797 protein-coding genes, 5 tRNA genes, 1 other RNA gene, 10 pseudogenes and 1 riboswitch (2 of these 814 running past the window's edge) are annotated in these 903,092 nt (G+C 69.3%); of the genes and pseudogenes, 446 read left to right on the top strand and 367 right to left on the bottom strand.

What is annotated here, in order from left to right; translation table 11 throughout:
• The 8 genes from LAJ50_RS06280 to LAJ50_RS06315 all read left to right on the top strand — a co-directional run.
• Positions 1–79 carry the 3' end of a DUF6607 family protein gene (locus tag LAJ50_RS06280; RefSeq protein WP_138654524.1) on the top strand. 866 nt of this gene lie to the left of the window's left edge, so only the last 79 of its 945 coding nucleotides appear in the window; its start codon lies beyond the left edge, outside the window; its stop codon occupies positions 77–79.
• 98 nt (positions 80–177) lie between these two features.
• Entirely contained in the window at positions 178–1,143 is a 966-nt protein-coding gene (locus tag LAJ50_RS06285; protein WP_138654522.1) for an SPFH domain-containing protein, read from the top strand.
• Complete coding sequence (locus LAJ50_RS06290) at positions 1,130–1,579, top strand: NfeD family protein (protein WP_130551648.1); 450 nt, start codon at positions 1,130–1,132, stop codon at positions 1,577–1,579. The genes LAJ50_RS06285 and LAJ50_RS06290 overlap by 14 nt, the downstream gene beginning before the upstream one ends.
• A gap of 81 nt (positions 1,580–1,660) precedes the next feature.
• A complete protein-coding gene (gene gcvT / locus LAJ50_RS06295) occupies positions 1,661–2,767 on the top strand; it encodes a glycine cleavage system aminomethyltransferase GcvT (RefSeq protein ID WP_130551649.1) in 1,107 nt (368 codons plus the stop codon).
• 14 nt (positions 2,768–2,781) lie between these two features.
• Positions 2,782–3,402, top strand: coding sequence for a 2-hydroxychromene-2-carboxylate isomerase (locus tag LAJ50_RS06300; RefSeq protein WP_130551650.1), 621 nt, complete (start codon positions 2,782–2,784; stop codon positions 3,400–3,402).
• Positions 3,403–3,472: 70 nt separating this feature from the next.
• Positions 3,473–3,868 (top strand): glycine cleavage system protein GcvH, encoded by a 396-nt coding sequence (gene gcvH / locus LAJ50_RS06305; RefSeq protein WP_130551651.1) that lies wholly within the window; start codon positions 3,473–3,475, stop codon positions 3,866–3,868.
• An 865-nt stretch (positions 3,869–4,733) separates the two neighbouring features.
• On the top strand, positions 4,734–5,099 hold the full coding sequence (locus LAJ50_RS06310) for a histidine biosynthesis protein HisIE (RefSeq protein ID WP_130551653.1): 366 nt from the start codon (positions 4,734–4,736) through the stop codon (positions 5,097–5,099).
• Positions 5,100–5,391: 292 nt separating this feature from the next.
• Positions 5,392–6,093 (top strand): DUF2968 domain-containing protein, encoded by a 702-nt coding sequence (locus LAJ50_RS06315; protein ID WP_224096494.1) that lies wholly within the window; start codon positions 5,392–5,394, stop codon positions 6,091–6,093.
• Positions 6,094–6,823: 730 nt separating this feature from the next.
• Here the strand turns inward: LAJ50_RS06315 and LAJ50_RS06320 are convergent.
• Both LAJ50_RS06320 and LAJ50_RS06325 read right to left on the bottom strand, forming a co-directional pair.
• Complete coding sequence (locus LAJ50_RS06320; protein WP_130551655.1) at positions 6,824–8,299, bottom strand: serine hydrolase domain-containing protein; 1,476 nt, start codon at positions 8,297–8,299, stop codon at positions 6,824–6,826.
• A complete protein-coding gene (locus tag LAJ50_RS06325; RefSeq protein WP_130551656.1) occupies positions 8,296–8,511 on the bottom strand; it encodes a hypothetical protein in 216 nt (71 codons plus the stop codon). The genes LAJ50_RS06320 and LAJ50_RS06325 overlap by 4 nt, the downstream gene beginning before the upstream one ends.
• Here LAJ50_RS06325 and LAJ50_RS06330 point away from each other — a divergent pair.
• The 3 genes from LAJ50_RS06330 to LAJ50_RS06340 all read left to right on the top strand — a co-directional run bounded on the left by LAJ50_RS06330 (position 8,510) and on the right by LAJ50_RS06340 (position 11,246).
• Positions 8,510–9,406 carry a DMT family transporter gene (locus LAJ50_RS06330; RefSeq protein WP_130551657.1) on the top strand — a complete coding sequence of 299 codons (897 nt, stop codon included), beginning with the start codon at positions 8,510–8,512 and terminating at the stop codon, positions 9,404–9,406. The two genes, LAJ50_RS06325 and LAJ50_RS06330, sit on opposite strands and share 2 nt — an antisense overlap.
• 21 nt (positions 9,407–9,427) lie before the next feature.
• The gene (locus LAJ50_RS06335) at positions 9,428–10,810 is read left to right on the top strand and encodes an MFS transporter (RefSeq protein ID WP_130551658.1); all 1,383 of its coding nucleotides are present in this window, start codon (positions 9,428–9,430) and stop codon (positions 10,808–10,810) included.
• Positions 10,811–10,889: 79 nt separating this feature from the next.
• On the top strand, positions 10,890–11,246 hold the full coding sequence (locus tag LAJ50_RS06340; protein ID WP_130551659.1) for a DUF1304 domain-containing protein: 357 nt from the start codon (positions 10,890–10,892) through the stop codon (positions 11,244–11,246).
• Here LAJ50_RS06340 and LAJ50_RS06345 read toward each other — a convergent pair.
• The 3 genes from LAJ50_RS06345 to LAJ50_RS06355 all read right to left on the bottom strand — a co-directional run bounded on the left by LAJ50_RS06345 (position 11,241) and on the right by LAJ50_RS06355 (position 15,149).
• Positions 11,241–11,726 (bottom strand): hotdog fold domain-containing protein, encoded by a 486-nt coding sequence (locus tag LAJ50_RS06345; protein WP_138654520.1) that lies wholly within the window; start codon positions 11,724–11,726, stop codon positions 11,241–11,243. The two genes, LAJ50_RS06340 and LAJ50_RS06345, sit on opposite strands and share 6 nt — an antisense overlap.
• 73 nt (positions 11,727–11,799) lie before the next feature.
• Positions 11,800–14,274, bottom strand: coding sequence for an acyl-CoA dehydrogenase (locus tag LAJ50_RS06350; protein ID WP_130551660.1), 2,475 nt, complete (start codon positions 14,272–14,274; stop codon positions 11,800–11,802).
• A complete protein-coding gene (locus LAJ50_RS06355) occupies positions 14,271–15,149 on the bottom strand; it encodes an alpha/beta hydrolase (protein ID WP_130551910.1) in 879 nt (292 codons plus the stop codon). The genes LAJ50_RS06350 and LAJ50_RS06355 overlap by 4 nt, the downstream gene beginning before the upstream one ends.
• Positions 15,150–15,352: 203 nt before the next feature.
• Here LAJ50_RS06355 and LAJ50_RS06360 point away from each other — a divergent pair, with 203 nt between their 5' ends.
• From LAJ50_RS06360 to LAJ50_RS06375, 4 genes are read left to right on the top strand one after another with little or no spacing between them, the layout of a single operon-like run.
• Positions 15,353–15,952, top strand: a complete 600-nt coding sequence (locus tag LAJ50_RS06360; RefSeq protein WP_130551661.1) for a TetR/AcrR family transcriptional regulator — start codon at positions 15,353–15,355, stop codon at positions 15,950–15,952.
• 48 nt (positions 15,953–16,000) lie between these two features.
• Complete coding sequence (locus LAJ50_RS06365; RefSeq protein ID WP_130551662.1) at positions 16,001–16,585, top strand: sigma-70 family RNA polymerase sigma factor; 585 nt, start codon at positions 16,001–16,003, stop codon at positions 16,583–16,585.
• Entirely contained in the window at positions 16,582–17,112 is a 531-nt protein-coding gene (locus LAJ50_RS06370; protein WP_138654518.1) for a hypothetical protein, read from the top strand. Before LAJ50_RS06365 ends, LAJ50_RS06370 begins: the two co-directional genes overlap by 4 nt.
• A gap of 11 nt (positions 17,113–17,123) precedes the next feature.
• Complete coding sequence (locus tag LAJ50_RS06375; protein WP_138654516.1) at positions 17,124–18,014, top strand: DUF4097 family beta strand repeat-containing protein; 891 nt, start codon at positions 17,124–17,126, stop codon at positions 18,012–18,014.
• 152 nt (positions 18,015–18,166) lie between these two features.
• On the opposite strand, the gene LAJ50_RS06380 is transcribed toward LAJ50_RS06375, so the two are convergent.
• Positions 18,167–19,024, bottom strand: a complete 858-nt coding sequence (locus LAJ50_RS06380) for a hypothetical protein (protein ID WP_130551665.1) — start codon at positions 19,022–19,024, stop codon at positions 18,167–18,169.
• A 188-nt stretch (positions 19,025–19,212) separates the two neighbouring features.
• Positions 19,213–20,013: pseudogene (locus LAJ50_RS06385) on the bottom strand (Hsp33 family molecular chaperone HslO); the annotation flags it as partial.
• Positions 20,014–20,196: 183 nt separating this feature from the next.
• Here LAJ50_RS06385 and mtgA point away from each other — a divergent pair.
• Complete coding sequence (mtgA, locus tag LAJ50_RS06390; RefSeq protein ID WP_138654514.1) at positions 20,197–20,937, top strand: monofunctional biosynthetic peptidoglycan transglycosylase; 741 nt, start codon at positions 20,197–20,199, stop codon at positions 20,935–20,937.
• A 2-nt stretch (positions 20,938–20,939) separates the two neighbouring features.
• Entirely contained in the window at positions 20,940–21,929 is a 990-nt protein-coding gene (locus LAJ50_RS06395; protein ID WP_130551668.1) for a glycosyltransferase family 2 protein, read from the top strand.
• A 133-nt stretch (positions 21,930–22,062) separates the two neighbouring features.
• Here the strand turns inward: LAJ50_RS06395 and LAJ50_RS06400 are convergent, their stop codons facing one another.
• From LAJ50_RS06400 to LAJ50_RS06420, 5 genes are all read right to left on the bottom strand, one after another.
• Complete coding sequence (locus tag LAJ50_RS06400; RefSeq protein WP_130551669.1) at positions 22,063–24,027, bottom strand: AsmA family protein; 1,965 nt, start codon at positions 24,025–24,027, stop codon at positions 22,063–22,065.
• A 76-nt stretch (positions 24,028–24,103) separates the two neighbouring features.
• A complete protein-coding gene (locus LAJ50_RS06405) occupies positions 24,104–24,772 on the bottom strand; it encodes a hemolysin III family protein (protein WP_130551670.1) in 669 nt (222 codons plus the stop codon).
• Positions 24,773–24,880: 108 nt separating this feature from the next.
• Positions 24,881–26,485 (bottom strand): peptide chain release factor 3, encoded by a 1,605-nt coding sequence (locus LAJ50_RS06410; RefSeq protein WP_138654512.1) that lies wholly within the window; start codon positions 26,483–26,485, stop codon positions 24,881–24,883.
• Positions 26,486–26,573: 88 nt separating this feature from the next.
• The gene (locus tag LAJ50_RS06415) at positions 26,574–27,233 is read right to left on the bottom strand and encodes a hypothetical protein (RefSeq protein ID WP_130551672.1); all 660 of its coding nucleotides are present in this window, start codon (positions 27,231–27,233) and stop codon (positions 26,574–26,576) included.
• Positions 27,234–27,350: 117 nt separating this feature from the next.
• Positions 27,351–29,819, bottom strand: a complete 2,469-nt coding sequence (locus LAJ50_RS06420) for a penicillin-binding protein 1A (RefSeq protein WP_138654510.1) — start codon at positions 29,817–29,819, stop codon at positions 27,351–27,353.
• Between the two features lie 223 nt (positions 29,820–30,042).
• On the opposite strand from LAJ50_RS06420, the gene LAJ50_RS06425 reads away from it, so the two are divergent.
• From LAJ50_RS06425 to tkt, 13 genes are all read left to right on the top strand, one after another.
• Complete coding sequence (locus LAJ50_RS06425) at positions 30,043–31,098, top strand: pilus assembly protein PilM (protein ID WP_224096495.1); 1,056 nt, start codon at positions 30,043–30,045, stop codon at positions 31,096–31,098.
• Positions 31,098–31,811 carry a PilN domain-containing protein gene (locus LAJ50_RS06430; protein ID WP_138654508.1) on the top strand — a complete coding sequence of 238 codons (714 nt, stop codon included), beginning with the start codon at positions 31,098–31,100 and terminating at the stop codon, positions 31,809–31,811. The genes LAJ50_RS06425 and LAJ50_RS06430 overlap by 1 nt, the downstream gene beginning before the upstream one ends.
• Positions 31,808–32,479 carry a type 4a pilus biogenesis protein PilO gene (locus tag LAJ50_RS06435; protein ID WP_138654506.1) on the top strand — a complete coding sequence of 224 codons (672 nt, stop codon included), beginning with the start codon at positions 31,808–31,810 and terminating at the stop codon, positions 32,477–32,479. The genes LAJ50_RS06430 and LAJ50_RS06435 overlap by 4 nt, the downstream gene beginning before the upstream one ends.
• Entirely contained in the window at positions 32,476–33,015 is a 540-nt protein-coding gene (locus LAJ50_RS06440) for a pilus assembly protein PilP (protein WP_138654504.1), read from the top strand. Before LAJ50_RS06435 ends, LAJ50_RS06440 begins: the two co-directional genes overlap by 4 nt.
• A 14-nt stretch (positions 33,016–33,029) precedes the next feature.
• The gene (locus LAJ50_RS06445) at positions 33,030–34,898 is read left to right on the top strand and encodes a type IV pilus secretin PilQ family protein (protein ID WP_138654502.1); all 1,869 of its coding nucleotides are present in this window, start codon (positions 33,030–33,032) and stop codon (positions 34,896–34,898) included.
• Between the two features lie 208 nt (positions 34,899–35,106).
• Positions 35,107–36,132: a MoxR family ATPase gene (locus LAJ50_RS06450; protein WP_138654500.1), complete on the top strand. Its 1,026-nt coding sequence runs from the start codon at positions 35,107–35,109 to the stop codon at positions 36,130–36,132.
• 112 nt (positions 36,133–36,244) lie between these two features.
• Positions 36,245–37,186: a DUF58 domain-containing protein gene (locus LAJ50_RS06455; RefSeq protein ID WP_224096496.1), complete on the top strand. Its 942-nt coding sequence runs from the start codon at positions 36,245–36,247 to the stop codon at positions 37,184–37,186.
• Entirely contained in the window at positions 37,183–37,641 is a 459-nt protein-coding gene (locus LAJ50_RS06460; protein ID WP_224096497.1) for a DUF4381 family protein, read from the top strand. Before LAJ50_RS06455 ends, LAJ50_RS06460 begins: the two co-directional genes overlap by 4 nt.
• Entirely contained in the window at positions 37,638–38,654 is a 1,017-nt protein-coding gene (locus tag LAJ50_RS06465; RefSeq protein WP_138652888.1) for a VWA domain-containing protein, read from the top strand. Before LAJ50_RS06460 ends, LAJ50_RS06465 begins: the two co-directional genes overlap by 4 nt.
• A complete protein-coding gene (locus LAJ50_RS06470) occupies positions 38,651–40,405 on the top strand; it encodes a tetratricopeptide repeat protein (protein ID WP_138652886.1) in 1,755 nt (584 codons plus the stop codon). Before LAJ50_RS06465 ends, LAJ50_RS06470 begins: the two co-directional genes overlap by 4 nt.
• Positions 40,405–42,159 carry a BatD family protein gene (locus LAJ50_RS06475; RefSeq protein WP_138652884.1) on the top strand — a complete coding sequence of 585 codons (1,755 nt, stop codon included), beginning with the start codon at positions 40,405–40,407 and terminating at the stop codon, positions 42,157–42,159. The genes LAJ50_RS06470 and LAJ50_RS06475 overlap by 1 nt, the downstream gene beginning before the upstream one ends.
• A gap of 116 nt (positions 42,160–42,275) precedes the next feature.
• Positions 42,276–43,550, top strand: coding sequence for a dicarboxylate/amino acid:cation symporter (locus LAJ50_RS06480; protein ID WP_130551684.1), 1,275 nt, complete (start codon positions 42,276–42,278; stop codon positions 43,548–43,550).
• Between the two features lie 220 nt (positions 43,551–43,770).
• Positions 43,771–45,780 carry a transketolase gene (gene tkt, locus LAJ50_RS06485; protein WP_138652882.1) on the top strand — a complete coding sequence of 670 codons (2,010 nt, stop codon included), beginning with the start codon at positions 43,771–43,773 and terminating at the stop codon, positions 45,778–45,780.
• Positions 45,781–46,255: 475 nt separating this feature from the next.
• Here tkt and LAJ50_RS06490 read toward each other — a convergent pair whose 3' ends face one another.
• Together LAJ50_RS06490 and LAJ50_RS06495 are read right to left on the bottom strand one after the other, a co-directional pair.
• Positions 46,256–47,014, bottom strand: coding sequence for a M23 family metallopeptidase (locus LAJ50_RS06490; protein ID WP_138652880.1), 759 nt, complete (start codon positions 47,012–47,014; stop codon positions 46,256–46,258).
• A gap of 4 nt (positions 47,015–47,018) precedes the next feature.
• A complete protein-coding gene (locus LAJ50_RS06495; protein ID WP_138652878.1) occupies positions 47,019–48,032 on the bottom strand; it encodes a L,D-transpeptidase in 1,014 nt (337 codons plus the stop codon).
• A gap of 193 nt (positions 48,033–48,225) precedes the next feature.
• Here LAJ50_RS06495 and mprF point away from each other — a divergent pair, with 193 nt between their 5' ends.
• On the top strand, positions 48,226–50,808 hold the full coding sequence (gene mprF / locus LAJ50_RS06500; protein WP_138652876.1) for a bifunctional lysylphosphatidylglycerol flippase/synthetase MprF: 2,583 nt from the start codon (positions 48,226–48,228) through the stop codon (positions 50,806–50,808).
• A complete protein-coding gene (locus LAJ50_RS06505) occupies positions 50,805–52,220 on the top strand; it encodes an AcvB/VirJ family lysyl-phosphatidylglycerol hydrolase (protein WP_138652874.1) in 1,416 nt (471 codons plus the stop codon). The genes mprF and LAJ50_RS06505 overlap by 4 nt, the downstream gene beginning before the upstream one ends.
• Positions 52,221–52,322: 102 nt before the next feature.
• On the opposite strand, the gene LAJ50_RS06510 is transcribed toward LAJ50_RS06505, so the two are convergent.
• Positions 52,323–54,284, bottom strand: a complete 1,962-nt coding sequence (locus tag LAJ50_RS06510) for an acetyl-CoA hydrolase/transferase C-terminal domain-containing protein (protein ID WP_138652872.1) — start codon at positions 54,282–54,284, stop codon at positions 52,323–52,325.
• A 265-nt stretch (positions 54,285–54,549) separates the two neighbouring features.
• Here LAJ50_RS06510 and LAJ50_RS06515 point away from each other — a divergent pair, with 265 nt between their 5' ends.
• The 3 genes and pseudogenes from LAJ50_RS06515 to LAJ50_RS06525 all read left to right on the top strand — a co-directional run.
• Positions 54,550–56,691 (top strand): TonB-dependent siderophore receptor, encoded by a 2,142-nt coding sequence (locus LAJ50_RS06515; protein WP_138652870.1) that lies wholly within the window; start codon positions 54,550–54,552, stop codon positions 56,689–56,691.
• Between the two features lie 156 nt (positions 56,692–56,847).
• On the top strand, positions 56,848–57,216 hold the full coding sequence (locus LAJ50_RS06520) for a BlaI/MecI/CopY family transcriptional regulator (RefSeq protein WP_130551692.1): 369 nt from the start codon (positions 56,848–56,850) through the stop codon (positions 57,214–57,216).
• Between the two features lie 4 nt (positions 57,217–57,220).
• A pseudogene (locus LAJ50_RS06525) lies at positions 57,221–57,973 on the top strand (M56 family metallopeptidase); the annotation flags it as partial.
• 466 nt (positions 57,974–58,439) lie between these two features.
• Here LAJ50_RS06525 and LAJ50_RS06530 read toward each other — a convergent pair.
• Positions 58,440–58,535: pseudogene (locus LAJ50_RS06530) on the bottom strand (pilus assembly protein PilA); the annotation flags it as partial.
• Between LAJ50_RS06530 and LAJ50_RS06535 the strand changes: the two are divergent.
• Entirely contained in the window at positions 58,493–58,915 is a 423-nt protein-coding gene (locus LAJ50_RS06535; protein ID WP_224096547.1) for an energy transducer TonB, read from the top strand. The pseudogene LAJ50_RS06530 and the gene LAJ50_RS06535 sit on opposite strands and share 43 nt — an antisense overlap.
• 89 nt (positions 58,916–59,004) lie before the next feature.
• Complete coding sequence (locus LAJ50_RS06540; protein WP_130551694.1) at positions 59,005–59,589, top strand: hypothetical protein; 585 nt, start codon at positions 59,005–59,007, stop codon at positions 59,587–59,589.
• Between the two features lie 119 nt (positions 59,590–59,708).
• Here LAJ50_RS06540 and LAJ50_RS06545 read toward each other — a convergent pair.
• The 4 genes and pseudogenes from LAJ50_RS06545 to modA all read right to left on the bottom strand — a co-directional run bounded on the left by LAJ50_RS06545 (position 59,709) and on the right by modA (position 62,425).
• Positions 59,709–60,267: pseudogene (locus LAJ50_RS06545) on the bottom strand (flavin reductase family protein).
• A 59-nt stretch (positions 60,268–60,326) separates the two neighbouring features.
• On the bottom strand, positions 60,327–60,944 hold the full coding sequence (gene modC, locus LAJ50_RS06550; RefSeq protein WP_130551696.1) for a molybdenum ABC transporter ATP-binding protein: 618 nt from the start codon (positions 60,942–60,944) through the stop codon (positions 60,327–60,329).
• Complete coding sequence (gene modB, locus LAJ50_RS06555; RefSeq protein ID WP_130551697.1) at positions 60,944–61,642, bottom strand: molybdate ABC transporter permease subunit; 699 nt, start codon at positions 61,640–61,642, stop codon at positions 60,944–60,946. The genes modC and modB overlap by 1 nt, the downstream gene beginning before the upstream one ends.
• Before the next feature lie 3 nt (positions 61,643–61,645).
• Positions 61,646–62,425: a molybdate ABC transporter substrate-binding protein gene (gene modA, locus LAJ50_RS06560; protein WP_130551698.1), complete on the bottom strand. Its 780-nt coding sequence runs from the start codon at positions 62,423–62,425 to the stop codon at positions 61,646–61,648.
• Between the two features lie 160 nt (positions 62,426–62,585).
• On the opposite strand from modA, the gene LAJ50_RS06565 reads away from it, so the two are divergent.
• Together LAJ50_RS06565 and trxC are read left to right on the top strand one after the other, a co-directional pair.
• Positions 62,586–63,065: an OsmC family protein gene (locus LAJ50_RS06565; protein WP_130551699.1), complete on the top strand. Its 480-nt coding sequence runs from the start codon at positions 62,586–62,588 to the stop codon at positions 63,063–63,065.
• Positions 63,062–63,505, top strand: a complete 444-nt coding sequence (gene trxC, locus LAJ50_RS06570; protein ID WP_130551700.1) for a thioredoxin TrxC — start codon at positions 63,062–63,064, stop codon at positions 63,503–63,505. The genes LAJ50_RS06565 and trxC overlap by 4 nt, the downstream gene beginning before the upstream one ends.
• Before the next feature lie 191 nt (positions 63,506–63,696).
• Here trxC and LAJ50_RS06575 read toward each other — a convergent pair whose 3' ends face one another.
• Positions 63,697–64,260 carry an N-acetylmuramoyl-L-alanine amidase gene (locus LAJ50_RS06575; protein WP_130551701.1) on the bottom strand — a complete coding sequence of 188 codons (564 nt, stop codon included), beginning with the start codon at positions 64,258–64,260 and terminating at the stop codon, positions 63,697–63,699.
• 91 nt (positions 64,261–64,351) lie between these two features.
• On the opposite strand from LAJ50_RS06575, the gene LAJ50_RS06580 reads away from it, so the two are divergent.
• The 5 genes from LAJ50_RS06580 to LAJ50_RS06600 all read left to right on the top strand — a co-directional run bounded on the left by LAJ50_RS06580 (position 64,352) and on the right by LAJ50_RS06600 (position 70,376).
• Positions 64,352–64,843: an MOSC domain-containing protein gene (locus LAJ50_RS06580; RefSeq protein WP_130551702.1), complete on the top strand. Its 492-nt coding sequence runs from the start codon at positions 64,352–64,354 to the stop codon at positions 64,841–64,843.
• Positions 64,840–65,367: a YqiA/YcfP family alpha/beta fold hydrolase gene (locus tag LAJ50_RS06585; protein ID WP_130551703.1), complete on the top strand. Its 528-nt coding sequence runs from the start codon at positions 64,840–64,842 to the stop codon at positions 65,365–65,367. Before LAJ50_RS06580 ends, LAJ50_RS06585 begins: the two co-directional genes overlap by 4 nt.
• 112 nt (positions 65,368–65,479) lie before the next feature.
• Positions 65,480–67,618, top strand: a complete 2,139-nt coding sequence (gene rlmKL / locus LAJ50_RS06590; protein ID WP_130551704.1) for a bifunctional 23S rRNA (guanine(2069)-N(7))-methyltransferase RlmK/23S rRNA (guanine(2445)-N(2))-methyltransferase RlmL — start codon at positions 65,480–65,482, stop codon at positions 67,616–67,618.
• Positions 67,619–67,766: 148 nt separating this feature from the next.
• Positions 67,767–69,038: an MFS transporter gene (locus LAJ50_RS06595; RefSeq protein ID WP_224096498.1), complete on the top strand. Its 1,272-nt coding sequence runs from the start codon at positions 67,767–67,769 to the stop codon at positions 69,036–69,038.
• 66 nt (positions 69,039–69,104) lie between these two features.
• The gene (locus tag LAJ50_RS06600; RefSeq protein WP_138652864.1) at positions 69,105–70,376 is read left to right on the top strand and encodes an MFS transporter; all 1,272 of its coding nucleotides are present in this window, start codon (positions 69,105–69,107) and stop codon (positions 70,374–70,376) included.
• A 1-nt stretch (position 70,377) separates the two neighbouring features.
• On the opposite strand, the gene LAJ50_RS06605 is transcribed toward LAJ50_RS06600, so the two are convergent.
• The 5 genes from LAJ50_RS06605 to LAJ50_RS06625 form a co-directional block, all read right to left on the bottom strand.
• Positions 70,378–71,826: an MFS transporter gene (locus tag LAJ50_RS06605; protein ID WP_138652862.1), complete on the bottom strand. Its 1,449-nt coding sequence runs from the start codon at positions 71,824–71,826 to the stop codon at positions 70,378–70,380.
• Positions 71,827–72,076: 250 nt separating this feature from the next.
• Complete coding sequence (locus LAJ50_RS06610) at positions 72,077–72,349, bottom strand: DUF2845 domain-containing protein (RefSeq protein ID WP_130551708.1); 273 nt, start codon at positions 72,347–72,349, stop codon at positions 72,077–72,079.
• Positions 72,350–72,971: 622 nt separating this feature from the next.
• Positions 72,972–75,653 carry a M1 family metallopeptidase gene (locus tag LAJ50_RS06615; protein ID WP_138652860.1) on the bottom strand — a complete coding sequence of 894 codons (2,682 nt, stop codon included), beginning with the start codon at positions 75,651–75,653 and terminating at the stop codon, positions 72,972–72,974.
• Positions 75,654–75,842: 189 nt separating this feature from the next.
• Complete coding sequence (locus LAJ50_RS06620; protein ID WP_138652858.1) at positions 75,843–77,141, bottom strand: DUF445 family protein; 1,299 nt, start codon at positions 77,139–77,141, stop codon at positions 75,843–75,845.
• A 39-nt stretch (positions 77,142–77,180) separates the two neighbouring features.
• Complete coding sequence (locus tag LAJ50_RS06625) at positions 77,181–78,551, bottom strand: gluconate:H+ symporter (RefSeq protein ID WP_138652856.1); 1,371 nt, start codon at positions 78,549–78,551, stop codon at positions 77,181–77,183.
• 173 nt (positions 78,552–78,724) lie between these two features.
• Between LAJ50_RS06625 and creD the strand changes: the two genes are divergently transcribed.
• From creD to LAJ50_RS06650, 5 genes are all read left to right on the top strand, one after another.
• Entirely contained in the window at positions 78,725–80,050 is a 1,326-nt protein-coding gene (creD, locus tag LAJ50_RS06630; protein WP_138652854.1) for a cell envelope integrity protein CreD, read from the top strand.
• Positions 80,050–80,439, top strand: a complete 390-nt coding sequence (locus LAJ50_RS06635; RefSeq protein WP_138652852.1) for a hypothetical protein — start codon at positions 80,050–80,052, stop codon at positions 80,437–80,439. The genes creD and LAJ50_RS06635 overlap by 1 nt, the downstream gene beginning before the upstream one ends.
• Positions 80,436–81,059, top strand: a complete 624-nt coding sequence (locus LAJ50_RS06640) for a GNAT family N-acetyltransferase (protein WP_138652850.1) — start codon at positions 80,436–80,438, stop codon at positions 81,057–81,059. Before LAJ50_RS06635 ends, LAJ50_RS06640 begins: the two co-directional genes overlap by 4 nt.
• Positions 81,056–81,940, top strand: a complete 885-nt coding sequence (locus tag LAJ50_RS06645) for a carbon-nitrogen hydrolase family protein (RefSeq protein ID WP_138652848.1) — start codon at positions 81,056–81,058, stop codon at positions 81,938–81,940. Before LAJ50_RS06640 ends, LAJ50_RS06645 begins: the two co-directional genes overlap by 4 nt.
• Before the next feature lie 120 nt (positions 81,941–82,060).
• Positions 82,061–83,647, top strand: coding sequence for a M20/M25/M40 family metallo-hydrolase (locus LAJ50_RS06650; protein WP_138652892.1), 1,587 nt, complete (start codon positions 82,061–82,063; stop codon positions 83,645–83,647).
• A gap of 547 nt (positions 83,648–84,194) precedes the next feature.
• Here the strand turns inward: LAJ50_RS06650 and LAJ50_RS06655 are convergent.
• Genes LAJ50_RS06655 through LAJ50_RS06665 form a run of 3 tightly spaced genes read right to left on the bottom strand, consistent with a single transcriptional unit; the run spans position 84,195 to position 89,591 of the window.
• Positions 84,195–85,973: a Mur ligase family protein gene (locus LAJ50_RS06655; RefSeq protein ID WP_138652846.1), complete on the bottom strand. Its 1,779-nt coding sequence runs from the start codon at positions 85,971–85,973 to the stop codon at positions 84,195–84,197.
• Between the two features lie 7 nt (positions 85,974–85,980).
• Entirely contained in the window at positions 85,981–88,740 is a 2,760-nt protein-coding gene (gene cphA / locus LAJ50_RS06660) for a cyanophycin synthetase (RefSeq protein ID WP_138652844.1), read from the bottom strand.
• Between the two features lie 8 nt (positions 88,741–88,748).
• The gene (locus LAJ50_RS06665; protein ID WP_138652842.1) at positions 88,749–89,591 is read right to left on the bottom strand and encodes a cyanophycinase; all 843 of its coding nucleotides are present in this window, start codon (positions 89,589–89,591) and stop codon (positions 88,749–88,751) included.
• A 208-nt stretch (positions 89,592–89,799) separates the two neighbouring features.
• Between LAJ50_RS06665 and LAJ50_RS06670 the strand changes: the two genes are divergently transcribed.
• From LAJ50_RS06670 to LAJ50_RS06695, 7 genes are all read left to right on the top strand, one after another.
• Positions 89,800–89,876 (top strand) — tRNA-Arg (locus LAJ50_RS06670).
• A gap of 132 nt (positions 89,877–90,008) precedes the next feature.
• The gene (locus tag LAJ50_RS20220) at positions 90,009–90,143 is read left to right on the top strand and encodes a hypothetical protein (RefSeq protein ID WP_255469364.1); all 135 of its coding nucleotides are present in this window, start codon (positions 90,009–90,011) and stop codon (positions 90,141–90,143) included.
• Positions 90,144–90,234: 91 nt separating this feature from the next.
• A complete protein-coding gene (thrA, locus tag LAJ50_RS06675) occupies positions 90,235–92,718 on the top strand; it encodes a bifunctional aspartate kinase/homoserine dehydrogenase I (RefSeq protein WP_130551719.1) in 2,484 nt (827 codons plus the stop codon).
• On the top strand, positions 92,715–93,635 hold the full coding sequence (locus tag LAJ50_RS06680; RefSeq protein ID WP_138652840.1) for a homoserine kinase: 921 nt from the start codon (positions 92,715–92,717) through the stop codon (positions 93,633–93,635). The genes thrA and LAJ50_RS06680 overlap by 4 nt, the downstream gene beginning before the upstream one ends.
• Positions 93,636–93,789: 154 nt before the next feature.
• Complete coding sequence (gene thrC, locus LAJ50_RS06685; protein WP_138652838.1) at positions 93,790–95,082, top strand: threonine synthase; 1,293 nt, start codon at positions 93,790–93,792, stop codon at positions 95,080–95,082.
• Between the two features lie 103 nt (positions 95,083–95,185).
• Positions 95,186–97,621 (top strand): DUF3772 domain-containing protein, encoded by a 2,436-nt coding sequence (locus LAJ50_RS06690; protein ID WP_138652836.1) that lies wholly within the window; start codon positions 95,186–95,188, stop codon positions 97,619–97,621.
• Between the two features lie 115 nt (positions 97,622–97,736).
• The gene (locus LAJ50_RS06695) at positions 97,737–98,333 is read left to right on the top strand and encodes a hypothetical protein (RefSeq protein ID WP_138652834.1); all 597 of its coding nucleotides are present in this window, start codon (positions 97,737–97,739) and stop codon (positions 98,331–98,333) included.
• A gap of 322 nt (positions 98,334–98,655) precedes the next feature.
• On the opposite strand, the gene LAJ50_RS06700 is transcribed toward LAJ50_RS06695, so the two are convergent.
• On the bottom strand, positions 98,656–99,909 hold the full coding sequence (locus tag LAJ50_RS06700; RefSeq protein ID WP_138652832.1) for a TIGR03862 family flavoprotein: 1,254 nt from the start codon (positions 99,907–99,909) through the stop codon (positions 98,656–98,658).
• A 110-nt stretch (positions 99,910–100,019) separates the two neighbouring features.
• On the opposite strand from LAJ50_RS06700, the gene LAJ50_RS06705 reads away from it, so the two are divergent.
• Positions 100,020–101,627 carry a serine hydrolase gene (locus tag LAJ50_RS06705; RefSeq protein ID WP_138652830.1) on the top strand — a complete coding sequence of 536 codons (1,608 nt, stop codon included), beginning with the start codon at positions 100,020–100,022 and terminating at the stop codon, positions 101,625–101,627.
• A gap of 151 nt (positions 101,628–101,778) precedes the next feature.
• Here LAJ50_RS06705 and LAJ50_RS06710 read toward each other — a convergent pair whose 3' ends face one another.
• Positions 101,779–102,216, bottom strand: coding sequence for an FKBP-type peptidyl-prolyl cis-trans isomerase (locus LAJ50_RS06710; RefSeq protein WP_130551726.1), 438 nt, complete (start codon positions 102,214–102,216; stop codon positions 101,779–101,781).
• 58 nt (positions 102,217–102,274) lie between these two features.
• Here LAJ50_RS06710 and LAJ50_RS06715 point away from each other — a divergent pair, with 58 nt between their 5' ends.
• A complete protein-coding gene (locus LAJ50_RS06715) occupies positions 102,275–102,640 on the top strand; it encodes a DUF6164 family protein (protein WP_138652828.1) in 366 nt (121 codons plus the stop codon).
• Between the two features lie 20 nt (positions 102,641–102,660).
• Positions 102,661–103,410 carry a sulfurtransferase gene (locus tag LAJ50_RS06720; RefSeq protein WP_138652826.1) on the top strand — a complete coding sequence of 250 codons (750 nt, stop codon included), beginning with the start codon at positions 102,661–102,663 and terminating at the stop codon, positions 103,408–103,410.
• Here the strand turns inward: LAJ50_RS06720 and LAJ50_RS06725 are convergent.
• A complete protein-coding gene (locus LAJ50_RS06725) occupies positions 103,407–104,489 on the bottom strand; it encodes a diguanylate cyclase (RefSeq protein ID WP_130551729.1) in 1,083 nt (360 codons plus the stop codon). The genes LAJ50_RS06720 and LAJ50_RS06725 overlap by 4 nt on opposite strands.
• A gap of 114 nt (positions 104,490–104,603) precedes the next feature.
• Between LAJ50_RS06725 and LAJ50_RS06730 the strand changes: the two genes are divergently transcribed.
• From LAJ50_RS06730 to LAJ50_RS06745, 4 genes are all read left to right on the top strand, one after another.
• Positions 104,604–105,275 carry a glutathione S-transferase gene (locus LAJ50_RS06730; protein ID WP_138652824.1) on the top strand — a complete coding sequence of 224 codons (672 nt, stop codon included), beginning with the start codon at positions 104,604–104,606 and terminating at the stop codon, positions 105,273–105,275.
• Positions 105,276–105,351: 76 nt separating this feature from the next.
• The gene (locus LAJ50_RS06735) at positions 105,352–106,347 is read left to right on the top strand and encodes an LLM class flavin-dependent oxidoreductase (RefSeq protein ID WP_130551913.1); all 996 of its coding nucleotides are present in this window, start codon (positions 105,352–105,354) and stop codon (positions 106,345–106,347) included.
• Between the two features lie 336 nt (positions 106,348–106,683).
• Positions 106,684–107,088: a hypothetical protein gene (locus tag LAJ50_RS06740; protein ID WP_130551731.1), complete on the top strand. Its 405-nt coding sequence runs from the start codon at positions 106,684–106,686 to the stop codon at positions 107,086–107,088.
• 11 nt (positions 107,089–107,099) lie between these two features.
• The gene (locus LAJ50_RS06745) at positions 107,100–107,618 is read left to right on the top strand and encodes a GNAT family protein (protein ID WP_130551732.1); all 519 of its coding nucleotides are present in this window, start codon (positions 107,100–107,102) and stop codon (positions 107,616–107,618) included.
• A 4-nt stretch (positions 107,619–107,622) separates the two neighbouring features.
• On the opposite strand, the gene LAJ50_RS06750 is transcribed toward LAJ50_RS06745, so the two are convergent.
• The 7 genes from LAJ50_RS06750 to LAJ50_RS06780 form a co-directional block, all read right to left on the bottom strand.
• Positions 107,623–109,698: a M2 family metallopeptidase gene (locus LAJ50_RS06750; protein ID WP_138652822.1), complete on the bottom strand. Its 2,076-nt coding sequence runs from the start codon at positions 109,696–109,698 to the stop codon at positions 107,623–107,625.
• Positions 109,699–109,768: 70 nt separating this feature from the next.
• Entirely contained in the window at positions 109,769–110,458 is a 690-nt protein-coding gene (locus tag LAJ50_RS06755; RefSeq protein ID WP_138652820.1) for a YrbL family protein, read from the bottom strand.
• Between the two features lie 46 nt (positions 110,459–110,504).
• Positions 110,505–110,963 carry a hypothetical protein gene (locus tag LAJ50_RS06760; RefSeq protein ID WP_165424158.1) on the bottom strand — a complete coding sequence of 153 codons (459 nt, stop codon included), beginning with the start codon at positions 110,961–110,963 and terminating at the stop codon, positions 110,505–110,507.
• Positions 110,964–111,080: 117 nt separating this feature from the next.
• Positions 111,081–111,335 (bottom strand): cell division topological specificity factor MinE, encoded by a 255-nt coding sequence (gene minE, locus LAJ50_RS06765; protein ID WP_130517500.1) that lies wholly within the window; start codon positions 111,333–111,335, stop codon positions 111,081–111,083.
• Between the two features lie 2 nt (positions 111,336–111,337).
• Positions 111,338–112,147, bottom strand: a complete 810-nt coding sequence (gene minD, locus LAJ50_RS06770; RefSeq protein WP_130551736.1) for a septum site-determining protein MinD — start codon at positions 112,145–112,147, stop codon at positions 111,338–111,340.
• Between the two features lie 82 nt (positions 112,148–112,229).
• Positions 112,230–112,985 (bottom strand): septum site-determining protein MinC, encoded by a 756-nt coding sequence (gene minC / locus LAJ50_RS06775; RefSeq protein ID WP_130551737.1) that lies wholly within the window; start codon positions 112,983–112,985, stop codon positions 112,230–112,232.
• Complete coding sequence (locus tag LAJ50_RS06780) at positions 112,982–113,578, bottom strand: GNAT family N-acetyltransferase (protein ID WP_130551738.1); 597 nt, start codon at positions 113,576–113,578, stop codon at positions 112,982–112,984. Before LAJ50_RS06780 ends, minC begins: the two co-directional genes overlap by 4 nt.
• Positions 113,579–113,727: 149 nt before the next feature.
• Here LAJ50_RS06780 and LAJ50_RS06785 point away from each other — a divergent pair, with 149 nt between their 5' ends.
• The 4 genes from LAJ50_RS06785 (at position 113,728) to LAJ50_RS06800 (ending at position 117,809) form a co-directional block, all read left to right on the top strand.
• Positions 113,728–114,963, top strand: coding sequence for a sensor histidine kinase (locus LAJ50_RS06785; RefSeq protein WP_130551739.1), 1,236 nt, complete (start codon positions 113,728–113,730; stop codon positions 114,961–114,963).
• Positions 114,960–115,601, top strand: a complete 642-nt coding sequence (locus LAJ50_RS06790; RefSeq protein WP_130551740.1) for a response regulator transcription factor — start codon at positions 114,960–114,962, stop codon at positions 115,599–115,601. The genes LAJ50_RS06785 and LAJ50_RS06790 overlap by 4 nt, the downstream gene beginning before the upstream one ends.
• Before the next feature lie 560 nt (positions 115,602–116,161).
• Positions 116,162–117,328, top strand: a complete 1,167-nt coding sequence (locus LAJ50_RS06795) for a polyketide cyclase (RefSeq protein WP_138652818.1) — start codon at positions 116,162–116,164, stop codon at positions 117,326–117,328.
• Between the two features lie 115 nt (positions 117,329–117,443).
• Positions 117,444–117,809, top strand: coding sequence for a DUF423 domain-containing protein (locus tag LAJ50_RS06800; protein WP_130551742.1), 366 nt, complete (start codon positions 117,444–117,446; stop codon positions 117,807–117,809).
• 30 nt (positions 117,810–117,839) lie between these two features.
• Here LAJ50_RS06800 and LAJ50_RS06805 read toward each other — a convergent pair whose 3' ends face one another.
• The 6 genes from LAJ50_RS06805 to LAJ50_RS06830 all read right to left on the bottom strand — a co-directional run bounded on the left by LAJ50_RS06805 (position 117,840) and on the right by LAJ50_RS06830 (position 121,448).
• Complete coding sequence (locus LAJ50_RS06805; RefSeq protein WP_130551743.1) at positions 117,840–118,649, bottom strand: M15 family metallopeptidase; 810 nt, start codon at positions 118,647–118,649, stop codon at positions 117,840–117,842.
• A 10-nt stretch (positions 118,650–118,659) separates the two neighbouring features.
• Positions 118,660–119,262: a hypothetical protein gene (locus tag LAJ50_RS06810; RefSeq protein ID WP_138652816.1), complete on the bottom strand. Its 603-nt coding sequence runs from the start codon at positions 119,260–119,262 to the stop codon at positions 118,660–118,662.
• Positions 119,259–120,071 (bottom strand): CPBP family intramembrane glutamic endopeptidase, encoded by an 813-nt coding sequence (locus LAJ50_RS06815; protein ID WP_138652814.1) that lies wholly within the window; start codon positions 120,069–120,071, stop codon positions 119,259–119,261. Before LAJ50_RS06815 ends, LAJ50_RS06810 begins: the two co-directional genes overlap by 4 nt.
• Positions 120,068–120,253, bottom strand: a complete 186-nt coding sequence (locus tag LAJ50_RS06820) for a DUF4177 domain-containing protein (protein WP_138652812.1) — start codon at positions 120,251–120,253, stop codon at positions 120,068–120,070. The genes LAJ50_RS06815 and LAJ50_RS06820 overlap by 4 nt, the downstream gene beginning before the upstream one ends.
• Positions 120,250–120,435 (bottom strand): Arc family DNA binding domain-containing protein, encoded by a 186-nt coding sequence (locus tag LAJ50_RS06825; protein ID WP_130551747.1) that lies wholly within the window; start codon positions 120,433–120,435, stop codon positions 120,250–120,252. The genes LAJ50_RS06820 and LAJ50_RS06825 overlap by 4 nt, the downstream gene beginning before the upstream one ends.
• 128 nt (positions 120,436–120,563) lie before the next feature.
• Positions 120,564–121,448, bottom strand: coding sequence for an SPFH domain-containing protein (locus LAJ50_RS06830; RefSeq protein ID WP_138652810.1), 885 nt, complete (start codon positions 121,446–121,448; stop codon positions 120,564–120,566).
• Positions 121,449–121,595: 147 nt separating this feature from the next.
• On the opposite strand from LAJ50_RS06830, the gene purT reads away from it, so the two are divergent.
• On the top strand, positions 121,596–122,792 hold the full coding sequence (purT, locus tag LAJ50_RS06835; protein ID WP_138652808.1) for a formate-dependent phosphoribosylglycinamide formyltransferase: 1,197 nt from the start codon (positions 121,596–121,598) through the stop codon (positions 122,790–122,792).
• A 28-nt stretch (positions 122,793–122,820) separates the two neighbouring features.
• Positions 122,821–123,582, top strand: a complete 762-nt coding sequence (locus tag LAJ50_RS06840; protein WP_138652806.1) for a nucleotidyltransferase domain-containing protein — start codon at positions 122,821–122,823, stop codon at positions 123,580–123,582.
• 57 nt (positions 123,583–123,639) lie between these two features.
• Here LAJ50_RS06840 and LAJ50_RS06845 read toward each other — a convergent pair whose 3' ends face one another.
• Complete coding sequence (locus LAJ50_RS06845; protein ID WP_224096499.1) at positions 123,640–125,166, bottom strand: MFS transporter; 1,527 nt, start codon at positions 125,164–125,166, stop codon at positions 123,640–123,642.
• A gap of 109 nt (positions 125,167–125,275) precedes the next feature.
• On the opposite strand from LAJ50_RS06845, the gene LAJ50_RS06850 reads away from it, so the two are divergent.
• The gene (locus tag LAJ50_RS06850) at positions 125,276–126,169 is read left to right on the top strand and encodes a LysR family transcriptional regulator (RefSeq protein WP_138654560.1); all 894 of its coding nucleotides are present in this window, start codon (positions 125,276–125,278) and stop codon (positions 126,167–126,169) included.
• A 30-nt stretch (positions 126,170–126,199) separates the two neighbouring features.
• Here the strand turns inward: LAJ50_RS06850 and LAJ50_RS06855 are convergent, their stop codons facing one another.
• Together LAJ50_RS06855 and LAJ50_RS06860 are read right to left on the bottom strand one after the other, a co-directional pair.
• Positions 126,200–127,375 (bottom strand): endonuclease/exonuclease/phosphatase family protein, encoded by a 1,176-nt coding sequence (locus tag LAJ50_RS06855; RefSeq protein WP_224096548.1) that lies wholly within the window; start codon positions 127,373–127,375, stop codon positions 126,200–126,202.
• A 225-nt stretch (positions 127,376–127,600) separates the two neighbouring features.
• A complete protein-coding gene (locus LAJ50_RS06860; RefSeq protein WP_138654558.1) occupies positions 127,601–128,335 on the bottom strand; it encodes an arginyltransferase in 735 nt (244 codons plus the stop codon).
• A 307-nt stretch (positions 128,336–128,642) separates the two neighbouring features.
• Here LAJ50_RS06860 and LAJ50_RS06865 point away from each other — a divergent pair, with 307 nt between their 5' ends.
• Complete coding sequence (locus LAJ50_RS06865; protein WP_138654556.1) at positions 128,643–129,263, top strand: EF-hand domain-containing protein; 621 nt, start codon at positions 128,643–128,645, stop codon at positions 129,261–129,263.
• A gap of 120 nt (positions 129,264–129,383) precedes the next feature.
• On the opposite strand, the gene LAJ50_RS20270 is transcribed toward LAJ50_RS06865, so the two are convergent.
• From LAJ50_RS20270 to LAJ50_RS06880, 3 genes are read right to left on the bottom strand one after another with little or no spacing between them, the layout of a single operon-like run.
• Complete coding sequence (locus LAJ50_RS20270) at positions 129,384–130,532, bottom strand: sigma-70 family RNA polymerase sigma factor (protein ID WP_138654555.1); 1,149 nt, start codon at positions 130,530–130,532, stop codon at positions 129,384–129,386.
• 60 nt (positions 130,533–130,592) lie between these two features.
• Positions 130,593–131,129, bottom strand: coding sequence for a DUF2007 domain-containing protein (locus LAJ50_RS06875; RefSeq protein WP_138654553.1), 537 nt, complete (start codon positions 131,127–131,129; stop codon positions 130,593–130,595).
• A gap of 9 nt (positions 131,130–131,138) precedes the next feature.
• Positions 131,139–132,047, bottom strand: a complete 909-nt coding sequence (locus LAJ50_RS06880) for an acyl-CoA thioesterase II (RefSeq protein WP_224096500.1) — start codon at positions 132,045–132,047, stop codon at positions 131,139–131,141.
• Between the two features lie 302 nt (positions 132,048–132,349).
• On the opposite strand from LAJ50_RS06880, the gene thrS reads away from it, so the two are divergent.
• The 20 genes from thrS (at position 132,350) to LAJ50_RS06980 (ending at position 153,689) form a co-directional block, all read left to right on the top strand.
• Entirely contained in the window at positions 132,350–134,254 is a 1,905-nt protein-coding gene (thrS, locus tag LAJ50_RS06885; RefSeq protein WP_138654551.1) for a threonine--tRNA ligase, read from the top strand.
• 57 nt (positions 134,255–134,311) lie between these two features.
• Positions 134,312–134,839, top strand: coding sequence for a translation initiation factor IF-3 (gene infC / locus LAJ50_RS06890; RefSeq protein ID WP_224096549.1), 528 nt, complete (start codon positions 134,312–134,314; stop codon positions 134,837–134,839).
• 280 nt (positions 134,840–135,119) lie between these two features.
• The gene (rpmI, locus tag LAJ50_RS06895; RefSeq protein WP_014160066.1) at positions 135,120–135,317 is read left to right on the top strand and encodes a 50S ribosomal protein L35; all 198 of its coding nucleotides are present in this window, start codon (positions 135,120–135,122) and stop codon (positions 135,315–135,317) included.
• 11 nt (positions 135,318–135,328) lie between these two features.
• The gene (rplT, locus tag LAJ50_RS06900; protein ID WP_130551759.1) at positions 135,329–135,688 is read left to right on the top strand and encodes a 50S ribosomal protein L20; all 360 of its coding nucleotides are present in this window, start codon (positions 135,329–135,331) and stop codon (positions 135,686–135,688) included.
• A 162-nt stretch (positions 135,689–135,850) separates the two neighbouring features.
• Positions 135,851–136,846, top strand: a complete 996-nt coding sequence (gene pheS / locus LAJ50_RS06905; RefSeq protein WP_130551760.1) for a phenylalanine--tRNA ligase subunit alpha — start codon at positions 135,851–135,853, stop codon at positions 136,844–136,846.
• 123 nt (positions 136,847–136,969) lie between these two features.
• Complete coding sequence (gene pheT / locus LAJ50_RS06910; protein WP_138654549.1) at positions 136,970–139,345, top strand: phenylalanine--tRNA ligase subunit beta; 2,376 nt, start codon at positions 136,970–136,972, stop codon at positions 139,343–139,345.
• Between the two features lie 18 nt (positions 139,346–139,363).
• Positions 139,364–139,669 (top strand): integration host factor subunit alpha, encoded by a 306-nt coding sequence (locus LAJ50_RS06915; RefSeq protein WP_093136318.1) that lies wholly within the window; start codon positions 139,364–139,366, stop codon positions 139,667–139,669.
• Positions 139,662–140,018: a MerR family transcriptional regulator gene (locus tag LAJ50_RS06920; protein WP_093136322.1), complete on the top strand. Its 357-nt coding sequence runs from the start codon at positions 139,662–139,664 to the stop codon at positions 140,016–140,018. The genes LAJ50_RS06915 and LAJ50_RS06920 overlap by 8 nt, the downstream gene beginning before the upstream one ends.
• Positions 140,019–140,130: 112 nt before the next feature.
• Positions 140,131–140,207, top strand: a tRNA-Pro gene (locus LAJ50_RS06925).
• 504 nt (positions 140,208–140,711) lie between these two features.
• Positions 140,712–141,416 (top strand): polysaccharide biosynthesis/export family protein, encoded by a 705-nt coding sequence (locus LAJ50_RS06930; RefSeq protein WP_130551762.1) that lies wholly within the window; start codon positions 140,712–140,714, stop codon positions 141,414–141,416.
• Positions 141,413–142,819 carry a GumC family protein gene (locus tag LAJ50_RS06935; RefSeq protein ID WP_138654546.1) on the top strand — a complete coding sequence of 469 codons (1,407 nt, stop codon included), beginning with the start codon at positions 141,413–141,415 and terminating at the stop codon, positions 142,817–142,819. The genes LAJ50_RS06930 and LAJ50_RS06935 overlap by 4 nt, the downstream gene beginning before the upstream one ends.
• 296 nt (positions 142,820–143,115) lie before the next feature.
• Positions 143,116–144,582, top strand: coding sequence for an undecaprenyl-phosphate glucose phosphotransferase (locus LAJ50_RS06940; protein ID WP_138654544.1), 1,467 nt, complete (start codon positions 143,116–143,118; stop codon positions 144,580–144,582).
• Between the two features lie 3 nt (positions 144,583–144,585).
• Positions 144,586–145,908 carry a polysaccharide biosynthesis protein GumE gene (locus tag LAJ50_RS06945; RefSeq protein ID WP_205961555.1) on the top strand — a complete coding sequence of 441 codons (1,323 nt, stop codon included), beginning with the start codon at positions 144,586–144,588 and terminating at the stop codon, positions 145,906–145,908.
• Positions 145,905–147,041, top strand: coding sequence for a glycosyltransferase family 4 protein (locus tag LAJ50_RS06950; protein WP_138654542.1), 1,137 nt, complete (start codon positions 145,905–145,907; stop codon positions 147,039–147,041). The genes LAJ50_RS06945 and LAJ50_RS06950 overlap by 4 nt, the downstream gene beginning before the upstream one ends.
• On the top strand, positions 147,038–148,141 hold the full coding sequence (locus tag LAJ50_RS06955; protein ID WP_205961554.1) for a glycosyltransferase: 1,104 nt from the start codon (positions 147,038–147,040) through the stop codon (positions 148,139–148,141). Before LAJ50_RS06950 ends, LAJ50_RS06955 begins: the two co-directional genes overlap by 4 nt.
• 16 nt (positions 148,142–148,157) lie before the next feature.
• A complete protein-coding gene (locus tag LAJ50_RS06960; protein WP_224096501.1) occupies positions 148,158–149,642 on the top strand; it encodes a lipopolysaccharide biosynthesis protein in 1,485 nt (494 codons plus the stop codon).
• Positions 149,643–149,905: 263 nt separating this feature from the next.
• Positions 149,906–151,099: a glycosyltransferase family 1 protein gene (locus LAJ50_RS06965; protein ID WP_224096502.1), complete on the top strand. Its 1,194-nt coding sequence runs from the start codon at positions 149,906–149,908 to the stop codon at positions 151,097–151,099.
• Between the two features lie 161 nt (positions 151,100–151,260).
• The gene (locus LAJ50_RS06970) at positions 151,261–152,040 is read left to right on the top strand and encodes a WecB/TagA/CpsF family glycosyltransferase (RefSeq protein WP_138654540.1); all 780 of its coding nucleotides are present in this window, start codon (positions 151,261–151,263) and stop codon (positions 152,038–152,040) included.
• A gap of 99 nt (positions 152,041–152,139) precedes the next feature.
• Complete coding sequence (locus LAJ50_RS06975; protein WP_138654538.1) at positions 152,140–152,604, top strand: cupin domain-containing protein; 465 nt, start codon at positions 152,140–152,142, stop codon at positions 152,602–152,604.
• A gap of 65 nt (positions 152,605–152,669) precedes the next feature.
• Positions 152,670–153,689, top strand: a complete 1,020-nt coding sequence (locus tag LAJ50_RS06980) for a TraB/GumN family protein (protein ID WP_138654536.1) — start codon at positions 152,670–152,672, stop codon at positions 153,687–153,689.
• 42 nt (positions 153,690–153,731) lie between these two features.
• On the opposite strand, the gene dxs is transcribed toward LAJ50_RS06980, so the two are convergent.
• The 8 genes from dxs to LAJ50_RS07020 form a co-directional block, all read right to left on the bottom strand.
• Complete coding sequence (gene dxs / locus LAJ50_RS06985) at positions 153,732–155,639, bottom strand: 1-deoxy-D-xylulose-5-phosphate synthase (protein ID WP_130551768.1); 1,908 nt, start codon at positions 155,637–155,639, stop codon at positions 153,732–153,734.
• A gap of 127 nt (positions 155,640–155,766) precedes the next feature.
• Positions 155,767–156,459, bottom strand: a complete 693-nt coding sequence (locus tag LAJ50_RS06990) for an HNH endonuclease (RefSeq protein WP_165424147.1) — start codon at positions 156,457–156,459, stop codon at positions 155,767–155,769.
• 95 nt (positions 156,460–156,554) lie between these two features.
• Positions 156,555–158,345, bottom strand: a complete 1,791-nt coding sequence (locus LAJ50_RS06995; protein ID WP_130551769.1) for an acyl-CoA dehydrogenase C-terminal domain-containing protein — start codon at positions 158,343–158,345, stop codon at positions 156,555–156,557.
• A 116-nt stretch (positions 158,346–158,461) separates the two neighbouring features.
• Positions 158,462–159,112: a response regulator transcription factor gene (locus tag LAJ50_RS07000; RefSeq protein WP_138654534.1), complete on the bottom strand. Its 651-nt coding sequence runs from the start codon at positions 159,110–159,112 to the stop codon at positions 158,462–158,464.
• A gap of 104 nt (positions 159,113–159,216) precedes the next feature.
• On the bottom strand, positions 159,217–159,930 hold the full coding sequence (locus tag LAJ50_RS07005; protein ID WP_138654532.1) for a sensor histidine kinase: 714 nt from the start codon (positions 159,928–159,930) through the stop codon (positions 159,217–159,219).
• Positions 159,927–163,154 (bottom strand): serine/threonine-protein kinase, encoded by a 3,228-nt coding sequence (locus tag LAJ50_RS07010; protein WP_224096503.1) that lies wholly within the window; start codon positions 163,152–163,154, stop codon positions 159,927–159,929. The genes LAJ50_RS07005 and LAJ50_RS07010 overlap by 4 nt, the downstream gene beginning before the upstream one ends.
• Positions 163,154–163,981 carry a GAF domain-containing protein gene (locus LAJ50_RS07015; protein WP_138654109.1) on the bottom strand — a complete coding sequence of 276 codons (828 nt, stop codon included), beginning with the start codon at positions 163,979–163,981 and terminating at the stop codon, positions 163,154–163,156. The genes LAJ50_RS07010 and LAJ50_RS07015 overlap by 1 nt, the downstream gene beginning before the upstream one ends.
• 36 nt (positions 163,982–164,017) lie before the next feature.
• The gene (locus tag LAJ50_RS07020) at positions 164,018–164,857 is read right to left on the bottom strand and encodes a DUF6689 family protein (RefSeq protein WP_138654107.1); all 840 of its coding nucleotides are present in this window, start codon (positions 164,855–164,857) and stop codon (positions 164,018–164,020) included.
• 222 nt (positions 164,858–165,079) lie between these two features.
• On the opposite strand from LAJ50_RS07020, the gene LAJ50_RS07025 reads away from it, so the two are divergent.
• On the top strand, positions 165,080–167,566 hold the full coding sequence (locus LAJ50_RS07025) for a S8 family serine peptidase (protein WP_205961543.1): 2,487 nt from the start codon (positions 165,080–165,082) through the stop codon (positions 167,564–167,566).
• Between the two features lie 133 nt (positions 167,567–167,699).
• Here LAJ50_RS07025 and LAJ50_RS07030 read toward each other — a convergent pair whose 3' ends face one another.
• From LAJ50_RS07030 to LAJ50_RS07140, 23 genes are all read right to left on the bottom strand, one after another.
• Positions 167,700–168,176, bottom strand: coding sequence for an LEA type 2 family protein (locus tag LAJ50_RS07030; protein ID WP_138654105.1), 477 nt, complete (start codon positions 168,174–168,176; stop codon positions 167,700–167,702).
• Between the two features lie 58 nt (positions 168,177–168,234).
• Positions 168,235–168,768, bottom strand: coding sequence for a lipocalin family protein (locus LAJ50_RS07035; protein WP_130551919.1), 534 nt, complete (start codon positions 168,766–168,768; stop codon positions 168,235–168,237).
• Positions 168,769–168,977: 209 nt separating this feature from the next.
• Complete coding sequence (locus LAJ50_RS07040; RefSeq protein WP_138654103.1) at positions 168,978–169,256, bottom strand: hypothetical protein; 279 nt, start codon at positions 169,254–169,256, stop codon at positions 168,978–168,980.
• Between the two features lie 107 nt (positions 169,257–169,363).
• Positions 169,364–172,453 (bottom strand): efflux RND transporter permease subunit, encoded by a 3,090-nt coding sequence (locus LAJ50_RS07045; protein ID WP_138654101.1) that lies wholly within the window; start codon positions 172,451–172,453, stop codon positions 169,364–169,366.
• The gene (locus LAJ50_RS07050) at positions 172,450–173,541 is read right to left on the bottom strand and encodes an efflux RND transporter periplasmic adaptor subunit (protein WP_138654099.1); all 1,092 of its coding nucleotides are present in this window, start codon (positions 173,539–173,541) and stop codon (positions 172,450–172,452) included. The genes LAJ50_RS07045 and LAJ50_RS07050 overlap by 4 nt, the downstream gene beginning before the upstream one ends.
• 105 nt (positions 173,542–173,646) lie before the next feature.
• Positions 173,647–174,294, bottom strand: a complete 648-nt coding sequence (locus LAJ50_RS07055; RefSeq protein WP_130551780.1) for a TetR/AcrR family transcriptional regulator C-terminal domain-containing protein — start codon at positions 174,292–174,294, stop codon at positions 173,647–173,649.
• A gap of 840 nt (positions 174,295–175,134) precedes the next feature.
• Positions 175,135–176,085 carry an integrase gene (locus LAJ50_RS07060; protein WP_138654097.1) on the bottom strand — a complete coding sequence of 317 codons (951 nt, stop codon included), beginning with the start codon at positions 176,083–176,085 and terminating at the stop codon, positions 175,135–175,137.
• A gap of 74 nt (positions 176,086–176,159) precedes the next feature.
• Positions 176,160–176,396 (bottom strand): DUF4224 domain-containing protein, encoded by a 237-nt coding sequence (locus LAJ50_RS07065; RefSeq protein ID WP_138654095.1) that lies wholly within the window; start codon positions 176,394–176,396, stop codon positions 176,160–176,162.
• On the bottom strand, positions 176,393–176,980 hold the full coding sequence (locus LAJ50_RS07070) for a DnaJ domain-containing protein (protein WP_224096551.1): 588 nt from the start codon (positions 176,978–176,980) through the stop codon (positions 176,393–176,395). Before LAJ50_RS07070 ends, LAJ50_RS07065 begins: the two co-directional genes overlap by 4 nt.
• Positions 176,970–177,287 (bottom strand): hypothetical protein, encoded by a 318-nt coding sequence (locus LAJ50_RS07075; RefSeq protein WP_138654091.1) that lies wholly within the window; start codon positions 177,285–177,287, stop codon positions 176,970–176,972. Before LAJ50_RS07075 ends, LAJ50_RS07070 begins: the two co-directional genes overlap by 11 nt.
• Entirely contained in the window at positions 177,280–177,567 is a 288-nt protein-coding gene (locus LAJ50_RS07080) for a hypothetical protein (protein WP_138654089.1), read from the bottom strand. The genes LAJ50_RS07075 and LAJ50_RS07080 overlap by 8 nt, the downstream gene beginning before the upstream one ends.
• A 572-nt stretch (positions 177,568–178,139) precedes the next feature.
• Positions 178,140–178,874: a hypothetical protein gene (locus LAJ50_RS07085; protein ID WP_138654087.1), complete on the bottom strand. Its 735-nt coding sequence runs from the start codon at positions 178,872–178,874 to the stop codon at positions 178,140–178,142.
• A 1-nt stretch (position 178,875) separates the two neighbouring features.
• Entirely contained in the window at positions 178,876–179,097 is a 222-nt protein-coding gene (locus LAJ50_RS07090; RefSeq protein WP_138654085.1) for a hypothetical protein, read from the bottom strand.
• Entirely contained in the window at positions 179,094–179,675 is a 582-nt protein-coding gene (locus tag LAJ50_RS07095) for an NUMOD4 domain-containing protein (protein WP_138654083.1), read from the bottom strand. The genes LAJ50_RS07090 and LAJ50_RS07095 overlap by 4 nt, the downstream gene beginning before the upstream one ends.
• 1 nt (position 179,676) lies before the next feature.
• Positions 179,677–180,159: a single-stranded DNA-binding protein gene (gene ssb, locus LAJ50_RS07100; RefSeq protein WP_138654081.1), complete on the bottom strand. Its 483-nt coding sequence runs from the start codon at positions 180,157–180,159 to the stop codon at positions 179,677–179,679.
• Positions 180,156–180,320, bottom strand: a complete 165-nt coding sequence (locus LAJ50_RS07105; protein ID WP_171044638.1) for a hypothetical protein — start codon at positions 180,318–180,320, stop codon at positions 180,156–180,158. Before LAJ50_RS07105 ends, ssb begins: the two co-directional genes overlap by 4 nt.
• A gap of 1 nt (position 180,321) precedes the next feature.
• Positions 180,322–180,894: a hypothetical protein gene (locus LAJ50_RS07110; RefSeq protein ID WP_138654079.1), complete on the bottom strand. Its 573-nt coding sequence runs from the start codon at positions 180,892–180,894 to the stop codon at positions 180,322–180,324.
• A gap of 1 nt (position 180,895) precedes the next feature.
• Positions 180,896–181,795 (bottom strand): ATP-binding protein, encoded by a 900-nt coding sequence (locus LAJ50_RS07115; RefSeq protein ID WP_138654077.1) that lies wholly within the window; start codon positions 181,793–181,795, stop codon positions 180,896–180,898.
• A 777-nt stretch (positions 181,796–182,572) separates the two neighbouring features.
• Positions 182,573–182,734: a hypothetical protein gene (locus tag LAJ50_RS07120; RefSeq protein WP_171044637.1), complete on the bottom strand. Its 162-nt coding sequence runs from the start codon at positions 182,732–182,734 to the stop codon at positions 182,573–182,575.
• A 421-nt stretch (positions 182,735–183,155) separates the two neighbouring features.
• Entirely contained in the window at positions 183,156–183,320 is a 165-nt protein-coding gene (locus tag LAJ50_RS07125; RefSeq protein ID WP_224096504.1) for a hypothetical protein, read from the bottom strand.
• Positions 183,321–183,463: 143 nt separating this feature from the next.
• Complete coding sequence (locus LAJ50_RS07130) at positions 183,464–183,643, bottom strand: hypothetical protein (protein ID WP_138654075.1); 180 nt, start codon at positions 183,641–183,643, stop codon at positions 183,464–183,466.
• Positions 183,640–184,011 (bottom strand): hypothetical protein, encoded by a 372-nt coding sequence (locus LAJ50_RS07135; protein WP_138654073.1) that lies wholly within the window; start codon positions 184,009–184,011, stop codon positions 183,640–183,642. Before LAJ50_RS07135 ends, LAJ50_RS07130 begins: the two co-directional genes overlap by 4 nt.
• A gap of 127 nt (positions 184,012–184,138) precedes the next feature.
• Entirely contained in the window at positions 184,139–185,161 is a 1,023-nt protein-coding gene (locus tag LAJ50_RS07140) for a hypothetical protein (RefSeq protein WP_224096505.1), read from the bottom strand.
• A gap of 634 nt (positions 185,162–185,795) precedes the next feature.
• Here LAJ50_RS07140 and LAJ50_RS07145 point away from each other — a divergent pair.
• Entirely contained in the window at positions 185,796–186,284 is a 489-nt protein-coding gene (locus LAJ50_RS07145; RefSeq protein ID WP_138654069.1) for a hypothetical protein, read from the top strand.
• 31 nt (positions 186,285–186,315) lie between these two features.
• Here LAJ50_RS07145 and LAJ50_RS07150 read toward each other — a convergent pair whose 3' ends face one another.
• The 3 genes from LAJ50_RS07150 to LAJ50_RS07160 form a co-directional block, all read right to left on the bottom strand.
• Positions 186,316–186,498 carry a hypothetical protein gene (locus LAJ50_RS07150; RefSeq protein WP_138654067.1) on the bottom strand — a complete coding sequence of 61 codons (183 nt, stop codon included), beginning with the start codon at positions 186,496–186,498 and terminating at the stop codon, positions 186,316–186,318.
• Between the two features lie 78 nt (positions 186,499–186,576).
• On the bottom strand, positions 186,577–186,900 hold the full coding sequence (locus LAJ50_RS07155) for a hypothetical protein (RefSeq protein WP_138654065.1): 324 nt from the start codon (positions 186,898–186,900) through the stop codon (positions 186,577–186,579).
• 54 nt (positions 186,901–186,954) lie between these two features.
• Positions 186,955–187,362 carry a hypothetical protein gene (locus LAJ50_RS07160; protein ID WP_138654063.1) on the bottom strand — a complete coding sequence of 136 codons (408 nt, stop codon included), beginning with the start codon at positions 187,360–187,362 and terminating at the stop codon, positions 186,955–186,957.
• 481 nt (positions 187,363–187,843) lie between these two features.
• Here LAJ50_RS07160 and LAJ50_RS07165 point away from each other — a divergent pair, with 481 nt between their 5' ends.
• Positions 187,844–188,074: a Cro/CI family transcriptional regulator gene (locus LAJ50_RS07165; RefSeq protein WP_138654061.1), complete on the top strand. Its 231-nt coding sequence runs from the start codon at positions 187,844–187,846 to the stop codon at positions 188,072–188,074.
• 32 nt (positions 188,075–188,106) lie between these two features.
• Here the strand turns inward: LAJ50_RS07165 and LAJ50_RS07170 are convergent, their stop codons facing one another.
• Positions 188,107–188,379 (bottom strand): hypothetical protein, encoded by a 273-nt coding sequence (locus tag LAJ50_RS07170; protein WP_138654059.1) that lies wholly within the window; start codon positions 188,377–188,379, stop codon positions 188,107–188,109.
• A gap of 310 nt (positions 188,380–188,689) precedes the next feature.
• On the opposite strand from LAJ50_RS07170, the gene LAJ50_RS07175 reads away from it, so the two are divergent.
• The 28 genes from LAJ50_RS07175 (at position 188,690) to LAJ50_RS07310 (ending at position 212,008) form a co-directional block, all read left to right on the top strand.
• Positions 188,690–189,007: a helix-turn-helix transcriptional regulator gene (locus LAJ50_RS07175; RefSeq protein ID WP_138654057.1), complete on the top strand. Its 318-nt coding sequence runs from the start codon at positions 188,690–188,692 to the stop codon at positions 189,005–189,007.
• Positions 189,004–189,171 (top strand): hypothetical protein, encoded by a 168-nt coding sequence (locus LAJ50_RS07180; protein WP_171044635.1) that lies wholly within the window; start codon positions 189,004–189,006, stop codon positions 189,169–189,171. The genes LAJ50_RS07175 and LAJ50_RS07180 overlap by 4 nt, the downstream gene beginning before the upstream one ends.
• A 68-nt stretch (positions 189,172–189,239) precedes the next feature.
• Complete coding sequence (locus LAJ50_RS07185) at positions 189,240–189,407, top strand: hypothetical protein (RefSeq protein ID WP_171044634.1); 168 nt, start codon at positions 189,240–189,242, stop codon at positions 189,405–189,407.
• Positions 189,404–190,276, top strand: a complete 873-nt coding sequence (locus tag LAJ50_RS07190; protein WP_138654055.1) for a hypothetical protein — start codon at positions 189,404–189,406, stop codon at positions 190,274–190,276. Before LAJ50_RS07185 ends, LAJ50_RS07190 begins: the two co-directional genes overlap by 4 nt.
• Entirely contained in the window at positions 190,273–191,739 is a 1,467-nt protein-coding gene (locus LAJ50_RS07195) for a replicative DNA helicase (protein WP_224096506.1), read from the top strand. The genes LAJ50_RS07190 and LAJ50_RS07195 overlap by 4 nt, the downstream gene beginning before the upstream one ends.
• Before the next feature lie 31 nt (positions 191,740–191,770).
• The gene (locus tag LAJ50_RS07200) at positions 191,771–192,331 is read left to right on the top strand and encodes a phosphohydrolase (protein ID WP_205961544.1); all 561 of its coding nucleotides are present in this window, start codon (positions 191,771–191,773) and stop codon (positions 192,329–192,331) included.
• A gap of 163 nt (positions 192,332–192,494) precedes the next feature.
• Positions 192,495–192,938, top strand: coding sequence for a hypothetical protein (locus LAJ50_RS07205; RefSeq protein ID WP_138654051.1), 444 nt, complete (start codon positions 192,495–192,497; stop codon positions 192,936–192,938).
• Positions 192,935–193,258, top strand: coding sequence for a DUF968 domain-containing protein (locus tag LAJ50_RS07210; protein ID WP_138654049.1), 324 nt, complete (start codon positions 192,935–192,937; stop codon positions 193,256–193,258). Before LAJ50_RS07205 ends, LAJ50_RS07210 begins: the two co-directional genes overlap by 4 nt.
• Before the next feature lie 136 nt (positions 193,259–193,394).
• Entirely contained in the window at positions 193,395–193,598 is a 204-nt protein-coding gene (locus tag LAJ50_RS07215; RefSeq protein WP_138654047.1) for a hypothetical protein, read from the top strand.
• Between the two features lie 47 nt (positions 193,599–193,645).
• On the top strand, positions 193,646–193,945 hold the full coding sequence (locus LAJ50_RS07220; RefSeq protein ID WP_224096507.1) for a DUF1064 domain-containing protein: 300 nt from the start codon (positions 193,646–193,648) through the stop codon (positions 193,943–193,945).
• Positions 193,946–194,026: 81 nt separating this feature from the next.
• Positions 194,027–194,569, top strand: a complete 543-nt coding sequence (locus LAJ50_RS07225) for a hypothetical protein (RefSeq protein WP_138654045.1) — start codon at positions 194,027–194,029, stop codon at positions 194,567–194,569.
• 4 nt (positions 194,570–194,573) lie between these two features.
• Positions 194,574–194,765, top strand: a complete 192-nt coding sequence (locus LAJ50_RS07230; protein WP_138654043.1) for a hypothetical protein — start codon at positions 194,574–194,576, stop codon at positions 194,763–194,765.
• A gap of 301 nt (positions 194,766–195,066) precedes the next feature.
• Complete coding sequence (locus tag LAJ50_RS07235) at positions 195,067–195,468, top strand: hypothetical protein (RefSeq protein ID WP_138654041.1); 402 nt, start codon at positions 195,067–195,069, stop codon at positions 195,466–195,468.
• On the top strand, positions 195,468–196,808 hold the full coding sequence (locus tag LAJ50_RS07240; protein ID WP_205961542.1) for a PBSX family phage terminase large subunit: 1,341 nt from the start codon (positions 195,468–195,470) through the stop codon (positions 196,806–196,808). Before LAJ50_RS07235 ends, LAJ50_RS07240 begins: the two co-directional genes overlap by 1 nt.
• 30 nt (positions 196,809–196,838) lie before the next feature.
• A complete protein-coding gene (locus tag LAJ50_RS07245) occupies positions 196,839–199,103 on the top strand; it encodes a hypothetical protein (protein WP_138654039.1) in 2,265 nt (754 codons plus the stop codon).
• Positions 199,104–199,115: 12 nt separating this feature from the next.
• Entirely contained in the window at positions 199,116–200,207 is a 1,092-nt protein-coding gene (locus LAJ50_RS07250; protein WP_138654037.1) for a hypothetical protein, read from the top strand.
• Between the two features lie 199 nt (positions 200,208–200,406).
• Positions 200,407–201,465 carry a phage major capsid protein gene (locus tag LAJ50_RS07255; protein WP_138654035.1) on the top strand — a complete coding sequence of 353 codons (1,059 nt, stop codon included), beginning with the start codon at positions 200,407–200,409 and terminating at the stop codon, positions 201,463–201,465.
• Between the two features lie 53 nt (positions 201,466–201,518).
• A complete protein-coding gene (locus LAJ50_RS07260; protein WP_138654033.1) occupies positions 201,519–201,773 on the top strand; it encodes a hypothetical protein in 255 nt (84 codons plus the stop codon).
• A gap of 45 nt (positions 201,774–201,818) precedes the next feature.
• Positions 201,819–202,190, top strand: a complete 372-nt coding sequence (locus LAJ50_RS07265; RefSeq protein WP_138654031.1) for a hypothetical protein — start codon at positions 201,819–201,821, stop codon at positions 202,188–202,190.
• Between the two features lie 70 nt (positions 202,191–202,260).
• A complete protein-coding gene (locus tag LAJ50_RS07270) occupies positions 202,261–202,989 on the top strand; it encodes a hypothetical protein (protein WP_138654029.1) in 729 nt (242 codons plus the stop codon).
• On the top strand, positions 202,986–204,188 hold the full coding sequence (locus LAJ50_RS07275; protein ID WP_205961541.1) for a hypothetical protein: 1,203 nt from the start codon (positions 202,986–202,988) through the stop codon (positions 204,186–204,188). Before LAJ50_RS07270 ends, LAJ50_RS07275 begins: the two co-directional genes overlap by 4 nt.
• The gene (locus LAJ50_RS07280) at positions 204,185–206,005 is read left to right on the top strand and encodes a hypothetical protein (protein WP_138654027.1); all 1,821 of its coding nucleotides are present in this window, start codon (positions 204,185–204,187) and stop codon (positions 206,003–206,005) included. The genes LAJ50_RS07275 and LAJ50_RS07280 overlap by 4 nt, the downstream gene beginning before the upstream one ends.
• Positions 206,005–206,475: a hypothetical protein gene (locus LAJ50_RS07285; RefSeq protein WP_138654025.1), complete on the top strand. Its 471-nt coding sequence runs from the start codon at positions 206,005–206,007 to the stop codon at positions 206,473–206,475. Before LAJ50_RS07280 ends, LAJ50_RS07285 begins: the two co-directional genes overlap by 1 nt.
• On the top strand, positions 206,472–207,089 hold the full coding sequence (locus LAJ50_RS07290) for a hypothetical protein (RefSeq protein WP_138654023.1): 618 nt from the start codon (positions 206,472–206,474) through the stop codon (positions 207,087–207,089). Before LAJ50_RS07285 ends, LAJ50_RS07290 begins: the two co-directional genes overlap by 4 nt.
• Positions 207,086–207,535, top strand: coding sequence for a GNAT family N-acetyltransferase (locus LAJ50_RS07295; RefSeq protein WP_138654021.1), 450 nt, complete (start codon positions 207,086–207,088; stop codon positions 207,533–207,535). The genes LAJ50_RS07290 and LAJ50_RS07295 overlap by 4 nt, the downstream gene beginning before the upstream one ends.
• Complete coding sequence (locus LAJ50_RS07300) at positions 207,535–208,230, top strand: hypothetical protein (protein ID WP_138654019.1); 696 nt, start codon at positions 207,535–207,537, stop codon at positions 208,228–208,230. Before LAJ50_RS07295 ends, LAJ50_RS07300 begins: the two co-directional genes overlap by 1 nt.
• Before the next feature lie 2 nt (positions 208,231–208,232).
• Positions 208,233–209,399, top strand: a complete 1,167-nt coding sequence (locus LAJ50_RS07305; protein ID WP_138654017.1) for a hypothetical protein — start codon at positions 208,233–208,235, stop codon at positions 209,397–209,399.
• Complete coding sequence (locus tag LAJ50_RS07310) at positions 209,396–212,008, top strand: hypothetical protein (RefSeq protein WP_138654015.1); 2,613 nt, start codon at positions 209,396–209,398, stop codon at positions 212,006–212,008. The genes LAJ50_RS07305 and LAJ50_RS07310 overlap by 4 nt, the downstream gene beginning before the upstream one ends.
• Here LAJ50_RS07310 and LAJ50_RS07315 read toward each other — a convergent pair.
• Positions 211,949–212,149, bottom strand: a complete 201-nt coding sequence (locus tag LAJ50_RS07315; RefSeq protein ID WP_138654013.1) for a hypothetical protein — start codon at positions 212,147–212,149, stop codon at positions 211,949–211,951. The two genes, LAJ50_RS07310 and LAJ50_RS07315, sit on opposite strands and share 60 nt — an antisense overlap.
• A gap of 61 nt (positions 212,150–212,210) precedes the next feature.
• On the opposite strand from LAJ50_RS07315, the gene LAJ50_RS07320 reads away from it, so the two are divergent.
• The 6 genes from LAJ50_RS07320 to LAJ50_RS07345 all read left to right on the top strand — a co-directional run bounded on the left by LAJ50_RS07320 (position 212,211) and on the right by LAJ50_RS07345 (position 216,109).
• Positions 212,211–212,756, top strand: a complete 546-nt coding sequence (locus LAJ50_RS07320) for a hypothetical protein (protein ID WP_138654011.1) — start codon at positions 212,211–212,213, stop codon at positions 212,754–212,756.
• 1 nt (position 212,757) lies between these two features.
• Complete coding sequence (locus LAJ50_RS07325; RefSeq protein ID WP_138654009.1) at positions 212,758–213,066, top strand: hypothetical protein; 309 nt, start codon at positions 212,758–212,760, stop codon at positions 213,064–213,066.
• Positions 213,063–213,284, top strand: a complete 222-nt coding sequence (locus tag LAJ50_RS07330) for a hypothetical protein (RefSeq protein ID WP_138654007.1) — start codon at positions 213,063–213,065, stop codon at positions 213,282–213,284. Before LAJ50_RS07325 ends, LAJ50_RS07330 begins: the two co-directional genes overlap by 4 nt.
• Positions 213,281–213,802, top strand: a complete 522-nt coding sequence (locus LAJ50_RS07335) for an endopeptidase (protein WP_138654005.1) — start codon at positions 213,281–213,283, stop codon at positions 213,800–213,802. Before LAJ50_RS07330 ends, LAJ50_RS07335 begins: the two co-directional genes overlap by 4 nt.
• Positions 213,799–214,035, top strand: coding sequence for a hypothetical protein (locus tag LAJ50_RS07340; protein WP_138654003.1), 237 nt, complete (start codon positions 213,799–213,801; stop codon positions 214,033–214,035). The genes LAJ50_RS07335 and LAJ50_RS07340 overlap by 4 nt, the downstream gene beginning before the upstream one ends.
• A gap of 64 nt (positions 214,036–214,099) precedes the next feature.
• A complete protein-coding gene (locus LAJ50_RS07345; RefSeq protein WP_138654001.1) occupies positions 214,100–216,109 on the top strand; it encodes a hypothetical protein in 2,010 nt (669 codons plus the stop codon).
• A 481-nt stretch (positions 216,110–216,590) separates the two neighbouring features.
• On the opposite strand, the gene LAJ50_RS07350 is transcribed toward LAJ50_RS07345, so the two are convergent.
• Positions 216,591–216,666: transfer RNA gene (locus tag LAJ50_RS07350), tRNA-Phe, on the bottom strand.
• A 166-nt stretch (positions 216,667–216,832) separates the two neighbouring features.
• Between LAJ50_RS07350 and LAJ50_RS07355 the strand changes: the two genes are divergently transcribed.
• Together LAJ50_RS07355 and LAJ50_RS07360 are read left to right on the top strand one after the other, a co-directional pair.
• Positions 216,833–217,312: a DUF6491 family protein gene (locus LAJ50_RS07355; RefSeq protein ID WP_138653999.1), complete on the top strand. Its 480-nt coding sequence runs from the start codon at positions 216,833–216,835 to the stop codon at positions 217,310–217,312.
• A gap of 81 nt (positions 217,313–217,393) precedes the next feature.
• Entirely contained in the window at positions 217,394–217,858 is a 465-nt protein-coding gene (locus tag LAJ50_RS07360; RefSeq protein WP_224096508.1) for a DUF6491 family protein, read from the top strand.
• A gap of 3 nt (positions 217,859–217,861) precedes the next feature.
• Here the strand turns inward: LAJ50_RS07360 and LAJ50_RS07365 are convergent, their stop codons facing one another.
• The 4 genes from LAJ50_RS07365 to htpG all read right to left on the bottom strand — a co-directional run bounded on the left by LAJ50_RS07365 (position 217,862) and on the right by htpG (position 222,855).
• Complete coding sequence (locus tag LAJ50_RS07365) at positions 217,862–218,140, bottom strand: oxidative damage protection protein (protein WP_138653997.1); 279 nt, start codon at positions 218,138–218,140, stop codon at positions 217,862–217,864.
• A gap of 1 nt (position 218,141) precedes the next feature.
• Positions 218,142–219,185, bottom strand: a complete 1,044-nt coding sequence (gene mutY, locus LAJ50_RS07370) for an A/G-specific adenine glycosylase (protein ID WP_138654113.1) — start codon at positions 219,183–219,185, stop codon at positions 218,142–218,144.
• Between the two features lie 179 nt (positions 219,186–219,364).
• Entirely contained in the window at positions 219,365–220,753 is a 1,389-nt protein-coding gene (gene ftsY, locus LAJ50_RS07375) for a signal recognition particle-docking protein FtsY (protein ID WP_224096509.1), read from the bottom strand.
• Between the two features lie 179 nt (positions 220,754–220,932).
• On the bottom strand, positions 220,933–222,855 hold the full coding sequence (gene htpG, locus LAJ50_RS07380) for a molecular chaperone HtpG (RefSeq protein ID WP_138654125.1): 1,923 nt from the start codon (positions 222,853–222,855) through the stop codon (positions 220,933–220,935).
• Between the two features lie 168 nt (positions 222,856–223,023).
• Here htpG and rsmD point away from each other — a divergent pair, with 168 nt between their 5' ends.
• The 6 genes from rsmD (at position 223,024) to LAJ50_RS07410 (ending at position 228,035) form a co-directional block, all read left to right on the top strand.
• Positions 223,024–223,611: a 16S rRNA (guanine(966)-N(2))-methyltransferase RsmD gene (rsmD, locus tag LAJ50_RS07385; protein WP_138654127.1), complete on the top strand. Its 588-nt coding sequence runs from the start codon at positions 223,024–223,026 to the stop codon at positions 223,609–223,611.
• Positions 223,612–223,658: 47 nt separating this feature from the next.
• A complete protein-coding gene (gene coaD / locus LAJ50_RS07390) occupies positions 223,659–224,171 on the top strand; it encodes a pantetheine-phosphate adenylyltransferase (RefSeq protein ID WP_130551787.1) in 513 nt (170 codons plus the stop codon).
• A 28-nt stretch (positions 224,172–224,199) separates the two neighbouring features.
• Positions 224,200–224,697, top strand: coding sequence for a hypothetical protein (locus LAJ50_RS07395; RefSeq protein WP_130551788.1), 498 nt, complete (start codon positions 224,200–224,202; stop codon positions 224,695–224,697).
• Between the two features lie 338 nt (positions 224,698–225,035).
• Complete coding sequence (locus LAJ50_RS07400; RefSeq protein WP_130521133.1) at positions 225,036–225,284, top strand: YfhL family 4Fe-4S dicluster ferredoxin; 249 nt, start codon at positions 225,036–225,038, stop codon at positions 225,282–225,284.
• Positions 225,285–225,327: 43 nt separating this feature from the next.
• Positions 225,328–227,037 (top strand): gamma-glutamyltransferase, encoded by a 1,710-nt coding sequence (gene ggt, locus LAJ50_RS07405; protein ID WP_224096552.1) that lies wholly within the window; start codon positions 225,328–225,330, stop codon positions 227,035–227,037.
• A gap of 104 nt (positions 227,038–227,141) precedes the next feature.
• On the top strand, positions 227,142–228,035 hold the full coding sequence (locus LAJ50_RS07410; RefSeq protein WP_138654131.1) for an MBL fold metallo-hydrolase: 894 nt from the start codon (positions 227,142–227,144) through the stop codon (positions 228,033–228,035).
• A gap of 184 nt (positions 228,036–228,219) precedes the next feature.
• Here LAJ50_RS07410 and LAJ50_RS07415 read toward each other — a convergent pair whose 3' ends face one another.
• Both LAJ50_RS07415 and upp read right to left on the bottom strand, forming a co-directional pair.
• Positions 228,220–228,513 (bottom strand): PsiF family protein, encoded by a 294-nt coding sequence (locus tag LAJ50_RS07415; protein ID WP_138654133.1) that lies wholly within the window; start codon positions 228,511–228,513, stop codon positions 228,220–228,222.
• Between the two features lie 246 nt (positions 228,514–228,759).
• Complete coding sequence (gene upp / locus LAJ50_RS07420) at positions 228,760–229,392, bottom strand: uracil phosphoribosyltransferase (RefSeq protein WP_130521125.1); 633 nt, start codon at positions 229,390–229,392, stop codon at positions 228,760–228,762.
• Positions 229,393–229,658: 266 nt separating this feature from the next.
• Here upp and LAJ50_RS07425 point away from each other — a divergent pair, with 266 nt between their 5' ends.
• Positions 229,659–232,139, top strand: a complete 2,481-nt coding sequence (locus LAJ50_RS07425) for a TonB-dependent receptor (protein ID WP_224096553.1) — start codon at positions 229,659–229,661, stop codon at positions 232,137–232,139.
• Positions 232,139–233,311 (top strand): phytase, encoded by a 1,173-nt coding sequence (locus LAJ50_RS07430; RefSeq protein WP_224096510.1) that lies wholly within the window; start codon positions 232,139–232,141, stop codon positions 233,309–233,311. Before LAJ50_RS07425 ends, LAJ50_RS07430 begins: the two co-directional genes overlap by 1 nt.
• 238 nt (positions 233,312–233,549) lie before the next feature.
• Here LAJ50_RS07430 and LAJ50_RS07435 read toward each other — a convergent pair whose 3' ends face one another.
• Complete coding sequence (locus LAJ50_RS07435; RefSeq protein WP_130551794.1) at positions 233,550–235,049, bottom strand: aminotransferase class III-fold pyridoxal phosphate-dependent enzyme; 1,500 nt, start codon at positions 235,047–235,049, stop codon at positions 233,550–233,552.
• A gap of 170 nt (positions 235,050–235,219) precedes the next feature.
• Here LAJ50_RS07435 and LAJ50_RS07440 point away from each other — a divergent pair, with 170 nt between their 5' ends.
• The 9 genes from LAJ50_RS07440 to LAJ50_RS07480 all read left to right on the top strand — a co-directional run bounded on the left by LAJ50_RS07440 (position 235,220) and on the right by LAJ50_RS07480 (position 245,313).
• A complete protein-coding gene (locus tag LAJ50_RS07440; protein ID WP_130551795.1) occupies positions 235,220–235,651 on the top strand; it encodes an Lrp/AsnC family transcriptional regulator in 432 nt (143 codons plus the stop codon).
• A gap of 175 nt (positions 235,652–235,826) precedes the next feature.
• Complete coding sequence (locus LAJ50_RS07445; protein ID WP_130551796.1) at positions 235,827–236,501, top strand: hypothetical protein; 675 nt, start codon at positions 235,827–235,829, stop codon at positions 236,499–236,501.
• The gene (locus LAJ50_RS07450; RefSeq protein ID WP_130551797.1) at positions 236,498–237,907 is read left to right on the top strand and encodes an XVIPCD domain-containing protein; all 1,410 of its coding nucleotides are present in this window, start codon (positions 236,498–236,500) and stop codon (positions 237,905–237,907) included. The genes LAJ50_RS07445 and LAJ50_RS07450 overlap by 4 nt, the downstream gene beginning before the upstream one ends.
• A 109-nt stretch (positions 237,908–238,016) precedes the next feature.
• Positions 238,017–239,060: a tRNA preQ1(34) S-adenosylmethionine ribosyltransferase-isomerase QueA gene (gene queA / locus LAJ50_RS07455; protein WP_138654137.1), complete on the top strand. Its 1,044-nt coding sequence runs from the start codon at positions 238,017–238,019 to the stop codon at positions 239,058–239,060.
• Complete coding sequence (gene tgt, locus LAJ50_RS07460; RefSeq protein ID WP_138654139.1) at positions 239,057–240,199, top strand: tRNA guanosine(34) transglycosylase Tgt; 1,143 nt, start codon at positions 239,057–239,059, stop codon at positions 240,197–240,199. Before queA ends, tgt begins: the two co-directional genes overlap by 4 nt.
• A 171-nt stretch (positions 240,200–240,370) precedes the next feature.
• Complete coding sequence (gene yajC / locus LAJ50_RS07465) at positions 240,371–240,718, top strand: preprotein translocase subunit YajC (RefSeq protein WP_130521110.1); 348 nt, start codon at positions 240,371–240,373, stop codon at positions 240,716–240,718.
• 139 nt (positions 240,719–240,857) lie between these two features.
• Entirely contained in the window at positions 240,858–242,744 is a 1,887-nt protein-coding gene (gene secD / locus LAJ50_RS07470) for a protein translocase subunit SecD (RefSeq protein ID WP_138654141.1), read from the top strand.
• 91 nt (positions 242,745–242,835) lie between these two features.
• Complete coding sequence (gene secF, locus LAJ50_RS07475) at positions 242,836–243,804, top strand: protein translocase subunit SecF (RefSeq protein WP_130551801.1); 969 nt, start codon at positions 242,836–242,838, stop codon at positions 243,802–243,804.
• A 723-nt stretch (positions 243,805–244,527) separates the two neighbouring features.
• Positions 244,528–245,313: a dienelactone hydrolase family protein gene (locus tag LAJ50_RS07480; protein WP_224096554.1), complete on the top strand. Its 786-nt coding sequence runs from the start codon at positions 244,528–244,530 to the stop codon at positions 245,311–245,313.
• Positions 245,314–245,382: 69 nt separating this feature from the next.
• Here LAJ50_RS07480 and LAJ50_RS07485 read toward each other — a convergent pair whose 3' ends face one another.
• Complete coding sequence (locus LAJ50_RS07485; RefSeq protein ID WP_138654145.1) at positions 245,383–246,384, bottom strand: polyprenyl synthetase family protein; 1,002 nt, start codon at positions 246,382–246,384, stop codon at positions 245,383–245,385.
• 170 nt (positions 246,385–246,554) lie between these two features.
• On the opposite strand from LAJ50_RS07485, the gene LAJ50_RS07490 reads away from it, so the two are divergent.
• Entirely contained in the window at positions 246,555–247,112 is a 558-nt protein-coding gene (locus tag LAJ50_RS07490) for a single-stranded DNA-binding protein (RefSeq protein ID WP_138654147.1), read from the top strand.
• 147 nt (positions 247,113–247,259) lie between these two features.
• Here the strand turns inward: LAJ50_RS07490 and LAJ50_RS07495 are convergent, their stop codons facing one another.
• The 3 genes from LAJ50_RS07495 to LAJ50_RS07505 form a co-directional block, all read right to left on the bottom strand.
• Complete coding sequence (locus tag LAJ50_RS07495) at positions 247,260–248,399, bottom strand: MFS transporter (RefSeq protein WP_138654149.1); 1,140 nt, start codon at positions 248,397–248,399, stop codon at positions 247,260–247,262.
• 28 nt (positions 248,400–248,427) lie between these two features.
• Positions 248,428–249,204: a DeoR/GlpR family DNA-binding transcription regulator gene (locus tag LAJ50_RS07500; RefSeq protein WP_130551806.1), complete on the bottom strand. Its 777-nt coding sequence runs from the start codon at positions 249,202–249,204 to the stop codon at positions 248,428–248,430.
• 522 nt (positions 249,205–249,726) lie between these two features.
• Complete coding sequence (locus tag LAJ50_RS07505; protein ID WP_138654151.1) at positions 249,727–251,490, bottom strand: oligopeptide:H+ symporter; 1,764 nt, start codon at positions 251,488–251,490, stop codon at positions 249,727–249,729.
• A 152-nt stretch (positions 251,491–251,642) separates the two neighbouring features.
• Between LAJ50_RS07505 and LAJ50_RS07510 the strand changes: the two genes are divergently transcribed.
• From LAJ50_RS07510 to LAJ50_RS07525, 4 genes are all read left to right on the top strand, one after another.
• On the top strand, positions 251,643–253,598 hold the full coding sequence (locus tag LAJ50_RS07510; protein ID WP_130551808.1) for an oligopeptide transporter, OPT family: 1,956 nt from the start codon (positions 251,643–251,645) through the stop codon (positions 253,596–253,598).
• An 87-nt stretch (positions 253,599–253,685) separates the two neighbouring features.
• Complete coding sequence (locus LAJ50_RS07515; protein WP_224096511.1) at positions 253,686–254,162, top strand: AAA family ATPase; 477 nt, start codon at positions 253,686–253,688, stop codon at positions 254,160–254,162.
• A 156-nt stretch (positions 254,163–254,318) separates the two neighbouring features.
• Positions 254,319–256,385 carry a S9 family peptidase gene (locus LAJ50_RS07520; protein WP_138654152.1) on the top strand — a complete coding sequence of 689 codons (2,067 nt, stop codon included), beginning with the start codon at positions 254,319–254,321 and terminating at the stop codon, positions 256,383–256,385.
• 311 nt (positions 256,386–256,696) lie between these two features.
• Positions 256,697–257,845, top strand: coding sequence for a serine hydrolase domain-containing protein (locus LAJ50_RS07525; protein ID WP_138654154.1), 1,149 nt, complete (start codon positions 256,697–256,699; stop codon positions 257,843–257,845).
• Between the two features lie 106 nt (positions 257,846–257,951).
• Here LAJ50_RS07525 and LAJ50_RS07530 read toward each other — a convergent pair whose 3' ends face one another.
• From LAJ50_RS07530 to LAJ50_RS07540, 3 genes are all read right to left on the bottom strand, one after another.
• Positions 257,952–259,142, bottom strand: coding sequence for an XVIPCD domain-containing protein (locus LAJ50_RS07530; protein WP_138654156.1), 1,191 nt, complete (start codon positions 259,140–259,142; stop codon positions 257,952–257,954).
• Between the two features lie 68 nt (positions 259,143–259,210).
• The gene (locus LAJ50_RS07535; protein ID WP_138654158.1) at positions 259,211–259,969 is read right to left on the bottom strand and encodes an ankyrin repeat domain-containing protein; all 759 of its coding nucleotides are present in this window, start codon (positions 259,967–259,969) and stop codon (positions 259,211–259,213) included.
• A 254-nt stretch (positions 259,970–260,223) separates the two neighbouring features.
• Positions 260,224–261,138 (bottom strand): LysR family transcriptional regulator, encoded by a 915-nt coding sequence (locus LAJ50_RS07540; protein WP_138654160.1) that lies wholly within the window; start codon positions 261,136–261,138, stop codon positions 260,224–260,226.
• A gap of 112 nt (positions 261,139–261,250) precedes the next feature.
• Between LAJ50_RS07540 and LAJ50_RS07545 the strand changes: the two genes are divergently transcribed.
• On the top strand, positions 261,251–262,012 hold the full coding sequence (locus LAJ50_RS07545; protein ID WP_130551815.1) for an SDR family oxidoreductase: 762 nt from the start codon (positions 261,251–261,253) through the stop codon (positions 262,010–262,012).
• 462 nt (positions 262,013–262,474) lie between these two features.
• Here the strand turns inward: LAJ50_RS07545 and LAJ50_RS07550 are convergent, their stop codons facing one another.
• Complete coding sequence (locus LAJ50_RS07550) at positions 262,475–262,699, bottom strand: CstA-like transporter-associated (seleno)protein (protein ID WP_130521058.1); 225 nt, start codon at positions 262,697–262,699, stop codon at positions 262,475–262,477.
• Complete coding sequence (locus LAJ50_RS07555; RefSeq protein ID WP_138654162.1) at positions 262,699–264,771, bottom strand: carbon starvation CstA family protein; 2,073 nt, start codon at positions 264,769–264,771, stop codon at positions 262,699–262,701. Before LAJ50_RS07555 ends, LAJ50_RS07550 begins: the two co-directional genes overlap by 1 nt.
• A 564-nt stretch (positions 264,772–265,335) precedes the next feature.
• Here LAJ50_RS07555 and LAJ50_RS07560 point away from each other — a divergent pair.
• The 3 genes from LAJ50_RS07560 to LAJ50_RS07570 are packed head-to-tail and all read left to right on the top strand — an operon-like array spanning position 265,336 to position 267,279.
• Positions 265,336–266,208 carry a transglutaminase family protein gene (locus LAJ50_RS07560; protein WP_171044640.1) on the top strand — a complete coding sequence of 291 codons (873 nt, stop codon included), beginning with the start codon at positions 265,336–265,338 and terminating at the stop codon, positions 266,206–266,208.
• Positions 266,208–266,903 carry a hypothetical protein gene (locus LAJ50_RS07565; protein ID WP_138654166.1) on the top strand — a complete coding sequence of 232 codons (696 nt, stop codon included), beginning with the start codon at positions 266,208–266,210 and terminating at the stop codon, positions 266,901–266,903. The genes LAJ50_RS07560 and LAJ50_RS07565 overlap by 1 nt, the downstream gene beginning before the upstream one ends.
• Positions 266,893–267,279 (top strand): hypothetical protein, encoded by a 387-nt coding sequence (locus LAJ50_RS07570; protein WP_130551819.1) that lies wholly within the window; start codon positions 266,893–266,895, stop codon positions 267,277–267,279. The genes LAJ50_RS07565 and LAJ50_RS07570 overlap by 11 nt, the downstream gene beginning before the upstream one ends.
• A gap of 81 nt (positions 267,280–267,360) precedes the next feature.
• On the opposite strand, the gene LAJ50_RS07575 is transcribed toward LAJ50_RS07570, so the two are convergent.
• On the bottom strand, positions 267,361–268,401 hold the full coding sequence (locus LAJ50_RS07575) for a magnesium and cobalt transport protein CorA (RefSeq protein WP_138654168.1): 1,041 nt from the start codon (positions 268,399–268,401) through the stop codon (positions 267,361–267,363).
• Positions 268,402–268,584: 183 nt separating this feature from the next.
• Between LAJ50_RS07575 and LAJ50_RS07580 the strand changes: the two genes are divergently transcribed.
• The 3 genes from LAJ50_RS07580 (at position 268,585) to LAJ50_RS07590 (ending at position 270,635) form a co-directional block, all read left to right on the top strand.
• Positions 268,585–268,950 carry a PadR family transcriptional regulator gene (locus LAJ50_RS07580; RefSeq protein ID WP_130551821.1) on the top strand — a complete coding sequence of 122 codons (366 nt, stop codon included), beginning with the start codon at positions 268,585–268,587 and terminating at the stop codon, positions 268,948–268,950.
• On the top strand, positions 268,947–269,849 hold the full coding sequence (locus LAJ50_RS07585) for a sensor domain-containing protein (RefSeq protein ID WP_138654170.1): 903 nt from the start codon (positions 268,947–268,949) through the stop codon (positions 269,847–269,849). Before LAJ50_RS07580 ends, LAJ50_RS07585 begins: the two co-directional genes overlap by 4 nt.
• Positions 269,850–269,999: 150 nt before the next feature.
• A complete protein-coding gene (locus LAJ50_RS07590) occupies positions 270,000–270,635 on the top strand; it encodes a DUF2306 domain-containing protein (protein WP_171044641.1) in 636 nt (211 codons plus the stop codon).
• A gap of 60 nt (positions 270,636–270,695) precedes the next feature.
• Here the strand turns inward: LAJ50_RS07590 and phaZ are convergent, their stop codons facing one another.
• Both phaZ and LAJ50_RS07600 read right to left on the bottom strand, forming a co-directional pair.
• Entirely contained in the window at positions 270,696–271,937 is a 1,242-nt protein-coding gene (phaZ, locus tag LAJ50_RS07595) for a polyhydroxyalkanoate depolymerase (RefSeq protein WP_138654178.1), read from the bottom strand.
• A gap of 91 nt (positions 271,938–272,028) precedes the next feature.
• Positions 272,029–272,622: a class I SAM-dependent methyltransferase gene (locus tag LAJ50_RS07600; RefSeq protein WP_138654180.1), complete on the bottom strand. Its 594-nt coding sequence runs from the start codon at positions 272,620–272,622 to the stop codon at positions 272,029–272,031.
• 72 nt (positions 272,623–272,694) lie between these two features.
• On the opposite strand from LAJ50_RS07600, the gene LAJ50_RS07605 reads away from it, so the two are divergent.
• Together LAJ50_RS07605 and LAJ50_RS07610 are read left to right on the top strand one after the other, a co-directional pair.
• On the top strand, positions 272,695–273,147 hold the full coding sequence (locus LAJ50_RS07605) for a CopD family protein (protein WP_130551825.1): 453 nt from the start codon (positions 272,695–272,697) through the stop codon (positions 273,145–273,147).
• Positions 273,148–273,315: 168 nt separating this feature from the next.
• Positions 273,316–275,247 carry a M1 family metallopeptidase gene (locus LAJ50_RS07610; RefSeq protein WP_224096555.1) on the top strand — a complete coding sequence of 644 codons (1,932 nt, stop codon included), beginning with the start codon at positions 273,316–273,318 and terminating at the stop codon, positions 275,245–275,247.
• A 68-nt stretch (positions 275,248–275,315) separates the two neighbouring features.
• Here the strand turns inward: LAJ50_RS07610 and LAJ50_RS07615 are convergent, their stop codons facing one another.
• The 4 genes from LAJ50_RS07615 to LAJ50_RS07630 all read right to left on the bottom strand — a co-directional run bounded on the left by LAJ50_RS07615 (position 275,316) and on the right by LAJ50_RS07630 (position 277,733).
• Positions 275,316–275,726, bottom strand: a complete 411-nt coding sequence (locus LAJ50_RS07615; protein WP_130551827.1) for a DUF6326 family protein — start codon at positions 275,724–275,726, stop codon at positions 275,316–275,318.
• Positions 275,723–276,427 carry a DUF4386 domain-containing protein gene (locus LAJ50_RS07620; RefSeq protein ID WP_224096512.1) on the bottom strand — a complete coding sequence of 235 codons (705 nt, stop codon included), beginning with the start codon at positions 276,425–276,427 and terminating at the stop codon, positions 275,723–275,725. The genes LAJ50_RS07615 and LAJ50_RS07620 overlap by 4 nt, the downstream gene beginning before the upstream one ends.
• 101 nt (positions 276,428–276,528) lie before the next feature.
• Positions 276,529–277,164, bottom strand: a complete 636-nt coding sequence (locus LAJ50_RS07625) for a hypothetical protein (RefSeq protein WP_224096513.1) — start codon at positions 277,162–277,164, stop codon at positions 276,529–276,531.
• 398 nt (positions 277,165–277,562) lie between these two features.
• Positions 277,563–277,733, bottom strand: coding sequence for a hypothetical protein (locus LAJ50_RS07630; RefSeq protein WP_165394473.1), 171 nt, complete (start codon positions 277,731–277,733; stop codon positions 277,563–277,565).
• 292 nt (positions 277,734–278,025) lie between these two features.
• On the opposite strand from LAJ50_RS07630, the gene mqo reads away from it, so the two are divergent.
• Positions 278,026–279,735 (top strand): malate dehydrogenase (quinone), encoded by a 1,710-nt coding sequence (gene mqo / locus LAJ50_RS07635; RefSeq protein WP_130551830.1) that lies wholly within the window; start codon positions 278,026–278,028, stop codon positions 279,733–279,735.
• A gap of 124 nt (positions 279,736–279,859) precedes the next feature.
• Positions 279,860–280,480, top strand: a complete 621-nt coding sequence (locus tag LAJ50_RS07640; RefSeq protein ID WP_138652705.1) for a hypothetical protein — start codon at positions 279,860–279,862, stop codon at positions 280,478–280,480.
• Position 280,481: 1 nt separating this feature from the next.
• Here the strand turns inward: LAJ50_RS07640 and LAJ50_RS07645 are convergent, their stop codons facing one another.
• The 17 genes from LAJ50_RS07645 to LAJ50_RS07725 all read right to left on the bottom strand — a co-directional run bounded on the left by LAJ50_RS07645 (position 280,482) and on the right by LAJ50_RS07725 (position 297,143).
• On the bottom strand, positions 280,482–280,961 hold the full coding sequence (locus tag LAJ50_RS07645) for a low molecular weight protein-tyrosine-phosphatase (protein WP_138652707.1): 480 nt from the start codon (positions 280,959–280,961) through the stop codon (positions 280,482–280,484).
• A gap of 212 nt (positions 280,962–281,173) precedes the next feature.
• Positions 281,174–284,197, bottom strand: coding sequence for a diguanylate cyclase (locus LAJ50_RS07650; protein ID WP_138652709.1), 3,024 nt, complete (start codon positions 284,195–284,197; stop codon positions 281,174–281,176).
• A 100-nt stretch (positions 284,198–284,297) separates the two neighbouring features.
• Positions 284,298–284,846 carry a peroxiredoxin gene (locus LAJ50_RS07655; protein WP_138652711.1) on the bottom strand — a complete coding sequence of 183 codons (549 nt, stop codon included), beginning with the start codon at positions 284,844–284,846 and terminating at the stop codon, positions 284,298–284,300.
• A 73-nt stretch (positions 284,847–284,919) separates the two neighbouring features.
• The gene (locus LAJ50_RS07660) at positions 284,920–285,702 is read right to left on the bottom strand and encodes a PHB depolymerase family esterase (protein WP_138652713.1); all 783 of its coding nucleotides are present in this window, start codon (positions 285,700–285,702) and stop codon (positions 284,920–284,922) included.
• 60 nt (positions 285,703–285,762) lie between these two features.
• Positions 285,763–287,121 carry a magnesium transporter gene (gene mgtE / locus LAJ50_RS07665; RefSeq protein ID WP_138652715.1) on the bottom strand — a complete coding sequence of 453 codons (1,359 nt, stop codon included), beginning with the start codon at positions 287,119–287,121 and terminating at the stop codon, positions 285,763–285,765.
• 145 nt (positions 287,122–287,266) lie between these two features.
• Positions 287,267–288,997 carry a phosphoenolpyruvate--protein phosphotransferase gene (ptsP, locus tag LAJ50_RS07670; protein ID WP_130551838.1) on the bottom strand — a complete coding sequence of 577 codons (1,731 nt, stop codon included), beginning with the start codon at positions 288,995–288,997 and terminating at the stop codon, positions 287,267–287,269.
• Complete coding sequence (locus LAJ50_RS07675; protein ID WP_130551839.1) at positions 288,997–289,266, bottom strand: HPr family phosphocarrier protein; 270 nt, start codon at positions 289,264–289,266, stop codon at positions 288,997–288,999. The genes ptsP (LAJ50_RS07670) and LAJ50_RS07675 overlap by 1 nt, the downstream gene beginning before the upstream one ends.
• Positions 289,259–289,651, bottom strand: coding sequence for a PTS fructose IIA subunit family protein (locus tag LAJ50_RS07680; RefSeq protein ID WP_130521004.1), 393 nt, complete (start codon positions 289,649–289,651; stop codon positions 289,259–289,261). The genes LAJ50_RS07675 and LAJ50_RS07680 overlap by 8 nt, the downstream gene beginning before the upstream one ends.
• 102 nt (positions 289,652–289,753) lie before the next feature.
• Positions 289,754–290,665, bottom strand: a complete 912-nt coding sequence (gene rapZ, locus LAJ50_RS07685; protein ID WP_130551840.1) for an RNase adapter RapZ — start codon at positions 290,663–290,665, stop codon at positions 289,754–289,756.
• Positions 290,662–291,612, bottom strand: a complete 951-nt coding sequence (gene hprK / locus LAJ50_RS07690) for an HPr(Ser) kinase/phosphatase (protein WP_130551841.1) — start codon at positions 291,610–291,612, stop codon at positions 290,662–290,664. The genes rapZ and hprK overlap by 4 nt, the downstream gene beginning before the upstream one ends.
• A 145-nt stretch (positions 291,613–291,757) precedes the next feature.
• Positions 291,758–292,072 carry a ribosome-associated translation inhibitor RaiA gene (gene raiA / locus LAJ50_RS07695; protein ID WP_130520998.1) on the bottom strand — a complete coding sequence of 105 codons (315 nt, stop codon included), beginning with the start codon at positions 292,070–292,072 and terminating at the stop codon, positions 291,758–291,760.
• A gap of 166 nt (positions 292,073–292,238) precedes the next feature.
• A complete protein-coding gene (locus tag LAJ50_RS07700; RefSeq protein ID WP_138652717.1) occupies positions 292,239–293,681 on the bottom strand; it encodes an RNA polymerase factor sigma-54 in 1,443 nt (480 codons plus the stop codon).
• A 55-nt stretch (positions 293,682–293,736) separates the two neighbouring features.
• The gene (gene lptB, locus LAJ50_RS07705; RefSeq protein WP_130551843.1) at positions 293,737–294,456 is read right to left on the bottom strand and encodes an LPS export ABC transporter ATP-binding protein; all 720 of its coding nucleotides are present in this window, start codon (positions 294,454–294,456) and stop codon (positions 293,737–293,739) included.
• Positions 294,456–295,010: a lipopolysaccharide transport periplasmic protein LptA gene (gene lptA, locus LAJ50_RS07710; protein ID WP_138652719.1), complete on the bottom strand. Its 555-nt coding sequence runs from the start codon at positions 295,008–295,010 to the stop codon at positions 294,456–294,458. Before lptA ends, lptB begins: the two co-directional genes overlap by 1 nt.
• The gene (gene lptC, locus LAJ50_RS07715; RefSeq protein ID WP_138652721.1) at positions 294,988–295,548 is read right to left on the bottom strand and encodes an LPS export ABC transporter periplasmic protein LptC; all 561 of its coding nucleotides are present in this window, start codon (positions 295,546–295,548) and stop codon (positions 294,988–294,990) included. Before lptC ends, lptA begins: the two co-directional genes overlap by 23 nt.
• Positions 295,545–296,096, bottom strand: coding sequence for an HAD hydrolase family protein (locus LAJ50_RS07720; RefSeq protein ID WP_138652723.1), 552 nt, complete (start codon positions 296,094–296,096; stop codon positions 295,545–295,547). Before LAJ50_RS07720 ends, lptC begins: the two co-directional genes overlap by 4 nt.
• Before the next feature lie 39 nt (positions 296,097–296,135).
• On the bottom strand, positions 296,136–297,143 hold the full coding sequence (locus LAJ50_RS07725) for a KpsF/GutQ family sugar-phosphate isomerase (RefSeq protein ID WP_130551847.1): 1,008 nt from the start codon (positions 297,141–297,143) through the stop codon (positions 296,136–296,138).
• Positions 297,144–297,196: 53 nt separating this feature from the next.
• Between LAJ50_RS07725 and LAJ50_RS07730 the strand changes: the two genes are divergently transcribed.
• From LAJ50_RS07730 to LAJ50_RS07740, 3 genes are read left to right on the top strand one after another with little or no spacing between them, the layout of a single operon-like run.
• The gene (locus LAJ50_RS07730; protein ID WP_138652725.1) at positions 297,197–297,427 is read left to right on the top strand and encodes a BolA family protein; all 231 of its coding nucleotides are present in this window, start codon (positions 297,197–297,199) and stop codon (positions 297,425–297,427) included.
• A gap of 36 nt (positions 297,428–297,463) precedes the next feature.
• Entirely contained in the window at positions 297,464–298,735 is a 1,272-nt protein-coding gene (gene murA, locus LAJ50_RS07735; RefSeq protein WP_138652727.1) for a UDP-N-acetylglucosamine 1-carboxyvinyltransferase, read from the top strand.
• Positions 298,732–299,070 (top strand): hypothetical protein, encoded by a 339-nt coding sequence (locus tag LAJ50_RS07740; protein ID WP_130551850.1) that lies wholly within the window; start codon positions 298,732–298,734, stop codon positions 299,068–299,070. The genes murA and LAJ50_RS07740 overlap by 4 nt, the downstream gene beginning before the upstream one ends.
• 149 nt (positions 299,071–299,219) lie before the next feature.
• Here the strand turns inward: LAJ50_RS07740 and LAJ50_RS07745 are convergent, their stop codons facing one another.
• Genes LAJ50_RS07745 through purM form a run of 4 tightly spaced genes read right to left on the bottom strand, consistent with a single transcriptional unit; the run spans position 299,220 to position 302,460 of the window.
• Positions 299,220–299,912, bottom strand: a complete 693-nt coding sequence (locus LAJ50_RS07745) for a DUF3108 domain-containing protein (protein WP_130551851.1) — start codon at positions 299,910–299,912, stop codon at positions 299,220–299,222.
• A 1-nt stretch (position 299,913) separates the two neighbouring features.
• Positions 299,914–300,711 (bottom strand): DUF3108 domain-containing protein, encoded by a 798-nt coding sequence (locus LAJ50_RS07750; protein WP_138652729.1) that lies wholly within the window; start codon positions 300,709–300,711, stop codon positions 299,914–299,916.
• Positions 300,708–301,382, bottom strand: a complete 675-nt coding sequence (gene purN, locus LAJ50_RS07755; protein ID WP_138652731.1) for a phosphoribosylglycinamide formyltransferase — start codon at positions 301,380–301,382, stop codon at positions 300,708–300,710. The genes LAJ50_RS07750 and purN overlap by 4 nt, the downstream gene beginning before the upstream one ends.
• A 43-nt stretch (positions 301,383–301,425) precedes the next feature.
• Positions 301,426–302,460, bottom strand: a complete 1,035-nt coding sequence (gene purM / locus LAJ50_RS07760) for a phosphoribosylformylglycinamidine cyclo-ligase (protein ID WP_138652797.1) — start codon at positions 302,458–302,460, stop codon at positions 301,426–301,428.
• Between the two features lie 175 nt (positions 302,461–302,635).
• Between purM and LAJ50_RS07765 the strand changes: the two are divergent.
• The 3 genes and pseudogenes from LAJ50_RS07765 to hda form a co-directional block, all read left to right on the top strand.
• A pseudogene (locus LAJ50_RS07765) lies at positions 302,636–303,670 on the top strand (DUF2066 domain-containing protein); the annotation flags it as partial.
• Between the two features lie 73 nt (positions 303,671–303,743).
• Positions 303,744–304,904, top strand: a complete 1,161-nt coding sequence (locus LAJ50_RS07770; RefSeq protein ID WP_165424159.1) for an AI-2E family transporter — start codon at positions 303,744–303,746, stop codon at positions 304,902–304,904.
• Positions 304,901–305,596 carry a DnaA regulatory inactivator Hda gene (gene hda, locus LAJ50_RS07775; RefSeq protein ID WP_130551856.1) on the top strand — a complete coding sequence of 232 codons (696 nt, stop codon included), beginning with the start codon at positions 304,901–304,903 and terminating at the stop codon, positions 305,594–305,596. The genes LAJ50_RS07770 and hda overlap by 4 nt, the downstream gene beginning before the upstream one ends.
• A gap of 18 nt (positions 305,597–305,614) precedes the next feature.
• On the opposite strand, the gene murU is transcribed toward hda, so the two are convergent.
• Together murU and LAJ50_RS07785 are read right to left on the bottom strand one after the other, a co-directional pair.
• Positions 305,615–306,343 carry an N-acetylmuramate alpha-1-phosphate uridylyltransferase MurU gene (murU, locus tag LAJ50_RS07780; RefSeq protein ID WP_130551857.1) on the bottom strand — a complete coding sequence of 243 codons (729 nt, stop codon included), beginning with the start codon at positions 306,341–306,343 and terminating at the stop codon, positions 305,615–305,617.
• On the bottom strand, positions 306,340–307,365 hold the full coding sequence (locus LAJ50_RS07785; RefSeq protein ID WP_130551858.1) for a phosphotransferase: 1,026 nt from the start codon (positions 307,363–307,365) through the stop codon (positions 306,340–306,342). Before LAJ50_RS07785 ends, murU begins: the two co-directional genes overlap by 4 nt.
• A 69-nt stretch (positions 307,366–307,434) precedes the next feature.
• Between LAJ50_RS07785 and LAJ50_RS07790 the strand changes: the two genes are divergently transcribed.
• Entirely contained in the window at positions 307,435–308,838 is a 1,404-nt protein-coding gene (locus tag LAJ50_RS07790) for a mannose-1-phosphate guanylyltransferase/mannose-6-phosphate isomerase (RefSeq protein ID WP_130551859.1), read from the top strand.
• 177 nt (positions 308,839–309,015) lie between these two features.
• Positions 309,016–310,380, top strand: a complete 1,365-nt coding sequence (locus tag LAJ50_RS07795) for an MFS transporter (protein ID WP_130551860.1) — start codon at positions 309,016–309,018, stop codon at positions 310,378–310,380.
• 81 nt (positions 310,381–310,461) lie between these two features.
• Here the strand turns inward: LAJ50_RS07795 and LAJ50_RS07800 are convergent, their stop codons facing one another.
• Both LAJ50_RS07800 and LAJ50_RS07805 read right to left on the bottom strand, forming a co-directional pair.
• Complete coding sequence (locus LAJ50_RS07800) at positions 310,462–310,728, bottom strand: GlsB/YeaQ/YmgE family stress response membrane protein (protein ID WP_130551861.1); 267 nt, start codon at positions 310,726–310,728, stop codon at positions 310,462–310,464.
• A 133-nt stretch (positions 310,729–310,861) separates the two neighbouring features.
• A complete protein-coding gene (locus tag LAJ50_RS07805) occupies positions 310,862–312,352 on the bottom strand; it encodes a M20 family metallopeptidase (protein WP_138652733.1) in 1,491 nt (496 codons plus the stop codon).
• Positions 312,353–312,580: 228 nt separating this feature from the next.
• Between LAJ50_RS07805 and LAJ50_RS07810 the strand changes: the two genes are divergently transcribed.
• Both LAJ50_RS07810 and LAJ50_RS07815 read left to right on the top strand, forming a co-directional pair.
• Complete coding sequence (locus LAJ50_RS07810) at positions 312,581–312,919, top strand: helix-hairpin-helix domain-containing protein (RefSeq protein WP_130551863.1); 339 nt, start codon at positions 312,581–312,583, stop codon at positions 312,917–312,919.
• A gap of 286 nt (positions 312,920–313,205) precedes the next feature.
• Positions 313,206–313,811 (top strand): HutD family protein, encoded by a 606-nt coding sequence (locus LAJ50_RS07815; RefSeq protein ID WP_138652735.1) that lies wholly within the window; start codon positions 313,206–313,208, stop codon positions 313,809–313,811.
• Here LAJ50_RS07815 and LAJ50_RS07820 read toward each other — a convergent pair.
• From LAJ50_RS07820 to LAJ50_RS07890, 15 genes are all read right to left on the bottom strand, one after another.
• The gene (locus LAJ50_RS07820) at positions 313,805–315,418 is read right to left on the bottom strand and encodes a sulfite reductase flavoprotein subunit alpha (protein WP_224096514.1); all 1,614 of its coding nucleotides are present in this window, start codon (positions 315,416–315,418) and stop codon (positions 313,805–313,807) included. The genes LAJ50_RS07815 and LAJ50_RS07820 overlap by 7 nt on opposite strands.
• An 8-nt stretch (positions 315,419–315,426) precedes the next feature.
• A complete protein-coding gene (locus LAJ50_RS07825; RefSeq protein WP_138652739.1) occupies positions 315,427–316,398 on the bottom strand; it encodes an FAD:protein FMN transferase in 972 nt (323 codons plus the stop codon).
• A 70-nt stretch (positions 316,399–316,468) separates the two neighbouring features.
• Complete coding sequence (locus LAJ50_RS07830) at positions 316,469–317,281, bottom strand: DUF4198 domain-containing protein (RefSeq protein WP_138652741.1); 813 nt, start codon at positions 317,279–317,281, stop codon at positions 316,469–316,471.
• A 41-nt stretch (positions 317,282–317,322) separates the two neighbouring features.
• Complete coding sequence (locus tag LAJ50_RS07835) at positions 317,323–317,850, bottom strand: DUF2271 domain-containing protein (protein ID WP_138652743.1); 528 nt, start codon at positions 317,848–317,850, stop codon at positions 317,323–317,325.
• A 26-nt stretch (positions 317,851–317,876) separates the two neighbouring features.
• On the bottom strand, positions 317,877–318,512 hold the full coding sequence (locus tag LAJ50_RS07840; RefSeq protein ID WP_130551869.1) for a PepSY-associated TM helix domain-containing protein: 636 nt from the start codon (positions 318,510–318,512) through the stop codon (positions 317,877–317,879).
• Positions 318,513–318,629: 117 nt separating this feature from the next.
• Positions 318,630–319,319, bottom strand: coding sequence for a Fe2+-dependent dioxygenase (locus LAJ50_RS07845; RefSeq protein ID WP_130551870.1), 690 nt, complete (start codon positions 319,317–319,319; stop codon positions 318,630–318,632).
• Positions 319,320–319,427: 108 nt separating this feature from the next.
• Positions 319,428–321,818, bottom strand: a complete 2,391-nt coding sequence (locus LAJ50_RS07850) for a catecholate siderophore receptor Fiu (RefSeq protein WP_138652745.1) — start codon at positions 321,816–321,818, stop codon at positions 319,428–319,430.
• 202 nt (positions 321,819–322,020) lie between these two features.
• On the bottom strand, positions 322,021–322,203 hold the full coding sequence (locus LAJ50_RS07855) for a hypothetical protein (protein WP_138652747.1): 183 nt from the start codon (positions 322,201–322,203) through the stop codon (positions 322,021–322,023).
• A gap of 482 nt (positions 322,204–322,685) precedes the next feature.
• Positions 322,686–323,021, bottom strand: a complete 336-nt coding sequence (locus LAJ50_RS07860; RefSeq protein WP_138652749.1) for a non-heme iron oxygenase ferredoxin subunit — start codon at positions 323,019–323,021, stop codon at positions 322,686–322,688.
• On the bottom strand, positions 323,018–323,542 hold the full coding sequence (locus LAJ50_RS07865) for a GNAT family N-acetyltransferase (RefSeq protein WP_138652751.1): 525 nt from the start codon (positions 323,540–323,542) through the stop codon (positions 323,018–323,020). Before LAJ50_RS07865 ends, LAJ50_RS07860 begins: the two co-directional genes overlap by 4 nt.
• A gap of 97 nt (positions 323,543–323,639) precedes the next feature.
• On the bottom strand, positions 323,640–324,830 hold the full coding sequence (locus tag LAJ50_RS07870) for a cysteine desulfurase (protein ID WP_224096557.1): 1,191 nt from the start codon (positions 324,828–324,830) through the stop codon (positions 323,640–323,642).
• Positions 324,831–324,913: 83 nt separating this feature from the next.
• Entirely contained in the window at positions 324,914–326,221 is a 1,308-nt protein-coding gene (gene sufD, locus LAJ50_RS07875) for a Fe-S cluster assembly protein SufD (protein WP_138652753.1), read from the bottom strand.
• Complete coding sequence (gene sufC / locus LAJ50_RS07880; RefSeq protein ID WP_130520927.1) at positions 326,218–326,982, bottom strand: Fe-S cluster assembly ATPase SufC; 765 nt, start codon at positions 326,980–326,982, stop codon at positions 326,218–326,220. The genes sufD and sufC overlap by 4 nt, the downstream gene beginning before the upstream one ends.
• Positions 326,983–327,098: 116 nt before the next feature.
• Entirely contained in the window at positions 327,099–328,568 is a 1,470-nt protein-coding gene (gene sufB, locus LAJ50_RS07885) for a Fe-S cluster assembly protein SufB (protein WP_138652755.1), read from the bottom strand.
• 16 nt (positions 328,569–328,584) lie between these two features.
• On the bottom strand, positions 328,585–329,046 hold the full coding sequence (locus LAJ50_RS07890; RefSeq protein ID WP_138652757.1) for an SUF system Fe-S cluster assembly regulator: 462 nt from the start codon (positions 329,044–329,046) through the stop codon (positions 328,585–328,587).
• A gap of 920 nt (positions 329,047–329,966) precedes the next feature.
• On the opposite strand from LAJ50_RS07890, the gene LAJ50_RS07895 reads away from it, so the two are divergent.
• The 4 genes from LAJ50_RS07895 to LAJ50_RS07910 all read left to right on the top strand — a co-directional run bounded on the left by LAJ50_RS07895 (position 329,967) and on the right by LAJ50_RS07910 (position 334,376).
• The gene (locus LAJ50_RS07895; protein ID WP_130551876.1) at positions 329,967–330,434 is read left to right on the top strand and encodes an SET domain-containing protein-lysine N-methyltransferase; all 468 of its coding nucleotides are present in this window, start codon (positions 329,967–329,969) and stop codon (positions 330,432–330,434) included.
• Between the two features lie 183 nt (positions 330,435–330,617).
• Positions 330,618–332,846, top strand: a complete 2,229-nt coding sequence (locus LAJ50_RS07900) for a DUF5916 domain-containing protein (RefSeq protein WP_138652759.1) — start codon at positions 330,618–330,620, stop codon at positions 332,844–332,846.
• A 97-nt stretch (positions 332,847–332,943) separates the two neighbouring features.
• Positions 332,944–333,729: a 3-hydroxybutyrate dehydrogenase gene (locus tag LAJ50_RS07905; protein ID WP_130551878.1), complete on the top strand. Its 786-nt coding sequence runs from the start codon at positions 332,944–332,946 to the stop codon at positions 333,727–333,729.
• 107 nt (positions 333,730–333,836) lie between these two features.
• A complete protein-coding gene (locus tag LAJ50_RS07910) occupies positions 333,837–334,376 on the top strand; it encodes a type 1 glutamine amidotransferase domain-containing protein (RefSeq protein WP_130551879.1) in 540 nt (179 codons plus the stop codon).
• A 135-nt stretch (positions 334,377–334,511) separates the two neighbouring features.
• Here LAJ50_RS07910 and LAJ50_RS07915 read toward each other — a convergent pair whose 3' ends face one another.
• The 6 genes from LAJ50_RS07915 to LAJ50_RS07940 form a co-directional block, all read right to left on the bottom strand.
• The gene (locus LAJ50_RS07915) at positions 334,512–335,114 is read right to left on the bottom strand and encodes a hypothetical protein (protein ID WP_138652761.1); all 603 of its coding nucleotides are present in this window, start codon (positions 335,112–335,114) and stop codon (positions 334,512–334,514) included.
• 22 nt (positions 335,115–335,136) lie between these two features.
• A complete protein-coding gene (locus LAJ50_RS07920; RefSeq protein WP_130551881.1) occupies positions 335,137–335,736 on the bottom strand; it encodes a DUF1439 domain-containing protein in 600 nt (199 codons plus the stop codon).
• A gap of 64 nt (positions 335,737–335,800) precedes the next feature.
• Entirely contained in the window at positions 335,801–336,334 is a 534-nt protein-coding gene (locus tag LAJ50_RS07925; protein ID WP_138652763.1) for a hypothetical protein, read from the bottom strand.
• A gap of 120 nt (positions 336,335–336,454) precedes the next feature.
• A complete protein-coding gene (locus tag LAJ50_RS07930; RefSeq protein ID WP_224096515.1) occupies positions 336,455–336,757 on the bottom strand; it encodes a DUF3861 family protein in 303 nt (100 codons plus the stop codon).
• A 74-nt stretch (positions 336,758–336,831) separates the two neighbouring features.
• Complete coding sequence (locus LAJ50_RS07935; protein WP_138652765.1) at positions 336,832–337,410, bottom strand: M23 family metallopeptidase; 579 nt, start codon at positions 337,408–337,410, stop codon at positions 336,832–336,834.
• Between the two features lie 158 nt (positions 337,411–337,568).
• Positions 337,569–337,955 (bottom strand): HU family DNA-binding protein, encoded by a 387-nt coding sequence (locus LAJ50_RS07940; protein WP_130520907.1) that lies wholly within the window; start codon positions 337,953–337,955, stop codon positions 337,569–337,571.
• 320 nt (positions 337,956–338,275) lie between these two features.
• Here LAJ50_RS07940 and LAJ50_RS07945 point away from each other — a divergent pair, with 320 nt between their 5' ends.
• Complete coding sequence (locus tag LAJ50_RS07945; RefSeq protein WP_138652767.1) at positions 338,276–338,710, top strand: OsmC family protein; 435 nt, start codon at positions 338,276–338,278, stop codon at positions 338,708–338,710.
• Positions 338,711–338,844: 134 nt separating this feature from the next.
• Positions 338,845–339,474 carry a glycine zipper 2TM domain-containing protein gene (locus LAJ50_RS07950; RefSeq protein WP_138652769.1) on the top strand — a complete coding sequence of 210 codons (630 nt, stop codon included), beginning with the start codon at positions 338,845–338,847 and terminating at the stop codon, positions 339,472–339,474.
• A gap of 716 nt (positions 339,475–340,190) precedes the next feature.
• Here LAJ50_RS07950 and LAJ50_RS07955 read toward each other — a convergent pair.
• From LAJ50_RS07955 to LAJ50_RS07965, 3 genes are all read right to left on the bottom strand, one after another.
• On the bottom strand, positions 340,191–341,786 hold the full coding sequence (locus LAJ50_RS07955; RefSeq protein ID WP_171044581.1) for an IclR family transcriptional regulator C-terminal domain-containing protein: 1,596 nt from the start codon (positions 341,784–341,786) through the stop codon (positions 340,191–340,193).
• Positions 341,787–341,934: 148 nt separating this feature from the next.
• A complete protein-coding gene (locus tag LAJ50_RS07960) occupies positions 341,935–342,813 on the bottom strand; it encodes a PhzF family phenazine biosynthesis protein (protein WP_138652773.1) in 879 nt (292 codons plus the stop codon).
• Between the two features lie 53 nt (positions 342,814–342,866).
• Positions 342,867–343,757 (bottom strand): PhzF family phenazine biosynthesis protein, encoded by an 891-nt coding sequence (locus tag LAJ50_RS07965; RefSeq protein ID WP_138652775.1) that lies wholly within the window; start codon positions 343,755–343,757, stop codon positions 342,867–342,869.
• 108 nt (positions 343,758–343,865) lie between these two features.
• Between LAJ50_RS07965 and LAJ50_RS07970 the strand changes: the two genes are divergently transcribed.
• From LAJ50_RS07970 to LAJ50_RS07985, 4 genes are all read left to right on the top strand, one after another.
• Positions 343,866–346,463, top strand: coding sequence for a bifunctional aspartate kinase/diaminopimelate decarboxylase (locus tag LAJ50_RS07970; RefSeq protein WP_138652777.1), 2,598 nt, complete (start codon positions 343,866–343,868; stop codon positions 346,461–346,463).
• Positions 346,456–347,820, top strand: a complete 1,365-nt coding sequence (gene murL, locus LAJ50_RS07975) for a UDP-N-acetyl-alpha-D-muramoyl-L-alanyl-L-glutamate epimerase (protein WP_138652779.1) — start codon at positions 346,456–346,458, stop codon at positions 347,818–347,820. The genes LAJ50_RS07970 and murL overlap by 8 nt, the downstream gene beginning before the upstream one ends.
• Entirely contained in the window at positions 347,801–349,189 is a 1,389-nt protein-coding gene (murD, locus tag LAJ50_RS07980) for a UDP-N-acetylmuramoyl-L-alanine--D-glutamate ligase (RefSeq protein WP_138652781.1), read from the top strand. Before murL ends, murD begins: the two co-directional genes overlap by 20 nt.
• A gap of 125 nt (positions 349,190–349,314) precedes the next feature.
• Positions 349,315–349,458 carry a hypothetical protein gene (locus LAJ50_RS07985; protein WP_165424153.1) on the top strand — a complete coding sequence of 48 codons (144 nt, stop codon included), beginning with the start codon at positions 349,315–349,317 and terminating at the stop codon, positions 349,456–349,458.
• A 375-nt stretch (positions 349,459–349,833) separates the two neighbouring features.
• Here the strand turns inward: LAJ50_RS07985 and LAJ50_RS07990 are convergent, their stop codons facing one another.
• Positions 349,834–350,661: an inositol monophosphatase family protein gene (locus LAJ50_RS07990; protein WP_130551893.1), complete on the bottom strand. Its 828-nt coding sequence runs from the start codon at positions 350,659–350,661 to the stop codon at positions 349,834–349,836.
• A 240-nt stretch (positions 350,662–350,901) separates the two neighbouring features.
• On the opposite strand from LAJ50_RS07990, the gene LAJ50_RS07995 reads away from it, so the two are divergent.
• From LAJ50_RS07995 to LAJ50_RS08005, 3 genes are read left to right on the top strand one after another with little or no spacing between them, the layout of a single operon-like run.
• Positions 350,902–351,684, top strand: a complete 783-nt coding sequence (locus LAJ50_RS07995; RefSeq protein ID WP_138652783.1) for an RNA methyltransferase — start codon at positions 350,902–350,904, stop codon at positions 351,682–351,684.
• 41 nt (positions 351,685–351,725) lie between these two features.
• Complete coding sequence (locus LAJ50_RS08000; protein ID WP_224096558.1) at positions 351,726–352,670, top strand: phosphate/phosphite/phosphonate ABC transporter substrate-binding protein; 945 nt, start codon at positions 351,726–351,728, stop codon at positions 352,668–352,670.
• A gap of 50 nt (positions 352,671–352,720) precedes the next feature.
• Complete coding sequence (locus tag LAJ50_RS08005) at positions 352,721–354,793, top strand: GGDEF domain-containing phosphodiesterase (RefSeq protein WP_138652803.1); 2,073 nt, start codon at positions 352,721–352,723, stop codon at positions 354,791–354,793.
• 27 nt (positions 354,794–354,820) lie between these two features.
• Here the strand turns inward: LAJ50_RS08005 and LAJ50_RS08010 are convergent, their stop codons facing one another.
• Both LAJ50_RS08010 and LAJ50_RS08015 read right to left on the bottom strand, forming a co-directional pair.
• Positions 354,821–355,453 (bottom strand): exopolysaccharide biosynthesis protein, encoded by a 633-nt coding sequence (locus tag LAJ50_RS08010; RefSeq protein WP_224096516.1) that lies wholly within the window; start codon positions 355,451–355,453, stop codon positions 354,821–354,823.
• On the bottom strand, positions 355,434–356,750 hold the full coding sequence (locus LAJ50_RS08015; RefSeq protein ID WP_130551895.1) for a hemolysin family protein: 1,317 nt from the start codon (positions 356,748–356,750) through the stop codon (positions 355,434–355,436). The genes LAJ50_RS08010 and LAJ50_RS08015 overlap by 20 nt, the downstream gene beginning before the upstream one ends.
• A 275-nt stretch (positions 356,751–357,025) precedes the next feature.
• Here LAJ50_RS08015 and LAJ50_RS08020 point away from each other — a divergent pair, with 275 nt between their 5' ends.
• The 4 genes from LAJ50_RS08020 (at position 357,026) to LAJ50_RS08035 (ending at position 360,851) form a co-directional block, all read left to right on the top strand.
• Positions 357,026–357,652 (top strand): DUF47 family protein, encoded by a 627-nt coding sequence (locus LAJ50_RS08020; protein WP_130551896.1) that lies wholly within the window; start codon positions 357,026–357,028, stop codon positions 357,650–357,652.
• 105 nt (positions 357,653–357,757) lie between these two features.
• Positions 357,758–358,882 (top strand): inorganic phosphate transporter, encoded by a 1,125-nt coding sequence (locus LAJ50_RS08025; protein WP_138652785.1) that lies wholly within the window; start codon positions 357,758–357,760, stop codon positions 358,880–358,882.
• A gap of 708 nt (positions 358,883–359,590) precedes the next feature.
• On the top strand, positions 359,591–359,938 hold the full coding sequence (locus tag LAJ50_RS08030; protein WP_138652787.1) for an MGMT family protein: 348 nt from the start codon (positions 359,591–359,593) through the stop codon (positions 359,936–359,938).
• 247 nt (positions 359,939–360,185) lie between these two features.
• Entirely contained in the window at positions 360,186–360,851 is a 666-nt protein-coding gene (locus tag LAJ50_RS08035; protein WP_138652789.1) for a rhomboid family intramembrane serine protease, read from the top strand.
• A gap of 181 nt (positions 360,852–361,032) precedes the next feature.
• On the opposite strand, the gene LAJ50_RS08040 is transcribed toward LAJ50_RS08035, so the two are convergent.
• Together LAJ50_RS08040 and LAJ50_RS08045 are read right to left on the bottom strand one after the other, a co-directional pair.
• Entirely contained in the window at positions 361,033–363,060 is a 2,028-nt protein-coding gene (locus LAJ50_RS08040; protein WP_138652791.1) for a M13 family metallopeptidase, read from the bottom strand.
• A 237-nt stretch (positions 363,061–363,297) separates the two neighbouring features.
• Positions 363,298–363,465 carry a hypothetical protein gene (locus LAJ50_RS08045; RefSeq protein ID WP_171044582.1) on the bottom strand — a complete coding sequence of 56 codons (168 nt, stop codon included), beginning with the start codon at positions 363,463–363,465 and terminating at the stop codon, positions 363,298–363,300.
• Positions 363,466–363,726: 261 nt separating this feature from the next.
• On the opposite strand from LAJ50_RS08045, the gene LAJ50_RS08050 reads away from it, so the two are divergent.
• A complete protein-coding gene (locus tag LAJ50_RS08050) occupies positions 363,727–364,329 on the top strand; it encodes a dihydrofolate reductase family protein (protein ID WP_224096517.1) in 603 nt (200 codons plus the stop codon).
• A 171-nt stretch (positions 364,330–364,500) separates the two neighbouring features.
• Here the strand turns inward: LAJ50_RS08050 and LAJ50_RS08055 are convergent, their stop codons facing one another.
• From LAJ50_RS08055 to LAJ50_RS08065, 3 genes are all read right to left on the bottom strand, one after another.
• Positions 364,501–366,600, bottom strand: coding sequence for a M13 family metallopeptidase (locus LAJ50_RS08055; protein WP_138652795.1), 2,100 nt, complete (start codon positions 366,598–366,600; stop codon positions 364,501–364,503).
• Positions 366,601–366,703: 103 nt separating this feature from the next.
• A complete protein-coding gene (locus tag LAJ50_RS08060; RefSeq protein WP_130551904.1) occupies positions 366,704–368,830 on the bottom strand; it encodes a M13-type metalloendopeptidase in 2,127 nt (708 codons plus the stop codon).
• A gap of 120 nt (positions 368,831–368,950) precedes the next feature.
• Entirely contained in the window at positions 368,951–370,579 is a 1,629-nt protein-coding gene (locus LAJ50_RS08065) for a CHASE2 domain-containing protein (RefSeq protein ID WP_224096518.1), read from the bottom strand.
• Between the two features lie 122 nt (positions 370,580–370,701).
• Between LAJ50_RS08065 and LAJ50_RS08070 the strand changes: the two genes are divergently transcribed.
• Together LAJ50_RS08070 and LAJ50_RS08075 are read left to right on the top strand one after the other, a co-directional pair.
• Positions 370,702–372,297 (top strand): NAD(P)/FAD-dependent oxidoreductase, encoded by a 1,596-nt coding sequence (locus LAJ50_RS08070; RefSeq protein WP_138654796.1) that lies wholly within the window; start codon positions 370,702–370,704, stop codon positions 372,295–372,297.
• 119 nt (positions 372,298–372,416) lie between these two features.
• Positions 372,417–373,112 (top strand): hypothetical protein, encoded by a 696-nt coding sequence (locus LAJ50_RS08075; RefSeq protein ID WP_138654794.1) that lies wholly within the window; start codon positions 372,417–372,419, stop codon positions 373,110–373,112.
• A 46-nt stretch (positions 373,113–373,158) separates the two neighbouring features.
• Here the strand turns inward: LAJ50_RS08075 and LAJ50_RS08080 are convergent, their stop codons facing one another.
• Together LAJ50_RS08080 and LAJ50_RS08085 are read right to left on the bottom strand one after the other, a co-directional pair.
• Entirely contained in the window at positions 373,159–374,202 is a 1,044-nt protein-coding gene (locus LAJ50_RS08080) for a L,D-transpeptidase (RefSeq protein WP_138654792.1), read from the bottom strand.
• Positions 374,203–374,239: 37 nt separating this feature from the next.
• The gene (locus LAJ50_RS08085; protein WP_171044665.1) at positions 374,240–375,016 is read right to left on the bottom strand and encodes a murein L,D-transpeptidase catalytic domain family protein; all 777 of its coding nucleotides are present in this window, start codon (positions 375,014–375,016) and stop codon (positions 374,240–374,242) included.
• Between the two features lie 184 nt (positions 375,017–375,200).
• Between LAJ50_RS08085 and LAJ50_RS08090 the strand changes: the two genes are divergently transcribed.
• Complete coding sequence (locus LAJ50_RS08090; protein ID WP_138654790.1) at positions 375,201–375,401, top strand: hypothetical protein; 201 nt, start codon at positions 375,201–375,203, stop codon at positions 375,399–375,401.
• Between the two features lie 27 nt (positions 375,402–375,428).
• Here the strand turns inward: LAJ50_RS08090 and LAJ50_RS08095 are convergent, their stop codons facing one another.
• The 5 genes from LAJ50_RS08095 to trxA all read right to left on the bottom strand — a co-directional run bounded on the left by LAJ50_RS08095 (position 375,429) and on the right by trxA (position 381,808).
• On the bottom strand, positions 375,429–378,566 hold the full coding sequence (locus LAJ50_RS08095) for a TonB-dependent receptor (protein WP_138654788.1): 3,138 nt from the start codon (positions 378,564–378,566) through the stop codon (positions 375,429–375,431).
• A 207-nt stretch (positions 378,567–378,773) separates the two neighbouring features.
• Positions 378,774–379,553 (bottom strand): queuosine precursor transporter, encoded by a 780-nt coding sequence (locus tag LAJ50_RS08100; RefSeq protein WP_138654786.1) that lies wholly within the window; start codon positions 379,551–379,553, stop codon positions 378,774–378,776.
• Positions 379,550–380,221 (bottom strand): DUF502 domain-containing protein, encoded by a 672-nt coding sequence (locus tag LAJ50_RS08105; protein WP_138654784.1) that lies wholly within the window; start codon positions 380,219–380,221, stop codon positions 379,550–379,552. Before LAJ50_RS08105 ends, LAJ50_RS08100 begins: the two co-directional genes overlap by 4 nt.
• A 55-nt stretch (positions 380,222–380,276) precedes the next feature.
• Positions 380,277–380,753, bottom strand: a complete 477-nt coding sequence (locus tag LAJ50_RS08110) for a DUF4442 domain-containing protein (protein WP_130553217.1) — start codon at positions 380,751–380,753, stop codon at positions 380,277–380,279.
• A gap of 197 nt (positions 380,754–380,950) precedes the next feature.
• Positions 380,951–381,808: a thioredoxin gene (gene trxA / locus LAJ50_RS08115; protein ID WP_138654782.1), complete on the bottom strand. Its 858-nt coding sequence runs from the start codon at positions 381,806–381,808 to the stop codon at positions 380,951–380,953.
• 155 nt (positions 381,809–381,963) lie between these two features.
• Between trxA and LAJ50_RS08120 the strand changes: the two genes are divergently transcribed.
• The 7 genes from LAJ50_RS08120 (at position 381,964) to rlmH (ending at position 388,846) form a co-directional block, all read left to right on the top strand.
• Positions 381,964–382,608, top strand: a complete 645-nt coding sequence (locus tag LAJ50_RS08120) for a DUF998 domain-containing protein (protein WP_171044664.1) — start codon at positions 381,964–381,966, stop codon at positions 382,606–382,608.
• 93 nt (positions 382,609–382,701) lie between these two features.
• A complete protein-coding gene (gene leuS / locus LAJ50_RS08125) occupies positions 382,702–385,335 on the top strand; it encodes a leucine--tRNA ligase (protein WP_138654778.1) in 2,634 nt (877 codons plus the stop codon).
• 98 nt (positions 385,336–385,433) lie between these two features.
• The gene (gene lptE / locus LAJ50_RS08130; protein WP_130552719.1) at positions 385,434–385,979 is read left to right on the top strand and encodes an LPS assembly lipoprotein LptE; all 546 of its coding nucleotides are present in this window, start codon (positions 385,434–385,436) and stop codon (positions 385,977–385,979) included.
• Complete coding sequence (gene holA, locus LAJ50_RS08135) at positions 385,979–387,010, top strand: DNA polymerase III subunit delta (RefSeq protein WP_138654776.1); 1,032 nt, start codon at positions 385,979–385,981, stop codon at positions 387,008–387,010. Before lptE ends, holA begins: the two co-directional genes overlap by 1 nt.
• Positions 387,011–387,066: 56 nt before the next feature.
• Entirely contained in the window at positions 387,067–387,837 is a 771-nt protein-coding gene (gene nadD, locus LAJ50_RS08140) for a nicotinate-nucleotide adenylyltransferase (RefSeq protein WP_224096519.1), read from the top strand.
• 33 nt (positions 387,838–387,870) lie between these two features.
• Complete coding sequence (gene rsfS, locus LAJ50_RS08145) at positions 387,871–388,266, top strand: ribosome silencing factor (RefSeq protein ID WP_130521277.1); 396 nt, start codon at positions 387,871–387,873, stop codon at positions 388,264–388,266.
• 109 nt (positions 388,267–388,375) lie between these two features.
• On the top strand, positions 388,376–388,846 hold the full coding sequence (gene rlmH / locus LAJ50_RS08150) for a 23S rRNA (pseudouridine(1915)-N(3))-methyltransferase RlmH (RefSeq protein WP_138654774.1): 471 nt from the start codon (positions 388,376–388,378) through the stop codon (positions 388,844–388,846).
• Between the two features lie 78 nt (positions 388,847–388,924).
• Here rlmH and LAJ50_RS08155 read toward each other — a convergent pair whose 3' ends face one another.
• The 5 genes from LAJ50_RS08155 to LAJ50_RS08175 all read right to left on the bottom strand — a co-directional run bounded on the left by LAJ50_RS08155 (position 388,925) and on the right by LAJ50_RS08175 (position 397,002).
• A complete protein-coding gene (locus tag LAJ50_RS08155) occupies positions 388,925–389,599 on the bottom strand; it encodes an energy transducer TonB (RefSeq protein WP_138654772.1) in 675 nt (224 codons plus the stop codon).
• A gap of 124 nt (positions 389,600–389,723) precedes the next feature.
• A complete protein-coding gene (locus tag LAJ50_RS08160; protein ID WP_138654770.1) occupies positions 389,724–391,277 on the bottom strand; it encodes a sulfotransferase in 1,554 nt (517 codons plus the stop codon).
• Between the two features lies 1 nt (position 391,278).
• Positions 391,279–392,847, bottom strand: coding sequence for a sulfotransferase (locus tag LAJ50_RS08165; RefSeq protein ID WP_138654768.1), 1,569 nt, complete (start codon positions 392,845–392,847; stop codon positions 391,279–391,281).
• Positions 392,848–392,951: 104 nt separating this feature from the next.
• Positions 392,952–396,011 carry a TonB-dependent receptor gene (locus tag LAJ50_RS08170; RefSeq protein WP_171044663.1) on the bottom strand — a complete coding sequence of 1,020 codons (3,060 nt, stop codon included), beginning with the start codon at positions 396,009–396,011 and terminating at the stop codon, positions 392,952–392,954.
• Between the two features lie 256 nt (positions 396,012–396,267).
• Positions 396,268–397,002: an SIMPL domain-containing protein gene (locus LAJ50_RS08175; RefSeq protein ID WP_138654764.1), complete on the bottom strand. Its 735-nt coding sequence runs from the start codon at positions 397,000–397,002 to the stop codon at positions 396,268–396,270.
• A gap of 135 nt (positions 397,003–397,137) precedes the next feature.
• Here LAJ50_RS08175 and LAJ50_RS08180 point away from each other — a divergent pair, with 135 nt between their 5' ends.
• From LAJ50_RS08180 to tldD, 4 genes are all read left to right on the top strand, one after another.
• The gene (locus tag LAJ50_RS08180) at positions 397,138–397,704 is read left to right on the top strand and encodes a Maf family nucleotide pyrophosphatase (protein WP_130552703.1); all 567 of its coding nucleotides are present in this window, start codon (positions 397,138–397,140) and stop codon (positions 397,702–397,704) included.
• Positions 397,704–399,194, top strand: coding sequence for a ribonuclease G (rng, locus tag LAJ50_RS08185; protein ID WP_138654762.1), 1,491 nt, complete (start codon positions 397,704–397,706; stop codon positions 399,192–399,194). Before LAJ50_RS08180 ends, rng begins: the two co-directional genes overlap by 1 nt.
• 192 nt (positions 399,195–399,386) lie before the next feature.
• Positions 399,387–403,325, top strand: a complete 3,939-nt coding sequence (locus LAJ50_RS08190; protein ID WP_224096520.1) for a YhdP family protein — start codon at positions 399,387–399,389, stop codon at positions 403,323–403,325.
• A gap of 44 nt (positions 403,326–403,369) precedes the next feature.
• The gene (gene tldD / locus LAJ50_RS08195; protein ID WP_138655286.1) at positions 403,370–404,815 is read left to right on the top strand and encodes a metalloprotease TldD; all 1,446 of its coding nucleotides are present in this window, start codon (positions 403,370–403,372) and stop codon (positions 404,813–404,815) included.
• Between the two features lie 148 nt (positions 404,816–404,963).
• Here the strand turns inward: tldD and yjgA are convergent, their stop codons facing one another.
• Positions 404,964–405,512, bottom strand: a complete 549-nt coding sequence (gene yjgA, locus LAJ50_RS08200) for a ribosome biogenesis factor YjgA (RefSeq protein ID WP_130552699.1) — start codon at positions 405,510–405,512, stop codon at positions 404,964–404,966.
• Positions 405,513–405,583: 71 nt separating this feature from the next.
• Between yjgA and pmbA the strand changes: the two genes are divergently transcribed.
• The 8 genes from pmbA to LAJ50_RS08240 all read left to right on the top strand — a co-directional run bounded on the left by pmbA (position 405,584) and on the right by LAJ50_RS08240 (position 414,067).
• Positions 405,584–406,945, top strand: coding sequence for a metalloprotease PmbA (gene pmbA / locus LAJ50_RS08205; RefSeq protein WP_138655288.1), 1,362 nt, complete (start codon positions 405,584–405,586; stop codon positions 406,943–406,945).
• A gap of 147 nt (positions 406,946–407,092) precedes the next feature.
• Complete coding sequence (locus tag LAJ50_RS08210; protein ID WP_138655290.1) at positions 407,093–407,536, top strand: FecR family protein; 444 nt, start codon at positions 407,093–407,095, stop codon at positions 407,534–407,536.
• 5 nt (positions 407,537–407,541) lie between these two features.
• On the top strand, positions 407,542–408,156 hold the full coding sequence (locus LAJ50_RS08215) for an OmpA family protein (protein WP_130552696.1): 615 nt from the start codon (positions 407,542–407,544) through the stop codon (positions 408,154–408,156).
• A 14-nt stretch (positions 408,157–408,170) separates the two neighbouring features.
• A complete protein-coding gene (locus LAJ50_RS08220; RefSeq protein WP_138655292.1) occupies positions 408,171–410,222 on the top strand; it encodes a CHASE2 domain-containing protein in 2,052 nt (683 codons plus the stop codon).
• A 65-nt stretch (positions 410,223–410,287) separates the two neighbouring features.
• Positions 410,288–410,713 (top strand): DUF4870 domain-containing protein, encoded by a 426-nt coding sequence (locus LAJ50_RS08225; protein ID WP_138655294.1) that lies wholly within the window; start codon positions 410,288–410,290, stop codon positions 410,711–410,713.
• Positions 410,714–410,796: 83 nt separating this feature from the next.
• Positions 410,797–411,198, top strand: a complete 402-nt coding sequence (locus LAJ50_RS08230) for a DUF4870 domain-containing protein (RefSeq protein WP_138655296.1) — start codon at positions 410,797–410,799, stop codon at positions 411,196–411,198.
• A 180-nt stretch (positions 411,199–411,378) separates the two neighbouring features.
• Positions 411,379–412,764 carry a DUF1800 domain-containing protein gene (locus tag LAJ50_RS08235; protein ID WP_138655298.1) on the top strand — a complete coding sequence of 462 codons (1,386 nt, stop codon included), beginning with the start codon at positions 411,379–411,381 and terminating at the stop codon, positions 412,762–412,764.
• A gap of 145 nt (positions 412,765–412,909) precedes the next feature.
• Positions 412,910–414,067: a DUF1501 domain-containing protein gene (locus LAJ50_RS08240; protein WP_138655300.1), complete on the top strand. Its 1,158-nt coding sequence runs from the start codon at positions 412,910–412,912 to the stop codon at positions 414,065–414,067.
• A gap of 65 nt (positions 414,068–414,132) precedes the next feature.
• On the opposite strand, the gene LAJ50_RS08245 is transcribed toward LAJ50_RS08240, so the two are convergent.
• The 3 genes from LAJ50_RS08245 to tilS are packed head-to-tail and all read right to left on the bottom strand — an operon-like array spanning position 414,133 to position 416,592.
• Positions 414,133–415,011, bottom strand: a complete 879-nt coding sequence (locus LAJ50_RS08245; RefSeq protein ID WP_138655302.1) for a polyprenyl synthetase family protein — start codon at positions 415,009–415,011, stop codon at positions 414,133–414,135.
• Positions 415,001–415,261, bottom strand: coding sequence for an exodeoxyribonuclease VII small subunit (locus LAJ50_RS08250; protein WP_130552688.1), 261 nt, complete (start codon positions 415,259–415,261; stop codon positions 415,001–415,003). Before LAJ50_RS08250 ends, LAJ50_RS08245 begins: the two co-directional genes overlap by 11 nt.
• Before the next feature lie 35 nt (positions 415,262–415,296).
• Positions 415,297–416,592, bottom strand: a complete 1,296-nt coding sequence (gene tilS, locus LAJ50_RS08255) for a tRNA lysidine(34) synthetase TilS (protein ID WP_224096521.1) — start codon at positions 416,590–416,592, stop codon at positions 415,297–415,299.
• Between the two features lie 336 nt (positions 416,593–416,928).
• On the opposite strand from tilS, the gene radA reads away from it, so the two are divergent.
• Entirely contained in the window at positions 416,929–418,323 is a 1,395-nt protein-coding gene (gene radA, locus LAJ50_RS08260) for a DNA repair protein RadA (RefSeq protein WP_138651232.1), read from the top strand.
• Between the two features lie 224 nt (positions 418,324–418,547).
• Here the strand turns inward: radA and tsf are convergent, their stop codons facing one another.
• The 6 genes from tsf to LAJ50_RS08290 form a co-directional block, all read right to left on the bottom strand.
• On the bottom strand, positions 418,548–419,426 hold the full coding sequence (gene tsf / locus LAJ50_RS08265) for a translation elongation factor Ts (RefSeq protein WP_130552685.1): 879 nt from the start codon (positions 419,424–419,426) through the stop codon (positions 418,548–418,550).
• A 131-nt stretch (positions 419,427–419,557) separates the two neighbouring features.
• Positions 419,558–420,343, bottom strand: coding sequence for a 30S ribosomal protein S2 (gene rpsB, locus LAJ50_RS08270; protein ID WP_130552684.1), 786 nt, complete (start codon positions 420,341–420,343; stop codon positions 419,558–419,560).
• Positions 420,344–420,846: 503 nt separating this feature from the next.
• A complete protein-coding gene (locus tag LAJ50_RS08275) occupies positions 420,847–421,866 on the bottom strand; it encodes a spore coat U domain-containing protein (RefSeq protein WP_138651231.1) in 1,020 nt (339 codons plus the stop codon).
• Complete coding sequence (locus LAJ50_RS08280; protein ID WP_224096522.1) at positions 421,863–424,277, bottom strand: fimbria/pilus outer membrane usher protein; 2,415 nt, start codon at positions 424,275–424,277, stop codon at positions 421,863–421,865. The genes LAJ50_RS08275 and LAJ50_RS08280 overlap by 4 nt, the downstream gene beginning before the upstream one ends.
• Positions 424,231–424,920, bottom strand: coding sequence for a molecular chaperone (locus LAJ50_RS08285; RefSeq protein WP_224096523.1), 690 nt, complete (start codon positions 424,918–424,920; stop codon positions 424,231–424,233). The genes LAJ50_RS08280 and LAJ50_RS08285 overlap by 47 nt, the downstream gene beginning before the upstream one ends.
• A 75-nt stretch (positions 424,921–424,995) precedes the next feature.
• Complete coding sequence (locus LAJ50_RS08290) at positions 424,996–425,520, bottom strand: spore coat U domain-containing protein (RefSeq protein ID WP_138651229.1); 525 nt, start codon at positions 425,518–425,520, stop codon at positions 424,996–424,998.
• Between the two features lie 331 nt (positions 425,521–425,851).
• On the opposite strand from LAJ50_RS08290, the gene map (LAJ50_RS08295) reads away from it, so the two are divergent.
• From map (LAJ50_RS08295) to asnB, 8 genes are all read left to right on the top strand, one after another.
• Positions 425,852–426,628, top strand: a complete 777-nt coding sequence (gene map / locus LAJ50_RS08295) for a type I methionyl aminopeptidase (RefSeq protein ID WP_138651228.1) — start codon at positions 425,852–425,854, stop codon at positions 426,626–426,628.
• Positions 426,629–426,654: 26 nt separating this feature from the next.
• Positions 426,655–429,252, top strand: coding sequence for a [protein-PII] uridylyltransferase (gene glnD, locus LAJ50_RS08300; RefSeq protein WP_171044522.1), 2,598 nt, complete (start codon positions 426,655–426,657; stop codon positions 429,250–429,252).
• A 36-nt stretch (positions 429,253–429,288) separates the two neighbouring features.
• The gene (dapD, locus tag LAJ50_RS08305; protein ID WP_130552678.1) at positions 429,289–430,134 is read left to right on the top strand and encodes a 2,3,4,5-tetrahydropyridine-2,6-dicarboxylate N-succinyltransferase; all 846 of its coding nucleotides are present in this window, start codon (positions 429,289–429,291) and stop codon (positions 430,132–430,134) included.
• Entirely contained in the window at positions 430,131–431,000 is an 870-nt protein-coding gene (locus LAJ50_RS08310; protein WP_138651246.1) for a hypothetical protein, read from the top strand. Before dapD ends, LAJ50_RS08310 begins: the two co-directional genes overlap by 4 nt.
• 150 nt (positions 431,001–431,150) lie before the next feature.
• On the top strand, positions 431,151–432,149 hold the full coding sequence (locus tag LAJ50_RS08315) for a glycoside hydrolase family 43 protein (RefSeq protein WP_138651226.1): 999 nt from the start codon (positions 431,151–431,153) through the stop codon (positions 432,147–432,149).
• A 44-nt stretch (positions 432,150–432,193) separates the two neighbouring features.
• On the top strand, positions 432,194–432,556 hold the full coding sequence (locus LAJ50_RS08320) for an arsenate reductase (RefSeq protein ID WP_138651225.1): 363 nt from the start codon (positions 432,194–432,196) through the stop codon (positions 432,554–432,556).
• Positions 432,553–433,689, top strand: coding sequence for a succinyl-diaminopimelate desuccinylase (gene dapE / locus LAJ50_RS08325; protein ID WP_138651224.1), 1,137 nt, complete (start codon positions 432,553–432,555; stop codon positions 433,687–433,689). Before LAJ50_RS08320 ends, dapE begins: the two co-directional genes overlap by 4 nt.
• A gap of 392 nt (positions 433,690–434,081) precedes the next feature.
• Positions 434,082–435,770: an asparagine synthase B gene (asnB, locus tag LAJ50_RS08330; protein WP_130552673.1), complete on the top strand. Its 1,689-nt coding sequence runs from the start codon at positions 434,082–434,084 to the stop codon at positions 435,768–435,770.
• Between the two features lie 196 nt (positions 435,771–435,966).
• On the opposite strand, the gene LAJ50_RS08335 is transcribed toward asnB, so the two are convergent.
• Positions 435,967–436,971, bottom strand: a complete 1,005-nt coding sequence (locus LAJ50_RS08335; protein WP_224096559.1) for a right-handed parallel beta-helix repeat-containing protein — start codon at positions 436,969–436,971, stop codon at positions 435,967–435,969.
• Positions 436,972–437,272: 301 nt separating this feature from the next.
• Between LAJ50_RS08335 and LAJ50_RS08340 the strand changes: the two genes are divergently transcribed.
• Positions 437,273–437,641: a response regulator gene (locus tag LAJ50_RS08340; RefSeq protein WP_130552671.1), complete on the top strand. Its 369-nt coding sequence runs from the start codon at positions 437,273–437,275 to the stop codon at positions 437,639–437,641.
• A 6-nt stretch (positions 437,642–437,647) separates the two neighbouring features.
• Here LAJ50_RS08340 and LAJ50_RS08345 read toward each other — a convergent pair whose 3' ends face one another.
• Positions 437,648–440,074 carry a penicillin acylase family protein gene (locus LAJ50_RS08345; protein ID WP_138651223.1) on the bottom strand — a complete coding sequence of 809 codons (2,427 nt, stop codon included), beginning with the start codon at positions 440,072–440,074 and terminating at the stop codon, positions 437,648–437,650.
• Positions 440,075–440,242: 168 nt separating this feature from the next.
• Here LAJ50_RS08345 and bfr point away from each other — a divergent pair, with 168 nt between their 5' ends.
• Positions 440,243–440,734 carry a bacterioferritin gene (bfr, locus tag LAJ50_RS08350; protein ID WP_130552669.1) on the top strand — a complete coding sequence of 164 codons (492 nt, stop codon included), beginning with the start codon at positions 440,243–440,245 and terminating at the stop codon, positions 440,732–440,734.
• Positions 440,735–440,848: 114 nt separating this feature from the next.
• On the opposite strand, the gene LAJ50_RS08355 is transcribed toward bfr, so the two are convergent.
• The 15 genes from LAJ50_RS08355 to pyrH all read right to left on the bottom strand — a co-directional run bounded on the left by LAJ50_RS08355 (position 440,849) and on the right by pyrH (position 459,084).
• Positions 440,849–441,808: an acetyl-CoA carboxylase carboxyltransferase subunit alpha gene (locus LAJ50_RS08355; protein WP_130552668.1), complete on the bottom strand. Its 960-nt coding sequence runs from the start codon at positions 441,806–441,808 to the stop codon at positions 440,849–440,851.
• A gap of 85 nt (positions 441,809–441,893) precedes the next feature.
• Entirely contained in the window at positions 441,894–445,466 is a 3,573-nt protein-coding gene (gene dnaE / locus LAJ50_RS08360; RefSeq protein ID WP_138651222.1) for a DNA polymerase III subunit alpha, read from the bottom strand.
• A 94-nt stretch (positions 445,467–445,560) separates the two neighbouring features.
• A complete protein-coding gene (locus LAJ50_RS08365; protein ID WP_224096560.1) occupies positions 445,561–446,211 on the bottom strand; it encodes a ribonuclease HII in 651 nt (216 codons plus the stop codon).
• Positions 446,212–446,219: 8 nt separating this feature from the next.
• A complete protein-coding gene (gene lpxB, locus LAJ50_RS08370; RefSeq protein WP_138651220.1) occupies positions 446,220–447,473 on the bottom strand; it encodes a lipid-A-disaccharide synthase in 1,254 nt (417 codons plus the stop codon).
• 14 nt (positions 447,474–447,487) lie between these two features.
• Positions 447,488–448,273, bottom strand: a complete 786-nt coding sequence (gene lpxA, locus LAJ50_RS08375) for an acyl-ACP--UDP-N-acetylglucosamine O-acyltransferase (protein ID WP_138651219.1) — start codon at positions 448,271–448,273, stop codon at positions 447,488–447,490.
• Between the two features lie 4 nt (positions 448,274–448,277).
• Positions 448,278–448,745: a 3-hydroxyacyl-ACP dehydratase FabZ gene (gene fabZ / locus LAJ50_RS08380; protein WP_130521358.1), complete on the bottom strand. Its 468-nt coding sequence runs from the start codon at positions 448,743–448,745 to the stop codon at positions 448,278–448,280.
• Complete coding sequence (gene lpxD / locus LAJ50_RS08385) at positions 448,742–449,773, bottom strand: UDP-3-O-(3-hydroxymyristoyl)glucosamine N-acyltransferase (RefSeq protein WP_130552662.1); 1,032 nt, start codon at positions 449,771–449,773, stop codon at positions 448,742–448,744. The genes fabZ and lpxD overlap by 4 nt, the downstream gene beginning before the upstream one ends.
• A gap of 90 nt (positions 449,774–449,863) precedes the next feature.
• A complete protein-coding gene (bamA, locus tag LAJ50_RS08390; protein WP_130552661.1) occupies positions 449,864–452,347 on the bottom strand; it encodes an outer membrane protein assembly factor BamA in 2,484 nt (827 codons plus the stop codon).
• 86 nt (positions 452,348–452,433) lie between these two features.
• Entirely contained in the window at positions 452,434–453,792 is a 1,359-nt protein-coding gene (gene rseP, locus LAJ50_RS08395; RefSeq protein WP_130552660.1) for an RIP metalloprotease RseP, read from the bottom strand.
• Complete coding sequence (locus tag LAJ50_RS08400; protein ID WP_138651218.1) at positions 453,789–454,997, bottom strand: 1-deoxy-D-xylulose-5-phosphate reductoisomerase; 1,209 nt, start codon at positions 454,995–454,997, stop codon at positions 453,789–453,791. Before LAJ50_RS08400 ends, rseP begins: the two co-directional genes overlap by 4 nt.
• A gap of 4 nt (positions 454,998–455,001) precedes the next feature.
• Positions 455,002–455,856, bottom strand: a complete 855-nt coding sequence (locus LAJ50_RS08405) for a phosphatidate cytidylyltransferase (RefSeq protein ID WP_138651217.1) — start codon at positions 455,854–455,856, stop codon at positions 455,002–455,004.
• Entirely contained in the window at positions 455,853–456,611 is a 759-nt protein-coding gene (uppS, locus tag LAJ50_RS08410; protein WP_138651216.1) for a polyprenyl diphosphate synthase, read from the bottom strand. Before uppS ends, LAJ50_RS08405 begins: the two co-directional genes overlap by 4 nt.
• A gap of 18 nt (positions 456,612–456,629) precedes the next feature.
• Positions 456,630–457,187 carry a ribosome recycling factor gene (gene frr / locus LAJ50_RS08415; protein WP_130552656.1) on the bottom strand — a complete coding sequence of 186 codons (558 nt, stop codon included), beginning with the start codon at positions 457,185–457,187 and terminating at the stop codon, positions 456,630–456,632.
• Positions 457,188–457,253: 66 nt separating this feature from the next.
• Positions 457,254–458,294, bottom strand: a complete 1,041-nt coding sequence (locus LAJ50_RS08420; RefSeq protein WP_138651215.1) for a cation diffusion facilitator family transporter — start codon at positions 458,292–458,294, stop codon at positions 457,254–457,256.
• Between the two features lie 64 nt (positions 458,295–458,358).
• Positions 458,359–459,084, bottom strand: coding sequence for a UMP kinase (gene pyrH / locus LAJ50_RS08425; RefSeq protein ID WP_130552654.1), 726 nt, complete (start codon positions 459,082–459,084; stop codon positions 458,359–458,361).
• 171 nt (positions 459,085–459,255) lie between these two features.
• Here pyrH and LAJ50_RS08430 point away from each other — a divergent pair, with 171 nt between their 5' ends.
• Positions 459,256–459,951, top strand: a complete 696-nt coding sequence (locus LAJ50_RS08430; RefSeq protein ID WP_138651214.1) for an AIM24 family protein — start codon at positions 459,256–459,258, stop codon at positions 459,949–459,951.
• A 162-nt stretch (positions 459,952–460,113) separates the two neighbouring features.
• Here the strand turns inward: LAJ50_RS08430 and parE are convergent, their stop codons facing one another.
• A complete protein-coding gene (gene parE / locus LAJ50_RS08435) occupies positions 460,114–462,003 on the bottom strand; it encodes a DNA topoisomerase IV subunit B (RefSeq protein ID WP_138651213.1) in 1,890 nt (629 codons plus the stop codon).
• Positions 462,004–462,189: 186 nt separating this feature from the next.
• Here parE and LAJ50_RS08440 point away from each other — a divergent pair, with 186 nt between their 5' ends.
• The 11 genes and pseudogenes from LAJ50_RS08440 (at position 462,190) to truD (ending at position 472,569) form a co-directional block, all read left to right on the top strand.
• Positions 462,190–463,218, top strand: coding sequence for a glucokinase (locus LAJ50_RS08440; protein WP_224096524.1), 1,029 nt, complete (start codon positions 462,190–462,192; stop codon positions 463,216–463,218).
• Between the two features lie 29 nt (positions 463,219–463,247).
• Positions 463,248–464,249: a N(4)-(beta-N-acetylglucosaminyl)-L-asparaginase gene (locus tag LAJ50_RS08445; RefSeq protein ID WP_138651211.1), complete on the top strand. Its 1,002-nt coding sequence runs from the start codon at positions 463,248–463,250 to the stop codon at positions 464,247–464,249.
• A 5-nt stretch (positions 464,250–464,254) separates the two neighbouring features.
• The gene (locus tag LAJ50_RS08450) at positions 464,255–464,995 is read left to right on the top strand and encodes a copper homeostasis protein CutC (RefSeq protein ID WP_138651210.1); all 741 of its coding nucleotides are present in this window, start codon (positions 464,255–464,257) and stop codon (positions 464,993–464,995) included.
• A 116-nt stretch (positions 464,996–465,111) separates the two neighbouring features.
• Positions 465,112–465,363: a hypothetical protein gene (locus tag LAJ50_RS08455; RefSeq protein ID WP_138651209.1), complete on the top strand. Its 252-nt coding sequence runs from the start codon at positions 465,112–465,114 to the stop codon at positions 465,361–465,363.
• Positions 465,364–465,518: 155 nt separating this feature from the next.
• Positions 465,519–467,177, top strand: a complete 1,659-nt coding sequence (locus LAJ50_RS08460; RefSeq protein ID WP_138651208.1) for a CTP synthase — start codon at positions 465,519–465,521, stop codon at positions 467,175–467,177.
• Positions 467,178–467,289: 112 nt separating this feature from the next.
• Complete coding sequence (gene kdsA, locus LAJ50_RS08465) at positions 467,290–468,129, top strand: 3-deoxy-8-phosphooctulonate synthase (RefSeq protein ID WP_130552647.1); 840 nt, start codon at positions 467,290–467,292, stop codon at positions 468,127–468,129.
• A gap of 238 nt (positions 468,130–468,367) precedes the next feature.
• A complete protein-coding gene (eno, locus tag LAJ50_RS08470; RefSeq protein ID WP_130552646.1) occupies positions 468,368–469,672 on the top strand; it encodes a phosphopyruvate hydratase in 1,305 nt (434 codons plus the stop codon).
• 50 nt (positions 469,673–469,722) lie between these two features.
• The gene (ftsB, locus tag LAJ50_RS08475) at positions 469,723–470,109 is read left to right on the top strand and encodes a cell division protein FtsB (protein WP_130552645.1); all 387 of its coding nucleotides are present in this window, start codon (positions 469,723–469,725) and stop codon (positions 470,107–470,109) included.
• Positions 470,106–470,780: pseudogene (gene ispD, locus LAJ50_RS08480) on the top strand (2-C-methyl-D-erythritol 4-phosphate cytidylyltransferase); the annotation flags it as partial. The gene ftsB and the pseudogene ispD, both read left to right, overlap by 4 nt.
• 132 nt (positions 470,781–470,912) lie before the next feature.
• Positions 470,913–471,389, top strand: coding sequence for a 2-C-methyl-D-erythritol 2,4-cyclodiphosphate synthase (gene ispF, locus LAJ50_RS08485; protein ID WP_255468985.1), 477 nt, complete (start codon positions 470,913–470,915; stop codon positions 471,387–471,389).
• 91 nt (positions 471,390–471,480) lie between these two features.
• Positions 471,481–472,569 carry a tRNA pseudouridine(13) synthase TruD gene (gene truD, locus LAJ50_RS08490; protein ID WP_138651206.1) on the top strand — a complete coding sequence of 363 codons (1,089 nt, stop codon included), beginning with the start codon at positions 471,481–471,483 and terminating at the stop codon, positions 472,567–472,569.
• A gap of 24 nt (positions 472,570–472,593) precedes the next feature.
• Here the strand turns inward: truD and LAJ50_RS08495 are convergent, their stop codons facing one another.
• On the bottom strand, positions 472,594–473,292 hold the full coding sequence (locus tag LAJ50_RS08495; RefSeq protein ID WP_138651205.1) for a glutathione S-transferase family protein: 699 nt from the start codon (positions 473,290–473,292) through the stop codon (positions 472,594–472,596).
• A gap of 267 nt (positions 473,293–473,559) precedes the next feature.
• Between LAJ50_RS08495 and LAJ50_RS08500 the strand changes: the two genes are divergently transcribed.
• On the top strand, positions 473,560–473,772 hold the full coding sequence (locus tag LAJ50_RS08500) for a ParD-like family protein (RefSeq protein WP_138651204.1): 213 nt from the start codon (positions 473,560–473,562) through the stop codon (positions 473,770–473,772).
• Complete coding sequence (gene map, locus LAJ50_RS08505; RefSeq protein ID WP_138651203.1) at positions 473,769–474,545, top strand: type I methionyl aminopeptidase; 777 nt, start codon at positions 473,769–473,771, stop codon at positions 474,543–474,545. The genes LAJ50_RS08500 and map (LAJ50_RS08505) overlap by 4 nt, the downstream gene beginning before the upstream one ends.
• Positions 474,546–474,577: 32 nt before the next feature.
• Here map (LAJ50_RS08505) and LAJ50_RS08510 read toward each other — a convergent pair whose 3' ends face one another.
• Positions 474,578–475,114, bottom strand: a complete 537-nt coding sequence (locus LAJ50_RS08510) for a Smr/MutS family protein (RefSeq protein ID WP_130552639.1) — start codon at positions 475,112–475,114, stop codon at positions 474,578–474,580.
• A 91-nt stretch (positions 475,115–475,205) separates the two neighbouring features.
• On the opposite strand from LAJ50_RS08510, the gene surE reads away from it, so the two are divergent.
• Genes surE through LAJ50_RS08530 form a run of 4 tightly spaced genes read left to right on the top strand, consistent with a single transcriptional unit; the run spans position 475,206 to position 478,088 of the window.
• Positions 475,206–475,985, top strand: coding sequence for a 5'/3'-nucleotidase SurE (gene surE / locus LAJ50_RS08515; RefSeq protein WP_138651202.1), 780 nt, complete (start codon positions 475,206–475,208; stop codon positions 475,983–475,985).
• Complete coding sequence (locus LAJ50_RS08520) at positions 475,982–476,668, top strand: protein-L-isoaspartate(D-aspartate) O-methyltransferase (RefSeq protein WP_138651201.1); 687 nt, start codon at positions 475,982–475,984, stop codon at positions 476,666–476,668. The genes surE and LAJ50_RS08520 overlap by 4 nt, the downstream gene beginning before the upstream one ends.
• A complete protein-coding gene (locus tag LAJ50_RS08525; protein WP_138651200.1) occupies positions 476,668–477,282 on the top strand; it encodes a YqaA family protein in 615 nt (204 codons plus the stop codon). Before LAJ50_RS08520 ends, LAJ50_RS08525 begins: the two co-directional genes overlap by 1 nt.
• 14 nt (positions 477,283–477,296) lie before the next feature.
• Positions 477,297–478,088 carry a peptidoglycan DD-metalloendopeptidase family protein gene (locus LAJ50_RS08530; RefSeq protein WP_224096562.1) on the top strand — a complete coding sequence of 264 codons (792 nt, stop codon included), beginning with the start codon at positions 477,297–477,299 and terminating at the stop codon, positions 478,086–478,088.
• Between the two features lie 436 nt (positions 478,089–478,524).
• On the opposite strand, the gene LAJ50_RS08535 is transcribed toward LAJ50_RS08530, so the two are convergent.
• Positions 478,525–478,899, bottom strand: coding sequence for an Mth938-like domain-containing protein (locus LAJ50_RS08535; protein WP_138651198.1), 375 nt, complete (start codon positions 478,897–478,899; stop codon positions 478,525–478,527).
• A gap of 61 nt (positions 478,900–478,960) precedes the next feature.
• Complete coding sequence (gene yhbY / locus LAJ50_RS08540) at positions 478,961–479,266, bottom strand: ribosome assembly RNA-binding protein YhbY (protein WP_138651197.1); 306 nt, start codon at positions 479,264–479,266, stop codon at positions 478,961–478,963.
• Between the two features lie 102 nt (positions 479,267–479,368).
• On the opposite strand from yhbY, the gene rlmE reads away from it, so the two are divergent.
• The 4 genes from rlmE (at position 479,369) to folP (ending at position 483,218) form a co-directional block, all read left to right on the top strand.
• On the top strand, positions 479,369–480,001 hold the full coding sequence (rlmE, locus tag LAJ50_RS08545) for a 23S rRNA (uridine(2552)-2'-O)-methyltransferase RlmE (RefSeq protein WP_130521466.1): 633 nt from the start codon (positions 479,369–479,371) through the stop codon (positions 479,999–480,001).
• Between the two features lie 72 nt (positions 480,002–480,073).
• Entirely contained in the window at positions 480,074–482,008 is a 1,935-nt protein-coding gene (gene ftsH, locus LAJ50_RS08550) for an ATP-dependent zinc metalloprotease FtsH (RefSeq protein WP_171044518.1), read from the top strand.
• A gap of 82 nt (positions 482,009–482,090) precedes the next feature.
• A complete protein-coding gene (locus tag LAJ50_RS08555) occupies positions 482,091–482,276 on the top strand; it encodes a glycine zipper domain-containing protein (protein ID WP_138651195.1) in 186 nt (61 codons plus the stop codon).
• Between the two features lie 42 nt (positions 482,277–482,318).
• On the top strand, positions 482,319–483,218 hold the full coding sequence (folP, locus tag LAJ50_RS08560; RefSeq protein WP_138651194.1) for a dihydropteroate synthase: 900 nt from the start codon (positions 482,319–482,321) through the stop codon (positions 483,216–483,218).
• A gap of 253 nt (positions 483,219–483,471) precedes the next feature.
• On the opposite strand, the gene LAJ50_RS08565 is transcribed toward folP, so the two are convergent.
• The 3 genes from LAJ50_RS08565 to LAJ50_RS08575 are packed head-to-tail and all read right to left on the bottom strand — an operon-like array spanning position 483,472 to position 487,623.
• The gene (locus LAJ50_RS08565; RefSeq protein ID WP_224096525.1) at positions 483,472–483,984 is read right to left on the bottom strand and encodes a gluconokinase; all 513 of its coding nucleotides are present in this window, start codon (positions 483,982–483,984) and stop codon (positions 483,472–483,474) included.
• 55 nt (positions 483,985–484,039) lie between these two features.
• A complete protein-coding gene (gene zwf, locus LAJ50_RS08570) occupies positions 484,040–485,827 on the bottom strand; it encodes a glucose-6-phosphate dehydrogenase (RefSeq protein ID WP_138651193.1) in 1,788 nt (595 codons plus the stop codon).
• Positions 485,824–487,623, bottom strand: a complete 1,800-nt coding sequence (locus LAJ50_RS08575) for a glycoside hydrolase family 15 protein (protein ID WP_138651192.1) — start codon at positions 487,621–487,623, stop codon at positions 485,824–485,826. Before LAJ50_RS08575 ends, zwf begins: the two co-directional genes overlap by 4 nt.
• A 230-nt stretch (positions 487,624–487,853) precedes the next feature.
• Here LAJ50_RS08575 and hflK point away from each other — a divergent pair, with 230 nt between their 5' ends.
• The 17 genes from hflK to LAJ50_RS08660 all read left to right on the top strand — a co-directional run bounded on the left by hflK (position 487,854) and on the right by LAJ50_RS08660 (position 510,636).
• Complete coding sequence (hflK, locus tag LAJ50_RS08580) at positions 487,854–489,008, top strand: FtsH protease activity modulator HflK (RefSeq protein ID WP_138651191.1); 1,155 nt, start codon at positions 487,854–487,856, stop codon at positions 489,006–489,008.
• Positions 489,005–489,868, top strand: a complete 864-nt coding sequence (locus LAJ50_RS08585) for a protease modulator HflC (RefSeq protein WP_130533380.1) — start codon at positions 489,005–489,007, stop codon at positions 489,866–489,868. The genes hflK and LAJ50_RS08585 overlap by 4 nt, the downstream gene beginning before the upstream one ends.
• Positions 489,869–490,275: 407 nt before the next feature.
• Positions 490,276–491,568: an adenylosuccinate synthase gene (locus tag LAJ50_RS08590; RefSeq protein ID WP_130522863.1), complete on the top strand. Its 1,293-nt coding sequence runs from the start codon at positions 490,276–490,278 to the stop codon at positions 491,566–491,568.
• A gap of 214 nt (positions 491,569–491,782) precedes the next feature.
• A complete protein-coding gene (locus tag LAJ50_RS08595) occupies positions 491,783–492,046 on the top strand; it encodes a YlcI/YnfO family protein (protein ID WP_171044517.1) in 264 nt (87 codons plus the stop codon).
• Between the two features lie 6 nt (positions 492,047–492,052).
• Entirely contained in the window at positions 492,053–492,358 is a 306-nt protein-coding gene (locus LAJ50_RS08600) for a type II toxin-antitoxin system RelE/ParE family toxin (RefSeq protein ID WP_138651189.1), read from the top strand.
• A gap of 40 nt (positions 492,359–492,398) precedes the next feature.
• Positions 492,399–493,289, top strand: a complete 891-nt coding sequence (locus LAJ50_RS08605) for a restriction endonuclease (RefSeq protein WP_138651188.1) — start codon at positions 492,399–492,401, stop codon at positions 493,287–493,289.
• 12 nt (positions 493,290–493,301) lie between these two features.
• Positions 493,302–495,737, top strand: coding sequence for a DEAD/DEAH box helicase family protein (locus LAJ50_RS08610; protein ID WP_138651244.1), 2,436 nt, complete (start codon positions 493,302–493,304; stop codon positions 495,735–495,737).
• A gap of 30 nt (positions 495,738–495,767) precedes the next feature.
• Positions 495,768–497,579, top strand: a complete 1,812-nt coding sequence (locus LAJ50_RS08615; protein ID WP_224096526.1) for a class I SAM-dependent DNA methyltransferase — start codon at positions 495,768–495,770, stop codon at positions 497,577–497,579.
• On the top strand, positions 497,576–498,058 hold the full coding sequence (locus tag LAJ50_RS08620) for a DUF1016 N-terminal domain-containing protein (protein ID WP_138651187.1): 483 nt from the start codon (positions 497,576–497,578) through the stop codon (positions 498,056–498,058). Before LAJ50_RS08615 ends, LAJ50_RS08620 begins: the two co-directional genes overlap by 4 nt.
• Positions 498,058–500,025 (top strand): restriction endonuclease subunit S, encoded by a 1,968-nt coding sequence (locus LAJ50_RS08625; RefSeq protein WP_138651186.1) that lies wholly within the window; start codon positions 498,058–498,060, stop codon positions 500,023–500,025. The genes LAJ50_RS08620 and LAJ50_RS08625 overlap by 1 nt, the downstream gene beginning before the upstream one ends.
• A 2-nt stretch (positions 500,026–500,027) precedes the next feature.
• The gene (locus LAJ50_RS08630; protein WP_138651185.1) at positions 500,028–501,815 is read left to right on the top strand and encodes an AAA family ATPase; all 1,788 of its coding nucleotides are present in this window, start codon (positions 500,028–500,030) and stop codon (positions 501,813–501,815) included.
• Positions 501,812–502,669 (top strand): hypothetical protein, encoded by an 858-nt coding sequence (locus LAJ50_RS08635; protein ID WP_138651184.1) that lies wholly within the window; start codon positions 501,812–501,814, stop codon positions 502,667–502,669. The genes LAJ50_RS08630 and LAJ50_RS08635 overlap by 4 nt, the downstream gene beginning before the upstream one ends.
• A 178-nt stretch (positions 502,670–502,847) precedes the next feature.
• On the top strand, positions 502,848–503,720 hold the full coding sequence (locus tag LAJ50_RS08640) for a GIY-YIG nuclease family protein (RefSeq protein ID WP_171044516.1): 873 nt from the start codon (positions 502,848–502,850) through the stop codon (positions 503,718–503,720).
• A gap of 331 nt (positions 503,721–504,051) precedes the next feature.
• Positions 504,052–504,651: a hypothetical protein gene (locus LAJ50_RS08645; protein ID WP_138651183.1), complete on the top strand. Its 600-nt coding sequence runs from the start codon at positions 504,052–504,054 to the stop codon at positions 504,649–504,651.
• Between the two features lie 405 nt (positions 504,652–505,056).
• Positions 505,057–507,729 (top strand): M1 family metallopeptidase, encoded by a 2,673-nt coding sequence (locus LAJ50_RS08650; protein ID WP_138651182.1) that lies wholly within the window; start codon positions 505,057–505,059, stop codon positions 507,727–507,729.
• A 254-nt stretch (positions 507,730–507,983) separates the two neighbouring features.
• Positions 507,984–509,108 carry an AraC family transcriptional regulator gene (locus tag LAJ50_RS08655; protein WP_138651241.1) on the top strand — a complete coding sequence of 375 codons (1,125 nt, stop codon included), beginning with the start codon at positions 507,984–507,986 and terminating at the stop codon, positions 509,106–509,108.
• Between the two features lie 46 nt (positions 509,109–509,154).
• Positions 509,155–510,636 (top strand): S41 family peptidase, encoded by a 1,482-nt coding sequence (locus tag LAJ50_RS08660; RefSeq protein ID WP_138651181.1) that lies wholly within the window; start codon positions 509,155–509,157, stop codon positions 510,634–510,636.
• Positions 510,637–510,975: 339 nt separating this feature from the next.
• Here LAJ50_RS08660 and LAJ50_RS08665 read toward each other — a convergent pair whose 3' ends face one another.
• On the bottom strand, positions 510,976–511,302 hold the full coding sequence (locus LAJ50_RS08665; protein WP_138651180.1) for a BON domain-containing protein: 327 nt from the start codon (positions 511,300–511,302) through the stop codon (positions 510,976–510,978).
• Between the two features lie 135 nt (positions 511,303–511,437).
• On the opposite strand from LAJ50_RS08665, the gene LAJ50_RS08670 reads away from it, so the two are divergent.
• The 7 genes from LAJ50_RS08670 (at position 511,438) to LAJ50_RS08700 (ending at position 519,363) form a co-directional block, all read left to right on the top strand.
• Positions 511,438–512,895: a glycoside hydrolase family 30 protein gene (locus LAJ50_RS08670; RefSeq protein WP_224096528.1), complete on the top strand. Its 1,458-nt coding sequence runs from the start codon at positions 511,438–511,440 to the stop codon at positions 512,893–512,895.
• A gap of 213 nt (positions 512,896–513,108) precedes the next feature.
• Entirely contained in the window at positions 513,109–514,782 is a 1,674-nt protein-coding gene (locus LAJ50_RS08675; protein ID WP_138651179.1) for an FAD-dependent oxidoreductase, read from the top strand.
• A gap of 10 nt (positions 514,783–514,792) precedes the next feature.
• A complete protein-coding gene (locus tag LAJ50_RS08680) occupies positions 514,793–515,095 on the top strand; it encodes a UBP-type zinc finger domain-containing protein (RefSeq protein ID WP_138651178.1) in 303 nt (100 codons plus the stop codon).
• A gap of 80 nt (positions 515,096–515,175) precedes the next feature.
• Complete coding sequence (locus LAJ50_RS08685; RefSeq protein WP_130552609.1) at positions 515,176–515,814, top strand: DUF1772 domain-containing protein; 639 nt, start codon at positions 515,176–515,178, stop codon at positions 515,812–515,814.
• A gap of 55 nt (positions 515,815–515,869) precedes the next feature.
• Entirely contained in the window at positions 515,870–517,249 is a 1,380-nt protein-coding gene (locus tag LAJ50_RS08690) for a DUF763 domain-containing protein (protein WP_138651177.1), read from the top strand.
• Complete coding sequence (locus tag LAJ50_RS08695; RefSeq protein ID WP_138651176.1) at positions 517,246–517,830, top strand: GIY-YIG nuclease family protein; 585 nt, start codon at positions 517,246–517,248, stop codon at positions 517,828–517,830. Before LAJ50_RS08690 ends, LAJ50_RS08695 begins: the two co-directional genes overlap by 4 nt.
• A 102-nt stretch (positions 517,831–517,932) precedes the next feature.
• The gene (locus LAJ50_RS08700) at positions 517,933–519,363 is read left to right on the top strand and encodes an MFS transporter (protein ID WP_138651175.1); all 1,431 of its coding nucleotides are present in this window, start codon (positions 517,933–517,935) and stop codon (positions 519,361–519,363) included.
• Positions 519,364–519,794: 431 nt separating this feature from the next.
• Here the strand turns inward: LAJ50_RS08700 and LAJ50_RS08705 are convergent, their stop codons facing one another.
• Positions 519,795–522,563, bottom strand: a complete 2,769-nt coding sequence (locus tag LAJ50_RS08705; RefSeq protein WP_138651174.1) for a TonB-dependent receptor — start codon at positions 522,561–522,563, stop codon at positions 519,795–519,797.
• 316 nt (positions 522,564–522,879) lie between these two features.
• On the bottom strand, positions 522,880–524,487 hold the full coding sequence (locus tag LAJ50_RS08710; RefSeq protein WP_138651173.1) for an alpha-glucosidase family protein: 1,608 nt from the start codon (positions 524,485–524,487) through the stop codon (positions 522,880–522,882).
• 391 nt (positions 524,488–524,878) lie between these two features.
• On the opposite strand from LAJ50_RS08710, the gene LAJ50_RS08715 reads away from it, so the two are divergent.
• Both LAJ50_RS08715 and LAJ50_RS08720 read left to right on the top strand, forming a co-directional pair.
• Positions 524,879–526,366 carry an MFS transporter gene (locus LAJ50_RS08715; RefSeq protein WP_138651172.1) on the top strand — a complete coding sequence of 496 codons (1,488 nt, stop codon included), beginning with the start codon at positions 524,879–524,881 and terminating at the stop codon, positions 526,364–526,366.
• A gap of 32 nt (positions 526,367–526,398) precedes the next feature.
• Positions 526,399–528,015 (top strand): alpha-amylase family glycosyl hydrolase, encoded by a 1,617-nt coding sequence (locus LAJ50_RS08720; protein ID WP_171044521.1) that lies wholly within the window; start codon positions 526,399–526,401, stop codon positions 528,013–528,015.
• 49 nt (positions 528,016–528,064) lie between these two features.
• On the opposite strand, the gene LAJ50_RS08725 is transcribed toward LAJ50_RS08720, so the two are convergent.
• The 3 genes from LAJ50_RS08725 to LAJ50_RS08735 all read right to left on the bottom strand — a co-directional run bounded on the left by LAJ50_RS08725 (position 528,065) and on the right by LAJ50_RS08735 (position 530,993).
• A complete protein-coding gene (locus LAJ50_RS08725) occupies positions 528,065–529,138 on the bottom strand; it encodes a LacI family DNA-binding transcriptional regulator (RefSeq protein ID WP_130552601.1) in 1,074 nt (357 codons plus the stop codon).
• Positions 529,139–529,251: 113 nt separating this feature from the next.
• A complete protein-coding gene (locus tag LAJ50_RS08730) occupies positions 529,252–530,442 on the bottom strand; it encodes an NAD(P)/FAD-dependent oxidoreductase (protein ID WP_138651170.1) in 1,191 nt (396 codons plus the stop codon).
• Positions 530,443–530,444: 2 nt separating this feature from the next.
• Positions 530,445–530,993 carry a YaeQ family protein gene (locus tag LAJ50_RS08735; RefSeq protein ID WP_138651169.1) on the bottom strand — a complete coding sequence of 183 codons (549 nt, stop codon included), beginning with the start codon at positions 530,991–530,993 and terminating at the stop codon, positions 530,445–530,447.
• Positions 530,994–531,499: 506 nt separating this feature from the next.
• Here LAJ50_RS08735 and LAJ50_RS08740 point away from each other — a divergent pair.
• The 3 genes from LAJ50_RS08740 to LAJ50_RS08750 all read left to right on the top strand — a co-directional run bounded on the left by LAJ50_RS08740 (position 531,500) and on the right by LAJ50_RS08750 (position 534,699).
• Positions 531,500–531,709, top strand: coding sequence for a cold-shock protein (locus LAJ50_RS08740; RefSeq protein ID WP_130552598.1), 210 nt, complete (start codon positions 531,500–531,502; stop codon positions 531,707–531,709).
• Positions 531,710–532,549: 840 nt separating this feature from the next.
• Positions 532,550–534,106 carry a YdiU family protein gene (locus LAJ50_RS08745; RefSeq protein ID WP_138651168.1) on the top strand — a complete coding sequence of 519 codons (1,557 nt, stop codon included), beginning with the start codon at positions 532,550–532,552 and terminating at the stop codon, positions 534,104–534,106.
• 62 nt (positions 534,107–534,168) lie between these two features.
• Positions 534,169–534,699 (top strand): adenine phosphoribosyltransferase, encoded by a 531-nt coding sequence (locus tag LAJ50_RS08750; RefSeq protein WP_130552596.1) that lies wholly within the window; start codon positions 534,169–534,171, stop codon positions 534,697–534,699.
• Between the two features lie 294 nt (positions 534,700–534,993).
• Here LAJ50_RS08750 and LAJ50_RS08755 read toward each other — a convergent pair whose 3' ends face one another.
• A complete protein-coding gene (locus LAJ50_RS08755; RefSeq protein ID WP_138651167.1) occupies positions 534,994–536,370 on the bottom strand; it encodes an aspartate aminotransferase family protein in 1,377 nt (458 codons plus the stop codon).
• Positions 536,371–536,498: 128 nt separating this feature from the next.
• Between LAJ50_RS08755 and LAJ50_RS08760 the strand changes: the two genes are divergently transcribed.
• Positions 536,499–537,047, top strand: coding sequence for a cupin domain-containing protein (locus LAJ50_RS08760; protein WP_138651166.1), 549 nt, complete (start codon positions 536,499–536,501; stop codon positions 537,045–537,047).
• Between the two features lie 132 nt (positions 537,048–537,179).
• Here the strand turns inward: LAJ50_RS08760 and LAJ50_RS08765 are convergent, their stop codons facing one another.
• The gene (locus tag LAJ50_RS08765) at positions 537,180–537,659 is read right to left on the bottom strand and encodes a VOC family protein (RefSeq protein WP_138651165.1); all 480 of its coding nucleotides are present in this window, start codon (positions 537,657–537,659) and stop codon (positions 537,180–537,182) included.
• A 211-nt stretch (positions 537,660–537,870) separates the two neighbouring features.
• Between LAJ50_RS08765 and dapA the strand changes: the two genes are divergently transcribed.
• From dapA to LAJ50_RS08790, 5 genes are all read left to right on the top strand, one after another.
• Positions 537,871–538,770 carry a 4-hydroxy-tetrahydrodipicolinate synthase gene (gene dapA, locus LAJ50_RS08770; protein ID WP_138651164.1) on the top strand — a complete coding sequence of 300 codons (900 nt, stop codon included), beginning with the start codon at positions 537,871–537,873 and terminating at the stop codon, positions 538,768–538,770.
• A 121-nt stretch (positions 538,771–538,891) separates the two neighbouring features.
• On the top strand, positions 538,892–539,662 hold the full coding sequence (gene fdhD / locus LAJ50_RS08775; RefSeq protein ID WP_138651239.1) for a formate dehydrogenase accessory sulfurtransferase FdhD: 771 nt from the start codon (positions 538,892–538,894) through the stop codon (positions 539,660–539,662).
• A gap of 146 nt (positions 539,663–539,808) precedes the next feature.
• A complete protein-coding gene (locus LAJ50_RS08780) occupies positions 539,809–540,201 on the top strand; it encodes a hypothetical protein (RefSeq protein WP_138651163.1) in 393 nt (130 codons plus the stop codon).
• Positions 540,202–540,708: 507 nt separating this feature from the next.
• Positions 540,709–541,920, top strand: coding sequence for a hypothetical protein (locus LAJ50_RS08785; protein ID WP_224096529.1), 1,212 nt, complete (start codon positions 540,709–540,711; stop codon positions 541,918–541,920).
• Positions 541,921–542,263: 343 nt separating this feature from the next.
• Positions 542,264–543,550 (top strand): MFS transporter, encoded by a 1,287-nt coding sequence (locus LAJ50_RS08790; protein WP_138651162.1) that lies wholly within the window; start codon positions 542,264–542,266, stop codon positions 543,548–543,550.
• A 4-nt stretch (positions 543,551–543,554) separates the two neighbouring features.
• On the opposite strand, the gene LAJ50_RS08795 is transcribed toward LAJ50_RS08790, so the two are convergent.
• From LAJ50_RS08795 to LAJ50_RS08805, 3 genes are all read right to left on the bottom strand, one after another.
• Complete coding sequence (locus LAJ50_RS08795; RefSeq protein ID WP_138651161.1) at positions 543,555–544,016, bottom strand: bacteriohemerythrin; 462 nt, start codon at positions 544,014–544,016, stop codon at positions 543,555–543,557.
• 95 nt (positions 544,017–544,111) lie between these two features.
• Positions 544,112–545,407, bottom strand: a complete 1,296-nt coding sequence (locus LAJ50_RS08800; RefSeq protein WP_138651160.1) for an FAD-binding oxidoreductase — start codon at positions 545,405–545,407, stop codon at positions 544,112–544,114.
• The gene (locus LAJ50_RS08805; protein ID WP_138651159.1) at positions 545,397–546,761 is read right to left on the bottom strand and encodes a glutamine synthetase family protein; all 1,365 of its coding nucleotides are present in this window, start codon (positions 546,759–546,761) and stop codon (positions 545,397–545,399) included. The genes LAJ50_RS08800 and LAJ50_RS08805 overlap by 11 nt, the downstream gene beginning before the upstream one ends.
• Positions 546,762–546,950: 189 nt before the next feature.
• Here LAJ50_RS08805 and LAJ50_RS08810 point away from each other — a divergent pair, with 189 nt between their 5' ends.
• The 12 genes from LAJ50_RS08810 (at position 546,951) to LAJ50_RS08865 (ending at position 562,271) form a co-directional block, all read left to right on the top strand.
• Positions 546,951–547,715 (top strand): gamma-glutamyl-gamma-aminobutyrate hydrolase family protein, encoded by a 765-nt coding sequence (locus LAJ50_RS08810; protein ID WP_138651158.1) that lies wholly within the window; start codon positions 546,951–546,953, stop codon positions 547,713–547,715.
• Positions 547,712–549,097 (top strand): glutamine synthetase family protein, encoded by a 1,386-nt coding sequence (locus LAJ50_RS08815; RefSeq protein ID WP_130552580.1) that lies wholly within the window; start codon positions 547,712–547,714, stop codon positions 549,095–549,097. Before LAJ50_RS08810 ends, LAJ50_RS08815 begins: the two co-directional genes overlap by 4 nt.
• Positions 549,098–549,269: 172 nt before the next feature.
• Positions 549,270–550,634 (top strand): aspartate aminotransferase family protein, encoded by a 1,365-nt coding sequence (locus LAJ50_RS08820; RefSeq protein WP_138651157.1) that lies wholly within the window; start codon positions 549,270–549,272, stop codon positions 550,632–550,634.
• Positions 550,635–550,743: 109 nt separating this feature from the next.
• Positions 550,744–551,868 (top strand): polyamine ABC transporter substrate-binding protein, encoded by a 1,125-nt coding sequence (locus tag LAJ50_RS08825; RefSeq protein ID WP_138651156.1) that lies wholly within the window; start codon positions 550,744–550,746, stop codon positions 551,866–551,868.
• 127 nt (positions 551,869–551,995) lie between these two features.
• Positions 551,996–553,138 carry a polyamine ABC transporter ATP-binding protein gene (potA, locus tag LAJ50_RS08830; RefSeq protein ID WP_138651155.1) on the top strand — a complete coding sequence of 381 codons (1,143 nt, stop codon included), beginning with the start codon at positions 551,996–551,998 and terminating at the stop codon, positions 553,136–553,138.
• Positions 553,135–554,085, top strand: coding sequence for an ABC transporter permease subunit (locus LAJ50_RS08835; RefSeq protein ID WP_138651154.1), 951 nt, complete (start codon positions 553,135–553,137; stop codon positions 554,083–554,085). Before potA ends, LAJ50_RS08835 begins: the two co-directional genes overlap by 4 nt.
• On the top strand, positions 554,082–554,921 hold the full coding sequence (locus tag LAJ50_RS08840; protein ID WP_224096530.1) for an ABC transporter permease subunit: 840 nt from the start codon (positions 554,082–554,084) through the stop codon (positions 554,919–554,921). The genes LAJ50_RS08835 and LAJ50_RS08840 overlap by 4 nt, the downstream gene beginning before the upstream one ends.
• Positions 554,922–555,096: 175 nt before the next feature.
• Positions 555,097–556,305: an HlyD family secretion protein gene (locus LAJ50_RS08845; protein ID WP_138651153.1), complete on the top strand. Its 1,209-nt coding sequence runs from the start codon at positions 555,097–555,099 to the stop codon at positions 556,303–556,305.
• Positions 556,302–557,879: an MDR family MFS transporter gene (locus LAJ50_RS08850; protein WP_138651152.1), complete on the top strand. Its 1,578-nt coding sequence runs from the start codon at positions 556,302–556,304 to the stop codon at positions 557,877–557,879. Before LAJ50_RS08845 ends, LAJ50_RS08850 begins: the two co-directional genes overlap by 4 nt.
• Positions 557,866–559,395, top strand: coding sequence for an efflux transporter outer membrane subunit (locus tag LAJ50_RS08855; RefSeq protein WP_138651151.1), 1,530 nt, complete (start codon positions 557,866–557,868; stop codon positions 559,393–559,395). Before LAJ50_RS08850 ends, LAJ50_RS08855 begins: the two co-directional genes overlap by 14 nt.
• Positions 559,396–559,566: 171 nt before the next feature.
• A complete protein-coding gene (locus LAJ50_RS08860) occupies positions 559,567–560,928 on the top strand; it encodes an NAD-dependent succinate-semialdehyde dehydrogenase (RefSeq protein ID WP_138651150.1) in 1,362 nt (453 codons plus the stop codon).
• A gap of 59 nt (positions 560,929–560,987) precedes the next feature.
• Entirely contained in the window at positions 560,988–562,271 is a 1,284-nt protein-coding gene (locus LAJ50_RS08865) for an NAD(P)/FAD-dependent oxidoreductase (RefSeq protein ID WP_138651149.1), read from the top strand.
• Positions 562,272–562,607: 336 nt separating this feature from the next.
• On the opposite strand, the gene LAJ50_RS08870 is transcribed toward LAJ50_RS08865, so the two are convergent.
• Together LAJ50_RS08870 and LAJ50_RS08875 are read right to left on the bottom strand one after the other, a co-directional pair.
• A complete protein-coding gene (locus LAJ50_RS08870) occupies positions 562,608–563,036 on the bottom strand; it encodes a type II toxin-antitoxin system death-on-curing family toxin (RefSeq protein WP_138651148.1) in 429 nt (142 codons plus the stop codon).
• A 1-nt stretch (position 563,037) separates the two neighbouring features.
• Positions 563,038–563,259, bottom strand: a complete 222-nt coding sequence (locus LAJ50_RS08875; protein ID WP_130517776.1) for an AbrB/MazE/SpoVT family DNA-binding domain-containing protein — start codon at positions 563,257–563,259, stop codon at positions 563,038–563,040.
• A 124-nt stretch (positions 563,260–563,383) separates the two neighbouring features.
• Here LAJ50_RS08875 and lexA point away from each other — a divergent pair, with 124 nt between their 5' ends.
• The 6 genes from lexA to LAJ50_RS08905 all read left to right on the top strand — a co-directional run bounded on the left by lexA (position 563,384) and on the right by LAJ50_RS08905 (position 570,532).
• The gene (lexA, locus tag LAJ50_RS08880) at positions 563,384–563,989 is read left to right on the top strand and encodes a transcriptional repressor LexA (RefSeq protein WP_138651147.1); all 606 of its coding nucleotides are present in this window, start codon (positions 563,384–563,386) and stop codon (positions 563,987–563,989) included.
• A gap of 4 nt (positions 563,990–563,993) precedes the next feature.
• Positions 563,994–564,644, top strand: a complete 651-nt coding sequence (imuA, locus tag LAJ50_RS08885; RefSeq protein ID WP_224096531.1) for a translesion DNA synthesis-associated protein ImuA — start codon at positions 563,994–563,996, stop codon at positions 564,642–564,644.
• Between the two features lie 92 nt (positions 564,645–564,736).
• Positions 564,737–566,167 (top strand): DNA polymerase Y family protein, encoded by a 1,431-nt coding sequence (locus LAJ50_RS08890; RefSeq protein WP_138651146.1) that lies wholly within the window; start codon positions 564,737–564,739, stop codon positions 566,165–566,167.
• Between the two features lie 37 nt (positions 566,168–566,204).
• Positions 566,205–569,471, top strand: a complete 3,267-nt coding sequence (locus tag LAJ50_RS08895; protein WP_171044514.1) for an error-prone DNA polymerase — start codon at positions 566,205–566,207, stop codon at positions 569,469–569,471.
• A gap of 80 nt (positions 569,472–569,551) precedes the next feature.
• Positions 569,552–570,067, top strand: a complete 516-nt coding sequence (locus LAJ50_RS08900; RefSeq protein WP_130552223.1) for an alpha-ketoglutarate-dependent dioxygenase AlkB — start codon at positions 569,552–569,554, stop codon at positions 570,065–570,067.
• Between the two features lie 306 nt (positions 570,068–570,373).
• On the top strand, positions 570,374–570,532 hold the full coding sequence (locus LAJ50_RS08905) for a hypothetical protein (RefSeq protein ID WP_171044513.1): 159 nt from the start codon (positions 570,374–570,376) through the stop codon (positions 570,530–570,532).
• A gap of 66 nt (positions 570,533–570,598) precedes the next feature.
• On the opposite strand, the gene LAJ50_RS08910 is transcribed toward LAJ50_RS08905, so the two are convergent.
• Complete coding sequence (locus LAJ50_RS08910; RefSeq protein WP_130552200.1) at positions 570,599–572,974, bottom strand: GH92 family glycosyl hydrolase; 2,376 nt, start codon at positions 572,972–572,974, stop codon at positions 570,599–570,601.
• Positions 572,975–573,137: 163 nt separating this feature from the next.
• Here LAJ50_RS08910 and LAJ50_RS08915 point away from each other — a divergent pair, with 163 nt between their 5' ends.
• Both LAJ50_RS08915 and LAJ50_RS08920 read left to right on the top strand, forming a co-directional pair.
• Positions 573,138–573,638, top strand: a complete 501-nt coding sequence (locus tag LAJ50_RS08915; protein ID WP_138651145.1) for a DNA-binding protein — start codon at positions 573,138–573,140, stop codon at positions 573,636–573,638.
• Positions 573,639–573,883: 245 nt separating this feature from the next.
• The gene (locus LAJ50_RS08920) at positions 573,884–575,794 is read left to right on the top strand and encodes a hybrid sensor histidine kinase/response regulator (RefSeq protein WP_138651144.1); all 1,911 of its coding nucleotides are present in this window, start codon (positions 573,884–573,886) and stop codon (positions 575,792–575,794) included.
• Positions 575,795–575,899: 105 nt separating this feature from the next.
• Here LAJ50_RS08920 and gcvP read toward each other — a convergent pair whose 3' ends face one another.
• Positions 575,900–578,779: an aminomethyl-transferring glycine dehydrogenase gene (gene gcvP, locus LAJ50_RS08925; RefSeq protein ID WP_138651143.1), complete on the bottom strand. Its 2,880-nt coding sequence runs from the start codon at positions 578,777–578,779 to the stop codon at positions 575,900–575,902.
• Between the two features lie 165 nt (positions 578,780–578,944).
• A riboswitch (glycine riboswitch) is annotated at positions 578,945–579,059 on the bottom strand.
• Between the two features lie 311 nt (positions 579,060–579,370).
• Here gcvP and LAJ50_RS08930 point away from each other — a divergent pair.
• Positions 579,371–580,621, top strand: coding sequence for a multidrug effflux MFS transporter (locus LAJ50_RS08930; RefSeq protein ID WP_138651142.1), 1,251 nt, complete (start codon positions 579,371–579,373; stop codon positions 580,619–580,621).
• Between the two features lie 16 nt (positions 580,622–580,637).
• On the opposite strand, the gene pdeM is transcribed toward LAJ50_RS08930, so the two are convergent.
• From pdeM to LAJ50_RS08950, 4 genes are all read right to left on the bottom strand, one after another.
• Positions 580,638–581,285: a ligase-associated DNA damage response endonuclease PdeM gene (pdeM, locus tag LAJ50_RS08935; protein WP_138651141.1), complete on the bottom strand. Its 648-nt coding sequence runs from the start codon at positions 581,283–581,285 to the stop codon at positions 580,638–580,640.
• Complete coding sequence (locus LAJ50_RS08940) at positions 581,275–583,980, bottom strand: DEAD/DEAH box helicase (RefSeq protein WP_224096563.1); 2,706 nt, start codon at positions 583,978–583,980, stop codon at positions 581,275–581,277. Before LAJ50_RS08940 ends, pdeM begins: the two co-directional genes overlap by 11 nt.
• 89 nt (positions 583,981–584,069) lie before the next feature.
• Complete coding sequence (locus tag LAJ50_RS08945; protein WP_138651140.1) at positions 584,070–585,674, bottom strand: ATP-dependent DNA ligase; 1,605 nt, start codon at positions 585,672–585,674, stop codon at positions 584,070–584,072.
• A 148-nt stretch (positions 585,675–585,822) separates the two neighbouring features.
• Positions 585,823–586,824 carry a ligase-associated DNA damage response exonuclease gene (locus LAJ50_RS08950; protein ID WP_138651139.1) on the bottom strand — a complete coding sequence of 334 codons (1,002 nt, stop codon included), beginning with the start codon at positions 586,822–586,824 and terminating at the stop codon, positions 585,823–585,825.
• Between the two features lie 181 nt (positions 586,825–587,005).
• Here LAJ50_RS08950 and LAJ50_RS08955 point away from each other — a divergent pair, with 181 nt between their 5' ends.
• Both LAJ50_RS08955 and LAJ50_RS08960 read left to right on the top strand, forming a co-directional pair.
• Positions 587,006–587,542: a hypothetical protein gene (locus LAJ50_RS08955; RefSeq protein ID WP_138651138.1), complete on the top strand. Its 537-nt coding sequence runs from the start codon at positions 587,006–587,008 to the stop codon at positions 587,540–587,542.
• A gap of 39 nt (positions 587,543–587,581) precedes the next feature.
• On the top strand, positions 587,582–589,222 hold the full coding sequence (locus LAJ50_RS08960; RefSeq protein ID WP_138651234.1) for an acyl-CoA dehydrogenase family protein: 1,641 nt from the start codon (positions 587,582–587,584) through the stop codon (positions 589,220–589,222).
• Between the two features lie 7 nt (positions 589,223–589,229).
• Here the strand turns inward: LAJ50_RS08960 and LAJ50_RS08965 are convergent, their stop codons facing one another.
• Positions 589,230–589,823: a DUF1801 domain-containing protein gene (locus LAJ50_RS08965; protein ID WP_138651137.1), complete on the bottom strand. Its 594-nt coding sequence runs from the start codon at positions 589,821–589,823 to the stop codon at positions 589,230–589,232.
• A 45-nt stretch (positions 589,824–589,868) separates the two neighbouring features.
• Positions 589,869–590,516 (bottom strand): HTH-type transcriptional repressor FabR, encoded by a 648-nt coding sequence (gene fabR, locus LAJ50_RS08970; protein WP_130552221.1) that lies wholly within the window; start codon positions 590,514–590,516, stop codon positions 589,869–589,871.
• Positions 590,517–590,638: 122 nt separating this feature from the next.
• Here fabR and LAJ50_RS08975 point away from each other — a divergent pair, with 122 nt between their 5' ends.
• From LAJ50_RS08975 to LAJ50_RS08985, 3 genes are all read left to right on the top strand, one after another.
• Positions 590,639–591,718, top strand: coding sequence for a ferredoxin reductase (locus tag LAJ50_RS08975; protein WP_130552186.1), 1,080 nt, complete (start codon positions 590,639–590,641; stop codon positions 591,716–591,718).
• The gene (locus LAJ50_RS08980) at positions 591,718–592,848 is read left to right on the top strand and encodes an acyl-CoA desaturase (protein ID WP_130552185.1); all 1,131 of its coding nucleotides are present in this window, start codon (positions 591,718–591,720) and stop codon (positions 592,846–592,848) included. Before LAJ50_RS08975 ends, LAJ50_RS08980 begins: the two co-directional genes overlap by 1 nt.
• 88 nt (positions 592,849–592,936) lie before the next feature.
• A complete protein-coding gene (locus LAJ50_RS08985; protein ID WP_130552183.1) occupies positions 592,937–593,356 on the top strand; it encodes a hypothetical protein in 420 nt (139 codons plus the stop codon).
• Positions 593,357–594,043: 687 nt separating this feature from the next.
• Here LAJ50_RS08985 and LAJ50_RS08990 read toward each other — a convergent pair.
• Positions 594,044–596,203, bottom strand: a complete 2,160-nt coding sequence (locus tag LAJ50_RS08990; RefSeq protein ID WP_130552182.1) for a M3 family metallopeptidase — start codon at positions 596,201–596,203, stop codon at positions 594,044–594,046.
• A gap of 210 nt (positions 596,204–596,413) precedes the next feature.
• On the opposite strand from LAJ50_RS08990, the gene LAJ50_RS08995 reads away from it, so the two are divergent.
• Entirely contained in the window at positions 596,414–596,896 is a 483-nt protein-coding gene (locus LAJ50_RS08995; protein WP_130552180.1) for a glutathione peroxidase, read from the top strand.
• Between the two features lie 131 nt (positions 596,897–597,027).
• On the opposite strand, the gene LAJ50_RS09000 is transcribed toward LAJ50_RS08995, so the two are convergent.
• From LAJ50_RS09000 to LAJ50_RS09015, 4 genes and pseudogenes are all read right to left on the bottom strand, one after another.
• The gene (locus LAJ50_RS09000) at positions 597,028–597,807 is read right to left on the bottom strand and encodes a ferredoxin--NADP reductase (protein ID WP_130552178.1); all 780 of its coding nucleotides are present in this window, start codon (positions 597,805–597,807) and stop codon (positions 597,028–597,030) included.
• 137 nt (positions 597,808–597,944) lie between these two features.
• The gene (locus tag LAJ50_RS09005) at positions 597,945–599,504 is read right to left on the bottom strand and encodes a pseudouridine synthase (protein WP_130552176.1); all 1,560 of its coding nucleotides are present in this window, start codon (positions 599,502–599,504) and stop codon (positions 597,945–597,947) included.
• Positions 599,505–599,760: 256 nt separating this feature from the next.
• Positions 599,761–600,426, bottom strand: a pseudogene (gene scpB / locus LAJ50_RS09010) (SMC-Scp complex subunit ScpB); the annotation flags it as partial.
• 53 nt (positions 600,427–600,479) lie between these two features.
• Entirely contained in the window at positions 600,480–601,385 is a 906-nt protein-coding gene (locus LAJ50_RS09015) for a ScpA family protein (RefSeq protein WP_130552173.1), read from the bottom strand.
• Between the two features lie 409 nt (positions 601,386–601,794).
• Between LAJ50_RS09015 and LAJ50_RS09020 the strand changes: the two genes are divergently transcribed.
• The 10 genes from LAJ50_RS09020 (at position 601,795) to LAJ50_RS09065 (ending at position 616,595) form a co-directional block, all read left to right on the top strand.
• On the top strand, positions 601,795–602,094 hold the full coding sequence (locus LAJ50_RS09020) for a YciI family protein (RefSeq protein WP_130552171.1): 300 nt from the start codon (positions 601,795–601,797) through the stop codon (positions 602,092–602,094).
• Complete coding sequence (locus tag LAJ50_RS09025; protein WP_130552169.1) at positions 602,091–602,378, top strand: BolA family protein; 288 nt, start codon at positions 602,091–602,093, stop codon at positions 602,376–602,378. Before LAJ50_RS09020 ends, LAJ50_RS09025 begins: the two co-directional genes overlap by 4 nt.
• Before the next feature lie 172 nt (positions 602,379–602,550).
• Positions 602,551–603,573 carry a LacI family DNA-binding transcriptional regulator gene (locus LAJ50_RS09030; RefSeq protein ID WP_130552167.1) on the top strand — a complete coding sequence of 341 codons (1,023 nt, stop codon included), beginning with the start codon at positions 602,551–602,553 and terminating at the stop codon, positions 603,571–603,573.
• A gap of 99 nt (positions 603,574–603,672) precedes the next feature.
• Positions 603,673–606,687 (top strand): TonB-dependent receptor, encoded by a 3,015-nt coding sequence (locus LAJ50_RS09035; RefSeq protein WP_138654323.1) that lies wholly within the window; start codon positions 603,673–603,675, stop codon positions 606,685–606,687.
• Positions 606,688–606,833: 146 nt separating this feature from the next.
• Positions 606,834–608,459, top strand: coding sequence for a glucoamylase family protein (locus tag LAJ50_RS09040; RefSeq protein ID WP_130552220.1), 1,626 nt, complete (start codon positions 606,834–606,836; stop codon positions 608,457–608,459).
• Positions 608,460–608,464: 5 nt separating this feature from the next.
• Entirely contained in the window at positions 608,465–609,820 is a 1,356-nt protein-coding gene (locus tag LAJ50_RS09045) for a sugar ABC transporter substrate-binding protein (protein WP_138654321.1), read from the top strand.
• Positions 609,817–610,695, top strand: a complete 879-nt coding sequence (locus LAJ50_RS09050) for a sugar ABC transporter permease (RefSeq protein WP_138654319.1) — start codon at positions 609,817–609,819, stop codon at positions 610,693–610,695. Before LAJ50_RS09045 ends, LAJ50_RS09050 begins: the two co-directional genes overlap by 4 nt.
• 40 nt (positions 610,696–610,735) lie before the next feature.
• Positions 610,736–611,572 carry a carbohydrate ABC transporter permease gene (locus LAJ50_RS09055; protein WP_138654317.1) on the top strand — a complete coding sequence of 279 codons (837 nt, stop codon included), beginning with the start codon at positions 610,736–610,738 and terminating at the stop codon, positions 611,570–611,572.
• 600 nt (positions 611,573–612,172) lie between these two features.
• Positions 612,173–615,331 (top strand): discoidin domain-containing protein, encoded by a 3,159-nt coding sequence (locus LAJ50_RS09060; RefSeq protein WP_138654315.1) that lies wholly within the window; start codon positions 612,173–612,175, stop codon positions 615,329–615,331.
• A 196-nt stretch (positions 615,332–615,527) separates the two neighbouring features.
• Positions 615,528–616,595, top strand: coding sequence for an LLM class flavin-dependent oxidoreductase (locus LAJ50_RS09065; RefSeq protein ID WP_130552158.1), 1,068 nt, complete (start codon positions 615,528–615,530; stop codon positions 616,593–616,595).
• Positions 616,596–616,629: 34 nt separating this feature from the next.
• Here the strand turns inward: LAJ50_RS09065 and LAJ50_RS09070 are convergent, their stop codons facing one another.
• The 6 genes from LAJ50_RS09070 to glk all read right to left on the bottom strand — a co-directional run bounded on the left by LAJ50_RS09070 (position 616,630) and on the right by glk (position 623,614).
• Positions 616,630–617,517 (bottom strand): flavin reductase family protein, encoded by an 888-nt coding sequence (locus LAJ50_RS09070; RefSeq protein WP_138654313.1) that lies wholly within the window; start codon positions 617,515–617,517, stop codon positions 616,630–616,632.
• 152 nt (positions 617,518–617,669) lie between these two features.
• Positions 617,670–618,977, bottom strand: coding sequence for a sorbosone dehydrogenase family protein (locus LAJ50_RS09075; protein WP_138654311.1), 1,308 nt, complete (start codon positions 618,975–618,977; stop codon positions 617,670–617,672).
• Positions 618,970–619,413, bottom strand: coding sequence for a DUF2231 domain-containing protein (locus LAJ50_RS09080; RefSeq protein ID WP_130552155.1), 444 nt, complete (start codon positions 619,411–619,413; stop codon positions 618,970–618,972). Before LAJ50_RS09080 ends, LAJ50_RS09075 begins: the two co-directional genes overlap by 8 nt.
• Positions 619,414–619,800: 387 nt before the next feature.
• The gene (gene eda / locus LAJ50_RS09085) at positions 619,801–620,460 is read right to left on the bottom strand and encodes a bifunctional 4-hydroxy-2-oxoglutarate aldolase/2-dehydro-3-deoxy-phosphogluconate aldolase (RefSeq protein ID WP_138654309.1); all 660 of its coding nucleotides are present in this window, start codon (positions 620,458–620,460) and stop codon (positions 619,801–619,803) included.
• Positions 620,461–620,504: 44 nt separating this feature from the next.
• On the bottom strand, positions 620,505–622,415 hold the full coding sequence (gene edd, locus LAJ50_RS09090) for a phosphogluconate dehydratase (RefSeq protein WP_130552153.1): 1,911 nt from the start codon (positions 622,413–622,415) through the stop codon (positions 620,505–620,507).
• A gap of 170 nt (positions 622,416–622,585) precedes the next feature.
• The gene (gene glk / locus LAJ50_RS09095) at positions 622,586–623,614 is read right to left on the bottom strand and encodes a glucokinase (RefSeq protein ID WP_130552152.1); all 1,029 of its coding nucleotides are present in this window, start codon (positions 623,612–623,614) and stop codon (positions 622,586–622,588) included.
• A 301-nt stretch (positions 623,615–623,915) separates the two neighbouring features.
• Here glk and ugpC point away from each other — a divergent pair, with 301 nt between their 5' ends.
• The 3 genes from ugpC (at position 623,916) to zipA (ending at position 629,811) form a co-directional block, all read left to right on the top strand.
• Complete coding sequence (gene ugpC, locus LAJ50_RS09100; protein WP_224096532.1) at positions 623,916–624,995, top strand: sn-glycerol-3-phosphate ABC transporter ATP-binding protein UgpC; 1,080 nt, start codon at positions 623,916–623,918, stop codon at positions 624,993–624,995.
• 434 nt (positions 624,996–625,429) lie between these two features.
• The gene (gene smc, locus LAJ50_RS09105; RefSeq protein ID WP_138654305.1) at positions 625,430–628,933 is read left to right on the top strand and encodes a chromosome segregation protein SMC; all 3,504 of its coding nucleotides are present in this window, start codon (positions 625,430–625,432) and stop codon (positions 628,931–628,933) included.
• A gap of 158 nt (positions 628,934–629,091) precedes the next feature.
• A complete protein-coding gene (zipA, locus tag LAJ50_RS09110; RefSeq protein WP_130552149.1) occupies positions 629,092–629,811 on the top strand; it encodes a cell division protein ZipA in 720 nt (239 codons plus the stop codon).
• Between the two features lie 39 nt (positions 629,812–629,850).
• On the opposite strand, the gene LAJ50_RS09115 is transcribed toward zipA, so the two are convergent.
• Positions 629,851–630,435 carry a TetR/AcrR family transcriptional regulator gene (locus LAJ50_RS09115; protein WP_165424171.1) on the bottom strand — a complete coding sequence of 195 codons (585 nt, stop codon included), beginning with the start codon at positions 630,433–630,435 and terminating at the stop codon, positions 629,851–629,853.
• Between the two features lie 124 nt (positions 630,436–630,559).
• On the opposite strand from LAJ50_RS09115, the gene LAJ50_RS09120 reads away from it, so the two are divergent.
• A complete protein-coding gene (locus LAJ50_RS09120; RefSeq protein ID WP_130552147.1) occupies positions 630,560–630,928 on the top strand; it encodes a hypothetical protein in 369 nt (122 codons plus the stop codon).
• A 36-nt stretch (positions 630,929–630,964) separates the two neighbouring features.
• On the opposite strand, the gene opgC is transcribed toward LAJ50_RS09120, so the two are convergent.
• Complete coding sequence (gene opgC, locus LAJ50_RS09125; RefSeq protein ID WP_165424170.1) at positions 630,965–632,101, bottom strand: OpgC domain-containing protein; 1,137 nt, start codon at positions 632,099–632,101, stop codon at positions 630,965–630,967.
• A gap of 264 nt (positions 632,102–632,365) precedes the next feature.
• Between opgC and ligA the strand changes: the two genes are divergently transcribed.
• From ligA to pbpC, 8 genes are all read left to right on the top strand, one after another.
• Positions 632,366–634,921 (top strand): NAD-dependent DNA ligase LigA, encoded by a 2,556-nt coding sequence (gene ligA / locus LAJ50_RS09130; protein ID WP_130552145.1) that lies wholly within the window; start codon positions 632,366–632,368, stop codon positions 634,919–634,921.
• Positions 634,918–635,883, top strand: a complete 966-nt coding sequence (gene epmA, locus LAJ50_RS09135) for an EF-P lysine aminoacylase EpmA (RefSeq protein ID WP_130552144.1) — start codon at positions 634,918–634,920, stop codon at positions 635,881–635,883. Before ligA ends, epmA begins: the two co-directional genes overlap by 4 nt.
• 95 nt (positions 635,884–635,978) lie before the next feature.
• The gene (locus LAJ50_RS09140) at positions 635,979–636,506 is read left to right on the top strand and encodes a DUF3011 domain-containing protein (RefSeq protein WP_130552143.1); all 528 of its coding nucleotides are present in this window, start codon (positions 635,979–635,981) and stop codon (positions 636,504–636,506) included.
• A gap of 44 nt (positions 636,507–636,550) precedes the next feature.
• Positions 636,551–637,606, top strand: a complete 1,056-nt coding sequence (gene mtnA / locus LAJ50_RS09145) for an S-methyl-5-thioribose-1-phosphate isomerase (protein ID WP_130552142.1) — start codon at positions 636,551–636,553, stop codon at positions 637,604–637,606.
• Between the two features lie 240 nt (positions 637,607–637,846).
• Positions 637,847–640,540: a DNA gyrase subunit A gene (gene gyrA, locus LAJ50_RS09150; RefSeq protein ID WP_130552141.1), complete on the top strand. Its 2,694-nt coding sequence runs from the start codon at positions 637,847–637,849 to the stop codon at positions 640,538–640,540.
• Between the two features lie 437 nt (positions 640,541–640,977).
• Entirely contained in the window at positions 640,978–645,972 is a 4,995-nt protein-coding gene (locus LAJ50_RS09155) for an alpha-2-macroglobulin (protein WP_130552140.1), read from the top strand.
• A 74-nt stretch (positions 645,973–646,046) separates the two neighbouring features.
• A complete protein-coding gene (locus LAJ50_RS09160) occupies positions 646,047–646,373 on the top strand; it encodes a hypothetical protein (protein ID WP_130552139.1) in 327 nt (108 codons plus the stop codon).
• A 123-nt stretch (positions 646,374–646,496) separates the two neighbouring features.
• Complete coding sequence (pbpC, locus tag LAJ50_RS09165) at positions 646,497–648,797, top strand: penicillin-binding protein 1C (RefSeq protein WP_328590697.1); 2,301 nt, start codon at positions 646,497–646,499, stop codon at positions 648,795–648,797.
• A gap of 171 nt (positions 648,798–648,968) precedes the next feature.
• Here pbpC and LAJ50_RS09170 read toward each other — a convergent pair whose 3' ends face one another.
• Together LAJ50_RS09170 and LAJ50_RS09175 are read right to left on the bottom strand one after the other, a co-directional pair.
• Complete coding sequence (locus tag LAJ50_RS09170) at positions 648,969–649,541, bottom strand: ferritin-like domain-containing protein (protein WP_130552137.1); 573 nt, start codon at positions 649,539–649,541, stop codon at positions 648,969–648,971.
• A 37-nt stretch (positions 649,542–649,578) separates the two neighbouring features.
• Positions 649,579–650,061 (bottom strand): peroxiredoxin, encoded by a 483-nt coding sequence (locus LAJ50_RS09175; protein ID WP_130552136.1) that lies wholly within the window; start codon positions 650,059–650,061, stop codon positions 649,579–649,581.
• A 177-nt stretch (positions 650,062–650,238) separates the two neighbouring features.
• On the opposite strand from LAJ50_RS09175, the gene LAJ50_RS09180 reads away from it, so the two are divergent.
• Both LAJ50_RS09180 and LAJ50_RS09185 read left to right on the top strand, forming a co-directional pair.
• A complete protein-coding gene (locus LAJ50_RS09180; RefSeq protein ID WP_130552135.1) occupies positions 650,239–650,682 on the top strand; it encodes an Hsp20/alpha crystallin family protein in 444 nt (147 codons plus the stop codon).
• Positions 650,683–650,804: 122 nt separating this feature from the next.
• A complete protein-coding gene (locus tag LAJ50_RS09185) occupies positions 650,805–651,686 on the top strand; it encodes a DnaJ C-terminal domain-containing protein (RefSeq protein ID WP_130552134.1) in 882 nt (293 codons plus the stop codon).
• Positions 651,687–651,770: 84 nt separating this feature from the next.
• Here the strand turns inward: LAJ50_RS09185 and pilH are convergent, their stop codons facing one another.
• The 11 genes from pilH to purB form a co-directional block, all read right to left on the bottom strand.
• On the bottom strand, positions 651,771–652,163 hold the full coding sequence (pilH, locus tag LAJ50_RS09190) for a twitching motility response regulator PilH (protein WP_130552133.1): 393 nt from the start codon (positions 652,161–652,163) through the stop codon (positions 651,771–651,773).
• A gap of 310 nt (positions 652,164–652,473) precedes the next feature.
• Positions 652,474–653,067 (bottom strand): TIGR00730 family Rossman fold protein, encoded by a 594-nt coding sequence (locus LAJ50_RS09195; RefSeq protein ID WP_130552129.1) that lies wholly within the window; start codon positions 653,065–653,067, stop codon positions 652,474–652,476.
• 142 nt (positions 653,068–653,209) lie between these two features.
• Positions 653,210–654,652 (bottom strand): dihydrolipoyl dehydrogenase, encoded by a 1,443-nt coding sequence (lpdA, locus tag LAJ50_RS09200; protein ID WP_130532136.1) that lies wholly within the window; start codon positions 654,650–654,652, stop codon positions 653,210–653,212.
• A gap of 143 nt (positions 654,653–654,795) precedes the next feature.
• Positions 654,796–656,013, bottom strand: coding sequence for a dihydrolipoyllysine-residue succinyltransferase (sucB, locus tag LAJ50_RS09205; protein ID WP_130552128.1), 1,218 nt, complete (start codon positions 656,011–656,013; stop codon positions 654,796–654,798).
• A 49-nt stretch (positions 656,014–656,062) separates the two neighbouring features.
• Positions 656,063–658,891: a 2-oxoglutarate dehydrogenase E1 component gene (locus LAJ50_RS09210; protein ID WP_130552127.1), complete on the bottom strand. Its 2,829-nt coding sequence runs from the start codon at positions 658,889–658,891 to the stop codon at positions 656,063–656,065.
• Between the two features lie 227 nt (positions 658,892–659,118).
• Complete coding sequence (locus tag LAJ50_RS09215) at positions 659,119–659,589, bottom strand: hypothetical protein (protein ID WP_130552126.1); 471 nt, start codon at positions 659,587–659,589, stop codon at positions 659,119–659,121.
• Between the two features lie 6 nt (positions 659,590–659,595).
• A complete protein-coding gene (locus tag LAJ50_RS09220; protein WP_165424169.1) occupies positions 659,596–660,045 on the bottom strand; it encodes a GNAT family N-acetyltransferase in 450 nt (149 codons plus the stop codon).
• Positions 660,020–661,177 carry a cupin domain-containing protein gene (locus LAJ50_RS09225; RefSeq protein WP_224096564.1) on the bottom strand — a complete coding sequence of 386 codons (1,158 nt, stop codon included), beginning with the start codon at positions 661,175–661,177 and terminating at the stop codon, positions 660,020–660,022. The genes LAJ50_RS09220 and LAJ50_RS09225 overlap by 26 nt, the downstream gene beginning before the upstream one ends.
• A 101-nt stretch (positions 661,178–661,278) precedes the next feature.
• Positions 661,279–661,629: a DUF2834 domain-containing protein gene (locus LAJ50_RS09230; RefSeq protein WP_130552123.1), complete on the bottom strand. Its 351-nt coding sequence runs from the start codon at positions 661,627–661,629 to the stop codon at positions 661,279–661,281.
• A gap of 93 nt (positions 661,630–661,722) precedes the next feature.
• Positions 661,723–662,121 (bottom strand): VOC family protein, encoded by a 399-nt coding sequence (locus tag LAJ50_RS09235; RefSeq protein ID WP_130552122.1) that lies wholly within the window; start codon positions 662,119–662,121, stop codon positions 661,723–661,725.
• A gap of 52 nt (positions 662,122–662,173) precedes the next feature.
• Positions 662,174–663,541 (bottom strand): adenylosuccinate lyase, encoded by a 1,368-nt coding sequence (purB, locus tag LAJ50_RS09240; RefSeq protein WP_138653960.1) that lies wholly within the window; start codon positions 663,539–663,541, stop codon positions 662,174–662,176.
• 192 nt (positions 663,542–663,733) lie between these two features.
• On the opposite strand from purB, the gene LAJ50_RS09245 reads away from it, so the two are divergent.
• A complete protein-coding gene (locus tag LAJ50_RS09245) occupies positions 663,734–665,167 on the top strand; it encodes a class II fumarate hydratase (RefSeq protein ID WP_138653961.1) in 1,434 nt (477 codons plus the stop codon).
• A gap of 176 nt (positions 665,168–665,343) precedes the next feature.
• On the opposite strand, the gene LAJ50_RS09250 is transcribed toward LAJ50_RS09245, so the two are convergent.
• The 8 genes from LAJ50_RS09250 to LAJ50_RS09285 form a co-directional block, all read right to left on the bottom strand.
• Positions 665,344–666,771: an alpha/beta hydrolase gene (locus LAJ50_RS09250; protein WP_130552119.1), complete on the bottom strand. Its 1,428-nt coding sequence runs from the start codon at positions 666,769–666,771 to the stop codon at positions 665,344–665,346.
• 155 nt (positions 666,772–666,926) lie between these two features.
• Positions 666,927–667,358 (bottom strand): hypothetical protein, encoded by a 432-nt coding sequence (locus LAJ50_RS09255; RefSeq protein WP_130552118.1) that lies wholly within the window; start codon positions 667,356–667,358, stop codon positions 666,927–666,929.
• Positions 667,359–667,417: 59 nt separating this feature from the next.
• Positions 667,418–668,032, bottom strand: a complete 615-nt coding sequence (locus LAJ50_RS09260; RefSeq protein WP_130552117.1) for a hypothetical protein — start codon at positions 668,030–668,032, stop codon at positions 667,418–667,420.
• Between the two features lie 37 nt (positions 668,033–668,069).
• Positions 668,070–668,915 carry a DUF2807 domain-containing protein gene (locus LAJ50_RS09265; RefSeq protein WP_224096533.1) on the bottom strand — a complete coding sequence of 282 codons (846 nt, stop codon included), beginning with the start codon at positions 668,913–668,915 and terminating at the stop codon, positions 668,070–668,072.
• 33 nt (positions 668,916–668,948) lie between these two features.
• Complete coding sequence (locus LAJ50_RS09270) at positions 668,949–669,944, bottom strand: ABC transporter permease (protein ID WP_130552116.1); 996 nt, start codon at positions 669,942–669,944, stop codon at positions 668,949–668,951.
• A complete protein-coding gene (locus LAJ50_RS09275; protein WP_130552115.1) occupies positions 669,941–670,813 on the bottom strand; it encodes an ABC transporter ATP-binding protein in 873 nt (290 codons plus the stop codon). The genes LAJ50_RS09270 and LAJ50_RS09275 overlap by 4 nt, the downstream gene beginning before the upstream one ends.
• Positions 670,810–671,169, bottom strand: a complete 360-nt coding sequence (locus LAJ50_RS09280) for a GntR family transcriptional regulator (RefSeq protein WP_130552114.1) — start codon at positions 671,167–671,169, stop codon at positions 670,810–670,812. Before LAJ50_RS09280 ends, LAJ50_RS09275 begins: the two co-directional genes overlap by 4 nt.
• Positions 671,170–671,172: 3 nt before the next feature.
• The gene (locus tag LAJ50_RS09285; protein WP_130552113.1) at positions 671,173–671,403 is read right to left on the bottom strand and encodes a hypothetical protein; all 231 of its coding nucleotides are present in this window, start codon (positions 671,401–671,403) and stop codon (positions 671,173–671,175) included.
• A gap of 303 nt (positions 671,404–671,706) precedes the next feature.
• Between LAJ50_RS09285 and LAJ50_RS09290 the strand changes: the two genes are divergently transcribed.
• The 3 genes from LAJ50_RS09290 to LAJ50_RS09300 are packed head-to-tail and all read left to right on the top strand — an operon-like array spanning position 671,707 to position 673,506.
• Positions 671,707–672,570 (top strand): FKBP-type peptidyl-prolyl cis-trans isomerase, encoded by an 864-nt coding sequence (locus tag LAJ50_RS09290; RefSeq protein WP_224096565.1) that lies wholly within the window; start codon positions 671,707–671,709, stop codon positions 672,568–672,570.
• Entirely contained in the window at positions 672,570–672,806 is a 237-nt protein-coding gene (locus LAJ50_RS09295; protein ID WP_130552111.1) for a SlyX family protein, read from the top strand. Before LAJ50_RS09290 ends, LAJ50_RS09295 begins: the two co-directional genes overlap by 1 nt.
• 7 nt (positions 672,807–672,813) lie before the next feature.
• Complete coding sequence (locus LAJ50_RS09300) at positions 672,814–673,506, top strand: DUF2058 family protein (protein WP_130552110.1); 693 nt, start codon at positions 672,814–672,816, stop codon at positions 673,504–673,506.
• A gap of 49 nt (positions 673,507–673,555) precedes the next feature.
• Here the strand turns inward: LAJ50_RS09300 and LAJ50_RS09305 are convergent, their stop codons facing one another.
• From LAJ50_RS09305 to cysS, 3 genes are all read right to left on the bottom strand, one after another.
• Entirely contained in the window at positions 673,556–674,812 is a 1,257-nt protein-coding gene (locus LAJ50_RS09305; protein ID WP_138653963.1) for an MFS transporter, read from the bottom strand.
• On the bottom strand, positions 674,809–675,249 hold the full coding sequence (locus LAJ50_RS09310; RefSeq protein ID WP_130552108.1) for a SufE family protein: 441 nt from the start codon (positions 675,247–675,249) through the stop codon (positions 674,809–674,811). The genes LAJ50_RS09305 and LAJ50_RS09310 overlap by 4 nt, the downstream gene beginning before the upstream one ends.
• 199 nt (positions 675,250–675,448) lie before the next feature.
• Complete coding sequence (cysS, locus tag LAJ50_RS09315; protein WP_130552107.1) at positions 675,449–676,816, bottom strand: cysteine--tRNA ligase; 1,368 nt, start codon at positions 676,814–676,816, stop codon at positions 675,449–675,451.
• 128 nt (positions 676,817–676,944) lie between these two features.
• Here cysS and LAJ50_RS09320 point away from each other — a divergent pair, with 128 nt between their 5' ends.
• From LAJ50_RS09320 to LAJ50_RS09390, 15 genes are all read left to right on the top strand, one after another.
• Positions 676,945–677,451, top strand: a complete 507-nt coding sequence (locus LAJ50_RS09320) for a hypothetical protein (protein WP_165424168.1) — start codon at positions 676,945–676,947, stop codon at positions 677,449–677,451.
• Positions 677,452–677,729: 278 nt separating this feature from the next.
• Entirely contained in the window at positions 677,730–678,755 is a 1,026-nt protein-coding gene (locus tag LAJ50_RS09325) for an N-acetylornithine carbamoyltransferase (protein ID WP_130552106.1), read from the top strand.
• A 72-nt stretch (positions 678,756–678,827) separates the two neighbouring features.
• A complete protein-coding gene (locus tag LAJ50_RS09330; RefSeq protein ID WP_138653965.1) occupies positions 678,828–680,075 on the top strand; it encodes an argininosuccinate synthase in 1,248 nt (415 codons plus the stop codon).
• A gap of 167 nt (positions 680,076–680,242) precedes the next feature.
• A complete protein-coding gene (locus LAJ50_RS09335; protein ID WP_138653967.1) occupies positions 680,243–680,689 on the top strand; it encodes a GNAT family N-acetyltransferase in 447 nt (148 codons plus the stop codon).
• A gap of 72 nt (positions 680,690–680,761) precedes the next feature.
• Complete coding sequence (locus tag LAJ50_RS09340) at positions 680,762–681,856, top strand: acetylornithine deacetylase (RefSeq protein WP_138653969.1); 1,095 nt, start codon at positions 680,762–680,764, stop codon at positions 681,854–681,856.
• 98 nt (positions 681,857–681,954) lie between these two features.
• The gene (locus LAJ50_RS09345; RefSeq protein ID WP_235872640.1) at positions 681,955–683,220 is read left to right on the top strand and encodes an acetylglutamate kinase; all 1,266 of its coding nucleotides are present in this window, start codon (positions 681,955–681,957) and stop codon (positions 683,218–683,220) included.
• Between the two features lie 5 nt (positions 683,221–683,225).
• A complete protein-coding gene (locus LAJ50_RS09350; RefSeq protein ID WP_138653993.1) occupies positions 683,226–683,831 on the top strand; it encodes a GNAT family N-acetyltransferase in 606 nt (201 codons plus the stop codon).
• Positions 683,828–684,781, top strand: a complete 954-nt coding sequence (argC, locus tag LAJ50_RS09355) for an N-acetyl-gamma-glutamyl-phosphate reductase (protein ID WP_138653971.1) — start codon at positions 683,828–683,830, stop codon at positions 684,779–684,781. The genes LAJ50_RS09350 and argC overlap by 4 nt, the downstream gene beginning before the upstream one ends.
• A gap of 156 nt (positions 684,782–684,937) precedes the next feature.
• A complete protein-coding gene (gene argH / locus LAJ50_RS09360) occupies positions 684,938–686,236 on the top strand; it encodes an argininosuccinate lyase (RefSeq protein WP_138653973.1) in 1,299 nt (432 codons plus the stop codon).
• A 174-nt stretch (positions 686,237–686,410) separates the two neighbouring features.
• Positions 686,411–686,668: a YciI family protein gene (locus LAJ50_RS09365; RefSeq protein WP_130522757.1), complete on the top strand. Its 258-nt coding sequence runs from the start codon at positions 686,411–686,413 to the stop codon at positions 686,666–686,668.
• Positions 686,669–686,868: 200 nt separating this feature from the next.
• Positions 686,869–688,026: a glutamate 5-kinase gene (gene proB, locus LAJ50_RS09370; RefSeq protein ID WP_130552099.1), complete on the top strand. Its 1,158-nt coding sequence runs from the start codon at positions 686,869–686,871 to the stop codon at positions 688,024–688,026.
• A 130-nt stretch (positions 688,027–688,156) separates the two neighbouring features.
• Entirely contained in the window at positions 688,157–689,422 is a 1,266-nt protein-coding gene (locus LAJ50_RS09375; protein ID WP_138653975.1) for a glutamate-5-semialdehyde dehydrogenase, read from the top strand.
• Between the two features lie 169 nt (positions 689,423–689,591).
• Positions 689,592–690,992 (top strand): glycosyltransferase, encoded by a 1,401-nt coding sequence (locus LAJ50_RS09380; protein WP_138653977.1) that lies wholly within the window; start codon positions 689,592–689,594, stop codon positions 690,990–690,992.
• Entirely contained in the window at positions 690,989–691,906 is a 918-nt protein-coding gene (locus LAJ50_RS09385; protein WP_138653979.1) for a hypothetical protein, read from the top strand. The genes LAJ50_RS09380 and LAJ50_RS09385 overlap by 4 nt, the downstream gene beginning before the upstream one ends.
• Positions 691,907–692,046: 140 nt before the next feature.
• Complete coding sequence (locus LAJ50_RS09390) at positions 692,047–693,963, top strand: CocE/NonD family hydrolase (protein WP_138653981.1); 1,917 nt, start codon at positions 692,047–692,049, stop codon at positions 693,961–693,963.
• 195 nt (positions 693,964–694,158) lie between these two features.
• Here LAJ50_RS09390 and LAJ50_RS09395 read toward each other — a convergent pair whose 3' ends face one another.
• Positions 694,159–694,722 (bottom strand): energy transducer TonB, encoded by a 564-nt coding sequence (locus LAJ50_RS09395; protein WP_138653983.1) that lies wholly within the window; start codon positions 694,720–694,722, stop codon positions 694,159–694,161.
• 141 nt (positions 694,723–694,863) lie between these two features.
• Positions 694,864–695,526: an energy transducer TonB gene (locus LAJ50_RS09400; RefSeq protein ID WP_138653985.1), complete on the bottom strand. Its 663-nt coding sequence runs from the start codon at positions 695,524–695,526 to the stop codon at positions 694,864–694,866.
• 147 nt (positions 695,527–695,673) lie between these two features.
• Here LAJ50_RS09400 and serS point away from each other — a divergent pair, with 147 nt between their 5' ends.
• The 5 genes and pseudogenes from serS to LAJ50_RS20275 all read left to right on the top strand — a co-directional run.
• Complete coding sequence (gene serS / locus LAJ50_RS09405; protein ID WP_138653987.1) at positions 695,674–696,954, top strand: serine--tRNA ligase; 1,281 nt, start codon at positions 695,674–695,676, stop codon at positions 696,952–696,954.
• Positions 696,955–697,169: 215 nt separating this feature from the next.
• Positions 697,170–697,418: a hypothetical protein gene (locus LAJ50_RS09410; RefSeq protein ID WP_138653989.1), complete on the top strand. Its 249-nt coding sequence runs from the start codon at positions 697,170–697,172 to the stop codon at positions 697,416–697,418.
• A 150-nt stretch (positions 697,419–697,568) separates the two neighbouring features.
• Positions 697,569–698,555: a LysR substrate-binding domain-containing protein gene (locus tag LAJ50_RS09415; RefSeq protein WP_130518750.1), complete on the top strand. Its 987-nt coding sequence runs from the start codon at positions 697,569–697,571 to the stop codon at positions 698,553–698,555.
• A 108-nt stretch (positions 698,556–698,663) separates the two neighbouring features.
• A tRNA-Ser gene (locus LAJ50_RS09420) sits at positions 698,664–698,753 on the top strand.
• Between the two features lie 85 nt (positions 698,754–698,838).
• Positions 698,839–698,968, top strand: a pseudogene (locus LAJ50_RS20275) (DUF6538 domain-containing protein); the annotation flags it as partial.
• Between the two features lie 478 nt (positions 698,969–699,446).
• Here the strand turns inward: LAJ50_RS20275 and LAJ50_RS09425 are convergent.
• On the bottom strand, positions 699,447–700,196 hold the full coding sequence (locus LAJ50_RS09425) for an abortive infection family protein (RefSeq protein WP_138653991.1): 750 nt from the start codon (positions 700,194–700,196) through the stop codon (positions 699,447–699,449).
• A 117-nt stretch (positions 700,197–700,313) separates the two neighbouring features.
• Between LAJ50_RS09425 and LAJ50_RS09430 the strand changes: the two genes are divergently transcribed.
• Positions 700,314–705,926, top strand: coding sequence for a DUF3320 domain-containing protein (locus tag LAJ50_RS09430; RefSeq protein WP_171044633.1), 5,613 nt, complete (start codon positions 700,314–700,316; stop codon positions 705,924–705,926).
• 1,106 nt (positions 705,927–707,032) lie between these two features.
• Here the strand turns inward: LAJ50_RS09430 and LAJ50_RS09435 are convergent.
• Together LAJ50_RS09435 and LAJ50_RS09440 are read right to left on the bottom strand one after the other, a co-directional pair.
• Entirely contained in the window at positions 707,033–707,290 is a 258-nt protein-coding gene (locus LAJ50_RS09435) for a hypothetical protein (RefSeq protein ID WP_205961540.1), read from the bottom strand.
• Between the two features lie 378 nt (positions 707,291–707,668).
• A complete protein-coding gene (locus LAJ50_RS09440; RefSeq protein WP_138655370.1) occupies positions 707,669–708,565 on the bottom strand; it encodes an AraC family transcriptional regulator in 897 nt (298 codons plus the stop codon).
• Between the two features lie 104 nt (positions 708,566–708,669).
• Between LAJ50_RS09440 and LAJ50_RS09445 the strand changes: the two genes are divergently transcribed.
• Complete coding sequence (locus LAJ50_RS09445) at positions 708,670–709,596, top strand: amidohydrolase family protein (protein WP_138655368.1); 927 nt, start codon at positions 708,670–708,672, stop codon at positions 709,594–709,596.
• Between the two features lie 175 nt (positions 709,597–709,771).
• Positions 709,772–710,935, top strand: coding sequence for a zinc-dependent alcohol dehydrogenase (locus tag LAJ50_RS09450; RefSeq protein ID WP_138655366.1), 1,164 nt, complete (start codon positions 709,772–709,774; stop codon positions 710,933–710,935).
• Between the two features lie 149 nt (positions 710,936–711,084).
• Here LAJ50_RS09450 and LAJ50_RS09455 read toward each other — a convergent pair whose 3' ends face one another.
• The 4 genes from LAJ50_RS09455 to LAJ50_RS09470 all read right to left on the bottom strand — a co-directional run bounded on the left by LAJ50_RS09455 (position 711,085) and on the right by LAJ50_RS09470 (position 715,752).
• Positions 711,085–712,476, bottom strand: coding sequence for a coniferyl aldehyde dehydrogenase (locus tag LAJ50_RS09455; protein ID WP_138655364.1), 1,392 nt, complete (start codon positions 712,474–712,476; stop codon positions 711,085–711,087).
• Positions 712,473–714,071 carry a GMC family oxidoreductase N-terminal domain-containing protein gene (locus LAJ50_RS09460; protein WP_138655362.1) on the bottom strand — a complete coding sequence of 533 codons (1,599 nt, stop codon included), beginning with the start codon at positions 714,069–714,071 and terminating at the stop codon, positions 712,473–712,475. Before LAJ50_RS09460 ends, LAJ50_RS09455 begins: the two co-directional genes overlap by 4 nt.
• A 46-nt stretch (positions 714,072–714,117) precedes the next feature.
• Positions 714,118–714,756, bottom strand: coding sequence for a helix-turn-helix domain-containing protein (locus LAJ50_RS09465; RefSeq protein ID WP_171044697.1), 639 nt, complete (start codon positions 714,754–714,756; stop codon positions 714,118–714,120).
• Between the two features lie 93 nt (positions 714,757–714,849).
• The gene (locus LAJ50_RS09470) at positions 714,850–715,752 is read right to left on the bottom strand and encodes a LysR family transcriptional regulator (RefSeq protein WP_138655358.1); all 903 of its coding nucleotides are present in this window, start codon (positions 715,750–715,752) and stop codon (positions 714,850–714,852) included.
• Positions 715,753–715,934: 182 nt separating this feature from the next.
• On the opposite strand from LAJ50_RS09470, the gene LAJ50_RS09475 reads away from it, so the two are divergent.
• Positions 715,935–716,708 carry an SDR family oxidoreductase gene (locus tag LAJ50_RS09475; RefSeq protein ID WP_130552078.1) on the top strand — a complete coding sequence of 258 codons (774 nt, stop codon included), beginning with the start codon at positions 715,935–715,937 and terminating at the stop codon, positions 716,706–716,708.
• Positions 716,709–717,116: 408 nt separating this feature from the next.
• Positions 717,117–717,764 carry a response regulator gene (locus LAJ50_RS09480; protein ID WP_130552077.1) on the top strand — a complete coding sequence of 216 codons (648 nt, stop codon included), beginning with the start codon at positions 717,117–717,119 and terminating at the stop codon, positions 717,762–717,764.
• A gap of 303 nt (positions 717,765–718,067) precedes the next feature.
• On the opposite strand, the gene rne is transcribed toward LAJ50_RS09480, so the two are convergent.
• A complete protein-coding gene (gene rne, locus LAJ50_RS09485) occupies positions 718,068–721,304 on the bottom strand; it encodes a ribonuclease E (protein ID WP_130552214.1) in 3,237 nt (1,078 codons plus the stop codon).
• A 415-nt stretch (positions 721,305–721,719) separates the two neighbouring features.
• Here rne and LAJ50_RS09490 point away from each other — a divergent pair, with 415 nt between their 5' ends.
• Positions 721,720–722,700 (top strand): RluA family pseudouridine synthase, encoded by a 981-nt coding sequence (locus LAJ50_RS09490; protein WP_138654433.1) that lies wholly within the window; start codon positions 721,720–721,722, stop codon positions 722,698–722,700.
• Positions 722,701–722,712: 12 nt separating this feature from the next.
• On the opposite strand, the gene LAJ50_RS09495 is transcribed toward LAJ50_RS09490, so the two are convergent.
• Together LAJ50_RS09495 and LAJ50_RS09500 are read right to left on the bottom strand one after the other, a co-directional pair.
• Positions 722,713–724,746 carry an ATP-binding protein gene (locus LAJ50_RS09495; RefSeq protein ID WP_130552075.1) on the bottom strand — a complete coding sequence of 678 codons (2,034 nt, stop codon included), beginning with the start codon at positions 724,744–724,746 and terminating at the stop codon, positions 722,713–722,715.
• Between the two features lie 204 nt (positions 724,747–724,950).
• Positions 724,951–726,150, bottom strand: a complete 1,200-nt coding sequence (locus LAJ50_RS09500; RefSeq protein WP_130552074.1) for a cation:proton antiporter — start codon at positions 726,148–726,150, stop codon at positions 724,951–724,953.
• Positions 726,151–726,348: 198 nt separating this feature from the next.
• Here LAJ50_RS09500 and LAJ50_RS09505 point away from each other — a divergent pair, with 198 nt between their 5' ends.
• The 3 genes from LAJ50_RS09505 (at position 726,349) to LAJ50_RS09515 (ending at position 729,869) form a co-directional block, all read left to right on the top strand.
• Complete coding sequence (locus tag LAJ50_RS09505; protein ID WP_130552073.1) at positions 726,349–727,206, top strand: PA4780 family RIO1-like protein kinase; 858 nt, start codon at positions 726,349–726,351, stop codon at positions 727,204–727,206.
• Between the two features lie 92 nt (positions 727,207–727,298).
• Positions 727,299–729,056, top strand: coding sequence for a M1 family metallopeptidase (locus tag LAJ50_RS09510; RefSeq protein WP_130552072.1), 1,758 nt, complete (start codon positions 727,299–727,301; stop codon positions 729,054–729,056).
• Between the two features lie 60 nt (positions 729,057–729,116).
• Positions 729,117–729,869, top strand: a complete 753-nt coding sequence (locus LAJ50_RS09515; protein ID WP_130552071.1) for an SGNH/GDSL hydrolase family protein — start codon at positions 729,117–729,119, stop codon at positions 729,867–729,869.
• Between the two features lie 230 nt (positions 729,870–730,099).
• Here LAJ50_RS09515 and LAJ50_RS09520 read toward each other — a convergent pair whose 3' ends face one another.
• From LAJ50_RS09520 to LAJ50_RS09535, 4 genes are all read right to left on the bottom strand, one after another.
• The gene (locus LAJ50_RS09520) at positions 730,100–730,576 is read right to left on the bottom strand and encodes a DUF6644 family protein (protein ID WP_130552070.1); all 477 of its coding nucleotides are present in this window, start codon (positions 730,574–730,576) and stop codon (positions 730,100–730,102) included.
• 15 nt (positions 730,577–730,591) lie between these two features.
• Positions 730,592–730,933, bottom strand: a complete 342-nt coding sequence (locus tag LAJ50_RS09525) for a DUF6152 family protein (protein WP_130552069.1) — start codon at positions 730,931–730,933, stop codon at positions 730,592–730,594.
• Between the two features lie 113 nt (positions 730,934–731,046).
• The gene (locus LAJ50_RS09530) at positions 731,047–731,292 is read right to left on the bottom strand and encodes a DUF2789 domain-containing protein (RefSeq protein ID WP_130552068.1); all 246 of its coding nucleotides are present in this window, start codon (positions 731,290–731,292) and stop codon (positions 731,047–731,049) included.
• Positions 731,293–731,361: 69 nt separating this feature from the next.
• A complete protein-coding gene (locus LAJ50_RS09535) occupies positions 731,362–732,363 on the bottom strand; it encodes a cupin-like domain-containing protein (RefSeq protein ID WP_130552067.1) in 1,002 nt (333 codons plus the stop codon).
• Between the two features lie 148 nt (positions 732,364–732,511).
• Here LAJ50_RS09535 and LAJ50_RS09540 point away from each other — a divergent pair, with 148 nt between their 5' ends.
• A complete protein-coding gene (locus tag LAJ50_RS09540; protein WP_130552066.1) occupies positions 732,512–732,778 on the top strand; it encodes a DksA/TraR family C4-type zinc finger protein in 267 nt (88 codons plus the stop codon).
• 1 nt (position 732,779) lies between these two features.
• Here the strand turns inward: LAJ50_RS09540 and LAJ50_RS09545 are convergent, their stop codons facing one another.
• Together LAJ50_RS09545 and LAJ50_RS09550 are read right to left on the bottom strand one after the other, a co-directional pair.
• On the bottom strand, positions 732,780–733,352 hold the full coding sequence (locus LAJ50_RS09545) for a mechanosensitive ion channel family protein (protein ID WP_171044647.1): 573 nt from the start codon (positions 733,350–733,352) through the stop codon (positions 732,780–732,782).
• A 123-nt stretch (positions 733,353–733,475) separates the two neighbouring features.
• On the bottom strand, positions 733,476–734,000 hold the full coding sequence (locus tag LAJ50_RS09550) for a DUF1993 domain-containing protein (protein WP_130552065.1): 525 nt from the start codon (positions 733,998–734,000) through the stop codon (positions 733,476–733,478).
• 157 nt (positions 734,001–734,157) lie between these two features.
• On the opposite strand from LAJ50_RS09550, the gene LAJ50_RS09555 reads away from it, so the two are divergent.
• Positions 734,158–734,436 carry a hypothetical protein gene (locus LAJ50_RS09555; RefSeq protein ID WP_138654435.1) on the top strand — a complete coding sequence of 93 codons (279 nt, stop codon included), beginning with the start codon at positions 734,158–734,160 and terminating at the stop codon, positions 734,434–734,436.
• A 14-nt stretch (positions 734,437–734,450) separates the two neighbouring features.
• Here the strand turns inward: LAJ50_RS09555 and LAJ50_RS09560 are convergent, their stop codons facing one another.
• Together LAJ50_RS09560 and LAJ50_RS09565 are read right to left on the bottom strand one after the other, a co-directional pair.
• Complete coding sequence (locus tag LAJ50_RS09560) at positions 734,451–734,900, bottom strand: carboxymuconolactone decarboxylase family protein (RefSeq protein ID WP_138654437.1); 450 nt, start codon at positions 734,898–734,900, stop codon at positions 734,451–734,453.
• Between the two features lie 297 nt (positions 734,901–735,197).
• Positions 735,198–736,079 (bottom strand): RNA polymerase sigma-70 factor, encoded by an 882-nt coding sequence (locus tag LAJ50_RS09565; RefSeq protein WP_138654439.1) that lies wholly within the window; start codon positions 736,077–736,079, stop codon positions 735,198–735,200.
• 108 nt (positions 736,080–736,187) lie between these two features.
• On the opposite strand from LAJ50_RS09565, the gene LAJ50_RS09570 reads away from it, so the two are divergent.
• From LAJ50_RS09570 to LAJ50_RS09585, 4 genes are all read left to right on the top strand, one after another.
• Positions 736,188–737,753, top strand: coding sequence for a fumarate hydratase (locus LAJ50_RS09570; protein WP_130552061.1), 1,566 nt, complete (start codon positions 736,188–736,190; stop codon positions 737,751–737,753).
• A gap of 78 nt (positions 737,754–737,831) precedes the next feature.
• Entirely contained in the window at positions 737,832–738,113 is a 282-nt protein-coding gene (locus LAJ50_RS09575) for a hypothetical protein (RefSeq protein ID WP_138654441.1), read from the top strand.
• A gap of 21 nt (positions 738,114–738,134) precedes the next feature.
• Positions 738,135–738,773 (top strand): glutathione S-transferase family protein, encoded by a 639-nt coding sequence (locus LAJ50_RS09580; protein ID WP_130552059.1) that lies wholly within the window; start codon positions 738,135–738,137, stop codon positions 738,771–738,773.
• Positions 738,774–738,798: 25 nt separating this feature from the next.
• Positions 738,799–739,173 (top strand): hypothetical protein, encoded by a 375-nt coding sequence (locus tag LAJ50_RS09585; protein ID WP_138654443.1) that lies wholly within the window; start codon positions 738,799–738,801, stop codon positions 739,171–739,173.
• Positions 739,174–739,176: 3 nt separating this feature from the next.
• Here LAJ50_RS09585 and arsC read toward each other — a convergent pair whose 3' ends face one another.
• Complete coding sequence (gene arsC, locus LAJ50_RS09590) at positions 739,177–739,557, bottom strand: arsenate reductase (glutaredoxin) (RefSeq protein ID WP_130552057.1); 381 nt, start codon at positions 739,555–739,557, stop codon at positions 739,177–739,179.
• A gap of 214 nt (positions 739,558–739,771) precedes the next feature.
• On the opposite strand from arsC, the gene LAJ50_RS09595 reads away from it, so the two are divergent.
• The gene (locus LAJ50_RS09595) at positions 739,772–740,260 is read left to right on the top strand and encodes a redoxin domain-containing protein (RefSeq protein WP_138654445.1); all 489 of its coding nucleotides are present in this window, start codon (positions 739,772–739,774) and stop codon (positions 740,258–740,260) included.
• A gap of 30 nt (positions 740,261–740,290) precedes the next feature.
• Positions 740,291–740,827, top strand: a complete 537-nt coding sequence (locus tag LAJ50_RS09600) for a thioredoxin domain-containing protein (protein ID WP_138654447.1) — start codon at positions 740,291–740,293, stop codon at positions 740,825–740,827.
• Between the two features lie 37 nt (positions 740,828–740,864).
• Here LAJ50_RS09600 and LAJ50_RS09605 read toward each other — a convergent pair whose 3' ends face one another.
• The 3 genes from LAJ50_RS09605 to LAJ50_RS09615 all read right to left on the bottom strand — a co-directional run bounded on the left by LAJ50_RS09605 (position 740,865) and on the right by LAJ50_RS09615 (position 743,972).
• Positions 740,865–742,001 carry a phospholipase A gene (locus tag LAJ50_RS09605; protein WP_130552054.1) on the bottom strand — a complete coding sequence of 379 codons (1,137 nt, stop codon included), beginning with the start codon at positions 741,999–742,001 and terminating at the stop codon, positions 740,865–740,867.
• Positions 741,998–743,263, bottom strand: a complete 1,266-nt coding sequence (locus LAJ50_RS09610; protein WP_165424164.1) for a phospholipase D-like domain-containing protein — start codon at positions 743,261–743,263, stop codon at positions 741,998–742,000. Before LAJ50_RS09610 ends, LAJ50_RS09605 begins: the two co-directional genes overlap by 4 nt.
• Before the next feature lie 241 nt (positions 743,264–743,504).
• Positions 743,505–743,972 carry a DUF456 domain-containing protein gene (locus LAJ50_RS09615; RefSeq protein WP_138654455.1) on the bottom strand — a complete coding sequence of 156 codons (468 nt, stop codon included), beginning with the start codon at positions 743,970–743,972 and terminating at the stop codon, positions 743,505–743,507.
• A gap of 248 nt (positions 743,973–744,220) precedes the next feature.
• Here LAJ50_RS09615 and LAJ50_RS09620 point away from each other — a divergent pair, with 248 nt between their 5' ends.
• Positions 744,221–744,430, top strand: coding sequence for a cold-shock protein (locus LAJ50_RS09620; protein WP_130552053.1), 210 nt, complete (start codon positions 744,221–744,223; stop codon positions 744,428–744,430).
• Between the two features lie 90 nt (positions 744,431–744,520).
• Here LAJ50_RS09620 and LAJ50_RS09625 read toward each other — a convergent pair whose 3' ends face one another.
• The gene (locus LAJ50_RS09625; RefSeq protein ID WP_130552052.1) at positions 744,521–745,000 is read right to left on the bottom strand and encodes a glycine zipper 2TM domain-containing protein; all 480 of its coding nucleotides are present in this window, start codon (positions 744,998–745,000) and stop codon (positions 744,521–744,523) included.
• 160 nt (positions 745,001–745,160) lie between these two features.
• Positions 745,161–745,577, bottom strand: a complete 417-nt coding sequence (locus LAJ50_RS09630) for a hypothetical protein (RefSeq protein WP_130552051.1) — start codon at positions 745,575–745,577, stop codon at positions 745,161–745,163.
• Between the two features lie 69 nt (positions 745,578–745,646).
• Between LAJ50_RS09630 and LAJ50_RS09635 the strand changes: the two genes are divergently transcribed.
• Positions 745,647–746,492, top strand: coding sequence for a tRNA threonylcarbamoyladenosine dehydratase (locus LAJ50_RS09635; RefSeq protein WP_130552050.1), 846 nt, complete (start codon positions 745,647–745,649; stop codon positions 746,490–746,492).
• 77 nt (positions 746,493–746,569) lie between these two features.
• Here the strand turns inward: LAJ50_RS09635 and LAJ50_RS09640 are convergent, their stop codons facing one another.
• Positions 746,570–747,334, bottom strand: coding sequence for a TatD family hydrolase (locus LAJ50_RS09640; protein ID WP_224096534.1), 765 nt, complete (start codon positions 747,332–747,334; stop codon positions 746,570–746,572).
• 4 nt (positions 747,335–747,338) lie between these two features.
• The gene (locus LAJ50_RS09645; RefSeq protein WP_130552049.1) at positions 747,339–747,563 is read right to left on the bottom strand and encodes a DUF6116 family protein; all 225 of its coding nucleotides are present in this window, start codon (positions 747,561–747,563) and stop codon (positions 747,339–747,341) included.
• A 166-nt stretch (positions 747,564–747,729) separates the two neighbouring features.
• On the opposite strand from LAJ50_RS09645, the gene LAJ50_RS09650 reads away from it, so the two are divergent.
• From LAJ50_RS09650 to LAJ50_RS09660, 3 genes are all read left to right on the top strand, one after another.
• On the top strand, positions 747,730–748,554 hold the full coding sequence (locus tag LAJ50_RS09650; protein WP_130552048.1) for a glycine zipper 2TM domain-containing protein: 825 nt from the start codon (positions 747,730–747,732) through the stop codon (positions 748,552–748,554).
• Positions 748,555–748,777: 223 nt separating this feature from the next.
• Positions 748,778–751,366, top strand: a complete 2,589-nt coding sequence (locus tag LAJ50_RS09655; RefSeq protein WP_165424163.1) for a DUF3857 domain-containing protein — start codon at positions 748,778–748,780, stop codon at positions 751,364–751,366.
• 255 nt (positions 751,367–751,621) lie between these two features.
• Positions 751,622–752,248: a glutathione S-transferase family protein gene (locus LAJ50_RS09660; RefSeq protein WP_130552046.1), complete on the top strand. Its 627-nt coding sequence runs from the start codon at positions 751,622–751,624 to the stop codon at positions 752,246–752,248.
• A gap of 13 nt (positions 752,249–752,261) precedes the next feature.
• Here LAJ50_RS09660 and LAJ50_RS09665 read toward each other — a convergent pair whose 3' ends face one another.
• Positions 752,262–753,059, bottom strand: coding sequence for a folate-binding protein (locus LAJ50_RS09665; RefSeq protein WP_328590698.1), 798 nt, complete (start codon positions 753,057–753,059; stop codon positions 752,262–752,264).
• Positions 753,060–753,164: 105 nt separating this feature from the next.
• Between LAJ50_RS09665 and LAJ50_RS09670 the strand changes: the two genes are divergently transcribed.
• The 9 genes from LAJ50_RS09670 (at position 753,165) to lolD (ending at position 759,595) form a co-directional block, all read left to right on the top strand.
• Entirely contained in the window at positions 753,165–753,317 is a 153-nt protein-coding gene (locus tag LAJ50_RS09670) for a DUF1674 domain-containing protein (RefSeq protein WP_130518053.1), read from the top strand.
• Positions 753,318–753,390: 73 nt separating this feature from the next.
• A complete protein-coding gene (sdhC, locus tag LAJ50_RS09675) occupies positions 753,391–753,786 on the top strand; it encodes a succinate dehydrogenase, cytochrome b556 subunit (protein ID WP_130552044.1) in 396 nt (131 codons plus the stop codon).
• Positions 753,783–754,163 (top strand): succinate dehydrogenase, hydrophobic membrane anchor protein, encoded by a 381-nt coding sequence (gene sdhD / locus LAJ50_RS09680; protein WP_130552043.1) that lies wholly within the window; start codon positions 753,783–753,785, stop codon positions 754,161–754,163. The genes sdhC and sdhD overlap by 4 nt, the downstream gene beginning before the upstream one ends.
• Positions 754,164–754,170: 7 nt before the next feature.
• On the top strand, positions 754,171–755,964 hold the full coding sequence (gene sdhA / locus LAJ50_RS09685; RefSeq protein ID WP_130552042.1) for a succinate dehydrogenase flavoprotein subunit: 1,794 nt from the start codon (positions 754,171–754,173) through the stop codon (positions 755,962–755,964).
• 105 nt (positions 755,965–756,069) lie between these two features.
• On the top strand, positions 756,070–756,849 hold the full coding sequence (locus LAJ50_RS09690) for a succinate dehydrogenase iron-sulfur subunit (protein WP_130518061.1): 780 nt from the start codon (positions 756,070–756,072) through the stop codon (positions 756,847–756,849).
• Positions 756,850–756,920: 71 nt separating this feature from the next.
• Entirely contained in the window at positions 756,921–757,187 is a 267-nt protein-coding gene (locus LAJ50_RS09695) for a succinate dehydrogenase assembly factor 2 (protein ID WP_130552041.1), read from the top strand.
• Positions 757,138–757,590: a hypothetical protein gene (locus LAJ50_RS09700; protein WP_130552040.1), complete on the top strand. Its 453-nt coding sequence runs from the start codon at positions 757,138–757,140 to the stop codon at positions 757,588–757,590. The genes LAJ50_RS09695 and LAJ50_RS09700 overlap by 50 nt, the downstream gene beginning before the upstream one ends.
• A 48-nt stretch (positions 757,591–757,638) precedes the next feature.
• Entirely contained in the window at positions 757,639–758,901 is a 1,263-nt protein-coding gene (locus tag LAJ50_RS09705) for a lipoprotein-releasing ABC transporter permease subunit (protein ID WP_130552039.1), read from the top strand.
• Positions 758,894–759,595 (top strand): lipoprotein-releasing ABC transporter ATP-binding protein LolD, encoded by a 702-nt coding sequence (lolD, locus tag LAJ50_RS09710; protein ID WP_130552038.1) that lies wholly within the window; start codon positions 758,894–758,896, stop codon positions 759,593–759,595. Before LAJ50_RS09705 ends, lolD begins: the two co-directional genes overlap by 8 nt.
• Positions 759,596–759,650: 55 nt before the next feature.
• Here the strand turns inward: lolD and LAJ50_RS09715 are convergent.
• The 4 genes from LAJ50_RS09715 to rnd form a co-directional block, all read right to left on the bottom strand.
• A tRNA-Ala gene (locus tag LAJ50_RS09715) sits at positions 759,651–759,726 on the bottom strand.
• Between the two features lie 116 nt (positions 759,727–759,842).
• The gene (locus tag LAJ50_RS09720) at positions 759,843–760,385 is read right to left on the bottom strand and encodes an Lrp/AsnC family transcriptional regulator (protein WP_130552037.1); all 543 of its coding nucleotides are present in this window, start codon (positions 760,383–760,385) and stop codon (positions 759,843–759,845) included.
• A 65-nt stretch (positions 760,386–760,450) separates the two neighbouring features.
• Positions 760,451–762,400: a CocE/NonD family hydrolase gene (locus LAJ50_RS09725; RefSeq protein ID WP_138654449.1), complete on the bottom strand. Its 1,950-nt coding sequence runs from the start codon at positions 762,398–762,400 to the stop codon at positions 760,451–760,453.
• 147 nt (positions 762,401–762,547) lie between these two features.
• Positions 762,548–763,633: a ribonuclease D gene (gene rnd / locus LAJ50_RS09730; RefSeq protein ID WP_171044648.1), complete on the bottom strand. Its 1,086-nt coding sequence runs from the start codon at positions 763,631–763,633 to the stop codon at positions 762,548–762,550.
• A 127-nt stretch (positions 763,634–763,760) separates the two neighbouring features.
• Here rnd and LAJ50_RS09735 point away from each other — a divergent pair, with 127 nt between their 5' ends.
• Together LAJ50_RS09735 and LAJ50_RS09740 are read left to right on the top strand one after the other, a co-directional pair.
• Positions 763,761–765,623, top strand: coding sequence for a formylglycine-generating enzyme family protein (locus LAJ50_RS09735; RefSeq protein WP_224096535.1), 1,863 nt, complete (start codon positions 763,761–763,763; stop codon positions 765,621–765,623).
• A gap of 13 nt (positions 765,624–765,636) precedes the next feature.
• Positions 765,637–766,542, top strand: coding sequence for a M48 family metallopeptidase (locus LAJ50_RS09740; RefSeq protein WP_138651124.1), 906 nt, complete (start codon positions 765,637–765,639; stop codon positions 766,540–766,542).
• Positions 766,543–766,552: 10 nt separating this feature from the next.
• Here the strand turns inward: LAJ50_RS09740 and phbB (LAJ50_RS09745) are convergent, their stop codons facing one another.
• The 4 genes from phbB (LAJ50_RS09745) to gluQRS all read right to left on the bottom strand — a co-directional run bounded on the left by phbB (LAJ50_RS09745) (position 766,553) and on the right by gluQRS (position 769,908).
• Complete coding sequence (gene phbB / locus LAJ50_RS09745) at positions 766,553–767,290, bottom strand: acetoacetyl-CoA reductase (RefSeq protein WP_138651123.1); 738 nt, start codon at positions 767,288–767,290, stop codon at positions 766,553–766,555.
• A 256-nt stretch (positions 767,291–767,546) separates the two neighbouring features.
• Positions 767,547–768,083, bottom strand: coding sequence for a polyhydroxyalkanoate synthesis repressor PhaR (gene phaR, locus LAJ50_RS09750; RefSeq protein ID WP_138651122.1), 537 nt, complete (start codon positions 768,081–768,083; stop codon positions 767,547–767,549).
• 142 nt (positions 768,084–768,225) lie between these two features.
• Positions 768,226–768,966 carry an acetoacetyl-CoA reductase gene (phbB, locus tag LAJ50_RS09755; protein ID WP_138651121.1) on the bottom strand — a complete coding sequence of 247 codons (741 nt, stop codon included), beginning with the start codon at positions 768,964–768,966 and terminating at the stop codon, positions 768,226–768,228.
• 36 nt (positions 768,967–769,002) lie between these two features.
• On the bottom strand, positions 769,003–769,908 hold the full coding sequence (gluQRS, locus tag LAJ50_RS09760; RefSeq protein WP_138651120.1) for a tRNA glutamyl-Q(34) synthetase GluQRS: 906 nt from the start codon (positions 769,906–769,908) through the stop codon (positions 769,003–769,005).
• Positions 769,909–770,024: 116 nt separating this feature from the next.
• Here gluQRS and htpX point away from each other — a divergent pair, with 116 nt between their 5' ends.
• Positions 770,025–770,921, top strand: coding sequence for a protease HtpX (gene htpX, locus LAJ50_RS09765; protein ID WP_138651119.1), 897 nt, complete (start codon positions 770,025–770,027; stop codon positions 770,919–770,921).
• Positions 770,922–770,999: 78 nt separating this feature from the next.
• Here htpX and LAJ50_RS09770 read toward each other — a convergent pair whose 3' ends face one another.
• Both LAJ50_RS09770 and epmB read right to left on the bottom strand, forming a co-directional pair.
• Positions 771,000–773,078 carry a bifunctional diguanylate cyclase/phosphodiesterase gene (locus LAJ50_RS09770; RefSeq protein ID WP_138651118.1) on the bottom strand — a complete coding sequence of 693 codons (2,079 nt, stop codon included), beginning with the start codon at positions 773,076–773,078 and terminating at the stop codon, positions 771,000–771,002.
• A 120-nt stretch (positions 773,079–773,198) separates the two neighbouring features.
• The gene (epmB, locus tag LAJ50_RS09775) at positions 773,199–774,236 is read right to left on the bottom strand and encodes an EF-P beta-lysylation protein EpmB (RefSeq protein WP_138651117.1); all 1,038 of its coding nucleotides are present in this window, start codon (positions 774,234–774,236) and stop codon (positions 773,199–773,201) included.
• Between the two features lie 103 nt (positions 774,237–774,339).
• Between epmB and efp the strand changes: the two genes are divergently transcribed.
• From efp to LAJ50_RS09805, 6 genes are all read left to right on the top strand, one after another.
• A complete protein-coding gene (gene efp / locus LAJ50_RS09780; RefSeq protein ID WP_130552025.1) occupies positions 774,340–774,906 on the top strand; it encodes an elongation factor P in 567 nt (188 codons plus the stop codon).
• Positions 774,907–774,932: 26 nt separating this feature from the next.
• Entirely contained in the window at positions 774,933–775,598 is a 666-nt protein-coding gene (locus LAJ50_RS09785) for a TMEM175 family protein (protein WP_138651116.1), read from the top strand.
• A gap of 27 nt (positions 775,599–775,625) precedes the next feature.
• Positions 775,626–776,966 carry a TRZ/ATZ family hydrolase gene (locus tag LAJ50_RS09790; protein ID WP_130552023.1) on the top strand — a complete coding sequence of 447 codons (1,341 nt, stop codon included), beginning with the start codon at positions 775,626–775,628 and terminating at the stop codon, positions 776,964–776,966.
• Between the two features lie 90 nt (positions 776,967–777,056).
• Positions 777,057–777,767, top strand: a complete 711-nt coding sequence (ubiG, locus tag LAJ50_RS09795; RefSeq protein ID WP_130552022.1) for a bifunctional 2-polyprenyl-6-hydroxyphenol methylase/3-demethylubiquinol 3-O-methyltransferase UbiG — start codon at positions 777,057–777,059, stop codon at positions 777,765–777,767.
• Positions 777,764–778,522 (top strand): phosphoglycolate phosphatase, encoded by a 759-nt coding sequence (locus tag LAJ50_RS09800; RefSeq protein ID WP_130552021.1) that lies wholly within the window; start codon positions 777,764–777,766, stop codon positions 778,520–778,522. The genes ubiG and LAJ50_RS09800 overlap by 4 nt, the downstream gene beginning before the upstream one ends.
• Complete coding sequence (locus LAJ50_RS09805; RefSeq protein WP_130552020.1) at positions 778,522–779,199, top strand: phytoene/squalene synthase family protein; 678 nt, start codon at positions 778,522–778,524, stop codon at positions 779,197–779,199. The genes LAJ50_RS09800 and LAJ50_RS09805 overlap by 1 nt, the downstream gene beginning before the upstream one ends.
• Positions 779,200–779,583: 384 nt before the next feature.
• Here LAJ50_RS09805 and eutC read toward each other — a convergent pair whose 3' ends face one another.
• The 6 genes from eutC to yidD form a co-directional block, all read right to left on the bottom strand.
• Complete coding sequence (eutC, locus tag LAJ50_RS09810; protein WP_130552019.1) at positions 779,584–780,414, bottom strand: ethanolamine ammonia-lyase subunit EutC; 831 nt, start codon at positions 780,412–780,414, stop codon at positions 779,584–779,586.
• Positions 780,411–781,802, bottom strand: a complete 1,392-nt coding sequence (locus LAJ50_RS09815) for an ethanolamine ammonia-lyase subunit EutB (RefSeq protein ID WP_130552018.1) — start codon at positions 781,800–781,802, stop codon at positions 780,411–780,413. Before LAJ50_RS09815 ends, eutC begins: the two co-directional genes overlap by 4 nt.
• Before the next feature lie 25 nt (positions 781,803–781,827).
• Positions 781,828–783,192 carry an ethanolamine permease gene (gene eat / locus LAJ50_RS09820; protein ID WP_130552017.1) on the bottom strand — a complete coding sequence of 455 codons (1,365 nt, stop codon included), beginning with the start codon at positions 783,190–783,192 and terminating at the stop codon, positions 781,828–781,830.
• Between the two features lie 361 nt (positions 783,193–783,553).
• Complete coding sequence (locus LAJ50_RS09825) at positions 783,554–784,336, bottom strand: M23 family metallopeptidase (RefSeq protein ID WP_224096567.1); 783 nt, start codon at positions 784,334–784,336, stop codon at positions 783,554–783,556.
• A 62-nt stretch (positions 784,337–784,398) separates the two neighbouring features.
• Positions 784,399–785,751 carry a dihydroorotase gene (locus LAJ50_RS09830; RefSeq protein WP_130552015.1) on the bottom strand — a complete coding sequence of 451 codons (1,353 nt, stop codon included), beginning with the start codon at positions 785,749–785,751 and terminating at the stop codon, positions 784,399–784,401.
• Positions 785,736–786,020, bottom strand: a complete 285-nt coding sequence (gene yidD, locus LAJ50_RS09835; protein WP_130552014.1) for a membrane protein insertion efficiency factor YidD — start codon at positions 786,018–786,020, stop codon at positions 785,736–785,738. The genes LAJ50_RS09830 and yidD overlap by 16 nt, the downstream gene beginning before the upstream one ends.
• A 98-nt stretch (positions 786,021–786,118) precedes the next feature.
• Between yidD and dksA the strand changes: the two genes are divergently transcribed.
• Positions 786,119–787,102, top strand: a complete 984-nt coding sequence (gene dksA / locus LAJ50_RS09840) for an RNA polymerase-binding protein DksA (RefSeq protein ID WP_130552013.1) — start codon at positions 786,119–786,121, stop codon at positions 787,100–787,102.
• Positions 787,103–787,385: 283 nt separating this feature from the next.
• Here the strand turns inward: dksA and LAJ50_RS09845 are convergent, their stop codons facing one another.
• Positions 787,386–788,189, bottom strand: coding sequence for a LytTR family DNA-binding domain-containing protein (locus LAJ50_RS09845; RefSeq protein ID WP_130552012.1), 804 nt, complete (start codon positions 788,187–788,189; stop codon positions 787,386–787,388).
• Positions 788,186–789,406: a histidine kinase gene (locus LAJ50_RS09850; protein ID WP_130552011.1), complete on the bottom strand. Its 1,221-nt coding sequence runs from the start codon at positions 789,404–789,406 to the stop codon at positions 788,186–788,188. The genes LAJ50_RS09845 and LAJ50_RS09850 overlap by 4 nt, the downstream gene beginning before the upstream one ends.
• Before the next feature lie 265 nt (positions 789,407–789,671).
• Between LAJ50_RS09850 and LAJ50_RS09855 the strand changes: the two genes are divergently transcribed.
• Positions 789,672–790,082 carry a hypothetical protein gene (locus tag LAJ50_RS09855; protein WP_130552010.1) on the top strand — a complete coding sequence of 137 codons (411 nt, stop codon included), beginning with the start codon at positions 789,672–789,674 and terminating at the stop codon, positions 790,080–790,082.
• A 36-nt stretch (positions 790,083–790,118) separates the two neighbouring features.
• On the opposite strand, the gene metH is transcribed toward LAJ50_RS09855, so the two are convergent.
• The 4 genes from metH to LAJ50_RS09875 are packed head-to-tail and all read right to left on the bottom strand — an operon-like array spanning position 790,119 to position 795,534.
• Entirely contained in the window at positions 790,119–792,878 is a 2,760-nt protein-coding gene (gene metH / locus LAJ50_RS09860) for a methionine synthase (RefSeq protein ID WP_138651115.1), read from the bottom strand.
• Positions 792,878–793,480 (bottom strand): short chain dehydrogenase, encoded by a 603-nt coding sequence (locus LAJ50_RS09865; protein ID WP_130552008.1) that lies wholly within the window; start codon positions 793,478–793,480, stop codon positions 792,878–792,880. Before LAJ50_RS09865 ends, metH begins: the two co-directional genes overlap by 1 nt.
• Before the next feature lie 7 nt (positions 793,481–793,487).
• Positions 793,488–794,594: a homocysteine S-methyltransferase family protein gene (locus LAJ50_RS09870; protein WP_130552007.1), complete on the bottom strand. Its 1,107-nt coding sequence runs from the start codon at positions 794,592–794,594 to the stop codon at positions 793,488–793,490.
• Between the two features lie 10 nt (positions 794,595–794,604).
• A complete protein-coding gene (locus tag LAJ50_RS09875) occupies positions 794,605–795,534 on the bottom strand; it encodes a metalloregulator ArsR/SmtB family transcription factor (protein WP_130552006.1) in 930 nt (309 codons plus the stop codon).
• A 123-nt stretch (positions 795,535–795,657) separates the two neighbouring features.
• On the opposite strand from LAJ50_RS09875, the gene LAJ50_RS09880 reads away from it, so the two are divergent.
• Positions 795,658–796,806: an acyl-CoA dehydrogenase family protein gene (locus tag LAJ50_RS09880; protein ID WP_130552005.1), complete on the top strand. Its 1,149-nt coding sequence runs from the start codon at positions 795,658–795,660 to the stop codon at positions 796,804–796,806.
• 411 nt (positions 796,807–797,217) lie between these two features.
• Here the strand turns inward: LAJ50_RS09880 and LAJ50_RS09885 are convergent, their stop codons facing one another.
• The 3 genes from LAJ50_RS09885 to LAJ50_RS09895 are packed head-to-tail and all read right to left on the bottom strand — an operon-like array spanning position 797,218 to position 802,356.
• Positions 797,218–800,424 carry a multidrug efflux RND transporter permease subunit gene (locus tag LAJ50_RS09885; protein ID WP_138651114.1) on the bottom strand — a complete coding sequence of 1,069 codons (3,207 nt, stop codon included), beginning with the start codon at positions 800,422–800,424 and terminating at the stop codon, positions 797,218–797,220.
• A gap of 12 nt (positions 800,425–800,436) precedes the next feature.
• Positions 800,437–801,675 (bottom strand): efflux RND transporter periplasmic adaptor subunit, encoded by a 1,239-nt coding sequence (locus tag LAJ50_RS09890; RefSeq protein WP_130552003.1) that lies wholly within the window; start codon positions 801,673–801,675, stop codon positions 800,437–800,439.
• Positions 801,676–801,732: 57 nt separating this feature from the next.
• Positions 801,733–802,356, bottom strand: coding sequence for a TetR/AcrR family transcriptional regulator (locus tag LAJ50_RS09895; protein ID WP_130552002.1), 624 nt, complete (start codon positions 802,354–802,356; stop codon positions 801,733–801,735).
• A gap of 305 nt (positions 802,357–802,661) precedes the next feature.
• Here LAJ50_RS09895 and LAJ50_RS09900 point away from each other — a divergent pair, with 305 nt between their 5' ends.
• From LAJ50_RS09900 to LAJ50_RS09910, 3 genes are all read left to right on the top strand, one after another.
• A complete protein-coding gene (locus LAJ50_RS09900) occupies positions 802,662–807,731 on the top strand; it encodes an NAD-glutamate dehydrogenase domain-containing protein (protein WP_138651113.1) in 5,070 nt (1,689 codons plus the stop codon).
• Positions 807,732–807,847: 116 nt separating this feature from the next.
• Positions 807,848–808,618: an NAD kinase gene (locus LAJ50_RS09905; RefSeq protein WP_130552000.1), complete on the top strand. Its 771-nt coding sequence runs from the start codon at positions 807,848–807,850 to the stop codon at positions 808,616–808,618.
• 121 nt (positions 808,619–808,739) lie between these two features.
• Positions 808,740–809,693: a 5'-nucleotidase gene (locus LAJ50_RS09910; RefSeq protein WP_138651112.1), complete on the top strand. Its 954-nt coding sequence runs from the start codon at positions 808,740–808,742 to the stop codon at positions 809,691–809,693.
• Positions 809,694–809,753: 60 nt separating this feature from the next.
• On the opposite strand, the gene LAJ50_RS09915 is transcribed toward LAJ50_RS09910, so the two are convergent.
• Entirely contained in the window at positions 809,754–810,293 is a 540-nt protein-coding gene (locus LAJ50_RS09915; protein WP_138651111.1) for a DUF2939 domain-containing protein, read from the bottom strand.
• A 141-nt stretch (positions 810,294–810,434) separates the two neighbouring features.
• On the opposite strand from LAJ50_RS09915, the gene LAJ50_RS09920 reads away from it, so the two are divergent.
• Positions 810,435–811,412, top strand: a complete 978-nt coding sequence (locus LAJ50_RS09920; RefSeq protein ID WP_138651110.1) for a DUF2268 domain-containing putative Zn-dependent protease — start codon at positions 810,435–810,437, stop codon at positions 811,410–811,412.
• A gap of 13 nt (positions 811,413–811,425) precedes the next feature.
• Here LAJ50_RS09920 and LAJ50_RS09925 read toward each other — a convergent pair whose 3' ends face one another.
• From LAJ50_RS09925 to ptsP (LAJ50_RS09950), 6 genes are all read right to left on the bottom strand, one after another.
• Positions 811,426–812,112 (bottom strand): DUF2461 domain-containing protein, encoded by a 687-nt coding sequence (locus LAJ50_RS09925; protein ID WP_138651109.1) that lies wholly within the window; start codon positions 812,110–812,112, stop codon positions 811,426–811,428.
• Positions 812,113–812,178: 66 nt separating this feature from the next.
• Complete coding sequence (gene sbcB, locus LAJ50_RS09930) at positions 812,179–813,621, bottom strand: exodeoxyribonuclease I (RefSeq protein WP_138651108.1); 1,443 nt, start codon at positions 813,619–813,621, stop codon at positions 812,179–812,181.
• 67 nt (positions 813,622–813,688) lie between these two features.
• Entirely contained in the window at positions 813,689–814,933 is a 1,245-nt protein-coding gene (locus LAJ50_RS09935; protein ID WP_138651107.1) for a carbohydrate porin, read from the bottom strand.
• Between the two features lie 96 nt (positions 814,934–815,029).
• Positions 815,030–816,733 (bottom strand): fructose-specific PTS transporter subunit EIIC, encoded by a 1,704-nt coding sequence (locus LAJ50_RS09940; protein WP_138651106.1) that lies wholly within the window; start codon positions 816,731–816,733, stop codon positions 815,030–815,032.
• 43 nt (positions 816,734–816,776) lie between these two features.
• Positions 816,777–817,724 carry a 1-phosphofructokinase gene (gene pfkB / locus LAJ50_RS09945; RefSeq protein WP_138651105.1) on the bottom strand — a complete coding sequence of 316 codons (948 nt, stop codon included), beginning with the start codon at positions 817,722–817,724 and terminating at the stop codon, positions 816,777–816,779.
• Complete coding sequence (gene ptsP, locus LAJ50_RS09950; protein ID WP_138651104.1) at positions 817,721–820,228, bottom strand: phosphoenolpyruvate--protein phosphotransferase; 2,508 nt, start codon at positions 820,226–820,228, stop codon at positions 817,721–817,723. The genes pfkB and ptsP (LAJ50_RS09950) overlap by 4 nt, the downstream gene beginning before the upstream one ends.
• A 155-nt stretch (positions 820,229–820,383) precedes the next feature.
• Here ptsP (LAJ50_RS09950) and LAJ50_RS09955 point away from each other — a divergent pair, with 155 nt between their 5' ends.
• A complete protein-coding gene (locus tag LAJ50_RS09955) occupies positions 820,384–821,373 on the top strand; it encodes a LacI family DNA-binding transcriptional regulator (RefSeq protein WP_138651103.1) in 990 nt (329 codons plus the stop codon).
• A 120-nt stretch (positions 821,374–821,493) separates the two neighbouring features.
• Positions 821,494–822,999 carry a serine hydrolase domain-containing protein gene (locus LAJ50_RS09960; protein WP_138651102.1) on the top strand — a complete coding sequence of 502 codons (1,506 nt, stop codon included), beginning with the start codon at positions 821,494–821,496 and terminating at the stop codon, positions 822,997–822,999.
• 40 nt (positions 823,000–823,039) lie between these two features.
• Here the strand turns inward: LAJ50_RS09960 and LAJ50_RS09965 are convergent, their stop codons facing one another.
• The 12 genes from LAJ50_RS09965 to asnS all read right to left on the bottom strand — a co-directional run bounded on the left by LAJ50_RS09965 (position 823,040) and on the right by asnS (position 834,125).
• A complete protein-coding gene (locus LAJ50_RS09965; protein ID WP_224096536.1) occupies positions 823,040–824,404 on the bottom strand; it encodes an NAD(P)/FAD-dependent oxidoreductase in 1,365 nt (454 codons plus the stop codon).
• Positions 824,405–824,432: 28 nt separating this feature from the next.
• A complete protein-coding gene (kynU, locus tag LAJ50_RS09970; protein ID WP_138651101.1) occupies positions 824,433–825,701 on the bottom strand; it encodes a kynureninase in 1,269 nt (422 codons plus the stop codon).
• A 76-nt stretch (positions 825,702–825,777) separates the two neighbouring features.
• Positions 825,778–827,904, bottom strand: coding sequence for an FUSC family protein (locus LAJ50_RS09975; protein WP_138651100.1), 2,127 nt, complete (start codon positions 827,902–827,904; stop codon positions 825,778–825,780).
• 106 nt (positions 827,905–828,010) lie between these two features.
• A complete protein-coding gene (locus LAJ50_RS09980; RefSeq protein WP_138651099.1) occupies positions 828,011–828,541 on the bottom strand; it encodes a 3-hydroxyanthranilate 3,4-dioxygenase in 531 nt (176 codons plus the stop codon).
• Positions 828,542–828,575: 34 nt separating this feature from the next.
• Positions 828,576–829,241 carry a carbonate dehydratase gene (gene can / locus LAJ50_RS09985; protein WP_138651098.1) on the bottom strand — a complete coding sequence of 222 codons (666 nt, stop codon included), beginning with the start codon at positions 829,239–829,241 and terminating at the stop codon, positions 828,576–828,578.
• A gap of 163 nt (positions 829,242–829,404) precedes the next feature.
• Entirely contained in the window at positions 829,405–830,217 is an 813-nt protein-coding gene (gene nei / locus LAJ50_RS09990; protein ID WP_130551984.1) for an endonuclease VIII, read from the bottom strand.
• A 43-nt stretch (positions 830,218–830,260) separates the two neighbouring features.
• Positions 830,261–831,049: an SDR family oxidoreductase gene (locus tag LAJ50_RS09995; protein WP_138651097.1), complete on the bottom strand. Its 789-nt coding sequence runs from the start codon at positions 831,047–831,049 to the stop codon at positions 830,261–830,263.
• A gap of 155 nt (positions 831,050–831,204) precedes the next feature.
• A complete protein-coding gene (locus LAJ50_RS10000; RefSeq protein ID WP_138651096.1) occupies positions 831,205–831,834 on the bottom strand; it encodes an FMN-binding negative transcriptional regulator in 630 nt (209 codons plus the stop codon).
• A gap of 9 nt (positions 831,835–831,843) precedes the next feature.
• Positions 831,844–832,155 carry a hypothetical protein gene (locus tag LAJ50_RS10005; RefSeq protein WP_138651095.1) on the bottom strand — a complete coding sequence of 104 codons (312 nt, stop codon included), beginning with the start codon at positions 832,153–832,155 and terminating at the stop codon, positions 831,844–831,846.
• Positions 832,152–832,457 (bottom strand): hypothetical protein, encoded by a 306-nt coding sequence (locus LAJ50_RS10010; protein WP_130551980.1) that lies wholly within the window; start codon positions 832,455–832,457, stop codon positions 832,152–832,154. The genes LAJ50_RS10005 and LAJ50_RS10010 overlap by 4 nt, the downstream gene beginning before the upstream one ends.
• Complete coding sequence (locus LAJ50_RS10015; RefSeq protein ID WP_130551979.1) at positions 832,454–832,720, bottom strand: hypothetical protein; 267 nt, start codon at positions 832,718–832,720, stop codon at positions 832,454–832,456. The genes LAJ50_RS10010 and LAJ50_RS10015 overlap by 4 nt, the downstream gene beginning before the upstream one ends.
• 4 nt (positions 832,721–832,724) lie before the next feature.
• Positions 832,725–834,125: an asparagine--tRNA ligase gene (gene asnS, locus LAJ50_RS10020; RefSeq protein WP_130522649.1), complete on the bottom strand. Its 1,401-nt coding sequence runs from the start codon at positions 834,123–834,125 to the stop codon at positions 832,725–832,727.
• Between the two features lie 152 nt (positions 834,126–834,277).
• Between asnS and LAJ50_RS10025 the strand changes: the two genes are divergently transcribed.
• From LAJ50_RS10025 to LAJ50_RS10070, 10 genes are all read left to right on the top strand, one after another.
• Positions 834,278–834,616, top strand: a complete 339-nt coding sequence (locus LAJ50_RS10025) for an iron-sulfur cluster assembly accessory protein (protein WP_138651094.1) — start codon at positions 834,278–834,280, stop codon at positions 834,614–834,616.
• 265 nt (positions 834,617–834,881) lie between these two features.
• Positions 834,882–835,310: a 30S ribosomal protein S6 gene (rpsF, locus tag LAJ50_RS10030; RefSeq protein ID WP_130551976.1), complete on the top strand. Its 429-nt coding sequence runs from the start codon at positions 834,882–834,884 to the stop codon at positions 835,308–835,310.
• A 12-nt stretch (positions 835,311–835,322) separates the two neighbouring features.
• Positions 835,323–835,553 (top strand): 30S ribosomal protein S18, encoded by a 231-nt coding sequence (gene rpsR / locus LAJ50_RS10035; protein WP_093137332.1) that lies wholly within the window; start codon positions 835,323–835,325, stop codon positions 835,551–835,553.
• Between the two features lie 172 nt (positions 835,554–835,725).
• The gene (gene rplI / locus LAJ50_RS10040; protein ID WP_130518196.1) at positions 835,726–836,175 is read left to right on the top strand and encodes a 50S ribosomal protein L9; all 450 of its coding nucleotides are present in this window, start codon (positions 835,726–835,728) and stop codon (positions 836,173–836,175) included.
• Between the two features lie 302 nt (positions 836,176–836,477).
• Positions 836,478–837,884 carry a replicative DNA helicase gene (locus LAJ50_RS10045; RefSeq protein WP_130551975.1) on the top strand — a complete coding sequence of 469 codons (1,407 nt, stop codon included), beginning with the start codon at positions 836,478–836,480 and terminating at the stop codon, positions 837,882–837,884.
• Positions 837,885–837,965: 81 nt separating this feature from the next.
• Complete coding sequence (locus LAJ50_RS10050) at positions 837,966–839,381, top strand: deoxyribodipyrimidine photo-lyase (RefSeq protein ID WP_138651093.1); 1,416 nt, start codon at positions 837,966–837,968, stop codon at positions 839,379–839,381.
• A 131-nt stretch (positions 839,382–839,512) separates the two neighbouring features.
• Positions 839,513–840,202, top strand: coding sequence for an OmpA family protein (locus tag LAJ50_RS10055; RefSeq protein ID WP_224096291.1), 690 nt, complete (start codon positions 839,513–839,515; stop codon positions 840,200–840,202).
• 183 nt (positions 840,203–840,385) lie between these two features.
• Positions 840,386–841,615 carry an MFS transporter gene (locus tag LAJ50_RS10060; protein ID WP_138651092.1) on the top strand — a complete coding sequence of 410 codons (1,230 nt, stop codon included), beginning with the start codon at positions 840,386–840,388 and terminating at the stop codon, positions 841,613–841,615.
• Between the two features lie 271 nt (positions 841,616–841,886).
• Positions 841,887–842,882, top strand: coding sequence for a carbohydrate kinase (locus LAJ50_RS10065; RefSeq protein WP_130551972.1), 996 nt, complete (start codon positions 841,887–841,889; stop codon positions 842,880–842,882).
• A gap of 8 nt (positions 842,883–842,890) precedes the next feature.
• Positions 842,891–844,144 carry an AGE family epimerase/isomerase gene (locus LAJ50_RS10070; RefSeq protein ID WP_130551971.1) on the top strand — a complete coding sequence of 418 codons (1,254 nt, stop codon included), beginning with the start codon at positions 842,891–842,893 and terminating at the stop codon, positions 844,142–844,144.
• A gap of 270 nt (positions 844,145–844,414) precedes the next feature.
• Here the strand turns inward: LAJ50_RS10070 and ssrA are convergent.
• Positions 844,415–844,768: a transfer-messenger RNA gene (ssrA, locus tag LAJ50_RS10075) on the bottom strand.
• Positions 844,769–845,048: 280 nt separating this feature from the next.
• Between ssrA and LAJ50_RS10080 the strand changes: the two genes are divergently transcribed.
• Complete coding sequence (locus LAJ50_RS10080; RefSeq protein ID WP_224096568.1) at positions 845,049–847,370, top strand: S8 family peptidase; 2,322 nt, start codon at positions 845,049–845,051, stop codon at positions 847,368–847,370.
• A 63-nt stretch (positions 847,371–847,433) separates the two neighbouring features.
• Here LAJ50_RS10080 and smpB read toward each other — a convergent pair whose 3' ends face one another.
• Positions 847,434–847,928 (bottom strand): SsrA-binding protein SmpB, encoded by a 495-nt coding sequence (gene smpB / locus LAJ50_RS10085; RefSeq protein WP_130518223.1) that lies wholly within the window; start codon positions 847,926–847,928, stop codon positions 847,434–847,436.
• 72 nt (positions 847,929–848,000) lie between these two features.
• Here smpB and LAJ50_RS10090 point away from each other — a divergent pair, with 72 nt between their 5' ends.
• Positions 848,001–848,429: a type II toxin-antitoxin system RatA family toxin gene (locus tag LAJ50_RS10090; RefSeq protein WP_130551969.1), complete on the top strand. Its 429-nt coding sequence runs from the start codon at positions 848,001–848,003 to the stop codon at positions 848,427–848,429.
• A 4-nt stretch (positions 848,430–848,433) separates the two neighbouring features.
• Positions 848,434–848,688 carry an RnfH family protein gene (locus LAJ50_RS10095; protein ID WP_130551968.1) on the top strand — a complete coding sequence of 85 codons (255 nt, stop codon included), beginning with the start codon at positions 848,434–848,436 and terminating at the stop codon, positions 848,686–848,688.
• Between the two features lie 21 nt (positions 848,689–848,709).
• Here LAJ50_RS10095 and bamE read toward each other — a convergent pair whose 3' ends face one another.
• The gene (bamE, locus tag LAJ50_RS10100; RefSeq protein ID WP_130551967.1) at positions 848,710–849,105 is read right to left on the bottom strand and encodes an outer membrane protein assembly factor BamE; all 396 of its coding nucleotides are present in this window, start codon (positions 849,103–849,105) and stop codon (positions 848,710–848,712) included.
• A gap of 116 nt (positions 849,106–849,221) precedes the next feature.
• Here bamE and fur point away from each other — a divergent pair, with 116 nt between their 5' ends.
• Complete coding sequence (gene fur, locus LAJ50_RS10105) at positions 849,222–849,626, top strand: ferric iron uptake transcriptional regulator (protein WP_130522640.1); 405 nt, start codon at positions 849,222–849,224, stop codon at positions 849,624–849,626.
• A gap of 636 nt (positions 849,627–850,262) precedes the next feature.
• Here the strand turns inward: fur and recN are convergent.
• Complete coding sequence (recN, locus tag LAJ50_RS10110) at positions 850,263–851,930, bottom strand: DNA repair protein RecN (protein WP_138651090.1); 1,668 nt, start codon at positions 851,928–851,930, stop codon at positions 850,263–850,265.
• A 91-nt stretch (positions 851,931–852,021) separates the two neighbouring features.
• Between recN and hrcA the strand changes: the two genes are divergently transcribed.
• The 9 genes and pseudogenes from hrcA (at position 852,022) to dapB (ending at position 861,969) form a co-directional block, all read left to right on the top strand.
• Positions 852,022–853,098 (top strand): heat-inducible transcriptional repressor HrcA, encoded by a 1,077-nt coding sequence (hrcA, locus tag LAJ50_RS10115; RefSeq protein WP_130531546.1) that lies wholly within the window; start codon positions 852,022–852,024, stop codon positions 853,096–853,098.
• A 48-nt stretch (positions 853,099–853,146) separates the two neighbouring features.
• Positions 853,147–853,674 (top strand): nucleotide exchange factor GrpE, encoded by a 528-nt coding sequence (gene grpE, locus LAJ50_RS10120; RefSeq protein WP_130551964.1) that lies wholly within the window; start codon positions 853,147–853,149, stop codon positions 853,672–853,674.
• Between the two features lie 141 nt (positions 853,675–853,815).
• Positions 853,816–855,741 carry a molecular chaperone DnaK gene (gene dnaK / locus LAJ50_RS10125; RefSeq protein WP_138651089.1) on the top strand — a complete coding sequence of 642 codons (1,926 nt, stop codon included), beginning with the start codon at positions 853,816–853,818 and terminating at the stop codon, positions 855,739–855,741.
• Positions 855,742–855,904: 163 nt separating this feature from the next.
• Complete coding sequence (dnaJ, locus tag LAJ50_RS10130) at positions 855,905–857,032, top strand: molecular chaperone DnaJ (RefSeq protein WP_130551962.1); 1,128 nt, start codon at positions 855,905–855,907, stop codon at positions 857,030–857,032.
• 321 nt (positions 857,033–857,353) lie between these two features.
• A complete protein-coding gene (pdxY, locus tag LAJ50_RS10135) occupies positions 857,354–858,265 on the top strand; it encodes a pyridoxal kinase (protein ID WP_138651088.1) in 912 nt (303 codons plus the stop codon).
• Positions 858,262–859,365, top strand: a pseudogene (locus tag LAJ50_RS10140) (prephenate dehydrogenase); the annotation flags it as partial. The gene pdxY and the pseudogene LAJ50_RS10140, both read left to right, overlap by 4 nt.
• A 165-nt stretch (positions 859,366–859,530) precedes the next feature.
• Positions 859,531–859,848, top strand: coding sequence for a GNAT family N-acetyltransferase (locus LAJ50_RS10145; RefSeq protein WP_224096569.1), 318 nt, complete (start codon positions 859,531–859,533; stop codon positions 859,846–859,848).
• A 184-nt stretch (positions 859,849–860,032) separates the two neighbouring features.
• Complete coding sequence (locus LAJ50_RS10150) at positions 860,033–861,238, top strand: PLP-dependent aminotransferase family protein (protein WP_138651087.1); 1,206 nt, start codon at positions 860,033–860,035, stop codon at positions 861,236–861,238.
• Positions 861,235–861,969 (top strand): 4-hydroxy-tetrahydrodipicolinate reductase, encoded by a 735-nt coding sequence (gene dapB / locus LAJ50_RS10155; protein WP_138651086.1) that lies wholly within the window; start codon positions 861,235–861,237, stop codon positions 861,967–861,969. Before LAJ50_RS10150 ends, dapB begins: the two co-directional genes overlap by 4 nt.
• A gap of 25 nt (positions 861,970–861,994) precedes the next feature.
• Here the strand turns inward: dapB and LAJ50_RS10160 are convergent, their stop codons facing one another.
• Genes LAJ50_RS10160 through LAJ50_RS10170 form a run of 3 tightly spaced genes read right to left on the bottom strand, consistent with a single transcriptional unit; the run spans position 861,995 to position 864,341 of the window.
• Positions 861,995–862,186, bottom strand: a complete 192-nt coding sequence (locus LAJ50_RS10160) for a hypothetical protein (protein ID WP_130551958.1) — start codon at positions 862,184–862,186, stop codon at positions 861,995–861,997.
• Positions 862,183–863,616: a radical SAM protein gene (locus LAJ50_RS10165; RefSeq protein ID WP_138651085.1), complete on the bottom strand. Its 1,434-nt coding sequence runs from the start codon at positions 863,614–863,616 to the stop codon at positions 862,183–862,185. The genes LAJ50_RS10160 and LAJ50_RS10165 overlap by 4 nt, the downstream gene beginning before the upstream one ends.
• Complete coding sequence (locus LAJ50_RS10170; protein WP_138651084.1) at positions 863,601–864,341, bottom strand: prolipoprotein diacylglyceryl transferase family protein; 741 nt, start codon at positions 864,339–864,341, stop codon at positions 863,601–863,603. The genes LAJ50_RS10165 and LAJ50_RS10170 overlap by 16 nt, the downstream gene beginning before the upstream one ends.
• Before the next feature lie 307 nt (positions 864,342–864,648).
• On the opposite strand from LAJ50_RS10170, the gene carA reads away from it, so the two are divergent.
• From carA to recJ, 5 genes are all read left to right on the top strand, one after another.
• The gene (carA, locus tag LAJ50_RS10175) at positions 864,649–865,779 is read left to right on the top strand and encodes a glutamine-hydrolyzing carbamoyl-phosphate synthase small subunit (protein WP_138651083.1); all 1,131 of its coding nucleotides are present in this window, start codon (positions 864,649–864,651) and stop codon (positions 865,777–865,779) included.
• A 95-nt stretch (positions 865,780–865,874) separates the two neighbouring features.
• Positions 865,875–869,117 (top strand): carbamoyl-phosphate synthase large subunit, encoded by a 3,243-nt coding sequence (carB, locus tag LAJ50_RS10180; RefSeq protein WP_138651082.1) that lies wholly within the window; start codon positions 865,875–865,877, stop codon positions 869,115–869,117.
• Positions 869,114–869,590: a transcription elongation factor GreA gene (gene greA / locus LAJ50_RS10185; protein WP_130518259.1), complete on the top strand. Its 477-nt coding sequence runs from the start codon at positions 869,114–869,116 to the stop codon at positions 869,588–869,590. Before carB ends, greA begins: the two co-directional genes overlap by 4 nt.
• A gap of 146 nt (positions 869,591–869,736) precedes the next feature.
• Positions 869,737–870,654 (top strand): phosphoglycerate mutase, encoded by a 918-nt coding sequence (locus LAJ50_RS10190; RefSeq protein ID WP_138651081.1) that lies wholly within the window; start codon positions 869,737–869,739, stop codon positions 870,652–870,654.
• Positions 870,651–872,435, top strand: a complete 1,785-nt coding sequence (gene recJ, locus LAJ50_RS10195) for a single-stranded-DNA-specific exonuclease RecJ (RefSeq protein ID WP_138651080.1) — start codon at positions 870,651–870,653, stop codon at positions 872,433–872,435. Before LAJ50_RS10190 ends, recJ begins: the two co-directional genes overlap by 4 nt.
• Positions 872,436–872,624: 189 nt before the next feature.
• On the opposite strand, the gene LAJ50_RS10200 is transcribed toward recJ, so the two are convergent.
• Positions 872,625–873,710 (bottom strand): DUF1176 domain-containing protein, encoded by a 1,086-nt coding sequence (locus LAJ50_RS10200; protein ID WP_138651079.1) that lies wholly within the window; start codon positions 873,708–873,710, stop codon positions 872,625–872,627.
• A gap of 114 nt (positions 873,711–873,824) precedes the next feature.
• Entirely contained in the window at positions 873,825–875,378 is a 1,554-nt protein-coding gene (locus tag LAJ50_RS10205; protein WP_138651078.1) for a glycosyltransferase family 39 protein, read from the bottom strand.
• A 184-nt stretch (positions 875,379–875,562) separates the two neighbouring features.
• Between LAJ50_RS10205 and LAJ50_RS10210 the strand changes: the two genes are divergently transcribed.
• Positions 875,563–876,444: a LytTR family DNA-binding domain-containing protein gene (locus tag LAJ50_RS10210; protein WP_138651077.1), complete on the top strand. Its 882-nt coding sequence runs from the start codon at positions 875,563–875,565 to the stop codon at positions 876,442–876,444.
• Positions 876,445–876,543: 99 nt separating this feature from the next.
• On the opposite strand, the gene LAJ50_RS10215 is transcribed toward LAJ50_RS10210, so the two are convergent.
• The gene (locus LAJ50_RS10215) at positions 876,544–876,840 is read right to left on the bottom strand and encodes a DUF1244 domain-containing protein (protein ID WP_130522578.1); all 297 of its coding nucleotides are present in this window, start codon (positions 876,838–876,840) and stop codon (positions 876,544–876,546) included.
• A gap of 49 nt (positions 876,841–876,889) precedes the next feature.
• On the opposite strand from LAJ50_RS10215, the gene folD reads away from it, so the two are divergent.
• The 3 genes from folD (at position 876,890) to guaA (ending at position 881,068) form a co-directional block, all read left to right on the top strand.
• A complete protein-coding gene (gene folD / locus LAJ50_RS10220) occupies positions 876,890–877,786 on the top strand; it encodes a bifunctional methylenetetrahydrofolate dehydrogenase/methenyltetrahydrofolate cyclohydrolase FolD (RefSeq protein WP_138651076.1) in 897 nt (298 codons plus the stop codon).
• Between the two features lie 158 nt (positions 877,787–877,944).
• Complete coding sequence (gene guaB / locus LAJ50_RS10225; protein ID WP_130551947.1) at positions 877,945–879,402, top strand: IMP dehydrogenase; 1,458 nt, start codon at positions 877,945–877,947, stop codon at positions 879,400–879,402.
• Positions 879,403–879,502: 100 nt separating this feature from the next.
• A complete protein-coding gene (guaA, locus tag LAJ50_RS10230; RefSeq protein WP_138651075.1) occupies positions 879,503–881,068 on the top strand; it encodes a glutamine-hydrolyzing GMP synthase in 1,566 nt (521 codons plus the stop codon).
• A gap of 111 nt (positions 881,069–881,179) precedes the next feature.
• Here guaA and LAJ50_RS10235 read toward each other — a convergent pair whose 3' ends face one another.
• On the bottom strand, positions 881,180–882,187 hold the full coding sequence (locus LAJ50_RS10235; RefSeq protein ID WP_138651074.1) for a helix-turn-helix domain-containing protein: 1,008 nt from the start codon (positions 882,185–882,187) through the stop codon (positions 881,180–881,182).
• A 73-nt stretch (positions 882,188–882,260) separates the two neighbouring features.
• Between LAJ50_RS10235 and LAJ50_RS10240 the strand changes: the two genes are divergently transcribed.
• Positions 882,261–883,064, top strand: a complete 804-nt coding sequence (locus LAJ50_RS10240) for a thioesterase family protein (protein WP_138651073.1) — start codon at positions 882,261–882,263, stop codon at positions 883,062–883,064.
• A 68-nt stretch (positions 883,065–883,132) separates the two neighbouring features.
• On the opposite strand, the gene LAJ50_RS10245 is transcribed toward LAJ50_RS10240, so the two are convergent.
• Positions 883,133–883,483, bottom strand: a complete 351-nt coding sequence (locus LAJ50_RS10245) for a response regulator (protein ID WP_130553000.1) — start codon at positions 883,481–883,483, stop codon at positions 883,133–883,135.
• The gene (locus LAJ50_RS10250; protein ID WP_138651072.1) at positions 883,476–884,642 is read right to left on the bottom strand and encodes an ATP-binding protein; all 1,167 of its coding nucleotides are present in this window, start codon (positions 884,640–884,642) and stop codon (positions 883,476–883,478) included. Before LAJ50_RS10250 ends, LAJ50_RS10245 begins: the two co-directional genes overlap by 8 nt.
• Before the next feature lie 448 nt (positions 884,643–885,090).
• On the opposite strand from LAJ50_RS10250, the gene LAJ50_RS10255 reads away from it, so the two are divergent.
• Positions 885,091–886,608, top strand: coding sequence for an MmgE/PrpD family protein (locus LAJ50_RS10255; protein ID WP_205961494.1), 1,518 nt, complete (start codon positions 885,091–885,093; stop codon positions 886,606–886,608).
• 146 nt (positions 886,609–886,754) lie between these two features.
• Here the strand turns inward: LAJ50_RS10255 and LAJ50_RS10260 are convergent, their stop codons facing one another.
• The 3 genes and pseudogenes from LAJ50_RS10260 to LAJ50_RS10270 all read right to left on the bottom strand — a co-directional run.
• Complete coding sequence (locus LAJ50_RS10260; RefSeq protein WP_138651071.1) at positions 886,755–887,192, bottom strand: acetyltransferase; 438 nt, start codon at positions 887,190–887,192, stop codon at positions 886,755–886,757.
• Between the two features lie 428 nt (positions 887,193–887,620).
• The gene (locus LAJ50_RS10265; protein ID WP_138651070.1) at positions 887,621–890,014 is read right to left on the bottom strand and encodes a DUF2309 domain-containing protein; all 2,394 of its coding nucleotides are present in this window, start codon (positions 890,012–890,014) and stop codon (positions 887,621–887,623) included.
• A 31-nt stretch (positions 890,015–890,045) separates the two neighbouring features.
• A pseudogene (locus LAJ50_RS10270) lies at positions 890,046–891,611 on the bottom strand (proton-conducting transporter membrane subunit); the annotation flags it as partial.
• Between the two features lie 109 nt (positions 891,612–891,720).
• On the opposite strand from LAJ50_RS10270, the gene LAJ50_RS10275 reads away from it, so the two are divergent.
• Entirely contained in the window at positions 891,721–892,611 is an 891-nt protein-coding gene (locus tag LAJ50_RS10275) for a LysR family transcriptional regulator (RefSeq protein WP_138651068.1), read from the top strand.
• A gap of 141 nt (positions 892,612–892,752) precedes the next feature.
• Here LAJ50_RS10275 and LAJ50_RS10280 read toward each other — a convergent pair whose 3' ends face one another.
• Positions 892,753–893,643, bottom strand: a complete 891-nt coding sequence (locus LAJ50_RS10280) for an SDR family oxidoreductase (RefSeq protein ID WP_138651067.1) — start codon at positions 893,641–893,643, stop codon at positions 892,753–892,755.
• A gap of 99 nt (positions 893,644–893,742) precedes the next feature.
• Between LAJ50_RS10280 and LAJ50_RS10285 the strand changes: the two genes are divergently transcribed.
• Both LAJ50_RS10285 and LAJ50_RS10290 read left to right on the top strand, forming a co-directional pair.
• Positions 893,743–894,573 (top strand): helix-turn-helix transcriptional regulator, encoded by an 831-nt coding sequence (locus tag LAJ50_RS10285; protein ID WP_138651066.1) that lies wholly within the window; start codon positions 893,743–893,745, stop codon positions 894,571–894,573.
• 125 nt (positions 894,574–894,698) lie between these two features.
• Positions 894,699–895,517, top strand: coding sequence for a formate/nitrite transporter family protein (locus LAJ50_RS10290; RefSeq protein WP_138651065.1), 819 nt, complete (start codon positions 894,699–894,701; stop codon positions 895,515–895,517).
• Positions 895,518–895,614: 97 nt separating this feature from the next.
• Here LAJ50_RS10290 and LAJ50_RS10295 read toward each other — a convergent pair whose 3' ends face one another.
• The gene (locus tag LAJ50_RS10295) at positions 895,615–896,229 is read right to left on the bottom strand and encodes a superoxide dismutase (protein ID WP_138651064.1); all 615 of its coding nucleotides are present in this window, start codon (positions 896,227–896,229) and stop codon (positions 895,615–895,617) included.
• Between the two features lie 331 nt (positions 896,230–896,560).
• Between LAJ50_RS10295 and tadA the strand changes: the two genes are divergently transcribed.
• Both tadA and orn read left to right on the top strand, forming a co-directional pair.
• A complete protein-coding gene (gene tadA, locus LAJ50_RS10300) occupies positions 896,561–897,070 on the top strand; it encodes a tRNA adenosine(34) deaminase TadA (protein WP_138651063.1) in 510 nt (169 codons plus the stop codon).
• 204 nt (positions 897,071–897,274) lie between these two features.
• A complete protein-coding gene (gene orn / locus LAJ50_RS10305) occupies positions 897,275–897,844 on the top strand; it encodes an oligoribonuclease (RefSeq protein ID WP_138651062.1) in 570 nt (189 codons plus the stop codon).
• 130 nt (positions 897,845–897,974) lie between these two features.
• On the opposite strand, the gene LAJ50_RS10310 is transcribed toward orn, so the two are convergent.
• A complete protein-coding gene (locus LAJ50_RS10310; RefSeq protein ID WP_138651061.1) occupies positions 897,975–898,937 on the bottom strand; it encodes a mechanosensitive ion channel family protein in 963 nt (320 codons plus the stop codon).
• Positions 898,937–901,312, bottom strand: coding sequence for a phosphoenolpyruvate synthase (gene ppsA / locus LAJ50_RS10315; protein WP_138651060.1), 2,376 nt, complete (start codon positions 901,310–901,312; stop codon positions 898,937–898,939). Before ppsA ends, LAJ50_RS10310 begins: the two co-directional genes overlap by 1 nt.
• 154 nt (positions 901,313–901,466) lie before the next feature.
• Here ppsA and LAJ50_RS10320 point away from each other — a divergent pair, with 154 nt between their 5' ends.
• On the top strand, positions 901,467–902,288 hold the full coding sequence (locus tag LAJ50_RS10320) for a pyruvate, water dikinase regulatory protein (RefSeq protein ID WP_130553025.1): 822 nt from the start codon (positions 901,467–901,469) through the stop codon (positions 902,286–902,288).
• Positions 902,289–902,434: 146 nt separating this feature from the next.
• The gene (locus tag LAJ50_RS10325; protein ID WP_130553026.1) at positions 902,435–902,929 is read left to right on the top strand and encodes a DUF1249 domain-containing protein; all 495 of its coding nucleotides are present in this window, start codon (positions 902,435–902,437) and stop codon (positions 902,927–902,929) included.
• 9 nt (positions 902,930–902,938) lie between these two features.
• Here LAJ50_RS10325 and LAJ50_RS10330 read toward each other — a convergent pair whose 3' ends face one another.
• Positions 902,939–903,092, bottom strand: partial view of a hypothetical protein gene (locus LAJ50_RS10330; protein ID WP_138651059.1) — the 3' end only. It continues 323 nt past the right edge of the window; 154 of the gene's 477 nt are visible here — the last part of the coding sequence; its start codon lies off the right edge, out of view; the stop codon is at positions 902,939–902,941.

The raw sequence follows: 903,092 nt of genomic DNA on the forward strand, positions 1-903,092 counted from the left end.
CGGCAAGGTCAAGGCCGCCGACACCGATGCGGTGTTCGCCCGGTACGTGGAAGCCGCGCCGGCGCCGGCCGATCGCTGAAGGCGCGGCGGCCGTCCCGCATGACGGCGCATCCCGCAGGCGCGACCCTATAATCGCCTCGGGAGCGCCCGCATCGGGCGACAGGCAAGGGGAGTGCAATGGGAACGGGAGCGATTCTGGCTTTTGTCTTGGTGACTGCTGTCGTTATTTTGCTGCTGCGAAGCGTGCGTGTCATTCCGCAGGGTTTTGAGTACACCGTCGAGCAGTTCGGCAAGTACACGGCGACACTGACCCCGGGCCTGCACGTTCTTATCCCTGTCATGCAAGGCATTGGCCGCAAGGTCAACATGATGGAGCAGGTCTTCGACGTGCCCTCGCAGGAAGTCATCACCAAGGACAACGCGGTGGTGAAGGTGGACGGGGTGGTGTTCTTCCAGGTGCTGGACGCGGCCAAGGCGGCCTATGAGGTGTCCAACCTGGATCAGGCGATGATCGCGCTGGTGCAGACCAACATCCGCACCGTCATCGGCTCGATGGACCTGGACGAATCGCTCAGCAACCGCGAGACCATCAACGCGCGCCTGCTGGGCGTGGTCGACCACGCCACCAGTCCGTGGGGCGTCAAGGTCAACCGTATCGAGATCAAGGACATCCAGCCGCCGCGCGACCTGGTCGACTCGATGGCCCGGCAGATGAAGGCCGAGCGCGACAAGCGCGCCTCGATCCTGGAGGCCGAGGGCGCGCGCCAGTCGGAGATCCTGCGCGCCGAGGGCGAGAAGCAGAGCGCCATCCTCGAGGCCGAGGGCAAGCGCGAGGCCGCCTACCGCGAGGCCGAGGCGCGCGAGCGCCTGGCCGAGGCGGAGGCCAAGGCCACCACGCTGGTCTCCCAGGCCATCGCCGACGGCGATGTGCAGGCGATCAACTACTTCGTGGCGCAGAAGTACGTGGAGGCGTTCAAGGAACTGGCCACCGCGCCCAACCAGAAGTTCGTGCTGATGCCGATGGAGGCCTCGGGCATGATCGGCTCGCTCGGCGGCATCGCGCAGCTGGCGCGCCAGGCGCTGGGCGAGGACGGCCCGCGTCCGCCGGCCATGCCGCCGAAGGTGCCGCGTGCCGGCGTTTGACGCGGCGACCCTGCGCCTGGCGTTCTGGGCCGGCCTGGCGCTGGTGCTGTTCGCCGCCGAGGCGCTGCTGCCCGGCGCCTCGCTGATGTGGCTGGGCTTCGCCGCCACGGCGATGGTGCTGGTGATGCTCATCGCGCCCGGGCTGGAGGTGCTGCCGCAGGCGGCGCTGTTCGCCGTGTTCGCCATCGCCTCGGTGCTGGTGTACCGGCGCTGGTTCCGCGCCCGCGCGCAGGTCAGCGACAAGCCCCTGCTCAACCGGCGCGCCGAGCAGCTGGTCGGCCAGACCGCGGTGCTCGAGCAGCCCATCGTGCGCGGCCGCGGCCGCATCCAGCTGGCCGACACGTACTGGAGCGTGGAGGGCCCCGAGCTGCCCGCCGGGGCCGCCGTGCGCGTGGTGTCCACCGACGGCATGACCCTGCACGTGGAAGCGGCCTGACGGGCGCAGCCGTGGCATGGGTCACGGCCGCGGGGCGGCGAGGTTCTGGAATAATGCGGTCCTCTTTGTAAGGACCAGCCCATGACCCAGAAGACGATCCTCAACGACAGCCACCGTGCGCTCGGCGCCAAGATGGTCGATTTCGGCGGCTGGGACATGCCGATCAGCTACGGTTCGCAGATCGAGGAACACCACGCCGTGCGTCGCGACGCCGGCATGTTCGACGTCAGCCACATGACCGTGGTCGACCTGCGCGGCCCGCGCGTGCGCGAGTTCCTGCGCTACCTGGTCGCCAACTCGGTGGACAAGCTCAAGAAGCCGGGCAAGGCGCTGTACACCGCGATGCTCGACGCCAACGGCGGGGTGATCGACGACCTGATCGTGTACTTCCTGGAAGACACCTTCTTCCGCCTGGTGGTCAACGCCGCCACCCGCGAAAAGGATCTGGCCTGGATCAACAAGCAGGCCGCCGCCTATGGCGTGGAAGTGACCGAGCGCCCGGAGCTGGCGATGATCGCCGTGCAGGGCCCGAACGCGCGCGCCAAGGTCATCGGCCTGCTGCGCGAAGAGGATCGCGAGGCGGCCGACAAGCTGGCGCGCTTCGCCGCGCTGGACGCGGTCAGCAGCGCCGGGGTCGAACTGTTCCTCGCCCGCACCGGTTACACCGGCGAGGACGGCTTCGAGATCGTGCTGGCGGCCGAGCACGCGGTGGCGTTCTGGAACGCGCTGCTGGACGCCGGGGTCAAGCCGGCCGGTCTGGGTGCGCGCGACACGCTGCGCCTGGAGGCGGGCATGAATCTCTACGGCCAGGACATGGACGAGACCGTCTCGCCCTACGAGGCGGCGATGGGCTGGACCGTGGCGCTGGACGAAGGCCGCGAGTTCGTCGGCCGCGACGTGCTCGAGGCCCAGCACCTGCAGGGCGCGCCGCGCCAGCTGATCGGCCTGGTGATGGACGAGAAGGGCGTGCTGCGCCACGGGCAGAAGGTGTTCACCGCGCAGGGCGAGGGCGAGATCCTCTCCGGCACCTTCTCGCCGACGCTGGGCAAGGCCATCGCCTTCGCCCGCGTCCCCAGCGGCGAGCCGGGCGAGGTGCGCGTGGACATCCGCGGCCGCGAGGTGCCGGTGCGGGTGGTCAAGTTCCCCTTCGTGCGCGACGGGCAGCCGCAGCCCGGCGTGCTCGCCTGACACGGGGCGCGACCATGGCCGAGCGGCTGGACTACTTCTTCACCCTGCTTTCGCCCTGGTCCTACCTCGGGCACCAGGCGTTCCTGGACATGGCCGCGCGCCACGGCGCGGCGGTGCGCACGCGGCCGGTGGCCATCTTCGACCTGTTCGGCGAGGTCGGCGCCCTGCCGCTGGCGCAGCGTCCGCCGGTGCGCCAGGCCTACCGGCTGATCGAACTGCAGCGCGTGCGCGAGCAGCGCGGCCTGCCGCTGAACCTGCGGCCGAAGTTCTATCCCTGCGATGTCGGCCTGGCCGACCGCGCGGCGGTCGCGCTGATCGCGCAGGGCCACGATCCGCATCCGTACATCGCCGACGCCTTCGCCGCGCTGTGGGCCAACGAGCAGGACCTGGCCGATCGAACGACGCTGGTGGCGCTGCTGTCCGCGCGCGGCTTCGACGCCGAGGCGGTGCTCGCGCTGGCCGAGGCCCCGGCCGCGCACGCGACCCTGCAGGACAACACCCGCGCCGCGATCGACGCCGGCCTGCCTGGCCTGCCGGGCTACGTGCGCGAGGGCGAGCCGTTCTGGGGCCAGGACCGCATCGACCTGCTCGAAGACGCCCTGCGCAGCGGCCGCGCGCCGTACCGCGCCGGGTGACAAGTCGCGGCGGCCTTTCGTTAGACTTGCGCCATTCCCAACCACGCGCCTGACCGGCCGGAGCATCCTCATGAGCGAGATCCCTGGTGATCTGAAATTCCTCAAGTCCCACGAATGGGCCCGCGTCGAAGGTAACGGCCGCGTCACCGTCGGCATCTCCGACCATGCCCAGGGCCTGCTGGGCGACCTGGTCTACGTCGAGCTGCCCAACGTGGGCGATGCGGTCACCGCCGGCAACGCCTGCGCCGTGGTCGAGTCGGTCAAGGCGGCCTCGGACGTGTACAGCCCCGTGTCGGGCACGGTGGTCGAGGTCAACGAAGCGCTGGCCGACAAGCCGGAGACCATCAACGAGGACGCCTACGGCGAAGGCTGGCTGTTCGTGGTCGAGATCAGCGACGCCGACGAACTCAACGACCTGCTCGCCCCGGACGACTACGCCGAGCAGCTGGAAGAAGACGAAGAGTGACGCCTGCCGCCGGCCCGGTGCCGGCACCGCGTCGAGACGAACGCCGCGTCCTGGACGCGGCGTTTTTTGTTGGCGCCACGCCACGCATGGAGACGGTCGATCCGCGTCGTCGTGACGGTCGCGTGCATCGACTCGGCACGCGATCGGGATGCGCGCGTCGTCGCATGGATCGAAAAAGTTTGCGCAGTTGGCGCGCGAGGCAGCTTGTGCGACGCGAAAACGCATGCCGGCCGCGTTGCCGGAATCAGGCGCGATTCAACTGCGCGACACCTTCGGCGAAGGCGCCTCGACCTGCATCCAAACTCGCGCCCCGGCCGGCATGCCAACTGCATCGCGCACACCAAACCGCATAAAAAAAGCATTCTGCTCAACATGCATCGCCACGCGCGCGGCGCCATGCCATCGCCCGGAATGTCATCGGACCGGCAGGCGGGCGTGGCGAGGCGATGGCGCGGTTGAAAGCACATGAGAAATTTTTCTGAAAAACCATTGACACTAGAAAAAACCGTGATTAGGTTTCGCCCCAACGCGCATCGGCGCTAAGCAAATCAAGCGAGTCGGTCATCGCGACGAAACCCACAACGGCAAGGTCGCCCGCCCGTACCCCCGGCAGGATGGTCGAAGGCTTCGCTTCCCCCAAAGAAATTCGAACCCCGATCCGCATCGACACCTGCGCCGCAGTCGCCGCAGGTGTCTTTGCTTTGAAGGGTGCACGACGCTGGCCCACGCCGGCGTCGCATCAGATCCGCCCCAGCGCGCGTGGCGCGTCGGCGGCTGCACGCGGGTCCGACTCCCGCGGCGTTTTGAGTACTGGGCTTTGCAACGGATGTTTCATCCAAAGTAATCACTGACGAGGAGCCATCACATGGCAACGAAGAAAGCTGCGAAGAAACCGGCCAAGAAGGCCGTCAAGAAGGTCGCCAAGAAGGCGCCCGCCAAGAAGGCTGTGAAGAAGGTCGCCAAGAAGGCTGCCAAGAAGGTCGCCAAGAAGCCGGCCAAGAAGGTCGTGAAGAAGGCCGCCAAGAAGGTCGCGAAGAAGGCTGCCAAGAAGGTCGCGAAGAAGGCTCCGGCCAAGAAGGTCGCCAAGAAGGCTGCCAAGAAGGCCCCGGCTAAGAAGGCCGCCAAGAAGGCTCCGGCCAAGAAGGCTGCCAAGAAGTCGCCGGCCAAGAAGTCCGCCAAGAAGAAGGCCGCTCCGGTCGCACTGCCGGCGACCCCGGCGCCGCTGATCTAACAACAAGTATCGCGGCGTCATCGCCGCGCGCTGTCGTCTGACTGCAGCTTCCTTCCCCGGTTGCCCAGCGGGGAAGGAAGTGTTTTTTTGGGCGCGCCGTTCCGGCGGCGCGGGCATCGTCCACCGGGTCCGCCTCCGGCACCGCAGGGGCCGCGACGGATGCGAAAAAGTCGCGCCGGCGTTCTCCGGCGCCCGGAAGCTGCGTGCTAACATCCCGCTTACATGCCCTGCGCAACGCAGGGGGCGACACGCCAGAGAAGTCGGGGCAAGACGGATGATGCAGCGGGGGAGCATGACAAGGATCTGGATCGGCGCCGCGGTCGTGCTGATCGCCACGGCCTGTGCGCCGCTGCCGGCCGCCACGCGGACCAAGCAGGCACCGCCGGCCGAGGAAAAGTCCGAAGTGGTCGAGCCCAGCATCGGCAATACCGCCGAGGAGCTGCGCCACCTGATGGACGCCGGCTCGCTGACCGAACTGCGCACCACCTACAACGGCAATTACGGCGCCAGCCTGCTGTTCCATGCCGACTCGCTGAACTATTACGTCACCCTGTTCCGCGACAAGCAGTTCTGGCGCGTGATCCGCACCAGCTCGGTCGAGCAGGCCGAACAGCTGTACAAGACCTTCGTCGACCAGACCAACCAGCTCGCGCAGGTCTATATCGACACCGTGCGCCTGGAAGCCGGCAAGCGCTACACCGAGCGGATGGTCGAGCTGAACCAGAAGCGCTTGCAGGGCCTGCAGGCCGAAGTGGAGCAGCAGCGCCAGCAGGCGCTCCAGGTCAGCAGCGCCCTGCAGCAGAACAAGCAGCAGGCGGTGAGCCTGAGCAGCGACCTGCGTGCCACCAATACCGAGCTGGAAGCGCTGACCCGCCGCATCGAACAGCTGCAGCAGCAGCAGGGCAACCCCGCGCTGGAACTGCCGCCGACGCCGGCCGCCGCCCCCGCACCGCAGCCGACCGCGCCGGGTCCTGCGCCGCCGACAGCGGATTAAGCACGGCGTCGGGTCGAGCCATTCGACCTTGCTCCAGTTCGCAGTGAAGGCCCGGCACCCGCCGGGCCTCTTGTTTGGTTCCTCGAAAACGAAATCCCTCGAGGACATGCGCGGAGTCGAAAATCATTTCGTCCGCCAGCCTCGACCGGGCACGGGTCCTCGGCTCGGTCCACCATCCATGGCCTGCTCTCGGCGCGCCATACCGGGTCGAGGTCTCGCGACGCATGGACCAGGATTTCTATCGACCCTGAGACAGAGCGCCCGGCCAAGTCAGCCTTGGCCGCAGATGCGTCGAGACGTCTTTCGGGTTGAAGTCGTTTGGCTCAACGTGCGAGGCAGCGGTCCGGCGGGCGTGGCCGCGACGAGCGAGGCAGGAGCCGAGCGCCCGAATCAGGGCAGGATGCCCTGATTGAGGGATAAGCGGCCACTGCCCGCCGGACCGCTGCCCCTCCGGAGTCGCAGCGCTCATGCGCCGCACCGCCTCGGTCGATACAAGCATCTTCGTCTTCACTCCACCGCGCACTTGACCGGTCACACCCGCACGAGGTCGACCAGACCCGGCTGCGCCGAGCAGCAGTACGAGCGCCACCACCTGCGCCCATCAGGCGCCCCCGGCGCCCTGTCAGCGCCAGCCCAAGCCATGGCGCCTCCAACTGAGGCACGTAGACTCCCAATGAAAAACGCCGGGCGATGCCCGGCGTTTCCCTTCGTCCAGATTAGGAGCGAGAGCTCAGTGCGGTGCAGCCACCGCCTTGCTCGAAGCCGCGCCGGCCTCGTCGTCGTCGCTGACGTTGTCGTCGGAAGTGGCGTGCATGGCCTGCGGCAGCGGATGCCCGTTGGTCTGCGCCAGCAGCAGCTGCTTGGCCATGTCGGTATCCAGCCAGCGCTGCGGCGACAGACCCAGCGCCGTGTCCAGCACGGTCGGCAGCAGGCCGGACGGCAGCGGGCTGTTGCTGTTCCACAGGATCGCCACGCCGAAGTCGCGCCCCGGCACCAGCGCGACCAGGCCGCGATAGCCCTCCACCGCGCCGGCATGGAACACCACCTGCTGACCCGAGTAATCCAGCACGCGCCAGGCCAGCGCGTAGCTGGCCGACTCCACGCGAGCACCACGCCAGCCGGCGCGCATCTCGCCCGGCGTGCTGATCAGCGGCGCGTGCAGCGTGGCCAGCAGCGGCGCCGGCAGCACGTCCGGGCGATGGCCCAGCTGCGCGAGCAGCCACTGCGCCATGTCGCTGGCGCTGGCATTGACGCCGGCCGCCGGGGCCAGACGGTAATAGGTCGGCTTGGGATTGATCGACGCCCAGCCGCTGCGCGCACGCACGTGCGGCTTGGCCCAGCTCGGGCTGTTCTCGATGCCCGCCAGGCCGATGCTGGCGTCGTTCATGCCCAGCGGCTTGAAGATCCGCCGATCCACCGCCTGGTCGTAGAAGCTGCCGGTGGCGGCGAAGACCACATCGCCGATCAGGCTGAAGGCGACGTTCTGGTACTCGTAGCACTGGCCCGGGCGGCAGCCCAGCGGCGCGGTGGCCAGCTTCTGCGACACGGTGTAGTAGTCGGCGTTGCCTTCGATGTCGTTGTCGAAGGCGTTGTGCCAGCGCAGGCCGGTGCGGTGGCTGAGCACGTCGGCGACGGTGACCTCGCGCGTGGCGACCGGATCGATCAGGCGGAAGCTGGGCACGTAGTCGGCGACCTTGCTGTCCCAGCGGATGACGCCGTCGTTGACCAGCAGGCCGGCCATCGTGCCGGCGAAGGCCTTGGACAGCGAGGCCAGGCGGAAGACCGTGTGCGCGTCGATCGGGCGCGGGTTGCGCACATCGGTCACGCCATAGCCCCGGGCGCTGACGATGCGGCCGTTCTGGACCACGGCCATGGCCAGGCCGGGAACGCGCTGGCCGACGGTCAGGTCCTGGGCCAAGGCCTCGAACGCGGCGACATCGAATCCCGGGGCGACCGGGCGCACATCGCTGGGCGCCAGCGCGGTGCGGTAGGGCAACGGTTTGGTCGGGGATTCATAAGGCGCCGGCGCCGCGCGCCAGGCGTCGGCCTGCGTCCCGTCCTGGGCGGCGCCGCTCATGGTGACCGTGGCCAGCTGGGCGGGCAGGGTCGGTGTCTGCGCGGTGGAGGACAGGGCCAGCGGCAGCAGCGCGGCCAGCAACGTCGTCGTCAGCGATCGCGCGCGAGCGCGTCCCCTGGGGTTTTTCATGTGCGAGTGCCCGCGTGATCCGGCGTGTTTTGGATCATAACGCCCATGTCGAGAAATGCACAAACGGCCCGAGATTGGCCGGCCATCTCGTTCATCCGCTTGATCTTTTTGAACAGCGCGCGGCGCTCGCCCGGTTCCCTGTTCAGGTGTTCGTGGCGCGACCAAAGCGGTAATGACGGCGCTGCAAGGCGCGGGCGATGATCGCCCTCCATGGCCGCGCCCGCCTCCGACACGACACCCCGCGCGAGCAGCGATGCGCTGCTGGGCATCGGCTTCGTGCTGGTGTGGTGCACCGGGTACATCGCCGGCAAGGTCGTGGTGGTCCACGCCGCGCCGCTGACCTCGCTGGTCCTGCGCTTCGGCATTGCCGCGCTCGTGTTCGCGGCGCTGGCGCTGGTCGGGCGCGCAGGGCGCTGCCGGCGCGCGGACCTGCTGCACAGCGCGGTGACCGGCGTGCTGATGCTGGCGCTGCACTTCGGCGCGGTCTACGTGGCCTTCCAGTGGGGCGCCAACGCCGGGGTGTCGGCCCTGGTGATCGGCGCGATGCCGCTGCTGGTGGCGCTGGTGGCCACGCTGGACGGCAGCGAGCGGCTGGGCGCGTGGCGCTGGTTCGGCATGGCGCTGGGGCTGGTCGGGGTGGCCCTGGTCGTGGCCGACCGCGTCGACGGGGCCACGCCGCTGAAGGCCTGGGCGATGCTGGGGCTGGGCCTGGCCGGCATCACCGCCGGCACGCTGTACCAGAAACGCCATGCCGCGCACCTGGACATGCGCCTGGGCCTGACCGTGCAGAACGCGGCCGCCGCGCTGGTGCTGCTGCCGTTCGCCGCGCGGGAAGGCTTCCGCATCGACGACAGCGCGGCCTTCCACGGCGCGCTGGCGTGGCTGGTGCTGGTCAATTCGATCGGCGGCTTCGCGCTGCTGTTCCTGCTGATCCGGCGCGGCGCGGCCACGCGGGTGGCGGCGCTGTTCTTCCTGATGCCGCCGGTGACGGCGGTGTTCGGCCACTTCACCCTGGGCGAGCACCTGACCTGGCTCAAGGCGGCCGGCTTCGCCTGCGCCGCGCTCGGCGTGTGGCTGGCCACGCGCGAGGAGCCGCCGGCGGGCTAGCCCTCGCCGCCGTGCGCCGGCATGCTGGCGATGTTGCAGTGCATCGGCTACCGTGCGCGGCAATCGAACGCGCCGGAGTCGCCGCCCGTGGTCACGCACAAGCCCCACCGGGTCGAAGGGGGAGAAGGGTGGGCGCTCGCGCTGTCCTTCCTGTGCTTCTTCTGCGTGCTGGCCGCGTACTACGTGGTGCGCCCGGTCCGCGAGCAGCTGTCCGCGGCGGTCGGCTCGACCCAGCTGCCCTGGTTCTACCTGGCGACCTTCATCGCCACCCTGCTGCTGACGCCGGTATTCGCCGGACTGGCCTCGCGCTGGCCCAGGCGGAAGCTGGTGCCGCTGGTCTATGTGTTCTTCATCGTCTGCCAGCTGGCTTTCATCCCGGCCTTCACTTCGGTGGGCCTGCTCAGTCCGCGCATGCTGGGCATGGTGTTCTTCGTCTGGGTGAGCGTGTTCAATCTGTTCGTGGTGTCGGTGTTCTGGATCTTCATGTCCGACATCTGGAGCCTGGCGCAGTCGCGGCGGCTGTTTCCCATCATCGCCGTCGCCGGCACGCTGGGCGCGCTGGCCGGCCCGATGCTGACGCGCTCGCTGGTGCAACTGCTCGGCGTGGCGCCGCTGCTGCTGGTGTCGGCCGCGCTGCTGGGCGTGGCGACCGTGTGCGTGGTGCTGCTCGGCCGCTGGGCCAGCGCGCATGGCGCGCGCCGACATGAAGACGGGCACGAGGCCGCGCTCGGCGGCAGCATGTGGGATGGCCTGAAGCAGATCTTCGCCGACCCCTTCATGCGCGGCATGGCGATCCTGCTGCTGCTGGCCGACGGCATCGGCACGGTCAACTACGCGCTGCTCGTCGATTACTCCGGCGCGACATTCGCCGACGCGGTGGCGCGCACCCGCTTCCACGCCGACGTGGACCTGGCTGGCAACCTGCTCACGGTGATCGTGCAGCTGACGATCACCCGCTGGCTGTTGCCGCGGCGCGGACCCGGCACGCTGATCCTGCTGTGGTCGGTGATCAGCATCATGGTGCTGCTGCTGGTGGTGTTCTCGTCCAATCCGCATGCGCCGCTGTTCGTGCTGCCGGTGCTGATCGGCCCGGTCGCGCCGACCGTGCTGGCGCTGGTGGTGAGCCGTGGGCTGGCCTACGGCATGGCCGAGCCGGCGCGCCACAGCCTCTACACCCGCGTGCCGCGCAACGTGCGCTACAAGGGCCAGAACGCGGTGGACACCGCGGTATGGCGCTTCGGCGATGTGGCCATCGCCACCGGCATGAACGGGCTGAAGTCGGTCGGCATGACCATCGGCGGCTTCGCCGCGATCAGCGCGCTGGCCGCCTTCGCCGCGGCCGGCATCGGCTGGCGCCTGTGGAAGCGCGTGGAACGGATCGACGAGCCCACCGCGCCGCGCTGACCCTGCTGGGCGCCCCAACGCGTGCCAAGCGATCGCGTCCGCGGCACACTGCGCACCTGCTCATCGACCGGATGGACCCATGCCTGCTGTCGCCCTCGTCCTGACCGTGCTGGTCGCGCTGCTGCACATCTGGTTTCTGGTGCTGGAGATGGTGCTGTGGACCCGCCCGCTCGGCCTGAAGACCTTCCGCATGTCGCCGGAGAAGGCGCAGACCACGCGTGTGCTGGCGGCCAACCAGGGGCTCTACAACGGCTTCCTCGCCGCCGGTCTGCTGTGGGGCGGGCTGTGGCTACGCGATGGGCGCGTGGTGGCGTTCTTCCTGGCCTGCGTGGTGGTGGCCGGCGCCTACGGGGCGGCCACGGTGAGCCGGCGCATCCTGTGGATCCAGGCCGCGCCTGCGGCGCTGGCGCTGGTCTGCCTGTTCGCCGGCCTATAAGCGCGGGGCGCGCGCCGGTTTCGGCGAGACCCACATGTCCACCCGCGCGGTGAACACGGTTTCACCACCGGCATCGCGCACGGCGACGTCCACCGGCAGCGCGTAACCGTCGGTCGCTTCGCGCACCGGCTCGGCCGGTGTGGCCACCGCATGCTGCGGGCCGACCGCCTTCTTCAAGTAGCGCACCGACATGCCCTGGGGAATCCAGCGCATCGAGGCAGGGATGCTCGCGTCGGTCATCAGGCCGGCGGTGAGTTCGGCCAGGTTGCACAGGGCGATCGCATGCACCGTGCCGATGTGGTTGTGCACGCGGCGGCGGTCGGCGATGCGCGCCTCACAGCGGCCGACGTCCAGCAGCGTGATGCGCGGGGCGATGCTGCCGAAGTAGGGCGCCTTGAAGCACACCGCGCGCGCGAACAGCCAACCGCCGGCGGGCCAGCGCTGCAGGCGGCGATACAACGCCAGGAGAGGTGCGGCCATGTGAGGTGACTCCGGACAAGACGACGGCGGACCGAAGTCCGCCGTCGTGGGCAACGAAAAAGGCGCGGGGAACTCAGGCGGCTTCGCGCGCGTCGGCCTGTCGCACCTGCTGGCGGTAGCCGGCCGAGCGCAGTTCCTCGGTGTCGAAGTCGTCCACGCTGATGGTGTCCATCGTGATCGCACGCAGCTCTTCCAGCTGCACGCGCTCCTCGGCGGTGATCAGGCCTTCGCGCACCGCCTCGTCCAGCTGCGCCGGGAAGTCCAGTGCCTCGATGCCCTTGGTCTTGAGCGCCTTGATGAACTTGCGCTCGACCGGCTCGGCGGCCACGGCCTTGGCCAGATAGCTGGCGATGCGGCCGCCGGGATTGTTCTCGCACGGGGTCAGGAACACACCGCGGGCCAGCTGATCGCGCGCGACGTTGGGCGCCATCAGCAGCGCGGCCACGCGATGGCCCAGGCGGTCGCCCGGCGCCTCGGCACGGCGGCCCCACGGGAAGATCAGCGCCCACATCAGCCAGCCCACGGGGCGGATCGGGAAGTTGCGCAGCGCCGCCGACAGCGCCAGCTCGATCTCGTGCACGCTGTTGTGGAAGGCCCAGGCCAGCAGCGGCTGTTCGGCCTGCGGCGCGCCCTCGTCGTGGTAGCGCTTGAGCATGGCGCTGGTCATGTAGATGTGGCTGAGCACATCGCCCAGGCGGCCGGACAGCGACTCCTTGAACTTCAGCTTGCCGCCGAGGGTCATCATCGAGATGTCGGCCATCAGCGCCAGGTTGGCCGAGTAGCGGTCCAGCTTGCGGAAGAAGCGCTTGGTGTAGGCATCGCCCGGGGCGGCGCCGATGCGCGAGGCGGTCAGGCCGAACCAGAACGAACGCACCGCGTTGGAGATGCCGAAGCCGATGTGGCCGAACAGGCTGCGGTCGAACGCATCCAGGCCCGCGGCGCGGTCCGGATCCTGCGCGGCCTTCATTTCCTTCATCACCCACGGATGGCACAGGATCGCGCCCTGGCCGAAGATCAGCAGGCTACGGGTCATGATGTTGGCGCCTTCCACGGTGATCGCCACCGGCGAGGCCTGCCAGCTGCGGCCGGCGAAGTTGCGCGGTCCCAGGATGATGCCCTTGCCGCCGATCACATCCATCATGTCGGCGATGCACTCGCGGCTCATGCTGGTGCAGTGGTACTTGGCGATGGCCGACGGGACCGAGGGCACGTCGCCGCGATCCACCGCCGCGGCCGTGGCCTGCGACAGCGCGCTGATGATGTAGGCCTTGCCGCCGATGCGGGCCAGGGCTTCCTCAACGCCCTCGAAGCGGCCGACCGACAGGCCGAACTGCTTGCGGATGCGGGCATAGGCGCCGGTGACCACCGCGCCGGCCTTGGCGCCGCCGCTGGCGGTGGAGGGCAGGGTGATCGAGCGGCCCACGGCCAGGCACTCGTTGAGCATGTTCCAGCCCTTGCCGGCCATGTCGGCGCCACCGATCAGCTGGCTGAGCGGAATGAAGACTTCCTTGCCGTGGATCGGGCCGTTCTGGAACGGCGAGTTGAGCGGGAAGTGGCGACGGCCGATCTCCACGCCCTCGGTGTCGCGCGGCAGCAGCGCCAGCGTGATGCCGATGTCCTTGGTGTCGCCGAGCAGGCCGTCGGGGTCGTACATGCGGAAGGCCAGGCCGATCAGCGTGGCCACCGGCGCCAGGGTGATGTAGCGCTTGTCGAAGGTGAGCTTCAGGCCAAGCACGTTGGCGCCGTTCCACTCGCCCTTGCAGACGATGCCGTAGTCGGGGATGGAGGTCGCATCGGAGCCGGCGAACGGGCCGGTCAGGCCGAAGCACGGCACTTCCTCGCCCACGGCCAGGCGCGGCAGGTAGTAGTCCTTCTGCTCCTGCGTGCCGTAATGGTTGAGCAGCTCACCCGGGCCCAGCGAGTTGGGCACGCCGACGGTGGAGCTGACCACGCTGGAGATGGAGGCCAGCTTCTGGATGACCTTGTGGTGGGCCAGCGCCGAGAAGCCCAGGCCGCCATACTGCTTGGGAATGATCATGCCGAAGAACTTGTTCTTCTTGATGAAGTCCCACAGCTCGGGCGGCAGGTCGGCGTGGACGTGGGTGATCTCCCAGTCGTTGACCATCCGGCACAGCTCTTCCACCGGGCCGTCGAGGAAGGCCTGCTCCTCGGCGGTGAGCTGCGGCTTGGGATAGTTGAGCAGCTTGTTCCAGTCCGGGTCGCCGGTGAACAGCTCGCCCTCGAAGCCCACCGAGCCGGTTTCCAGCGCGATGCGCTCGGTCTGCGACAGCGGCGGCAGCACCTTGCGGAAGAACTTCATCATCGGCGCGCTGACCAGCGCCTTGCGCGAGGCCGGCAGCAGCAGCGGCAGCGCGATCGCCGCGACGATGACCGCGGCCACCACGCAAGCCGTGGCGTTGGCGCCGAGCAGCCAGCAGGCCACCAGGGCGCAGGCGCTGATGGCGGCCCACGTGGCCAGGCGCATGCGGTGATAGGCGGCGATCGCGCCAGCCAGCAGGACGGCGAGGAACGGGACCAGGATGCTCATGAGCGTGCTCCGGAAGCGGAATCGAAAGCGGTGTTGAAGGAGCGGGTATGCCGGGCGCGCGACAGCGTGCCAAGGTAGTCGAGCACCACCGCGGTGAATGCATCGTTGTCGTCGCCGGCCAACATATGACCGACGTTCGCGACCTGGATGTGCTGCGCGTGCGGCACCAGCGCCTGGAAGGCGCGCACGTTGTCCTCCGAGATCAGCTCGCTGCGCCCGCCGCTGATCAGCAGCACCGGGCAGCGCACGTTGCGCGCGGCCGCGGCGATGTCGTCCTGGTGGCGCGCACTGTCGCGGATCAGATCGTCCACCAGGCGGCGATCCCAGTGCCAGTGCCAGCGGCCATCCTGGCCTTCGTGCATCAGCGCATCCAGCTCGTCGGCCGTCTTGCGGGTCCGCCGGTGCGGCAGGTAACGCGCCACCACGTCGGCGGCATGCTCGAGCGAGTCGAAGCCGTCGGGAAACGCGGTGACGAACTGCAGCACGCGCGCCAGTCCCGCCTCGTCCCAGTGCGGGGTGATGTCCACCAGCACCAGGGCCGAGAACAGCCCCGGCCACCGGCTTTCGGCCAGCAGCCCGAACAGGCCGCCCATGGAGGCGCCAACCAGCACCGGCGGTTCGGCCTGTTCGCCGGCCACGATGATCAGGTCGTCGACGAACTGCGCGCCGTCGTAGCCCACGTCCTGCGGATTGCGTTGCGAGTCGCCGTGGCCACGCGCGTCGTAGGCCAGCCCCGCATGCCCCTGCGCGGCCAGCCGCAGGGCGGTGCGCTGCCAGGCCCCGCGGGTCTGACCGAAGCCGTGGGTGTAGAGCACCGACGCCTGCTCCGCGGGGGCGCCCGCCGGCGGCGGGTAAGCCGTGCCGGCCAGGCGCATGCCACAGGCACCGACCAGCTCCACCGCACGCGGGGCGGTCGATTCAGCGGCTTCAGGCGAAGGGCGGGTGTCAACCATACGCACAAGTATGGGGGTGTCTTTCGAGTGCCGTCAATCCATACAAGCGTTTGATTCATTTACGGAAATTGGTGCGGTGCAGCAAACATACCGCTACATGCTCATGCGTATGGTTAAATGCGGAAATGAACACGCCAGCGCCTTCGCCACGCCCCGTTCCCGTCTCACGTTCGGCCCGTCTGAGCGCCGAGGATTGGGCCCAGGCCGCGCTGGACATGGTCGCCGAGCAGGGCGTGGCCGCGGTGGCTGTCGAGCCGTTGGCGCGCCGCCTGGGCGTGACCAAGGGCAGCTTCTATTGGCATTTCCCTTCGCGCGATGCGCTGCTGCAGGCCGCACTGGAGCGCTGGGAGATGGTCGAGCAGGAGAGCGTGTTCGGCAGCCTGGAGGCCGTGCCCGACCCGCGCGAGCGCCTGCGGCAGCTGTTCCTGCTGGTCGCGCACGAGGCCAAGTCGCACATTGTCTATAGCGAGCTGCTCAAGGCGCTGGACCATCCGGCGGTGGCGCCGGTCATCCAGCGCGTCTCGCAGCGCCGCCTGGACTACCTGATCGCCTCGTTCCGCCAGGCCGGCATGAGCCGCACCGATGCCCAGCATCGCGCGCGCCTGGCCTATGCGGCCTACGTCGGTTTCCTGCAGCTGTCGCTGCAGCTGCAACAGCCGCGCATGCAGCACGAGGAGTACGAGGATTACGTCAACCACATGATCGCCGCGCTGATCCCCAATTAGTTTGCGACGGCCTTAAACCTTCCCGCCGCGACACGCATCCGAACTGGCATGCTGACCTCGGCCGTGACCTTCGCCACCGACCCGCTCGCCACCGACGCCACCGAAGTGGACGTCGAACAGGCGCGTGCCGCCGCCAGCGGCGATACCCGCGCCTTCGAACAGCTCTATCGACGCCACGTGGGCAAGGTGCATGGCGTGATCATGCGGCTGGTCGGCGGCCATGGCGCCCGCGCCGAGGACCTGACCCAGGAGACCTTCGTGCGGGTGTGGCGCGCGTTGCCGGAGTTCCGCTTCGAGAGCGCGCTGTCGACCTGGCTGCACCGCATGGCGGTCAACACCGCGCTGATGGAACTGCGCAGCCGGCGCGCGGGGCCGCGCTGGGAGGAGGAGGTCGACGGCGACGACGTCGCGATGCTCGACCCGCGCGAACAGGGACCGGCCCTGCGCATGGACTTGGAGCGCGCGATCGCCACCTTGCCGCCGCGCGCCCGCGCCGTGCTGGTCCTGCACGACGTGGAAGGCTGGAAACACGAGGAAATCTCCGCATCACTGGGCATGGCCGTCGGCAGTTCCAAGGCGCAGCTGCACCGCGCCAGACAGCTGCTGCGGGTCCGTCTGGAGGCACACCAATGAACGAACGACACGACGACGATCTCCGCTTCGCCCTGCGCACCCTGCGCCAGGACACGCCGCCCGAGCGCGACCTCTGGCCCGGCATCGCCGCACGGCTGGAACCGCGCAGCGCCGCCGAGCCGGCCGCGCGGACGATGCCGAGCGCGCGCCGCACGCGCCGCTGGCAGCCCTTCGCGCTGGCCGCCGCGCTGGCGCTGGTGGCGGTGATGGGCTGGCGCCTGCAGCCGGGGGGCGTTGCCGATGCCCCGACGCCGACCCCAGCGCCATCGTTGGCGCAGGCGCCCCGCCACGCGCCGCTGCGGGCCGAGGCCGTGCGCATGACGCGCGACTACCAGATCGCGCTGGAGCGGATGCAGGGCGCGCCGATGCCCATCGCCCTGCAGCCCGCGCTGGAGGATCTGGATCGCAGCGCCAGCCAGGTGCTGGAAGCGATCGACCACAACCCGCGTTCGGCACAGCTGCTGCAGACCCTGCGTTACACCTATGACCGCCGCCTGGCGCTGACGCGCCGCGCGGCCCTGAGCTAAAGGCCCCGACCATGCGATCCCTCATCTTTTTCGCCCTGTTGGGCAGCATCGCCGCCCATGCCGGAACGCCCATCAACCAGACATTGCCACTGGATGCGCGTGGCAAGGTCGAGGTGGACAACCTCAAGGGCCGCATCCAGGTGCGCACCTGGGACCGCAACGAGGTCCAGCTGCGCGGCACGCTGGGCGACGGCGTGGAAAAGCTGGACATCGATGCCGATGGCGGCGGCTCGCTCGACATCAAGGTGCGCTATCCCAAGGACGGCGGCTGGGGCGGCAAGTCCCTGGGGCCGACCGACCTGCAGTTGACCGTCCCGGTGCGCGCCTCGCTGGAACTGCATTCGGTGTCGGCCGACATCGATGTGTCCGGCGTGGCCTCCGACGAGCTGTCGATCAACAGCGTCAGCGGCGACGTGCAGGTGGCGGCCGCCCCGCGCGAGGTCTCGGTCAATACGGTCAGCGGCTCGGTCACCGCCACGGTCAACAGCGGCCAGGTCGATGTGCAGACCGTCAGTGGCGCAGTCGACCTGCGCGGCAGGCTCAGCGGCGAAGTCGAGGTCGAGACGGTGTCGGGCAGCATCCAGGTATCGGTCAAGGAAGAGCGCCTGCGCGAGTTGTCCACCAACAGCGTCAGCGGCAGCACCCGCGTGTCCACCGCGCTGGCCCGCAACGGCAAGCTCTCCCTGTCCAGCGTCAGCGGCGGCGTACTCCTGGTCGCGCCGAAGGATCTGTCCGCGCATGTCAGCGGCGAGACCTTCAGCGGCAGCCTCAAGGCGACCGGCGCCACGATCGAAAAGCCCGAATACGGCCCCGGCCGTTCCTTCGACACCCGCTATGGCAGCGGCGAGGGCGAGATCACCCTGGAGACCTTCTCCGGCAACGCCGAGCTGCGGCTGGAGTAACGGCTCTCACGCGTCGAGCGACCCGCAATGCCGGGTCGATCGACGTTCTGCTTCAAGCGTTGCGCTGATCCCGCGCTCGCCCTGCACAAGACAGCAAAATGGCGCCGAAGCGCCATTGTCGGATGCCGTCGTTGGCGCCGCGTCTGCGGCCCTTACAGATCCTGCTCGTAACGCACGTACGGCACGGTGCCGTCGTCGCCGATGGGGGAGTTGGGCGCGAAGGGATTCTTGCCGCTGGTGACGATGTTCTCGGCGCCGACGGTGAGCTGGCCGCTCCAGGGGGTGCGCCAGGTGACGCCGACGCCCAGGCCTTCCCACTTGCCAGGCTGGCCCGGTGCGTCGACGACGCGGCCGATGATGCTGCCGCTGAAGGCGCCGTAGCCGCCGCCGAGGCTGAGGCTTCTGCTGGTCCACTGGTCGGGAATGCTGGTCAGCTCGGAGGCGGGCACCAGCTTGGCATGGGCCACGGTGCCGCCGATGGTGACGAAGCCTTCGCGCCCCAGGTTCTTCTGGCCGAACACGGCCAGATCGTTTTGCTCGAAGCGGCCCGGCGACACGCCGCCGCTGCCTGACATCCAGGCGGGCAGGGTGTCGTGGCCGTTGCCCACGCTCAGCCCGACCTTGCCGCCGGGGCGGCTGAGACTGGCGGTGGCGCTGAGATGCTGGCCATTGTTCTGGCCGTCGTCGTCCAGCCGGGCGACATTGCAATAGGTGATCAGGCTGCTGATGCTGCTGCCGATGCCGTTGCGGCTGTTGCACAGCAGCCCGAGCGACTCGCCCGCGTCCAAGCCGAAGGCCGCACTGAGCGTGTTGCGGCCCATGCGCCAGCGGGCACCTGCGGCGGCTTCGTCGGTGGGTTCCAGGATCAGCGCCCCCTCGACCTGGCCGTTGCTGTTCCAGACCGGCAGCATCGTGGCCGAATTGGCGCGCGTCTGTGCGAACGCGCCCGAGCCCGCCGTGGAGACGGCGAGCATCAGGGCAAGCAGCGTTCGAGAGGTACGCAGGCGCATGGTTCGACTTGGACCGGTAGAACGGGACGAAGTTCCCGCCCAGGCGTCGTCAAGCTAACTGATTTATGTTTATTTAACAAGTCAGCGGGGCGTGAAATCGTGCGGCGGATTCCAGCTCATTGCAGCCGTTCCGAGCCGCTCGCAACCAGCGGCGCGGGCTCGAACAGCGCCTCGATCTGGGCCGGCGTGAACAGGTAGGTCCGTCCACAGAACTCGCAGCGGACTTCCGCCTGGCCGGTTTCGGCCGCAGCCTGGGCCTCCTCGCGCCCAAGCGAGACCAGCATGCTCTCCACGCGCTCGCGCGAGCAGGAGCAGCCGAAATGCAGCGGCCGTTGGTCCAGCACCGACACCGATTCTTCATGGAACAGCCGGTGCAGCAGGGCCGTGGAGGCGGTCCCCAGCAGCTCGTCGCGGCCGAGCGTGTCGAACAGCAGGCCGGCGCGGTTCCAGCCGTCGGCATCGCCTTCGTCGCCGGGCAGCTTCTGCAGCATCAGGCCGGCGATCCGCTCGCCGTCGGCCGCCAGCAGCAGGCGCGTCGGCAGCTGCTCGGAATTTCGGAAGTAACCTTCGAACGCGGCGTCGAGCGTGGGCGCCCCCAGTTCGACCAGACTCTGGTAGCGCTGCGGCTGGCGCGGGTCCAGGCCCGGGTTCTCGATGGTGATGGCCAGCAGGGCGTCCTGGCCCAGGCCGGTCAGGTCGGCCGGCGCATCCTCGGCGTCGTCCAGCTGGACGATGCCGCGCACCGTGCCGGCGGCCGTGCATTCGGCGAACAGCGTGCGCAGGCCACGGTTGGCGCGCAGCTGCACGGACAGGCGCCCATCGATCTTGACGTGGCCGGTGAACAGCGCGACGGCGGCGACGGCCTGGCCGAGCAGGTCGCGGGCGTGCGGCGGATAGTCGGCCGGTTCGAGCAGGTCGGTCCAGGCGTGACGCAGGCGCACGGCCACGCCGCGCACGCCGGCCTCCGGCAACAGGAAGCGGGTGCGCAGGTCGGTGGTGGTATCGGCAGGTGCGGTCACGGCGGGTCCGGGGTGAAGTGAAACGATGGCGCAGGCGGGCCGCCTGGCGCCTTCCTCAATGCGGTCGCCGGAGCCCGTTTCCAAGCCGGGTGCAGCCCTGGCCTGCGGGAACGCGGGGGCGAACGGGTAACATCATCGCGCTTCGTCGCGCCCTTGCCGAGGACTTCCGCCATCGACCCCAAGCCTGTCGTGTCCCGCCGCCGTCGCTGGTTGCGCTGGCTGCTGGCGTTGCCGTTCCTGATCGCCGCCGCCTCCGCGCTGCAGGTGATGGTGCTGCGTTTCGTGGATCCCCCGTTCTCCGCGTTCATGATGTCGCGGCAGCTGGAGGCCTGGGGCGAGGGCGAATGGGGCTTCCACCCGGCCAATGAATGGCGCGACCTGGAGCGGATCGCGCCGGCGCTGCCGCTGTCGATGGTGGCCGCCGAGGACCAGCGTTTCGCCGAACACGATGGCTTCGACCTGGAGGCCATCGAAAAAGCGCGCGCGCACAACGAACGCGGCGGCCGCGTGCGCGGCGCCAGCACGATCAGCCAGCAGGTGGCCAAGAATCTGTTCCTGTGGTCCGGGCGCAGCTATGTGCGCAAGGGCATCGAGGCCTGGTACACGGTGCTGATCGAGTTGTTCTGGTCCAAGCGCCGGATCCTGGAGGTCTACGCCAACATCGCCGAGTTCGGCGATGGCGTGTACGGCGCGCAGGCCGCGGCGCGCCGCTTCTGGGGCACCGATGCCTCCCGGCTCAGCGCGCAGCAGGCGGCCCAGCTGGCGGCGGTCCTGCCCGCGCCGCGCACCTACAATGCCGCGCGTCCGGGGCCTTACGTCTCCCGGCGCGCCGGCTGGATCCAGCGTCAGGTCCGCCAGCTCGGCGGCACCGCCTATCTTCAATCCCTGGAGTGACCATGGCTTTCGACCTGCTGACCGTGGTGGTCGCCGCGCGCAACGAACAGGAAGCGCTGCCGCGCCTGCATCCGCGCCTGCGCGCGGTGCTCGATCGGCTCGATGGCATCACCGGGCGCGTGCTGTACATCGACGATGGCAGCACCGATGCGACCTGGTCGGTGATGCAGCGCCTGGCCGAGCAGGATCCGCTGGTCGAACTGCTGCGCCTGTCGCGCAACTTCGGCAAGGAGGCCGCGCTGACCGCGGGCCTGGACCAGGTGGCCGAGGACAGCGCGGTGCTGATCCTCGATGCCGACGGCCAGGACCCACCGGAGCTGATCCCGCAGTTCGTCGCCGCCTGGCGCGAGGGCCACGACAACGTGTTCGGCACGCGCGTGGAGCGCGACGGCGAAACCTGGATCAAGCGCCTGACCGCGCACGGCTTCTACCGGGTGATCGGACGCCTGTCCAAGACGCCGATCCCGGCCGATACGGGCGATTTCCGCCTGCTGTCGCCGCGTGCGCTGGCCGCGCTCAGGCAGCTGCGCGAGCGCCATCGCTTCATGAAGGGCCTGTTCGGCTGGGTGGGCTATTCGCAGCTGGCCGTGCCTTACCACCGCGAGGCGCGCATCGCCGGGCGCAGCAAGTTCGGCGCCTGGAAACTGTGGAACTTCGCCCTCGAGGGCATCACCAGCTTCTCGACCGCGCCGTTGCGGGTGGCGACGTATCTGGGCCTGCTGGTGGCGGCGATGGCGTTCGTCTTTGCCTTGGTCATCGTGGCGCGCGCGCTGCTGCACGGCGATCCGGTCGCCGGTTGGCCGAGCATGATGACGGTGATGCTGTTCCTGGGCGCTACCCAGCTGATCGCCCTGGGCCTGATCGGCGAGTACCTGGGCCGCCTATACGAGGAATCCAAGCAGCGGCCGCTGTACCTGGTCGACCAGTGGCTGCCGGCGCGGCAGGTGTTCGCGCCGGCGGCAGCGGATGTTCAGCGGGCGTCGCCTGACTGAGCGCGGAGCCGGGACGGCTGGCGCCACGCCGGTCATCCGGGCCGCGACGGAAGCTTGTCCGCACTCGGGAGCGTCGAAGTCCATGGATTCCCGCGTTCGCGGGAATGACAAGGGGATCAAGCGGATTGGGGAGTTACTTGGCGTACTGGCCGCCGCAGTTGGCATCCTCGCCACCGCCCAGGTCCAGGGTCGCCAGCAGCGCGGCCGGAGGCGCGATGCTGCCCAGGGCCAGGGCCACCGCGCCGCGCAGGCCCAGCTTCTTCAGGTCCGGGTGGAACGAGGGATCCTTGAAGGTGCCGCCGATGTCCAGTGGCGTGCGGAAGCTCAGGATGCTGCGGTCCTTTGGCCGGGGCCGCAGGACCAGATCCAGCGATTCGTCCTTGAGGTTGATCGAGCCGTCGCCGAGCACGATCGTGTCGGTGGTGTCGAAGGCCATCGCGCGGGTCTGCATCAGGCCGTCCTTGATGCCGAAGTCGGCGAACGCGCAGCGGATCGGGATCTGCTTGTCGCGGTCGAACAGATAGCCCAGCGATTGCGTCACGTCCAGGCCGGCCAGCTCGACCAGCAGCTGCGGCAGATGTCCTTTGCCCATGCCCACGCCGAACTGCCCGTTGGCGTTGGCCGCCATGTCGGCGATCGAGTTGCCGGTGGTGTCGATGTCGATGCCGCCGCCGATGCGACCCACCGCGTCCTGCGTCAGCTTGACGTTGGGGAACAGCTGGCCCAGGTTGAGCGTGCGCACCGCGATCTGCGCGCGGGTGCGGATGACGGGCTGGCGTGCGTCCATGCGGATGTTGGAGCGGAGCTCGCCGCCGGCCACGCCGAAGTTCAGCGGCTGCAGCTGCAGCAGGCCATCGTTGAGCACCAGGTGTGCGTCCATGTCGTCGAGCGGGAGCTTCGGGGCGTTGATGCGGGTCGCCTTCAGGCGCACGTCCGCATCCATCGAGCGCAGCTTGGACAGGTTGTAGTGCTCCTGCGGCAGCACGCGTGGACTGGCGGCGAGCTTGGCGGCCTGCGCTTCCTGCTTCGCGCTGCGCGTTTCGTCCGAGCCGCCCTTGGATGGCGCGTTGACGAAACCGGCCAGGTCATCGAAGTCCAGGCGCTTTGAGACCAGGTCCGCCTGGAGCTTCAGGCGCGGCCCGCCGACGGTGACGGCTGCCGAGCCGCCCAGGTCGCTGTCGCCGACCTTGCCGGCGAACCGGTCGTAGTGCCAGACGTTGCCCTCGCGGGTCAGGGTGCCGTCGATCGCATAGGGCGGCGTCTCCGGCAATGCCACGCCGATCAGCGGGTAAAGATCGGCCAGATCCTGGCCGGACAGCGCCATGCGCAGGTCGAAGCCGCCCAGATGCAGGGGATCGATCAGGGTGCCGCGGGCATGCGCCCTGGTGGCGCCCGCCGCGGCGTTGAGGTCGATGCGATACGGGCGCTCGCTCTGCGTGAGATCCAGCGGCGACTGGATGCGTCCCTTCAGGGTGAAGGCGTTGGCGCCCCAGCGTCCTGCGCCGGTCAAGTCGATCGGTGGCGCACGGTACTGGGCATCTGCCTTGCCACTGCTGGCCTGCACGCGCAGGTCGGTCTTGTTGGGTGGATCGAGATAGTGCAGGCGCAGCGCATCGACGATCACCGCGCCGAAGCGCACGTCCATGCCCGAGTCCTGCGACGGCTCGTCGCTTTTGAAGTTCCAGTTGCCGCCGCCCTGCGCGGTGGTGCGATTCTGCAGCTCAACGACGGGCTGGGTGATGCGGATCGCGGGCAGCGACACGCTGCGGTGGAACAGCAGCTGCGGCACGTCCACGTCCAGCTCCAGGCGCTGGACGGTCGCCATCTCCGGAGCGGTCTCGAGCGCCCAGTCCGCATTGGCGAGGCGCAGGCCGTCGGCGCGGATGGTGCTGATCCGGCCCAGGTCCACGTCCAGGTTGCCGTCGATATGAAAGGCACGCCCGGTCTTGGCCGATACCATGCGCTCGACTGGCCCTTTGAACCAGTTCCAGTCCCAGAAGATGATCAGCAGCACGATCAGCACTGCGACGATCCCCAGTGCCGTCAGCACGGGGTGGGCGCGGACGAAGGGGCGCGGCGGGGTCTCGGCGGGCGTCATGGGCCCTACTATCGGCAAGCCGGGTGTTCACGTTCCGCGAAGAACGCGCCGCCGGCCTGGACGCGCGCGGGCGGTGTCAGCCGCCGTGATGCAGGCGCGGCACCAGCACCTGACCGGTCACGGCGATGAAGTGGCAGACGCTGCCGACCAGGACGAACAGGTGCCAGATCGCGTGGAAATAGCGCACCGAATCGCGCTGGTAGAAGTAGGTGCCCAGCGTGTAGAACAGACCGCCGGCCAGCAGCCAGCCCAGCGTGAAGGCATCGACCGATTTGAGCAGCGGCTCGATCGCGACCACCACCAGCCAGCCCATGACCACGTAGACGATGGTCGACAGCAGCTTGAAGCGGCCGGTGTAGAACAGCTTGAACACCACCCCGATCACGGCGATGGTCCAGATCGCCGCGAACAGGCCCCAGCCCCATGGCCCGCGCAGCCCGATCAGCGTGAACGGCGTGTAGGTGCCGGCGATCAGCAGATAGATCGCGCAGTGGTCGAAGATCTGCAGCCGCGCCTTGGCCATCGGGTGCTGGATGGCGTGGTACAGCGTGGAGGCCACGTAGAGCAGCAGCAAGGTGCTGCTGAAGACGATCGCCGTGCCCAGCTGCCAGGCGTCGCCGTAGAGCGCGCTCAGGGTGATCAGCACCGCGCCGCCGGCCAGCGCCGCCACCGCGCCCAACCCATGGGTCAGGGCGCTGGCGATCTCGTCACGCAGGTTGGTCTCGGGATGCGCCTGCAGAGCCATGGTGCGGACTTTATCGCACCGCGATGATCGTGGTGCGTCGCAGCAGTCGCGGCGACGCACGCTGACCGGGACGGATTCAGCAAAACCGAACGCGAGCCTGCGCGCGGCTCAGCCCGCATCCAGCGCGCGGGCGTGTTCGCGGGTGGCCGAGAAGCGCACGTCCGGCGCGCGTTCCTGCGCCAGCTGCAGGTTGACCCGGGTCGGCGCCAGGTAGACCAGCTCGCCGGCGGCGTCGATGCCGAGGTTCATCGCGTTCTTCTCGCGGAACTCCTCCAGCTTCTTCGGGTTGTCGCAGTGCACCCAGCGCGCCGTGGTCACGCCGACCGGCTCGAAGATCGCATCGACGCCGTACTCGTCCTTCAGACGATAGGCGACCACATCGAACTGCAGCACGCCCACGGCCCCCAGGATCAGGTCGTTGCTCATCAGCGGGCGGAAGAACTGCGTGGCGCCTTCCTCGCTCAGCTGCGCCAGGCCCTTCTGCAGCTGCTTGAGCTTGAGCGGATCGCGCAGGCGCGCGCGGCGGAACAGTTCCGGGGCGAAGTTGGGAATGCCGGTGAAGCTCAGGCTCTCGCCTTCGGTGAAGGTGTCGCCGATGGAGATCGTGCCGTGGTTGTGGATGCCGATGACATCGCCCGGATAGGCCTCGGCCGCGATCTCGCGGTCGGAGGCCATGAAGGTCAGCGCATTGGCCAGCTTCTGCTCCTTGCCGCTGCGCACGTGGAAGGCCTTCATGCCGGCGGAGAACCGGCCCGAGCACACGCGCATGAACGCCACGCGGTCGCGGTGCTGGGGATCCATGTTCGCCTGGATCTTGAACACGAAGCCGGTCAGCTTGTTCTCGGTGGGCTCGACCTCGCGGCCGGTGGTGGCGCGCGGCTGCGGCGAGGGCGCGTGTTCGACGAAGAAATCCAGCAGTGGCTGCACGCCGAAGTTGTTCACGCCCGAGCCGAAGAACACCGGCGTCTGCTGGCCGGCCAGGTACGCCTGCGGGTCGAAGCCGTGGCTGGCGCCCTGCACCAGTTCCAGCTCCTCGCGCAGGTCGGCGAGCATCTTCTCGCCGATCTTCTCGGCCAGGCCCGGCGCATCGAGCGAGGCGAAGATGGTCGAATCCTGGCGGGTGAAGTTGCGACCGGGTTCGTACAGGTGCACCTCGCCGGTGAGCAGGTGGACCACGCCCTTCAGGCGTTGGCCCATGCCGATCGGCCAGGTGACCGGCGCGCACTGGATGCCCAGCACGGTCTCCACTTCGTCCAGCAGCTCGATCGGGTCCTTGCCTTCGCGATCGAGCTTGTTGATGAAGGTCATGATCGGCGTGTCGCGCAGGCGGCACACCTCCATCAGCTTGATCGTGCGCTCCTCCACGCCCTTGGCCACGTCGATGACCATCAGCGCCGAGTCCACCGCGGTCAGCACGCGGTAGGTGTCCTCGCCGAAGTCGGCGTGGCCCGGCGTGTCGAGCAGGTTGACGATCTTGTCCTCGTAGGGGAACTGCATCACCGAGGAGGTGACCGAGATGCCGCGCTCCTTTTCCAGCGCCATCCAGTCCGAGGTCGCATGGCGCGCGGCCTTGCGGCCCTTGACGCTGCCGGCCATCTGGATCGCGCCGCCGAACAGCAGCAGCTTCTCGGTCAGCGTGGTCTTGCCGGCGTCGGGATGGGAAATGATGGCGAAGGTGCGGCGGCGCGCGGCTTCGCGGGAGACATCGGACATGGTCGTCGCGCCCGGGCGGGCGCGCAGGGAATCGAAGGAGCCGGCAAGTATAACGGGGCGGCCCGGTCGGCTTCAGCCGGCCCAGGGCCTACCCGGGGAATGCGGGCAGGCCCTCGTAGCCGGCGATCTCCTCTCGCGCCAGCAGCGCGGCCAGCTGGGTGGCCGAGGCGCGGTCCATCGGCGCCTCGTCCACCACCGACAGCGGCGCCTGGCGCAGCGCCTGGCGCGGCAGCACGGCGATGTCGAAGCCGATCCCGTCGGCGACGAAGACCCAGACGGTGACGTCGGCGGTGCGCTGGCGGTCCATGCGCAGCCGGCGCACGCGCGCGTCGGCCGGGATGCGGTGGTCCTCGAGGAAGCGCGCCACCGCCTCCTCGTCGTCGCTGTGCAGGTGCAGCTGCACCGGCGACTGCGCGTCGGCCGTGCCGTCCAGCACCGGGCCGACCAGGCGCGGGGCGAAGCCGGCGAAGAATTCCATCGCCTGCAGCGCCGCCTCGCGTCGCGCCCGCAGCAGGCCGGCATGGTCGGGGCCGGCGAACAGGCGCTGGTACTCGCGCAGCGCCTCCTCGATCTCCCGGTTGCGCGGCAGCGAGGCATCGTCGGAGATGCCCAGCCGGCTGGCCGCCTTGAGCTTGGCCTGGCGGTAGTCACGGATGCCGCTTTCGGCGATCAGCCGCGCGGCCTCGTGGGCCAGGCGGCGGCGCCGTTCGGCGGTCTGGGTCTGCGCGTGCTGGCGAGCGTGATGCATGGCGGACCCCTCGGGTTTTGAGGCTCGAGTGTGGAGCAGCGAGGAGTGAGTGGGAAGTGACTGGCCGTGCGCCTTCACCTTCGTTCGCTTCCCGCTGTCTCCGCGCTCAAACCTGGTTCAGAAGATGTCGAACGCCGCCTCGTCGGTCGCGTTCTGATCCTGCAGGCTGTCCTCGCCCTGCATGCGCTCCAGGTCCTCGACCTTGATCCACTCGGTCGCGCCGTTGCGGCTGACCTGGACCATGCCTTCGGGCGGATCGTTGGGCGTGATCGGCTTGTCCTTCAGGGCCACGCGCATGTAGTCGATCCAGATCGGCAGCGCGGCCTTGCCGCCGTACTCGCGGTAGCCCAGCGAGCGGAAGTTGTCCTTGCCGACCCACACCGTGGTCACATAGGGCCCGGCGAAGCCGGAGAACCATGCGTCGCGGTGATCGTTGGTCGAACCGGTCTTGCCGGCGGTGTCGGCGCGCCCCAGCACCTTCGCCGCGGTGCCGGTGCCGCGCTGGACCACGTCGCGCATCATCGAGACCAGCTGGTAGGCCGTGCGTTCGTCGATCGCGCGCGGCGCCACGTTGGTGCCCGGCGGCGGCGCCTGTTCGTCGGCAGGCTCGGCCTTGGAGGTGGCCAGCGGCTCGGCCTTGGCCTGCGGGTCCTGGGCGGGGCCGAAGTTGAAGCCGTCCACCACCTGGCTGGGTGCCGGGGCATTGGCGCCGTGGCGGCCGCAGCTGCGGCAGGCCACGGCCGGATTCTCCTTGAACACCACCTTGCCGTCGCGGTCCTTGACCTCGTCGATCAGCCAGGGCGTGACCAGCGAGCCGCCGTTGGCCAGCACCGCATAGCCGCGCGCCACCGACATTGGCGTCAGCGAGGCCGAGCCCAGCGCCATGGACAGATTGGGCGGCAGCTCGGCCTCGTCGAAGCCGAACTGGGCGATGAACTTGCGCGCGAAATCCACGCCGATCGCATCCAGCAGCCGCACCGAGACCAGGTTCTTGGACTTCACCAGCGCCTCGCGCAGGCGCATGGGGCCGTCGAACTTGCCGTCGTCGTTGCCCGGACGCCAGACATGGCCGCGCCGGTCGCGGAACACCACCGGCGCGTCCAGCACGATCGACAGCGGGTTGAAGCCCTTCTCGAACGCGGCCGAATACAGGAACGGCTTGAAGCTGGAGCCCGGCTGGCGCCGCGCCTGTGTGGCGCGGTTGAACTTGTTCGCCGCGAAGCTGAAGCCGCCGACCAGGGCGCGGATCGCGCCGCTGTTGGCGTCCAGCGACACCAGCGCCGACTGCGCCTGCGGCAGCTGGTCCAGCGTGTAGACGTACTCGGGCTTGGCCTCGGTCATGGGCCTGGTCTTGTCCTCGGCGTCCTTGTCCTTACGTTCGGCGCCGATGCGCACCAGGTCGCCGCGCTGCAGCAGCCGGCCGGGTGTCTTGCCGGTCCAGCGGCTGGCGCTGGGGCCGAGCACGATCTGTTGCGCGTCGCGGGTCACCACCGTGGCGCTGTCGCCGCTGGTGGAGGCGACGATCACCGGATCCAGCCCGCCCTCGGACACGATCCCGGTCAGGTGCGCCGCCAGCGATTCGGCATCGGCATCGCCGGTCACCTCGAAATGCTTCTCAGCGCCGCGCCAGCCGTGGCGATGATCGTAGGTCGCCAGACCCGTGCGCACCGCCTGGTCGGCGGCCGGCTGCAGCAGCGGATCGACCGTGGTGGTGACGTGGTAGCCCTTGTCCAGCACTTCGCCGCCGAACCTGGACACCATCTCCTGGCGGACCATCTCCGCCACGTAGGGCGCGTAGACGTCGATCGGGCGCTCGTGCGGGGCGGCGTGCGGCGGCTCGGCCTTGGCCGCCGCGGCGTCGCTGGCGCTGATGTAGTGATCTTCCAGCATCCGGTCGATCACGTAGACGCTGCGCTGGTGGTTGCGCACCGGGTTGCTGATCGGGTTGCCGCTGGAGGGGAACTTCAGCGAGCTGACCAGCGTGGCCGCCTCGCCCAGGGTCAGCTGGTCCAGCGTCTTGCCGTAATAGAACTCGGCCGCCGCGGCCACGCCATAGGAGCGGTTGCCGAAGAAGCTCTTGTTGAGGTACAGCTCTAGGATCTGGTCCTTGGTGAGCATCCGCTCGATGCGCATGGCCAGCAGCATCTCGGCCAGCTTGCGGGTGTAGCTGTACTCATTGCTCAGGAAGAACTGGCGCGCGACCTGCTGGGTGATGGTGCTGCCGCCGGCCACGCGGCCGTCCTTGGTCAGCGTCTGCCAGACCGCGCGCGAGATGCCGGTCGGGTCGATGCCGCCATGTTCGTAGAAGTTCGAGTCCTCCGCCGCCACGAACGCACGTTGGACGTTGACCGGCACCTTGCTGATGTCGACCGGGTAGCGGCGGGTCTCGCCAAAGATTCCGATCAGGCTGCCGTCATTGGCATAGACGTACATCGGCTCCTGCAGCTGCACATCCCGCAGCGACTGGATCGATGGCAGTTTCGACGAGATGGAGTAATAGAAAAAGCCTAGGATGACCGCCCCGGCCAGGGCGCCGGCCAGGCACAGGAGCAGCGCCCAGCGGAGCAGGCGGCGGAAACGGGACATCGGGAGGCTTCCGATTGCACAATTGGTGGCGCGGGAGTATAGATGACTCGGAAGCGGGGGCCGGCTTCCTTGGGGGAAACAAGGACTTGGGGCAACTCCTTAAAAAAGGCGGCAACCGTCACGGGTCGCTCGCAGGTTCTTGCAAGTTGTAAAAAATTCATTACTAATGTGATGGCTGGCTGAACCAGCCCGTTGTGGTTTTCCGGTCGGAAGGGGATACACCGTGGGGCTCATCCCGAAAAGCCAATCTGCGCTGCTTGGCGTGGATATCAGTTCGACTGCGGTCAAGCTGCTGCAGCTCACGCGCGTGGGCAATCGCTTCCGTGTCGAGCACTACGCCGTCGAACCCCTGCCTCCCAACGCGGTGGTGGAGAAGAACATCGTCGAGGTCGAGGCGGTCGGCGAGGCCATCCGCCGCGCCGTCAACCGTGCCGGCACCAAGGTGAAGCATGCCGCCGCCGTCGCCGGGTCGGCGGTGATCACCAAGATCATCCCCATGCCCGCCGACCTGGACGAGGACGAGCTGGAAGCCCAGATCGAACTCGAGGCGGTCAACTACATCCCGTACCCGATCGAGGAAGTGAACCTGGACTTCGAGGTCCTGGGTCCGATGCCCGGCAACCCGGAGATGGTGCAGGTGCTGCTGGCCGCCTCGCGCTCGGAGAACGTCGAGCTGCGCCAGTCCGCGCTGGAGCTGGGCGGCCTGACCGCCAAGGTGATGGACGTGGAGGCCTTCGCGGTCGAGAACGCCTTCGCCCTGCTGGCCGGCGACCTGCCGGTCCCGCATGACGGCGTGGTCGCGCTGGTGGACATCGGCGCCACCATGACCACGCTCAACGTCATCCGCAGCGGTCGCAGCCTCTACAGCCGCGAGCAGGTCTTCGGCGGCAAGCAGCTGACCGACGAGGTGATGCGCCGCTACGGACTCACCTACGAAGAGGCCGGCATGGCCAAGCGCCAGGGCGGGCTGCCGGAAAGCTACGAGATCGAGGTGCTCGAGCCGTTCAAGGAAGCCACCGTCCAGCAGGTCAGCCGCCTGCTGCAGTTCTTCTACGCCGGCAGCGAGTTCAACCGCGTCGACCAGATCGTGCTGGCCGGCGGCTGCGCCGCACTGGCCGGCCTGCCGGAAATGGTCGAGGAGCAACTCGGCGTGCCGACCGTGGTGGCCAACCCGTTGGCGCAGATGACGCTGGGACCGAAGGTCCACGCGCACGCCCTGGCCCAGGACGCGCCGGCGCTGATGATCGCCACCGGCCTGGCGCTGCGGAGCTTCGACTGATGGCAAAGATCAACCTGCTCCCGTGGCGCGAAGAGCGTCGCGCGCAACGCCAGAAGGAGTTCTACGGCATGCTGGGCGTGGCCGCGGCCATCTCGGTGTTGCTGGCGCTCTTCATCTGGTTCTACTACAACGGCCAGATCGACGGCCAGAACGAGCGCAACGCCTTTCTGCAGGGCGAGATCGCCAAGGTCGATGCGCAGATCACCGAGATCGACGCGCTGGACAAGCAGAAGGATCGCCTGCTGGCCCGCAAGAAGGTCATCGAGCAACTGCAGGCCAACCGTTCGCAGATGGTGCACCTGTTCGACTCGCTGGTGCGCACCATCCCCGACGGCGTGGTGCTGACCAGCATCAAGCAGGAAGGCAATGTCCTCACCCTGCAGGGCCGCTCGCAATCCAACGCGCGCGTCAGTACCTACATGCGCAACCTGGAGGGCTCCGGCTGGATGACCAAGCCGGACCTGTCGGTGATCGAGGCCAAGGCGGCCGAAAGCCAGGGGCAGGCCGCGCCGACCTCGGTCGCCGGCCGGGCGCTGCCGTATATGTTCAGCCTGAAGGTCGAACTGTCCAGCCCAGCCGATCCCAACGCCGCGCCCGCGACCGATCCGGCGGCGGCACCCGCCGCGGCCCCGGCCGGCGCCGCGGCGCCGGCGACCAGCCAGCCGCCCCAGGCCACCACGCCGCCGCAGACCCAGGGGAGCCCGGCGTCATGAGCCAGAGAAAGATCAAGATCAGCGAGCTGGACTTCAACAACATCGGCGGCTGGCCGCGGAACTACAAGATCGGGTTCTGCGTGCTGGTCGGCGCCCTCGTGCTGATCCTCGCCTACCTGCTGGTGTTCCGCGGGCAGGCCGAGGAACTAGAGGGCCTGGAGAGCCAGGAGTCCACCCTGCGTAGCGAGTTCGAACAGAAGGCCGGCCGCGCCGCCAATCTGCAGCCGCTCAAGCAGCAGCTGGCGCAGATGGAGCAGGTGCTGCAGCAGATGCTGCGCCAGCTGCCCAGCAAGACCGAAATGCCGGACCTGATCGTCGACATCTCGCAGACCGCGCTGTCCAGCGGGCTGACCAACGAGCTGTTCCAGCCCGGCGAGGAGTCGCAGAAGGAGTTCTACGCCGAGAAGCCGATCGCCCTGCGCATGGTCGGCAGTTACCACCAGTTCGGCGCGTTCGTCAGCGGCGTGGCCTCGCTGCCGCGCGTGGTCATCCTGACCATGCACGACATCTCGCTGCAGCCGGTCGATCCGAAGCAGGGCATCGCCAACGGCAACCTCGAACTGTCCGGCACGGTCAAGACCTACCGCTACCTCGACGAGGAAGAGACCGCCGCGCAGGAGAAGGCCGCTACGGCCGCCGGCACGCAACCTGCAGGCACCACACCATGACCCGGGTCCATTCCGCTCGCTCCCGTCTCCTGCTGGCTGGCTTGGCGCTGTCGGCGCTGGCCGGCTGCAGCCGCAGCATCACCAGCACGCCCGGCGATGCGCCCAACCTTCAGAACTGGGTCAATGATGTGCGCGCCCGTCCGGCGCCGCCGCTGGAGCCGCTGCCGGTGATGCAGCAGTTCGAGACCTTCGAATACGCGGCCCAGAACCTGCGCGATCCCTTCAGCACGGCCTGGACCACGTCCGATGCCGGCGGCGGCCTGCGTCCGGATCCGAACCGGCGCAAGGAAACCCTCGAGCAGTACCCGCTGGACAGCCTGAAGATGGTCGGCACCCTCGGCAGTGGTTCGGGCATCGTCGCGCTGGTGATGGCGCCAGACAAGGTGACCTATCGCGTGTCGCCGGGCGCTTACCTGGGCCAGAACGACGGACGCGTCACCGACGTCCAGCAGGACCGCATCAACCTTGTAGAACTGGTGTCCGACGGCGCCGGTGGCTGGCTGGAACGTCCGGCGGCCGTGACGCTAGACCAATGATTAGGGGATACACGATGACCGCTTCCAACGTTCATGGCCTGCGTCCCCTGCGGCGGCTGGCCGCACACCGGTGGGGTGCACTGGTGCTGGCGCTCGCACTCGCGGCGGGGACCGCGCCCGCGCTGGCCGCCGCCGTCGCGCCGGCCGCCGCAGCCCAGGCTGCGCCGGTCCAGGTGTCCGATGTCGACTTCCGTCGCAGCGAGGATGGCGCGGGCCGCCTGATCCTCAAGTTCGACCGCAAGGGGGCGGTGCCGGACCTGCGTACCGACGAGGGCAAGGTCGTCATCGACATGGCCAACGTCATCCTGCCGGCCTCGCTGCAGCGCCCGATGAACGTCACCGACTTCGCCACGCCCGTGCAGCGCATCGACGCCCACGCCTCGGGCAAGGGTGCGCAGCTGGTGCTCGATATCCGGGGCGCGGTGGAGTCGCTGGCCTACCAGACCGAAGACCAGTACGTGGTCGAGATCAGCCAGAAGTCCAGCAAGCCCGCGATGGGCGCGGCGGCCCAAAGCCGCGGCACCTCGCAACTGGCCACCGGCGGCGCCAAGCCCTATGTCGGCAAGCCGGTGACCTTCAACTTCCAGGACGTGCCGGTGCGCACCGTCCTGCAGCTGATCGCCGAGGAGTCCAACCTCAACATCGTCGCCTCCGACACCGTCCAGGGCAGCGTGACCCTGCGTCTGGTCAACGTGCCGTGGGATCAGGCGCTGGACATCGTCCTGCGCGCCAAGGGGCTGGACAAGCGCCGCGACGGCAACGTGGTCTGGGTGGCACCGCAGCCGGAGCTGGCCAAGTTCGAGCAGGACAAGGAAGACGCGCGCATCGCGATCGAGAATCGCGAGGACCTGATCACCGACTACGTGCAGATCAACTATCACAGCGCCACCGAGATCTACAAGGCGCTGACCGAGGCCAAGGGCATCGGCGGGCAGAGCGGTGGCGGCAGCGGCCAGAGCGACCAGGAGAATGGCTTTCTCTCCCCACGCGGCCGCCTGGTCGCCGATGAGCGCACCAATACGCTGATGATCAGCGATATCCCGAAGAAGGTCGCCTCGATGCGCGAGCTGATCGCCGTGATCGATCGTCCGGTGGATCAGGTGCTGATCGAGGCGCGCATCGTGGTGGCGACCGATACATTCGCCCGCGACCTGGGGGCGCGCTTTGGCATCGCGGGCAAGCGAACAGGCGACCGTACCCAAATTATTGGCGGGAACATCGGCGATGTAGTGAATATCGCAAATGGTGACGACCGTGTGTTACCAGCTGGGCTCAATGTAAACATGCCGGCTGGGACTTTCACCAATGGCACTCCGTCGAGCATTGCTTACACACTGCTAGGTGCCAATTTTAACTTGGATCTGGAACTTTCCGCGCTTCAAGAAGAAGGCCGCGGCGAAGTAGTGTCCAATCCTCGCATCATCACGGCCAACCAGCGCGAAGGCGACATCAAGCAGGGTACGGAAATCGGCTATGTCACGATCACCGGCGGTACGGCTGGTGCGGCAGCCACGCCCAATGTGCAGTTCAAGGAAGCGTTGTTGGAGTTGAAGGTCACGCCGACCATTACTCACGACGGACGCATCTTCCTGAACATGTTCGTCAAGAAGGACGACGTGGCCGAGTACATCACTCTGGACGGCTACGGCACGGTGCCGACGCTCAACCGCCGCGAGATCAACACCGCCGTGCTGGTCGAGGACGGTCAGACCGTGGTGATCGGCGGCGTCTACGAGTTCACCGACCAGACCTCGGTCTCGAAGGTGCCGTTCCTGGCCGACATCCCGTTCCTCGGCAACCTGTTCAAGAAGCAGGGCAAGCAGAAGAACAAGGCCGAGCTGCTGATCTTCGTGACGCCCAAGGTGATCGCGGTCCGTCAGTAAGCGGGTCCGAAGCAGTGAGGAAAACGGGGCCGTTCGGCCCCGTTTTCATGTCGAACCCTCTGCGTGGGGTCAGGAGCGGGCAGGACCCCAGTGCTCGAACGAGCATGGCGCTTCGCTGAACGCGAGGCCCAAGGTAAGGTGGTGCGCGGAACCCTTTCGATCAGGCCCGGTCGAAACGCCGCGCCCGATCCCGACCATGAGAGCCGCAATGGAACAGTCCCCCACCGCCCCGCCGCCTGCGCCTCCTGCCGCGCCCGCCTCCGACAGCCGCCTGCGCGAGGCCTTCATGGCGTTGCGCGCTTCGCTGTCGGCGACCATCGTGGGCCAGCAGCTGCTGGTGGACCGGCTGCTGATCGCGCTGCTGGCGGATGGTCACCTGCTGGTGGAAGGGGCGCCCGGTCTGGCCAAGACCATGGCCGTGCGCGCGCTGGCCGCGCGCCTGGAGGGCGGCTTCGCCCGCGTGCAGTTCACGCCCGACCTGTTGCCTGCCGACCTGACCGGGACCGAGGTGTGGCGGCCGCAGGACGGGCGCTTCGAGTTCCAGGCCGGGCCGATCTTCCATCCGATCCTGCTGGCCGATGAGATCAACCGCGCGCCGGCCAAGGTGCAATCGGCGCTGCTGGAGGCCATGGGCGAGCGCCAGGTCACGGTGGGCCGGCATACCTATCCGCTGCCACCGCTGTTCCTGGTCATGGCCACCCAGAACCCGATCGAGCAGGAGGGCACCTTCCCATTGCCCGAGGCGCAGCTGGACCGCTTCCTGATGCACGTGAAGATCGGCTACCCCGAAGCGGCGGCCGAGTCGGAGATCCTGCGCCTGGCGCGCGAGCGTGCCCGCGATGCGCTGGACACGGTCGCCGAGCCGCTGCAGCAGATGCCGCTGGCCGACGTGTTCGAAGCGCGGCGCGAAGTGCTGGACCTGCACATGGCGCCGGCGCTGGAGCGTTACCTGATCGAGCTGGTGCTGGCCTCGCGCGATGCTTCGCGCTACGACGCCGCGCTGGGCCGGCGCATCGCCTGGGGCGCCAGCCCGCGCGGCTCGATCGCGCTGGAGCGCTGCGCACGTGCGCATGCCTGGCTGGCCGGTCGCGACTTCGTCACCCCGGAGGACGTGCGTGCGGTCGCCGGCGACGTGTTGCGTCATCGCGTGCTGCCCAGTTACGAGGCCACGGCCGAGGGCTGGGATGGCGGTCGGCTGGTCGAGGCCCTGATCGAGCGGGTGCCCCTGCCTTGAGTCGTAGGCCGGAACAGGCGAACGCCGCGATGATCCCCTTCTGCCCAGCCCGGCTCGAGCGCGCGCTGCGTCGCGGCCCTCCGGACGGCGCGTGGTCGCGGGGACCATGGTCGTGAGCCCGGTTTCCGCACCGCACGATGCTCCCGCGCGCTCTGCGGGCGACGGCCTGCGCCCCACGCTGGCCGAACTGGTGCAGCTGCGTGCGCTGGCACAGCGGCGCCCGGCCGCGCGTCGCGGCAGCCACCATCTCAGCGGCCCGGCCGCCTCGCCGCTGCGCGGGCGCGGCATGGAGTACGCCGAGTCGCGCGAGTATGTCGCCGGCGACGATGCGCGCCATATCGACTGGCGCCTGACGGCGCGCAGCGGCAAGCCGCACACCAAGCTGTTCCAGGCCGAACGCGAACGGCTGACGCTGATCGTGGCCGACACCGCGCCGACGCTGTACTTCGGCACGCGTGTGCGCTTCAAATCGGTGCAGGCCGCGCGCGCCGGCGCCCTGGCCGCCTGGGCCGCGGTGGCCGACGGCGATCGCGTGGCGGTCCTGCGCGGGGCCGGGCGCGATCCCTCCCCGCCGCCGGCCGGCGGCACGCGCGGCGCGCTGCGCACGCTCGACGCGCTGACGCGCTGGTATGCGCAGCGGCCGGACGACGATGAGGGCCTGGCCGTCGCGCTGGAGCATGCGCAGCGCGTGCTGCGCCCCGGTTCGCGCCTGATCGTCCTGGCCGATCCCCGCAGCCTGGCGCAGATCCCCGAGCTGCGCTGGTCGGCGCTGGCGGCGCGCGGCGAGGTCATCGTGCTGCTGATGACCGATGCGCTGGAACAGTCCCCGCCGCGCGCGTCGCTGCCGTTCCAGAGCGGTGAGCACCGGGTCGAACTGGACCTGGCCAGCGCCGCGCAGCGGCAGCGCTGGGGCCGGACCTTCGTCCAGCCCTTGGAGGCGGCGCTCACGCAGCTGCCCACGCGTGGCGTGCGCATCACGGCGCTGCGCGCCGACGCGCCGAGCGATGCCTGGCTGCCGTTGCTGGCGCGTGCCACGGCACCGGCAACAGCATGAGCGCGCCCGCGCCCCTGGTGTTGCGCGATGTGCACGTGCCGCCGGCGCCGAGCTGGTGGCCGCCGGCGCTTGGCTGGTGGCTGGTGCTGCTGGCCGTCGCGGCGCTGGTGGCCGTGCCGCTGCTGTGGCGCGCCTGGCGCCGCCGGCGGCGCGCGCGCTGGCGGCGCCTGTTCGAGGTCGAATGCCACGGCGGCCTGGCGCCGCCGGAGCAGGTCGCGGCGGCCTCGCAGCTGCTGCGCCGCGCCGCGCGCCGGGTCGATCCGCGCGCCGACCGCCTGCAGGGCATGGCCTGGCTGCGCTTCCTGGACGGCCGGAAGGAGCGTGCGTTCAGCGAGGGAGCAGGCGCACTGCTGCTCGACGGCGGTTATCGCCCGCGCGTCGATCCGGGTCAGCTGGAGGCGCTGCGGGCGTTGGCCGCGGCGCGTTTCGTGCAGCTGATGGAGGGCCGCCGATGAGCCTCCTGGCGCAGTGGATGCACGATTTCAGGCTGTTCTTCGGCGGCTTCGCCTGGCCGTGGATGTGGCTGGCGCTGCCATTGCCCTGGCTGGTGACCTGGCTGCTGCCGGCGGTGCGCAGCCGGTCGCCGGCGCTGCGCGTGCCCTACGGCGATGCGCTGGATGGCATCGTGGTCGCGGCGGCCACCGCGCGACGCTTCCGCATCAACTGGCTGGCCGCCGCGGCCTGGCTGTTGCTGTGCGCGGCGGCCGCGCGGCCGCAGCAGCTGGGCGAGGCGGTCACGCCGCCGCAGACCGGGCGCGACCTGATGCTGGCCGTCGACCTGTCCGGCAGCATGCGTGAGACCGATATGGAGCTGGGCGGCAGCCCGGTCGACCGGCTGACCGCGGCCAAGGCGGTGCTCGCCGACTTCCTGGACCGCCGCGTGGGCGACCGCGTCGGCCTGCTGGTGTTCGGCAGCCGCGCCTACGCGGTGGCGCCGCTGACGCTGGACCGCGATTCGGTGCGCGACCAGCTACGCGATACGTTCAGCGGGCTGGCCGGACGCGAGACGGCCATCGGCGATGCCATCGGCCTGGCGGTCAAGCGCCTGGCCGCCCAGCCCGAAGGCCAGCGCGTACTGATCCTGCTCACCGACGGTGTCAGCAACGCCGGCGCGTTGGACCCTGAAAAAGCGGCCGAACTGGCCGCGCACGAGGGCGTGCGCATCCACACCATCGCCTTCGGCGGTGGCGGGGGGATGTCGGTGTTCGGCATGCGCCTGGGGCTGCAGGGGCAGGACGACATTGACGAGGACGGCCTGCGCCGCATCGCCCAGGCCACCGGCGGCCGCTTCTTCCGCGCCCGTGATACGGGTGAGCTGGCCGGCATCTATTCGGAGCTGGACCGGATCGAGCCGATCTCGCGACCGGGCCGCGCGGTGCAGCCTCGCATCGAGCGCTATCCGCTGCCGCTGGCGTGCGCGCTGGGCCTGGGCCTGCTGGCATTGGCTTGGCGGGGGCTGCGCACATGAGCGCGCTGGTGCAGGCCCTGGCGGATTTCCACTTCCTGCGGCCGTGGTGGCTGTTGGCCCTGGCCGCGCTGCCGGCGCTGTGGTGGCTGTGGCGACGGCGCCAGCAGCGCGCTAACGCCTGGCGCGGCCTGGTCGATCAGCATCTGCTGGTGCATCTGCAGGTCGGCGGCGGCCGCGCGCAGGTGCTGGGGCTGGTCGGCATCGTGCTGGCCTGGGTGCTGGCGACGCTGGCCCTGGCCGGGCCGAGCTGGCAGCGCAGCGAACAGCCGCTGTGGCAGACGCGTGCGCCGCTGGTGGTGGCGCTGGACCTGTCCGATGCGATCGCCGCCAACGACCTGCCGCCCTCGCGCCTGCTGCAGGCCCGCGCCAAGCTGGCCACGCTGCTGCGCGAACGGGCCGGTGGTCAGGTCGCGCTGGTGGCCTACGCGGGTGAGCCGTTCACCGTGGCGCCGCTGACCGACGATGCGGCCAATGTGGCGCTGTTCCTGGACGCGCTGGACCCGGCGATCATGCCGGTGCAGGGCAGCGATGCGCGCCGGGCGATCCTCTGGTCCGAGGGCCTGCTGCGAAACGCCGGGTTCGACCGCGGCCAGATCCTGGTGTTGACCGACCACGCCGATCCGGCCGCCAATGGCGCCGCCAGGCGCGCCCTCGACGCTGGCTTCAGCGTCTCGGTGCTGGGCCTGGGGACGCCTGCCGGCGCGGCCTACCGCCAGGCCGATGGCCAGTTCGGCCGCGCGCAGCTGGATGCGGCCTCGCTGCAGCGGCTGGCGGCGGCCGGCGGCGGGCGCTTCCAGGTGCTGCGCAGCGACGACGCCGACCTGCGGGCGCTGGGCGTGCTCGACCCCCCGTCCGAAGACGCCAGCGCCGCCCGCGGCGAAAAGGGCAGCGCCTGGCTGGATCAGGGCTACTGGCTGCTGCCGGCGCTGATGCTGCTGGTGCTGCTCGCGTTCCGCCGCGGCGGCGTGCTGGCGGCGCTGGCGCTGTGCGCGGTGCTGCCGATGGCGCAGCCCGCGCAGGCGGTGGACTGGTGGCAGCGCGCCGATCAGCAGGCCCATGCCCGCATCGAACAGGGCGCCAAGGCCTACCGCGGCGGCGACTATGCCGCGGCCACCTCGGACTTCTCCGGCCTGGACTCGGCCGATGGCCTGTACAACCTCGGCAACGCGCTGGCCAAGCAGGGCAAGTACGACGAGGCGATCGCCGCCTATGACAAGGCGCTGCAACACCAGCCGGGGATGGAAGACGCCATCGCCAACCGCGCCGCGGTCGAGGCCGCGCGCAAGCGGCAGCCGCCGGCCGGTGGTCAGGGCGGGCAGGGCGGCGACCAGGGCAAGCAGCCGCCCGAGCAGAAGTCCGGACAGCAGCCGTCGTCCGACGGCAAGCAGGACGACAAGCCGGGCCAGGATCAGCAAGACAAGCAGCAGCAAGACAAGCAGGACGCCGACAAGGGCGCGAAGAACTCCTCCGGCGACGCCAAGCCCGAGGCGCCCAGGTCGGCCGCCGAACAGCAGCGAGAGCAGCAGGCCGCCGACGCGGCCCAGCGCGCGCGCATGCAGCAGGCGATGCAGCAGCAGGCGGGGCAGGGCGCGCAGCAGAAGGCGGGCCAGGCCAAGCCGGAGACCGCGGCCGAGCGCGAGCAGCGCCAGGCCACCGAAGCCTGGCTGCGGCGCGTGCCGGACGATCCGGGCGGCCTGCTGCGGGCCAAGTTCCAGCTCGAGTACCAGCGACGCCAGAGGGAAGGAGAATGATGCAACCGGCCGCTTCCACACCAACGCGCCCTGCGCGCGCGCCGTTGCCCTTCGCCGCCATCGCGCTGCTGGCGCTGGTGCTGCTGACCGCGGCGCTGCCGGCGCTGGCGCAGACGCGCGCCTGGCTGGACCGCTCGCGCGCGGCGATCGGCCAGCCGGTGGTGCTGAGCATCGAAAGCGACCAGGACTTCGGCCAGCCGGACCTGACGCCGCTGCAGCGCGACTTCTCGGTGGTCGACACCTCGACCAGTCGCCAGATGCAGATGGTCAACGGCCGTATCTCGCGCTCGGTCGTGCTGGCCATCACCCTGCAGCCGCGCCGCACCGGTGAGCTGACCGTGCCGGCGCTGGAGGTCAACGGCCAGCGCACCCCGCCGCTGGGCCTGCGCGTGACCGACGCGCCCGCCGCACAGCCCGGCAGCAGCAATGCCTACATCGAGACCCAGGTCGACGACCCCACGCCCTACGTGCAGCAGACCGTCGGGGTGACCCTGCGCCTGTTCTACGCCGTGCCGCTGGTGTCCGGGCAACTGGACATCGACGCGCCGCAGGGCACTTCGCTGCAGCGGGTGGGCGAGGATGTGCAGTCCACGCGCGAGGTCAATGGTCGCCGCTACAACGTGGTCGAACGCCACTTCCTGCTTGTGCCCGACCGCAGCGGCGACCTGCAGCTGCCGGCCGCGCGCTTCACCGGCCGCGCCGCCGGCGGCGGTGGCTTCTTCGACAGCATGCTCGGCATGGGCCAGCGCAGCGACCTGAGCGCGGTCGGCCAGGCCCAGACCCTGCGCGTGCAGCCGCAGCCGGACAGCGCGCCGCAGCCATGGCTGCCGCTGGCCGACCTGCGCCTGCGCTATGCCAGCGCGCCGCGCGAGCTCAAGGCCGGCCAGGCCTCCAGCTTCGTGGTCGAGGCGGTGGCGCGCGGCGCCACCCGCGCGCAGCTGCCGGACCTGCCCACGCCGAGCGTGGACGGCGCCCAGGTGTTCGCCGAGCCGGCCCAGTACGAGGACAGCTTCGACGGCGCCACGCCGGTGGTGAAGATCACCCGACGCTATTCGATCGTGCCCAACGGCGCCGGCAGGCTGGCCCTGCCGGGCATCAAGCTGGACTGGTGGGATGTCAAAGCCGATGCGGCCAGGACCGCGGCGCTGCCGGACATGCAGCTGGAGGTCGCCGCCGGGTCGGGGAGCTTCGCGAACGCCACCTTGCCCGCGCCTGCGCCGGCCGCCGACGTCGCCGCGCCGCAGGCCAGCGGCAACAGTGCGTTGCAGGCCACGGACCTTGGCGCCGAATCGACGGCCGGCCGCCTGTGGCCCTGGATCGCACTGACCGCGGTGTTCGGCCTGCTGTGGCTGGGCACCCTGGTGTGGTTCCTGCGCCGGCCGCGGCCCGTGCCCGCGACGGCAGCATCACGCGCGAGCGCGATACCGGCGGCCCCGTCCGTGCCGCGTGCGCGCCATGGCCTGCCCGATCTTCGCCGTGCCTTGGACACCGGCACGCTGGACGAGGTCGGCGAGATCCTGATCGGCATGGCGCCGTCGCCGGCGCGCGACCTAGACGCGGTCTGCGCGCAGCTGGCCGATCCGGCGCAGCGGCAGGCGATCGACGCGCTGCGTCGCGCGCGCTGGGCCGACGGCGATGGCGCCCAGGCGCGTGCGCTGCTGCGCCAGGCCTTCGCCAGCGGGCCGACCTGGCGGGTGCCGGCCGCGGCGTCGGCGCAGGGGGAGGCGCTGGCGCCGCTGTATCCCAGGCGCTGAGCGCGCCGCACGCGCGGTCCAGGCTGTCAGTTCGGTCATTGTCGTTCCGCGCCCCGCAGGCGGGCGCGCGGCCTTGCTACAGTGCCTGTTTGCCCTAAAACCCCAGGATTCCGCGCATGACCGACGCCGCTTCCGGCAAGTCCAGGCTGCCCTTGCATTGGAAGATGATGATCGGCTTCGTGCTCGGCCTGACGCTGGGCCTGATCGTGCATGCCACCGTCGGCGCCGACGCCGGCTGGGTGCAGCAGGTCACCGCGGTGACCGATCCGGCGGGCAAGCTGTTCCTCAACCTGATCTTCATGCTGGTGCTGCCGCTGCTGTTCTCGGCGCTGGTGGTGGGCATCTCGGAAATGGGCGACGTGCGCGCGCTGGGGCGCATCGGCTGGCGCACGCTGGGCTTCACGGTCCTGGCCTCGGGCATCGCGGTGGTGCTGGGCCTGGTGCTGGTCAACCTGCTCAAGCCTGGCGCGGGCACCGACCCGGCCACCGCCCAGCAGATGCTGGCCGCCGGGGCCGAGCGGGCCGACTCGATCATCAGCAAGGGCAAGGACGCGCCGGGCGGGGCCGGCATGCTGCTCTCGCTGGTGCCGGCCAACGTGGTCACCGCGGCGGCGGGCGGCAACTTCATGGGCGTGATGTTCTTCGCGCTGATGGTCGGCGTGGGCGTGGTGCTGACCCGCAGCGACAAGACCGAGGCGTTCCGCAACGCGGTGGAGGGCCTGTTCGAGATCTCCATGACTCTGATCACCCTGGTGATCCGGCTGGCGCCGTACGCGGTGTTCTGTTTCATGTTCAACCTGGCCGCGCTGTTCGGCTGGGAGCTGCTGATCCGGCTGGGCGCCTATGTCGGCGTGGTGGTGCTGGCCCTGGCGCTGCACATGTTCGTGGTGTATTCGGCGCTGCTGAAGTGGGCCGGCTGGTCGCCGGTGAAGTGGTTCGGCGCGGTGCGCGAGGTGATGGTGCTGTCCTTCTCCACCGCCTCGTCCAATGCGACCCTGCCGACCTCGCTGCGCGTGGCCGAGGACAACCTGCGGCTGCCGCGCAAGGTCTCGCGCTTCGTGCTGACCGTGGGCGCCACCGCCAACCAGAACGGCACGGCGCTGTTCGAGGGCGTCACGGTGCTGTTCCTGGCGCAGTTCTTCGGCGTCGAACTGACCCTGCTGCAGCAGCTGACGGTGATGTTCGTCTGCATCCTGGGCGGGGTGGGCACCGCCGGCGTGCCGGCCGGTTCGCTGCCGGTGGTGGCGTTGATCTGCGGCATGGTCGGGGTGCCGCCGGAAGGCATCGGCATCATCCTGGGCGTGGACCGCTTCCTGGACATGTGCCGGACCACGCTCAATACGACCGGCGATCTGGTCCTGGCCACGCTGGTGGCCAAGGGCGAGGAGTGAGGCGCGAGCGAAGCGGGCAGGACAGGCGCCAAGGCGCCGCCGCCTGGACGAGCGGGGATCGAGGCCGAACGGATGCCTTGAACCTGGGAAGCCGCCCTGGCCGGGCTTTCACTCGCTTCTCACTCCGCGGCGCTCCCCGCCTCACTCGTTCCGAACCGTGCCTCATGGGACAATAGGCGTCCCTGGTGCCTCCCGCGCCGCTTTCGCCCCAGTCCCTGACATGTCCGCTCCGACCCGCCGTCAGCTCGCCAACGCCATCCGTTTCCTCGCCGCCGATGCGGTGCAGGCCGCCAACTCCGGCCATCCCGGCATGCCCATGGGCATGGCCGACATCGCCGAGGTGCTGTGGAACGACTACCTGCGCCACAACCCCAACAACCCCAAGTGGTTCAACCGCGACCGCTTCGTGCTGTCCAACGGCCACGGCTCGATGCTGCAGTACGCGCTGCTGCACCTGACCGGCTACGACCTGCCGATCGAGGAACTGAAGAACTTCCGCCAGCTGCATTCCAAGACCCCGGGTCATCCGGAAAGCCACATCACCCCCGGCATCGAGACCACCACCGGTCCGCTCGGGCAGGGCTTCGCCAACGCGGTCGGCTTCGCCCTGGCCGAGAAGCTGCTGGCCCAGCACTACAACCGCCCCGAGTACCAGGTCGTGGACCACCGCACCTGGGTGTTCATGGGCGACGGCTGCATGATGGAAGGCATCTCGCACGAGGCCGCTTCGCTGGCCGGCACGCTGGGTCTGGGCAAGCTGGTCGCCTTCTGGGATGACAACCACATCTCCATCGACGGCGAGACCGACGGCTGGTTCACCGACGACACCCCGGCGCGCTTCCGCGCCTACGGCTGGCACACCATCGGCCCGATCGACGGCCAGGACGCCGATGCCATCAAGGCCGCCATCGACGAGGCCCTGGAGGTCACCGACAAGCCGACCCTGATCGCGTGCAAGACCACGATCGGCTTCGGCTCGCCCAACAAGGCCGGCAAGGAGTCCAGCCACGGCTCGGCGCTGGGCAAGGACGAGGTGGAAGCCACGCGCAAGGCGCTGGACTGGCCGTACCCGGCCTTTGAGATCCCCAAGGAGATCTACGACGGCTGGCGCGCCACCGGCGCGGGCAGCCTGCGCCAGGCCGAGTGGGAGCAGCTGTTCGACAAGTACGCCAAGCAGTACCCGGCCCAGGCCGCCGAGCTGGCGCGCCGCTCGCACGCCAAGCTGCCCGACGATTTCCTGGCCAAGGCCGATGCCTACATCGCCAAGGTCCAGGCCGACATGCCCGACATCGCCTCGCGCAAGGCCTCGCAGCAGGCGATCGAGTTCTACACCGGCCTGCTGCCGGAGATCGTCGGCGGTTCGGCCGACCTGGCGCCGTCCAACCTGACCCTGTGGAAGAGCGCCAAGACCGCCGTCGGCGACGACCCGGACGCCAACTACGTGCATTACGGCGTGCGTGAGTTCGGCATGTCGGCCATCGCCAACGGCATCGCCCAGCACGGCGGATTCATTCCGTTCGATGCGACCTTCCTGACCTTCAGCGACTACGCGCGCAACGCGCTGCGCATGAGTGCGCTGATGCGCAGCCATGTGCTGCACGTCTACACGCATGATTCGATCGGCCTGGGCGAGGACGGCCCGACGCACCAGCCGGTCGAGCATCTGGCCAGCCTGCGCCTGATCCCGCACAACGATGTCTGGCGCCCGTGCGATGCGGCCGAGACGGCAGCCAGCTGGAAGGCGGCGCTCGCGCGTCAGGACGGCCCGAGCTGCCTGATCTTCAGCCGCCAGAACCTGAAGCCCCAGCCGCGCGGCAAGGCCGAGATCGAAGGCATCTACCGCGGCGGCTATGTGCTGGCCGAGGCCGAGGGCGGCACCGCCAAGGTGATCCTGATCGCAACCGGTTCGGAGGTCGGCATCGCCTCGGAGGCGCGCGAGAAGCTGCAGGCCGCGGGCATCCCGACGCGTCTGGTGTCGATGCCGTGCACCAACGTGTTCGATCGCCAGGACGAGGCCTACCGGGAGTCGGTGCTGCCGCGCTCGATCCGCGCCCGCGTGGCGGTGGAGGCGGCCTCGACCGATTTCTGGTTCAAGTACGTGGGTCTGGATGGCACGATCGTGGGCATGACGAGCTTCGGCGAGTCGGCCCCGGCGGAGAAGCTGTTCCCGTATTTCGGCTTCACCGCCGACCACGTGGTCGAAGCGGCGCAGAGCGTGGTCGAGGGCTGAAGTCCTTCGCCATCGCGATGTCCATGAAGAAGCCGGGCATTGCCCGGCTTTTTCTTGGTCTATCTCTCGCCTGGGCGAGAGAAGCATTTAGGCGTTCGAGCTTCGGAGGGGCAGCGGTCCGGCGGGCGGGGGCGGCTTATCCCTCGATCAGGGCATCCTGCCCTGACTCGGGCGCTCGGCGTCCTGCCTCGCTAGGCGCGGCCCCCGCCCGCCGAACCGCTGCCTCGCGCGTCGGGCGAAGAGACTTCGGATCGAAAGTCAAAGGAAGTCCCGATCCATCCGCTCACCGCGCCTCGATCCGGCCGGGCGCGCGGAGAGCGGGCCCTGGAATGGCCCGCGGCGGTGGGTCCGCCAGGAGGGCGGACCGAGCCGAGGAGCGTGCCCGGCCGAGTCGAGGCCCGGGGGCGAAGCGGTTGGCTTTTGCCGGTTCCGCACTCCGACAACGAGCTTCCTGAGTGGTTCGTGGGCGTCCTGCTCAGGGCACAGGCGCGCCGTCGTGCAGCACCGGGTAGGGATTGACCGCAGTGCCCTTCCACCACTGCTTTTCCGGGCCGAGCTGGAAAATGGCGAAGTGCAGGTGCGGCGCGTCGGGGCTGGCGTTGCCGGTGCTGCCGACATAGCCGATCACCTGGCCGCGCTTGATCGCCTGCTTCTCCTGCAGGCCGTCGGCGTAGCGCTGCAGATGCGCGTAGTAATAGGCAAGCCGGCCGCTCGGTTCGAACTGATAGATCGTCAGCCCGCCGCGCTTGCTGTCGAACAGCTTCTCCACCGTGCCATCGGCGACGGCCAGCACCGGCGTGCCGGCCGGCGCCATGATGTCGATCGCATCGTGCACGCGTCCGGCGCTGCGCGCGTCGGTGAAGGTGTCGCGCAGCGCACTGCGCTGCACGCCCTGCACCGGCACCAACAGGCCCTGGCCGTCGTCAGGCGCGCGAACCTGCGGCGGTGCCACGGCCGGCACGGCGGGCGCATCGGTGTCATCGCCCACCGGCGCCTGCGGCGAGACCGGTTCGACCGCGATGCGCGTGGGCTGCACGTCGCCGACCATCTGCAGGGCAGGCGTCGTCGGCGCGGCCTGTGCGACGGCGGCGTCGACGGCCGCCGCGGCGGTGCCCGGGGTAGAGGTGGGCTGCACGTCCAGCCCGACCGCGCGCAGGGCGTGGGTGCGCTCGACCAGGCGCAGGCCGACCGCGCCGATCACGATGCCCAGCAACAGCGTCAGCAGGAATCTCATCGCTTCACTCCTGGAAGGTCACCGGCACGCTCGCGTCCACCGCATCGGCGAGCTTGAGCACGTCCCAGTTGGTCAGGCGCACGCAGCCGTGGGACTGGGTCTTGCCCACGTTGCGGGGTTCGGGCGTGCCGTGCAGGCCGTAGTGGTCCTTGGACAGGTCGATCCACACCCGGCCCACCGGGTTGTTGGGGCCGGCGGCGATGGTGGCCTTCTTGTCGCCCTTCTTCGCATCCCAGAACAGCTTGGGGTTGTAGTGGAAGGTCGGATCGCGCGAGATGCCCAGGATCTTCCACTGCCCGATCGGCAGCGGGTCATGCACGCTGCCGGAGGTCACCGGGAACTGCGCATACACCTTGCCCTGGGCGTCGAGCAGGCTGAGCGTGGAATCGGACTTGTCCACCACCACGCGCGCGGCCTTGGCCAGCGGCTCGGCGCCGAGCACGTTGGTGACCTTGACCACCGTGCCGGCCTTGGCCGTGGCCAGGTCCAGGCCGGGGTTGAGCTGTTGCAGCGTCTGCGGCGAGACGTGGAAGCGTTCGCCCAGGGCCTCGGCCAGCGAGGTGTAGCCCAGCGCCTCCAGGCCGGCCTGTTTGGCGATCTGCTTGGGGATCTGTACGAACGGGCCGGCCACGTCGTCGGCGGTCAGGGTATAGCTGGCGACGACCGGCTTGGTATCGGCGTTCAGGGCCTGCCAGGTCGCCGCGTCGGGCTGGCCGGTGACCGCCAGGCCGTGTGCGGCCTGGTAGCCGCGCAGGGCCCGCTGCTGGTTCGAGCCGGCCTGGCCGTCGATCTCGCCCGGGGAGAAGTTCGCCCGGTCCAGCAGCACCTGCAGGCGCAGCAGGCCGGAGGCGCCGTCGACCGTGGCCGCGTCGTTGGCGCGCGCCGGGTCCGGCGTGTCGGGTGTCGCGGCGGCGTGCGCCGTGGCGGCGGGTGCGCTGGCCTGCGAGGCGTGCGCTTGCAGGGGGGCGATCAGGGCGAGCGCGAGCAGGCTCGGCAGCAGCGGAACGGCACGGGTCATGCAACCCTCCAGTCATGGGATTGGCCGCACCATGCGCACGCGGTGCGCGGCATCCGTGTGAAAATCCCGACTGGACGCTGACTGGCGCGACGATGGACCGAGGTATGACTCCGGCATTTCCCCACGGCTTGCGGCGCTCGCGCCCGCACGCGCATCATGCGCGGCCTTCCCGCCGCCCCGTTCTGGACGTCGCATGACCCTGTCGCAGCTGCGCGCCCGTGGTGCCTTTGTGGACACCTGGCTGCCGCGCCTGCAGCGCGCCCGTCCCTGGCTGCTGGGGCTGGCCGCGCTGGTGGTGGCCGCGCTGGTCGTGGATGCCTTCATCGACCTGTCGCGGCAGATCACCTACGACGGCGTCATCGCCTCGGTGCGCGACGTGCCGGGCTGGAAACTGGGCCTGGCGCTGGCCGCGACCGCGCTGAGCTTCTTCTCGCTGACCGGCTACGACGCCTCGGCGCTACGCTACGCCGGCGCGCGCGTGCCGTATCGCGTGGTGGCCAAGACCGCGTTCATCGCCTATGCCTTGAGCAACATGATCGGCCTGGGCGTGTTCACCGGCGGCGCGGTGCGCCTGCGCCTGTATGGCGCGGCCGGCGTGGAGGCCGGCCTGATCACCCGCGCGATCGCCTTCAACGCGCTGGCCTTCGGGCTGGGCATCAGCGTGGTCGGCGCCGGCGGCGTGCTGCTGGACGCGCGCGAACTGGCGCCACTGGCGCACATGCCGGTATGGATGCTGCAGGCGCTGGCGGTGGCCGCGCTGGCGCTGGCCGGTGCGCTGATGTGGGCCTGCCGGCGTGGGGAGTTCAGGCTGGGGCCGATCCGCATCCGCCTGCCGGCGCCGAGCATGGCCTGGCAGCAGCTGGGCGTGTCGGTGGTGGACATCGTCGCCTCGGCGGCGGTGATGTGGTTCCTGCTGCCGGACGGCGCGATCGGCTTCCCGGCCTTCGTCGGCTTCTATGCCGCGGCCATGGTGCTGGGCGTGATCAGCCATGTGCCGGGTGGGCTGGGCGTGTTCGAGGCGGTGATGCTGCTGGCGCTGAAGGGCACGATGCCCTCGGACCAGCTGGCCGGCGCGCTGGTGCTGTACCGGTTGATCTACTACGTGCTGCCGCTGCTGCTGGCCATGGTCGTGCTGGCCGTGCATGAATTGCTTCGCAGCCCGGCCGCGCCGGTCGGCCGCGCGGTGGTCGGGCTGGCGCCGCACCTGCTGGCCGCCTTCACCGCGGTGGTGGCGATCATGCTGCTGGTCTCGGGCGTGACCCCGGCCACCGACCAGGCCACCGAACTGCTGGCCATGCACGTGCCGCTGCTGCTGGTGGAAGCCTCGCACTTCCTGAGTTCGATCGCCGGCGTGGCCATGCTGTTCGTGGCCCGCGCGCTGCTGCGCCGGCTGGACGCGGCCTGGTGGGCGGCGGTGGTCCTGACCCTGGCCGCGCTGGTGCTGGCGCTGCCCAAGGGCCTGGCGGTGGACGAATCGCTGGTGCTGGGCAGCCTGATGGCGGTGCTGCTGCTCTCGCGCAAGCAGTTCACGCGCAAGGCCTCGCTGCTGGCCGTCCCCTTCAGCGGCGGCTGGTTGCTGGCGATGGTGGTGGTGTGCGTGGCGGTGACCGCGCTGCTGTTCTTCGTCTATCGCGACGTGGCCTACGCCAACCAGCTGTGGTGGCAGTTCGAGTTCGACGGCAACGCGCCGCGCTCGCTGCGGGCGATGGTGGGCGTGTCGATCCTGGCGCTGGTGCTGGCCCTGCGCCAGCTGCTGCGCCCGCCGGCGCCGCCGCTGCCGCTGCCCAGTGCCGAAGAACTGGCGCGGGCGCAGGAGATCCTGCGCCGGCAGCCTTCGGCCGACGCGGCGCTGGCGCTGACCGGCGACAAGCCGCTGCTGTTCTCCGAGAAGGGCGATGCCTTCGTGATGTTCGGCCGCCAGGGCAAGTCGTGGGTGGCGCTGTTCGATCCGGCCGGCCCGCGCGAGGCCTGGCCCGAGCTGGTGTGGCGCTTCCTCGAACGCGCCCGCGAGTCCGGCGCGCGCGGCTGCTTCTACCAGGTCCGCCCGGACGCGCTGCCGCTGTACCTGGACGCGGGCCTGCGGCTGTTCAAGCTGGGCGAGTACGCCTGGGTGCCACTGGCCGGCTTCAGCCTGCAGGGCAAGCGCCGCGGCAACCTGCGCAACGGCGTCAACCGCAGCGAGCGCGAGGGCCTGAGCTTCAGCCTGGTCGAGCGCGAGGAGGTGGCCGCCCTCCTGCCCGAGCTGCGCGCGGTCTCCGATGCCTGGCTGGACAAGCACAACACCGCCGAGAAGCGCTTCTCGGTCGGCGCCTTCGACGATGCCTACATCGCGCGCAACCCGGTGGCGGTGGTGCGGCGCGAAGGCAGGATCATCGCCTTCGCCTCGCTGCTGGTGACCGACCTGCAGCAGGAGGTCAGCATCGACCTGATGCGCCAGCTGGAGGACGCGCCCAACGGCACGATGGATTTCCTGTTCTGCAAGCTGATGCTGCACTTCGCCCAGGCCGGTTATGCGCGCTTCGGCCTGGGCATGGCGCCGCTGTCGGGCATGGCCGGCCACGCGCTGGCGCCGCGCTGGCATCGCATCGGGCGCCTGCTGTTCGCCCACGGCGAGCACTTCTACAACTTCCGGGGCCTGCGGGCCTTCAAGGAAAAATTCGATCCGCAGTGGGAAGCCCGCTACCTGGCCGCGCCAGGCGGCATGGCGCCGCTGCTGGTCATGGGCGATGTCGCCGCGCTGATCAGCGGTGGCTACAAGGGAGTCATCGGCAAATGATCCGTCTCGCAAGCTGTCTGCTGCTGTTGGCCTGTGCGCTGCCGGTGGCCGCGCAGCAATCGCGTCCCGCGCCAGAGCGCATCTCGCACGGCAACTTCCGCGACGTGGCGCTGTACCGGCCGGTCGGCCCGCTCAAGCAGGTGGTGCTGATGCTCTCCGGCGACGGCGGCTGGAACGCGACCATGGACGCCGATGCGCAGGCGTTGGCCGCCAACGGCACCTTCGTGGCCGGCATCGACACGCCGCAGATGCGGCGGCAGTTCACCGGCGACGGCAAGGGGTGCGTGTTTCCCGATGGCGACCTGGAGAACCTCTCCCACTACCTGCAGGGCTACGCGCAGCTGCCGGGCTACCGCGCGCCGCTGCTGATCGGCGAGGGCAGCGGTGCGGCCATCGCCTATGCGATGGTCGCCGCGGGCGATGCGGGCATCTTCGCCGGCGCGCTGACCCTGGATTTCACGCCCGCGCTGGACCTCGGCCGCGTGCCCTGCGAGGGCAAGGGCAACATCTTCGACGCGCTGCCCACGCGCGGGGCGACCACCACGCTGGTGCCGGCGCGGCAGAAGCTGGACGTGCCGTGGCTGACGCTGGACACCGACGGGCCGAAGAAGGGCTTCGACGCCAAGCCCTTCGCCGCGCAGGTCAAGGGGTCCTCGTTCGTGCAGCTGGCCACCGGCGGCGATCAGGCCGCAGTGCGCCGCGCCGCGCTGACCACCGCCGCGCACATGCTGGCGCGCGAACAGGTCGCGACCCTGCCGCCGCCGCCGCCGCAGGACCTGTCGGGCCTGCCCCTGAACGAGGTGCCGGCCACCGGCGGCGCCCGCGGCGACACCTACGCCATCCTGCTCAGCGGCGACGGCGGCTGGGCGGGCCTGGATCAGGAGGTGGCCAAGGCGCTGGCGGCCAAGGGCATCCCGGTGGTGGGCTTCGACTCGCTGCGCTACTTCTGGAAGAAGCGCACGCCGCAGGGCCTGGCCAGCGACCTGGACCGCATCATCCGCTACTACAGCGCGCACTGGGGCAAGGCCAGGGTGATGCTGATCGGCTATTCGCAGGGCGCCGACGTGCTGCCGTTCGCGGTCAACCGGCTGGCGCCGGACACGCGCGCCCAGCTCCTGCAGGCGGTGTACCTGGCGCTGAGCAACAACGCCGCGTTCGAGTTCCATGTCACCAACTGGATGAGCGACGACGTCGCCGACGCCATCCCGACCATGCCGGAGATCCTCAGGCTCAAGGCGGCGCAGAACTTCTGCGTCTATGGCGAGGGCGACGACGAGCAGGTGTGCAGCAAGATCCCGCCGGGTCATCTGCGCGTGCAGGCGTTGACCGGCGGCCACCACTTCGACGGCGACTACGCGCACCTGGCCGACATCATCCTCACCGCGGCCAGCGCGGCCGAAGACAAGCGCTGAGGTCGTTTCCGGCCGGCGCGGCGAAGGCGCACGGCTGGCATCGGCGCGAACGCGCACCCGGTGCGTTGGCGAGGCGCCGGCGCCGGCCGCGGCCGGCCGGCGTCAGGCCGTCCGCGCCAGCGCCAGCCGCAGCAGGCGCGCCATCAGATGCTCGCCGACGCCGCGCGGCGCCTCGAGGTCCATGCGCCGCAGCGCGATCGCATCGACCGGCGCGCGTGAGAACACGGCGCGGGCGACCGTGCGCAGCTTGCCGCCGCGGGTGCCGGTGTTGCTCCTGAGCCAGGTCAGGGCGCGCACCAGGCGCTGCTCGGTGTCGGTGAAGTCGCTGCCCAACGGATAGTCGGGCAGGGTGCCGTCGCGGCGGAACGGCGCCAGGGCCTGCGCCAGGTGCTGCGGCGTGTTGCGCTGCCACTGCGCCGGCGCGGCGAAGTCGCGCCGCAGCTTGCCGGCGGCCTTGGCCCGTTCCAGCAGCGGCCCGGCGAAGCGCGCATCGGCGATGCCGGCCATGGCGATGATGCAGTCCTCATCGCTTTGCGCGCGCAGGTCGGCGATGCCGTACTCGTCCACGAACACATCGCGCAGATGGCGCGCGATGGTGGTGTGGCCGTAGTTCCATCGCACATTGGATTCGGACCGGTCGCCTTCGCCGCGCACCGCGCGCAGCATCAGCACGCTGCGGGCGTCGTGTAGGGCGTGGGCCATGCTGACGAAGTCGTGCTGCCCGCCCACGCCGGACACCACGCGGCCGTCGTCCAGCCCGTCGGACACCGCCGCGCCCAGCGCGGTGGCCATCATGCAGCTGTTGAAGAAGCGCGCCTGCACCCGCTGCAGGCGCTCCAGCGCCTCGTGGCCGCCGTAGAGCTGGTTGATCTGGCTGATGCGCAGCATGCCGATGCCGAGGCGCTGGTCGTGATCCAGGTTGCGCAGCCAGTCGTAGAACGCCGGCGAGCCAAGATAGAAGGCGCCGTGCAGGTACTCGCCCTCGGCCTGCAGCCGGTCGTGGTCCTGCGCATCGGCGCTGCCGTCGGCTAGGCGCTGCATCAGCGCCGCATCGTCCAGCACGCGGCGCTTGATCACCCCGTGCTGCACCAGCAGGCGGAAGCCCTCGTTGAGCATCTCGCTGCAGCCGTACAGGCCGGTCTGGAACGGTGCCATGCCGCCGCTTTCGATCACCGCCGGGTGATGCACCAGCTCCGGGTCCAGGGCATGCAGCACGCGCCGGTAGGCGGCGTTGTCGGTATGACGCAGCACCAGCGCATGGCTCAGCGCATCGGCCAGCGTGCCGATGCCGATCTGCAGCGTGCCGCCGTCGCGCACCAGGGTGCTGGCATACAGGCCGATGGCGTAGTCGGTGTCGCTGACCGGCTGGCGCGGCAGGGCGAACAAGGCCGGATATGGCCCGGGCGGGTCGATCACCGCGTCGAAGAAGGTCTCGGCCACGCTGGCCTGACCGCCGATCCACGGCAGCTGCGGATCGACCTCGGCCACCATCAGCGGGCGCGGCAGCCCGCGCCGCGCGATCGCCTCCAGCGTGTCCTGGGTGGTGTCGTTGTTGCACGACAGCGACAGGCGCACCGGGTCACCGGGCCGCGCCTGCGGATCGCGCGCGACCTTCTGCACGATCACGTTGGGCGCGCGCTGGGCCACGCCATCGGCGGCGTGGGTGTAGTTGAGGCTGACGTAATGGCGCTGCATCTGCCGCGAGTGCAGCAGCGCGCCGGACTGCATGTAGAACTCCTCGACCTGGATGTGCGCCGGCAGCGCGTCGGCCTTGAGCGCCTGCACATAGCGCAGCCGCGGGAAGTCCTCGCCGAAGTGGCGCGCGCCGAACGGCTTGAAGAAGCGCGCCTCCAGCCCGTCGCCCTTCGGCGCGGGCGGATCCAGCGACAGTGCGGTCAACAGCAGCAGCGGACGGGACGGATCGCGTTCGACGCGGTCGTAGAGCGCGTTGAGCAGGCGATGCGGCTTGCCGATGCCCAGCGGCGCGGCGACACGCAGCGGGCCGGGCACGCGCTGCAGGATCAGATCGACGGCGTCGGACAGCTCGGCGAGGTGTTGGGGCATGCGGGGACATCGGGTCGCGGTGGGAGGAGGGTAGCCGAGCCGCCGTGCAGGACCGCGTACCGGGCCATCCAGGCGGTCCCTGCCACGGCGCGCTGTAAAATGCGAATGGTTTTCATTAATATACTGTCATCCCGGGCGCCGCCATGGACGCGGCCCCGGCCCGCGCCGGCCAGCCGCTCGCCCGCCTGCGCGCCCAAGCCCTTCTCGCCCCGGCTGGCACGACGCCCGGCCAGGTGCGCCCTGCCTCAGCCACCGGATCGTCCCCATGCCGTTCACCCGCGCCTCCCTTCGCCTCTCCCGCCGGCCGCTGCCGCGCTGTTCCGTCCTGGCCGCCGGCCTGGCCCTGGCGCTGTCCGCCCAGGCGCAGACGCAGGGCGGACCGGCCGACGCCGACCAGGCCCAGGACCTGGACAGGATCCTGGTGGTCTCCCAGCGCGCGCAGCGCGTCAGCAACGGCGCCACCAACCTGGACCTGGCGATCAAGGACACGCCGCAGTCGATCAGCGTCATCAGCCGCGAGCAGATGGACGCCTTCGGCGCCAACACGCTCAACGATGCGCTGCGCCTGGCGACCGGCATCCAGGTGGAGGAGTGGGAGACCAACCGCACCAACTATCTCTCGCGCGGCTTCGAGATCGAGAACACGCAGATCGACGGCATCGGCCTGCCCAACGGCTGGGGCATCGTCACCGGTGCGATGGATTCGTACGGCTACGACAAGATCGAGGTGATCCGCGGCGCCAACGGCCTGCTGACCGGCGTGGGCAATGCGGCCGGCACGATCAACTACGTGCGCAAGCGGCCGACCAACGACGAGCAGGGCTCGGTCGGGATCAGCTACGGCGCGTGGAATACCAGGCGCGAGCAGGTGGACTACTCCTCGCCGATCACCACCGACGGCAGCTGGGCGGTGCGCGTGGTCGCCGCGCACGAGGACGGTGGCTCGTACCTGCGCGACTACGACAAGGAGCGCACCTTCCTCTACGGCGTGGTCGACGGCCAGATCGGCGAGAACGGCACGCTGACCGCGGGCTACTCGTGGCAGCAGGCCAACAGCACCGGCAACATGTGGGGCGCGCTGACCTTCAACACCATCGGCGGCGGCCAGATCGGCTGGAGCCGCAGCGCCTCCACCACCCAGGACTGGACCTACTGGAACACCAACAACCAGACCGGCTTCGTCGAGTACGCCCAGCAGCTCAGCCCGGACTGGAAACTGAAGGTGGCCTACAACTACCGGCGCAGCGCCGAGGACGACCAGCTGTTCTTCGCCTACACCACCACCGGCCTGGATCCGCTGACCGGCGAAGGATTGAACGGCTGGCCGTACAAGGGGCGCGACAAGGTCACCGCCAACCTGGGCACGGTCGAACTCAACGGGACCTATGCGCTGTTCGGCCGTCCGCAGGAGGCGATGCTGGGCTTCAGCCTGGCCCAGAGCGAAAGCGGGGGACACTACTGGTCGGCGCTGTCCGGTTTCGGCGCGCTGCCGGGCTTCCCCTATGCCGGCGACGTCGTGCCCGAACCGCTCTGGGGCGCGCCGCAGCCGCAGGACTCGCTCAACCAGCACATCAAGCGCGCCTACGGCGCCACGCATGTGTCCCTGACCGAGCGCCTGAAGACGGTGCTGGGCTTCAACTACACCTCGTTCTCGCGCAACGGCCTGGCCGCCGGCGCCTACTTCGAGCAGAGCGACAGCCATACCAGCCCTTATGCCGGCCTGACCTGGGACTTCACCCCCGACGTGCTGGGCTATGTCAGCTATTCGGACATCTACCAGCCGCAGGACCAGCAGGACATCCTCCAGAACTACCTGCCGCCGACCAAGGGCAAGAACTACGAGATCGGCGTCAAGGCCAACTGGCTGGACCAGCGCCTGCTGACCACGCTGGCGGTGTTCGATGCCAAGCAGGATGGCCTGGCGGTCTACCGCGGGCTGGACCCGGCCAGCGGCAACTACTACTACGAGCCTTCCGACGTGGAGTCCAAGGGCGTCGAGCTGGAGGTCACCGGCAAGGTCAACGACTATCTCGACCTGGTGTTCGGCTATACGCATCTGAAGATGGATGGCGAGCAGGGCGATGACACCTATCCCTGGGTGCCGCGCAATACGGCCAACCTGGCCGTCAGCGCGCGCCTGCCCAGCTACAGCGCGCTGTCCTTCGGCGTCAGCGGCCGCTGGCAGGACAAGACCGTCTCCGGCCCGGACAGCTACACCGGCTACACGGTTAGCCAGGACGCGCACACCGTGCTCGATGCCTTCGTCGGCTGGGACATCACCCGCGACCTGACCCTGCGCGTCAACGCACGCAACATCACCGACCGCAAGTACATCGGCAGCCTGTACCAGATCGGCTACTACGGCGCGCCGCGCAACACCACGGCCAGCCTGGAGTGGCGCTTCTGAGCCGATCGGCGCGGTCCGCGTCTTTGTTCGCCAAGCGCCGGCCCCACCGGCGCTTTTGCGTTGGGCGGATGCGTCACCAGCGTGGTGCCGCGCGGAGCGCTTGACAGTGCTTCGATTACGAATGTAATTTCAATAAAAATTACAGGCGTAAACGACATGGCGATCAGCGAGGCCGAGGCGGTGGTGATGGACGTGCTGTGGGAGCGCAGCCCGCTGGGCGCCGACGAGGTCGTCGCCGCGCTGGCCCGCCGCAACGACTGGGCCGAGCCGACCATCAAGACCCTGCTCAACCGCCTGCTCAACAAGGGCGCGATCCAGGCGACCAAGGAGGGGCGCCGCTATCTCTACTCGCCGGTGCTCACGCGCCAGGCCTGGGTGCAGCAGCAGAGCGAGGGACTGCTGGAGCGGGTGTTCGGCGGGCGCGTGGCGCCGCTGGTGGCGCATTTTTCGCAGCGCGGCAAGCTCTCGGCGCAGGACATCGCCGAGCTCAAGCGCCTGGTCCAGGAGCTGGACGATGAGCAGTGAACTGATGGCGTGGCTGGGACAGAGCACGCTGGCCACCAGCGCGGCGCTGCTCGTGGTGATGTCGCTGCGCAGGCCGCTGCGCGCGGCCCTGGGCGCCGGCGCGGCCTATACACTGTGGGCGCTGGTCCCCGTGGCGCTGATCGCGGTGCTGCTGCCGGCGCCAACGGCGCCGGTCGCGCTGATGCCGGTGGCGGTCGGGTTCGGCACGAGCCAGCCCGTGACGGCCTTGCCGCAGGCTTCCGACCTTGCGTGGACCAGCGTGCTGCTGGTCGTCTGGTCGATCGGCGCGCTGGCGATGGCCGGCCTGCAGCTGTGGCAGCAGCGGCGGTTCCTGCGCCGGCTCGGTCCGCTGCGGGTGCGCGGCCAAGGCCTGCGCGTGGCCGCGGTCAGCGCGGGGCTGCCGGCGGTGACCGGCGTGCTGCGCCCGCGCATCGTGCTGCCGGCGGATTTCCTGCATCGCTACGACGCGGACGAACGCGCCCTGGTGGTCGCGCACGAGCGCCAGCACATCGCCTGCGGCGATCTGCCCTGCAATGCGCTGGTGGCGCTGCTGCGCTGCGTCTACTGGTTCAACCCGCTGCTGCACTGGGCGGTGGCGTGCTATCGCCAGGACCAGGAGCTGGCCTGCGATGCGCGCGTGCTGCGGCGGCATCCGCGGGCGCGGCGGGCGTATGCGCAGGCCATGTTGAAGACGCAGCTGGAGGTCTTCGCCCTGCCGGTGGGCTGCCACTGGCACACACACCCGATCAAGGAGCGGATCGCCATGTTGAAACGTCCCAGTCCCCGTCGTTGGCAGAGGCGTCTGTCCGCCGTCCTGCTGCCGGCGCTGTTCGCCGGCGGTGGCTATGTGGCCTGGGCGCAACAGCCGGCCGCTGCGCCGTCGGCGCATGCGGCGGCGCCCACCGCCGCGCAGTACGGCGCGAACCTGCAGATCGAGGTGGACGGCGAGCGCCACGCGCTGGAGATGCACAGCGCGGCCGGCGTGCCGTTCGCCTTTGCCATCGACACCAAGGCCGGACACCGCTGGAGCGGCGAGCTGCGCGTCGAGCCCGATGCCCCTGGCCAAGCCAGGGTGCATGCCAGGCTGGCGCGGGACGGTGCCGACATGACCGGGCCGGTGCTGCTGATCGCGCGCCTGGGCGAGGCGGCATCGCTCAAGCTGACGACCGGCCCGGTGCGGGGCGCCGCGCCCGGTGTGGCGTTGTCGGTGCGGGTACGCGCGCTGGATGTCCCGGCCCGTCGCGTCGCCGCCGCAGCGCCGGTGGCGCGCAAGCAGGTGGCGCGTGCGCCTGAGCAGGCGCAAGAGGAGGGGGGATCGCCCTTCGACTATTCCCGGCATGCGCCGCCGCGCTATCCCAAGGACGCCGCGAACAACGGCATTTCCGGGCGTGTGGTGATGCTGGTCGATGTGGCGGCAGACGGTTCAGTGCAGGACGTGCAGATTGAAGCATCCAGGCCCGCGGGCGTGTTCGAGGCCGTCTCGGTGGAAGCGGCACGCAAGTGGAAGTTCAAGCCGGTGTTGGAGCAGGGTCGGCCGATCGCCCATCGCGTGCGCGTGCCGATCGACTTCGAACCGGATGCGCCAGCTGCGTCGCACGACGGCGTTGCATCCGCGCCTGCCCGCTCGCGTGCGCCAGCCGCTGGTGGCAGCGCCGTGGCGGACGTCGCAGCGCCTTCCCACTTCATGGCGAGTCGCTGATGGCCGCGCAGCCGAAGAGCGTCCCACCCGCACGCTTTCGTGGGAGCCGCGATGGCGGCGACCGGGGCCTTCCCCGCAGAGCCTCATCGTTGCCTCTGTCTTTCGCCACGATCCTTGCGCTGGCGCTGCTCCTCTCTGCCTGCGCCACGCATCCGCTCGACCAGACCCAGGACACCCTGGTCCGCAATGCCAACGTCGATCAACGCATGCTGACCCCGGAGGGCGGCAACGGCGCCGGCAAGATCGAGCGCTACGCGCTGGCGCCGACCGAGGTGTTCCGCATGCCGCAGCCGGTGCAGGCCGACAACCCCGCGCTGCCCGCCGACTCGCCGCGGCAGACGCTGGCGCCGACGACGGTCTGCGCGCGCGTGATCCTCGATGCGCGCGGCGCGGTGCTGCGTGCCGAGCCGCTGGCCGACCGCGATGAATGCGCCGCCGGCGCGCAGCCGGACAATGCCGACCTGGTGCAGGCGATGCTGGCCCAGGTGCGGCAATGGCGCTTCGAGCCGGCCGCCGTCTGCCATTTCAGCGCCGCGCATCCGCCGGCCGATCCGGAGCGCTGCGACGGTGCGCAGTCGGTCGAGCCGGTGCCGGTGACGCTGCTGTACGCGTTCACCTTCGAGGTGGAGCAGGGGCGCGTGCGCGTGGAGCGGGGCGGCGTGGGCGGGCGTTGATCGCCTGGGTGCGCCGGGTGGAGCCGCCACGGCGGCGATGAGGCTTTCCAGGTAAAACTCGTCGCCGCCATTGGCCAAAAAGGCGCAAGAGCGGCTCTACAGGCGATTCCACTCGGCTGCTACAGCATCTCCGGCTTGAACAGGCCACGGCGCGAGCGTTCGGGGCCGGACACCATGAACTGGCCATCGCCACGGTAGTGCACGGTGCGCGGGATCTTCGGCGTCGGCGCCACGTGCGCCTTGACCACTTCCCAGACGAACAGGTTGTGGCGCTCCACCAGCGCGTCATCGTGCAGGCGGCATTCGAAGCTGGCGTGGCACTCGGCGATCAGCGGCGCCTGGACCTGGCTCGCCGGCTGCGCGGTCAGGCCGAATGGCCTCGAACTTGTCGACCTCGGTGCCGCTGCAGTTGCCGATGCGCACCACCGTGTCCAGCAGCGCCTCGGTCGGCAGGTTGATCACGCACTGGCGGCTGGCGCGCACCAGCTCGAAGCTGCGGTTGCCGTTGGCGATCACGCAGGCCAGCAGCGAGGGCGAGAACTCGACCACCATGTGCCAGCCCATGGTCATGATGTCGCGCGCGCCGGCGTGCGCGCTGCTGACCAGCACCACCGGACCGGGCTCGAGGAAGCGCCGTACCTGGTCAACGGGGAAGTCTTCCTTGGCGGGTGTCTTCATGCGGGCCCTGCACGGCGACGGCGGGCGGCCATTGCAGCGCCGCGGCCGTGCACAGCGTGTCAGTCCAGCACGTGCACCGCATCGGCCAGCTGCTGCACCTCGTCGGGCTGGTGGCTGACGTAGAGCATGGGCAGCTGCAGTTCGGTGCGCACGCCGCGCAGGTAGGGGATCAGCTCGCCGCGCCGCGCCGGATCCAGGGCGGACAACGGCTCGTCCAGCAGCAGCAGCGCCGGCTGCGACAGCAGGGCACGGCCGATCGCCACGCGCTGGGCCTCGCCGCCGGAGAGATTGCGCGGCCGCCGCTGCAGCAGCGGACCGATGCCCAGCAGCTCGACCACCGCCTCGAAGCCGAAGCGCGCGCCGGCGTTGCGCCCGTGCGTGCCGTAGCGCAGGTTGCCGCGCACATCCAGGTGCGGGAACAGGCGCGCATCCTGGAACACGTAGCCGATCCGGCGCCGGTGCACCGGCACGTCGATGCCGGCTGCGCTGTCGAACAGCACCACGCCATCGACCGCGATGCGCCCGGCCACCGGCCGCAGCAGCCCGGCGATGGCATTGAGCACGCTGGTCTTGCCCGCGCCGGAGGGCCCGGCCAGCGCCAGCAGGCGCGCATCGCTGTGGATGCGCACGTGGCGGGTGAAGTGGCCGCGCCGCAGCTGCAGGTCCGCATCCAGCATCACAGCACCTCGGTCTCGCGCCCGCGCTGGCGGCGCACCAGCCATTCGGACAGCACCAGCGCGGCCAGCGAGATGCACACCGACACCGCCGCCAGGCGCCAGATGCCGGCCTCGGCGCCGGGCACCTGCAGCAGGCCGTAGATGGCGGCGGAGATGGTCTGCGTCTGGCCGGGAATGTTGGAGACGAAGGTGATGGTGGCGCCGAATTCGCCCAGCGCCTTGGCGAAGGCCAGCACCACGCCGGCCACCAGCCCGGGCCAGGCCAGCGGCAGGGTGATGGTGGCGAACACCTTCCACGGCGGCGCGCCCAGGGTCGCGGCGGCGTGCTCCAGGCGGCGGTCGACCTGTTCGATCGACAGCCGGATGGCGCGCACCATCAGCGGGAAGCCCATGACCGCGCAGGCCAGCGCCGCACCGGTCCAGCGGAAGGCGAAGCGCACGCCGAAGTGTTCCAGCAGCCAGGCCCCGATCGCCCCGCGCGTGCCCAGCGTCACCAGCAGCGCATAGCCCACCACCACCGGCGGCAGCACCAGCGGCAGATGCACCAGCGCATCGAGCAGCGCGCGCCCGGGAAAGCGCCGCCGCGCCAGCAGCCAGGCCACCGCCACCGCCGCCGGCAGGCTGCACACGGCCGCCACCGCGGCCACCTTCAGGCTCAGGGCGATGGCGGTGAGTTCTTCGGGCGAGAAACCGAACACGCCTTAGCGCAGCACCGTGAAGCCATGCTGGCGGAAGATCGCCTGCGCGGCCGGGCTGGCCAGCCACTGCACGAAGGCGGCGCGCGCCGGCGCGGTGCCGGCGTTGAGCGTGGCCACCGGATAGACGATGGCCGGATGGCTGGAGGCGGGGAAGGTGTCGACCACGCGCACGGTGGGGTCGGCCGCCGCGTCGGAGCCGTAGACGATGCCCAGCGGCGATTCGCCGCGCGAGACCAGCAGCAGCGCCGAACGCACGCTGTCCGACTCGGCCAGCCGGCCCTGCACCCCGTCCCACAGCCGCAGCGAGGTCAGCGCCGCCTTGGCGTACTTGCCGGCGGGCACGGCGTTGACCTGGCCGACCGCCAGGCGGCCTTCGCCCAGCGCCTTGTTCAGCGCGTCGGGCTGGGTGAGCCTGACCTGCACGGCGCTGGCCTTGGGCGCGACCAGCACCAGGGTGTTGCCGAGCAGATTGTGGCGGCTGGCCGGGTCGATCAGCGCACGCTGCTGCAGATAGTCCATCCATTCCAGGTCGGCCGAGACGAACACGTCGGCCGGCGCGCCCTGTTCGATCTGGCGCGCCAGCGTCGAGCTGGCGGCGTAGGACACGGTGACCGGGGTGCCGGTGGTCGTCCGGTAGAGCGCGGCGGCCTGGTCCATCGACTCCTTCAGGCTGGCGGCGGCGAACACCGTGACCGGCGTGGGCTCGGCCGCCTGCGCGACTAGCGCGGTGGTGGCGAACAGGACCAGGCCTGCGCGCAGCAGGCGGGAGAACAGGCAGGTCATCGCAATGGCGTCTCGTGGCGGCCGCTCAGGGAACCGGAGTATCGCGCGACACGGCCATGGCGGAGGTGAGAACAGGCGCGACGGAGCGTTCGACCCGGCACGCCACGACCGCAAGGCGCGCGGAGTAGGCTGGCCGTCCCGTCCACAGGCCAGCCCCGCCATGACCACCGCCGCCCCGATCACCGTCGTGCTGGAACAGGAGCAGGACTTCGTGTTCCGCATCCATTTCGAGGGCATCGACGCGCCCGACGTGCTGTCCGACGAAGGCGCACCGCTGGGCCACGACCACGGGCCGCGGCCCTCGCACCTGCTGCTGGCCGCGATCGCCAACTGCCTCTCCGCCAGCCTGCTGTTCGCGCTGCGCAAGTACAAGAATGCGCCCGGCCGGCTACGCGCCTCGATCAGCGCGGTGGGCGAGCGCAACGCCGAAGGTCGCGTGCGCCTGCCGCGCGCGCAGGTCACCCTGCAGCTGCCCGAAGGCAGTGCGGACTACCAGCACCTGGAGCGGGTGCTGGCGACCTTCGAAGACTTCTGCACCGTCACCCAGAGCGTGCGCCAGGGCATCGACGTGCAGGTTGAGGTGCGCGACGCCCAGGGCCAGCTGCTGTTGGGCCAGGCGCCGGCCGAGGCGGTCCTGTGAGCGCGCCGCCGCTGCTGATCGCCTGCCCGCACTGCCAGGCGCGCAACCGCGTGCCGGCCGAACGCCTGGCCGAGGCGCCGACCTGCGGCCGCTGCCACCAGGCCTTGTTCACCGGCCATCCGCTGGCGCTGGACGCCGGCACGTTCGACCTGCATGCGCGCGACAGCGATCTGCCGCTGCTGGTGGATTTCTGGGCGCCGTGGTGCGGGCCGTGCCGGGTGATGGCGCCGCAGTTCGAGGCCGCCGCCAAGCAGCTGGAGCCGCGCATGCGCCTGGCCAAGGTCGATACCGAGGCGCAGCCGGCGCTGGGCGCGCGCTTCGCCATCCGCAGCATTCCGACGATGGCCGTGTTCCTGCATGGCCGCGAGCTGGGCCGGCAGTCCGGCGCGCTGCAGGCGGCGCAGATCGTGCAATGGGCACGGCGCGTGGCGCAGGGCTGAGCAGGGTCGGGCAGCGAAGCGCCACGGGTGCCGCGGAAAACTTCCTGTCGTCGTTCCCGCGAACGCGGGGTCCCAGCGGCTTTTGCGGGGGCCGGACGGAAGTCGCTGGATATCTCCGCGTTCGCGGGGATGACGGCCGCGGGTTCGCAGCATGAAACCCGATGCCACTGCCCATCGCCACCGCCCATCGCTCAGGGCAGCAACCGCTCCAGCCCCGCGCGCGCCAGGACGCGTTCCCACGGGAACAGCGGTCCCGGGTCGCGCTTGCGTGCGACCAGCACGGTGGGCGCGTCCTCGGCGGGCACCTGGGCGGTGTCCAGGTCCTCGTGTCCGGCGATCCAGCGCAGGGCCGGCAGCGTCTGCCGCAGCCGGTCGAGCAGGGCGAGCAGGGCCTCGATCTGGGCCTCGGGATAGGGCTCGTCCATTGCCTGATGGTCGGCGTGCAGCCAGTGCGGGTAGCGGCCGCGGTTGACCAGTTCGATGCCGACGCTGCGCGCGTTGAGGCCTCGCACATGGTGGGCGACGCGTTCGGGCGCGATCCACTGCTGCACGCCGCCGTCGCGGTCGATGTACCAGTGCCCGCTGTTGCCGGTGCCCGAGGCATAGCGCGGCTGTTCGCCGTAGTGGCGCGCGGTGGCCAGGTCCGGCAGCTCGGTGCAGTGGATGACCACCAGGTCGATCCGGTCCAGGGGCCGCGCCTCCAGCAGGTCCTGGTAGGGCAGGGGATCGGCGGTGATCGGCAAGGCATCGGGCATGGGCGCCGATGCTACACGGGCGGGCCGCGGGCGAGGGCGGGGTAAACTGCGCGTCCCCGGCGCCAGGCGCCGCCTGTCGCGTCCGATCCGCATGCCGCTCAATCCCGATTCCCCTCTGGCCAGGCTGATGGCCACCCTGCCGCGCCCAGGCACGGTGGAATGGATCGGGCTGCGCCCGGCGCGCGATGTGCCGATGCAGGCCGTCCAGCACGTCCAGGCCGGCACCGGCGGCGGCCTGGAAGGCGATCGCTACAAGGGCGGCAGCGGCAAGCGCGGCCTGACCCTGATCCAGGCCGAGCATCTGCCCGTGATCGCCACGCTGGCCGGGCTGGACGCGGTGCAGGCGGCCACCCTGCGCCGCAACGTGGTGGTGCGGGGCATCCCGCTGATCGCGTTGAAGGAGCGCCGCTTCCGCATCGGCAGCGTGGTGCTGGAAGGCACCGAGCCATGCGATCCGTGCTCGCGCATGGAGGACGCGCTGGGCGCCGGCGGCTACAACGCCATGCGCGGCCATGGCGGCCTGTGCGCGCGCATCCTCGAAGGCGGCAGCTTCGCGGTGGGCGATGCGGTGGTGCCGCTGTGATCCGCGGCCACGTCATCCTCTCGCACGGCTTCGAGAGCGGGCCGGACGCGACCAAGGTCACCGCGCTGGCGCAGGTCGCCCAGGCCGCCGGCTGGACCAGCGAGCGGCCGGACTTCACCGACCTGGACGCGCGCAGCGACCTGAGCCAGCTCGGCGATGTCGGCGCGCGCCTGGCGCGCCTGCGCACGCTGGCCGAAGCCGCCGCGCGCAGGGGGCCGCTGGTGCTGGTCGGCTCCAGCCTCGGCGCCTATACCTCGGCCCAGGTGTCGCTGCAGGTGCCGGTGCATGGGCTGTTCCTGATGGCGCCGCCGACCGCGCTGGGGCCGATGCCCGCCCTGGACGCGGCGCAGGTGCCGCTGTCGGTCATCCATGGCTGGGACGATGAGCTGATCCCCGCCCGCAATGTCATCGACTGGGCCCAGGCCCGCCGCGCCCGCCTGCTGCTGGTCAACGACGACCATCGCCTGGCCAACCACGTCGAGGCCGCGGCTGCGGCGTTCGGCGAGCTGCTGGCGGGGCTTTAGGCAGGAGTGAGCGGCGTGGGGCGAGGAGCGAGTCACAGCAACCATCTTCTCCACCTCCCCCGCGCCTGATCTCACTCACGCCGCACTCCTCTTCACTCACGCCTGGCTTTTTATGAAGTTCTACGTTTCCTGCGCCAAGGGCCTGGAATACCTGCTGGTCGACGAGCTGACCGCGCTGGGGGCGGCCAAGGCCACGGCCACCGTCTCGGGCGTCAACGCCGAGGGCACGCTGCACGATGCGCAGCGCGCGGTGCTGTGGTCGCGCCTGGCCAGCCGCGTGCTGTGGCCGATCGGCGAGTTCGAATGCCCCGACCAGGACGCGCTGTACGACGGCATCTTCGCCCTGCCGTGGACGCGGCACCTGACCTCCGCGTTGACCCTGGCCGTGGACGCGCACGTGTCCGGCGAGGCGATCACGCATGCGCGTTTCGCCGCGCAACGGATCAAGGACGCCATCGTCGATCACCTGCGCGCCGAAGGCTTCGAGCGCCCGTCGGTGGACGTGGACGAGCCGGACGTGCGCATCAACTTCTCCCTGCGCAAGGGGCGGGCGACGGTGTCGATCGACCTGGGCGGCGGGCCGCTGCACCGGCGCGGCTGGCGCCAGGTGCGCAACGAGGCGCCGCTGAAGGAGAACCTGGCCGCCGCCGTGCTGCTGCGCGGCGGCTGGCTGCAGTCCTACGCCGGCGGGGGCGGCCTGCTCGACCCGATGTGCGGCAGCGGCACGCTGCTGATCGAAGGGGTGCTGATGGCCGCCGATGTGGCGCCTGGCCTGCAGCGCCACGGCAGCCTGCCGCCGTCGCGCTGGCTGGGCTTCGACGCCGCGCAGTGGCGCGTGCTGCTGGACGAGGCGCGCACGCGCGAAGCGGCCGGCCGCGCCAAACTGGGTCAGGTCGCCTTCGGCAGCGACATCGATCCGCGCGCCATCGAGGCCGCCCGCGCCAGCGCGCGCGAGGCCGGCGTCGAAGACGCCATTGCTTTCGGGGTGAGCGACGTGGCGCAGCTGTCGGCGCCGCCGATCCGCCGCGGCGTGGTGGTGTGCAACCCGCCCTACGACGAACGCCTGGCGGCCGACGCCGCGCTCTACCGCGCGCTGGGCGATGGCCTGCGCCAGGCCGTGCCCGACTGGCGCGCCAGCCTGCTGTGCGGCAGCGCCGATCTGGCCATGGCCACCGGCCTGCGCGCGCAGAAGAAGTACCAGCTGTTCAACGGCGCCATCGAGTGCGCGCTGATCTTCGTCGACCCGATCGCGCCGCCGCAGCGCGTGGTGCCCGATGTGCCACCGGAGTTGAACGACGGTGCCCAGATGGTCGCCAACCGGCTGCGCAAGAACCTCAAGAAGCTCAAGGCCTGGCGCCAGCGCGAGGACGTGAGCTGCTACCGCGCCTACGACGCCGACCTGCCCGAATACGCCGCGGCGGTGGACGTCTACACCGAGGCCGAAGGCGCGCAGCGCACCCTTCTGCACGTGCAGGAGTACGCCGCGCCATCCAGCATCCCCGAGGCCGACGTGCAGCGCCGCTTCAACGAGCTGCTGTCGGCGGTGCGCGCGGTGTTCGAGGTGCCACGCGAGCAGGTCGCGATCAAGTCGCGCGCGCGCGGCAAGGGCGGCAGCAAGTACGGACGCATGGGCCAGCAGGGCGAGTTCATCGTCGTGCGCGAGCACGGCGCGCGGCTGCGCGTGAACCTGTTCGACTACCTGGATACCGGACTGTTCCTGGACCACCGTCCGCTGCGCGGGCAGATGGCCGCCCAGGCGCGCGGCCGGCGCTTCCTCAATCTCTTCAGCTACACCGGCGTGGCCAGCGTGGAGGCGGCGGTGGCCGGCGCCAGCAGCAGCACCAGCGTCGACCTGTCGGCGACCTACCTGGAGTGGTGCGCCGAGAACCTGCGCGAGAACGGCCTGGGCGGCGCCCGGCACCAGCTGGTGCAGGCCGACGTGCTGGCCTGGCTGGAGGCCGACCGCGGCCAGTACGACCTGATCTTCTGCGACCCGCCGACCTTCTCCAACTCCGCGCGCGCCGAGGACTTCGACGTGCAGCGCGACCACGTGCGCCTGCTGCGCGCCGCGATGGCGCGGCTGGCGCAGGGCGGGGTGCTGTACTTCTCCAACAACTTCCGCCGCTTCAGGCTGGACGAGGCGGCGGTGGCGCAGTTCGCCGTGTGCGAGGAGATCAGCGCCGGCACCATCGGCCCGGACTTCGAACGCAACGCCCGCATCCACCGCGCCTGGCGCCTGACGCGGGCCTGATCCCGGCTTGCCGCCGACGCGGCGCGGCCGGGGCGGCGGCGCGCGGAAAGCTGCATCCGGCTGGCGCATCGCTGCGCGCGCGCAGGCGCGGCGCCGGGCCGCTATGGTGGGCGGCCGCCTCCGCCACGCCTGCGCCATGTCCCGCACCATGTCCGCTCCCGCCGCGCCGCTGCGCAACGATGCCAAGGTCCTGTCGCTGTCCGCGCTCGGCGGGGCGCTGGAGTTCTACGACTTCGTGGTCTTCGTGTTCTTCGCCAAGACCCTGGGGACGCTGTTCTTCCCGCCCGAGATGCCGGCCTGGCTGCAGCAGGTGCAGACCTTCGGCATCTTCGCCGCCGGTTACCTGGTGCGGCCGATCGGCGGGGTGCTGATGGCCCATTTCGGCGACCGCATCGGGCGCAAGCGGCTGTTCGCCTTCAGCGTGTTCCTGATGGCGCTGCCGACGCTGTGCATCGGCCTGCTGCCGACCTACGCGCAGGTCGGCATCGTCGCGCCGCTGCTGCTGCTGTTGCTGCGCCTGCTGCAGGGCCTGGCCATCGGCGGCGAGATGCCCGGCGCGTGGGTGTTCGTGGCCGAGCATGCGCCCGCGCGCAAGGTCGGCTTCGCCGTGGCCAGCCTGTCGGCCGGCATCAACGTTGGCACCCTGATGGGCTCGCTGATGGCCTCGGCCATGGCGCACTGGTTCACCCCGGCGCAGCTGCTGGACCACGCCTGGCGCATCCCGTTCCTGATCGGCGGCGTGTTCGGCTTCATCTCGGTGTGGCTGCGGCGCTGGCTGGACGAGACGCCAGTGTTCGCACAGATGCGTGAGCGCAAGGCGCTGGCGCGCCTGCCGATCCGCGACGTGCTGCGCGACCATCGCGGCGGCGTGCTGGTGTCGATGGGCGTGACCTGGGCCCTGACCGCCGGCATCGTGGTGGTGATCCTGATGACGCCGACGCTGGTGCAGTCCTCGTCCGGCATCGCGCCGGCGCTGGCCAGCGAGGGCAATGTGCTGGCCGCGATCTGCCTGGTGATCGGCTGCGTGTGGAACGGGCTGCTGAGCGACCGCATCGGCCGCGCGCCGGCGCTGCTGGTGGCCTCGCTGGCGCTGCTGGTCGGCGTGTACCTGCTGTACTTCGACCTGGCGCGCGGCGGCGCGCATTTCCTGCCGCTGTACGCCTTCGCCGGCTTCACCGCCGGCGTGGCGGGCGTGACCCCGGCGGTGATGGTGGCGTCTTTCCCCGCCTCGGTGCGCTATACCGGCCTGGCGCTGTCCTACAACCTGGCCTATGCCATCGCCGGCGCGTTGACGCCGCCCTTGATCGGCTACCTGGCCGCGCGCGTGGGCGCGCTGGCGCCGGCGCATTACGTGGCGCTGGTGGCGCTGGTCAACGTCGGCCTAGCGCTCTACCTGTGGAAGCGCCCGGCGGTCCAGTAAGCCGATCCGCGCATCCGGGCGGCCGGCCCGTTATCGTGTGCCGCCTTTCGCCCGATCGTTCCTGCCATGTCCACCGCCGCCGCGCCCCTGCGCAACGATGCCAAGGTCCTGTCGCTGTCCGCGCTCGGCGGGGCGCTGGAGTTCTACGACTTCGTGGTCTTCGTGTTCTTCGCCAAGACCCTGGGGACGCTGTTCTTCCCGCCCGAGATGCCGGCCTGGCTGCAGCAGTTGCAGACTTTCGCGATCTTCGCCGCCGGCTACCTTGTGCGGCCGATCGGCGGGGTGCTGATGGCCCACTTCGGCGACCGCGTCGGGCGCAAGCGGCTGTTCGCCTTCAGCGTGTTCCTGATGGCGCTGCCGACGCTGTGCATCGGCCTGCTGCCGACCTATGCGCAGATCGGCATCGCCGCGCCGCTGCTGTTGCTGGTCATGCGCCTGATCCAGGGCCTGGCCATCGGCGGCGAGATGCCGGGCGCGTGGGTGTTCGTGGCCGAGCACGCGCCCGCCGGCAAGGTGGGCTTCGCGATCGGCACGCTGTCGGCGGGCCTGAGCCTGGGCCTGCTGCTGGGCGCGCTGGTGGCCTCGGCGATGGCGCACTGGTTCACCCCGCCGCAGCTGCTGGATCACGCCTGGCGGCTGCCGTTCCTGATCGGCGGCGTGTTCGGCTTCATCTCGGTGTGGCTGCGGCGCTGGCTGGACGAGACGCCGGTGTTCGCGCAGATGCGCGCGCGCAAGGCGCTGGCGAAGCTGCCGATCCGCGACGTGCTGCGCGACCATCGCGGCGGCGTGCTGGTGTCGATGGGCGCGACCTGGGCGCTGACCGCGGCCATCGTGGTGGTGATCCTGATGACGCCGACGCTGGTGCAGTCCTCGTTCGGCATCGCGCCGGCGCTGGCCAGCGAGGGCAGCGTGCTGGCCTCGGTCTGCCTGATCGCGGGCTGCCTGTGGACCGGCCTGTTGTCCGACCGGATCGGCCGCGCGCCGGCGCTGGCGGTGTCGTCGCTGGCGCTGATGGTCGGCGTCTATCTGCTGTACATCGACCTGGCCCACGGCGGCCGGCATTTCCTGCCGCTCTACGCGCTGGCCGGCTTCACCGCCGGCGTGTCCGGCGTCGCGCCGGGGGTGATGACCGCCGCGTTTCCCGCGCCGGTGCGCTTCACCGGCCTGGCGCTGTCCTACAACCTGGCCTACGCCATCGCCGGGGCGCTGACGCCGCCGTTGATCGCCTACCTGGCCGCGCGCGTGGGCGCGATGGCGCCGGCGCACTACGTGGCGGTGGTGGCCCTGGTCAATGTCGGGCTGGCGCTGTATCTGTGGAAGCGTCAGCCCGAGGTCTGATTCAAGCCGCGCGGGCGCGATGCCCGGACAGTTCGGCGCCGACGTCGTGGCGGAACTTCAGATGCCACCAGGTCGAGGACAGCGAGATCAGCGTCACCAGCACGAAGGCCGCCGAGAAGTCGCCCAGCCGGGCGCTGCCATGGCCGCCGACGGCGATCGCCGTCTTCAGCGCCAGCGCGCCCACGCACACGCCCACCGACAGCATCAGCTGCTGCAGCGTGCTGTACAGGCTGGAGGCATGGCTCATGCGGCGGGTCGGCACCGCCTCGTAGGCCACCGTGTTGTAGGCGGCGAACTGGAAGGACATGAATGCCCCACAGCCCACCAGCAGCACGAACATCACACCGTCCGGCCAGCCCGGACGGAACAGCGCGCACACCGCATAGCCCAGGCTGGACAGCACACCGTTGGCGAGCAGGCCGTTGCGATAGCCGACCCGGCGCAGCAGCCACGGCGTGCACAGGCGCATCAGCAGCGCGCCCAGCGCGGTGGCCAGCACCAGCCGGCCGGCATGGGCGGCGCTGTAGCCGAAGCCCAGCTGGAACAGCAGCGGCAGCAGGAACGGCTGCGCGCCCTGGGTGATGCGCATCAGCGAACCACCGACCACCGAGAGCCGGAACGAGTCGATCCTCAGCACGTCCAGGTCCAGCAGCGGCGCGGCCGCGCGCCGCGCATGCCACAGGTAGCCGCCCGCCGCCGCGGCGCTGATCGCCATCAGCGCCAGCCCGGTGACCAGGTTCTCCGGCTGACCCACGCTTTCCAGGCCGAACAGGCCGCAGCCCAGGCACAGCCCGCACAGCGCGAAGCCGGGCAGGTCGAACGGCCGGGGTTCGTCGGCCGCCTCGATGTAGGGGATCACCGCCCGCACCAGCACGAAGCCCAGGATCCCGATCGGCACGTTGATGTAGAAGATCCAGTGCCAGCTGGCGTGGGTCACCAGCAGGCCGCCCAGCGGCGGCCCCAGCAAGGGCCCCAGGAAGGCCGGCACCAGCGTCCAGGACATCGCCGAGACCAGGTGCCGGCGCTCGACCGTGCGCAACAGGATCAGCCGGCCGAGCGGGGCCATCATCGAACCGCCCGCGCCCTGCAGCAGGCGCGCGGCGACCATCGTCGGCAGGCTGGTGGCCAGCGAGCACAGCACCGAGCCGGCGACGAACACCACGATCGAGGCGCTGAACACCCGCCGCGCGCCGAAGCGGTCGGCCATCGCGCCCGAGGCGGGGATGCCGATCGCCAGCGCCAGCAGGTAGCTGGTCATGGCGATGCTCATCGCCGGGGCACTGGCGCCGAAGTCGCGCGCCATCGCCGGCAGCGCGGTGGCCAGCACCGTGGCGTCCAGCTGCTCCATGAAGATGGCGCAGGCCAGGATCAGCGAGATGACGCGGTAGTCGGGCGTCTTGCGCGGCGCACGCGTCGGCGCGTCCGGCGGCGCTTTGGAAGCAGCAGTCACAGCGATCGGATCCTGACCGACGCGGCATCACGGTCCCGGCAGGGCGGCTGGCGGCCGTGAGGACGCATCGAAGGGCAGGTGCGCGCGGGAGTTGCGCACCGCAACACGCGGATTATTCGCCTGTGTCGCGGGCCGGACAAGCCGCGCGGGGCGCGGCCTCCCGCGAGGCGGGACACCGGCGTCGGGCCTCGGCCAGGGCCGAGGCAAGGTTGACGGGCGATCGCAGCGTCGGCGGCTGCGAGGCACGCCCTTAGTTGTAGATCTCCTGGATATCGGTCACGCGGCCGTCCTTGAAGATGATCTGGACGGTCTTCTGCGACTGGTCGTACTCCCAGCGCTCGCCGATGTTGGCGCTGTACTCGTTCTGCAGCGGAATCACGCGGTCGGGCTTGCCGGCCACCTGGGTCACCTTGCCGGCGCTGTCGCCGGTGCTGACCAGCTTGTTGCCGAAACGCACGCTGCCGGCCGCCAGCGCCGTGCCGGCCAGCAGGCAGAGGGCCAGGCTCAACAGGATCCTTTTCATCGGGCTTTCCTTCGTATCAGGGGTGAATGCGGGCCCGCGGACTGTGCCACAAGCCGCCGAGCGGGGCACGGGTGGATGGTTGGGTCCGGGTGTCCCCTGTCACTGCTCGGTTTTCTGAATCTCAGTTCTCGGTTTGAAGGAATTACAGCCGAACGGCAGGGCATCCTGCGGCGCTCGATGGCCGAAGCGCCGCACGTGAATCCGTTGCGCCATGCATGCGCGGGGTCCGAGCGCGGACTTCGCCAACCAGCCTCGACCCGGCCGGGCGTGGCTCCCCGGCTCGGTCCGCCCTCCCTGGCCCGCTCTCCGCACGCCCGCCCGGGTCGAGGCTCCGCGACTGATGGATCGGGACTTCTTCCGTTGTTCGACCCGAAGTCTTCTGACCCAATGCGCCAAGCATCGGTCCGGCGGGTGGGGGCCGCGACAAGCGAGGCAGGATGCCGAGCGCCCGACTCAGGCAGGATGCCCTGATGGAGGGAAAAGCGGCCCCCACCCGCCGGACCGATGCCTCTCCGAAGCCAAAACACGAACGCACCGTGATGCTTTAATCAGGCGAAGCACCAAAAAGAAACCGCCGCAGTTTCCTGCGGCGGCGTCCAGGTGCTGCAACGCGCGCTGGCGCTTACTTCACCAGCGTCGCCGGGTCCTGCTTGGCGGTGAGGGCGGCGCACAGGGCGATGCTCTCGCGCGCCTGCTGCAGGCCGCGGATGGCGCCGGGCAGGTCCTTCAGGCGCGGCTCGAAGAACGCCTGCAGGCGATCCGACTCGGCCGGAGTGCAGGCGCCGGCCGAGGCCAGGCGCGGCAGCGAGCCGCCGGCGAAGGCGCCGACGCGCGCGTGGATGGCCTCGTAGTTCTGGGTGAACCAGGTCCACTGCGTATCGCGATCGGCCACGGTGGCGTGCTTGCCGGCGGTCAGCAGGTAGCGCATCTCGCCGACCTTGACGTCCTTGCCCAGGCCGAAGCTGCGCACCTTGGCGGCCAGCGCCGGGTCCTCGGTGCGGCTGAGCGCCGAGAGCATGGCGTTGCGGTGCGCCGGATCGATCACGCCGGGCAGGGCGGCCATCAGCTGGTCCACTGCGGAGGCGCCGTGCTCCTGCACGCTCACCGCCAGCGCGGTGGCCAGCAGGTCCGGGTTGGCCTGGTCGAAGACCAGCGTCTTGCCGCCGGCCAGCACCGCATCACCCTGCTTGAGCAGCTCGGCGCGCGCGGCCGGCACCTTCATGGTCAGGGCCAGGAAGCCGGCCAGCTCGGCGCGTTCCAGCGCATCGCTGCCTTCCTCGCCGTCCTTGCGCACGTAGCCCAGCTGCTGCATGCGCGGCAGGTAAGCATCTTCGGCCCACTTGGTCAGCGCCGCGCGCTGGGCGTCGGTCTTGGCCAGGCGGCCGTACAGCCAGCCCACGTGCTCGGTGGGCACGGTCGCGACCTCGGAGACCTTGGAGGCGGTCAGCGGCTTGAGCGCGGCCAGCAGCTGGGCCGGGTCCAGCTCGCCCAGGTCGAAGGCGGCGCTGACGCCGTCGCCGTAGGCCAGCTGCTCGGCATCGGTGAGCTGGGCCACATCGGCGGTGAGCGTCCTGAGCGCCTTGGCGTCCAGGCCGATGCGGTAGTAGCCGGCGGCGCCGGCGTTGGGCATCACCCAGCCGCCCTTCTTCGCGCCCGGCAGGGTCAGGGTGCCGCTGGCGGCCGACAGCAGGGTGCAGGCCTTGTCGCTGCCGGCGCTGGTCTGGTAGCGCACGCAGACCGGCACGCCCCAGGTCTTGGCCGAGTCGCCCGTGCTGCCCAGCGGCAGGTAGCGACGCTGGGTCAGCTTGAGCACCACCTGGCCCTTTGCGTCGGTGACCTCGGTATGCACATAGGGCACGCCCGGCTGGTCGAGGAAGCTGTTGAACGCCGCGGTGAACTCAGGCCCCTTGCCGGCGGCGGTGGCGATGGCGCTGACCAGGTCGTCGGCGGTGGCGTTGCCGAACTTGTGCCGCTGGATGTACTGGCGCATGCCGCTGCGGAAGGTGTCCTCGCCCACATAGGCCTCGAACATGCCCAGCACCGCGGCGCCCTTCTGGTAGGTGATGCCGTCGAAGGCGTTCTCGATGTCGCCGTTGCCGGTGATCTCCTGGCGCATCTTGCGCGTGGCCACCAGCGCATCGCCGGACATCGCGCCCTGCGCGCCCTGCACGCGGTCCAGGTCGGCGCGGTATTCCGGATGCACCTTCATGGTGACCTTCTGCTGCATCCAGGTGGCGAAGGACTCGTTGAGCCACAGGTCGTTCCACCACGACATGGTCACCGTGTCGCCGGTCCACTGGTGGGCCAGCTCATGGGCGATCACGTTGAAGGACGAGCGCTTGTAGCCGGTGGCCGAGTCCTTGTCGAGCAGCAGCAGGTAGTCGCGGTAGGTCACCAGGCCGGCGTTCTCCATCGCGCCGGCGGAGAAGTCCGGCGCGGCCAGCTGGTCGAGCTTGTCGAAGGGATAGCCAAAGTCGTAGTAGTCCTCCAGCGTGTGGATGATCACCGGCGTGGAATCCAGCGCGATCTTCATGCGCGGGCCCTTGCCGTTGGGCGCCACGCCGCGCAGCGGCAGGGTGCCGGCGCGCTGCGGCGTGGCGGTGATGCCCGGGCCGTCGACGATGTCCCACGGGCCCACGGCGAAGGCGACCAGGTAGGTCGGCAGCGGCAGCGTGCGGGCGAAGGTCAGCGTCTTCCAGCGCTTGCTCGTGGTCGTGGGCGCCTCCTGCACCTGGGCGGTGTTGGCCACGCCCTGCAGGTCGGCCGGGATGGTCAGCTTGATGTCGTAGGGCGTCTTGAAGGCCGGCTCATCGAAGCTGGGGAAGGCGAAGCGCGCGCTGATCGGCTCCATCTGCGTCATCGCGTACGGCTTGCCTTCGTAGGTGACCTTGTACAGGCCTTCCAGCGCCTGGTTGAACGGCGCGGTGTAGACGATGGACAGGCTCAGCTCCTGCGGCTGCAGGGTCTTGCCGAAGTCGATGCGGGCCACGCCGGCCTGCGCGTCGGCCACGGTGTACCTGGCCGCGGCCGCCTTGCCGTCCGCGCCGGTCACGGTGACCTTGCCGACCTTGAGCTCCTTGCCGTCGATCCACAGGTGGTCGCTGGCCTGGGTCAGCTTGACCTTGATCGTGGTGGTACCGCTGAAGCTGTCCTGGGCGGGGTCGATCTTCAGGTCCAACGCATAGGATTGCGGCTGGGCCCAGGTGGGCAGGCGCCCGGTGGGCACGGCCTCATCGGCGGCGGAGGCGCCACAGCAGGCACTGGCCAGCGCGAGGGCCAGCACGGAACGGGTCAGACGACGCATGGGCAAGGCTCCGGTCGGGAAAATGGACTGCGCAGGCTGGACCGCCCGCGGCGGGTCGGACAGTGCCACAAGGCATGGGAAGAGCGAGTGCCCAGAACGAGAAACGCATAGGAGCAAAACGCCGGAACGGGTATGTCTGGGCGTGCGACCTTCACCCGTTGCTCGTTGCTCGCCGCCCGTTCCCGCGCTTCAGCCCCAAAGCACCACCACCGCATGCAGCGCCAGCCCGATCAGCCCGCCCACGATCGTGCCGTTGAACCGGATGTACTGCAGGTCGCGGCCGACGGCCAGCTCCAGCACGTCCACCAGCTGGCGTTCGTCCCAGCCCTTCATGGTCTGGGCGATATGGCGGGTGACGCCGTCGCGCAGGCGCGTGGTGAGGCTGTCGGCGGCGGTGGTGAGGTGGGCGTTGAGCGCGTCGCGCAGCGAGGCGTCGCGGCCCAGCGCCTCGCCCAGGGTCTGTAGCAGCTGTTCCAGGTGCGCGGCCAGGCGCGAGGCGGGGTTCTCCAGGTCGGCGCGCAGCGCGGCGTGGACCTGGTCCCACAGGCCGCGCACGTAGTCCTGCACGGCCGGGTGGTCGATCAGGTCCTGCTTGATCTGCTCCACCCGCTCCACCAGCGCCGGGTCCTCGCGCAGGCGCTGCACGTAGCGCGACAGCCAGGCCTCGTAGTCCTGGCGCAGCGGATGGCCGGGCGTGGACAGCACGGTCTGCAGTTCCTCCAGCGCCGCGGCGGCGATGCGCTGGGCCAGGGCGTCGCCGATCTCGTCCACCGGCTTGATCAGGTCGACCGTGCCCATCAGCTTGGGCCACTCGCGCCGGGCGTAGCGCACGATCAGCGCCGAGGCGCGGGCCTTGAGCGCCGGATCGTCCAGCCAGCGGGCGATGCGCTTGAGCGCGGCGTCCAGCAGCGCCTGGTGGCGGCCGTCGGCGGTGAGCAGGCCCAGCACCTGGCCGGCGGTGCCGGCGGCGTTCCAGCCACGCAGGCGGGCGATGACGAAGCGCTGGATCGCCGCGCGCACGGCGCTTTCGTCCAGCAGATCCAGCGCCTGCAGTGCCCAGCCGCGCGCCATGCCGGCCAGCAGCTTCGCCTGCGCCGGCTCGGCCAGCCACTGGCCCAGGCGCGCGGCCGGGTCGAACGCACGCAGCTTTTCCAGCAGCGCCTCGGGCGCCAGGAAGTGGTCGCGCACGAACACTCCCAGGCTGTCGGCCAGCCGCGCCTTGCCGCGCGGCACGATCGCCGTATGCGGGATCGGCAGGCCCAGCGGCCGGCGGAACAGCGCCACCACCGCGAACCAGTCCGCCATCGCGCCCACCGCCGCGGCCTCGCAGAACGCGGCCAGCCACGCCCAGCCGCCGCGCAGCCCCATCGCATGGCTCAAGCCGAAGCCGGCCAGCATCAGCACCAGCAGGCCGAACGCGGCCAGCTTCATGCGGCGCAGGCGGATGCGGCGGGGATCGTCGGCCGGGCCGGTCAGCGGTTCAGTCATAGGGCAAAGCCTAGCGCGTGTCCTGCAAAGCCCCCGCGATCATGCCAGCAGCCGCCACAGCAGCGCGGTGCCGGCCAGTCCGACCAGCGAGACGATGGTCTGCAGCACCGACCACACCATCACCGTCTGCTTGAGCTTGAGATCGAAGTACTCGCGCACCATCCAGAAGCCGGCGTCGTTGACGTGGCAGAAGAACACCGAGCCGGCGCCGATGGCCAGCGCGATCAGCGCGCCCTGGGTGGGCGGCAGGTGCGCCACCAGCGGTGCCAGGATGCCCGCGGTGGTGGTCGTGGCCACCGTGGCCGAGCCGGTCGCCTGGCGCAGTGCCACCGCGATCAGCCACGCCAGCAGCAGATAGGGCAGGTGCGCGCCCTGGGCGACCTTGGCGATGGTGTCGCTGATGCCGGCATCCAGCAGCACCTGCTTCAGGCCGCCGCCGGCACCGATGGTCAGCAGCAGCGCGGCGATCGGCGGCAGGCTCTTGAGCAGCACCTGGTTGACCCGCGCGCGGCCCAGTCCGCCGCCCCAGCCCAGTAGCGCCACCGCGGCCAGCACCGCCAGGGCGAGGGCCACCATCGGTTCGCCCAGGAAGCGCAGCGCGGTGGCGGCGGGCGCGTCCGGCGGCAGGGCGATCCTGGCCAGGGTGGCGCCGAGCATCAGTACCACCGGCAGCAGGATGATCGACAGGCTCGCGGCGAAGCCGGGCGGATGCGCCGGCGCCTCGCGCGAGGAGAACAGCGCCTCCATCTTGGCCGGCACGGCGATGTCCACGCGCCGCGAGAGCCAGATCCCGTAGAGCGGCCCGGCAAGGATCACCGCGGGCACCGCGATGATGAAGCCGAACAGCATCGTCAGCCCCAGATCCGCATGCAGCGTGCTGACCGCGATCAGCGGGCCCGGGTGCGGCGGCATCAGCGCGTGCAGGGTGGTCATGCCGGCCAGCGCCGGGATGGCGATGCGCAGCAGCGGCTGCTGCGCGCGGCGCGCCATGACGAAGATGATCGGCACCATCATCACCAGGCCGACCTCGAAGAACAGCGGCAGGCCGATCACCATCGCCACCAGCGCCATCACCCAGGGCAGCGCCTTGCCCTTGCCGATGCCGAGCAGGGTCGAGGCGATGCGATCGGCCGCGCCGGTGTCGGCCAGCATCGCCCCCAGCATGGCGCCCAGGGCGATGATCAGTCCCGCATCGCCCAGCAGGTGGCCGGCGCCGGTGCTGAAGGACTTGGCCAGCTGTTCGGGCGGCAGCCCGATGCCCAGCCCGGCCACGAAGCTGCCGACCAGGATCGACAGGAACGGCGGCAGCCGGAGCAGGCTGATCAGCGCGACGATGCAGACGATGCCGGCCAGGGCGCACAGCAGCAGGCGCGAATCGTGCGTGGCCCAGTGCACGGTGGTGAAGTCCAAGGCGACGCTCCGGTTGAAACTGACGGGGCTGTCAGTCTAGTCGGCGCGACCTGTCATCCCGATCAAGACCAACGACTTGGCGGCTGACTTCACATTGGCTTCAAGCACCGCTCAACCGCGCCCCACACGGCCGGCGCAGCCTGTCCGGCATCGACCACCGGCCGGAGCCGTGCATGAAATCCCTGAAGTTGCTGTTGCGTTCTGCCATCGTCGGCGCGCTGGTGCTGGCGCTGCTGATTCCCCTGAGCATGATCCGCAGCCTGATCGCCGAGCGCACCGCCTACCGCGAACAGGCCGTCGAGCGCGTGGCGCGCGGCAGCGCCGGTGAGCAGCGGCTGGTGGGCCCGCTGCGCGCGTTGCCCTACGTCGATGTGCGCGAACAGGCGTGGACCGACGCCGCCGGCCAGGCGCGCACGCGGCAGGTGCGCAGCGAAGGCACGCTGCTGCAGGCGCCGCTGTCGCTGCAGGTCGGCGGCCAGCTGCGGCCGCAGACGCGCCGGGTCGGGCTGTTCGATGTGCCCACCTACGTCTGGAACGGGCAGCTGTCGGCGCAGTTCTCCACCGCGCTGCCGCCGGCACCGGCCGGGGCCGTGCGTCGCTACGGCACGCCCTACCTGGTGCTGGGCCTGCGCGATGTGCGCGGTCTGCAGGGCGCGCCCAGCCTGCGCGTCGACGGCGCGGCGCTGCGCCTGCAGCCCGGCACGCGTGCCTTCAACGCGCACCTGGCCGGCGTCAGCGCGCTGCTGCCGGAGGTGGTGGACGGACGCGTGCCGGGACGCAGCGTGACGTTGTCCTTCGCGCTGTCCGGCACGCAGGCCCTGGAGGTGGTGCCGGTGGCCGACGACAGCCGCGCGCGGCTGGCCTCGCCGTGGCCGCATCCGGCCTTCGGCGGTGACTTCCTGCCCGTGCAGCGCACGGTCGGCGCGCGCGGCTTCGATGCGCAGTGGGCGGTGTCCTCGCTGGCCAGCCAGGCGCAGGCCCAGCTGCAGCAGCTGCAGTCCGAGGGCGGGGCGCAGCTGGACGCGCTGCGGGTGGAACTGGTCGACCCGGTCGATGCCTACACGCTGGCCGATCGCGCCTGCAAGTACGGGCTGCTGTTCGTGCTGCTGACCTTCGTCGGCTTCGGCCTGCTGGAACTGGTGCGGCGCGTGCAGATCCATCCGCTGCAATACCTGCTGGTGGGGCTGGCGCTGGCGATGTTCTTCCTGCTGCTGTTCAGCCTGTCCGAGCACATCGCGTTCTGGCTGGCGTATCTGATCGCGGCCGGGGCCTGCATCGGCGTGCAGTTCGTCTACCTCTCCGGGGTGTTGCGCAGCGCCCGGCTGGCCGGCGGATTCGCCCTGGCGCTGACCGCGCTGTACGGCGCGCTGTACGGCCTGCTCATGTCCGAGGACAACGCGCTGCTGATGGGCTCGCTGCTGCTGTTCGCCATCCTGGCGGCGATCATGTGGGTCACGCGCGGGATCGACTGGTATGCGCTGTCCACGGAGCTGCGCTGATGCTGCTGCACGGGCGCGCGGTGCGCCACGCCGCGCGCCGCCTGCCGCCGGCGCTGAAGATCGGCGGCGTGCGCCTCGAAACGGGAGGGCCGCCGCTGCCGCCGCTGCGGCGCGGCGTCGCGGGTGCGGTGGTGTTCCAGCTTGCGCAGGCCACCGCGCAGGCGCTGCGGGAGCGGCCGGCGGACCTGCTGCGCGACGCGCTGCGACCGCGCTGCCCGCAGGCGCCCGCGTGGCGTCCATGGCGGTGCCTGCGCAGTGCGCAGTACGGTCCGCTGTGGCTGAGCGCGTGGCGCGATCGCGCGGTGTGGCTGGTGGTCGCGCCGGAGCAGGGCGTCGCGGCGCTGCTGTGGCGCGGGTGCCGGCCGGCGTGCGGTAGATTGTCCGCATGAATTCGCTCGCCTCCGCCTTGCCCGCGCACCGCATCGCGGTGGTGCGCGGCGCCGAGATCGCGCCCTACCTGGACGATGTGGCACGCCTGCGCATCGCCGTGTTCGCGCACTGGCCCTACCTCTATCAGGGCAGTCACGCCTACGAGCGCGACTACTTGGCCGCCTATGCACGATCGCCGCGCAGCGTGTTCGTGCTGGCGCTGGCGGGCGCGGAGGTCATCGGCGCCTCCACCGGCCTGCCGCTGCTGGACGACACCGAGGCCTTCTCCGCGCCGTTCATCGCCCAGGGCCTCGACGCCGGGCGCATCTTCTACTTCGGCGAATCGGTGCTGCTGCCGGAATGGCGCGGGCGCGGCCTCGGCCACGCCTTCTTCGACGCGCGCGAGGCCCACGCGCGCGCGCTGGGCGGGTTCGACACGACCGCCTTCTGTGCGGTGGATCGCGCCCCGGCCGATCCGCGCCGCCCGCCCGGACACCGCGACAACGACGCGTTCTGGCGCAAGCGCGGCTACACGCGGCGCGATGGCCTGCAGGTGACGCTGCCCTGGCGCGAGGCCGGGCAGGGCGAGATCGCGCATACGCTGACCTTCTGGACCCGTGCGCTGGAGCCGCAGGCATGAAGGTCGCCGTCGCCAAGTATCCGGTCGGCCAGCCGCGCGACTTCGACGCCTTCGCCGAGAAGCAGGTGCATCTGCTGCAGCAGGCCGCCGACGCCGACGCGCGCATTGCGGTGCTGCCCGAGTACCTGTCGCTGGAACTGGCCGCGACCTTCCCGGTGGCCATCAGCGCCGACCTGCTGGCCTCGCTGGAAGCGACCCAGCAGTACGCCGAGGATTTCCTGCACCTGTACGCCACGCTGGCCCAGCGCCTGGGCCTGCACGTGGTCGCCGGCAGCTTTCTCACCGCGGTGGGCAACGGGCGCTATCGTAACCGCGCGCACTGGTTCACCCCGGACGGGCGGCGCGGCTGGCAGGACAAGCTGCAGCTGACCGGCTTCGAGAAGCACGCCCAGGTGATCGAGGGCGGCGACGACCTGCGCGTGTTCGCCGCCGACGAGATCCGCGCCGGCATCGCGATCTGCTACGACGCCGAGTTCCCGCTGCCGGTGCGCGCCCAGCAGCAGGCCGGCGCGCGCCTGCTGGTGGTGCCCAGCTGCACCGACACGGCCGCCGGCGCCACCCGCGTGCGCGTGGGCTGCCTGGCGCGCGCGCTGGAGAACCGCCTGTTCGTCGCCCAGTCGGTGACCGCCGGCAGCGCGCCGTGGAGTCCGGCGCTGGACGAGAACACGGGCGAGGCCGCGCTGTTCGCGCCGATGGACGTGGACCTGCCTGCCGACGGCGTGATCGCGCAGACGGCGGGCGAGCAGGTGTGGGCGATCGGCGAGCTGGATTTCGCGGCCTTGCAGGCCAGCGCGGCCCGCGCGCAGGTCGCGGTGGACCGCGACTGGCCCGGCCAGGAGGCCCCCGCGCTGCGCCGTGCCAGGCTGACGCCCTTGGCCTGACAGGTTTGTCATCCGGGGGCATGACCTGTGGCCTGCTGCAGGCGCACAACGCGCTGGCAGACTCGGTGGGTTGCACGACACGACCTTCAACAACCGAGATGGGGATTAGGCATGAGGCGGATGAAATGGGCGGCGCTGGTCGCTGGGCTGGGGATGGCCTTCGCGACGCAGGCCGAGGAAGCGGTGGACCTGGCGATGATCGGCAAGATCCGGCAGGAGGCCTTCCACCGCTCGCAGGTGGCCGACACGCTGCAGTACCTGACCGAGCAGATCGGGCCGCGCCTGACCAACTCGCCGGCCATGGGCCGCGCCAACGCCTGGACCCGGGGGAAGTTCAGCGAGTGGGGCCTGAGCAACGTCCACGACGAGGCCTTCGACGACTTCGGCCGCGGCTGGGAGTTCAGCAGCGCCAGCGTCGAGCTGCTCAGCCCGCGCGCCGCGCCGCTGCACGCCGTGCCCAAGGCCTGGACGCCGGGCACCAACGGCGCGGTCGAGGGCGAGGCCATCGCGCTGAACCTCAAGACCAAGGCCGACCTGGACAAGTACAAGGGCAAGCTGCGCGGCAAGATCGTGCTGCTCAGCGAGGCGCGCCCGTACAAGCCCAACACCGAGGCCGCCTCCAAGCGCTATGACGAGGCCGGCCTGCACGAGCTGCTGGACTTCGCCATCCCCGCGCCCACCGACAAGGCCGCGCGCGACAAGCGCCTGAAGGAGTACCGCGAGCGCACCGAGCTGGCCAAGGCCACCAACCAGTTCCTGATCGACGAAGGCGCGCTGGCCGCGCTGAGCATCTCCGGCTGGGACGACGGCATCCTGCGCGTGGGCGGCGGCGGTTCGCGCAAGGCCGGCGAACCGGTCGGCGTGCCCGAACTGGTGGTCGCCGCCGAGCACTACAACCCGCTGATGCGCGCGCTGGAGCGCAAGGACACCGTGCGCCTGCGCGTGCGCTCCGATGCGCGTTTCACCAGCCAGAGCAACGACCCCGGCTACAACACCATCGCCGAGCTCAAGGGCAGCGGCAAGGCCGACGAAGTGGTGATGCTGGGCGCGCACATGGACTCCTGGCACGCCGGCACCGGCGCCTCGGACAACGGCGCCGGCGTGGCGGTCATGATGGAGGCCATGCGCATCCTCAAGGCGGTCGGCGCCAAGCCCAAGCGCACCATCCGCGTGGCGCTGTGGAGCGGCGAGGAGCAGGGCCTGATCGGCTCGACCGACTACGTCTCGCGCCATTTCGCCCGCTATCCCGAGCCGACCGATCCGGCGCAGAAGGAGCTGCCGTCCTCGCTGCGCACGCCGACCGGCCCGCTGCAGAAGACCAAGGACTGGGGCAAGCTCTCGGCCTACTTCAACCTGGACAACGGCTCGGGCCGCATCCGCGGCATCTACGCCCAGGAGAACCAGGCGGTGATGCCGATCTTCAAGGCCTGGCTGGCGCCGTTCGAGGACATCGGCGCGAGCATCGTCACCAGCCGCAACACCGGCAGCACCGACCACATCCCGTTCGACCGCGTGGGCCTGCCGGGCTTCCAGTTCGTGCAGGACCGGCTGGACTACGGCACCCAGGTCCACCACAGCGACCTGGACACCTACGACCACGCCGTCCCGGCCGACCTGCAGCAGGCCGCCGCGATCATCGCGGCCTTCGCCTACCAGGCCGCGATGCGCGACGCGCCGCTGCCCCGAAAGGATGTGATCGAAGAGTAAGTGCGTGCTCCGCGCTTGCTTGAAAGGAAGGCCGGCGTTTGCCGGCCTTCTTTTTCCGGGCAGGCTCCCTTGCGCATCGCGCTTCATGCGTTGTGAAGTGCGAGCGGTCTGTCAGGGAATTCGAAAGCGTTGAGGACGCGCTGCTGGGAAGAAGCGCGAGTGGTGTCCTGGAACTCGTTTGGCGACAACGGCAACAGCAACAGCAACAGCGCGAGCCCTCCCCCTGGCCTGCGGCCAAAGGGAGGGGGCGAAAGCACAGTCCCGCCCTTCCTTCCGATCGCATGATCGAGCGCGCGCTTCGCGAATCAAGTGTGCAGCAACCTCGCGCAGTCACCTTACAGCGCGCATGAGCCCGCCCCCTCCCTTTCGCGAAGGGGAGGGCTGGGGAGGGGTGCGCTTCGCGCCTTGCTCGGCTGGCGCAACTCACTCCCGGCCTCAGCTTGTTATGCATGGGATGGGCCAAGCCGCAGCTGCACGCCCAGCCGCCCAGCCAATCGGTCAATCGGTCAATCGGTCAATCGGCGCGCGCAGTGGCATGACGGCTCTTCTAACCGACACGATCCACCGCCTGCTCCGGCACCGCAGTCCCCGCCCGCCACCCCGAAGCCGCCATCCCATCCAGCAGCGCCACCACCTGCGCGCGGTTGGCCAGCTCATGCACGGGCAGCACCAGCAGATCGCCTTCGCGTGCCCAGGCGAGCAGGCTGCGTGCGGCCTGCACCTCGTCGGGCTGCAGCTGCACGCGCTGCGGATCCAGGCCGTCGGCCAGAAGCTGTGCATGCATCAGCGCCGGTACCGCATCGGCATCACGACCGCGGGCATAACCCGGTAGCTCCTTGAGGATCACCTGCTCCGGCGCGTACGCCGCCGCGACATGCGCAACCGCGCGCAGGTCCTCGTCCTGGCGATTGCCGGCGTGGCCCAGCAGCAGCCCCAGCCGGCCGCCGCGGCGCGAAGCGTCGAGCGCATCGAGCAGGCTGCGCAGGCCTTCGGGATTGTGCGCATAGTCCACGACCACACGCGTGCTGCCGAACATCCACTGCTGCAGCCTCCCGGGGTTGTCGTCCGGGTCTTGCCCGAAGCGCGCAAGCACCCGCGCGATGGTCGCCGGCGCGATGCCCAGCAGAGCGCCGGCCAGGGCGCCCGCCGCCAGATTGCCCAGGTTGTAGCGCGCGCGATCGCCTAGGCTCAGCGGCATCGCGGCCGTGGGGCCGAGGTCGTGTTCGACACCGGCCAGCGCCAGCCACAGATGCGCGTCGCGCACGCCGCAGGTGGGCTTGCCGAGCGCGCGATGCAGCCGCACCAGCGGCTGGTCGAAATCCAGCGCGAACCACGCCAGCGGACACGACAGGGCCGTGGACTGCGTGCGTAGGAAGGCATCGTCCGCATTGAGCACCAGATGCGCGCCCACGCCCACCGCGCGGGCCACGCTGAGCTTGACCTGCGCCAGCGTGTGCAGGTCATGCACGCCGAACTCGCCGAAGTGATCGTGCGCCACGTTGGTCACCACCGCCACATCGGCCTGTTCGACCGCCAGGCCGTGGCGCAGCAGGCCGCCGCGCGCGGTCTCCAGCACGGCGGCGCGGGCCTGGCCCTGGCGCAGCGCCTCGCGCGCGCCGGCCGGCCCGGAGAAGTCGCCGCTGTCCAGCGCCTGGCCCTGGAAGAACACGCCATCCGTGCAGCAGTACGCGGTGTCCCCGGCCTGCGCCTGGCACAGCGCGGCCAGCAGGCGCGTGGTCGTGGTCTTGCCATTGGAGCCGGTCACCAGCGCGGTCGGAATGCGATGCAGGCGCGGCCAGGGCACGTGCGCCGGATCGGGCAGCTCGTCGACGAACCAGCTGCGCGCGCCGCTGCCGCTGCCCAGGGTCAGTTCGTCCTCGTCCAGCAGGAAGGGCAGGGCGCGGGCGCGGGCCTTGCGCTGCAGCGCGAGCAGCGTCGGCTGCGCTTCGGCCGCGGCGCTGGCCTGCAGCGTGCGCAAGCCCTGCACGATGTCCCAGGTGGCCGCATCGCCGGGCGCGTGCAGCGGCTCGGCCGGGCTGTCGCTGGCGATCCACCACGCCCAGATGTTCAGCGCGGTGGCGGTATGCAGCTGATCCAGCGGCGCGGAGAAGGCCAGCGTGGCGCCGCTGGCATGGCGGTGCCGATAGCGCGCGCCGGCCGGCCAGCCCAGTCGTGCCACGGCCTCGCGCACCAGCGCGTCCCAGCGCCGAAGCGCGTCCAGGTCGAACGCCTGCCCGGCCGCGCTTTCCAGCGCCGTGCCGGTGTCGGCGAAGTAGACGTTGGGACCGGTCAACCGGCGCGCCTGTCGGTAGGGCAGGACCTGCATGGTGGGCTCAGTCGGTCTCGCGGCGGAACACCAGACCCCGCGCGTCCTGCACCACGCCTTCGGGCAGCGCGTCGGGCGCCTCCTCGTCGTCCTGCGCGTGCGCGTTCCGTTGGACGGGCGAAGGCGCGGCGCTGCCCTCGGCGCGGAACTTGGTGATCTGCTTCCAGGTGCGGCTGAGCTGGTCGGCGAAGATCAGCACCAGATCGCCCGGCCGGCCCATGCGCAGCGCCGCGTCCACGGCCCGCTGCTCGTCGGGGATCAGTTCGATGGCCCCGGCGTCCACGCCCGCCGCGCGCAGGGCGCGGGCCAGGCGCTGCGGCACCTCGTCCTCGCCGCGTCCGCGCAGCGCGTCGTCGCGGCGCAGGATGTAGTGGTCGAACCGACCGGCCACCGCGCGGGCGACGGCGTCGATGTCGGTGTCGCGGCGATCGCCCGGCGCGCTCAGCACCACGATGCGCCGGCCGTCCACGTCCATGCGCCGCGCCAGGTCGGTCATGGTCGCCGCGGCATGCGCGTTGTGCGCGTAGTCCATCAGCACCTTGAAGGGATGTTCCTCGAACAGGTTCAGCCTTCCCGGCGACTGGAAGAAGGTGCTGTCGAAAGTGCGCAGGCCCTGGCGGATCGCCTCGAGCCTGAATCCCAGCGCGAAGGCCATCGCCGCGGCGAACATCGCGTTGGCCACGTTGTGGACGGCGCGGCCCTCCAGCGTGGCCGGGATCAGGTGCGTCCACAGCAGCGGAATGTGCGTGCCCCTGTCGTAGAGCGTGATCATCTGGCCGTTGACGCCCTCCTCCAGCGCGCAGGCGCGGCCGCCGGCGCGGATATGCGCACGCACCAGCGCATGCGAGGGATTGGTGGTGACGTAGCAGACGCTGCGCGCCGGCGTGTAGGCCGACATGCGCAACACCAGCGGGTCGTCGGCGTTGAGCACCGCGCAGTCGCGCGCCACCTCGACCACGATGCGCTTGACCCGTGCCAGCTGCGCCAGCGTGTCCACGCCGCGCGCGCCGAGGTGATCGGCCGCGACGTTGAGCACCGCGCCCACGTCCACCTCCGGTACGCCTAGCCCGGCGCGCAGCAGGCCGCCGCGCGCGGTCTCGAGCAGGGCGATGTCGATCTGCGGATCGCCCAGCACCATGCGCGCGGCGAGCGGGCCGGTCATGTCGCCCTCGACGGTGCGCTGGCCGTCGATGTACACCCCATCGGTGCTGGTCATGCCCGGCACGTGGCCAGCCATCTTGGCGATGTGCGCCAGCATGCGCACGGTGGTGGTCTTGCCGTTGGTGCCGGTCAGCGCGGCGATCGGCACGCGCGACGGCGTGCCGGGCGGGAACAGCATGTCCAGCACCGGCCCGGCGACATCACGTGGGAGGCCCTCGCTGGGCGCCACGTGCATGCGCAGGCCGGGCGCGGCGTTGACCTCGCAGATCGCCCCGCCCACCTCGCGATGACTGCGCGCGATGTCCGGGCTGATGAAGTCCACCCCGGCCACGTCCAGGCCGATCGCGCGCACCGCGCGCACGGCCATGTCGCGGTTGTCGGGGTGGATCAGGTCGGTGACGTCGGTGGCGGTGCCGCCGGTGGACAGGTTGGCGGTGGCGCGCAGGTACACCACCTCGCCTGCGGCCGGCACGCTGAAGTGGCCGTAGCCGACGCGTTCGAGCATGGCGTCGGCCTGTTCGTCCAGCTCCAGCTGGGTCAGCACCTTCTCGTGGCCGATGCCGCGGCGCGGATCGGCGTTGACCCGGTCGACCAGTTCGGCGATATCGGCCACGCCATCGCCGACCACATGGCCGGGCGTGCGCCGGGTGGCGGCGACCAGCGCGCCGTCCACCACCAGCAGGCGATGGTCGTCGCCGGCGATGTAGGTCTCCACGATCACCGAGCGTGCGTGTTCGCGCGCGGCCTCGAAGCCGGCGGCGATCTCCTCCGGGGTGGTCAGGTCGATGCCGATGCCGCGGCCGTGGTTGCCGTTGTAGGGCTTGGTGACCACCGCGCCGCCCAGGGCGCGCGCTGCGCGGACCGCGCCTTCCAGCGTGGTGACCAGGCGCTGCTGCGGCACCGGCAGGCCCAGTCCGGCCAGCAGGTGGTTGGTGGCCTCCTTGTCGCTGGCCAGCTCGACCGCCAGGTGCGGCGTGCGCCCGGTCAGGGTGGCCTGGATGCGCTGCTGGTAGCGGCCATGGCCGAACTGGATCAGCGAATGGGTGTCCAGCCGCAGCCACGGGATGCCGCGCGCCTGCGCCGCGGCGACCAGCGCAGCGGTGGACGGGCCCAGCGCGCGCCGCTGGGCGTAGAGGATGTAGTCGACCTTGGCGGTCTCCCAGTTCCAGCCATCGTCCGGCGAGGCGCCGCCGCGCAGCGGCGCGGGCAGCAGCGAGGTGAGCAGGCGCAGGGCCAGCTCGCCGGCGGCCAGGCCCTCCTCGCGCTGGGTGTAGGCGTAGACCACCCGGTCCAGGCCTGGCGGCGCGTCCTCGCCGGTCAGGGTGGCGCCGAAGCGCACGTCCTCGCCGGCCATGGCCTGCACCGCCAGCGCCATGTGCTGCAGGACTTCGCTCAGCGGCAGGCCATCGCCCGCGCGCAGGCGCGGGGCGAAGTCGTCGTGCGCGCCCAGGCCGGGCAGGGCAGCCAGCAGCGCCTCGGCGAAGTCCGTCCCCAGCCGGCCGCTGGGCCAGTCGCGCAGATCGCCCGGGTCCAGATCCAGCCGGATCACCGGCGCGTGCGCGTAGATCGAGGGCCCCAGATAGACCGCGCGGTCGACGATGCGCATGGGCCGGCTCATGTCGGCGCCCGCGCCAGCGTGCCGGGCGAGGCCGTGCGCGTGGCCAGGTTGTAGGTGGCCCCGGCCAGCAGCAGATGCATCTTCAGGCCGAGCATGCACACCGGGTCGCGCTCGCTGGCCTCGGCCATGGACGAGAATTCCAGTTCGCCCGCGTCGACCACCGTGACCGCGCCGGAGCCTTCCACTTCCAGCGTGTTGTCCGGGCCGATGAAGGCCGCGGTGTCCTCGTCCAGGCCGATGCCGATGGCGAAGGGGTTGTAGGCCAGCGCCGCCAGCAGCCGGCCCAGCCGGTCGCGCTGGCGGAAATGCTGGTCGATCACGAAGCGGTTGGTCAGCCCCAGGCCTGGCGCCAGGCGCACCGAATCGGCCTGCGGTGCGGCGCCTTCGCGGCCGAAGGCGATCATGTGCTCGGACAGGATCGCCGCCCCGGCGCTGGTGCCGCCGACCGGGATCCCGGCCGCGTTGCGCGCGCGGATCAGCTGCGCGGCCGGCGTGCCGCCCAGCAGCGTGGATAGCCGCAGCTGGTTGCCGCCGGTGAAGAAGATCGCGCTGGCCTGTTCGATCCGCGCCAGCCGCGTGCGGTCCTGGCCGTCGCGGCGCGTGCCGAAGTCCAGCACCTCCACCTGGCGCGCGCCGAGTTCGTCGAACAGCTGCTCGTAGCGCGGCCCGGCCTCGCGCGACTGGCTGGCCGTGGGGATCACCGCGATGCGCGCCGCCTTGCCCCCGGCCAGCGCCACGAAGCGGCGCAGGATGCGCGCATCGCGCCCCTTGTCCTCGGCCCCGCCGATCGGCACCAGCCAGCCCCGCGCCGCGCCTTCGGCCACCTTGCTCGGACACATGCCGCTGCCGCTCCCCGCCCGTTCAACCAGAGCTGGGAACGTAGCACGCGGACTGTGGCCGGGCTGTCCGCGCGGGCGACAGGCCACCGTGCTGCCGGGACCGGGCCTGGCTTTCGCCGCACGACCTCTGCGGCCATGACGCGGCACCTGCCGCCGTGAGCAGCGGCCCGCTGCCCGCGCCGAGCCGGTACAATCGCTCCCCGCGCATGGCCCCGTAGCTCAGCTGGATAGAGCGTCCCCCTCCTAAGGGGAAGGTCGCCCGTTCGAATCGGGCCGGGGTCACCATCGCGCAGCCATCGAACGTGGCGAAAATTTCGCCAGCATCGAGCCGGCCTTCGAAGTTGCGCGTGAAACCATGGAATGCCTGGTTTCACAGCGCTTGACAGGCTTGCGGTGCATGCGGTTCATTAGCCGCCCATGACGCACCTGCCCACCCCTGCCGTGATCGCCAGCGCACCCTGCGCAGGCTTCGTCGCGGGCGCGGCGGGCATCGGCACGATTACCACCACCACGATCACCCGGACCCGGGTGCTGGTGGCCGTGCAAGCGTAGGTTCTTCGCAAACACCGCCCCGCACCCGGATCAGGATGCGGGAGCCCCACATCCTGATGCGCGCGAGGCCTTCTTCCCACCCGAGGTCTCCATGTCGTCGCCCGCAGCATCCGCCCCACCGCTGAAAACCGTCGCCCACAAGTTCGGCGGCACCTCCGTGGCCGATGCCACGCGCTACCGCCACGTGGCCGACCTGCTGCTGGCGCGCGATGAGGACGAGCAGGTCACCGTGGTCTCGGCGATGAAGGGCGTGACCGATGCGCTGATCGACCTGGCCGGGCGTGCGGCCGGCAACCTGGCCGACTGGCGCGAGCGCTGGCACGAACTGCGCGCGCGCCACCGCGGCGCGGCGGTGGCGCTGCTGGGCGAGGACTCCGGGGCGACGGTGGAATGGCTGGACGGGCAGTTCGACACGCTGGCCGAGGTGCTGCAGGCGCTGTCGGTGATCGGCGAGCTGCCGCGCGAGGTGCTCGAGCGCGTGCAGGGCCTGGGCGAGGTGTATTCGGCGCGGCTGCTGGGCGACCACCTGCGCAGCCGCGGCCAGGACTGCGCGGTGCTCGACGCGCGCGAGGTGCTGGTGGTCGACCGCGGCGAGCTGGGCGTGGACGTGGACTGGGAGACCAGCGCCCAGCGCCTGGCGCAGTGGCGCGCCAGCCACCCGGCGCGGCGCGTGGTGGTGACCGGCTTCGTCGCGCGCGACCGCGCCAACCGCATCACCACGCTGGGCCGCAACGGCAGCGACTACTCCGGGGCGATCTTCGCCGCGCTGTTCGACGCCGCCGAGCTGCACATCTGGACCGACGTGGACGGTGTGCTCTCGGCCGATCCGCGCGTGGTGCCCGAGGCGGTGCAACTGGAATCGCTCAGCTACGACGAGGCCTGCGAGCTGGCGTACTTCGGCGCCAAGGTCGTGCATCCGCAGACCATGTCGCCGGCGATCGAGCGCGGCCTGCCGATCATCATCCGCAACACCTTCCAGCCCGAGCATCCGGGCACGCGCATCACCGCGCGCAAGGACGCGGCCGGACCGGTCAAGGGCCTGACGCTCTCGCCCGACCTGGCGGTGGTCAATCTGGAAGGCACCGGCCTGATCGGCGTGCCGGGCACGGCCGAGCGCGTGTTCTCGGCGCTGCGTGCCGAACGCGTGTCGGTGGTGATGATCTCGCAGGGCTCCTCGGAGCATTCGATCTGCTGCGTGGTCAAGTCGGTCGATGCCGCGCGTGCGCGCACCGCGCTGCTGACCGCCTTCGCCCACGAACTGGCGATCGGCCAGATCCAGCGCGTGCAGCTCACCGACGGGGTCAGCGTGCTGGCCGCGGTGGGCGATGGCATGGCCGGCCTGCCGGGCGTGGCGGCGCGGTTGTTCGAATCGCTGGGCCGCGCGCGGGTCAACATCCTGGCCATCGCCCAGGGCTCGTCGGAGCGCAACATCTCGGTGGCCATCGCCAGCAGCGATGCGACCAAGGCGCTGCGCGCGGCGCACGCCGGCTTCTGGCTGTCGCCGCAGACCTTCGCGGTCGGCGTGATCGGGCCGGGCCATGTCGGCGGCGCGCTGCTGGATCAGCTGCGCGCGGCGCAGCCGCAGCTGCTGGGCAAGGCCAATGTCGATCTGCGCCTGCGCGCGATCGCTTCCTCGCATCGCATGCTGCTGGCCGAACGCAGCATCGAGGACGACTGGCGCGGCGTCTTCGCCCAGGCGCGCGAGCCGCTGGACCTGGACCGCTTCACCGAACACCTGCTGGCCTCGCACCTGCCGCATACGGTGATCGTGGACTGCTCGGCCAGCCCGGCCGTGGCCGATCGCTACGCCGGCTGGCTGGCCGCCGGCATCCACGTGGTCACGCCGAACAAGCAGGCCGGCTCGGGCTCGCTGCAGCGCTTCGAGGCCATCGCCGAGGCCGCCGCCGCCAGCGGGGCGCGCTTCCGCTACGAGGCCACCGTGGGCGCCGGCCTGCCGGTGATCACCACGCTGCGCGACCTGGTGGATACCGGCGATGCGGTGACCAGCATCGAGGGCATCTTCTCCGGCACGCTGGCCTGGCTGTTCAACCGCTTCGACGGCAGCGTGCCGTTCTCCGAACTGGTCCGCCAGGCGCGGGCGATGGGCTATACCGAGCCGGATCCGCGCGACGACCTGTCCGGCACCGATGTCGGCCGCAAGCTGGTGATCCTGGCGCGCGAGGCCGGCCGCGCGCTGTCGCTGGAGGACGTGCGCATCGAGAGCCTGGTGCCGCTGGCGCTGCGCCAGGCCAGCGTGGACGACTTCATGGCGCGCCTGGACGAGGTGGACGCGGACTTCGCCCAGCGTCTGGCCGCCGCCAGGGCGGCCGGCAAGGTGCTGCGCTACGTCGCGCGCCTGGACCAGGACGGCGCCAGCGTCGGCCTGGTCGAACTGCCCGCCGACCACGCCTTCGCCAACCTGCGCCAGACCGACAACGTCGTGCAGTTCACCACGCGCCGCTACTGCGACAACCCGCTGATCGTGCAGGGCCCCGGCGCCGGCCCGGAAGTGACCGCGGCCGGCGTGTTCGCCGATGTGCTGCGCGTGGCGGCCGGGCAGGGGGCGCGCCTGTGAGGCGGGAGGCACGCGCGTTCTCGCCGGCCTCGGTCGGCAATGTCGGGGTCGGCTTCGACATCCTGGGCCATGTGATCGAAGGCCCGGGCGATACGGTCACCGTGCGCCGCATCGAGCAGCCCACCGTGCGCATCGCCGCGATCCGTGGCACCACGCTCGACCTGCCGCTGGAGGCGTCATCCAACACCGCTGGCGCCGCGCTGATCGCGATGCGGCAGGCGCTGGATCTGCCGTTCGGTTTCGAGGTGGAGATCGACAAGGGCATCGCGCTGGGCTCGGGCATGGGCGGCTCGGCCGCCTCCTGCGTGGCGGCGGTGGTCGCGGCCAATGCCCTGCTCGACGACCCCCTGAGCCCGCAGGCGCTGTACCCGTTCACCCTGGTCGGCGAGGCGGTGGCCAGCGGCGGCCAGCACGGCGACAACCTGGGGCCGATGCTGCTGGGCGGGCTGGTGCTGGCCACGGCCGAGCACCTGGCCAGCGTGCCGGTGCCGCAGGGCTGGCACAGCCTGCTGGTGCATCCCGACGCGGTGCTGGAGACCCGCCGCGCGCGCGCCGCGCTGGCCGGCGCCTATGAGCTGAAGGACTTCGTCCACCAGAGCGCCAATCTCGCGCTGGTCCTGGCCGGCTGCTACCAGGGCGATGCCACCCTGGTACGCGCCGGCCTGGCCGACGTGCTGGTCGAACCGCGGCGCGCGCCGCTGATCGCCGGCTTCGATGCGGCCAAGGCGGCGATGCTGGCGGGCGGGGCGATGGGCGCGAGCATCTCCGGCGCGGGCCCGAGCATCTTCGGCTGGTTCGAGACGCGCGCCGAGGCGCAGGCCGCGGCGCCGGCGGTGCAGGCGGCCTTCGAACAGGCCGGTTTCACCTCGCAGGCCTGGGTCTCGCGCATCGCCGCGCCAGGGGCGCGCGTGCTCTGACCTGCTTGGCACCCAGAGACTCATCCTCTTGTCTGTGGGAGCCGCCATGACGGCGATGAGGCTATACCGGTAAGGCCCATCGCCGCCATGGCGGCTCCCACACAGAAACAGCCGCATCCATCGCCAATCCCCGCTTTTCGGAAAAACCTCACCCATGCACTTCGTCTCCACCCGCAACGCCTCGCCCGCCGCTTCGCTGAGCGCGGCCATCGCCGCCGGCCTGGCGCCCGATGGCGGCCTGTACGTGCCCCAGGCCCTGCCGCCGGTGCGCGCGCTGGCCGCCGGCGATTCGCTGGCCGGCACCGCGGCCACGCTGCTGCAGCCGTTCTTCGAAGGCGACGGCCTTGAGGGCGACCTGCCCGCGATCTGCCGGGCCGCCTTCGACTTCCCCGCGCCCCTGCTGCCGCTGGCCACGCCCAACGACCACGTGCTGGAGCTGTTCCATGGCCCGACCGCGGCGTTCAAGGATTTCGGCGCCCGTTTCCTGGCCCAGTGCCTGACCCGCCTGCGCGGCGCGCAGGAGCCGCCGCTGACCATCCTGGTGGCGACCTCCGGCGATACCGGCGCGGCGGTGGCCGCCGCCTTCCATCGCCAGCCCAACCTGCGCGTGATCGTGCTGTATCCGGACGGGCGCGTGTCGCCGCGCCAGGCGCACCAGCTGGGCTGCTTCGGCGACAACATCACCGCCCTGCGCGTGGCCGGCTCGTTCGACGACTGCCAGGCGCTGGTCAAGCGCGCCATGAACGACACCGACCTGCAGGTGCGCGCGCCGCTGAGTTCGGCCAATTCGATCAGTCTGGGCCGCCTGCTGCCGCAGATGAGCTACTACGCGCACGCGGCGCTGGGCCACCACGCCCGCACCGGCAACGCGCTGAACTTCGTCATCCCCACCGGCAACCTGGGCAATGCGATGGCCGCGATCCTGGCGCGGGCGCTGGGCGTGCCGATCGGCCGCATCGTGCTGGCGACCAATGCCAACCATGTGCTGCCGGATTACTTCGACGGTGGCGAATACGCGCCCCAGCCCAGCGTGGCGACCATCGCCAACGCCATGGACGTGGGCGCGCCAAGCAACTTCGAGCGCCTGCGCTGGCTGTATCGCGGCGACGACGCGGCGCTGCGCGCGGCCTTCGCCTCGGCCAGCGTGGGCGACGACGCGATCCGGCTGGTGATCGCGCGCCGCTATCGGCACTTCGGCGAGGTGTTCTGCCCGCATACCGCCACGGCGGTGAAGGTGCTCGAGGACCTGCGCAACCAGGGCGAGGGCGGCGACTGGGCGGTGGCCGCGACCGCGCATCCGGCCAAGTTCGAAAGCGTGGTCGAGCCGCTGGTGGGCCCGGTCGCGGTGCCGCCGGCCCTGGCCGACCTGCTGCTGCGCCCGGCCCACGCCGAGCCGATCGGGCCCGATTACGAGGCCCTGGTCGGCCACGTCCTGGCCGGCGCCTGAGCCGGTGGTGAAAGCCGGCGGCACGCGCCGCCGGGCCGGCGACGGGCGCTGACTTATCATCGGCGCCCGTGCGTGGCGTCCACGCGTTGCCCGTGTCGTGATCGTGTCCCTGAACTCCGTTTCGCGTGCCGCCCGGCGGCTGTGGCTGCTCAGTGCGCTGCTGGTCCTGGCCGCCGGCCAGGCGCTGGCGCAGGCGCCGGCCCCCGCGGCCCCCAGCGTCGATGAGGCGCTGCAGCAGATCGACGATGCGCTGAGCACGCTGCAGGATCAGTCCAAGGACGAGCAGGTGCCCGAGAACTTGCACGCCCTGGGCCTGCAGGTCGCCGACGCCCAGCGCCAGGCCGATGCCCAGGCCCTGGCGCTGCAGCCGCAGCTGGACGAGATCGACGAGCGGCTCAAGCAGCTGGGCGACCTGGCCCCCGGCACGCGCGAGGCCAGCGACATCGCCGCCGAGCGCAAGCAGCTGCAGGCCAGCCACGATCGCCTGGACGGGGCGATCAAGCGCGCCAAGCTGCTCTCGGTCGAGGCCCAGCAGCTGGGCGATGCCATCGAGAAGGCCCGCGCGCGCCAGCTGGGCGAGCAGCTGTTCGCCCGCGTCGCCTCGCCGCTCTCGCCGACCCTGTGGCGGCAGATGGCCCAGGCCTGGCCCGACGATCTGCAGCGCCTGCGTGCGGTCGGCCAGGACCTGACGCAGGCGGTGCGGCAGGGCGTGGCCACGCATGGCGCCGCGCCGCTGGCCACGGGCATCGCGATCGCGCTGCTGATCCTGCTGCCCGGGGCGCTGGCGCTGCGCTGGTTCGGCCAGCGCTACGTGATCCAGCGCACCCCGGGCGGGCGCCTGCGGCGCTCGGCGCTGGCGGTGTGGACGCTGGTGCTGGGCACGGCGCTGCCGACGGTCGCGGCCTGGGTGCTGATCGATACGCTGCGCGCGATCCAGGCCATTCCCGAGGATCTGGACGGCCTGGCCGATGCGGTGGTCCGGGTGACCTTCTTCTCCGCCTTCGTCGGCGCCACCAGCGCGGCGCTGCTGCTGCCGCGGCAGCCGTCCTGGCGCCTGCTGCCGTTCGACGACGACACCGCGGTCAAGCTGGGCCGCTACGCCTGGCTGACCTCGGTGGCGGTGTGGCTGAGCGGCATGCTGACCGCGCTCAACCGCGTGGCCCGCACCAATCCGGTCACCGGCGTCGGCGTGGACGGGGTGATCGCGCTGGTGTTCGTGGCGCTGGTGATCGCCATGCTGGTGAGCCTGCTGCGCATCCATCGCGGGCCGGTCGAGGCCGCGGTCGAAGGCGGCGAGACGGCCCCCCCGGCCGTGCCCCAGCGTCGTTCCGGCGTGGTGGTGCTGGTCTCGCTGCTGGCGCAGCTGGTGGTCGCCGCGGCCCTGGTCGGCGCGTTGCTGGGCTATGTCAACTTCGCCCGCGCCGCGACCCAGCAGATCATCTGGGCGGTGGTGGTGTGCGGCGCCGGCGGCCTGCTGATGATGTTCGCCGACGACCTGTCGCAGTGGCTGTTCAAGCCCGACAGCCGCTTCGGCAAGGCCGCCAGCGTGGGCCTGGGGCTGCGCTCGAGCCACATGGTCCAGGCCGCCGTGCTGACCGCGGCGGTGGCGCGGCTGTGGCTGGTACTGATGGTGATCGGCGCGCTGCTGGTGCCCTACGGCGCCAACTTCACCAGCATCACCGACTGGATCACGCAGGCGCGCAAGGCGTGGTCGGCCAGCGGGCTGCCGCTGCAGCCCTGGGACCTGCTGCGCGCCGTGCTGGTGGCCCTGATCGGCCTGGCGCTGGTCAAGGCCGCCCATCGCTGGCTGGTGCGCACCTACCTGCCGAGCACCGAGCTGGAGCTGAGCACGCGCGCCTCGGTGGGCGCGGTGATGCGCTACCTGGGCATCACCCTGGTCGCGCTGTGCGTGTTGGTGACCCTGGGCCTGGACATGACCAAGCTGGCGATCGTGGCCAGCGCGCTGTCGGTGGGCATCGGCTTTGGCCTGCAGGCGATCACCCAGAACTTCATCTCCGGCCTGATCCTGATGGCCGAGCGCCCGGTGAAGATCGGCGACTGGGTGCGCATCGGCGACGCCGAGGGCGACGTGCGCCGCATCAACGTGCGCTCCACCGAGATCCAGGTCTCCGACCGCTCCACCCTGATCGTGCCCAACTCGGACCTGATCACCAAGACCATCCGCAACATGACCATGGCCGGTCCGCTGGGGCGCGTGCAACTGCAGTTTTCGGTGCCGTTGGGCACCGACGTGGGCGCGGTGCGCGCCCTGCTGCTGGAGCTGTTCGCCGCGCACGAGCATGTGCTGGCCGAGCCGGCGCCGACGGTGTTCATCGACTCGATCGCCGGTGGCATGATCGCCATCAACAGCTTCGCCTACGTGTCCAGTCCGCGCGCGGCCTATGGCACGCGCAGCGATCTGTTCTTCCAACTGCTGCAGGCCCTGGCCGACGCGCGGATCGCGCTGTCCACACCGCAGGATGTACGGATTGTCGATGCGGCGCCGCAGGCGACCGGTCAGGAGCACGCGCCGGACTGAGCCAAGGCGCGGATGCCTGGGGAACGACGGTGTCCAGACGTTCCAGGCCAGGCCGCTCATGCGCGCAACCACCGCACACCGGCGGTGTAGGCTGCGGCGACACAGGAGCCCGTCAATGCACCCCATCCTCGCGCAGCTGCCGCCCGCGCAGCGCCAGGCGCTCGAGCAGGCCTACGCCACGCCGCCGCGCGCCTACCATTCCATCGACCACGTGCAGGAGGTGCTGCGCCAGGTGGATGTCGTCGCGCAGGGGCCGGGCTGGCGCCAGCCGCGCGAGGTGCAGCTGGCCGCGCTGTACCACGACGCGATCTACGTGGCCGGACGCGGCGACAACGAGGCACGTTCGGCGCAGCTGGCGCGGGCGCATCTGGCGCAGTGGCCGCAGCCGGGCGTGGACATGGTGCGCGTAGCCGACCTGATCGAACTCACCGCGCGCCATGGCGGCCTCTCGCCCGGCGATGTCGACGCCGAGGCGGCGCTGTTCCTGGACTGCGACATGGCGATCCTGGGCGCGGCGCCCGAGGTGTTCGACGCCTACGACCGCGGCATCGCCAGCGAGTATGCCGGCGTGGTGCCCGGCTTCATCTTCCGCCGCAAGCGCAGACAGTTCCTCAAGGACCTGCTGCAGCGCGAGCGCATCTACCTGAGCGAGTTCTTCCACGCGCGCCTGGACGCGGCCGCGCGCGCGAACCTGCGGCGCGCGACGCGCTGAGGAAGGCCTCGCCCCACACCTGGCGTCCCGCGCTTCGCTTCTCCTCTTGCGCAACAGGGGGGAGGGAGTGGGCTGGATCAGTCCCCCGGCGCGCTCAGGATCGCCGCGTCGAACGCCATCAACATCGTCATGTGCCCGCGTTCATCGGCGCAGCCCTCGCCACTGCACGATTTGCTGCACCGCACACGCGATCTGTCATGTTCACGACCCGTCCGCGTCACCGGTCTTGAACACTTGCCTGCGCATCATGCGCCCACGTTCCGCGACCGCCGGGGTTGAAGCCCCGCTTCCTTCCGGCCCTCGCGGACGACCAATGCGGTCGTCAGCCCCCGATGCGACGACCTTTCGCCCAGGCTGCCGCGCCCACGCCGGCGCGGTGGCCCGAGGCGAAACACGCGGTGAGCAGATAGCCACCGGTCGGGGCCTCCCAGTCCAGCATCTCGCCGGCGCAGAATGTGCCGGGCAGCGCCTGCAGCATCGCGCCGGCATCCAGCGCTTCCAGGCGCACGCCACCGGCGCTGCTGATCGCTTCGGCCACCGGCCGTGGACGCAGCAGCGTCAGCGGCAGGCGGTGGATCGCCTGCGCCAGTGCGGCGGCGTCTTGGCGGGCGGTGGCATCGACCGTTTCGAACACCAGCGCGGCCTTGGCGCCGTCGATGCCGGTGGCGCGGCGCAGATGCTCGCCGACCGAGCGGCCCTTGCGTGGCCGCGACAGTTCGGCGACCAGCCGCGGCAGGTCGCGGCCCGGGGCCAGATCCAGCTGCAGCGTGGCCTGTCCGTCGCGCGCGATCGCCTCGCGCAGCGCGGGGGCGATGGCATAGATCAGGCTGCCCTCGATGCCGGTCTCGGTGAGCACGCATTCGCCCTGCAGCGCATGCGCCGCACCCTGCGCATCGCGCCAGTGCGCGATCACCGGTTTGAGCGGCGCGCCGGCGTGCTGGCGCATGTGCGCGCTGAAGGCGATGTCGAAGCCGCAGTTGGCGGCCTTGAGCGGCACGACCTCCACGCCGCGCGCGGCCAGCCACGGCTGCCAGGCGCCGTCCGACCCCAGCTGCGGCCAGCTCGCCCCGCCCAGCGCCAGCACCGTGGCATCGGGCGTCAGGCGCAGCGGGCCATCGGGCGTCTCGAAACGCAGTGCGCCGCCGGCCTCCCAGCCGGTCCAGCGATGCTGGACGTGGAAGCGCACGCCCTGGTCCTTGAGCCGGCGCACCCAGGCGCGCAGCAGCGGCGCCGCCTTCAGGTCGCTGGGGAAGACACGCCCCGAACTGCCGACGAAGGTCTCCACGCCCAGCCCGCGCGCCCAGGCGCGCAGCGCCTCGGCATCGAAGTCGTCCAGCCAGGTGCCGACCTGCGCGGCGCGTTCGAAATAGCGGGCATCGAACCGCGGGCGCGGCTCGGAGTGGGTGAGGTTCATCCCGCCCTTGCCGGCGATCAGGAACTTGCGCCCGACCGAGCCCTTGGCCTCGTAGACATCCACCGCAAGGCCCGCCGCGCGCGCGGTCTGCGCCGCCATCAGGCCGGCCGGGCCGCCACCGATCACGGCCAGGGTGGGGGCAGGGGAGAGAGCATCGGACATCGCGCCATTATGAAGGCGCGCGCGCATGACCGATGGCAGGCCACGGCCCCGCGCGCGGCGGCTATCGTGCGAGGCTGTGTCTTTCCAACCGGGGAACTTCGATGCGCGTGATGCCGACCCTTGCCGGGGCGCTGTTGACTGCGGGCCTGCTGGGCGCCGCCTCTTCCGGGCAGGCGCTGTCCGTCGAGCCGCCGCCGCCGCAGCTGGTGGACTTCGACGCCTATGTCGACAAGACGCGCGAGACCTTCGATGTGCCCGGCATCGCGGTGGCCATCGTCAAGGACGGACAGGTGGTGCTCGAGCGCGGCTACGGCCTGCGCGAGTTGGGCAAGCCGGAGAGGGTCGACGCCAAAACCCTGTTCGCGATCGCATCCAACACCAAGGCCTTCACCTCCGCCTCCATCGCCATGCTCGCCGACGAGGGCAAGCTGAGCCTGGACGATCGCGTCATCGACCACCTGCCCTGGTTCCGCATGTCCGATCCCATGGTCACCCATGAACTGCGCATCCGCGACCTGCTCGCCCATCGCAGCGGCCTGTCGCTGGGCGCCGGCGACCTGCTGTACTGGCCGACCACGACGTACTCCAACCGGGAGGTCGCGCAGCGGCTCAAGGACGTGCCGATCAAGGGCGGCTTCCGCTACCAGTACGCCTACGACAACATCCTGTTCGGCGTGGCCCAGCTGGTGATCGAGCAGGCCTCGGGCATGCCGTACAAGCAGTTCCTGCAGCAGCGCTTCTTCAAGCCGCTGGGCATGGACGACACGGTCTACAACAGCGACGACCTCAAGCCCGGCGACGATGTGGCCACCGGGCATTCCAAGGAGGACTTCACCCGGCTGGTGCCGGCGCCGCGCATGACCTGGTCCAACGTCGGCGGCGCCGGCGGGATCTATTCCAGCGTGCACGACCTGTCCAAGTGGGCGATCGCCCAGCTCAACGGCGGGGTGATCTCGGGAGAGGGCGAAAACGCAAAGCGCCTGTTCAGCGCCAGGCGCCAGGCCGACATGTGGACCATGCTCACGCCCATCCCGGTGTCCGAGCCCTCGGTGCCGGAGCTCGCCGCGGTCAAGCCCAACTACTTCGGCTATGGCGAGGGCTGGATGCTCTCGGACTATCGCGGCCGCAAGCTGGTCTGGCACACCGGCGGCTGGCCCGGCATGGTCTCGCGCATCACGCTGGTGCCGCAGGAGAAGCTGGGCGTGATCGTGCTGACCAACCAGGAGGTCGGCGCCGCCTTCAACGCGGTCACGATGCGCGCGCTGGACGCCTACCTGGACGCGCCGAAGACCGACTGGAACTCGGCCTACGCCAAGGCCGTGGCCAAGTCGCACGGCGATGCCGACGAAAGCTGGGCCAAGCACCAGGCCGCGCGCGACGCCAGCTCCAGGCCCTCGCTGCCGCTGGCCCGCTACGCGCAGACCTATCGCGATGCCTGGTATGGCGACATCGTGATCGCGCAGGAGCAGGGCAAGCTGGTGATCCGCTTCAGCAAGACGCCGCAGCTGGTCGGCGAGCTCAGCCACTGGCAGCACGACACCTTCGTGGTGCGCTGGCGCGAGCGCTGGCTCAACGCCGATGCCTTCCTCACCTTCCAGCTGGATGCCGACGGCCAGATCACCAGTGCGAGCATGGCGCCGATCTCGCCGCTGACCGACTTCAGCTTCGACTTCCAGGACCTGGAACTGAAGCCGGTGAAGGCGAAGACGGCGCAGTGAGCCTGCGCCGCGTGAGGTGAGCGCCGCTCGGTCGGCCTGTTCGACCCGTTGGCGGCGATGAGGCTTTTCATGTGGGAGCCGCCATGGCGGCGAGGGGTCCTACCGGGAAAGCCTCATCGCCGCCAGGGCGGCGCCCACCGAGCGCCAAGCGCTACGGCGCCTTGACGTCCAGCAGCTCCACATCGAACACCAGCGAAGCACCCGGCGGGATCACCCCGCCGGCGCCTTCGTCGCCGTAGCCCAGCGCGGCCGGGATCATCAGCGTGCGCTTGCCGCCGACCTTCATCCCGGCCACGCCCTGGTCCCAGCCCTTGATGACCTGGCCGCCGCCGAGCGGGAAGGTGAAGGGCGTGCCGCGGTCGATGGAACTGTCGAACTTCGGCCCATGCTTGTCCGGCTTGGTGTCGTCGTAGATCCAGCCGGTGTAATGCACGCTGACGTTGTCGCCCGGCTTGGCCTGCGCGCCCTGGCCGACGACGACCTCATGCACCTGCAGCGTGGCGACGCTGCCGTGCAGTTCGACCGGCGGGCGCGGCGGCGTGCAGGCGGCCAGCGCCAGGGTCAGGGCCAAGGGGATCCAGCGGCGCATCGCGTGCTCCTGTGTGTGTGCAAGGCGCGCCACGGTAGCAGCCCGCTATCCTGTGCGCATGGCCAAGCTCCTGCTCAACCTGCGCAACGTGCCCGACGACGAAGCCGGCGAGGTGCGCGCGTGGCTGGGGCGCGAGGGCATCGCCTTCTACGAGACCGCGCCCAGCAGCTGGGGCATCAGCCACGGCGGCATCTGGCTGAAGGACGATGCCGACCTGCCGCGTGCCAGGACCCTGATGGCCGACTACCAGGCCGCGCGCGGCGAACGGGCCCGCGCGGCGCGCCAGCAGGCGCGGCAGGACGGCACCGCCGACACCTTCGCCCGCCAGCTGCGCGCGCGGCCGCTGTACGTGGCCGGCATGCTGCTGGCGATCGCCGCGATCCTGGCGCTGACCCTGGCGCTGCCGTGGTGGCTGCTGCGCTGAGCGCCGGTAAAATGGCCGGCATGATCCTCAACATCGCCGCCTACCACTTCGTCGCCATCGACGATCCGCAGGCCCTGGCGGATGCGCTGCTGGCGCGGGCGCAGGCCGCCGGCCTGCGCGGCACGCTGCTGGTCGCGCCGGAAGGGCTGAATGTGTTCCTGGCGGGGCAGGCGCCGGCGGTGCGCGACTTCGTCCAGGCGCTGCGCGCCGAGCCGGGCCTGGCGGACATCGTCATCAAGGAAAGCTGGAGCGAGGCGGTCCCCTTCGCCCGGCTCAAGGCCAAGGTCAAGCCGGAGATCATCACCTTCCGCCACCCCGGCAGCGAACCACTGGGCCGCGAGCGGGCCCCGGCGGTGACGCCGCAGGCGCTGGCGCGCTGGCTGGACCAGGGCCACGACGACGCCGGCAAGCCGGTGGTGCTGCTGGATACCCGCAACGAGGAGGAGGTCGGCCACGGCAGCTTCGCCGGCGCCCTGACCCTGCCGATCACCGATTTCACCCAGCTGCCCGAGGCCCTGGCACCGCATCGCGACGCGCTGGCCGACGCGACGGTGGTCAGCTTCTGCACCGGCGGCGTGCGCTGCGAGAAGGCTGCGCTGTGGATGCATGACACCGGCATGGCCAACGTGCTGCAGCTGGAGGGCGGCATCCTGGGCTACTTCGAGCAGGTCGGCGGGCGCCATTACCACGGCGCCTGCTTCGTGTTCGACGAGCGCGTGGCGCTGACGCCGGACCTGCGTCCGGTGCTGGACGGTCCCTCGCTCCGCTAGCTGGCCGGCGCGCGCAGCACCCGGTCGCGGCCCTCGCGCTTGGCCTGCAGCAGGGCGTGGTCGGCCCGGCGCATGGTGTCCTCCAGCCGGTCGGTGGTGCGCACCTGGCTGACGCCCGCGCTGAAGGTGATGCTGCGGCCGAACTCGATCCGCCGCACCGCCTCGCACAGGTTCTGGACCAGGCGCACGGCCTGCATCTCCGGCAGGCCGGGCATCAGCAGCACGAACTCCTCGCCGCCCAGGCGACCGGCGATGTCCTGGTGGCGCGCGCAGCGGCGCATTGCGTCGGCCACCAGCGCCAGCGCGCGGTCGCCGGCGTCGTGGCCCAGCTCGTCGTTGATGCGCTTGAAGTGGTCCAGGTCCAGGTAGGCCAGGGTCATCGGCCGGCGCGCATCGCGGGTCAGGGTGAACACCACCCGCGCGGCGCGGAACCAGCCCTCGCGGTTGAGCAGCCCGGTCAGCATGTCCATGTCCACGCGCAGTTCCAGCTTGCTGCGCAGTTCGAACAGCTCCAGGGCGATGTCCAGGCGCCGCCGGCGCAGCATCAGGCCGGCGATGATCCCCAGCGCCAGCAGGGCCAGGTCGGTGATCCAGCTGGCCAGCGGCGCGTGCGCCAGGGCCAGCATCGCCAGCGAGGGCAGCAGCAGGGCCGCGCCCATGCCGATGGCGTCGCGCGGGCGCAGGGTCAGCGGGATGGCGTGCATGGCCATCAGCAGCAGGACGACGTGGGCCAGGCCCAGGCCGTGCGGATCCAGGACGACGTGGCAGGCCAGCGCGCTGCTGGCGATCAGCACGCCCAACACCGCCAGGCCGGCGGCCACGTCCGAGCGCGGACCGTATCGTCGCACCACCCAGCCGATGGCCAGGATCAGCACCGCGGTGGCGCCGCGCACGGCCATCAGCTGCCAGGCGCCGGGTTGTCCGGTCAGGATGTCGTGCACGCCGCTGACGACGAACACCAGCGGTGTCGTCACGAACAGCACCTCGACATAGCGCCCGGATTCGCGCCGCTGCTGCTCGATGAGCGCGCCGCGCTGCTCCGGGGCCAGGTCATCGACCCGACCGTTGAACCAACCCATCCGTGACCAGCCCCCTGATTCCAGGGTGACAAGATACGCAAATTTAGCGTGGACGCGATGCCGCGGGACAGGGCGCTATGCTGGCGCGCCACGCCCCCCGGAAGCCTCCTGTTCATGATCACGGTCCATCACCTCAACAATTCCCGCTCCCAGCGCGTGCTGTGGCTGCTGGAGGAACTGGGCCTGGACTACACCGTGGTGCGCTACCAGCGCGACCCGCGCACCATGCTGGCGCCGCCGGAACTGAAGAAGATCCATCCGCTGGGCAAATCGCCCCTGGTCGAGGACGAGGGGCGGCTGCTGGCCGAGTCGGGCGCGATCATCGAGTACCTGGTCGAGCGCTACGACGTGGCCCGCGCCTTCGCGCCGACCCCGGGCAGCGACGCCCACTTGCGCTACCGCTACTGGCTGCACTACGCCGAAGGCTCGCTGATGCCGCCGCTGCTGGTCACCCTGGTGCTGGGCCGGATCCGCAGCGCGCCGATGCCGTTCTTCGCCAGGCCGATCGCCCGCGGCATCGCCGACAAGGTCATGGCCGGCTTCGCCCGGCCGCAGATCAAGCTGCACCTGGACTATCTGGAGGGCGAACTGGGTCGCCACGCCTGGTTCGCCGGCGAGGACTTCAGCGCCGCCGACGTGCAGATGAGCTTCCCGCTGGAGGCGGCGCAGGCGCGCTACGGCTTCGACGGGCATCCCCTGCTGGCGCGCTTCATCCAGCGCATCCACGCCCGGCCGGCCTACCAGCGCGCGCTGGAACAGGGCGGGCCCTACGACCTGCTGAGCTGAATACAGCATCGCGCGGGCGGGGGTGGAAGCGGGCCGGCCCGGCCCCATCTCCACAGGCATGAGCACCTCTTCCCCGATCATTCCCTATTCGGTCCTGGACCTGGCGCCGGTGTGCGAGGGCAGCACGCCGACCCAGGCCTTCGCCAACTCGCTGGACCTGGCCCGCCACGCCGAAGCGCTGGGCTATACCCGCTACTGGCTGGCCGAGCACCACAACATGCCCGGCATCGCCAGCGCCGCCACCGCGGTGCTGATCGGTTACGTCGCCGGCGGCACCTCGACCATCCGGGTCGGCTCGGGCGGGGTGATGCTGCCCAACCACGCCCCGCTGCAGGTGGCCGAACAGTTCGGCACGCTGGCCTCGCTGTACCCCGGGCGCATCGACCTGGGGCTGGGCCGCGCGCCCGGCACCGACCAGCCCACCGCGCGCGCGCTGCGCCGCTACTTCGACAGTGCCGACCAGTTCCCGGCCGATGTCACCGAGCTGCTGCGCTACTTCGCACCGGCCGAGCCCGGACAGCTGGTGCAGGCCGTGCCCGGCGCCGGCCTGGACGTACCGGTGTGGCTGCTGGGCTCGAGCCTGTTCAGCGCCACGCTGGCGGCGCAGCTGGGGTTGCCGTTCGCCTTCGCCTCGCATTTCGCGCCCGACGCGATGGATCAGGCGCTTGCGGTCTACCACCGCGAGTTCCGGCCCTCGCGCCATCTGCAGCAGCCCTACGCCGCCCTCGGCCTCAACGTCATCGCCGCCGACACCGACGAGGAGGCGCGGCGGCTGTTCACCACCGCCCAGCAGGCCTTCGTCAACCTGCGCCGCGGCCGGCCGGGCAAGATCCCGCCGCCGATCGACGATATCGAGGCCTACTGGCAGCCGCACGAGAAGGCCGGGGTCGAACGCGCGCTGGCCTGCAGCGTGGTGGGCTCGCCGGCGACCGTGCGCAAGGGCCTGGAAGCCTTCATCGACCGCCATCGCCCGGATGAGCTGATCATCGCCGCGAACATCTACGACCACGGCGCGCGCAAGCATTCGTATCGCCTGGCCGCGGAGGCGCTGGCGCCGGCGAAGGCCGCTTAGGGCGTGAGCAGAACGGGCTCGTTCCCACGAGCCCGTTCTGTCGCTTCCTGAGGGTGGATCTCCGCTCGGAGACGAGCCCCGCCGTCTCCAGGCACAGGGCCACGCACGCGCGCGAACAGACTCCGCAAGCGTCATTCCCGCGAAGGCGGGAAGCGCTTTTCGGAAGATGAATGCCTGGCCATCCTGCGGCTTTGGCACGGCAAGCAAAGTCCCTGGGTTCCCGCTGTCGCGGGAACGACGGGGGCAGGGTTTGCGGATACCCGAGCCGACGCCGAATCCCGCCGCCAGACGCCGCCGCGGTACCCTATCGGTCCCTCATCGTCCCGGGCCGGTGCCATGTCCATCACCTCCAAGCAGCGTCGCGATGCGCGCAAGCGCCGCGAGCAGCGGGCCCGTAACCAGGCGGTCGCCAGCGCGGGCGCGCCTTCGCCGATCGAACCGCATGCCGAGCTGCGCGACGACGACAAGCAGCTGCTGGCCGGCATCGTGCGCCGCGACGGGCAGTGGGTGCTGGGCATGGACGGGCGCATCGCCGGCGAGTCGGACAGCGCCGCGCACGTGCTGGCGCTGATCCTGCGCGCGGCCGAACTGCACGACCGCGCCGGCACCAACGTGCGTCTGGTCTATTCGGACGATCTCAAGCACGCCGCTCATGCCGAGGCCGCTGGCCAGGGTCTGAGCTTCGACCAGTTCCGCCAGCAGCTGGTGGCCGGCCTGCAGGGCGAACCGGAGACCCATTGAGCCGCGCGGGCATGCCGGCATCGCGCGTCGGCGTGCGGCCGCTGCTGCGCACCGATGCGGCCGCGCTGATCGCCGCGCACCGTGCCAGCACGGCGCTGCATCGTCCCTGGGTGTCGCCCTGCCTGGACCAGGCCGGGTTCGAGGCCTGGTTCGCCCGCACCCTGGCCGAGGACTACGTGAGCCTGATCGCGCGCGAACGCGCCAGCGGCGCCATCGTCGGGGTGTTCAACGCCAGCCAGATCAGCCGCGGCAACTTCCTCAGCGCCTACCTCGGTTACTACGCCTGCGTGCCGTGCGCGGGCCGCGGCCTGATGCGCGAAGCCTTGCCGCAGGTGATCGCGCATCTGTTCGACGACCTCGGCCTGCATCGCATCGAAGCCAACATCCAGCCCGACAACGCCGCCTCCATCGCGCTGGCGCGCGGCGCCGGCTTCCGCCTGGAAGGCTTCTCCCCGCGCTACCTGCGCGTCGATGGGGCCTGGCGCGACCACCAGCGCTGGGCGCTGCTGGCCGACGATCTCGACGGCTGACGCGTCAGCCGGCGCCGTCGGCCGCGCTCGCCGCCGGCACCTGCCAGCCGCAGCTGCGCCCCTCGTTCTGCTGCTTCAGCCAGGCCTGCAGCGGCTGGAAGTACTCCAGCATCGGGCCGGCGTCCATGGTCTCGCTGCCGGTCAGCGCCTTGAGCGTCTGCGGCCATGGCTGGCTGGCGCCCTGGCTCAGCATCGCCCAGAACTTCTGCCCGGCGACCTTGTTGCCGTAGAAGCTGCACTGGTTGAGCGGCCCGGTGTGGCCGGCGGCGTCGCACAGCGCCTTGTAGAACTGGAACTGCAGGATCGCCGCCATGAAGTAGCGCGTGTATGGCGTATTGGCCGGCACGTGGTACTTGGCGCCGGCGTCGAAGTAGTCCTCGCCGCGCGGCGTGGCCGGGGCCACGCCCTGGTACTGCGCCTTGAGCTGCCACCAGGCGCGGTTGTAGTGGTCCGGCTTGATCGAGCCGTCGAACACGCCCCAGCGCCAGCGGTCGATCATCAGCCCGAACGGCAGGAAGGCCACCTTGCTCAGCGCCATGCGCATCTGCGCGTTGACCAGCGCCGGCTCGTCCTGCGTGGCCTCGCGCACCAGGCCGATCGAGGCCAGATAGCGTGGCGTCATCGCCAGCACGATGGTGTCGCCGATGGCCTCGTGGAAGCCGTCGTTGGCGCCGGCCTGGAACACCGGCGGCTGCCGGTTGTAGGCCAGGTCGTAATACAGGTGGCCCAGCTCGTGGTAGAGCGTGGTGAAGCTGTCCTCGTCGGGCCGGATGCACATCTTGGTGCGCACGTCGCCGGCCATGTCCATGTCCCAGGCGCTGGCGTGGCAGACCACGTCGCGGTCGCGCGGCTTGATGAACTGCGCCCGGGTCCAGTAGCTCTCCGGCAGCGGCGGCATGCCCAGCGAGGTGTAGAAGTCCTGCGCGCGCCGGGCCATGTCCCTGGCGCTGGCCAGGTCCGCGTCGCGGCGCAGGTCGCCCAGGCGAGCGATCGCCGCGTCATAGGCGCTGCGGCTCAGGCGCTCGCGCTCGTCGGCGTCCGGCGCGTGGCCCAGGGCGCGCAGCTGCGCGCCGTAGGCGGCATCGCGCGCGGATTCGAACGGGTCGCCGGTGTCCAGGCCGGCATCGGCCAGCGTGCGCTCGTACTGGGCATCGTTGCGCGCCTGCAGCGCGCCGGTGATGTCCAGCGCGCCGGCCTCGGGGTAGGGCTGCAGCAGGTCCCACAGGTTGCTCCAGTCCTGCTGCCACATGTTGCCCAGCAGATGCGCCGGCAGCAGGCCGCCTTCGACCTGGCCGCGCATGCCGTAGCGCGCCTCCAGCCGGGTGCGCGCATAGCAGTGCAGCTGCTGGTACAGCGGCTTGACCTGGTTCCACAGGCGATCGGTCTGCGCGGCGATCTCGCCCGGGGCCATGTCGTAGCCGCTGCGCCATTGCTCGCCGGCGTCGGCGAAGCCGATGTCGCGCGCGCCTTCGTTGATCAGTTCGACGAACTGCCCATAGCGCGCCCGCATCGGCGTGGCCGCGTCGTGCCAGCCGCTCCAGGCCTGCAGCTGGGCGTCGTAGTCGCGGCTGTGGGCCAGCACCTGTTCCAGCTCGCCCAGGCTGCGGCAGCTGCGCGCCGGGCCTTCGCCGGTGCAGACCTTGGCGGCGCCGTACATGCCTTCCAGCTCGGTCGACAGTTGGGTCAGGCGCGCCAGCTTGGCCGGATCCTGCGGCGCGGGCATGGCGCTCATCAGCTTGAGCAGGTGGATCGCGCGCGCGTCGGCCGGCGCCATCTGCTGGCCCTCGAAGCGTCGCGACTGTGCGATCCACGCGTTGAGCTGGGTCAGCGCGCGCTCGTTGGCCTTGGCGGCGACGCGCTGGCTGTCCGGCGTGATGTAGGTCGAGGACAGCCACTGCGCTGCGGCCACCTCGGGCGCGCTGTCGCGCAGGCCGGCGTTGACGCGCGCGACGAAGGCCTGCGCGGTCTCGCCCTCTGGTGCGGTGTGCACGCCGTCGCCCGAGGGCTGGTCGGACCCGCAGCCGGACAGGGCCAGCAGCGACACGGCGCCCAGGGCGAACACGAGGTGGCGTGGCGGCACGGAGCGGTTCCTTTGCTTCAGGCGGTGAGCCCGCAGGCTAGAGAAGCCGGCCAGGCGCCGCAAGCGCGGCTCATGCCGCGGCGGCGGGCGTGCCCGGCTCGGGCAGCGCGGCGCGGATGCGCGCGCGCAGGCGCTCGGCGCGGCGGCGGATCTTGCGCCGGCCCAGCGCGCCGACCCAGCGCGAGAACGGCACGATCTCCTTGCCGGCCACCACCGACTTGGCGTCCACGCAGACCAGGCGCACGCCATCCCCGTCGGGCAGCACCAGCAGGTTGCCGGCGTTGAGGTCGAACAGCGGGATGCGGTGGCGCAGCAGCCACTGCTCGAACACGCTCACCGCCGCGCACAGCGTGGCGGCCGGATAGCGCGGCGTCTCGAACAGCAGCGCGTACAGGCTGGGCGCGTCGCCGCCCTCGGGCAGGGTCACCCGCTGGCAGCACAGGGCCTGGCCATAGACGGTGCGGAACATGCCCAGCACCGTGGCCAGGTGCGGCGCCAGCGCCTCGGCCGGGATGCGCGCGGACAGCTGCAGCCAGGCACGCAGTTCGGCGTGGTTCTCGTCACGCGAGGGTCTGCGCTCGGCGCGCCAGCGCGCCAGCCGCTGGCGCAGGCCCACGCGCGTGCGCTGCGCGCGCGGCAGCATGAATTTCAGGCATTGGCGCGTGTCGCGCCGGTCGATCACGCAGACGCGGTTGGCGCCGCGGCCGATCACGATCATGTGGTTCCAGGCCTCACCGGGCCTGGGAGCGGTGGTGTTCATGCGCGTCCCCAAACGCGAAGCGGATCGAAGCCGAAGCCGCGGCGGATCAGTGCGGCAGGCCGCGATCGGCCAGCCAGCGGCGCGCGTCCTCGGCGTCGTGCCGCATCCAGTCGGCGGTGGAGCCCATGCGGAACGAGTAGCCCCAGGCGTCCATGTCGGCCATCAGCCGCGCGCGGCCCACGCCGGGCAGTTCATCGGCCAGCACCACCTGCAGGTAGCAGGTGGCGTCTTCCTCGATGTCCGAATCGGTGGCATCGGTGTGCACCCGCGCGCGCGCCTCGGGCGTGAGCACGATCAGGTGGCAGGCCTCGTGCAGCAGCGAGTGCACCGGGGTGTCGTTGCGCACGTAGACGTTGTGCGCGATCACCCCGGCTTCCGGATCGCCCCAGAAGCTGCCGGGGATCGGCACCCCGTCGGGCACCCGGTGCAGCACCAGGTCGAAGCGCGCCAGCAGCGCGGCCAGCGTCGCGAACGGCAGCTCGCGCACGCGCAGCACCGTGGCCATGGCCGCCTCGCTGCCGGGCGGCGGGGCGGAATCGGAAAAGGCGAGGGCGTTCTGCGGGGACGACATGCGGGGCGATGCTTGCGCGGGGCGCGGGCGTGGGGCCCGCGCCGGGTTGGATCAGGCCTTGCCTTCCGGCAGGGCCACCGAGATGTCCAGCACGTCGTGGTCGCCTTCCTTGAGCAGGTCGACCTTGACCGCGTCGGCGTCGATGTTGACGTACTTCTTGATCACTTCCAGCAACTCGCGCTGCAGCAGCGGCAGATAGTCCGGCCCGCCGCGCTGGGTGCGCTCCTGGGCGATGATGATCTGCAGACGGTTCTTGGCCGTCTCGGCGGTGTTCTTCTTGGCCTTGAGGAAATCGAACATGCCCATGCTCAACCTCCGAACAGTTTGCTGAAGAAGCCCTTCTTCTCCGTTGTGGTGAAGCGCATCGGGCGGTCCTCGCCCAGCAGGCGCGCCACCGCATCGTCGTAGGCCTGGCCGGCCGGCGATTCCAGATCGAGGATCACCGGTTCGCCCTTGTTGGAGGCGTTGAGCACATCGCCCGACTCGGGGATCACGCCGATGGTCTTCAGGCCGAGGACTTCCTCCACGTCCTTGATCGAGAGCATCTCGCCGGTCTCCACGCGCGCCGGGTTGTAGCGCGTCAGCAGCAGGTTGGGCTTGAGCGTGCCGCCCTGTTCGGCCTTGCGGGTCTTGGAATCCAGCAGGCCCAGGATGCGATCGGAGTCGCGCACCGAGGACACTTCCGGGTTGACCACCACGATCGCCTTGTCGGCGTAGTACATCGCCAGGAACGCGCCCTTCTCGATGCCGGCCGGCGAGTCGCAGACGATGAAGTCGAAGCCGTCGGCGTCCAGGTCCTTGAGCACCTTCTCCACGCCTTCGGTGGTCAGCGCGTCCTTGTCGCGGGTCTGCGAGGCGGCCAGCACGTACAGCGTGTCGAAGCGCTTGTCCTTGATCAGCGCCTGCTTGAGCGAGGCCTCGCCCTGGGTGACGTTGATGAAGTCGTACACCACGCGGCGCTCGCAGCCCATGATCAGGTCCAGGTTGCGCAGGCCCACGTCGAAGTCGATGACGGCGACCTTCTTGCCGCGCCGGGCCAGGCCGACGGCCAGGCTGGCGCTGGTGGTGGTCTTGCCTACGCCGCCCTTGCCGGACGTGACGACGATGATCTCAGCCAATGGTGTTCTCCTGGGAATGTGAAGTGCGGTGGAGCGTTGCCATGTTGCGGGAATGGCCCGGCGAGGGGCCATCGTTGCCGTGCTAGCTCTGCGCGGCGATGTTCAGCTGTCCGTCTTCCAGCCACACCTGCACGGGCTTGCCGTGCAGCGCGCGCGGGACATCGTCCAGCACCTTGTAGTGGCCGGCCACGGCGACCAGTTCGGCGTGGAAGGCGCTGCAGAAGATGCGCGCGTCCTCGTTGCCCTGGGCCCCGGCCAGCGCGCGTCCGCGCAGCGGGCCGTAGATGTGGATCGAGCCGTCGGCGATGACCTCCGCGCCGGCGCCGACCGAAGTCAGCACGGTCAGGTCGCGCTGCTCGGCGTAGATCTGCTGGCCCGAGCGCACCGCGGTCTTGAGCACCATGCCCGGCTGCGCGGCGGCCTTGGGCTTGGGCGGCTCGGGCGCGGGCGGCGGCGGAGGCGGGGGAGCGGGGGCGGCCTGGACCGGCTCGTACTGGGCGCGGAACTTGGCCAGCAGCGGCAGGCCGAGCTGTTCGGCCAGCGCCTCGATCTCGGCCGTGCCGTAGGCCAGGGCCACCGGCAGCACGCCGGCGCCGGTCAGGCCGTCGACCAGGGCGCGGGCGGTGGTCGGGTCGGGGGCCTGGATCAGGCCGCCGAAATCCAGGATCACCGCGGCGCGGCCGAACAGCTTGGGCGCGCGGTCCACGCGCTCGCGCATCTCGCGCACCAGCGCGGGCACGTCCAGCGTGCGCACGCGCAGGTTGGCGATGCCGACCTGGCCGATCTTCAGTTCGCCGGCCTGCTCGTAGTTGGGGGTGGTGGGGGATGGGCTGCTCATGCGTTGTTGGTCCCCTGCGCGCCGACGGGCGTGAAGGCGCGGGTGCGCGTCCACGGGGTCTCCGGCAGCTTGCCGCCATAGGTCTCCAGCACCCAGGGGTAGCTGCACAGCTCTTTCATCAGCATGCTGGCGCGGACCTTGACGCCGGCCATGACGTGCTGGCCGACCTCGCGGAAGCCGAAGCTGCCATGGAACAGCAGCGCCGAGTCGGCGCCGTGGTCCAGGAAGACCTCGCAGGCCAGCTGCGGGTAGCGCAGCTCGGCGTAGCTCTGCACGTCGGCATAGAAGGCCCGCCCCACGCCGCCGCCGCGGCGGCGGCTGGCCACCACGATGCGGTCGATGTAGAAGAACGCCGGATAGCGCTCCTGGAACCAGCGGTAGTTGCTGCTGTCGTGCTGCTGGCCGGCGCCGAAACCGACCAGGAAGCCGGCCAGGTTGCCATCGCGCTCGGCCACGCGGAAGTATTCGGCGTGCTCGTAGAACTCGCGCACACGGGCGCTGTCCAGCGGCAGGATCGCCAGACCAGCGTTGTTGTTCAGGGCCAGGACGGAATCCAGCTCGCGCTCGCGCACGTCGCGGATGACGATGGACATCGGGCTTCAACTCCGGGGGAATACTGCGCCCGACACCGCCGGGGCGGCCCGATTATCGCATGGGTCGCTCGCCGCTGCGGCGGGTCACCGACGCCGGGGCATGACTTCAGGCCGGGTCGCCGTCCGCGGCGGGCCCGTAAGATGCCGCCATGCTCGGACGAATCGCCCACACCCGCCTGTTGCGTGCCGCCGGGCTCTACACCTGGGCGCTGGTGGGCATCCCCATCGTGCTCAACGCCTGGTTCCTGCCGCCCTCGCGCGGGGCCGAGGGCGCCAGCCTGAACGTGCCGATGTCGCTGCTGGCCTACCTGGCCTTCGGCCTGTGCTACTGGCTGGCGACCCGCGCCCTGCACGAACGCCCGCCGCAGCATCACAGCCTGTCCAGCGTGCTGCTCCTGCTGGTGATGATCTCCTCGGCCGTGGCCGTGGGCTTCTACACCCGCACCGGCCTGGGGGCGCTGCTGCTGGCGGTGGTGGCCGGGGTGCTGCCGTGGATGCTGGAGCTGCGCTGGGCGGTGCTGTGGCTGATGTTCGCCCACGTGCCGCTGGTGCCCTCGTTCATGGCCCTGGACGACTTCAATTTCTGGGAGTCGGTGTTCCAGTCGTCCTTCTATGTGGGGTTCGCGGCCTTCGTACTGGTCACCGCCTACGTGGCCCGGCAGCAGGCCCAGGCGCGCGAGGAGCAGCGCCGGCTCAACGCCGAGCTGCGCGCCACCCGCGTGCTGCTGACCGAGAGCGCGCGCGTCAACGAACGCACCCGCATCTCGCGCGAGCTGCACGACCTGCTCGGCCACCACCTCACCGCGCTGAGCCTCAACCTGGAAGTGGCCAGCCATATCACCGAGGGCCGCGCGCAGGAGCACGTGCGCCAGGCCCACACCCTGGCGCGGCTGCTGCTCAACGACGTGCGCGAGGCGGTCAGCCAGCTGCGCGAGTCCGGTTCGATCGACCTGGCCGCCACCTTGCGCCCCCTGGCCGAGCACGTGCCCTCGCTGCACATCCACCTGGACCTGCACGAACCGCTGACCCTGGAGGATCCCGAGCGCGCCCACGTGCTGCTGCGCTGCGCGCAGGAGATCATCACCAACGCCGTGCGCCACGCCGGCGCGCGCAACCTGTGGATCGGCTGCCGGCGCGAGGGCGCCGAGCTGGTGATGAACGCGCGCGACGACGGCCGCGGCGCGGCCGAGCTGATCGGCGGCAACGGCCTGCGCGGCATGCGCGAGCGCCTGCGCCAGTATGGTGGCCAGCTGCAGCTGGACACCGCGCCGGGCGAGGGCTTCCGCCTGGCCCTGCGCCTGCCGGCGGCCAGCGACGATCCGCTGCTGCCCGGCCCGCTGGCGCCGGCATCGGCGCCCCTGATTTCTTCCGGAGAACTTCCATGATCCGCGTCTGCCTGGTCGACGACCAGAACCTGGTCCGCCAGGGCATCCGCTCGCTGCTGGCCCTGGACGATGGCATCGAAGTCGTGGGCGAGGCCGCCGACGGCCGCCAGGCCGTCGAACTGATCCCGCAGATCCGGCCCGACGTCGTGCTGATGGACATGCGCATGCCGGTGATGTCCGGGCTGGAGGCGCTGCAGGCGCTGGCCCGCGCCGGACAGCTGCCGCCGTCGATCATCCTGACCACCTTCGACGACGATCAGCTGGTGCTGGCCGGGCTCAAGGCCGGCGCCAAGGGCTATCTGCTCAAGGACGTCTCGCTGGAGCAGCTGGTCGGCGCCATCCGCACGGTGGCCGACGGCGGCTCGCTGGTGCAGCCGGCGGTGACCCAGCGCCTGCTCTCGGGCCTGGAGCACATGCGCAACGAGTTCGTCAGCCTGGACCGCCCGGACCCGCTGACCGACCGCGAGACCGAGATCCTGCGCCTGATGGCCTCGGGCTTCTCCAACAAGGAGATCGCCAACTCGCTGGGCGTGGCCGAGGGCACGATCAAGAACCACGTCTCCAACATCCTGTCCAAGCTCGGCGTGCGCGACCGCACCCGCGCGGTGCTCAAGGCCTTCGAGCTGCAGCTGGTCTGAGGCCGAGGCGGCAGCGGCGGGGCGTTCCGCAGCGCCGTGGACGCCGCGCTGCCGTCATTCCCGCGAACGCGGGAATCCAGGGGCACCCGCGCGGGCAGGCCAGGCGTCGCTGGATTACAGATTCGTGGGGGAAGACGGCGTCTTGTTAGCCATTCTGTCCAGCTTCGCGACACGAACGCCCATCCGGTCAACGCCACGGCCGTTCGCCTGAAGGCGACGCATCGCCAAGTGCTTGGGGCTCGGAAATGCGCGCGAGCCGATGCCAGGCCCAGTGGGAGCCGTCGCGGTGGCCGATGAGGCTTGCGCGATGAAGCTCCCCGCTGCCATGGCCGCTCCCACATGGAGCGGTCTTCCACCGCGCGACGACGGGAACAGCCGCTCTGCGGCAACGCTCCCACTCCAGCTGGTATGGCCTTGGTCTGTTAAGAGATCGTTCGCGTCGCAGAAGGCAATGATTCCGGTGCATTTTCCGGCTGACCGTCTCGATCCAAGCCTGCTACGATTCGGGACTGACTTGTTCCTTAACCCCATGGCCTGTCACCGGCCCCGGAGACCGCTGAATGACCCGTTTGCTCGAGTTCTTGATCGCCCTGGCGCTGGTGTTGGCGCTGTTCCTGGTCATCGGCGTGGTCCTGCCGTCGCATCGGCACCTCGAAGGAAGCGTGGAAAGCAACCGCAAGATGACCATCGTCTACGACACGGTGAACAACGTGCGGCGCCTCAAGGACTGGAGCCTGATGCTGCCGGGTGACCCGGCCCACCTGAAGTATTCCGGCGGCGCCGACGGCAACATCGGCAAGGGCGCCAAGGTCGAGTTCACCTCGGACGTGGCCAGCGCCTGGAAGAGCGGCAGCTGGGAGATCACCGACAGCCAGGCTCCGCCGGCAGGCGGCGGTCCGGCCAAGGTGACCTATGCGATCGTCGACCAGACCCCGGGCGGCAACAAGACCTCGCAGATCGCGCTGACGCCGACCGGCCGCAACAACCGCAACGTGCGCATCACCCAGTCCTATGACGTGGACTACGGCTGGAACCTCTACGGCCGCTTCCTGGGCATGTACATCAAGAGCCAGATCGGCGATTCGCTCGATGCGGGCCTGGCCAAGCTGTCCTCCAACCTGGCCACCATCCCCAACTTCGACTACCGCGTGGAAGGCTCCAAGCTGACCGATCTGAAGATCTCCGACGTGCCGGCCGAGAACCTGCTGGTGGTCAATGCCGGCAGCATCGAGCGCAGCAACGACGCGATCAAGAAGTCGATCCTGGCCAACCAGGAGTGGATCAAGCGGGTGATGGATTCCAACGATCTGGAGGCCGCCGGCCCGTTCCGCATCGTCACCACCGAGCTGGCGACCCAGACCTACACCTTCGACGTGGTCCAGCCGGTCCGCAAGAAGGGTGGCGCGGCCAAGACCGACGACGCCAAGACCGACGATGCCGCCGCCGCGGCGACGCCGGCCCCGGCGGGCGACGCGGCGCAGCTGCAGGTCAAGACCGCCGGCACCCCGGTGACCTACGTGCACACCGATGCGCACCAGGCCGCCACCGCCAAGTACACCGGCTACATGTCCGAGCTGGACGCCGCCCGCAACGGCCTGCGTGCCTGGGCGCTGACCAACGGCCATGCCATGACCGACCGTCCGTACGAGGCCTGGAACAGCGGCGTGGACAAGTCGTTCACCGACGAGAGCTCCACCTACGACATCTACTGGGCGATCAAGTACTGATCGCCGGCGCCTGACGGGCGCCTGTTTCGATGTCCGCGCGCCGCGCCTTCGCATCCCGGAGGCGCGGCGTTTTCATTTGCGGCCGGCGTGGCCGCGCCTTCGAGAGGGCTGCCGCATGATCCTGCTCCGTTCACCCGTTCCCTCGCCGCTGGCGGCCATCGGCGCGGTGCTGTGCGCGCTGGCCATCGGGCTGGCCGCCTATGCCGCGCATGGCGTGGCCGATGCCAGGGCGCAGGCGGCGCTGCAGAGCGCCTGCCTCTACGGGTTCGGCCATGGCATCGCGCTGACGGCGCTGGCGCCGCGCGCCCGCCGCGCCCTGGGACGGTGGGCGCTGCGCCTGCTGCTGGTCGGCACCCTGCTGTTCTCCGGCAGCATCGCCGCGCATCACCTTGCCGGGATCAGCAGCGGGCTGGCGCCGGCGGGCGGGGTGGCGATGATGCTGGCCTGGCTGCTGTGGGCGGTGGACGTGCTGCGGCGCTGAGGCGCCCGCCCGGCCGGCGCGCGCCGGCGCTCAGCCGTGGTGCCGCCAGTGCCAGGGCTCGTAGACGATGCCGTGCGGGTTGTCGCGCGGGTAGCTCATGGCGAAGCCGAAGCGGGCGGCATGCGCGCCCAGCCACGCGAAGGCAGGCGTGTGTTCGAAGGATTCCTCGGCCGGCGCCTCGCCCGGCGTGCCGATGTCCAAGGCGGTGCCGGCATGGTGCTCGCTGTAGCCGGGGGCGGCGTTGACGGTGAGGATCTGCGCGACCGTCTGCCCGCGCGCGAGCTTGCGTTCGAAGATCCCCAGCTGATACGCGTGGCTGCGATAGCCGGAGATCGCGTCAAGCCGCACCTGGTCGCGCCAGGCGGCGGCCTGCATCGCGCGCCAGGCGCGGCCGGCGGCGCGGCTGAGCCACAGCGGGCGGTCGTAGCGGTCGCGGCCGGCCAGCCACAGCGTGGCCGGTTCGGCGATCAGCGCCAAGCCCGTGCGCGCCGCATAGCCGTCGGCATCCAGGCCCAGGCGGTCCAGGCGCCGCCGCAATCCGGTCAGCGGCAGTTCCGCCTCGCCGGCGCCGGGCAGCGGGCGCGCGCCTTCGATCGCCTCCAGGCGATCCAGCGCCTCGTCGATGCCGGGCGTGCGGCTCCAGCCCGGCAGCAGGCCGACCAGGCCTTCGGGCAGCACCGCGGCCAGGTAGCGGCCATCGTCCTTGCGCCGCAGGACGCGCGAGGCGCGCGCCAGCACACGCGCATCGGCGTTGGCGCGGGCGCGCAGCAACGGCGCCGGCCACAGTTCCACCTCGGCGGTGTTGAGCAGCAGGCCGGTCGTAGGGGCGGGATGGGGCATGCGCACCACTCTAGCGTGCGTGGCCGCAACGCTCGCGCAGCAGGGCCAGCAGCCCGTGCGGATCGCGCACGTCCAGTAGCAGCGCGTGGCCGGCGGTGGTGGGCAGCCACAGCACCCGCCGGCTGTCGGCGAGGGCGACGAACGCCTTGCGCTTGTTGCGCAGCCGGTACCAGCCGCTGCGCAGGCCGGGCAGGGCATAGCCGCGGGTCTTGAGCTGCGGGCGCAGTTCGAGGTGCTCGTCTAGGTCGACGATGCGCGCCTGTTCCGGCTGCAGCTGCGACAGGGGCACGCGGTTGCGGAAGAAGGTCGTGCGCAGGTCCAGTTCGCCCTGGTCGATGACCAGCGCCTGGCGCCGCAGCGCCCAGTCCAGCCCGGCCCACAGCGGTACGGTCAGCATCCCCACCGACGCCAGCTGGATGGCGATGGCGCCGAGCACGCCGCCGGCCGGCTGAGGGGCCGCCCGCCCCGTCAGCGGCGCGATCGCCAGCGCGGCGGCGCAGAGCACCAGCGGCAGGCCGACGACCAGCACGAACAGCCACAGCCGCGCGCTGCCGGGCGGCGGCGTGAGCGTGGGCGCTGCGCCTGCCGCATGCGCGCGTGCTTGAGGCCTCATGGCCGCACCAGCCCGATGAGCGGAGTCGCCACGTGCAGCACCAGATCGGCGCAGAAATGGCCGAGCATCGCCATCTCCAGCCCGCGCCGCCAGTACAGCCAGCCGAACACGATGCCCGCCACGCCGTTGAGCAACAGGGTGCGCACCACGACACCGGGCGTGAGGCCCCAGACGTGCGCCGCCGTCGGCAGGTGGCCGGCGCCGAACAGCAGTGCCGCGACGAGGATCGCCGCCCAGTACACGCCGGCGCCGGGCAGCGCCTTGCGCAGGCGGGCCACGCTCCACACCAGCAGGGTCATCAGGAACAGCCGCAGCTGCAATTCTTCGGCGATGCCGCCATAGAACGACGCCAGCGCGCCATTGACGGCCGAGACCTGCGCGCCGAGGTGCGCAGGCGGATGCGCCATCGGCGGCAGCCAGTGGTCGGCCAGCGGCGACAGGGCCACGACCGCCAGGCCCGCGCCCAGGCCCAGCAGGGCGCTGGTGGCCGGTCGCAGCCGCGCCCACTCCGGCGCCGTGCGCGTGATCAGCCAGGCGCGCAGCACCGGGCTGCCCAGGCCGACGCGATGGCCCATGCGCAGGCCCAGCCAGGCCATCGCGCCGATGAGCACCAGCGCCTGCAGCGCCTGCAGCGCCATGACCAGGCCCAGCGGCACCGGCAGCCGGGCGAAGCGCTCGGGCATGGTCTGCGCCAGATAGGGCATCAGTGCCACCACCGCCAGCGCGGCGAGCGCGCCCCAGGCCGCGGCGAGCTTGAGATCGTCCACGCCGCGCGGCGCGGGCGCGAGCGGTGCAGGGCGCGCGTTCATTGCGGGCGCTTGAAAACGAGCACGATCGGCTGCGCCGGCGCCGGCACGATCAGGTTGACCAGCTCCCAGCCCTGGTTGCCCTGCCTGGTGAGCTCTTCCTGGACCAGCTCGGTCTTCAGGGCGCCCAGCAGGCTGGGCTTCACTTCCACGGTGAGATAGCTCCAGCGGCGATCGGTGCTCATGCGTCGTCTTCCTGTGGATCGGGGGTGGCGGGTCTGGGCAGGCGGCCGGCCTTGCGCAGCGCGTCGCGCAGCAGGTACTCGATCTGCGCGTTGAGCGAACGCAGGTCGTCGTCGGCCCACTTCTGGGCCGCGGCGAGCACCTCGGCGCTGATGCGCAGCGGGTAGGCCTTCTTCTCCGCCATGCGGGTCAGTCGTCCTTGCGCGGCTCGTGCCGGCGTCGGGACGCGGCGATCACGACGATCAGCACGACGAACACGCCAGCGGTGGTGGGTGTCAGCATGGAGGGAGGTCCTTGAAGCCGAAGATGGCTTTAGTACAGCGTGCCGGCGTTGACGATCGGCTGGGTGGCGCGATCGCCGCACAGCACCACCAGCAGGTTGCTGACCATCGCGGCGCGGCGCTCCTCGTCCAGCTGCACGGTGCCGCTCTTCTCCAGCTCGGCCAGGGCCATTTCGACCATGCCCACGGCGCCGGCGACGATGCGCGTGCGCGCGGCGATGACCGCGTTGGCCTGCTGGCGCTGCAGCATGGCCTGGGCGATTTCCGGCGCGTAGGCCAGGTGGCTGATGCGCGCCTCGATCACGTCCACCCCGGCCTGGGTCAGGCGCTCGTCCAGGTGGTGCTTGAGCTGCTCGCTGATCTCGGCCGGGTGGCTGCGCAGCGAGACCTGGCCGTCCTCGTGCTGGTCGTAGGGATGGCTGGTGGCCATCGCGCGCAGCGCCGCCTCGGACTGGATGTGCACGAAGCTCTCGTAGTCGTCCACGTTGTAGACCGCCTCGGAGGCATCGGTCACCTGCCAGACGATGACCGCGGCGATCTCGATGGGCGAGCCGTCCAGCTCGTTGACCTTCAGCCGGCCGCTCTCGAAGTTGCGCACGCGCAGGGAGACCTTCTTCTTGGCGTAGAAGGGGTTGTTCCAGCGCAGGCCGGACTGCTTGTCGGTGCCCACGTACTTGCCGAACAGGCTGATCACCGCGGCCTGGTTGGGCTGCAGCGTGTACAGGCCGATCAGGCAGAACAGCAGCGCCGCGGCCAGCACGATCGACGCCACCACGCGCGGCGCCGAGGCCACGCCGGCGCCATCCGGGTCGGGGCCCAGGCCGGTGGCGAACAGCCACACCGCGCCGGCCAGCAGCACCAGCAGGACCAGCAGGAAGGGAAGGCCGGGCAGGGAACGGACGGGTTGCTCTTTCATGGTGGTGTCCTCGGATGTGAAGAGAAAGATATCAAATTGATATCGTCCTGCAAGCGCCGTCCGTCGGCGCGGCGCGCGCAAGCCGGTCCGGGGACAAAGGGACGGGCTGGCTAGAATGGCCGCCCCTTCCGCCTGGATCCGCCGCCCATGACCACGCTCGGCACGCCGCGCTCGCCTTCCGCCACCCGCGTCCTGCTGCTCGGCTCGGGCGAACTGGGCAAGGAGGTCGCCATCGAGCTGCAGCGCTTCGGCGTGGAGGTGATCGCCGCCGACCGCTATGCCGACGCGCCGGCCATGCAGGTCGCCCACCGCAGCCACGTGCTGGACATGCTCGACCCGGCCGCGCTGCGCGCGCTGATCGCGCAGGAGCGGCCGCACCTGGTCGTGCCGGAGATCGAGGCCATCCACACCCCGACCCTGGTCGAGCTGGAAGCCGACGGCCTGCACGTCATCCCGACCGCGCGCGCCGCGCGCCTGACCATGGACCGCGAAGGCATCCGCCGCCTGGCGGCCGAGACGCTGGGCCTGCCGACCTCGCCGTACCGCTTCGTCGACACGCGCGAGGACTACCTCGCCGCGGTCGCGGCCATCGGCCTGCCGTGCGTGGTCAAGCCGCTGATGTCCTCCTCGGGCAAGGGCCAGAGCACGCTGCGCGGCGAGGCCGACATCGCCCCGGCCTGGGACTACGCCCAGACCGGCGGCCGCGCCGGCGCCGGGCGCTGCATCGTCGAGGGCTTCATCGACTTCGATTACGAGATCACCCTGCTGACCGTGCGTCACGCCGGCGGCACCAGCTTCTGCGCGCCGATCGGCCACTGGCAGAAGGACGGCGACTATCGCGAGAGCTGGCAGCCGCAGCCGATGAGCGCGGCCGCGCTGGCGCGCGCCCAGCAGATCGCGCGCGCGGTAACCGACGACCTGGGCGGGCGCGGGCTGTTCGGCGTGGAGCTGTTCGTCAAGAGCGATGCGGTGTGGTTCTCCGAGGTGTCCCCGCGCCCGCACGACACCGGCCTGGTGACGCTGGTGTCGCAGGACCTGAGCGAGTTCGCGCTGCACGCGCGCGCCATCCTCGGCCTGCCGGTGGGCGCCGGCGATGGCGAGACGATCGCGGCGCTCGCGCCTTCGGCTTCGTGCGCGATGCTGGCCCAAGGCCATGGCGTGCCGGTGTTCGCCCACGTCGAAGCCGCGCTGGCCGCGCCGGACACGGCGCTGCGCCTGTTCGGCAAGCCGCGCGTGGAAGGTCAGCGCCGCGTCGGCGTCACCCTGGCCCGCGGCGCCGACGTCGACGCCGCCCGCGCCAAGGCGCGCCAGGCCGCCGCCGCGATCGAGATCACCCTGGCCTGAGGCGGCCACGGTGGAGCGGCAGGCGCAGATGTCGTGGGCCGCACTGGGCGAGACGTTGCAGCCGCGGCATCGGCAGGCCCTCGACGAGCTCATGGCCTGGCTGCCGCAGATCGTCGAACCGGCGGGCGTGGTCGTGTCGGGCAGCATCGTGCGCGGCAATCCCGGGCCCTCCAGCGATCTGGATGTGGTCATCCTCCATGACGGCGCGTGGCGCCGGCGCGTGCAGCGCCGCTTCAACGGCGTGCCGGCCGAGCTGTTCTTCAATTCCCGCGCCTGGCTGCTGCACGCGATCCACAACGAGGCCGACGCGGGCCGGCCGGTGATGGCGCACATGCTGGCCACCGGTGTCCTGGTGACCGATACGCGCGGCGCGATGGCGGACCTGCAGCGCCTTGCTGCGGAACGGCTGCGGCGCGGCCCCGGCCTGGACGAGCCCGCCCTGACGCGCGAGCGCTACGCGGCGGCCACGCTGGTGGAGGATGCATTGGACTTCGTCGTCGAGCCCGACGCCGCCGATGCGGTGCAGGCCCGCGCGCTGGCGGTGGAGGCGCTGGTCGCCTACCACAGCCTGCGGCAAGGCCAGTTCCTGCCCCGGCCCAAGGAGCGCCTGGCGCTGCTCTCGCAAGCCGACCCGGCGCTGGCGGCGCGGTTGCGCCTGGCGCTCACCGGCGCGGGCGGGCAGGCCAGCGACGCGCTGCGCGCTGCCTCCGATCAGATCCTGGGCGTGGCCGGCTTCTTCGAATGGGATTCGGGCATCGATCCATCGCCGCCGCCGGTCGCGGGCGGCTGATCGCGGGCGTGTGCCTGCTTCCGGACAAGGCTTGCGCGGTCCGGATGGCAGGGAGGTTCAGGCCGATGCGGACGCGTGCGCGTCGATGGGCGCGGCCGGCCGCCGCAGCATGACAAGCACCACCAGCGCGGCGATGCCGGTGATGGCGCAGAGCACCCAGAGCAGCAGCTGCAGGGCATCGGTCTGCAGCGCGACCAGTCGTGACGCGGGCAGCGCGGGCAGCAGGCGCATGGCCTGCCCCAGGTCGCCGGCCGCCAGCGCGGCGGCGGCCGCCGGGATGTGGTCGCCCGTCGCGCCGACCCGCAGCAGCCGCGATTGCCCCAGCGCCGCGAGCAGGGCGCCCACCAGCGCCAACGCGATGCCTTCGCCGGCCACGCGCATGGTGCCGAAGATGCCCGCGGCCATGCCGGCGCGCGGGGTGGGCACGACGCTGACCGACAGCGCATCCATCAGCCCCCAGGGCAGGCCCGTGCCGGCGCCGATCAGCAGCAGCGGCGCCACCAGACCGGCCGGCGCGCCGTCGATCCGGGTCGAGAGCCAGGCCAGGCCCAGCGCGGCCACCAGCAGCCCCGCGCCGCACAGGCCGCCGGCGGACCAGTCGCGCGCCAGGCGCGCGGCCAACAGCGGCACGCCCAGCATCGGCGCCGACAGGGCCAGCATGACCAGTCCCGCATGCGCCGGACCGAGGCCTTCGATGCCGATCAGGTGCAGCGGCAGCAACACCAGCAGCACGACGTAGCCGTAGCAGGTCGCCACCGGCAGCACCTGCACGCCGACGAAGCGCGCGTAGCGGAACAGCGAAAGGTCCAGCATCGGCTGCGCACGCCGGCGCTCGATCGCGATGAAGACCACCAGCAGTCCCAGGCTCGCGCCCGCGCAGCCCAGCGTGCCGGCGCCGAACCAGCCGTGCAGCGGGACCTGCATCAGGGCCAGGGTCAGCAGCGAGACGGTGGCGGTGAAGGCGAGCGCGCCCGGCCAGTCCAGCGGGCCGCTCGCGGGCGCCCGGCTCTCCTGCATGGCGCGGCGCGCCAGCCACCAGGCCGGGCCCGCCAGCGCCACGCCGGCGGCGAACACCGCGCGCCATCCGAGCGCGGCCACCAGGCTGCCGGCCAGCAGCGGTCCGACGGCCAGGCCGGTGCCGAAGGTCGTGCCCAGCAGGCTGAAGGCGCGCAGGCGTGCCGGGCCCTCGAAACGCTGCGCCAGCGCCGCGCTGCCGCTGGCCAGGGAGGCGGCGGCCGCAACGCCCTGGCAGGCGCGCAGCAGATCCAGCCACAGCAGGCTTGGCGCCAGGCACAGCAGCACCGAACTGACAGCGAACCCGGCCGTGCCGGCCAGGAACAGGCGCCGCCGGCCGAAGCGGTCCGCCAGCGCGCCGGCCACCATCAACAGGCTGCCGAAGGCGAGCATGAAAGCATTGGTGACCCAGTTCAGCGCGGCGGCACTGCCGCCCAGGTCGCGGGCGATCGCCGGCACGGCCAGCGCGCCGGCGGAAAAGCTCAGTGGCATGGCCAGGCCGACGGCACAGACGGCCAGCAGCAACAGGCCGGCGTGCGCGGTGGAGACAGGGGAGGACGCGTGGGACATGGGCATCAGGGCAAGGGGAAACGTCCTTGCACGCTAGGGCGTCTGCAAAGCTCGAAAAAGCGCGCCGGTTTCCGTAAATTGAGGAAAAAATCTCCGCAATGAGCGCGGCATGGACCAGTTGTCCGCCATCAACGTCTTCGTCAAGGTCGCCGAGCTGCGCAGTTTCGTCGCCGCCGGTGCTTCGCTCGGGCTGTCGGCATCGGCGGTGGGCAAGCGGATCGCCGCGCTGGAGCAGTCGCTGGGCGCGCGCCTGTTCCAGCGGACCACGCGCCGCGTCGTGCCGACCGAGGCCGGGCAGCTGTTCCTGGAACGCTGCCGCCGCATCCTGGACGAGCTGCAGGACGCCCAGGCGATGCTCTCGCAGGCCCAGCGCACGCCGCGCGGCACCCTGCGCATCGGCCTGCCGGTGATCGGCTACCGCTTCCTGCTGCCGCTGCTGCCCGAGTTCCGCCGCCTGTACCCGCAGGTCGAACTGGACCTGGACTTCAACGACCGCATTGTGGACGTCGTCGAATCGGGCATGGACGCGGTGATCCGCAGCGGTGTGCTGCCCGATTCCAGCCTGATGTCGCGGCGGCTCGGGCCGTTCCGGTTCGTGCTATGCGCATCGCCCGGCTACCTGGCCCTGCGCGGCACGCCTGAAACTCCGGCGCAGCTGCAGGCGCATGACGCGCTGCGCTTCCGCTTCCCGACCACCGGCAAGCTGCAGCCCTGGGCGCTGTCGGGCGTCGAAGGCGACGCCGGCCTGGCAGTGACCGCGGTGCTGACCTGCAACAACATGGAGGCCCTGCGCGCGGCGGCCATCGGCGGCATGGGCATCGCCTACATGCCCGAATTCCTCGCCCGCGACGCGATCGAAGACGGTCGCCTGGTGCCGCTGCTGCCGGCCTTCATGGAGACCCCGGGGCAGTTCTCGATCCTGTGGCCGTCCAGCCGCCAGCTCTCGCCGAAGCTGCGCGTCTGGGTGGACTTCCTCAGCGAGCGGTTGTTCGTCTCGCCCTGAAGCCCGGGGGCCTGCGAAAGACGCGGATCGTCAGCGCTGCAGGTCCGCCCACACCAGGTGATGGTCGCTGCCATCGGCGATGGCGGCGTGCGGAGCGTCGCCGGCGGGCCAGAACACGCCGCCGCCCAGGTATGAGAAGCCCACCGAAGGCAGCACGTAATCCAGTCGCATCGCGCCGGCCTTGGGGCCGAAGTCGCCGGTGACCTGGGCCGGGGCGCCGCGATGGGCGATGCCCTTGGCGGCATAGGCGCGCGCGGCCGCCTCGCCACCGGCGCTCGTCGGCGTGGGATGGCGCAGCACGCGCGGATGTTCGAGCAGTTCGACGATGGCCTCGTGGTGGCCGTCGCCATCGACCGGGTCGTTGTTGAGATCGCCGGCGATGACGAACCGCGCGTCCGCCTCCAGTCCACCGCAGCGGCCGGCGTCGTCGCACAGCCACCCCGCGTCCGCGGCGTTGTCCAGGTAATGGCGCCACAGCGTGATTTCCTGCGCGTTGCGCGCGCCGTTGCGGTCCTCCGGCCCGTCGAACACCGGCGGCGTCGGATGCGAGACCAGGAAGTGCACCACGCCGCCCGGCGTGCGCACCGGCACGTCCCAATGCGACTTGGACGACAGCCGCAGCTGCGGCCAGGCCACGGCCGAATACCAGGGTTTGCCATTGCGCGGATCGATCGGGTTGGCCGCGCCGGGCACCTGCGACCACTTCAGCAGGCGGAAGCTGCGCACCGCGGCCGCATCGATCGGATACTTGGACAGCACCAGCATTCCGTACTGGCCCGGGTGCAGCCCATAGCCCCAGGCATCGTTGCCGGCCGCGCGCCCCTGGCCGCCGACGTGGCCATCGTTGTCCAGGTCCAGGCCGCTGGGCACCCCGGTGTTGACCTCGGCCAGATAGCGGTAGGGATAGCGCAGCGGCGCGCCGCCGCCGGGCTGGGCGAGTTCCAGGAAGCGATGCTGGAACAGGTCGGCGGCGCGCTGCGCGGGGTCGTAGTCGAACTCGTTGAGCAGCACCAGGTCCGGGCGCACGACCTGCAGCACCGCGGCGATCTTGCGCGCATGCGCGCTGTCGCCCTCCAGCTCGGCGATCAGCCCGCCCGCCTGGTCCGAATACAGCGAGGTGTTGTAGGTGGCCACGCGCAACGGTGCGGACGTGGAGGACGGCACTGCTGCGTCGTGCGCGCAGCCGGCAAGGGTGGACAGGGCCATCAGGCAGAGCAGGGAAGTCAGGCGCATCGGAGGATTCTATGCGCCGCAGATGACACCCGGCGCCTGGTCAGCCGCCAATGCCCGTCATTCCCGCGAAGGCGGGAGTCCAGCGGCTTTCGCATGAAGCCCAACGTCCCTGGATCCCCGCGTTCGCGGGGATGACGATGCAGCGGAAATCCCGTGGTACCCGCGTCCGCAGAAACGACAGTCGGCGCCTGTCGGGCGCTAGCCGACCACATCCTCGATGCGGTCCCAGCTGCGGCCGTCGAAGGCCTCCAGCGGCGCGAACCGGCGCTTGTAGTCCATCTTGCGATGGCCGTCGATCCAGTAGCCCAGGTACAGATGCGTATGCCGGTCGCGCCGCGCCCATTCGATCTGGCGCAGGATCGCCAGCGTGCCCAGGCTGCGCTCGGCCAGGTCGGGATCGAAGAAGGTGTACACCGCCGACAGCGCCGCGGGCACCAGGTCGGTGACGGCCACCGCGATCAGCCGGCCGTCCTCGCGCAGTTCGAGGAAACGCGTCTGCGACCAGCGCCCGACCAGGAACTGCTCGAACTCGGTCGCGCCGTGGTCGTCCATGCCGCCGCCGACATGGCGGCTGGTGAGGTAGCGCTGGTACAGGGCCAGATGCTCATCGCTGCGCTGGGCGGCGACCACGCGCGCCTCGACCCCCGCGTTGCGCGCCGCGCAGCGCCGCTGGCTGCGGTCGGGTCTGAAGTGCGCCACCGGAATGCGCACCGGCACGCACGCCCGACAGCCGTGGCAATGCGGGCGGTAGACCAGATCGCCCGAGCGGCGGAAGCCCCAGGACAGCGCGGTCGGGTAGAACATCGGCAGGCGCGGATCGCGCGGGTCGAGCACCAGGTCGCGCGCCGTGCGTTCGGGCCAGTAACCGCACGGATGCTCGCCGGTATGGAACAGCCGCACATCGTCGCGCGGCGGCAGGGTGCCGCTGCCCATCACGCCGCGCCTCCTTCGCCCGGCGCGCCGCACCCGCGCCGCGGCAGCGCGGCGGTGCAGGGTGGATGGGGCAGGGGCATTGGCATGGCCGCAGCATACTGTGCCCTTGCCGTCCCGCCATGTGAGATCGGGTCCAGGCCTGGGGAAGACGACTCTCGCGCCCGCCGCCGCCACGACGCCGCTCGGCGCAGCGTCTTGACGCGGCTGTCCGCCGTCTTAATGCGACCGCGACCAGGGTCAACGCCGGTCGGGGTGCGGCGTTCTCCTTGCCAGTGGCGCGTCGCCACGAAACTGGAAGGAAGCACGCATGCGCAAGACCCTGATCGCGTTTTCCATCGTCGCCGCGCTGGGCGCCGGCACGGCCTGGGCCGCTGGCCAGGACGCCGGCCCCCCGCCGCCGCCGCCCGCGCCGCTCAAGTCGCTGGACACCAACAACGACGGCAAGATCAGCCGCGCCGAGGCCGCCGCCAACCCCTGGTTGGCCAAGCAGTTCGACGCGCTGGACAAGAACAAGGACGGCGTCCTGAGCCGCGATGAGTTGCCGCATCCCCCGCGCGGCGAGCGGGGGCGTGGCCCGGGCGAATGGATGTCCCGCCTCGATACCAACCACGACGGTCGCATCAGCGCCGCCGAAGCCAAGGCCGACCCCAAGCTCGCCGCACGCTTCGCGCAGATGGACGTCAACAAGGACGGCTTCGTCGACAAGGCCGACTTCGAGTTGAAGATGAAGCAGCGCCGCGACGACTGGTTCGCCAAGGCCGACACCAACAAGGATGGCCTGCTGAGCAAGGCCGAGTTCGACGCGGCCAAGCCGGACGGCCCGATGCACGGCCCGCGCGACGGGCATGGTCCGCGCGGTCATCGCGGTGGCCCGGACGGCGTCCCGCCGTCCCCGCCGCCGCCGGCGGACGCGCCGGCCGGGTCGTAACCGGTCGATCGCGGTCAAGAGTAGAAGGGCCCCGCGCCGGTGACGGTGCGGGGTTTGCTTTTTAGAACGGAGAGCGAGACACGCGGGGGCACGCGCGCTCCGGTTTCCCTGTTTCCTGCTTCAAAGGCCCAGGCGACCGCTGGAGATCATCCCCCACACCAGGCCGCCGCCGCCCAGCGTCATGCCCAGCACGAAGCCCAACCAGGCCAGCAGCCGTTCGCGGCGGCGGTCGCGCGCGGCCTTGACCGGATCGCGCTGCGCCTCCACGGCATGGCGCCGCGCCTTGATGCGCGGTTCGACCACCAGACACAGATAGCTGACGCCGCCGAACAGTCCCAGCGTCAGCAGCAGCGGCACCAGCCAGCCGTGCCCCCAGAGCGCATAGGCGAACATGCCGACGACGAAGGCTAGCGAGAGCCCGGCGCTCATCGCCGCGCTGCGCTTGAGCTGGCTCCGCTCCTGCTCGTCCAGCGCGCCGCGCAGGTTGCGTTTCAGGCCGAGCCAGACGCCCAGGCCGGCGCCCGCCACGCCGACCCCGATGCTGCCCAGGCCGCCCAGCAGCACCTTGCCCGCGGTCTTGGCGCCGACCGAACCGACCAGCCCCAGTGCGGTGGCGGCGGCGGCCGGCGGCGCGCCGACTGTCAGCGCGCTGGTCACCACCAGGGTGAAGGCCGCTGCCGGCGCCGAGTCGCGCGCGAATTCGCCGAAGCGCGCCAGCAGCTCGCTGCGCACCTGCTCGCGCGCTCGCGACAGGCGCTTGCGCACGGCGGCGTCGGACAGGCCCAGCAGCGCGGCGACCTGCTGCGAGCGCTGGCCCTCGCGGTAGTACAGCAGCAGCGTCTCGCGGCTCTCGGCGGGCAGGGCGTCGATGAGTTCCAGCGCGGCGGTTTCCTGCTCGGTGGCCAGCAGGCGTTCGCCGGGTTCGGGCGCCGGGTCGGCGGCGATCGCGATGGCCAGCTCGGCGTCCTGCCCGGTCATGGCCGCGTGCCTGCGCGCGCGCAGGTGGTCGCGGGCCAGGTTGCGGGTGATCTGCCGCAGCCAGGGCAGGAAGCTGTCGTGGTTCTTCAGCCGGTCCAGCCGCTGCCAGGCGCGCAGGAACGCCTCCTGTGCGATGTCCTCGCTGGCGGCCACATCGCGCGTGATCGACAGGGCGATGGCGGTGACCGTGTTCTGGCAGGCCGACACGATCCGGCCATAGGCGGCCGGGTCGCCGCGACGGGCGGCCGGCAGTTCGTGGTGCAGCGTGGCGTCCAGGGTCAGGGCATGCATGGCGGGGCTTCCAGGTTGAAATCCTCCTCCATGACGCGCCGGGCCGCCGGATGTGACCGCTCAGCGCGGCGGCGAGGCCGGCGGCAGCACCGGGATGCGCACGCGCTGTTCGTCGTCCTTCAGCCCATCGTCCTGCGGCGTGCGCGCCTGGCGGGCGGCCGCCTGCGCGGCGGCGGCCGCCGCGGCTTCCGCCTGCGCCTGCTGCCGCAGCGCACGGTGGTGCAGGAACGTGAAGGCCGCCGCGGCCACGATCAGCGCCAGCAGCACCAGACGGATGCGCAGCGCCCAACGGCGCTTGCCGTGGACGTCCTGGTCCGGCTCGGCGAAGGCCAGCGGCTGCGCCACCCCGGGCCGGGTGGTCTCCAGCAGGCCCTGGGCACGCAGCAGTTCGCGCGCGCGCAGCTGGTCGTCGGCATGGCGCACCCACACGGTCGGCTGCTTGGCCTTGGGCGTGGGGTCGGAATACTTGAACTGGCTGCCGCGCCGGCCGTGGTAGGAGCGGCCGTTGCTGATGTAGGTGGCGATGCCGGCCTGTTCGAGCAGCTGGGCCACGCCCTCGACGGTTTCCACGCGCTGGCTGGTAAAGATCTGGCGCACGGCGCTGCCTTATTCCTTGGCCGGCACGTGGGCCGCATCGCCGGCGCTGGGGACCACGCGGATCAGGCCCTCCTGCGCGGTGCTCGCCACCAGCCGACCGGCACGGTCGAAGATCAGCCCGCGCGCCATGCCGCGCGCGTTCTGCATGGTCGGGCTGTCGATGGCGTACAGCAGCCAGTCGTCGGCGCGGAACGGGCGATGGAACCAGATCGCATGGTCCAGCGAGGCCATCTGCACGTTGGGCTGGTAGTAGCTGATGCCGTGCGGGAAGTTGGCCGTGCCCAGCAGCTGGTAATCCGAGGCATAGGCCAGCAGCGTGCGGTGCAGTTCCGGCGAGTCGCCGACCCGCTCGGACAACCGGAACCAGAACTGCTGCCGCGGCGGCAGGCGCTGGGGGTCCAGCTCGTTGCGCGGCTGCACGTGGCGGAACTCGAACGGCCCCAGCCGGTTGAGCCAGCGCTGGATCTTGGGCGGCAGGGTGGCCATGACCTGCGGCGGCACCGAGGGCTGCTCGTCGATGTCCTCCGGCGCCGGTACCTGCGGCATCTCCGGCTGGTGCTCGACCCCGGGCTCGTCGCCCTGGAAGGACGCCGCGCAGAAGAAGATCACCTTGCCGTGCTGGATCGCGGTGACCCGGCGCACCGAGAAGCTGCCGCCGTCGCGGGTGCGGTCCACGTCGTAGACGATCGGCGCTTCCACATCGCCTGCGCGCAGGAAGTAGGCGTGCAGCGAGTGCGCACGGCGCTGCGCGGCCGGGTCGACCGTGGCCTGCGCCGCCGACAGGGCCTGGCCCAGCACCTGGCCGCCGAACACGTACTTGGTGCCGATGTCCCGGCTTTGGCCGCGGAAGAGGTTTTCTTCCAGGCGCTCCAGGCTGAGCAGTTCGATCAGTTCGGCGACGACGGGTTCGGGGGACACGGGCGGGCGCGGGCGAGGCGGGTGGGCCGGCAGTATAGCGGCGGCGTCCGCGCGCCTCGTTGCCCGTCGCGGCGGGCTTTGCGCTACCATGCCGGTCCGTTTCGACGATGAGTCAGGTGGCCCGCGCCCCGCGCCGGCCGAGCGTGCGACATGAGCACTACCACCGCCCACCGCTGATCCACGCGCATGGTCACCTGCAAGGGCGCCCGTGTGGCGCCCTTTGTGTTTACGCAGTCTCGTCCCCAGATTTCCTTGCCCCCGATGCCCGGTCGTCGGCGCGGCCCCAAGCCCCTGAAAAGCCCATGATCACGATCACGCTCCCCGACGGCAGCCGCCGTCAGTTCGACGCCCCCGTTTCCGTCATGCAGGTCGCCCAGTCGATCGGCGCGGGCCTGGCCAAGGCCACCGTCGCCGGCGCCGTGGATGGCGTGCTGGTCGATGCCAGCGACGTCATCGACCACGACGCCACCCTGCGCATCATCACGCCCAAGGACGAGGAGGGCGTGGAGATCATCCGCCACTCCGCCGCGCACCTGGTCGGGCATGCGGTCAAGCAGCTCTATCCGGACGTGAAGATGGTCATCGGCCCGGTGATCGCCGAGGGCTTCTACTACGACATCTATTCCGAGCGTCCGTTCACGCCCGAGGACATGGCCGCCATCGAGGCGCGCATGGCCGAGCTGATCGCGCAGGATTACGACGTGATCAAGCGCATGACTCCGCGCGCCGAGGTGATCGAGATCTTCAAGGCCCGCGGCGAGGACTACAAGCTGCGCCTGATCGAGGACATGCCCCAGGACATCCAGGCCATGGGCATGTACTACCACCAGGAATACGTGGACATGTGTCGCGGCCCGCACGTGCCCAACACGCGCTTCCTCAAGGCCTTCAAGCTGACCCGGATCTCCGGCGCCTACTGGCGCGGCGATGCCAAGAACGAGCAGCTGCAGCGCATCTACGGCACGGCCTGGGCCGACAAGAAGCAGCTCGACGCCTACATCCAGCGCATCGAGGAGGCCGAGAAGCGCGACCACCGCCGCATCGGCAAGCAGCAGGACCTGTTCCACCTGCAGGAAGAGGGCCCAGGCCTGGTGTTCTGGCATCCCAAGGGCTGGGCGCTGTGGCAGGTCGTCGAGCAGTACATGCGCCGGGTCTACCGCGAGAGCGGCTACGGCGAGGTGCGCTGCCCGCAGATCCTGGACGTGTCGCTGTGGCAGAAGTCGGGCCATTGGGACAACTACAAGGAGAACATGTTCTTCACCGAGTCGGAGAAGCGCACCTACGCGGTCAAGCCGATGAACTGCCCGGGCCACGTGCAGGTGTTCAACCAGGGCCTGCACAGCTACCGCGACCTGCCGATCCGCTACGGCGAGTTCGGCGCCTGCCACCGCAACGAGCCCTCCGGCGCGCTGCACGGCATCCTGCGCGTGCGCGGCTTCACCCAGGACGACGGCCACATCTTCTGCACCGAGGCGCAGATCGAGGCCGAGGTCACCGCCTTCCACCAGCAGGCGCTGAAGGTGTACGCCGACTTCGGTTTCGAGGACATCCAGATCAAGATCGCCCTGCGCCCCGAATCGCGCCTGGGCGACGACGCCACCTGGGACAAGGCCGAGGACGCGCTGCGTTCGGCCCTGCGCAGTTGCGGGGTGGAGTGGCAGGAACTGCCGGGCGAGGGCGCGTTCTACGGCCCCAAGATCGAGTACCACCTGCGCGACGCCATCGGCCGCACCTGGCAGCTGGGCACGATGCAGGTCGATTTCATGATGCCCGGCCGCCTGGGCGCCGAGTACGTGGACGAAAACAGCCAGAAACGGCACCCGGTCATGCTGCACCGGGCCATCGTCGGCTCGATGGAGCGCTTCATCGGCATCCTGATCGAGCACCACGCCGGGGCGTTCCCGGCCTGGCTGGCGCCGGTGCAGGCGGTGGTCGCCAACATCACCGACGCCCAGGGCGCGTACGTCGAGGAAGTGGCGAAAACCCTTTCAAATCAAGGTTTCCGCGTCGTTTCGGATTTGCGGAACGAAAAGATCGGCTATAAGATCCGCGAACACACGCTGCAGCGGGTGCCGTATCTGCTGGTGGTCGGAGACCGCGAGAGGGACAATGGCGCCGTGGCCGTGCGCACGCGCGCAGGCGAGGATTTGGGCACAATGTCCATCCAGGCCTTCGCCGAGCGCCTGGCGGCCGAGCAAGCGGCCTGACCTGAGGAACCGGCATCGTGAGGGGTGCCGGCCCCATTCCATCACGGAGACTGCAACATCAGTACCCCCGACAACAAGCAAAACCGCAAGAACCAGGAGATCCGTGTCCCGCGCGTGCGCGTGATCGGCAGCGATGGCGAGATGATCGGCGTGCTTTCGCGCGACGAGGCGCTGTCCATGGCCGAGGACGAGGGTCTGGACCTGGTCGAGATCCAGCCGCAGGCCGATCCGCCGGTGTGCAAGATCATGGACTTCGGCAAGTTCAAGTTCGAAGCCCAGAAGAAGGCCAACGAGGCCAAGAAGAAGACCAAGCAGGTCGAGATCAAGGAACTCAAGTTCCGTCCCGTCACCGACGAGGGCGACTACCAGATCAAGCTGCGCAACATGCGCCGTTTCCTGGAAGAGGGCGACAAGGTCAAGGTCAACATTCGCTTCCGTGGCCGCGAAATGAGCCACCAGGAGCTGGGTCGCGAGATGGCCTCGCGCATCGAGCGCGACCTGGGCGAGGACATCATCATCGAGTCGCGTCCGCGCCTGGAAGGCCGGCAGATGGTCATGATGATCGCGCCGAAGAAGAAGCAGTAAGCGCCCGGGCGCCCCGCGCGGGCGCATGCGGAGCGAGACGCCGGACCGGGCCCCGCGCCCGGTTCGCCGTATCCGGGCTTGGCGAACCTGCTGATTTGCAAGGAAATCGCCGGCCATGTATGATGCGCGGCCCGGTTTCACGCCGGGCGGCCGCAAGGCCATCAGGAACCTGTCGTCGATCCGTTGCGGATCAGCGACTTACCAGCCGGTTGGGGCAGGACGGAAAGCGTGGCGCAAGCCACCGCCCAGACCAGTTATCGAAAACCACAAGGATCTAGCAATGCCCAAGATCAAGACCCACCGGGCGGCGGCGAAGCGTTTCCGCAAGACCGCCTCCGGCAAGTTCAAGGCTGGCCACGCCAACCGTAGCCACATCCTCACCAAGAAGGCGACCAAGCGGAAGCGTGGTCTTCGTGCGACGAACATCATTCGCGCCGAAGATTCCGGCCGTCTGAACCGCATGCTGCCCTACCTCTGAGGAACTAGACCATGGCACGAGTCAAGCGTGGTGTGACCGCACGTCGCCGTCACAAGAAGATCATCAGCCAGGCCAAGGGCTACTACAACGCCCGCCGCAAGGTGTTCCGCGTCGCCAAGCAGGCGGTCATCAAGGCGCAGCAGTACGCCTACATCGGCCGCAAGCAGAAGAAGCGCAACTTCCGTTCGCTGTGGATCACCCGCATCAACGCGGCGGCCCGCATCAACGGCCTGAGCTACAGCCGTTTCATGAACGGCCTGCTGAAGTCCGGCATCACCCTGGACCGCAAGGTCCTGGCCGACATCGCCGTCCACGACGCCGCCGGTTTTGCGGCGCTGGCTGAAAAGGCCAAGGGCGCGCTCGCGGCATAAGTGTCGATCCATCGAAGCGCACCGCCGCGCGCGGCGCTTCGACGGAAACAGCATTGCATGCATGGGGAAGGGCGCGAGTCCTTCCCCATTTTGTTTTGGGCGACCCGAAGGTCCGACGCGGGTCGCCGCCGGATTTCCACTTCCAAGGACCTCCAAGGACCGATGAGCGAAATCGAATCCCTCACCGCGCAGGCGCTGGCCGACATCGCCGCTGCCAGCGCGCCCGACGCGGTCGAATCCCTGCGCGTGGCGCTGCTGGGCAAGAACGGCCAGGTCACCGCCCAGCTCAAGGCGCTCGGCACGCTGCCGGCCGACCAGCGCAAGGCCGCGGGCGAAGCCATCAACCGCGCGCGCGATGCGATCTCCCAGGCGCTGTCCGAGCGCAAGGCCGTGCTGGAAGAGGCCGCGCTCGACGCGCGCCTGGCCGGCGAGGCGATCGATGTGACCCTGCCGGGCCGCGATGGCACGCGCGGCGGCCTGCATCCGATCAGCCGCACCATCGAGCGCATCGCCGAGATCTTCGGCCGCCTGGGCTACGAACTGGCCGACGGCCCGGAGATCGAGGACGACTGGCACAACTTCGAGGCGCTGAACTTCCCGCCGCACCATCCGGCGCGCGCCATGCACGACACCTTCTACTTCGGCGACGGCCGCCTGCTGCGCACCCATACCTCGGGCGTGCAGGTGCGCTACATGGGCGAGCACGCCCCGCCGCTGCGCATGATCGCGCTGGGCAAGGTGTATCGGAGCGACAGCGACCAGACCCATTCGCCCATGTTCCACCAGTGCGAGGGCCTGCTGGTGGACGAGCATTCGACCTTCGCCGACCTCAAGGGCACGCTGAGCGAGTTCGTGCGCGCCTTCTTCGAGCGCGATTTCGAGATGCGCTTCCGCCCCAGCTACTTCCCCTTCGTCGAACCCGGCGCGGAAGTGGACATCGCCTGGCAGCAGCCCGATGGCAGTACGCGCTGGCTGGAAGTGCTGGGCTGCGGCATGGTCCACCCGAACGTGCTGCGCAGCGTCGGCATCGATCCGGAGCGCTACACCGGCTTCGCCTTCGGCATGGGCGTGGAGCGCTTCGCGATGCTGCGCTACGGCGTGAGCGACCTGCGCGCGTTCTTCGAGAACGATGTGCGGTTCCTCAGGCAGTTCGCCTGAGGAGGGGAGTCGGGAAACGGGAATCGGGAGTGGACAAAAGCAAAGGCCATTCCCCCTCACCGTCTCCGCCCCAGTAGTCCGCACCTCCGATTCCCCATTCCCCATTTCCCATTCCCAGCCCCTATGAAATTCAGCGAAAACTGGCTGCGCAGCCACGTCCCCACCGGCGCCACGCGCGAAGAGCTGTCGGCGACGCTGACCGCCATCGGCCTGGAGGTCGAGGACGTCACCGCGCTGGGCGAAGGCCTGGACAAGGTGGTGGTGGCGCGCATCGTCGACTGCGCCCGTCATCCGGAGGCCGACCGCCTGCAGATCTGTCAGGTCGATGCCGGTACCGGCGAGCGCCTGCAGATCGTGTGCGGCGCGCCCAATGCGCGCCCCGGGCTGGTCGCGCCGCTGGCGATGGTCGGCGCCAGGCTGGGCGAGATCTCCATCAAGGCCGCCAAGCTGCGCGGTGTGGAATCCAACGGCATGCTCTGCTCGGCCAAGGAACTGGGCGTGGACGCCGACGCCTCCGGCCTGCTCGAACTGCCGGGCGATGCGCCGGTGGGGACGCCGATCGCCGACTACCTGGGCCTGCCCGACGCCAGCATCGAGATCAAGCTGACGCCCAACCGCGCCGACTGCTTCAGCGTGCGCGGCATCGCCTTCGACGTGGCCGCCGCCAGCGGCAGCGAGGTGGTGCCGTTCGACGCCACGCCGGTGCCCGCCGCGCACGATCGCGCGCTGCGGGTGACCCTGGACGCCGGCGCCGATGCGCCGCGCTACTGCGGCCGCGTCATCGAGGGCGTCGATCCGACCCGCGCCACGCCGATCTGGATGGCCGAGCGCCTGCGTCGCGGTGGCGTGCGCCCGGTCTCGCTGCTGGTGGACATCACCCAGTACGTGATGCTGGAGCTGGGCCAGCCGATGCACGCCTTCGACCGCGATCTGCTGACCGGCCCGGTCGGCGTGCGCCACGGCCGCGGCGGCGAGTCGCTGCAACTGCTCGATGGCCGCACCGCCGCGCTGGATGACGGCTTCCTGGTGATCACCGACGCCGACCGTCCGGTCGCGCTGGCCGGCATCATGGGCGGGCAGGACACCAAGGTGAGCGATGCCACCCGCAACGTGTTCCTGGAGTCGGCGTACTTCGCGCCGGCCGCCATCATCGGCCGCGGCCGTCGCCTGGGCCTGCATACCGACGCCTCGCACCGTTACGAGCGCGGCGTCGACCCGGCGCTGGCACCGCAGGCCATCGAGGTGGCCACGCGCCTGATCGTGGAGCTGGCCGGTGGCCAGCCCGGCCCGGTCGTGCAGGCGGCGCTGGATCAGCACCTGCCGGCGCCGGCACCGATCGCGCTGCGCCGCGCCCGCGTGGCGCGCGTGCTCGGCCTGGAGATCCCGGATGCCGAAATCGAGCGCATCCTGCGCGCGCTGGGCATGCAGGTCGATGCCACCGACGCAGGCTGGTCGGTCGTCGCGCCCAGCCGGCGCTTCGACATCGCCATCGAGGAAGACCTGATCGAGGAACTGGCACGCATCCACGGCTACGACCGCATCCCGGCCACGCTGCCGGGCGGCGCCACCCGCATCGCCGCCGACAGCGAGACCCGCCTGGACCAGGCCACCGTGCGCCGCCAGCTGGCCGCGCGCGACCTGCTGGAGACGGTCAACTTCGCCTTCGTCGACGCCCAGCTGCTGGCGCGCTGGGGCCTGACCGAAGGCGCGGTGCCGCTGGCCAATCCGCTCAGCAGCGAGCTGGGCGTGATGCGCACTTCCCTGTTGCCCGGCCTGGTCGCCGCCCTGCAGCGCAATGCGACCCGGCAGGCCAGCCGCATCCGCCTGTTCGAGCTGGGCAACGTGTTCGCCGCGGCCGGGCAGGGCGAGGCGCCGCGCGAGACGCTGCGCATCGCCGCCGCGGTCTGCGGCGATGCCCATGCCCGGCAATGGGGCGTGCCCGCGCGTGCGGTGGACTTCCACGACCTCAAGGGCGACCTGGAGAGCCTGGCGGCGGCGTCGGGCGCGGTGTTGACGTTCGAGCCGGCGGGCGAGGGCTTCGGGCACCCGGGTCGCTCGGCGCGGGTGCTGCGCGAGGGGCAGGTCATCGGCTGGATCGGGCAACTGCATCCACGCCTGCTCAAGGCGCTGGACCTGGACGTGCCGGTGCTGGCGTTCGAACTGGACCTGGCGCCTTTGGTCCAGCGCCAGATCCCGCGAGCGGGCGAGCTGTCGCGCTTCCCCTCGGTGCGCCGCGACCTGGCCTTCAGCGTGGCCGAGACGGTGCCGTTCGCGGCCATCGAGCGCACCGTGCGGCAGGCCGCCGGACCGCTGCTCAGGCAGGTGCTGTTGTTCGACCGCTACGTCGGTCCCGGGGTCGAAACCGGTCAAAAGAGCCTGGCTATGGGCTTGATTTTGCAGGACAACACGCGCACATTGAATGATCGCGATGTGGACGAAGCGGTCGCCGCAACGGTGGCCGCCCTGGCGCATGAACACGGCGGCCGCATCCGCGAATGAGGCTCTAGGGGGAACACCATGGCATTGACCAAAGCGGAGATGGCCGAACGCCTGTTCGACGAAGTCGGGCTGAACAAGCGCGAGGCCAAGGAATTCGTCGACGCGTATTTCGACGTGCTGCGCGACGCCCTGGAACAGGGGCGCCAGGTCAAGCTGTCCGGCTTCGGCAACTTCGACCTGCGTCGCAAGAACCAGCGCCCGGGGCGCAACCCCAAGACCGGCGAGGAGATCCCGATCTCCGCGCGCACCGTGGTCACCTTCCGCCCGGGCCAGAAGCTCAAGGAACGCGTCGAGGCGTACGCCGGAGGCAACCCGAATGCTTGATCCGGGCAGCAACAAGGAACTGCCGCCGATCCCGGCCAAGCGCTACTTCACCATCGGTGAGGTGTCCGAGCTGTGCGACGTCAAGCCGCACGTGCTGCGCTACTGGGAGACCGAGTTCCCCAGCCTGGAGCCAGTCAAGCGCCGCGGCAACCGGCGCTATTACCAGCGGCACGACGTGCTGATGGTCCGCCAGATCCGCGGCCTGCTGTACGAACAGGGCTATACGATCGGTGGCGCGCGCCTGCGCCTGGAAGGCGAGGGCGCCAAGCAGGAGTCGGCACTGAGCAACCAGATCGTGCGCCAGGTGCGCCTGGAGCTGGAAGAAGTCTTGCAGCTGCTGCGCCGCTGACGGTCGGCGCGGCGGTCATCGCCATCGCGGGAGCGTGACGGGGTGCCAGTCCGCGCACGAATCCGGTATGATGCGCGGCCAACCGCTGGTGGGATCAATGTCTTTGCGACGTCGGGGCGTAGCGCAGCCTGGTAGCGCATCTGCCTGGGGGGCAGAGGGTCGTCGGTTCAAATCCGGCCGTCCCGACCAATCGCAGTGAGTGTGAACAACGCCCGGCCTTCCGGGCGTTTTTCGTTTCGCCGTTCCGGGGGCGCTCCGGATCACCGCTGTGCCATCGACGGGCCAAGCGTTAAGGCGTCTTTGAATTAGCTGAGTGCGGATTAACTACCGCCTGCGGCACATATTCGCGCGCTCTGTCACATAAACACGCGCTGTGTCGTGTGTGACGCGCGTTCTCCAGGTTTGTGCAAAGCAGCACCAGCAAAGGGTTTTGGTCGGAAACGACAGGCAATCCGGCGATCGGGCCGACATGCGCCGCGCCGCCGGAGGCCGCGCGTCGTTTTGGATTTCGGTCTGGAGACCGATGCATCGCTATGCCATAGTCGATCGCAGGCCGTATTCACATTCGGCTGGTGACCTTGAGTTCGACGGGTCACATCGTCGAGCCAACTCACAAAGCTCTCGCCGCGTCGGAACCTGCGTCCGGCAAGGCACCCGCGGGTTCCCCCCACCCCAAAGGTAGACGACTGTTCTATGGCCTCATCGCCCTCCGCTCGAAGTCCGTTGGCATGGCTCGCTGTTGTGTGCCTGCTGCTCCTGACCAGCTGCAGTTCCGTTCCCAAGGAGGTCGCCACCTCGCTGCCGGCGCCCGATCCGCTGGGCGAGCTGAAGGAAACGCCGGAGTACCGCATCGGTGCCGGCGACCTGATCGAGATCAAGGTCTTCCAGATCGAGGATCTCGAGCGCCAGGTGCGCGTGGACAACGAGGGCATGATCTCGCTGCCGCTGATCGGCAACCTCAAGGCGACCGGGCTGACGCGCAGCGAGCTGGAAAGCGAGATCACCCGGCGCTACGGCGACAGGTTCCTGCAGGATCCGCAGGTCTCGGTGCTGATCCAGGAGTTCACCAGCCAGCGCATCACCGTGTCCGGCGCGGTCTCCAAGCCGGGCAACTATCCGCTCAACGGCGCCACGCAGCTGACCCTGCAGCAGGCCCTGGCCGAGGCGCAGGGCGTGAGCGACCTGGCGAGCCGCCGGAACGTGGTGGTGTTCCGCGAGATCGGCGGGCAGAAGATGATCGCGCGCTTCGATCTGACCGAGATCGAAAAGGGCGCCAATCCGGACCCGGAGATCTACGGAGGCGACATCGTCGTGGTCTATCGCTCCGACGCGCGCCTGCTCCTGCGCACCGTGCTCGAGCTGACCCCCTTCGTCATGGTGTTCAGGGCCTATCGATGAGCACGGTCGACCATTCTTCCCATCTCCACGGCCGGCACGCCGACGTCACCCTGCTGGAGTACTGGCATGCCGTCACCTCGCGCCGCTGGCTGATCGCCGGCGTGACGCTGGGCGTGGCCGCGCTGGTGCTGGTCGTCACGCTGCTGATGACGCCCAAGTACCAGGCCACCACCACGTTGCAGATCAATCGCGACGCGATGAACGTGGTCAACATCGAGAATCTGATGCCGGCCGAGTCGCCGATGGACCGCGACTTCTACGACACCCAGTACGAGTTGCTGCGCAGCCGTTCGCTGGCCCAGCAGGTCATCCGCGCGACCCATCTGGCCGAGCATCCGGCCTACAGGGAGCTGGCCGAGAAGGCCGCCGAGAAGGCCGCGGTGGCCGCGGAAGGCGACCAGGCCAGCGTGCGCAAGCGCCAGCAGGACGCGGTCGAGCGTGCGCTGACCTCCGAGGTCCTAGACGGCCTGGAGATCGAGCCGGTGCGCAATTCGCGCCTGGCCAAAGTCCATTTCAGCTCGCCCGATCCGACGCTCTCGGCGCGGGTCGCCAACGCCTACGCATCGACCTTCATCGCCGACAACCTGCAGCGTCAGCTCGATGCCTCGACCTTCGCGGTCAAGTACCTGTCCGAGCGTCTCGAGCAGCTGCGCGGCAAGGTGGAAGCGTCCGAACGCGCGCTGGTGGACTATTCGGGCGACCAGCAGATCGTCTCGATCGGCGACAACCAGCCCTCGCTGCCGGCGCAGAACCTGAGCGAGCTCAACGGCATGCTGGCCACCGCGCAGGCCGCCAGGCTGCAGGCCGAGGCGGCCTGGAACCAGGCCCGCGCCGGCGACGGATTGAACCTGCCGCAGGTGGTCGCCAGCCCGCTGATCCAGAACCTGCGCGAGGCGCAGTCGCAGATGGAGAGCGAGTACAACCAGAAGCTGGCCACCTACAAGCCCGACTATCCGGAGATGCAGCGCCTGAAGAGCCGCATCGACGCGGGCAACCAGCAGATCCGTCGCGAGGTGGGCGTCATCCGCGCCTCGCTGAAGTCGCAATACGATGCGGCCGCGCAGCAGGAGCAGCTCACCGAGCAGCGCATCGAAGCGCTCAAGCACGACCAGCTGGATCTGGAGGAGCGCAGCATCCGCTACAACATGCTCAAGCGCGACGTGGACACCAACCGCCAGCTGTACGACGCGCTGCTGCAGCGCTTCAAGGAAATCGGCGTGGCGGGTAATGTCGGGGCCAACAACATTTCCGTCATCGACAAGGCCGAGGCGCCGGGTTCGCCGAACTCGCCGCGGCTGCTGGTGAACCTGGTCCTCGGGCTGGTGTTCGGTTTCTTCCTCGGCCTGGTGCTCGCGCTGCTGCTGCATCTGGCCGGCTCGCTGCGGCGGCCGCAGGCCACGTGACGCGTTGACTGAATAGACGAGGAGCGCGCATTCGAACCCCGACCCGTGCGCTGGTGCACAGAACCTTTGCACTCTTTCTGAGAGTGTTGCACCGCAGCAACTGGTTTGTTCCCCGGGAAGCTTCCGGGGAACAGGGGGACATGCAGTGCTCCAGTACGAGGTGACGGCCGTGGGCCTGACGCTTCGAGACGCCCATGGCGTTTCGCGCGTTGGCCAGGCGGCCAAGCACGTCGGACACCGTTTCCGGGCATGCGCGCCAAGGCGCGTGCCGGCGAAACATCAGATTGGAGAGCGCCATGCTTCTTGCTGACCTCAGTAGCGGTACCGATACAAGCGCCTCGCCGCGCCTGCTGTCCAAGTACTCGGCGGCCGCCGATGTCCTGCTGCGGGTCGGTGACCTGGTGGTCGTGGTCGCGGCAGCCCTGATCGCCTATCGCCTGCGGTTCGGGGGCTGGCTCCCGGCCGTGGGCTACCGCGCGGTGATCGGCACGACACTGCTCTATGCCGTGATCTGTTTCACCGCCTTGCCGCTGTATCGCAGCTGGCGCGGACGTGGCCTGGGACGCGAGGTGATGGTGCTGGGCGCGGCCTGGAGCGGCGTGTTCGCGCTGTTCGCCGTCCATGCGCTGGTCGTGCAGATGGGGCAGTTCGTCTCGCGCAGCTGGCTCGGCGCCTGGTATCTGCTGGGCTTCGTCGGCCTGGTGGCCTCGCGCACGGTGCTGCGCAACGTGCTCAACGCCTTGCGCAGCACCGGCGTGGATACCCAGCGAGTGGTGGTGATCGGGCTGCGCACGCCGGTGTTCAAGCTGCAGCACTACCTGTCGCGCAACAGCTGGGTCGGCCTGCAGCTGGTCGGCTACTTCCAGAGCCGCTACGACATGGTGCCCAGCGCGGCCTCCAGTCGCCTTCCGTGCCTGGGCATCTCCGCGCCGGAGGAGCTGGAGAGCTATCTGCAGGAGAACACCATCGAGCAGGTGTGGATCTCCATGCCGCTGGGCGACCGCGACCGCATCAAGGCCCTGCTGCAGGTGCTGGACCGGCATCCGATCACGGTCAAGCTGGTGCCCGACCTGTTCGATTTCGGCATGCTCAACCAGCAGGGCGAGCAGATCGGCAACGTGCCGGTGATCAACCTGCGCCAGGGCGGCGTGGATCGCAACAACTACTTCGTGGTGGCCAAGTCCCTGCAGGACAAGATCGTGGCCATCGGCGCACTGCTGGTGCTGTGGCCGCTGCTGGTGGCGGTGGCGATCGGGGTCAAGCTCAGTTCGCCGGGCCCGGTGTTCTTCCGCCAGAAGCGTAACGGGCTGGGCGGCCGCGAGTTCTACATGCTCAAGTTCCGCTCGATGTACGTCGACCAGCCCGGCGCGGGCAAGGGCGAGGTGAAGCAGGCGACCAAGGGCGACGCGCGCATCACACGCTTCGGCGCCTTCCTGCGCCGTACCAGCATCGACGAGCTGCCGCAGATCTTCAACGTGCTCGGCGGCAGCATGTCCATCGTGGGGCCGCGCCCGCACGCGGCCCAGCACAACAGCCACTACGAAAAGCTGATCAACCGCTACATGCAGCGCCATTACGTCAAGCCGGGGATCACCGGCTGGGCGCAGGTCAACGGGTTCCGCGGCGAGACGCCGGAGCTGCGCACCATGAAGAAGCGCGTGCAGTACGACCTGGACTACATCCGCCGCTGGTCGCTGTGGCTGGACTGCAAGATCATCGCGCTCACGGCCGTGCGCGTGCTCGGGCAGAAGACCGCGTACTGATCCATGGCCGTGGTTCCCCATGAAGCCGTGCCGGTGCGCGCCAGCACGCGTGCCCAGTCCGCCCAGCGCTACCGCGATCTGCTGATCGAGCTGCTGCTCCTGTCCGCGGTCGGCTACAACTTCGTGCTCGCCTTCGTCAACGCCAAGATCATGCCGGTGTCGCCGGCGTTGACCTACCTGGCCGAGCTGCTGATCTATGCCGGCTGCTTCGGCGTCGGCATCTGGAGCCTGGAGCGTTCCAAGCTCGCCGCGCTGCTGGCCGGCATCGCGCTGATCGTCGCGGTGCTGCTGTTCCGCTATCTGATCGAGTGGCGGGTGGATGCCAAGTTCATCCGCGATGCCATCATTCCCTTCGCCTTCCTGGTGCTCGGCTCCGCCTACGGCGGCTCGTTGCCGAAGCTGTTCGTGCGCATGGCCGTCCTCATCGGCCTGGTGGCCGCCTTCGAGCTCGCCGTGCCGGACCTGTATGGCGATCTGATCAACCCGAAGAGCTACTACGTCAATACGCGCGGCCTGGACGAGAGCGGCTTCTGGAACGAGGACAGCAACCTGTTCGTCAGCGCGACGCGGCCGGGCGAGCGCAACTTCCTGCCCGGAAGCGGTCTGCCGCGGGCGTCCTCGATCTTCGTCGAGCCGGTGAGCGCCGGCAACTTCATCGTGTTCTTCGTGGCGATCCTGTTGACCTTCTGGCGCTCGATGCGCCCGAGGCAGGTGCTGACCTCGATCGGCGTGCTGCTGTTCCTGATCGTGGCCACCGACGGGCGGCTCGCGGTGGGCACCAGCCTGCTGCTGGTCCTGGGGGCTCCGGTGCTCAGGCGGCTGGATCAACGGCTGTCGTTCCTGATCATGCCGCTGGTGCTGCTGGGTGCGCTGGCGATCGTCTGGGTCACCGGCGTGAGTACCTACCAGGACGACACGCTGGGCCGCGTCTACCTGACCGTGAACGCGATGCTGCGCATGCCGGCCGAGGTCTGGCTGGGGCTGGATTTCGACGCGGCCTACGCGTACTTCGACAGCGGGATCGCCTACTTCATCGCCTCCCAGTCGATCATGGTGGTGGGCTTCTTCCTGTTGGCCTATGCCTTCGGCATGGGCATGCCGACCGAGGACGGCCAGGCGTTCAAGAACTTCTTCATGCTGGCGTTCTCCGTCGGCCTGCTGGTGTCCAACAGCCTGTTCTCCGTCAAGTCGGCGTCCCTGTGGTGGTTCGTCTGCGGCGCGCTGTGGCAGCTCAAGGGCTGGCCCTGGCGCATGCCGACCGGTCTGGCACAGGAGGCGCGCGCGCTGGCCCACCGCGCCGCGCTCGCCTCGGAGGCCGCGCGATGAAGGTCGTCCACGTGGTGCGCCAGTTCCACCCCTCCGTCGGCGGGCTGGAAGACGTGGTGCTGAACGTCGCCATGCACCATCGCGACGGCCATCGCCAGGACCAGGTCGAGGTGGTGACCCTGGACCGCATCTTCAGCGCACCCGACGTGCGCCTGCCCGCCGAGACCATGCATCGGGACATCCCGGTCAGGCGCCTGCCGTGGTCCGGGTCCAGCCGCTATCCGCTCACGCCCGGCGTGCTGGGCGCGATCGGCTCCGCGGACGTGGTGCATGTGCATGGCATCGACTTCTTCTTCGATTATCTGGCGGCGACGCGCATGGTCCATCGCAAGCCGATGATCGTGTCCACGCATGGCGGCTTCTTCCATACCGCTTACGCCTCGCGGCTCAAGCGCTTGTGGTTCTCCAGCATCACGCGCGCCTCGGCCCGTGCCTACCGGCGCGTGGTGGCCACCAGCGAGAACGACGGCAACGTGTTCTCCAGCGTCGTGGCGCCCGCGCGGCTGCGGGTGATCGAGAACGGCGTGGACGTGCAGAAGTTCGCCGGGCGCGGCGGCCAGGCGCCCGGGCGGACGCTGATCTATTTCGGCCGCTGGTCGGTCAACAAGGGCCTGCTGGACACGCTGGCGCTGTTCGAAGCGCTGCGGGCGCTGGACCCACGCTGGGAGCTGATCATCGCAGGCCGCGAATACGACCTGACCGCCGCGGACCTGGCGCGCGACATCGCCGCGCGCGGACTGACCGACCACGTGCAGGTGGTGGCCTCGCCTTCGGAGGCCGAACTGGCCGCGCTGCTGGCGCGCGCGCAGTACTTCGCCTGCCTGTCGCGGCACGAGGGCTTCGGGATCGCGCCGGTGGAGGCGATGAGCGCGGGACTGATCCCAGTGCTCAGCGACATCCCGCCGTTCCGGCGCCTGGTCAGCGAGTCGGGGCTGGGCGTGCTGGTCGATCCGAACGCGCCGCAGGCAGGTGCGCAGGCCGCCCAGGCGCTGACGGCCGTGTCGGACGAAGCCTTCGCCGCGCGTCGCCAGACGGCCATGGCCTTCGTGCAGCGCTATCACTGGCGCCACGTGGTGGGCCGCTATGTGGACGAGTACCACGCCGCGCTGGACGCGACAGGGGGCGGGCGATGACCCCGCACGACCACGGCGCGCAGGCGCGCAGCGGCGGCCGGCCGCTGCTGACCGTGCTGCAGCAGTTCAACGCGCCCACGCCCAGGACCAACCCCTACCTGGTGCAGCTGCTGGCGGCGCTGGCGCCGTTGGTGCGCGTGCGCTTCTGGTCCCTGCGCACTGCGCTGCTCTCGCGCTACGACGTGGTGCATCTGCACTGGCCCGAATACACGATGCGCCATCCCACGGTGCTGGGGCGCCTGCTGCGGCAATGCGCCGTCGCGTTGCTGCTGCTGCGCTGGACGGTATTGCGCACGCCGATCGTGCGCACGCTGCACAACCTGACTCCGCACGAGCAGGGCGGCGCCGTCGAGCGCTGGCTGCTGCGGCGCATGGACCGGATGACCTCGCGCTGGATCCGCATCAACCAGACCACCGAGCCGCGTGCGCCGGGTACCGATACCGCGTTGCATGGCCATTACGTGGACTGGTTCGCGCCGCATCCCCAAGCCGCACAGGTGACCGGCCGGCTGCTGCATTTCGGCCTGATCCGGCCCTACAAGGGCGTGGAGGGCCTGCTGGCGTCGATGGCCGACCTCGCCGAACCCGACTGCAGCCTGCGCGTGGTGGGCAATCCCGCCAGCCCGCAGATGCGCGCGCTGGTGGAGGCGGCATGCACGCGCGATCCGCGGGTCAGCGCGCTGCTGCAGTACGTCGACGATCCGACGCTGGCCATGGAAGTGTCCGCATCGGAACTGGTCGTCCTGCCCTACAGGGACATGCACAACTCCGGCACCCTGCTGCTGGCCCTCTCGCTGGCCCGCCCGGTGCTGGTGCCGCGCACCCCCAACAACGCGGCCGTCGCCGATGAGGTGGGGCCGGGCTGGGTCTTCATGTACGAGGGCGAGCTGGATGCGCAGGTGATCCGGTCGGGGCTCGCGCAGGCGCGCGCCACGCGGCGCGCGCCGATGCCCGACCTGTCGCGGCGGGCCTGGTCGCAGGCCGGGCGCCTGCATTACCGCAGCTATCTCGCCGCGATCCGCCAGCGGCGCGGTCTGCCGGCGGCCGGCGTCACGCCTTCCGCGCCCGAGCGGCGCTCCATCGACAGCCGCAGCCGGTGAGGCCGTGTCGGTGGTCGTGAAATCCGAATCCGGCGCGTCGCATCCGGGCCTGGGCGGTCGGGCGGCGGCCGGCGCCGCCAAGACCATGGCCGGGCAGGGCGCGCGCATGGTGGTGCAGTTCGGCGGGATCATCCTGCTGGCGCGCCTGCTGAGCCCGGAAGACTACGGCGTCATGGCGATGGTGACCGCGCTGGTCGGCATCTGCGAGATCCTGCGCGACTTCGGCCTTTCCTCGGCGGCGATCCAGGCCAAGAGCCTGTCGCGCGCGCAGCGCGACAACCTGTTCTGGTTGAACAGCGCGATCGGGCTGGTGCTGGGTCTGGTGGTCTTCGCAGGATCGGGCCTGATCGCCGGCTTCTATCACGAGCCGCGCCTGGCGGCGGTCAGCCAAGCCATGTCGGTGACCTTCCTGCTCAGCGGCATGAACACCCAGTACCGCGCGCACCTGAGCCGCGAGCTGATGTTCGGCCGCCTGGCGCTGAGCGATGTCGGTGGCCAGTCGCTGGGCCTGATCGCGGCGGTCGTCGCCGCGCTGGCGGGCCTGGGCTACTGGGCGCTGGTGATCCAGCAGGTCGTGGCCGGCGCGGTCGGGCTGCTGGTGACGATGATCGCCGCGCGCTGGCTGCCCGGACGCCCGCGGCGCGGCGTTGAGATGGGGCACTTCCTGAGCTTCGGCTGGAACCTGATGGCCGCGCAGGCGTTGGGATACGCCAGCCAGAACATCGGCCAGGTGCTGATCGGCTACCGCCTCGGCGCCGAGGCGCTGGGCCTGTACAACCGCGCCTTCCAGCTGCTGATGATGCCGTTGAACCAGATCAACGCGCCGGCCACCACCGTAGCGCTGCCGGTGCTGTCCAAGCTGCAGGACCAGCGCGAACGCTATGCGACCTTCCTGCTGCGCGGGCAGACGGTGATGGTGCATCTGATCGTGGCCATCTTCGCCTTCGCCTGCGCCCAGGGCGAACCGCTGATCGTGCTGTTCCTGGGCGAGCAGTGGCGCGGCGCGGTGCCGATCTTCCAGGTGCTCACGCTCGGTGGCGTGTTCCAGGTCGTGTCCTATGCGACCTACTGGGTGTTCCTGTCGCTGGGCCTGATGCGCGCGCAGCTGATCTATTCGGTGATCGCGCGCAGCCTGCTGATCCTGTGCATCCTGGTGGGCTCGTCATGGGGCGCGCTGGGGGTGGCGGTCGGCTACGCGCTGGGCCTGGCGTTGATGTGGCCGATGTCGGTGATCTGGGTCACCCGGGCGGGGCAGGCGCCGGGCCGGGCGATGTTCGACAACGGGCTGCGCGCGCTGGTCGGCTACGGCCTGTGCGGCTGGGCCTCGTGGGCGGCGGCGCGGCACTGGGCGCACACCCCGGTGACGGAGCTGGCGGTGGGCTTCGCGGCGATCGTGGCGGCGTTCGGCGCGGTCTGCCTGCTGTGGCCCGCGTTCCGTCGCGATGTCGCCATGATCCTCAGCAGTCGCGAACTGCTGCGCCGGCGCGCCCCGACAGCGTGATGAGCTTCCGCGATCCTGCCCTGCATGCGCGCCCACGCCGAGAGGATTCAGCGCCGGCGCTCGCGCAGCGGCGCCGGTCATCGGCGATGAAGGTGCTGCACGCCATCCTCGCGGGTGTGATCGGTCGGCCCCGGCCCGCCGCGCGTGATTTTTGCGACGCGGCACCGGGACTTGGACATGACGGCCGACACATGCTTGCGGTCGCTGCCCCGCCGAGACAGGCAGCGACCGTATCCGCTCTCCATTCCCCCACTGGAGCTGCCATGCCGGCCTTCGACGTTTCGTCTTCCACCGCCACGCCCATCGCGTCCGCAGTCGCCGGTCAGCGGTCCGGGCAAGGCCAGACGCGTTACCTGGTGCTGTCGGCGCACGACTACCGCACGCCGCGCCGCGCCAACATCCATTTCATCGCCGACGAGCTGGCCAAGCGCGGGCCGACGCGCTTCTTCTCCCTGCGCTACAGCCGCCTGTCCAGGTACAAGCGCGACCTGCGCCTGCCGCTGGATGCGACGGCCAATCGGGTCGTCCTGCACAAGGGCGTGGAATGCTACCTGTGGCGCACGCTCGTGCATCCGTTCAATACCCGGCGCGCGTGGCTGCGGCCGGTCGAGAACCTGATGTTCCGCGCCTACGCCGCGCGACCGCCGGCGCAGCTGGTGCGATGGATCCGCGAGTCGGACGTGATCGTGCTGGAGAGCGGCACCGCGGTGGCCTTCATCCGCCTGTGCAAGCGGCTCAATCCGCGAGCGCGCCTGGTCTATCGCGCCTCCGACGGACTGAGCACGATCGAGGTGGCGCAGTACATCACCCGCGAGTTCGACAACGTGTGCGGCATGCTCGACGCGATCGCGCTCGTGTCGCCGGTGATGGCCGCGGAGATCAACAGCCGGCACAACGTCTATCACGTGGGGCACGGTGTGGATCCGGGGCTGGATGCGCTGGGCGATCCGAACCCATATCCCGACACCGGCATCCACGCGGTGTCGGTGGGCTCGATGCTGTTCGACCCGACCTTCATCGCCCAGGCCAGTCATGCCTTCCCGCAGGTGACCTTCCATGTGATCGGTTCCGGGCAGGGCCGCCACGCGGACTACGGCGACAACGTCGTGGTCTATGGCGAGATGAAACACGCCGATGTGGTGCGCTACATCAAGCACGCGCGCTTCGGTATCGCGCCGTATGCCTCCGAGCAGGTGCCGGCCTACCTGGCGGACAGTTCGATGAAGCTGCTGCAGTACGACTTCTTCGGCCTGCCGGCGGTTTGCCCGAACGCCGTGGTCGGCGGCTACGCATCGCGCTTCGGCTATACGCCGGGGGATGTGCATTCGATGCGTTCGGCCATCGAGCAGGCCCTGGCCGCCCCGCACGTACGCCACCGCCAGTGCCTGGACTGGCCGCAGACCACCGACCGCCTGCTCGAACCCGAGCGCTATCCGGAAATCCGGGTCACGGCCTGATCGGGTTGACCTGGGCCGCGGCGGGTCCGCGTTGTCCGGGATGAGCCCTGCGTCTGATCGGCCGGCCGGGAACGTCGGTGTTTCCGGCGGGTCGCTCTGGCCTTCGGATGCGGCGGCAACCCGGGTGCGCCGCTTCTCCCCCTTCATTCTTCGGTGATCGAATGCTTGTCTTTGCCAGCCATCCCAACGACCTCGATGCCCAGGCCGAGCGGCTGCCGCTGGGCGGCTATCCCGTCATCAGCACGCGCCTGCCGGTGTTCACTGCCGCGTTGCTGCGCGCGCTGGAGCTGGGCGATCGCCAGCGGGTGTTCTTCGCCAACACCAACTTCGTGGTCGAGTGCCAGGCGCTGCGGTCGCGGATGCACGCGCCGGGGGTGGCGATCGTCAACGACGGCATCGGCATGGATCTGGCCGCGCTGCTGGTGCACCGCCGCCGCTTCGCCGAGAACCTCAACGGCACCGATCTGATCCCGCGCCTGTGCCAGTCCAGCGGCCGGCCGCTGCGGTTCTTCCTGCTAGGCGGCAAGCCGGGCGTCGGCGAGGCCGCCGCGCGCACGCTGGAGGACGTCCATGGCCAGCGGGTCGTGGGTGTCTGCGACGGCTACGCGCAGATGCGCGCCCAGGGCGAAGGGCTGGTGGACACCATCAACGCCGCCGCGCCGGATGTGCTGCTGGTCGCGCTGGGCAATCCGATCCAGGAGCGCTGGATCCTGGAACACAGCGCCGCGCTGCAGGTGCCGCTGGCTTTCGGTGTGGGCGCGCTGCTGGACTTCCTGTCCGGCAACGCCAGGCGCGCGCCGCGGTGGGTGCAGAAGCTGCACATGGAATGGGCCTACCGGCTGCTGCACGAACCGCGGCGCCTGATCAAACGCTATTCGGTGGATCTGCTCACCTTCTTCGGCGTGTGCCTGCGCGCGGCCGGGGCCGACCGCAAGGACTGAAGACCTCGCAGCCGGGCGCGGCGCTGCTCGACGGCGGGGTCTCGCCTCCGGGATGAGCAGAGGCTGTGGCGCATGCGCGGTGCTTGCTAGCATGCGGCCATGGCGCAGGACATCGATCAGCTCATCGCCGCGTTGGGCCTCACGCCGCATCCCGAAGGCGGCTATTACCGACGCATCCACGCCTCGCAGTTGGAAGTGCTGCACGCCGGGCGCCTGCGGCCGGCGATGACGGCCATCCACTTCCTGCTGCGCCAGGGCCAGCGCAGCCGCTGGCACCAGGTCGATGCGGAGGAGGGCTGGCACTGGCGGCAGGGCGGGCCGCTGCAGCTGCAGATCTTCGATCCGGAGGGCGATGCGCTGCGCACGCTGACACTGGGATCGCAGGACCGCGCGATGGCGGTCGTGCCGGCCGGGCACTGGCAGCGCGCCTGGACCGAGGCTTCCTACGCGCTGGTCGACTGCACCGTCGCGCCGGGGTTCGTCTGGGAGGGCTTCGCCCTGCTCGACGCTGTGCCGCGGGTCGCTGAACGCCTGCATGCGCTGGGTGCGCCGGACCTGGATTGAAACGCGGGCGCGCCCCGTAAGATCCGGCCATCGGCGCCTCCCGGCGTCCCTGCAGGAGGTCCTTCATGCGCAAGCTGCGCCTGAGCCTGGTCGCGCCGCTGTTGCTCTTCGCCGTGTCCGCCTCCGCGCAGCAGGCGACGCCGCCGCCGGCCAGCGAGCCGGCCATCACCGACCTGGCGCCGATGACGGTCTCGGGCGTGCAGCCGGGCCCGGGCCTGTGGAAGGTCAGCCGCGATGGCCACGTGCTGTGGGTGCTGGGCACGCTGACGCCGTTGCCCAAGCGCATGGACTGGCGCCCGACGCAGGTGGAATCGGCCATCGCCGGCTCGCAGGAGCTGCTGCTGCCGCCGAGCATGTCGCTGGACACCGGGCGCGGCATGTTCGGCAATCTGTTCCTGCTGCCGTCGCTGTTCAAGGCGGCCAAGAATCCCGACGGCCAGACCCTGCAGGAAGTTGTTCCGGCGTCCGAGTACGCGCGCTGGAGCGCGCTCAAGGCGCGCTACCTGGGGCGCGACCGCGGCGTCGAGCAGCGCCGGCCGATCTTCGCCGCGCTGGAGCTGTACAAGGCGGCGATGAAGGACGCCGCGCTCAGCACCGACAACGTCGTGGCCGAGCGGGTGCAGACCCTGGCCAAGCGCGCCGGCCTGAAGGTCACCTCCGTGGTGGCGACCGCCAGGCTGGACGACCCCAAGGCGGCGATCCGCGAATTCCAGCGCACCGGTCTCGACGACCGCAGCTGCTTCAGCCGCACGCTGGACGTGCTCGAGCACGAGATCGACGCGATGCGCGCCCAGGCCAACGCCTGGGCGGTCGGCGACATCGACACCTTGCGCATCGCGCCGCAGGCGACCCAGTACGGCGTGTGCCAGGCGGCGATCAGCGAGAGCGGCCTGGCACGCAAGCTGGGCCTCAGCACGCTGCGCCAGCAGTCGCTGGACCTATGGCTGGAGAAGGCTCAGGCCGCGCTGGCCCAGCATCAGGGCACCGTGGCGCTGCTGCCGATGGGCCTGATCCTGGGCCGCAACAACCTGATCGACGCGCTCAAGGCGCGCGGCTATACGGTCGAGGCGCCCGACGCGGAGTGAGTGACCGGGCCGTGCGCCGATTGCGCGCCCGGCAAGGCGGTGTCAGCGCGCCGCGGTCAGCGGCGTCGCGCCGGCCTGCAGCTGTGGCCAGCGGGCCAGCACCGCGCGGCGGATGCCGGCCACGTCCAGCCCGGCCTCGGCCAGCAGCTGCTCGCGGCTGGCGTGGTGCTGGAAGGCATCCGGCAGGCCCAGGTGCAGCATCGGCACGGACAGGCCTTCGGCGTTGAGCAGTTCGGCCACGCCCGAGCCCGCGCCGCCGGCCACGACGTTGTCCTCCAGCGTCACCAGGCCGTCGTGGCTGCGCGCTAGGTCCAGTACCAGCTCGCGGTCCAGCGGCTTGATGAAGCGCATGTTGACCATGGTCAGGCCGAGCTCGCGCGCGACCTGCTCGGCGGCCGGCACGGTGGCGCCGAAGGCCAGCAGCGCGACCTGCCGGCCGCGCTGGCGCAGCTGCGCCTTGCCGATCGGCAGCGTGTCCAGGGTCGGTTCGACCGCCACGCCGGGACCGCTGCCGCGCGGATAGCGCACCGCCGCCGGGCCGGGATGGCGGAAGCCGGTGGACAGCATCTGCCGGCACTCGTTCTCGTCGGCCGGCGCCATGATCAGCATGTGCGGCACGCAGCGCAGGAAGCTCAGGTCCAGGTTGCCCGCATGCGTGGCCCCGTCCGGGCCGACCACGCCGCCGCGGTCGATGGCGAACAGCACGTCCAGCTGCTGGATCGCCACATCGTGCACCAGCTGGTCGTAGGCGCGCTGCAGGAAGGTCGAGTAGATCGCCACCACCGGTTTGGCGCCGTCGCAGGCCATGCCCGCGGCCAGCGTCACCGCGTGCTGTTCGGCGATGGCCACGTCGAAGTAGCGATCGGGGAATTCCTTGGAGAAGCGCACCAGCCCGGAGCCCTCGCGCATGGCCGGGGTGATGCCCAGCAGCAGCGGATCGGCGGCGGCCATGTCGCACAGCCAGTCGCTGAAGACATCGGTATAGGTGGACTTCTTGGCGGGCGCCACGGTGGGCAGGCCCTTGGTCGGGTCGAACGGGCCGACCGCGTGATAGCCGATCTGGTCGCCCTCGGCGCGCTCGTAGCCCTTGCCCTTGGTGGTGATCACGTGCAGCAGCTGCGGCCCCTTGAGGCCCTTGAGCGTCTTCAGCGCGCCCACCAGCGCCGGCACGTCATGGCCGTCGATCGGGCCGGTGTAGTGGAAGCCCATCTGCTCGAACAGCGTGGACGGCACGAACATGCCCTTCCAGTGCTCCTCCCAGCGTCGCATGAAGCGCGCCGGCGGCTTGCGCTTGTCGCCCAGCAGCTTCTTGCCGCCCTCGCGCAGCGCGTTGAGCGTGCGCGAGGAGCTCATCCGCCCCAGCAGCTGGGTCAGCGCGCCGACGTTCTCGGAGATCGACATCTGGTTGTCGTTGAGGATCACCAGCAGGTCCGGCTCGTCCTGCATGCCGCCGGCGTGGTTGAGCGCCTCGAAGGCCATGCCCGCGGTCATCGCCCCGTCGCCGATCACCGCCACCGTGCGGCGGCCGTTGCCGGCGCGCGCGTTGGCGATGGCCATGCCCAGCGCGGCCGAGATCGAGGTCGACGAATGGCCGACGCCGAAGGTGTCGTACTCGGATTCCTCGCGCTTGGGGAATGGCGCCACGCCATCGGCCTGCTTGACCGTGTGGATCGCGTCGCGGCGGCCGGTGAGGATCTTGTGCGGATAGGTCTGGTGGCCGACATCCCAGACCAGGCGGTCGTTGGGCGTGTCGTACAGGTAGTGCAGGGCGACGGTCAGCTCGATCACGCCCAGGCCGGCGGCGAAATGGCCGCCGCTGCGGCCGACCGACTCGATCAGGTAGGCGCGCAGCTCGTCGGCGATGGCGGTCAGCTCGGCCTCGTCGAAGCGGCGCAGGTCGGCGGGCGTCTCGATCCGTGACAGGCGGGGATAGCGGGTAGCGTCGATCATCGTGGCCGTCGGCAATGCAGCTGCGCATTTTCCTCCCCCGGGAAGGGAGGGGCAAGCAAGGCGGTCAGTCTGGGATCACGCGACGGCGCGGAATGTGAAGTATCGGCCGCACGGCCGCGCTTCAGGCTCAGGCCGACAACCGCGAGCGCTTGGGCAGGTGCGTCTTCAGGAAGGCCATCTGGTCGGCCAGGATGTTGCGGTTGGACAGGATCAGGTGCTCGATCCAGCTGGGCCGGTAGGGCACGGCCAGCAGCGGCATGTGCGCCTGCTGCGGGGTGCGGTTGGCCTTGCGCGAATTGCAGTGGAAGCAGGCGCTGACCACGTTCTCCCAGACGTCGCGCCCGCCCTTGGACACCGGCAGCACGTGGTCGCGGGTGAGCAGCTGGCGCGAGAAGGTCTGGCCGCAGTACAGGCACAGGTGGTCGTCGCGCGCGAACAGCGCCTGGTTGGTCAGCGCGGGCGTGGGCGAGAGCCCGGCCGCGCGCGCATGGCCGCGCGAGGCGACGATGGGATGCAGCTCGATGTAGCTCTGCTGGCCGGTCAGGCGGTTGAGCCCACCGCGCACGGTCAGGCAGGGATCGCCCAGCGTCCAGGCCACCGCATCGCGCGCGTACAGGCAGGTCGCGTCCTGCCAGTTGATCCAGTCCAGCACGCGGCCATGCGCATCCAGCGACAGGAAACGCACGCTGGAAGCACGCGCCAGTGCGGAGAGAGAGGCGGGGAGGCCATCGGCCGGGGACGATGCATCCGGCAGGGCGCCGTCGATCAGGACCGGGTTGCCGGAGTCGTCCGAATGAAGCTGAGCGGTGTCTGCTTCCATCGGGGAAACAGCTTATACCCGATGGATGACGAATTGTGTACTGGGCCGACGCAGCGCGCTCCGAAGTGTCCCCGGAGCGCGCTGGCGCGGTGAGATCAGGCGTCGAAGCGCGCGGCGTCCATCGCCATCAGCGAGTCGGCACCGGCGCGGATGGCGGCGGCGTGGGACAGCGTGCGCGGCAGGAGGCGGGCGTAGTAGAAGCGCGCGGTCTCCAGCTTGGCCTGCTTGAACGCCGCGTCCTGGGACGAGGCCTGCGCGGCGACCACGCTGCGCGCCCACCAGTAGGCCAGCACGACGTAGCCCGAATAGAACAGGTAGTCGGTGCTGGCCGCGCCCAGTTCCTCCGGGTTGGCGGCCGCGCGCTGCAGCACTTCCTTGGTCAGCGCGCCCCATTCGGCGGCCTTCTCGCGCAGCGGGCCGATGAACTCGGCCACCGCCGCATCGTCCTGGTGGGCGCTGGCGAACTGCTCGATCAGGCCCAGGAACAGCTTCAGCCCGGCCGCGCCGCTGGCGGCGGTCTTGCGCCCGATCAGGTCCAGCGACTGGATGCCCGTGGTGCCCTCGTACAGCGTGGTGATGCGGGCATCGCGCGCCAGTTGCTCCATGCCGTGCTCGTGGATGTAGCCGTGGCCGCCGAAGCACTGCAAGGCGTTGTAGGTGTTCTCGATGCTCCACTCGGTCTGGCAGGCCTTGGAGATCGGGGTGAGAAAGCCGGCGAGGATGTCGGCCTGCTCGCGCTCGGCTGGGTCGGTGGCGTGATGGGCGATGTCGACCTGGGTGCCGGCGTGCAGGGCGAGCAGGCGCGCGCCTTCGGTCAGCGCCTTGATCGACAGCAGCATGCGGCGCACGTCGGGGTGGACGATGATCGGGTCGGCCGGCTTGTCGGGGAACTTGGGGCCGGACAGCGAGCGGGTCTGCAGGCGCTCGCGCGCATAGGTCAGGGCGTTCTGGTAGGCACGCTCGGACAGGCCGATCCCCTGCAGGCCCACGCCCAGGCGCGCGGTGTTCATCATGGTGAACATCGCCTGCAGGCCCTTGTGCGGCTGGCCGACCAGATAGCCTTGGGCGCCGTCGAAGTTCATCACGCAGGTCACCGAGCCCTTGATGCCCATCTTGTGCTCGATCGACCCGCAGCGCAGCGCGTTGCGCGCGCCGACCGTGCCGTCGCGGGCGACCTGGAACTTGGGCACCACGAACAGCGAGATGCCCTTGGCCCCGGCCGGCGCGTCGGGCAGCTTGGCCAGCACCAGGTGGACGATGTTGTCGACCAGGTCGTGCTCGCCGGCGGTGATGAAGATCTTGGTGCCGGTGATGGCGTAGGTGTCATCGCCCAGCGGCTCGGCGCGGGTACGCAGCAGGCCCAGGTCGGTGCCGCAGTGCGGCTCGGTCAGGCACATGGTGCCGGTCCAGCGACCCTCGACCAGCGGCTTGAGGAACACCTCCTGCTGCCAGGGCTGGCCGTGGAACTTCAGCGCCTCGATCGCCCCGTGCGAGAGCAGCGGGAAGTTGCCCCAGGCCAGGTTGGCGGCGTTGATCATCTCGCCCAGCGGCACGCCCACGGTGTGCGGCATGCCCTGGCCGCCGAACTCGGTGGCCGCGGTCAGGCCGGTCCAGCCGCCCTCCGCGAACTGCGCATAGGCCTCCTTGAAGCCGGTCGGCGTGGTGACCTCGCCGGTGGCCGCGTCCAGCCTGCAGCCCTCCTCGTCGCCCACGCGGTTGAGCGGGGCCAGCACCGTGGTGGTGAAGCGGCCGGCTTCCTCCAGCACGGCGTCGACCAGCTCGGCGCTGGCGTCCGCGAAGCCCAGGCGGGCGAACAGGGGCTCGACGTCCAGCACGTCGTAGAGGGCGAAACGGACGTCTTTCAGGGGGGCGCGATAGCTGCTCATGCGGATGCTCTTGGTGGCGGTGCGGACCGCCTCCCGGCCCGCTTTGGCCGCCAAGCATACTACTGCGTATGGTGATGGTGCCCGCCCGGTGCGCGGCGTCCGCCGGCGCCGGCGCGTCAGTCCAGCAGGCCGTGGCGGACCGCGTAGCGCACCAGCTCGGCGGTGTTGCGCACCGCCAGCTTGTTCAGCACGCGGAAGCGGTGGTTCTCGGCGGTCTTGGTGCTGATGTCCAGGCGCCGGGCGATTTCCTTGGTGGTCTGGCCTTCGACGATCAGGTGGAACACCTCGCGCTCGCGCGAGGTCAGCGCCTGGTAGGGGTCGTCCAGCTCGCGTCCGGGATGCTGGATCTGCGCGGCCAGCGCGAGCGCGGCCTGCGGGCTGAAGTGGCCGCGCCCGGCGTGCAGGTTGCGCACGGCGGCGATCAGTTCGGCCGTGGCGGCCTCCTTGAGCAGGTAGCCGGCCGCGCCGGCGCGCACGGCGTGCAGCACGTACTCGTGTTCCTCGTGCATGGTCAGCACCAGCACGCGCGCGTCGGGGACCTCGCTGCGCAGGCGGCGGATCACGTCGATGCCATTGAGGCGCGGCATCGAGATGTCGACCACGACCACGTCAGGGCGGCAGGTCTGCGCGGCGGCGACCGCGGCGACGCCGTCGGCGGCCTGGGCCACCACATGGATGCCGCCGGCCGCCTGCAGCAGGCCGGCCAGACTCTCCCGGACCAGGGTGTGGTCGTCGGCCAGGAGAACGCGGATCGGGACTGTCGGCATGCGTGACCAGGCTGGGGAGCGATGCCAAATCGTTCGGCGCACGTGACATCCGATGTCCGCTGTTTGTCGTATGCGCGCGGGGTTTTGTCAATTCGGAGGGCGTTTCACTCGCCCGACAGGGGCACGCGCACCTGCACGCAGGTGCCGGCGCCGGGCGAGGACACCAGCCGGAAACTGCCGCCGCCCAGGCGCAGGCGCTCGCGCAGGCCGCCGAGCCCGCTGCCGCCGCTGGTCAGCGCCAGCGCCGGGTCGCAGCCGACGCCGTCGTCGACGATCTGCATGTGCGCCCAGTCGTCGTGCGCCACCAGGCGCAGCAGGATCGAACGCGCGCGTGCGTGCTTGAGCGCGTTGTTGAGCGACTCCTGCGCGGCGCGGAACAGCAGGGTCTGGCGCGCATCGTCCATCGCCGGCAATACGCCGATCTCCAGGCTGACCTGGGGGCCGCCGGCCTCGGACTGGCTGCGCGCCAGCCAGCGCAGCGCCGCCTCCAGGCCGAGGTCGTCCAGGATCGGCGGGCGCAGCAGGCGCGACAGGTGGCGGGTGTCCTCCAGGGTCTGCGTGCACAGCGCAATGGCGCTTTCGACCTGCGCGCGCAGTGTCTCCTGCGCGGGCCCCAGCGCGGTGCCGAGCAGGGCCAGGCGGTGCTTGAGCACGGTGAGGTTCTGGCCCACGCCGTCGTGCAGCTCGCGCGCCAGGCGCCGGCGTTCGTCCTCCTGCACCTTGACCACCGCGCGGCCGAGCCTGCGGAACTCGCGCTCGTTGGCCTCCAGCCGCTCGAGCAGGGCCTGGTAGCGCCCGGCGTCGCCGGCCTCGCTCATGGGGCGGCCGCCTGGGCCGGCAGGCCCGCGAGCAGCGCCTGTCGCGCCGCGCTGGCGGCGGCCTCCGCGCGCGCGGCGGCGTCGGCCTGGCCGAGCCGCGCCAGGCGCTGCGCGGCCTGCGCATGCAGATCGGCGGCGAACAGCACCTGGCCGCGACGCAGGATCTGCTGCGCCTCGCGATAGCGCGCCTCCACCTGCGCATCGGCCCCGTCGCGCAGCGCGGCCAGCAGGAACTGCAGGCGCAGGCCGACGTGGCCCAGCCGGGCGATGTCGCCGTCGAGCGCGGCCAGGGCGGTTTCGTCGTGCGCGCCCTGCAGGCGCGCCTGCAGCTGCAGCAGGCGCACGCCGGCGGCAGCGGCCAGCCGCGTGGCCTCGGCCAGCGCCTGCTGGGCGCCGCGGGCATCGCCGCGCTGGCTCGCCAGTTGCGCCTGCAGCAGGGCGCGGGCGGCCTGTTGCTCCTCGGAGACCTCGTCGAACAGCTTGGCGTCACGCTCCAGCTCGGATGCGGCCCGCGCCGGCTGCCCGGCCGCCAGCCACAGCTGCGCGCGCAGCACCGCCACGTCGGCGCGGCCGCGCTGGTCGTCGCGCTGCTGGAACAGCGTCGCGGCTTGGTCCGCCTGGGCCAGGCCCTGGGCCAGGTGCCCCTGCCAGTACGCCAGCTCGGCCAGGTTGCGGCGGCTGACCGCGACCTCTTCGAACATCTGGTGGGTTTCGGCCGTGCGCAGCGAGGACGCGAGCCGCGTGGCGGCGTCCTGCCACTGGCCGCGCGCGGTGGCCAGCAGGCCGAGGTTCTGTTCGATGCGGACCTGGCCGGTGACGTCGTCAAGCGCGCGGTAGGCCGAGGCCGCCTGTTGCCAGAACGCCGCCGCGCTGTCGTAGTCGCCGAGCTGGAAGTTGGCAAAGCCGATGTTGTTGTAGGTCTGCGCCGTGCCGCGCGCGTTGCCGACCTGCTGCCAGGCCTGCAGGGCGTCGCGGAAGGCCTGCAGCGCGCGGGGATAGTCGCCGCGTTCCTCGGCCAGCAGGCCGGCCTCGTTGTGGGTGGCGGCCAGCCCGCCGCGATCGCCCAGCGCCTGGTAGAGCGCGCGCGCCTGGTCGAGGTGGGCGGTGGCCGCCGCGAAGTCGCTGCGCAGGCTGGCGATGCCGGCCAGGTTGCGCAGGCTGGTGGCCACGCCGCGGCGGTTGCCGACCTGGGTGCGCAGTTCGACCGCGCGGGTGTACTGCTCTTCGGCGGCCTTGCTCTGGCCCAGGCGGCCGTAGCCGACGCCCAGCGCGTTGACGGTCTCAGCCTCGCCGGCGAGGTCGCGCCCGCGGCGGAACAGCAGCTGCGCCCGCAGCAGGTAGTCGTCGACGGCCTTGGCCGCGTCGCCGGCCAGGATGGACTGCTTGCCCAGCTCGAACCACACCCGCGGATCGTTCGGGTCGCGCTTGCTCAGGGCCAGCAGCCGGGCGCGTGCCGCGTCGCCCTGGCCTGCGGCGGCTTGGACGCGCGCCAGGTCGAGCTGGGCCTGGGCATCGTCGGGCCTGGCGTCGGCGATGGCCTGCCAGTCGGTCAGCGCGGCCTGCGCATCGCCCTCGGCGCTGGCGCGCATGGCCGTGAGCATCCGCGCGCTGCGTGGCCAGGTGCTGGAATCGAAGGGGCGTGCCAGCAGCGCATCGGCCTGGTCGTCCTCGCCGATCGCCTCGGCGGCGCGGACCTGGGCCAGGCGCAGCGGCAGGACGTCGGGCGCCGCGTCCGCAGCCTGGGCGAGGGCCGCCAGCCGCGGCGCACCCTGGCTCTGCGCGGTCGCGGCGCTGGCCCGGCCCAGGGCCTGGAGCGCGCCTTCCGGCGGCGCGGCGGGCCAGGGGGCGGGATCGAGCCCCAGCGTCGTCTCCAGCGCGGCGAGCCAGCCGTCGGCCGCGGCGGCGGCCGTCGCGGCGACCGGACCGTCCAGCGAGCGCGTGCCGCCGTCGCTGTCTTGCAGCGTGGCGCCGACCCGCCAGCCCTGCGCCTCGTGGCGCATGCGCGGGGCCAGCACCTGGCGCGCGGCCGCCGCGCGGCGCAGGGCGGGCAGGTCGGGGCTGGCCTGCCCGGTCGGATCGACCGAACGCAGCGCCTGCAGCGTCCGGCCCGCATCGACCACGGCCGTGCGTTCGGCCAGCGCGTCACGCAGCCAGGCGCCCAGGCCTTCGCGCAGGACCGGGTCGAGGTCGCCGGCCAGCGGCAGCACCAGGGTCCGCGCCAGCGGCGCGGCGACCGGAGCCTCAGCCGTGGCCGGCGCCCGCGCGCGCTGCCAGGACCAGCCCGCCCAGCCGACGAGTGCCACCGCCATGACGGCCGCCGCCGCCAGCGCGATGCGCCGCCAGGCCGGCGCATCGCGTTCGACGTGGCGACGATCGATCGCGCTCACCACCTGCGCGGCGTCCTGCAGGCGCGCGCGCGGCTGCGGGCGCAGCAGCCGGTCGACCAGCCGCACGACCCACGGTGGCGTGTCCGGGCGGGCGCGGCTGACCGGCTCGGGCGTGCGCAGCATGCGCTGGGCCAGCACCTCGGCGAGGGTGCCGCTGGCGAAGGGCAGCTGCCCGGCCAGCATCTCGTGCAGGATCAGGCCCAGCGCGTAGAGGTCGCTGCGCGGGTCGACCGGCTCGCCGCGCGCCTGCTCCGGCGAGAGGTAGTCCGGCGTGCCCACGATCGCCCCCGAGTGCCGGGTCAGGCCGCTGCTGGCCATCGAACGGGCGATGCCGAAATCGTTGATCGAGGCATTGCCGTCCGCATCGAGCAGCACGTTGGCCGGCTTGAGATCGCGATGGACCACCCCGCGCGCATGCGCGGCCTGCAGGCCCAGCGCGATCTGCCGTGCGATGGACAGCGCGCGCTCGACGTCGAGCGGGCCTTCGCGCGCGAGCAGCGCCTCGAGCGATTCGCCCGGCACGTAGTCCATGCTGATCAGCCAGCGGCCCTGGTGCTCGGCCAGGTCGTGGATGCGCACCACGTGCGGGCTGGAGACCTGGCGCGCCAGCAGCAGCTCCTGACGGAAACGTTCGAACACCTGCGGGCGTTCGGCCAGCTCCGGGCGCAGCACCTTGATGGCGACCGGGACTTCCAGCGTCAGGTCGGTGGCCAGGTAGACCATGCCCATGCCGCCCATGCCGAGCAGGCGCTCGACGCGGAAGCGCCCGGCCAGCACCTGGCCGCTCGCCAGCACGTCGTGCAGGTACAGGCCGGTGGCGGTGGGCGCGTCGGACATCAGGCCGGGGCGCGGTCGAGACGGTCGCGCGCGCCGCGCGCGACCAGCCACAGCGCGCAGCGCTCGCAGAAGGCCTGCAGCAATTCCATGTCCAGCGCGGTGATCGCCGCGCCGGGCCGGGTGCTGTCGGCGTACAGCGCGCCGATCACCTGGTCGCCATCGCACAGCGGCATGCAAGCCAGCGCGCTGATGCCGGAGGCCAGCACCGACTCACGCGTGGACAGCCAGGGCAGATGGCCGATGTCGTGGGCCACGGTGCCCAGGCCCTGCTCGAGCGCGCGCTGCAGGGCGCCGGTGCTGCCGGCGAACTCGCGCGGTGCGCGTGTCCCGCAGGCCGCGACGACGCGCGGCGCAGACGGCCCGGCCAGGACCAGGTAGCCGCGGTCGCACTGCGCCAGTTCGGTCACCGCGTGGACGCTGGCGGTGAGCATGTCGTCCAGGTCCAGCGCCTGACCGACGCCATGGGTCAGCGCGCTGGCGCGCGTGCGACGGAGGCGGGCCTGGCCGGCTTCGCGCGCGGCGTCTTCCTCGCCCAGCGGGGTGAACTCGACATAGACATCGCCGAAGCGCAGCCACGCCGCGCCGTCCAGCCGCGCCGGTGCTTGCAGGCGCAGGCTGTCGCGGAAGCTGCCGTTCTTGCTGCCCAGATCGTCCAGTTCCCAGCACCGTCCGTTGCCGGACAGCCGGGCATGGCTGCGCGAGACCGAGGGGTGCGGCAGCTGCAGGCCATTGCCCTGCGCGCGGCCGATGGTCAACGCATCGCCATCGCCCAGCAGCAGCGAAGGCGCGGGCGCGTCGGGCAGGTAGGCGATCAGGCGTGCGGGCATTGCAGGAGCGTAAAGCAATGCAGCGCGGCGCACGCGCTAAGGATCGTAGAGGCGCTGGTAGTCGATCGAGAAGCGCAGCGTGGCCGCGCCGGCCAGCAGCGCGCCGGCCGGGTTGCCGGCATGGTCGCCCGCGCTCCAGACCTGCGGGATGCCATGGCCGGCCTGGGCCGAGACGCGCTCGCGGAAGCCGTCCACCGCCACGGTCGCGGCGCTGAAGTCGCCGGCGGCCAGCGCGGTGGTGATCGTGTCCAGATAGGCGTCCAGCGGTTCGGCCTGGGGCGGCGGCAGCGCCTCGACCTGCTGGCGCAGCAGGGCCAGCTTGTCCGCCACGACCAGATGGGTCGGGCGCAGGTCGCTGACCAGCAGGAACTGCGAGAACCCGTCGGTGGTGCCGCGCGCGCGCACGCTGCCGGGGGACAACTCGTCGGTGATGTCGCGGAACGCGCCGCCGAGCGGCGCCTTGAACACGCGCAGCGTCGAGCCGGCGGTGTAGGGCAGCAGGTGGGTGTGCAGTTCCACCCGGACCAGCTTCTTGAAGCTCAGGCCGCCGGCGACCGGCGGCTCGACCGTGATCAGCAGCGGCAGCGGCTGGGTCAGCTGGACCACGGTGCCGGGCAGGCGCGCGCTCAGGGTGCCGAGTTCGGGATTGGTCAGCAGCCGGGCGCTGATGCCCAGATTGGCGGCGCTGAGGTTGCTGGCCTGGTCGAAGTCGAGGGTCAGGTCCACCAGCGGGGCGTTCGCGACGCCGATGGCGACGGTGGCGGTATCGCCGGCGATGGCCACGTTGACCGGCAGCGTCTGGGCGCTGGCGGCGCCGGACAGCAGCAGCCCGGCGACCAGCAGCAGGCGGGCGGCGAACAGCGGGAATCGGGACATGGCGCGAACCCTTGTCGATGGCGTGCGGCTGGTCCTGCACCGGCCGCGGGCGGGGGCCCCGCAGGGCCGACGGTCAGGATCATAACCAGCCAAGAACAGGGATGCGCATCACTGAGGGTTTTTACCCAGGGCCGCTGGGGGCAACCCCGGATAGGCCGCTGCTAGCCGCCGCGCGCAACGTGTGACCACCCCGTCACGGGTCCCACTTTCGGAGCCACGCACATGTCCCTGTCCCGCCCCGTCCTCTCGCTGAGCGTCTGCGCCGTCCTCGGCGCCATGGGCGCCTTTTCCAGCGCCCACGCCGCCGCGCGCCTGGACGCGCAGCTGCAGTCCAGGATCGCCAGCGCCGCGGCCGACACGCCGCTGCAGGTGGTCATCACCTACAAGCAGAGTTCCGCGCCGACCGCCGCGCAGCTGTCGATCCTCAAGTCGCTGGGCATCACCGAGGGCGTGGCGATGCGCAAGCTGCCGATCGCGGGCGCCCTGGCCACGCCGGCCGAGATCAAGGCGCTGGCCGCGCGCGATGACGTGGCCTCGATCTACTACAACGCCCCGCTGAAGTATTACGACGCCGAGGCCAGGGAGATCACCGGCGTCGAGCGCGCCTACGACAACCCGGGCGACTTCGGCCAGGCGCTGCCCTACAGCGGCCGCGGCGTGGGCGTGATGATCAACGACTCGGGCATCGACGGCACCAACAGCGACGTGGCCTACGGCACGCACGTGGTGCAGAACGTGCTGGCCAACACCAACCTGGCCACATTCGACTCGATGCTGCCGATCACCTACGTGGAGAACGTGCCCAACACCGATCTGGGCTCTGGCCACGGCACCCACTGCGCCGGCATCGTCGGCGGCACCGGCGGCCACTCCAACGGCGTCTACCGCGGCGCGGCGCCCGGCGCCAGCCTGGTCGGCTACGGCTCGGGCGCGGTGCTGCTGATCCTCGATGCGGTCGGTGGCCTGGACTACGCGCTGGTGAACCAGTTCAGCTTCAAGGATCCGATCCGCGTGGTCAGCAACTCCTGGGGCAGCTCGGGCAAGTTCGATCCCACCGATCCGGTGTCGGTGTCCACCTACGAGCTGTACAAGCACGGCATCGTCAGCGTGTTCGCCGCCGGCAACGACGGCCCCAGCGAGGACACCCACAACCCCTACGCGCAGGCGCCGTGGGTGATCTCGGTGGCCGCCGGCGAAAAGGACGGCGTGCTGACCAGCTTCTCCTCGCGCGGCAAGCAGGGCGAGAGCGGCACCTTCACCATGGCCGACGGCAAGCAGTGGACCTACTTCAACGAGCCGACCATCACCGCGCCGGGCGTGGGCATCATCTCCACCCGCGCGCTCACCGGGCTGCTGCCGCCGCTGGCGGCGCAGGACGACGTGGCCACGCTGTCGCCCGCGCAGCTGCCGTTCTACACGGTGATGAGCGGCACCTCGATGGCCACCCCGCACGTGGCCGGCATCATCGCGCTGATGCTGGAGGCCAACCCGGACCTGACGCCCGCCCAGGTCAAGGACATCCTGGAGCGCACCGCGACCAACATCCCCGGCCGCGCCTACTGGGAAGTCGGCGCCGGCTACGTCAACGCCTACGACGCGCTGCAGGAGGCCGCCAAGGTCCGCGCCGGCTACGGCGGCACGGTCAATTCGCTGAAGACCTTCAACAGCAATGCGCTGCTGTCGCCGGGGAGTTCGCGGCCGTTCGAGGTGCTGTTCGTGCCGGTGGGCGAGCCGCAGTACCAGACCTTCGAGGTCGGCGACAACGTGTCCTGGGTCAATGCCAGTGCGACCATGACCGGCACGACCGGGGCGCTGGTGCTGACCGATCCGGACGGCGAGCGCTACGGTTCGTCCATCGCCCTGCCGGTGCTGGGCAGCACGGTCAGCGCGAGTGCGCCGGGCAAGAAGGGCACCTGGAAGATCAGCGTCAGCGGCATCGGTTCGGTCGGCGGCGTGGCGCTCGATCCGCTGCGCGTCACCAACGGGGTGTCGCTGCCGGGCGTGGTCTCGGGCACGATCGCGTTCACCAATAGCGCCGGCTTCAGCGGGCTGAACGATGTCCCGGCCTCCAGCGCCTACCGCGGCGCGGTGGAGTACGCGGTCTCCCACCGGCTGATGGACGGGTCCTCCAACGGCAGCTTCCGTCCCAACGATGCGCTGACCCGCGCCGAGCTGGCGCAGTACCTGGTCATGGGCGCCGGCGTGCGCCAGTCGCTGCCGGCGGCGGGCAAGGTCAGCTTCACCGGCCTGTCGACCAAGGACCCCAGCTACGCAGCGGCCGAGGCGGTGGTGGCCAAGGGAGCGGTGTTGCGTGATCTGTCGCAGACCCAGGCCGGGGTGATGGGCCTGGTCAACGGCAACTTCAAGCCGGCCGACAAGGTCACCAAGCTGCAGCTGGCCTACTCGCTGGTGCAGTCGCTGGGCCTGCAGGACACGGCGGTGAACTTCAACGGGACGCTGTCGGTCACCTACAACGGCAAGCAGCTGCCGATCGAGGACGTGGGCAGCATTCCGGCGAGCCTGCGTGGCTATGTCCAGTCGGCGCTGGACAACGGCATCCTCAACGCCCGCTATACCGTGACCCAGGGCGCGACGGATCTGCAGCCGACGCTGCACGCCTACTTCGATCCGACCAGCCTGGTCACGCGTGGCGCTTACGCGGTCACCGCCGGACGCTTCCTGGACGTCAATCGCCAGGCCGAGGACTGACCGGACCTGCGACCCGGTACCGCCGCGCCATGGAGGGCGCGAGAAATGCCCCGCCTGGTGCGGGGCGTTTTTTAAGTTCCGCGCCCGGTCGAGGAACCTGCCTCGGCGCGCAGTGCTCCGGCGAGGCCGCTTCCTAGCGCAGCACGCCGGCCAGGCCCGGTGCGGCGCTCAGGCTGCTGTGCAGGTCCAGGTCGAAGCTGCGCACGCTCTGGTCCTCGGGCGTGGCGCGCACGGTGCCCTTGAGGGTGTAGGGCAGCGGCTGGCCGCTGGCCAGCGCGCCGGCCACGGCCATGCGTGCGTTGGCCGTGGGGGTGAAGTTCACGCCGACCACGTCGGCCGCCTCGGGTCCGATGGTGTAGCCGGGAGTGGCGCGCAGGGGGCCGGCATCCTGGCCCGCGACGGTGACCGCCAGATCGATGTCCTCGAAGCGCATCGGGATGTTGCTGTAGTTCTGCACGCGCAGTTCGACCTGCCAGCGTCCGTCGGTGCCCACGGTCACCTGCTGCAGGCTGACCGATGGTTCGGATACGCGCTTGACCAGGCCGCGATGGCAGGCGGTCAGCGCGATGGCGCAGAGCAGGAGCAGCAGGAGGCGATGGGTTCGGGGCATGGGCGGGAACCGGCGTGATCGGGACGCGGGCGAGGATACACGCGGCGGTGGCCGGCCTTCAGCGCAGGGGGGCGCTGACCACCAGGTCGGACAGGTCGTAGCCGAGCTGGCCGGCGCGCAGCCTGATCGCATCGAACAGCGTGCGGTCCATGGTCGGTTCGCGCGAGAGGATCCAGAAGTACTCGCGGCCGGGCTCGCCCACCACGGCCCAGGTGTAGTCCGGATCCAGATCGATCACCCAGTAGTCGGCCCAGACCCACGGCAGCCAGGACAGCCAGCCGGGCGCGAAGCGCACCTGCAGCTGGCCGGGCTGGCCGGCGACCGGCCGCGCCTCGCCGTCGGCCACGATCTGGCGGCCGTCCTTGCCCAGGCAGGCGTTGCGCACGCCCAGATGCCCGGCGGCGCGCAGGGTGTAGGTGGCGGTGATCTCCCCGGCGCAGTCTTCCTGGAAGCGGTTGGGCAGGTGGGCGATCTCGTGCCACTGCCCGGCGTAGCGGGAGACGTCGAGCGCGGGCACCGAGGAGAACACCGGCTCGGCCGCGCGCGCCGCCGCCGGCAGCAGCCCCAGCGCCAGGAGCGCCAGGCAGGACATCGAGGTGAGGATCCGGGACATGCGCGCCTCCGTCAGGGGGCGTCCAGTGTGGCCCAGCCCGGCGCTCGGGGCATCCGCGCGGTGTCGGCCGCGGAACGGAGTCCGGTCCTGCACGTTCCGCCTGGGTGGCAGGGCCTCAGCGGGCAGGGGGCCGGCGCGTGCCTGATCCCAGCGTCTTGGCGAGCGGCAAGCGCGCGCCGACAGCAAGGTCAACGGTAACGCGGCGTACCGTCGGGTTCGATGCCTGCGATAGTCTCGAGCAGGCGGCGCATCTGCTCGTCCATGTCCGACCGCGACATCGACGGCCCGGTCGCCGGCACCGTGCGCAGCAGCGCGCCGTTCGGCCCATAGACCATCAGCACGCCGCGCAGGCAGCGATTGGGCGCGTCCACCAGAAACGAGGTCACGACCTCGTACTCCCCGAACCTGCGTTCCAATCGTACCCCCGCGCGCTTGATGAAACCAGGATCAAGCCTACGGGAGATCATGCGAAAAACCTGTCACAGCGACGTGGCGGCCTGGTGATGGCGCAGGGGCGCGCGCCGAGCCGGAGAGGGCTGGACGGCGGGCCCTGGCATCCCGCCGTCCGCCGCCATCAGGTGCCCGGATGCGAGGCCGCGCTGGCGTCCGGATGCGACGAGCGCCGCCGCAGCTTGCGCGACAGCCATTCGCCGATGTCGTCGATCAGGGTGAAGGCCGCCGGGATCACGATCAGGCTCAGCAGCGTGGAGGTCACCAGGCCGCCAATCACGGCGATGGCCATCGGCGCGCGGAAGCTGGAATCGCCGGCGAAGCCCAGCGCGATCGGCATCATGCCCGCGCCCATGGCCAGGGTGGTCATGATGATCGGCTGGGCGCGCTTGCGGCAGGCGTCGATCAGGGCGTCGTGCTGGCTCAGGCCGTGCTCGTCCTCGGCGATCACCGCGTAGTCCACCAGCAGGATCGAGTTCTTGGTGGCGATGCCGATCAGCATCAGCAGACCGATCAGCGCCGGCAGCGAGAGCATGTTCTGGGTGAGCAGCAGCGCGCCGAACGCGCCGCCCGCGCACAGCGGCACGGCGATCAGGATCGTCATCGGCATCAGCGCGTGGTTGAACAGCAGCAGCAGCACCATGTAGATGCAGGCGATGCCGGCGGCCATCGCCAGCAGGAAGCCGACGAACAACTCCACGAACACCTCCGCATCGCCGGTGTTGAGGAAGCTCACGCCCGGCGGCAGGTGCTGCACGCTGGGCAGCTTCTGCACCGTGTCCATGACCTCGCCCAGTGGCCGGCCGTTGAGCTCGGCGGTGAGGGTGACGTTGCGCTGGCGTTGGTAGCGCGAGATCTGCGAGGGGCCGCTGCCCGGCTCGATGTCGGCGACCGCCGCCAGCGGCACCGGACCGTAGCGGCCGGGTACGCGCAGCTGGCCGATCAGCGCCGGATTGGACAGCGTCGCCTCGGAGAAGCCCACGCGGATCGGAACCTGGCGATCGGGCAGGTTGAGCTTGGCCAGGCGCTGCTCGTAGTCGCCGGCGGTCGCGATGCGCGCGGCCTCGGCGATGTCGGCGGTGGACACGCCCAGGTCGGCCGCGCGCGCCGGATTGGGCACGATCTGGATCTCCGGGCGCAGCAGTGAGGCGGTCGAGGTCACGCTGCCCAGGCCCGGGATGTTGCGCAGGTCGCGTTCCAGCGCCAGCGAGGCGTCCTGCAGGCGCTGCGGGTCGTCGCCGGACAGCACCAGCTGCAGCAGGTTGCCCGGCTCGGAGCTGACATAGCTCACGCGCACGCCGGGCAGATCGGCCAGGCGCGCCCGCGCGTCGCGCTCCAGCGCGCGCTGGTCGCGCTTGCGCGTGTTGGCCGCGCCCCAGTCCAGCACCAGGGTCGCCTTGCGCGGATCGGCCACGCCGGTGGTGGACGGATCGCCCAGGTCCAGCACGCTGCCCACCGCGGTATAGACCTGCTTGAGTTCGGGGATGCCCTTGAGCAGGGCGCGGGCACGTTCGGCCACGGCCACGGTGTCCTCCAGCCGCGTGCCGGGCGGTAGCTCCAGGCTGAGGTTGCTGCGGCCCAGGTCGGACTGCGGGATGAAGGTCGCCGGGATCAGCGGCACCAGCGCCAGCGAGGCGACGAACAGCCCCGTGGCGATCCACAGCGTGCGCCCGCGGTGGCGCAGCGCCGCGTCCACCCAGCCCAGGTACCAGGTCATCAGCCGCGATTCGGCCTTCTCCTCGCCGTGCGGCTTGAGCAGGTAGGCGGCCATCATCGGCGTGAGCAGGCGCGCGACCAGCAGCGAGAACAGCACCGCGGTGGCCGCGGTCCAGCCGAACTCGCGGAAGAACTTGCCGGCGATGCCGGGCATGAAGGCCACCGGCACGAACACCGCCGCCAGCGTCAGCGAGGTGGCGATGACGGCGTTGCCGATCTCGCCGGCGGCCTCGCGCGCGGCCTCCAGCGGCGGCTTGCCCATGCGCAGGTGGCGCACGATGTTCTCGATCTCCACGATCGCATCGTCGACCAGGATGCCGACCACCACCGACAGCGCCAGCAGGGTGATCATGTTGAGCGTGAAGCCGAACCAGTGCATCACCGCGAAGGTCGGGATGATCGACAGCGGCAGGGCCAGCGCCGAGACCCAGGTCGCGCGCCAGTCGCGCAGGAACGCCCACACCACCAGCAGCGCCAGCAGCGCGCCCTCGTAGAGCATGGTCATCGACGAATCGTAGGAGCGATGGGTCTCGTCGATGGCGGTGGTGACCAGGCGGAAGTCCACGCCGGGATGAGCAGCCTTGAGCGCGTCCAGCGCCTTGTGCACGCCGGCCTCGACCTTGACCTCGCTGGAGCCGCGCGTGCGCGACATCGAGAACGCGACCACGTGCTTGCCGTCCAGCAGCGCGGCCTCGCTCGGATCGGCGGCGGCGTCGGTGACGGTGGCCAGCGCCGACAGGCGCACCGAGCGCCCGTCCGGCAGGCTGATCGAGTAGTCGCGCAGCGCCTGCGCATCGGCCACGGTGCCCAGGGTGCGGATGGTCTGTTGCGCGCCGTCCAGCTCGGCCTTGCCGCCGGCGCGCTCGACCTGGATCCTGGCCAGCTGCTGGGAGACGTCGCCGGCGGTGATGCCGAAGGCGAGCAGGGCGTTCGGATCCAGGTCCACGCGCACCTGGCGCTCCACGCCGCCCACGCGCGTGACCCGCGCCACGCCGGGCACGCCGTACATCGCGCGCGCGATCTCGCGGTCGACGAACCAGCTGGCTTCGTCCGGGCTCATCCGCGGGGCGACCACCGCGTAGGTCATCAGCGAGCCGCCGATGTCCACCTTGGAGATCACCGGTTCCTGGATGTCCTGCGGCAGGTCGGTGCGGATGCGGGTGACCGCATCGCGGGTGTCGTCCAGCGCGGTGCCGAGGTCGGCCTCCAGCTGGAACTCGATGCTGGTGGTGCTGACGCCCTCGCTGACGGTGGACATCACGCGCTTGACGTTGTTGATCGTCGCCACCGAGTCCTCGACCTTGCGCGTGACCTCGGCCTCCAGCTGGCTGGGCGAGGCGCCCGGCTGGGTCACCGTGACGGTGGTCATCGGGAAGGCGATGTCGGGGAAGCGCGCGACGGGAAGTTCGTGGAAGCCCCACAGGCCGGCCACGCACAGCACGAAGAACAGCATCAGCGCCGGCAGCGGCCGGCGAATGGCCCAGGCGGAGAAGTTCATGGTGCGCGCGCTCCCTTGCCGGCCTCGACCACGCGCACGCGGTCGCCGTCGCCGAGGAAGCCGGCGCCCTCGGACACGACCTGCTCGCCGGCCTTCAGGCCTTCGACGATCTCGGTGCGGCCCTGCACGGTCTGGCCGGTGCGCACGCGCCGGCGGCTCACGCTGTCCTTGTCTTTCGGCGTGAACACGTAGCTGTGGCCGTCGCGCTGGACGATGGCCGTGCTCGGCACCATCAGCGCCTGGCCGTCGCCGGTGAGGATGCGGCCCTCGATGAAGGTACCCGGCTTGAGCGGGCCGGGTGCCGGCAGGTCGGCGTACACCGTGCCGGTGCGCGTCTGCGCATCCACGCCCGGGGTCACCGCGCGCACGCGCCCGGCGATCGGCTGGCCGTCGTAGGTCAGGGCCACCGGGTTGCCGACGGCCACGTCGGCCAGCTGTGATTCGGGCAGTTCGGCGCGCCATTCCAGGCGGCCGTCGCGGATCAGGCGCAGCAGCTCGCTGCCGGCCGACACGACCTGTCCGGGCTGGATCAGGCGCTTGGAGATCACACCATCGGCGGGCGCGCGCAGCTCGGCGAAATCGCGCTGCAGCCTGGCCGCGTCCAGCGCGGCGCGCGCGGTGGCCAGCTGCGCCCTGGCCTGGGTCGCGGTGGCGCGCAGTTCGTCCAGGTCGCTGGCGCTGATCAGCTGCGAGGCCGCGAGCTTCTCACCGCGCGTCTGCTTGGCCTGCGCCAGCTCCAGCGCGGCCTTGGCCTGCTGGGCGGCGGCGTCGGCCTGGGCCACCTCGCTGTCGAGCGTGCGGTGGTCCAGTTCCAGCAGGACCTGGCCCCGCTTCACCGCCTGGCCGACATCCACGTTCAACCGGGTGATGCGCTGGCCGCTCAGCTCGACGCCGAGCTGCATTTCCTCATACGCCGACACCGGGCCGGACACGATCACGCTGCGCGCCAGCGGATAGGCGCGCGCCGGCGTCATCGCGACCGCCAGCGCCGAGGAGCCTTCGGCAGGCTTGTCTTCGGCGCCGCCGCAGGCGGCGAACAGGGGCAGGGCGGCGAGCAGCAGGGACCAACGCAGAAGTGGCGCACGCATAAGGAAAACCGGATTGGAGAGAGAGGTGCTGGCTGGCGCGGGACGTCGATCCGTCCGTGCGTGGCTGTGGAAACAGCGTGGGTCCGGGAAGCGTCCCGGGATGGATCAATGTGGAACGAAGGACTGTCTGCGGATCTGTTGCTCGACCCCGTCCAGGAGCAGGTCGATGCCGTTGCGGAAGCGCGCGTCGAAGTTCGGTTCGGCCAGCACCTCGCGCGCGGCCCAGCAATGCGGGAAGCGCGTCTTGGCCAGTTCGAAGAACGCCTGCTGTACGCCTTCCAGTGCGTCAGGGTCGGCCGGCATCGCCTGCTCCTCGATCACGAAGCCCATCACGTAGTAGACCGAATCCAGCGCCGTGCTCGCGGCGAATTCCACCGACGCGCCGGCCTGCAGCAGCGCCGCGATGGTCGCATCGCCCACGCGCAGCATGTTCTCGGTGGCCAAAAAGGTGCCCGCGAACACGCGCGCGCCATCGCGGTGCGCCTTGAACGCGGTGCGGAACTCGCTTGCGATCTGATGCATCGTGGTCCGCCAGTCCTGTCCCTGTGGAATGTCACGCGCCACCTCGGCAATCAGCGCATCGGCCAGCGCATCGATCAGCGCCTGCTTGCTCTTGAAGTGCCAGTACAGCGATGGCGCACGGATCCCCAGGCTGCACGCCAGCTTGCGCAGGCTGATGCCCTCCATGCCCGCCTCGTCGAGCTGACGAAACGCCGCCTGGAGAATGTGGTCCTGCGTGAGCGGGCTGCGCATGAGCGTGGCGTGGCGTCTAACAGCGTTAGGTTGCGGACTCTAACGGTGTTAGGGCGAGTTGGCAACGCCCTGCGGGCCCGCAATCGAAGAAAGAAATGGCGGTTATCCGACGCCGCCGTACTGCAGCGGACATGCCTGCGAGGACATCGGCTGGCGGCAGGTGCGCTGGCCGGATTCGCCCCTACAGTCGGCGCAGGCGATGGCGCTCAACCATTCGAGCCGGAGCGCCACGACGTCGCGACCCGCGGTAGGACATGGCCCGGCTGGCGGATGGCAGCTGCCGTCCGGCAGCGGCCCGCTCTCCTTCGCGAAATCGCCGCGGACGCTATGGGAGCGTCGGTTCGTTCGGGGAGGAGGCTTCGACCGGCTTGGGCAGCACGGCCTGGCGGTATTGGGACCGTGGAAGCGCGACCGCGGATTTGCGGCGCGCGGGCCGCCGATCCTGTCGCGGCGTCGACTGTCGATCGTGACCCTTTGCCATGACGTGATCTCCCACCGTCCAGCCAACGACCGTAATGGAGCGTCATGTCCATCGCGTGACGCTCCTGCACCGTGGGGCCAGCATCGGGACGCGTGATCGTCCCCACCGCGCAGGGAAACGAAACGCTGTAATGAAAAAGGCCTCGCATCGCTGCAAGGCCTTGTTCCGTAACGCTTAGATCGCCACCAAGGTGGTGGCCGGGGAGGGAATCGAACCCCCGACACAGGGATTTTCAATCAGAGATTCGCGGGACCATCATCCCCTTCTCGGTCAACCGCTTGCGCCAGGAGCGCGGTCAAAATTCGGGCGTCCGAGACGCCACGTAAGCCGTTGTTTCGCCTGGGCGCCGAGAGGCGTTTTTAGCGCGCCGCGGCGACCTTCCGGGGCAGCCGGTTGTAGATCCGCTCGAAGGTGCGGCGGTCCATGTGGCCCAGCAGATTCCAGTCCCGGCCATCGCTGCCGGCCTTGGCCCGCAGGTCGTTGAAGGTGAAGGTGCGCAGGACCACGCCGTCCTTCTTCGCCTGCTCAAGCGCCCGCGCGCGCGCCCGGTGCCAGAGCGTCCGGAAGCCGCTCCCGGTGTAGGGCTTGCCGTCCTCGGTGGAGAGCAGCACCAGGGGGATGAAGTCCCGCGTGCCGACGGCCTCGACCACGGCCCGGCGCAGCCCATCCGACCAGCCGATGACCAGGCCGGCGCCGGTCTTGCTGGTGCCCACCGTCAGGCCGTCGTCGCCGAAGTCGCTGCGCCGCACGCGCAGCAGGTCTCCCTGGCGCAGGCCGGTCACGGCCGCCAGCAGCATCGCGGCGCGCACGATCGGGGTGGCCTGGGCGTAGACCAGGTTGAACTCGGCGTCGGTCACGTAGCGCGTGCGCGGCTTCTCCTTGAACGGATCGAGGAAGCGCACCGGGTTGTCCTTCAGGACGCCGGCGTTCACGGCCAGCTTGAACGCCTCATAGAGGCACGTCCGCTCACGGTTGGCCTGGGTCTTGCCGCTCTGGCCGCGCGCGTCGCGCCAGCGGTACAGCATCGGCACGTCGACGTCCTCGATGCGGACCTTGGCCCAGATGGGCCTGAGGTTCGCGATCCGGCGCTGGTAGTCGGTCGCGGTCGATTGGGCCAGGTCGCCGTCCTTGACCCTGCCGACCGTGACGCTCAGCAGGCCATCCAGCAAGTCGCCCACGGTCGTGGCGCCTTCCCGCCCGGCCTCTCCCCACGTCGTGCGCCAAGCGCTCAGCAGGGCGTCCAGGTCGGCGTAGGTCTTGCGCTGCATCTTCGGCTTGCCGTTGGCGTCCACGCCCGCCGGGTGCAGCATGAAGAGCTTCCCGTTCTTCGCGTCTCGGTAGCAGTAGGACGGGAGACCTGTGTGCTTTGACCGCGGGCGCGCCATCAGCCGGCCTTCTTCAGCAGATCCAGTCGGGGTTCGGTTTTCGCGCGCGTGCGCGTCACGGTGCCGCTGGGCATCATCTTGGCATGGTAGGCGGCGCGCAGCACCTTGACCTTGCCGTCAGCGCCGAGAACCGCCGGCACACCGAGCTGTAGGAACCAGGCCATCTGCTTCACCTTGTGGTGCGCGCCGCTGGCCTCCTGGATCTCGGCCGGCGTGAGGTGGGTTGACTCGCTCATGCTCGCCCTTCCTTCACTGCCTGCTCGTAGGCGGTCTGGACCGCACGGAAGTCTTCCGGCTTGCCGCCGCGGTCCGGGTGATGGCGCGCGCGCAGGCGTTGATACTGAGCCCTGATGTCAGACGCAGACGCTTCAGGGAACACGTCCAGCACCTGCCACCAGGTTCGAACGTCGGCCGGCGCGGCCAACTGGGCGAAGCCAGTGAACGCGCGCTCCATCATGTCCGAGGCGCCCCACCGCTCGATGCCGCGCAGCGCCTCGATCGTCTTCCGGATCGCTTGGGTGTTGGCCTCGACGGTCGCGTATCGGTCGCAGGCGAAGCACATCTGTTGGCCCTTGTAGCCGAAGTAGACGGCGATCCCCGGGTCTTCGATGCGCGGCTGCTGGGCGTAGGGGAGTCCGTCGCGGCGCAGTACCATGTTGCTGGACAGCACCGGCAGCCTGCCGCCCATGCGGCCGATCTCGGCCATCAGGCCGTCACGCGCCTTGGCGAAAGCGGTGTCGAAGCTGCCGCGCTCGCGGCGATTCGCAGGCGTGCGCTTCCAGCCGGCTGGCCACTGCAAGGGGAATGCGTCAACGGCCATCACCACCCTCCCGCGCGGCCCTCGCCGCGTCGATTGCTGCGTCGAGTTCAGGACCGTGAGCCTCTTGCCAATCGAAGCCCAGGTTGAAATTCACGCATGCCTCCGCATCACAGCTGCTACTCAGTGACCGAAGCCACCTGTAGCGCTCCGCATCGCGCTTCAACCCGCGCAGGTAGTCCTCAAGCTCGTCTTGCATCCGGGTTCCGTTGTCGCCGCAGGCCGTGCGCATGCGGGACAGCAGCGCCAGGGCAGAGAAGGATTCATCGCGCCGAAGGTCGCATTCGGGGCAAGGCATCTTGTCACTCATCGCTGCTGGCCTCCTGTTGTGCGCGGCGCGCCTCCGCATTTTTCATGCGGCGATACAACTCGCTGGCGAATCGTTTCGACACGCTGTCGTAGCTCGTTTCGTTCACCGCAGTTAGCGCCGACATCAGCATGTCGTCGGGGCTGTGGATGGCGGCCGCTGGGATGATGGTCACCACCTCGCTTGGGGTATCGACCTCCACCGCCACGACACCGATTGCTTCCATCCGCGCGCGGTCTTCGCTCGATAGCTGACCGCGCGGGAAAACGATCACCTGGCTCACGCCCCATCTCCATTCCCAAGCTGGGCGGCGCACTTCGGGCAGGTCGCGGTGCGGTCACGGTGGATGAGCCATCCCACGCGACGCGCCTGCGCCCGCGCGCCCTCTCCGCTCTCCGACGTGTAGCTGTGCGGGAATTCCCCATGCCGGTGCTGCGCGCTCTCGTACTTGCAGTACAGGTCGAGGGAGTAGCAGCCGGCGTAGTTGACAGGGTTGGCCTTCAGCCTGGGCACAAGCCGCATTGCGCTAACCATTCCGCACCTCCCCGGCCTGGGCGGCGATGGCGGCTCGGAAACCGGCGTAGAACGCTTTCCGCTCCGCTGCGAGGTAGTTGAACTCGTTTCCTCGCTGTTCGTTCAGAAACAGCTGAAATCGAGGTTCAATATCCTTGTCAGTCGTCGAAGCTGTGGCAACGTGCCATCCGGAAACGCCCCATGACGCTTGGCAATACTGGCAATAGCGCACTTGCCCGCCAGGGATCGCTTGGAACTGCGTAACCCCCTTCTTATGGCACTCAGGGCAAACGGCGCGCTTGGGCTTGCGGCTGCCGTAACCCTGACCGGCACGAACGCCCATCACGCACCACCCTTTGCCTGGACGGCGATGGCGGCGTCGGTCCCGATCAGCCTGCGCAAGGCCCAGCGAGCCTTCGCGGCTTCGCCCATCGTGTAGCCGGGCTGGTCGTCGGGTAGTGCCTGCAGCACGTCCAGCGCATTGGACAGGGCGTCGAAGTCGGCCGCCTCGACGTTGTGGCTGTCTCCTATGTCCTCCGAGTCGTCGGCCAGACACCAGGCTTTGTAGGCCAGGTCCAGCAGGGCCTCAATGACATGGCGCTCCTGGGCCGTCAGCGCATCCCCATGGGGCGCGGGCGGGGCGGCATCGGCGCACGCCCGTCCGAAAGCGAGCCAATCGTCCGGCGTTATGGGCTGGCAGGCTACGATCTTTGCAGGCACGCCAGAGTTGCGAAACACACGTGCGATCACTTCATCGCCCACACCCGGCGCAGGGGCGGCGGCCTTGGCGTTCAGGGATGCGAGGGCGTCAGCAGCTTGACGCAGGTCGCCCGGCTCTAGCGTGGTAAGAACGTCCACCGACTTTAGTGCGAGCGCTTGCTCGATGTTGTCTGCGGCCAGCCGCACGAAGCGCACCAGCTCGCTCTGGTCGACGGCGGTGGGCGGCGAGGGGGCGGCGGCTAGCATGGCATCGTGGAGCGACTGGGCATCAGGATACGCGCCGGTGTCGTTCGCATAGACCGCTTCCATTTCGGCCGTAACGGTGCGCGGCACCAGCACCCACTCGTTGTCAGTCATGTCACTCTCCCTTGAGGGCTTGGCGGAGTTCTTCGGAGCAATGCACCTGCATGCCGCTTGTGTAGTGAGTCACTTCGGCTGTCTTGTCCCACTCATCCGCCAGCGCCTCCACACGGGCGAGGCGGTCGATGCGTGCCTTGACCGCCTGCCACACCTCGGGAGAGATCGTGGGGAAGCCGTCGATGGCGTCCTGGATCGTGTCCAGCAGTTCCTCGTCATTCACGGCTGCGGCTCCTTGAGGGCAATGGTTGAGGGTCTCGGATACTTGAGGGTTGTTTTGTAGGAAGCCTCATCCTCCAATGAGAGCCACTTGAGTCCGCCATGCAGCTTCCGCTTCCCACTAACGCATTGGCTTATCTTTCCGCTGTCGAATCCGAACTCCTCAGCGGATGCCATTGACGGGTACTCGGCGATCTTCTCTCCAGTTACTTGGTCGTAGCAGGCCACCCTCTTTCTCAAGTGGCCGAGAAGGTAGATCGCATGCAGTTGGTTGTAGCTTCGGCTACACCACTCCAGGTTGCCGGGAGTGTTGTTTAGTGGGTCTCCGTCGATGTGGTTGCATTCCTGCTTCCCTTGCGGAGGGCCGTGGAAAGCCTCGCAAACGATTCTATGGACTCCCATGTTCTTGCCCTTTCCGGCTCTATATAGCGAAACGAATTGCCGCCCAGTGCTCTGCAGATGGCTCTTGATGATTTGTTGCTTCCGGATTGAAAAGATGCGCCCAGCGCTGGAGACGCGATAAAGACCCTCCCAGCCAGGTATGTCTCGCCACTCCTCCACCGCTTCGTCTGGGATGTGCATGTCACCAGCTCCCGCGGTTGGTTAGGAAGGGAATGTCGTCGTCGGTGAAGTAATCACGCGGCTGATCGGTCGCCCGCTGCGGCCTCTCACGCTGCGGAGCGCCGCCTCGGCTGCCGGTGGAGCTGGAGCGGCCTTGCTGCTGGCCGTCGCCACGTCCGCCGAGCATCTGCATCTCGTTGCACACGATGTCGGTGGTGTACTTCTCCACGCCGTCCTGGCCGGTGTACTTGTCGTAGCGCAGCTCGCCCTCGACGTAGACCTGCGAACCCTTGCGCAGGTATTCACCGGCGATCTCACCGAGCTTCCCGAAGAACACCACACGGTGCCATTCGGTCCGCTCCTGCTGGTCTCCTTCTTTGTCCTTGCGGACGCTGGTGGTCGCCAGGCTGATCCGGGTGACGGCCATGCCGCTTTGCGTGTACTTAGTGTCCGGGTCATTGCCCAGGTTGCCCACCAGGATGACCTTGTTGATACCTCGGCTCATCGTGCAATCGCCTCCAGGCGTTCGGCTTCTGTCATGTAGTGCGCGTATCGCGCGTCGTCTTCCGGGAACTGCTTGCGGGATGTCTCAGCGGCTTGGCGCCAGACTTCGGCCATGCGCTTGGGGTCATCCCGGAACAGGTCGGTCTGCTGGTCGTGGCGCATGTCAGGCGGCCTGTCGCAGATGCTGGTTGGCGAACTCGTAGTAGTCCGCAGCGAGGCGTTCGCAGTCCTGGCGCATGCCTGGGTAGCGGTATGCCTCCAAGGTCTGCGGCGGCGAGACCTCGTAGACCTGGTGGTCCACGCGCTTGACCACGAATACGTTCCAGCGGAATACGTCGGCCTCGAACAGATCCAAGTAGTAGCGCCACTGGTATCCGTCCAGATAACGCTCCGCGTCGAACCGGCTGGTGGTCTTGTGGTCGATTACCCGCCGGCCCTGCAGACCGTCAACCTGTCCGGTGACGCGCAGAGGGCCATACATGCCGTATGACCGCAGCTCGCGAATCGTCGGCAATGCCAGATCGCAGTCGGGCAAAATGAATTTGTGACCCAGGGCCTCCATCTCGGTGTATTCGCCCGGAGCCGCATCCTCCAGCGCCTTGTGGAACGCCGTGCCGGCCAGCATGGCTTCGGACGGGTTGTCCGTCGTCAGCCATTGCACCAACTGCTCAACGGTCTGTTCCTCGTCTTCCCGCCAGCGCCGGAAGCTCTCGATGTTGGAGACCCGAGCCAGCATGTCAGGCGGCTTGTGCGGCGGTGTAGTTGCCGGCCTTGCGGTCGGCAACAAAGCCCAACTTGGTGGCTCGGTCATGGATCAGCGCCTTGACGGCCTTGGGAGCCTCCTTCGCCTCGGCCACGAGCCCATTGATGCCTTCCAGATCCTCCACGTCGTTCAGTGACGCGCGCCACTTGTCCAACACTCCCTGCGCCTTGCGCTGGTCCTCTGTGAGCGCGTTGAGCTTCGCCTTGATCTCGGCGATGACCGTGGCCAGGAACGTGTCGAACTCCGGCGAGTCCTTCGGCGGCACCATGAGCGGGTCAAGCTGCCCCGGGTTCTTTCCGAACGCCGCATCGGTCGGGCTGAAGTTCAGCCAGCGCTTGCCATCACGGATGACCAGCCGGCCCATTGCGTCAGCCGCCTTGTAGATCTCGCCCTTACTGCCGCCCTGAACGTCCAGACGCTCGATGATTTCGTCACCGTTGCGCTGCTCGTCCATGTGGGCAATCAGCACGACATCCTTGCCCAGCGTGTTGAGGTGCTTGAGCCAGGCAACGAACTCTGCCTTGAGGCTGCCGTAGCCCTGGAGCGTCAGCGCACCGCCGCGCCCCTTCTTGGCGTCTCGCCGGATGATGTCGGCCGTCAGGATGTCCAGCGCCCGGCCGGCAGTGTCCACGATGACGGTCTTATAGGCCGCCAGGTCGTCGTCGGTGATGCTGGCCACGTCAGTCCAAGAGGACACCCGCACCGTGTCCTTTCGATTGGCCGCGCGGTGGGCGCCCTGATCGAAGTCCAGCAGCAGCGGGGCTTCGGCAGTGAAGGCGAGGGAAGTCTTGCCGAGACCAGGCGCGGCATAGATGCACACGTTCAGGCGGTCAACGGTGATCGGATCGGTTGCGGCAGTGATGCGAAGGGCCATTGTTAGAACTCCAATTGGCGTGTGGGTATAGGTGCCGGCCCTGAGGCGCCGCCGGCTGGCGTGGGAATTGGTGCCGGTTACGCTGTCCGGCGAGGTGTGAGGCGGCAGTGCCGCTGTAGCCTCCGATTTGGGTGGAGAGGGCCGGTGCTGATCTCCGGCTTTCGGATCTCCGAGAGCTTGTTCAGAGCCTGGGCTATGTCCGCCACGCCCCGCCGGGTGATTGCTATCCCGGTATGGATGCCGCTCCCTTATCGCGCATCAGCCTGCGCATTCCTCTCCGTAGTCGTTACTCGCTTGCCGGTGGATCAGGGAGGGGCCTCCAGTGAGTCGGCCTACTGCCGCGCAATGCGAACGGACCAAGCTTGTTGTCTGTGACGCACCACGAGCCGTTCTTGTCTGATTCTGGGTCGCCGTCCTCGTGCCATGGGTCCGTGGCATCGTCTTGGAACCACGCCACGTACTGCTGGCCGCCTGCGAATACCAAAATGGATTCGTTGAATGGCGCAGAGCTAATAGGGAACCACTCACTCATCGCGTTCTCCTTCGGACTCCAGCGGCTCCGGCATCGGGATGTCGCCGAACACGCGCTGGAAGTCGGGCTCGTCGAATAGGTAGGCGTCGGGGTCGGGGGTCATGAGACCTGCTCTGACCATGGGTTGAGTCCGTTTCGCTCAGAAAGCTCATGCGCCGCTTGCCGCTGTATCTCCTCGATCGAATCGCCCGAAACAACAACGGAGTCAGTCGATCCATCTGAAAGCTCAAAGTGGATTCGGAAGGTCATTGCGGTTCCTTTTCATTGAGGTTGGTTTCGCCCTTGGCCTGCTCCAGATAAAATTCCGCCCAATCGTCAGCAGTCTTGGCTTCGCTGTAGGTTTGCGGGCCGTCTGCAATCCTTTTGCAGGCCATGAGGAGGGCGTTGTACTCGTTGGAAGTCTTCATCTCGGTTCCTTTGCGATCAGTTGGGCCGGGCACTCCCAGCCGCAGGTGTAGATTTCGTGGAGCCGCATCGGCACCGCGTAGCCGCCAAATGCGATCAACACGACCCAGCAGATGCGGGTTGCGCGGCGGAGAGATCGATCAGACACAGATCACCCCCGCGATGAAGCCCAGCACCGCGCCTAACAGAAGGGCGATCCACACTTCGCACTCCTGTTCGTACAGGTACGATTCGATGTCGTCGGTCATGGGGCGGCTCCTCGATGGGCCAAGGCTTTCGCACGTGCCGCCTCTCCCGCTTCTTGGGCGGCCTTCTTGGAAGGGAACCCACTCGCACTACGCGGACCTGCGACGAATGCCCACTTACCGTGCCCGACCGGGTGAACCCGAACAGGCCACTGCACATCCACAGCGACAGGCGCGGTCATGGCTGGGCTCCGGTGGCTTTGGCCAGGGCAGCCGCTGCGCGCTCCATCACGTACTCGTCGTCGAGCGCAGTCTGTGCGCCTCCGCTGTAGCCGACGATTTCCTGCAGAACCGCAAGTAGCTCCGGCGCGGCGGCGATCAGGCGGGCGTTGGCTGCAGCCACTGAGCCATCGCGCACTCCGTAGACTTCGCATACAGCCCCATGCTCCAAGCCTTCTTTAGCAGACCTAACCCGGCGCATATCTGTCCTAGAAAATTTGTTCTCAACGATTTCAGCGAGACCCCACGGCCCAGGCGTATGCGCGCTCATGCCGTCTCCCCGTTGAGCGCCGCGTACTCGGCTGATCGCGCCAGAAAGTCGCGCGCTTCATCCAGCTGCGTCTGCCACTCAGCAGTGGACTGCCACGAGCTGATGAAGGCTCCATCCAGCGCCTTGACCAGCGAAGCCAGAAAGGCCATCGCCTCATGCTCAAGCTGGCTGCTCATGCAGCACGCTCCATCCGCGCTTCGGCGGCATCGGTTGCAATGCGCTCCTCTTCCTCGCGGAGGGAGGCTTCGGCCATCTTCGAAAGCTCGCCGTCGATCGCGCGGGCCTGGACCTTCGCCAATCCCTCCAGCGCCCGGGTGACGCCAGGAGTGAGGCCAAGGCGATGCAGCGCGTACAGCGCGAGCGAAACTTGGGTGTAGTAGTCGCCGCTTAGCGTGCCGGAGACCCAGCTCTCGGCTTCCCGGATCTTCTTCGTGTCCTTGCGGAACTCGGCGGCACGGCCGTCAATACGCTCCTGCCAGTCCTCGGCAGACTCGACGCGCTCCAGGTGTGCATCAATCTCGTGCTCGATTGCTTTGAGGGCCATCTCACACCCCCCACGTCAGGAATGCGAGCAGGCCAACAACGCCCACAACAGCCCCGGCGCAGAACACCACGGTCATCGCAGCCCACTCGGCGCGGGATGTGCGGATATCGGATCGGATAGCCATGGCTTAGGCCTCCACCGGCTTGCCGCCGCGCAGCGTGTACCACGTGTCGGCCTTGATTCCGTCTCGGCCAGCGATGCCAGCCCACACAGCGATGACCTTGTAGTCGTCGTCTCGCTCAGCGAGGAACAGCGCGTTGCCGTCGCTACCCATGGCCTTGCCTTCATAGCCGCATGCCATGGCAGCGCCCCGGTAGCCGGTGGCGGAGGCAGCGCCCCGGTAGCCGGTGGCGGAGGCAGCGCCCCGGTCGCCGGTGGCGGAGGCAGCGCCCCGGTCGCCGGTGGCGGAGGCAGCGCCCCGGTAGCCGGTGGCGGAGGCAGCGCCCCGGTAGCCGGTGGCGGAGGCAGCGCCCTGGTCGCCGGTGGCGGAGGCAGCGCCCCGGTCGCCGGTGGCGGAGGCAGCGCCCCGGTCGCCGGTGGCGGAGGCAGCGCCCTGGTCGCCGGTGGCGGAGGCAGCGCCCCGGTCGCCGGTGGCGGAGGCAGCGCCCCGGTCGCCGGTGGCGGAGGCAGCGCCCCGGTCGCCGGTGGCGGAGGCAGCGCCCTGGTCGCCGGTGGCGGAGGCAGCGCCCCGGTAGCCGGTGGCGGAGGCAGCGCCCCGGTCGCCGGTGGCGGAGGCAGCGCCCCGGTCGCCGGTGGCGGTCTCGCCCTCGGGTTTGGCGCGCGAGAACGTGTACTCGATAGCCGCCTTGATGATGCCGGGCAGGCCTATTTCGGCACTTACCTTGATCTTGCTGCTGGCGACCTTGCTGTCCTGCTCGTGCCTGCTGATTTGGCCCGACTGCTCAACCAGCGCAAAGCGCGAGCCGGCCGGCGGGTAGTAGTTGAAGACATCGAGCGGGTACTCGCAGGCATGGAAGCCGCGCTTGCACGCCTTGATGTCACCCTCCAGTTCCAGCGTCTCGCCGACCTTGTACTGGACGCGCTCGCCGCCATCGGGGTGGCATGCCAGATCCTTGTCGAAGCCCTTGTAGCCGATGAAGACTTCCTGAGGCTCAGCCTTAACTGGAGCCTTCCTGCTGCGCTTGTCCATGTTCCCGTCCTCTGCCCGGGGTGGGCTGACGGGAGTCACTATAGGCAATGCCTAGGTAACGTGCAATAGGCAATACCTAGGAATTTCGATAGATTCTCCCAATCGACCCCGGCCGGGCGATAGGCGCATGGCCCACATGGCGACTTCAGTAGCGGCCAGGGCGGCCGTCAAGGACTACAGCTAGCGTTGCTTTCTGGCAGCAACGCCTACATGTAGTGTTCCACGGCACATGAATGACCTCCGGCAACCCGGATGAACGCTTATGAACGCGTATGGAACTGTATGGACATCAAAAAGCGTTACCGAACTTCGGTAACTAAGATGTTCCACGCGCTATCATCAAAGCCGTCAATAGCGACCCGATCGATGGTCAGCAGCTTGGCAGACCGGTGGTTCAGGGGAACTTGATCCCCACGCAACGGTCGGAATGATCCCCCCTAAGGAGTTCTCAACATGCATCACCTAAAGCACAGCAAGTCGTTCTGGCGGGGCTTTGGTTCTGCATTCGATCTCTTCCCCGGCGCCAGCCGTCAACAAGCGCGAGCCCAGTTCCTATACGACACAAGGGCTGATATAGCCTTGGCGTCGGCGTGGGAGCAGGTAGGCAAGAGCCTCAACATAGCCTTGGAGAGCTATGAGCAAGAACAAGCCAGGGAACGGAAGTCAGAGCGGCCAGAAGCAAGGCTTGCCGCCGGCTAAACTTCCAGAAAACAAGGATGACCGGGAAAAGGTCATCGAGGCGGAAATCATAAAGGACCCGGCTGTCCTCAACAGGCCGGGTGTTCAGCAAATCTTGATGAGTATGCAGGTCTATCAAGGGCCTGTTCCGCCTGCAAAGCAGTTCGCTGACTACGAGGCGGCTGTCCCTGGGTCAGGCATGAGACTGATCGATTTGTCAGAAAAGGCTCTAACTGCTCAGAACGAGCGCGCGAGTTCTGCTCAGGACGCGGATTACGCGGAGGCGCGTCGGGGCCAGTGGATGGCGTGGTCTCTGGCAGTTTTTGCGATGGCTGGAGGCGTTGCTTTGGGACTTAACGGCGCCGCTTGGCCTGGCGCACTCTTCGGTAGTGGAGGGTTGGCCGCGATCATCTACTTGTTCATCCAAGGGAAAAAGCGCAGCTAGACAAACCCCGCTCCGGCGGGGTTTTTGGTGGCTAATAGCAGAGGTTTGGCGCGTTGTTGCAGATGGCGTCAAGCCTGGCTTCCGTATCCGCAAGCTTTTGCTGAGCATCTGCCAGGTCAGACTCCAACTGTTCGGCTCGATCCTTGGCTTCCTGCGCCTCGGCGAGCGCGTTTATCGCGTTCACTCGTGTGGCGTCAAGTTCGTCATAGCTCATGTGCTTTTGGCATCCAGAGATGAGCATTGCCAATGCGATCCCCATTGATAGCTTCATCCTTCCTCCTGAATCCAAGCTTCAATTGCCGTAAGCGCTACGTCTGTTAACGCGCCCTTGTGGAGGCCGCTGAATACGTGGCTGAGAATAGGGCTGAGGCGGCGAATAGATAGGGGCTTGGTACGGCTGACTGTATGGATCAACCGTTCCTTCTTGGCCTGTATACGGGTTGTAGTTCCCCTGAGTTGAGTAGTTGTCGTATGGATTGTTATTCGCCTCGCTGCGGTAGTGGCCTTCGACGTAGGTCCCGTCCGCACGGAAATAGGGCTGGACATAGGTCTGGGCGAATGAACTGCCCGCAAAAGCGATGCAGGAAATCAGGGTGACGCATGGCGCAATTTTCATTAGCTACTCCTTGCCGTTCTGGGATCGAAAACAACTCGCCTAAGTTTGGCGCAATCATCCGGACTTGCGCCCGCAAATCTGTAAGCCATCTTCTACAAAAGCATCGACCTCGCATGCATCAACGTATCCGTGCATCCGATCCAACAGATCGTCCAACTGAGGGTCCGTCAGGTCCGATAGATACGGAACGCCCCTAGTCATCAGGAAATGCGTCACCGCGATCTGCCATCCGTAATTATTGGCGATCACCATAATCTCGTGCATGGCCTTCGCGCGCGGGGACACGTCTACCGCCTGTAGCTCAGCCCAATTGGGCAGTGCTGCCTGCGCCACCTTATCGGGTTCAGGCGGTTTTTCTGCGCCTACCAGCCGCAGGTCTCTCGGCTTCCCCGCCTTCCTTTTCGACCGCTGGGCCACCAGCTCCGCTAGCTTGTCGATCTCCTGATCCAGATTGAACCCCATGTTCCGCCTCCAGTCTCTCTCGCAGTGCAATAGCGTTGCGTAGTGCGGTGGCGAACTCCTCGGGGGATCGCTCGATATCCAGCACCTCATTGGCTCCGAGTCGGACAGACTCCTTCGCCAGCCTGATCGCGGCAAGGATGATCTCTGCATCCAGTCGCGTGGGTTGCGACGCTGGCTGGCTGCCCATGTCGGCGGCCGATAGCCCCCAGTGCTCGGGCCCGACTACATCGCTGAAATACTGGAACAACTTGAACAGACGGGCCTTCGAAACACGGCCATGCTTCGTCCAGTCATAGGTTGACTCTGGCTTGACCCCGAAATGACGGGCAAGTTCTGACCTGTTCACGCCCTTCCGGACGCGAGCTGATTCGATTGCTGCGCCGAGCGCCTGACCTGTAAGCATTGCCTAATAGCACCACGCAGACCGGTGGTGTAGGCAATGCCTTGACACCCCGCCTAGGCAATGCCTATAGTCGCGGCCATGGACAATCCCGCAGACCCGATCAAGGCCGCTATCGACGCGGTAGGCACCCAGTCGGCCCTCGCGGCCGCCTTGGGGATCAAGACTCCATCGATCAGCGAATGGAAGGAGCGGGGCAAGGTCCCCGCTGCAAGAGTGCTGGATGTCGAGCGCCTGACGGGCGTCTCCCGCCACGAACTCCGCCCCGACATCTTCGGCCCCGCCCCGGCCCCGAAGGGGGAGGCGGCCTGAGATGAGTAGCGACGCGCTCCTGCAGTTGGCGCTTATGCCTCCGGTGTGGCTGAAGCAAATGCGTCGGTCCAACGGGCGAGGCACGCCGCCATCTGATCCCGAAACGTCGGCAGTGATTCGACCGCAAAGGCCCGGTCCGCTAGCTCCAACTGTGCGTGCTGCCAAATTGCCAGGGCGTGCTGTGGCTGAGGGTGAGACTGAATGAGTGTTGCCACGGCCAGTTCCAATGTTTCCTGCCGCGCCAGCATCGCTGCCAGCGTCTGGTCCGTCTTCAGCTGCACTTCCAGCAGCGCATGCAAGTCCATGCCGGTCTCCGTGGGTGAGGTTGGGTCGCGCCACCAATCCTACGGCCAGACCGGCGCCTATGCGGGCCACTCAGCGCCCAACCCTTCGGTAGCAGCACACGCCATCAATCCAGCGGATGGCGAACACCTGCCCGCACAGCCACACCAGCGTGGTGACGTTCGCGGGCTGTTCAACACGTAGAGCTTCCATCGGGCCTGTCCTTCGGGGCGGGCTCTCATTTGGTCCGAAATCCAACCGTCAACACGAGTCATGACCACACAACACTCGTTGCCACTGATAGGCCCCGTGCCCTCTATCGAGCGAGTCCCGATGCACCTCGTCGGCCTCTGCCGCACGTCGGGTGATGCGGTGCTGCTGGCTATCCGGGTCGCCAAGAAGTCCCAGCGCCAGGTCGCCAATGACATCGGCATGGAGCCTGCGCAGCTGTCCCGGATCATCTCGGGCAACGCGCACATGCCCGCCGACATGGCGCTGTGCTTCGCCCGTGCGGTGCGCAACTGGGGCTGGCAGCAGTGGGTGGCTCACTCCTGCGGGATGGACATGGTTCCGCGCACCGAGTCGGCCGAGGAAAAGCTCGCCCGTCTCGAAGCGGAGAACGCCGAACTGCGCATGAGGGCTGCCGCATGAACCACTCCGAGTACGAGCAGGTGCTGAAGATCATGCGCGACGAGGCGTTCGAGGCCGCGAAGCGCCTCCAGTTCCCGAGCGCCAACGTGATCCAGTTCCCGCGCGCCAAGCGCCTTCCCAGCCCCCAACCGACGCGCCCGAATGGGCCGGGGAGGGCTGCGTGAGTGCGAATGGCGAGATTTCGCGCACGGCCCCCGCGCACGCTGGTCCAGTGACCACGACGAGCAAGCACATGGCCAAGCAATCAGACTTCTGCCGCAAGGCGCTGGAGGCCCTCTACGCCGCTCCCATGACCGCTTACGAGCTGCGCGAGTACGACCGCCTGCGAGCGGACGAGATGGCCCGTGCTGAGGCGCGTAGAGCGCCGACGCCGCAGCGTGACTTACTGGAGGCCGCTTGAGCGACACCTACACAAAGCTGTTTAGGTCGATAGCGGCCAGCACCATCGTCAGCGAGCCGCTGGCGACTCGTTGGCTATGGGTAACGCTACTGTCCCAGGCAGACAAGGGCGGGAACGTCTACGGGTCCATTCCGGGTCTCGCCCGCCTGGCCAACATCAGCCTTCAGGAGGTCGAGCAGGCCTTGCAGTGCCTGATGTCGCCCGACCCCTATAGTCGCACCCCCGACAACGAGGGGCGGCGATTGGCGCCGATCGACGGCGGTTGGCGCCTCCTCAACCATGCCAAGTACGCGGCGATCAGGGACAAGGCGGAGCGTGCTGACTACAAGCGCGAGTGGGATCGGGCAAATCGGTCCAAGGCGGCAAAGTCGCCCCAGTCGGAATCCGACATTTCCGACACTCATCCGACAGATTCCGGCAATTCCGATACTCACGTCCCCACCAACACTAACACCAACACTAAAGATCAAAAGCATTCGTCATCGGCTACGCCGACTGACGCCGACGAACTTGCCCAGCGATTGGCTCAGGTCACCAGGGAGGCAGTCGAGGCCTACAACGCCTCGCCGCTGACCAAGCGCAACGGCGGCAATCTGCCGAACGTCTCGGCAAGCGTGGGCCGGGAGAAGCGCCAGCAGCAGGTCAGGCGCTGCCTGCGGGTTGCCAGGGAGATTTGCCGGGAGTCCACGGGTACGCCCCTGGTGACTCCCGAGTTCTGGGCTGCCTACTTCGACCTGGCCGCTGAGGACGACTTCTACGCAGGTCGAATCCGGGGCGGCGCTGGGCACGAGAACTTCGTCCCTGATTTCGAGACGCTGACCAGCGAGAAGACCATGTTGAAGCTCTACGACCGGCAGGTGGCTGCATGAGCGCTGTCCGCCAGGAAATCGAACGCATGGCCGAGTTGTATGGCGGACCCGATGTCAGCCAGCTGCGCGTGCCGCCCCATAGCACGGAGGCCGAGCAGGCGGTGCTGGGCGGCTTGATGCTGTCGCCAGCTGCGCTATGGGGCGTGCAGGATGTGCTCGCACAGGGAGACTTCTACCGCCGCGACCATCAGCGGATCTACGCGGGCATTCTGGAGCTTTCCGAGAAGCGTAAGCCGTACGACGCGGTGACGCTGGGGGACTGGTTTGAGGCACGCGGCGAATCCGACCTGATCGCTGGCGGCGACTACCTGATCGAGCTAGCGACCTCCACCGCATCGGCCGCCAACATCCGGGCGTGGGCCGAGATCGTTCGGGACAAGGCTCTGCAGCGGCGCTTGATCGACGTGGGGACCGAGATCGTAAACGCGGGCTTCGATGGCCGCTGCGACAGCGGCGACGCACTGGCGAGCGCTCAGACGCTAGTTCAGGGCTTGATGCCCAAGCAGCGCGGCGGCCTGTCACTGGCGGCTGACTCGCTCAAGGACTATTACCAGGACCTACAGGCTCGCTATGACTCCGAGGGGCGCCTGACGGGAATGCCGACGCCGTGGGGCGACTTCAACAAGCACACCCACGGGCTACAGCCCGGCGAGCTGGCGTTGTTTGCGGCGCGTCCCAGCATGGGTAAGTCGATCTTGGGCTTGAATCTGTCGCTGTTCGCCTCGCTGCGTGAGAAGCGCGTAGCCCTGTTTTCGCTGGAGATGAGCAAGAGGCAGATTCACCGCCGCAACATCGCCTCGCTGATGAAGGTGCCCCACGACTGGCTTTTGGCCCCCAGCAAGGAGGGCGATGACTACTGGCCTCAAGTAACCGAGGGCATCCGCCAGCTAAAGGCCTCAAATCTGTACGTGGACGACACGGCCGATCTGACGATCAACCAGGTAATGGCCCGCGCGCGAAACCAGCACCTGCAGGAACCGATCGACCTGCTGGTGGTGGACCACATCCATGACTTCAAAGTGGACGCCAAGCTGGCGCGCTTCGAGTACGGAAAGATTGCCCAAGGGCTGAAGACGCTGGCGAAGGAGTTCAACTGCCCGGTCGTTGCCCTGGCGCAGCTCAACCGCCAGATGGCAAATAGAGCAGACAAACGCCCGACGATGACGGACCTGCGTGAGTCCGGCGAGCTGGAGCAAAAGGCCGACCTGATCGTATTCCTCCACCGAGAGGACTACTACGACAAGGAGAGCTACATGCGCGGCGCGGTTGAGCTGATCGTGGCGAAGGGTCGTGACATCGAGGCTGGCAAGACCATATTGCTGCGGAATGACTATGCGCACATGGCGCTTCGCGACTGGGAGGGCCCAGCGCCTCAGCCTCCAGTCCAGTCATCGCCGAATAGGTCGACCGGCAGGGGATTCTTCCGATCGGGCAAGAGCCTGGCGGCGGGAGGTGATGAGTGAACCTCCACCGCGACAACTACATGGAGGCGGCGTGAGCATCGTCGAGAGAGCAAAGGAGCTGGCGCATCGCGCTCACGCCGGTCAGGTGGACAAGGCTGGCAAGCCATACATCGAGCATGTGGCTCGGGTTGCGGCGCGTGTCCGCGAGGACCGCATGTGCGCCAACGAAGACTGCAACGGCCGTGGAGAGGTCGTGGATTGGGGCAGTGTGGGCTGTGGAGACCCATCATGCTGCTCGCCTTGGAGATCGCCTTGCCCTGACTGCGAGGTGGCTGAGGCCGCCGCGTGGCTGCATGACGTAATTGAGGACGCGGCATGCGATGAGCAGAGCCGGATTGGCCACCACGTCGAGGACAACTTCCCGGTCACTGTGGTCAACGCGGTTCTTGCCTTGACCAAATTCGAAGGCTACCCCGAAAGCAACTACTACGCCGACATCCGAGAAGATGAAATCGCCATGCGAGTGAAGCTTGCCGACATCGCCGACAACAGCGATGAGGCGCGTTTGGCGCTGCTCGACAAGCAGACCGCTGATCGCCTGCGAAAGAAGTACAGGAAGGCGCTAAGGGAGCTGGGAGTTTCCGTGCCATGACCTGGACCCGTCCCACCGCCGACACGATCGAATGCCCGCCTTGGTCCATCCGCAAGGGCTGGTTCCTCACTGGGACGTGCTACCGGCTGTTCCGTACCAACCGACTAATCGCGATCTGCCCCACAGCAGAGAGCGCCATGCAACGTGCTGAGAGGGCATCCCCATGACCAAGCACATCCTCAACAGCGAAGTCAGCCTCCAGTCCTTCATCGGCGGCGTGCGCGAGCTGTGGCACTCGCGCCGGTATCTGGAAGTCAACGTCAAGGAAGGGAAGGGCAGGAGCGTCGAGCAGAACGCAGTGCTGCATGGCTGGTTCGGTCAAGTGGCGCGGGAGCTGCGACAGGATGATCCGCGAGGCGTGAAGCGCTTCTGCAAGCTGCACTTCGGTGTGCCGATTCTGCGTGCCGAGGATGAGGACTTCCGGGCCGCCTACGACCGCGTGATCAAGCCGCTGGTCTACGAGGACAAGCTCGTGGCGATGGACATCCTGCCGGTCACGTCCGTGATGACCACGATCCAGCTCGACCGGTGCATGACCGACATCCAGGACCACTTCCGCAAGCAAGGGGTGGAGTTGCTCTACCCGAAAGAGCGAGAGGCTGCATGATCAGAGATCTTTTGAATCTCCCGAAACTCCGCAGCGAGCCCTACCTAGAGTGGGTGCGCTCGCTTCCGTGCTGCGGCTGCGGCATCGTCGGTCGAAATCACGCGCACCACAGCATCGCGGACCGCCATGGCAGCAGCAAGCACAGCGACCTGGCGGCGATGCCGCTGTGCCCTGCGTGTCACGCCTGCTTGCACGCTGGTTGGCCGGATTGGGAGGACGAGTACGGCGCCCAGTGGCTGCACGTCTTCCGCACGCTGGACCGCGCTGCGTCCATGGGCGTGCTGACGGTAGATGCGAAGGCGGCAAGGGAGTTGTCATGAGGAAAGCAATTATTTCCCTGATCTCCATCCTTGCTGCTTACCTGCTTGGCTATGCAGCCGTGTGGCTAATTCATGGACCCGCCTGGGCCTGCATGTTGGGCGGATGGATGATGGTCTCGCTGAGTAGGTCCGGATCATGACCAACCTCAACACCATGTTTGCCGTGCTGGAGGAGCTGCCGCCCGGCAAGTTCACGACCGGCGACTACGTGCGCATGCGTCGCCGGCTGTTTGGGCGCAGTGCTGACGTTGGGACGCCTGCGCGCGAGCTGGACCGGGCTGTGGCCGAGGGCTATCTGTCCGTGGACGGCGGCGTGTACGAGGAAAGGAGGACGAAGTGAGGGGCCGGCACAGTGCGATGGCGCTCGGCCGGCTCAAGGCTGGCGCGATGAACAAGACTGAGGCGGCCTACGCCGCGAGCCTGGAACTGCGCAAGGCGGCCGGCGAGGTGGCCTGGTATCGCTTCGAGGGCGTCAAGCTGAGACTGGCCGACAACACGTTCTATACCCCCGACTTCGCTGTGATGCTGGCAGACGGCCGCATGCAGATGCACGAGGTCAAGGGGTTCTGGCAAGACGACGCGCGGGCAAAGATCAAGATAGCCGCAGAAATGTACCCGTTCGACTTCCTGGCCGTAAAGGCGACAGCGAAGCGGGACGGGGGTGGCTGGGCAGTGGAGCACTTCTGATGGCCAGTGCATCGCAATTGCAACGCGAGGCCGCGCTCATGCGGCGGGAAATCAAACTCAGGAAACGAGAGGGGGTGAGCCGTGGGTGAGATCGAGAACAACGCAACGCCGTTCCGTCAGTACTACTCACCGCGGCCGCTGCTGACGGTGGACCCGGATGACCTGCTCGGAGCCGCTGAGGCGGTGCAGGGCAGGCTCAAGCGGCTGTACAACGACCGTAGGTGCGGAGCGTGGCTGTTCGTCGCCGTCGACACGCTGGAGGCCTGGGTGATCCCAGAGACCCACACCTCCATGCCCTCCATCGAGCGTGACCTGGCGCGCGGGGTGTGGGGGCAGCGCCTTGTAGGACACTACCGTCGGGACGAGGACAAGGGCATCTATCCGAGGCCTGAGGCAATCGCCGAAGCGATCGCAGCCCACCTGGAGCTGCCTTTCGCCACAGCAGCTGCTCGACGTGACATCACGGCCGACACGATTTTGCAGGCCCTGGCTGAGCAGGCACGCGTTCCCGCCGATCAGCTGGCCCAGTACCCGGCGCTCTACCAGATCGCCCATGCCATCGCGGCCTCCCTTCGGGGGCGGGTGCTATTGCCGTTGACGCCTCCGGCCGAACAGGCAGCGTGAGGCAATGGATAGCCGCCTGCACGAAGCCGCCAAGCACCTGGCCCTGGAGTTCTCGTTGAGCCGGGCCGAGGCGCAGCGCGACCTCACGCCCATGGTGCTGGAGGGGTTGGTGGCCCACGGCCTGGCATTCGAGCGGAATGGCCGGGTGGCACTGACGGCGCTGGGCGGCCGCGTTCTGGCTGAGGCAGCCCGATGACTTGGCTCTGGCGTGACATTGGATGCACTAGTGCCGGGATAAAGCCCCGCATGAGGTTTCACCGGCTTCCGCGTTGGTGGGATTACACGATGCACGCCAACTGCGAGGCGTGGTTCATCCATCACCAGATTCGCGCCAACCCTGGGCGCCAGTACAGGGGCGACAAGCGCATGAGTGTCGACGAACCTGCGCAGCCCGAGAGCGGTTTGCCACGTCGTGGCGGCTTGGCCGGTTGCAGCCGGCCGGGTGACATTTCTTGCCGTGGGATCGGGCGCTTCTTTCCCAAGCGGAGCCGAAGCTAATGGCAGCCGCCCGGCAGATATTGGATCAATATGGGCTTGAGGCCGTCTGCGAGGACATCGGTCGCGGTACGTCTATGACAGCCATCGCCCAAGAGCGTGGCGTTTCGATTGGGTCGCTTCTGACGTGGGTTGAGGCCGATCCTGAGCGTTCCGCGCGCGTGCGCGAGGCGAGATCGGCAATGGCCCGATACTGGGATGAGAAGGCCGAGGCTGGAATCGAGTCCGCCGAGGACGAGTTCGCCCTGAAAAAGGCCAAGGAGTTGTCCCATCACTACCGGTGGCGGGCCTCGAAGATCGCGCCGAGGGAGTACGGCGACAAGGTCCAACACTCCAGCGACCCGGACAACCCGTTGCCGGCACCGCAGTGGATCGTCAACCCGGTGGCCCCGAGGGGAGAGTAGTGGCCCCCTCGCTCCGGCCGCAGGTCAACCTGCAGCTGCCCGTCAAGCTCCTGCCGATCCTCCAGCCCAAGCGCTTCAAGGTCATGCACGGGGGGCGGGGTGGGGCCAAGTCCCACACAGTCGCTCAGGTGCTGCTGATGATGTCGATGCAGCGCCAGTTGCGCATCCTCTGCGTGCGCGAGGTGCAGAAATCCCTGAAAGAGTCGTCCATGCAGGTGCTGAAGGACTACATCGGCCGGCTGGGGCTGGAGTCCTACTTCGAAGTGCTGAAAACGGAGATCCGCTGCCTCACGACAGGATCCACGTTCAGCTTCTCTGGCCTGAAGGACCACACCGCAGACAGCATCAAGTCTTGGGAGGGTGCGGACATCGTCTGGGTCGAGGAGGCGCATAGCGTCACGGCTAGGTCGTGGAACATCCTGATTCCCACAATCCGCAAGGCGGGGTCAGAGGTCTGGATCACCTTCAACCCGGACCAGGAAGACGATTACGTCTACGATCGCTTCATCAAGCAGCAGGACCAGAACGCCTGGGTGTGCGAGATCAACTGGCGTGACAACCCGTGGTTCGGGTCAGAGATGGACGAGGAGCGGCGCACGCTCCAGGCAATCAATGACGACCTCTACCAGCACGTCTGGGAGGGTAGGTGCCGCAGCGTGGCGGGCCTCCTGTTCAAACGCCCGTGGCTGAAGAGGTTTGATCTGGCTAGCCAACCCGAGACGCTGAACAAGTACATCGCCAGCGACTATGCCGGCGGGCCCGACCCAAACAATCCCGACAGCGATCCGGACTACACAGAGCATGGATGCGCAGGGCTGGACCACAACGGCGACCTTTGGTTCGTGGACTGGTGGAGCGGCCAAGAGGATCCGGACACTTGGATCAAGGCGTGGCTGGCGATGATCCGGCGCAACAAGCCCCTGGCCGCCTTCGAGGAAAAGGGCGTCATCCTCCGAGCGGTGGACGCCTCGATTAACAAGGCGATGCGCGAGGCTGACACCTACGTGGCCCGCATGCCATTGGCGAGCGCGGGCAATAAGGCCAGCCGGGCACTTGGCTTCGCTGCCCGAGCCGCAGCCGGCACCGTGTGGGTTCCCAACACCGATTGGGGGGATCGCCTCGTCAACCAGCTCTGTGCCTTCAACGGCCAGGATGGGCGGCGAGACGACATGGTGGACGTGTGCAGCTTGCTGGCGCGCGGTCTGGACGACATGACTGACGCCCGGCCGGCGGCTCCGCCGAAGAAGGATCCACCTAAGCCATTCACCCGCCAGTGGTTCAACGAGGTAGACCGCCTCAACAGCCCAGACCCCGAGGCGAACGCGCGCTATTACCGTTGACGCGATCTGGCAGCCTACCAGGCTGCTGAAATGACTGACCCGACCGCACCGGTAGACCAGACGCCGGCACTGCCGCCTGCCCAGCCTGATCCCATGAAGATGCAGGCGCGCGAGGAGGCCGACGTAAAGCGGTGGCTGGATCGGTACGAGGCAGTTGGCACATTCGACGAAGAAGCCCGCAAGCAGTACGCCAAGGACCGCCGCTACGCGCGAGGCGACTCGGGGTTTGAGGTCGACGCCAACCTGATCGGCACGAACATCGACATTCTGGAGGCGCACCTGTATGCGCGTGATCCTGATTTCGATGTCGTGCCGGGTCGGGCCATGCGCCCGCCAGATGCGATTGCCCTGCGCGACGCGCTCGACGACCAGCTGCAGGGGAGCCCCGAGGCAATCCAGGCTGGTGCTCAGGCCGCGGCTCAGGCGGTCGCAATGGGCGCACCTCCTGATCAGGCTATGATCGCCGGCCAGGCGGCCCAACAGGCCTACATCCAGCAGCAGATCAGCCAGCAGCTGACCGACATGCGCAAGGCGTACATGCGCCGGCAGCGGGACATCAAGGCGTTCGCTGAGTCGCTGGAGATCGTGGGCGAGCGCATGTGGGAGGACGCCCAGCTCAAGCGCCGTGGTCGCCCGCTGGTGCGTTCAGGTCTGACAGTCGGGCTTGGCGTCATCAAGGCAAGCTGGCAGGAGCGCACTGCGCCGAGCCCTGAGACGCAGAAGCAGATCAACGACCTTCAGGAGAACCTGGCACGTGCAAGGGCGCTGCAGCAGCAGCTGATCGACGGATCGCCCGGCTTGGTCACCCGTGCCTGGGATTTCGCCAAGGGCGTGTTCGGTGACGATCAGGAGGCCACGGTTGTCGAGTTGGAGCGCCAGCTCCAGGCTATCCGGTCCCAAGCTGACCCGGTCGTGGCGCGCGGTTTCGTCGTCGACAACGTGCAGCCGGAGAACTTCCGTGTGGCGCTGGGCTTCACCATCGCCAACCATCTGGATGCGCCGTGGTGTGGCGACCACTTCTACCTGGACTTCGATGCGGCGCTGGCAGCTTTCGGCCCCCGGCTGGCGCAGTTCGACAACGAGGGCAGGGCAGAGCGTGTTCTCGGCCAGGCCACGAGCTACACGCCACGCAAGCCGGTCATGGTACAGACCGACTCTGGCTCGCTGACCACCCCGGAAGCCACTGAGGCCGATGCCTTCGAGAAGGGCAGCACGGCCAAGACGCCGAAATTCGTCCGGGTCATAGAGATTTGGGACGCCACAAGCAGCACGGTCCTGACCGCGATCGAGGGCCTGAGGTTCTGGGCCAAGGATCCGTGGACGCCCGTCAGCACGACCCGGTTCTACCCCTACTTCGTGTTCACCACCAGCGAGGTGGACGGTCAGCGTCACCCGCAATCGCTCGTCACGCGCACCATGAAGCTGGTGGACGAGTACAACCGGATCGGCTCGGCTGAAGCGGAGCACCGGCGGCGCATCCGGCCCAAGATGATGTTCGCGGCTGGACAGCTAGCGGAGCCGACGGTTACGAAACTGGCTAAGGGTGTGACGCAGGAGATGGTGGCTGTTGAGGTCACCAATCCCCAAACGCCTTTGGCCAACCTGTTCTATCCAGTCCCCTACGCTCAGATCGACCCAGCGCTGTACGACCGGCAGCGGATCATCAACGAGATCGAGCGCATCTGGGGCGTGCAGGAGGCCTTGGCCGGCGCTGTGACTCAGGGCAAGACTGCAACCGAAGCTGACATCCAGCAGCAGGGATTCCAGGCGCGCACTGGCGCTAGGCGCGACCAGCTGGAGAGCATGCTGTCGGACCTGGCGCGCTATACCTGCGAGGTGTGCTGGGCCTATCTGACCGTCGAGGACGTGCAGGCCATCGTCGGTCCGAATGCGTTCTGGCCACCGTACACAAAGCCGGGCGATCTGGGGCAGTTTGTCACCGTGAGCATCCGCGCCGGCTCGTCTGGCAAGCCGAACACCGCGCTGGAGCGTCAGGCATGGTCCACCCTCCTACCAATGCTCCAGCAGGGCATTGCCCAAATCGGACAGCTGCGTCAGGCCTCGCCGGCCAGCATCGCTGATTCGCTGGAGCAGCTGCTCAGGATCACGGCTGAGCGCAGCGGCGAACGCTTCGACATCGACCAACTCATTCCGCAGGGCGACAGCGACCCGTCTGCGCCTCCGGCTATGGGCATGCAGCCGAGCCCAATTCCGGGCGTGCCAAGCGCCCAAGCCGCCGTCCCCGCGCAACCCATGGCGCAGAACCCTGCGCCCCCTCAACCCGCCCCCCTCTGACCAGGAGCACCCATGGACCCCGAGAACAACACCCCGCCGGCAGACTCTACGCCGCCCGCCGAACAGACGCCCCTTGAGGCCTTCGACGCCGGCATGGCCGCGGCTGAGCCCTCGATCGACGAGCTCGCCCCGGCGCCCGCTCAGGCCCAGGCCGAGCCCCCGCCAGGCACCGTTGAGGCGAACGAAGCCGCTGCCGCTGCAGCATCGGCGCCGCCCGCCGCCGAGGGCCAACCCCCGGCCGATCCTCCCGCGGCTGACGACACCGCTGCCGAAGTCCAGGCGCTCGGCCTGAAGGACAAGGCCGCTGACCGTTTCCGTGAACTCTCCGAAGAACGCAAGACCATGGCGCCCTTCCGTGAGGCGCTGGACAAGGCGGGCATCAAGGACGCCGCCGAGCTGCCCAAGCTGGTCGAGCGCGCCAAGGTCGGCGAGGACATGGTCAACATGGTCATGGAGACCGGCGCTTCGCCTGAGCAGTACGGCAAGACGCTGGATTACCTTGGGTTGCTGGGGCGCTTGGGCAAGGGCGATACCGCGGCTGGCGAGGAGGCCTGGAAGCTCATGCAGGGCGAGTTGGCCGCGCTGGCTCAGCTGCTGGGCCGCGAGGCACCCGGCCACGATCCGCTGGACCAGCACCGAGATTTGGCTGATCTGGTCACCGCAGGTGAGATGCCGAGGGAGCGGGCCTTGGAAGTCGCCCAGCTTCGCGCCCAGCAGGCCGTGCAAGGGCAGGGATTCCGTCTCCAGCAGGAGCAGCAGGCCGCACAGGCCGCCGAACAGCAGGGCCGCACGTGGCTCCAGCAGTTCGACGCCACCATGGGCGCAAGCGATCCGAACTACGCCGCAAAGCGGCCGATGCTCAATGCGCTGGTGGCCAACATTCGTCAGACCGTGCCTCCCTCGCAGTGGCCCCAGGCCGTGCAGGCTGCGTATGCGTCAATTCCTTCATTCCCAGCTCCTGCGGCGTCCGCCTCAGCCGCGCCGGCTCAGCCCGCGAAGCCGCCGCCGGGCCCGATGCGGCCCTCCGGCCCGCAGCCGTCCATGCTGCCGGACAACGCCAGTCCGATGGAGGCGCTTGACTTCGGCATGCGCCAGGCAGGTTGATCAGAAAGAGCCCGGCGAGCCGGGCTCTCCTTTTTACCGTTGACGCCCCTTGACAGGGGCATAGCGTGGTCATGTCGCCCGCAGGCGACACCACGCAAGCAGTACGCCGGAGTCGCGCCCGGCAGGGCCGCAAGAGGGTTCGCCCGCCTCGATGCCGTGGATGGAAGTCACCCCATTCCCCTCATTCGAGAGCACGACCATGCCTTTTACCGCCGCTCAGATCGCTCAGGGTGCGAACTACACCCTGGAGACGTTCCGCCGCAACGCCCCGATTGACAACATCAACATCAACCATGTCCTGCTGAAGTGGTTCATGGACAACAAGGCCGTGTCCGTCTTCGGCAACGGCTTCTACAACGAATCGGTGTTCGTCTCGAACGACTCGAACTACCAGAACTATTTCGGCGCAGACCAGGTCACCTACAACTCGCGCGACCCTGTCCGCCAGGCGAAGTACACCTACGCCAACTATCACGACGGCTTCTGGTTCGACGAGGACCGCCTGAAGGCCAACAACATCGTGATCAGCGAGGACGGTATGGATCCGGCCACGACCTCCGAGAAGGAGCAGTTGGTCAACCTGCTGGAGGTGTCTTTCACTGCGCTCCAGAAGGGCATCCAGGATGGTCTGGCTCTGGAAACCCTGCAGTCGGGCGCCCAGTCCGCCAAAGCTGTGGTCGGCCTGGACGCGCTCGTGAGCACCACGCCCACCGTCGGCACCGTCGGCAACATCGACGCGAGCGTTGCGACCTACTGGCGCAACAACACCAACCTGGCGATCAGCACCGGCACCGTGGGCAACGTGTCCAACGGCATGGATGCGATGTGGGACAACTGCGTGCGCTACGGCGGCCGGCTGCCCAACAAGATCGTCTGCGGCTACGCCTTTTACACCGCGCTGAAGAACGAGGCACGCACCCAGACCACCCGCGAACTGTCCGGTGGCGGCGTGGCCCAGGGCGGTGTGACCTACGACGTGGCGACGAAGGGCCTGTACTACCGCGGCATCCCGGTGGAGTGGGATCCGACCTTCGAGCAGCTGGATGCCGTGGTCGGCGCGATCACCTATCCCTGGACCAAGCGCTGCTACTTCCTCAATAGCGACGTGATCAAGTTCCGTCCGATGAAGGGCGCCTGGGACGTGAAGCGCAAGCCGCAGCGCCTGCCCGACCGGTATGTCCTGTACTTCGGCAACACCGGCTCCTACGGCATGACCACCAACCAGCGCAACGCCACTGGCGTGCTGTCCATCGCCTGAAAGATCGGCTCCGGTTCGCCGGGCCCTCCTTCCTCACATACGAGACCACGCCCATGAACCTTGTGACGCTCACCACGACCGGCCAGCAGCTGGGTCGTTCGCCCTTCCTCACTGGTGGCGACGCTATCGCCATCAATCTCTCGGCCAGCTCCGCCACGATCCAGGGCGCGGACACGCTGTCCGGCACCTACACGACCCTGGCAACCGTGCCGGCCACCACGATGATGTTGGTCACCAACCTGCCCAAGTTCGTGAAGCTCTCGGCGGCTGGCACCGGCGTCTACCTGCAGGGCAGCGGCGGCTCCTGATCGGGGGCCGCTTCAGCCTGACCCACTCACAGAGCGAGACCCGACATGACCGATTCAACCAAGACCTTTCCCGTCCTCCTGCTGGACATCAAGCGCGGTGTCGATCACATCCCGTTCGAGGCGCTGGAGCATGAGCTGCCGATCCTCAAGGCCATCCATTTGGAGGAAAACGTGCAGGTGTTCGATCAGGAATACGGCGAGGTCGAGTTGCCCAACGACGCCGATGCGGAACTGCGGCGTCTGCGCGCCAAGTACGACGACAAGAACGACCGCATCGTGTTCCAGATCTATCGCAACCCGAAGGACGTGGCCGACGCCACGGGCTTAAAGGTGACCGGCTCGTCGACGACCGTCCAGCAGTCCGCGCAGATCGTCAACGACAAGCCCGCCAAGGCCAAGGCCGCCAAGGCCAGCTGAGTCGCTCGGTCAGGAGTGACACCCGGGGCCGGCTGGGCAACTGGCCGGCCCCTTCTTCATCGGAGCATGCGTGGACATCAGCCAGATCAACTGCGATTGCCAGAGCGAGACCTACGGCAATCAGACGCTCAAGGAGTTGCGCGGGCGGCTCATGTCGCGTCTGGGCTACGGCGCCCAGGTCGCAGCGCCGCCGCCAGGCATGAAGGATCTGCTGAACGATTTTTTGCAGGCTGCGCAGCGCACGCTCTACGAGCGCACCCGTGGCTACTTCCAGCTGGAACGCTACTTCAGCTGGCCGCTGACGGCCGGCGTCCGGCTCTACGACCTCATGGGCAATGAGCAGACCTGCGACAAGCGCATGAATCCAGGCAAGGTCACGTGGGTCGGCATCCAGAAGGATGGCATCTTCCGCCCACTGTGCCGCGGCATCGAGCCGCGCATGTATTCCACCGATGAGACCGGAATCCCTGAGCGCTACGAGATCCGGGAGTGCATCGAAATCTGGCCTCGCCCCGACGAAACAGAGGGGCAACTGGTCATCAAGGGCATGTTCGGCCTTGATGATTTTGCTGAGGATCTGGACCGGACCACCATCGACTCTGAACTGGTGTTTCTGCTGGCCCTGGCCAACGCCAAGAGCCACTATCGTCAACCTGACGCGCAGACCTACTACCAACAGCTGGAGGTGATGCTGCAGAACATCGTGGCCGGGTCGCACCAGACGGCGCGCTATATGCCTGGAGACCGCGCCATCGCGCCTGTCTACGTTCTGCCCAAGCCTACGGTGCCATTCGCATGAGCGGCAGGCCAGTTCGACTCAACGCGGCCAAGGGCGGCATCGATCGCCAACGGACCAAGGGCGGAGCCAGTCCCAACACCCTTTACATGCTGCTGAATGGGTACGTGACTGCTTCAGGCGCGATCGAGAGCCGGGATGGGACATCGCCTGTCAACTCGGGCTTGGCGAACACGCGCGGCCTTGTCGCCCACAATGGCGGGCTGGTGGTCTTCACGCACCAGCAGGTCAGCATTCCAGCCAGTAACCCGCCTGTCAGCGCTGAGATTCTGGTCAACCGCAACGATCCCACCCAGCCGATCAAGGAAGTTCACTTCGCGGCAGCCTTTCTCGGCTACCTCTATGTTGCTGCGGAGTACAACAACGGCGACGTGATCCATTACTGGCTGCGCAGTGTCGATGCATGGCAAGCTGGCAAGGCCTACACCATCGGCGATGTGGTGCGGCCAAATACGCCAAATGGGTTCACTTACACCGCCCAGCGCGTTTCCAGCGCCTACCCGACCTGGCAACCGAATGTTTCACGCGTTACAGGCGAGAAGGTCGAGCCCACGACAGGCAACAGCTACTACTACGAGGTCACCAACACGGTGGGTGATGCCCCAAGGAGCGGCACAATTGAGCCGACTTGGCCAGCTATTACTGATTCTGTGGTCTATGAGGATGTGGATCTCGGGACCACGTCCAACCCCAATCCGAACGCGTCCTCCGGGACTGGCGAAACTTTGCCAAGTGATGTTGACGACCGCTATGGCAACAGTAGTGGCCCGCGGTGTCCGCATGTGGACGCGTGGGTCGTCGAGTATCGCCGCGGGCTGATCCGCGCTGGAGACGTGCTCGTGGGAGACCGCTTGCTGCTGGCAGATCCGGGATCCCTGGAAGATGCCTGGGGGGAGGTGACTTACTCAGAGCTTGCTCAGGCTCCCGGGGTACGCATAGGCACGGAATCTGGGTTGACCCTGACTTGCTCGGACACTGCGCCCATCCCGGTCGACGGGGGCTATCGAGCCGCGCCGGACACTCTGCACCACGCTGTGCCAATGCGTGAGCTTGGCCGGGTCATAATCACCACCGTGGTGCATGTCGGCTTGATCCCAGTCCAGCACATCACCGTGGGCGATCGCTGCTTCTGGGTTGGCGATATGCCTGATGGCCTGTTTCTCCACCACAACATCAAAATGGTTGACGAGGCTCAGGCATGACCGCGCCAAAGTGGAAACCATCGACAAGCTATGCGCCGAATACCATCGTTCAGCGCGCAACAGCTCTGCCGGTAACTCCTGCTCAGGTCGTGAACGGCGACTTCTCGTCTGGTGCGTCCGGCTGGACTTTCGGCAGTGGTGCCGGCGTGGGGGGCGGCGGCTACGGTGGTGGGAACTGCGTCAACTTCAACGGGACGGCTGGCGTCGTTCAGGTTGCTCATGACCCCGTTGCTTGCGGCGCAGGCGTTGGACTCCGCGCGTCGTGCTTCTATGCCCAGGGCGCGGCCAGCAGTGGTCACAATGGCGGCCGCGTGTTCCTAAGGTTCCTTGGCCCTGGCGGTGTTTCGCTTGGCTCGCCGGTATACGGGAACACGGTCGACAGCAGCAGCGGAGGTTGGAAGTCGTCCTCTGTCGCGGCGTCATCGCCAGTGGGGACCTTGCAGGTTCAGATTGGCATTGAGGTGAACCGAGACCGTGGCGACACTTCGTTCGCCGACAACTTCACGTGGTCGCTGACGACTGCCGCCACGGCGGTGGGCTTGGTCTTCAAGGCCACCCAGGCTTCGGCGGCCACTTCAGGGGCTACTGAGCCAACCTGGCCTACGACAGCGGGAGGAACTGTCACTGACGGCGGTGTGACGTGGACGGCCATCCTCGCAACTCGCGTTGAGTGGACCGCGCGACCGCTCCTTGTGTCAGGTTCCACCGAGCCGCAATTCACCGCTGCCGATGGCACTCTGACCTCAGACAACACCATTGCGTGGCTCGCTGATACCAGGGAGATCAAGGACAGCAAGTGCCCGCACTCCAAGGTGGTGGCTATCATGTCGTCTCACGTGTTCGCCGCTGACGGCGACATTGTGAGGTTCAGCGCCTCTACCAACCCGCTGGACTGGACGAGTGAGTCAAACGCGGGATACCTGCCCACCGGACTGCAGCAGGACAACGCCAACGACATGCTGGTGCTCAACCAGTACCGGTCGAACCTTGTCTCACTGAACGCATCGGTTTTCCAGCATTGGCAGATGGATCCAGATCCGACGGCGATGGCGCTGTTGGACCAGCTCCCCGGCATTGGATCGGTGTGGCAGAAGGCTGCTGCTCCAGTGGGGACCGAATTGTTCATCTTGACGGCCCAAGGTGTGCGCTCTATCGGCGCATCGGCAGCGACACAGAGCCTGACAACAGGTGATGTGGGCATGCCGGTAGATCCGCTGGTAAGGGACGCGCTCAAGACGGCGCTTGCGACAGGTAAGCAGCCTGTCGGCACCTATGTCCCTGGCGCTGGGCAGTACTGGCTGGCCTTTCCTGACCACCCGGAGGTTGGTAGATCCACTGTTTTCGTCTACTCGATGGTGGCCGCGACTAAAGTGCGCGCCTGGAGCATCTACGAGTACCCGTTCGCCGTTGAGGCCTTCGCCCAGCTGGGGAACGATCTCTACATTCGGCACGGCGATGAGATAAGCGTTGTGTCTGAAGGCGTGACTTCGGACACCGTGGGCGGGAAGGCCATCGACTTCCCCGGCCAGGTGCAGTTCCAGTGGCTGGACTTGGGCGGACTTGGCGGCGGCAAGATGATGGAAGGCTTCGACATCGTAGCTACGGGCTCGCCCCGGGTAAGCGTCGGCTACGACCAGCGCGACGCGGGCGCCTTTACTCCGCCCTACGCTGTTCCTGCCGACACCATCCCGGGGGGCATCATCCCCTTGGCTGTTACGGCGCCAACGATGTCCATTCGCGTGGATTTCGACGGCGGCGAACCGTGGAGCTTGCAGGAGGTCAGTCTTTACATCTTCGACAACGGGGGAGGGCCGTAATGCTGACAATGAGCGCCCCTGTCCTGGCTGATTTCCTGCATGTGGCGCACCACATGCGTGAGGATGAGCGCGCCCAATGGCTCGCCCTAACGGGGGCTAAGGCCTACTCGCCTGACTCGCTGGCATTGGCCGCCGCTTCCGGCTCCGGATACCGCTGGGCTGTCCGTGACGAGGGACGCGCGGTGCTGATCGGCGGATTTGACGAGGTGCGTCCGGGTGTCTACGAGGCCTGGCAGATGAGCACGGCCGACTCTTGGGCGCGCTGGTGGCGCTCGTTCACCCGGATCAGCCGCCGGCTGATCGAGTGGATGGTGGGGAGCCATGCTCACCGCGTGCAGGTTGTGGCGCAGGCCAGTCGAGTCCAGACGCATGCTTGGTACTCGCGCAGCCTCGGGCTGACATGCGAAGGGGTGTTGACTGGCTACTACGCCGACCGTACAGACGGGCTGATGTTTGCGAGGTGCGCATGAGCGGCGGGTCCAACAATGCAGGCAAGGAAGCCAACCGCATGGAAAAGGAGCGCCAGGCGCGGATCGCCGCCACGCAGGCAGCGGTCAACAACGTCTTCAATAGCTCTGGCCGGGCTGCTGACATCGCTGATGTCGTGAACGCGACGCGCGACTACTACACCGACCAGCTGAACACCCAGAAGGCCAGCAGCGACCGGGATCTGCTGTTCTCTCTGGCGCGCGGCGGTTTGATCGGCGGGTCGGCTAACATCGACCTGCAGCGCGACCAGAACAAGGCCTACAACAGCGGCCTGTTGGATGTGGAGCGCAGGGCGCAGGGCGCCGGTAGCGATCTGCAAGCCGCAGACCAGACGGCTCGGGCCAACTTGATCTCGCTGGCGACCTCTGGACTGGACTCGACGACAGCCGCACAGCAGGCCGCAGCCGCGCTAAAGACGAACCTTGCCTCAGCTCAGTCGACGGCGACGGCTAACGCGCTTGCGGACGGCTTCAGCAACTTCAACACCACCCTCAAGCGGATGCAGACGCTTTCTGACGAGCGCCGCGCCAACCAGGCGGCGAATCTCAGCCTGTATGGCAGTACGGGCGGCATGTACGGGGGGTACGGGAAGTGATCGTACGCAAAGCAACTCACGATGACGTGCCGGCAATTCTTGCCATGGGCGCGGCTTTCTTCGCTGCCAGCGGTTACGGCGCGCTAACCAGCTTCGACCCCGACCACGCTTCGGTGGTGGTGGGCATGATGATTGGCACCGGCACGCAACTAGTGGCCGAGCACGAGGGCGCCTTGGTCGGCATGGCTGGCGCGGTTGTAGCGCCGCACACCTTCAACTTCCGCGCCCTGATGGCGCATGAGGTCATGCTGTGGGCCATGCCGGAAGCACGCGGGCTTGGCGTCGGCCGGGCGCTGTTCAAGGCATTGGACGCCGCGTGCGAGGAGGCCGGCGCGGTCGGCCTGCAGATGCTGATGCTTGAGAACAGCCCTCCCCATGTCGCGGATCTGTACGAGGCCGAGGGTTTCCGGCCCAGCGAGTCCGCCTGGACCAAGAGGTACACCTGATGGCCCTTACCACCGGCACCGCCATCGCCTTGGCTCTGTCAGCGGCCGCCTCGGCCGCGCAGTACCAGAACAGCGTCAATACGGCCCGTAAGCAGGACAACGCCGCGACCCAAGCGATCCGCAACCAGAGCGCGATCCAGCAGCAGGCCGATGCTGACGTTAACAACGAGGTCCAGAAGCTGGCGCAGTCCAATGCGGCGGACGACCGTGCGAATCGCCTGAACCAGTACATGGCCACCCTCCAGCGCGGCAGGCAGCAGGCCAACGCCGGGCTGGGCGGCGAATTTGGCTCCGATGCCTTCAGGACTGACAGCGCGGCCGCACAGCAGGCCGTTGCGGACAAGGCGGCCACTACGGCGGGCCTGATGTCGCGGATCGATGCCGGCGCGCTCCAGCGCCAGGGCGAAAACACCAGCTACGGCAACCTCGCCACCGACCTGGGGCTGATCCAGCGTCAGGCGGCCGGCCAGGCATACGTCGACAGGCTGCGCCAAGCGGCCATCCGCCGGAATCCCTACGTCGATCTGGCAGCCGGGATTGCCGGTGGCGCGGCTGGCGGGATTGGCGGCGCCTATGACGCAGCTGCGCTGGACACCAGTGCAGTTAATGCGGGGATGGCAGCGAACAGCGCGAATCTGACCAGGAACTACGATGCAAGGATCGCGGCCCAGATGCGCGGGATCTACGGAGGCTGACCATGGCTGATCCCTACTTCGAACTCGGCGCACAGCTGGGGAATCTCGCCACCGGCGGCTGGCGTGACAATAGCCACAAGGCCTACTACGACCAACTCGGCCGGGTGGGGCAGGCCGAGGGCTTGCTGGCGCAGGCCCGCAGTCGTCGAGCCCAAGCGCTCATCGACGAGGGTCAGCAGCAGCAGATCGGGCGGTGGGCCGCAGATCCTGCAGCCGCCGCTGCGGAGCTCGGCACCACGCCGGGCGGAATCGGCGTCCTTCTCGGCGGCGGCGGCAACGCAGCGCAGCTGGCGACGGCGCTGGGAACGCTCGGAGAGACAGGATTCCGGCGCGACGCCGCTGCGCGCGCGACACTGGGCGACTGGAACGGCGCCAATGCGGCGCTGATGGGTGTCGCCAATGGCCCGGTCCAGTTGGGCACGGTCGAAGGTCAGAATTTGCTGCAGAACCGACTACTTGTCGGTGGCGGCGGCATCTCGACCACCGAACAGGGGCAGGCCGGAATCGCCGCAGACGCGGCCCGGGCTCGTGCGTCCGACGCCAGTGCGGCGAGCAGCTACGCTAGTGCTAACGCCACCAACCAGCGCCTGCAGATCGCCAAAGACCAGTTCGCGCTACAGAGGGCAGGCAGGTGGGATCCGTCCGGCGCCAACATCGGCGCGACTCCGGCGTCTAAGGCCACAGAGGGCGAGCGCAACGCGGCGGGCTTCTTACAGCGCATGCAGGCGGCCAGCGGCGAGCTTGGCGCCTTGACCGATGCTGGCTACGACCCGACCAATCTGCGCGATTTCGCGACTGCGGGGTCGCTGCTGGGCAACTTCGCCGCCAGCGATCAGGGCCAGCAGTACCACCAGGCAGCCATGAACTGGATCCGCGCCAACCTGCGCAAGGAGTCGGGTGCAGCGATCGGCAAGGATGAGGCCGACAACGAGTACAAGAACTACTTCCCGCAGCCGGGTGACTCGGCGGCGGTCATCCAGCAGAAGGCGCGCAACCGCGCGGTCACCGAGAGCGCAATGCGCCAGTCTGCCGGGCGTGCATTCCAGCCTGGGGCGCTTCTTGGTGATTCGCCTGCGGCTTCCGCTACATCCTCGCCCGTGCAGCGCGCCCGCAACCCTAAGACGGGCCAGACGCTCGTGCTGGTCAACGGTCAGTGGGTGCCAGAATGACCACGCCCCCGCTTCCGCCTGGCTTCGTGCTGGATGAGCCGCCTCCGCTCGAGATCGAGATCAAGGGCGGCCGGCGGGCCAGCCAGGCCACGCCTCCGTTGCCGGAGGGCTTCGAACTGGAGACTCCGGGCACGCCTCCCGCTGCCAACAACTCCGCGTTTGCCCGGATGATCAGCGGCGAGTCTGCGTCCCAGGAAGGCGGCTTCCTGCGTGATCTGGGCATGTCCGCGCGCTCGGTCATTCAGGGGGCTGGCGGGCTACTCGGCAGCGTCGGCGATGCCTTCAACCACTATCTCGTCCCGGGCGATCAGCCGAGCTACCGGGAGGCCGCATCCGCCCTGGCCGACAGGATCGGCCTGCCATCTCCTCAGACCAAGCAGGAACGAATCCTGGGCGATATCGGCGAGGCGCTGACCGGCACGGGACTGACGATGGGTGTGGGTGGGCTACTCAATGCCGGTCGTCAGGCTGTCAGTGCAGCCGCGCCTACCGGAGGCCAGTTGCTGGGCGACTTCCTGACCGCGCAACCTGTGTTGCAGACCGTAAGTTCCGCTACGGGCGCTGGAGCTGGCTCCATGGCGCGCGAGAATGGCGCAGGAGTTGGCGGGCAATTAGCAGCCTCACTGCTCGGCGGCTTGGCGCCAGGCGCCGTGACTACCTTGCCAGCGATGACTGCGCGTGGGGCCCTCCGGGGAGGCGAAAGCAGCCGTAAAGCTCTGGCCGATGCCATTTCTGACTTCAGTGTCCTGGGATCGACTCCCAGCGTTGGGCAAGGAACTGGCGCCTGGAGCCGCCAAGGTGCAGAGAGCCTGCTTGCGGCTGGGCCGACCAGCGCCGGGGTCATCGGGCGATTTGCCGACCGCCAATCGGAAGAACTAGGAACGGGACTGCGTGCACTCGCAGACGGGCTATACAGGAACCCGAGTGCTGAGCGAGCTGGGCGGGCGATCGAGCAGGGAATCCGCGGAGATGGTGGTTTTATCAAGACCTCGCGCGAGCGTGCCGACCAGTTGTACGGCCTTCTTGATCAGCAGATTGCCCCGGATAGCCGCGTGGGCGTGAGCAACGTGCGCCAGGCATTGGCAGATTTGAATGCTGAGATTCCGGGCGCTCCAAGCGTGTCCCGATTCTTTCAGAACGCTCGACTTCAGGGCATCGAAGGCGCTCTCGCGCAAGATGCTGGCGGTATTGAGGGCGCACTGAGCCGTCCAAACGTCCGTGCGGAAGCCGATCGCATTCGGCAGGAATTGAATGAGCGGGCAGCTGTGCGCCGAGCCGAATTGGCTCAGGAGGCTCAGATGCAGCGCGGGGATTTGGTCGCCGAGGCTGGGAACCGGCGCGACACGCTGATGGCTGAAGCTCAACTCAAGCGGGAAAGGCTTGAGAATGCCGCCGAGGAAATGCGTGTCAACCTGTACTCAGAGCGGCAGGCAGCGTTGGAGCGGAACGCGCGTGCACGAGCGCTCAATATGAACAATTTCGAGCCTGTGCTAAGCGATGCAGAGATCGAGGCAAGGATTCCGACCCGCGCAAGCATTGAGGCCCAAATACCTACTCGTGAGCAAATTGAGGCCCAAGTGACGCCGCTTGCTGCTATTGAACAGATTACGCCGTCACCCGCTGCTTACAATGACCCACAGTTCGGACAGGACTACATTGAGGGCCAGGTTAGGCAGTACTTGGAATCTCAAATCGATGACAAGCTTCCTTACGAGGCAGTCCAGAAGCTCCGGACCCTTGTTGGGAACGAGCTTGAGAGCACTTCGCTCGCATCAGACATCCCCAGGAGCAAGTGGCGGGCCGTCTACGCAGCCCTGAGCAAGGATATGGAAGCATCGGCCACCACGCCTGAGGCACAGAAGGCGCTGGCGCGCGCCAATGCTTACTTCAACGCTCGTTCCAGCCGAATTGACGCTATTGACCGCATTATTGACCGTAACGGTGGCCCGGAGAAGATTTTCGGCGCTGTCATGGGCGGAACCCGAGACGGCGGGACCACGCTACGTGCAGTGATGCAGTCTTTGCCAGAGGAAGGTCAGAAAGCCATCACGTCAGCCGCGATACGTCGCATGGGGATGGCCAATCCGGGCGCTCAAGACGCAGCTGGAGAGGCCTTTTCGGCGGCGACCTTCCTGACGAACTGGAACAAGGTTTCGCCAGAGGCGAGACGCGCGATGTTTGACCGATTCGGGCCTGGATTCAGCGCGGACTTGGACAAGGTGGCTAAGGTCGCAGAACGGATCAAGGACAGCGCCGGGGTGTTGGCAAACGCCTCTGGATCTGCGGCGAAGGGTGCCGGCGTCGGCTACTGGGGGTCTTTGACCGCATCGCTTCTACTGGGGCGGTTGGAGACGGCTGCCGGACTAGCTGCAGCTGGCGCCACCGCAAATGGAATGGCTCGAGCGATGACAAATCCTAGGATCGTGAAGTGGCTGGCAAAGAACACCGAGGTTCCAGCGGGCGCATTTGCCGCCCAGCTCCAGACGCTCAGGAATATTGGCAAGAACAACAATGACCCGGGAGTCACCGAGTTCGCCAACGAATTAGCCTCAACGGCTGAACAGGCTAAACAGAACCCAGAGGATCGACGCCGGCAGGGCGATCAATAGCGCCACGCCGCCCCATCCGAAAACGATGTCGTGCCACCAGCGCTTGGGCATAGAGCGCTCAAGCATTGCGTCAGTCCGTTCCTGCTGGATTTCGGCCCAAGTTTTCAGGGGCTGGTATCGGTTGGCTTTCCAGTCGCTCATGCCCGCGATCCTACACCGTTTTACCGTTGAGGCGTGCCCGGGGCTGGCGAGGATTGGCGGCATGAGCATCGACCAGGCCAAGGCCATCAACCGGAGCGCCATCACGCCGGCCCTGCGGCTGCTGCCGGCTCGCATGGACACGCTACAGGCGCGCGTCGAGCTGCTGGCGATCAGCGGCCAGGAGGCGGACTTCCGCCACCGCTGGCAGGTCGTGGACCCCGCGCGGCCCGATGTACGCGGCCCAGCTCGCGGGCTGTGGCAGTTCGAGCGCGGCGGTGGCGTGCATGGCGTCCTGGGGCAGGCCCAGACCACCCTGGCCGCCAAGGCGCTGTGCCAGGCGCGTGGTGTCCCGGCAGACGAGCGCGCGGTGTACGAGGCCTTGGCCGGTGACGACGTGCTGGCGGCCGGCTTCGCGCGGCTGCTGCTGTGGAGCGATCCGGCGCCGCTGCCGGCCGTGGGCGACGTGAATGGCGCCTGGCAGCTGTACCTGCGCACCTGGCGGCCGGGCGCATACACGAACGGCACGCCGGCCCAGCGCGTCCGCCTGCGCGGGAAGTGGGCCGGCTACTACGCTACGGCGCGCGAAGCGCTGGCGAAGGAAGGCTGAGATGCCACGTCGTAAGGACGCCATTGCGGGCCTTGAGGGCGTCATCCGGCTCGCGGAGACGCCAGGGGCCCGACCCTCCCCGAAGCTGCTGGAGGCCATCGGCAACAAGGTCAGGGATTCCATCGAGTTGCTGAAGGAGCCTGACCCCGAAAAGCAGCGGGTCGGTTTCATCCTGCTGGCGATCAAGCAGAGCACCGAGATGCGCAAGTATCTGCGCAACGGCAAGGAGCTGCGCCGGGTCTACGTGGTGGACCTGGACCTCTACAACTGGGGCATGGATCAGCTCCACAACCTGGCGCTGGACGCATGAGCTGGGCCGGGCGCAATGCTGGGGCCGGCCGCATCGGCATCGCGGTGCTGATCCTGTTCCTGTACGGCATGGCGATGGCGGCGCTCACTGGCGTGACCATCCCCGAGAACAACCGAGACGCCTTCTCCCTGCTCCTGGGCGGTCTGAATACCGCGCTGGGTGGGGTAGTTGGCTACTTCTTCAACATCACGAGTCGCAGGCAGGACATAGCACCATGACCTGGGCAGCCCTTATCGAGCTTATCGGCGGCGTCCGCGCCACCGTGTGGGCTGGCCTGCTGGTCGTCGCGCTGATCTGCCTTGGGCAGCGCTCATGCGCTCTGGCCGAGGCCCGCAAAGCACTGTCCGATGAGCGCGCCGCGTGGGCGAAGCAGACGCTTGAGCAGGCCAACGACGTGATTGCCGCCCAGCAGAAGGCCCGCGCTGCCGAGCAGGCGGCTGCCCACCGTCAGAGCGAGATCGCCAATGCATACGAGGAAGGGAAGGCCGCAGCCCAGGCTGCTGCTGATCGGGTTGCCGCTGATCTGCGCGATGGCAATCTCCGGCTGCAGCAGCGCTGGGCGTCCTGTGCAGCCACCGCCAGTCTGTCCGGTGCTGCCAGCTCCCCCAGCCGGCCTGATGCGGGCGCCGACGACCGAGCAGCGAGTGCGGGCCGAATTGTTGGCGCCGCCGCCGAGTGCGACGCCCAAGTCCGCGGTCTCCAAGCCCTAGTCCGAAGCGACAGGACTACCCCGTGAGCAAAGTCCGCGTCCAACGCTACCAGACGCTGGGGTATGCCACGGTCGACGATGGAGCGACCCAGGGTGCCACCATCGGCGAAGACGTGTTCAACGCAGACGGCTCGCTGTTTTCGCCACTACAGGTGACTGCCTTGGCCAACGTCCCGGACGATGCCAGCGCCGCCGCTGCTGGCGTGCTGATCGGCGGGCTCTACCGAAACGGCTCGGTGCTTATGGTGCGCGTGTCCTGATTTGCCGTTGAGGCCGCCGCAAAACGGGGCAGGGTAATCTCGTCTTCACCTGTCCACCCTGCCCATGCTGCCTGTCACCTGGACCCAAGTCCCCATCGTTGGCACCTTCCAGCGGGCTGACGGTACGCCACGCGCCGGTGGGATCATCACGTTCGAGTGCGCCCAGCAGGTCACCGCAGGGGACACGGTGGTGAACCCGCGCAAGCTCATCGCCAAGCTCGATGCCAACGGATCGATGCCATCGGGATTCAAGCTTCCTGCTTCGAATGACCCTGATATCTCTCCGACTGGCTGGGCTTGGCTGGTCCGCGAGGAGTTCCCGGGCGGTCGTGACCCGTACTACATGTTCGTGCCGTATACCTCGGTAAGCATCGACTTGGCGACGGTCACTCCAGTGGTTGACCCTGGCGTGCTATCCCCTTGGATGACGGATGCCGCGCTCGACCCTGCGCTTGCCGCTCGTGGAGTTGACCAGTATCTGCGCCCGAATCTTGCTGACTCGTCGACCGGAAAGGGCGCTGCGCTAGTGGCATTCCAGCAGTCTGGCGCAGCGACAGTCGCCCGCGACACTGCCGCCAAGTTGCGCGAGCGCTACAGCGTCCTGGATGTCATCCCCACGGCGCTGCACGCAGGCATTGCCGCCGGCAGTGGCACAACGAACGTGGCCAGCTACATCGCCCAGGCCGTGGCCAATAGCGATGACGTGGTGCTGCCGCCTGGTCGCTACTACGTGACCGACGCCATTGCGGTCCCGCCTGGCAAGCGCCTGCGCGGCTCCGGAAAGCACAAGACGATCCTGTATGTCCCGGCCACCTTCAACCTTTCTGCATCCGGCGTGATCGTGTTGCAGGCCAACACTGAGCCTGGCTCGGCCGTCGAGGACTTGACGATCATCTTCGTGCAGCCCGATACCAACGTGCGCGCCAATCTGACCCAGTACCCGCCCGCGATCAAGGCCAACGCCGCGCCGCGCTTTGCGGTGCGCCGGCTGCGCATCGAGTGCGCCTGGAACGGCATCGACATGAAGGGCAACAACGGCGGGGCGGTCATCGACGACCTCGAAATCTCGTCCTTTAACACCGACATCGACATTGATGGGTCGGTGGACTCGGTCAAGCTCACGAAGCTGCATATCTGGCCGTTCGGCCTTGTGGCGAGGCCGCTGCTTTACTCGCTGTATGAAAGCACCCTACACACCGGCATCAAATCGGGGCGGTGTGATGACTTCCACCTCTCCGATTCGATCATCTTTTCTCTGTCGATCGCGACCAACTTCTACCAGTCCGCCAGCGGCACCACCTTCGGCAGCATCGTGGAGACGGACTTCGACGACCGCGGCGGGGTCAACGTTTCGGCCGGCGCGCTCACGCTGACGGGCTGCTACCTTTCGGTGGGTAAGACCGACGCTGTGATCGGTAACATTTCTGGTGGCGCGGTCTCTTTCGCAGGCTGCACGATTACGCTCAACGCGATTCCGAACGGGGGCACGGCGCTGATCGTCAGCGGCGCATCGACGACGGTCAACATGTCCGGCTGCCAGTCAGGATCGGGCACGATTGACGCGACACTGGTGTCGGCCGGCTCCGGAGCGCGCTTGACCATGGCGGCCTGCGACTGGAGCCGCGACGGTGCGACCGCCTACACCAAGCCGACCGTGGTCTACAACAACGCCACGGGCGCGGTCACGGGGTGCTCTGCACCTGCCAAGACGGCAGGCGCTGGCACTTTCATTGCAGTGCAAACCGATTCCCACGTGCGCATTGCGCATAATTCCGCGCCGGGCTGGGGCAACGCCTTCCCGGCTGGCGCCGTCGCGAATGCCAAGTTCACCTCGGCCGGCGTTTCGGGTTGTGGAACGGGCACCGGCACGCCCGACGGCGCGGGGAACCTGACGTTCAACCACGGCCTGCCGCTGCGCCCCACCCTCGTGCTGCCCACTGCCATTGGCTCCGGAGGACTGGTCCACATGCAGTTCGTCAGTGCGACCGACACGACCGCAACGGTCAATGTGCGAAACGATGCCGGCGCAGCGATCACGACATCGATCACCTATGGCTGGGTGGCATTCAACTGAGCCCTCTCGGCAATCACCGCCGGCACCGGCTCTCCGCGCCTGACGTAGCGGTCCGGTAGCCGGCGCAGGATCGCCTCGGCTTCGTCCGCCGGCATCTCTCGTGGCACCGCCACCCAGCCTTGGCCGCGGCAGTCCGGGCAGAACTGGTCCTGCAGGTTGCACCGCGGGCACGCCCAGAAGTCCCAGGCCTCCCGGGGCAGGAAGACGCCCTGGCCGCAGTGGTAGCAGGGGATGCCGGCCTGGTCCAGCGTGATGCACCGCCGGCCGCAGGCGTCGCATACGGCGGGCGCGCCCTTGATCCAGGGTGGCTGGTCTGGTCTGGATCGGCGGCCCATGCTGGGCAGGGTACGCGGGGCGGTCGCAGGGGGTGAGATGCCGGAATTTTTAGCAGCCCAGGAAATTTTGATCTTTGCGCCACCAACGAAAAAGGCCTCGCATCGCTGCAAGGCCTTGTTCCGTAACGCTTAGATCGCCACCAAGGTGGTGGCCGGGGAGGGAATCGAACCCCCGACACAGGGATTTTCAATCCCTTGCTCTACCAACTGAGCTACCCGGCCAGTGCTGCACTTGCGGCCGAGCCGAAGCGAGGCGCGCATGATACGGATGGATTCCCGATCCGGCAAGACGCCTGGTCACTGAACGTGCGGCGGCGCGGCCGTGCCCGCTCGGCGGGCCGGGTGCATCATCGCTGTCCCCGACACGGTTCGCCACCGGAGACGCCGCATGCAACGTCCGCGATTCGCCCGCCTGCTCACCGCCGGCCTGCTGGCCGCCCTCGGCGCGGGCTGCGCCACCACCGGGCTGACCGATGCGCAGGAACTGGCGCTGTACCAGGCCCACGCCGGCGAGCCGGTCAAGAGCTTCACTGTCTTCGGCCAGCTCAACGGCTGGTCCCCGCTGGGTGACGCCGCGCTGGCGGTGTGGGCCCGGCCCAGCGAGGCCTACCTGCTGGAGCTGACCGGGCGCTGCGTCGATCTGGATTCGGCACCGGCCATCACCGTGACCAACCAGGGCGGCCGGGTCTATGCGAAGTTCGACGACGTGCTGGTGCTGGGCGGCCTGCACAACAGCTTCCGCATGCCGTGCCGGATCGCCGCGATCCGGCCGCTGGACGTCAAGGCGCTGCGGCAGGCGCAGAAGCAGCTGCGCCAGGCCAATGCGGCCGAGCGCCAGGCCGGTGCGCCGCCGGCAGGCAACGAGTGACAGGTGGCCATCACGGCGCGCTTGCGCGCGCAGCGCTCTGATCGAAAGTCCCGCAATCGCCAAGCAAGAAGGAGACCTGCCATGACCCGATGGACTTCGCTGCCGGCGATGGCGCTGACGGCCGCACTGCTGGTCGCCGGTTGCGCCACCACCGGCCTGAGCGACACCCAGCGCCTGGCGCTGTACCGCGCCCATGCCGGCGCGCCGCAGAAGGACCTGAGCAATGCGGACCGCCTGATCGGCTGGACCGCGCTGGGGGACGAGGCGGTGGCGGTCTGGACCCGCCCCAACGAGGCCTATCTGCTGGATCTGGGCAACAGCTGCAACGGGCTGAACAACGCGACCACGATCCTGATCACCAACCTGCTCGGGCAGGTGTCGGCGGGCATGGATCGGGTGACCGTCTTCGACCGCCCGGGCGGCTTCCACGTCAGCTGCCGTATCCAGAGCATCCGCAGACTCGACACCCAGACCATCCGTGCCTCGGAGCGAGCGCTGCGCGAGGCGAAGCTGGCCGAACGCGAGGCGTCAGACGCCGGCAGCTGAGCCTCAGGACTGCGGGTCGGGTGCGACGTAGCCGGCGGGCTTCTCGGCCTCGCCGCCGAACAGGAACTTGCGCAGCTCGGCTTCCAGGAAGGCGCGGTCCTTCGGCGTGCGCGGCGAGAGGCGGTTCTCGTTGATGAGCATGGTCTGGTGCGCCAGCCACGCGGCCCAGCCGGCCTTGCCGATATGGGCGAACACCTGCTGCCCCAGTTCGCCGGGATAGGGGACGAAGTCCAGGCCTTCGGTGTCTTTCTTCTCGTACTGGCAGAACACGGTGCGGGGCATGTCAGGCATCCAGGAGTTTGCGGATGGGCGCGGGCAGGCCCAGCGTGGTCAGTTCCGCCGGGGCGACCCAGCGAAGATTTTCATTGTCGCCCACCGCATCGCGCGGCGACAGGCGCGCCCAGCGCAGCGGCTGCATGTGCAGGCGGTAGTGGGTGAAGGTGTGCGGGGTGTCGGGCAGTTCGTCGGCGGCCTCGAAGTCGCCGGCCAGATGCGCGTCGAACCAAGCGCGCGCCGCGCCGGTATCGTCGGCCTGCGGCAGCGACCACAGGCCCGACCAGATGCCCACCGGCGGCCTGCGCTGCAGCAGCACGCGGCCCTGCGCGTCGAAGGCCATCAGCATCACCGCGCTGCGCTCGGGCAGTGGCTTGCCGGGCTTGGGCGTGGGCAGGGCCTCGGTGAGGCCGTCGCGGAAGGCGACGCACTGCGGATTGACCGGGCACAGCAGGCAGGCCGGATTGGCGCGCGTGCACAGCGTGGCGCCGAAGTCCATCTGTGCCTGGGTGTAATCGGCCAGCCGACCCTGCGGCACATGCTGGACATGCTCGATCGCCAGCGCCCACAGTCGTTTCTCGATGGCGGGCAGGCCCGGCCAGCCGGCGATGCCGTGCACGCGCGACAGCACACGCTTGACGTTGCCGTCCATGATGGCGAAACGGTCGTTCCAGGCCTGGCTGAGGATGGCGCCGGCGGTGCTGCGACCGATGCCGGGCAGGGCATGCAAGGCCTCGAAGTCGCGCGGCAGCTCGCCATCGTGCAGTTCGACACAGCGTTTGGCGGCGGCGTGCAGGTTGCGGGCGCGGGCGTAGTAGCCAAGTCCCGCCCACTGCGCCATCACCTCGTCCGAGCTTGCGGCGGCAAGATCCGCCAGCGTGGGAAACGCCTGCAGGAAGCGCTCGAAGTACGGAATGACCACGCGCACCTGGGTCTGCTGCAGCATGATCTCCGACAGCCACACGCGGTACGGCGTGCGCGGATGCTGCCAGGGCAGATCGTGGCGGCCGTGCTGGTCGAACCAAGTCAGGAGCGGGGTGGCGAAGGTATCGATGGGGGGCTCGTGCTGGCTTTGGCTCTCTTCTCCGCGCGGGAGAAGGTGGCGCGAAGTGCTGGATGAGGGGGCTGGGTGAAGCGCTGGGCGTTTAAACGGTATGGCCTCGGCTGCACCCTCACCCCAACCCCTCCCCCCAAGATGGGGCTGATGTCCCGGAGGGAGAGGGGCTGAAAGCGTCAGGGGCTGCCGAGGGCTTCGGGGAGCAGGGCGTCGACGAAGGCTTCGGCGTCGAAGACGCGCAGGTCTTCGGGGCGTTCGCCGATGCCGGCGTAGCGGATCGGGATGTTGAACTCGCGGGCGAGGGCGAATACCACGCCGCCCTTGGCGGTGCCGTCGAGCTTGGTCACCACCAGGCCGGTCACGCCCACGGCCGCATGGAACTGGCGCAGCTGCGAGAGCGCGTTCTGTCCGGTGGTGCCGTCGATCACCATCAGCACCTCGTGCGGGGCGCTGGCGTCGACCTTGCCCAGCACGCGGCGGATCTTGCCCAGCTCGTTCATCAGGCCGGTCTGGGTGTGCAGGCGGCCGGCGGTGTCGGCGATCAGCACCTGCGTGCCGCGCGCCTTGCCGGCCTGCAGCGCGTCGAAGGCGACCGAGGCTGCGTCGGCGTTCTGGCCCTGGGCCACGACGGTCACGCCGTTGCGCTCGCCCCAGGCCTGCAGCTGGGCCACGGCGGCGGCGCGGAAGGTGTCGCCGGCGGCCAGCATCAGGCTGAAGCCGTCGTCCTTGAAACGCTTGGCCAGCTTGCCGATGGTGGTGGTCTTGCCGACGCCGTTGACGCCCACGGTGAGCACCACGAACGGCTTGGCGTCGCGGTCGATCGCCAGCGGCACGGCCACCGGCTTGAGGATGGCGATCAGCTCGGCGCGCAGGGCGGCCAGCAGCGCGTTGGCATCGGCGAACTCGCGCGCCTTCATGCGCTTGCGCAGGGATTCGACCAGGGCGGTGGTGGCGGTCACGCCGACGTCGGCGGTGATCAGCGCGGTCTCGATCTCGTCGAGCAGGTCGTCGTCGAGCTTCGGGTTGCGCGAGAACAGGCCGCCGAAGCTGCGCGCGAAGGCGCTGCCACGCAGGCGTTCGCGCCACCCGGGCTTGCCGGGCGCGGCGGCCGGCTTGTCGATGGAGGTGGGGCGGGGCGCGGTGTCGGGCGCGGGAACCGGCGCTTCGACGGGCGGTGGGGCGATCGCTGCCGCGGGGGCGGGCGCGACCGCGGGCGGGGCGGCGGCCACGACGGGCGCGTCGGCCACCGGTGGCGCGGGAACCGGCGTATCGATCAGCTGCTGCGGCGATGGGCCAGGCACGACGACATCGGGCTGGACCGGCGCGGCGGGCGCGAAGTGCCGGGGCTCGGGCGTGATCGGCGCGGACGCGGGTTCGGCGGCCTGCAGGGTTTCGGCGACTTCGCGCGCCTGTTCGAGCGCGGCGGCCGCGTCGGCGGCATCGGAGGTGGCCGGGCGCGCGTCGGGAAAGGCGGCGGCCAGCTCTTCCACGCTGTAGCGGCGGGTGCTGCCGTCCTGGGCGGACGCTGCGTCCTGCGGCTTCTTGCGGCGGAAGAAACTGACCATGTGCAGCCTTGGTAATGCGAAAAATGAGGGCGCAGATGCTAACACCGGGGTCTGGAAGGCCTGGTGTGCGGGGGTGCGACGGGTGCAATGAAGGTGGGGACTGCCGCGGGCTGGTCGTGCCCTCGCCCCAACCCCTCTCCCGGGGGGAGAGGGGCTCAAGCGGCTTGGGACTTGGGGCTTCAGCGGGACAGGTCGAGCAGGAGCTTGTTGAGGCGGCGCACGTAGCCGGCCGGGTCCTTGAGGCTGTCGCCCGCGGCCAGGGCGGCCTGGTCGAACAGCACGCGGCTCAGGTCGCCGAAGCGTTCCTCGTCGCTTTCCGCATCCAGGCGCTCGATCAGGGGATGGGCCGGGTTGAACTCGAACACCGGCTTGCCCTCGGGCACCTTCTGCCCGCTGGCTTCCAGGATCTGGCGCATCTGCAGGCCCAGGTCGCCCTCGCCGATGGCCAGGATCGCCGGTGAATCGGTCAGGCGATGCGACACGCGCACCTCGGACACGTCCTCGCCCAGCGCGTCCTTCAGGCGTGCGACCAGCTGCTCCTTCTCCTTGGCGACCTGCTCCTGGGCCTTCTTGTCCTCCTCGGACTCCAGCGCGCCCAGGTCAAGGTCGCCGCGGGCGACGTCGACGAAGGACTTGCCGTCGAACTCGGTCAGGTAGCTCATCAGCCACTCGTCGATGCGGTCGGTCAGCAGCAGCACCTCGATGCCCTTCTTGCGGAACACCTCCAGGTGCGGGCTGTCCTTGACCGCGGCGAAGCTCTCGCCGGTCAGGTAGTACAGCTTGTCCTGGCCTTCGACCATGCGCGCCACGTAGTCGGCCAGCGCCACGTCCTGGGCGTCGGTGCCGGACCTGGTCGAGGCGAAGCGCAGCAGGCCGGCGATCTTCTCGCGGTTGGCGTAGTCCTCCGAGGGGCCCTCCTTGAGGACCTGGCCGAACTCCTTCCAGAACCTGGCGTAGTCCTCCGGCTTGTCCTTGGCCAGCTTCTCCAGCATGTCCAGCGCGCGCTTGGTCAGGGCCGACTTCATCGAGTCGATCACCGGGCCCTTCTGCAGGATCTCGCGCGAGACGTTGAGCGGCAGGTCGGAGGAATCCACCACGCCCTTGATGAAGCGCAGGTACAGCGGCAGGAACTGGTCGGCCTGGTCCATGATGTAGACGCGCTGCACGTATAGCTTCAGGCCCTTGGCCGCGTCGCGGTGGTACAGGTCGTAGGGCGCGCGCGAGGGCGTGTACAGCAGCGAGGTGTACTCGAGCTTGCCCTCGACCTTGTTGTGGCTCCAGGCCAGCGCGTCGGCGTGGTCGTGCGCGATGTGCTTGTAGAACTCCTGGTATTCGGCGTCGGTCACCTCCGACTTGGGCCGGGTCCACAGCGCGCTGGCGCGGTTGACCGCCTCCCACTCGGGCGCGGCCGGGGCCTCGCCTTCGGCCGGGGCGGGCTGCTCCTTGAGCAGTTCGACCGGCAGGGCGATGTGGTCGGAGTACTTCTTGACGATGCCGCGCAGGCGCCAGCCGTCGGCGAAGCCTTCCTCGCCTTCCTTCAGGTGCAGCACGATGGTGGTGCCGCGCTGCGGCTTGTCGATCGTGGCGACCTCGAAGTCGCCCTCGCCCCTGGAGGACCAGTGCACGCCCTCGCTGGCCGGCAGGCCGGCGCGGCGGCTGTAGACGTCGACCTGGTCGGCCACGATGAAGGCCGAATAGAAGCCCACGCCGAACTGGCCGATCAGGTTGGCGTCCTTCTTCTGGTCGCCGGAGAGGTTCTTGAGGAAGTCGGCTGTGCCGGACTTGGCGATGGTGCCCAGGTGCGCGATGGCCTCCTCGCGGCTCATGCCGATGCCGTTGTCCTCGACGGTGACCGTGCGCGCGTCCTTGTCGAAGGAGATGCGGATGCGCAGGTCGCTGCCGTCGCCTTCCAGCAGGGACGCGTCGGTCAGCGCCTCGAAGCGCAGCTTGTCGGCCGCGTCGGCGGCGTTGGAGACCAGCTCGCGCAGGAAGATCTCCTTGTTGGAGTACAGCGAGTGGATCATCAGCTGCAGCAGCTGCTTGACCTCGGTCTGGAAGCCGCGGGTTTCCTTGTGGGTTTCCGGATGGGTGTCGGTGGTCATGGGTCGTCGTGCTCCGTGGTGGGACCGGCCTGATCGGCCGCCGATGGCTTCTTCGGGTGTGGGCACGGGGGCGGATTTCAAGATGGGCAGGCGATAGGCCAGTGGGCGAAATTGCACTCCGACCCCGGTTTTCCCCATCATCGCCAGCCCCGTCGTCCGCGCCGCGCCATGCCCCGACCGCTCCCTCCCTCGTCCCGCAACGCCGGCGCCGGCCAGGTGCGCATCGTCGGCGGGCGCTGGCGCAACACGCGCCTGGCCGTGCCGGACGTGGCCGGCCTGCGGCCCAGCAGCGACCGGGTGCGCGAGACCCTGTTCAACTGGCTGACCGGGCAGTTGGCCGGGGCGCGGGTGCTGGACCTGTTCGCCGGCACCGGGGCGCTGGGGCTGGAGGCGCTCTCGCGCGGGGCGGCCGGCGCGGTGCTGGTCGAACGCGACCCGGCCGCGGCCCGCCAGCTGGCGCAGACGGTGACAAGGCTGCAAGCCGACGACATCGCCCAGGTGGTGCAGGGCGACGCGCTGGCCTGGCTGGAGGGGCAGCCGGACGGCGGCTTCCAGATCGCCTTCCTCGACCCGCCGTTCGCCGACGGGCTGCATGCGCGCGTGCTGGAACGCCTGCCGCGGCTGCTCGCGCCCGACGCCTGGCTGTACCTGGAGGCCCCGCTCGAGCAGGCGCCGGCGCTGCCGCCCGGCTTCGTCCTGCATCGCGAGGGTCAGACCCGCCAGGTCCGCTATGCGTTGGCGCGCGCGCCCGGCTGAACGAGCGCTGCTACACTCGGCCCGCGAATTTCCACGGGTTTTGCAGCATGAGCGTGTCGCCCATCCGGACGGCGGTCTATCCGGGCACCTTCGATCCGATCACCAATGGTCATCTGGACCTGATCGACCGCGCCGCGCCGTTGTTCGAGCGCCTGGTCATCGGCGTGGCGGCCAGCCAGAAGAAGGGCCCGGCACTGCCGCTGGAGCAGCGCGTGGAACTGGCGCGCGCCGCCACCGCGCACCACCGGCACGTGGAGGTCATCGGCTTCGACAGCCTGCTGGCCGATTTCGTCGCCCAGGTCGGCGGGCGGGTGCTGCTGCGCGGGCTGCGCGCGGTGTCCGACTTCGAGTACGAGTTCCAGATGGCGAGCATGAACCGGCATCTGATCCCCGAAGTGGAAACGCTGTTCATGACCCCGGCCGAGCAATACGGCTTCATTTCCTCGACCCTGGTGCGCGAAGTGGCGCGCCTGGGCGGCGACGTGTCCGGCTTCGTGCCGGCCTCGGTCGCCAAGGCGCTGCAGGACGTGCGCCGCGCTTCGCTTTCCCCCGCCCCTTGAACCGAACGATCCAACCGGAGACTGCACCATGAAGTCCACCAACCGCCTGCTCCTGGCCGCCTGCCTGGGCATGAGCCTGACCCTGGCCGCGTGCAAGAAGGAAGACGCGCCCGCGCAGCCGGCCGAGGCCGCCGCGATGACCGCGCCGACCACCAGCGACGACGCCGCGTGGAAGAAGTACCTGCAGGACGTCGTGCCGCGCAACATGGGCAACATCTCCAATCCGCCGATCATGTACTACCTGCCGGCCGAGACCGACCCGGACTTCCAGGGCAAGTACGACCGCCTGGCCGAGCAGGTCAGCAATGCCGCCCAGCGCGGCGTGACCTCCGGCAACATGGTGGCCTTCGGTTCGCCGGTCAGCGCCAAGATGGCCGACCTGATCGTGGCCTCCTTCGGCAAGGCCGCGGCCGGCTCGTTCAAGGGCGCGCGCGTGCTGTTCGTCGGCGCCGCCGCCGACAACGACCGCGTCAAGGCTGCGGTCGCCCCGACCGGCGCGGATTACGTGTTCGTCGAAGCGAAGTGATCCGACGACGCGGCCGTGCCTGGCACGGCCGCGGTTTTGGGTAGCGGAGGAGGCGATGCCTCCTCTTTTGCTTTTGGTGGGGCAGGGGTGCCGTCGTCGGCGCCAAAGCGCGCCTCCAGCGTTGCCTTTGCGGTTGTCCTGCGTGCTTGCGTTCGAGCGGGCCGCGATCTGAGCAACCCCCTCCCGGCCTCCCACTGCTGCGCAAGCGGAGGGGCGGAGCATGGCCAGCGTGTCGTCAGCGGGACGGTGCACCGCGGTCCGTGGCGCGGCCTGGGCGCGGACCTGGGGGATAATGCGGGTTCCCATCGCTCCGTGCCCGCCGCGCCCAACCGCCTTCCATGTCGCTGAAGATCAACTCCCTGTGCGTCAACTGCGACGTCTGCGAGCCGGCCTGTCCCAACCAGGCCATCGCGATGGGCGAGGAGATCTATGTCATCGACCCGGCGCGCTGTACCGAATGCGTGGGCCATTTCGACGAGCCGCAGTGCGTGGTGGTGTGCCCGGTGGAGTGCATCGATCCCGACCCGGCGTATCCTGAAAGCCGGGAGGACCTGCTGGCCAAGCTCCAGCGCCTGCAGGGTGAATGATCCGATTCCTCAACCCCTTGGAGAGCGCGTGAAACGTTCGAGCCTGTTCGCCGTCGCCCTGACGGTCCTGTTGCCGGTCGCTGCCAGTGCGCAGCAGGCCACCCATCCGCCCGGCGCGGCGATCGCCTCCGGCCACAAGCTGGCCACCGAGGCCGGCCTCGAGATCATCCGCCAGGGCGGCAACGCCTTCGACGCGGCGGTGGCGGTTTCCTCCACCCTGGGCGTGGTCGAGCCGATCAGCTCGGGGCTCGGCGGCGGCGGGTTCTTCCTGCTGCACGACGCGAGCACCGGCCAGGACACGATGATCGACGCGCGCGAGACCGCGCCCGAGTCGGCCTCGCCGGACAAGTATCTAGACAAGGACGGCAAGCTCGACCAGTCCAAGTCGATCAACGGTCCGTGGTCGGCCGGCATCCCCGGCCTGCCGGCGGCGCTGGTGGAACTGGCCGAGAAGCACGGCAAGCTGCCGCTCAGGCAGTCGCTGGCGCCGGCCATCCGCATCGCCACCGAAGGCTTCCCGGTCTACGACCGCATGGCCCGCGGCTATGCCCAGCGCGCCAAGGAGATGGAGAAGTATCCCGGCACGCGCGAGGTCTACCTGCGCGGCGGCAAGCCGATCCAGACCGGCGAGATCTTCAAGCAGCCCGAGCTGGCCCATACCCTGACCCTGCTGGCCGAGAAGGGCCGCGACGGCTTCTACAAGGGCGAGACGGCCAGGAAGCTGCTGGCCGGCGTCAAGGCCGCCGGCGGCCAGTGGACGGCGCAGGAGCTGGCCGGCTACCAGGTCAAGACGCGCGCGCCGATCCAGTTCGACTACAAGGGCTGGAAGATCACCACCGTGCCGCCGCCGTCCTCCGGTGGCATCGCGCTGGCCGAGATCCTGCAGATCGTCGAGGGCTACGACCTCAAGGCGATGGACCCGGCCCACCGCACCCACCTGGTGGTCGAGGCCATGCGCCGCGCCTACCGCGACCGCACCTTCTTCCTGGGCGATCCGGATTTCACCACCATTCCGCAGAAGGTCCTGCTGAGCAAGGACTACGCGCTGGGGCTGCGTTCGACCATCAACCCGGACAAGGCCACGCCCAGCGATCTGCTCTCGGGCAACCCGACGCCGCTGGAAGACGACGAGACCACGCACTTCTCGATCATCGACGGCCAGGGCAACCGCGTCGGCGCGACCCAGACGGTCAACCTGCTGTACGGCTCGGGCCTGATCCCCAAGGGCACCGGCGTGCTGCTCAACGACGAGATGGACGACTTCGCGCTCAAGCCCGGCACGCCCAACGCCTTCGGCGTGATGGGCTACGAGGCCAACGCGCCCAAGCCGGGCAAGCGCCCCTTGAGCTCGATGACGCCCACCTTCATGGAGAACGCCGACAAGACCATCGTGCTGGGCACGCCGGGCGGCAGCCGCATCATCACCATGGTGCTGCTGGGCATCCTGGGCTACGACGATGGGCTGAGCGCGCAGCAGGTCGCCGCGTTGCCGCGCTACCACCATCAGTGGCTGCCGGATGTCATCGACGCCGAGACCGGTACCTTCTCGGCGGAGACGATCAAGGCGCTGGAGGCGATGGGCCACAAGGTCGAACAGCCCGGAGACGAGGCCGCCGGCGGTCGCGGTTCCAGCCACGTCTGGGGCAACCTGCAGACGGTGGAATGGGATCGCAAGACCAACACCCTCAGCGGCGGCAGCGACCCGCGCAATCCGGTCGGCGCCGCGGAGATCCTGACCACGACGGCGCCCTGAAGATCGGCGACGTCGTGCGATGAGGAAGGCGACGCGGCTGCGTCGCCTTCTTCGCTTCCGGCGCGCGAGGCGCCGTGCAACACAGCCTTCGGGAGGAGGCAGGCATGAAACTCTGGTCGATCCTGGGCAATTCGCAGAAGCTCGATGGCGGGGCGATGTTCGGCAACGCGCCGCGCGCGCTGTGGGCGCGCTGGGTGGAGCCCGATGCGGGCAACCGCATCGCCCTGGCCTGTCGCGCGCTGCTGGTCGAGGACCTCGACGGCAGGACGGTGCTGTTCGAGACCGGCATCGGCGCGTTCTTCGAGCCGAAACTGCGTGAGCGCTATGGCGTGGTCGAACCGGAGCATGTGCTGCTCGACTCCCTGGCGCGCGCCGGCTTCTCGCACGAGGACATCGACGTGGTGGTGCTGAGCCACCTGCACTTCGACCATGCCGGCGGCCTGTTGGCGCCGTGGCAGGAAGGCCGGCCCCCTGCGCTGCTGTTCCCCAAGGCGACCTTCGTGGTCGGCGCGGCGCACTGGCAGCGGGCGCGGGCGCCGCATCCGCGCGACCGGGCCAGCTTCATCCCCGAGCTGCCCGGCCTGCTGGAGGCCAGCGGCCGGCTGGAGCTGGTGGAGGGCCCGCATGCGCGGGCGCTGGGCGAGGCGGTGCGCTTCACCTTCAGCGATGGCCACACGCCCGGGCTGATGCTGGCCGAGATCGTCGGCGCGCAGCGCGACGCGCAGGGACGGGCGCACGGCGGGGTGGCCTTCTGCGCCGACCTGATCCCGGGGCGCTTCTGGGTGCACGTGCCGATCACGATGGGCTACGACCGCAATGCCGAACTGCTGATCGACGAGAAGCGCGCCTTCCTGGACGATGCGCTGGCGCGCGGGGTGCGGCTGTTCTTCACCCACGACACCGACTGCGCCCTGGCCCAGGTCACCCGCGACGCGCAGGGCCGCTTCGGCACCGCGCACGAGGTGGCCGAACTCCACGCCAGGCCGCTGGCGGCCTGAGCCGCAAGTGGACGCTCCCGGTGGGAACCCGCTCGGGGCTGCACGGGCGGGTGCTGTTTGGTGGGAGCCGCCATGGCGACGATGAGGATTTACCGGTAAAGCCCATCGCCGCCATTGGCCAAAAAGGCCACAAGGGCGGCTCCCACACTTGTCTACCTTGTCCGCGCCGCCTGGGCGCGAATCACTAGCTCTTCTTGAGACAGCTGGACATGAAGGTCTTGCGCGCGTCGCCGGCGAGCTTCTTCGCCGAGGCGTCGGCGTTGCAGGACTTCATGCGCTCCTGCGGCGTGGCGGCGGCCGCGGCCGGCTTGGCGCTCAGGCAGGCCTTCTGCGCCGCCTTGTAGTCCTCGCCCTTCTTGCCCTTGTTCTGGGCCGAGCACTCGGCCATGCGGGTCTGGGAACTCGATTGCGCGGCAAGGGCATTGGCGCTCACGGCGCCGGCCAGCAGCGCGCAGGCCAGCAGGATCGAACGGGTCATGGCGTGGCTCTCCGAAAGGGAAGATGGGTGACGCGGGCGGATCCTACGCCCGGCCCCGGTGCCGATGTGTGGCAGCGCTGCGACATGGGGCAGGGAGGGCTGAGCGGCGTTCAGCCACCTGTTTCCTGCTCGGCGGGAGCCGCCCTTGTGGCCTTTTCGGCCAATGGCGGCGATGGGGCCTTCCCGGCAAAGCCCCATCGCCGCCGTGACGGCTCCCACGGGGCAGGTGCCCGGCCGGGCCGCCGGTCAGCCCACGCGCGTGCCGAAGATGCGGTCGCCGGCGTCGCCGAGGCCCGGCAGGATGTAGCCCTTCTCGTTGAGATGGTCGTCGATGGCGGCTGTGTAGACCTCCACGTCCGGGTGCGCGGCCTCCAGGGCCTTGAGGCCCTCGGGCGCGGCGACCAGGAAGATGCCCTTGATGCGGCGCGCGCCGGCGCGCTTGAGCATGTCGATGGTGGCGATCAGCGTGCCGCCGGTGGCCAGCATCGGGTCCAGGATCAGCGCGTCGCGCTCTTCCAGGCGGCCGGTCAGGCGCTCGAAGTAGGGCACCGGCTGCAGGGTCTCCTCGTCGCGCTGCAGGCCGACCACGCTCACGCGCGCGGCCGGGATCAGCGCCAGCACGCCGGGCAGCATGCCCAGCCCCGCGCGCAGGATCGGCACCAGGGTGATCTTGGCGCCGGCGATCTTCTGCACCTCCACCGGGCCGGCCCAGCCCTGCATGGTCTCGGTCTCGGTGTGCAGATCGGCGGTGGCCTCGTAGGCCAGCAGCGTGCCCAGTTCGGTGACCAGCTCGCGGAAGCCCTTGGTGCTCAGGGACGCATCGCGCAGCAGGCCGATCTTGTGGCGGACCAGGGGGTGGCGGACTTCGACGGTTTTCATGTGTGGCAGTGAGCGAAGGCGGGCGGGCCAGTGTGCCGCATCGCCCGCGTACTGGCCCAGTCGCGGGCGCGTCGGGGCCTCCCGGCGCTGCGCGCCGGAAGGTGACCGCCCCGTCACTTTGCCGCATGTGTCACGGTGCGGAAATCTGGTCGCAATACCGTGCCGCCCCATCTTTGTTCGTTGGGGAACGACACACCGTGTTGACGCGCCATCGCCTCGCCTGCGCCATCTCGCTCACCCTGTCCGCGCTGGTGGTCCCGCCCGTGCTGGCCGGTTCCGCCGCCGATGCTCCGGCCGCGTCCGCGCCTGCGGCCGAGGCCACCACGCTGGACCGGCTGGTGGTTCGCCCACAGCTTGAGGCGCAGGTCCGCGCGATCGACCTCAAGCGCGACAGCAACGCCATCCTCGACGCGGTCGCCGCGGACGATGTGGGCGACTACCCCGACCAGAACGTGGCCGAGTCGGTCTCGCGCCTGCCGGGCGTCAGCGTCACCCGCGACCAGGGCGAGGGCCGCTACGTGGTCGTGCGCGGCCTGGACGCGGCGCTCAACAGCGTCACCATCGACGGCATTGCCATCGGCACGACCGAGAGCGACAACCGCGCCACGCCGCTGGACCTGATCCCGTCCGATTCGACCGAACGCCTGAAGGTCGTCAAGTCGCCGACGCCTGACATGCCGGGCGATTCGATCGGCGGGGCGATCGAGGTCGAATCGGCCTCGGCCTTCGACCGCGAGGGCCGCAGCCTGCGCGGCAGGCTCGAGGCCGATCACCAGCAGCTCAGCGGGCATACCAGCCCGCGGGCCGCCTTCAACTACAGCGAGCGCTTCGCCGAGGACACCTTCGGCGTGGCGCTGGGCCTGAACTACCAGAACCGCAGGTTCGAGTCGGACAACACCGAAGGGGAGTACGACGCGCTGGACAACGGCGACTTGTTCATGGTCCAGCAGCAGCGCCGCAAGTACTCCATCGAGCGCAAGCGCTGGGGCGCCAACCTCAACCTGGACTGGCGCCCTGACACGGACAACCGCTATTACCTGCGCACGCTCTACAGCGACTACCAGGATGCCGAGACCCGGCAGAACACCGTCATCGACTTCGACCCGGACACCGTCGTGGCCCGGGGCGACGGCACCTACCTGGCGCCGGTGGACGACCTGAGCAAGCGCGTGCGCTTCCGCACCAAGAAGGAGAACACCGCCGCCGCCAGCTTCGGCGGCGAGAACCGGCTGAGCGGTGCGGTGCTGGACTACCAGCTTGGCTACACCAAGACCGAGGAGCGCGTGCCCGACGAGCAGGAGGCCCGCTTCAAGATCACCAAGGCTGCCAAGAAGGGGCTGACGGCCAGCATCGACCAGACCGACCGCCTGCCGGACATCGACTTCTCCAGCGAGCGCTGGGCCGACAACGCCAACTACGCCTTCAACAAGTGGGTGCTTTCGCCGGGCAGCACGGACGACAAGGAGGTCAGCGCCAAGATCAACGCGCGCTTCGACGGCGACCACGCCAGCTACAAGCTGGGCCTGCTCGGTCGTTTCCGCGACCGCGATGTGGACAAGAACGAGCCTGAGCTGTCCAAGGGCCCGGCCATCGACCCGACCACGTGGACGGTCGCCGCGCCGGAGCATCGCCACAACAGCCTGGGCCAGGCGCTGAGCTCCTCGGCCATGCGTGCGTACTGGGCGCAGAACGGCGCGCGCTACAGCGTTGCCGACGGCGATGTGGCCAGCAACGCGATCGCCGCGCTGGCCGAGGACTACACCTCCAAGGAAGACATCCTGGCCGCCTACGCCATGGGCACCTGGGACATCGGCGCGCTGCGCGTGATCGCCGGCGTGCGCGCGGAGAACACCAGCTTCACCGCCACCGGCAACCGCATCGAGATCCAGGACGACGGAACCTTCGCCACGTCGCTGAAGGCGCACCGCAGCTACACCAACGTGCTGCCGGGTCTGCACCTGCGCTGGGACGGCGGTGAGGGCTGGACGCTGCGCGCGGCGTTGAACAAGACCGTCTCGCGGCCCGGGTTCGGCCAGATCGCCCCGCACGCGACGATCAACCGCGACGACGAGGAGGTCGAGCTGGGCAATCCCGACCTCGATCCCTACGTGTCGACCAACCTGGACCTGTCGTTCGAGAAGTACCTGGGGCAGAGCGGCATCGTTTCGCTGGGGCTGTTCCGCAAGTGGATCGACGGCTATATCGTCGACACGGTCAGCAACAACGACCCGGCCTACGCCGGCTTCGACGTCACGCGCGCCATCAACGGCGACAACGCCAAGGTGCTGGGCGCCGAGTTCAACTACCAGCAGCAGCTCGACTTCCTGCCCGAGGGTTGGAACGGCCTGCTGGTCGGTGCCAGCGGCACCTGGCTGGATACCGACTTCGATCCTGGCGTGGCCACGCGCCAGGGCGAGGACTTCATGCTGCCGCGCGCCTCCCGTCATGTGTACAGCGGCTACCTGGGCTACGAGAAGTACGGTGTGTCCGCGCGCGTGTCGGCGGTGTACCGCAGCGCGTACCTGGACGAGCTCGGCGGCTCGGCGCCATACGATATCTACGTGGCCCCGAACACGCAGCTGGACTTCGGCCTGGACGTGCAGCTGAGCGACAGCGTGCAGCTGTTCTTCGATGCCTCCAATCTGCTGGACAAGCCGCTGGAGCGCTACCAGGGCGATCGCGCCCATACCCAGCAGTTCGAGGAATACGGCCGCAGCTTCGCGGTCGGCCTGAAGGTGAAGCTGTGATGGCCGCCGTCCGCCTGCCGCGCGGCGCGGCCGCGCTGGCGATCGCGTGCGCGCTGCTGTCGGCCTGCGACCCAGCGCCGGTCGCAGCGCCTGCCGCCTCCGCGCCGCCAACCACGTCCGCGACAAGCGACCGCGAACCCGACGAAGCCGGCACCGGCGATCCACTGCTGGCCACGGCCAACGTGCCGCACCAGGTGGTGACCGAGGCCTTCGTCACCGCCGCCACGCCGCAGGACAATCTGGATTCGCCGGCGGTGTGGGCCGCCCCGGATGGCGCGCGCTGGGTCATCACCACCGCCAAGAAGACCGGTGAGCTGGTGGTGTTCGACGGCGACACCGGCAAGCGTCTGCGCACCGTCGCCGCCAAGGGCGCCGCGCCGGGCCAGCTGGATCGGCCCAACGGGGTGTCGGTGGTGGGCGACCTGGCGCTGGTGGTCGAACGCGACAACCACCGCGTGCAGGCGTTCTCGCTGCCGGACTTCAAGTCGGTGGCGGTGTTCGGCAGCGAGGAGCTCAAGAAACCCTACGGCCTGTGGGCGCACCCCAAGGACGAAGGCATCGAGGTCATCGTCAGCGACAACTACATGCTGGGCGCCGACGAGGACACCGTGCCGCCGCTGGCGCAGCTGGGGCAGCGCTTCCGCCGCTACCAGCTCAGCCGCGAAGGCGGGCAGTGGCAGGCGACCCTGCGCCAGACCTTCGGCGACACCGCGCAGGAGGGCGCGATCCGCATCGCCGAGTCGGTCTATGGCGACGCGGACAACGACCGCCTGCTGCTGGCCGAGGAGGACGTGCCCACCGGCACGCGCCTGCGCGAGTACCGGCTCTCCGACGGCACCTACACCGGCCGCGACATCGGCGCGGGGCTGTACAAGGCGCAGGCCGAGGGCATCGCGCTGCTGGCCTGCGCGGATGGCGGCGGCTACTGGATCGGCACCGACCAGTTCAAGGACCGCAGCCTGTTCCATGTGTTCGATCGCAGGACGCTGCGGCACCTGGGCGCCTTCGCCGGGCAGGTCACGGCCAACACCGACGGGGTGTGGATGGACGCGCGCGGCGATGCGCGCTTCCCGCAGGGCGCGTTCTATGCGCTGCACGACGACCAGGCGGTGGCCGCGTTCGACTGGCGCGACATCGCCAAGGCGCTGGCGCTGCCGGCCTGCAAGTCCTAGCGTCCTGTCGTATCGGCTTTCTTCGAAAGGAGCAGCGGTCCAGCGGGCAGTGGCCGCTTGTCCCTCGATCGGGGCTGCCCTGATTCGGGCGCTCGGGGTCCGCCCGCCGGCCCGCTGCCGCGCGCGCCCTGCCTGGGGCGTCGGGTCGAACGTCGCAAGAAACCCCGATCCATCCGTCGAAGTGCCAGACAAGAAGGCCCGCTTGCGCGGGCCTTCCTGCTGCATCGGGCCTGGCGGATCAGGCCGCCTGCGCCTGCTGCTGGCGCGGCCCCTCGCGCAGGGCCTGGCCGACCATCGACACCAGTAGGTCCAGTTCGTCCGCATCCATCAGGAAATGCGGAGTGAAGCGCAGCGAGTTGGCGCCGCCGTGGATCACGTTGAGTCCGCGCATGCGCAGCCATTCCTCGGTCGAGCCGGCGCCGTAGCACTTGAACTGCGGCGCCAGTTCGCACGAGAACAGCAGGCCGGTGCCCTGCACGTTGGTGATCAGCCCGCCCAGTTCGGCCCGGAGCTGTTCAAGCTTGGCCACGGCCTGCGCGCCGCGCGTGCGGATGTTCTCGCGCACCTGCGGGGTGAGCAGGGCCAGCGTGGCGCAGGCGGTCTCCAGGGCGCGCGGATTGCTGGTCATGGTGTTGCCGTACACGCCCTTGCGGTACAGGCGCGCGGCGTGCTCGGTCACCGCCAGCACCGACAGCGGGTACTGGGCGGCGTTGAGCGCCTTGGAATAGGTCTCCATGTCCGGCGCTTCCAGGCCCTCGAAGCCCGGGTAGTCCACCACCGACAGCACGCCATGCGCGCGCAGGCCGGCCTGGATCGAGTCGACCAGCAGCAGGCTGCCGTGGGCGCGGGTGAGCTCACGCGCGGCGGCGTAGAAGGCCGGCGGCAGCGCGCGGCCCGGGTCGCCTTCGCCCATGACCGGCTCCAGGAACACCGCCTCGATGAACCAGCCGTTCGCCTGCGCATCGGCGAACACCTTGCGCAGGGCCGCCTCGTCGTAGGGCGGCACGGCGATCACCGAATCCTCGCCGCGATAGCTGGCCAGGTGCTGGGTATAGGCCTTGCGGCTGGAATCCGAGTACAGCCCGGGGCGGTCGGTGCGCCCGTGGAAACTGCCCTTGACCACCACGCGCTTGATGGTGGCGCCGGCGTGGCGCGCGCCCGGGTCGGTCATCAGCTTGGCGTTGATGTCGGCGATGCGCGCGGCCAGGCCGACCGACTCCGAACCCGAGTTCAGGCACAGGAACTTCGCGTACGGGCAGCCCTCGGCGCGGGTGTGGCCGATCTCGGCGCGCAGGGCCGCATCGAAGCGCAGCTGCGAGAGGCTGGGCGTCATGATGTTGGCCATCGCCTGCGGCTGGGCCATGGCCGCCAGCACCGCATCGGGCGTGTGGCCGAAGCCGATCATCCCGTAGCCGCCGGCGTCGTAGAGCACCGCACCCTTCAGCGTGACCACCCAAGGGCCGCACGCGGCCAGGGCGATATAGGGGTTCACCGCATCGTCGGCATAGAAGTTGACGTAGCCCGCCTGCACGCGCGCGACCTGGTCGGCCTCGTCCAGGTCCAGCAGCGCATCGAACGTGTCCTCCAGCGCGGCGAACTGCGCGGCGGCCGCGGCGATGGCGCGGCCCAGGTCCGGGTGGCCGGGCGCCAGTCGCGCCAGGGTGGCCTCGTCCAGGCCTTCGGTCTGGCGGGCGCCGGCACGGGCGCGCAGCGGGGCGAGGGGAGCGGTCACGGACATCGGCAGGTCTCCTTGGGCGAACGGACGGAATGACGCAGCGCAGCAGCGCGAAGCGCCAGGGGACACACGGGTATGGCTGCATTATTGGAGCAACGACCGTCGATTCGACAGGTATGATCCTGGCGAATCCACTGGTTTTTTCGTCGTATCGACGATGGGAGCTGCGCACAATGGCGATATCCGCCCCCGATCAGGCCCTGCTGGCCCTGCTGCGCGAGGACGCGCGCGCGCCGGTGGCCGAACTGGCCCGCCGCCTGGGCGTGTCGCGCACCACCGCGCAGAGCCGGCTGGAGAAACTGGAGCGCCAGGGCGTGATCGCCGGCTACACCGTGCGCCTGCGCGACGACGTGGAGCACGGCCATATCCGCGCCCACATCCTGATCACCGTGCGGCCCAAGCAGATGGTCGCCGTGACCAATGCGCTGCGGGCGATGGCCCAGGTGCGTGCCCTGCATTCGGTCAGCGGCCCGCACGACCTGATCGCCATCGGCATGGCGCCCACGGTGGGCGAGATGGACGAGCTGACCGACCGCATCGGCGCCATCGACGGCGTCGAGCGCACCACTTCCTCGATCGTGCTGTCGACCAAGTTCGAGCGCTGAGGCGTCCTGTCGCGCGACGCGCCGCACGGCTGGGGTCGCGCGGAAACCCCAGGCTGTCATCCCGCCTGATCATGTTCAGCACCTCCCCGTGCTGCGTCGCACCTCGATTTGACAGGCCCGCCCGCGGTAGGGACCATTCGCGCAAGGCTTGCCGATTCCCCCGTGGAAGGACCCCATGACGCGCACCCAGCCCCGCTTGTTTGCCGCGCCCGCGCTGTTGTTCGCCCTGGCGGCCTGTTCTCCTTCAGATTCAAGGACCGATATGAATGCTGTGACCTCCCCGACTGCCGATCACGGCGGCACCCTTGCGTCCGCGCGCAATCCCGCGCCCAAGGATGCCTACCGCATCACCATGACCATCAAGGATGCCCCGGGCCCCTTCGCCTGGATGAAGGCGCTGGCGCAGTACGACGTGGTCAACAAGGAGTGCCTGAGCCCACCCAAGGACAATCCCGGTGGCCGCACCGCCCCTGTGCCCACCGACGATGTCGAGATCCCGCTGCAGAAGGTCTCCGACACCGAGTATGTCGGAACGGTCTATGCCGACCAGATGCTCGACCAGGACTACACCGGGCGCGGCGTCTGCCACTGGAAGCTGATCCAGTTCCGGGTGCATATGAAAGCCACCGGTGCGCACGCCGAGACGTTGTTCATTCCGAGTATTCCCGACGACAAGCTGTTGGCCGGCTCGCCCGAGAACGTGTACTTCAACCGGGTTACGTACCCTGAAGCAGAGGGGGTCGAGGACTACCCCGATACGGGCGGTGGCCGATCGGACTATGGTCCGTCGGTTCAAGACCAGGATCTGTTCACGGTGACATTTACGCCAGTCAAGGATGACGCGAAATGAAGACGATGCAGAGCCAGCAGTACGCCGATCTCGCGGATTTCAGCTACGGCCGGGATCAGAAGGGTAATGAGAAGATCGATATCGCCTCGCTGGTGGGTAAGTCGGTCACCATGCCGGACGGGACGCATTACAAAATACTGGCCTATGTCGACAAGCCGTCTGGCTATCAAGGCACCATCTTCCAGCGGGAAGATACCCACGAAATCATCGTGGCCCATCGCGGAACCGAGTTCACGCGGGAGCCGCTCAGAGATGGCTTGCTAACTGACGGCGGCATGGTCTTCAGCCGGGCAAACCAGCAGGCTGCCGACGCGATCGCATTAACGGGCAGGGCGCTCGACCTCGCCGAGATGGATGCGAAGAAGCGCCATGAGAAGGTGCCCGAAGTCACCGTCACCGGCCACTCCCTCGGCGGCACGCTGGCGCAGATCACCGCGCACCACTTCGATCTGCGCGGCGAGGCCTTCAACCCCTATGGCGCCGCCAGCCTGGGACTGCGGATTCCCGAGGAAGCCACGCCGAAATTCATCAATCACGTCATGGCGGCCGACGTGGTCAGCTCGGCCAGCCCGCACTACGGGCAGGTCCGCATCTACGCCAAGGCTTCTGAGATCACGCAGCTGCGCGTGGCCGGCTATCGGGACGGCGTGATCGCCGACGCGCTGACACCGGATCATCCGATCGCGGCGTCGGTGAACACCTCGCACATGATGCACAACTTCCTCAACGTCGACGGCAACTACAAGCCCGACGTGTCGGCGCTGGGCGATCCGGCGGCGCGGACGCGGGCGCGCGAACACGAGCACATGATCGAAGGCTACCGGAGCGATATCCGGGCGATCCGCCGCGGCGCGAGCGCGTTGGGCGATGCAGGCGAGATCCTCCGAGGCCCCGGTCCTGCCGTCGACCGGATCCGCGAACTCATCGAGCCGTCCCTGCCCGCGGGCGAGCCCGCGCGCCGGGAGCAGCATCGCCAGCACGGCGCCTCGCTCGCGCCTGGCGCGGTGCCGCTGCCCGACATGCGCGACCCGGGTCACCCGGCCAACGGTCGCTACCAGCAGGCCTACGCCGGGGTCGTGCAGATCGACCAGGGCATGGGTCGCGCGCCCGACGGCAGCAGCGAGCGCCTGGCCGCGGCGCTGACCGCGGCCAGTCCGCACCTGTCCTCGATCGCGCAGGTGGGGTTGAGCCAGGACGGCAGCCGCGCGTTCGCCGTGGAGGCGTCCAACGGCCCGGCCGAGGCGCGCCAGCGGGCGCAGGTGGAAGTGGCCAGCGCCGTGCAGCGTCCGGTGGAGGCCAGTACCGCGCAATGGCAGCTGGCCGCCGATCAGCTGGCCCAGACCAATGCGCGCCAGCAGGCGCAGGAACGCGCCAATCCGGTCGTCCAGGGCCCGGTGATGGGCTGAGCCGACGGGCCAGGCTCGCCCCGTGAACGGGCGAGCCCTCCGCCCGGGCCCGGGGGTCGCGACGCAGGCCCGCTAGAATACGCGGCTGCCCCGAAGCCGGTTGCCCGCGTTGAAGAAGTCCGATTTCCACTACGACCTGCCGCCCGAGCTGATCGCCCAGGCGCCGCTCCCCGAGCGCTCCGCCAGCCGTCTGCTGGTGGTGCCGCCTGGCGATTCGCCGCTGGCCGACCTGCACGTACGCGACCTGCCGGGCCAGCTGCGCGCCGGCGACCTGCTGGTGTTCAACGACACCCGCGTCATTCCGGCGCGGCTGTTCGGACAGAAGGACACCGGCGGGCGGGTCGAGATCCTGATCGAGCGCCTGCTGCCGGACAACCGCGCCCATGCGCAGATCGGCGCCAGCAAGTCGCCCAAGCCGGGCGGCCGCATCGCGCTGGACGCCGGCGGCCACTGCGAGGTGCTGGGCCGCGAGGGCGAGTTCTACGAACTGCGCTTCGAGGTCGGCGACGCGCTGGACAGCTGGCTGCTCAGGGCCGGGCGCATGCCGCTGCCGCCATACATCACCCGTGAGCCGGGGCAGGACGACGACGAGCGCTACCAGACCGTGTTCGCGCGCGAGCTGGGCGCGGTGGCGGCGCCGACCGCGGGCCTGCATTTCGATGAGGCGCTGCTGGAGCGGCTGAAGGCCCAGGGCGTGCAGTTCGGCCACATCACCCTGCACGTGGGCGCCGGCACCTTCCAGGCGATGCGCGTGGACGACGTGCGCGAGCACCGCATGCACAGCGAGTGGCTCAACGTCGGCGCCGAGCTGGTGCAGCAGATCCGCCGCACCCGCGCCGCCGGCGGGCGGGTGGTCGCGGTCGGCACCACGGTCGTGCGCGCGCTGGAAAGCGCCACGCGCGAGGGCCAGCTGCAGCCCTTCGCCGGCGAGACGCGCATCTTCATCTTCCCCGGCTACCGCATCACCAGCGTCGATGCGCTGATCACCAACTTCCATCTGCCCGAGAGCACGCTGCTGATGCTGGTCTCGGCCTTCGCCGGCAAGGCGCGCATCCTGCAGGCCTACCGACATGCGGTGGAGCAGGGCTACCGGTTCTTCTCCTACGGCGACGCCATGCTGCTGTTCCCGCAGGCGCAGGAGGTGCCGGCATGAGCCGCATGGACTTCGCGCTCAAGGCCACCGACGGCAACGCCCGTCGTGGCCAGCTGAGCTTCCCGCGCGGCACCGTGCAGACGCCGGCGTTCATGCCGGTGGGCACCTATGGCTCGGTCAAGGGCGTGTTCCCCGAGCACATCAGGGACCTGGGTGCGGAAATCATCCTGGGCAACACCTTCCACCTCTACCTGCGCCCCGGCCTGGAGGTCATCGGCCAGCACGGCGGCCTGCATGGTTTCGCGCGCTGGGACAGGCCGATCCTGACCGACTCGGGCGGCTTCCAGGTGTTCTCGCTGGCGCACCGGCGCAAGATCACCGAGGCGGGGGTGACCTTCGCCTCGCCGACCGACGGCGCCAAGGTGTTCCTGGGCCCGGAGGAGAGCATGAAGATCCAGCGCGTGCTCGACTCGGACATCGTGATGATCTTCGACGAATGCCCGCCGGTGAACGTGGACGGCAAGCCGGTCGACAAGCGGGTGGTGCACAAGTCGATGGAGCTGTCCCTGCGCTGGGCGCGGCGCTCGCGCGAGGCGCACGACGCGCTGGGCAACGACGCGGCGCTGTTCGGCATCGTCCAGGGCGGCGTGCACGGCGATCTGCGCTCGCAGTCGGCCCAGGGCCTGCAGGACATCGGCTTCGACGGCTACGCCATCGGCGGCCTTGCCGTGGGCGAGACCGAAGACGAGCGCAACGCCATGCTCGACCACCTGCACCCGCAGCTGCCGGGCGACAAGCCGCGCTATCTGATGGGCGTGGGCCGGCCCGAGGACCTGGTCGAGGGCGTGGCGCGCGGCGTGGACATGTTCGACTGCGTCATGCCGACCCGCAACGCCCGCAACGGCCACTACTTCACCCGCTTTGGCACGGTGCGCATCCGCAACAGCAGGTACGAGCACGACCTGGACGTGATCGAGCCCGGCTGCGGCTGCTACGCCTGCCGCAACGGCTTCACCCGCAGCTATCTGCGCCACCTGGACCGCTGCAACGAGATGCTCGGGCCGATGCTCGGCACCCTGCACAACCTGTGGTACTACCAGTGGCTCATGGCGCAGATGCGCCAGGCCATCGAGCAGGGGCGGTTCCAGGCCTTCCGGGCGGACTTCTACGCGCAGCGCGGCGTGCCCGTGCCGGCGTGACCGGATTGTCACCGCGCACGTCCGGGAACCTTTGCCCGGTCGGCGCTGTCGGATCGCTGCACGATGCGGGGAGTTGGGCGAATCGCGCGTACGCCGGCCTTGCGGCCACGGCGTGGCGGCCACATGGCATAATTCCCGGCTGCTTTCGGCCCAACCATGGACCTTGTTGACATGAATCTGCTCGATTTCCTGATCCCCGCCGCCCACGCCCAGGCCGCCGGCGCGCCCGCCCCGCAGGGCGGTGGCCTGTCGATGCTGGTGTTCCCGATCGTCCTGATCGCGGTGATGTACTTCGTGATGATCCGCCCGCAGATGAAGCGCCAGAAGGAGCACAAGGCCCTGCTGGACAAGCTCTCGCGCGGCGATGAGGTCATCACCTCTGGCGGCATCGCCGGTACGGTGGCCGAGATCGGCGACAACTTCGTCACCGTTGAAGTCGCCGACGGGGTCAAGGTGCGGGTGCAGAAGGGCGCGGTCGGCAACGTGCTGCCCAAGGGCACCCTGAAGTCCGCCGTCTGAACCACCCGTTCCACCCGACGGACCGCCTGGCGCGGTCCGTCTTGCTGTCCAACGCCGTGCCGGCGGCCCCACGAACCGGGGCCGGTGTCCACAGGTTCGATCAACCAAGTGCGCGCCTGCTCGGCGCGGGTGCCAAGCAATGCTCGAGTTTCCCCGCTGGAAATACGTCCTGATCCTGGTGGTGCTGGTGGTGAGCGCGATCTACGCGCTGCCCAACATCTATCCCCAGGACCCTTCCGTGCAGATCACCGCCAGCCGTGGCGCGGCCATCGACGACGCCCTGCGCGCCAAGGTCGATGAGACGCTCAAGGCCGCGGGCGTCACGCCCAAGCAGATCGAGAAGCGCGACGGCGACCTGCTGGTGCGCCTGTCCACGCCCGAGGCCCAGGCCAAGGCCAACGATGCGCTGCGCGAGTCGCTGGGCGAGAACTACACCCCGGCGCTGAACCTGGCATCGACCGTGCCGGCCTGGCTGTCCGGGCTGCACGCCAAGCCGATGGTGCGCGGTCTGGACCTGCAGGGGGGCGTGCATTTCACCCTGCAGGTGGACCAGAAGGCCGCGCTGGACAAGCGCGTGGAGGCCTACGCCGAGGACGCCCGCGTCGCGCTGCGCGATGCCAAGATCCGCGTCGATTCGGTGCTGCGCGGCGCCAACAACACCATCGTGGTCAACGTCGCCGACGGCCAGAGCGCCACCGCCGCGCGCGATGCGCTGATGAAGGTGCTGGCGCCGGCCAACGCCACCGCCTCGGGCGCGCTGGTCGGCGCCTCGGCGCTGACCTACGACGTGCAGGGCCAGCGCATCGTCATCGGCCTGCCGGAGAGCGAGCTGACCCGGATCTCCGGCGATGCGATCCAGCAGAACATCGCCACCCTGCGCAATCGCGTCAACCAGCTCGGCGTGGCCGAGCCGGTGATCCAGCAGCAGGGCAGCGACCGCATCGTGGTCGAGCTGCCGGGCGTGCAGGACACCGCCGCGGCCAAGCGCATGATCGGCGCCACGGCCACCATCGAGTTCCGCGCCGTGGTCGAAGGCGATGCGCTGGAGGCCATGCGCACCGGCAACGTGCCGCCGGAGGCCAAGCTCTACCAGCTGCGCGACAACCGTGGCCCGGTGCTGCTCAACAAGCGCGTGCTGGCCTCGGGCGACCAGATGGTCAACGCCGTCTCCAACGTCGACCAGAACGGCCAGCCGGCGGTGGACATCACGCTCAACAGCGTCGCCGGCCAGCGCATGTTCGACTTCACCAGCGTCAACGTCGGCAAGCGCATGGCGGTGGTCTACATCGAGCGCATTCCGGAAGTGAAGGTGGTCGATGGCAAGGAAGTGCGCAGCGTGCGCGTGAGCGAGGAGGCGCTGCAGCCCTCGACCATCAACGGCGTGTTCAGCAACAAGTTCCAGACCACCGGCCTGACCAAGGACGAGGCCGACAACCTGGCCAAGCTGCTGCGCGCAGGGTCCCTGGCCGCGCCGATGAGCTTCGTCGAGGAATACGTCATCGGCCCCAGCCTGGGCGCCGAGAACGTCGAGCGCGGCATCAAGGCGGTGGTGTACTCGTTCCTGTTCACCCTGGTGTTCTTCACCATCTACTACCGCGTGTTCGGCGCGATCACCTCGGTGGCGCTGCTGTTCAACCTGCTGATCGTGGTGGCGGTGATGTCGATCTTCGGCGCGACCATGACCCTGCCGGGCTTCGCCGGTCTGGCGCTGTCGGTAGGCCTGTCGGTGGACGCCAACGTGCTGGTCAACGAGCGCATCCGCGAGGAACTGCGCCTGGGGGTGCCCGGCAAGAAGGCCATCGCCGAGGGCTACGAGCGCGCCAGCGGCACCATCCTGGACGCCAACCTGACCGGCCTGATCGTGGGCGTCGCGCTGTTCGCCTTCGGCACCGGCCCGCTGAAGGGCTTCGCGCTGACGATGATGATCGGCATCATCGCCTCGATGTTCACCGCCATCACCGTTTCGCGCGCGCTGGCCACGCTGATCTACGGTCGCCGCAAGAAGCTCAACTCGGTCGCGATTTAAGGCGAGTCCCTCGCAAGAGCCCGCACCAGTACGCGCGTCCTGCGCAAAAGCCCGCACACCCGTGTGCGGACTTCTCAAGGAAAAACGTGGCATGAAACTGTTCCCGCTGCACATCGTCCCCAACGACACCAAGATCGACTTCATGCGCCCGCGCAAGCCGGTGCTGGTGCTGATGGTGGTGCTGCTGATCGCCTCGCTGGCCATCATCGGCCTGAAGGGCTTCAATTACGCGCTGGAGTTCACCGGCGGCACCGTGGTGCGCGCGCACTTCGAAAAGCCGGTCGACGTGGACCAGCTGCGCACGCTGCTGGACCAGAACGGCTTCGACAACGCCCAGGTGCAGAACGTGGGGGGCGCCAACGACGTGATGGTGCGCCTGCAGCCGCACGGCGAGCACAACAACGACGAGAACGCCGGTCGCGCCGTGGCCGAGTCGGTGCGCAAGGTCGTCACCAGCGATGCCAATCCGGCCACCGTGCAGCCGGGCGAGTTCGTCGGCCCGCAGGTGGGCAAGGATCTGGCCAAGAACGGTCTGTACGCGACCATCTTCATGCTGGCCGGCTTCCTGATCTACATCGCGTTCCGCTTCGAGTGGAAGTTCGCGGTGGTCGCCTCGCTCACCGCGTTCTTCGACCTGATCCTGACGGTGGCCTACATGTCGCTGCTGGGCCGCGAGTTCGACCTGACGGTGCTGGCCGGTCTGCTGTCGGTGATGGGCTTTGCGATCAACGACATCATCGTGGTCTTCGACCGTGTGCGCGAAAACTTCCGCAGCCTGCGCGTGGAGCCGCTGGAAGTGCTCAACCGTTCGATCAACCAGACGCTCTCGCGCACGGTGATCACGGCGGTGATGTTCTTCCTGTCGGCGCTGGCGCTGTACCTGTACGGCGGCCGTTCGATGGAGGGTCTGGCCGAGACGCACATGGTCGGTGCGGTGATCGTGGTGGTCTCCTCGGTGATCGTGGCGGTGCCGCTGCTGAGCATCGGGCCGTTCAAGGTCACCAAGCAGGATCTGCTGCCCAAGGCCAAGGACGTGGAGGCGTTGGCGCGCCGACCCTGAGCGCTGTTGCCGCTTTCGACTTTGGCAAAGGCCGCGCTTTCAGTGCGGCCTTTGTTTTTGGATTCTTTGCGCGATCGCTGTGGGAGGCGCTTTGGCTTCGGAGGGGCAGCGGTCCGGCGGGCGGTGGCCGCTTGTCCCTCAATCAGGGCATCCTGCCCTGATTCGGGCGCTCGGCGTCCTGCCTCGCTCGTCGCGGCCCCCGCCCGCCGGACCGCTGCCTCGCGCGTCATGTCATAGGGCTTCGGTTTGCGCTCACCCCTTTCGATGCGAGCGAAGGAGCGGGGGAGGGAACCGAGCGCGATCAGCGACGGAAAGGTGTCGACTTGGTGCTTCCTTCCTTGCGCGCAGCTCAGGGGAGGGAGGGGAATGGCGGGGTCGTGGCCTTCCCGGGCATGCCACCGTAGCAAGAGCAAAAGCATCCTCCCAGTCGCTAAGTCGCGACTTCGAGCTCCCCTTCGCCTACGGCGAGAGGGAGGAGGAGCGCTTTGGCAAACGCCTTCGGGTCGAAGGACCCCTGATCTTTTGAGGTTGGGGGCGAAGTGCGATCTCCGACCAGAGCCCATGTCGTCTGCAGGTTTCGTGTCCGCGTTCCGGCGAGGTGCCCTGTTGGTGGGCCGGCTTGTGCGTGCCGGGGCGGCTTTGCATCGCCGATGCGGTTGCGGGCCTACACTCGCCGGCATCCGAAACGAAAGGGAGGGGCAGGGCATGGGCAGATTCTCCGCAATGGTGCTGGTCGCCACGACGCTGCTGGCGGCCGCGCTGCCGGTGGCGGCCAGGGAGGTGGCCAGGCCGGTGCAGTGGAAGGTCGGCGATCAGGCGTTTTCCGGCGTGCTGGTCTACGACGACGCTGGCAAGGCCAAGCGGCCGGGCCTGGTGATGGTGCCGGACTGGATGGGGGTGACCGACGCGGCGGTCGACCGGGCGCGCGAGGTGGCCGGCGACGATTACGTGGTGCTGGTGGCCGATGTCTACGGCACCGGCGTGCGGCCGAAGAACGCCGAGGAGGCGGGCAAGCTGGCAGGCGGCCTCAAGAGCGATCGGCCGGCGCTGCGCGCGCGTGTGCGCAAGGCGGTGGAGGTGCTCAAGGCACAGGCCGGCGCGGCACCGCTGGATAGCGCGCGGATCGGCGCCTTCGGCTTCTGCTTCGGCGGCACCACGGTGCTGGAGCTGGTGCGCGGCGGCGATGCGCTGGCGGGCGTGGTGACCTTCCACGGCGGGCTCGAGCCGGGCAGCACGCCGGCCAAGCCGGGTTCGGCGAAGACGCCGGTGCTGGTGCTCAACGGGGCGGACGACCGCGGCGTGTCGGCGCAGAGCATCGCCGACTTCCGCAAGGAGATGGACGCGGCCGGCGCGGACTGGCAGTTCGTCGATTTCAGCGGCGCGGTGCACTGCTTCGCCATCCCCGGTGCGAACAGTCCGCCCGGCTGTGTCTACAACGCGCGCGCGGCCAAGCGCGCCTACCGGATGGCGCAGGACTTCTTCGAGGAAGTGTTTTCGAAGCGGGAGTGAGCGAAGAAGCGTGAGGCGTGATCGCGCGCGGACACGCGGCCGCTTTCGCTCACGCCTCGCTTCCTGGTCTCAGTGGCGCCGTTCGACCGCGTAACGGGCCAGGCCACGCAGTGCGGCCACGGCGTCGTTCTCCGGCAGGCCTTCCAGCGCGGCTTCCGCGGCGCTGGCGTACTCGGCGGCGCGGCGCTGGCTGTAGGCGATGCCGCCGGTGGCGTGGATCGCCGCCAGCACTTCGGGCATGGCGTCGGTCTGGCCGTCGGCCACGATCTGGCGCAGGCGCGCCTGGGTGGTCGCGTCGGAGTGGGCGATGGCGTGGATCAGCGGCAGGGTGGCCTTGCCCTCGGCCAGGTCGTCGCCCAGGTTCTTGCCCAGATCGCTTGCATCGGCGGTGTAGTCCAGCACATCGTCGGCGATCTGGAAGGCATAGCCCAGCTGCATGCCGTAGTCGTACAGGCGCTGCTGCAGGGCGGCGTCGGCGCCGGAGGCCAGCGCGCCCAGCTGGGTGCCGGCGGCGAACAGCACCGCGGTCTTGCGCTCGATCACGCGCAGGTAGGCGGCCTCGTCGGTGTCGGGGTTGTGCACGTGCAGCAGCTGCAGCACCTCGCCCTCGGCGATGCGGTTGGTGGTGTCGGCCAGGATGCGCATCACGGCCATGCGGTCCAGTTCGACCATCAGCTGGAAGCTGCGCGAATACAGGAAGTCCCCGACCAGCACGCTGGGCGCGTTGCCCCACAGCGCATTGGCGGTGCTGCGGCCGCGGCGCAGGTCCGATTCGTCCACCACGTCGTCGTGCAGCAGGGTCGAGGTGTGGATGAACTCGACGATGGCCGCCAACTGGTGGTGCTCCGGGCCGGCGTCCGCGCCGCAGGCGCGGCCGGCCAGGGCGACCAGCATCGGCCGCAGGCGCTTGCCGCCGGCGGAGATGATGTGGTCGGCGATCTGGTTGATCAGCACCACGTCCGAGGCCAGGCGACGGCGGATCAGGGCGTCGATGGCCGCCATGTCCGGCGCGGCGAGGGACTGGATCTGCGGCAGCGCCAGGGCGGCGGAGGGGAGCTGAACGGCGGACATGCGGCCTGGGAGTTCCAAGGAGAACGGCGATTATAGGTGGGCCGGGGTGAGTTCCGGTCGGCGATGTCCTACACGTGGGCGCGGGGTTTTCCGGTAGACCGGACGGGCCGGCTATAATCCACTGTCCGCAGCCCGCATTCGGCGGGCGCTTCGCAACCGGACGAATCCTCATGGCACGCGGCATCAACAAGGTCATCCTGGTGGGCAACCTGGGCAACGACCCGGACACCAAGTACACGCAGGGCGGCATGGCCGTCACCCGGATCAGCCTGGCGACCACCAGCGTGCGCAACGACCGTGAAGGCAACAAGCAGGAGCGCACCGAGTGGCACCGCGTGGTGTTCTTCGGCAAGCTCGGCGAGATCGCCGGCGAGTACCTGCGCAAGGGTTCGCAGGTCTACGTCGAAGGCGAGATCCGCTACGACAAGTACACCGGCCAGGACGGCGTGGAGAAGTACACCACCGACATCGTCGCCAACGAGATGCAGATGCTCGGCGGCCGCGGCGAAGGCGGCGGTGGCATGGGCGGCGGCGACCGTCCGCAGCGCGCGCCGCGCCAGGAGTACGGCGGCGGCGGTGGCGGCGGTGGTCAGCGCGGCGGCGGCGACAACTACGGTGGTGGCGGTGGTGGTGGCTACGGCGGCGGCCAGCAGCAGCCGCGTCGCCAGGCCCCGGCCCAGCAGCCGGCGCCGATGGACGACTTCGCCGACGACGACATCCCGTTCTAAGCCTTGCTCGTACGGCTGCATCGACAAGCGTCCCGGTAGGCCTGCGCGCCTTCCGGGATTTTTTTCGCCCTGACGCCGCGGACCGGCGACTTCGGGCCAGCGGCCGGCGCGTGGTTGGTTCCGCGCCTTCCCGCCTTGATCGTCCGCTCAGACCTTGAGCCAGCGCGCGGAGAGGGCGACGCCGATCAGAAGCGCGGCCACGCCCATGAAGGCGCCCGCCAGGCCGACGCCGTGCGCCGCGAATCCGATCAGCGCCGGACCGGCCAGGACGCCGGCGTAGCCGAGCGTGGTCACGGCGGTGATCGCGATGCTTTCCGGCATCCGCTCCTGGTTGCCGGCCAGGGAGAACAACGCCGGCGCGATGTTCGCGCAGCCCAGCCCCAGCAGGACGTGACCCACCAGGGACGCCTGCCAGGGCGTCACCCAGGTCAGGACGATGAAACCGAGACTGGCCAGCAGCGCGCCCACTGCGATGGCGCGAATGCGCCCCAGGCGCTCGACCACCGAATCCCCGAACAGGCGCGCCACGGTCATGGTCAGGGCGAAGGCGACATAGCCCAACCCCGCCATCGCCGGCTCGACCTGGCGGACGTCGGCCAGGAACACCGCGCTCCAGTCCAGCATCGCCCCTTCGGCCATGAAGACGACGAAGGCCAGGATGCCCAGGAACAGGACGATGCCCCTCGGCCAGGCGAGCAGGGGCCCGGCCTGCTGCAGGGCCTCGGTGCGCCAGTGCTTCAGCGACAGCGCCGCGATCGCCGCCGCCGCGACCACGCCGGCCACCGCGGCGGTGGCCGGGCCGATCTGCGCGGACAGCAGGACGGTCATCGCCGCGGCGCCGACGAAGCCGCCGATGCTGAAGAACGCGTGGAAGCCGGACATCATCGCGCGCCCCGCCTCGCGCTCCACGACCACGGCCTGCATGTTCATGGTGCAGTCCATCGCGCCCACGCCGGCGCCGAACACGAACAGGGCGCCGCCGAGCAGCCAGGGGTTGCTGGTGATGGCCAGCAGCGGAAGGCTGGCGCAGATGAGCGCCGTCGTGGCGATCATGACGCTGCGACAGCCCAGGCGCGCGGCCAGGGCGCCGGAGAGGGGCATGGCGATGAGCGAGCCGGCGCCCAGGCACAGCAGGATCAGGCCGAGCACGCCGTCGTCGACGCCGGTGCGCGCCTTGGCGAAGGGCACCAGCACCGCCCAGACGGCCATGGCGAATCCGGGAATGAAGAAGGCGGCGCGCGTGGCGTGCTGCTGCGCGCGGGCGCTGGAGGCGAGGACTGTGGACATGGCGCGGGCGCTCAGGAAGTGCGGAGGTTCAGCGGGTCAGCGCATGGACGCGGATGCCCGCGTCGGCGAAGGCCTGCAGATGCGTCTGCGCGGTGCCGGCGGCGATCACCAGGTCATCGACTTCGGTCGGCGCCGCCACGTGGTAACGGCCCTCGGTGCCGAGCTTCTCGGGCGAGGCGACCACGATGACGCGCGAACCGATGGCGATCATCGCGCGCTTCAGCGCGGCCTCCTCGGCGTCGGTGGCCCAGACCCCGGTGAGCGGATCCAGCGCGCAGGCGCCCGGCAGGCAGACATCCACGCGCAGGCGCTGCAGCTGCGCCAGGGCTTCGGCGCCTCTCACGCCGCCTGCGCCGGGGGAAAAGGCGCCGCCGATCAGCTGGACCTGGACACCGCCGCGTTCGCCGGCGGCGATGGCGATCTGCGGCGAGTTGGTGACGATCGTCAGATCGGTGTGCTCGGGCAGGCGCTGGGCGACGGCCAGGTTGGTGGTCCCGGCGTCGAGCAGCACGGTGCTGCCGGGCTGAAGCAGTGCGCACACGCCCCAGGCCAGCCCGGCCTTGTCGGAGGCTTCGTGCTGGAGGCGCTGGTCGAAGCGCAGCGCCTCCGGCGCCGTGCGCACGGCGCCACCGTACACGCGCTTGCACAGCCCCTGGCTGGCCAGTTCGCGCAGGTCGCGGCGGATGGAGTCCTCGGAGACGCCGAAGCGCGCGGCCAGGTCGCCGGAAGACACCCTGCCGTGCTCGCGCAGCAGATCCAGCACCGTCTGGGCGCGCTCGGCGGGGAATCGGGTGTCTTCGGACATGGAAAGCGTCTCGCGTCGGAGGCGCGGCATCATGCACTAACGAGAATAAATGTGCATGAACGTGCAAGTTCCGGCGCTGCAGCGGGGAGCGTGCGCTTTTCTGATCTCGAAGGACATCGATCCGGCGGGCGGCGGCCGGCTCTCCCTCGGCCAGGGCATCCTGCCCGGACTCGGGCGCTCGGCTCCTGCCACGCTTGTAGCGGCCATCGCCTGCCACCCCGCTGTCGCGCGCGTTGAGCTAAACGGCTTCGGGTGGGAGGAAGTCCGGTTCGCTCTGCCGCAGCACCTCGACCTGGGCCGGTGCGCGGAGCGCGGGCCATGGATGGCTCGCCGCGGCGAGCCCGGCGGGATGGCGGATCGAGCCGAGGCGCCGCGCCTGGCCGGTCGAGGCCAGGCCGCGAAGCGCTGCTCTGGCATCCCGCGCGACTCAGCAGGGTCGCGCGATCACGTTTCGGCGAAGAAATCGAAAAAGCCCCGCTTGCTGCGGGGCTCCCTCATTTCGTGGAGCGCCTGCCGCCGCCGTCAGCGATGCGGCCGCATCATCCACTTGAGCAGCGGGGCGGCGACCAGCGCGATCGCGCCGCAGCCCAGGCCGATCCACATCATCAGCCAGAACAGGTGCGCGTAGCGGGCCGAGGCCTCGACCAGGTCCATCGTCTGGCCCTGGGGCACCTCGATGGAGGCGAGCTTGCCGAACATGGCCGCCAGCATTTCCGAGAACGCGGTGGCCAGGAACCAGGTGCCCATCATCAGGCTGACCACGCGCGGCACGGCCAGCTGGGTGACCGCCGACAGGCCGACCGGCGAGAGGCACATCTCGCCCAGTTCCAGCACGAAGTAGGCGGCCACGATCCACCACACGCTGGCCATCTGCCCGGTGCTGCCCACGTGCTGCGCGGCCAGGGCCAGGGGGATGAACGAGGCGCCGGCCAGCAGCAGGCCCCAGGCCGACTTCACCGGCTTGGACGGGTCCAGCCCGCGCCGGTCCAGCCAGGCCCACAGCGCGGCGAAGATCGGCGCCAGCAGCACCAGGAACAGGGCGCCGAGGTAGGTCAGCGAGCCGGCGGTCTGCGGCAGCACCAGGCAGTCGCGCACCAGCAGCACCACGATGATCGCCGCGGCGACGGCGAACACCGTGCGCGGTGCCTTGGACTGCGGATGCCGGTCGGACAGCGAGGCCGCGGCCACGAACGCGATCGGCGCCAGCAGCAGCGAGACGATCGACCACGGCAACGGCGTGCCGTCGCGGATCACCAGCGCCGGCACGATGTCCTTGGTCAGCAGGCGGTCGTTGAAGGTCACCCACGAGCCGTAGGTCTGCTCGTACAGGGTGAAGAACACCAGGGCCATGAAGATCAGCGCCATCAGCGCCAGCATCTGCCGGCGCTGCTCGGGCGTGCACTGGGTGGCCAGGAACCAGGCGAACCACAGCAGCACCCCGCCCAGCACCACCAGCATCAGCAGCTGAGCCAGGGTGACCTCGCCGCCGAGCGCGAACGCGCCGTTGGCCGTGGCCCACATCAGCCAGGCGATCGGCAGCACGCCGACGATGGCCAGCAGGTAGATCAGCCATTCGCGCGGCAGGCCGGCCACGCGCTCGCGCAGCGAGGCCGGGTTGGCCGGTTCGGCATGGCCGTGCAGGTACTTCTGGCCCCACAGGAACATCGCCAGCCCGGCCAGCATGCCGATGCCGGCCGCGCCGAAGCCGTAGCGCCAGCCGTAGGCTTCGCCCAGATAGCCGCACACCAGCGAGGCGAACAGCGAGCCCAGGTTGATGCCGGCATAGAACAGCGAGAAGCCCGAGTCCCGGCGCGGGTCGTCGTCCGCATAGAGCCTGCCGACGATGGTGGAGATGTTGGGCTTGAGGAAGCCCACGCCCATGATGATCAGCGCCAGCGACAGGTAGGTGATGCGCAGGCTGCCCTCATCGCGCAGCACCTGGCCGCCGCTGACGGTGGCGGTGTGGCCCTCGAAAGCCATGCCCACATGGCCGGCCACCAGCAGCAGGCCGCCGAAGATCACCGCCTTGCGCATGCCCAGCCAGCGGTCGGCGAGCAGGCCGCCGATCACCGGGATGCAGTACACCAGCCCGCCGTAGGCGCCCAGCAGGTCGTAGCCGGCGTCGTCGCCGAACAGGTGGTGCTTGGTCAGGTACAGCAGCAGCAGCGCCTTCATGCCGTAGAAGGAGAAGCGCTCCCACATCTCGGTGAAGAAGCACACGTACACGCCCTTGGGATGGCCCAGGAAGTCCTCGCGGGCGGGCAGGGCGGCGGAGGTGGCGGACACGGACGACCTTGCGGCAATGACAGGCGCGCGAGTATGCCAGTGCGCCGCCCGGGCGGGGCCGGTGGCGCCCGACCGTGGCAATCGTCACTTGGCCCGGCTCGCCGGCTTGGAGTAGCGTTGCCGTTTTACGTCTTCCGCAGGGCCCCAAGACCATGCAGCAGCCCGTCGCCGCGCCGCGGCAGCTTACCTTCCGCGCCGTCGTGCTGGCCGTCGTGCTGGCGGTGGTGCTCTCCGCCGCCAATGCCTACCTGGGCCTGTTCGCCGGCCTGACCGTGGCCACGGCCATTCCCGCCGCCGTGGTCTCGATGGGCGTGCTGCGCCTGCTCGGCGGTGGCACGATCCTGGAGAACAACATCGTCCAGACCGGCGCCTCGGCTGGTTCGTCGATCGCCGCCGGCGTGATCTTCACCATCCCGGCGCTGATCCTGATGGGCTATTGGCCGGACTTCAAATACTGGTGGGTGCTGGGCATCGCGGGCCTGGGCGGCTTGCTGGGCGTGCTGTTCTCGGTGCCGCTGCGCCGCTCGATGATCGTCGAGGATCCGCTGCCGTTCCCCGAAGGCAAGGCCGCGGCCGAAGTGCTGAAGGCCGGCGAAAACCCCGGGCCGGGACTGAAGATTCTGGGCATTTCCGCCGCGATCGGCGGCGTGGTCAAGCTGGCGGCCGCCAACGGCCTGAAGGTCATTCCCGACAGCTGGGCGGTCGCCGGCTATTTCGCCAACAACAAGGTGATCGGCTATCTCGGCACCGGGCTGTCGCCGGCGCTGCTGGGCGTGGGCTACATCGTCGGCCTGAACGTCGGCATCGTGGTGCTGTCCGGCGCGATCCTGTCCTGGCACATCGCCATCCCGCTGTACCACGCTCTGTTCCTGGGCAGCGATCCGCAACTGGCCGCGGGCATCGCCGGCGCGCCGGCGGCCGACGCGGCCTTCGCCATCTGGTCGTCCAAGATCCGCTTCCTCGGTGTCGGCGCGATGCTGGTGGGCGGGGTGTGGACGCTGTTTTCGCTGCGCAAGTCGCTGTTGGCCGGCATCAGGAGCGGCTTCGCCGCCGCGCGCAAGAGCGCCGGCGCCACGCCGCTGGCCGAAACCGAGCGCGATCTGCCGATGAAGTGGATGCTGGTGGCGCTGGTGCTGTTCGTGATGCCGCTGCTGGCCCTGTACCAGGCCATCGTCGGCCAATGGCTGGTCAGCGTGCCGATGACGATCATCATGATCGTGGCCGGCTTCCTATTCGTCTCGGTGTCCGGCTACCTGGCGGGCCTCGTCGGCTCGTCCAACAACCCGGTCTCGGGCATCACCATCGCCACCATCCTGTTCGCCTCGGTGGTGCTGCTGATGCTGCTGGGCGAGGGCGGCAAGGTGCAGGTCGGCGGTGCGCCGCTGGGCGCCGTAGCCGCGATCATGATCGGCGCGGTGGTGTGCTGCGCGGCCGCGGTCGGTGGCGACAACCTGCAGGACCTCAAGACCGGTTATCTGGTCGGCGCCACCCCGTGGAAGCAGCAGCTGATGCTGGGCATCGGCGCGTTCTCCTGCGCGCTGATCATGGCGCCAGTACTGAACCTGCTGCAAAAAGCCTATGGCATCGGCTCCAAGACCCTGCCGGCGCCGCAGGCCAATCTGATGGCCTCGGTTGCCAAGGGACTGTTCGGCGGCGACCTGCCCTGGACCATGATCATCATCGGCGGCGTCATCGGCGCGGTGGTGATCGCCCTCGACAGCTGGCTGAAGAAGACCGGCAAGCGCTTCCGCGTGCCGGTGCTGGCCGCGGCCATCGGCATCTACCTGCCGCTGGAGCTGATGGTGCCGATCTTTCTCGGCGGCCTGCTGGCCCACTTGGTCGCACGCTTCCACAAGGTGCATCCTGACGACGAGGCCGGGCTGGACCGCGTGCACCGTCCCGGCGTCCTGTTTTCCGCCGGCCTGATCACTGGCGAGGCGCTGATGGGCATCGCCATCGCCCTGCCCATCGTCATTACCCAGAACCCGGACGTGCTGGCACTGCCGTTCAGCCTGGGCGCTGCGGCGCAGTGGGTCGGCCTGGCGATCCTGTTCCTGGTCGGCTGGCTGCTGTATCGCACCGGCAAGAAAGGCGAGCAGGCGGCGTAAGCGCCTGACCGGCTTGGCCTCGCGCAGCGTCCTCGCTCGCCGCGGCGAGGTCCCGCCTGGCTTGGCCGGACACAGGAAAGACCTTCCATGAATCCGCCTTCGCCCCCCGTGGCTGCCCGCAGGATCGTGCTTGTTTCGGGCGCTCCCGGGTCCGGAAAGACCACGCTGGCAGTACCGCTCGCCAAGTGCTTGGGGCTGCCGCTGTTCTCCAAGGACCTCATCAAGGAAACGCTCGCCGACGCGCTGGGCAGCGGCGATGGGGATCTGCAGGCGTCTCGCAAGCTGGGCGGGGCGTCCATGGAATTGCTCTGGATGCTCGCCCGTTGCGCGCCGGCGGCCGTACTGGAGGCCAATTTCAGGCCGCATAGCGAGTACGAACGAGACCGGATCGGAGCGCTGGACGCCCGGATCGTCGAGGTGCATTGCGATTGCGGTCTGCCCGAGGCCGCCAGGAGATTCGGTGAACGAGCCGCCAGGGCCGGCCATCATGCCGCGCATCCGCTGCGAACCCTCAACGCCGATGATCGTCCGAATACGACCGCCCGATCGGGATCGGCCAACTGATCGCCATCGACACCACGCATCCTGTCGATCCGGCCGCGCTCGCCGAACGGATCCTGCTGGCCTGGGCATGAGTCATCGGTTGCCGCGCCTGCTTTGCCTCAAGCGGTCCCAGCGGCCTACCATCGGCCACTTTTTGAAGTTTTCGGAGTCCGCGCAATGACGCTTCGTCCCGCCTTGCTGTCCCTGGCCCTGATCGCCGCGCTGCCGGCCGCCGCCGCCGAGCGCGGCTTCGACGTGCACGACCTGGTCAAGCTGGATCGCGTGTCCTCGCCCACGCTCTCGCCCGATGGCGGGCGGGTGGTGTTCGCCAAGCGCGTGATGAATGCCGAGGCGACCAAGGCCAGCACCGCGCTGTACCAGCGCGATCTGCGCACGCGCGACCTGCGTCCGCCGACCCAGATCACCCCCGAGGGGTGGAACGTCAATTCGCCGGCGTTCTCGCCCGATGGCCAGACGCTGTACTTCCTGAGCGCCAAGTCCGGCAGCCAGCAGCTGTACGCCATTCCCGCCACCGGCGGTGAACCGCGCCAGCTGACCGACTTCGCCGTGGACGTGGACGGCTACAAGCTCTCGCCAACCGGCGATCGCATCGTCTTCAGCGCCGGCGTCTTCCAGGACTGCGGCTCTGACCTGGCCTGCACCAAGGGCAAGCTCGAGGCGGCCGCCAAGTCCAAGGTGACCGGCAAGGTGTTCGACCAGCTGTTCGTGCGCCACTGGGACACCTGGAACGACGGTCGCCGCAACACCCTGTTCGTCGCGCCGCTGCCGGCGGCCGGCGCCAAGCCGGTGGTCGGAGCGTCGGCGATCAGCGCGACCATCGCCGGCGATGCGCCGTCCAAGCCGTTCGGCGGCATGGACGATATCGCCTGGTCGCCGGACGGCCGCTCGGTGGTGGCCAGCATCCGCGTGGCCGGGCGCGAGGAGCCTTGGTCGACCAACTTCGACCTCTATCAGCTCGACGCCGCCGGCCGTGCCGCGCCGAAGAACCTGACCGTGGCCAACAAGGCCTGGGACGCCGGCCCGGTGTTCAGCGCCGACGGCAAGACCCTGTACTACCGCGCGATGAAGCGCCCGGGCTTCGAGGCCGACCGCTTCGGCCTGATGGCGATGGACGTGAAGTCGGGCAAGACCCACGAGATCGCCGCGGACTGGGACCGCTCGGCCGGCGAGATCGTGCTGACCGCCGATGGCAAGTCGATCTACACCAGCGCCGATGACCTGGGCCAGCACCCGCTGTTCAAGGTCGACATCGCCAGTGGAAAGGTCAGCCAGCTGGTGGGCGAGGGCAGCGTCGGCTCGGCCAGCGTGGCCGGTCCCACGCTGGCCTTCACCCGCAACTCGCTCAAGAGCGGCGACCAGATCTTCGTGGCCGATCTGGAAGGCCAGAACCCGCGCGCGATCACCCCCAGCGCCGGCGAGGTGCTGCCGGAGGTGAAGTTCGGCGACTACGAGCAGTTCACCTTCAAGGGCTGGAACAACGACACCGTGCACGGCTACGTGGTCAAGCCCTGGAACTACCAGGAGGGCAAGCAGTATCCGGTGGCCTTCCTGATCCATGGCGGCCCGCAGGGCAGCTTCGGCAACGGCTGGAGCTACCGCTGGAATCCGCAGACCTACGCCGGCCAGGGCTATGCGGTGGTCATGATCGACTTCCACGGCTCCACCGGCTACGGCCAGGCCTTCACCGATGCGATCAGCCAGCACTGGGGCGATCGCCCGCTGGAGGACCTGCAGAAGGGCTGGGCCGCCGCGCAGCAGCAGTATGCCTTCCTCAACGGCGACAAGGCCTGCGCGCTGGGCGCCAGCTACGGCGGCTACATGACCTACTGGATCGCCGGCACCTGGAACCAGCCCTGGAAGTGCCTGGTCGACCACGACGGCGTGTTCGACAACCGCATGATGGGCTACAGCACCGAGGAGCTGTGGTTCTCCGAATGGGAGAACGGCGGCACGCCGTGGGACAACGCGGAGAAGTACGAGAAGTTCAACCCGGTCAACCACGTCGCCAACTGGCGCGTGCCGATCCTGGTGATCCACGGCCAGCAGGACTTCCGCATCCCGGTCGAGCAGGGCCTGGCGGCGTTCACCGCGGCCCAGCGTCGCGGCATCGAGTCCAAGTTCCTGTATTTCCCCGACGAGAACCACTGGGTGCTCAAGCCGCAGAACTCGATCCTGTGGCACGACACCGTCAACGCCTGGCTCAAGCAGCACATCGGCGAGTAACGCCGCCGCGCGGGGCCGGCATCGCCGGCCCCGCTTCGTTTCCGCCTCGCGCCCGGCGCGATGCTTCTGGTTCTTCACGAAGCCGCGGGCGCCGATGCCCGCGCATTCCACGGGGCGGCGCATCCGTTGGCGCCCAGCGCCATGCCGCGAGCGGGCGGACGTGGTGTTTGGCACCGGGGATCCCCCGGCCTGGCCGCTTAGGCCAGCCCGCAAGTGCCTGTGACTTGGGACATGGGCGCGCCGGCTTGGGCGCGCGCTAGCGTGGGCACGCGCGGCGGCACCCGCTCGCCGCCGTCCGCGGAGGATGCGACATGAAGTCCGTCATCGGCTGTCTGCTGTGCACCGCCCTGTTGCTCGCCGTCGCGCCGGCCGATGCGGGCGCCTTACCCAAGCCCGCGCAGATCGATGCGCAGGTCGCCAGGCTGATGCAGCGCACCGGCGCCCAGGGCCTGGCCGTCGCCGTCATCGACGGCGGCCAGCCGGTCTACGTCCAGGCCTACGGCAAGCGCAACGCCAAGGGCGACCCGCTCACCGTCGACACGGTGATGTACGGCGCCTCGCTCACCAAGACCGTGTTCGCCTACACCGTGATGCGCTGGGTCGGGCAGGATCGCATCGCGCTGGACACCTCCATCGCCGAGTACCTGCCGCAGCCGCTGCCGCAGTACACCGGCGCGGACATCGTCGCGCGCTACACCGACTGGAGCGCGCTGGACGAGCGCTGGCGCAAGCTCACCCCGCGCCTCCTGCTGCAGCATGCCAGCGGGTTCGCCAACTTCAACTTCCTGGAACCGGACGAGAAGCTCCACTTCCACTTCGATCCGGGCACGCGCTATGCGTATTCCGGCGATGGCCTGGCCACGCTGCAGTTCGTGCTCGAACAGGGCCGCGGCCTGGATGTGGGCAAAGGCACCGACGCGGTGTTCGCCGAACTGGGCATGACGCGCACCGCACTGAAGTGGCGCGAGGATTTCGCCGACAACCTGGCCGATGGCTGGGATGCCCAGGGCAAGCCGGAGCCGCACGACGACCGCTCCCGAGTGCGCGCGGCCGGCTCGATGGACACCACCATCGGCGATCTGGCCCGGTTCGCGGCCGCGCTGGTGGCCGGCCGCGGCATCGGCGCGCGCGAGCAGGCCGAGATGCTGCGCCCGCAGCTGGCGATCACCACCCGCAGCCAGTTCCCCACGCTGCAGCCGGAGCTGCCGCCGGCGCAGCGGCGCAAGGACCTTTCCGCCGGCCTGGGCGTGGTGACGTTCGACGGTCCGCAGGGCCCGGGCTTCTTCAAGGGCGGTCACAACGACACCACGGGCAACACCCTGGTGTGCCTGCGGCGGCAGCAACGCTGCCTGCTGGTGCTGGGCAACGACGTGCGCGCCGAGAAGGGCTTCGCCGAGCTGGTGGAGTTCGTGCTCGGCAAGACCGGGGTGCCCTACGACTGGGAACACGGCACGTCCTGAGCGTCGCTGTCGGCGGCGACGTCAAGGCGAGGTTCTACGTCGCCTCATCACCGCGGCAGCGGGATGGGATGCGAACCCGGCAGCCATCGTTGCCTGCAGGCGCTCCTCAGGCCTGCAGCGCGCGCCGGTGCGGTTCGTGCTGCGCCGCCTGGGCCAGCTGTGGGGATTCCTGCTGGCGCAGCTGCGCGGCGCTGTCGCGTGCCGGTTCGGCGCTGGCCTGCGCCAGGTCCACCGCGCTGCGCCGTTGCGTCGGATCGGCCAGTCCGCCCTGGACCGCGAACACCGCCTCGCCCTGCCGCCCGGGCAGTACGTGGTCGATGCGGTGCAGGCCTTCGCGGCGGGCGTCGGCCGCCAGGCTGGCGGCGGTGTTGAGGAAGGCCTCGTCGTCCTGCAGCCCCAGGCGTTGACGCTGCGGCGCCAGGGCGCGCACCGCATCGTCCAGCAGGCGGTTGGCGGTGGGCGCGTTTGCGCCCTCGGCGGTGCTGGCGCGCGCGCCGAGGCCGGCCTGGTCCTGCGCCTGCATGACCGCGTCGATGTAGTGCAGATCCAACTGGTGCATGAGCATCCGGCCGGGGACCAGCCGCTCGAAAACGCCCAGCGGCTCCGGATCGGGCAGGGTGATGCGGTGCCCCGGCGCGTCGGGCATGGCGTACTTGAGCGGGAAGCTGTCCTCCTGCAGATAGGTCAGCAGCTCGTTCTTGACGGCGTAGCTGCGGATCAGGCCTTCGGCCGCGTAGGCCTTGGCCTCCTTGGGATCCAGCCCCGCGCGCTCCAAGGTCTTGTTGTGCACGCCCGAGGCGTTGAAGGTCACCGCGGGCGTATCGGACGCCAGCGCCGCGGCCGCGGCAAGTCCGCCGCCCAGCGAATGCCCGGTGAGGATGAGGTCGTCGCCCAGCATGACCTTGGCCTTCTTGGCCAGTTCGATCGACTGCCGGTACTGCGGGTCGTCGAAGCCCAGGCCCTGGCCGAAGTTGTGCTTCCAGTCCTTGCCCTCGTCGGTGCCCGCGAAGGCCAGCACCACGTGGCCCTGTGGATCGCGGTAGAACGAGGCGTCGAAGCCGCTCTTGGCGTCGTGCTGCATGGCGGGATCGATGCCCAGCGCGCGCAGATCGTCGTCGCCCATCCGCGCCCAGCCGCCGGGGAGCGTGGGCGCCGGCCCCGACACGCCGCGGCGCAGGTCGGCCACGGCATAGTTGTCCTGGAGCAGGGTGGAGAGGTCGCGGTCGATCGGGCGCGGCTGCGTGCCCGACACCTGGGCAGCGAATCCATCGTCCTGCAGTGTGTTGCGATCATCCATTCGCCAATCCTTGCGTCTTGGTCGGGCCCACGGCCCGCGTCACCGGCGACGGAGCGCCGCCGACCGGTCTACTCGCGGGCGACCCCGTGCTGGGTCAGCCAGGCTTCGACGGCCGCGCGCTCCTGCTTGCCCTGCGCGTTGAGCAGCCGCTCCCGGGTCATGAAGAAGTAGCGCTGGAAGGTCACGCCCTGCGCGTTGACCGCGCGCGGGTCGACGCCGGCCTCGAGCAGGCGCAGCAGCGCGCTGCCGTTGTTCGCCGAGGCCGCTTCGTGCAGCAAGGTGTTGCCCATGCTGTCCTTGCGATTCAGATCCACCCCGGCCTCGATCAGCATCTCCAGCTGCGGGGCGCGGCCGGACTGCACCGCGGAGAACACCGGCGTGCGGCCGCCGCGCGGGCTGACGATGTCCACCGGCGCCTTGTGCGCGATCAGCACGCGCAGGTACTCGGGCGGCTGGACCATGGCCGCCATGTGGGCGACGGTCTCCTGGTCCATGCCCAGCAGGCGCGCGTCGGCGCCGGACTCGAGCAGCGCCGCCAGCGCCTTGGGCTGTTCGGTCCAGATGGCCCATTCGAGCAGGGTGACGTTGTCCTCGCCGTGCGCGGCCAGGTCGGTCGAGCCGGCAAGCGCGCGGATGCGGGCGATGTCGCCGTGCTGGATGGCCTGGGCCATCGGCACGATCGCCGGATCGTGGAAGGGGATGCGGGAGCTGTCCTTCATCGTTGCCGACATGCCGGTCTTCTCCTTCGCGCCGACCGGTCCGGCCGCGCATGAAGCCATGAGCAAGGAAGTCGCGAGGGCCGCCAGGGCCGGGACGTGCCTGCGCATTGCGGGGTTCCTTTCCGTCTGCGGGTGCGTCGGCCCGCCCTCGTGCCGGACCGCGTCCCGATACTAGCAAAGCGTTGCGTCACCCAGGCAAGCATCGCGACCGTGCATCCGTCACGGCATCGAGAGACAAGGCGGGGCTTCAAGACCTCTCTGGCCTGGTACGGGCGATGTCGCGGCGGTCTGCCGTGGCCGCGCTGGCGGAACACGCGGCAATGACGCCTGCGCGCGTCGCCGGGGCGGGGCCGTACGTCGTATCAGCCGCGGGGCAGCGGCGCCAGGTGCGGCGTCAGCAGCCCGGCCAGCCAGTCCATGAAGACCCGCACGCGCCGCGGCAGATGCCTGCGCTGCGCGTACAGCAGCGTGAGCGGCATCGGCTCGGCCACCAGCTGCGGCACCACCTCGACCAGCTCGCCACGCGCCAGTGCGTCGCGCACGCCCAGCAGGGGCACCTGGATGATGCCCAGGCCGGCCAGCGCCGCGACGTGGTAGGCCTCCACGTTGTTCACGGTGACCGCGCCGCCCATCGGCAGCAGGCGGTAGGTCGTGCCGTCGAAATACTCGAAGCCCGCAGCGCGTTGGCCGAGCACGCTGGCGTAGTGCACCAGCTCGTGCGTGGCCAGGTCCTCCAGCCCCGCAGGCACGCCGCGCCGGGCGAGGTAGGCCGGGCTGGCGCAGTTGACGATCTGCATCACGCCCAGCGGCCGGGCGACCAAGGCGCTGTCCTGCGGGGTGCCGCCGCGCAGCACGCAGTCGAAGCCCTCGCGGACCACGTCCACCAGCCGGTCGGTGGCGCTGAGTTCGATCTCCAGCTGCGGATGTTCGGCCAGGAACGCCGGAAGCTTCGGCAGCACCAGCAGCCGCGCCATGCCGCTGCTCATGTCCACCCGCAACCGGCCGCGCAGCTGCCGGCCCTCGGTGTGGAACATGCCCTGCAGTTCCTCCAGGTCGGCCAGCACGTCGCGGCTGCGCTGGTAGAACGCGCGGCCGTCGGCGGTGGGCTGCACGCGCCTTGTGGTGCGATGGAGCAGCTGGGTGCCCACGCGCGCTTCCAGCTGCTGCACGGCGATCGACACGCTGGCCTTGGGCAGTCCCAGCGATTCGGCGGCGCGGGTGAAGCCGCCCAGCTCGACCACGCGTTGGAAGGCTCGCAGGGACTGGCCGAAGTCCATGATTGTCTAATTGCTTTGAACAGTGCTCTCAGATTTGCGGGATTTATCGGCCGAGTCAAGCGCAATACCGTGGCGTCAGGGGCGCAATCCCGCGCCCGACAGGAGGCTTTCGATGAGCACTTCCCCCCGTATCACCCTGATCACCGGTGCCAACCGCGGCCTGGGCCGCAACGGTGCGCTGGCTGTGGCCAAGGCCGGCAGCGACGTGATCGTGACCTACCGCAGCCATGCCGACGAGGCGCTGGCGGTGGTGGCGCAGATCCAGGCGCTGGGCCAGCGCGCCGCGGCGTTGCAGTTCGATGTGGCCGACGCTTCGGCGCTGCCCGGTTTCATCGAGGCGCTGCGCGCGCAGCTCGGCCAGTGGCAGGCCACGCAGCTGCATGCGCTGGTGAACAACGCGGGCACCGCGCTGTACGCGCCGATCGCCGAGACCACGCCGGCGCAGTTCGAGGAGATGGTCGCCGTGCATCTGCGCGGGCCGTACTTCCTGACCCAGGCGCTGCTGCCGCTGATCGCCGACGGTGGGCGCATCCTCAACATCTCCAGCGGCCTGGCGCGTTTCGCGGCGCCGGGCAGCTCGGCCTACGCGATGATGAAGGGCGGGATCGAAGTGTTCACGCGTTACCTGGCCAAGGAACTGGGTGCGCGCGGCATCAGCGTCAACACACTGGCCCCGGGCGCCATCGAGACCGACTTCGGCGGTGGCCGCGTGCGCGACGACGCGCACGTCAACGCGATGGTGTCCTCGGTCACCGCACTCGGCCGCCCGGGCAAGCCGGACGACATCGGTCCGGTCATCGCCATGCTGCTCGACCCGGCCACGCAGTGGGTCAACGCGCAGCGCGTGGAGGCCTCGGGCGGCATGCTGATCTGAGCTTGCCGCACGCCCAGAGGCGGGGGCAAAGAAAGGGTTCTCGCTGAAGTGCGGAGCCGGGAGCGCCACTTCGCCGACCAGCCTCGACCCGGCCGGGCCTGGGCTTCTCGGCTCGGTCCGCATCCATGGCGGACTCGTCGCCGCGGGCCATCCTAAGGCCCGCTCTCCGCCAGACCCGGCCGGGTCGAGGCTCCGCGGCGGATCGATCCGGACTTCTTTTGACTTTCGACCCCGAAGTCTCCGGACGTGACGCGCGCGGCAGCGGTCCGGCGGGCGGTGGCCGCGACGAGCGAGGCAGGACGCCGAGCGCCCGAATCAGGGCAGGATGCCCTGATGAAGGGACAAGCGGCCACCGCACGCCGGGCCGCCGCCCTTCCGAAGCCACCATCCACACTGCGCCAAGATCCTTGCGTCCAGAGATGAGCCAAAAAAAAGGGCGGCCTCGAGGCCGCCCTTTCCAGTTCAGCAGCAGCGGAAGCCGCGCCCCCCGCCGAAGCGCGCTTCCTGGCGCTCGCGGAAGAAGGTCTTGTAGTCCATCGGCGTGCGGTCCGGGTGCTTCTCCAGCACGTGGCGCACGTAGTTGTCGTAGTCGGGGATGCCGCAGCACAGCCGCGCGGTCTGCACCAGGCGCCGCCATACGCGGCGGTGCACCTGGTACTGACCGACGGGAACCAGCGCGGTGCCCATCACAGGTCCGCCATCTGCGCCGGCGTCAGCGCCACGTACTCGGTTTCCCGATCGCTGCGCTGGGGGTTGCGGCGCGCGGCCAGGATCGCCTTGACCGAATACACCAGCACCATCGCCACCACCAGCAGGAACAGCGTGGTCAGCGCGGTGTTGACGTAGGCGTTGACCACCACCTTGTGCATCTCGGCCATCGACTTGGCCGGCGCCAACACCTCGCCGCGGCCGATCGCGTCCTGGAACTTGTGCGCCTGCGCCAGGAAGCCCTGGCCCGGATTGCTGTCGAACAGCTTGATCAGCCCGGCCGTGGTGGTGCATGCCAGCAGCCACAGCGCCGGGATGCCGCAGACCCAGGCGTAGCGATCGCGCTTGAGCTTGAACAGCACCACCGTGCCGAGCAGCAGCGCGATGCCGGCCAGCATCTGGTTGGAGATGCCGAACAGCGGCCACAGCGTCTTGATGCCGCCGAACGGATCGGTCACGCCCGAGTGCAGCAGATAGCCCCACAGCGCCACGCAGCCGCCGGTGGCGATGATGTTGGCCGTCCACGACTCGGTGCGCTTCATCGCCGGGACGAAGTTGCCGATCAGGTCCTGCAGCATGAAGCGGCCCGAGCGTGTGCCCGCATCGACCGCGGTCAGGATGAACAACGCCTCGAACAGGATCGCGAAGTGGTACCAGAAGCCCATCGAGTCGCCGGTGGGCAGCACGGCGTGCAGGATCTGGGCGATGCCCACCGCCAGCGTCGGCGCGCCGCCGGCGCGGTTGAGGATGGTGGTCTCGCCGATGTCCTTGGCGGTGGCGGTGAGCACGTCGGGGGTGATCACGAAGCCCATCTCGCTGACCTTGGCGGCCACGGCCACCACGTCGGTGCCGACCACGGCCGGCGGCGCGTTCATGGCGAAGTACACGCCCGGGTCGATGATGCAGGCCGCCACCAGCGCCATGATCGCCACGAAGGACTCCATCAGCATGCCGCCGTAGCCGATGTAGGGCATGTGCGCCTCATTGGCCAGCAGCTTGGGTGTGGTGCCCGAGGAGATCAGCGCATGGAAGCCGGACACCGCGCCGCAGGCGATGGTGATGAACAGGAACGGGAACAGCCCGCCGGTCCACACCGGGCCCTTGCCGGTATGCGCGTACTCGGTCAGCGCCGGCATCTTCAGGTCGGGCATCACGATCAGGATGCCGATGGCCAGCGCGATGATGGTGCCGATCTTGAGGAAGGTGGACAGGTAGTCGCGCGGGGCCAGCAGCAGCCACACCGGCAGCACCGAGGCCACGAAGCCGTAGCCGATCATCATCCAGGTGATCTGCACCTTGGTGAAGGTCAGCGCCGGGCCCCAGGTCGGGTCGGCGGCGACCTTGCCGCCCAGCCAGATCGCGGCCAGCAGCAGCACCAGGCCGACGACCGAGATCTCGCCGATCTTGCCCGGCCGGATGTAGCGCATGTACAGGCCCATCAGGATCGCGATGGGCATGGTGGCGAACACGGTGAAGGTGCCCCACGGGCTCTCGGCCAGGGCGTTGACCACCACCATTGCCAGCACGCCCAGGATGATGATCATGATCAGGAAGGCGCCGAACAGGGCGATGGTGCCGGGGATCTGGCCCATCTCCTCGCGCACCAGATCGCCCAGCGAACGCGCGTCGCGCCGGCTGGAAATGAACAGCACCATGAAGTCCTGCACCGCGCCGGCGAAGACCACGCCCAGCACCAGCCACAGCAGGCCGGGCAGGTAGCCCATCTGTGCGGCCAGCACCGGGCCGACCAGCGGGCCGGCGCCGGCGATGGCGGCGAAGTGGTGGCCGAACAGCACGTGCTTGTTGGTCGGCACGTAGTCCAGGCCGTCGTTGCGCAGTACCGCCGGCGTGGCCCGCGTGGCGTCCAGCCGCATCACCTTGTTGGCGATGAACAAGGCGTAGTAGCGGTAGGCGACCAGATACAGCGAGACGGCCGCCACCACGATCCACAACGCATTGACGGTTTCCCCGCGCCGCAGCGCCACCGTTCCGAGACAGAACGCCCCCAGCAGCGCGAGCAGCGCCCAGGCGACCTTGGATAACCCCTTCATGAAATGTCCCCGGCTGTAATGTGGCCGACAGGGTTCAACAAGCCCCGGCGGGGGTCAATCATCCATTGGGCTGGTTGCGGGTTCGACTTTGGTCTGACATGCGCTCGCCGCAGCCACTGCGGACAGCCCGGCCAGCAACGTCGACGTCAGCCGCTAAGATGCCGATGGCTGGTTGATCGATCAGGTGGTCTGCTGCATCCCTTGGAGTGGCTTTGACACGCTGGTGGGGGAGGAGCGCAGCCTGCTGCCTGACGACGGGTTCGAAGGGGTGAATTTAGTAAGTGAAATTGACCCCGTCAGCCGTTCATTGGGAAGCACGGCGTTGTAGATAAGGACGTGGGGCGGCAGCGACAGGTGTGTCCCATCGTGCTGGAGTGGACACCCTGCATCTGGCTGGACTAGCATCGACCTACCTCGCCGGATGCAGGACGCATGGGGAACTCGGCTCGCCGCCGCTGGATCGCTTGCCTCGCCGGCTTGTCGCTTGCCATCGCCTTGTCCCCCGCGTGTGCGGGTGCTCCCCTTGCTGAGCTCCGGGCTCAGTTCGCCCAGCCCGATGACCAGGTGGACTACGCCACCGCCAAGCTGGTGGTGGACCAGATCATCGATCCCGCCACCGACGTTAATGCCGTCCGACAGGAACTTGACCACTGGGAGCACGCCGTCCGCGCCAACGTGCCCGCCGGCGCCGATGGCCGGCGGACGCTTGATGCCTTGCTCAAGACCCTGTACGAGCCCGGCCCCTGGAACGATGGCCGGCCCTTTCGCTACGACCTGCACGACCCCCAGGGCAGGAATCCGGCCAACAAGCGACTGGCGGTCTACCTGGCGACCCGCAAGGGCAACTGCGTGTCCATGCCCATCCTCGTCGCGATCCTCGGTCGGCGTCTCGGCCTGACGATCACATTGGCTACGGTACCCAAGCACGTCCTGGCCAAGTTTGCTGACGACATCCAACAGGCCTGGATCAACGTCGAGGCGACCGGCGGCGGCTACAAGCGCGACGATAGCTATATCCGCGATACCGGAATCAGCCAGGCCGCCTTGGACCACGGCATCTACCTGCGCCCGCTGTACCCGCACGAAAGCCTGGGCGTCATTGCCAGCACTCTCATGGAGCATTACGCGAGGCTAGGCGATGGCGATGCCCTGATGGAAGTGGCCGACCTGGCGCTGGCGGCCAACCCCCGGGACACCGTGGCGATGATCTGGAAGGCCAACGCGATCTATCTGCAGATCCAGGTCCGCTACCAGCGCGTCTACCCAAGGGCCGCCGAGATTCCGCCCACAGAGGTGGCGGACTTCCATCGCCTCCAGCGGGAGAACCATGCATGGTTTGCCAAGGCCCACGCGCTGGGCTGGGCTGAAACGACGCAGGATCAGGATGCCCGCTATCTTCAATCCATCGAGCGCGAGAAAGCCCGAGGAAACCAATGATGCCCAAGACCATTCCAGTGATGCTGGCGGTTGTGCTGTGCGCCTTCGTGTGTGAGGCGTCGGCGCGCTTTGTCTCGACCGATCCGGCCCCGCCGGACCCCAAGGACAGTCAGACACTCAACCGTTACCACTACGCTGCCGGCAATCCGTACCGCTACACCGATCCGAATGGCCGGGAAATCCGGGTGAGCAATCCCGCCGACCGCTCGCGGATCGAGAAGTTGGTCAATGCCCTCGCCGTCGGGATGTACCGCTTCAATCAGTCGGGGCAGTTACAACAGGTACAGAGCAACGGCGACACGTCGCGTTTCTCTTCCTACTACGCCGGTCGTCTGAATCAGGCGATCGCCTCCGACAAGACCATCAACATTGCGATCGGCAGCACTTATACCGACGTTCACACCGGCCAATCCCTGACCGTCAACGGAGGACTGACCCAGGCATTGAGTGGTCCCGGGTTGTCCGACCAGAACGTCGTGGTGACCGGGCAGAGCTATACCGGCGACATCCAGACCTCGACCGGCGCGCCCTTGACCGAGACGCCTCCCGACATCCTCATGCACGAACTGGTCGGCCATGCCATCCCGGGCGCCGTTGGCTCAGATACGGGAAATGCTGTAGGCAACGAGAACAAAGTGCGCATCGAATTGCCGGATGCCGATCTCAGAAAGATGGACGACAGCCATGTCGAGTAAGTGGGGTGTCGCGCTGCTGGCGTTGACCCTCGGCGATGCCGGCGCTGTCGAACGGCCCCAGCCGCCGCTCGAGACCCGCGTCCGGGACGCGAACCTGGTCGCGGTGGTGGACGCCGTCGAGCGCCTGCCGGCAACGGCCAAGGAGTTCGACAAGTTCTATCGCGTGCGTGTCCGGGTGGCTGGCGTCCTCAAGGGCGACGCCAGGATCGGCGACCACATCGAGGTGGTCGTGAACGGCACCATCTCCGAGCAGCGCAACGATTGCTGTGTGCCGGGACGAACCTATGTCATGTTCCTCGCGCCCAAGGACGGGCGGTTCTATTTCGTTGGCAGCCCACTTGGGGCCGTGCCGGTCGATCTGCACGGGTCGCATTGAGTCGGTCCGAACAACGGTGTCCGGACAACCGGACAACGGGGTCGGACAACGAGGTCAGGTTCGCTTGCCAAGCTGCTCAACCTACAGCCACCGCGCCCGCTTGAACAGCACGTACAGCACGCCGCAGGTCACCGCCACCGCGCCGATCAGCACCCAGTAGCCGAAGCGCGCGTGCAGCTCGGGCATGCCTTCGAAGTTCATGCCGTACCAGCTGGTCATCAGGGTCGGCGCCGCCAGCAGCGCGGCCCAGGCGCCCAGGCGCTTGACCGTCTCGCCCTGGCCCAGCGTCACCAGTGAGAGGTTGACGCTGAGCGCGGTGCCGAGCATCTCGCGCAGGGTGTCGATGCCGTCGTTGACCCGCAGCGCGTGGTCGTGGACGTCGCGCATGTACAGCCGGATCTCCTCGGGCACCAGCGGATTCTGGGTACGCACCAGCTGGGCCAGGACGTCCTGCAGCGGCCCGACCGCCACGCGCATCAGGGTCAGCTCGCGCTTGAGGTCGTACAGCCGGCGCACCACCGCGCCGCGGTAGGTCTCGGAGAAGATGTCGCGCTCCAGGGCGAACAGCGTGTCGCGCGATTCCTCGATGATCGGCAGGTAGTTGTCGACGATGAAGTCCAGCACGGTGTACAGGCAGTAAGCCGGACCCAGCTTGAGCAGCTCCGGCTCGCGCTCGATGCGCTCGCGCGCAGGGGTGTAGGACAGCGAGGCGCCGTGGCGCACGGTGATCAGGTAGCGCTGGCCGAGGAATGCCTGGGTCTCGCCGTAGCGGATGCGTTCGTCGATGACCTGGGCGGTATGCATGGCCAGGAACAGCGATTGCCCGTAGGCCTCGAGCTTGGGCCGCTGGTGCGCCTTGCCGGCGTCCTCGATGGCCAGCGGATGCAGGCCGAACTCCTCCTGCAGCTTCAGCAGCACGGCCTGCTCGGGTTCGTACAGGCCGACCCAGACGAACGCCCCGTCATCGCGGGCGAGCACGTCGCTGATCTCGTCCAGGGTGAGGTTGGTGCGCCTGCCCTGGCCATCGTAGGCCGCGCAGGTGATCACGCAGGTGGGATTGCCGGGAGCCGAGGGCGGTTGCGGGACGGGGGGCAGGTGATCGGTGCGAGGGAGCAGGGTCATGCGGCGCATCCTGCGCCCGGGCGGCTGAAGGCGGCAACACGGAGCGGAGAAACGAGGAACGGCGGGCAATCGTTCCAGCCACGGTCGCGCTTGCGTCCTCGTTCCTCCTCCCATGACGACCGGCACATTCACTAGTCCTAAGTTCGCACTAGTGTGGTGTTCAACCTAGCGGGGTCCGGGCCGATGGTCGATGTCGACAGCCAACTGAAGAAGTTCCAGAAGGAGCTCAGCGCCGGCACCGTCTCCCTGGCGCTGCTGGCGGTCCTGGCCCAAGCCGAGGAGCCGCTGTACGGCTACCTCATCGCCAAGCGCATGGAGCTGCTGGGCGAGGGCGTGCTGTCGGGCAAGCAGAGTGCGCTGTATCCGGTGCTGCGCAACCTGGAAGGCGCCGGCCTGCTGGACAGCCATGTCGAGCCGTCCGCGTCGGGGCCGCCGCGGCGCTACTACCGCATCACCGAGCCCGGGCGCGAAACCCTGGCGCAATGGGCCGCCGCCTGGCGCGCCACCCGAGATTCCGTCGATCTTGTCCTGAGGGGGACCACCGCATGAACGCACAAGGTTTGCCCACCACCATCCCCGAATACCTGGAGCAGCTGCGCGCGGCGCTGAAGGGCGCCGACCCGGCCATGATCCAGGACGCGCTCTACGACGCCGAGGAATATCTGCGCGCCGAACTGGCAGAGCAGCCCGGCAGGAGCGAGGCCGAGGTGATCGCCTCGGTCGCCGGCAGCTACGGCGCACCGGAGGAAGTGGCCGACATCTACCGCCAGACCGAGGTCACGGTGAGCCGCGCGCTGCGTCCGCCGCCGCCACCGCCGCGCCGCTCCTGGGTGGGACGCTTCTTCGGCGTGGCCGCCGACCCGCGCACCTATGGCGCGCTGTTCTACATGCTGCTGTCGATGATCACCGGCACGTTCTATTTCACCTGGCTGGTCACCGGCGTGTCGATCTCGCTGGGCACGCTGATCCTGATCATCGGACTGCCGCTGCTGGTGCTGTTCTTCGGTTCGATCCGGGTGCTGTCGCTGGTTGAGGGGCGCATCGTCGAAGCGCTGCTGGGCCAGCGCATGCCGCGCCGTCCGCTGTACACCAACCGCGACCGCCCCTGGCTGTCGCGCATCGGCGACATGTTCACCGACGGCCGCACCTGGAGCACCATGCTCTACCTGCTGCTGATGCTGCCGCTGGGCATCGTGTACTTCACCCTGGCCACGGTCCTGCTGTCGACCTCGCTGAGCATGCTGGCCTCGCCACTGCTGTACTTCTGGAACGAATCGCTGGTCTGGGTCGACGGCGTCCCGGTGACCATCAACTATGCCTGGGCGATCCCGCTGGTGGCCTTCGCCGGCCTGGTGCTGCTGTTCATCAGCCTGCACGTGGCGCGCGGAATCGGGCACTTCCATGGCTGGCTCGCCAAGCATCTGCTGGTGCATACACCGGTGGTGTAGGGGAGCGAGAAGCGAGTGAGGGCATCGCATCTCCGCCGCTCCTCGCTCCTGCGCACTCGCTCGTGTGTCCAAGAAACGCGCGCATGTCCGCATGGCCATGCACGCAACGGCGCTTCCGGCGGGGAAATGAATCCAAGAGGATGGATCACCATGATCAAGACGATCGGCACGATCGCGCTCTATTTCCTAGCCTTGGCCGTCGCCGCTTATGCGATCCTGGCCTACGCCCTGCTGCCGCTGGGGACGGGCGTCCATCCCGACATGCGGCTGACGTTTCATGCGCACCAGGTGGGCATCTACACCCACGTGTTCGCTTCGTCGCTTGCGCTGCTGACCGGCCCCTTCCAGTTCTCCTCCAGGCTCCGGCAGCGGTATCGGCAGGTGCATCGCTGGATGGGGCGCGTGTACCTGGGCATCGGCGTGGCCTTGGGCGGGCTCTCGGGCCTGTACATGGCCACGCTCGCCTTCGGCGGGCTCACGGCCAAGCTTGGATTCACGTGCCTGGCATTGGCCTGGCTTTACACGGGCCTGCGGGCGTTCCGGGCCATCCGCGCGGGCGATGTGGCGGCGCATCGCAGGTGGATGGTGCGCAACTTCGCGCTGACCTTCGCGGCCGTGACCCTGCGCCTCTACCTGCCGCTGTCGATCGCCAGCGGCATCCCGTTCGAGATCTGCTACCCCGTGGTCGCGTGGCTGTGCTGGATGCCGAACCTGCTGGTGGCCGAGCTGATGTTCAACCGGGCACGCGATCGGCGACCGATGCGAGAGGCGCGGGCGGAGACGTGAGGCGTAAGGGGGCGGCGATGCGTTTGCTCACGCCTCGCTCCTCCCCACTCCCTCGCCGCTTCAGTTGTACCTGGCGATGAACGCCTTGACGTCGGGATAGACCGACTCGCGCCAGCGGCGGCCGCTGAAGATGCCGTAGTGGCCGGCGCCCTCGACGGTGATGTGCTTGCGGCGGGTCTTGGGGATGCCGGTGCACAGCCCGTGCGCGGCCTTGGTCTGGCCGAGGCCGGCGATGTCGTCCAGTTCGCCCTCGATGCTCAGCAGCGCGGTGCCGGTGATCGCTGACGGATCGACCTTGACGCCGTCGATCGTCCACAGCCCGCGCGGCAGCAGGAACTCCTGAAAGACCACGCGGATGGTGTCCAGGTAGAACTCGGCCGGCATGTCCAGCACCGCGTTGTACTCGTCGTAGAAGCGACGGTGCGCATCGGCGTCCTCCAGGTCGCCCTTCACCAGGTCGGCGTAGAAGTCCCAGTGCGACTGGAAGTGGCGGCTGGGATTCATGGCGATGAAGCCGGCGTGCTGCAGGAAGCCCGGATACACGGCGCGGCCGTGGCCCGGGTAGTTCACCGGCACGGTGTGGATGACGTTCTGTTCGAACCAGGACAGCGGGTTGCGCGTGGCCAGGTCGTTGACCTGGGTCGGGCTGACGCGCGCGTCGATCGGCCCGCCCATCATCACCAGCGAGCGCGGCGTGGTCTCGCCCGCGCTGGCCATCAGCGAAACAGCGGCCAGCACCGGCACCGTGGGCTGGCACACGCTCATCACGTGCAGCTTGTCGGCGCCGATGTGGCGGATGAAGTCCTGGATGTAGGCGACATAGTCCTCCAGGCCGAAACCGCCTTGCTCGGCCGGCACCAGGCGCGCGTCGATCCACTCGGTCACATAGACCTTGTGGTCGCGCAGCAGCGTGCGCACCGTGTCGCGCAGCAGCGTGGCATGGTGGCCGGACAGCGGCGCGACCACCAGCACGGCGGGCTGGGCCTTGAGCCCGGCGATCACCGCCTGGTCGTCGGTGAAGCGCTTGAAGCGCAGCAGCCGGCAAAACGGCTTGGCGATGATCTCCTGCTCGATCACCGGCAGGGTGTGGCCGTCGACCTCGACCTCGCCGATGTCCCAGGCCGGCTTCTCGTAATCCTTGCCCAGCCGGTGCATCAGCTCGTTGTAGGCCGAGATGCGCTCGGCGCCCGGAAGGGTCGAGAGCCAGCTGTTTGGATCGGAGAAAATGCGCGAACTGGCGTCGGCCAGGTGGACCCACGGGGCCATCCACTGCCGGCCCATCTCATGCCACTGGTAAAGCATCATAGGTACGAAACCGTGCTGGATCAGGCGGTTGCCGCGGCGCAGGATAGCCCAACGGCGGTCCGGCCACATGAAATGGCCGCGGCGGCGCTCAGGGCGCGGTTTCCAGCGCGGCGGCCTCGCCGGCCAGGGATGGGCCGAGCCAGCAGTGCGAGCCGGCCGCGCGCAGTCCCACGCGCCTGAACTGGCGCCGATACCACGCCGCCGGGCGCGCCTGGAAGCCGACGTGATCGCCCTCGAAGGCGTCCTCCGCGGTGAAGGTCTCCAGGAACGCCACCCCACCGCACAGCTCGGCCAGCCCGGGCAGGCCGCGTCGCAGCTCGGCGTCGGGCAGGTAGTGCAGCACGTCCGAACACACCAGCAGGTCCACCGGCGCGCACGGGCGCAGCCACTGGAAATCGCCGAAGGCGGCCAGGTGCAGATTGCGGCGCGTGCCGAAGCGACGCACGGCGTAGTCGCTGCTGTCGAAGCCCAGGTACTGCGCCCTGGGCCGCAGCCTGAGCAGCGGCGCGCGCCAGGCGCCTTCGCCGCAGCCGATGTCCAGGACGGTGCGGATGGGACGTTCGAGCCAGTATTCGGCGCAGCTCACCGCCAAGGCGACCTTGCGCGCCAACCTTGCGCTGCCGCCGATGTCACCGCGGCGATACCAGTGCTGGAAATAGGCGGCGTCGTAGCGCTTGTCCAAGATGCGGGCCTGGCAGGGGATGGGCGACAATGATCGCCTCTTCGCAGCTGCGCGCGCCACGGAGCCGATTCGATGCAGGCTTATTTCTGGGTCAAGACCTTCCATCTGGTATTCGTGGTGGCCTGGATGGCGGCGGTGTTCTACCTGCCGCGCATCCTGGTCAACCTGGCCGAGAGCGCGGGCCAGCCCGAAGTGCAGGCGCGGCTGGTGCTGATGGGGCGGCGGCTGTACCGCTTCGGGCACATGATGTTCGGCATCGCGCTGGTGCTGGGCCTGGTGCTGTGGCTGGGGTACCGCGTCATCCCGGACTTCCCGACCATGGTCGGTCCCGGCAGCGGCTGGCTGCATGCCAAGCTGGCGCTGGTGGTGCTGGTGCTGGCGCACTACGTGGTGTCCGGACGCTGGCTCAAGCGCGTGGCGCGCGGCGGCGCGCTGCCGTCCGGGCGCGCGCTGCGCTGGTTCAACGAGTTGCCGGTGCTGGGGCTGGTGGTGATCGTCTATCTGGTGCTGGCCAAGCCGTTCTAGGCCGCCACCCGCCGCCGGTCTTCCCCAGGACCAATGGCCCATGACCTGACAGAGTTGCAAGGTAGGATTCGAGGCTCCCCTCGTCTGTCCGGATCCCGCCACGCCATGACCGCGTCCCGTCGCCGTGGGCTGCATGCCCTGGTCCTGCTGTCCTCCCTGCTGGCCTGCATGGCCGCGCAGGCCGCCGAACCCACCGCGCAGGATGCCGGCTTCAGGCCACTGGAGGCCTTCGCACCGCTGCAGCTGCCGACGCCGGCCACGGCCGTGCGCGGCGGCGCCGGCAAGCCCGGCCCGCTGTTCTGGCAGAACCGCGCCGACTACGCCCTCGAGGCCAGCATCGATCCGGCCAGCCACACGCTGAGCGGCGAGGCGACCATCACCTACAGCAACCACAGCCCCGACGCGCTGGACGTGCTGTGGCTGCAGCTGGACCAGAACATCTACCGGGCCGACTCGCGCGCGGCCAGCACCCGCACCGCGCGCCCCGGGCGCACCTCGCCCGGCAGCGACGGCATGACCATCGCCAGCGTCGAGGTCGAACAGGGCGGCAAGCGCGTGCCGGTGCGCTACCTGATCGACGACACGCGCATGCGCGTGGACCTGCCGAGCGACCTGGCCGCCAGGACCGGCGTGCTCAAGCTGCATATCGCCTACCGCTACGTGGTGCCGGGCGAATGGGGCGGGCGCACCGCCGTCACCCCGACCAAAAACGGCGACATCTTCGAGATCGCCCAGTGGTATCCGCGCATGGCCGTCTACGACGACGTGCGCGGCTGGGATACCCAGCCCTATCTGGGCTCGGAGTTCTACCTGGAGTACGGCGATTTCGATTACGCGGTGACCGTGCCGTGGGACTACATCGTCGCCGGCTCCGGCGCGCTGACCAATGGCGATGAGGTCCTCACCGCTACCCAGCGCGCGCGGCTCAAGCAGGCGCAGGCCAGCGACAAGACGGTGATGATCCGCACCCCGGAGGAAGTCACCGATCCGGCCAGCCGGCCCGTGCGCAGCGGCACCCGGACCTGGCGCTTCCACATGGACCACACCCGCGACGTGGCCTTCGCCGCCTCGCCGGCGTTCGTCTGGGATGCCGCGCGCATCAACCTGCCGGCGGGCAGGCAGGCGCTGGCCATGTCGGTCTACCCGGTGGAAGGCGCGGCCAACTGGGTGCGTTCGACCGAATACGTCAAGGGCGCCATCGAGCACTTCTCGGACAAGTGGTACGCCTATCCGTGGCCGGTGGCGGTCAACCTGGGCGGCCACGGCGCGGGCATGGAGTATCCGGGCATCGTGTTCGACGGCTACGAGGACAAGGACGACAAGCTGTTCTGGATCACCGCCCACGAGCTGGGCCACGGCTGGTTCCCGATGATCGTCGGCTCTAACGAGCGTCGCCATGCGTTCATGGACGAAGGCTTCAACACCTTCATCGACGTCTACGCCTCCGACGCCTTCAACCACGGCGAGTATGCGCCCAAGCGCGACGGCGAATACGCGCCCAAGGGCGGCAACCCGGTCGATGAGATCCTGCCGGTGCTGGCCGACAAGGACGCGCCCACGCTGATGGACCTGGCCGATGCGACCAGCGAGAAGTACCGCCATCCGGTGACCTACTTCAAGGGCGCGCTGGGCCTGGTGCTGCTGCGCGAGCAGATCCTGGGACCGGCGCGCTTCGATCCGGCGTTCCGCAAGTACATCGCCACCTGGGCCTACAAGCACCCCACGCCGTCGGACTTCTTCCGTTTCATGGAGAGCGAGGCGGGCGAGGACCTGTCGTGGTGGTGGCGCGGCTGGTACTTCAACAACTGGCAGCTGGACCTGGGCATCAGCGCGGCCAGGTACGTCGACGGCGATGCGGCCAAGGGCCTGACGGTGACCCTGGAGAACCGGCAGAAGCTGGTGATGCCGGCGACGCTGCGCATCGACTACGCCGATGGCACGCACGAGGACCGGCGCGTGCCGGTGGAGACCTGGATCCAGCGCGCCGCGCCGCAGCTGCTGCTGGCCACGCGCAAGCCGGTGTCGAAGGTGACCATCGACCCGGACCACGTGCTGCCCGACGCCGACCGCGCCAACAACAGCGCCGTTCCCGGCGCCTGAAGCCGTTGACGGGCAGCATCGCGGGCCGGCGCAGGCGATACCTGCGCCGGCCCGCGACGTGTTCCGGATCAGGCCCTCGCGCGCGGCCAGCGCAGGGCGATGACGGCGATGCTCAGCGACAGGACGATCTCGATCGCGCCCAGGACCAGGTAATACGGTCGCGCGCCGGGCAGGGTGAGCAGCATGATCGCGGTATAGGCCATGCCCAGCAGCACGTTGAGCCAGCGGCACAGGCGCGCCGGCAGCAGCAGCGCGCCGAGCACCATCAGGGCGGGTACCGCCATCATCAGCGAGACGCCGACCAGCGAGCCCTCGCTGTACGCGCCGAGCGGGCCTTCACCGGCGAGCATGCCCTTGAGCTTGCCCGGGGTGTACAGGCCGAAGTAGTCGCCATACAGATAGCAGAACATCAGCGCGCCCCAGGCCGCCGACAGGCGCTGGCGCACGGGCACAGGGGCGTCTTGCAGCGGACGGCTCATTCGGTGGTCTCGCGGGGGGAGGCGGTCGCGCGCATGCCGAACAGCAGCAGCCACAGGCACAGGCCGATCTCGCCGAAGGCGGCCGGCAGCGTCGCGTAGTTCGACACGGCGCTCTGGTCGTACCCCGGCAGCAGCAGTTCGCCGAACACGTTGCATACATAGCCAAGGCCGCCCAGCACCAGCGCGGCGCCGAGCACGCGCGGCAGCCGGCGCGAGCGGTAGACCAGGACGCCCAGGGGCAACAGCCACAGGCCCCAGAACAGGGTCGTCAGGAAGATCGCGTGGCGGTAGGCCATCATCGACTGCAGCGCCATCGCCTCACGCAGATTGCTCGAGACCGCGTCGAAGCCCGGATCGGTCAGGACGGCCAGCGCATCCAGCCGGTGGGCGGCGGCGACCAGTGCGATGGGGACCGCGATGACCGCCAGCACCACCATGGCGGCGGCCAGGGTGCGCTGTCCTTCGCGCAGCAGGCGATGGAGCAGGAACGGCAGCGCCAGGAAGGCCAGCTGCTCCAGCACGAAGGACGCGATGCCGGCCTCGAACAGCCGCTGCCGCGCCAGGATGTGGTCGAGCATGCCCGCCGGATCGCCCACCGCGCGCAGCTGGCCCGGCACGTAGGCCAGGCTGAACATGCCGGTGAGCACCATGACCAGGTAGACCGCCCCGGTCCATCGCGCGATCGAGCGTTGCGTCCTCACCGGCGGTCCCATGCCTGCGCATTTTGAAGGTGGGCGCACCGTACAGGCCAAGCTCGCGCCCGGTGACTGCCGGAAGTCATGCGTCGCGCGGCGCGGCGCCTTCAGCGGTGGGCGGACACGCGCTGGGCGAACATGCCGCTGGCGAAATAGGCCAGCAGTTCCGCCTCCTGATCGCCGGACGCGGCGGTCTCGAGCATGGCGCGCGCGGCGGCGGCCAGCTGCGCGGCTTCATCGGCGCCGACCCGTTCGATCGCGTCCCAGAGCAGCGCCTGTTGTTCGTCCACCGCCGCCGCGGCGGTGAGCAGCAGCGGCGAGGCGTCGTCGGCGAAGGGCTGCGAGGTCGGGTCGGGCAGCAGCGCGGCCAGCTCCAGCGCGTAGCGCAGGCTGCGCAGCGCGATGGCGGCCAGCGAGGCGTCGCGCCACGGCGTCAGCCCGGCCGGCAGCGCGTGCAGCGGCGTCGGCGCGCGGCCGGACATCAGCGCCACCCGCACCGGATCGGGCGCGTCTTCCACGGTGCCGGCGACCCGCAGCGGCCAGCCGCGCCGGGCGGCGCGCGCCAGGTCCACGCGCTGGGCTTCGGGCAAGCCGGCGACCGAGTCGGCCAGGCTGGCCAGGTAGAGGCTGGCACGGGCATGCGGCGAGGCCTGCGCATCCAGTGCGTCATTCGGCGGCAGCAACTGCTGGCTCTCCCACAGGCTGCGCGCGTAGTGGAGGACGCAATGGGCGAGCTGGTTCATCGAGGACTTCAGGCGGACGGCGAGCGTCGAGGGAACGGCGCAGACGCCGGCGGGGCGCGCATTCTAGGCGATGGCGGCATGCTGCTGGCTGAGCGGACGAGGCTGGAGATCGGGTGATGTCGCGGCAGTGCTGCTGATGGGCGATCGATCGCCATCGGCTGGCTGCACATGGAAGAACCCACGCAGTGCCCTGACGGGTTCTGGATGTGCGATGCGTTCGCCGGGCGCTGCTACGCGCGATACGAGCAGTCCGTCGAGTTCGCCCAGGCGGGCGCTGAAACAGGTGGGAGCCGCCACGGCGGCGATGAGGCTTCACCGGGAGCGCCCATCGCCGCCATGGCGGCTCCCACGCGGAAAGATCGGGAAAGAAGCGCTCGGGTGATGCGCGGCTTGGGTCGTCAGCCGCGTTTGCGCAGCGGGGTGTTGCCGAGTTTTTCGACCCGGCCGCCGGCGCGTTCGAAGGCGTCCAGGCGGTCCTGCAATTGGCGTTGCGCGGCGCGTTTGTCCTCGCGCGGGCGGGAGAATTCGATATCCGGCGGCATGGCCTTGGAACTACGCAGTGTCGTCATAAGCATCTCGTGGAACGTGCTGCATCAATGCCAGCGTGGTTGTCAGCCGTCCGTGAAGGGCACCGCGTCGCAGGCATCGAAACCACGCCGAGCCCACCGGCCACGGCGTAAGAGGGGATCAAGTTCGGGGCGCATCCCACCCAACGGGACAGGAACGCGCCTTGACGCAGTATCGTCCTGGGCGCTGTGGTTTGATGTCCGGGCGGCTGCAGGACTGCCTCGTGCCTGACGTTCCTGCGCCATCTTTCCTCCCCCTCTGCCGAGAAATCGTCTTCTGACGATCCCCACCGTCATGAAAAAGTTCCTCAAGGTCCTTCTGGGCGCCATCCTGCTGTTGCTGGTGGTCGGCCTCGTCTTCCTGTTCTGGCCGATCAAGAACGTGGCCGGCCCCAAACCGGACAACGACCAGTCGGTCGATGTGGTCCTGGTCGGTGGCGGCATCATGAGCGTCACCCTGGCCACCTATCTGCAGGAGTTGCAGCCGGACTGGAACGTGCAGCTGTTCGAGCGCCTGGATGGCGTGGCGCTGGAGAGCTCCAACGGCTGGAACAACGCCGGCACCGGGCACTCGGCGTTCGCCGAGCTCAACTACACGCCCGAGCTGCCCGACGGCTCGATCGAGACCAAGCGCGCGGTGGGCGTCGCCGAGCAGTTCGAGGTCTCGCGCCAGTTCTGGTCGCACCAGGTGCGCGAAGGCCGCCTGGGCACACCTTCGGACTTCATCAATCCCACGCCGCACATGAGCTTCGTCTGGGGTAATGACCGCATCGAGTACCTGCGCAAGCGCCACGACGCGCTGGTCAAGAACCCGCTGTTCTACGGCATGCAGTTCTCGACCGACCCGGCCCAGATCAAGGCCTGGGCGCCGCTGGTGATGGAAGGCCGCGACCCGGCGCAGAAGGTCGCCGCCACCTACATGCCGCTGGGCACCGACGTGAACTTCGGGGTGATCACCAACCAGCTCACCGCCGCGCTGCAGAAGAACCCGCACTTCCACCTCAACCTCCAGCACGAGGTGCAGGGCCTGCACCAGAACCAGGACAAGACCTGGAACGTCACCGTGCGCGACCTGAAGTCCGACCAGCTGCGCACGGTGCGCTCCCGCTTCGTCTTCATCGGCGCCGGCGGCGCGGCGCTGAAGCTGCTGCAGATGTCGGGCATCCCCGAGGCGAAGAACTACGCCGGCTTCCCGGTCGGCGGCCAGTTCCTGGCGTTCCAGTCACCGGCCATCGCCGGCCGCCACGACGTCAAGGTCTACGGCATGGCCGACACCGGTTCGCCGCCGATGTCGGTGCCGCATATCGACGCGCGCAAGCTGGACGGCAAGCCGGTGGTGCTGTTCGGGCCGTTCGCGCTGTACAGCACCAAGTTCCTCAAGGCCGGTTCGCAGTGGGACCTGTACTCCTCGGTCAACCAGCACAACGTGGCGGGCATGCTCAAGGTGGGCGAGGAGAACCTGGACCTGGTCAAGTACCTGCTGCAGCAGGCCGAACTGACCGATGCCGATCGCCAGGCCGAACTGGTCAAGTACTACCCCAACGCCAAGCGCGAGGACTGGAAGCTGGTCACCGCCGGCCAGCGCGTGCAGGTGATCAAGCGCGACCCGGCCACCGGCAAGACCAGCCTGCAGTTCGGCACCGAGATCGTCACCGACCAGGACGACACGATCGCTGCGCTGCTGGGTGCCTCGCCGGGCGCGTCGACCTCGCCGCCGATCATGCTCAAGCTGCTGGCCCAGGCCTTCCCCAGGCAGATGGAAGCCGGCTGGAAGCAGAAGCTGGAGCAGATCGTCCCCAGCTACGGCCAGGAGCTCAACAAGAGCGCGGCGCTGACCAACCGCATCCGCCGCATGACCAGCGACACCCTGCACCTGCCCTACATCGAGGTGCCGGACACCGCCGGTCTGCAGCCGGCACCGGCCGCCGAGCCGGCGGTGCAGTCGCAGCCGGAAGTGCCGGTCAAGTCCGAGGACAAGACCAACAAGGCGATGCAGGCGCTGTAGCGCCTCACGCTGGACGATCGCTGGATCGCACCGAAACGCCCGCGGCCTGGCCGCGGGCGTTTTCGTCTGCGCGCGCCCGCGCCGATGTGCTGGCCCCCCGGTCTCGGTTAGAGTGCGGCCGTGATTGGACAAGGAAGAGGCTTGGGGAATGGAGATTGCACAGAAGCGAAATTCGAACCGCATCCGCTACGTCTTCGAGGACGACAAGCTGCGCTACGCCATCGCCGACGGCTCGGGACGGCGGGAATTCTCGGTCCGCTACGACCAGATCTCCCGCGAGATGCAGTCGCTGGAGGAGCGCAGCACCTGGTTCCGCAACGCCGGGGCGCTCTGGCTGCTGCTGGGCCTGGTGCTCACGACCCTGGATTGGTCCAAGTTCGGCAGGCTGGACATGTCCATCTGGGTGCCGATCGGCGTGATCTGCCTGTCCATTTACTGGCTGCGGGTCACGCGGTTTCTGATCTTTCCCAGCGAGCAGGGCAATCTGCTGGTGATCGATAACGCCGACGGCAAACGCATCGTGGAAGAGCTCTTCCGGCGGCGCGCCGACTACCTGCGCCGCGAGTACGGCGTCGTGCGCGCTGGCGACACCCCCGACCACCTGCGCGGAAGGCTGCGCTGGCTGCACGAGGAAGGGGCGCTGGACGAGCGGCAGCTGAGCGAGCGGCTGGAAGAGGTCGAATCGCTGGAGGCGCGCCTGCAATCGGCCACGCCGCTGCCTCCGGCCGGCGGCGTCCTGCACTGACTCACTCGCGCGCCAGCGCCCAGCTGCGCAGCAGGCCGTCCACGCCGGCCTCGATCATGTCGAAGGCCTTCACGAAATCCTGCGGGCCGCCGTACCAGGGATCGGGCACGTCGACCGCGTGCTGGCCTGGCGCGTACTCCATCAGCAGGCCGATCCGGGCGCGGCCATCGGCCGGCGCCACGCGCTCGATGGCGCGGACATGCTGGGCGGTCATGCCCAGGATCAGATCGAAGTGGCGGTAGTCGCGCGCCTCGATCAGGCGTGCCCGGTGCGGCGGCATGGGCACTCCCCGGCGCTGCAGCTCCTGCAGGGCGCGGCGGTCGGGCGGATTGCCGACTTCCTCGTCGGTGACCGCAGCGCTGTCCGTGTCCACCTCGATGCCCTGCGCGGCCGCCTTGCGCAGCAGCAGGGCCTGCGCGGTCGGCGAGCGGCAGATGTTGCCGGTGCAGACGAACAGCACCGAGGGGGTGGTCTGGGACATGGCGATGGATCGCTGGGGAACGGGACGCCATCCTAGAGCGTGCGATGGAGTTTGCGGTCCGGGCGTGCGCTGAACTCTGCGATGCGAGCGCGGGTCGCCGACCATGTGCGGGGTCCTGGCGCTTGGCTTACTCCCTTTGGCCGCAGGCTTAGGGGAGAGCCGGGGAGGGAGCGCTGCGCGGGGAAGCCCGGAACACCCGGCGCCCGTGCCCGCTACGGCGGGCGATGCAGCTGGACCTGGTCGCGGCCCTGGTCCTTGGCCTGGTACAGCGCCAGGTCGGCGTCGTTGAACAGCCGCAGCGTGTCCTCATGCGTGCGGATCGTGGCCACGGCCACGCCGGCGCTGATGGTGATGTGCCAGGGCGCGTCCTGGCCGGGCACGTGCAACTCGCAGGCGGCCACGGCCCCGCGGATGCACTCGGCCACGTCTAGCGCGTGCCGCGCGTCGGTGGTCGGCAGGACGCAGGCGAATTCCTCGCCGCCGTGCCGGGCGACGGTGGCCTGTGCACCGGCGCAGCTGCGCATCGCCGATGCGACCTGGCGCAGGGCCTCGTCGCCGGCCAGGTGGCCGAAGCGGTCGTTGAAGCGCTTGAAGTGGTCCACGTCCAGCAGGATCAGCGCGCGCGGCAGCGGCTCCTGCGCGGGCGAGACCACTTCCAGCAGCCGGCGGCGGTTGTCCAGGCCGGTGAGTTCGTCGCGATAGGACAGCGCGCGCAGGCGTTCGTTGGCCTCGTGCAGTTCCGCGGTGCGCTCGCGCACGCGCTGCTCCAGCGCGCGGCGCTGCTCACGCAGGCGACGCGTGCGCCAGGCCGCCAGTCCGTAGCCGGCCAGCAGCACCGCCATCACCGCGGCTATCCGCGCGCCGCGGGTCTGCCACCACGCCGCCTGGATGGTGATCGGCACTTCCACCGGAAGGCTCGCGTTGCCGGCGTGGTCGCGGGCCTCCACGCGCAGGCGGTAATGGCCGGGCGGCAGCGCGTTGAAGCTGCGGAAGTTCTGTTCGGTCCAGGCGCCCGGCGTGGCGTCGTAGCCCAGCAGCTGGGTGCGGAAGCGCGAATCCGACTCGCGGAACCAGGACAGCAGGGCGTAGTCGACGCGGATCTCGCGCTTGCCCGGCGGCACCTGCAGCGAGGGGCCGGCCACGTCGTGGCCGTCGATCTTCAGGCCGGTCACGCGCAGCGGCTTGGGCTGGGTGTCGTGCAGTTCCCGCTTCGGGTCGTAGACGGCCAGGCCGCCCAGCGTGCCGGTCCAGAAGCGGTCGTGCGGGTCCAGGTACTGCACGTAGTTGCATTCCTGGTGCAGCAGGCCGTCGTGGCGCCCGAAGATGCGGCTGTCGAAGCCGTGCGCGTTCGGCGTGAGCAACTGCACGCCGTTGTTGGTGCACAGGTAGACCCGGCCCCGACTGTCCACCTGGGCGTTGTAGACGCTGGGATCGGGGGGCGGCGGCAGCGGCTCGCCCAGCAGCCTTGGGGCGCGCGGATCGCTCACGTCCACACGCGCCGCGCCGGCGCTTGCGGTGCCCAGCCACAGGACCTGCCGGCCGCTGGCGTCGGGGATCAGGCTCAGGCCGATGATGTTGCTGTCGGCCAGGCCCAGGTCCGCGCCTAGCGTGTCCCAGCGCGTGCCGTCGAAGCGCGCCAGGCCATGGTTGGTGGCCGCCCACAGCCAGGAGCGGCCCTGGCCATCGACCACCTCCAGCACGCGCAATGCGCGCCAGGGCGCGTTGCTCACCGGCGGCGGGAAGTGGGTCCAGGCGCCGTCGCGCAGGCGGTACAGGCCGGTCTCGCGGGTGGCGAACCACTGCTCGCGCCGGCCCTCATAGGTGCGCACCAGGGTGTCGTAGAGCAGCTCGCCCTCGGTGTGCTTCCACGGCGTGGCCATCGGCGCGAACCGCGACTGTCCCGGCAGCCGCCGCAGCACCACGCCGCCGCGCAGGCTCACCCAGTGGGTGCTGCGTCCGGCCTCGTCGCGGGTGGCGATCACCGAGCCGATGTTGGCGTCCGGCGGCACGCCTTCGTCCTGGCCGAAGTGATGCCATTGGCGCCCCTGGTAGAGCGACAGGCCTTCGCCCGAGGAGCTCACCCACAGCCGTTCGCCGCCCTGGCCATCGGGTTCGACCAGGAAGCCGAACACCCCCAGCGCATCGGAGCCCATCAGCGAGGCGATCACCCACGGGCTGGCGCCCAGCACGGTGCGGGTCACGCCCCAGTCGCTGGCCATCCACAGCACGTCCAGCCCGTCGGGGCTGCGCCAGGCCATCACGTCGCGGATCACGTCCGAGCGCAGGCCCTGGCGGCGATTGAACACCTGCAGCGTGTCCTCGTGCAGGCGCACCAGGCCGGCGCGGGTGGCGACCCAGATCGCGCGGTTGCCGTCCGGCAGCGCGGTGTTGGCCACGTTGTAGATCACGTTGCTGGGCAGGCCGTCGCGCTCGTGGCTCCAGTGGCGCAGGCCGTCGTCGCGCAGGCGCCACAGGCCACCGGTATAGGTGGCGATCCACAGCTCCTCGCGGCCGTGCTGCATGATCGGCATCAGGTCTTCGACCTGGGCCACGTCGAACTGATGGCCCTCCCAGCGTCGCCAGGCGACCTGGCCCGGGTCGCGATACCACAGGCCGCGCGCGTTGGTGCCCAGCCATTGCCGCCCGGGCGCGCCGAGCTGCCGGGTCTGGGCCATGGAGCGCAGTGGATCGGCCGGCAGCGAGGCGTTGCCGGGGTCCAGCTCCCAGCGTCGGTCGCGCAGGCGCATCAGGCCTCGGTCCCAGGTCAGCGCCCACAGCGTCGCCTGGCCGCTGGCGTCGGTGGTCTCGGCGAAATGCTTGATCTGGTTCGAGGGCAGTCCGGTCTCGGTGCTGGCCGCCTGCCAGCGGGTGCCGTCATAGACCGCCAGCCCGGTGTTGCGGAACGCCGCCCAGACCCGCCCGGCATGGTCGACGAACACGTGGGTGGCCGAGTGCCGCAGCGCCGGGTCCTCCACCGCCGTCCAGCGGCGCCCGTCGTACCGGTACACGCCGGCCGGGGTGGCGCCCCAGACGAAGCCGTCGCGGTCCACGCAGGTCGAGGACACCCCGGCGTCGGGCAGTCCCTCGTCCTGGCCGAAGTTGGTGAAGGCCGGCGCTTCCAGGTCGGTCAGGTCGAGCGGGCGCACCGCCGCGGGGGCGGTCGCACCGGCCGACGCCTGCGCGGCCGGTACGGCACAGCACAGCAGCACCCACAGGATGGTCCCAGCCCTGGACATGCGATGTTTCTCCCCCTGGCGCCGATTATGCCGACTCCCATGCAAGAAAAAGGCCCCGCGTGCGGGCGGGGCCAATTCAGCTTGCGAAGGGGGGCGAAACTCAGTGCCTGGTGTGTTCCAGCGCCTTCACCGCGTCCAGCGTTTCCTGCACGTGCTGCTTGGGGCTGCGGTCGGAATAGGCATGGGCCACCGTGCCCTGCGGGGTGATCACGTAGGAGGTCCGGTCGGACCAGCCGGGCTTCTCGGCCAGGGTGGCGTCGTACGTGGCGGCGATCTTCGCGCCCTCGTCGGCCGCGACCGGGAACTTGCCGCCGCAGGTCTCGGTGTTCTTGGAGAAGTCCGCCAGCTGGTCGGTATTGCCCGCGGTCACGCCGATCACCGTGGCGCCATGGGCCTTGAACTGGTCCACCGCCTCGGAGAACAGATGGGCCTCCAGGTTGCAGCCGGCGGTGTTGGCGGCCGGGAAGAAGTACACCACAACCGGGCCCTTCTTCAGCGCGTCGGCCAGGGTGAAGGTGAAGGGCTTGCCGGCCAGATAGGCCGGGGCACTGAAGGCCGGGGCGGGGGCGCCGGTCTTCAGTGCGGCCGAGGCGGTCGCGGCCAGGGTGAGCGCGACGGCCAGGCCGGCGGACTTGAGCAGGATCTTCATGAGCGATGGCTCCGGGAAAAGAGGCGTGGGTCGTTATACGCCAACGCTCTGGTGGTGTGCGTGGCCGATCGCGTCACGGGCGGCGCTGGTCGAACAGCCAGGCCCACATCGCCGGGTCGGCATAGGTGGCATCCCAGACATTGTGGTTGCCGTGCGGATACTCGGTGTAGCGCACCGGGTGGCCGGCGGCTTCGAAGGCGGCCGCCAGCCGGCGGTCGTCGGTGGGCGCGACGACGTCGTCCTGCCCGCCATGGAACATCCAGATCGGCGTCCCGCCCAGGCGCGTGGCGATGGCGACATAGGGATCGGCCACGCCGTCGACCTGGGTCACGCGCAGGCTGGGCCGCTGCGGACGGGGCGGATGCACCGCGCCGCACACCGGCGCCAGCGCGGCGAACCGTTCCGGCGCCAGCAACGCGACGTCCCAGGTGCCGTAGCCGCCCATCGAGATGCCGGTGAGATAGACGCGCGCGGGATCGGCCTTGAACTCGGCCAGCGTCGCCGCCTGCGCGGCCAGGGCGACGCGCGCGTTGGTGTCGGTCCATTCCTCCTCGTCGGGGACCTGCGGCAGCACCACCAGCGCGGGGAAGTCGCGCCGGTGCCGCTTGAGATACGGACCGAGCCCGGCATCGAGCTGCTTGCGGTTGTCGCTCCCACGCTCGCCCGAGCCATGCAGGAACAGCACCAGCGCCGGCGCGCCGCGGTAGGCCGCCTGCGAGGGCACGAACACCTGGTAACGATGCGTCGCCCCATCGACCTGCACGCTGCGTTCGACGAAGCGCCCGGGCATGGCTTCAGGCGAGCTGGCGCAGGCGGCCAGAATGAGACACAGGAGCAGCAGAAGAAGACGGTTCATGGCGATGGATGGTGACAGCGCCTGCCGCAGGATGCATGGAGCTGCGCAACATGGCGTCCCTCAGAGCAGCACGATCGTGGCCAGGCCCAGGAAGCTCATGAAGCCCATGACGTCGGTGAGCGTGGTCAGGATCACACTGCCGGCCAGCGCCGGGTCGAAGCCCATGCGCTTGAGCGCCAGCGGCACCGCCACGCCGCCGGCCGCGGCGGTCAGCAGGTTCAGCGTCAGCGCGGTGCCGATCACCAGCGACAGGCCGGGCTGGCGGAACCACACCAGCACGATCAGCCCCAGCATCGTGCCCAGGCCCAGCCCGTTGATCAGCGCCACGCCCAGTTCCTTGCGCAGCAGCACATAGACGTTGGAGGCGCCGATCTGTCCCAGCGCCAGGCCGCGCACCATCAGCGCCAGCACCTGGGTGCCGGCGTTGCCGCCCATGCCGGCCACGATCGGCATCAGCGCGGCCAGCGCGACGATCTTGGCGATGGTGCCCTCGAACTGGCTGACCACCGAGGAGGCGATGAAGGCGGTGCCCAGATTGATCGCCAGCCACAGCATGCGCCGGCGGAAGGCGCGCCGGATCGGCGAGAACAGGTCCTCGTCCTCGTCCAGGCCGGCCGCGCTCATGGCCTGGTGCTCGGCCTGGTCGCGGATGATGTCCACCACGTCGTCGATGGTGATGCGGCCCATCAGGATGTTGTTGTCGTCCACCACCGGCGCCGACACCCAGTCGTGGTCGGAGAACTTGCGCGCGACTTCCTCCGAGCGCTCCTCCACGTCGATGGCCGGCTGCTCGTCGTCGATCAGGCGGTTGATCGGCGTGGACGGCTCGTGGGTGACCAGCGCGGCCAGCGGCACGCGGCCCAGGTACTGGTGCTTCTTGCTGACCACGAACAGGTAGTCGGTGTGGTCGGGCAGTTCGCCGCGCAGGCGCAGGTAGCGCAGCACCACCTCGATGTTGACGTCGGCCCGCACCGTGACCACGTCGGGATTCATCAAGCGGCCGGCGCTGTCCTCGGGGTAGGACAGCACCTGCTCCAGGCGCTCGCGGTTCTCGCGGTCCATCGACTTGAGGACCTCGTCGATGACCGTGTCGGGCAGGTCCTCGACCAGGTCGGCCAGGTCGTCGATGTCCAGGTCCTCGACCGCCGCGACGATCTCGTCGGGGTCCATCTCGGCCAGCAGGCTTTCGCGCACCTCCTCGCCGACGTGGACCAGCACCTCGCCGTCGTCCTCCGGATCGACCAGGCCCCAGACCACCTCGCGCTTGCCCGGTGGCAGCGACTCGAGCAGGTTGCCGATCTCGGCGGGGGAGAGCGTGTTGACCAGGCGCCGCACCGGCCCCAGGCGACCGCTGTCCAGCGCATCGGAAAGCAGGCGCAACTGGCGTGCGGTCTTGTCGTGGCGGACGGCTTCTGCCATGCGCATGGCCCCCTGTGCGGTCGGTGGAAGCACCGCCTCGCCGATGGACGATGCGCTGCAGGTCAGGTGTTCATCGGGGCATTATCGCTTTTAAGCCATGAGCGCGTGAAGAGCATGGAGGCGTGGGCGAAGCACCGGCCTGTCCTCATCCCTCCTTGTTCGCTCCTGCCTTGGCGAGCCAGCGCTCGATGCCGCTGCGGTCGCGCGCCTTGAGCAGGGCCGGGGCGGCCTTGAGCAGCGCGCCGCGGTCATGGGCGCGGATGGTGCGGCGCAGTTCGAGCATGTGCGAGGGATGCAGGCTGAAATGCTCCAGCCCCAGGGCCAGCAGGATCGGGGCCATCGCCGGATCGCCGGCGACCTCGCCGCAGACCGCGACCTGCTTGCCGTGGCGGCGGCCGGCGCGCAGCACGCCGTCGAGCAGGTGCAGCAGGGCCGGGCGCAGCGGCGAGTACAGCTCGCCCAGCGCCTCGTTGTTGCGGTCGGCCGCCAGCAGGTACTGCACCAGGTCGTTGGTGCCGACGGAGAGGAAATCGACCAGGTCGATGAAGTGTTCGACGCAGATCGCCGCCGACGGGACCTCGATCATCGCCCCGAGCTGCACCTGCGCGGCGATCTCGTGGCCCTCCTTGAGCAGCTGCGCGGCCAGACGCTTGAGGCGCTTGCGCACGTCGAGCAGCTCCTCGCGGATGGCCACCATCGGCACCAGCACCCGCACCGGTCCATAGCCGGACGCGCGCAGGATCGCGCGCAGCTGGGTGTCGAACACCTCGCCGTGCGCGCGCGAGAGGCGCACGCCGCGCAGGCCCAGCGCCGGGTTGGCTTCGCCGCGCAGGGCCAGGCCGGTGCGGTCGGCCTTGTCCGCGCCCAGGTCCAGGGTGCGGATGGTCACCGGCCGCCCGCTCATGCCCAGCACCACGTCGCGATAGGCGTGGAACTGCTCTTCCTCGCCGGGCAGCTCGGCGCGCTGCAGGAACAGGAACTCGGTGCGGTACAGCCCGATCCCGGCCGCGCCCAGCGCATGCGCCTGGGCCACGTCCTCGCGCGATTCGGCATTGGCCTGCAGGGCGATGTCCACGCCATCGCGGGTGCGCGTGGGCTTGCTGCGCAGGCGGCCGAGTTCGCGCTGCTCGCGCTTGAGGTCCTTCAGGCGCTGGCGGAACCCGCGCAGGTCCGCGGCGGAGGGTTCGACCACCACCTCGCCGGTCTCGCCATCGACGATCAGCGCATCGCCGTCGTTGATCTTGGACAGCGCCACGCTGCAGCCCACCACCAGCGGCATGTGCAGGCTGCGCGCCAGGATCGCGCTATGCGAGAGCGGGCTGCCGGTGGAGGTGACCACCGCGACCACGCCCTGGGCCTGCAGCTGCGCCAGTTCGGAGGGGGCCACCGTATCGCTGACCAGGATCTCGCCGGCCAGGCCTTCCGGATCGATGGCGCGGCTGTGCAGGTGGGCATGGATGCGGCCGATCACATGGTCCAGATCGTCCATGCGGCTCTTCAGGTAGGCATCGTCCATGTCGCGGAACACCGCCGCCAGGCGGTCGCGCTGCAGGCGCAGCGCGTAGTCGGCGCCGTAGCGGCCCTTGCGGATCAGGTCGTCCAGGCCCTGCAGCAGCTCAGGGTCGTCCAGCAGCAGGGCGTGCAGGTCCAGGAACTCGCCGACCTCGCGCGCCAGCGCGCCGTGCAGGCGCGTGCGCAGCTCGCGCATCTCCGCCCGCGCCGCGTCGATCGCGCCGTGCAGGCGGGCCAGTTCCTCATCGACATCGCGCGCACGGATGCGCTGTTCGGCCACGTCCAGCGCGTGCGGCAGGCGCACGCGTGCGCGACCCAGGGCACTGCCGCGCGAAGCCCCATGGCCCGGCAGCAGTTTCCTCATCAGGTGTCCTCGTCGAAGCGCCGTTCGAACAGGTCGACGATGGCCTGCATGCACGCGGCCTCGTCCTCGCCGTCGGTGCGCACGGTGACCTGCGTGCCCTTGCCGGCGGCCAGCAGCATCACGCCCATGATGCTCTTGGCGTTGACCTGGCGGCCCTTGGCGGCCAGGGTCACGTGGCTGCGGAAGGGCGACACGGCCTGGACCAGCTTGGCGGTGGCCCGCGCATGCAGCCCCAGGGCGTTGGAGACGGTGAGTTCGCGCTCAAGCATCGTCGAGGATGGCTCCATTTCGTGAGCCGGCCGCCGCGGTGGCCGGGAGTTCGTCCAGTCCCTGTTCCGGATAGTTCATCACCCGCAGCAGCATCGGCAGGCTCAGCGCGGACACGCGCCGCACCGGCGTGCCCAGGCGCGCCACGCGCGCGGCCAGGTTGCTGGGCGAGCCGCCGTAGACGTCGGTCAGCACCAGCACGCCTTCGCCGCCATCCACCCGCCGCAGCGCGGCCGAGGCCTGCGGCAGCAGCGCGTCCAGGTCCGCGTCGAAGGGGACTTCGAACGCCTCGGCCTTCAGCGGCAGGTTGCGCAGCATGCCGCCGGCCACCGCCAGGAGCGAGGGGCCGATGCCGGGATGGGTGATGAGCAGGACGCCACAGGTCATGGTGACAACATTAACAGGCTGATGCGGCGCGCATCGACCTGCCGCGACGGTTTTCTTCGTCCCGCCACGCGCTGTCGCAGGCGCTGCCCCGCGCGCGGCGCGTCAGTCCAGCTCGCGATGGAAGGTGGCGACCTGGTCCCAGCCCTGGGTGCGGGCGTGTTCGGCCAGCCGCTCGGTGAGGTAGACCGAGCGGTGCTTGCCGCCGGTGCAGCCGAAGGCCACGGTCACGTAGCTGCGGGTTTCCCCGCGCAGCCGCGGCAGCCAGGTGTCGAGGAACTCGCTGACCTGCTGGACGTAGCGCCGCACGTCGTCCTGCGCGTCCAGATACTCGCGTACCGGCCCATCGCGGCCGGTCAGCGGGCGCAGCTCGGGCTGCCAGTGCGGATTGGGCAGCACCCGCGCGTCGAACACGAAGTCCGCATCGGCCGGCACGCCACGGCGGTAGGCGAAGGATTCGAACAGCAGCGAGGGCGCGTCGCGACTGTCGAAGGCGAACTCGCCGACCACGCGTCGGCGCAGCTGGTGCACGTTGAGCTGGCTGGTGTCGATGACCAGGTCCGCTTCCAGCCGCAGCGGCTGGGTGACCTGGCGCTCGCGCGCGATCGCCTCGGGCAGCGACAGGCCGGTATGGCTCAGCGGATGGCGCCGGCGCGTGTCCGAGTAGCGGCGCAGCAGCACCGCGTCCTCCGAATCGAAGAACACCAGCTTGGCGTCCAGCCCCAGCCGTCCCACCGCCGCACGCCACAGCGACAGCCTGGACAGGTCGCTGTGGCGGTTGCGCACGTCGATGCCCACGGCGACCTTCTGCGGCAGCACGTCCTCGCGCATCAGGCTGCGGATGAAGTCCGGCAGCAGCTCGATGGGCAGATTGTCCACGCAGTAGTAGTCCAGGTCCTCCAGCGTCTTGAGCGCCACCGACTTGCCCGAGCCGGACAGGCCGCTGACGATCAGCACGAACGGCGCCGCGCTCGCCTCGGCGGGCTGGCCGCCCTCGTTGTTCGAGGCCTCGCTCATGGCGTGCTGCGTTCCAGCAGGTTGCTGTGGCGGGCGATGAACATCGCCGCCGGGTCGATGCCCTTGGTGCGCAGGATGTGCAGGCGCGTGGCCGCCTCGGTCAGCACCGCCAGGTTGCGGCCGGGCATCACCGGCAGGGTGATCAGCGGCACATCCAGATCCAGCACGTGGCGCGTGCCCGAGTCGCCGGTCAGGCGGTCGTAGCCGTGCACGCCGGGCTCGGTCATCGGCCGGGTCAGGTGCACGATCAGGCGCAGGTACTTGTTCTTCTTCACCGAGGTGTCGCCGAACATGTCGCGCACGTTGAGCACGCCCAGCCCGCGCACCTCCAGCAGGTCCTGCAGCAGCTCCGGGCAGGTGCCGTCGAGCACGTCGGGGGCGATCTGGGTGAACTCGGGCGCATCGTCGGCCACCAGGCGGTGGCCGCGGGTGAGCAGTTCCAGCGCCAGCTCGCTCTTGCCCGAGCCGGCCTCGCCGGTGATCAGCACGCCGATGGAGTAGATCTCCATGAACACGCCGTGCAGCGTCACCCGCGGCGCCAGCGTGCGCGCCAGGTGGTAGGACAGGAAGTTGAGCAGCTCATGGCCGCGGCGCGGGGACACCCACAGCGGGGTCTCGGTTTCCTCGGCGGTGGCGCGCAGGTCCTCGGGGCAGGACTGGTTCTTGCTGATCACCAGCGCCAGGGGACGGTCGGCCATCATCTTCTCGATGGTCTCCCAGCGCCGGCGCGAATCCAGCCCGTCCAACCAGGTCAGTTCCTCGGTGCCCAGGATCTGCACCTTGTTGGGATAGATCGCATTGAGGTAGCCGGCCAGCGAGGGCCGGCGCTTGACCTTGCCGGCGGTGTCGATCTGGCGCTTGCCGCCGGCGCGCCCGGCGATCCAGCGCAGGCCCAGCTTGTCCTTCATCTGATCGAACAGCTCGCTGGCGGTGATGCTGGAATTCATGGCGTCGGGGAAAGCGGCATCGAAGCCCGATGATACGACGTGCCGGTGACACATCCACGCGCGCTGCCGCCCGGCGCGGCGCCATAACGCGGACGGCGGCCGAAGGGCCGCCGTCTGGTGAGGATGCATCGTGGCCGGGACAGGCTCAGTCGGCGTTCTCGCCGCGGCCGCGCTGGCGGTCGATCTGCTTGCGCTTGTGCTTGAGCACCAGCCGGTCCAGCTTGTCGGCCAGGATGTCGATCGCGGCGTACATGGTCTCCGCGCCGGCATCGGCGTGCAGGGTACGGCCGGAGAAGTTGATCGTGGCCTCGGCCACGTAGTCGGGCTTGGAGAACCCCAGTTGCGTGCGGCATTCGAGCGGCTGGTCGAAATGTCGTTCAAGGCGCTTGAGTTTCGTCTCGACGTAGTCACGCAGTGCCGGGGTGACTTCCATCGACTGGCCGTAGGTCTCGATTCGCATCGCATTGTCTCCTGCAGTGGTTGTTGCGTCGGTTGTTGGGACAAACCGGGCGGGTGTGGGGTTCCTTGCTGCTCCTCTCGCTGGCGGGGTTGGGTTCAAGTTCGCACCGGACGTTCCGGTGTTCAAGCTGGCAGGTGGCAGGTGAACCCGCCGCCAACCGGGTGGGCTATCCCATGCGCACGCGTTCGTGCGAGGACAGGATGTCCATGGCCTCACGATACTTGGCCACCGTGCGCCTGGCCACCGGCACGCCTGACGATTTCAACAGGTCGGCCAGCTTGGCGTCGGACAGCGGCTTGCGCGGGTTCTCGGTCTCGATCAGCTTGCGGATCATCGACTGGATGGCGGTGCTGGACGCCTCGCCGCCGCCCTCGGTGCTCACGCCCGAGGCGAAGAACGCGCGCAGGGGCAGGGTGCCGCGCGGGGTGCGCACGTACTTGCGGGCGATGGCGCGCGAGACGGTGGATTCGTGCAGGCCGACCTCGCTGGCGACCTCGCGCAGGGTCAGCGGACGCAGCGCGGCCTCGCCGAACTCCAGGAAGCCGGCCTGCTGGTGGATCAGGCAGCGGGTGACCTTGAGCAGGGTGTCGCCGCGCGCCTCCAGGCTCTTGAGCAGCCAGCGCGCCTCCTGCAGGTGGCCACGCAGGTAGCCGGCGTCGGATTCGCTGCACTGGCGGATCATCGATTCGTAGCCGCGGTGGATGGCCACCCGCGGCAGGTGCTGGCTGGCCAGGGCGGCGCGCCAGACGCCCTTGTGGCGCCAGACCACGCAGTCCGGCACCACATAGGTGTCCTGGCTGAGTTCGCCGATCTGCACCCCGGGCTTGGGATCGAGCGAGCGCAGCAGCGCCACGGCGTCCTCCACCTCGGCCTGGGAGCGCTTGAGCTCGCTGGCCAGCCCGGCCACCCCGCTGCGCGGCAGCTTCTCCAGCAGGGGCCCCTGGGCGATGGTCAGCGCCAGGGCGCGGCCGGGCGTGTCGGCCGGCAGCACGTCCAGCTGCAGGCACAGGCACTCGCCCAGCGAGCGTGCGCCGACCCCGACCGGATCGAAGCGCTGCAGCTGGCACAGCACGGCCTGGATCTCGTCCTCGCCGGCCACGACCTCAGGCCGCAGGGTCTGGGCGATCTCCGACAGGGCCGTGCGCAGGTAGCCGTCGTCGTCGATGGCGTCGATCACCGCCACGCCGATACGCCGGTCGCGCAGGGACAGCTGCGAGAGGTGCAGCTGCCACAGCAGGTGGTCCTGCAGGCTGTCGGTCTTGGCCACCCGTTCGGCCGCGCTGCCGGGATTGTCGTCGTCGTCGAACGAACCGCCCGAACCGCCGCCGCCCTCGTTGCTCCAGGGGTTCTCGTCGGCCTGCCAGTCCTCGCGCTCGGACTGGCGCTCGTCCGGCGGCTCGTCGGCCGGGGCCTGGTCGGCGTGGTCGGTGCCGGCGGCCTGCGGATCGGGGCCGTCCTCGGCCCAGTCCAGCAGGGGATTGGTCTCGACCGCCTCGGCGATCTCGGCTTCCAGTTCGGCCGCGGACATCTGCAACAGACGGATCGCCTGACGCAGCTGCGGCGTCATGACCAGTTGCTGGCCCAGCGATGTCTGGAGGCGTGGCTTCATTCCCGAACCGTAAGGTAGAGCGGACCGAACGCCTGTCGCGCCCGCCACGGTCGCATCACAGCCGGAAGGTCTCCCCCAGGTAGACGCGACGGACGTCCGCGTTGGCCAGCAGTTCGTCCGGAGCCCCCTGCGCCAGCACGCTGCCTTCGGCGAGGATATACGCCCGGTCGCAGATTCCCAAGGTTTCGCGGACGTTGTGGTCGGTGATCAGCACGCCGATCCCGCGGTCCTTCAGATGGGTGATGATGCGCTGGATCTCGCCCACGGAAATCGGATCGACGCCGGCGAAGGGCTCGTCCAGCAGCATCAGGCGCGGCTTGGCCGCCAGGGCGCGGGCGATCTCCACGCGCCGGCGTTCGCCGCCGGACAGGCTGGCGCCGTACTGGTCGGCGACATGGCTGACCTGCAGCTCGTCGAGCAGCGAGGCCAGTTCGCGTTCGGCGCCGTCGCCGTCCAGGTCCTCGCGCAGCTCCAGCACCAGGCGGATGTTGTCGGCCACGGTCAGCTTGCGGAACACCGAGGGTTCCTGCGGCAGGTAGCCCACGCCCAGCTTGGCGCGGCGGTACATCGGCTCGCCGGTGATGTCCTGGCCGTCCAGGACGATGCTGCCGGCATCGGCCGAAACCAGCCCCACGATCATGTAGAAGCAGGTCGTCTTGCCGGCGCCGTTCGGGCCGAGCAGGCCGACCACCTCGCCCTGCTCGAGGGTCAGGCCGAATTCGCGCACCACCTCGCGCTGCTTGTAGCGCTTGCGCAGTCCCTGGGCCGACAGCATTACTTGGTCCCCGGCTTGGCCGGCGCGGGCGCGGCACCGGCGGCGGGGGCCTTGTTCTTGGGCTGGATCACGGTGCGCACGCGGTTGCCGTCGCCGCCGCTCTGCATGTTGCCGGTCACCGTGTTGTAGACCATCTTCTCGCCCGCGTTGGTGCCCCGGGGCGAGGTGATCTTGTAGTTGCCGGTCAGGGTGACGGTGTTGTTGAGCACGTCGTAGTCGATGCGGTCGGCGGTGGCGTCGATCGGCGTGCCGTCGTCGTTGATCTGCTTCATGCGCGCCTGCTTGCCGGTGAAGATGCCGCGCGAGATCTCGCCGTCCTTGCGGAAGATCTGGCCGTTGTCGGCGTGCACTTCCAGCGTGCCCTGGATGATCACCACGTTGCCCGACAGATTGGTCACGCCGTCGTCGGCGAAGGTGCCGTCGCTGCTGGCCGATTCGATGCTCATCGGCTCGTTGCGGTCGGACTTCTTGGCCACGGCGCCCCCCGCCACAGCCAGCAGGCAGGCGGCCGCCAGTGCGGCCAGGCCGGTCTTATTGCGCGGATTTGGGGACATAGCGGGATTTCACCTTGGACTTGAACTTGTATTGTTGGGTCTGCGTGTTGATTTCGAAACCCGTGCCCTGCAGGGTGCTTCCGGGCTGGGTCAGGGTGACCGGCTGGTCGGTGCTGGCCACGTGCTGGTCGGGGAAGACGTCCAGCCGGCTGGTGGCGAAGGTCGAGCGCGTGGCCGCCTCGGGCGGGCTGTTGCCGAGCACATCGCCGGTCAGGACGGCCTTTTCGCCCTTGGCGGCCACCCAGGCGGTCTTGCTGCGCAGCTCCCAGTGCTGCCCGTTCTTGTCGGGCATCAGGAACAGCGGGGTGGTGATGCTGAAGGTCTCATCGCTGGCGGTGCGGTGCATCTCCGGGGCGCGCAGGGTCACGCCCTCGGTGCCGTCCTTGTTGAGGGTGACCATCTCGAAGTCGTGCATGATGTAGTCCGACTGCGCGGCCGGGCCGCTGCCGTGCGGCTTCTTGCGGTTGTCCCAGGCCGACCAGCCGAACAGCAGCAGGGCGATCAGCAGCGCCAGCCCCAGCCCCGAGCGCCAGTTCACGCCGCACCTTCCTGCAGCAGGCGCTCCACGTGGCCCTGGGCGGCGAGCACCAGGTCGCAGGCCTGACGCGCGGCGCCCTGGCCGCCGCCGGCGGTGGTCCTCCAGTGGGCGAGCGGCGCCACCCAGGGGTGCGCGTTGGCCGGCGCCACCGCCAGCCCGACCTGGCGCAGCGTGGTCAGGTCGGCCAGGTCATCGCCCATGAACAGCACCTGCTCCAGCGCCAGGCCGCGTTCGACGCACAGCCGCTCGACCAGGCCCAGCTTGTCCTTGACGCCCTGGTGGACGCCGATGCCCAGCTCGCGCGCGCGGTGCTCGACCACCTGGCCGCTGCGCGCCGTGACCAGCACCACCTCGACGCCATGGCGTCGCAGCAGCACCAGGCCCAGTCCGTCCTGCACGTTGAAGGTCTTGCCCTCACGGCCCTCGGCATCCAGGAACAGCCCGCCGTCGGTCAGCGTGCCGTCGACGTCGAAGCAGGCCAGGCGCACGCGCGCGGCGCGCTGCAGCAGGGCGTCGGTGACGGCGGGCAGGTGGGCATGGGCGGTCAAGGGGGGCGGTCCTTCATGAATAGGCGGGCGGCGTGGCTCTTACACCACGCGCGCGCGCAACAGGTCGTGAACATTGAGCGCGCCGATCACGCGCTGGTCGGCGTCGACCACGATCAGGCCGCTGCCGATGTTGCGCGTTTCCAGCAGGCGGGCGGCCTCGGTCGCCAGCGCCTGCGGCCCGATGGTGACCGGATGCCGGGTCATCAGGCGGGCGATCGGGGTGGTATGGATGTCCAGCCCGGCATTGTCCAGCGCGCGGCGCAGGTCGCCGTCGGTGAAGATGCCGCGCAGTACGCCCTGCGCATCGACCACCGCGGTCATGCCCAGCCGCTTGCGGCTCATCTCCACCAGCGCCTGGGCCAGGGTGGCGTCCTGGTCCACCACCGGCACGTCATCGCCGGTGTGCATGACATCGCTGATGTGCACCAGCAGGCGCCGGCCCAGGCTGCCGGCCGGATGCGACCGGGCGAAATCCTCGGAGGTGAAGCCGCGCGCCTCCAGCAGCGCCACGGCCAGCGCGTCGCCCATGGCCAGGGTGGCGGTGGTGCTGGAGGTCGGCGCCAGGTGCAGCGGGCAGGCCTCGGCCGGGACGCTGACGTCCAGGTGCAGGTCGGCCTGGCGGGCCAGGGTCGAGGCCGGGCGTCCGGTCATGGCGATCACCAGATTGCCCTGGCGGCGCAGCACCGGCAGCAGCATCAGGATCTCGTCGGATTCGCCCGAGTAGGAGATGGCCAGGACGATGTCGGCGTCGGTGATCATGCCCAGGTCGCCGTGGCCGGCCTCGCCCGGATGGACGAAGAAGGCTGGGGTGCCGGTGGAGGCCAGGGTCGCGGCGATCTTGCGCGCGATATGCCCGGACTTGCCCATGCCCATGGCCACCACGCGCCCGGCGCCGGCCAGCACCAGCCGGCAGGCGGCCGAGAACGGGCCGTCGATGCGCTGGGCCAGGGCGGTCAGCGCGTCGGCCTCGATCTGCACCGCGCGGCGGCCACTGGCGGCCAGGGCGGCATCGTCGACGGGAACGCTGTGCTGCGCGGTGGAAGGCATCGGCGGCGATGGCCTGGGCTTAGAATGGTCGGCCATTTTAGGAGGAAAGGCCGTTGGACGCCGAAACCATCCGTGAACTCATCCAGGCGGGCCTGCCCGGCGCCCAGGCGCGCGTGGAGGGCGATGACGGCGTGCATTTCGAGGCCACCGTGGTCTGCGAGGCGTTCAAGGGCAAGCTGCCGCTGGCGCGTCACCGCATGGTCTACGCCACCCTGGGCGACCTGATGGGCGGCGCGATCCACGCCCTGCAACTGAAGACCGTCACTCCCGACGAAGCCGCCTGAGGCGGCGCCGCTCCCTTTTCGGAAACTCCCAGCTCCATGCAGAAGATCATCGTCACCGGTGGCGCGCCGCTCAACGGCGAAGTCACCATCTCCGGCGCCAAGAACGCCGTGCTGCCCATCCTGTGCGCCACCCTGCTGGCCGATGCGCCGGTGGAGATCACCAACGTCCCCAACCTGCACGATGTGGCCACCACGGTGAAGCTGCTCGGCGGCATCGGCGCCGGGGTCGAGATCGATGAGGGCGGCGATGGCGCGGGGCGCCGCATCACCATCGACCCGACCACGGTGGACCGCTTCGTCGCCCCCTACGAGCTGGTGCGCACCATGCGCGCCTCGATCCTGGTGCTGGGCCCGCTGGTGGCCCGCCACGGCGCGGCGGTGGTCTCGCTGCCGGGCGGCTGCGCCATCGGCTCGCGCCCGGTCGACCAGCACATCAAGGGCCTGCAGGCGCTCGGCGCGCACATCACCGTCGAGAACGGCTACATCAAGGCGCGCGCCGCGCGGCTGAAGGGCACGCGCTTCGTGTTCGACATGGTCACCGTCACCGGCACCGAGAACGTCATGGCCGCCGCCACGCTGGCCGAGGGCACCACGGTGCTGGAGAACGCGGCGATGGAGCCGGAGGTCACCGACCTGGCCGACTGCCTCAATGCGCTGGGCGCGCGGATCGAAGGCGCGGGCACGTCGCGCATCGTCATCCACGGCGTCGAGCGCCTCGGCGGCGGCCGCCATGCGGTGGTGCCGGACCGCATCGAGACCGGCACCTTCCTGGTGGCCGCCGCGATGACCGGCGGGAAGATCACCGCGCGCAGTGCGCGTCCGGACACGCTGGAGGCGGTGCTGGACAAGCTCACCGAGGCTGGCGCGCACATCGAGACCACCGCCGACACCATCACCCTGGACATGCAGGGCAAGCGGCCCAGGGCGGTCGATTTGACCACCGCGCCGTACCCGGCGTTTCCCACCGACATGCAGGCGCAGTTCATGGCGCTCAACTGCGTGGCCGAGGGCGTGGGCGTGATCAACGAGACGATCTTCGAAAACCGCTTCATGCACGTCAACGAGCTGCTGCGCCTGGGCGCGGACATCCGCGTGGAAGGCCACACCGCCATCGTGCGCGGCGCCAGCCAGCTGTCCGGCGCGCCGGTGATGGCCACCGACCTGCGCGCCTCGGCCTCGCTGATCCTGGCCGGGCTGGTGGCCAGCGGCGAGACCACCATCGACCGCATCTACCACCTGGACCGCGGCTACGAGAACATCGAGGGCAAGCTCGGCGGACTGGGCGCGACCATCAGGCGCGCGTCATGACGGTCATCAAGCGCCGCACCGGAACGCCGCTGTTCTCACGTCGCCGCCGTGCGCTGTTGACGCTGGTGGCGATCGCGCTGCTGGCCGTGGCGTGGATGGGCTGGATCGGCGCCGCCGGCCTGAGCGGCATCTCCAGCAAGGACATGGACTGGGATGGCAACGGCCAGGTCACCGGTGAGGAGATCGCCCAGTCCTACTACGCGGTCATCGCGGAGAAGACCACCGAAGGCAACCGCAGCTGCACCACGTACAAGTGGCGCAGCAGCGGCACGCAGATCCGCGTCGAATGCCGCACCGAGCTGCATCCGGCCGAAGCGGGCGAGGCGAAGAAGTAGGTCGCGTGCGGCGGCATCGCGCAGATGCCGCCGGCTTGATTCAGTCCAAAAAGGTGTGGGAGCCGCCATCGCGGCGAGGGGCTTCACTGGAAGAGCCCATCGCCGCCATGGCGGCTCCCACCGGGATTCGCGAGGAACCGCGTCGCGGATCAGTTGAACGAGGTCAGGGTCAGATCGTAGGAATCCTGGCCGTTCTCCCGCTGCAGCATGCGCGCCGGAACCGGCATGTCCGGCACCACCCACACGATCATCTGCTTCTTGCCCTCGGTCTGGCTGACCTTGGTCGCGGTGACCTGCTTGCCGGCGATGGTGATGGTGTCCTTGCCGGTGACCTGATAGCTCATCGGCGTGGCCTTGCCGTTCTCCAGCATGCGGTAGTTGAGCGTCTGCTTGCCGGCATGCACGTCGCGCACGATGGCCAGGTTCACCAGCAGCGCGTCCATGTCGCCGGCCTGCAGCGGCACCGGGCCGCGGCGGTTTTCCTTGATGTCGCCGCTCCAGGTGGCCTGTTTGCTGGACCAGTCGTAGGCGGTCTTCACCTGCTTGCTCTTGACCAGTACCAGGGAGGCGTCGCTGGAGGACAGCGGGCGGAACTGGCCATCCTTCTCCTCGAAGGTGGTGGACTGGGTCAGGTTGACCAGCTGGTTGCGCACGTTCAGGTCGTACTTCCACTTGCCGGCGCCCTGCGCGGCCAGGGTCATCTGGCCGTTGCCCTGCATGCCCATGGCGCTGGCCTGATAGGTGGCGTTGAACGGCTGCAGGGCCAGGGCGGGCGCCGCGGCCAGGGCGAGCACGGCGATGGCGGCCAGCGCCTTGAGCGGGCGGATCGGGTTGGATGTCATGTCATTGCACTCCCTGGTAATCGGTGAGGCGCAGGTCGATGGCGTCCTCGCCATCGTCGCGTTGCAGCATGCGCACGGGGGTGGGCACGCCGGAGGCGACCCAGAAGATCTGCTCGCGGTCGCCGCCGTTGGTGCGGGCCACGCGCATGGCGTCGTAGCTGAGCTCGCCGACCTGGACGATCTCGGTCTGCGCCGCGACCGCGTACTGATACTGGCGCGCGCGGCCGTTGTCGACCACGCGGTAGTCCAGCGCCGCGCCCGGCCTGGCGTCGCGCATGATCGCCAGGTCCAGCAGCAGCGAGCTCATGTCGCCCGGCTTCAGCGCCACCGGCGCGCGGCGGTCCTTGTCGACCTTGCCTTCCCACTGCGCGGTGTTGCTGCGCCAGTCGTAGCTGCCGGTCTGCTGCTTGTCGCCGAACACCGCCTTGCGCACCGTGCTCTGGCTCAGCGGCCGCAGCAGGATGCCCGAGCCGGTGTCGGTGACGTCGAACACGGTGCTCTGCTGGATGTTGAGGCGCAGCAGGCTGGCCACGCCGCGCTCGCCGCGGATCTCCAGGTCCAGCCGCCACTGGTTGCCGTCTTTGTGCACCACCTGCAGGGTGGCGTCGCCGGCGCGCTTGCCCTTGTACCAGGCTTCGTAGGTGGCGGTGAACGGCGCCAGCGTCCACGGCTGGACCGCGTCCGGCGCGGCGCTCTCGGCGGTCTGGGGCGGGGGAGGCGTGGCGGGGGCCTGCTGGGCCTGGGTTGCGGGCACGGCACAGGCGAGCAGCAGGATGCCGGTCAGCAGGATGGTCTTCACGGGGTCGGGTCGGGGTCGGGCATGCGCCGTTTGAGGGAATCTAGTGTCAGCGGCGTAAATCGCGGCTGACCATCGACGAAGGTCGTGCCATCACGTTCAGACAGGCGCCCGGCGACGGCGAGCCGCAGCACCGCAGGGAGGAGCCGGTGTTCGAGCGCGAGCACGCGTGCGGCCAGGGTGTCGGGCGTGTCGTCGGGTGCGACGGGCAGGGACGCCTGCGCGACCAGGCTGCCCGCGTCGAGCTCGGGGATGACGAAATGGACGCTGCAGCCATGCTCGGCATCGCCGGCGGCCAGCGCCGCGGCATGGGTGTGCAGGCCGCGGTGGCGCGGCAGCAGGGAGGGGTGGATGTTGAGCATGCGCCCGGCGAAGCGCGCGATCAGCGCCGCGCCGAGGATGCGCATGTAGCCGGCGCACACGATCCAGTCCGCGCCCGAGGCGGCCAGGGCGTCGCCCAGCGCCTGCTCATAGGCCTGGCGGCTTTCGAAGCTGGACGGCCGGGCCGACCAGCGCAGTTCCGGCGCAACGCGCGCCAGCGCGCCCGCCTGCGGGCGGTCCGAGAACACCCCGACCAGGCGCGCGTCCAGGCGGCCGTCGGCGATCGCGTCGAGGATTGCCTGCAGGTTGCTGCCGCGCCCGGAGGCCAGCACCGCGATGCGGGGCAGGATCATCTGGGGCACCCGAAACGGGGGCAAGGCGAGCCGTCGCAGGCCGTCAGCCGATGTGCACGCGCTCGCCCGCGCCGGCGGTCACCACCTGGCCGATGCGCCAGTGGCCGATGCCGGCCTGGTCCAGGCTGGCTTCCAGCGCCGCGGCACGGGAAGCCTCGGCGATCAGCACGAAGCCGATGCCGCAGTTGAAGGTGCGCCACATCTCCGCGTCGGCCACCGCGCCGGCCTGCTGCAGCCACTGGAACAGCGGCGGCAGCGGCCAGGCGCTCGCATCGATGTCCAGGCCCAGGCCGTCTGGCACCACGCGGATGATGTTCTCGGTCAGGCCGCCGCCGGTGATGTGGGCCATGGCGTGGATCGGCTTGCCGGCGCCTGCGCCATGGGTGCGCAGCAGTTCGAGCACCGGCTTGACGTACAGCGTGGTCGGCGCCATCAGCGCATCGATCAGCGGCACGCCGCCGATGTCCAGCTCGGCCGGCCGGCCAGCGCGATCGTAGATGCGGCGGATCAGCGAATAGCCGTTGGAATGCGCGCCGGAGGAGGCCAGGCCGATCAGCACATCGCCTTCGCCCACCGCGCTGCCGTCGAGCATCTCGGCCTTCTCGACCGCGCCGACGGTGAAGCCGGCCAGGTCGTACTCGCCCGGGGCATACATGTCGGGCATCTCGGCGGTCTCGCCACCGATCAGCGCGCAGCCGGACAACTCGCAGCCCTTGGCGATGCCGCCGACCACGGCCACGGTGGTGTCCACGTCCAGCTTGCCGGTGGCGAAGTAGTCCAGGAAGAACAGCGGCTCGGCGCCCTGCACCAGCACGTCGTTGACGCACATGCCGACCAGGTCGATGCCGATGGTGTCGTGGCGGCCCAGCTCCTGGGCCAGCTTGAGCTTGGTGCCGACGCCGTCGGTGCCCGAGACCAGCACCGGCTCGCGGTACTTGCCGGATAGGTCGAACAGGGCGCCGAAGCCGCCCAGGCCGCCCATCACCTCGGGCCGGAAGCTGCGCTTGACCAGCGGCTTGATCCGTTCGACCACGGCGTTGCCGGCGTCGATGTCCACCCCCGCGTCGCGGTAGGTCATGGGCGTGGCGGGCGGGTTGGGCTGGGTCACAAGGCGGGCCGGAAGCTGAGGGAGGCGGGGCGCATTTTAAGGGAAGTGCGTCCCTCGGCGTGCGCGACGTGAACGGGGCGTGCTGGCGGTGACGGGCGGTTCGGGCAACAATCCGCACGATTCGCCGTTGACTCTAGGACGCTCGATGCGCCGTTTGCACGCCCTGGCCGCTGCCGCCGCCCTTCTCCTTTTCTGCGCGCTTCCCGCCGCCGCGCAGGACGGGCTGCGCACCGAGGGCGACGTCGCCAAGGCCCAAGGCCTGTACGAGGCCGAGGTGACGGTGCCCAGCCAGAGCGAGGGCGACCGCAACGGCGGCCTGGCGCGCGCGCTCGGGCAGGTGCTGGGCAAGGTCAGCGGCGACCGCAATGCCGCCGCCCGTCCGGGCGTGGCGGCCGAGCTGCGCAACGCCAGGAATTACCTGGACAGCTACGACTACCGCCAGGACCAGGGCACCTCGGCCACCGGCGCGCCGAGCTTCCGCACCACGCTGATCGCCCGCTTCGACCCGCAGAAGGTCGACGTGCTGGCCAGTGTGCTGGGCCTGCCGGTCTGGCCACAGCCGCGCGCCAAGCCGGTGCTGTGGCTGGCCATCGACGACGGTTCGGGCCCGCGCCTGGTCGGCGTGCAGCAGTCCGGCGCGGCGCGCTCGGTGCTGGACCGCGCCGTGGACCGCGGCTACCGCCTGGGCCTGCCGCAGGGCACCGCGGCCGAGGCCGCGCTGGCCGCGGCGATCTGGCGCGGCGACACGGCGGCGGTGGCCAGCGCCTCGGCCCGCTACGCCCCGCCGATGCAGCTGATCGGCAAGCTCTACCGCGGCAAGTCCGGCTGGGTCGCCGAGTGGACCTTCGTGGACGGCGGCAAGGTGCTGGCGACCTCGTCCAGCGACAACGCCGACGCCCGCCAGGCCATGGCCACCGGCGCCGACGTGGCCGCCGATGCGCTGGTCAAGCGCTACGCCAAGCAGGCCGTGGGCGGCCAGCCGGGCACCTACCGGATCCTCGTCAGCGGCATCCGCAGCGCCGAGGACTACGTGCGCCTGTCGGCGGCGCTGCAGCAGACCGCCGTGGTGCGCCGGATCGCGCCGGTGCGCGCGCAGGGCGACGTGCTGGAACTGGACCTGGACCTGCTCAGCGGCGTGGACGGGCTGCAGCGCATGCTCGGCCAGGACGGGCCGCTGGTCGGTGGCGACGGCGATCCCCCGCAGTTCTACCTCAAGTGATGCGGATCCGGACGGCCAGGAGGGCGCGCACATGATCATCGAAGACCCGCAACAGGTCATCGCCCAGTTCCTGCGCCGGCTGCAGTGGGCCGCATTGGCCGCCGCGCTGGTGTGGCTGCTGTGGATCCTCTCGCCGGTGCTGACCCCGTTCGCCTGCGCGGCGATCCTGGGCTGGATGGGCGACCCGCTGGTGGACCGGCTGGAGGCGCGCGGCTGGTCGCGCGGGATCTCGGTCACGGTGGTGTTCTGCGTGATGCTGCTGGCCATCACCGTGGTGCTGTTGCTGCTGGTGCCGACCATCCAGGACCAGATCGCCACCCTGGTGCGATCGCTGCCGCGCTACCAGCAGTGGTTCTACCAGGTGGCGCTGCCGTGGATCGAGGGCCGCTTCAACGTGCGCGTGGCCGAGTACCTGGACTTCACCCATATCTGGGAACTGCTGCGCAGCAACTGGGAGCGGGCCGGCGGGGTGGCTTACACCCTGTGGGGTTATGTGTCGCGATCGGGCTTCGCCCTGTTCGGCTGGATGGCCAACCTGGTGCTGATCCCGGTTATCGCCTTCTTCTTCCTGCGCGACTGGGACCTGATCGTCGGCCGCGTGGCGGCGATGGTGCCGCGCAACCACATCGGCGTGGTCAGCCGACTGGCGGGCGAGTCCAGCGAGGTACTGGGCGGCTTCCTCAAGGGGCAGCTGCTGGTGATGATCATCCTGGGCGTGCTGTACGGCGCGGGGCTGTGGGCGGTGGGGCTGGACCTGGGCATCCTGATCGGCCTGATCGCCGGCCTGCTGACCTTCGTGCCCTACCTGGGGCCGACCAGCGGCGTGGCGATGGGCCTGATCGCCGCGCTGATGCAGTACGGCGACGCCAAGCACCTGGTGCTGGTGTCGGTCGTGTTCGCGGTGGGGCAGGTGATCGAGAGCTATGTGCTGACGCCCAAGCTGGTCGGCGATCGCATCGGCCTGCATCCGGTGGCGGTGATCTTCGCCGTGCTGGCCTGCGGGCAGCTGTTCGGCTTCCTGGGCATGCTGCTGGCGCTGCCGATCGCTGCGGTGGCCAATGTGCTGCTGCGCTATGCGCACGAGCGCTATACCCACAGCCAACTCTATGCCGGCGGGCAGCCGACCATCCTGCTCGATCCGCAGCGCACGCCGGTCGAGGGCCTGCATCCACCGCAGGATCCCCACTCGCCATGAGCGTGCCGCAGTTGCCGCTGGCGCTGCGGACTCCGTCGGACCAGCGCTTCGAGAGCTTCATCGGGGCGCCGGCCGGCGCGTTGGCGCAGCTGCAGGCGCTGGCGCGCGCGCCGGAGGCGGACTGGCTCTACGTCGCGGCCGCCCATGGCGCCGGCAAGACCCACCTGGCCCTGGCCGCGTGCGCGGCGGCCGGCGAGAGCGGGCGCCAGGCCGCCTATCTGCCGCTGAAGGCCGCCGCGGGTCACCTGCAGCAGGCGCTCGATGGCCTGGAGCGCAACGCCCTGGTGGCGCTCGACGGGCTGGAGGCGATCGCCGGCGATCGCGCCGACGAGATCGCGCTGTTCGACTTCCACAACCGCGCGCGCGCTGCGGGCATCGGCGTGCTCTATACCGCCGCCGACGTGCCCGATGCGCTCGGCCTGGTGCTGCCCGATCTGCGCTCGCGCCTGGGGCAATGCGCGCGCATCGTGCTGCGCGCACTGGACGACGGCGGGCGCGCGGCGCTGCTGCGCGATCGCGCGGCCCGACGCGGACTGGTGCTGGAAGATGCGGCGGTGGACTGGATGCTCACCCGCACCGTGCGCGAACCGGCGCAGCTGGTCGATCTGATCGAACGCCTGGATCGCGCCTCGCTGGCGGCCAAGCGCCGCGTGACCGTGCCGTTCCTGCGTCAGGTGCTGGCGGACGAGTAGGGTCGGGGGCCGCTTGGCCTAGCGCACGCCCTCGGCGCGCAGCTGTGCGTCCAGTTCGGCCAGTCGCTGTGGTGTGCCTACGTCGGTCCAGCGACCGGCGTGGTGCTGGCCGGTGACGGCGCCGCGCGTCATCGCCGCGCGCAGCAGCGGCGCCAGCGGGAAGCGGGGCGGCTGTGCGTCCAGGCCGGGGCCGCCGGCGTCCGCGTCGAAGGCCGCGCGCCAGTCGCGCAGGATCGCGGGGCGATACACGCCGATGCCCGAATAGGTGTAGTTGCGCGCGTCGTCGCGGCGCGGCTGCAGACGGTCGCCGTCGCTGAAACGGAAATCGCCGCGCGGATGGTGCGGCGGGTTGTCGATCATCACCAGGTGCGCATCGCCGGCCGGCGTGCGCGGCAGCATGGCGAAGTCGAAGTCGGTCCACACATCGCCGTTGACCGCCAGGAACGGCGCCTCGCCCAGCAGCGACAGCGCGTGCAGCATGCCGCCGCCGGTCTCCAGCGGCACCGGGCCCTCGTGCGAATAGGCGATGCGCACGCCGAACGCGCTGCCGTCGCCCAGCGCCCGCGGGAACTGGTCCGCCAGCCAGCTGAGGTTGATGACGACCTCGCCGATGCCCATCGCCGCCAGCTTGCGCAGGTGCCAGACGATCAGCGGCGTCCCGCCCACCTCCAGCAGGGGCTTGGGCGTGTGGTCGGTGAGCGGACGCATGCGTTCGCCCAGCCCGGCGCAGAAGAGCAGGGCCTTCATGCGCCGTGCGCCTGCAGCGCGGGGCGGATGCGCTGGTCCAGCAGCTGCCGCAACGGCTGCAGCTGCGGATGGCGCGGCAACACTTCGTCCAGATAGACGACGAAGCGCGGCAGATCGGGCAGGTACTGCGACTTGCCGTCGCGGTAATGCAGGCGGCAGAAGATGCCCAGGATCTTCAGGTGTCGCTGGATCCCCATCCAGTCGGCGTCGCGCAGGAACGTCTGCGCCGAAGGCGGCACCGGGATGCCCGCCTGGCGCGCCTTGGCGTGATAGCGCAGCAGCCAGTCATCCACGCGCTCCAGCGGCCAGCTCAGGAAGGCGTCCTTGAACAGGCTCACCGCGTCGTAGGCCACCGGTCCGCGCACGCAGTCCTGGAAATCCAGCACCGCCGGGCCCGGCCGCACCGGCATGAGGTTGCGCGGCATGAAGTCGCGATGGGTCAGCACCTTGTGCTGGCCCAGGGCGTTGTCCATCAGCCGGCGCTGCACCAGCTCCAACGCGTCGCTGGCATCGCAGTCCAGGTCGATGCCCAGGTGCCGGCGCAGGAACCATTCTTCGAACAGCCCCGCATCGCGCTGCAGCAGCGCCTCGCCGAACACGCCCGTGCCTTCCGGCGGTGGGATCGCCTGCAGCGTCAGCAACTGGTCCATGGCCGCGTCGAACCAGGCATCGGCCTGCGCCGGCTCGCGCGCCAGCAGCTGCGCCAGGGTCGGCTGGCCGAGGTCTTCCAGCAGCAGGAAGCCGGAATCCACGTCACGCGCCAGGATGCGCGGCACGCGCACGCCGCCAGCCTCGAGCACGGCCTGCCAGGACAGCCACGGCCGCACATCCTCCAGCCCAGGGGGGGAGTCCATCACGATCAGCGACTCGGCCGCCCCCTCGGTGCGCCAGTAGCTGCGCTGGCCGGCATCCACGCTGGCCCGCTGCAGCGACAGATCGGGCACCGCCATTGTGAAGCGCGCCCAGAAAAGTCGCTGGTCCGCGCGGGCGTGTGCGCTCGAAGGCGAGGACGCCTCGTTCATGGAACGTGCCGCATTCAGGTCGGGGTGCGCAGGGTACACTGAGTCCAATATCCCCCACGGAAGAGACCCATGAGCAAACTGCAACCCGTCCTGTTGTCGGGCGGCTCCGGCACACGCCTGTGGCCCTTGTCGCGCGAAGCCTATCCCAAGCAGTTTCTGCCGCTGGGAGACGAGAAGACGATGGTGCAGGCGACCTGGCTGCGGATCGAGCCGCTGACCTCGCTGCCGCCGCTGGTGGTGGCCAACGAAGGGCACCGGTTCCTGGTGGCCGAACAGCTGCGCGAGATCCGCGCGCCGCAGCCGCGCATCCTGCTCGAGCCGGTTGCGCGCAATACCGCGCCGGCCATCGCCGCCGCGGCGCTGTGCGCGCTGGAGGACGGGGAGGACCCGCTGCTGCTGGTGCTGCCCTCCGATCACGTGATCACCAATCCCGAAGCCTTCCGCAACGCGGTCGAACAGGCCAGCCCGGCCGCCGAGGCTGGCGCGCTGGTGACCTTCGGCGTCGTGCCCAGCCATGCCGAGACCGGCTTCGGCTATATCCAGGCCGGCGGCGGTCAGGGCGTGCAGCCGGTGCTGCGCTTCGTCGAGAAGCCCGACGCGGACACTGCCGCCCGCTATCTGGCCGAGGGCGGATACTACTGGAACAGCGGCATGTTCCTGTTCAAGGCCAGCCGCTACGTCGAGGAGCTGCAGAAGTTCAACCCGCAGATGGTCTCGGCCGTGCGCGAGTCGCTGGCCAAGGCCAAGCGGGACGGCGACTTCATCCGCCTGGACAAGGACGCCTTCACCGCTTCGCCGTCCGATTCGATCGACTACGCGGTGATGGAGAAGACCGCCGACGCCCAGGTGCTGCCGCTGGACGTGGGCTGGAACGATGTCGGCTCGTGGTCCGCGCTGTGGGACGTGACCGAGAAGGACGCCAACGGCAACGCGGTCGAGGGCGACGTGATCACCGTGGACACGCGCAACAGCTACGTCTACGCCGAAAGCCTGGTCGCCTTGGTCGGCCTGGACGATGTGGTGGTGGTGGAGACCGACGATTCGATCCTGGTGGCCAAGAAAGACCGCGTGCAGGACGTCAAGAAGGTCGTGGCCCAGCTCAAGCACGACGAGCGCAGCCAGGCGGTCCTGCATCGCAAGGTCTACCGCCCCTGGGGAGCGTACGACTCGATCGACATGGGCGCGCGCTTCCAGGTCAAGCGCATCACCGTCAACCCGGGCGCGACGCTGAGCCTGCAGATGCACCATCACCGCGCCGAGCACTGGATCGTGGTGAGCGGCACGGCCGAGGTCACGCGCGGGGACGAGGTGATCCTGCTCACCGAGAACCAGAGCACCTACATCCCGCTGGGCGTGACCCATCGCCTGAAGAATCCCGGCCGCCTGCCGCTGGAGCTGATCGAAGTCCAGTCCGGCAGCTACCTGGGCGAGGACGACATCGTCCGCTTCGAGGACCAGTACGGCCGCACCTGAGCCGCCGCCCCGGCATAGCCAATAAGTCGAAGGCCCGCCCCACAGGCGGGCCTTCGGCGTTTATAACGTTCGACTGCCCTCGCGCTGCGCTCACGGCCCAGGTCGTCAGCATGGCGCAAGCCGTCCGGCGCCAAGGCGCGAAGGCCATCCACTCCCCCTCATCACAGCGAGGCCCGCATGAGCGTACCGACCGCCACCCCCGCCGATCCGATGGCGCAGAGCCATCACAGCCTGAAACGCTCGATCTCCAACACGCTCAAGGGCTCGGCCGGCAATCTCGTCGAGTGGTACGACGTCTACGTCTATTCGGTCTTCGCGACCTACTTCGAGTCCAAGTTCTTCTCCGCCGGCGACAAGAACGCCACGCTGTACGTCTGGGCGATCTTCGCGGTGACCTTCCTCATGCGCCCGATCGGCGCGTGGTTCTTCGGCCGCTTCGCCGACCGCCACGGCCGCCGCGCCTCACTGACCCTGTCGGTGACGCTGATGGCGATCTGCTCGTTCGGCATCGCCATCGTGCCCACGGCCGCGACCATCGGCGTGTGGGCCGCGGTGTTCCTGGTGCTGGCGCGCCTGCTGCAGGGCTTCGCCACCGGCGGTGAATACGGGGCCAGCGCCACCTACATGTCCGAGGCCGCCGTGCCGGGGCATCGCGGCCTGCTGTCCTCCTTCCACTATGTCACCCTGGTGGGCGGCCATGTGCTGGCGCAGCTGACGCTGTTCCTGCTGCTGACCTTCTTCACCCGTGAGCACGTGGTGGAGTGGGGCTGGCGCGTGGGCTTCGCCATCGGCGGCGTGTCGGCGATCGTGGTGTTCTGGCTGCGCCGCACAATGGACGAATCGCTGTCCAGCGCCGCCATCGAGGACGCCAAGTCCGGCGCGGCGCGCAAGTCCGGCTCGCTGCGTGAACTGTTCGTCAACCAGTGGCGCCCGCTGCTGCTGTGCTTCCTGATCACGGCCGGCGGCACGCTGGCCTTCTACACCTATTCGGTGACCGGCCCGAAGATGATCCAGACCGCCTTCGCCGGCGACGACATCATGAAGGGCACCACGCTCAACCTGGCGGCGCTGACGGTGCTGATGCTGCTGCAGCCGCTCGGCGGCTGGCTGTCCGACCGCATCGGTCGCAAGACCCTGCTGGTGTTCTTCGGTGTGGGCAGCGTCTGCTACACCTGGTACCTGATCACCGCGCTGCCGCAGCAGACCACCTTCGGCGCGGCCTTCGCCATCCTGGTGATCGGCTTCGTGATCCTCACCGGCTACACCTCGATCAACGCGGTGGTCAAGGCCGAACTGTTCCCCACCTACATCCGCGCCCTGGGCGTGGGCCTGGGCTATGCGCTGGCCAATTCGGTCTTCGGCGGCACCGCGCCGATGCTGTATCAGTGGGCCAAGGGCGCCAAGCAGATGGATGCCTTCATCATCTACGCCACGGTGGTGATGTTCATCTCGCTGCTGGTCTACATCTTCTTCCTGAAGAACAAGGGCGAGAACTGGCTCGACCACGAGCACGTGATGCACACGCGCCACGGCAAGCGCTGAACGCGTCAGGCTCAGAAGAAAGAAGGAAGGCCATCCGCGAGGATGGCCTTCCTGGTTTCCAGGACCTGTCGCGCCGTGGACTCAGCGGCGGGAGAACAGGCTGGTCAGCCCCAGGATCACCACCGCGCCGAGCAGGGCGCCGAAGAAGCCGGCCGGCTCGCCGGCGGCATACCAGCCCATCTTCCGGCCGAACCAGCCGGCCAGCACCGCCCCGACGATGCCCAGTCCGATGGTCAGCAGGCAGCCCATGCGCGCGTTGTGCGGCGTGATCAGCCGCGCCAGCAGGCCGACCACGAAGCCGACCAGGATGATGTAGAGCCAGCTGTCGCTTCCGAACAATCCGCTCATGCGCATGCCCTCGTGGATGATCGGCGCAGCCTAGCAGTTGCCGCTGGGAACGAGGGAGCAGCAACGAGGAACGAGAGGAAGGATGCGGAGGCGTGCCACCAAACCTCGTTGCTCATCACCCGTTCCTCGCCTCTCAGCAGCAGCCGTGCTCGCCGTGCGCTTCCCCGCCGGCCACCGCCGCGGTGCCGCTGGTCAGGCCGGCCACGCTGGCGGCGTGGTGCGCGGCGATCACGTGCGAGACGCAAGCGGTCACCCGCTTGCCCATCGGGATGTGCAGGAACTCGTTGGGCCCGTGCGCGTTGGAATGCGGCCCCAGCACGCCGGTGATCATGAACTGCGCGCCGGGGAACTTCTCGCCGAGCATGCCCATGAACGGGATGGTGCCGCCTTCGCCCATGTACATCGCCGGCTTGCCGAAGGCCGCCTGCGAGGCGTCCTCGATCGCCCGGGTCAGCCAGGGCGACTGAGCCGGCGCGTTCCAGCCGGTGGAGGACTTCTCCAGCTTCAGTTCGACGTGCGCGCCGTTGGGCGGATCGCGCAGCAGCACCTCGTCCAGGATCTCGCCGGCGCGCTTGCCGTCCAGCGTCGGTGGCAGGCGCAGGGAGATCTTCACCGAGGTCTGCGGCCGCAGTACGTTGCCGGCGGAGGCCAGCGGCGGCAGGCCGTCGGCGCCGGTGATCGACAGCGCCGGGCGCCAGGTGCGATTGAGCACCAGCTCGGTCAGGTCCTCGGACATCGGCGTCATGCCATCCAGGAACGGGAACTTGTCGTAGACCTCGGTGCCCATCACCTGGGCCACCCTGGCGGCCTGCTCCAGGCGCTCGGGCGGGATCTCCACGAACAGCTCCTCCACACGGACCCTGCCGGTGACCTCGTCCTCCAGCCGCGAGAGCAGCTGGCGCAGCAGGCGGAAGCTGGACGGCACGATCCCCGAAGCATCCCCCGAGTGCACGCCCTCGCTGAGCACCTTGACCGTGAAGTTGCCGCCGGCCATGCCGCGCAGCGAGGTCGTGCACCACAGCTGCTCGTAGTTGCCGCAGCCCGAGTCCAGGCACACCACCAGCGAGGGCTTGCCGATGCGCTCGGCCAGGTGGTCGACATAGGCGGGCAGGTCGTAGCTGCCCGATTCTTCGCAGGCCTCGATCAGGATCACGCAGCGCGCATGCGGCAGCCCCTGATCCTGCAGCGCCATGATCGCCGCCAGCGAGCCGTAGATCGCATAGCCATCGTCCGCGCCGCCGCGGCCGAAGAGCTTGTCGCCCTTCAGGACCGGCTTCCAGGGGCCCAGGTCCTCGTCCCAGCCGGTCATCTCCGGCTGCTTGTCCAGGTGGCCATACAACAGCACGCAGTCCTCGCCGGTCCCCTGGCCGCTGGCCGGGATGTCCAGGAAGATCAGCGGCGTGCGGCCTTCCAGCTGGACCACCTCCACCTGCAGGCCGGCGATGGGCTGCGCACGCGCCCACGTTTCCATCAGCGCCACGGCCTTGGCCATGTGGCCATTGGCGACCCAGTCGGCGTCGAACATCGGCGACTTGTTGGGGATGCGGATGTAGTCGATCAGCTGCGGGACGATCTGTGCGTCCCACAACTGCCCGACGAAACGGTCAAGGCGTGCGGTATCCATGGCGCTCCAGCTTCGAAATGAACGCACATGGTACCCCTGCCGCTACCGGCGACCGCATGACGGGGGCCTTCACGTAGGACTTTTCCTACACGGAAACGGGATGTTGCCCGGCAGCCGGCGGGGCGCTGCCCCGATATCGTGGCGGTGCGGGGAGGGAGGAGACTGGTTGCACCGGAGCAAAGGGAAACCGCCCGGCACAACCACCCTCATCGCACAAGGAGTGTCGCCATGAAACCCGTTTCGATCCTGATCAAGTCGCTGATCCTGTCGCTGGCCCTGGCCGCTGGCGCGTTCGCCGCCGAGACCCGCGTCAACATCAACACCGCCGACGCGGCCGCGCTGGACGCCGCGCTGGTGAACGTGGGCGCCAGCAAGGCCCAGGCCATCGTCGATTACCGCAAGACCAACGGCCCGTTCAAGAGCGCCGAGGAACTGGCGATGGTCAAGGGCATCGGTCTGAAGACGGTGGAGAAGAACCGCGATCGCATCGAAGTGGGCCGCTCGGCGGCCGCACCGAAGAAGCCTTCCGCCGCGGCTGCGCCGGCCAAGCCGGTCACCCGCCGCTAGAAGGCGCGCATGGTCACGGGGCGGGGCGGTGCCGGATGCACTGTCTCGGTCTGAAGGGCAGGACGCCGCGTGACAGGCATGGATGCCGACAAGGATGTAGCCCGTTGACGAGGGCAGGGCAGGACGCCAGCAAGCTGGGCATGATGCCGACAGGGATGTACCGCCGCCCGGGTGCGCCGCACGCATCCGGGCGGCTTCCTTTTGCGCAGCCAAATGGCTGGCGCCTGCACTCCAAAGCGCAGCGCGCGCTCTAGACTGGCGCCCCCTGTCCACGCTCCCTGCGGCCATGCCGACCAGTCGCGTCATTCCCGCCAACGAGTACCGTCGCGAACGCTGGCGCAACCAGCTCGGCTGGACCCGCCAGATCGCCAGCGGCGGACGCGACGCGCAGGACTGGGACTGGCGCCTGTCCATCGCCGAGATCGAGCGCGATGCGCCGTTCTCGCCGTTTCCCGGCATCGAGCGCGAGCTGGTACTGCTGCGCGGCCAGGGCCTGCGGCTGTGTTTCGACGATGGTGAGCAGATCGTCCTGCATCCGCCGCACGACCGGCTGCGCTTCAGCGGCGCGCGCGGGGTGCGCGGCGAACTGCTCGACGGGCCCACGCACGACTTCAACCTGATGTGGCGTCCGCAGGTGCTGGAGGCCGAGCTCCTGCTGCGCCCGCTGGTCGGGCCGATGCTGTTCTTCGCCGATGCGCGCACGCACTGGGCGATCCACCTGATCGGCGGGCAGGCGCGCTTCGACGCGGCCAGCGACCTGCCGCCGCTGTGGAGCGGCGACAGCGCGCTGCTGTATGGCGCGCCTGGCCGCACGCGCTATGCGCTGGAAGGCGGTGGTGAGCTGATCGCGGTGAAGTTCACCGCGCGCGATCCGTTCGAGCCCGGTCAGTAGACGTCGCGCCGGTAGCGGCCCTGCAGGCGCAGGCTTTCCACTGACGCATCGCCGAGCACCTCGCGCAGCACCGCGTCCACGCCCGGGGCCATGCCCTCCAGGCTGCCGCAGACGTAGAGCGCCGCACCGTCGCGCATCCAGGCCTGCAGTGGCTCGCCCGCGGCGCGCAGCGCGTCCTGCACGTAGTGGTGTCCGCCCGGGTCGCGCGAGAACGCCAGGTCCACGCGCTCGAGCCAGCCGGCGTCCTGCCAGGCCGCCAGATCCTCGCGGTAGTGCAGGTCGTGGGCGCGCTGGCGCTCGCCGAACAGCAGCCAGTTGCGGCGCGCGCCCTGCGCGATGCGGGCCTTGAGCAGCGCACGCAGGCCGGCGATGCCGGTGCCGTTGCCGACCAGGATCAGCGGCACGTCGGCGGCGGGCGGATGGAAGTTGGGATTGGCGCGCAGCCGCAGCGCGATCGGCGCGCCGACCGGCGCGTGTTCGCACAGCCAGCCGCTGGCCAGGCCGGGGCTGCCGTCGGGGCGGTGCATCCGGCGCAGCAGCAGATGCAGCGCGCCATCGCTCGGCAGCGAGGCGATGGAGTACTCGCGGTGCGGCAGCGGCGCCAGGGCGTCGATCAGCGCCTGCGGACCGGCCCCGGCCTCCACGCTGTCGGGAAGTTGGCGCGAGGCCAGGGCCCGGGCCAGGGAGATGTCCTGATCTTCCACACGCACCACCGCGTCTGCGTCCAGGCCGTGCGCTTGCAGCCAGGCGGCCACCGTGGCTGCTGCATGGCGCGGGCCGACCTCGACCAGGTCCCCGGCCTGCCAGTCGGGCAGCGTCTGTGGCGGCGTCAGCGCCAGGTGATAGACCGGGCCGCCGACGCTGCCGGGGTTGCGCAACGCGCGCTCGGCCAGGGTCCAGGCCTGGTAGCGCGGCACGCTCCAGTCGCCCAGGTCGGCATTGCCGGTCAGCAGCGAGAGGTGATGCTGCCAGTGGCGCAGCGCGGCCTCGTCGGCGTTGTCGACCTCGACCCGGTCGAACAGCGGCCGCGCGCCATGCGTGCGCAGCCAGGCATCCAGCTGCCGTCCGAACGCGCAGAACCGCGCATAGGTCGCATCGCCCAGCGCCAGCACCGCGTATCGCAGATCATCCAACGCGGCCGGCCGCGCCAGCACATCGCGCACGAAGCCCAGCGCCGGCTCCGGCGGATCGCCTTCGCCCGTGGTGCTGACCACGAACAGGGCGCGCCGGTAGTGCGCCAGCCGCGCGCCATTGAGCGCGGCCAGGTCGAGCAGGTGCGCCGGCGTGCCGGCCTGTTCCAGCGACTGCGCCGTGCGCTGCGCCAGCTGCAGGGCGAAGCCGGTCTGGCTGGCATGGGCGACCAGGACGGTATCGGCCTCGATGGCGCTTGCCGACGCGGGTGGCAAGCGGCGCGTGCGCCACAGGATCCAGCCGGTAAAGCCCACGTAGGCGACCAGCGCGGCGCCGGCCCAGATCCAGCGCGACGGGCGGGGCGGGCCCGGCCACCAGGTCCCCGGCTGCCAGACGAACAGCACCGCCGCCAGGGCCGCCAGCAGTGCCAGCGCCAGCGTGTTGCCCAGCGCCGCGCGCGGGGTCGAGAAACGCATCGACGCGCTCATGCCGCCAGCGCGGCCTCGAACTGCGGCGTCATGTGCTCGCCGGCGCCCTGCGCGCCACGCACCACGAAGCGCGCCGCCAGCCCATGCGCGCGCGCGAACGCCAGTCCCGCCTCCAGTCCCATCACCGTCAGCGCGGTGGCCCAGGCGTCGGCCTCCATCGCCGTGGCGGCCAGCACGCTGACCGCGGCAGTGGTCTGTTCGACCGGGCAGCCATGGCGCGGGTCGAGGGTATGCGAATAGCGCATGCCGTCCTGTTCGAAGCGATGCCAGCGATCGCCCGAGGTCGCCACCGCGCAGGCCTTGAGCGCCAGCACGCGCGGCGGCAGGCCGCCATCCTCGTCGGCACCGGTCTCCACCAGCACGCGCCAGGGCGTGCCGTCGGGCTTGCGGCCGCGGCCGGCCAGCTCGCCGCCGACTTCCACCAGCGCGTCGTGCAGGCCATGCGCGTGCAGCGTGTCCAGCAGCAGATCGACCGCATAGCCCTTGGCGATGGCCGACAGGTCCAGCTGCGCGCCGCCGGGCTGCAGCAGCTGCGCCCCCTGCGCGCGCCATTCCAGGTCGCGCCAGCCGGGGCGCTGGCGCACCTGCTGCAGGACATGATCGGCAGGGCGACCGCGCAGGTCCGCTCCGGCGCCGAACCCCCAGGCCTGGACCAGCGCGCCGCAGGCCGGATCGAAGGCGCCGTCGCTGTCGCGGGCGATGCGCAGGGCGGCCTCCATCACCGTGGCGAACTCGCTCGGCAGCGTGTGCCAGGTCCCGGCCGCGGCGCGGTTGAAGCGGCTCAGGTCCGAGCCCGCTTCCCAGGTGCTCATCTGCGCGACCACGCGGTCCAGCTGCGCCTGCAGCGCATCGTGCAGGCGATGCAGGCCGGTGCCCGCCGGGACCACGACCCGCGCCGACCAGGTCGTGCCCATGGTCTGCCCGCCCAGGCGGGCCAGTTCGAGGGGGGAGGCGACGGCGGGCACCATGGGAAGGAGAGGGCTTAAGACAGCCAGGCCGCAGGCGCATCGGCGCCATGCGCCCATCGTGCGTCGTGGCTTACTGCGGCATCACTTCCAGCGTGGCCACGTAGTTGAGGCGACGCTGCTTGGCCTGCGGCAGCGAGGTCTTGGCATCCTCGCTGCTGGCGTTGAGCCAGTACATGCCGGCGTCCGGCCAGGTCACGGAGAAGGCGCCCTGCGCATCGGTCCTGGCCTTGATCTCTTCCTGCGCGTTGCGGTAGCGGGTGCCGCCGCGAATGACGGTGACCTCCACGTTCGGCGCCGGCTTGCCGTCCAGCACCAGCTTGAAGCTGGCCGCCTCGCCGGCGACCAGGTCGCTGGGCGCGGTCACCGGCACCAGTTCCAGGCCGACGCCACTGGGCTTGAGCGTGGCCGCGGTAGGTGCGCCGTGGGTGACGAAGGTCTCCACGCGCGAGGCCGCCTGCGAGACCTGCAGGTTCTTGGCGTTCTTCGGCACCTCGGCGGCGAACCTGGCGGCGTCGCCGCGCCAGCGCTTGCGCTCGCCCTCGGCGGTCTCGTAGCTGGCGAACAGTCCGTTGCTGACCGAGGCGATGCGGTAGGTCCCTTCCTGCTTGAGCTCCACGTCGAACACGCTGCGGTACTTGCCGGTGGAGGCGTTCTCCGGCTTGACCGTCGAGCCGTCCGGCGCGGTGATCACCAGATCGTCCAGGCGCATCGGCACGTGTTCGAAGTAGAACAGGTCGTTGGACACCGCCGCATCCACGCTCACCCACGGATCGTTGCCCGAGAAGGTCGTGCCCGAGGGCAGCAGCCACTGCTTGTGCGCGGCGGCGGAGAAGGAGGTGACGGCGGCGGCCAGGGCCAGCGCCAGGGTCAGGGAACGCTTCATGCGGGATGCTCCGGTTGCGTGTGCGAAGAACGACGGCGGGATCAGGGCTTGATCGTCAGCGAGACCGCGCCCAGTTCGGAGGCGCCCTGCGCCTTGCCCGACTGCGCGGCGGTGGCCGGCCAGGTGAAGGGGACCTTGAGCAGCTCGCGGCCGCCGACCTCGCGCGCGGCCTCGACCACCAGGGTGTAGCTGCCCGGCGCGAGGCCGGACAGCTGCGGGCTGTTGCCGGCGAAGTCCAGCGTCTGCACGCCGGCCGGGCGGGTGGGGCCGGTCACGCCGTCAATCGGCAGGTCCAGGCTGCGGCCGGACTTGCGCCACCACTGGCGCAGGTCGGGCAGCCACTTGGTGCCGTGGCCCTCCTTGGTATCGGTGTTCTGGTACCAGACCGCCAGGTTGGTGGCGGCCTTGCCGTCCGGGCCTTCCACGTACACCGCCACATACGGGCGGTGGTATTCGGCGACGTTGAGCTTGGGGATCTCGACCTTGACCTGCATCGTGGCAGCGGACGCCGGCACGGTCAGCAGGCCGCTGAGCGCGAAGGTCAGGGTGATCGGGACGGTCTTGGTCATGGCGCGCAAGTCCTGTGGTGAGCGGTCTAGTGGATGAAGATCAGCGCCAGCAGCAGCGGCACCAGCAGCCCTAAGCCGACCATCGGCCAGGTCATGCGGCGCTGGCCGGCATGCAGTTGCAGCAGCAGCAGGCCGGTGATGCAGAACACCAGGCAGGCCACCGCGAACAGATCCAGGAACCAGCTCCAGGCCGTGCCTGCGTTGCGGCCCTTGTGCAGGTCGTTGAACAGCGAAATCCAGCCGCGGCTGGTCGATTCGTACTCGACCGCGCCGCTGGCCCGGTCCAGGCTGAGCCAGGCGTCGCCGCCGGGGCGCGGCAGGGAGACATAGACCTCCTCGGCCGACCACTCGCCCTCGCGGCCGGACAGGCTGATGTCCAGTTCGCCCTCGAGCCAGTCGCCCACCACCCGCGGCAGCGGCGCATCGCCGTCCTGCCGTGCGCCCAGCGCCTGGCGCAGCGCCGGCGGCAACGTGGTGGTGCGATGCACGACCTGCGGCCTGGCCTCGATGCTGGCCGCGTGGTTGAGCGTGATGCCGGTGGCCGCGAACAGCAGCATGCCGATCAGGCAGATCGCCGAACTGATCCAGTGCCACTGGTGCAGCGTACGCAGCCAGAAGCCGCGGCGTTGCTGGGTGGAGAGCGGGTCGGCGGCCTGGGCCAAGCGGGGATTTTCCGTTGCAGCGGGAGGCAAAATGCGTGCGGCATTACACCACGAATGAGAATCGGTCTCAATTAAATTCCGCGTTGCCTCGATGACCTTCCGGCCAGCGTGGGCCGCTTAGACCTCTGCCCAGCCGCGCAGCAGATTGTGATAGACGCCGGTCAGCTGCACGATCGCCTGCGCGTCGCCGCCGCTGGCGGTCAGCCGCTGGATGGCCGTGTCCATCTCCAGCAGCAGCCGGCGCCGGCCTTCGTCGCGCACCATGCTCTGCACCCAGAAGAACGAGGCCAGGCGCGCGCCGCGCGTGACGGGCGTGACCTTGTGCAGGCTGCTGGAGGGATACAGGATCAGGTCGCCGGCCGGCAGCTTGACCTCGTGCTCGCCGTAGGTGTCGCTGATGACCAGTTCGCCGCCGTCGTACTCGTCCGGCTCGCACAGGAACAGCGTGCACGACAGGTCCGAGCGCACCTGCTCGCGCGCGCGCCCCGGACGGTCGACGGCCATCACCGCGCCATCGATGTGGAAGCCGTATTCCCCGCCGCCGGTGTAGCGGTTGAAGCGCGGCGGCAGCGTGCGCAGCGGCAGGGCGGCGGCGAAGTACAGCGCATTGCGTTCCAGCGCGGCCAGCACCTGCTGGCCCAGCTGTTCGCGCAGCGGCGAGGCGTCGGGCAGCTGCTGGTTGCGCTTGACCTTGGCGCCCTGCGCGCCAACGGTCTCGCGTCCGTCGGTCCACTCGGCTGTTTCCAGGGCCTGGCGCATGCGCCGGACCTGGTCGGCATCGAGGATCTGGGGAATGTGCAGCAGCATGGGATGCGCCTCTACAACGACGCACGGGAAGGCGAGCCTTCCCGTGCTGGGGGTGCCGGTCGCCCGGCGGTTGGATGCCATCACGCCAACGGCATCAGACCTGGTCCGTCAGAAGCGGAAGTCCGCGCTGAGCAGGAAGGTGCGCGGCGTGCCCGGAGTGTAGCGGTAGCCGCTCTTGTTGATCGCCGCCACGTAGTCCTTGTCGAACAGGTTGTAGCCGTTCAGGCGCAGGCTGAAGTTGCGCGAGACGTCGTAGGACACCACCGCGTCGTAGACCGTGTAGGACTTGGCGTACTTGGGCGTGCCCACCGCGCCATCGCTGCCGCGATGCATCCGGCCGGAGTAGCGCACGCCGCCGCCGATGGTCAGGCCGAACGGGAAGCGGTAGCTGGTCCAGCTGGTGAAGGCGTCGTCCGGGGTATAGCTGAGGTTGGACGTGCCGTCGGCGCTGATCGACGGGCCCTCGGTGACCTTGGTCGACATGGAGGTGTAACCGGCCGAGAGGCTCCAGTTGTCGGTGATGTTGCCCACCGCCGACAGCTCCACGCCCTTGACCTTCTTCTCGCCGGTCTGGGTCGGGTTGCCGAAGTCGTCCAGCACGTTGGCGTTGATCTCGTTGGTCACGTTGGTCTGGAACAGCGCCAGGTTCAGCGCCAGGTTGTCCAGCACGGCCCACTTGGTGCCGACCTCGAAGGTCCTGGCCTTCTGCGGATCGGCGTTGATGCTGTTGGCCGCACCGTCGGCCGCGGCCAGGGCGAAGTTGGCCCCGCCCGGCGGCTGCTGCGACAGCGCCCAGTTGGCGTACAGGCTGACCGCCTCGCCGGCCTTGTAGACCGCGCCGAGCTTCCAGTTGAACAGGGTGTCGCTGGTGTCGGTGTCCACCGTGGTCACGCCGCTGCCGACCGGCGCGCCGTTGCACGGCACCGCGCCGCGGCCGGTGCCGTTGTTGCAGATCGCGCTGGCCTGGTACTCGGTCTTGTAGTGGTCCAGACGCACGCCGCCGGTCAGCAGGAAGTTCTCGCCGAACTTGAGCGTGTCGAAGGCGTACACCGAGGCGGTGTCGGTCTTGCCGTGGCTGCCGGTGCCGTTGTGGTACCAGGCCAGCGTGCCGACGGCGTTCCAGTCGGGGTTGTAGAGGTTGGCCGCCGGCAGGCTTCCGGTGGTGCCGAAGTTGCGGTTGAACTGCTCCTCGCGGGTCAGCTCCAGGCCGGTGCTCAGGGCGTGCTCGACCGCGCCGGTGGCGAAGTCCGCGCGCAGGTTGAGCTGGTCGGTGATGATCTTGTTGCGCTGGTCCTTGAAGGTCGGCAGGCTGCGCGCGACGGTGTAGGTGGACAGGTCGTTGGGATCGGTCCACTTGATGTTGCCGGCCTGGGGATTGGCCGCCGTGCCGCCGGTGGTCATGAACGCGCTGAGCAGATAATCCTGCGTCGTCTCGCCCCAGCGCGCGGTGTTGGTCAGCTTGAACGTGTCGGAAAAGTCGTGCTCGAGGATGAAGGTCGCCTGCTTGGCTTCCACATCGTCGTGGTCCAGGCGCGTGCCGTAGAAGTTCTCCGGATCGACCGGGTGGCCGGCCAGCTGCGCCAGCCCCGGCTGCGGTGTCCAGCCCGGCAGGCCGATGGTCGGCACGAAGCCGTCGGGCACGTTCTCCTGCTTGACGTAGTACAGGTTCAGCCAGGCGCGCGTGGCGCCGTCGAGGTTGAAGCCCAGCGAGGGCGCCAGGCCCCAGCGCTTGTTCTCCACATGGTCGCGGCCGGGCACGTCGCTGTCCTGCCACATCGCGTTCAGGCGCAGCGCCAGGCCGCCGGCCAGCGTCTGGCTCCAGTCGGCGGTGCCGCGGCGCTGGTCGTCCGTGCCGCCGGAGAGCGTGCCGGAGACGGCGTCGTGCAGGGTGGCGCGCTTGCTGACCATGTTGATCGCGCCGGTCGGCGCGCTGCGGCCGTTGTCGGTGCCCGCAGGCCCCTTCTCGACCTCGACCTGGTCGATGTTGAACAGGTCGCGCGAGATCGAACCCAGGTCGCGCACGCCGTCGACGAAGATGCTGCTGGAGCTGTCGAAGCCGCGCATGTAGATGGCGTCGCCGGTGCTGGTGTTGCCGTTCTCGCCGGCGTAGAACGCGCCCACGCCGGGCGAGTTGCGCAGCGCCTCGGTCAGGGTCGTGGCGCCCTGCTGGTTGAACAGGTCGCTGGTGATCACCTGGATGGTCTGCGGGGTGTCCTGCAGCGGCTGGGTGAACTTGGGCGAGGCCACCGCCCTGGCCTGGATGCGCGAGCCGTGCACGTCGATCTTGTCCAGGGTGCGTGCATCGCCGCGGTGATGGCGCTGGCCGTCGTGCTCGTCCCGGTCGTGGTCGCGCTGCTGATCGGCGGACGCGCCCGGCGCATCGATTCCGTCGGTCGCCAGGGCAGTGCCCGGCAGGGCGAGCGCCAGCGAGGTGGCCAGGGCGGCGGCGGTCAGCGGGCGTGCGCCCGGAAGGTGCTTGCGGGAACGGATGTGCGACATGTCGGCAGTGCTTCCAATGAAGTGAAGATTGGTTCCCCCATTGGCGACGGCTGACGGGAGTGCGGAGCCGCACGCGACCGGGCATCCCAGACCACTGGGGCGCGACGGCATCGCGTGGAGCGGAAGGCGGTCCGGACCAAGCCGGGCGCGCATTCCTTAACGGGTCGTGATTGTAATGAGAACGATTTGTATTCACAACCGTTCAGCTCGGCTTGTCGCGCGGTCGCTGCATCGCGCGCGCCGGACGGGCCATCGAAGTCGGACGGCAGCGCGGTTGCTCCGCCGCCTGGGCGATCCGCAGTTCCGAGGCGAGCAGTTCCAGCAGTTCCAGGATCGCGTGTGCCGTTGGCTGATGGGCTCTCGCGCGATCGGTCTGCTCGGCCACTGGCTGAGCGGGCGTCCGGTCGATCGCGGTCCGCTGGGCGCGACCGCGGCCTTCGCGCTGCTGCTCGGGCGTGGGCAGTGGCGGCCAGCGTGCCGGTGGCGGGCTCCCCGGGCTGCTGGCGGACGCGCTCGCGCTGTGGGGCATCGCCTACACCGCGCTGTTCCCGTCTGCCAGACGCGGGTGATGCAGTCCGCGTGGCATGCACAGGGCCGGCCGATACCCTGGACGTCTCGGCCGCCAACGGCGGGACCGGGCTGGGCGCGGTCATCGACGGCCTGGTGATCCCGCAATGGGGACCGGGCAGCACCGGCTAAGTCGCCACGGCATCGCCGTCGTGGCAATTCTGATGGTGGCGGTGGCCCCGCGTTTGCGGGCGCGGTGATCGGCTTCGGTGCAGGCCGGCGAAACGCGGAGCCAGCATCACGGTGGAATGAAAAAGCCGGCGCGTGGCCGGCCAGGTGCGGTGCGGAACCCTGGAGCGGTCAGTCGCGGTCGTCGCGTGACCACACGCCGCCGTGTTCGACCTTGACCGGGAACTTGGGCACCGGCGCATAGGCCGGCCCGCACAGCGGCACGCCTTCGCGGATATCGAAGCGCGCGCCGTGCAGCACGCACTCGATGCTGCCGGTCTCGGCGTCGAAGGTGCCCGCCGCCGACAGCTCGAATTCGGCATGGCTGCAGCGGTCCTCGAGCGCGTAGAGATCGCCGTCCAGGTTGAACACCACGATCGGCGTGCCGGTGACCTCGTCGAAGCCGCTGCGCATCTCGCCCGGCAGCAGCTCCTCGGTGGCGCAGATGAAGGTCCAGGTCTCGCTCACAACGCCTTCTCCAGCACCTCGAAGCGCAGGTCGTCGCGCAGCGGAGTGCCGAAGCGCGCATCGCCGTAGGGGAAGGGCTTGAAGGTGCCGGTACGCACGTAGCCGCGGCGTTCGTAGAAGGCGATCAGGCTTTCGCGCACATCGATCACCGTCATGCGCATCACCTCCACGCCCAGCTCTTCGCGGGCGATGCGCTCGGCCTCGACCATCACATCCTTGCCGATGCCGGCGCCCTGCAGGGTGGGGCGCACCGAGAACATGCCGAAGTAGCCGGCATCGCCCTCGCGCGCCACGTGCGCGCAGGCCACCAGCGTGTCGTCGCGATAGGCCAGCAGTACGCGGCTGTCGGCGCGGCTGAGGTCGTGGGCCAGCACGTCCCGGTCGATGCGCTGGCCGTCCAGCAGGTCGGCCTCGGTGGTCCAGCCGGCGCGGCTGGCCTGCCCGCGATAGGCCGAGGTCACCAGTGCGGTGATCGCCTCGATGTCGTCCAGGGTGGCGTTACGGAAGGTCAGCGTGGTCATCGGCCCATTGTAAAAGGCCGGCGGCTTCGTGGGAGCCGCCATGGCGGCGATGGGGCTCTACCGGTGAAGCCCCTCGCCGCCCTGGCGGCTCCCACCGTCAGCCCAGCAGCGTGCGGGCCTTCTTCAGCGCGGCCACGAAGGCTTCGATCTCTTCGTGGGTGTTGTAGAAGGCCAGCGAGGCGCGCAGCGTGGCCGCCACGCCGAAGTACTGCAGCAGCGGGTGGGCGCAGTGCTGGCCCGAGCGCACGGCGACGCCTTCCAGGTCCAGCAGCGTGGCCAGGTCGTGCGCGTGGGCGCCGTCGATCAGGAACGACACCACCGCGGCCTTGTCCGGCGCGGTGCCGAAGATGCGCAGGCCGTCGATGCGCTGCAGTTCCTCGGTCAGATGCGCCAGCAGCTGCGCCTCGCGCGCGCGGATCGCGGCCATGCCGACGCCGTCCAGGTAATCCAGCGCCGCGCCCAGGCCGACGAAGCCGGCGATGTTGGGCGTGCCGGCCTCGAACTTGTGCGGCACGTCGTTGAAGGTGGTCTTCTCGAAGCTGACCTCCTTGATCATTTCGCCGCCGCCGATGAAGGGCGGCATGGCTTCCAGCAGCTCCCGGCGCGCCCACAGCGCGCCGGTGCCGGTGGGACCGCAGATCTTGTGGCCGGTGACCGCATAGAAGTCGCAGCCGATCGAGGCCACGTCCAGCGGCATGTGCGGCGCGGCCTGCGAGCCATCCACCACCGTGACGATGCCGGCCTTGCGCGCGGCCCTGCAGATCTCGCGCACCGGGTTGACCGTGCCAAGCACGTTGGACACGTGGGCCACCGCCAGCAGCTTCACCTGCGGGGTCATGGCCTTGTAGAGCGCGTCCAGGTCCAGCTGTCCATCGGGCAGGATCTCGGCCACCTGGATCGTCGCGCCGGTGCGCTGGGCGATCAGCTGCCACGGCACGATGTTGGCGTGGTGCTCCATGCGCGAGACCAGGATCACATCGCCGGCCCTGAGCGTGGGCAGCGCCCAGGAGTACGCCACCAGGTTGAGGGCGAAGGTGGTGCCGCTGCACAGGATCAGCTCGTCGCCACGCACGCCCAGGAAGCGCGCCAGCGTCCTGCGTGCGCCCTCGTAGGCGTCGGTCGCCTCGGTGCCCAGCGCGTGCACCGCGCGGCTGACGTTGGCGTTCTGCCGGCGGTAGAAGCCGTCCACCGCGGCGATCACTTCCACCGGCTTCTGCGCGGTGTTGGCGTTGTCGAAATAGATCAGCGGCTTGTCGTTGACCGCTCGCGTCAGCAGCGGGAAGTCCATGCGGACGCGGTCCCAGTCCACGCCCTGAGCCTGGCCGGACTCTTCCGGACGCACGCCGGCGCTGCCGCTGTTCTCGTGCATGCTCATGCCGCGCCCGCCTGGCGCAGCGCCAGATCGAGGAGGCCGGTCAGCTGGCCGATCAGGGCATCGTCCTCGAGCACGGCCAGCGGCTCGCGGCAGAACGCGGCGGTCAGCAGGCGTTGCGCGTCGGCCTGCGGCAGGCCGCGCGAGCGCAGGTAGAACAGCGCATTGGCGTCGAGCCGGCCCACGGTGGCGCCATGCGCGGCCTGCACTTCGTCGGCATGGATCTCCAGCACCGGCTGGGTGTCGATCTCGGCGGTGTCGGACAGCAGCAGGTTCTTGTTGGACAGGCGTGCGTCAGTGCCGTCGGCGCCTTCGCGGATCAGGATGCCGCCATGGAAAACGGCCCGGCCGCGGCCGGCGCCCAGCCCGCGCCAGGTCAGGCCGCAGCTGGTATCGCGCGCGATGTGGTCGATGCCCAGCCGCGTATCGACGTGGCGGCGTCCGCCGGCGAGCAGCACGCCGTTGGCGTCCAGGCGCGCGTTGTCGCCTTCCAGGCGCACGTTGAGCTCGTGCCGCGACAGCGCGGCGCCCAGCTCCAGGTCCACGCGCGTGTAGCGCGCATCGCGCGCCAGGACCGCGTCGGTGCGCAGCAGGCTGGTGGCCTTGTCCGCTTCGTGCTGGGCACGGGCATGGACCAGCTGTGCGCCCTGCGCCAGATGGACATGGGTCAGCGCATTGGCCAGGTGCGCGTGTTCGCCGGCGGCCAGGTGGTGTTCGACCACGCGCAGGCGCGCGCCGGCGCGCAGTTCGATCAGGTTGCGCAGGTGCCAGGCGCGGTCGGCGTGCGCGTGACCCGCAGGCGCCCGCCCATCCGCGTGCGGACTGTCTGCGTCCGCCGCGCCGATGAAGACCAGCTGCAGCGCGGTGTCCGCCTGCACGCCGGCCTCGACGCGCAGCAGCACGCCTTCGCTGGCCAGCGCGGCGTTGAGCCGGGCGAAGACCTCGTCGTTGCGCTCGAAGCGGCGCGCCAGGAAGCGCGCGGCATCGCTGCCCTCGGCCAGCGCTTCGGACAGGCGCTGCGCGCTGACGCCTTCGTCCAGACCCGACAGATCGGACAGCGCCTGGGCATGGCGGCCGTTGACGAACACCAGGCGCGGGGCGGGAATGTGCGCCAGCAGCGCGGCATCGACCCGCGGCGCGGCGTCCACAGGCGCGAAGCTGCGGCGCTCCAGCGCCCGCAGCGAGGTGTACTTCCAGGCCTCGTCGCGCTGGCTCGGCAGGCCGGCGGCCAGGGCGTCGTCCAGCACCGCGCGGCGCGTGGCATCGCCCTCGAAGGCGGACGCCAGGGAGTCCAGCAGCGTGCTCATGCCGCCGCTTCCGGCGCCACGCGGTCCTTCAGCCAGGCGTAGCCGTGGGCTTCCAGCTCCAGCGCCAGCTCCGGCCCGCCGGTCTGCACGATCCTGCCGTCGGCCAGCACATGCACCACGTCGGGCTTGATGTAGTCCAGCAGGCGCTGGTAGTGGGTGATGACCAGGAACGAGCGCCCGGCGCTGCGCAGCGCGTTGACGCCCTCGGCCACGGCCTTGAGCGCGTCGATGTCCAGGCCCGAGTCGGTCTCGTCCAGGATCGCCAGCTTCGGCTCGAGCACTGCCAGCTGGAAGATCTCGTTGCGCTTCTTCTCACCGCCGGAGAAGCCCTCGTTGACGCCACGATGCAGCAGCTCGTCCTTCAGGTGCAGCACCGCCAGCTTCTCGCGCACCAGCTTGAGGAACTGCATGGAATCCAGCTCGGATTCGCCGCGCGCCTTGCGCTGGGCATTGAGCGCGGCGCGCAGGAAGTAGGTGTTGTTCACGCCCGGGATCTCGACCGGGTATTGGAAGGCCAGGAACACGCCGGCCGCGGCACGCTCCTCCGGTTCCAGCGCCAGCAGGTCGGCGCCCTCGAACTGCACGCTGCCTTCGGTGACCTCGTAGCCCTCGCGGCCGGCCAGGATGTTGCCCAGCGTGGACTTGCCCGCGCCGTTGGGGCCCATGATGGCGTGCACCTGGCCCGGCTTCACCTCCAGCGAGAGGCCTTTGAGGATGTCCTTGCCGGCGACGGCGGCGTGGAGGTTGTCGATCTTGAGCATGGGATTGGGGATTCGGGATTGGGGATTCGTAAATGCGGAAGGCAGGCGGAATGCGGGGGAGCGGGAGGCGATCGCCGATCCCGAATCTCCAATCCCGAATCCCGGCCCGACGAGCGTCAGCCCACCGAGCCTTCCAGCGACACTTCCAGCAGCTTCTTGGCTTCCACGGCGAACTCCATGGGCAGCTCGCGGAAGACCTGCTTGCAGAAGCCGTCGACGATCATCGACACGGCGTCTTCCTCGCTGATGCCGCGGGCGCGGCAATAGAACAGCTGGTCGTCGCTGATCTTGGAGGTGGTGGCCTCGTGCTCGACGGTGGCGCCGGGGTTCTTCACCTCGATGTAGGGGAAGGTGTGGGCGCCGCACTGCTTGCCGATCAGCAGGCTGTCGCACTGGGTGTAGTTGCGCGCGCCCTCGGCCGAGCGGTCCACGCGCACCAGGCCGCGGTAGGTGTTCTGGCCACGGCCGGCGCTGATGCCCTTGGAGACGATCTTGGACTTGGTGTTGCGGCCCACGTGGATCATCTTGGTGCCGGTGTCGGCCTGCTGGCGATGGTGGGTCAGCGCGACCGAATGGAACTCGCCCACCGAGTCGTCGCCCAGCAGCACGCAGGAGGGGTACTTCCAGGTGATGGCCGAACCGGTCTCCACCTGCGTCCAGGTCACCTTGCTGCGTGCGCCGCGGCACTCGGCGCGCTTGGTCACGAAGTTGTAGATGCCGCCGCGGCCCTGCTCGTCGCCCGGATACCAGTTCTGCACGGTCGAATACTTGATCTCCGCGTCTTCCAGCGCGACCAGCTCGACCACCGCGGCGTGCAGCTGGTTCTCATCGCGCATCGGCGCGGTGCAGCCTTCCAGATAGGAGACGTAGGCCTTGTCCTCGCACACGATCAGGGTGCGCTCGAACTGCCCGGTGTGCCCGGCGTTGATGCGGAAGTAGGTGCTCAGCTCCATCGGGCAGCGCACGCCCCTGGGAATGAACACGAAGCTGCCGTCGGAGAACACCGCCGAGTTCAGCGCGGCGAAGTAGTTGTCGCCGACCGGCACGACCGAGCCCAGGTACTGCTTGACCAGCTCCGGGTGCTCCTTGATGGCCTCGGACATCGAACAGAAGATGATGCCCTTCTCGGCCAGCTCCTTGCGGAAGGTGGTGCCGACCGAGACCGAGTCGAACACCGCGTCCACCGCCACGCCGGCCAGCTTGGCGCGCTCGTGCAGCGGCACGCCCAGCTTGTCGTAGGTGTCGAGCAGCTCCTGGGGCACCTCGTCCAGCGACTTGTACTTGGGGCCCTTGGGCGCGGAGTAGTAGCTCAGCGCCTGGAAGTCGATCGGGGCGATCTTCAGCTTGGCCCAATGCGGCACCGGCATGGTCAGCCAGTGGCGATAGGCGGCCAGCCGCCACTCGGTCATCCACTGCGGCTCGTCCTTCTTGGCCGACAGCGCGCGGACGATGTCCTCGCTCAGGCCGGGCGGCAGCGAGTCGGACTCGATCTCGGTGATGAAGCCGGCCTCGTAGCGGCGGCCGAGCTGTTCGACGATCTCGGCGTTGCGGGCGGGGGCGGGAACCTGGGTTGCTTCGGTGGCCATGGGGGCTGCCTACAGTTCAGTTGTCCACGCGCACGGCGATGGGGCGGCGGCGCGTATCGGGAGCGGGGGAGGGGGCGGCCGGCTGCAGCATCTGCGCCAGCGTCATGCCGCGCAGCGCGTCGGCCACCACGTCGTTGATCAGCCGCCAGTTGGCGCGCACGCCGCAACGCTGGGCGATGCCGCACTGGCTGTCGTGCTGGCTGCACTCGGTGATCGCCAGCGGCCCTTCCATGGCCTCGATGATCTGCACCAGGCTGATCTCGCTGGCCGCATGCGCCAGCCGGTAGCCGCCGTGCACCCCGCGCAGGCCTTCGACCAGCCCGGCCTGGGCCAGCGGCTTGAGCACCTTGCTGACGGTGGTGGCTTCCAGGCCCGAGGCCTCGGCCAGTTCTGTGGCGCTGAGCACTTCGCCGCTGCGGTTGGCCAGGACGGTCAACAGGACGGTGGCGTAATCGGTGAGCTTTGTGACGCGCAGCATGGTGGCGGGGCGCCCACGGAGGGGCGGCGGCTGAAATTGGACCGAAATTGTACGCTTTCCCGCCGTGCGACTCAAACCCCTTGAACGCGCGAGCCAATGGGCGCGTACAGCTAGGCTGCACCATGGCAACCGGGCGGTCCGGGGCCGCCGCCCCGTCAATGCCGGAGCCTCAGCGCCTGGCGGCGCTCCGCCCGCCCGCCCAGAGCGAGGCCTTGCGGCAGATGGATCAGGACGTGTTCCGACTCGAAGGCAGCGCGCCGCGCCTTGCCCTCTTCCTTTCGCCGCAGGGGGAAGGGGAGGGCCGGGGCGGGGTGCCCTTGTTCCTGCTTTGCTGGCTTGACCGGTAGAGCACCGACTCCTCTCCCGATCGCTCGCCGCGATTTCGAGCTCCCTGCGCTGCGCGCAGAGGGGTCTCAAGTCGATGACCTCCCGTCACAAATCGCTTTGTGCATAAGAGAAGGATTGGCACGACCCCGTAAACCGAAGTCCTGAGACCTGACGCGTGAGGCAGCGGGTCGGCGGGCAGTGGCCGCGCCAAGCGAGGCAGGAAGCCGAGCGCCCGACTCAGGGCAGGATGCCCTAATGGAGGGAAAAGCGGCCAGTGCCCGCCGGCCCGCTGCCTTCCCGAAGGAGCGCGCGCACTCACGCACCGTCTTGATCAGAAGAAGAACCAGTGCAACACCTTCGCCGTCTTGGCAAAGGGAGACACCTTCGTGTCCCGGGACGTCCGCACGAAAGTCGCTGGGTTCCGGCGGTCGCGGGAACGACGAGCGTGGGCTCGGCGGCGATGCTTGCAAGGGCGTCGTACTGGCGGGTGGAGGCCATCCCGATCAGCGCCGCTGTGCAGGCGCTCAACATGCAGTGGCACGAAGCGCGGCGCGAGGCCACAATGCGGGACGACCTTCTTCATGGATGCCTCGATGCCGCGCAAGATCGCCACCCGCAAGTCCGCCATCCATGGCAACGGCATGTTCGCCGTGGCCCCGATCAAGAAGGGAGAGCGGCTGATCGAGTACCGCGGCGAACTGCGCACGCACGCCCAGGTGGATGCCGACGAAGGCGGCGATGTCGAGAGCGGCCATACCTTCCTGTTCACGCTCAACGATGAATACGTCATCGACGGCGCCCGCCACGGCAACAGCGCCCGCTGGATCAACCACAGCTGCAATCCCAACTGCGAAGCCCTGATCGAAGAGGCCGAGGGCGATGACCGCACCAAGGACAAGGTGTTCATCGAGGCCATCCGCGCCATCAAGCCCGGCGAAGAGCTGACCTACAACTACGGCATCACCCTGGCCGAGCGGCACACGCCGCGGCTGAAGAAGATCTGGGCCTGCCGCTGCGGCTCGAAGAACTGCACCGGGACCATGCTCCAGCCCAAGCGCTGAGGCAATCCGCGCGGTCGCGAACGGCCGCGCGAGGCGGCGCCCGCGACGCGCCATGGCCGTGGATGCGCGCGGCGGACAAAAGGTTGCAATGACCAATGCCAGTCGGCACGCGCCGACAAGCTTCCCAACATACGCACCCGAAGGCGGCCATCGGCCCCCTCAGGCTCAGAAGGAAGCAGGACCATGCGTGGCTCGGTATTGGCGACAAGCGTGTCGATGGCGTTGGCGGTGCCCGCCGGCGCGGTGGAAGTTGACGGCCGGATCGATCCGGCCGAATGGGCCGGCGCCCAGCACATCACCGACTTCCGCCAGGTGCAGCCCCTGACCGGGGCACCGGGCAGCCAGCCCACCGAGGCCTGGATCCTGGCCACCCCCGAAGGCCTGGCGGTGGCGGTGCGCGCGGTGCAGCCGCCCGGCGTGCCGCGCACCCTGCAGAAGGTGCGGCGCGACTTCAAGGACCAGGTCGACCGGGTCAACCTGATGGTGGACTTCGACGGCGACGGGCGCACCGGCTACAACTTCGTTGTCTCCTCCACCGACGGCATCAACGACGCCGTGGTCACCAACGAGAACCACTTCAACACCGACTGGGACGGGCACTGGCAGCATGCGGTCAGCGCGGACGAGCAGGGCTGGTCGGTGGAGATGCTGATCCCCTGGTACATCGCGCCGATGCACAAGGCCAGCGGCGGCACCCGGCGCATGAAGCTGTACCTGGACCGCGTGATCGGCGCCACCGGCGAACGCGCCGCCTGGCCGGTGGCCAGCTTCGAGCGACCGCGCTTCCTGTCCGATTTCGCGGTGGTGGACGTCACCGACTACCAGCAGTCGCTGCTGGCCGTGACCCCATACGTCTCCGGCCTGTACGACAACGTGCACGGCGGCACCGAGGTGCAGGGCGGAGTGGACGTGTTCTGGAAGCCCAGCGGCCAGTTCCAGCTGACCGCCACCGTCAACCCGGACTTCGGCCAGGTCGAAAGCGACGACCTGGTGGTCAACTTCGACGCCACCGAGACCTACGTCAGCGACAAGCGCCCGTTCTTCACCGAGAACCAGGGGCTGTTCGAGTTCACCACGCCGTCCGATTTCAGCCAGCTGCTGTACACCCGGCGTATCGGCGGGCCTTCCGACGACGGGCGCGGCGCGGCCGACATCAACGCCGCGGTCAAGGTCAACGGCAGCCTGGGCGCGACCAAGTACGGCGTGTTCGTGGCCGAGGAGGACGGCGAGGCCGGGCGCAGCTTCCGCGCCTTGCGGCTGGTGCGCGACTTCAGCACGCAGAATCTGGGCCTGATGCTGACCCAGGTCGAGCGCCCGTGGCTGGACCGCGAAGCGACCGTGCTGGGCGTGGACCACAACTGGCGGCCCAACGAGCGCTGGAACGTGCGCACGCGCCTGCTCGGCAGCCAGATCCGGCAGGCCGGGCAGACCACGCGCGACAGCGGCGGCACGCTCTGGGCGGATTACGAGATGGACCATGGCTGGCGCCAGCAGTGGATCGCCATGCACTTCGGCAGCGAGCTGCAGCTCAACGACGCCGGCTACCTGTCGCAGAACAGCCTCAACTACGGTCACTGGGAGGTGCGCAAGCGCTTCCCCGAGCAGCCGGCGCAGTCGCGCTATGCCTCCAAGGACTGGCGCTGGCGCATCAGCCAGGTCAACAATGACCACGGCGAGATGCTCGACCGGCAGCTGCGCATCAGCCGTCAGGGCGAACTGCGCGACGGCAGCGAGGAGTTCATGCAGGTCAACTTCAACGATGCCGGCGTGGACGATCTGCTTACCCGCGGCCATGGCTCGGTGCGGCAACCGTTCAATACCCAGCTGGTCTACGAGTACAGCCGTCCGCGCAAGGGGCGCTGGGCGCACGAGGTGGAGCTGTGGGCGCGGCGAGGCAGCATCGGCGATGCCGGCGCGGTCAGCTACAGCGCGGAGTACACGGCGACCTATTTCGTCAACGATGATTTCAGCGTCTACCTGGGCGGCTATGCGGACCATTCGCCGGCATGGTCGATCTGGCAGCGCGACAACCTGGTCGGCCTGTACGACGGCCGCGAATGGCACCTCAACGCCGGCCTGACCTGGAACCTGGCCAACCGCCAGGAGCTGCGCGTGAAGCTGCAGGCGCTGGCCATCCAGGCCGACGCCGAGAGCGCCTACCGCGTGCTGGCCAGTACGCGGCCGCTGCGCACCGGCGAGGCGGTGCCGGACTTCAGCGTGCGCAACCTGGGCTTCCAGGTGCGCTACCGCTACGAGGTCGCGCCGATGTCGGACCTGTACGTGGTCTACGCGCGCGGCGGCTATCAGGAAACCGACCGCAGCGATCCGGTCGGCCGCCTGCTGGGCGATGCCCTGCGCCTGCGCGAGGACGAGCAGCTGCTAGTGAAGTTCAGCTACCGCTTCACCCTCTAGCCGCAAAGCGGGCCCGGACACATCGCCCTTTTCGACCCACGCTGAAGGCCCGCGCCTGCGGCACACTGGCGCCCCCCTTTCGCTGCGAGGATGCCCCGTGACCCAGTCCCTCCAAGGCCAGGTGGCCGTCATCACCGGCGCGGCCAGCGGCATCGGCAAGGCCCTAGCGCAGACTCTGGCCCAGGCCGGGGCCAGCGTCGCCATTGCCGATCTCGACCAGGCCGGCGCCGAGGCGACTGCCGCGCGGATCCAGGCCGATGGCGGTCGTGCGCTCGGGGTGGCGATGGATGTCACCGACGAGGCGGCGGTCAACGCCGGCATCGCCCACGTCGCGCAGGCCCTGGGACCGGTGGACATCCTGGTCGCCAACGCCGGCGTGCAGATCGTGCATCCGATCCAGGACTTCCCCTTCGCCGACTGGAAGAAGCTGCTGGCCATCCATCTGGACGGCGCCTTCCTGACCACCAAGGCGGTGCTGCCGGGCATGTATGCGCGCAAACGCGGCACGGTGATCTACATGGGCTCGGCCCACTCGCACGAGGCCTCGCCGCTGAAGTCGGCCTACGTCACCGCCAAGCATGGCCTGCTGGGCCTGTCGCGCACGCTGGCCAAGGAGGGCGGGCCGCACGGCGTGCGCAGCCATGTGATCTGCCCGGGCTTCGTGCGCACGCCGCTGGTCGAGAAGCAGATTCCGGAACAGGCCGCCAGCCTGGGCATCAGTGAGGAGGAAGTGATCAAGCGCGTGATGCTGGGCAATACCGTCGATGCCACCTTCACCACGGTCGAGGACGTGGCGGCGATGGTGAAGTTCCTGTGCGAGTATCCGAGCAATGCGCTGACCGGACAAAGCTTCCTGGTCAGTCATGGCTGGCACATGAGCTGAATGCGGCGCGTGTTCGCGTCGCGTCGAGACATCGCGACCGGGAGACGACGGGCCTCGAATGGCGCCGCGCAGAAGATGGGGCTTCTTTCTTCAACGGAGCCCCGCTCATGACCACGCTCACTGGCAAGACCATCGCCGTGCTGGCGACCGATGGATTCGAACAGTCCGAACTCACCGAGCCCAAGCGCCGCCTGGAGGAAATGGGCGCCAAGGTCGAGGTGATCTCGCTCAAGGGCAAGGACAGCATCCGCGGCTGGGACCAGAAGGACTGGGGGGATTCGGTCAAGGTCGACAAGCAGCTCGACCAGGCCAAGCCGGCCGACTACGACGCGCTGGTGCTGCCCGGTGGCGTGATCAATCCCGACACGCTGCGCCGCGAGTCGTCCGCGCTGGACTTCATCAAGGCCGTGGCCGCCGACGACAAGCCGGTGGCGGCGATCTGCCATGGCCCCTGGCTGCTGGCGGAGACCGGGCTTGCCAAGGGCCGCACGCTGACTTCGTGGAGTTCGCTCAAGACCGACCTGTCCAATGCCGGCGGCACCTGGGAAGACCGCGAGGTGGTGGTCGACGGCAACATCATCACCAGCCGCAATCCCGACGATATCCCCGCTTTCAGCAAGGCGATTGCGGAAGCGCTGGCAAGTTGACTTCGTTCGGCGTCAAGAGACATGGTGCGGCCTGCGAGCCGCATCCTGTGGGAGCCGTCATGGCGGCGATGAGGCTTTCCCGATAAAGCCCATCGCCGCCCTGGCGGCTCCCACGATTCACTTCGGTGCAGCCGATCAGCGCGTGGCCTCGGTGGCAGACGGCTCGTAGCCTTCCAGATCGGCCGAATCCAGGTGCCAGGCCCGATCCTTCGCTGGTGCACCATCCGCCATCACCGCACGCAAGGTGAAGCTGCCTTTGTAATGACGCGTACTGCCGTCGGCCTGCAATGCGGACAGGTCGACCGGCACCTGGATGTAGCGCGAGCCGGCCGCCCCTTCGGCATCGAAGGCCTGGCCGACACGCGCTTCGACATGGCGCGTCTTTGCATAGCCCTTGGCAAAGACGTCGAAGGGCTGCCGGCTGGCCGCACCGTCCCGGCCCCAGAGCGCGTAGGCTGCGGCGTAGTCGCCTGCGTTGATGGCCGCGTAATAGCGGCGCACCGTGTCCTGTGCACTTTCGGCCGTCGGCTCGGCGGGGATGGCGGCTTCCGCTGCCTGCATCGGTGGCGGTTCCGCCAGCGCGTCTTCGGTCTGCGAGTCGGCCGGCGCCAATGCCGGCGGCGTGGCGGGCGTCGGTGCGCTTGTCGCGGGAGACGCGTCGCCAGCGTGGGTCTGCTGATCTTGGCCTTGGCCGCAGGCCGCGAGCGTCGCCGCTCCCGCCGCGACCAGGCCGAACATCAGGATGCGGACACGTGTCGGGTCAGGGCGCATCGCTCAGGTCCGGCATGCCCACGGGCTGGTCGAACTGCACCACGATGCGGCCGTCGCGCACGCGAGCGGACTGCACGCGCACGTCGCCGAAGCTGGCCAGCAACTTGGGATCCAGCCGGTAAAGCGGCTCGCTGCGCGCATAGTCCTGCAGGAACAGGCTGACCAGCTGGCGATCGCGCTCGTGCAGTTCGCCGCCGTCGGTGGCGGCCACGCGATCCACGGTGGGCGCGTCCAGATACAGCGTCATCGCCTGCGGGTCATAGCGCAGGCCGCTGCTCAGCCACACCCGGCCCAGCGGATTGCCGCTGGCGCTGGCGTCGAACTGCATCTGGACCCGGTCGCTGCCCGGCGGGATGCGCAGCTGCGGATTGCTGGCGGTCATCGAGACCAGCCCGCCCAGCGCCTGGAAATCGCGCGGAAACTCGTGCGCAAGATAACCCTGCACCTGGTCGGCGCTGACCGACAGTTCGTTGGAGGGCGCCTGACTCGAGGACTGCGCCTGCGCCCAGGCCGCGGCGGTGACCGGTGCGATCACCAAGGCCGTGGCGACGAGGGCGGCGCGCATGCGGTGGGCGAGGAAAGCCTGCATGGAAACGTCCGTGAAGGAGGGCTGGACTGCAGCCACACCTTAAGCACGACGGGTGAACCTGGCCTCAATCGAGCTGGGGCCGCACCGAGGCGCTGGACAGCTCCCAGCCATCGTTGCCGACCTTGCGCCGCAGGCGATACCAGCCGCTCCAGGCCTGCACGTGGCCCTGTGCGTCGCTGGCCTGCAGGCGCACCGGGATCTCCAGGCTGCGCCAGGGATACTCGTTCGGGTCCAGCGGCTCGGGCGCCTCGGTGTTGATGCGCATGCTGTGCGGGCCGAGCGCGCGCAGCGCGGCATCGTCGGGTACCGGGGCGGGCCTGCCGCCCACCCACCGCGCGTTGGCCTGGTCCAGCCGGCCCGAGGCGAGATCGCCCAGGTAGGCGTGGAGCGCGCCGGCCGCTTCGAGCAGGCTGGCCTGTTGCTGCGCATCAAGCGCCTGGCGCCTGGCCAGCGCGGCCCGATCCTCCGTCTGTGCGCCACGCTCGCTGGCCGCGGGCAACGTCGCGGTTGCGCTTACATCGGCCTGCGGCTCGGGTTTGCGGCTGCACGAGCAGTTGCCCAGCAGCAGACACAGCAGCAGGAGCAGCGGCAGGCGCATGGCGGGTCGGCGTGTGGCGTTGGCGCGCAGTGTACGCGCGGACCCGGTGCGCTCGGGGCGGAGGATCGCGCCGGGAGGCGTGCGATGCCCCTGGCGCGCATCATCCCGTGGTGCGCCGCACTAGCGGTTGGGGTCGATCCCGGCGATGAAGCGGTCCAGCGCCGGCTCCAGCGGCGCGAAGGGATCCTCCTGTGCATCGCGGTGGCGATGGGCCAGGTCGCGCAGCACGCGGCTGGCCACCAGCGTGGCGGCGCGTTCGTCCGCACTGAGCTGGCGATGCCGCTGCGACTGGTGCATCAGTCGCAGCCAGTCCTGGCTGGCGCGGTGCTCGAACTCGATGCTGCAGCGGTCGCGACACGGATAGCCGTCGTCCTCGACAGGCGTGATGGTGATGCGATAGCGGTGCGGGCGGACGTCCTGCATGGCGGTCACGAGGCGAAGTACGAGCGTCCAAGGTAGGTATCCGTGCGCCCTCGCACGAGCCGGTGGGGCGCGACTCAGTGTTCCGGCGGGCGCCAGGCGCGCAACGCGGGCAGCGGATCGCGCGCGCCGTCGGCACCGTAGATGCCGTAGTGCAGGTGCGGCGGCGTGCCGCGCGCATTGCCGGTGGTGCCGACGAAACCGAGCAGGTCGCCGGGCAGGACGCTGCGTCCTTCGCGCAGTCCGGGGGCCCAGTCGTCCAGGTGGGCGTAGTAATAGCGCTCGCGCCCCGGCCCGAGCACCCACACCTGGCGTCCGCCCAGGCCGCCCTCGCGTACGGACACCACCACGCCCGGCGTGGCGCTGACCACCGGCGTGCCGCGCGCGGCGAAGATGTCCACGCCGGCATGGGTGCGGTCGCGGCCGCGCGGCGCGCCGACGGTGGCGGCGATGCGGCTGGCGCGCACGCCTTCGACCGGAACCGGCAGCGCCTGCGCCGGCGGCATGCGCGCGATGCGCCAGAGCATGCGCGGGGTCCGCATGAAAGGCTGGTTCCAGGCCCAGCCCGCGGTCCAGGCCAGCAGCGCCAGCGCGCCCAGCCAGAGCAGGGCACGGCGCAGGCGGCGGGCGGGCGTGGTGGAGGACGATGCGTGCATGCCGGTCAGCCTGGCGCGCCGTCGATGAGCCTGCGGTCAAGGCGTCTGCGATGCCGCGGCGCGTGGCGTCGGACGGTACGCCCGCGGAACCGCCGGGCCCGGAAACGACTCGGGACGGCCAAGGCCGTCCCGAGCGGTGCAACCGGTGGCGCGAAGAATCAGGCGGCCGCCGAATCCTTCAGCGTCTTCATGAAGGTGGCCTTGAGCTTGGTCGAAGCCGGCTTGGCGGCGAACCACTGCTCTTCCTTGGTGAAGGGGTTGATGCCCTTGCGCTTCGGCTTGGCCGGCACGCTGACGGTCTTGATCTTCAGCAGGCCCGGCAGGGTGAAGGTGCCTGCGCCCTTCTTGCTCACCGAGCCCTGGATGGCCGACTGCAGCGCAGCCATCACCGCGCGCACGTCCTTCGGGGCCACGCCACTGGATTCGGCGATGTGGGCGACCAGACCGGACTTGGTCAGGGCTTCCTTGATCGGCTTGGGAGCGGCCGGCTTGGCGGCGGTCTTGGCGGCCTTCTTCGGCGCTACCTTCTTGGTGGTCTTTGCCATTATGTGTCCTGTGTACCGTGTAGGTGGATGTACTGGCCGAACGGTCGGCCTGCGGAATGTAGGGCAAGGCGCGGGCGCAGCCAAGTGGAATCGGGGCTTTTTTCGCTGCTTTCCGCCGTTTTTTCGACCAAAGGTGCGTGCGCGACCGCTCGGCGAGGCATTTCGCGTTATCGGCTTCCACGATCGGGCAAAGCGGCCAGGAGCAGGGCCACCGCGTTTTGCCGCGTTGCGCGATGGCCGGTGCGCGGCGGCCGGCACGGTCCGCTTACATCGCAGGGCCTAGGCTGCCGGTTCCTTTCGACCACACAGGAGCACGCCTCATGGGTATCTCGCGTCCGGCCACCGCACACTGGGAAGGCGATCTGAAGTCCGGCAAGGGCAAGCTGTCCACGCCGCAGAGCGGACTGCTGTCCGACACGCCTTACGGTTTCAACAGTCGCTTCGGTGCCGAGAAGGGCACCAACCCCGAGGAACTGATCGCCGCCGCGCACGCCGGCTGTTTCACCATGGCCCTGTCCAATCTGCTGACCGAGGCCGGCTCGCCGCCGACGTCGCTGGACACGCGCGCCGAAGTGGACCTGTCCATGGAGGGCGGTCCGGCGCTCTCGCATATCCGCCTGAAGGTCAAGGGCGTGGTGCCGGGCATCGACGCGGCCAGGTTCAAGGAGATCGCCGAGACGGCCAAGGAGAACTGTCCGGTGTCCAAGGCGCTCAAGGCGGTGCCGATGAGCCTGGAAACCGAGTTCGCCGGCTGAGCGGGACGATCCATCGGCCCGCGGGCCTGTCGCGCGGTTGAACGTGCGCGGGCCCGCGGGCCGAGTTCAGGAAGGGCTCACCGCGACGGCCCAAGGATGCGCGCATGCGCCGATCCGGCGCCGGAGATCCTGCCATGATCCGCTCCACGCTCGGCCTGCTGTTGATCGGTGCAACCTGCATCGCCCCGGTGTCCGCCCAATCGCGCTACGCGGACTATTACGCGCAGCGCTATGGCGATGGCGACGCGTCCAACAGCCGCGATTACTACGATGGGCGCGACGGCGGCAACTACGACTATGCGCGGGTAGTGCGGGTCGACCCGATCATCGCCGCACCGCCGCCCCCGCGGCAGCAGTGCTATTACCGCGATGCCGACGACGCCTATGCGCGCGACGGCGATTACTACGACGGCAACGGCCAGCGCCAGGCCACCCCGGGCGGGCGCGTCGCGGCGACCATCGCCGGCGGTGTGCTCGGTGCGGTGGTGGGCAGCCGCTTCGGCGGCGGCACGGGCCGGGTGATCGGCACCGCCGTGGGCACCGCCGCCGGCACGGCGGCCGGCCAGTCGATCTACGACAACTCGCACACCGAGCGCGGCACGGTCCGCGTCTGCGAGCCGGTGTCCGACCAGCGTTACGAAGGCGACGTGGAGGGCTACAACGTCACCTACGAATACGCCGGCCGGACCTATCAGACCCGCACCGCGTACAACCCGGGCGATCGCATCCGCGTGCGGGTGGATGTGGTGGCTGCGCAGAACTGAAAGCCTGCCGGCGGTGGCAAGCCAAAGGGGCCGTGAGGCCCCTTTTTATTGGTTTGTTTCCCGATCGGGGAATGGGAATAGCGGCGCGTGGCGTTCTTTGGCTTCGGAGGGGCAGCGGTCCGGCGGGCGGTGTCCGCTTTTCCCTCCATCAGGGCATCCTCCCCTGAGTGGGGCGCTCGGCGTCCTGCCTCGCTGGTCGCCGCCACCGCCCGCCGGACCGCTGCCTCGCGCTTCATGTCACAGGGCTTCGGTTTGGGGGTGGGGTTCGAACCCCCTTCCTCGCGCACAACGCGATCAGTGACGGGAAATTATCGACTTCAGGCCCCTCCCTTGCGCGCAGCGCAGGGGAGGGATGGGGAGGGGGCGGGGCTTTCCCGGTCAAGCCAGCGAAGCAAGCGCAACAGCGCCCCGCCCATCGCTAGGTCGCGACTTCGAGCTCCCCTTCGCCTGCGGCGAAAGAGACGGGGCAGAGCGCTGCCCGATGCCTTCGGGTTGGAAGAAGTCCTGATCTTTACGCTCTCAGGGCCTCGACCCGGGCGGGCCCGCGGCGTCGGGTCCGCCACGGATGGCGTCCCGAGTGAGGAGCCGCGCCTGGCCGGGTCGAGGCTGGTGGGCGAAGTGGGGCTTACCGGCGCCACGCTGGTGACGTCAGCAGTTCCACCTCCCTCCGCACTCCGACGAATAACGCTGTCGTTGCGCACGCCTGACTGCGCGCGCTACTTCTCTGGCGTCGCCCGTTCGAGCAGGTAGAGGCCGGTTTGCGGGGCGTCGGCGCACGGCTCGGTGGCGTCTGGCCCGGCGGCGATCGTGATCGCCAGCTGTCGCCCGTCGCTGCCGCCCACCGCGACGCTGGTCGGCCACGCCAGGGGCAGCCCGACCACCTCCTGCATCATGCCGCCTTCGGCCGACACACGCGCCACCGCCCAGCCGCCGTGCAGGGCGACCCAGACATCGCCCTGCGCATCGGCGGCCAGGCCGCGCACTTCGCCCGAGGCCTTGGGCACCACCGCCAGGCGACGGATGCGCGCATCGCCCGGACGCATCTCGTACAGCGTGCCGGTGGTGGCGCTGGCGGCGAACAGGCGCGTGCCGGCCGGATTCCAGCACAGCGCGTCGATAGGGTCGTCGATGCGCCAGCCCGGCACGGCGATGCCGGTGTGCAGCCAGGTGGCGATGCGATAACCGCCGGCCGGGTCGGGCGTGACCTGCCATTCGCGGCCATCGGGCTGCACGCAGGCCGCGATCGGCGCGGGCTGGCCGCGCCGGTCCAGCTGGCGCGCGGCCGGCTGGCCTTCGAAATCCAGCCGCAGGATGCCTTCGCCATGCACGACCTCCAGGCCCATCGGCGTGGCATGCAGCCCGCGCGCGGCCACCGGCAGCGTGCCGATGATCTGGTCCTGGGCTTGGCTGGCGCGGTGCAGGGTGTCGGTGGCGGTGTCGATCCAGTACCAGGCATCGCGCGCGGCCGACCAGGTGGCGAAGTCGCCGCCGGCCGCGGGCGGGCCGGGCACGCGCGCGACCTGGTCGTCGTGGGTGACCTCGACCGCGCCGGCCAGGCGTTCGCCGATGCGCTGGGCGGCCTCGGTCAGCTCGGTGCCGAAGGCGGCCATGCGCTCGGGCGTGAAGCGCTCGGTCGCCCCGGACAGGCTCAGCGCGCCGCGCACCACGCCCTGCATGTCGCGGATCACCGCCGCCACGCAGCGCGCCCCCAGGCGGCTTTCCTCGTCGTCGATGGCGTAGCCGCGCTCCTTGACCGTGGCGATCATGGCGTTGACCTGCTCGCGGCTGGTGGCGCTGTTGGGTGTGAACGGGGTCATCGGCAGCCGCGCCAGCAGCGGGTTGCGCTCGCCGGTACGCATGGCCGCCAGCAGCGCCTTGCCGGCCGCGGTGACGTGCAGCAGCCGGCCCTGACCGACGTGGGTGTCGCCCTGGGAGCGGTGCGCGCCGCGCGCGCGCTCCAGCGCGATCACCTCCAGGCCGTCGCGCACCCACAGGCTGGTGGTCTCGCCGGTGATGGCGCGCAGATAGTTCAGCTCGATGTTGGCGGCCACGACCAGCTGCGGCGCCGGATGCGATTCGCGGCTCAGCTGCAGCGCGCCGAAGCCCAGCCGGTAGGCGCGGCGGGTGGACTCGCGCCGGACCAGGTTGCGCTCGATCAGGCCGCTGAGCATGCGGTAGGCGGTGGTACGCGGCAGCTGCACCTGCTGGGCGATCTCGGCGAAGGTCACGCCCTTGGGCGAGGTGCCGATCGCCTCGAGGACATCCAGCGCGCGTTCGATGGTGCCGGTCGCCTTGCGCGTGTTCTCACTCATGTCGCCGGTCATCCTGGCCCGCTGGCCGATGTGGGGCAGTGAAGATTGCCGCGGCCGGGGCGGGCCGCGCGCGGCGCATTGTCCGGCAAACCGGGCCGGGGCGGGGAGTGCGCCGGTGGATCGGTCCGTCCGCTGGGCAACCTGGGCCTCACCAGTCCAGCGTGCCGCGCACCACGGTCTGCACCTGGCCGCCGGACCAGACTTCGCCGCCGGCATCGACCATCAGCTCCAGCAGTGCGTCGAAGCCGACCTCGCGGCCCTGGCTGGCGACATAGCGCCCGCCGCTGCCGGGCAGGGCGCCGCACTGGTCCAGCCAGGCGGCCAGCACCGCGTTGGCCGCGCCGGAGGCGGCGTCCTCGAAGCGGCGGCCGTTGCCGACGAAGGCGCGCACCGCCAGCTGGTAGTCGGGCTGGCCGGCCGCGCGGGCGTAGGCGAACACGCCCATCGCGCCGGAGCCTTCCGCCAGCGCGGCGATCGCGTCCCAGTCCGGGGCCAGGCCGCGCAGCGCGGCCTCGTCGGCCAGTTCGACCACCCACCACTTGCGGCCGCCATCCATCAGCGCCGGCGGCAGCGCGCCCAGCGGCCAGCCGGCGATGGCCGGCGCCAGGCGCGCTTCAGCCGGGTCGACCACTTCGGCCACCGAGGCGCGCGGCACGCGGATGGCGATGCGCTGGCGCCCGTCGATGGTCTCCACGCGCAGCGGCAGGCGCCCGGCGATGCCATCCTGGACCAGCACGCCGTCGCGTGGCACGGCCAGGCCCGCGGCCAGCACCGCGTGCGCGGTGCCCACGCTGGGATGGCCGGCGAAGGGCACCTCCTTCTGCGGGGCGAACATGCGCAGCCGGTAGCTGGCGCCCTCGTCCTGCGCCGGGAACACGAAGGTCGTCTCCGGCAGCTTGGTCCAGCGCGCGATGGCCTGCATGGCGGCCTCGTCCAGCCCCTGCGCATCCAGCACCACCGCCAGCGGGTTGCCGTTGCCGGGGCGCGCGGAGAACACATCGACCTGCAGGAAACGACGCGATTGCATGGGCACCGGGGCGGCTGGGGGACGGGCGTGCAGGGTAGCAGCGCGCCGCGGTCTCACCAGCGCAGGGTGCCCTCGAGCACGCCCTGGACCTGCCCGCCGATCCAGACCTCGCCCTCGGCATCCACCTCCACCTCGACCAGGCCGTCGCGGCCGAGCTCACGGCCCTGGCTGGCGGTGTAGCGGCCGTGGCGGCCGGGCAGGGCCTGGCGCGCGTGCAGCCAGGCGGCGATCAGGCCATTGGCGCTGCCGGTGACCGGGTCTTCCGGCACGCCGCTGACCGGGGCGAAGGCGCGCACCGTCAGGTCATGGCGGCCGCCGTGGCTGCGCGCGAAGGCGGCCAGCTTGCCCTTGCCCGGCAGCAGGGCGATCTGCCCCAGATCCGGCTGCCAGGCGCGCAGCGCGGCCTCGTCGGCCAGTTCCAGCAGCCACCAGTCCGGGCCGTTGTTGTACAGCGCCGGCGGCAGCGGACCGCGGGCCGCGCCGAATACCTGCGGCGCCAGCAGCCAGGCCGGCGGCGGCACGTCGAAGCGGTGCACCGCGCGCGGGGTGCGCACCGAGATCCGGCGCGCGCCGTCGGCCTGGCGCACCCGCACCGGCAGCATCCCGGCGGCGCACTGCTGGATCAGGTCGACCTCGCCCGCCGCCTGCGCGTGCAGGTGCTCGGACCGCACCAGGCCCAGGGACAGGGCGGCCCAGGCGGCGCCCACGCTGGGGTGGCCCGCGAAGGGCAGCTCGCTTCTCGGCGAGAAGATGCGCACGTGGTAGTCGGCGCCGTAGCCGCCCAGGGGCTGGAAGAAGACCGTCTCGGACAGGTTCAGCCAGGCGGCCAGCGCCTGCATGGCCGCGGTGTCCAGCGCGTGGGCATCGACCACCACGCCCAGCGGATTGCCCGCGCCGGGGCGGTCGGCGAAGACGTCGAGCTGCAGGTAGCGGCGCTGGATCATGGTCGGGTCCTGGGGCCGCGGGGGCTTGGCTGGGCGTGTTCCATTAGAATTGCAGGTTCCGCCCGCGTGATCGGGTTTTTCCTCCCCATCGTAGACCGCAAAGCCCCCATGTCCGCTTCCCCCCCGAACGATCGCTGGATCGTGCTCAAGTTCGGCGGCACCTCGGTGTCGCGTCGTCATCGCTGGGACACCATCGGGAAGCTGGCCAAAAAACGCGCCGAGGAACACGACGCGCGCGTGCTGGTGGTGGTCTCGGCGCTGTCGGGCGTCACCAACGAACTGACCGCGATCGCCGACGGCGCCCACGACGCCGAGGCGCGCGTGGCCGCGCTGGAGCTGCGCCACCGCGAATTCCTGGCCGAACTGGAACTGGATGCCGAGGCCGTGCTGGGCCAGCGCCTGGCCGCGCTGCGTGCGCTCACCACCGATCCGCGCGCGGCCAGCCGCGCGCTGGACTGGCAGGCCGAGGTGCTGGGCCAGGGCGAGCTGCTGTCCTCGACCATCGGCGCGGCCTATCTGGCCGCCAACGGCCTGGACATCGGCTGGTGCGACGCGCGCGAGTGGCTCGATGCGATGACCATCCCCAACCAGAGCGCCTGGGCCCAGCGCCTGTCGGTGTCGTGCGATCCGCGCGGCAGCGACGACTGGCGCGCGCGCTTCCGCACCCAGCCCACGCGCGTGCTGATCAGCCAGGGCTTCATCGCCCGCCACGGCGACGGCGGCACCGCGATCCTGGGCCGCGGCGGCTCGGACACCTCGGCGGCGTACTTCGGCGCGCTGCTCAAGGCCCGGCGCGTGGAGATCTGGACCGACGTGCCCGGCATGTTCAGCGCCAATCCGAAGGAAGTGCCGGACGCGCGGCTGCTCACGCGCCTGGACTACTTCGAGGCGCAGGAAATCGCCACCACCGGCGCCAAGGTGCTGCACCCGCGTTCGATCAAGCCCTGCCGCGACGCCGGCGTGCCGATGGCGATCCTGGACACCGAGCGCCCCGAGCTGCCGGGCACCAGCATCGACGGCAACGCGGTCACCATCCCCGGGGTCAAGGCGATCAGCCGCCGCAACGGCATCGTGCTGGTGTCGATGGAAGGCATCGGCATGTGGCAGCAGGTCGGCTTCCTGGCCGATGTGTTCGCGCGCTTCAAGAAGCACGGCCTGTCGGTGGACCTGATCGGTTCGTCGGAGACCAACGTCACCGTGTCGCTGGATCCGTCGGAGAACCTGGTCAGCACCGACGTGCTGGCCGCGCTGTCCTCGGACCTGGCCGAGATCTGCCGGGTCAAGGTGATCGCGCCGTGCGCGGCCATCACCCTGGTCGGCCGCGGCATGCGTTCGCTGCTGCACAAGCTGTCGGACGTGTGGGCGACCTTCGGCAAGGAGCGCGTGCACCTGATCTCGCAGTCGTCCAACGATCTGAACCTGACCTTCGTCATCGACGAGGCCGATGCCGACGGCCTGCTGCCGATCCTGCACGGCGAACTGATCGATTCGGGCGCCATGCCGGTGGAGGAGACCAGCGTGTTCGGGCCGCGCTGGCGCGAACTCAACGGCGCGCTGCGCCCGCGCCCCGCGCCGTGGTGGCAGGCCCGCCGCACGCAGCTGCTGGACCTGGCCCAGGCCGGCACGCCGGTCTACGCCTACCACCTGCCGACCGTGCGCGAGCGCGCCCGCGCGCTGGCCGCGATCGCGCAGATCGACCAGCGCTTCTACGCGATCAAGGCCAACTCGCATCCGGCCATCCTGCGCACGCTGGTGGAGGAGGGCTTCGGCCTGGAATGCGTGTCGCTGGGCGAGCTGGAGCACGTCTTCGCCGCGCTGCCGCAGCTGGAGCCGCGCCGGGTGCTGTTCACCCCGAGCTTCGCGCCCCGGCACGAGTACGAGGCGGCGCTGGCGCTCGGCGTCAACGTCACCATCGACAGCGTCGAGGCGCTGCAGCGCTGGCCGGAGGTCTTCAAGGGCCGCAGCCTGTGGCTGCGCGTGGACCTGGGCCACGGCGATGGCCACCACGAGAAGGTCAACACCGGCGGCAAAGCGTCCAAGTTCGGCCTGTCGGCCGCGCGCGTGGACGAGTTCGTCGCGCTGGCGCGCAGCCTCAACATCACCCTGACCGGGCTGCATGCGCACCTGGGCAGCGGCGTGGAGGCCGAGGGCCACTGGCGTCTGATGTGCGACGAGCTGGCCGGCTTCGCCCGCCGCATCGGCACCATCGAGGTGATCGACATCGGCGGCGGTCTGCCCATCCCCTATCACGCCGACGACGAGCCCTTCGACCTGGACGCCTGGTCGCGCGGGCTGGAAGAGGTCAAGGCCGTGCATCCGGCCTTCCGCCTGGCCATCGAGCCGGGCCGCTACCTGGTGGCCGAGGCCGGCGTGCTGCTGGCCCACGCCACCCAGGTGATCGAGAAGGACGAGGTGCTGCGCGTGGGCCTGGATGCGGGCATGAACACCCTGATCCGCCCGGCGCTGTACGACGCCTGGCACGACATCGCCAACCTCAGCCGCCTGGACGACGCGGCCACGGCCAGCTTCGACGTGGTCGGGCCGATCTGCGAATCCTCCGACGTGTTCGGCCGCCGCCGCGCGCTGCCGGCGGCGACCGCGCCGGGCGACGTCATGCTCATCGCCGACGCCGGCGCCTACGGCTACAGCATGGCCAGCGCCTACAACCAGCGCGCGCTGCCCAAGGAGACGATTCTCGATGTCTGACTGGACGTTCCAGCGCGAGACGGTCAAGCAGTTCCGTTTCAGCGGCTGCGACTTCGACCCGACCACCGGCGTGGCGCGCCTGCGCTACGCCTTCGACCAGGGCCCGGAACTGGTGGAGACGGTGAGCTTCCCCGGCGCGCCGTTCGCACTGGATGCCGCGCGCGAACACGCGATGCGGCGTGCGCTGCGCCTGCTGCACCTGATCGCCGGCGTGAGCTACTACAAGGCGGCCGTGCCGCCCGAGCTGGTGATCGAGGGCGAGCCCATCGACGCGGACACCGCCGCACTGATGGAGGACCTCTACACCCACGGCCTGGGCGAGTTCGCCTATCGCAACGGCCTGGACTTGCACGGGCGCATCCGCTTCCCCGCCAGCGAGGCGGCCGATGCCGCGCCGGCGCCCACGCTGGGCCTGGCGCCGCACGCGCTGGTGGCCATCGGCGGCGGCAAGGATTCGCTGGTGTCCATCGAGGCGCTGCGCCAGGCCGGCGTGGCGCAGACGGTGAGCTGGATCGGCGGCTCGCAGCTGATCGCCGCCTGCGCGGCGCGCACCGGCCTGCCCACGCTCAACATCGGCCGCGCGCTGGCGCCGGCGCTGTTCGAACTCAACCGCCAGGGCGCCTACAACGGCCATATCCCGGTGACCGCGATCAACTCGGCCATCCTGGTGGTGGCCGCGCTGCTGCGCGGGGTGGACCAGGTGGTGTTCTCCAACGAGCGTTCGGCCAGCTACGGCAGCCTGATCCCCGGCACCGGCGAGGTGAACCACCAGTGGTCCAAGGGCTGGGCGTTCGAGTCGCTGTTCGGCGCGCACGTGCAGCGCTTCGTCGCCGCCGACCTGCACTATTACTCGCTGCTGCGGCCGCTGTCCGAACTGGCCGTGGCGCGGCAGTTCGCCAAGACCGACCACTACGACGCGCACTTTTCCAGCTGCAACCGCAACTTCCACATCCTGGGCGAGCGCCCGGTCAACCGCTGGTGCGGGCAGTGCCCCAAGTGCCACTTCGTGTTCCTGGCGCTGAGCAACTTCATGCCCAAACCGCGCCTGCTGAACATCTTCGGCCGCAACCTGCTGGACGACGCCGCACAGACCGCCGGCTTCGATGCGCTGCTGGAATACCAGGACCACAAGCCGTTCGAATGCGTGGGCGAGGGACGCGAATCGCGCGCGGCGATGGCCGCGCTGGGCCAGCGTCCAGAGTGGCGCGAGGACGCGCTGGTGGCGCGCTTCAACCGCGAGATCGCCCCGCAGCTGGACGCGGCCGACCTGCAGATCGCCCCGCTGCTGCAGCCCGAGGGCGAGCACCGCATCCCGCCGGCCCTGTGGGAGCAGCTGCGTGCGAATTTCGCAGCTTGAGGGCCGGCGCGTCGCGCTGTGGGGCTGGGGGCGCGAGGGGCGCGCCGCCCACGCCCTGCTGCGCAGCCGGCTGCCCGGTCAGGCGCTGACCCTGTTCTGCAGCCCGGCCGAGGCGGCGCAGGCCGCGGCGCTGGGCGACCCGCTGCTGTTCCCGCAAGTCGAGGTCACCGGTGAGGCGCTGGGCGGCTTCGACGTGGTCATCAAGTCGCCTGGCATCAGCCCGTATTCGCCCGAGGCGCTGGAAGCGCAGGCCGCTGGCGCGCGTCTGCTGGGGGGCACGGCGCTGTGGTTCGCCGAACATCCTGATGCGCGCACCGTGTGCGTGACCGGCACCAAGGGCAAGAGCACCACCACCGCGCTGCTGGCCCACCTGCTGCGCGCCGGCGGCCAGCGCACCGCGCTGGCCGGGAACATCGGCCTGCCGCTGCTGGAGGTGATGGACCCGCGGCCCGCGCCGGCACTGTGGGCGATCGAGCTGTCCAGCTACCAGACCGGCGCGGTCACCGACAGCGGCGTGCGCCCCGAGGTGGCGGTGGTGCTGAACCTGTTCCCCGAGCACCTGGACTGGCACGGCAGCGAGCAGCGCTACATCGAGGACAAGCTCGCGCTGGTCACGCGCGCCGCGCCGCGCACCGCCGTGCTCAACGCGCGCGATCCGGTGCTGTCGCAGCTGGTGCTGCCCGATAGCCGCATCGTCTGGTTCAACCGCGAGGACGGCTGGCACCTGCGCGGCGAGCTGCTGTATCGCGGCGATGCGCAGGTGTTCGACACGCGCGCGGTGCCGCTGCCCGGTCGCCACAACCGCGGCAACCTGTGCGCGGTGCTGGCGGCGATCGAGGCACTGGGCCTGGACGCGGCGCCGCTGGCGCCGGCCGCGCTCGACTTCCGTCCGCTGCCCAACCGCCTGCAGACCCTCGGCACGCGCGGCGGCCTGACCTACGTCAACGATTCGATCGCCACCACCCCGCACGCCACGCTGGCGGCGCTGGACTGCTTCGCCGGGCAGCGCATCGCGCTGCTGGTGGGTGGGCACGACCGGGGGCTGAACTGGCACGACTTCGCGCAGGCGATGCGCGAGCACGCGCCGGTGGGCATCGTGACCCTGGGCGCGAACGGCCCGCGCATCCATGCGCTACTGGAGGCGGTGGCGGGCGAGGGCGGCTTCCTGCTGGCCGCCGCGCCTGACCTGTCTTCGGCGGTGCACCAGGCCGAGGCGATGCTGGAGGGGCAGGGCGTCGTGCTGCTGTCGCCGGGCGCGCCGAGTTTCGGCATGTATCGCGACTACGTCGAACGCGGCAAGGATTTCGCGCGGATCGCGGGGTTTGATCCCGAGGCGATTGTGGCGATACCAGGTTTAGGGGTAGCTTGAGGGCTTGCGCGCGGTCGTGCGCGTGAGTTGGGGCGAGATCGCCGGGGCCTTTACGCTGTAAGCCGAGCGCTTTCGTGCCGCTCCGCGAAAAGATCTACTTTCTTGCTTGTACAAGAGATGCTTGCATGGCCGAACGCTTTTCAGGTTGGCCTTACGGTAGCGGCTCCTGCCTCTCCGCTTTGCTTTACAACGCGATTGAGAGCGACAGCAACCGCAACCGCAAAGAGCAAAGTCCCTGGATTCCCGCTTTCGCGGGAATGACGATCTGAGAGAGCTGCTTCGGCTGTTGTCGTTGCTACTGCTGTTGCCGTGGTCGTTGTTGTTGCCGTTGCTTTACCTGTCTGAGCCGTAAAGCGAGCCGAGCATCGCAGGAAGACGGGGCCGAAGAGGGGCCCTGTTTGAGCGAAGCGAGTTTGGGCCCCGTGCCCCGTCTTCCGAGAAGCGCAGGGGACCGCCGCGCAGCGGCGGCTCGCGTCCCGGCGAGAAGCGGTTTTGGCTACTTTTGACAAGACAAAAGTAGCTCGCGCCCGCAGGCGCGAAAGCTTTGCTCCTGCTTAAAAGCCTTGGCTTAAAAGCCTTGGATTTAGAGCTCTTGCTTCAAAGCGCCTGCTTGAAGCCTTGAAGCGCCAAGGCCGCAAGCCCCATCAAGCAAACGCCGCCGCATACCCCGACTGCGCCACCACCTTCTGCACCGCATCGGCCACCCGCAGGTTGCCGGCGATGACCTGGCGGCCCTCGGCCTTGGTGCCGTCGTCCATGCGCGCCAGCGCGGCGCCCTTGAAGTCGCTGGCCTTGCCGCCGGCCTCGCGCACCAGCAGCACGCCGGCGGCGATGTCCCAGGCCTTCACGCCGGCCTCGAAGTAGGCGTCGGCGCGGCCGCAGGCCACGTAGGCCAGGTCCAGCGCGGCCGAGCCGGTGCGCCGGATGTCCTCGGCGTGGTTGAGCAGTTCGCGCACGCATTCGAGCTGGGCGCCGACGCGGGCGCGCTCACGCGGCGGGAAGCCGGTGTGCAGCATCGCGCCGGTCAGTTCCTTGCGGTCCGACACGCGGATCTTGCGCTCGTTGAGCTGCGCACCGGCGCCGCGGCTGGCGGTGAACAGCTCGTTGCGCAGCGGATCGAAGATCACCGCGTCGCTGGGCTCGCCGTTGTCCACCAGGGCGATGGAGACGCAGAAGTGCGGGAAGCCGTGCAGGTAGTTGCTGGTGCCGTCCAGCGGATCGATGACCCAGTGGTAGCGCGGGTTCTTGCCAGGCAGCACGCCGCCTTCCTCGCCGATCACGCCGTACTCGGGGTAGGCGCGGCGCAGCTCCTTGATGATGGCCTTCTCGGCGTCGGCATCGACTTCGCTGGCGTAGTCCATGCGGTCCTTCTGGACCACGTTGAGGCTCTCGAGCTTGTTCATGCTCCGCAGCAGCACGTTGCCCCCGACGCGCGCGGCCTTGGTCATGACGGTGACGACGGGATTGAGCATGCGAAGCGACCTCGGTCAGGCGGGGCGTGTGTCACGCGGCAGGTGGAAAGAGCAGGCCGGCGCGGCGGCCGGACCGCGCATTCTAGCACTGCGCCCGTTGCCCGACTGGCCCGTGCCTCCGGCGAGGGCCAGGAACGAGCGCCGAGCAACGAAGAACGCGTGGGGGCGGGTCGGTCGCCACGGCCTGTCACCCGGTCCTCGTTCCTCTCCGCGCGTTCCCCGCTCCACTAGAATCCCCGCATGGACACCATCGATCCCAGCGCCGTCGCGCGCATCCGCTTCGTGCTGGTCGGCACCCAGCACCCCGGCAACATCGGCGCGGCCGCGCGCGCGCTCAAGACCATGGGCCTGGCCCAGCTGGTGCTGGTGCAGCCGGAGAAGTATCCGCACGAGGACGCCTTTCGCCGCGCCGCCGGCGCGGACGACCTGCTCGCCGACGCGCGGGTCACCGACGACCTGGCCGCCGCGCTGGCCGACTGCCAGCTGGTGCTGGGCTGCACCGCGCGCAGCCGCCGGGTGCAGTTGGAGGAGCACAGCCCGCGACAGGCCGCCGCGCGGCTGGCGCAGGTGGCGCAGCAGGCGCCGGTGGCGCTGCTGTTCGGCCGCGAGCGCACGGGGCTGACCAATGAGGAGCTGCAGCTGTGCCACGCGGCCGTGCACATCGACGCCAATCCCGACTACAGCTCACTCAACCTGGCCGCCGCGGTGCAGGTGCTGGCCTACGAGATGCGCCTGGCGCTGCGCGAGGCACGGGATGCCGGATCGCTGGCCGAAGCGGAGCAGAGCGATTCCGCGGTCGCGCCGGCCACCCATGCGCAGCTCGAAGGCTTCTTCGCCCAGCTGGCCCAGACGCTGGACCAGGTCGATTTCCACAAGGGCCGCGCGCCCGAATCGGCCATGCGCAAGCTGCGCCGTCTGTACCTGCGCGCCGGCCTGGACGAGAAGGAAGTCCGGCTGCTGCGCGGCATCCTGGCCGACTGCCAGCGCATGGCGCGGCTCGCCGGACAGCCCGGCGGCACGTGATTGTCCGGTGGCGGCAAAGTCAGCTAGGCTGACGCCTCTCCATCGCGGAAGTCTCCGTCTTGCGCTACTGGCTCCTTGGCGTGCTGCTGGTGTTGGCGGTGACGGCGATGCCCCTGCGGGCCGCCCCCGCGACCGGTGACGACGATCCGCACGTCCTGGTGCTGGGGCGCATCAGCGACAGCCCCAAGGACCATTACGCCCAGCTCAAGCCGCTGCTGGACTATGTGGTGGCGCGCATGGGCGATGTGGGCATCACCGGCGGTCGCATCCTGATGGCGCGCGATGCCCGGCAGATGAGCAGCTACCTGCGTCGAGGCCGGGTGGACTGGGTCACCGAGACCGCCGGCACCGGCATGGAGCTGCAGCGCCGCACCGGCGCACAGCCGCTGCTGCTGACCGAGCGCGGCGGCGCCAGCTTCTATCACACGCTGATCTTCGCCCGCGCCGATTCCGGCCTGACCTCGCTGGCCGACCTGCGCGGCCGCTCGATCGCGCTGCAGGGCGTGGGCTCGACCAGTTCCTACATCGTGCCGGCCTCGATGCTGCTCGAGGCGCATCTGCCGCTGGAGATCCTGCTCTCGCCGCGCGACCGGCCCGACGCGCAGTCGGTGGGCTATGTGTTCGCGCGGTCGGAATTCAACATCGCCGCCTGGGTCGACAAGGGGATGGTCGAGGCCGGTGCGCTGAACAACCTGGACTGGAAGGACGAGCGGCGCATGCCGACGGCGTTCCGCCGCAACATGCGCGTGCTGGCGCAGTCGCCCGACTTCCCGCGCGCGCTGGAGATGGTCCGGCCCGGGATGGCGCCGGCCGTGCGCGAGCGCCTGCGCCAGGTGCTGCTGCAGGCCTCGAAGGACCCGCAGGCGCGCGATGCGATGAAACGCTTCTTCGGCACCACCCGATTCCTGGAGCTGGATGGCGCGGCGCTCGACGCGCTCGAGCATGTGCGCCAGGCCGGCGCGCGCGTCCGCGAGCAGGTCGAGTGAACACCCAGGGCAGGACCCGCTTCGGCCTGCAGTCCCAGCTGTCGCTGGCGATGGGCGTGACGCTGTTGATGATCGTGCTGCTGCTGGCGGTGCTGCTGCAGCGCCAGCGGGCCATGCAGCAGGAGGTCGACGCGCTCGGCCGCCAGGCGGTGCAGTCGATGGCCGCCGAGGGGCTGACCCGACGCGGCAGCGCGATGGTCGCGCAGCTGGCCGATTCGCTGGCCAACCCGATGTACTACTCGGACCTGGACGCGATCGGCATGCTGGTGCGCGAGGCGAGCCGCCAGCCCGACGTGGCCTATGTGCTGGTGTTCGACGAGGCCGGCAACGTGGTCAACGACGGCTCGTGGGACATGGCCTCCTATGGCCAGCCGATGCGCGACCCGCTGGCCGCGCGCGCGCTGGCCAGCCGCGAGCAGCTGACCCAGTGGACCGAGCAGGTGGTGGAGATCTCCCAGGCCATCGAGGTGGGCGGGGCGCGCCTGGGCGGCGTGCGCCTGGGTTATTCGCTCGACTCGGTGCGCGCCAGCGAGGAACGCGCGTCCGAAGTGCTGCGCGAGCGGTTGCAGGCGCTGGGGCGCCGCCATGCCGGCTGGATCGTGCTGCTGCTGGGCGCGCTGCTGCTGGTCGGCGTGTGCATGACCTGGTACGTGCAGCGCACGGTGGTGCGACCGGTGCGCGCGCTGGCGCAGTCGGCGCGCGCCATCGGCGTGGGCGACTACGACGTGCCGCGCCCGGTCAGCGCGCGGGAGGACGAGGTCGGCGAACTGGTGCGCGCGTTCTCGGAGATGAGCGACAGCATCTCCCGCCACGACCGCGACGTGCGGCGCATGGCCTACACCGACGCGCTGACCGGGCTGGCCAACCGGCTGGCGTTCCGCGAGAGCCTGGACCAGCGCATGCTGCTGGTGCGCGGCGGCGGCCGCCAGCTGGCGCTGCTGTTCGCCGACATCGATGATTTCAAGCGGGTCAACGACTCGCTCGGCCACGAGGCCGGCGACGAGGTGCTGGTGCATTTCGCCACGCGCATCCGCGAGGTGGTCGAACGCCTGGGCGGCGACGAGGCGATGGTGGCGCGCTTCGGCGGCGACGAGTTCGTGATCCTGATCCAGCACGGCGACGTGCGCGCGGTGGCCGCCCGGCTGGCCGACGCGATGGTGCAGTCGCTGGGCGAACCGCTGCTGGTCCAGGGGCGGCAGGTGTTCCTGGGCACCTCGGTGGGCATCACCCTGTTCCCCGAGGATGCCGCCGGCGCCACCGCGCTGATGAAGAACGGCGATGTGGCCATGTACCAGGCCAAGATGGCCGGCAAGAACTGCTACCGCTTCTACAGCCGCGCGATGGACCAGGCGGTGGAGCGACGCGTGCGCATGGAGTCCGAACTGCGCGGCGCCTGGGACCGCGACGAGCTGCGGCTGGTCTACCAGCCGATCTACCGGCTGGCCGACAACCGCATCGTCGGCGCCGAGGCGCTGCTGCGCTGGCACCATCCCGAACTGGGCGCGGTCTCGCCGATGGTCTTCATCGACGTGGCCGAGCAGAGTGGGCTGATCGAGCAGATCGGTCCGCGCGTGCTGCGCGCGGCCTGCGCGGCGGCCGCGCGCTGGAAGGCGATCGCCAGCGGTGAGGCGCCGTTCGTGTCGGTCAACGTATCCCCGCGCCAGCTGCGCAGCGGCGACCTGCCCGAACTGGTGGCCGAGGCCCTGCGCGAGACCGGCCTGACGGCGGGCCGCCTGCACCTGGAGCTGACCGAGACCGCGGTGATCGGCGACGAGGCCCACGCCAGCAAGATGCTGGCCAAGCTGCATCGCGCCGGGGTCAAGGTGTGGCTGGACGATTTCGGCACCGGCTTCTCGGGCCTGAGCCATCTGCGCCGCGTGCCGGTGGACGGCGTCAAGATCGACCGCAGCTTCATCGCCGACCTGCAGCGCAACCACGACGATCTGGCGCTGACCAGCGCGATCATCGCCATGGCCCATTCGCTGGGCATCGCGGTGGTGGCCGAGGGCGTGGAGAAGCAGGGCCAGTTCGACCTGCTGCGCGAGCGCGGCTGCGACCTGGCGCAGGGCTACTGGCTGGGCTATCCGCTCAACGAGAGCGAGTTCGTCCAGCTGCTGGCCTGAAGGCCGGCGCCGCCGCGCGCCGACGGCCTAGAACAGCCGATGCACCTGGTGGATCACCATCTGCGCCAGATTGCCCGAGGCCACGCCGAACACCGCGATCGCCGCCGCGCCCAGCACCCAGGCCGCCAGCAGCAGCATGCCGTCGCGTTCGAGCAGGGCGAAGACGTACAGCAGCAGGAGCAGGCCGAACAGGTAGTTGGTGAACGGGATCGGCAGCGCCAGCAGCACGCCCAGCAGCAACAGCAGCAGGCCGGTGAAGGCGCTGGCCAGGCGGCTGTCGAGCATGCCCGGCCAGCGCGGGCGCACCACCTTCTCCAGCCAGCGCAGCGGTTTGGCCAGCGCATCGCGGAAGCGCACCACCGACTGCCGCATCGGGCCGCGGATGGCGATGAAGCGCGGCAGCCACGGCTTGCGCAGGCACAGCAGCAGCTGCGCGCCGACCAGCATCACCAGGGGCCCGCTCAGGCCGCCGGCCACGCCCGGGATGGGGATGAAGGAGGGCAGGACGCCGATGAACAGCAGCATCCCGAAGGCGCTCTGCCGCAGGTCGGCCAGCAGGTCCACCAGGCGCAGGCGCTCGGCCGGATCGCCCTGCGCCATGTCGTCCAGCAGACTGCGCGTGGTGGCGGCGCCGCGTGGCTCAGCCGACGATGTCGTCATCGTCGGCGTCGTCCAGCTTCTGCAGCAGCAGCTTGTCCACGCGCGCGCCATCCAGGTCCACCACCTCGATGCGCCAGCCGGCCCATTCGAAATGCTCGCCCACGTGCGGGATGCGGCCGAAGTGTTCGATGACCATGCCGGCGGCGGTGTAGTAGTCCTCTTCCTGCTCGTCGGGCAGGGCCACGCCGCCGAGCAGTTCGCGCAGGTCGTCGGTGGACAGCGAGCCGTCGATCAGCAGCGAGCCGTCGTCGCGGGTGGTGACCAGCGCCTTGGGATCGGGGTTCTCGGCCATCTGGTGGTGGCGGCCGACCACCGCGTTCATCAGGTCGCTCAGGGTCACCATGCCCTGGATCTCGCCGTACTCGTCCACCACCAGCGCCAGGGACTGCTGTTCCTCGCGCAGGATCTCCAGCAGCTTCATGGCATGGGTGGATTCGGACACGAACAGCGCCTTGCGCAGGTCGGTGAACAGCTCCGGCGAGTGATCGGCGATGCGGTCCAGCAGCGACTTGACCTCGAGCACGCCGACCACGTCCTGGTCGTTGTCGCGATAGACCGGGAAACGCGAGTACTGCGATTCGCGCATGGTCTGCAGGTTCTGCTCGTAGGGCGCGGCGATGTCCAGCCAGACGATGCGCTTGCGCGGCGTCATCAGGCTGTCGGCGGTGCGGTCGCCCAGGCGCAGCACGCGGTTGACCATGTTGCGCTCGTCGTCGTCGATCACGCCCTGCTCATGGCTCTCGGTCACCAGCATGCGGATCTCCTCCTCGGTGACCGCATGCCGGGCGTCGTCCTTGATGCCCAGCAGGCGCAGCACGGCGCGGTTGATCGCGCCCAGCAGCGCCACGATGGGCTTTGAGATGCGCAGCAGCACGGTCAGCGGCAGGGCCACCACCGCGGCGATCTTCTCCGGGTTGGTCAAGGCCAGGCGCTTGGGGATCAGCTCGCCGAAGATCACGTAACCCGCGGTGATCAGGGTGACCGCGGTGGCCACGCCGATGCGCGCGCTGTACTGCGCCAGGCCGGGGAACCAGCCATCCAGCCAGCCGGCGACGATCGCGCCGATGGCATCGCCGCCGAACACGCCGCCCAGGATGCCGATCAGGTTGATGCCGATCTGCACGGTGGACAGCAGGTTGTCGGGATGATCGGCCAGGGCCAGCGCCGCGCGCGCGCCGCGGCTTTCCAGCGCCATCTGCTTCAGGCGCAGCTTGCGCGAGGTCATCAGCGCCATCTCCGACAGGGCGAAGAAGGCGTTGAGCGCGATCAGGAACAGGACGGTCAGCAGCTCGAGCACGGCTTGCCCTCCACGTCAGGTGACAGGGCGGAACGTGTCCGGCGGGTGGCCGCGCGGGCGGCGGGGGGCTTGGGGTCGTCGTCCATAGGATGCGCCCCTGTTCAGGGCGCCGGCGCAGTCTAGCAAACCCGGCGTGAGCGCCAAGCGCGCCGCCAGGGCAGTCGGATCAACGACTTGCGGGGAAATGACAAGCTTGTTGCTGCCCAGCCGAAACGAAATTGTCATAATCGCGCCCCGATGGCCGTCCCTCCCGCGACGGTGGGTGCGAGCGACGCATGTTTTCCCTGCAGACGATCTTCGGCTCCGGCCAGCAGTTCTACACCCTGCTCGACGAGGCGGCCGACGCCGCCCACGAGAGCACCCAGGCGCTGCACGCGATGATGAAGAGCAGCGACCGCCAGCCGGCGCTCAACGCCTTCAAGCTGGCCCGCCAGCGCGAGCGCGCGGCCTCGGACAAGATCGGCCAGGCGCTGGTGGACAGCTTCATCACCCCGATCGAGCGCGAGGACATCGAGGCGCTGGGTTCGGCGCTGCACAAGATCCCCAAGCAGGTGGAGAAGTTCGCCGACCGCTATTCGCTGGCGGTCAAGCACCTGGAACAGATCGACTTCGCCCCGCGCGCGGCCATGCTCGAGCAGGCCGCCGGGGTGGTGAAGGAGATGGTCGACGTGCTGCCCAAGATGAACCTTGATCGCACCACGGCGCTGTACGAGAAGCTGCGCGCGCTGGAGAACGAGGCCGACCGCCTGATGCTGGAGCTGTACCGGGACATCTACTCGGGCCGGCTGGATTACCTGCAGATGTTCCTGCTCAAGGAGTTCTTCGAGATCCTGGAGAAGGCCATCGACCGCTGCCAGGAAGCCGGCGCGGTGGTCTACCAGATCGTGCTGAAGAACTCCTGAGCCCATGCGCGCCAACGCCATGAAGCCCGGCTCCGGGACCCCGCACGCCGGCCTTGGGTCCGGCCCGTGCCGCCATTCGCGTGCATCGGCAGGGGAGCGCGCGCCATGCTGACCCTGGTGCTGGTGGTGATCCTGGCCGCGCTGATCTTCGAGTTCATCAACGGCTTCCACGACACGGCCAACTCCATCGCCACGGTGGTCTCCACCAAGGTGCTGGCGCCGGGCTGGGCCGTGGCCCTGGCCGCGGTGACCAACCTGATCGGCGCGCTGACCGGCACCGCGGTGGCCGCCACCATCGCCACCGGCCTGATCGACACCAACGTGGTCGCCGCGTCCTCGCAGGTGATCCTGTGCGCGCTGCTGGGTGGCATCGTCTGGAACCTGATCACCTGGTGGAAGGGCCTGCCGTCCTCGTCCTCGCACGCGCTGATCGGCGGCCTGTGCGGTGCGGCGCTGGCCGCCGCGCACAACAACTGGGACGCGCTGATCTGGTCGGAGAGCGCCGGCACCTGGGTCAAGAACAAGGGTCTGCTCTGGAAGGTGTTCGTGCCGATGGTGACTTCGCCGATCGCCGGCTTCGTGCTGGGCGTGCTGGTGATGCTGCTGCTGTGGGCGATCATCGCCGGCATGGCGCGCGCCGGCGGCCCGCTGCGTCGCCTGGCGCGCCCGCGCTGGGTCAATGCGTTCTTCGGCAAGGCGCAGATCGCCTCGGCCGCGTACATGGGCTACGCCCATGGCCACAACGACGCGCAGAAGACCATGGGCATCATCGCCCTGACGCTGATGGGCGCCCAGCAGACCGGCGCGCTGGACGATCTGCCACCGTGGCTGGCCTTCCTGCATCCGCAGGCGGGCGCCGACAGCGCCGATGTGGCGCTGTGGATCGTGCTGACCTGTGCGGTGGTGATGGCCGCAGGCACCGCGTCGGGCGGTTGGAAGATCATCAAGACGCTCGGCCACAAGATGGTCAAGCTGCACCCGATCCACGGCTTCGCGGCCGAGACCAGTTCGGCCACGATCCTCACCGTGGCGGCGCATTTCGGCATGCCGGTCTCGACCACGCACAGCATCTCCACCGCGATCATGGGCGTGGGCTTCGCCAAGAATCCCAAGGCGCTGAAGATCGGGGTGATCGAGCGCATCGTGTGGGCCTGGATCCTGACCATCCCGGCCGCCGGGGCGATCGCCTATGGGCTGTTGTGGGGGTTGCAGCAGGTGGGTTGGGCGTAAGCCTGCTGGCCGCTTGTGACTGGAACGGGAAGCCTTGGGGCTTCCCGTTTTTGTTTGAGCGACGGCAAAGGCTTTCGTGCCGCTTCGCGGCCCGACCTACCTTTCTTTGCTTGTGCAAGGAAAGGTAGGCCAAAGAAAGCACACCCCGGCGGTCGGCTTTTCGCTGCGCGAAAAGTCCGCTCCGGCCGCCGGGAATTTTTGGAAGGGACATCCATGTCCCTTCCAAAAACGACGCGCGTCCTGCGCGTCGCCCTTCGGGTTTGACCCGTCCTCCTCCGCCCGACTTCAAGGGGGGAGGGAGAGCAACAGCAGAAGCAAGAACCAAAGCAAAAGCCAAAGCAAAAGCCAAAGCACTACGGCTTCGGCTGTTGCGGTTGCTTCTGCTTTGGACTTTCAGATCCCTGCGAGGCACGGCGGATGGGCGAGGACAAGACCCGCAGGGCGCCGCACAGGGATGTGCGGCGTTTTCCGAGAGGACAGGATGTCCCCTTGGAAAATCCCTCGCCCCGGAGCGGACCTGCGCGCAACGCAGGCGTGCCGCCTCGGGGCGTGTTGACCAGACATGCGTCTGTGGAAGAACGCTTCTTTGCCTACCTTTGCACGGGCAAAGAAAGTAGGTCGGGCCGCGAAGCGGCACGAAAGCCTTTGCTTCGATAACGCGACTTCCGAGATCAAACCAACCGAGGGGACAGGGCTAAACTCCAGCCCATGCCCCCCGACCTCTCCACCCCCGAAGCCCGCGCCACCGCCATCCTCAAGGCCATCCGCGCCGTCCCGGCGGGGCAGGTGGCGGGCTATGGCGAGATCGCGCGCCGGGCCGGGTTGCCGGGGCGGGCGCGGCTGGTCGCACAGGTGCTGCGCAAGCATGGCGCGCCGGACCTGCCCTGGCATCGCATCCTGCGTTCGGACGGCACCATCGCCTTCGAGGAGGGCAGCCGCGGCTGGCGCGAGCAGAGCCAGCGGCTGCGGGCCGAGGGCGTGCGTGTGGTCAAGGGCAGGGTGGTCGGGCAGAAAGCCGCGGCCAGCGTGGACGAGCAGATCTGGGGCATCGGCTGAGAGCCCCCGTGCCGCGGCCATTGTCCCGGCCACCGGCCGTCCCGGCTGACCTCGTGGCATCCGGCATGGCCACCGCGTGAAAGGACATGCGGCGCGCCTGGGCTGTCGCTGCGGACGGCGATGCTGCATGCGCGCGCTGGCGGCGACCTGACCGCCTGGCCAGGCTCGGGCGCCTCCAGGCTTGCGCGGACGCTCAGCCGGCCGCACGTATCATGCGTCCCGCTTTCCACTCGCTTCGAGGCCATCGATGTTCCCGCGACTGCAGCCTGCGACCCAGGCGCTCCTGATTGCCAACGTGGCGATGTTCCTGCTGCAGATGGTGATGCCCGAGGGCCTCATCGCGCGGCTGCTGCTGTGGCCGATCGGGGCGGGTCAGTTCTACGACGGCGCCGGCTTCATGCCCTGGCAGCTGGTCACCGCCGGCTTCATGCACGCCGGGCTGATGCATCTGTTCTTCAACATGCTGGCGCTGTGGATGTTCGGCTCGGCGCTGGAGATGGTCTGGGGACAGAAGCGCTTCTACACCTACTACCTGGTCAGCCTGGTCGGCGCCAACGTGCTGCAGGTGATCGTCGGCACGCTGCTGCTGGCGCAGGGCCAGGCCCCGGTGCCGGTGCTGGGCGCGTCGGGTGCGGTGTTCGCGCTGCTGCTGGGCTACGGGATGCTGTTCCCCAACCAGCGCATGATCGTGTTTCCCATCCCGATGGAGATCAAGGCGCGCACGCTGGTGATCATCTACGGTGCGATGGAACTGTTCTTCGCCTACACCGGACGCCAGCCGGGCGTGGCGCATTTCGTCCACCTGGGCGGCATGCTCTTCGGCTGGCTGCTGATCCGCTATTGGCGCGGGCAGCCGCCGTTCAAGCGCGGCGGCGGGCGCGGCGGCAATTCGCGCTTCCGCGTCGTGAGATAACGCCGGGCACAGGCCTAAAGAGAGTGCGGGCGCGAGCCAATCTGGTGACCGGGCGCTAGGCGACAGGACCGCTGTCCTTCCGAAGCAAAGAAGCGCCGATGCGCCGCCATCCCTCTATCGGGGAAAGAACAAAAAACGCGGCCCGAAGGCCGCGTTTTCTATTGCCGACCGTGCGCCCCGGTCAGCGCCAGATGCCGATCTGCTCGGCGTCGGGGCGTACCATCGGGTTGCCCGCCTTGCACTGGAAGGTCGCGCCGAAGGCCGGCTGGTTCTGCAGCGGCGCATCGCTGCGCACGGGGCCCGGCGCATGGGTATCGCTGGCCTGGCGCAGCGTGGCCTCCTGCGGGGCGACCTGCTGTGCCCACAGCTGCGACCAGCTGCGGAAGAAGGTCTGCTGGGCGCCCGGGTTGGCGGCCGGCTGGGCGGCGTTGAAGGCCTCCCATGCCAGCTCCACGCCGGACAGGTCGGCCAGGTCCTCGTCGCGGGTCAGCGTGCCGTTGACCTTGGTGGCGGTCAGGCCGGGGTAGGCATAGCCGTTGTACTGGCTGGTCACCCGCGCGCCCAGCGCATTCCAGGCGGTCACGTCGGCCGGGGTCCACCAGTCGCGCAGCTGGCCATTGGCGTCGATCATGCGGCCCTTGGCGTCGAAGCCGCGGGTCAGCTCGTGCCCGACCAGTGAGCCGAACGCGCCGTACAGCGCCGACACATCGCGCGTGGCGTCGAACACCGGCGGCTGCAGCACCGCGGCGGTGACGATCAGGCGGTTCTGGGCCAGGTCGTAGGCCAGCGCCGGCTGCTGCGGCAGCACGTTCCAGCGGCGTTCGGCGTTGCCGCGGCCGATGCGCTTCATTTCCTCGCGGTGGCGCCAGGTGCTGGCGATGAGCATGTTGCCGCCGAAGCTGCCGCGGCCCATCGGCTGCACGGTGTAGTCCAGGTCGCGCTTGGGCGCGCCGATCTCGATGTCCAGCTTGGCCAGCTTGGCCTTGGCCTCGGTCTTGGCCTGCGGGCTCATCCAGGCGTTGCGGTCCAGCGCGCGGTCCAGCGCGTCGCGCACGCCCTTGGCGATGGCCTCGGCCTGCTGGCGGGTGGTCTGCGGCAGGTAGCGCGCGGTGTACTCGCGGCCCAGCATCGGGCCGGCGGCGGTGTTGATCGCCTCCAGGACCGACACCCAGCGCTCGTCGGGCTGGGTCTTGCCTTCCAGCACGCGGCCGCGGAAGTTGTAGGACGCATCGCGCCAGGACTTGGCCAGGTATGGCGCCATCGCATCGCCCACGCGCCAGCGCAGGTAAGCCTTCCACTGCTCCGGCGGCAGGCTCTTGATCAGCGTGTCCAGCTGCGCGAACAGGTTGGGGTCGGCCAGCGAGACGGTGTCATCCTTCACGCCCTGGGCCTGGAGGAAGTCGGCCAGCTGCAATGCCTTGTACTGCTTCTTCAGGTCGGCGACCGGGACCGGCGCGTAGTTGTTGAACGGGTTGGCCAGCTGCTCCAGCGGACGCGAGGCGGTGGCCAGGCGGGTCTCCAGGTCGATGACCTGGGCGGACTGCGCGTCGAGCTGGTCGGCCGGCGTGCCGGTCAGGGCCAGGATCTGCTTGACGTAGGCGCGGTAGCGGCCCAGCAGTTCGCGCGTGGGCGCGTCGCCGCGGGTGTAGTAGGCCGGGTCGGGCAGGCCCAGGCCGCCCTGCATGAAGTAGCCGATGTGGCGGTCCAGCGCCTTCAGGTCCACGTCCGGGCTGAAGTTGAACGCCACCGGGATGCCGACCTGGTGCAGCGCGGCGATCGCGGCCGGCAGGTCCTTGTTCTTCTTGATGCCGTTGATGCGGTCCAGCAGCGGCGCGATCGGCTTGGCGCCGTCGGCCTCGATGGCCGCCTCGTCCAGGCCGCTGGCCCAGAAGTCGCCCAGCAGCTTCTGCACGTTGCCCTGCGGGGACTGCATGGCGCCGTCCAGCAGGGCCTTCTGCTGCTGCAGGCTGTAGTCACGCATGTTCCCCAGCGCGGAGATGGCGCCCACGCCGGCCGGCAGCGGGTTGGCCTTGAGCCAGTCGGCATTGGCCGCGGCGTAGAAATCGGTGCACTCGGCGGCGACCGGCGGGGCCTTCTTGGCCGGGGCCTTCTTCGACTTCTTCTGGGCGAAGGCATCGCCGCTGCCGAGTGCGACGAGCAGGGCCAGGGCGAGCAGGGAGGGCGTACGGGCGTGGCGCAGAGGCGTCATCTTTGGACTTCTAGGTGGTCGAAGGCGCGGATTCTAGCAATGCGCCGATGATCGCCGGTGCACGGAATGCACGCGCGTTCAGCGGTTCAGCTAGCTAGCGCCTGCCATCGTCCGGCGGCCGCGAGGATGGCCATGATCCAGGTCAACAGGCCGGCCACGGTGGTCGCGGTTTCGGACGGTTCGTGACGGGGACGCAGGACGCGCAGCACGCCGTCGCCGACGCCCTTGATCAGGAGCTCAAAACACCGGTTCGACCAGCATCCGTCCAAGGAGTCGGAAGATCCCGCCAAGCGCGCCGCCGGCCAGGTCATCGCGCGGCATGGGCATCCTTGTGTGGTTGATGTCTCCTGTCGCGATGGCGCCCGGAAAGCAGAAGGCCCGAGCGAGCCGGGCCTTCTGCACCACGCATGGATCGGGAAAGCGCGGGCGCTCGGCAGATCACCACTAGAGGCCGGGGACGGCGCATTCAGCCAGGGAGCACAGGCGAGGCTGAGGAGTGACCAGGTGCATGTCCGCGAGCCGGCGATCTCTGGTTGTCGCTTCCCCTGGAGGCGTTTTCTTCCCGGCTCTGTGTCGAATTCGCGTGCGCCCCTTCGTTGTACTGGTGAACGGCCCCTGCCGGGCCGCCGATCCCAGGAGAGCGCGATGAGAGCATTGAAGGTGGTCATGGCGATGTCGCTCGACGGTTTCGTCAGCGACATCGAGGGCTCCAACGGCTGGATGTTCACCGGCGATCAGGCCGCCATGGCCTGGAAGGTGGACGCCGTGTCGAACGCGGGCCTGCACATCATGGGCAGCCGCACGTTCCGGGCCATGGCCGGCTTCTGGCCCACGGCGATCTCGCCGTTCGCCGCGCCGATGAACCGCATTCCCAAGGCGGTGTTCACGCGGCAGGGGCCGGCCATCCTGCAGGCGGCCCCTGCCGCCAATGCACCGCAGACCAGCGCCACGGAAGCGCAAGTCGCCGCGCTACAGCCCGGCGGCGAAAGCTGGGCCGAGGCTTATGTCGCCGGCGGTGACCTCGCCGACGAGGTCGCTAGGCTCAAAGCCGATGATGGCCCGCCGATCGTCGCCCACGGCGGCGCTGCCTTCGTGCGCAGCCTGATCGCTCGGAATCTGGTCGACGAGTACGCGCTGCTGGTCTATCCACTCGCCCTGGGTCAGGGCCTTCCGATCTTTTCGGAGCTGACCGGGAAGCGCCATCTTGCCCTGGTCGACACGACCGCGTTTCCGAGCGGGGTCGTCGCGCAGACCTATCGGGCCGTGTAGGCGTCGTGCGGGCCAACGACTGCTCGACTCCGGCAGTGGGCAGGGCAACGTCAGCGCCCGGCTTCGCCCCGGTTGGCGCGTGGTCTCAGATCCCGCAGCTCATACGGTAGTAAAGCAGAAGGCCCGGACGGAGCCGGGCCTTCTGGGTGCTTCAGGCTCGCGGGCGTGCGCTTACCAGATCACCACGCGCTTGTCGTCCGGGCGGACCATCGCATCGCCGGCCTTGCACTGGAAGGCGCTGGCGAAGGCCGGCATGTTGGACGGGGCGGCGATGGCACGCAGGGACATCGGCGCGTGCGGATCGGCGTTGAGGTAGACGATCGCCTGCTTCTCGCGCACCGCGCCGCGCCACACGCGGGCCCAGTTGAGGAAGAAGCGCTGGTCCGGGGTGTAGCCGTCGATCTGCTTGCCGGCCTCTTCCGGGTGCTGCTTCAGCGCGGCCTGCAGCGCGTCGTAGGCCACGTTCACGCCGCCCAGGTCGGCGATGTTCTCGCCCAGGGTCAGCTGGCCGTTGACGTGCAGGTCCGGCTTGCCCTCGATCGGGGTGTAGGCGTTGAACTGGTCCACCAGCTTCTTGGTGCGCTCCTCGAACTTGCTGCGGTCTTCCTTGGTCCACCAGTTGACGTTGTTGCCGGCGCCATCGAACTGGCTGCCCTCGTCGTCGAAGCCGTGGCTGGCCTCGTGGCCGATCACCGCGCCGATGCCGCCGTAGTTGAGCGCGTCGTCGGCCTTGGCGTCGAAGAACGGCGGCTGCAGGATCGCGGCCGGGAAGTTGATCGTGTTATCGGTCGGGTTGTAGTACGCGTTGACCGTCTGCGGGGTCATGCCCCATTCCTTGCGGTCGGTCGGCTTGCCGATCTTGGCGATGTCGTACTGGTAGTTGAACTTCTGCGCGGCCTGCAGGTCGCCGTAGTAGTCACCGCCCTTGATCTGCAGCCCGGCCCAGTCGCGCCAGGTGTCCGGGTAGCCGATCTTGGGCAGGAAGGTGTCCCACTTGGCGATCGCCTTGGCCTTGGTCTCGGCGCTCATCCAGTCCAGGTTCTCGATGCGTGCCTTGAGGGCGTTGCGCACGTTGTCCACCAGCTCGGTGGCGCGGGCCTTGGCCTCCGGCGTGAAGACCTTCGCCACGTACAGCTGGCCCAGGCCCTCGCCCATGGCGTGATTGACCGAGCCCAGCACGCGCTTCCAGCGCGGCTTCTGCTGCGGCTGGCCGGACAGGGTCTTGCCCCAGAAGTCGAAGCTGGCGTCGGCGAAGGGCTTGCTCAGCGCGTTGGCGGCGCCGTCGATGGCGTGGAAGCGCAGGTAGGCCTGCCACTGCGCGGTCGGCGCGCTGACCAGCAGCTTGTCGAACTGGGCGAAGAACTTGGGCTGGGACAGCGAGAAGCCCTTGTCGATGCTCACGCCCTGGGCGTTGAAGAAGGTCTCCCAAGAGAAGTGCGGGGTGACCTTGTCGGCCTCGGCCACCGTGACGAAGTGGTACTGATTCTTCGGATCGCGCCCCTCCACCGGCGAGAGCGTGGCGGCAGCCAGCGACTTCTCCAGGTCGAACACCTGCTGGGCCTGCGCCTTGGCCGCATCGGCCGGCGTGCCGGTCAGCTCGAAGGACTTGGCGATGTAGGCCTGGTAGGCCTCGCGGATGTCGGCGTACTTGGGATCGGTGTAGTAGTCCTTGGTCGGCAGGCCCAGGCCGCCCTCGTTGGCGTAGGCGATCTGCATGTCGGCGTGCTGGAAGTCGGCGCCGGCGCCGAACTCGAACACCTGGCCATCGCCTTGGGCGTAACGGTCGACGATGTACTTGGCCACGTCCTGGTTGTTCTTCAGCCCGGCGATGGCGTCCAGCGTCGGCTGGATCGGGGTATAGCCCAGCTTGTCGATGGTGGCCTCGTCCATGCCTGCCGCGTACAGCGCGCCGACCTTGTGCTCGACGCTGTCGCTGGCGGCGCTGGTGTTCTTGGCCGCGGCCTCGACCAGCTCGTGCTGGGTGTTGAGGCTGGTCTCGGCCAGCGCGTTGAACGCGCCCCAGCTGGTGCGGTCGTCGGGGATCGGGTTGGCCTTGACCCACTTGGCGTTGACGAAGCCGTTGAAGTCGTTGCAGGCGTCGATGTTCTTGTCCAGTTCGGACACATCGAAGGACGGGGCGGCCGGCGCCGCGGCGGCGGCGGTGGCCGGCGGCGGCGTGGAGGCGGCCGGCTCGGCGGGCTTGTCCTGCTTGCAGGCGGACAGGGCCGTGGCGACGGCCAGGGACAGGGCGATCAGTTTCGGTGCGTTCACGTCGTTGGACTCATGGCCCGCAAGGGGCGTTGGAAGGTGCCGTTTGGGCACGAAGAGGGCGAAGGAGCGAGGCGCCGCGGCGCCGCGCCGGTGAGGGACGGGCTTACCAGATCACCACGCGGTGCGCGTCGTCGCGGACCATCGCATCGCCGGGCTTGCAGGCGAAGGCGGCGGCGTAGGCCGGCATGTTCGACGGCGCGCCGATGGCGCGGAACTGCGCCGGGGCATGCGGGTCGGTCTTCAGGCGCACGGCCAGCTCCTCGGGCTTGAAGTTGCGACGCCACACGGTGGCCCAGTTGAGGAAGAAGCGCTGGTCCTGGGTCAGGCCATCGATCTTGGGATCCTCCTTGCCGGCATTGGCCGCCTGCATCGCATCGAAGGCGGTGTTCAGGCCGCCCAGGTCGGCGATGTTCTCGCCCAGGGTCAGCTGGCCGCTGACCTTGCCCTGCGGCGTGGTGTAGCCGTCGAACTGGGCGATCAGCGCGGCGGCGCGCGCCTTGAAGGCCTGGAAGTCCTGCTGCGTCCACCAGCCCGGATCGTCGATGAAGTTGCCCGACGGCCCGAAGCGGCTGCCCTGGTCGTCGTAGCCGTGGGTCATCTCGTGGCCGATCACCGCGCCGATGCCGCCGTAGTTGAGCGCCGCGTCGGCCTTGGGATCGAAGAACGGCGGCTGCAGGATCGCGGCCGGGAACACGATCTCGTTCTGCTGCGGGTTGTAGTAGGCGTTGATCGTCTGCGGCGTCATGCCCCACTCGGTGCGGTCCACCGGCTTGCCGATCTTGGACAGCTCGTAGCGGTAGTTGAACGTCTGCGCGGCCAGCACGTTGCCGATGTAGCTGTCGCGGCTGGTGTGCAGGCCGGACCAGTCGCGCCACTTGTCCGGATAGCCGATCTTGGGGGTGAAGGTGTTCCACTTCTCGATGGCCTTGGCCTTGGTCGCCTCGCTCATCCAGTCCAGCTTCTCGATGCGCGCCTTCAGCGCGGTGCGCAGGTTGCCCACCAGCGTTTCCATCTGCGCCTTGGCCTCGGCCGGGAAGGCGGCCTTGACGTATAGCTGGCCCAGGGTTTCGCCGGCCTGGCGGTTGAGCGTGGACAGCACCCGCTTGGGCAGCGGGCGGATCTGCTGCTGGCCGCGCAGGGTCTTGTTCCAGAAGGCGAAGTGCTCATCGACGAAGGGCTGGCTCAGATACGGGCTCGCCTCGTCGATGGCGTGGAAGCGCAGGTAGGCCTGCCAGGTCGCCGGGGCGGTATCGCCCAGCATCGCCGAGACCTCCTTGTGGAAGGCCGGGATGGCCAGCGAGAACTGCGTCGGCGCGGCCACGCCCTGGGATTTGAAGAACGCGGTCCAGGACCAGTTGGGGGTGAGCTTGTCGGCCTGCTCCAGCGTGACTGGGTTGTAGGACAGCTTGGCGTCGCGCGAGAGCTCGGTGCTGGTCTTGGACACCTTGGCCAGGCGCGTCTCGAAGGCGATGACCTCGCCGGCCTGCGTGGCCGCGGCCTGCGCCGGGACGCCGGCCAGTTCCAGCGTGCGGGCGATGTGCGCCTGGTAGGCCTGCAGCTTGGCCTTGTTGTCGGCCTTGGTGTAGTACTCCGGATCGGGCAGGCCCAGACCGCCCTGGAAGGCGTAGGCGATGTTGACGCTGGAGTCCTTGAAGTCCGGGCTGGCGCCGAAGCCGAACAGCGGGTTGCGCCCGGCCGCCGCTTCGCTGCGCAGGTAGTCGGTGATCCGGGCGGTGTCGCTCAGCCCGTCGATGGCGGCCAGCGTGTCCTTGAGCGGGTCCAGGCCCTGGGCGTCGATCTTGGCCCGGTCCATGCCGGTGGCCCAGAAGTCGCCGACGATCTTGGTCACGCCCGTCGCGTCGGTGCCCGCGGCGGCCTGTTCGGCCAGCTGCTGCTGCACGGCCTCCGAGCGCTCGCTCAGCACCTCGAAGCTGCCCCAGCTGGTGCGATCGGCCGGCACCGGGTTGGCGGCCAGCCACTTGGCGTTGGCGTAGGCGTTGAGGTCCTTGCACGCCGCATCGGCCGGGCCGAGGTCGGTGGGCTGGAAGGCGTTGAACGCCGGCAGCCTGGAGACATCCACGGCCAACGCTGGCGGAGCGGCCGGCGTCGCTGCGACGGCGGGCGCGGCGGCCTCGGTGGCAGGCGCGGCGGACGGCGCCTTGTTGCAGCCGGCCAGGGCGGCGGCGATGGACAGGGACAGCAGGAGCGGGGTCTTCTGGGACAGGTTCACTGAGGCTTCCGTTCGGGACTGGCGATGCCTGCGGCCCCACGGGGGGCGGGCAAGGGGGCGACTGTAGCTCGCCGGTCGGGAAGGCGCGGGGTGTCGAAGGTCATGGCCCGCGCCGCGGCTTCAGCGGGGGAACGGCTCGCGCACGGCCACCAGGTCGCGGGTGGCGCGCAGCAGCAGGTCGGCGCCCTGCAGGTCCTCGGCCTGCAGGCTGGCCAGGCCCATGCGCAGGGCCTGGCCGGCGGTGGCCGGGCCGGGGCGGCCCGGGCGGCCTTCCAGGTCGGCCTGCAGCGCGGTGGCGACCAGCGCGGCCACGTGCGCCGGCGCGCCGCCCAGCAGCGCGGCGAAGCGCCCCGCGTCCAGGCGCGCGGCCAGATCCCGCGGTCCCTGCGCGCGCAGGCGCAGGGCGCTGGCCACGGCGGCCGCCAGTTCGCCGCTGTGCTGTGCCGCGGGCGACCCCGGGCGGATCTCGACCAGCAGCAGCGACAACGGCTGGCGCCGGCGGCGCGCCTGGCGTACATCGCGCTCCAGGCGCAGGTCGAAGCCGGCGCGGTTGGCCAGGCCGGTCTGCGCATCGGTGAGGCTGCGCCGGCGCGCGCGGCGCCAGGCGCGCGCACCGCCGGCGGCCAGGCCCAGGGCCAGCACCAGCAGCGCCGGCATCGGCGGGAACCAGGCCCCGGCCAGCAGCAGGGCCCAGCACAGCAGCACCGTCAGCCCGATAGCCACCAGCATCGGCGTCCACAGCCGGCGCAGCCCCGGCAGGCCCAGCAGCAGCAAGGGCAGGGTGACCAGCATGATCGACAGCAGCGTCTGCGCAGCCAGCGGCATCGGCCAGACGGCGCTGCCTTCCAGCAGCCGCGCCAGCGCGTTGGCCTGGATCTCCAGCGCGGGAAGGGTGCGACCACCGGGCGCGCGCAGGCGCTCGAACGGGGCGTCGGGCCGGCCGACCAGCGCCACGCGTCCGGCCAGCGCGTCGGCACCCACGCGCCCGTCCAGCACGCCGGCCGCCGCGACGCGGGCGATCCGAGTCTCCCGCGCCGGGTAGGGCAGCAGCACGATCCGATCGCGCACCCAGCGCGCCTGCGACGGTGGCGAGGCAGGCAGCGGCGCGGAGGCGGTCGGCGGTGGTGCGCCGTCCCTGGCGAGATCGGCGAGCACCTCCGCCATGGCGGGCCACCCTGCATTGCCCAGGCCGGCGCGCAGCGGCAGGCGCCGGGCCACGCCGTCGCGGTCCCCCATCACGTCCACATGGCCCAGCGCGGCGGCGGCCCGGGCCAGTCCGGGGTCCGGCAGCAGGGCGGTGGCCGGCTGCGGCGCCGCCGGCAGGTCGGGCACCACCGGCAGGACGACCGCGCCGTTGCGGGCGATCGCCTGGGCCAGCAGGGCGTCGCCATGCGGATCGAACAGGCTGGGCTGGGCCAGCAGCAACTGCAGCCCGACTGCGCGCGTGCCGGCGGCCGAGAGCCGGTCCAGCAGCGCGGCCAGCTCGCGCCGCGGCCACGGCCAGGGGCCGAACTGGCGCTCGCTGTCCGCATCGATGGCGACCACCACGACCCGGGCATCGGCCGGGCGCGCGCGCTGGGCGGCCAGGGTGTCGAACAGGGCGGCATCCAGCGGTGCGGTGATCTGCGAGACGGCCAGCAGGACCACCAGCGCAGCGGCGCCCAGCGCCGTCAGCAGGCGCGCGCCGATCCCGGCGCGACCGGCCAGCCACCGTCGCGTGCCACGGCTTGGGGCGGAGCGCGTGTTCAAGCTACGCTGGATCTTCCGTTGGGGATCGGCATGTCCGGGGTCCTGGGCGGTGTGTCCCACGATCGGCACGAGTGTATGCAGCCCAGCCGCAAACTGTACAAGCCGTCACGAAATCGCACCGGATGAGCCGGCCGCCCTGCGACGTGCTGCTGGTCGGCGGCGGCCACAACGGCCTGACCTGCGCGGCCTACCTGGCCCGCGCCGGTCTGCGGGTCACGGTGCTGGAGCGCCGCGGCGTGGTCGGCGGCGCGGCGGTGACCGAGGAGTTCCATCCGGGCTTCCGCAACTCGGTGGCGTCCTACACCGTCTCGCTGCTGCAGCCGCGGGTGATCGACGATCTCGACCTGTGCGGTCACGGGCTGCGCATCGTCCAGCGCCGCCATGGCAACTTCCTGCCGCTGCCCGATGGCCAGTACCTGCTCACCGGCGCCGGCCAGACGCAGGCGCAGGTGGCCAAGTTCTCCGCGCGCGATGCGCAGGCCCTGCCGGCCTACGAGGCGCGGCTGGAGGCCATCGCCGATGTGCTGCGCGCGCTGGCCCTGCAGCCGCCGCCCAACGTCTCCGACGCGGGCTGGTGGCAGGCGCTGCCCGAACTGCTGCGCGGCGCCAGGCTGGGGCGCCGGCTGATGGCGCTGGACATGACACTGCGCCAGGAACTGCTGGACCTGTTCACGCTCTCGGCCGCGGAGTATCTGGACCGCTGGTTCGAGAGCGCGCCGATCAAGGCGCTGTTCGGCTTCGACGGGGTGGTCGGCCATTACGCCAGCCCGTACACACCGGGCACGGCCTATGTGCTGCTGCATCACGTGTTCGGCGAGGTCGAAGGGGTCAAGGGCGCCTGGGGCCACGCCATCGGCGGCATGGGCGCCATCACCCAGGCCATGGCCGCCGCCGCGCGCGCGGCCGGCGCCACGATCCGCACCGACGCCGGCGTCGAGGAAGTGCTGGTCGAAGATGGCCGGGCGGTCGGCGTGCGGCTGCACACCGGCGAGGAACTGCGCGCGCGCTGCGTGGTCGCCAACGTCAATCCGAAGCTGCTCTACCAGCGCCTGCTGCGTCCCGGGCACGTGCCCGCCGCCACCGCGCAGCGCATGGAGCACTGGCGCTGCGGCTCGGGCACCTTCCGCATGAATGTCGCCCTCGCCGGACTGCCGTCCTTCAGCGCCCTGCCCGGCGAGGGCGACCATCTCACCGCCGGCATCATCCTGGCGCCGTCGCTGGACTACATGGAGCGCGCCTACATCGACGCGCGCGCGCACGGCTGGGCGCGCGCGCCCATTGTCGAACTCCTGATCCCCTCGACCCTGGACGATACGCTGGCGCCGCCCGGCCGACATGTGGCCAGCCTGTTCTGCCAGCACGTCGCCCCGCAGCTGCCGGACGGCCGCAGCTGGGACGACCATCGCGAGGAAGTGGCCGACCTGATGATCGCCACGGTCGAGCGCTACGCGCCGGGCTTCGGCGCCTCGGTCCTGGGCCGGCAGATCAAGAGTCCGCTGGATCTGGAGCGCGACTTCGGCCTGATCGGTGGCGACATCTTCCATGGCGCGCTGACGCTCAACCAGCTGTTCGCCGCGCGCCCCGCGCTCGGGCAGGCCGACTATCGCGGCGCGATCCCCGGCCTTTACCTGTGCGGTGCCGGCACCCATCCCGGCGGCGGCGTCACCGGCGCGCCGGGCCACAACGCGGCGCAGGTGGTCCTCGGCGACCTGCGCTGAGGCGAGGTAGGCGTTCCGCCGACCGATTGGCGACAGCGGCAGCGAGCGCTCGCGTTGTCCTGGTCCGGCCGCCGGCCGCGTTGTCGTTGGCAACCTGGGTGAGGAGAGGAGGCGAAGCAATGCGAGTGACAGGAATCGGCGCCGCGCTGGCGGCCTGGCTGGCCTTGGCCGCGACGGCCGCGGGCGCCGCGCCACACGGGGCGCACCCGATGCCGCCGCAGGGCTGCCGGCCGGTGGCCGAGCGCACCGGCGAGGTCGGGTGCTGGATCATCGGCGAACAGGGCGTCGCGCCGCTGCCGCAACCGGCTTACTGGCAGATCGATCGCTTCCCCGACCGGGCCAGCGCCGAGGCGGCGCGCTCGGCCAATGGTCTGGTGCTCGAATCGCTGGGCGAGGTCTGGCTGATGACCATCGCCGGCCAGGACTGGGCCACGCCCCCAGGCGCGACGCATCGCGCCAGCATCGGGCCGCTGCCCGTCGATCCGCGGCACGCTTACGCGGCGCAGTACATGGAGGCCGTGTTCACGCCGGGCATGGTCTCGCGCACCCATGTGCATTCCGGGCCGGAGGCCTGGTTCACACTCAGCGGCGAGACCTGCCTGGAAACGCCACAGGGCATCGTCCTGGACCGTCCCGGCGACACCGGCCGGATCATCCCCGGCGGCCCGCCGATGGCATTGATGGCCACCGGCGACCAGGTGCGTCGCGGCCTGGTGCTGATCCTGCACGATGCCACCCAGCCGGCCACGACCGTGGTCCAGGACTGGACGCCCAAGGGGCTATGCGAGGCGCGGCTCAAGCCCGCCTCCCGCTAGCGCGTGACGGCGGCCTCGCGTCTCGATTCGAGGCCCGCCGCCCGCATCAGCGTTCCGGCGGATCGGCGTCGATCACCTGCAGATGCACGCCGGTGGTGCGCGGCAAAACGCTGGCATCGGTGGCCACCAGCACGGTGCCTGGCTGCACCAGCGGCAGCACCTGCGCCTTGAAGGCCTCGGGGATCACCACCTGTCGGGCCAGGTCTTCGGGCAGCGGCGCGCCGGCGTCGTCCTCGCTGCCGGGCACGCCGATGCCGATCCATTCTGGCATCGGCGTCGCGGCCGTCACCTGGCCGGCGACCGGCGGCACGTAGCCGGCCTTGACCACGTAGGCGTGCGTGCCGGTGCGCAGGTCCGGGCCGCCCAGCTTGATGCGGGTGCGGCCGATCTCCACCCCGTCGCGATAGACGAACAGGATCCGGTCGGTGCGGCTGAGCACCACCGACAGCGGGCCCTTGCTCGCCCGCGACGGATCCCAGCGCCAGGGCTGGCCGTCTTCCAGCAGGGGCATGTCCACGTCCTTGCCGGTGGACGGGTCGATCGGGCTGAGCGCGCCGGGGTGGACCAGGTCGGCGGCCGAATGTCCCGCCTCGGCCACCACCACGACCATGCCCATGGTCGAGGCGTCGAACAGCTTCTGCGCGAAGCCGGTCGGCAGGTGCACGCAGCCGTGCGATTCGGGATAGCCGGGCAGGCCACCGGCGTGCAGTGCCACCCCGTCCCAGGTCAGCCGCTGCTGGTAGGGCATGGGGGCGCTGTTGTACTTGTTGGAGCGGTGGTCCTTGTCCTTCTGCAGGATGGTGAACACACCGGTCGGCGTCTCGTAGCCGGCCTTGCCGGTGCTCACCGTGCTCCACGCCATCAGGATGCCGTTGCGGTACACGTAGGCGCGCTGCTCGGTCAGGCTGACGATCACCGCCATCGGCCCGGCGCCCTTGTCGTCGCCGGCCCAGACCCATTGTCCCGGCTTGAGGTCGGCCGCGGCCGTATCGATCGGACGCGACTGTTTGTCGCCCCAGAACGGCGCCGCCGCCAGCGCCAGCAGCGGCACCAGCGCGATCAGGCCCAACACCTTGGCATAGCGCCGCATCGTGGCCTCCCGGTGGCCGTCCGAAGTGGCGACCAGCCTAGCGCGCGGCGATCGCGGTGCCGTGATCGGCCTTGGGCGCGCGCTGCAGGCGCGCCATCGCGCACTGGGCCAGCGACGAGCGGGTCAGCCACGCCTGCTGCGGGTAGTACGAGAACACGAACTGGCCGTCCTTCATCACATCGATGATCGGCTTGGCCATCGCCGCGCGCACCGCCGGGCAGCCCCAGCTGCGGCCCAGGCGGCCCATCTTCCTGCCGGCCTCGGCGCTGACGTAGGGCGCGCCGTGCATGACGATCGCGCGGCTCATGGCCGCATCGTTGAAGCCCGCGTCCAGGCCCTGCATGCGCAGGGAATAACCGTTCTTGCCCTGGTAGGTGTCGCGCGTGACGAACAGTCCCAGGCTGGAGGCGTGCGTGCCGTCGGCGTTGGAGAAGGTGGTCGGCACATCGCCGCCCGAGCCCTGGCCGTGTGCCACCAGCTCCTTGTACAGCAGCTTGTGCCTGGCCAGATCGAACACCCACAGCCGCGGCGTCAGCGAGGAACGGCTGTAGTCGATCACCGCCAGCCGCTGCGCATTCACCCCGGTGCCGTGGGCCTGGGCGCACTGCATCGCCGACAGGCCCAGCGCCAGCACCTGCGGATCGGCGTCCGGCGCCAGCGCGGCCAGCGAGGTTGTGGTGTCCGCCGCGGCAGGCGGCGCGAGCGCCGGCAGCGAGGGCGCGGACGCGCGGGGCGAGGCGATGGTGGGCGAATGCGCGGCACCGGGCAGCGCGGTGGCCAGGGCCACCAGCGCGGGGATCAGGACAGGCTTCATGCGGGCATTCTAGCGGGGCGGGACGGCGGCTTCCTGACTGGGGGCGCGGGACCCGGGCACAGCCGCGCGACGCGCCTTGCATGGCGAGGTCGGGGGGGCGGTTGCTCAGCAGCTCACAATCATGTGCTGGAGGGGGAGCGGGTAATCACGTTGCGAGGTCGCCTTGGCCCCTGTAACTCAGCACGTGACCATTGATGCGCTGGCCGAAGCCATAGGGGCGCTGACCTGCATGTATGCACGCCGTCAGGTGGACGACGATGTGGTCCATGCTCGGCGGAAGATGCGCGCCAAGAAGCCGGCGAAGTCCACGCGCGAGGTTCCGTCCATCATCAGTAAAGAACCCAAGAAAAAAACCGGCCCCTTGCGGGGCCGGTCCGTTACGTAGTGCTACGTTGACGCTGCCTGCTAACGATTAGAAATCGTAGCGGGCGGTGAAGCGCACCGCGCGGGGGGTGGTGTAGTACAGCACGCGCCCGTACTGCGGATTTACCGTCGTGCGGCTGCTAGCGGATCGCTCGTAGTACGCAGAGGCATCCTGCGTGTTGAACAGATTGAGCACATCAGCCTGCAGGGTCAGGCCTTCCAGCCAGCGCGGCGTGTAAGCCACGTTGACGTTGAAGCTGGACGTCCACGGCGTCTCGCCAGCCGCACCACGCGGCGAGAAGTAGTAGCTGTCGCTCATCGGCGCTGCGTTAGCGGGATTGTTCGAGGCCGACGTGGCACCTGGCACGCCGCAGTAAGCGTAATAGGCGTTGTTGTACAAGCCGGTCTTCGCGTAGGGCCAGTAGCTGGTGCAGCTCTTCGGACGGCCGCTCTGGATCACGATCGAGCCACCCGCGCTCCACTCGTCGTTGAAGCTGTACGAGCCGATCACCTTCAACTGGTGGGTGCGGTTGTTCGGCAGGCTGCCGTTCTTGCCGACCATCAGTTCCGGCAGGTCCCAGTCCTGCGTGACCGAGACGTCCGCCTGGCCACCGCTGCCGGTGTCAGTGGACGAGTTCAGCTGTCCTTCCGCGTTGCCCCAGTTGTGCGACAGGGTGTAGGTCAGACGGGCGAAATAGTTGTCACCCTGCCACTGGACGTAGGAATCCAGCGCGCCGTACTTGCGCTTGAGCTTCGGGAACGGCGTGCCGAACACCTCCACGAAATCGGTCTTCTGCTTGACCAGATTGCCCGTGCCGTCGTCCACGTAGAACGTGGCCGAATTGTCGCCGGCGTTGAAGATGTAGCAGGCATCGGGACAGATGTCGTCGATGGCGCTCTTCAGCTCGCGGTAGGTGCCCTTCAGGCCCCAAGAGAAAGTCTCATCTTCCTGGCGGTCAAAGCCGAGGATGTACTCGTCCTGGTAGTGCGCCTTCAGGCCCACTGCCGCGATGGTGCGCGGGTCCTTCTTCTCGCCGCATTCGACGTTGGAAGAAAAGCTGCCATCCGGGCAGTTGTACGGGCTGTTGGCGCGGGTGTACGGAATAGCCTGCAGACCCGTCGGCGTGCCATCGGCCGCGATCCCGGTGTAGGTGTAGTACTGGGTCGAGCTCAGCGAGGGGTTGGAGCCGCGCACGGAGACATTGTTCGGCACGGCCAGGTGGTAGCGGCCAGCGTTGCCGTAGATCTTGAACGTGGAGTCTCCGTTGACATCCCAGCTGAAGCCAATGCGCGGAGCCCAGTTGTTTTCCTGCTTCAGGTAAGCCTCGCCATCACCGTTGTAGTTGGTGAAACCATCGTTGCGCAGGCCCAGCGACAGCAGCAGGTTCTCGGTGACGTGCCAGCGGTCTTCCAGGTAGTAGGCCTTCTGCTTGACCGTCGTCTCGCCGCCATGAGCATAGTAGCTCTTGCCGACGTAGTAGCCGGTGGTGCCGAAACCGCCGCCGGAGGCCGGCGAGCCCACGTAGTGGCTGGCATCGATGGCGGCGGTCGGGTTGTTGGACCGGCTGTAGGTCCAGTAATAGCCGCTCGGGCCCACCACGTTGTCGCCACGGAACGAGACGGCTTCGAAGTAATCGTAGCCCGCACGCAGTTCGTGGTCGCCCAGCGTGTAGTTCAGGTCGAAACGATAGGCCTTGGTATCGTCCGCACCGACATAGTCGTAGGTCGGGCCATACTTCTGCGGGTTGGAAATCGAGCCGTACTGCGCGGGCACGACCGAGGACGACAGATCGGCGTAGATCACACTCGGATCGTAGCCAGCCATCGGATTGGGATAGATGTCGATGTGCTGCTCGCCATACATCGCCGACACGCTGAGGGCATCGGTGAGATAGCCGGTGTACTTGCCGACATACAGGCGGGTCTTGGTCTCCGGCTTGCTTGTGGCGTACAGCACGTCATCGTGCTGCAGCTTGTCGTAGTCATACCCGTAGTAGCTGGCGTCGGTCTTGCTGTTGTCCTGGACGCCGGTCAGCTCGAGGATGTGGTTGTCCGTGATGTTCCAGTCGATCTTGGTCACCCAGCGCGGATAGGTGTACTCGTACTCTCCCCAGCCCTGCGCGCGATTCGACGCGGAGATGGCGGAGGCCCCCGACGCCGTCTTGCCTTGCAGGTTGCCGGTGATGCGCGAAGACGCGCTGTCGATCTCGGTGCGCTCGGCGTCGGCATAGATGAACAGCCGATCCTTGATCAGCGGGCCGCCTGCCCAAATGCCGTAGGTGAAGTTGTTCGACGTGTTCTTGCTGTTGAGCTTATAGAGCTTGCCGTCGGTCCAGTTCTGCGGCGTGGTGTTGTACGCCGGGTAGTGGTTGTCCGCGCTCCAGTAGCCCGTGTTGGGATAGTAGATGTCCTTGGCCTTGGCGCGCAGGGACTGCGGCGTGTAGACGGCATAGACGCCGCCGTGCCATTCGTTGGTGCCGCGCTTGGTGATGATGCTGATCACGCCGCCGGTGCTGCGACCATATTCCGCACCATAGCCGCCGGTCAGTACCTGCTGCTGCGCGATGGCGTCGAACGGAAGCTGCGTCGAACCGATCGCCGTCAGCGGATTTGTGACCGGAAATCCGTTGATGTAATACGCGTTCTCCGACGCTGCGGCGCCGCCGAAGCTGCCCACGTTGGAGGACGTGCTGTTGTAGGAAGTCGAATTGATGACGCCCGGGGCCAGCAGTGCCACGCTGTTGATGTCACGGCCCACCGAGATGCGCTGCAGCTCCTGCGCGGTGAACACGGTGCGTGTGTCGGTCTGGGAGACGTCGATCTCGTTGATCGGGGCGCGCCCGACCACGGTCACCTTGTCCAGGTTCTGCGCTGCGGTGAAATCCACCTGTGCACCGGAGTTGACCTTGACAAGCACGTCGCGGGTCTGGCCGCCCGAGGTGACCTTATAGGCGCCCGCCGGAAGGGAGGCGATGGAGAAGCTGCCGTTTGCCTCGGCAGTGACGGTCCGGGTCAGACCGGTGTCGCTGACGATGGTGATGGTCTGACCGCTGTCGGCCTTGCCATAGATGCTGCCGCTCGTGCTCTGCGCCTGGACACCGCCGGCGACGCACATGCTCAGTGCAATGCTCAACGCGCTGCGCTTGATCGTCCGCGACAGCGGGCGAATTCCCCTAATGTTGCTCATCTGGCTCTCTCTGATGATCGTCTGAAGGAATGGCCGGCAAGTGTTCCCCCATGCACGGCCAAGCTGAACAGCTGCTTTCTGACGCAACTGTTAGGTGATCTTAACCGAAATTTCATGAAAGTGTGCAACGTCTGCAACAAATGTCAGAAGCCGAAATAATCGTTAGCTTTCAAACATTTACCGCCGTCGCATCCATCAAGCGCGCTGCTAGCCCCCGGCCGCTTCCAGTCGCAGGCGCTCTTCCAGGGCGTGGCCCAGGTAGGCCCGGATGGCGTGGCGCATCAGGTACAGCAGCGGGATCATCGCCACGGCGGCGAGCATCTTGTAGCCGTAGTTGACGGTGCTGATCGCCAGGAAGCGGGACATGGACCAGTGCTGGGGGCCCAGGACGAAGGCGATGTAGAGCACCACGAAGCTGTCCACCAGCTGCGAGACGGCGGTCGAGCCGGTGGCGCGCAGCCAGACGTACTTTTCGCCGGTGCGGCGGCGGATGTGGTGGAACACCGCCACGTCGATCACCTGGCCCAGCAGGAAGGCCACGATCGAGCCGCCGATCGACCACAGCCCCTGGCCGAAGATGGCGGCGAAGGCCGCCTGATAGTCCGGTACGCCCTGGGCCTGCGCGGCGCCTACCCACCAGCCGGCGGGCGCGACCTGGATGGCGGCGTAGGCGAACAGGAAGCCGTACACGATCAGCGCCACCGCCACCCACGAGACGAAGCGCACCCCGCGGGTGCCGAAGAACTCGTTGATGGTGTCGGTCAGCACGAACACGAACGGCCACAGCAGCGTGCCGACGGTGAAGCTCAGCGAGCCGGTCTGCCCGAACAGGTTCCACTGCAGCGGCGCGATGCCGAGCGTGTCCTCCAGCGCGAAAATCTTGACGCCGATGAACTCGGCCAGCACCGCGTTGACGCACAGGAACGCCGCCAGCCCGATGAACAGCCGCACCGCGCGGTCGTCCAGCGTGCGCGGCGGCGCACTCATGCCAGGCGATCGCCGCGCCGGGTGAACGGCATCGAGTCCGGCGCGATCGCGCCGCCGGAGATGATGAAGCTCATCGCCTGGTCCACCGTCCAGTCGGTCGGAGTGAGCTGGTCCACCGGCACGATCTCCAGGTAGCCGCCGGTGGGGTTGGGCGTGGTCGGCACGTAGACGGCCGCCAGTTCGCGCCCGGTGCCTTCTTCGCGCATGACGCGCGTCACCAGCCCCACGGTCTTCATGTCCCGGTGCGGGAAGTCGATCAGCACCACGCGCTGGGTGCTGCCCGGCTTGGTCTGCAGCATGTCCAGCAGCTGGCGCGCGCCGGTGTAGATGGTGCTGGCCAGCGGCACGCGCCGGATCAGCGCCTCGAACCACTGCAGCAGCTTCTGCCCCACCACGCGGCGGGTGAGCACGCCGACCAGCAGGATCAGCAGCACCGTGGCCACCAGGGCGATGACGGCCTGGACCCAGGCGCCGGTGAACCAGGGCGCGGCCACCGGGAAGTCGCTGGCGATGCGCTGGGCCAGCGGTTCGATGAGCGGCCGGCTGGCATCGGACAGCAGCACGAAGACGAACTTGATCACCACCCAGGTCAGCCAGATCGGCAGCAGGGTGAGCAGGCCGGTCAGGAACAGGCTCTGCAGGGAGGGGCGGGCGGCGGGGGTCGACATGGCGCGCATTGTAACGGTGCAGCGCCGCTTACCCCCCGCGGGTCGGGCGTTCGCGTCAGTCGGCAGCAGGGGCGGCGGGCGGACGTGCCGCCGGCTTGAGCCGCACATAGAGCTGCTTGCGCACGCGCGCCACGACCTCGCCTTCGGAATCGGTCACATCGACCTCGAACCAGGGCAGCGACTTCTGCCCGCCCGCAGTGTCCGCGCGCACCTGGGCCAGCGCCTCATCGGTGATGCGGAACTGCGCCGTGACCTTGCCGCGCCCCGGTTTGACGAACTCGATCTCCCCGGCCTTGTCCCACACGTAATAGTCGCGCCCCAGCGCATGCATCATCAGCAGCATCCAGAACGGGTCGGTCATCGCGAACAGGCTGCCGCCGAAATGGGAGCCGACGTAGTTGCGGTTCCACGGCCGCATGCGCAGCTCGACCCGCGCCTGGCGCCAGTCCGGCGCGATCTCGGCGACATGGATGCCGGTGAACAGGAACGGCGGCCACAGGTTCAGGCCATGGCGCAGCGTGGACGGTTTCATGACGGCCGGGCAGCGATATCGGGGCGGGAGGCGAGGCTAACATACGGATGGGTATGGAACGCAGCCCGACACAAGGCGAAGTTTGAAAGCCAAGGTGGGAGCGGCGATGAGGCTCTCCCGAGAAGCCCCATCGCCGCCATGGCGGCTCCCCGCCCGTTTGAACGCGGCCCCGGCGATCCGCCCAGGGCCGCTGCCGATCAGAACAGCAACGCCGACATCTTGCGGCGGTAGCGGCCGACCAGGTCCTCGTCCTCGATCACGCGGAAGGCGTCGATCAGCGACTTCTTCGCCAGCCCGTCCTCCCAGGCGCGGTCGCGGCGCAGCAGTTCGATGAACTGCTCCAGCGCGCCCTCGGCGTCGCCGGCCACCAGCCTGTGCACGCCCAGCAGATGGCGCGCGCGCAGATCGCCCTCGTCCTTGGCCAAGGCCGCTTCGAGCGCCTGCGGGGCCGGCGCGTCCTTGAGCTGGGCGGCGAAGCCCAGCCGCGCCCGCGCCTTGACCGCGCGCTCGTCGGTGGACAGGTTCGCCGGCAGCGCATCGAGCAGGGTCTCGGCCTCGGCGGCCTCGCCCGTGCCCAGCAGGGCCAGCGCCAGATCCAGCTTGAGCTCGTCCTTGTCCGGCTCGGCGGCGATCGCCTCGCGCAGCGCGGCGACCTGCTCGGCCGGCGGCAGCGGCGCCGCCTCGGCCGGCTCGGCGTCCTCGTTGGCGGCCGGCTGCACGCCGATCTGCTCGAGCACCTTGCGCAGCTCGCCCTCGGGCAGCGCGCCGGGGATGGCGCCCAGCACCTGGCCTTCCTTGAACACGACCATGGTCGGCACCGAGCGCACCTGGAACATCGCGGCCAGCTGCTGCTCCTGGTCGACATCGACCTTGGCCACCTTGAAGGCGCCGTTGTACTCGGCGGCGAGCTTTTCCAGGATCGGGCCCAGGGTCTTGCACGGGCCGCACCAGGTCGCCCAGAAGTCGACGATGATCGGTACCTGCAGCGACTGCTGCAGCACATCGGCCTCGAAGGTGTCGGTGGTGGCGTCGAAAACGTGCGGCTGGGCGGACATGGGGATTCCTTGCGACGGCAATGGGGGCACAGATGGAGCCGGGGCGGGGAGGATACAAGGCGCGGCCGGCCGCCATTGACAGGCGCGGCGCGGCCGCTAGCCTTGCGGCGCATGTCCGGACCTTCCCGCTTTCCTGCCGCCTTCGATGCGGCCAAGTGCGCCGCCGCGTGATCGCCCAGGTCCGGCGACGCTGGTGGCGCTGGTGCGTGCCGGCCGCGTCCGCGCTGTGGCTGGGCGCGTTGCTGGGCTTCGGCGCGGCGCTGCCTGGCTATGCGCAGTCGGTCCATCCGGTGGCGCTGCTGGGCGCGCAGGGGATTCCCGGCGCGGTGGCGTTCAACCTGTTCGGCTTCGTCCTGCCCGGCGCTCTGTGCGCGGCGGTCGCCGTCGCGCTGCGGTTGCGCCTGCCGCTGCACACCGGCTGGAGGCAGCGCATCGGCGCGCAGCTGATGTTCCTGTCCACGCTGGGCTTCGTGGCGATGGGCGTGTTCCGGCTCGACCCGGTACGCCTACAAGGCACCCAGACCCTGCTGCACGCCACCGCCTGGGGCCTGTGGTGGTCCACGGCGCTGGCCTCGGCGCTGCTGCTTGCGGGCGGATTGCGCGGCGATCCGGCCTGGCGCGGGCTGGTGCGCGTCGGCCCGCCGCTGGCCGCGCTCGCGGTGCTGTTCGCGCTGGTGCTCCCGGCGGTGTTGCCCGATGGGCTGTCCCAGCGCATGGCGATCGTGGCCTGGCTGGGCTGGTGCGGACTGGCCGCCACCAGCGGCCCGGATCGTCCGCTGACCGCGACATTGCGCGGCTGACCGCCGCGCCGCCGGGGTACCGCGCGGGTGCGCCGGGTGGTGCGCTGCGGTAGGCTTTGCGGCTTTGCAGCCGCTCGCGCCACGTTCCCGACCATGTCCGCCGTTCCCGAAACCCACGCCTACGACCCCAAGCAGGTCGAAACCTCCGCGCAACAGTTCTGGAATGCGACCAGGGCGTTCGAGGTCAACGAGACGTCCGACAAGCCCAAGTACTACTGCCTGTCCATGCTGCCGTATCCGTCCGGCGCGCTGCACATGGGCCACGTGCGCAACTACACCATCTCCGACGTCATCAGCCGCTACAAGCGCATGACCGGGCACAACGTGCTGCAGCCGATGGGCTGGGACGCGTTCGGCCTGCCGGCCGAGAACGCCGCGATCAAGAACAAGACGGCGCCGGCCAAGTGGACCTACGCCAACATCGCGCACATGCGCGAGCAGCTCAAGTCGCTGGGCTATGCCATCGACTGGACGCGCGAGTTCGCCACCTGCGCGCCGGACTACTACGTGCACGAGCAGCGCATGTTCACCCGCCTGCTGCGCAAGGGCCTGGCCTATCGCAAGGCCTCGGTGGTGAACTGGGATCCGGTGGACCAGACCGTGCTGGCCAACGAGCAGGTCATCGACGGCCGCGGCTGGCGCTCCGGCGCGCTGGTGGAGAAGCGCGAGATCCCGCAGTGGTTCCTGCGCATCACCGACTACGCCCAGGAGCTGCTGGACGGCCTGGACACGCTGGACGGCTGGCCCGAGTCGGTCAAGACGATGCAGCGCAACTGGATCGGGCGCTCGGAAGGCCTGGAGATCCAGTTCAACGTCGAGGGCGGCCATGAGCCGCTGACGGTGTTCACCACGCGACCGGACACGCTGATGGGCGTGACCTTCGTGTCCATCGCCGGCGAGCATCCGCTGGCGCTCAAGGCCGCGGCCGACAACCCCGAGCTGGCCGTGTTCCTGGAACAGCTCAAGCTGGGCGGCGTGTCCGAGGCCGAGCTGGAGACGCAGGAAAAGCGCGGCATGGACACCGGCCTGAAGGCGATCCATCCGATCACCGGCCAGGCCGTGCCGGTGTGGGTGGCCAACTTCGTGCTGATGGGCTACGGCACGGGCGCGGTGATGGCCGTGCCCGGCCACGACCAGCGCGATTTCGAGTTCGCCACCAAGTACGGCCTGCCGATCGTGCAGGTGATCGAGCTGAAGGAGCCGCGCAACGAGGCCGAGGCCAGCTACGACCCCACCGAATGGCGCGACTGGTACTCGGACAAGACCCGCGAGTTCCAGCTGATCAACTCGGCCGAGTTCGACGGCCTGGATTTCCGCGGCGCGTTCGAGGCGCTGGCCGAGCGCTTCGAGCGCAAGGGCCAGGGCCAGCGCCGGATCAACTACCGCCTGCGCGACTGGGGCGTGAGCCGCCAGCGCTACTGGGGCTGCCCGATCCCGGTGATCCACTGCCCGCGCTGCGGCGCGGTGCCCGTGCCCGACGACCAGCTGCCGGTGCTGCTGCCGGAGAACGTGACCCTGGATGGCGTGAAATCGCCGCTGAAGGCCGACCCGGAATGGCGCAAGACCACCTGCCCGGACTGCGGCGGGGCGGCCGAGCGCGAGACCGATACCTTCGACACCTTCATGGAGTCCAGCTGGTACGTGGCCCGCTACACCAGCCCGGGCGCGGCCACGATGGTGGACAAGCGCGCCAACTACTGGATGCCGGCGGACATGTACGTCGGCGGCATCGAGCACGCGATCCTGCACCTGATGTACTTCCGCTTCTATCACAAGCTCATGCGCGACGCGCGCATGGTGGACAGCGATGAGCCGGCGACCAACCTGCTGACCCAGGGCATGGTGATCGCCGAGACCTACTACCGCGAGAACGCCGACGGCTCGAAGGACTGGATCAACCCGGCCCTGGTGGACGTGCAGCGCGACGAGCGCGGCCGCATCGTCGGCGCCACCCTGAGCGCCGACGGCCTGCCGGTGCAGATCGGCGGCGTGGAGAAGATGTCCAAGTCGAAGAACAACGGCGTGGACCCGCAGGCGATGGTGGACCGGTTCGGCGCCGACACGGTGCGCCTGTTCTCCATGTTCGCCGCCCCGCCCGAGCAGTCGCTGGAATGGAACGAGGCCGGCGTGGAAGGCATGTCGCGCTTCCTGCGCCGCCTGTGGACCCAGGTGCAGCGCCATGCCGACGCCGGCGCGGCGCCGGCGCTGGAGGTGGCCGCGCTGGGCGCCGAGCAGAAGGCGCTGCGCCGCAAGACCCACGAGACCATCGCCAAGGTCGGCGACGACTACGGCAAGCGCCACGGCTTCAACACCGCCATCGCCGCGGTGATGGAGCTGTCCAACGCCCTGTCCAGGTTCGACGATGCCAGCGACCAGGGCCGCGCCGTGCGCCAGGAGGCGCTGGAGGCCGCAGTGCTGCTGCTCAACCCGATCACCCCGCACTCCAGCCATGCGCTGTGGCAGCTGCTGGGCCATGGCGAGACCCTGCTGGAGGACATCGCCTTCCCGCAGGCCGATGCGGCGGCCATGGTGCGCGATTCGGTGACCCTGGCCGTGCAGGTCAACGGCAAGCTGCGCGGCACCATCGAGGTGGCCGCCGATGCGCCGCGCGACCAGATCGAGGCGCTGGCCAAGGCCGAGCCCAACACCGCCAAGTTCCTAGAGGGCGTCACCCTGCGCAAGGTGATCGTCGTGCCGGGCAAGATCGTCAACCTGGTGGTGGGATGAGGTCTCAAGCGCTGTTCACGCGCGATCGTGCAGGCTCGCCCGCCCGCTTGCCGCCCGCGCGCGCCTCGTCCAGACTTCCGTCCATGAATGTGACCCCGATGCTGCGCCTGCTGGCCCTGTCCCTGCTCGTCTCCGTGCTGAGCGCCTGTGGTTTCCACCTGCGCAGCAAGATCGCGCTGCCCGCCGACCTGGGCCCGGTGAAGGTCTCGGCCACCGACCAGTACAGCCCGCTGGCGCGCGACCTGTCGGTGGGCCTGAAGGCCGCCGGCGCCATCCCGGCCGACGATCCCAAGGCCAAGGTCGCCACCCTGGACATCATGTCCGAGCGCTGGGGCGACCGCCCGATCGCGCTGGACGAGCAGGGCCGCGCGCAGGAATACAGCCTGCGCTACGCGGTGGTGTTCCGCTTCCTGCGCGCCGACGGCAGCGAGCTGGTGCCGCAGCAGGTGGTCGAGCTCTCGCGCGACTACGTGGCCGAGGCGACCAACCTGACCGGCGCCACCTCCGAGCGCGAGATCCTCGCCGACGAACTGCGCCGCGACATGTCGGCCTCGATCCTGCGCCGCATCGACAGCGTGGTGCGCGGCGTCGGCCGTCCGGGCGGCGCCACGGTGCAGTCGCCGGTCCCGCCGCCCGCGCCCTGATGGAACTGGCGCCGGACCGGCTGGTTGCCCAGAGCGCCGATGGCGAACTGGCGCCGGCCTACCTGATCGCCGGCCCGGAAACCCTGCTGGTGCTGGAAGCCGCCGACGCCGTGCGCGTCCGCGCGCGCGCGCTGGGCATCGCCGAACGCGAAGTCTTCGACGTGGAGGGCCGCGACATCGACTGGGCCGGCCTGCAGGCCAGCTTCGACGCGCCCAGCCTGTTCAGCGCCCGCCGCATCGTCGAGGTGCGCCTGCCGACCGGCAAGCCGGGCAAGGAGGGCGCCGAGGTCATCAGCGCGTTCTGCGCGCGGCCGCCGGCCGATGTGATCCTGCTGGTCACCGCCGGCGAATGGAGCAAGGCCCACCGCGGCAAGTGGGCCGACGCGATCGAGCGCATCGGGGTGCTGTCGGTGGCCTGGGCGATCAAGCCGCACGAACTGTCCGGCTGGGTGCAGGCACGGCTGCGCGCGCGCGGCCTGCGCGCCGACCGCGACGCCGTCGCCCTGCTGGTCGAGCGCGTGGAAGGCAATCTGCTGGCCGCCGCCCAGGAGATCGACAAGCTCGCCCTGCTGGTCGCGGGGCGCACGCTGGACCTGGCGACGATGGAATCGCTGGTGGCCGACGCCGCGCGCTTCGACGTGTTCCGCCTGATCGAGACCACGCTCTCGGGCCATGCCGCCCAGGCCTCGCGCATGCTCGCCGGCCTGCGCGCCGAGGGCGAGGCGGTGGCGGCGTTGATGCCGATGATCATCCGCAACCTGCTCAGCACCGCGCAGCTGGCCAGGGTGGCCGAGCGCGGCGGCAACCTGGCCGCCGAGATGAAGGGGCAGGGCATCTGGGAAAGCCGGCAGGCGCCGTTCAAGCGCGCCCTGCAGCGCCACGCCAGCGCCGCGCGCTGGGAGCGCTTCGTCGCCCAGGCCTCGCGCATCGACCGCATCGCCAAGGGCCGCGGCGACGGCGACGCCTGGGTCGCCCTGGAGCGCCTGCTGCTGGCGATCGCCGACGCGGCCGCGGTGCGGTTGGTGGCGTGAAGCGGGCCGGGATTCGGGAGTCGGGATTCGGGATCCGTGGGGCGCTTGAATCTGCGGTGCCCGAAGCGTTGCCGGAAACGCGTGATCCTGGGGCCGCGCCCTCGGGATCAGATCAGCGGCAGCCCGCGAACGGCGCAGATGCGCTTGCTTCTCCCGAATCCCCAATCCCGAATCCCCAATCCCGGCTCCACGTCTACTACGGCGGCACTTTCGACCCCTTCCACAACGGCCACCTGGCGATCGCCCAGCTGGCCGCCGCCGCGCTGGCGGCGCCGGTGACCCTGGTGCCGGCGGCCGATCCGCCGCATCGCCCGCCGCCTGGCGCCGACGCGGGGCAGCGCCTGGCGATGCTGGAAGCGGCCGTGGCCGGCATGCCGGAACTGCGCGTGGACCGGCGCGAGCTGGATCGCCCCGGACATTCCTACACCGTGGACACCCTGCGCAGCCTCCGGGAGGAGCTGGGGCCGCAGGCGCCCCTGGTCCTGCTGCTCGGCGCCGACAGCTTCCTGGGATTGCCGGGCTGGCATCGCTGGCAGGACCTGTTCGCCCTGGCCCACCTGGCGGTCGCCGAACGCGCCGGCAGCAGACTGGGCGAGTTGCCGGCCGCGCTTGCGGCGCAGGTGGAGCCGCGCTGGATGCAGGACCCGGCGGCGCTGCACGGCGCGCCGGCCGGTCACGTCCTGCGCCTGCGCCAGCCGCTGCAGCTGGAGTCGGCCAGCGAGGTCCGGCGGCGGATCGCCGCAGGCGGCGACTGGCAGGCGCTGGTGCCGCCGCCCGTCGCCGCGTTCATCCGTGCCCACGGCCTGTACGGGGTGGCGGGGCTATAATCGCGGCCTGTCCGGCCCCTCCAAGTGCTTCTTTTGTCCAGCCAAGCCCAAGTCATCAAGACCCGCCTGCCCAGCCCGCCCCCGGCCCTGCCGGTGCTGCTCGCCACCGTCCACGATGCCGTCAACGAGCTCAAGGCCAAGGATGTCGTCGAGATCGACGTGCGTGGCAAGTCCAGCGTCGCCGACTTCCTGATCATCGCCTCCGGCACCTCGACCCGGCATGTGAAGTCGATCGCCGACGAAGTGGTGAAGTTCGCCAAGAAGCTCGACGTGATGCCGCTGGGCGTGGAAGGCGAGCGCGAGGCCGAGTGGGTGCTGGTGGACCTGGGCGACGTGATCGTCCACGTCATGCTGCCGCGCGTGCGCGAGTTCTACGCGCTGGAGCGCCTGTGGACGGTCGGCGATCAGCCGCCCGAGGAGCAGGAGTGAGTGGGAAGGAGTGAGGGGTGAGTAGGAACAAAGCACCCGCTCGGTCCATCCCGCTGTTTTCGCTCGCTTCTCTCTTCTCGCTCATCTCCGCGCGTTCCACGCCTGAAGCATGAAGGCCCGGCTGATCGCCACCGGTGAGCGCGCGCCCGGCTGGGTGGCGCAGGGGTTCGCCGAGTACCAGAAGCGGCTCTCGCACTGGCTGCCGTTCGACCTGGTCGAGGTCACGCCCGGCTTGCGCGGCAAGCATCGCGATGCGCAGCGCGCCATCGAGGACGAAGGCCAGCGCGTGCTGGCCGCCCTGCCAAAGGGCGCGCATATCGTCGCGCTGGAAGTGACGGGGAAACAGCATTCTTCCGAGCAGCTGGCCCAGCGCCTGGAGCACTGGCGCGGGCAGGGGCGTGATCTGGCCTTCCTGATCGGCGGTCCGGAAGGGCATTCGCCGGACGTGCTCGCCGCCGCGCACGAGACCTGGTCGCTCGGCCCGCTGACCCTGCCGCACATGCTGGCCCGGCTGCTCGTCGCCGAGCAGCTCTATCGCGCCGCGGCCATGCTGGCCAACCATCCCTACCACCGCGCCTGATCCTGTGTGCCGCGGGCGGGCCAACGGACGCCGGCGAAGATCGCCGGCGCCGTGGCATGCGGCGGATGCCGCACGGGTTCAGCGCAGGCTGAAGTCCACCGGCACCCGACCGTAGGCCTGGACCGCGCGGCCGTCCTGCATGGCCGGCTGGAACTTCCACGCCTTGAGCACCTGCGTCCGCGCGGCCCGGTCCAGGTCGCGATTGCCGCTGCTGGTCTCGATGGTCGCCTCCAGCGGCGTGCCGTCCACGTCGACCAGTACGCGCAGGATCACGGTGCCCTCCGCGTGGCTTGCGATCGCGCTGCGCGGGTAGGCCGGCGCCGGCGCATGCACGTAGGACAGCGAGGCCGAGGCCAGCGGGCCGGACGGCGCCTGGGCGGGGCCGGTCTCCACCGCGGTCGGCTCGGCCATCGTGGGCGGCGCGGGATCTGCCATGGTCTGCGTGGCCGCGACCGGGACATCGACCGGCCTTGCCACCGTGATCGGCGTCGGGGCTGGCGTGGTGCGCTGGGTCGGCGCAGGGCGTGCCGGCGTGGGCCTGGGCGGTGGCGCCACCGTGGCCTCCACGGGCTTATGGATCAACTCGAAATCCGTCTTCGCCTGGTCGTGCACAGGCGCCGCCAGCGGCGGCAGCGTGGCCGGGATCAGCAGCAGCATGAAGGCCAGCGCGTGCACCAGCATCGCCGCGGCGATGCCGCTGATGCGCGCCACATTGACTCGCCCTTCCGGGCCATAGGGGAGCGTACGAACCATGGACCACCTCCGTTGTCGGGACATGCTTCACAGCAAACGTGCGGGCGCTCGGATTGGGGTTGGATGGGAATTCCGCCACTCCGGCTGGTCAACAATGCGCCGCGTCCTACCTGTCCGGCAAGGGCTAGTGCCGAGCCAATGCGCTCGCCATGGGCTGGAGCATGGCCGCATAGGGCGCCCACTTGGGTGTTTCGCGCGCCTGGATGCCTTCGCGGACCTGCACCGCGCTCGCGGTAACCACGCCACGCTTGCGCGCGTCGAACTGCAGCATGCGGGGGTCATAACTCAAACCGCAGAACTCGCAGACCTCGCGCAGCACCTTTTCCGGCTCCCTCACCAAGCGGGCATAGTCCACGTCCATGATTCGGCCCGGAAAACGGCGATGCCAGTGTTCCATCAGACGTTGGTACTGCTGGTGATAGGCAGCGAGCTCAGATAGGTCGTAGCTGTAAGGATTTGCGTCAGAAAACAACTCCCGGAGATTGGAAAAGCAGGTTTCGACGGGATCGCGCACCATGTGAAGAATCTTGGCCTGCGGCAGCGCGGGAGCAATGAAGCCGAGGTTGAGAAAATTGGAAGGAAGTTTGTCGGTGAAGAATTGCTCGCCATTCAGTCGCCAGGCAATGCCTTGTAGGTAGCGGCGGCCGGCCGCCGCGAGATCGGCGCTTGCTGCGCGTCGCACCAAATGGATGTCGACAACTCCCCGGCAATGATAGTCGGTGGCGTCGCGCATGGCGCTGGTAAAGTCGTAAAGCTCGCCGATTCCGCGCACGTCAGGGGCGCCATCGAGCATCTGTTCGAGGAGCGTCGTTCCGGAGCGGTGCATGCCGACGATAAAGATCGGGACGGTGTCCGTGCGCCGCGCAGGGGGATGATCTGCGGGTGAGAACGCGATCAGCTCATCGAACAGAGCGCTTGTTTCCGCAGTCGAGTAGGAAAGGGTGGACCGTTTGGCGCGGCAGCCAAGCATCAAGGCGTTCCAGGCCTCCTCGGGCCTGCCCAGGTCGTCAAGCTCCTTGTGCAAGGCGAACGCAAGCAGGGCGATGTCCTCCGGTCGACGGTTGGGGCGATGAAGCTCGGCATTGATTGAATTGACGTGATGCGAACCGGCCTGCTGTCTGCGTAAAAATGCCTGCAACCACCAACCCTGCGCGATCTCCGGAGCGCGCTTGAGCGCATGCGAGACATCCTGCTCCGCTTCGCGGAACCGGCCCAGGTAGGTCAAGACCTGAGTGCGAGCCAGAAGCGTGGGGGGATAGTCAGGGTCGGCTCGGCGTGCCTCGTCGAGCAAACCGATCGCTTCGTCAGGCAAATTGGCGTAACTCAGATGAGCGGCAGCCTTGAGCAGGACCGGAATCGACATGCGCGATACCGGCATCATGCGTTGCACGCAATCCCGCATCGCCGGTATTTCATTGAAGGTCCGGAGGCGCGGTAACAGCTCCATGAGTGCTTTTGGCGAGTGGGTCCCGGTTGCCCATGCGTCCATCGCATATCGTCTTGCGCGGCGATACCGCCCACTCAATGAGTGGACATAAGAAAGCTGAAGCAGGGTCTGTGCATCGCCTGGTCGCAATGCCAAGGCCTGCTCGTAAAGCGTGATGGCCTCGGCGAATTGCCTCTGCGACGCAGCCTGTTCGGCCCTGGCAAGCAATGCGTCATACGAGTCCTGGCTCATGTCAGCCGTTGTCCATCATGGCTTTCAGTGGTGCGAGCTGCGATGCATAGCGCAGCCATGCACCTCTGCCCTTCTGGTTGATTTGATCGCGGACCTGACTGCTGCTCGCGGTGGCAACCGCGGAAGTATTGCTGCTGAGGTCAGTCAAGCCTGTGGCGGCAGGAAGTCCAAGGAAATCCAACGTTGCCGCGATCGTCTGCTCGGGTGCTTGCACGAGGGTTTCGTAGGAGATGACCCGAATGGCGTCCGGATTCTGATGACTCCATCCTTTGATCAGGCGTGAGACGCCGCTTACCCGCACTGCCAGCGACTGGAAGTCATAGCTGTAGGCGTAGGCGCCGCCTTGGAAGAGCTCTTTGAGATTCGAGAATGCGGCATCCATCGGATCGCGAACAAGCACGAGGATCTTCGCTTGCGGCATGGCCCGGATGATCAGTGGCAGGTTGAACAGGTTCTGAGGATTCTTGTCGATCGCATACGCTGTCGCTGAAGCGTGCTGACGCAGCCGCTGTTGGTATGCGTGACCCACTGCCTTGAGGTCGATGTCGAGAAACGCGGCGGGATCCTCCTCATCCAGTAACGTGCCGAAGAAATGGTTGGTCGCCTGGCTGACCGCTGCGGCGAAGTCGTTGCGTTCCCCCGCGCTGCTGACCCAGCCATGGTTGCCCAGGATGCGATCCAGCAGTGTGGTGCCCGTTCTGGGAAGGCCGACGATGAATATGGGACGAGGCTGGAACTGGTAAGTTGCCGCGTTTGCGCCCTGGGGCTCGCAGCCAAGCGACTGGAGTGCTCGGATCCGTTGCTTGTCCAGGGCGGGGTTGTGCTTGAGGCGCTGATGCATCAGTTCGGATCCGCGCGATAGCGCCTTCCAGGCCGCATCGAACTGTTCCAGGCGGTCAAGCTCATGGAACAGCGCATACAGTAGGTGGACCTGCTCCAGGCTATCGGCGGCGTAACGTGATTGCGACGCTTCGATGCGCGCTAGACGTTCGCTTGCGCCTTCTCGGCGCCCATGCGTAGCGAGCGCCCAATGCACATCCACAGTGTGGGGTTGCAGCGCCTGGGCGCGCAAGTAATGCGCGGTGGCGTCCTTCGCCCGCCCCAGATAGCGCAGTACGTTGCCCCGGGTGAATGAAAGCAGGGCGTTCTCCGCGACCTTGGACTGTACCGCGTCCAGAAAACGCAATGCATCGTGAAAACGACCCGCAAGCCACAGGTGCTGTGCAAGCGCGGGCGATTGCCGCAGCACTTCCGGATCAGTCCAGTCCGTCGCCAGGATCAGTGCCGCCACCTCGTTTTCCTCCGAGAAATCGAGCAGCCGCTGCGTCACGAATGCAAGTAAACGGGTGCTGGCGCCGGATCTGATCTGGTCGGCGGCCGTCAAGGCATGTTGTCGCGCCCCACGATAGTCATCATTGAACTGAGCGAAACGCGACAGCCGTAGCCGTGCCGGTATGTGGCGCGGCTCATGATCAAGAATGGCCTGATAGCTCGATTGCGCCGTCGCCAGGTCTCCCTTTGCCTCGAGCGCCTGTCCCGTGCGCCACAGGTGATCCAATGTCTGCTGCATGATCCGCCAGCGGTGGAGAGGTGCGCCAAGAATAGCGGTACGGCAGGAAAGAGGACGGCCGCCTTGTGGCGGCCGTCCGGTATGACTCCTGTTCCAGCATGAAATCAGAAGTCGTATTGCACCATGAAGCGCGCGCTACGCGGCGCCTGGTAGGCACGGGCCAGGCCATAGGTGTTCAGAGGAGTGCCATCCGTCTGATAGCCGTTCTCGGCGACTTCACTGACGGCAGTCACCTTCTGGTTATTGAAGACGTTGAACACGTCGATCTTGAACTGCAGCCCCGGCGCCCACAGCGGCGCGTACGCCACGTTCAGGTCAATCGAGTTGGTCCACGGCAGACGTCCAGCCTTGCCACGGGGCACCGCGCTCACTGGCCCGGAAGCGCCAATCTCCGTCGTGCCGCAGCGGAAGAAGCTGGAACCATACGGGTGAGGGCTGAAGTTGTCGGAGCCCGGAGCGGGATTCAGATCAAGGTCGCCCAGGCAGTTCTTCGGGCGCCCGGATTGAACGATCAAATTGGCGCCGACAGACCATTCGTCCGTGAATTGATAGTTGCCAAAGATCTTGACGCTGTGGCGACGGTCGTTGGGCAGGTAACCGTATGCGTCAACCATGAGCTCCTTGTAATCGAAGTCCTGTGTCACGCTGGTATCGGCCTGTCCGATATCCGATTTCACCCCGCCTTCGGTGTTGCCCTTGTTCCAGGCGATGGTCCAGGAAGCCTGGATGAAGAGGCGATCCCAGTACCCGTTCCAGAACAGGTCGAGCGCCTTGTACGTACGCTTGGCGTCGGGTGAGAGCAGGCTGCCATCGATCTTGTACTCGGTCAGCGTGCCGTTGTCCTCGATATCCGTCAGGTACACCGGATCCTTGCCGGGATTGAACATGCGGCAATAGGGGAAGCCTGCGCTCGGCAGTACCGGATCCAGCCCATCCTCGATGGCGCGGTTGTAGATGGGCGTGTAATCGCAGTTGTCGTCGATTGCCGCTTTCAGCTTGCGGTAGGTGCCCTTGGCGCCGATCGACTGGTGTTCGGTAAGCTGCTGCTCGAAACCAAGGATGTATTCGTCCTGATACATCGGATCAAGGTTCTTGGCCGCGATCGTTTCAGGATTCTTGGGTTCGCCCGTCTCTGCATTGACGTACGACAGCGCGCTACGCGGCGTGGGATTGACAGGTGCTCCCGTGACGGGGTCGACCTGGGTGAAGTTGAAGTTCTGCCTGGTGAACAGGGAGGCGCTCGCGCCGCGGACCGCCACGCTCGGCGTGAGGGGAAGCGCGTAACGACCCGCGTTGCCGTAGAACTTCAGGCTCGAATCGCCGTTGACGTCCCATGAGAAGCCCAGGCGGGGGCCGAACTGCTTGTCGATCTTGACGTAGGTGGCGCCGTCGCCGTTGAGATTCTCGAACGTGTCCCAGCGGGCGCCGATGTAGGCCAGGAAATTATCGGTGACGTTCCAGCTGTCTTCGACATAGAACGCCCATTGCTTCAGTTTGACGGTCGAGCCCTGCTGCACGATCTGCTCACGGACAATGTCGAAATCATCCGCGGTGTTGAGTTGACCGTCGGGGCCAACGTTCGTGGAATAGCGCCAAATGCGGCCACCCTCGTAGGCCTGGCCCGCCACCGACTCATAATCATCGCGGTCGTAACCGAACCGGATCAGATGGTCGCCCAACGCCCACTCTGCGTCGACGCGATACTGGTCACGGGTGTCCTTCGAATCCTTGCGGTCGATGGAGCCTCCCGTGATGTTGCAGGTACTGCCGTAAACGCCAGTCGCCGCCTTGCGCAGATCCGAGCGCGCATCGACGATGATGGGGCAGCCGGTAGCGGGCACATTCAGATCACCGCCGTACTCCACGAGATCGCCTGCGGCGGTGCGCAGGTAGGTCGAGCGGTCAAAGGTCCCGTGGCCGTAGAGGGCGGTCAGGGTGAAGTTGTCGGTCAGGTAGCCTGTGTACTTTCCGATGTAGTTCTCACCACCGTTCTCGCTGTGGGAGGTGCCGATGAGTGCGCCGCGATCCAGCTCGCCGGGTTCGTTGAGATAGGTCCTGCTCTTGGTCTTCTGCGTATCCTTGAACGCGGTGAACTCGAGCTTGTTGCTGTCGTTGATGTTCCAGTCCATCTTCAACACCCAGTTCGGATTGTCCACCGAATCTTTGGTGTTGTTGAAAGAGTCGACATTCCCCCACGCCTGGCTGTCCTTCTGGCTGTACTGCAGCAGGCCGTAGACGAACAGGTGATCCTTGACCAACGCGCCGCTGGCCCAGACCGCTCCCACCCACTCGTCCTCTTCGTCCTTGGAATTGTCTTCTTCAAGCTTGCCGAAGGAGTTCGGGGTCAGCGGGTTGGCGTAGTAGACATTCTTCGTCTTGGCGCGCAGCGAGTCCGGTGACCAGAACACATTGGCGCCAGCATGGAAGTCGTTTGTGCCCTGCTTGGTGATGATGTTGATCACGCCGCCGGTCGAGCGACCAAACTCCGCGCCATAACCGCCAGTCTTGACCTGCTGCTGAGCAATGGCTTCGAACGGGATCTTGGAAAAATTCAGGTTGCGAAACGTGTTCGTCACGTTGAAGCCGTTGACGTAGTACTGGTTTTCAGCGACCGATGAGCCACCAAACGAGGCGAGATTTCCAAACGCGTTGTCGCCACGCACGGTGCCTGGGGCCAGCAGCGCCACGGATGTGGTGTCGCGCGACACCGGAATCTTTGCAAGCTGTTCAGCGGTGAAGACGCTCGTCGATTCAACCGAGGAAACGTCGATCTGGCTCGCGATAGCGGTACCGCGCACAGTCACGGTATCGAGCGTCGCGGCCGAGCCGCCGGAAGTGGTGAAATTGACCGGCGTACCGCCGCCGATGCTGACGTAGACCCCTTCGCGGGAAGCGATTGCAGCGCCGCCGTCACCCTGGAGCGTCACGTTGTAGCTTCCTGGTGACAGGGCCGAGAACCTGTACGTACCGTCGGCGCCGACAGTGGTGGAGCGACTAAAGCCGGTGCTCGGATTGACGATCTGAACCGTCGATCCAGCGGTGGCCTGACCAAAGATCGCACCCTGCGTGTTCGATTGCGCAAAGGCGACGGTGCTGAAGCACATGCCCAGGGCGACGCTAAGGGCGGTGCGTTGCATGGCTTTCTTGGTGCGATTGACTGCCACAGTCTCTCTCCTGACTACGGAATGAATGCAAGTTCCCATGTGTCATCCATGGCATTAAAAGACACACGGTTAACTCGAATTTAGCGATCAGTGCCGTGAAAGTCACGAAAAATTAATTCTTTGCGCTGTGCGTCAAATTCCAGTTTTCTGTTCATGTTTGTCTGAGGGCCCGGCACGCTATGAAACGCGTGACATAAAAAAAGGCCGCGTTGCCGCGGCCTTTCGGGTCAAACAGGGAAAACGCGTTCGCTGAAGGCTAGCGCCCCAGCTCGAACACCACCTCGATGCTTACGCTGAGCGTGGTTTCGCCGGGCGAGACGGGCGTGGCGTCGGCCTTGGCGGCACGAGCCATCATCATCACCGGCCGGGGCGCGCCGCCGCTGCCGGACTCGGAGATGCTGACGATGCGGCGGACCTTCAGGCCCAGGCCCTTGGCGTAGGTCTCGGCGCGGGCCTGGGCCTTCTTCAGCGCGTCCAGGCGGGCCTGGTCGTAGACCGGGTCGGGCTGGTCGATCTCGAAGGTCGGGCCGTTGATCTCGTTGGCACCCTGGGCGGCCAGCGCGTCCAGCACCTGGCCCAGGTCGGCGATCTTGCGCACCTTCAGGCTGACCGTGTTGGTGGCCTGGTAGCCGGTGATCTTGGGTGCCTGGTTGTCGCGGTAGTCGTACTGCGGATTGAGCATCACGCCGCTGGTCTGGATGTCGCGCTCGGCGATGCCGGCCTTGCGGATGGCGGCCATGACCTGGGTCATCTGGGTGGCGTTCTGGCGCATGGCGGTGTTGCCGTCGGCGGCCTGGGTCACCACGCCGGCCGAGATCGTGGCGATGTCGGGCGCGCGGCTGGCTTCGGCCTGGGAGGAGATCGACAGCAGCGTGCCGTCGGCGGGCAGGGCATAGCCGGCGGCGGCGGTCTGCGCGGAAGCGGTCATGGCGGGGGCTCCAAGGGCGAAGGCCAGTGCGATCAGCAGCGGGCGGAGGCGGTGGGTGCGCATCGTTGTGGTTCCTCGATGGAAGTGGGTGGAGTGTCGTCGCGGGAAGATGAACGGGCCGTCGGCCGCCGCGGGGTTGCGCGTCTCCTGGTCGTGTGGCCTCCCGTTCAGTTTCGAGGCGCGGGTTATCCTTGGGCGATGCTGTTCCTTGCCTCCCAATCCCCGCGGCGCGCCGAGCTGCTGGCCCGCCTCGGCCTGGCGTTCGAGCCCTTGTCCCTGGAGATCCCCGAACAGCGCCGGCCCGACGAAGCCGCGCTGGACTACGTGCGTCGCGTGGCCCTGGAAAAGGCCCGGGCCGGCCTGGAACGGGTGCGTGAACGCGAGGATGCGGTGGTCCTGGGGGCGGATACCGAGGTGATCCTGGACGACGTGGTGTTCGGCAAGCCGGCCGATGCGGCGGATGCCGAGGCGATGCTGGCGCGGCTGTCCGGGCGCACCCACACGGTGGCCAGTGCGGTCGCGGTGGTCACGGCGCGGCGTCAGGCGCAGGTGCTGGACCTGTCGGAGGTCCGCTTCGCCACCCTGGGCGCGCAGGCCATCGCCGACTACGTGCGCAGCGGCGAGCCGATGGGCAAGGCCGGGGCCTATGCGATCCAGGGGCGCGGGGAGGCCTTCATCGCCCACCTTTCCGGCAGTCATTCGGGTGTAATGGGATTGCCGCTGCATGCGACGGCGAACCTGCTCACGCAATTCGGAGTGCTTTGATGTCGGAGGAGATCCTGGTCAACGTCACCCCGCGGGAAACGCGGGTGGCGGTGATCGAAAACGGGATGCTGCAGGAACTGCACATCGAGCGTGGCTGGCGCCGCGGCATCGTGGGCAACATCTACAAGGGCCAGATCCAGCGGGTGATGCCGGGCATGCAGGCCGCCTTCGTCGAGATCGGCCACGACCGCGCGGCCTTCCTGCACGCCAGCGACATCGTCCGCGCCGCGCCCCCGGCCGCGGTCGCGGCCGGCGAGGAGGTGCCGCTGCCGCCGTCCGCGCCGGCGTCGATCCATGAGCTGGTGCGCGACGGTCAGGACGTGGTGGTGCAGGTGGTCAAGGACCCGATCGGCACCAAGGGCGCGCGCCTGACCACGCAGATCTCCATCCCGTCGCGCTACCTGGTGCTGATGCCGCAGTCCAAGGTGATCGGGGTGTCGGCGCGGATCGAGGACGAGGCTGAGCGGGCCCGGCTCAAGGGCCTGGTGAGCGACCTGGCCGCCCAGCACGGCCACATGGGCTACATCGTGCGCACCAACGCCGAGGGCCAGCCGGCCGAGGCGCTGGCCGAGGACGTGGCCTATCTGTCGCGCGTGTGGAACGTGATCAATCGCCGCGTGGGCGAGATGGCGCCGCGCGCGCTGCTCTATGAAGACCTCAGCCTGCCGCTGCGTGCGGTCCGCGACCTGATCCGCAAGGACGTGGAGCGGGTCAAGGTGGATTCGCGCGAGACCTACGAGCGCCTGCAGGCGTTCGTGGCCAAGTACATGCCGCCGCTGGCCGAGAAGCTGGAGCTGTACTCGGGCGACCGGCCGATCTTCGACCTGTACGGGGTCGAGGACGAGATCGGCCGCGCCCTGGACAAGCAGGTACCGCTGAAGTCCGGCGGCTATCTGGTCATCGACCAGACCGAGGCGATGACCACCATCGACGTCAACACCGGCTCGTTCCTGGGCCAGCGCAACCTGGAGGAGACCGTCTACCGCACCAACCTGGAGGCGGCGCAGGCGGTGGCCCGGCAGCTGCGGCTGCGCAACCTTGGCGGCATCATCATCATCGACTTCATCGACATGTCCGATGCCGAGCACAAGCGCCAGGTGCTGCGCACGCTGGAGAAGGGCTTGGCGCGCGACCACGCCAAGACCACGGTGTACGACTTCTCGCCGCTGGGCCTGGTGGAGATGACGCGCAAGCGCACCGTCGACAGCCTGGCGCGCCAGCTGTCCGAGCCCTGCGGCGCCTGCGGCGGCCGCGGCATGGTCAAGACCGCCGAGACGGTGACCTACGAGATCTTCCGCGAGATCACCCGTGCCACGCGCCAGTTCGAGGCGGCGCGCCTGCTGGTGATCGCCTCGCCCAAGGTGGTCGCGCGGATCACCGACGAGGAGTCCCAGGCGGTGGCCGAGCTGGAGGAATTCCTGGGCAAGTCGATCCGCCTCCAGGCCGATGCCGAGTACCTGCAGGAACAGTTTGATGTCGTGCTGCTCTGAGGCCGTGACCCGGGATCGGGTCGCCGGAACCAGGCAGAGCAGGTTGGGCCAGAGGGTGTTGCGGGTTCGGCCGGCTTTCGGCATGGGCTCGCGGATTCGGGCGCGCGCGCGCTCCATCCTTCCGTTCGTGGGTACCGCGTCCCGGCGCATTTGTGGTTGCCTCCCGTCTTCCCTGATCCCGGCTTCCCCCTGATGCCGCTTGCCTTTCACCATCGCCTGCGCGTGCTGCGTCGGTTGGCGTGGTATGCACTGGCCGGTGGGCTGGTGGTGGTCGCGCTGGTGCTGGGCGTGCTCAGTCAGCTGCTGCCGCTGGCGCAGCGGCATCCCGACAAGGTGGCGGCCTGGCTGAGCCAGCAGGCGGGTCGGCCGATCAGTTTCGATGCCCTGCACACCGCCTGGACGCGGCGCGGCCCGCTGCTGCAGTTCGACGGCCTGCATGTGGGGCCCAAGGGGCCGGGCGAGGGCGTGGATATCGGCCAGGCCGAGGTGCTGGTCTCGCTCTATGCCGGCCTGCTGCCGGGCCGCGCCTTCACCGAGCTGCGCCTGCGCAACCTGGCGCTGGAGGCCGAGCGCGCCGACGACGGCAGCTGGTCGATCCGTGGCTTCCCCGGGCAGAAGACCCGCGGCGATCCGTTCGACGCGCTCAACGGCCTGGGCGAGCTGCAGGTGGTCGATGGCCGCCTGCGGGTGATCGCACCGTCGCTGGGCCTGGACCTGCAGCTGCCGCATGTGGACCTGCGCCTGCGGGTGCAGGGCCGTGACGTGCACGCCGGCGCCCGGCTGCGCGAGCGCGTGGGCGGCACCCCGATCGACCTGGCACTGCTGTTCGACCGCGAGCGCGGCGACGGCCGCGCCTATCTGGAAGCCCGGGCGTTGCGCCTGGCCGACTGGCCGGCGCTGTCCAGCCTGGCGGGCCTGCGCCTGCAGGGTGGGCAGGGCGACGTGCGCGCATGGGCGCGCCTGAGGGCCAAGCGCCTGCAGCAGGCGCAGGTCGACCTGGACCTGCGCCAAGTCCGGCTGGGCGCGAATGACGGGCGCGGTGAGGTGGCCTTCGACCAGGTGCGCGGCCTGGCCCGGGTGGAGGTGCAGCGCGACGGCTGGCGGCTGGACGTGCCGCAGCTCACGCTGGGTAAGGTCGGCACCGGACAGGGCGTGCGCGGGCTGACGCTGGCCGGGGGGGCGCGCTCGGCGCTGCTGGCCGACACGGTGCAGGCCGAGCCGTTGCTGCAGGTGCTGGCGCTGCACGACCGCGTCGCGCCCGGCCTGCGCGACTGGCTGCGCCAGGCCCGCCCGCAGGTCGGCCTGTCGCGGGTCAGCGCCGCCGGCACCCTGCAAGGGCCGCTGCGCCTGCAGGCGCGGGTCGATGGCCTGGCGTTCGCGCCGGTCGGACACGCGCCGGGGCTGTCGGGCCTGGGCGGCGAGCTCACCGGCGATGCGCAGGGCGTGGCGCTGGCGCTGGACCCGGCGCTGCCGTTCAAGTTCGACTGGCCGGCCGGCTTCGGCGTGGTCCATCCGGCCACGTTGCACGGCACGCTGGCGGCCTGGCGCGAGGGCGAGGGCTGGAAGGTCGGCACGCCGTCGCTGGTGGTGGACGGGCCGGACTTCGGCGTGACCGCGCGCGCCGACATGTGGTTCCAGAACGACGGCACCCGGCCGTGGCTCAACGTCGCCGCCCAGGTGCACGACACGCCGGTGCCGGCCGCGCGCGGCTTCTGGGTGCGCCACCTGATGTCCAAGCCGGCGCTGGAGTGGCTGGATCGGGCGATGCAGGGCGGCATGGTGCGCAACGGCACCGGCCTGGTCGGCGGCGATCTGGACGACTGGCCGTTCGTGCATCAGCAGGGGATCTTCGATGCGCAGGCCGACATCGAGCAGGGGCGCATCCGCTTCCAGCCCGACTGGCCGGACATGACCGAACTGGACGCGCACGTGCGCTTCCTCGGCAATGGCTTCTCGCTGGAAGGCAAGGGCCGGCTGGGCGAGGTGCCGGTGTCGCGCCTGCAGGCCGGCATCGCCGACTGGCACGAGACGCTCCTGAAGGTCGATGCCGAAGGCGGCGACGATGCCGCGCGCCTGCTGGCGCTGCTGCGCCAAAGTCCGCTGCAGCAGCGCTACGGCGCGGCGATGAAGGGGCTGAGCGTGTCCGGCCCGGCCAGGGTGCGGTTCGGCATGACCCTGCCGCTGCGCGGCGGCGCGCAGCCGGAGGTCAACGGCGAGGTGCTGCTGGACCGCGCGCAGCTGGCGGACAGCACCTACGACCTGGCCTTCACCGATGCGCGCGGCACGGCGACGTTCTCGCAGGGCGGGTTCGACGCGCCGCAGCTGGACGTGCTGCGTGCGGGAGCGCCGGCCCAGCTGGCCTTGCGTGCGGGCGACGCCGTGCAGGACGCCTCGCACGTGTTCGAGGCGCGCCTGGCCGCGCCATTGACCGCGGCCGAACTGCTGGCCCGCGTGCCCGACCTGAGCTGGTTGAACAACTATCTGCAGGGCCGCTCGCCCTGGACCATCGATGTCGGCGTGGGCGCGGTGCCGCAGGGCGGCGGCGATCCCCCCGTCACCGTCACCGCGCAGTCCGACCTGACCGGCACCACGCTCAAGCTGCCGGCGCCGCTGGACAAGCCGGCCGCGCGCGCGCTGCCGGCCACTGTGGCGATGCAGATGCCGCTGGAACAGGGCCGGGTGGACGTGAGCTTCGGCCGGCTGATGGCGCTGCGCGCGCAGCCGCGCGCGGGCGCCACCGGCGTGCGCGTGGACCTGGGCCGCGCGACGATTTCGCAGCCGGTCCCGGCCAGCGGCCTGAGCGTGGGCGGCACCGCGCCGGTGCTGGATGCGGCCGGCTGGATCGCGGTGGCGCGCGCCTCGGGCAGCGCGCCGGCCGACGATCCGCTGGTCAAGGCCGGCGCGGCCGCCGCGCCGCTGACCAGCCCGCAGGCCGGCGCGCCGCCACCGCCGCCCAACAGCCAGCCGCTGGCGCTGCGCGGGATCGACCTGACCGCGCAGAGGCTGCTGCTGATCGGCGCGGCCTTCCCCAACACCCGCGTGCAGCTCAGCCCGGCCCGCGCCGCGCTGGACGTCAGGCTCTCCGGCGATGCGCTGGCCGGCCACGTGCACGTGCCGGACGATGCCAACGCCACCATCGAAGGCCAGCTCGACCGGCTGTACTGGGCCTCGGCCACGCCCGCGGATCCGACCAACGCCGCGACCCGGCCGGCGACCTCGCCCGACGGCTCGACCCCGATCGAGGACGACCTGGACCCCACCGCGCTGCCGCCGCTGTCGCTGCAGGTCGGCGATCTGCGCTTCGGCGATGCCAAGCTGGGCCAGACCACGCTGCGCACCCGCAAGGTGCCCGGCGGCCTGCATATCGACACCCTGCAGATGCGCGCGCCGCAGCAGAAGATCGACGTCACCGGCGACTGGACCGGGCGCGGGCGCGGCGCGCGCACGCATCTGCAGGTGCAGGTGGACAGCGGCGATGTCGGCACGCTGATGGACGGGCTGGGATTCACCGGCCGGGTGCGCGGCGGCCACGGCAAGGTCGGCCTGGACCTGGCCTGGCCGTCGAGCCCGGCCGGCTTCACCCTGGCCGGGCTGGATGGCAGCGCACGCTTCGATATCCACGACGGCGCGCTGCTGGAAGTCGAACCCGGCGCCGGCCGCGTCCTGTCCTTGTTCAGCCTGACCCAGCTCCCCAAGCGGCTGATGCTGGATTTCCGCGATTTCTTCTCCAAGGGCCTGGCCTTCAACCAGGTCAAGGGCGAAGTGGACCTGGGCGGCGGCCAGGCCAGGACCGACGACACGGTCATCAACGGCTCGGCGGCCGAGATCCGCATCACCGGCAGCACCGACCTGAAGGCGCAGACCTTCGACCAGACCATCCACGTGCTGCCGCGCTCGGGCAACCTGCTCACCGTCGTCGGCGCCGTCGCCGGTGGCCCGGTCGGCGCGGCGGTGGGCGCGGCGGCCAACGCCGTCCTGCGCAAGCCGCTGAGCGAGGTGGGCGCCAAGACCTACCACGTCACCGGCCCCTGGAAGGACCCGGACGTGCAGGTCACCGAACACAACGAAGCCGCACCCGCGTCGGCGCCCGCGGCCACGCCACCGGCACCCACGCCAACGCCCACGCCGTAAGCGCGCGGCTTGCAATCGTCCCCCACACCCCGATCATTGCTGCCATGACCTCATCTGCCACCGCCCTCGCCGAATCGCGCCTGCTGCTGCCCGCAGGCCTGGACCAGACCGGACTGGACCGTGCCTTCGGCACGCTGCTCGGACCGGGCATCGATTTCGGCGACCTGTACTTCCAGCACACCCGGCGCGAGAGCTGGACGGTGGAGGACGGCATCGTCAAGGACGGTGCGCATTCGATCGAGCAGGGCGTCGGCGTGCGCGCGATCTCCGGCGAGAAGACCGGCTTCGCCTACTCGGACGACATCAACGCGGCCGCGCTGCTGACCGCCGCCGGCTCGGCGCGGGCGATCGCGCGCGACGGCGCCAGCCATGCTCCGCGCGCCCTGGTGCGCGGCACCGGCCGGGCGCTGTACGCGCCGGAGGATCCGGTCGATGCGATGGACAACGACGCCAAGGTCGCCGCGCTGCGTGCGGTCGACCGGCTGCTGCGCGCGGCCGATCCGCGCGTGCAGCAGGTCAGTGTGAGCCTGTCAGGCGGCGTGGACACCGTGCTGGTCGCGCGCAGCGACGGCGTGCTGGCCTCGGACGTGCGCCCGCTGGTGCGGCTGAACATCCAGGTGATCGTCGAGCAGAACGGCCGCCGCGAGTCGGGCTATGCCGGCTACGGCGGGCGCTATTCCTATGCGCAGCTGCTGGCCGACGGCAAGCCGGAGGAGTTCGCGCGCGAGGCGCTGCGCCAGGCGCTGGTCAACCTGGAGGCGGTCGACGCCCCGGCCGGGGTGATGCCGGTGGTGCTGGCCTCGGGCTGGCCGGGCGTGCTGCTGCACGAGGCCGTCGGCCACGGTCTTGAAGGCGACTTCAACCGCAAGGGCACCAGCGTCTACGCCGGCCGCATCGGCCAGCAGGTCGCCGCGCGTGGCGTGACCATCGTCGACGACGGCACGCTGGAAGGCCGGCGCGGCTCGCTCAACATCGACGACGAGGGCCAGCCGACCCAGTGCACCACGCTGATCGAGGACGGCGTGCTGGTCGGCTACATGCAGGACAGCCTCAACGCGCGCCTGATGGGCATGGCGCCGACCGGCAACGGTCGCCGCGAATCCTTCGCCCACCTGCCGATGCCGCGCATGACCAACACCTACATGCTCGCCGGCCAGCACGAGCCGGAGGAGATGATCCGCTCGGTCAAGAAGGGCTTGTATGCGGTCAACTTCGGCGGCGGCCAGGTCGACATCACCAGCGGCAAGTACGTGTTCTCGGCGACCGAGGCCTACCTGATCGAGGACGGCAAGGTCACCGCGCCGGTCAAGGGCGCCACGCTGATCGGCAACGGCCCGGAGACCATGCAGAAGGTGCGCATGGTCGGCAACGACCTGGCGCTGGACGCCGGCGTGGGCGTGTGCGGCAAGGACGGCCAGAGCGTGCCGGTGGGCGTGGGCCAGCCATCCCTGCTGATCGACGGGCTGACCGTGGGCGGCACGCAGGCGTGAGGGGAGCGGCTTGCTTCCCTTCTCTCACCGCGACGGTGTGCCGTCTGGGGAACAGGTGTCCGCAGCGCGGATGAGGGCGCGGGACGTGCTTCAGTCACTGTGCGCGTGCCGTGCCCTCACCCCGACCCCTCTCCCTGGGGGAGCGGGGCTAGTCGTCGAGCGCGTCGTCGCCGTTCGCGTCGGCTGCGTCGATCAGGCCGCGGATCTCGCGATACAGCTCGCGGTAGGACGCCGGCGGCTTGTTCTTCCTGCGCTCCTCGGCGACGTTGCGCACCAGCTGGCGCAGGCGCTGGCGGTCCGCGTCCGGGAAGGCGTCGACCAGCTGGGTCAGCGCCTCGGGGTCGTCCAGCAGGCGCTCGCGCCAGCTTTCGGCCTGGTGCATCAGGCCGGTCTCGCGGCGCGCGGCGTCGCCGCCAGCGTCCAGCGCGTCGCGGATCGCCTCCAGCGTCGCGTCGTCCTCCTTGCGCATCTGCTTGGCCAGGTACTGCAGCTGGCGCTTGTGCGCGATGTGCGAGGTGACCTTCTGCGTGTCGCGCACGTGCTCGGCCAGTTCCTCGCTCATCGGCAGCTGGGCCAGGCGCGCGGGCGGCAGCGCCACCAGCTGTTCGGCCAGGGCGCGAACCTCCAGCGCGTCCTGCCGCTGTTGGGTGCGGCTGGGGCCGTAGAACTCGCCGGTTTCCGGATCGCGTCCGCGCATCTCACACTTCTCCACGAGTCGGCGCGCGCAGCGCGCCGGATCAATCGAAATCGAATCAATAGGATAAGCCATTGAACGCCATCGCTTCCCCCGTGCATGACGACAGCAACGCGCGCCTGGACCATCTGACGCGCCTGTCCGAGCGCCTGCTGGACATGGCCCGCGCGCGCGGCGCCAGCCAGGCCGAGGTCAGCTGCAGCGAGGATCGCGGCCTCAACGTCAACGTGCGCCTGGGCGAGGTGGAGACGGTCGAATCCACCCAGGACCGCGCCATCGGGGTGACGGTCTACTTCGGCCAGCGCAAGGGCAGCGCCAGCACCGCCGACCTGCGCGAGGACAGCCTGGCCGCCACGGTCGAACAGGCCTGCGCCATCGCGCGCTACACCGAGGACGATGCGGCCGCCGGCCTGGCCGACGCCGCGCGCATGGCCACCGCCTTCCCGGACCTGGACACCTGGCATCCGTGGGAACTTGACGCCGACACCGCCATCGACCTGGCGCTGGCCTGCGAGGCGGCCGGACGCGAAGCCGATCCACGCATCAGCAACTCCGACGGCGCCTCGGTCGGCAGCGGCTACGGGCTGTCGGTGTACGCCAATTCGCACGGCTTCATCGGGCGCGAGCGCGGCACGCATCATTCGATCAGCTGCGCCCTGATCGCCGGCACCGGCGAAGGCATGCAGCGCGACGGCTGGTACACCACCGCGCTGGCGCGCGATCGGCTGCAGGCGCCGCAGGCCGTCGGCCTGCGCGCCGCGCAGCGCACCGTGGCGCGCCTGGCGCCGCGCGACCTGGCCACCGGCCAGTATCCGGTGCTGTACAGCGCCGAGGTCGCGCGCTCGCTGATCGGCCACCTGCTCGGCGCGGTCAGCGGCGGGGCGCTGTACCGCAGGGCCAGCTTCCTGCTCGATCGCGCCGGCACGCAGGTGTTCCCGGACTGGTTCTCGATCGAGGAGCGCCCGCTGCTGCGCGGCGGACTGCGCTCGGGCAGCTTCGATGCCGAAGGCGTGGCCACGGTCGATTCGGCGCTGGTCGCCAACGGGGTGCTGCAGCGTTACGTGCTGGGCAGCTATTCGGCGCGCAAGCTCGGCCTGAGCAGCACCGGCAACGCCGGCGGCGTGCACAACCTCATCGTGTCCAGCAATGCCGGCGACCTGCCCGCGATGCTGCGCGACATGGGCACCGGCCTGCTGGTCACCGAACTGATGGGGCAGGGCGTCAACGGCGTCACCGGCGACTACTCGCGCGGCGCGGGCGGGTTCTGGATCGAGAACGGCGAGATCGCCTATCCGGTGGACAACGTCACCGTAGCCGGCAACCTCAAGGACATCTTCGCCGCGATCGAGGCGGTCGGCAGCGATATCGACCCGCGCTCGCACATCGCCATGGGTTCGGTCCTGGTGGGCAAAATGACCGTGGCCGGGAGCCAGTAAGCCGCAAGCCGGTACGTGAACAGGGCGCCTGGAGCCGAGTGACCACAAATCACTTGCCCATCACATCACTGACGTGCAATGTCGCCAGCGCCGCAACGGCGTGACTGAGGCTCCGACCACACCGGGTCGGCCCGGACAGGGGACATCATGAAGCGACTTCTCTGCCTGCTGGCCTTGGGCTGGCTGCTCTGCCTTTCGACGACCGCCTTGGCGGCCGATGGCCACGTCGCGCTGGTCAAACACGTGGACGGCAGCGTCCGCGTGATCCGCGCCTCGGGCAGCCTCGGTGCCAGCGGGGGTACCCAGCTGCTGGTGTCCGACCGGCTCGTCGCCGGGCCCGGCGCATCGGCCTCGATCGTGTTCCGCGATGGCACCCTGCTCACGCTCGGCGCCGGCGCCGACGTGCTGCTGCGCGACTATCTGTTCGAGCCCAAGGACGACGCGTTCTCCTTCTCGCTGTATCTGAACAAGGGCGCGGCGATCTACGAGTCCGGCAAGATCGGCAAGCTCAAGCCCGAGGCGGTGAAGATCGATACACCGACCGCCACGGTCGGCGTGCGCGGCACGCGCCTGCTGATCGAGGCGGACTGAACGCCATGACGTGTTCGATGCGCAACGCCTGGATGCGGGTCGCCGTGCTGTGTGCCGCCCTCGGTCTGGGCGCCTGCGCGTCCACCCCGACCCGGGTGACGCTGCTGCCGGACCACGACGGCAAGGTCGGCGCGCTGGTGGTGTCCACCCCGCAGGGCCAGCAGCGCATCGACCAGGCCTACGCCACGGTCAGCGTCGGCGACGCCAAGGCCCGGCCCGGCGCGCCGCGCGGGCAGGACCAGGCGGCGTTCGAGCAGGCCCATCGCGCGCTGCTGGATGCCCAGCCCACGCCGCCACGCAGCTTCGTGCTGAACTTCCGGTTCGACAGCATGGAGCTGACGCCGGAGTCGAAGAAGCAGCTGCCCGGCGTGCTCGAGGTCGTGCGCGGACGCCTGCCGACCGAGGTCACGGTGTTCGGCTACGCCGATTCGTCCGGCACCGCCAAATACAACATGGACCTGTCCGAGCAGCGCGCCCGCGCCGTGGCCAGGCTGCTCAAGCAGATCGATCCGGACCTGCCGGTCGAGGTGCGCTGGTTCGGCGACAAGGTGCCGCTGGTGCCGACGCGGCCGGGCGTGCCGGAACAGCGCAACCGGCGCGCCGAGATCTTCGTTCTCTAGACGGGCGCCCGACGATGCAGCTCGCGCCCGCCCTGACCGGTTTCCCGCAGCGCCAACGGGTCGGGTTCCTGTTGCTGGCCGTCCTGCTGGCGGCGGCCATGGTCGCCACCAGCCTGTGGCAGGACGCGCCGGCGGCGCGGCTGGATCGCGCGCTGCTGGACCGGTTGCTGGTCCACGCCGCCTCCGGCGTGCAGGCGCCGGACGCGGTGGTGGTGGACATCGACGAGGTCAGCCTGGCCGCGGTCGGACAGTGGCCGTGGCCGCGTTACCGCCTGGCCACGCTGATCGAGCGCGTCGCGGCGCAGCACCCCGCGGCCATCGCGCTGGACGTGCTGCTGCCCGAAGCCGACCGCACCTCGCTGACCGACATCCAGCAGACCTTCAAGCGCGATTTCGACCTGGACGTGCGCTTCGCCGGCGTGCCGGCCGGACTGCTGGACAACGACGGCTATCTGGCCCAGGTGATGGCGCGGCACGAGGTGGTCGGCGCGCGCTACTTCTACTTCGACCACGCCACCGACGCCGCCGCGCCGGCGCGCCCGGGCGTGGGCTTCGACGGGCGCCTGGACCTGCTGCATCTGGCGCAGGCGCCCGGGGTGCTGGACAACGTGGCGCCGATCGCCGCGCGCACGCGCACCGCCGGCTTCGTCAACATCCGCGTCGACGACGATGGCCAGCTGCGCCGCGCGCCGCTGCTGATCGCCCACCGCGGGGTGCTGCACGCCAGCCTGGCGCTGGCCGCGACCATGCAGGCGCTGGGCGTGCGCGGCGGCCATGTCGAACGCGACCGCGACGGCCTGTCGCTGCGCATCGGCAGCCACCGCGTGCCGATCGATGCCTCGGGCAACGCCAGGCTGCGCTTCAACGGCGGGCCGGCGCAGTACGCCAGCCTGCCGGCGGTGGAGGTGCTGGCCGGGCGCGCGCGCGAGCAGGACCTGCGCGGCAAGATCGTGTTCATCGGCTCCTCCGCCGTGGGCCTCAACGACCTGCATCGCACCGCGCTGGACCGCGACTTCTCCGGCGTCAAGCTGCAGGCGGCGCTGGCGCAGAACCTGATGGACGGCAATGCGGTGCGTCTGCCGGCCTGGGGCCCGGGCGCGGCGCTGCTGACCAGCGTGCTGGGTGCGCTGCTGCTGGCCTGGATGTTTGCCGCCGGACGCGGGCTGGGCCTGCTGTCGGCGCTGGCCGTGCTGATGGCCGCGGGCCTGCTGGCGCTGACGGCGGCGGTGTTCGCGCGGACCGGGATGTTCCTGCCGACCGGCGCGCCGCTGCTGACCCTGGGTCTGCTGCTGGCGCTGTGCTTCATCCTGCGCATGGCGACCCAGCACCGCCGCGCCCAGCGTTGGCGCCGGGAGCTGGAGAACGCCCGCCAGGTCACCATCGAGTCGATGGCCGCGGTGGCCGAGACGCGCGATCCGGAGACCGGCGCGCACATCAAGCGCACCCAGCACTATGTGCGCGCCGTGGCCCGGCAGCTCCAGCGCAGCGGTCACCACACCGACATCCTCACGCGCGAGTACATCGACCTGCTGTTCCTGTCCGCGCCGCTGCACGACATCGGCAAGGTCGGCGTGCCGGACCACATCTTGCTCAAGCCTGGGGCCCTGACCGCCGAGGAACTGGTGATCATGCGCCGCCATGCCGAGTACGGCCGCCAGATCATCCTCAGCACGGCCGGGCGGATCGAGGGCGACAACTTCCTGCTGATCGCCGGCGACATCGCCGCGACGCACCACGAGAAGTGGGACGGCAGCGGCTACCCCGCCGGCCTCAAGGGCCAGGACATCCCGCTGGCCGGCCGCATCATGGCCGTGGCCGACATCTACGACGCGCTGATCAGCCGGCGCTGCTACAAGGATCCGTTCCCGCACGCGCGGGCCAAGGCCATGATGCTGGAGCTGCGCGGCACGACGTTCGACCCGGTGGTGCTGGACGCGTTCTTCCAGATCGAGGCCGAGGTGCTGCAGATCGCCGCGCGCTATCGTGACGAGGACGACGCGCCGGACGCGGACTGGGACGACACGCTGGACGGGCTGGATGACCGCAGCCGGCCCCAGGCCACGTAAGCTGTTCAGGAGCCGACCGGAACCGCCGGCCCGATCCTTCCACCCTGCACCTGCGAGAAACGCCCATGAACGAGTTCGAGAACGTCACCGCTCCGCCGCCACCGCCGGCGGGCGCTCCATCGGCCGAGGACCGGCAGTGGGCCATGTTCGCCCATCTCTCGGCGCTGCTCGGCGGGCTGTTGACCTCCGGCTGGCTGGCCAGCCTGGGCTGCGTGATCGGCCCGCTGATCATCTGGCAGATCAAGAAGGACACGCTGCCCTTCGCCGCCGACCAGGCCAAGGAGGCGCTGAACTTCAACATCACCGTGGCCATCATCATGCTGGTGCTGACCCTGATCGGCCTGGTCACGCTGGGCATCGGTTTCATCGTGACCGGCCCGCTGATGCTGCTGGTGGGCATCGCCGCGCTGGTGTTCATCATCATCGCCGCGATCAAGTCCAACAACGGCGAGGCCTACCGCTATCCGTTCGCGCTGCGCCTGATCAAGTAAGGTGCGATGAAAGAGCCCCGCCAATGCGGGGCTCTTTCGCGTTGCATCATCCGCTTCATTGAACGCCAACCATGGATTGCGGCATGCAGGACTTTGATGACTCCGGGCTCGCGCCGATAGCCGGCACGCCAAGCAAGGAGGCGCGCGTTCTGGCGGCATTGGGCCATGCCATCGCATTTTCTGGTTTGTTTACGTGGGGCGTCGGCAGCCTGCTTGGGCCGTTACTGGTATGGGCGGCCTATCGCGATGTGATGCCTTTCGTGGGTGGCCATGCCCGGGAAGCGCTCAACTTCAATCTCACCGTGTTGCTGGTCTGTGCGGTGCTCGCGGTGCCGGCGCTGGTGATCTTCGGCGCTGGCTTGCTGTTTGTGCCGCTGATCCTGATCGTCGTGTTCGGCTGGCTTGTACTGACATTCTTTGCCATGTTGAAAGCGGGTTTAGGGCTGGCATACCGCTATCCGTTCGCACTGCGCCTGATCAGGTAATCGCGCTTTTCGCAGGCGATGGACGACAGCAGCCCGGATCCGGCCAGGCCTTCTCATGTCCGTTACCGGGAGGGAGGCCGCGCTTTGGGCCTGCCCGCACCTGAATCCGTCGCACCCTCGGTCAACGGCGCGTGGGCCGCAGCCGTTTGCTTGGGTTGAATCCGCCCGAGACCTGCGCCCATGACCCGCCAGCATGCCGTCAGTGCCGCCAATCGCTTCGGCCTGGGTGCCCGCCCTGGCGAGCTGTCCGGGCTGGACGATCCCCAGAGCTGGCTGCTGGCCCAGCTACGCCCGGCGCCCGTGCCCGCCGCATTGGCCGCGCTGCCGGGCAGCCTGGATTACCTCCAGCAAGACATCGCCCTGCAGCAGGCCCGGCGCGAGGCCAAACGCGAGGGTCGCGAGCAGCCCAAGTCGCTGGCCAGGACGCTGCGCCAGGGTCAGCTGGGCGAACTCACCGCGCGCTACCGGGTGGCCGTGGACAGCCAGGCCAGCTTCGTCGAGCGGATGGTGCGGTTCTGGTCCAACCACTTCGCCGTGTCGGTGGACAAGCGCGTGGCCGCGCCCTACGCCGCGCCCATGGAGCGTGAGGCCATCCGCCCGCACGTCACCGGCCAGTTCGGGCAACTGCTCCTGGCGGTGGAGACGCATCCGGCGATGCTGCGCTTCCTGGACAATGCCCGGTCGGTCGGCGCGGATTCGATGCTGGCCCAACGGGTGCGCCGGCGCGACCCGGACAAGGCGCCCGGGCTCAACGAGAACCTGGCCCGCGAGATCCTCGAGCTGCACACCGTCGGTGCCAATGGCGGCTATACGCAGGCCGATGTGACCGAGTTCGCAAAGGCCATCACCGGCTGGGGCGTGCCGGGCCCGCAGGACTTCCGCCGCGGCGGCGTGGAAAGCGCTTTCGTGTTCCGCCCCGCCGCGCATGAGGAAGGCGCGCGCACGGTGATGGGCAGGCGCTATGCGCAGTCGGGCATGGCCCAGGGGCGCGCCATCCTGGCCGATCTGGCGGTGCATCCGGCCACGGCGCGGCATGTGTCCACCAAGATCGCGCGGCACCTGATCCGCGACACGCCGCCGCCGGCGGTGATCGAGGCGATGTGCCAGGCTTGGGCCAGGACCGATGGCGACCTGGCGGCCGTCTACACCGCGCTGATCCGCCACCCCGCCGCCTGGGACGCGCAGGCGCGCAAGTTCAAGACGCCCGACGACTACGTGGTCTCCGCGTTGCGCGCCGGCGGCGCGCTGGACGATCGCCGGCCGCAGGCGCTGGTCGCGCTGCTGGGGCGCATGGGGCAGCCGCCGTTCACGCCGCGCTCGCCGGCGGGCTTCGAGGACGATGCGGCCCAGTGGAGCGGCCCGGACGCGCTTTGGAAGCGCGTGCAGAGTGCGCAGGCGCTGGCCGAGGCCGTGCCCGAGGAACGGCTCGATCCACTGCGCACCGCGCAGATCGTCTTCGCCGACACGCTCGATGGCGACACCGCGACCATGCTCCGGCGCGCCGAGTCGCCGCGCGACGGTCTGGCGCTGCTGTTCGCCAGCCCTGCTTTCCAGTGGCGGGCCTAGGGCTGATCTCGCCCTTCGGTGTGTAGGCCTGAACTGTCTTCCGCGAAAGGTCCGATCGTCATTCCCGCGCAGGCGGGAATCCATGGACGTCGAGGTCGGACATGTCATCAACCCCAAGCACCACGATCCTGCTGAGAGGCCACGCATGAAACTCACCCGACGCGCCTTCCTTGGCGCCGCTGGCGCGATGACCACGCTGACGCTGTGGCCGTCCATGGGCCTGGCCGCGCAGCGTGTCGATGACACGCGTCTGCTGGTGGTGCTGCTGCGCGGCGGGCTGGACGGCCTGCATGCGCTGGTGCCCAGCGACGACCCCAGTTACCGCAGCCTGCGCCGGGACATGACGCCGGGCGATACGCTGAAGCTGGATGGCCAGTTCGGTCTGCATCCTTCGCTGGCCTTCGCGTACCAGCTCTACGGGCAGCGGCAGCTGCTGCCGGTGGTGGCGATCGCACCGCCTTACCAGCAGCGCTCGCACTTCGAGGCGCAGGACTGCCTGGAGAACGGCAGCGCCCGCCCCAGCGGCGCCAGCACCGGCTGGCTCAACCGCTGCGCCGGCGCGATGGCCGGCACCGAGGCGCTTTCGATCACCAGTGTGATGCCGCTGATCATGCGCGGCCCCGGCGATGCGTCCACCTGGTCGCCGCCGCTGCCCGAGGAGGTCAATCCCATCCTGCTGCAGCGGCTGCAGGACCTGTACGCGCGCGATCCCGCGCTGGCAAGCAGCTTCCAGCGCGCTGTGGCGACGCAGGGCGCTGGCGAGGGCGGTGGCGAAGGCGGTGGCGAAGGCGGCGGCAAGGGGCGCATGGCGGCGGCCACGGCCGCGGCGGCGCGCTTCATGTCCCAGCCCACCGGGCCGCGCATCGGCTTCGTCGAGGATTCCGGCTGGGACACCCACGCCGCCGAGGCGGCGATCCTGAAGAACAAGCTGACCGAACTGGACAACGGATTGCGCGCCTTCCACGACGGCGCACAGGACATCTGGGCCAGGACCGTCGTGGTGGTGGTGACCGAGTTCGGCCGCACCGCCAAGGTCAACGGCACCGGCGGCACCGATCATGGCACCGGCGGCCTGGCCCTGCTGGCCGGCGGCGCCGTGCGCGGCGGCCGCATTGCCGGCGACTGGCCCGGCCTGTCCCAAGGCGCTCTGAACGAAGGCCGCGACCTGCGCGTCACCACCGACATGCGCGCCCTGTTCAAGGCCGTGCTGGCCGGTCACCTGCGCGTGGACCAGGGCAAGCTGGAGACCGTGGTGTTCCCCGGCAGTGGCAGTGTGCGGGGGATGGAGGGATTGCTGGCCTGACGACACCCGTCTGGCCCGCGTGGGGACGGACGGTGGCGTGTCCTCAAGGAGGCCGGCTTAAAGACTCAATGCCCGCGCCGCACGGTCAGCTCGCCCAGCGCGGCCAGCGCGTTGGCGCGTTCGCCGAAGGGGGCAAGCAGGTCGCGCATCTGCACGGCCAGTTCGTCGAGCCGGGCCTTGGCGCCGTCCATGCCGAGCAGGGCGGGGTAGGTGGACTTGTCTTGGGCGGCGTCCTTGCCGGCGGTCTTGCCGAGGGTCTCGGAGCTGGCTTCGACATCGAGGATGTCGTCGCGCACCTGGAAGGCCAGGCCGAGCGCGTCGGCGAAGCGGTCCAGGCGCTGCAGCGTGTCCGCGTCCGCGCCGCCGGCCAGCGCGCCCAGCCGCACGCTGGCGCGGATCAGCGCGCCGGTCTTGAGCGCGTGCATGTGCTGCAGCGCGGACAGCGACTGCTGCTGGCCGGTGGCGTCGATGTCCAGCGCCTGGCCGCCGCACATGCCGGCCGCGCCGCTGGCGGTGGCCAGCGCGCGCAGCCAGGCCACGCGCAAGGCCGGATCGGCGTCGCTGTCGGCGAGCACTTCGAAGGCGCGCGTCTGCAGCGCATCGCCGGCCAGGATCGCGGTGGCTTCGTCGAAGGCCACGTGCACGGTCGGTCGGCCGCGGCGCATCGCGTCGTCGTCCATCGCCGGCAGGTCGTCGTGCACAAGCGAATAGGCGTGGATCAGTTCCACTGCCGCGGCCGGCGCATCGAGCGCGGCTTCATCGGCGCCGGTCAGCGTGCCGGCCGCGTAGACCAGCAGCGGGCGCATGCGCTTGCCGCCGCCGAGCACGGCGTGGCGCATCGCCGCATGCAGGCGCTGGGGCGCGAGGTCAGGAGCGGGCAGCGCCGCTTCCAGCGTCAGTTCGACGCGCCGTGCCCAGCGCGCGAATGCGGGCTCACTGCCCATCGGGCAGGGGCGCGAAGGGCTCGGCAGTCTCGGGGCGGTCCGGATCGGTGAGCAGGCGCACGCGCAGCTCGGCCTGCTCCAGCGCCGTGCGGCAGCTGCGGTACAGGCCGACGCCGCGCTCGTAGGCGGCCAGCGACTCTTCCAGGCTCAGGTCGCCCTGTTCCATGCGCGCGACCAGCTGTTCCAGCTCGTCCAGCGATTGCTCGAAATGCGCCACGGGCGAGGCGTCGGCGGTCGGTTTCTTGGCCATGGGCAAAGTGTGCGGGCCGCGTCGCGAAGGGTCAATCAAACGCCGTCCGGCGGCGTCCAGCGCAGCCGCGCATCGCGCGCGTCCAGCCAGGCCTGGAACGCGCCGGAGAGGATGCGCTCACCCATCGCCAGCACGCGGCCTTCGCCATCGCGCAGCAGCGGCAGCTGCGCACGCTGCCACGGCGGGATGCCTGCCTCCTGCAGCACGTGCTTGAGCGCATGCGAGTGCGTCCGCCCGGCCAGCTCGATGCGCTCGCCGCCCTGGCGCGCGCCGACCTGCACCGGGGCGTCGAACACCGCGCCGTGCAGCCCAAGCTCGCCGCCGCCGGGCAGCGCCAGCGGCGCATCGCCGCGCCAGAGCACCCGCCAGCCGCGTGGCAGCGGCACCGGCACGCGGCCGGCGTGCAGCAGGTCGCGCCAGCGCTGCAGGCGCGCATCGCCCCAGTCGAAACGCGCCTGCGCGTCGCCCCCGGCGCCCAGCAGGCTGGTCTCCAGCTGGGCGATGCCCTGCGCCGGCAGCGGCGGCAGGCCCAGCGAGGCGATCCAGCGACGCACGGCGCGCGCCCGCGCATCGGGCGTCAGCGCGCGCAGTGCGGGCACCGACAGCAGGTGCGTGTCATCGGTGCGCACGCGGTCCAGCGCCTCCTGGTCCAGCTGCTGCAGCAGCGCGTCGGCCTGCGCGCTCAGCGCGGCACTGCGCGCCAGCGCGGCGTCGGCGTGCGGCCAGCGCTCGCGCAGCAGGGGCAGCACGCGATGGCGCAGGAAGTTGCGGTCCAGCGCGGCGTCGGCGTTGCTGGGGTCCTCGATCCAGTGCAGGCCGTGGGCCTGCGCGTAGGCCAGGATCGCGCAGCGCGGCAGGTCGAGCCACGGCCGCCACAGCTGCCCCTGCGCGAACGGGCGCAGCGGCCGCATCGCCGCCAGGCCTTCGGGACCCGAGGCGCGCAGGGCCCGCAGCAGGAAAGTCTCGGCCTGGTCGTCGCGGTGATGGGCGGCGACGAGCAGCTCGCCCGGGCGCAGGACGCGGGCGAAGGCGGCGTGGCGTGCGCGGCGCGCGGCGGCTTCCAGTCCATCACCGGCGCGCTCGACGATGACGCGTTCGACCTGCAGCGGCAGCCGCAGCCGCGCGCACAGCGCCACGCAGTGCGCTTCCCAGGCGTCGGCGTCGGCCTGCAGGCCGTGGTGCACGTGCACGGCGCGCACGCGGCCGGGCCAGGCCGCGGCCAGTGCGTGCAGCAGGGCGGTGGAATCCAGCCCGCCGCTCAGCGCCACGCACAGCGACGTCGCCGGCTCGGAGGCGGGCAGGGCGGCGAGCAGATCGGTCGGTGAGGCCATCGGACGATGGTGCCACGCAGGCCACGGCGCGGCGACGCGCTTGAGCGGCCCTGCTGGACGCAGCGGAAGGGACACATGAAGCAGCGTGCCTCGATCTTCCGTTCGCGCATGTTCGTCGTGACGGTCGAGTGCCGTGTTCGATGGCAGCGGGCCACCTTGGCGCAAGCAATCCCGGGAGGCATCGGCGGATGACCGATGCCCGTATCCAGCATCCAGGTCCGGTCGTCGGCGCACGGGGCAGACGACATGGAAGTTCCCCCATCCGGCCCGCGTCGGTCTCGCCGCGCGAGACGCCGCCCCGCTACAGTGGCACCCGGTTTTCTCCAGGAACGCTTCATGGCCAAGGCCGCCCCCAAGGCCCGCACCGCCTACGTCTGCGGCGAATGCGGCGCCGAATACAGCAAGTGGCAAGGCCAGTGCACCGAATGCCATGCCTGGAACACCCTGAGCCAGATCGTGCTGGAGCCGGCCGCCACTGCCGCGCCGGCCGCCGCGCGCCGCACCGGCTGGGCCGGCAAGACCGAGGCGCCGAAGATCACCGCGCTCAAGGACGTGCGCAGCAGCGAGGAGGTGCGCGTGTCCACCGGCATCGGCGAGTTCGACCGCGTGCTGGGCGGCGGCCTGGTCGAAGGCGCGGTGGTGCTGGTCGGCGGCGATCCGGGCATCGGCAAGTCGACGCTGCTGCTGCAGGCCCTGGCGCGCATGGCCGCCACCCTGCCGGTGCTGTATGTCACCGGCGAGGAATCGCTGGCCCAGGTCGCCGGCCGCGCCCTGCGCCTGGACCTGCCGCTGGACGGTCTGCACGCGCTGGCCGAAACCGGGATCGAATCCATCCTCCAGCACGCCTCCACCGCGCGCCCGAAGCTGATCGTGGCCGACTCGGTGCAGACGCTGTGGACCGAGTCGCTGACCGCCGCGCCCGGTTCGGTCAGCCAGGTGCGCGAGAGCGCCGCGCGCCTGGTCCGCTACGCCAAGGAGACCGGCACGGCGGTGTTCCTGGTGGGCCACGTCACCAAGGAAGGCGGCATCGCCGGCCCGCGCGTGCTCGAGCACATGGTCGATGCGGTGCTGTACTTCGAGGGCGAGTCGGGCAGCCGCTTCCGCGTGCTGCGCGCGTTCAAGAACCGCTTCGGCGCGGTCAACGAGCTGGGCGTGTTCGCCATGGGCGACAAGGGCCTGAAGGAAGTGCCCAATCCGTCCGCGATCTTCCTGTCCGGCGGCAGTACCCGGCAGCCCGGCAGCTGCGTGATGGTCACCCGCGAGGGCACGCGTCCGCTGCTGGTGGAAGTGCAGGCTCTGGTCGATGCCTCGCCGCTGTCCAATCCGCGCCGCGTCGCCGTGGGCCTGGAAGGCAACCGCCTGGCGATGCTGCTGGCGGTACTGCATCGCCATGGCGGAGTGGTGGTCGGCGACCAGGACGTCTTCATCAACGTGGTCGGCGGCATCCGCGTGCAGGAGACCGCGGCCGACCTGCCGGCGCTGCTGGCGGTGCTGTCGTCCCTGCGCGACACGCCGCTGGCCGAGAAGACCATCGCCTTCGGCGAGGTCGGCCTGTCCGGCGAGATCCGCCCGGTGCCCAACGGCGAGGACCGCCTGCGCGAGGCCGCCACCCACGGCTTCAGGCGCGCCATCGTGCCCAAGGGCAACGCCCCCAAGGCCACGGCGATCAAGGGCATGGAAGTCGTCGCCGTCGAACGCCTCGCCGACGCCCTGGAAGCGGCATTCGGCTGAGTCTTCGCCTCGGCCGGAGCGCAGCGCAGGCAGTGCTTGCACAGTAGGCGTTCCGCCTGTCGAGCGCTTGGCTGTGGGAGCCTGCTTGGTGGGAGCCGCCATGGCGGCCATGAGGCTTTACCGGGAACGCCTCCATCGCCGCCAGGGCGGCTCCCATGGGCGCTGGAAAGCGAAAGGCCGCGGTATCCGCGGCCTTTCGTGTGTTGCTTGGGAGCGCGTGGCGATCAGGCCAGGCCGGCCTGCTTCATCACTTCGGCGGCGTAGTCTTCCACCACCTTCTCGATGCCTTCGCCCACGGCCAGACGCTTGAAGCCGACCACCTCGGCGCCGGCGGCCTTGAGGACCTGCTCGACGGTCTGGTTGGTGTCCAGCACGTAGGGCTGGCCGTACAGGGTCACTTCGCTGACGATCTTGTTGATCTTGCCGCTGATGATCTTTTCCAGGATCTCGGCCGGCTTGGACTTGTCCTTCTCGGACATCTTGGCCAGTTCGATTTCCTTTTCCTTGGCGACGAAGTCGGCCGGCACGTCAGCGGCCTTGTTGTACGGCGGGTTCATCGCGGCCACGTGCATGGCCAGGCCACGGGCCAGGTCGGCGTCGCCGCCCTTGACCTCGACCAGCACGCCGATCTTGCCGCCGTGGACGTAGGCGGCCACGTTGTTGGCGCTGTCGACGGCGACCAAGCGACGGATCTGCATGTTCTCGCCGAGCTTGGCGATGGCGGCGGCGCGGGCTTCCTCGACGGTCTCGCCGGACGGCAGCTTGGCCGACTTCAGCGCATCCACGTCGGCGGCGCCGGAGGCCAGGGCGGCCTGGGCGACGGCGTCAGTGAAGGCGACGAAGTTGCTGTCCTTGGCGACGAAGTCGGTCTCGGAGTTGATCTCCACCAGCACGGCCTTGCCGCCGTCCTGCGCCGCGGCGATGCGGCCTTCGGCGGTGACGCGGTCGGCCTTCTTGTCGGCCTTGGCCAGGCCGGACTTGCGCAGCCACTCGGCGGCGGTGTCGATGTTGCCTTCGTTCTCGGTGAGCGCCTTCTTGCACTCCATCATGCCGGCGCCGGTGCGCTCGCGCAGTTCCTTGACCAGGGAAGCAGTGATTTCCACGGTGATGACCTCAGTTGGGAATGGGGTGGACGGCGCAGGCGCCGATCCTTGAAGCGACAGCGGCGGAGCCTTGGCTCCGCCGCCCTGAGCCGGCGCACAGTGGCGCGCCGGCGTTGCACGGCCGTGACGCCTTAGGCGGCGGCTTCGTCGCTCTTGCGGCCACGACGGGCCGGCTTGGCCTCGGCGGCGTTGCCTTCGCTGAACTCTTCCTCGCGCACGGTGGCCGAGTTCGGGGAAGCGGCCTTGCCTTCCAGCACGGCGTCGGCGGCGGCGCGGGCGTACAGCTGCACGGCGCGGATGGCGTCGTCGTTGCCCGGGATGGCGTAGTCGACCAGGGCCGGGTCGTAGTTCGAGTCGACCACGGCGACCACCGGGATGCCGAGCTTCTTGGCTTCCTTGATGGCGATGTCCTCATGGCCGATGTCGATGACGAACAGGGCGTCGGGCAGACGGTTCATCTCCTTGATGCCGCCCAGCGAAGCCTGCAGCTTGTCGCGCTCGCGGCGCAGGCCCAGCACTTCGTGCTTGACCAGCTTCTCGAAGGTGCCGTCGGTCTCGGCCGCTTCCAGTTCCTTCAGGCGGGCGACCGACTTCTTCACGGTGGCGAAGTTGGTCAGCGAGCCTCCCAGCCAGCGCTGGGTCATGTACGGCATGCCGCAACGCTCGGCCTCTTCCTTGATGGCTTCGCGGGCCGAACGCTTGGTGCCGACGAACAGGATGGTGCCGCGCTTCTGGGCGATGGCGCTGATGAAGTTCATCGCGTCGACGAACAGCGGCAGGGTCTTTTCCAGGTTGATGATGTGGATCTTGCCGCGGGCGCCGAAAATGTACGGGGCCATCTTCGGGTTCCAGTAGCGGGTCTGGTGACCGAAGTGCACGCCGGCTTCCAGCATCTGGCGCATGGTGATCTGGGACATCGTGAAAAACTCCAAGGCAATGGAACCGGCCGCGCGCTTGGGATGCGGCACTGATGGTTCCGGGGTTGGGCCTCCCTGCGGCGTCCGTGGCCGAACCTTCAACGAAGGCACCCCGGCACGGGCTGTGGCAGCAGGTGTGTATTCGCCGGTGACGCCCGGCGTGGGCGGTGTCCGCAGGGCCAGGGGCCTCGCAGAGCCGGAGGATTATAGCCGGCGTGGGCGGCGTGGCGCAAACCGCGCCATCGCGGGTCAGGCGAGCAGCGGGCAGGCGGTGATCAGGATGACGAGCAGCAGCAGACGGCGGGAGGAGGACAGGCGCATGGGGGAATGTTCCGGCGGAAGGTGGACGGGGCGGGTTGCCCTGTCCGCCGGAGCCATGCAGGGCGCATGCCAACTCCAGCGCCGCCTGTGAAATGGCCACGTGGCGGGCCTCGCGGCCGTGCGCGCGCGGCTCGGACGGATCGGGGGCGTTCCCGGCCGCGGCTCAGGTCTGACCCTGCGCGTCAGTAGGTGATGGTCACGGTGATGGTGTCGCTGTAGCTTCCGGCGGCCGCGGTCTGCCCGGACGGTACCCGGCCGTAGACGGTGGTGGTCTGGGCGGCGCCCGTCCCGGTGCCCTGCAGGGTGTCGCTGTTCAGGCTGTTGCCCCAGCGCTGGCTGCGCGCGGGATCGAGGTACAGGTCGTAGGCGACGTACTGGGCGGTCGTGCCCAGGCGCATGCGCCGCTGGCCGAGCAGGGCGTTGCCGCCATTGTCCAGTCCCAGCTGCCAGGCCGTGCGCCGCGTGCAGGTCAGGCCGATGGCGGAGGTCTGGTCGATGTTGCCGGCGATGAAGCCCGAGACGCTGCCGAAGTCCAGATCGCTGGCGCTGTAGGCGTAGCACTGCCCCGGCACGTTGGCGGACACGACGAACGGGAAGGCGTCGTTGGTCGTCGTCGCGCCGCCGATGTTGCAGGCGGCGGGATAGCTCGCCGCCGCGCCCAGCAGGGGCGTGTTGGCCGCATAGGTGAGCACCGTGCTGGCGCCGGCGAAGGTGCTGCCATAGCTGCCGGCCGCCAGCGCCTGGTTGGCCGGAATGCGACCGTAGATGGTCACGGTCTGCGCCTGCGAGCCGCCGACCAGGACCGGAACCGCGTAGTCGAAGTCCAGCACCAGCACCGTGTTGACCGCATTGCCCAGCGCGCCCCAGATCTGGCTTCGGGCCGGATCCAGATAGAGCTGGTAGTTGAGCGTGTCGCCGTCGGCGTTGCGCAGCCGGCGCGGGGACAGCGAGGTGTCGACGCTGCCCGGGCCCAGGCCCACGCACAGCCGCACCTTGGTGTTGCTCAGCACAGCCAGCGCGGCGGTGTTGCAGGTGACGACGAACGAGGTGGCGGTATCGGTGGGCTGCGTGGTCGCGGCGTTGCCGAACGCCAGCACCGTCGGCGTCGTGGCGGTACACACGGTCGCCGCGCGTGCGCGCGGCGACCACGCCCAGAGCGCCAGCAGGGCCAGCAGCAGGCAGCACGGCAGACATCGGCTCATTGGCGGGTCTCCGGGGCGCAGGTCAGCGGACCGATGCGTGGGATCCGGGCAGGCGCGCCGTCGTCTGGATAATCGAAACTCACCACGCAGGCGCCCGATTCGGTATCGAGCCGCAGACGGTTCTTGAGCTGCAGGTTGTCCAGGTAGGTCTCGCCGTCATGACCGACGATGGCGACCGGCTCCTCTGCGCCGGCCGGTGTCACCGTCGTGCCCACCGCGAGCGGCCTGCCGGCCGGATCGTGCAGGACCAGCGTGGCGGCGCGGACCTTGGCGATGGCGAAGGGCACCTTCAGGCCGGCGCCCGCGCGCGGGGTGACCACGCGTTCCACCTCGTCCACGCGCAGGTCGGCGGGCAGGTCGAGGGTGTCGATCGATACCCGGTTGCGCTGCCAGGGTTGCAGCGGGGTGACCAGCAGCAGGCCGTCGTCGTTGGTCTGGCCGATCAGGCGGTTCTCCAGCCGTACCGGGATGTTCGGCCGCCCCGTGGAGACCACGCCGAAGGCGTTGTCGACCGAACGCGCGGCCAGCACGCCGCCGCCCAGCCAGGCCAGGCTGCCACTGGCGCTGGCATAGCCGTAAGTGGTGCCGCCCTGGCTGGCCGCGCCCAGGCCGTAGCGGCCGACGTCGTTCTGCCAGCCCAGCTCGGCCAGACCGCCGGTGCCGCCGGTCCCGCTGCGCGCCTGCACGCGCCAGCCCAGCCCGTTGGGGCCGCCATCGCCGGGCACGGCCTTGGACGCCTCGACCACGTGCGTGTTGAGGTTGCCGTTGCGCTGGGTCGAGACCGAGGCCCGGCGCAGCCCGTCCAGCGCCAGCGAGGCCGACAGGTAGAGGCTGCGGTCGGAGGCGTCGTCCAGGTTCTGGTTGACCGACAGGTTGGCCGACCAGTCATCGCCGAAGGTCTGCGACCAGAACAGGCCTGCGTAGCGCAGGCTGGGTTGGTCTTCGTTGCGCAGCCGCACGTAGCTGGCGCTGAGCGAACCGAAGCGGGGCAGGGAGACGCCGAAGATCGCGTGGTCGCTGGCGCTGACCGGGATGCTGCCCTGCAGGCTGCCGATATCGCGATACCGGCCATGCGTGCGCTGGGTGCCGATGGCCAGGTTGAAGGTGCGGTTGTTCCAGGTGTGCTCGATGGCGGTCTGGCTGCCTTCCTCATCGCCCCGGCGGCTGCGCGCGTAGGAGGCCGAGAGCACTCCGGCGCCGCCCAGCTGCCACAGTCCGCCCGCGCCGGCGTTGCTGACGTTGCCGCCGTGCTCGGCGTGGCCCTCCACGGTGAAGCCATCGCTGACGCCGTAGCGGAATGTCCCGGTGCCCACCAGCGTGTTGCCGTAGCGGAACGAGCGCAGGCCATAGTCCTCGCGCAGCACGCCCACCCCCACGCCGCCTTCGGACAGGCCCTTGGCCAGCAGTTCCTGGGTGCCGTAGAAGGAGAAATCCAGCGTGCGCACCTGGCCGAAGGCATCGGTGACCACTACCTGCGCGCTGCCGCTGCCGTTGATGCCGGGCAGGGTGGAGAGCTGGAACGGCCCGGCGGCGACCTGGCCGCTGTACTGGCGCAGGCCATCGACATACAGCTCCACCTGCGAGGGCACCGCGGCGTCGCCGAGGAAGGCCGGCAAGGGCGTGGTCACGCGATACGGCTGCAGGCCGTAGTTGCGCCCGAGCTGGACGCCGGCCATGCGGATGGAGCGCGTCCAGTCCAGGGCGTCGCTGTAGAAGTCTCCCAGCCGCAGGGTCAATGCCCGGTCCGGCAGGTCCAGCTGCCAGTGGGTGTCCAGGCGTGTCGGCTCGATCCGCCAGCCGTGGGTGCCCTGGCCCTCGTAGAGGCGCATGACGGAGGTGGTGCTGAGCACGCCCTCGCCGACGCCGAAGGCGCGCAGTTCGACGGTGGCGGCCAGATTGGTCTGGTCGGCAGTGCGATTGGCATACAGGTCGTAGTTGAGCAGCGCCCCCGGCGAGGAGGAGGCCTGCGGGGCGGCTTCCTGCTCGGGCGCGAGCACGGTGGTGTCCAGCTTCAGCGCGGACAGCGGCGCGTCGAAGAACAGGCGTTGGACGTCGGGCTCGTAGCGCACCGCGACGTCGGGCAGCGCGTCCAGGTCGAGCATCTCCTCGGGGGCGCGGCCGTCCAGTCGGAAGCCGATCGTGCGCAGGGTCTGCACGGACCCATGCAGGCGCCCGCGGCGCAGCTCGAAGCGCTCGATCTGGCCGGTGTCGCTCTGGTTGAGGCTCACCTGCAGGTACAGGACCTGGTCGTAGCGCGGATCGGCCATCGGTGCAGCGGGCGGTGAAGCAAGGTCGAAGGCCGCGACCGGCGGGGCGATCAGGGCGGTCAGCAGCGCTGCCCGCGCCAGCGCGGGACACCAGCGTTCAGCGGGAGGGCGGCGCGAGCGGCAGCGGGCGCTTCTCTGCTTCACCGTTGATCCTGGCTTTGAAATGCGCGCCGGCGTAGCGGCTGGCCGCGCCGGGGAGCGTCCAGCGCATCGCCTGACCCGGCAGCACGTAGCCCACCAGGCCCGGCAGCAGCACGGTGTCCGGCCCGGTCTCCCGGGCCATGACCAGGTCGGCCAGCTGCGCGTGGCCGGTGCCGGTGTTGCGCACCTCCAGCGCGCTGGCGCCATCGGCGGCGGTGACCAGGGTGGCGGCCAGGGTCGGCTTCGGCGCCGCATCGCTCGGCTGCACGAACACCGGCACCGAGTAGCGCAGCACCAGCTGCAGCCCCTGCCGCGCATTGCCGCTGGGCAACTCGTCGACGAGCACGCGGTAGCTCGCCTGACCGGCGACGGGCGAGCGGTCCGGGCGGATCAGCCGGACCAGCTGTCGTGCGCCCGGGGCGATGGTCTGCATCGGCGGGCTGGCGATCACCTCCTGGGTGGACTCCAGCGACTCAGCGCCGCCGGACTGGGTCCAGCGGAACACGCGCAGCTGGACATGGACCGGCTCGGCCCCGGTGTTGCTCAGCCACAGCGCATCGGCATTGCGTGCCGGGGTCAGGGTGATCGAGGTGGGAGAAACCTGCAGACTCGTGGCAAAGGCCGTGTTGCCCAGCGTGATGATCAACGCTATCCAGGTCCATCTGATTAGCCCTATCCGATGTGTTGCACGCGCATCCTGGGGTTTCCCCATATCGCTCCTTCAGTAGATGATCGTGGCGGTCACGGTGTCCTGATACGAACCGGTGGCGGGGTTGTTGGCCGCCAGGTTGTTGATCCGGCCGTAGACCGGATACACCTGGTTGATGCCCAGGCCGGTGCCGGCCAGCGTGTTGGTGCCGGTCGTGGCGCCCCACACGGTAGTGCGGGTCAGGTCGGAGTAGAGCTGGTAGCCCACGTAGTTGTTGGTGGTGACGGTGGCGTCGGTGTGCTTCATCCGGCGCGTGGTCACATCCCCGGCCGTGGCGGCGTTGGAGCCGGCGTTGAGCGCGATGGCGTACGGGGTCAGCGGGGTGCAGCGGACGGTCAGGCTGCCGGTGTTGTCCACGTTGGCGGCCACCGTGGAGGCCTGGGTGCCGAAGTCCACGTCGGTCGCGGCGGCGGCGGTGATGGTGCAGGACTTGGTCACCACCAGCTTGACGTTGAACGTCGTGGTGTCGGCCGCGTGGGCGATGCCGCAGGCGGCCAGCAGAGCGACAGCGAGGGCATTGGAAAGCAGATGGCGCATGGCGTCTCTCCCGGTCCTTGGGACCTCAATCACCGGCACCGTCGCCGGCTCAGGGTTGAAGAATTGACTTAAGAACAGTGCTGCCCCGCGCTGGATACAAGGAAATATTCATGCAAATCTGAGACTTGCGTCATGGTAATTTCCGATTGTGGCCCGCTGCTAACGGGCGCGCGCGCCTGGCGGCAGCGCATCCCTCGACCCGGGCACGCACGGCCGCGGGTGCTTGAGCGCCGGGTGGACGAGGGCTTCGCCTCACCGCGGCAGGGCGCCGCATCCCCGCAGTACGTGACCTGGCCGTTCAGATGGGGGCGCAATCGGCGATAATGGCGACATGAGCATCCAACTGAAATCCGCCGCCGACCTGGAGAAGATGCGCGTGGCCGGCCGCCTGGCCGCCGAAGTGCTGCAGGTGGTCACCCCGCACGTGAAGCCGGGCGTGACCACCGCCGAACTGGACCGCATCTGCCACGATCACATCGTCCACGTGCAGGGCGCGATCCCGGCCAATGTCGGCTATCGCGGCTTCCCGGCCACGGTGTGCACCTCGGTCAACAACGTGATCTGCCACGGCATTCCCAGCGAGGGCAAGGTCCTCAAGGACGGCGACATCGTCAACATCGACGTAACCGTCATCAAGGATGGCTGGCACGGCGACACCAGCCGCATGTACTACGTCGGCACCCCGTCGGTGATGGCCAGGCGCCTGGTCGAGACCACCCGCGAGGCGATGTTCCGCGGCATCCGCGCGGTCAAGCCGGGCGCGACGCTGGGCGATGTGGGCCACGCCATCCAGCAGTACGCCGAAGCCGAGCGCTTCAGCGTGGTGCGCGAGTACTGCGGCCATGGCATCGGGCAGGTCTACCACGACGAGCCGCAGGTGCTGCACTACGGTCGCCCCGGCGATGGCGTGGTGCTCAAGCCCGGCATGACCTTCACCATCGAGCCGATGATCAACGAGGGCACGCGCTACACCAAGACCCTGCCGGATGGCTGGACCGTGGTGACCAAGGACCGCAAGCTCTCGGCGCAGTGGGAGCACACCGTGGCGGTGACGGAGGACGGCGTGGAGATCCTCACCCGCCTGCCGGGCGACGACAACGACCTGTGACCGCGCCGCCGGTCGCCAGCGGGGGCGTGCGCGCGTCGGCGCCGGCCGATCCATCCGGCGACGGCGCCTGGTCGCAGCAGGCGCGTGCCGCGCTGGCGGCCACCGACGAGAAGCTGGCGCGCCGCTACGAGGATCTTGACCGCATCGATCATGTGCTGGCGCTGCGCGCGCGCGCGGTCGACCACCTGCTGCGCGAGGCCTGGCGGCGCTGCCTGCCGGCCGACAGCGGGCTGTCGCTGTTCGCGGTCGGCGGCTACGGACGCGGCGAACTGTTCCCGCAGTCGGATGTGGACGTCCTGATCCTGGGCGAACCGGAGGCCCAGCAGCAGCACCACGACGCGCTCGCCCGCTGCCTGGCGCTGGTCTGGGACACCGGGCTGAAGCTCAGCCACGCGGTGCGATCGCCGGCGCAGTGCAGCGAGGCGGCGCAGGACCAGACCGTGGCCACCGCGCTGATCGAGGCGCGCCCGCTGCTCGCCGACGAGGTCGCGCGCAAGGCCCTGGCCGAGGCGGTCTCGCCGCGGCAGGTGTGGCCGCCGCGCGAGTTCTTCGAGGTCAAGCGCGAGGAGATGGCGCGGCGCCATGCGCGCTTCGGCGACACCTCGGACAACCTGGAGCCGGACATCAAGGACGGCCCGGGCGGCCTGCGCGATCTGCACACGCTGGGCTGGATGGCGCTGCGCACCTTCGGCGTGCGCGACCTGGAAGCGCTGGTCGGCATGGACCAGCTGGGCCCCGACGAGGCCGCCGCCCTGGCGCGCGAGCGCCGCGTCCTGGGCCGGCTGCGCTATGGGCTGCACTTGGTCGCCGGCCGGCCCGAGGAGCGCCTGCGCTTCGACTACCAGAAGACGCTGGCCACGCGCCTGGGCTACCAGGACGCGCCCGGCAGCCTGGGCGTGGAGCAGATGATGCAGGCCTTCTACCGCAGCGCGGCGATCGTGCGGCGGATCGGCGATCGCCTGCTGCAGCGCTTCGAGGAACAGTTCGAAGGCGAGGGCACGCCGCAGGTGCTGGACGCGGACTTCGAGCTGCACCGCAATTACCTGGCCGCGCGCGATCCGCACTGGCCGGCCGATGTCGGCGCGGTCTTCGCGCTGTTCGCGGCCTGGGCCGCGCAGCCGCAGATCCGTGGCCTGCATTCGCAGACCGCCCGCGCGCTGGCCAAGGCGCTGCCCACGTTGCCGCCCTACGGGCAGGCCAGCGCCGAGCAGCGCGCGCGGTTCATGGCGTTGATGCGCGGCCCGCGCGCGGTCGACACGCTGGCGCGCATGGCCCGGCTGGGCGTGCTGGGGCAGTGGCTGCCGGCCTTCGCCCAGGTGTCCGGGCGCATGCAGTTCGACCTGTTCCATGTGTATACGGTCGATCAGCACACGCTGATGGTGCTGCGCAACCTGGCCGCGTTCGCCAATGGCCGCGCCGACGAGCGTTTCTCCATCGCCCACGAGGTCTGGCCGCGCCTGCGCAAGCCCGAGCTGCTGCTGCTGGCGGGGCTGTTCCACGACATCGCCAAGGGCCGCGGCGGTGATCATTCCGAGCTGGGCTCGACCGACGCGCTCGCGTTCTGCCAGGCGCACGGACTCAGCGCCGCCGACACCGCGCTGGTGGCCTGGCTGGTCGAGCAGCACCTGCGCATGTCGGTGACCGCGCAGAAGCAGGACATCGCCGATCCGGAGGTGATCCACCGCTTCGCCACGCTGGTGGGCGACCGCGAGCACCTGGACTACCTGTACCTGCTGACCTGCGCCGACATCGCCGGCACCAGCCCCAAGCTGTGGAACGCGTGGAAGGACCGGCTGCTGGCCGACCTGTACTTCGCCACGCGCCGCGTCCTGCGCGAGGGCCTGGAACAGCCGATGGCCGTCAGCCAGCGCGTGGACGAGGGGCGCGAGGCCACGCGCGCGCTGCTGCTGGCCCAGGGCTTCGACGCCGACACCATCGCGCGCCAGTTCGCCGAGATGCCCGATGAGAGCTTCATGCGCTTCCGCCCCGAGCAGCTGGCCTGGCAGGCGGCGGCGCTGGTGGACGTGCGCCACGGCCAGACGCTGGTACAGGTGCGCCTGATCGACGACAACGCGCGGGCGATGGAGGTGTTCGTCCACTCGCCCGATCGCGACGGCCTGTTCGCCGCGATCCTGGTCACGCTGGACAAGCAGGGCTTCGCCATCCACCAGGCGCGCGTGCTGGTCGGGCCGCACGGCACGGTGTTCGACACCTTCGAAGTGCTGCCGGCCGATACCTACGCCAGCGACGATCCGGAACACCTGGCCGACGCGCTGCGCGGCGCCCTGGCCGGCCCGTTGGACCAGGTGCGCGCGGCCCGGCGCACCGTGCCGCGGCAGCTGCGCCATTTCCGCTTCCCGCCGCGCCTGGAGTTCGGCGCCACGCGCGATGGCCGCTACACCGTGCTGGACCTGGTCGCGCCCGACCGGCCTGGCCTGCTGGCCCAGGTCGCGCAGGTGCTGCGCGGCCAGCACCTGCGCGTGCACGATGCGCGCATCGCCACCTTCGGCGAGCGCGCCGAGGACCTGTTCCAGCTCAGTGACGAGGGCGACCAGCCGTTGACCGGCGACGAGTGCGAATCGCTGCGCCGGGCCCTGGCCGCCTGCCTGGAAGCGGCCGCCTGATCCTTTCTCCCCCTGTTTGCAGGAACCCCACGCCCCATGTCCGCAGTCGATCTCGAAACCCTCAAGTCCACCCTGGAAGACGCGTTCGCGCGCCGCGCCGAACTCACCGCCGACGAGATCCAGGCTCAGGTGCGCCCGGCCGTCTACGCGGCCATCGACGGCCTGGAATCCGGCGCCCTGCGCGTGGCGCAGCCGCTGGCCGAGGGCGGCTGGCAGGTCAACGAGTGGCTGAAGAAGGCGGTGCTGCTGTACTTCCGCGTCAACGACATGCGCGTGATCGAGGCCGAGCCGGCGCCGTTCTGGGACAAGGTCGAGGCGCGCTTCGCCGGCTACGACGCGGCGCAGTTCAAGGCCGGCGGCGTGCGCGTGGTGCCCGGCGCGGTGGCGCGGCGCGGCACCTACTTCGGCAAGGACGTGGTGCTGATGCCCAGCTTCACCAACATCGGCGCCTACGTGGGCGAGGGCACGATGGTGGATACCTGGGCCACGGTGGGCTCCTGCGCGCAGATCGGCAGGCACTGCCATCTGTCCGGCGGCGCCGGCATCGGCGGCGTGCTCGAGCCGCTGCAGGCCTCGCCGACCATCATCGAGGACCACTGCTTCATCGGCGCCCGTGCCGAGGTGGTCGAAGGCGTGGTGGTCGGCCACCACAGCGTGATCGGCATGGGCGTGTTCCTCAGCCAGTCCACCCGCATCTACAACCGCGCCACCGGCGAGGTGAGCTACGGCTACGTGCCGCCGGGCAGCGTGGTGGTCTCCGGTGCGCTGCCGGCCAAGGACGGCACGCACTCGCTGTACGCGGCGGTGATCGTCAAGCAGGTCGACGAGAAGACCCGCGCCAAGACCAGCGTCAACGACCTGCTGCGCGGACTGGCGGACTGAACGCCGCGGCGCCTGACCTGGCGCAGGCCGCGGCATACCGGCACCCGTCCGCCGCCTGGTACGGGCGCGCGCTGCCGCGTCTCCTGCACGCGCCGGCTTGGACCGGCTGGCGGCGTGCGCTGACGCGCCGCTGGCCGCTGCCGGCGCTGGTCAGCGACGTGCGCGAGGTGATCTACCTGAGCTGGTGGATCGATGTGCGCGCCGCGCCACCGGCGCCGCCCGGGCACGCCTATGTCGTCCATCAGGGGCGCACGCCTTACACCATCCTCAGCTATCGCCACGGCCATTTCGGGCCCGCGCTGGCCGGACCGCTGCGCACGCTGCTGCCCTCGCCGCTGCAGAGCAACTGGCGCTGGTACCTGCGCCGCGAAGGCGACCCGGCGGCGACGCCGGTGGTGCTGTTCGATCGCAACACGATGGACCACATCGCCTACGTCGCCGGTGCGCGCGCCTGGAGTGATGCCATGCAGCCGCACCTGGCCGCCCGCTTCGTCCATGCGCTGCAGGCCGATGGCGGCGGCAGCACACGGATCGATCCGGGGCAGGGCAGCGCCCCGGCGTTGCGGATGCAATGGCGGCCCGCCGATCACTGGGACGATGCCCCGTGGCAGCCGGCGTTCGGCACGCGCGAGGCGCTGCTGCGGTTTCTCACCTGCCAGGACGAGGCGATCGCCCGCACCTGCGACGGGCGCTGGGCCAGGACCCGCATCGTGCTGCCGGTGGATCCGGCTTCGCTGCAACCGCTGCGGCTGACCGGCACGCTGGCGTGCCCGCGGCTGCAGGACCTGGGCGTCAGGCTGGAGGAGGGGCTGGCGTTTCGGCTGCCGCGCGTGGCGTTCCGCGTGGTGTCCGAACGCCTGCTTTGAGCCCGCGCGGCCGGGCTTTGCCTCGCTGTGAGGCTGCTGAAGGATAACGCCAGGCCTGTCCGGGCGCCGGTGCGCGTTTGACTTTGGTCTTGTTTTGGATCGATCCAGTCGCGCCTAGACTCGGCTGTTCTATCGCGGCGGGAGCGGGGCATGCGGAGTCGGGGCTGGAAGGTGGCGGCGCTGGGCGTGGCGATGGTCGCCTGCGTGTTTGGGGCCTGGGCCGCGGAGCCGGGCGCTAAGGCGCGGGCCGGCAATCCCATCTTCCCGGGCTGGTACGCGGATCCCGAGGCGGCGGTCTTCGACGGGACCTACTGGATCTACCCGACCAGTTCGCTGCCGTATGCGCAGCAGACCTCCTTCGATGCGTTTTCCTCGCCCGACCTGGTGACCTGGACGCGGCATCCAGGGGTGCTGAAGAAGGATGCGGTGTCCTGGGCGCGCGAGGCGATGTGGGCGCCGGCCGTGGTGGAGAACCGCGGGCGCTATTACTTCTTCTTCGCCGCCAACGACATCAAAAGCGATGCCGAAGTCGGCGGCATCGGCGTGGCGGTGGCCGACGCGCCAGCGGGCCCGTACCGCGACCTGATCGGCAAGCCGCTCATCGGTGAGTTCCACAACGGCGCCCAGCCGATCGACCAGTTCGTGTTCAAGGACGACGACGGCACCTGGTACATGATCTACGGCGGCTGGAAGCACGCCAACATCGTCCGCCTGAAGGACGACTTCACCGGCGTGCGGCCGATGGACGACGGCACGGTGTTCAAGGAGATCACCCCGGCGCCGGAGTACGTCGAAGGGCCGCTGATGTTCAAGCGCGACGGCAAGTACTACTTCCTGTGGTCCGAGGGTGGCTGGACCGGGCCGGACTACGCGGTGGCCTATGCCATCGGCGATTCGCCGCTGGGGCCGTTCAAGCGCATCGGCAAGATCCTGCAGCAGGATCCGAAGATCGGCACCGGCGCGGGCCACAATTCCATCTTCCGCGGCCAGGACGACACCTGGTACATCGTCTACCATCGTCATCCGCTGGGCGACCACGATGGCAACCATCGTCAGGTCGCCATCGACCGCATGGTCTTCGATGCCCAGGGCCATATCCTGCCGGTGAAGATGACCAACGAGGGCGTCGCGCCGCATCCGCTGCGCTGACGCGGCGTCCTCGCAAGCCCCACGGACTTGTGAGACACGCCAGCATGACCACCACGCTCTACGGACTGAAGAACTGCGACACCTGCAAGAAGGCCAGCAAGTGGCTGGACCGCTTCGGGGTGGCCTACACCTTCGTCGACTATCGCGACCACAAGCCTTCGCCCGAGACGCTGGTGGAATGGGCGGGCAAGGCCGGCGGCTTCGACGCGCTGGTCAACAAGTCCTCGACCACCTGGCGGCAGCTGCCGGACAGCCGCAAGTCGCCCGGCAGCGAGGCCGAATGGAAGCTGCTGCTGCGCGAGCACCCGCAGCTGATCCGGCGGCCGGTGGTGATCACCGACGATGGCACGCTGAGCCAGGGCTTCTCCGACAACGGCTTCAAGGCGCGCTTCGGGATCGGCAAGTGAGCGAAGTCCTCGACCTGACCTGCGAACTGGTCGGGCGCGCCTCGGTCACGCCCGAGGACGCCGGCTGCCAGGCCCTGATCGCCGCGCGGCTGCAGGCGGCCGGCTTCGCCTGCGAGCACCTGCGCTTCGGTGCGGTCGACAACCTGTGGGCCACCCACGGCAGCGGCGCGCCGGTGCTGGTGCTGCTGGGCCATACCGACGTGGTACCGCCGGGCCCGCCGGAGGCTTGGACCAGCGATCCGTTCGCCCCGCAGGTGCGCGAAGGCAATCTGTACGGCCGGGGCACCGCCGACATGAAGGGCAGCGTGGCCGCGTTCGTGGTCGCCGCCGAGCAATACGTGGCCGCGTACCCGGACCATGCCGGCACGCTGGCCGTGCTGGTGACCAGCGACGAGGAGGGCGACGCCATCGACGGCGTGCGCCATGTCGCCCGGGTGTTCGCCGAGCGTGGGCAGCGCATCGACTGGTGCATCACCGGCGAGCCGTCCTCGACCGAGACCCTGGGCGACCTGCTGCGCGTGGGCCGTCGCGGCAGCCTGACCGGCACGCTGGTGGTGAAGGGCGTGCAGGGCCATGTCGCCTATCCGCACAAGGCGCGCAATCCCATCCACCAGGCCGCCGCCGCGCTGGCCGAGCTGACCGCGCGGCACTGGGACGATGGCTACGAGAGCTTCCCGCCGACCAGCCTGCAGGTCTCCAATCTGCACGCCGGCACCGGCGCCAGCAACGTGATCCCCGGCGAGCTGCAGGTGCAGTTCAACCTGCGCTACACCCCGCACTGGGATGCGCCCGGGCTGGAGGCCGAGATCACCGCGCTGCTGGACCGCCACGGCCTGGAGTACACGCTGAAGTGGCACCGCAGCGGCGAGCCGTTCTACACGCCCGAAGGGCGCTTGCGTCGGATCGCACGCGAGGTGCTGGGTGAGTTCGCCGGGGCGGCGCCGGAGGAAAGCACGGGCGGCGGCACCTCGGACGCGCGCTTCATCGCGCCGCTGGGCGCGCAGTGCATCGAGGTCGGTCCGGTCAACGCCACCATCCATCAGATCGACGAGCACGTGCGCGTGGCCGACCTGGAACGGCTGCCTGCGCTGTACCTGGCGCTGGTCGAGCGGCTGCTGGACGCGCAGGACTAGCCAGGCGCCGGGCTGGCCGCCGGGCGAGCCGGGCGTTGTGGGCGACGGATCGGGCCCCCCACGGGCGCCCGTCAGACGGGGTTTCGTTGCCGTTGAAAGGGTTGCGCCGCGCGCGGAAGCCGGGTTAACGTCGCCCCATGCCGTCCGTCCTGGCCAACGTCGCGAACAACAACAACCGCAATCTGCGCGCGAATAATCGTGCGCGACCGATGCGGGTCTGCGACTAGGCAAAGCAACAGCGACGAACGCCTAAGGAACCAGAAAACCCGCATCGGCCGATGCGGGTTTTTTTATGCGTGTGCAGCTCCCCCGCGATAAAGCCCTGCCATCCGTGGCCGGGGTCCAATTACCAGCGCCACTTACCCCACGTCACGTTCTTCAGGAGTTATCCCATGTGTTCGATCTTCGGCATCTTCGGTCTGCAACCCGGCGATGATCTGGGCGCGCTGCGCCGGCAAGCGCTGGAGTGCTCGCAGCGCCAGCGCCATCGCGGCCCGGACTGGAGCGGCGTCTACGTCGACGACGGCGCGATCCTGGTGCACGAGCGCCTGGCCATCGTCGATCCGGCCGGCGGCTCGCAGCCGCTGCTGAGCGAGGACGGCGAGCTGGCGCTGGCGGTCAACGGCGAGATCTACAACCACCGCGAACTCAAGGCCGAGCTCCAGCAGCCCTACGCCTTCCAGACCGGCTCGGACTGCGAGGTCATCAACGCCTTGTACCGCGAGGACGACGTCGAATCCTTCCTCAACCGCCTCAACGGCATCTTCGCCTTCGCGCTGTGGGACCGCGCCGCCGGCCGGGCGATCATCGCCCGCGACACCATCGGCGTGTGCCCGCTGTACTGGGGCCACGACAGCCAGGGCCGCCTGCGCGTGGCCTCGGAGATGAAGTCGCTGTCCGAGCAGTGCGCCGATGTGGCGCAGTTCCCGCCGGGCCACTGGTATGACAGCGCCACCGGCGAGCTGAAGCAGTACTACAAGCGCCCCTGGCGCGACTACGCTGCGGTGGAGGGCGTGGAGGTCACGCCGACCGAGCTGCGCGAGGCGTTCGAGCGCGCCGTGCATCGCCAGCTGATGACCGACGTGCCCTACGGCGTGCTGCTCTCCGGCGGCCTGGATTCCTCGCTGGTGGCCGCGGTGGCCGCGCGCTATGCCCGCCACCGCATCGAGGACGGCGACCGGACCGAGGCGTGGTGGCCGCGCCTGCATTCCTTCGCCATCGGCCTGAGCGGTTCGCCCGACCTGGCCGCGGCCAAGGTCGCGGCCGAATCGCTGGGCACGGTGCACCACGGCTTCGAATACACCTTCGAGGAGGGCCTGGACGCGCTGCCCGAGGTGATCCGCCACATCGAGACCTACGACGTCACCACCATCCGCGCGTCCACGCCGATGTTCCTGCTGGCGCGGCGAATCAAGGCGATGGGGGTGAAGATGGTGCTGTCGGGCGAGGGCAGCGACGAGATCTTCGGCGGCTATCTGTACTTCCACAAGGCGCCCAACGCGCGCGAGTTCCACGAGGAGCTGATCCGCAAGCTGGACGCGCTGTACAACTACGACTGCCTGCGCGCCAACAAGTCGATGATGGCCTGGGGCGTGGAGCCGCGCGTGCCGTTCCTGGATCGCGAATTCATGGACGTGGCCATGCGCATGGATGCCGCGCACAAGATGATCACGGTCGGCGCGGACGGCAAGAAGCGCATCGAGAAGGCGGTGCTGCGCGAGGCGTTCGCGGGCTACCTGCCCGATTCGATCCTGTGGCGGCAGAAGGAGCAGTTCAGCGACGGCGTGGGCTATGGCTGGATCGACGGCCTCAAGGCGCACGCCGAGGCCCAGGTCACCGACCGCGAGCTGGCCGCGGCCGACAAGCGCTTCCCGGTGAATCCGCCGCAGACCAAGGAGGCCTACTACTACCGCACGCTGTTCGAGCAGGCCTTCCCGTCCACCGCGGCGGCCGAGACCGTGCCCGGTGGCAAGTCGATCGCGTGCTCCTCGCCGGCGGCGATCGCCTGGGATGCGAGCTTCGCCGCGGCCGCCGACCCGTCCGGCCGCGCGATTGCGGGGGTGCATGCGCAGGCGCTGTGAGGTCGGCCGGTTGAGCCGCATGCGGTTGGTCTTCGGCCGCAGTTGAGGTGGTCCGACAAACCGTGGTTCCCGCGAAAGCGGGAACCCATGCACGTCGCCGGACCTGCAGGAAAGTCCCTGGATCCCGCGTTCGCGGGGATGACGGGTGGTGGGTTTGTGCCGAGAAGGCGGTGGCCGCTTCGGCGATACGACGCGCCTACGGCTCGTGCCGCACGCAGTAGCCGTAGCGCTGCGGATCCATGTCCACGCCCGAGGCGTTGGCCTGGTTGCTGGCCTTCCAGATGTTGGGCTTGAAGGTCGCGCTGGTGCAGTTGGCCGACTTGTCCACGCCGATGGTGTAGGTGAACGGGTCCTTGTCGAAGTGGTTGGCGTCGAAGACGTTGTCCTGGCTGACGCTGTTGTCCCAGCACTGGGTGCTGCCATCGGCGTTGCGGAAGCGGATGGCGCAGGTCAGGAACACGCCTGCGCCATGGTTGCCGCTGAAGGTGTTGCCAGCGAACAGGTTGCCCGAGGAATTGGACAGATAGGCGCCCTGACTGCCGTTGTTCGACAGCACGTTGTCGCGGATCTGGCTGTCGCGTAGTTCCTCGGCGGTGATGCCGGCGGCCACGTTGTCGTGCACGCGGTTGTCGGTCATGGTCACCCTGGAGGTGCTGTTGAACGACACGCCATCCCACACCGCGCCGGAGACATCGTTGTGGTCCAGGGTGATGTAGCGGCTGCCCCGCTCGGTCAGCAGGCAGGCGCTGCGGCACTGGCTGGCCTGCAGGCCGGACAGGCGCACGTCATGGCCGTTGCGCACCACCACCGCGCTGTTGCTCAGGTAGGGGTGTTCGGGCATGAACTCGTGTTCGACGCCCTTGGCGCCGATCAGGCGCATGTCGGCGATGGTGACGCCGGTGATCGCGCGGCGCGGCACCTGCTGCAGGTAGTCGCCCACGACCAGCAGCGGCTGCTGCACGTCCGGCGCCATGCGCAGGACCGTGGTCGGGCCCGCGCCGCGCAGGGTGAGGCGGTCGCGCTGGATCGAGACCAGGCCCTTGAGCGGATACTCGCCGGCGGCCAGGCACAGCGTCACCGGCGCATCGCCCGCGGGCAGGCGATCGATGGCCTGCTGTAGGTCGTCGCCGGGCTTGGCGCGTGCGGTGCAGGCATCGGCCTGGTCGGCCAGCGCCGGCAGGGCGATGGCGCCCAGCAGCAGCGCCGCGGCAACGCGCAACGGAGTCGAACATCGGGTCTTCATGGGGGGAGAAGGCAAAGGGATCGACCCCCAGAGCCTAAGCATCGCCGCTGAACGTCCGGCAGGCGGCGCTTCACCAGGCTGTCGCGACGGTCAGCATGGTCGAGGCGGCGTGTGCGCTGGCGGCCTGTCGCGTCCCGGTTTTGCGTATGCATGACGTGCACGACATGCACACGCGGTCTTGGCATCGGCCTCGCCATGATCCGCCCCGACAGCCACGATGCGGCGTGCGCCGCATGCAACCCAAAGAGGGCTCGACCGGATGGGCAGGCGCCTGCGAGTGCTGATGGTGGACGACAACGCCGAACTGCTGCGTGTGGTGCAGGACGGGCTGTCGCTGTACGAAGTGGACGTGGTGACCGCCGGCAGCGCCGGCGAGGCGCTGGACGTGCTGATCCGCGACGGACGCTTCGATGTGGTGATGAGCGACGTGCTGATGCCGCTGGGCATGTCCGGCGTGCAGCTGGTGGAAATGGTGGCGCGCGAGTACCCGCAGATCGCGGTGGTGCTGACCTCGGGCTATCCGCAGGCCAGCCTGCCGCAGATGCCGCGCGGCGTGCGCTTCCTGCCCAAGCCCTACCAGTTCAGCGGCCTGATGGCCGCGCTGAACGAGGAAGCCAGCCTGCACTGAGCGCGCTCATCGCGCCGGAACCAGGCGCAACGTGTGCCGCGCGGGACCCGGCAGGAAGGGGGTGGGCCGGCCGTGGACCCAGTCGGCATGGCCCGCGCCCCAGAACGGCGACAGCGGATGGCCGCTCTGCCCGCCGGGCATGTGCACCAGACCATCGCCCTCGTGGCCCGGCGAGACCACCATGCGCTCGGATGCGCCGAACGCGGGCGCCTGCACGCGCGGCATGTCGCCGGCGCCGGGCAGCGGGTCCGGCGGCATGCACAGCCAGGACCTGAACCGCGCGGGCAGCGCGGACGCCAGCGGATGGCAGATGGCCGCGGTGTTCTGCTCGCCCCAGGTGCGCTTGCGCAGGGGGCCGGATGCGGCGAGTTCGCGACGGGTTTCCTCGGCGGCGTCCTCCAGCAGGCGTGACCAGCCGGCGCCGTCGTCGCACGCCGGCCCGCGCGGACCGGTCGCGCAGGCGAACCGGCGCGGCAGCAGGTGGACGGGCCGCTGCTGCAGCAGTGGCCAGGTCACGCCTTCGAGCTGCGGGAACAGCGAGGCCGGCTTGTCGATCGCGATCCCGGCCGGCGCCACCAGGCCCTGGGCGATGCGGTCCTGCACCGCCAGCCGCCAGCGCCGCACGATGCGGAAGCTGACCGAATCCACGCTCGCCCGGCTGTTCAAGTGACCGGCCGCCTTGGCCAGCGCGGCCACCGCGGACGAAGCGGGCGCCTCGCGCGCCTCGTGCTGCAGTAGCGCCCACCAGCGCTGCAGGAAGATCGCGCGATCGTCCAGCTGCACGGCCAGCAGGCCGTGTTCGTCGGTGCGCTCGAGCCGCTGCAGGTCCTCGCGGATCTGCAGCGCGCGGGCGCCGAGTGCGTAACCGCCGTCGCCCAGGGTGGCCAGCAGCGGGCCATCGACGAGGCGGTTGTTGGCGGTCCACAGCCGGCCGTCGGCCGGATCGCTCAGCGGCGCCACCAACTGCGTGGAAATTCGCCAGGCCGGGCAGGGCGCGGCGGGTCGCTCCTGCGCATCGAAGGGCGCCGAGGCACTGGGCAGCACGCGCGCGCCGGCCTCGCAGCCGGCCGTGCGTTGCGGCAGCGGACCGAGCAGGCGCCAGGCGATGCGGCCGTTGGCATCGGCGATCAGCAGGTTCTGCGCCGGGACGGCGATGTGCGCGGCCATGCCCAGGGCGTCGTCCAGGTCGCGGGCGCGGGCGAAATCGTCCAGGCCCAGATTGAGCGCGCCCGGCAGGTGCGCGGTCCAGCGCAGCGCCAGCGCCTGGCCGCCGGGCAGGTCCTCGATCAGCGGACCATAGGCGCTTTCGCGCACCTCCAGCGTCTGTGCCGCGTCGCCGGCCACGGCGATCGTCTCGCGCTGGACGCGCACCGGCGCGCAGCCCGGCGCCGGCGTGGCCGCGCAGGGCGCGATGCGGAACAGGTCGGCCGTGTCGGCGTAGGCGTTGGTGAAGCCCCAGGCGACGTGGGTGTTGCTGCCGACGATGACCGCCGGCAGGCCGGGCAGGCTGAAGCCGGTCACATCCACGCGCCCGCCCGGGGCGCGCGGGTCGGCGTAGCGCAGGCGCACGCGGAACCAGAGGTTGGGCGCGCGCAGGGCCAGGTGCATGTCGTCGGCGACGATGGCGCGGCCATCGGCGGTGTGGGCGGCGGCGACGGCGAAGTTGTTGCTGCCCGGGGCCAGCGCCTCGTCGGCAGGCGCTGCGGTCGCGCGCGTCGGCAAGGTGCGCAGGTCCACGGCATCGGCGCCGGGCAGCCGCGCATCGCCCCGCGACGGGCCCAGCAGCGGCGCGTCCCAGACGCTGCCGTCATGGCCGAGCAGGGCGAACAGCGCCGGCGGCAGCCGCTGCTGCAGCTTCCACAGCGACAGGGCGCGGGCGTCGTCGGCGTCCTGCAGGTCGAAATACATCGCATCGCCGGTGAGCACGGCATCGGCCGCCGTCCAGGGCTGCGGCCGCTGGCGCAGCAGCAGGTAGGGCCAGGGCCGCACGCGCAGCGCGGCCAGGCCGGCGTTGACCCCGGCGGTGTAGGCGTCCAGTTCGGCGCGACGGTCGCCGGCGAAGGCGTCCAGCCCGGCCTCGGCGCGGGCGCGCATGCGGTGCAGGCGATGGCGCCGGTCCAGCGGCAGGGCGCGGGCGCCGAACAGCGCGGCCAGCTCGCCGGCCGAGGTCCGGCGCATCAGGTCCATCTCGAAATAGCGCTCCTGCGCGTGGACGTAGCCGAGCGCACGCGCCGCATCCACGGGGTCGCCGGCCTCGATGGTCACCGTGCCCAGCGCATCTCGGCTGATGCTCACCGGGCCCGACAGCCCGGCGATCTGGCGCTGTCCGTCCAGCGTGGCCAGGCTGCCGCGCAGCAGCAGCCACGCGCTCAGCGCCAGCAGCAGGCACAGCACCAGCAGGGACAGCAGGACACGACGCAGCCAGCGGATCATTTGGGGCGGTTCCGGCCAGCAGGGGGAGGCTGGCCCGCGTACAGCATGCCCGGATTGTGTGAAGCCGGGACGGCACCGGCGCGGGCTGCGAGTGAAAGTGATTCCGTTTAAAACATCGTCCGCGCCGATGCGCGACCATGGCGGCCGTTCCAGTCACGAGGTTCCGTCATGAAAGGCCATCCCGAGGTCATCGCCTGCCTGATCGACCTGCTGCGCGGCGAGCTCGCCGCCCGCGATCAGTACTTCCTGCATTCGCGCCGCTACGAGGACCAGGGCCTGCAGCGGCTATACGAGCGCATCGGCCATGAGATGCAGGAGGAGACCGAGCACGCCGACGCGATCCTGCGCCGCATCCTGTTCCTGGAAGGCGACCCGGACATGCGCCCGCATCCGTTCACCCCGGGCAAGACCGTGGTGGAGATGCTGGAGGCCGACCTGCAGACCGAGTACAAGGTGCGCGCCGACCTGGCCGCCGGCATGAAGCTGTGCGAGGAGAAGGGCGACTACGTCAGCCGCGACATGCTGCTGGCGCAGCTGCGCGATACCGAGGAAGACCACGCCTGGTGGCTGGAGCAGCAGCTGGGCCTGATCAAGCGCATCGGCCTGGAGCTGTACCAGACCTCCAAGATCGGCGACGGCAGCGCGACCGCGCAGCACTGAACGCCGCGCCCAGGGCCTGCCTGGGCGTGAGAGGCCCCCAAGGCCGCAACGCAAGACGCCGGGCAGTGCCCGGCGTCTTCATTTGCGTCGATCGTGCGGCGCGCGCCGCGGTGCTCAGGCCGCCTCGTAGGCGCCGTAGCCTCGCAGCCGCTCGTAACGCCGCTGCAGCAGGGTGTCCACCGGCACGTCGGCCAGCGCGTCCAGTTCGCCCAGCAGCACGGCCTTCAGGCGCGTGGCCATGGCGCGCGGGTTGCGGTGGGCGCCGCCGGTGGGCTCGCGCACGACCTTGTCCACCAGGCCCAGCTCGCGCAGGCGCCTGGCGGTCAGGCCCAACTGCTCGGCCGCGTCCTTGGCCTTGCCCGCGTCCTTCCACAGGATCGAGGCGCAGCCTTCCGGGGTGATGACCGAATAGGTGCTGTACTCCAGCATGATCGTGCGGTCGCCCACGCCGATGGCCAGCGCGCCGCCCGAGCCGCCCTCGCCGATCACGGTGCATACGATCGGCACCTTCAGCTCGGCCATTTCCATCAGGTTGCGGGCGATGGCCTCGGACTGGCCGCGCTCCTCGGCGTCGATGCCGGGCCAGGCGCCGGCGGTGTCGATCAGGGTGAGGACCGGCAGGCCGAAGCGCTCGGCCATCTTCATCAGGCGCAGCGCCTTGCGATATCCCTCCGGCTTGGGCATGCCGAAGTTGCGCATGATCTTTTCCTTGGTCGCGCGGCCCTTCTGGTGGCCGATCAGCATCACCGGGCGCCCGGCGATGCGGGCCAGGCCGCCGACGATGGCCTTGTCGTCGGCGAAGGCACGATCGCCGGCCAGCTCCTGGAACTCGTCGCAGAACACCTTGATGTAGTCCAGCGTGTAGGGCCGGGCCGGGTGGCGCGAGAGCTGGCTGACCTGCCACGGGGTCAGGTCGCGGAAGATCTGCGCGGTGCGCGTCCGCAGCTTGGTCTGCAGGGCGCGCACTTCGGCATCGACATTGACCGCCGGCCCGGCGCTGGCGCTGCGCAGCTCCTGGATCTTGGCTTCCAGATCGGCGATGGGCTGTTCGAAATCGAGGTAGTTGGGATTCATCGGCAAGCGGTGAGCCGTAAAGCGGGGGAGTTTAGCCGATGCGGGCACAAGGCCCCGTACCGGGGGGTGTGGTACGGCGCGCGGCCTAGTGCGCCCAGGGGCGGTGGCCGACGGCCATCTTCACGGTGCGCACGCCGGGCAGTTCGCGCAGGGTGCCCATCAGGTCGGCGTCGACGCTGACCGACTGGCTGCCGTTGATCTCGACCATGCCGGCCACGCCGCCGGGCAGCAGCAGGTCCAGGCGCAGCGAGGTGCGCCCCGGGCGATGCTGGTCGAGCAGGGCCTCGATGCGCTGCAGCACGCCGGGCACGCGCAGGTCCAGGCGCACCGACAGCTTCTGCGTGGCCTGGACCAGCTGGGCGTAATCCCACACCTGGCGCAGGCGCAGGCTGTAGCCGCCGTTGAACTCGTCCTCGCGCAGCTCGCCCTTGACCACCAGGATGCGGTCGCGGGTCAGCAGCTGGCCGAACTCGGCCATCGCATCGGAGAAGGCGCTGCACTCCAGGCGGCCGCGGCCGTCCTCCAGGGTGATGAAGCTCTGGCTGTCGCCCTTCTGCCGCACGGCGACCACCTTGCCGGCCAGCACCGCGACCACGCCGGGGCGCCACCGCCGCTCGCCGCCGTTGCCGCCGCCGCCGCCGCCGCCGGACTGGCTGGACCAGATCGCGTCCAGGCCGCCCAGATCGGTGCCGACCAGGGCGCGCAGGTCTTCGCGGTAGGGGTCCATCGGGTGGCCGGACAGGTAGAAGCCCAGCGTGTCGCGCTCGGCCGCCAGCTTGTGCGCCAGCGGCGCCTCGTCGCATTCGGGCAGCTCGATGTGGATGTCGTCGCCGCCGGCGCTGGAGCCGAACATGTCCACGATGCCGGCGTTGCGGTTGCGCGCCAGCTGGTCGATGGCCTTCATCACCTCGGGCACCTGCAGCATCAGCGAGGCGCGGTTCTTGCCCAGTTCGTCCAGCGCGCCGGCGTTGATCATGGCCTCCAGCGTGCGGCGGTTCAGGCGCGCGGCCTCGGTGCGCTTGCAGAAGTCCAGCAGGTCGCGGAACGGGCCGCCGCGCTGGCGCTCGGCCACGATCGCCTCGCACGCGCCCTGGCCGACGCCCTTGATCGCGCCCAGGCCGTACCGGATCGTGGTCGCGTTGGTGGCCACGAACATGAACTCGGAGTGGTTCACCTCCGGCGGCAGGATCTCCAGCGACAGCCCGCGCGCGTCGGCCAGGAAGCCCACCACCTTGTCGGTGTTGTCCATGTCCGAGGACAGCGTGGCGGCCATGAACTCGGCCGGGTAGTGCCGCTTGAGCCAGGCGGTCTGGTAACTGACCAGCGCATAGGCCGCCGCGTGCGACTTGTTGAAGCCGTAGCCGGCGAACTTCTCCATCAAGTCGAAGATCTCGTCGGCCTTGGCCTGGCCCACGCCGCCCTTGGCCGCGCCCTCGCGGAAGATCTCGCGGTGCTTGGCCATCTCGGCCGGCACCTTCTTGCCCATCGCGCGGCGCAGCAGGTCCGCGCCGCCCAGCGAGTAGCCGCCGACGATCTGCGCCATCTGCATGACCTGCTCCTGGTACACCATGATCCCGTAGGTGTCCTGCAGCATGTCCACCGTGCGCGGATCGGGGTACTCGAACTCCTGCTGGCCGTGCTTGCGCGCGATGAAGTCCGGGATCAGGTCCATCGGGCCGGGGCGGTACAGCGACACCAGCGCGATCAGGTCCTCGAAGCGGTCCGGCCGGGCGTCCTTGAGCATGCGCCGCATGCCCGAGGATTCGAACTGGAACACCGCGCCGGTGTTGGCCGCGGCGAAGATGTCGCGGTAGGTCGGCACGTCGTCCAGCGGCAGCGCGGCGATGTCCACCGGCTCGATCCCGGCGCGCGCGTGGCGCGCGTTGATCGCCTTGACCGCCCAGTCGATGATCGTCAGCGTGCGCAGGCCGAGGAAGTCGAACTTCACCAGGCCCACGGCTTCCACGTCGTTCTTGTCGAACTGGGTGACCGGGTTCTTGCCGCGCGTGCCCTCGTCGTGTTCGGCGAACAGCGGGCTGAAATCGCTCAAGGGCGAGGGCGCGATGACCACGCCGCCGGCGTGCTTGCCGGCGTTGCGGGTGAGGTCTTCCAGCTGGCGCGCCAGGTCGATCAGGTCGCGCACATCGTCTTCGCTGCCGTAGCGCTGGATCAGCTCGGCCGAGGCCATCTCGCTGTCCTTGCCTTCGCCCATCGCGTCCTTGAGCGTGATGCCCAGGATGTTGGGGATCAGCTTGGCCACGCTGTCGACGAAGCCGTACGGGAAGCCCAGCACGCGCCCACAGTCGCGCACCACCGCCTTGGCCGCCATGGTGCCGTAGGTGATGATCTGGCTGACGCGGTCGCGGCCGTACTTGCGCGCGACGTAGTCGATCACCTCATCGCGCCGGTCCATGCAGAAGTCGATGTCGAAGTCGGGCATCGACACGCGTTCGGGGTTGAGGAAGCGCTCGAACAGCAGGTTGTACGGCAGCGGGTCCAGATCGGTGATCTGCAGCGCCCACGCCACCAGCGAACCGGCGCCCGAACCGCGACCCGGACCGATCGGGATGCCCTGGCTCTTCCCCCACTGGATGAAGTCGGCCACGATCAGGAAGTAGCCGGGGAAGCCCATCTTGATGATGGTGTCCAGCTCGAACTCGAGCCGGTCCACGTAGTCCTGGCGCGTCTTGCCCGGCGCCAGCGGATTCTTCTCCAGGCGCGCGTCCAGGCCACGGCGCGACTCGCTGCGGATCCAGCTGTCCAGCGTTTCCTCGTCCGGCACCGGATAGGCGGGCAGGAAGTAGGTGCCGAGCTTGAGCTCGATGTTGCAGCGCTGCGCCAGCGCCCAGGTGTTGTCGATCGCGTCGGGCACGTCGGCGAACAGCTCGGCCATCTGCTCGGCGGACTTGAGGTACTGCTCGCGGCTGTACTCGCGCGGGCGCTTGGGATCGTCCAGCACGCGCCCGGAGGCGATGCACACGCGCGCCTCGTGCGCGTCGAAGCCCTCGGGCGTGAGGAAGCGCACGTCGTTGCTGGCGATCACCGGCAGGCCGCGGGCGGCGGCCGCGTGCAGGGCGAAGGCGTTGAACGCCTCCTCGCCCTCGCGCTGGGTGCGGGTCAGCTCCAGGTGCAGGCTGTCGTCGAAGGCGCGCTGCCAGTCGGCGATGTGCTGCTCGGCCAGGTCGTGGCGGCCGCTGGCGGCCAGGCGCCCGGCCTGGCTGTTGCGGCCGATGATGCCGAACAGGCCCGAGGTATCCTCGCGCAGCCAGGCCGGATCGATCGCCACCCCGTCGGTGCGATGACCCTCCAGCCAGGCGCGGGTGAGCAGGCGCGACAGGGTGAGGTAGCCACCGTGGTCGCGGCACAGCAGGGTGATCGGCCACGGCGTGCCGTCTTCCTCGATCACGCTGACGTCGGCGCCGGCGATGGCCTTCATGCCGACCTTTTCGCAGGCGTTGTAGAACTTCACCAGCGCGAACAGGTTGTTGCGGTCGGTGACCGCCAGCGCCGGGGCCTGCAGCTCGACCGCGCGGCTGACCAGGTTGGGCCGCTTGGCCTTGGACGGCAGGCCCTCGTCCGGTTTCTCGGGCACGCGGATGGTCGAATCCGCCAGTGAGAATTCGGTGTGCAGGTGCAGGTGGATGAAGCGGGAGGACATCGGGGTCAGTGTACGCAAGCCGGCCTGCGCGGGGCAGGCTTGACAGCCTCCCGGACCGGCGCGGGCCGGCCTTTACCCGTTCAGGCCGAAGCGCTCAGAACAGCGCGACCTGTCCCAGCCCGGCGCGGCGGGCGGCGGCCTCGCGCACCGGCGCGAAACTGTGGCGGTGCTGCGGGCAGGGACCGTGCGCGTCCAGCGCGGCCAGGTGCGCCGGCGTGCCGTAGCCCTTGTGCACGGCGAACCCGTATTCGGGATGGGTGTCGTGCAGCACGCGCATCATCCGGTCGCGGGTGACCTTGGCCAGGATCGAGGCGGCCATGATCGCCCGGTCGCGGCCGTCGCCGCCGATCAGCGCATGCCCGGGGCAGGGCAGGCCGGCGGGCACGCGGTTGCCGTCGATATGGGCCACGCCGGCCACATGCGCCACCGCTTCCACCGCCAGGCGCATGCCCAGCATCGTGGCCTGGTAGATGTTGAGCCGGTCGATGTCGGGCACCTCCAGCACCACCACGTGCCAGGCCAGCGCACGCTCGGTGATGCGGCCGTAGAACAGCTCGCGCTTGGCGGCGGTGAGCTGCTTGGAATCGTCCAGCCCGTTGATGCGCGGGCGCGCCGGGTCGAACACCACCGCCGCCACCGTCAGCGGCCCGGCCAGTGGCCCGCGCCCGGCCTCGTCGACGCCGGCGACCAGCAGGGGCCGCGGACCAGCGGCCGGAGGCAGGGGAGAAGGCTGGCAGCCGTGCATCGGGTCGTTCATGTCGACGTCGTGGCCCGGTCCTCGGCCCCTCGCGCTTGCACCCTGCTTTCCAGCAGCCCATCCACCGCGTCCGCCGCGCGCGCCGAGGCGTCCTGGCGCAGCAGGGCGTGCAGTTCCAGATAGCGTCCCTGCAGCGCGGCGACCGCTTCGGGATGCGAAAACCACTCCAGCACGGCCTCGGCCAGCCGCTCGGGCGTGCAGTCTTCCTGCATCAGCTCCGGCGCGAGGTCCTCGCCGGCCAGGATGTTGGGCAGGGCGAAGCGCTTGACCTTCAGCAGGCGCAGCGTGCGCGCCAGCCAGGCCGAGGCCGGCGCGACCTTGTAGCCCACCACCATCGGCCGCTTGGCCAGCATCGCCTCCAGCGTGGCCGTGCCCGAGGCCAGCAGCACCACGTCGCTGGCGACCATCGCCTCGCGCGCCTGGCCGTCGAGCAGGCGCGGACGCGGCGAAGGGAACGGCGTGGCGGCCAGCAGCGGCTCCAGCACGGCGCGCACGGCCGGATTGGCGGCCGGGATCAGCACCTGCAGCCCGGGCACCCGCTCGGCCACGCGCAGGGCGGCATCGATGAAATCCTGTCCGAGCCGGCCGACCTCGCCCATGCGGCTGCCGGGCAGCACCGCCAGCACCGGCCGCGCGCCCAGGCCCAGCGTCTCGCGCGCGGCCTCGCGATCGGGCTGCAGCGGCAGCGCGTCGGCCATCGGATGGCCGACGTAGCGCGCATCCACGCCGTGGCGCGCGTAGATCTCCGGCTCCATCGGGAACAGGCACAGCACCAGGTCGGCGCTGCGGCCGATCCGGTCGGCGCGCTTCTCGCGCCAGGCCCAGACCGAGGGGCTGACGTAGTGCACGGTGGGCACGCCGCGCTGCTTGAGCCAGCGTTCCATGCCCAGGTTGAAGTCCGGCGCATCGATGCCGATGAACACGTCCGGCTGCCAGTCCAGCAGCTGCTGGCGCAGCGACTTGCGCAGGCGCAGCAGGCGCGGCAGATGGCGCAGGACCTCGGTCAGGCCCATCACCGCCAGCTCGCTGGCGTCGAACCACGCGTCCAGCCCGGCCGCGCGCATGCCCGGACCGCCGATGCCGGCGAAGCGGGCGCCGGGATGGCGCTGGCGCAGCTGGGCGATCAGGCCTGCGCCGAGCGCATCGCCGGAGGCCTCGCCGGCCACCAGCGCGATGCGCGGCGCGCGGGCGCCGGGCTCACCTGCCATCAACTCGGCCAGGGTGCGCGAGGAGCCGGCCGTCGTAGGCATCAGGCGTGCACCGCTCAACGCACCAGTCGGCGCTCGCCGTGGGTGATGAAGTCGAGCATGGCCTGCACATCGCTGCTGTCCTTGGCCTGTTCGGCCAGCTGCGCCTGCGCCTCGGCCAGCGGCAGGCCGGCCACGTACAGCGTGCGGTAGGCGCGCTTGATGGCGGCGATGCGCTCGGCATCGAAGCCGCGGCGCTTGAGGCCTTCGCTGTTGATCCCGCGCGGGCGGCCATGGTCGTCGGCGGCGAACATGGTGAACGGGGCGACATCGCCGCCGACCAGCGCGCCCATGCCGATGAAGGCGTGCGCGCCGACGCGGCAGAACTGGTGCGCGCCGGAGAAGCCGCTGAAGATCACCCAGTCCTCGACCGTCACATGCCCGGCCAGGGTGGTGTTGTTGGAGAACACGCAGTGGTTGCCGACCTGGCAGTCGTGCGCCACGTGGGTGTAGGCCAGCATCCAGTTGTCATCGCCGATGCGGGTGACGGTATTGCCGGTGACGGTGCCGCGGTTGAGCGTGACGAACTCGCGGAACACGTTGCGATCGCCGATCACCAGCTCGGTGCGCTCGCCGGCGAACTTCTTGTCCTGCGGCGGCCCGCCCACGGCGACATGGCCGACGAAGTGGTTCTCGCGGCCGATGCGGGTCGGGCCGCTGATCGAGCAGTGCGGGCCGATGATGCTGCCATCGCCCACTTCCACATCGGCGCCGATCAGGCTGAACGCACCGACCTGCACGCCGACGCCGAGCCTGGCGCCCGGGTCGACCACGGCCGAAGGGTGGATCAGGGTCTGCGCCATCGGCTCAATCTCCCTTGCCCTTGTCGACCTCGGCGCACAGCATCTCGGCGCAGGCGACCTGCTTGCCGTCCACGCGCGCGATGCCTTCGTACACGGCCATGTTGCGGATCTTGCGCTTGATGGTGACCTCCATCTCCAGGCGATCGCCCGGCACCACCGGCGCGCTGAACTTCACGTTCTCCACCTTGACCAGGTAGAACAGCTTGCACGCGGCCGCCTCGCCGTTGGCGATCTGGGTGATCAGGCCGCCGGCCTGGGCCAGCGCCTCGATGATCAGCACGCCCGGCATCACCGAGCGCTCGGGGAAATGCCCCATGAAGAACGGCTCGTTGAAAGTGACGTTCTTGTAGGCCTTGATGCGCGTGTCCGGCTCGAGCTCGGTCACCCGGTCCACCAGCAGGAACGGATAGCGATGCGGCAGCAGGCGCTGGATGGTTTCGATGGTGAGCGGCAGTTCCAGGTTCATCGTCATGGTGCTTCTTGGGTGTCCTTGCCGGAGGGAATCCGGCGGGCGAGCGCATCGAGCTGGCGGAAACGCGCCGCGTTCCTGCGCCAGGTGCGGACATCGGTGATGGGAAGGGAAGAGGCGTAGGTGCCCGGCTCGGTGACCGGGCCCGCGACCATGGACATGGCCAGCACGGTGACCTTGTCGCCGATCTCCAGGTGGCCGGCCACGCCGACCTTGCCGGCCAGCATGCAGTACTGGCCGATCTTGGCGCTGCCTGCGATCCCCACCTGCGCGGCCATGGCGGTGTGCGCGCCGACCTGCACGTTGTGGGCGATCTGGATGAGGTTGTCCACCCGCACGTCCTCGGCCAGCACGGTGTCTTCCAGCGCGCCGCGGTCGATGCAGGTGTTGGCGCCGATCTCGCAATCGTCGCCGATCACCACCCCGCCCAGTTGCGGCACATTGAGCCAGCGCCCGGCCTCCATCGCCAGGCCGAAGCCCTGCGCGCCGAGCACGGCGCCGGGGTGCACGCGCACGCGCCGGCCCAGGCGCACGCGCACCACCAGGGTGACGCGGGCGATCAGTTCGCAGCCTTCCTCCAGCTGGCAGTCCTCGCCGATCACGCAGCCCGGGCCGACGATGCAGCGCTCGCCGACCACGCTGTTGGCGCCGATGCAGACATGCGGGCCGATGCTGGCGCTGGCGGCGATGCGCGCGGACGGATCGATCACCGCGCTGGGATGGATGCCGGCCGGCCGCGGATAGGTCGGCTCGAACAACTCGGACACCTTGGCGAAGGCGGCGTGCGGATCCTTGGCCACCAGCGCCACGCCGCGCACGCCCTCGACGTGGTCGCGGCCGACGATCACCACCGAGGCCTGCGTGGACGCCAGCAGGTCGGCATAGCGCGGATTGGCCAGGAAGGCCAGCTGCCCGGGCTGCGCGCCCGCCAGGGTCGCCACGCCGGTCACGACGGTCTGGCCGTCGCCATGCAGTTCCAGGCCGAAGCGCTCGGCCAGGGCGCCAGCCGTCTGGGAAGGAGGAGTGGTCATCGGCGGCATTTTACCCCGGACCCGCACCGCACAAGCGAAGGCCCGGTCGAGCCGGGCCTTCGCCTGAACCAGCGTCGGTCGTGAAGCGCCTTAGAAGGAACCGCCGAAGGTGAACTGCAGGCGTTCGATCTCGTCCCCGGGCTGGGTCTTGAGCGGGAAGGCGTAGCTGATCGAGATCGGTCCCACCGGCGCGCGCCACAGCAGCGCCACGCCCGTGGAGGCGCGCAGGTCGTTGGCGTGGAAGTTGTCGTAGCCGTTGAACACGTTGCCCACGTCGACGAAGGCCGAGATGCGCGCGGCGTTGGAGTCGAACAGCTTCGGGAAGATCAGCTCGAGCTGGCCGATGGTCTTGAGCGAACCACCCAGCGGCTGGCCGCGGTTGTAGTAGGCGGTGGGTTCCGAACGCGGGCCCAGCGTGTTGTCCTCGAAGCCGCGCACCGAGCGCACGCCGCCGGCGTAGAAGTTCTCGTAGAACGGCAGGCCGGAGGCGGTGAAGGTCTGCGCGACCGCGCCGGCGGTGCCGCAGGTCACGGCGACGTTAGTGGTCGGGTCCTTGCAGACCACGCGCGAGGTATCGCTGCCGTAGCTGTTGCCGTAGCCGATCTCACCGCCGGTGCGCAGGACGATGGAGGGAATGAGGCGCCAGTACTTGGAGAACTCGTAGTTGAGCTTGTAGTACTCCACGGTCGAACCGGGCAGGGTGATTTCGGCCGAGACGCGCTGGTAGGTGCCGGTCGTGGGCATCCAGTACTGGTCGCGCGTGTCGCGCGCCCAACCGACCTGGGTGCGCCAGGCATGGAAGGTGCGGCTGCCCAGCGCCTTGACGTAATCGACGATGGCCTGCGGGGTGTAGTTGTCGTAGGTGCTGACCTGGGTCGAGTCGAGGCCGAACATGACCGAGATGCTGTCGCTCTCGCTCAGCGGGATGCCCAGGATCGCCTGCGCGGCGACGTTGCGCGAGGAGTACGCGGCGGTGTTGTAGTCCGAGTAGTCCAGGTCGCTGTAGGACAGGTTGTAGCCCAGCGACACGCCGTCGTCGGTGAAGTACGGGTTGGTGAAGGAGAACGAATAGCGGCTCAGGTAGTCGCTGCGCGAGGCCTCGACCGACACGCGGTTGCCGCCGCCCAGGAAGTTGTTCTGCGACAGCTGCACCGAGGTGGTGATGCCCGACAGCTGCGAGTAGCCCAGGCCGAACACGAAGCTGCCCGAGGTGGTTTCCTTGACGTTGTAGATCACGTCCACCTGGTCGCGCGTGCCCGGCACCGGCTGGGTCTGCACGTCCACGGTCTCGAAATAGCCCAGGCGCTGCAGGCGGATCTTGGAGCGGTCGATCGCCGCCTGCGAGTACCACGCGCCCTCGAACTGGCGCATCTCGCGGCGCAGCACCTCGTCGGCGGTGCGGCTGTTGCCCTTGAACTCGATGCGGCGCACGTTGACGCGCGGGCCCGGCACGACCTGGAAGTTGATGCCGACCGTGCGCTTGTCGCGGTCGATGGTCGGGATCGGATTGACCTGGGCGAAGGCGTAGCCGATGTTGCCCAGCGTGGCGGTGATGCCGTCGGAGGTCATCTCCAGCAGGCGGCGCGAGAAGATCTGGCCCTTGCGCACCAGCACCATCCGCTCCACGCGCTCCTGCGGCAGGATCGTGTCGCCGCTGACCTTGACGTCCGAGACGGTGTACTGCTCGCCCTCGGTCACCCCGCCGGTGATGAACATGTCCTTCTTGTCGGGGCTGATCGCGACCTGGGTGGAGTCCAGGCTGAAATCCACGTAGCCGCGGTCCAGGTACCAGGAGTTGAGCTTCTCGATGTCGCCGGAGAGCTTTTCCTTGGAGTACTGGTCGTCGCGCTTGTACCAGGACAGCCAGTTGTGCTCCTGCGACTCCCAGCCCTCGCGGATGTCTTCCTGCGGGAACTTCTCGGTGCCGATCAGGTTGATGTGGCGGATCTTGGCCGCCTTGCCTTCCTTGATCGCGATGGTCACGTCGACGCGGTTGCGGTCCAGCGGGCTGACCGTCGGGGTGATCTGGACGTTGTACTTGCCGCGGTTGTTGTACTGGCGCACCAGTTCCTGGGTGACGCGGTCCAGCGCTAGGCGGTCGAAGGTGCCGCCCTCGGACAGGCCGATGTCGTTCAGGCCCTTGGTCAGGTCCTCGGTCTTGATGTCCTTGTTGCCGGTCAGCGTCAGCTTGTTGATCGCCGGACGCTCCTTCAGCGTGACCACCAGGATCGAGCCCTGGCGCGAGAGCTGCACGTCCTCGAAGAAGCCGGTCTTGTACAGGGCGCGGATCGCATCGCCGATCTTGGCCTGGGTCACCGTGTCGCCGCGCTCGATCGGCAGGTAGGTCAGCACCGTGCCGCTGGAGATGCGCTGCACGCCGTCCACGCGGATGTCGCTGGCGACGAAGTCCGAGGCCGAGGCCGGGGCGGCCGGCTGCGTACCGAAGGCCGGCGCGGACGGCTGCTGCTGCGAGCCGAACGGCGGCACCGTGCCGGTCGACTGGGCCCAGGCCGGTGCCGCGATGGCCGAAGCCAGGGCAAGGGCGAGCAGGCGGCGGGTCGGGAGTCGCGTCATCATCACATCCGTCGGAAAACTGGTTTTGGAGTGGCCCCGTGCGGGGACCGGCCGCGGCGCGGCCATGGGAGAGTCAGTGGAGGGCATCAGATCACCGGGCGCAGGATGTCGTTGTACAGCGCCAGCCCCATCAGGCCAGCCAGGAAGGCCAGGCCCACGAACTGGCCCGCAGCCATGGCCCGCTCGCTGAGCGGGCTGCCCTTGACCAACTCGATAAGGTAATACAGCAGGTGTCCGCCGTCCAAGACCGGGATCGGCAGCAGGTTGACGATGGCCAGGCTCAGCGAGAGCAGGGCCAGGAACTGGAGGAACCAGGTCAGGCCGCGCTCGGCCGAGGCGTTGGCGACCTTGGCGATGGTGATCGGCCCGGAAACCCCCTGCAGCGAGGCGTGGCCGGTCAGCATGCGCCGGATCATGCCCAGCGAATCGGACGCCAGCTGGCCGGTCTGGCGCAGGGCCACCGGAATGGCTTGCAGCGGCCCGTAGCGCTGCAGCGCGTCGTAGGCGGGGGCGGTGCCGCGGCCCAGCGAGATGCCTAAGCCCCAGTAATGCGCGCCGCTGGCCGGGTCGGTCATCTGCCGTGGCCGCAGCGGCAGGGCGAGGCGGCTGCCCTCGCGCTCGACCTCGACCATGACCTCGCCGCCGCGCGCGCCCAGGGCCTGCACCTTGGGGCGCAGCTCGCTGGCGTCCTGCACCGGTTCGCCGTCGATGGCGGTGATCAGATCGCCGACCTGCAGCACGCCGGCGGCGGGCGAATCGGCCGCGACCGTGCGCACTTCGGCCGGATCGACCAGGAACTGCCAGCGCAGCCCCAGCGTCCCGGCCACGTCCTGCTCGTCGAAGCCGGCCGGCACGCGCGAGGTGTGGACCGTGCGCTCCAGCGTGTTGCCCGCCGCGTCCTCGACCCGGGCGCGGGCGTCGCGCCCGTCCATCGCCGCGCCGGTCAGCTCGATGGTGGCCTCGGTCGCGGTCGGGGTGCTGCGCCCGTCCACGTCCAGGATGCGGTCGCCCGGGCGCAGGCCGGACTGCTGCGCGATGCCGGCGACCTGGCCGACCACCGGCGCGAAGTCCTCCTTGCCGATCACGAACATCAGCCACAGCAGGGCCACGCACAGGATCAGGTTGGCGATCGGCCCGGCCGCGACCACGGCGATGCGCTGGCCCACCGGCTTGCGGTTGAACGCCTCGTGCAGGCGCTCGGCGGGCACGTCGGCCTCGCGCTCGTCCAGCATCTTGACGTAGCCGCCCAGCGGGATGGGGGCGATGGCGAACTCGGTCCCATGGCGGTCGCGGCGCGACCACAGCGGCTTGCCGAACCCCACCGAAAAACGCAGCACGCCCACGCCGCAGCGGCGCGCGACCCAGTAGTGGCCGAATTCGTGAAAGGTGACCAGGACGCCGAGCGCGACGATCAGCCACCAGATGGAGCCTGCGATATCACTCATGCGGAAACGGCGTGGCCTGTGGTGCGGTGGATCCAGTCCTGGCTGAAGCGCCGCGCGAGGCCATCGGCCGCCAGCAGCGCCTCCAGCGTACCGTCCGGAGCGTGCGCATGGGCGGCGAGGGCGTCCTCGACCAATGCAGGGATCGCTAGGAAACCGATCCGGCCCTGAAGAAAGGCTGAAACGGCCGATTCGTTGGCCGCGTTGAGCACCGCCGGCGCCGCGCCGCCGGCCTCCAGGGCCTCCCAGGCCAGGCGCAGGCAGGGGAAGGCCTCCATGTCGGGCGCCTCGAACTCCAGCCGGCCGTGGCGCAGCAGGTCCAGCCCGCCCACGCCGGATTCCAGCCGCTGCGGCCAGCCCAGGCCGACCGACAGCGCGGTGCGCATGTCCGGCAGGCCAAGCTGGGCCAGGGTGGAGCCGTCGATGAACTCCACCAGCGAATGCACCAGGCTCTGCGGGTGCACCAGCACGTCCAGCCGCTCGCGGCCGACGTCGAACAGGTGCGCGGCCTCGATCAGCTCCAGGCCCTTGTTCATCAGGGTGGCCGAATCGACCGAGATCTTGGGCCCCATCGACCATTTCGGGTGGGCCACGGCCTGGGCCACGGTGACCGTTTCCAGCGAGGCGCGGCTGCGGCTGCGGAACGGCCCGCCCGAGGCGGTCAGCACGATCCGGCGCACCTGCGCCCCGGCCTGGCGTGAGCCCAGGCACTGGAAGATGGCGTTGTGTTCGCTGTCGATCGGCACGATGTCCGCGCCGGAGGCGTTGGCGGCGGCGATCACCAGCGCCCCGGCCAGCACCAGCGATTCCTTGTTGGCCAGCAGCAGGCGCTTGCCCGCGCCGGCGGCGGCCAGCGTCGAGGACAGCCCGGCGGCGCCGACGATGGCGGCCACCACGGTGTCGCAGGCATCGCTGGCCACCAGCGCGTCCAGCGCGGCGCTGCCGGCGTGCGCCTGGATGGCGGGCAGGCCGGCGGCGGCCAGCGCGTCGCGCAGGTCGTCGAAACGGGCCTCGTCGGCGATCACCGCATGCTCGGGACGGTGACTACGGCACAGCGCGACCAGCGCCTGGACGTTGCTGCCGGCGGCCAGCACGGTGGCGCGCAGGCGTTCGGGATGGCGGGCGATCACGTCCAGCGCCGAGCCGCCGATCGAGCCGGTGGCGCCGAGCACGGCCACGCGCCGCGGGAAGGGAAGGGGCGCGTCCATCGGGCTAGAACCCCAGCAGCTCGCGGCCGATCAGGAACACCGGCAGCGCGGCGATCACGCCGTCGATGCGGTCCAGCACGCCGCCGTGGCCGGGGATCAGGTGCCCGGAATCCTTGGCGCCGACATGCCGCTTGAGCAGGCTTTCGAACAGGTCGCCGGCCACCGAGAACAGCACGGTCACCACGCACACCAGGGCCAGCGACGGCATCTGCGCCAGCGTGACGCCCGCCAGCCAGCCGCCGAGCAGGCCGATGGCCACGCCGCCGGCCAGCCCGCCGATCAGGCCTTCGATGGTCTTGTTGGGGCTGATGCGCGGGGCCAGCTTGTGCTTGCCGAAGGCGCGGCCGGCGAAATAGGCGCCGCTGTCGGCGGCCCACACCAGCGCCAGGGCGGTCAGCAGCCACAGATGGCCGCTCATGCCGCCCTTCGGGTCGAAGCTGTCCGAGTGGATCAGGCACAGCGCGCACCAGGCCGGCACCACCGCCAGCGTGCCGGCGGCCAGCTTGAACAGCCGCGCCCAGGTCTGGTGGTCCGAGGCGAAGGTGTAGAAGCGCAGCCAGACCAGCGCCAGGACCCACCAGGCCGCGCCGACCAGCGAGATCAGCTGGAACAGCGCCGGCGAAAGCCCGCCGGGCGCGCGGCTGGCCCAGGTCAGCAGCACCATCAGCGCCAGGTTGAGCAGCACCAGCACGGTGCGCGCCAGGGTGTCGTCCACCTCGGCCAGCTTCAGCCATTCCCACAGGCCGATCAGGAACAGGGCGGCGGCCAGCGCCGCCAGCCACGGGGTGGGCAGCAGCACGATGGCGGCGATCGCCAGCGGCGCCATCACCAGCGCGGCGATCACGCGGACGCGGGTCATGCCAGGGCTCCCTGCGCGGCCACCTGCTCGCCGGTCAGGCCGAACCGGCGCTCACGCTGGGCGAAATCGTCCAGGGCGGCCTGCAGCACGCTGGCGTCCAGATCCGGCCACAGGGTCTCGGTGAACCACAGCTCGGTATAGGCCAGCTGCCACAGCAGGAAGTTGCTGATGCGGTGATCGCCGCCGGTGCGGATGAACAGGTCCGGCGGCGGCAGGTCGGCCAGCGCCACGTGGGCGTCCAGCCTGGCCTCGTCGATGTCCTCCGGACGCAGGCGGCCGGCGGCGACTTCCGCGGCCAGGGTACGCGCGGCGTCGGCCAGATCCTGGCGGCCGCCGTAGCTGGCGGCGATCACCAGGGTCAGCGCGGTGTTGCCGGCGGTCTGCGCCTCGGCCGCGGCCATGCGCGCGACGATGGCCGGGGCGAAGCGCTCGCGCTGGCCGATGAAGCGGATGCGCACGCCGCGGCGGTGCAGTTCATCCACCTCGCGCTCCAGCGCGCCCATGAACAGCTTCATCAGCGCGCTCACCTCGTCGGCCGGCCGGCCCCAGTTCTCGCTGGAGAAGGCGAACAGGGTCAGCGCCTGGATGCCGCGCTGCAGGCAGAAGTCGATGCACAGGTTGACCGCACGCGCGCCGGCGCGGTGGCCGATCATGCGCGGGCGATGGCGGCGCTGCGCCCAGCGGCCGTTGCCATCCATGATGATGGCCAGATGGCGCGGCTGGGCGGGCTGCAGGGCGGGCGGCATGGCGGTCATGAGGGCGGTGTGACCCGCTCAGACGGCCATCAGTTCCTGCTCCTTGGCCTTGACCACCTCGTCGACGTCCTTGATCGCCTTGTCGGTGAGCTTCTGGATCTCGTCCTCGCTGCGGCGCACGTCGTCCTCGGTGATCTGCTTGTCCTTGAGCAGGTCCTTGACCTGCTGGTTGGCGTCGCGGCGCACGTTGCGGATGGCGACCTTGGTGTCCTCGCCCTCGCTGTGCACGACCTTGGACAGGTCGCGGCGACGCTCCTCGGTCAGGGCCGGGATGTTGATGCGGATGACGGTGCCGGCGGTGTTGGGCGTCAGGCCCAGGTCGGAGGCCAGGATCGCCTTCTCCACGGCCGAGACCATCTGCTTCTCCCACGGGGTGATGGTCAGCGAGCGCGCGTCGGCCACCGACACGGTGGCTACCTGCGACAGCGGCATGTCCGAGCCGTAGTAGTTGACCTTCAGATGGTCCACCAGCGCCGGGGTGGCGCGACCCGTCCGCAGCTTGGTCAGGGCCTGGCGCAGCGACTCGACGCTCTTGTTCATGCGCGCCTGCGCGTCGTTCTTGATGTCGTTCAGCATCGTCGGGTCCTGGGATTCGTCAAACCCGGGATTATAGGTCAAAGCCGGCACTGGCCGGGCTTGGGCTCAGTGGTGGTGCGGTGGGGAGGTCGCGTCGCCGGTCGCGGGGCGACAGGGTTGCTGGCAGGCCTGGCCGCGTTCGAGCTGCAGGGTCGCATGGCCGATGCCGAAGCGCTCGGACAGGGCGCTGGCGGTGGCCTCGATGAAGGCATCCTCGTCCTGCGCATCGGGCCGCACCACGTGCGCGGTCAGCGCGGTCTGGCCGGCGCCCAGCGGCCAGATATGCAGATGGTGCACCGCCGCGACGCCGGGGCGCGAGGCCAGGAAGGCTTCCACCGCGCTCTGGTCGATGTGCTCGGGCACCGCATCCATGGCCGCGGCGAAGCTCTCGCGCAGCAGGCCGTAGGTGCCCACCGCGATCACCACGCTGATCACCAGGGCGGTGGTCGGGTCCAGCCATTCCCAGCCCAGCCACCACATGCCCAGGCCCGCCAGGACCGCGGCCAGCGACACCGCCGCATCGGCCACCAGGTGCAGCACCGCGCCGCGGCGGTTGAGGTCGCTGCCGCCGTGGCTGTGGCCATGCCCGCTGTGCAGCAGCCAGCCGGCGCCAAGATTGACGGCGATGCCGATCGCCGCGACCACCATCACCGGGAGGGCGGGGATCGAGGGCGGCTCGCTGAAGCGGCGGATCGCCTCCCAGGCCAGGCCGCCCGAGAACACCATCAGCACGATCGCATTGGCCAGCGGCGCCAGCAGCGTGGCCTTGCCCCAGCCATAGGTGTGGCTGGCGGTGGGCTGGCGACGCGCCATGGCCGCCGCCGCCCAGGCCAGGGCCAGGCCCAGGACATCACCGAGGTTGTGCAGCGCATCGCTCAGCAGCGCCAGCGAGTTGGTGTGGAAACCGTAGCCGGCCTCCAGCGCGGTATAGGCCAGGTTGACCAGCATCGCCACCGCGTAACCGCGGGTGCCGCTGTCGTGATCGTGCGCACCCCCGGCGCTGACGCGATGCGCGTGCCCCCCTGTCGCGCGATGCGCGTGGCCATGGTCGTGACCGTCGTGGTCGTGGCCGTGGTCTGCGTGATCGTGGGAGTGGGAGTGCGCCATGGGGCGGCAGGGTGAGGCCGGCGGGGCGCGGACACAATTACAGGGGCGAGGAGGAGCGCTCCGATCAGCCCCGGCCCTCGACCAGCGTGCCGATGTTCTCGCCGCGCAGGATGCCCATCAGGTTGCCCGGCACCGACAGGTCGTAGATGCGCAGCGGCACCGCACTGTCGCGGCACAGGGCGAAGGCGGCGGTGTCCATCACCTCCAGCCCGCGGCGGATCACCTCGTCGTAGGTCAGGGTGTCGAACCGCTTGGCGTCGGGGAACTTGCGCGGGTCCTTGTCGTAGACCCCGTCGACCTTGGTCGCCTTGAGCAGCAGGTCGGCCTCGATCTCGATCGCGCGCAGCGCCGCGCCCGAGTCGGTGGTGAAGAAGGGGTTGCCGGTGCCGGCGGCGAAGATCGCGATGCGGCCCTTCTCCAGGTGGCGCACGGCGCGGCGGCGGATGTAGTCCTCGCACACGTCGTTGATCTTCAGCGCGCTCATCACGCGCACCTTGGCGCCGAGCTTCTCCAGCGCGTCCTGCATTGCCAGCGCGTTGATGACCGTGGCCAGCATGCCCATCTGGTCGCCGGTGACCCGGTCCATGCCGCCGGCGGCCAGGCCGGCGCCGCGGAAGATGTTGCCGCCGCCGATCACCAGCGCCACCTCGGCGCCGGCATCGCGCGCCTCGATGATCTCGCGCGCGATGCGGCCGATGACCTTGGGGTCGATGCCGTAATCCTCGGATCCCATCAGCGCCTCCCCGGACAGTTTCAGCAGGATGCGGCGATAGGCGAGGGGGGCGGTCATCGGGAGGGGCCTCAGGGCGTGGGGGCAAACGCCGTCAAGTTTAGCCGACGCTGGCAGTGGCGTCAGGCACGGAGCCGGTCGCGGCGTGCACATCGATGTCGGCCGACTCCGAATGGCGCGCTGCAACGTGCGCTTAAGATCGTGGGTTCACTCACCGATCGGGGAATGGCCATGGCCATCCGCAGCCTGCACGAGTTCGTCGCCGCCTCCGCCGAGAAGGATCTCGGCATGGAGGCCTTCGAACTGGAAAGCCCGCACCTGCTGGAAGTGCGCGTCAATGGCCTGGTCTGGGCGAAGGCCGGGGCGATGGTCGCGCGCCTGGGAGGCATCAGGTTCACACGCCAGGGATTGCGCGAGCAGGGCCTGGGCACGCTGCTGAAGAAGATGGCCAGCGGCGAGGGCCTGCAGCTGATGAAGGTCGAGGGACAGGGACGGGTCTACCTGGCGGACAAGGGCAAGAAGATCACCCTGCTGCGCCTGGCGGGCGAGTCGATCTACGTCAACGGCAACGATGTGCTCGCGATCGAGTCCGGTATCGAGGCGCGCATCACCATGATGCGCAAGATCGCCGGGATGCTGTCGGGCGGGCTGTTCAACATGCGCCTGTCGGGGCACGGGGTCGTGGCGATCACCTCGCATTACGAACCCCTGACCCTGCGGGTGGACCGTCACAGCGGCCCGGTGTTCACCGATCCCAACGCCACCGTGGCCTGGTCCGGTGGATTGACGCCGGAGATCATCACCGACATCAGCCTGGGCACCTTGCTGGGACGCGGCTCGGGCGAAAGCGTGCAGCTGCGCTTCGCCGGCGAGGGCTGGGTGGTGGTGCAGCCGTACGAGGAAACCGCCCTGCGGCGCGCCAACTGAAGGCGCGCAGGCATGACATCGCCGCGGCGCACGCGGTGATGTCATCCGGATCATGCTGCCAGCGGCGCCAGGTCTGCCTTGCTTTCCAGCCGCGCCGCGCAGGCGCTGCCGGCCTGGCGCCGCCCGGGCCGTCGCGACGGCCGATGACAGGGGATCGCCAGGTCAGACCTCCAGCGATGCCAGGTCTCCCTTCGTCTCCAGCCATGCCTTGCGGTCGCCGGCCCGCTTCTTGGCCAGCAGCATGTCCATCAGGCCGGTGGTCTGCTCGGCGTCGTCCACGGTCAGCTGCACCAGGCGGCGGGTGTCGGGATGGATGGCCGATTCGCGCAGCTGTGAGGGGTTCATCTCGCCCAGGCCCTTGAAGCGGGTCACATTGACCTGGCCCTTGAGCTTCTCGCGCGCGATCTTCTCCAGCAGCAGGCGCTTCTCCTCCTCGTCCAGCGCGTAGAACACCTGCTTGCCCACGTCCACGCGGAACAGCGGCGGCATCGCCACGAACACATGGCCGGCGGCGACCAGCGCCGGGAAATGCTTGAGGAACAGCGCCGAGAGCAGGGTGGCGATGTGCAGGCCGTCGGAGTCGGCGTCGGCCAGGATCACCACCTTGCCGTAGCGCAGGCCGGTGATGTCGTCCTTGCCCGGGTCGCAGCCGATGGCGATGGCCAGGTTGTGCACTTCCTCGGAGGCCAGCACGCTGCCGGAGGCCACCTCCCAGGTGTTAAGGATCTTGCCGCGCAGCGGCATGATCGCCTGGAAGTCCTTGTCGCGCGCCTGCTTGGCGCTGCCGCCGGCCGAGTCGCCCTCCACTAGGAACAGCTCGGTGCGCGAGAGGTCCTGGCTGATGCAGTCGGCCAGCTTGCCGGGCAGGGCCGGGCCGGAGGTGACCTTCTTGCGGACGATCTGCTTCTCGGTCTTCAGCCGCGCGCTGGCGCGGTCGATGGCGATCTGGGCGATCTGCAGGCCGATGTCCACGTGCTGGTTGAGCCACAGGCTGAAGGCGTCGTGCGCGGCGCCCTCGATGAAGCCGGCGGCCTGGCGCGAGGACAGGCGCTCCTTGGTCTGGCCGGAGAACTGCGGGTCGGTCATCTTCAGGCTGAGCACGAAGGCGACCCGGTCCCACACGTCTTCCGGCGCCAGCTTGATCCCGCGCGGCAGCAGGTTGCGGAAGTCGCAGAACTCGCGCAGCGCATCGGTCAGGCCCGAGCGCAGGCCGTTGACGTGGGTGCCGTGCTGGGCGGTGGGGATCAGGTTGACGTAGCTCTCCTGCACCAGCTCGCCTTCCGGCACCCAGGCCACGGCCCAGTCCACCACCTCGGTGTCCTTCTTCAGGACGCCGACGAACAGTTCGGCCGGCAGCAGCTCGCGCCCGGCCAGCTCGCCCCTGAGGTAGTCGCGCAGGCCGTCCTCGTAGTGCCAGCTGTCCTGCTCGCCTGTGGCCTCGTCGATGAGCTTGACCGTCAGGCCTGGGCACAGCACGGCCTTGGCGCGCAGCAGGTGGCGCAGGGCGCGCACGTTGATCTTGGGCGTGTCGAAGTACTTCGGGTCGGGCCAGAAGCGCAGGCGCGTGCCGGTGTTCTTCTTGCCGACGGTGCCGACCACTTCCAGCGGGCTGGCGCGGTCGCCGTCGCGGAAGGTGATGCGGTGCTCGGCGCCTTCGCGCTTGATGTGGATCTCCACCAGCGTGGACAGCGCGTTGACCACGCTCACGCCCACGCCGTGCAGGCCGCCGGAGAAGGTGTAGTTCTTGTTGCTGAACTTGCCGCCGGCGTGCAGGCGGGTCAGGATCAGCTCGACGCCGGGGATCTTCTCCTCCGGGTGGATGTCCACCGGCATGCCGCGGCCGTCGTCGGCCACCTCGACGCTGCCGTCCTTGTACAGCGTGACCTCCACGGTCCTGGCATGGCCGCCCAGGGCCTCGTCCACCGAGTTGTCGATGACCTCCTGCGCCAGGTGATTGGGGCGCGAGGTGTCGGTGTACATGCCTGGCCGGCGCTTGACCGGGTCCAGGCCGGAGAGGACTTCGATGTCGGCAGCGTTGTAACGGGTATTCATTGAACTCGATCAGGTCGTGTGGGTGCCACGAAGGGCGGCAAGTGTGCGGTCTGGGGTCTGGATTTGCACGTTCGCGGCCCGCGGCCGTGGCCGCGGGCGCCGCGGGCGCGTGGACCGGCCACGCTTGCCGATACAATCGCCCGACAGCGGGTGCGACGCGCGCCATCGGTGAGGAGATTGTCAGTGGTGCAAGTCGCCGCCCGTGAGACAGCGGGCGCCCTCGGCCAGTCCGGGATCCAACAGCTGATCGCCGCCGACGTCGGCGGCACCTACGCCCGCCTGGGCCTGGTCGATCTGGCCCCCGGCGGTGCGCCGCGGCTGCGGTTGCACCGTCGCTATGCCGGCGCCGACTTCCCCAGCCTGGCCGCCGTGCTGCTGCGCTTCGCCGAGGACGTGCGGGCCGAGGGCCACGATTGCCCGGCCTGCGCCGTGGTCGCCATCGCCGGCCTGCTGCAGGGCGACGAGCTGCTCAACGCCAATCTGCCCTGGCCGGTGTCCCTGGCCGACACCCGGCGGCAGGCCGGCCTTGAGCGGCTGCACCTGATCAACGATTTCCAGGCCCTGGCCTGGGCGCTGCCGCACGTGGACGCCGACCAGTTCCGGCCGCTGGCGGGCGAGGCGGCCAGCAGCGTGCAGTTCCCTGCGCTGCTGCTGGGGCCCGGCACCGGGCTGGGCGCGGCGCTGGCGATGCAGGGGCCGGAGGGATTCCGCGTCTGGCCCAGTGAGGCCGGGCATGCGGCGCTGGCCGCGGCCACCGACCTGGAGCTGGACGTGGTGCGCGTGCTGCAGCGCCGTTTCGGCCACGTGGACAACGAGCGCGCGCTGTCGGGCACCGGCCTGATGCATCTGTACACCGCCCTGTGCGAACTGCGCGGCGCCACGCCGGTGTTCGCCACCGCCGCCGAGCTGGTGGCCGCGGCCGAAGACCAGCGCGACGGGCTGGCGGTCGAGTGCCTGGACCTGTTCTGCCAGTGGCTGGGCAGCCTGGCCGGCGATCTGGCCATCACTTTCTGCGCGCGCTCGGTCTATCTGGCCGGCGGCCTGGCCGGGCATCTGGGCCAGCACCTGGAGGCCGGCGGCTTCATGCGCCGCTTCCACGACAAGGGCGTGCTGTCCAGCGCCCTGCGGCAGGTGCCGGTGGCGTGCATCGCGCACGGCCAACTGGGCATCATCGGCGCGGCCGCCTGGTGCGCGGCCCAGCCCGACCTCTTCTGACCCCACCGCCCCCACGACGGAGCCCTGCCATGTCCACCCGCCGCACCTTCCTGCAGTCCTCGCTTCTGGTCGCCGGCGCGGCGGCGCTGCCGCGTGGCCTGGCCCAGGCCGGCGCCAGTGGCGCCAAGGTGGTCTCGACCTGGGACTTCGGCGTGCCGGCCAACCAGGCCGCCTGGGCGGTGCTGGGCAAGGGCGGCAGCGCGATCGACGCGGTCGAGGCCGGCGCGCGCTGGGCCGAGACCGGGCAGTGCAATTCCACGGTGGGGCGCTGCGGCTATCCGGACCGCGACGGCCACGTGACCCTGGACGCCAGCATCATGAAGGGCGACGGCAGCTGCGGCTCGGTCGCGGCGATCGAGGGCATCGACCACCCCATCTCGGTGGCGCGCCTGGTCATGGAGAAGACCCCGCACGTGATGCTGGTGGGCGCCGGTGCGCAGCAGTTCGCGGTCGAACAGGGCTTCACCATGCGTGACCTGCGCACGCCCGAGGCCGAGAAGGCCTGGAAGGAATGGCTCAAGACCTCCAGGTACGCGCCGGAGATCAACGTCGAACGCCGCGGCCTGCCCGGCAACAAGGAAAACCACGACACCATCGGCATGCTGGCCATCGACGCCAGCGGCAAGCTGGCCGGCGCCTGCACCACCAGCGGCATGGCCTGGAAGATGCGCGGCCGGGTCGGCGACAGCCCGATCATCGGTGCCGGCCTGTACGTGGACAACGACGTCGGCGGCGCCACCGCCTCGGGCGTGGGCGAGGAGATGATCCGCAACGCCGCCAGCTTCCTGGTGGTCGAACTGATGCGCCAGGGGCGCAGCCCGGCCGACGCCTGCCGCGAGGCCATCGAACGGGTGGTCGCCAAGCGCCCGGAGGCCAGCAAGACGCTGCAGGTGTGCTTCCTGGCGCTGAACAAGCACGGCGAGGTCGGCGCGTTCGCGCTGCACAAGGGCTTCGTCTACGCGGTCTGCGATGCCAGCAGGCAGGACGCGCTGCTGCCGTCGCCGTCGATCTACGCCACCGAGCAGACCTGAGCGGCATGGCCGAGCGGGTGAAGCTGGAGATCGCGGCCAACGCGCTGGAATCGGCCCTGGCCGCGCAGGCCGGCGGCGCGGACCGGGTCGAGCTGTGCGAGAACCTGGGCGAGGGCGGCTGCACGCCGTCCTACGGCACCCTGGCGCTGGCGCGCGAGCGGCTGTCGATCCCGCTGTACGCGCTGATCCGCCCGCGCGGCGGCGATTTCGTCTATTCGCCGGCCGAGTGGGAGGTGATGCGTCGCGACATCGCCCTGTGCGTGCGCCTGGGCTGCGACGGCGTGGTGATCGGCGCGCTGACCGCCGGGGGCGAGATCGACACGGAGGGCTGCGCCTCCCTGGTCGCCGCCGCCGGGCCACTGGGCGTGACCTTCCACCGCGCTTTCGACAGCGTGGGCGACCCCCAGAGCGCCCTGGAGCAGATCATCGCCCTGGGCTGCGAGCGCGTGCTGACCTCCGGCCAAGCCGCAGGCGCGCCGCAGGGCGCGGCGGCCATCGCCGCCGCCCGCGCGCAGGCGGCCGGGCGGCTGTCGGTAATGGCCGGGGCCGGCCTGACGCCGGACAACGTGGCCGAACTGGTGCGCCGCACCGGCGTGGCCGAGGTCCATGCCTCGGCTAAGGCCTTCCAGGCCGGGCAGCGCCATAGCGACCTGCCCGGGCTCGAGGGCGGCTACTGGCGGACCGACGCCGGCCAGGTGCGCGCCCTGCGCGCGCGCCTGGACGACATCGCCGCAAGCCGGGCCTGACCCGGCCCGCCCGCCGCATTCAGGCCTGGCTGAACAAGGCCGGCGTAGCCTTGTCGCGTCGTCCAGCTGCGCCTTCGCGCGGCGACGCACCCTGAAGGAACCTCACAGGAGGCCCCATGAAAACCCGCACCGTCCTGCTGCTCGCCGGCGCCGTCGCCGCGCTGTTCACCGCCGCCCTGGCGCTGGCCCAGTCCGCCGCGCCCCAGGTCGAGGGCAAGCCCGCCAGCGCGGCCAAGTCCGAGGACACCCGCAGCGAGGCCGAGAAGCGCGCCGCGCGCCGTGCCGCCAACGAGGCGCGCATGAAGGGCCAGGACCAGCACGCCCCGGCCCCGAGCGAAGAAGAGGAAGAGGAAGCCCGCAAGCACTGATCCGTCCCCTTCCGCCGTCCGCCCGCGCCCCGCTCGTCGGGGCGCGGGCGTTTTTGTAACCGCGCACGCGGAGCGGAAAGGCCTTTTTCGTTCACGACGTTTGGCCGTCCGGTTCGCTGCCGGTAGACTATGGCTTTCCTGGAGCCCTCAGATCCATGACTCCCCTGATTTTCGTGACCGGCGGCGTGGTGTCCTCGCTTGGCAAGGGCATCGCCGCCGCGTCGCTGGCGTCCATTCTCGAAGCGCGTGGCCTGAAGGTCACGATGATGAAACTGGACCCCTACATCAACGTCGACCCGGGCACGATGAGCCCGTTCCAGCACGGTGAGGTCTACGTCACCGACGACGGCGCCGAGACCGACCTGGACCTGGGCCACTACGAGCGCTTCGTGCGCACGCGCCTGAGCCGCAAGAACTCGGTCACCACCGGGCGCATCTACGAGAACGTCATCCGCAAGGAGCGCCGCGGCGACTACCTGGGCGCGACCGTGCAGGTCATCCCGCACATCACCGACGAGATCAAGCGCAGCATCGACGAGGCCGTGGCCGGCTTCGACGTGGGCCTGATCGAGATCGGCGGCACGGTGGGCGACATCGAGTCGCTGCCGTTCCTGGAGGCGATCCGCCAGATCCGCACCGAGCGTGGCCAGGAGAAGGCCGTCTTCATGCACCTGACCCTGGTGCCGTACATCGCCGCGGCCGGCGAACTGAAGACCAAGCCCACCCAGCACTCGGTCAAGGAGCTGCGTTCGATCGGTATCCAGCCCGACGTGCTGCTGTGCCGCTCCGAGCAGGAGATCCCGGACGGCGAGCGCCGCAAGATCGCGCTGTTCACCAACGTCTCCGAGCGCGCCGTGATCAGCCTGCGCGATGTCGATGTGCTCTACAAGATTCCGCTGGGGCTGAAGGAGCAGGGGCTGGACCAGTTCGTGGTCGACCGCCTGAAGCTGCCGGCCAGGCAGGAGGCCGACCTGCGCGAATGGGAGGCCGCGGTCGATGCCACGGTCAACCCGCTGGACGAGGTCACCATCGCGGTGGTCGGCAAGTACGTGGACCACAAGGACGCCTACAAGTCGGTCGGCGAAGCGCTCAAGCACGGCGGCCTGCGCCAGCGCACGCGCGTGAACCTCAAGTGGCTCGAATCGCAGGACATCGAGGCCGGCACCGCCGACCTGGAGGGCGTTGACGGCATCCTGGTGCCGGGCGGCTTCGGCGATCGCGGCTTCGAGGGCAAGGTGCTGACCGCGCAATACGCGCGCGAGCACGGCGTGCCGTACTTCGGCATCTGCTACGGCATGCAGGCGGCGGTGGTGGACTATGCGCGTCATGTCTGCGGCCTGGCCGGCGCCAACAGCACCGAGAACGACAAGCAGTCCCCGCATCCGGTGATCGGCCTGATCACCGAGTGGCGCACCGCCTCGGGCGATGTGGAAAAGCGCGACGAGCGCTCCGATCTGGGCGGCACCATGCGCCTGGGTCTGCAGGAGCAGCGCCTCAAGCCCGGCACGCTGGTGCGCGAGCTGTACGGCAGCGACGTGGTCGCCGAGCGTCATCGCCATCGCTACGAGTTCAACAACCGCTATCGCACCCAGCTCGAGGACGCCGGCCTGGTGATCAGCGCCAAGTCGATGGACGACACGCTGGTGGAAATGGTCGAGCTGCCGCGCGACACGCACCCGTGGTACCTGGCCTGCCAGGCGCACCCGGAGTTCCTGTCCACCCCGCGCGATGGCCATCCGCTGTTCGTCGGCTTCATCCGCGCCGCGCGCGAGCGCAAGGCCGGCGGCAAGCTGCTCAAAGAAGCCAGGGCGTGAAGGCAGGAACGGGCGGCCGGGAGCGAGGCACGAGCAGCAACTCGTTGCCCGGGCCCGTTTCCCGTTCCTCTCCGCGCGTTCCCGCTTCCTCTCACATCAAGCGAGATTCCCGATGAAACTCTGTGGATTTGAAGTCGGCCTGGACCAGCCGCTGTTCCTGATCGCCGGTCCCTGCGTGATCGAGTCGATGCAGCTGCAGCTGGACGTGGCCGGCAAGCTGAAGGAGATCACCGGCAAGCTGGGGATGAACTTCATCTTCAAGTCCAGCTTCGACAAGGCCAACCGCACCTCGGGCACGTCCTTCCGCGGCCCCGGCCTGGAAGAGGGACTCAAGGTGCTGGAGGCCGTGAAGCAGCAGATCGGCGTGCCGGTGCTGACCGACGTGCACGAGTACACGCCGATGAACGAAGTCGCCGCCGTCGTCGACGTGCTGCAGACCCCGGCCTTCCTGGTGCGCCAGACCGACTTCATCCGCAACGTCTGCGCCGCCGGCCGCCCGGTGAACATCAAGAAGGGCCAGTTCCTCTCGCCCTGGGACATGAAGCCGGTGGTGGAGAAGGCCAAGTCGACCGGCAACCAGGACATCCTGGTGTGCGAGCGCGGCGCCTCCTTCGGCTACAACAACCTGGTCAGCGACATGCGCTCGCTGTCGGTGATGCGCGATACCGGCTGCCCGGTGGTGTTCGACGCGACCCATTCGGTGCAGCTGCCGGGCGGGCAGGGCACCAGTTCGGGCGGCCAGCGCGAGTTCGTGCCGGTGCTGGCGCGCGCGGCGGTGGCCGTGGGCGTGGCCGGCCTGTTCGCCGAGACCCACCCCGACCCGGCCCATGCCCTGTCCGACGGCCCCAATGCCTGGCCACTGGACAAGATGGAAGCGCTGCTGGAGACGCTGCTGGCGCTGGATTCGATCACCAAGAAGAACGGCTTCCTGGAAGACGGCGTCAAGGCCTGATGCCGTCCGGTGCGCCCCCGTCGCGCGGATCCGCCGGCGCCGGCCGGTCGACCGGGGCGTGGCGGCTCGCCCCGTCGGCGGCACTCATCTCGCGCGCCGCCCCGACCTCCTACAATCGCCCCCCGCGCGAGCGCGCGTCGCCGGCTGGCCGACGCGCGCGTCCATGCCGGGTTTGCGGCCATCGGCCCAGGCCCGTCCCCTCGTCCCTCATCCGATCGCTAGAGTCCAACCAGATCCCATGACCAACATCGCCAAGATCCACGCCCGCGAAATCCTCGACTCCCGTGGCAATCCCACGCTGGAGGCGGAAGTCACGCTCACCGATGGTTCCTTTGGCCGTGCGGCCGTGCCCTCCGGCGCCTCGACCGGTGCCAAGGAGGCGGTGGAACTGCGCGACGGCGACAAGACCCGCTACCTGGGCAAGGGCGTGCGCAAGGCGGTCGAGCACGTCAATACCTCCATCGCCAACGCGCTGACCGGTTTCGACGCGGCCGACCAGGAAGGCCTGGACCGCCGCCTGATCGATCTGGACGGCACCGAGAACAAGGGCCGCCTGGGCGCCAATGCGCTGCTGGGCGTGTCGCTGGCCAATGCCCACGCCGTGGCCGCCTCGGAAGGCAAGCCGCTGTGGCGCCACCTGGCCGACACCAGCGAGCATCCGGCCGACTGGCAGCCGACCCTGCCGGTGCCGATGATGAACATCATCAACGGCGGTGCCCACGCCGACAACAACGTGGACTTCCAGGAGTTCATGGTGCTGCCCGTGGGCTTCGCCTCGTTTTCCGAGTCGCTGCGCGCCGGCACCGAGATCTTCCACGCGCTCAAGAGCGTGCTGAAGGGCCATGGCCTGAGCACCGCGGTGGGTGACGAGGGCGGCTTCGCCCCGGATTTCCGCAGCAACGTCGAGGCGCTGGACACCATCCTGGAGGCCATCGGCAAGGCCGGCTATACCGCCGGCGAGGACATCCTGCTGGGCCTGGACGTGGCCTCCAGCGAGTTCCACGACAACGGCAAGTACAACCTGGTGGGCGAGAACAAGCGCCTGACCTCCGAGCAGTTCGTCGATTTCCTCGCCGACTGGGCCGCGCAGTACCCGATCATCACCATCGAGGACGGCATGGCCGAGGACGACTGGACCGGCTGGAAGCAGCTGACCGAGCGCCTGGGCAAGACGGTGCAGCTGGTCGGCGACGACCTGTTCGTCACCAATCCGAAGATCTTCAAGGAAGGCATCGAGTCGCACACGGCCAACGCCATCCTGATCAAGGTCAACCAGATCGGCACGCTGACCGAGACGCTGGAAGCCATCGCCATGGCCCACCACGCCGGCTACGCGGCGATCGTCTCGCACCGTTCGGGCGAGACCGAGGACACCACCATCGCCGACATCGCTGTGGCCACCACCGCCACGCAGATCAAGACCGGCTCGCTGTGCCGCTCCGACCGCGTGGCCAAGTACAACCAGCTGCTGCGCATCGAGGAGGCGCTGGGCTCGGCCGCGCGCTACGCCGGCCGCGGCGCGTTCGTGTCGATCAAGCGCTGAGGTGCGCGTGATGGGCCGGCGCCGCTTCCACCCCACCTTCGGGGGCTGACATGGCCAAGTGGCGCTGGCTCTTGCTGGTGCTGGTGGGACTGCTGGCCTTCCTGCAGTACCACCTGTGGTTCGGCCGCGGCAGCTCGGGCGAGGTGATCGCCATGAGGGCGCAGGTGGCCAGCCAGACCCGCGAGAACGAAGGCCTGCGCCAGCGCAACGCGGCGCTGGCCGCCGAGGTCGAGGACCTGAAGTCCGGCGAGGCGGCCGTGGAGGAACGCGCGCGCAGCGAGCTGGGCATGATCAAGCCCGGCGAGAAGTTCTATCGCGTGGTCGACACCGCGCCGGCGCAGGGCGATGCGCCGCTGCCCGCGCCGCCGTCGGCCCCGGCCGCCAGCGAACCGGCGCCGATTTCCGAAGAAGACGCCGCGCAGGCGGAGGGCAATTGATGCGTGGGATCTGGGTGGTGATTCCCGCGGCCGGCCGCGGCACGCGCTTCGGCGGCGAGGTGCCCAAGCAGTATCTGGAGGTCGGCGGGCAGTCGGTGCTGGCCTGGACCCTGGCCGCGCTGCTGGGCCATCCGCTGATCGAAGGCGCGGTGGTGGCGCTGTCGGCCGACGATCCGTGGTGGCCTGGCTGGACCGCCTTCGGCGGCAAGCCGGTGCTGGCCTGCGTCGGCGGCGGCACGCGCGCGGCCTCGGTGCTGGCCGCGCTGCAGGCGCTGCCCGAGCACGTCCGTGCCGACGATTTCGTGCTGGTCCACGACGCGGCCCGGCCCAACCTGGCCGATGCCGATCTGGAGCGCCTGATCGAGCGCGGCCGCGAGGACCCGGTCGGCGCGCTGCTGGCCGCGCCGGTGCGCGACACGCTCAAGCGCGCCGGCGACGATGGCGGCGTGGATGCCACCGAGCCGCGCGAGCGGCTGTGGCGCGCGCTGACCCCGCAGATGTTCCGTCGCCTGCAGCTGACCCGCGCCCTGGACGAGGCCGCCGGCGCCGGCATCGAGGTCACCGACGAATCGATGGCCATGGAGCGCCAGGGGCTGCGCCCGTTGCTGGTCGAGGGCAACGAGACCAACTTCAAGATCACCACGCCCGGGGATCTGGACCGGTTCGCATACATCGTGAAGGCCGGAAGCGCCGGCGCCCCGATGCCGGATCTCCGGGACACCCCGGTACAGATGCCCAAGCAGCAACAGCAGGCATCGGACGTTGCACCGGCGCATCCCGCGCCCGAAGCGGGCGGTCTCGGCATCCGCATCGGACAGGGCTTCGACGTGCACGCCTTCGCGCCCGATGGCGATCACGTGATGCTGGGCGGCGTGCGCGTGGAGCACAGCCGCGGCGTGCTCGCGCACAGCGACGGCGATGTGGTGATCCATGCGCTGTGCGACGCCATCCTCGGCGCGCTGGCGCTGGGCGACATCGGCCGCCACTTCCCGCCGACCGACCCGCGCTGGGAAGGCGCCGACAGCACGCAGTTCCTCGAGCACTGCGCCGGCCTGGCGCGCGCGCGCGGCTGGCAGGTGGGCAATGCCGATGTGACCGTGATGTGCGAGCGGCCCAAGGTCGGCCCACACGCGCTGGCCATGTGCACGCATCTGGCGCAGGTGCTGGGCGTGGCCGCCGATGCGGTCAGCGTCAAGGCCACCACGACCGAAAAGCTGGGCTTCACCGGGCGTGGCGAAGGCATCGCCGCGCAGGCGGTGGTGCTGCTGGTGAGGGCATGAGCCGCTTGCGCCGTGCATCGCCGCCGCGGCCGTTCGCTGGACGGCGGCGGTCAGTCGCGCCCGGCCCGACGCGCGCCGCCGACGACAACGCATGAACGCGTCGGCGCTTCCGCTTGCCTTCGGCGAGCCGGTGCTGGAGGCCGTGTTCCGCACCCAGCCGGAGGATTTCCAGGTCGACGAACGCGATGCCTTCGTCGCGCACGGCGAGGGCGAGCACCTGCTGCTGACCCTGCGCAAGCGCGGCCTCAACACGGCCGAGGTGGCGCGCACGCTGGCGCGCTGGGCGGGCATCGGTGAGGTGGGCATCGGCTACGCCGGACTGAAGGACCGCCACGCCGTCACCACCCAGCGCTTCAGCGTGCACCTGCCCAAGCGCGTGGCGCCCGATCTGGCCGCGCTGGCCACGCCCAACCTGGAAGTCGTCGCCTCGGCCTGGCACAACCGCAAGCTGCCGCGCGGCGCGCTGGAGGGCAATCGCTTCGCCCTGGTGCTGCGCCAGGTGCGCGGCGAGCGCGAGGCGATCGAGCGGCGCCTGGGCGAAATCGCCGCGCGCGGGCTGCCCAACTGGTTCGGCGAGCAGCGCTTCGGGCGCGGCGGCGGCAACGTCGCCCAGGCCCTGGAGATGTTCGGGCATGCCGGTCCGGCGCAGGAATCCGCCGCTGCCGGCGCGCGCGCTCCGAAAAAGCACGTCAGGCGCGAGCAGCGCTCGCTGCTGCTGTCGGCGGCGCGCTCGGAACTGTTCAATCGCGTGCTGACCGCGCGCGTGCTCGATGGCAGCTGGGAGCGTGGCCTGGAGGGCGAGGTCTGGATGTTGGCGGGCAGCCGCAGCGTGTTCGGGCCGGAGCCGTGGAGCGCCGCGCTGGCCGAGCGCCTGGCGGCGTTCGATATTCATCCCAGCGGCCCGCTGTGGGGCGAGGGGACGCCGCGCGTGGAAGGCGCCTGCGCCGCGCTGGAAACGCAGGTGCTCGGCGAAGGCGACGGGCCCGCACTGCGGGCCGGCCTGGAGGGCGCGCGCCTGAAGCAGGAGCGTCGCGCCCTGCGCCAGCGTGCCGGCGACCTGCAGTGGCACTGGCACGATGCCGGGACCCTGGAGCTGCGCTTCGAGCTGGCGCCGGGCAGCTACGCCACCGCCGTGCTGCACGAGCTGGGCCCGGTGCGCGAGCCCAATCGCATCGTCTGAGCGCCGTGCGTCGTCTCCGCCGCATCAGGTCTGGCCCGGTGGCGCCTGGCTGGCCTGGGCGGAGGCGAGGGCCTCGGCCTGCTGCGCCTGCCGGAAGACCTCGGCCTGCGCCTCGAAGGCGCGTTGGAAAGCCGGCCGCGCGGTGCCACGCGCCAGGTATTCGACCAGGTTGGGATGCGCCTCCAGCAGCGGCGTGCCCTGCACCCGCAGCAGCACGCTGAGCATCAGCAGGTTGCCAGCGCTGAATTCGCCGTCGAGCCACGGGCTTTGGCCCAGATGAAGGGACAGCTCGCCCAGGCGCTGGCGTACGCGCTTGTCCAGCGTCTCCAGACGCTCGGCGAACCACGGCGTCCGCTGTTCCAGCACCACGCACAGCGCACGCTCGAACACCGGCGGCTCGATCGTGTTGAGCGCGGCGAACATCCACGACACCGCGCGCATCCTGGCGTCGGGAGCCCCGGGCAGCAGGCCCGGATGGGTCCGAGCGATGTGCAGCACGATCGCGCCGGACTCGAACAGCACCAGCCCGTCCTGTTCGTAAGTGGGGATCTGGCCGAAAGGATGGAGCGCCCGATGCGCCGGCTGCTGCATCGCCTCGAAGGACAGCAGGCGCACCGCGTAGGGCTGGCCGACTTCCTCCAGCGCCCAGCGCACGCGCATGTCGCGGGCCAGGCCACGCCCGCGGTCGGGCGAGCGTTCGAAGGCGGTGATCGTCGGATGCATGGGAGGTCCTCGGTTCGAGATGGGTTGGAACGCTGAGTCGTCGTTCCCGCGAGAGCGGGGAACCCAGCGACGCTCCGCAGGCGCTGGGTCGCGCTGCAGCGCGCCGGGGTGGCGATTCCGCCGGGCACGGGCCTTCGTTGCCGGTCCCATGCCCCCACGACGGGCGAGGAGGCCACAGATCGACACGCCGGAACAGTGGGAGCGAGGTCAGTTGAGCTGAATATACGATCCATATATGATGCGTATACTCCGAATCGAGCTAAGCCCATGGGCATCGTCAACATCGACGACGCGCTGCACGATCAGCTGCGCCGCGCCTGCGCCGTGACCAGCCGGTCCATCAATGCGCAGGCCAACTTCTGGATCAAGGTCGGCATGCTGTGCGAGATGCATCCGGACCTGAGCTTCCAGGAGATCGTCGCCAGGGAGCTGCGTGCCGCGGGCGTGCAGCCGCAGCCGTTGCGTTCGGGCCGGGCGTGATCAAAAGCGCCGCCGAGATCGCGCTGATGGCGCAGGCCGGTGCGCTGCTGGCCGACGTGTTCCATGCGCTGGGCCAGCTGAAGCTGGAAGGCAGGAGCACGATGGCGCTCAACGACCTGGTCGAGCGCATGATCGTCGACGACCTGCGGGCCAGGCCGGCGAGCAAGGGCCAGTACGGCTTTCCCTACGTGTTGAATGCCTCGATCGACGACGTGGTCTGCCATGGCATGCCTGCGGCCGAGGACGTGCTGCGCAGCGGTCAGATCGTCAACCTGGACATCACGCTGGAGAAGAACGGCTACATCGCCGACTCCAGCACCACCTTTCTCGTCGGCGAAGTGGCCTATCCGGCGAGGCGGCTGGTGTCGGCCACCTACAACGCGATGTGGAAGGGCATTGCGGCCGTGCGCCCCGGTGCGCGCCTGGGCGACGTCGGCCACGCCATCGCGCGCTACGCCCGCGCGCAGGGCTACAGCGTGGTCAAGGAATACTGCGGGCACGGGATCGGTCGCCAGATGCACGAAGATCCACAGGTCCTGCACTACGGCCGGCCGGGCACCGGCCTCGAACTCGAGGAAGGCATGGTGTTCACCATCGAGCCGATGCTCAACCAGGGCAAGGCCGCGATTCGTTCGGACCCGGAGCAGTGGCCGGTCTACACCCGCGACGGCAAGCTCTCGGCCCAGTTCGAACACACCGTCGCTGTCACCCGCACCGGGGTCAGGGTGCTGACGCTGCGGCCCGGTGAAACGCCGCAGTGCGCGGTCGGATGATGGCGTGACCGCTGCGCCGTAGGCGGGTGACCTCAGCGCTGCGCCGCCAGCAGCACCAGCACTGCGCCGGTGCCGCCCTGCGCGGGCGGCGCGGAATGGAAGGCCAGCACGTCGCTGCGCTGGCGCAGCACGCGGTCCACCACGTTCTTCAGCACCGGGATCTCCGCGTCCGAGCCCAGGCCCTTGCCATGGATGATGCGCACGCAGGCGCTGCCGCTGCGCTGGGCGTTGCGCAGGAACAGCCGCAGCGCCGTCTCGGCCTGGCCCGCGGTGGCGCCGTGCAGGTCCAGCTCGTCCTGGACGGAGAACTGGCCGCGCTTGAGCCGGTTGAACACGGTCACCGGCAGCGCCTCGACGCGATGCGCCAGCACGTCGCCCGCGCCGATCGGCATGGCCTCCAGCGCCTGGCGGAATTCGCTCATCGCCGCGCGCTCGTCGGCCTGGGCCATGCGCGCGGCCGGGCGCGGACGCGGCCCGCGCGGGGGCGTCGGCGCGTCGTCCAGGCGCCGCACCGGGCCGATGGCCGCCCGGAACAGGTCGCTGTCGTCGTCGTCGCGCGCATCGCTCATGCGGGCAAGGGTACGTGGCCGTGCGCGCGGCGCAAGGGCGAAGCCGTCGGATCGATCCGGTATCATCCGATGCGTCTCAAGAAGGAAGCCCATGCGCGTATTGGTCTCAAACGACGACGGTGTCGACGCCCCCGGAATCCGCATGCTGGCCGAGGGCCTGCGCGCCGCCGGCCATGAAGTCTGGGTGGTGGCGCCCGACCGCGACCGTTCCGGCGCCAGCAACTCGCTGACGCTGGACCTGCCCATCCGCGTGCGCCAGCTGGACGCGCGCACCTTCCGCGTCAACGGCACGCCCACCGACTGCGTGCACCTGGCGCTGACCGGCATGCTGGACTTCGATCCGGACATCGTCGTGTCGGGCATCAACAACGCCGCCAACCTGGGCGACGACGTGATCTATTCGGGCACCGTCTCGGCGGCGATGGAAGGGCGCTTCCTCGGCCTGCCGGCGGTGGCCGTCTCGCTGGTCACCCAGGACCACCAGCCCCGCCATTTCGAGACCGCCGCGCGCGCCGCGGTGGACATCGTGGCGCGGCTGGCGGCCGATCCGCTGCCGGCCAACACCATCCTCAACGTCAACGTGCCGGACCTGCCGTGGGAGCGCATCCGCGGCTACGAGGTCACGCGCCTGGGCAACCGCCACCGCTCGGAGGCCTGCCTGCCGCAGAACGACCCGCGCGGCGGCACGGTCTACTGGATCGGCCCGGCCGGCCCGGAACAGGACGCGGGCGTGGGCACCGACTTCCACGCCGTGCGCAGCGGCGCCATTTCGATCACGCCGATCCACGTCGACCTGACCCGCTACCAGGCCCTGGAGACCGTCTCCGGCTGGGTCAGTGGGCTCAGCGCGGGCCTGGAGCCGGCGGCATGACCCCACGCCTGCGCGTGCCGGCGGCCGAGGCGGCCGGGTCCGGCATGACCTCCCAGCGCGTGCGCGACCGTCTGGTGCAGCGCCTGCGCGAGGGCGGCATCGTCGACGAGCGCGTGCTCAACGCGATCCGGACCGTGCCGCGTCACCTGTTCGTCGACGAGGCGCTGGCCACGCGCGCCTACGAGGACACCGCGCTGCCCATCGGCCACAGCCAGACCATCTCCCAGCCCTGGGTGGTGGCGCGCATGACCGAGCTGCTGCTGACCGGGCGCAGCCCGAAGACCACCGTGCTCGAAGTCGGCACCGGTTCGGGCTACCAGGCCGCGGTGCTCGCCGCGCTGGGGCTGGAGGTCTACACCGTCGAGCGCATCGGCGACCTGCTGCGCCTGGCGCGCAAGCGCCTGCGCCAGCTCGGCATGAACGTGCGCAGCAAGCACGACGACGGCCGCATCGGCTGGCCCGAACACGGTCCCTTCGATGCGATCATCGTCACCGCCGCCGGCCCGGCGCTGGTGGATGCGCTGATCGATCAGCTGGCGCCCGGCGGCGTGCTCGTCGCCCCGGTCGGCGCCAGCGCCTCGCAGTCGCTGGTGCAGGTCACCCGCGAGCTGGATGGCCAGCTGCAGCAGGCCACCCTGGCGCCGGTGACCTTCGTTCCCCTGCTGTCTGGAACCCTCGACTGATGCAGCTGTTCGGCCCGCTCTACGCCCGCGCCATCGCCTGGTCGCGGCACCGGCACGCGCCGCGGCTGCTGTTCGGCCTGAGCTTCGTCGAGGCGATCATCTTCCCGGTGCCGCCCGAAGTGATGCTGGCGCCGATGTCGCTGGCCCAGCCTCGGCGCGCGTTCTCCTTCGCCGGGATCAGCCTGGCCGGCTCGCTGCTGGGCGCGCTGGTGGGCTACGCGCTGGGGCATTTCGCCTATGCGGCGGTGCAGCCGCTGATCGATGCGCTGGGCTGGCGCGCGGCGGTCGATGGCCAGGTCGCGCAGCTGCGCGAGCTGGTGGCGCAGTCGCCGTGGCGCGCGTTCTGGCTGCTGGTGCTGGCCGGGTTCACGCCGATTCCGCTGAAGATATTTACGTGGGCCTCAGGCATCGTCGGAGTGCCGCTGCTACCGTTCATTGCCAGCATGGTGGTCGGACGCGGCAAGCGCGTGTTCCTCATCGCCCTGGCGCTGCGTCTGGGCGGGGCACGGGCCGAAGCGGCCCTGCGTCGCTGGATCGAACCGGTCGGCTGGATCGCCAGCGTGCTGCTGCTCGGTGTCTTGGCTTGGCTGGCGTGGAGGGCAAAGAACGGATGAGATTTGGCATGGACATGGGGCTCGCCCTGACACGACGCCTGGCGCCCCCGGCGCTGCTGATCGGTACCGCGCTGGCGCTGGCCGCCTGCAGCAGCACCGTCACCCGCGCCTCCGGCCCGGCCTCGCGTGGCGGTGGCAGCAGCGCCGGCGCGCCGCGCGCGGTGGTGTCCAAGCCCCAGTACGGCAAGAGCGTCACCGTGCAGCGCGGCCAGACGCTGTACCGCATCGCGACCGACAACGGCATCGCGCCGGCCGATCTGGCTGCGTGGAATGGCCTGTCCGCGCCTTACACCATCTACCCGGGCCAGTCGCTGCGGCTGTTCCCGTCCAATGGGGCGCGTCCGGCCACCACCGTGGCCACCGGGCGTCCCGCCACGTCCGCGCCCGCCGGTGCCACGCCGACGCCAGTCGCCGCGCCGCCGCCGGTCAAGAGCGACATCGCCTGGCGCTGGCCGGCCGACGGCCAGATCGTCGGGCGCTTCGTGCCCGGCGATGCCTCCAACCAGGGCGTGGACATCGCCGGCAACGCGGGCGATGCGGTGCGGGCCACCGCCGATGGCGTGGTGGTGTACTCCGGCGCCGGCCTGGTCGGCTATGGCGAGCTGATCATCGTCAAGCACTCCGAGGCGTGGCTGTCGGCCTACGGCCACAACCGCAAGCGCCTGGTCAACGAGGGTCAGCGGGTGAAGTCCGGCCAGCAGATCGCCGAAATGGGCCGCAGCGGCGCCTCGCGCGACATGCTGCACTTCGAGATCCGCTACAACGGCAAGCCGGTCGACCCGTTGGGTTATCTGCCGCCCAAGTAACTGCGCGGTGCCGTATCGGGGCGGTGCCTTAAGGCGCTCGCTCCCTGCTGCGTGCTTACCGTGGGAGCCGCCATGGCGGCGATGAGGCTCTACCGGCAATGCCTGAGCAGCGATGAGGCTTTGCGGGGCAAGCGCCATCGCCGCCATGGCGGCTCCCACCCAGCATGAGGCGGAGTCTCAGTCCTGTCCGGTCAACGCTGAGGCAGGGAGGGCTGGTGAGCCTGGAAAAAGCGCCCGGCTGGTCGAAGCCAGCGGTCGAAGCGCGTTTATCGGCTTGTACGGATGATCGTCTCGTCCAGGGAGCGCACCTGTCACCGCCAGAAGTCGACGATCAGCGCGCCACGCCGTGAGCCGGTCCATGCCGCCGTACTCCGGCAAATGAGCAACAAAAAGGCCAGCATTGCCGGCCTTTTCAGTGTCCGCGCCGGGGCGCGCCTCAACCACCGAGGATGAACCCCGCCGCCACGCGCCGGCCTTCGCCGGCCAGGATGTGGTAGGTGCGCGCCGCGGCGGCGTTGGCCATGACTTCCAGGCCGATGCCGCGGGTCAGGCAGGCGGCCATGACCTCGGCCGAGGGGAAGACCTGCCGGCTGCCGGTGCCCAGCAGCACGATCTCCGGGTTCAGCGCCAGCAGCGGCTGCAGCGCGGCCACATCCAGCGTATTGGCATCGGCGACCGGCCAGTCGGCCTGCAGCGTGTCCGGGGTGAGGATGAAACTGGCCCGCAGCACCTGGTCGTTGACCGTGGCGCTGGCGCCGTCCGCGGCGCGCAGGCTGTAGGCGTAGTCGGGACGTTCGTGGCTGAGTTGCATGGCGGCTCCCGTCTGGGCTGGGCGCGGGACCGGCAGGGGCACCGCGCGCCGAAAGGCGTGTTCAGGCCCGCGGCAGGACGATCGTGCGCTTGTCGCGGCTGGGACGGTACAGCACGGCGACATGGCCGATGCGCTGGACCAGGGCGGCGCCGGTGCGCTGGACGACGCTGTCGATCATCGCGTCGCGCACCTCGCGGTCCGTGGTGGCGATCTTCACCTTGATCAGCTCGTGGCGTTCGAGCACCTCGTCCAGCTCGGCGTAGAACGCCTCGGTCAGCCCCTTCCCGCCGGTCTGCAGCAAGGCCTTCAGCCCATGCGCCTGCCCGCGCAGGAAACGGTTCTGGGCGGCGGTCAGGACAACGGACATGCAAGGCACTTGGGGGTGGTGGAGGGCGATCAGCGTATCATGGCCCCCTGTTTTCCATCCCGAGCACGCGGGCGAACGCGCGTCGCGCTTAACCCCGGTCCCATGGCCAAACGCAGTCAAAGCAGCCAGCGCTGGCTCAAGGAACACTTCTCCGACCCCTACGTCAAAAAGGCGCAGGCCGAGGGGCTGCGTTCACGCGCGGCCTACAAGCTGGAGGAGCTGATCGAACGCGACCGGCTGCTCAAGCCGGGCATGACCGTGGTCGACCTGGGCGCCGCGCCCGGCGGCTGGTCGCAGTACGTGCGCCAGGCCATGGGCGACAACGGCCGGGTGGTCGCCATGGACATCCTGGACATGCCCTCGCTGGCAGGGGTCGAGTTCCTTCACGGGGACTTCAGGGAGCAGGCCGTGTTATCCCAGCTAGAAGCCATGCTGGGCGGGGCGCAGGTGGACCTTGTGCTTTCCGACATGGCCCCCAATAAGAGCGGTGTGGATGCGGTGGACCAGCCGCGGGCGATGCATCTGGCGGAACTGGCGATGGATTTCGCCGACCACCATCTGCGCACCGGCGGGGCGTTCCTGATCAAGCTGTTCCAGGGCGTGGGTTTCGACGATTACATCCGCGACCTGCGCAAGCGCTATGACAAGGTCGTCATCCGCAAGCCGGACGCCTCGCGCAAGCGGTCGCCGGAAGTGTATGCACTGGGGCAGGGCAAGCGTGCCCAGCCCAAGTGAACCGGACAAGCGGGCCGGTCGGACAATTTCGCTTTAACGTGTAGTGCCAGAGGACCACCCAGGGCCATGAGGATGAACGACTTGACCAAGAATCTGCTGCTGTGGGTCGTAGTGGCGGTGGTGCTCATGGTGGTGTTCCAGAGCTTCTCCCCGCGCATGGGCGCGGGGCCGGGCAGCAACCAGCTCACCTATACCCAGTTCGTCAATGACGTGAACAACGGGCAGATCAGCTCGGTGGAGTTCACCAACAAGGGCGACCTGAAGACCAACGCGATCAGCTACAAGCGCACCGACGGCACCCAGGGCCTGGTGTTCGGCCCGACCGACGAGAGCCTGGTCAACGTGCTGATCGCCAAGGGCGTGAACATCAGCCAGCAGGAGCCGGACAGCGGCATCTCGCTGGCCGCGATCCTGCTCAACTTCCTGCCGGTGCTGCTGATCATCGGTTTCTGGATCTTCATCATGCGACAGATGCAGGGCGGTGGCGGCGGGGCCAAGGGCGCGATGTCCTTCGGCAAGTCGCGCGCCAAGCTGCAGGGCGAGGACCAGGTCAAGGTGACCTTCGCCGACGTCGCCGGCTGCGACGAGGCCAAGGAGGAAGTGGGCGAGCTGGTCGAGTTCCTGCGCGACCCGACCAAGTTCCAGAAGGTCGGCGGCAAGATCCCGCGCGGCGTGCTGATGGTCGGCCAGCCCGGTACCGGCAAGACGCTGCTGGCCAAGGCCATCGCCGGCGAGGCCAAGGTGCCGTTCTTCTCGATCTCCGGCTCCGACTTCGTGGAAATGTTCGTCGGCGTCGGCGCCAGCCGCGTGCGCGACATGTTCGAGCAGGCCAAGAAGCACGCCCCGTGCATCATCTTCATCGACGAGATCGACGCGGTCGGCCGCCATCGCGGCGCCGGCCTGGGCGGCGGTCACGACGAGCGCGAGCAGACCCTCAACCAGCTGCTGGTGGAGATGGACGGCTTCGAGGGCGGCGAGGGCGTGATCATCATCGCCGCGACCAACCGTCCCGACGTGCTGGACCCGGCGCTGCTGCGCCCGGGCCGCTTCGACCGCCAGGTCGTGGTCGGCCTGCCGGACGTCAAGGGCCGCGAGCAGATCCTCAAGGTCCATATGCGCAAGCTGCCGCTGGCCGACGATGTCGATCCGATGATCGTTGCGCGCGGCACGCCGGGCTTCTCCGGCGCGGACCTGGCCAACCTGTGCAACGAGGCGGCGCTGTTCGCCGCGCGCGGCAACGAGAAGGAGGTCCGCATGGACCACTTCGACCGCGCCCGCGACAAGATCCTGATGGGTGCCGAGCGCCGCTCGATGGCCATGAGCGAGGACGAGAAGACGCTGACCGCCTACCACGAGGCCGGCCACGCCATCGTCGGCCGCGTCGTGCCCGAGCACGATCCGGTCTACAAGGTCACCATCATCCCGCGCGGTCGCGCGCTGGGCGTGACCATGTACCTGCCCGAGGGCGACAAGTACAGCTACAACCGCACCGCGATCGAATCGCAGCTGTGCTCGCTGTACGGCGGCCGCGTCGCCGAGGAGCTGATCTTCGGCACCGACAAGGTCACCACCGGCGCGTCCAACGACATCGAGCGCGCCACCAAGATGGCCCGCAACATGGTCACCAAGTGGGGCCTGAGCGACGAGATGGGCCCGATCGCCTACGGCGAGGAGGAGGACGAGGTGTTCTTGGGTCGTTCGGTGACCCAGCACAAGAACGTTTCCGACGCCACGGCGCGCAAGATCGACGAGGTCGTCCGCGGGATCCTGGACAACGCCTACCAGCGCACCACCAGCATCCTCACCGACAACCTGGACAAGCTGCACACGATGGCCAAGCTGCTGCTGCAGTACGAGACCATCGATGCGCCGCAGATCGACGCGATCATGGAAGGCCGCGATCCGCCGCCGCCGGCGGGCTGGGGCAAGGCCAACAACGACAACAACGATCGCGGCGGCAGCAAGCGTCCCCTGCCGCCGATCGCCGGACCCGCCGCGCAGACCTGAAGTCCGGCGCAGGCGCCAGCGAAAGGCCGGGAGCAGTCCCGGCCTTTTGCTTTGCTCCAAACCGATCCCTCACGAGGTATGCGTGCGTTCGATCTTCGATAGCAGTGGATGGAGCCTGGGCGTGGGCATCGCCCTGGGCGTGGCCCTGGGCGCGGCCTTCGGGCTGGCCATGCACGACATCGGCGTGGGCCTGGCGGTCGGCGCCGGGCTGGGTGCGGTGCTGGGCGTGTTCATGAGCAGCCAGAAGAAGAAGCGTCGCGGCGGCTGACGCGTATCATGCGCGCTCGCCCAGACGCGCCGGAGCGCGCCCATGTTCGACACCTCGCCTCAGCTGGACTGCAACGGCCGCGTGCTGCGCCTGGACCGGCCGCGGGTGATGGGGATCGTTAACGTCACGCCGGACTCGTTCTCCGACGGCGGCGCGCACGACACGCTGGAGGCGGCGGTGGCCCACGGGCTGAAGCTGGCCGAGGAGGGCGCGGACATCCTTGACGTCGGCGGCGAATCCACGCGCCCTGGCGCGCAGGCCGTGCCGGTGGAGGAGGAGCTGCGCCGCGTGGTGCCGGTGATCGAGGCGCTGAGTCAGCGCACCACGCTGCCGATCAGCATCGACACCTTCAAGCCCGAGGTCATGCACGCGGCGGTGGCCGCGGGCGCGGGAATGATCAACGACATCCGTGCGCTGCGGGCCGAGGGCGCGCTTGAGGCCGCCGCGCAGCTGCGCGTGCCGGTCGTGCTGATGCACATGCTGGGCGAGCCGCAGTCGATGCAGGAGGCGCCGGAGTACGACGATGTGGTCGGGCAGGTGCATCGCTTCCTGGCCGAGCGCATCTTCGCCGCCGAGATGAGCGGCATCGACCGGCGCCAGCTGATCGTCGATCCCGGTTTCGGCTTCGGCAAGGCCACCGCGCACAACCTCGCGCTGCTGGCGCAGCTGCAGCGCTTCACCGAACTGGGCGTGCCGGTGCTAGCCGGGATGTCGCGCAAGCGCAGCATCGGCGAGCTGACCGGGCGCGAGGCGCCGGCGCAGCGCGCGGCGGGCTCGGTGGCCGCGCACCTGATCGCGGTGCAGCGTGGCGCGATGCTGGTGCGCGTGCACGACGTGGCCGCCACGGTGGATGCGCTCAAGGTGTGGGCAGCGGTCGATGCGGTGCCCGCGGTGCGTCAGGATGCGCCGAAGAAGCCTGAGATTCGCTGGCCCGAGGATTGAGTGATCAAGGCGGGCGAGGGGAGTTTGGTTTCCAGGGAAGCGGTGACCGGCCTCGTGCGTCGCGCTTGAAAGTCGCTGGGTTCCCGCTTTCGCGGGAGCGACGATAGGAAGATTCGCGCGCAGGTTCGCGGTGAACCTAACAGTCGTCATCCCCGCCAACGCGGGGATTCAGGGGCTTTCGGACAGCTCCCGCAACGCCCATGGGTTCCCGCTTCCGCGGGAATGAAGATAGGGAAGGGATGGGCCTCGCCGGTCAGTCCAATGCTTTCAGCTTGGCAAGCGCGTCGTCCACGGTGTGCGCGACCACCGCATCCGGCACCACGCGCACCGCGCGCTCGTCCGCGGCGGGCGGTTCGAGCATGTCGAGCTGGCTGCCGAGCAGGCTGGCGGGCATGAAGTGGCCGGGACGCTGGGCGATGCGCTGGTCGAGCTGCTGGCGCGCCACGTCCAGCCAGACGAACACGGCCTGCGCATCGCCATCGCGCAGCACGTCGCGATAGGCACGCTTGAGGGCCGAGCAGGCCACCACCACGCCCGCACCTTGCGCCCGCTGCTCGGCGATCCAGGCGGCGACACTGCGCAGCCAGGGCGCGCGGTCGGCATCGGTGAGCGCGATGCCCTGGCGCATCTTGTCGATGTTGGCCTGCGGGTGCAGGTCGTCTGCATCGAGCACGCGGTAGTCCAGCGCCAGGCCGAGCAGCCTGGACACGGTGGTCTTGCCGGAGGCGGACACGCCCATCACCACGAGCGTCTTGGGAACGGGCATGCCGGTGCGAGTCCTGGGAGAGATCGATTACCTGGCGTGGGCGATCGTACCAACGTCAGCGTGCCTTCTTCCGCGCCTGCGGCACGCGCTTTGCGGACGGTTTCGCCACCTTCTTGACCGCCTGCTTTGCCGCGTTGCTGCCGGCCCGCTCGGTGACAGGCTTCGCTGCCTTGGCGCCAGTGCGCTTGGTCGCCTTGGTGGCCTTGGGCGCGGGCGCTGATGCCTTCTTCGCGGCCCTGCCTTCGAGCTTGTCCGCGGCCTGCGCGCGGGCGCGCTGTGGCGGACGCGTGCGCCCGGGCGTCAGCGCGCGCCAGGTGCGTCCGCCGTCCAGCGCCAGCAGCGCATCCGCGGCGGTCGGCCCTTCGCTGCCGGCGACGTAGTTGGGGAACTCGGTCGCCGGCTGCCGGGCCCAGGCATCCAGCACCGGCTGCACGATGCGCCAGGCCGCATCGACCATCGCCGCGTCCTGGAACAGCGCTGCCTCGCCGCGCATGCAGTCGTGCAGCAGGCGCTCGTAGCCCACGGTGTTCTGCTGCGGGAACCAGTCGCGATAGCGGAAGTCCATCCGCACCGGCGCCAGGGCCACCGGATAGCCCGGGCGCTTGACGTCGAACTGCAGCGAGATGCCTTCGTCCGGCTGGATATGCAGGACCAGCCAGTCCGGCCCATAGCCGCCCACGGCCGTGTGCCGGAACGGCGCCAGCGGCGCGGGCTTGAAGCGGATCGCCACCTCGGTGGTGCGCGTGCGCAGGCGCTTGCCGGTGCGCAGGTAAAACGGCACGCCGGCCCAGCGCCAGGTGTCGATGGCCAGCTTCATCGCCACGTAGGTCTCGGTCTCGGAGGTGTCCGAGGTGGTGTCCTCCTCGCGGTAGCCGGGCACGTTGTCGCCAGTCACGCTGCCGGCGGCGTACTGGCCGCGCACCACATCCTCGGGCGCCAGTGGGCGCACGGCCTCGATGACCTCCGAGCGTCGCCGCAGCATCGCCCTGGGGGTGAAGTCGGACGGCGGTTCCATCGCCACCATCGCCAGCAGCTGGAACAGGTGGTTGGGCACCATGTCGCGCAGCGCGCCGGTGGGCTCGTAGAAGCTGCCGCGGCCCTCCACGCCGATGGTCTCGGCCGCGGTGATCTGCACATGGTCGATGCGGTCGCGGTTCCAGACCGGCTCGAACAGGCCATTGGCGAAGCGGAAGGCCAGGATGTTCTGCACCGTCTCCTTGCCCAGGAAGTGGTCGATGCGGAAGACTTGGTCCTCCTCCAGCACCTGGGCGATCTGCGCGTTGAGCGCGCGCGCGCTTTCCAGGTCGTGGCCGAAGGGCTTTTCGACGATCACCCGGCGCCAGGGGCCGCCCTCGGTCTGCTTGACCAGGCCGGCGCGGCCCAGCTCGGTCACCGCCGGGCCGAAGAAGCGCGGCGCGGTGGCCAGGTAGAACAGCACGTTGCCCTGCGTTTCGTGCCTGGGGTCGATCTCCTCCAGGCGCTTGCCCAGCAGCCGGTAGTCCTCGGCCGAGGTGAAGTCGCCGCGCTGGTAGAACATGCGCCGCGATAGCCAGCGCCAGGTGTCCTCATCGATGCTTTCGGCCTGGAACTCGCCGCCGCGCGAAGCCGCCTGCGCGCGCAGCGCATCGCCGATCTTGCGGCGCCAGGCCGCCTCGCTGATGTCGCCGTGGTCGAAGCCGAGGATGGCGAAGCGCTCGTCCAGCTGGCCGGCGCGCCTGAGGTTGTACAGCGCCGGCAGCACCAGGCGCTGGGCCAGGTCGCCACGCGCGCCGAACAGCACCAGGATGCAGGGCGGGGCCAGGGCGTCGGCGTTGCTGACCCCGGGGGAGGTGGTGTCGCTCATGCGTGGATCTCCGTGCTGGTGCGCTGGATGTCTTTGAGGTTGTTGAGGCGGTAGGCGGCATTGACCAGGGCCACGTGCGAGTAGCCCTGCGGGAAATTGCCGAGCATACGGCGGCCGCGCGGGTCGTATTCCTCCGCCAGCAGGCCCACGTCGTTGCACAGCGCGAGCAGCGCGGCGTAGCGCTCGCGTGCCTGGTCGATGCGGCCGATCATGGCCAGCGCCTCCACCAGCCAGAAACTGCAGGCCAGGAAGGTGCCCTCGCCATCGGGCAGGCCGTCGTTGGCTTCACTGGTGGCATAGCGCTGGACCAGGCCGTCGACGGTCAGGCGGTCGCGGATCGTCTCCACCGTGGTCACCATGCGCGGATCGTCCGGGGGCAGGAAGCCGGTCAGCGGCATCAGCAGCAGCGCCGCATCCAGCGCGTCGTCGCCGTAGCTCTGCACGAAGTAGCCATCCGGATGCAGGGCATTGGCCAGGATGTCGGCATGGACCTGGGTGGCCTGCTCGCGCCAGCGCGCGCGATCCTCCGCGCAGAAGCTGGCATCGTTCTCCGCGGCCAGGTCGAACGCGCGCCAGGCCATCAGCTTGGAATGGGTGAAGTGGCGCCGGCCCGAGCGCACCTCCCAGATGCCTTCGTCCGGGTCGTGCCAGCGCTGCTCCAGTTCGACCAGGAAGGCGCGCTCCAGCTCGATGCCGGACTCGCCGGACTCCATGCCGCGCAGGCGCGCGGCCTCGAGGATGCCGATCAGCTCGCCATAGACGTCCAGCTGGAACTGCTTGGCCGCGGCGTTGCCCAGGTTGACCGGACGCGAGCCCTCATAGCCGGGCAGCCAGTCGGCCACCCACTCGGGCAGGCGCCGCTCGCCGCCGACGCCGTAGAGCGCCTGCAGCTGGCCCGGGGTGCCGGCCACCGCGCGCTTGACCCAGTCGCTGAAGGCGGCGGCCTCTTCGCGATAGCCGGCGTTGGTCAGCGCCAGCAGGGTGAAGCTGCTGTCGCGCAGCCAGCAGTAGCGGTAGTCCCAGTTGCGCTCGCCGCCCAGGTGCTCGGGCAGCGAGGCGGTCGGCGCGGCCACGATGGCGCCGGTGGGCAGATAGCTCAGGCCCTTGAGCACCACCAGCGAGCGTTTCACCTGCGCGCTCCACGGACCGGCGTCGGCGCAGCGCGAGGACCAGTCCTCCCAGAATTTAAGCGTGGTGCGCAGCGCCTCCTCCACGTCCAGCGCCGGGGGCTGCTCCAGGTGCGAGGCGCCGTGGCTGAGCACGAACCACGTGCTCTGGCCCGGTTCCAGCGTGAACTCGGCCGTGGAGACCATGTCGTGGCTGTCGATGGTCAGCGGCGTGCGCAGCAGCAGCTGGTCGGGGCCGGCAACCGCGCGCAGGCCGTCGTCCTGCTGGGTCACCCACGGTACGATCAGGCCATAGCCGAATCGCATCACCAGCTCGGTGCGCATCGGCACCTTCCCGCGCAGCGCCTCTACCCGGCGCACCAGGTGGTTGTGCACCTCTCCGTTGTGGCTGGCGACCATGAAGTCGGTGACCAGCACCTCCCCGCTGTCGGTCTCGAAAATCGTGTCCAGCACCAGGCTGCCGTCGCGATAGCTGCGCTGGCTGCGCGCGGTCTCGTCGGTGGGGCAGAGCAGCCAGCGACCGTGCTCGGGCGTGCCGAGCAGGGCGGCGAAGACGGCGTCGGAGTCGAACCGCGGCAGACAGAGCCAATCGATCGAGCCGGAGCGGGTCACCAGGGCGGCGCTGCGGCAGTCGCCGAGCATGGCGTAGTCTTCGATGGGGGTCGACATCGGGCGGTTCCGGACTGAGCGGCGTACAAGTACCAGCGCGGCCGTGGGCGGTGCGTGGTCTGGAGACCGGGCGCGGGGGCAGTGTTCAGGTTTGCCGGCCCTTGTCATCGCGGCGCCTCGCCGCCATGACGCCCCTGTCAGCGGGCACCCCCGGGGCAAGCGGGTAGAATCGGCCGGCGCCGTGCCCGCGCTGCATCCGGGCCGCGGCGTCTCATCAATTCGGAGTTGGCATGGCCTGGAATACCCCTGGTAGCGGTTCGGGAAACAACGGAAGCGGCAGCGGGCCGGGCGGGGGGCGCAATTCCTGGAAGCCGGGACAGGGCGGCGGCCTGGACCAGATCCTGGCACGCCTGCGCGCGGTCTTCGGCGCCGGCGGCGGTGGCCCGCTGCGCTGGGTGCTGGTGTTCGTCGTGCTAGTGCTGGCCTTCAGCAGCTTCCAGCTGGTCGGCGAGCAGGAGCGCGGCGTGGTGCTGCGCTTCGGCCAGTTCGCGCGGATCATGCAGCCCGGCCCCAACTTCAAGTGGCCCTGGCCGATCGAAAGCGTGCGCAACGTGCAGGTGACCACCATCGGCACCTGGGGCCTGCAGGAAATGCCCGTGCTGACCAACGACGAGAACATCGTCAACGTCACCCTCAACGTGCAGTACCGCATCAACGACCCGCGCCAGTACCTCTACGGCACCCAGGACGCCGACCAGGTGCTGCAGCAGGCCGCGCAGAGCGCGGTGCGCGAGCAGGCCGGCCGCGCCTCGCTGGAGGACGTGCTCAACAAGCGCGGCCCGCTGGCCTCGGCCGCCAAGGAACGCCTGCAGGCGGCGCTGGATGCCTACCACACCGGCATGGTCGTGACCGACCTGACCCTGCCCAACGCGCGCCCGCCCAACGAGGTCAAGCCGGCCTTCGACGACGTCAACAGCGCCCAGCAGAGCCGCGAGCGCCTGGTCAACGAGGCCCAGGCCTACGCCGCGCGCGTGGTGCCCGAGGCCCGTGGCGAGGCCGCGCGCACCCGCACCGCCGCCGAAGGCTACAAGGAGGCCGCCATCGCCAACGCGCAGGGCGACGCCGACCGCTTCAGCCTGCTGCAGCAGCAGTACGCCGCCGCGCCGGAGACCACGCGCAAGCGCCTGTGGCTGGAGACGGTCGAACAGGTGCTGGGCCATAACCGCAAGGTGGTCGGCGGCGATGGCCGCCAGCTGATCTACGTGCCGATGGACGCCAACGCCCAGGCCAAGGCGCTGCCGCCGGCCTCGACCCTGCCGCGCCTGCCGACCGACACGCTGCTGCCGGCGGTGCAGAGCGCGGGCGGCAGCGACAGCGCCACGTCGACGCCAACCGACCCGCTGCGCCCGCCGCGACCCACCGGCCGCGAGGAGGGCCGCCCATGAAGACTTCCGTGACCGTGGCCGTGATCGTGGCCGCCCTGCTGGCGCTGATGGGCTCGGTGTTCGTCGTGCGCGAGGACCAGACCGCGATGGTGCTCAACCTGGGCCGCGTGGTGCGCGCCGACGTCAAGCCGGGCCTGCACTTCAAGCTGCCGCTGGTGGAGACCGCGCGCGTGTTCGACCGCCGCTTCCAGATCCTGGAGACCGCGCCGGAGCGCTACTTCACCTCCGAGCAGAAGGACGTGTCGGTGGACTTCTTCGCCATCGGCTACATCTCCGATGTGCGCGCCTACTACCGCGCCACCGGCGGCGACCAGCGCAACGCCAACGCCCGCCTGGCGCCGATCGTGACCAACTCGCTGCGCAACGAGATCAACTCGCGCACGCTGACCCAGCTGGTGTCCGGCGACCGCAGCGAGATCATCGCCAGGCAGCTGGTGTCGATCAACGCGGCGATCAAGAACCTGGGCATGCAGCTGGTGGACATCCGCCTCAAGCAGATCGACCTGCCGCAGGACAGCAAGGTGCTGGGCGAGGTCTACGACCGCATGCGCGCCCAGCGCCAGCAGGTCGCCAGCGCGCTGCGCGCCGAAGGCGAGGAGCAGGCCCGCACCATCCGCGCCGAGGCCGACCGCCAGGCCACGGTCATCGCGGCCGAGGCCGAGCGCGATGCCCAGCGCCTGCGCGGCGAGGGCGATGCCCAGGCCGCGCAGCTGTACGCCAAGGCGTCGGCGGCCGACCCGGGCTTCTACGCCTTCTACCGCAGCCTGGAGGCCTACCGGCACTCCTTCGCCGACGGCAACGCGGTGATCGTGCTGGATAAGAACGACCCCTTCCTGCAGTACATGAAGTCCGATCGCTGATCGGCCGATCGATGCGGAGTGGAGCGGGGCGCCTTCTAGGCGCCCCGTTTCGTTTTGCCTGTGCTTTCCGCAACAGCCGAAGCGTCACCTCCAGATCGTCATTCCCGCGAACGCGGGAATCCATGGACTTAGCTCCTCCGCTGATCCCCGCGCGCCCCAGCCTCGCAAATCTGAACACCCCAAGCCACCCCAAGGTGGCCCCCGTCCCCCAAAACCCGGATAATGCACAAAAGCCGGCCGGGCGCTTCCCACCAGAAGCACACCCTTCCGGCTTTTTCCGTGTCCTGGATGCGGTGATGCGCGTGCGGCCCGCCCCGATGGCGGCCGACAGACACGCGCCTCATGCGCCAGACCGCACGGCCCAAGTCCGCGGCCCCGATGGCCGCAACAAAACAGGAGTACCCGTCATGGGTCAGTCAGTGGTGGTGTTGGGCGCCCAGTGGGGCGATGAAGGCAAGGGCAAGATCGTCGATCTGCTCACCGAAGAGATCGGCGCCGTCGTGCGCTTCCAGGGCGGCCACAACGCCGGCCATACCCTGGTCATCAACGGCAAGAAGACCGTGCTGCACCTCATCCCGTCCGGCATCCTGCGCCAGGACGCGCTGTGCCTGATCGGCAACGGCGTGGTGATCAGCCCGGCCGCGCTGATCAAGGAGATCGACGAGCTGGAAACGGCCGGCGTGGAAGTGCGCAGCCGCCTGAAGATCTCGCCGGCCGCGCCGCTGATCATGCCGTACCACATCGCCCTGGATCAGGCCCGCGAGAAGGCCGCCGGCGGCAAGGCCATCGGCACCACCGGCCGCGGCATCGGCCCGGCCTACGAGGACAAGGTGGCGCGCCGCGGCATCCGCATCGCCGACCTGCATTACCCCAAGCAGCTGGAAGAACTGCTGCGCACCGCGCTGGACTACCACAACTTCGTGCTGACCAAGTACCTGGGCGTGGAAGCGGTCGACTTCCAGAAGACCTATGACGAGGCGCTGGCCTTCGGCGAGTACGTGCAGCCGATGAAGTCGGATGTGGCCGGCATCTGCCACGACCTGCGCAAGCAGGGCAAGCGCGTGCTGTTCGAGGGCGCGCAGGGCGCGCTGCTGGACATCGACCACGGCACCTATCCCTACGTCACCAGTTCCAACACCACCATCGGCGGCGCGCTGGCCGGCACCGGCGTGGGCGCGCAGGACATCGACTACGTGCTGGGCATCGCCAAGGCCTATGCCACGCGCGTGGGCGGCGGCCCGTTCCCGACCGAGCTGGACGACGAAGTGGGCCAGGGCATCCGCGACCGCGGTGCCGAGTACGGCGCCTCCACCGGCCGCCCGCGTCGCTGCGGCTGGATGGACATCGTCGCGCTCAAGCGCGCCGTGGCCATCAACGGCATCTCCGGCCTGTGCATCACCAAGCTGGACGTGCTGGACGGCATGGAGAAGCTGAAGGTCTGCATCGCGTACGAGTACAACGGCAAGCGCACCGAGTACGCCCCGCTGGACGCGCAGGGCTGGGAAGACTGCACCCCGGTCTACCTGGAGTTCCCGGGCTGGAACGAGACCACCCACGGCATCACCGAGTGGGACAAACTGCCCGCCGCCGCCCGCGCCTACCTGCGTGCGCTGGAGGAACTGGCCGGCTGCCCGATCAGCATCGTCTCCACCGGCCCGGACCGCGACCACACGATGGTGCTGCAGGATCCGTTTGCCTGATCGCACGTTGTGCCCCCTCTCCCGTGTGCGGGAGAGGGCGGGGGTGAGGGCCTTTCAGCGCCCTTGCCGATACCAAGCCCCGCGCAAGCGGGGTTTGGTGTTTCTGGGCGGTAGCGAATTCGCTATTCGTGAATAGCGAACTTCACCGGCGGGGCTTGAACGCCTGTGCATCCCCTGCGACCATGCATCGCAATTGCAACGCATGAGGTGTCGCATGAAAACCGCGTCGCTGCCGTCCCTGCGGGTCGAGCCCGAACTGCGCGAAGCCGCCGAGTCGGTCCTGCAGAAGGGCGAAAGTCTGTCCGCCCTGATGGAGCAGTCGCTGCGCGATGAGGTGCGGCGTCGCCGGCACCAGGCCGAGTTCATCGCCAGGGGGTTGGCTTCGCGCGAGCAGGCGCGCCAGACGGGGCGCTATATCGATGCACAGGATGTGTTGGGCGGACTGCAAGCGAGGTTGGACCGCGCACGAAAGGAATAGGCCGGGATGGCATGGACCATTCGCTTTACGGAAGAAGCGCAGCAGGACTTGGAGCGCCTGTACGACTGGCTGCTGCAGCATGCGGCAGGGGACTACGCGGTTGCCGAACGGGCCCTGCAGGCCATCCGCGAGGGCTTCGCCCTGCTCGAATTCGCACCGATGAGCTGTCGCAAGGCCACGGCGGATCCGTTCTTGCGAGAGCTTGTGATCGGCTTTGGCAGCGCTGGATACGTGCTGTTGTTCGAGATCGAAAACAGCACGACGGTGACCGTCCTGGCTGTCAGGCATCAGCGTGAAGACGACTATTATTAGGCGCTGCGCCAGTGGCGGCGCCTTACTACAGGGGACGTAGATGGCCAATATCAGCAGGCGGCGCACGGGTGAATTGACCCGGGCGCTGTTCCAGATCCTCAAGGCCCAGCCGGAAGGCATGCGCGCGGCCGATGCGCTGGCCGCGCTGGAGAAGCAGGTCGTGTTGACCGAGTACGAGGCGGGCGACTACGAAACTGGCGGCCGTCGCTTCGAGAAGATCGTGCGCTTCAGCACGGTCGCGCCGGTCAAGGCCGGCTGGCTGGTCAAAGACAAAGGCATCTGGACCCTCACGCCCGAGGGTGAAGCGGCCCTGGAGGCCTACCCGGATCCGGAGCAGTTCATCCGTGCGGTGGGGCAGCTGTACAAGAAGTGGAAGAGCACCCAGCCCGTCGTCGACGAAGTGGATGACCCCGAAGGCGAACTCACCGAGGAATCGGCCAGCATCACGCTGGAAGAAGCCGAGGAGATGGCCTGGGCCGAGATCGAAGCCTATCTGGCCGCGATGCCGCCCTATGATTTCCAGGAGCTTGTGGCCTCGCTGCTGCGCGCAATGGGCTACCACGTCGCCTGGGTCGCACCACCCGGCAAAGACGGCGGCATCGACATCATTGCCTACAACGACCCGCTCGGCACGCGTCCGCCGCGCATCAAAGTGCAGGTCAAGCGCAATGCCAACTCGCCGCGGATCGACGTCACTGGCCTGCGCAGCTTTATGGCGGTTCTGGGAGAAGGTGATGTCGGCTTGTATGTCGCGCTGTCCGGCTTCACAAAGGATGCGGACTACGAAGCGCGGCAGTCGCATCGGCGGATCAACCTGATCGATGCGCGGAACTTGGTGGAGCTCTGGACCGCGCACTATGCGCAGCTTAGTGACACTGCCCGCACGCAGTTGCCCTTGAAGCCGGTTTGGTTCCTTGCTGCTGACAGCTAAGGTGAGCTGATGATGGATACCGTTGTGCTGAGCGAGCGAGATATCTGTACAAAACGCATTGTTCCCGCGTTGCTACATGCAGGCTGGGAGCAAGGACAGTTCCGTGAAGAAGTGAAGCTCACGGATGGCCGAGTGATGGTGCGCGGCAAGCTCGCGTCTCGTATCCAGAATCCCGACGTAAAAGGTGGCCCAAAGCGTGCTGACCTCGTGCTCTACGCTCGCCCTAATGTGCCGATTGCCGTGGTGGAGGCTAAGCAGGCTAAATTCTCAGTCGCCCACGGCATGCAGCAGGCGTTGGCTTATGCGGAGATGTTGGACGCACCATTTGCTATCAGTAGCAACGGCGAGGGCTTCCTGCTGCACGATCGCACTGGCCTCACGCAGCCCACCTCGCGTGAGCTCTCGCTCACTGAATTTCCATCTTTGACTGAACTTTGGCCTCTCTACCAGCAGTGGAAGGGTTTGGTCGAAGCGCCTGCCGTGAAACTCATCGAGCAGCCTTTTTACTCTGACGGCAGCGGCAAAGAGCCGCGCTATTACCAGCGCGTCGCCGTCAATCGTGCCATCGAAGCCATCGCAAAAGGGCGACAACGTGTGCTGCTGGTCATGGCGACGGGTACAGGAAAAACTTACACCGCCTTCCAGATCATCTGGCGCTTGTGGAAAGCCAAAGCAAAGAAGCGCATATTGTTCCTGGCTGATCGCAACATCCTCGTCGATCAAACCATGCAGCAAGACTTCGCGCCATTTGGCGAGGTGATGCATAAGGTCACAAATCGTGAGGTGAAGAAGAACTACGAAATCTACCTGGCGCTCTATCAAGCCGTCACAGGTCGAGAGGAGTGGAAGCAGATCTACCGCCAGTTCCCAGCGGACTTCTTCGATTTGGTGGTCATCGATGAATGTCACCGTGGAAGCGCCGCTGATGATTCCGCCTGGCGTGATGTGCTGGACTATTTTAGTAATGCCACTCACCTGGGGCTGACCGCCACGCCTAAAGAAACAAAGGAGGCGAGTAATAGCACCTACTTCGGTGAGCAGGTCTATACGTACTCGCTCAAGCAGGGGATCGAAGATGGATTCCTCGCGCCCTACAAAGTGATTCGTATCGCCACCGATATAGATGCTGTTGGTTACATCCCTGAGAAGGGCAAGGTCGACAAGCTAGGGCGGGCGGTGGAACAGCGCCAGTACAACACCAAGGATTTTGATCGCAATCTGGTGTTGGAAAAGCGTACTAGGCTGGTGGCGAGCAAGGTGTGGGAGTACCTCAAGGCCACCGATCCAATGGCCAAGACCATTGTGTTCTGTGACGATCAGGATCACGCCGAGCGGATGCGACAGGAGCTGGTCAAGCTCATTCCCGCGGCCGCAAGCAACCGCCGCTACGTTATGCGCATTACCGGCGACGACAATGAAGGCAAGGCGCAGCTCTCCTATTTCATCGATAACGACGAGCCGTACCCGGTCATCGTCACCACCTCCAAGCTTTTGACCACCGGGGTGGATGCCAAAACATGCAAGCTCATCGTGCTGGATCAGAACATCAACTCGATGACTGAGTTCAAGCAGATCATCGGCCGTGGTACGCGGCTACGTGAGGACTACCAGAAGCTCTACTTCACCATCATGGATTTCAAAGGTGCCACGCGCCTTTTCGCAGACCCTGATTTCGATGGCGAGCCTGTAGTGATCTACGAGCCCAAGCCCGATGAACCCGGGGTGCCACCAGACGAAACAGCCACTCTAGGCGTTGGCGAACCGGAGCCGCCCTCCTACAGCCACCGCGATCCTGGCGATGATGAGGTCCCGCTAGGTGACAAAGCCGGCGGCACGGGAGGCGAAGGTCGCGTCAAATACGTGATCGACGACGTCAACGTGCGCGTTGCGGTAGAGCGTTCGCAGTACCTCGACGCTGACGGCAAGCTCATCACCGAGGACTATCGCGTCCTACTCAAGGATGACATCAAGAAGACGCTACGAGCCGAGTTCGGCAGCCTCACCGACTTCCTGCGCCGCTGGACCACGGCCGCTCGCAAGCAGGCCGTTGTGGAAGAACTGGCAGACCATGGAGTGCCGCTCGAAGTCCTGCAGCAGGCCGTTTCTAACGGAAGCGAATTGGATGTGTTTGATCTGGTTGCCCACGTGGCTTTCGACCAGAGGCCACTCACCCGCCGCGAGCGCGCCAACAACGTCAAAAAGCGCGATGTATTCGGAAAATATAGCCGGCAAGCCCGCGCCGTGCTCGAAGCCCTGCTCGAAAAGTTTGCAGACCACGGAGTGCAGGACATTGAAGACGCCAACGTGTTGGAACTGCCGCCCTTTGACCAGTTCGGAAGCAAGACCCAAATTCGCCGCGGGATTTTCGGCAGCGTCGAGCAATACACCCAAGCCGTGCAGGAGCTCGAACAGGCGCTCTACGGCCAGGACGAACTAAAACAGGCCTGACTGCCGTATCAGGTCAAGTGAATCGAGAATATGAAGATGAACATCAGTAGTACCATTAAGTCTATCCAGGACAGCATGCGCAAGGACGACGGCGTTGACGGTGACGCACAGCGCCTTGGGCAACTCACCTGGATGCTGTTCCTCAAGGTCTTCGACCAACGCGAAGAAGAGTGGGAAGACGACAACGCAAACTATAGATCTCCGATTCCTGGGCCCATGCGCTGGCGGAACTGGGCTGCCTACGTGGCAGATGAGGACGGAAAGAAGAAGCCTCAGATCGCGGCCAGCGAGATCATTGGTTTCGTCAATAATGAGCTGTTTCCCAAGCTGAAGGAGCTGGATGCCAACGCCAGCCCGCAGCACAAGGTGATCCGCAGCGTCTTCGAGGACGCCAACAACTACATGAAGAGCGGTACCCAGCTGCTGGCCGTGATCGAGAAGCTTGAAGAGGCCATCGACTTCAACGACTTCCAGACCCGCGCTAATCTGGGCGACGTCTACGAGCAGCTGTTGAACGATTTGCGCGGTGCCGGCAACGCCGGCGAGTTCTATACCCCGCGGGCCATCACCCAGTTCATGGCCGATCGGCTCAACCCGAGTCTGGCCAAGCGTGAGACGGTGATGGATCCCGCCTGTGGCACCGGCGGCTTCCTGACCGCCGTCATCGACCACTTCCGTCACCAGATCACCACAAAATCCAGCGCGGCAGACAACGCCGCTATCGAAGGCCTGATCCGCGGCATCGAGAAAAAGCAACTGCCCCACCTGCTGTGCACTACCAACATGCTGTTGCATGGCATCGACGTGCCCAGCCAGATCGAGCACCGAAACACTCTTGGCATCGGCTGGAACGAGTGGAGCGCCAACGATAAAGTCGATTGCGTCATCACCAATCCGCCGTTCGGCGGCTACGAAGACGATGGTGTGGGCAGCGACTACCCGGCCGATCTGCGTACGCGTGAAACCGCCGACATGTTCATGGCGCTCATCGTCAAGAAGCTGCTCAAGGAGAATGGGCGCGCCGCCGTGGTGCTGCCGGACGGCTTTCTGTTTGGCGATGGCATCAAGGGCACGCTTAAGCGCATGCTACTGCGTGACTGCAAGCTACACACCATCGTGCGCCTGCCCAAAGGCGTGTTCGCGCCATACACCACGATTAAGACCAACGTGCTGTTTTTCACCAAAGGCGTGCAGTTGGACGATGGCAACGAGCACTTCCACACCGACACCATCTGGTTCTACGAGCATCCCTACCCGCCGGGCTACAAGAGCTACAGCAAAACCAAGCCCATCCGGTTCGAAGAGTTCAAGGCCGAGCAGGACTGGTGGTGTAGCGAAGCAAACGGTTTTGCCGATCGGGAAGAAAACGAACGCGCGTGGAAGATCGATTTCAAAGCCAAACGCGAGCAGGCCGAAGCCGCTGCCCAGCCCCACTGGGCCCGCGCCGAACAGCTGAACAACCAGGCCAGCGCACTGGAAGGCGAGATGCGTGCCTTGCGCGAGTCCATCAGGGGCGTGACCGACCCCCAGCAGCGTAGAGCAGCTGAAGATGACATCGAAATGCTGCGTCCCCAGGCCGAGGGCCTGCGCCTGCAAGCGCGCGATGCCCAGGCCGCGGGCGACCGCATCTACTGGCCCATCTACAACCTGGACCTGAAGAACCCCAATGCGCCGGAAGAGGAATCCCACGACCCCGACCTGCTGCTGGAGAAATACAAGATTCTGCTTGGGCAGATTGAGGAAACCGAAAACCAGCTCAAGTCTGAACTGGCCGCCGCACTGGCGCACCACTTCAGCGCCGAGCACGCAGCGGAAGCAGACACTGAGGAGCGGCGGGCATGAGCGGAGAACCGCTTGAACCCACGCCGCAGCTGCTGCGCGACATCCGCCAGCTCATTGAACAAAGCCGCCAGCAACTGGCCAGCACGGTCAACAGCGCGCTCACCCAGTTCTATTGGCGCATCGGTCAGTGCGTCCGCACCGATGTGCTGCAAGGTCAGCGGGCCGGTTATGGCGAGTGCATAGTCTCCGCGCTGGCGAGACAATTGGAGGCCGAGCACGGGCGGGGCTTTTTCGAAAAGAACCTGCGCCACATGCTGCGCTTCGCCGAGGCCCTCCCCGACGAGCCAACCGTCTCCGCAGAGCGGAGACAGTTGAGCTGGACCCGCCGCAAGGCGCCGATCTACATCGGTGACCCGCTCATCCACGTGGCCGAGTACCTCACCGCCCTGCCTTCCAAGGAAGTGCTGCACGCCAAGCTGCACGAGGCCATCGCCCTGCCGCGCGCGCGTCTGAACAACCGCATTGGAGAAGAGGCCTGATGGACGCGCAGCAGTTTCTGGCCGAGTTCGGCCACATCGCGAATGCGCCGCACGGTGTTCAAAAGCTCCGCGAATTGGTGCTGGTGCTTGCAATGCAGGGGCGATTGCTTCCACAAGCAACAAGTGAGTCTGCCATCTCATTGTTGGAGGCAGTTTCTGCAGAGAAGAAATCGCTCATCGCCACTGGTGCATTGCGTTCCCCAAAGCCATTTCCGGTGATAACTACCAAGGATAAGTTGCATGTAATCCCCGGCAACTGGTGTTGGGCCCGCTTTGGAGAAATTGCAGTCCACAACTCAGGCAAGACTCTTGATGCCGTCCGCAACAGTGGAAAGCTGCGTGACTATATCACCACATCCAATCTGTATTGGGGGCGGTTTGATCTGAGAAACGTCAGGAAGATGCCCATTCGTGATGAAGAACTTGAAAAATGCACGGCGCGTAAGGGAGACCTCTTGATTTGTGAGGGGGGCGAGGCGGGTAGAGCGGCTGTTTGGACAGACGATCGGGAGGTGTGCTTTCAGAACCACGTTCACCGGGCCCGCTTCTTTGGTGGAATCAATCCATTTTTTGTCTATCGCTTCTTCGAAAAGTTGAACCTAACGGGTGAGATCAATGCTCACCGCAAGGGAATTGGCATCTCAAACATGTCCAGCAAAGCGCTGGCGATGATTACGGTTCCACTGCCCCCGCTAGAAGAGCAATCCCGTATCGTCGCCAAGGTCGATGAACTAATGGCGCTTTGCGACCGGCTGGAGCAGCAGCAGCAAGACAGGCGCAAGCTGCAGAACGCCCTGCGCCAGTCCACCCTGCAGGCCCTCGCCAGCGCCGAAAGCCCGCACGAACTGCAGGAGAGCTGGCAACGCCTGCAAGCCAACTTCGGCCGACTGTTCAGTGAGCCGGCGGATGTGGAGACTCTGCGCGCATCCGTCCTGGACTTGGCTTTGGTCGGTCACCTCAGCCAGAGAGTGCCTGACGATGAATCTGTTGATGCGCATCTGGCCCGCACCCGAGACGCGAAAGCACTTCGACTGGCATCTGGCGAGATGAAGCGAAAAGTCGGTGCAGCAACCGACGTAGTCCAGCTAGACGTAGACATACCGGGCCACTGGTCAAAGGCCACTTTTGAAGAACTTTTTCAGTTCATCGACTACCGAGGGAAGACGCCGACCAAGACGGAAAGCGGCGTTGTTCTTGTGACGGCCAAGAATGTTCGACCAGGGCGTTTGGATCGCGGACCAGTGGAGTACATATCCGAAAGTTCGTATGCGGAGTGGATGACCCGTGGATTTCCGAAGAAGGGCGATCTCCTTTTCACAACGGAAGCGCCGCTCGGCAATGTCGCGCTGATTGAAGAGCCGCCAACCTTTGCACTGGCTCAGCGGGTTATCAACTTGCAGCCTTTTGCTGATCTAAACACGCGCTGCGCGATGTACTTTATGTTGTCACCTCGCTTCCAGAGCCTGCTCGACAAGAACTCCAGCGGGATGACAGCGAAGGGCATCAAGGCTGCGAAATTGAAGCAGCTTGAAATTCCCGTGCCTCCGGTTCCTGAGCAAGCACGCATTGTTTCCCGAGTTGAGCAACTCATGCGGATCTGTGACAGATTTGAGAAGGAGCTGCGCGACGGAAATAAGTCCGCAGAGCGGCTAGCAATTGCGTCGACTGCCCAACTCACAGGTGTCGCCATTGAACAAACAGAGGAAGCCGCTGTGAAAGCACCCCCAACCGAACTGGTCGCGCCGCTGCGTTTGGGTAGCTTGCCGGACGTCAAGGATCAGGCCCCGCTGGCTACCTTGCTCGCCCGACACAACGGCGAGATGTCAGCCCGCGACCTATGGCAGCGCTTCGGCGCCGACATTGATGCGTTTTACGCGCAGCTCAAGACCGAGGTGTCGCATGGCTGGATCACCGAGCCCTCGGTAGCCGAGGTGCACGCTAATACGGCTGAAGCGGGAGGGGGCTGAATATGCAGCTGCGGCATCTGGCGATCCCGAGTTTCCGCAACCTGCGTGGCCTGGTTATCGACTTTTCCACCTACCTCGAACCCCGACCCGGCGCGGGGGACACAGCGGCACTCAAGGCCATCCGCAGTCACGCGCTGATCGGCCAGAACGGCACCGGCAAGTCCAACCTGATCGAAGCGCTGATCACCATCTTCCGCGACGTGGACTTGGACCGCGACGCCGCGTTCGACTACACGCTGGAATACGAGATCCGCGGGCATGTGGTGCGCATTGAGGCCGAGTTGGCCAAACAGCGCCGGCCCTTTGTGTGGGTGGACGGCGACCGGGTCACCCAGGAGTACCTGAACAAGAACGATCCGCCCGATAAGACCCCACGCGACGAGCGCCGCGGCCCGCGCCTGCTTCCCTCGCACGTGTTCGCCTACTACTCGGGTCGCAACGAGCGCATCGAGCAGTTGTTCCAGGACCACCAGAAGCGCTTCAATCGACGGCAGGAAATCACCACCGACGAGGTGTTGCCGGAACAGCTTCTGTCGAATTTCAAGGGCACTGAAGCAGACATCCGCGCCATTGAGGAGGCCAAGCAACGCCGTGAGATGCGAATGAAACAAGCAGGCGACGACCGCCTGCGCCGCCTGTTCTATTGCCGGGGCGGGCACAGCCAGCTGGTGTTGCTGGCCTGTCTGCTGTCGGACGACCCGGTGTTCCAGAAGGTGCTGAAGAACCTGCACATCGAGTCACTGGAGTCGGCGCTGTTTGTGTTGAAGGAGCCATACCGGCTGCGCGAGAAGCGCCGCAATGGCAAGTTCGACGAAGTGGAGCTGAACGAGGGCGACCCTCGCTTCTGGTACGCCCGCGGGAGCGTGGTGAGCGAGTTTCTGGACAGCTTGTGGCAAGTGGCTTGGGCGCCCATTGAGCAAGAGGTGCCCCACCAGATCGACTTCCGTGGGCGCACCGAGAAGCAGCGCCAGCTGTATCTGTACGTGTCCAGTCAAGCCAAGCTGCAGGAGCTGGGCCGCATGGTCGGGGGCACGGACAGCTTCTTCCGCTACGCCGAGGGTGCCTACATCGGCGACCTGATCGAGGAGGTGCGCATCACCGTCAAGAAGCGCGACGAACATGGCGGCAAGGTCAGCTTTACCCAGCTGTCCGAAGGCGAGCTGCAGATGCTCACCGTGCTTGGCCTGATGCGCATCACCCACGAAGATCACTGCCTGTTCCTGCTCGATGAGCCAGACACGCACTTGAACCCGATCTGGAAACTGCGCTATTTCGACGACATCGAGGGCGTCTTGAATCTGGATGGGGAAAGCGTGATGCAAGGCGTCTCGCAGGTGCTGATCACCACGCACGACCCGATGATGATCGGCAGCCTTAAGCGCGAGCAGGTGCACATCCTGCGCCGGCAGCCTGATCGCACCGTGGTGGATACGCCGGACGAGCACCCGCAGGGCATGGGCGTGACGGGCTTGCTGAAGAGCGAGCTCTTTGGGCTGTCATCTACCTTGGACATTGAAACCGAGCGCCGCCTGTTCCGACGCAACGAGTTGTTTGTCAAGCAGCCGCGCACCGCCGAGGAAGATGCCGAGCTGACTCGCCTGTCGGCTGAGTTGGCTGACCTAGGCTTCTCAACGGCGGACTTTCGCGACCCGGACTACGCACTGTTCGTGCGTAAGATGGCGGAGCACCGGAAGTTTCGTAAGCCAGCGCTCAGTCCAGAAGAACAAGCGGAGCAGGACAAAGTGGCTGACGAGATCATCGACGAAATCCTTCGTGAGGACAACGAATGATTTTCATCGACTTGGAGCACAAACGGCCGACGGACCGCGATATTCCGGGTTGGACGCCTTGGACGCAGGCCGAGTGGGACGCTTGGCTGGCGAAGTCAGCGCAGCTGGTAACCGACATGGCTGCTTTGCAGGCTGCGGGGCGGTGCGACGATCGCAACGCATTGATTGATGCCAATAGCGCGCATTGGGGAGCGCTGAAGCAGTGGATGCTGGCGCTCTCGGGAGGCAAGTGTTGGTTCTCCGAGGTCCGAGACCTCTACTCGCATTACGACGTGGAGCACTTCCGCCCCAAGAAAGAGGCGAAAGCGTTGGACGGAACTGCACGTGACGGCTACTGGTGGCTGGCCTTCGACTACATGAACTTTCGGATCTGCGGCAACGTTGGCAATCGAAAGAAGGGCGGCTGGTTCCCCCTGCAACAGGGTTCGCTGTGCTCAACGTTCGGAGCGCGCTGCGAGGAATCCGAGGCCGCCTACCTGCTGGATCCGATCGACGATGATGACGTCTCACTCATCGCCTTCGACGAAGAAGGCAAGCTCATCCCGATGCCGGGGAGTTCCACGTGGGAGCAGGAGCGCGTCACCGAGACTGTGAAGCGCCTGAAGCTCAACGAGCATGTTCCACTGGCAGAAGCCCGCCGGAGAGTCTGGCAAAAGGTCGACGTACTCATTGAAGACTTTCTGTCTGCCAAGGCCAAGTGCGCCGGCGGCAAGAACCCGGCCGCGAAGGCCAAGCTCTTGGAGGTGCGGGCAAAGGTCCGCGAGTTGACGGATCGGTCGGCCGAACTGTCGTCGGTGGCTCGTTGGTGTCTGCAGGTGCGCAACGAGCCGCAGCTGCTGAGGTTGGTGGCTTGAGCAGAGTGGCTTCTGTCTTCTGCGCTATTTCATGGGTGCAGGTCGTTGAAGTGATCTAAATCGCTGCGGGGGGCACTGCGTGTGTCGCGACATGGGTTGTGGCTGCACTCACCAGCGTTCTGCGGGCGCTGCTAAATTTCCTGATGGCATGGGCGATAGTTGAATCTGGGGCGGGGCAATGCTGATCGAACTGAACGACCTGCTTGAGAAGACGGGTATCTCGCCGGCCGCGGTGATGGTGATGCGGCATCGCCCAACCGAACCGGAGTTGCGAGCCGTGCTTCCCTGGCTGGCAAGCGAGCAACACGAGCTCTACAACGCTTATCAGTCAAATCACGGCGAGGTGGTTGAGAAGGCGTTGACGAAGGCGCGCTACCTTGCATCCTTCATTGGGCGCGCGCCGGGGCGCGCCGTGTTTGTTGGCCTCTACGAGGTCGTAGGATTCTCGACAGTGACATCGGCTGAGTTCTGGTCGCTACCGGGTAACGCGCGATTGCGTGAGTTCGGAACCCGTGGACCCAAGAACGGGCGGGATTCGCTGGTGTTTGATCTCCGCTGCACCGAGCATATGGCGGAATGGAAAGGGAAGTTGATTCTTGAGTGGACCGGTATTGAGCGGTCGTGGTGGCGTTGGGCTGCAAGGAATCGCCTGCCCGTAGCCGCGATTTATGAAGAGAGCTTGCTGGTAAGAGCGATGCCGGGGTGGCAGGAACTAGCATTGGATTGGAAGCAGCTACAGTTGCTGCCGATGAGCTGGCGTCAAGCGTTGGCGCAGTGGCGGGGGATCTACTACATCTTTGATCGCTCGGCTTGCCTGGGCTACGTGGGGTCAGCGTACGGGAGCGACAACATTCTGGGGCGTTGGCTCAACTATGCTGCGACAGGCGATGGTGGTAACCGCTTGCTGCGCGGACGTGATCCAAACAATTTTGCCTTCAGTATCCTGCAGCGTGTTTCTCCTGACCTTCCCGCCGACGACGTCGTGGTACTTGAAGGGACTTGGAAGAAACGCCTGCATGCACGAACGCCATACGGCCTCAATGCTAATTGACGTGGTCTCCGGGGAGGGTGTGCTCTGTGCCTAAAGGATCACGGATCCCTCGCATTCGGTGATGCTTGACTCGCGTCCTAGCTAGTAGCACGATCACCCCACGGAGCCTCGAAACTCCCCGAACAGCGGTACCCACCTCCGAAAAACCGGTGGGTTTTTTGTGCCTGCATGTTTTTGCAGGCGCAACCGACGCGATGCCTGCGTCGGGAGGGCGGTGAATACAACACCCGCAAGGGGAATAAGCCCGCCGGCTGTTCGCGGTTTCGAGCCTCCCGACTTCCCGTCCGCCGTTCTCGGTTGGCGGTTCCCTTCATGGAACGAGGAGGCACCGATGTCGTACGCGCAGTTGGACGATGAAGACGGCCCCGGCTATTTCCTGCCGGTGGAGGGCCAAGTGCGGTTGGCGCGCCTGAGCGATCACGTCAGGTTTCTGGCGCGGCTGCTGGCGCCGCGCACGCAGGCGGAGGAGGACGCGGCCGGGCGTGGGATGCGCATGGGCGAGGTGGCGTTCTGCCTGGAGCTGTTGGCCGATCAGGTGGGGCAGGTGCTGGAGGTGTTGTCGTGGCCGGCGCAGCGCCCTGGGGATGTGGCTGATGGCCTGCCCGATCTCGATGGTGACGGAGCGACGGACGTAGAAGGCGCTGCCTTTCGCGTCACGCTGGCGCAGATCGACCGGCTCAATCTGCTGGTCGAGACTGCCTCGGCGCATGCGAGGGTGGTAGCGGTTGGCGATGCGAGCGGGCGGGCAGGGCGTGCGTTGCCTGAGGTGGGCGAGACGCTTTGCGCGGCGGTCGATGAGGTGCGTGCGTTGCTGGGGCAGGTCGAGCGTCAGCCGCTGCGTGCCGCGTCGTCGGCTCGGGTGCGCGAAGAACAGGCGGTCTATAGGGTGAGGCCGGTGGCACAGGCTGACGAACGCGGGCGGATGCACTGAGCTTCAAGGGGAATCGGGCAGGGCAGCAAGGCTCCGCTTTGATTGGGGTCGGTTGGAAAAGTCCCTGGATCCGCGCTTTCGCGGGGATGACGACGTGGGGGTTTGGGGAGGTGGCCATAGATGGCCCGAAGTGGGCCGAGATGGGCGCCTTGCATTGTGCTGTTTGACAGACAACGTCATGCAAAACAACGGGTTATGGTCAATGTTCCGTATTCCGGAATATGGAATGCGCCGCTCGCCTGATCCGATGGCCGAGCGCCTTCGCGACACGCGGTAGCGCGGTCTTCACGCTTGAGGGGCTACCTGACAAAACCGACATGACTTTCGGGGGGCGCCCGGTCCGGTGGGGGAGAGGATCATCGGCGGATTCGGCGCGGGGACGCGCCAGCTACCTGAGGAATCCGCATGCGCAAGACCCTGGTGACCGCCATCACGCTGGCCCTGGCCGGCACGAGCCTGGCGGCGTCGGCCCAGTCCACCCCGGCCACTCCCGCCCCGCAGGTCGCCGACCGCGCCGCGCAGGTGACCACGCAGCTGCCGCGCACGGCGCGCCCCAGCCACTACGCGGTGCAGATCACCCCGCACGCGGACAAGATGGCCTTCGACGGCAAGGTCAGGATCGACGTGCAGGTGCTGGAGCCGACCCAGACCCTGGTGCTGCAGGCGGCCAACCTGACTTTCGGCACCAGCACGCTGAGCGCGGGCAAGGGCAAGCCGCTCACGGCCAAGGTCAGCACCGATGCCGATGCGCAGACGGCGAGCTTCGCCTTCGACAAGACGCTGGCGCCGGGCAAGTACGTGCTGTCCATCGACTACAGCGGCATCATCAACACCCAGGCCAATGGCCTGTTCGCGCTGGATTACGCCACCGCCGACGGCCAGAAGCGTGCGCTGTACACGCAGTTCGAGAATTCCGATGCGCGCCGCTTCATCCCGTCCTGGGATGAGCCGAACTTCAAGGCGACCTTCGACCTCAGCGTGACCGTGCCGGCCGCGCAGATGGCGGTGAGCAACATGCCGATCGCCTCGTCCAAGGACGCCGGCAACGGCATGAAGCAGGTGGTGTTCGCCACCACGCCGAAGATGTCGACCTATCTGGTGTTCTTCGGCCTGGGCGACTTCGACCGCGCCACGCTGGCCGGGCCCAACGGCACCGAAATCGGCGTGATCGCGCAGAAGGGCAAGGTGGACCAGGCCAAGTTCGCGCTGGAGTCCGGGCGCGACGTGCTGAAGGAATACAACGCCTACTTCGGCGTGGACTATCCGCTGCCCAAGCTGGACAACATCGCCGCGCCGGGCCAGAGCCAGTTCTTCAGCGCGATGGAGAACTGGGGCGCGATCTTCACCTTCGAGTACTCGCTGCTGCTGGACCCGGCCGTGTCCAACGTCAACGATGAGCAGCGCGTGTTCACCACCGCCGCGCACGAGATCGCCCACCAGTGGTTCGGCGACCTGGTGACCATGGCGTGGTGGGACGACCTGTGGCTCAACGAGGGCTTCGCCACCTGGATGGAGGGCCGCACCACGGCCAAGCTGCATCCGGAATGGGACATCGACAAGACCGAGGCGGCCTACACCAGCCGCGGCGCGATGGGCCGTGACGCCTACGCCACCACCCATCCGGTGGTGCAGCACGTGGCCACGGTCGAGCAGGCCAGCCAGGCCTTCGACGGCATCACCTACGGCAAGGGCTCGGCGGTGATCGGCATGCTGGAGGACTACGTCGGCTCGGACAACTGGCGCGCCGGCGTGCGTAGCTACATCAAGGCCCACGCGCACGGCAACGCGGTCACTGACGAGCTGTGGCGCGAGGTCGACAAGGCCGCGCCGGGCAAGAACTTCACCCAGGTCGCGCACGACTTCACCCTGCAGCCGGGCGTGCCGCTGATCAAGGCAGACGCGGTCTGTGCCAACAACAGCACCACCGTCACCCTGGAGCAGGGCGAATTCACCCTGGACCGCCCCAACAAGACGCCGCTGCGCTGGAACGTGCCGGTGACCCTGCGCGGCGCCGACGGCAAGGAAACGCGCGTGCTGGTGCAGGACGGCAGCGCCCGCGTGACGCTGCCGGGCTGCCAGCAGCCGGTGGTGATCAACGCCGGGCAGAAGGGCTACTACCGCACGCTGTATGCGCCAGCGATGTTCCAGGCGCTCAGCGCCAAGTTCTCCACGCTGCCGGTGGTGGACCAGCTGGGCGTGATCATGGACGCCGGCGCGCTGTCCAGCGTCGGCCTGCAGCCGGTCGCCGACCAGCTGGACCTGACCGCCAAGGTGCCGCTGGATGCCTCGCCGGACCTGTGGCTGCAGGTGGCCGGCGTGCTGGGCGGCGTCGATGGGCTGTTCGATGGCGATGCCAAGCAGCAGGCGGCGTGGCGCAAGTACGCCATCGCGCGCCTGTCGCCCAAGTTCCAGCAGCTGGGCTGGGACAACCGCGAGGGCGATCCGGCGCGGGTCAAGCAGCTGCGTTCGAGCCTGATCGGCGTGCTCAGCAACATGGGCGATGCGCAGGTGATCGCCGAGGCGCGCCGCCGCTTCGCGGCCTTCCAGGCCGACCCGAAGTCGCTCTCGCCGGATCTGCGTCGCACCGTGCTGGGTATCGTTGCGCGCAACGCCGACGCGGCCACCTGGGACACGCTGCACGCGATGGCCAAGAAGGAGACCTCGTCCATGGTGCGCGACCAGTACTACTCGCTGCTGGCCTACGCCAAGGACCCGGCGCTGGCCCAGCGTGCGCTGGACATGGCGCTGACCGATGAGCCGGGGGCGACCAACGCCGCCAGCATGATCGGCGCGGTGTCCCAGGAGCATGCCGACCTGGCGTTCGACTTCGCCGTCAGCCATCGCGAGAAGGTCGACACGCTGGTCGATTCCACCTCGCGGGCGCGCTACTACCCGGGCCTGGGCAGCAGTGCGGACGATCTGAAGATGGTGGACAAGATCAAGGCCTATGCCGACAAGTACATCGCCCCGACCTCGCGCCGCGCGGCCGAAACGGTGATGACCAGCATCCAGACCCGGGTCAAGCTGCAGGCCGAACGCCGTCCGCAGGTGGTGGCGTGGCTGAAGCAGCAGAAGTAAGCGTCGCCTGAGGCATGCAAGAAGAAAGAAGCCCCGCAATGCGGGGCTTCTTTTTGTGGCGGCACCAAGTCCTTGGCGCGACGAAGGCTCGCGGACCGAGGTGCTGTGTTGCCGGATCGGCAAGATGGCGCCGGGTGGGGAGGCGGGCCGCGCTGGCTTCGCCCTGTTGGCGGCTGATTTACGCGCCATGGGAATCCCCGCCGGGTTAGCCTTGCGGCCTCGGCCGAGGAGGGCAGGGCATGATCCGGTTCGGAATGTGGAGCACGATCCTCGCGCTGACGAGCCTGCACGGGCTCGTGGTCGCGGTGCTGCTCACCCGGGTAAAGGCCAACCGCCAGGCCAACCGGATGCTGGCGGCGCTGATCGTCGTGATGGTCCTGGCGATGACGCCCTACACGCTGGGCTATGCCGGATGCTACGACGCCTGGCCGTGGCTGACCTTTGCGCCGTTCTTCTGGCAGTTGGCCCTGGGGCCCTTGCTCTGGCTCTATGTGGTGACGACGGCCACGGCGACGCTGCCGCCACGATGGCGGTGGCATCTGCTGCCCGCCGCGCTGCAGGGGCTGTACTACCTGGTGCTGTTCCTGCAGCCGCTGGACGTCAAGCACGCCTGGTATCTGGGCCCGCATGCCGCGGTGGTGGCGCCGCTGCAATGGACGCTGGTGGGCCTGTCGGTCACCGCGTACTGGACCGCCGCGGGGCGTGTCTTTCTGCGTTGGCAGCGCTGGTTGAAGGCGCACAGCGCGGCGGCGGAGGAGTACCGGCTGACATGGTTGCGCCGCTTTCTCTGCCTGACCGGCACGGTGATCGTCATCGGCATGGCCTTCGCGCTGTGGGACATCGCGGTGCGCCCGGTCTCGTACTTCGACGCATTCGGGCTCTATCTCAGCTTCGCCGCGCTGGTCTATGCCCTGGGCGTGGAAGGCTGGCGGCACGCGGGCGCCTCGCCACCCCGGATGCAGGACACCCCGGCGCCGGCCCCGCCGCCACCGTTGGTGGATTGGAGCGTCAGGGCACGGGCCTGGGCGGCGACCATCGAGCGCGAGGGCTGGTACCGCGAACCCGAGCTGACGCTCGCCACCGTCGCGCGGCGGCTGGGCACCAACACGGCCTACCTGTCGCGCGGGCTAAACGAGGGGCTCGGCGCCGGCTTCAGTCACGTCATCAACCGGATGCGGGTGGATGCCGCCTGTGTCGCGCTGGCCCGGGGCGGCGCGGTCCTGGGCACCGGCCTGGACGTGGGCTTCGGTTCGAAGGCGACATTCAACCGGGTGTTCCGCCAGCTGACCGGCTGCACGCCGTCCGCGTACCGCGCGCGGGCGGGAGAAGGTCTCATCGCTGAAATATCGACGGCGCATCGCGAACCTGGGACGCCCTGACGGGTCAGGTGCGCCAGGCTCGGCGCACCTACAGGAGATTTCGCCCATGCCGCTTCGCCTCATCGCACTGTTGTGCCTGCTCGCCAGCCCCTTCGCAGGGGCGTCGTCGCCCGCGGTACCGCCTGCGTCCATGCCCGACCGCGCCGGACTCCTGGCCGACGCCCGGCTGCTGGAGACCGTGTACGAGCAGTTGCACCCGGGCCTGTATCGCTACAACACCCCGGCGCAGATGCGCGGACGCTTCGCGCAACTGCGCCGGGACCTGGAGCGCGCGCCCTCGCTGCCGGCCGCGTATCTGGCCTTCGCCCGGCTCACCGCCGCCATCCGCTGCGGCCACACCTACCCGAACTTCTGGAACCAGTCCCCCGACGTCGCCGCGGTGGTGTTCGGCGGCGCCAACCGGGTGCCGTTCCACTTCCGCTGGCTGGACGGCCAGATGATCGTCGCCGACGACGCGATGCCCGGGCTCCCACGCGGCACGCGGGTCCTGGCCATCGATGGGGTGGAGGCGGCCCGGATCCTGGCTGCCCTCATGCCGCTGGTGCCCGCCGACGGGAGCAATGACGCCAAGCGCGTCGACGAGCTCGACGTGCTCGGTCGCGACCGGTACGAGGCCTTCGATGTGTTCTATCCGCTGGTCTTTCCGGTGCATGACGGTGAGTTACGGCTTCGCGTGCAGCGCCCGGCATCGGCGACACCGGACGAGGTGACGGTGAAAGCGCTGACGGATGCCGACCGGGCGCGGGCGCGGCCGCCGCGCGATCGCGACGATGCGGGCTGGATCCTGAGCTTTCCCGCCGCCGGGCAGGCCTTGCTCACGATGCCGAGCTGGGTCCGCTACGAAAGCCAGCGCGACTGGCACGCTGACCTGGACAAGGTCTTCGCCGAGCTCAATGCCCGGGGTGTGCGCCTGGTGGTGATCGACCTTCGCGACAACGGCGGTGGCTCCAATGTCGGCGACGATCTGCTGGCGCACCTGACCCGCACGCCGCTCGTCTTCACGGGGTACCGGGAGCTGCTCCGCTACCGGCGCGTGCCGGAGGCCATCCGACCGTACCTGCATACCTGGGACCGCGGGTTCTTCGACTGGGGCGACCAGGCCCGCGACTTCGACGGCAGGTTCTATAGGCGGATTCGCGCCGAAGACGCGGTCGACGACCGCATCATGCCGCGCGCACCGTTCTTCGCCGGACAGGTGAAGGTGCTGGTGGGGCCGACCAATAGTTCGGCCACCTTCGAGTTCGCCACGCGGGTGAAGGCCAGTGGCGTGGCCACGCTCGTGGGCCGCACGACCGGTGGCAACCGGCGGGGTATCAACGGCGGGGCGTTCTTCTTCCTGCGCTTGCCGCACTCGGGGATCGAGCTCGACGTGCCGCTGGTTGGGCAGTTCCCTGTGACGCCTCAGCCGGATGCGGGCGTGGTGCCGGACGTCCCGGTGCGATGGACGATCGCGGATATCGTGGCGGGGCGTGACCCGGACAAGGAGGCCGCGTTCGGCGCGACGCCTGCCGGCCAAGCCACGCCGTAGTTTCGCCTTCCGCGCGGCTCGCCAGTGTCCATCGCCTACGGGACAGATCGCGGCCCGTCACTGATCGCGGTCTGCGCGAGGCAGGGGTTCGAATGACCCCTCAATCCGAAGCCATGTGAGCTGAGGCGCGAGGCAGCGGGCCGGCGGGCGGTGGCCGCGATGAGCGAGGCAGAACGGAGCGCCCGAGTCAGGGCAGGATGCCCTGACTGAGGGAAAAGCGGCCACCGCCCGCCGGACCGCTGCCCCACCGAAGTGCCAGCTCTCAGACGCAGTAACCACTGAATCGGGCGAAGATCACTTTTCCTAGTGTGTCCGGATCCAGAGGTGTGTCCCGATCTGTCACCCATCCTCACGCAGATCAGCCTCCGCCGCCGATCCCGGACCCCCCTCATGGTCCCCATCCCGCACCGCCTGACCGGGCGGTCCAAAGGAGGCGCTGCCGTCGTCGTAGCGGATCAGGTCGCTCACGCCGACCACGCCTTCGATCTGGCGCACACAGGCCACGGCGCGCTGCTTCATGTCGCGCTCGGGCACGTTGCCGGTCAGCGTGACCTGGCCATCCTGGACCTCGGCCAGGATCTCGCCGGCCTCGATGTCCGGCTGCTGCGCCAGGGTGCGGACCACATCGTCGCCGATCAGCTGGTCGGAACGGGCAGGGGTGTTCATGGTGAAACTCCTCGGCAGGGTGAGGCGATGCTGCGCCCGCGCAAGTGAGCGCACCGCCAAGAGCGGGCGCGATGAAGGGTGCGCCCGCCGGGACGCGTATGCTTGCCGGGATTTCGATTCGCCTGGGAGGGCACGATGAAACAGACGATGCGGGTGTCGCTGATGGGCGCGCTGCTGGCGGCGGCCAGTGCGCAGGGGGCGGAGGTCACGAGCGCGGCCTACACGCCGAGCGGCGGCGCGGTGACGGTCTACACCTCGGCCTCGGGCGCGCCCGCGCAGATGGCGCGCAGCGAGGTGGCTGCCCTGCAGCCCGGCCACGCCCTCAACGAGCGCGAGAACTCGATCTTCGTCGACCCGACCCGGCGCTTCCAGACCGTGCTCGGCGTGGGCGGCGCGATCACCGATGCGGCCGCCGAGACCTACGCCAAGCTGAGCAAGGCCAAGCAGGCCGAATTCATGAAGGCCTACTACGACCCGAATGAAGGCATCGGCTACAGCTGGGCCCGCACCACCATCCACAGCTCGGACTTCTCCAGCGCCAGCTACACCTACATCAAGGACGGCGACAAGGACCTCAAGACCTTCTCCATCGCGCACGACCGCAAGTACCGCATCCCGATGATCAAGCAGGCGATCGCCGCGGCCGGCGGCACGCTGCCGATGTTCGCCAGCCCCTGGAGCGCGCCGGCCTTCATGAAGGACAACAAGAGCATGCTCAAGGGCGGCCACCTGCTGCCCGAGTATGCCGATGCCTGGGCCAACTACTACACGAAGTTCATCGCGGCCTACGAGAAGGAAGGCATCCCGATCTGGGGCATCAGCGTCCAGAACGAGCCGATGGCGGTCCAGATCTGGGAATCGATGCAGTTCTCGGCTGAGCAGGAGCGCGATTTCCTCAAGAACCACCTCGGCCCGACCATGGCCAAGGCGGGCTACGGCGACAAGAAGATCATCGTGTGGGACCACAACCGCGACATGATGGTCCACCGCGCCAACGTCCTGTTCGACGACCCGGAGGCGGCCAAGTACGCCTGGGGCATGGGCTTCCACTGGTACGAGACCTGGGCCGGGTTCGACCCGATGTACGACAACGTGGCCGCCGTCTCGCGCGCCTACCCGGACAAGCCGCTGCTGCTGACCGAGGCCTCGATCGAGAAGTTCGACTTTGACCGCATCCAGGACTGGGCCCACGGCGAGCGCTACGGCGCCTCCATGATCCACGACTTCAACGGCGGCGCGGTGGCCTGGACCGACTGGAACATCCTGCTGGACGAGCACGGCGGCCCCAACCATGTGGGCAACTACTGCTTCGCCCCGCTGCAGGCCGATACGCGCACCGGCGAGCTGATCTACACCCCGCCGTACTGGTACATCGGCCACTTCTCCAAGTTCATCCGCCCGCAGGCCCAGCGCGTGAGCGCCGCCAGCAGCCGCAGCAACCTGACGACCACCGCCTTCCTCAATGCCGACAACAAGCTGGCGACGGTGGTGATGAACGCCAGCGACCAGGCGATCACCTACAACTTCTATGTGGGTCAGGCCTCCACCCAGGTGGAAATCCCCGCGCACGCGATCCAGACGCTGGTGTACTGAGTTCGCGCGCGCCGGCGCTGCTGGGACGCCCCGCGATGGCGGGGCGTCCCTTTTGTGCGGATGGCCGAGCGCGTGGTGGGAGTCTGCATGCGCGGGTGAGGCGATGGAGACGACCGTCCAGGTCCGCCCAGGCAGGCCCATCGCCCACCGCGCCAAGATGGTAAAAAAGCAGCTTGCGCGCCGGTGGGCGCTGCCTGGACACCAAGCACTCAGATGGCATTGATCGATACCCGGCGTCACCAGATGTTCCCCGCGCTGGATGCGGCCCAGCTGGCCACGGCGCGGCGGTTCGCCAGTGGGCCGGCACGGCGGTTCGCGCCGGGGGAGGAGGTGTTCGCCGTGGGCGATCACCCGGCGCCGGTCTGGCTGGTGCTGGAGGGAAGCATCGTCGTGTCGCGCCGCGACGGGTTGGGCCACGAGGAACACATCCACGAGCACGGCGCGGGCAGCTTCACCGGCGAGGTCAGCCAGCTGGCCGGGCGCAGTTCGCTGGCCGGTGGCGTGGCTGGCGCGCAGGGGTGTACGGCGGTGCCCCTGGACGCGGTGCATCTGCGCGCCTTGCTGATCGGCGCGGCCGAGCTGGGCGAAATCGTGATGCGCGCGCTGATCCTGCGCCGCGTGGGCCTGATCGAAAGCGAGGCGGTCGGCTCGGTGCTGGTCGGCCAGCCGGGCGAGGCCGAGCTGGTGCGGCTGCAGGGCTTCCTCACCCGCAACGGCTATCCCAACACGCTGCTGGACGCGACCCAGGACGCGCAGGGCCAGGCCCTGGTCGAGCGCCTGGGCATCCACGCCGAAGAGCTGCCGCTGATGATCTGCCCCAACGGCACGGTGCTCAAGCGGCCGACCAACCTGGCCGCGGCCAGCTGCCTGGGCATGACGCCGGAGCTGGATCCGGGCGTGGTCCACGACGTGATCGTGGTCGGCGCCGGTCCCGCGGGACTGGCGACCGCGGTGTATGCGGCTTCCGAAGGGCTCTCGGTGCTGGTGCTGGAGCAGCGCGCCATCGGCGGGCAGGCCGGCGCGTCTTCGCGCATCGAGAACTATCTGGGCTTTCCCACCGGGATCTCCGGCCAGGCGCTGGCCGGGCGCGCCTACAACCAGGCACTGAAGTTCGGCGTGGAGCTGGCGCTGCCGCTCGAGGTGCGCACGCTGCAGTGCGAGGCCACCGCCGAAGACCCGCATGCGCCGCTGCAGCTCGCGCTGGACAACGGCCTGGTCGTGCAGGGGCGCACGGTGGTGGTCGCCTCCGGGGCGCGCTATCGCCGGCCGGAGGTGGCGCAGCTGGCGCGCTTCGAGGGCAGCGGCGTGTCCTACTGGGCCTCGCCGATCGAGGCGCGCATGTGCGCCGGCGAGGAGATCGCGCTGCTGGGCGGCGGCAACTCGGCCGGGCAGGCGGTGGTCTACCTGGCGCCGAAGGTGAAGAAGCTGCATCTGGTCATCCGCGGCCGGGGCCTGGAGGCCTCGATGTCCAACTACCTGATCGAGCGCATCAAGGCCTTGCCCAACGTGGAGCTGCACACCAACACCGAGCTGCTGTCGCTGGAGGCCGACGATCAGGGCGCGCTGTCCGGCGCGACCTATCGCGATCGCACGTCCGGCCAGTCGCACAGCTGCCAGCTGCGGCACCTGTTCCTGTTCATCGGCGCGGACCCCAACACCGACTGGCTCAAGGGCTGCGTGACGCTGGATCCGGCCGGCTTCGTGGTCACCGGCGCCAAGGGCGCGGCCCTGCTGGAGACCGACCGGCCCGGGGTGTTCGCCATCGGCGATGTGCGCGCCGGTTCGGTCAAGCGCGTGGCCGCCGCGGTGGGCGAGGGCGCGGCCGTGGTCGCGCAGATCCACCAGTACCTGGCGGCCCTCGAGCCGCGCCCCGTCGCTGAGGCCTGAAGGAGCCGTCATGTCCCGTTGTACGCATCTGGATGAAATCGCCGAGGTCACGCCCAGCGCCAAGGGCTGCGAGGAATGCCTGGCCATCGGCAGCCCGTGGGTGCATCTGCGCCTGTGCCGGATCTGCGGCCATGTGGGCTGCTGCGACGACTCGCCGCACCGCCACGCCAGCGCGCATTTCCACGCCACCGGCCATCCCATCATCGAAGGCTACGATCCGCCCGAAGGCTGGGGCTGGTGCTACGTGGACAGGACCGAGGTCGATCTGCCCGACCAGACGCCGCAGCTGGGGCCGATCCCGCGCTACGTGTAACGCGGCCACGGGCGGCGGTCGGGGATGCCAAGGCCGCCGGGTCCGGTACGATGCGGCCGACGCAGCCTGAAGGACCGTGCATGTCCAGCCCGAGCGTGGTGCCCGCTTCGCCGTGGCGTCGAAGGATCGTGCGTGGCGCGCTCTGGTTCGCGGCGATCGCGTGGGGCGTCCTGCTGGGGGCCAAGGTCTTCGACCTGGTAGTCCTGGCGGGCGCCTGGAGCGCGGCGCCGCCGGCCTCGTTGCGGCTGTTGCCCTATGGGGCCGCGTACCCGGTCAATACCGGTGACTTCTTCATTCCGCCCTCGGCCTTGCTGCTGGTCGCCACGTGGATCGCGGTCTTCGCCGGCTGGCGCACCCCGATGCGCTACCGCCGCTGGCTGCTGGCATCGGCGCTGACGATCCTGGTCGTGCTGGTCTTCACCGTGGCGTCGTTCTGGCCCATGAATGCCGCGCTCTGGGCCGTCGCCAAGGGCGCGCCCGGCGCGCTGCAGGATCAGGCAGGCATCGAGGCCCTGGTGCATGCCTGGCTGCGCAACGACTGGCTGCGCGTGATCGCCGCGACCGTGGGGTTTCTCAGCACCCTGCGTGCGATCAGCCTGCCGTTCCCCGCCGCACAGGTCATGACCGGCCCCGCATCGCTCGCCAGCAGGCTCGCGTATGCGGGCTGTGTCCTGTTGCTGCTGGCGTTCGTGGCCTACTTCGTGTCCGAGCTGCTTTAGCCGTCTCACGCGCTGAGATGGGCGCGTGGCAGGCTGGTGTGGTGAGGCAGGTTCCATGACCCGACGCGGCGGCAGCGCCGATCTCCCCCTGCATGGCGGGCGCGTGCCGGCGTGGCTGGGCCAGCGCATGACCCGGCTGGGTGCGGTGATGTGCCAGGCCATCGTGCACACCTATGGCCGCGACGAACTGCTGCGGCGGCTGGCGCATCCGTTCTGGTTCCAGTCCTTCGGCGCGGTGATGGGCATGGACTGGCACTCCTCCGGCATCACCACCAGCGTGATCGGCGCGCTCAAGCGCGGGCTGGCGCCGCTGTCCGCGGAGTTGGGCCTGCATGTGTGCGGCGGCCGCGGCCGGCATTCGCGCGCCACGCCCGACGAGCTGCTGGCGGTGGGCGAGCGCACCGGCGTGGACGGCGCGGCGCTGGCGCGCGCCAGCCGGCTGGTGGCCAAGGTGGACAGTGCGGCGGTGCAGGACGGGTTCGACCTGTACCTGCATGGCTTCATCGTCAGCGACGACGGCCAGTGGGTGGTGGTGCAGCAGGGCATGAACACCGCCAGCAGGCAGGCGCGTCGCTATCACTGGCTGTCCGAAGGGCTGAAGGACTTCGTCGATGCGCCGCACGCGGCCATCGAGGGCCCGCGCCAGGGCGCGATCGTCAACCTGGCCGATCGCCGCGCGGCCGGCGCGCGCGCGGCGCAGGTCTCGCTGCTGCAGACGCTGAGCCCGCAGGAGATCGCGCGCGAATACGGGCGCCTGGCGACACCGTCGGCGGAGGCACTGAAGCGGGCGGCGCGCGCTCGGGCCGATGCGGGCGCGCCCGTCACCGGCGACCTGTTCGCCGCGCCGGCCGTGGAGCCGGTCGATGCCCGCGCCTGGAATCCGGCGACCCAGCCGCACCTCTCGCTGCCGGACCACCACGATGTGCGCGCCCAGGACATCGTCCTGCGCCGGCTGCACGGCAGCCTGGCCGCGGCCGCCGAGCAGGGGCCGAAGGACTTCGCCGCGTTGTTGCAGGTGCCCGGCGTGGGCGCGCGCACCGTGCGCTCGCTGGCGATGGTGGCCGAGGTGCTGCACGGCACGCCGTGCCGCTTCAGCGATCCGGCGCGGTTCTCGCTGGCTCATGGCGGCAAGGACCGGCATCCCTTCCCGGTCCCGACCCGGGTGCTGGACCACACCATCGGCGTGCTCAAGACCGCGGTACGCCAGGCCAGGCTGGGCAACGAGGAAAAGCTCGAGGCGATCCGCCGCCTGGATGCGCAGGCGCGGCAGCTGGAGGCGCGGGCCGACGGTCCGTCGCTGGAGGCCTATCTGGAAGAGGAGCGTCGCCAGTCGCATCGCTACGGCGGGCGCAGCGTGTTCGGCTGGGAGCCGGCGCCTGACGAGGCGGCCGGAGCTCCTCCCGCGCCGGCCGCCCCGCAGCGCGCCGCATCATGAGCCGCGCCGCCGAGGCGGCGGTCCCGATCGACGGGCGCTGCTTCACCTATGTCTTTCCGTGCGCCTGGGAGGACTTCTGCAAGATCGGGTTCTCGCGCGATCCGTTGGGGCGGATCGGCGCGCTGCATCCGCGCTGGTTCGAGTTCTTCGACCTGCACGCTGGCGTGCTGATCGAGACCGAGACCGTCCGCGATGCCCGCGACCTGGAACTGCGGCTGCGCGGGCCGCTGCGCCCCCATCGCGCCCCGATGCCGCTGACCATCCGCGATGCGGCCGGCGGCCAGACCGAGTGGTTCCGCGGCGTGGCCGCACCCCTGGCCACGCATGTGGCCGAGCTGGCGCAGGGCGGCTATCGCGTGCTGCCGCTGCACGGCTGGCTGCAGGCGGCAGCCCTGTCGCGGATCGATCGGCTCTACGACTGGGCCGATGCCCAGCTCAGCGTCGAGGAGCTGGAGGGCCTGGTCGGTCCCACGCCGGCCGGGCGGGCGCTGGGCGATGTGCTGGACGGCTATCGCAGCCTGGAGATCGACCTCACCGATCGGCTCTCGCCGGCGATCGCGCGCTGGTACGGCAAGGTCTGAGGTCGGCGTGTGCCGGTCAGCGGGCCGGGCCGGGCCGCGGCTCACGCGCGAGCAAGGGCGTTTGAGCGAAAATCGCGACTCCCGCTGTCGCCCCATGGTCCATTGAAACCCGAACGCCTGCTGCCGCTGATCGTCGCCACGGCCTTGTTCATCGAGAACATGGACTCCACGGCGATCACCACCTCGCTGCCGGCCATCGCCACGGACTTGGGCGTGGAGCCGGTGGCGCTGAAGCTGGCGCTGACCACCTATCTGCTGGCGCTGGCGGTGTTCATCCCGATCAGCGGCTGGGTCGCCGACCGTTTCGGCGCGCGGCCGACCTTCATGACGGCCATCGCGGTGTTCCTGCTCGGCTCGTTGGGCTGCGCGGCCTCGACCTCGCTGGAATGGATGGTCGCCGCGCGCTTCATCCAGGGCATGGGCGGGGCGATGATGGTGCCGGTCGGGCGCCTGGTGCTGCTGCGCAGCGTGGCCAAGGCCGAGCTGGTGCGGGCGCTGAGCTGGCTGACCATTCCCGCGCTGCTGGGGCCGATCCTGGGCCCGCTGCTGGGCGGTCTGATCACCACCTACAGCCACTGGCGTTTCATCTTCCTGATCAACCTGCCGATCGGCGCGCTGGGCATGTGGCTGGCTTGGCGGCATATCCCGCTGCTCAAGGAGCCGGTGCAGCCGCTGGACTGGACCGGTTTCGCGCTGTCGGGCTTGGGCCTCGCGCTGTCGATGTTCGGACTGGCCACGCTGGGCCGGCACATGGTCAATGTCGGCCTGGCCCTGGGCTGCGTGGCGGTGGGCGTGGCGGTGATGGGTGTCTATCTGTGGCATGCGCGCCGGGTCGCGCATCCGCTGATCGACCTGAGCCTGCTGCAGCTGCCGACTTATCGCATCGGCGTGCTGGGCGGGTCGGTGTTCCGCATCGGTATCGGTGCGATCCCGTTCCTGCTGCCGCTGATGCTGCAGCTGGGCTTCGGCCTCAATCCGCTGCAGTCCGGTGCGATTACCTTCACCTCGGCGGCCGGGGCGATGTTCATGAAGACGCTGGCGGCGCGCATCCTCAAGCGCTACGGCTTCCGCAAGGTGATGGTGTTCAACGCGGTGGCGGCCTCGCTGATGCTGGCGACCTATGGCTTCTTCCGCCCCGGGACGCCTTACTTGTTGATGGTGACGCTGCTGCTGGTGGGGGGCTGTTTCCGCTCGCTGCAGTTCACCAGCCTCAACGCGATCATCTATTCGGAGGTGGATCAGGCGCGCATGGGTCAGGCGACCAGCCTGGCGGCGATGATCCAGCAGATCTCGCTGGCGTTGGGCGTGACGGTCGGCGGCTATGCGCTCAGCCTGGCCAGCCTGGCAACCGGTCAGCCGACCGGGGTGCCGATCAACTTCACCTTCGCCTTCCTCACCATCGGCCTGATCTCGGCCAGCTCGGTGATCGCCATGCGCAAGCTGGCGCCCGACGCCGGCGCGGAGATGGCCGGCCGCGCCAAGCCGGGCGAGGAAGTGCACGAGCCCAAGGTGGTGGCGCGGCCGGGGACTTGAGCCGGGGAATGTTTTTCCCCTGAGCCAGGGATCACGTTGCGATGGACCGTGGTGCGTGCGTGTTGTTGCTTCGGAAGGGCAGCGGTCCGGTGGGCGATGTCCGCTTTTCCCTCAGTCAGGGCATCCTGCCCTGATTCGGGCGCTCAGCGTCCTGCCTCGCTAGGCGCGGCCTCGGCCCGCCGGCCCGCTGCCTCGCGCGTTGAGCGCATGAGCTTCGGGTCGAAAGATGGACCGCGGCGGCGCGCGTGGTGCTCGCTGAGCGCCGACCGAATCCCTGTGGGAGCCCCCATGGCGGCGATGGGGCCTTCCTGGTCGAGCCTCATCGCCGCGATGGCGGCTCCCACCGAGCCGTGAGGCGCAAGCGAAGCACGAATGAAAAAGGGCGCCGGATGCGATCCGGCGCCCTTGCTTCATCTTCTCCGACGGAGCGGTCAGAACTTGTAGTTCACGCCCAGCACGATGGTGCGGCCCCACTCGATGTACTCCAGCGGGCGGTCCTTGCTGCCGGCATAGGTGCGGTACGGGGTGTTGGTGAGGTTGCTGGCCTGCAGCAGCAGGCTCAGGCCGTCCAGCCGGCCGCTGCCGAAGGTGTAGCTGACCTGGGCGTCGGTGATGTTCTCGCCGACCACGTAGCGCAGCGTGCGGTTGCCGTTGAAGTTGCCGATCTCGCCGATGAAGTCCGAGCGGCGGCGCTGGCTCACGCGCGCCTCGAAGCCGTTGCGCTCGAAGTAGGCGGTGAGGTTGTACACGCGGTCGGACAGGCCGGGCAGGCTGATCGCGCCGTCGCCGACGCTGGAGGCGCTCTCCGGATCCTTGATCTTGACGTCGCTGTCGTTGAACGTGGCGCTGGCCTGGATGCCGAAGCCCTCCAGCGGCGCGAACACCATATCCAGCGGCAACGAAGCGGTCAGCTCCAGGCCACGCAGCTTGCCGCCCTTGCCGTTGAACGGCGCGCTGAAGGTGCCTGTGGTCTGCACCGGCACGGTCATGCCGGGCGGACGCACGTAGCCGGCGACCAGGTCGCTGAAGTCGTAGTTGTCGCGGGTCTGGGTGTAGATGTAGCTCTTGAGGTCCTTGTAGAAGAACGCGGCGGCCACGTAAGCCTTTTCACCGAAGTACTTCTCGTAGGAGATGTCCAGCGCATTGGCGCGCCACGGATCGAGCATCGGATTGCCGCCGCTGGCGCCGGGCTTGCCGGTGGAGGTATCCACGCCGAACTCCAGCGAGGCGCGCATCTGGTCCACGCGCGGGCGCGCGACCTGCTTGGCCAGCGCGAAGCGCAGGGTCTGGTCGGCGGGGAACTGGAAGGCCAGGTTCAGGCTGGGCAGCCAGTCGTTATAGGTCTTGCCGTCGTCGATGGGGCGCACTTCGCTGCCCGCCGGCTGCGAGCCGTCCCAGTAGTTGGCCTGCGAGGACTGGTCGGTATGCTGTAGCTGCACGCCCAGGTTGCCGCGAACGCCCACCTCGCCCCACTGGGTGTCGATGTCCGCGCGCATCCAGGCCGTAGTGATCTTCTCCAGCACCGTCCAGGCCTTGGACACCAGGTAGGAGGCATCCTCGTTGGGGGCGAACTGCATGTAGCGGTCCACCGCGCCGGGCACGTTCCAGGCCGGGATGTAGCCGATGCCGGCGAAGCCCAGGTTGACCGGCGCGTACTGCAGGTCGGGGGCGATGGTGGTGTCGCCCTGCGGGCCCAGGTTGATGTTGCCTTCGGGCTGGTGCTTGGTCTTCTCGCGGCGCGCGTAGTTGACGCCCACGTCCAGGTCGGAGAACCAGCTCAGCGCGTCCGGCATGGGGAAGCTGGCCTGCAGGCGCGCGCCCTTCAGCTCGTCCTCCACCTGCGGCACCTTGCCGTAGCCCGAGCCGTAGATGGTGTTGGTGATGAACAGCGACTCGGGGTTGGAGTAGTCCAGCCCATGGGAGATCTGCGAGAAGTCGTTGTTGCGATAGGCCAGGCCGACCGTGTCCAGCTGCGGCATCGGCGTGAGCTGGAGATTGCTCTCCAGGTTGAGCTCCTTGCGCGTGGCCTTGGAGTAGTTGAGGTCGGCGTTGACCTTGACCGCGCCGACGTTGAAGGCGTTGTTCCAGCCGAAGGCGTCGATCTTGTCCTTGCGCTTGTTGTACATACCGCGCACCAGCGGATAGACGCCGCTGGCGGTGCCGCCGGTGAAGGTGTCGTTGCCGTTGACCTGCGGGTTGGCGATATTCAGGCCCGGGGTGTAGCCGCCGTTGTAGTTGCTGAGGTTGACCTCGAACTGGTTGGCGGTGTCGACCTGCTCGGCCTCGGTGTGGAAGGCGTCCAGCGTGCTGGTCCAGGCGTTGGACGGGCGGTACTGCAGGGTCGCCATCACGCCGTCGCGCTTGGAGTTGCCGGTGCGGCGCAGGGCCTTGATGCCGTCGGAGAAATAGGTGCCCGGCGCCACGCCAGGGCGGTTGCCACTGTCGGTGTTCTGCGTGCTCCACGGCTCGTACAGGCCGACCTGGTTCTCCTGGATCGGCGTGTCGGTGTGCGCATAGCCGATCGACAGGCCCAGGGTCTTGTCGAAGAACTGATCGATGTAGCTGGCGCTGAAGCGGTTGCCGTAAGGGTCGACGTTGGCTGCCTTGCCCAGCGAGTTGCGCTGGTAGCGGCCACCGAGCGCGATCACGCGCTCGCCGAAGCTCAGCGGGCGCACGGTCTGCATGTCCACCGTGCCCGACAGGCCCTGACCGACCAGGCCGGCGTCGGGCGTCTTGTACACGGTCACGCCGTTGACCAGCTCGGACGGGTACTGGTCGAACTCCACGCTGCGGTTGTCGCCGGTGCTCACCACCTCGCGGCCGTTGAGCAGCGTGGTGGAGAAGTCGGGCGAGAGGCCGCGCACGCTGATCACCTGCGCGCGTCCGGCCACGCGCTGGGCGGCCAGGCCGGGCAGGCGGGCCAGCGACTCGGCGATGCTCACGTCAGGCAGCTTGCCGATGTCCTCGGCCGAGATCGCCTCGACGATCGAGGTGGCGTCCTTCTTGACCGAGATCGCGCCCTCGATGCCGCGGCGGATGCCGGTGACCTTGACCCGGTCCAGGTCGGTGGCGTCGGTCTTGACCGCGGCCGGGTCGGCCTGGGTGTCGGTCGGTGTGCTCTGGGCCCAGGCCTGGGCGGTGGCCATGCTCATGGCCGCGGCGATGGACAGGCACAGCAGGTTGCGCTTGGGAGTCAACATTTTCCCCTCCAGTCAATGTTGGTACTGCATTCGAGTTGATCCGGCGTCCCCCTCGACACCGGCGATTCGCGAAGGCCAAAACGGCGCCTTGCTTGAATGGGCGGCCATGGTAGTGCGCGTTCCCGGATGTGTATGGGCCTGCATACGTATTCATGGCGGTGCGCTTGCATCGGTGTCATCGCAAGGCCGATGCGGCGGCCCGCGCCTCCGGCGGAACGACCGGAAACGGCTTGGAAACAGGGATTTCTTTGTGCGTTTCCCGGGTTGTGCTGCAGCGCGGGAGCGGTTCCGCGCAGGCCGTCGCCCGGCGCCTCGATCACGCCAGCGCGCCGAACCAGCTGCCGCGGCCGGGCAGGGCCAGCGTGTCCGCGTTCAGCGTGGCGCCCGTCAGGCCGTGGCCCTCCAGGGCCGTGGCCACCATGCCTTCGGGCAGTGTCCATCGCCGCGGTTCGGCCGACAGGTTGAACACCACCAGCACGCGCTGGCCATCGTGTTCGCGCAGGAAGGCCAGCACGGGTTCGTCGGTGTGCAGGAAGTCGATCGTGCCCTGGACCAGCGCCGGAGATGTGCGCCGCCAATGCAGAAAGCGCCGCACGTGTTGCAGCACCGAATCCGCATCGGCCTGCTGCGCGGCGATGCTGCGCGCGCGGTGCTCGGCCGGCACCGGCAGCCACGGCTGGCCGATGGTGAAGCCGCCGGCGTCGGCGTCGCGCCACGGCAGCGGCGTGCGGCACCCATCGCGACCCTTGAAGTTGGGCCAGAAGGCCTTGCCGTAGGGGTCCTGCAGCAGCTCGAACGGCACCTGCGCCTCGCTCAGGCCCAGTTCCTCGCCCTGGTACAGGCAGACCGAGCCGCGCAGCGAACACACCAGCGCCACCAACTGCGCGGCGAAGGCGTCGTCGCCGGCGCCGCCCCAGCGCGAGACCGCGCGCGGCACATCGTGGTTGGAGATCGCCCAGCACGGCCAGCCATCGTCCATCGCCGCTTCCAGCCGCGCGACGGTGTCGCGGATGTAGCCGGCGCTGAAGTCGTCGACCAGCAGCTCGAAGCTGTAGCCCATGTGCAGGCGGCGGTGGCCGGTGTACTCGGCCGTGGTCGCCAGCGAATCCTCCGAGGAGATCTCGCCCAGCGCGGCCACGTCCGGATAGCGGTCCATCAGCGCGCGCAGCCGCTCCAGGAAGGGGAGCATCTCCGGGCGGGTGTTGTTGTAGTAGTGGTACTGGTAGGCGTAAGGATTATCCGGGCTGAAGCCGCGGCCGACGCGCTTGTCCTTGGGCTTGGGCGGGTTGTCGCGCAGCTGCGCGTCGTGGAAGCAGAAGTTGATCGCGTCCAGGCGCATGCCGTCCACGCCGCGGTCCAGCCAGAACTGCACATTGTCCAGCGTCGCCTGCTGCACGGCCGGGTTGTGGAAGTTCAGGTCCGGCTGCGCGCCGAGGAAGTTGTGCAGGTAGTACTGCTCGCGCCGCGGCTCCCAGCGCCAGGCCACGCCGCCGAACAGCGACATCCAGTTGTTCGGCGGCGTGCCATCCTCCTTCGGATCGGCCCAGACGTACCAGTCGGCCTTGGCGTTGTCGCGGCTCAGCCGGCTTTCCTGGAACCAGGCGTGCTGGTCCGAGCAGTGGCTGAGCACCTGGTCGATCATCACCTTCAGGCCCAGCGCATGCGCCTTGGCCAACAGGGCGTCGAAGTCGGCCAGCGTGCCGAACAGCGGATCAACATCGCGGTAGTCGGCGATGTCATAGCCGAAGTCGGCCATGGGCGACTTGAAGAACGGCGAGATCCAGATCGCGTCCACGCCCAGGCTGGCGATGTAGTCCAGGCCCTCGACGATGCCGGGCAGATCGCCCACGCCATCGCCATTGGTGTCCTTGAAGCTGCGCGGATAGACCTGGTAGATCACCGCGCCGCGCCACCAGTTGTTCATTGCCGTTCCCCGAAGTAATCCGGCCCGGGCGCCGCGAGCGGCCCTGGGCGAAGCGGGCGCCACTATTCCACGCATGACCCGGCGCGTCCTCGCGCAACGACGGGGCGATGCCATGAATACGTATGCAGCGCGCTGCGATGTGTGAGTCGAAGAAGGGGCTTCGCGCAGGGTGCATCGATCACGCGGCGCATCGCTGAAACCGCTTGAAAACAGGCGTTTCGAACGTATCGCCTGCATTCGCTGGCCGCGACTTTGACATCGCAGCGTATGCACACACTTGGTTGCACTGCAGCATGGAAAGCGCGACGGCAACGGTCACCATGTCGCCCGGCGAACCGCGGCCGTGATTCGACACGGCCGCGCGGTGTCGCAAGGGGATCGATCGCGCGTGATGAGCCAAACCCGCACCCTGTCGTTCTGGCAGATCTGGAACATGTGCTTCGGCTTTCTGGGCATCCAGTTCGGCTTCGCCCTGCAGAACGCCAACGTCAGCCGCATCTTCCACACCCTGGGCGCCTCGGTGGACGAGATCCCGGTGCTGTGGATGGCCGCACCGCTGACCGGGCTGATCGTGCAGCCCATCGTCGGCTATCTGTCCGACCGCACCTGGACGCGGCTGGGCAGGCGTCGCCCGTATTTCCTCATCGGTGCGGTGCTGGCCACGCTGGCGCTGCTGGCGATGCCGCACTCGCCCGCGCTGTGGATCGCGGCTGGCCTGCTGTGGGTGCTGGACGCCTCGATCAACATCTCGATGGAGCCGTTCCGCGCCTTCGTCGGCGACCTGCTGCCCACGCGCCAGCGCGCCTCGGGCTATGCGATGCAGAGCTTCTTCATCGGCATCGGCTCGGTGGTGGCCAGCCTGCTGCCCTGGCTGCTGGCGCAGGCCGGCGTGGCCAATACCGCCGGTGCGGGGGAGGTGCCGGACACGGTGCGCTATGCGTTCTATTTCGGCGGCGCCGTGCTGCTGCTGACCATCCTGTGGACCGTGCTCACCACGCGCGAGGATCCGCCGGGCCAGCTGGCCGGCGAGCGCGAAGCGCCGGAGGCGGAGGTCGCGCCGGCGCCATCGGCATCCCCGCCCGCGCTGCGTCTGCGCCTGGGCATCGCTGCGCTGGTGCTGGGCCTGATCGGCTGTGCGTTGGTGGCGCTGTTGGGCCTGGACAAGCAGCTGTACGTGCTGGGCGGCGGTGCGGCGGCGTTCGGCGCCCTGCTGCTGGGGCGCGGCCGCGTGTGCGGCGGCATGTATGCAGCCATCGTCGACGATCTGCTGGACATGCCGCCGACCATGCGCCGGCTGGCGGTGGTGCAGTTCTTCTCCTGGTTCGCCCTGTTCGCGATGTGGATCTACACCACCGATGCGGTCACCGCCACGCACTTCGGCACGCGCGACACCACCTCGGCCGCCTACAACGACGGGGCCAACTGGGTGGGCGTGCTGTTCGCCGCCTATAACGGTTTCGCCGCGCTGGCCGCGATCGTGATCCCGCAGATGGTGCGGGTGCTGGGGCTGCGCTGGAGCCATCTGCTCAATCTGTGCCTGGGCGGAGCGGGGTTCCTGTCGTTCCTGCTGATCCGCGATCCGCACTGGCTGCTGCTGTCGATGGTGGGCGTGGGCTTCGCCTGGGCCTCGATCCTGTCGCTGCCCTATGCGCTGCTGTCCGACAGCGTGCCGGCGCGCAAGATGGGCCTGTACATGGGCATCTTCAATTTCTTCATCGTCATCCCGCAGCTGGTGGCCGCCTCGATCCTGGGCCTGCTGGTCAAGACCGTGCTGGGCGGCGCGCCGATCAACGCGCTGGCCGTCGGTGGCCTGAGCCTGCTGGTGGCCGGCCTGTGCACGCTGCGCGTGCGGGATGCCCGTCCGGAAGCCCACGCATGAGAACGTTCTGTCTTTCGCTGCTGGCCCTGTCCCTGGCCGTGCCGGCCCGCGCCGACGAGCTGTATGGCACGCTGGAACCCTTCGCCAGCAAGGCGATCTACTTCGTGATGACCGACCGCTTCGTCAACGGCGATCCGTCCAACGATCATCGCGACCAGGGCGGCCGGCACCGCACCTTCGACCTGCCCACGCCGGGCGCGCCGGCCGGGCAGAGCGACAACATCGGCTACCTCGGCGGCGACTTCAAAGGCATCGTCGACAACGCCGGCTACATCCACGACATGGGCTTCGGCGCGGTATGGGTGACGCCGATCGTGGACAATCCCGATGAGGCCTTCACCGGCGGCGAGCCCGTCCGTTGGGGCAGTGCGATGACCGATCGGGGCAAGACCGGTTACCACGGCTACTGGGGCGTGAACTTCTACAAGCTCGACGAACACCTGCCCAGCAAGGGCCTGGACTTCGCCGGCTTCACCCGCGCCATGAAGGGCCGGCAGCTGGACGTGGTGCTGGACATCGTGGCCAACCACGGCTCGCCAGCGTATTCGATGCCCAAGGCGCAGCCCAAGTTCGGCCAGATCTTCGACAAGGACGGCCGCAAGCTGGCCGACCACCAGAACCTGGACCCGGCCAAGCTCGACCCGAAGCACAACCCCATGCACGCCTTCTACAACACCGGCGGCGGCCTGGCCCAGCTCTCGGACTTGGCCGAGGACAACCCGGCGGTGCTGGACTATCTGGCCGGCGCCTACGAGCAGTGGATCGAGCAGGGCGCGGCGGCGTTTCGCGTGGACACGATCGGCTGGATGCCGCATCGCTTCTGGAAACAGTTCGCAGACCGCATCCGCGCCAGGCATCCGGGCTTCTTCATGTTCGGCGAGGCCTTCGACTACGACGCGGCCTTCATCGCTGCCCACACGCTGGAGCGCAACGGCCACTACAGCGTGCTGGACTTCCCGCAGCGGGCGAAGCTGTCCAAGGTGTTCGGCAAGGAGGGCGGTGGCTACGAGGACCTGGAGCGCACGCTGTACCTGGAGGACGGCCCGTACGCCAACCCCTACGACCTGGTCACCTTCTACGACAACCACGACATGGCGCGGCTGGATGCCAGCGATGCGGGCTTCATCGACGCCAACAACTGGCTGTTCACCGCGCGCGGCATCCCGGCGATCTACTACGGCTCGGAGACCGGCTTCATGCGCGGCGCGGCCGAGCACGCCGGCAACCGCAACTACTACGGCCAGCAGCGCATCGATGCCGCGGGCGACAGCGCGATCTACCGCAACCTCAAGCGCATCGCCAACCTGCGACGCGACTCGATCGCCCTGCAGCGCGGGCTCCAGCTCAACCTGACGCTGAAGGGCGATACCGGTGCCTTCTACCGCGTCTACGAACACGACGGGCAGGCGCAGACCGCGCTGGTGCTGCTCAACAAGGCCGAGACTGCCTCGACCCTGCGGCTGGAGACGCTGCTGCAGGCCGGCACCTGGCGCGATGGCTTCGACGGCAGCCAGGTGCGGATCGATGACCGCCTCGCGCTGGAGGTGCCGGCGCATGGCGTCCGGGTGCTGTTCTACGACGGCGCGCTGACCAACGCCGACCTGCGCAAGCGCCTGGCCGAAGACATGGGCCACCGGCTGCGCGATTGAATAAGGCGCGCATGCGCGCCTCGACCTGCGGTGACGCCTGCGCGGCGCTTCAGCCGCAGTGGGTGGAGCCGCGCAGCGCCAGTGTGACAGGGATGGTCTGGCTCTCCACGGGCTGGCCGTGCAGCTGCTGCAGCAGGGCATCCACCAGCAGCATGCCGGCCTGGCGCGTGTCCTGCTGCACGGTCGACAGGGCAGGGGTGACGAAGCCTGCCAGCGGGATGTCGTCGAAGCCGGCCACGGCCACCTGCTCGGGGATGCGCAGGCCGGCCTCGCGCAGCGCCTTCATCGCGCCGATGGCGATCAGGTCGCTGGCGCCGAACACCGCGTCGAAGGCGACGCCGCGCGCCAGCAGCGTGCGCGCCGCGTCGTAGCCGGACTGCTCGCTGGTCTCCGCATCCACCTGCAGGGCCGCCTCGTGCTGGAGTCCCGCCTGATCGAGGGCGGCGCAGACGCCACGATGGCGCTCCTGGAATTCGGGGTAGTGCGCCGAGGCATGGCCGAGGAAAGCGATGCGCCGCCGCCCCTGGGCGATCAGGTGCGCGGCCATGTCGTGCCCGCCCTGGAAGTTGTCGCAGCCGATCGATACGCCCGGCTGGCCGGGCAGCGCCGCGCCCCAGCGCACGAAGCGGATGCCCTGCTGCTGCAGCTTCTCCAGCCGCACGCGCGATTGCAGGTAGTCGCCATAGCCGAGCAGGATCAGCCCGTCGGCCTTCTTGCTGTCGGCGTAGTCGGCCTGCCAGTCGGTGGACAGGTTCTGGAAGGAGATCAGCAGGTCGTAGCCGTGCAGCGCGCAGGCGCGGGTGATCGAGCCCAGCATCGACAGGAAGAACGGATTGATCGCCGACTCGTCCGGCGTGGGGTCCTCGAAGAACAGCAGTGCCAGCGTGCCGGTGTGCTGGGTGCGCAGGTTGGAGGCGTTCTTGTCGACCTTGTAGTGCAACTGCTCGGCGATGGCCAGGATGCGCCGGCGGGTGTCCTCGTTGACCATGGGACTGCCGCGCAGCGCGCGCGAGACCGTGGGCTGGGAGACGCCGGCCAGGTGCGCGATATCGAGCGAAGTCGCCTTGCCCTTGATCGAATGCTGCACGTCGAACCACGCGGATGTTGCGGTGCGCGGGATCATGCCACGCGGCCCCGGCAACGCCGTGCTGCGGTGCGGCATTCGGCAGGCGCGCGGGGACGGAGCGCGGAAGGTGAGCGGTCGCGGCCGTGAACCCGCGCGATCGCGATCGGGGGCTAGACCGCCTGACCCGCGGCGTGTCCGCTGGCCCAGGCCCACTGGAAGTTGTAGCCGCCCAGCCAGCCGGTGACGTCGAGCACTTCGCCGATGAAGTGCAGGCCCGGCGCGCGTTTGGATTCGAACGTGGCCTGCGACACCTCGCGCGTGTCCACGCCGCCCAGGGTGACCTCGGCGGTGCGATAGCCCTCGGTGCCGCTGGCCACCAGCGGCCAGGCGCGCAGCAGCTCGGCGGCCTGGCGCAGCTGGGGGTCGTTGAACTGCCTCATCGGCCGGTTGGGCAGCCAGTGTTCGCACAGGCGCTGGGCGAAGCGGCGTGGCAGCAGGTCGCCCAGCACGGTCTTCAGCTCGGCCGCCGGGCGCGCAGCCCGCTGCGCCTGCAGCACCGCCAGGGCATCCTGGCCGGGCAGCAGATCCAGGTGCAGCGGCTGGCCGGGCTGCCAGTACGAGGAGATCTGCAGGATCGCCGGGCCGCTGATGCCGCGGTGGGTGACCAGCATCGCGTTGTCGAAGGCGACCTTGCCGGCCGTCGCGCGCACCGGCAGCGACACGCCGGCCAGGTCGGCCAGCTGTTCCTGCGGGCGGCCGCTCAGCGTCAGCGGCACCAGCCCCGCGCGCGTGGGCAGCACCGTGTGGCCGAACTGCCGCGCCAGCGCGTAGCCGAAGCCGCTGGCGCCCATGGAGGGAATCGACAGTCCGCCGCTGGCCACCACCAGCGAAGGCGCGGCGAACACGCCCTGCGCGGTGTGCACCGCATAGCCGCCGCCCTCGCGCGCGGCCACGCGCTCCACGCCGCAGCCGGTGGCGATGCGCACGCCCGCCGCTTCGCACTCGGCGACCAGCATGGCCACGATCTGCTTGGACGAGTCGTCGCAGAACAGCTGGCCCAGTTCCTTCTCGTGATAGGCGATGCGGTGCCGCTCGACCAGCGCGATGAAGTCGCGCGGCGTGTAGCGCGCCAGCGCCGAGCGGCAGAAGTGCGGGTTGTCCGACAGATAGTTGGCCGGCGAGGCGCCTGTATTGGTGAAGTTGCAGCGCCCGCCACCGGACATCAGGATCTTCTTGCCCACGCGATTGGCGTGCTCGATCACCAGCACCGAGCGCCCGCGCGCGCCGGCGGTGGCCGCGCACATCAGCCCGGCGGCGCCGCCGCCGATGATCAGCACCTCGTGGGTGAAGCCGGATGGCACCTTCAGTCCTGCGGCGCGTGGCGGACGATCGGGACCACCACCAGCTGCAGGTCGTCGCCCATCAGCTGGACTTCGCCGTCCTGGATCAGGACGTCCAGGCGCAGGGTGCGCACGAGCCTGGCCGCCAGTTCCCGGATCGCGTCCTGTGGCAGGTCGATCACGGTCAGCTGCTTCATGCGCCGCAGCGAGGCGGCGTGCTTGTGCCACCACACATCGCCGGCATGGCCGGCGTAGCCGACCACCACCACCTCGCGCGCGCGGCCGGCGGCCTTGCGCAGGCGGCTCTCGTCGGGTTGGCCCAGTTCGATCCACTGTTCGATCTGGCCGCTGTAGTCGCGGCGCCACAGGTCGGGCTCGTCCTCGGTGCTGAGGCCGCGGCCGAAGGCCAGGCGCTCGTCGGCATACAGGACGAAGGCCAGCACCCGCGCCACCAGGCGTTCGTCGGTTTCGGAAGGATGCTGGGCCAGGGTCAGGCTGTGGCTGGCGTAGTGGTTGCGGTCGAGGTCGCTGATCTGCAGCTCGACCTTGCGGATCGTGGCGGAAAGGGCCATGGCATTGCACGAAAGAGAAGTGAGACCAAGCGCACCACCCGTGCAGGCATGCGGGGCGGGCGATAAGCGAAGAAGGGCCAGGAAGGTTCCGCGCAGGACGGGGCCATCCTAGGCCCGGAACCGGCCCGGATGCCCGCTGCACTGCTGCAACGCAACATCCGCCGACACCGCCGGCGATGGCTTCAGACCTCGCCTTGTGACGTATGCTACCGGCTAGCTGCTTGTTTTGAAAGGGAATTGTTCAGGCAGAACCCTATGCGGCGCACGGCTGTCAAGGGCCAGCGGGCAAATTTCCCGGATCGGCCCGCGATTGTGTTGGCTTTTTCACCGCAACCTGCGTATCGTGCGGCCCACTGTGCTTGCCAGGGTCACCGTGGTTCGTGAGCCTGATGCGGTAGATCGACAGATCGGCTACATCGTTTGCGTTTTTCCTACGCCTGCAAACCCAGTCTCGGCCCGGAATCCCGGCGCCGCGATTACCCATCATGTTTCCAGGAGTAGTAAAAATGAGCGAACGTCAGACCGGTACCGTCAAGTGGTTCAACGATGCCAAGGGCTTCGGCTTCATCACCCCGCAGAGCGGCCCGGACCTGTTCGTGCACTTCCGCGCGATCCAGGGCAACGGCTTCAAGTCGCTGAAGGAAGGCCAGCAGGTCACCTTCGTGGCCGTGCAGGGTCAGAAGGGCATGCAGGCCGACCAGGTGCAGGCGCTGTAATCCAGCCCCCACCGCGTCAACACGCATGAAGAACGCCGGGCTTGTCCCGGCGTTTTTTTTTGGCTTTTTCCCCGCCGAGGGGATATTGGCGGCGGTTGGCGCTGAGGCTTCGAAGAGAGGTGCGTTTTCCGCTGCGAGCGGGGTATGTGCCTTCCGCTTTCGGAGAGGCGCGCGCTTTCTCACTTTGGAGAGGCGTGTGTTTTTTGACTTCGTAGAGACGTGTGCTTTCTTGCTTCGAAGGGGCAACGGTCCGGCGGCCGGTGTCCGCTATTCCTTCGATCAGGGCATCCTGCCCTGACTTAAGGCGCTCGGCGTCCTGCCTCGCTCGTCGCGGCCACCGGTCGTCGGCCCGCTGCCGCGCGCGTTGGGTCAAGGGACTTCGGGTCGAAAGTCCTAACAAGTCCTGATCCTTCCGCCCCGAGGTTTCGAACCGGTCGGGCGCTGCGGGGGAGCAGGTCAGGATGTTCTGCGGCCGCGCGCGTGTGCGATCGGTCCTTGCGGGACACCAGACCAAGCCGTGGGAGCCGCCATGGCGGCGATGAGGCTCTACCAGCAATGCCTGTGTCGCGATGAGGCTTCACCGGGAAAGCCTCATCGCCGCCATGGCGGCTCCCACAAAAGCATGAGTGGCTCGCAGCGAAACTCGAGGCGCACTCAGCCTTTTCCCCTCCAGAATGAGCCAGGTGGGCTGATGGGCCGAGGAGCTGCGCCTGGTCGAGTCGAGGCGAGGCGAGGCGGTGGGCCAGGGACGTTCACCGTCACTGCACTCCGCGAAACCTTTTTTATGCCAGCGCCGGCGCCATATCAGCAGGCACACGGCGCAGACGCGAGGCGGGCTCCATGCAGTTGAACTTCGACAACCGATTCATCGCCGAGCTGCCGGGCGATCCGGTCGTGGGACCGCAGGCGCGCCAGGTCGAAGGGGCGCTGTGGTCTTCGGTGGCGCCGACGCCGGTGGCCGCGCCGCGCGTGCTGGCCTGGTCGCAGGAGGTCGCCGCGCTGCTGGGCCTGCGGGCCGAGGACATCGCCGAGCCGCGCTTCGCGCAGGTGTTCGGCGGCAATGCGCTGGCGCCGGGCATGGCGCCGTTCGCCACCAACTATGGCGGGCACCAGTTCGGCCATTGGGCCGGGCAGTTGGGCGACGGGCGGGCGATCTCGCTGGGCGAGGCCATCGCCGTGGACGGCAGCCGCCAGGAGCTCCAGCTCAAGGGCGCGGGGCCGACGCCGTACTCGCGCTTCGCGGACGGTCGCGCGGTGCTGCGCTCGTCGATCCGCGAATTCCTGTGCAGCGAGGCCATGGCGCACCTGGGTGTGCCGACCACACGCGCGCTGTGCCTGGTCGGCACCGGCGATGCGGTGGTCCGTGACATGTTCTACGACGGTCATGCCGCGCCGGAGCCGGCGGCGATCGTGTGCCGGGTGGCGCCGTCGTTCCTGCGCTTCGGGCATTTCGAGCTGCCGGCCGCGCGCGGCGATGTGGCGCTGCTGCGCCGGCTGGTGGACTTCACCATCGCGCGCGACTTTCCCGAGCTCGACGGCCCGGCCGGCGAGGCGCGCGATGCGGCCTGGTTTGCGCAGGTGTGCACGCGCACGGCCGAACTGATGGCGCACTGGATGCGGGTGGGCTTCGTCCATGGGGTGATGAACACCGACAACCTGTCGATCCTGGGGCTGACCATCGATTACGGCCCTTACGGCTGGATCGACGATTTCGATCCGGACTGGACGCCCAACACCACCGACCGCCAGGGCCGGCGCTATCGCTACGGCTGGCAGCCGCAGGTGGCGTTCTGGAACCTGAGCCGGCTGGCCGGCGCGCTGTCGCCGCTGTTCGCCGATCCTGCGCCGCTGCAGGCCGGGCTGCAGGACTATGTGGATGTGTTCGCCGCGTGCGAGCGCCGCGATACGGCGGCCAAGCTGGGCCTGGCGCAGGACACGCCCGCCGACGCCGCGCTGATGGCCGATCTGCGCGCGCTGCTGCATGCGGCCGAGGTGGACATGACGCTGTTCTTCCGCGAGCTGGGCGAGCACGCTCCCGGCCCGCAGGCGCTGGAGGCGCTGCGCGAGGCCTTCTACGACGCGGAAAAGTTCGAGCTGCACGCGACCGCGTTCACCGACTGGTTGACGCGCTACGCCGCGCGTTGCGCGCAGGATGGCGACGAAGGTGCGCGGCGTGCGCGCATGCGCCGTGTCAATCCCCGCTATGTGCTGCGCAACTATCTGGCGCAGGAGGCGATCGACCGCGCGCACGACGGCGACCTGGGTGGCATCCACACGCTGATGGATGTTTTGCGCCGTCCCTACGAGGATCAGCCTGGGCGCGAGGTCTTCGCCCGCAAGCGCCCGGACTGGGCGCGCGACCGGGCCGGCTGCTCGATGCTGTCCTGCAGTTCCTGAGCACGGCAGCGTGCGGCGCGGTGCAGTAGCATCGCGCTTTACCCAGGACCACGAGCGTGTCGATGTCCGTGCAAACCGAATGGGCCGCGCTGATCCGCGATGTGCCCGACTTCCCCAAGTCTGGCGTGCTGTTCAAGGACATCACGCCGGTGCTGGCCGATGCGGCGGCGTTCGCCGCCGCCACGGCCGCGCTGGCCGATCCCTGGCGCGAGGCCGGCGTGCAGGCGGTGCTGGGCATCGAGTCGCGCGGGTTCATCCTCGGCGCGGCGCTGGCGCGTGCGCTCAAGTGCGGGTTTGTGCCGGTGCGCAAGCCTGGCAAGCTGCCGGCTTCTGTGCTCAGCGTCGAATACGGCCTTGAGTACGGCAAGGACACCTTGCAGATGCATCGCGACGCGCTGCCGCCCGGCACGCGCGTGCTGATCGTGGACGACGTGCTGGCCTCGGGCGGCACGCTGCACGCGGCGCTGTCGCTGGCGCGGCAGCAGGGCTGCGACGTGCTGGGCGCGGCGGTGCTGATCGAGCTGCAGGCGCTGGGCGGGCGCGGGCGCTGGCAGGCGGATCTGCCGCTGACTGCGGTGCTGCGGTTTCCGTGAGGGCCACAAGCGCCGGCGGAACCGGCGTCCTGTGGCATCTCCGGTCTTCGACATGCGGGAACGATGTGTGATGCGGCGGGTGCTTTTGGCGTCTGAGTCAGCGTTTCCCGCGACCTGATTCGACCTCTCCCGGCCACCCCCTGCTGCGCAAGGGGCAGGGAGTAGCGCTGCCGGAGTGGACGTTCGCCACGCTTGCGTCAGCGCAGATTCCGTCATCCCCGCGAACGCGGGGCTCCATGGACGTCAGCGGGACACCGCGAAAAGCAGACCGTGCCCCGCGCGCGATCTCCCGCTTCAGCCCGTCGCCCTGATCACATCGGCCAGCACGCTGAAGATCCGGTCGATGTGCGGCTTCTCGACGATCAACGGCGGCGACAGCGCGATCACATCGCCCGTCACGCGGGTCAGCATCTGGCCGTCCTCGAAGGCGCGGCGGAACACCTCGAAGCCGCGCGCGCCCGGCGCGCCCTCGCGCGGAGCGAACTCGATCGCGCCGATCAGGCCGAAGTTGCGCAGGTCGATCACATGGGGCAGGCCCTTGAGCGAATGCAGGCCCTGCTGCCAGTAGTCGCCCAGTTCGATCGCCTTCTCGAACAGGTGTTCCTCCGCGTAGGTATCCAGCGTGGCCAGCGCGGCGGCACAGGCCAGGGGATGGCCCGAGTAGGTATAGCCATGGAACAGGTCGATGGCGCTGTCCGGGCCCTGGTCGAAGGCCTCGAAGATGTCCTCGGACACGAACACCGCGCCCATCGGCACGCAGCCGTTGGTGATGCCCTTGGCGGCGGTGATGATGTCCGGCGTGACGCCGAAGCGCTGCGAGGCGAAGGCCTTGCCGACGCGGCCGAAGCCGGTGATCACCTCGTCGAAGATCAGCACGATGCCATGCCGCGTGCAGATCTCGCGGATGCGCTTGAGATAGCCCTCCGGCGGCAGGATCACGCCGGCGCTGCCGGAGATCGGTTCGATGATCACCGCGGCGATGGTGGACGGATCGTGCAGCGCGATCACGCGCTCCAGCTCCTCGGCCCATTCCAGTCCATGCGGCGGCAGGCCCTGCGAGAAGCCGTTGCGCGCGATGTCCAGCGTGTGCCTCAGGTGGTCCACGCCCGGCAGGCCGGGGCCGAACCACTTGCGGTTGTTGGGCAGCCCGCCCACCGAGATGCCGCCGAAGCCGACGCCGTGGTAGGCCTTCTCGCGACCGATCAGGCGCGTGCGCTGGCCTTCGCCGCGCGCGCGCTGGTAGGCCAGGGCGATCTTCAGCGCCGTGTCCACCGACTCGGAGCCCGAGTTGGTGAAGAAGACGTGGTTGAGGTCGCCCGGCGTCAGCGCGGCCAGACGCTCGGCCAGCACGAACGGCAGCGGCGAGGACATCGAGAAGTTGGGCGCGAAGTCCAGTGTGCCTATCTGCTGGCGCACGGCCTCGACGATGCGCGGCCGCGCGTGGCCGGCGTTGACGCACCACAGCCCGGCGCAGGCGTCCAGGATCTGCCGCCCGTCGATGTCGGTGTAGTGCATGTCCTTGGCGCTGGCCAGCAGGCGCGGCTTGGCCTTGAAGGCGCGATTGGCCGTGAACGGCATCCAGAACGCGTCCAGCGAATCGGGCTGGCGCGCCCCCAGTTCGGCGTAGTGGGCGGCGTAGCCGTCGCGCGGGGTGAGGGAATCGGCGCTCATGCGGGCCTCGGACGGAGAAGGGATGTTCTTAGCCTAGCGCGTTGAAGAAACTTTACAACGTGAGGCAGAAACAGGCTCAATGCCGCCCTGGGTGTCAAGAATCCGCAACACAGGGGCCAGAAGCCAGCATGGACATCGGAGCGCGGCTGCAGCAGGTGCGTACCGCCAAGCAGCTCAGCCAGCGCGAGCTGGCCAAGCGTGTAGGCGTGACCAACAGCACGATCTCGCTGATCGAGCAGAACAAGGTCAGCCCATCGGTCGGGTCGCTGAAGAAGGTGCTGGACGGCATCCCGATCTCGCTGGCTGATTTCTTCACCCTGGACCTGGAGCCCGGCCCGCCCGACAGCCCGTTCTACAGCGCCGCAGAGACGCCCGACGTGGGCAGCGACGGCGTGCACTACTTCCTGGTGGGACAGCGGGTGGCGCGGCGGCAGATGTGCATCCTGCGCGAGGTGATGCCGCCGGGCACCGACACCGGCCCGACCCTGCTGGTCCACGCTGGCGAAGAGGGCGGGGTAGTCGTGGCGGGCGAGGTGGAAGTCACCGTCGGCGAGCAGGTGCGGGTGCTGCGCGCAGGCGAGGGCTACTACTTCGAAAGCCGGGTGCCGCATCGCTTCCGCAACCTGGGCGAGAGCGAGGCGGTGATCGTCAGCGCGAATACGCCGCCGACGTTCTGAGAACGAGGTCGCCGTCGCACCCGGCGAGCGATGGGCTGCGAAGCGTTCAAGGCATCGCAGCCCATCGAGACGGCCGCTGTTTAGCGCGTTAAGCAGCAGCCGGATCAGACGCTGGAAAGTCTTACGGCGGGCTCAGCCCCGCCGCGCCGCATCGATCGCGGCCACATCGATCCTGCCCATCGTCATCATCGCCTCGAACACGCGCTTGGCCACGGCGGGATCCGGATCGGCCATGCCTTCGGTCAGCGTGCGCGGCGTGATCTGCCAGGACAGGCCCCACTTGTCCTTGCACCAGCCGCAGGCGCTCTCCTGCCCGCCGTTGCCGACGATGGCATCCCACAGGCGGTCGGTCTCGGCCTGGTCGTCGGTGGCGATCTGGAACGAGAACGCCTCGCTGTGCTTGAACGCCGGCCCGCCGTTGAGCCCCATGCACGGCACGCCGCACACGGTGAACTCCACGACCAGCACGTCCCCGGCCTTGCCGGAGGGGAAATCGGACGGCGCGCGGCGCACGGCGCCGACCCGGCTGTCGGGAAAGGTCTTCGCGTAGAACTGCGCGGCCTCCAGCGCGGTGCCGTCGTACCAAAGGCAGAGGGTGTTTTTGGGGATCATGGCGCGTTTCCTCCTGGCGGTGATCGACGCGGCGGGACTGCCGCGTCCTTATACGGCCTCGACGCGCGAGGGCGATGAAGATCGACACGCACGCCAGCGCGTTGCTGAGCGTAATGGTTGCAGGCGACACCGCTCGCGGCGCGCCCGCGACCGCGCCATGACGCTTAGAATCGGCGGCTCCCTCCACTTCATCCCGCAAAGCCCTGCCTTCATGACCACTTCCCACGCCCCCCTGCGCGGCAGCATCGTCGCGCTCGTCACCCCGATGCACCAGGACGGCAGCGTCGACTACGCCGCCCTGCGCAAACTGGTGGACTGGCACGTGGCCGAAGGCACCGATTGCATCGGCGTGGTCGGCACCACCGGCGAGTCGCCCACGGTCGACGTGGAGGAGCACTGCGAGATCATCCGCGTGGCGGTCGAGCAGGCCGCCGGCCGCGTGCCGGTGATGGCCGGCTGCGGCGCCAATTCCACCGCCGAGGCGATCGCGCTGGCCAGGTTCGCGCGCGAGGTCGGCGCCGACAGCCAGCTGCAGGTGGTGCCTTACTACAACAAGCCCGGCCAGGAAGGGCAGTACCGCCATTTCGCGGCCATCGCCGAGGCCACCGGCGACCTGCCGATCGTGCTGTACAACGTGCCCGGCCGCACTGCGGCCGACCTGGCGCACGACACGGTGCTGCGCCTGGCGCAGCTGCCGGGCATCGTCGGCATCAAGGAGGCCACCGGCAACATCGAGCGCGCGCAGTGGCTGATCCGCGAGGCGCCGGAAGGCTTTTCCATTTACTCCGGCGACGACGCCACGGCCGTGGCGCTGATGCTGTGCGGCGGCCACGGCAACGTCAGCGTCACCGCCAATGTCGCCCCGCGGCTGATGCGCGAGCTGTGCGCGGCGGCGCTGGCCGGCGATGTCGCCACCGCAGTGGCGATCCAGCGACGCCTGCTGCCGCTGCACAAGCAGCTGTTCGTCGAGGCCAACCCGATCCCGGTCAAGTGGGCGGTGTCGCGCCTGGGGCACTGCGGCGGCGCGCTGCGCCTGCCGATGACCGAACTCGAACCGGCCAACCAGGCCAAGGTCGAGGCGGCGCTGCGCGAAGCCGGCCTGCTGGCCTGACGCCGATGTCGCCGGCACCGCGCACAGGTCGTGCAGCCACGCGCCGGATGGCAGGCGTGGGGCCTTGAGCGATCCGACGCGGCCGGCTTCGACCGAAGACGCCGGCAGCGTGCGGCGCGAGATGGTGCGCGTGCGTGGCGAGAGCGCGGAGGCACGCGTGGACGAGATCGCCGAGGAAGTGCCGGTGGCCTTCGTCTACAACGACGCGCCGTTCGCGGTGATGATGGCCACGCCGTGCGACCTGGCCGATTTCGCCCAGGGCTTCGCGCTCAGCGAGGGCATCGTCGAGGCGATCGACGATGCGCGCGTCGAATCGATCGAACACCTGCTCGAAGGCGTGGAGGTGCGCGTGCGCATCCCGCCGCAACGCGAGCAGGCGCTGCAGCGCCGCCGCCGCAGCATGAGCGGACGCAGCGGCTGCGGCGTGTGCGGCAGCGAACTGCTGGAGGCGGCCCTGCGCGATCCCGCACCGGTCGGTCCCGGGATCGTCGTGACGCCTGCTGCCCTGCAGCGCGCCCTGCGCGCGCTGCGCGCCGCCCAGCCGCTGGGCGCCCGCACCGGCGCCACCCATGCCGCCGGCTGGGCGCTGGCCGATGGCGAGATCGCGCTGGTGCGCGAGGACGTGGGCCGGCACAACGCCCTGGACAAGCTGATCGGCGCGATGCACCGCGCCGGGTTCGATCCCCAGGCCGGCTTCCTGGTCGTCACCAGCCGGGCCAGCTACGAAATGGCGATGAAGGCCGCCAGCGCCGGCATCGCCTTTCTGGCCGCCATCTCCGCCCCGACCGCCCTGGCCCTGTCGCTGGCCCAGCGCACCGGCCTGACCCTGCTGGGCTTCGCCCGCGACGATGGCTATGCTGTTTATACCCATCCCCAGCGGCTGGACGGATAAGGCGCTGAAGATTGGGGCGTTGGCGCAGCGGTGGGCCACGCTACACCGAGCCCTTCTCAGTGGCTGGGCTCTCGGTAGTGAGAACGAGTGCTTGAACGCAACGCTATGGTGCGGGCGCGCACTGGAAGGGAGAAGGGATGAAGAGCGTGGCCAAGATTGCCTTGATATTGGTTTTGATGGGGACTGCGTGCGGTATCGGATTTTATTTTGGGATCAAGCAAGGGGCGGATACGATGGCCACCCTGGCCGGTCAGAATGAGGTCTCCCAGGCGCTGGGGCGTATCCGACTGTCGGCCGCTGCGACAGAACGCCATGATCTTTCCTATTCTGTGGCGTTGCACGAGAGGGATATCGGTCAGGCGTTATTCGATCTTGGCGTGTACGCGCGCGCGGTGCCGTATTGGAGCTGCCGCGAGAAAGATCGAGAAGCCATCAAGGCCGCGAAGACATATATAGCTGCGCATCCAAGTATGGGTGGTCTTCCTCCCAAGAATATTCTTGATCGGGCGCTTGGAATTTGTGGAGGGAATCCGCACTGATGGATGAAGCGTCAGAGGCGGAAAGACCTGGAATCCTTTGAAATGGAGTGGATACCGCCAAGCGCGGACGGCTTGTGGAGAAAGTTAGTGCGAGGGCCTGAGGGCGGAGGAAGTTGGCTAATCCATTAAACAGTGGGGCTCGCCGTGAGTGCTAATAGGTTAATCCTGTCTGCCATTTGGATAGCAATAAAACTCTTTGGAATTACTGTTTTTGTCTTTTCAACGAGGGATTGGCTTATTAATAGACATCCAGCCTATCTGGATTTAATTTCGATGTCCGCTATCTTTATCTACTCTCCCCTGGTCGTATATCTTGTTTTGGCTCCGGCATTTAGAATCCTGGAAGTGCTTGGGCTGTATCCGCGAGGTAAGTGATCCATTTAATTTTCTGGTTATTTATGGTCTCGACTAAGTCACAACAGGGTTTTATAGCATCTCCGATGCGCTGGGCTGGAAGTACGACAATTTGTGGCAAGTCCGGGCAGACGGCGCTGGGCAGCCTGGGCTGTGGCTAAGACGGCAGCGGCCAGCTGGTGGCCCAGACCGGCACGCACGCCCCGCAGTCGCTTCCTGCGGCCAGTACCAACAGACAACAACCGCCGGACCAAGGCTAACAACGTCGCCCTCGGCTACAACAGCAACGGCAACCTGATCAGCGACGGCAGCCGAACCTACATCTGTGACGATCGCGACCGGCTGATCCAGATCAAGTCCGGCAGCACGGTCATCGCCAGTTTCAGCTATGACGCATTGGGACGGCGCATCGCCAAAACCGAGGGTGGGGCCACCACCAATCACCTCTACGACGGGCTGGACGTGGTCCAGGAGACGCAGGGCACCACGGTTAATCCGATCCTGGCGGGGGCCGGCATCGACCAGCGTCATGCGCGCAGCGGTCGTGCCTATTTCTTGAGCGACTTGCTGGGCAGCACACGTCTGCTGACCGATTTCTCAGGCACTGTAATACAACGTTATGACCGTGACTCCTACGGCGTCACGACCCAGATGGCATTTGCTCTGACGGGGCATGCATATCAAACAACACGCGTGCTCAAGTGTGTTGCTTCGCACATGATGTCTGCTACGAGCAGAACAAGTGCAAATGCCTCATCTTGGAGCGGCAAACTAAGTAATCCGGAGGTTGCGTGCGCCCAACGTAACATTGCCGCGGTATCCTGCATCTCCACTATGCTCTCAACGGCGGGGCGCTATCAGGCGTGGGCGCCAGATCCGAATACTATCTCTAAGCACGAAAAAATGAAGTCCTACGTGTCAAATCGTAAATTGGGCCAGATCGCCGTAATTTGTGCTTGCGTAGCGAATTTCTGTGCTTGTGGAAGGCTTTATGATGCGAATTTTCAACTTAGATCCGGATGTCGAGCCCCTCACTTCCTGCCGCCAGGGGAGGAATTAAGGTCAGATATACACATGAGTACCTACATCACTGATAATGGAGCTTTTGCAGACTTTGAGTGGTTAAGTGTCGGCGGTAATAAGACTGGCCTGGTAACTGCGAAATCTCTTACACAGGATGCTATAAAGATCGCAAGTGAGAGTGGTGGCGGGGCTCCTGGGATATTTCAGCTGTTGCGTGCTAATGGGATAATCGACGTAGTGCGCTATGATTATTCTGGGGGCACCGTTAAGTTCTGTCCTGTTGACGATCTGAAATTAATAGCTGAAGTCAGAAAAAGAACTGAGTCCGGCTTGCAACAGTAGCGAATGGGTGTTGAATGATGTGCTGCCATGTTGCTTGACTGGGCTTTATTAACCTGATCTGGTCGGCACCTAAGGCCATATTGATTAAATGATTCGCTACGCGTAGCTGAATGGCCGCCCGCGAAGTGCTAACAGGTCAAGAAAAGGATGCCTATGACACAGTCGGCGCCATATTCTTGGGCCGTAGCATTTCCTATGACCATGAGATTAGGGAAGACTTGGGCAATCCATAACATTTGGCTCATCTCGTCCTCGCGAATCGTCTCAGGCGCAACCGTCTCCACCGACCCTCGGTCAAACATGACAGAATCCGCCGGCTTTTGTTCCGGAACGCGACCTGAAGATGTCCTCGACCACCGCCGCCCCGCCCGTCAACTCTCCGGCCCGCGTCCTGCTGGCCAGCCTGATGGGCACCACGATCGAATTCTTCGATTTCTACATCTACGCCACCGCCGCGGTGCTGGTGTTCCCCACGCTGTTCTTCCCGCAGGGCGATCAGTCCGCTGCGCGGCTGGCGTCGCTGGCGACCTTTGCGGTGGCGTTCGTGGCGCGGCCGTTCGGCTCGGCGCTGTTCGGCCATTTCGGCGACCGCATCGGCCGCAAGGCCACGCTGGTGGCGGCGCTGCTGACCATGGGCATCTCCACGGTGGTGATCGGCCTGCTGCCCAGCTACCACAGCGTCGGCCTGCTGGCGCCGGTGCTGCTGACGCTGTGCCGCTTCGGCCAGGGCATCGGCCTGGGCGGCGAGTGGGGCGGGGCGGTACTGCTGGCCACCGAGAACGCGCCGCCGGGCAAGCGCGGCTGGTACGGGATGTTCCCGCAGCTGGGCGCGCCGCTGGGCTTCCTGCTGTCGGCCTCGACCTTCCTGATCATGGGCGCGCTGCTGTCGCCGGAGCAGTTCCTGGCCTGGGGCTGGCGCGTGCCGTTCCTGGCCTCGGCGCTGCTGGTGCTGATCGGCCTGTGGGTGCGCCTGTCGATCCGCGAGACGCCGGCCTTCCAGCAGGCGATCGAGCGCAACGAGCGTCTGCGCGTGCCGTTCCGTGCGGTGTTCTCCAAGCATCTGGGGCCGTTGGTGCTGGGCACGCTGGGGGCGCTGGCGACCTTCGTGTTGTTCTATCTGATGACCGTGTTCGCGCTGGGCTACGGTACCGTCACGCTGGGGTATTCCAAGCAGGAGTTTCTGCTGATGCAGATGGTGGGCATGCTGTTCTTCGCCGCGGGCATCCCGATCTCGGCCAAGTTCGGCGACCGCACCTCGGCGCGCCACGCGATGATGGTGGCCAGCGTGGGCATCCTGCTGTTCGGGCTGGTGTTCCCGGCGCTGTTCACCGCCGGGCACCCGGCCTTCGTCCTGGTGTTCCTGTGCCTGGGCCTGTTCGTGATGGGCTGGACCTACGGCCCGGTCGGCACGCTGCTGTCGGAGGTCTATCCGACCGAGGTGCGCTATACGGGCTCGTCGCTGTCCTTCAACCTGGCCAGCGTGCTGGGCGCCGCGCCGGCGCCGTACGTGGCGACCTGGCTGGCCGGCAAGTACGGCGTGCAGTCGGTGGGCTTCTACCTCAGTGGCGCGGCGCTGATCACCATCCTGGCCCTGCTGGCGGTCCGCCGCCACGCCAGCGTCACGCTGTAGGCCGTCAGCGGAACAGGCGCGTCACCGTGCGCGCCAGCCAGCCGCCCTGCTGGTGGTGGCGGCTGAACTGGTCCAGGTGCCGGCGCACGGTCTCCGAATAGGCCTTGTCGTCGCTGCGGATGTGGTTGAACAGCCAGCGCGCCAGCATCTGCTTGAGTTCCTCGGTCACGTCCTCGCCCGCCTCGAAGCGCAGGCGGTACTCGCTGACCCGGCGGGTGAACACCTCGTGCACCCGCTTGTGCGCGGCGCAGAAGGGATAGCCGGCTTCCTCCATCAGCTCCTCTTCGAAGGCGAAGTGCGAGAGGGTGTAATCCACCAGTTCGGCGATCACCTCGCCCACGGCCAGCCGCTGGCCTTGCTGTTGGGTCTGGTGCAGGGTGTTGATCATCTCGACGATGCGTCGGTGCTGCTGGTCGATCACCCCGATGCCGGTGTCCAGATCGTCCTGCCAGATCAGAAGTGCCATCGCGTGCCCCATGCGGTTGCGGGCCTCAAGGCCCCATGCCCGCAGGCTCGCACCGGCCGCCCAGGGCGGCATTGATCGCAGTCAATGTCGGGCGGTCACCACAGCGCGTCGCGCAGCTTGTACCAGCTCATCGCCGCCACCAGCAGCGGCGTGCGCAGCGCCTGGCCGCCGGGGAAGGGCGCGTGCCGGATTTTGGCGAACAGGTCCAGGCGGGCGGACTGGCCGGCGATGGCCTCGGCGATCAGCCTGCCGGCCAGGCCGGTGGCGACCACGCCGTGGCCGGAGAAGCCCTGCGCGAAGTACAGGTTGGGCTGCAGGCGGCCCCAGTGCGGGGCGCGGTTGCGCGAGATGTCCACCAGGCCGCCCCAGACGTGGTCCAGTGCCACTTCGCCCAGCTGCGGGAACACCCCGGCGATGCGCCGACACATGATCGCCGTGAGATCGCGCGGGGGGCGCCCGGAGTAACTGGCGCGTCCGCCGAACAGCAGGCGGTGGTCGTGGCTGAGGCGATAGTAGTCCAGCGCCCAGGCGGTGTCGGCCACGGCCATGTCGTTGCCGATCAGCGCGCGGGCGCGTTCCTCGCCCAGCGGGGCGGTGGCGGCGATGTAGGTGCCGACCGGCATGATCCGCGCCTCGAGTTCCGGGGCGATGCCGTGCAGCAGGGCGTTGCCGGCGAGCACGCCGAAGTCGCAGTGCACCTGCCCGCGCGCGGTCTCGAATACCGGTCGCGCGCCGCGCCGCAGGCGAATCACCGCGCTGGTCTCGAAGATGCGCACGCCAGCGTCCAGGGCCGCGCGCCCCAGGCCCAGCGCATAGGCCAGCGGATGCAGGTGACCGCTGATCGGATCGTAGAGCGCGCCCAGGTAGCGCTCGCTGGCCAGGGTGTCGCGCAGGCGGTTGCGGTCCCACCACTGCACCGGATGGTCGTAGTGGGTGTGGAAGCGCTCGACCATGGCCCGCACCTCGCGTTGCTGGCGGGCTTTCAGCGGCACGGTCGCATGGCCGGGACGCCAGTGCGCCTGGATGCCGTGCCGGTCCAGGCGCGCGTGCAGCCAGGCCAGGCCTTCGCGCGACAGATCGAACATGCGCCGCGCATCCTCCAGGCCCACCAGTGCCTCGAGCTTCTCCTCGCCGCAGCCGAACCCGACGATGGCCTGGCCGCCGTTGCGGCCCGAGGCGCCCCAGCCGATCCGCTGCGCCTCCAGCACCACGACGCGATGGCCGGCCTCGGCCAGCTCCAGCGCGGCGGCCAGGCCGGTGTAGCCGGCGCCGAGGATGCAGACATCGCAGTCCACGCGCCCTTCGAGCGCGGGCTGGGCGGGCAGGGGCGTGGTGCTGGCCGCGTACCAGCTGTCGGGGGAGGCGCCGGGCGTGCCGGGCTCAGACCGCACGCAGGTACCAGGCGTAGTCCAGGTCGGTGACCTGGGTGTCGAAGCTGCGCTGCTCCTTGCGTTTCTGCTGGCCGTAGATGTGGCGGAAGCGTTCGCCGAAATGTTCGGCGATGAAGGCGCTGCCCAGGAAATCCTCGATCGAACCCCGCCAGTGCGGGCTGTGCTGCTCGGTCTGGGCATAGGCATTGCCGACGATCGGCGGGCCGGGATCGAGCCGCTGGTCCAGCCCGTGCAGCATCCCGGCCAGCACCGCGGCGCAGGCTAGGTAGACATTGGCGTCGGCGCCGGCGATGCGGTGCTCGATGCGCGTGTTGGCCGCATCGCTGTGCGGGATGCGCATGGCCACGGTGCGGTTGTTGTAGCCCCAGCTGCGGCCCAGCGGGACGAAGGCGTTGGGCACGTAGCGGCGGTAGCTGTTGGCGTGCGGGGCGAACAGCAGCATGGTGTCGGCCGCGCTGGCCTGCAGGCCGCCGATGGCGTGCAGCAGGGCCGCGGCCGGCGCCTGCGCGGTGCCGGCGAAGGCATTACGCCCCTGCGCGTCGAGCAGGCTCACGTGCACGTGCAGGCCGCTGCCGGCCTGGTCGACCAAGGGCTTGGCCATGAAGCTGGCCTGCAGGCCTCGGGCCTGGGCCACGGCCTTGATCGCGCGCTTGAGCATCACCGCGTCGTCGCAGGCCTGCAGCGCATCGGCGCGATGCTTGAGGTTGATCTCGAACTGGCCCGGCGCGTACTCGGCCACGGCCGTGTCGGCGGGGATGTCCTGTGCGCGGCACACGGCCGCCACCGCGTCGATGAAATCGCGGTTGTCGTCCAGGTCCTCCATCGAATAGACCTGCGTGCTCGTGTTGCGTGCGCCGGTGTTGGGGTTGACCGCCGGCTGCGGGCGGCCGTGGACATCGGGCAGGCGATCGAACAGGTAGAACTCCAGCTCGATGGCCACCACCGGGGTCAGGCCGAGGTTGGCGAAGCGCTGCGCCACCCGGCCCAGCACCTGCCGCGGATTGGCCTCGAACAGGCCGCCGGCGCCGTCTTCCATCGCCAGCAGCAGCTGCGCGGTGGGGCGCGGCGTCCACGGCACCGGCCGCAGGGAGCCGGGCACGGGCCGGCAGATGCGGTCCTCGTCGCCGATGTCGTAGCCCAGGCCGGTTTCCTCGACGGTGTTGCCGGTGATGTCGGTGGCGATCAGCGACATCGGCAGGCAGATGCCATCGGCGAACACCTTGTCCAGCGCCTGGCGCGTGACACGCTTGCCGCGCAGCAGGCCGTTCATGTCCGGCAGCAGCAGGTCGATGGCCTCCAGGTCCGGCAGGGCGGCCAGGGTGGCGGCGTCGCGGGCGTCGGACAGGGCGGTCATGGTGGACTCGTTGCGGCGTTGCAGACAGCCTATCAGGCGTCCGCGCTGTCAAGAATACTCAACGCCCCGTTCGCCGACGGGCATGGATCGGGCCTGCACGAGCGCTGAGATGCCCGGTGCGCAGGGTGCGTGTTGTAAAAATAAAACGGTCACGCTACGTTGCCCCCACGCCAAAGGAGCCTGTCCTGCATGGCCAGACCGCCGCGGGTCGGTGTGCCGACCGACCGCAGACCGATCGGATCGCATCCCTCGCTGACGGTGGGCGAGAAGTATCTGCGGGCGGTGGTCGATGGCGCCGGCTGCGTGCCGCTGCTGTGGCCCTCGCTGGTGCCGGCGCTGCCGGTGGAGGTGCTGCTGGATACCGTCGACGGCCTGCTGCTGACCGGCGCGGTCAGCAACATCGAGCCGCATCACTATTCCGATGAGCCCAGCTGGGAAGGCAACCCGCACGACGCGGCACGCGACGGCACCACGCTGCCGCTGGTGCGTGCGGCGCTGGCGGCCGGCGTGCCGGTGCTGGCGATCTGCCGCGGCTTCCAGGAGGTCAATGTCGCCCTGGGCGGCACACTGCACCAGCAGGTGCACGCGGTGCCGGGGCTGATGGACCATCGCGAGGACACGACTGCGCCACTGGACGCGCAGTACGGCCCGGCCCATCCGGTGACGCTGGCGCCGGGCGGGCTGCTGGCGTCCTTCGGCGAGGACGCGCCGTGGGTCAACTCACTGCACGGCCAGGGCGTGCGCCGGCTGGCCGAGGGCCTGGTGGTCGAGGCGACCGCGCCCGATGGCCTGATCGAGGCCTTCCGCCACCAGGGCGAGAGCTTCCTGCTCGGCGTGCAGTGGCATCCGGAGTGGCGGGTCACCGAGCACCCGTTCTACGCCGCCATCTTCCGCACCTTCGGCCATGCCTGCCGCGCCCGTGCCGCCCGCCGCCAGGAGGCGGCCTTCGCATGAGCCGCCGCCAGACCCGATCCGATCCGCCGGCCGAGCCGGCCGACAACTCGCTGCGCCGCTGGCTCAAGGAGCGGCGCATCACCGAGGTCGAGTGCCTGGTGCCGGACATCACCGGCATCGCGCGCGGCAAGATCATCCCGGCCGACAAGTTCAGCCACGACTACGGCACGCGCCTGCCCGAGGGCATCTTCGCCACCACCGTCACCGGCGACTATCCGGACGACTATTACGAACTGACCAGTCCCTCGGACTCGGACATGTTCCTGCGCCCGGACCCGGGCACGGTGCGCATGGTGCCGTGGGCGGCCGATCCCACCGCGCAGGTCATCCACGACTGCTGGACCAAGGACGGCGAGCCGCACGACCTGGCCCCGCGCAACGTGCTGCGGCGCGTGCTCAAGGCCTACGAGGAGGCCGGCCTGCAGCCGGTGGTGGCGCCGGAGCTGGAGTTCTTCCTGGTGCAGAAGAACACCGACCCGGACTTCCCGCTGCTGCCGCCGGCCGGGCGCTCGGGCCGGCCGGAGACCGCGCGCCAGTCGTATTCGATCGATGCGGTCAATGAATTCGACCCGATCCTGGACCTGATGTACGACTACTGCGACGCGATGGAGCTGGACGTGGACACGCTGATCCACGAATCCGGCGCGGCGCAGCTGGAGGTCAACTTCACCCACGCCGACGCGCTCAGCCGCGCCGATCAGGTCTTCCTGTTCAAGCGCACCATGCGCGAGGCCGCGCTGCGCCATGGGATCTACGCCACCTTCCTGGCCAAGCCGATGGAGAACGAGCCCGGCAGCGCCATGCACATCCACCAGAGCCTGCTGGATCGCAGGACCGGCGCCAACGTGTTCGCCGGCAAAGAGGTGGGCAAGGAGCGCAAGACCTTCCTGCATTACATGGGCGGGTTGCAGAAATACGCGCCGATGACCATGGCCTTCTTCGCGCCCAACGTGAATTCCTACCGGCGCCTGGCCATCGGCCAGGTCGCGCCGATCAACGTGCAGTGGGGCTACGACAACCGCACCTGCGGCCTGCGCGTGCCCAAGGACAGCCTGGAGAACACCCGCGTGGAGAGCCGCTTCGCCGGCTCCGACGCCAATCCGTACCTGGCGATGGCCGCGACCCTGGCCTGCGGCCTGCTGGGGCTGCAGGAGAAGCTGCAGCCGACCAGACCGCTGGCCAGCAGCGCGCAGGACATCGGCTTCGAGCTGCCGCGCTCGCTGGGCGAGGCGCTGGACGAACTGGAGGGCTGTGCGCCGCTGCGCGCGCTGCTGGGCGAGCGCTTCGTGCGCGCCTACATCTCGGTCAAGCGCAAGGAGTACGAGACCTTCTTCCGGGTGATCAGTTCGTGGGAGCGGGAGTTCCTGCTGTTGAATGTTTAGGCACTTGTTGTGCAACGGCGCTGTGGACCGGTCCTTCGAGCGCCGCTGGCAATCCTTTTATCGTCGGTCCCGCGAACGCGGGAAACGGCGGAGCCTGTAGCCATCGAAAGCCGAGAACAGAAGCGAAAGCAAGGGCAGCAACCAACGCGCAACAAGCGAGAGACAAGCACCGATGGACCCCCATGACACCCGCCTCCTGCAGGACCTCGATGCCGCCCACCACCTGCATCCGTTCAACGACAACGCCGCGCTGGCCGCCAGGGGCACGCGCATCCTGACCCGGGGCGAGGGCTGCTATGTCTGGGATGCGCAGGGCAACAAGCTGCTCGACGCCTTCGCCGGGCTGTGGTGCGTCAACATCGGCTATGGCCGCGCCGAGCTGGGCCGGGCCGCCGCGCGGCAGATGGAGCAGCTGGCCTACTACAACAGCTTCTTCCAGTGCACCACCGAGCCGACCATCCGCTTGGCCGCCAAGCTGGCCGAGCTGACGCCGCACGACCTGGACCACGCCTTCTTCGTCAACTCCGGCTCCGAGGCCAACGACACCATCCTGCGCCTGGTGCGGCACTTCTGGGCGGTGCAGGACCAGCCGCGCAAGACCATCTTCATCGGCCGCCACGACGGCTACCACGGCACCACCGTGGCCGGCGCCAGCCTGGGCGGGATGAAGGGCATGCACGGGCAGGGTGGCCTGCCGATCCCGGACATCGTCCACATCGATCCGCCGTTCTGGTTCTTCGATGGCGGCGAGCTGTCCGAGGACGAGTACGGCCTGCTCGCCGCGCGCCGGCTGGAGGACAAGATCCTCGAGCTGGGGCCCGAGCGCGTGGCGGCCTTCATCGGCGAGCCGGTGATGGGCGCGATCGGCGTGTACATCCCGCCGCGCACCTACTGGCCGGAAATCGAGCGCATCTGCCGTCAGTACGACGTGTTGCTGGTGGCCGACGAGGTGATCTGCGGTTTCGGCCGCACCGGGGAATGGTTCGGCGCGCAGACCTTCGGCTTCCGTCCCGACGTGATGACCATCGCCAAGGGCATCACCTCCGGCTACATCCCGCTGGGCGCGGCCATGTTCGGCGACCGCGTGGCCGGCGTGCTCAAGGCGCAGGGCGGCGAGCTGGCGCACGGGGCCACCTACTCGGGCCATCCGGTGTGCGCGGCGGTGGCCCTGGAGAACCTGCGCATCCTGCAGGAGGAACGGATCGTCGAGACCGCGCGCGACGAGATCGCGCCGTATCTGGCCCAGCGCTGGGCGCAGCTGGGCGAGCACCGGCTGGTCGGCCAGGCGCGCATCGTGGGCCTGATGGGCGCCCTCGAGCTGGTCCCGCACAAGGGCAGGCGCACAAGGTTCGACGAGCGCGGTAGAGTGGGGGCGCTGTGTCGCGACAACGCGTTGCGCCATGGGCTCATCCTGCGCGCCACCCATGATGCGATGCTGCTTTCTCCGCCGCTGGTGATCGACCGCGCGCAGGTGGACGAGCTGTTCGACAAGGCCTGGAAGGCATTGGAGGACACCGCCACGGCGCTTGGCATCTGAGCAGGGCGCACGCCCGCCGCGCAGGCGCCGGCGGGCGCCCGCGGCACGCGACCATGCAGTGCACTTCCCGACCCACGACCGCCCCGGCGGACCAGCCTGGAGAGATGCGATGAAGTTGAGAATGTTCGGAGTGACGATGGCGGTGGCCAGCCTGGCCGCGTGCGGTGGGGGCGGCGACGCGGCGCCGTCGGGTGAGGCCGGCGCCAAGTCCAAGAACGTCAACGTCTACAACTGGTCCGACTACATCGCCCCGGATACCAACGCCAACTTCGAGAAGGCCACCGGCATCTCGGTGACCTACGACGTGTTCGACGGCAACGAGGTGCTGGAGGCCAAGCTGCTGGCCGGTTCCAGCGGCTACGACGTGGTAGTGCCCACGCTCAACTTCCTCGGGCGCCAGATCCAGGCCGGCGTGTTCCAGCCGCTGGACAAGGCCAGGATCCCGAACCTGGCCAATCTCGATCCGCAGATGATGCAGAAGATCGCCAAGCAGGATCCCGGCAACCAGTACGCCGTGCCCTACATGTGGGGCACCACCGGCATCGGCTACAACGTGGACAAGGTCAAGGCCATCTTCGGTACCACCGATGTCACCAACAGCTGGGACCTGGTGTTCAAGCCGGAGAACATCGCCAAGCTCAAGGACTGCGGCGTGACCTTCCTGGATACGCCGTCCGAGCTGGTCCCCATCGCCCTCAACTACCTGGGGCAGGACCCCAACAGCACCGACCCGCAGGTCATCGACAAGGCTGGCGCGCTGCTCAGGACCATCCGCCCGTACATCGGCCAGTTCCATTCCTCTTCGTACATCGATGCGCTGGCCAATGGCGATACCTGCCTGGTGGTGGGCTGGTCGGGCGATGTGATCCAGGCGCGCGACCGCGCGGCCGAGGCCGGCAACAACGTCCACATCGCCTATTCGATCCCCAAGGAAGGCGCGCCGCTGTGGTTCGACATGCTGGCCATTCCCAAGGACGCCAGGAATGTCGACAACGCCTACGCCTACATCAACTACCTGCTCGATCCGAAGGTGATGGCGGCCAACTCGGACTTCATCAGCTATCCCAACGCCGTACCCAAGGCCAAGGCGCTGATGGACAAGGCCATCACCTCCGATCCGACGATCTATCCGCCGCCGGAGGTGGAGGCCAAGCTGTTCACCTTCGCCATCATCCCGCCGGACGTGGACAAGCAGTACACCCGGCTCTGGACCGAACTGAAGAGCGGCAGATAGGCGGCGGTGCCGGCGGCCCGTCGGACCGCCCGCGTCCGCGCCGGCTGCGTGCAAGGCAGCGAACGCCCGCACCATCCACCTCGGCGCCCGCGTCATGCAGGCGCCGACAGCGACGAAAGGGAGCGACATGGCGGCAGGGGAACGGCAGGCGGCGGCGCAGGGGCCCGGTCCGGGACCGGGCGCGGAGGGGTATCTGCGCCTGGAGGGCGTGCGCAAGACCTTCGACGGCGTGGTGGCCGTGGACGACATCGACCTGTCCATCCGCCAAGGCGAGATCTTCGCCCTGCTGGGCGGCTCGGGTAGCGGCAAGTCCACGCTGCTGCGCTGCCTGGGGGGATTCGAGACGCCGACCGCCGGCAGGATCTTCCTCGACGGACAGGAACTCGGCGCGCTGCCGCCCTACGAGCGGCCGATCAACATGATGTTCCAGTCCTATGCCCTGTTCCCGCACATGACGGTGGAGCAGAACATCGCCTTCGGGCTCAAGCAGGACCGCAGGCCGCGGGCCGAGATCGCCAGGCGCGTGGAGGAGATGCTGGCGCTGGTGCAGTTGAACGGGCTGGCCGGGCGCAAGCCGCATCAGCTCTCCGGCGGTCAGCAGCAGCGCGTGGCGCTGGCCCGCTGTCTGGCCAAGGGGCCCAAGCTGCTGCTGCTGGACGAGCCGATGGGCGCGCTGGACAAAAAATTGCGCACCCAGATGCAGCTGGAGCTGGTGTCGATCATCGAGAAGACCGGCGTGACCTGCGTGATGGTGACCCACGACCAGGAAGAGGCCATGACCATGGCCACGCGCATCGCGCTGATGGAGGCCGGCCGCATCCGCCAGGTCGGCACGCCCGACGAGATCTACGAGCAGCCCGCCAGCCGCTTCGCCGCCGGCTTCATCGGTTCGGTCAACATGATCGAGGCGGTGATCGACCAGGACCAGGCCGAGTTCGTGACCCTGCGCACGCCGCAGCTGGACACCGACATTTATGTCGGCCACGGCATCTCCGGTTTCGAAGGGCAGCAGGTGTGCTTCGCCGTGCGGCCGGAGAAGCTGGGCATCGCCAAGGAGGCGCCGGCGCAGCCCTACAACAAGGCCCAGGGCGTGATCGAGGACATCGCCTACTTCGGCAGCCATTCGGTCTACCACGTCCGGCTGCCCAGCGGCCTGGTGGTCATGGCCAACTTCGCCAACGTGCAGCGCTGGGCCAGCGAGGGCCTGACCTGGGGCGACACGGTATGGGTCTGGTGGGGCGACAACGACGGCGTGGTGCTGACCCAATGAGCGCGCCGGCCTGGTTGACGCGGCTGCGCGAACTGACGCCCGGACCACGCTGGGGCGTGATCGGCCTGCCGTACCTGTGGATGCTGGTGTTCTTCGCCGTCCCGTTCCTGATCGTGCTGAAGATCTCCTTCGCGCGGCTGGCCATCGCCATGCCGCCGTATACGCCGATCCTGGACATGGACGGCGCGCAGGTCGCGCTCACGCTCAACCTGTCCAACTACCTGCAGCTGGGCGCCTTGCAGAACGGCTATATCGCTGCTTATCTCAGTTCGCTGAAGATCGCCGCCATCGCCACGCTGCTGACGCTGCTGGTGGGCTACCCGATGGCCCATGCCATCGCGCGACTGCCGCCGGCCGCGCGCCACGTCGCCATGATGCTGGTGGTGCTGCCGTCGTGGACCTCGTTCCTGATCCGCGTCTACGCCTGGATCGGCCTGCTCAAGAGCAGCGGGCCGGTCGGGCGGCTGCTGGAGAGGCTCGGCGTGATCGATGCGCTGCAGGCGATGGGCTGGATCGAGGGCCGGCAGATCCTGTACACGCCGCTGGCGGCCTACATCGGCATCGTCTACTGCTATCTGCCGTTCATGGTGCTGCCGCTGTACACCAACCTGGTCAAGCACGACCCACGCCTGCTCGAAGCGGCCTACGACCTCGGCGCGCGGCCGTGGAAGGCGTTCCTGCGCATCACCCTGCCGCTGTCGCGCGCCGGCATCGTCGCCGGCTGCATGCTGGTGATGATCCCGGCGGTGGGCGAGTTCGTGATTCCCGAACTGCTCGGCGGCCCGGACACGCTGATGATCGGCCGGGTGCTGTGGAACGAGTTCTTCGCCAACCGCGACTGGCCGCTGGCCTCGGCGGTGGCCATTGCGATGCTGGTGCTGCTGATGATCCCGATTCTGATCTTCAACCGGGTCCAGCAGCGGCAGATCGAAGGCAGGCTGACGTGAGCGCGGTCGGCCGCCCGCGCTGGCCCACGTGGGTCGTGCTCGGCGCCGGCTTCGCGTTCCTCTATCTGCCGGTGCTGCTGCTGATGCTGTGGAGCTTCAACAGTTCGCGCCTGGCCACGGTCTGGGCGGGGTTCTCGTTCAAGTGGTATGGCGAACTGCTGCGCGACGATTCGATCCTGGACGCGGCGTGGGTGAGCCTGCGCATCGCTTTCTGGACGGCCACCGCCTCGGTGGTGCTGGGCACGCTGGCCGCGTTGGCGATGACGCGCCTGCGCCGCTTCCCGGGCAGGACGCTGTTCGGCGGGCTGATCACCGCGCCGCTGGTGATGCCCGATGTGATCATCGGCCTGTCGATGCTGCTGATGTTCGTCTCGCTGGGCGAGGTGCTCCAGGTCCAGCCCAAGGGCATGGCCTCGATCTGGATCGCGCACACCACCTTCTCGCTGGCCTTCGTCACCGTGGTGGTGTCCTCGCGCATGGCCGAACTGGATCGGTCGCTGGAAGAGGCGGCGATGGACCTGGGCGCCAACCGGGTCAAGGTGTTCTTCCTGATCACCCTGCCGATCATCGCCCCGGCGCTGGTCTCGGGCTGGCTGCTGGCCTTCACCCTGTCGCTGGACGATGTGGTGATCGCCAGTTTCGTCTCCGGGCCCAGTTCGACCACGCTGCCGATGAAGGTGTTCTCCTCGGTGCGGCTGGGCCTGAGCCCCAAGATCAACGCGCTGGCCACGTTGATGATCGTGGCCGTGTCGGTCTGCGCCTTCCTCGGCTGGTGGCTGATGTCGCGCAGCGAGCGGCGGCGCAGGCGCGAACTGCAGATGGCCCGGCAGGCGTAGGGCGGCCAGGTGGAGTTGACACTAAGTGGAACTGGGGGTTTCATTTTCACGGCGCCGTGAGGCTAGGCTGATCTAGCCTCCACGCCGTACGTGCACCGCCTCCGGGCCGTCGCCTCGCAGTTCGTGGGCGCGGTCGGCAGGGCATGGCCCCCACCTTCGCGCGCAGGAACCCGCCTTGAGCCAACACGACGATCCCGACCACGGCCAGGACGGCCGTGGGCAGCCTTCCGCCGACGGCGACGGCGCGCAGGAGCGGCAGGACCCGCCCAAGCCTTCGCCGCTGAAGAATCCCAAGGTGCGCTGGACGCTGATCGTGATCGGCGCGGTGGTGCTGATCGCGCTGATCGCCTGGCTGGTCTACCACCTGCTGGTCGGGCGCTATCTGCAGGAGACCAACGACGCCTATCTGCAGGCCGACGCGGTGGCCGTGGCGCCGCGCGTCAACGGTTACGTCACCCGGGTACTGGTCGAGGACCACGCCTGGGTCAAGGCCGGGCAGCCGCTGATCGAGATCGATGGCCGCACCTACACCGCGCAGCTGGAGCAGGCGCAGGCCGCGGTGGCCGTGCGCCAGGCCGACATCGCCGCCGCGCAGGCGGCCATCGAGGGCCATCGTGCGCAGCTGGTGCAGGCACGCAGCCAGGCCGCCTCGGCCCAGGTGCAGCTGAAGTTCGCCAAGGCCGAGGTGGCGCGCTTCGCGCCGCTGGCCGCCTCCGGCGCCGACACCCACGAGCACGTGGAGAGCCTGCGCCAGCAGCGCGACCAGGCCCAGGCCCAGTTCGATGCCGCCCAGGCGCAGATCGTCGGCGCGCAGAGCCAGATCGCCGCGGGCGAGGCGCAGCTGGAGCAGGCCAGGGCCGGGCTGCAGCAGGCCCAGGCCAACGTCGACCAGGCCAACGTGGCCGTGGACGACACCCACCTGAAGGCACCCATCGACGGCCGTGTGGGTGACAAGACCGTGCAGGTGGGCCAGTTCCTGGCCGCCGGCACGCGCACGATGACCATCGTGCCGGTGGCGTCGCTGTACCTGACGGCCAACTTCAAGGAGACCCAGGTCGGGCTGATGCGCCCGGGCCAGCCGGTCGAGATCGAGGTCGATGCGCTGTCGGGGGTGACCCTGCACGGTCACGTGGAGAGCCTGTCGCCCGGCACCGGCTCGCAGTTCGCGCTGCTGCCGCCGGAGAACGCCACCGGCAACTTCACCAAGGTCGTCCAGCGCGTGCCGGTGCGCATCCGCGTGGATGCGGGTGAGCAGGCGCGCAAGGTGCTGGTGCCGGGCATGTCGGTGATCGCCACGGTCGATACGCGTTCGGCCAAGGACGCCAAGGACCAGACCCAGGACGAGGCCGACCGCCTCGACGCGCGGGACGCTTCCAGGCCGTGAGCGCGACCGGCGCCAGCGCGGACGCCGGAGCGGCCGGTGCGCGCAAGGCCGACGCCGGCGCGTGGCTGGCGGTGGCCGCGGGCACCATCGGCTCGTTCATGGCGACCCTGGACATCTCCATCGTCAATGCGGCCCTGCCCACCATCCAGGGCGAGGTCGGCGCCAGCGGCACCGAGGGCACCTGGATCTCCACGGCCTACCTGGTCAGCGAGATCGTCATGATCCCGCTGACCGGCTGGTTCGTGCGCACGCTGGGGCTGCGCAACTTCCTGTTGATCTGCGCGCTGCTGTTCACCGCGTTCTCGATCATGTGCGGACTGTCGACCTCGCTGCCGATGATGATCGTCGGCCGCGTCGGCCAGGGCTTCGCCGGTGGCGCATTGATCCCCACCGCGCTGACCATCGTCGCCACGCGCCTGCCGCCCTCGCAGCAGACCATGGGCACGGCGCTGTTCGGCATGACAGTGATCATGGGGCCGGTGATCGGCCCGCTGCTGGGCGGCTGGCTGACCGAGAACGTGAGCTGGCACTACGCCTTCTTCCTCAACGTGCCGGTGTGCGCGGGCCTGGTGGCACTGCTGCTGCTCGGGCTGCAGCACGAGCAGGCGCGCTGGGCCGGCCTGCTGGAGGCCGACTGGCTGGGCATCTTCGGCCTGACCGCCGGCCTGGGCGGGCTGACGGTGGTGCTGGAAGAGGGGCAGCGCGAGCGCTGGTTCGAATCGGAATTCATCCTGTGGCTGTCGGCGCTGTCGCTGGTGGGCTTCGCCGCGCTGCTGGCGACCCAGTTCCTGCGCCACGAGCCGGTGATCCAGCTCAAGGTGCTGCTCAACCGCAGCTTCAGCGCCGTGTTCGTGATGATGCTCGCGGTGGGCATGATCCTGTTCGGCGTGATGTACATGATCCCGCAGTTCCTAGCCATGGTGTCCGGCTACAACACCGAGCAGTCCGGCTACGTGCTGCTGCTGGGCGGCGTGCCCACGGTGATCCTGATGCCGTTCATGCCCAAGCTGCTGGGCACGGTGGACGTGCGCGTGCTGGTGATCGGTGGACTGCTGTGCTTTGCCGCGGCGTGCTTCATCAACATCGACCTGACCTCCTACAGCGTGGGCAAGACCTTCGTCGCCGGCCAGCTGCTGCAGGGCTGCGGGCTGGCGCTGGCGATGATGGCGCTCAACCAGGCGGCGATCAGTTCGGTGCCCAAGGACCTGGCCGGCGATGCCTCGGGCCTGTTCAATGCCGCGCGCAACCTGGGCGGCTCGATCGGCCTGGCGCTGATCTCCACCTTCCAGGAGCGGCGCATGACCTACCACACCCAGGTGCTGGGCAGCTCGGTCACGGCCAACTCGCCGGCCGGCCAGGACTATGTGCACCAGCTCACCGGCGCCTTCCACGCCGGCGGCGGCGATGCGCCGATGCAGGCCATCGGCGCCCTGGCGCGGATGGTGCAGCTGCAGGCGCTGGTGATGACCTACAACGACCTGTTCTGGATCTTCGGCGTCATCGTGGTGTGCTCCATCCCGCTGGCCTTCCTGCTCAAACCGCTGCCCAAGGGGACGCAACTTGCGATGCATTGACGCCCGCCGCGCCGCGCGCGCATCCCTGGCCGTGCTGGTGCCGGCCCTGCTGGCCGGCTGCGTGCTCGGCCCCGACTACGTGCGCCCGGAGGTGGCGCCGGAGGCCGTGCAGGCGCCGCGCCTGCATCGCGCCGACGCGGCCGAGGTGGTCAGCGCGCCGCCGCCCAGCCAGTGGTGGCGCGAACTGCGCGATCCGCAGCTGGATTGGCTGATCGACACCGCACTGCGCCAGAGCCCCAACCTGCGCGCGGCCGACGCCCGGGTGCAGGCCTCGCGCGGGCTGTTCGCCCAGCGTCGCGCAGAGCGCCTGCCCCAGGTCGGTGCGATGGGCGCCTATGCCCACGTCAAGGCGCCGGATTCGATCAAGCACGACATCCGCGACGGGGCCGCCGGCATCGCCCAGGCCACCGACCCGGCCACCGGCGCGGCGGTCGAACAGGCCGCGCGCGACCTCGATCTGGACAGCGATCTGTACCTGGCCGGCTTCGACGCCAGCTGGGAGCTGGACTTCTTCGGCCGCCGCCGTCGCGCCGCCGAAGGTGCCGCGGCGCAGGCGGAGGCCGCGCAGGCGCAGCTGGCCGATGCGCAGGTGCGCCTGGCCGCCGAGATCGCGCAGGTCTATCTCAACTACCGCGGCCTGCAGGCGCGCATCGCCCTGGGCCAGGACGCCGTGCGCGATGCGCAGCAGGCGCTGGACCTCACCACGCAGCGCCGCGCGCATGGCGCGGACTCGGACCTGCAGGTGGAACGCGCGCGCGGCCAGCTGCAGCAGGACCAGGCGCGGCTGCTGCCGCTGCAGGCCCAGCGCAGCGAGGCGCTGGACCAGCTGGCGCTGATGCTGGGGCAGGTGCCCGGTTCGCTCGATGCGCGCCTAGCGCCGGTCGTGCCGCTGCCGTCGCTGCCCGCCCAGGTGAAGGTAGACGATCCGGCCGCGGTGATCCGCCGTCGTCCGGACGTACGCCAGGCCGAGCGTGAGCTGGCCGGCGCCAACGCGCAGATCGGCGAGGCCCTGTCGGGCTACTTCCCGCAGGTCACGCTGATGGGCAACCTGGCCGCGGTGGCGACCAAGCCCAGCGAGCTGAACGCCGATTCGGCGGCCACGCTGGTGGCGCCGTTCCTGCGCTGGTCGATCTTCGATTTCGGCCGCATCAAGGCCCAGGTCGCCCAGGCCCGGGCCGGCACCGAAGGCCGCGCCGCCGCCTACGAGAATGCCGTGCTGGCCGCGCTGCAGGATGCCAACACCGCGCTGTCCAACTTCGGCTCGGCCCGCCAGCAGCTGCTGGTGGCGGTGCAGGCGCAGGCCTCGGCCGACCGTGCCGCGGCGTTGATGCAGCAGCGCCGCGGTGCGGGCGCGTCCTCGCAGATCGATCTGCTGGACGTGCAGCGCCAGCAGCGCAGCGCCCGCGACAGCGCGGCCCAGGCGCAGGTGCAGCTGCTGGTGGACTATGTGGCGCTGCAGAAGAGCCTGGGGCTGGGCTGGCAGGATGCGCCGCAGCCCGGCATCGCGGCGCGCTGAGTTGCGGGGATCCTGGGTGGGAGCCGCCATGGCGGCGATGGGGCTCTGCCGGGAAAGCCCCATCGCCGCCATGGCGGCTCCCACCAGGAGCGGAGCAAAGCAGCGGCGACGGCTGGGTAACGCGCATCGGCGGATCATGGCGCGCTGTCTTGATGCTTCGCGGAGTCGCGCATGTCTACTGAAGTCCCCAATCCCTACACCGGCCAGGTCGAGCACCGTCAGACGCTGATGGGCTCCAACACCGTGGAGGCGGCGCTGCACGCGGCCCAGGCCGCGTTCCCCGAATGGGCCCAGCGCTCCATCGAGGCGCGGGCGGACGTCCTGCATGCGGTCGCCACGGCGTTGCGCGAGCGACGCGAGACCTTCCAGGCACTGATGACCGCCGAGATGGGCAAGCTGAAGAAGGAGGCCCTGGCCGAGGTCGACAAGTGCGCCGACGCCTGCGACTACTACGCCGACCACGCCGCGCAGTACCTGCGGCCCGAGCCGATCCAGACCGAGGCGCGCTCCAGCTACGTGCGCTACGAACCCATCGGCTGCGTGTTCGCGGTGATGCCGTGGAACTTCCCCATCTGGCAGGTGTTCCGCTTCCTGGCGCCGACGCTGATGGTGGGCAATACCGCCCTGCTCAAGCACGCCACCAACGTGCCGCGCTGCGCCGACGCCATCGCCGATGCGCTGCGCACTGCCGGCGTGCCCGAGGGCGTGTTCGGCGTGCTGCACATCGACAACGAGCAGGCCGCCCAGGTCATCAAGGATCCGCGCGTGGCCGCGGTGACGCTGACCGGCTCGGAGCGCGCGGGCCGGTCCATCGCCGCCACCGCCGGCAGCGTGCTGAAGAAGTGCGTGATGGAACTGGGCGGCAGCGATGCCTTCGTGGTGCTCGACGATGCCGACCTGGACAAGACCGTCGCCGCGGCGGTGAAGGGCCGCTTCGACAACGCCGGCCAGACCTGCATCGCGGCCAAGCGTTTCATCGTGGTCGATGCGATCGCCGAGCGCTTCGTGCAGCGCTTCGTCGAGGCCGCCGGCCAGCTGCGCACCGGCGATCCCAACAACGAAGCCACCACGCTGGCGCCGATGGCGCGCCAGGATCTGCGCGATGAGCTGCACCGGCAGGTCGCCACCAGCGTCGCCAATGGCGCCACCGTGCTGCTCGGCGGCCAGCCCGGGCCCGGCCATGCCGAGTACCCGGCGACCATCCTGGATCACGTCAAGGCTGGCATGCCGGCCTATTCGGAGGAGTTGTTCGGCCCGGTCGCCAGCATCCTGCGGGTGCACGACGAGGCCGAGGCCGTGCGCGTGGCCAACGACACCAGCTTCGGCCTGGGCGGCAGCGTATGGACGGCCGATGCCGCGCGCGGCGAGCGCGTGGCCCAGCAGCTGCAGTGCGGGGCGGCCTTCGTCAATGCCATCGTCAAGTCCGATGTGCGTCTGCCGTTCGGCGGGACCAAGCGCTCGGGTTTCGGTCGCGAACTGGCGAACCACGGCATGCATGAGTTCACCAACATCAAGAGCATCTACGTGAGCTGATCCGGCGCGGTGCCCGCATGCGATGATCGCGGGCACCAAGCACGTCGGGAAAGCGGGGCATGCCAGGGAACAGGCACCAGATCGCGGTAATCGGCTACGGCACCGCCGGCCAGGCGGCTGCTGCACTGCTGGCCGCAGACGGGCATCAGGTCCACGTTTTCGAACAGGCGCCGGTGCTGGGGCCGGTGGGTGCCGGCTTCCTGCTGCAGCCCACGGGGCTGCAGGTGCTATGGGAGATGGGCCTGTTGCCGCAGGCCCTGGCGCACGGGCGCCGCATCGATCGTCTGTACGGCGAGACGCCGGCGGGGCGCGCGGTCATGGACATGCGCTATGCGCATCTGGATCGGCGGCTGTTCGGGCTGGGCATGCAGCGCGGGGCGCTGTTCGCGCTGCTGGCGCAGGCGTGGGACGGCTACGGTGGCGTGCACTGCGGCACGCGCATCGTCGAGATCAGCCAGGACACGCGCCGTGTGCGCGAGGCCTCGGGCCAGTGGCATGGGCCGTTCGATCTGGTGATCGCCGCCGATGGCGCGGGCTCGGCGCTGCGCCGGCACACGCAGGGCGTGCGCTCGGAGGCGCCGTATCCGTGGGGCGCGCTGTGGTGCCTGGTGCCGCAGGAGGACTGGGCCTGGCCGCACGAGCTGCGCCAGCGCTATGTGGCCGCGCGCAAGATGATCGGCATGCTGCCGGTCGGGACGCGCCCGGGCGATGACACGCCACGCCTGAGCTTCTTCTGGAGTCTGCCCGCCGATGGATTCGCGGCCTGGGAACAGGCGGGCATGCCGGCCTTCCGGCAGGAGGTCGCGGCGCTGTGGCCGCAGGCCGATGCGCGCCTGCATCCGCTCGAGGCCTGCGGCCAGCTGGCGCGCGCCGGCTATCGCGATGCGGTGGTCCACACCTGGCATCGGGACCGTCTGCTGCTGATGGGCGATGCGGCGCATGCGATGAGCCCGCAGCTGGGGCAGGGCGTCAACATGGCGCTGATGGACGCCGCTGCTTTACGCGATGCCCTGCGCGCCGAAGTCGACCTTCCCGCTGCGCTGGCCCGCTATCAGCAGCGCCGGCGCGCCCACGTGGGCCTCTATCAGTTCTGGAGCCGCTGGCTGACGCCGCTGTTCCAGTCCGATCGCGACCGGGTGGCCAGGCTGCGCGATCTCGCCTTCCTCCGGCTGGGCCGGATGCCGGGCGGGCGCGGCCATATGCTGCGCGTGCTCAGCGGCCTGCAGCATGGCCTGTTCGGGAAGCTGGCCTTGCCCGATGCCTTTCTGCTGGCGCTGGCGGGCGATGGATTGCAGGTGCTACCGGAAGCGCCCTCTGGCTTGGAACTGGCCGACGGCGGCTGAGTTCCGCTGAAAACTCCCTGCCGTCATTCCCGCGAAGGCGGCGGGAATCCAGTGGCTTTCTCGCGTACGGCTGAAGACGTTGGATTTCCTGGCGCTCTCAGCGCGTGGGCGTTACTGGCTTCGGAAGGGCAGCGGTCCGGCGGGCGGTATACGGTTTTCCCTCGGTCAAAGCATCCTGCCCTGCCTTAAGGCGCTCGGTTCCTGCCTCGCTCGTCGCGGCCACCGCCCGCCGGCGCGCTGCCTCGTGCGTGGCGTCGGAAGACTTCGGGTCGAAAGTCAAAGAATTCCCGATCCATTCTTCGCGGAGCCTCGCCCCGGCCGGGTACTGCGTGGTCATCAACCGCCGTAACGCGCCTCAGGCTCGTGGAGCTGGCTGCCGGGCTTGGGCGTCAGGTGCTTGCGGATCCAGTCGGCGAAGGCGGCTTCGGCCAGGGTGCCATCGGCTAGGCCGAGCATGGCGATGTACTTGTCTTCGTCGCGGGCCTGCAGCTCCACACCGTTGAGGACCAGGAACACGCGGTAGCAGAGATGAGCGGTGCGCTTGTTGCCGTCCACGAACGGATGGTTGCGGGCCAGCCCGAACGCCAGGCTGGCGGCCAGCGCGGCCAGGTCCGGAGGTGGATCGCCGTAGCCGAACAGCTGCTGGGGGCGGGCCAGGGTCGCATCGAGCAGGGCTTCGTCGCGCACACCGCCGCTGCCGCCGTGCTCGGCCAGTTGGCGGTCGTGGATGGCCAGCACCAGGGCCCGGGTCATCCAGACGATCATGTCACTGCGCCAGTTTGTGCAGCACCGTGCGGTCCTCGCGCATGATCCGCTCGGCCACTTCCATCTGTGCGGCCAGGGTCGGGTCGAAGACGGTGAGCTTGATGCCGTCCGGAGTTTCCAGGGCGTAGAGCGTGTCGCCCTTTTCCAGTCGCAGGCGGGCCAGCAGGTCCTTGGGCAGGATGACGCCCGCCGAATTGCCGACGGTGGTGATCTTGAGCTTCATGGTTGTGCGCTCGAGGTTATAACGATGGTTATATTCCGATAGGTTTGGATAGAAAGGCAAGGCCAAGCGAGAACTTTGCCGTATCTCGCCCCGTGCGACGCGACAGGTGTACAAATGTCCACCCATGGACCCCCTGACTCCTCAACGCGCCGCCGTCCTGGCCTATCTGAAGGCCCAGGCACTCCGCGGCCACGCGCCCAGCCTGGCGGAGATCGCCGCTGAATTCGGTTTTGCCTCGCGCAATGCCGCCCAGAAGCACGTCCAGGCCCTGGCCGAGGCCGGCCTGATCCAGCTGCGCCCGGGCCAGAAGCGCGGCATCCGCATGCCGGAGGCCGTGCGCCGTGATGCGCTGCTGGCGCTGCCGGTGCTGGGCCGGGTCGCCGCCGGCGTGCCGATCGGCGCGGATATCGGCCTGGACGAGCAGCTACTGCTGGATGCCGGCGTGTTCTCGCTGCGGCCGGACTATCTGCTGCGCGTGCAGGGCGATTCGATGATCGACGACGGCATCCTCGACGGGGATCTGGTCGGCGTGCATCGCAGCGCCGAGGCGCGCGACGGGCAGATCGTGGTGGCGCGCATCGAGGGCGAGTTGACCATCAAGCGCCTGGAGCGGGGCCGGCACCAGCTGCGCCTGCTGCCACGCAATCCGGCGCATGCGCCGATCGAGGTGCCGGCCGGGGCGGACTTCGCCATCGAAGGCCTGTACTGCGGCCTGGTACGCAGGGGTTGAGGCCGTGGCCGAGGTGCCACGTCGTGCGCTGTCGGCGGTGCCGGCCCCGGGCCTGCCGCTGGACGAGCTGCTGGCCGCGCGCACGGTCTGGCGGGCCGGGCGCGGCGGCGCGCCGCGCCATGACGGCGAGCCCACCGGCCATGCCGCGCTGGACGCACTGCTGCCCACCGCCGGCTGGCCGCGCAAGGCCTTGACCGAACTGCTGCTGCCGGCCGACGGCATCGGCGAGATCGCCCTGCTGCTGCCCACGCTGGCGCGCCTGACCCGCGCCGGCGAGCGCGTGGCGCTGATCGCCCCGCCGTACATTCCCTACGCACCGGCCTGGCAAGGCCGCGGGGTGGATCTGGCGCAGTTGGAGGTCGTCGACGCCGCGCCGCGCGATGCGCTGTGGGCCTTCGAGCAGTGCCTGCGCAGCGGTGCCTGTGCGGCCGTGCTGGGCTGGCCGCAGGCGGCCGACGAACGCGCGCTGCGCCGCCTGCAGGTGGCCGCCGACAGCGGCGACTGCTGCGGCTTCGCCCTGCGCGAGGCGCGCCATGCGGTCAACGCCTCGCCGGCCGCGCTGCGCCTGGAATACCGCAGCGAGGAGGGCGCCTGGCGCGTGCGCAAGTGTCGCGGCGGCCAGGTGCCGGCCCAGCCGCTGCGGCTGGTGCATTGAGGCGTGGCCATGCCATCGCATCGACCGCTGCCGTGGAATCCGGCTCCCCGACCCGACGCTGACGCGACGCCCTGCGCGCGGGCGGTGCGCTGATGCTGTGGGCCTGCATCCTGCTGCCGCACCTGGCCATGGATACGGTGCTGCGGCGCCTGCCCGAGGACGAACGCGCCGCGCCGCTGGCACTGGTCGAAGGCCCGGCGCAGCTGCGCCGGCTGCATTCGGTCAACGCCGCCGCCGCCCAGGCCGGGCTGACGCCGGGCATGCGGCTGTCGGCCGCGCACGCGCTGCTGGCGCAGGTGCGTACGGTGGATTTCGACGCGCAGGACCAGGCGCGCAGCCAGCGCTTCCTGGCCAGCTGGGCCTATCGCCACAGTTCGCTGGTCAGCCAGCAGTGGCCGCATGCGATCGTGCTGGAGGCGCGCGCCAGCTTCCGCCTGTTCGGGCCGTGGCCGCGCTTCGCCCGGCGCCTGCGCCAGGAGCTGGAGACGCTGGGCTTCCGCCACCGGCTGGCACTGGCGCCCACGCCGCGCGCGGCGCAGGTGCTAGCCGGGCGCGAGGACGGCCTGGCCATTGCGCGCCCCGAGCGCCTGCAGCAGGTCCTCGACGCGGTGCCTGTGCGCGCCGCGCACCTGCCCGATGACAGCGGCGAGCGCCTGCACCGCATGGGCCTGCACACGCTGGCCGCGCTGCGCGCGCTGCCGCGCGACGGCCTGCGGCGGCGGTTCGGTCTGGCCCTGCTCGAACACCTGGATCGCCTGTACGGGCAGGCCGACGACCCGCTGGACTGGTACACGCCGCCGGACCACTTCGACGCGCGCGTGGAGATGGGCTACGAGGTGGAGAACCACATGGCGCTGCTGTTCCCGCTGCGGCGCCTGGTCGGCGATCTGTGCACCTATCTGTCGATCCGCGACGGCGGCGTGCAGCGTTTCGTGCTGCGGCTGGAGCACGAGCAGGGCCACAGCGACGTGGAGGTCGGCCTGCTGGCGCCCGAGCGCAACCAGGCGCTGCTGTTCGAACTGGCGCGCAACCGCCTGGAGCGCGTGGCCATCGACCGGCCGGTGGTGGGCCTGCGCCTGCTGGCGCGGCAGCTGCCGCCGTTCGTGCCGGCGGTGCGCGACCTGTTCGACACCCGCCCGCAGCAGGCGCTGGACTGGCCACAGCTGCGCGAGCGCCTGCGCGCGCGGCTGGGCGATGCGGCCGTCTACCGGGTCGAACCGGCCGGCGATCCGCGCCCGGAAAAGGCCTGGCGCCGCGCGCTGGGCGATGCGCCGGCGCGCGGCGTGGAGACCGCCCCCGCGCGTCCGCCGCGCCCGGCCTGGCTGCTGCCGCAGCCGGTGGCCCTGCATGGCCCGGCGCGGATCATCTCCGGCCCCGAACGCCTGGAAAGCGGCTGGTGGGACCAGGGCGATGCGCGGCGCGACTACTACGTGGTGGAAACCGCGCGCGGCCAGCGTGCCTGGGCGTTCCAGCCGGCCGGTGTGCGCGATGCGCCGTGGATGCTGCATGGGTGGTTCGGATGAGGCGGGGCGTGAGGGGAAAGCTGCGGGAGAGAGGGCAATGAGTTGGGATGACGCGGTCGATGGGGTGGATCGGGACACGCCGGGCGGGCGCATGCCGCGCGCCTGGCGCACGGCCCAGCGCCTGCGCCCGGCGGCCAACGACGATGCGCCGAAGGACGCAGGCGCGGACGGCCTGCCGGCCTATGCCGAGCTGCACTGCCTGTCGGATTTCTCGTTCCTGCGCGGGGCCTCGGATGCCACGGCGCTGTTCGAACGCGCCAAGGCCTGCGGCTACAGCGCGCTGGCGATCACCGACGAATGCTCGCTGGCCGGCATCGTGCGCGGCTGGGAAGGCGCACGGGCCACCGGCGTCAGCCTGATCGTCGGCAGCGAGTTCGCGCTGGTCGATGGCACCCGGTTCGTGCTGCTGGTGGAGACGCGCGCCGGCTACACCCAGCTGTGCGCGCTGATCACCACCGCACGGCGCGCGGCCAGCAAGGGCCGTTACACCTTGACGCGCGCCGACGTGGAGGCGCAGTTCCATGCCGAAGCGCCCGAACTGTTCGCCCTGTGGCTGCCCGGCGCGCAGCCGCAGGCGCATGACGGGCGCTGGCTGCAGCAGGTGTTCGGCGAGCGCGCCTATCTGGCCGTGGAACTGCTGCGCGACGGCGACGACGATGCGCGGCTGGCCACGCTGCTGGCGCTGTCCCGGCAGTTGGGCATGACGCCCCTGGCCAGCGGCGATGTGCACATGGCCACCCGCCGCGAGCGCGTGCTGCAGGACACGATCACCGCGATCCGCCACACCGTGCCGCTGGCCGAGGCCGGCGCGCTGCTGTTCCGCAACGGCGAGCGCCACCTGCGCTCGCGCCGCGCGCTCGGCAACATCTATCCGGCGGCGCTGCTGGAGGCGACGGTGGACCTCGCCCGGCGCTGCAGCGGCTTCGATCTCAAGCGCGATGTGAAGTACGACTACCCGGCCGAGCTGGTGCCGGCCGGGCATACCGCCACCAGCTATCTGCGCGAACTGACCGAGGCCGGGATCCGCACGCGCTGGGCCGAGCGCGGCCTGACGATCTCCGACAAGGTGCGGGGCGATATCGAGCAGGAGCTGGCGCTGATCGAGGAGCTGGGGTACGAGGCCTTCTTCCTGACCGTGCATGACGTGGTGCGCTTCGCCAGGTCGCAGGGAATCCTGTGCCAGGGGCGCGGCTCCTCGGCCAATTCCGCCGTGTGCTATGCGCTGGGCATCACCGCGGTGGACCCGGACGAGAATCGCCTGCTGATCTCCCGCTTCCTGTCCAAGGCGCGCAACGAGCCGCCCGACATCGACGTCGATTTCGAGCACGAGCGGCGCGAGGAGGTCATCCAGTACGTCTACCGCAAGTACGGCCGCGCGCGTGCGGCGCTGGCGGCCACGGTCATCAGCTACCGCGGCAAGAGCGCGGTGCGCGAGGTGGCCAAGGCCTTCGGCCTGCCGCCGGACCAGATCGCGCTGCTGGCCAACTGTTTCGGCTGGGGCAATGGCGACACGCCGATGCAGCAGCGGCTGGAGGAGGCCGGCTTCGACACCGCCAACCCGCTGATCGTGAGGATCCTGGCGCTCACCGGCATGCTCGAAGGCAAGCCGCGCCACCTGTCCCAGCACGTCGGCGGCTTCGTCATCGCCGAGCAGACCCTGTCCACCGTGGTGCCGGTGGAGAACGCGGCCATGGCCGACCGCACCATCATCCAGTGGGAGAAGGACGACCTGGAGACCATGGGCATGCTCAAGGTCGACTGCCTGGCGCTGGGCATGCTGACCTGCATCCGCAAGACGCTGGACCTGATCCGCGTGCACCGCGGGCGCGATCACGACATCGCCAGCATTCCGTCCAACGACAAGCCCACCTACGAGATGATCCAGCTGGCCGATACGGTCGGGGTGTTCCAGATCGAATCGCGCGCGCAGATGGCCATGCTGCCGCGGCTCAAGCCCGCCAAGTTCTACGACCTGGTGATCGAGGTGGCGATCGTGCGGCCCGGGCCGATCCAGGGCGACATGGTCCATCCCTACCTGCGCCGGCGCCAGGGGCTGGAGCGGCCCACCTATCCGTCCGAGGGGGTCGAGGAGATCCTCGGGCCGACGCTGGGCGTGCCGCTATTCCAGGAGCAGGTGATGGAGCTGGTGATCCACGCCGGCTACAAGCCGGACGAGGCCGACGGCCTGCGCCGCTCGATGGCCGCCTGGCGGCGCGGCGGCGACATGGAGCCGCACCGCATGCGCATCCGCCAGCTGATGGAGGACAAGGGCTACGCCTCTGAGTTCATCGACCAGATCTTCGACCAGATCAAGGGCTTCGGCTCGTACGGCTTCCCGCAGAGCCACGCGGCCTCGTTCGCCAAGCTGGTCTACGCCAGCTGCTGGCTCAAGCGGCATGAGCCGGCGGCCTTCGCCTGCGGCCTGCTGAACGCACAGCCGATGGGGTTCTATTCGCCCAGCCAGATCGTGCAGGACGCGCGCCGCGGCAAGGCCGGGCGCCAGGCCGTCACCGTGCTGCCGGTGGACGTGCTGTACAGCGACTGGGACAACACCCTGGTCGGCGGGCGGCCGTGGCGCAGCGCGGACGATCCAGGTGAGCAGCCGGACATCCGTCTGGGCTTCCGCCAGGTGGCTGGCCTGTCCGAGGCCACTGGCCAGGCGATCATGGCCGCGCGTGCGCAGCGCGCCTTCGCCGACCTGGAGGACCTGTGCCTGCGCGCCGGCCTGGACGAGAAGGCCCGCACCGCCCTGGCCGAAGCCGGTGCGCTGCGCTCGTTGGTCGGCCACCGCAACGCCGCGCGCTGGGCGGTGGCCGGGGTCGAGCGTCGCCGTCCGCTGCTGCCCGGCAGCCCGCGCGAGCAGGCCATCGCGCTGCCGGCGCCGCGCATCGGCCAGGACATCACCGCCGACTACCGCAGCGTCGGCCTGAGCCTGGAGGCGCACCCGATGGCGCTGCTGCGCGCACGCATGCGCGCCCAGCGCATCCTCGGCCTGCGCGAGCTGCGGGACCGGCCCAGCGGCAGCGGCGTGCACGTGGCCGGGCTGGTCACCCAGCGCCAGCGCCCGGCCACGGCCAAGGGCACCATCTTCGTCACGCTCGAGGACGAGCAGGGCATGATCAACGTGATCGTCTGGCCGCACCTGGCCATGCGCCGGCGGCGCGCGCTGCTGGAGTCGCGGCTGCTGGCCGTGCGCGGGCGCTGGGAGCGCGTGGACGGGGTCGAACACCTCATCGCCGGCGACCTGCGCGACCTGAGCGATCTGCTGGGCGAGCTGGCGCTGCCCTCGCGGGACTTCCATTGAACGCGCGGTCCGCCCACCCGTCTGTCGGCGACCTGTTCGCGCCCACGCCGCTGACGGTGTTCGACGACGCCGAGGGCGGCATGCGCTACTGGCCGGACGTGGTCGATGCGGCCACGGCGCAGCGCTGGTTCGATGCGTTGCGCGAGCATGCGCACTGGAAGCACGAGCGCCGCCCCATGTACGACCGCATCGTCGACGTGCCGCGCCTGCGCGCCGGCTACCGGCTGGACGCGCTGCCGCCGCAGCTGCCGCTGGCCGACATGCTGGCCCTGGTGCAGGCGCGCGTGCCCGCGCCGTACACCGGCGTGGGCATGAACTTCTATCGCGATGGCCGCGACAGCGTGGCCATGCACCACGACAAGCTGCACATGCTGGTGCCCGGCCAGCCGATCGCGCTGGTCTCGCTGGGCGGCACCCGGCGCATGCACATCCGCGCCATGCACGGCCGCCGCCAGACCTTCGCCCTCGACCTGGCCCCGGGCAGCCTGCTGGTGATGAGCCATGCCAGCCAGCTCACCCACGAACACGGCATCCCCAAGACGGCCGCGGCGGTGGCGCCGCGCATGAGCGTCGTGTTCCGCGCACGCCCGGACTGAGGGACACGTCATGCGGTCTTCGTGCGTGGCGTTGTTCCTGCGCTTTCAACGAAGGTCGCGGACAGCATCAAAAACGCGGCAGGCGTGGCGCAGGCCAGCGCGGTCGGGAATGGGTCATGAGCTGGAGCCCGTCGTGGAGAGCGCTTGCGCGCCTGTTTCGCCCGTCCAGACAGGGCCGAATGACCGTGCCACCGCTGGCGCCTGGCGCTGGCCGCGCGACGGCAGACCTCGCGCTTCCGGCGCGCGATGGCATGACGTCCACGCCTGTGCGTGCAGTCTGTCGCGGCCAGCCCTCCGGAGCGCCGTATGCCGACCCTGCCCAACGAACCCATCCCGCCGTCCGACATGGACCCGCGCGTGGACGATCCGCCGCCGTTGCCCGCACCGTCGCGGCATGACGGCCAGGAAGAGGGCGACCCCGCCGTCGACGAACCACTGGCGCCCGGTCATCCGCACGGCGCTTGAGGCCGTTCACAACGACGAAGGGCGGGTCCTGCGACCCGCCCTTCGTCTTGCCTCGACCTGGGGGACTTACTGCGAGGACATCGAGTAGGGCAGCTTGCCCAGGTCGGTGGCCCAGGTCGTGTTCGGCTGGGCCTGCATGGTGAAGCGCAGTTCGCCGCCGGCCATGAGCTCGGCGTGGGTGAGGTAGGCGCGATCGAGCGGCTTGCCGTTCAAGCGCACGCTGCCGACGTACGTGTGTGCGGCATCCAGTCCGTCGGCGATCACGGTGAAGCGCTTGCCGCCTTCCAGGTTGAGCGTGGCGCGCGGCAGGAAGGGCCGGCCGATGATGTACTGATTGCTGCCCGGCGTGACCGGGTAGAAGCCCAGCGCGGTGAACACGTACCAGGCCGACATCTGGCCCAGATCGTCGTTGCCGGCCAGCCCGTCGGGTGTGGCCTTGTACTGGGTGTCCATGATCTGCTTCAGCCGCTGCTGCGTGCGCCAGGGCTGGCCGGCGTAGGCATAGAGATAGGCCACGTGGTGGCCGGGTTCGTTGCCGTGCGCGTACCAGCCGATCAGGCCGGTGATGTCCTCCATGTGTTCGAACACCTTGGGGTCCACCTTCGCATCGAAGGCCGCATCCAGCTTGCCCAGCAGCGCATCGGCGCTGCCGTGCGCCTTGACCAGCCCGGCTACGTCCTGGGGCACGTACCACGAGTACTGCCAGGCGTTGCCTTCGGTGTAGTCGGTGCCGTAGCCGCTGGCGGTGGGATCGAACGGCTCGCGGAACGCCCCGTCGCGCTTGCGCGCGCGCATGAAGCCGGTGGCGGGGTCGTAGGCGTGCTTCCAGTTGCCCGCGCGCTTGTCGAACTCGGCGGTGATGGAGGCGTCGCCCATGTCGCGTGCGACCTGCGCGATGGTCCAGTCGTCGAAGGCGTATTCGAGGGTCTTCGAGGCCGCTTCGCCTTCCTCGTCGATCGGCACATAGCCCAGCTCGCGGTACTGGGCGATGCCGTCGTAGGGGCCGTAGTTCGCGCTGGCGACCATCGCGTCCAGCGCCTGGCGCGTGTCGTAGCCGCGGATGCCCTTCATGTAGGCGTCGGCGATCACCGGCACGGCGTGGTAACCGATCATGCACCAGGTCTCCAGGCCGTTGAACGCCCAGATCGGCAGGATCCCGTACGGGCTCTCGCGCCGCGCGGCCAGCAGCGAGTTGACGATGTCGTTGGTGTGCTGGGCGGGCTGGACGATGGTCAGCAGCGGATGCAGCGCGCGGTAGGTGTCCCACAGCGAGAAGGTGGAGTAGTTGGTCCAGCCCTTGGCCTGGTGCACGGCGTTGTCCGGTCCGCGGTAGCGGCCATCGACGTCCATGAACAGCGTTGGCCCCAGGAAGGTGTGGTACAGCGCGGTATAGAACTGCGTGCGCTGGACCGGCGTGCCCTGCGCCTGCACCGCGGCCAGCGCGGTGGCCCAGGTCTGCCGGGCCGCGTCGCGCACGCCGTCGAAGTCCCAGCCCGGCACCTCGGCATCCAGGTTGGCGATGGCGTTGTCCTCGCTGACCGGCGAGATCGCCAGTTTCACCAGCAGCGGGCCGCCCGCATCGCCGACATCGAAGCTGGCGACCAGCTGGCGGCCTTCGATCTGCGCGCGCTGGCCCGGATCCTTGTCGGCCGGCGGGGCGAAGCCCTTGTAGATCACGTCCTGCTCGGTGTCGTTGAGCGTGTGGCCGGTCAGGGGCCTGGAAAACCGCATGGCGAAGTACAGCTGGCGGCCGGGCGCCCAGCCGCGCGTCTCGCGGAAGCCGGTGACCGTGCCGTCCGCGCGCAGCCGCACGCGCGACCACAGCACCTTGCCGGGGTAGTCGTACATGCTGGTGCGCATGTCCAGGATCACGTGCCCGGGCTTGCCCTTGGGAAAGGTGTAGCGGTGCACGCCCACGCGCGCGGTGGCGGTCAGCTCGGCGCGCACCCCGGCATCGTCCAGGGTCACCGCGTAGTAGCCAGGCTGGGCGGTCTCGGTCTGATGGCGGAAGCGCGAGGTGAAGCCGCTGCCGGGCTTGTCGATCTCGCCGCGCTCCAGCTTGACCTCGCCGGTGGCCGGCATCAGCAGGAAATCGCCCAGGTCCGAATGCCCGGAGCCGGAGAAATGCGTATGCGAGAAGCCCACGATGGTGCTGTCGCTGTGGCGGTAGCCGGCCGCCCAGCCATAGCCGTCCTTGCGCGACTTGATCTGGGTGTCGGGCGAGAGCTGCACCATGCCGAAGGGCAGGGTGGCGCCGGGGAAGGTATGCCCCTCGCCGCCGCTGCCGATGAAGGGGTCGACCGCATCGAAGGCCTGCTGCTGTTCCGGCGTCAGCCGCTGCGCGGCATGGCCCAGCGGCGGCAGCGCCGCCAGCAGGCCCGCCAGCCCCAGGACGCCGACGCGCCGCACCAGCGCCCCGCGCTTGATGTGCAGATTCCGCATTGCTCGTATACCCCGTCGCGATGATGGGCACGGACCCTAGCACGGAGGGCGCCGCTTTCCTGCTCGACCTTGGTCCTGTCGGGACGTGGTGCCGGCCGATACCCACGCGGTGTTGACGCGCGCCGCACTATAGGTAGGCCTTCTGACGCATCGGGAGCCTTCCATGCCCAGCAAGAAGACCGCACACAAGGCCGCGCAGGACGACAAGCGCGCCGGCAAGTCCAGCAGCACGCAGGCCGGCGAGTACGTGCGCGAGGAGATCGAGGAACTCCAGGCCGGCGAAGGGCCGGCCAAGAGCCGGAAGCAGGCCATCGCGATCGGCCTGTCGCGAGCGCGCCGCGATGGCGTCGCGGCCAGGCCCGGCAAGCGCGCCTCCAGCAAGGTGAAGCGCAAGGCTGGCCAGGATCTGGCGGCGGGCCGCGGCCACGCCGCCAAGAAGACGGCCAAGAAGGCCACGAAAAAGGCCACCAAGAAGACGGCAAAGAAGGCGGCCAAGAAAGCGACCAAGAAAACGGCCAAGAAAGCCGCGAAGAAAGCGACGAAGAAAGCCGCGAAGAAGACGACCAGCAGGGGCGCGAAGAAGGCCGCGAAGAAGACGGCAGGGAAAGCCACGAAAAGGACGACCAAGAGCGCCAAAAAGTCGAGCGGCGGAAAGTCTCGCTAGCGCCCGCGTTCCCGCTCGCCTGCCGTTCCTGCAAAGGCGGTATCAGTAGCGCTCGCGCGAAAGCGCCAGACGCGAAGAGGTTCCATGTCCGTGCGACTGCGAGACGGTTAGCACCGCTGAGCAGCCCGGACATGGACGCGAGCTGCACCTAAGCGCGCCGATTCAGGCTTCGTGGACCGCAACTCCGTTCACACATCAGCGCATGTGCAGTCGCTAGCCTGCGGGACAGACCAAGGGGATATGCGATGCCGTACACCACGCCGGGGCCCGACGGGGCGCCGCTGCCGGAGGCGTTCGAGAGCGCCGGTCCGGGCGCGCAGCGCACCGAAGGCGTGCTCTACCAGGCGCCGGCGCTGCCGGCGTCGGAGCGCCGCGCGCCCGATGATGACGACGCGCGCGCGCTGCTGGGACTGAAGGCCTCCGAGCACGGCTGGTGGCTGGCGCTGGTCGATGTCGACGTGGAAGGCGCGTGCCGCGAGTACGACGCCTTCCTCGCAGGCGACGCGCCGTTGGACATCGAGTATCGCGTGCGCCTGCCCGGCGGCGACGAGCGCTGGTTGCGCGATCGCGCGCGCGTGGCCGCCCGCGATGCGCAGGGACGGCCGAGCCAGCTGGTCGGCGTGCTGGACGATGTCACCGGGCGCAACTCGCTGCGGCGCCGCGCGCGCGAGGCGGCCGAGAAGTACCGGTCGCTGTTCGACTCGATCGACGCCGGCTTCTGCGTGATCGAGATGATCTTCGACGCGGAGGGCCAGCCGCAGGACTACCGGTTTCTCGAGGTCAACGCCGCCTTCGCGCGGCAGACCGGTATCCAGGATGCACCGGGCCGGCGCATGCGCGAGATCGCGCCGGCGCATGAGGCCGACTGGTTCCAGACCTATGGGCGCATCGCTCGCAGCGGCGTGCCCGAGCGCTTCGAACAGTCGGCCGCGCAGCTGGGCTTCCACTACGACGTCTATGCCTTCCGCTTCGGCGACCCGGCGCGGCAGCAGGTGGCGGTGCTGTTCAACGACATCTCCGACCGCAAGCGGATGGAGGATGCGCTGCGCGAGGACGGTCGGCGCAAGACCGAATTCATCGCCATGCTCGCGCACGAACTGCGCAATCCGCTGGCGACCATCACCAGCGGCCTGCAGGCGATGAAGCTGGGCAGCCACGGCGTGGCCATGCATCCGGCCGCGCCGATGATGGAGCGCCAGATCGTGCAGATGAGCCAGCTGCTGGACGACCTGCTGGACATCAACCGCATCGCCCTGGGCAAGGTGGTGCTGCGCAGGGAGCGCCGCGATCTGGGCCAGCTGGCCGCGCACGTGGCCGAGGCCTTCCGCGCCCATTACCTGGAACGCGACGTCCGCCTGGAGCTGGTCCTGCCGCAGGCCCCGGTCTGGGTGCGGGCCGATGCCACGCGCATGGCGCAGGTGCTGGGCAACCTGCTCAGCAACGCGGCCAAGTTCAGCCATCCGGGTGGCGAGGTGCGGCTGCGCGTGAGCGAGCAGGACGGCCAGGCGGTGGCCGAGGTGCGCGATACGGGCATCGGCATCGAGCCGCACAAGCTGCAGCACATCTTCGAACTCTTCGCCCAGGTCGACGACAACCGGCACGCGTCCTTCGGCGGACTGGGCGTGGGCATCGCCCTGGCGCGCGAACTAGTCGGCCGTCACGACGGCACCCTCGAGGCGCACAGCGACGGCCTGGGCCAGGGCAGCACCTTCATCGTGCGCCTGCCGCTGGATGCGCCGGCGCCGGTCCTCGCGCCCGGGACCGAGGACAAGCCGGCCCGCGACGGTGCGCTGCAGCTGCTGCTGATCGACGACAACCGCGACGCGGCCGATTCGATCTCGATGGTGCTCGCGCTGCTCGGCCACCAGGTGACCACCCGCTACAACGGCCCCGACGGCCTGGCCGCGGCCGAGCAGGCCAGGCCGGACGTGGTCATCACCGACATCGGCATGCCCGGCATGGACGGGCACGAAGTGTGCCGCCGCCTGCGCGCGCGGCCCGACGGCGCCGACCTGCGCATCGTGGCGCTGACCGGCTGGGGCACGCGCGAAGACCGCGAGCTGACCCGCCAGGCCGGCTTTGACCACCACCTGGTCAAGCCGGTGACCGCGGCCAAGCTGCGCGATGCGCTGGCGGCGGTGACCGCGCGCCCATGAGGTCCAGGCGTCGTTCGGCGGCCGAGCCAGCGCCAGAATGACGTCGCAAACGAAAAGCCCCGCCGGGAAGGCGGGGCTTTTCGCTGCCGCGACCGGGGCCTGCGATCAGGCCTCGGCGTCTTCCTTGTAGGCATCGACCGGGATGCAGGCGCACATGATGTGCTTGTCGCCGTAGACGTTGTCCACGCGCGCCACCGGCGGCCAGTACTTGGCCTGGCGCAGCGAGGGCAGCGGAAACGCCGCCAGTTCGCGCGGGTAGGCGTGGGTCCACTCGCTGCCGGAGACCTGCACGGCGGTGTGCGGGGCGTGCTTGAGCGGGTTGTCCTCGCGTTCCAGGCGCCCGTCCTCGACCGCGCGGATCTCCTCGCGGATCTGGATCATCGCGTCGATGAAGCGGTCCAGCTCGTGCTGGGATTCGCTCTCGGTCGGCTCGACCATCAGCGTGCCGGCCACCGGGAAGCTCAGGGTCGGGGCGTGGAAGCCGAAGTCGATCAGGCGCTTGGCGATGTCCTCGGCGCTGATGCCGGTGGTCTTCTCCAGCGGACGCACATCGAGGATGCACTCGTGCGCGACCAGGCCGTTACGGCCGGTGTAGAGCGTCTTGTAGTGCGGCGCCAGGCGCTTGGCGATGTAGTTGGCGTTGAGCAGCGCCACCTGGGTCGCCTTGCGCAGCCCGGCACTGCCCATCATGGTGATGTACATCCAGCTGATCGGCAGGATCGAGGCCGAGCCGAAGCTGGCCGCCGAGACCATGCCCACCTCGCCCTGTCCGCCCAGCGTGCGCGGCAGGAACGGGGCCAGGTGCGACTTGACCGCGCACGGCCCCACGCCCGGGCCGCCGCCGCCGTGGGGGATGCAGAAGGTCTTGTGCAGGTTGAGGTGGCTCACGTCCGAGCCCCACTTGCCCGGCTTGGCCACGCCGACCAGGGCGTTCATGTTGGCGCCGTCGGTGTAGACCTGGCCGCCGTGCGCGTGCACGGCCTCGCAGATGGCCACGATGTCTTCCTCGAACACGCCATGCGTGGACGGGTAGGTGATCATCAGCGCGGCCAGGCGGTCGGAATACTTCTCGGCCTGCACGCGGATGTCCTCGACATCGACGTTGCCGTTGGCATCGCACTTGGTGACCACGACCTTCATGCCGCACATCTGCGCCGAGGCCGGATTGGTGCCATGCGCCGACTCGGGGATCAGACAGATGTCGCGATGGCCCTCGCCGCGCGCGCGGTGGTAGGCGCGGATCGCCAGCAGGCCGGCGTACTCGCCCTGCGCGCCGGAGTTGGGCTGCAGGCTGACCGTGTCGTAGCCGGTGCACTCGACCAGCATGGCCTCCAGCTCGTCGATCAGCTGGCGGTAGCCGGCCCACTGCGCGGCCGGGGCCAGCGGATGGATCGCGGAGAACTCGGGCCAGGTCACCGGGATCATCTCGGCGGTGGCGTTGAGCTTCATGGTGCAGCTGCCCAGCGGGATCATGGTGCGATCCATCGCCAGGTCCTTGTCGGCCAGGGCGCGCATGTAGCGCAGCAGCTCGTGCTCGCTGTGGTGGGTGTTGAATACCGGGTGCTGCAGGAACGCGCTGGTACGCACCAGGCCCTGCGGCAGCGCATCGGCGCTGGCCGCGTCCAGCGCGTCCACGTCGATCTCCACGCCGAACAGCCTGCCCAGGGCGACGATGTCGGCGCGGGTGGTGGTCTCGTCCAGGCTGATGCCCAGCGCCTCGCTGTCGATCACGCGCAGGTTGATGCCGGCCTGCAGCGCACGGGCGTGCAGCGCGTCGGCATCGACGGCCTTGACGTGCAGGGTGTCGAAGAAGTGCTCGCCGACCTGCACGCCCGCGCCGCGCAGCGCGGCGGCCAGGATCGCCGCCAGGCGATGGGTGCGGCGGGCGATGCGGGTCAGGCCCTCGGGGCCGTGGTAGACCGCGTACATCGAGGCCATCACCGCCAGCAGCACCTGCGCGGTGCAGATGTTGGAGGTGGCCTTCTCGCGGCGGATGTGCTGCTCGCGGGTCTGCAGGGTCAGGCGGTAGGCCGGGTTGCCCTCGGCATCGATCGACACGCCGATCAGGCGGCCGGGCATCGAGCGCTTGAAGGCATCGCGGCAGGCCATGAATGCCGCATGCGGGCCGCCGAAGCCGAACGGCACGCCGAAGCGCTGCGAATTGCCGACCACGATGTCCGCGCCCCATTCGCCGGGCGCGGCGATCAGGGTCAGCGCCAGCAGGTCGGTGGCCACGGCCACCAGGCCCTGGCGCGCATGCACCGCGTCGGTCAGCGCCTGGTAGCCAGCGAGGGTGTCGAACGAGAGCTGGCCGAAGGTGTCCGGGTACTGCAGCAGCACGCCGAAGGCATCGGCCTCCATCGCCTGCGCCGGGGTGCCCAGCTCCAGCACGATGCCCAGCGGCTCGGCGCGCGTGCGCAGCAGCTCCAGGGTCTGCGGATGCACCGCGTCATGGACGAAGAAGACATTGGACTTGGACTTGGCCGAACGCTTGGCCAGGGTCATCGCCTCGGCGGCGGCCGTGGCCTCGTCCAGCAGCGAGGCGTTGGCGATTTCCATGCCGGTCAGGTCGGCGCACAGGGTCTGGAAGTTGATCAGCGCTTCCATGCGGCCCTGCGAGATCTCGGCCTGGTAGGGCGTGTAGGCGGTGTACCAGGCGGGGTTTTCCAGGATGTTGCGAAGGATCACCTTGGGTGTGTGGGTGCCGTAGTAGCCCTGGCCGATGAAGCTCTTGAACACCTGGTTCTTCTGCGCGATGGCGCGGATCTTGGCCAGCGCCTCCTCTTCGGTGATCGCCTCGGGCAGGGCCAGGGCGGCGGGCGACTTGATCTTGCCCGGGACGATGGCGTCGGTCATCGCGTCCAGGCTGGGGTGGCCGACCGCCTCGAGCATCTGCGCGATCTCGGTGTCGTTGGGGCCGATATGGCGTTCGACGAACGCGGCGTGGTGTTCGAGGTCGCGCAGGGACGGGGAGGGCTGGGACATGGCAGGGCATCCGAAGAAGGGGGCACGCGGGATGGAACGGACGTTCCCTCCCGGCTGCGTCACCCCGCGCGAAGCGGAGATCCGGCGCCTGCCTTCGGCCTGGCCGCGGGCAACGTCGCCGGGTTCCCGCTTGCGCGGGAACGACGAGCGGATGGAAGCATCCTCTCGCGCCCCTCTGTCCTTCTGCCTGAGAGTTTGGAGGCGCGCTGGACTGCGCCTCGTGCCCCTTCGGCGCCGGCGCCGACCCTCGCGGGCGGCCGGTCTCTCCAGAGTGTGTGCTGCCTGCGGTGGTATCGGGCCTGAGCGATTACGGGCGTTGCGCCTTCGGCAGCGGTGCGGGCCTGGCATGGCCCCGCGCCGCTTCTCCCACCTGTGTTGCCCCGGCGATTATACGGGCCGGGCAGGGGCGCGTATCGCCGGGGACGCCACGAACCGTGCGAGGCCCTGTTCAGTGCCGCGCGGCAAGACGCTGCGCGCAGCGCCTATCATGGGCGGCAACCCACCTTCCTTCCCCGCCACGCCGCGCCCCGCGCGCGGCGCGCGCCCGCCGTGCCGTCCGCACGGCAGGCTCCCGCTTCCCCGGACCCCCGCATGCCGTTGCCCGCCACCTCGACCCGCCGTCTCGCCCTGCTGCTGGCGGGGCTGGCGATGTTCGGCCCGTTCTCCATCGACACCATCTTCCCGGCCTTCCCGCAGCTGGCCCAGCGCCTGGGGGTGGACCAGACGGCGGTGCAGCAGACCGTCAGCGTCTATCTGCTGGCCTACGGCGTGATGAGCCTGGCCCATGGCGCGCTGTCCGACGCGTTCGGCCGGCGGCGGGTGATCCTGGCCGGCCTGTGCGTGTTCGTGGCCGCCTCGGCCGGTTGCGCGCTGTCGCGCGATCTGGGCACGCTGCTGCTGTTCCGCGCGCTGCAGGGCTTCTCGGCGGGCGCCGGCATGATTGTCGGCCGCGCGGTGATCCGCGACCTCTACGCCGGCCCGCTGGCGCAGAAGCTGATGAGTCAGGTGTCGATGATCTTCGGCATCGCCCCGGCCATCGCGCCGATCATGGGCGGCTGGATCCTGGGCACCGGCCAGGGCTGGCCGATGATCTTCTGGTTCCTGATGGTCTTCGGCCTGCTGCTGTTGCTGGCCACCGCGGCCTGGCTGCCCGAGACCCTGCCCGTGGACGCGCGCACGCCGCTGTCGCCGCGCGGGCTGGCGCGGCGCTATGCCTCGATCGGCCTGGACCGGCGCTTCCAGCGGCTGGCCGCGTCCGGCGCGCTGGCCTTCGGCGGGGTCTTCCTCTACATCGCCTCGGCGCCGGTGTTCGTGCTCGAACTGCTGGGCAAGACCGAGCAGGAGTTCGCCTGGCTGTTCCTGCCCACCATCGGCGGCATGACCCTGGGCGCGTGGCTGTCCGGGCGCATGGCCGGCAGGATGAAGCCGGCCACCCAGGCGCGGCTGGGCTTCATCTGCTGCGGCGTGTCCGGCTTGGCCAGCATCGTCTACGCGCTGCTGGCGCCGCGCCTGGAGGTGCCATGGGCGGTGCTGCCGATCTTCGTGGCCGGCACCGGCATGGGCCTGGTGTTCCCGATCCTGGCGCTGGCGGTGCTGGACCTGTATCCGCATCAGCGTGGGCTGGCGTCCTCGCTGCAGGCCTTCGTGCAGCTGATGGTCAGCGCGCTGGTCGCCGGCGTGGTCTCGCCGCTGGTGGCGCACCACCCGGTCAAGCTGGCGCTGGCCGCCAGTGCCTTCTTCGTGGCCGGCTGGCTGTGCTGGAAGGCCGACCGCCGCGCCGGCCGCCGCCTGCCGCGCCAGGACGCGATCACCCCGCGCCTGGAGCCGCAGGACAACATCTAAACGCTGGCGTCGCCGGTCAGGCCGGCGGCAGCGCGATCGCCTGGCCCTCGACGCAGGCGATCAGCCGCTCGCCCGGGGCCAGGTCCGGCACCACGCCGGCGGTGAACTGCGAGAACGCCGGCAGCACCGTCATCTCCTGGCGCAGCAGGAACGCCGGCCAGCGCACGGTGGTGCCCGGCGCCTTGAACACCGGATGCAGATGGCCGCACAGCACGTGCCGCTGCGGGTCGGGCTGAGGGTGGTGGCGCAGCACGAACGGCCCGTCCTCGACGCTGTCCGGAAACACCTCGAAGCCCAGGTCGGCGGCGGCGTCCAGGTCGCGGTCGTGGTTGCCGGCCAGCGCGATCACGCGCAGGTGATGGTGCTGGCGCCGCCACCGGTCCACATGCGCGCGCCAGCTCGCCTGCGGTGCCGGGCCGTGCAGCACGTCGCCCAGCACCCACAGTTCGTGCGCGCCGGTGTGTTCGACCAGCGCCGCCAGCCGGGCCAGGTCGTGGCGGGTCCCGCCGCTGGGCAGGGCGATGCCGGCGCGGCGGAAGATGTCGCCCTTGCCCAGGTGCAGGTCGGCGATCAGCAGGCGCCGGCGCGCGGGCCAGTACAGCGCCCGGTCGCCCAGGGCGCGCATCGGTTCACCGGCCAGCGTCAGGTCCAGCTCAACGGCCATGCTTGCGTTCCAGCTGCTGCGCGGCGCGCTGCACGCGCGTACTCCAGTCCTCGGTGCTGAGCTGCCCGCGCAGGCTCTCGGCCCACAGCGGGAAGGACAGCGGCGTCAGGCTGGCCGGGGCGCACAGCCGCAGCCCGCGCCGGGCGCAATCGTGCAGGGTGTCGGTGAGGCGGTCCAGTTCCAGCACGCCGCTGAACAGCTCGCGCTGGGCCTGGTGCAGCAGCAGGTGGTCGGGGTCGTGGCGGGTCAGCACGTCGAACAGCAGCCCGCTGGAGGCCTGCAGCTGGCGCATGCTGCGCGGCGTCTTGCCGGGCAGGGACGGCGGCAGCAGGCCGGCCACGCGTGCGATCTCGCGGAACTGGCGGCGCGCCAGTTCGCCCAGGTTGAGGCTGGCGGTGAGGTCCTCCAGCAGGCGCTCGGGCGCGAGCAGGGCGCGCAGCGTGTCCTCGCCCAGTTCGACCGCATTGGCGGGCGAGAGCACCAGCCCGTAGTCGTTGGCGGCGAAGGCGAAGGTGTTGGCGTGCAGCCGGCCCCAGCGCAGCGCCAGCAGCGCGGCCAGGCCCTCGTGCACCTGGCGGCCGGCGAAGGGATACAGGAACACGTGCAGGCCATCGCGCGCCTTGACCCGCTCGCACAGCAGGCTGCCCGGCGCGGGCAGGGCGGACAGGCGCGCCTGCAGGGACAGCAGCGGGGCGATCGCGCGCAACTCGGGCGCGCTGTGGTCGCCGCCGAAGACGGCCTCGACCTCGTGCCCCAGCTCGGAGGACAGCGGCATGCGCCCGCCCATCCACTTGGGCACGGTGCCGTCGCCGCGCTTGGCCACGCGCACGTAGGCGGTCATGTCCTCCAGGCGCACCAGTTCCAGCGTGCGGCCGGCGAACTGGAAGCGGTCGCCGCGCCGCAGGCGGCCGACGAACTGTTCCTCGATCGAGCCCAGCCCGCCGCCGCGCAGGAACTTCACCTGCACCGCGCCGTCGCTGGTGATGGTGCCGATGGACAGCCGGTGGCGCAGGGCGACCTTGCGGTCGTGCACGCGGTAGACGCCGTCCTCGTCGCGCACCACCTTGTGGAAATCCGGGTAGCGGTCCAGCGCGCTGCCGCCGCGTTCGATGAAGTCCAGCACCGCGCGCCAGGTGACCTGGTCCAGCGCGGCGAAGGCCTGGGTGGTGCGCACCTCGGCCAGCAGCACGTCCGCCTCGAAACCGCCGCCCAGCGCCAGGGTGACGCAGTGCTGGGCCAGCACGTCCAGCGACAGGCGCGGGGCGTGGCGCGGCTCGATCGCGTTGCGGGCGATGGCCTGGCGCGCGGCGGCGTATTCGACCAGCTCCAGCGCGTGCGTGGGTACGCACACCACATGGCCGGCTTCGCCGGGGCGATGGCGCGCGCGGCCGGCGCGCTGCAGCAGGCGCGCGATGCCCTTGGGGCTGCCGACCTGCAGCACCTGGTCCACCGCCGGGAAGTCCACGCCCAGGTCCAGACTCGAAGTGGCCACCACGCAGCGCAGCGCGCCGGCGCGCAGGCCGGCCTCGGCCTGCGCGCGCAGCTTGGGGTCGAGCGAGCCGTGGTGCAGCGCCAAGGTCTCCAGCGCCTCGGGCCAGACCGAGGCCAGCGCCTGGTGCCACAGCTCGGCCTGCGCGCGGGTATTGGTGAACACCAGGCTGGTGCGCACCGACATCAGCTTGTCCAGCACGCGCGCCAGCTGCGCCAGCCCCAGGTGGCCCGACCACGGGAAGCGCTCGCCGGCCTTCGGCCGCAGGGTGTCGATCACCAGGGTGCGGGGGCGGACGCCGGCGACGAGGGCGAAGGCGGGGTCAGGGGCCAGAGGCCCGGGGCCAGCGGATGAAGCAGGCGCATTGGCCTGCTCGGTGGCCGTCACGTTCGCGGCGAGCGCTTTTTCTGGCCCTTGTTCCTTGGCCTCCGGGCTCCCTTCCATCACCGGCATCAGCGCGCCCGCAGCCTCCTCCAGATTCCCCAGCGTCGCCGACAGTCCCCAGGTCCTCATGCGCGGCGAAAGCGACCGCAGGCGGGCCAGCGCCAGCTGCAGCAGCACGCCGCGCTTGTTGGGCAGCAGCTCGTGCCATTCGTCGACGATGACCGCGCGGATCTGGCGCAGCTGGGGCGCGGTGTCGGGATAGGACAGCAGCAGGGCCAGCGACTCGGGCGTGGTCACCAGCACGTCCAGCTTGCCGGCGCGCGCCAGGCGCTTGTCGCGCGCGCTGGCGTCGCCGGTGCGCTGGCCGACCTGCCAGTCCAGGCCGACGCCGGCGATGGCCTCGCCCAGCGCGCGCGTGGTGTCGGCGGCGAGCGCCTTGAGCGGGGTGATCCACAGCACCTGCAGGGGGCGGACGCGGTTGTGCTTCTTTCCGGGAGACGGGGCGGGCTTCGCGCCCTCGCTGTCGGAAGAAGAGCCCTTGGGCGCCGCCGCTGCCTGGAGCGCCAGTCCAGCAGGCAGATCCTGTGCGGTTGCGCTTCTTGTGTTCGGACGCACCCTCACCCCAACTCCTCTCCCGGGGGGAGACGGGCGCAAGGCGGCTTCTCGCAGGGCTTCGAGCAATGGGCCGCCGAAGGCGGCCAGGGTCTTGCCGCTGCCGGTCGGGGTGTGCAGCAGGCCGGAGCGGCCGGCCAGGTAGTGCTGCCAGACCTCGCGCTGGAACGGCAGCGGCTTCCAGCCGCGCGTGCCCAGCCAGGCCTGCAGCGGCGCGTCGAAGGCGCGTGCGCGTGGCGGGCGCGCCGCTTTCGGCTGCGCCTTGGCGGGGCTGCCGGTCGCCGCGGTCTTGCGGGGCGTCACCGCGCCAGCGCCTTGAGGTCTTCCAGCCGGTCGGCCTGCGCCATCGGCTTGTCGTGGCGCCAGCGCAGGATGCGCGGGAAGCGCGTGGCCACGCCGGACTTGTGCCGCTTGCTCAGGTTGACCGCCTCGAAGCCCAGCTCGAACACATGGTGCGGCGTGACCGCGCGCACCGGCCCGAAGCGCTCGGTGGTGTGGGCGCGGATCCAGCTGTCCAGCTTGAGGATCTCCGCATCGTCCAGCCCCGAATACGCCTTGGCCACCGGCACCAGCGTGTCGCCATCCCACAGGCCGAAGGTGTAGTCGGTGTACAGCGTGCTGCGCCGGCCGTGGCCGGCCTGGGCGTAGAGCAGCACCGCATCGATGGTCAGCGGATCGATCTTCCACTTCCACCAGTCGCCGCGCCGGCGGCCGCCCTGGTAGGCGGAACTGCCGCGCTTGAGCATCAGCCCTTCCACGCCGCGGGTGCGCGAATCCTCGCGCAGCTGCGCGGCCGCTTCCCAGTCGGCGGCGTGGACCTGTGGGGACAGGACGATGCGCGGATCCCCGTGCGCGGCCAGCAGCTGTTCCAGCAGGGCGCGGCGCTGGTCCAGCGGCTGCTCGCGCAGGTCCTCGCCGTCCAGTTCCAGCAGGTCGTAGGCCTGCACGCGCGCGGGCGTGTCGGCCAGCGTCTTGGCGCCGGGCTTGCGGCGCTGGATGCGCGTCTGCAGTGCGGTGAACGGCATGGGCGCGTCCTCGCCGGCGCGCCAGGCCAGCAGCTCGCCATCGATCACGCAGTCGCGCGGCAGCGTGGCCGCGGCCGCCTCGATCTCCGGAAAGCGCCCGTCCAGGCGCTCCTCGCCGCGCGACCACAGCGCCACCTCGCCGTGGCGGCGGATCAGCTGCAGGCGGATGCCGTCCCACTTCCATTCCAGGCGCCAGTCGCCGATCTCGCCCAGCGACTGCACCTCGGCCTCCAGCGGCGAGGCGAGGAAGAACGGATAGGGCTGCTGGCGATCGCCGGGAAGCTCCTCCTCGGAGAGCAGATCCTGCAGGAACTGCGGCGTCGGCGCCCAGGTCCCGAGCATGCGCTGGGCGATGCGTGCGATGTCGATGCCGCTCATCTCGGCCAGCGCCTGCTGCACCAGCCGCTGCGAGACGCCCACGCGCAGCGCGCCGGTCAGCAGCTTGTTGAACACCAGCCGCTGCGCATAGGGCAGGGCATGCCAGGCCTCGACGATGACCGCGCGGCGCACGGCTTCGTCCTGGTTGGCCACCGGCAGCAGGCGTTCCTCGATCCATTCGGCCAGGCCCACGTCCGGCGGCGGGGCGGCCGGGTCGTCCAGCAGCAGCGCCAGGGTCTCGGCGAGATCGCCGACATGGTCGTAGCTGTCGTCCACCAGCCAGTCCGGCGTGGCCGACTCCTGCGCGATCCACGCACGCAGCTCACCGGTGCCGGCGATCTTCTGCCGCGGGCCGGTGATCTTGCCGCCGGCCAGCAGATACAGCGCCCACACTGCATCGCGCGGCGGCGCATCGCGGAAGTAGGCGATCAGCGCCGCGCGCTTGTCCAGCGTGGCGGTGCTCTCGTCCAGCGCCTTGTACAGCTCGGCAAAACGCTTCATGCCGAACTCCCATTCCTAACGTCATTCCCCCGCACGCGGGAATCCAGGGACTTCGCTTTCACTCCCACGGCACAGCAGCGCGATGAGGACGAGAACGCGCCTGCGCAGGCAGCAAGGCAAGCGCGCGAAGCCGACCACACGGCCCGCTTCACTCCTCGCTCCCGTAATCGGTGCGGAAGGCCTCGGCCGCGATACCGGCCTCGTTCATCGCGCGGATGATGGCGTCGGTATTGCCGTGCGTGGCGATCACCCGACGCGCACCGGTCTCGCGCACGGTGCGCAGCAGATCCGGCCAATCGGCGTGGTCGGAGACCACGAAGCCGCGATCGTAATTGCGCCGACGACGGTTGCCGCGCACCCGCATCCAGCCCGAGGCGAAGCCCTGCTGCGCCTTGCGGAAGCGCCGGATCCACGGGCTGCCCGCCGCCGACGGCGGCGCCAGGATCAGCTGGCCGGCGTAGTCGCTGCCCTTGGCCGTCTCCGACACCGGCAAGGTGTCGAGCATGGCGATGCCCGCGCCGCGATAGACCTCCACGCCGGCCTGGATCGCGCCGTGCAACAGCGCCGGCTGATCGTCCAGGTCGCGCAGCTCGGCCAGCAGCCGCTGCGCCTTGCCCAGCGCATAGCAGTACAGGATCGCCGCCTCGCCGCGCTGCGCGCAGTGTCGGCGCCAGGCGACGATCTCGCGCGCGACCTCGCGCGTGTCCGGCCAGCGGTAGATGGGCAGGCCGAAGGTCGCCTCGGTGATGAAGGTGTCACACTGCACCACCTCGAACGGCGCGCAGGTCGGATCCGGCTGGCGCTTGTAGTCGCCCGAAGCGACCCAGACCCGGTCGCCCATTTCCACCCGCACCTGCGCCGAGCCCAGCACATGGCCGGCCGAGTGCAGCGACAGGCGCGCATCGCCGATCCGGAAGGCCTCGCCGTAGTCGTGGATGGCGTAGTCCTGCTCGCCCAGCCGCCACTGCAGGATCGGCAGGCTTTGGCGCGTGGCCCAGTACCGGCCCATGCCGGTGCGCGCGTGGTCGCCGTGCCCGTGCGTGATCACCGCACGCGGCACCGGCCGCCAGGGATCGATATGGAAATCGCCGGCCGGGCAGTACAGCCCTTCGGGACGCAGGACGATCAGGTCGTTTGAGGCTTGGGCCATGGTCGGGAGGGTGCGGATTGGGATGTGCACAGGCCGCCAACGTTGGGATGGGCCGTCTCAGAACCTGAGATCGAACCCGAACCGCAGCTGACGCATCGGGCTTACGCCACCACAACACCCGCACCGGCACCCTGCAGGCAAGCAGATCCCGGGAGGACTCATGAAAACAACGCTGCGACCCATGCTGCTGATTGCGCTGGCCGCCTGCGCACCCGAGGCGCCGCAGGCCGACGCACCGGCTGCCTCAGCGCCCGCGGCCTCCACGACACCACTGGCATCCGCGCCGGCCTCAGCACCGCCTGCCTCAGCGACTCCCGCCACGCAGGAAACGTCGGCCAAGGACGCCGAGGTCGATGCCCGCATCGATCGGGTGCTGGGCGACCACGCGGCCTATCGCAGCGTGCTGGAGCGGCTGCAGGCGGCGGTCAAGGCGGACGACCGGCCCGCGGTGGCGGCGCTGGTGCGCTATCCCTTCGAGGCGCGCTTGGCCGATGGCAAGCGGCGCATCGACAACGCACAGGATTTCCTCGCGCAGTACGACCAGATCCTGACGCCTGCCATTGCACAGGTGATCACTGCCCAGCGCTATGGCGAGCTCCAGGTGAACCAGAACGGCGTGATGCTGGGCAGCGGGCAGGTGTGGATCAACGGCGTATGCAACGACGGGGCCTGCAAGGACGTCGACGTCAAGGTCGTCGCACTGCAGCAGGGCGGCTGACCGTCGCTGCGGCACAATCGACGCGGGAGGACACCGATGATGGAACACCGCGCCACGCCCGCCTTCGAGACCCACACGGTCGACAACCAGCCACCGGAGTTCGCACCGCGCGATCTCTGGGCCGATGACGTGGTGCTGCGCGAGGGCTGCACGCGTGAGGGCGCTGGCAGCTTCGCCGCTGCGCTGCAGGCCTACGGCGCGCAGGTGGGCGGCGACCTTTACGCCCTGGGCTTCGACGCCAACCGCGACAAGCCGCGGCTGAAGACGCACGACCGCTTTGGCCATCGCATCGATCTGGTCGAATTCCACCCCGCCTATCACCAGCTGCTGCACGCGGCCAAGGCCGGCGGCGTCGCCGGGCTGTCCTGGCACACGCCCCGGCCGGGCGCGCATGTCGCCCGGGCCGCGCTCAGCTATCTGCATCACCAGGCCGAGGCCGGTACAAGTTGCCCGCTGACCATGACCCATGCCGCGGTGCCGGTACTGCGGCGCGAGCCCGCCTTGCTCGAATGGGCCGACAAGGCGGCCGCCCCGCATTACGACCCGCGCGATGTCCCCATCGCCGACAAGCCCGGCATCACCTTGGGGATGGGCATGACCGAGAAGCAGGGCGGCTCGGACGTGCGCAGCAATGCCACGCGCGCCACGCCGCTGGCGGGCGAGGGCGAGTACGCGCTGGTCGGCCACAAATGGTTCTTCTCCGCGCCCATGTCCGACGGCTGGCTGGTCCTGGCCCAGGCGCCGGGGGGCTTGAGCTGCTTCCTGATGCCGCGGCGCCTGCCCGATGGCGAGAAGAACGCCTTCCGGCTGATGCGGCTCAAGGACAAGCTGGGCGACTGGGCCAACGCGTCCAGCGAGGTCGAATTCACCGGCGCCTGGGCGCGGCGCATCGGCGAGGAAGGGCGCGGCGTGGCCACCATCCTGCAGATGGTCATGCTCACCCGGCTGGACTGCATGCTCGGCGCGACCGCCGAGATGCGCATGGCCCTGGCCCACGCGGTGCACCACGCGCGCCATCGCACCAGCTTCGGCCAGCCGCTGGCCGCGCACGCGCTGATGCGCAACGTGCTGGCCGACCTGGCCCTGGAATGGGAGGCCGCCCTGGCGCTGGCCCTGCGCGTGGCTGGCGCGGTCGACCGCGCCGCGCACGACCCGCGCGAGGCCGCGCTGGCGCGCGTGACCACCGCCATCGGCAAGTATTGGGTCTGTCGCCGCGCGCCGGCCTTCGTCAACGAGGCGCAGGAGTGCCTGGGTGGGGCCGGCTATGTCGAGGAATCGATCCTGCCGCGCCTGTTCCGGCAATCGCCGCTCAACGGCATCTGGGAAGGCAGCGGCAACATCCAGTGCCTGGACGTGCTGCGCGCCTTGGGCCGGGAGCCAGACTGCGGGCAGGCGCTGCTGGACGAGCTGAACGCCGCGCGTGGATCGAACGATGACTACGACCGCCAGTTGGACCTCGTCGCCGCGCAGCTGGCCGGCCGCGCGCTGGTCGAATCCGGCGCGCGCCTGCTGGTCGAGCGCCTGGCGCTGCTGCTGCAGGCCGGCGTGCTGCTGCGCACGGGCAGCCCCGTGGCCGAACCGTTCTGCCGCTCGCGCCTGGGCGGCGCGCACGGACTGGCGATGGGCACGCTGCCGGCGCAAACGGACTTCGCGCTGCTGATCGCGCGTGCCTTGCCCTAGGCGCGAATCAATCGTCCAGACCGAGGCCGGCCATGATCCGCGGAAGGCTTTTCTCGACCCGCGCCTGGCGGGTCTTGGACTGCTTGGCCGACGAGAAATGCAGCAGATAACCGCGCTGGCGCCCCGGCGTCAGGCCTTGGAAGGCGGCCCTTAGCGCCGCGTCTTCCTCCAGCCGTGAGCGGAACTCGTCCGCCACGGGGAAGTCGGCGGTCTTCCTGGGGGCGACCTTGAGCCCGGCCTGTTCGACCGCGATGGCCGCCTCGACATAGGCCTTCAGCGTCGCGGCCTTGCCTGTGATCTGATCGAGGGCGGTGAAGCGGATCTGCCGCGCCGATCGCACGTGCTCGGTCTGCTGGACCAGCAGGCCGTCCGGGTCCGGCATCAGGGCGCCCTTCATGAACAGCAGGGCGCAATACTCCTTGAAGCCGTGCATCAGCACGACGTTCGCCCTGCCCAGCGCATAGCAGGGCTGGCCCCACTTCAGGTCCTCGGTCAGCGGCGTCTGGCGCAGGATCGAGCGCAGCGCCTCGAACTCGGCCCGCCAGCGCTCGGCCCGCGCCATGAATGCGTCCACCTTGGGATTTGCCGCCGCTGCCGTCATCGCGCTTCTCCTTCCGCGTTGTTGGCCGGACCCGGGGAGCAAGCGTCAGCGATCGACGCCCACGCCCTTGGCCATCGCGCGCGAGCCGGTCAGGATCATGCGCAGCATGGTCGAAAGCTGGCCGATCAGCTCCGGATCGCGTTCGCGCGGCAGGTCCATGGCGCTGGCGCCGGCGGCGAACACCAGGCGGGTGATCGCCTTGGAGACCAGGGCCGGCTGGTGCAGGGTGGCGCCCTCGGACGCCGCCAGGCGCACCAGGTCCACCTGCAGTTCGTCCTCGAAATAGGTCAGCTCGCGCTCGACCGCCGCCTTGAACGCGTCCGAGCCGACCATGCCCTCGCGCAGCATCACGTGCAGCAGCTTGTCGTCGGCGCGTAACTGCTCCATGAAAGTCTCCACCGACAAGCGGATCACGCTGCGGTCGGTCGAGGCCGCGCGCTGGCGGGCCTGGCCGATGATCTGGCGCAGCGAGCGGCCGGCCAGGTCGATCAGGGCCACGGCCAGCTCGTCCATGTCGCGGAACTGGCGGTAGAAGCTGTTCGGCGCGATCCCGGCCTCGCGGGCGACCTCGCGCAGGCTCAGCGAGGACAGGCTGCGGTGCGGGCCGACCAGGCGCAGGGCGGCCGCCAGCAGGTCCTGGCGCGAAATCGCGGCGCGGCGGCCGCTACTGGCGTCGTCGGAGCTGGGGTCGATGGCGGCGGACTCGGTAGCGGGCACTGCGGATCCTGGTCCGTGCGGGGCGCCGCCATCATAGCCCCTCATGTGAATATACAAGTGTATAGACATGCGTTCTCACGCCTGTATAGTGCATGGCCATGAATGCGATCCGTCGTCCTCGTTCCAGCTCCCCGGTCCAGCGCGTCGCCCGTCGCCTGGTCGAGCCGGCGGTCTTCGACTTCTGGGCCAGCCGGGTCCACCCGCTGTGGAGCTGGGAGCGCCCGCTGGCGCGCCTGCGCGAGCGCCGCCAGGCCGCCGAAGGCGCGGTCACGCTGGTGCTGCAGACCAACCGCCATTTCGCCGGGCTGCGCGCCGGCCAGCACATCAACCTGGGCGTGGAGCTGGACGGCGCCCGGATCACCCGCAGCTACAGCCCCAGCCGGGTCGCCGGCAACCGGATCGAGGTCACCGTGCGCGAGGTCGAAGGCGGGCGGGTCAGCCAGCACCTGTGCCGACACGCGCGCATCGGCGAGGTGTTCGCGCTGGGCGCGGCCTTCGGCACCATGACCCTGCCGGCCGCGGTGCACGGCCCCTGGCTGTTCCTGGCCGCCGGCAGCGGCATCACGCCGCTGATGGCGATGCTGCGCGAGCTGGACGCGGCCGGCATGCCGGTCGAGCTGGACCTGGTCTACTGGGCGCGCACCCGCGCCGAGGTCTGCTTCGCCGACGAGCTTGCCGCGCTGGCCGCGCGCCATCGCGGCCTGCGCGTCCACCTGCGGCTGACCCGGCAGGCCGATGGCCCCGCGCCGCGCATCGACGACACCGACCTGGCCGCGCTGGTGCCCGAGCTGGGCCATCGCCAGGTGTTCGCCTGCGGCCCGCACGGCTTCGTCCAGAGCGCGCGCGCGCGGCTGGAAGGGCGCGTGGTGCGGTTCGAGGCCGAGGCCTTCACCCCGCCGCGCGCGCTGCCGGGCGAGGGCGGCAGCGTGGCTCTCACCCTGTCACGCAGCGGGCGCACGCTGACCGTGCCGCGCGATGCGTCGCTGCTGGAGGCGCTGGAGGCGCAGGGCCTGCGCCCGGCCTCGGGCTGCCGCATGGGCATCTGCAACACCTGCGCCTGCACCCGGCGCGAGGGCATCACCCGCGACACCCAGACCAATGCGCGTTCGGGCGAGCCCGACGCCACCGTGCGCCTGTGCATCAGCGCCGCGGCCACCGACCTGACGCTGGACCTTTGATGAGCAAGCACAACCGCCCCCTGTCCCAGGACGAGCTGCAGCGCTTCGGCGCCGAGCTGGACGCCCTGCGCGCCCGCACCGTGGCCACGCTCGGCGCGCGCGATGCGCGCTACATCCGCCGCGCGGTCGCGGCGGTGCGCTGGAGCGGCGCGCTGGGCCGCATCGCGCTGTTCGCCGGCGCGGTGGGCGGGGCCTTCGCGCCGGCGCTGCTGTGGCCGCTGTGCGTGCTCGGCACCGCGCTGCTGGCGCTGTCCAAGATCCTGGAGAACATGACCGTCGGCCACAACGTGATCCACGGCCAGTACGACTGGATGGGCGATCCGCAGCTGCACAGCCGCAGCTACGAGTGGGACATCGTGGCCACCAGCGAGAACTGGAAGAAGACCCACAACTTCCGCCACCACACCTACACCAACGTGCGCGGGCTGGACGACGACATCGGCTACGGGCTGCTGCGCATCTTCCCCGAGCAGCGCTGGAAGCCGTTCTACCTGCTGCAGCCGCCGATCGCGGTGGTGTTCTGCCTGCTGTTCGAGTGGGGCGTGGCGATCCAGGACCTGCGCCTGGGCCGCTGGCTGGCGGGCAAGATGAGCTTCAGGCAGCTGCGCGCGCAGTTCGCGCCGGTCGGCCGCAAGATGGGCCGCCAGGTGCTGAAGGACTACGTGCTGTTCCCGGCGCTGGCGGGGCCGTGGTTCCTGCCGGTGCTGCTGGGCAATCTGGCGGCGAACATGCTGCGCAGCATCTGGACCTACGTGGTGATCTTCTGCGGTCACTTCACCGCCGATGCGGAGACCTTCCCCAAGGACTGCGTGCGCAACGAGAGCCGCGGCCACTGGTACCTGCGCCAGCTGCGCGGGTCGTCCAACATCTCCGGCGGTGCGCTGGTGGACGTGCTCACCGGCGATCTGAGCCACCAGATCGAGCATCACTTCTTCCCCGACATCCCGGCCAACCGCTACAGCGAGATGGCGGCCGAGGTGCGCGAGATCTGTGCGCGCTATGGGCAGCACTACAACACCGGCTCGCTGTTCAAACAGTTCAGCCAGGTGGCCTGGCGCATCGTGCGCCATGCGTTCCCGAGCCGGCCGCGCCGGGTGCGCGCGCTGGTCGAGGCGCCCGCGGCGGGCTGAACCGCGCCGCGGGCGCGGAGCGGGCTTCACCGCGCAGCCAGCGGCATCGCGCTAGCGTGGCCGGACACTCACACAAAGGAGTTCGGTCATGCTCAACCGGACCGTCATCCTGTCGATCGCGGCGCTGCCGATCCTGGCCGCCGCGCCGCTGGCGCAGGCGCAGCAGCTCAACCAGCCGCAGCCGGTGCAGATTCCCAATGCGCGCGATGCCTCCGGTACGTCTCCCCAGCGCAGCACCGGGGTGCGCTCGGACGCGGGCCAGCGCGCGATCACGCCGCCGGTCAGCCCCAAGGGGCCTGCGACGGATGCGCAGCGGCCCACGCAGCCCAGCAGCGTCACGCCCACTGCGCCGGCGACGCCCACGCGCGTGATCGATGCGCAGGGCCGGCTGGTGCCGGGCGCGGTGCAGGTTGGTAACAACCAGGTGCTGGACCCGAAGACCGGGCGGATCTATCCGGTGACGCCGGCGGGTGACGGGCTGCGTATTGCGACGCCGCCCAAGCCCTGAGTGCTTTAGGGCTTTTAAGAGAAGCTACGTCAGAAAAGCCCGGTGCAAGCCGGGCTTTTTTTGCGCGTTGTGGCTCTTTGCCTGATCAGTGGCGAGAGGGGGAGGGCGCTGACTCCGGAGGGGCAGCGGTCCGGCGGGCGGCGCCCGCTTATCCCTCGATCAGGGCATCCTGCCCTGACTCGGGCGCTCGGCGTCCTGCCTCGCTAGTCGCGGACACCGCCCGCCGGCCCGCTGCCGTGCGCGTCATGGATGGGGCTTCGGTTCGAAAAAAATCCTGATCTATTCGCCACAAAGCCTCGATCCTGCCGCGCGTGGTACAGAGCGGACAGAATGAATCGCGGCGGCGTGCTTGGTGATCGCGGAGCGCCAACCGAATCCCACCTGTAGAGCGGAGCTTGCTCCGCTGCGTTTCGTTCGGTTTGTGGGGGAAGGCCCCAGCGGAGCAAGCTCCGCTCTACAGGCAGGCCGCTGCGAGATTCGAGGGGACAGTTGCTCCCGCCCAGCCATGAGGCGCGGTCAATCTTTTCCCATTCAAGCGTCGGCCATCGAGGGGCAGCCGAGCCGAGGGCCGCGCTCGGCCTGGTCGAGGCTAGTGGGCGCAATGCGCTCACCGTCTCGCACTCATCCCGTCGACAGATTCGCGTCACCGCAATGCGGCGACGCGGCTTGCCTGCTGCTCGGAAGCCCTCACTCCGCCTTCGCGTCCAGTCCGCGCTTTTCGAGCAGAGGCTCGATCTGCGGCGCGTGCCCGGTGAAGTCGACGAACAGCTTCATCGCGTCCTGGCTGCCGCCCTGCGAGAGCAGCGTCTTGCGGAAGCGGTCGCCGTTGGCGCGGGTCAGGCCGCCATGCTGCTTGAACCACTGCTGGGTGTTCGCGTCCAGCACCTCGGACCAGATGTAGGCGTAGTAGCCGGCCGAGTAGCCGCCCATGATGTGGCTGAAGTAGGGCGTGCGGTAGCGCGGCGGCACCGGCGCGTAGGCGATGCCGTCGGCCGCCAGCGCCCTGGCTTCGAAGTCCACCACGCCGGACGCGGCCGGGACCTGGTCCTCGGTGATCTGGTGCCAGCGCTGGTCCAGCATCGCCGCGCCCAGGTACTCGGTGGTGGCGAACCCCTGGTTGAACTTGGCCGCGGCCACGACCTTGTCGAGCAGGGCCTGCGGCATCGGCGCGCCGGTCTGGTGGTGCTTGGCGTAGTGCCGCAGGATCGCCGGATCGTCGGCCCACATCTCGTTGACCTGCGAGGGGAACTCGACGAAGTCGCGCGGCACGCTGGTGCCGGAGAAGTAGGGATACTTCACGTCGGAGAACATGCCATGCAGGGCATGGCCGAACTCGTGGAACGCGGTGGTGACTTCGTCCCAGGTCAGCAGCGTCGGCTGGCCCGCCGGCGGCTCGGGGATGTTGAGGTGGTTGGCCACCACCGGCTTGTCGCCGGTCAGCGCGGACTGCGACACGTAGGAATTCATCCACGCGCCGCCGCGCTTGGACGCGCGTGCGTACGGGTCGAAGATGAAGATCGCCAGCTGCGAGCCGTCGGCGTCGAACACGTCGTAGACGAAGGTGTCGGCGTGGTACTTGGGCAGGTCGTGGCGCTCCTTGAAGCTCAGGCCGAACTCCTGGTTGGCGGCGTAGAACACGCCGTTTTCCAGCACGTTGCGCATCTCCAGGTAGGGCTTGAGCTGGGACTCGTCGAACTCGTACTTGGCCTGGCGCACCTTCTCGCTGTAGAACGCCCAGTCCCAGGCTGCGAGTTCGAAGCTCGGCTTGCCGGCGGCCTTCTGCTCGGCGTCGATCATCGCCTGCAGGTCGGCCGCCTCGCGCTTGGCGTTGGCCACGGCGGCGGGAGCCAACTTGCCCAGCATCGCGTTGACGGCCTCGGGCGTCTTGGCGGTCTGGTTCTCCAGCGAATAGGCGGCGTAGTTGGGATAGCCGAGCATCTTCGCCTTCTGCGCGCGCAGGGTCATGATCCGCGCGACGATGGCTGTGTTGTCGTAGGCGTTGCCGCGGCTGCCGCGGTTCACCGAGGCCTTGAACAGCCGCTCGCGCGTGGCGCGGTCGGTCAGATGGGTCAGCGGCGGCTGGCCGGTGGTGTTGAGCAGGGTCAGCACGTACTTGCCGGGCAGCTTGCGCGCCTTGGCTTCATCGGCCGCGGCGGCGATCTCCGCCGCGCTCAGGCCGTCGAGCTGCCTGGCATCGTCCAGCACCAGGGCCGAGTCGTTGACCTCGGCCAGCACGTTCTGGCTGAACTTGGTCGACAGGGTGGCCAGCTCGGCGTTCATCGCCTTCAGGCGCGTCTTGTCCGCGTCGGAGAGCTTGGCGCCGGCACGCACGAAGTCGTTGTGGACCTTCTCGACCAGGCGCAGGCTCTGCGGATCCAGGCCCAGGCTGGCGCGGCGGTCGTAGACGGCCTGGATGCGCGCGAACAGCTTGCCGTCGAGGTTGATCGCATCGCGGTGGGCGGCGAACTTGCCGGCATAGTCGGCCTGCAGCTGCTTGCGCGTGTCGTTGGTGTCGGTGCCGACCAGATTGAAGAACACCGAGGTCGCGCGATCCAGCAGCTGGCCGCTCTTCTCCAGCGCCACGAAGGTGTTGTCGAAGCTCGGCTTGGCCGGGTTGTCGGCGATCGCCGCGATCTCCTTGAGCTGCTGCGCCATGCCGGCATCGAAGGCCGGCGCGAAATCCGCGTCGGTGATCCTGTCGAACTGCGGATAGTGCAGGGGCAGCGGGCTCTGGACGAAGAACGGATTGCTGGCCTGGCTGGCGGCGGGCGTCGCGGAGGTCTGGGCGTGGGCGGGCATGGCGGTTCCAAGGGCGAGGGCGAGCGCCAGGGCGAGGCGATGGGTCATGGGCTTCCGGATCGAGGTGGTGGAGATCGACCACCGAGGCTAACCGCGCCATCGCGCACCAGCCCATGACGGAAGGCATGTCATGACGCAATCGTCAGCCGCAACCGGCCATCCGAGGTGCCTCAAATTTGTGACGTAACGCACATAACACTAGGTGCACATCGCCGGTGTGCCTATCATGGCGCCGCCAGGGAGAAACGGAGGGTGGGCATGCGGGGGGTTTTCGAATACACGGCGCTGGACATCAATGGCCATGCGCAGCCGCTGGCCGACTGGGCCGGCTCGGTCCTGCTGATCGTCAACGTCGCTTCCAGGTGCGGGTTCACTCCCCAGTACGGCGGGCTGGAGCTGCTGTGGCAGCAGTACCGCGATCGCGGGCTGGTGGTGTTGGGCTTCCCCTGCGACCAGTTCGGCCACCAGGAGCCGGGCGACGAGGCGCAGATCCGCGACTTCTGCAGCCTCAACTACGCGGTGACCTTCCCGATGTTCGCCAAGGTCGAGGTCAACGGCCCCAATGCGCATCCGCTGTGGCAGCGGCTCAAGCACGACCGGCCCGGTGTGCTGGGCACCGAGCGCATCAAGTGGAACTTCACCAAGTTCCTGGTCGGCCGCAATGGCCAGGTCCTGCGCCGCTACGGGTCGCGCAACACGCCTGCGTCGTTGGCGCGGGACATCGAGGATGCGCTGGGCTGAGCGCGATCCCTGCCGGCTGTTGTGGGAGCCGCCATGGCGGCGATGGGCTTTACCGGTAGAGCCCCATCGCCGCCATGGCGGCTCCCACAGGGGAAGCTCCCACAAGGAGGAGGTCCCACCGGGCTGGCCGGCTACTTCTCGACGAAGGCGCGTTCGAACACGTAGTGCCCGGCGCTGCCGATGCGCGGCGAGGCCTCGAAGCCGCGGCTGTCCAGCAGCGCGCGCAGGTCGGCCAGCATCTGCGGGCTGCCGCAGATCATGAAGCGATCGCGCGCCGGATCGATCGGCGGCAGGCCCAGCGTCTCGGCCATGCGGCCGCTGCCCAGCAGCTCGGTCAGCCGGCCCTGGTTGCGGAACGGCTCGCGCGTCACCGCCGGGTAGTACAGCAGCCGCTCGCGCAGCAGCTCGCCCAGGAGCTCGTGCTGCGGCAGCTCGCGCTCGAAGTAGTCGCGGTAGGCCAGGTCCTGCTCGTAGCGCACGCCGTGGGTGAGGATCACCTTGTCGAAGCGCTCGTAGGTCTCCGGGTCCTTGACGATGCTCAGCCACGGCGCCATGCCGGTGCCGGTGCCCAGCAGGTACAGGTGGCGGCCGGGATGCAGGTCGGAGATCAGCAGGGTGCCGGTGGGCTTGCGCCCGACCAGCACGCTGTCGCCCGGCCGGATGTGCTGCAGGCGCGAGGTCAGCGGGCCATTGGGGACCTTGATGCTGAAGAACTCCAGCTGTTCCTCCCAGTTGGCGCTGGCGATGGAGTAGGCGCGCAGCAGCGGGCGGGTCTCGCCCTCCAGGCCGATCATCACGAACTGGCCGTTCTCGAAGCGGAAGGCCTCGCTGCGGGTGGTGGTGAAGCTGAAGTAGTCGTCGGTCCAGTGACGGACCTCAAGCACCGTTTCGGCGCCGTAAGCGGAAGACATGGGCGGATCGTGTTGGGCAGGGGGGAGGAGCGCGTTCCAGTATAGCCGCGAAGATGAGATTGGTTCTCATATCGCGGCCATGTGGGCCGAGGGGCTCGACCCGCGAAACGCGCCGGATCGCGCGTTCGCGGGCTGGCTCAGCCCTGGCCGCCGCCGCGCGGGCCACGGCCCCGCGGCGCGCCGCCGGGCCGGCCGCCCGGGCCGCGGTTGCCGCCCGGACGCGGACCATTGCCGCCCGGGCGGTTGCCGCCGCCGGGGCGACCGCCCGGACGGGCCTGGCGCTGGCCATAGGGATGATGGCTGCCGGGCGTGGCGTGATCGGAGGGGAAGCTGGGCGCGTTGCCCGGATGCCCGTACGGCTTGGCCTTGCGCTGCTGGCCCTGGCCGGCGCCCTGGCCGCGCGGACCGCGCTCGTCGCCGAAGCCGCCGCCATAGGGGCTGTTGCCGCCGCCACCGCCCGGACCGCGGCGCTGGCCGCCGGCCGGCTTGCCGCCGAAGGGCTTCTTCGGGCCGGCGTTGCGGTGACCGCTGGGACCGGTGTCCACGCCGTCGGGCACGTACCAGCTGCGGAACGCGGCCGGGTTGCCTTCCGGCAGCGGCTTGGGGCCCTTCTCCTTGCGCTGCTTGAACGGCTTCTGCGACTGCTTGGCCGCCGCTTCGCCGCTGACGGTCAGCCCGCCCTTGAAGCCGCCGCCCTTGCCGCGGCCACGGCCGCGGTCCTCGCGCACGTGGTCGAAGCGGCGCAGCTCGCGGCCCTCGTCGGCGGTGCTGTGGCCGTTGACGTAGGCATTGCCGGCGCCGCGGGCATTGATCTGCAGCGTGGCCTTGGCCGCCTTGCGCTGGCCGATCACCGGCTGCAGGGTCAGCGCGGCCGGGGCGCCGTCCTCCAGGCCCAGCTGCTTGCGCAGCGCCTGGACCTGGGCGTCGGGCAGCTCCTGCGACTGGCCGCGCAGCAGCGGCTGCGGCAGTTCGATGGCGCCGTAGCGGATGCGCTTGAGGCGGCTGACCTGGCAACCCTGCGATTCCCACAGGCGGCGCACCTCGCGGTTGCGGCCCTCGCTCAGGGTCACGCGGTACCAGTCGTGCGAGTCGGTGCCGCCGATGCGCTCGATCTCGTCGAACTTGGCCGGGCCGTCCTCCAGCGCCACGCCGCGGCGCAGGCGATCGACCAGGTTGTCCGGCACGGTGTCCTGGCCTTCCGGGGCGCGCACGCGCACCACGTACTCGCGGCTGACCTCGAAGGAGGGGTGCATCATCGCGTTGGCCAGCTCGCCGTCGGTGGTCAGCAGCAGCAGGCCGGTGGTGTTGATGTCCAGGCGGCCGATGGCGATCCAGCGCGCGCCCTTGAGCGCGGGCAGGGACTCGAACACGGTCGGGCGGCCCTCGGGATCCTCGCGCGTGGTCACCTCGCCCTCGGGCTTGTTGTAGATCAGCACGCGGGTCGGCTCGGTCAGCGCGCTGGCCACGAAGCTGCGGCCGTCCAGCTCGACGCGGTCGCCGCTGCCGATGGACATGCCGATCTGCGCGGTCTGGCCGTTGACCTTGACCAGGCCATCGGCGATGCGCTGCTCCAGCGCGCGGCGCGAGCCCAGGCCGGCCTGGGCCAGCACCTTGTGCAGGCGCTCCTCCAGGCGGACCTCGGGGGCTGCGGCGGCGTCGCGCTTCAGCGAGAGCTTGCTGCGGGGGGTGTCACTCATGTTTGTGCTCCGACGAGACCGCATCGGCGTCGTCTTCTTGGTGGGTGGTGGAAGCCGACGCGTCCGTCTGCGGTGCGTCGGTGGGGTCGGCCGCGTCCACGGGGGGCGCGTCGAGGTCGGGGGCGTCCTGCGTGGCCGGCGGCGAAGTGCCGTCGTCGGTCTCCGGCGCGTCCTGCGCAGGCGTGGAATCGTGGGAGGCCGGCTGTTCGCCGTCGTCGTCGCCGGTGGCGGCGTCATCGGCCGGCGCGGCCTCCGCATCCGCATCCGCGTCGGGCTGGCCCTCGGCGGCGGCGCGCGCCGGCAGCGGGGCGCCGGGCAGCGGCAGCTGCGGGTCGAGCTCGGCGATGTCCTTCAGCTCGGACAGCGGCGGCAGTTCGTCCAGGCGCTTGAGCCCGAAGTAGTCCAGGAACGCGCGGGTGGTGCCGAACAGCGCCGGCCTGCCCGGCACGTCGCGGTGGCCGACCACGCGGATCCACTCGCGCTCCTCGAGCGCCTGGATGATGTTGCTGCTGACCGCCACACCGCGCACCTGCTCGATCTCGCCGCGGGTGATGGGCTGGCGGTAGGCGATCAGCGCCAGGGTCTCCAGGGTGGCGCGGGTGTAGCGGGTCTTGCGCTCGGTCCACATGCGGCTGACCCAGGCATGCACGTCCTGCTTGACCTGGTAGCGCCAGCCGCTGGCGACCTCGACCAGCTCCACGCCGCGCTCGGCGCAGGCCCGCGCGAGCTGTTCCAGCGCCAGGTCCAGGCTGCCTTCCGGCGCCGGGCGGTCCTCCGGGAACAGCTCGGCCAGCTGCGCCAGGCTCATCGGCTGGGCCGAGGCCAGCAGCGCGGCCTCGACGATGCGGTTGATCAGGCCCTGGTCCGCCTGGGCGACCGGTGCGGCCGCGGTCTCGGTATCGAAAGCGTCGTCTTCGTGCATGCGAGGGTCTTGGCCGCGCCGTCAGCGCGTGCGGGGGGTGGTGGCCGGCGCGCTCATGCGTCGTTGGCCGCGTCGGTGTCGTCGAACTCGCTGGAGAACTGCAGCGGCTCGTTGGTGTTGTTCAGCGCCAGGGACTTGATGTAGATCGGCGCCAGCGGCGCCTCCTGGACGATGTCCAGCAGCTGCTCCTTGGCCAGTTCCAGCATCGCCAGGAAGGTCACCAGCACGCCGAGCCGGCCCTCGGCCACGGTGAACATGGCCTCGAAGCGGTGGAACTTGCCGTCCTCCAGCCGCGAGAGCACCTCGCCCATGCGCTGGCGCACGCTCAGCGCCTCGCGCTTGATCGCGTGGCCGGAGAACAGCTCGGCGCGCTTGAGCACATCGTGCAGCGCCAGCAGCATCTCCTTCAGGTCCACTTCCGGCGGCACCTTGATGGCGGTGCGGTCCGGGACATGGGCGTGGGCCACGGCGGTGTCGCGGTCCTGGCGGGGCAGGGCGTCGATGTCCTCGGCGGCCTGCTTGAAGCGCTCGTACTCCTGCAGGCGGCGCACCAGGTCGGCGCGCGGGTCGCCTTCCTCGCCGTCCTCGGCCTGCGGCCGCGGCAGCAGCATGCGCGACTTGATCTCGGCCAGGATCGCGGCCATCACCAGGTACTCGGCCGCCAGTTCGAACCGCAGCTCCTGCATGACGTTGATGTAATCCACGTACTGGCGGGTGATCTCCAGCACCGGGATGTCCAGGATGTCCAGGTTCTGCCGGCGGATCAGGTACAGCAGCAGGTCCAGCGGGCCTTCGAACGCATCGAGGATCACCTCCAGCGCGTCCGGCGGGATGTACAGGTCCTGCGGGATCTGCAGCACCGGCTGGCCATGCACCATCGCCAGCGGCATCTCGTGCTGCTGCGGGTTGTGCGGCTTGTCGGTGGAAGCGGTCGCGTCGGGCGCGGATTGCGATGTCATCGAAGGTCGAAAGCGGGTCGCGTCAACACTGCGGTCCGGACCGGATGGCGTGGGGGAACGCCACGGCCGGCCCTGCGATTGCCAGGGGGCACGCGCTTCCCGCGAGGGGACGCGCCGGGGTACTGCAGGTGGTCAAGCCTTGCGTGGGCCATCACGGCGCGCACGTAAGCCAATGCGGCACGCGCCTGTGGGGAGGGCGGCGGGCAACGGGAGACAAGGTGGTCTGGCTTTCAGGACGCGCTTGGCAGCGGTGTGGGTCGCGGACAGGTCCAAGGGAGCCTGGGCGATGGCCGCTGCGGGTCGTGCCGTGCCAATCGGGTTCAAAGAGTACGGTCTGGCCGCGCGCCTGTCCAGCGCGGCAATCATCCGTACAATCGGGCGCCCTCCCAAGCCCAGCGGTTCTCACGCCATGTGGTACGCCATCGAAGGTCACGACGTCCCCGATTCCCTGCCGCTGCGCCAGCCGGCGCGCCCGGCGCATCTGGCGCGTCTGCAGGCCCTGCTCGATGCCGGCCGGCTGCTGGTCTGTGGCCCGTGCCCGGCGATCGATTCGCCCGACCCGGGCCCGGCCGGCTTCAGCGGCAGCATCGTGATCGCGCAGTTCGACTCGCTGGAGGACGCACGCGCCTGGGCCGTCGCCGATCCGTACGCGCTCGCCGGCGTCTATGCGCGGGTGGACGTGCGACCGTTCCTGAAGGCGTTGCCATGAGTGGAGCGACGACCCGGATCGAGCGCATCCGCCAGGCGCTGGACGCCGGCCTGGCGCCGACGCTGCTGGAGCTGGAGGACGAGAGTCACCGTCATGCGGGTCACGCCGGCGCGCGCGACGGGCGCGGGCACTACAGGGTGCGCGTCGTCAGCGAGGCCTTCGCCGGCAAGCTGCCGCTGGCGCGGCACCGGCTGGTGTATGCCGCACTGGGCCCGATGATGCAGACCGACATCCACGCCATGAGCATCATCGCCCAGACCCCGGGCGAGGCGGCCCGCGCCTGAGCCGGCCGGATGCACCGGCCTGGCGGGGCGCCGCGCGGAGTCCGCAGGGGCGGGGTTTCGCGGGCTTTTGATGCGTCATCGCCCTAGCATCGGCCGAACGTCGCATTTACCACGCGGCTTGGAACCGATTACAGTCCGGGCTCGAACACGTCAGGCAGATCGCGGAGGGCGGATGTCGCGAAGCGGAACCATCACCATCCGGGATGTGGCGCGCGAGGCGCAGGTCTCGGTGGCGACCGTCTCGCGGGCCCTCAATGGCCACGCCAACGTCGCCGCGGAGGTGCGCAAGCTGGTCCTGGAGACCGCCCGGCGCCTGCGCTACCAGCCGCACGCGGCCGCGCGCAGCCTGAGCAGCCGCAGCACCCAGACCATCGGCGTGGTCCTGCCGGACCTGTACGGCGACTTCTTCTCCGAACTGATCCGCGGCATCGATGGCGTGGCGCGCGAGCATCGCCGCCATCTGCTGGTGTCCAGCTACCACGGCGCGCAGGAGGCCCAGGGTGCGGCGTTGCGCGCGATGCGCGGGCGCGTGGATGGACTGCTGGTGCTCTCGCCTTATGCCGACCAGCCGGGCTTCCTCACCGACAACCTGCCCGACGGCCTGCCGGTGGTGCTGATCAACACCCAGCTGCCCGAAGGCGACTATCCGGTCCTGAACATCGACAACCACGGCGGCGCGGTGACGATGATGCGCCACCTGGTGGCCAGCGGTCGCCGGCGCATCGCCTTCATTGCCGGGCCCGAAGGCAACTTCGACGCGGCCCAGCGCCTGCGCGGCTATCGCGACGCGCTGGCCGAACTGCTGCCCGGCGTGCCCGAACAGGTGCTGCCGGGGCGTTTCGACGAGGCCTCGGGAATGGAAGCCGGCACCGCGCTGCTGGCCGCCGAGCACAGGCCCGATGCGGTCTTCGCCGCCAACGACACGATGGCGCTGGGCTGTCTGTTCGCCTTCAACCAGGCCGGCCTGCGGGTGCCGCGGGACATCGCCCTGGCCGGCTTCGACGACGTGCCGGTGGCGCGCTTCGTCCATCCCCCTCTGACCACCATGCGCATCAGCATCGCCGAACTGGGCGCCAACGCCCTGCGGCGGCTGCTCCAGGACATCCAGGCAAAGGCGCCGCTGGCGCTGCCCGATCCACCACCCCTGATCCCCGAACTGGTCGTGCGCGCATCCGCACCGGCCGGACAGGGGTAATTCCGCCGCGCCCCTTGCGCGGCGGCTTTCCTCCGTCGCAGCACCTGCGTCGTTCTTGACCACCCAAGCAGCGTTTGGGTATGCCCCGGGAGGGCCAACATGAAGCACGTCCAAGCAAACCGATCCCACCGTTTCCGTCCCACGCGCCGGCTGCTCAGCTGCGCGCTCACCGGCTGCCTGGCGCTCGGCGCCGTGCCGCTGGCGTCGGCCCAGTCCACCTCGGCGACCCTGCGCGGCCAGGTCAGCGGTGCGGGCGAGGGCGCCACGGTGACCGTCACCAACACCAGCACGGGCCTGAGCCGTGCGGCGCGCGTGGGCGCCGATGGCAGCTACATCGTCGGCGGCCTGCCGCCTGGTCCGTACAAGGTCGACGTGGTCGCCGATGGCGCGGCCACCAGCAAGGAACTCACCCTGCAGGTCGGGCAGACCGCCACGCTGAACCTGGAAGGCGCCGCCAGCGCGGCGGTCACGCCGGGCGGCCAGGCCAAGGACCTGGACGCGGTCAAGGTCACCGCGCCGCCGGTGATCGCCGAGACCAAGACCTCCGAGGTCGCCACCTACGTCAGCCAGGCACAGATCCAGGCCTTGCCGCAGGCGTCGCGCAACTTCCTGGCCTTCGCCGACACGGTGCCGGGCATGATCTTCGAGCAGTCCTCGGACGGCTCGGCCAGGCTACGCAGCGGCGCGCAGAGCAGCACCGGCACCAACGTGTTCATCGATGGCGTGGGGCAGAAGAACTACGTGCTGCCCGGCGGGGTCAGCGGCCAGGACTCCTCCAGCGGCAACCCGTTCCCGCAGCTGGCCATCGGCGAGTACAAGGTCATCACCTCGAACTACAAGGCCGAGTACGACCAGGTCTCCAGCGCGGCGGTGACCGCGTTGACCAAGTCGGGCACGAACGCATTCGAAGGGCACTTCTTCCGAGACTACACCACCGGCGACTGGCGCGCGCCGACCTACGCCGAGTCGCAGCCGGGCCAGGAGAAGGTCGATTCGAGCGAGGAGCAGTACGGTGCGTCCTTCGGCGGCCCGATCGTGCGCGACAAGCTGTTCTTCTTCGCCACCTACGAGGCCAAGCGCATCGATCGCCCGCGCACTGTGCGGGTCGGCGACAGCGCCTTCGACCCGGCCGATCTCACGCCGGAACTGGCCGACTACCTGGGCCCGGCGACCGTGCCGTTCAAGCAGGACAACTACTTCGGCAAGCTGACCTGGCAGGCCAACGAGAACAACCTGGTCGAGCTGTCGGCCAAGATCCGCGACGAATCCGAGCTGACCAACGTCGGCGACGGCCCGAACGTCTACAGCTACGGCAGCGACAAGACCAACGATTCCAAGCGCTTCGACCTGCGCTGGCAGTTCAGCAACGAGAACTGGCTCAACGACCTGCACCTGACGCGCGAGGACGATGCCTGGAGCCCGCGTCCGATCGGCGCCGGGCCCGGGTACGAGATCCGCAACAACCGCGTCAACAACACCGACGGCGAAGCCATCCTCAACCTCGGTGGCGGCCCGGACTACCAGGACAAGCGCCAGAAGGGCAACGGCCTGCAGAACGATCTGACCTTCTTCGGCTGGGAGGGCCATACCCTCAAGGGCGGGGTGAAGTACAAGGACGTGGAAGTCGGCTCGCTGCAGCGCAATCCGGCCAACCCGCAGTACCGCGTGGATTACTACGAGAACCTGGCCGAAGGCCGCACGACGCTGGCGGATTTCGTCCCTTACCGGGTGAGCTTCCAGTCCTCGCTGCCGGGGCGCAGCGACGAGGCGGTGACGTCGAAGAACAAGCAGTTCGGCATCTATCTGCAGGACGACTGGCAGGTCACCGACAAGCTCGAACTGAACCTCGGCGTGCGCTACGACTACGAGAAGACGCCGGCCTACCAGGACTTCGTCACTCCGGCCGGCCTGGTCACCGCGCTGCGAGGGTGGAGCAACATCGCCAACACCGACTACGACATCAACGACTACATTTCCACCGGCTCCAACCGCAAGGCCGACAAGAACAACTGGGCGCCGCGCTTCGGGTTCTCCTATGACCTGGCGGGGGACCAGCGGCACGTGATCTTCGGTGGCGCCGGGCGTTCGTTCGACCGCAACCTGTTCGACTACCTGGCGCTGGAACAGCTGTCGACCTCCTTCGCGCCCTACACCTACAACTTCGACACCGCCGCGCATCCGTGCACGGTCGGGCAGGACACCTGCCTGGCCTGGGACCCGAGCTATTTCGATCCGGCCCGGCTCGACGCGCTGGCCGCGGCCAATCCGAACCTGGGCTCGGAGGTGACGCTGCTCAACAACCACCTCAAGACGCCGTATTCGGACCAGTTCAGCATCGGCATGCGCAACATCGTCGACCTGGGCGGCGTGGCGTGGAACACCTCGGTGGCCATCGCCCACGTGCGCAGCTACGACGGGCTGCTGTTCACCGGCGGCAACCGCTATCCGGACGGCTCCTTCCATGGCGATGGCGCGCAGTGGGCCAACTACGCCGGCAACGAGCCCATTCCCGGCTACGGCAACCTGATCCTGGTGGACAACGGCATCGACACCAAGCTCAACCAGCTGCTGCTGTCGGCCGACAAGCCGTACAGCGAGGAATCGCCCTGGGGCGTGACCATCGCCTACACCTTCAGCGATGCCAAGGAGAACCGGCTGAGCTCGGCCGATACCGGCGAGCATTACCTGTTCGACCTGCCCAACCTGGACGGCCAGCCGTTCCTGCGTTCGGCCGGCGTGCCGCGCCAGCGCCTGGTGGTGACCGGGATGACCGGCTTCTGGGGCATCAACCTGTCCAGCAAGCTGACCCTGGCCACCCCCGAGCCCCTGGCCGCGGTGGACTGCCGGGCCGGGACGGGCGACTGCCGGTTCGCCTCCTACACGCCGGACCACACGCTGGGCTTCAAGCAGCTCGATCTGGCGCTGGAGAAGGTGTTCGATACGGGGACCGACATCAAGATGCGCATCCGTGGCGATGTGTTCAACGTGTTCAACTGGAAGAACTTCACCCAGTACAACACCGACTACACCAGCGCCCTGCTGGGCACGCGCAACGGCACCGAGACGCAGTGGCCGCCGCGCATGTTCAAGCTCTCCTTCGGCCTGGACTGGTAACCTTGCGCCACCCCGGCCGGTTCGCCGACCGGCCGGGGGACTCCCCGCACCGCTTTCGTTTTGCGCCGGACTTTGTTTGCAGGTGTAAACGTTTACATGGATTCTGAGCCTTGAAGACGCGCCGACGCCTCACCTCGCTGCTGCCGATGACCGCATCGGCCCTGGCCGTGCTGCTGGCGGCATGCCAGCAGCAGCCCGAACCCACGCCCGTCAAGCCGGTCAAGGTGACCGGGCGTCCGCCCGTCGAGCTTCCCGTGGAAGACAAGAAACCCGAGCTGTCCCCGCTGTTCCGCGACATCGAGCGCCGGACCTTCCAGTTCTTCTGGGACACCACCAACGAAAGCAACGGCATGACGCCGGACCGCTATCCTTCGCGGCCGTTCGCCTCGGTGGCCTCGGTGGGCTTTGCCCTGACCGCCTATCCGATCGGCATCGAGAACGGCTGGGTCAGCCGCAGCCAGGCGGTGGACCGCACGCTGACCACGCTGAAGTTCCTCTACGAGCTCAAGCAGGGCAAGCAGCCCACCGGCACGGCCGGGTACAAGGGCTTCTACTACCACTTCCTGGACATGCAGACCGGGCAGCGCTTCTCCAGCTGGGTGGAGCTGTCCACGGTGGACACCTCGCTGCTGCTGATGGGCGTGCTGTTCGCCCAGTCCTATTACGACGGCGACGACCCGCGCGAGAAGCAGATCCGCGACCTGGCCGAACAGATCTACCGGCGCGTGGACTGGACCTGGATCCAGCCGCGCTCGCCGCTGATCTCCATGGGCTGGTTCCCCGAGAGCGGCTTCATCAACCACGACTGGACCGGCTACAGCGAAGGCATGATGGTCTACATCCTGGCGCTGGGTTCGCCCACCCATGCGGTGGAGCCCGACGCCTGGCAGGTGTGGACGCGGAGCTACAACGAGATCTGGGGCGTCTACCAGGGCCAGGAGTACCTGTCCTACGGCCCGCTGTTCACCCACCAGTACACGCACGTGTGGGTGGACTTCCGCGGCATCCAGGACGACTACATGCGCGAGCACGGCATGGACTACTTCGAGAACAGCCGTCGCGCCGCCTACGCCCATCGCCAGTACGCCATCTCCAACCCGATGAAGTGGAAGGACTACGGCGAGAACGTGTGGGGCCTGACCGCCTCGGACGGTCCGCAGCAGACCCTGCAGGAGTACCGCGGCGAGCAGCGCGAGTTCCGCCACTACTCGGCGCGCGGCGCCGGCCTGCGCGACAACTTCGACGATGGCACCATCGCCCCGACCGCGGCCATCGCCTCGCTGCCGTTCGCGCCGGAGATCGTGATCCCGGCCACCGAGGAGATGCACAAGCGCTTCGGCGACTACATCTATTCCAGCTATGGCTTCCTGGACGCGTTCAACCGCAGCTTCACCTACGACATTCCGATCAAGACCGGCCGCGTGGTCCCGGACAACGGCTGGGTGGGCAGCGACTACATCGGCATCGACCAGGGCCCGATCCTGACGATGATCGCCAACTACCGCGACGATTTCGTCTGGAACGTGATGAAGAAGAACCCGCACATCCGCAAGGGTCTGGAGCGGGCGGGCTTCACCGGCGGCTGGCTGGCCGGCGATGAGAAGGACAAGGACGACAAGGACAAGAACGCGCAGGCCGAGGCCGCCAAGCCGGCCCAGGCGCCGGGCCAGATGGACGCGGCCACCGCACGCGCGCTGGGCACGGCCGAATCGCGCGTCCCCAATTCGCAGTCCGAGCCGCCGCAGCAGCAGCGCCCGCAGCAGCCCAAGTAGGCGACATGAGCGAGCCACGCCGTTTTCCCGCGCCCGCCGCACGCGCCCGCCGCCTGCGCGGTGCGCTGGCGCTGTTGCTGCTGGCGGGCATCGCCGCGCTGGCGGCCTGCGCGCCGCGCGATGCCCAGCGCACCACCGTGCGCTTCTGGGCGATCGGCCGCGAGGGCGAGGTGCTCGGCACGCTGCTGCCCGAGTTCGAGGCCGCCCATCCCGACATCCGCGTGGACCTGCAGCAGATCCCCAGCACCGCCGCGCACGAGAAGCTGCTGACCGCCTTCGCCGCCGACACGCTGCCGGACGTGTGCCAGCTGGGCAACACCTGGATCGCCGAGTTCGCCACGCTCAAGGCGCTGACGCCGCTGGAGCCCTACGTGCAGCGCTCGGCGGTGGTCAAGCAGGACGATTACTTCCCCGGGATCTGGCAGACCAACATGATCGACGGGCAGCTGGTGGGCATCCCGTGGTATGTGGACACGCGCCTGCTGTTCTATCGCAAGGACATCCTGCGCGAGGCGGGCGTGGCGCTGCCGATCACCACCTGGGACCAGTGGAACGCGGCGATGGCGCGGATCAAGGCGCACGTCGGGCCGGACCGCTACGCCATCCTGATGCCGCTCAATGAGTTCGAGCAGCAGCTCTCGCTGGCCCTGCAGCAGGACGATCCGCTGCTGCGCGACCACGACAACCGCGGCAACTTCGAGAGCCCCGGCTTCCGCGCGGCGCTGGCGTTCTACGCCAACACCTTCGAGCAGGGCTGGGCGCCGAAGATGTCCGAGACCCAGGTCTCCAACGTCTGGGACGAGTTCTTCCGCGGCACCTATTCGTTCTACCTGTCCGGCCCCTGGAACATCCGCGAGTTCCGCATCCGCGCGCCCGAGGCGCTGAAGGATCAGTGGGGCACGATGGCGCTGCCGGGGCCGCACGGACTGGGCGCGGGCATCGCCGGCGGCTCGAGCCTGGTGATCTTCCAGCGCTCGCGCAACAAGGACGCGGCATGGCAGCTGATCGAGTTCCTTTCGCGTCCCGACATCCAGCAGCGCTTCCACGCGCTGATCGGCGACCTGCCGCCGCGCCGCTCCACCTGGCATACGCCGCAGCTGGAAGGCGATCCGCTGGCGCGCGCCTTCGCCGACCAGCTCGAGCGGGTCAAGCCCACGCCCAAGGTGCTGGAATGGGAGCGCATCGTGCAGGAAATGCGGCTGGTGACCGAGCGTGTGGTGCGCGGTGGCGAACGCCAGGACGCGGCGGTGGCCGACCTGGACCAGCGCGTGGACAAGATCCTGGCCAAGCGCCGCTGGATCTATGAGCGCGACGACCATCCCGGCGCCGCCACCGCTGCCGAGACGGAGACCGCCCGATGAACCGTTCGCTCGCCGGATGGGTGTTTACCGCGCCGGCGCTGATCGTGCTGGGCGTGTTCTTCGGCCTGCCGGTGCTGGCCGCGCTGGCGCTGAGCGTCACCGACTTCGATCTCTACGCGCTGGCCGACCCGCACAACCTGCGCTTCATCGGGCTGGACAACTACCTCGACCTGCTGCGCACGCCGATGTTCTGGAAGGCGCTGTGGAACACGACCTACTTCGTGCTGGTGGGCGTGCCGCTGTCCATCGCCGCCTCGCTGGGCGCCGCGCTGCTGCTCAACGCGCCGGCCGCGCGCTTCAAGGCCGTGTTCCGCACCGCGCTGTTCGCCCCGGTGGTGACCACGCTGGTGGCGGTGGCGGTGATCTGGCGCTATCTGTTCAACACCCAGTACGGGCTGGTCAATTACGTGCTGGTGCACCTGGGGCTGCCGGCGCCGGACTGGCTGGGCGACCCGCACTGGGCCATGCCGATGATCATGCTGTTCGCGGTGTGGAAGAACTTCGGCTACAACATGGTGATCTTCCTGGCCGGCCTGCAGGCGATCCCGCAGGACCTCTACGAGGCCGCGCGCATCGACGGCGCCAACCGCTGGAAGCAGTTCTGGCACATCACCCTGCCGATGCTGGGCCCGGTGCTGCTGGTGGTGGGCGTGATCACCATCTCCGGCTATTTCCAGCTGTTCGCCGAGCCCTATGTGATGACCCGCGGCGATCCGCTGCAGAGCACGGTGAGCGTGCTGTATTTCATGTTCGAGGAAGGCTTCAAGTGGTGGAACCTGGGCCGCGCCTCGGCGGTGGCGTTCCTGCTGTTCCTGATCATCCTGGCGGTGACCACCGTGATGCTGCGCCTGGGCCGCAGGAAGGGGTTGGTATGAGGAGCTTGCGCACGTGCGCCCGGTGCGCGGGAGGCCTGGCATGAGCCGCGAAGTCGGAGGCTCGCGCTGGAACGCGGTCCTGGTCAACGGCGGCCTGCTGGCGCTGGCGATCGTCAGCCTGGCGCCGCTGGCATGGATGGTGTCGGTGTCGTTCATGCCGGCCGGCGAGGCCAGCCGGTTCCCGCCGCCGATGCTGCCCAGCGCCTCGACGCTGGCCAACTACCATCAGCTGTTCGAACGCACCGGCATGGCCGCCAACTTCGTCAACAGCCTGATCGTGTCGCTGGCCATCACCCTGGGCTCGCTACTGTTCAACACCCTGGCCGGCTACGCCTTCGCCAAGCTGCGCTTCACCGGGCGCGAGCGGGTGTTCCAGGTGCTGCTGGCCGCGCTGGTGATCCCGGCGCAGGTGGCGATGCTGCCGCTGTTCCTGCTGATGAAGCAGCTGCACCTGGTCAACAGCTTCGGCGGGGTGATCGTGCCGGCGCTGGCCACGGTGTTCGGCATCTTCCTGGTGCGACAGTACGCGCGCAGCATTCCCGATGAGCTGCTGGAGGCCGCGCGCATCGACGGCGCCGGCGAGCTGCGGATCTTCTTCCAGATCGTGCTGCCGATGCTCAAGCCGGTGCTGGTGACGCTGTCGATCTTCACCTTCATGGCGGCCTGGAACGACTTCATGTGGCCGCTGATCGTGCTGACCGACCAGGACCACTACACGCTGCCGGTGGCGCTGGCCTCGCTCTCGCGCGAGCACGTGATGGACGTGGAACTGATGATGGCCGGCGCGGTGGTGACGGTGGTGCCGGTGCTGCTGCTGTTCCTGCTGTTGCAGCGGTACTACATCCAGGGGCTGCTGCTGGGGAGTGTTAAGGGGTGAGGCGCCACGCTTGCGCGCCACTGGCGCGCGTGGCGCCGAACGCCCGGCCAGGGATGGCCGGGCCGGACGTTCCGAAGTCGGATCGTCTCGCCATGGAGGGCCGAGCAACGTTTCCTGTTCGGCGGGCACGGGGATTGCGCAGCGGCTTGCCTACACAAGCAAAGGCTTTCGTGCGGCTTCGCCGCCCGACCTACTTTTCTTTGCTCGTGCAAAGAAAAGTAGGCAAAAGAAGCGCTCCTCCACAGACGAATGTCTGGTCAAACACGCCCCGGGCGGCGCGCCTGCGCTGCGCGCAGGTCCGCTGCGGGCCGAGGGATTTTCCGAAGGGACATCCTGTCCACTCGGAAAACGTCGCACATCCATGTGCGACGCCCTTACGGGTCTTGTCCTCGGCCCTCCGCCGCGCCTTAAGGGGTAAGTTGCAAGCCAGAGCAACAGCCAGAGCAACAGCCAGAGCAACAGCCAGAGCAACAGCTAGAGCAACAGCTAGAGCAACAGCTAGAGCAACAGCTAGAGCAACAGCTAGAGCAACAGCTAGAGCAACAGCCCAGGCCGCTGGTTCTCTGGCAACCTTCTATGAACTTCTCGATGGCTACTGACATGTCCCGTTGCCGCCCGCTTGTCGCTTTCTTGATCGCGCTTGGCCTGCCTGCGTCTGCGCAAGCGCAGACGCGCGTACTCGATGCGTTCGACGATCCTTCCACCTGGAAGGTGGTGACCTCCAACCAGGTCACCGCGAACCTGCGCACGATGACCGGGGCCGACGGCGGAAAGGCGCTGTGCCTGGACTACGACTACCACGGGGTGTCGGGTTACGCGGGCCTGCAGCGCCAGGTGGCGCTGGACTATCCGGACAACTACCGCTTCGACTTCCAGCTGCGCGGGGCCTCGCCGGCCAACGATCTGCAGTTCAAGCTCACCGATGCCTCGGGCGACAACGTGTGGTGGGTCAATCGGCCGGCCTACGACTTCCCCGGCGAGTGGACCCCGGTGACCTATCGCAAGCGCCAGATCGACAAGGCCTGGGGGCCGGACCCGGACAAGACGCTGCGCCACAGCGCCAAGCTGGAGTACACGATCTACAACAACGCCGGCGGCAAGGGCTCGGTGTGCTTCGACGCGCTCACCTTCACCCCGCTGCCGCCGGAGGACACCAGCCCGCTGCGCGGCGCGGTCAGCGCCTCGACCGCCAACGGCGGCAGCAGCGCTGCGCTGGCGGTGGACGGCAATCCGGACACGGCCTGGTATGCGGACTTCGATGCGGCGACGCCGCCGCAGCTGACCCTGGACCTGCGCAGCGTGCGTGAGTTCGGCGGCCTCAAGCTGGTGTGGAAGCCGGGCGAGGAGGCCAGTGATTACCTGGTGCAGCTGTCCGACGACGGTGTGCAGTGGCGCGATGCGCGCGCGGTGGTCGATGGCGACGGCGGTACCGACTGGATCGCGCTGCCGGAAACCCAGGCGCGTTACGTACGCGTGCTGCCGTCGGAAGGGCCGCACAATTCCTTCGGCCTGGCCGAGCTTCAGGTCCTGCCGCTGGCTTTCTCGGCCACGCCCAACGAGGTGGTCAAGGCGATCGCGGCCGCCTCGCCCAAGGGCTGGTATCCGCGCGGCTTCAGCGGCCAGCAGCCCTACTGGACCATCCTCGGCCTGGATGGCGGCACCGAACAGGGGCTGATCGGCGAGGACGGCGCGGTCGAGGTCGCGCGCGGGGGCTTCAGCGTGGAGCCGTTCGTGGTGACCGACGGGCGGCTGCTGAGCTGGGCCGACGTCAAGGCGCAGCAGCGCCTGCAGGACGGCTATCTGCCCATTCCCAGCGTGGAATGGAGCCACCCGTCGCTGACGCTGACCACCACGGCCTTCGCCGACGGCACGCCGGCCGACGCGCAGCTGGTGGTGCGCTACACGCTGCGCAATCCCGACAGTCGCGCGCATGCCTATCGCCTGGCATTGGCGCTGCGGCCGTTCCAGGTCAACCCGCCGACGCAGTTCCTGAGCGTGCAGGGCGGCGTGAGCCGGATCGAATCGCTGGCCTTCGACGGGCGCACCGCGCGCGTCAACGGCGCGCCGCGGGTGTTCGCCTCACAGGCGCCCGATGCGACCTTCGCCACCAGCTTCGATGGCGGTATGGCGGTCTCGCATCTGCTGGATGCCACGCTCCCGCAGCGCGCCGGGGTCGACGACGACACCGGCCTGGCCTCGGGGGCCTACGTCTACGAGGTGGAACTGGAACCGGGCCAGTCGCGCCAGTTCGACCTGCGCATTCCGATGACCGGCAAACCGCGCTGTTCGAGCAGCGTCGCCGCCGCCGACTGCGGCGCGCAGGCGCGCCAGGACGCGGTGGCGGCGATGTGGCGCGACAAGCTGGACCGCGTGCGCTTCACCGTGCCGGCCGCCGGCCAGCCGCTGGTCGATACGCTGCGCACCGCCACCGCGCACATGCTGATCTCGCGCGTGGGGCCGCGCCTGCAGCCGGGCACGCGCTCGTACAACCGCAGCTGGATCCGCGACGGCGCCATGATCTCCGAAGGCCTGCTGCGCATGGGCCGCCCGCAGGTGGTGCGCGATTACATCGCCTGGTATGCGCCGTTCCAGTTCAAGGACGGCATGGTGCCGTGCTGCGTGGACCGCCGCGGCAGCGACCCGGTGCCGGAGAACGACAGCCATGGCGAGCTGATCTTCGCCATCGCCGACTACTGGCGCTACACCGGCGACACCGCCTTCGTGCAGCGCATGTGGCCGCACGTGGAGGGCGCCTACCGCTACATGGAACAGCTGCGCCTGTCCGAGCGCACCGAGCAGAACCGCGCCGTGGACCCGGCGTTCTACGGGATGATGCCGGTGTCGATCAGCCACGAGGGCTATTCGGCCAAGCCGGTGCATTCGTACTGGGACAACTTCTGGGCACTGCGCGGCTACAAGGACGCGGTCGAACTGGCCCAGGTCCTGGGCAGGACCGAGGATGCCAAGCGCATGGCCGCCTCGCGCGATCAGTTCCGCGCCGACCTGATGGCGTCGCTGCAGGCGGCGGCCCGCGGACACGGCATCGATTTCCTGCCGGGCTCGGCCGAACTGGGCGACTTCGATTCCACCTCGACCACCATCGCCCTGGCGCCGGGCGGCGAGCAGGGCCAGCTGCCGCAGCCGCTGCTGGACAACACCTTCCAGCGCTACTGGACCGAATTCGAGCGCCGCGCCGACGGCCAGCGCGCGTGGAAGGACTACACGCCCTACGAGTGGCGCAACGTGGCCGCGTTCGTGCGGCTGGGCTGGCGCACGCGCGCCAACCGCGCGGTGGACTTCTTCTTCGCCCATCGCACCCCCCAGCCGTGGAACCAGTGGGCCGAGGTGGTCTCGCACACGCCGCGGGTGCCGTTCTTCCTGGGCGATCTGCCGCATGCCTGGGTCGGGTCGGACTTCGTGCGTACCGCGCTGGACATGTTCGCCTACACGCGCGAGCTGGACGACAGCCTGGTGCTGGCCGCGGGCATCCCGCCGGCGTGGCTGGACGGGCAGGGCATCGCCATCGCCGGCCTGCGCACGCCCGACGGCCCGCTGAGCTACACGCTCAGGCGCGCCGATGGCCAGCTGCAGCTCGACGTGCCCGCCGGCCTCAAGCTGCCCAAGGGCGGCCTGGTCCTGCCCTGGCCGTACGCGGGCACGCCGGGCCAGGCGACCATCGACGGCAAGGCGGCGCAGTGGCAGGACGGCGCACTGCGCATCACCCGGCTGCCGGCGACGGTGCGGATCGCCGCGCCGTGAGGGCGCGGTTGACGACCAGACCCCGCTGAGACCCGGTGTGGGAGCCGCCATGGCGGCGATGAGGCTCTCCCGGGAAAGCCCATCGTCGCCATGGCGGCTCCCACTTTTCAGAACCAAGGCGACCACCACATTCACAGGCAGGGATGCCGGGATGCGGGACCATGCGGCGCTTCGATGGACCAGTGGAGGTGGTGCCGTGCGCGCGTTCGGATTCCTGAGCTTCGGCCATTACGGGCACAGCCCGGGCTCGATGGCGCGCACCTCGGCCGAGATGATCCGCCAGGCGGTGGAGATCGGCGTCGGCGCCGATGCCCTGGGCGTCAACGGCGCCTATTTCCGCGTGCATCACTTCGCGCGCCAGCAGGCCGCGCCGATGCCGCTGCTGGCGGCCATCGCCGCCCGCACCCAGCGCATCGAGGTGGGTACCGGCGTGATCGACATGCGCTACGAGAACCCGCTGTACCTGGCCGAGGAAGCCGCGGCGCTGGATGCCATCGCCCAGGGTCGCATCGCGCTGGGCATCAGCCGCGGCTCGCCCGAGCCGGCGCTGCGCGGCTACGAGGCCTTCGGCTACACCGGCGCCGCGGATCCGCGCGGCGGCGATCTGGCGCGCGAGAAGTTCGCGCTGTTCCTGCGCGCGATCAGGGGCGAACCGATCGCGCCCGGCGATCCGCAGATGGTCGGCGCCGGGCAGCGTCTGGCCATCGAGCCGCGCGCGCCCGAGCTGGTCAAGCGCATCTGGTGGGGCTCGGGCACGCGCGAGACCGCCGAGTGGGTAGGGCGCCAGGGCCTGAACCTGATGTCCTCCACGCTGCTCACCGAGGATGGCGGCAAGCCCTTCCACGCCCTGCAGGCCGAGCAGATCGCGCGCTTCCGCCAGGCCTACCGCGAGGCAGGGCACAGCGGCACCCCGCGCGTGTCGGTCAGCCGCAGCGTGTTCCCCATCGTCAACGCACTGGACGCGCGCTACTTCGGCCAGCGCGGCGAAGGGTCGAGCGACACGGTGGGCATCATCGACGGCTTCCGCTCGACCTTCGGCAAGACCTATGCCGATACGCCGGACAGGCTGATCGACCAGCTCAAGGCCGACAGCGCGGTGATGGCTGCCGACACGCTGATGCTGACCATTCCCAGCCAGCTGGGGCCGGACTACAACCTGCACGTGCTGGAGTCCTTCGCCCGACACGTCGCGCCGGCGCTTGGCTGGAAGCCGAACAGCGAAGGGCCGGTGGTCGGCGATCCGGTCGGGCCGGCCGAGGCATAGGGCGCGCGGCTCGCGCGACGCCGCAGGGCAGGGGTTACTCGAGCTGGCGCGTGGGCAGCTGCGGCAGCAGCGCGCTTTCGCTGACGTACTGCGCCAGGATGCCGCGCAGTTCCTCATCGCCGACGCGTTCCAGCGCGATCGCCTCGGGCGGCAGGAACACGCCGTGCGCGCAGGTACCGCGGCCCAGTTCGCAGCGGTAGACGATGCGGCGGGTGTGGCCGTGGCCGCACACCGCATAGACGAAACCGACCACCACCGGCAGGCCGGTCGCCTCGCGCAGGCGGCTGGCCAGCGTCGCGTCCTCGCCCTGCGGGATGTCGAACGCGGGCAGGCGCAGCTGGCCGTCGGCGTCCTCGAACAGCAGCACCTGGTCATCGCGCGTGGCGATCGCCACCGCGCGTGCCTGCGGTTCGGCGCTGGCGGTGCGGGTGGCCTCCTCGGCCAGGCGCGGGGTGAAGTAGCTGCCGCGCACATAGCCCAGCCCGTTGGCGGCACCGTGGTCGAAGGCCTGCACGCGCCCCAGCAGGATCGCGTGGTCGCCGGCATCGATCACCCGCTCCAGCGTGCAGTCGAACCAGGCCGCCACCGCCTCGATCACCGGCGCGCCGTGCGGACCGGCCCGCCAGGCGACGCCGGCGAAGCGGTCCTGCGTGTGCGTGGCGAAGCGGTTGGAGAGCTCCTTCTGGTCTTCGGCCAGCACGTTGACCGCGAAGCCGTGGCCGCCGGTGAAGGCCGCGAAGTTGCGCGAACGGCGCGCCAGACAGACCAGCAGCAGCGGCGGTTCGAGCGAGACGCTGGTGAAGGAGTTGGCGGTGAAGCCGATCGGCCGCCCCTGCGCGTCCAGCGCCGTCACCACCGTCACACCGGTCATGAAGGCGCCGAAGGCATCGCGCAGCGCGCGGGGATCGTGGGTGGCGGACATTTTGCGGAACTTGCGGCGACGGCGGGGGAGCGCAGCCTACCAACTCGCGTGGCGAGACGGGTCCGGTCGCATCGCACACCGCGTTGCGGCGTTGCCGTTCGCACGGTGGGAGCCGCCACGGTGGCTCCCACCAGAAGCGCTTTCACGCATCGTCAGCGCGAACTCACCCGCCACACCGTATCGCCCACGTCGTCGGCGATCAGCAACGCGCCGCTGGCGTCCTGCGCCAGACCCACCGGCGCGCCGAACAGCTGCTTCTCATCCTCGGAGTGGAAGCCGCTGACCACCGTCTGCGGCGGCCCCGCCGGCATGCCCTGCCGGAACGGCACATACACCACCGCGTAGCCGCTCAGCGGCGAGCGGTCCCAGCTGCCATGCTCGGCCACGAAGGCGCCGCCGTGGTACTTCGCCGGCAGCGCGTTGTCCTGCGAGAACCACAGGCCCAGCGCGGCCACGTGCGAGCCCAGCGCGTAATCGGGCTTGATCGCCTTGGCCACCAGGTCCTCCCGCTGCTGCTTGACGCGCGTGTCCACGTGCTGGCCGTAGTAGCTGTAGGGCCAGCCATAGAAGCCGCCTTCCTGCACCGAGGTCAGGTAGTCAGGGACCAGGTCGGCGCCGATCTCGTCGCGCTCGTTGGCGATGGCCCAGAGCTTGCCGGTAGTCGGCTCCCACTGCAGCCCGGTGGGGTTGCGGATGCCCGAGGCGTAGATGCGGCTGCCGGCCGAGGCCACGTCCACTTCCAGCACCACCGCGCGGCGGTACTCCTGCTCCAGCCCGTTCTCGCCGATGTTGCTGTTGGAGCCCACGCCGACGTACAGCTTGCGGCCGTCCGGGCTGGCCAGCAGCGCCTTGGTCCAGTGATGGTTGATGGTGCCCGGCAGGTCGGTGAACTCCACGCCCGGCGCCTCGATGCGGGTCTGGCCGGCGACATAGGGGAACTTCATGATCGCATCGGCATTGGCCACGTAGAGATCGTTGCCGATCAGCTGCACGCCGAAGGGCGAATGCAGGTGTTCCAGGAACACGTGCTTCTCCCAGCGGCCATCGGCGCCGGCGCGCAGCAGGGTGATGCGGTTGCCGCCCTTGCCACTCTTGCCCGACTGGCCCTTGATCTTGTTGGCGATCAGCTGCTTGGGCGTGGTCACCGGTTCGGCGCCGGGGCCGTTGGCCTCGACCACCAGCACGTCGTGATTGGGCAGCACGTAGAGCTGGCGGGGATGCATCAGGCCGTCGGCGATCTTCTCGATCTTCAGGCCGTCGGCGACCTTGGGCGTCTGGCCGTCCTTCCAGCCCACGCCGTCGGGCACCTGCATCGGCGGCACCAGGAAATTGCGCGCGGCCGGCAGCGGCGGCGCGTGGCCGGACTGCTGGGCCGGTTGCAGCTCGGCCTTGCCACCGCAGGCGGCCAGCAGGAGCGCGCAGGCCAGGCCCAGGGTGGTGCGGGCGATGGAATCAGTCATGGACGTAGCCTCCGATGCGGGCATCGCGCACGGCGATCAGCACATTGCCGATGGCCAGCAGCAGCACGGTCAGCGCCGACAGCCACACGCCGGCGGGGATCACGGCATAGGCGTCGCGGCTGTGCACGAAGGCATTGAAGATCGCCGCGACGATGGCCAGCAGGTTGAGCCAGAAGGCCAGCCGGTCCGCGCCGAGCGCGCTGCGGCGCCCCGTGATCCACACCTGGGCCAGGTTGACCAGGCGCGGGATGATGGCCGCGACCAGGCCCAGCACGATCAGCCACGCGGCGCTCTTCATCCACAGGATCACGCCGGTGTTGGCGTAGGTGATGTCGAAGATCAGCGCGGCGACGAAGCAGCCGAACGGGATCGGATTGAGCAGCCCGTAGAGCGCGGCGGCGACGGCCGAGCGTCGCGGTGCGGTGAGCGATGTCATGACGAGGTCTCGAAGCGGGGACAGGCGTCCCGCGCGGCGATCGACGCAGGACGCCGGTCACTGTCCTCGCCCGGATGTGGAAGTGGCGTGGTGGCCGCTACCGCGCGACGGTGCGTCCAGTCGCGCGTGGGCGCTGCCACCGCTGGCGCTGCCTTGTCACTCCCGCGAATGCGGAAATCCAGTGGCTTTCATGCGCAAGCTCCAAAGGCCCTGGATTCCCGCTTTCGCGGGGATGACGATGGGATGCGTTGTTGCCACCTCAGGGAGGCGTGCTCCTAGCCCCAAGGCGGCGCGGAGCGCTTCCTGCGCAACCAGGTCGGTGAATTCAGATGCAGGTGCGGCAGGTGCAGGACACGCAGGTGCTCGCAGCGCCTGCACGGGCGACACTCAGCCGCCACGCGCCTGCCTGACGATCTGTGCGGCGCGCGCGGCGGTCTCGCGGACCGAGGTCCAGTCGCCCGCGGCGATCCACTGCTTGGGCACCATCCACGAACCGCCGATGCACACCACGTTGGGCTGGGCCAGGTATTCGGCGGCGGTGGCCTCGGTGATGCCGCCGGTGGGGCACAGCTTGAGCTGCGGGACCGGCCCGTGCAGGCCCTTGATCATCGCCAGCCCGCCCACCGCGTTGGCGGGGAACAGCTTGCACACGTGGAAGCCCAGTTGCAGCAGGGTCAGCAGTTCGGTCGGCGTGGCCGCGCCGGGAATGACCGGGATGGGCGCGGCAGCCAGGGCTTCGGCCATGTGCGCCGGCGTGCCGGGGGTGACGATGAAGTCCGCGCCGGCGCCCACGCACTGGCCGATCTGGTCGATGGTCAGCACCGTGCCCGCGCCGATGGCGAACTGCGGCAGCTCGCGCTTGAGCGTGGCCAGCGCGTCCATCGCCACCGGCGTGCGCAGGGTCAGCTCGATCACGGGCAGGCCGCCTTCCAGCAGCGCATGGGCCACGCCGCGGGCCTGGTCCAGCGTGTCCACCGCGACCACCGGCAGGATGCCGGCGCGGCGGAGCAGGTCTTCGGTCTGTTGCTGGCGCTTGGAGATGATCATGGTCGTGCCTTGCGTGCGTGGAAGGGGATGGGGCAGGGCGCCGCTCAGGCGTCCTTGGCCTCGTGCGGGGCCGCGGCGGCCTGTTCGGTCTCGCCCAGCTCGTATTCGGCATCGACTTCCCAGCCGTGCTCGGGCGTGGGCGGGCCGCAGGAAATGGACACCGCGCCCTGGTCGGCCGGCGAGACCTGCGCGCGATTGAGCGCGAACAGGTTGCGGCCCAGGTCGTGCGACGGCCGCGCGGTGTCGGGCGCCAGCGTGCGCAGCTTCCATTCCTCGGCATCGACCTGCGCCTCGAGCACGCCGGCCTCGGCGTCGAGCAGGATCATGTCGCCCTCGCGCAGGCGCGCCAGCGGGCCGCCGGCGGCGGCCTCGGGCGTGATGTGGATCGCGGCCGGGATCTTGCCCGAGGCGCCGGACAGGCGGCCGTCGGTGACCAGCGCCACGCGCCGGCCCTGGTTCTGCAGCAGGCCCAGCAGCGGCGCCAGCGAATGCAGCTCGGGCATGCCGTTGGCGCGCGGGCCCTGGTAGCGCACCACCGCGACGAAGTCCTGCGGCAGGGCGCCGGCCGCGTGCAGCTTGTTGAGGCTGCGCGGGTCGTCCACCACCACCGCCGGCGCGTGGATGCGGCGGTACTCGGGCTTGACCGCCGAGGTCTTGATCAGCGAGCGCCCCAGGTTGCCGCGCAGCAGGCGCAGGCCGCCCTGGGCCTCGAACGGCGCCGACACCGGCCGCACCACCTTCTCGTCGGCGCTGGTGGCGATGCCGGGGCTGTAGGCCAGCTGGCCCTCGACCAGGCGTGGCTCGTCACAGTAGGCGCGCATGCCGCCGGCGACGATGGTCGGGATGTCGTGCATCAGCCCGGCATCGAGCAGCTCGCGGAACACGAACTGGGTGCCGCCGGCGGCGGCGAAGCGGTTCACGTCGGCCTCGCCGTTGGGATACACGTGGGCCAGCAGCGGCACCACCTGCGAGATCTCGTCGATGTCGTCCCAGGTCAGCACGATGCCGGCCGCGCGCGCCACCGCCACCCAGTGGATGGTGTGGTTGGTCGAGCCGCCGGTGGCCATCAGCGCGGCGATCGCGTTGACGATCGCGCGCTCGTCCACCAGCTGGCCGATCGGGCGATAGTCCTCGCCCAGCGCGGTGATCCGCAGCGCGCGCTCGGCGGCCGCGCGGGTCAGCACGTCGCGCAGCGGCAGGTCCGGGTTGACGAAGCTGGTGCCCGGCAGTTGCAGGCCCATGGCCTCGAGCAGGGTCTGGTTGGAGTTGGCGGTGCCGTAGAAGGTGCAGGTGCCGGCGCCGTGGTAGCTGGCCGATTCGGCCTCCAGCAGCTCTTCGCGCGTGGCCTCGCCGGCGGCGTAGCGCTCGCGCACGGCGGCCTTTTCCTTGTTGGGGATGCCCGGGGTCATCGGCCCGGCCGGCACGAACACCGCGGGCAGATGGCCGAAGGCCAGCGCCCCCATCAGCAGGCCCGGCACGATCTTGTCGCACACGCCCAGGTAGAGCGCCGCGTCGAACATGTCGTGACTCAGCGAGATCGCCGTGGCCTGGGCGATGACATCGCGCGAGAACAGCGACAGCTCCATGCCCGGCCGGCCCTGGGTCACGCCGTCGCACATCGCCGGCACGCCGCCGGCCACCTGCGCGGTGGCGCCCAGCTCGCGCGCCAGCTGGCGGATCATCTCGGGGTAGTGCTCGAAGGGCTGATGCGCCGAGAGCATGTCGTTGTAGGCGGTGACGATGCCCAGGTTGGGCGTCACGTCCGCGCGCAGCCGGCCCTTGTCGGTCGGCCCGCATGCGGCGAAGGCGTGGGCCAGGTTGCCGCAGCTCAGGCGGGTGCGCTGCGGGCCCTCGCGGAGCACCGCGTCGATGCCTTCCAGGTAGGCCTGGCGCGGCTGCGCGCTGCGGCGGCGGATGCGGTCGGTAACGGCTTCGATGCGCGGGTGCAGGGTCATGGCAGGCGGCTGTGACAGGCGGGAAGGAGGACGCGTCGCACACCGGGCTGAACAAGACCACTGGCAATACCAGTGGCGTCCTGTATTCCGCTGCGGTGGTCAGCAGGCCCTAAGTCTAGCGCGATCGCACGACACCTGGGCACGCAGCGGAGATACCAATGTAATTCCAGTCAGGCGACAGGAGGGGCGGGCGCGTGCTTGTTGGGCGGCCCGAATACCTCCACCGCCATGGCGGCGGCGCCCAGCAGGCCCGGCTGCTTGTGCAGGTTGGCCAGCACCGGGATCTTGCCCATCGCCGGCGAGAAGCGGCCCTTGTGCTCGAAGCGCTGGCGAAAACCCGAGCGCTGCAGCTGCGGCAGCAGGCGCGGGACCAGGCCGCCGCACAGGAACACGCCGTCCCAGGCGCCCAGGGTCAGCACCAGGTCGCCGGCGATCGCGCCGAACACGGCGAAGAACACGTCCAGCGCATGCAGGCAGCGGGCATCGCCCTCGGCCGCGCGCGCGGTCACGTCCGAGGGCTGCATCGGGCCCGGATCCTCGCCGGCCATCTCGCTCAGCGCGCGATGGATGTTGACCAGGCCCGGCCCGCAGATCAGCCGCTCGTTGGACACCCGGCCGAACTGGCGCGAGAGCCGCTCCAGGATCTCGATCTCCTCCGGATTGCCCGGCGGGAAGCTGACATGGCCACCCTCGGTCTCCAGCGCATAGCGCTTGCCGTCGCGCACCAGCAGGCCGCCGGCGCCCAGGCCGGTGCCCGGGCCGATCACCGCGTAGGTCAGGTTGCGCGTCAGCGGCACCGGCTTCCACGGCGCCGGGCCGACCTGGGCCACATCGTCCGGGCCCAGCAGGGAGGCGGCCATGGCCTGGGCGGCGAAGTCGTTCATCAGCTTCACGCCTTCGAAGCCGAGCATCTTCTTCAGCCGCGGCACCCGGATCACCCAGGGGTGGTTGGTGACGCGGACCTCGTCGCCATCGACCCGGCCGGCGGCGGCGAACACGCCGTTGCGCGCGGTGGTCCCGGTCTGGTCCATGTAGTGCTTGGCCGCATCGGCCAGCGAGGGGAAGTCGGCCACGACGTATTCGCGCGTGCTGTCCAGCAGCAGCGGGTTGTCGGCGGCGGTGTCGGCCAGCGCGAAGCGCACGTTGGTGCCGCCGATATCGGCCAGCAGGACGCACTGCGCGGGGTCGGGAGAGCTCATGCGGGATTCCTGGAACGAGGAAGAAGGATTGGGCGCCGGCCGCGTCGACGGGCCGGGGCGCGAGGCGCGACGGATGGTAGCGCGGGGCCTGACCAGGCCATACGGCGCATACGAATGCGGGGGAGCTCGCGACATCGCCCCCTCCGGCAAGTCGACTGATGGGATCGGCGTGGTGAAAACGCTTACATGGCAGAATACCGCGTCGCGCCTGCGCTCGTCACCGGGTCGGGCGTAGCCTTCGCCGCAGCGCGCGCCCAGCGCGATGCCGTGTGCGGTGCAGCAACGAAACTAGGGAGACACGATGGCGAGTGTGCAGCTGGATCAGGTCCGCAAGGTGTACGACAACGGCCAGGTGGCCGTGCACGGCGCCAGTTTCGAGGTCGCCGACGGCGAGCTGATGGTGCTGGTGGGGCCCTCGGGCTGCGGCAAGTCCACCCTGCTGCGCATGATCGCCGGGCTGGAGGAGATCAGCGGCGGCACGCTGAAGATCGGCCCGCGCGTGGTCAACGACGTGGCGCCCAAGGACCGCGACATCGCCATGGTGTTCCAGTCCTACGCCCTGTACCCGCACATGACGGTGGCCGAGAACCTGGCCTTCGGCCTGAAGCTGCGCAAGCACGACAAGGCCACCATCGACGCGCGCATCAAGGCCGCGGCCGAGACGCTGGGGCTGACCTCGATGCTGGACAAGCTGCCCAAGGCCATGTCCGGCGGCCAGCGCCAGCGCGTGGCGCTCGGCCGGGCGCTGGTGCGCGAGCCGGCGGTGTTCCTGCTGGACGAGCCGCTGTCCAACCTGGACGCCAAGCTGCGCAATTCGGTGCGTGGCGAGATCGCCCGCCTGCACCGGCAGCTGGGCACGACCATGATCTACGTCACCCACGACCAGGTCGAGGCCATGACCCTGGGCCAGCGCATCGTGGTGCTCAAGGACGGGCAGATCCAGCAGATCGACACGCCGATGGCGCTGTACGACCGGCCGGCCAACCTGTTCGTGGCCGGCTTCCTGGGCAGCCCGGCGATGAACGTGCTGCGCGGCACCGCCCAGGCCGAGGGCCTGCGGCTGGACGACGGCACCCTGGTGCCCTGGCACGGCGCCGGCCCGGCGCCGGCCACGCCCGGCCGGGCGCTGATCGTGGGCGTCCGCCCGGAGGACCTGCACCTGGTGCCCGCCGGAGAACCGGGCAGCTTCGCGGCCACCGTGGAGAACGTCGAGCCGGTCGGCAACGAGATCTTCGTGCACCTCAAGGCCGGCGCGCTGGCGCTGGTGGCGCGCGTGGCCCCGCGCGCGCTGCCCGCGCCGGGCGAGCCGATCGGCCTGCGGCTGGACGCCGCGCGCCTGCACTGCTTCGACCCGACCGACGAGCGCCGCCTGGACGCCTAGGGCCTGTCATCAGCGCCTGGGTGGGTCGCGTTGGCGCTGCAGGGCCGTCAGGTTTGCGTCGCGTGGCGCAGGCTTGACTGGCCGCCAGGCCAAGCCGCGCGGCGCGAAGATGGTGGCCTTGCAGCGCCGACCCGAAGGGCCGCCCTTGCGCGCACCCGGGACAGCGTCATTGCTCGGTCGTGGACGGACGTCCACTCCCTCCCGCTTCCTTGCCCCGGGCACGCGCAAGGGCGGCGCGACCCACCCAGGAACTGATGACAGGCCCTGGGGCCGGACCGGGCCGGCGGGGCGCCGGTATACTCCGGTGTCCGCCGACGGCCCTGCCGCGCCGGGCCCCGCAGGCCCGCGCGAAGCGCCGCCGGACTCCATCACCCCGGCCGCGCGGCTTTCTACCCCCTTGAGAGGGTCCGCGCGCCGCCAACGCGACGCGACGCATGCGCCTGTCCACGATCAAGCTGTCCGGCTTCAAATCCTTCGTCGATCCCACCACGCTGCACCTGCCGACCAACATGACCGGCGTGGTCGGGCCGAACGGCTGTGGCAAGTCCAACATCATCGACGCGGTGCGCTGGGTGATGGGCGAGAGCTCGGCCAGCCGCCTGCGTGGCGATTCGCTGACCGACGTGATCTTCTCCGGCTCGGCGGCGCGCAAGCCGGTGGCGCAGGCCACGGTCGAGCTGATCTTCGACAATTCGGACCACACGATCTCCGGCGAATTCGCCGCGTTCAACGAGATCTCGGTCAAGCGCACCGTCAGCCGCGACGGGCAGAGCAACTACTACCTCAACGGCACCAAGTGCCGCCGGCGCGACATCACCGACCTGTTCCTGGGCACCGGCCTGGGGCCGCGCAGCTACTCGATCATCGAGCAGGGCATGATCAGCCAGATCATCGAGGCCCGCCCCGAGGACCTGCGCGTCTACCTGGAGGAGGCCGCCGGCATCTCCAAGTACAAGGAGCGCCGCAAGGAGACCGAGACCCGCATCCGCCACACCCGCGAGAACCTGGAGCGCCTGTCCGACCTGCGTGAGGAAGTGGACAAGCAGCTTGAGCACCTCAAGCGCCAGGCGCGCCAGGCCGAGCAGTACCAGGCCTACCAGGAAGAGCGCCGGGTCAAGGACGCGCAGTGGAAGGCGCTGGAATACCGCGGCCTGGACGGCCAGCTGCGCAGCCTGCGCGAGGGCCTCTCGGTCGAGGAGACCCGCCTGCAGCAGCTGATCGCCGAGCAGCGCGAGGCCGAGGCCCAGATCGAGGGCGACCGCGTGCGCCGCGACGAGGCGGTCGAGGCGCTGGGCCGCGTCCAGGCCGACGTCTACCAGGTCGGCAGCACGCTGGCCCGCATCGAACAGCAGATCCAGCATCAGCGCGACCTGTCCACGCGCCTGGTCAAGGCCCAGGCCGAGGCCCAGGCGCAGCTGGCCGAGCTGGGCACGCACATCGAGAGCGACAGCGCGCGCCTGGACGTGCTGCGCGAGGCAGTGGAAGAGGCCGAGCCGCAGCTGGAGCAGCTGCGCGAGGACGACGTCATGCGCCAGGACGCCCTGCGCGAGGCCGAGGCAAAGCTGGCCGACTGGCAGCAGCGCTGGGAGGCCCACAACCGCGCCACCGCCGAGTCCTCGCGGGCCGGCGAGGTCGAGCGCACCCGCGTGGACTACCTGGACCGACAGTCGCTGGAGTCCGAGCGCCGGCGCGAGGCGCTCACCGCCGAGCGCGCCGGGCTGGACCTGGAGGCGCTGTCGGCCGCCTACGAGGCCCTGTTCGAACAGTACGAGGTCAAGAAGGCCTCGCTGGACGAGCTCAACGAGACCGTCGAGCAGCACAAGCAGGCCGTCTCCGGCGTGGCCGAGCGCCAGCAGGCGCTGCAGGCGCAGCTGGCGCAGGTGCGCAAGGACGCCCAGGCCGCGCGCGGCCGCCTGTCCTCGCTGGAGACCCTGCAGCAGGCGGCGCTGGGCCAGGAGCAGGGCGCCGCGCTGGCCTGGCTGCGGGCGCGCGGCCTGGATTCGGCCACCCGCGTGGGCGAATCGCTGACCGTCGAGGCCGGCTGGGAAAACGCCGTGGAAGGCGCGCTGGGGCGGCTGATCGAAGGCGTGCTGGTGCAGTCGCCCGAGTCGCTGGTCGAGGCGCTGGCCGACCTGGACGAAGGCCGCATCGCGCTGGTCTCGCCGCAGGAGGGCGATGAGACCTTCGCGCCCACCTCGCTCGCGGCCAAGGTGCGCGGCCCGCTGGCCGTGCGCCGCCTGCTGGCCCGCCTGCACGCCGCCGAGGACCTGGCCGCGGCGCGCGCGCTGCTGCCGACCCTGCCGGCCGGCGATGCCATCGTCACCCGCGGCGGCGAGCGCCTGGGCCAGGGCTGGGTGCACGTGCAGCGCTCCAGCGCGTCCAGGCAGGGCGCCCTACTGCGCGAGCGCGAGATCCAGACCCTGCGCGAGCAGATCGATCAGCTGCAGGCGCAGGAGGCGCAGGCCGAGCAGGACCTGGCCGAGCTGCGCGAGGTCGCCCTGGCCGGCGAACAGGCCCGCGAAGAGGCCCAGCGCAGCCTCTACCAGGCCCACCGCGCCGTGTCCGAACTGGCCGGCCAGCTGCAGGGCCAGCAGGGCCGGCTGGACGCCGCGCGCACCCGCATCGAGCGCATCGATGGCGAACTGGCGCAGCTGGCCGATGCACTGGAGCAGGCCCGCGACCAGGCCGCCGAGGCCCGCGCCCGCCTGGAGGACGCGGTCACCCGCATGGCCGACCAGGAGGACGCGCGCCAGCAGCTGGACGCCGAGCGCCGCGCGCTGACCGCCGCGCGCGATGCCGCCCGCGAAGCGGCCCGCACCACCCGCGAGGCGACACACGCGCTGGCCCTGACCCTGGAATCCCAGCGCACCCAGATCGCCTCGCTGACCCAGGCGCTGGAGCGCATGGGCGGCCAGCGCGGCCAGCTCGATTCGCGCCTGGGCGAGATCACCGCCCAGCTCAACGGCGGCGAGGACCCGGTGTCCGAGCTGGAGGCCCAGCGCGAGAACGCCCTGCACGAGCGCGTGCGCGTCGAGCGCGTGCTGGCCGAGGCGCGCACCGCGCTGGACGGCATCGACAACGGCCTGCGCCAGTACGAGCAGACCCGGCAGAAGCGCGACGAACAGGCCCTGGCCCAGCGCGAGGCCATCGCCCAGCGCCGCCTGGACCAGCAGGCGCTGGTGCTCAAGGCCGAACAGCTGTCCACCGCGGTGGAGCAGGCCGGCTTCGTGCTGCAGGCGGTGATCGAGACGCTGCCCGAGATCGCCGACCCGGCCGAGTGGGAAGCGGCCGTGCAGCAGCTGGACTACAAGATGCGCCGCCTGGAGCCGGTCAACCTGGCCGCCATCCACGAGTACGGCGAGGCCAGCACCCGCAGCGAGTATCTCGAATCGCAGAACGCCGACCTCACCGCCGCGCTGGAGACGCTGGAGGAGGCCATCCGCAAGATCGACCGCGAGACCCGCGGCCGCTTCAAGGAGACCTTCGACCGCGTCAACTCGGGCGTGCAGGCGCTGTATCCGCGCCTGTTCGGCGGCGGCCACGCCTATCTGGAGCTGACCGGCGACGATCTGCTCGACACCGGCGTGTCGATCATGGCGCGCCCGCCGGGCAAGCGCGTGTCCAGCATCTCGCTGCTGTCCGGCGGTGAGAAGGCGATGACCGCCGTGGCGCTGGTGTTCGCCATCTTCCAGCTCAATCCCGCGCCGTTCTGCCTGCTCGACGAGGTCGACGCGCCGCTGGACGAGGCCAACGTCGGCCGCCTGGCCAACATGGTCAAGGAGATGAGCGAGAAGGTGCAGTTCCTGTTCGTCAGCCACAACAAGGCGACGATGGAAGCGGCCAACCAGCTCTCCGGCGTCACCATGCGCGAGCCGGGCGTCTCGCGCCTGGTGTCGGTCGATCTGGCCGAAGCGTCGCGTCTGGCGGGCGCGGCCTGAAGGCCGAAGCGGGAGATGACGAACGAGAAACGCGTGAGGTCAGGCACCGCGTGCCGTGGCGCTGACGCGTTCCTCGTTGCTCTCCACGCGTTCCTCGCTGGATGCCGCGTCCCAAGCGTGGCACCATCCGGCCAGTTTTTCAGAAGGAGCCCCAGCCCATGTCGGACGTGATGATGCTGCGGATCGGCATTGCCGTGGTGGGCGTGATCCTCATCATCGCGATGGTGATCTTCGGCCGACCCAAGAAGGCGCCGCAGGGCCGTCGTGTGGAATCCGGCGAGCGTGGCGAGGCGGCGCGGGTCGAGCCGAGCCTGGGCGGCGATCCGGCCGATCCGGACTACAGCGGCGAGGGCGTCAGCCAGCCCGACCTGGGCCTGGCCGATCCCGGCGCCGGCGACAGCGATCTGGGCAAGCGTCCGGGTTCGGACTTCGACAAGATCATCTCGCTGTACGTGGCGGCCAGATCGGGCCAGATGCTGCGCGGCGAGGACATCGTGGTGGCCGCGGAGAAGACCGGCCTGACCTTCGGCCACATGAACGTGTTCCACCGCCTGATCGAGCATCACCCCGAGCGCGGCCCGGTGTTCAGCATGGCCAACATCATGCAGCCCGGCAGCTTCGACATGGCCGCCATCCGCGAGCTGGAGACGCCGGCCATCGCCTTCTTCCTGACCCTGCCGGCGCCGATGACCGCGCTGGATGCCTGGGAGATGATGCTGCCCAACGTGCAGCGCATGGCCGAACTGCTCGACGGCGTGGTCCTGGACGACAGCCGCAACGCGCTGGGCCGCCAGCGCATCCAGCACATCCGGGAGGAGCTGCGCGGCTACGACCGCCAGCACGAGGCCCCGCCGCTGAGCAAGGCGCCGCGCTGGTAGGTGTTCGGCCTTCGCGAAAGGGGCGAGTCGGCGGCCGTGTCAGGCGGCGTGTGCCGACGCCATCGAAATGCCTTCGCCAGCGCTCATGCCCGCAAGCAGCGCCCGGCACGCGCTCTGCAAGCCGCTGGCCAGCCGGTCGGCCGGACACCAGGCCTCGCCGCGGATCCAGGCCAGCACCGGTGACAACACCGCATCGGCCAGCGCGCAGGCCGCCAGGGGCTGCGGCAGATGCAGCGGCGTTCCCGCGAGCGCGATCCGCGCCGCCATGCGCAGGATCAGCGCGCGCCTGAACCTGCGCAGCGCGACGCCCTGGAACAGCGCGCCCGCCCGGCCACGCATCGCCCACAGATGTTCCAGCCACAGCGTGGCCCCGGGCAGGCCGTCCGCATCGAACGGGAGGGCGGACAGGCAGGCGAGCGCGGGTTCCATGCAGCTGATCAGCAGAGCGTCCTTGTCCCTGAAATGCTCGTAGAACGTGGACCGGCCGATGCCGGCGACGCGCAGGACATCGTCCAGCCGGATCTCGGCATAGCGTCGTTCCATGGTCAGCGCGATCAGGGCGCCGCGCAGCGCGTCGCGGGTTCGTTCCGGGCGCGGGTCCGCGCGGTCGCTGGCCGGATGCATGCGATGTCCCTCCAAGGGTCTGTGCCGGACATCTGCGGCGAACTGTCCGGAAAGGCGAGCGTGGGCGTTGTGAGCAAGCGTGTCCAGCCGCATGCTCCGTGCCCCGTCCACGCTGGAACCGCCCATGCCGCCCAAGGCCACCGATCTGCGCCCCTTCGTGCCCTGCATCGATTTCGCACTGTGCAAGGACTTCTATGCGAGCCTGGGGTGGGAAACGCATGAGGTGTCCAACGGGCTGGCGCTGGTGCGCCTGGGCGACGCCCAGCATTTCTACCTGCAGGATTACTATCTGCGGGAGGTCGCGGAGAACTGCATGCTCCACGTCACCGTCGAGGATGCGATGGGCTGGTACCGGCACGCCGCGACCGTCGTGCGCGAGCGTCGGTTCCAGGCCGCACGGGTCCAGCCGCCGCAGCACCAGCCCTATGGCGCCCTGGTCACGTTCCTGCACGATCCCAGTGGCGTGCTGCTGCACCTGTGCCAGTGGGCCTAGCGACCCTTCCCGATCCCGAGCGATCGCGTGGACGCCTCACCGCGCCGGCGCGGGCTGGGTGGTGCGCGGGCGCGACACGCGCCGGCGCCAGGCCAGGTAGCGGGAGAAGCCCCACAGCACCGCGGCCAGGCAGGCCAGGGTGAGGAAGTAGCCGGCGGTGCCCAGGTCCAGCCTGCCCACCAGCAGCGCCGCGGCGTAGGTGAGCAGGATGCCGGCGGTGAAGACCTCCAGCGAATGGCGTCCCATCGAGGCGAACACCTCGTGCAGCGCCTGCGCCGGGCGCGGCATCCGCCGATCGCGCAGCGCGGCGGACAGCCAGAAGTACGCGGCCAGCACCAGCGCCGCATGCGGCAGGCGCAGCAGGCCCAGCTGATGCTTGTCCCACCACCAGGCATCGCTCAGGCCGAGCTTGCGGTCGGCGACGAAGACCACCGTCGCCAGCGCCAGCGCGCCGAGCACCGCGACGGCGGCCGCGGGATGCTGCATCCAGCGCTCGAGCCGGTCCAGGACGCCCAGCCGCCCACACAGCAGGCCGCCCATGAAGCACAGCTGCCAGGCGAAGGGATTGAGCCCGTAGCCCTCGCCGTGCAGGCCCAGCGCCGCGCGCGCGGCCGGCAGCTGGCACAGCAGGTACAGGCCCAGGGTCACGGCGAAGGCCAGCGGCGCGGCGCGCTGGGCCAGCGGCACGAACAGGATCGCCACCAGCAGGTAGGCCACGTACAGCGACAGGATGTCCAGCAGCGGCGGGCTGTTGGCCAGCAGCAGGAAGGACAGGGCCGAGTCGTCCGGGCGCTGCACATGGTTGCTCAGGCCGAGGGCCTCCAGGCTGGAGGGCAGCATGATCGAGCAGATCGCCAGCAGCGCGACGAAGGCCAGCGCGTTGTACAGGTACAGGTGCCCGGCCCGGTGCGAGAGGCGCACGAAGCGCTGGGCGAAGGTCACGCCCGGGCGCGTATGCAGGATCCCGATCAGCGCGCCGGAGACGAACAGGAACAGCTCGGCTGCCGAGGAATACCCCAGCATCGTCGGCGTGAACCATTCGCGCCCGGCATAGCCCAGCTTGCGCGCGAAGCTGGAGGTGTGGTCGAAGGCGATCACCAGCAGGCAGATGCCGCGGACGAAATCCAGTGCCTCGATCCGGCTGCCCGTGCGCGGGGCGACCGGCGCGCTCAAACCCGAGGCTCCGATGCGTCGGGCCAGACGCGCGGGCAGCCGTCATGGCGCCTGGGGCTGAACGGCTGGCAGCAAGGCAGGAGGGAACTCAACAGAAGCGAGGCCGACGGACGGCCGTGTGCGGACGTGGGGGTTCGCATGGGCAGGGGCAGCGGCGGGGGAGATCCGACCCTAACGCCTGTCATGTTCAGCATTCGTAAGTCGCCACACTTCGCCTGGGTGGACATCGCAGGCTGTGACACGCCGCTCGCGTAAGATTTGCCGATGAGCCCGGCCAAGACCCCCCAGGCGCGCGTGACCGAATTGCGCCAGCAGCTGGATGACGCCAGCTACCGCTATCACGTGCTCGATGAGCCCAACATCCCCGACGCGGAGTACGACCGCCTGCTGCGCGAGCTGGACGAGCTTGAGGCCGCGCATCCCGAGCTGGTGACGCCCGATTCGCCCACCCAGCGCGTCGGTGCGGTGGCCGCGGGCCGCTTCGCCGAGGTCCGCCACGCGCTGCCGATGCTGTCGCTGGGCAACGCCTTCGACGACGCCGAGGTGGAGGACTTCGTGCGCCGCATCGCCGAGCGGCTGGGCCGGCGCACTTTGAAGTTCTCGGCCGAGCCCAAGCTCGATGGCCTGGCGATCAGCCTGCGCTACGAGCAGGGCGTGTTCGTGCAGGGCGCCACCCGCGGCGACGGCACCACCGGTGAGGACGTCACGGCCAATTTGCGTACGGTCAGGGCCATTCCGCTGCGGTTGCGTGTGGCGGGAATGGGGAGTGGGGAATCGGGAATCGGGAAAGGCAAGAGCGGGGCGGCTTCCATTCCCGATTCTCCATTCCCCATTCCCCGCGTCCTGGAAGTCCGTGGCGAGGTGTATATGCCGCGGGCGGCGTTCGAGGCCTACAACGAGCAGGCGCGCCTGCACGGTGGGAAGGTGCTGGCCAATCCGCGCAACGGTGCGGCCGGCTCGCTGCGCCAGCTCGATGCGCGCATCACCGCGCAGCGGCCGCTGGCGTTCTATGCCTACGGCGTCGGCGAGGTGGAGGACGGCGCGCTGCCGGACACGCACTCGGGCACGCTGCAGCGCCTGCGCGAATGGGGCTTCCCGGTCAGCGACCTGTCGCGGGTGGTCGAAGGCGCCGAGGGCCTGCTGCGCTATTACCGGGAGATTGGGCAAAAGCGCGATTCGCTGCCGTTCGACATCGACGGGGTGGTCTACAAGCTGGACGACGTGGCCGGCCAGCGCGAGATGGGCTTCGTCTCGCGCGCGCCGCGCTGGGCGCTCGCGCACAAGTACCCGGCGCAGGAACAGGCCACCACGGTGGAGGGCATCGAGATTCAGATCGGCCGCACCGGCGCGGCCACGCCGGTCGCGCGGCTGGCGCCGGTGCAGGTGGCAGGGGTCACCGTCACCAACGCCACCCTGCACAACGCCGACCAGATCGCGCGTCTGGACGTGCGCGTGGGCGATGCGGTGATCGTGCGCCGCGCCGGCGACGTGATCCCCGAGGTGGTCAGCGTGATCCTCGAGCGCCGGCCCGCCGGCACGGCGCCCTGGCAGATGCCGGCGCAGTGCCCGGTGTGCGGCTCGGACATCGTGCGCGAGGAGGGCGCGGCGGTGTGGCGCTGTTCGGGCGAGCTGAGCTGCCCGGCCCAGCGCAAGGAGGCCATCCGCCATTTCGTCTCGCGCCGGGCGATGGACGTGGACGGCCTGGGCGAGAAGTTCATCGAGGTGCTGGTCGATGCCGGCGTGGTCCAGGGCGTGGCCGACCTCTACACCCTCGACCTGGATCAGCTGCTGCAGCTGCGCCTGGTCACCGGTGCCGAGACGCCGGAGGGCTTCCTGCGCGAGGCGCGCGAACACCTGGCCAGCGGCGCCTACGCGAAGCTGGAAGCCACGCTCGCGCGCGTGCGCGGCGATGCCGAGGCGGCGCCGGAGACCTGGCAGGCCGACCTGCTGCGCGCCGGCCTGCCGGCCTTCGACTGGAACCGCAAGAAGATCGCGACCAAGTGGGCCGAGAACCTGGTCGCCGCGTTGGAAGCCAGCAAGCACACCACCCTGGAGCGCTTCCTGTTCGCGCTGGGCATCGAGCATGTCGGCGAGAGCACGGCCAAGGCGCTGGCGGCCTGGTTCGGCGACCTGGAACTGGTGCGCAGGCTGCCTTGGCCCCTGTTCAAGCGCGTGCCGGACATCGGCGGCGAGGTGGCGCGCGCACTGGGGCGCTTCTTCGAACAGTCCGGCAACCAGCAGGCCATCGACGACCTGCTGGCGCGCGGGGTCGAGATCGTCGACGCCCATCCGCCCAGCGCGCTGCTGCGCGAGGGCCTGGAGTGGGCCACGCTGCTGGCCGACCTGGAGATCCCCAGGCTGACCAAGATCCGCGCCAGCGCGCTGGCCGCGGCGATGCCGAAGGTGGCCGATATCGTCGCGGCCGATCCGGACGCGCTGGTCGCCGCCGGCCTGCCCAAGGACACCGCCGCCGCGCTGGTGCAGTGGCGCGACGAAGGCGATCACGCGCAGCTGCTGCAGGCCACCGGTGCGGCGCTGGCGGAGCTGGACGCGATCACGCCGCGATCCGCGGCGCTGCCGGCCGGCCCGCTGACCGGCCAGACCGTGGTGCTCACCGGCAGCCTGGAATCGATGACCCGCGACGAGGCCGGCGCCCGGCTCGAGGCGCTGGGTGCCAAGGTCGCCGGCAGCGTGTCGAAGAAGACCGCCTTCGTGGTCGCCGGCAGCGAGGCCGGCTCCAAGCTCGCCAAGGCGCAGGACCTGGGGATCGACGTCTGGGATGAGGCGCGGCTGATCGCCTTCCTGGATCAGCAAGGGTGAGCTGGCAGCCAAGCGCCTCGTTCGAGGTCCTGCGCCTGCGTGCCAGGCTCAACGCGCGGGTGCGCGCGTTCTTCGCCGAGCGCGACGTGCTGGAGGTGGAGACGCCGGTGCTGTCGCAGGCCGGCAACACCGAGCCCAACATCGACAGCTTCACCACCGCCTTCAGCGGCCATGTCAGCGCCGGCGCGCGCACGCGCTGGCTGCGCACCTCGCCCGAGTACCCGCTCAAGCGCCTGCTCGCCGCCGGCATCGGCGACTGCTACGAACTGGGCCGCGTGTTCCGCAACGGCGAGGCCGGCGGCCGCCACAACCCCGAGTTCACCATGCTCGAGTGGTACCGGGTGGGCTGGGACCACCGGCGCCTGGCGCAGGAAACGGTCGACCTGGTGCGCCAAGCGCTCGCGCTGGTGGGCCGACAGGCGCGGGTGGACGAGCTCACCTACCGCGACCTGTTCCTGCGCGGCCTGCGGCTGGACCCGTTCAGCGCCACGCTGGAGCAGCTGCAGGCGCCGCTGGCGTCCGCGCGCATCGACGGCCAGGGCCTCACCCGCGATGACTGGCTGGACCTGCTGATCACCCATCACCTGCAGCCGGCGTTCGCGCCGGACTGCCTCACCATCGTCCACGACTGGCCGGCCAGCCAGGCCGCGCTGGCCAGGCTGCGTCCGGGCGATCCGCCGGTGGCCGAGCGCTTCGAGCTGTACCTGGGCGCGGTCGAACTGGCCAACGGCTACCACGAGCTGCGCGATGCGGACGAGCAGGGCGCACGCTTCGCGCGCGACCAGCAGCGCCGGGCTGAACGTGGCCTGGTTCAGCCACCGCAGGATCGCCACTTGCTGGATGCCCTGCCGCTCATGCCACACTGCGCCGGCGTGGCGGTAGGCATCGACCGGTTGCTGATGGCGATGCTGGGGACGGCGAGCATCGCCGACGTGCTGGCCTTCGATTTCGCGCGGGCCTGACACACCAAAGGCATACACGGATCGTAAACAGGTCACTATGCTGGCATGCAGTGCTCGCAGGGAGTCGAAGCTTGCGTATCGCTCAGGGGAATGTCGTGTCCATCCGTCGTGTGCTGCAGGCCGGGCTTCCGGGAACCGCCGCGTTGATGCTGTCCGCCTGCGGCAGCGTGGGCTGGCTGTTCGGCGGCCATGACACCCCGCCGGGCGAGGTCCCGGTGGAGCACTTCAGCTGCGAGTCCAAGGATCAGAGCCTGAAGTACTGCGACGTGGACACCTCCGCCGGCGTGCGCCTGACCCGGCAGGTGTCCAACATGCCTTGCATCAAGGGGCGTACCTGGGATTACGGCCGCTTCGGCGTGTGGGTCGACCACGGCTGCCGCGGCGAATTCATCAGCGGCACCGGCGATGACGACGGCGGCGCCTTCGACCTCAAGCACAAGGTCCTGCGCTGCGAATCGCAGGACCAGCAGCGCCGCCGCTGCGACGGCCGGGTCACCAGCCCGCCGGCCACGTTGCTGCGCCAGCTCTCCGACACCCAGTGCGTGGAAGGCAGCACCTGGGGCTGGGACGAGCAGGGCGTGTGGGTCGACGGCGGCTGCCGCGGGCTGTTCCGCATCCGTTGAACGCGCGCGGCGGGCTGCCACATCGGCGCGGGTAAAATGCGCCGATGAACGAGACCTTCGATTACGCCCGCTACGACCGCATCCGTCCGCTGCTGTGGACCGGCGATGCCCTGCAACTGCTCGACCAGCGCAAGCTGCCCTTCGTGGTCGAACACCTGACCTGCGCCACCAGCGACGAGGTCGCCGCCGCGATCCACGCCCTGGCCGTGCGCGGCGCGCCGGCGATCGGCATCGCCGCGGCCTGGGGCACGGTGCTGGCCGGGCGCGCCATCGAGGCCGCCGACGGCGCCGAGGCCGCGCTGAAGCTCGAACCGGCCCTGCAGCGCCTCAACGCCGCCCGCCCCACCGCGGTCAACCTGGCTTGGGCGCTGGCGCGCATGCGCCGCGCGCTGCAGCCGGCCGGCGCCGACTGGCGCGACGTGCTGGAGCGCGAGGCGCAGGCCATCGCCAGCGAGGACCTGGCCGCCAACCGCCACATGGGCGAGCTGGGCGCGGCGCTGATCGGCGAGGGCAGCGGCGTGCTGACCCACTGCAACACCGGCTCGCTGGCCACCGCCGGCTTCGGCACCGCGCTGGGCGTGATCCGCGCAGGCGTGGCGCAGGGCCGCATCGGCAAGGTCTTCGCCGACGAGACCCGGCCCTGGCAGCAGGGCGCGCGCCTGACGGTGTGGGAGCTGCAGCAGGACGGCATCGACGCCACGCTGATCGCCGACTCGGCCGCCTCGCACCTGATGAAGACCGGCGCGGTGCAATGGGTGGTGGTCGGCGCCGACCGCATCTGCGCCAACGGCGATACCGCCAACAAGATCGGCACCTACCAGCTGGCCATCGCCGCGCGCCACCATGGCCTGAAGTTCATGGTGGTCGCGCCGTCCTCGACGGTCGACATGGACACGGCCAGCGGCGAGTTGATCGAGATCGAGGAACGCGATCCGGGCGAGCTGCACGGCATCGGCGGCGTGCGCACCGTGGCCGAGGGCATCAAGGCCTGGAACCCCGTGTTCGACGTCACCCCGGGCAGCCTGATCGATGCCATCGTCACCGAGAAGGGCGTGGTCGAGCAGCCCACCCCCGAGAAGATGCGCGCGGCCTTCGGCTGAAGGCCCGGGGCAGGCGCGCCGCGCCCTGCTGTGCATCGTTTGCGGCCACGCCGCCGCAGGCCTTGCGCGGGGCCTTGTTCCACGCGCAAGTGATTGATTCTTGGCGCTTCCCGGCGCCCATCGCGGGCCGGGTGCGTGGTACAATTTCGCGGTTGAAAACCCCTCCGAAACCCGCTTGCCGCGCTCCTGGCGGCCAGGCCCGTTTCGGCCCGATGTAGCGAACACAAGCACGGACCTCGAATGGCTGATCTCGCCAAGGAAATCATCCCCGTCAACCTCGAAGACGAGATGCGCAAGAGCTACCTCGATTACGCCATGAGCGTGATCGTGGGCCGCGCCCTCCCGGACGTCCGGGACGGCCTGAAGCCGGTGCATCGCCGCGTGTTGTACGCGATGAACGAACTGGGCGCGCACAGCAACAAGCCTTACTACAAGTCCGCGCGCATCGTCGGCGACGTGATCGGTAAGTACCACCCGCACGGCGACCAGTCGGTGTACGACACGCTGGTGCGCATGGCCCAGCCGTTCTCGCTGCGCTACCTGCTGGTGGACGGGCAGGGCAACTTCGGTTCGGTCGACGGCGACTCGGCCGCGGCGATGCGTTACACCGAGGCGCGCATGTCGCGCCTGACCCACGAGCTGATGGCCGACATCGACAAGGAAACCGTCGATTTCGTGCCCAACTACGATGAGAAGGAGCTGGAGCCGTCGGTGATGCCGACGCGCTTTCCGAACCTGCTGGTCAACGGCTCGGCCGGCATCGCGGTGGGCATGGCGACCAACATCCCGCCGCACAACCTGTCCGAGGTGGTCGATGGCCTGATCGCGCTGATCGACAACCCGCTGATCGACATCGATGCGCTGATGGACTACATCCCCGGGCCGGACTTCCCGACCGCGGGCATCATCAACGGCACCGCCGGCATCATCGCCGGCTACCGCACCGGCCGCGGCCGCGTGCGCATGCGCGCCAAGGCCGAGGTCGAGGTCGACGACCGCACCGGGCGCGAGGCGATCATCGTCACCGAGATCCCCTACCAGGTGAACAAGGCGCGGCTGATCGAGAAGATCGCCGAACTGGTCAAGGAGAAGAAGCTCGAGGGCATCAGCGAGCTGCGCGACGAGTCCGACAAGGACGGCATGCGCATCTACATCGAGGTCAAGCGCGGCGAATCGGCCGAGGTGGTCCTCAACAACCTGTATTCGCAGACGCCGATGGAATCGGTGTTCGGCATCAACATGGTCGCCCTGGTCGACGGCCGCCCGCAGCTGCTGAACCTCAAGCAGATGCTGGAAGCCTTCGTGCGCCATCGCCGCGAGGTGGTGACCCGCCGCACGATCTTCGAGCTGCGCAAGGCCCGCGCCCGTGCCCACATCCTCGAAGGCCTGACCGTCGCGCTGGCCAACATCGATGAGATGATCGAGCTGATCAAGACCTCGGCCAACCCGACCGAGGCGCGCGAACGCATGCTCGCCAAGACCTGGGAGCCGGGCCTGGTGGGCTCGCTGCTGGCCGCCTCCGGCGCCGAGGCCTCGCGTCCGGAAGACCTGCCCAGGGGCGTGGGCTTCATCGACGACCGTTACCAGCTGACCGAGGTCCAGGCCACGCAGATCCTGGAGATGCGCCTGCACCGCCTGACCGGGCTGGAGCAGGAAAAGCTCACCGAGGAGTACCGCCAGCTGCTGGACACCATCGCCGGGCTGATCCGCATCCTGGAAAACCCCGATGTGCTCAAGGAAGTCATCCGCGAGGAGCTGCTGAACGTCAAGGCCGAGTTCGGCGATGCGCGCCGCAGCGAGATCCGCCAGAGCGAGGAAGACCTGGACATCCTGGATCTGATCGCCCCGGAAGACATGGTGGTCACCCTGAGCCACGCCGGCTACGCCAAGCGCCAGCCGGCCAGCAGCTACCGCGCGCAGAAGCGCGGCGGCCGCGGCCGCAACGCGGCCACGACCAAGGACGAGGACTTCATCGACCAGCTGTGGCTGGTCAACACCCACGACACGCTGCTGACCTTCACCAGCAAGGGCCGCGTGTTCTGGCTGGCCGTGCACCAGCTGCCCGAGGCCGGGCCGAACGCGCGCGGCCGCCCGATCATCAACTGGATTCCGCTGGAAGGCGATGAGAAGGTGCAGGCGGTGCTGCCGGTGCGCGAGTACGCGCAGGGTCGCTACGTGTTCTTCGCCACCCGCAACGGCACGGTCAAGAAGACCCCGCTGACCGAGTTCGCCTTCCGCCTGGCGCGCGGCAAGATCGCCATCAACCTGGACGAGGGCGATGCGCTGGTCGGCGTGGCGCTGACCGACGGCGAGCGTGACGTGCTGCTGTTCGCCTCCAACGGCAAGGCCGTGCGCTTCGGCGAGGAGGCGGTGCGCTCCATGGGCCGGACCGCCACCGGCGTGCGCGGCATCAGGCTGGCCAAGGGCGAGGACGTGGTCAGCCTGATCGTGGCCGAGCGTGCGGCCGGCGCCGGCGCCGAGTCCGAGGACGAAGCCGCCGACGACGTGGCCGAGTCGGGCGATGAGGCCGTGCTGGAGACCGTGCAGGACGAGTCGGGCTGCTACATCCTCACCGCCACCGAGAACGGCTACGGCAAGCGCACTCCGCTGGCCGACTATCCGCGCAAGGGCCGCGGCACCCAGGGCGTGATCGGCATCCAGACCAACGAGCGCAACGGCAGGCTGGTCGGCGCGTTGCTGCTGGGCAATACCGACGAGGTGATGCTGATCTCCGACGGCGGCACGCTGGTGCGCACGCGCTCGACCGAGATCTCGTGCGTGGGCCGCAACACCCAGGGCGTGACCCTGATCCGCCTGTCCAAGGGCGAGAAGCTGCAGGCGATCGAACGCCTGGATGCCTCGCTGGAAGAGGAGGAGGACGCGGCGGCGGCCGACGCTAGCGCCGAGGTGCCGCCTCCGTCTCCCGCGGGCTGAGCGGGCGGAGCCGGTGACCAGGTCGCCGGCTCGCTGGTCCGCCAGCATGGACATCGCGAGCGGCCGCGCCCTGCACGGGCGTGGCCGTTTTCGTTCTGTGGGAGCTGGCTTCCATGGCGTCCCGGGGGCAATGACGATGTGCGGTGTCGGTAGAGCTCCATCGCCGCCATGGCGGCTCCCAGCTGCATCTTTGCCACCGGCATGTGTCCTCGGGCGGCGCGATGGGCATCCTGCAGCGCGATGGCCCTGTGCGCGCAGGATGCACCGCACAAGCACCGCCGCCCTCGCTCCTGGCCTGGTGGGAGCCGCCATGGCGGCGATGAGGCTTTCCCCGTAGCCCTTCCTCCCCATTGCCCGGAAAGCCCGCAGCGGCCCTCCAGCCTCCATCCGCGCCCTCTATACTCCCGCGCAAAACCGGTTGAGGAGAGTGGCGTTTCATGGAGAGCATCCAGGATCAGGGCGCGCTGTCGCCACACCGCGCCACCGCGCAGGACGCGCCTTCCTCGACCCGCACGCGGCCCGCGCGCCCCGCCTGGCGCGCGGCCCTGCTGGCCGGTGCGCTGGCGCTGCTGGCCCTGACCGGCTGCGATCGCAACAAGACCGGCGACCTGCCGGCCGTCTCCGGCGAAGCGGTGCAGGCGCAGAAGGCCAAGTCCGTCGCCGGCTTCGGCCTGGTCAACGCCTATCCCGACCAGCACGAGGGCCAGGTCGCCATCGCCCTGGAATTCAGCCAGCCGCTGGTCGAGTCGCAGGACTTCGACCGGCTCCTCCACGTCAGCGACGACAAGGGCGCCGTGGTCAGCGGCAGCTGGGTGCTGGACAAGGAGGCCAGCATCCTGCGCTTCCCCTCGGTGGAAGCCGCGCGCGACTACACGGTCAAGGTCGATGCGGGCCTGCTGGCCGCGGCCGGCGGCCGCCTGGGCAAGGCGGTCGAGCAGGTCGTGCACACCGGCCAGATCGAACCGGCCGTGGCCTTCGCCTCGCAGGGCAGCGTGCTGCCGGCCAAGGACACCCGCGGCCTGCCGGTGGTGTCGATCAACGTGCCGGAAGTGGACGTGGAGTTCCTGCGCGTGCGCGAGTCCGAGCTGCCGCGCTTCTTCGCCCAGTACCAGCGCGGCGGCAGCCGCGGCGCCTGGGCGCTGGACGAGGACTACAGCGAGAACAAGCCGCTGGGCGAACTGGCCGACTCGGTCTACCTCAACCGCTTCGTGCTGGGCGGCAAGCCCAACGAGCGCATGGTCAGCTACCTGCCGGTCCAGGACATCAAGCAGCTGCAGGAGCCGGGCCTCTATTTCGCCGTGATGAAGCGCGTCGGGCGCTATTCGGACCAGCTGCAGACCGCGTTCTTCAGCGTCAGCGACCTGGGGCTGCACGCGCGCGCCTACAAGGACACGCTGTTCGTCCATACCGCCTCGCTGGCCGACGGCGGCGCCGTCGGTGGCGCCCAGCTGCGGGTGCTCAACGCCAAGGGCGAGACCGTGCTCAAGGGCGAGACCGACGGCAACGGCAACGCGCTGCTCAAGTACACCCTCGACGCCGGCCAGGTGCTGGTGGCCAGCCGCGGCAAGGACGTCACTCTGCTGCCGTTCAACCAGCCGGCACTGGACCTGTCCGAGTTCGCGGTGGCCGGGCGCGAGCAGGCCTGGTTCGACGTGTTCGCCTGGTCCGGCCGCGACCTCTATCGCCCCGGCGAGATGGTGCGCGTGTCGGCGCTGCTGCGCGACTTCGACGGCAAGCCGGTCAAGGCCGGGCAGCCGCTGTACCTGCGTCTGAAGCAGCCCGACGGCAAGATCTTCCGCGAGACCCGGCTGACGCCGGGCGAGCAGGGCTATTTCGCCTTCGAGCAGGCCATCCCGGTGGAGGCGCCGACCGGGCGCTGGCAGGTGGAGTTCCGTACCGATCCGGCCAGCCAGCAGGCGGTGCAGGGCATGACCCTGCGCATCGAGGAGTTCCTGCCCGAGCGCATGAAGCTGGACCTGTCCGCGCCGGAGATCCTCAAGCCCGGCCAGGGCCTGGACCTGAAGGCCGACGCCGCCTACCTGTACGGCGCACCGGCCGACGGCAACCGCTTCACCGCCAAGCTGGCCGTGGCGGTGGAGCAGCATCCGCTGGAGAAGCTGCCGGGGTGGTTCTTCGGTGACGCCACGGTGCAGCTGCCCAAGGAGGCCAAGGATGTGGTCGATGCCACGTTCGACGCCAAGGGCCATTACGAGGAGACGCTGTCGTTGCCCGATGAGGTCAAGCCGGTCACGCCGGTGGCGGCCATCGTCACCGGCAGCGTGTACGAAACCGGCGGGCGCACGGTCAACCGCTCGCTCAAGCGCGTGCTGTGGCCGGCCGAGGTGCTGGTCGGCGTGCGGCCGCTGTTCGACGACAAGGAGGGCTCGGCCGCCAACGGCACGGCGGGCTTCGAGATCGCCCGCTTCAACGCCGCCGGCGCGCGCCAGCCCGGCAAGGGCCTGAAGGTCACCCTGGTGCGCGAGCGCCGCGACTACCACTGGACCCACAACGAGGACACCGGCTGGTCGTTCGACTACACCCAGCGCTTCGAGAATGTCGACACCAAGACCGTCGATGCCGGCGGCGACGCCGTGCGCGTGGATTTCCCGGTGGAGTGGGGTGGCTACCGGCTGGAGGTGTTCGACCCGGCCACCGGGCTGACTGCGCGCTATCCGTTCACCGCCGGCTGGAGCTGGAGCGACGACAACCGCGGCCTGGACGCGCGCCCGGACAAGGTCAAGCTGTCGCTGGACAAGACCGGCTACCGCGCCGGCGACACGCTGAAGGTCACCGTGACCCCGCCGCACGCCGGCAAGGGCGTGCTGATGGTCGAGTCCGACCACATGCTCTACGTCAAGGACATCGAGGTGAAGGCCGGCAGCGTGTTCGAGATCCCGGTCACCCAGGACTGGGAGCGGCACGACGTCTACGTCACCGCGCTGGTGTTCCGCGGCGGCAGCGCGCCGTCCAAGATCACGCCCGCGCGTGCGGTGGGTGTGGCGCACGTGCCGATGGATCGCGGCGCAAGGCGCGTGGCCGTGGGCCTGAAGGCGCCCGAGCAGATGAAGCCCGGCCAGGACCTGGCGGTGACCGTCAGCGTGCCGCAGCTGGCCGGCAAGGACGCGCACGTCACGGTCTCGGCGGTGGACGTGGGCATCCTCAACATCACCCGCTACCCGGTGCCCGACGCCACCACGCACTTCTTCGCCCAGCGCCGCCTGGGCGTGGACAGCTACGACGTCTACGGCCGCGTGATCGAGAGCTACGAGGGCGACACGGCCAAGCTGCGCTTCGGTGGCGACATGGCCCTGGGCGCCTTGCCGCAGGCGCGGCGTCCGACCGCCAAGGTACAGACCGTGGACCTGTTCGCCGGCCCGGTGAAGCTGGACGCCAAGGGCAACGCGCGCGTGCTGCTGAAGGTGCCGGACTTCAACGGCACCCTGCGCGTGTCGGCGCTGGTGTATTCGGACAGCCAGTACGGCAGCCGCGACACCCAGACCCTGGTGCGCGCGCCGGTGGTGGCCGAGGCCAGCATGCCGCGCGTGCTGGCGCCGGGTGACCGCAGCATGGTCACCCTGGACGTGCAGAACTTCACCGGCAGGCCGGGCACGTTCAAGGTGCAGGTGGACGGCAACGGGCCGCTGGCCATCGGCGAGGGCAGCCGCAGCGTGTCGCTGGCCGATGGCGCCAAGACCACGCTGAGCTTCCCGCTGCAGGCGCGCGAGGGCTATACGACCGCGCAGGTGCGCGTGCGCGTGGACGGCGCGGCCGACGGCTTCAAGGTCGACCGCAGCTTCGACCTGCCGGTGCGCGCAGGCTGGCCCGGCGTGACCCGCACCGAGAGCCGGGTGATCGATCCGCTGGCGCCGGTGACGATGGGCGCGGGCTTCGCCGATGGGCTGATGCCCGATTCGGTGCGCGCGCGCATGGTGGTCAGCGCGCTGCCGCCGATTCCCTTCGCCGCCGCGCTGGAGGACCTGCTCAAGTATCCCTACGGCTGCATCGAGCAGACCACCAGCAAGGGCTACGCCGCCCTGGTGATGGACCAGGCCACGGCCGACCTGCTGGGCACCAAGGGGCTGGACCCGGTCAAGCGCCGTGAGCGCATGGAGGGCGCCTTCGCCCGCATCGCCTCGATGCAGGTGGCCAACGGCAACTTCTCGATGTGGGGCGACGACGGCGACGTGGTGCCGTATATCACGCCCTACGTGGCCGACTTCCTGCTCGACGCGCGCGAGGGCGGCTTCGCCGTGCCCGACACGGTGCTGCAGAAGGCGTTGAACCGCCTCAGCGAGGACCTGCTGTCCGGCGGCAACCAGTTCTATGGCTCCAACTTCCGCGACCACCTGCGCTTCGCCAACCAGGCCTATGCCGGCTACGTGCTGGCGCGCGTGGGCCGCGCGCCGCTGGGCACGCTGCGGGCGCTGTACGACAACGACCGGGGCAAGTCGATGACCGGCCTGCCGCTGGTCCAGCTGGGGCTGGCGCTGTCGCTGCAGGGCGACACCAAGCGCGGCGCGCGCGCCATCGCGCTGGGCTTCGACAAGACCGGCGATCGGCCGGAGTGGCTGGGCGACTACGGCACCCGGCTGCGCGACGACGCCCTGATGCTGGCGCTGGTGCGCGAGCGCAAGCTGTCCAGACCCGAGTACGACGCGCGCGTGATCTCGCTGGGCCGCGAGCTGGACGAGCGTCGCAAGGCGCGCTGGTTCTACCTGAGCACGCAGGAACAGGTCGCCATCGCGCGGCTGGGCAAGTCGCTGCTGGGCGATGCCCAGGCCAAGACGCTCGGCGGCACCTGGTCGGCCGATGGCGCCAGCGAGACGGTGCAGGACCTGCGCCTGTTCGCGCGCACGTTCGACATGGCCACCCTGGCCAAGGGCGTGAGCTTCGCCCCGCAGGGCCAGCCGCCGCTGTACGCCAGCCTGGAGATCGCCGGCGTACCGCGCACCGCGCCGGCCGAGGACAAGTCGAAGATCGGCGTCACCCGGCGCTACTACGCCACCGATGGCAGCGAGTGGAAGGGCGGCACGCTGAAGGAGGGCGAGGCGCTGATCGTGGGCCTGCGCATCACCGCCGACACCGAAGTGCCCGACGCGCTGCTCACCGACCTGCTGCCGGCGGGGCTGGAGATCGAGAACTTCAACCTGTCCGACGCCAAGCAGTGGGCCGACGTGGTGGTCGATGGCATCACCCTCACCGAGCGCGGCGATGCGGCCGAGGTCAAGCACGAGGAGTTCCGCGACGACCGCTACGTGGCCGCCTTGCGCCTGGGGCGCGGCGGCAGCGGCGCCAAGGTGTTCTACCTGGTCCGCGCCGTCACGCCCGGCACCTACACCGTGCCGCCGCCGCTGGTGGAGGACATGTACCGCCCCGACATCCGCGGCGTCGGCACCTCCACTCCGACCACGATCACGGTGGTGCAGCCGTGACCGCCGTCGGCTAGGAAAAAAATATGCCGGGTGTCCGGAGATGCACTGTGAGATGGCGTGGCCGAGTCCTTTGGGTGGGCGTGGCGATTACTGCGCTTGCGAGTGCCATTTCCGTTGCCACAGCGACGGTCGGTGTTGGAACTGTCGTTGCCACTGCTTCGGAGTCCGAACTTAGCGAGATGCAGTGCCTTGAAGTCGCGCGTCAGTACGCGGTACGAGAAATGGGCTATGAAATAGGGGCCTTCGAACTCGACTACATGGGCATAAGTGCTGGTCGTGCAGTGATCTGGATATGGAAGCCGAGCAAGAAGGCTCCGCCGTTTGTCGATGGTGACGGTAGCCGCCAAGTGCAGATCAATTTGAAAACCGGGGTCATCGAACGCGTCCTGTATGGCCAGTAGATGGGACGCGCAATGTCGTTGTGTCCCTGCGCTCCATAAGCCCTATTGTTGTTTTCGATGAAGCGCTTAAAGAGCGGGTCCCTTTCGTTGCAACGCTTTGCAGTCCTGTTGCGCTGGGGTCTGGTGCTACTGCTCGTGGCGCTGCTGGTCCTGGACTTCGCCTTCCCGCCGCCGCTGCCGAAGGCGCGCGAGACCAGCACGCTGGTGGTGGCCCGCGACGGCACCCCGCTGCGGGCCTTCGCCGATCGCGACGGGGTATGGCGCTACCCGGCCTCGCCCGAAGGGGTCTCGCCGCTGTACCTGCAGGCGCTGCTGACCTACGAGGACCGCTGGTTCTGGCGGCATCCGGGCGTCAATCCGTGGGCGCTGCTGCGTGCGGGCGGGCAGATGTTGCGGCGCGGGCGGATCGTCTCGGGCGGCTCGACGCTGACCATGCAGGTCGCGCGCATCCTCGACCCGCACACGCGCACGCCCTGGGGCAAGGCCAAGCAGCTGCTGCGCGCCCTGCAGCTGGAGGCGCACCTGAGCAAGCGGCAGATCCTGGACCTGTACCTGGAGCGCGCGCCGTTCGGCGGCACCATCGAGGGCGTGGAGGCCGCCAGCTGGGCCTACCTGGGCAAGCCGGCCGCGCGGCTGTCGCATGCCGAGGCCGCGCTGCTGGCGGTGCTGCCGCAGTCGCCCAGCCGGCTGCGACCGGACCGCAATCCGCAGGCGGCGCGGGTGGCGCGCGACAAGGTGCTGGCACGCATGGTCGCCCTCGGCGTGTGGACCCAGGCGCAGGTGGACGATGCGCGTATCGAACCGGTGGTCGCACGCGCGCTGCAGCCGCCGCTGAGCGCCGCGTTGCTGGCCGAACGGCTGCACCAGCAGCAGCCGCGCGCCGCGCGCATCGTCTCCACCCTGGACGCCGACCTGCAGCGCACGCTGGAACAGCGCGTCACCGCCTATTTCTCCAACCTGCCCGAACGCACCTCGGCGGCGCTGCTGGTGGTGGACAACACGACGATGGAGGCACGCGCCTACGTCGGCTCGGTGCAGTTCGGCGATGCCAGGCGTCTGGGCCATGTGGACATGGTGCAGGCCTGGCGCTCGCCGGGCTCGACGCTCAAGCCCTTCCTGTACGGATTGGCGCTGGACGACGGGCTGATCCATTCGGAGACCCTACTGATCGATGCGCCGCAGGGCTTCGGCGGCTACCGGCCGGGGAACTTCGATGCCGCCTTCAACGGGCCGGTCGGGGCCGCAGAGGCGCTGCGCCTGTCGCTCAACGTGCCGGCGGTGGACGTGCTGGACCACGTCGGCCCGGCACGCTTCGCCGCGCGGCTGGCCAACGGCGGCATCGCGCTGCGCTTTCCGCGCGGCACCGCCCCCAACCTGGCGATGATCCTGGGCGGCACCGGCGCACGGCTGGAGGATCTGGTCGGCGCCTTCGCCGCGTTCAACCGCGACGGGCTGGCAGGACGCGTGCGCTACCGGCCGGAGGACCCGGTCTCCGATCGCCGGCTGCTCTCGCCCGGCGCGGCCTGGATCATCCGCCAGGTGCTGCAGGACAACCCGCGGCCCGGCGAGAGCGTGGGCACCTTCGACACCGGCGGCCGCCCGCGGGTGGCCTGGAAGACCGGCACCAGCTACGGCTACCGCGACGCCTGGGCGATCGGCGGCACGCGCCGCTACACCGTCGGCGTGTGGGTCGGCCGGCCGGACGGCACGCCGCTGCCCGGCCAGTACGGAGCGGTGACCGCGCTGCCGCTGATGTTCGAGGTGATCGACAGCCTGCCCCGCGCGCGCGGCGAGGCGATGGCGATCCCGCCCCCGGCCAGCGTGGCCCAGGCCGAGGTGTGCTGGCCGCTGGGCCTGCCGCCCGACCCGCAGGCGCCGCAGCTGTGCCAGCGCCGGATGCAGGCCTGGACGCTGGACGGCAACGTGCCGCCGACCTTCGCCGAACGCGATGCGCGGCTGTGGCGCGCGGGGCGGGAGACCTTCCAGCGCGATGCCGGCAGCGGCCAGCGGCTGTCGGCCGACTGCACGCGGCCGCACCTCGCGCAGGACGCGAGCCTGGCGCGCTGGCCCGCGCTGGCCTCGCCCTGGCTGAGCGTGGCCGAGCGCCGCGCCGCGCAGCTGCCGCCGCTGGCGCCGGACTGCGCGCCGGATGGGCGCGAGGCCAGCGCCGCGCTGCGCATCGAGGGCCTCAACGACGGCGCCACCCTGGCGCGGGCGCCTGGCAGCGACAAGCCGGCCAGCGTGCACCTGCGCGCCCTGGGCACCGAGACCGAGGTGCAATGGCTGCTGGACGGCCGCTGGATCGGCCTGACCCGCGGCACGCGCGGTTTCGAGCACGGCTTCGAGCAGCCGGGCGAGCACACGCTGACCGCGCTGGCCGACAGCGGCGCGTGGAGCACGCTGCGGTTCCGTGTGCTGCGGTAGGGAAGCAGGGGCAGGGGTCAGGGCCGGCGCTGGTCGACCGGGCGCGCATACCGGGATTGAGGCATGTCCTAAAGAAAACGCCGGGCGATGCCCGGCGTCTGTGTGCGAAATCGATTGCCTTGCAGGAGCTGCTTATTGAAACAAGCGTCGGCGATACCCCTGGCCCCGGCCTTACTTCCCGATCCACCCTTCCAGCATGTCGGCGAATTCGTCGGCGTGCTCCTCTTCCTGCTCCAGGATGCGCTCGAGGATGCGCTTGGTGGTGGTGTCCTTGTCGCCGATGTAGTTGATCATCTGGCGGTAGCTGTCGATGGCGATGCGCTCGGCGATCAGGTTCTCCTTGACCATATCGCGCAGGTCGCTGCCTTCCTTGTACTCGGCATGCGAACGCGCGGTCAGGGTGTCCGGGTTGAGGTCCGGTTCGCCGCCGAGCTGGACGATGCGCTCGGCCAGCATGCCGGCGTGGTCCTGCTCCTGCTTGGCGTGCTCCAGGAACTCGGCCTTGACCGAGTCGGCCAGCATGCCCTTGGCCATGAAGTAGTGGCGGTAGTAGCGCAGCACGCACACGTACTCGGTCGCCAGCGCCTCGTTGAGCAGCTTGATCACTTCCTTGCGGTCGGCGGTGTAGGAGTCGGTGACCGCGCCGTCCTCGATCTTCTGGCGCGCGTTGGCGCGCAGGGTCTCGCGGTCGGCCAGGTCGGCGGCCGAGGTGTGGTTGAACTTGGTGGCTGATGTCTTGGACATTGGCTTGCCTCGCTTGATGGATGTGCGGTGGGAGGGATCAGTCGGGAAGGTGCTGCAGCACGTAGTCGGCGGAGGAGACCTCGAACTCGCCCGGGTTCTCCACCCAGAGCTGCCTGACCACGCCGTCCTCGGCATAGAGCGCGTAGCGCTTGGAGCGCAGGCCCATGCCCTGCGCGGCCAGGTCCAGTTCCAGGCCCAGCGCGCGGGCGAAATCGCCGCTGCCATCGGCCAGCAGCTGCAGTCCTTCGGGCACGTGCTGCGACTCGCCCCAGGCCTTCATCACGAAGGCATCGTTGACCGACACGCAGTACACCTCGATCCCGCGCTTGCGGAACTCTTCGAAGCGCTCGACGAAGCCGGGCAGGTGGCGCGCCGAGCAGGTCGGGGTGAAGGCGCCCGGCACCGCGAACAGCACCACCTTGTGCGCGCCGAACAGCGTCGGGGTATCGACCTTCTCCACGCCCTGGCGGATGCGGGTCAGGATGACTTCGGGAATGGGATCGCCGATCTGGATCGTCATGGGAGCCTGGAGGCGCGGGAGGGCGGCCGCGTGAACGGTACCGTAGGCAGGGCCGTGGGAAGGCGGCGTCAAAACCCTTGAAAAGCCGCGTGCGGCGCTTATCTGTTGGTCACGGAGGCCACGGGCCCCTGCCGCGCGCACTTCGCGTTCGCGGCCATCCAATCGGAGACATTCATGATGAATTTCGTGCGCTATCAAGGCTGGCCCGTCCGCCCCGGCCAGCTGGAACTGGGGCGTGTGCTGGACCGTTTCGCCCAGGCGGGTCAGTCCGCCGCCGACGGCAGCGTGGGCTGGGTCCCGCGCGTGGACGTGAAGGAAGAAGCCAACCGCTTCGTGATCTTCGCCGACCTGCCGGGCGTGGACCTGGACGCGATCGAGGTCCAGATGGACAAGAACGTGCTGAGCATCCGTGGCGAGCGTGCCGCCCCGGAGGCGGGCGAGGAAGCCCGCTTCACCCGCCAGGAGCGCCGCCACGGCGCGTTCGCGCGCAGCTTCACCCTGCCGGAGACCGCCGATGCCGAGGGCATCGTGGCCACCGCTCGCAACGGTGTGCTGGAAGTGGTGATTCCCAAGCGTCCCGAAGCCGCGCCGCGCCGCATCCAGGTCGGGTCGATCCAGTAACCTTGTGCCCCGGCCCGCGCCTTGCGCGGGCTCCATGAGCCGGCCGCGATGCGCTGTTCACCGCGTCGCGGCCAGGATCGGGCCCGCGGCTGCGAAGCCGCGGGCTTTCTTGCGGAGGTGCGATGGAATTCAAGGACTACTACCAGACACTGGGCGTGGAACCCACGGCCGGCGAGGCGGAGATCAAGACCGCGTACCGCCGCCTGGCGCGCAAGTACCACCCCGACGTCAGCAAGGAGGCCGATGCCGAGGAGCGTTTCAAGGCGGTCAACGAGGCCTACGAGGCCCTGCGCGATCCGGAGAAGCGCGCGGCCTACGACCAACTGCGCGCGCGCGGCTACCAGCCCGGGCAGGAGTACCAGCCGCAGGATTTCGGCGGCGGCTACGGCGGCCAGGGCTTCGATTTCGAGGAAGTCTTCGGCAGCGCCGGGGGCGGCGGTGCCGGCTTCAGCGACTTCTTCGAGAACCTGTTCGGCCAGCGCGCGCGCGGCGGCCCGGGCTTCCGTGGCGGCCAGCCGCCGCGCGGCGACACCCGCGCCAAGCTGTCGGTGCCGCTCAAGGCGGTCTACGAAGGCAGCAGCATCCGCGTGACCGTCAACGGCAAGCAGCTGGACGTGCGCGTGCCCAAGGGCATCAAGCCCGGTCAGGCGATCCGCCTGGGCGGGCAGGGCAGCGGCGGCGGCAACCTGCTGCTGGAGATCGAGTACGCGGCCGACCCGCAGTTCGAGGTGGACGGCCGCAACATCATCCACGTCCTGCAGGTCACGCCCTGGCAGGCGGCGCTGGGCGCCACGGTGAGCGTGCCGACGCTGGGCGGCCCGGTCGATCTGAAGATCCCGCCGGACTCCGACGCCGGGCGCAAGCTGCGCCTGCGCGGCCGCGGCCTGCCGGGCTCGCCCGACGGCGACCAGATCGTGGAACTGGAGATCACCGCGCCGCGTGCGGCCACCGAGGCCCAGCGCAAGGCCTACGAGAAGCTGGCCAAGGCCTTCGCCGACAGCTGACCTGCGTCCATGTCGAGGCAAGAACGCAAAACGGGCGCCTCTGGGCGCCCGTTTCGCGTTCCGCCGCCGGCTCCGGCCGGCGCGTCAGGCGGCCGACGTCGGCGACTGGCGCGCGGCGCTGAGGATGCGCTCGATGACCTCGGACAGCTCGTCCTCGGAGAAGGGCTTGGTCAGGTAGGCCTTGGCCCCCTGGCGCATGCCCCACATGCGGTCGGTGTCCTGGTCCTTGGTGGTCACCAGGACCACCGGGATGTGCTTGGTGGTCGCCTCGCGGCTGAGCTGGCGGGTGGCCTGGAAACCGTTGAGGTTGGGCATCACCACGTCCATCAGGACCATGTCGGGCAGCTCGCGCTTGGCCACCTCCACCCCCTGCACGCCGTCCTCGGCGGTGATCCACGTGTGGCCCAGCTTTTCCACGATGCGCTGGATGCCCAGCAGCTGCGACGGTGAATCGTCGACGATGAGAATGCGCGCCATGCCTTTGTCCTGACTGTCCCCTGTTGGGAATTGTAGAGGCCTTTGCCCGCCCTGCGTAAGCGGCGCATGCCGTCAGTCCGCGCGCCTTCTGCCGTCCATCCGCGGACGCCACCGGCAGCGTGATCGCGCTCACGGAATCAAAGGCCGCGCTGGCGGTGTTCCAGACCCGGTCGCCTGCGCGGCGGCCGCGCTCGCAGCGGGAGAGCCAGCCGCTCCCTCAACGGGCTTAGCGCAGCGCCTCGCGGCGCTTCCCGTTGATCCGCGCCGCGAAGTCCTTGGGCGCCAGTCCGATCGAGACGCGCCTGTCGGCTTACCGCAGCGCGTCGCGGCGTTTCTCGTCGATCCACTTGCTCGCCTGCGCCGGCGTATACGCGCGCATCCAGGCCAGCAGCGCATCGATATCCTCGCCGTGCCACAGGTCGGCGCGCTGGGCCGCGTGCAGGAAGCGCTGCTCGACCATGCGGTCGATCATCGCGATCAGCGGCTGGTAGAAGCCGTCGATGTCCAGGAAGGCGCAGGGCTTGTTGCCGATGCCCAGCTGGCGCCAGGTCAGCATCTCGAAGATCTCTTCCATCGTGCCGAAGCCGCCGGGCAGGGTGATGAAGCCATCGGCCAGGTCGAACATGCGCGCCTTGCGCTCGTGCATGGAGCCGACGATCTCCAGCTGGGTCAGGCCGCGATGGGCCACCTCCCAGTCCACCAATTGCTGCGGAATCACGCCGACCACCTCGCCGCCGGCGGCCAGCACCGCGTCGGCCACCGCGCCCATCAGGCCGACCTTGCCGCCGCCGTAGACCAGACGCAGGCCTTCGGCGGCCAGCCGCTGGCCGAGTTCGGTGGCGCGCTGAACGTAGAGGGGTTTGGCGCCGGCGTTGGAGCCGCAGTAGACGCAGATGCTTTTCATCGGGAATGGGGAGTTGGGAATGGGGAATGGGAAAATCAAAAGCCGGAACGCATGACGCCGGACACAGGTCCGGCGTCATGCGGTGAGAGTGGTGACGGGAGCGCGCTTGCTATTCCCGATTCTCCACTCCCGATTCCCGGCTCTAATTCGCCTTATGGATCGCGCGCTTGCCCACCGCCATGGCGGCGTCGTGCACCACCTCGGACAGCGAGGGATGGGCGTGGCAGATGCGCGCCAGGTCGTCGGCCGAGCCACTGAACTCCATGGTCAGCACGCCTTCGTGCACCAGCTCGGAGACGTTGACGCCCACCAGGTGCATGCCCAGCACGCGGTCGGTCTCGGCGTGGGCCAGGACCTTGACGAAGCCGGCCGGCTCGGCCATCGCCACGGCGCGGCCGTTGGCGGCGAACGGGAAGCTGCCGGCCTTGTACGGCACGCCCTCGGCCTTGAGCTGCTGCTCGGTCTTGCCGACCCAGGCGATCTCCGGCTCGGTATAGATGACCCACGGGATGGTGTCGAAGTTGACGTGGCCCGGCAGGCCGGCGATCAGCTCGGCCACGGCGATGCCTTCCTCGAAGCCCTTGTGCGCCAGCATCGGGCCGCGCACGCAGTCGCCGATGGCCCACACGCCGTCCACGCCGGTATGGCAGTGCTCGTCGACCACGATCTGGCCGCGCTCGTTGAGCTGCACGCCGGTACCCTCGGCCAGCACGCCCTTGGTCGCGGCGCGACGGCCCACGGCCACCAGCAGCTTGTCCACGGTCAGGGTCTGCTCGCCGGAGGCGTCGGTGTAGGTGACCACGACCTCCTTCTTCTTGCCCTTGCCGGTGACCTCGGTCGCGCTGACCTTGGCGCCGAGCTTGATGTCCAGGCCCTGCTTCTTGAATTCCTTGGCGGCGGCCTTGGCCACTTCGGCATCGGCGGCGGCCAGGAAGTCCGGCAGCGCCTCCAGGATGGTGACCTCGGCGCCCAGGCGCTTCCACACGCTGCCCAGCTCCAGGCCGATCACGCCCGCGCCGATCACCGCCAGGCGCTTGGGCACCTCGGTGAAGTCCAGCGCGCCGACGTTGTCGACGATGTTCTCGCCGTCGAACTTGGCGAACGGCAGCTCGATCGAATCCGAACCCGGCGCCAGGATCACGTTGGTGCCCTGCAGTTCGACCTCGCTGCCGTCGTGCTGCTTGACCTTGACCAGGTTGCCCGGCTGCAGCTGGGCGAAGCCGTAGTACGGAGTCACCTTGTTGGCCTTGAACAGCATCCCGATGCCGCCGGTGAACTGCTTCACGATCTTGTCCTTGCGGCCGACCATGGTGGCCACATCGATCTTGGCGTCCTTGAAGCTGATGCCGTGCTCGCCGAACAGGTGGCCCATGTTCCAGAACTGGCGCGAGGAGTCGAGCATCGCCTTGGAGGGGATGCAGCCCACGCGCAGACAGGTGCCGCCCAGGGCCGGCTTGCCGTCCTTGCCCAGCGCCGCATCGATGCAGGCGACCTTCATGCCCAGCTGGGCGGCGCGGATGGCCGCGTGATAGCCGGCCGGACCGGCACCGATGACGACGACGTCGTATTGCTGTGTTTCGCTCATTTCATTCGCTCACGGGAATGGGGAATAGGGAATGGGGAATGGCAAGGGCGTACGCGCGTGCCGTTTCCCATCCAGGTCCAGGCGGGAATGGGGGGGAAAGGATGCGCATCCGATTCCCGATTCTCCATTCCCGATTCCCGGCCTCACAGACCGAACAACATCCGGCCCGGGTTCTCCAGCTGGTTCTTGATGTCCACCAGGAACTGCACCGAATCCTTGCCGTCGATGATGCGGTGGTCGTAGGACAGGGCGATGTACATCATCGGCGCGATCACGACCTGGCCGTTCTCGGCGATCGGGCGCTCCTTGATGGCGTGCATGCCCAGGATGGCGCTCTGCGGCGGGTTGACGATCGGAGTGGACAGCAGCGAGCCGAAGGTGCCGCCGTTGGTGATGGTGAAGGTGCCGCCCTGCAGGTCGTCCAGGCCCAGCTTGCCGGCGCGCGCCTTGGCGGCGTAGTCGGCGATACCCTGTTCGACCTCGGCGAAGGACTGGCGCTCGACGTTGCGCAGCACCGGGGTGACCAGGCCCTTGTCGGTGGACACGGCGATGGAGATGTCGCTGTAGCCGTGATAGACGATGTCATCGCCGTCGATCGAGGCGTTGACCAGCGGGAAGCGCTGCAGCGCGTTGGCGGCGGCCTTGACGAAGAAGCTCATGAAGCCGAGCTTGATGCCGTGGGCCTTCTGGAACTCGTCCTGCAGTTCCTTGCGCGCCGCGCTGACCTTGGCCAGGTTGACCTCGTTGAACGTGGTCAGCATCGCGGTGGAGTTCTTCGAATCCATCAGGCGCTTGGCGATGGTCTTGCGGATGCGCGTCATCGGCACGCGCTCCTCGGGACGGGCACCGGCGGCCTTGCCCACGCCACCACCGGCGGCGAACTTGACGATGTCTTCCTTGGTCACCGCGCCGCGGCGGCCGGTGCCTTCGACCTGGGCCGGATCCACGCCCTCGGTGATCGCGGTGAAGCGCGCGCCCGGGGGCAGGTTGTCGGTGCCGGCGGCGGCCTTCGGTGCCTCGGCCTTGGCCGGGGCGGGGGCCTGCGCCTTGGCCGGGGCCTCGGGCTTGGCGGCCGGCTTGACCTCTTCCTCGGCCGGCTTGGCCGGGGCGGCCTGCGCGGTGGCGCCTTCCTCGATGATCGCCAGGACCTGCGAGGAGGTCACCGTGTCGCCCTCGGCGAACTTGATTTCCTTGAGCACGCCGTCCACCGGCGAGGGCACCTCCAGCACGACCTTGTCGGTCTCGAGGTCGACCAGATTCTCGTCGCGCTTGACGGCCTCACCGGCCTTCTTGTGCCAGCTGGCGATGGTGGCGTCGGAAACGGATTCGGGAAGGACCGGAACTTTGACTTCGGTGGCCATGCGGGAGCGTCCTAGGGATTTCTGGAGTGTTGATCGAAAGGGTGAGAGCTTATTCGGCGACGAGGTCGTTGCCGAAGGTGTTGACCAGCGCGTCGGCGACCAGCTGCTGCTGCTCGGCCACGTGCTCGGCCATGTGGCCGGCGGCCGGGGAGGGCGAACGGGCGCGGCCGGCGTAGTGCAGCGACTGGCCCTGCGCCAGGCAGGCCTGCAGATGGTGCTTGATCTGATACCAGGCACCCTGGTTCTGCGGTTCTTCCTGGCACCACACCACGTCGGTGGCGTTGGCGTACTTCTTCAGCTCGGCCGCCAGCAGCTCGCGCGGGAACGGATAGAGCTGCTCCACGCGCAGGATCGCCACGTCGTCCTGGCCGCGCTTGGTCGCATCCTCCAGCAGGTCGTAATAGACCTTGCCCGAGCAGGCCACCACGCGCTTGACCTTCTTCGCGTCGGCCTTGGCGTCGGGGATCAGGTGCTGGAACTCGCCGTCGGCCAGCTCCTCGAGCGTGGACACGGCCAGCTTGTGGCGCAGCAGCGACTTGGGCGTCATCACGATCAGCGGCTTGCGCGTGGTCATGCGCATCTGCCGGCGGATCATGTGGAAGCACTGGGCCGGGGTGGTCGGCACGCACACCAGCATGTTCTCCAGCGCGCACAGCTGCAGGAAGCGCTCCAGGCGCGCCGAGCTGTGCTCGGGGCCCTGGCCTTCGTAGCCGTGCGGCAGGAACAGTGCCAGGCCGGTGATGCGGCCCCACTTGGCCTCGCCGGCGGCGATGAACTGGTCGATCACCACCTGCGCGCCGTTGGCGAAGTCGCCGAACTGGCCTTCCCAGATGCACAGCGCATTGGGATCGGTGGTCGAGTAGCCGTACTCGAACGCCATCACCGCTTCCTCGCTGAGCAGCGAGTCGATCACGGTGGCGTCCTGCGGGTCGTCCACCAGCTGACGCAGCGGCAGGTAATAGCTGTCGGTCTTCTGGTCGTGCAGGATCGCGTGGCGATGGAAGAAGGTGCCGCGGCCCGAGTCCTGGCCGACCAGGCGCAGGGTGTTGCCCTCGGACAGCAGGGTGGCGTAGGCCAGGTTCTCGGCGAAGCCCCAGTCGCCCGGCAGCTCGCCCTCGGTCATCTTGGCGCGGTCCTCGTAGATCTTGGCCACGCGCGGATGCAGGCTCACCCCTTCGGGGATGGTGTTGATGACCTTGGCCAGCTGCTTGAGCTTGTCCAGCTTGACCGTGGTGTCGACCGGATCGGACAGCTTGCCCGACAGGTACTTGGACCAGTCGATGGCCAGCGGATCGCGCTCGGGCTTGGCCAGCTCGGTGGTGTAGGCACCCGAGTCCAGCTTGTCGCGATAGGCGTCGACCATGGCCTTGGCGTCGGCGGCGCTGATCACGCCGTCCTTCTCCAGCCGCTCGGCGTAGAGCTCGCGGGTGGTCTTGTGCTTGCGGATGATCTGGTACATCACCGGCTGGGTCGCGGCCGGCTCGTCGGCCTCGTTGTGGCCCCAGCGGCGGTAGCAGACCAGGTCGATGACCACGTCCTTCTTGAACACCTGGCGGAACTCGTAGGCCAGGTTGGCCGCGAACACCACCGCGTCCGGGTCATCGCCGTTCACGTGCAGCACCGGGGCGCCGACCATCTTGGCCACGTCGGTGCAGTACAGGGTCGAGCGCGCGTCGTCGCGGGCGCTGGTGGTGAAGCCGACCTGGTTGTTGATGACGATGTGCACGGTGCCGCCGATGGCGAAACCGCGCGCCTGCGACATCTGGAACAGCTCCATCACCACGCCCTGGCCGGCGAAGGCCGCATCGCCGTGGATCAGCACCGGCAGCACGTGGCTGCGCTCGGTGTCGTGGTAGCGCTCCTGGCGCGAACGCACCGAGCCTGCGACCACCGGGTCGACGATTTCCAGGTGCGAGGGGTTGAAGGCCAGCGCCAGGTGCACCGGGCCGCCGGGCGTGGCCACGTCGGCCGAGAAGCCCATGTGGTACTTCACGTCGCCGGTATGGGCGCGGTCGTCGTGGGCGTGCTCGAACTTGCCTTCGAACTCGTCGAACAGCTTGCGCGGGTTCTTGCCCAGGGTATTGACCAGCACGTTGAGGCGGCCGCGGTGGGCCATGCCCACGGCGATGTCGCGCATGCCGTCGCCGCCGCTGCGGCGCAGCACCACGTCCAGCATCGGGATCAGCGAGTCGCCGCCTTCCAGCGAGAAGCGCTTCTGGCCGACGTACTTGGTATGCAGGTAGCGCTCCAGGCCCTCGGCGGCGGTCAGCCGCTCCAGCGTGCGCTTGCGGGTGTCCGCGTCCAGGCCGTACTGGCCGCCGGCGGTCTCCAGGCGCTCGTACAGCCAACGGCGCTGCTCGAAGTCCGGGATGTGCATGAACTCGGCCCCGATCGAGCCGGTGTAGGTCGCCTTCAGCCGCGCCACGAGGTCGCGCAGGACCATGCGCGGCTGGCCGCCGACGCCGCCGGTGCTGAACTCGCTGTCCAGGTCGCGCTCGGACAGGTTGTGCCAGTCCAGGGTCAGGTCGGGCGGGTTGACCGGCTCGGTCAGGTTCAGCGGATCGACGTGCGCGTTCAGATGGCCGCGCGAGCGGTAGGCGGTGATCAGGCGGCCGACGTGGCGCTCGCGCTCGTCGGAGGGTGCCGCGCCATTGGCGGCGTTGGCGGCCTGCTTGGCGGCCTGGGTGATGTGCGAGATGGCGGCCGAATGCGGCACATCGCCGGCCTCGCGGCCCTTGAACCCGTCGAAATAGGCGCGCCACTTGGGATCCACGCTGTCCGGCGAGACCAGGTACTGCTCATAGAGGTCTTCGACGTAGGCGGCGCTGCCGCCGTTGAGCTGGGAGGACTGCACGAACTGCTTGAGAAGATTGTCCACGATGGTGGCCTTGAGGCGTCGTTTTGTGGGTTGGAAAGGCGGGCGCGGCGGTCGCGTCGCCCGCGTTCGCGGGTCCGACGCGCACCAATGCGGCGCAACCATCAAAGTATAGGCGTGGGCCTGAATCTCACCGGCGCGTGTCCGGCGCCATCGGCGCGGCATGGCGGCAATGACCCACTATGCGGGACATTGCCGTGGGGCTTACCTCGCGGCCCTGCACCGGCGCTTCACAGGCCAAGCGCGCGCAGCTCGGTGCAGGCGCGGGCGCGCTCCCAGTAGCGGGCGAAGGCCTCGCGCAGCTGGCGGCTGCGGCCGGGCGCAGCGGGTTCGAACTCGCCCTCGATGCGATGGCCGAGCGGGCGGAAGTAATGGCCGCCGGTGTCGTTGACGGCGAAGGCGGCGGCATAGACCCGGTCCACCGGCTCGGTCACCAGGCGCAGCTGGAAGCTGGTCGGCAGGCGCTGGGCCAGCGGGATCAGGGCCGAACCGGCGTGCTGCGGCGCTTCCACGTCCTGCATCAGGATGCGGATCTCCGCGCCGCGCTGGCGCACGGCCAGCGTGCGCAGGGCCTCCAGGACGGGTGGGGCGTCGAGCAGCCCGGGGTCGAGTTCCCGGCTGTAGCAGCACAGCAGGCTGCGGGTGGTGGCGGCCAGGGCGACCAGGGCCTCGACCGCCTCGGCTTGGCGCTCGACCAGCACGGCGCGTCAGTCGCGCAGCTTCAGGCGCATGAACTGGTGCGGGATGCCGACATCGTCGAAGGGCTCGCCGATGGAGACGAAGCCATGCCGGGTGTAGAAGCCCTCGTTGGCGACCTGCGCGTACAGGGTCAGGTCCTTCCAGCCGTTGGCGCGGGCCTTGTCGATCATGGCCTTGAGCAGGGCCTCGCCGACGCCGCGGCCGCGCCAGGGCTTGAGCACCGCCAGGCGGCTGAAGCGGCCGTCCGGGGTCAGGCGGGCGGTGCCGATCGGCGCGCCGGTCGGGCTGATCGCCAGCAGGTGGTCGCCGGCCGGGTCCAGCGAGTCCCACTCGGTATCCGGCGGGATGTGCTGTTCGGCGACGAAGACCTCCTCGCGCACCCAGCGCAGCGCCTCGCGGTCGGCGACGAACGAGGCCGGTCGCAGGGTGAAATCAGTCGGTGTCGAAGTCGTGGTCATCCTCATCGTTCCCTGGCAGCACGTAATGGCCGGAACTTACCAGAACCGCGGTCGCCGCACGGCCGGCTTCGCCCAAGGTCTGATACGCCGCCTGGTCCAGGACCTCGGCGGCGGCCAGCAGGCGGGCCTCGCGCAGCGGCATCGGCAGCGCCTGGCCGCTGGCGAACAGCACCGCGCCCTTGCGCGCCCGGCGCCAGGCCATGCGCGTCATCGGATGGCGCTGCAGCACCGCGCCCTGGGCCAGGGCCGCCTCGACCTCGGCCCGGTCCGGCGCCTGCTCGGGCACGGCCGCGGTGCCCGCGCTGCGGTAGGTGGTGATGAAGCGGCCGAACCATTCGCCAAGCCGATCCGGGTCGTTCATGCGCAGGGCGTTGAGCGCCTCGACCACCCGGCCCATCGCCGCCGCGTCGATCTCGAACGGATCGGCTGGCACGGTGAGATCGCCGTCCTGGTAGCGGATGCCCTCGTCGGCGTCGGCCACCAGGGTGTCCAGGTAGTCGCCGATCAGTTCGGCGGCCGAGGGCGCGCGCATGCCGACCGAGAAGGTCAGGCACGCATCCTCGGCCACGCCGTTGTGCGGCACGCCCGGCGGCAGGTAGAGCATGTCGCCCGGCGCCAGCACCCAGTCGTGGCTGGCGGTGAAGCGGCGCAGCAGCTTGAGGTCGACATTGTCGCGGAAGGCCAGCGGCGGATTGGGCGAGGCATCGATCTGCCAGCGGCGATGGCCGTGGGCCTGCAGCAGGAACACGTCGTACTGGTCCACGTGCGCGCCGACCGAGCCGCCGGGCGCGGCGAAGCTGACCATGATGTCGTCGATGCGCCAGCGCGGCAGGAAGTCGAACGCCTCCAGCAGCGCGGCGATGTCCGGATCCCACTTGTCCACGTCCTGCACCAGCAGGGTCCAGTCGCGGTCGGGCATGGCCGGGAATTCGGCCTCCTCGAACGGGCCGCTGCGCACCTGCCAGCCGTCGCGGGCGCGGTCGTGCTGGATCAGGCGCGACAGCGCGGCCTCCTCGCAGGCAAGCCCGGCCAGATCGCCCGGTTCGATCGGCGAGACGAAGCCCGGGAAGGCATTGCGCACCAGCAGCGGGCGCTTCTGCCAGTAGTCGCGCAGGAAGGCCTGCGGCGACATGCCCAGCAGGGAGCGGCCGCCGGCGTCGACTTCGATGGGCAGGGCGCGGGGGGCGCGCTTGGGAGCGGTGGTGCGTCTGGACATGGTGGGGTCGGATCGGATCAGGAGGTCGGAACGGCGGCATCCAGCGTGCGCTGGCGCAGATAGAGGTAGAGCGGCAGCCCGGAGGACACGCCGATGCAGCAGGTGGCCAGCGCCGCCAGCCAGGCACGCCGGACCGGCAGGCGCCGGTGCTCCAGCTGCATCCAGACCAGCAGGGCCACGGCCGCGCACAGCACGTCTAGCCCGAAGAAGCCGCCCACGCGCGTGGAGAACAGCTCGCGCGCCAGCGCCGCCAGGTCCAGGCCGTGGGCGTTCAGCCAGGGCCAGAACCACAGCAGCGGCACGGCGCTGCCGATCACGAACAGTGTCAGGTACAGCGCGCGGGCGAGCGGGGAAGCAGGCGAGGGCATGGCGGCGGGCCTGGGCGTGCTGACGGGCAGCGGGAGACGCGCATTGTCCCGCGATTGCCCGGCGCTGACAGCACCTTCGGGCACGGGATGGGCTCAGCGTGCGATGGCCGCGTAGCCCTGCGCGCTGAACTGGATCAGGCACCAGCCGTGCCCGAACGGATCGTGCAGGGTGGCAATGCGGCCCCAGTCGGCCTGCCGCACCTGGCCTTCGCGCACCAGGCCGGCCGCTTCGGCGCGGGCCAGGGCCTCGGCCAGGTCGTCGACCACCACGTCCAGGTGCAGCGGGGTCCAGTGGCGCGCGTAGTCGCGCGGCCGGTCGGCCGCCGCCGGCGTGCCGGCCAGCGCCTGCAGCAGGTAGATCGGCACGGCCGCGCCGAGCAGTTCCAGCGCACCTTCGCCCAGGCGCCGCCCAGGGCGCAGGCCGAAGGCGGCGCCGTACAGCGCCTGCGCGCGGTCCAGGTCCGGCACGTCGATATTGATCAGCAGCCGCATGGCGCGGGCGCCCGATCGCGAAGGTGGCGCGGCCTCGGCCACCGCGGCGGGGTCAGATCTGGCGGGCCAGGGTCGCGGCCAGGCCGGTGTAGCGGCCCGGGGTCAGCGCGCGCAGCTGGTCCTTGTCCTGCGCCGGCAGGTCCAGGGTCTCGACGAAGGCGCGCATCGATTCGGCGGTGATGCCCTGGCCACGGGTCAGGGCCTTGAGCTGCTCGTACGGGTTGGGCAGGCCATGACGGCGCATGACCGTCTGCACGGCCTCGGCCAACACTTCCCAGGCCGCATCCAGGTCGGCCTCCAGGCGCTCGGGGGCGACGGTCAGCTTGCCCAGGCCCTTGGTCAGCGAGTCCAGCGCCACCTGGGTGTGGCCAAAGGCGGTGCCCAGGGCGCGCAGCACGGTCGAGTCGGTCAGGTCGCGCTGCCAGCGGCTGATCGGCAGCTTGGCGCTGAAATGCTCGAACAGCGCGTTGGCCACGCCGAAGTTGCCTTCGGCATTCTCGAAATCGATCGGGTTGACCTTGTGCGGCATGGTCGAGGAGCCGATCTCGCCCTCTTTGAGCTTCTGCTTGAAGTAGCCCAGCGAGATATAGCCCCAGACATCGCGCGAGAAGTCGATCAGGATGGTGTTGGCGCGGCGCGCGGCATCGCCCAGTTCGGCCACGTTGTCGTGCGGCTCGATCTGGGTGGTGTAGGGGTTGAACACCAGTCCCAGGCGCTCGACGAAGCCCTTGGCGAAGGCCGGCCAGTCCACCTCCGGGTAGCTGATGGCGTGGGCGTTGTAGTTGCCGACCGCGCCGTTGATCTTGGCGGTCAGCTCGACCGCGCCGATCTGGCGGATCTGGCGCTCCAGGCGCGCCACCACGTTGGCGACTTCCTTGCCCAGCGTGGTCGGCGACGCGGTCTGGCCGTGGGTGCGCGAGAGCATGGGCTGGTCGGCCTGGGCGTGGGCCAGCGCGCGCAGCGTGGCGGCGATGCCTTCCAGCGCCGGCAGCAGCACCTGCTGGCGGGCCTGGTGCAGCATCAGGCCGTAGGACAGGTTGTTGATGTCCTCGCTGGTGCAGGCGAAGTGCACGAATTCCAGCGCCGGGCCCAGCTCGGCATCGCCGGCCAGCTGCTCCTTGATGAAGTACTCCACGGCCTTGACGTCGTGGTTGGTGGTGCGCTCGATCTCCTTGACCCGCGCGGCCTGCTCGACGCTGAAGTCCTCGGCCAGCGCGCGCAGCCGGGCGATGGCTTCTGCGGAGAAGGGCGCCAGTTCGACGATGCCCGGTTCGGCGGCCAGGGCCAGCAGCCATTCCACCTCGACCTTGATGCGGGCGCGGATCAGGCCGTACTCGGAGAAGATCGGGCGCAGGGCGTCGACCTTGGTGGCGTAGCGGCCGTCGAGCGGGGACAGGGCGAGCAGGGAGGCGTGGGTCATTGCGGGAGGCTGGCGAAGGAAGAAGCGGGGGCGGACGCCGGTGCGCGCAGGCCAGGCGTGGCGGGTTGGGCCGCACAGTTTACCCGTCCCGTCCGGGTCACGCCCCGGGGCGTATCCTTCGCCGCGTCCAGCCAGCCGCCGCGGAACACGCGCGTGCCAGCCGTAGCCCTCGAAACAGAAGGAAACACGCTGATGTCGAATAAGGTCCGTCTAGAACACGACAGCATGGGCGAGCTGCAGGTGCCCGCCGAGGCCCTGTGGGGTGCGCAGACCCAGCGCGCCGTGCAGAACTTCCCCATCTCCGGCCGGCCGATGCCGCGCGGCTTCATCCGCGCCCTGGGGCTGATCAAGGCCGCCGCCGCGGAGGTCAATGCCGAGCTGGGCCTGCTGCCCAAGGCCACCGCCAAGGCGGTGCGCAAGGCCGCGCTGGAGGTGGCCGACGGCGCCTACGATGCGCACTTCCCGATCGACATCTACCAGACCGGCTCGGGCACCTCGTCCAACATGAACGCCAACGAGGTCATCGCCAACCTGGCCTCGCGCGCGGGCGGCAAGGGCGAGGGGGCGAAGAAGGCGGCGCAGGCCGTGCATCCCAACGACCACGTCAACCTGGGGCAGAGTTCCAACGACGTGGTGCCCACCGCGATCCGGGTCAGCGCGCAGCTGGCGGTGGTCGAGGACCTGCTGCCGGCGCTCAAGCACCTGCGCAAGACCATCATCGCGCGCGGCAACGCGGCCGGCGGGATCGTCAAGACCGGCCGCACCCATCTGATGGACGCCATGCCGCTGACCTTCGCCCAGGAGTTCGGCGCCTGGGCCGCGCAGCTGGCCTCGGCCGAGGACCGCATCGCCGATGCGCTCAAGCGCCTGCGCCGGCTGCCGCTGGGCGGCACCGCCATCGGCACCGGCATCAACGCCGATCCGCGCTTCGGCAAGCAGGTGGCCAAGGTGCTGAGCGAGCAGACCGGGGTCAAGTTCGAGAGCGCCGCCAACAAGTTCGAGGGCCTGGCCGCGCAGGACGACGCAGTCGAACTCTCCGGCCAGTTCAATGCGCTGGCCGTGGCGCTGATCAAGATCGCCAACGACCTGCGCTGGATGAACTCCGGCCCGCTGGCCGGCCTGGGCGAGATCGAACTGCCCGCCCTGCAGCCGGGCAGCTCGATCATGCCGGGCAAGGTCAATCCGGTGATCCCCGAGGCCACGGTGATGGTCTGCGCGCAGGTGATCGGCCACCACACCGCGATCACCGTGGCCGGGCAGACCGGCAACTTCCAGCTCAACGTGGCCCTGCCGCTGATCGCCGCCAACCTGCTCGAATCGGTGCAGCTGCTGAGCAACGTCTCGCGCCTGCTGGCCGACTCGGCCATCGCCGGGCTGACGGTGCGCGAGGACAACGTGCGCGCCGCGCTGGAGCGCAATCCCATCCTGGTCACCGCGCTCAACCCGGTCATCGGCTATGAGAAGGGCGCGGCCATCGCCAAGCAGGCCTACAAGCAGAACCGGCCGGTGATGGAAGTGGCGATCGAGGTCACGGGGATGAGCGAGGCCCAGCTCAGGCCGCTGCTCGATCCGGCGGCCCTGGCCAAGGGCGGCATCCATGGCAAGCCGGGCGGTGGCGGCGGCTGAGGTCGCGTCTTCCGTGCGCGATTCGCCCTGCGTCTCGCGCACGATGAAAGAAGCCGGCGTATTTGCCGGCTTTTTTCTTGTTCTTCGCAGGATCAAGATCACGGTGGATAAGCGTTGCGGATTCGGACGGGCCGCGGTCCGGCGGGCGGTGTCCGCTTTGTCCTCGATCAGGGCATTCAATCCGTTGCGAACGACAGGCCCGGCGACTTCGCGATGCAATCCAGGTCCAACGCCGCGCTGGGGTCATGCAGAAACGCCAGGGTCAGCTGCCCGCCGCAGCGGTTGAACATGGCGCCGTGCGCCTGGCCGGGGACCATGACGAATCGCGCGTTGGGCAGGGTCCGCAGCAGGCGACGCCCCCAGTCCGGCGGCGTGACGGGATCGAATTCGCCGGCCAGGATGAGGGTGGGCACATCGCTGCGGGCCGGTGCGTTGGCTTGGGCGTCCGCGGCCGCGACATGCCAGGCGGCGCACATCTCGGGCGTGGCGGTGCGCGCGTCGAAGCCGCCCAGGCCGAGCGCGGGCGAGACCTGGGCGGCCATGCGCTGCGGCGACTCGAACGGCAGCTCCTCGCTGCACCAGATCGACAGGCGCAGGCCCCAGTTGAAGCGCGAGGGCGTCGGATCGCGCAACGCCAGCAATGCCTGCGGACGGCCCTCCGCCGCCTCGGAGATCAGGCGCGGGAGCGTCGGAAGCTTCGCAGGCTGCTGAAGCGCGCTGGCGACGGCGTCCACCATCTCGCGCCCGTGCTGCACCCGACCGTCGGGCCCCGCGATTCCCTGGCGGTCGGCGTGCGCGACCAGTGATGCGAAACGGTCGCGCAGCTGCGGATAGCGCGCATCGCAGGCCGGTTCGCCGGCGCAGCCATCGAACACCAGATCGAGCGCGCGCTGCAGCGCGGCCGTCGCCATTTCGTCGTAGTTGACCTCGATCGGCAGCACCGAATCCAGGATCGCGCTGCGAACCCCTTGCGGATGGAGCGCCAGCACGGTCTGCACCAGGCGCGTGCCGGAGGAATAGCCGATCAGATTCCATTGCCGGATGCCCAGCAGCCGGCGCAGGTCGTCCAGATCATCGGCGGTCTGCGCGTAGGTGTAGCCGTCCAGGTCGATGCCTGCCGCGATCAGGCCCGCACGGCAGCGCGCCGTGGCCGCGGTCTGCGCCGCGGGCGGCGCATCGGCGGCGCGCAGCTGGTTGAGCTCGGGGCAGGCCAGCGATGGTTCGGCATGGGCGTTTCCGCGGCCTTCGAGCACGATCTGATCGCGTTCGGCGAGAAACGGATTGCCCTTGCCCGAGACCCGACCTTCCACGCTGCTCAGGCCAGGCCCGCCCGGCAGGTAGACCACGGGGTCCGGCGCGGGCGCGGACGCGCTGCTGCGGAAGATCATGACCGGCAGCCGGATCGGCCGGGTCCGGCGGGCCAGGCGGTTCTCGGGAACGATCAGCACGCCGCAGTCGATGCGTTCGTCCCTGGCGACCGTCGCGGGACAGGCGGCAGGTTCGAAGCGTGCGGCAACGGGACGGTCGGCCGGCACTGCGCCGGCGGCGGACATGGCGGCGGCCAGACAGGCGGCCAGGGCCGGGAAACGGCAAACCTTGAGCATCGCGCTCTCCTCGATCGGGAACGTGTGGCGGGCCTTGCGTGGGGCTTGTGTACTGACGACGCCAAAGCGGCACGGGCGTCTTGTGCGCTCACACCTGCCAGCGCGCCGGCGGGTCCTGGATCAGGAGCCCGTCACCGTTCGAGAGACCGCGACGATCAGCGGGCTTCGAGCCGGATGGTCTCCATGCTGGCCGAGTAGGCGCGCAGTTCCGGGAAATCCTGCAGGAGCTGCTGCTGCAGGGACCGGATCTGCGCGTCGGGCGCGATCGTGACCGGCTTGCCGCCGCCGGCCTGCAGCTGATCGAGCACCTGCTGGCGCCGCATCTGCAGCTGGCCGAAGTACTGCTGCAGCTCGGCCATCTTCTCGGGCGACTGCGGCAGCACCACGTCGTCCAGCTTCAGCGTCCCGTCCGGGCCGATGCCCACCGGCGCGCCCGGCGCCTGGCGCAGGGTCACTTCCAGCGTGGTCACCGAGGTGGCGGGCTTCATGCGCTCGGCGCGGGCCGAAGGCTGTCCGCCGTTGCCGCAGGCGGACAGGACGAGCGCGGCCAGGGCCGCGAGCAGGGGCAGGCGAAGGAGACGGGGCATGGCGCGCATTGTAAGCGCCAGGCTCTGTAAGGACTTCGCCCGCCACGGCCGCGTTGTCGTCAAAAGTTCCAGTCCTGCTTGTTCATGCAGTCCTTGACGTCGCTCTCGTCCATGGTGGCGTAGGGCCGGAACTCCGGCTGCGCCGCCGCCCACGCCCGCTGCGCCTGCAGCAGGGCCGGCAGGCGCGCGCACAGCTGTTCGACCCGCGGCTTGATCTTCTGCTTGACCGTGGCTTCGGCCTGCTGGCTGATCTCATCGTCCGATTTCCCGGCCAGCACGCCCTTGAGTGCGCTGGCGGCGGCATCGATGCCCAGCTTGGCGCCTTCCATGCCGATGGCGATGCCATCGCTGGCCACGCCCTGCATCTGCGTGCGGTAGGCGAGGCCGAGCGTCTTCTGCTCGGCGCTCATGGCCACCGGCTTGCCTTCGATCAGCAGTTGGCCGTCCGGGGTGAGTTCGGCCTTGGGCAGGCGGCTGTCGTCGTCCTTCAGGGAGAAGTTCTCGGTGACCAGCTTCTTCTGGGCCTCGACCAGCTCGCCCTTGGCGCTGTCCATCTGCGCCGAGGCTTTCTCCAGGCCCTGCTGGGCCTGGGCCAGGCCATTGCCGACCGGCTGGCAGGCGGCCAGCGCCACCGCGCCGGCGCACAACATCACACGCAACGGGGAAATGTTCATGGGTCACGGTTCCTTGCGGGAATTGGGAAGGAGGAGGTCAGCGATCCTCGGGAACGCTGACCGTGCCGCTGACGCGTTCGGTGTCGATGTCGCCGCTGCCGCGGCTGTGCACGGTGAGATCGCCGCGCACGTCGTCGGCGACCAGGCTGCCCGAGCCGATCGAGCCCACCTGGACGTTCCCCGATACGCCGTGCAGGCCGACATCGCCCGAGCCGATCGACTTCACCGTCACCGCGCCGGTCTGGCGCAGGGACAGATCGCCGGAGCCGACACCGCCGACCTCGACCGGCCCGCCGATGCGCTCGCCTTCGACATCGCCCGAGGCGACTTCCAGCAGCCGGAGACTGCCGGCCCCGCGCAGCTTCAGGTCGCCGGAACCGACCTTGGCGGTCACCGGACCGGCGATGTCGCGCAGGTCCGCGTCGCCCGAGCCGACATCGGCGCTGGCCGCGCCGGCGCCTTCCAGCGTGGCATCGCCCGAACCGACGTCCAGCTGCACCAGCACGTCGGCGGGCAGGGTGCCGGCGATGTCCAGGTAGGTATAGCTGTCGCCGAAGGAGAGGCGCAGCGGCCGGTCCTCGGCCAGGCTGACCACCAGCTTGTCGCCCTGGCGCTGCTGGGTCAGGGTCAGATCCTTCAGACGGTGCTGCTTGGCCGCGCACGCGCGCCCGGAGAGCGCGCCGGGCGCGCCCGCCGACGCCTTGAGCTTGAGGGTGTTGGAGCCGACCTTGAACAGCACCGACTTGGCGCCGGCCAGGTCCAGATCGAGCTTGCGCGGCTCGGAGAACCTGCAGTGCGCCTCGTCGGCGGCATGGGCCAGCAGCGGCGTGGCGCCGGACACGGCCAGGGCGGTGAACAGCACGCAGCGGGTGAGCGTTTGCATCGTGGGATCCTTGCAGGGATGAGGTGGGGCGGATCAGGCGTCGTCGCGGCGGCGGCGGATGACCACCGCCAGGGCGATCATCGCGATGCCGACCGCCGCGCCGATCCACAGGTCCGCGCTGGCGTAGATGGACGGGTCGGTCAGGTTGTGCAGGCCCATCTGCAGGCTGTCGGACGGATTCCTGGCGGCATTGAGCGCGCTTTCGGCCGTTTCGTTGTGGGCCATGCGCGCCGGCTGCCACATGCCGGGGATCACGCTCAGCAGGCCGCGGTACATCACCGTGTACCAGACCGGACCCAGCGGCAGGCGCACGCCCGGCATCGCCGACATGATGCTCACCACCAGGCACAGCAGCAGCGGCACCAGCACCGCCCACAGGAAGGGCACGCGACGGGCCCAGGCCGAGCACAGCATCAGCCAGCCGATCGCCGGCAGCGACCACAGCACATAGATCGGCAGGGTGGCCAGCATCGCGCCGATGATGCGGAACGGGTGCGAGGCGGTGAAGATCGCGCCGGCGCCGGGCAGCCCGGCCGCCGAGGACGCGACCGCGATGATCACCCACAGGCCCAGCCCGACCAGCAGGCCCACCACCAGCGACACCACCTGCGTCAGCAGCAGCGCCCAGGTCAGCTTGGAACCCACGGTCATCGTGTCCGACACCGGCAGCGACTTCCAGAACAGCACGCTGCGGTCGTGGCGATCGTTGTACAGGCTGCCCAGGCAGTAGAAGAACACCACGAAGGCGACCACCACGCTGGCGATGACGAAACCGGCCAGCAGCGCGATGTCTCCCACCACGCCATAGCCGGTGGCCAGGCTGTTGAAGTCGTTGCCGACGGTGTCGCCCGCCATGTGGCTGCGCATCTGGATCGCGCCGATCACCGCACCCAGCGCGGCGAAGAACAGCACGATGCCGCCGGTGATCACCTGGGCCCACAGGAAGCCGCCGCGGTTTTCCCAGTATTCGCGGCGCAGCAGCCAGGCGAACACGCCGGGCTTGGTCAACGTACGGGCAGGGGCGTTCATGCGTAGGTTCCTTTCATGATGGCCACGAACAGATCGGCCAGGCCGGGATTGCGGGTTTCGCCCAGCGCGTCGAGCTGCGCGCGTGGCACGCCGTCGAACAGCATCACCGTCTTGCCGAAGGGCAGGGCGCGCTGGTCGATGGGACGCAGGCTGCGCGCCTGCTCGACGCTGGCTTCGGACACCAGCAGTTCGGTGTAGCGCGAGCCGACCTCGTCCATGCTCGCGGTCAGGGCGATCTTGCCGTCGCGGATGAACATCACATCGGTGAGGATGTGCTCGATCTCCTCCACCTGGTGGGTGGTGACGATGATGGTCTTGTCCTCGTCGAAGTAGTCCTCCAGCAGGCGCTGGTAGAACTGCTTGCGGTAGAGGATGTCCAGGCCCAGGGTCGGCTCGTCCAGCACCAGCAGCCGCGCGTCGATGGCCATCACCAGCGCCAGGTGCAGCTGCACGATCATGCCCTTGGACATCTCGCGCACCCGCAGGTTGGGCTTGAGCTGGGTGCCTTCCAGGAAGCGCAGGCACTTGGCCCGATCGAAGCGAGGATGCACGCCGCCGACGAAGTCGATCGCCTCGGACACCTTCATCCAGCGCGGCAGCACGGCGACGTCGGCGATGAAGCAGACCTCGCGCATCAGCGCATCGCGGCTGTGGCGCGGGTCCATGCCCAGCACCTTCAGTTCGCCCTCGAACGGGGTCAGGCCCAGGATCGCCTTGAGCGCGGTGGTCTTGCCGGCGCCGTTGGGGCCGATCAGGCCGACGATGCGGCCGGACTCGATCAGGAAGCTGGCGCCGTCCAGCGCGGCCTTGCTGCGGTAGGTCTTGCGCAGGTCGCTGGCCTGCACGACCGGGGTGGTCACGGCGTTCATGGATTGCCTCCCTTGGGCAATTCGTCGAGGGTCAGGCCCAGGCGGGCGATGCGTTCGGCCACGGCCGGCCATTCGTCCTTGAGGAAGCGCTCGCGCTCGCTGGCCAGCAGTTTCCTGGCGGCCTCCTCGGTGACGAACATCCCCAGGCCGCGACGCTTCTCGACCAGGGCCTCGTCGGCCAGCTCCTGGTAGGCGCGCGAGACGGTGATGGGGTTGAGCTGGTATTCGGCGGCCACCTGGCGCACCGAGGGCAGGGCGTCGCCGGGCTTGAGTTCACCATCGAGCATCATGGCGATGACCTTTTCCTTGAGTTGGCGGTAGATGGGAGCGCCGTCGCTCCACTGGATGGGTGTCATGGGTCAGCTCCCGGGTCGCAGCAGTCGGGCAAAGGAGAAGTAGGGCATCGACAGCGAGTGCCGTCGTGCATGGGTGCCGTCCTGGGCGGGCGAAGAAGTGGTGGAGGGGGTCCCGTCCAGCACCTGCGGCAGGACGGGGCCGGCGGCCGCCGGCAGCGACATGGCCGCGGCGGCGTGCAGGTGGCCGAACAGGCCGACGGTGCCCATGGCCAGCAGCAGGAGCGTGAAGGCCACGACGTGGGAGTTCCTGAGGCGGTTGTCCATCGCTTCCTCTGCTTTGGGTTAGTGGTGTTGTAGGTGACTATAACACCAAAACAAGCCGCGTCAAGCGCCGCCTGGCGCTTTTCCACCCAACCAATGGCAGGGGTGCGCGCCACGTGCTGCAAAGCGTCAGCGCCGCCGTGCGTGCCACAATGTGCGTCTGTCGCGCCGGGAGCCCCGGTGCTTTTTGTCGCATGAGGAATGCACTGGATGAAATCGATTGGCACTTGGGTGGCCGGCCTCGGCCTGGCGTCGGCCCTGATCGCGAGCAACGCGATGGCGCAGGACAAGACCACGCTGGAGACCCCGCGTGACAAGGTGAGTTACGCGATCGGCATGGACATCGGCCGCTCGTTCGCGCCGATCGCCGAGTACATCGACCCGGCCTCGCTGCAGCAGGCGCTGCAGGGCGCGATGAAGGGCGACAAGCCCACCCTGAGCGAGGCCGATGCCCAGGCCACCGACACCGCCCTGCGTGCCAACATGGCCGCCAAGGCCGGCCAGACCCCGCCGGGCCAGCCGCCGGGCGCCCAGCCGCCGGCGGTGAACAAGCAGCACGTCGGCCAGCTGATCGGCAGCTACATGGTCGGCCCCAAGCTGGCCTCGCTGAAGGACGAGGTCGAGCTGCCGGTGCTCATGCAGGCGGTGCGCACCGTGCTGGCCAAGGGCAACACCCTGCTCACCGAGGACCAGGCCAAGCAGACCGTGCAGGCCTACGCCAGCGAGCGCCAGGCCGGCCTGTCCCAGCGCAATCGCGATGAGGGCGCGGCCTTCCTGAGCAAGAACAAGGACGTCAAGGGCGTGGTCACCACGCCGTCGGGCCTGCAGTACATGGTGCTGCGCCAGGGCAGTGGCGAGCGTCCGACCGCCGCCAGCACCGTGCGCGTGAACTACGAAGGCAAGCTGCTGGACGGCACCGTGTTCGACAGCTCCTACCAGCGCGGCGAGCCGGCGACCTTCCCGCTGGCCAATGTCGTGCCGGGCTGGACCGAAGGCCTGCAGCTGATGCCGGTGGGCTCCAAGTACCGCTTCTGGATCCCGGCCAGCCTGGGCTACGGCGATGCCGGCGCGCCGGGCGGCGGCATCGGCCCGAACGCGACGCTGACCTTCGACGTGGAACTGCTCGGCATCGCCAAGTAATGTCCGCGCCGTCCGACCCCCTGCCGGACAGCCTGGAACGGCGTTTCGTCGAACTGGAGATGCGCCTGGCCTTCCAGGAGCACGCGCTGGCCGAGCTGAGCGAGGCCCTGGCCGACGCCAGGGCCGAGGGCAGCCGCAACGCCGAACTGGTCCGCCACCTGCTGGCGGACCTGAAGAAAGTCCGTTCCGAGCTGTATTCCGACCCGGGCGACGAACCGCCGCCCCCGCACTACTGATCCATCGATGACCGATTCACTGCGAGACCAGCTGCTGGGCCTGGGCTTCAAGCCCGCGCCCAAGCCCGAGCGCCCGGCCGAGCGCAAGCCCGGCGGCAAGCCGTCGCACGGCCACAAGCCGCAGGGCGCGCGTCCGGGCGGCGGCAAGGGCGAGGGACGTCCGCACGCGCGCGCCGGCGGCAAGCCGGGCGGACAGCCGAACGACCGCGGCGCGCAGCCGCAGGGCGGCCGTCCCGGCGGCCAGCCGCAGCGCCCGGGCAAGCCGCGCTCGCGCGAGGACATCGACCTGGCCAAGGCCTATGCGATCCGTGCGCAGAAGGAAAAGGACGAGCGCATCGAGGCCGAACGCCTGAAGCAGGAAGAGGCCCGCCTGCGCCGCGAGGCGCGGGCCAAGGTCGACGCCATGCTCGTCGGCAAGGCGCTCAACGATCCGGCCGCCGAGGTCGTGCGCCACTTCCCCTACGGCGGCAAGATCAAGCGCATCCATGTCACCGCCGACCAACTCAAGGCGCTCAACGCCGGCGAGCTCGGCGTGGTCCAGCAGGCCGGGCGTTACCTGCTGGTCGAGGCCACGCTGCTGGCGCAGGTCGAGGCGGTCTTCCCGCAGGCCATCGCGCTCAAGGTCGATCCCGACGCGCCGGCCGAGGACGACCCCTACGCCGACCCGAAGTACCAGGTGCCGGACGACCTGATCTGGTGAGGTCCGCGCCGCCGCGACGAAGTGCGCGGCTGGCGGACGCGGCCTCGCGCTATTGCAGGTCCTTGATCGCCAGGCCCCGCAGCCTGGGGGCCTTGAGCGCGGTGATGCCGACCACGCACAGCGTCACGCAGCCGCCCAGCACCACCGCTGGCACCAGGCCGAGCAGGCGCGCCATCACTCCGTCGTAGAACGCGCCCAGCTCGTTGGACGAGCTGATGAAGATGCTGTTGATCGACGACACGCGGCCGCGCATCTCATCGGGCGTGGCCAGCTGCATGATCGTCCCGCGCAGGACCATCGACACGCCATCGCACAGGCCATAGACGACCAGGATCGCGGCCGAGAGCCAGAAATGCCGCGACAGCCCGAAGGCGATCGTGCACAGGCCGAAGGCGGCCACCGCGATCATCAGGATGCGGCCGGCGTTCCTGTCGATGGGATGACGCGCGATCCACAGGCCGGCGGCGACCGCGCCCAGCGACGGGCAGGCGCGCAGGATGCCCAGACCCTCCGGACCGTAGTGCAGGATGTCGTGGATGAAGGCCGGCAGCATCGAGACCGCGCCGCCCAGCAGCACCGAGAACATGTCCAGCGCCATCGCGCCGAGCATGATCTGGTTGGAGAACACGAAGCGCATGCCCTCGGCGATGCTGCTGAACACCGGCGCGCGCGGCCCGGTGGCGACCGGCTCTTCGACCTTCAACGGCACCAGCACGCCGATGGCGACCGCCGCCAGCACCGCGGCGACCGAATAGGCCAGCGTGGTGCCGCCCCAGGCCACCAGGCCGCCACCCAGCGCCGGGCCGAGCACCAGTCCGGTCTGGAAGAACACGTTGGCGATGCTGGTGCCGCGCGCGTACTGGCGGCGTTGCAGCACCCGCGCGAACAGCGCGTTGTACACCGGGGTCAGGAAGCAGCGGACCATGCCGGTCAGGCACACCGCCGCGTACATCGGCCACACGCCCTGGGCCGGCAGCCAGCCGCGGGTGACGCACAGCAGGATCAGCGGGGTGAGCAGCAGGCCGAAGGAGGCGGCCATGCCCAGCTTGCGCCGCGGCAGGTGGTCCACCAGATAGCCGGCGAACGGCGCGGTGCACACGAACGGCAACACCTCGGCCAGGCCGATCAGGCCCAGCGCCAGCGGATTGCCGGTGAGCTGGTAGATGTGCCAGCCGACCGCGACCGAGACGACCTGGTAGGACAGGATGGCGCCGATGCGGTAGGCGAGGGTGCGGATGAAGCCCGGCTGGGCCAGCACTTCGCGGACGCTGACCTCCGCTTCCTCGGCCGGCGGCGGCACGCTCATGCCGCCTGCGCCTTGGCGGTCTCGCGGATGAAGGCCAGCAGCGCGGCCAGGCCGTTGCTGCGGGTCGGTGAGAGGTGCTTGGCCAGGCCGATGTCGGCGATGTAGCCGGGCTCGGTGGCCAGGATCTCGGTGGCCGGGCGGCCCGAGTACACGCGCAGCGCCAGATAGATCAGGCCCGAGACGATGGCCGAATCGCTGGCCGCCTGGAAGTCCAGCCGCTGCGCGCTGCCCTGCGGCACGATCCACACCATCGACTGGCAGCCGAGCAGGCGGTGCTCCTCGGTCTTCCATTCATCGGGGAAGGGGGGCAGCTTGCGGCCCAGGTCGATCAGGTACTGATAGCGCTCGGCCCAGTCGGAGAAGAACGCGAACTCCTCCTTGATCGCCGCCTGGGCGTCGGCGGCGGTGGGTTCGAGCGGGAATACGGTGTCTGTCATCGGTCTTCCATCGTGCAAGGATCAGCCCCTCTTCCTCAGGAGGAGGGGTTTGGGGGACGGCGCGGCGGAGCAGGGATGCTCGGCACGATGCGGCCTTCGCTCCGGCCTCGGCCGCAGGCCTGTGGCGTGGAGACTCGCGCCTCCGGGGCACCTTCCGCCGAAGGACGCTTCGCGTTGGCGGTGGAAGGCGACAGCCCAATCAACCGCGCTTCCAGCGCACACCCTGCGGCGTGTCCTCCAGCACGATGTTCTCGCTGGCCAGCTGGTCGCGGATCGCATCGGCGCGGGCGAAGTCGCGGGCCTGCTTGGCCGCCGCGCGCGCGTCGATCAGCGCCTGGATGCGGGCATCGTCATCGCCGCTGGTCCCGCGGCTGAACCACTCGGACGGCGCCTGCTGCAGCAGGCCCAGCGCCAGGCCGGCGCCGAGCAGCTGCGCCTTCAGCGCGGCCTTGTCTTCCTCGCCTTCGGCCTTGCGCGCCTCGGCGGCGATGCGCGCCAGCTCGGCCAGCGCCAGCGGCGTGTTGAGGTCGTCGTCCAGCGCCGCCTCGATGCTGTCGGGAATCCGGGCGGTGGCCGCGACCTCGCCCAGATCGCGCAGCGTGCCGTACAGCCGGTCCAGCGTGCGCACCGACTGCTCGATCAGCGCATCGGACCAGTCCAGCGGCTGGCGGTAGTGCGCCGAGAGCAGGGCGTAGCGCAGTGCCTCGGGCGGGTGCTGCTGCAGCAGGTCGTGCACGCGCTCGATGTTGCCCAGCGACTTGCTCATCTTGGCGCCGCCGAAGTTGAGCATGCCGTTGTGCAGCCAGAAGCGCGCGAAGGTCGCCCCGCCGTGCGCGCACTCGCTCTGCGCGACCTCGTTCTCGTGGTGCGGGAACTGCAGGTCCACGCCGCCGGCGTGGATGTCGATGGTGGTGCCCAGGTGGGCGGCGGCCATGGCCGAGCACTCGATGTGCCAGCCCGGCCGGCCGCGGCCCCAGGGCGAGTCCCAGCCGGGCAGCTCGTCGCTGGAGGGCTTCCACAGCACGAAGTCGCCGGCGTCGCGCTTGTACGGCGCCACGTCCACGCGCGCGCCGGCCAGCAGTTCGTCCGGGTCGCGGCGCGAGAGCTGGCCGTAGCGGGCGAACGAGCCGACCGAGAACAGCACGTGCCCGTCGGCGGCATAGGCGTGGCCGCCGGCGATGAGCTGCTCGATCATGGCGATGATCTGCGGGATGTGCGCGGTGGCCTCCGGCTCGATGTCCGGCGGCACCACGCCCAGGGCCGCCATGTCGGCGCGGTAGGCCGCGGCGAACTTGTCGGTGATGGCACTGATCGGCACGCCCTGTTCGGCCGCGGCGGCGTTGATCTTGTCGTCCACGTCGGTGATGTTGCGCGCGTAGCGCAGGCCGCCATAGCGCCGGCGCAGCAGCTGCGCCAGCACGCCGAACACCACCGGGCCGCGCGCGTTGCCGATATGCACGTAGTTGTAGACGGTGGGGCCGCACACGTACATGGTCGGGCTGGCCGGGTCCAGCGGCGCGAACGGCTGCACGCTGCGCGTGAGGGTGTTGAACAACTGCAGGGGCATGGAGGCGGGGGCGCGGAAGCAGGTCAGCGATTCTACCCCGGACCGCAGGCGACAGCCCGGATTCAGCGTGGGTGTGGGACCGCTGCCTACACTGTGGAGTCGTTGCTCGCTCATTTCCCCCGCGCTGCATGCCTCCAGCTTCCCGTGCCCTCCTGATCGCGTGCCTGTCCGTATGCCTGCCGGCGGCCGCGCAGCAGGTCAGCGTCGTGCCGGTGGAGAACGTGCGCATCGACTATGCCCAGGTCATGGCGGTCGAGCCGGTCTACCAGACCCTGCGCGCCACCCGCAGCGAGCCGCAGTGCGACGACGCACCGGCCGCCGGCGAGGCCGACGACGCGCCCAAGGCCGAAGGCCGCATCGCGCGCCTGGTCGATTCGGTCAAGGGTGTCTTCAGCAGCGACGAGAAGAATCCCAAGCCCGAGCCGGCGCCCGCCAAGCCGCCCGCGTCGGGCCAGAACTGCCGCATGGTCACCGTCGAGCGCGAGTTCCGCCGGCCGATCGCCTACGACGTGGACTACGTCTACAAGGGCACCAAGTACCGCTCGCGCCTGCCCGAGGACCCGGGCAACCGCCTGCGCATCCGGGTGTCGGTCACGCCCTATGCGCCGGGCCAGCAGCGCGCCGGCAATCCCTGAGCGCCGCGGCGGCCTTGCGCCGCAGCAATGCGCGTGCGAGGATGCGCGCCCGATGAAGACCTCTTCGCACCTGTACGCAAGCGCCGCCCGGATGGCCTCGGGCATGACCTCGCGTGCTCGCCGACCGGAATCCGCACACTAGCTGGGTCCCCGGAGGTCTTGTCCTGCACACCGGAAAAACCCAGCCCCCAGGCTGGGTTTTTTCGTTTTTCCATGACGCCAAGGTTTCAACCGCAACCGCGCGCCCCGCGCCCCGACCTCTCGCAAAGGATGATCCGATGCCGCTGAAGCACTTCTTGAACACGCAGGACTGGAGCCGTCCGGAGCTGGACGCCCTGCTGACCCAGGCCGCGCTGTTCAAACGCAACAAGCTGGGCAGCGAGCTGAAGGGCAAGTCGGTGGCGCTGGTGTTCTTCAACCCGTCCATGCGCACGCGCACCAGCTTCGAGCTGGGCACCTTCCAGCTGGGCGGCCATGCCGTGGTGCTGCAGCCCGGCAAGGACGCGTGGCCGATCGAGTTCGACTTCGGCAAGGTGATGGACGGCGAGGCCGAGGAGCACATCGCCGAGGTGGCGCAGGTGCTGGGCCGCTACGCCGACCTGGTGGCCGTGCGCGCGTTCCCGAAGTTCGTCGACTGGGCCACCGACCGCGAGGACCGCGTGCTGAAGAGCTTCGCCAAGTACAGCCCGGTGCCGGTGATCAACATGGAGACCATCACCCATCCCTGCCAGGAGCTGGCGCACATCATGGCGCTGCAGGAGCACTTCGGCACCAGCGACCTGCGCGGCAAGAAGTACGTGCTGACCTGGACCTACCACCCCAAGCCGCTCAACACCGCGGTGGCCAACTCGGCCCTGACCATCGCCACGCGCATGGGCATGGACGTGACCCTGCTGTGCCCGACGCCCGAGTACGTGCTGGACCAGCGCTACATGGGCTGGGCCGAGGCCAACGTCGCCGAGAGCGGCGGCTCGCTCAAGGTCAGCCACGACATCGACAGCGCCTATGCCGGCGCCGACGTGGTCTACGCCAAGAGCTGGGGCGCGCTGCCGTACTTCGGCAACTGGGGTCCGGAGAAGCCGATCCGCGACGCGCACAAGCACTTCATCGTCGACGAAGCCAAGATGGCGCTGACCAACAACGGCGTGTTCTCGCACTGCCTGCCGCTGCGCCGCAACGTCAAGGCCACCGACGCGGTCATGGATTCGCCCCAGTGCATCGCCATCAACGAGGCCGAGAACCGGCTGCATGTGCAGAAGGCGATCATGGCTGCCCTGGTGGGCCAGGGCAGCCGGGATTCGTGATTCGGGATCGGGGATTCGCACAGGCGCACCCCGCTTCCGCTCCTACTTAGTCAACCGCAGAGAGACACCCCCATGTCGCAGCAAACCGCTTCCACGAATCCCGACTCCCCAATCCCGAATCCCGGCTCCAAGGACATCGTGCTGGCCTTCTCCGGCGGCCTGGATACCAGCTTCTGCATTCCCTATCTGCAGGAGAAGGGCTACGCCGTGCATACCGTGTTCGCCGATACCGGCGGTGTGGATGCCGAGGAGCGCGAGTTCATCGAGAAGCGCGCCGCCGAGCTGGGCGCGGCCAGCCACGTCACCGTCGATGGCGGCCCGGCGATCTGGAACGGCTTCGTCAAGCCCTTCGTCTGGGCCGGCGAGGGCTACCAGGGCCAGTACCCGCTGCTGGTCTCCGACCGCTACCTGATCGTCGATGCCGCGCTCAAGCGCGCCGCCGAGCTGGGCACCAAGGTGATCGCGCACGGCTGCACCGGCATGGGCAACGACCAGGTGCGCTTCGACCTGGCGGTGAAGGCGCTGGGCGATTACGAGATCGTCGCCCCGATCCGCGAGATCCAGAAGGAACACACCCAGACCCGCGCCTATGAGCAGAAGTACCTGGAGGAGCGCGGCTTCGGCGTGCGCGCCAAGCAGCAGGCCTACACCATCAACGAGAACCTGCTGGGCCTGACCATGTCCGGCGGCGAGATCGATCGCTGGGAAGCCCCGGGCGAGGGCGCGCGTGGCTGGTGCGCGCCGCGCGCCGAGTGGCCGCAGGCCCCGCTGTCGGTGACGCTGACCTTCGTCGAGGGCGAGGCCGTCGCGCTGGATGGCGAAAAGCTGGCCGGCGAGAAGATCCTGGCCAAGCTCAACAAGCTCTTCGCCCCCTACGGCGTGGGCCGCGGCGTGTACACCGGCGACACCGTGATCGGCCTGAAGGGCCGCATCGTGTTCGAGGCGCCGGGCCTGGTGTCGCTGCTGGCCGCGCACCGTGCGCTGGAGGATGCGGTGCTGACCAAGCAGCAGAACCGCTTCAAGCCGGAAGTGGCGCGCAAGTGGGTGGAGCTGGTGTACGAGGGCTTCTACCACGACCCGCTCAAGACCGACATCGAGGCCTTCCTGAAGTCCTCGCAGGCCAAGGTCAACGGCGAGGTGGTGCTGCGCACCGACGGCGGCCGGGTCGAGGCCGTGGCGGTCAAGTCGCCGCACATCCTCAACGCCAAGGGCGCGACCTATGCGCAGTCGGCCGACTGGGGCGTGGAGGAGGCCGAAGGCTTCATCAAGCTGTTCGGCATGAGCTCGACGTTGTACGCGCAGGTCAACGGCGAAGGTTGATCCGAAGCCCCGCTCCCATCGGGAGAGGGGTTGCGGTGAAGGTCCGGGGCGAAGCCGTTGCGATGTCGTTGCGCGAGGCGTCGCTCGGACTTCAGCCGCAGGCTCGCGGCTTCGATGTTCACCCCGGGGTGAAGGAACAACGGCAGTCAAGGCAGCGCCTCAAGGCAATGACCACACTCGACATCTCCACCGACAAGACCCGCCTGGACCTGGATGTCATCCACGGCTTCCTGCGCCAGGCCTACTGGTCGCGCGACATCCCGCGCCAGACGGTGCTGCGCGCCATCGACGGCTCGCTGTGCTTCGGCGGCTATGTGGACGGCGTGGGGCAGGTGGCGTTCGCGCGGGTCATCACCGACGGCGCCACCTTCGCCTACCTGGCCGATGTGTTCGTGCTGGAAGACCAGCGCGGCAAGGGCTACAGCAAGCAGCTGATGCAGGCCGTCATGGCCCATCCGCGGCTGCAGGGCCTGCGCCGCTTCATGCTGGCGACCTGGGATGCGCACGGCCTGTACGCGCAGTTCGGCTTCCAGCCGGCCGCACGCCCGGACCGGCTGATGGAAAAGCTGGACATGGACGTCTACACCCGCAACGCCGCCGCGCCGATGCCCTGAAATGAAAGCATGAGCCCCGCGTCCCCTCGCTTTCGCCCACTCACCACTCGATCACCAACCACGCCTCGCCCCATGACCTCCCTGCTCGAAACCACGCTGACGCATCTGGAGAAGCTGGTGTCCTTCGACACCCGCAACCCGCCGCGTGCGCTGACCACCGGCGGCATCTTCGACTACCTGCGCCAGCAGCTGCCGGGCTTCAACGTCGAGGTGATCGATCACGGCGCCGGCGCGATCAGCTTCTACGCCGTGCGCGGCACGCCGAAGTACCTGTTCAACGTGCACCTGGACACGGTGCCGGATTCGCCGCACTGGAGCGCCGATCCGCACGTGATGCGGCGCCAGTCCGATCGCGTGATCGGTCTGGGCGTGTGCGACATCAAGGGCGCGGCCGCCGCGCTGGTGGCCGCGGCCAATGCCGGCGACGGGGATGCGGCCTTCCTGTTCTCCTCCGACGAGGAGGCCAACGACCCGCGCTGCATCGCCGCGTTCCTGGCCCGCCAGCTGCCCTACGAGGCGGTGCTGGTGGCCGAGCCGACCATGGGCGAGGCCGTGCTGGCCCATCGCGGCATCAGCTCGGTGCTGATGAAGTTCAGCGGCCGCGCCGGCCATGCCTCGGGCAAGCAGGATCCGTCGGCCAGCGCGCTGCACCAGGCCATGCGCTGGGGCGGCAAGGCGCTGGACCATGTCGAGTCACTGGCCCATGCCCGCTTCGGCGGGCTGACCGGCCTGCGCTTCAACATCGGCCGGGTCGAGGGCGGCATCAAGGCCAACATGATCGCGCCGAGCGCCGAGCTGCGCTTCGGCTTCCGGCCGCTGCCCTCGATGGACATCGACGATCTGCTGGCCACCTTCGCCGGCTTCGCCGAGCCGGCCGCGGCGCACTTCGAGGAGACCTTCCGCGGCCCGAGCCTGCCCTCCGGCGATATCGCCCGCGCCGAGGAACGCCGCCTGGCCGCGCGCGATGTCGCCGACGAGCTCGGCCTGCCGATCGGCAACGCGGTGGACTTCTGGACCGAGGCCTCGCTGTTCTCCGCCGGCGGCTACACCGCGTTGGTCTTTGGCCCGGGCGACATCGCCCAGGCGCACACCGCCGATGAGTTCGTGACGCTGGAACAGCTCGAGCGCTACGTGCACGCCGTCGATCGCATCATCAACGGCCGCTGAGCCGCGTTTCGCCCCTCCTTCCCAGACTTGCGCACACCGTGAACATCCCCGTCGCCAACGCCCAGACCCGCCAGACCATCGTGCGCCTGCTCTCCAGCATGGCCAGCGCGAAGGAGATCAGCCAGTACCTCAAGCGCTTCTCGCAGCTGGACGCCAAGCGCTTCGCGGTGGTGAAGGTGGGCGGCGCGGTGTTGCGCGACGAGCTGGAGGACCTGACCTCCTCGCTGACCTTCCTGCAGGAGGTCGGCCTGACCCCGATCGTGCTGCATGGCGCCGGCCCGCAGCTGGATGCCGAGCTCTCGGCCGCGGGGATCGAGAAGCACACCATCAACGGCCTGCGCGTGACCTCGCCGGAAGGGCTGGCGATCGTGCGCCGTGTGTTCCAGGCCTCCAACCTCAAGCTGGTCGAGGCGCTGCAGGCCGCCGGCGCGCGGGCGACGTCGATCACCGGCGGCGTGTTCGAGGCCGATTACCTGGACCAGGCCACCTACGGCCTGGTGGGCGAGGTCAAGGCGGTGAACCTGGCGCCGATCGAGGCCAGCCTGCAGGCCGGCTCGATCCCGGTCATCACCAGCCTGGGCGAGACCCCGGCGGGGCAGATCCTCAACATCAACGCCGACTTCGCCGCCAACGAACTGGTGCGCGAGCTGCAGCCGTACAAGATCATCTTCCTCACCGGCACCGGCGGGCTGCTGGACGCGCAGGGCAAGGTGATCGATTCGATCAACTTGTCCACCGAGTACGACCACCTGATCCAGCAGCCGTGGATCCACGGCGGCATGAAGGTCAAGATCGAGCAGATCAAGGACCTGCTGGACAAGCTGCCGCTGGAGTCCTCGGTGTCGATCACCCGGCCGGCGGACCTGGCCAAGGAACTGTTCACGCACAAGGGTTCTGGCACGCTGGTGCGCCGCGGCGAGCGCGTGCTCAAGGCCACCGGCTGGGACGAACTGGACCTGCCGCGGCTGACCGCGCTGATCGAGTCCAGCTTCGGCCGCAGGCTGGTGCCGGACTATTACCGGAACACGCCGCTGCTGCGCGCCTACGTCAGCGAGAACTACCGCACCGCCATCCTGCTCACCGAAGGCGACGGCATGGTCTACCTGGACAAGTTCGCCGTGTCCGACGATGCGCAGGGCGAGGGCCTGGGCCGCGCGGTGTGGAATGTCATGCGCGAGGAGACCCCGCAGCTGTTCTGGCGCTCGCGCCACAACAACCAGGTCAACATCTTCTACTACGCCGAGTCCGACGGCTGCTTCAAGCAGGAGAAGTGGAAGGTGTTCTGGTACGGCATGGACGACTTCGCCCAGATCCAGCGTTGCGTGGCCCACTGCGCCACGCGCCGGCCGACGCTGGAAGGCTGACGGTGATGCAGGCCGCGGCCAGCCCCTGGCGGAGCGTGCCCACGCTGCGCGGCGAGCATGTCGCGCTGGAGCCGCTGTCGAGCGCGCATGCCGAGGGCCTGCGCGCGATCGTGGCCGACGGCGTGCTGCCGGCGCTGTGGTACACCGGCGTGCCCAAGGTCGAGGCGGTGGAGAGATACATCGCCGACGCGCTGGAACAGCAGGCGCGCGGGGCGATGCTGTGCTTCGCCGTGCTGGACGCCCAGGGCCGGGTCGCCGGCAGCACGCGCTTCTACGATCTGGAGCCGGGCGTGCCGCGGCTGAGCATCGGCTACACCTGGTACGCGCCGCGCGTGCAGCGCACCGGCCTGAACACGCAGGCCAAGCAGCTGCTGCTGGGGCATGCCTTCGATACGCTGGGCTGCGCCTCGGTGGTGTTCGAGACCAGCTGGTTCAACCATGCCTCGCGCGCGGCCATCGCGCGGCTGGGCGCGCGCCAGGACGGCGTGCTGCGCAACCACAAGCGTCACGCCGACGGCACCCTGCGCGATACGGTGATCTTCTCCATCCTCGACCGCGAATGGCCCGCGGTCAGGGCTCATCTGCAGTTCCAGCTGGAAAAACACGCATGACTTCCCCTGTCTTCACCGTCGGCATCGTCGGCGCCCGTGGCCACACCGGGACCGAGCTGATCAAGCTGATCGCCGCCCATCCGCAGCTGCAACTGGCCTTCGTGTCCTCGCGCGAACTGGACGGCCAGCCGGTGCGCGAGCACAACGCCGCCTATGCCGGCGCGCTGCGCTTCGAGAACCTGGACGCCGACGCGGTCGCCGCCAAGGGTGCCGATGCGGTCATCCTCGCGCTGCCCAACGGCAAGGCGCAGGCCTACGCCGATGCGGTCGCCGCGGCGCGTCCCGAGACGGTGCTGGTGGACCTGTCGGCCGACTACCGCTTCGAGCCGAGCTGGTATTACGGCCTGCCCGAGCTGACCCGCGGCGCCTACGCCGGCCAGAAGCACATCAGCAATCCGGGCTGCTACGCCACGGCGATGCAGCTGGCGATCGCGCCGCTGCTGGACCAGCTGGCCGGCCCGCCGCAGTGCTTCGGCGTGTCCGGCTACTCCGGCGCCGGCACCACGCCGTCGGACAAGAACAACCCGGCGCTGCTGGCCGACAATCTGATGCCGTACTCGCTGACCGACCACATGCACGAGCGCGAGGTGTCCGCGCACCTGGGCGTGCCGGTGGAGTTCATGCCGCATGTGGCGCCACACTTCCGCGGCATCACCATGACGGTGAACCTGTGGTTGCAGCAGCCGATGACACGCGAGGCGATCAAGGCCCGTTACCAGGCGCGCTACGCCGGGGAACCGCTGATCGAAGTGGTCGATGACGCGCCCTGGGTCAGCCGCATCGCGGGCCGGCATGGCGTGCAGATCGGTGGCTTCACCCTGGCGCCGGGCGGCAAGCGCGTGGTGGTGGTGTCCACCCTGGACAACCTGCTCAAGGGCGCGGCCACCCAGGCGATGCAGAACCTCAACCTGGCGCTCGGCCTGCCCGAGCTGACCTCGATTCCTCATTGATCCTGTGGGAGCCGCCCTTGTGGCCTTTTCGGCCAATGGGGCGATGAGGCTTTACCAGCAATGCCCCCGCCGTTGGCCGAAGTGGCCACAAGGGCGGCTCCCACACCAGCAAGCGCATCCATGCCGGCCTCGTCCGGCATCGCAGGAGAAAAAATCATGGCAAACCTGTTGTGGGCCAAGCCCGGCGTCGAAGTCGATGCCCGGATCCAGGCCTTCCTCGCCGGCGACGACGTGCTGCTGGACCGCGAGTTCTTCCTGCACGACATTGCCGCCAGCACGGCGCACGCCGAAGGCCTGCAGCACATCGGCATCCTCTCGGCCCAGGAACTGGAGGGACTCAAGCGTGAGCTGGCCGTCCTGGCCGACGACTTCCGCAGCGGCGCCTTCGTGCTGGACGCGCAGTACGAGGACGGGCACTCGGCCATCGAGGCGCGCCTGACCGAGCGCCTGGGCGATGCCGGCCGCCGCATCCACACCGGCCGCAGCCGCAACGACCAGATCCTGGTCGCCACGCGCCTGTGGCTGAAGGACAAGCTCGGCGCGCTGGCGCAGCTGAGCCGGCAGGTCGCTGGCGTCGCCCTGGAGCGCGCGCAGGCCGAGCAGGGCCTGCCGATCCCCGGCTATACCCACATCCAGCGCGCCGTGGTGTCCTCGGCGGGCATGTGGTGGGCTGGCTGGGCGGAGGCCTTCATCGACGATGCGGTGCGCGCGGCCGATACGCTGGAGCTGATCGACGCCAACCCGCTGGGCACCGCCGCCGGCTATGGCGTCAACCTGCCGCTGGATCGCGCGCATACCACCGCCGCGCTGGGCTTCGCCCGCCTGCAGGTCTCGCCGATCTATGCGCAGCTCTCGCGCGGCAAGTTCGAACTGGCCGCGCTGGAGGCCTTGGGCAGCGCCACGCTGGACCTGCGCCGCATCGCCTGGGACCTGTCGCTGTTCACCAGCGGCGAGTTCGGCTTCGTCGCGCTGCCGGCGCAGTACACCACCGGCAGCTCGATCATGCCCAACAAGCGCAACCCGGACGTGATCGAGCTGATGCGCGCCACCCACGCCAGCGTCGCCGCGGCCCGCACCGAGATCGAGCAGCTGCTGTCGCTGCCCTCGGGCTACCACCGCGACCTGCAGGCCTCCAAGGGCGCGATCTTCCACGGCTTCGGCCGCGGCCTGGCCGCGCTGGAGCTGCTGCCGGCGCTGCTGGCCAACCTGGAATGGCGCGAGGACCGCCTCCGCGCCGCGATCGATTCGGGCATGTACGCCACCGACGTGGCGGTGGAAGCCGCCGTGGCCGGCATGCCGTTCCGCGAGGCCTACAAGGCCGCGGCGGCCAGCGCCGACACGGCCGGGCAGGGCCGCACGCCGGAAGGCAGCCTGGCCGCGCGCGTCTCGCCCGGCGCGGCGGCGGACCTGCAGCTGGAGGTGCTGCGCCAGCGCTGGGAGGCGTTGCGCGTTTGAAGAGCCGTCGCTTTTCCTGAAGAGGAGAGCGGCGTTGGGGGGTCGCGACACGATCCGGCGATTGGATCGCGTTTCGATCACGAAGGGCGTCATCCCCGCGCAGGCGGGCATCCAGTGGCTTTCGCAGCGCACCCATCGCGCCCGGCCACGCAACGACAAGCAGGAGCTGCATCGATGAAGCTGTATCTGGTGATGGCCATCCGCAAGGCCGACTTTCCCGCCGACGTGGTCGGCCCGCACAAGGACTGGCTGATCAATCTGAAGGTCGAAGGGCAGCTGCACATGGCCGGCGGCTTTACCGACGGCAGCGGCGGCGCCTACATCCTGAAGAACCTCGACAGCCTGGAGCAGGCCAGGGCCCTGGTCGCGACCGATCCGCTGGCGCTGCGCAACGCGTCCGAGCTGACCGTGTACGAGTGGAATACGCCCTAGCGCTTGCGAAGGATCCTGGGATGCGAGCGGCCACCAGAATCCGACGTTCCCGCGAAAGCGGGAATCCAGGGACGTTGGCCCCCGCTCGCGAGGCCCCTGGATTCCCGCCTCCGCGGGAATGACGATAGAGCGGGCGCCGCCGCCTTCGCACCCCTTGCAAGATCCAACACGCGCTCCAGTCCCTTCCATCCCCGAACCCCATGAACGACGCCGCCACGACCACCGCCACCGCGTTCGCCGAGCAGACCGTGCCGCCGTGGCGGCGCGCGGTGCTCAAGGTGGGCAGCAGCCTGCTGGCCGCCGATGGCGGCGGCCTGTCGCCGAAGTTCGCACTGGGCCTGGCGCAGTTCGTCTCGGCCAACGTGCTGGCCGGGCGCGAGGTGGTGATCGTGTCTTCCGGCGCGGTCGCGGCCGGGCGCGCGATCGTGCCGAAGGCGGCCGAGGCCGGCGCCGGCATCGCCGCCCGCCAGGCGCTGGCCGCGCTGGGCCAGGCGCAGCTGATCGGGCTGTGGCAGCGCTTCTTCGAGCGCCCGGTGGCGCAGGTGCTGCTGACCCACGACGACCTGCGCAACCGCCGCCGCTACCTCAACGCCCGCGCCACGCTGCTGGAGTTGCTGGCGCTGGGCACGCTGCCGGTGGTCAACGAGAACGACACCGTCTCCATCGACGAACTCAAGCTCGGCGACAACGACAACCTGGCCGCGGTGGTGGCCGCGCTGGTCGATGCCGATGCCTTGTTCATCGCCACCGACATCGATGGCCTGTATACCGCCGATCCGCGCGACAACCCGGCCGCGCGCCCGCTGGACGAGGTCACCGCGCTGACGCCGGAGGTGTTCGCCATGGCCGGCGGCAGCGGCAGCAGCGTCGGCACCGGCGGCATGCGCACCAAGCTGGAGGCGGCGGCCAAGGCCGGCGCGGCCGGCGTGGAGACGTACCTGTTCAACGGCCGCAGCGCCGAGGTCGTGCGCGGGCTGGCGCAGGACCGCCTGCGCGGCACGCGCCTGCATGCGGCGCAGACGCGCATCGCCGCGCGCAAGGGCTGGCTGCGCCACGCGCCGGTCGAGCCCGGCGCGATCCTGGTCGATGCCGGCGCGGCCGGCGCCCTGGTCGAGCGCGGTGCCTCGCTGCTGCCCGGCGGCGTGATCGGTGCCGAAGGCGACTTCCGTCGTGGCGACATGGTCGAGGTGCAGCTGCGGGGCGAGGACGGCCAGCGCCGCCTGGCGCGCGGCATCGCCCAGTACTCGGCCGCCGACATCCGCCGCATCGCCCGCCGGCACTCGCGCGACATCGAGGCCGTGCTGGGGTATAGCTACGGCGAGAACGTGATCCACCGCGACGACCTGGTGCTGCTGTGACCCCCGCTTTTGGTGGGAGCCACCGTGGTGGCGATGGGGCCTTCCCGGTAAAGCCCCATCGCCGCCATTGGCCAAAGGCCACAAGGGCGGCTCCCATCAGTCACCCCTACATTCGAGCCGAGCGTTTGCCATGACCGATGACATCAAGACCCAGGCGCTGGCCTGCCGCGACGCCGCCCAGGTGCTGGCGCAGCTGTCCAGCGCGGACAAGGCCGCGCTGCTGGAGGCCATGGCCCAGGGCCTGCTGGACCACGCGCCGGAGATCCTGGAAGCCAACGTCAAGGATCTCGACGCCGCGCGCGCCAAGGGCATCGGCAGCGCCATGCTCGACCGGCTCACGCTCAACCCCGAACGCATCGCCGGTATCGCCGCGGCGGTGCGCGAGGTGGCGGCGCTGCCCGATCCGGTCGGCCAGGTCACCCGCACCGACACGCGCCCCAACGGCATCCGCGTCAGCAAGGTGCGCGTGCCGCTGGGCGTGATCGCGATGATCTACGAGGCACGGCCCAACGTGACCGCCGACGCGGCCGCGCTGTGCATCAAGGCCGGCAACGGCGTAATCCTGCGCGGCGGTTCGGAGGCCATTCACTCCAACACCGCCATCGCCACCGTGCTGCAGGCCGCGCTGGAGGCCGCGCACGTGCCGGCCGCCGCGCTGACCCTGGTCACCGACCTGCGCCGCGAGACCATGCTGGCGCTGCTGCAGCTAAGCGACATCGTCGACCTGGCCATTCCGCGCGGCGGCGAAGGCCTGATCCGCTTCGTCGCCGAACACGCGCGCGTGCCGGTGATCAAGCACTACAAGGGCGTGTGCCACCTGTTCGTCGACGACAGCGCCGACCTGGACCTGGCACTGAAGCTGCTGGTGGACGGCAAGGTCTCGCGCCCCAGTGCCTGCAACGCGCTGGAGACGCTGCTGGTCCACCGCGGCATCGCCGAGGCCTTCCTGCCCGCCGCGGCCAAGGCGCTGCTCGCCCGCGGTGTGGAACTGCGCGGCGACGAGGCCACGCGCGTCCTGGTCGCCGAGGCCAAGCCGGCCTCGGACGAGGACTACGCCGCCGAGTTCCTCGACCTGGTGCTGGCCGTGCGCGTGGTCGACGGGCTGGAGCCGGCCATCGCCCATATCCGCCACTACGGCTCGGACCACACCGAGGTCATCGCCACCGGCGATGAGGCGCATGCAGCCGCCTTCGTCGCGGCGCTGCGCGCGGCGGTCGTGATGGTCAATGCGTCCTCGCGCTTCTCCGACGGCGGCGAGCTGGGCCTGGGGGCGGAGATCGGCATCTCGACCACGCGCCTGCACTCCTATGGCCCGATGGGCCTGGAGGCGCTGACGGTGGAGCGTTTCGTGGTGCAGGGGGAGGGGCAGACGCGGGTGCCGATCAGGCTGGACTGAACTGTCGCACCGTGTCGCCCCTGGGGCAGGGCGATCCGCGGCGGTGCGCCGCGTGCTATATAATTGTGACTAAAATCACGTTTATGCATCCGCCGAACCTGCTCCGCCGCTCACGTTGGCCTGGTATGGAAGTTGCGTAAGCGGGTGTCTCCCTTCGACGACCCAGCACATGCAACCGTCCTCCGAACTCTCCGGGCCCGGTCCGGATTCCGCCGTGGCCGCGGCATACGCGCCGACGCCCGTCTGGAAGCAGCGCTTCTACGTTCCGGTCCCGGCCAAGTTCACCCTGGTCCTGGTGTGCTCGGTGCTGTGGACGGCGCTCAGCGTGCTGCTGTCCATGCGCTGGCTGCACGAGCTGTCGCAGGTCGTGGGCGTCGCGCTGGCCCTGCTGATCATCGCGTTCGTCGCCTATGTGCCCGGATTCATGAACGCGTTCCTGATCGGTTCGGTCCTGCTGGACCGGCGCCCGCCGCGGCGCGATGCGACCGCCCGGCCTGATCTCACCGTGCTGGTGGCCTGCTACAACGAAGGCGGCAACATCGCTGAGACCCTGGCCAGCTTCGCTCGGCAGGATTACGCCGGCGACGTGGAAGTGGTCGTGATCGACGATGGGTCCACCGACGACAGCCTGGCCATCGCCCGCGCCGCCGCGCTCGTCCATGCGCGGCCCGGCCTGCGCATCCGGGTGCTGGCCCAGCCGCGCAACGGCGGGAAATCCAGGGCGCTGAACCGTGGGCTGGCGGAGACCACGCGCGAACTGGTGATCACCGTCGATGGCGACTGCTGCCTGCGTGAGGACGCGCTGCGCAAGCTGGTCGGCCGTTACCTGTCCGACCCACCCGGCACCGTCGCCGTGGCGGGCGCGGTCCTGGTGCGCAATTCCCGCGAGAATCTGCTGACCCGTGCGCAGGAGTGGGATTACTTCCACGGCATCGCGGCGGTCAAGCGTATCCAGAGCATGTACCACGGCACGCTGGTGGCCCAGGGCGCGTTCTCGCTGTACACGCGGCGCGCCCTGCACCAGGTGGGTGGCTGGCCCGAGTGCGTGGGCGAGGACATCGTGCTGTCCTGGGCGCTGCTGAAGACCGGCGCGCGCATCGGCTATTGCGAGGACGCCTGCCTGTTCACCAAGGTGCCCGCCACGGTGCATCAGTTCTCGCGCCAGCGCCAGCGCTGGTCGCGCGGACTGATGGAAGCCTTCGCCCGCCACGCCGGCCTGTTGTTCAAGCCGCGCCTGAGCACGCTGTTCATCTGGTGGAACCTGCTGTTCCTGCCGCTGGACCTGGTCTATACGCTGGCCTTCATCCCCGGCCTGGTGCTGGCACTGTTCGGCGTGTACTGGATCGCCGGGCCGATGACGCTGCTGGTGCTGCCGCTGGCGATGATCTGGAACCTGATCATCTTCCGCGTGCAGGCGATGATGTTCCGCAGCCAGAATCTGAAGGTGCGCCGCAATTTCGCCGGCTTCCTGTTCTACAGCCTGGCCTACACGATGATCCTGCAGCCGGTGTGCGTGCTGGGCTACGCCAAGGAGGCCCTGGGCCTGCGCAAGACCTGGGGGACCAAATGAGTCGCGCGTTGATGACACTGGCCGTGCTGTGTGCGCTGGCGCCCGCGGCCCTGGCGCAGGAGCGGGGGCAGGCGCGGCAGGCCGTGACGTCCGAGGTGATGGCCAGTTCCGACTCGGACGGCAACCACACCACCAAGGTCAGCCTGGGCTGGGACTGGCGCTATGCGGCGCCCGACCAGTGGAGCGGGGTGCAGGTCCAGGACGCGGACTTCCGCGGCGACGGCTGGCGCAAGCGCGAGCAGCGCGTGTACCTGGCCGGCGCGGGCGCCGCGGGCAGCTGGCGCTGGGAGGGCAAGCTGGGCAGCAACGGCGACCGCTTGCTGGGCAGCGGCTCGATCCACAGCCAGGATCCGTATCGCAAGGAACTCTTCGTCGAGCGCGACGTGCTCGAAACCCGCCAGGGCGTGCGCCATGGCTGGGTCCAGACCTATGCCGGCGCCGCGCTGGACGTGCCGTTCTCCGATCGCTGGAGCGGCACCGTGCTCGGCGGGCTGCAGAACTTCGGCGTCGGCGACAATCTGCGCGTGCACCTGCGTGCCTACCTGATCTACGCACTGCTGCCGCAGCAGGGCCTCAGCCTGCAGCTGCGCACGCGCTACTACCACGACAGCCATACCGGCGAGGCCGACTACTACACGCCCGGCGAGTACCGCCAGGCGCTGGGCGTGCTGGCCTGGCGCCGCAACGTGGGCGGCTACCAGTGGTACGCCCGCGCGGGCCTGGGCAGGCAGCGCAGCGGCAGCGACGCCTGGCGGCAGGCGCGCCTGCTGGAGTTCGGGCTGGACACGCCGCAATGGAAACAGGCCTGGCTGCGGCTGGACGCGGGTTACAGCGACATGCCCGCCATCAACGGCAGCGCGGACAGCGGCTACGACTACCGCTACGCCCAGCTGCAGCTGCGCTACGCGTTCTGACGCCGGCCCACGGCGCGCCGGCCCACGGCGCGTCCGGGGGGCGCATGGGTGGGATGACGGGGTGCCATCAGTCACGGTGCCTGGTGGGGCAGGGCGCCCATAGACTGTCCGTTCAGTCACCCCCGCCTGGAGCCCCCACGATGCGCATCGCCGCGTTGCGTCCGACCCTGCTGTCCCTGCTCATGGCCGCCGCGCTGCCCGCGCTGGCCCAGACCTCGCCGATGACGCCCGACATCACCGGCAAGCCCTTCGTCGCACCGGACGCGGCCAACGACTACATCAAGCGCGTCGTGGAGATCCCCATGCGCGACGGGGTCAAGCTGCACACCGTCATCGTCATCCCCAAGGGCGCGCACAACGCGCCGATGCTACTGACGCGCACACCGTACAACGCCGACGGCCGCACTTCGCGCCTGGACTCGCCGCACATGCGCGATCTGCTGGGGCAGGGCGACGAGGTGTTCGTCGATGCCGGCTACATCCGCGTGATCCAGGACGTGCGCGGCAAGTACGGCTCGGAAGGCGACTACGTGATGACCCGGCCGCTGCGCGGCCCGCTCAACGACACCGCCGTGGACCACGCCACCGACGCCTGGGACACCATCGACTGGCTGGTCAAGAACGTGCACGAGTCCAACGGCAAGGTCGGCATGCTCGGCTCCTCCTACGAGGGCTTCACCGTGGTCATGGCGCTGACCAACCCGCATCCGGCGCTGAAAGTGGCCAACCCGATGAGCCCGATGGTCGATGGCTGGATGGGCGATGACTGGTTCAGCTATGGCGCGTTCCGCCAGGTCAACTTCGATTACTTCACCGGCCAGCTGAGCAAGCGCGGCAAGGGCAGCGCGATCGCGCGCGAAGGCTTCGACGACTACAGCAACTTCCTGCGCGCCGGCTCGGCCGGCGACTACGCCAGGGCCGCCGGCGTGGACCAGCTGCCGTGGTGGCACAAGCTGACCGAGCATGCGGCCTACGACGCCTTCTGGCAGGAGCAGGCGCTGGACAAGGTCATGGCCAGGACCCCGATCAAGGTGCCGACCATGTGGCTGCAGGGCCTGTGGGACCAGGAGGACATGTGGGGCGCCAACCACAGCTATGCGGCGATGGAGGCCCGCGACACCGGCAACGACAAGAACTACCTGGTGATGGGCCCGTGGCGCCACAGCCAGGTCAACTACGACGGCAGCAGCCTGGGCGCGCTGCAGTGGGACGGCGACACCGCGCTGCAGTTCCGCCGCGACGTGCTGCTGCCGTTCTTCAACCAGTACCTCAAGGACGGCGCGCCCAAGGCTGACACCCCGCCGGTGCTGGTCTACGACACCGGCGCCAACCACTGGGACCGCTACAAGGCCTGGCCGCAGGTGTGCGACCAGGGCTGCAAGGCCAAGCCGAAGGCGCTGTACCTGCTGCCCGGCGGCAAGCTCGGCTTCCAGGCGCCGGCCGCGGACGGCGCGCAGTACGACGAGTACGTATCCGATCCGGCCAAGCCGGTGCCCTTCGTGCCGCGCCCGGTGGATTTCTCCGATCGCCAGATGTGGACCACCTGGCTGGTGCAGGACCAGCGCTTCGTCGACGGTCGTCCGGACGTGCTGACCTATGTCTCCGAACCGCTGACCGAGCCGCTGACCATCGCCGGCCGCCCGCAGGTCAAGCTGCAGGCCTCCACCAGCGGCAGCGACAGCGACTGGGTGGTCAAGCTGATCGACGTGCAGCCCGACGAGGTGGCTTCCAACCCGAAGATGGGTGGCTACGAGCTGCCGGTGGGCCTGACCATCTTCCGCGGTCGCTATCGCGAGAGTTTCGAGCATCCCAAGGCGATCGTGCCCAACCAGGCGCTGGCCTACGACTTCGACCTGCCCAACGCCAACCACACCTTCGGCAAGGGCCACCGGATCATGGTGCAGGTGCAGTCCACGCTGTTCCCGCTGTACGACCGCAACCCGCAGACGTACGTGGACAACATCTTCTTCGCCAAGCCCGGCGACTACCAGAAGGCCACCCAGCGTGTGTGGCACACGCCGCAGCAGCCGAGCCTCATCAGCCTGCCGGTGCAGTAGGGCGCGCGTAAAAAACCCGCGGGCGGCGAACGCCCGCGGGCCTCGTTGAAGGCCTAGGCCCACGCCGGCCTAGGGCCGGTCAGCGGATCCTCCATCGTCGTCCCCGCGAACGCGGAAACCCGGCGGCTTTCTCATGGCAAGGCCAAGAGCCCTGAGGCCCCGCTTTGGCCGGAACGACGGTGTGCCGGGCGCCTTTTACTGCGGCGAGAACTCCACCGGCACGCGCACCAGCTGGGCCACGGCCCGGCCATCGCGCATGGCGGGGGTAAAGCGCCAGTCGCTGGCGGCCTTCAGCGCGGCGCGGTCGAGGTCGCGGTTGCCACTGCGCTGGGCGATGGTGATCTGCGACGGCTCGCCGCGCGCATCCACCTGCACGTTCAGCAGCACCGTGCCGCCCTCACCGGCGCGCAGCGCAGACGGCGGGTACTTCGGCTGGGCGTTGCCGGCCAGCAGCGCAGGCGCGCGATCGGGGACGGCCTTCTTCGCCGGCGTGGCGCGCGCGGCTTCGCTGCGCTTGGCAACCACCGCCTGGTTCGGGCGGTCGGCGGCTGTGGAATCGGCGTTGGACTGGGCGGCAGGCACCGTACGGTCGGCCGGCGCTGCCAGCTCGGCGCGGCGGTCGCCGCTCAGCCACCACGCGCCCGCCGCCAGCACGACCAGCAACAGCAACCACAGCAACGGCCGCGCCGGACGACGCTGCGCCTCGGGCTGCGCATCGCGCTGGGCCTGGGCATTGAATTCGGTCTGGGTCTGCGACATGTCAGGACTCCTTGCTAGGCGCCGTTGGCGGCGCGTAGGGGAGTGTCTGCAGCCATTCGTTGCTCACACGTGAGAGGCCGGTAAAGGCCGGCCATGCTGCACCTGCGCGGTTCAGCGATGCGAAACGCGTGTCGTGGGCGCTCAGCGCTCCAGGTTGAACTCCACCGGAATGTCCACCGTGCCGGCCACCGGCTGGCCATCGTCGATCGCCGGCTGGAACTTCCACTTGCGCACCGCCTCCATCGCCGCGCGGTCCAGTTCGCGCGAACCGCTGCGCTGGATCAGCGCCACGCCACCGGGATTGCCCTGCGCATCGACCTGGATGCGCACCATCACCGTGCCGGTCTCGCCCTTGCGCAGCGCCGCCGGCGGATAGGTCGGCGGCGGGCTCTGGCCGTCGATCGGCAGCGGGGTGGCGCGGTTCTGCGGCGGCGCGGCGACGGGCGCGGTCGTCGCAGGCGCGCTGGCGACGTCCGTGGACTTGGCGGGCGTCTCCTCCACGACCGGCGCCGGGAACGCGCTGGCGCCGCTGGTGCCCGCGTCGGCCTGCGCCTGCGCGTCGGCGGACGGCGCCTGCATGCCGCTGGCGCCCTGGTTGGCGGCCGCCGGCTCGGGCAGCGGCGCGGTGGCCGCCTCGGTGCCGCTCTGGTCGGCCGGCTGCACCGAATAGAAGTTCTCGTCGCCGCGGTTGGACAGCCACACGATGCCGAACAGCAACAACCCGGCCACGAACGCCCCCAGGGCGATCCACAGCGCCTTGTGTGGCAGGCGGAAGGTGAAGGCACGATCGCGGGAGGTGGACATGGTGCGGGCGGGGCGTCAGGAGCAGGCCGCGATTCTTGCACAGGCCGGCCGCGCGCTCCCGACTGCGCGCTGGCTGGCGGCGGGCGTGGCCCTCCGGAAAAGGCGATAATCCCTGCCTTTCCACCTCACCGCCGCACGACCGCCACGATGCTCGATCCCGCACTGCTCCGCACCCAGCCCGCCGAACTCGCCCAGCGCCTGCGCCAGACCCGCGGCTTCGACCTGGACGTGTCCGCGCTGGAATCCCTGGAGGCGCGCCGCAAGCAGCTGCAGGTGCGCACGCAGGAGCTGCAGAACCTGCGCAACACCCGCTCCAAGGCGATCGGCCAGGCCAAGGCCAAGGGCGAGGACGTCGCGCCGCTGATGGCCGAAGTCGCCGGCTTCGGCGAAGAGCTCAAGGCCTCCGAGGTCGAACTGGACCAGCTGCGCGCGCAGATCGAGGCGATCGCGCTTGGCATTCCCAACCTGCCGCAGGCCAGCGTGCCGCCGGGCAGCGACGAGTCGGGCAATGTCGAGCAGCACCGCTGGGGCACGCCGCGCGCGTTCGACTTCGCGGTCAAGGACCATGTCGAGCTGGGTGCGCGCAACGGCTGGCTCGACGGCGACACCGCGGCCAAGCTCTCCGGCGCGCGCTTCACCGTCCTGCGCGGGCCGATCGCGCGCCTGCATCGCGCCCTGGCGCAGTTCATGCTGGACCTGCACACCGGCGCGCACGGCTACCAGGAGACCAATGTCCCGGTGATCGTCAACGCCGAGAGCCTGATCGGCACCGGCCAGCTGCCCAAGTTCGAGGAAGACATGTTCGCCACCCAGCTGGGCGAGCACCGTCGCTACCTGATCTCCACCGCCGAGATCTCGCTGACCAACATCGTGCGCGACAGCATCGTCGAGGACGCCGCGCTGCCGATGCGCATGACCGCTCATTCGCTGTGCTTCCGCTCCGAGGCCGGCAGCGGCGGGCGCGACGTGCGCGGCATGATCCGCCAGCATCAGTTCGAGAAGGTCGAGCTGGTCGCCATCGCCCGCCCGCAGGACAGCGAGGAGGAACACGAGCGCATGGCCCGCTGCGCCGAGGTGGTGCTGGAGACCCTGGGCCTGCCGTACCGGCGCATGCTGCTGTGCTCGGGCGACATGGGCTTCTCCGCGTCCAAGACCTACGACCTGGAGGTCTGGCTGCCCTCGCAGGACACCTATCGCGAGATCTCCTCGGTCTCCAACTGCGAGGCCTTCCAGGCGCGCCGCATGCAGGCGCGCTGGCGCAACCCGGCCACCGGCAAGCCGGAGAGCGTGCACACGCTCAACGGCTCGGGCGTAGCCATCGGCCGCTGCCTGATCGCGGTGATGGAGAACTACCAGAATGCCGACGGCAGCATCGACGTGCCACAGGCCCTGCGCCCGTACATGGGCGGCCTGGAACGCATCGCCTGAGCCCACCGCGGCGGCCATGTCCGCGTGCGCGCCGCCATGTGCGGCCGCGCGCCAAGCTGTGTCAGCGCCGGCACGTGTGAACCCCCGGCAAGCGCCCGCCGCGTGCGGGCTTGCCTGACATTTCCGACAGGATTATCAAGCGCGGGCGTCCCCGGCCGCGCTCGATCCGAGCGCCTCGCCGCCGGCGCTTTCGTCCTCAATCGGAAGGTCATCGCATGAACACCAAGCAGCTGCTGCAGATCGCGACCCTCGGCGCCGCCCTGGCGCTGGGCACCACCGCCTTCGCCAAGACCCATACCGGCACCGCGCAGACCCATCACTGCAAGCTGGCCGACGGCAGCACCGACACCAGCAAGACCCACAAGCAGTGCACCGCGGCCAAGGGCACCTGGGCCCGGGACGCCGCCGCGCCCGCCGCCACGCCGGCACCGGCAGAGGCCACGCCCGCGCCCACCACGAACTGATCCCGACCGGCCACGCCCCGCACAACGCGGGCGCGTGGCCAGGGGGCAGGGCCGATTGGCCCACCGGCGGGGTGAAGAATCCCGCCCGATTTGGTCTGTTTTCGTTGCACGGGCGAAGGTGCGGGTGTTAAATAGCCTGAATCGTTCCAGATTCGGGATGGCGCCATGCAGGACCTCAACGACCTCTACTACTTCGCCATGGTCGTCGACCACGGCGGTTTCGCCGCCGCCGAGCGCGCGCTCGGCATCCCCAAGTCGCGTCTGAGCCGGCGCATCAGCCAGCTGGAGACCGACATGGGCGTGCGCCTGCTGCAGCGCTCCACCCGCCGCTTCGCGGTGACCGACGTGGGCATGAGCGTGCACCGTCACGCCCAGACCATGCTGGCCGAGGCCCAGGCCGCGCGTGAGGTGGTCGACCGCCTCTCGGCCGAGCCGCGCGGCGTGGTCCGCGTCAGCGTGCCGGTGGCAGTGGCGCAGATGCAGCTACCCAAGATCCTGCCGGCCTTCCTGGACAAGTACCCCAAGGTGCGCCTGCAGCTGCACGTCAACAACCGCCGCGTGGACATCATCAACGAGGGCTACGACGTCGCCCTGCGCGTGCGCGCCAAGCTCGACGACGACGGCAGCCTGGTGATGCGCAGCTTCGGCCAGATCCAGGAACTGCTGGTGGCCAGCCCCAAGTACCTGCAGCGCGCCGGTCGCCCGCAGGCGCCGGAAGACCTGGCCCAGCACGTGACCATGTCGATGAGCGAGGACGAGGCGCGCCAGCGCTGGGAGCTGCACGGCCCCAACGGCGAGGTGCGCAAGATCGAGCTGCAGCCGCGCCTGGCCGGCTTCGACTTCCCGCTGCTCAAGGCGCTGGCCAAGGACGGCTACGGCATCACCATGCTGCCCGAGACCGTCTGCGCCGACGCGGTGCGCAGCGGCGAGCTGGAAGTGGTGCTGCCGGAATGGTCGCTGCCGCAGGGCATCTGCCACGCCGTGTTCGCCTCGCGCCGCGGCCTGCTGCCGGCCGTGCGCGTGTTCATCGACTACCTGGCCGAACACCTGCCGCAGCAGATCGAGGAATCGCGCCTGGACTGCGGCGGCAAGTGCACCGAGCGCCTGGTCGAACTGGGCCTGCGCAAGGCCTCCTGACCCGCACGCCGCGCGCGGCTACACCTGCGCCCGCGCCCCATGCGAGAATGCGACGCCCGGCCACCACGCCGGGCGTTCTGCTGTCGGGCCAGGCCCCGACACGCACCCGGAGAGATGGCCGAGCGGTTTAAGGCACCGGTCTTGAAAACCGGCGAAGGGTCAAACCTTCCGTGGGTTCGAATCCCACTCTCTCCGCCATATATCATATAAATCAATGAATTACATTTGATTTTGGCGAGGAATTGAGGTCTGGGGCAGGACACAAATCGGGACACATCTCCCGATGCACATTCCCCATCACCTCGTTCGGTCGGTCCTCCTCCGGCTACTGGTCCTTCCGTCAACGTGTTCCCATCGATCTGCAAACGGTCTTGGGCCGGAAGATCATCAAGCACACCCTTCATACGCCAAAGCCCTTCCTGTTTGAAGACACAGAAGCCTTGGCGAACGCTGTGAGGCGTTATGCGCATGCCGTGACCGGGCCTCATCGTGCACGGCTTAGAGTGTTTAGGGCAGAAGCGAAACTCTCGGAGCATGATCATCTTCCAACACGCAAGCGGCGCACCGCGCACGACGGCGCGTGGCGCGCGCGAAGATGCATGTATCTCCTCGGATCCAGGCCATCCAGCGATGGCGGTTAGACAAGGCGCGTCAAGAGATGACGCAGGCCTGCGAAGCGTTGGAGAAGAACTTCAAGATGGAGCTACAAGAGGGCATCGCGTCAACGAGTGCTATGACTTCGAACGTGGAAGCTGGGGCTGGCCAACAGTCCGGGCATTGGGAACTGAAATTCCGCCGCGCAAAGCCATCGATGCAAGAAGGAATGGTGCGATTGTCCTCTTCAAAAAGAGAAGGGCAGTCGCGGTAGGTAATTTATAGTGGCCCAACTTGTTAGCGGAACTTGCTGTCCAGATACTGGAAAACGGTTCTCGCCGCGTTGATCGCGAGCATGGCCTCGTCCTTGCCCAAAAGTTCTTCATTAGCGTGTGCCAAACTCGCATTGTTGCGCACGGGATTGAGACAGTCGATGACATTGCTCAGCGAGGAAAGGATTCGGCCCATGGTTTCCGCCTGACTTCCTAGGTCGCACAAGCGAGGATGCTCTGCGCGCAGCTGCTTGAACAAGCTGGTGATCGTGGCGCTTGGTGAAGACTCGATGCCATGACCGGCGCACACGGCTTTGAGATACGCGTGAAGAGCTGTGTGGACTCGATCCACCGCGTGCGTAGGTCCGGAGCTTTGGATAAGCATGTTCGCGTCAGCAAGTGCACGCTTCAAGACATCGCTGGTGATGGCTGGACTGCTGTCCTGGACCGAGAGCCCATCGGCACAACGCTTGGCCAGCTCTAAAAGCTTTTGGTAGGCCGGTGACGTCCGGAAGTGCTCCCCACCTTGCGGATACTTCTTGGCGATGCCTCGAAGAATTGCCGCTTGTTGGTGTCCTTCCACACCACTCAGTACGGCGAGAAACCGCTCGCGCGTGGTGTTGCCACCGAAGGCGTCAAGATCTAAGTCGAGGTCGCAGAATGCTGAATAGAACTCCCGGTGGGTCCGGTAGGAGAAATCGCCCAAGTAGCCGCCTTCTACGCCGATGTATTGGTGGACCACCCAATGAATCTCACTGCTGCGCAACTCGCTCACAGATCCCCCTAATTGGCTGGAACACGCGTCACTTTGGGAGCATTATAGGCAGACGCGTTGGGGCAGCGGATGGGGGCGTTCGGACGCCTGGCCATGCTCCGTAATAGGGGACAGTCAATGGATCAGACGGCGCTAGCACAGGCGAGTGAAGCTTCTTCTTCGCTCCGGGGGGCAGGTGATCTCAAAAGCAAGATCGAAAAAGCCCGCTTGGAGCTTTTGGATCTGTCCACGCGCAATCGACTGCTTCATACCCCAAGAGGCGGGCGCGCGAAGACCGTGGAGGTCGTCCATGAGCTGGCAAAGGCCATGTATCAGACTTTGGTCATCGACGGGAAACGCTTCACCTTTGTAGCGGGAAAAGAAGACCCGAAGCAAGGCGGGGCGCTTCCTGAGCTTGATGACGACGACGAAACGGTTTTGCTGGACGAGGCGCCGGAAGATCCTGAGCTGATCGCACAGCCCGATTTCGAGCTGGATGAGAATGGGCGCGTTAAGGCGCACTGGGACGCGCAGCTGACTACGCGTTTGACCCCAACGGGCTTGCAAAAGCGCTTGCTGGATCTTTACACCGATGCGCGCACGCTCCAAGAAGAGCAAGGCGTTAATGTCCTTTACCTAGCAGTCGGCTATCTGCGCTGGCGCGCTACTTCCACCCCGCAAACGGATCGCTTCGCGCCGTTGGTGCTCATCCCCGTTCAATTGGAGCGAAGCACAGCGGGCGAGAAGTTCCACCTCAAATGGACCGGCGACGATATCCAAGCCAACTTGTCGTTGCAGTTGTTCTTGCAGCGCGAGTTTGGGCTGCGCTTGCCCAACATCGAGGAGTTCGAAACGCTCGATGTTGATGCTTACTTGGCGTCGGTTGAGGTGATGCTGGAAGGCAAAGACACCTGGGGTGTGCTTCGCGATGACGCCATCCTGGGTCTGTTCTCGTTCGCCAAGTTCATGATGTATCGGGACCTAGACCCCCAGGGCTGGGAGGCTCTGGGCGGGATGGAGGCCATCCCGACGCTTCGGGGCGTCGTTCAGGACGGCTTCCCCGGTGCAAATCTCACGGATGAGGCGATCAATCTGGACCGCATCATCCCGCCCGAGAAGATGCGCCATGTCGTTGACTGCGATTCGTCGCAGGCCTTGGTCGTGCACGACGTGCTCCAAGGTAACAACATCCTGGTGCAAGGGCCGCCTGGAACGGGCAAGTCTCAAACCATCGCGAACATCATCTCAGCCGCTGTGGTTGAGGGTAAGCGCGTGTTGTTTGTGGCGGAGAAGATGGCCGCGCTCGAAGTGGTCAAACGCCGTTTGGATCAGGTCGGTGTGGGGGTGGCCTGCCTGGAACTCCATAGCAACAAAGCCAACAAGCGCTCATTACTGGAAGAACTTCGCCACACGCTGAACTTAGGCGAGCCGAAGCGAAGCAGCTCTGCGCCCATCATCGAGCAGCTCACCGAACGACGTGACACGCTCAACGCCCATGTGGCACGGCTTCACGAAGCTCACCAGCCGTCTGGACTGACGCCTTACCAAGTCTTCGGACATATGGTGCGCCTGCGTCGCTTGGGCTACACGACCCAGAGTTTGCCTCTGGACGCCCCGACCTCCTGGGCGTCCCATCAAAAAGAGGAGCGGGAATCGCTCCTGCGCGAACTGATCGAGCGAGTTGAAGAAATCGGCGTTCCAGATGAGCACGCTTGGACCGGCGTTCAGAACGATGGTCTCTTGCCGAGTGAACGCGACCGGTTGCTCATTTTGGTCGCAGGATTGTCCCAGCGGCTGGGGGACTGGGAAGCGTCAAGCACTTCGCTCCATCACACACTGGACCTTGCCCCTCCGGCGCGCTTTGATGATGCGGGCATTGCGGTTCAGCGCGTGAAGGCGCTCCTAGAAGCGCCAAAGCTTGGCTCCAACGCGCTCCAAAGCGAGGTTTGGGACGAGCCTGGTCGTGCTTCGACAGTCATCGATGCGCTGGAAAGCGCTCAGAAGGCCAGGGCGGCGGTCGAAGCCAAGATCAAGGTGTACGCGTTGGCGGACGCGTTGGCGCAAGACTGGGACGCCACTAAGGCCACCCTGGGTGCCTTGCCAAGCAGTTTCGTCTTGGGGAAAGAGCTTGCAACGCTCGGTGGGGCACACGGCGCGCTGGTCCGGCTTCTGCCAGACCTCACTCGCTTGACGCAGCTTCTGGCTGAGAAGTCACCGCTGACGTTGGATCTCGCCCTCCGCCTCGTTGCGATCGCTGAGCGGGCCACGAGCATTCCGGAACTCGATCGCGATGCGCTGGTGGCTCACATTTGGGACCGAGGGGTTGATGCGGTCGAAGAGATCGTCGTGGCCGTTGAAAGCGTCCAGCAGGCCAAAGCAAGCCTCTCAACGGTCTTCCGGGACAGCGCCTGGAACAAAGACCCTGCGGAACTTGAAGCGGCGCGTGGGCAGTTGGCCATGCGCGGCACGAGCCTGTTTCGCTTTCTCAGTGGCGATTGGCGTCGAGCCAACCAAGCCATCCGCACCTTGCTGTCCAACCCGAAGCTTCCCGCTTCGGACATGCTGGGCTCATTGGATGTGCTGCTCGATGCCAAGGCGGCACAGCGCAAGATCGCCGAGCACGATGCCCAAGGCCAAGAAGCCTTTGGCTCAAACTGGCAGCGTGAGCGCTCCAACCCCTCATTCCTGAGGGGAGTTGTGGCTTGGATGCGCACACTTCGCCCATTGGGCAACGGGGTGCGCGAGCGCTTGGCTGACATCGGTGATCGGGTGCTGGCAACCGAGATTGCCAAGCGCGTGAAGCCAGTTCTGGAAGAACTCGGTCGTAATCTTTCGCCCGTGCACGAAGCATTGCTTGCGGCTGAGCGCAATCCTTGGGGCGAGGAGACCGTCTTAAAGCGTGTTGCACTTTCTGATCTCACCGAAAGGTCTGCGTTATGGCAGGGGGCGTCTGAGCAGAGCGCACTCTTGCTCAGTGCAGAGGAGCTGACCGTCGAGCAGGCGCTCGCGGCGATAGGGGAGATCCAGCAGGCACAAACGGCCCAGGCTGCTTATAAGGCCGTGGCAGAGGATGGGGTCGATGCGTTTGGCCCGTTTTGGCTGGCGCTCGACAGTAAGCCAGGCGAGCTTCGTCCAATCGTGTCTTGGATTGAGCAAAATCCCGAGCTTCGGCCCTTGGCCGCACGCATCAGTGAGCCTCAACCGCTGCTGGACCAAGCCGAACGAGCGTCGTCAGCTGCGGGCATCTTGGCAGGCGAAGTGATGGATCTTCTGGTTGGCTTGCAGTTTGAAGGCAATGCTGAGATCACGCGTGACCCAAGCCAAACACCCTTGTCAACGCTCAAAGCACAGCTGGCGAGCTGGCAAGCCGACCCCGAAGGGCTCAGGACTTGGGTGGCGTATCTGGCCATCGCCAATGAGGCCAAGCGCAAAGGCCTTGGCGCGGTGGTCGATGCGCTTGCCGAAGGGGACTTAGCAGTTGCCGACGCTGTGGGCGTGTTCGAGCTGTCTTACTACGAGGCGGTGCTTCAAGCACAGGTGCAGCGCGATCGAGCGCTGGCAAGCTTTGACGGGCAGCGTCAATCGCAAGTGGTGGCAAGCTTTGCAAGCCTCGATCAAGAGCGCATGCAGCTCGCGCGCTATGAAGTCGTCAAGGCGCACCACAGCAAGATCCCACGCCAAGGTGGAGCAACAGGCCCGACCGCTGTCTTGATTGGCGAGATGGCGAGGAAGAAGGGGCATCTGCCGATCAGGCAACTGATGCAACGGTGTGCCCCTGCGATCCAGGCGCTCAAACCCGTCTTCATGATGAGCCCGTTGTCGGTGGCGCAGTTCCTGCCGGCAGGCGCGCTGGACTTTGACATGCTGGTCATTGACGAGGCGAGCCAGGTGCAGCCGATCGATGCGCTCGGTGCGATTGCGCGCGCCAAACAGTTGGTCATTGTCGGTGACGAGCGGCAGCTCCCACCCACGCGCTTCTTCTCCAAAGCGCTTGGCGACGGGAGTGATCGGGAAGACGACGAGGGTGGGGCACAGGCGTCGGATGTGGAGAGCATCTTGGGCCTTTGCCGTGCGCGAGGGTTGCCTGAGCGCATGCTGCGTTGGCATTACCGGAGCCGGCATCAGTCGTTGATCGCTGTTTCCAACCAACAGTTTTACGAAGGCAAGCTCTTCATCGTTCCAAGCCCATACACCAGTGAAGCAGGTGTGGGCTTGCGACTGCACCATTTGCCCGAAGCCATCTATGACCGAGGGAACACGCGCACCAATCCCAAGGAGGCCAAGGCAGTGGCGTTGGCAGTGCTTGCCCATGCGCAGAGCACGCCGCAGCTCACGCTTGGTGTAGCGACCTTCTCAACGGCTCAGCGCCGCGCCATTCTCGATGAACTAGAACTCTTGCGCCGCCAGCACCCTGAGACGGAAGGATTCTTCGCCGATCATCCGGCTGAGCCGTTCTTCGTCAAAAGTCTGGAAAACATCCAGGGCGACGAGCGCGATGTCATCTTCATCTCGGTGGGCTATGGCCGTGATGCGCAGCGTCACATGACGATGAATTTCGGTCCCGTGAGCAGCGATGGGGGCGAACGACGCTTGAATGTGCTCATCAGTCGCGCCAAGTCGCGTTGCGAGGTCTTCACTTCGATCACCGATGAGGACATCGACACCGATCGCGCTAAGGGCAAGGGCACCTTCGCGTTGAAGCTATTTTTGAACTATGCACGCACCGGTCGACTCAATCTGAGCACTCAGGAGCGGGACACGAAAGCAACCGTGTTCGAGCAAGAGGTGGCCCAAGCGCTTCGCGCGCGGGGCTACGATCTGCACACCGATGTGGGCCTGGCAGGCTTCTTCGTCGACATCGCGATTGCCAATCCGGACGAACCTGGACGCTACATCTTAGGGATTGAGTGCGACGGGCAGTCGTATCGGGACGCCCGAAGCGCGCGTGATCGGGACCGTTTGCGTGCGAGTGTGCTGCGCGACAAGGGCTGGCAGGTCTACCGAATTTGGAGTTCAGACTGGTTCCATCGGCCTGAGGCGGAGTTTGAAAAGCTTGTCGCCGCTATTGAACGGGCGAAGTCCGAATCAGTGAACTCAGAGCCCAGTCCCAAGCCTTCGCACCGTGCGGTGCCGGTGGAGATCCTGACAGTCGATCGCGGTGAAGTGACCGAGATGGGGCTCATCGAGGCGCAAAGTCCTCCGGACACCGAGCCTTACATCGAAGCGTCCTTCGCTGTGCCAAGCAATCAATTTGAATTGCATCTGGTCCCAACAGGACAACTCGCGACCATCGTGCGGCAGATCGTGGAGGTGGAAAGCCCAATTCATCGCAGCGAGGTCGTCACGCGTGCTCGGACGCTTTGGGGCTTGCAGCGCGCAGGTTCGCGCATCCAGCAAGCTGTTGAGGACGCGATTGGGTCGGTGGTGTCGATGGGTGGTGTGCAGATCGTCGACAAGGACTTCTTGGCCATTCCGAGGAAAGAGGTCCGCGTGCGGGACCGTTCTATGGTCGAGTCACTGACCCTGCGCCGCCCCGAATTCTTGCCTCCTTCCGAAATCGATTCGGCTCTGATGAAGGTCGTGCAGGAAAATTTGGGCGCGAAGGCTGAGGAGCTGGTGACGATGGTCTCGCGGCAGCTCGGCTACAAGAGCACGAGTCCACAACTTCGCCGGGTCATTCTTGATCGCTGTGAGGCCCTCGTCAGGGCGGGGCGATTGGTGTTAAAGGGAGATCTTTTGGTGGTGCCCTGATCTACCACTGAGGTTTTCGCGCTTGCCGCTGATCTTCGACGACTCTAAACTTGTCAGACACACTAGGGCACAGTCCGGCTTGTTTTGCTTACAGATCAGAGGGTTAGTGGGCGTTACTTCGAATCCCACTCTCTCCGCTAACTGTTATTAACAAAAGTTATTTTTGGCTGTCTGCATAGTATAAAATCAAAAAAACACGGAGGTTTTATTGAATGAAAAATATTGGCCTGATAGGTAAGATTGGCGGTCTTTTCATTGTGGCTGAGGGACTGACCATTGTTGCGCTAGGTCTCGCAAGAGCGTCCACGGATGTCGCTTTACTAGGTTCATTAGTGACGGTAAGTGGGGCTATCATTGCTTGGCTAATCGGTTGGGGCAGTAGCGCCCCTTCATCTTAATGGGCCGAGCATTGCCCAGTAGGGCGGTAACGGATAACTTCAGCGCGGATCTTCGTGCATTGCTACAGCGGTCCGTCAACTTAATAAATGTGAATTAATTTTTACATACTCTCCTCTCGAAATGCCCCTTACATGAGCGGGTGGTTCCGCGCGTGCAGTTTTCGGGATTAAAAGTCATTCAAAATTGGTTTTTTAGCGTACATCTCGTATTATGAGGAAGGGGATATGAGTAAAGTGCGGCGGCGCGTCGGCGTCGGACTGAAGCATGGAAAACTTAGTTCAGAATGTAGTTCCTGAGAAGGCAGTTCTAACGAAGGCAGGGGGAACTGCACCCTGACTTGGGTTTTCGTAAGAACCTCCGCTTCGTGGCAAGACTGGCGCAACCGAGCATGGCTGAAACGCAGGGGAGCGGCACTCGTAAACCGACTGCTGGATGACGACGAAGGTATTGATGCGCTGTGATCGGCATGGTGGCGCAGTGTGAATAATTGAGCAGGAATGTTGGCGAAATCGGTGCGTTCGCGCACCGCGCGTTCAACGGTCATAACGCGTCGAACGGCCGGCCTGGGCCATCACAGTGTCGACCGGGTTTTTTAGTTGCGGTAAGTGTGCGAGCTCCTAACTCTGCTCGGCCTGCGGAATGATTATGGGCCTGGCCGGCCATCGCGCTGAGCCCACCGACCTGCCAGAAACGCCACTGGTGGACCTCTACACGATGCCGCTTGCCGCTTGGATAGAAGCGCCGGACTTGCGGCCCAAGTACTGCAGGATGGCGCCAGACTCGAAGATCGGGCGTTCGGCCCTTGAGAATCGACCAGCGCCGGAATGCGGGTGTTGGGCGAGATCCCCGGGAACGTGCGCGAACTGCTCGCCCTTGGTCGCGAAGCCGCTTCCATCGCGATGCCGAGGCACGCGCTCGATAGGTTGGAACGCGGCCGCAGAAACAACAAAGCCCTTGGCGGCCAAGGGCTTTGTCCTCGCCTGAACAGGCTTGCGAGCCCGATCCGACCCGCCACGCGCGGTGCTTGGCGGGCCGGTCCGTACGTTACGGATTCTGCGTCGGCGGCGTTGGCGGTGCCGGCGGCGGCGGTGCCATCTCGGGCGGCGGCGGGGGCGGCTGCCGGTCGCCGTGCGCGTGCGGCGGGGGCGGCGGCGGGCCGTCGGGGCGGGGATGGGGAGCGCAGGCGGCCAGCGCGAGACACGCGGCGGCCATGAACACGGACGAGCGAACGAGGCGCATATCGACTCCTTGGGTGGTCGGGCGCATCGACCCTATCGGCGGTTCCGTGTACACGGGGTCAGCAGGGTTTGCCGGGCTGTGTCAGGCCGCATGCCGCCTGGCTTTCAGGAAAGTGCCTCGGTTCCACGCGATGGGCCGATCGCCTGGCGCACCTGGGCCGGGGTTCTGCCGCAGACGCGCTTGATCGCGCAGATGAAGCCGGCATAGCTGCTGAAGCCTGCCGCGTCGGCCACCTGCACCAGCGTCGCGTTGCTGTCGTGCAACAGGGCGAGCGCGCATTGCGCGCGGGCGCGCAGCACGTACTGCCAGATCGAGCAGCCGAGCGCGGCGCGGAAGGCGCGGTTGAGGTAGTAGGGGCTGGTGGCGGCCGCATCGGCGATCTGCGCGATGTCCAGTTCCTCGCCCAGGTGCGCATGGATGAAGGCCAGGGCCGTGCGCACGCGCCAGGGCTCGCCGCCACGGCTGGCATGCGCGGGGCGCGCGGCCCGGGGCACCAGCTGGGCGGCCACGGCGAGGAAGATGGCGTCACCGATCAGGGTGCCGTGCGGCTGGCCGGCCAAGGCGTCGGCCAGCAGGGCGCGCAGCAGCCGCGCCATGCCGGGCGCGCGATAGTGCAACCGGCTGCGGATCGCCTGGCGGACGCGTTCGGGCGCCACGCCCAGCGCGCCGGCCATGGCCCCGTCGGTGAAGTAGAGACAGGCCGATTCCATCGGCGCATCCCAGCGCGCCGATCCGGTCACGCCGGCCTGGATCATGGTCAGCGTCTCGGGCGGGGCGCGCCCGTGTTCATGGCCGCTGTCCACCTTCAGGACCACGTGCGGACGCGTCGGGCCCAGCGGCAGGGCGAGGTGATGGAAGGCCCAGCCCGGTTCCTCCAGCTCGATCGCGGGGATCAGCGAGTGCTCCATGGCGCAGGACGACCACTGGCCGCGTGCGCGCAGCAGGTCGGGGCGGTCGTCGGGGAGCTTGCGCAGCAGCGTCACGGGCGGGTCGGACGTCATGGCGGTCCCTTGGCAGGCCAGGAGGGCACGAATTCGCAATACGCCGGATCCTCGGCGCTCCAGGATGCGTTTTCAAGCGGTATCCCACACCACACGGAGGCACCATGGTCCCTTTGCTGCTTGCGCTCGCGTTGTCGTCCGCGCCCACGTGCGTGGCCGGCGTCGAGCCGGTCATCGACATCCACATCCACAGCTACGAGCGCGATGGGCGCTTCGAGGCGCGCGTGCCCAACCCCGGCGATGGCCAGCCCATGCGGGTGTTCAACGGTGCGGACCACGCCCGGGCCACCGCTGCGGCCCTGCGCGAGGCCGGGGTGGTGCGGGCGATCGTGGGCGGCGCCAGCACGGCCACGGACGACCGCATCATCGCCCTCGATCCGGCGCGCCTGCGCGGCGGGTTCGAGATCGACGACATCCCCGACGCCGCCATGCTCGACCAGATCCGGGCGCGGCATGCGGCGGGCAAGCTGGCGATGATCGGCGAGGTCGAATACCAATACCACGGCATCGCCCATGACGACCCGCGCCTGGAGCCGCTATGGGCCCTGGCCGAAGCGCTGGACGTCCCGATCGCGGTGCACTCGGGCGCCGGGCCGGCGGGCATCGTCTACCGCGGCCAGCCGCTGCATCGCGAGCGCCTGGGCAACCCGTCCTCGTTCGAGGAGGTGCTGGTGCGTCACCCGCGCATGAAGCTGATCATCCTGCATGCCGGCTGGCCCTTTCTCGACGACACGGTGGCGCTGCTGCATGCCTATCCGCAGGTCTACGTCGACCTGGGGGCGATCGACTGGGCCGAGCCGCGTCCGTTGATGGATCATTATCTGCAGCAGCTCATGATCTACGGCTTCGGCAAGCGCATCCTGTTCGGCTCGGACCAGATGGTATGGCCCGAGGCCACGGCGCAGGCGATCGCGCGGTTCCGCACGGCGCCTTACCTCTCCGATGCGCAACGCCGCGACATCCTCTTCAACAACGCCGTGCGGCTGTTCGGCTGGACGGATCTGGCCGATTGCGGCAAGGCGGGCGGGTGAGTTGCGCTTGCCCGCGCTGCGAACGGGCCACGCAGCGCGCTGCATCGAGCGCGTCGGCATGACAGACCGCACGGCTTGGCGTTAACAAAGATTGACGCTGGAGCGCACCGGCGGTGCTACTGCGCTAACGGCACGGCGAGGAGGGTGGAAGGCCCGACTCACCGGAGATCCGAAGATGAAAGCGTTGACCTACCACGGTTCCAAGGACGTGCGCGTCGAGACCGTTCCCGATCCGACGCTGGTGGAGGCCGACGACATCCTGCTGCGGGTGACGGCCACCGCGATCTGCGGCTCGGACCTGCATCTGTTCCACGGCAAGATCCCGGAGACTCGGCACGGCGACATCTTCGGCCATGAGTTCATGGGCGTGGTGGAAGACGCAGGCTCGGCGGTGACCGAGGTGAGCGTGGGCGACCGCGTGGTCATTCCGTTCGTGATCGCCTGCGGCAAGTGCTTCTTCTGCGAGAACGAGTTGTTTTCGGCCTGCGAGACGACCAATCCCGACCAGGGCGCCAGCGTGCGCAAGCGCGCGAAGATGACGCCGCCGGCCGCGCTGTTCGGCTATTCGCACCTCTACGGCGGCGTGCCGGGCGGGCAGGCCGAGTACGTGCGCGTGCCCAAGGCCAACGTCGGGCCGTTCGCCGTGCCTGGCAGCCTGGCCGACGAGAAGGTGCTGTTCCTGTCGGACATCCTGCCCACCGGCTACCAGGCCGTGCTCAACGCGAAGATCGGGCCCGGGTCCACCGTGGCGATCTTCGGCGCCGGCCCGGTCGGCCTGATGGCGGCCGCGTGCGCGCGCATGCTGGGCGCCGAGCAGATCTTCATGGTGGATTCGGAGCGGTACCGCCTGGACTTCGCGGTGGGCGCCTACGGCGTGATCCCGATCGATTTCAGCGAAGGCGACGCATCGGAGCGGATCCTGGAACTGACCAACGGAAGAGGCGTCTCCGCGTCTATCGATGCGGTGGGCTTCGAGGCCAAGGGCAGCACCACCGAGACCGTGCTGAGCACGCTGAAGATCGAAACCAGCTCCGGCGAGGTGATCCGCCAGTGCATCTCGGCCACGCAGCGCGGCGGCGTGGTGAGCATCCCCGGCGTCTATGCCGGCTTCATCCATGGCTTCCTCATCGGCGACGCGTTCGACAAGGGGCTGTCCTTCGCCATGGGCCAGACCCATGTGCATAAGTACCTGCCCGAACTGCTCGGCTTCATCGAGGACGGCGATCTGGACCCGGACATCATCATCTCGCACCGCATGAAGCTGGCCGACGCGGCGCAGGGCTACAAGATCTTCGACGAGAAGCAGGAGAACTGCCGCAAGGTCGTGATGACGCCGTAGCGGGGGCAGTGTGCGCCACTCGCGAGCGGTGCGTTTGCAAACCGCGCGGCGGCAACGCACGTGATCCGCAGCGACGCGCTGATCGAGGCGCTCAAGGAAGCAAGGTGGCACCTTGCTTCCTTCTTCATTTGCACGACTGGATCGCAGCCCTAGCGCGCCAGCCAGCCGAACATCCGCCGCGCCAGCCCCGTCCATGGCGGGCCGAGCCGCTGGAAGACATTGACCGGGCCGACCTTGAACACCGCGCGCGCGTGGCTGAAGCGCTTGAAGCCCTCGTGTCCGTGATAGGCACCCATGCCGCTGGGCCCGATGCCGCCGAAAGGCAGGCTGTCCTGGGCGATGTGCAGCAGTGTCCCGTTGAGGGTGACGCCGCCGGAAGTCACGCCGTCCAGCACGCGCCGATGCACGGCGCGGTCGCCGCTGAAGCAGTACAGCGCCAGCGGGCGCTCGCGCGCGGCGGCGAAGGCGATGGCTTCCTCGAGGTGGTCGTAACCGACCAGCGGCAGCACCGGGCCGAAGATCTCCTCGCGCATCAGCAGGCTGTCCAGCGGCGGGTCGAGCACCAGCGTCGGGGCGATCTTCTCCGGCGCGCCGTCCGCCTCGAGCGCCTGCACGCGCGCGCCGGCGGCGCGTGCTTCGTCCAGCGCCGATGCCAGCCGCTGCCGATGGCGTGGCGTGATCACCGCCGAATAGTCCGCGTTGCCCGCCACCGTCGGATAGCGGCGTCGCGCCGCGTCCAGCACGGCGGCGGCGAAGTCGTCCATCCTGGCGCGCGGCACCAGCACGTAGTCCGGTGCGATGCAGGTCTGTCCGGCGTTGAGGAACTTGCCGAAGGCGATCGCGTCGGCGGCCTTGGCCAGTGGGTAGTCCGCCGCGACGAAGGCCGGCGACTTGCCGCCCAGTTCCAGCGTCACCGGCGTGAGGTGCTCCGCCGCGGCGCGCATGACCTGGCGACCGACGGCGGTCGAGCCGGTGAACAGCAGATGGTCGAAGGGCAGGGACGAGAACGCCCTGGCCGTCTCCACCCCGCCGGTGGCCACGGCCACCAGATCGGACGGGAAGTGGCGCGCGACCAGCTGCGCGAGCAGTTCGGAGAAGCGTGGCGTCAGCTCGGAAGGCTTGAGCATCGCGCGGTTGCCGGCGGCCAGCGCATCGGCCAGCGGGCCGATGGAGAGCAGCAGCGGATAGTTCCAGGGCGCGATGATGCCGATCACGCCCAGGGGCTCGTAGCGCAGCCACGCGCTGGCCGGCTGGAAGACCACGTCCACCGGCCGCCGCACCTGGCGCATCCAGCGCCGCACATGGCGCTGGGCATGGCGGATGCCGCGCAGCGCCGGCAGCACCTCCAGCATGCGCGTCTCGTCGTGCGAGCGTCCGCCGAAATCCGCATCGATGGCCTCGGCGATCCGTTCGACGTTCTCGCGCACCAGCGTCGCGAGCGTCTCCAGCCGCGCGCGCCGGGTGTCGGCATCGCCGGCGGGCGCGGCCCGCGAGGCCTGGCGCAGCGGCGCGAACATGGCGTGCAGCGCTTCCTGGTTCATGCGGCACTCCTGCCGAGGATGAGGTCGGCGGCCTTCTCGCCGATCATGGCCGAAGGCGCCTGGGTATTGCCGCTGATCAGCGTCGGCATGATCGAGGCATCGGCCACGCGCAGGCCCTGCAGGCCGTGCACGGTCAGGTCCGGGGCGACCACCGCGCCGGCGTCGCGGCCCATGCGGCAAGTGCCGACCGGATGGTAGATGGTGTCCGCGTGCGCGCGGATCAGGCGCAGCAGTTCCGCGTCGTCCGGGTGCGGACTGCTGTAGAGCAGCTTGCCGCCGTAGCGCGCCAGCGGTTCGGCGTCGAGGATGCGGTGCACCGCGCGTGCGCCTCTGAGCGTCAGTTCCACATCGTCCGGCGCGGAGAGGAAGTTCGGGTCGATCAACGGCGCCTGCGCCGGGTCGGCAGAGGCCAGGCGGATCCAGCCGCGGCTCTGCGGGCGCAGCGCGCACACGTGCAGGGTCACGCCGCGCACCAGGTGCGTATGCCGGGCGTGGTCGTCGACCAGCGCCGCGCAGAAGTGGAACTGCAGGTCGGGCCGGTCCACTTCCGGCGCGCTGCGGATGAAGCCGCCGGCCTCGGCCAGGTTGCTGGTGAGCATCCCATGGCCGCGCCGCCACGCCGGGAACGCCGCCGCGCCGCGCAGCAGCGTGTCCGGGCCGAAGCCGAGCAGGCCCGGGCCTTTCATGCGCTTGAGGCCGACATAGTCCAGGTGATCCTGCAGGTTGGCGCCCACGCCGGCGGCATCATGGATCATCGGGATGCCATGCTCGGCAAGATGCGCGCCCGGGCCGATGCCGGAGAGCATCAGCAGCTGCGGCGAGCCGATCGCGCCGGCCGAGAGGATCACCTCGCGCCTGGCGCGGATCGTCTCGCGTCCGTGCCGGGTCAGCACCTCAACGCCGGTGGCGCGGCGGTCCTCGCAGACCACACGGTCGGCGCGGGTGTCGCTGAGGATGCGCAGGTGCGGCCAGCGCGCCGCATCGCCCAGGTAGGCCGAGCCGGCATCCAGCCGCGCGCCGTTGCGCTGGAACACCTGGTACAGGCCGATGCCTTCCTGGCAGGGCCCGTTGAAATCCCCGTTCGCGGCATAGCCCGACTGCAGCGCGGCGTCGATGAAGGCCTGCGACACCGGGCTGGGCGAGGCCAGGTCGGACACCACCAGCGGCCCGCGGTCGCCATGCAGCGCATCGGCGCCGCGCTGGTTGGCCTCCGACCGTCGGAACAGCGGCAGCACGTCCTGCCAGCCCCAGCCCGGGCAGCCGGCGGCGGCCCAGCCGTCGTAGTCCTGCGGCTGGCCGCGCATGTAGATCATCGCGTTGATCAGGCTCGAACCGCCCACGCCGCGCCCGCGCGGCACGTAGCCGCGGCGCCCACCCAGCTCGGCCTGGGGCACGGTCTGGAAGGCGTAGTTGCGCGCCGACCTGAAGGGCACCAGCGCGGCGATGCCGGCCGGGATGCGCGAGAGCAGGGACGGGCCCGGCGGGCCCGCCTCGATCAGGATGACGCTCGGCTTCTTGGCCGCGGCCGCCAGCCGCGCGGCCAAGGCGCAGCCGGCCGGTCCCGCCCCGACGATGACGTAGTCCGCTTCGCGCATGGTGTGATCCTCCCAGCGCGGAGCATGGACATACTTGAGGAAGTCGTCAAATTTGTTGCGCTGCAGCCAGGCTGCCGATCCCGCCGATCCCGCCGATCACCAGCCGCGTCATCAGCCCGGCGATCTCATCCACGTCGATGCGGTCGCGGCCCTCGAGCAGCAGCAGCGTCTCGATGCCGTTGGACACGATCAGGCTGGCGACCAACGAGACCTGCCATGGCGCCAGCGACAGCCCGGGCACGCCGCGCACCACGTCGCGGCGGATGTCGCCGAGCAGCGAATCGATGCCTTCCAGCTCGTACAGGCGGGTGCGGATGTGGTGCTGGTTGCGCGCGATGAAGGGCAGCGCCTCCTCGATCCCCAGGATCAGCACCAGCAGGTCGCGATAGGACAGCTGCAGCATGGTCTCCAGGTCGTCGGCGCGGGCGCGCGCCTGGGCGGTGACCGTGCGCACCTGCGCCAGCAGGTCGGTCAGCAGTTCGTCGAACACCGCCTGCTTGGTGCGGTAGTCGTTGTAGAAGCTGCCGGTCGAGGCGCCGCTGGCGGCCACGATCTGCGAGATCGTCGCCGCGTCCAGGCCGTGCCGGGCGAACACCGACCAGGCGGCCTCCCGGATGCGCTGGCGGCGCGCCTCGGAGGTCGCCTCGCGGCGCTTGGAAGGCTTGTAGCGGCGCGGGGCGGTCATGAGAATCGATGCTTCGGGCGGGCAGAGACGGGCGAGGGCACGGGGGTCAGCATAGCCAGCGGCCTTGCGAGATCGCATGCGGGAGCAGGCGTCTCATGTCGCGATCGCCGTCTTCAACAACGGCTCGATCCACTCGGCGAACACCTGCACGCGTCGCGACAGGTGCTGGCGATGCGGATACAGCAGGGTCATCGGCAGCGACGCGGCGCGGTGCTGGGGCATCACCTCCACCAGCGTGCCGCTGCGCAGCGCCTCGCGCACGTCGTAGGCCGGGATCTGGATCAGGCCCAGGCCGGCCAGGCAGCAGGCGATGGAGGCCTCGGCGCTGTTGACCGTGACCCGGCCTGGCATGTGCAGGGTCCTGAGCGTCTCGCCTTCCATCCATTCCCACGGCTCGACCCGGCCGCTGGACGGCGAGGCATAGTGGATCGCCCAGTGGCTGGCCAGGTCCGCCGGCGACCGCGGTGTGCCATGCCGGGCCAGGTAGGCGGGGCTGGCGACGTTGATCAGCGGCAGCGTGCCGAGCGCACGCGCGATCAGCCCCGAATCGCCCAGCGGCCCGACCCGCACCACGCAGTCCAGGCTTTCCCCGACCAGGTCGACCGTGCGGTCGGTGACGCCCAGGCTGACGTCGATCTCCGGATACTCGTCCAGGAAGCCGGCCAGGGCCGGGGCGATGATCAGCCGGCCGATGCGCCCGGGCACGTCCACGCGCAGCTTGCCCGAAGGCTTGGTCTTGCCCTGGCGGAACAGCGCCTCGGTTTCCTCGACATCGGCGATCACCCGCAGGCAGCGCTCGTAGAACGCGGTCCCGTCCTGGGTCGGGGCGACCCTGCGCGTGGTCCGGTGCAGCAGGCGCACGCCGATGCGTCCTTCCAGCTCGGCCACCGCGGCCGAGACCGAGGAGCGCGGCATGCCCAGCGTGTCGGCCGCGCGGGTGAAGCTGGCCACCTCCACCACGCGGACGAAGATGCGGAACAGGTCGATCCGGTCCATGCCGCTGCGCTCCTTGATTGGTCAGGATCCACGACATGTGAAGTCACACATGCGGGCTTTATGTTCTTGGGCTGGATTATATGGTGTGAGGCGCGCTCGCAAGCGGGGGAGGCGGCCTTCGTGTTGCGTTCCTCCGGCGCGGGCCGACATGGTCCCCGTTTCCCACAGCCAAGGATCCTCCAATGACCGACCATTCCCTGCAGGGCAAGACCGTCCTCATCGCCGGCGGCGCCAAGAATCTCGGCGGCCTGCTCGCCACCGACCTGGCCAAGCACGGGGCCAAGGCCGTGGCGATCCACTACAACAGCGCCTCCACCAAGGCCGGCGCCGACAAGACCGTGGCGGAGATCGAGGCCACGGGCGCCAAGGCGTTCGCCTTCCAGGCCGATCTCACCACCGCCGCGGCGATGGAGAAGCTGTTCGCCGATGCCAAGGCCGCGATGGGATCGATCGACATCGCGGTCAACACCGTCGGCAAGGTGCTGAAGAAGCCGATGGCCGAGATCAGCGAGGCCGAGTTCGACCAGATGAGCGCGGTCAACTCCAAGTCGGCGTTCTTCTTCATCAAGGAGGCAGGCAAGGCCCTGAGCGACAACGGCAAGATCTGCACGCTGGTGACCTCGCTGCTGGGCGCCTACACGCCGTTCTACGCCAGCTATGCCGGCACCAAGGCGCCGGTGGAGCACTACACCCGCGCCGCCTCGAAGGAGCTGGGCGACCGCGGCATCTCGGTGACCGCGATCGGCCCGGGCCCGATGGACACGCCGTTCTTCTATCCCGCCGAGGGCGCCGATGCGGTGGCCTACCACAAGACCGCCGCCGCGCTGTCGCCTTCGTCCAAGACCGGCCTGACCGACATCGAGGACATCGTGCCGTGGATCCGCTTCCTGGTGAGCGACGGCTGGTGGATGACCGGCCAGACGATCCTGGTCAATGGTGGCTACACCACCAAGTAAGCGGTGCGCTGCGGCCGGCTTTCGCCGGCCGCGCGCTTGTGCGGTCGCCCGCTCGGCGCTGTCTGATCGGCGCCACCCGAACCTCCTACCGTCATTCCCGCGAACGCGGGAATCCATGGACGTTCGCGCGCAAAAGCCAAAGTCCCTGGATTCCCGCATTCGCGGGACTGACAGGGGATGGGGCAGAAGTGATGGGGATCGGGCCGCGCTGCAGAGCGGCAGGGTCGTTGGCCGTTCTCACTTCGGGTCGCTCACACCCGCTGCGAAGTCCTTGGCATTCCCGAACCCGGCTGTCGCCATGCAGCCGCTTTCTCGCCTACAGCTGTGCCCCACGCGACTTGCCCAGTTTCACCCGCCGCGAGTAGGCTGATCGTGGGAGCGGCATATGCCTACAAGGGGATGGCAAGGATGACGATCCGGGTATTTCTGGTGGACGACCATGCGCTGGTGCGGACCGGCTTGAAGCTGATCCTCGCCGGCCAGGTGGATATCGAGGTGGTCGGCGAGGCCGAGAGCGGCGAGGAAGCGCTGCCGGCCATCCGCAAGCTCAAGCCGGATGTGGTGCTGTGCGATCTGCACCTGCCCGGGCTCAGCGGCTTCGACGTGACCGAGCGCATCGTGCGCGGCGACTACGGCAGCCGCGTGATCATCGTCTCGGTGCTGGAGGATGGCCCGCTGCCCAAGCGGCTGCTCGAAGCCGGTGCGTCGGGCTATGTCGGCAAGGGCGGCAATGCGGCCGAGCTGCTGCGCGCGGTGCGCGATGTCTCGCGCGGCAAGCGCTACCTGGGCAGCAACGTGGCGCAGAACCTGGCGCTGTCGAGCATGAGCGAAGAGGCCTCGCCGTTCGACGACCTCAGCGCGCGCGAGCTGGAGGTGGTGATGATGCTGGTCCAGGGCCTTCGCCAGAGCGAGATCGCCAAGCGTCTCAACCTCAGCCCCAAGACCGTCAGCACGCACAAGACACGCCTGCTGGAAAAGGTGCAGGTGCACGACACGATGGCGCTGGCGCGCCTGGCCGCGCAGTACGGGCTGATCGATCCTTCGAAGAGCGTCTGATCGTTCGCCGTCACCAGGCGCCAGCGTGCAACGACGGCGCCGCCAGCGGGACCACGATCGTCATTCCCGCGAACGCAGGAATCTAGGGACTTTGAGGCTTGCGCGCGAGCATCCATGAACTCCTGTGTTGGCGGCAATGACGGCGTGTGGGCCGCGCGGACGGACCGTCGGCCATTCATGGGGACACACAACGCGTCACTCGGAAGGTCATGCAAAAGCAGAACGGGCGCCTGATGGCGCCCGTTCCGTTTCATCCCGTCGCCGGGCCTGGCGATGGAGCCGGGCCCGGCCTGCGTCGCTGGCTCAGGCGCTGCGCTCGCTGTCGGTCGTGCCGCCGTGGCTGTCGTTCTGCGCGGGCGCCTGCTCGTCGGACACGCGCGGGGCGGGCGACGGTTCGAACAGATGGCGTGTCACCGAACGCGGCGTCTGCGCGTCGGCGGCGAAGAACAGCGAGCCGGTGGCCGCCGCGGGCTTGGGCGCGGCCGGCGCGTCGGCCTGCGTCTCGGCCTCCGCGGCCTGTTCCGCGACCGGGGCTTCGGCGACGGCCGCAGCGGGTTCCGCCTGTGCCGGAAGGTCGCGCTGTGCGTCTTCGCTGACCGCGGTGGCCGCCACGGGCGATGGCGCCTCGGCGACCGGCGCGATGGCGGGCACCGGCGCGGGTTCGGGCTCGATCTCGGTCACCGCCGGGGACGGCTCGGGCTGCACTTCGACGCTGACGTGGACTTCCGGACCCTGGGCGGCGGGCGGCGCCGCGGGTAGCGGGTCGGCGGCGACCGGTTCGATCGCGGGCTCGGCCGAGGCCTGCGGCCTGGCGGCTTCCACGAGCGGGCCCGCGGCCGTAGCCGCCGGCGCTTCGGTCGACGTCTCGACCTGGTCGACAGGCGTCGACGGCTTGCTGTCCGGCGCGACGGCCGCGACCACGGCGGTCGCGCTGGCCGCGGCCACCGCGGCGGTGGCCGCCTCGGCGCGCACGCGCGGCCGGGCCGCCGGCTCCGCCGGGGCCGGCGCCTCGGCGTCGTCGAAGTCGAACTCCGGCTGCGAGGCGGACGGCACGACCACCGGCTCTTCTTCGCCGGCGTCCTGGTCGAGCTGTTCGCCGGCGGCCTGTTCGCCATTGCCGCGACGACGACGGCGACCGCCGCGACGGCCGCGGCGACGGCGGGGCGTGCCGTTCTCGTCGACGGCATCGGCGCCATCGGCATGCGCTTCGTCCTGCTCGTCCTGGCCGCCATCCTCGCTCGCGGCGGCCTCGATGGCCGACGGCGCGACCGGCGCGTCCTTGGACGGCTCGGCGACCGGCTCGGGCTTGGGCGCGGGCACCGGCTGGGGCGTCTCGGCGCTCAAACCGGCGGTCACGGCCGTGGCCGCCAGCAGCTCGGGCGTGGGCTCGATCGGCTTGGCCGGCTCACGCGGCGGCCTGGGCGCGCGCGGCTGCGCGGGCTGGGCCTGCTGCGCCGGCGCTTCGGGCTGCGGCTTGTCCTGCTGCGGCTTGGGCTGCCTGGGCGGGTTCTGGTTCTGCGCGGCCTTGGGCTGCTGGGCCTGCTTGTTCTGCTGTCCCTCACCCTTGTTGCGCGGCGCCTGGCCGTTGCCGGCCTGCGCCTGGCCACCGTCGCGATTGCCGCGCGCGTCGCGGTTGTCGCGGCGCTGCTGGCCGTTCTGCTGGCCGCCGCGGACATTGTTGCCGCCCTGGCCGCGATTGCCTTCGTTGCCGTTGCGACGCTGCTGACCGTTGTTGTTGCCGCGCTCGTTGCGGGCCGGACGCGCCTCACGGGCCGGCTGCGGCTGCGAGGCCGCCGGCGCCGGGGCGCTGGCCGCGCCGAACACGCGCTTGAGCCAGCCGACCACGCCACCGGTCGCGGCGGCGACCGGCTGCGGCGCCGGGGCGACGGGGACGGCCGCCGCGGGCTCGACCGGCGCCGGGGTCTCGCGCTCCTGGCGCACCGGAGCGGGCTGGGCGTGCTTGACCGTGGTCACCGCCGGGGCGGCGGGGATGTTGAGCTGGGCCTTGGTCAGCGCATGCACCGGCAGCTTGCGCGGGGTGCCGCGCTGGTAGCTGGGCTTGCTCGACTCTTCGCCCAGCTCGTTCTCGCGCAGGCGGGTGACCTCGTAGTGCGGGGTGTGCAGCTGCTCGTCGGCGACGATGATGATCGGCGCATCGTGGCGCTGTTCGATCTCGCGCAGCGCGTTGCGCTTCTCGTTGAGCAGGTAGTTGGCGATCTCCAGCGGCGCCTGCACCAGGACCTGCCCGGTGTTGTCCTTCATCGCGTGCTCTTCGGCCACGCGGATGATCGACAGCGACAGCGACTCGACGCTGCGCATGCGGCCATGGCCGTCGCAGCGCGGACACACGATCTGGCTGGATTCGCCCAGGCTCGGGCGCAGGCGCTGGCGGCTCATTTCCATCAGGCCGAAGCGCGAGATGCGGCCCAGCTGGACGCGGGCGCGGTCGTACTTGAGCGCGTTCTGCAGGCGGTTCTCGACCTCACGCTGGTGCTTGGAGGAGGACATGTCGATGAAGTCGATCACCACCAGGCCGCCCAGGTCGCGCAGGCGCAGCTGGCGGGCCACTTCCTCGGCCGCTTCGCAGTTGGTGTGGAACGCGGTCTCCTCGATGTCGCCACCCTTGGTGGCGCGCGCCGAGTTGACGTCGATGGCGGTCAGCGCCTCGGTCTGGTCGACCACGATCGAACCGCCCGAAGGCAGGCGCACGTTGCGCTCGTAGGCGGCCTCGATCTGCGACTCGATCTGGAAGCGGTTGAACAGCGGGATGTCGTCGGTGTAGTGCTTGAGCTTGCGCAGGTTGTGCGGCATGACCTGCTGCATGAACTCCTTGGCCGTCTCGTAGAGCTCGGCGGTGTCGACCAGGATCTCGCCCACGTCCGAGCGCAGGTAGTCGCGCAGGGCGCGCACGATCAGGCGCGACTCCTGGTAGATCAGGAACGGCGCCGGCTTGGCCAGCGCGGCCTCGGCCACGGCCTTCCACACGCTCAGCAGGTAATCCAGGTCCCACTGCAGCTCTTCGGCATCGCGGCCCACGCCGGCGGTGCGGATGATCACGCCCATGTCGTCGGGGATGGTCAGCGCGTCCATGGCCGCCTTCAGCGCGGCGCGGTCGTCGCCCTCGATCCGGCGCGAGACGCCGCCGGCGGTGGGCGAGTTGGGCATGAGCACCATGTAGCGGCCGGCCAGGGAGATGAACGTGGTCAGGGCCGCGCCCTTGTTGCCGCGCTCGTCCTTGTCGACCTGGACCACGACCTCCTGGCCCTCGCGCAGCAGTTCGCGTAGGCCGGCCTTGTGGTGATCGACCCCGGACTGGAAGTAGTCGCGGGAAATTTCCTTCAGCGGCAGAAAGCCATGGCGTTCTGCGCCGTAGTCGACGAAGGCCGCCTCCAGGGAGGGCTCGAGCCGGGTGATGCGGCCCTTGTAGATGTTGGACTTCTTCTGTTCCTTGGACGGCTGCTCGATATCGATGTCGTACAGCGTCTGCCCATCCACGATCGCCACGCGCAGTTCTTCTGCCTGCGTGGCGTTGATCAACATGCGTTTCATTGTTGCGTTCCTCGCGCTGCTACCGCGCGGGGCGCCATGGCGTTTTTTGCCTCTGGAACGTTCGGCCGCCCCTCGCGCACAGCGCGGGTGGGGCGGGTTGGAGCTTCCAGCGCTTCGACACCACGGCGGGCCGCGGGAGCGCTTTGTCTTTGTCGGTGTTGCGGGACCGTCGGTGGCCGGCCGGGGGGCCGTTACCGCGCGGGACGTGTTCAGCTTCGGATGTCTGACGCATCCGGCGGGTGTCGGGGCCTGCCGGCGAGCCGCTAACATGGCCGCCCCGGGGGCGGTGGTCGCGCACTGTGCCGGGCTTTCGCGAGGGAAGCTGGGCTTCTGGCCCGTGTAGAACTTTCCTGCGAAATCAAACCCTTATCTCGCATCGCCGAGTGTAACAGAGAAGCTGCCGGAAATGACCGCACCACCACGCCCCGATCCGCCACCCGCCCGCAGCGCCGTGCGCACCGTGGTGGTGCCCGCCGACCGCGACGGCCAGCGACTGGACAATTTCCTGCTCGGCCAGCTCAAGGGCGCGCCGCGCAGCCTGGTCTACAAGCTGGTGCGCAGCGGCCAGGTCCGCGTGAACGGCGGCCGGGCCAAGGCCGAGCGCAAGCTGGCCGCCGGCGACGAAGTGCGGGTGCCGCCGGTCAGCCTGGAGGAGGCAGGGCCGAAATCGGCGCCGCCGGCGGGCTTCCTGGCGCGGATGGAGGCGGCGATCGTGTTCGAGGACGCGCGCCTGCTGGTCATCAACAAGCCCAGCGGGGTGGCCAGCCACGGCGGCAGCGGCATCAGCCACGGTGCCATCGAGACCATGCGCGCCCTGCGCCCCGACCAGCCGCTGGAGCTGGTCCACCGCCTGGACCGGGACACCTCCGGCCTGCTGGTGCTGGCCAAGAAGCGTTCGGCCCTGACCGAGCTGCAGGCGCTGCTGCGCGAGGACGCCGGCCCGGCCAAGGGCATCCGCAAGCGCTACCTGACCCTGCTGACCGGGCGCCTGCCCGACGGCACCCTGACCGTGGACGCGCCGCTGCTGGTCGGCCTGCGCCAGGGCGGCGAGCGCCATGTCCAGGTCAACGACGGCGGCAAGCCCAGCGTCAGCCACTTCAAGGTGCTCGAGCGGCGCGGCGGCCAGTCCTACTGCGAGGTGCTGATCGAGACCGGCCGCACCCACCAGATCCGCGTCCACGCCCAGCACCTCGGCCACCCGGTCGCCGGCGACGACAAGTACGGCGATCCGGAGGCGAACAAGCGCCTGCGCGAGCAGATCGGCCTCAAGCGCCTGTTCCTGCACGCCGCCTCGCTGGAGTTCTCCCTCGACGGCGGCCGCACCCCGTACCTGCTCAACGCCCCGCTGGCCGACGACCTGGCCGCGGCGCTGGACGCATTGGGCTAGCGAGGGCCGGATTCAGTGGGCGAAGCCGATCGGTCGGCTGTTGCCCGGTTTCAGCGCCTGCTCTTCGTCCAGCCAGGCCAGCAGATCGCTCTGGCCCGCCTGACCGTCTGCCGCTTCCAGCCGGCGCCGGACCGCCGTGAAGTCGCCCGGGGTCAGCCGATCCAGGCGCTGCAGCCGGCGCGTGCGATCTGCCTCGTCCAGGTCAGGATGCAGACGATGCTGGGCCACGTGGCGCTCGAACAGCTGCAGGCGCTGGCGCGGATCCAGATAGTCGAAGCGCAGCTTGAAGTCGAACCGACGCAGCGCGGCGGCGTCCAGGGCGCCCATCAGATTGGTCGAGGCCACGAACACGCCCTCGAAGTCCTCCAGCCAGGTCAGCAGCTCATTGACCTGCGTGACCTCCCAGGCGGCCCGCGCACTCTGGCGGTCGCGCAGGAAGCTGTCGGCCTCGTCCAGGCAGAGCAGGGCGCCATCGCGCGTGGCCTGCTCGAACATGGCGGCGATCCGGGCCTCGGTCTGGCCCACCCAACTGCCCAGCAGGTCCGAGGCGCGTTTGCGGTGCAGGGGCATGTCCAGGCGCTGGGCCAGGGGCGCGGCCAGCGCGGTCTTGCCGGTGCCTGGAGGGCCGTACAGGCAGATGCGCGCCTGTGGACGGCGTTCCAGCAACGACAGTATCGGCGCCAGCGGTGGGGTGCTGCGGACCAGCTCGGGATCGAACGTGGTCTGCGGCCCGTCCTCTTGCAGCGGCGGCTCGCCGGCGATGCGCAGAAGCGCGTTCAGCGAGTCGCGCAGGATGCCTGCTCGCGCCTCGGGCGCCGGCGCAAGGCGCCGCATCAGGCGCGCGACCCGCGTGAAGTGCGCGGGCGCGAAGGCCTCCCGTTCGGCGATGCACTCCAGCAGCGACGCAGGAACCGGGGTGGCATCCAGCGCCCGTTCCAGCAGGGCGCGGCGGGCGCTGCGCGGCGGCGGCACCACTTCCAGCACGATGTCGAACCGGCGCAGCTGCGAGTCGTCCAGCCCGTCGATGCGGTTGCCGATCCAGACACACGGCAGGGTCATGCTTTCCAGGCGCCGGTTGACCCAGCTCTTGTAGCTGACCTTGGGACTGTCGGCGCCGTTGCCGTGGCGGAAGACGTCCTCGATCTCATCGAACAGCAGCAAGGCCCGCGGGTTGTGCGCCAAGGCACGTTGGGCAGTCTCGAAGGCGCGCAGCCGCGCCAGCGCGTCGATCGGCTCGCCATCGCTGTCGGCGCTGCGCACGAGATAAAGCTCCATGCCCAGTGTGTTCGCCAGGGCGCGAGTGAGCTCGCTCTTGCCGGTGCCTGGCGGGCCGTGCAGCAGCACGTTGGCGCCCGATCCGTCTCGGCGCGCGGCGCGCAGCAGGTCGGCGATGCGTTGAACCGCCGCCTGCAGATGCCCGTAGTCGGCCAGCTTGAGCGTCCCGGGTTCGGCACGCTCGAACAGGCGGCCGAGGAAGCGTTCGTCCAGCACCCCATCCTCGAACAGCTGGCTGGTGTGGTCGGCCGGTTCCAGGCACTCGGACGCATCGCTGCAGTGCACGAAGCTGGCGTACAGCAGTCCGCTGGACAGCAACGCGCCACGTGGCCGGATGGTGTCGCGCAGCCGGGCCGGCGGGAGTTCCAGCGTATCGCCGAGCAGGCGCAGAAGGCCGCCGCGGGTGCCGGGCCAGCGCTTGGCGCCCGCCTCGACCGCGTCGATCAGCGGACGGTGGTCGTGCAGGATGCAGACGAACCACACCACGCGCAGCTGGTCGCGCGAGAGGCCGAAGATGCTGGCCAGTTCCTTGATGAAGGGCAGGGCGAGCGGCGTGGCCACGGCGCGCGGGCGCGCCAGCAACTGTTCGACCTTGGCGCGCGCGGCCGCCGTGTCGGCAGGTGCCTGGCGCACGCCGAGCGACAGCAGGCCCTGCGCGACGGTCGGCAGGATGTCGTCTTGTTTGATTGAGGAATTGAGCAGCTGGCGGTACAGGCGCAGCTGCCACACGCGCGCCGATGCGGCACGCAGGGAACGCAGTTTGGTGTGCATCTCGTTTCACCGGCGCAATGCGCCAACAGGTCACGGTTCCGCCTGGGCCTCATGCCCATGCGGGGGCGTCGCGATTACGACGCTGTGAGATTTCCTGGGTGAAAGGCGGCACGCATGACGGCGGTCCGGAAGGATGCGAAAAGAGGCGGCGATCCTACAGGCGTCGTGGCCGGTGGGCAAGCGGTCGCGCCGCTCGCCGGGCTTTCAGTCTTGTTGTTGCTGCAGCCGCCGTAGACGGGGTGTGGCCATGGGGATCGAGAGCATGGTGCTCATCACCGCCATCAGCAGCAGGGCGGTGAAGGTGGCGCTGGTGATGATCGCCTTGTCCAGCAGGATGTTGGCGAAGATGATCATGATCAGGGCCTTGGTCTGCAGCAGCCAGCCGATCAGGCTGGCCTCGCCGGGCTTCCACTTCAGCAGGCGGCCGGCCAGGTGCACGCCGGCCAGCTTGCCGGTGACGGCGGCCACCAGCAGCACCAGCGCCGCCAGGAAGACGGTGACGCCGCCGACGTTCCATTCGGTGCGCAGACCGGTGCTCAGGAAGAACACCGGCATCATCACCAGCAGCACGTTGTGGCGCAGGCGGTCCATGTCGGCCTGGTCGAACCAGTGCGCGTCGATGACCACGCCGGCCAGGAACGCGCCGACCATGAAGTGCAGGCCCGACCAGTCCGCGCCGAACGCGCACAGCGCCAGCCAGATCAGCATCACGTACCAGCGGTCGCGTTCGCCGATCGCGCGCATCAGCTTGCGGAACAGCACGCAGGCCACCGCGAAGCCGACCAGGAAGCCGACCTGGCGGCCGATCCGCTCCCAGTCCAGCAGGACCAGGGCCAGCACGCCCCAGATGGCGATGTCGTCCAGGCTGGCGTAGCGCAGGATGCGCTGGCCGATGGGCTGGCGCAGGATCTCCAGCTTCTCCATCAGCAGGATCAGGATCGGCAGCGCGGTCACCGCGCAGGCCATGCCGACGCCGGTGACGAACTGCCAGGCCTGGCCCTGCGCGCCGATCCAGCCGGGCAGGCGCAGCAGGCCCAGCGCGGCCAGGCCGCCGAACAGCAGCGGCACGCCCAGCGCCAGGCCGGCCGTGATGCCGCTCTCGCGGCGGTTGGCCCAGGCCTGGCTGAGGTCCAGCTCGATCCCGGCGATCAGCACGAACAGCATCACCGCCCAGCCGCCCAGCCCGGTCAGGATCTGCACCACCTGCGGGGTGAACACGAACTGGTAGTAGCCCGGCAGGGCGGCGCCCAGGATGCCCGGCCCCAGCAGGATGCCGGTGAGGATCTGCACCACCACCAGCGGCGCGAAATACTCGGTGCGGCCCAGCCGCCAGATCAGGAACGGGATGCAGAAGATGATCGCCATGGCGATCAGGAACACTTCCATGGTGCTGACCGGATGCATCGGCGCTGTCGTCCCTTGGGCAGGAGCCGCGGTGGCGCGGCGGTGCGCGACTGTAGGGCGAGCCCGGTCGTCGCGACAAGCCCGGGCGCGGGCCGCCCCCCACGAAGCGCGATCGGATCTTCAACACCGCCCGGCCCGGGGATGCGACACTGGCCCGCCCCGCAACGGACCTGCGACGCAAGTCCCTGGCATGACGCGATGAAGACTCCCCCCGGCCTGCTGGCCTTGATCGACGATGGTGTGATCGACGAGGTGCTGCGACCGCTCAAGAGCGGCAAGGAAGCCTCGGTGTACGTGGTGCGTGCCGGCGACGAGGTGCGCTGCGCCAAGGTCTACAAGGACATGGCCCAGCGCAGCTTCCAGCAGCGCGTGCAGTACCAGGAAGGGCGCAAGGTGCGCGGCAGCCGCGAGGCCCGCGCCATGGGCAAGGCGACCAAGTACGGCCGCAAGCAGGCCGAGGTGGCCTGGAAGAACACCGAGGTCGATGCGCTCTACCAGCTGCGCGACGCCGGCGTGCGTGTGCCCGAGCCCTTCGGCTACTTCCACGGCGTGCTGGTGATGGAACTGGTGACCGACGCGGAGGGCTTCAGCGCACCGCGCCTGGGCGAGGTCGAGCTGGAGGCCGGACAGGCGCGCGCGTTCCACGCGGTGCTGATGCGCCAGGTGGTGCGCATGCTGTGCTGCGGCCTGATCCACGGCGATCTGTCCGAGTACAACGTGCTAGTCGGTCCCGACGGCCCGGTGGTGATCGATTTCCCGCAGGTGGTCAGCGCCGGCGGCAACAACGCGGCGCGGCGCATGCTGCTGCGCGACGTCAACAATCTCACCGCCAGCCTGGGGCGCTGGGCGCCGGAACTGCTGGACACCTGGTACGGCGAGGAGATGTGGGCGCTGTTCGAGGCCGGCGCGCTGCAGCCGGACACGGTGCTGACCGGCAGGTTCACGCCCGATACGCGCACGGCCGATCTGGACAGCGTGCGCGAGGCGATCAACGAGGCGAGGATCGAGGCCATGATCCGCCAGCAGGGGCGCGAGGCCGCGGCCGCGGACGATTGAGCCGGGCATCCCGGCGGGCATGACTTCGGATGGATGCGGCGGCGGCGGTTTGCTGGCACGCTGCGCCGGTTTCCCTTTCCGCCAGGCCTGCCATGTCCCGTTCCCGTCTGCTCGTCTCCACCCTGGCGCTTGCGCTGGCCTGCGCGTCCCAGGCGCAGGGCGCCGAGCTCAGTCCCGTGACCAAGCAGACCGGCCTGCCGCGCACGCCGGAGCAGCTGGCGGTGAGCTTCGAGCACGCCGACCTGGGCTTCAAGGTGATTCCGGACCAGCGCCGGATCGAGGGCGATGCGACGCTGACCTTCAAGGCGGTCTCGCCGTTGCAGGCGCTGGTCGTCGATCTGGACCCGGAGTACGCGGTCAGCCGGGTCGAGGTGGACGGCAAGCCGGTGGCCCGCGAGGCCTGGCAGAACCCCGAGGGCCGCATGCGCGTGGCCCTGCCGCGGCAGGTGCCGGCCGGAGCCAGCGTGAAGCTGCGCGTGGTCTATGCCGGGCAACCGCACGTGGCCAAGCGCGCGCCGTGGGACGGCGGCTTCGTCTGGGCGACCGCGCCCACTGGTGAGCCGTGGGTGGCCTCGGCCATCCAGGGCGAGGGCTGCGACCTGCTGTGGCCGTGCATCGACCACCCCCAGGGCGAGCCGGCGCTGGTGGACGAGCACATCACCGTGCCCGCGCCGCTGGTGGCGCCGGGCAACGGCGTGTTCGTCGGCATGAAGGAAAGCAAGGGCTGGCGTACCTACCACTGGCGCGCCAAGAACCCGGACACCTACGCCATCGCCCTGGACGTGGGCCCGTACGAACAGCTCAGCGGCACCTACAATAGCCGCTACGGCAACACCATCCCGCTGGCCTACTGGTATGTGAAGGGCGACAAGGACGCGCAGGCCAAGGCGCTGTTCGACGAACTGCCCAAGATGCTGGACTTCTTCGAGAGCCAGATCGGGCCTTATCCCTTCGGCGACGAGAAGGTGGGCGTGGTGCAGACCCCGCATCTGGGCATGGAGCACCAGACCATCAACGCCTACGGCAACGACTACAAGAAGGACAAGTACGGCTACGACTGGCTGATGCAGCACGAGTTCTCGCACGAGTGGTTCGGCAACCAGCTGACCAACGCCGACTGGGACGACATGTGGCTGCACGAAGGCTTCGGCAGCTACATGCAGCCGCTGTACCTGCAGTACCTGCGCGGCGAGATGGAGTATCACGCCGCGCTGCTGGACCAGCGCGCCGCGGTGAGCAACCGCGTGCCGATCGTCAGCGGCAAGTCGCAGACCGAGGAGGCCGTCTACAACCGCGAGCACGGTGCGGGCCTGGACATCTATTACAAGGGCTCGCTGATGCTGCACACGCTGCGCTCGCTGATCGGCGACGAGGCGTTCTTCACCTCGATCCGCCTGGCGGTGTACGGCAGCGCGCATCCGCGCCCGGGCCACTTCAAGCCGCGCTATGTCTCGACCAGGGATTACATCGACATCGTCAACAAGGTCACGGGCAAGGACTACGGCTGGTTCTTCGACGTGTACCTGTACCGCGCCGCGCTGCCGGAGCTGGTCGCCCAGCGCGATGCCAGTGGCCTGTCGCTGCGCTGGAAGACCCAGGACGACCTGCCGTTCCCGATGCCGGTGGACGTGCGCATCGGTCCCAACAGCGGGCGCACCGTCACCGTGGCGATGACCGGCGGCCAGGGTCACGTCGATCTGCAGGACAACGACGTCTACACGCTGGACCCGCAGTCCAAGCTGCTGCGCGAGGAGCCGCGCTTCGCCGCGGCGGTCAAGGACGCGGCCGAGCGCAAGGCGGCAGCGGACAAGGCCGCGGCCGACAAGCCGGCGGACAAGCCCAAGCCCTGAGCGGGACGTCCCGGCGCGAGGCGATAGACTGATGGGCATGCCAAGCCTGGGAGGGCCATCATGCTCAAGTGTTCATGGCCGCGCGTCGGCCTGCCGGTGCTGCTGTTGATCGCCGCGACAGCCGGCGATGCCGCCGCGCAGACGCCCAGCGCCGAGCAGGTGCAGGCGATGCAACGGCAGCTGGCCGACTGGCCGCAGCTGGCGCGCTATCGCGACGAAAACGCGGCGCTGGCCGCGCCGGCGCCTGGACAGCGACGCGTGGTGTTCTTCGGCGATTCGATCACCGAGGGCTGGGGAAAGACAGGTAGCGAGACGTTCTTCCCGGGCAAGCCATACGTGAACCGCGGCATCTCCGGGCAGACCACGCCGCAGATGCTGGTGCGCTTCCGCCAGGACGTGATCGATCTCAAGCCCGCCGTGGTGGTGATCCTGGCCGGGACCAACGATCTGGCCGGCAATACCGGTCCGGCCACACCCCAGATGATCCAGGACAATCTGGCCTCGATGGCGCAGCTGGCCAGGGCCAACGGCATCGCCGTCGTACTGGCCTCGGTGCTGCCGGCCAGCGACTATCCGTGGAAGACAGGCCTTCAGCCGGCGCCGAAGATCCGCGCGCTCAACGACTGGATCAGGCAGTACGCCCAGCGCACCGGCGCGGTGTATCTGGACTACTACGGCGCGCTGGACAATGGGCAGGGCGGCCTGGATGCGAAGGTCTCCGGCGACGGCGTGCATCCCAACGCGGCCGGCTATGCGGTAATGGCGCCGCTGGCGCTGGCGGCCGTGGAGCGGGCGTTGCGGCAAGCGCGGTAACACCGGGGCCGGCGCGGCTTCGCGGCGGCTCGCGCGACCTGTTTCGGGTCGTCATCCCCGCGAAGACGAGGATGCGGCGGTCGCTGTTGGGTTTGCTTTGCATCTCTGGGGTGAGGCGAGCCGTGACTTGAGCCAACTCCTCGCAGCCCTCCACTGCACAAGGGAAGCGCGGAAAGCCGCGCGCGGCAGGTGCGCGCGCGGCGTCCGACGCAGGTCGCGGCCTGGCGGGCTCAGGTGTAGGCGATCATCCGGCCGGCGACCAGGACGGTCGGCCATGCCAGCAGCGAGACCGCGGCCATCGCGCGTCCCAGTGGCGGCGGGTGATGGCGCCAGGCGTGCAGCCGGCCGCCGAAGCGCAGGCGGAACGCGAGCGCGTTGAGCACCGCCACGGCGATGGCGAGCAGCTTGACCTGCATCATGCGATTGCCGAGCAGGGCGGTGGCGTCGGCGCTGAACAGCATCACGCCGGTCGCCAGCAGCACCATCAGGCCGACGACGCCCAGCGGGGTCAGCAGGCGCGAGACCTGTTCGACCTCCAGCCTCCGGCTGAAGCCCAGCAGGCGCAGGTCGAGCAGGCCGATGCTGCCGAGCAGCAGCACCAGCCCGCCCAGATGCAGCACGTTGGCGAAGGGATAACCCCAGCCGGCACGCATCCATTGGCCCAGCGCGGAGTCCTCCAGCTGCTGGGCCCAGGTCATGACGTCCATGGCGGTGCCGCGAGATCAGCGCAGTTCGATGGTCTTGCCGTCCACGGTGATGCGTTCGGCGCGCAGTTCGGCGGTGCCGTCCAGGCGCGGATAGCCTTCGATCGTGACGGTCTTGCCGACGACCAGGGCGCCGTCCGGCAGGCCGCGCGAGGCCATGCGGCTGATCGGCGCCAGCACCGCGTTCCAGCGCTTGTCCTGGTAATCGACCGCGACCTCGGCGTGCGGATTGCGGTACTGCACCTGGGTGAGTGGTGCGGTGATCTTCAAGGCCTTGTTGGCGTCGTAACTGCTCCAGCCATGGTGGGCCAGGGCGGGCAGGGCGATGAGCGCGGCGAGCAGCACGGGCAGACGACGCATGGCGGGCCTCCGAACATGTCAGGTGTCCGCCGGTGATAGCACGCGCGGCCTTGGGTTCCCGGCAAATGCCGGGCGCGCGGGTATGACAATCGCGTCAGGCCGCGCGCGTGTGCTCAGGCGTCCGGCGCGGCGTGCAGGGCGACGTTGAGCTGGTCGACCACCACCGCCCAGTCGGCATCGTCCAGGCGCTCCTCGCGCAGCAGCTGCGCCTGCGCCGGCGACCAGAATGGCGCTTCCTCCAGGCGCATTGCGTCGGGCAGCGGCGCATGCTCGGCGATGAAGGCGCGGATGCTGCGCTCGTCCGAGGCCAGGCCGAGCTGGGCGAACAGCTCCGAGAAGGGGTGGACCGTCTGTTCCATCGTGAAGCTCCGCAAGGTGAAGGGGAAGGGTGAGGGCGTCGGCGTCAACGCGGGATCACAGGGGCCGACCTACAGCGACTTGGCGATGCGCTGGCGCAAGGCCGTCAGAGCCTCGGCGTCGAGCGGCCCGAGCACGCCGCGCCTGGCCTCCGGGATATGCGCGGCGGGATCTTCGTCGCCGAACACGTAGTGCTCCAGCAGGGCGCGCCAGGCCTGGCGCTCGTGCTTCGGCAGGCCGGCGAACGCCAGGCGCGCGTGCAGCAGCGCGACGATGCCGGGACTGGGCACGCGGCCATCGGCCAGGGTCGGCTGCCACCAGAAGTTCACCAGCGCGTTCAGGCGTTCCAGCGAGGCCACGTGGTGCCACCACAGCGGCGGCAGGTACAGCGCATCGCCGGGCGCGAGGTCGGCGACGAGCGCGTGCTCGCGTGCGTCGGCCAGGCGCGGAAACTGCGGCGCGTCGGCGTGCAGGTCGGCCAGGCTGATCGCCGCGCCGGTGGGCGCGAAATCCAGCGGGCCGATGTAGAGGTTACGCACCTGTTCCGGCGCGAACACGCTGAAGCGCCGCCGCCCGCAGGCCACCACGGCGATGTTGTGGAAGGCATCGAAATGCGCCGGCGTGGTGACCCGGTTGCCCAGCCACAGCCGCGGCGCGACGCTGGCCGGTAGACCTTCGATCCCGTGGTCGGCCAGCAGGCCGGGCAGGCAGGCGGCGATCGGCGCGCTCTGCAGCGCCACGCCATGGACCGGACCCTCGCGCCGGCTGTACTGCGCCAGCCGCGTCAGCACATCGGTGACCGAGACCTTGAAGTGCTGGTAGTTGAAGCCCGCCAGCGTGTCGTCGTAGCCGACCAGGCCGTTGGCCTCCGGCGGCATCATCAGGGTGTCGACCGCCGCGCCGCTGTCGTGCGCGGCCAGCAGCTTGGCGAACTCGGTCTCCGAGCGCTGCGCCGCCCGCACCATCGGCCAGTGGGCGCACAGGCCGCGCAGGACCAGCGGCGTGCCGCGGTCGACCAGCGCGGCGGGATCGACGGCACCGGCGTTGCGGACTTCTTCGATGGCGGCTGGCATGCGCGGGCGACCCGACGGCGGCGGAAGCCGTGCATGCTAGCGAAACCGCACCGATCCGGGCCGGTGTCGGCGCGCGTCGGGAAGAATCGCCGCGGATTCATGCGGACCGGCGTAGGGTCGGAGCCTCATCCACCTCCAGGAGGCTGCCATGGCCACCGGTTGGGCCAACGATGGCGCGGTGCAGGACCAGATCGATGCGACGGTGAAGGACGCGATCCAGCGCGCCCGCAGCCAGTTGCCCAGCGGTCCAGGACTGACCCATTGCGAAGAATGCGATGCCGCGATCCCGCAGGCGCGACGCGACGCGATCCCGGGCGTGCGCCTGTGCGTGCAATGCCAGGCCGCGCACGACGCCGAGCAAAAGTCCGCCAGCGGCTACAACCGCCGCGGCAGCAAGGACAGCCAGCTGCGCTGAGTCAGGCGCCGGCCGGGCGCTGCGCGTCGCGCCAGCGTCGGATGCTGCGCTGGAAGAACCAGTTGTTGGGCACCTGCACGGAAGTCGCCGGCGCGCCGTCGCCGGCGGGCTCCTCCTGCAGCGTGGTGTAGAGCAGATTGACGTCGACCACCTTGCCCTTGACGCCGGGTTTCTCGCCGTTCTCCAGCAGTTCGACCGTCTCGTACAGGCGGAAGGGCCGCACGATGAAGATCAGGAACGTGCAGAAGATGTTGGACAGCACGCTCCACGCGGCGAAGAACGCCACGGCGCCCACGGTGGCGAAGCCGGTGAACGCGGTCCACAGCACCATGCCCGAGACGCCCAGCCGCTCGAGCACCAGCAGCGTGGCGGCCATCAGCAGCACCGTGTTGAGCACGCGGCGCACGCCCATGGCCAGCTCGGGCGGCAGGTCGTAACGTGCGGCGGCGCGGCCGATCAGGCGCTTGAGCAGCAACTGCAGCAGGCGGGTCAGCAGCAGGATCAGCACCACCTGCGCGGCGGGCAGCAGCACGCCCAGCCAGTTCTGCAGCAGCGGGGGAAACAGGGTCTTCATCGCGGGCACATCGGGTCGCACGAACGGCGGGCCATCATGCCAACCCTGCGCAGACGCCGCAAAATCGAGGTCCCGAAGACGCATCGCGCCCGGCGCGACGTCGCGCCGGGCGTGGGACGGGGCTCACTCGGTGATCGGTGTGCCGACCGGGCCGAGATAGTCCAGCTTGCCAACCGGCACGCCGTGGTGGCGCAGGATGTCGTAGGCGGTGACGATGTGGAAGTAGAAGTTCGGCAGGCCGAACTGCAGCAGATACTCCACGCCTTCGAAGCGCGTGCCCAGCTTGCCGAACTTCAGCGTGATCTCGCGCGAGGCGCCGCCATCGACCTGCTCGGGCGTCAGCGAGGCCAGATAGTCGGCGGTGGCGCGGATGCGCGCCTGCAGTTCCTCGAAAGTCTGTTCGGTGTCGGCCAGCTTGGGCGAGGGCACGCCGGACAGGCGCTCCCCCGTGCCCTTGGCGGTGTCGCTGACACGCTGCACCTGTGCCGCCAGCGGCAGCATGTCCGGCGCCAGCCGGCCCTGGATCAGGGTGGCCGGGTCCAGGCCCGTGTCGGCGGCGTGGCGCGCGCCGCGTTCCAGCACATGCGAGAGCTGACGCAGGCCGCGCTGCAGGGACGGGATGGCGACTTGGTAAAGGGACAGCGACATGGGGCGTTCCGGGCTGAAGGTGAGCGCGCAGCCTAGCGCCGTCCGGACCCACACGCAGCGCCCATCACGAAGACAGGGCGTTGCAGGCCGATGGCCTTGTGTGAACGCAAGGCCGACCCGCGCTGCAGCCAGGCCCGGCGACGGGCACAATCGGACGATGCGCCACGTGCTCCCCCTGTTCTGCAACGCCCTGGCCCTGCTGCTGTTCGGCATCGGCTTGACCGGGCCGCTGGTGCCCAAGGGCGGCACGCCGGGCATGTGGCCGCTGCTGTGCTTCGGCGCGGCGCCGATCGCGCTGCTGTTCGTCTGCGGCTATGCCGCGCGCGGCTGGCCGGCGCGGATCGCCTTCGTGCTGCAGGGCGCCGTGCTGCTGGCGATGCTGCTGGCGATCCTGTCCCTCCAGGCTGGCGCGCTGGGGCTGCCGCCGCCGCGCTGACGGCGGCGCGCGCCTTATGGCATCTGCGGCTGCAGGCCCACGCCTAGCCGGTTCCAGGCGTTGATGGTGGCAATGGCCATGGTCAAGGTGGCGATGGCTTCGTCGTCGAAGTGCGCCCGCAGCGCCTGGTAGACGGCCTCGTCCGGTTCGCCCGAGGGCAGGGTGGTCAGCCCTTCGGCCCAGGCCAGCGCGGCGCGCTCGCGGGCGTCGAACACGCGGCTGTCGCGCCAGGCGGCGACGGTGTCGAGCTTGCGCGGCGCCGCGCCGGCCTTGCGCAGCGCGGTGGCGTGCATGTCCAGGCAGTAGGCGCAGCCGTTGAGCTGGGAGACGCGCAGGAACACCAGTTCGATCAGCGTGTGTTCGAGCACGCCGCCATGCACCTGCTGGCTGAGCGCGAGCAGCGCCTGGGTGGCCTTGGGCAGGTGCCGGGTGTAGTCGATGCGGGCGAATGCAGTGGTGGTCATCGGGAAGATCCTTTCAGCGTGGCGACCGACGGGGCCGCCTTCACCGCAAGGACGCTTGGGCAACCGGCCGCGTGACAGCCATCGGCCTCATTCGACCGGCTCGGTGTCGACTACGAGGCGCTGGCGGATCTTCCATCGTCGTGTCCGCAAAGGCGGCAACCCAGCGACTTTCGCAATGCGAGGCAAAGGCCCTCGGCCTGCGTTAGCGGAATGGACAGGCTTGTCAGCAGCGCTCGGATCGCAATGCTCACGGCGCTCGTATCCGTCAGATCCGGGTCGTAGACGCCCGGTCTTGCGCTAGGAGTGCCGGGCGAGGACCGGGCCGATGAACGCGGCCAGCTTGTCCGGATTCATCAGCGTCAGGATGTCGCTGATGCGCTCGCCGTCGCTGACGAGCATGGTCAGCGAATGCAGCCGGCCGTCGACCAATCGCAGGATCGCCGGCTCGGCATCGACCCAGCCCACGCGTGCCTCCACCTGCGCGCCACGCCGGGCGATGGCCCAGTACAGCCGTGCGATGCGCTCCGCGCCCAGCAGCGGGCGCAGCGCGGCGGTGACCTTGCCCCCGCCGTCGGACACCAGTCGCGCGTCGGTGCGCAGCAGGGCGGTGATGGCGGCCTGGTCGCCCGACTGCGAGGCGGCCATGAAGCGTTCCAGCAGGCGGCGATGCCGTTCGGGCGCCACCTCGAACCGCGCATGCCCGGCCTGCAGGCGTGCGCGGGCGCGGTGCACCAGCTGTCGGCAGTTGGCCTCGCTGTGGCCGAGCAGCGGCGCGATCGCCTCGTAGCCGTAGTCGAACACCTCCCGGAGCAGGAAGGCCGCGCGTTCGTCCGGCCCCAGCCGCTCCAGCAGCGCCATCAGGGCCCAGGACACCGATTCGGCCCGTTCGGCGAGCTCGGTCGGCTCCGGCGCCAGGGTGACCTGCAGCGGCTCTGGCAGCCAGGGCCCGACGTAGTCCGTACGGGCGTTGCGTACCGCGCGCAGCCGGTCCAGCGCCAGGCGCGTGGTGGCGGTGACCAGCCAGGCCTCGTCGTCGCGGATCTCCCCGTGCGCGGCACCGTTCCAGCGCAGCCAGGCGTCCTGGACCACGTCCTCGGCCTCGGCGCGGCTGCCCAGCAGGCGGTGGGCCAGCGCGAGCAGGCGGGGACGGTGTGTTTCGAAACGGGCTGCAGTGCTCATGAGTCCCAGGACGCGGGAGCGCGCGACGATGTGACAGCCGGGCCGGCGCGGCAGTTTGGCCTAAAATGTCCGGATTCCTCACTCCCCACCGCTAGCGTCGAGCCAGCCATGAACCTCCACACCCATGCCGCCCCGCCGGCGTCCACCGCGCCGGTGTCGATCCGGCAGGAAGACCTGATCCAGTCCGTGGCCGATGCGCTGCAGTACATCAGCTACTACCACCCGGTGGACTACATCAAGAACCTCGCCGCCGCCTACGAGCGCGAGGAATCGCCGGCCGCCAAGGACGCCATCGCCCAGATCCTGATCAACTCGCGCATGTGCGCCGAGGGCCACCGCCCGATCTGCCAGGACACCGGCATCGTCACGGTGTTCCTGGAGATCGGCATGAACGTGCGCTGGGACGACGCCACGATGGGCGTGGAGGACATGGTCCACGAAGGCGTGCGCCGCGCCTACAACGATCCGGACAACAAGCTGCGCGCCAGCGTGCTGGCCGATCCGGCGGGCAAGCGCGTCAACACCCGCGACAACACGCCGGGCGTCGTCAACGTCAAGGTCGTGCCGGGCAACACGGTGGACGTGATCGTCGCGGCCAAGGGCGGCGGCTCGGAGGCCAAGTCCAAGTTCGCCATGCTTAACCCCTCCGACTCGATCGTGGACTGGGTGCTCAAGACCGTGCCGACCATGGGCGCCGGCTGGTGTCCCCCGGGCATGCTGGGCATCGGCATCGGCGGCACCGCCGAGAAGGCGATGCTGCTGGCCAAGGAAGCGCTGATGGAGCCGATCGACATCGTCGACCTGCAGGCCCGCGGCGCCTCCAACCGCGCCGAGGAGCTGCGCCTGGAGCTGTACGAGAAGGTCAACGCGCTGGGCATCGGCGCCCAGGGCCTGGGCGGCTTGACCACGGTGCTGGACATCAAGGTCAAGGACTATCCGACCCACGCCGCCAACCTGCCGGTGGCCTTGATCCCCAACTGCGCCGCCACCCGCCACGCGCACTTCACCCTGGACGGCAGCGGCCCGGTGATGCTCGACCCGCCCTCGCTGGAGGACTGGCCGACGCTGACCTACAACCCGCAGGGTGCGCGCCGCGTGGACCTGGACACCATCACCGCCGAGGAGGTCACCACCTTCAAGCCGGGTGAGGTGCTGCTGCTCAACGGCAAGCTGCTCACCGGCCGCGACGCGGCGCACAAGCGCATGGTGGACATGCTCAACCGCGGCGAGACGCTGCCGGTGGACCTCAAGGGCCGCTTCATCTACTACGTCGGGCCGGTCGATCCGGTGCGCGACGAGGTGGTCGGCCCGGCCGGCCCGACCACGGCCACGCGCATGGACAAGTTCACCCGGCAGATGCTCGAGCAGACCGGCCTGCTGGGCATGGTCGGCAAGGCCGAGCGCGGTCCGGCGGCGATCGAGGCCATCCGCGACAACAAGGCGGTCTACCTGATGGCGGTCGGCGGTTCGGCCTACCTGGTGTCCAAGGCGATCAAGGCCGCGCGCGTGCTGGCCTTCGAGGACCTGGGCATGGAGGCGATCTACGAATTCGAGGTCAAGGACATGCCGGTGACCGTGGCGGTGGATGCGACCGGGGAGTCGGTGCACAAGACCGGCCCGCGTCAGTGGCAGGCGCGGATCGGCAAGATCCCGGTGGTGGTCGAACCGGCGTAAGCGTTCGACGCCAACGCGTGCAGCAGCGCAGGGCCGGCGTGCATACTCCGGCCCTGTTCGTTTGTGGCAGGAGGGGCGATGAAGACATGGATCCTGGCAGCGTGCCTGCCGCTGTTGGCCGCCTGCGCCAGCGCCGATCCCGGCCCGTGGGAGACCACGCTGCTGCGCCCGGCCACCCCGCAAGGCCAGGCCTGCGCGCGCCAGTGCGACACGCTGCGCGCGGCCTGCACCGGTGCACCGATCCGCAGCGCGCCGGCCACGCTCGGCAGCCAGCCCGATCCCAAGCCCACCGCGGCCTCCTGCGCGACCACGTACCGCGACTGCGTGCTGGATTGCGGCGGGCGCCTGGTCGGCGACTGAAACCCCAACAAGGCCGCGCTCATGACCGACACCATCCTCTACTACAGCCCCAGCACCGCCAGCCTGGTCGTGCACTGGCTGCTGATCGAACTGGATATCCCGCACCGCCTGGAACTGGTCGACTTCGACACCGGCGCGCAGCGCTCGCCCGAATACCTCAGGCTCAATCCGCAGGGACGCGTGCCCACGCTGGTGCTGGACGGGCAGGTGCTGACCGAGTCGGCCGCGATCGCCATGCACCTGGCCGATCTGCATCCGCGGGCCGGCCTGGCCCCGGCCATCGGCACCCCGGAGCGCGCCGCCTACTACCGTTGGCTGTTCTTCTGCGCCTACACGCTGATGCCGGCGTATCGCAGCTGGTTCTACCCCGACGAACCGGCGGGCGAGGCCAATATCGAACCGGTCAAGGCCGCCGCGCGCGCATCGCTGGAATACGCCTGGCAGCAGGTGGCCGATCACCTGGAAGCCAACGGCCCCTACCTGCTGGGCGAGCGGCGCAGCGCGGCCGACTTCGTGCTGACCATGCTGATGCGCTGGTCGCGCTACATGCCCCGGCCCACCGACGACTGGCCCGTGCTCGAGGCCTTCGCCGCGCGGATGAAGGCGCTGCCGTCCTTCCACGAGGCCTACCGCCGCGAAGGCATTACCGACTGGCAGTAGCCGGTCGACGCCAGGGAGCGTGATGATGAAAAAAGGACTGTTGATCCACGCCGCGGCGATCCTGCTGTGCGCCGCGGCGCTGAGCGGCTGCCTGGCCGACAAGGTGCATCGGCCGGCCAGTGCGGCCGGCGCCATCTGCGCCGAGCAGTGCGACCAGCAGCGCCTGCAGTGCAACGACGCGGCCGAGTCCTCGGCGCTGAGCGCGCGGGGCAGTTGCCAGGCGCGGCGGGATCACGTCGAGCAGCGGTGCTCGCCCTGGGTCAAGGATGCCGACAAGCAGCGCTGCCAGCTGGCGAACAATCCGGACGGCCCGACATGCAGCGATCCCAGTCCCGATTACGGCAGCTGTACCGCGACCTGGCGCACCTGCATCACCTCATGTGGCGGCTGGTTCGAATAGCCTTCAGTCCGCCAGCAGTTCCAGCACCTGCTCCGGCGGCCGACACAGCCGCGTGCCACGCGCGGTGATCACGATCGGCCGGTTGATCAGCACCGGCTTGCGCAGCATCGCTTCGATCAGCGCCGCATCGTCGATGCCCGGATCATCTAGGCCCAGCTGCGCGTACTCGGGCTCCTTGCGGCGCATGAGTTCGCGCAATGGCTGGCCGGTGGCCGCCAGCGTCGCGACCAGCGTGGCGCGATCCGGCGGATCGTTGAGGTAGTCGACGATGTGCGGCTCGATGCCGGCCTGGCGGATCAGCTCCAGCGTCCCGCGCGAGGTGCCGCAGCGGGGGTTGTGCCAGATCACCACGGTCTGCGGAGCAAGGCCCGGCGTGTGGCTCATCGGGCGTCACCTTCGTGCTGTGGGGCGCGCGGGGGCTCGGTGCCGAGATCGTGCATCGTGGAGTTCCTTGAGAAAGGCTGGGACGGCCGGCCATTCTACGTGCCGCCAAGGACAGGTTAGCGGCCGAGCCCGCGCGCCAAGGCCGGCATTCCTGACATCCTGTTCGCGGGCGCTGGGCGACAGTGGGCCACATCCCATCGGCAGGAGCGCTGCCATGTCCACCACGGACAGTCCCGAAGCCATTCTCCCGGCCGGTACCCAGGCGCCGGATTTCAGTCTCAACGCCACACCCGACCAGGCGCTCGCCTTGCATGAGCTGCGCGGCCGGCCGGTCGTCCTGGTGTTCTATCCGGCGGACTGGAGCGCGGTGTGCGGCGACGAGCTGGCGCTGTTCAACACCGCGCTGCCCATGATCGCCAGGTCCAAGGCCACGGTGCTCGGTATCTCGGTGGACAGCGTCTGGTGCCACCAGGCCTTCATCGCCGACCGCAAGCTGGGATTCGAGCTGCTGTCGGACTTCGAACCCAAGGGGGCCGTGGCGCGACGCTACGGCGCCTACGATGCCGAGCATGGCTACTGCAAGCGCGCCCTGTTCGTGATCGACGCGCAGGGCACGATCGCCTGGAGCTATCTCTCGCCCACCGCGATCAATCCCGGCGTGGACGGCGTCCTCGACGCGCTCGACGCGTTGCCCAAAGGCTGAAGGCCGATCCGGCCGCATCAGGAGAATCCCATGTCCACGCTTCGCATCCCGGTCGGCGCCGACGACCATGCCCATGGTCCGGCCGATGCGCCGGTCACGCTGGTCGAATACGCCGATTACCAGTGTCCTTACTGCGCCCAGGCCTTTCCGGTCGTGCGCGAGCTGAAGGCCCGCTTCGGCGACGACCTGCGGCTGGTATTCCGCAACTTCCCGCTGGCCGACGCGCATCCCCAGGCGCTCCCCGCTGCGCTGGTGGCCGAGTTCGCCGGCCAGCACGGCAAGTTCTGGCCGGCCCACGATGCGCTGTACGAAAACCAGGAGCGGCTCGGCGAATCGCTGTACGCCGAACTCCTGGAAAATCTGGGCCTGGGGGCCGACGCGCTTGAGTCGGCGCTGCAGTCGCGGACGCTGCTCGAGCGCGTCCAGGCCGATCTGGACGGCGGCCTGCGCAGTGGCGTGAACGGCACGCCGGCGTTCTTCATCAACGGTCAGCGCTACGACGTGCGCAGTGGCTTCGATGAACTGGCGGCGCCGATCGAGGCGCTGATCGCCCAATCGACCGGCTGAGGCGCGCTGGCGCGCCGCGGCGCGCCAGCCCCGGAACTCAGTACCACTCCAGCAGCGAGATACCCAGGCCGATGTAGGTGGCCTTGTGGTTGTAGTCGATCAGGCTCTCGCCGTAACCGTGGAAGATCTCGATATGGCCGCGCAGGTTGCGGTCGATCGGGAAGCCCCACGAAGCCTGCAGCGCGCCGTGCGATTCGTCGCCGCCGCGCAGCGAATGCCGGCCCATCAGCGAGAACTCGTGGCCATCGTGGCTGTAGGTCAGCGTGGCGTCGCCACGGCCCATGTAGTTCTCGATGTCCGGATTGTCGTCGTCGTGGCCCTCCGGGATGCGGTACCACGGCCGCACCACCAGCGCCCAGTTGTCGCGGTCGAAGCCGATCATGCCGATCACCCGGTTCCAGCTGCGCGAGAGCGGGTCGCCACGGCCATTGGACTGGTGGTTGAGGCTCAGCCCGGCCAGGCGCCCGTGCCAGTCGCCGAGCGTGTAGTTGGTGCGGAACACCATCATCACCTCCGGCTCGTAGTTGGTCTCGCGGAACGGGCGCGAGGCCTCGCTGTTGTAGGTCTGCCAGCGCGAGCTCTGCGTATAGCCGCCCCAGATGTCGCCGTTGTCGCCGAACAGGTTCTCCACGAACTTGGTCTTGAAGCTCAGCTGGAACTTGGTCTCGACGCTCTGCAGGTCCTGCGCCACGGTCACCGTGTTGTCCGGGTTGGGCGAGGAGGGCATCTCGTTCTTCTTCGACGTCCAGAACGCCGGCAGCAGGTAGACCGGCTTGTAGGCGCGCATCTGGAACACGCCCAGCTTGGAGTTGGCGGCCAGCTCCCAGCGCGAATCCAGCAGCGATCCCTTGCCGGCGTTGGCCAGCGCCGCGTCGTAGTCGTCGTTGGCGTACATCGAACCGCCTTGCCGCCTGGCCTTGGCGTTGCTGGCGTCCAGCTCCTTCTGCTCCTTGGCGATGCTGGCCGCCGCATCGGCCTGCGCGGTGCTGGGTGCGACCCGCTTGATCGCCGTGTCGTAACAGGCCAGGCGCTGGGCGTCGACGGTGATCAGACCGCAGGCCTCGACCGAGGCCGGGGTGATGGTGGTGGTGCCGTCCTGGGCAGCCGCGACGCCGGGCGCGGCGGCAACGCACAGCAGGGACAAGAGTCGGGGCAGGGGGTGCGGGCGGCTCATAGCTGTGACCTGATGGGAAGAATGAGGGTTTCGAACAGTTTCTCCCGCAGCGGCCGTGCGCGCCAGCGCTGCAGGGAGTAGGGCGTGGCCTGGGCGAGATCGGCCTCGAACAGGGTGGTCATGCGTTCGGCCAGCGCCGGATCGTAGACGTTGAGGCTGGCCTCGTCGTTGAGCCGGAACGAGCGGATGTCGAAGTTGGTCGATCCCACCGACACCAGCAGGCCATCGACGATCAGCAGCTTGGTGTGCAGCATCGTCGGCTGGTACTCGCTGATCTGGATACCGGCCTCCAGCAGTGGCCCCCAGCTGGCCCTCGACGCCAGCCGGACCGAGGCCGAGTCGATGTGCGGACCGGGCAGCAGCACGCGGACCTCCACGCCGCGCGAGCGCGCCGCCAACAGCGCTTCGGTGATCAACGCATCGGGCACGAAGTAGGCCGCGGCCAGGTCGATCCTGCGCGTGGCCGCGGCGATGGCCAGCAGGTACATCAGGTGCATGCTCTCGCTGCCGCCGGCTGGCGACGCCAGGAACAGCTGCGCCGGGCTCTCGCCCACCGGGTCCAACTGCGGATAGAACGCCTCGCCGTCGAGCACACGGCCGGTGGACTTGATCCAGTTGTCGTTGAAGGCGGTCTGCACCTGCGCCACGACCGGCCCTTCGATGCGGTAATGCGTATCGCGCCAGTGCGCCGGGTCCTGCGCGTGCCCCAGCCACTGGTCGGCCACGCCGACGCCGCCGGTGAAGCCGACACGGCCATCGATCACCAGCAGCTTGCGGTGGGTGCGGTTGTTGATCCGGTGCAGGTTGTACCAGGCCAGCGGGCGGTAGCGATGCACCTCGACGCCGGCCTGTTCCATCTCCTCGACCAGGCGAGGGTCCATCTTCAGGCTGCCCCCCCAGTCGATGGTCACCTTGACCTGCACGCCGTGGCGGGCGCGCTCGGCCAGCGCCTGGCTGAACTCTCGACCGATCCGGCCGGACCAGTAGATGTAGGTCTCGAAGGTGATGGTCCGCTGCGCGGCGCCAATGGCGTCCAGCATCGCCGGGAAGATCTCATCCCCGTCGTTGAGCACCTCGATGCGGTTGCCTTGGGTGATGGCCGGGCCCAGCAGCACCGACATCTCGCGCATGAACTGCGGATCCTCCACGCCATGGCGGTGCGGCGGCACGTGCCCGAGCTTTTTCTCCGGCGTGGCGAAGTTCAACGCGAGCAGCACCACCACCAGCGTCAGCACCACGGCCGCCGCGATCATCCACGCCATGCGCACCACATCCCCGATCCCCGTAGGCCGCCGCGGGCCCAATGCGACAGGATTCTGGCAAAGCCACCTTCACGTCGCGCGTGAAGGCCCCGGCGCAAACCCGCCCGCGCTTCGTATGCCCCTGCCGCGGCGGTTGCGAATCCCGGAGCGCCTTTCCCGCGACGCTACCCTCGTTCCCGCGGACGCGCGAACGCATCGGCGTTCATGCGGGCCACCAGCGACCCGTGCTGCCCGCCCCGCGCTAGTAGAACCAGGCCACCAGAAACACCGCCAGCATCGCCAGCGCCAGTCCCACCTTCAGCACCACGCCCACCACCAGGCCGATCCAGGTCGCCAGCCCCACCTTGCTGGCCTGGCGCAATTCGCGCCCGTGCATCAGCTCGCCGACCAGGGCGCCGGCGAAGGGCCCGACCAGCAGGCCCAACGGCATGAAGAACATGCCCAGCACGGTGCCGATGACCGAGCCGACAATGGCCAGGCGGCTGGCGCCGACCCGCTGCGCGCCCATGGCGGTGGACAGCACGTCCACCGCCAGCGACAGCGCGGTGAGCAGCCCCAGCACGGTCAGCGTGACCCAGCCGACCTGCTCGAATCCGCCGGCCCATGCCGCCAGCAACATGCCGGCGAAGGCCAGCGGAAGTCCCGGAAGTACCGGCAGCACCACCCCCAGCACCCCGGCGAGGATCATCAGCGCCGCCAATCCGTACATCAGCGTCTGTAATGGCACTTCTTTTTCCTTTGCGAACAGTGGGTTATGGATTACTGAACCTGCGTTGAAGGGCGTTGCTTTTTCATTTTGGCCGCGCTACTGTCAAACCGCTGCGTTTGCCAAGGTCACCGTGAATCGTGGCCTGATGCGGTAGATCCAAAGATCCGCTACATCGTCGTACCTCGGCTCCTCCTTGCAACCAGCCGCCCGACCCGGCGTAACCAACCCCTGTTCCAAGGAGATCCGTAATGGCAGAGCGCGAAACCGGAACCGTGAAATGGTTCAACGATGCGAAGGGCTTTGGCTTCATCAGCCGTGAGAACGGCGAAGACGTATTCGTGCACTTCCGTGCCATCCAGACCCAGGGCTTCAAGAGCCTCAAGGAAGGCCAGAAGGTGACCTTTACCGTGGTCCAGGGCCAGAAGGGTCTGCAGGCCGACGCCGTACAGCCGGTCTGACCGCGCGGGTCGTTCCCCCGCGGCCAGCTCGAACGAAAAAGCCCGGCGAGCGCCGGGCTTTTTCATGCCTGCCATCCTGGCCGATGGCGATCAGCGGATGACGACTCGGCCGTTGACCACGCGCACGTACGTGTTCTCGGTCACGCCGCCCAGGTCGCGCTGGTTGATCACGATGGTGCGGCCATCGTCCATGCGCACGGTGACGTCATAGGTATCGCCGGTGACGCGGTCTTGGATGGCGTTGCCGGCCAGCGCGCCGCCGACCGCACCGGCGACGGCCGCCACGTTCTTGTTGCCCTTGCTGCCGCCGGTCTCCTTGGAGATTTGACGGCCGGCCACTGCGCCGACGATGCCGCCCAGCACCGCACCGGTGCCGGTGGGCGCGCTGCGGTTGGAGGACACCGGATCGATGCGGGTGACGATGCCGCAGTCGGCGCAGTAGCGCGACGAGGCGGACGGATAGGAGGAGCCGCGGTAGTCGTCGCGATACCCGTAGTTCGGGCTGGTGGTGGCGCAGCCCGCCAGGGTCAGCGCGCCAGCGCTCATCAGGACGAGAGTTTTGAACTGCATCGGATGACTCCTTCGCCCCGTGGGCGTGCCAGGTGGGATGCGGCCAGCGCCGCGTGCCCGGCATCGTGTTGTCATCGCCATGAACGCGGCATCAACTGAAACCGCTTGCGACGCGCCCGATCGGAGACCACATCAGACGCCGTTCATCCTCCGCCGCCGATCAGCGCGCGAAGTCGTCGTGGCAGGCCTTGCAGGCATCGCCGATGCGCGCGGCCACGGCCTTGGTGTCCGGGCAGCCGACCGGCGGTGCCGACAGCGCGCCGTCCAGCGTCGCCCGCAGCTGGCCGGCGTGGGTGACGAAACGCGCGTCCTCGGCCAGGTCGGGGAACGCCGTCTCCAGGTCGTTGCTGACCGCGCGCAGCGTCTGCAGCCGGGGCAGGGCGTCGCTGGCCGTGCAGCGGTTGGCCGCCAGGTTCGCCTTGAGCACGTCGGTCTGCTTGGCCATTACATGCATCACGCTGTCCGGGAACGGATCCTGCCGCGCCTGCAGTGCGCGCATGGCCATCACCGTGGCCACGCCGCCAACCAGCAGGCCGAGCAGGAACAGGAACAGGAAACGGGATGCTTGGCTGGCCATGGGGGCGTGCTCCTTGGGACGGTGTGATCGATGGTACGACGGCCGCAGCCGCGCTCCTACAATAGCGGCATGAACGCCGCCGCCTCGCCAACTGTCAGCCCTGTCACCACGCTCTGGAAAGAACGCTTCGCAGGCGTGGATCGCCTCTACGGCGTCGGCGCAGTCGAACGCCTGTCCCAGCGCGCGGTCGCGGTGATCGGCATGGGCGGCGTCGGATCGTGGGTGGTGGAAGCCCTGGCGCGCAGCGGCGTGGGCAGGCTGGTGCTGATCGACGCCGACGACATCTGCCTGTCCAACACCAACCGTCAGCTGCCGGCGCTGGACGGGCAGTACGGCCGCAACAAGGTCGTGGTGATGGCCGAACGCTGTCGCGCGATCAATCCGGAGATCCAGCTGGACGTCGTCGAGGCATTCCTGACCTCGTCCAACCTGGAAGCGCTGCTGGGTCAGCCGCTGGACCTGGTGATCGACGCCTGCGACAGCTTCCGCACCAAGGTCGAGGCCATCGCCTGGTGCCGGCGCCGAAAGCTGCCGATGATCACCGTCGGCTCGGCCGGCGGGCGCACCGACGCTACCCAGGTCCGCGTGCGCGACCTCTCGCGCACCGAACATGATGCGATGCTGGCGCTGGTGCGCAAGAAGCTGCGCGCCGAGTTCAACTTTCCTCGCAACCCGCAGCGCTACTTCGGCGTGTCGGCGATCTATTCGCTGCAGAACGTGCAGTACCCGCAGGCCGACGGCAGCGTGTGCGGACTGCGGCCGGTGCTGGGTGCCGAGGCGGCGCTGAAGCTGGACTGCGGCGCGGGGCTGGGCGCGGCCACGCACGTCACCGGCACCTTCGCCTTCGCCGCGGCGGGACGGGCGCTGGAACTGTTGCTCAAGCCGCGCAGGGAAGATGCGCCGTCGATGGCGTAGGTCGCCGGCGTTCGCCATCCGCGAAGAGCCCGGGCGTCGTACCCCAGCTCAGGCCGAGCGCGCTGCGGTGCCGGTGTTCACTCCGGAAGCCCGAACAGCCGCGTCGCGTTCTCGGACGTGACGCGCGCGATGTCCTCGTAGGGCTGGTCGCGCAGTTCGGCGATGACCTCGCACACGCGCGTGAGGCGCGCCGGTTCGTTGCGCTGGCCGCGATGGTCGGCATCGGGCTGATCCGGCGCATCGGTCTCCAGCAGCAGATGCTCCAGCGGCATGGTCGCGGCCAGGCGGCGCAGGCGCTGGGCGCGTGCATAGGTCACCGGTCCCCCCAGGCCGATCATGAAGCCGTTGTCCCACAGTTGCCGGGCCTGCTCCTCGCTGCCGGCGTAGCTGTGCACCACGCCACGCAGGCCACCGACCTTGCGGATCGCCACGATCACCGCCTCCACCGCGCGTCGTGCATGCACGATCAGCGGCAGGTCGAACTCGCGCGCCAGCGCCAGCTGGCCCTGGAAGTAGGTCTGCTGCGTGTCCGGATCCAGCGTCTCGACGAAGAAGTCCAGCCCGCACTCGCCGATGGCCACCGGGCGTTCGCGTTCGATCCACTCGCGCAGCAGCGTCAGGTGGGCCGGCGCGTGCGCGTCCAGGAACATCGGATGCAGGCCATAGGCCGGGTACAGCCCCGCCTCGTCCTTGCACAGCGCGCGCAGCGCCGGCCAGCCCGCGGCATCGATCGCCGGGACGACCTGGCGCCGGACCCCGGCCGCCCGCGCGCGGGCGATCACCGCCTCGCGGTCGCCGTCGAACTCCCCGGCGTCGAGATGGCAGTGGCTGTCGGTCAGCACGCGATCAGCGCGCCGAACGTGGCCGCGCGTCCAGCGAAGGCGAGGCGCGGCGATCCTTCCAGTTGGCCAGCAGCAGCGTTCCCAGGCCCAGCAGGATCTCGTCCACGAACGGAATCACGTCCGGTACCACCAGGTCTACCGCGAACAGCAGCGCGGTGAGCTTGAACAGGGTGGGATGGCGCAGCCGGCGCGCCCAGCGCAGCAGCGGGGAAACAAGGGGACTCGGCATGGCGAGCCTCGCGGTGAGGTGGACAGGGAAACGCTATCACGCCGCTGCGCAGGCGCGCGTTTAGCGGAAAGCGGGTTTCGGCGATGTCGTTCGATGCCTTGTTCAGCTTCGTGCGACAACAATCCGCCCCAACACAGTGCGGGCACGGCCCGTGATGGAGAGCGTCATGAAGAACACCACCACCCTGATCCTGGTTGGCGCTGGGGCGCTGCTGTTCGGCGGCGTTGCTACAGCGGCCTATATGAACCATCGCACCTCGGCGCAGACCTTCGCCACCACCCCCGAGGGGGAGATGGCGGCGACCACGCCGCTGGAAAACGGCGACGCCATGCCCGTCAGCGCGGTGCCGACCGGCACGCAGGTCGATTACGCCGACATCGTCAACGTCGTGCCGATCACGCAACGCGGCACGCTGTACGCCACGGTGATCGGCACCGACCCGGTGCGTGAGACCACCACCACCACGACCCCGCGCGAGGTCTGCCAGGATGTGGTGGTCAACGAGCGTCTGCCCGAGCGCGACGGCAACGTCGGCGGCACGGTGGCCGGCGCGCTGATCGGCGGCCTGGTCGGCCATCAGATCGGCGGCGGCAACGGCCGCGACCTGGCCACGGCCGCGGGCGCGGTCGCCGGCGGCTTCGCCGGCAACCGCATCGATCGCAACCACGTCGGTGGCCGCGTCGTGCAGCGCACCGAGCGCCAGTGCCACACCGAGAACGCCACCTCCGAATCCTCGCGCGTGACCGGCTACAACGTGACCTACCGCAATCCGGATGGCACCACCGGCACCATGCGCATGGACGAGAAGCCCGGCAGCCGCATCGCCATGGGCAAGTCCAGCGAAGTCACCGGCTACAACGTGACCTACCGCTACGACGGCACTGAGAAGACCGTGCGCCTGGACCGCAAGCCGGACTCGGATCGCCTGCCGGTCATCGACGGCCGCGTGGTCACCCAGACCGCGGCACTGGATTCCAGCCCGCGCGGCTGATCGCCCGCAGCAACTGGTGCGACAGGAAGGGCCGGCTCGAAAGAGCCGGCCCTTTTCGCATGCGAGGCGGATCGTCGGCGCCCCCGCGTCCTACAATGGGGCGCGCGCCGCCCGGACGATGCCTCGACATCGATGGTCCGGCGGCGAACGGGGCGCAGCAACAGGAACCGCCCGCCAGCAGGCGGGCCATGGGGAAGGGATGATTGGCAGGGTTGGGTTTTGCATGGCGCTGTGGCTGGCGGTCGCGGCGATGGCAGGGGCGCGGGATCGTCCGGACATGGCGGCCACGCCGGCCTGGGTCGCCGACGAGCCGGCGCAAGCCGGCCGTCCTGCATCGGTAGCCGGCAATCTTCGGTACGAGGTCGTTTCCGACCAGGTCGACCTGACCGGTGCCAAGCCGGTCTGGTACCGGCATATCGGGTTCACCGTGCTGCGCGAGCAGGGGCTGACCAACGGCGGAAACTTCAGCGTCGATTACCAGCCGGACTACCAGCGCCTGGTGTTGACCCGGCTGGAGGTGCTGCGCGACGGTCGCCGCGTCGACATGCGGGACCGTGCCAGCTATGCCCGCCTGCGCCGGGAGCAGCAGCTCGACTCGGGACTGCTGGACGGGCAGGTCACGCTGAACGTCACGGTGCCCGACCTGCGGGTCGGCGACCGGCTCGACTACAGCTTCATGGTGATCGGGCAGAACCCGATCTTCGGATCCGCCTACTACGACGCCTTCGATGCGCGCTACGGCGTGCCGATCGGCTGGCGGCGTGTCCGGGTGCGCTATCCGCAGGGTCGCCCCGTGCTTGCGCAGGTGAGCGTTACGGGATTCGCGATCTCAAGGACCCGCTCCGGCGATGTCGAGACGCTGGATATCACCGCGCGGGACCTGCCGTCGGTGATCGAGCCGGAAGATACGCCGGCCGGTTACGACAGCTTCGGGACCGTCAGCCTGTCCACGGCCAGGAGCTGGGCCGACATCGTGGACTGGGCCGCGCCGCTGTATCCGCGCGCCTTCCGGGATCCCGCCGTGGCGTCTGCGATGGCCTCGCAGCTCAAGCTGGATCCGGCCCAGCCGGAGGCGTCGTTGCAGCGCGCCACGGCCTTCGTGCAGGGCCAGATCCGTTACACCGGCCTGGATATGGGCGTCAATTCGCATGCGCCGCACGCGCCGGAGGCCACGCTCGCCGACCGGCTGGGCGACTGCAAGGACAAGGCAACCCTGCTGGTCGCGCTGCTTGGGCTCGCCGGTGTGCGCGCCGAGCCTGTCCTGGTCAACACCCGGCCCGGGAAGGAACTGCGCCAGGCGCAGCCGTCGGCCAACCTGTTCGATCATGTCGTCGTGCGCGCCCACCTGCCTGGTGGCGCGGTGTGGATCGATGCCACCCGCGACCGCGAGTTCGGTCCCCTGAACGAGCGCCTGGCGCTGCCTTATCGCGTCGGCTTGCCGCTGGTGGCGGGGGGCGGTGCACTGGTCGATATCCCATACCCGTTGCCGGCCAAGCCGCAGGTCGAGGTGTCCGAGCGTGTGCAGGTCCGCTCCACGGATGCCGGTTACGAGACCACGTTCGATCTGACCACCCGCTACCGGCAGGGCGAGGGCGAGTCGGTCGCGTCCGCATACCTGCGCAACGGTGCTCAGGCCACGGGCGAGCGCTATCTCAAGTACATGCGGGATTTCTACGACGGTCTCTCCGCCCTGGGCAAACCCGTCATGCAGGAGGCCGGCGAGGGCGTCGTCGAGATGCACGAGCGGTATCGCCTGACGTGGAAACGCGTCGACGGGAGCGTGCTCAATCTCTGGCTGTTCCAGCTCAACGACTGGATGACCAAGCTGCCCGATCAGGCGCGCGGCACGCCGCACGCGCTGCGCGGGCCGCGTTTCGCGGTGCAGACCATGAAAGTGCAGGCCGGGGACGGCTTCCGCATCCCGGATGAGCGCGAGGTTGTCGAAAACCCGTGGTTCCGCTTCGTGCGCAGTACGCACGTGGAAGGCGGGACACTGCGCATCACGGGAGAGTGGACGCGCCTGGCCACCCAGATTCCGGCGAGCGGCATGGAACGCGCGGCGCGGGACATGGCCCAGGCCCGCGAGCTGCTGGTCTTCCCGCTGGAGCTGGACGCACGGCAGGCGCTTTGGGGAAGTTGGCGAGACTGGCGCTGGCCGTTCGCCGGCCTGCTGGTGACCGGCCTGCTGGTCCTGGCGTGCTATCCGTTCCGCCGCGGCGGCCTGCCGATGTCGGCCTTGTTCGCGCCGCGGCATGCCGCCCTGGCGGTCCCGGCAAGACCCTGGAGCATGGCCTGTGCCTGGATGGCGTACTTCGGCGTGACCTATTTCGACATGGCCGCCGACCGGCTTGCGGGCGGCACGAAAGTGCCGATCCAGCTGGTCGCGCTTGGCCTGGTCTTCGCCGCCGTCATCGGTGGCTGGCTGCGGGTCGCCGTCGGCGCAGGTCTGCTACGGATGGCATTCGGTTGGTTGCGATGCAAGGCCGCGACATTCGACGGCATTCGACAGGCGCTGGTGGTCGCGGCCTTTTCCATGCTGCCCTTCACGTTGGGTGCGGTGGTGGCCTTGCAGGGCCACGTAACCTGGCTGAACAGCTCGGAAGCGTTCGACAGCGCTCGATTCCCCGGCCAGCTGATGGCGGGCCTGCTCATGCTGTGCGGATTGGGATGGTGGCTGGTCTCGACCATCCATGCGCTCGCGGCGAGCGCGGCGACATCGCGGCGGCGTGCGCTGGCGGGGATCGCGATCGTCGTTGGCGTGGTGCTGCTGGTGCTCGGGGTGGTGGTGGGCATCGTGAGGCTGGCCCGCTGAGGGCGAGCGAGCCGGCGCGCAGTGCCGCCGCACGGCGGGGCTGGGAAGCCGCGGGTTACCCGCGTCGCTGGCTGCGCCGACGCGGCGGGAAGACGGCGGTCACCTGGGCCGTGGCGCCCGCTCCGGGCCCGTGCGCCTGACCATGTGAGGCCTTGTCGGACTGCGTGGTCGGCGTCGCTCAGTGCGCCGACGACACCCAGGCCCGAGGATGGAGCCTGCACAATAGTTCGTGGCCAAGGCACGGGTGGAGCGGCGATGACGATCAAGGTGTATGGCATGTCCTCCTCGGGCAATTGCCACAAGGTGCGCATGGCGCTGTCGCTGCTGCAGCGTCCGTGCAAGTGGGTCGAGGTGGACAGCGCGGCGGGGCAGACGCGCACGCCGGACTTCCTGGCCAGGAATCCCAATGGCCGCGTGCCGATCCTCGAGCGCGAGGACGGGCAGGTGCTGGCCGAATCCAACGCGATCCTGTGCTGGCTGGCCGAAGGCAGCGCCCTGGTGCCGGCCGATCCCTGGCAGCGGGCGCAGGTGCTGGCGTGGATGTTCTTCGAGCAGTACAGCCACGAGCCGTATGTCGCCGTGGCGCGCTTCATCCGCGGCTGGCTGCCGCCGGATTCGCCGCGGCACGCGGATCTGCCGCGCCTGCGCGAACGTGCCGCCGAAGCGCTGGCGGTGATGGAGCGTCATCTGGAAGCGCACGACTGGTTCGGTGCGCAGACGCTGTCGATCGCCGACCTGGCGCTGTTCGCCTACACCCACTGCGCCGACGATGGCGGCGTATCGCTGGAGGCCTTCCCGAAGGTCCGGGCCTGGCTGACCCGGATGCTCGCCATCGACGGGATCGCCCCGATGCCCAAGCCGCCGCGCCTGCTGCGCGCCTGAGCGGGGCGCCGGGTCAGCGCGCCAGGCCGTCGAGCAGGGTGCGCTGGCGAAGGGGCTGGTCGCCGCTGTGCAGGACGGTCGTCGGGTGGTCCAGCGGCAGGACCGCCAGCACCGGGCCCGGCGCGCGATGGCTGGCACCAACCACCTGGCCGACCTCGCGCTCGGTGTCGGACACCGGCGCGCCTGGCTGCAGCAGGGCATCGCTTTCCAGCAGGGCGAGGCCGCGCTTGGCCTTGCCGAGGAAGTGCGTCCGGGCCACGATTTCCTGACCGGGGTAGCAGCCCTTCTTGACGCTGAAGGCGCGCAGACGATCCAGCGATAGCTGCTGCGGGGTCCATTGCTCGCGCTGGCTGGCTTCCAGGCGCGGCAGGCCGTGCGCCAGGTCCAGGTCGCGCCAGCGCTCCAGCGCGGCGACATCGGCATCGCCGGAACTCCTGCCCAGCAGGAGCGTGCGCGGCTGGTGGGCGCTGCCGACATCCATGGCGATCCCGGCCTCGTCCGGGGCGAGCAGGGCGCCCTGCGCAGTCGTCGACGCGGCGAACAGGCCCAGGGGATGCAGGTCGGCCGCGACGGCCACGACCACCTTCCGGCGGAACACGAAGCGCTTGAGCGCCGTGGCCAGTTCGATGGCCGGCACATCCGGGACGACCAGCACCAGTCGGTCGGCGGCCAGGCGCAGTGCCGCGAACAGCGCGATTACCCGTCCCTTGGGCGTCAGCCAGGCGTTCCACTGCCAGCGGCCATCCTCCAGCGCATGCAGGTCGTTGGCGAACTGCGCCTGCGCGAACGCCACCGCATCCGCACCCTCCAGAGTGACCACGCCGTGGTCGGGGAGGGCAAAGGCCCGTTCACTGGGATTTGCGTGGTTGTCAGTCAAGATCGTGAGGATTAACATTTTGTGCGTTGCGAGACTCACATGATAGGCCAAACCCCTCCCACCCCCGTCCCCGAGCCTGAAACGCAGAAGCCCGAACAGGCTCCGGCGCAGAAGGAGATCGGCGGCCGCGACGGCCCCGAGCCGACCCGTTACGGGGACTGGGAAAAGAACGGGCGCTGCATCGACTTCTGAAAGTCGAATCCACGGCGCCTTCCAGCCAACGCGGCCTCTCCCGACCGCCCAGCCGAGACTAAGAGCCAATCCAATGGCGACACGTCAACGTCCGCTTTCCCCGCACCTGCAGGTGTATCGCTGGCAGATCCAGATGGCCACGTCCATCCTGCATCGCGCCACCGGCATCATCCTGTCCCTCGGCGCTCTGCTGATCGCCGCAGCACTGGTCTCGCTGGCTTCCGGCCCCGACGCGTGGGCCTGGATCTCGGCCCAGGCGGGCAGCTGGTACGGGCTGGTCTTCCTGTTCCTGTGGACCTGGGCCTTCACCTATCACCTGCTCAACGGCATCCGCCACCTGGCGCAGGACGGCGGCCTGGGCTATGCGGTCGCGGCGTTCGTGCGCAACGGCTGGCTGGTCAGCGCCGGTAGCCTGGTCCTGGCGGTGCTGATCTGGGGCGGTGTGCTGGCCAAGGGAGGTGTGGCATGAGTTTCCGCAACCCGCTCAAGCAGGCCAAGGGCCTGGGCTCGGCGCACGCGGGCCTGCACCACTGGGTGGTGCAGCGCTATACCGCGGTGGCCCTGATCTTCCTAGGGCTGTGGTTCGTCTATTTCGTGATCGGCCTGATCCACGCCGACTACCTGGCCGCCACCGACGCCATCGCCCGGCCGTGGAACGCCACGCTCATGGTGGCCTTCCTGATCGCGACGTTCTGGCACGCGCAGCTGGGCCTCCAGGTGATCCTGGAGGATTACGTGCATACCCCGCTGACGGCCTTCGTGTCGCAGCTGCTGGTCCGTTTCGTCTGCTTCCTCGGTGCGCTGGCCAGCGTGTTCGCCGTGGTCCGCATCGCTCTGGGGAACTAACGCCGCCATGTCTTCCGCATACAAGATCACCGAACACAAATACGACATGGTCGTGGTCGGCGCCGGCGGCGCGGGCCTGCGCGCCACCTTCGGCCTGGCCGCCAAGGGCCTGTCCACGGTCTGCCTGACCAAGGTGTTCCCGACCCGTTCGCACACCGTGGCCGCGCAGGGCGGCATCTCCGCCGCGCTCGGCAACATGGGCGAGGACGATTGGCGCTACCACTTCTACGACACCATCAAGGGCTCGGACTGGCTGGGCGACCAGGACGCCATCGAGTACATGGTGCGCGAGGCGATTCCGGCGATCATCGAGCTGGAGCACTACGGCGTGCCGTTCTCGCGCACCGAGGCGGGCAAGATCTACCAGCGCCCGTTCGGCGGCATGACCACCAAGTACGGCGAGGGCCCGGCGGCGCAGCGCACCTGCGCGGCGGCCGACCGCACCGGCCATGCCATGCTGCACACGCTGTACCAGCAGTCGCTGGCGCACAACGCGCGCTTCATGATCGAGTACTTCGCGCTCGACCTGATCTTCGACGAGGAGGGCGTGTGCCGCGGTGTGCTGGCCCTGGACATGGCCGAAGGCACGCTGCACCTGTTCCGCGCCCATGGCGTGGTGCTGGCCACCGGCGGCTACGGCCGCGCCTACTTCAGCGCCACCTCGGCCCATACCTGCACCGGTGACGGCGGCGGTCTGGCCATGCGCGCCGGCCTGCCGATGCAGGACATGGAGTTCGTGCAGTTCCATCCGACCGGCATCTACGGCGCGGGCTGCCTGATCACCGAGGGCGTGCGCGGCGAAGGCGGCATCCTGCGCAACTCCAGCGGCGAGCGCTTCATGGAGCGCTACGCGCCGCACTACAAGGACCTGGCCTCGCGCGACGTCGTGGCGCGCTCGATGACCATCGAGATCCGCGAGGGCCGCGGCGTGGGCGAGCACAAGGACCACATCCTGCTCGACCTGACCCACCTGGGCCCGGAAGTCATCCACGAGAAGCTGCCCGGCATCGCCGAGAGCGCGCGCATCTTCGCCGGTGTGGACGTGTCCAAGGAGCCGATCCCGGTGCTGCCGACCGTGCACTACAACATGGGCGGCATCCCGACCAACTACCACGGCGAAGTGGTGCGCAAGGTCGGCGACGACCCGGACGCGGTGGTGCCCGGCCTGTACGCCATCGGCGAGGCGGCCTGCGTGTCGGTGCATGGCGCCAACCGCCTGGGTTCCAACTCGCTGCTGGACCTGGTGGTGTTCGGTCGCGCGGTGGCCAACCGCTGCGCCGAGACGATCCGGCCCAACCAGTCGCACAAGACCCTGCCGTCGGACGCCTGCGATAAGGCGCTGGGCCTGCTGGACAAGCTGCGCCACGCCAATGGCGACACGCCGACCTCGGTCATCCGCGACAACATGCAGCGCACGATGCAGGCCGACGCGGCCGTGTTCCGCACCAGCAAGACGCTGGCCGAGGGCTGCGAGAAGATGGCCAAGGTGTTCGACAGCTTCCAGGACGTGAAGGTCTCCGACCGTTCGCTGGTGTGGAACTCGGACCTGATCGAGACCTACGAGCTCAACAACCTGCTGCTCAATGCGGTGGCCACGATCAACTCGGCCGAACAGCGCCACGAGAGCCGCGGCGCGCATGCGCACGAGGACTACCCCGAGCGCGACGACGTCAACTGGCAGAAGCACACGCTGGTCAATGTCGACGAGCAGGGCAAGTGCAGCTTCGACTACCGTCCGGTGCACATGTACACGCTCACCAAGGACGTGGACGTGGTCCCGCCGAAGCCGCGCGTTTACTGACCAGAGCCGGGATTGGGGATTGGTGATACGGGATTCGAAAACGTTTCGCTTCCTGCTCTCAACCCCCCCCCCAATCCCTAATCCCCATTCCCGGATTTTAAAGCCATGGCTGAGTTCGCACTCCCCAAGAATTCCAAGATCGGCAAGGGCAAGCATTTCCCCGCCAAGGGCGCCAAGAACACGCGCACCTTCAAGATCTACCGCTGGAGTCCGGACGACGACCAGAACCCGCGCACCGACACCTACGAGGTGGACCTGGACAAGTGCGGCCCGATGGTCCTGGACGCGCTGATCAAGATCAAGAACGAGATCGACCCGACCCTGACCTTCCGCCGCTCCTGCCGCGAGGGCATCTGCGGCTCGTGCGCGATGAACATCAGCGGCACCAATACGCTGGCCTGCACCAAGGCCATCGAGGACTGCGGCCGCGGCGAGGTGCCGATCTATCCGCTGCCGCACATGGACGTGGTCAAGGACCTGGTGCCGGACCTGACCCATTTCTATGCGCAGTACGCCTCGATCAAGCCGTGGCTGCGCACGCAGAGCCCGGCGCCGGACCGCGAGCGCCTGCAGTCGCCCGAGGACCGCAAGAAGATCGACGGCCTGTACGAATGCATCCTGTGTGCGTGCTGCTCGACCAGCTGCCCGAGCTACTGGTGGAACGGCGAGCGCTACCTGGGCCCGGCGATCCTGCTGCAGGCCTACCGCTGGATCATCGACTCGCGCGATGAGGACACCGGTGCGCGCCTGGACGATCTGGAAGACCCGTTCAAGCTCTACCGCTGCCACACCATCATGAACTGCGCGCGCACCTGCCCGAAGGGCCTGAACCCGGCCAAGGCGATCGCCGAAATCAAGAAGCTGATGCTGGCCCGCGCGGCCTGATCGCTCCGACCGCAGCACGCACGGCGCCCTCCGATGGAGGGCGTTTTGCTTTCAACGAACTGGATACGCCCATGAGCGACGCCTCCGACCCCGCTTTCGACCCGGTGATCAAGCGCCTGCGCTGGCGCAGCCGGCGGGGCATGCGAGAGCTGGATCAGCTGTTCGAGCGCTACCTGGACCACGCCTGGCAGGACGATTCCGAACAACAGCGGGCGGTTTTCCTAGCGCTGCTCGAATGCGAGGACGATAAGCTCTGGCGCTGGTTCATGGGCTATGAGGAATGCCCCGATGCCGCGCTCGCCCAGCTCATGGAACGCATCCGCCAGCTGCCGGCTTGAGTGGCGCCCCTCGCGCCTGCTCGGCGCGATGCTGGCGATCATCGGCCTGCTCGCGGTCTGCGCGGTGCTGGCCAGCGGCCTGCCGGGCTGGGCGATCGCGCTGCTTGCGCCCTGCGCCGCGGCCCAGACCATCCTGTCGTTGCGGCGCTACCTGCGCCTGCCGCGGCGGCGGCTGGTCATTCCCGCCGGTGAAGGGGCACCGACGCTGGAAGGGGTGGTGCTGACAGGATGCGAGGTCCAGTGGCGCGGCCCGCTGGCGTTCCTGGCGTGGCGTGATGCCGCCGGCCGGCACGGTCACCTGGCCTGGTGGCCGGACACGCTGGATACGCGCGCACGACGTGAACTGCGTCTGGCCGCCGAGGGGCTGGCCGTTTCCGCGCGCGGCGCGGCGATGGCACCATAGCGCACCGCCAGGCCCGCGACGGCCTGGTCCACCTCACCGCAGGCCGCAATGTTCAAACCCATCCCGGTCGCCATCGGCCTGCGCTACCTGCGCGCCAAGCGACGCAACGGCTTCATCTCCTTCATCTCGATGGCCTCGATCATCGGCATCGCGCTCGGCGTGATGGTGCTGATCACCACGCTGTCGGTGATGAGCGGGTTCCAGCGCGAGATCCGCGACCGTCTGCTGCAGATGACCGCGCACGCCACCGTGTCCTCGACCGGCGAGCCGATGCAGCAGTGGCAGACGGCCGTGAGGCTGGCGATGGAGGACCCGCGCGTGGCGGGGGCGGCGCCCTACGTGGATGGCGAGGGCCTGATCGCCGGCAACGCCACCCAGAACATGCCGGCGGTGGTGCGCGGCATCGTGCCCGATCAGGAAGCGCACGTCTCCGTCCTGGCCAGGAAGATGGACCAGGGCTCGGTCGATTCGCTGCAGCCCGGCAAGTTCAACATCCTTCTGGGCAGCGAGCTGGCGCAATGGTTGAACGTGCGCGTGGGCGACAAGGTCAACGTGCTGACCAGCGACGTGCAGAGCACGATCGTCGGCGCTTTGCCGCAGACCAAGCGCTTCACCGTCACCGGCATCTTCACCGTGGGCTACAACGACATCGACAAGGGCATGGCCTTCGTCGACATGCAGGACCTGCAGCGGCTCAAGCGCATGGGCGAGGGCGTCACGGGCGTGCGCCTGATGCTGCACGACATGGACCAGGCTTACGACGTCGCGCGCGACCTGGCCCGGCGCCTGCAGGAGGTCAGCCCCTATCCGTACCGCATTAGCGACTGGACTAGCGACAACGCCAACCTCTACCAGTCGTTGAAGATGGAGAAGACGGTGATGGGCGTACTGCTGTCGCTGATCATCCTCATGGGCGCCTTTACCCTGGTCAATTCTCAGGTGATGCTGGTGACCGACAAACAGGCCGACATCGCCATCCTGCGCACGCTGGGCCTGACCCCGCGCGGGGTGATGCAGGTCTTCATGGTGCAGGGCTCGCTGATCGGCGTGATCGGCACCGTGGTCGGCGTGATCAGCGGCATCGTGCTGACCATGAACCTGGAGCGCATCCTGGAGCTGATCGAACACACCTTCCACGTGGTCCTGCTGCCGTCGGACGTGTACTACATCACCGGCCTGCCGTACGTGCTCAACCCGCACGAGATCGTGGTGATCGCCCTGGTCGCGCTGAGCATGAGTTTCCTGGCCACGCTGTATCCGGCCTGGCGCGCGGCGCGCACCGACCCGGCCGAGGCCCTGCGCTATGAGTAAGCCGATGCAAGACAGCAGCGTGATCCGCGCGCAGGCGCTGGCCAAGACCTATGCCGAGGGCAGGATGAAGACGCCGGTCTTCGACGGCCTGGATCTGGACGTGCAGGCCGGCGAGACCGTGGCCATCGTCGGTGCCTCCGGCGCCGGCAAGAGCACGCTGCTGCATCTGCTGGGCGGCCTGGACACGCCGACTTCGGGTGAGGTCTTCGTCGCCGGGCAGAAGATGTCGGGCCTGTCCAACGCGGCGCGCGGCAAGCTGCGCAACCGGGCGCTGGGCTTCGTCTACCAGTTCCATCACCTGCTGCCCGAGTTCACCGCGCTGGAGAACGTGATGATGCCGGTGGCGCTGGGTGGCGGCGACCTGGGCGAGGCGCGCCAGCGCGCGACCACGCTGCTCGAGCACGTCGGCCTGGGCCATCGCCTGGAACACAAGCCGGGCGAGCTCTCCGGCGGTGAGCGCCAGCGTGCGGCCGTGGCCCGGGCGCTGGTCAACAACCCCGGCTGCGTGCTGGGCGACGAGCCCACCGGCAACCTGGACGACAAGACCGCCGAGACCGTGTTCTCGCTGATGCTGGACCTCAACCGCGCCCAGCGCACCAGTCTGGTCCTGGTGACCCACGACCGCGGCCTGGCCGCCCGCCTGGACCGCACGCTGGAACTGCATCAGGGCAAGCTGCGCCCGATCGCGCTCTGAGCCCGGAACCCGCGCAACGAAAAAGCCCGCCGATGGCGGGCTTTTTCTTGAAACTTGGTGGAGCCAGGGAGGATCGAACTCCCGACCTCGTCATTGCGAACGACGCGCTCTCCCAGCTGAGCTATGGCCCCAAGGGGAGCGCCATTCTAGCGATGCGCCTGCGGATTGCCAACCGGTCCGCGTGCGATCGCCGGGCGACGGCGCGGAAGGCGTCCTTGCGCGGGCCGAACGCGCGCCAAGCCGGCGCTCAGCTGTCCCGTGGCAGGTCCAGGGCGGGCAGGGGCCGCTCGCCCGGGGCGCGGATGGCCTTGGTGACCACGTAGGTGGAGTAGCGCGCGATGCCCAGGTCCTCGCCCAGCAGCTGCTCCATGAAGGCCTGGTACTGGGCGATGTCGCTGCACTCGATCATGGCGATGTAGTCGATGCCGCCGCCGGTGGCGTAGCAGAACGCCACTTCCGGGGCGTCGGCCATGCGCTGGGCGAAGGTGCGCATCGAGGTGGCGGTGTGCTGGCCCAGCACGATCTGCACCAGCACCTGGCTGGTCTTGAACAGGCGCTGCCAGTCGATCACCGCGCGGTAGCCGCGGATCAGGCCGGCGGCCTCCAGCTTGCGCACGCGCTCCCAGGTGGGCGTGATCGACAGGCCGATCTCGCTGGCCAGGGTGGACTTGGTCACGCGCGCCTGGCGCGAGAGGATCTGCAGGATCCTCAGGTCGTCCTGGTCCAGGCGCAGGCCCGGATCGATGCGCAGCGGCCGGGCGGCCGTCTCGGGCGGAACATCGGAAGACATGCGGCAGATGCTAGCGTCGGCGTGCGCCAGGGCAAGGCGGCGTCGAACCGACGCCGCCTCGCGGCTCACTTGATGCCGCTGACCACCGGCAACAGCACGGCGCTGGCCTGATCGCCGCCCAGCTTCACGCTGACGGTGGCCTCGCGGTAGTCCTTGGGCTGGGCCAGGAAGATGTTGGGCACGAAGGTCTGCGGATTGAGGTCGTACAGGGGGAACCAGCTCGACTGCACCTGCACCATGATCCGGTGACCGGGCAGGAAGGTGTGGTTGGCCACGGGCAGGTCGAAGCGGATCGGCACGGTCGTGTTGGACGGGATCGCGCTGGGATGTTCCAGGCTCTCGCGGTAGCGCCCGCGCAGGATGTCGGCCGAGACCATCAGCTGGTAGCCGCCCAGCTTCGGATCGTCCGGCACCACGTCGGGGTAGACGTCGACCAGCTTGACCACGAAATCGCCGTCGCTGCCGGTGGTGGACAGGCGCAGGTCCACCTTCGGCGTGCCGCTGATGCGCAGCGGCGCGTCCAGCGCATCGGTGACGAAGGTCAGCACGTCCGGGCGCGCCGCGGCCAGGCGCTGGTCGCTGACCAGCCAGCTCGGCCAGGGATTGTCGTCATAGCCGGTGGCCGGCAGCGGCCTGGGCAGGAACGGCACCGGGTTGGACGGATCGGACACGTACTCGTCGCTGCCGGCCGCGGCCTGCGCGGTGAACCCGGCCGTGCCCTCGTCCTTCAGGTACAGCGGCTGTTCGCTGATGCGGCAGCCCGAGGCGCAGCCCTGTGGCCAGGACTTCAGGTGCTCCCAGCGGTTCTCGCCGGTGCGATAGATGGTGACCGGCGAGACCTGCATCGGCGGCGCGTCGTCCATCAGGTAGTGATCCAGGAACGGGCGCAGCACCTCGCGGCGGAAGGTCGCCGCGGTGTCGGTACCGAACTTGATCTCGCCCAGATGGGTGCCGTCCTCGCGCTGGCCACCGTGGTTCCAGGGGCCCATCACCAGGAACACCTTGTCGTTGCGCGTGTCCTTGGGTTCCAGCGCTGCGTACACGGCCATGTCGCCGTAGATGTCCTCCTGGTCCCACAGGCCATGCACCAGCATCACCGGCACGGTCAGCGGCTCCTTCGCGAGCAGCTTGTCCACCGCCTGCTCCTGCCAGAAGGCATCGTAGGCCGGATGCGCCAGCAGCTTGCGGAAGAAGCCGAGCTGGTCCATGCCGCGCCGCTTGCCGATCAGGCCGGCGGCGCCGCCCTTGAGGTAGAAGTCGTAGTCGTCGGCATCGGACTGGATCCAGTGGATCGTGTTGCCGCGGGTGGCCACCTGTTCGTAGATGTAGGGCAGGTTGGTCTGGCGGAAGGCGCCGTTGTGGAACCAGTCGTCGCCGCGCCAGCCGTCGACCATCGGGTTCATCGGGATGGCCACCTTCAGCGCCGGATGCGGATGGAACAGCGCCATCAGGCTGGTGAAGCCGTCGTAGGAGATGCCCAGGATGCCGACCTTGCCGTTGGACTCGGGCACGTTCTTGGACAGCCAGTCGATGGTGTCCCAGGTGTCGGTGGAATGGTCGACGTCGCTGTCGTTGAGCGGGCCGATCTGCGGCCGGTTCATGACGTAGTCGCCTTCCGAACCGTACTTGCCGCGGATGTCCTGGACCACGCGGATGTAGCCGTGCTTGTTGAACAGCTCGGGGAAGTTGTCGTAGCCCTGCAGCACGGCGGCCAGGCGATCGCTCTTGGCCAGCGTGGTCATGCCGTCGGCGTCGTAGGGCGTGCGCGTGAGCAGCATCGGCGCGCGGTGGGCGCCCTTGGGGACCAGGATGACGGTGTGCAGCTTGACGCCGTCGCGCATCGGGATCTCGACCACGCGGCGGATGAAGTCCGCATCGGGATCCTCGGGGACGACGAAATGGGCGGGGCGATCCGGTTCGGGCTTCTGCTGGGCCAGCAGCAGGGGCGTGGCCAGCAGGGTGGACAGCAGCAGCGCGGCGCTGGCGAACAGGGCAGGACGGTGCAACCGGGACATCAGCTTCTCCGAGACGGGCGACTGGGGAATGTCCCGCGCCGTGCCCGCATTCGCGCCACGAAGCCGCGCGGGCGATGAACCGGTCTGGAGACGTCGTAGCCTAGCGTTTCCCCTGCCGTCGCGATAGCGGCGACCTAAGGCCTGGCGTCAGGCGCGGGGCGCGGCCAGCAGCGGTGCCAGCACCGGTTCGAGCTGGGCCCGGCGCCAGCCTTCCAGGGCGGCCGGCCACTGGCCGTGCTCCATGAGCATCTCCAGCCAGCGGCGCGAGGCGAGGATGCCATCGGGCAGACCGAGCGCGGCCGAATGCGCGGCCACCGCGTCCTGCAACTTCTTCAGGCGCTGCTTGTCCTGGTCGCCGTTTTTGGCAAGCGGGGCGTCGGCCTCGTCCGGCAGCGGCGTGGACAGGGCCTGCCAGAGCGTGTCGGCGAGCTTGCGCGGCGACTTGGGCTGGCGCTCGAGCCAGTCGACCAGCGCCTCGCGCGAGGCCATCGGCGTGCGCGCCAGGGTGACGGCCAGTTCGTTGTCCAGGATCCAGCTCTTGGGGCGGTCGCTGGCGCGGGCCTGCGCCTCGCGCCAGCGCAGCAGGCGCAGCAGGCGGTGCTGTGCGGGGGCATCGAGGAACTGCGCGCTGCGCAGCGCCAGATGCGGCCAGCGTTCGCCGCCATCGTCCTCGCCCTGGGCGACGAGCCGCGCGCCGTCGGCCTGCAGCCAGTCCAGCCGGCCCAGCGCCTGCAGCTTGTCGGTCAGCGCCGCATACAGCGCGCCCAGGTGGACCACGTCGTCGGCGGCGTACTCCAGCTGCGCGGCGCTGAGCGGACGCTTGAGCCAGTCCGAACGCGTCTCGCCCTTGGCCAGCGTCACCCCGGTGATCTGCGCCACCAGCTTCTGGTAGCCCATGCCGCCGCCGATGCCTGCCAGCGCCGCGGCGATCTGCGTGTCGAACAGCGGCGAGGGCAGCACGCCGCAGGCGCAGCGCAGCGCGATCAGGTCTTCGCTGGCGCTGTGCATCACCTTGACCACGCGCGCGTCGGTCAGCAGCGGCGCCAGGGCCTGCGGCATGCCGGGCACCAGCGGATCGACCAGCAGGATGGTGTCGCCGATAGCGATCTGGACCAGGGCCAGCTGCGGCCAGAAGGTCTTCTCGCGGATGAATTCGGTGTCCAGGCCCACCCAGGCGGGCAGCTGCTGCAGGTGCGCTCGCAGCGCGTCGGGGGTGTCGATCCAGAGGGGCACGCGGGTCTCGAGGTTGGGAACCAGGGGGCGCCCCGTCGCGCGCTTGCACACGCCTTGGCGCGCTTGGGGCGACAATAGCCTAACGTCCCCGGCCATCGGCCGCCTTTGGATCATGACGGGAGGAACCTTGCGGCGATTCGCCCCGGCGCTGCTGGCGCTGCTGCTGACAGCTTGCGCGCGCGCGCCCGAGCCCGCGGCGCGGCCGGCCACGCCCGTGGCCAGCCCGGCGCCCGCGGCCGACCAGGCGCCGGCGCGCACGCCCAGCGTCACCATCAGCGACAGCAGCGGCGATGCCGCGCTGAACTGGTCGCCGCCCGCGCTGGCGCTGGAACCGGACCGGGTGCGCCAGGCGCGCCGGGATGCCGCTGCCGCGCTGCGCGCCGGCGATCTGTTCGAACAGCCGCGCGACGCCATCCCGCTGTACCTGGCGCTGCTGCGCCTGGATCCCGACGACGCCGTCGCCAGGCGCGGCCTGGCCAACGCCGGCACCGCGCTGCTGGCGCAGGGCCGGCGCGCGGTGGCCGCGGCCCAGGACGATCCCGACGCGCTGGCGAGCGCGGTGCGCATCGCCGCGGTGGTGCGCACGGTGCTGGCGCACGATCCGCGCGCCGAACCCTATCTGGAGCAGGTCGATCTGGCCGAGCAGCTGGCCCGGCTCAACGCCACCGGCGAGAGCCAGCTGCGCCAGGGCCTGCTGGGAGAAGAGGGCAAGGACGGCGCGCTGACCACCTTCCGCGCCGTGCTGGCGCAGGCGCCGGACCAGCCCCGCGCCCTGCAGGGCATGGCGGCGACGGAGAGCGCCTTCATCCGCCGCGCCGAGGACGCCGCGCGCGCCGGCGACTTCGACGGCGCAGCCCGCTGGATGGGCTTCGCCAACGGCCTGCGCGACGAGGCGCAGACGGTCAAGGACGGCTACGCGCGCATCGAAGGCGAGCGCACCCGGCAGATCGCCGCGCTGCGCGATGCCGGCGTGGACGACCTGGTCTCGCCGCTGGGCCTGAAGGACGCGCGGCAGAAGCTGGAGGCGGCCCTGCGCATCGCCCGCCCGGGCGATCCGGTGGCCGCCGACCTGCGCCAGCGCATCGACCTGGCCACGCACTACGGCCTGTTCCGGCCTGGCCAGACCTTCACCGACGCCATGTCCGGCGGCGGCCGCACGCCGGTGATGGTGGTGGTGCCGCACGGTGCCTTCCGCATGGGCGCGGACGAGGACGAGCCGGGCGCGTCCGATGCCGAGCAGCCGGCGCATTACGTGCGCTTCGACCGCGGCTTCGCCGTCTCGCGCACGGCGGTGACGGTGGGCCAGTACCGGCGATTCGTGCAGGCGACCCAGTACCGGCCGCGGGCGACGCGGCGCGGGCATTCAATCGTCTACGACGAGCGCAGCGGCAACTTCGTGCGCCGCAGCGGCGTGGACTGGCAGTCCGACTACGCCGGGGCCAAGGCGGCCGACGACATGCCCGTGCTGCACGTCAGCGTGCGCGATGCCGAGGCCTACGCCGACTGGCTGGCCGAGCAGACCGGGCATGCCTACCGCCTGGCCTCGGAGGCCGAGTTCGAGTACATCCTGCGCGCCGGCAGCCAGGGGCGCTATCCGTGGGGCAGTTCGACGCCGCCGCCCGCGGGCGTGGGCAACCTGACCGGCGGTAACGACGTCTCGCCCAGCGGGCGCCATTGGGGCAACGCCTTCGTCGGCTACGGCGATGGCTGGTGGGGGCCGGCGCCGGTGGCCACGTTCAAGCCCAATGCCTGGGGCCTGTACGACGTCGGCAGCAACATCGGCGAATGGGTCGCAGACTGCTGGCATGCCAGCTTCCGGCGCGCGCCGGGCGACGGTGCGGCGTGGTTCAATCCCGGCTGCCGGGCGCGGGTGGTGCGGGGCGGAGGATGGGCCTCGTCGCCGCAGCAGGCAAGGGCGGCGTGGCGCTCCTCGCAGGACTCGGACATGACCAGTGCGCGGGTAGGCTTCCGCGTGGTGCGTGGCATCTGACAAGGATCAAGGCATGAATGCGGCTTACGACAATGGGGGCATGCAGCGGCGGCGCGGATTCGGGATCCGCTGGTGGATCCTGCTGCTGTTCGCCGGCTACGCGGCGTTCCAGTGGTTCTCCAGCCGCCAGACCGATCCCTACACCGGTGAGGACGCGCACTACGGCGCCACGCCCAGCGAGGAATCCGAGCTGGGCGTGCAGGCCTACCAGCAGGTGCTGGGCGAGGCGCGCCAGCAGGGGGCGCTGCTGCCGGCCAGCGACCCGACCAGCCAGGAGGTCGCGAACATCGCCCAGCGCCTGATCGCGCGCGTGCCACAGGTGGCCCAAGACCTGGCCAAGCAGCACAACCAGCCGGTCCCGGACCTGTCCGGCTACGACTGGCAGGTCAGCGTGCTGCGCTCGGACGAGGCCAATGCGTTCTGCCTGCCGGGCGGCAAGATCGCGGTCTACACCGGCCTGTTCCCGATCGCGCAGACCCGCGATGCGCTGGCGGTGGTGATGGGCCACGAGATCGCCCACGCGCTGCTGCGCCACAGCTCCCAGCGCATGGCCCAGCAGAAGCTGGTGCAGATGGGGCAGGTCGCGGCCGGCATGTCGGGCATGGACCAGCAGACCATGGCCGCGCTGGGCGCCGGCGTGCAGTACGGCGTGGTACTGCCGTACGGCCGCAACCACGAATCGCAGGCCGACGAGGTCGGGCTGATGCTGGCCGCGGCGGCCTGCTACGACCCGCAGCAGGCCATTCCGCTGTGGGAGCGCATGTCGCAGCTGGGCGGCGGCCAGCGTCCGCCGGAGTTCGCCTCCACCCACCCGGACCCGTCCAACCGCATCGCCCGCCTGCAGCAGCTGATGCCCGAGGCCGAGCAGTTCCGCGCCCGCTACTGCGGCGGCCAGCCGGCGAGCGACCAGCCGCTGTAGCGCGCCGGCGTCAGAAACTCATGTACAGGCCGCCGTTGACCGGCAGGTTGGCGCCGGTGATGTAACCGGCCGCATCCTCGGCCAGGAAGCGCACCGCGCGGGCGATGTCCTCCGGCTCGCCCAGCCGGCCGACCGGCACCTGGGCCGAGGTGCGCTGCAGGACCTCGGCCGGCATGGCGGCGGTCATCGGCGTGCGCACGTAGCCGGGAGACACGCTGTTGACCGTGACGCCCTTGGCCGCGACCTCGCGCGCCAGCGACATGGTCAGCCCGTGCAGGCCGGCCTTGGCCGCCGCGTAGTTGGCCTGGCCGAAGTTCCCGGTCTGGCCGCTGACCGAGCTGATGTTGACGATGCGGCCGTGGCCGCGCTCGACCATGCCGGCGATGGCGTGGTGGCACAGCTGGAAGGCGCTGGTCAGGTTGACCTGCAGGACCGCGTTCCACTGCGCCCGGTCCATCTTGCGCAGGGTCGCATCGCGGGTGATGCCGGCGTTGTTGACCAGGATGTCCAGCGCGCCGTGCGTGGCCTGGACGCGGGCGATCAGCTGCGCGCACTGCGCGTCGTCACCGACGTCGGCCGGTTCGAAGGCCACGCGGCCGCCGGTGGCGGCCCGGAAGGCCTCGAGGCGCGCCGGCTCGGCCGGCAGGTCGGTGGCGACGACGGTGTGGCCGGCCTCGGACAGGGCGCGGCAGATCGCCGTGCCCAGGCCGCCGATGCCGCCGGTCACCAGTGCGATGCGGTGCGTCATGGAGATGCGGTGGTTGCGGTACAGGGGCGCAAGGATACTCCCCGCGCCTGCGGCCAGGTCCGCGTCGCGCCCGCCCTTGCGGCCGGTGGCTTGCGGGGAAATCCGTCAGGACACGCGTGCTTGGGCTCGTCGGACAGCGGCGTACCGCTCTGGAGGGCGCCTTTGCTGCGCAGCATGCGTTGTGTGCACGATCGATGCTGCGGTCGCTTGGGCCGGCGGCGTCGCGCTGGCCCACGCGATGGCACGGTCGCCGCGCTCAGCGGCGGGTCGACTTGCTTGCGGTCTCGCGCGTCGGCGCTTCCTTGCCGGTGCCCGTGCCGGACGTGGAGGTGGGACGCGGGGCGGGGCCGCGGGTCAGGCCGCTGGTGAGGTTGCGCTGGAAGTCCTGCCAGATCTCCAGGTTGCGCTCGGTGAGCTGGTTCATCATCGCCCACGGCGTCTGCCCCAGCAGGTTGCCCATCTGCTGGCGGAACTGCGCCTGCTGGTCCATGAACATCTGCATCGAGCGCTCCAGGTAGTTGCCCATGAAGCCCTGCAGCGAGTCGCCGTAGAAACGGATGATCTGGCTCAGCAGCTGGGTCGACAGCAGCGGCTCGCCGTCCTGCTCCTGGTCGCTGATGATCTGCAGCAGCACCAGGCGGGTCAGGTCCTCGCCGCTCTTGGCGTCGCGCACCTCGAACTCCTCGCCGTCGACGATGAGCTGGCGCACGTCCTCGATGGTGATGTAGCTGGAGATTTCGGTGTCGTAGAGACGACGGTTGGGGTACTTCTTGATGATCCGGATCGCAGCCATGGAGCAGTCACCTCAATCAATGTGCGCGGAGCATGCGCCCGGGTTTTTTGCGGCGCAACCATACTTTGGGAGCGTTTCGGGTCTGGACCGGCAGGATCTGCACAGCTGTGCATGCCCCCGCGCAGACGCGCGTCAGCGCGGCTTACCAGCCCATGTACTGACCACCGTTGGCCGAGAGATTGGCGCCGGTGATCCAGGCCGCCTCCTCGGCCACGAAGAAGGCCACCGCGTAGGCGATGTCCTCGGGTGAGCCCAGGCGCCCGGTCGGGATCTGGGCCACGATCTTGTTGCGGATCTCCTCGGGCACGGCCATCACCATCTCGGTGGCGATGTAGCCCGGCGAGACGGTATTGACGGTGATGCCGAACTGCGCGTTCTCCTGCGCCAGGGAGATGGTGAAGCCGTGCATGCCGGCCTTGGCCGCGGCGTAGTTGGCCTGGCCGTACTGGCCCTTCTGGCCGTTGATCGAGCTGATCTGCACGATCCGCCCCCAGCGCCGCGTGCGCATGCCGCCGATCACCGGACGGGTCATGTTGAACACCGAGGACAGATTGGTGTCGATCACCTCGTTCCACTGCGCTGCGTCCATCTTGTGGAAGGTGGTGTCGCGGGTGATGCCGGCGTTGTTGATCAGGATGTCGATCGGGCCCAGCGTGGCGGCGACCTCGTCCACCATGGCCTGGGCCTGCCCCGGATAGCGCACGTCGCCCTGCACCAGGGCGATGTCCACGCCTTCGGCGGCCATGCGCTGCTGCCAGTCGCGGGCGCGCACCGGATCGCGATAGTTGGTGGCCACCCGATGGCCCAGACCCGCGAGCTTGCGGCAGATGGCCGTGCCGATGCCGCCGGTACCGCCGGTGACCAGTGCAACGCGAGGAGTCATGGAGGAGCGCATCGAAGGAGGCGAGGGCTGGCGATTCTAGTCAGCACCTGCAGCATTTTTGTTGTGCGGTGCAGCATGAATTCCAGGCGCGGCCGGCAGCCGCGCCGGGTCGAAGCCATGCTGCGCCGCATGCAGCAGCGTGTCCACCGTATCGGCGCCGTCCAGCAGGTGCGCCGGCTGGCCCAGCTGGGCCCAGGCCGAGCGTAGGGCGGCCAGACCGTCGTCGGCATCCAGCGGCTGCGCGCCGTCCGACTTGGACAGCTTGCGCCCCTGCGCATCCAGCAGCACGGGCAGGTGCAGATAGCGCGGCGTGGGCAGGCCGAGCGCACGCTGCAGCAGGATCTGGCGCGGCGTGGAGTCGAGCAGGTCGGCGCCGCGCACGACATCGGTCATGCCCTGGTCGGCATCGTCCACCACCACGGCCAACTGGTAGGCCCAGGGGCCATCGGCGCGGCGCAGGACGAAGTCGCCCACCACGCGTCCGACCTCCTGGCGCTGCGGGCCCTGCAGGCCGTCCTCGAAGGTGACAATGCAGTCACCGGGTACGCGCAGGCGGATGGCCGGATCCGGCCGCCGCGCGCGTGCCACGCACCGGTGGTGGACCCCGCCGCTGGCCGCCAGGTCGGCGCGGCTGCAGTGGCATTCGAAGGCCAGCCCGCGCGCCAGCAGGTGCTCGAGCGCGGCCGCGTATGCCTGGCCGCGGGTGTGCTGCCAGCGCACCGGCCCATCGCTGCGCAGGCCGAGTTTTTCCAGCAGTTCCAGCTGTGCCTGCGCCGCGCCGGCGACTTCGCGCGGCGGGTCGAGATCCTCGATCCGCACCCACCACGCACCGCCGGCATGGCGGGCCAGCAGCCAGCTGCCGAATGCCGCCAGCAGCGAGCCGGCATGCAGCGGGCCGGTGGGCGAGGGCGCAAAGCGGCCGCGGTAGGGGCTTGATGACATTGACGAAATCGACGCGCAATCGCTGAACAACCAGTCAGCCGGCAGCTTGAAGTCAAACCGGGGCGTCCACAAGATTCGCCTCGTTCCCCCTCTCTCTTTTTGCCCTGGAGTCGACCGTGTTCACCCGCATCGCATTGTTCCTGCTGACCAACCTGGCCGTGCTGGCCCTGGCCAGCGTTGTGATGTCCCTGCTCGGGGTCAATTCGGCCAGCATGGCCGGCCTGCTGGTGATGGCCGCGCTGTTCGGCTTCGGCGGCTCGATTGTCTCGCTGCTGATGTCCAAGTGGATAGCCAAGCGCACCACCGGCGCGATGGTGATCGAGACCCCGCGCAACGAGGCCGAGCAGTGGCTGCTGGAGACCGTGCGTCGCCAGGCCCAGGCCGCGGGCATCGGCATGCCCGAGGTGGCGGTGTACGAGGCGCCTGAGATCAACGCCTTCGCCACCGGCGCCAACCGCAACAACGCGCTCGTGGCCGTGTCCACGGGGCTGCTGCGGCAGATGAGCCGCGACGAGGCCGAGGCCGTGCTCGGCCACGAGGTCAGCCACGTCGCCAACGGTGACATGGTGACCATGGCCCTGCTGCAGGGCGTGCTCAACACCTTCGTGATCGTGCTGGCGCGCGTGGTCGGCGGCGTGATCGACAGCTACCTGTCGGGCAACCGCGAGGGCAACAGCCGCGGCTTCGCCTACTACATCATCGTGTTCGTGCTGGAGATGGTGCTGGGCCTGTTCGCCACGATGATCGCGATGTGGTTCTCGCGTCGCCGCGAGTTCCGCGCCGACCACGGCGGCGCCACGTTGGCCGGACGGCAGAAGATGATCGCCGCGCTGGAGCGCCTGCAGGCCAACCACGGCACCAGCACGCTGCCGGCGCAGGTGGAGGCCTTCGGCATCGCCGGCGGCATGGGGCAGGGCCTGAAGAAGCTGTTCCTCAGCCACCCGCCGCTGCCCGAGCGCATCGCCGCGCTGCGTGCCGCCCAGGTCCAGCAGCGCGCCAGCACGGTGATGTAAGGCGGTCGGTCGCGACGCGCTCCAACGAAAAGCCCGCCATGAAGGCGGGCTTTTCGCATCCGGCGGTCCGGGAACGCGCTAGGCGTTGAAGTCGAAGTTCATCTCCGGCATGGCATTGGCGATGAAGGAGCCTTCCACGTAGTCCAGGCCGGCGCCGAACAGCAGCGACATCGTTGCCGGGTCCTGCACGTGCTCGGCGATGGTGGTGATGCCGTCGCGCTGCGCGTGCGCGGTGATCTCGCGGATCTTGTCCTGGCTCTCGGCCACGCGCGCATGATCCTGGGTGAAGCTCCGGTCCAGCTTGAGGAACGCCGGGGTGAAGTGGGCCAGCAGCTGGAACGAGTCCAGCCCCGTGCCGAACTGTTCCAGCCCGACCTTGCAGCCCAGCCGCGCGGCCGACTGCAGCAGTTCCTGCGCCGCGCGCAGGTGGGTGAAGACCTTGGCCTCGGTGGTCTCCAGCCAGAGCCGTTCGCCCGGCAGCCCGGTGGCGGCCAGCTCGCGGGCGATGGTGTCCACCAGGCGAGTATCGCCAAAGGAGGCCTGGCTGATCTTGACCATCATGCGGGTGGGGCGTCCGGCGCGTTCGCGTTCGGCCAGCGCGGCGATGGCGGCGGTCACCACCCAGCGGTCGATGTCGGCCAGCAGGCCGGCCTCCTCGGCGATGGCCAGGAAGGTCACCGGCTTGATCCGCTCGCCGCTGCCGTTGTCCAGCCGCAGGAAGCCTTCGTAGAAATCGCCCGGCTCCCCCAACAGCGGGATGATCGGTTGGTAGTGCAGGACGAAGCCGCTGCCGGCCAGCGCCTCGCGCACCAGGTCCAGTACGCGCTGGGCGTACTCGGCCTCCGCGCGATCCACCGCGGCCGGGTCGAAGATCAGCACGCCGTTGCCGCCGACGCCGGCGACCGACTGCAGGTTCTCGCTGGCGCGCCCCAGCACCTGGCTGACGCTGGCGATCTTCTCGCCGATCTGCACGCCGCCCACGCTCAGGGTGGCGGTCACGGCGCGGTTGCCGATCTCGAACACGTGCGCGGCGAAGCCCGCGCGCAGGCGCTCGGCCAGGACGGCGGTGTCGGCATGGCTGCACTGGCACAGCACGGCGAACCCGTGTTCGCTGAAGCGGGCGGCGGTCATGCCTTCGCCGATCAGGCTGGAAAAGCGCGTGGCCATCGCCGCGATCAGCGCGTCGGCCGAATCCAGGCCGATGTCCGGCAGCAGCCGCGCGTAGTGGTCCGGCTCGACCAGGAGCAGGCCGTACTGCTGCTCGCCTTGCCCGACCTGGGCCACGGCGTCCTCGAGCGCGTGCAGGAAGGTGGGACGGTTGAGCAGGCCGGTGACCACGTCGCGCTGGCGCAGGTCCTCGACCTCGCGCGCCAGCTCGGTGTCCAGCTCGCGGCGGCGGAACACCACCTGCACGCAGGCCTCGCCCTCGTAGGTGGCCGTGGCGAACTCCATCACCGCCGGGAAGGCCTCGCCGTCGAGCGAGCGCGCCTCGCATTCGTAGCGCGGGGGCGGCGGCTCGCCCTTGCCGATGCGCTTGAGCAGCCGCTTGAAGTCCTCCACGTCCTTGGGCGCGATCAGGTCCAGCAGCGACAGCCCCTCGATGTCCTCGAAGGATGCGAACCCGAACATCTCCAGGTAGGCATCGTTGGCACGGATGTGCATGCCCTCGTGCACATAGGCGATCGGATCGCGCGAGGAGGCGATCAGGGCGTCGCAGCGGCGCTCGGTCTCGCGCAGCTGGGCTTCCAGGCGGCGCAGGCCGCGGCGGGCCTCCAGGTCCTCCCACTCGGCGCGCAGCACGCTGATCAGGTGGTCCGGGCGCGAGCGCACGGCCACCGCGCTGGCGCCGTTGATCAGGTCGTCCACCACCGAGGGCGTGCTCGAGGCGTCGATCATCACCACCACCGGGATGTCCTTGCCGCCGGCGGCGACATGGGCCAGCACCGTGGACACCGGGATCGTCTGCGCGGTCTTGGCCACCAGGATCAGGTCCACCGGCTGGCTGGCCAGCTGCTGGACCAGTTCCTCCGGGTCCAGCGGCCGCAGCGGCCGTACGGCGATGCCGTCGTTGCGGAAGGTGCTGACCACGCCCTCGGCCGCCTCGCCGCTGTCGTCGATGATCATCAGCCGCACGGGCGTGTCTTTGCCGATCTGCATGACGCTTCGGGCCTGGAGCGGGGGACGGCGTTTAATACAGCATGGTCACACCAGCGTCCATCCTGGTCCCCGGGTCGGCTTGCGGATTCGTGAAACCCGTCCTCCGCGCCGGGACGGCCCTCAGCGCAGGGGGCGCTTGCCGGTATCGCCGGGGATCTCGCGCACCAGGCGCGGCACCAGGTAGCCGGACAGGCGCGCGGCCAGGCCGGCGTGCAGCGTCAGCGCGCGGGCGTCGTCCACCTCGAAGTGGGCCACGCCCTGCACGCGGTCGAGCTGGTGCAGGTAGTAGGGCAGCACGCCGGCGGAGAAACCGCGCTCGGACAGCGCCGCCAGCGCGTCCACACTGTCGTTGACCCCGCGCAGCAGCACCGCCTGGTTGAGCAGGGTCGCGCCGCTGGCGCGCAGCGCGGCCAGGGCCGCATCGACGCCGGCATCGAACTCGTTGGCGTGGTTGGCATGCAGGACGAAGGCCACCGGCCAGGGCAGGGCGCCCAGCCACTGCAGCAGGGCGGCATCGACCCGTTCGGGCAGGACCACCGGCAGGCGGCTGTGGATGCGCAGGCGCTTGAGGTGCGGCACCTGGCGCAGCGCGTCGGTCAGTTCGGCCAGCTTGGCGGTGGACAGCGACAGCGGATCGCCGCCGGACAGGATCACCTCGTCGATGCTCGCATCCTCGCGCGCCCGGGCGATCGCCTCGGCCCAGTGGTGGCGCGCGGCGGTCTCCTCGCCGTACGGGAAATGCCGGCGGAAGCAGTAGCGGCAGTGGATCGCGCAGCTGCCGGTGGCCACCATCAGGGCACGGCCCTGGTACTTCTGGATCACGCCGGTGGCCGAGCGCGCGGCGGCGTCGCCGACCGCGTCCAGGCCGAAGCCGGGCAGCAGGCGCAGTTCCTCGTCCAGCGGCAGGACCTGGCGCAGCAGCGGATCGTGCGGATCGCCGTGGCGCATGCGGGCCACGAAGCCTTCCGGCACCAGCAGCGGGAACTGCGCCGCCGCCTGCGGCGACACCCCCAGCGCGGCCTCGCCCAGGCCCAGCCGCGCCAGCAGCTCGGCCGGATCGCGCACGGCCTGGCGCAGCGCCTGCTGCCAGCCGGTGGGCTGCAGGGACGCGGCGCCGGCAGGGGCCGGCTGTCTGGGAAGAGGTGCTGCAGGTATCATGAGCGTTTGAAGAAAGCATGCGCCCGCCGTTGCGGAGGGCGTCCCCATTGTATCCGGCCGGTCGCGCGTGGCGGCGGGTTGTCTTATTTCCAGGAGTTTGCCCATGGCCACCTACGGCATGAACGACGTCAAGAACGGGATGAAGATCCTGGTCAACAACGAACCCGCCATCATCACCGAGACCGACTACGTCAAGCCCGGCAAGGGCCAGGCCTTCACCCGCATGCGCTTCCGCCTGATCCGCTCGGGCCGCGTGCAGGAGCTGACCCTCAAGAGCACCGACGCGATCGAGGCCGCCGACGTGGTCGATACCGACATGCAGTACCTCTACAACGACGGCGAGTACTGGCACTTCATGCAGCAGGAGACCTTCGAGCAGGTGCAGGCCGACGAGGCCGGCGTGGGCGACGCCAAGAAGTGGCTCAAGGGCGAGGAAGCCTGCGTGGTGACCCTGTTCAACGGCAACCCGATCCAGGTCACGCCGCCGAACTTCGTCGAGCTGAAGATCACCGAGACCGACCCGGGCGTGAAGGGCGACACCGCCGGCACCGGCGGTAAGCCGGCCACCCTGGAGACCGGGGCGGTGGTGCGCGTGCCGCTGTTCGTGGGCACCGACGAGGTCATCAAGGTCGACACCCGCACCGGCGAGTACGTCAGCCGGGTGAAGTAATCCCACCGTCACGCAGGGAGCGCCGCATGCAGGATCTTGGCTTGGTGCAGGAGCAGCAGGAGGAAGGCGTGGGGCGTGCGGACGTGTTCCCGCACGACCGGGTGGTGTTCTTCAGCGATGCGGTCTTCGCCATCGCCATCACCCTGCTGGCCATCGAACTCAAGCTGCCCGACGCCGAAATGGTCGAGCGCATGGGCGAGGGTGCGGCGAACGGCCATACCCTGGCGCTGTTCATCGCCTACTTCGTCAGCTTCCTGGTCACGGCCACCTTCTGGATGGGCCACATGCAGACCTGGCGCCACGTGCGCCACGTCAGCGGCCGGCTGGTGTGGGGGACGGTGTGGCAGCTGATGTTCGTGGCGCTGATGCCGTTCGCCACCCGCGAGTATTCCGAGTCGGTCACCAGCGCCTCGCCCGGGCGCTTCGCCTTCTATGCGGTGGTGCTGGCGACCATCTCTTTCTTCGGCCTGCTCACCCGCGTATGGGTGGCCCGGCAGGAGTCGCTGGCCACGCGGCTGGGCGCGGCGCAGGCGCGCTGGTTCCTGGTGCGCAACACGATCTCGATGGCGGTGTTCCTGCTGGCGATCCCGGTGGCCTATCTGTGGCCCAATCCGTACTCGGCGTTCTTCTTCGCGCTGATCTGGCCCGCCTCGTTCCTGGGCCGGCGCCTGGTCCTGGGCAGGGCCGGCTGATCTTCTTTCCCCCGACCAAGGCATTCAGTGAATCCATCCGACGTTGAACCCTGCGATCTGTTGATCGAAGCCGGCTACGTGGTGCCGGTCGAGCCGCACGCGGTCGTGTTCGAACAGCACGCCGTGGCCATCACCGACGGGGCGATCGTGGCGATCCTGCCGATCGCGCAGGCCCGCACCCGCTTCGCGGCCAGACAGGTCGTGCAGCGGCCGGAAAGCGCGCTGATCCCGGGCCTGGTCAACGCCCACACCCACAACCCAATGACGCTGCTGCGCGGCATCGCCGACGACCTGCCGCTCAAGGTCTGGCTGCAGCAGCACATCTGGCCGGTGGAAGGCGCGGTGATGGGGCCGGAGTTCATCGCCGACGGCATCACCCTGGCCATCGCCGAGATGCTGCGCGGGGGCACCACCTGCGTCAACGAGAACTACTTCTTCCCCGACGTGCAGGCGGCCACCTACAAGCACCACGGCTTCCGCGCGCGCATCGGCCTGCCGGTGATCGACTTTCCCACCGCCTGGGCCAGCAGCGACGACGAGTACTTCGACCGCGCCGGTCAGGTCCACGACCAGTGGCGCGACGATCCGCTGATCGCCACCGCCTTCGCGCCGCATGCGCCCTACACGGTCAACGACGCCAACTTCGAGCGCGTGCGCATGCTGTCCGACCAGCTCGACGTGCCGGTGCACCTGCACCTGCACGAGACCGCGCAGGAGGTGGAACAGTCGCTCAAGGACTATGGCCAGCGCCCGATCGCGCGCCTGGACCGCATGGGCCTGATCAACGACCGCCTGATCGCCGTGCACATGACCCAGCTGACGGAAGGCGAGATCCACCTGTGCGCCGAACGCGGCGTGTCGGTGGTGCACTGCCCGGAATCCAACCTCAAGCTCGCCTCCGGCTTCTGCCCGGCCTGCGCGCTGGCCCGCGCCGGGGTGAACCTGGCGATCGGCACCGACGGCTGCGCCTCCAACAACGACCTGGACATGTTCGGCGAGACCCGCACCGCGGCGATCCTGTCCAAGGCGGTGGCCCAGGATGCGGTGGCGCTGGACGCCTTCGCCGCCCTGCGCGCGGCCACGCTGGGCGGGGCCAGGGCGATCGGCTTCGACCACCTGGTCGGCACGCTGGAAGTGGGCAAGCAGGCCGACATCGCCTGCGTGGACCTGTCCGCGCTGGAGACCCAGCCGCTGCACCACGTCGTCTCCCAGCTGGTCTACGCCACCGGCCGCCACCAGGTCACCGACGTGTGGATCGCCGGGCGCGAACGCCTGGTCGACCGCCAGCCGGTCGGGATCGACATGGCCGGCGTGGTCGCCAACGCGCGCCAGTGGCGCCAGCGCATCGCCGGCCTGCATCCGGCCTGACCCCTCACGCTCCCTGATGCGGCCCTTGCGCATGCTGGCCGCTGTTTCCCGCGGCCCCACGGCCGCGAGGCCTTCGAAAAGGAACGCGCCATGACCCCCGCATCCAACGCCAATTTCCACCAGGCCGAACTGGACAAGTTCGGCGCCCTGGCCACCCGCTGGTGGGACCCGGACGGCCCGCAGAAGGCGCTGCATGCGCTCAACCCGGTGCGCCTGCAGTACGTCGCCAGCCGCCTGCCGCTGGCCGGCAAGCGCGTGCTGGACGTGGGCTGCGGCGGTGGCCTGCTGAGCGAGGCGCTGGCCGCCGCCGGCGCCCAGGTGGTCGCCATCGACCTGGCGCCGGAGCTGCTGAAAGTCGCGCGCCTGCACAAGCTCGAATCCGGCGTGGAGGTGGACTACCGGCAGATCGCCGTCGAGGCGCTGGCCGAGCAGGAGCCGGAAAGCTTCGATGCCATCACCTGCATGGAGATGCTCGAGCACGTGCCCGACCCGGGCGCGGTGATCGACGCCTGCGCGCGCCTGCTCAAGCCCGGCGGCCAGCTGTTCCTGTCCACGCTCAACCGCACCCCGGCCGCCTTCGCGCTGGCGGTGGTCGGTGCCGAGTACATCGCCAAGCTGCTGCCCAAGGGCACGCATCGCTATGCCGATTTCATCAAGCCGGCCGAACTGGCCGCCTGGGTGCGCGCCAGCGGCCTGCAGATGCGCGATGTCAGCGGCCTGGTCTACGAGCCCTGGCGCAGCGCCGCCCGCCTGAGCCGGCGCACCGAAGTGAACTACCTGGCGTGCGCGGCGAAGGCATGAGCGTAGCGGGCGAGGGGGCCGGCGGCGCGGGTCAGGACGGCATCGAAGGCGCTTCCAGCGACGCTCGGCAGGCCGCCGGGCCGCGCTTCCCGCCCGTAGCCCTGTTCGACCTCGATGGCACGCTGCTGGACAGCGCGCCGGACATGCTGGCCACGGTCAACCGGATGCTGGCCGTGCGCGGCCGGGCGCCGATGGTGCTGGCCGACATCCGGCCGCATGTGTCCAAGGGCGCGCGGGCGATGTGCGGGGCCGCGTTCCCGGAGCTGTCGTTCCAGGCGCGCGATGCGCTGGTGCCCGAGTTCCTCCAGGTCTATGCCGAGGAACTGGGCCGGCACGGCGCCCCGTTCGACGGCATCGAGGCGATGCTGGCCGCGCTGGAGGCCCACGGCAGCCGCTGGGGCATCGTCACCAACAAACCCGAGGGCCTGGCCCGTGACCTGATGCCGCTGCTGGGCTGGCAGGCGCGCTGCGCCGTGCTGATCGGCGGCGACACGCTGGCCGAGCGCAAGCCGCATCCGCTGCCGCTGCAGGAGGCCGCGCGCCTGCTCGACGCGCGCATCGCCGACTGCGTCTACGTGGGCGACGACGCGCGCGACGTCCAGTCCGCGCGCGCGGCCGGCATGGCCTCGATCGCCGCGCTGTGGGGCTATCGCCTGGACGACGACGATCCGCTCAGCTGGCAGGCCGAGGTGATGCTCCAACAGTCCGGTCAGCTGCTGGACCCGGGCAACTGGCCGCAGCGCGGAGCGCGCTGATGTCCACCGCGCTGGACAGCTTCCTGGACAAGTGGCGCGCCCGCTGGCCCGAGTGGCCGCTGGTGCAGGCTTTCGTGCCCGCCTCGCAACGACCGCTGGCCGAGGCCTGGTTCGCGCTGCTGCAGGAGCTGTTCGATGCGATGAACATCGCCGGCGATCCGCTGCCGGCCGATGCCAAGCTGGCCTGGTGGGGCGAGGAGCTGCGCGACTGGTCGCGCCGGCGTTCGCGCCATCCGCTCGGCCGCGTGCTCGAGCCGGTGCAGGCGCCGTGGGAAGTGCTGGCCGACGCCTTGCCGGGGCTGACCCTGATGCGCTCGCTGCCCGAGTCGCCCGATGCCGCGCTGCCGCTGGTGATGCCGCTGGCCGGCGCGATCCAGCGGGTCGAGGCGGCGCTGTTTCCCGGCGCACGCGCGCCTGCGCGGCTGGAGCCGCTGGCCGTGCAGCTGCTGTTCCTGCGCTGGATGGAGGTCCCCCCGCACGCCGACACTTTCGGTTGGCGCGACGCGCTGCTGGCGCGCTGGCCCGCGCGCGTGGGCGGCCCGCGCCCGCGCCGCCTGATCGCCGCGCTGCTGCGCCTGCGCCTGGCCGGGCTGCATGCCGATGCGCAGGGCAGCACGCCGGCCAGGCCCGCCAGACTGGTGTGGACCGCGTGGCGCGCTGCGAGTGGTGGTCACTGAGGCAGCGGCTGCAGGGCTCGTCGCCGCGCAGCGCTCAGCGCGTCGGGGCGATCAAGAAGCGGCGCGTCAGCGCGAGCAAGAAAGTTCGACCGTCGTTCCCGCGAAGGCGGGAACCCAGTGTCTCGGCTCCAGCGTGCGAAAGTCCCTGGATTCCCGCGTTCGCGGGAATGACGGGCTTGGGGGGGGGCTCGCTGTGTAGATCCATCGCTCGATGGACGAGGGGGAGGTCTGAGATCGAGCGGCACACGCTCCAAAGCCAGTATCGCGAACGATCAACGCAGGGCCCGTCACTTCCGCGAACGCGGAGTCCATGGACGTCGCACCCCGGTACGTCGACGCCCAGGCCTTCCCCGCAACGCCGCGGGCCCAGGCGCCACAGTCGCCTCAATCTGTTTCCGGCAACAGGAAGTTGCCCGGTCGCGGTCCATCTCCCTCCAGCAGCGCCGGGGCCTGCGCCTCGTCCTTGAGCTGCACGCCGGAGAGCCGGCGGCGCATCGCCTCGCCCATCAGATAGGCCAGCTTGTGCATGGCCGTGTCATAGGACAGGCCGGCGGCGCGGATGTTGGAGATGCAGTTGCGTGCCGCGTCGGTCAGGCCCACGCGCGGGGCGAAGGTCAGGTAGGCGCCCAGGCTGTCGGGCGAGCTCAGCCCCGGGCGCTCGCCGATCAGCATCACGCACAGGCGCGCGCCGAGCAGTTCGGCGATCTCGTCACCCACCGCCACGCGCCCCTGTTCGACCACGCACACCGGTGCCAGCGACCAGTCCAGCGCGCGGGCATGGTCGCGCAGGCGCTGCAGCATCGGCGCGGCATGGCTGTGCACGGCCAGGGCGGACAGGCCGTCGGCGACGACGAGGCAGACATCGCAGCGGCGCGCCTTCAACGCCGCGTGGGCGCGCAGAGCCTCGGCCGAGGCGTCGTCGAGGCGACGGCCCAGGTCCGGGCGCTGCAGATACGCATCCCGGTCGGCGGCCGCGCTGTGCAGCGGCAGCACGTCCAGCCCCAGCGCGCCGATGGCCTGGGCCAGCGACGGGCCGTCCAGCGGCAGGTGCACCGCATCGCGCGCCTGCGCATGGGCGAACTGGAACTCCAGCTGCGCGCGCGTCGGCAGGCTGGTGCCGGCACGACCGAGCGCGATGCGCGCCGGGGTCAGGCGACGCAGCGCGGCCCAGGCGTCCGGCGCGGTCGGCGGCCGTGGATCGTCCTGGTCGCTCACAGCTGCGCCAGCGCCTTGCGGAACGGCGCCGGCACCTCGCGCCCGAGTTCGAAACGCCCCTCGCGCAGCCGCAGGATCTGCATCTTCTCCAGCCAGGCCTCGAACTCCGGCGCCGGGCGCAGGCCCAGCACCTGGCGCGCGTAGAGCGCATCGTGGAACGAGGTGGTCTGGTAGTTGAGCATCACATCGTCGCTGCCGGGGATGCCCATGATGAAGTTGATCCCGGCCGCGCCCAGCAGGGTCAGCAGCACGTCCATGTCGTCCTGGTCGGCCTGCGCATGGTTGGTGTAGCAGATGTCGCAGCCCATCGGCACGCCGAGCAGCTTGCCGCAGAAGTGGTCCTCCAGGCCGGCGCGGATGATCTGCTTGCCATCGAACAGGTACTCGGGCCCGATGAACCCGACCACGGTGTTGACCAGCAGCGGCTTGAACCGGCGCGCGACCGCGTAGGCGCGCACCTCGCAGGTCTGCTGGTCCACCCCGACGTGCGCATCGGCCGACAGGGCGCTGCCTTGCCCGGTCTCGAAATACATCACGTTGTCGCCCACGCTGCCGCGGCCCAGCGCCAGGCCGGCCTCGTAGCCCTCCTGCAGCAGCGCCAGGTTGACGCCGAAGCTGGCGTTGGCGCCCTCGGTGCCGGCGATCGACTGGAATACCAGATCCACCGGCGCGCCGCGTTCGATCGCCTCCAGCGTGGTGGTGACGTGGGACAGCACGCAGGACTGGGTCGGGATCTCGTAGCCGCGGATCACCCCGTCGAGCATCTTCAGCAGTTCGACGATGTCGCCGGTGCTGTCGCTGGCCGGATTGATGCCGATCACCGCGTCGCCGTTGCCGTACAGCAGGCCGTCCAGCACGCTGGCGGCGATGCCGGCCGCATCGTCGGTGGGATGGTTGGGCTGCAGGCGCGTGGACAGCCGTCCGCGCAGGCCCAGCGTGTTGCGGAAGGCCGTTCGCACGCGCGTCTTGGCCGCCACCAGCACCAGGTCCTGCACGCGCATCAGCTTGGACACCGCGGCGACCATCTCCGGCGTCAGCCCCGGCGCCAGCGCGGCCAGGCTGGCCTCGGTCGCGGCCTCGTCCAGCAGCCAGTCGCGGAAGTCGCCGACGGTCAGGTGCGACACCGGCGCGAACGCGGCCGCGTCGTGGCTGTCCATGATCAGCCGGGTGACCTCGTCGTCCTCGTAGGGGATCACCGCCTCATCCAGGAAGTGCCGCAGCGGCAGGTCGGCCAGCGCCATCTGCGCCGCCACGCGCTCGCGATCGGTCGGCGCCGCCAGGCCGGCCAGGCGATCGCCGGACCGTGCCGGCGTCGCCCGCGCCAACAGGGTCTTGAGATCGGCGAAGCGCCATTGCGCCCCGCCCACGCTGTGGACGAATCCGCTCATGCACGCAGCATGCCGGTGGGCGGATTCAGACCGCGTCGACCGCGTGGTCGGGCTGCGGACCGCCGCGGCGCAGGCTCAGCCAGCACAGGCCCATGCCCAGCGCCATCAGCGCTACGAACACGCCGGCGATCTGCGGGTTGAACCACACCATCGCCACCAGGCACACCGCCGCCAGCGCCAGCGCGAGGCCCGGCACCAGCGGATAGCCCGGCGCGAGGAAACTGCGCGCCAGCCCCGGCGCGCTGCGGCGCAGCTTGAACAGGCTGAGCATGCTCATGATGTACATCACCACCGCGCCGAACACCGACATGGTGATCATCGCCGCGGTCAGGCTCATGCCCTGCAGGCTGACCAGCCCGTCGCTGTAGATGGCCGCCACGCCGATCAGGCCGCCGGCGAGGATGGCCCGGTGCGGGGTCTGGAAGCGCGACAGCTTCGCCAGCCCGTGCGGCAGGAAGCCGGCCCGCGCCAGGGCGAAGAACTGGCGCGAATAGCCCAGGATGATGCCGTGGAAGCTGGCGACCAGGCCGAACAGGCCGATCCACACCAGCATGTGCAGCCAGGTCGAGCTGTTGCCGACCACCGCCTTCATCGCCTGCGGCAGCGGATCGTTGATGTTGCTCAGCGCCCGCCAGTCGCCCACGCCGCCGGCGAAGAGCATCACGCCGAACGCCAGCACCACCAGGGTGAGGATGCCGGCGATGTAGGCGCGCGGGATGGTGCGCTTCGGATCCCTGGCTTCCTCGGCGGCCATGGCCGCGCCCTCGATCGCCAGGAAGAACCAGATCGCGAACGGGATCGCCGCGAAGATGCCGGCCACCGCCGTGCCGCTGAAGGTGTCCGAGCCCGCCCAGCCGCCGGCGACGAAGTTGGCGAAGGAGAAGCCGGGGGCGACCACACCCATGAACACCAGCAGCTCCAGCACCGCCAGCACGGTGACCACGAGCTCGAAGGTGGCCGCGATGCGCACCCCCACGATGTTCAAGCCCATGAACACCCCATACGTGCCGACCGCGGCCAGCTTGGGATCCAGGGCGGGGAACTGCACGTTGAGGTAGGCGCCGATGGCCATCGAGATCGAAGGCGGCGCGAACACGAACTCGATCAGCGTGGCGATGCCGGCGACCATGCCGCCGACCGGCCCGAACGCCCGCCAGCTGTAGGCGAACGGCCCACCGGCGTGCGGGATGGCGGTGGTGAGTTCGGTGAAGCTGAAGATGAAGCAGGTGTACATCGCGGCCACCAGCAGCGTGGTCACCAGGAAGCCCAGCGTGCCGGCCACGCCCCAGCCGTAGCTCCAGCCGAAGTACTCGCCGGAAATGACCAAGCCCACGGCGATGCCCCACAGGTGCAGGGTGCCCAGGGTGGGTTTGAGTTGCGCGTTGGACATCAGGCATCTCCGTGGATGGGGAAGGGCCGCCGCGGACGCGCGTCGTGGGGGTCGGACGGCAGGGGCGCAGGCGTGCCGCCCGCGCTCAGCGGCCCAGAGCGACGCCGCCAGGGCGCGGACGCAGGACGCTGACGGTTCGGTTATACCGGCAATGCCGGCCGGACGGCCGGCGGCGAAGGGTAGGGGGTAGGTCTGCCGGTCGCGCGCTTGCGCGGCCTGGGCGGTGCGCGATGCGCTGCCGCTTCCCTCGCTCAGGCACGAGCGGCGGATCGATGCGCACACATCGATCCGCACCGCGGGATCCTTCCGCCAGAATCAAGAGCGAACGCGCGCCCGCGCGCGTCCGCGGTACGACAGGCTTCTACTTGCCGCGCTCGAGCACCAGCAGCGGGTCGATGCGCACGTCGAACCAGTTCATTCCCCAATGCAGATGCGGCCCGGTCGCGCGCCCGGTGGCGCCGACCGCGGCGATCACCTGTCCCTGGCGCACCACATCGCCCACCTTCACGTCGATGCGCGAGAGGTGCAGGAAGTTGGAACTCACCCCGAAGCCGTGGTCCAGCACCAGCGTGCCGCCGGTGAGGTACAGGTCGGGCGCGGCGAAGGTCACCACGCCGCCGGCCGGCGCCTTGACCGGCGTGCCGGTCGGTACGGCGATATCCATGCCCGAATGCCCGGCGGGCGAGGGTTGGCCGTTATAGACGCGCGCATTGCCGAAGCGCCCGCTGATCCGTCCCTGCACCGGCCACACGAACGGGGCGGCGAAGTCGGTGCGGTCGTCGTCGCGCGTGCGCACCGCCGTCACCGCCGCCTGCTCGCGCTCGATGCGCGCGGCGATCTCCGGCGGCGGGTTGACGGACTTGGGCGGAACGCCGTCGACGCGCTCGGTAGGCCAGTCGCGCGGCGTCACCGCGATCTCGACGGTCCGCGCCGCCGCGCCGGGCGGCGCCACCTGCACCCGCAGCGGTCCGGTCTCGTTTCGGCCCACGCCGAACACCACCGTGCCGTAGCCGCTCACCCGCAGCGTGCGTCCCGCATAGCGCACCACGCTGCCCGGCGCGACCTTGCCGAACACCAGTGCGCCCTGCGACACCGAAGCGGGGAAGGTCACCTCGGCTGCCTGCTGGGCCTGCGCGCTCGACATGGATCCGGCGAAACCCGCAGCGCCGCCGACCAGCGCCAGCAGCGCGGCCAACCACAGCGGCCTCAACGCTCGAACTCCAGGCGCATGCCGCGCGGCGTGCCGACCAGCTGCTCGCCGTTCCACACCATGCGGCCGTTGACCCAGGTCGCGTCGATCTTATGGTGGAAGGTCGTGCCCTCGAACGGCGACCACTCGCACTTGGACAGCACGTCCTCGCGCCGGACGGTGAAGTCCTCGTCCTCCACCAGCACCAGGTCGGCCCAGTAGCCCTCGCGCAGGAAGCCGCGCTCCTTGATGTCGAACAGCTGTGCCGGCGCATGGGCGAACTTCTGCACCACCTGGGCAATGCTGAGCTTCTTCTCGTGCACCAGCTCCAGCGCGGCCACCAGCGCGTACTGCACCAGCGGCAGTCCGCCGGGCGCCTTGGTGTAGTCGGTCTGCGACTTCTCGTCCAGGGTGTGCGGGGCGTGGTCGGTGGCCAGCACGTCGATGACGTTGTCGGCCAGGGCCTTGATCAGGGCGATGCGGTCGGCCGGGTCCTTGATCGCCGGATTGCACTTGATCAGGTTGCCCAGGCGCGCGTAGTCGTTGCGGTCGAAGCGCAGGAAGTGGATGCAGGTTTCGGCGGTGATCTGCTTCAGGCGCTTGCCGGCCTTGTCCACCAGCGGCCCGGCGTTGAACAGCGCCAGCTCGTCGGCGGTGGACAGGTGCAGCACGTGCAGGCGCGTGCCGTGGCGCTTGGCCAGCGACAGCGCCAGGCGCGTGGAGGCGATACAGGCCTGGCGCGAGCGGATGTCGGGATGGAACTCCACCGGGATCTCATCGCCGTACTGCGCGCGGTAGCGCGCCAGGTTGGCGTTGATGGTCGGGGTGTCCTCGCAGTGGGTGATGATCGGCACCGGCGCGTCGCGGAAGATCGCGTCCAGCGTGGCCGGATCATCCACCAGCATGTTGCCGGTGGAGGCGCCCATGAACACCTTCACCCCGGGCGTGGCGCGCGGATCGACGCGCTGGATCTGCGCCAGGTTGTCGTTGCTGGCGCCCATGTAAAAGCCGTGGTTGCCCCAGGCCCGCCCCTTGGCCAGCGCGTACTTGGCCTCCAGCGCCTCGGCGGTGAGCGTGGGCGGGTTGGTATTGGGCATGTCCATGAAGCTGGTCAGCCCGCCGGCCACGGCCGCGGCCGATTCGGTGGCCAGATCGCCCTTGTGGGTCAGGCCCGGCTCGCGGAAATGCACCTGGTCGTCGATCATGCCCGGCAGCAGCCAGCGGCCGCCGGCCTCGATCACCGTCTGGCCGGCATTGATCGCGATCTGCGGCGCGATGCGCGTGATGCGGCCGTTTTCGAAGCTGAGGTCACCTGTGGTCTCGCGCCCCTCGTTGACCATGCGGGCGTTGACGATCACGGTGGCGGGCATCGGCAGGATCCTGAATGCGGGTGGTGGGAATGCGGCGCGGGCGGCACCGGGTCGTCGCCGCCCGGGTGCAGCGGATGGCAGCGGCCGATCCGGCGCAGCGCCATCCAACCGCCGCGCAGGGGGCCGAAGCGCTCGATCGCCTGCATGGCGTACACCGAGCAGGTCGGCTCAAAACGGCACCGTGGACCCAGCAGTGGGCTGATGAAGCGCTTGTAGCCGCGCAACAGGGCAATGAGTCCGCGCTGGAGCATGGCCCGATGATAAGCCATCGTTCCCGCGCCCGTGCCTGGCGTGGTTGCCGCACCTGTCCGGGTAGGCTATAAAGGCCCGCTTTTCCCGGCCCGGGAATGATTCAAGGACGCTGTTCGTGGCAGCCAAGAAACCCGCAAAGAAGGCCGTCAAGGCCGCCAAGACCGCCGCCGTCGCCAAGAAGGCGCCCGCCAAGGCACCGGCCAAGAGCGCGGTGGCCAAGAAGGCCGCGCCCGCCGCCAAGAAAGCGGCAGGCAAGACCGCGCCCGTGAAGAAGGCCACGAACACCAGCACCACCGCCAAGACCGTGGCGGCGAAGAAGCCGGCGCCCGCGCCGGCCAAGAAGGCCGCGACAGGGAAGGCCGCGCCGAAGACCGTTCCGCAGCCGGCTGCCAAGCCCGCTCCGGCTAAATCCGCTCCCGCCAAGGCAACCAGCCCCAGCAAGGCCCCCGCAGTGAAGACCGCCGCGACACCGGCCCCTGTAGCGTCGGCTGCCAAGGCTGCTCCCGCAAAGAACACAGTGCCCGCTTCCAAGACCCCTTCGAAAACCGAAAAATCCACCGTCCAGGCCAAGCCTGCCGTCGCCCGCGTGACCGGCAAGATCGCCGTCGCCGTCACCGGCCGCACCCCGGAACCCGCGCCCAAGGGCAAGGTCCGCAAGGTCGAGTACACCGTCGACGAGGCCACCGGCCGCCCCGTGCTGCCGGCCGGCTACAAGCCCAAGGCCGACGAGGAGTACATGAGCCCGCTGCAGCTGGAGTACTTCCGCCAGCGCCTGCTGCAGTGGCGCGCCGATCTGGTGGAGGAATCCAAGCAGACCATCGAGAACCTCAAGGACGAAGTGCGCGACGTCGGCGACGAGGCCGAGCGCGCCACGCGCGAGACCGAGAACTCGCTGGAACTGCGCACGCGCGATCGCTACCGCAAGCTGATCGGCAAGATCGACAGCACGCTCAAGCGCCTGGACGCCGGCGACTACGGCTACTGCGTCGACACCGGCGAGGAAATCGGCCTGGAGCGCCTGGAGGCGCGCCTGACCGCCGAGCGCACCCTCGATGCGCAGGAACGCTGGGAACACCTGCAGAAACAGCAGGGTGATTGACGCCTGACCCGATTGTCATAAAGAAGAGCCCCGCTGACGCGGGGCTTTTTTTGGGCCCTTCCCAAACCACGGACCGCGGCGCACGGATGTCCATTGCTTCAGAGGAGCGGCGGCCCTTCTCTTCGGCGAAGACCTTTCTCGCTCGCTGAAGAGCAAAACGCGGTGTTCCGCGGGAGCAGACATGGCGGCGATGGAGCTTTGCATAACGAGGCGGGGGCCGCTTGGTCAACGAGAAGTGGCTGCTTGCCATCTTCCTTCTTGCGGCCATGCGCCTGGTGATCGGTCATGGCGGAATTTTCGGAGCCTGGGCGCCGGCACGCTGCGTGGTCACCAGGCGCATGAAGGTCTCATGCTGGTAACGACTCATACGCAGTTGCTGGCCGTTGTCCATCGTGACCACATGGTGGCCGTTGAACCAGGGATCGATTGTCTTGATGCGCTGAATGTTGACGATCGCCGAGCGGTGGACACGCGCGAAGCGTTGCGGGTCAAGGCGCGCCTGCAGCGTCGTCATGGTCTCGCGCAGCTCGTGCACGCGGCCGGGCACGTGAATCTGCACATTGTTGCGGTTTGAGCGGATCCAGATGATGTCCTCGACATCGACGAAAGCCACACGCTCGCCTTCGCGCACCGGGATGCGCACCAGGTAGTCCTCGCGCCGGCGCAGCATATCCAGTGCTTGCATGATCCGCGCGGCGGCCTCGCCGTCGGAGCCCTGCGCCGCCGCCAGCCGTAGCTTGACCCGGCGAAGCGCATCGGCGAAACGTTCGCGGCCGAATGGCTTGACCAGATAGTCGACGGCGTTGGCATCGAAGGCGCGCACCGCGAACTGTTCGTAGGCGGTCACGAAGACGGTCGCCGGCATGCGCGAAGCGCCGATCGTCGCCACCACGTCGAGACCGGTGATGCCGGGCATCTGGATGTCCAGGAACACCAGATCGGGCGAACTCTCGCGGATCCTTTCGACGGCGGATACGCCATCGCCGCACTCGCCGACCAGTTCGACCTCAGGGTCATCGCGCAACAGCCGAACGATCGCAAGCCGCGCGATTGGCTCGTCGTCGATGACCAGCGCGGTGATGCTCATGCGCGCGGCACTTCGGGGTCGTCATCTTCGTTGAACAGGCCGGCGTCGCGCCTGTTGGCGGCTACTCCCTGGCTGTCGCGTCCGAATGTTTCGGCCGTGGGCTCTTCGAATTTGCGGAACGGCAACTGGATGCGGCAGACGACGCCCTGCGGCCAGGTGATATCCAGGCGCACCCGCGCGGCATCGCCATACAGCTCCTTCAGCCGCAGGCGGGTGTTGGACAGGCCGATGCCGTGACTAGGGGCCTGCCTGGTATCGCAGGCGAGCCGGTCGGCGCGAGTGCTAGCACCTTGATTGTCGATGTCGCTGTTACGGTTGCGCACGTCCAGGTAAAGCGTATCGCCTTCGCGGCGGCTCTCGATCTCGATGCTGTCCGCGCCCACGCGCTTGCCGATGCCGTGGTGGATCGCGTTCTCGACGATCGGCTGCAGGATCAGGCTCGGCACCGCGCAGTCCAGCGTGTCAGGAGCGATGTAGATCCGTGTGGTCAGGCGGTCCTTGAAGCGCGTGCGCTGGATTCCAAGATAAAGCTCCAACAACACCAGTTCCTGGCGCAGGCTGATTTCCTGGCCATCGTAGTCCTCCAGAAACGCACGCAGCAGTTCGCTTAGGCGCAGCAGCATGTCCTCGGCCGAGGCGCTGTCCTCTTCGAGCAGGGTGATGATGGCGTGCAGCGTGTTGAACAGGAAATGCGGCTGCAGCTGCGACCTGAGTACGAGCAGCCGCGATTGTGCTAGGTCGGTGGCCAGCTGGCTGGCCTCCAGCTCACGTCGCGCCTTCTCGGCGTGGAAGTGGATGGCCTGTTGGATGGCGAACAACATCCAATAGGTCAGCAGGCCTATCGCGTAGTGTTGCTGCAGGAAGTACCTGAGCTGTTCGTCGAAGCCGCTGGGTTCGAACAGCGTGGACACCATCGCGCCGATCATCATCGCGATGAACGTCATGCACAGGCTGATCAGAAGCTGCCTGCCCAATCCGTGGAAGATCAGCGTATCGCGTACCGGGTAGCGCTCGGCCAGCCGGAACACGGTGGGTGCGAGGGCCGCCCATGTGTACCACTGGATCAACGACCAACGGAGCATGTCCCAGAGCGGCCAGTTGGTGGCGGGCATTCCGTGGTTGAGCTTGTTCTGCAGAGCGAATATCAGCGCGACCGCTGTCCACAGCGCCATGTAGGCGAACAGGCCGATCTTGAGACTGCCCAGGCGGATCTTCATGCTGCTCCGGTGTCGACGTGCTTGCGGATGGTGGCGTGCGGATCAGGGCGACGGCGTCTTGCCCTCCGGCGTTCAGTGAGGGCGGCCGCATCGTAGGCGCATTTGCATGCCGTCGGAAGCGATTCCGGCGGCCGGCTACGATTGGGGGGCGCACTACTACGATTGGTCCCGAATTGCTTCCCAGCACCACGACGCCACGGCCTGATGGCGGTGCCGGGGCGTGGGTCACTCGCCTCCGGCTCCTTCCCGTGCCGGAGCCACTGCAATGTCCATCGTGCATCACCTCGCCCTGGTCGCGCTGCTTGCGACTGCGTCTCATGCTGCCAACGCTCACACCGACGGAAGCCACACACGCTATTTCAAGCTGATCAATACCAGCTACGACAGCGTGGTGTCGGTTTCGGTGGCACCCGCCGGCGACGGCAATTTTGTACCGATCACGATCGCGCCACTGCTTGGAGGCTTCAACGTGGCGATAATCGAAGTCTCCGGCGCGCATTGCTTGCAAGACTTCCGCATTGGTTTTCGTGGCGGCCGCACATTGCTCTACAGTGATATCAACGTGTGCCGCAGCAGTGGGCTGTACCTGAGGACGATCGATGGCAGGCGCACGGATGTCGATGCAAGGGCCCCGAATACCACGCGCCTGCGCAGCCCTCTCATGCGCGGCTGGTAAGCGGGCTGAGTCTCGAGGCAGGCGCTGGAGGCGTCGCTATTCCGGGTCGTAATCCAGATTCGAGGCCAGCCAGCGTTCGGCCTGGGCCAGGTCCACGCCCTTGCGACGCGCGTAGTCGGCGACCTGTTCCTTGGTGACGCGGCCGACGACGAAGTACTGCGAACCGGGATGGCTGAAGTAGTAGCCGCTCACCGCCGCGGTCGGCAGCATGGCGAAGCTCTCGGTCAGGGTCATGCCGGCGTTGGTCGGCGCATCCAGCAGTTCGAACAGCAGACCCTTCTCGCTGTGTTCGGGGCAGGCCGGATAGCCGGGGGCAGGGCGGATGCCACGGTACTTCTCGGCGATCAGCGCGGCGTTGTCGAGCGCTTCGTCGGCCGCATAGCCCCAGAACTCGGTGCGCACGCGCTGGTGCAGGCGTTCGGCCAGGGCCTCGGCCAGGCGGTCGGCCAGGGCCTTGAGCAGGATCGCGTTGTAGTCGTCGTGCGCGGCCTCGAAGCGCGCCACGTGCGGCTCGATGCCGATGCCCGCGGTCACCGCGAACGCACCGATCCAGTCCTGCTTGCCGCTGTCCTTGGGCGCGATGAAGTCGGCCAGGCAGAAGTCCGGGCGATCGGCCGGCTTGTCGACCTGCTGGCGCAGGAAGCGCAGGAAGTGCCGGGATTGGGGATTCGGGATTGGGGATGGTCGCTGCGAATCCCCAATCTCCAATCCCGAATCCCGGTGGTCCATCAGGACCACCTCCACATCGTCACCCACGCTATTGGCCGGCCACAGGCCGAACACGGCCTTGGCGGTCAGCCATTTCTCCTCGACGATCTGCCTGAGCATCGCCTGCGCATCGCGGAACAGTTCGCTGGCCTGGGCGCCGACCACGGCGTCGGTCAGGATGGCCGGATACTTGCCGAACAGCTCCCAGGCGTTGAAGAACGGCGTCCAGTCGATGCAGTCCACCAGCTCGGCCAGCGGATAGTCGTCCAGCACGGTGACGCCCAGGCGCCTGGGCGCCGGCGGGGTGTAGTGGTCCCAGCCGCCGTCGAACTTCTGCCCGCGCGCCTTGGCCAACGTGACCAGGCGTTTGGCGTCGCCGCGATTCTTGTGGCGCTCGCGGATCTCGGCGTAGTCGGCATCGTTGGCGGCGACGAAGGCGCTGCGCATGTCGCGCGAGATCAGCGACTGCGCCACACCCACCGCGCGCGAGGCGTCCTTGACCCAGATCGTCGGCGCGCTGTAGTGCGGGTCGATCTTCAGCGCGGTGTGCGCGCGCGAGGTGGTGGCGCCGCCGATCATCAGCGGCATCTCGAAGCCCTGGCGCTGCATCTCGCGCGCCACGTGGGTCATCTCCTCCAGCGAGGGCGTGATCAGGCCGGACAGGCCGATGATGTCGGCGTTCTCGGCACGGGCGCGGTCCAGGATGGTCTGGGTCGGCACCATCACGCCCAGGTCGACCACGTCGAAGTTGTTGCAGGCCAGGACCACGCCGACGATGTTCTTGCCGATGTCGTGCACGTCGCCCTTGACCGTGGCCATGATGATCTTGCCGTTGGACTTGCCCACATCGCCGGTGCGCAGCTTCTCCTCCTCGATGAAGGGCAGCAGATAGGCCACCGCCTTTTTCATCACCCGCGCGGACTTCACCACCTGCGGCAGGAACATCTTGCCGGCGCCGAACAGGTCGCCGACCACGTTCATGCCGTCCATCAGCGGGCCTTCGATCACGTCCAGCGGACGCGCGGCCTGGGTGCGCGCCTCCTCGGTGTCGGCCTCGACGTAGGCATCGATACCGTTGACCAGCGCGTGGGCGAGGCGGTCGCGCACCGACTTCTCGCGCCAGGCCAGGTCCTCGACCCGCTTCTCGCCTTTCTTGCCCTTGTAGCGTTCGGCGATCTCCAGCAGGCGCTCGGTGCCGTCCTTGCGGCGGTTGAGGATCACGTCCTCCACGCGCTCGCGCAGCTCCGGGTCCAGGTCGTCGTAGATCGGCAGGGCGCCGGCGTTGACGATGCCCATGTCCATGCCGGCCTTGATGGCGTGGTACAGGAACACCGAGTGGATCGCCGCGCGCACCGTCTCGTTGCCGCGGAAGGAGAAGGACACGTTGGACACGCCGCCGGACACGTGGCAGTGCGGCAGGGAGTCCTTGATGATGCGCGTGGCCTCGATGAAGTCCACCGCGTAGTTGTCGTGCTCCTCGATGCCGGTGGCCACGGCGAAGATGTTGGGATCGAAGATGATGTCCTCGGGCGGGAAGCCGACCCGCTCGGTGAGGATGCGGTAGGCGCGCGTGCAGATCTCGACCTTGCGCGCGCAGGTGTCGGCCTGGCCGGTCTCGTCGAAGGCCATCACCACCGCGGCGGCGCCGTAGCGCAGCACCTTGCGCGCGTGTTCGATGAAGGCGTCCTCGCCCTCCTTCAGCGAGATCGAGTTGACCACGCCCTTGCCCTGCAGGCACTGCAGGCCGGCCTCGATCACGCTCCACTTGGAGCTGTCCACCATCACCGGGATGCGGGCGATGTCCGGCTCGGAGGCGATCAGGTTGAGAAAGCGCACCATCGCCTTCTCCGAGTCGATCAGGCCCTCGTCCATGTTGACGTCGAGGATCTGCGCGCCGTTCTCCACCTGCTGGCGGGCGACCTCCACCGCCTCTTCGTAGCGCTCCTCCTTGATCATCTTGCGGAACTGCGCGCTGCCGGTGACGTTGGTGCGTTCGCCGACATTGACGAACAGCAGTTGCGGTGTGATGACCAGCGGTTCCAGGCCGGACAGGCGGGTGTAGCGGGGCGAGGGTGCAGCAGTGGACATCACCAGACCTTGAAAATCTGTCCGGTCTGCACGCCCTCGATGCTGCGCTGGAAGGCCAGCGCCGCGCGGGCGGCGGGGACCGGTTCGAAACCGGGGAAGAAATCGGCGTAGGCGTCCCACGCCTCGGCCAGGACCGTGGGGCTGACCGCGTTGATGCGCAGGCCGCGCGGCAGTTCGCAGGCCGCCGCGCGCACGAAGCCTTCTACCGCCGCGTTCACCGCGGTGGCGTTGACGCCCTGGGCGATCGGCTGTTCGGCCAGGATGCCGGTGGTCAGCGTGATCGAGCCGCCGTCGTTGAGCTGCCCCTGGCCCAGCAGCGCCAGGCGCACCTGGCCGAGCAGCTTGTCCTGCAGGCCGCTGTCGAACTGGGCCGCGGTCATCTGCGCCAGCGGGCCGAAGTGCACGTTGCCGGTGGTGGAGACGATGGCGTCGAGGCGGCCCACGCGTTCGAACAGCGCCAACACGCTGGACTCGTCGCGCAGGTCGACCGGGTGGCGGGCGTCATGGCGCGAGGCGGCGATCACCTCGTAGCGCGGCGCGAGCAGGGTCTGCACGGCACGCCCGAGCGTGCCGCTGGCCCCGATGAGCAGGATCTTCTTCATGCCCACCTCAGGCCGCCTGCGCCAGGCGCTGCGGCAGCTGGCGCGGCGCGAGGCCGGCCACGGCCTCGGCGATGGCGCGGATATGGTCCGGCGAGGTGCCACAGCAGCCGCCGACCAGGTTCAGCAGGCCGGCGGTGGCGAATTCGTGCAGCGTTTCGGCCATTTCCTCCGGCGTCTCGTCGTACTCGCCGAAGGCATTGGGCAGGCCGGCGTTGGGATGCGCGCTGACGTAGCAGTCGGCCACGGTCGCCAGCGTCTCCACGTGCGGGCGCAGGTCCTTGGCGCCCAGCGCGCAGTTCAGGCCGATCGACAGCGGGCGGGCGTGCATCAGCGAGGTGTAGAACGCTTCGGCCGTCTGCCCGGACAGGGTGCGGCCGGAGGCATCGGTGATGGTGCCGGAGATCATCACCGGCAGCCGTGCGCCGCGGTCGTCGAAGGCCTCCTCGATGGCGAACAGCGCGGCCTTGGCATTGAGCGTGTCGAAGATGGTCTCGACCATGAGCGTGTCGGCGCCGCCGTCGATCAGGCCTTCCACCGCCTCGCGATAGGTCAGGCGCAGGGCCTCGAAGCTGGTGTTGCGGAAGCCCGGGTCGTTGACGTCCGGGCTGATCGAGGCGGTGCGGCTGGTGGGGCCCAGCACGCCGATCACGAAGCGTGGCTTGTCCGGCGTGGTGGCCTCGATGGCGTCGCAGCACTGGCGGGCCACGCGTGCGCCCTCCTTGTTCAATTCGTAGACCAGGTGCTCCAGGTGGTAGTCGGCCTGGCTGACAGCGGTGGCGTTGAAGGTGTTGGTCTCCAGCAGGTCGGCGCCGGCCTCCAGGTAGGCCGTGTGCACGCCGGCGATGACCTGCGGATTGCTGAGCAGCAACAGGTCGTTGTTGCCCTTGAGGTCGTGGCCGTGGTCGCAACCCGGGCCGTGCACATGATCCTGCGCCTGAAGGCTGTCGAAGCCGCCGGCGAAGCGCTCGCCGCGATAGTCGGCTTCCTCCAGTCTGTGGCGCTGGATCATGGTGCCCATCGCGCCATCGATGATCAGGATGCGGCTGGCCAGCGCGTCCAGCAGCAGCTGGGTGCGGGCCGGGTTGAGCCAGGGCAGGGATCGGGTCGTGCTCATGCGGCGCTCCTCACGGCTTGATGCCGGTCAGCGAGATGACTTCGAAATGCGGCGGACGGCGCTCGCGCGTGACCACCTGCAGGCTGGCCACCTGCAGCCCGCTCTTCTCGGCGAACCGGCGCAGCTCGGCCTCGGTGAAGCCCAGGTTGACGTGGCCATAGGCGTTGACCACCGACTGGTGCTCGTGCCGGCCCAGGCTGGAGAGCAGCAGCTTGCCGCCCGGGCGCAGCACGCGCGCGGCCTCGGCCACGGCCTTGGCCGGGCGCTGCGAATAGGTCAGCGCATGCATCAGCACCACCAGGTCGAAGGTGCCGGCCTCGAACGGCAGCGCATGCATGTCACCTTCGCGCACCTCGACATTGGGGAAGCGGCGCAGGCGCTCGCCCGCGGCGGCGACCACGCGCGCACTGGTGTCCACGCAGACGTAGCGGTGTGAATGCGGCGAGAGCAGTTCGGCCAGCACGCCATCGCCGGAGGCGATGTCGAGCACGTCACCGGTGTGCAGCAGCGGCAGGGCGGTGCGCGCCAGCGCTTCCCAGGTGCGGCCGGGCGAGTAGTGCCGCTCCATGTCGCCGGCCACGCTGTCGGCCCAGTTCTGGGTGGCGGCGCGTGCGGCCAGCACCTCGGCCACCCGCTCGGCGTCCTGGCGCAGCAGCGGGTCGTCGCTGCCGGCGCGCAGGCTGCGCCACAGCTCGCGCTGGGCCGGATCCAGGTTGTCCTCGTCGAAGCGGTAGTAGGCCGACACGCCGGCGCGGCGGTCGCGCACCAGGCCCGAATCCTTGAGCCTGGCCAGATGCGTGGACACCCGCGGCTGGGCCAGCCGGGTGATGGCCGACAGCTCGGCCACGGTCAGCTCCTCGCCGGCCAGCAGGGCCAGCAGACGCACGCGGGTGGCGTCGGCGAAGACCTTCAGGCGCGCCGACCAAGCTTCCAGATCCATATTTATCTCTATATCAAGATATGGAGATATTTTGCCGGCGATGCCGGGTCCGGTCAATTCCATACGCAACCGCATGGTGGTTCGCTACAATCCTCGCCATCACCCAATGGGAGGGGAACGACCGTGGATTTCGGATACACCGACGAGCAGCTGATGATCCAGGATGTGGCCCGCCGCATCGCCCAGGAAAAGATCGCGCCCAGCGCCGAGCACTTCGACAAGACCGGCGAGTTCCCGCTGGAGAACATCCAGCTGCTGGGCGAGAACGGCCTGATGGGCATCGAGGTGCCCGACGAGTACGGCGGCGCGGGCATGGACCCGATCAGCTACGTATTGGCGATGATCGAGGTGGCCGCCGGCGACGGCGCGCATTCGACCATCATGTCGGTCAACAACTCGCTGTACTGCACGGGCCTCTTGAAGTTCGGCAACGAGGAACAGAAGCAGACCTACGTGCGCGCCATCGCCGATGGCAGCCAGATCGGCGCCTTCGCCCTGACCGAACCGCAGTCCGGCTCCGACGCCACGGCCATGCGCTGCCGTGCGGTGAAGCAGGCCGACGGCAGCTTCGTGATCAACGGCAAGAAGAGCTGGATCACCTCGGGCCCCGTGGCCAAGTACATCGTGCTGTTTGCCATGACCGATCCGGACAAGGGCGCACGCGGCATCACCGCCTTCATCGTCGACACCGACCGTCCGGGCTTCCATCGCGGCAAGACCGAACCCAAGCTGGGCATCCGCGCCTCGGCCACCTGCGAGATCGAGTTCGCCGACTACGTGGCCCAGCCGGCCGAGGTGATCGGCGAGGAAGGGCAGGGCTTCAAGATCGCCATGGGCGTGCTGGACGCCGGCCGCATCGGCATCGCCTCGCAGGCCATCGGCATCGCCCGCGCCGCCTACGAGAAGACGGTCGAATACGTGAAGGAGCGCAAGGCCTTCGGCGCGCCGATCGGCACCTTCCAGATGACCCAGGCCAAGATCGCAGACATGAAGTGCAAGCTGGACGCGTCGTTGCTGCTGACCCTGCGCGCCGCCTGGCTCAAGGGCCAGGGCAAGCCCTTCAGCAGCGAGGCGGCCATCGCCAAGCTCACCGCCTCGGAGGCGGCGATGTGGATCACCCACCAGGCCGTGCAGATCCATGGCGGCATGGGCTATTCCAAGGAAATGCCGCTGGAGCGCTACTTCCGCGATGCCAAGATCACCGAGATCTACGAAGGCACCAGCGAGATCCAGCGCCTGGTGATCGCGCGCGCGGAGACCGGACTGCGCTGAAAACCGCGCCGGGCGCCGGGCGACCCTGGCGTGCCGGCGACTTTGCATTTGCGGTCGGCACCAAAGCCCCGACCGTCGTTCCCGCGCGCGCGGGAACCCAGGGACGTTCGCCCGGGCAAGCACAAGGCGATGGATTCCCGCGTTCGCGGGAATGAGGGTCTGGTTGGTGCTTGCTGATTTGAAACTTTGGCGTCATGTGCGGCGCCTCTTCACGAGATAAGCCGGCCGCTTAACGCCACCGTGGAAGCCGCCGTGGCGGCGATGAGGCTTTATCGGTAAAGCCCATCGCCGCCATGGCGGCTCCCACCAAGCAAGACCTGTGCAGGACCTCCCCAAGCAACACCGAGCCCCAAAACAGGAAGCCCCGGCATGGCCGGGGCTTCCTGCGTTTCACGACCTCAGGTCAGGCGGTCAGTGACCGCCATGCCCCTGCGGGGTGTCCTGGCGCGGCGGCTGGCCGTCCTGCCCGCCATCCTGGTGCGAGGCCAGGTACTCCTTGGAGGGCTCGTCCATCTTGTCGCCCAGCAGGCGCCGCACCACGATGAAGAACATCGGGATCAGCAGCAGGCCCAGCACCGTGGCGAACACCATGCCGCCGATCACGCCGGTGGAGATCGCGTGGCGGGCATTGGCGCCGGCGCCGGTGGAGATGGCCATCGGCACCACGCCCATGATGAAGGCGAAGGAGGTCATCAGGATCGGGCGCATGCGCAGGTGCGCGGCGTTGACGATGGCATCGTGCAGCGTGCGGCCCTGCGCGCGCTCCATCACCGCGAACTCGACGATCAGGATCGCGTTCTTCGCCGCCAGGCCGATGACCGTGATCAGGCCGATCTGGAAGAAGATGTCGTTGGACAGGCCACGCAGCATGGTGAAGGCCAGCGCGCCCAGGGCGCCCAGCGGCACCACCAGCAGCACCGACACCGGGATCGACCAGCTCTCGTACAGCGCCGCCAGGCACAGGAAGACCACGACCAGCGACAGCACCAGCAGCAGGGTCTGGCTGTTGCCGGCCAGGATTTCCTGGTAGCTCATGCCCGACCAGTCGAAGCCGAAGCCGGGCGGCAGCTTGTCGTGGACGATGCCTTCCATGGTGTTCATGGCCTGGCCGGAGGAGCTGCCCGGCGCCGGCGAGCCATTGATGTTGACCGCCGAATAGCCGTTGTAGCGCGCCAGCGACGGCGGCAGCGAGGCCCAGCTGGTCGACACCACGTTGGACAGCGGGATCATCGACGGATTGCCCTGCGCATCGCTCTGGGTGCTGCTGGGGACGTAGAACTGCTCCAGCGACTCGGGCCCGGTGCGGAACGGCGCGTCGGCGCGCATGTTCACGCGCTTGATGCGGCCGCCGTAGAAGAAGTCGTTGACGTAGACCGGCGCCAGCATCAGCTGGATGGAGTTGTAGATGTCGCTGACCGACAGGCCCATCGACTGCGCCTGCACGCGGTCGACCTTCAGCTGCAGCTGCGGAGCGTTCTCCAGCGTGTTGGGACGCACCTGCATCAGCGACTTGTCCTGCGAGGCGATGCCCAGCAGCTGGTTGCGCGCCGCCATCAGCGCATCCTGGCCGGCGCCGGTGCGGTCCTGCAGCCACATGTCGAAGCCGCCGAACTGGCCCAGGCCCTGGATCGTGGGCAGGTTGACCACGAAGATCTGCGCACCCTTGATGCCCTGCAGCGCGCCGTTGGCCTGGCCGATGAACTGGGTGGCGCCCGGACGTTCATCCCAGGGCTTGAGGCGGATGAAGGCCATGCCCACGTTCTCGCCCTGGCCCAGGAAGCTGAAGCCGGTGATCTGCATCATGCCTTCGAAGCCGTCCAGCTTGCCCAGCGTGCCGCGGATCTGGTCCATGACCTTGTTGGTCTGCTGCATCGGCGTGCCCGGCGGGGCCTGCACGATCGCCAGCGCGTAGCCCTGGTCCTCTTCGGGGATGAAGCTGGTGGGGATACGGGTGAAGAGGAAGCCGGTCAGCACCACCAGCACGGCGAACAGCAGCATCCAGCGCGGCGCGTGCCTCACCTGGCGGCCGATCATGCCGACGTAGCTCTTCTCGGTCTTGCCGTAGTACTTCTCGAAGGTCCGGAAGACGATGTTCTTCTTCTCGTGGCTGTTCTCCTCATGCTGCTTGAGGAAGCTGGCGCACAGCGAGGGCGTGAAGCCCAGCGCCAAGAAGGCCGAGAAGCCCATCGAGATGGCGATGGTCAGCGCGAACTGCTTGTAGATCTCGCCCGAGGCGCCGCCCTGCAGGGCCGAGGGGATGAACACCGCCGCCAGCACCACGGTGATGGCCACCACCGCGCCGGTGATCTGCTCCATCGCCTTGATCGTGGCCTCGCGCGGCGGCAGCTTCTCCTCGGCCATGATGCGCTCGACGTTCTCGATCACCACGATCGCATCGTCCACCACGATGCCGATCGCCAGCACCATCGCGAACATGGTCAGCTGGTTGATGGTGAAGCCGATGATGTCCAGGCCGCAGAAGGTGCCCAGCAGCGCCACCGGGATCACCAGGGTGGGGATGACCGTGGCGCGGAAGTTCTGCAGGAAGATCAGCATCACCAGGAACACCAGGATGATGGCCTCGATCAGCGTGTGGACCACTTCCTCGATGGAGATCTTGACGAAGGTGGTGGTCTCGTACGGCGTGAACCAGGTGACGCCCGGCGGGAAGCTGGCCGACAGGTCGTTCATCTTGGCGGTGACCGCGTCGTACACGTTCAGCGCGTTGGCGCCCGGCAGCAGCTGGATGGCGAAGGCGCCGACCGGCTTGCCGTTGTACTTGGTGTCGAAGCCGTAGTTCTGCGCGCCGAAGCCGATCCGCGCCACGTCCTTCAGGCGCACCGTCGCGCCGTCGCTGTCAGCGCGCAGGATGATGTTCTCGAACTGCGCCGGATCGGTGAAGCGTCCTTCGGCCGAGACGGTGACCTGGAAGGCCTGGCCCTCAGGCGCCGGGGCCGAGCCCATCGCGCCGGCGGCGAACTGCACGTTCTGCGCCTGGACCGCCGCCATCACCTGGCTGGCCGACATGTTGTAGCCCTGCAGCTTCAGCGGGTCCAGCCAGATGTTCATGGCGTACTCGGAACCGAAGTGCTGGGTGCTGCCCACGCCCGGCACGCGCGCGATCTGGTCGAGCACGCGCGAGGCGATGATGTCGTTGAGGTGGTTGCGGTCGATCGAGGCGTTGTCCGACTGCACGCCGACCACCATCAGGAAGCCGGCGTTGGCCTTGGCCACCACCACGCCCTGCGCGGTGACCTCGGTGGGCAGGCGCGGCTGGGCCAGCGAGACCTTGTTCTGCACCTGCACCTGGGCGATGTCCGCGTTGGTGCCGGTCTGGAAGGTCAGGGTGATCGTCGCGCGGCCGGACGAGCTGGAGGTCGAGCTGAAGTACAGCAGGTTGTCGATGCCGGTCAGCTGCTGCTCGATCACCTGGGTGACCGAACGCTCGGTGGTGTCCGCGCTGGCGCCGGGATAGGTCGCCTGCACCGTGATCTGCGGCGGCGCGACGTTGGGGTAGGACTCGATACCCATATTGAGGATCGAGATCACGCCGGCCAGCGCGATCAGGATCGCGACGACCCAGGCGAAGACCGGGTGATTGATGAAGAACTTGGGCATGGCAGCGAATCCTTACTTGGCCTGGTCTTGCGCAGGCTTCTGGGCGTCGCCCTGCTTGGCATCGGCGCCCGCGGCGGGCGGCTGCTGACCCTGACCGGCGGCGCCCTGCTGGGCGGCGGCCTTGGCCTGCTCGTACGGCACGGCCTTGACCTGGCCGCCTTCCTTGGCCTTCTGCAGGCCGATGCCGATCACCCGGTCACCGGTCTTGAGGCCGTCGGTGACGACCCACTTGCGGTCCACCGGCGCGGTTTCCATCTGCACGTCCTTGCGCGCGACCTTGCCGTCGGCGCCGACGACCATGGCATAGGCGCCGTTGGTATCGCGCTGGATGGCTTCCTGCGGCACCAGGAACACGCCGCTGCGGGTGCCGAGGTCGGCATCGACGGTCACGAAGCTGCCCGGCAGCAGGGCCTTGTCGGGATTGGGCACCGTGGCGCGCAGCGAGACCGCGCCGGTGGCCTGGTCGACCACCACGTCGGAGAAGTCGAGCGTGCCGACCTGGTCGTAGACCTGGCCGGTGGGCAGCTTGATCTTGACCTTGGTGTCCCGGGTGTCCGACAGGCTGACGCTGCCCTGGCCCTGGGCCTGGCGCAGCGACTGCAGCTCGGAGGAGCTCATGGTGAAGTTGACGTAGAGCGGATCGATCTGGTCCACGGTGGTCAGCAGGGTCACGCCCTCGGCGCCGACCAGCGCGCCCTCGGTGACCTGCTGCTTGCCGGCGCGGCCGGAGATCGGGGCGGTGACGTTGGCGTAGCCCAGGTTGATCTGGGCGTTGGTCACCGCGGCCTTGGCCTGCTGCAGGGCGGCCGCGGCGCTGCGCTCGGCCGCTTCGGCATCGTCCAAGTCGGACTGGGACACGTACTGCTGCGGCGCCAGCTTGCGCGCGCGCTGGGCGGCGATGTGGGCGTTGGTGTAGGTGGCCTGGGCCGAGGCCTGCTGGCCCTGGGCCGAGCTGAGATCGGCCTGCAGCGGGGCCGGGTCGATCTTGAACAGGACCTGGCCTTCCTTGACGTCGGTGCCTTCCTCGTAGACGCGCTTGAGCAGCACGCCGGGCACGCGGGCGCGGACGTCGGCGCTGCGCACCGGCGCCAGGCGGCCGCTGAGCGCGCGGGTCAGCGGCACGCTGGTCGGCTGCATGTCGATCACGCCCACTTCCGGCGGCGGCGGAGCCTGCTGCTCCTCCTTCTTGCAGGCGGCCAGGGCCAGCACGAGGGCGAAGCTGAGCAGGAGCGGGCGGGTTGGGGCGGTCATGGGAGAGGGCTCCGGGAAAACGATAGGGTGGTGAAGTCGTTGGAATCAGCGGCGGCGCTAGCAGCGGGCGGTGGACGTCTCGGGCCCGAAGGCTCGCAGGAAGGCGTCGACCGCCTGGTGCGCCCAGGCGCGTCGCGCGGCGGCCCGGCGCTGGGGCATGGCGAAGCGCAGGCGCTCCAGGTCCAGGCCCAGCAGCATGCCAAACAGCAGCTCGGCCGACGCGTGCGGATCGTCATGCCGCAGCAGACCGGCCTGCATGGCCTGGGACAGCCATTTGGCCAGATGCTGGTGCAGGCGTTCGCCGCCATCGCGCCAGATGCCGCGCGCCTCTTCGGGGAACTGCGGAGACTCCGCGCCAAAGAGCAGGAAGGCGGCGACCACGTCGGGTTCCGCCAACTGCTCCAGGTACTCCTCGGCGAAGGCCAGCAGCGGCGCGCGCACGCCGCCGGCGAAACTGCCCAGCCGCGCGGTGGTCAGCTGCAGCTGGTCGTGCATCAGATCCTGCAGCAGGGCGTGCTTGCTGCCGAACTGCGAGTACAGCGTCTGCTTGGAACACCCCGCACGCTGCGCGACGGCTTCCATGCTCACCCGGAAGCCCTGCTCGGCCATCAGCGAGCGCATGGCGTCGAAGACCCGCTGGCGGCGCTCGGCAGCGGTCGAAGGGGCGTGGGGCTGGCTCATCGGGGCTGGACTATACCGTCCAGTTCAGAATTTGAACACCCCGAAAACGCAGTTGCCATGCGGCTTGTGCGGGGTTGTGAAAACGAGGTGATGAAGCGGTGACGGGATGGACAGATGACGACCGTTTATCCGCGCGATGCGACGGCGCGTCATCCGCCGACACGACGGCCTGGCGCTTGCAAACGCCCACAAACCATGCACACACGGCATGGGTCGGCACCATCGATCATGATGCCGCGCAACACGAAGGTTTAAGCAGGCAGGCCTACAATGCGCGATTAACTTCCTTCGATGTAAGCGACTGTATGAGCACCACCGGCAGCAGGCTCCGCAACAAATCCGCTTCCACCTCCAAGGCCCCCCCGGCCAGCGCTTCCAGCAAGTCCCGCAGCAAGCCCGCCAAGGCCGTCGCGCCGTCGGTCAAGCCCGCCTCCGCAGCCGCGTCCAGGACGCGCCCCGCCAAGCCGGGTGCGCCGTCCGCGGCGTTCTCGCTGCAGCCGATCCATGACGCCCTGAAGACGCTGGTGCCCGGTGCGAAGCGCGAGCAGGCCCAGGTCTTCGCCGATGCCTTCTACCGGCGCATGGAGCAGGACGAGTTCCCGCATCACAGCGCACAGGGCTGGGCCGCGATGGCGGTGGACATGCTGGAGTTCGCGCGCGTGCGCAAGCCCGGTACCGCCAACGTGCGCGTGTTCAACGCCAGCGCCAAGGCCAACGGCTGGGAGTCCTCGCACTCGGTGCTGCAGATCGTCAACGACGACATGCCCTTCCTGGTCGATTCGGTGAGCATGGCCCTGGCCGCGATGGGCGTGGGCGTGCACGTGCTGGGCCATCCGGTGGTGCGCTTCGAGCGCGACAAGTCGGGCAAGGCCACGGCCGTGGGCGAGGGCAAGGCCGAGTCGCTGATGATGCTGGAGATCGACCGCCAGCCGGCCGAGGCGATGCCGCGCATCGAGGCCGAGATCCGCCGCGTGCTGGCCGAGGTGCGGCAGATCGTCGGCGACTGGGGCGCGATGCGCGAGAAGATGCTGGCCGTGGCCGAGGACCTTGCCACGCGCCGCATGCCGGTCTCCGATGGCATGCGCCGGGAGACGCAGGAGTTCCTGCAGTGGGCGGCCAACGATCACTTCACCTTCTTCGGCTATCGCGAGTACCGCGTGCAGAAGCAGGGCGGCGAGGACGTGCTGGTGCCGCAGGAGGACACCAGCCTGGGCCTGATGCGCGGCCACGCCTCGGGCAAGCCGCGCGCGGTGCGCTCGCTGGCGGCCAACCTGCTCAACGAGGCCGGCGAAGCCGAGGCGATGATCCTGACCAAGACCAACGCGCGCGCCACGGTGCACCGCAAGGGCTACATGGACTACATCGGCGTGCTGTCCTTCGACGCCAGCGGCCGCATCACCGGCGAACAGCGCTTCCTGGGCCTGTTCACCTCCAGCGCCTACAACCGCCGGCCGTGGGAGATCCCGCTGGTGCGCGAGCGCCACGAGCACGTCATGCGCCAGTCCGGCCTGTCGCCCAACAGCCACAGCGGCAAGGCGCTGCGCCACATCCTGGAGACGCTGCCGCGCGAGGAACTGTTCCAGTCGCGCCAGGACGAGCTGGCGCGCACCGCGATGGGCATCCTGGGCCTGCAGGAGCGGGTCCGCAGCAAGCTGTTCCTGCGCCGCGACCGCTACGGGCGCTTCTGGTCGGCGCTGGTGTACGTGCCGCGCGACCGCTTCAACACCCAACTGCGCCTGCGCATCGAGACGCTGATGAAGGAGGCCCTGCACGGCGACGCGGTGGACACCACCGTGCAACTGGGCGAATCGCCGCTGGCGCAGCTGCACCTGACCGTGCGCCCGCGCCCGGGCGAGGAGGTCAGCGTCGATGCGGCCGAGCTGGAGGCGCGCCTGTCGCACCTGCTGCGCAACTGGCAGGACGACCTGCGCGAACTGCTGATCCAGCGCCACGGCGAGGCGCGCGGGCTGGCGCTGGCGTCGAACTTCGGCCGCGCCCTGCCGCAGTACTACATCGAGAACGTCTCGGCCGAACTGGCCGCCGACGACGTCGAGCGCCTGGCCCAGCTCAAGGACGCGCAGGACCTGAGCCTGAGCCTGTACCGCTCGCCGCGGCACCGCGACGGCGAGGGCGCGCTGCGCCTGAACCTCTATCACCTGGGCATCGACATCCCGCTGTCCGACGCGCTGCCGCTGATGGAGAACATGGGCCTGCGCGTGATCTCCGAGCATCCCTTCCGCCTGGAGCTGGACGGGCGGGTGGCTTACATCCAGGAGTTCGAGGTCGAACCGGCCGTCGGCGACATCGACGTGGCCGCGCGCGCGGAGGACTTCGACGAGGCCTTCGCCCGGGTCTGGCGCGGCGATGCCGAGAACGATCGCTTCAACCGCCTGGTGCTGCGCGCCGGCCTGACCTGGCGCCAGGTCGCGGTGCTGCGCGGCTACACCAAGTACCTGCTGCAGACCGGGGTGCCGTTCACCCAGGCCTCGGTCGAGGACACGCTGGGCCGCTATCCGCTGCTGGCCGCGCTGCTGGTGCGGCTGTTCGAAGTGCGCTTCGACCCGACGCTGGACGGCAAGGCCAAGGCCCGTGACGGCAAGCGCGCCGAAGCGGCGGCGCAGGCGCTGCTGGCCCTGGCCGACGCCGCCGACGAAGACACGCACAAGGCGCTGCAGGCGCTGGCGCAGGCCGTCACCCAGTCGCGCGCCGCGCAGACCGAGGCCGTGCATGCGGCCATGCTCAAGCTGCTGGATGGCGTCTCCAGCCTGGACGACGACCGCATCCTGCGCAGCCTGATGGGCACCATCGAGGCCACGCTGCGCACCAGCTACTACCAGGTCGGCAAGGACGGCGCGCCGGCGCACACGATCAGCTTCAAGTTCGATTCGGCCAAGGTGCCGGACCTGCCCAAGCCGCGCCCGTACCGCGAGATCTTCGTCTGCGGCCCGCGCGTGGAAGGCGTGCACCTGCGCTTCGGCGCGGTGGCGCGTGGCGGCCTGCGCTGGTCGGACCGCCGCGACGATTTCCGCACCGAGGTGCTGGGCCTGGTCAAGGCGCAGATGGTCAAGAACACGGTGATCGTGCCCGTGGGCGCCAAGGGCGGCTTCTACGTCAAGCAGTCGCCGGCCAGCGGCGAGCGCGATGCGGTCATGGCCGAGGGCATCGCCTGCTACAAGATGTTCATCCAGGGCCTGCTGGACATCACCGACAACATCGTCGGCGGCAAGATCGTGCCGCCGGTGGACGTGGTGCGCCACGACGGCGACGACCCCTACCTGGTGGTGGCCGCCGACAAGGGCACGGCGACCTTCTCCGACATCGCCAACGGCCTGGCCATCGACCACGGCTTCTGGCTGGGCGATGCCTTCGCCTCGGGCGGTTCGGTCGGCTATGACCACAAGGGCATGGGCATCACCGCCAAGGGCGCGTGGGAGTCGGTCAAGCGCCACTTCCGTGCCCTGGGCCGCGACTGCCAACGCCAGGACTTCACCGTGGTCGGCATCGGCGACATGTCCGGCGACGTGTTCGGCAACGGCATGCTGCTGTCCGAACACATCCGCCTGGTGGCCGCATTCGACCATCGCCACATCTTCCTGGATCCCAATCCGGATGCGGCCAGGTCCTTCGCCGAGCGCGCGCGCATGTTCAAGCTGCCGCGCTCGTCCTGGGCCGACTACGACACCAAACTGATCTCCGCCGGCGGCGGCGTGTTCCCGCGCTCGCTCAAGACCATCCCGCTGAGCCCGCAGGTCAAGCAGGCGCTGGGGCTGGACGCGGGCATCGCGGCGCTGTCGCCGACCGAGCTGCTCAGCGCCATCCTCAAGGCGCCGGTAGACCTGCTGTGGAACGGCGGCATCGGCACCTACGTCAAGTCCGCACAGGAGACCAATGCCGACGTCGGCGACCGCGCCAACAACGCGCTGAGGGTCAACGGCGGCCAGCTGCGCTGCAAGGTGGTGGGCGAAGGCGGCAACCTGGGGCTGACCCAGCTGGGCCGCATCGAGGCGGCGCAGAACGGCGTCTTGCTCAACACCGACTTCATAGACAACTCCGCCGGCGTGGACACCTCCGACCACGAGGTCAACATCAAGATCCTGCTCGACGGCGTGGTGCGGCAGAAGAAGCTCACCGAAGCGGCGCGCAACGCCCTGCTGGCGAGCATGACCGACGAGGTCGGCCAGCTGGTGCTGACCGACAACTACCGCCAGAACCAGGCGCTGAGCCTGATGGAACGCATGAGCGTCTCGCGCCTGGGCTCCAAGCAGCACTTCGTGCAGGTGCTGGAGGCGCGCGGCCTGCTGGACCGGCAGATCGAATACCTGCCCAGCGACGCCGAGTTCGCCGACCGCAAGGCACGCGGACTGGGCCTGACCCGGCCGGAGCTGTCGGTGCTGCTGTCCTACGCCAAGCTGGTGGCCTTCGCCGAGCTGCTGCACACCGACATCCCCGAGGACCCTTACCTGTCCAAGGAGCTGCAGCGCTACTTCCCGCATCCGCTGCAGAAGAAGTACGCCGCGCAGATGGAGCAGCACCGCCTCAAGCGCGAGATCATCGCCACCGCGGTGACCAACTCGACCATCAACCGCATGGGGGCCACCTTCCTGCTGCGCATGCAGGAGGACACCGGCCGCGACATCGGCGAGGTCGCCAAGGCCTACACCATCACCCGCGAGACGCTGGACGCGCGGGCGCTGTGGGCGCAGATCGACGCGCTGGACGGCAAGGTGGCCGAGGCGGTGCAGATCGACGCCCTGCAGGTGATCTGGAAGCTGCAGCGCAACTTCACCCGCTGGCTGCTGGGCCGCCCGGGACCGATCCCGGCCATCGCCACCGCGGTGGAGCGCTACCACGCCGGCTTCAACGACATCCGCGCGGCCGATGGCGTGCTGCCCGATTCGCTGCGTCCGGCCTACGAGGCCGCGCTGGCCGACTGGAAGGCCAAGGGTCTGCCCGATGCGCTGGCCGGCCAGCTGGCGGCGCTGCCGTACCTGGAACCGTCGGCGGACATCATCGAACTGGCACGCGCGCACAAGCTCTCGGCCGTGGCCGTGTCCAAGGTGTACTACCGCCTGGGCGACGCGCTGCACCTGCCGTGGCTGTTCGCGCAGATCGACGCGCTGCAGGTCGATGGCCGCTGGCATGCGGTGGCCCGTGGCGTGCTGCGCGACGAGCTGTCCGCCCATCTGCGCGCGATGACCGCCCAGGTGCTGGCCCTGCCGGGCGACAGCGCCGAGGCCAAGGTGGCGCGCTGGATACAGCGCGACGATCCCACGCTGCGCTTCACCCGCTCCATGCTCGACGACATCGCCGCCCAGCGCACGCTGGACTACCCGACCGCCTCGGTCGCGGTGCAACGCCTGTCGCAGCTGACCTGACCCAGGTCGGCTAGACACCCACGCGGGGCCGGGTGGCGACATCCGGCCCCGCGTGTTTCGACGCCATTGGAAGACGCCACACGCGCCGCGGGCGGGCGCCGGGTATCCTTCACCGCATGACCGCGCCGCGCCTTGCCTTTCTCGCCAGCCATACCGAAGCCGCACAGCAGGCCCTGGCCCAGCTGAGCCAGCGCTACGGCCAGCACGCCCCGGACCAGGCCGACATCCTGGTGCCGCTGGGCGGCGATGGCTTCATGCTGCAGACCCTCCATCGCCACGGCCTGCTCGGCAAGCCGGTGTTCGGCATGAAGCTGGGCACCGTGGGCTTCCTGATGAACCATCATCGCGACGACGACGATCTGCCCGCGCGCATCGCTGCGGCCGAGCCGACCAAGCTGCGCCCGCTGGAGATGCGCGCGCAGACCGAGTCGGGCATCGAAGTGACCTCGCTGGCCTACAACGAGGTCTCGTTGCTGCGCCAGACCCGCCAGGCGGCGCAGCTGCGCGTGGATCTCAACGGCCAGACCCGCATCGAGGAGATGACCGGCGACGGCGTGCTGGTGGCCACGCCGGCCGGCAGCACCGCCTACAACTACTCCGCGCATGGCCCGATCCTGCCGCTGGGCAGCCACACCATCGCCCTGACCCCGATCGCGCCGTACCGCCCGCGCCGCTGGCGCGGCGCCATCCTCAAGGCCGACACCGAGGTGCGCATCGAGGTGCTGGATCCCTACAAGCGCCCGGTCAGCGCCACCGCCGATTCGCACGAGTTCCGCAATGTCACCGAGGTGACCATCCACGAATCGCGCACGCAGACCGTGACCCTGCTGTTCGACCCGGAGCACAACCTGGAAGAGCGGATCCTGAGCGAGCAGTTTCTGGTCTGAGGCGTGGCCAGAGGCATGGGCCCAGAGGCCAGAGCCCGCAAAAGCATCACGACGACTGGCAACTCGACCATTCGCAGCACCAACGAAATCCTTCTGATCCCGAATCCCGAATCCCTGCTAGATGCCCGACAACAGCCCCCGCCTGCTCACCGTCGCGGTCACCTCGCGCGCCCTGTTCGACCTGGAGGAAAGCCACGCGCTGTGGCAGGCCGAAGGGCTGGACGCGTACGCCGCCTACCAGCGTGCGCACGAGGATGACGTGCTGGGACCGGGCGTGGCCTTCACCGTGGTGCGCAAGCTGCTGGCGCTCAACCAGGGCGCGCCGGCCGACACGCCTCGGGTCGAGGTGATCCTGCTGTCGCGCAACTCGGCCGACACGGGCCTGCGCATCTTCAATTCGATCCAGCACTACGGCCTGGGCATCGTGCGGGCCACCTTTACCGCCGGCGAGCCGACCTGGCCTTACGTCAAGCCCTTCGGCACCGACCTGTTCCTCTCGGCCAACCCCGATTCGGTGCGCAGCGCGCTCAGCCACGGCATCGCCGCGGCGACCATCCTGCCCAAGCCGCCGGGCGAACGCGCCGAGGAGGCGGCCGCCGCCGCCGGCGAGCTGCCCGCGGGGCGGCTCTCCAACCAGCTGCGCATCGCCTTCGACGGCGATGCGGTGATCTTCGGCGACGAGAGCGAGCGCATCTCGCGCGAGCAGGGCGTGGAAGCGTTCGGCCGCCACGAGCAGGAGAAGGCGCGCGAGCTGCTCTCCGGCGGGCCGTTCCGTGGCTTCCTCGCCGCGCTGCATCAGCTGCAGGCCGCGTTCCCGCCCGGCGAGCACGCGCCGATCCGCACGGCCCTGGTCACCGCGCGCTCGGCGCCGGCGCACGAGCGCGTGATCCGCACTCTGCGCGAATGGGGCGTGCGCCTGGACGAGGCGCTGTTCCTGGGCGGCCGCCACAAGGGCCCGTTCCTGGCCGCCTTCGGCGCGGACATCTTCTTCGACGACTCCCAGCACAACATCGACAGCGCGCACCCGCATACCGCGGCGGGGCATGTGCCGCATGGCGTGGCGAACGAGAAGTAGCGTGGAGGAGTGAGTAAGAGCGGCGGCGCTCCGCTCACTCTTTTCCGCTCGATCCTGGCCTCAAAGAGGCAACCGGATATCCGTCAACTTCCACACCAGGCCCTGGCGCTCGAACACGAAGGTGATCGGCGCGCCGCTGTCGGTGCGGGTGGTGGCGGTAAAGCGTGATAAGGATTCGTAGTGGTGTTCGGCGCCCTTGAGCGGTTCGGCGGGCGCGGGTGGGCCGTAGGTGTCGCCGTTGGCGGTGTCGCCAAGGGCGCGCTTCCACACCGAACGCCCCTGCAGGATCGCGGCGATGCCGGTCGGAGTGACCATCGCATCGACGCCCACGCCGGCCGCGCCGCCGGCCAGCGAGAGCGCCAGCGCGCCGAGGAAGCTCGACTGCGCATCGACGCCGGCCGCGCGGACCATGCGGTCCTGCACCTGCGCATGCAGATTGAGGCGCAGGGCAGGGAAGTCGACGTAGCGGTCCAGCCTGGCCGTGTCCTGCGCGGCTAGCGCGTCGCGGATGCCGTGGATGGCGATGTACGGCCCCGCCGCGACGAAGCACGCCAGCAGCAGCAAGGCCAGGGGCGGAATCGCCCAGATCCACTTCCGCATCGACGCTCCTCAGGTTTTCGATCGTCCCGAAGCGTACAGACTACCGCCGCCGTCATCGTCAAGGCCGCCATTGGTCATGCTTGTGGTCGCGCGCCGCGGGTGAAACCATGGGGCACGTTCATGCGAACCCGGGGGATCTGCATGTCGAAGGCGTGGTGGGGACTGATGCTGGCGTTGTCCTGCATCGGATCGGGGACGGCGGCCGTGCCGCAGGCGCCGCAGATCGAGGTGGTCGATCGCGATGTCGCGCTGTTCTGGCAGGCCTATGATCGGGTCAAGGCGGTGCCGGACCGGGCGCAGCAGATCCAGCTGCTGCAGACGACCTATCTGGATCGGGGCAGTCCCGGGCTGGCCACATTTGCGCTGGCCAAGCAGTACGACGCGGCGACCTACGTCGATGCGATCCGCGCCTATCCAGGCTACTGGGACTCGGTGCGGCCGCGCACTGCGCTGGCCCGCCCTGCGCTGGACAAGGTCCAGCGACACCTGCGGCGGTTCGCGAGCCTGTACCCGGCGCTGAAGCCGGCCGGCATCTACTTCGAGGTCGGCGCGCTGCGCTCGGCCGGCACCACGCAGGGCGACAAGGTCCTGATCGGCGTGGAGATGGCCACGGGCGATGAGAGCGTCGACCTGTCGCAGATGCCCGAACGCCTGCAGCGCTTCTTCCGCGCCTACTTCGCCAGCCGACCGCTGGAGAACCTGAACCTGCTGGTGATCCACGAGACCGTGCACACCCAGCAGCGCGGCGAACGCGGCAGCCTGCTGGCCCAGGCGGTCTACGAAGGCGTCGCCGACTTCGTGGCCGAGCAGGTCACCGGCCGGCTGCCGGATCTGCCCTACGTCCATTACGGTCCGGCGCACGACGCGGCCATCCGTGCGGCGTTCCGCAAGGACATGGCCGGCAACGACTACAGCGGCTGGCTCTACAACAACACCGACAACGCCTTCGGCACCCGCGACCTGGGGTATTACGTCGGCTACGCCATCTGCCAGGCCTACTATCAACGCAGCGCGGACAAGATCCAGGCGCTGGCCGGGATGATCGAGCTGGACTACGCGGACGCCGCCGCCGTGCAGCGCTTGGTCGATGCCTCGGGCTACTTCGCCCCGGAGGAGTAGAGCCTCAGGTCCTTCAGAACTCCAGGTCCAGCGCCGCGCACAGGTAGTCCACGAAGGGCCCCAGCGCGGCCAGGTCCGCGGCCAGGGTCTGGCGCAGCCGCGGCCCGGTCATCGTCGCATCGTCCAGCGAGCGCCAGAACACGAAGTTCTTGTGCTTGAGATCGTCGATGAACGCGAACTCGGCCGGAAACCCGCGCGGTGCGCGGCTCAGCATCTCCGATTCCTCGAACTCGAAGCGCCTGCGGAAGGCCGGCGCATGCGCGGCGGCCTTCCACGTCATCGGGTTGTCGAAGATGAACTGCCGCAGCTTGCGCAGGGTGTCGGCTTCCGGATGCCACAGGCCGGCACCGACGAAGCTCTCGCCCGGCTGCAGGTGGATGTAGAACGAAGGCGCGGGCACCTGCTTGCGGCGCTCGTGATAGAGCCGCGCGCCCTGCCACAGCTTGTAGGGCGACTTGTCGTTGGAGAAGCGCGCATCGCGATAGATGCGGAACAGCGAGCCGCCGACCGTCTTCGGGTCGGAGCGGAACTTGTCGCTGACCGCAGCCAGGTCCGGCTGCAGGTCGGTCAGCAGGCGCAGGAACGGCTGGCGCACGTGATCCTCGTACTGCTGCTTGTGCGCGTTGAACCAGGGCTTGTCGTTGTGGCGCGCCAGCGCCTTGAGGAACTTGAAGCTGGCGTCGGAGAAATAGGTGCTCATGCAGCGAACGGGTCCCGAATCAGGTCGACAGCGTGGCGGTGGGGCGGCTAAGGCGGCGTGCAGAGGTCACAGTCCGATCCGCAGCTCGCGTCCCCACAGCTCCAGGCGATCCAGCAGCACCTGCTTGCCGCCCTCCATGGCGGGGTCGGCGCGCAGCTGGGCGATCTGCGCGAAGTAGTCGGGCAGGCTCTGCTCGGACAGCACGGTGCCCGGCGCCAGGCGCGTGCGCCGGTACTCGTCCCAGCGCGCGCGCTCGTCGGCATCGAGCGCCTCGGGCCAGTTGCGCGCGCGGTAGCGGAACAGCAGCGCGTCCAGTCGCGCGTCCTTGAATCCAAACGCGCGCGTGCCCAGCTGCGCCGGCGGGGTGCCACGCACTTCGGCCAGCTTGCGCCGGTCGCCCTCGGCCAGGAAGCCGTGGTACAGCGACGCGTCGGCGTCGGGCGTCTCCTGCGCGCGTTCGCTGGCGAACACCTGGCGCACCTTCTCGGCCACCGCCGGCGCATGCGCGCGCAGCAGCTCGGCCTGGGCCTGCACGGCCTCGGGGACGATGCCCAGGCGCGCGAAATCGTCGCCGCGCAGGTACTGCCAGGGCACCAGCGCGGGGCAGCGGTTGAGGTGGACTTCCTTCAGCGGCACGCGGCGCACGTCGTCGGGCAGGTCGGCGCGCGGGGTGTAGAGCCGGTCGGCGATCTCCTGCGCGTCCAGGTCCAGCAGCGCCTGCGCGTCGCCGTCCAGGTCCAGCACGATGACGCGGCTGTCGATGCGCGGATGGCGCGCCACCGGCAGCACCGGCGCGGCGCACAGGCGCTGGGCGGGGTAGCGCTGGGAGACGTGCAGCACCGGCGTCATCGCCACGGTATCCAGCAGGCCGGCGACGAAGCGCTTGTTGCGCAGCTGCAGCGCGTAGTCCCACAGGCGCGGTTGCGCCCGGCGCATGGCGCGGGCGATGCCGAGCGTGGCGCGCACGTCGGACATGGCCTCGTGCGCCTCGCCGGTGCGCACGTCGTTGGCCAGGGCCAGGTGTTCGAGCTTGAACGAGGTGCCCTTGCCGTCCTCGCGCTGCGGCCAGTGCACACCCTCCGGGCGCAGGGCATGGAACAGCCGGGCCACGTCCAGCAGGTCCCAGCGGCAGTTGCCGCCGCGCCATTCGCGCTCGTAGGGATCGAAGAAGTTGCGGAACAGGCCGTGACGCACGAACTCGTCGTCGAAGCGCAGCGTGTTCCAGCCCAGCGTGCAGGTCTCCGGCCGCGCCATCTCGTCGAAGATGCGCGCCATCGCCTCGCATTCGCGCACGCCCTCGGCCAGGGCCTGCTGCGGGGTGATGCCGGTGATCAGGGTGGCGATGGGCGAGGGCAGTAGGTCGTCGGCCGGCTGCACGTAGAAGGTGACCGGGTCCTCGATCGGGTTCAGCGCCACATCGGTGCGCTGGGCGGCGAACTGGGCGATGCGCGTGCGGCGCGGGTCCTGGCCGAAGGTCTCCAGGTCGTAGAAGAGGAAGCTTTCAGCCATCGGGACATGACGCGACGAACGGCCGCACAGTATGCCGCCGACATGCGCCGGCGGCCGAGCGACGACGCTAGAGGCTGAGATCGAACCGCAGTCCCGCGACCCAGGCGTTGGGCAGATCCCGCAGGCGGCCCGGCGCGTTGAACTGGTCCGGATGCATCACGTAGTGCAGGCTGGGGGCGATGCGCAGGTGCGGATTGATCGCGAAGCCATAGCTCAGTTCCATCATCGTCTGGCCGCTTTGCGGGGTACCGGCGCCGCCGGCCGCGGCCCGGGCCAGGCGCAGGTTTTCCAGCGCGTCGTCGCTGTATTGCTGGCGGGTGACCACCAGCGCGATATCGTCCTGCGGGCGGCTGGCGAAGGTGCCCTTGTGCACCAGGCCGGCCTGGGCGAACCAGTCCTCGATCAGCTGGCCCGAGGTGCCCTTGAGCACGGCGCCGAACAGCGTCAGTCCGTGCGTGGCGTCCGGCCCGCTGACCTGCTGTTCGAAGCGGGCGTACACGCCGGAGCGGCCATGCCGGCTGGCGTAGTCCTGGCCGCTGAGCACCGCCGGCGTGCCGGCGGCGTCGTCCAGCGGATCGCGGTAGGGGGCGTTGTCCTGCCAGCCGCCAAGCTCGTACATCGCCTTGTGGCGTGCGTCGGCCGGGCTCTGCCAGCCGACCGCGTAAGGCACGATCCAGCCGGTCGCCTCGCGCGTGCTCCAGCGCAGGCCGTGCTCGCCGTCCTCGGCCTGGCTGGGGTCCACCTGATAGGCGCCGACGTGCACGTAGACCTGCGGCGTCACCCAGGCCTTGGCATCGGCCATCCAGCTGGAGACCGGCCACCAGGTGAAGCTGCTGGTGCGGAACACATAGGTCGGGTTGCCGCAGGCCGAGTTCCCCTGGAAGTACTGGCACAGCTCCGAACCGAGGAAGTGGATGTTGGCCACGCTGCGCCCGGCCTCGAGCACCAGGCGGCCGTCGAGCAGCTTCTGTTCCAGCGTCAGGTTGGCCAGACGCGTGCCCTGGCCGCCGTAGATCTCCTGCACCGAGGTGCTGTTGCCCAGGCTGCTGTTGACCAGGTTGGTGCCGTGCCGGTTGATGACATAGGCCTTGAGCGTGGCCCCGGACCAGCCGAAGGCCTTGTCCAGGTCGACGTCGACGCCGGCCATGGCCTGGCCCGCGTAGGCACTGCCCGACCCCTGGCCGCCGCCGAGCATCGCGGCGGCCTCGCCGGTGTAGGACAGCTTGGGCGTCACCGCATCCTGGGCATGGGCCATAGGAGCGAGAGCCAGGGTGAGCGCGGCCGGCAGCACGCGATGGAGGAGGGTGGACATGCGTCGGGTTCCTGATCAGGAGAACGGCGTGGGTGAGGACGCGCGGCTGCGGCGCCGCGCGAGGCAGTCGGAGCGAAGCGGCTAGGCCCGAACGGGTCAGCCCTTGGCCACGACCGGCTTCTTGAACAGGCGCAGGGCCACCGCCGTGACGACCACGCCCACGACCAGGGCCAGCAGATAGGTGCCCAGGTGGGTCACTGCGTTCGGGATCGGCAGGACGAACACCCCGCCGTGCGGCACCTTCAGCTCGGCGCCGGCCGCCATCGAGATCGCGCCGGCCACGGCCGAGCCCAGCACCAGCGCGGGGATGGTGCGCAGCGGATCGCGCGCGGCGTAGGGGATGGCGCCCTCGGTGACGAAGGCCAGGCCGAGCACGCCGGCCGCACCGGCGGTGCCGCGCTCCTCGGCAGTGAAGCGATTGCGGAACAGCCAGGTCGCCAGCGCGATGCCCAGCGGCGGGGTCATGCCGCCGATCATGGTCGCGGCCATCGGCGTATAGACCTGGCTGGAGATCAGCGCGGTCGAGAACGCATAGGAGGCCTTGTTGACCGGCCCGCCCATGTCCACCGCCATCATCCCGCCCAGCAGCAGGCCCAGCAGGATCGCGCTGGTGCCCTGCATGCTGCGCAGCCATTCGGTCAGCCAGGTCAGCAGGTGCGCCACCGGCGTGCCGATCACGTACATCATCAGCAGGCCGACCAGCAGCGTGCCCAGCACCGGCAGGATCAGGACCGGCTTGAGGCCCTGCAGGCTGCGCGGCAGGCGCAGCACGCGGTTGATCCAGGCCACGCCGTAGCCGGCGACGAAGCCGGCCAGGATGCCGCCGATAAAGCCGGCGCCCATGTTCGCCGCGACCACGCCGCCGATCATGCCCGGCGCGATGCCCGGCCGGTCGGCGATGGAGTAGGCGATATAGCCGGCCAGCGCCGGCACCATCAGCAGAAAGCCGCCCTTGGCCCCGATCTGCAGCAGGCTCCAGGCCAGCGTGCCGCGATGGGCGTCGTCGCCGGCGTAGATGCCACCGATGGCGAAGGCCAGCGCGATCAGCAGGCCGCCGGCGGTGACGAAGGGCAGCATGAACGACACGCCCGTCATCAGGTGCTTGTACGGGCCGGCGCTCTTGGTCTTCTCGCTCGGCGCGGCCTGCGCGGCGCTGCCGGCCTGCACGCTGGCCTCGGCCAGCGCCTTGCGGATCAGCGCCTGGCCATCGTTGATGGCCGGCTTGGTGCCGCTCTTGAACACCCGCTTGCCGCCGAAGCGCGACAGCTCCACCTCGCGGTCGGCGGCGATCAGGACCACGTCGGCCTGAGCGATCTCCTCCGCGCTGAGCGTGTCCTGCGCGCCGACCGAGCCCTGGGTCTCCACGCGCAGGTGGTGGCCCAGCGCCGCGGCGGCCTGCTGCAGGCCCTCGGCGGCCATGAAGGTGTGCGCGATGCCGGTCGGGCAGGAGGTGATGGCGACGATGCGCTTGCCGCCCTGGGCGGCCGGCGCGGCGGCGGCCGCGCCGACCCAGCCGGCCAGCACGCCTTCGGGGTCGTCCAGCACGGCATCCAGGCTCACCTCGGTGAGCGCGGCCTGGCCGAAGCGCGCGCGCTCGGCATCGCCGTTGCCGACCAGCAGCACGGCGCCGGCGCCCGCGCACTGCCCGGGCTGCAGCGCCCCGGTGATGCCCTGGTCGCTGCGGATCTCCACGGCCGGCTCCAGGCCGCGCTGACGCGCCGCCCGGCGCAGCGCCTCGGCGGCGAGGACCGCCTCGGTACTGCGCGCGCCGGCGGCGATGACCACGATGGAAGCTTGCATGGGAGAACTCCTGGAAATCTGGGATGTGCCGGGCCGCTGACGGTCAGGCGATGCGTTCGATCCGGACCTCGCCGGCCCAGGCGCGGACCTGGGCCGGATCGAGCCGGCGGGCATCGCCGCTGTGCAGGCGGCTCATGGAAAAGGCGGTGGCCCGCTGCGCGCAGCCGGCCAGGTCGAAGGAGGGCTCCAGCAGCGATGCGGCGATGCCGGCCACCATCGCGTCGCCCGCGCCGACGGTGCTGCCATCGGCCAGGCGCGGCGGCCGGGCGAGCAGGGCGCCGCTGGCATCGAGGAACAGCGCACCGTCGCCGCCCATGGACACGACGACCAGCGACACCCCGCGCGCCAGCAGCGCGCGGCCGGCGTCCAGCACCGCCGCGCTATCGTCCAGGGCGTGGCCGGTCCAGGCCTCCAACTCGTGGCGGTTGGGCTTGACCGCGAACGGCACCGATCCGCCGTCCAGCGCGGCCACCAGGGCGGGGCCGCTGCTGTCCAGCAGCACGCGCGCGCCGGCCGCCTGCACCTGGGCCTGCAGCTGCGCCCAGGCAGTGAGCGGCAGGCCGGCCGGCAGGCTGCCGGACAGGACCACCGGCATCTGCGGGGTCAGCAGCGCCGCCAGGCGCTGGCCGACGGCGTTCAGGTGGCCGGCGTCCAGGCACAGGCCGGGCAGGTTGATGTCGGTGGTGCGACCGTCGCGCTCGACCAGCTTGATGTTGGTGCGGGTCAGCCCCGGCACGCGCAGGCAGGCATCGGCGATGCCGCGCAGCTCGAACAGGCCGCGGAACACCGCCTCGTTGTCCACGCCGATCACGCCCAGCGCCGTGGTCGGCACGCCCCAGTCGGCCAGGCAGGCGGCCACGTTGATGCCCTTGCCGCCGGCGTCGTCCCGGCTGCGTCCGGCACGGTGCACGTGGCCGGGCTCCAGCGTCTCCAGCCGCACGGTCTGGTCGATCGCGGGGTTCAGGGTGACGGTCAGCACGCGTGGACTCATGCGCTTGCTCCCTCGAGCGCGCGGACCTGGGTGGCGTCGGCGCAGGCCAGGGCCTGCCGCGCCAGCGCCTGCAGATCGGCCAGCGCCGCGCCGCGCAGGCGCGCCTTGACCGCGGGGATGTCGTTGGGCGTCATTGACAGCTCGTCCACGCCCAGGCCGGCCAACAGGCAGGCGCCGAACGGATCGCCGGCCAGGCCGCCGCACACGCCGACCCAGCGCCCGTGCGCGCGGGCGCCTTCGACCGTGCTGTGGATGGCGCGCAGCACGGCCGGATGCAGGCTGTCGGCCTCGGCCGCCAGTTCCGGGTTCTGGCGGTCGATCGCCAGCACGTACTGGGTCAGGTCGTTGGTGCCGATGGAGAAGAAGTCGGCATGCTGGGCCAGCAGATCGGCCTGGGCGGCCGCGGCGGGCACCTCGATCATGATGCCGATCGGTACCTGCGGGGCGCCCACTTCGCTGCGCAGCCGTTCGCAGATCTCGCGCAGGGCGATCAGCTCGGGCACCGAGGTGATCATCGGGAACATGATCGACAGGCGCGCGCCCTGGGCGGCGGCGCGGTACAGCGCACGCAGCTGCGGTTCGAGCAGGTCGGGCCGGCGCAGCAGCAGGCGCGCGCCGCGCACGCCCAGGAACGGATTCGCCTCGTGCGGCAGCTCCAGGTGCGCCACCTGCTTGTCGCCGCCGATGTCCAGCGCACGCACGATCAGCGCGCGTCCGTCCAGCGCGGCGGCCATGGCCACATAGGTCTGGAACTGCTCTTCCTCGTCCGGCGTGCTGCTGCGCTCCAGGAACAGGAACTCGGTGCGCATCAGGCCCACGCCCTCGGCGCCCTGTTCCAGCGCCAGCGGCACCTGGTCGGGCAGATTGACGTTGGCGCCGATGTCGATGCGATGGCCGTCGGTGGTCTGCGCCGGTTGCGCCCGCTGCTGGGCCTCGCGCTCGCGCACCTGGCGCTGCTCGTCGATCCAGGCGCGCGCGGCGGCCAGGTCGTTGGCCGAGGGCGACAGGTACAGGCGCCCGCTGTTGCCGTCGAGGATGGCCTCGGTGCCCGGCGCCACGGCCAGTAGGTCGGCGCCGCCGGCCACCAGCGCCGGCACGCCGAGCGTGCGCGAGAGGATGGCGGTATGCGAGGTGGGGCCGCCCTGCGCGGTGGCCAGGCCGAGCACGCGTTGCGGATCCAGGTTGGCCGTGTCCGACGGCGACAGGTCGGCCGCCAGCAGGATGCAGGGATGGTCGGGTAGCTCGGCCAAGCCGCCGCCGGCGGCGCTAGGATCGAGCTGGGCCAGCACGCGCCGGCCGACGTCGCGCAGGTCCGCGGCGCGTCCGGCCAGCACCGGATTGCCCAGCGCCGCCAGGCCCGAGGCGGTCTGTTCGATGGCCTGGTGCCAGGACCAGGCCACGCCGTGGCCTTCGACCATCAACTGGCAGGCGCGGGTGATCAGATCGGTGTCGTCCAGCAGCGCGCCCTGGGCCTTGAAGATCGCCGCGTCCGCCGCGCCCAGCCGGCGCTGGGTGTCGTCCTCCAGCGCCCGCAACTGCTGGCGGGTGCGGCTGAGGGCCTGATGCAGCTGCGCGCCGCCTTCGCCCAGCGGCGTGGGGCGGTCGGCCACCTCGGTCTGCGCGCCGGCCAGCACGTGCACCGGCGCGATCGCCAGGCCCGGGCTGGCGCCGATGCCGACGATGGCCGCCTGCGCCTCGGGCGGGGTCCAGCCGTTGACCGGCGCGGCGCGGCGCTGGGCGGCGCGTTCGGCGTCGGCCTTCTCCTGCAGGATCAGCCCGTCCATCGCCTTGCGCAGGGCGGCCAGGGCCGGCTCGGCGTCCTGGCCCTCGGCCGAGACCACGATCGCGTCGCCCTGGTGCAGGCCCAGCTGCAGCAGCGCCACCAGGCTCTTGGCGTCGGCCGCCTGGTCGCCGGCGCGAACCTGCAAGCGCGCCACGAAGTGGCGCGCGGCCTCGGCCCAGCGCGTGGCGGGGCGCGCATGCAGCCCGTTGGGGTAGGCGATGGTCCAGTCGAATCGATGCTCGAGGTCGGTAGCCGGCGCGGCCGGCTGGGCAGCGGTGTCGCCGGAAAGCGCGGCGACGATCTGCTCCGCTTCCGTGGTGGCGAACAGGCGCTGCAGCGTCGCCTCGTCCTGGATCAGCCGCGTCAGCCGACGCAGCAGGGTGATGTGCGTGTCGGACTGGGCGGCGATGCCGACCACCAGACGGGTGATCTGGCCCGGATTCCATTCCACGCCCTGCGGCAGCTGCAGCACGGCGATGCCATCGCGGCGCACCAGGTGACGGTCCTCGCCCAGGCCGTGGGGAATGGCCACGCCGTGCCCGAGGAAGGTGTTCGCCAGCTCCTCGCGGCGGGACATGCTGGCCTGGTAGCCCTCGGCCACGCAGCCGCCCGCGGTGAGCAGCTGGGCGACCTGGGCGATGGCATCGGCCTTGTCGCGGGCCTGGGCATTGAGGCGAACGAGTTCCAGCGCGACCGGCGCGGGGGAGGGTTGTGGCGACACGAGGAACTCCAGGCAGATCTCTTGAGATGTAATTGGGAACGTTCCCAATCAAAATTTCAATGTGCACTGCACAAAAGCCAAAAGGATTGGCCGCGCTACGCTGTGACCGGGTCACGGCAGCCGGCGCCGGCGAGGAAGCGAGGGAAACGATCCCAGTGAGCATCAGCATCAACGACGTGGCCCGCGTGGCGGGCGTGTCCAAGTCCACGGTCTCGCGCGTGATCGGCGGCGGCGCGGTCAGCGCCGAGGTGCGCGCGCGGGTGGAGGCGGCCATCGCCCAGACCGGCTACCGGCTCAACCTGCAGGCCCGGCGCCTGCGCTCGCGCCACAGCGGCATCATCGGGGTGATCGTGGCCGACATCCGCAATCCCTTCTTCACCGCGCTGATCCGCGCGGTGGAGGCGGTGGCCTATCAGCAGGGGCTGCGCGTCATGCTGTGCAACACCGACGAGGATCCATCGCGCGAGGCGCTGTATCTGCAGATGATGCAGGAAGAGCGCATCAGCGGCCTGATCTTCGCGCCCACCCGTACCACCGTGGGCCGGCTGGAGCGCATGCAGTGGGACTATCCCACCGTGCTGGTCGACCGCGCGCCGGCCAGCGGACGGCACGACAGCGTGGTGATCGACAACGCCGCGGCCATGACCGAGCTGGTCGGGCATCTGCTGGCGCAGGGCTATCGCCGCATCGGTGGCCTGTTCGGCAGCACCAGCACCACCGCGACCGAGCGCCGCGACGGCTATCTGGCCGCGATGCAGGCCCACGGCCTGGCGCCGGACTATCGCGAGATCGAGCCCACGGCGGAGGCCGCCATCGCCACGGTCGGCCCGTGGCTGGCGCAGCCGGACCGGCCGCGTGCGCTGGTGACCAGCAACAATCTGCTGCTGATGGGCGCGCTGCGCGCCGCGCGTGCGGCGACGCTGTCCATTCCCGATCAGCTGGCCCTGGCCGGCTTCGACAACGAGCGCTGGACCGAGCTGGTCGAGCCCGGCATCAGCGTGGTCGAACAACCCGTCGAGGAGATGGGCCGGGCCGCCATGTCGCTGCTGCTGGAGCGGATGAAGTCGCCCGAGCTGCCCGTGCGCCGGCTGGTGATGGCCACACGCTGCGTGCTGCGCGGTTCGACCTGCGCCATGCAGCCCTGACGCGACGTGGCGGCTTGGAACCGCTCGGACGTGCGCCATCGGCCATGTGGATGGGGGCTCTAAACCCGCGCGCGCTTTCCCGCATCCAAGCGGCAGTCATCGAAACCCAAAGGTCCATGGATGCGCCGTTTCAGCTTTGCTTTCGCCCGGAAAGGCAATCGGGTCTGGCTCGGCATGCCGCCCTTCATGGCAGCGCTCCTGGTGCTGCTGGCCGGCCTCTCGGGACAGGCCATGGCCCAGGTCCGACCCGCCGAGCTGAAGCAGCTGGTCGACAGCTACGCCACGAACCGTGGCTTCAATGGCGTCGTGCTGGTCGCCCAGCATGGACGCGTCGTGTACCGCGCCGCCTACGGGCTGGCCAACCGCGAATGGCAGGTGCCGAACGCGGCCGACGCGGTGTTTCGGATCGGCTCCTTGAGCAAGCCGATCACCGCCATCCTGGTCCTGCAACTGGTGCAGGAGCACAAGCTGCGGCTGGACGGAACGCTTGGCGAGTATCTGCCCGCGCTCTATGGCGACACGCCCGCGGCCGCGGTCACGGTGGCGCAACTGCTCAACCATACCTCGGGCATCGTCGATGTCCCCAGCAGCTACGACGATCCATGGTGGCAGACCCAGGCGCGACAATCGTTCGCGCCCCAAGACTTCGCCAAGGCGTGGATCACGGGAACACTGCAGAGCGCCCCGGGCACGGTGTGGCGTTACAACAACTCCGGCTACTTCCTGCTCGGCCTGCTCATCGAGCAGGTGACCGGCGCCAGCTATGAAGCGAACCTGCGGAGCCGGATTCTCGACAAGGCCGGCATGAAGCACAGCGGGCTGTACCACGCCAGCGAGGTCATCCCACGCCTGGCCGAGGGCTATCAGACCAAACCCGATCTCAGCCTGGCACGGCCCATGCCGATCGATCCGACGGTCTCGTTTTCGGCTGCCGGTCTGTATGCCACGGTCGACGATCTGTTCCGCCTGGATCGCGCCCTCTATGGAAACGCGCTCCTGGACGAGCGCTGGCGGCAGGCCATGTGGACCGACTACCGCTCCGAGTACGGCTATGGCTGGGGAGTGGAGCAGTGGCATACGCCGTCGGGCGGCACGTACAAGGTGGTGTCGCACACGGGCAGCGTGCCGGGTTACCAGAGCTTCTGGCTCCGCTCCGAACAGGATGAATCGATGGTGGTCATCCTGGACAACTACTGGCAGGGCGAGACCGTGGCGACCCTGGGCAGGGACTTGATGGACGTGCTGCACGGCAAGCCGGTAACGCTGGCCAGGAAGAACCTGGGCGACCTGCTGATTCCCTTGGCCCTGTCACAGGGCGTGGAGGGCATGCGCAAGGCCTACGAGGCGCTGGGCGCGAACGCCAGCCAGTACGACACGTCCGAGCGAGCGCTGAACACGCTCGGCTATCGCCTGTTGAGAATGCAGCGCGTGCCGGAGGCCATCGTGGTCTTCCAGTGGAACGCCGGAGCGCATCCGGCATCGGCCAATGTGCATGACAGCCTGGGCGAAGCCTATCGCGCCAACGGACAGCGTGAGCAGGCGATCCGCAGCTACCGGAAGGCCTCGGAACTCGCCCCTGACGATGCCCGCCTGCGCGGCATCCTGAAGGAACTGGGAAGCGAGTGAACCGGCGCGCGGCGTCGCCGGCGCCCAGGGTGCTGGCGCTTCAGGCGGGCGAAAGAAGCGCTGGCAGGGTCTCCTGGATGCGCCGGTCCAGCAGGTCCCAGTCGATCTGCGACAGGTCCGCATGGCCGGCGGTCGCCTCCCGCAGCAACTGGCGCTGGAGCTCGCTGCGTTCCAGCGCCACCGCGTAGGGAATGCGCATGAAGGTGACCATCGTGTAGTGCGGCACGAAGCGGTTCGGGTGGCGCTGCTGCAGCGCCTGTTCGAGCTGGCGCTGGAGCAGGAAGTCGGCATCGTCCACGCGGTCGCGCATCTCGATGTAGTTCTCCAGGGCCATGGCCTGGATCGCCGCGGCATTGGGCTTGCGCTGGGCCTCGAAGGCCGCGTAGGCCTGCGCCAGTGAATCGGCCCGGTCCAGCTGCTCGGCCAGCGCCACGCAGTCCTCGAAGGCGCAGTTCATGCCCTGGCCGTGGAAGGGCACCATCGCGTGCGCCGCATCGCCCAGCAGGACCGCGCGCCCGCCAAGGTGCCAGCGGTCCAAGTAGAGCGTGCCCAACAGGCCGGGCGGATGCGCCTCCCAGTCGTGAACCAGCTCGGGGATCAGGGGCAGGGCGTCGGGAAAGTCGCGTTCGAACAGGGCGCGGGCCTGCGCGCCGCTGGCGACCGTGGCGAAGCTGGTCGGCCCCTCGTTGGGCAGGAACAGGGTGACGGTGAAGGTGCCCTCGTCGTTGGGCAGGGCGATGCACATGTAGTCGCCGCGCGGCCAGATGTGCAGCGCGTTGGGCTCGATGCGGAAGCCGCCGCCCTCGGCCGGCGGGATCTCCAGTTCCTTGTAGGAATGCCCCAGGAACTCGGTGCGCGCGCCCAGCGGGCAGGCGCGGTCCATCGCCGCGCGCAGCGCCGAGCCGGCGCCGTCGGCACCGATCAGCGTGTCGAAGCGGATGTCGTGCGGCGAATCGTCGCGGTCATCGATGAAGCGCGCATAGCCGGCCGGGAAATCCACGGTGTGCAGGCGGCGGTAGAACTGGATCTTCGTCCCGGCCGCCTCGGCAAGGTCGAGCAGGGCGATGTTGAGGTCGGCGCGGTGGATGGACCAGATCACCTCGCTGTCGTTACGGCCATAGCGCTGCAGCTGCGGCGCTTCGCCGAGCGCATGCACCATGCGCCCGCGCATCATCACCGCGCGGGCCATCACCGCGTCCTCGGCGCCGGCCTGGCGCAGGGCGTGGCGGCCGCGCTCGGCCAGGGCCAGGTTGATCGAGCGGCCCGATTCGTAGCCCTTGATGCGCGGATCGCCGCGGCGCTCGAACAGGGTCACCTGCCAGCCGCGCTGCGACAGCAGGATCGCCAGCAGGCTGCCGGCCAGGCCGGCGCCGATCAGGGTGATGGGGCGTGCCGAGACGTTCAACGCAGCGCGCCCGCTGTGGCGGCCCGGCTCATACGCCGCGCCACAGTTCCACTTCCTCGACGAAGCGGTAGACGTCCTTGAAGCTGTTGTAGAGCGGCACCGGCGAGATGCGGATCACATCCGGCTCGCGCCAGTCGCCCAGCACGCCCACCGAGGCCAGGTAGTCGAACAGCTCACGGCCGCGCTCGCGCCCGCCGGCCACGCGCAGCGACAGCTGGCAGCCGCGGCGCTCGGGCTCGGCCGGCGTGATGATCTCCAGCGTGTCCAGCACGCGGGCCTCGATCAGTTCCTCCAGGAAGCCGGTCAGCTGCTCGGACTTCTCGCGCAGCGCCGCCATGCCGCCGGCGCGATCGACCAGCGCCAGCGAGGCCAGCAGCGGGGCCATCGCCAGCACCGGCGGGTTGCTCAGCTGCCAGCCTTCCGCGCCCGGCGTCGGCGTGAACTCCGGCGCCATCAGGAAGCGGGTCTGCTTCTCGTGCCCCCACCAGCCGGCGAAGCGCGGCCGGTCGGTCTGCGCGTGGCGCGCATGCACGAAGGCACCGGCCACCGCGCCTGGTCCGGCGTTGAGGTACTTGTAATGGCACCACACGGCGAAGTCCGCGTCCGCATCGTGCAGTGCCAGCGGCAGATTGCCGACCGCATGGGCCAGGTCGAAGCCGACCACCGCGCCGGCCGCATGCGCCAGCCGCGCCACCTCGGCCAGGTCGAAGGCCTGCCCGGTGCGGTACTGGATGCCGGGCCACAGCACCAGCGCCAGGCGCGGGCCGTGCGTGGCGATCGCCGCCTCCAGCGCGGCCATCGAGATGGTGCCTTCGGGCTCGTCCGGTTCCAGCTCGATCAGGTCGGTGGCCGGGTCCAAGCCATGGAAGCGGATCTGCGATTCGACCGCGTGCCGGTCGGAAGGAAACGCCCCGCCCTCGATCAGGATCGCCGGACGCTCGCGCGTGGGCCGGTAGAAGCTGACCATCATGAAGTGCAGATTGGCGGTGAGGGTGTTCATCGCCACCACCTCGCTGGGCAGCGCGCCGACCACCCGCGCCAGCGGCTCGCGCACCTGCTCGTGGTAGGTCATCCACTGACCCTGGCCGCGGAAGTGCCCTTCCACCGCCTCGTGCGCCCACTTGTCCAGCACCTGTTCGACCGCCTTGCGCGCGCCCTTGGGCTGCAGGCCCAGCGAGTTGCCGCAGAAGTACACCTGTTCGGTCTGCCTGTGCCGGGGGATCAGGAATTCCTGGCGGAAGTCGCGCAGCGGATCTGCGGCGTCCAGGGCGATGGCATGCGTGCGGGCGTCGGACATGGAAACTCGGGAACTTGAGCGAATCGAAAGAAGCACCGGCGCCGGCGGCCTCGACCACGCGGCGAAGCCTCGAAGTCTACCCGGGCGCACCGCCCGCCGCCGCGACCGGGGCCGCGGAGGACCGGGCATGGCGGCGGCGCAGCAGGTGGGTGACGGTATCGACGCTGTCGGCGATGCGGTCGGCCGCATCGAGCAGGGCGAAGGCGGTCTCCTGCGCGTGCGGCACGGCCTCGGCCAGGCGGCGTTCGTCGGGCCGCAGGGTGGGAATCTCGGAGAACTTGCCGGTCTGGCGCAGGTAGCGCACCTGGGCACCCAGGGCCGCGTCCAGCGCCTGGGCGAAGGCGCCTAGCTCGGGCAGATCGGGCAGCGAGGCGCCCTCGCGCAGCTGGGCCTCCAGCGTCAGCGGCGCCCGCATCAGCCGCGTGGCGTTGGCCAGCAGCGATTCGGCCAGCTGCGCCTCGTCGCGGTTGCCGTGGCGGCGCGGCTCGGCGCGCAGCCGGTCGATCGAGGCCTGGACGTTGGTACGCGCCGCGCGCGCGGCCACGCGCGTATCGTCCAGCACGTCGACGCGCCCGGCCAGCAGGGCACTCAGGTGTCGCTGGTCGGCCTCCAGCAGGGTCGCCAGCGCGGTGCGGGTGCGCTTGCCTTCCCAGGTGGGCCACAGCGCATAGGTCAGCATCGCCAGTGCGCTGCCGATCAGCGTGGCGACCACGCGCGCGCTCAGCGCCTCGCCCGGCGCATAGCCCTCGAAGGACAGCAGCATCACCAGCATGCCGGTCAGCAGGGCCACGCCCAGGCCATAGTTCATCTGCGTGGTCAGGCGGAAGCCGAAGCAGAACAGCCACAGCAGCAGCAGGCGCACCACCGTGCCGTCCATCGCGTAGTGGATCAGCGCGGTGCCGACCACCAGCCCGGCCAGGGTGCCGACCACGCGCCCGGCGCCGAAGCTCAGGGTGCCGCCGAAATCGGGCTTGAGCACGATCGCGGTGGTCATCGGGATCCAGGTCCCGTGCGGCAGCTTCAGCGTCTTCTCCAGCACCAGCGCGACCATCAGCGCCGTGGCGCAGCGCAGGGCATGGCGGAATGCGGCCGAGGACAGCGTCAGGTTGGCGCGCAGCGTGACCCAGGGCGAATTGGGCCGCATCGACGGCGGCAGCCGCGCCTCGACCTGCTGGGCGTTGATCTGGCCCTGGCTGCTGGCCCAGTAACCGTTGCGCACCAGCGCACGCAGCTGTCCGGCCAGTCCCGCGGCGCGACCGCTGGCCAGGCGCAGCAGGCGCTGATCGCGGCTGCCGGTGGCGCTCTTGCGCGCGGCCTCGACCGCCGGCACCAGCGCCTGCAGCCGGGCCACGTCACCCTCTGCGCGCTGCGGCGAGGCGGCCTCGCGCAGCGCCGCGGCCAGATGGTCGAGCACCAGCGCGGCCTGCTTGAGCACGGTCTCCAGCAGTTCGCGCGCCTTGGCGTCCTCCAGGCGCGCGTGCACGTCGGCCAGCGCCAGCAGGTCGATGCGGGTGCGCTCGCACAGCTCGGCCATGATGCGGAACGACTGCAGCGCCACCCCGCGCGTATGGTGCTGGCCGTGCAGCAACAGCAGCGTGTCCTGCGCCGCCTGCAGGGTGGGCGAGGGCTGGCTGGCGTCGGGACGGGTGCGCGCGGTGATGGCCAGCTGCTGCAGGATGGTCGCCAGGGCGAAGCGCTCGGGCCGGTAGCGCTGCAGCGGCCAGGCGGCCACCGCCATCACCATCTGCAGCAGACCGCCGGCGAAGATCAGCAAGGCCACGCCCGGCGCCTGCGCGGGCGACAGGCCCATGTTGGCGCAGACCATCAGCAGGATCATGCTGGCCAGACCGTTGCGCGCGGCCAGCGGCCCCAGCGCCACCACCAGGCCGCCGGCGAAGCCCACCGCGAACACCGCCACCGCCAGCAGCGCCAGGTGTTGGCCGACCAGGATGCCGACCGCGGCCGACAGGCCGGCGATCGAGGCGGTCATCAGCATGCGCCGCATGCGCAGCCCATAGGCGCCGGGCTGATCGGCGAACATGGTCTGCAGTGCGCCGATCGCCATCCCTAGGCCGATCGCCGGCTCGCCCGCCCACACCCCGCCCGCCAGCGAGGCGAACACGGCAAAGGAGTTGCGCAGCGCGACCCGCACCGGGATATCGCGGGGTTTGAGGCGGATCAGGCTGCGCAGGAACGGGGACATGGGAAAGAAGTGGGCGAAGCGGGGCGAGGCGTGAGCAAGCGCGGAGGCGAGGCCGGCCTGGACTCAGCCGCCATCGCTCACGCCTCGTCCCACCACGCGCGCCTGCTCACGTATCCGGCATCACATAGCGCGTCGGCGCCGGGTTGAGGTGACCGCAGGCCTGGCAGGTGCGGTGCTCGCGCGAGGCGTAGAAGCGGTCGAACACCGGCGGGAAGTCGGTCTCGATGTTGCGCAGGGGGAAGTACTCTTCGTACAGCTTGTGGTTGCAGCGCTCGCAGAACCACAGCAGCCCGTCCTGCTCGTGTGGCAGGCGACGGCGTTCGATCACCAGCCCGACCGAGTGCTCCATGCGCTGCGGCGAGTGCGGCACGCGCGGCGGCAGCAGGAAGATCTCGCCGGCGCCGATCGGGATATCGCGTGGCGCGCCGTCCTCCTGGATGCGGAGCACCATCTGCCCCTCCAGCTGGTAGAACCACTCCGGCCCTTCGTCGTAGTGGTAATCGGTGCGCGCGTTCGGCCCGCCGACCACCATGACGATGAAGTCGCCGGCGTAGATCACCTTGTTGCCGACCGGCGGCTTGAGCAGGTGGCGGTGTTCCTCGATCCAGGCCTGCAGGTTGAGCGGGGCGGGCAGCATGGCAGGCTCCTGGGAACGGGGCGGGGCAACGCGGCTAAGCGTCGCGCTTGCCGGTGGTCGGCATCGCCGCCAGGGCGCGCGCGTAGGCCGGCTGCAAATCGTCGGGGCCGGCCACGTCCATGCCCAGCTCGCGCACGCGGCCGTCGGACAGGCTGTAGCACCAGCCGTGCACGGCCACCTGCTGGCCGCGCGCCCAGGCGTCCTGCAGGATCGTGGTGTGGCACAGGTTGGCGACCTGCTCGATCACGTTGAGCTCGCACAGGCGCGCATGCCGCAGGGCTTCGTTCTCGACCCGTTCCAGCCGCGCCGCGTGCTTGCCGGCCACGTCGCCCACGTGCCTCAGCCAGTTGTCCACCAGTCCCAGGCGCATGCCGGTCATGCTGGCATGCACGCCGCCGCAGCCGTAGTGGCCGACGATCAGGATGTGCTCGACCTTGAGCACATCGACCGAGAACTGCACCGCCGAGAGGCAGTTGAGGTCACTGTGCACCACCACGTTGGCCACGTTGCGGTGCACGAACACCTCGCCCGGGTCCAGGCCCAGGATCTGGTTGGCGGGCACGCGCGAATCGGAGCAGCCGATCCACAGATAGCGCGGCGACTGCTGCTTGGACAGGCGTTCGAAGAAGCCCGGATCGTCCTTGCGGACCTTGTCGGCCCAGTCCAGGTTGTTGCGCAGCAGGTCGTTGAGATCGGTCATGCCGCCGATTATCGCAGAAGCCCCCGCGAAGGCGGTATGGAAGCCCTGGCCCAGCGCGTGGTGGGGAGACAGGTGGGAGCTTGGTGGGAGCCGCCATGGCGGCGATGGGCCTTCCCAGCAAGGCCCGATCGCCGCCGTGGCGACTCCCACCCAGAACGCACTACTACCGCTGGCAATGCGCGCAGTCGTACAGCCGCCGCCCCGCCAGCTCACGGCGACGGATCAGCGTGCCGCAATCCAGACATGGCTCCCCGGCCCGGTCGAAGACCTTGAAGGCGAAGCCATCGGGCGTATCGGTCAGGTAGTCGGCGCGCATGCCCGCCGCCTTGCGGATGCCGCGGCTGCGATAGCTGCGGCGCGGCACGTCCAGCAGCGCCCTGGCCAGCAGCCGGCGCTCGTCCGGGTTCAAGCCCGCCGCATCGCGCGTGGGCGCGATGCCGGCCTCGAACAGCACCTCCGAGCGCAGGTAGTTGCCCATCCCGGCCAGGAAGCCCTGGTCCAGCAGCAGCGCCGCCAGCGACATGCGCATGAAGCGCGGCTCCTGCAGGCGCTTTTCCACCGCAGCGGCGGTCAGGCGCTTGTCCAGCACGTCCGGTCCGAGCTTGGACAGGAAGGGATGGCTGGCCAGCTCCGCGTTCTTCCACAGCGCGATGTCCGAGGCCGAGTACAGCAGGATGGCCTTGTCGGCCGTCTCCAGCGCCACGCGCAGGCTGCGGCTGGTCTCCGGTCGCTCGCCGGCCTCGGCGATCCGCCATACCCCATAGAGCTGGTTGTGGGTGTAGAGCGTGGTGCCGTTGTCGAAGCGCGTCAGCATCGCCTTGCCATGCGTGTCGATGGCGGTGATGCGCGCGCCGATCAGCCCGCGCTGCTTGGACTTCAGCGAGGGTGGGTAGAACCACACCTGCTCCAGGGGCTGGTTGCCGACCGCCTCGAACAGGCGATCGGCGGCGCGACGGATCTCGGGACCTTCAGGCATGGGCGGATTCGATCAGGGAAAGAGTCGCGGCCGCGTGCAGGCGTCAGATCGACTGCAGGCGGCCGCCGTCCACGGCCAGGCTGACGCCGGTGATGTAGCCGGCGGCGGGGCTGGCGAGGAAGGCGATGGCCGCGGCGATGTCGGCCGCTTCGCCGATGCGGCGCACCGGCACGCCCTGGGCGATGCCGTCGATGACCTGTTCGGCGCTCTGGCCGCTGGCCTGCATCCGGTCCTGGACGATGTGGTCCATGCGCGCGGTGCGGGTGAAGCCGGGCAGCACGTTGTTGATGGTGATGCCGTCGGGCCCCAGCTCGCGCGACAAGGTCTTGGCCCAGCCGGCCACCGAAGCGCGGATGGTGTTGGACACGCCCAGGTTGGGGATCGGCTCGTAGACCGAGGTCGAGACCACGTTGACGATGCGGCCCCAGCCCGCGGCGCGCATGCCGGGCAGCACCGCCTGCACGCGCACATGGTTGGCCAGGGTGTGGTGACGGAACGCGGTCAGGTACGCCTCCAGGTCCGCATCGATGGCGCGTCCGCCCGGGGGGCCGCCGCCGTTGTTGACCAGGATCTGGACCGGCTTGCGCGCGGCCAGTGCGCCGACATCGGTGGCGAGCATGTCGCTCTTGCCATCGTCGCCGACCAGCCAGCCATGCGCCTGGCCCTCGTGCACGCGTGGCAGTTCCGCCACGACCTGCTGCAGCCTGGCCTGGCGCCTGGCCAGCACGGTGACATCGCAGCCCAGCAGCGCCAGCTCGACCGCCGCCGCCTGGCCGATGCCCTCCGAGGCGCCGCAGACCAGCGCATGGCGGCCGGAAAGGTTCAGGTCCATCGCAATGCTCCCACTCAGATGCAGGGCCCCACTGTGCCGCCGCGCAGGTGACGGCGTCGAGTTGCCGTGCTGTTTGTGGGAGCCGCCATGGCGGCGATGGGGCTTTCCCGGTAAAGCCGGTCGCCGCCATGGCGGCTCCCACGGGGCGCCCTGCGTCAGTCCGCTGTATCGATCGAGCCGCGCATCAGCGCGGCCACCTCATGCGCCGCGGAATCCGCGCGCGTGGAAAGGTCGTCGATCACGGCCTGCTGGTTGACGCGCGGATGGTTCTGGCTGAGCTTGAACTTCAGCTCGATCCGCTCGACCACCAGGCGAAAGCCCACGATGCCGGCCAGCTGCCGGACCAGACGCGGATCCTCGTACTCGAAGCGCCAGTCGCGGCCCACGCTGGCCTCGAAGTGCGCGCTGAGCCGGTCGACCAGGTCGGCCAGGGCATCGGTGTCCTCGATGCGCTCGAGCACTCCGTGCAGATGGGCCACGGCATAGTTCCAGGTCGGTACCCGCGCGGCCTGCGCCTTGTCCGGATAGGCCGAAGGCGAAACATAGGCATGCGGGCCGTGGACGATGGCCAATGCTTTTCCGCTGTGACGCGCCTGCGGGTTGGGCCTGGCCCAGTGGCCTTCCAGCACGATGCGCGCGCCGTCGCGGGCGTAGCGCACGGGCAGATGGCTGACCTCGGGCGTGCCGTCGTCGCGCCCGGTGATCAGGGTGACGAAGGCGTCGCGCGCGATCAGCGCGTCCAGCCGCGCCAGGTCGGTTTCGGCGAAGGCGCGCGGCGTATACACCGCCCAGGCTCAGGCGTGCCCGCCGGCCAGCCGCTGCACCATCAGCGGCTTGAGCGCGGCATCGTCGTCGGCGTGCGGCGGGATGACCTCGTGCAGCGAGAAGCCGCGCAGCAACGCATCCTCCTCATCCAGCCCGTCGTAGGCGACGAACTCGGCGTCGAACAGCGCCGCGCGGGCGCTGTCCTCGCTGTCGTAGGCCAGCGTGTTGCCGTCGCTGTCCAGCACCTCGGCGGTGCCGGCCTCCTTGATCCGCAGCCGGGCCCAGATCAGGGTCTGGCCCAGCGTGGCCAGCCACCACTGGACGCGTGTCGTGTCGCTCATTTCACCACCTCGTAGGCCAGCCACAGCAGCCCGGCCATGGCCAGGCCGCAGACGATCACCAGCGCGGCGATGCGCGCCGGCGTGGCCAGGCCGTTCAATGCACCGTCCTGGCGCTGCAGATAGGTACCGCGCAGCAGCCAGGCCAGCGCGGCGGGTTTCATGAAGGCGCCGGCCCCCAGTTCCGCGGCGACCTGGGGATGGCGGTCGCGCACGTGGATCAGGGTCAGCGGCCAGAAGATCACGAACGCGCAGAACCCGGCGATCGCCGTGGCCACGAACAGCAGGGCGAAGAACAGGATCACGACAGCACCAGGCCCGCCAGCGAGGGCAGGGCGACAGAGCACACCGCCAGCACCGTGGCCCAGATAAGCGGCGCGCGCAGGCCCTGCATCGCCGCGCGCACCTGCGGATCGGCCTTGGTGGCGCGCAGGTCCAGCCCCTGTTCCTGCTTGGCCATCAGCAGCTTCTGCAGGCGCAGGCTGCGGGTGATGCCGACCAGGCCCAGGCCGAAGGCCGCGAATCCGGCGATGAACGTCGCCACCTGCACCCAGAGCTGCGCGTGCATGTGCTCAGAACTCCGCGTTGCCCGGCGCGCGCGGATAGGGGATCGCGTCGCGGATGTTGGACAGGCCGCAGACGTAGACCACCAGGCGCTCGAAGCCCAGGCCGAAGCCGGCGTGCGGCACCGTGCCGTAGCGGCGGAAGTCGCGGTACCAGCCGTAATGCGACGGATCCAGGCCGAACTGCGCCATGCGCGCGTCCAGCACGTCCAGGCGCTCCTCGCGCTGGCTGCCGCCGATGATCTCGCCGATGCCGGGCGCCAGCACGTCCATCGCCGCCACGGTGCGGCCATCGTCGTTCAGGCGCATGTAGAAGGCCTTGATGTGCTCGGGGTAGTTGGTCACCACCACTGGGCGGCCGACGTGTTCCTCGGTCAGCCAGCGCTCGTGCTCGGTCTGCAGGTCCAGGCCCCATTCGACCGGGAAGTCGAACTTCTTGCCGGACTTGCGCAGCAGCTCGATGGCATCGGTGTAGTCGATGCGCTCGAACGGCGCGTTGATGAACGCCTCCAGCTTGCTGATCGCGGTCTTGTCCACGCGCTCGGCGATGAAGCTCAGATCGTCCATGCGCTCGTCGAGCACGGCCTTGAACAGGTACTTGAGGAACTCCTCGGCCAGGCGCGCGTCCTCGGCCAGGTCGGCGAAGGCGATCTCCGGCTCGATCATCCAGAACTCGGCCAGGTGCCGGGTGGTGTTGGAGTTCTCGGCGCGGAAGGTCGGGCCGAAGGTGTAGACCTTGCTCAGGGCCAGGCAGTAGGCCTCGACGTTGAGCTGGCCCGACACGGTCAGGAAGGTCTCCTTGCCGAAGAAGTCGCGGCCGAAGTCCACCTCGCCGGCGGCGTTGCGCGGCAGGTTGGCAAGGTCCAGCGTGGAGACGCGGAACATCTGCCCGGCGCCCTCGGCGTCGGAGGTGGTGATGATCGGCGTGGAGATCCAGTTGAAGCCGTTCTCGTGGAAGAAGCGGTGCACCGCCTGGGCCAGGCAGTTGCGGATGCGGGTGACCGCGCCGAACAGGTTGGTGCGCGGGCGCAGGTGCGCCACCTCGCGCAGGAATTCCAGCGAGTGCGCCTTGGGCTGGATCGGGTAGGTCTCCGGATCCTCGACCCAGCCGACCACCTCGACCGACTCGGCCTGGATCTCGAAGCGCTGGCCCTGGCCCTGCGAGGCCACCAGGGTGCCGGTGGCGATCACCGCGCAGCCGGCGGTCAGGTGCTTCACCTCGGATTCGTAGTTGGGCAGGGTGTTGGGCGCCACGACCTGAATGGGGGCGAAGCACGAACCGTCGCTGACGTTGACGAAGGACAGGCCGGCCTTGGAGTCGCGCCGCGTGCGCACCCAACCGCGTACCGTCACCTCGCCGCCGGCCGGGAGCTTGCCCGCCAGCGCATGTTCGACGCTCACCACCGTCATGTCTTGAATCCCGGCCCGTTCGGCTCGATCTGAATGAACGGGCAAGTCTACCGTTTGCCGCACGCGCCGGGCACGCTCCGTTCGCTCCTTGGCGCGTTCGGCGCCGCAGGCACCGCCTTATAATTCCAGTCCGCAGCATCGCAGGCATCGCCATGGCCATCACCCTCACGCCTCTTGCCCACCAGCGCATCCAGCGCTTCGTCCAGTCCACGCCCGGCGCGCTGGGGCTGCGTTTCGGCGTGACCCGCACCGGCTGCTCCGGCTGGGGCCATGTGACCGACCTGGCCCGCGAGCAGCGCGAGGGCGACACCGTGTTCGAGCAGGACGGCGTGCGGATCTATGTCGATGCGGACAGCCTGCCGCTGGTGGACGGCACCCGGATCGACTTCGGCAAGCGCGGGCTGGGCGAGGAATTCCTGTTCGCCAACCCCAATGCGACGGCCGAATGCGGCTGCGGCGAGAGCTTCACCACCGACGCCAACGCGGCCTGAGGCATCAGGGAGCGCCAGGCGGGGCAGGGGGCAAACGCGTCGCTGACGCTACCTGCGCAGTCCTGGTGCCGGACTCAGGGTGCCGGGCAGGCGGCCGCCCGAATCGCACCCCATCTCCGCACGATTGCGCGCAACCCCTTGACCTGACATAATTTCCTGCTCCCTGCCGGCCGCCAGGCCGTCGGGGCTCTTGCTCCACCGCATCCGCGGGGGGCTGTCCGGCCGGCGGCACGCGCCTTCGGCCATCATCCGAAAGGGAACGACAATGCGTTTTTACGAAATCGTGTTCCTGGTCCACCCGGACCAGAGCGAGCAGGTGCCGGCCATGGTCGAGCGCTACAAGGGCATCATCGAGAACGGCAACGGCAAGATCGTGCGCCTGGAAGACTGGGGCCGCCGCCAGCTGGCCTATCCGATCCAGAACCTGGTCAAGGCCCACTACGTGCTGATGAACGTCGAAGTCGACCAGGCCACCCTGGCCGAGCTGACCGAGACCTTCCGCTTCAATGACGCCATCCTGCGTCACCTGATCATGAAGCGCGACGGCGACGTGGCCGACACCGAGATGTCGATCATCATGAAGAGCAAGGACGAGAAGGGCGACAAGCCCGAGCGCGGCGAGCGCCGCCGTCGCGACGACGATGGCGACAACGCCAAGTCCGACGACGATTCCGACTCCGCCGAAGCCGCCTAAGGAACCCTGACCATGTCCAAGTTCTTCCGTCGCCGCAAGTTCTGCAAGTTCACGGCCGAAGGTGTCAAGGAGATCGACTACAAGGATCTCAACACCCTGCGCCAGTACCTGACCGAGACCGGCAAGATCGTCCCCAGCCGCGTCACCGGCACCAAGGCGCGCTACCAGCGCCAGCTGCAGACGGCCGTCAAGCGCGCCCGTTTCCTGGCCCTGATCCCGTACACCGACAACCACGACGTCTGAGTGCGGAAGTGAGTGGCGGCTAGCGCCGCAAGATGGTGCGAAGTGAGAGAAGCCTCGGCTGTCGCTCACTTCTCACTCCTCTCCACTCACTCCTGCTTCAACGACACCCGTCCTATTCGGACAGCAACCGTTGCGGCGCTCCTGCGCCGCTAACGAATAACGGAGCAAAGAAATGGATCTGATCCTCCTGCAGAAAGTGACCAACCTGGGCGTCCTGGGCGACAAGGTCAGCGTCAAGCCGGGCTACGGCCGCAACTACCTGGTGCCGCAGGGCAAGGCCGTGCCGGCGACCGCCGCCAACGTGGCCGAGTTCGAGGCCAAGCGCGCCGAGTACGAAGCCAAGGCCAAGGCCATCCACGACGAGGCTTCCGGCCGCGCCGGCAAGTTCGAAGGCGCCAGCGTGACCGTCAAGGCCAACGCCTCGACCGAAGGCAAGCTGTTCGGCTCGGTCGGCCCGCGCGACATCGCCGAGGCCTTCACCGCCGCCGGCCTGCCGCTGGAGAAGAGCGAAGTGGTCATGGGCGAAGGCCCGCTGCGCAACATCGGCGAGTACGACGTGCTGCTGAAGCTGCACGCCGACGTGGAAACCACCGTCAAGGTGGTGGTCGAAGCCGAAGCCTGATCGCTCAGGCAACGCGGTTCGATAAGACGGGCGCCGCGAGGCGCCCGTTTTGTTTTGCGTTCTCTCACGAGCGAAGAATGCGACCCCTAGTCGTTGCGGGCTCCGGAAGGGCAGCGGTCCGGCGGCCACTGCCTGCCGAAGCGATGCCGCCCGAAGCCAGAACGCGCGCTCGCAGCCGCTGAGACGCGCAACGCACATCTTCTCCACCACTTGTCCACAGCCTTATGCATATCCGTCCCGCGGCTGGCTGACTAACATGGCCGTGCGCGTCGGCGCGTTCGTTCTTCGAGACCTGAAACCCCATGGCTGCACCCCGTCGCGATCGCGAGTTCCGTAACGATCCCACCGATGCGCGCATCGAACAGCTGCGCATGCCGCCGCACTCGATCGAGGCCGAGCAGGCGGTCCTGGGCGGGCTGATGCTGGTACCCGAGGCCTATGACCGGGTCAACGACAAGCTCACCCCGAACGACTTCTACCGCCGCGACCACCAGCTGATCTATCGCGCCATCAGCGAGCTGGCCGAGCGCAGCCGCCCGTTCGACGCGGTGACCCTGGGCGAATGGTTCGAAGGGCAGGGCCAGTCGGACCTGATCGCCGGCGGCGCCTACCTGATCGAACTGGCCAGCTCCACGCCCTCGGCCGCCAACATCACCGCCTACGCCGAGATCGTCCGCGACAAGGCGGTGATGCGCCAGCTGATCGACGTGGGCACCGAGATCGTCAACAACGGCTTCCAGCCCGAAGGCCGCGAGAGCGCCGAGCTGCTGGCCGCGGCCGAGCAGAAGGTGTTCGCCATCGCCGAGGCCGGCGCGCGCGGGCGCAGCGACTTCGTGGCCATGCCCAACGCGTTGAAGGACGCGTTCTCGGTGCTGCAGGACCGCTACAACAACGGCGGCACCATCACCGGCCTGCCCACCGGCTATACCGAGTTCGACGGCATGACCGCCGGCCTGCAGCCGACCGACCTGATCATCCTGGCCGCGCGTCCGGCCATGGGCAAGACCACCTTCGCGCTGAACATCGCCGAATACGCGGCGATCAAGTCGAAGAAGGCCGTGGCCGTGTTCTCGATGGAAATGTCCTCGGCGCAGCTGGCCTTGCGCCTGATCTCCTCCAACGGGCGCATCAACGCCCAGCGCCTGCGCAACGGCCAGCTGGAGGACGAGGACTGGAGCCGGGTCACCGCGGCCATCCGCATGCTCAAGGAGACCAAGATCTTCATCGACGACACCCCGGGCCTGTCGCCCGAGGTGCTGCGCTCCAAGTGCCGCCGGCTCAAGCGCGAGCACGAGCTGGGCCTGATCGTGATCGACTACCTGCAGCTGATGAGCGTGCCGGGCAACAGCGAGAACCGCGCCACCGAGATCTCCGAGATCAGCCGCTCGCTCAAGGGCCTGGCCAAGGAACTCAACGTGCCGGTGATCGCCCTGTCCCAGCTCAACCGCTCGCTGGAAACGCGCACCGACAAGCGTCCGGTGATGGCCGACCTGCGCGAATCCGGCGCCATCGAGCAGGACGCGGACATGATCGTGTTCATCTACCGCGACGACTACTACAACAAGGAAAATTCGCCGGACAAGGGCCTGGCCGAGATCATCATCGGCAAGCACCGCGGCGGCCCGACCGGCTCGTGCAAGCTGAAGTTCTTCGGCGAGTACACCCGCTTCGACAACCTCGCGCACGACTCGGTGGGCAGCTTCGAGTAACACCGTCGGCGCGCGGCTTCACCGCCCCGCGCCGGCCGGGTGTGCACCATCGCGGCCTTCTCCTTCCGCCCCAAGGCCCGCATGCCCGCCGCACTGGTCTGGTTCCGCAACGATCTGCGCCTGGCCGACAATCCAGCCCTGCACATGGCGCTGGAGGCCGGCTTCGATCCGGTTCCGGTCTACATCCACGCCCCGCACGAGGAAGGCCGCTGGGCGCCCGGCGCGGCGTCCAATGCCTGGCGCCACCGCTCGCTCAAGGCGTTGAGCGCCGATCTGCACGCACGCGGCTCGCGCCTGGTCGTGCGCCAGGGCGACAGCAGCCGGGTGCTGGAGGCGCTGATCGCGCAGAGCGGGGCGCAGGCGCTGTTCTGGAACCGCAAGTACGAGCCGGTCACCCAGCCACGCGATGCGGCGATCAAGCAGGCATTGAAGGATCAGGGCTTCGATGCGCGCAGCTGCAACGCCGCGCTGCTGGCCGAGCCCTGGGACGTGACCACCAAGAGCGGCGGGCCGTACAAGGTGTTCACCCCTTACTACCGCAGCGTGCTGGCCGCGCTGCCGCGGCGTGCGCTGCAGGACGCGCCGCGCACGCTGCCGCCGGTGCCCGCCGCCATCGGCAGCGAAGGCGTCGACGCGCTCGGCCTCAAGCCGCGGCTGGGCTGGGATGCGGGCTTCTGGGCGCAGCACCAGCCCGGCGAAGCCGGCGCGCACGAGGCACTGGAGGTCTTCGTCGACGGGGCGCTGTCGGGCTATCTCGACCAGCGCGACCTGCCGGACCGGACCGGCACCTCGCAGCTGTCGCCGCACCTGCACTTCGGCGAGATCGCGCCCTGGCGGGTGGTCGCGCGGCTGGAGCAGGTGCGCAGCGCCAGGCTGGAGCGCGACATCGAGGGCTTCATCCGCCAGCTGGTGTGGCGCGAGTTCGCCTACCACCTGATGCACCACTTCCCGCACACGATCGAGGACAACCTCAATCCGCGCTTCGACGGCTTCCGCTGGGCCAGGGTCGATGCCAGCCGCATGCAGGCCTGGCAGCGCGGCCGCACCGGCGTGCCCATCGTCGATGCCGGCATGCGCCAGCTGTGGCAGACCGGCGTGATGCACAACCGCGTGCGCCTGCTCGTGGCCAGCTATCTGACCAAGCACCTGCGCGTGCACTGGCTGGAAGGGGCGCGCTGGTTCTGGGACACGCTGATCGATGCGGACCTGGCCAACAACACGCTGGGCTGGCAATGGGTGGCGGGCACCGGCGCCGACGCCTCGCCGTACTTCCGCATCTTCAATCCGGTGACCCAGGCGCAGAAGTTCGACCCGAAGGCGCGCTACATCACCCGCTGGGTGCCGGAACTCGAAGCGCTGCCGCTGCAGGCGCGTTTCGCCCCGTGGGAATCGCCCGACCTGCTCGAACGCCTGGCACCGGACTATCCGCGCCAGCCGCTCGTCGACCTGTCCGAAGGGCGCGAGGCCGCGCTGGCGGCCTATGCGGCGACGCGTTGAACCTGACAGGAATTTCGCGCCGCTGAACCGGTCCGGGCTCACCGGCGTGCGATTCATCGGAGTTTGTCGCCGTTGGCGTTAGCGTGCGCACACCGCAACAACCCGGACCACCCCCGGAAAGGCCTCTTACCGTGAACACTTCCAAGCTGCTGTCCCGCACGCTGCTGTGCGGCGTCCTGTCCGCCACCGTGCTGACGGGCTGCGCCACCTACACCGGCCAGACCAGCGATCCCAACGATCCCAACCGCACCCGCAACAACGCGCTGATCGGCGCCGGCATCGGCGCGGCGGTGGGCCTGCTCAGCGGCCACGACGCGACCTCGCGCCGCCAGCACGCGTTGATCGGCGCCGGCGTCGGCGGCCTGACCGGTGGCGCGATCGGCGTCTACCAGGATCGCCAGGAAGCCGAGCTGCGGCGCCAGACCGCCGGCACCGGCATCGACGTCAGCCGCAACGGGGATGTCATCAAGCTCAACCTGCCGGACGGGGTGACCTTCGACTTCGGCAAGTCCGCGCTCAAGCCGCAGTTCTATCCGGCGCTGAACAATGTCGCCGCCACGCTGAAGGAGTTCAACCAGACCATCGTGGAGGTCAGCGGGCACACCGACAGCGTGGGCAGCGATGCGGTCAACCAGACCCTGTCCGAGGCGCGCGCCAATTCGGTCGCCGACTACCTGATCGGCCAGGGCCTGATGCGTCAGCGCTTCGAGGTGATCGGCATGGGCAAGCGCTATCCGATCGCCAGCAACGATACCGACGCCGGTCGCGCGCAGAACCGTCGCGTCGAGATCCGCGTGCTGCCGGTCGAGCAGGGCGGCTGACGCGCGAACTTCCGCACGCATTGCTGGACACAACGGGCCGCGCACGCGGCCCGTTGTGCTTTGGATGCCGCGGCCGCCGGCGCTTTTGGTGGCGCCATCCACGCGATGGAAAACAGCGTGCGACCAGTTCGATGTTGCGGCGCGTCATAATGCACGGCCTTCCGCATCCGCCCAGGCATCTCCATGGCCTCCACGCCCAGGCCCGGCGCCGCGCCGGCCGCGCCCGTGTCCCGCCGCGTCTACGTGCTGATCCTCTTCGCCCTGTCGATGGGCGGCTTTGCGATCGGCGTGGGCGAGTTCGCCTCGATGGGCCTGATGCCGCATATCGCCCGCGGCCTGTCGATCAGCGAGCCGCAGGTCGGCCATCTGATCAGCGCCTATGCGCTGGGCGTGGTGGTGGGCGCGCCGGTGCTGGCGATCCTGGGGGCGCGCCTGCCGCGACGCACGCTGCTGCTGCTTCTGATGGGGTTCTACGCCTTGGGCAACCTGGCCAGCGCGCTGGCGCCGAACTATGGCGTGGGGCTGGTGTTCCGCTTCATCGCCGGGCTGCCGCATGGCGCCTACTTCGGCGTGGCGGCGCTGGTGGCCGCCTCGATGAGCCCGGCCGACCGTCGCGCGGCCGCGGTCAGCCGGGTCATGCTCGGCCTGTCGGTGGCGATGCTGGTCGGCAACCCGCTGGCGACCTGGCTGGGCCAAGTGCTGAGCTGGCGCTACGCCTATGGGCTGGTGGGCGCGCTCGCGTTGCTGACCGTGGCGCTGGTCGCGGCCCTGCTCAAGCCGGATCCGAACGAACCGCGGCAGGACCCGCTGCGCGAGCTGCGCGATTTCCATCGTCCGCAGGTCTGGTACGCACTGGCGATCGGGGCGATCGGCTTCGCCGGCATGTTCTGCGTGTTCTCCTACTTGGCGCCGACGCTGCTCGAGGTGACCCGCCTGGACGAGCGCTGGGTGCCGGTGGCAATGATGGCCTTCGGCGTCGGTGGCATCCTCGGCAACGTCGGCGGCGGCTGGCTGTTCGACCGGCTGCAGTTCCGCGCCACGCCGGTGGTGCTGGCCTGGTCGACGGCGGTGCTGCTGCTGTTCCCGGCCAGCGCGCATTCGGTCTGGACGCTGCTGCCGGCGGTGGTCGCCGTCGGCACGATGGTCAGCCTGGCGCCCGTGCTGCAGACCCGGCTGATGGACGTGGCCTCCAGCGCGCAGACCCTGGCGGCCGCGTCCAACCACGCCGCCTTCAACGTCGCCAACGCGCTGGGGCCGTGGCTGGGCGGCCTGGCGATCGGCGCCGGGCTGGGCTGGACGGTGACCGGTTACGTCGGCGCGGCGACCGCGGCCGCCGGCCTGGTGCTCTACGGGCTGGCGCGCCGGTCCGAGCGGCGTGAGGCGGGCGGGGCGACGGCGGACATGCCGTGCTGAGGCCTGCGCAGCCGACCCTGCGCCACCGCAACGCCGCAGCACGCGCGTCCGAAACGACCGCGGTGCTGCGCTGCGGGATGCAATCCGTCATCCGGTATGCGAAATTTCAATCGATCTAAATCGGTTGAACAGGGCCAGATGGCGATTCAGAACCATGTCCTCGGCGGCAGCGCGCACATCCGTGCCGCAACCTGCGCGCCGCTTGCGCCGCCGACGCGCACGGCCATCATGAAAGCCCGTATCGTGCCGTCTCCTTCCGCGGACCACCCGCATGCCGCATGACGTCCCACCCGGCCGCCCGGCCGCGCTTGTCTGCTTCGGTGAAGTGCTGATCGACCTGCTGGCCCAGCCGCCGGTCGAAGGCCAGCCCCGTGCCTTCGAACAGTACGCCGGCGGCGCACCCGCGAACGTGGCCGTCGCCGCGGCGCGTCTGGGCGCGGACAGCCAGTTCGTGGGCATGCTCGGACAGGACATGTTCGGCGATTTCCTGCACGAGGCGCTGGCGGGCTTCGGCGTGGGCGTGGCGCACACCGTGCGCACCGCACAGGCCAAGACCGCGCTGGCCTTCGTGGCGCTGGACGAATCCGGCGAACGCAGCTTCAGCTTCTACCGCCCGCCGGCGGCGGACCTGCTGTTCCGCGCCGAGCACTTCGACGCCGGCTGCCTGGCGCGCGCCGATGTCTTCCACTTCTGTTCCAACAGCCTTACCGATGAGGACTGCGCGCAGGCCACCTTCGCCGGCGCGCGGCGCGCGGGCGAGGCCGGCGCAGTGGTGAGCTTCGATCTCAACCTGCGTCCGGCTCTGTGGCCGGAGGCGGTCGATCCGACACCCACGCTGTGGGAAGGCCTCGCGCTGGCGCAGGTCGTCAAGCTCTCGCGCGAGGAGCTGCAGTTCCTCGCCGGCCACGATGCGCAGGCCGAAACCGGCGTCATCCAGCGCCTGCTGGCCGGGCGCACCGAGCTGCTGGTGATCACCGACGGCCCGGGCGAGGTGGTGTGGACCACGCGCCATGCGCAGGGCCGGGTGTCCGGTTTCACCGTGCAGGTGCGCGACACCACCGCCGCCGGCGACGCCTTCGTCGGCGGGCTGCTGGTGCGGCTGGTCGAACTGGGCGGAGCGGGGGAGGGCTTCACCGCGTTCTGCGCCGACCCGACGCGCGTGGAGGAAGCCGTGCGCTTCGGCACCGCCACCGGCGCGCTGGCGGTCACGCGCAAGGGCGCGTTCGCGGCCATGCCCACGCGCGCCGAAGTCCTGTCTTTGCTGTGAGGAATCCGATGGACGCTGCCCCCGTACCCGACTTCCGCTCCACCGAATTCCTGCGCGGCCACATCGCGCAGACGATGGCCTTCTACCACCCGCGCGCGATCGATCCGGCCGGCGGCTTCTTCCAGTACTTCAAGGACGACGGCACCGTCTACGACGCCGGCCATCGCCACCTGGTCAGCAGCACGCGCTTCGTCTTCAACTACGCCATGGCCTGGCGCGAGTTCGAGCTTCCCGAGTACCGCGAGGCGATGCTGCACGGCCTGCGCTACCTGCGCCAGGTGCACCGCAACCCGGCCAACGGCGGCTATGTCTGGACCCTGCGCGACGGCGTGCCGGAGGACACCACCAACCACTGCTACGGCGTGGCCTTCGTGCTGCTGGCCTACGCCTGCGGGCTGAAGGCCGGCGTGGAAGAGGCGCGTGGCTGGATGGACGAGACCTGGGACCTGCTCGAGCAGCGCTTCTGGGAGGCCGGCCCCGGCCTGTACCGCGACGAGGCCGACGCCGACTGGAACTTCAGCCCATACCGCGGCCAGAACGCCAACATGCACATGTGCGAGGCCATGCTCGCCGCCTGGCAGGCCAGCGGCGAGCGCCGCTACCTAGACCGCGCCCTGCTGCTGGCCGACCACATGACCCGCCGCCAGGCGGCCAAGGCCGGCGGCCTGGTGTGGGAGCACTACGACACCGACTGGAACGTGGACTGGGAATACAACAAGGACAATCCCAAGCACCTGTTCCGCCCCTGGGGCTTCCAGCCCGGCCACCAGACCGAATGGGCCAAGCTGCTGCTGATCCTGGACCGCGAGCTGGACGGCGGCATCGACTGGCTGGTGCCGACCGCGCGCCACCTGTTCGACACCGCCGTGGCGCGCAGCTGGGACGATAAGCGCGGTGGGCTGTACTACGGCTTCGCGCCCCTGGTGACGCCGCTGCCCGCCGACAGCGGCGACATCGCACAGCAACCCACCCAGGTCTGCGACGACGACAAGTACTTCTGGGTGCAGGCCGAAAGCCTGGCCGCCGCCGCCCTGATCGCCCTGCGCACGGGCGATGCGAGCTACTGGGACTGGTACGACCGCCTGTGGCGGTTCTCGTGGGCGCACATGATCGACCATGCCTATGGCGCCTGGTACCGCATCCTGGATGCGGACAACCGCAAGTACAGCGACGAGAAGAGCCCGGCCGGCAAGACCGACTACCACACCATGGGCGCCTGCTACGAAGTCATGGACCAGCTGCGCACCCACGGCGCCGGCTGATCCGCGGCCGGGTCGCTTCCCTAGCGCTCGCAGAAGCCGGTCGGATGCCAGGCGCCGCCCGGGACGATGGCCGGCGCACCTTGCGGCGCCAGAATGAGGACCAGGTTGCGGCGTCCATGTGGCATGGCCTGCAGATGCGGGCCCGCGGTCACGATGTAGGTCTGCCCCGCAGCGAGCACCCGTCGATCAGTCGGCGTTTCAATGCGATGGCCCGGAAACGAAGAAGGCCGCCCTCGCAGGCGGCCCGACTCGTTGAATCCTTCAAGTGTTTGGTGGAGGTGGGGGGAATTGAACCCCCGTCCGAAGGCACTCCATGCCCGGTACTACATGCTTAGCTCACCGTTGGATCTCGCCCCGGAGCAGCACGGCGTGCGAAGCGCACCCCAGGACCAGCCTGTTTTGGTTAAGCGATGACTGACAGGCAGCCGTCAACGCCGGTTCCGTGATAATGACCCTACATCCACGAGCACGGGCACAAGTGGGTTCGGGGCTTACGCCTTAAGCGGCGAGAGCGTAGTTGTCGTCGTTGGCAACTATGATTTTGCCGCTGGATTTACGAGGAAAGCTGCCCCCTCGGCATGCACCAGACAATTTCGCAACCCCCGTCGAAGCCAGTGCACCCCCGGTTCGAACTGGGTCGGAAGATCGTTCCGATGCATCCAGTGTAGGGGCGCAGGACACCGGTCACAAGGCGTGCGACGCGGCCCGGTTAGCCTGCGGTGGCCTGACCGCACCGGCCCAGCGCCGGCGTTGGCATGGAAATCCCCGGCAGGAGACGCGCATGGCCCGCAAGCCCCCGGCCCGCAAGGCCGCCCCGTCCACGTCCTCGACCCGGCGCAAGGGCGCCGCCGCCAGCAAGGCCGCGGCCGCCCCGCCGGAGACGCCGCTGGCGCGCAGCGGCTACATGGCCGGCGCCCAGGGCAAGGCGATGACCGTGGTCTACATCCACGGCATCGGCAACAAGCCGCCGGCCGAGGTGCTGCGCTGCCAGTGGGACCAGGCCCTGTTCGGCCGGGCGATGGGCGAGCGCACGCGCATGGCCTACTGGGTGGACCGCAAGCGCTATCCGGTGCCCGAGGCCGGCACCTGCAGCGATCGCGACGAGGGCCCGACCATCAGCCAGGCCGAGCAGCGCGTGCTGTCCGCCTTCGGCCTGCCGCCGGCCGGGGGCGATCTGCATGCGCTGGTCGATGCGCTGGCGCAGACCCCGCAGCAGCGCGCCCAGCTGGAAGCGGTGCTGGACCAGGTCCAGGACGGTGCGGCGCTCGAGGCCACCGCCGGTCCCGGCGCGCGCGGCCTGTGGTCGGGGCTGAACGAGATCCTGCTGCGGCTGGTCTCGGCCGCGCTGCTGCAGGATGTGCACGATTTCTTCTTCGTCCCGGCGCGGCGCGCGGCGATGGAGGACAGCCTGCGCGAGCGGCTGCTGTCCGGCGGCGGGCCGTTCGTCGTGGTGGCCCACAGCCAGGGCTCGATGATCGCCTACGAGGTGCTGCGCAAGCTCAAGGCCAGCCAGTGCGATGTCGCGCTGCTGCTGACCATCGGCTCGCCGCTGGGGCTGCCGGCGGTGCGCAGCATGTTCAAGCAGGACATCAAGCAGAAGAAGCTGCCGTTCCCGCCGTGCGTGCGCGCCTGGTTCAATGTCGCCGACCGCCGCGATCCGGTCGCGCTGGATGCCGACCTGTCCGACGACATCGCCGGCGCCGACGGCCGCTTCAGCAACTACGCCGCGCCGGGCATCAACCCGGACGGGCCGCGCAATCCGCATTCGGGCTCTGGCTACCTGTCCATCGCGCAGGTGCGCAGCCGGGTCCGCGACGTGGTGGGGGCCGGCTTCGACCAGCCGGTGACCAGCACCGTGGTGCTCAAGGACCTGTCCGACCGGATGGAGGCGAGGGGTGGGGCGACGCGGCACGAGGTGCTGATCGAACTGGACCAGCTGCCCTCCGGCCTGCGCCCGGCCGAGGTCAAGGCGGACCTGGTGGCGCGGATCCGGGCGCTCGCCGGCCCGCAGACCGGGCTGTCGGGGGAGGCACTGGACGAGAAGCTCGTGCTGGAGGACACGCTCGACCGCTTCGTGTCGGCGCAGCTGACGCGTTTCGAGATCGAATCGCTGCGCAACGACTTCAAGGCGCTGAGCTTCAAGCGGCTATGGCGCGACGCGGGCAAGCGGGCGCTGCTGGACCGCTCGCGCAGCGTGATCCAGGCCGACGCCGCGCAGAGCGCCTATCACGCGCTGGGGCAAGGCATCGGCTGGGCGGTGCTGGACACCGGGATCGCCGCCGGCCATCCGCACTTCTACCAGGCCGGCAAGCGCGACCTGGTGCCGGCGCAGTGGGACTGCACGGTGCGCGGCGCGCCGAAGCTGTTGCGGCGCGCGGACGGACGCGCCTTCACCCACATGGACCGCAGCGGGCACGGCACGCATGTGGCCGGCATCATCGCCGGGCAGTGCAGCGCGCCGTATCCGGGGCAGGACGGTGGAGCGAAGGTCGCGTTCACCGCGATCGCGCCGCAGGCGCAGCTGTACGGCTTCAAGGTGCTCGACGATGAAGGACGCGGGCGCGATTCGTGGATCATCAAGGCGATCCAGCAGGTCGCCAGGATCAACGACGAGGCCGGGCAGCTGGTGATCCACGGCGTCAACCTGAGCCTGGGCGGCTGGTTCGATGCAGAAAGCTATGGCTGCGGCTTCACCCCGCTGTGCAACGAGCTGCGCCGGCTGTGGCGGCAGGGCGTGGTGGTGGTGCTGGCGGCCGGCAACGAGGGCCTGGCCTGGCTGGTCCAGCAGGACGGCGTGCCGCTGGCGGCCAACATGGACATGACCATCGGCGACCCGGCCAACCTGCAGGAGGCCATCGCGGTGGGATCGGTGCACAAGACCAATCCGCACAGCTACGGCGTGTCGTACTTCTCCTCCAAGGGCCCGACGGCCGACGGGCGCTGCAAGCCGGACGTGGTGGCCCCGGGCGAGAAGATCATCTCGGCGCACTACGACTACCGCCTGCGCGAGCCGTCCACCTGGATGCTGGAAATGAGCGGCACCAGCATGGCCGCCCCGCACGTGTCCGGGCTGGTGGCCGGCTTCCTGTCGGTGCGGCGCGAGTTCATCGGCGCGCCCGACCGGGTCAAGGCGCTGCTGATGGCGCACTGCACCGACCTCGGACGCGATCGCTACATGCAGGGCTGCGGCGTGCCCAACCTGGTCAAGATGCTGGCGGCGACCTAGGCTGCCGGAAGCGCTCGCTTGGCGAAAAGAGCGGGGCGGAACACCGCCCCCGGCTGCCGGGCCTCAGGCGTCGCGGTTGTGCCGGCGCATCACGCGCTGCTTGTCGCGCGCCCACTCGCGGTCCTTCTCCGAGGCGCGCTTGTCGTGGGTCTGCTTGCCCTTGGCCAGCGCCAGCTCCAGCTTGACCTTGTTGCCCTTCCAGTACATCGCGGTGGGGATCAGGGTGTAGCCGTCGCGCTCGACCTTGCCGATCAGCGAATCGATCTCGCGCCGATGCAGCAGCAGCTTGCGGGTGCGGCGGTCGTCGGCGACGACGTGGGTGGAGGCCTGGATCAGCGGGGTGAACTGCGCGCCGAACAGGAACAGCTCGCCTTGACGCACCACCGCGTAGCTTTCGCCGATGTTGGCGCGGCCGGCGCGGATCGATTTCAGCTCCCAGCCCTGCAGCGACAATCCGGCCTCCATGCGCTGTTCGAGGTGGTACTCGTGGCGCGCGCGCTTGTTCAGCGCGATGGTGCCCGTGCTGTTTGCTTTATCCTTGTCCGACTTCTTTGCCATCCGTCCATTGTCGCCGATGGAGCCGGTCGGGGCGAGCCCGCCCCGTTCTCCGCTCCTCGCACCCCCTACACGATGCCCACCATCCGCCGCAGCGCCCTGGTCGAACATCCGGCCGAGTACATGTTCGATCTGGTCAACGACGTCCGCGCGTATCCGCGCCGCTTCAGCTGGTGCGACCGGGCCGAGGTGATTTCCGCCGACGAGGACCACATGGTGGCGCGGCTGGACCTGGGCCTGGGCGCGCTGCGCACCTGGTTCACCACCGAGAACACGCTCGAGCGCCCGCGGCGCATCGACATGCAGCTCAAGGATGGTCCGTTCCGCAGGCTGCACGGGCTGTGGGAGTTCCAGGCGCTGGGCGAGGGCACCAGCAAGGTCAGCCTGACGCTGGAGTTCGAACCGTCCAGCCGCCTGCTGGGGCCGGCGTTCACGCTGGGGTTCCAGAGCCTGGCCGATCGCATGGTGGACGATTTCGTGCGCACCGCCGACCGCGGCGATTGAGGCGATGAAGATCGAGGTGGTGCTGGCCTGGCCGCGGCATTACCGCGCCGCGACGCTGGACCTGCCCGAGGGCGCCTGCGTGGCCGATGCGCTGCGCGAGGCCCGGCTACAAGGCCAGGACCAGGCCACGGGCGTGGCGGTGTTCGGCGTGCAGGCCACGCCGCAGACGCCATTGCACGCGGGCGATCGGGTGGAGCTGCTGCGCCCGCTGCAGGTCGATCCGAAGGACGCCCGCCGGCGCCGCGCGGCGACGCCCTAGGGCGATGCGCTCAGGCGCGGATCAGCCGCCGCCTTTCTTCTTCTTGTCCTTGGCCAGGTTGGGGCCGAACTGGCGCATGCTGTTGCGGGCCAGTTCCTCGTCCTGGTTGGGGAAGTAGTCGCCTTCCCACTTGCTGACCGCATCGCCATCGAAGAACACGGTGAAGTTCTTCATCTGGGTGCGGCCCAGGCGGTCGGTGCGCTCGGTGGCGGTGTAGTCCCAGCGCTGGGCATGGAAGGGGTCGGCCACCGACGGGGTGCCCAGCAGGGCCAGGACCTGCTGCTTGCTCTGGCCCACGGCCAGCTTGTCCACGTCCTGCTGGCGCAGCAGGTTGCCCTGGTAGATCGGCTGCTTGTAGATGATGCCGCAACCGGAAGTGGCCAGGCCAAGGGCGGCGATAAGCAGGAATTTGCGCATGAAGGACGGGTCTGCGAAGGTCGGGAACAAGCACGCCGATGATACACTGCGCCGCATCGCCGCGACCCAACCGCAAGGCAGCTGGCGTTAAACCGCCAATGAATGGGAGCCCTACGATGGAATCGCTCGATCTGCGCAAGGTCGGCCTGAAGGTCACGCATCCGCGCCTGCGCATCCTGGCGCTGCTGGAAGAAGCCAAGCCGCGCCACATGACCGCCGAGGACATCTACCGCGCGCTGATGGGCGTGGGCGATGAGATCGGCCTGGCCACGGTCTACCGGGTGCTGACCCAGTTCGAGGCCGCCGGCCTGGTGCTGAAGCACAACTTCGAGGGCGGCCAGGCCGTCTACGAGCTGGACCGCGGCGAACACCACGACCACATGGTCGACATCGATACCGGCAAGGTCATCGAGTTCTCCAGCGACGAGATCGAGGCGCTGCAGGAGAAGATCGCCGCCGAGCACGGTTACGAGATCGAGGAACACTCGCTGGTGCTGTACGTGCGCAAGAAGCGCAAGTAAGCCGCCTGCGGGATGGGTTTGAAGGCCGGGGCATCCCGGCCTTTTTTTTGGTCGTTCTCGATTGGGGGCGCCTCTCCCGGGCGCTGCGGCCTCGGAAGGGCAGCGGTCCGGCGGGCGGCGTCCGTTTTTCCCTCCATCAGGGCATCCTGACCCGATTAGGGCGCTCGGCGTCCTGTCTCGCTCGTCACGGTCACCGCCTGCCGGCCCGCTGCCGCGCACTTCATGTCGGGGACTTCGGGTCGAACCCCGAACGGAGTCCTGCTTCGTCAGCCGCTGGCCTCGGCCTGGCCGGTTAGGTCGAGCGCGAGCCTGGACGGTGCGCGTGCCGCGTCAGGTGCAATCAGTCCTTGCGGAATGCCGACCCCATTCTCCCGGGGGAGCCGCCATGGCGGCGATGGGCTCTACCGGGAAGGCCTCATCGCCGCCATAGGGGCTCCCACCGAAGCATGAGGTGCGGTCAAGCCGCTTCCAGCCCGGAGCCAGCCGTAGGTGGGGACCTGGCCGAGACGCCGCGCCCGGCGGGGGGCGACTGGTCGGCGGAGTCGGCTTTTCGCCACGCCGGCTCATCGCGTCGATCAGCCCGCGCCCTCACTTAAGGCGAAGAACCCACTTTTCCTGGCCGCATCCAGGGGCGCGTCAGTCGACCGCTTCGAGCAGCTTGCCGGCGGCGGCGCGCGCCTCGGCGCTGACCTGGACGCCGCCGAGCATGCGGGCGAGCTCTTCGCGGCGCGCGTCGGCGTCGAGGGACTCAACCGAGGACTGGGTCATGCCGTCCACCGGCGCCTTGCTGACGCGGTAGTGGGCGTGGCCCTGGGCGGCGACCTGCGGCTGGTGGGTCACGCACAGCACCTGGCGCGCGCGGCCCAGGTCGCGCAGCTTCTTGCCGACGATGTCGGCCACCGCGCCGCCGATGCCCGAGTCGACCTCGTCGAACACCATGGTCGGCACCGCGTCGGAGCCCAGCGCGGCCACCTCGATGGCCAGCGAGATGCGCGAGAGCTCGCCGCCGGAGGCCACCTTGCGCAGCGGCCGCGGCGGCTGGCCGGCGTTGGCCGCCACCAGCAGTTCGACCCGCTCGGCGCCCTGGGCGTCGGGGCGCTCGGCGTCGACGGGTTCGAGCTGGACCTCCAGCTTGCCGCCGCCCATGCCCAGTTCGCCGATCAGGGCGCTGGCCTGCCTGGCCAGGCTGGCCGCGGCCTTGGTGCGGACCTTGGTCAAGGCCGCGGCGGCGGCCTTCCAGGCCTGGCGGGCGGCTTCGATCTCGGCGTTCAGGCCGGCCAGGCGCTCGCCGGCGCCGCGCAGGCCGTCCAGTTCCTGTTCGATGCGGGTGGCGACCTCGTCGAGCTGTTCGGGCGCGACGCGGTGCTTGCGGGCCAGGTCGTGCAAACGGCCCAGGCGGCGCTCGGCGCGCTCGAACTGGACCGGGTCCACGTCCAGGTCGTCGCGGACCTGGTTGAGCAGGGCGAGGGCTTCCTGCAGCTGGATCTGGGCGCTGTCCAGCAGGCTGTCGACCTCGCCCAGGCGCGGTTCGTGGCTGAGCACGCGCGCCAGTTCGGCGCGGGTCTGCAGCAGCAGGCGGCTGGCCGAGGGGCCCTCGTCGCCCGACAGCCGTGCCAGGCCGTCCTCGCAGGCCTGGATCAGGCTGGAGGCGTGGGCCTGGCGGCGGTGCTGCTGGGACAGGGCCTCGATGGCCTCCAGGCCGAGGTCCTCGGCGCGCAGCTCGTCGAGCTGGTGCTGCAGGTAGTTGAGCCGGTCGGAGACATCGCCCTGCGCGGTCAGCCGCTCGCGCTCGGCCAGCAGCGCCGACCAGGCGGCCGCGGCCTGGCGCACCTTGGCCAGCTGCGGCGCGCTGCCGGCGAAGGCGTCCAGCAGGTCCAGCTGGCGCGGCTTGGACAGCAGCGCCTGGTGCTCGTGCTGGCCGTGGATCTCCACCAGCAGGCCGGCCAGTTCGGCCAGCTGCGAGACCGGCACCGCGCGGCCGTTGATCCAGGCGCGCGAGCCGCCGTCGGCGCGCAGGACCCGGCGCAGCTGGCAGGCGCCGGCCTCGTCCAGGGCGTGCTCGGCCAGCCAGTGCAGGGCAGGGGCGGCCGGCGCCAGGTCGAACTCGGCCGACAGCTCGGCGCGCTGGGCGCCGTGGCGGACCACGCCGGCGTCGGCGCGCGCGCCGGACAGGAAGCCCAGCGCGTCGACCAGCAGCGACTTGCCGGCGCCGGTCTCGCCGGAGATCACCGTCATGCCGGGGCCGAATTCCAGGTCCGTGGCGCGCACCACGGCGAAGTCCTTGATGGTCAGGTGTCGGAGCATAGTGACCGGCATTGTAGGGGCAGCCGGCGCACCGGTTGAGACGCGCGCGCGCCGGTTGCAAGGCAGGCGGCGGGGCGCTATCTAACGCCTCATGAAGCCCTCAAGTCCGGACCTCGATGCGCGCTCGCGGCAGCTGCTGCGCACCCTGATCGCCCGCTACATCCAGGATGGCGAGCCGGTCGGCTCGCGCACGCTGGCCCAGCACGCCGGGCTGGACGTCAGCCCGGCCACGATCCGCAACATCCTGGCCGACCTGGAGGACGCCGGGCTGCTGGCCTCGCCGCATACCTCGGCCGGGCGCATTCCCACCCCGCAGGGCTACCGGGTGTTCGTCGACAGCCTGGTGCAGATGCAGCCGCTGGCCGAGCGCGAGGTCGCGCGCCTGCGGGCCGAGCTGCCGGCCGGCACCGGGACCCAGGCGCTGCTGGGCAACGCCTCCGAGCTGCTGTCGGCCATGACCCGCTTCGTCGGCGTGGTCGGGGCGCCGCGGCGCGAGCAGTTCGCCTTCCGCCACATCGACTTCGTGCCGCTGGACGGGCGCCGGGTGCTGGCGATCGTGGTGTTCGCCGACAGCGAGGTGCAGAACCGGGTGATCGAGCCGCGGCGCAGCTTCGACCCGTCCGAGCTGGAGCGCGCGGCCAACTACCTCAACCACCATTTCGCCGGCCGCCCGATCGCCGACATCCGCGCCACGCTGCTGCGCGAACTGCGCGCGGCGCGCTCGGAGATGGAGGGCCTGCTGGCCCACGCGGTCGAGCTGGCCGACCATGCGCTGACCCCTTCCGACGACGACATGGTGCTGGCCGGGCAGACCCGGCTGATGGGCGTGCAGGACCTGTCCGACCTGGACCGCCTGCGCGAGCTGTTCGAAGCCTTCGCCCGCAAGCGCGAGATCCTGCAGCTGCTGGAGCGCACCATGAACGCGCCGGGCGTGCGCATCTTCATCGGCGAGGAGACCGGCCTGGCGCCGCTGGATGGCATGTCGCTGGTGGCCGCCCCGTACCGGGCCCAGGCCAGCGGCCAGGTGCTGGGCGTGCTGGGCGTGATCGGGCCCTCGCGCATGGCCTACCAGACCGTGATTCCGGTGGTGCAGGCGGCGGCCGATGCGCTCGGCGCGGCAATGCTGCGTCCCGGCGATGACTTGAATCCGTCCGCGCCGACCCCATAGGTGGGGCTTGCGGCGGACATGCGACCGCCAGGACGGAAAACGAGAGACATGACTTCCAACGAACATCCGGGCGGCGACCAGGCCGCCGCGCACCCCGACGCCCAGGCTTCCACCGAGGAGCTGCTGCAGGCCGAACTGCAGACCCTGCGCAACGAACTGGACCAGCTGCGCGCTTCGGTCCTGCTTGAGCGCGCGGACCTTGAGAACCAGCGCAAGCGCGTGGCCCGCGACGTCGACAACGCCCGCAAGTTCGCCAACGAGAAGCTGCTGAACCAGCTGCTGCCCGTGTTCGACAGCCTGGACGCCGGCCTGACCGCCGCAGGCACCGAGCCCAGCCCGCTGCGCGACGGCCTGGAGCTGACCCAGAAGCAGCTGCTCAAGGTCGCCGACGACAACGGCCTGACCGTCCTCGACCCGGTCGGCAAGCCCTTCGATCCCGAGCACCACCAGGCCATCAGCCAGGCCGATGCCAACGGCGCCGCGCCGGGCAGCGTGCTGCAGGTGTTCCAGAAGGGCTACCTGCTCGGCGGCCGCCTGCTGCGCCCGGCCCTGGTGGTCGTGGCGCGCCACGACTGACCCCGTCCGGCCCTGTCCGGATCGAGATTTTGTGTTCCATGGGCGCTTGAAGCCCACCATCACATCCCTATATCGGGTTCATCGGCAGGCGCGATCCGCCCGCCACACCCCGACAACCACGCTTCCTAACGGAGTCACATCATGGGCAAGATCATCGGCATCGACCTCGGCACGACCAACTCGTGCGTGGCGATCATGGAGGGCGGCAAGGCCCGCGTCATCGAGAATTCCGAGGGCGACCGCACCACGCCTTCGATCGTGGCCTACACCAAGGACGGCGAAGTCCTGGTCGGCGCCTCGGCCAAGCGCCAGGCGGTCACCAATCCCAAGAACACCTTCTACGCGGTCAAGCGCCTGATCGGCCGCAAGTTCACCGACGCCGAAGTCAAGAAGGACCTAGACCTGGTGCCGTACACCATCCTGGCCCACGACAACGGCGATGCCTGGGTGGCCACCGCCGACGGCAAGAAGATGGCCCCGCAGGAGATCTCCGCCCGCGTGCTGGAGAAGATGAAGAAGACCGCCGAGGACTTCCTGGGCGAGAAGGTCACCGAGGCGGTCATCACCGTGCCGGCCTACTTCAACGACAGCCAGCGCCAGGCGACCAAGGACGCCGGCCGCATCGCCGGGCTGGACGTCAAGCGCATCATCAACGAGCCCACCGCCGCGGCCCTGGCCTACGGCCTGGACAAGGGCGACACCAAGGACCGCAAGGTTGCCGTGTACGACCTGGGCGGCGGCACCTTCGACGTGTCGATCATCGAGATCGCCAACGTCGACGGTGAGAAGCAGTTCGAAGTGCTGGCCACCAACGGCGACACCTTCCTGGGTGGCGAGGACTTCGACGCGCGCGTCATCGACTATCTGGTGGACGAGTTCAACAAGGACCAGGGCATCGACCTGCGCAAGGACCCGCTGGCTCTGCAGCGTCTGAAGGACGCCGCCGAGCGCGCCAAGATCGAGCTGTCCTCCTCGCAGCAGACCGAGGTCAACCTGCCGTACGTCACCGCCGATGCCTCCGGTCCCAAGCACCTGAACATCAAGCTGACCCGCGCTAAGCTGGAGGCCCTGGTCGACGACCTGATCAAGAAGTCGATCGAGCCGTGCCGCACCGCGCTCAACGACGCCGGCCTGCGTGCCAGCGACATCAGCGAGGTGATCCTGGTCGGCGGCCAGACCCGCATGCCCAAGGTGCAGTCGGCCGTGGCCGAGTTCTTCGGCAAGGAGCCGCGCAAGGACGTCAACCCCGACGAGGCCGTGGCGCTGGGCGCCGCGATCCAGGGCGGCGTGCTGGCCGGCGACGTCAAGGACGTGCTGCTGCTGGACGTGACCCCGCTGTCGCTGGGCATCGAGACCCTGGGCGGCGTGTTCACCAAGATCATCGAGAAGAACACCACCATCCCGACCAAGGCCTCGCAGACCTTCTCCACCGCCGAGGACAACCAGTCGGCCGTGACCGTGCACGTGCTGCAGGGTGAGCGCGAGCAGGCCCGCTTCAACAAGTCGCTGGCCCGCTTCGACCTGTCCGGCATCGAGCCGGCCCCGCGCGGCCTGCCGCAGGTGGAGGTGTCCTTCGACATCGACGCCAACGGCATCCTGCACGTGTCGGCCAAGGACAAGAAGACCAACAAGGAGCAGAAGGTCGAGATCAAGGCCGGTTCGGGCCTGTCCGACGAGGAGATCCAGCGCATGGTCGCCGATGCCGAGGCGCATCGCGACGAGGACAAGAAGTTCCAGGAGCTGGTCGGCGCCCGCAACCAGGCCGACGCGCTGATCCACGCGACCCGCACGGCGATCACCGAGCACGGTGCCAAGGTCGGCGGCGATGTGATCGGCAAGGTCGAGGCCGCGCTGGCCGACCTGGAAACGGCGATGAAGGGCGACGACAAGGCCCAGATCGAGGCGCGCTCCAAGGCGCTGGAAGAGGCCGGGCAGTCGCTGTACGCCGCCGCCGCGGCGGGCGAGCAGGGTGCTCCGGGTTCGGACGCCGGTGCCCAGCAGGCCCGCGGTGCGGCCGACGACGTGGTCGACGCCGAGTTCACCGAGGTCAAGGACGACAAGAAGTAAGCCGGGATTCGGGATTGGGGATTGGGGATTCGCAAAGGCCTTGGCCTGCGGATCCCCGCCTGCCGATCCTTGTCCCATCTGCGGTGCATAAAAGCGGAAGAGACAGGATCTCTCCGCTTTTGCCTTTAACGAATCCCGATTCCCGAATCCCCGATCCCCGCCTATGAGTAAGCGTGACTATTACGAAGTCCTGGGCGTGGCCCGCAACGCCAGCGACGAGGAACTGAAGAAGGCCTATCGCCGCTGCGCGATGAAGTACCACCCCGACCGCAATCCCGGCGACCACACCGCCGAGGTGATGTTCAAGGAGTGCAAGGAGGCCTACGAGGTGCTGTCCGACGGCGGCAAGCGCCGCCTGTACGACCAGCATGGCCATGCGGCCTTCGAGCATGGCATGGGCGGCGGCGGTGCCGGCTTCGGCGGGCCGGACATGGGCGATATCTTCGGCGACATCTTCGGCAACATCTTCGGTGGCGCCGGCGGCGCGCGGCAGGCCCGTCGCGGCGCCGACATCGGCTATGTGATGGAGCTGGACCTGGAAGAGGCCGTGGCCGGGGTCGAGAAGCGCATCGAGATCCCGACCATGGCCGTGTGCGAGCCCTGCCACGGCAGCGGTTCGGAAGACGGCAAGGTCGAGACCTGCACCACCTGCGGCGGCCGCGGCCAGGTGCGCATGCAGCGCGGCATCTTCACCATGCAGCAGGCCTGCCCGCACTGCGACGGCCGCGGCCAGATCATCCGCAACCCCTGCCGCGTCTGCCATGGCGCCGGGCGCGTGGAGGAGGAGCGCGTGCTGTCGGTCAAGATCCCGGCCGGCGTGGACACCGGCGATCGCATCCGCCTGGCCGGCGAGGGCGAGGCCGGCCCGACCGGCACCCCGCCGGGCGACCTGTACGTGGAGGTGCGCGTGCGCGAGCACGCCATCTTCCAGCGCGACGGCGACGATCTGCACTGCGACGTGCCGATCCGCATCTCGCAGGCCGCGCTGGGCGACACCGTGCGCGTGCCGACCCTGGGCGGCGAGGCCGAAATCCGCGTCCCGGCCGAGACCCAGACCGGCAAGCTGTTCCGCCTGCGCGGCAAGGGCGTCAAGTCGGTGCGCAGCCGCGCCACCGGCGATCTGTTCTGCAAGGTCGTGGTCGAGACCCCGGTCAACCTGACCGCGCGGCAGCGCGAGCTGCTCGAGCAGTTCGAGGCCACCTTCGTCGGCGAGGACGCGCGCAAGCATTCGCCCAAGTCGGCGACGTTCCTGGACGGCGTCAGAGGGTTCTGGGACCGGATGACGTCCTGAGCCTGGAGTCCTGAGTCGGCTCGCCGACGCAGCGCTTCCGCGCCATCCCTGCATCCATCGGAACCCGCAAAGCGCCCTGATCCGCCCCCCTCCTTGCGCGCAGCGCAGGGGAGGGCCGGGGAGGGGTGCTTTTGCTTTTGCCTTTCCGCAAAAGCACAGGCGACAGCGAAAGCACCCCCCCCCTCAAGCGCTAGTCGCGCGCTCGAGCTCCCCTGCGCTGCGCGCAAGGGAGGGAGCAGGAGCTGGCGATGCGTGGGGGACGCTTCAATCCCGAATCCCGAATCCCGAATCCCCACCCCACCACCCACTTACAATGCGCGCATGACCCAGAACACGCGCGAAAGCCACCTGGTCCACGGCCGCCGCCAGCGCCCGGAAGGGCCGGCGCCGGTCGATGTCCTGACCGTGCAGTCACAGCTGGTCTACGGCCATGCCGGCAACAGCGCCGCCGCGCCGCCGCTGCGCGCGCTCGGCCTGCGGGTGGCCGAGGTGCCGACCACGCTGCTCAGCAACACGCCCTTCTATCCGACCCTGCGCGGCCACATACTGCCGGCGCAGTGGTTAACCGATCTGCTGCTCGGCGCCAGCGAGCGCGGCCTGCCGCAGCGCGCCCGCGCCCTGGTGTCGGGCTACTTCGGCAGCCTGGCCAACGGTGTGGTCTTCGCCGATTGGTTGGAGCGCACGCAGGCGCAGGCCCCGGCGCTGCGCTACGTGCTCGATCCGGTGATCGGCGACACCCATACCGGCCCTTATGTCGAACCGGCGCTGGAGACGGTCTTCGTCGAACGCCTGCTGCCACGCGCATGGCTGGTCACGCCCAACGCGTTCGAGCTGGGCCGCCTGACCGGGCTGCCCAGCCTGGCGCAGGACGATGCGCTGGCCGCTGCGCGCCAGCTGCTGGCGCGCGGGCCGCAATGGGCGCTGGTGCACAGTGTCGAGGGCGCGCCGGGCGAGCTGGTCACGCTGTTGGTCGGGCGCGAGGCGGTGTATCGCTGGGCCACGCCGTGGCTGCCGGTGGACGTGGCCGGCACCGGCGATGTGCTGGTCGCGCTGACCCTGGGCCTGCATCTGCGCGGCGAGCCGCTCGAGCACGCGATCGGCAGCGCGCTGGCCGGCGTGCATGCCGCGCTGGAGGCCACCCTGGCCGCGGGCGTGGAGGAACTGGACGTGCACGTCGCCGCGCCCGCGGCGCTGGCCACCCCGGCGCGCTTCCCCGCGCAGCGGCTGGCATGAGCGCGGTGTCCTGCGTCGGCATCGTCGGCAGCGCCGGCGCCTACGGCCGCTGGCTCGGCGCCTTCCTCGAGCGGCACCTGGGCGTGCGCGTCATCGGCCAGGATCCGGCCGATCCCGCCTCGCACACGCCGCAGGCGCTGATCGAACAGGCCCAGGTGCTGGTGTTCAGCGCGCCGATCCGCATCACCGAGCAGGTCATCGGCGACTACGTGCGCCTGGCGGGCGGGCGCGAGGCCGGGCAGCTGTGGATCGACCTGACCTCGATCAAGACCGGCCCGGTCGCCGCGATGCTCGCCTCGCGGGCCGAGGTCGTCGGCCTGCACCCGATGACCGCGCCGCCCAAGTCGCCCACGCTCAAGGGGCGGTCGATGGTGGTGTGCGAGGCGCGCCTGCAAGCCTGGCGGCCCTGGCTGCAGCGGCTGCTCGACGCGCTGCAGGCCCAGTGCGTGCGCACCACGCCCGAGCACCACGATCAGGTCATGGCGCTGGTGCAGGCGCTCGTCCACGCCACCCACCTGGCCCAGGCCGGCGTGCTGCGCCGCCATGCCGAACACGTGGGGTCGCTGGCCGACCTGTTCCCGTATCGCTCGGCGTCCTTCGAGATGGACGGCGCGATGATCGCGCGCATCCTGGCGCTCAATCCGGCCATCTACGAGGACATCCAGTTCGGCAACCCCCACGTGCCGCAGGTGCTGGACACGCTGGTCGAGGAGGTCACGCGGTTGCGCGATCTGGTCGGGCAGGGCGATGAGGCCGCGCGCGGCGGGTTCCGCCAGGACGTGCTGGCCGCCAACAAGGCCGCCATCGGCGCCACGGCGCTGGCCGAGGGCAACTACCGCTTCGAGCGCATCGGCTATCTGCTGGCCGACCTGGCCGAGGCGCGCAGCCTGTCGGTGCATCTGCCGCTGGACCAGCCCGGCTCGCTGCGGGCGCTGCTGCACGTGTTCGAGCGCCACGGGGTGAGCATCGCCTCGCTGCATTCGCTGCGCAATCCGGCGGGCGAACTGCACTTCCGGCTCGGCTTCGACGCGGACGTCGACCTGGGCGCGCTGGCGCGGGCGGCGGCCGAGGTCGATGCCAGCGGCATCGGCCGCGTGCTCGACGCGGCGTCGTCGATCCCGGCGCTGTCGCCGGCGCGGCGCCTGGCCGCCTCGCTGCAGCGGCGCGCGGCCACGCCGGACGACGTGCCGGCGCTGCTGGCCCTGCGCGAGGCGACCATGCGCGAGCACATGCGGGCCTCCGGCGCGGACACCTCGCCCGGCAGCATGCTGGCCCGCCTGTTGAATGGCTACCAGCATGCGCAGGTGCTGCTGCGCGAGGGGCGCCTCGTCGGCCTGCTCAAGCTCGATCGCAGCGGGCCGGACTATGTGGTGATGCAGATCCAGCTCGCGCCCCAACTGCAGGGGCAGGGCCTGGGCCGGGCGCTGCTGGAGGAGTACATCGAGCAGGCGCGCGCCGCCGGCAAGGACGTCACCCTGCATGTGCTCAAGGCCAATCCGGCGCGCGGCCTGTACGAACGGCTGGGCTTCGTGGTCGAGGGTGAGGACGCGCACGAGTTCCACATGCGCCTGCCGCACGGCTGAGGTTTTCCACATCGCCTGTGGATGACCGGCGGCACAACCCTGTGGACAACTGGCGCCCAGGCGCGCCGCGCAAGGCGCGCTCCCGCATTGGCGGATTTTTCGCCAGCCTGAAGGCCCGCGCCCGCCAGCGCCTTCCCGCGCCGCAGCGGGATGCGGCGGTGGCGCGCGCGGTATCCTTGGCGGCATGAGCACCCAGATCACCCTGTCCAAGCGCGCCCTGGCCCTGACCAGCTCGGCGATCCGCGAAATCCTCAAAGTGACCGAGCGCCCGGAGGTCATCTCCTTCGCCGGCGGGCTGCCGGCAGCGTCGACCTTCCCGGTCGAGCGCATGCGCGCGGCCACAGACAAGGTGCTCACCGAGGCGCCGCAGGCCGCGCTGCAATACGGCCCGACCGAGGGCTACGGACCGCTGCGCGAGTGGGTGGCGCAGCGCCTGGCCGCCGCCGGCGCGCCGGTACCGGCCAGCCGCGTGCTGATCGTCACCGGCTCGCAGCAGGGCCTGGACCTGCTCGGCAAGACACTGATCGACGAGGGCAGCAAGGTGCTGGTGGAAACGCCCAGCTACCTGGGCGCGCTGCAGTCCTTCTCGCTGTTTGCCCCGGCCTTCGCCGGCATGCCGTCGGACGAGGACGGCATCGATGTCGACGCGCTCACGCCCGCGCTGCTGGACGGCGCGCGCTTCATGTACTGCCTGCCCAACTTCCAGAACCCCACCGGCAAGCGCCTGCCGCTGGCCCGGCGCAAGGCGCTGGTCGCCACCGCGCTGGCCGCCGGCGTGCCGGTGGTCGAGGACGATCCCTACGGCGAGCTGAGCTACGGCGGCGAGCACCTGCCCAGCCTGCTTTCGCTCAACCCCGAGGGCGGGATCTACATGGGCTCGTTCTCCAAGGTGCTGGCCCCGGGCCTGCGCCTGGGCTATGTGGTAGCGCCCGAGCCGCTGTTCGCCAAGCTGGTCCAGGCCAAGCAGGCCGCCGACCTGCACACGCCGTCCTTCAGCCAGCGCATCGTCTATGAGACCGTCCGCGATGGCTTCCTGGACGAGCACATCCCGACCATCCGCGACCTCTACGCGCGCCAGTGCCAGCTGATGCTCGATGCGCTCGATCGCTACTTCCCGGCGCAGGCGCACTGGACGCGGCCGCAGGGCGGCATGTTCGTCTGGGTGACCCTGCCGCACGGCATCGACACCACCGCGCTGCTGGCCAAGGCGATCGCGCGCAACGTCGCCTTCGTGCCGGGCGCGCCGTTCTACGCCACCGATCCGCAGATCAACACGCTGCGCCTGTCGTTCGTGACTGTCCCGGGCGAGAAGATCGAGGCCGGCATGAAGATCCTGGGCGAACTGGTGTCCGAGGCCATCGCCGCGCTGCCGGCCGCCGCGGCGGCATGACGGTGAAGGGCGATCGCACGAGCCCGCCGCTGCGGGTGCTGATCCACGGTGCGTCGGGCCGCATGGGCCAGGCGCTGCTGCGGCTGGCTGCCGGCGAGCCCGCGCTGCAGGTCGTGGCCGCGGTGACCCATCGCCCGCCGACCACGCGCGTGGTCGACGGCGTGGCGTACTTCGCCGCCAGCGAGCTGTCCGGCACGCCGGTGTTCGACGTGGCCATCGACTTCAGCCTGCCGGAAGGGTTCGACCCGATCCTGGCGCTGTGCGTGGAGCGCAGGGCGGCGCTGGTTTCGGGCACCACCGGGCTGTCCGAGGGCCAGCGCGCCGCGCTGCAGCAGGCCGCCGGCGTCATCCCCGCGGTGTGGGCCTCCAACTTCAGCCTGGGCGTGGCCGTGCTGGCCGAACTGGTCGAACGCGCCGCCGCCGCGCTGCCCGGCTGGGACTGCGACATCGTCGAGTCCCACCACATCCACAAGCAGGACGCCCCGTCCGGCACCGCGCTGACCCTGGGGCAGGGCGCCGAACTGGCCGGCGCCACGCCGCGCTACGCCAGCCTGCGCGCCGGCGACATCGTCGGCGAGCACCTGGTCCAGTTCACCGGCCTGGGCGAGCGGGTGGAACTGACCCATCGCGCCACCAACCGCGACATCTTCGCCCGCGGCGCGCTGCATGCCGCGCAGCGGCTCAACGACCGGCCGCCGGGGCTGTATCGCGTGCGCGATCTGCTGGACTGAAGCGGTGCCGCGGCCGCCGCGTCGCTCAGTTGCTCATCGCGATCATGCCGAAGCACGCCGCCGCCAGCAGGATCGTCAGGCCGCCGATCGTGGCCAGGATGCCGATGATGACCTTGGCCCAGATCGGCAGCCCGCCGCGCTGCGGCTCGGGTACGGGCGGAAGTTCAGGCGGTCGTGCCTGCGAGGGGGAGGTGTCGTCTTGGTCCGCGGTGTTCATGCCGTTGCGTCCTTGAGCGGGGTGCCGTCGACCCAGGCGCGCAGCGCTTGCAGCTGCTGACGCCGGTCGTCACGGTAGAACAGGTTGAAGGTGTCGAACGGCACGATCGTGCCATCGGGCTGGGCGATATGGACGCAACTCTTCTTCACCGAGCGCAGGTCGAAGCCCTCGGCGTCGATGAAGGCCATGATCAGCACGCGGAAGACGTTGCGGTAGTCCAGCCCCTGGGGGGCCTGCACCTGCGGCAGACAGCACAGCAGGTCGGACAGTGAGCAGGCCTGCGACTGCGGCGAATGGTTGGTGGCGAACAGCTTGAACACGGCCTCGCGCAGCTGGTCGTCCTTCTCCACCACGATGCTGTTGCGGCCGCCCTCGATCAGCACCTCCGGCGGGATCAGGCCGGTCAGTGGCACCACGCGGTCCTCCAGCTTCAGCGCGTACGCCATCGCCAGCGCATCGGGATGGCAGGGAACCGGGATCAGGTCCTCGGGCCGGAACAGCGTGCTCTGCTCGAGGATGCCGCGGCGCACCTCGGTCAGCGTCAAACGGTCGCGCGCCGGGTCATAGCCCTGGGTACGGCCTGCGTGCTGGATCGGCTGGAAGGTGACCCCGCGCACGCAGGGCTGGCGGCGGGCGAAGTCGATGATCTCGCCCAGCTCGCCGTCGTTGAGTCCCTTCTTGACCGTGACCACCAGCGTGGTCGAGATGCCGAGCCGATTGAGCGCCTCCAGCGCCCGGCGCCGGACCTCCGCCAGGCGCGCGCCGCGCAGCTCCTGGTGGACCTCGTCGCGCAAGGAATCGAACTGCAGGTACAGCTCGAAGCCGGGCATGTAGCCGGCCAGGCGCTCGACGAACGCCGGGTCCTTCGCGATCCGCAGCCCGTTGGTGTTGACCATCAGGTGACGGATCGGACGGGCCTTGGCCGCATCGAGGATCTCGAAGAACTGCGGGTGCAGGGTCGGCTCGCCGCCGGAGATCTGCACCACGTCCGGTTCGCCCTCGTTGGCGACCACCGCATCGAGCATGCGCTCGATCGTGGCCAGGTCGCGAAAGCCGGGGCGATGCGGGCCAGAATCGGCGTAGCAGATCGGGCAGCGCAGGTTGCAGTGATCGGTGACCTCGATCAGGGTCAGGCAGCTGTGCTGCATGTGTTCCGGGCACAGCCCGCAGTCGTAGGGGCAGCCCCAGCGGCGCTCGGTGTTGAAGCGCTGCGGCAATTCGGGTGGCTTGATGAAGCGCTCGCGGCACAGGCGGTAATACGCGATGTCGTCGGCCATCAGCACGCGCTCGCGGCCATGCTGCGGGCACCACTTCTCCAGGTAGACGCCGCCGTCCTTGAACAGGATGGTCGCCTCCACCCGCCGCAGGCAGGTCGAGCACACCGACACCGCGGTGTCGTAGAACAGGTAGGGCCTTACTTTTGCCGCCATGCAGGGGTCCATGCGATGCGTGGAAGGTCGCGCACATGGTAGGCCACGCCCAGGACGCACAGCAGCTGCAGGCCGGACAGCAGGCCGAAGTAGTACAGCGGGATCGGCCGGATCGACTCGACGGCCAGCCGGTAGAGCAGGTAGCCGACCAGGAACAGCTTGAAGCGATCGCCCGAACGCGGCAGGCGGTTGCCATAGCGGGTCAACAGCCCGCCCCACAGCGCGACGAAGGCGATCTCGTAGAGCTGGGTCGGGTGGCGCGCGATGCCATCGCCGAAGTCCACACCCCAGGGCAGGGTGGTGGGATTGCCGTAGGTATGGTCCGCCAGCCCGCCCAGGAAACAGCCGATGCGCCCGATGATCATGCCCACCGTCAGCGGCAGGACGAAGGCATCGCCGGTCGAGCCGCGGATCCCCGCCAGGCGCTTGGCGAGCTCGACGCCGGCCCAGCCACCCAGCAGCCCACCGATGATGGACTTGCCCTCCAGCAGGCGACGGAACGAGGGGAAGTCGGCGAAGGCGTAGGCAGGATCGTAGAGCCAGTAGGCGATCTTGCTGCCGACGGCCGCGCCCAGCACGGTGCCGGCGACCAGCAGCAGCGCCTGGACCCGGTCGGTCTGCCCGGGGTAGGGCAGGCGGCGGCGCTCGCGCAGATAGAGCTGGAAGCCCACCGAATAGGCGGCCGCCTCCATGAGGGTGTGAAGCCAGTAGGCGTTCAGCGTCATCAAGGCCAGTGTAGCCGTCGGCGCGGCGTGCCGAGCTCCCGATCGCCGCGCGAATCACGCCACCTCCCGCGGCCTTGCGGGGCAGGCGAGGGGGCTGCCCGCCCTGCCGCAACGTTGAGCGAATTTCGTCAGGCCTGGAGGCGGGTGGGAAAAAGCGGCTGGCGCGGGGGGCGCCGGGTCCGTACAATTCGCACTCGCCTGTTAACCCACATCGCCTCGGACCGGAGAAGCGCCGCGTCCGCGGTTTCTTGCAGCCGCAAGTTGGACGTGGGCGCAGGGTTCCTCCCATCCCCAAGGCGAACCTGCAGTGACCCAACCCGCAATCCTGGTCCTCGAAGACGGCACCGTATTCGAGGGTGAATCGGTCGGCGCGAACGGCCTGTCCGTCGGCGAAGTGGTGTTCAACACCGCCATGACCGGCTATCAGGAGATCGTCACCGATCCGTCCTACGCCCGTCAGCTCGTCACGCTGACCTATCCCCATATCGGCAACACCGGCTGCACCGACCAGGACGACGAGGCCGCCAAGGTCTGGTCGGCCGGCCTGATCGTGCGCGACGTGCCGCGCCGTCCCAGCAACTGGCGCAGCCAGGTCTCGCTGCAGGACTGGCTGGCCGCGCGCGGCGTGGTCGCCATCGCCGGCATCGACACCCGCAAGCTCACGCGCATCCTGCGCGAGAAGGGCGCGCAGAACGGCGCGCTGATGGCCGGGCAGATCGATGTCGAGCAGGCGCTGGAAGCCGCGCGCAAGTTCCCGGGCCTCAAGGGCATGGACCTGGCCAAGGTGGTGTCCACCGACAAGACCTACGCATGGACCGATGGCCAGCTGGACCTCGACACCGGCAAGCCGGTCCAGGCCGCCGCCAAGTTCAAGGTCGTGGCCTACGACTACGGCGTGAAGCTCAACATCCTGCGCATGCTGGTCGAACGCGGCTGCGAGGTGACCGTGGTGCCGGCGCAGACGCCAGCGGCCCAGGTGCTGGCGCTCAATCCGGATGGCGTGTTCCTGTCCAACGGCCCGGGCGATCCGGAGCCGTGCGACTACGCCATCGAAGCGATCAAGGAATTCGTCGCAAAGAAGGTGCCGACCTTCGGCATCTGCCTGGGCCACCAGCTGCTGGCGCTGGCCGCCGGGGCGAAGACGGTGAAGATGGGGCACGGCCACCACGGCGCCAACCATCCGGTCATCGACCTGGACTCGGGCCGGGTGATGATCACCTCGCAGAACCACGGCTTCGCGGTCGACGAGGCCAGCGTGCCGGCCAATGTGCGCGTGACCCATCGCTCGTTGTTCGACGGCACCAACCAGGGCATCGCGCTGACCGATGCGCCGGCGTTCTCCTTCCAGGGCCACCCGGAAGCCTCGCCCGGCCCGCACGACGTCTCGCCGCTGTTCGACCGGTTCGTCGAGCTGATGGAAACCCAGGCGCGCGGCTGAGTCCGCGCACCTGACCGCCTTGTCGGCATGGTCGCGGCCATGCCTTCCGATTCCAGCGTCGCCGCCGCCTGCGCGACGCCAACACGAGTAGCGAAATGCCAAAGCGCACCGACCTCAAGACCATCCTCATCATCGGCGCCGGCCCGATCGTCATCGGCCAGGCCTGCGAGTTCGACTACTCCGGCGCACAGGCCTGCAAGGCGCTGCGCGACGAGGGCTACCGCGTGGTGCTGGTCAACTCCAACCCGGCCACGATCATGACCGACCCGGAGATGGCCGACGCGGTCTACATCGAGCCGATCAACTGGCAGACGGTCGAGAAGATCATCGCCAAGGAGCGCCCAGACGCGCTGCTGCCGACCATGGGTGGCCAGACCGCGCTCAACTGCGCGCTGGACCTGGCCGACCAGGGCGTGCTGGAGAAGTACGGCGTCGAGCTGATCGGCGCCAAGCGCGATGCGATCCGCATGGCCGAGGACCGCGAGCTGTTCCGCGTGGCCATGGGCGAGATCGGCCTGGAATGCCCCAAGGCCGAGGTGGCGCGCAGCTTCGAGCAGGCCGTCGAGATCCAGGCCAAGGTCGGCTACCCGACCATCATCCGCCCGTCCTTCACCCTGGGTGGCAGTGGTGGTGGCATCGCCTACAACAAGGAAGAGTTCGAGGAGATCATCAAGCGCGGCCTGGAACTCTCGCCGGTGCACGAAGTGCTGGTGGAAGAGTCGGTGCTGGGCTGGAAGGAGTTCGAGATGGAAGTGGTCCGCGACACCGCGGACAACTGCATCATCGTCTGCTCGATCGAGAACCTGGACCCGATGGGCGTGCACACCGGCGACTCGATCACCGTCGCCCCGGCCCAGACCCTGACCGACAAGGAATACCAGCGCCTGCGCGATGCCTCCATCGCGGTGCTGCGCAAGATCGGCGTGGACACCGGCGGTTCGAACGTGCAGTTCGGCATCAGCCCGACCACCGGCCGGGTGGTGGTGATCGAGATGAACCCGCGCGTGTCGCGCTCCTCGGCGCTGGCCTCCAAGGCCACCGGCTTCCCGATCGCCAAGGTCGCCGCCAAGCTGGCGGTGGGCTACACGCTGGACGAGCTGAAGAACGAGATCACCGGCGGCCTGACCCCGGCCTCGTTCGAGCCCTCGATCGACTACGTGGTCACCAAGATCCCGCGCTTCGCCTTCGAGAAGTTCCCGCAGGCCGATGCGCGGCTGACCACGCAGATGAAGTCGGTGGGCGAGGTGATGGCCATGGGCCGCACCTTCCAGGAATCGGTGCAGAAGGCGCTGCGCGGCCTGGAGACCGGCAAGGTCGGCTTCGACCCCACCGGCCTGGACCTGACCAGCGAGGACGACCTGGCCACGCTGCGCCGCGAGCTGAAGGCGCCGGGCCCCGAGCGCCTGTTCTACGTCGGCGATGCGTTCCGCGCCGGCATGAGCGTGGACGACATCTACGCGCTGTCCTTCATCGATCCGTGGTTCCTGGACCAGATCGAGGAGATCATCGCCGAGGAACAGCGTGTGGCCGCCGAAGGCCTGGGCTCGCTGGACAAGGCGCGCATGCGCAAGCTCAAGCGCACCGGTTTCTCCGATGCGCGCCTGGCCCAGCTGGCCGGCACCGACGAGGGCGCCGTGCGCGTGCTGCGCAAGGCGCTGGGCGTCAAGCCGGTCTACAAGCGCGTGGACTCGTGCGCGGCCGAATTCGCCACCAGCACCGCCTACCTGTACTCGACCTACGAGGACGAGTGCGAGGCGCAGCCGACCCAGCGCGACAAGATCATGATCCTGGGCGGCGGCCCCAACCGCATCGGCCAGGGCATCGAGTTCGACTACTGCTGCGTGCACGCGGCGCTGGCGCTGCGCGAGGACGGGTTCGAGACCATCATGGTCAACTGCAACCCGGAGACCGTCTCGACCGACTACGACACCTCCGATCGCCTGTACTTCGAGCCGCTGACGCTGGAAGACGTGCTGGCCATCGTCGAGCTGGAGCAGCCCAAGGGCGTGATCGTCCAGTACGGCGGCCAGACCCCGCTGAAGCTGGCGCGTGCGCTGGAAGCCAACGGCGTGCCGGTGATCGGCACCTCGCCCGATTCGATCGACCTGGCCGAAGACCGCGAGCGTTTCCAGCAGCTGGTCGACAAGCTCGGCCTGAAGCAGCCGCCCAACCGCATCGCCCGCAACGACCAGGAAGCGCTGCTGCTGGCGCGCGAGATCGGCTATCCGCTGGTGGTGCGCCCGAGCTACGTGCTCGGCGGCCGCGCCATGGAGATCGTCTATGGCGAGTCGGACCTGGCGCGCTATGTGCGCGATGCGGTCAAGGTGTCCAACGATTCGCCGGTGCTGCTGGACCGCTTCCTGGACAACGCGGTCGAGTGCGACGTGGACATCATCGCCGACAAGGACGGCCAGGTCCTGATCGGCGGCGTGATGGAGCACATCGAGGAGGCCGGCGTGCACTCGGGCGACTCCTCGTGCTCGCTGCCGCCGTACTCGCTCTCCGCCCAGACCCAGGCCGAGCTGCGCCGCCAGGTGGTGGAGCTGGCCAAGGCCCTGAACGTGGTGGGCCTGATGAACACCCAGTTCGCCATCCAGACCGGCGACGACGGCCAGGACGTGGTCTACCTGCTGGAAGTCAATCCGCGCGCCTCGCGCACGGTGCCGTTCGTGTCCAAGGCCACCGGCGTGGCGCTGGCCAAGATCGCCGCGCGCTGCATGGCCGGCAAGACGCTGGCCGAGCAGGGCGCCACGGTGGAAGTCGTGCCGGACTACTACTCGGTGAAGGAGGCGATCTTCCCGTTCGCCAAGTTCCAGGGCGTCGATCCGATCCTGGGGCCGGAGATGCGTTCGACCGGCGAGGTGATGGGCGTGGGCCGCAGCTTCGGCGCGGCGATGGCGCGCGCGCAGGAGGCCGGCGGCATCAAGGCCCCGCAGCCGGGCAAGGCCTTCGTCTCGGTGCGCGACCCCGACAAGCAGCGCGTGCTGCCGGTGGCGCAGGCGCTGGTCGAGCGTGGGTTCACGCTGGTGGCCACGGTCGGTACGGCACAATGGCTGCGCGAGCACGGCTTCGAATGCGCGCAGGTCAACAAGGTGACCGACGGCCGCCCGCACATCGTGGACCTGATCAAGAATGGCGAGATCGTCTACATCGTCAACACGACCGAAGGCCGCCGCGCGATTTCCGACTCGTTCTCCATCCGTCGTGAGGCGCTGCAGCAGCGCGTCACTTATTCGACCACCATCGCCGGCGCGCGCGCGCTGGTGAATTCGCTGGAGTTCCGCGGCACCGGCCCCGTGCTGGCGCTGCAGGAGCTGCACAAGGAGTTGCAAGCATGAGAGCCCCCATCACCAAGCAGGGCGCCCAGCGCCTGCGTGACGAGCTCGACCACCTCAAGTCGGTCAAGCGTCCGGAAGTGATCGCCGCCATCGCCGAGGCGCGTGCGCATGGCGACCTGAAGGAGAACGCCGAGTACCACGCCGCCCGCGAGCAGCAGGGCTTCATCGAAGGCCGCATCAACCAGCTGGAGAGCGAGCTGTCCACCGCCGAGGTGATCGACGTGGCCGCGCTCAACGCCGGGACGCGCGTGGTGTTCGGCGCCACCGTGGTGCTGGCCGACGTCGACACCGACGAGGAGAAGAAGTACCAGATCGTCGGCGACCTGGAGGCGGACATCAAGCAGTCGCTGATCGCCATTTCCTCGCCGATCGCACGCGCGCTGATCGGCAAGAACGAAGGCGACAGCGTCACCATCCAGGCGCCCGCGGGCGAGCACGAGTACGAGATCGTCAGCGTCTCCTACGGCGCCTGAGCGCGTGGGCCTGCGGATGCGCGCCATCGATCGCCGGCCGTGCGCAGGCGCGATCGCGCGCGACGGCTTCGGCCGGGCGCTGAAGCACGCCGGGCATCGTCGCGCGCCGCGTCACGCGCGCCTCGGCCCTGGTCCGTCGCACTAGCATGGCGTCGGCGACCTTGCTGCTGCCGGCGCGCGCCCAGCTCGCCGGCGAACTGCCGGAACCGGCCGGCAAGGCCCTGGCGCGTGCCGACCGCGACCAGGGCGAGGCGGGCGAGCGCGCCCAGCTGCGCCGCCATTTCCGCCTGGTCCCCGATCACTGGCCGGTCGCGGCGCTCACCCGGCAGCTCGACGCCGGCGATGCCGCCCAGGCGCGCTGGCTGCGCGCCGACCCCGCCTTTCTGGCCCCCGACATGACCGGCGCACGGCTGCTGGCGCACGGGCCTGCGCTGGGCCTGGAACAGGCCGATGTCGATGCACTGCTGCCGGCGCTCAAGCCGCTGTTCGGCGATGCCGGTTTCCTGCTGGACGCGCCGACGCCGGCGCGCTGGTATCTGCGCCTGCTGAGCGACACGCCGCTGCCGGAGTTCGCCGCGCCCGAGCAGGTGCTGGGCGACGACCTGTTCGGCCATCTGCCGCATGGCGATGCCGGGCGCCGCTGGCGCGCCCTGTTCACCGAGGCCCAGGTGCTGCTGCACCAGCATCCCTGGAACGCGCAGCGCATCGCCCAGGGCAAGCCGGCGGTCAACGCGCTGTGGTTCTGGGGCCCGGGCGTGCTGCCGCAGACGGTGAGCACCTCGTACCGTCAGGTCCGCAGCCGTGACGAACTGCTGCAGGCGCTGGCACGCCAGGCAGGCGTGGCCGAGGCGATCGAACAGGGCGTCGATGCGCTGGTCGACCTGCGCCACCTCAAGTCGCCGGCGATGTTCACCGAGCAGGTGCTGGCGCCACTGCTGGCCGAACTGCGCCGCGGCGAGCTGGCGCGCGTGGTGCTGGATTTCCAGGACGGGGCGCGCTTCACGCTGACCGCCGCGCAGCGCTGGCGCCTGCTGCGCCGTGCCTTGAAGCGCCTGGACGCATGAGGCCGGCCACCCGCATCACCCGCCGCAGCCTCGTCGAGGGCGGACCGTGGTCCAGCGCGGTGCCGCCGCTGCTGCAGCGGATCTACGCCGGGCGCGGCGCCGGCGACGAGGCAGGCGCGCGCCCGCGCCTGGCGCAGCTGCATCCGCCGCACCTGCTCAGCGGCATGGACGCGGCGGTGACGCTGCTGGCCGAGGCCATCGCGCAGGACCGGCACATCGTCGTGGTCGGCGACTTCGACTGCGATGGCGCCACCGCCTGCGCGGTCGCCGTGCGCGGGCTGATCCTGCTCGGCGCGCGCCACGTCACCCCCGCGGTGCCCAACCGCGTGACCCACGGCTACGGACTATCGCCTTCGCTGGTGTCCGAACTGGCCGCGCTCAAACCGGACCTGCTGGTCACCGTCGACCACGGCATCGCCTGCCATGCCGGCATCGCACAGGCGCGCGCGCTGGGCTGGCAGGTGCTGGTCACCGATCACCATCTGCCCGGCGCCGCGCTGCCGCCCGCGCACGCCATCGTCAATCCCAACCTGGCCGGCGACGGCTTCCCGAGCAAGGCACTGGCCGGGGTCGGGGTGATGTTCTACGTGCTGCTGGCGCTGCGCCGCAGGCTTTATGGCGATCATCCTTCGAGCGAGTCGAGGGCAGGCGCTGATCGCGAGCATCAGACGGCGGACCTCCATGGCCGCGGTCCTCCGAAAAACCGGCCCGATCTGACTGCACTGCTCGACCTGGTCGCCGTCGGCACCATCGCCGACCTGGTGCCTCTGGATGCCAACAACCGTGCGCTGGTCGCCGCCGGCCTGCGCCGGCTGCGGGCGGGGCAGGGCTGCGCCGGCCTGCGGGCGCTGATCGAGGTCTGCGGCCGCCGCGCCGAGACGCTCAGCGCCGCTGATGTCGGCTTCGCCGTCGCACCGCGTCTGAACGCCGCCGGCCGGCTGGAGGACATGGCGCTGGGCATCGCCTGTTTGCTGTGCGACGAGGACGGCCCGGCGCGCGAGATGGCCGGCGTGCTGCACGCGATCAACGCCGAACGCCGCGGCGTGCAGCAGCAGATGACCGATGCGGCCGAGGCCGCGCTGTCCAAGGTCGCCACACTCGATGGCGAGGTGCCGATCGCGGTGTGCCTGTTCGATGCCGACTGGCATCCGGGCGTGGTCGGCCTGGTCGCCTCGAAGATGAAGGATCGCGTACATCGCCCGGTGATCGCCTTCGCCCCGGCCGAGCCCGGCAGCGACGCGCTACGCGGGTCGGCGCGCTCGATCCCCGGCTTCCATATCCGCGATGCGCTGGCCGCGGTCGATGCCCGGCAGCCGGGACTGATCCAGAAGTTCGGCGGTCACGCGATGGCCGCCGGCCTGAGCCTCGAACGGGCCCAGCTGCCCGCGTTCGAGGCCGCCTTCCGCGCGCATGCCGCCGCCACGCTGGACGCCGCGCTGCTGCAGGCCGAACTGCTCAGCGACGGCGAACTGCTGCCGCACGAGTTCGACCGCGCCCACGCCGAGGCCCTGCGGGACGGCGGGCCCTGGGGGCAGGGCTTCGCCGAGCCGCTGTTCGACGGTGTGTTCGAGGTGATCGACTGGCGCCCGATCGGTGAGCGCCATCGCAAGCTGGTGCTGCGCTGCCCGCAGCGTCCCAGGCCGCTGGACGCCATCCACTTCAACGGCCTTACCCCCGAACCGCCCGCGCCCCGGCTGCACATCGCCTACCGCCTGGCGCCCGACGACTACCGCGGCGGCGACGCGATCCAGCTGATCGTCGAGCACTGCGTTCCGGCCTGAACCAAGCCGGACGCCTGCCTCGGCGGTGTTGCCCCGTTCGATTGGCGCCGGCCATTCGTGCGCACGGTCCGCATGTGCCTGAGGATGCGATCACTGGGGTGTCTGGCGCGTCGATCCGCCACCGTCACGCCTGTGGATCGCCTATCGGCATGCCGGACGCCTATCGCGGCGTCTCGGCGATTCAACCGATCATCGAGCACGTCGAAGCCGCTCGGACAGCGTTCCCCGCTGAGGTTTGACGTTGGTCACGATGGTCGGCATTTCCCACGCGCCGCCAGCGGCGACCAGTCGGCACAGGCCGTTGCTGGCCTCGCTGGTCTTCACGAATGCGTCGCCGTTCCAGCCCCAGGAAGCGGTCGACCAGCAATCGCCCAGCCCGCGGTCCTTCAGGGCTGAACGGATCGTGCGGCCGTCTTCATCGTCCGTTCCGAGGGTGGTGACCAAGGTGGGCTCGTAGGGCGCGCGATCATGGATCACCCAGTAGCCGAAACCTTCGTTGTAGGCCGCGCGCCAGCAAAGCGTCGATACCAGCAGCTTGTCCTGGTTGAGCCGGGTCACCCGCAGCGCCTGCCGTTCGTCGCCAAGCATCGGGCTTGGCTCCGGACTGAGCGCGTCGCAGTCGTCTGCACCGGACGCCGCTTGCAGCGCGGTGCGCAAGGCCGGCGATTTCGCCAGCGCGATGTCGCCGGACTTCGTTGGCGGCAGGGGCGCCAGCACCACGGTCGGCATCGGCACGGGCGGCAGCACACGGCTTTCGCTGCGATCGCCCTTGCGGACCAGTGCGCCGGGCGTGCCCAGTCGACCCTGGAACTCGTCCATCTTCAACAGGATCGCGGATGCGCCCTGATCGGACAGCGTCCAGCGCTTTCCGTTGTCGCCCACGGCGACGATGTCGCTGTCGCGTCGCAGCGCCGCGAGCAAGGCGCTGGTCTGGGAGGCCGAGAGCGTGGCGCTGCCACCGTCCAGCGGAAGCGCGCCCAGGTCGGTGCCGTCGATCCGCAGACGCAGGTGGCGCGGCAGGTCGGCATCGCCATCGTATTGTCCCAGCATCAGCTGCGCATCGACCCGCGTGCCGGCGCCGGCCTTGCGCGTCAGCAGCACCGACACCGGTAGGCGGTCGCCCTGGTCGGCCTGATAGCCGGCGGCACGACAGGTGCGGGTGTTGTCGCAGGCAAGCATCCAGTCCTGATGCTCGAAGCTGATTCCGCCTGGCACCTCTGCGGCCAAGGTGCCTGCGGCGATCGCCAGGAGGATCGTCAAAGACCAGAAACGCATGGGCAGCCCTGCCTACTCCCTGAAAGGGCGTCCATGATCCCGTGGCCTCCGTGCTACGCCAAGGCCTCCGTCTTGCTTGGAAGCTCAGGCAGCCTCCGCGGGTGTCGGTGGCGCTCAACCGAAGCGAGGCTTGCTGCCCCAGATCTGCGGCCAGATCGGTGGGATGTCGCGGCAGACGAAGATCGCGTAATCGTTCGCCGATTCCTCGTTGGCCACCCCCTCGCGGTTGCGGAAGACGCCGTGCGAGGTGCACCTGGCGACGCTGCCGCGCTGGTCCTCGGCAGTGTTGCCCAGTTCGATGATCACGCCAGGCGGCGGATTGCCATAGCCGCGATACCAGGCCGAGTTGGTCCGGCTGATCACCGGCGGCAGGCCGAGCGCCGGACCGTACAGCGCCATGGCGCCGGCTTCGCCGTAGTTGTTGGCCAGGATGGCGGTGCGGGCCCGCTCGGCCTCGGGCAAGGCGTGGTAGATCGAGGCCACGCGCTGGGCGAGCTCCTGCCAGCCCACCTGCTCGGCGTAGTCGCCGTGCAGGCGCTGGTTCAGATGCCAGAGCGGCGAGTTGATCGGCGCGATCGGCAGGTGCAGCGCCGCGCCCAGCGGCAGGCCGACCGCCAGCAGCGCACCCACCGCGATGCGAAGTCCGCGCGCGCGGCCCGCCGGCATGGAGGCGCACCAGCGCTCGATGGCCACATAGCCGGCCGCCAGCAGCATGGGGTAGCCGGGCGCCATGTAGTAGCCACGCCCACGCGAGAGCGCGAACAGCAGCAGCGGCACCGCATACATCCAGGCCAGCACGCGGTAACGGCGCATCGAACCGGCCAGCGTCACGAACCCCAGTCCCGCCAGCCAGACCGGCAGGGTCAGCAGGCTCGCATTGGCGTACAGCTGCTCGGGGAAGAACAGGTCCGTGCGGCCGATGGCCACATCGCGCGCATGGATATGAGCGACGAAGTCCAGATAGATGAAGTCGTGCCGCACCTGCCAGACCAGGTTGGGCAGGAAGATCGCGAACGCCACGCCCACCCCCAGCCAGGGCCAGCGCGTGCGCAGCTGCGCGCGCATCGGTCCGGCCAGCACGCCCGCGGCCAGGCCGATGGCCCAGTACACGATGGTGTAGCGCGTCATCAGGCCGAGGCCGAAGACCGCGCCGAGCGCCAGCCACAGGCGCAGATCGCCGCCCTTGGCCAGCCGCAGCACCAGCCACGCGGCCGCCACCGCCCACAGCAGGTCAGGACCGCAGTACATGAGGATGCTGCTGTTGACCAGGCCGAAGGGCATGCACGCGGTGGCGAGCGCGGCGCAGACCTGGGCGAAGCGCCGGCCGCCGAGCTCCCGGGCGATCATCCCGGCCAGCACCATGGCGCCGCACTGGGACAGCGCGGCGACCACGCGGAAGCCGGGGAGCCATGTCCCGAACACGGCCAGCTCCAGCCGCGCCAGCCATGGCACCAGCGGCGGGTAGGGCACATAGCCCCAATCCAGATGCCGGGCGTCGTCCAGCACCTGCAGTTCGTCCCGATGGAAGCCGTAGGCGCCGTTGAGCCACAGATGGACGAGGAAGCGCACGAGCGCCAGGGCGAGCAGCAGGGCCATGCCGGAGCGGTCGCTCCGTGCGCTGGCCGGGGCGGCGGTGTCGGAGAAGGGCGCAGACAGGGACGTGGTCATGGCGGAGCGTCGGCCGGGATTCCGCGCAGTGTTCCCGCTGTGCCGCGCCCGGACCAGCCGAAAGTGACCACTCCACGCAAGTCTGGGACCAGCCGCGGGCCCGCAGGGACATAAGCGGTCATGCACGTGCAGCGCCTGGCGCCGCGATGGGGCGGCGCGGCCGGGCAGCCCGTAGAATTGGCCGATGCCTGCACCCGCACCGACCGCCTACGAACGCTTCCTGCCGTGGAAGCGCTGGTTCGAGATCGGCTTCTGGGGACTCAACGCGGTGGTGGGCGCGATCTTCAGCAGCGTCACCGTGGTCATGGACATCCACAAGGTCGGGCTGCATTTCGCCGACTGGGAGCCGGTGGTCTGGGAGTGCTCGAGCCATCTGATGTGGCTGGCGATGGTCTGGCCGATCGCCTGGTTCACCCGCCGCTATCCGTTCCACTGGGACACCTGGCGCCGGCAGCTGCCGCGGCATCTGCTGTTCAGCGTGGCGGTCTCGGTCATGCACGTGTCGGGCATGGTCGGCCTGCGCATGCTGGCCTACCGCTGGATGGGGAGCCACTACGATTTCGGCGACTGGCCCAAGGGCCTGTTCTACGAGTACCTCAAGGACGTGCGCGGCTACTTCTGGTGCGTCCTGCTGATCGAGCTCTACCGCCTGGCCATGCGCCGCCTGCAGGGCGAGGCCAGCCTGCTGGCCCCGCCCGACGAGGGCCAGCCGCTGGAGTCGGTGGACCGGCCGGAGCGCTTCCTGGTGCGCAAGCTCGGGCGCGACTTCCTGGTCGCCACCGATGAGGTCGAATGGATCCGCGCGGCGGGCAACTACGTCAACCTGCGCGTGCGCGGCCACGACTACCCGCTGCGCAGCACCATGACCGAGATCGCCGCCAGGCTGGACCCGGACCGCTTCGCGCGCATCCAGCGCAGCTATATCGTCAACCTGGCCCAGGTGGCCTCGATCGAACCCATCGACGGGGGCGAGGCCCGCATCCACCTGAAGGACGGCACCACGCTGCCGTGCAGCCGTACCTATCGCGCCGCGCTGCGCGAGAAGCTGGGCGTGGGCGAGGCCTGAGCAGGCGCCCCGGCGGCGCGGCGCCGGGGCGCGCGCTTCGTTGTGGGTGCGGCCGGGGTGGGGCGCATCTCCGGAAGGCGAGGGCGCCCGCGGCCGGCTTCAGCCGTGCCGCTTGCGCGCCGCCTCGAACGCGGCCAGCTGCTCGGCGGTGGCCTCGGGCTGGTGCCGGGCCTTCCACTCGGCGAAGGGCATGCCGTAGACCGCCTCGCGGGCCTGGTCCTTGCTCATCGGCGTGCCGGCGGCCTCGGCCGCTTCGCGGTACCAGTCCGACAGGCAGTTGCGGCAGAAGCCGGCCAGGATCATCAGATCGATGTTCTGCACGTCCGGCCGTTCGACGTTGAGATGCTGCAGCAGGCGTCGGAAGGCGGCGGCCTCGAGGTGCGTGGTGTCGGTCATGGTGCCAATCGGGGACAATAGGGGGCCTGCACTCTATACCGCGCCTTCGATGACCGCTTCCGCCCCCGCCCGCATCCTCGACGGCCGTCGCATCGCCGAGGACCTCCTGGACCAGCTCAAGCAGCGGGTCGATGCGCGCGTGGCGGCCGGCAAGGGCGCCCCCGGCCTGGCCGTCGTGCTGGTGGGCGGCGACCCGGCCAGCACGGTCTACGTGCGCAACAAGCGCCGCGCCGCCGAGAAGGTCGGCATCGTCGCCCACGACTACGACCTGCCGGCCGGCACCACGGAAGGCCAGCTGCTGGCCCTGATCGACCAGCTCAACGCCGACCCACAGATCCACGGCATTCTGGTGCAGCTGCCGCTGCCGGGCATCCCCGACGCGCGCCGGTTGATCCACCGCATCGACCCGCGCAAGGACGTGGACGGCTTCCACCCGGAGAACGTGGGCCACCTGGCCCTGCGCGAGTTCGGCCTGCGCCCGTGCACGCCGCGCGGCATCGTCACCCTGCTGGGCCACACCGACCAGCCGGTGCGCGGGCGCAACGCCACCATCGTCGGCGTGTCCAACCACGTGGGCCGGCCGATGGCGCTGGAACTGCTGATCGCAGGCTGCACGGTGACCTGCTGCCACAAGTTCACCCCGGCCGACGTCCTGGAGGCCAGCGTGCGCAACGCCGACATCCTGGTGGTCGCGGTCGGTCGCCCGCAGCTGATCCCGGGCGAGTGGGTCAAGCCCGGCGCGGTGGTGATCGACGTGGGCATCAACCGCCTGGACGATGGCCGCCTCACCGGCGATGTGGGCTTCGAGGCGGCCGCCCAGCGCGCCAGCTGGATCACCCCGGTGCCCGGCGGCGTGGGCCCGATGACCGTGGCCACGCTGATGCAGAACACGATCGAGGCTGCTGATGCGGCGGGGATTGGGGATTCGGGATTCGGGATTGGCTAAAAGCAACGGCAAAGGGCATGTGTCGGCCGATGCCTCTACGTCGGAGATTGGCCGGCAGCGGGACGCTTTGTTGTGGCCAATCCCCAATCCCGAATCCCCAATCCCCGCCCCAAATACGTTAAAATGTCGCGCTTCCCTAGAACCGGTTAGGTGAGCCGATGCTCCGCATCCTGGCTGAAGCACTGACGTACGACGACGTTTCCCTGGTCCCCGCGCACTCGACCGTCCTGCCCAAGGACGTGAACCTGGAAACGCGCCTGACCCGCGATCTCAAGCTCAAGCTGCCGCTGCTGTCGGCGGCGATGGACACGGTGACCGAGCATCGCCTGGCCGTGACCATGGCCCAGCTGGGCGGCATCGGCATCATCCACAAGAATCTCACCGTAGAGGCCCAGGCCGCCGAAGTGGCCAAGGTCAAGACCTTCGAGGCCGGCGTGATCACCGAGCCGTTCACCGTCGGTCCGGACACCACCATCGCCGAGGTGCTCAAGCTCACCCGCGCGCGCAACATCTCCGGCGTGCCGGTGGTGGATGGCCACCAGCTGGTGGGCATCGTCACCAGCCGCGACATGCGCTTCGAGAAGAAGCTCGACGATCCGGTCCGCCACATCATGACCAAGCGCGAGCGCCTGGTCACCGTGCGCGAGGGCGCCAGCGACGAGGAAGTGCTCGAGCTGCTGCACAAGCACCGCATCGAGAAGGTCCTGGTGGTCAACGACGCCTTCGCCCTGCGCGGGCTGATCACCGTCAAGGACATCCAGAAGAAGTCCGACAGCCCCAACGCCGCCAAGGACCGCGACAGCCGCCTGCTGGTGGGCGCCGCGGTCGGCGTCGGCGGCGACACCGAACAGCGCGTCGAAGCGCTGGCCGCCGCCGGCGTGGACGTGATCATCGTCGACACCGCGCACGGCCACTCGCAGGGCGTGCTGGACCGCGTGGCCTGGGTCAAGAAGACCTATCCGCAGCTGCAGGTGATCGGCGGCAACATCGTCACCGGCGACGCCGCGCTGGCGCTGATGGACGCCGGCGCCGACGCGGTCAAGGTCGGCGTGGGCCCGGGTTCGATCTGCACCACGCGCGTGGTCGCGGGCGTGGGCGTGCCGCAGATCACCGCGGTCAACATGGTCGCCGAGGCGCTGCAGGACCGCATCCCGCTGATCGCCGACGGCGGCATCCGCTATTCGGGCGACATCGGCAAGGCGCTGGCCGCTGGCGCTTCCACGGTGATGGCCGGCGGCCTGTTCGCCGGCACCGAGGAAGCCCCGGGCGAGGTCGAGCTGTTCCAGGGCCGCAGCTACAAGAGCTACCGCGGCATGGGCTCGCTGGGTGCGATGGAGAAGGGTTCCAAGGATCGCTACTTCCAGGACGCCTCCGACGCCGACAAGCTGGTGCCCGAGGGCATCGAGGGCCGCGTGCCGTACCGCGGCCCGCTGAGCGCGATCATCCACCAGCTGGTCGGCGGCCTGCGCGCCACCATGGGCTACGTGGGCTGCGCGACCATCGAGGAGATGCGCACCAAGCCGCAGTTCGTGCACATCACCGGCGCCGGCCAGCGCGAGAGCCACGTCCACGACGTGCAGATCACCAAGGAACCGCCGAACTACCGCGCAGGCTGATGGCCGTCCGGGAATGGGGAATCGGGAGTCGGGAATCGATGAACCAGCGCCTTCACTGCTTTGCCCATTCCCGATTCCCCGTTCCCGATTCCCGGCCCCGATGACCAACATCCACACCGACAAGATCCTGATCCTCGATTTCGGCGCGCAGTACACCCAGCTGATCGCCCGCCGCATCCGCGAGATCGGCGTGTACTGCGAGATCTGGGCCTGGGACCACGATCCGGCCGAGATCGCCGCCTTCCAGCCCAAGGGCATCATCCTCTCCGGTGGTCCGGAATCGACCACGCTGCCGGGCGCGCCGGCGGCACCGCAGGAAGTGTTCGACTCGGGGCTGCCGATCTTCGGCATCTGCTACGGCATGCAGACGCTGGCCGCGCAGCTGGGCGGGGCGACCGAAGCCGCCGACCAGCGCGAGTTCGGCCATGCCGAAGTCAACGTGATCCACCCCGATGCGCTGTTCAAGGGCCTGAGCGACCACGGCGGCGCGCCGCGCCTGAATGTCTGGATGAGCCACGGCGACCACGTCTCCGTCGCGCCGCCGGGTTTCACCATCACCGCCACCACCGACCGCATCCCCGTGGCCGCCATGGCCAACGAGGACAAGCGCTGGTACGGCGTGCAGTTCCATCCCGAGGTGACCCACACCCTGCAGGGCCAGACCCTGCTGCGCCGCTTCGTGGTCGACATCTGCGGCTGCCAGACCCTGTGGACCGCGGCCAACATCATCGAGGACCAGATCGCCCGCGTGCGCGCCCAGGTGGGCGAGGACGAGGTGATCCTGGGCCTGTCCGGCGGCGTGGATTCGTCTGTGGTCGCCGCGCTGCTGCACAAGGCAATCGGCGACAAGCTGACCTGCGTGTTCGTCGATACCGGCCTGCTGCGCTGGCAGGAAGGCGACCAGGTGATGGCGATGTTCGCCGAGCACATGGGCGTCAAGGTGATCCGCGTCAACGCGGCCGACCGCTACTTCAAGGCGCTGGCCGGCGTCAGCGACCCGGAAGCCAAGCGCAAGATCATCGGCAACCTGTTCGTGGAGATCTTCGACGAGGAGTCGAACAAGCTCAGCAACGCCAGGTGGCTGGCGCAGGGCACCATCTACCCGGACGTGATCGAGTCGGCCGGCAGCAAGACCGGCAAGGCCCACGTCATCAAGAGCCACCACAACGTCGGCGGCCTGCCCGAGCACATGAAGCTGGGCCTGGTCGAGCCGCTGCGCGAGCTGTTCAAGGACGAGGTGCGCCGCCTGGGCGTCGAGCTCGGCCTGCCGCGCACCATGGTCTACCGCCATCCGTTCCCCGGCCCCGGCCTGGGCGTGCGCATCCTGGGCGAGGTCAAGCCCGAGTACGCCGAACTGCTGGCCAGGGCCGATGCGATCTTCATCGACGAGCTGCGCAAGGCCGACCTGTACGACAGGACCAGCCAGGCCTTCGCCGTGTTCCTGCCCGTCAAGTCGGTCGGCGTGGTCGGCGACGCCCGCGCCTACGAATGGGTGATCGCGCTACGCGCAGTGGAGACCATCGACTTCATGACCGCGCACTGGGCGCACCTGCCGTACGACTTCCTCGGCACCGTCAGCAACCGCATCATCAACGAACTGCGCGGCGTCTCGCGCGTGGTCTACGACATCTCCGGCAAGCCGCCGGCGACGATCGAGTGGGAGTGATCGCGGGTCTCTTGGAGATCAGCGCCAGCGATCGAACAAGCAGCGCGATGTAGCCACGGGCGGCCGGAACGGGAACAGGCGAGCGGCTGTGCCGCCAGCGTTCCGGTCGACTCAGGTTCCCGGATGGCCGGCCGGGCTGTGAACGCGCCTTCCGCGCGGCGATTCGCCCGAGAAGCGCCGGAAGACGCGCCGGAATGCCGCCGGATCGGCATAGCCGACACGCGCCGCGATGTCGTCGACCCGGAGATCGCTGGTTTCTAGAAGGTGTGTGGCGTAGGAAATGCGCAACCGCTGCACCCATTCGTTCGGGGTCATGCCGAGTCCGGCATGCAGGCGCCTGGCGAGCGTGCGTGGAGAAACGGCGGCGACGTCGGCCAACTCCTTCAGCAGGATCTGCCGGTCCAGGTTGTCGATGATGAAGCGCTCGACCTTCTCGAACGCCGGATCGGCCACGCGCAGGTGTTCCATCACCATGTAGCGGGACTGCGAGGACCGGCTATCGAGCACCAGATAGCGGGCGACCCACTGCGCCAAGGTGGGGCCGGCGATGCGCGAGACGACGGCCAGCATCAGGTCGGCGTGCGCGAATGCCGAGCCTGCCGTGAGCACGCCTGGCGCCTCGACCACCATGCGGTCCGCCGCCAGGGAAACCGCGGGGAAGCGGCGAGCGAAAGCCGCCGCGAGCCACCAGGTCGTCGTCGCCCGCTGCCCGTCCAAGACGCCCGTTCCGGCCAGCAGGAACGTCGCCGAGCAGGACGCGCAGAGCAGGGCGCCTTGGGCGGCCGCGCGCTCCAGCGCCAGGATTCCACGTTGGGCCTGGTCTCTGGACAGCAACTGCTCGATCGAGGCCTCGGTGGCGGAGAACCAGCCGGGCACCACCAGCACATCCGACGCGCCCATGCCGCGCAGGTCGAAGGCGCCATCGACGGCGATGGCGCGTCCCGCCCCCGATCGCACAGGTTGGCCGTCGACGGACACCACGCGTTGGCTCAACCGCCGGGTCGCGTGCGGCACATCGACCAGGCCTCGGCCGGCCAGGCGCGCAGCCGCGCCCACGATGTCGATCCCCACGCCCAATGAACTTTCCGCGACGCCTTCCAGGATGAGATGGGTAATCATCCTGGCTATTCTGGACCGAATAAAGTCAATCATGCCACTTCTAGGTGTGCGGACCGCGCCCTAGGCTGGGTGCATGACGACCTTTGCTGCCAATGCGCCCATCGCCCGGATCCACGAGGCCTGCGCGCCCGGCGTGCAGCTGGAGCTGGACGCTTCGTGGTGGGGATTCGGCGGCCTCCATGGGGGACTGGCACTGAGCCTGTTGACCGCCGCGATGTGCAAGCAACTCCCCGGGCTGGTCATGCAGCAGGTGTCGGCGCAGTACCGGCGTGCCCTGCGCAAGCCCTTCACCTTGGACGTGTCGGCCTCTACCGCCGGCAGGACGGTGTCTTGGCTGGACGCGCGCGCGGTCGAGGACGGGCGCGTGGCCCTCTCGGCCAGCGCGCTGTTCACCAATCCAGGCCAGGAGAGCGGACCTGTCATCTCGCCACCCAGACCCGCCGCGCCGCCGCCATCGCAGTGCCCGGTGTTCACGATTCCCACGGAATTCGTGCCGTTCGCCCACCGGACCGAGATCCGGCCCGTGGGAAAGGTGCGTCCCTTCAGCGGTGCCGCCGAGCCCGAACTCATCGCCTGGCTGCGCCTGGTCGAGGACGACCTGCCGCCCGATAGCGCCCGGCTGATCGTGCTGATGGATGCACTCGCGCCGTCCTACTCGGCGGTGCTCCACACGCCCGTGGCGCTACCCACCGTCACATTCACGGTCACGCCGGGCAGCGGCCTGGCCCAGGCAAGTTCGCCCTGGGTACTGCTGCGCGCGCGCACCGACAGCCGCCGGCGGGATGGCTGGCTGCTGGAACGCCTGGATGCATGGACGCCGGAAGGGGCGCATCTGGGATCGGCCGAGCAGATGCGCGTGGCCGTATCGCGGGACTGAGGGCGCGCGGAATCCACGGCAGGCCATCGGCATCCGCTCCGCACGCATGGCCCGGCCTTGGAATACCGTCACCCTTTGGACGACAGAAGATCGATCAGTTGCTTCACCCGATAGGGCTTGGGAAGGAAGCTGATGCGCTTGGGCAGCGGCGGGAAATGCGAGAGCGGGTGGCCCGACGTCAGGATGACGCGAACGGCGGGATGGCGTTCCGCCACCTCGCGCGCGACATCGATACCGGAGGCGCTGCCTGGCATGGCGATGTCCGAGATCACGATGTCGAACGGGGGCTCCCGGCGGAGAATCTCGATCGCCTTCTCTCCCGTCTGCGCTTCGGTGACGGCCATGCCATGGAGATCCAGGGCTTCCGACACCATCGCCAGCAGATCGGCCTCGTCTTCGACCAGGAGAATCCTAGTCACGGTGTTCCGCTCTCATCGGCAGGCAGATGAGCACGGAAGTCCCTTGACCGGGGGTGCTCTTGAGTGATGCCTGCCCACCCGACTGCTTTGCGAAACCGAAGATCTGGCTCAGTCCGAGACCGCTGCCCTTGCCGACCCCTTTGGTGGTGAAGAAGGGCTCGAAGACCCGTTCCTGGATCTCCAGGGGAATGCCCGGCCCGTTATCGGCGATACACACGCACACCATTTCCTTCGCCGGCGCGTGGGGATCTGTCGCATCCAGGACATGCTGCAGGGACGTGGTGATGGAGATGTCGCCACCCTCAGGCATGGCGTCGCGGCTGTTGACCACCGCATTCAGGACCGCCGCCTCGAACTGCGGTTTGTCCACCTCGACCTCGGGCAGGTCCGCGGCGAGGTCGAAGTTCAGGCGGATGTTATCCGAGCAGCTCCGGCGAATGAGATCCTGGATATCCCGGATGGACTGATTGACGTCCAGGCGCTGGGGAACGAGGTTCTGGCCCCGTCCGAAGGTGAGCAGCTGCCGGGTCAGCAGCGCTCCCCGCTCCGCGGCCCGCAGCGCCGCTTCCACGTTGCGGGTCGCGCGCGGGTCGTCCGTGACGCGGATGGCGATGAGATCCAGTGCATTGATGACCACCGCCAGCAGGTTGTTGAAGTCGTGGGCCAAGCCCAACGTCAGTCTGCCGACCGCCTCCAGCTTCTGGGCCTGCAGCAGAGATGTCTGCGCGTCCTCCAGGCGGCGCTGCGATTCGAAGCGCTCGGTGATATCGCGCGTGACCTTGGCGTAGCCGATGAGCTCGCCCTCGGCCCAGATCGGATCAATGACCACGCTGGCGAAGAAACGGCTGCCGTCCTTGCGGATACGCCAGCCCTCGGCGGAAAAACGTCCTTGCTCGCGTGCGATGTTCAAGCTCCGCTGGGGCGCGCCTGCCGCCACGTCTTCGGGCGTGTAGAACCTCGAGAAATGCGAGCCGACGATCTCGTCCCGGCTGTATCCCTTGATGCGCTCTCCGCCCTGGTTCCAGGTCTTGACCCGCCCGTCGGGATCCAGCAGGTAGATGGCGTAGTCCGTTACACCGTTCAGCAGAAGCCGGAACTGCTGCGCCTCATCCAGGAGATCGTTGCCCTTGTCGTGATCCGCCTGTTCCGTAACGTGCATGACACCTCCCCACAGCGGCCGAAAACCTAATGGACAAGATGTCAAGAATTTGTTTGTTCGAGATGAAGTTACAGCGGAGCAAGTGACCTCCCACTTTCCCACCGAAAGGCCGCAAGGGCAGGGGATCGCGAGGATTCCAGGCGCGGAACGAGCTTCGCCCATATGACTTCGAAAGCATGGCAGGCCGGGCCGGCTGGTCTAGCGGCCGGACTTGGCCCATCCGCAAGGCGGCACAGGCCATCCGCTGATGGCGCTCCCGTTCGCGGTCGCTTCAAGCTCCTCGCTGGCGAGCGGGACGGTCATGGCGCTACGCTGGCCAGGCACTGGGACATCGACCCACAACTGGCGAGGCCGCTCAAGGTGAGCTATGACCTGCTTACACTCGACCTCGACGATCGCACTGGGCCGGCAAAGGTCACCGCTGGGTTGACGCCCATCGGCGTTCGTTGTGCCATGTCATCGGATCGACGCGGGCGCCTCACCAAAGTTTGAGAGGTCTCTCATGCCGGTAGATCGCCGCACCCTCGTCAAATCCGCTGCCCTGACCCTTGGCGCCGCCGTCTACGGCCCGTCGGTGGCGGGCCAGCAGGCCAGCATCGCCGACCGGCCCGCTGCGTCCGCGCCGCCCCCGGTGACGCGGATCCTGGCGGAATGGATCCTGGGTTCGTCCTACGAAAGCCTGCCGGAGAATGTCCGCCGCGAAGGCGTGCGCAGTTTTCTCAACTGGGTGGGCGTGGCGATCGGCGGTTCGCAGCATGAGACCGTGGGGATCGCCGTCTCGGCCCTGCAGCCGTTCTCGGGGCCGCCGCAGGCCGGCCTGTTCGGTCGCGCCGAGCGGTTCGACATCATGAACGCAGCCTTCCTCAACGGTGTCGCGAGCCACATCTTCGACTTCGACGATACCCACCTGAAGACCGTCATCCATCCTGCCGCGCCGGTCGCCTCGGCGATCCTCGCCTATGCCGCAATGAAGCCTGTCAGCGGTCGAGACTTCCTCGATGCGCTGGTGGTGGGGATCGAAACCGAGTGCCGGATCGGCAATGCCGTCTACCCGGACCACTACGATGCCGGCTGGCACATCACGGGCACCTGCGGACCATTTGGCGCTGCCGCGGCCGCGGGCAAGCTGATGGGTCTTTCCCAACAGCAGATGGTGTACGCGCTTGGACTGGCCGCTTCGCAGCCGGTAGGCCTGCGCGAGTCCTTCGGCTCGATGAACAAGAGCTTCAACCCGGGCCGGGCGGCCTCCAACGGCCTGTTCGCAGCGATCCTGGCGGCGAAGAGCTATACCTCGTCGGAGCAGATGATCGAGGCCAAGCGCGGCTGGGCCAACACGATCTCCACCAAGCAGGACTGGTCGCAGATCGTCGACGGCCTGGGCAACCGCTACGAGTCGCTGCTCAACACCTACAAGCCCTTCGCCTGTGGCATCGTCATGCATCCCACGATCGATGCCGCCATCCAGATCCGCGACGAGGACCATGTCAGGCCAGAGGACATCAGACGCGTGGACCTCAAGGTCCATCCCCTGGTGCTGGAACTGACCGGCAAGACCGCGCCGAAGACGGGGCTGGAGGGCAAGTTCAGCATCTACCACGCCGCCGCCGTCGCCCTGGTGGAAGGGGCGGGCGGCGAGAAGCAGTTCAGCGACCGGGCGGTGGACGACCCGCGTGTGGTGGCGCTGCGACAGAAGGTCGTGCCAGTGGTGACGCCGGGCATCGAGGCTGCGCAGGTCGACATGACCGTGACGCTGAAGGACGGTCGCAGCTTCCACCGCTTCATCGAGCACGCCATCGGAAGCATCGAGAAGCCGATGTCAGACGCGCAGCTGCAGGCCAAGTTCGCCGATCTCGCCACCGGCGTGCTGCCCAGGTCGCAGGCCGATCAAGTGATGCAGCTGTGCCGGTCGCTGCCCGAACTGAAGGATGCGGGAGACGTGCTGCGGGCGGGTGCGCGGAAGGGCTGAGTTGAACAGGATCGCGAAATCGCGAAGTGGCCGCCTAGGTTGAGGACCGGCTCAATGCCCCCGCGCCGTAGAGCTGGAACGCGCTGAAGACGGCCTCGCGTGGTGCCTTCTTCTTGCTTGGGTGGGAGCGTCAGGCGCTTGCGCGGTCATTCACCATGTTTCAGGTGGAGCAGCGGGTAGGGCCTGCCTTGCCCGTCGAGCGGCGAACGGCCGGTGGCGGTGAATCCCATTTTCTTGTAGAAGCCCACGGCTTGGCCGTTCTGTTCGTTGACGTCTGTCGTCATGTGGGGATGAAGCGCCAGGCCGTGGCGTACCAGCGCGGCGCCGACTCCCGTTCCCCGACACTCGGGATCGACGAACAGCGCCTCCATGTGGCCATCGTCGATCAGCATGAAGGCCAGCGGATGGTCATCGGCATCGACGGCAAGCCAAAGCGGCGCTTGCGGTAGAAAGCCGCATACCAGCTCCTCGATGGCCAGGCGATCCTCCGGCGAAAGAAAGTCATGTGTCGCATCGACAGCGCCACGCCAGATCTCGACCACGCGATCGCCGTCGTCCGTACGCGAACGTCTGATCGTCACCACTGCAACCTCACTCTGTTCTTCAATGACCGAGCACTGCCGTACCGAAGCGTCAGGCCGATCCTCCAACGCGTCTCCTCCCAGTATAAGGCGGCGGACCTGAGGTCAGTCTTTCGCGCCTGTGGCGCGGAACGCGAGACCCGGCATCCGGCTGGACTTCTCCGCCGACGGCGGGCGGGATGCGCCACCGACTGGACAACAGCACCAGCACGTCGTCCGCCAGGTTGCAGGGGGCAACTCGCCAGACCTTTTGCGAGCCGCGGTGAGCGTTCCGACAGCGGCCACCGCACGGGCTTCAGTGCCAACGCCAAGATCCCGCGGCCGGAGCAGTAGGCCAGCCAGCGGGGGAAACGCGGCAGGATGCTTCCGGCTTGCGGCAAGCTGGAGCTCCGCTCGATGTTGCCCGCCCGAGGAAGTCCCGCCGACCTTCGCTATTGAAACGCCTCCCAGCGCAGGCCGCCGGCATAGCGCCGCGCCATTCGGCCGGCGTCGTCCAAGGCGAACAGATGCAGCCAGCGATTGTCGAACAGCGCGCGGACCTGCGGGCGACGTTCGAGGACGCCGGCGATCGCCTCCGGCGGCGCCTCGATCAGGACGGACAGGCGCAGCGGTTCGTGGATCAGCCGTTCGCCGTCGTGCACCGACTGCCAGGGCAGGCCGCCGCGCAGCAGGCCGCCGTTGCCCTCGACCACGCCGATGCCGCCGGTCACGTTGTGCAGCAGCTTGTTGCCCGCGCCGAAGACCTCGGGCGCGACGGTCGATCCGTAGTACTGCAGGCTGATCCAGCTGGCGACGACCACCGGCGCGGTCAGGATCAGCTCCAGCACGCCGAAGCCGTCGTCGCGCCGCCAGTCGTAGTCGTGGAGAAAGGTCCGTCCGGCCAGGTCGCGTCCCGCGGTGCGGGTCCGCGGCGCCGCGATGAAGGCCTGGCAGCCTGCCAGCCCCCACTCGGGGCGAAGCTCGGCCCAGTCGCGGGCGCGACGGGCGATGTCCTCACTGCGATGGGCGCGTGGCAGGCGCAGGGCCCGCTCGCTCCGCGCCAGCACGCCCGCCGATTGCAGCCAACGCTCCGCCTGCTCGACCTCGGCTGCGTGGTCGGGCGAGGGCGGGTCGGCGGGGTAGAGCCTGACCGCGTCGGTGGTGGTGTCGTGCAGCGCCGCCAGGAACACGGTGTCGGCGGGAATCGCGATGCCGCGCTCGGCAAGACCGGTCCGCACCTCGCCATCGTTGAGCAGGCCGACCAGCAGCCGCGCGTTCACCTCGCCCGGGTAGCCGCCGCAGGCGCCGCAGTGCAGCGCGCCGGCATGCGGGTTGTTGACCACCTTGGCGCCATGGCCTGCGAGCACCACCAGCCTAGCGAAGCCGGTGGTGAGCGACATCGCCCCGAGGACGCGCGCGGCCAGCGCCAGCCGCGTCTCGAGGTCGAGCGGATCGACCGGACGCGGCGCGGGATCGGCCGGCGTGCGACGCCGCGTCAGCCCCAGCCCGTCGCGCAGAAGCTTGGCGGCGTAGACCGGGCCCGTGGCCTCGACGAAGGCGAACGAGGAGATCGCGGCCAGCTTGAAGCGCCCCCAGGCGCGCTTCGCACGGGCCGCGATGCGTGCGCGCAGGTCCAGCGCGGTCACCGAGGGCGTCGCCTCTCCCGAGCGCGTGAAAAGCGCCGGCGCCAGCAGCACGGGAAGGCGTGCCTCGACCACGTCCGAGGCGAAACGCCGATGACCGAGGCCCAGCCCGAAAAATCCCGCGAAGCCCAGCGTCTGGATTCCCGGATCGAGGCTTTCCAGGGCGCGCCGGAACACTTCGGAGCGCACGTCGATGCAGAAGGCCATCTGCAGCGTCGGACGGGTGGGCGCGACCTGGGCCGGAGAGCCTCCGGCAAGCACGGCGTCGAGCCGCCGCTGCGCCGCATGTTCCGCAGCCTCCTGGAGCAGGCCGTCGACGATGTCTTCCGACGTCGCGGCGATCGGCGCGGCGTGGGCTGCGATCGCCGCCTTCCAACGCGGTGCGAACGCGGAACCGAACCTGTGCAGCAACGCCGCCTCCCAGGTCATGCCGATGGCGAGCAGGCCGATGACGCAGGTATCGGTGCCACCGCCCAACTCCGCCTGCCAGAGCCGGTACCGGGCGAGCTGACTCCAGCCGCCGAGCGTCACCAGCAACCGGTGGAAGTAGCCGTCCAGCGCGTCCCGGGAAAGCCCCAGGTGGGCGACGCACGCGACGATCGCCTCCTCGGCGTCCGCCGGTGCATCCGCCACCCGCTGCGCGAAACCGGACAGGCCGGCGATGTCCGGCGTCAGATCGTGGGTTGCCACGATCCGCCACGCGGCGTAGGCGCTGTCCGCCGATGCGCTGGCCCAGAGCGCCTGGCCCTGGTCGAAGTAACTCGACGCCCAATGGCCGATGCGCTGGCTCACGATGCCCGGCCAGTCGATCGCGGTGGCATCGCAAGCCAGTTCGGCGACGGTCGGGATCGCCCGCGGGGCAGGGCGTGCGGTCTGGACCGCCTGCCTGAGCGCGGACAGGCTCGCCGGCCGTAACGCCGCAGGGGCGCGCTGGAACGCGGCCTGCAGGTCCTCCTCGGCGATCTCGCCGGCACGCAGCCGCTCCGCGTACCAGCTCCGCGGCATCGTCAGCGCGATGCCGGCCACGCGGCGCAGGCGCGCCGCCGCCGTCGCCAGCGGCTCGCCGGTCTGGCCCAGGAAAGGATTGACCGCCACGCTCGAGGCCAGCGGCCAGAGCGGGGGAACGGCGCGTACCGCGCGCTGGGCCGCCTCGAGAATCGCGTCACGGGACAGCGGTGGCGATGGTGGGCTGGTCATCGGCATGGGGGTTGTCCTGACGCGGGTTGATGGAAGGCGTCCTGGGCACCGACCAGCCGCCGAGCAGGCGGTCGATCGCGGCGTTGACGTACAGACCGTTGGAGAGATGGACGCGAAGTCCGGCGGCCGCGGGGTGCGAGGCCCAGCGCGGGAACAGCGCCTGCGCCACCGCCACCAGGCCGAAACTCGGCACCGCCAGCGCCATGAGCGTCCACTCCAGCCGTCCGGGCGCCGGCGTCGGCGGCAGCACGCCGGCGGTCAGCCATTCGGCCGCGGTCTGCAGCGCGAAGTAGCCGATCGCCGCGGCGCAGGCGTAGCTGACCGTCCTGCGCGTGAGCGGGCGGGGCGCCGCATCGGCCAGCCCCTGGGCCAGCAGATAGGCGACGCCGAAGATCAGGATCGCGCCCAGCGCCAGCGCCTGCGGCGACTTGTGCCCGAAGCCGAACGCCAACCCGAAGGCGGCGCCGGTCCCGGCATAGATCGCCAGGGCGATCAGAAAGGCGCGGCCGACCGCCGCCCCGCCGGGAACGGCGACCGGCCCGGGCCGGCGGATGGCCGCCACCTGCTCGACGGCGCCGCCGGAGGCGAGGAACGCGTGCGCCTTGTAGAGCGAGTGCGCGACGATGTGCAGCAGCGCCAGCGGGAACAGGGCAAGGCCGCACTGGAGGATCATGAAGCCCATCTGCGCCACCGTGGACCAGGCCAGCGAGGTCTTGACCGCCGGCTGGGTCAACATCACCAGCGCGCCGAACAGGGCGGTGAATCCGCCCAGCATCGCCAGCACGGCCAGCACCCCAGGGGCGGCCAGCATCAGGTCGGCGAAGCGGATCAGCAGGAAACCGCCGCCATTGATCACCCCGGCATGCAGCAGCGCCGAGACCGGCGTGGGCGCCTCCATCACCTCAGTCAGCCAGCCCTGGGTCGGGAACTGCGCCGACTTCAGCACCGCGGCCAGCGCGAGCAGGGCCGCCGCCGCGACCAGCAGCCAGGAGCGCTCGCCCGCTCGGACCATCGCGTTGATCGTGGCGATGTCGGTCGTGCCCAGGCGCATCCAGACCAGCACGGCCGCGCCGCCCAACGCGAGCGTGCCGATCGTCGAGAACAACCGCTTCTTGCGTGCGGCGCGTTGCGCGGCCACGCGCTCGGGATAGAACAGCAGCAGGCGATGCAGCGCGACGCTGGTCGCGACCCAGGCGAGCACCAACTGGAGCAGATTGCCTGACTGCACCAGCAGCAGCACCGCCGCAAGCGCCGTGCAGAGCCCGCCGGTGAAGCGGCCCTGCCGCGCCTCGCCGTCCAGCGCGGTGCGCGTGTAGCGCAGCACGATCCAGCCGACGAAGGCCACCAGCAGCAGCATCGTCGCGCTCACCGCGTCCAGCCGTACCGACAGGCCCAGGCCGCCCCATCCGATCAGCACGCTGGTGCCCGCGCCCCGGGAGATCAGCAGCGCGAGCGAGGCCGTTGCGACGACCAGCGCCCCGAAGGCGGCCCCTTCGGCGAACACCGGCAGCACGGGAGGGCGCCGGCCGCGGCGCGCGGCGCCGAGCAGGGCCGCGGCAAGCAGGAGAAGGGGGGCGGACAGCGGCAGCAGATAGAGCGGCAAGGTGGTCCCCTGGATCGAGCGCGGCGGCGAGCGGAAGCCACCTTAGGGAGCGACGGGACCGAATAAAAATTCATTGTCTTGGCAACAACGTTCGTTAATATCGAACGATATGGCCGCCTTGAACTACAACCACCTGCGCTACTTCTGGGCCGTTGCGCACGATGGCAACCTCACCCGGACCGCGGAACGGCTACACCTCACCCAGTCGGCCCTGTCGGTGCAGATCCGCAAGCTCGAGGAGCGTCTGGGACATGCGTTGTTCGAGCGGCGAGGGCGGCAGCTGCACCTGACCGAGGCCGGGCAGATCGTCCTCGACCACGCCGATGCGATCTTCGCCACCGGTGATGAACTGCTGGGCACGCTGCGGCAGACCGGTGCGGCCCGGCAGGCGCTGCGCGTGGGCTCGCTGGCCACGCTGTCGCGCAACTTCCAGATGGAGTTCCTGCGCCCGGTGCTGGGCCGCACCGACATCGACCTGATTCTTCGCTCGGGCAGCGCGGGCGAACTGCTGCGGGCGCTGGAGGTGCTCAACCTGGACGTCGTGCTGCTCAACCAGGCGCCGCCCGGCGACGCGCTGACCCCGTTCGTCACCCATCGGCTCGCGCAGCGCCCGGTCAGCCTGGTCGGCACGCCGGACCGGCTGGGCCATGCCGCGCGTCTCGCCGACCGCCTGCGCCGCCACCCGATCATCCTGCCGACGCTGGACAGCAGCGTGCGCACCGGCTTCGACGCCCTGGCCGATCGCCTCGGCGTGCGGCCGCAGATCGTGGCCGAAGTGGAGGACATGGCGATGATGCGCCTGCTCGCGCGCGAGGACATCGGCCTGGCCGTGCTCCCCCCGATCGTGGTCAAGGACGAGATCGCCACCGGCGTGCTGGTGGAAGGCGATCAGCTCCCCGACATCGTGGAGACCTTCCACGCCGTCACCATGTCGCGGCGCTTCCCCAATCCGCTGGTGCGGCTGTTGCTCCAGCCCTCTGCCGCAGCCACGGAGCCGTAGCGCCGCTTCGTGACGCCGGCAGCGCGGCGGCGGACATCGCGACCGTTCGCCCCGCCGCGGTCGGTCGCCAGCGCCGGGCCTGATGCCTTTGCTGCGGTCGGCGGGACGCGCTCGCCGGCGCGAGCGACACCATCGGCGCGGCTACGACGCGTAACGCGCCCGGTCGAGATCGGCGATCAGCGTCGGCCCCTTCGGACGCCAGTCCAGCCGCGTCTGCGTGAGGGTGCTGGAGGCCGGCATGTCCATGCCGGCGAAATGGATCAGCCATCCGAAGTAGGCCGGCGCTTCTTCCTGCGCGATCGACCTCACCGGCAGTTTCAGCCCGCGGCCGAGGGCTTCGGCGATCTCGCGGCTGCTGACGCCTTCCTCGCCGACCGCGTGATAGCGCGCGCCGCGCGCGGCCGCCTCCACGGCCAGCCGATACAGGCGCACGGCATCGTAGAGGTGCCCGGCCGCCCACCGGTTGCGGCCATCGCCGACATAGGCCACGAAGCCCTTCTCGCGGGCAACGGCGATGAGCGGTGAGATCAGGCCCTGCTTGAGCGGCGTGTGGACCTGCGGCAGCCGCACCACCGAGACGTTCACCCCCGCCTCCAGCAGGGCGTGGCCGGCCAGTTCGGACGCGATGCGCGGATTGGGATGATCGGCATTGAAGACCTCCTCGCTCGCCGGTTCACCGGGCCGGGCGATGCCGATGCCTGTCCCCGAGGTGATGACCAGGGGCCGGTCGGAACCCGCAAGCGCCGCGCCCAGCGCCGCGATGACGCGCCCGTCCTTCTCGCAGTTCTCGACGAAGCGGGAGAAATCGTGGTCGAAGGCGGTGTGGATCACGGCGTCGGCCTGGGCGGCACCGGCACGCAGGCCGTCCGGGTCCTCGAGCGTGCCGCGATGAACGTCGGCGCCCGCGTCGAGGAGCGCCTGCGCGCCCGCGTCGGAGCGGCTGACGCCGATGACCTGGTGGCCCGCGCCGACGAGTTCGGGAACGAGGGCCGAACCGATGAAGCCCGTCGCGCCGGTCAGGAAGATGCGCATGATGAAAGGTCCGTAGGAAGCGGTCCCGGCACTATCTGCGCATTCGCCATACCGTTAAATTAGTGAGCTCATCCTAGTAAAGCCACTAACAGGCTCACCATGTCCCTCACCGCGGCCAAGTCGCTCGGCGAGTTCCTAAGAAGCCGCCGCACACGCCTGGATCCGGCCAGCTTCGGGTTCACCGGTCGCAGGCGGACACCCGGGCTGCGCCGGGAAGAGGTGGCGCAGCGCGCCCACATCAGCCCGACCTGGTACACCTGGCTCGAGCAGGGCCGCGGCGGCGCGCCCTCGGCCGAGGTCCTGGACCGCGTGGCCGGCGCGCTGATGCTCACCGAGGCCGAGCGCGAACATCTGTTCATGCTCGGACTGGGGCGGCCGCCCGAGGTCCGCTACAAGGCGGTGGACAGCGTCAGCCCCCGGCTGCAACGGCTGCTCGACCTGCTCGATGCGAGCCCGGCGATCATCCGCACGGCCACCTGGGAAATCGTGGCCTGGAACCGGGCCGCGGCGGTCGTGCTGACCGACTACGGCGCACTGCCGGTGGGCCAGCGCAACATCCTCTACTTCCTGTTCCGCGATCCGGCCGCGCGCGCCAAGCAGCACGACTGGGACAGCGTGGCCCGCTTCGTGGTGGGCGGCTTCCGCGCCGACGTGGCGCGTGCCGGCCTGGCCTCCGAAGTCGGCGAGCTGGTGGACGAACTCAGCCGCCTCAGCCCGGAGTTCGAAGCGCTGTGGCGCGACAACGAGGTGCTCGACGCCGGCGGCGGCGAACACCTCAAGCGCCTGCTGCACCCAAAGCTGGGCCCCATCGAACTGGAGTACTCGGCGTTCGCGGTCGATGGCCGGCCGGACCTGAGCATGATCGTCTACAACCCGACCGATCCCGGAGTCGCGCAGCGCATCAGGACGCTGGCCACCGCGTCCGGCTGACGCCGACCGAGGACCAGATCAGTCCGGCTGTCCCGTTGTCCGGAAGCTGCGCGACGGTTCCCTGCACGCTTTCCAGACACGGCCGATTCCTAGGATGGAGCCCCCCACACCTTTGGATCACCGCCATGGCCGAACCGGTCGCGGAGCTGGACAACGTCCGCGAGGAAGAGCTCGAGGAACGCGCGCCGTCCAAGGCGGCCGCGGTGCACGAGCGCATCAGCCGGCAGGGCGAGAAGGAACTGGCGCGCGAGTTCTTCGCGCTGTTCTGGTCGGCCATCGCCGCGGGCATGACGATGAGCATGTCCTTCCTTGGCCGGGCGCTGCTGCAGGCCTATCTGCCGGACGCGCCGGCCGCGTTCCTGATCGAGGCCGCCGGCTATGCGCTGGGCTTCGTGTTCGTCATCAGCGCCGGGCAGCAGCTGTTCACCGAGAACACCATCACCCCGGTCCTGCCGGTGATGCGCAACTTCAGCCTGTACAGCCTGGGCCGGCTGCTGCGGCTGTGGGGCATCGTGCTGCTGGGCAATCTGGTGGGCGGCTTCATCGCCGCGGCCGTATTCGCCTGGCTGCCGATGTTCACGCCCGAGGTGGACAAGGCGCTGCTGGAGATCGGCCTGCACCTGGGCCAGGTGCCGCTGTCCACCACCTTCGGCACCGCGGTGCTGGCCGGCTGGCTGATCGCCACGCTGGTGTGGATGCTGCATGCGATCGAGCAGAACAAGCTGGCGATGATCGTGATCGTGACCTGGCTGATGGGCGTGGCCGGCGTGGCCCACGTCGTGGTGGGCACCATCGAGGTGATGTACGTGATCCTGCTCGGTCAGGCGCAGGTCTGGCCTTCGCTCGTCGGCGTGGTGCTGCCGGCCCTGATCGGCAACGTGCTCGGCGGCACCTTCATCTTCGCGCTGATGAGCCACGCGCAGGTCAAGGCGGACGTGGAGTAGCAAGCCGCCTGGCGGGTGCGGGGCGCGACCGGGCTGCGTCACACACCACGCGATGCGAGCGGCGGGCGGGCCATCACGGCGCGCCCACCTCGAGGACTCAGCCCTGCCTGGCGGCCTGGTAGCGACGCGCGACCTCGTCCCAGTCGACCACCTTGTAGAAGGCCTCGATGTACTCGGGCCGGCGGTTCTGGTACTTGAGGTAGTAGGCGTGTTCCCACACGTCCAGGCCCAGGATGGGCGTCAGGCCCTGCATCAGCGGGCTGTCCTGGTTGGCGCTGTTCTCCACGCTGAGCCTGCCGGCTTTGTCCACGCACAGCCAGGCCCAGCCGCTGCCGAAGCGCGTGATCGCCGCCTGGGTGAAGGCCTTCTTGAACGCGTCGAAGCCGCCCAGTTCGGCCTCGATCGCCGCGGCCAGCTCGCCACTGGGCTCGCCGCCGCCCTGCGGCGACATCACCGTCCAGAACAGCGAATGGTTGGCATGGCCGCCGCCATGATTGGTGACCGGGCCCTTGAGCTTGTCGGGCAGTTCGCCGATACGCGCCACCAGTTCCTCGACCGGCAGCTCCGCCCACGGTGTGCCTTCCACCGCTGCGTTGAGCGAGTTGACGTAGGTCTGGTGATGCTTGCTGTGATGGATCTCCATCGTCTTGGCGTCGATGTTGGGCTCCAGCGCGTCGTAGGCGTAGGGCAGATCGGGCAGGGTGTAGGTCATGGTGCCTCCGTTGGGTGGATGGTCGGGAAGGCAGGCCGGATCGAGCGGACCGGCCGAGGCCACGTTGCCGCGCATTGGCCAGGCCAAAGGCGGATGCCCGGCATGCCGGGGTCAACGAGGTGGAGGACATGAGCTGCTCGATCATGACGCTGCGCTATGGGGCCGCGCGTGGGCGGCGTTCGCGTTGCGTCTGCGGCGGGCCGTTGCCCGGGACCGCACGTCAGCGTGTGGGTACAGGCCCGATTGTCGCCGCTTCCCGGTAGGCTGGCGTGAACGCTGCAAAGGCCGCGCGTAGAATCGCGCGCTGGTTCCCTCAGGAGGCTGCGTTGCCATGGATCCCGCCGCCGAGGCCGTCGCCCGCGCGCCCGACGCCCAGGACGAAGCCTGGATGCGTCAGGCCTTCGCCGTGGCCGATCGCGCCCAGCACGAGCTGGACGAGATCCCGGTCGGCGCGCTGCTGGTCGACGCGCAGGGCCATTGCATCGGCCAGGGCGGCAACCGCAACCGCTGCGATCACGACCCGACCGCGCATGCCGAGATCGTCGCCATGCGCCAGGGCGGGGCGCATCTGCGCAACCATCGGCTGGTGGGCTGCACGCTCTACGTCACGCTCGAACCCTGCGCGATGTGCGCCATGGCCATGGTCCACGCCCGTCTGGCGCGCGTGGTCTATGCGGCGTCCGACCCCAAGACCGGCGCGGCCGGCAGCGTGTTCGATCTGCTCGCCGACCCGCGCCACAACCACCGCGTGCAGGTCACCGGCGGCGTGCTGGGAGAGGAGGCCGGTCGGCGACTGACCAACTACTTCCGCGCCAAGCGCGGCCGTCCGCTGCTGGAGTGAGGTTGCCGGCCGCCGTGATGAGGGCAGCGCGCGGGGCGCCATGTTCGTCACGGCTGCAGGAGGACAGGTTCCGCCTGCGCGACGCCGTGAGGTAAGCCGATCCGTGACATCGCACGACCGCGCCGATACGCCGGAACGCGGTCGGCGACGGCCGCGCCGGAGCGCTGCGTTATGATGAACGACTGTTCCGCTCTGCCGCTCGCCATGACCAAAAGCCTCAACGCCAGCCATTTGATCTGGATCGACCTGGAAATGACGGGTCTGGACACCGACCGCGATTCGATCCTGGAAATCGCCACGGTCGTGACCGATTCCCAGCTCAATGTGCTGGCCGAAGGCCCCGAGTTCGCCATCGGCCATCCGCTCGACGCGCTGCAGCGCATGGACGAATGGAACCGCAACCAGCACCGGCGCTCCGGGCTGTGGGACCGCGTGGTGGCCAGCACCGTGACCCTGGGGCAGGCCGAAGCGGCGACGGTGGAGTTCCTGGCGCAGTGGGTGCCGGCCAACGCCTCGCCGATGTGCGGCAACTCGATCTGCCAGGACCGCCGCTTCCTGCACCGGCTGATGCCGCGCCTGGAGCGCTATTTCCATTACCGCAACCTGGACGTGAGCACGCTCAAGGAACTGGCGCGACGCTGGGCGCCGCAGGTGCTGGAGGGCGTCAAGAAGCAGTCCTCGCACACCGCGCTCAGCGACGTGCACGACTCGATCGCCGAACTGCGCCATTACCGCCGCTACCTGGCGCAGCTGGCGCTGCCGCAGCAGGGCTGAGCACGCTGCGATCTCGCGGCGAACTTGGCTCGGTGGAAGCCGCCATGGCGGCTCCCACCGAGCTACAGACAGCAAGAAGGCGGCCTTGGGCCGCCTTTCTGCTGTTCAACTCATGCGATGAGGCCGCGCGCTAGTTGCCCTTGGCCGCACCAGGGCCTGCGCCGGTATCGCCATCGTCGGTCACCGCCTTGGTCAGCAGCTCGGCCAGCGGACGACCGTCGGCATCATGGTGGTAGACGTGCAGATCGCGCTGCGGGTAGGGGATGGACAGGCCCTGCTCCAGCAGCTGGTTGCGGATGGCCTCGATCACGGTGCTCTTGGCGTTGCCGAAGTCGCCGTTGGTGGCGTAGGCGAACAGCATCAGGTCCACGCTGCTCTCGCCCAGATTGGTGACCTGCACGAACGGCTTGGGCTCCTTGAGCACCAGGGGATTCTGCTCGGCGATCTCCAGCAGGATGCGCTGGGCCTGCTTGAGGTCGTCGTCGTACCCCACGCCCACGGTGATCTCCAGCCGGCGCGTGGGCAGGGTGGAGTAGTTGATGATCGGCGCGGTGGTGATGGTGCTGTTGGGCAGGGTGATGATGCGCTGGTCGAAGGCGCGGATGCGGGTCTGGAACACGCGGATCTCATCGACGATGCCTTCCTGCCCGGCGGCGACCACATGGTCGCCGTCGCGCATCGGCCGCAGCACGATCAGCATCACGCCCGAGGCGATGTTGGACAGCGAATCCTTCAGTGCCAGGCCCACGGCCAGGCCGGCCGCGCCCAGCACGGTGGCCAGCGAGGTCGCCGGCACGCCGATCTTGGTCAGCGCGCTGACGAACACCAGCACCAGCAGCACCGCATAGGACACGTTGCGCAGGAAGCTGCTGAGCGTGCTCTCGACGCGGGCGCGGGTCAGGGCACGCTCCAGCGCCAGGCTCAGGCGCTTGGACAGCCACATGCCCACCACCACGATGACCAGCGCGATCCCCCAGTTGAGGAGGATCCCGGCCCAGTCCACGGTGCTCCAGTCGAACGCCGGCGCGCTGGCGGGCTTGGCCGGCGCGGCGGCGCTGGTCGTGGCGGCCGCCAGCAGGTTGGGCGAACCCATCACGCGGCCTTGGTCTTGGCCAGCGCCAGCCACGTGTCGACGACGGTGTCGGGGTTGAGCGAGACCGACTCGATGCCTTCCTTCATCAGCCACTCGGCCAGGTCCGGATGGTCGGAGGGGCCCTGGCCGCAGATGCCCACGTACTTGCCCTTGGCCCGCGCGGCCTTGATCGCCATCGACAGCAGCTTCTTGACGGCCGGATTCCGCTCGTCGAACAGGTGCGCCACGATCGACGAATCGCGGTCCAGGCCCAGCGTGAGCTGGGTGAGGTCGTTGGAGCCGATCGAGAAACCGTCGAAGATTTCCAGGAACTCCTCGGCCAGCAGCGCGTTGGAGGGCACCTCGCACATCATGATGATCTTCAGGCCGTTCTCGCCCTGCTTGAGGCCATTGGCCTCCAGCACCTCGACCACCTTGCGGCCTTCCTCCAGCGTGCGCACGAACGGGATCATGACCCAGAGGTTCTCCAGGCCCATCTCGTTGCGCACCTTCAGCACCGCCTTGCACTCCAGCGCGAACGCATCGGTGAAGGAGGGATCGACATAGCGGCTGGCGCCGCGGAAGCCGATCATCGGGTTCTCTTCCTCCGGCTCATAGCGCGTGCCGCCGATCAGATTGGCATACTCGTTGGACTTGAAGTCCGACAGGCGCACGATCACCGGATTGGGCGCGACCGAGGCGGTCAGCGTGGCGATGCCCTCGGCCAGGCGGTTGACGTAGAAGTCCACCGGCGCGCCGTAGCCGGCGATCTTGGCGTCGATCTTCTTCTTGGTCGCCGCATCTTGCTGGTCGTACTCGAGCAGCGCCTTGGGATGGATGCCGATGTGGCTGGCGATGATCATCTCCAGGCGCGCCAGGCCGATGCCGGCGTTGGGCAGCTGGCCGAAATCGAACGCGCGCTCGGGATTGGCGACGTTCATCATGATCTTCAGCGGCGCCGGCGGCATGTTGCCCAGGTCCGTGGTGGTGCGCTCGAACTCCAGCACGCCGTCGTAGATGAAGCCGGTGTCGCCCTCGGCGCAGCTGACGGTGACTTCCTGGCCGTCCTGGACCAATTCGGTCGCATTGCCCGAGCCGACCACCGCCGGCACGCCGAGCTCGCGCGCGATGATCGCGGCATGGCAGGTGCGGCCACCGCGGTTGGTGACGATCGCGCTGGCGCGCTTCATCACCGGCTCCCAGTCCGGATCGGTCATGTCGGCGAACAGCACGTCGCCCGGCTGCACGCGGTCCATGTCCTCCAGCGAGCGCACCACGCGCGCCACGCCGGCGCCGATCTTGGCGCCCACGGCCCGGCCTTCGGCCAGCACCTTGGCACCCTTGGCCGACAGCGCGAAGCGCTCGATCTGGGTCGCATGGCTGCGCGACTTCACCGTCTCCGGGCGCGCCTGGACGATGAACAGCTTGCCGCTGACCCCGTCCTTGGCCCATTCGATGTCCATCGGGCGCTGGTAGTGCTTCTCGATGGTCAGCGCCTGCTTGGCCAACTCCTGCACATCCTCATCGCTGATGGAGAAGGTGTTGCGCAGCTCGGCGGGCGTGTCCTCGATGCGCACGCGTTCGCCCGGCACGTCCGAATAGACCATGCGCACCTGCTTGCTGCCCAGCGAGCGGCGCAGGATCGCCGGCTTGCCCGCACTCAGCGTGGGCTTGTACACGTAGAACTCGTCGGGGTTGACCGCGCCCTGCACGACCATTTCGCCCAGGCCGAAGGAGGAGGTGACGAACACCACGTCGCGGAAGCCGGACTCGGTGTCCAGGGTGAACAGCACGCCCGAGGCGCCCACGTCCGAGCGCACCATCAGCTGCACGCCGGCCGAGAGGAACACGTCCTCGTGCTTGAAGCCGTGATGCACGCGGTAGGCGATCGCACGGTCGTTGTAGAGCGAGGCGAAGACCTCCTTAACCTTGTGCACGACATCGTCGGCGCCGGTGACGTTGAGGAAGGTCTCCTGCTGGCCGGCGAAGGACGCATCGGGCAGGTCCTCTGCGGTGGCCGACGAACGCACCGCGACAGCCACATCGCCGCCGCCGTTCTCGGCCGACAGCTGCGCATACGCACTGCGGATGTCCTGGTCCAGTTCGGGCTGCAGCGGAGCATCGATGACCCAGCCGCGGATCTCCTTGCCGGCCGCCGTCAGCGCGCCGACGTCCTCGACATCGAGCGTCTCGAGCTTGTCGAAGATGCGCTTGGACAGATCGTTGTGCGCGATGAAGTCCTTGAACGCCTCCGCCGTGGTGGCGTAGCCGCCGGGCACCGAGACGCCCAGCTGGGCCAGGTTGCCGATCATCTCGCCCAGCGAGGAATTCTTGCCGCCAACGCGGGCCAGGTCCGACAAGCCAAGCTCATGCAGCCACAGGATGTTCTGGTTCAAGCGCTACGCTCCGATAGCAGCCGTTGCCACACCCGGTGGGGTTGCAGCGTCGGGCCGCGTCCTAGGGGGAAAGGCGGTTATGATGCAGTGCCAAAACAAGCATCACAAGCTTGAATTGGCGGGGTTTTCAGTTTCAGCAGACAGGATGAAGGCAATGTCGAGTGTCCGGCCGGTGTTCTATGTCTCGGATGGAACCGGTATCACCGTTGAAACCATTGGGCATAGCCTGCTCACCCAGTTCTCCGGGTTCTCCTTCATCACCGACCGGATCCCGTTCGTCGACGATCCGGAAAAGGCCAGCGACGCGATCGAGCGCATCCGCGAATCGGGCCTGCGCCACGATGCGCGCCCGATCGTGATCCACTCGATCGTCGATCCGTCCATCGCCCAGGCGTTGGCCTCAAGCGGCGCGCTGATGCTCGATGTGTTCGCGCCCTTCATCGATCCGATGGAACGCGAACTGGGCGCGGTGCGCCAGTCGCGCGTGGGCCAGGCGCATGGCATCGTCAACTTCGAGGCCTATCACCGGCGCATCAACGCGATGAACTTCGCGCTGACCCACGATGATGGCGTGGCGATCAACTATGACGAGGCCGACCTGATCCTGGTCGCGGTGTCGCGCGCCGGCAAGACGCCCACGTGCGTGTATCTGGCGCTGCATTACGGAGTCAAGGCGGCCAACTATCCGCTGACCGATCAGGATCTGGAGAGCGACCGGCTGCCCGCGCGCCTGCGTCCGTACCGCAAGAAGCTGTTCGGCCTGACCATCGACCCGGACAGGCTGTGCCAGATCCGCCAGGAGCGCCGGCCCAACTCGAGTTACGCCAAGTTCGAGACCTGCAAACGCGAGGTCGCCGCGGCGGAGGACATGTTCCGCACCGAGCGCCTGCCCACGCTGAGCACCACGCACACCTCGATCGAGGAAATCGCCAGCAAGGTGATGTCCACCCTGGGCCTGCAGCGCGAAATGCTCTGAAGCCGCAGGCATCTGCCCGGCTTCAAGGCGCTGGAAACGATGCCGGCCTGGCGCTTGGAAAAGCGCAGGCGGACCTCCACGTTAGGTGCACAACCCACCGGGCGTCAATGCTGCCGCATGCGCCTGCCAGCGTGTAGGATCCCCCCATGGCATTGACGCTCTCCCGCGCCGCGCACCTCCCCAAGCTGGGCCGCTTCGGCTGGCTGATGGGGCTGTACGCGGAAAACTACGGCCGGTTGGCGCGGCTGTTCGCTCCGATCGACCTGGAGCCAGGCCAGTACGTGTCCAGCATCGGCGATGGCCTGGATCTGCGCGTGGATGTCATCGAGACCCACCGCTACACGGTCGAGCTGCGCCTGACCTATGGCCTGATCGATCCGCAGACCGGCGAGCCGGATCCTTCGGCGTTCGTGCGGGTGTACCGCGATGCGCGCCAGGCCGAGGCCACGCACTGCTACGTGGGCCGGCGCTGGCAGGATGTGATCGGGCTGTTCCCGCCGCCGGCCGAGCTGATCAGCCACCGCATGCGCATGAACACCTTCCTGGGCAAGTGGCTGGAGTATCTGTCCGAACGCGGCCATGGCGTGGCCACGCTGCGTCGTGTCGATGCGGTCGATGCCGAGGCGTCCGCGCTCGCCTGAAGCGGGCGCTTACCAGAACTCGGGCAGGGGACGCTTGATGATGGCGTCGGTGCAGTCGATCTGCGATTCCACGTGCATGCGCGCCAGCGCCAGATAATTGGCCTTCGGGCCGCTGCCACTGCCGGCCACCTCTCCCAGGTACTCGCTGCCCGCCCACACGCGG

Origin of the sequence: Pseudoxanthomonas sp. X-1 (assembly GCF_020042665.1) — a bacterium.
Lineage (GTDB): Bacteria > Pseudomonadota > Gammaproteobacteria > Xanthomonadales > Xanthomonadaceae > Pseudoxanthomonas_A > Pseudoxanthomonas_A spadix_A.

Excerpts from the sequence above, each read along its gene's own strand:
- bfr (WP_130552669.1), top strand. The coding sequence starts at position 440,243 with ATGAAAGGCCATCCCGAGGTCATCGCCTGCCTGATCGACCTGCTGCGC.
- LAJ50_RS06435 (WP_138654506.1), top strand. The coding sequence starts at position 31,808 with ATGAGCCAGAGAAAGATCAAGATCAGCGAGCTGGACTTCAACAACATC.
- LAJ50_RS09115 (WP_165424171.1), bottom strand. The coding sequence starts at position 630,435 with ATGCATCCGGCCAGCGACCGCGCGGACCCGCGCCCGGAACGAACCCGC.
- asnB (WP_130552673.1), top strand. The coding sequence starts at position 434,082 with ATGTGTTCGATCTTCGGCATCTTCGGTCTGCAACCCGGCGATGATCTG.
- LAJ50_RS07955 (WP_171044581.1), bottom strand. The coding sequence starts at position 341,786 with ATGAGTGAGAACACGCGCAAGGCGACCGGCACCATCGAACGCGCGCTG.
- LAJ50_RS09520 (WP_130552070.1), bottom strand. The coding sequence starts at position 730,576 with ATGGACGTCATGACCTGGGCCCAGCAGCTGGAGGACTCCGCGCTGGGC.
- uppS (WP_138651216.1), bottom strand. The coding sequence starts at position 456,611 with ATGACCGCCATGCCGCCCGCCCTGCAGCCCGCCCAGCCGCGCCATCTG.
- LAJ50_RS07890 (WP_138652757.1), bottom strand. The coding sequence starts at position 329,046 with ATGCTGCGCGTCACAAAGCTCACCGATTACGCCACCGTCCTGTTGACC.
- LAJ50_RS06415 (WP_130551672.1), bottom strand. The coding sequence starts at position 27,233 with ATGCATCACGCTCGCCAGCACGCGCAGACCCAGACCGCCGAACGGCGC.
- LAJ50_RS07055 (WP_130551780.1), bottom strand. The coding sequence starts at position 174,294 with ATGCGCAGCCCGCTCACGCAGGACCACATTCTCCAGGCGGCGTTTCGT.
- LAJ50_RS07520 (WP_138654152.1), top strand. The coding sequence starts at position 254,319 with ATGACGCTTCGTCCCGCCTTGCTGTCCCTGGCCCTGATCGCCGCGCTG.
- LAJ50_RS07130 (WP_138654075.1), bottom strand. The coding sequence starts at position 183,643 with ATGAGCAGCCAGCTTGAGCATGAGGCGATGGCCTTTCTGGCTTCGCTG.
- LAJ50_RS06345 (WP_138654520.1), bottom strand. The coding sequence starts at position 11,726 with ATGGCCGCACCTCTCCTGGCGTTGTATCGCCGCCTGCAGCGCTGGCCC.
- ftsB (WP_130552645.1), top strand. The coding sequence starts at position 469,723 with ATGGCCAAGTGGCGCTGGCTCTTGCTGGTGCTGGTGGGACTGCTGGCC.
- LAJ50_RS08340 (WP_130552671.1), top strand. The coding sequence starts at position 437,273 with ATGGGCAGGCGCCTGCGAGTGCTGATGGTGGACGACAACGCCGAACTG.
- LAJ50_RS07050 (WP_138654099.1), bottom strand. The coding sequence starts at position 173,541 with ATGCGTGCGCCACTTCTGCGTTGGTCCCTGCTGCTCGCCGCCCTGCCC.
- LAJ50_RS06575 (WP_130551701.1), bottom strand. The coding sequence starts at position 64,260 with ATGCCCGATGCCTTGCCGATCACCGCCGATCCCCTGCCCTACCAGGAC.
- ugpC (WP_224096532.1), top strand. The coding sequence starts at position 623,916 with ATGGCGAGTGTGCAGCTGGATCAGGTCCGCAAGGTGTACGACAACGGC.
- LAJ50_RS08740 (WP_130552598.1), top strand. The coding sequence starts at position 531,500 with ATGAGCGAACGTCAGACCGGTACCGTCAAGTGGTTCAACGATGCCAAG.
- LAJ50_RS07445 (WP_130551796.1), top strand. The coding sequence starts at position 235,827 with ATGACGCGCACCCAGCCCCGCTTGTTTGCCGCGCCCGCGCTGTTGTTC.
- LAJ50_RS08510 (WP_130552639.1), bottom strand. The coding sequence starts at position 475,114 with ATGAGCGATGCGCGCGACGACGACGACAGCGACCTGTTCCGGGCGGCC.
- minC (WP_130551737.1), bottom strand. The coding sequence starts at position 112,985 with ATGAGCAGCCCATCCCCCACCACCCCCAACTACGAGCAGGCCGGCGAA.
- LAJ50_RS06615 (WP_138652860.1), bottom strand. The coding sequence starts at position 75,653 with ATGCGTCGTCTGACCCGTTCCGTGCTGGCCCTCGCGCTGGCCAGTGCC.
- LAJ50_RS09430 (WP_171044633.1), top strand. The coding sequence starts at position 700,314 with ATGGATCAGACGGCGCTAGCACAGGCGAGTGAAGCTTCTTCTTCGCTC.
- LAJ50_RS06935 (WP_138654546.1), top strand. The coding sequence starts at position 141,413 with ATGAGCACGGTCGACCATTCTTCCCATCTCCACGGCCGGCACGCCGAC.
- gyrA (WP_130552141.1), top strand. The coding sequence starts at position 637,847 with ATGGCTGATCTCGCCAAGGAAATCATCCCCGTCAACCTCGAAGACGAG.
- coaD (WP_130551787.1), top strand. The coding sequence starts at position 223,659 with ATGAGCGTGTCGCCCATCCGGACGGCGGTCTATCCGGGCACCTTCGAT.
- LAJ50_RS06445 (WP_138654502.1), top strand. The coding sequence starts at position 33,030 with ATGACCGCTTCCAACGTTCATGGCCTGCGTCCCCTGCGGCGGCTGGCC.
- ubiG (WP_130552022.1), top strand. The coding sequence starts at position 777,057 with ATGACCCCCGCATCCAACGCCAATTTCCACCAGGCCGAACTGGACAAG.
- LAJ50_RS06580 (WP_130551702.1), top strand. The coding sequence starts at position 64,352 with ATGCCGCTCAATCCCGATTCCCCTCTGGCCAGGCTGATGGCCACCCTG.
- LAJ50_RS09700 (WP_130552040.1), top strand. The coding sequence starts at position 757,138 with ATGCCGCGCTCGCCCAGCTCATGGAACGCATCCGCCAGCTGCCGGCTT.
- LAJ50_RS06725 (WP_130551729.1), bottom strand. The coding sequence starts at position 104,489 with ATGGGTTGGTTCAACGGTCGGGTCGATGACCTGGCCCCGGAGCAGCGC.
- rlmKL (WP_130551704.1), top strand. The coding sequence starts at position 65,480 with ATGAAGTTCTACGTTTCCTGCGCCAAGGGCCTGGAATACCTGCTGGTC.
- LAJ50_RS06325 (WP_130551656.1), bottom strand. The coding sequence starts at position 8,511 with ATGGAGGGCGATCATCGCCCGCGCCTTGCAGCGCCGTCATTACCGCTT.
- LAJ50_RS09580 (WP_130552059.1), top strand. The coding sequence starts at position 738,135 with ATGACCGACACCATCCTCTACTACAGCCCCAGCACCGCCAGCCTGGTC.
- LAJ50_RS09080 (WP_130552155.1), bottom strand. The coding sequence starts at position 619,413 with ATGACATCGCTCACCGCACCGCGACGCTCGGCCGTCGCCGCCGCGCTC.
- pheS (WP_130551760.1), top strand. The coding sequence starts at position 135,851 with ATGAGCGAAATCGAATCCCTCACCGCGCAGGCGCTGGCCGACATCGCC.
- LAJ50_RS09295 (WP_130552111.1), top strand. The coding sequence starts at position 672,570 with ATGTCCGCGCCGTCCGACCCCCTGCCGGACAGCCTGGAACGGCGTTTC.
- LAJ50_RS09720 (WP_130552037.1), bottom strand. The coding sequence starts at position 760,385 with ATGTCTTCCGATGTTCCGCCCGAGACGGCCGCCCGGCCGCTGCGCATC.
- LAJ50_RS07160 (WP_138654063.1), bottom strand. The coding sequence starts at position 187,362 with ATGGGGTTCAATCTGGATCAGGAGATCGACAAGCTAGCGGAGCTGGTG.
- LAJ50_RS09550 (WP_130552065.1), bottom strand. The coding sequence starts at position 734,000 with ATGTCGCTGTCCCTTTACCAAGTCGCCATCCCGTCCCTGCAGCGCGGC.
- LAJ50_RS07105 (WP_171044638.1), bottom strand. The coding sequence starts at position 180,320 with ATGCGCCACGACCAGCAGACCGACCTGTTCCGGGATGACCCCAAGCGC.
- LAJ50_RS09000 (WP_130552178.1), bottom strand. The coding sequence starts at position 597,807 with ATGTCTTCCGCTTACGGCGCCGAAACGGTGCTTGAGGTCCGTCACTGG.
- LAJ50_RS08690 (WP_138651177.1), top strand. The coding sequence starts at position 515,870 with ATGACCCGACGCGGCGGCAGCGCCGATCTCCCCCTGCATGGCGGGCGC.
- LAJ50_RS10215 (WP_130522578.1), bottom strand. The coding sequence starts at position 876,840 with ATGACCGACACCACGCACCTCGAGGCCGCCGCCTTCCGACGCCTGCTG.
- LAJ50_RS07305 (WP_138654017.1), top strand. The coding sequence starts at position 208,233 with ATGGCTGATCCCTACTTCGAACTCGGCGCACAGCTGGGGAATCTCGCC.
- LAJ50_RS09220 (WP_165424169.1), bottom strand. The coding sequence starts at position 660,045 with ATGACCACGACTTCGACACCGACTGATTTCACCCTGCGACCGGCCTCG.
- LAJ50_RS07745 (WP_130551851.1), bottom strand. The coding sequence starts at position 299,912 with ATGACATCCAACCCGATCCGCCCGCTCAAGGCGCTGGCCGCCATCGCC.
- LAJ50_RS08635 (WP_138651184.1), top strand. The coding sequence starts at position 501,812 with ATGATTTTCATCGACTTGGAGCACAAACGGCCGACGGACCGCGATATT.
- LAJ50_RS08080 (WP_138654792.1), bottom strand. The coding sequence starts at position 374,202 with ATGCGGCGCTATGCCAAGGTGTTGGGCCTGATCGCGCTGGTGCCGCTG.
- tadA (WP_138651063.1), top strand. The coding sequence starts at position 896,561 with ATGGATCCCGCCGCCGAGGCCGTCGCCCGCGCGCCCGACGCCCAGGAC.
- LAJ50_RS09620 (WP_130552053.1), top strand. The coding sequence starts at position 744,221 with ATGGCAGAGCGCGAAACCGGAACCGTGAAATGGTTCAACGATGCGAAG.
- asnS (WP_130522649.1), bottom strand. The coding sequence starts at position 834,125 with ATGACGGTGGTGAGCGTCGAACATGCGCTGGCGGGCAAGCTCCCGGCC.
- LAJ50_RS07565 (WP_138654166.1), top strand. The coding sequence starts at position 266,208 with ATGCCCAAGACCATTCCAGTGATGCTGGCGGTTGTGCTGTGCGCCTTC.
- purN (WP_138652731.1), bottom strand. The coding sequence starts at position 301,382 with ATGATCCTGCCCCGCATCGCGGTGCTGGCCTCCGGGCGCGGCAGCAAC.
- LAJ50_RS07070 (WP_224096551.1), bottom strand. The coding sequence starts at position 176,980 with ATGGCCGTTGACGCATTCCCCTTGCAGTGGCCAGCCGGCTGGAAGCGC.
- LAJ50_RS09980 (WP_138651099.1), bottom strand. The coding sequence starts at position 828,541 with ATGCTGCCCGCCCCGCTCAACCTGCAGGCCTGGATCGAGGAACACCGC.
- LAJ50_RS07545 (WP_130551815.1), top strand. The coding sequence starts at position 261,251 with ATGAGCACTTCCCCCCGTATCACCCTGATCACCGGTGCCAACCGCGGC.
- fur (WP_130522640.1), top strand. The coding sequence starts at position 849,222 with ATGGAATCGCTCGATCTGCGCAAGGTCGGCCTGAAGGTCACGCATCCG.
- radA (WP_138651232.1), top strand. The coding sequence starts at position 416,929 with ATGGCCAAGGCCGCCCCCAAGGCCCGCACCGCCTACGTCTGCGGCGAA.
- LAJ50_RS07540 (WP_138654160.1), bottom strand. The coding sequence starts at position 261,138 with ATGGACTTCGGCCAGTCCCTGCGAGCCTTCCAACGCGTGGTCGAGCTG.
- LAJ50_RS06395 (WP_130551668.1), top strand. The coding sequence starts at position 20,940 with ATGGCTTTCGACCTGCTGACCGTGGTGGTCGCCGCGCGCAACGAACAG.
- LAJ50_RS08985 (WP_130552183.1), top strand. The coding sequence starts at position 592,937 with ATGCTCAACCGGACCGTCATCCTGTCGATCGCGGCGCTGCCGATCCTG.
- LAJ50_RS10145 (WP_224096569.1), top strand. The coding sequence starts at position 859,531 with ATGCTGGCCCGCCTGTTGAATGGCTACCAGCATGCGCAGGTGCTGCTG.
- LAJ50_RS09390 (WP_138653981.1), top strand. The coding sequence starts at position 692,047 with ATGCGCATCGCCGCGTTGCGTCCGACCCTGCTGTCCCTGCTCATGGCC.
- LAJ50_RS07570 (WP_130551819.1), top strand. The coding sequence starts at position 266,893 with ATGTCGAGTAAGTGGGGTGTCGCGCTGCTGGCGTTGACCCTCGGCGAT.
- LAJ50_RS09575 (WP_138654441.1), top strand. The coding sequence starts at position 737,832 with ATGAAGACATGGATCCTGGCAGCGTGCCTGCCGCTGTTGGCCGCCTGC.
- LAJ50_RS08905 (WP_171044513.1), top strand. The coding sequence starts at position 570,374 with ATGCCGACCCTGCCCAACGAACCCATCCCGCCGTCCGACATGGACCCG.
- LAJ50_RS10015 (WP_130551979.1), bottom strand. The coding sequence starts at position 832,720 with ATGCACGCGCAGCTCTGGGTGCAGGTGGCGACGTTCATCGCCGGATTC.
- LAJ50_RS06440 (WP_138654504.1), top strand. The coding sequence starts at position 32,476 with ATGACCCGGGTCCATTCCGCTCGCTCCCGTCTCCTGCTGGCTGGCTTG.
- LAJ50_RS08815 (WP_130552580.1), top strand. The coding sequence starts at position 547,712 with ATGAGCCGCCGCCAGACCCGATCCGATCCGCCGGCCGAGCCGGCCGAC.
- LAJ50_RS06470 (WP_138652886.1), top strand. The coding sequence starts at position 38,651 with ATGAGCGCGCTGGTGCAGGCCCTGGCGGATTTCCACTTCCTGCGGCCG.
- LAJ50_RS09445 (WP_138655368.1), top strand. The coding sequence starts at position 708,670 with ATGGTCCCTTTGCTGCTTGCGCTCGCGTTGTCGTCCGCGCCCACGTGC.
- LAJ50_RS08250 (WP_130552688.1), bottom strand. The coding sequence starts at position 415,261 with ATGGCCAAGAAACCGACCGCCGACGCCTCGCCCGTGGCGCATTTCGAG.
- LAJ50_RS09070 (WP_138654313.1), bottom strand. The coding sequence starts at position 617,517 with ATGTCCGCCACCCACGATCCCCGCGCGCTGCGCGATGCCTTCGGCGCC.
- LAJ50_RS06865 (WP_138654556.1), top strand. The coding sequence starts at position 128,643 with ATGCGCAAGACCCTGATCGCGTTTTCCATCGTCGCCGCGCTGGGCGCC.
- upp (WP_130521125.1), bottom strand. The coding sequence starts at position 229,392 with ATGAAAACCGTCGAAGTCCGCCACCCCCTGGTCCGCCACAAGATCGGC.
- dapD (WP_130552678.1), top strand. The coding sequence starts at position 429,289 with ATGTCCGCAGTCGATCTCGAAACCCTCAAGTCCACCCTGGAAGACGCG.
- LAJ50_RS09260 (WP_130552117.1), bottom strand. The coding sequence starts at position 668,032 with ATGAACATTTCCCCGTTGCGTGTGATGTTGTGCGCCGGCGCGGTGGCG.
- LAJ50_RS07515 (WP_224096511.1), top strand. The coding sequence starts at position 253,686 with ATGAATCCGCCTTCGCCCCCCGTGGCTGCCCGCAGGATCGTGCTTGTT.
- bamA (WP_130552661.1), bottom strand. The coding sequence starts at position 452,347 with ATGACGCGACTCCCGACCCGCCGCCTGCTCGCCCTTGCCCTGGCTTCG.
- LAJ50_RS07245 (WP_138654039.1), top strand. The coding sequence starts at position 196,839 with ATGACTGACCCGACCGCACCGGTAGACCAGACGCCGGCACTGCCGCCT.
- LAJ50_RS09670 (WP_130518053.1), top strand. The coding sequence starts at position 753,165 with ATGATAGGCCAAACCCCTCCCACCCCCGTCCCCGAGCCTGAAACGCAG.
- LAJ50_RS06715 (WP_138652828.1), top strand. The coding sequence starts at position 102,275 with ATGGCCAAGCTCCTGCTCAACCTGCGCAACGTGCCCGACGACGAAGCC.
- LAJ50_RS09515 (WP_130552071.1), top strand. The coding sequence starts at position 729,117 with ATGCTCAAGTGTTCATGGCCGCGCGTCGGCCTGCCGGTGCTGCTGTTG.
- LAJ50_RS07680 (WP_130521004.1), bottom strand. The coding sequence starts at position 289,651 with ATGACCTGTGGCGTCCTGCTCATCACCCATCCCGGCATCGGCCCCTCG.
- LAJ50_RS09335 (WP_138653967.1), top strand. The coding sequence starts at position 680,243 with ATGACCACACTCGACATCTCCACCGACAAGACCCGCCTGGACCTGGAT.
- LAJ50_RS07650 (WP_138652709.1), bottom strand. The coding sequence starts at position 284,197 with ATGTCCAGGGCTGGGACCATCCTGTGGGTGCTGCTGTGCTGTGCCGTA.
- LAJ50_RS06710 (WP_130551726.1), bottom strand. The coding sequence starts at position 102,216 with ATGCGCCGCTGGATCCCCTTGGCCCTGACCCTGGCGCTGGCCGCCTGC.
- LAJ50_RS10290 (WP_138651065.1), top strand. The coding sequence starts at position 894,699 with ATGGCCGAACCGGTCGCGGAGCTGGACAACGTCCGCGAGGAAGAGCTC.
- LAJ50_RS09325 (WP_130552106.1), top strand. The coding sequence starts at position 677,730 with ATGCCGCTGAAGCACTTCTTGAACACGCAGGACTGGAGCCGTCCGGAG.
- LAJ50_RS06700 (WP_138652832.1), bottom strand. The coding sequence starts at position 99,909 with ATGTCCGATGCTCTCTCCCCTGCCCCCACCCTGGCCGTGATCGGTGGC.
- LAJ50_RS09865 (WP_130552008.1), bottom strand. The coding sequence starts at position 793,480 with ATGAAGAAGATCCTGCTCATCGGGGCCAGCGGCACGCTCGGGCGTGCC.
- LAJ50_RS09825 (WP_224096567.1), bottom strand. The coding sequence starts at position 784,336 with ATGTCGAGCGCGCAGGCCCAGCAGGCAGCCGAGGTGACCTTCCCCGCT.
- LAJ50_RS08455 (WP_138651209.1), top strand. The coding sequence starts at position 465,112 with ATGAAAACCCGCACCGTCCTGCTGCTCGCCGGCGCCGTCGCCGCGCTG.
- phaR (WP_138651122.1), bottom strand. The coding sequence starts at position 768,083 with ATGGCTGCGATCCGGATCATCAAGAAGTACCCCAACCGTCGTCTCTAC.
- LAJ50_RS09250 (WP_130552119.1), bottom strand. The coding sequence starts at position 666,771 with ATGCTCAAGGTTTGCCGTTTCCCGGCCCTGGCCGCCTGTCTGGCCGCC.
- LAJ50_RS09025 (WP_130552169.1), top strand. The coding sequence starts at position 602,091 with ATGAGTGGAGCGACGACCCGGATCGAGCGCATCCGCCAGGCGCTGGAC.
- LAJ50_RS08420 (WP_138651215.1), bottom strand. The coding sequence starts at position 458,294 with ATGGCGCACTCCCACTCCCACGATCACGCAGACCACGGCCACGACCAC.
- LAJ50_RS09450 (WP_138655366.1), top strand. The coding sequence starts at position 709,772 with ATGAAAGCGTTGACCTACCACGGTTCCAAGGACGTGCGCGTCGAGACC.
- LAJ50_RS08110 (WP_130553217.1), bottom strand. The coding sequence starts at position 380,753 with ATGAAACCGTCCACGCTGCGCCATGGCCTGAACCTGTGGCCGCCGTTC.
- LAJ50_RS09560 (WP_138654437.1), bottom strand. The coding sequence starts at position 734,900 with ATGACCACCACTGCATTCGCCCGCATCGACTACACCCGGCACCTGCCC.
- LAJ50_RS06330 (WP_130551657.1), top strand. The coding sequence starts at position 8,510 with ATGGCCGCGCCCGCCTCCGACACGACACCCCGCGCGAGCAGCGATGCG.
- LAJ50_RS08930 (WP_138651142.1), top strand. The coding sequence starts at position 579,371 with ATGCCGTTGCCCGCCACCTCGACCCGCCGTCTCGCCCTGCTGCTGGCG.
- LAJ50_RS08445 (WP_138651211.1), top strand. The coding sequence starts at position 463,248 with ATGTCCACCCGCCGCACCTTCCTGCAGTCCTCGCTTCTGGTCGCCGGC.
- LAJ50_RS07605 (WP_130551825.1), top strand. The coding sequence starts at position 272,695 with ATGCAGGCTTATTTCTGGGTCAAGACCTTCCATCTGGTATTCGTGGTG.
- phaZ (WP_138654178.1), bottom strand. The coding sequence starts at position 271,937 with ATGCTTTACCAGTGGCATGAGATGGGCCGGCAGTGGATGGCCCCGTGG.
- LAJ50_RS06930 (WP_130551762.1), top strand. The coding sequence starts at position 140,712 with ATGGCCTCATCGCCCTCCGCTCGAAGTCCGTTGGCATGGCTCGCTGTT.
- cphA (WP_138652844.1), bottom strand. The coding sequence starts at position 88,740 with ATGCGCATCGTCGACCGCGCGGTCTATCTGGGGCCCTCGATCTACGCG.
- LAJ50_RS09410 (WP_138653989.1), top strand. The coding sequence starts at position 697,170 with ATGAACACCAAGCAGCTGCTGCAGATCGCGACCCTCGGCGCCGCCCTG.
- LAJ50_RS09040 (WP_130552220.1), top strand. The coding sequence starts at position 606,834 with ATGACCGCATCGGCCCTGGCCGTGCTGCTGGCGGCATGCCAGCAGCAG.
- LAJ50_RS08995 (WP_130552180.1), top strand. The coding sequence starts at position 596,414 with ATGCGGGGGGTTTTCGAATACACGGCGCTGGACATCAATGGCCATGCG.
- ftsH (WP_171044518.1), top strand. The coding sequence starts at position 480,074 with ATGAACGACTTGACCAAGAATCTGCTGCTGTGGGTCGTAGTGGCGGTG.
- zipA (WP_130552149.1), top strand. The coding sequence starts at position 629,092 with ATGTCGGACGTGATGATGCTGCGGATCGGCATTGCCGTGGTGGGCGTG.
- folD (WP_138651076.1), top strand. The coding sequence starts at position 876,890 with ATGACCGCTTCCGCCCCCGCCCGCATCCTCGACGGCCGTCGCATCGCC.
- eno (WP_130552646.1), top strand. The coding sequence starts at position 468,368 with ATGACCAACATCGCCAAGATCCACGCCCGCGAAATCCTCGACTCCCGT.
- LAJ50_RS07345 (WP_138654001.1), top strand. The coding sequence starts at position 214,100 with ATGCTGCCTGTCACCTGGACCCAAGTCCCCATCGTTGGCACCTTCCAG.
- LAJ50_RS09890 (WP_130552003.1), bottom strand. The coding sequence starts at position 801,675 with ATGACCGCCCCAACCCGCCCGCTCCTGCTCAGCTTCGCCCTCGTGCTG.
- LAJ50_RS08365 (WP_224096560.1), bottom strand. The coding sequence starts at position 446,211 with ATGCACGGCTGCCAGCCTTCTCCCCTGCCTCCGGCCGCTGGTCCGCGG.
- LAJ50_RS07355 (WP_138653999.1), top strand. The coding sequence starts at position 216,833 with ATGCAACGTCCGCGATTCGCCCGCCTGCTCACCGCCGGCCTGCTGGCC.
- pheT (WP_138654549.1), top strand. The coding sequence starts at position 136,970 with ATGAAATTCAGCGAAAACTGGCTGCGCAGCCACGTCCCCACCGGCGCC.
- LAJ50_RS06430 (WP_138654508.1), top strand. The coding sequence starts at position 31,098 with ATGGCAAAGATCAACCTGCTCCCGTGGCGCGAAGAGCGTCGCGCGCAA.
- LAJ50_RS08615 (WP_224096526.1), top strand. The coding sequence starts at position 495,768 with ATGAAGATGAACATCAGTAGTACCATTAAGTCTATCCAGGACAGCATG.
- LAJ50_RS08450 (WP_138651210.1), top strand. The coding sequence starts at position 464,255 with ATGGCCGAGCGGGTGAAGCTGGAGATCGCGGCCAACGCGCTGGAATCG.
- LAJ50_RS06940 (WP_138654544.1), top strand. The coding sequence starts at position 143,116 with ATGCTTCTTGCTGACCTCAGTAGCGGTACCGATACAAGCGCCTCGCCG.
- lpxB (WP_138651220.1), bottom strand. The coding sequence starts at position 447,473 with ATGCCTACGACGGCCGGCTCCTCGCGCACCCTGGCCGAGTTGATGGCA.
- LAJ50_RS08860 (WP_138651150.1), top strand. The coding sequence starts at position 559,567 with ATGTCTACTGAAGTCCCCAATCCCTACACCGGCCAGGTCGAGCACCGT.
- proB (WP_130552099.1), top strand. The coding sequence starts at position 686,869 with ATGAACGACGCCGCCACGACCACCGCCACCGCGTTCGCCGAGCAGACC.
- LAJ50_RS07495 (WP_138654149.1), bottom strand. The coding sequence starts at position 248,399 with ATGTCCACAGTCCTCGCCTCCAGCGCCCGCGCGCAGCAGCACGCCACG.
- LAJ50_RS06565 (WP_130551699.1), top strand. The coding sequence starts at position 62,586 with ATGACCACCGCCGCCCCGATCACCGTCGTGCTGGAACAGGAGCAGGAC.
- LAJ50_RS08805 (WP_138651159.1), bottom strand. The coding sequence starts at position 546,761 with ATGACCGCCCTGTCCGACGCCCGCGACGCCGCCACCCTGGCCGCCCTG.
- LAJ50_RS09120 (WP_130552147.1), top strand. The coding sequence starts at position 630,560 with ATGCCGCCCAAGGCCACCGATCTGCGCCCCTTCGTGCCCTGCATCGAT.
- LAJ50_RS06795 (WP_138652818.1), top strand. The coding sequence starts at position 116,162 with ATGACCCGTTTGCTCGAGTTCTTGATCGCCCTGGCGCTGGTGTTGGCG.
- dnaK (WP_138651089.1), top strand. The coding sequence starts at position 853,816 with ATGGGCAAGATCATCGGCATCGACCTCGGCACGACCAACTCGTGCGTG.
- LAJ50_RS09555 (WP_138654435.1), top strand. The coding sequence starts at position 734,158 with ATGCGCCACGTGCTCCCCCTGTTCTGCAACGCCCTGGCCCTGCTGCTG.
- LAJ50_RS06915 (WP_093136318.1), top strand. The coding sequence starts at position 139,364 with ATGGCATTGACCAAAGCGGAGATGGCCGAACGCCTGTTCGACGAAGTC.
- LAJ50_RS06285 (WP_138654522.1), top strand. The coding sequence starts at position 178 with ATGGGAACGGGAGCGATTCTGGCTTTTGTCTTGGTGACTGCTGTCGTT.
- LAJ50_RS08230 (WP_138655296.1), top strand. The coding sequence starts at position 410,797 with ATGCAGGACTTTGATGACTCCGGGCTCGCGCCGATAGCCGGCACGCCA.
- LAJ50_RS09060 (WP_138654315.1), top strand. The coding sequence starts at position 612,173 with ATGTCCCGTTGCCGCCCGCTTGTCGCTTTCTTGATCGCGCTTGGCCTG.
- LAJ50_RS08020 (WP_130551896.1), top strand. The coding sequence starts at position 357,026 with ATGTTTTCCCTGCAGACGATCTTCGGCTCCGGCCAGCAGTTCTACACC.
- LAJ50_RS07035 (WP_130551919.1), bottom strand. The coding sequence starts at position 168,768 with ATGTCCTGCCTGGCGCTCCTGGCGCTGGGGCTGCTGCCGGCGGCGGCG.
- ssb (WP_138654081.1), bottom strand. The coding sequence starts at position 180,159 with ATGAGCCGAGGTATCAACAAGGTCATCCTGGTGGGCAACCTGGGCAAT.
- LAJ50_RS09875 (WP_130552006.1), bottom strand. The coding sequence starts at position 795,534 with ATGGATCTGGAAGCTTGGTCGGCGCGCCTGAAGGTCTTCGCCGACGCC.
- LAJ50_RS08095 (WP_138654788.1), bottom strand. The coding sequence starts at position 378,566 with ATGAGCAACATTAGGGGAATTCGCCCGCTGTCGCGGACGATCAAGCGC.
- thrA (WP_130551719.1), top strand. The coding sequence starts at position 90,235 with ATGTCGTCGCCCGCAGCATCCGCCCCACCGCTGAAAACCGTCGCCCAC.
- LAJ50_RS07320 (WP_138654011.1), top strand. The coding sequence starts at position 212,211 with ATGAGCATCGACCAGGCCAAGGCCATCAACCGGAGCGCCATCACGCCG.
- LAJ50_RS09505 (WP_130552073.1), top strand. The coding sequence starts at position 726,349 with ATGAAGACTCCCCCCGGCCTGCTGGCCTTGATCGACGATGGTGTGATC.
- LAJ50_RS07575 (WP_138654168.1), bottom strand. The coding sequence starts at position 268,401 with ATGACCCTGCTCCCTCGCACCGATCACCTGCCCCCCGTCCCGCAACCG.
- LAJ50_RS09855 (WP_130552010.1), top strand. The coding sequence starts at position 789,672 with ATGTCCATCGTGCATCACCTCGCCCTGGTCGCGCTGCTTGCGACTGCG.
- LAJ50_RS09815 (WP_130552018.1), bottom strand. The coding sequence starts at position 781,802 with ATGAGCGGATTCGTCCACAGCGTGGGCGGGGCGCAATGGCGCTTCGCC.
- LAJ50_RS08525 (WP_138651200.1), top strand. The coding sequence starts at position 476,668 with ATGCAGCTGTTCGGCCCGCTCTACGCCCGCGCCATCGCCTGGTCGCGG.
- LAJ50_RS09015 (WP_130552173.1), bottom strand. The coding sequence starts at position 601,385 with ATGACATCGCAATCCGCGCCCGACGCGACCGCTTCCACCGACAAGCCG.
- LAJ50_RS07025 (WP_205961543.1), top strand. The coding sequence starts at position 165,080 with ATGTCCCTGTCCCGCCCCGTCCTCTCGCTGAGCGTCTGCGCCGTCCTC.
- LAJ50_RS07095 (WP_138654083.1), bottom strand. The coding sequence starts at position 179,675 with ATGCACATCCCAGACGAAGCGGTGGAGGAGTGGCGAGACATACCTGGC.
- zwf (WP_138651193.1), bottom strand. The coding sequence starts at position 485,827 with ATGAGCGACACCACCTCCCCCGGGGTCAGCAACGCCGACGCCCTGGCC.
- LAJ50_RS10060 (WP_138651092.1), top strand. The coding sequence starts at position 840,386 with ATGGCCTCCACGCCCAGGCCCGGCGCCGCGCCGGCCGCGCCCGTGTCC.
- LAJ50_RS07970 (WP_138652777.1), top strand. The coding sequence starts at position 343,866 with ATGTCCGCTTCCCCCCCGAACGATCGCTGGATCGTGCTCAAGTTCGGC.
- LAJ50_RS07185 (WP_171044634.1), top strand. The coding sequence starts at position 189,240 with ATGGCCAAGCAATCAGACTTCTGCCGCAAGGCGCTGGAGGCCCTCTAC.
- fdhD (WP_138651239.1), top strand. The coding sequence starts at position 538,892 with ATGGTGCGCGTGCGTGGCGAGAGCGCGGAGGCACGCGTGGACGAGATC.
- parE (WP_138651213.1), bottom strand. The coding sequence starts at position 462,003 with ATGAATACCCGTTACAACGCTGCCGACATCGAAGTCCTCTCCGGCCTG.
- LAJ50_RS08070 (WP_138654796.1), top strand. The coding sequence starts at position 370,702 with ATGAGCCGGCCGCCCTGCGACGTGCTGCTGGTCGGCGGCGGCCACAAC.
- LAJ50_RS08725 (WP_130552601.1), bottom strand. The coding sequence starts at position 529,138 with ATGATCCCGCGCACCGCAACATCCGCGTGGTTCGACGTGCAGCATTCG.
- holA (WP_138654776.1), top strand. The coding sequence starts at position 385,979 with ATGGAACTGGCGCCGGACCGGCTGGTTGCCCAGAGCGCCGATGGCGAA.
- LAJ50_RS08085 (WP_171044665.1), bottom strand. The coding sequence starts at position 375,016 with ATGAAGCCTGTCCTGATCCCCGCGCTGGTGGCCCTGGCCACCGCGCTG.
- LAJ50_RS07315 (WP_138654013.1), bottom strand. The coding sequence starts at position 212,149 with ATGAGCGACTGGAAAGCCAACCGATACCAGCCCCTGAAAACTTGGGCC.
- rng (WP_138654762.1), top strand. The coding sequence starts at position 397,704 with ATGTCGGAGGAGATCCTGGTCAACGTCACCCCGCGGGAAACGCGGGTG.
- LAJ50_RS09925 (WP_138651109.1), bottom strand. The coding sequence starts at position 812,112 with ATGAGCACCTATTTCTCCGACGCCAGCTTCAAGTTCCTCAAGGCGCTG.
- LAJ50_RS07265 (WP_138654031.1), top strand. The coding sequence starts at position 201,819 with ATGACCGATTCAACCAAGACCTTTCCCGTCCTCCTGCTGGACATCAAG.
- rne (WP_130552214.1), bottom strand. The coding sequence starts at position 721,304 with ATGTTGATCAACGCCACGCAGGCAGAAGAACTGCGCGTGGCGATCGTG.
- LAJ50_RS07195 (WP_224096506.1), top strand. The coding sequence starts at position 190,273 with ATGAGCGCTGTCCGCCAGGAAATCGAACGCATGGCCGAGTTGTATGGC.
- LAJ50_RS09280 (WP_130552114.1), bottom strand. The coding sequence starts at position 671,169 with ATGACACCCATCCAGTGGAGCGACGGCGCTCCCATCTACCGCCAACTC.
- LAJ50_RS09255 (WP_130552118.1), bottom strand. The coding sequence starts at position 667,358 with ATGCCCCGTCTCCTTCGCCTGCCCCTGCTCGCGGCCCTGGCCGCGCTC.
- LAJ50_RS09705 (WP_130552039.1), top strand. The coding sequence starts at position 757,639 with ATGTTCAAACCCATCCCGGTCGCCATCGGCCTGCGCTACCTGCGCGCC.
- LAJ50_RS09345 (WP_235872640.1), top strand. The coding sequence starts at position 681,955 with ATGGCCAGCGCGAAGGAGATCAGCCAGTACCTCAAGCGCTTCTCGCAG.
- LAJ50_RS08245 (WP_138655302.1), bottom strand. The coding sequence starts at position 415,011 with ATGGGCAGTGAGCCCGCATTCGCGCGCTGGGCACGGCGCGTCGAACTG.
- recN (WP_138651090.1), bottom strand. The coding sequence starts at position 851,930 with ATGCTCCGACACCTGACCATCAAGGACTTCGCCGTGGTGCGCGCCACG.
- LAJ50_RS07815 (WP_138652735.1), top strand. The coding sequence starts at position 313,206 with ATGCCGACCAGTCGCGTCATTCCCGCCAACGAGTACCGTCGCGAACGC.
- LAJ50_RS08645 (WP_138651183.1), top strand. The coding sequence starts at position 504,052 with ATGTCGTACGCGCAGTTGGACGATGAAGACGGCCCCGGCTATTTCCTG.
- rpsF (WP_130551976.1), top strand. The coding sequence starts at position 834,882 with ATGCGTTTTTACGAAATCGTGTTCCTGGTCCACCCGGACCAGAGCGAG.
- LAJ50_RS09885 (WP_138651114.1), bottom strand. The coding sequence starts at position 800,424 with ATGCCCAAGTTCTTCATCAATCACCCGGTCTTCGCCTGGGTCGTCGCG.
- LAJ50_RS08795 (WP_138651161.1), bottom strand. The coding sequence starts at position 544,016 with ATGGCACTTCTGATCTGGCAGGACGATCTGGACACCGGCATCGGGGTG.
- LAJ50_RS10095 (WP_130551968.1), top strand. The coding sequence starts at position 848,434 with ATGAAGATCGAGGTGGTGCTGGCCTGGCCGCGGCATTACCGCGCCGCG.
- LAJ50_RS09850 (WP_130552011.1), bottom strand. The coding sequence starts at position 789,406 with ATGAAGATCCGCCTGGGCAGTCTCAAGATCGGCCTGTTCGCCTACATG.
- LAJ50_RS07205 (WP_138654051.1), top strand. The coding sequence starts at position 192,495 with ATGACCAAGCACATCCTCAACAGCGAAGTCAGCCTCCAGTCCTTCATC.
- lexA (WP_138651147.1), top strand. The coding sequence starts at position 563,384 with ATGGACCCCCTGACTCCTCAACGCGCCGCCGTCCTGGCCTATCTGAAG.
- LAJ50_RS07830 (WP_138652741.1), bottom strand. The coding sequence starts at position 317,281 with ATGAAGCGTTCCCTGACCCTGGCGCTGGCCCTGGCCGCCGCCGTCACC.
- LAJ50_RS07990 (WP_130551893.1), bottom strand. The coding sequence starts at position 350,661 with ATGCTCAATCCCGTCGTCACCGTCATGACCAAGGCCGCGCGCGTCGGG.
- LAJ50_RS08030 (WP_138652787.1), top strand. The coding sequence starts at position 359,591 with ATGCCCCCCGACCTCTCCACCCCCGAAGCCCGCGCCACCGCCATCCTC.
- htpG (WP_138654125.1), bottom strand. The coding sequence starts at position 222,855 with ATGACCACCGACACCCATCCGGAAACCCACAAGGAAACCCGCGGCTTC.
- LAJ50_RS09380 (WP_138653977.1), top strand. The coding sequence starts at position 689,592 with ATGCAACCGTCCTCCGAACTCTCCGGGCCCGGTCCGGATTCCGCCGTG.
- LAJ50_RS06760 (WP_165424158.1), bottom strand. The coding sequence starts at position 110,963 with ATGGCCACGGTGCTGCGCGTGCGCGAGCTGCCGTTCGCGACGCTGGCC.
- serS (WP_138653987.1), top strand. The coding sequence starts at position 695,674 with ATGCTCGATCCCGCACTGCTCCGCACCCAGCCCGCCGAACTCGCCCAG.
- LAJ50_RS08695 (WP_138651176.1), top strand. The coding sequence starts at position 517,246 with ATGAGCCGCGCCGCCGAGGCGGCGGTCCCGATCGACGGGCGCTGCTTC.
- LAJ50_RS10050 (WP_138651093.1), top strand. The coding sequence starts at position 837,966 with ATGCCCGCCGCACTGGTCTGGTTCCGCAACGATCTGCGCCTGGCCGAC.
- LAJ50_RS06475 (WP_138652884.1), top strand. The coding sequence starts at position 40,405 with ATGCAACCGGCCGCTTCCACACCAACGCGCCCTGCGCGCGCGCCGTTG.
- LAJ50_RS07120 (WP_171044637.1), bottom strand. The coding sequence starts at position 182,734 with ATGAAGACTTCCAACGAGTACAACGCCCTCCTCATGGCCTGCAAAAGG.
- mtnA (WP_130552142.1), top strand. The coding sequence starts at position 636,551 with ATGAACGAGACCTTCGATTACGCCCGCTACGACCGCATCCGTCCGCTG.
- LAJ50_RS07530 (WP_138654156.1), bottom strand. The coding sequence starts at position 259,142 with ATGGATGATCGCAACACACTGCAGGACGATGGATTCGCTGCCCAGGTG.
- LAJ50_RS08745 (WP_138651168.1), top strand. The coding sequence starts at position 532,550 with ATGCAGTTGAACTTCGACAACCGATTCATCGCCGAGCTGCCGGGCGAT.
- LAJ50_RS08010 (WP_224096516.1), bottom strand. The coding sequence starts at position 355,453 with ATGACGACATCGTCGGCTGAGCCACGCGGCGCCGCCACCACGCGCAGT.
- LAJ50_RS07550 (WP_130521058.1), bottom strand. The coding sequence starts at position 262,699 with ATGGGCACCGCGCTGGTTCCCGTCGGTCAGTACCAGGTGCACCGCCGC.
- LAJ50_RS07805 (WP_138652733.1), bottom strand. The coding sequence starts at position 312,352 with ATGGATACCGCACGCCTTGACCGTTTCGTCGGGCAGTTGTGGGACGCA.
- LAJ50_RS07040 (WP_138654103.1), bottom strand. The coding sequence starts at position 169,256 with ATGATCTCCCGTAGGCTTGATCCTGGTTTCATCAAGCGCGCGGGGGTA.
- lpdA (WP_130532136.1), bottom strand. The coding sequence starts at position 654,652 with ATGAGCGAAACACAGCAATACGACGTCGTCGTCATCGGTGCCGGTCCG.
- ptsP (WP_130551838.1), bottom strand. The coding sequence starts at position 288,997 with ATGAGGAAACTGCTGCCGGGCCATGGGGCTTCGCGCGGCAGTGCCCTG.
- LAJ50_RS09610 (WP_165424164.1), bottom strand. The coding sequence starts at position 743,263 with ATGGCGTGGATGATCGCGGCGGCCGTGGTGCTGACGCTGGTGGTGGTG.
- LAJ50_RS09180 (WP_130552135.1), top strand. The coding sequence starts at position 650,239 with ATGAATTTCGTGCGCTATCAAGGCTGGCCCGTCCGCCCCGGCCAGCTG.
- LAJ50_RS10080 (WP_224096568.1), top strand. The coding sequence starts at position 845,049 with ATGGCCGGCGCCCAGGGCAAGGCGATGACCGTGGTCTACATCCACGGC.
- LAJ50_RS08155 (WP_138654772.1), bottom strand. The coding sequence starts at position 389,599 with ATGGTTCGTACGCTCCCCTATGGCCCGGAAGGGCGAGTCAATGTGGCG.
- LAJ50_RS09175 (WP_130552136.1), bottom strand. The coding sequence starts at position 650,061 with ATGACGATCCAGATCGGCGATCCCATTCCCGAAGTCATCCTGACCCGC.
- LAJ50_RS07285 (WP_138654025.1), top strand. The coding sequence starts at position 206,005 with ATGCTGACAATGAGCGCCCCTGTCCTGGCTGATTTCCTGCATGTGGCG.
- LAJ50_RS09645 (WP_130552049.1), bottom strand. The coding sequence starts at position 747,563 with ATGCCGAGTCCCCTTGTTTCCCCGCTGCTGCGCTGGGCGCGCCGGCTG.
- minE (WP_130517500.1), bottom strand. The coding sequence starts at position 111,335 with ATGGGCATGTTCGATTTCCTCAAGGCCAAGAAGAACACCGCCGAGACG.
- LAJ50_RS07820 (WP_224096514.1), bottom strand. The coding sequence starts at position 315,418 with ATGCGTTTCTCGACCCCGCGCGCGGCGCTGGGCAACACGCTGGCGCTG.
- LAJ50_RS07925 (WP_138652763.1), bottom strand. The coding sequence starts at position 336,334 with ATGCGCCTGCCGCTGCTCCTGCTGCTGTGTCTGCTGCTGGGCAACTGC.
- LAJ50_RS07630 (WP_165394473.1), bottom strand. The coding sequence starts at position 277,733 with ATGACGACACTGCGTAGTTCCAAGGCCATGCCGCCGGATATCGAATTC.
- LAJ50_RS07700 (WP_138652717.1), bottom strand. The coding sequence starts at position 293,681 with ATGAAGCCACGCCTCCAGACATCGCTGGGCCAGCAACTGGTCATGACG.
- LAJ50_RS09740 (WP_138651124.1), top strand. The coding sequence starts at position 765,637 with ATGAATGCGGCTTACGACAATGGGGGCATGCAGCGGCGGCGCGGATTC.
- epmB (WP_138651117.1), bottom strand. The coding sequence starts at position 774,236 with ATGATACCTGCAGCACCTCTTCCCAGACAGCCGGCCCCTGCCGGCGCC.
- LAJ50_RS07155 (WP_138654065.1), bottom strand. The coding sequence starts at position 186,900 with ATGAAAATTGCGCCATGCGTCACCCTGATTTCCTGCATCGCTTTTGCG.
- truD (WP_138651206.1), top strand. The coding sequence starts at position 471,481 with ATGAACGCGTCGGCGCTTCCGCTTGCCTTCGGCGAGCCGGTGCTGGAG.
- LAJ50_RS06815 (WP_138652814.1), bottom strand. The coding sequence starts at position 120,071 with ATGAACGCGCGCCCTGCACCGCTCGCGCCCGCGCCGCGCGGCGTGGAC.
- LAJ50_RS07165 (WP_138654061.1), top strand. The coding sequence starts at position 187,844 with ATGGACAATCCCGCAGACCCGATCAAGGCCGCTATCGACGCGGTAGGC.
- LAJ50_RS10205 (WP_138651078.1), bottom strand. The coding sequence starts at position 875,378 with ATGACCACGTCCCTGTCTGCGCCCTTCTCCGACACCGCCGCCCCGGCC.
- lpxA (WP_138651219.1), bottom strand. The coding sequence starts at position 448,273 with ATGGCGCAGACCCTGATCCACCCTTCGGCCGTGGTCGACCCGGGCGCC.
- LAJ50_RS07030 (WP_138654105.1), bottom strand. The coding sequence starts at position 168,176 with ATGCCCCGAACCCATCGCCTCCTGCTGCTCCTGCTCTGCGCCATCGCG.
- LAJ50_RS06300 (WP_130551650.1), top strand. The coding sequence starts at position 2,782 with ATGGCCGAGCGGCTGGACTACTTCTTCACCCTGCTTTCGCCCTGGTCC.
- LAJ50_RS08345 (WP_138651223.1), bottom strand. The coding sequence starts at position 440,074 with ATGATCCGCTGGCTGCGTCGTGTCCTGCTGTCCCTGCTGGTGCTGTGC.
- frr (WP_130552656.1), bottom strand. The coding sequence starts at position 457,187 with ATGCTGAACGACATCAAGAACGACGCGCAGGCGCGCATGAACAAGAGC.
- LAJ50_RS06505 (WP_138652874.1), top strand. The coding sequence starts at position 50,805 with ATGATCCGTCTCGCAAGCTGTCTGCTGCTGTTGGCCTGTGCGCTGCCG.
- LAJ50_RS08430 (WP_138651214.1), top strand. The coding sequence starts at position 459,256 with ATGGCCATCCGCAGCCTGCACGAGTTCGTCGCCGCCTCCGCCGAGAAG.
- LAJ50_RS07590 (WP_171044641.1), top strand. The coding sequence starts at position 270,000 with ATGATCAAGACGATCGGCACGATCGCGCTCTATTTCCTAGCCTTGGCC.
- LAJ50_RS08750 (WP_130552596.1), top strand. The coding sequence starts at position 534,169 with ATGTCCGTGCAAACCGAATGGGCCGCGCTGATCCGCGATGTGCCCGAC.
- LAJ50_RS07255 (WP_138654035.1), top strand. The coding sequence starts at position 200,407 with ATGCCTTTTACCGCCGCTCAGATCGCTCAGGGTGCGAACTACACCCTG.
- LAJ50_RS09525 (WP_130552069.1), bottom strand. The coding sequence starts at position 730,933 with ATGCGTCGTCTGCCCGTGCTGCTCGCCGCGCTCATCGCCCTGCCCGCC.
- eda (WP_138654309.1), bottom strand. The coding sequence starts at position 620,460 with ATGATCATCTCCAAGCGCCAGCAACAGACCGAAGACCTGCTCCGCCGC.
- LAJ50_RS08810 (WP_138651158.1), top strand. The coding sequence starts at position 546,951 with ATGGCCAGACCGCCGCGGGTCGGTGTGCCGACCGACCGCAGACCGATC.
- LAJ50_RS07625 (WP_224096513.1), bottom strand. The coding sequence starts at position 277,164 with ATGAACCAGCTCGCCCATTGCGTCCTCCACTACGCGCGCAGCCTGTGG.
- LAJ50_RS06335 (WP_130551658.1), top strand. The coding sequence starts at position 9,428 with ATGCTGGCGATGTTGCAGTGCATCGGCTACCGTGCGCGGCAATCGAAC.
- LAJ50_RS07935 (WP_138652765.1), bottom strand. The coding sequence starts at position 337,410 with ATGCACGCATCGTCCTCCACCACGCCCGCCCGCCGCCTGCGCCGTGCC.
- LAJ50_RS07180 (WP_171044635.1), top strand. The coding sequence starts at position 189,004 with ATGAACCACTCCGAGTACGAGCAGGTGCTGAAGATCATGCGCGACGAG.
- LAJ50_RS10025 (WP_138651094.1), top strand. The coding sequence starts at position 834,278 with ATGGCCATCACCCTCACGCCTCTTGCCCACCAGCGCATCCAGCGCTTC.
- LAJ50_RS07210 (WP_138654049.1), top strand. The coding sequence starts at position 192,935 with ATGATCAGAGATCTTTTGAATCTCCCGAAACTCCGCAGCGAGCCCTAC.
- LAJ50_RS08835 (WP_138651154.1), top strand. The coding sequence starts at position 553,135 with ATGAGCGCGCCGGCCTGGTTGACGCGGCTGCGCGAACTGACGCCCGGA.
- LAJ50_RS06740 (WP_130551731.1), top strand. The coding sequence starts at position 106,684 with ATGTCCATCACCTCCAAGCAGCGTCGCGATGCGCGCAAGCGCCGCGAG.
- LAJ50_RS07965 (WP_138652775.1), bottom strand. The coding sequence starts at position 343,757 with ATGATCCAGCGCCGCTACCTGCAGCTCGACGTCTTCGCCGACCGCCCC.
- murU (WP_130551857.1), bottom strand. The coding sequence starts at position 306,343 with ATGAAGGCCCTGCTCTTCTGCGCCGGGCTGGGCGAACGCATGCGTCCG.
- LAJ50_RS08320 (WP_138651225.1), top strand. The coding sequence starts at position 432,194 with ATGACCACCACGCTCTACGGACTGAAGAACTGCGACACCTGCAAGAAG.
- LAJ50_RS09365 (WP_130522757.1), top strand. The coding sequence starts at position 686,411 with ATGAAGCTGTATCTGGTGATGGCCATCCGCAAGGCCGACTTTCCCGCC.
- LAJ50_RS07480 (WP_224096554.1), top strand. The coding sequence starts at position 244,528 with ATGGTGCTGGTCGCCACGACGCTGCTGGCGGCCGCGCTGCCGGTGGCG.
- LAJ50_RS09230 (WP_130552123.1), bottom strand. The coding sequence starts at position 661,629 with ATGCCCTCGCCTGCTTCCCCGCTCGCCCGCGCGCTGTACCTGACACTG.
- LAJ50_RS06745 (WP_130551732.1), top strand. The coding sequence starts at position 107,100 with ATGCCGGCATCGCGCGTCGGCGTGCGGCCGCTGCTGCGCACCGATGCG.
- LAJ50_RS06785 (WP_130551739.1), top strand. The coding sequence starts at position 113,728 with ATGCTCGGACGAATCGCCCACACCCGCCTGTTGCGTGCCGCCGGGCTC.
- LAJ50_RS09770 (WP_138651118.1), bottom strand. The coding sequence starts at position 773,078 with ATGCAGATCGGCAAAGACACGCCCGTGCGGCTGATGATCATCGACGAC.
- LAJ50_RS07215 (WP_138654047.1), top strand. The coding sequence starts at position 193,395 with ATGACCAACCTCAACACCATGTTTGCCGTGCTGGAGGAGCTGCCGCCC.
- purB (WP_138653960.1), bottom strand. The coding sequence starts at position 663,541 with ATGACCCACGCCTCCCTGCTCGCCCTGTCCCCGCTCGACGGCCGCTAC.
- LAJ50_RS08160 (WP_138654770.1), bottom strand. The coding sequence starts at position 391,277 with ATGAGCCAGGACTCGTATGACGCATTGCTTGCCAGGGCCGAACAGGCT.
- LAJ50_RS07845 (WP_130551870.1), bottom strand. The coding sequence starts at position 319,319 with ATGCTGCTGCACATTCCCCAGATCCTCGATGCCGACCAGGTCCGGCGC.
- LAJ50_RS06315 (WP_224096494.1), top strand. The coding sequence starts at position 5,392 with ATGACAAGGATCTGGATCGGCGCCGCGGTCGTGCTGATCGCCACGGCC.
- LAJ50_RS07800 (WP_130551861.1), bottom strand. The coding sequence starts at position 310,728 with ATGAGCGGATTGTTCGGAAGCGACAGCTGGCTCTACATCATCCTGGTC.
- arsC (WP_130552057.1), bottom strand. The coding sequence starts at position 739,557 with ATGAGCCACACGCCGGGCCTTGCTCCGCAGACCGTGGTGATCTGGCAC.
- LAJ50_RS08665 (WP_138651180.1), bottom strand. The coding sequence starts at position 511,302 with ATGAACACCCCTGCCCGTTCCGACCAGCTGATCGGCGACGATGTGGTC.
- rseP (WP_130552660.1), bottom strand. The coding sequence starts at position 453,792 with ATGAGTGATATCGCAGGCTCCATCTGGTGGCTGATCGTCGCGCTCGGC.
- LAJ50_RS09725 (WP_138654449.1), bottom strand. The coding sequence starts at position 762,400 with ATGTCCCGGTTGCACCGTCCTGCCCTGTTCGCCAGCGCCGCGCTGCTG.
- LAJ50_RS08610 (WP_138651244.1), top strand. The coding sequence starts at position 493,302 with ATGGATACCGTTGTGCTGAGCGAGCGAGATATCTGTACAAAACGCATT.
- pdeM (WP_138651141.1), bottom strand. The coding sequence starts at position 581,285 with ATGGCCGTTGAGCTGGACCTGACGCTGGCCGGTGAACCGATGCGCGCC.
- LAJ50_RS08960 (WP_138651234.1), top strand. The coding sequence starts at position 587,582 with ATGGAACACCGCGCCACGCCCGCCTTCGAGACCCACACGGTCGACAAC.
- LAJ50_RS07995 (WP_138652783.1), top strand. The coding sequence starts at position 350,902 with ATGGACACCATCGATCCCAGCGCCGTCGCGCGCATCCGCTTCGTGCTG.
- trxA (WP_138654782.1), bottom strand. The coding sequence starts at position 381,808 with ATGTCCGCCCAGCCGCACGTTTTCGACGCCACCACCGACACCTTCGAG.
- LAJ50_RS08400 (WP_138651218.1), bottom strand. The coding sequence starts at position 454,997 with ATGGACGCGCCCCTTCCCTTCCCGCGGCGCGTGGCCGTGCTCGGCGCC.
- LAJ50_RS10165 (WP_138651085.1), bottom strand. The coding sequence starts at position 863,616 with ATGGCGGCAAAAGTAAGGCCCTACCTGTTCTACGACACCGCGGTGTCG.
- LAJ50_RS07110 (WP_138654079.1), bottom strand. The coding sequence starts at position 180,894 with ATGCTGGCTCGGGTCTCCAACATCGAGAGCTTCCGGCGCTGGCGGGAA.
- grpE (WP_130551964.1), top strand. The coding sequence starts at position 853,147 with ATGACTTCCAACGAACATCCGGGCGGCGACCAGGCCGCCGCGCACCCC.
- LAJ50_RS09275 (WP_130552115.1), bottom strand. The coding sequence starts at position 670,813 with ATGAACGCCGTGACCACCCCGGTCGTGCAGGCCAGCGACCTGCGCAAG.
- yidD (WP_130552014.1), bottom strand. The coding sequence starts at position 786,020 with ATGGCTTATCATCGGGCCATGCTCCAGCGCGGACTCATTGCCCTGTTG.
- modA (WP_130551698.1), bottom strand. The coding sequence starts at position 62,425 with ATGACCTGCCTGTTCTCCCGCCTGCTGCGCGCAGGCCTGGTCCTGTTC.
- LAJ50_RS06640 (WP_138652850.1), top strand. The coding sequence starts at position 80,436 with ATGAATTCGCTCGCCTCCGCCTTGCCCGCGCACCGCATCGCGGTGGTG.
- LAJ50_RS09225 (WP_224096564.1), bottom strand. The coding sequence starts at position 661,177 with ATGTCGCCGCAGGCCTTCCTGCGCGACTACTGGCAGAAGCGCCCGCTG.
- LAJ50_RS08755 (WP_138651167.1), bottom strand. The coding sequence starts at position 536,370 with ATGAGCGCCGATTCCCTCACCCCGCGCGACGGCTACGCCGCCCACTAC.
- LAJ50_RS07150 (WP_138654067.1), bottom strand. The coding sequence starts at position 186,498 with ATGAGCTATGACGAACTTGACGCCACACGAGTGAACGCGATAAACGCG.
- LAJ50_RS09960 (WP_138651102.1), top strand. The coding sequence starts at position 821,494 with ATGCGCCGTTTCAGCTTTGCTTTCGCCCGGAAAGGCAATCGGGTCTGG.
- LAJ50_RS07870 (WP_224096557.1), bottom strand. The coding sequence starts at position 324,830 with ATGGACTTCCCGCTGCTGACGCGAGCGGTCAACGACAAGCCGCTGATC.
- LAJ50_RS06645 (WP_138652848.1), top strand. The coding sequence starts at position 81,056 with ATGAAGGTCGCCGTCGCCAAGTATCCGGTCGGCCAGCCGCGCGACTTC.
- LAJ50_RS07140 (WP_224096505.1), bottom strand. The coding sequence starts at position 185,161 with ATGGACAAGCGCAGCAGGAAGGCTCCAGTTAAGGCTGAGCCTCAGGAA.
- LAJ50_RS06945 (WP_205961555.1), top strand. The coding sequence starts at position 144,586 with ATGGCCGTGGTTCCCCATGAAGCCGTGCCGGTGCGCGCCAGCACGCGT.
- LAJ50_RS07900 (WP_138652759.1), top strand. The coding sequence starts at position 330,618 with ATGCGTGGCTCGGTATTGGCGACAAGCGTGTCGATGGCGTTGGCGGTG.
- LAJ50_RS07865 (WP_138652751.1), bottom strand. The coding sequence starts at position 323,542 with ATGACCACGCTGACCTTCCGTAACGCCACCCTGGACGACATCGAGGCG.
- LAJ50_RS08630 (WP_138651185.1), top strand. The coding sequence starts at position 500,028 with ATGCAGCTGCGGCATCTGGCGATCCCGAGTTTCCGCAACCTGCGTGGC.
- LAJ50_RS06375 (WP_138654516.1), top strand. The coding sequence starts at position 17,124 with ATGCGATCCCTCATCTTTTTCGCCCTGTTGGGCAGCATCGCCGCCCAT.
- phbB (WP_138651121.1), bottom strand. The coding sequence starts at position 768,966 with ATGACTCCTCGCGTTGCACTGGTCACCGGCGGTACCGGCGGCATCGGC.
- mprF (WP_138652876.1), top strand. The coding sequence starts at position 48,226 with ATGACCCTGTCGCAGCTGCGCGCCCGTGGTGCCTTTGTGGACACCTGG.
- LAJ50_RS07895 (WP_130551876.1), top strand. The coding sequence starts at position 329,967 with ATGCCGCGCAAGATCGCCACCCGCAAGTCCGCCATCCATGGCAACGGC.
- LAJ50_RS08685 (WP_130552609.1), top strand. The coding sequence starts at position 515,176 with ATGTCCAGCCCGAGCGTGGTGCCCGCTTCGCCGTGGCGTCGAAGGATC.
- LAJ50_RS10210 (WP_138651077.1), top strand. The coding sequence starts at position 875,563 with ATGCCTGCACCCGCACCGACCGCCTACGAACGCTTCCTGCCGTGGAAG.
- LAJ50_RS09495 (WP_130552075.1), bottom strand. The coding sequence starts at position 724,746 with ATGCACACCAAACTGCGTTCCCTGCGTGCCGCATCGGCGCGCGTGTGG.
- LAJ50_RS08895 (WP_171044514.1), top strand. The coding sequence starts at position 566,205 with ATGAGTTGGGATGACGCGGTCGATGGGGTGGATCGGGACACGCCGGGC.
- LAJ50_RS08710 (WP_138651173.1), bottom strand. The coding sequence starts at position 524,487 with ATGAACAACTGGTGGCGCGGCGCGGTGATCTACCAGGTCTATCCGCGC.
- LAJ50_RS09565 (WP_138654439.1), bottom strand. The coding sequence starts at position 736,079 with ATGAGCACTGCAGCCCGTTTCGAAACACACCGTCCCCGCCTGCTCGCG.
- LAJ50_RS06340 (WP_130551659.1), top strand. The coding sequence starts at position 10,890 with ATGCCTGCTGTCGCCCTCGTCCTGACCGTGCTGGTCGCGCTGCTGCAC.
- LAJ50_RS10285 (WP_138651066.1), top strand. The coding sequence starts at position 893,743 with ATGTCCCTCACCGCGGCCAAGTCGCTCGGCGAGTTCCTAAGAAGCCGC.
- LAJ50_RS07725 (WP_130551847.1), bottom strand. The coding sequence starts at position 297,143 with ATGCCTTCCACCGCGCAGCACAGCGTTCCCGTCGACGATGCCGCCCTG.
- carB (WP_138651082.1), top strand. The coding sequence starts at position 865,875 with ATGCCAAAGCGCACCGACCTCAAGACCATCCTCATCATCGGCGCCGGC.
- LAJ50_RS07175 (WP_138654057.1), top strand. The coding sequence starts at position 188,690 with ATGCACCTCGTCGGCCTCTGCCGCACGTCGGGTGATGCGGTGCTGCTG.
- LAJ50_RS08220 (WP_138655292.1), top strand. The coding sequence starts at position 408,171 with ATGCAGCTCGCGCCCGCCCTGACCGGTTTCCCGCAGCGCCAACGGGTC.
- LAJ50_RS08890 (WP_138651146.1), top strand. The coding sequence starts at position 564,737 with ATGCTGTGGGCCTGCATCCTGCTGCCGCACCTGGCCATGGATACGGTG.
- LAJ50_RS06420 (WP_138654510.1), bottom strand. The coding sequence starts at position 29,819 with ATGTCCCGTTTCCGCCGCCTGCTCCGCTGGGCGCTGCTCCTGTGCCTG.
- LAJ50_RS09270 (WP_130552116.1), bottom strand. The coding sequence starts at position 669,944 with ATGAACGCCCCTGCCCGTACGTTGACCAAGCCCGGCGTGTTCGCCTGG.
- potA (WP_138651155.1), top strand. The coding sequence starts at position 551,996 with ATGGCGGCAGGGGAACGGCAGGCGGCGGCGCAGGGGCCCGGTCCGGGA.
- cysS (WP_130552107.1), bottom strand. The coding sequence starts at position 676,816 with ATGCCCCTGCAGTTGTTCAACACCCTCACGCGCAGCGTGCAGCCGTTC.
- mqo (WP_130551830.1), top strand. The coding sequence starts at position 278,026 with ATGAAAAAGTTCCTCAAGGTCCTTCTGGGCGCCATCCTGCTGTTGCTG.
- LAJ50_RS09330 (WP_138653965.1), top strand. The coding sequence starts at position 678,828 with ATGTCGCAGCAAACCGCTTCCACGAATCCCGACTCCCCAATCCCGAAT.
- LAJ50_RS06370 (WP_138654518.1), top strand. The coding sequence starts at position 16,582 with ATGAACGAACGACACGACGACGATCTCCGCTTCGCCCTGCGCACCCTG.
- LAJ50_RS08965 (WP_138651137.1), bottom strand. The coding sequence starts at position 589,823 with ATGACGGCAGCGGCGGCAAATCCCAAGGTGGACGCATTCATGGCGCGG.
- LAJ50_RS08640 (WP_171044516.1), top strand. The coding sequence starts at position 502,848 with ATGCTGATCGAACTGAACGACCTGCTTGAGAAGACGGGTATCTCGCCG.
- rapZ (WP_130551840.1), bottom strand. The coding sequence starts at position 290,665 with ATGAGCGAGGCCTCGAACAACGAGGGCGGCCAGCCCGCCGAGGCGAGC.
- LAJ50_RS06995 (WP_130551769.1), bottom strand. The coding sequence starts at position 158,345 with ATGAGCAGCTATCGCGCCCCCCTGAAAGACGTCCGTTTCGCCCTCTAC.
- LAJ50_RS08620 (WP_138651187.1), top strand. The coding sequence starts at position 497,576 with ATGAGCGGAGAACCGCTTGAACCCACGCCGCAGCTGCTGCGCGACATC.
- gcvH (WP_130551651.1), top strand. The coding sequence starts at position 3,473 with ATGAGCGAGATCCCTGGTGATCTGAAATTCCTCAAGTCCCACGAATGG.
- LAJ50_RS08715 (WP_138651172.1), top strand. The coding sequence starts at position 524,879 with ATGAGCCAAACCCGCACCCTGTCGTTCTGGCAGATCTGGAACATGTGC.
- eat (WP_130552017.1), bottom strand. The coding sequence starts at position 783,192 with ATGTCCAACGCGCAACTCAAACCCACCCTGGGCACCCTGCACCTGTGG.
- LAJ50_RS07290 (WP_138654023.1), top strand. The coding sequence starts at position 206,472 with ATGAGCGGCGGGTCCAACAATGCAGGCAAGGAAGCCAACCGCATGGAA.
- LAJ50_RS09395 (WP_138653983.1), bottom strand. The coding sequence starts at position 694,722 with ATGTCGCAGACCCAGACCGAATTCAATGCCCAGGCCCAGCGCGATGCG.
- dnaE (WP_138651222.1), bottom strand. The coding sequence starts at position 445,466 with ATGTCCTCCCGCTTCATCCACCTGCACCTGCACACCGAATTCTCACTG.
- pyrH (WP_130552654.1), bottom strand. The coding sequence starts at position 459,084 with ATGACCGCCCCCCTCGCCTATCGCCGCATCCTGCTGAAACTGTCCGGG.
- LAJ50_RS09940 (WP_138651106.1), bottom strand. The coding sequence starts at position 816,733 with ATGCAAGCTTCCATCGTGGTCATCGCCGCCGGCGCGCGCAGTACCGAG.
- LAJ50_RS06990 (WP_165424147.1), bottom strand. The coding sequence starts at position 156,459 with ATGGAAGCAGACACCGCTCAGCTTCATTCGGACGACTCCGGCAACCCG.
- LAJ50_RS07275 (WP_205961541.1), top strand. The coding sequence starts at position 202,986 with ATGAGCGGCAGGCCAGTTCGACTCAACGCGGCCAAGGGCGGCATCGAT.
- LAJ50_RS08565 (WP_224096525.1), bottom strand. The coding sequence starts at position 483,984 with ATGCCCGTTCCCAAGACGCTCGTGGTGATGGGCGTGTCCGCCTCCGGC.
- LAJ50_RS06600 (WP_138652864.1), top strand. The coding sequence starts at position 69,105 with ATGTCCACCGCCGCCGCGCCCCTGCGCAACGATGCCAAGGTCCTGTCG.
- argH (WP_138653973.1), top strand. The coding sequence starts at position 684,938 with ATGGCAAACCTGTTGTGGGCCAAGCCCGGCGTCGAAGTCGATGCCCGG.
- LAJ50_RS07250 (WP_138654037.1), top strand. The coding sequence starts at position 199,116 with ATGGACCCCGAGAACAACACCCCGCCGGCAGACTCTACGCCGCCCGCC.
- sufB (WP_138652755.1), bottom strand. The coding sequence starts at position 328,568 with ATGGCCACCGAAGCAACCCAGGTTCCCGCCCCCGCCCGCAACGCCGAG.
- LAJ50_RS08980 (WP_130552185.1), top strand. The coding sequence starts at position 591,718 with ATGAGCAAGCACAACCGCCCCCTGTCCCAGGACGAGCTGCAGCGCTTC.
- LAJ50_RS10250 (WP_138651072.1), bottom strand. The coding sequence starts at position 884,642 with ATGCACGTTACGGAACAGGCGGATCACGACAAGGGCAACGATCTCCTG.
- LAJ50_RS06965 (WP_224096502.1), top strand. The coding sequence starts at position 149,906 with ATGCCGGCCTTCGACGTTTCGTCTTCCACCGCCACGCCCATCGCGTCC.
- edd (WP_130552153.1), bottom strand. The coding sequence starts at position 622,415 with ATGACCCTGCACCCGCGCATCGAAGCCGTTACCGACCGCATCCGCCGC.
- LAJ50_RS07450 (WP_130551797.1), top strand. The coding sequence starts at position 236,498 with ATGAAGACGATGCAGAGCCAGCAGTACGCCGATCTCGCGGATTTCAGC.
- LAJ50_RS10280 (WP_138651067.1), bottom strand. The coding sequence starts at position 893,643 with ATGCGCATCTTCCTGACCGGCGCGACGGGCTTCATCGGTTCGGCCCTC.
- LAJ50_RS07585 (WP_138654170.1), top strand. The coding sequence starts at position 268,947 with ATGAACGCACAAGGTTTGCCCACCACCATCCCCGAATACCTGGAGCAG.
- LAJ50_RS09615 (WP_138654455.1), bottom strand. The coding sequence starts at position 743,972 with ATGTACGGATTGGCGGCGCTGATGATCCTCGCCGGGGTGCTGGGGGTG.
- thrC (WP_138652838.1), top strand. The coding sequence starts at position 93,790 with ATGCACTTCGTCTCCACCCGCAACGCCTCGCCCGCCGCTTCGCTGAGC.
- LAJ50_RS09075 (WP_138654311.1), bottom strand. The coding sequence starts at position 618,977 with ATGACTGATTCCATCGCCCGCACCACCCTGGGCCTGGCCTGCGCGCTC.
- LAJ50_RS09630 (WP_130552051.1), bottom strand. The coding sequence starts at position 745,577 with ATGGCCAGCCAAGCATCCCGTTTCCTGTTCCTGTTCCTGCTCGGCCTG.
- ftsY (WP_224096509.1), bottom strand. The coding sequence starts at position 220,753 with ATGGTCAGTTTCTTCCGCCGCAAGAAGCCGCAGGACGCAGCGTCCGCC.
- LAJ50_RS07660 (WP_138652713.1), bottom strand. The coding sequence starts at position 285,702 with ATGAACCGTCTTCTTCTGCTGCTCCTGTGTCTCATTCTGGCCGCCTGC.
- smc (WP_138654305.1), top strand. The coding sequence starts at position 625,430 with ATGCGCCTGTCCACGATCAAGCTGTCCGGCTTCAAATCCTTCGTCGAT.
- LAJ50_RS07580 (WP_130551821.1), top strand. The coding sequence starts at position 268,585 with ATGGTCGATGTCGACAGCCAACTGAAGAAGTTCCAGAAGGAGCTCAGC.
- LAJ50_RS06490 (WP_138652880.1), bottom strand. The coding sequence starts at position 47,014 with ATGAGATTCCTGCTGACGCTGTTGCTGGGCATCGTGATCGGCGCGGTC.
- LAJ50_RS07310 (WP_138654015.1), top strand. The coding sequence starts at position 209,396 with ATGACCACGCCCCCGCTTCCGCCTGGCTTCGTGCTGGATGAGCCGCCT.
- LAJ50_RS08500 (WP_138651204.1), top strand. The coding sequence starts at position 473,560 with ATGGGCATCGTCAACATCGACGACGCGCTGCACGATCAGCTGCGCCGC.
- LAJ50_RS08035 (WP_138652789.1), top strand. The coding sequence starts at position 360,186 with ATGTTCCCGCGACTGCAGCCTGCGACCCAGGCGCTCCTGATTGCCAAC.
- LAJ50_RS08675 (WP_138651179.1), top strand. The coding sequence starts at position 513,109 with ATGGCATTGATCGATACCCGGCGTCACCAGATGTTCCCCGCGCTGGAT.
- LAJ50_RS06790 (WP_130551740.1), top strand. The coding sequence starts at position 114,960 with ATGATCCGCGTCTGCCTGGTCGACGACCAGAACCTGGTCCGCCAGGGC.
- LAJ50_RS07490 (WP_138654147.1), top strand. The coding sequence starts at position 246,555 with ATGGCACGCGGCATCAACAAGGTCATCCTGGTGGGCAACCTGGGCAAC.
- LAJ50_RS09475 (WP_130552078.1), top strand. The coding sequence starts at position 715,935 with ATGACCGACCATTCCCTGCAGGGCAAGACCGTCCTCATCGCCGGCGGC.
- nei (WP_130551984.1), bottom strand. The coding sequence starts at position 830,217 with ATGCCTGAAGGTCCCGAGATCCGTCGCGCCGCCGATCGCCTGTTCGAG.
- LAJ50_RS09975 (WP_138651100.1), bottom strand. The coding sequence starts at position 827,904 with ATGTCCCCGTTCCTGCGCAGCCTGATCCGCCTCAAACCCCGCGATATC.
- LAJ50_RS07410 (WP_138654131.1), top strand. The coding sequence starts at position 227,142 with ATGAAACTCTGGTCGATCCTGGGCAATTCGCAGAAGCTCGATGGCGGG.
- LAJ50_RS06840 (WP_138652806.1), top strand. The coding sequence starts at position 122,821 with ATGTCGTGGGCCGCACTGGGCGAGACGTTGCAGCCGCGGCATCGGCAG.
- LAJ50_RS09440 (WP_138655370.1), bottom strand. The coding sequence starts at position 708,565 with ATGACGTCCGACCCGCCCGTGACGCTGCTGCGCAAGCTCCCCGACGAC.
- surE (WP_138651202.1), top strand. The coding sequence starts at position 475,206 with ATGCGCGTATTGGTCTCAAACGACGACGGTGTCGACGCCCCCGGAATC.
- LAJ50_RS07535 (WP_138654158.1), bottom strand. The coding sequence starts at position 259,969 with ATGCGCAGGCACGTCCCGGCCCTGGCGGCCCTCGCGACTTCCTTGCTC.
- LAJ50_RS09465 (WP_171044697.1), bottom strand. The coding sequence starts at position 714,756 with ATGACCGCCCCGCGCCGCTACAAGCCTTCCAAGCGCCGCGAGGCGACC.
- LAJ50_RS08520 (WP_138651201.1), top strand. The coding sequence starts at position 475,982 with ATGACCCCACGCCTGCGCGTGCCGGCGGCCGAGGCGGCCGGGTCCGGC.
- LAJ50_RS08950 (WP_138651139.1), bottom strand. The coding sequence starts at position 586,824 with ATGGCCCAAGCCTCAAACGACCTGATCGTCCTGCGTCCCGAAGGGCTG.
- LAJ50_RS06845 (WP_224096499.1), bottom strand. The coding sequence starts at position 125,166 with ATGTCCCACGCGTCCTCCCCTGTCTCCACCGCGCACGCCGGCCTGTTG.
- secD (WP_138654141.1), top strand. The coding sequence starts at position 240,858 with ATGCTCGAGTTTCCCCGCTGGAAATACGTCCTGATCCTGGTGGTGCTG.
- LAJ50_RS10310 (WP_138651061.1), bottom strand. The coding sequence starts at position 898,937 with ATGGGTTCGCCCAACCTGCTGGCGGCCGCCACGACCAGCGCCGCCGCG.
- LAJ50_RS08075 (WP_138654794.1), top strand. The coding sequence starts at position 372,417 with ATGCGAGTGACAGGAATCGGCGCCGCGCTGGCGGCCTGGCTGGCCTTG.
- LAJ50_RS08175 (WP_138654764.1), bottom strand. The coding sequence starts at position 397,002 with ATGCGCACCCACCGCCTCCGCCCGCTGCTGATCGCACTGGCCTTCGCC.
- LAJ50_RS07525 (WP_138654154.1), top strand. The coding sequence starts at position 256,697 with ATGAAGTCCGTCATCGGCTGTCTGCTGTGCACCGCCCTGTTGCTCGCC.
- LAJ50_RS08165 (WP_138654768.1), bottom strand. The coding sequence starts at position 392,847 with ATGCAGCAGACATTGGATCACCTGTGGCGCACGGGACAGGCGCTCGAG.
- LAJ50_RS09300 (WP_130552110.1), top strand. The coding sequence starts at position 672,814 with ATGACCGATTCACTGCGAGACCAGCTGCTGGGCCTGGGCTTCAAGCCC.
- LAJ50_RS06405 (WP_130551670.1), bottom strand. The coding sequence starts at position 24,772 with ATGGCTCTGCAGGCGCATCCCGAGACCAACCTGCGTGACGAGATCGCC.
- LAJ50_RS08315 (WP_138651226.1), top strand. The coding sequence starts at position 431,151 with ATGCGGAGTCGGGGCTGGAAGGTGGCGGCGCTGGGCGTGGCGATGGTC.
- hda (WP_130551856.1), top strand. The coding sequence starts at position 304,901 with ATGAGCGTGCCGCAGTTGCCGCTGGCGCTGCGGACTCCGTCGGACCAG.
- LAJ50_RS06810 (WP_138652816.1), bottom strand. The coding sequence starts at position 119,262 with ATGAGGCCTCAAGCACGCGCGCATGCGGCAGGCGCAGCGCCCACGCTC.
- sbcB (WP_138651108.1), bottom strand. The coding sequence starts at position 813,621 with ATGGCTGAAAGCTTCCTCTTCTACGACCTGGAGACCTTCGGCCAGGAC.
- lptB (WP_130551843.1), bottom strand. The coding sequence starts at position 294,456 with ATGCTGTCGGCCCAGGGACTGCGCAAGCGCTACAAGCAGCGCGAGGTG.
- LAJ50_RS07045 (WP_138654101.1), bottom strand. The coding sequence starts at position 172,453 with ATGAACTTCTCCGCCTGGGCCATTCGCCGGCCGCTGCCGGCGCTGATG.
- LAJ50_RS09045 (WP_138654321.1), top strand. The coding sequence starts at position 608,465 with ATGAGCGAGCCACGCCGTTTTCCCGCGCCCGCCGCACGCGCCCGCCGC.
- LAJ50_RS09545 (WP_171044647.1), bottom strand. The coding sequence starts at position 733,352 with ATGAAGACCCTGTTTCCCCCGCTGCTGCAGAACTGGCTGGGCGTGCTG.
- LAJ50_RS08460 (WP_138651208.1), top strand. The coding sequence starts at position 465,519 with ATGACTCCCCTGATTTTCGTGACCGGCGGCGTGGTGTCCTCGCTTGGC.
- LAJ50_RS08040 (WP_138652791.1), bottom strand. The coding sequence starts at position 363,060 with ATGACGCCTCTGCGCCACGCCCGTACGCCCTCCCTGCTCGCCCTGGCC.
- LAJ50_RS09340 (WP_138653969.1), top strand. The coding sequence starts at position 680,762 with ATGACCTCCCTGCTCGAAACCACGCTGACGCATCTGGAGAAGCTGGTG.
- LAJ50_RS06460 (WP_224096497.1), top strand. The coding sequence starts at position 37,183 with ATGAGCGCGCCCGCGCCCCTGGTGTTGCGCGATGTGCACGTGCCGCCG.
- raiA (WP_130520998.1), bottom strand. The coding sequence starts at position 292,072 with ATGCGAATCGAGACCTACGGCCAGTCGATGGAAGTCACCCCGGCACTG.
- LAJ50_RS20220 (WP_255469364.1), top strand. The coding sequence starts at position 90,009 with ATGACGCACCTGCCCACCCCTGCCGTGATCGCCAGCGCACCCTGCGCA.
- dapA (WP_138651164.1), top strand. The coding sequence starts at position 537,871 with ATGACCACTTCCCACGCCCCCCTGCGCGGCAGCATCGTCGCGCTCGTC.
- rlmE (WP_130521466.1), top strand. The coding sequence starts at position 479,369 with ATGGCCAAACGCAGTCAAAGCAGCCAGCGCTGGCTCAAGGAACACTTC.
- LAJ50_RS06920 (WP_093136322.1), top strand. The coding sequence starts at position 139,662 with ATGCTTGATCCGGGCAGCAACAAGGAACTGCCGCCGATCCCGGCCAAG.
- LAJ50_RS10065 (WP_130551972.1), top strand. The coding sequence starts at position 841,887 with ATGCCGCATGACGTCCCACCCGGCCGCCCGGCCGCGCTTGTCTGCTTC.
- rpsB (WP_130552684.1), bottom strand. The coding sequence starts at position 420,343 with ATGTCCCAGATCACCATGCGCCAGATGCTGGAAGCCGGCGTGCACTTC.
- LAJ50_RS06620 (WP_138652858.1), bottom strand. The coding sequence starts at position 77,141 with ATGACTGAACCGCTGACCGGCCCGGCCGACGATCCCCGCCGCATCCGC.
- LAJ50_RS09585 (WP_138654443.1), top strand. The coding sequence starts at position 738,799 with ATGAAAAAAGGACTGTTGATCCACGCCGCGGCGATCCTGCTGTGCGCC.
- folP (WP_138651194.1), top strand. The coding sequence starts at position 482,319 with ATGTTCGACACCTCGCCTCAGCTGGACTGCAACGGCCGCGTGCTGCGC.
- LAJ50_RS10325 (WP_130553026.1), top strand. The coding sequence starts at position 902,435 with ATGGCATTGACGCTCTCCCGCGCCGCGCACCTCCCCAAGCTGGGCCGC.
- LAJ50_RS06400 (WP_130551669.1), bottom strand. The coding sequence starts at position 24,027 with ATGACGCCCGCCGAGACCCCGCCGCGCCCCTTCGTCCGCGCCCACCCC.
- LAJ50_RS10275 (WP_138651068.1), top strand. The coding sequence starts at position 891,721 with ATGGCCGCCTTGAACTACAACCACCTGCGCTACTTCTGGGCCGTTGCG.
- LAJ50_RS07135 (WP_138654073.1), bottom strand. The coding sequence starts at position 184,011 with ATGGCCCTCAAAGCAATCGAGCACGAGATTGATGCACACCTGGAGCGC.
- LAJ50_RS09535 (WP_130552067.1), bottom strand. The coding sequence starts at position 732,363 with ATGCCAGCCGCCATCGAAGAAGTCCGCAACGCCGGTGCCGTCGATCCC.
- LAJ50_RS09690 (WP_130518061.1), top strand. The coding sequence starts at position 756,070 with ATGGCTGAGTTCGCACTCCCCAAGAATTCCAAGATCGGCAAGGGCAAG.
- lptA (WP_138652719.1), bottom strand. The coding sequence starts at position 295,010 with ATGTCCCCAAATCCGCGCAATAAGACCGGCCTGGCCGCACTGGCGGCC.
- LAJ50_RS09805 (WP_130552020.1), top strand. The coding sequence starts at position 778,522 with ATGTCCACCGCGCTGGACAGCTTCCTGGACAAGTGGCGCGCCCGCTGG.
- efp (WP_130552025.1), top strand. The coding sequence starts at position 774,340 with ATGGCCACCTACGGCATGAACGACGTCAAGAACGGGATGAAGATCCTG.
- gcvP (WP_138651143.1), bottom strand. The coding sequence starts at position 578,779 with ATGTCCCAGCCCTCCCCGTCCCTGCGCGACCTCGAACACCACGCCGCG.
- LAJ50_RS06410 (WP_138654512.1), bottom strand. The coding sequence starts at position 26,485 with ATGTCCGATGTCTCCCGCGAAGCCGCGCGCCGCCGCACCTTCGCCATC.
- LAJ50_RS10200 (WP_138651079.1), bottom strand. The coding sequence starts at position 873,710 with ATGCGTTTCTGGTCTTTGACGATCCTCCTGGCGATCGCCGCAGGCACC.
- LAJ50_RS09500 (WP_130552074.1), bottom strand. The coding sequence starts at position 726,150 with ATGCATCCGGTCAGCACCATGGAAGTGTTCCTGATCGCCATGGCGATC.
- LAJ50_RS07010 (WP_224096503.1), bottom strand. The coding sequence starts at position 163,154 with ATGTCCGACGCGCCCACCGCCACCGGCCTGTACCTGCACGACGTGCTG.
- LAJ50_RS10070 (WP_130551971.1), top strand. The coding sequence starts at position 842,891 with ATGGACGCTGCCCCCGTACCCGACTTCCGCTCCACCGAATTCCTGCGC.
- LAJ50_RS08290 (WP_138651229.1), bottom strand. The coding sequence starts at position 425,520 with ATGCGCCATCTGCTTTCCAATGCCCTCGCTGTCGCTCTGCTGGCCGCC.
- LAJ50_RS08215 (WP_130552696.1), top strand. The coding sequence starts at position 407,542 with ATGACGTGTTCGATGCGCAACGCCTGGATGCGGGTCGCCGTGCTGTGT.
- LAJ50_RS09900 (WP_138651113.1), top strand. The coding sequence starts at position 802,662 with ATGAGCACCACCGGCAGCAGGCTCCGCAACAAATCCGCTTCCACCTCC.
- LAJ50_RS08900 (WP_130552223.1), top strand. The coding sequence starts at position 569,552 with ATGCGCTACTGGCCGGACGTGGTCGATGCGGCCACGGCGCAGCGCTGG.
- LAJ50_RS10190 (WP_138651081.1), top strand. The coding sequence starts at position 869,737 with ATGGCGTCGGCGACCTTGCTGCTGCCGGCGCGCGCCCAGCTCGCCGGC.
- LAJ50_RS06365 (WP_130551662.1), top strand. The coding sequence starts at position 16,001 with ATGCTGACCTCGGCCGTGACCTTCGCCACCGACCCGCTCGCCACCGAC.
- LAJ50_RS06820 (WP_138652812.1), bottom strand. The coding sequence starts at position 120,253 with ATGAGCACCGATCGCCGCTGGAGCTATCTCACCGTGGAAGTGAAGCCC.
- LAJ50_RS09600 (WP_138654447.1), top strand. The coding sequence starts at position 740,291 with ATGTCCACGCTTCGCATCCCGGTCGGCGCCGACGACCATGCCCATGGT.
- LAJ50_RS07435 (WP_130551794.1), bottom strand. The coding sequence starts at position 235,049 with ATGTCCGTGACCGCTCCCCTCGCCCCGCTGCGCGCCCGTGCCGGCGCC.
- LAJ50_RS09920 (WP_138651110.1), top strand. The coding sequence starts at position 810,435 with ATGTCGAAGGCGTGGTGGGGACTGATGCTGGCGTTGTCCTGCATCGGA.
- guaB (WP_130551947.1), top strand. The coding sequence starts at position 877,945 with ATGCTCCGCATCCTGGCTGAAGCACTGACGTACGACGACGTTTCCCTG.
- tldD (WP_138655286.1), top strand. The coding sequence starts at position 403,370 with ATGACCTCATCTGCCACCGCCCTCGCCGAATCGCGCCTGCTGCTGCCC.
- LAJ50_RS09030 (WP_130552167.1), top strand. The coding sequence starts at position 602,551 with ATGTCGCGAAGCGGAACCATCACCATCCGGGATGTGGCGCGCGAGGCG.
- LAJ50_RS09845 (WP_130552012.1), bottom strand. The coding sequence starts at position 788,189 with ATGAGCATCACCGCGCTGGTCATCGACGACGAGCCAATCGCGCGGCTT.
- gcvT (WP_130551649.1), top strand. The coding sequence starts at position 1,661 with ATGACCCAGAAGACGATCCTCAACGACAGCCACCGTGCGCTCGGCGCC.
- LAJ50_RS09785 (WP_138651116.1), top strand. The coding sequence starts at position 774,933 with ATGCAGGATCTTGGCTTGGTGCAGGAGCAGCAGGAGGAAGGCGTGGGG.
- LAJ50_RS10240 (WP_138651073.1), top strand. The coding sequence starts at position 882,261 with ATGACGACCTTTGCTGCCAATGCGCCCATCGCCCGGATCCACGAGGCC.
- LAJ50_RS08235 (WP_138655298.1), top strand. The coding sequence starts at position 411,379 with ATGACCCGCCAGCATGCCGTCAGTGCCGCCAATCGCTTCGGCCTGGGT.
- LAJ50_RS09480 (WP_130552077.1), top strand. The coding sequence starts at position 717,117 with ATGACGATCCGGGTATTTCTGGTGGACGACCATGCGCTGGTGCGGACC.
- LAJ50_RS06360 (WP_130551661.1), top strand. The coding sequence starts at position 15,353 with ATGAACACGCCAGCGCCTTCGCCACGCCCCGTTCCCGTCTCACGTTCG.
- thrS (WP_138654551.1), top strand. The coding sequence starts at position 132,350 with ATGATCACGATCACGCTCCCCGACGGCAGCCGCCGTCAGTTCGACGCC.
- LAJ50_RS07915 (WP_138652761.1), bottom strand. The coding sequence starts at position 335,114 with ATGTTCGGCCTGGTCGCGGCGGGAGCGGCGACGCTCGCGGCCTGCGGC.
- leuS (WP_138654778.1), top strand. The coding sequence starts at position 382,702 with ATGTCCGCCGTTCCCGAAACCCACGCCTACGACCCCAAGCAGGTCGAA.
- LAJ50_RS07555 (WP_138654162.1), bottom strand. The coding sequence starts at position 264,771 with ATGAAGGGGTTATCCAAGGTCGCCTGGGCGCTGCTCGCGCTGCTGGGG.
- LAJ50_RS09510 (WP_130552072.1), top strand. The coding sequence starts at position 727,299 with ATGTCCCGTTCCCGTCTGCTCGTCTCCACCCTGGCGCTTGCGCTGGCC.
- LAJ50_RS10150 (WP_138651087.1), top strand. The coding sequence starts at position 860,033 with ATGAGCACCCAGATCACCCTGTCCAAGCGCGCCCTGGCCCTGACCAGC.
- LAJ50_RS06465 (WP_138652888.1), top strand. The coding sequence starts at position 37,638 with ATGAGCCTCCTGGCGCAGTGGATGCACGATTTCAGGCTGTTCTTCGGC.
- LAJ50_RS06850 (WP_138654560.1), top strand. The coding sequence starts at position 125,276 with ATGGACCAGTTGTCCGCCATCAACGTCTTCGTCAAGGTCGCCGAGCTG.
- LAJ50_RS06655 (WP_138652846.1), bottom strand. The coding sequence starts at position 85,973 with ATGCAGGTCCTGCCCTACCGACAGGCGCGCCGGTTGACCGGTCCCAAC.
- LAJ50_RS08990 (WP_130552182.1), bottom strand. The coding sequence starts at position 596,203 with ATGACCCATCGCCTCGCCCTGGCGCTCGCCCTCGCCCTTGGAACCGCC.
- LAJ50_RS06610 (WP_130551708.1), bottom strand. The coding sequence starts at position 72,349 with ATGAAAAGGATCCTGTTGAGCCTGGCCCTCTGCCTGCTGGCCGGCACG.
- LAJ50_RS06635 (WP_138652852.1), top strand. The coding sequence starts at position 80,050 with ATGCTGCTGCACGGGCGCGCGGTGCGCCACGCCGCGCGCCGCCTGCCG.
- creD (WP_138652854.1), top strand. The coding sequence starts at position 78,725 with ATGAAATCCCTGAAGTTGCTGTTGCGTTCTGCCATCGTCGGCGCGCTG.
- dxs (WP_130551768.1), bottom strand. The coding sequence starts at position 155,639 with ATGATCGACGCTACCCGCTATCCCCGCCTGTCACGGATCGAGACGCCC.
- LAJ50_RS07395 (WP_130551788.1), top strand. The coding sequence starts at position 224,200 with ATGAAGTCCACCAACCGCCTGCTCCTGGCCGCCTGCCTGGGCATGAGC.
- LAJ50_RS10005 (WP_138651095.1), bottom strand. The coding sequence starts at position 832,155 with ATGAGCGACACGACACGCGTCCAGTGGTGGCTGGCCACGCTGGGCCAG.
- LAJ50_RS07440 (WP_130551795.1), top strand. The coding sequence starts at position 235,220 with ATGGCGATATCCGCCCCCGATCAGGCCCTGCTGGCCCTGCTGCGCGAG.
- LAJ50_RS06595 (WP_224096498.1), top strand. The coding sequence starts at position 67,767 with ATGTCCGCTCCCGCCGCGCCGCTGCGCAACGATGCCAAGGTCCTGTCG.
- LAJ50_RS07300 (WP_138654019.1), top strand. The coding sequence starts at position 207,535 with ATGGCCCTTACCACCGGCACCGCCATCGCCTTGGCTCTGTCAGCGGCC.
- tgt (WP_138654139.1), top strand. The coding sequence starts at position 239,057 with ATGAGCCGCATGGACTTCGCGCTCAAGGCCACCGACGGCAACGCCCGT.
- LAJ50_RS08005 (WP_138652803.1), top strand. The coding sequence starts at position 352,721 with ATGGGCGTGACGCTGTTGATGATCGTGCTGCTGCTGGCGGTGCTGCTG.
- lolD (WP_130552038.1), top strand. The coding sequence starts at position 758,894 with ATGAGTAAGCCGATGCAAGACAGCAGCGTGATCCGCGCGCAGGCGCTG.
- LAJ50_RS09375 (WP_138653975.1), top strand. The coding sequence starts at position 688,157 with ATGACCGATGACATCAAGACCCAGGCGCTGGCCTGCCGCGACGCCGCC.
- LAJ50_RS06860 (WP_138654558.1), bottom strand. The coding sequence starts at position 128,335 with ATGGGCAGCGGCACCCTGCCGCCGCGCGACGATGTGCGGCTGTTCCAT.
- LAJ50_RS06720 (WP_138652826.1), top strand. The coding sequence starts at position 102,661 with ATGATCCTCAACATCGCCGCCTACCACTTCGTCGCCATCGACGATCCG.
- LAJ50_RS07510 (WP_130551808.1), top strand. The coding sequence starts at position 251,643 with ATGCAGCAGCCCGTCGCCGCGCCGCGGCAGCTTACCTTCCGCGCCGTC.
- LAJ50_RS07415 (WP_138654133.1), bottom strand. The coding sequence starts at position 228,513 with ATGACCCGTTCGATCCTGCTGGCCTGCGCGCTGCTGGCCGGCGCCGTG.
- LAJ50_RS08655 (WP_138651241.1), top strand. The coding sequence starts at position 507,984 with ATGTGGAGCACGATCCTCGCGCTGACGAGCCTGCACGGGCTCGTGGTC.
- argC (WP_138653971.1), top strand. The coding sequence starts at position 683,828 with ATGACTTCCCCTGTCTTCACCGTCGGCATCGTCGGCGCCCGTGGCCAC.
- LAJ50_RS08825 (WP_138651156.1), top strand. The coding sequence starts at position 550,744 with ATGAAGTTGAGAATGTTCGGAGTGACGATGGCGGTGGCCAGCCTGGCC.
- recJ (WP_138651080.1), top strand. The coding sequence starts at position 870,651 with ATGAGGCCGGCCACCCGCATCACCCGCCGCAGCCTCGTCGAGGGCGGA.
- LAJ50_RS09350 (WP_138653993.1), top strand. The coding sequence starts at position 683,226 with ATGCAGGCCGCGGCCAGCCCCTGGCGGAGCGTGCCCACGCTGCGCGGC.
- LAJ50_RS09170 (WP_130552137.1), bottom strand. The coding sequence starts at position 649,541 with ATGTCCAAGACATCAGCCACCAAGTTCAACCACACCTCGGCCGCCGAC.
- sufC (WP_130520927.1), bottom strand. The coding sequence starts at position 326,982 with ATGCTCAAGATCGACAACCTCCACGCCGCCGTCGCCGGCAAGGACATC.
- LAJ50_RS07085 (WP_138654087.1), bottom strand. The coding sequence starts at position 178,874 with ATGACTGACAACGAGTGGGTGCTGGTGCCGCGCACCGTTACGGCCGAA.
- LAJ50_RS10320 (WP_130553025.1), top strand. The coding sequence starts at position 901,467 with ATGTCGAGTGTCCGGCCGGTGTTCTATGTCTCGGATGGAACCGGTATC.
- LAJ50_RS10170 (WP_138651084.1), bottom strand. The coding sequence starts at position 864,341 with ATGACGCTGAACGCCTACTGGCTTCACACCCTCATGGAGGCGGCCGCC.
- LAJ50_RS09265 (WP_224096533.1), bottom strand. The coding sequence starts at position 668,915 with ATGCAAACGCTCACCCGCTGCGTGCTGTTCACCGCCCTGGCCGTGTCC.
- modC (WP_130551696.1), bottom strand. The coding sequence starts at position 60,944 with ATGCTGGATGCGGACCTGCAGCTGCGGCGCGGCCACTTCACCCGCCAC.
- phbB (WP_138651123.1), bottom strand. The coding sequence starts at position 767,290 with ATGACGCACCGCATCGCACTGGTGACCGGCGGCATCGGCGGCCTGGGC.
- glk (WP_130552152.1), bottom strand. The coding sequence starts at position 623,614 with ATGAGCTCTCCCGACCCCGCGCAGTGCGTCCTGCTGGCCGATATCGGC.
- LAJ50_RS06355 (WP_130551910.1), bottom strand. The coding sequence starts at position 15,149 with ATGCGCCTGGCCGGCACGGCTTACCCGCCGCCGGCGGGCGCCCCCGCG.
- LAJ50_RS08870 (WP_138651148.1), bottom strand. The coding sequence starts at position 563,036 with ATGATCGTCTGGATGACCCGGGCCCTGGTGCTGGCCATCCACGACCGC.
- LAJ50_RS09625 (WP_130552052.1), bottom strand. The coding sequence starts at position 745,000 with ATGCAGTTCAAAACTCTCGTCCTGATGAGCGCTGGCGCGCTGACCCTG.
- LAJ50_RS06450 (WP_138654500.1), top strand. The coding sequence starts at position 35,107 with ATGGAACAGTCCCCCACCGCCCCGCCGCCTGCGCCTCCTGCCGCGCCC.
- orn (WP_138651062.1), top strand. The coding sequence starts at position 897,275 with ATGACCAAAAGCCTCAACGCCAGCCATTTGATCTGGATCGACCTGGAA.
- LAJ50_RS06800 (WP_130551742.1), top strand. The coding sequence starts at position 117,444 with ATGATCCTGCTCCGTTCACCCGTTCCCTCGCCGCTGGCGGCCATCGGC.
- LAJ50_RS09385 (WP_138653979.1), top strand. The coding sequence starts at position 690,989 with ATGAGTCGCGCGTTGATGACACTGGCCGTGCTGTGTGCGCTGGCGCCC.
- LAJ50_RS06780 (WP_130551738.1), bottom strand. The coding sequence starts at position 113,578 with ATGTCCATCGTCATCCGCGACGTGCGCGAGCGCGAGCTGGATTCCGTC.
- pilH (WP_130552133.1), bottom strand. The coding sequence starts at position 652,163 with ATGGCGCGCATTCTCATCGTCGACGATTCACCGTCGCAGCTGCTGGGC.
- LAJ50_RS07810 (WP_130551863.1), top strand. The coding sequence starts at position 312,581 with ATGAAACCCGTTTCGATCCTGATCAAGTCGCTGATCCTGTCGCTGGCC.
- purT (WP_138652808.1), top strand. The coding sequence starts at position 121,596 with ATGACCACGCTCGGCACGCCGCGCTCGCCTTCCGCCACCCGCGTCCTG.
- sdhD (WP_130552043.1), top strand. The coding sequence starts at position 753,783 with ATGAGTTTCCGCAACCCGCTCAAGCAGGCCAAGGGCCTGGGCTCGGCG.
- tkt (WP_138652882.1), top strand. The coding sequence starts at position 43,771 with ATGTCCGCTCCGACCCGCCGTCAGCTCGCCAACGCCATCCGTTTCCTC.
- hflK (WP_138651191.1), top strand. The coding sequence starts at position 487,854 with ATGGCCTGGAATACCCCTGGTAGCGGTTCGGGAAACAACGGAAGCGGC.
- LAJ50_RS07655 (WP_138652711.1), bottom strand. The coding sequence starts at position 284,846 with ATGAAGATCCTGCTCAAGTCCGCCGGCCTGGCCGTCGCGCTCACCCTG.
- LAJ50_RS09310 (WP_130552108.1), bottom strand. The coding sequence starts at position 675,249 with ATGACAGACACCGTATTCCCGCTCGAACCCACCGCCGCCGACGCCCAG.
- LAJ50_RS10295 (WP_138651064.1), bottom strand. The coding sequence starts at position 896,229 with ATGACCTACACCCTGCCCGATCTGCCCTACGCCTACGACGCGCTGGAG.
- LAJ50_RS07360 (WP_224096508.1), top strand. The coding sequence starts at position 217,394 with ATGACCCGATGGACTTCGCTGCCGGCGATGGCGCTGACGGCCGCACTG.
- LAJ50_RS09455 (WP_138655364.1), bottom strand. The coding sequence starts at position 712,476 with ATGAACCAGGAAGCGCTGCACGCCATGTTCGCGCCGCTGCGCCAGGCC.
- lptE (WP_130552719.1), top strand. The coding sequence starts at position 385,434 with ATGCTGCGCCTGCTGGCCCTGTCCCTGCTCGTCTCCGTGCTGAGCGCC.
- LAJ50_RS06520 (WP_130551692.1), top strand. The coding sequence starts at position 56,848 with ATGGCGATCAGCGAGGCCGAGGCGGTGGTGATGGACGTGCTGTGGGAG.
- LAJ50_RS07170 (WP_138654059.1), bottom strand. The coding sequence starts at position 188,379 with ATGGACTTGCATGCGCTGCTGGAAGTGCAGCTGAAGACGGACCAGACG.
- LAJ50_RS09235 (WP_130552122.1), bottom strand. The coding sequence starts at position 662,121 with ATGCGGCTGCTGATCAATATCGACGTGCCGGACCTGGACCGCGCGCAG.
- LAJ50_RS06705 (WP_138652830.1), top strand. The coding sequence starts at position 100,020 with ATGCCGACCCTTGCCGGGGCGCTGTTGACTGCGGGCCTGCTGGGCGCC.
- pfkB (WP_138651105.1), bottom strand. The coding sequence starts at position 817,724 with ATGAGTCCACGCGTGCTGACCGTCACCCTGAACCCCGCGATCGACCAG.
- dnaJ (WP_130551962.1), top strand. The coding sequence starts at position 855,905 with ATGAGTAAGCGTGACTATTACGAAGTCCTGGGCGTGGCCCGCAACGCC.
- LAJ50_RS09605 (WP_130552054.1), bottom strand. The coding sequence starts at position 742,001 with ATGAGCCGCCCGCACCCCCTGCCCCGACTCTTGTCCCTGCTGTGCGTT.
- LAJ50_RS08495 (WP_138651205.1), bottom strand. The coding sequence starts at position 473,292 with ATGCATCCGACGATCACCGCCTTCGAACGCTCGCCCGACCGCGGGCGT.
- LAJ50_RS08535 (WP_138651198.1), bottom strand. The coding sequence starts at position 478,899 with ATGCAACTCAGCCACGAACGTCCCGACTACGCCTACAGCCTGCGCGCC.
- lpxD (WP_130552662.1), bottom strand. The coding sequence starts at position 449,773 with ATGACCACTCCTCCTTCCCAGACGGCTGGCGCCCTGGCCGAGCGCTTC.
- LAJ50_RS06830 (WP_138652810.1), bottom strand. The coding sequence starts at position 121,448 with ATGAAAGAGCAACCCGTCCGTTCCCTGCCCGGCCTTCCCTTCCTGCTG.
- LAJ50_RS08355 (WP_130552668.1), bottom strand. The coding sequence starts at position 441,808 with ATGAATCCCAACTACCTCGATTTCGAACAGCCCATCGCCGATCTGGAA.
- rlmH (WP_138654774.1), top strand. The coding sequence starts at position 388,376 with ATGAAGGCCCGGCTGATCGCCACCGGTGAGCGCGCGCCCGGCTGGGTG.
- LAJ50_RS06825 (WP_130551747.1), bottom strand. The coding sequence starts at position 120,435 with ATGGCGGAGAAGAAGGCCTACCCGCTGCGCATCAGCGCCGAGGTGCTC.
- smpB (WP_130518223.1), bottom strand. The coding sequence starts at position 847,928 with ATGGCAAAGAAGTCGGACAAGGATAAAGCAAACAGCACGGGCACCATC.
- rplT (WP_130551759.1), top strand. The coding sequence starts at position 135,329 with ATGGCACGAGTCAAGCGTGGTGTGACCGCACGTCGCCGTCACAAGAAG.
- LAJ50_RS07930 (WP_224096515.1), bottom strand. The coding sequence starts at position 336,757 with ATGCAGGACGTCCGCCCGCACCGCTATCGCATCACCATCACGCCTGTC.
- rpsR (WP_093137332.1), top strand. The coding sequence starts at position 835,323 with ATGTCCAAGTTCTTCCGTCGCCGCAAGTTCTGCAAGTTCACGGCCGAA.
- LAJ50_RS07365 (WP_138653997.1), bottom strand. The coding sequence starts at position 218,140 with ATGCCCCGCACCGTGTTCTGCCAGTACGAGAAGAAAGACACCGAAGGC.
- rsmD (WP_138654127.1), top strand. The coding sequence starts at position 223,024 with ATGCCCCGACCGCTCCCTCCCTCGTCCCGCAACGCCGGCGCCGGCCAG.
- LAJ50_RS08275 (WP_138651231.1), bottom strand. The coding sequence starts at position 421,866 with ATGAGCCGATGTCTGCCGTGCTGCCTGCTGCTGGCCCTGCTGGCGCTC.
- LAJ50_RS08790 (WP_138651162.1), top strand. The coding sequence starts at position 542,264 with ATGTCCTCGACCACCGCCGCCCCGCCCGTCAACTCTCCGGCCCGCGTC.
- LAJ50_RS07230 (WP_138654043.1), top strand. The coding sequence starts at position 194,574 with ATGGATAGCCGCCTGCACGAAGCCGCCAAGCACCTGGCCCTGGAGTTC.
- LAJ50_RS08975 (WP_130552186.1), top strand. The coding sequence starts at position 590,639 with ATGAATGCGATCCGTCGTCCTCGTTCCAGCTCCCCGGTCCAGCGCGTC.
- LAJ50_RS06975 (WP_138654538.1), top strand. The coding sequence starts at position 152,140 with ATGGCGCAGGACATCGATCAGCTCATCGCCGCGTTGGGCCTCACGCCG.
- LAJ50_RS08660 (WP_138651181.1), top strand. The coding sequence starts at position 509,155 with ATGCCGCTTCGCCTCATCGCACTGTTGTGCCTGCTCGCCAGCCCCTTC.
- LAJ50_RS07325 (WP_138654009.1), top strand. The coding sequence starts at position 212,758 with ATGCCACGTCGTAAGGACGCCATTGCGGGCCTTGAGGGCGTCATCCGG.
- LAJ50_RS07645 (WP_138652707.1), bottom strand. The coding sequence starts at position 280,961 with ATGTCCCAGACCACCCCCTCGGTGCTGTTCGTCTGCACCGGCAACATC.
- LAJ50_RS09895 (WP_130552002.1), bottom strand. The coding sequence starts at position 802,356 with ATGAGCCAGCCCCACGCCCCTTCGACCGCTGCCGAGCGCCGCCAGCGG.
- LAJ50_RS06510 (WP_138652872.1), bottom strand. The coding sequence starts at position 54,284 with ATGCCCCAACACCTCGCCGAGCTGTCCGACGCCGTCGATCTGATCCTG.
- metH (WP_138651115.1), bottom strand. The coding sequence starts at position 792,878 with ATGTCCACTGCTGCACCCTCGCCCCGCTACACCCGCCTGTCCGGCCTG.
- LAJ50_RS06310 (WP_130551653.1), top strand. The coding sequence starts at position 4,734 with ATGGCAACGAAGAAAGCTGCGAAGAAACCGGCCAAGAAGGCCGTCAAG.
- ligA (WP_130552145.1), top strand. The coding sequence starts at position 632,366 with ATGAGCCCGGCCAAGACCCCCCAGGCGCGCGTGACCGAATTGCGCCAG.
- sucB (WP_130552128.1), bottom strand. The coding sequence starts at position 656,013 with ATGGCCACCGAAGTCAAAGTTCCGGTCCTTCCCGAATCCGTTTCCGAC.
- kdsA (WP_130552647.1), top strand. The coding sequence starts at position 467,290 with ATGAAACTCTGTGGATTTGAAGTCGGCCTGGACCAGCCGCTGTTCCTG.
- LAJ50_RS09400 (WP_138653985.1), bottom strand. The coding sequence starts at position 695,526 with ATGTCCACCTCCCGCGATCGTGCCTTCACCTTCCGCCTGCCACACAAG.
- LAJ50_RS09935 (WP_138651107.1), bottom strand. The coding sequence starts at position 814,933 with ATGTCCACCCTCCTCCATCGCGTGCTGCCGGCCGCGCTCACCCTGGCT.
- LAJ50_RS08670 (WP_224096528.1), top strand. The coding sequence starts at position 511,438 with ATGAAACAGACGATGCGGGTGTCGCTGATGGGCGCGCTGCTGGCGGCG.
- LAJ50_RS08875 (WP_130517776.1), bottom strand. The coding sequence starts at position 563,259 with ATGAAGCTCAAGATCACCACCGTCGGCAATTCGGCGGGCGTCATCCTG.
- secF (WP_130551801.1), top strand. The coding sequence starts at position 242,836 with ATGAAACTGTTCCCGCTGCACATCGTCCCCAACGACACCAAGATCGAC.
- LAJ50_RS09870 (WP_130552007.1), bottom strand. The coding sequence starts at position 794,594 with ATGAGCACGACCCGATCCCTGCCCTGGCTCAACCCGGCCCGCACCCAG.
- guaA (WP_138651075.1), top strand. The coding sequence starts at position 879,503 with ATGACCAACATCCACACCGACAAGATCCTGATCCTCGATTTCGGCGCG.
- LAJ50_RS07675 (WP_130551839.1), bottom strand. The coding sequence starts at position 289,266 with ATGCTTGAGCGCGAACTCACCGTCTCCAACGCCCTGGGGCTGCATGCG.
- LAJ50_RS07145 (WP_138654069.1), top strand. The coding sequence starts at position 185,796 with ATGAGCAAGAACAAGCCAGGGAACGGAAGTCAGAGCGGCCAGAAGCAA.
- LAJ50_RS06380 (WP_130551665.1), bottom strand. The coding sequence starts at position 19,024 with ATGCGCCTGCGTACCTCTCGAACGCTGCTTGCCCTGATGCTCGCCGTC.
- LAJ50_RS20270 (WP_138654555.1), bottom strand. The coding sequence starts at position 130,532 with ATGCATGCCCTGACCCTGGACGCCACGCTGCACCACGAACTGCCGGCC.
- LAJ50_RS07115 (WP_138654077.1), bottom strand. The coding sequence starts at position 181,795 with ATGGCCCTTCGCATCACTGCCGCAACCGATCCGATCACCGTTGACCGC.
- LAJ50_RS08575 (WP_138651192.1), bottom strand. The coding sequence starts at position 487,623 with ATGTCGACCCCCATCGAAGACTACGCCATGCTCGGCGACTGCCGCAGC.
- LAJ50_RS06695 (WP_138652834.1), top strand. The coding sequence starts at position 97,737 with ATGCACCCCATCCTCGCGCAGCTGCCGCCCGCGCAGCGCCAGGCGCTC.
- LAJ50_RS08210 (WP_138655290.1), top strand. The coding sequence starts at position 407,093 with ATGAAGCGACTTCTCTGCCTGCTGGCCTTGGGCTGGCTGCTCTGCCTT.
- LAJ50_RS10045 (WP_130551975.1), top strand. The coding sequence starts at position 836,478 with ATGGCTGCACCCCGTCGCGATCGCGAGTTCCGTAACGATCCCACCGAT.
- LAJ50_RS08650 (WP_138651182.1), top strand. The coding sequence starts at position 505,057 with ATGCGCAAGACCCTGGTGACCGCCATCACGCTGGCCCTGGCCGGCACG.
- LAJ50_RS07000 (WP_138654534.1), bottom strand. The coding sequence starts at position 159,112 with ATGCCGACAGTCCCGATCCGCGTTCTCCTGGCCGACGACCACACCCTG.
- LAJ50_RS09185 (WP_130552134.1), top strand. The coding sequence starts at position 650,805 with ATGGAATTCAAGGACTACTACCAGACACTGGGCGTGGAACCCACGGCC.
- LAJ50_RS06730 (WP_138652824.1), top strand. The coding sequence starts at position 104,604 with ATGATCACGGTCCATCACCTCAACAATTCCCGCTCCCAGCGCGTGCTG.
- map (WP_138651228.1), top strand. The coding sequence starts at position 425,852 with ATGAGCATCCAACTGAAATCCGCCGCCGACCTGGAGAAGATGCGCGTG.
- LAJ50_RS06980 (WP_138654536.1), top strand. The coding sequence starts at position 152,670 with ATGCGCAAGCTGCGCCTGAGCCTGGTCGCGCCGCTGTTGCTCTTCGCC.
- LAJ50_RS06755 (WP_138652820.1), bottom strand. The coding sequence starts at position 110,458 with ATGAACACCACCGCTCCCAGGCCCGGTGAGGCCTGGAACCACATGATC.
- LAJ50_RS10090 (WP_130551969.1), top strand. The coding sequence starts at position 848,001 with ATGCCCACCATCCGCCGCAGCGCCCTGGTCGAACATCCGGCCGAGTAC.
- hprK (WP_130551841.1), bottom strand. The coding sequence starts at position 291,612 with ATGAATTCCAGCATCACCGCCAGCGAGCTGTTCGATCAGATGAAGGAC.
- LAJ50_RS07960 (WP_138652773.1), bottom strand. The coding sequence starts at position 342,813 with ATGCAATCGCGTCGTTTCCTGCAGGTCGATGTGTTCTCCGCGCGCCCC.
- sdhC (WP_130552044.1), top strand. The coding sequence starts at position 753,391 with ATGGCGACACGTCAACGTCCGCTTTCCCCGCACCTGCAGGTGTATCGC.
- LAJ50_RS08705 (WP_138651174.1), bottom strand. The coding sequence starts at position 522,563 with ATGTTGACTCCCAAGCGCAACCTGCTGTGCCTGTCCATCGCCGCGGCC.
- yjgA (WP_130552699.1), bottom strand. The coding sequence starts at position 405,512 with ATGCGCGGACGCGATCCGGAAACCGGCGAGTTCTACGGCCCCAGCCGC.
- hrcA (WP_130531546.1), top strand. The coding sequence starts at position 852,022 with ATGAAGCCCTCAAGTCCGGACCTCGATGCGCGCTCGCGGCAGCTGCTG.
- LAJ50_RS07260 (WP_138654033.1), top strand. The coding sequence starts at position 201,519 with ATGAACCTTGTGACGCTCACCACGACCGGCCAGCAGCTGGGTCGTTCG.
- LAJ50_RS08915 (WP_138651145.1), top strand. The coding sequence starts at position 573,138 with ATGCCCAGCAAGAAGACCGCACACAAGGCCGCGCAGGACGACAAGCGC.
- LAJ50_RS09530 (WP_130552068.1), bottom strand. The coding sequence starts at position 731,292 with ATGGAACAGACGGTCCACCCCTTCTCGGAGCTGTTCGCCCAGCTCGGC.
- LAJ50_RS08180 (WP_130552703.1), top strand. The coding sequence starts at position 397,138 with ATGCTGTTCCTTGCCTCCCAATCCCCGCGGCGCGCCGAGCTGCTGGCC.
- LAJ50_RS07060 (WP_138654097.1), bottom strand. The coding sequence starts at position 176,085 with ATGCTGCACCCGGCGGGCGTGGACGCCAACGGCAAGCCGAAGATGCAG.
- LAJ50_RS09540 (WP_130552066.1), top strand. The coding sequence starts at position 732,512 with ATGGCCACCGGTTGGGCCAACGATGGCGCGGTGCAGGACCAGATCGAT.
- rplI (WP_130518196.1), top strand. The coding sequence starts at position 835,726 with ATGGATCTGATCCTCCTGCAGAAAGTGACCAACCTGGGCGTCCTGGGC.
- LAJ50_RS08625 (WP_138651186.1), top strand. The coding sequence starts at position 498,058 with ATGGACGCGCAGCAGTTTCTGGCCGAGTTCGGCCACATCGCGAATGCG.
- LAJ50_RS08945 (WP_138651140.1), bottom strand. The coding sequence starts at position 585,674 with ATGAAGCGTTTTGCCGAGCTGTACAAGGCGCTGGACGAGAGCACCGCC.
- LAJ50_RS06970 (WP_138654540.1), top strand. The coding sequence starts at position 151,261 with ATGCTTGTCTTTGCCAGCCATCCCAACGACCTCGATGCCCAGGCCGAG.
- sdhA (WP_130552042.1), top strand. The coding sequence starts at position 754,171 with ATGTCTTCCGCATACAAGATCACCGAACACAAATACGACATGGTCGTG.
- LAJ50_RS08605 (WP_138651188.1), top strand. The coding sequence starts at position 492,399 with ATGGCCAATATCAGCAGGCGGCGCACGGGTGAATTGACCCGGGCGCTG.
- LAJ50_RS08050 (WP_224096517.1), top strand. The coding sequence starts at position 363,727 with ATGGCGATGTCGCTCGACGGTTTCGTCAGCGACATCGAGGGCTCCAAC.
- LAJ50_RS08190 (WP_224096520.1), top strand. The coding sequence starts at position 399,387 with ATGCCGCTTGCCTTTCACCATCGCCTGCGCGTGCTGCGTCGGTTGGCG.
- LAJ50_RS07430 (WP_224096510.1), top strand. The coding sequence starts at position 232,139 with ATGGCCGCCGTCCGCCTGCCGCGCGGCGCGGCCGCGCTGGCGATCGCG.
- LAJ50_RS08225 (WP_138655294.1), top strand. The coding sequence starts at position 410,288 with ATGAACGAGTTCGAGAACGTCACCGCTCCGCCGCCACCGCCGGCGGGC.
- LAJ50_RS07740 (WP_130551850.1), top strand. The coding sequence starts at position 298,732 with ATGACGGTCATCAAGCGCCGCACCGGAACGCCGCTGTTCTCACGTCGC.
- LAJ50_RS07985 (WP_165424153.1), top strand. The coding sequence starts at position 349,315 with ATGGCCGAACGCTTTTCAGGTTGGCCTTACGGTAGCGGCTCCTGCCTC.
- LAJ50_RS07005 (WP_138654532.1), bottom strand. The coding sequence starts at position 159,930 with ATGAGCGAGGCCGGCGACGCCGGGCGCTACCAGGCCCTGCTCGAGCGG.
- LAJ50_RS09660 (WP_130552046.1), top strand. The coding sequence starts at position 751,622 with ATGACGATCAAGGTGTATGGCATGTCCTCCTCGGGCAATTGCCACAAG.
- murA (WP_138652727.1), top strand. The coding sequence starts at position 297,464 with ATGCAGAAGATCATCGTCACCGGTGGCGCGCCGCTCAACGGCGAAGTC.
- LAJ50_RS07485 (WP_138654145.1), bottom strand. The coding sequence starts at position 246,384 with ATGTCCGCCGTTCAGCTCCCCTCCGCCGCCCTGGCGCTGCCGCAGATC.
- LAJ50_RS07950 (WP_138652769.1), top strand. The coding sequence starts at position 338,845 with ATGATCCGCTCCACGCTCGGCCTGCTGTTGATCGGTGCAACCTGCATC.
- LAJ50_RS07015 (WP_138654109.1), bottom strand. The coding sequence starts at position 163,981 with ATGCCCGCACGCCTGATCGCCTACCTGCCCGACGCGCCCGCGCCTTCG.
- LAJ50_RS09695 (WP_130552041.1), top strand. The coding sequence starts at position 756,921 with ATGAGCGACGCCTCCGACCCCGCTTTCGACCCGGTGATCAAGCGCCTG.
- LAJ50_RS08600 (WP_138651189.1), top strand. The coding sequence starts at position 492,053 with ATGGCATGGACCATTCGCTTTACGGAAGAAGCGCAGCAGGACTTGGAG.
- fabZ (WP_130521358.1), bottom strand. The coding sequence starts at position 448,745 with ATGACGATGAACCTGGAACTGCCGCTCACCATCGAAACCATCCAGCGC.
- LAJ50_RS06350 (WP_130551660.1), bottom strand. The coding sequence starts at position 14,274 with ATGAGCATCCTGGTCCCGTTCCTCGCCGTCCTGCTGGCTGGCGCGATC.
- rpmI (WP_014160066.1), top strand. The coding sequence starts at position 135,120 with ATGCCCAAGATCAAGACCCACCGGGCGGCGGCGAAGCGTTTCCGCAAG.
- LAJ50_RS09460 (WP_138655362.1), bottom strand. The coding sequence starts at position 714,071 with ATGCGCGAAGCGGACTACGTCATCGTCGGGGCGGGACCGGCCGGCTGC.
- LAJ50_RS08105 (WP_138654784.1), bottom strand. The coding sequence starts at position 380,221 with ATGTCGACCCCCGCCGCCCGCCCCTCCCTGCAGAGCCTGTTCCTGACC.
- yajC (WP_130521110.1), top strand. The coding sequence starts at position 240,371 with ATGAATCTGCTCGATTTCCTGATCCCCGCCGCCCACGCCCAGGCCGCC.
- LAJ50_RS07910 (WP_130551879.1), top strand. The coding sequence starts at position 333,837 with ATGACCACGCTCACTGGCAAGACCATCGCCGTGCTGGCGACCGATGGA.
- can (WP_138651098.1), bottom strand. The coding sequence starts at position 829,241 with ATGACCGATCTCAACGACCTGCTGCGCAACAACCTGGACTGGGCCGAC.
- LAJ50_RS08765 (WP_138651165.1), bottom strand. The coding sequence starts at position 537,659 with ATGATCCCCAAAAACACCCTCTGCCTTTGGTACGACGGCACCGCGCTG.
- LAJ50_RS06805 (WP_130551743.1), bottom strand. The coding sequence starts at position 118,649 with ATGCCCCATCCCGCCCCTACGACCGGCCTGCTGCTCAACACCGCCGAG.
- LAJ50_RS08585 (WP_130533380.1), top strand. The coding sequence starts at position 489,005 with ATGAAGACTTCCGTGACCGTGGCCGTGATCGTGGCCGCCCTGCTGGCG.
- sufD (WP_138652753.1), bottom strand. The coding sequence starts at position 326,221 with ATGAGCACGCTGCTGGACTCCCTGGCGTCCGCCTTCGAGGGCGATGCC.
- LAJ50_RS10265 (WP_138651070.1), bottom strand. The coding sequence starts at position 890,014 with ATGCCGATGACCAGCCCACCATCGCCACCGCTGTCCCGTGACGCGATT.
- LAJ50_RS07940 (WP_130520907.1), bottom strand. The coding sequence starts at position 337,955 with ATGGCAAAGACCACCAAGAAGGTAGCGCCGAAGAAGGCCGCCAAGACC.
- LAJ50_RS09470 (WP_138655358.1), bottom strand. The coding sequence starts at position 715,752 with ATGGACCGGATCGACCTGTTCCGCATCTTCGTCCGCGTGGTGGAGGTG.
- LAJ50_RS07945 (WP_138652767.1), top strand. The coding sequence starts at position 338,276 with ATGGGTATCTCGCGTCCGGCCACCGCACACTGGGAAGGCGATCTGAAG.
- LAJ50_RS09830 (WP_130552015.1), bottom strand. The coding sequence starts at position 785,751 with ATGCCCGCCACCGTGATCGTCAACGCCCGCATGGTCAACGAGGGGCGC.
- LAJ50_RS08595 (WP_171044517.1), top strand. The coding sequence starts at position 491,783 with ATGAAAACCGCGTCGCTGCCGTCCCTGCGGGTCGAGCCCGAACTGCGC.
- gluQRS (WP_138651120.1), bottom strand. The coding sequence starts at position 769,908 with ATGTCATCAAGCCCCTACCGCGGCCGCTTTGCGCCCTCGCCCACCGGC.
- LAJ50_RS09055 (WP_138654317.1), top strand. The coding sequence starts at position 610,736 with ATGAGCCGCGAAGTCGGAGGCTCGCGCTGGAACGCGGTCCTGGTCAAC.
- LAJ50_RS06950 (WP_138654542.1), top strand. The coding sequence starts at position 145,905 with ATGAAGGTCGTCCACGTGGTGCGCCAGTTCCACCCCTCCGTCGGCGGG.
- LAJ50_RS08405 (WP_138651217.1), bottom strand. The coding sequence starts at position 455,856 with ATGACCCGCGTCCGCGTGATCGCCGCGCTGGTGATGGCGCCGCTGGCG.
- bamE (WP_130551967.1), bottom strand. The coding sequence starts at position 849,105 with ATGCGCAAATTCCTGCTTATCGCCGCCCTTGGCCTGGCCACTTCCGGT.
- LAJ50_RS08955 (WP_138651138.1), top strand. The coding sequence starts at position 587,006 with ATGCTGCTGATTGCGCTGGCCGCCTGCGCACCCGAGGCGCCGCAGGCC.
- mgtE (WP_138652715.1), bottom strand. The coding sequence starts at position 287,121 with ATGGCAGAAGCCGTCCGCCACGACAAGACCGCACGCCAGTTGCGCCTG.
- pdxY (WP_138651088.1), top strand. The coding sequence starts at position 857,354 with ATGACCCAGAACACGCGCGAAAGCCACCTGGTCCACGGCCGCCGCCAG.
- LAJ50_RS08735 (WP_138651169.1), bottom strand. The coding sequence starts at position 530,993 with ATGGCCCTTTCCGCCACGATCCGCAAGGTCGAGCTGCAGATCAGCGAC.
- LAJ50_RS08025 (WP_138652785.1), top strand. The coding sequence starts at position 357,758 with ATGCTGACCCTGGTGCTGGTGGTGATCCTGGCCGCGCTGATCTTCGAG.
- greA (WP_130518259.1), top strand. The coding sequence starts at position 869,114 with ATGAGAGCCCCCATCACCAAGCAGGGCGCCCAGCGCCTGCGTGACGAG.
- LAJ50_RS09650 (WP_130552048.1), top strand. The coding sequence starts at position 747,730 with ATGAAGAACACCACCACCCTGATCCTGGTTGGCGCTGGGGCGCTGCTG.
- LAJ50_RS08820 (WP_138651157.1), top strand. The coding sequence starts at position 549,270 with ATGGACCCCCATGACACCCGCCTCCTGCAGGACCTCGATGCCGCCCAC.
- LAJ50_RS09050 (WP_138654319.1), top strand. The coding sequence starts at position 609,817 with ATGAACCGTTCGCTCGCCGGATGGGTGTTTACCGCGCCGGCGCTGATC.
- murL (WP_138652779.1), top strand. The coding sequence starts at position 346,456 with ATGTCTGACTGGACGTTCCAGCGCGAGACGGTCAAGCAGTTCCGTTTC.
- LAJ50_RS07335 (WP_138654005.1), top strand. The coding sequence starts at position 213,281 with ATGACCTGGGCAGCCCTTATCGAGCTTATCGGCGGCGTCCGCGCCACC.
- LAJ50_RS09910 (WP_138651112.1), top strand. The coding sequence starts at position 808,740 with ATGCCCGACAACAGCCCCCGCCTGCTCACCGTCGCGGTCACCTCGCGC.
- LAJ50_RS07020 (WP_138654107.1), bottom strand. The coding sequence starts at position 164,857 with ATGTCCCGATTCCCGCTGTTCGCCGCCCGCCTGCTGCTGGTCGCCGGG.
- LAJ50_RS09155 (WP_130552140.1), top strand. The coding sequence starts at position 640,978 with ATGGAGAGCATCCAGGATCAGGGCGCGCTGTCGCCACACCGCGCCACC.
- LAJ50_RS07790 (WP_130551859.1), top strand. The coding sequence starts at position 307,435 with ATGAGCAAACTGCAACCCGTCCTGTTGTCGGGCGGCTCCGGCACACGC.
- LAJ50_RS07610 (WP_224096555.1), top strand. The coding sequence starts at position 273,316 with ATGGCCGCGCAGGCCGCCGAACCCACCGCGCAGGATGCCGGCTTCAGG.
- kynU (WP_138651101.1), bottom strand. The coding sequence starts at position 825,701 with ATGTCCGACGCCCGCACGCATGCCATCGCCCTGGACGCCGCAGATCCG.
- LAJ50_RS08865 (WP_138651149.1), top strand. The coding sequence starts at position 560,988 with ATGCCAGGGAACAGGCACCAGATCGCGGTAATCGGCTACGGCACCGCC.
- tilS (WP_224096521.1), bottom strand. The coding sequence starts at position 416,592 with ATGGCCTCACCGACCGATCTGCTCGCCGCCCTGCCCGCCTCCGAGCCG.
- LAJ50_RS08920 (WP_138651144.1), top strand. The coding sequence starts at position 573,884 with ATGCCGTACACCACGCCGGGGCCCGACGGGGCGCCGCTGCCGGAGGCG.
- LAJ50_RS07795 (WP_130551860.1), top strand. The coding sequence starts at position 309,016 with ATGAGCGTACCGACCGCCACCCCCGCCGATCCGATGGCGCAGAGCCAT.
- LAJ50_RS09005 (WP_130552176.1), bottom strand. The coding sequence starts at position 599,504 with ATGAGTGACACCCCCCGCAGCAAGCTCTCGCTGAAGCGCGACGCCGCC.
- LAJ50_RS06955 (WP_205961554.1), top strand. The coding sequence starts at position 147,038 with ATGACCCCGCACGACCACGGCGCGCAGGCGCGCAGCGGCGGCCGGCCG.
- yhbY (WP_138651197.1), bottom strand. The coding sequence starts at position 479,266 with ATGTCCGTTGTCCTGACCGCCGCCCAGAACCGTTTCCTGCGCGGGCAG.
- LAJ50_RS09245 (WP_138653961.1), top strand. The coding sequence starts at position 663,734 with ATGTCGAATAAGGTCCGTCTAGAACACGACAGCATGGGCGAGCTGCAG.
- LAJ50_RS08680 (WP_138651178.1), top strand. The coding sequence starts at position 514,793 with ATGTCCCGTTGTACGCATCTGGATGAAATCGCCGAGGTCACGCCCAGC.
- LAJ50_RS07920 (WP_130551881.1), bottom strand. The coding sequence starts at position 335,736 with ATGCAGGCTTTCCTCGCCCACCGCATGCGCGCCGCCCTCGTCGCCACG.
- LAJ50_RS09570 (WP_130552061.1), top strand. The coding sequence starts at position 736,188 with ATGAACCTCCACACCCATGCCGCCCCGCCGGCGTCCACCGCGCCGGTG.
- LAJ50_RS08910 (WP_130552200.1), bottom strand. The coding sequence starts at position 572,974 with ATGCGGAATCTGCACATCAAGCGCGGGGCGCTGGTGCGGCGCGTCGGC.
- LAJ50_RS09655 (WP_165424163.1), top strand. The coding sequence starts at position 748,778 with ATGGCGCTGTGGCTGGCGGTCGCGGCGATGGCAGGGGCGCGGGATCGT.
- LAJ50_RS06495 (WP_138652878.1), bottom strand. The coding sequence starts at position 48,032 with ATGACCCGTGCCGTTCCGCTGCTGCCGAGCCTGCTCGCGCTCGCCCTG.
- LAJ50_RS09290 (WP_224096565.1), top strand. The coding sequence starts at position 671,707 with ATGGCGCAGGACAAGACCACGCTGGAGACCCCGCGTGACAAGGTGAGT.
- LAJ50_RS08530 (WP_224096562.1), top strand. The coding sequence starts at position 477,297 with ATGGGGCTCGCCCTGACACGACGCCTGGCGCCCCCGGCGCTGCTGATC.
- LAJ50_RS06650 (WP_138652892.1), top strand. The coding sequence starts at position 82,061 with ATGAAATGGGCGGCGCTGGTCGCTGGGCTGGGGATGGCCTTCGCGACG.
- LAJ50_RS09035 (WP_138654323.1), top strand. The coding sequence starts at position 603,673 with ATGAAGCACGTCCAAGCAAACCGATCCCACCGTTTCCGTCCCACGCGC.
- LAJ50_RS07825 (WP_138652739.1), bottom strand. The coding sequence starts at position 316,398 with ATGGTGCCCGCCGTCGCCTCCCCCCTCGAACTGGCCCGCCTGGGCGGG.
- LAJ50_RS09305 (WP_138653963.1), bottom strand. The coding sequence starts at position 674,812 with ATGAGCGTGCCGCCGCCGGCCGAGGAAGCGGAGGTCAGCGTCCGCGAA.
- purM (WP_138652797.1), bottom strand. The coding sequence starts at position 302,460 with ATGACCTACCGCGACGCGGGGGTGGACATCGACGCCGGCAACGCCGTG.
- LAJ50_RS09020 (WP_130552171.1), top strand. The coding sequence starts at position 601,795 with ATGTGGTACGCCATCGAAGGTCACGACGTCCCCGATTCCCTGCCGCTG.
- LAJ50_RS09595 (WP_138654445.1), top strand. The coding sequence starts at position 739,772 with ATGTCCACCACGGACAGTCCCGAAGCCATTCTCCCGGCCGGTACCCAG.
- LAJ50_RS10235 (WP_138651074.1), bottom strand. The coding sequence starts at position 882,187 with ATGATTACCCATCTCATCCTGGAAGGCGTCGCGGAAAGTTCATTGGGC.
- LAJ50_RS08240 (WP_138655300.1), top strand. The coding sequence starts at position 412,910 with ATGAAACTCACCCGACGCGCCTTCCTTGGCGCCGCTGGCGCGATGACC.
- LAJ50_RS07615 (WP_130551827.1), bottom strand. The coding sequence starts at position 275,726 with ATGAGCCGTCCGCTGCAAGACGCCCCTGTGCCCGTGCGCCAGCGCCTG.
- LAJ50_RS09320 (WP_165424168.1), top strand. The coding sequence starts at position 676,945 with ATGCCTCCAGCTTCCCGTGCCCTCCTGATCGCGTGCCTGTCCGTATGC.
- LAJ50_RS07235 (WP_138654041.1), top strand. The coding sequence starts at position 195,067 with ATGGCAGCCGCCCGGCAGATATTGGATCAATATGGGCTTGAGGCCGTC.
- LAJ50_RS07330 (WP_138654007.1), top strand. The coding sequence starts at position 213,063 with ATGAGCTGGGCCGGGCGCAATGCTGGGGCCGGCCGCATCGGCATCGCG.
- LAJ50_RS09195 (WP_130552129.1), bottom strand. The coding sequence starts at position 653,067 with ATGAAAAGCATCTGCGTCTACTGCGGCTCCAACGCCGGCGCCAAACCC.
- LAJ50_RS07835 (WP_138652743.1), bottom strand. The coding sequence starts at position 317,850 with ATGACCAAGACCGTCCCGATCACCCTGACCTTCGCGCTCAGCGGCCTG.
- LAJ50_RS07400 (WP_130521133.1), top strand. The coding sequence starts at position 225,036 with ATGTCGCTGAAGATCAACTCCCTGTGCGTCAACTGCGACGTCTGCGAG.
- LAJ50_RS08100 (WP_138654786.1), bottom strand. The coding sequence starts at position 379,553 with ATGAGTGCGCCGCCGCGCACGCTGGACGACCGCGCGGTGCGGCTGTTC.
- LAJ50_RS08760 (WP_138651166.1), top strand. The coding sequence starts at position 536,499 with ATGGACATCGGAGCGCGGCTGCAGCAGGTGCGTACCGCCAAGCAGCTC.
- LAJ50_RS09635 (WP_130552050.1), top strand. The coding sequence starts at position 745,647 with ATGAACGCCGCCGCCTCGCCAACTGTCAGCCCTGTCACCACGCTCTGG.
- LAJ50_RS07500 (WP_130551806.1), bottom strand. The coding sequence starts at position 249,204 with ATGTCCGAAGACACCCGATTCCCCGCCGAGCGCGCCCAGACGGTGCTG.
- LAJ50_RS07785 (WP_130551858.1), bottom strand. The coding sequence starts at position 307,365 with ATGAACGAGGCGTCCTCGCCTTCGAGCGCACACGCCCGCGCGGACCAG.
- LAJ50_RS09800 (WP_130552021.1), top strand. The coding sequence starts at position 777,764 with ATGAGCGTAGCGGGCGAGGGGGCCGGCGGCGCGGGTCAGGACGGCATC.
- LAJ50_RS07850 (WP_138652745.1), bottom strand. The coding sequence starts at position 321,818 with ATGTCGCACATCCGTTCCCGCAAGCACCTTCCGGGCGCACGCCCGCTG.
- LAJ50_RS07220 (WP_224096507.1), top strand. The coding sequence starts at position 193,646 with ATGAACAAGACTGAGGCGGCCTACGCCGCGAGCCTGGAACTGCGCAAG.
- LAJ50_RS07280 (WP_138654027.1), top strand. The coding sequence starts at position 204,185 with ATGACCGCGCCAAAGTGGAAACCATCGACAAGCTATGCGCCGAATACC.
- dapB (WP_138651086.1), top strand. The coding sequence starts at position 861,235 with ATGACGGTGAAGGGCGATCGCACGAGCCCGCCGCTGCGGGTGCTGATC.
- LAJ50_RS09915 (WP_138651111.1), bottom strand. The coding sequence starts at position 810,293 with ATGCGGAAGTGGATCTGGGCGATTCCGCCCCTGGCCTTGCTGCTGCTG.
- LAJ50_RS10160 (WP_130551958.1), bottom strand. The coding sequence starts at position 862,186 with ATGAACACCGCGGACCAAGACGACACCTCCCCCTCGCAGGCACGACCG.
- LAJ50_RS06515 (WP_138652870.1), top strand. The coding sequence starts at position 54,550 with ATGCCGTTCACCCGCGCCTCCCTTCGCCTCTCCCGCCGGCCGCTGCCG.
- LAJ50_RS07075 (WP_138654091.1), bottom strand. The coding sequence starts at position 177,287 with ATGAGTGACAAGATGCCTTGCCCCGAATGCGACCTTCGGCGCGATGAA.
- LAJ50_RS08590 (WP_130522863.1), top strand. The coding sequence starts at position 490,276 with ATGGGTCAGTCAGTGGTGGTGTTGGGCGCCCAGTGGGGCGATGAAGGC.
- LAJ50_RS06320 (WP_130551655.1), bottom strand. The coding sequence starts at position 8,299 with ATGAAAAACCCCAGGGGACGCGCTCGCGCGCGATCGCTGACGACGACG.
- LAJ50_RS09995 (WP_138651097.1), bottom strand. The coding sequence starts at position 831,049 with ATGGACCTGAACCTTTCCGGCCGCCATGCGCTGGTCTGCGGCGCCTCG.
- LAJ50_RS06480 (WP_130551684.1), top strand. The coding sequence starts at position 42,276 with ATGACCGACGCCGCTTCCGGCAAGTCCAGGCTGCCCTTGCATTGGAAG.
- LAJ50_RS06665 (WP_138652842.1), bottom strand. The coding sequence starts at position 89,591 with ATGTGTCCGAGCAAGGTGGCCGAAGGCGCGGCGCGGGGCTGGCTGGTG.
- LAJ50_RS06855 (WP_224096548.1), bottom strand. The coding sequence starts at position 127,375 with ATGGCCCTGTCCACCCTTGCCGGCTGCGCGCACGACGCAGCAGTGCCG.
- LAJ50_RS07065 (WP_138654095.1), bottom strand. The coding sequence starts at position 176,396 with ATGAGCGAGTCAACCCACCTCACGCCGGCCGAGATCCAGGAGGCCAGC.
- LAJ50_RS09490 (WP_138654433.1), top strand. The coding sequence starts at position 721,720 with ATGACCGCACCACCACGCCCCGATCCGCCACCCGCCCGCAGCGCCGTG.
- LAJ50_RS09905 (WP_130552000.1), top strand. The coding sequence starts at position 807,848 with ATGACCGCGCCGCGCCTTGCCTTTCTCGCCAGCCATACCGAAGCCGCA.